Source organism: Pseudomonas sp. McL0111 (genome assembly GCF_052567255.1).
The window spans coordinates 5,604,649-6,402,500 of record NZ_CP199585.1; the positions used below are offsets into that span (position 1 = coordinate 5,604,649).

The 797,852-nt window shown below is 59.2% G+C and carries 668 protein-coding genes, 5 tRNA genes, 2 rRNA genes, 1 other RNA gene, 9 pseudogenes and 1 riboswitch (1 of these 686 running past the window's edge); of the genes and pseudogenes, 285 read left to right on the forward strand and 400 right to left on the reverse strand.

Going from position 1 to position 797,852, the window contains the following annotated elements:
- Positions 1-134 precede the first annotated feature (134 nt).
- The gene (locus ACTWLJ_RS25430; protein WP_445178956.1) at positions 135-953 is read right to left on the reverse strand and encodes a shikimate 5-dehydrogenase; all 819 of its coding nucleotides are present in this window, start codon (positions 951-953) and stop codon (positions 135-137) included.
- A gap of 247 nt (positions 954-1,200) precedes the next feature.
- Between ACTWLJ_RS25430 and ACTWLJ_RS25435 the strand changes: the two genes are divergently transcribed.
- The 3 genes from ACTWLJ_RS25435 (at position 1,201) to ACTWLJ_RS25445 (ending at position 2,276) form a co-directional block, all read left to right on the forward strand.
- Complete coding sequence (locus tag ACTWLJ_RS25435; protein ID WP_445178957.1) at positions 1,201-1,545, forward strand: hypothetical protein; 345 nt, start codon at positions 1,201-1,203, stop codon at positions 1,543-1,545.
- Between the two features lie 250 nt (positions 1,546-1,795).
- Positions 1,796-1,990 carry a hypothetical protein gene (locus ACTWLJ_RS25440; RefSeq protein ID WP_129391949.1) on the forward strand — a complete coding sequence of 65 codons (195 nt, stop codon included), beginning with the start codon at positions 1,796-1,798 and terminating at the stop codon, positions 1,988-1,990.
- Positions 1,991-2,093: 103 nt separating this feature from the next.
- Positions 2,094-2,276: a hypothetical protein gene (locus tag ACTWLJ_RS25445; RefSeq protein ID WP_401218248.1), complete on the forward strand. Its 183-nt coding sequence runs from the start codon at positions 2,094-2,096 to the stop codon at positions 2,274-2,276.
- On the opposite strand, the gene ACTWLJ_RS25450 is transcribed toward ACTWLJ_RS25445, so the two are convergent.
- Positions 2,273-3,334 carry an AI-2E family transporter gene (locus ACTWLJ_RS25450; RefSeq protein ID WP_401218245.1) on the reverse strand — a complete coding sequence of 354 codons (1,062 nt, stop codon included), beginning with the start codon at positions 3,332-3,334 and terminating at the stop codon, positions 2,273-2,275. The genes ACTWLJ_RS25445 and ACTWLJ_RS25450 overlap by 4 nt on opposite strands.
- A 101-nt stretch (positions 3,335-3,435) precedes the next feature.
- Positions 3,436-4,125 (reverse strand): cysteine hydrolase family protein, encoded by a 690-nt coding sequence (locus ACTWLJ_RS25455; protein ID WP_445178958.1) that lies wholly within the window; start codon positions 4,123-4,125, stop codon positions 3,436-3,438.
- 194 nt (positions 4,126-4,319) lie between these two features.
- Between ACTWLJ_RS25455 and trhP the strand changes: the two genes are divergently transcribed.
- Positions 4,320-5,657, forward strand: a complete 1,338-nt coding sequence (trhP, locus tag ACTWLJ_RS25460) for a prephenate-dependent tRNA uridine(34) hydroxylase TrhP (RefSeq protein ID WP_445178959.1) — start codon at positions 4,320-4,322, stop codon at positions 5,655-5,657.
- Between the two features lie 20 nt (positions 5,658-5,677).
- Here trhP and ACTWLJ_RS25465 read toward each other — a convergent pair whose 3' ends face one another.
- On the reverse strand, positions 5,678-6,541 hold the full coding sequence (locus ACTWLJ_RS25465; protein ID WP_401218300.1) for a LysR family transcriptional regulator: 864 nt from the start codon (positions 6,539-6,541) through the stop codon (positions 5,678-5,680).
- Positions 6,542-6,639: 98 nt separating this feature from the next.
- Between ACTWLJ_RS25465 and ACTWLJ_RS25470 the strand changes: the two genes are divergently transcribed.
- Entirely contained in the window at positions 6,640-7,542 is a 903-nt protein-coding gene (locus ACTWLJ_RS25470) for a DMT family transporter (protein ID WP_445178960.1), read from the forward strand.
- Between the two features lie 355 nt (positions 7,543-7,897).
- Here the strand turns inward: ACTWLJ_RS25470 and ACTWLJ_RS25475 are convergent, their stop codons facing one another.
- Complete coding sequence (locus tag ACTWLJ_RS25475; RefSeq protein WP_401218235.1) at positions 7,898-8,611, reverse strand: FadR/GntR family transcriptional regulator; 714 nt, start codon at positions 8,609-8,611, stop codon at positions 7,898-7,900.
- A 358-nt stretch (positions 8,612-8,969) separates the two neighbouring features.
- Between ACTWLJ_RS25475 and ACTWLJ_RS25480 the strand changes: the two genes are divergently transcribed.
- Both ACTWLJ_RS25480 and gudD read left to right on the forward strand, forming a co-directional pair.
- Complete coding sequence (locus ACTWLJ_RS25480; RefSeq protein ID WP_445178961.1) at positions 8,970-10,316, forward strand: MFS transporter; 1,347 nt, start codon at positions 8,970-8,972, stop codon at positions 10,314-10,316.
- 24 nt (positions 10,317-10,340) lie between these two features.
- Positions 10,341-11,684: a glucarate dehydratase gene (gene gudD / locus ACTWLJ_RS25485; RefSeq protein ID WP_445178962.1), complete on the forward strand. Its 1,344-nt coding sequence runs from the start codon at positions 10,341-10,343 to the stop codon at positions 11,682-11,684.
- A 27-nt stretch (positions 11,685-11,711) separates the two neighbouring features.
- On the opposite strand, the gene ACTWLJ_RS25490 is transcribed toward gudD, so the two are convergent.
- Positions 11,712-12,584, reverse strand: coding sequence for a LysR family transcriptional regulator (locus ACTWLJ_RS25490; protein WP_445178963.1), 873 nt, complete (start codon positions 12,582-12,584; stop codon positions 11,712-11,714).
- 161 nt (positions 12,585-12,745) lie between these two features.
- On the opposite strand from ACTWLJ_RS25490, the gene ampC reads away from it, so the two are divergent.
- The 4 genes from ampC (at position 12,746) to ACTWLJ_RS25510 (ending at position 20,674) form a co-directional block, all read left to right on the forward strand.
- A complete protein-coding gene (gene ampC / locus ACTWLJ_RS25495) occupies positions 12,746-13,912 on the forward strand; it encodes a class C beta-lactamase (RefSeq protein ID WP_445178964.1) in 1,167 nt (388 codons plus the stop codon).
- A gap of 320 nt (positions 13,913-14,232) precedes the next feature.
- Positions 14,233-14,856: a response regulator gene (locus tag ACTWLJ_RS25500; protein WP_401218216.1), complete on the forward strand. Its 624-nt coding sequence runs from the start codon at positions 14,233-14,235 to the stop codon at positions 14,854-14,856.
- A 3-nt stretch (positions 14,857-14,859) separates the two neighbouring features.
- The gene (locus tag ACTWLJ_RS25505; RefSeq protein ID WP_445178965.1) at positions 14,860-18,450 is read left to right on the forward strand and encodes a transporter substrate-binding domain-containing protein; all 3,591 of its coding nucleotides are present in this window, start codon (positions 14,860-14,862) and stop codon (positions 18,448-18,450) included.
- A gap of 133 nt (positions 18,451-18,583) precedes the next feature.
- The gene (locus ACTWLJ_RS25510) at positions 18,584-20,674 is read left to right on the forward strand and encodes an autotransporter outer membrane beta-barrel domain-containing protein (protein WP_445178966.1); all 2,091 of its coding nucleotides are present in this window, start codon (positions 18,584-18,586) and stop codon (positions 20,672-20,674) included.
- 24 nt (positions 20,675-20,698) lie between these two features.
- Here the strand turns inward: ACTWLJ_RS25510 and ACTWLJ_RS25515 are convergent, their stop codons facing one another.
- Positions 20,699-21,265 (reverse strand): DUF4174 domain-containing protein, encoded by a 567-nt coding sequence (locus ACTWLJ_RS25515; RefSeq protein ID WP_445178967.1) that lies wholly within the window; start codon positions 21,263-21,265, stop codon positions 20,699-20,701.
- A gap of 211 nt (positions 21,266-21,476) precedes the next feature.
- Between ACTWLJ_RS25515 and ACTWLJ_RS25520 the strand changes: the two genes are divergently transcribed.
- Positions 21,477-21,941 (forward strand): GNAT family N-acetyltransferase, encoded by a 465-nt coding sequence (locus ACTWLJ_RS25520; RefSeq protein ID WP_445178968.1) that lies wholly within the window; start codon positions 21,477-21,479, stop codon positions 21,939-21,941.
- Between the two features lie 186 nt (positions 21,942-22,127).
- Here ACTWLJ_RS25520 and ACTWLJ_RS25525 read toward each other — a convergent pair whose 3' ends face one another.
- From ACTWLJ_RS25525 to ACTWLJ_RS25535, 3 genes are all read right to left on the reverse strand, one after another.
- Positions 22,128-22,913 (reverse strand): sulfite exporter TauE/SafE family protein, encoded by a 786-nt coding sequence (locus ACTWLJ_RS25525; RefSeq protein WP_445178969.1) that lies wholly within the window; start codon positions 22,911-22,913, stop codon positions 22,128-22,130.
- 198 nt (positions 22,914-23,111) lie between these two features.
- Positions 23,112-24,326: an MFS transporter gene (locus tag ACTWLJ_RS25530; protein WP_445178970.1), complete on the reverse strand. Its 1,215-nt coding sequence runs from the start codon at positions 24,324-24,326 to the stop codon at positions 23,112-23,114.
- A gap of 164 nt (positions 24,327-24,490) precedes the next feature.
- On the reverse strand, positions 24,491-25,240 hold the full coding sequence (locus ACTWLJ_RS25535; RefSeq protein WP_445178971.1) for a hypothetical protein: 750 nt from the start codon (positions 25,238-25,240) through the stop codon (positions 24,491-24,493).
- 246 nt (positions 25,241-25,486) lie between these two features.
- On the opposite strand from ACTWLJ_RS25535, the gene ACTWLJ_RS25540 reads away from it, so the two are divergent.
- From ACTWLJ_RS25540 to ACTWLJ_RS25550, 3 genes are all read left to right on the forward strand, one after another.
- The gene (locus tag ACTWLJ_RS25540; RefSeq protein ID WP_445178972.1) at positions 25,487-26,635 is read left to right on the forward strand and encodes an aldose epimerase family protein; all 1,149 of its coding nucleotides are present in this window, start codon (positions 25,487-25,489) and stop codon (positions 26,633-26,635) included.
- Between the two features lie 140 nt (positions 26,636-26,775).
- A complete protein-coding gene (locus ACTWLJ_RS25545; RefSeq protein ID WP_445178973.1) occupies positions 26,776-27,597 on the forward strand; it encodes an aldo/keto reductase in 822 nt (273 codons plus the stop codon).
- Between the two features lie 30 nt (positions 27,598-27,627).
- Positions 27,628-28,098, forward strand: a complete 471-nt coding sequence (locus ACTWLJ_RS25550; RefSeq protein WP_445178974.1) for a DUF1810 domain-containing protein — start codon at positions 27,628-27,630, stop codon at positions 28,096-28,098.
- On the opposite strand, the gene ACTWLJ_RS25555 is transcribed toward ACTWLJ_RS25550, so the two are convergent.
- Complete coding sequence (locus ACTWLJ_RS25555) at positions 28,063-30,423, reverse strand: DNA polymerase II (protein ID WP_445181415.1); 2,361 nt, start codon at positions 30,421-30,423, stop codon at positions 28,063-28,065. The two genes, ACTWLJ_RS25550 and ACTWLJ_RS25555, sit on opposite strands and share 36 nt — an antisense overlap.
- A gap of 184 nt (positions 30,424-30,607) precedes the next feature.
- Here ACTWLJ_RS25555 and ACTWLJ_RS25560 point away from each other — a divergent pair, with 184 nt between their 5' ends.
- Positions 30,608-33,322 carry an RHS repeat-associated core domain-containing protein gene (locus tag ACTWLJ_RS25560; RefSeq protein WP_445178975.1) on the forward strand — a complete coding sequence of 905 codons (2,715 nt, stop codon included), beginning with the start codon at positions 30,608-30,610 and terminating at the stop codon, positions 33,320-33,322.
- Between the two features lie 58 nt (positions 33,323-33,380).
- Here ACTWLJ_RS25560 and ACTWLJ_RS25565 read toward each other — a convergent pair whose 3' ends face one another.
- Positions 33,381-38,294, reverse strand: coding sequence for an NEL-type E3 ubiquitin ligase domain-containing protein (locus ACTWLJ_RS25565; RefSeq protein ID WP_445178976.1), 4,914 nt, complete (start codon positions 38,292-38,294; stop codon positions 33,381-33,383).
- Positions 38,295-38,506: 212 nt separating this feature from the next.
- On the opposite strand from ACTWLJ_RS25565, the gene ACTWLJ_RS25570 reads away from it, so the two are divergent.
- Positions 38,507-38,947: a CBS domain-containing protein gene (locus ACTWLJ_RS25570; protein WP_445178977.1), complete on the forward strand. Its 441-nt coding sequence runs from the start codon at positions 38,507-38,509 to the stop codon at positions 38,945-38,947.
- 131 nt (positions 38,948-39,078) lie between these two features.
- Here ACTWLJ_RS25570 and ACTWLJ_RS25575 read toward each other — a convergent pair whose 3' ends face one another.
- On the reverse strand, positions 39,079-39,702 hold the full coding sequence (locus ACTWLJ_RS25575) for a glutathione S-transferase N-terminal domain-containing protein (RefSeq protein ID WP_445178978.1): 624 nt from the start codon (positions 39,700-39,702) through the stop codon (positions 39,079-39,081).
- 1,190 nt (positions 39,703-40,892) lie between these two features.
- Here ACTWLJ_RS25575 and ACTWLJ_RS25580 point away from each other — a divergent pair.
- The 11 genes from ACTWLJ_RS25580 to ACTWLJ_RS25630 all read left to right on the forward strand — a co-directional run bounded on the left by ACTWLJ_RS25580 (position 40,893) and on the right by ACTWLJ_RS25630 (position 53,670).
- A complete protein-coding gene (locus ACTWLJ_RS25580; RefSeq protein ID WP_445178979.1) occupies positions 40,893-41,711 on the forward strand; it encodes an energy transducer TonB in 819 nt (272 codons plus the stop codon).
- Between the two features lie 67 nt (positions 41,712-41,778).
- Positions 41,779-42,465, forward strand: coding sequence for a MotA/TolQ/ExbB proton channel family protein (locus ACTWLJ_RS25585; RefSeq protein ID WP_401210716.1), 687 nt, complete (start codon positions 41,779-41,781; stop codon positions 42,463-42,465).
- Positions 42,465-42,866, forward strand: a complete 402-nt coding sequence (locus tag ACTWLJ_RS25590; RefSeq protein WP_401210693.1) for an ExbD/TolR family protein — start codon at positions 42,465-42,467, stop codon at positions 42,864-42,866. The genes ACTWLJ_RS25585 and ACTWLJ_RS25590 overlap by 1 nt, the downstream gene beginning before the upstream one ends.
- Positions 42,867-43,074: 208 nt before the next feature.
- Positions 43,075-45,786, forward strand: a complete 2,712-nt coding sequence (locus ACTWLJ_RS25595; protein WP_445178980.1) for a TonB-dependent receptor — start codon at positions 43,075-43,077, stop codon at positions 45,784-45,786.
- Between the two features lie 220 nt (positions 45,787-46,006).
- Complete coding sequence (locus tag ACTWLJ_RS25600) at positions 46,007-47,872, forward strand: extracellular solute-binding protein (protein WP_445178981.1); 1,866 nt, start codon at positions 46,007-46,009, stop codon at positions 47,870-47,872.
- A gap of 1 nt (position 47,873) precedes the next feature.
- Entirely contained in the window at positions 47,874-48,938 is a 1,065-nt protein-coding gene (locus tag ACTWLJ_RS25605) for a microcin C ABC transporter permease YejB (protein WP_445178982.1), read from the forward strand.
- Positions 48,938-49,960, forward strand: a complete 1,023-nt coding sequence (locus ACTWLJ_RS25610) for an ABC transporter permease (RefSeq protein ID WP_401210684.1) — start codon at positions 48,938-48,940, stop codon at positions 49,958-49,960. Before ACTWLJ_RS25605 ends, ACTWLJ_RS25610 begins: the two co-directional genes overlap by 1 nt.
- A 1-nt stretch (position 49,961) precedes the next feature.
- Positions 49,962-51,608: an ABC transporter ATP-binding protein gene (locus tag ACTWLJ_RS25615; RefSeq protein ID WP_445178983.1), complete on the forward strand. Its 1,647-nt coding sequence runs from the start codon at positions 49,962-49,964 to the stop codon at positions 51,606-51,608.
- A 157-nt stretch (positions 51,609-51,765) separates the two neighbouring features.
- A complete protein-coding gene (locus ACTWLJ_RS25620; protein ID WP_445178984.1) occupies positions 51,766-52,287 on the forward strand; it encodes a DUF3455 domain-containing protein in 522 nt (173 codons plus the stop codon).
- A 160-nt stretch (positions 52,288-52,447) separates the two neighbouring features.
- Positions 52,448-52,984, forward strand: coding sequence for a sigma-70 family RNA polymerase sigma factor (locus ACTWLJ_RS25625; RefSeq protein WP_445178985.1), 537 nt, complete (start codon positions 52,448-52,450; stop codon positions 52,982-52,984).
- A complete protein-coding gene (locus ACTWLJ_RS25630; RefSeq protein ID WP_445178986.1) occupies positions 52,981-53,670 on the forward strand; it encodes an anti-sigma factor in 690 nt (229 codons plus the stop codon). Before ACTWLJ_RS25625 ends, ACTWLJ_RS25630 begins: the two co-directional genes overlap by 4 nt.
- 8 nt (positions 53,671-53,678) lie before the next feature.
- Here the strand turns inward: ACTWLJ_RS25630 and ACTWLJ_RS25635 are convergent, their stop codons facing one another.
- Positions 53,679-54,770 (reverse strand): DUF1615 domain-containing protein, encoded by a 1,092-nt coding sequence (locus tag ACTWLJ_RS25635; protein ID WP_445178987.1) that lies wholly within the window; start codon positions 54,768-54,770, stop codon positions 53,679-53,681.
- Positions 54,771-55,160: 390 nt separating this feature from the next.
- On the opposite strand from ACTWLJ_RS25635, the gene ACTWLJ_RS25640 reads away from it, so the two are divergent.
- Positions 55,161-57,368 carry a TonB-dependent receptor gene (locus ACTWLJ_RS25640; RefSeq protein ID WP_445178988.1) on the forward strand — a complete coding sequence of 736 codons (2,208 nt, stop codon included), beginning with the start codon at positions 55,161-55,163 and terminating at the stop codon, positions 57,366-57,368.
- Between the two features lie 133 nt (positions 57,369-57,501).
- Positions 57,502-59,031: an FAD-dependent oxidoreductase gene (locus tag ACTWLJ_RS25645; protein ID WP_445178989.1), complete on the forward strand. Its 1,530-nt coding sequence runs from the start codon at positions 57,502-57,504 to the stop codon at positions 59,029-59,031.
- Positions 59,032-59,158: 127 nt separating this feature from the next.
- Here the strand turns inward: ACTWLJ_RS25645 and hemB are convergent, their stop codons facing one another.
- Positions 59,159-60,133: a porphobilinogen synthase gene (hemB, locus tag ACTWLJ_RS25650; protein WP_445178990.1), complete on the reverse strand. Its 975-nt coding sequence runs from the start codon at positions 60,131-60,133 to the stop codon at positions 59,159-59,161.
- Positions 60,134-60,381: 248 nt separating this feature from the next.
- A complete protein-coding gene (locus ACTWLJ_RS25655; protein WP_401210657.1) occupies positions 60,382-61,080 on the reverse strand; it encodes a glutathione S-transferase family protein in 699 nt (232 codons plus the stop codon).
- 245 nt (positions 61,081-61,325) lie between these two features.
- On the opposite strand from ACTWLJ_RS25655, the gene ACTWLJ_RS25660 reads away from it, so the two are divergent.
- Positions 61,326-62,000, forward strand: coding sequence for a histidine phosphatase family protein (locus tag ACTWLJ_RS25660; protein ID WP_445178991.1), 675 nt, complete (start codon positions 61,326-61,328; stop codon positions 61,998-62,000).
- A gap of 355 nt (positions 62,001-62,355) precedes the next feature.
- Here the strand turns inward: ACTWLJ_RS25660 and mnmH are convergent, their stop codons facing one another.
- Together mnmH and selD are read right to left on the reverse strand one after the other, a co-directional pair.
- Positions 62,356-63,459, reverse strand: coding sequence for a tRNA 2-selenouridine(34) synthase MnmH (mnmH, locus tag ACTWLJ_RS25665; protein WP_445178992.1), 1,104 nt, complete (start codon positions 63,457-63,459; stop codon positions 62,356-62,358).
- A complete protein-coding gene (selD, locus tag ACTWLJ_RS25670; protein ID WP_445178993.1) occupies positions 63,459-64,493 on the reverse strand; it encodes a selenide, water dikinase SelD in 1,035 nt (344 codons plus the stop codon). The genes mnmH and selD overlap by 1 nt, the downstream gene beginning before the upstream one ends.
- Before the next feature lie 392 nt (positions 64,494-64,885).
- Between selD and ACTWLJ_RS25675 the strand changes: the two genes are divergently transcribed.
- A complete protein-coding gene (locus tag ACTWLJ_RS25675; protein ID WP_445178422.1) occupies positions 64,886-65,881 on the forward strand; it encodes an IS110 family transposase in 996 nt (331 codons plus the stop codon).
- A gap of 116 nt (positions 65,882-65,997) precedes the next feature.
- Here the strand turns inward: ACTWLJ_RS25675 and ACTWLJ_RS25680 are convergent, their stop codons facing one another.
- Complete coding sequence (locus tag ACTWLJ_RS25680) at positions 65,998-76,521, reverse strand: autotransporter-associated beta strand repeat-containing protein (RefSeq protein WP_445178994.1); 10,524 nt, start codon at positions 76,519-76,521, stop codon at positions 65,998-66,000.
- Positions 76,522-76,977: 456 nt separating this feature from the next.
- Between ACTWLJ_RS25680 and ACTWLJ_RS25685 the strand changes: the two genes are divergently transcribed.
- Together ACTWLJ_RS25685 and ACTWLJ_RS25690 are read left to right on the forward strand one after the other, a co-directional pair.
- Complete coding sequence (locus ACTWLJ_RS25685; protein ID WP_445178995.1) at positions 76,978-77,937, forward strand: nucleoside-specific channel-forming protein Tsx; 960 nt, start codon at positions 76,978-76,980, stop codon at positions 77,935-77,937.
- A gap of 15 nt (positions 77,938-77,952) precedes the next feature.
- A complete protein-coding gene (locus ACTWLJ_RS25690; RefSeq protein WP_445178996.1) occupies positions 77,953-78,975 on the forward strand; it encodes a purine-nucleoside phosphorylase in 1,023 nt (340 codons plus the stop codon).
- Positions 78,976-79,098: 123 nt separating this feature from the next.
- Here the strand turns inward: ACTWLJ_RS25690 and ACTWLJ_RS25695 are convergent, their stop codons facing one another.
- From ACTWLJ_RS25695 to ACTWLJ_RS25705, 3 genes are all read right to left on the reverse strand, one after another.
- Positions 79,099-80,055: a quinone oxidoreductase family protein gene (locus ACTWLJ_RS25695; RefSeq protein WP_445178997.1), complete on the reverse strand. Its 957-nt coding sequence runs from the start codon at positions 80,053-80,055 to the stop codon at positions 79,099-79,101.
- 31 nt (positions 80,056-80,086) lie between these two features.
- Entirely contained in the window at positions 80,087-80,260 is a 174-nt protein-coding gene (locus ACTWLJ_RS25700; protein ID WP_080750762.1) for a DUF1427 family protein, read from the reverse strand.
- A gap of 218 nt (positions 80,261-80,478) precedes the next feature.
- Complete coding sequence (locus ACTWLJ_RS25705) at positions 80,479-81,246, reverse strand: AraC family transcriptional regulator (protein WP_445178998.1); 768 nt, start codon at positions 81,244-81,246, stop codon at positions 80,479-80,481.
- A 145-nt stretch (positions 81,247-81,391) separates the two neighbouring features.
- On the opposite strand from ACTWLJ_RS25705, the gene ACTWLJ_RS25710 reads away from it, so the two are divergent.
- A complete protein-coding gene (locus tag ACTWLJ_RS25710; protein WP_401210635.1) occupies positions 81,392-81,619 on the forward strand; it encodes a DUF6555 family protein in 228 nt (75 codons plus the stop codon).
- Positions 81,620-81,656: 37 nt separating this feature from the next.
- Positions 81,657-81,929 carry a hypothetical protein gene (locus ACTWLJ_RS25715; protein WP_445178999.1) on the forward strand — a complete coding sequence of 91 codons (273 nt, stop codon included), beginning with the start codon at positions 81,657-81,659 and terminating at the stop codon, positions 81,927-81,929.
- A gap of 38 nt (positions 81,930-81,967) precedes the next feature.
- On the opposite strand, the gene ACTWLJ_RS25720 is transcribed toward ACTWLJ_RS25715, so the two are convergent.
- From ACTWLJ_RS25720 to ACTWLJ_RS25730, 3 genes are all read right to left on the reverse strand, one after another.
- Positions 81,968-82,126, reverse strand: coding sequence for a metallothionein (locus ACTWLJ_RS25720; RefSeq protein WP_401210630.1), 159 nt, complete (start codon positions 82,124-82,126; stop codon positions 81,968-81,970).
- 84 nt (positions 82,127-82,210) lie between these two features.
- Positions 82,211-82,666 (reverse strand): DMT family transporter, encoded by a 456-nt coding sequence (locus ACTWLJ_RS25725; protein ID WP_401210627.1) that lies wholly within the window; start codon positions 82,664-82,666, stop codon positions 82,211-82,213.
- Positions 82,666-83,151 carry a DMT family transporter gene (locus ACTWLJ_RS25730; RefSeq protein ID WP_445179000.1) on the reverse strand — a complete coding sequence of 162 codons (486 nt, stop codon included), beginning with the start codon at positions 83,149-83,151 and terminating at the stop codon, positions 82,666-82,668. The genes ACTWLJ_RS25725 and ACTWLJ_RS25730 overlap by 1 nt, the downstream gene beginning before the upstream one ends.
- A gap of 111 nt (positions 83,152-83,262) precedes the next feature.
- Between ACTWLJ_RS25730 and ACTWLJ_RS25735 the strand changes: the two genes are divergently transcribed.
- Positions 83,263-84,198 carry a LysR family transcriptional regulator gene (locus ACTWLJ_RS25735; protein WP_445179001.1) on the forward strand — a complete coding sequence of 312 codons (936 nt, stop codon included), beginning with the start codon at positions 83,263-83,265 and terminating at the stop codon, positions 84,196-84,198.
- Positions 84,199-84,322: 124 nt separating this feature from the next.
- Here the strand turns inward: ACTWLJ_RS25735 and ACTWLJ_RS25740 are convergent, their stop codons facing one another.
- From ACTWLJ_RS25740 to ACTWLJ_RS25750, 3 genes and pseudogenes are all read right to left on the reverse strand, one after another.
- Positions 84,323-85,144, reverse strand: coding sequence for a methyl-accepting chemotaxis protein (locus ACTWLJ_RS25740; protein WP_445181416.1), 822 nt, complete (start codon positions 85,142-85,144; stop codon positions 84,323-84,325).
- A gap of 36 nt (positions 85,145-85,180) precedes the next feature.
- A pseudogene (locus tag ACTWLJ_RS25745) lies at positions 85,181-86,005 on the reverse strand (cache domain-containing protein); the annotation flags it as partial.
- A gap of 197 nt (positions 86,006-86,202) precedes the next feature.
- On the reverse strand, positions 86,203-87,519 hold the full coding sequence (locus ACTWLJ_RS25750; RefSeq protein WP_445179002.1) for a Na+/H+ antiporter family protein: 1,317 nt from the start codon (positions 87,517-87,519) through the stop codon (positions 86,203-86,205).
- Positions 87,520-89,077: 1,558 nt separating this feature from the next.
- Between ACTWLJ_RS25750 and ACTWLJ_RS25755 the strand changes: the two are divergent.
- Together ACTWLJ_RS25755 and ACTWLJ_RS25760 are read left to right on the forward strand one after the other, a co-directional pair.
- A pseudogene (locus ACTWLJ_RS25755) lies at positions 89,078-89,224 on the forward strand (HAMP domain-containing protein); the annotation flags it as partial.
- Between the two features lie 102 nt (positions 89,225-89,326).
- Positions 89,327-90,082, forward strand: coding sequence for a methyl-accepting chemotaxis protein (locus ACTWLJ_RS25760; RefSeq protein WP_401210711.1), 756 nt, complete (start codon positions 89,327-89,329; stop codon positions 90,080-90,082).
- 144 nt (positions 90,083-90,226) lie between these two features.
- On the opposite strand, the gene ACTWLJ_RS25765 is transcribed toward ACTWLJ_RS25760, so the two are convergent.
- Genes ACTWLJ_RS25765 through ACTWLJ_RS25780 form a run of 4 tightly spaced genes read right to left on the reverse strand, consistent with a single transcriptional unit; the run spans position 90,227 to position 92,828 of the window.
- On the reverse strand, positions 90,227-91,540 hold the full coding sequence (locus tag ACTWLJ_RS25765) for a sensor histidine kinase (protein WP_445179003.1): 1,314 nt from the start codon (positions 91,538-91,540) through the stop codon (positions 90,227-90,229).
- The gene (locus ACTWLJ_RS25770) at positions 91,537-92,205 is read right to left on the reverse strand and encodes a response regulator transcription factor (RefSeq protein ID WP_445179004.1); all 669 of its coding nucleotides are present in this window, start codon (positions 92,203-92,205) and stop codon (positions 91,537-91,539) included. Before ACTWLJ_RS25770 ends, ACTWLJ_RS25765 begins: the two co-directional genes overlap by 4 nt.
- 3 nt (positions 92,206-92,208) lie before the next feature.
- The gene (locus tag ACTWLJ_RS25775) at positions 92,209-92,520 is read right to left on the reverse strand and encodes a PepSY domain-containing protein (RefSeq protein ID WP_401210610.1); all 312 of its coding nucleotides are present in this window, start codon (positions 92,518-92,520) and stop codon (positions 92,209-92,211) included.
- Positions 92,520-92,828 (reverse strand): PepSY domain-containing protein, encoded by a 309-nt coding sequence (locus ACTWLJ_RS25780; protein WP_445179005.1) that lies wholly within the window; start codon positions 92,826-92,828, stop codon positions 92,520-92,522. Before ACTWLJ_RS25780 ends, ACTWLJ_RS25775 begins: the two co-directional genes overlap by 1 nt.
- Positions 92,829-93,088: 260 nt before the next feature.
- On the opposite strand from ACTWLJ_RS25780, the gene ACTWLJ_RS25785 reads away from it, so the two are divergent.
- From ACTWLJ_RS25785 to codA, 5 genes are all read left to right on the forward strand, one after another.
- Positions 93,089-94,168 (forward strand): patatin-like phospholipase family protein, encoded by a 1,080-nt coding sequence (locus ACTWLJ_RS25785; protein WP_445179006.1) that lies wholly within the window; start codon positions 93,089-93,091, stop codon positions 94,166-94,168.
- Between the two features lie 85 nt (positions 94,169-94,253).
- On the forward strand, positions 94,254-94,610 hold the full coding sequence (gene queD, locus ACTWLJ_RS25790; protein WP_007955941.1) for a 6-carboxytetrahydropterin synthase QueD: 357 nt from the start codon (positions 94,254-94,256) through the stop codon (positions 94,608-94,610).
- Between the two features lie 208 nt (positions 94,611-94,818).
- The gene (locus tag ACTWLJ_RS25795; RefSeq protein WP_445179007.1) at positions 94,819-95,631 is read left to right on the forward strand and encodes an alpha/beta fold hydrolase; all 813 of its coding nucleotides are present in this window, start codon (positions 94,819-94,821) and stop codon (positions 95,629-95,631) included.
- A 242-nt stretch (positions 95,632-95,873) separates the two neighbouring features.
- On the forward strand, positions 95,874-97,145 hold the full coding sequence (gene codB / locus ACTWLJ_RS25800; protein WP_445179008.1) for a cytosine permease: 1,272 nt from the start codon (positions 95,874-95,876) through the stop codon (positions 97,143-97,145).
- Positions 97,146-97,158: 13 nt separating this feature from the next.
- Positions 97,159-98,406, forward strand: a complete 1,248-nt coding sequence (gene codA, locus ACTWLJ_RS25805; RefSeq protein ID WP_401210599.1) for a cytosine deaminase — start codon at positions 97,159-97,161, stop codon at positions 98,404-98,406.
- Positions 98,407-98,535: 129 nt separating this feature from the next.
- Here the strand turns inward: codA and ACTWLJ_RS25810 are convergent, their stop codons facing one another.
- Complete coding sequence (locus tag ACTWLJ_RS25810) at positions 98,536-99,525, reverse strand: diaminopimelate epimerase (protein ID WP_445179009.1); 990 nt, start codon at positions 99,523-99,525, stop codon at positions 98,536-98,538.
- 254 nt (positions 99,526-99,779) lie between these two features.
- Between ACTWLJ_RS25810 and ACTWLJ_RS25815 the strand changes: the two genes are divergently transcribed.
- Complete coding sequence (locus ACTWLJ_RS25815; protein ID WP_445179010.1) at positions 99,780-100,931, forward strand: MFS transporter; 1,152 nt, start codon at positions 99,780-99,782, stop codon at positions 100,929-100,931.
- Between the two features lie 47 nt (positions 100,932-100,978).
- Here ACTWLJ_RS25815 and ACTWLJ_RS25820 read toward each other — a convergent pair whose 3' ends face one another.
- From ACTWLJ_RS25820 to ACTWLJ_RS25835, 4 genes are all read right to left on the reverse strand, one after another.
- Positions 100,979-103,402, reverse strand: a complete 2,424-nt coding sequence (locus ACTWLJ_RS25820) for a TonB-dependent siderophore receptor (protein ID WP_401210592.1) — start codon at positions 103,400-103,402, stop codon at positions 100,979-100,981.
- 98 nt (positions 103,403-103,500) lie between these two features.
- Positions 103,501-104,484 (reverse strand): FecR family protein, encoded by a 984-nt coding sequence (locus tag ACTWLJ_RS25825; RefSeq protein ID WP_445179011.1) that lies wholly within the window; start codon positions 104,482-104,484, stop codon positions 103,501-103,503.
- Positions 104,485-104,524: 40 nt separating this feature from the next.
- A complete protein-coding gene (locus ACTWLJ_RS25830; RefSeq protein WP_401210586.1) occupies positions 104,525-105,025 on the reverse strand; it encodes a sigma-70 family RNA polymerase sigma factor in 501 nt (166 codons plus the stop codon).
- A 118-nt stretch (positions 105,026-105,143) separates the two neighbouring features.
- A complete protein-coding gene (locus ACTWLJ_RS25835) occupies positions 105,144-105,521 on the reverse strand; it encodes a c-type cytochrome (RefSeq protein ID WP_445179012.1) in 378 nt (125 codons plus the stop codon).
- 214 nt (positions 105,522-105,735) lie between these two features.
- Here ACTWLJ_RS25835 and ACTWLJ_RS25840 point away from each other — a divergent pair, with 214 nt between their 5' ends.
- The 3 genes from ACTWLJ_RS25840 to ACTWLJ_RS25850 are packed head-to-tail and all read left to right on the forward strand — an operon-like array spanning position 105,736 to position 109,643.
- Positions 105,736-106,905: an aromatic ring-hydroxylating oxygenase subunit alpha gene (locus ACTWLJ_RS25840; RefSeq protein ID WP_445179013.1), complete on the forward strand. Its 1,170-nt coding sequence runs from the start codon at positions 105,736-105,738 to the stop codon at positions 106,903-106,905.
- Positions 106,906-106,943: 38 nt separating this feature from the next.
- Positions 106,944-108,605: a choline dehydrogenase gene (locus ACTWLJ_RS25845; protein WP_445179014.1), complete on the forward strand. Its 1,662-nt coding sequence runs from the start codon at positions 106,944-106,946 to the stop codon at positions 108,603-108,605.
- Between the two features lie 15 nt (positions 108,606-108,620).
- A complete protein-coding gene (locus ACTWLJ_RS25850; protein ID WP_445179015.1) occupies positions 108,621-109,643 on the forward strand; it encodes a GlxA family transcriptional regulator in 1,023 nt (340 codons plus the stop codon).
- 46 nt (positions 109,644-109,689) lie between these two features.
- Here the strand turns inward: ACTWLJ_RS25850 and ACTWLJ_RS25855 are convergent, their stop codons facing one another.
- From ACTWLJ_RS25855 to ACTWLJ_RS25870, 4 genes are all read right to left on the reverse strand, one after another.
- Positions 109,690-110,418 carry a class II aldolase and adducin N-terminal domain-containing protein gene (locus ACTWLJ_RS25855; RefSeq protein WP_445179016.1) on the reverse strand — a complete coding sequence of 243 codons (729 nt, stop codon included), beginning with the start codon at positions 110,416-110,418 and terminating at the stop codon, positions 109,690-109,692.
- 202 nt (positions 110,419-110,620) lie between these two features.
- Positions 110,621-115,087 carry a hemagglutinin repeat-containing protein gene (locus ACTWLJ_RS25860; RefSeq protein ID WP_445179017.1) on the reverse strand — a complete coding sequence of 1,489 codons (4,467 nt, stop codon included), beginning with the start codon at positions 115,085-115,087 and terminating at the stop codon, positions 110,621-110,623.
- A gap of 110 nt (positions 115,088-115,197) precedes the next feature.
- Positions 115,198-116,925, reverse strand: a complete 1,728-nt coding sequence (locus ACTWLJ_RS25865; protein ID WP_445179018.1) for a ShlB/FhaC/HecB family hemolysin secretion/activation protein — start codon at positions 116,923-116,925, stop codon at positions 115,198-115,200.
- A 108-nt stretch (positions 116,926-117,033) separates the two neighbouring features.
- On the reverse strand, positions 117,034-118,167 hold the full coding sequence (locus ACTWLJ_RS25870; protein ID WP_445179019.1) for an MFS transporter: 1,134 nt from the start codon (positions 118,165-118,167) through the stop codon (positions 117,034-117,036).
- 99 nt (positions 118,168-118,266) lie between these two features.
- Between ACTWLJ_RS25870 and ACTWLJ_RS25875 the strand changes: the two genes are divergently transcribed.
- The 3 genes from ACTWLJ_RS25875 (at position 118,267) to ACTWLJ_RS25885 (ending at position 121,838) form a co-directional block, all read left to right on the forward strand.
- Positions 118,267-119,031 carry an AraC family transcriptional regulator gene (locus ACTWLJ_RS25875; RefSeq protein WP_445179020.1) on the forward strand — a complete coding sequence of 255 codons (765 nt, stop codon included), beginning with the start codon at positions 118,267-118,269 and terminating at the stop codon, positions 119,029-119,031.
- A gap of 96 nt (positions 119,032-119,127) precedes the next feature.
- Positions 119,128-120,249 (forward strand): HlyD family secretion protein, encoded by a 1,122-nt coding sequence (locus ACTWLJ_RS25880; protein ID WP_445179021.1) that lies wholly within the window; start codon positions 119,128-119,130, stop codon positions 120,247-120,249.
- Positions 120,246-121,838, forward strand: a complete 1,593-nt coding sequence (locus tag ACTWLJ_RS25885) for a DHA2 family efflux MFS transporter permease subunit (RefSeq protein ID WP_445179022.1) — start codon at positions 120,246-120,248, stop codon at positions 121,836-121,838. Before ACTWLJ_RS25880 ends, ACTWLJ_RS25885 begins: the two co-directional genes overlap by 4 nt.
- 125 nt (positions 121,839-121,963) lie before the next feature.
- Here ACTWLJ_RS25885 and ACTWLJ_RS25890 read toward each other — a convergent pair whose 3' ends face one another.
- The 3 genes from ACTWLJ_RS25890 to ACTWLJ_RS25900 all read right to left on the reverse strand — a co-directional run bounded on the left by ACTWLJ_RS25890 (position 121,964) and on the right by ACTWLJ_RS25900 (position 125,039).
- A complete protein-coding gene (locus ACTWLJ_RS25890; RefSeq protein WP_401210567.1) occupies positions 121,964-122,404 on the reverse strand; it encodes a carboxymuconolactone decarboxylase family protein in 441 nt (146 codons plus the stop codon).
- A 97-nt stretch (positions 122,405-122,501) separates the two neighbouring features.
- Positions 122,502-123,944 carry a mechanosensitive ion channel domain-containing protein gene (locus ACTWLJ_RS25895; RefSeq protein ID WP_445179023.1) on the reverse strand — a complete coding sequence of 481 codons (1,443 nt, stop codon included), beginning with the start codon at positions 123,942-123,944 and terminating at the stop codon, positions 122,502-122,504.
- A 228-nt stretch (positions 123,945-124,172) separates the two neighbouring features.
- Positions 124,173-125,039, reverse strand: a complete 867-nt coding sequence (locus ACTWLJ_RS25900; protein WP_445179024.1) for a pirin family protein — start codon at positions 125,037-125,039, stop codon at positions 124,173-124,175.
- A gap of 744 nt (positions 125,040-125,783) precedes the next feature.
- Between ACTWLJ_RS25900 and dkgB the strand changes: the two genes are divergently transcribed.
- Entirely contained in the window at positions 125,784-126,587 is an 804-nt protein-coding gene (dkgB, locus tag ACTWLJ_RS25905; RefSeq protein WP_445179025.1) for a 2,5-didehydrogluconate reductase DkgB, read from the forward strand.
- A 4-nt stretch (positions 126,588-126,591) separates the two neighbouring features.
- On the opposite strand, the gene ACTWLJ_RS25910 is transcribed toward dkgB, so the two are convergent.
- The 19 genes from ACTWLJ_RS25910 to ACTWLJ_RS26000 form a co-directional block, all read right to left on the reverse strand.
- Positions 126,592-129,804, reverse strand: a complete 3,213-nt coding sequence (locus ACTWLJ_RS25910; protein WP_445179026.1) for an ATP-binding protein — start codon at positions 129,802-129,804, stop codon at positions 126,592-126,594.
- Positions 129,805-129,814: 10 nt separating this feature from the next.
- Positions 129,815-130,429, reverse strand: a complete 615-nt coding sequence (locus ACTWLJ_RS25915) for a response regulator (protein ID WP_445179027.1) — start codon at positions 130,427-130,429, stop codon at positions 129,815-129,817.
- A gap of 110 nt (positions 130,430-130,539) precedes the next feature.
- Positions 130,540-130,974: a chemotaxis protein CheY gene (locus ACTWLJ_RS25920; protein WP_445179028.1), complete on the reverse strand. Its 435-nt coding sequence runs from the start codon at positions 130,972-130,974 to the stop codon at positions 130,540-130,542.
- Positions 130,975-131,064: 90 nt separating this feature from the next.
- Complete coding sequence (locus tag ACTWLJ_RS25925) at positions 131,065-132,273, reverse strand: EAL domain-containing response regulator (RefSeq protein WP_445179029.1); 1,209 nt, start codon at positions 132,271-132,273, stop codon at positions 131,065-131,067.
- A gap of 94 nt (positions 132,274-132,367) precedes the next feature.
- Positions 132,368-132,757 (reverse strand): hypothetical protein, encoded by a 390-nt coding sequence (locus tag ACTWLJ_RS25930; RefSeq protein ID WP_445179030.1) that lies wholly within the window; start codon positions 132,755-132,757, stop codon positions 132,368-132,370.
- A 175-nt stretch (positions 132,758-132,932) separates the two neighbouring features.
- Positions 132,933-135,080: an autotransporter outer membrane beta-barrel domain-containing protein gene (locus tag ACTWLJ_RS25935; protein WP_445179031.1), complete on the reverse strand. Its 2,148-nt coding sequence runs from the start codon at positions 135,078-135,080 to the stop codon at positions 132,933-132,935.
- Between the two features lie 228 nt (positions 135,081-135,308).
- Positions 135,309-136,082, reverse strand: a complete 774-nt coding sequence (locus tag ACTWLJ_RS25940) for an OmpA family protein (RefSeq protein WP_445179032.1) — start codon at positions 136,080-136,082, stop codon at positions 135,309-135,311.
- Between the two features lie 9 nt (positions 136,083-136,091).
- Positions 136,092-136,505, reverse strand: coding sequence for a DUF4398 domain-containing protein (locus tag ACTWLJ_RS25945; protein WP_445179033.1), 414 nt, complete (start codon positions 136,503-136,505; stop codon positions 136,092-136,094).
- Between the two features lie 205 nt (positions 136,506-136,710).
- Complete coding sequence (locus ACTWLJ_RS25950) at positions 136,711-137,811, reverse strand: fimbrial protein (RefSeq protein WP_445179034.1); 1,101 nt, start codon at positions 137,809-137,811, stop codon at positions 136,711-136,713.
- The gene (locus ACTWLJ_RS25955; protein ID WP_445179035.1) at positions 137,811-140,405 is read right to left on the reverse strand and encodes a fimbria/pilus outer membrane usher protein; all 2,595 of its coding nucleotides are present in this window, start codon (positions 140,403-140,405) and stop codon (positions 137,811-137,813) included. Before ACTWLJ_RS25955 ends, ACTWLJ_RS25950 begins: the two co-directional genes overlap by 1 nt.
- Before the next feature lie 34 nt (positions 140,406-140,439).
- On the reverse strand, positions 140,440-141,180 hold the full coding sequence (locus tag ACTWLJ_RS25960) for a fimbrial biogenesis chaperone (protein WP_445179036.1): 741 nt from the start codon (positions 141,178-141,180) through the stop codon (positions 140,440-140,442).
- Positions 141,181-141,251: 71 nt separating this feature from the next.
- Positions 141,252-141,797, reverse strand: coding sequence for a fimbrial protein (locus ACTWLJ_RS25965; protein WP_445179037.1), 546 nt, complete (start codon positions 141,795-141,797; stop codon positions 141,252-141,254).
- A 190-nt stretch (positions 141,798-141,987) separates the two neighbouring features.
- Positions 141,988-145,617, reverse strand: a complete 3,630-nt coding sequence (locus tag ACTWLJ_RS25970; RefSeq protein ID WP_445179038.1) for a transporter substrate-binding domain-containing protein — start codon at positions 145,615-145,617, stop codon at positions 141,988-141,990.
- A complete protein-coding gene (locus ACTWLJ_RS25975; protein WP_445179039.1) occupies positions 145,618-146,244 on the reverse strand; it encodes a response regulator in 627 nt (208 codons plus the stop codon). It abuts the gene before it with no gap.
- A 162-nt stretch (positions 146,245-146,406) separates the two neighbouring features.
- A complete protein-coding gene (locus ACTWLJ_RS25980; RefSeq protein WP_445179040.1) occupies positions 146,407-147,594 on the reverse strand; it encodes an EAL domain-containing response regulator in 1,188 nt (395 codons plus the stop codon).
- Between the two features lie 121 nt (positions 147,595-147,715).
- A complete protein-coding gene (locus ACTWLJ_RS25985; protein ID WP_445179041.1) occupies positions 147,716-148,432 on the reverse strand; it encodes an MgtC/SapB family protein in 717 nt (238 codons plus the stop codon).
- A gap of 196 nt (positions 148,433-148,628) precedes the next feature.
- Positions 148,629-151,328 (reverse strand): magnesium-translocating P-type ATPase, encoded by a 2,700-nt coding sequence (gene mgtA, locus ACTWLJ_RS25990; RefSeq protein ID WP_445179042.1) that lies wholly within the window; start codon positions 151,326-151,328, stop codon positions 148,629-148,631.
- A 1,405-nt stretch (positions 151,329-152,733) separates the two neighbouring features.
- Positions 152,734-154,071: a lysine N(6)-hydroxylase/L-ornithine N(5)-oxygenase family protein gene (locus tag ACTWLJ_RS25995; RefSeq protein WP_445179043.1), complete on the reverse strand. Its 1,338-nt coding sequence runs from the start codon at positions 154,069-154,071 to the stop codon at positions 152,734-152,736.
- Positions 154,072-154,206: 135 nt separating this feature from the next.
- Entirely contained in the window at positions 154,207-154,689 is a 483-nt protein-coding gene (locus tag ACTWLJ_RS26000; protein WP_401210511.1) for a sigma-70 family RNA polymerase sigma factor, read from the reverse strand.
- Between the two features lie 324 nt (positions 154,690-155,013).
- On the opposite strand from ACTWLJ_RS26000, the gene ACTWLJ_RS26005 reads away from it, so the two are divergent.
- Genes ACTWLJ_RS26005 through ACTWLJ_RS26015 form a run of 3 tightly spaced genes read left to right on the forward strand, consistent with a single transcriptional unit; the run spans position 155,014 to position 159,568 of the window.
- The gene (locus tag ACTWLJ_RS26005) at positions 155,014-156,186 is read left to right on the forward strand and encodes an efflux RND transporter periplasmic adaptor subunit (protein WP_445179044.1); all 1,173 of its coding nucleotides are present in this window, start codon (positions 155,014-155,016) and stop codon (positions 156,184-156,186) included.
- Positions 156,187-158,160 carry a MacB family efflux pump subunit gene (locus tag ACTWLJ_RS26010; RefSeq protein WP_445179045.1) on the forward strand — a complete coding sequence of 658 codons (1,974 nt, stop codon included), beginning with the start codon at positions 156,187-156,189 and terminating at the stop codon, positions 158,158-158,160.
- Positions 158,161-158,167: 7 nt separating this feature from the next.
- A complete protein-coding gene (locus ACTWLJ_RS26015) occupies positions 158,168-159,568 on the forward strand; it encodes an efflux transporter outer membrane subunit (protein ID WP_445179046.1) in 1,401 nt (466 codons plus the stop codon).
- Between the two features lie 1,626 nt (positions 159,569-161,194).
- Here the strand turns inward: ACTWLJ_RS26015 and pvdP are convergent.
- Positions 161,195-162,823 carry a pyoverdine maturation tyrosinase PvdP gene (gene pvdP, locus ACTWLJ_RS26020; RefSeq protein WP_445179047.1) on the reverse strand — a complete coding sequence of 543 codons (1,629 nt, stop codon included), beginning with the start codon at positions 162,821-162,823 and terminating at the stop codon, positions 161,195-161,197.
- Positions 162,824-163,042: 219 nt separating this feature from the next.
- Between pvdP and pvdM the strand changes: the two genes are divergently transcribed.
- The 5 genes from pvdM (at position 163,043) to ACTWLJ_RS26045 (ending at position 170,967) form a co-directional block, all read left to right on the forward strand.
- The gene (pvdM, locus tag ACTWLJ_RS26025) at positions 163,043-164,392 is read left to right on the forward strand and encodes a pyoverdine-tailoring dipeptidase-like protein PvdM (RefSeq protein ID WP_445179048.1); all 1,350 of its coding nucleotides are present in this window, start codon (positions 163,043-163,045) and stop codon (positions 164,390-164,392) included.
- A 28-nt stretch (positions 164,393-164,420) separates the two neighbouring features.
- A complete protein-coding gene (gene pvdN / locus ACTWLJ_RS26030) occupies positions 164,421-165,701 on the forward strand; it encodes a pyoverdine-tailoring periplasmic protein PvdN (protein ID WP_445179049.1) in 1,281 nt (426 codons plus the stop codon).
- Positions 165,702-165,731: 30 nt separating this feature from the next.
- On the forward strand, positions 165,732-166,625 hold the full coding sequence (gene pvdO, locus ACTWLJ_RS26035) for a dihydropyoverdine dehydrogenase (protein WP_445179050.1): 894 nt from the start codon (positions 165,732-165,734) through the stop codon (positions 166,623-166,625).
- A 119-nt stretch (positions 166,626-166,744) separates the two neighbouring features.
- Complete coding sequence (locus ACTWLJ_RS26040; RefSeq protein ID WP_445179051.1) at positions 166,745-168,394, forward strand: cyclic peptide export ABC transporter; 1,650 nt, start codon at positions 166,745-166,747, stop codon at positions 168,392-168,394.
- A 152-nt stretch (positions 168,395-168,546) separates the two neighbouring features.
- Positions 168,547-170,967, forward strand: a complete 2,421-nt coding sequence (locus ACTWLJ_RS26045; protein ID WP_445179052.1) for a TonB-dependent siderophore receptor — start codon at positions 168,547-168,549, stop codon at positions 170,965-170,967.
- A gap of 335 nt (positions 170,968-171,302) precedes the next feature.
- Here the strand turns inward: ACTWLJ_RS26045 and ACTWLJ_RS26050 are convergent, their stop codons facing one another.
- The 6 genes from ACTWLJ_RS26050 to ACTWLJ_RS26075 form a co-directional block, all read right to left on the reverse strand.
- On the reverse strand, positions 171,303-171,761 hold the full coding sequence (locus tag ACTWLJ_RS26050) for an REP-associated tyrosine transposase (RefSeq protein WP_445179053.1): 459 nt from the start codon (positions 171,759-171,761) through the stop codon (positions 171,303-171,305).
- A gap of 1,001 nt (positions 171,762-172,762) precedes the next feature.
- A complete protein-coding gene (locus ACTWLJ_RS26055) occupies positions 172,763-173,716 on the reverse strand; it encodes an alpha/beta hydrolase (RefSeq protein ID WP_445179054.1) in 954 nt (317 codons plus the stop codon).
- Positions 173,717-173,779: 63 nt separating this feature from the next.
- Positions 173,780-187,405, reverse strand: a complete 13,626-nt coding sequence (locus ACTWLJ_RS26060) for a non-ribosomal peptide synthase/polyketide synthase (protein WP_445179055.1) — start codon at positions 187,403-187,405, stop codon at positions 173,780-173,782.
- Positions 187,406-187,417: 12 nt separating this feature from the next.
- Complete coding sequence (locus tag ACTWLJ_RS26065) at positions 187,418-202,996, reverse strand: non-ribosomal peptide synthetase (protein WP_445179056.1); 15,579 nt, start codon at positions 202,994-202,996, stop codon at positions 187,418-187,420.
- A 232-nt stretch (positions 202,997-203,228) separates the two neighbouring features.
- Positions 203,229-203,963 carry a thioesterase II family protein gene (locus ACTWLJ_RS26070; RefSeq protein WP_401210472.1) on the reverse strand — a complete coding sequence of 245 codons (735 nt, stop codon included), beginning with the start codon at positions 203,961-203,963 and terminating at the stop codon, positions 203,229-203,231.
- A 79-nt stretch (positions 203,964-204,042) separates the two neighbouring features.
- Entirely contained in the window at positions 204,043-205,215 is a 1,173-nt protein-coding gene (locus ACTWLJ_RS26075; RefSeq protein ID WP_445179057.1) for an MFS transporter, read from the reverse strand.
- A gap of 261 nt (positions 205,216-205,476) precedes the next feature.
- On the opposite strand from ACTWLJ_RS26075, the gene ACTWLJ_RS26080 reads away from it, so the two are divergent.
- The 4 genes from ACTWLJ_RS26080 (at position 205,477) to ACTWLJ_RS26095 (ending at position 209,885) form a co-directional block, all read left to right on the forward strand.
- Positions 205,477-206,277, forward strand: coding sequence for a glucose 1-dehydrogenase (locus tag ACTWLJ_RS26080; protein WP_445179058.1), 801 nt, complete (start codon positions 205,477-205,479; stop codon positions 206,275-206,277).
- Positions 206,270-208,096: a glycoside hydrolase family 15 protein gene (locus ACTWLJ_RS26085; RefSeq protein WP_445179059.1), complete on the forward strand. Its 1,827-nt coding sequence runs from the start codon at positions 206,270-206,272 to the stop codon at positions 208,094-208,096. The genes ACTWLJ_RS26080 and ACTWLJ_RS26085 overlap by 8 nt, the downstream gene beginning before the upstream one ends.
- 391 nt (positions 208,097-208,487) lie before the next feature.
- Complete coding sequence (locus tag ACTWLJ_RS26090) at positions 208,488-208,883, forward strand: hypothetical protein (RefSeq protein WP_445179060.1); 396 nt, start codon at positions 208,488-208,490, stop codon at positions 208,881-208,883.
- Positions 208,884-208,991: 108 nt separating this feature from the next.
- Positions 208,992-209,885 carry an alpha/beta fold hydrolase gene (locus ACTWLJ_RS26095; protein WP_445179061.1) on the forward strand — a complete coding sequence of 298 codons (894 nt, stop codon included), beginning with the start codon at positions 208,992-208,994 and terminating at the stop codon, positions 209,883-209,885.
- On the opposite strand, the gene ACTWLJ_RS26100 is transcribed toward ACTWLJ_RS26095, so the two are convergent.
- Positions 209,854-210,837: a GlxA family transcriptional regulator gene (locus ACTWLJ_RS26100; RefSeq protein WP_445179062.1), complete on the reverse strand. Its 984-nt coding sequence runs from the start codon at positions 210,835-210,837 to the stop codon at positions 209,854-209,856. The two genes, ACTWLJ_RS26095 and ACTWLJ_RS26100, sit on opposite strands and share 32 nt — an antisense overlap.
- 89 nt (positions 210,838-210,926) lie before the next feature.
- Between ACTWLJ_RS26100 and inhA the strand changes: the two genes are divergently transcribed.
- From inhA to ACTWLJ_RS26120, 4 genes are all read left to right on the forward strand, one after another.
- Positions 210,927-211,613, forward strand: coding sequence for an isonitrile hydratase (gene inhA, locus ACTWLJ_RS26105; RefSeq protein WP_445179063.1), 687 nt, complete (start codon positions 210,927-210,929; stop codon positions 211,611-211,613).
- A 366-nt stretch (positions 211,614-211,979) separates the two neighbouring features.
- A complete protein-coding gene (locus ACTWLJ_RS26110) occupies positions 211,980-212,771 on the forward strand; it encodes a CPBP family glutamic-type intramembrane protease (RefSeq protein ID WP_445179064.1) in 792 nt (263 codons plus the stop codon).
- 102 nt (positions 212,772-212,873) lie between these two features.
- Positions 212,874-214,439 carry a methyl-accepting chemotaxis protein gene (locus tag ACTWLJ_RS26115; RefSeq protein WP_445179065.1) on the forward strand — a complete coding sequence of 522 codons (1,566 nt, stop codon included), beginning with the start codon at positions 212,874-212,876 and terminating at the stop codon, positions 214,437-214,439.
- 314 nt (positions 214,440-214,753) lie between these two features.
- Complete coding sequence (locus ACTWLJ_RS26120) at positions 214,754-214,924, forward strand: hypothetical protein (protein ID WP_445179066.1); 171 nt, start codon at positions 214,754-214,756, stop codon at positions 214,922-214,924.
- Positions 214,925-215,068: 144 nt separating this feature from the next.
- Here the strand turns inward: ACTWLJ_RS26120 and ACTWLJ_RS26125 are convergent, their stop codons facing one another.
- The 3 genes from ACTWLJ_RS26125 to ACTWLJ_RS26135 form a co-directional block, all read right to left on the reverse strand.
- On the reverse strand, positions 215,069-215,422 hold the full coding sequence (locus tag ACTWLJ_RS26125) for a DUF6124 family protein (RefSeq protein ID WP_445181417.1): 354 nt from the start codon (positions 215,420-215,422) through the stop codon (positions 215,069-215,071).
- 951 nt (positions 215,423-216,373) lie between these two features.
- Positions 216,374-217,902, reverse strand: a protein-coding gene (locus tag ACTWLJ_RS26130) for an IS3 family transposase (protein ID WP_445181418.1) whose coding sequence is annotated in 2 segments (ribosomal slippage) — positions 216,374-217,461 and positions 217,461-217,902 — 1,530 coding nt in all. Because the reading frame shifts where the segments join, the coding sequence is not laid out codon by codon here.
- 164 nt (positions 217,903-218,066) lie between these two features.
- Complete coding sequence (locus ACTWLJ_RS26135; protein ID WP_445179067.1) at positions 218,067-218,744, reverse strand: alpha/beta family hydrolase; 678 nt, start codon at positions 218,742-218,744, stop codon at positions 218,067-218,069.
- 97 nt (positions 218,745-218,841) lie between these two features.
- Between ACTWLJ_RS26135 and ccoN (ACTWLJ_RS26140) the strand changes: the two genes are divergently transcribed.
- The 8 genes from ccoN (ACTWLJ_RS26140) (at position 218,842) to ccoP (ACTWLJ_RS26175) (ending at position 225,756) form a co-directional block, all read left to right on the forward strand.
- Positions 218,842-220,266 (forward strand): cytochrome-c oxidase, cbb3-type subunit I, encoded by a 1,425-nt coding sequence (gene ccoN / locus ACTWLJ_RS26140; protein WP_007960356.1) that lies wholly within the window; start codon positions 218,842-218,844, stop codon positions 220,264-220,266.
- Between the two features lie 10 nt (positions 220,267-220,276).
- Positions 220,277-220,885 (forward strand): cytochrome-c oxidase, cbb3-type subunit II, encoded by a 609-nt coding sequence (gene ccoO, locus ACTWLJ_RS26145; RefSeq protein ID WP_445179068.1) that lies wholly within the window; start codon positions 220,277-220,279, stop codon positions 220,883-220,885.
- A 3-nt stretch (positions 220,886-220,888) separates the two neighbouring features.
- Positions 220,889-221,104 (forward strand): cbb3-type cytochrome oxidase subunit 3, encoded by a 216-nt coding sequence (locus tag ACTWLJ_RS26150; protein ID WP_445179069.1) that lies wholly within the window; start codon positions 220,889-220,891, stop codon positions 221,102-221,104.
- Positions 221,101-222,051 (forward strand): cytochrome-c oxidase, cbb3-type subunit III, encoded by a 951-nt coding sequence (ccoP, locus tag ACTWLJ_RS26155; protein WP_445179070.1) that lies wholly within the window; start codon positions 221,101-221,103, stop codon positions 222,049-222,051. The genes ACTWLJ_RS26150 and ccoP (ACTWLJ_RS26155) overlap by 4 nt, the downstream gene beginning before the upstream one ends.
- Before the next feature lie 483 nt (positions 222,052-222,534).
- Positions 222,535-223,977, forward strand: coding sequence for a cytochrome-c oxidase, cbb3-type subunit I (gene ccoN, locus ACTWLJ_RS26160; RefSeq protein WP_445179071.1), 1,443 nt, complete (start codon positions 222,535-222,537; stop codon positions 223,975-223,977).
- Positions 223,977-224,585, forward strand: coding sequence for a cytochrome-c oxidase, cbb3-type subunit II (gene ccoO, locus ACTWLJ_RS26165; protein WP_419711185.1), 609 nt, complete (start codon positions 223,977-223,979; stop codon positions 224,583-224,585). Before ccoN (ACTWLJ_RS26160) ends, ccoO (ACTWLJ_RS26165) begins: the two co-directional genes overlap by 1 nt.
- A 5-nt stretch (positions 224,586-224,590) precedes the next feature.
- The gene (locus ACTWLJ_RS26170; protein WP_003175465.1) at positions 224,591-224,776 is read left to right on the forward strand and encodes a CcoQ/FixQ family Cbb3-type cytochrome c oxidase assembly chaperone; all 186 of its coding nucleotides are present in this window, start codon (positions 224,591-224,593) and stop codon (positions 224,774-224,776) included.
- On the forward strand, positions 224,773-225,756 hold the full coding sequence (ccoP, locus tag ACTWLJ_RS26175; protein WP_445179072.1) for a cytochrome-c oxidase, cbb3-type subunit III: 984 nt from the start codon (positions 224,773-224,775) through the stop codon (positions 225,754-225,756). Before ACTWLJ_RS26170 ends, ccoP (ACTWLJ_RS26175) begins: the two co-directional genes overlap by 4 nt.
- A gap of 52 nt (positions 225,757-225,808) precedes the next feature.
- On the opposite strand, the gene ACTWLJ_RS26180 is transcribed toward ccoP (ACTWLJ_RS26175), so the two are convergent.
- The gene (locus tag ACTWLJ_RS26180) at positions 225,809-226,813 is read right to left on the reverse strand and encodes a metallophosphoesterase family protein (protein WP_445179073.1); all 1,005 of its coding nucleotides are present in this window, start codon (positions 226,811-226,813) and stop codon (positions 225,809-225,811) included.
- Between the two features lie 173 nt (positions 226,814-226,986).
- Here ACTWLJ_RS26180 and ACTWLJ_RS26185 point away from each other — a divergent pair.
- The 7 genes and pseudogenes from ACTWLJ_RS26185 to hemN all read left to right on the forward strand — a co-directional run.
- Positions 226,987-227,192, forward strand: a pseudogene (locus ACTWLJ_RS26185) (VapC toxin family PIN domain ribonuclease); the annotation flags it as partial.
- 223 nt (positions 227,193-227,415) lie between these two features.
- A complete protein-coding gene (gene ccoG, locus ACTWLJ_RS26190; RefSeq protein ID WP_445179074.1) occupies positions 227,416-228,831 on the forward strand; it encodes a cytochrome c oxidase accessory protein CcoG in 1,416 nt (471 codons plus the stop codon).
- Between the two features lie 11 nt (positions 228,832-228,842).
- The gene (locus tag ACTWLJ_RS26195; RefSeq protein WP_401216051.1) at positions 228,843-229,382 is read left to right on the forward strand and encodes a FixH family protein; all 540 of its coding nucleotides are present in this window, start codon (positions 228,843-228,845) and stop codon (positions 229,380-229,382) included.
- A gap of 128 nt (positions 229,383-229,510) precedes the next feature.
- A complete protein-coding gene (locus ACTWLJ_RS26200) occupies positions 229,511-231,961 on the forward strand; it encodes a heavy metal translocating P-type ATPase (RefSeq protein WP_445179075.1) in 2,451 nt (816 codons plus the stop codon).
- 22 nt (positions 231,962-231,983) lie between these two features.
- Positions 231,984-232,196 (forward strand): cbb3-type cytochrome oxidase assembly protein CcoS, encoded by a 213-nt coding sequence (gene ccoS / locus ACTWLJ_RS26205; RefSeq protein WP_401216049.1) that lies wholly within the window; start codon positions 231,984-231,986, stop codon positions 232,194-232,196.
- The gene (locus ACTWLJ_RS26210) at positions 232,189-232,872 is read left to right on the forward strand and encodes a sulfite exporter TauE/SafE family protein (RefSeq protein ID WP_210553588.1); all 684 of its coding nucleotides are present in this window, start codon (positions 232,189-232,191) and stop codon (positions 232,870-232,872) included. Before ccoS ends, ACTWLJ_RS26210 begins: the two co-directional genes overlap by 8 nt.
- Before the next feature lie 168 nt (positions 232,873-233,040).
- Positions 233,041-234,423 (forward strand): oxygen-independent coproporphyrinogen III oxidase, encoded by a 1,383-nt coding sequence (gene hemN, locus ACTWLJ_RS26215; RefSeq protein WP_445179076.1) that lies wholly within the window; start codon positions 233,041-233,043, stop codon positions 234,421-234,423.
- On the opposite strand, the gene ACTWLJ_RS26220 is transcribed toward hemN, so the two are convergent.
- Complete coding sequence (locus ACTWLJ_RS26220; RefSeq protein WP_445179077.1) at positions 234,420-234,902, reverse strand: hypothetical protein; 483 nt, start codon at positions 234,900-234,902, stop codon at positions 234,420-234,422. The genes hemN and ACTWLJ_RS26220 overlap by 4 nt on opposite strands.
- 155 nt (positions 234,903-235,057) lie before the next feature.
- Between ACTWLJ_RS26220 and fnr the strand changes: the two genes are divergently transcribed.
- Entirely contained in the window at positions 235,058-235,792 is a 735-nt protein-coding gene (gene fnr, locus ACTWLJ_RS26225; protein ID WP_401216046.1) for a fumarate/nitrate reduction transcriptional regulator Fnr, read from the forward strand.
- A 78-nt stretch (positions 235,793-235,870) separates the two neighbouring features.
- Positions 235,871-236,419, forward strand: a complete 549-nt coding sequence (locus tag ACTWLJ_RS26230) for an adenine phosphoribosyltransferase (RefSeq protein ID WP_445179078.1) — start codon at positions 235,871-235,873, stop codon at positions 236,417-236,419.
- 157 nt (positions 236,420-236,576) lie between these two features.
- Here ACTWLJ_RS26230 and ACTWLJ_RS26235 read toward each other — a convergent pair whose 3' ends face one another.
- The 5 genes from ACTWLJ_RS26235 to dnaX form a co-directional block, all read right to left on the reverse strand.
- Entirely contained in the window at positions 236,577-237,725 is a 1,149-nt protein-coding gene (locus ACTWLJ_RS26235) for an acyl-CoA dehydrogenase family protein (protein WP_445179079.1), read from the reverse strand.
- Between the two features lie 197 nt (positions 237,726-237,922).
- The gene (gene recR, locus ACTWLJ_RS26240) at positions 237,923-238,525 is read right to left on the reverse strand and encodes a recombination mediator RecR (RefSeq protein WP_445179080.1); all 603 of its coding nucleotides are present in this window, start codon (positions 238,523-238,525) and stop codon (positions 237,923-237,925) included.
- A gap of 66 nt (positions 238,526-238,591) precedes the next feature.
- Positions 238,592-239,626, reverse strand: coding sequence for an NADP-dependent oxidoreductase (locus ACTWLJ_RS26245; RefSeq protein ID WP_445179081.1), 1,035 nt, complete (start codon positions 239,624-239,626; stop codon positions 238,592-238,594).
- Between the two features lie 289 nt (positions 239,627-239,915).
- Entirely contained in the window at positions 239,916-240,254 is a 339-nt protein-coding gene (locus ACTWLJ_RS26250) for a YbaB/EbfC family nucleoid-associated protein (protein WP_053118768.1), read from the reverse strand.
- 67 nt (positions 240,255-240,321) lie between these two features.
- Positions 240,322-242,439, reverse strand: a complete 2,118-nt coding sequence (dnaX, locus tag ACTWLJ_RS26255; protein ID WP_445179082.1) for a DNA polymerase III subunit gamma/tau — start codon at positions 242,437-242,439, stop codon at positions 240,322-240,324.
- A 144-nt stretch (positions 242,440-242,583) separates the two neighbouring features.
- Here dnaX and ACTWLJ_RS26260 point away from each other — a divergent pair, with 144 nt between their 5' ends.
- The gene (locus ACTWLJ_RS26260) at positions 242,584-243,333 is read left to right on the forward strand and encodes a substrate-binding periplasmic protein (protein ID WP_445179083.1); all 750 of its coding nucleotides are present in this window, start codon (positions 242,584-242,586) and stop codon (positions 243,331-243,333) included.
- 180 nt (positions 243,334-243,513) lie between these two features.
- On the opposite strand, the gene ffs is transcribed toward ACTWLJ_RS26260, so the two are convergent.
- From ffs to ACTWLJ_RS26290, 6 genes are all read right to left on the reverse strand, one after another.
- An RNA gene (gene ffs / locus ACTWLJ_RS26265) (signal recognition particle sRNA small type) lies at positions 243,514-243,610 on the reverse strand.
- A gap of 134 nt (positions 243,611-243,744) precedes the next feature.
- Positions 243,745-244,908, reverse strand: coding sequence for a zinc-binding metallopeptidase family protein (locus ACTWLJ_RS26270; RefSeq protein ID WP_445179084.1), 1,164 nt, complete (start codon positions 244,906-244,908; stop codon positions 243,745-243,747).
- 146 nt (positions 244,909-245,054) lie between these two features.
- Positions 245,055-247,412 carry an NAD-dependent DNA ligase LigA gene (gene ligA, locus ACTWLJ_RS26275; protein ID WP_445179085.1) on the reverse strand — a complete coding sequence of 786 codons (2,358 nt, stop codon included), beginning with the start codon at positions 247,410-247,412 and terminating at the stop codon, positions 245,055-245,057.
- An 87-nt stretch (positions 247,413-247,499) separates the two neighbouring features.
- The gene (gene zipA, locus ACTWLJ_RS26280) at positions 247,500-248,363 is read right to left on the reverse strand and encodes a cell division protein ZipA (protein WP_445179086.1); all 864 of its coding nucleotides are present in this window, start codon (positions 248,361-248,363) and stop codon (positions 247,500-247,502) included.
- A 259-nt stretch (positions 248,364-248,622) separates the two neighbouring features.
- The gene (gene smc / locus ACTWLJ_RS26285; RefSeq protein WP_445179087.1) at positions 248,623-252,111 is read right to left on the reverse strand and encodes a chromosome segregation protein SMC; all 3,489 of its coding nucleotides are present in this window, start codon (positions 252,109-252,111) and stop codon (positions 248,623-248,625) included.
- A 2-nt stretch (positions 252,112-252,113) separates the two neighbouring features.
- The gene (locus tag ACTWLJ_RS26290; protein ID WP_401216035.1) at positions 252,114-252,773 is read right to left on the reverse strand and encodes a GntR family transcriptional regulator; all 660 of its coding nucleotides are present in this window, start codon (positions 252,771-252,773) and stop codon (positions 252,114-252,116) included.
- A 268-nt stretch (positions 252,774-253,041) separates the two neighbouring features.
- On the opposite strand from ACTWLJ_RS26290, the gene xdhA reads away from it, so the two are divergent.
- The 4 genes from xdhA (at position 253,042) to guaD (ending at position 259,205) form a co-directional block, all read left to right on the forward strand.
- Positions 253,042-254,496 (forward strand): xanthine dehydrogenase small subunit, encoded by a 1,455-nt coding sequence (xdhA, locus tag ACTWLJ_RS26295; protein ID WP_445179088.1) that lies wholly within the window; start codon positions 253,042-253,044, stop codon positions 254,494-254,496.
- Positions 254,489-256,888: a xanthine dehydrogenase molybdopterin binding subunit gene (xdhB, locus tag ACTWLJ_RS26300; protein ID WP_445179089.1), complete on the forward strand. Its 2,400-nt coding sequence runs from the start codon at positions 254,489-254,491 to the stop codon at positions 256,886-256,888. The genes xdhA and xdhB overlap by 8 nt, the downstream gene beginning before the upstream one ends.
- Before the next feature lie 141 nt (positions 256,889-257,029).
- Positions 257,030-257,887, forward strand: coding sequence for a xanthine dehydrogenase accessory protein XdhC (gene xdhC, locus ACTWLJ_RS26305; protein WP_401216032.1), 858 nt, complete (start codon positions 257,030-257,032; stop codon positions 257,885-257,887).
- A 13-nt stretch (positions 257,888-257,900) separates the two neighbouring features.
- Positions 257,901-259,205 (forward strand): guanine deaminase, encoded by a 1,305-nt coding sequence (gene guaD, locus ACTWLJ_RS26310; RefSeq protein WP_445179090.1) that lies wholly within the window; start codon positions 257,901-257,903, stop codon positions 259,203-259,205.
- Positions 259,206-259,384: 179 nt separating this feature from the next.
- Here guaD and ACTWLJ_RS26315 read toward each other — a convergent pair whose 3' ends face one another.
- Positions 259,385-260,149 carry a GntR family transcriptional regulator gene (locus ACTWLJ_RS26315; RefSeq protein WP_401216030.1) on the reverse strand — a complete coding sequence of 255 codons (765 nt, stop codon included), beginning with the start codon at positions 260,147-260,149 and terminating at the stop codon, positions 259,385-259,387.
- 355 nt (positions 260,150-260,504) lie between these two features.
- Between ACTWLJ_RS26315 and ACTWLJ_RS26320 the strand changes: the two genes are divergently transcribed.
- Positions 260,505-261,695: a benzoate/H(+) symporter BenE family transporter gene (locus tag ACTWLJ_RS26320; protein ID WP_401216029.1), complete on the forward strand. Its 1,191-nt coding sequence runs from the start codon at positions 260,505-260,507 to the stop codon at positions 261,693-261,695.
- 46 nt (positions 261,696-261,741) lie between these two features.
- Here the strand turns inward: ACTWLJ_RS26320 and ACTWLJ_RS26325 are convergent, their stop codons facing one another.
- Positions 261,742-262,086: a YggL family protein gene (locus ACTWLJ_RS26325; protein WP_445179091.1), complete on the reverse strand. Its 345-nt coding sequence runs from the start codon at positions 262,084-262,086 to the stop codon at positions 261,742-261,744.
- Positions 262,087-262,320: 234 nt separating this feature from the next.
- On the opposite strand from ACTWLJ_RS26325, the gene dacB reads away from it, so the two are divergent.
- Positions 262,321-263,781: a D-alanyl-D-alanine carboxypeptidase/D-alanyl-D-alanine endopeptidase gene (dacB, locus tag ACTWLJ_RS26330; protein WP_401216027.1), complete on the forward strand. Its 1,461-nt coding sequence runs from the start codon at positions 262,321-262,323 to the stop codon at positions 263,779-263,781.
- Between the two features lie 126 nt (positions 263,782-263,907).
- Here the strand turns inward: dacB and ACTWLJ_RS26335 are convergent, their stop codons facing one another.
- Positions 263,908-266,292, reverse strand: a complete 2,385-nt coding sequence (locus tag ACTWLJ_RS26335; RefSeq protein ID WP_445179092.1) for a sensor domain-containing diguanylate cyclase — start codon at positions 266,290-266,292, stop codon at positions 263,908-263,910.
- A 147-nt stretch (positions 266,293-266,439) separates the two neighbouring features.
- A complete protein-coding gene (gene rlmKL, locus ACTWLJ_RS26340) occupies positions 266,440-268,710 on the reverse strand; it encodes a bifunctional 23S rRNA (guanine(2069)-N(7))-methyltransferase RlmK/23S rRNA (guanine(2445)-N(2))-methyltransferase RlmL (protein WP_445179093.1) in 2,271 nt (756 codons plus the stop codon).
- 532 nt (positions 268,711-269,242) lie between these two features.
- Here rlmKL and rmf point away from each other — a divergent pair.
- On the forward strand, positions 269,243-269,458 hold the full coding sequence (gene rmf, locus ACTWLJ_RS26345) for a ribosome modulation factor (protein WP_003223300.1): 216 nt from the start codon (positions 269,243-269,245) through the stop codon (positions 269,456-269,458).
- Between the two features lie 304 nt (positions 269,459-269,762).
- On the opposite strand, the gene ACTWLJ_RS26350 is transcribed toward rmf, so the two are convergent.
- Complete coding sequence (locus ACTWLJ_RS26350) at positions 269,763-270,782, reverse strand: quinone-dependent dihydroorotate dehydrogenase (protein WP_401216023.1); 1,020 nt, start codon at positions 270,780-270,782, stop codon at positions 269,763-269,765.
- Positions 270,783-271,006: 224 nt separating this feature from the next.
- Here ACTWLJ_RS26350 and ACTWLJ_RS26355 point away from each other — a divergent pair, with 224 nt between their 5' ends.
- The 8 genes from ACTWLJ_RS26355 to cobA all read left to right on the forward strand — a co-directional run bounded on the left by ACTWLJ_RS26355 (position 271,007) and on the right by cobA (position 282,641).
- Positions 271,007-272,218 (forward strand): CmpA/NrtA family ABC transporter substrate-binding protein, encoded by a 1,212-nt coding sequence (locus tag ACTWLJ_RS26355; RefSeq protein WP_445179094.1) that lies wholly within the window; start codon positions 271,007-271,009, stop codon positions 272,216-272,218.
- 15 nt (positions 272,219-272,233) lie between these two features.
- Positions 272,234-272,809, forward strand: a complete 576-nt coding sequence (locus ACTWLJ_RS26360) for an ANTAR domain-containing response regulator (RefSeq protein ID WP_401216021.1) — start codon at positions 272,234-272,236, stop codon at positions 272,807-272,809.
- 297 nt (positions 272,810-273,106) lie between these two features.
- A complete protein-coding gene (locus ACTWLJ_RS26365) occupies positions 273,107-274,318 on the forward strand; it encodes a nitrate/nitrite transporter (RefSeq protein ID WP_445179095.1) in 1,212 nt (403 codons plus the stop codon).
- 7 nt (positions 274,319-274,325) lie between these two features.
- Complete coding sequence (locus tag ACTWLJ_RS26370; protein ID WP_445179096.1) at positions 274,326-275,996, forward strand: protein kinase domain-containing protein; 1,671 nt, start codon at positions 274,326-274,328, stop codon at positions 275,994-275,996.
- 385 nt (positions 275,997-276,381) lie between these two features.
- Complete coding sequence (gene nirB / locus ACTWLJ_RS26375; protein WP_445179097.1) at positions 276,382-278,835, forward strand: nitrite reductase large subunit NirB; 2,454 nt, start codon at positions 276,382-276,384, stop codon at positions 278,833-278,835.
- Positions 278,832-279,149 (forward strand): nitrite reductase small subunit NirD, encoded by a 318-nt coding sequence (gene nirD, locus ACTWLJ_RS26380; protein WP_445179098.1) that lies wholly within the window; start codon positions 278,832-278,834, stop codon positions 279,147-279,149. Before nirB ends, nirD begins: the two co-directional genes overlap by 4 nt.
- Complete coding sequence (locus tag ACTWLJ_RS26385) at positions 279,149-281,863, forward strand: nitrate reductase (protein WP_445179099.1); 2,715 nt, start codon at positions 279,149-279,151, stop codon at positions 281,861-281,863. The genes nirD and ACTWLJ_RS26385 overlap by 1 nt, the downstream gene beginning before the upstream one ends.
- 13 nt (positions 281,864-281,876) lie before the next feature.
- A complete protein-coding gene (gene cobA / locus ACTWLJ_RS26390; protein WP_445179100.1) occupies positions 281,877-282,641 on the forward strand; it encodes a uroporphyrinogen-III C-methyltransferase in 765 nt (254 codons plus the stop codon).
- Positions 282,642-282,716: 75 nt separating this feature from the next.
- Here the strand turns inward: cobA and ACTWLJ_RS26395 are convergent, their stop codons facing one another.
- The 8 genes from ACTWLJ_RS26395 to ppsA form a co-directional block, all read right to left on the reverse strand.
- A complete protein-coding gene (locus tag ACTWLJ_RS26395; protein ID WP_445179101.1) occupies positions 282,717-283,766 on the reverse strand; it encodes an OmpA family protein in 1,050 nt (349 codons plus the stop codon).
- A gap of 107 nt (positions 283,767-283,873) precedes the next feature.
- The gene (sigX, locus tag ACTWLJ_RS26400; RefSeq protein WP_401216009.1) at positions 283,874-284,464 is read right to left on the reverse strand and encodes an RNA polymerase sigma factor SigX; all 591 of its coding nucleotides are present in this window, start codon (positions 284,462-284,464) and stop codon (positions 283,874-283,876) included.
- 90 nt (positions 284,465-284,554) lie between these two features.
- Positions 284,555-285,379, reverse strand: coding sequence for a mechanosensitive ion channel family protein (locus ACTWLJ_RS26405; protein WP_064116923.1), 825 nt, complete (start codon positions 285,377-285,379; stop codon positions 284,555-284,557).
- A gap of 2 nt (positions 285,380-285,381) precedes the next feature.
- Entirely contained in the window at positions 285,382-285,630 is a 249-nt protein-coding gene (locus ACTWLJ_RS26410) for a CrfX protein (protein WP_075949122.1), read from the reverse strand.
- Between the two features lie 63 nt (positions 285,631-285,693).
- Complete coding sequence (locus ACTWLJ_RS26415) at positions 285,694-286,689, reverse strand: zinc transporter ZntB (RefSeq protein ID WP_445179102.1); 996 nt, start codon at positions 286,687-286,689, stop codon at positions 285,694-285,696.
- 25 nt (positions 286,690-286,714) lie between these two features.
- Positions 286,715-287,206, reverse strand: a complete 492-nt coding sequence (gene rraA, locus ACTWLJ_RS26420) for a ribonuclease E activity regulator RraA (RefSeq protein ID WP_445179103.1) — start codon at positions 287,204-287,206, stop codon at positions 286,715-286,717.
- 226 nt (positions 287,207-287,432) lie between these two features.
- Positions 287,433-288,422, reverse strand: coding sequence for an alpha/beta fold hydrolase (locus ACTWLJ_RS26425; protein WP_445179104.1), 990 nt, complete (start codon positions 288,420-288,422; stop codon positions 287,433-287,435).
- A gap of 188 nt (positions 288,423-288,610) precedes the next feature.
- Complete coding sequence (gene ppsA / locus ACTWLJ_RS26430) at positions 288,611-290,986, reverse strand: phosphoenolpyruvate synthase (protein WP_401216001.1); 2,376 nt, start codon at positions 290,984-290,986, stop codon at positions 288,611-288,613.
- A gap of 174 nt (positions 290,987-291,160) precedes the next feature.
- Here ppsA and ppsR point away from each other — a divergent pair, with 174 nt between their 5' ends.
- The 3 genes from ppsR (at position 291,161) to ACTWLJ_RS26445 (ending at position 292,479) form a co-directional block, all read left to right on the forward strand.
- Complete coding sequence (gene ppsR, locus ACTWLJ_RS26435) at positions 291,161-291,979, forward strand: posphoenolpyruvate synthetase regulatory kinase/phosphorylase PpsR (protein ID WP_016773826.1); 819 nt, start codon at positions 291,161-291,163, stop codon at positions 291,977-291,979.
- Between the two features lie 59 nt (positions 291,980-292,038).
- Positions 292,039-292,197, forward strand: coding sequence for a hypothetical protein (locus tag ACTWLJ_RS26440; protein ID WP_445179105.1), 159 nt, complete (start codon positions 292,039-292,041; stop codon positions 292,195-292,197).
- 138 nt (positions 292,198-292,335) lie between these two features.
- On the forward strand, positions 292,336-292,479 hold the full coding sequence (locus ACTWLJ_RS26445; RefSeq protein ID WP_445179106.1) for a hypothetical protein: 144 nt from the start codon (positions 292,336-292,338) through the stop codon (positions 292,477-292,479).
- 114 nt (positions 292,480-292,593) lie between these two features.
- Here the strand turns inward: ACTWLJ_RS26445 and ACTWLJ_RS26450 are convergent, their stop codons facing one another.
- A complete protein-coding gene (locus ACTWLJ_RS26450) occupies positions 292,594-294,003 on the reverse strand; it encodes an aminotransferase-like domain-containing protein (protein WP_445179107.1) in 1,410 nt (469 codons plus the stop codon).
- Between the two features lie 90 nt (positions 294,004-294,093).
- Here ACTWLJ_RS26450 and ACTWLJ_RS26455 point away from each other — a divergent pair, with 90 nt between their 5' ends.
- The 4 genes from ACTWLJ_RS26455 (at position 294,094) to ACTWLJ_RS26470 (ending at position 299,174) form a co-directional block, all read left to right on the forward strand.
- The gene (locus tag ACTWLJ_RS26455; protein ID WP_401215993.1) at positions 294,094-295,014 is read left to right on the forward strand and encodes a DMT family transporter; all 921 of its coding nucleotides are present in this window, start codon (positions 294,094-294,096) and stop codon (positions 295,012-295,014) included.
- A gap of 64 nt (positions 295,015-295,078) precedes the next feature.
- Positions 295,079-295,807 carry an alanyl-tRNA editing protein gene (locus tag ACTWLJ_RS26460; protein WP_445179108.1) on the forward strand — a complete coding sequence of 243 codons (729 nt, stop codon included), beginning with the start codon at positions 295,079-295,081 and terminating at the stop codon, positions 295,805-295,807.
- A 284-nt stretch (positions 295,808-296,091) separates the two neighbouring features.
- Positions 296,092-297,837 (forward strand): ABC transporter permease, encoded by a 1,746-nt coding sequence (locus tag ACTWLJ_RS26465; protein ID WP_445179109.1) that lies wholly within the window; start codon positions 296,092-296,094, stop codon positions 297,835-297,837.
- A 14-nt stretch (positions 297,838-297,851) separates the two neighbouring features.
- Positions 297,852-299,174 (forward strand): ABC transporter ATP-binding protein, encoded by a 1,323-nt coding sequence (locus ACTWLJ_RS26470; RefSeq protein ID WP_401215987.1) that lies wholly within the window; start codon positions 297,852-297,854, stop codon positions 299,172-299,174.
- Between the two features lie 23 nt (positions 299,175-299,197).
- Here the strand turns inward: ACTWLJ_RS26470 and prpD are convergent, their stop codons facing one another.
- The 6 genes from prpD to ACTWLJ_RS26500 form a co-directional block, all read right to left on the reverse strand.
- Positions 299,198-300,682 (reverse strand): 2-methylcitrate dehydratase, encoded by a 1,485-nt coding sequence (gene prpD / locus ACTWLJ_RS26475; protein ID WP_445179110.1) that lies wholly within the window; start codon positions 300,680-300,682, stop codon positions 299,198-299,200.
- A gap of 186 nt (positions 300,683-300,868) precedes the next feature.
- Complete coding sequence (gene prpF / locus ACTWLJ_RS26480) at positions 300,869-302,059, reverse strand: 2-methylaconitate cis-trans isomerase PrpF (RefSeq protein WP_445179111.1); 1,191 nt, start codon at positions 302,057-302,059, stop codon at positions 300,869-300,871.
- Positions 302,060-302,112: 53 nt separating this feature from the next.
- The gene (acnD, locus tag ACTWLJ_RS26485; protein WP_445179112.1) at positions 302,113-304,707 is read right to left on the reverse strand and encodes a Fe/S-dependent 2-methylisocitrate dehydratase AcnD; all 2,595 of its coding nucleotides are present in this window, start codon (positions 304,705-304,707) and stop codon (positions 302,113-302,115) included.
- A gap of 204 nt (positions 304,708-304,911) precedes the next feature.
- Positions 304,912-306,039, reverse strand: coding sequence for a bifunctional 2-methylcitrate synthase/citrate synthase (gene prpC / locus ACTWLJ_RS26490; RefSeq protein ID WP_401215979.1), 1,128 nt, complete (start codon positions 306,037-306,039; stop codon positions 304,912-304,914).
- Positions 306,040-306,082: 43 nt separating this feature from the next.
- Positions 306,083-306,973, reverse strand: coding sequence for a methylisocitrate lyase (gene prpB, locus ACTWLJ_RS26495; RefSeq protein ID WP_445179113.1), 891 nt, complete (start codon positions 306,971-306,973; stop codon positions 306,083-306,085).
- Positions 306,970-307,695 (reverse strand): GntR family transcriptional regulator, encoded by a 726-nt coding sequence (locus ACTWLJ_RS26500; protein ID WP_401215975.1) that lies wholly within the window; start codon positions 307,693-307,695, stop codon positions 306,970-306,972. The genes prpB and ACTWLJ_RS26500 overlap by 4 nt, the downstream gene beginning before the upstream one ends.
- 289 nt (positions 307,696-307,984) lie before the next feature.
- On the opposite strand from ACTWLJ_RS26500, the gene rloA reads away from it, so the two are divergent.
- From rloA to pabB, 4 genes are all read left to right on the forward strand, one after another.
- Positions 307,985-308,521 carry a retropepsin-like aspartic peptidase RloA gene (gene rloA / locus ACTWLJ_RS26505; protein ID WP_401215973.1) on the forward strand — a complete coding sequence of 179 codons (537 nt, stop codon included), beginning with the start codon at positions 307,985-307,987 and terminating at the stop codon, positions 308,519-308,521.
- A 5-nt stretch (positions 308,522-308,526) separates the two neighbouring features.
- The gene (gene rloB, locus ACTWLJ_RS26510) at positions 308,527-310,062 is read left to right on the forward strand and encodes an osmotic stress tolerance membrane protein RloB (RefSeq protein ID WP_445179114.1); all 1,536 of its coding nucleotides are present in this window, start codon (positions 308,527-308,529) and stop codon (positions 310,060-310,062) included.
- Positions 310,062-311,048, forward strand: a complete 987-nt coding sequence (locus ACTWLJ_RS26515; RefSeq protein ID WP_445179115.1) for an alpha-L-glutamate ligase-like protein — start codon at positions 310,062-310,064, stop codon at positions 311,046-311,048. The genes rloB and ACTWLJ_RS26515 overlap by 1 nt, the downstream gene beginning before the upstream one ends.
- Before the next feature lie 214 nt (positions 311,049-311,262).
- A complete protein-coding gene (pabB, locus tag ACTWLJ_RS26520) occupies positions 311,263-312,606 on the forward strand; it encodes an aminodeoxychorismate synthase component I (RefSeq protein ID WP_445179116.1) in 1,344 nt (447 codons plus the stop codon).
- Positions 312,607-312,707: 101 nt separating this feature from the next.
- Here the strand turns inward: pabB and thrH are convergent, their stop codons facing one another.
- Entirely contained in the window at positions 312,708-313,325 is a 618-nt protein-coding gene (gene thrH, locus ACTWLJ_RS26525) for a bifunctional phosphoserine phosphatase/homoserine phosphotransferase ThrH (protein ID WP_445179117.1), read from the reverse strand.
- A gap of 162 nt (positions 313,326-313,487) precedes the next feature.
- Between thrH and ACTWLJ_RS26530 the strand changes: the two genes are divergently transcribed.
- From ACTWLJ_RS26530 to ACTWLJ_RS26540, 3 genes are all read left to right on the forward strand, one after another.
- Positions 313,488-314,222 (forward strand): phosphoadenylyl-sulfate reductase, encoded by a 735-nt coding sequence (locus ACTWLJ_RS26530; protein WP_445179118.1) that lies wholly within the window; start codon positions 313,488-313,490, stop codon positions 314,220-314,222.
- A gap of 501 nt (positions 314,223-314,723) precedes the next feature.
- Complete coding sequence (locus ACTWLJ_RS26535; RefSeq protein ID WP_445179119.1) at positions 314,724-316,265, forward strand: NCS1 family nucleobase:cation symporter-1; 1,542 nt, start codon at positions 314,724-314,726, stop codon at positions 316,263-316,265.
- A gap of 55 nt (positions 316,266-316,320) precedes the next feature.
- Positions 316,321-317,049: an aspartate/glutamate racemase family protein gene (locus tag ACTWLJ_RS26540; protein ID WP_445179120.1), complete on the forward strand. Its 729-nt coding sequence runs from the start codon at positions 316,321-316,323 to the stop codon at positions 317,047-317,049.
- A gap of 131 nt (positions 317,050-317,180) precedes the next feature.
- Here ACTWLJ_RS26540 and ACTWLJ_RS26545 read toward each other — a convergent pair whose 3' ends face one another.
- Positions 317,181-318,107, reverse strand: coding sequence for a LysR family transcriptional regulator (locus tag ACTWLJ_RS26545; RefSeq protein WP_445179121.1), 927 nt, complete (start codon positions 318,105-318,107; stop codon positions 317,181-317,183).
- A gap of 127 nt (positions 318,108-318,234) precedes the next feature.
- Between ACTWLJ_RS26545 and ACTWLJ_RS26550 the strand changes: the two genes are divergently transcribed.
- Positions 318,235-318,981, forward strand: a complete 747-nt coding sequence (locus ACTWLJ_RS26550; protein ID WP_401218318.1) for a 3-oxoacyl-ACP reductase family protein — start codon at positions 318,235-318,237, stop codon at positions 318,979-318,981.
- A gap of 78 nt (positions 318,982-319,059) precedes the next feature.
- Here the strand turns inward: ACTWLJ_RS26550 and ACTWLJ_RS26555 are convergent, their stop codons facing one another.
- On the reverse strand, positions 319,060-319,755 hold the full coding sequence (locus ACTWLJ_RS26555) for an HAD-IA family hydrolase (protein WP_401218321.1): 696 nt from the start codon (positions 319,753-319,755) through the stop codon (positions 319,060-319,062).
- 248 nt (positions 319,756-320,003) lie between these two features.
- On the opposite strand from ACTWLJ_RS26555, the pseudogene ACTWLJ_RS26560 reads away from it, so the two are divergent.
- Both ACTWLJ_RS26560 and ACTWLJ_RS26565 read left to right on the forward strand, forming a co-directional pair.
- Positions 320,004-324,806: pseudogene (locus ACTWLJ_RS26560) on the forward strand (RHS repeat-associated core domain-containing protein).
- The gene (locus ACTWLJ_RS26565) at positions 324,799-325,218 is read left to right on the forward strand and encodes a hypothetical protein (RefSeq protein ID WP_445179122.1); all 420 of its coding nucleotides are present in this window, start codon (positions 324,799-324,801) and stop codon (positions 325,216-325,218) included. The pseudogene ACTWLJ_RS26560 and the gene ACTWLJ_RS26565 overlap by 8 nt, the downstream one beginning before the upstream one ends.
- Before the next feature lie 123 nt (positions 325,219-325,341).
- On the opposite strand, the gene ACTWLJ_RS26570 is transcribed toward ACTWLJ_RS26565, so the two are convergent.
- The 6 genes from ACTWLJ_RS26570 to ACTWLJ_RS26595 all read right to left on the reverse strand — a co-directional run bounded on the left by ACTWLJ_RS26570 (position 325,342) and on the right by ACTWLJ_RS26595 (position 327,891).
- Positions 325,342-325,512: a hypothetical protein gene (locus ACTWLJ_RS26570; protein ID WP_401218329.1), complete on the reverse strand. Its 171-nt coding sequence runs from the start codon at positions 325,510-325,512 to the stop codon at positions 325,342-325,344.
- Between the two features lie 123 nt (positions 325,513-325,635).
- Entirely contained in the window at positions 325,636-326,052 is a 417-nt protein-coding gene (locus tag ACTWLJ_RS26575; RefSeq protein ID WP_401218332.1) for a hypothetical protein, read from the reverse strand.
- Positions 326,053-326,188: 136 nt separating this feature from the next.
- On the reverse strand, positions 326,189-326,560 hold the full coding sequence (locus tag ACTWLJ_RS26580) for a bacteriocin (protein WP_445179123.1): 372 nt from the start codon (positions 326,558-326,560) through the stop codon (positions 326,189-326,191).
- Positions 326,561-326,886: 326 nt separating this feature from the next.
- Positions 326,887-327,075, reverse strand: coding sequence for a hypothetical protein (locus ACTWLJ_RS26585; RefSeq protein WP_129391353.1), 189 nt, complete (start codon positions 327,073-327,075; stop codon positions 326,887-326,889).
- Between the two features lie 248 nt (positions 327,076-327,323).
- A complete protein-coding gene (locus ACTWLJ_RS26590; protein ID WP_401218337.1) occupies positions 327,324-327,644 on the reverse strand; it encodes a YbjQ family protein in 321 nt (106 codons plus the stop codon).
- A gap of 157 nt (positions 327,645-327,801) precedes the next feature.
- Positions 327,802-327,891: transfer RNA gene (locus ACTWLJ_RS26595), tRNA-Ser, on the reverse strand.
- A 308-nt stretch (positions 327,892-328,199) separates the two neighbouring features.
- On the opposite strand from ACTWLJ_RS26595, the gene ACTWLJ_RS26600 reads away from it, so the two are divergent.
- The 3 genes from ACTWLJ_RS26600 (at position 328,200) to ACTWLJ_RS26610 (ending at position 330,934) form a co-directional block, all read left to right on the forward strand.
- The gene (locus ACTWLJ_RS26600; protein ID WP_401218340.1) at positions 328,200-328,889 is read left to right on the forward strand and encodes a crotonase/enoyl-CoA hydratase family protein; all 690 of its coding nucleotides are present in this window, start codon (positions 328,200-328,202) and stop codon (positions 328,887-328,889) included.
- Between the two features lie 216 nt (positions 328,890-329,105).
- Positions 329,106-329,828, forward strand: coding sequence for a 1-acylglycerol-3-phosphate O-acyltransferase (locus tag ACTWLJ_RS26605; RefSeq protein ID WP_445179124.1), 723 nt, complete (start codon positions 329,106-329,108; stop codon positions 329,826-329,828).
- A gap of 134 nt (positions 329,829-329,962) precedes the next feature.
- Positions 329,963-330,934 (forward strand): magnesium and cobalt transport protein CorA, encoded by a 972-nt coding sequence (locus ACTWLJ_RS26610; RefSeq protein ID WP_401218345.1) that lies wholly within the window; start codon positions 329,963-329,965, stop codon positions 330,932-330,934.
- Positions 330,935-331,042: 108 nt separating this feature from the next.
- On the opposite strand, the gene ACTWLJ_RS26615 is transcribed toward ACTWLJ_RS26610, so the two are convergent.
- The 3 genes from ACTWLJ_RS26615 to ACTWLJ_RS26625 all read right to left on the reverse strand — a co-directional run bounded on the left by ACTWLJ_RS26615 (position 331,043) and on the right by ACTWLJ_RS26625 (position 335,233).
- On the reverse strand, positions 331,043-331,765 hold the full coding sequence (locus tag ACTWLJ_RS26615; RefSeq protein WP_401218348.1) for an amidotransferase: 723 nt from the start codon (positions 331,763-331,765) through the stop codon (positions 331,043-331,045).
- Between the two features lie 93 nt (positions 331,766-331,858).
- Entirely contained in the window at positions 331,859-334,003 is a 2,145-nt protein-coding gene (locus tag ACTWLJ_RS26620) for a 3-hydroxyacyl-CoA dehydrogenase NAD-binding domain-containing protein (RefSeq protein ID WP_445179125.1), read from the reverse strand.
- Positions 334,004-334,027: 24 nt separating this feature from the next.
- Positions 334,028-335,233: an acetyl-CoA C-acetyltransferase gene (locus tag ACTWLJ_RS26625; protein ID WP_445179126.1), complete on the reverse strand. Its 1,206-nt coding sequence runs from the start codon at positions 335,231-335,233 to the stop codon at positions 334,028-334,030.
- A gap of 586 nt (positions 335,234-335,819) precedes the next feature.
- Here ACTWLJ_RS26625 and ACTWLJ_RS26630 point away from each other — a divergent pair.
- Positions 335,820-336,641, forward strand: a complete 822-nt coding sequence (locus ACTWLJ_RS26630) for a c-type cytochrome (RefSeq protein ID WP_445181419.1) — start codon at positions 335,820-335,822, stop codon at positions 336,639-336,641.
- A gap of 130 nt (positions 336,642-336,771) precedes the next feature.
- On the opposite strand, the gene ACTWLJ_RS26635 is transcribed toward ACTWLJ_RS26630, so the two are convergent.
- From ACTWLJ_RS26635 to ACTWLJ_RS26680, 10 genes are all read right to left on the reverse strand, one after another.
- Complete coding sequence (locus ACTWLJ_RS26635; RefSeq protein ID WP_445179127.1) at positions 336,772-337,581, reverse strand: transglutaminase family protein; 810 nt, start codon at positions 337,579-337,581, stop codon at positions 336,772-336,774.
- Positions 337,578-338,528 (reverse strand): alpha-E domain-containing protein, encoded by a 951-nt coding sequence (locus ACTWLJ_RS26640; protein WP_401218360.1) that lies wholly within the window; start codon positions 338,526-338,528, stop codon positions 337,578-337,580. Before ACTWLJ_RS26640 ends, ACTWLJ_RS26635 begins: the two co-directional genes overlap by 4 nt.
- A 12-nt stretch (positions 338,529-338,540) precedes the next feature.
- Positions 338,541-339,950, reverse strand: coding sequence for a circularly permuted type 2 ATP-grasp protein (locus tag ACTWLJ_RS26645; RefSeq protein WP_401218363.1), 1,410 nt, complete (start codon positions 339,948-339,950; stop codon positions 338,541-338,543).
- Between the two features lie 373 nt (positions 339,951-340,323).
- Positions 340,324-340,671 carry a ribonuclease E inhibitor RraB gene (locus ACTWLJ_RS26650; protein ID WP_445179128.1) on the reverse strand — a complete coding sequence of 116 codons (348 nt, stop codon included), beginning with the start codon at positions 340,669-340,671 and terminating at the stop codon, positions 340,324-340,326.
- A gap of 212 nt (positions 340,672-340,883) precedes the next feature.
- Positions 340,884-341,117: a hypothetical protein gene (locus tag ACTWLJ_RS26655; protein ID WP_445179129.1), complete on the reverse strand. Its 234-nt coding sequence runs from the start codon at positions 341,115-341,117 to the stop codon at positions 340,884-340,886.
- Between the two features lie 282 nt (positions 341,118-341,399).
- On the reverse strand, positions 341,400-342,275 hold the full coding sequence (gene speE / locus ACTWLJ_RS26660; protein WP_445179130.1) for a polyamine aminopropyltransferase: 876 nt from the start codon (positions 342,273-342,275) through the stop codon (positions 341,400-341,402).
- Between the two features lie 235 nt (positions 342,276-342,510).
- Positions 342,511-342,702 (reverse strand): PLDc N-terminal domain-containing protein, encoded by a 192-nt coding sequence (locus ACTWLJ_RS26665; RefSeq protein ID WP_003223221.1) that lies wholly within the window; start codon positions 342,700-342,702, stop codon positions 342,511-342,513.
- Between the two features lie 71 nt (positions 342,703-342,773).
- Entirely contained in the window at positions 342,774-343,304 is a 531-nt protein-coding gene (locus ACTWLJ_RS26670) for a hypothetical protein (protein ID WP_445179131.1), read from the reverse strand.
- Between the two features lie 98 nt (positions 343,305-343,402).
- Complete coding sequence (locus ACTWLJ_RS26675) at positions 343,403-343,921, reverse strand: ankyrin repeat domain-containing protein (RefSeq protein WP_445179132.1); 519 nt, start codon at positions 343,919-343,921, stop codon at positions 343,403-343,405.
- Between the two features lie 98 nt (positions 343,922-344,019).
- Positions 344,020-345,858, reverse strand: coding sequence for a long-chain-acyl-CoA synthetase (locus tag ACTWLJ_RS26680; protein WP_445179133.1), 1,839 nt, complete (start codon positions 345,856-345,858; stop codon positions 344,020-344,022).
- A 389-nt stretch (positions 345,859-346,247) separates the two neighbouring features.
- Between ACTWLJ_RS26680 and ACTWLJ_RS26685 the strand changes: the two genes are divergently transcribed.
- On the forward strand, positions 346,248-346,526 hold the full coding sequence (locus ACTWLJ_RS26685) for a DUF3509 domain-containing protein (protein WP_401218414.1): 279 nt from the start codon (positions 346,248-346,250) through the stop codon (positions 346,524-346,526).
- 178 nt (positions 346,527-346,704) lie between these two features.
- Here the strand turns inward: ACTWLJ_RS26685 and mtnC are convergent, their stop codons facing one another.
- The 5 genes from mtnC to aroC all read right to left on the reverse strand — a co-directional run bounded on the left by mtnC (position 346,705) and on the right by aroC (position 350,927).
- Positions 346,705-347,388, reverse strand: coding sequence for an acireductone synthase (mtnC, locus tag ACTWLJ_RS26690; RefSeq protein ID WP_445179134.1), 684 nt, complete (start codon positions 347,386-347,388; stop codon positions 346,705-346,707).
- 4 nt (positions 347,389-347,392) lie between these two features.
- Complete coding sequence (locus ACTWLJ_RS26695) at positions 347,393-347,938, reverse strand: 1,2-dihydroxy-3-keto-5-methylthiopentene dioxygenase (RefSeq protein WP_445179135.1); 546 nt, start codon at positions 347,936-347,938, stop codon at positions 347,393-347,395.
- A gap of 94 nt (positions 347,939-348,032) precedes the next feature.
- On the reverse strand, positions 348,033-348,659 hold the full coding sequence (locus ACTWLJ_RS26700; protein ID WP_445179136.1) for a methylthioribulose 1-phosphate dehydratase: 627 nt from the start codon (positions 348,657-348,659) through the stop codon (positions 348,033-348,035).
- The gene (locus ACTWLJ_RS26705) at positions 348,656-349,801 is read right to left on the reverse strand and encodes an MFS transporter (RefSeq protein WP_445179137.1); all 1,146 of its coding nucleotides are present in this window, start codon (positions 349,799-349,801) and stop codon (positions 348,656-348,658) included. The genes ACTWLJ_RS26700 and ACTWLJ_RS26705 overlap by 4 nt, the downstream gene beginning before the upstream one ends.
- A gap of 34 nt (positions 349,802-349,835) precedes the next feature.
- Positions 349,836-350,927 carry a chorismate synthase gene (aroC, locus tag ACTWLJ_RS26710; RefSeq protein WP_099758435.1) on the reverse strand — a complete coding sequence of 364 codons (1,092 nt, stop codon included), beginning with the start codon at positions 350,925-350,927 and terminating at the stop codon, positions 349,836-349,838.
- 130 nt (positions 350,928-351,057) lie between these two features.
- Here aroC and ACTWLJ_RS26715 point away from each other — a divergent pair, with 130 nt between their 5' ends.
- Positions 351,058-352,011: an alpha/beta hydrolase gene (locus tag ACTWLJ_RS26715; RefSeq protein WP_445179138.1), complete on the forward strand. Its 954-nt coding sequence runs from the start codon at positions 351,058-351,060 to the stop codon at positions 352,009-352,011.
- 99 nt (positions 352,012-352,110) lie between these two features.
- Complete coding sequence (locus tag ACTWLJ_RS26720) at positions 352,111-352,902, forward strand: hypothetical protein (RefSeq protein WP_445179139.1); 792 nt, start codon at positions 352,111-352,113, stop codon at positions 352,900-352,902.
- A gap of 123 nt (positions 352,903-353,025) precedes the next feature.
- Here the strand turns inward: ACTWLJ_RS26720 and prmB are convergent, their stop codons facing one another.
- Positions 353,026-353,934 carry a 50S ribosomal protein L3 N(5)-glutamine methyltransferase gene (gene prmB / locus ACTWLJ_RS26725; protein ID WP_445179140.1) on the reverse strand — a complete coding sequence of 303 codons (909 nt, stop codon included), beginning with the start codon at positions 353,932-353,934 and terminating at the stop codon, positions 353,026-353,028.
- Positions 353,935-354,173: 239 nt separating this feature from the next.
- On the opposite strand from prmB, the gene ACTWLJ_RS26730 reads away from it, so the two are divergent.
- The 5 genes from ACTWLJ_RS26730 to ACTWLJ_RS26750 all read left to right on the forward strand — a co-directional run bounded on the left by ACTWLJ_RS26730 (position 354,174) and on the right by ACTWLJ_RS26750 (position 358,647).
- On the forward strand, positions 354,174-354,764 hold the full coding sequence (locus ACTWLJ_RS26730; RefSeq protein ID WP_445179141.1) for a cysteine hydrolase family protein: 591 nt from the start codon (positions 354,174-354,176) through the stop codon (positions 354,762-354,764).
- A 144-nt stretch (positions 354,765-354,908) separates the two neighbouring features.
- Positions 354,909-355,229: a hypothetical protein gene (locus ACTWLJ_RS26735; RefSeq protein WP_401218406.1), complete on the forward strand. Its 321-nt coding sequence runs from the start codon at positions 354,909-354,911 to the stop codon at positions 355,227-355,229.
- Positions 355,230-355,303: 74 nt separating this feature from the next.
- Entirely contained in the window at positions 355,304-355,861 is a 558-nt protein-coding gene (locus tag ACTWLJ_RS26740; RefSeq protein ID WP_401218409.1) for a Smr/MutS family protein, read from the forward strand.
- Between the two features lie 597 nt (positions 355,862-356,458).
- A complete protein-coding gene (locus ACTWLJ_RS26745) occupies positions 356,459-357,958 on the forward strand; it encodes a DUF1254 domain-containing protein (protein WP_445179142.1) in 1,500 nt (499 codons plus the stop codon).
- 470 nt (positions 357,959-358,428) lie between these two features.
- Complete coding sequence (locus tag ACTWLJ_RS26750; protein WP_445181420.1) at positions 358,429-358,647, forward strand: hypothetical protein; 219 nt, start codon at positions 358,429-358,431, stop codon at positions 358,645-358,647.
- Positions 358,648-358,710: 63 nt separating this feature from the next.
- Here ACTWLJ_RS26750 and ACTWLJ_RS26755 read toward each other — a convergent pair whose 3' ends face one another.
- From ACTWLJ_RS26755 to ACTWLJ_RS26765, 3 genes are all read right to left on the reverse strand, one after another.
- A complete protein-coding gene (locus ACTWLJ_RS26755; protein ID WP_445179143.1) occupies positions 358,711-358,974 on the reverse strand; it encodes a DUF1652 domain-containing protein in 264 nt (87 codons plus the stop codon).
- A gap of 171 nt (positions 358,975-359,145) precedes the next feature.
- Complete coding sequence (locus ACTWLJ_RS26760; protein WP_445179144.1) at positions 359,146-359,646, reverse strand: CinA family protein; 501 nt, start codon at positions 359,644-359,646, stop codon at positions 359,146-359,148.
- Between the two features lie 33 nt (positions 359,647-359,679).
- On the reverse strand, positions 359,680-359,955 hold the full coding sequence (locus ACTWLJ_RS26765) for a hypothetical protein (RefSeq protein ID WP_445179145.1): 276 nt from the start codon (positions 359,953-359,955) through the stop codon (positions 359,680-359,682).
- Positions 359,956-360,158: 203 nt separating this feature from the next.
- Between ACTWLJ_RS26765 and ACTWLJ_RS26770 the strand changes: the two genes are divergently transcribed.
- Together ACTWLJ_RS26770 and ACTWLJ_RS26775 are read left to right on the forward strand one after the other, a co-directional pair.
- The gene (locus ACTWLJ_RS26770; RefSeq protein WP_445179146.1) at positions 360,159-360,416 is read left to right on the forward strand and encodes a DUF6555 family protein; all 258 of its coding nucleotides are present in this window, start codon (positions 360,159-360,161) and stop codon (positions 360,414-360,416) included.
- On the forward strand, positions 360,413-360,661 hold the full coding sequence (locus tag ACTWLJ_RS26775; protein ID WP_445179147.1) for a hypothetical protein: 249 nt from the start codon (positions 360,413-360,415) through the stop codon (positions 360,659-360,661). Before ACTWLJ_RS26770 ends, ACTWLJ_RS26775 begins: the two co-directional genes overlap by 4 nt.
- Positions 360,662-360,705: 44 nt before the next feature.
- On the opposite strand, the gene ACTWLJ_RS26780 is transcribed toward ACTWLJ_RS26775, so the two are convergent.
- The 5 genes from ACTWLJ_RS26780 to ACTWLJ_RS26800 all read right to left on the reverse strand — a co-directional run bounded on the left by ACTWLJ_RS26780 (position 360,706) and on the right by ACTWLJ_RS26800 (position 364,329).
- Positions 360,706-361,242 (reverse strand): hypothetical protein, encoded by a 537-nt coding sequence (locus tag ACTWLJ_RS26780; protein ID WP_445179148.1) that lies wholly within the window; start codon positions 361,240-361,242, stop codon positions 360,706-360,708.
- Between the two features lie 34 nt (positions 361,243-361,276).
- Positions 361,277-361,498 carry a PLDc N-terminal domain-containing protein gene (locus tag ACTWLJ_RS26785; protein ID WP_445181421.1) on the reverse strand — a complete coding sequence of 74 codons (222 nt, stop codon included), beginning with the start codon at positions 361,496-361,498 and terminating at the stop codon, positions 361,277-361,279.
- 139 nt (positions 361,499-361,637) lie between these two features.
- Positions 361,638-362,135, reverse strand: a complete 498-nt coding sequence (locus tag ACTWLJ_RS26790) for a YciE/YciF ferroxidase family protein (protein WP_445181422.1) — start codon at positions 362,133-362,135, stop codon at positions 361,638-361,640.
- A 145-nt stretch (positions 362,136-362,280) separates the two neighbouring features.
- The gene (locus ACTWLJ_RS26795) at positions 362,281-363,189 is read right to left on the reverse strand and encodes a ZIP family metal transporter (RefSeq protein WP_445181423.1); all 909 of its coding nucleotides are present in this window, start codon (positions 363,187-363,189) and stop codon (positions 362,281-362,283) included.
- A gap of 255 nt (positions 363,190-363,444) precedes the next feature.
- Complete coding sequence (locus ACTWLJ_RS26800; protein WP_445179149.1) at positions 363,445-364,329, reverse strand: manganese catalase family protein; 885 nt, start codon at positions 364,327-364,329, stop codon at positions 363,445-363,447.
- 335 nt (positions 364,330-364,664) lie between these two features.
- On the opposite strand from ACTWLJ_RS26800, the gene ACTWLJ_RS26805 reads away from it, so the two are divergent.
- On the forward strand, positions 364,665-365,105 hold the full coding sequence (locus tag ACTWLJ_RS26805; protein ID WP_445179150.1) for a low affinity iron permease family protein: 441 nt from the start codon (positions 364,665-364,667) through the stop codon (positions 365,103-365,105).
- A 137-nt stretch (positions 365,106-365,242) separates the two neighbouring features.
- Here ACTWLJ_RS26805 and umuC read toward each other — a convergent pair whose 3' ends face one another.
- Together umuC and ACTWLJ_RS26815 are read right to left on the reverse strand one after the other, a co-directional pair.
- Positions 365,243-366,520: a translesion error-prone DNA polymerase V subunit UmuC gene (gene umuC, locus ACTWLJ_RS26810; RefSeq protein ID WP_445179151.1), complete on the reverse strand. Its 1,278-nt coding sequence runs from the start codon at positions 366,518-366,520 to the stop codon at positions 365,243-365,245.
- Complete coding sequence (locus ACTWLJ_RS26815; protein ID WP_445179152.1) at positions 366,513-366,938, reverse strand: LexA family protein; 426 nt, start codon at positions 366,936-366,938, stop codon at positions 366,513-366,515. Before ACTWLJ_RS26815 ends, umuC begins: the two co-directional genes overlap by 8 nt.
- Before the next feature lie 95 nt (positions 366,939-367,033).
- On the opposite strand from ACTWLJ_RS26815, the gene ACTWLJ_RS26820 reads away from it, so the two are divergent.
- Entirely contained in the window at positions 367,034-367,711 is a 678-nt protein-coding gene (locus ACTWLJ_RS26820; protein WP_445179153.1) for an SOS response-associated peptidase family protein, read from the forward strand.
- Between the two features lie 22 nt (positions 367,712-367,733).
- On the opposite strand, the gene ACTWLJ_RS26825 is transcribed toward ACTWLJ_RS26820, so the two are convergent.
- The 35 genes and pseudogenes from ACTWLJ_RS26825 to ACTWLJ_RS26995 form a co-directional block, all read right to left on the reverse strand.
- Positions 367,734-367,964 carry a hypothetical protein gene (locus tag ACTWLJ_RS26825; protein WP_445179154.1) on the reverse strand — a complete coding sequence of 77 codons (231 nt, stop codon included), beginning with the start codon at positions 367,962-367,964 and terminating at the stop codon, positions 367,734-367,736.
- A gap of 215 nt (positions 367,965-368,179) precedes the next feature.
- On the reverse strand, positions 368,180-368,974 hold the full coding sequence (locus ACTWLJ_RS26830) for a DNA adenine methylase (RefSeq protein ID WP_445179155.1): 795 nt from the start codon (positions 368,972-368,974) through the stop codon (positions 368,180-368,182).
- A gap of 151 nt (positions 368,975-369,125) precedes the next feature.
- Complete coding sequence (locus tag ACTWLJ_RS26835; RefSeq protein WP_445179156.1) at positions 369,126-369,668, reverse strand: lysis protein; 543 nt, start codon at positions 369,666-369,668, stop codon at positions 369,126-369,128.
- A complete protein-coding gene (locus ACTWLJ_RS26840) occupies positions 369,650-370,213 on the reverse strand; it encodes a glycoside hydrolase family 19 protein (protein ID WP_445179157.1) in 564 nt (187 codons plus the stop codon). The genes ACTWLJ_RS26835 and ACTWLJ_RS26840 overlap by 19 nt, the downstream gene beginning before the upstream one ends.
- Positions 370,214-370,262: 49 nt before the next feature.
- A complete protein-coding gene (locus ACTWLJ_RS26845) occupies positions 370,263-371,312 on the reverse strand; it encodes a phage late control D family protein (protein ID WP_445179158.1) in 1,050 nt (349 codons plus the stop codon).
- Between the two features lie 90 nt (positions 371,313-371,402).
- The gene (locus tag ACTWLJ_RS26850) at positions 371,403-371,609 is read right to left on the reverse strand and encodes a tail protein X (protein WP_445179159.1); all 207 of its coding nucleotides are present in this window, start codon (positions 371,607-371,609) and stop codon (positions 371,403-371,405) included.
- Positions 371,584-372,429: a phage tail protein gene (locus tag ACTWLJ_RS26855; RefSeq protein WP_445179160.1), complete on the reverse strand. Its 846-nt coding sequence runs from the start codon at positions 372,427-372,429 to the stop codon at positions 371,584-371,586. Before ACTWLJ_RS26855 ends, ACTWLJ_RS26850 begins: the two co-directional genes overlap by 26 nt.
- Before the next feature lie 9 nt (positions 372,430-372,438).
- The gene (locus ACTWLJ_RS26860) at positions 372,439-375,045 is read right to left on the reverse strand and encodes a phage tail tape measure protein (protein WP_445179161.1); all 2,607 of its coding nucleotides are present in this window, start codon (positions 375,043-375,045) and stop codon (positions 372,439-372,441) included.
- 150 nt (positions 375,046-375,195) lie between these two features.
- The gene (locus tag ACTWLJ_RS26865; RefSeq protein ID WP_445181424.1) at positions 375,196-375,507 is read right to left on the reverse strand and encodes a phage tail assembly protein; all 312 of its coding nucleotides are present in this window, start codon (positions 375,505-375,507) and stop codon (positions 375,196-375,198) included.
- Between the two features lie 12 nt (positions 375,508-375,519).
- Positions 375,520-375,795 (reverse strand): annotated as a pseudogene (locus ACTWLJ_RS26870) (phage tail assembly protein); the annotation flags it as partial.
- A 13-nt stretch (positions 375,796-375,808) separates the two neighbouring features.
- Complete coding sequence (locus ACTWLJ_RS26875) at positions 375,809-376,312, reverse strand: phage major tail tube protein (RefSeq protein ID WP_401211059.1); 504 nt, start codon at positions 376,310-376,312, stop codon at positions 375,809-375,811.
- A 13-nt stretch (positions 376,313-376,325) separates the two neighbouring features.
- On the reverse strand, positions 376,326-377,492 hold the full coding sequence (locus tag ACTWLJ_RS26880; protein WP_445179162.1) for a phage tail sheath subtilisin-like domain-containing protein: 1,167 nt from the start codon (positions 377,490-377,492) through the stop codon (positions 376,326-376,328).
- A gap of 103 nt (positions 377,493-377,595) precedes the next feature.
- Positions 377,596-377,904: a phage tail assembly chaperone gene (locus ACTWLJ_RS26885; RefSeq protein WP_445179163.1), complete on the reverse strand. Its 309-nt coding sequence runs from the start codon at positions 377,902-377,904 to the stop codon at positions 377,596-377,598.
- Between the two features lie 77 nt (positions 377,905-377,981).
- Positions 377,982-379,913 (reverse strand): phage tail-collar fiber domain-containing protein, encoded by a 1,932-nt coding sequence (locus tag ACTWLJ_RS26890; protein WP_445179164.1) that lies wholly within the window; start codon positions 379,911-379,913, stop codon positions 377,982-377,984.
- A complete protein-coding gene (locus ACTWLJ_RS26895; protein WP_445179165.1) occupies positions 379,906-380,514 on the reverse strand; it encodes a phage tail protein I in 609 nt (202 codons plus the stop codon). Before ACTWLJ_RS26895 ends, ACTWLJ_RS26890 begins: the two co-directional genes overlap by 8 nt.
- 1 nt (position 380,515) lies before the next feature.
- Positions 380,516-381,397 carry a baseplate assembly protein gene (locus ACTWLJ_RS26900; protein WP_445179166.1) on the reverse strand — a complete coding sequence of 294 codons (882 nt, stop codon included), beginning with the start codon at positions 381,395-381,397 and terminating at the stop codon, positions 380,516-380,518.
- Complete coding sequence (locus tag ACTWLJ_RS26905) at positions 381,394-381,720, reverse strand: GPW/gp25 family protein (RefSeq protein WP_445179167.1); 327 nt, start codon at positions 381,718-381,720, stop codon at positions 381,394-381,396. Before ACTWLJ_RS26905 ends, ACTWLJ_RS26900 begins: the two co-directional genes overlap by 4 nt.
- Positions 381,721-381,725: 5 nt before the next feature.
- The gene (locus ACTWLJ_RS26910; RefSeq protein ID WP_445179168.1) at positions 381,726-381,974 is read right to left on the reverse strand and encodes a hypothetical protein; all 249 of its coding nucleotides are present in this window, start codon (positions 381,972-381,974) and stop codon (positions 381,726-381,728) included.
- A 52-nt stretch (positions 381,975-382,026) separates the two neighbouring features.
- Positions 382,027-382,593, reverse strand: a complete 567-nt coding sequence (locus tag ACTWLJ_RS26915; RefSeq protein WP_445179169.1) for a phage baseplate assembly protein V — start codon at positions 382,591-382,593, stop codon at positions 382,027-382,029.
- Entirely contained in the window at positions 382,590-383,102 is a 513-nt protein-coding gene (locus ACTWLJ_RS26920) for a hypothetical protein (RefSeq protein WP_445179170.1), read from the reverse strand. The genes ACTWLJ_RS26915 and ACTWLJ_RS26920 overlap by 4 nt, the downstream gene beginning before the upstream one ends.
- On the reverse strand, positions 383,095-383,760 hold the full coding sequence (locus ACTWLJ_RS26925; protein ID WP_350483506.1) for a hypothetical protein: 666 nt from the start codon (positions 383,758-383,760) through the stop codon (positions 383,095-383,097). The genes ACTWLJ_RS26920 and ACTWLJ_RS26925 overlap by 8 nt, the downstream gene beginning before the upstream one ends.
- The gene (locus ACTWLJ_RS26930) at positions 383,757-384,077 is read right to left on the reverse strand and encodes a head-tail joining protein (protein WP_116254767.1); all 321 of its coding nucleotides are present in this window, start codon (positions 384,075-384,077) and stop codon (positions 383,757-383,759) included. The genes ACTWLJ_RS26925 and ACTWLJ_RS26930 overlap by 4 nt, the downstream gene beginning before the upstream one ends.
- Before the next feature lie 2 nt (positions 384,078-384,079).
- A complete protein-coding gene (locus ACTWLJ_RS26935; RefSeq protein ID WP_445179171.1) occupies positions 384,080-385,075 on the reverse strand; it encodes a major capsid protein in 996 nt (331 codons plus the stop codon).
- A gap of 62 nt (positions 385,076-385,137) precedes the next feature.
- Entirely contained in the window at positions 385,138-385,482 is a 345-nt protein-coding gene (locus tag ACTWLJ_RS26940; protein WP_445179172.1) for a head decoration protein, read from the reverse strand.
- Positions 385,483-385,484: 2 nt separating this feature from the next.
- Entirely contained in the window at positions 385,485-386,633 is a 1,149-nt protein-coding gene (locus ACTWLJ_RS26945; protein ID WP_445179173.1) for a head maturation protease, ClpP-related, read from the reverse strand.
- Entirely contained in the window at positions 386,630-388,111 is a 1,482-nt protein-coding gene (locus ACTWLJ_RS26950; RefSeq protein WP_445179174.1) for a phage portal protein, read from the reverse strand. The genes ACTWLJ_RS26945 and ACTWLJ_RS26950 overlap by 4 nt, the downstream gene beginning before the upstream one ends.
- A complete protein-coding gene (locus tag ACTWLJ_RS26955) occupies positions 388,111-388,317 on the reverse strand; it encodes a phage head-tail joining protein (protein WP_008087653.1) in 207 nt (68 codons plus the stop codon). The genes ACTWLJ_RS26950 and ACTWLJ_RS26955 overlap by 1 nt, the downstream gene beginning before the upstream one ends.
- A 1-nt stretch (position 388,318) precedes the next feature.
- Complete coding sequence (locus ACTWLJ_RS26960) at positions 388,319-390,343, reverse strand: phage terminase large subunit family protein (protein ID WP_445179175.1); 2,025 nt, start codon at positions 390,341-390,343, stop codon at positions 388,319-388,321.
- 4 nt (positions 390,344-390,347) lie between these two features.
- On the reverse strand, positions 390,348-390,950 hold the full coding sequence (locus tag ACTWLJ_RS26965; RefSeq protein ID WP_445179176.1) for a terminase small subunit: 603 nt from the start codon (positions 390,948-390,950) through the stop codon (positions 390,348-390,350).
- A gap of 168 nt (positions 390,951-391,118) precedes the next feature.
- On the reverse strand, positions 391,119-391,463 hold the full coding sequence (locus ACTWLJ_RS26970; RefSeq protein ID WP_445179177.1) for a phage holin family protein: 345 nt from the start codon (positions 391,461-391,463) through the stop codon (positions 391,119-391,121).
- 526 nt (positions 391,464-391,989) lie between these two features.
- The gene (locus ACTWLJ_RS26975) at positions 391,990-392,349 is read right to left on the reverse strand and encodes a PA0613 family protein (protein WP_445179178.1); all 360 of its coding nucleotides are present in this window, start codon (positions 392,347-392,349) and stop codon (positions 391,990-391,992) included.
- Positions 392,342-394,561 (reverse strand): VapE domain-containing protein, encoded by a 2,220-nt coding sequence (locus ACTWLJ_RS26980; protein ID WP_445179179.1) that lies wholly within the window; start codon positions 394,559-394,561, stop codon positions 392,342-392,344. Before ACTWLJ_RS26980 ends, ACTWLJ_RS26975 begins: the two co-directional genes overlap by 8 nt.
- On the reverse strand, positions 394,551-394,781 hold the full coding sequence (locus ACTWLJ_RS26985; protein WP_122611979.1) for a TraR/DksA family transcriptional regulator: 231 nt from the start codon (positions 394,779-394,781) through the stop codon (positions 394,551-394,553). Before ACTWLJ_RS26985 ends, ACTWLJ_RS26980 begins: the two co-directional genes overlap by 11 nt.
- A complete protein-coding gene (locus tag ACTWLJ_RS26990; protein ID WP_083352342.1) occupies positions 394,774-395,292 on the reverse strand; it encodes a phage regulatory CII family protein in 519 nt (172 codons plus the stop codon). The genes ACTWLJ_RS26985 and ACTWLJ_RS26990 overlap by 8 nt, the downstream gene beginning before the upstream one ends.
- A gap of 331 nt (positions 395,293-395,623) precedes the next feature.
- The gene (locus ACTWLJ_RS26995; RefSeq protein ID WP_445179180.1) at positions 395,624-395,884 is read right to left on the reverse strand and encodes a hypothetical protein; all 261 of its coding nucleotides are present in this window, start codon (positions 395,882-395,884) and stop codon (positions 395,624-395,626) included.
- 79 nt (positions 395,885-395,963) lie between these two features.
- On the opposite strand from ACTWLJ_RS26995, the gene ACTWLJ_RS27000 reads away from it, so the two are divergent.
- On the forward strand, positions 395,964-396,695 hold the full coding sequence (locus ACTWLJ_RS27000; RefSeq protein ID WP_445179181.1) for a S24 family peptidase: 732 nt from the start codon (positions 395,964-395,966) through the stop codon (positions 396,693-396,695).
- Positions 396,696-396,713: 18 nt separating this feature from the next.
- Here ACTWLJ_RS27000 and ACTWLJ_RS27005 read toward each other — a convergent pair whose 3' ends face one another.
- Positions 396,714-397,718 carry a DUF2806 domain-containing protein gene (locus ACTWLJ_RS27005; protein ID WP_445179182.1) on the reverse strand — a complete coding sequence of 335 codons (1,005 nt, stop codon included), beginning with the start codon at positions 397,716-397,718 and terminating at the stop codon, positions 396,714-396,716.
- Between the two features lie 336 nt (positions 397,719-398,054).
- Between ACTWLJ_RS27005 and ACTWLJ_RS27010 the strand changes: the two genes are divergently transcribed.
- From ACTWLJ_RS27010 to ACTWLJ_RS27045, 8 genes are all read left to right on the forward strand, one after another.
- A complete protein-coding gene (locus ACTWLJ_RS27010) occupies positions 398,055-398,645 on the forward strand; it encodes a hypothetical protein (protein WP_445179183.1) in 591 nt (196 codons plus the stop codon).
- A gap of 10 nt (positions 398,646-398,655) precedes the next feature.
- Positions 398,656-398,940, forward strand: a complete 285-nt coding sequence (locus ACTWLJ_RS27015; protein ID WP_445179184.1) for a phage antirepressor KilAC domain-containing protein — start codon at positions 398,656-398,658, stop codon at positions 398,938-398,940.
- 158 nt (positions 398,941-399,098) lie between these two features.
- Entirely contained in the window at positions 399,099-399,416 is a 318-nt protein-coding gene (locus tag ACTWLJ_RS27020) for a pyocin activator PrtN family protein (RefSeq protein ID WP_445179185.1), read from the forward strand.
- A gap of 58 nt (positions 399,417-399,474) precedes the next feature.
- Entirely contained in the window at positions 399,475-399,894 is a 420-nt protein-coding gene (locus tag ACTWLJ_RS27025) for a hypothetical protein (protein ID WP_445179186.1), read from the forward strand.
- Positions 399,891-400,499, forward strand: a complete 609-nt coding sequence (locus ACTWLJ_RS27030) for a hypothetical protein (protein ID WP_445179187.1) — start codon at positions 399,891-399,893, stop codon at positions 400,497-400,499. The genes ACTWLJ_RS27025 and ACTWLJ_RS27030 overlap by 4 nt, the downstream gene beginning before the upstream one ends.
- Positions 400,500-400,800: 301 nt before the next feature.
- Positions 400,801-402,009 (forward strand): tyrosine-type recombinase/integrase, encoded by a 1,209-nt coding sequence (locus ACTWLJ_RS27035; RefSeq protein ID WP_445179188.1) that lies wholly within the window; start codon positions 400,801-400,803, stop codon positions 402,007-402,009.
- A gap of 22 nt (positions 402,010-402,031) precedes the next feature.
- On the forward strand, positions 402,032-402,577 hold the full coding sequence (folE, locus tag ACTWLJ_RS27040; RefSeq protein ID WP_010456659.1) for a GTP cyclohydrolase I FolE: 546 nt from the start codon (positions 402,032-402,034) through the stop codon (positions 402,575-402,577).
- 103 nt (positions 402,578-402,680) lie between these two features.
- Positions 402,681-403,052: a glutathione S-transferase N-terminal domain-containing protein gene (locus ACTWLJ_RS27045; RefSeq protein ID WP_445179189.1), complete on the forward strand. Its 372-nt coding sequence runs from the start codon at positions 402,681-402,683 to the stop codon at positions 403,050-403,052.
- 166 nt (positions 403,053-403,218) lie between these two features.
- Here the strand turns inward: ACTWLJ_RS27045 and ACTWLJ_RS27050 are convergent, their stop codons facing one another.
- The gene (locus ACTWLJ_RS27050) at positions 403,219-404,385 is read right to left on the reverse strand and encodes an aminotransferase-like domain-containing protein (RefSeq protein ID WP_445179190.1); all 1,167 of its coding nucleotides are present in this window, start codon (positions 404,383-404,385) and stop codon (positions 403,219-403,221) included.
- 82 nt (positions 404,386-404,467) lie between these two features.
- Here ACTWLJ_RS27050 and ACTWLJ_RS27055 point away from each other — a divergent pair, with 82 nt between their 5' ends.
- The 3 genes from ACTWLJ_RS27055 (at position 404,468) to ACTWLJ_RS27065 (ending at position 407,265) form a co-directional block, all read left to right on the forward strand.
- Entirely contained in the window at positions 404,468-404,914 is a 447-nt protein-coding gene (locus ACTWLJ_RS27055) for a MarR family winged helix-turn-helix transcriptional regulator (RefSeq protein ID WP_445179191.1), read from the forward strand.
- Positions 404,915-405,197: 283 nt separating this feature from the next.
- Positions 405,198-406,547 (forward strand): NCS2 family permease, encoded by a 1,350-nt coding sequence (locus tag ACTWLJ_RS27060; RefSeq protein ID WP_401220211.1) that lies wholly within the window; start codon positions 405,198-405,200, stop codon positions 406,545-406,547.
- 91 nt (positions 406,548-406,638) lie between these two features.
- On the forward strand, positions 406,639-407,265 hold the full coding sequence (locus ACTWLJ_RS27065) for a LysE family translocator (RefSeq protein WP_401220209.1): 627 nt from the start codon (positions 406,639-406,641) through the stop codon (positions 407,263-407,265).
- Positions 407,266-407,458: 193 nt separating this feature from the next.
- On the opposite strand, the gene uraH is transcribed toward ACTWLJ_RS27065, so the two are convergent.
- On the reverse strand, positions 407,459-407,812 hold the full coding sequence (gene uraH / locus ACTWLJ_RS27070; RefSeq protein WP_010456673.1) for a hydroxyisourate hydrolase: 354 nt from the start codon (positions 407,810-407,812) through the stop codon (positions 407,459-407,461).
- 426 nt (positions 407,813-408,238) lie between these two features.
- Between uraH and puuE the strand changes: the two genes are divergently transcribed.
- The 9 genes from puuE (at position 408,239) to ACTWLJ_RS27115 (ending at position 416,516) form a co-directional block, all read left to right on the forward strand.
- Positions 408,239-409,165 carry an allantoinase PuuE gene (gene puuE / locus ACTWLJ_RS27075; protein WP_401220205.1) on the forward strand — a complete coding sequence of 309 codons (927 nt, stop codon included), beginning with the start codon at positions 408,239-408,241 and terminating at the stop codon, positions 409,163-409,165.
- On the forward strand, positions 409,162-409,677 hold the full coding sequence (gene uraD, locus ACTWLJ_RS27080) for a 2-oxo-4-hydroxy-4-carboxy-5-ureidoimidazoline decarboxylase (protein ID WP_401220203.1): 516 nt from the start codon (positions 409,162-409,164) through the stop codon (positions 409,675-409,677). Before puuE ends, uraD begins: the two co-directional genes overlap by 4 nt.
- 87 nt (positions 409,678-409,764) lie before the next feature.
- A complete protein-coding gene (gene alc, locus ACTWLJ_RS27085; RefSeq protein ID WP_445179192.1) occupies positions 409,765-410,760 on the forward strand; it encodes an allantoicase in 996 nt (331 codons plus the stop codon).
- 119 nt (positions 410,761-410,879) lie between these two features.
- The gene (locus ACTWLJ_RS27090) at positions 410,880-411,383 is read left to right on the forward strand and encodes an ureidoglycolate lyase (RefSeq protein ID WP_445181425.1); all 504 of its coding nucleotides are present in this window, start codon (positions 410,880-410,882) and stop codon (positions 411,381-411,383) included.
- Positions 411,384-411,433: 50 nt separating this feature from the next.
- The gene (locus ACTWLJ_RS27095) at positions 411,434-412,738 is read left to right on the forward strand and encodes a urate hydroxylase PuuD (RefSeq protein WP_445179193.1); all 1,305 of its coding nucleotides are present in this window, start codon (positions 411,434-411,436) and stop codon (positions 412,736-412,738) included.
- 315 nt (positions 412,739-413,053) lie between these two features.
- Positions 413,054-414,412, forward strand: coding sequence for a nucleobase:cation symporter-2 family protein (locus tag ACTWLJ_RS27100; protein ID WP_445179194.1), 1,359 nt, complete (start codon positions 413,054-413,056; stop codon positions 414,410-414,412).
- A gap of 157 nt (positions 414,413-414,569) precedes the next feature.
- Entirely contained in the window at positions 414,570-415,355 is a 786-nt protein-coding gene (locus ACTWLJ_RS27105; protein ID WP_445179195.1) for an outer membrane protein OmpK, read from the forward strand.
- Between the two features lies 1 nt (position 415,356).
- Positions 415,357-415,734, forward strand: coding sequence for a hypothetical protein (locus ACTWLJ_RS27110; protein ID WP_401221181.1), 378 nt, complete (start codon positions 415,357-415,359; stop codon positions 415,732-415,734).
- Positions 415,731-416,516 carry an outer membrane protein OmpK gene (locus ACTWLJ_RS27115; protein WP_226500380.1) on the forward strand — a complete coding sequence of 262 codons (786 nt, stop codon included), beginning with the start codon at positions 415,731-415,733 and terminating at the stop codon, positions 416,514-416,516. The genes ACTWLJ_RS27110 and ACTWLJ_RS27115 overlap by 4 nt, the downstream gene beginning before the upstream one ends.
- Positions 416,517-416,653: 137 nt before the next feature.
- Here ACTWLJ_RS27115 and ACTWLJ_RS27120 read toward each other — a convergent pair whose 3' ends face one another.
- Positions 416,654-417,826, reverse strand: a complete 1,173-nt coding sequence (locus ACTWLJ_RS27120) for a patatin-like phospholipase family protein (protein WP_445179196.1) — start codon at positions 417,824-417,826, stop codon at positions 416,654-416,656.
- Positions 417,827-417,861: 35 nt separating this feature from the next.
- The gene (locus ACTWLJ_RS27125; RefSeq protein ID WP_445179197.1) at positions 417,862-418,794 is read right to left on the reverse strand and encodes a lipid A biosynthesis lauroyl acyltransferase; all 933 of its coding nucleotides are present in this window, start codon (positions 418,792-418,794) and stop codon (positions 417,862-417,864) included.
- A gap of 117 nt (positions 418,795-418,911) precedes the next feature.
- Between ACTWLJ_RS27125 and minC the strand changes: the two genes are divergently transcribed.
- The 8 genes from minC to ACTWLJ_RS27165 all read left to right on the forward strand — a co-directional run bounded on the left by minC (position 418,912) and on the right by ACTWLJ_RS27165 (position 427,108).
- Entirely contained in the window at positions 418,912-419,649 is a 738-nt protein-coding gene (minC, locus tag ACTWLJ_RS27130) for a septum site-determining protein MinC (RefSeq protein ID WP_445179198.1), read from the forward strand.
- 200 nt (positions 419,650-419,849) lie between these two features.
- Positions 419,850-420,662 carry a septum site-determining protein MinD gene (minD, locus tag ACTWLJ_RS27135; protein ID WP_445179199.1) on the forward strand — a complete coding sequence of 271 codons (813 nt, stop codon included), beginning with the start codon at positions 419,850-419,852 and terminating at the stop codon, positions 420,660-420,662.
- Positions 420,662-420,916 carry a cell division topological specificity factor MinE gene (minE, locus tag ACTWLJ_RS27140; RefSeq protein WP_003223146.1) on the forward strand — a complete coding sequence of 85 codons (255 nt, stop codon included), beginning with the start codon at positions 420,662-420,664 and terminating at the stop codon, positions 420,914-420,916. Before minD ends, minE begins: the two co-directional genes overlap by 1 nt.
- A 90-nt stretch (positions 420,917-421,006) precedes the next feature.
- Entirely contained in the window at positions 421,007-421,642 is a 636-nt protein-coding gene (locus ACTWLJ_RS27145; protein ID WP_003223144.1) for an RluA family pseudouridine synthase, read from the forward strand.
- 178 nt (positions 421,643-421,820) lie between these two features.
- Positions 421,821-423,110, forward strand: coding sequence for a M18 family aminopeptidase (locus ACTWLJ_RS27150; protein WP_401219360.1), 1,290 nt, complete (start codon positions 421,821-421,823; stop codon positions 423,108-423,110).
- Positions 423,111-423,330: 220 nt separating this feature from the next.
- The gene (locus tag ACTWLJ_RS27155; RefSeq protein ID WP_401219365.1) at positions 423,331-423,480 is read left to right on the forward strand and encodes a hypothetical protein; all 150 of its coding nucleotides are present in this window, start codon (positions 423,331-423,333) and stop codon (positions 423,478-423,480) included.
- A gap of 75 nt (positions 423,481-423,555) precedes the next feature.
- Positions 423,556-425,709, forward strand: a complete 2,154-nt coding sequence (locus ACTWLJ_RS27160; protein WP_445179200.1) for a mechanosensitive ion channel family protein — start codon at positions 423,556-423,558, stop codon at positions 425,707-425,709.
- A 64-nt stretch (positions 425,710-425,773) separates the two neighbouring features.
- Entirely contained in the window at positions 425,774-427,108 is a 1,335-nt protein-coding gene (locus tag ACTWLJ_RS27165; protein ID WP_445179201.1) for an amidohydrolase, read from the forward strand.
- A 526-nt stretch (positions 427,109-427,634) separates the two neighbouring features.
- On the opposite strand, the gene ACTWLJ_RS27170 is transcribed toward ACTWLJ_RS27165, so the two are convergent.
- A complete protein-coding gene (locus tag ACTWLJ_RS27170; protein ID WP_201227334.1) occupies positions 427,635-428,348 on the reverse strand; it encodes a UTRA domain-containing protein in 714 nt (237 codons plus the stop codon).
- Between the two features lie 351 nt (positions 428,349-428,699).
- Here ACTWLJ_RS27170 and ACTWLJ_RS27175 point away from each other — a divergent pair, with 351 nt between their 5' ends.
- From ACTWLJ_RS27175 to ACTWLJ_RS27200, 6 genes are all read left to right on the forward strand, one after another.
- Positions 428,700-429,767 carry an ABC transporter substrate-binding protein gene (locus ACTWLJ_RS27175; RefSeq protein ID WP_401219352.1) on the forward strand — a complete coding sequence of 356 codons (1,068 nt, stop codon included), beginning with the start codon at positions 428,700-428,702 and terminating at the stop codon, positions 429,765-429,767.
- A gap of 172 nt (positions 429,768-429,939) precedes the next feature.
- Positions 429,940-430,746, forward strand: a complete 807-nt coding sequence (locus tag ACTWLJ_RS27180; protein WP_445179202.1) for an alkaline phosphatase family protein — start codon at positions 429,940-429,942, stop codon at positions 430,744-430,746.
- A 5-nt stretch (positions 430,747-430,751) separates the two neighbouring features.
- The gene (locus ACTWLJ_RS27185; protein WP_445181426.1) at positions 430,752-431,588 is read left to right on the forward strand and encodes an ABC transporter permease; all 837 of its coding nucleotides are present in this window, start codon (positions 430,752-430,754) and stop codon (positions 431,586-431,588) included.
- Positions 431,575-432,375: an ABC transporter permease gene (locus ACTWLJ_RS27190; RefSeq protein ID WP_401219347.1), complete on the forward strand. Its 801-nt coding sequence runs from the start codon at positions 431,575-431,577 to the stop codon at positions 432,373-432,375. The genes ACTWLJ_RS27185 and ACTWLJ_RS27190 overlap by 14 nt, the downstream gene beginning before the upstream one ends.
- Positions 432,372-433,361, forward strand: coding sequence for an ABC transporter ATP-binding protein (locus ACTWLJ_RS27195; protein ID WP_445179203.1), 990 nt, complete (start codon positions 432,372-432,374; stop codon positions 433,359-433,361). The genes ACTWLJ_RS27190 and ACTWLJ_RS27195 overlap by 4 nt, the downstream gene beginning before the upstream one ends.
- 34 nt (positions 433,362-433,395) lie before the next feature.
- A complete protein-coding gene (locus ACTWLJ_RS27200; protein WP_401219342.1) occupies positions 433,396-434,049 on the forward strand; it encodes an HAD family hydrolase in 654 nt (217 codons plus the stop codon).
- A gap of 115 nt (positions 434,050-434,164) precedes the next feature.
- On the opposite strand, the gene ACTWLJ_RS27205 is transcribed toward ACTWLJ_RS27200, so the two are convergent.
- Positions 434,165-435,127 carry a zinc-binding dehydrogenase gene (locus ACTWLJ_RS27205; RefSeq protein WP_445179204.1) on the reverse strand — a complete coding sequence of 321 codons (963 nt, stop codon included), beginning with the start codon at positions 435,125-435,127 and terminating at the stop codon, positions 434,165-434,167.
- 138 nt (positions 435,128-435,265) lie between these two features.
- Between ACTWLJ_RS27205 and ACTWLJ_RS27210 the strand changes: the two genes are divergently transcribed.
- Both ACTWLJ_RS27210 and ACTWLJ_RS27215 read left to right on the forward strand, forming a co-directional pair.
- Complete coding sequence (locus ACTWLJ_RS27210; protein WP_401219338.1) at positions 435,266-437,350, forward strand: carboxy terminal-processing peptidase; 2,085 nt, start codon at positions 435,266-435,268, stop codon at positions 437,348-437,350.
- A 132-nt stretch (positions 437,351-437,482) separates the two neighbouring features.
- On the forward strand, positions 437,483-439,273 hold the full coding sequence (locus ACTWLJ_RS27215) for a bifunctional diguanylate cyclase/phosphodiesterase (protein ID WP_445179205.1): 1,791 nt from the start codon (positions 437,483-437,485) through the stop codon (positions 439,271-439,273).
- Here the strand turns inward: ACTWLJ_RS27215 and ACTWLJ_RS27220 are convergent.
- The 7 genes from ACTWLJ_RS27220 to ACTWLJ_RS27250 form a co-directional block, all read right to left on the reverse strand.
- Complete coding sequence (locus ACTWLJ_RS27220) at positions 439,268-439,675, reverse strand: hypothetical protein (RefSeq protein WP_445179206.1); 408 nt, start codon at positions 439,673-439,675, stop codon at positions 439,268-439,270. The genes ACTWLJ_RS27215 and ACTWLJ_RS27220 overlap by 6 nt on opposite strands.
- 6 nt (positions 439,676-439,681) lie before the next feature.
- The gene (locus ACTWLJ_RS27225; RefSeq protein WP_445179207.1) at positions 439,682-444,445 is read right to left on the reverse strand and encodes an RHS repeat-associated core domain-containing protein; all 4,764 of its coding nucleotides are present in this window, start codon (positions 444,443-444,445) and stop codon (positions 439,682-439,684) included.
- A 241-nt stretch (positions 444,446-444,686) separates the two neighbouring features.
- Positions 444,687-445,091, reverse strand: a complete 405-nt coding sequence (locus ACTWLJ_RS27230; protein ID WP_445179208.1) for a sel1 repeat family protein — start codon at positions 445,089-445,091, stop codon at positions 444,687-444,689.
- Positions 445,092-445,463, reverse strand: coding sequence for a hypothetical protein (locus ACTWLJ_RS27235; RefSeq protein WP_007898892.1), 372 nt, complete (start codon positions 445,461-445,463; stop codon positions 445,092-445,094).
- The gene (locus ACTWLJ_RS27240; RefSeq protein WP_401219328.1) at positions 445,460-445,801 is read right to left on the reverse strand and encodes a helix-turn-helix domain-containing protein; all 342 of its coding nucleotides are present in this window, start codon (positions 445,799-445,801) and stop codon (positions 445,460-445,462) included. The genes ACTWLJ_RS27235 and ACTWLJ_RS27240 overlap by 4 nt, the downstream gene beginning before the upstream one ends.
- A 112-nt stretch (positions 445,802-445,913) precedes the next feature.
- Entirely contained in the window at positions 445,914-446,369 is a 456-nt protein-coding gene (locus tag ACTWLJ_RS27245) for a YkvA family protein (RefSeq protein WP_401219325.1), read from the reverse strand.
- Positions 446,370-446,663: 294 nt separating this feature from the next.
- On the reverse strand, positions 446,664-447,380 hold the full coding sequence (locus tag ACTWLJ_RS27250) for an FKBP-type peptidyl-prolyl cis-trans isomerase (protein WP_445179209.1): 717 nt from the start codon (positions 447,378-447,380) through the stop codon (positions 446,664-446,666).
- A gap of 269 nt (positions 447,381-447,649) precedes the next feature.
- Here ACTWLJ_RS27250 and ACTWLJ_RS27255 point away from each other — a divergent pair, with 269 nt between their 5' ends.
- Complete coding sequence (locus tag ACTWLJ_RS27255; protein WP_445179210.1) at positions 447,650-449,461, forward strand: di-heme-cytochrome C peroxidase; 1,812 nt, start codon at positions 447,650-447,652, stop codon at positions 449,459-449,461.
- Positions 449,458-450,627 carry a catalase family protein gene (locus ACTWLJ_RS27260; protein ID WP_445179211.1) on the forward strand — a complete coding sequence of 390 codons (1,170 nt, stop codon included), beginning with the start codon at positions 449,458-449,460 and terminating at the stop codon, positions 450,625-450,627. The genes ACTWLJ_RS27255 and ACTWLJ_RS27260 overlap by 4 nt, the downstream gene beginning before the upstream one ends.
- Positions 450,628-450,848: 221 nt before the next feature.
- Here ACTWLJ_RS27260 and ACTWLJ_RS27265 read toward each other — a convergent pair.
- From ACTWLJ_RS27265 to ACTWLJ_RS27280, 4 genes are all read right to left on the reverse strand, one after another.
- Positions 450,849-450,925, reverse strand: a tRNA-Asp gene (locus tag ACTWLJ_RS27265).
- Positions 450,926-450,944: 19 nt separating this feature from the next.
- A tRNA-Val gene (locus ACTWLJ_RS27270) sits at positions 450,945-451,020 on the reverse strand.
- A 198-nt stretch (positions 451,021-451,218) separates the two neighbouring features.
- A tRNA-Asp gene (locus ACTWLJ_RS27275) sits at positions 451,219-451,295 on the reverse strand.
- A 19-nt stretch (positions 451,296-451,314) separates the two neighbouring features.
- Positions 451,315-451,390 (reverse strand) — tRNA-Val (locus ACTWLJ_RS27280).
- A 159-nt stretch (positions 451,391-451,549) separates the two neighbouring features.
- Here ACTWLJ_RS27280 and rdgC point away from each other — a divergent pair.
- From rdgC to sugE, 3 genes are all read left to right on the forward strand, one after another.
- A complete protein-coding gene (gene rdgC, locus ACTWLJ_RS27285; protein WP_445179212.1) occupies positions 451,550-452,470 on the forward strand; it encodes a recombination-associated protein RdgC in 921 nt (306 codons plus the stop codon).
- Between the two features lie 161 nt (positions 452,471-452,631).
- Positions 452,632-453,597, forward strand: a complete 966-nt coding sequence (locus tag ACTWLJ_RS27290) for a bile acid:sodium symporter family protein (RefSeq protein ID WP_445179213.1) — start codon at positions 452,632-452,634, stop codon at positions 453,595-453,597.
- 118 nt (positions 453,598-453,715) lie between these two features.
- Positions 453,716-454,030: a quaternary ammonium compound efflux SMR transporter SugE gene (gene sugE / locus ACTWLJ_RS27295; RefSeq protein WP_401217509.1), complete on the forward strand. Its 315-nt coding sequence runs from the start codon at positions 453,716-453,718 to the stop codon at positions 454,028-454,030.
- A 122-nt stretch (positions 454,031-454,152) separates the two neighbouring features.
- Here sugE and ACTWLJ_RS27300 read toward each other — a convergent pair whose 3' ends face one another.
- The 4 genes from ACTWLJ_RS27300 to ACTWLJ_RS27315 form a co-directional block, all read right to left on the reverse strand.
- Entirely contained in the window at positions 454,153-456,027 is a 1,875-nt protein-coding gene (locus ACTWLJ_RS27300) for an MFS transporter (protein ID WP_445179214.1), read from the reverse strand.
- A gap of 99 nt (positions 456,028-456,126) precedes the next feature.
- Positions 456,127-457,278, reverse strand: coding sequence for a TDT family transporter (locus ACTWLJ_RS27305; protein WP_445181427.1), 1,152 nt, complete (start codon positions 457,276-457,278; stop codon positions 456,127-456,129).
- A gap of 105 nt (positions 457,279-457,383) precedes the next feature.
- On the reverse strand, positions 457,384-457,695 hold the full coding sequence (locus ACTWLJ_RS27310; RefSeq protein ID WP_401217518.1) for a cupin domain-containing protein: 312 nt from the start codon (positions 457,693-457,695) through the stop codon (positions 457,384-457,386).
- A gap of 52 nt (positions 457,696-457,747) precedes the next feature.
- Positions 457,748-458,935: an MFS transporter gene (locus ACTWLJ_RS27315; RefSeq protein ID WP_445181428.1), complete on the reverse strand. Its 1,188-nt coding sequence runs from the start codon at positions 458,933-458,935 to the stop codon at positions 457,748-457,750.
- 103 nt (positions 458,936-459,038) lie between these two features.
- On the opposite strand from ACTWLJ_RS27315, the gene ACTWLJ_RS27320 reads away from it, so the two are divergent.
- On the forward strand, positions 459,039-459,581 hold the full coding sequence (locus tag ACTWLJ_RS27320; RefSeq protein WP_445179215.1) for a TetR/AcrR family transcriptional regulator C-terminal ligand-binding domain-containing protein: 543 nt from the start codon (positions 459,039-459,041) through the stop codon (positions 459,579-459,581).
- A gap of 249 nt (positions 459,582-459,830) precedes the next feature.
- The gene (locus tag ACTWLJ_RS27325) at positions 459,831-463,301 is read left to right on the forward strand and encodes a hybrid sensor histidine kinase/response regulator (RefSeq protein ID WP_445179216.1); all 3,471 of its coding nucleotides are present in this window, start codon (positions 459,831-459,833) and stop codon (positions 463,299-463,301) included.
- Positions 463,302-463,453: 152 nt separating this feature from the next.
- Here ACTWLJ_RS27325 and rmuC read toward each other — a convergent pair whose 3' ends face one another.
- The gene (gene rmuC / locus ACTWLJ_RS27330; protein WP_445181429.1) at positions 463,454-464,818 is read right to left on the reverse strand and encodes a DNA recombination protein RmuC; all 1,365 of its coding nucleotides are present in this window, start codon (positions 464,816-464,818) and stop codon (positions 463,454-463,456) included.
- A 175-nt stretch (positions 464,819-464,993) separates the two neighbouring features.
- On the reverse strand, positions 464,994-465,317 hold the full coding sequence (locus tag ACTWLJ_RS27335) for a sel1 repeat family protein (RefSeq protein ID WP_401217527.1): 324 nt from the start codon (positions 465,315-465,317) through the stop codon (positions 464,994-464,996).
- 975 nt (positions 465,318-466,292) lie between these two features.
- On the opposite strand from ACTWLJ_RS27335, the gene ACTWLJ_RS27340 reads away from it, so the two are divergent.
- From ACTWLJ_RS27340 to ACTWLJ_RS27350, 3 genes are all read left to right on the forward strand, one after another.
- Positions 466,293-466,517 (forward strand): hypothetical protein, encoded by a 225-nt coding sequence (locus ACTWLJ_RS27340; RefSeq protein ID WP_445179217.1) that lies wholly within the window; start codon positions 466,293-466,295, stop codon positions 466,515-466,517.
- A gap of 273 nt (positions 466,518-466,790) precedes the next feature.
- On the forward strand, positions 466,791-467,273 hold the full coding sequence (locus ACTWLJ_RS27345) for a hypothetical protein (protein WP_401217530.1): 483 nt from the start codon (positions 466,791-466,793) through the stop codon (positions 467,271-467,273).
- Between the two features lie 147 nt (positions 467,274-467,420).
- Complete coding sequence (locus ACTWLJ_RS27350; RefSeq protein ID WP_445179218.1) at positions 467,421-468,692, forward strand: OmpP1/FadL family transporter; 1,272 nt, start codon at positions 467,421-467,423, stop codon at positions 468,690-468,692.
- An 81-nt stretch (positions 468,693-468,773) separates the two neighbouring features.
- On the opposite strand, the gene ACTWLJ_RS27355 is transcribed toward ACTWLJ_RS27350, so the two are convergent.
- From ACTWLJ_RS27355 to cobO, 14 genes are all read right to left on the reverse strand, one after another.
- Positions 468,774-469,334: a glutathione peroxidase gene (locus tag ACTWLJ_RS27355; protein WP_445179219.1), complete on the reverse strand. Its 561-nt coding sequence runs from the start codon at positions 469,332-469,334 to the stop codon at positions 468,774-468,776.
- A 53-nt stretch (positions 469,335-469,387) separates the two neighbouring features.
- Entirely contained in the window at positions 469,388-469,513 is a 126-nt protein-coding gene (locus ACTWLJ_RS27360) for a hypothetical protein (protein ID WP_445179220.1), read from the reverse strand.
- Positions 469,510-470,718, reverse strand: a complete 1,209-nt coding sequence (locus tag ACTWLJ_RS27365; protein ID WP_445179221.1) for an MFS transporter — start codon at positions 470,716-470,718, stop codon at positions 469,510-469,512. Before ACTWLJ_RS27365 ends, ACTWLJ_RS27360 begins: the two co-directional genes overlap by 4 nt.
- Positions 470,719-470,770: 52 nt before the next feature.
- The gene (locus tag ACTWLJ_RS27370) at positions 470,771-471,175 is read right to left on the reverse strand and encodes a MarR family winged helix-turn-helix transcriptional regulator (RefSeq protein WP_401217545.1); all 405 of its coding nucleotides are present in this window, start codon (positions 471,173-471,175) and stop codon (positions 470,771-470,773) included.
- A 468-nt stretch (positions 471,176-471,643) separates the two neighbouring features.
- A complete protein-coding gene (locus ACTWLJ_RS27375; protein ID WP_445179222.1) occupies positions 471,644-472,378 on the reverse strand; it encodes an adenosylcobinamide-GDP ribazoletransferase in 735 nt (244 codons plus the stop codon).
- A 1-nt stretch (position 472,379) separates the two neighbouring features.
- A complete protein-coding gene (gene cobC, locus ACTWLJ_RS27380) occupies positions 472,380-472,955 on the reverse strand; it encodes an alpha-ribazole phosphatase family protein (protein ID WP_445179223.1) in 576 nt (191 codons plus the stop codon).
- Positions 472,952-474,007, reverse strand: coding sequence for a nicotinate-nucleotide--dimethylbenzimidazole phosphoribosyltransferase (cobT, locus tag ACTWLJ_RS27385; RefSeq protein WP_445179224.1), 1,056 nt, complete (start codon positions 474,005-474,007; stop codon positions 472,952-472,954). Before cobT ends, cobC begins: the two co-directional genes overlap by 4 nt.
- Positions 474,004-474,525, reverse strand: a complete 522-nt coding sequence (gene cobU / locus ACTWLJ_RS27390) for a bifunctional adenosylcobinamide kinase/adenosylcobinamide-phosphate guanylyltransferase (RefSeq protein ID WP_445179225.1) — start codon at positions 474,523-474,525, stop codon at positions 474,004-474,006. The genes cobT and cobU overlap by 4 nt, the downstream gene beginning before the upstream one ends.
- 149 nt (positions 474,526-474,674) lie before the next feature.
- A complete protein-coding gene (locus ACTWLJ_RS27395; protein WP_445179226.1) occupies positions 474,675-476,126 on the reverse strand; it encodes a cobyric acid synthase in 1,452 nt (483 codons plus the stop codon).
- A complete protein-coding gene (gene cobD, locus ACTWLJ_RS27400; protein ID WP_445179227.1) occupies positions 476,123-477,115 on the reverse strand; it encodes a threonine-phosphate decarboxylase CobD in 993 nt (330 codons plus the stop codon). The genes ACTWLJ_RS27395 and cobD overlap by 4 nt, the downstream gene beginning before the upstream one ends.
- Positions 477,108-478,016 (reverse strand): adenosylcobinamide-phosphate synthase CbiB, encoded by a 909-nt coding sequence (gene cbiB / locus ACTWLJ_RS27405; protein WP_445179228.1) that lies wholly within the window; start codon positions 478,014-478,016, stop codon positions 477,108-477,110. The genes cobD and cbiB overlap by 8 nt, the downstream gene beginning before the upstream one ends.
- Entirely contained in the window at positions 478,013-478,663 is a 651-nt protein-coding gene (gene bluB, locus ACTWLJ_RS27410) for a 5,6-dimethylbenzimidazole synthase (RefSeq protein WP_445179229.1), read from the reverse strand. The genes cbiB and bluB overlap by 4 nt, the downstream gene beginning before the upstream one ends.
- On the reverse strand, positions 478,660-480,111 hold the full coding sequence (locus ACTWLJ_RS27415) for a cobyrinate a,c-diamide synthase (protein ID WP_445179230.1): 1,452 nt from the start codon (positions 480,109-480,111) through the stop codon (positions 478,660-478,662). Before ACTWLJ_RS27415 ends, bluB begins: the two co-directional genes overlap by 4 nt.
- Complete coding sequence (gene cobO / locus ACTWLJ_RS27420) at positions 480,108-480,719, reverse strand: cob(I)yrinic acid a,c-diamide adenosyltransferase (RefSeq protein WP_007950401.1); 612 nt, start codon at positions 480,717-480,719, stop codon at positions 480,108-480,110. The genes ACTWLJ_RS27415 and cobO overlap by 4 nt, the downstream gene beginning before the upstream one ends.
- Positions 480,720-480,800: 81 nt before the next feature.
- Positions 480,801-481,031, reverse strand: a riboswitch (cobalamin riboswitch).
- Positions 481,032-481,193: 162 nt separating this feature from the next.
- On the opposite strand from cobO, the gene ACTWLJ_RS27425 reads away from it, so the two are divergent.
- On the forward strand, positions 481,194-481,778 hold the full coding sequence (locus ACTWLJ_RS27425) for a hypothetical protein (RefSeq protein ID WP_401217573.1): 585 nt from the start codon (positions 481,194-481,196) through the stop codon (positions 481,776-481,778).
- Between the two features lie 66 nt (positions 481,779-481,844).
- Positions 481,845-483,158 carry a PQQ-dependent sugar dehydrogenase gene (locus ACTWLJ_RS27430; RefSeq protein ID WP_445179231.1) on the forward strand — a complete coding sequence of 438 codons (1,314 nt, stop codon included), beginning with the start codon at positions 481,845-481,847 and terminating at the stop codon, positions 483,156-483,158.
- A 133-nt stretch (positions 483,159-483,291) separates the two neighbouring features.
- Here the strand turns inward: ACTWLJ_RS27430 and ACTWLJ_RS27435 are convergent, their stop codons facing one another.
- The 5 genes from ACTWLJ_RS27435 to ACTWLJ_RS27455 all read right to left on the reverse strand — a co-directional run bounded on the left by ACTWLJ_RS27435 (position 483,292) and on the right by ACTWLJ_RS27455 (position 487,986).
- Positions 483,292-483,828, reverse strand: a complete 537-nt coding sequence (locus ACTWLJ_RS27435) for a C40 family peptidase (protein WP_445179232.1) — start codon at positions 483,826-483,828, stop codon at positions 483,292-483,294.
- 222 nt (positions 483,829-484,050) lie between these two features.
- On the reverse strand, positions 484,051-484,668 hold the full coding sequence (locus ACTWLJ_RS27440) for a C40 family peptidase (RefSeq protein ID WP_401217580.1): 618 nt from the start codon (positions 484,666-484,668) through the stop codon (positions 484,051-484,053).
- A 226-nt stretch (positions 484,669-484,894) separates the two neighbouring features.
- The gene (hda, locus tag ACTWLJ_RS27445) at positions 484,895-485,599 is read right to left on the reverse strand and encodes a DnaA regulatory inactivator Hda (protein WP_401217583.1); all 705 of its coding nucleotides are present in this window, start codon (positions 485,597-485,599) and stop codon (positions 484,895-484,897) included.
- A gap of 220 nt (positions 485,600-485,819) precedes the next feature.
- Positions 485,820-486,893 (reverse strand): AI-2E family transporter, encoded by a 1,074-nt coding sequence (locus tag ACTWLJ_RS27450; protein WP_401217586.1) that lies wholly within the window; start codon positions 486,891-486,893, stop codon positions 485,820-485,822.
- Positions 486,894-486,927: 34 nt separating this feature from the next.
- A complete protein-coding gene (locus tag ACTWLJ_RS27455) occupies positions 486,928-487,986 on the reverse strand; it encodes a DUF2066 domain-containing protein (protein WP_445179233.1) in 1,059 nt (352 codons plus the stop codon).
- Positions 487,987-488,357: 371 nt separating this feature from the next.
- On the opposite strand from ACTWLJ_RS27455, the gene purM reads away from it, so the two are divergent.
- Genes purM through ACTWLJ_RS27470 form a run of 3 tightly spaced genes read left to right on the forward strand, consistent with a single transcriptional unit; the run spans position 488,358 to position 490,788 of the window.
- Positions 488,358-489,416 (forward strand): phosphoribosylformylglycinamidine cyclo-ligase, encoded by a 1,059-nt coding sequence (gene purM, locus ACTWLJ_RS27460; RefSeq protein ID WP_445179234.1) that lies wholly within the window; start codon positions 488,358-488,360, stop codon positions 489,414-489,416.
- The gene (purN, locus tag ACTWLJ_RS27465; protein WP_401217595.1) at positions 489,416-490,066 is read left to right on the forward strand and encodes a phosphoribosylglycinamide formyltransferase; all 651 of its coding nucleotides are present in this window, start codon (positions 489,416-489,418) and stop codon (positions 490,064-490,066) included. The genes purM and purN overlap by 1 nt, the downstream gene beginning before the upstream one ends.
- A gap of 8 nt (positions 490,067-490,074) precedes the next feature.
- Positions 490,075-490,788 (forward strand): DUF3108 domain-containing protein, encoded by a 714-nt coding sequence (locus ACTWLJ_RS27470; RefSeq protein WP_445179235.1) that lies wholly within the window; start codon positions 490,075-490,077, stop codon positions 490,786-490,788.
- Between the two features lie 192 nt (positions 490,789-490,980).
- Here ACTWLJ_RS27470 and ACTWLJ_RS27475 read toward each other — a convergent pair whose 3' ends face one another.
- From ACTWLJ_RS27475 to ACTWLJ_RS27485, 3 genes and pseudogenes are all read right to left on the reverse strand, one after another.
- Positions 490,981-491,844 (reverse strand): methyl-accepting chemotaxis protein, encoded by an 864-nt coding sequence (locus ACTWLJ_RS27475; RefSeq protein WP_445181430.1) that lies wholly within the window; start codon positions 491,842-491,844, stop codon positions 490,981-490,983.
- Positions 491,836-492,606 (reverse strand): annotated as a pseudogene (locus ACTWLJ_RS27480) (MCP four helix bundle domain-containing protein); the annotation flags it as partial. The pseudogene ACTWLJ_RS27480 and the gene ACTWLJ_RS27475, both read right to left, overlap by 9 nt.
- A gap of 129 nt (positions 492,607-492,735) precedes the next feature.
- Positions 492,736-493,767 carry an amidohydrolase family protein gene (locus ACTWLJ_RS27485; RefSeq protein WP_445179236.1) on the reverse strand — a complete coding sequence of 344 codons (1,032 nt, stop codon included), beginning with the start codon at positions 493,765-493,767 and terminating at the stop codon, positions 492,736-492,738.
- Between the two features lie 153 nt (positions 493,768-493,920).
- Between ACTWLJ_RS27485 and ACTWLJ_RS27490 the strand changes: the two genes are divergently transcribed.
- The 3 genes and pseudogenes from ACTWLJ_RS27490 to ACTWLJ_RS27500 form a co-directional block, all read left to right on the forward strand.
- Positions 493,921-494,337: an OsmC family protein gene (locus ACTWLJ_RS27490; protein ID WP_445179237.1), complete on the forward strand. Its 417-nt coding sequence runs from the start codon at positions 493,921-493,923 to the stop codon at positions 494,335-494,337.
- Positions 494,338-494,398: 61 nt separating this feature from the next.
- A complete protein-coding gene (locus ACTWLJ_RS27495) occupies positions 494,399-495,262 on the forward strand; it encodes a pirin family protein (protein WP_445179238.1) in 864 nt (287 codons plus the stop codon).
- A 13-nt stretch (positions 495,263-495,275) separates the two neighbouring features.
- Positions 495,276-495,455: pseudogene (locus ACTWLJ_RS27500) on the forward strand (hypothetical protein); the annotation flags it as partial.
- 352 nt (positions 495,456-495,807) lie between these two features.
- Here the strand turns inward: ACTWLJ_RS27500 and ACTWLJ_RS27505 are convergent.
- The 4 genes from ACTWLJ_RS27505 to ACTWLJ_RS27520 form a co-directional block, all read right to left on the reverse strand.
- Positions 495,808-496,536, reverse strand: coding sequence for a dienelactone hydrolase family protein (locus ACTWLJ_RS27505; protein ID WP_445179239.1), 729 nt, complete (start codon positions 496,534-496,536; stop codon positions 495,808-495,810).
- A gap of 67 nt (positions 496,537-496,603) precedes the next feature.
- Entirely contained in the window at positions 496,604-498,508 is a 1,905-nt protein-coding gene (htpG, locus tag ACTWLJ_RS27510; protein WP_445179240.1) for a molecular chaperone HtpG, read from the reverse strand.
- Positions 498,509-498,589: 81 nt separating this feature from the next.
- Positions 498,590-499,042, reverse strand: coding sequence for a PaaI family thioesterase (locus ACTWLJ_RS27515; protein ID WP_445179241.1), 453 nt, complete (start codon positions 499,040-499,042; stop codon positions 498,590-498,592).
- Positions 499,039-499,515, reverse strand: a complete 477-nt coding sequence (locus ACTWLJ_RS27520) for a PaaI family thioesterase (protein ID WP_445179242.1) — start codon at positions 499,513-499,515, stop codon at positions 499,039-499,041. Before ACTWLJ_RS27520 ends, ACTWLJ_RS27515 begins: the two co-directional genes overlap by 4 nt.
- 158 nt (positions 499,516-499,673) lie before the next feature.
- Between ACTWLJ_RS27520 and ACTWLJ_RS27525 the strand changes: the two genes are divergently transcribed.
- The gene (locus ACTWLJ_RS27525; protein ID WP_401217619.1) at positions 499,674-499,910 is read left to right on the forward strand and encodes a hypothetical protein; all 237 of its coding nucleotides are present in this window, start codon (positions 499,674-499,676) and stop codon (positions 499,908-499,910) included.
- Positions 499,911-499,987: 77 nt separating this feature from the next.
- On the opposite strand, the gene ACTWLJ_RS27530 is transcribed toward ACTWLJ_RS27525, so the two are convergent.
- The 12 genes from ACTWLJ_RS27530 to sdhC all read right to left on the reverse strand — a co-directional run bounded on the left by ACTWLJ_RS27530 (position 499,988) and on the right by sdhC (position 514,387).
- Positions 499,988-500,389, reverse strand: coding sequence for an MAPEG family protein (locus ACTWLJ_RS27530; RefSeq protein WP_401217621.1), 402 nt, complete (start codon positions 500,387-500,389; stop codon positions 499,988-499,990).
- Positions 500,389-501,126: a DUF599 domain-containing protein gene (locus tag ACTWLJ_RS27535; RefSeq protein ID WP_401217623.1), complete on the reverse strand. Its 738-nt coding sequence runs from the start codon at positions 501,124-501,126 to the stop codon at positions 500,389-500,391. Before ACTWLJ_RS27535 ends, ACTWLJ_RS27530 begins: the two co-directional genes overlap by 1 nt.
- 252 nt (positions 501,127-501,378) lie before the next feature.
- Positions 501,379-502,692: a branched-chain amino acid transport system II carrier protein gene (brnQ, locus tag ACTWLJ_RS27540; RefSeq protein ID WP_445179243.1), complete on the reverse strand. Its 1,314-nt coding sequence runs from the start codon at positions 502,690-502,692 to the stop codon at positions 501,379-501,381.
- 341 nt (positions 502,693-503,033) lie between these two features.
- Positions 503,034-503,915: a succinate--CoA ligase subunit alpha gene (gene sucD / locus ACTWLJ_RS27545; RefSeq protein WP_445179244.1), complete on the reverse strand. Its 882-nt coding sequence runs from the start codon at positions 503,913-503,915 to the stop codon at positions 503,034-503,036.
- Positions 503,915-505,081, reverse strand: a complete 1,167-nt coding sequence (gene sucC, locus ACTWLJ_RS27550; RefSeq protein ID WP_007898980.1) for an ADP-forming succinate--CoA ligase subunit beta — start codon at positions 505,079-505,081, stop codon at positions 503,915-503,917. The genes sucD and sucC overlap by 1 nt, the downstream gene beginning before the upstream one ends.
- A gap of 197 nt (positions 505,082-505,278) precedes the next feature.
- On the reverse strand, positions 505,279-506,715 hold the full coding sequence (gene lpdA / locus ACTWLJ_RS27555; RefSeq protein ID WP_445179245.1) for a dihydrolipoyl dehydrogenase: 1,437 nt from the start codon (positions 506,713-506,715) through the stop codon (positions 505,279-505,281).
- 97 nt (positions 506,716-506,812) lie between these two features.
- The gene (odhB, locus tag ACTWLJ_RS27560; protein WP_401221457.1) at positions 506,813-508,033 is read right to left on the reverse strand and encodes a 2-oxoglutarate dehydrogenase complex dihydrolipoyllysine-residue succinyltransferase; all 1,221 of its coding nucleotides are present in this window, start codon (positions 508,031-508,033) and stop codon (positions 506,813-506,815) included.
- A 42-nt stretch (positions 508,034-508,075) separates the two neighbouring features.
- Positions 508,076-510,907, reverse strand: coding sequence for a 2-oxoglutarate dehydrogenase E1 component (locus tag ACTWLJ_RS27565; protein ID WP_445179246.1), 2,832 nt, complete (start codon positions 510,905-510,907; stop codon positions 508,076-508,078).
- Between the two features lie 251 nt (positions 510,908-511,158).
- Entirely contained in the window at positions 511,159-511,863 is a 705-nt protein-coding gene (locus ACTWLJ_RS27570) for a succinate dehydrogenase iron-sulfur subunit (RefSeq protein WP_007959035.1), read from the reverse strand.
- A gap of 11 nt (positions 511,864-511,874) precedes the next feature.
- Positions 511,875-513,647, reverse strand: coding sequence for a succinate dehydrogenase flavoprotein subunit (sdhA, locus tag ACTWLJ_RS27575; protein WP_445179247.1), 1,773 nt, complete (start codon positions 513,645-513,647; stop codon positions 511,875-511,877).
- Positions 513,648-513,650: 3 nt separating this feature from the next.
- On the reverse strand, positions 513,651-514,019 hold the full coding sequence (gene sdhD, locus ACTWLJ_RS27580) for a succinate dehydrogenase, hydrophobic membrane anchor protein (protein ID WP_047531886.1): 369 nt from the start codon (positions 514,017-514,019) through the stop codon (positions 513,651-513,653).
- Positions 514,013-514,387: a succinate dehydrogenase, cytochrome b556 subunit gene (gene sdhC, locus ACTWLJ_RS27585; protein ID WP_017127965.1), complete on the reverse strand. Its 375-nt coding sequence runs from the start codon at positions 514,385-514,387 to the stop codon at positions 514,013-514,015. Before sdhC ends, sdhD begins: the two co-directional genes overlap by 7 nt.
- Before the next feature lie 363 nt (positions 514,388-514,750).
- Here sdhC and gltA point away from each other — a divergent pair, with 363 nt between their 5' ends.
- Positions 514,751-516,040 carry a citrate synthase gene (gene gltA / locus ACTWLJ_RS27590; RefSeq protein ID WP_007919904.1) on the forward strand — a complete coding sequence of 430 codons (1,290 nt, stop codon included), beginning with the start codon at positions 514,751-514,753 and terminating at the stop codon, positions 516,038-516,040.
- An 830-nt stretch (positions 516,041-516,870) separates the two neighbouring features.
- Here gltA and ACTWLJ_RS27595 read toward each other — a convergent pair.
- From ACTWLJ_RS27595 to ACTWLJ_RS27605, 3 genes are all read right to left on the reverse strand, one after another.
- On the reverse strand, positions 516,871-518,529 hold the full coding sequence (locus tag ACTWLJ_RS27595; RefSeq protein WP_445179248.1) for a cation acetate symporter: 1,659 nt from the start codon (positions 518,527-518,529) through the stop codon (positions 516,871-516,873).
- Positions 518,526-518,837: a DUF485 domain-containing protein gene (locus ACTWLJ_RS27600; RefSeq protein WP_401216544.1), complete on the reverse strand. Its 312-nt coding sequence runs from the start codon at positions 518,835-518,837 to the stop codon at positions 518,526-518,528. The genes ACTWLJ_RS27595 and ACTWLJ_RS27600 overlap by 4 nt, the downstream gene beginning before the upstream one ends.
- Positions 518,838-519,143: 306 nt before the next feature.
- Positions 519,144-519,995 carry a glycine betaine ABC transporter substrate-binding protein gene (locus tag ACTWLJ_RS27605; protein ID WP_401216543.1) on the reverse strand — a complete coding sequence of 284 codons (852 nt, stop codon included), beginning with the start codon at positions 519,993-519,995 and terminating at the stop codon, positions 519,144-519,146.
- Positions 519,996-520,294: 299 nt separating this feature from the next.
- On the opposite strand from ACTWLJ_RS27605, the gene ACTWLJ_RS27610 reads away from it, so the two are divergent.
- Positions 520,295-521,890: a glycoside hydrolase family 17 protein gene (locus ACTWLJ_RS27610; protein WP_445179249.1), complete on the forward strand. Its 1,596-nt coding sequence runs from the start codon at positions 520,295-520,297 to the stop codon at positions 521,888-521,890.
- Positions 521,891-521,996: 106 nt separating this feature from the next.
- On the opposite strand, the gene ACTWLJ_RS27615 is transcribed toward ACTWLJ_RS27610, so the two are convergent.
- Positions 521,997-522,365, reverse strand: coding sequence for a hypothetical protein (locus ACTWLJ_RS27615; RefSeq protein ID WP_445179250.1), 369 nt, complete (start codon positions 522,363-522,365; stop codon positions 521,997-521,999).
- Between the two features lie 224 nt (positions 522,366-522,589).
- Between ACTWLJ_RS27615 and ACTWLJ_RS27620 the strand changes: the two genes are divergently transcribed.
- The 7 genes from ACTWLJ_RS27620 to ACTWLJ_RS27650 all read left to right on the forward strand — a co-directional run bounded on the left by ACTWLJ_RS27620 (position 522,590) and on the right by ACTWLJ_RS27650 (position 531,263).
- Positions 522,590-523,888 carry a serine/threonine protein kinase gene (locus ACTWLJ_RS27620; protein WP_445179251.1) on the forward strand — a complete coding sequence of 433 codons (1,299 nt, stop codon included), beginning with the start codon at positions 522,590-522,592 and terminating at the stop codon, positions 523,886-523,888.
- Positions 523,881-524,669, forward strand: a complete 789-nt coding sequence (locus tag ACTWLJ_RS27625) for an MlaA family lipoprotein (protein ID WP_401216539.1) — start codon at positions 523,881-523,883, stop codon at positions 524,667-524,669. Before ACTWLJ_RS27620 ends, ACTWLJ_RS27625 begins: the two co-directional genes overlap by 8 nt.
- A gap of 591 nt (positions 524,670-525,260) precedes the next feature.
- The gene (locus ACTWLJ_RS27630) at positions 525,261-526,511 is read left to right on the forward strand and encodes an MFS transporter (protein ID WP_445181431.1); all 1,251 of its coding nucleotides are present in this window, start codon (positions 525,261-525,263) and stop codon (positions 526,509-526,511) included.
- 119 nt (positions 526,512-526,630) lie between these two features.
- Complete coding sequence (locus ACTWLJ_RS27635) at positions 526,631-527,830, forward strand: hypothetical protein (protein ID WP_445179252.1); 1,200 nt, start codon at positions 526,631-526,633, stop codon at positions 527,828-527,830.
- A 14-nt stretch (positions 527,831-527,844) separates the two neighbouring features.
- Positions 527,845-529,704 (forward strand): aminotransferase class I/II-fold pyridoxal phosphate-dependent enzyme, encoded by a 1,860-nt coding sequence (locus ACTWLJ_RS27640; RefSeq protein WP_445179253.1) that lies wholly within the window; start codon positions 527,845-527,847, stop codon positions 529,702-529,704.
- Positions 529,691-530,365, forward strand: coding sequence for a formyltransferase family protein (locus ACTWLJ_RS27645; protein WP_445179254.1), 675 nt, complete (start codon positions 529,691-529,693; stop codon positions 530,363-530,365). The genes ACTWLJ_RS27640 and ACTWLJ_RS27645 overlap by 14 nt, the downstream gene beginning before the upstream one ends.
- A 73-nt stretch (positions 530,366-530,438) precedes the next feature.
- Positions 530,439-531,263 carry a Cof-type HAD-IIB family hydrolase gene (locus ACTWLJ_RS27650; protein ID WP_445179255.1) on the forward strand — a complete coding sequence of 275 codons (825 nt, stop codon included), beginning with the start codon at positions 530,439-530,441 and terminating at the stop codon, positions 531,261-531,263.
- A 15-nt stretch (positions 531,264-531,278) separates the two neighbouring features.
- On the opposite strand, the gene ACTWLJ_RS27655 is transcribed toward ACTWLJ_RS27650, so the two are convergent.
- From ACTWLJ_RS27655 to ACTWLJ_RS27675, 5 genes are all read right to left on the reverse strand, one after another.
- On the reverse strand, positions 531,279-532,190 hold the full coding sequence (locus ACTWLJ_RS27655) for a DUF808 domain-containing protein (RefSeq protein WP_445179256.1): 912 nt from the start codon (positions 532,188-532,190) through the stop codon (positions 531,279-531,281).
- Between the two features lie 69 nt (positions 532,191-532,259).
- Positions 532,260-533,777: an efflux transporter outer membrane subunit gene (locus ACTWLJ_RS27660; RefSeq protein ID WP_445179257.1), complete on the reverse strand. Its 1,518-nt coding sequence runs from the start codon at positions 533,775-533,777 to the stop codon at positions 532,260-532,262.
- On the reverse strand, positions 533,774-536,896 hold the full coding sequence (locus ACTWLJ_RS27665; RefSeq protein WP_445179258.1) for an efflux RND transporter permease subunit: 3,123 nt from the start codon (positions 536,894-536,896) through the stop codon (positions 533,774-533,776). The genes ACTWLJ_RS27660 and ACTWLJ_RS27665 overlap by 4 nt, the downstream gene beginning before the upstream one ends.
- Positions 536,886-539,969, reverse strand: a complete 3,084-nt coding sequence (locus tag ACTWLJ_RS27670) for an efflux RND transporter permease subunit (protein ID WP_445179259.1) — start codon at positions 539,967-539,969, stop codon at positions 536,886-536,888. Before ACTWLJ_RS27670 ends, ACTWLJ_RS27665 begins: the two co-directional genes overlap by 11 nt.
- 12 nt (positions 539,970-539,981) lie before the next feature.
- Positions 539,982-541,115 carry an efflux RND transporter periplasmic adaptor subunit gene (locus ACTWLJ_RS27675; protein ID WP_445179260.1) on the reverse strand — a complete coding sequence of 378 codons (1,134 nt, stop codon included), beginning with the start codon at positions 541,113-541,115 and terminating at the stop codon, positions 539,982-539,984.
- A gap of 261 nt (positions 541,116-541,376) precedes the next feature.
- Between ACTWLJ_RS27675 and ACTWLJ_RS27680 the strand changes: the two genes are divergently transcribed.
- Positions 541,377-541,982, forward strand: coding sequence for a TetR/AcrR family transcriptional regulator (locus ACTWLJ_RS27680; protein ID WP_401216533.1), 606 nt, complete (start codon positions 541,377-541,379; stop codon positions 541,980-541,982).
- Between the two features lie 132 nt (positions 541,983-542,114).
- On the opposite strand, the gene ACTWLJ_RS27685 is transcribed toward ACTWLJ_RS27680, so the two are convergent.
- Both ACTWLJ_RS27685 and ACTWLJ_RS27690 read right to left on the reverse strand, forming a co-directional pair.
- On the reverse strand, positions 542,115-542,573 hold the full coding sequence (locus tag ACTWLJ_RS27685; RefSeq protein WP_445179261.1) for an REP-associated tyrosine transposase: 459 nt from the start codon (positions 542,571-542,573) through the stop codon (positions 542,115-542,117).
- Between the two features lie 210 nt (positions 542,574-542,783).
- A complete protein-coding gene (locus tag ACTWLJ_RS27690; RefSeq protein ID WP_401216531.1) occupies positions 542,784-543,224 on the reverse strand; it encodes a GlcG/HbpS family heme-binding protein in 441 nt (146 codons plus the stop codon).
- 268 nt (positions 543,225-543,492) lie between these two features.
- On the opposite strand from ACTWLJ_RS27690, the gene gcl reads away from it, so the two are divergent.
- The 8 genes from gcl (at position 543,493) to ACTWLJ_RS27730 (ending at position 553,229) form a co-directional block, all read left to right on the forward strand.
- On the forward strand, positions 543,493-545,268 hold the full coding sequence (gene gcl, locus ACTWLJ_RS27695; RefSeq protein WP_129391027.1) for a glyoxylate carboligase: 1,776 nt from the start codon (positions 543,493-543,495) through the stop codon (positions 545,266-545,268).
- Positions 545,269-545,444: 176 nt separating this feature from the next.
- A complete protein-coding gene (gene hyi / locus ACTWLJ_RS27700; protein WP_445179262.1) occupies positions 545,445-546,227 on the forward strand; it encodes a hydroxypyruvate isomerase in 783 nt (260 codons plus the stop codon).
- A 168-nt stretch (positions 546,228-546,395) separates the two neighbouring features.
- Positions 546,396-547,292 carry a 2-hydroxy-3-oxopropionate reductase gene (locus ACTWLJ_RS27705; RefSeq protein WP_445179263.1) on the forward strand — a complete coding sequence of 299 codons (897 nt, stop codon included), beginning with the start codon at positions 546,396-546,398 and terminating at the stop codon, positions 547,290-547,292.
- Between the two features lie 159 nt (positions 547,293-547,451).
- Positions 547,452-548,726, forward strand: coding sequence for a glycerate kinase type-2 family protein (locus ACTWLJ_RS27710; RefSeq protein WP_401216526.1), 1,275 nt, complete (start codon positions 547,452-547,454; stop codon positions 548,724-548,726).
- A complete protein-coding gene (gene pyk, locus ACTWLJ_RS27715) occupies positions 548,723-550,138 on the forward strand; it encodes a pyruvate kinase (RefSeq protein WP_445179264.1) in 1,416 nt (471 codons plus the stop codon). Before ACTWLJ_RS27710 ends, pyk begins: the two co-directional genes overlap by 4 nt.
- Positions 550,139-550,364: 226 nt before the next feature.
- Positions 550,365-551,279: an urea transporter gene (locus ACTWLJ_RS27720; RefSeq protein ID WP_445179265.1), complete on the forward strand. Its 915-nt coding sequence runs from the start codon at positions 550,365-550,367 to the stop codon at positions 551,277-551,279.
- Between the two features lie 21 nt (positions 551,280-551,300).
- A complete protein-coding gene (locus ACTWLJ_RS27725) occupies positions 551,301-552,125 on the forward strand; it encodes an ion transporter (RefSeq protein WP_445179266.1) in 825 nt (274 codons plus the stop codon).
- A gap of 105 nt (positions 552,126-552,230) precedes the next feature.
- The gene (locus ACTWLJ_RS27730; protein WP_445179267.1) at positions 552,231-553,229 is read left to right on the forward strand and encodes a sulfate ABC transporter substrate-binding protein; all 999 of its coding nucleotides are present in this window, start codon (positions 552,231-552,233) and stop codon (positions 553,227-553,229) included.
- A gap of 184 nt (positions 553,230-553,413) precedes the next feature.
- Here ACTWLJ_RS27730 and ACTWLJ_RS27735 read toward each other — a convergent pair whose 3' ends face one another.
- Entirely contained in the window at positions 553,414-554,034 is a 621-nt protein-coding gene (locus ACTWLJ_RS27735; RefSeq protein ID WP_445179268.1) for a hypothetical protein, read from the reverse strand.
- Between the two features lie 243 nt (positions 554,035-554,277).
- Here ACTWLJ_RS27735 and ACTWLJ_RS27740 point away from each other — a divergent pair, with 243 nt between their 5' ends.
- The gene (locus tag ACTWLJ_RS27740; RefSeq protein ID WP_401216520.1) at positions 554,278-555,465 is read left to right on the forward strand and encodes an MFS transporter; all 1,188 of its coding nucleotides are present in this window, start codon (positions 554,278-554,280) and stop codon (positions 555,463-555,465) included.
- 95 nt (positions 555,466-555,560) lie between these two features.
- On the opposite strand, the gene ACTWLJ_RS27745 is transcribed toward ACTWLJ_RS27740, so the two are convergent.
- A complete protein-coding gene (locus tag ACTWLJ_RS27745) occupies positions 555,561-555,812 on the reverse strand; it encodes a type II toxin-antitoxin system HicB family antitoxin (protein ID WP_445179269.1) in 252 nt (83 codons plus the stop codon).
- A gap of 204 nt (positions 555,813-556,016) precedes the next feature.
- On the opposite strand from ACTWLJ_RS27745, the gene ACTWLJ_RS27750 reads away from it, so the two are divergent.
- The 3 genes from ACTWLJ_RS27750 (at position 556,017) to ACTWLJ_RS27760 (ending at position 558,456) form a co-directional block, all read left to right on the forward strand.
- A complete protein-coding gene (locus tag ACTWLJ_RS27750; RefSeq protein WP_445179270.1) occupies positions 556,017-556,673 on the forward strand; it encodes a peroxiredoxin-like family protein in 657 nt (218 codons plus the stop codon).
- Between the two features lie 31 nt (positions 556,674-556,704).
- Complete coding sequence (locus tag ACTWLJ_RS27755; RefSeq protein WP_401216517.1) at positions 556,705-557,424, forward strand: SDR family oxidoreductase; 720 nt, start codon at positions 556,705-556,707, stop codon at positions 557,422-557,424.
- 144 nt (positions 557,425-557,568) lie between these two features.
- A complete protein-coding gene (locus ACTWLJ_RS27760; protein WP_445179271.1) occupies positions 557,569-558,456 on the forward strand; it encodes a LysR family transcriptional regulator in 888 nt (295 codons plus the stop codon).
- A 61-nt stretch (positions 558,457-558,517) separates the two neighbouring features.
- On the opposite strand, the gene ACTWLJ_RS27765 is transcribed toward ACTWLJ_RS27760, so the two are convergent.
- The 10 genes from ACTWLJ_RS27765 to ccmA form a co-directional block, all read right to left on the reverse strand.
- On the reverse strand, positions 558,518-558,922 hold the full coding sequence (locus ACTWLJ_RS27765; protein ID WP_445179272.1) for a hypothetical protein: 405 nt from the start codon (positions 558,920-558,922) through the stop codon (positions 558,518-558,520).
- A 24-nt stretch (positions 558,923-558,946) separates the two neighbouring features.
- Positions 558,947-560,149 carry a c-type cytochrome biogenesis protein CcmI gene (ccmI, locus tag ACTWLJ_RS27770; protein ID WP_445179273.1) on the reverse strand — a complete coding sequence of 401 codons (1,203 nt, stop codon included), beginning with the start codon at positions 560,147-560,149 and terminating at the stop codon, positions 558,947-558,949.
- On the reverse strand, positions 560,146-560,616 hold the full coding sequence (locus ACTWLJ_RS27775) for a cytochrome c-type biogenesis protein (protein WP_445179274.1): 471 nt from the start codon (positions 560,614-560,616) through the stop codon (positions 560,146-560,148). The genes ccmI and ACTWLJ_RS27775 overlap by 4 nt, the downstream gene beginning before the upstream one ends.
- The gene (locus ACTWLJ_RS27780; RefSeq protein WP_401216512.1) at positions 560,613-561,149 is read right to left on the reverse strand and encodes a DsbE family thiol:disulfide interchange protein; all 537 of its coding nucleotides are present in this window, start codon (positions 561,147-561,149) and stop codon (positions 560,613-560,615) included. The genes ACTWLJ_RS27775 and ACTWLJ_RS27780 overlap by 4 nt, the downstream gene beginning before the upstream one ends.
- A complete protein-coding gene (locus tag ACTWLJ_RS27785; RefSeq protein ID WP_445179275.1) occupies positions 561,146-563,134 on the reverse strand; it encodes a heme lyase CcmF/NrfE family subunit in 1,989 nt (662 codons plus the stop codon). The genes ACTWLJ_RS27780 and ACTWLJ_RS27785 overlap by 4 nt, the downstream gene beginning before the upstream one ends.
- A gap of 3 nt (positions 563,135-563,137) precedes the next feature.
- Positions 563,138-563,593, reverse strand: a complete 456-nt coding sequence (ccmE, locus tag ACTWLJ_RS27790; RefSeq protein WP_445179276.1) for a cytochrome c maturation protein CcmE — start codon at positions 563,591-563,593, stop codon at positions 563,138-563,140.
- Positions 563,590-563,766 carry a heme exporter protein CcmD gene (gene ccmD, locus ACTWLJ_RS27795; RefSeq protein ID WP_401216509.1) on the reverse strand — a complete coding sequence of 59 codons (177 nt, stop codon included), beginning with the start codon at positions 563,764-563,766 and terminating at the stop codon, positions 563,590-563,592. Before ccmD ends, ccmE begins: the two co-directional genes overlap by 4 nt.
- Positions 563,763-564,518 (reverse strand): heme ABC transporter permease, encoded by a 756-nt coding sequence (locus tag ACTWLJ_RS27800; protein WP_445179277.1) that lies wholly within the window; start codon positions 564,516-564,518, stop codon positions 563,763-563,765. The genes ccmD and ACTWLJ_RS27800 overlap by 4 nt, the downstream gene beginning before the upstream one ends.
- A gap of 77 nt (positions 564,519-564,595) precedes the next feature.
- Positions 564,596-565,264, reverse strand: coding sequence for a heme exporter protein CcmB (ccmB, locus tag ACTWLJ_RS27805; protein ID WP_401216508.1), 669 nt, complete (start codon positions 565,262-565,264; stop codon positions 564,596-564,598).
- A complete protein-coding gene (ccmA, locus tag ACTWLJ_RS27810; protein ID WP_445179278.1) occupies positions 565,261-565,896 on the reverse strand; it encodes a cytochrome c biogenesis heme-transporting ATPase CcmA in 636 nt (211 codons plus the stop codon). The genes ccmB and ccmA overlap by 4 nt, the downstream gene beginning before the upstream one ends.
- Positions 565,897-566,093: 197 nt before the next feature.
- On the opposite strand from ccmA, the gene fliK reads away from it, so the two are divergent.
- Complete coding sequence (gene fliK, locus ACTWLJ_RS27815; RefSeq protein WP_445179279.1) at positions 566,094-567,665, forward strand: flagellar hook-length control protein FliK; 1,572 nt, start codon at positions 566,094-566,096, stop codon at positions 567,663-567,665.
- Complete coding sequence (locus ACTWLJ_RS27820) at positions 567,662-567,991, forward strand: EscU/YscU/HrcU family type III secretion system export apparatus switch protein (protein WP_445179280.1); 330 nt, start codon at positions 567,662-567,664, stop codon at positions 567,989-567,991. The genes fliK and ACTWLJ_RS27820 overlap by 4 nt, the downstream gene beginning before the upstream one ends.
- 89 nt (positions 567,992-568,080) lie before the next feature.
- Here ACTWLJ_RS27820 and ACTWLJ_RS27825 read toward each other — a convergent pair whose 3' ends face one another.
- From ACTWLJ_RS27825 to flhA, 14 genes are all read right to left on the reverse strand, one after another.
- Positions 568,081-568,473 carry a DUF2802 domain-containing protein gene (locus ACTWLJ_RS27825; protein WP_445179281.1) on the reverse strand — a complete coding sequence of 131 codons (393 nt, stop codon included), beginning with the start codon at positions 568,471-568,473 and terminating at the stop codon, positions 568,081-568,083.
- Positions 568,474-568,959, reverse strand: a complete 486-nt coding sequence (locus ACTWLJ_RS27830) for a chemotaxis protein CheW (RefSeq protein WP_010456928.1) — start codon at positions 568,957-568,959, stop codon at positions 568,474-568,476. It abuts the gene before it with no gap.
- 90 nt (positions 568,960-569,049) lie between these two features.
- On the reverse strand, positions 569,050-570,015 hold the full coding sequence (locus ACTWLJ_RS27835) for a CheW domain-containing protein (RefSeq protein ID WP_445179282.1): 966 nt from the start codon (positions 570,013-570,015) through the stop codon (positions 569,050-569,052).
- A 2-nt stretch (positions 570,016-570,017) separates the two neighbouring features.
- Positions 570,018-570,806 (reverse strand): ParA family protein, encoded by a 789-nt coding sequence (locus tag ACTWLJ_RS27840; RefSeq protein ID WP_401216497.1) that lies wholly within the window; start codon positions 570,804-570,806, stop codon positions 570,018-570,020.
- A gap of 43 nt (positions 570,807-570,849) precedes the next feature.
- On the reverse strand, positions 570,850-571,740 hold the full coding sequence (motD, locus tag ACTWLJ_RS27845) for a flagellar motor protein MotD (RefSeq protein ID WP_401216496.1): 891 nt from the start codon (positions 571,738-571,740) through the stop codon (positions 570,850-570,852).
- Positions 571,741-571,752: 12 nt separating this feature from the next.
- Positions 571,753-572,493, reverse strand: a complete 741-nt coding sequence (locus tag ACTWLJ_RS27850; protein ID WP_401216495.1) for a flagellar motor protein — start codon at positions 572,491-572,493, stop codon at positions 571,753-571,755.
- The gene (locus tag ACTWLJ_RS27855) at positions 572,493-573,647 is read right to left on the reverse strand and encodes a protein-glutamate methylesterase/protein-glutamine glutaminase (protein WP_445179283.1); all 1,155 of its coding nucleotides are present in this window, start codon (positions 573,645-573,647) and stop codon (positions 572,493-572,495) included. Before ACTWLJ_RS27855 ends, ACTWLJ_RS27850 begins: the two co-directional genes overlap by 1 nt.
- Before the next feature lie 49 nt (positions 573,648-573,696).
- Complete coding sequence (locus ACTWLJ_RS27860) at positions 573,697-575,964, reverse strand: chemotaxis protein CheA (protein WP_445179284.1); 2,268 nt, start codon at positions 575,962-575,964, stop codon at positions 573,697-573,699.
- A 54-nt stretch (positions 575,965-576,018) separates the two neighbouring features.
- On the reverse strand, positions 576,019-576,807 hold the full coding sequence (locus ACTWLJ_RS27865) for a protein phosphatase CheZ (protein ID WP_401220698.1): 789 nt from the start codon (positions 576,805-576,807) through the stop codon (positions 576,019-576,021).
- A 23-nt stretch (positions 576,808-576,830) separates the two neighbouring features.
- The gene (locus ACTWLJ_RS27870; RefSeq protein ID WP_008072643.1) at positions 576,831-577,202 is read right to left on the reverse strand and encodes a chemotaxis response regulator CheY; all 372 of its coding nucleotides are present in this window, start codon (positions 577,200-577,202) and stop codon (positions 576,831-576,833) included.
- Between the two features lie 167 nt (positions 577,203-577,369).
- Complete coding sequence (gene fliA / locus ACTWLJ_RS27875) at positions 577,370-578,110, reverse strand: RNA polymerase sigma factor FliA (RefSeq protein WP_007920004.1); 741 nt, start codon at positions 578,108-578,110, stop codon at positions 577,370-577,372.
- On the reverse strand, positions 578,107-578,937 hold the full coding sequence (gene fleN, locus ACTWLJ_RS27880) for a flagellar synthesis regulator FleN (RefSeq protein WP_003222917.1): 831 nt from the start codon (positions 578,935-578,937) through the stop codon (positions 578,107-578,109). Before fleN ends, fliA begins: the two co-directional genes overlap by 4 nt.
- 116 nt (positions 578,938-579,053) lie before the next feature.
- The gene (flhF, locus tag ACTWLJ_RS27885) at positions 579,054-580,394 is read right to left on the reverse strand and encodes a flagellar biosynthesis protein FlhF (protein ID WP_401220707.1); all 1,341 of its coding nucleotides are present in this window, start codon (positions 580,392-580,394) and stop codon (positions 579,054-579,056) included.
- Positions 580,395-580,405: 11 nt separating this feature from the next.
- Positions 580,406-582,535, reverse strand: coding sequence for a flagellar biosynthesis protein FlhA (gene flhA, locus ACTWLJ_RS27890; protein WP_401220710.1), 2,130 nt, complete (start codon positions 582,533-582,535; stop codon positions 580,406-580,408).
- A 600-nt stretch (positions 582,536-583,135) separates the two neighbouring features.
- On the opposite strand from flhA, the gene ACTWLJ_RS27895 reads away from it, so the two are divergent.
- Entirely contained in the window at positions 583,136-583,492 is a 357-nt protein-coding gene (locus tag ACTWLJ_RS27895) for a DUF6124 family protein (RefSeq protein WP_445179285.1), read from the forward strand.
- Between the two features lie 179 nt (positions 583,493-583,671).
- A pseudogene (locus ACTWLJ_RS27900) lies at positions 583,672-583,782 on the forward strand (DUF6124 family protein); the annotation flags it as partial.
- Between the two features lie 245 nt (positions 583,783-584,027).
- Here the strand turns inward: ACTWLJ_RS27900 and flhB are convergent.
- The 53 genes from flhB to ACTWLJ_RS28165 form a co-directional block, all read right to left on the reverse strand.
- A complete protein-coding gene (gene flhB, locus ACTWLJ_RS27905; RefSeq protein ID WP_445179286.1) occupies positions 584,028-585,167 on the reverse strand; it encodes a flagellar biosynthesis protein FlhB in 1,140 nt (379 codons plus the stop codon).
- A gap of 3 nt (positions 585,168-585,170) precedes the next feature.
- Positions 585,171-585,956 (reverse strand): flagellar biosynthetic protein FliR, encoded by a 786-nt coding sequence (fliR, locus tag ACTWLJ_RS27910; protein ID WP_445179287.1) that lies wholly within the window; start codon positions 585,954-585,956, stop codon positions 585,171-585,173.
- Positions 585,957-585,959: 3 nt separating this feature from the next.
- Positions 585,960-586,229, reverse strand: coding sequence for a flagellar biosynthesis protein FliQ (gene fliQ, locus ACTWLJ_RS27915; RefSeq protein ID WP_007920026.1), 270 nt, complete (start codon positions 586,227-586,229; stop codon positions 585,960-585,962).
- Positions 586,226-586,984, reverse strand: a complete 759-nt coding sequence (fliP, locus tag ACTWLJ_RS27920) for a flagellar type III secretion system pore protein FliP (RefSeq protein ID WP_445179288.1) — start codon at positions 586,982-586,984, stop codon at positions 586,226-586,228. The genes fliQ and fliP overlap by 4 nt, the downstream gene beginning before the upstream one ends.
- A complete protein-coding gene (gene fliO / locus ACTWLJ_RS27925) occupies positions 586,984-587,442 on the reverse strand; it encodes a flagellar biosynthetic protein FliO (RefSeq protein WP_401221430.1) in 459 nt (152 codons plus the stop codon). Before fliO ends, fliP begins: the two co-directional genes overlap by 1 nt.
- The gene (gene fliN, locus ACTWLJ_RS27930) at positions 587,443-587,892 is read right to left on the reverse strand and encodes a flagellar motor switch protein FliN (RefSeq protein WP_007920031.1); all 450 of its coding nucleotides are present in this window, start codon (positions 587,890-587,892) and stop codon (positions 587,443-587,445) included.
- Between the two features lie 56 nt (positions 587,893-587,948).
- Positions 587,949-588,917, reverse strand: a complete 969-nt coding sequence (gene fliM, locus ACTWLJ_RS27935; RefSeq protein ID WP_007920032.1) for a flagellar motor switch protein FliM — start codon at positions 588,915-588,917, stop codon at positions 587,949-587,951.
- A 9-nt stretch (positions 588,918-588,926) separates the two neighbouring features.
- Entirely contained in the window at positions 588,927-589,430 is a 504-nt protein-coding gene (gene fliL / locus ACTWLJ_RS27940; RefSeq protein WP_325719989.1) for a flagellar basal body-associated protein FliL, read from the reverse strand.
- 209 nt (positions 589,431-589,639) lie between these two features.
- Positions 589,640-591,004: a flagellar hook-length control protein FliK gene (locus tag ACTWLJ_RS27945; protein ID WP_445179289.1), complete on the reverse strand. Its 1,365-nt coding sequence runs from the start codon at positions 591,002-591,004 to the stop codon at positions 589,640-589,642.
- A 105-nt stretch (positions 591,005-591,109) separates the two neighbouring features.
- Complete coding sequence (locus ACTWLJ_RS27950; RefSeq protein WP_445179290.1) at positions 591,110-591,457, reverse strand: Hpt domain-containing protein; 348 nt, start codon at positions 591,455-591,457, stop codon at positions 591,110-591,112.
- Positions 591,458-591,487: 30 nt separating this feature from the next.
- Positions 591,488-593,191: an ATP-binding SpoIIE family protein phosphatase gene (locus tag ACTWLJ_RS27955; RefSeq protein WP_445179291.1), complete on the reverse strand. Its 1,704-nt coding sequence runs from the start codon at positions 593,189-593,191 to the stop codon at positions 591,488-591,490.
- 5 nt (positions 593,192-593,196) lie between these two features.
- On the reverse strand, positions 593,197-593,502 hold the full coding sequence (locus ACTWLJ_RS27960) for an STAS domain-containing protein (RefSeq protein WP_401209721.1): 306 nt from the start codon (positions 593,500-593,502) through the stop codon (positions 593,197-593,199).
- Positions 593,503-593,704: 202 nt separating this feature from the next.
- On the reverse strand, positions 593,705-594,154 hold the full coding sequence (fliJ, locus tag ACTWLJ_RS27965) for a flagellar export protein FliJ (RefSeq protein ID WP_445179292.1): 450 nt from the start codon (positions 594,152-594,154) through the stop codon (positions 593,705-593,707).
- A gap of 6 nt (positions 594,155-594,160) precedes the next feature.
- Complete coding sequence (fliI, locus tag ACTWLJ_RS27970; protein ID WP_401209727.1) at positions 594,161-595,519, reverse strand: flagellar protein export ATPase FliI; 1,359 nt, start codon at positions 595,517-595,519, stop codon at positions 594,161-594,163.
- Complete coding sequence (gene fliH, locus ACTWLJ_RS27975) at positions 595,509-596,315, reverse strand: flagellar assembly protein FliH (protein ID WP_445179293.1); 807 nt, start codon at positions 596,313-596,315, stop codon at positions 595,509-595,511. The genes fliI and fliH overlap by 11 nt, the downstream gene beginning before the upstream one ends.
- 4 nt (positions 596,316-596,319) lie before the next feature.
- A complete protein-coding gene (gene fliG / locus ACTWLJ_RS27980; RefSeq protein WP_007920042.1) occupies positions 596,320-597,339 on the reverse strand; it encodes a flagellar motor switch protein FliG in 1,020 nt (339 codons plus the stop codon).
- Entirely contained in the window at positions 597,332-599,119 is a 1,788-nt protein-coding gene (fliF, locus tag ACTWLJ_RS27985; protein ID WP_401209733.1) for a flagellar basal-body MS-ring/collar protein FliF, read from the reverse strand. The genes fliG and fliF overlap by 8 nt, the downstream gene beginning before the upstream one ends.
- 15 nt (positions 599,120-599,134) lie before the next feature.
- Positions 599,135-599,416: a flagellar hook-basal body complex protein FliE gene (gene fliE / locus ACTWLJ_RS27990; RefSeq protein WP_445181432.1), complete on the reverse strand. Its 282-nt coding sequence runs from the start codon at positions 599,414-599,416 to the stop codon at positions 599,135-599,137.
- 175 nt (positions 599,417-599,591) lie between these two features.
- On the reverse strand, positions 599,592-600,983 hold the full coding sequence (locus ACTWLJ_RS27995; RefSeq protein WP_445179294.1) for a sigma-54-dependent transcriptional regulator: 1,392 nt from the start codon (positions 600,981-600,983) through the stop codon (positions 599,592-599,594).
- A gap of 5 nt (positions 600,984-600,988) precedes the next feature.
- Positions 600,989-602,200, reverse strand: coding sequence for a sensor histidine kinase (locus ACTWLJ_RS28000; protein ID WP_445179295.1), 1,212 nt, complete (start codon positions 602,198-602,200; stop codon positions 600,989-600,991).
- A 110-nt stretch (positions 602,201-602,310) separates the two neighbouring features.
- On the reverse strand, positions 602,311-603,786 hold the full coding sequence (locus ACTWLJ_RS28005) for a sigma-54 dependent transcriptional regulator (RefSeq protein ID WP_445179296.1): 1,476 nt from the start codon (positions 603,784-603,786) through the stop codon (positions 602,311-602,313).
- Between the two features lie 172 nt (positions 603,787-603,958).
- On the reverse strand, positions 603,959-604,255 hold the full coding sequence (gene fliT / locus ACTWLJ_RS28010) for a flagellar protein FliT (protein WP_445179297.1): 297 nt from the start codon (positions 604,253-604,255) through the stop codon (positions 603,959-603,961).
- 11 nt (positions 604,256-604,266) lie between these two features.
- The gene (gene fliS, locus ACTWLJ_RS28015) at positions 604,267-604,665 is read right to left on the reverse strand and encodes a flagellar export chaperone FliS (RefSeq protein WP_445179298.1); all 399 of its coding nucleotides are present in this window, start codon (positions 604,663-604,665) and stop codon (positions 604,267-604,269) included.
- Between the two features lie 130 nt (positions 604,666-604,795).
- Positions 604,796-606,241, reverse strand: coding sequence for a flagellar filament capping protein FliD (gene fliD / locus ACTWLJ_RS28020; protein ID WP_445179299.1), 1,446 nt, complete (start codon positions 606,239-606,241; stop codon positions 604,796-604,798).
- A gap of 84 nt (positions 606,242-606,325) precedes the next feature.
- Positions 606,326-606,682 carry a flagellar protein FlaG gene (locus tag ACTWLJ_RS28025; RefSeq protein ID WP_445179300.1) on the reverse strand — a complete coding sequence of 119 codons (357 nt, stop codon included), beginning with the start codon at positions 606,680-606,682 and terminating at the stop codon, positions 606,326-606,328.
- Between the two features lie 74 nt (positions 606,683-606,756).
- Entirely contained in the window at positions 606,757-607,608 is an 852-nt protein-coding gene (locus ACTWLJ_RS28030; protein ID WP_445179301.1) for a flagellin domain-containing protein, read from the reverse strand.
- Between the two features lie 242 nt (positions 607,609-607,850).
- Positions 607,851-608,117, reverse strand: coding sequence for a hypothetical protein (locus ACTWLJ_RS28035; protein WP_445179302.1), 267 nt, complete (start codon positions 608,115-608,117; stop codon positions 607,851-607,853).
- Positions 608,114-609,406: a motility associated factor glycosyltransferase family protein gene (locus ACTWLJ_RS28040; protein ID WP_445179303.1), complete on the reverse strand. Its 1,293-nt coding sequence runs from the start codon at positions 609,404-609,406 to the stop codon at positions 608,114-608,116. The genes ACTWLJ_RS28035 and ACTWLJ_RS28040 overlap by 4 nt, the downstream gene beginning before the upstream one ends.
- A gap of 87 nt (positions 609,407-609,493) precedes the next feature.
- Positions 609,494-610,420 carry a ketoacyl-ACP synthase III gene (locus ACTWLJ_RS28045; protein WP_283437252.1) on the reverse strand — a complete coding sequence of 309 codons (927 nt, stop codon included), beginning with the start codon at positions 610,418-610,420 and terminating at the stop codon, positions 609,494-609,496.
- Positions 610,421-610,646: 226 nt separating this feature from the next.
- On the reverse strand, positions 610,647-611,699 hold the full coding sequence (gene pseI / locus ACTWLJ_RS28050) for a pseudaminic acid synthase (protein WP_445179304.1): 1,053 nt from the start codon (positions 611,697-611,699) through the stop codon (positions 610,647-610,649).
- Complete coding sequence (gene pseG, locus ACTWLJ_RS28055; RefSeq protein ID WP_445179305.1) at positions 611,696-613,198, reverse strand: UDP-2,4-diacetamido-2,4,6-trideoxy-beta-L-altropyranose hydrolase; 1,503 nt, start codon at positions 613,196-613,198, stop codon at positions 611,696-611,698. The genes pseI and pseG overlap by 4 nt, the downstream gene beginning before the upstream one ends.
- Positions 613,195-613,890 carry a pseudaminic acid cytidylyltransferase gene (gene pseF, locus ACTWLJ_RS28060; protein WP_445179306.1) on the reverse strand — a complete coding sequence of 232 codons (696 nt, stop codon included), beginning with the start codon at positions 613,888-613,890 and terminating at the stop codon, positions 613,195-613,197. The genes pseG and pseF overlap by 4 nt, the downstream gene beginning before the upstream one ends.
- Entirely contained in the window at positions 613,887-614,507 is a 621-nt protein-coding gene (locus tag ACTWLJ_RS28065) for a pseudaminic acid biosynthesis-associated methylase (RefSeq protein WP_283437256.1), read from the reverse strand. The genes pseF and ACTWLJ_RS28065 overlap by 4 nt, the downstream gene beginning before the upstream one ends.
- Before the next feature lie 31 nt (positions 614,508-614,538).
- Positions 614,539-615,696 carry a UDP-4-amino-4,6-dideoxy-N-acetyl-beta-L-altrosamine transaminase gene (pseC, locus tag ACTWLJ_RS28070; RefSeq protein WP_445179307.1) on the reverse strand — a complete coding sequence of 386 codons (1,158 nt, stop codon included), beginning with the start codon at positions 615,694-615,696 and terminating at the stop codon, positions 614,539-614,541.
- Entirely contained in the window at positions 615,693-616,694 is a 1,002-nt protein-coding gene (gene pseB, locus ACTWLJ_RS28075) for a UDP-N-acetylglucosamine 4,6-dehydratase (inverting) (protein ID WP_445179308.1), read from the reverse strand. The genes pseC and pseB overlap by 4 nt, the downstream gene beginning before the upstream one ends.
- A gap of 29 nt (positions 616,695-616,723) precedes the next feature.
- On the reverse strand, positions 616,724-619,639 hold the full coding sequence (locus ACTWLJ_RS28080; protein WP_445179309.1) for a glycosyltransferase family 2 protein: 2,916 nt from the start codon (positions 619,637-619,639) through the stop codon (positions 616,724-616,726).
- 54 nt (positions 619,640-619,693) lie between these two features.
- Positions 619,694-620,431 (reverse strand): cephalosporin hydroxylase family protein, encoded by a 738-nt coding sequence (locus tag ACTWLJ_RS28085; RefSeq protein ID WP_445179310.1) that lies wholly within the window; start codon positions 620,429-620,431, stop codon positions 619,694-619,696.
- Positions 620,432-620,448: 17 nt separating this feature from the next.
- Positions 620,449-621,519 carry a class I SAM-dependent methyltransferase gene (locus tag ACTWLJ_RS28090; RefSeq protein WP_445179311.1) on the reverse strand — a complete coding sequence of 357 codons (1,071 nt, stop codon included), beginning with the start codon at positions 621,517-621,519 and terminating at the stop codon, positions 620,449-620,451.
- Entirely contained in the window at positions 621,516-622,367 is an 852-nt protein-coding gene (locus ACTWLJ_RS28095) for an NAD-dependent epimerase/dehydratase family protein (protein WP_445179312.1), read from the reverse strand. Before ACTWLJ_RS28095 ends, ACTWLJ_RS28090 begins: the two co-directional genes overlap by 4 nt.
- Positions 622,364-623,590 carry a methyltransferase domain-containing protein gene (locus ACTWLJ_RS28100; RefSeq protein ID WP_445179313.1) on the reverse strand — a complete coding sequence of 409 codons (1,227 nt, stop codon included), beginning with the start codon at positions 623,588-623,590 and terminating at the stop codon, positions 622,364-622,366. The genes ACTWLJ_RS28095 and ACTWLJ_RS28100 overlap by 4 nt, the downstream gene beginning before the upstream one ends.
- Positions 623,587-624,147 carry a dTDP-4-dehydrorhamnose 3,5-epimerase family protein gene (locus ACTWLJ_RS28105; RefSeq protein ID WP_445179314.1) on the reverse strand — a complete coding sequence of 187 codons (561 nt, stop codon included), beginning with the start codon at positions 624,145-624,147 and terminating at the stop codon, positions 623,587-623,589. Before ACTWLJ_RS28105 ends, ACTWLJ_RS28100 begins: the two co-directional genes overlap by 4 nt.
- A complete protein-coding gene (gene rfbG / locus ACTWLJ_RS28110) occupies positions 624,144-625,226 on the reverse strand; it encodes a CDP-glucose 4,6-dehydratase (protein WP_445179315.1) in 1,083 nt (360 codons plus the stop codon). The genes ACTWLJ_RS28105 and rfbG overlap by 4 nt, the downstream gene beginning before the upstream one ends.
- Positions 625,208-625,981: a glucose-1-phosphate cytidylyltransferase gene (gene rfbF, locus ACTWLJ_RS28115; protein WP_401209789.1), complete on the reverse strand. Its 774-nt coding sequence runs from the start codon at positions 625,979-625,981 to the stop codon at positions 625,208-625,210. Before rfbF ends, rfbG begins: the two co-directional genes overlap by 19 nt.
- Positions 625,982-626,225: 244 nt before the next feature.
- A complete protein-coding gene (locus ACTWLJ_RS28120; RefSeq protein WP_445179316.1) occupies positions 626,226-628,163 on the reverse strand; it encodes a calcium-binding protein in 1,938 nt (645 codons plus the stop codon).
- 242 nt (positions 628,164-628,405) lie between these two features.
- A complete protein-coding gene (locus tag ACTWLJ_RS28125; RefSeq protein WP_445179317.1) occupies positions 628,406-631,999 on the reverse strand; it encodes a glycosyltransferase in 3,594 nt (1,197 codons plus the stop codon).
- A gap of 116 nt (positions 632,000-632,115) precedes the next feature.
- The gene (locus tag ACTWLJ_RS28130) at positions 632,116-633,684 is read right to left on the reverse strand and encodes a flagellar hook-associated protein 3 (RefSeq protein ID WP_445179318.1); all 1,569 of its coding nucleotides are present in this window, start codon (positions 633,682-633,684) and stop codon (positions 632,116-632,118) included.
- Positions 633,685-633,697: 13 nt separating this feature from the next.
- Positions 633,698-635,743, reverse strand: coding sequence for a flagellar hook-associated protein FlgK (gene flgK, locus ACTWLJ_RS28135; RefSeq protein WP_445179319.1), 2,046 nt, complete (start codon positions 635,741-635,743; stop codon positions 633,698-633,700).
- Positions 635,744-635,767: 24 nt separating this feature from the next.
- Positions 635,768-637,045, reverse strand: a complete 1,278-nt coding sequence (gene flgJ / locus ACTWLJ_RS28140) for a flagellar assembly peptidoglycan hydrolase FlgJ (protein ID WP_445179320.1) — start codon at positions 637,043-637,045, stop codon at positions 635,768-635,770.
- A gap of 11 nt (positions 637,046-637,056) precedes the next feature.
- Positions 637,057-638,145, reverse strand: a complete 1,089-nt coding sequence (locus tag ACTWLJ_RS28145; protein WP_401209920.1) for a flagellar basal body P-ring protein FlgI — start codon at positions 638,143-638,145, stop codon at positions 637,057-637,059.
- A gap of 27 nt (positions 638,146-638,172) precedes the next feature.
- On the reverse strand, positions 638,173-638,868 hold the full coding sequence (gene flgH, locus ACTWLJ_RS28150) for a flagellar basal body L-ring protein FlgH (protein ID WP_401209805.1): 696 nt from the start codon (positions 638,866-638,868) through the stop codon (positions 638,173-638,175).
- A 51-nt stretch (positions 638,869-638,919) separates the two neighbouring features.
- Positions 638,920-639,705 (reverse strand): flagellar basal-body rod protein FlgG, encoded by a 786-nt coding sequence (flgG, locus tag ACTWLJ_RS28155; protein ID WP_129390828.1) that lies wholly within the window; start codon positions 639,703-639,705, stop codon positions 638,920-638,922.
- A 45-nt stretch (positions 639,706-639,750) separates the two neighbouring features.
- Complete coding sequence (locus tag ACTWLJ_RS28160) at positions 639,751-640,491, reverse strand: flagellar basal body rod protein FlgF (RefSeq protein ID WP_401209808.1); 741 nt, start codon at positions 640,489-640,491, stop codon at positions 639,751-639,753.
- Between the two features lie 271 nt (positions 640,492-640,762).
- Complete coding sequence (locus ACTWLJ_RS28165; RefSeq protein WP_445179321.1) at positions 640,763-642,325, reverse strand: sigma-54-dependent transcriptional regulator; 1,563 nt, start codon at positions 642,323-642,325, stop codon at positions 640,763-640,765.
- 391 nt (positions 642,326-642,716) lie between these two features.
- On the opposite strand from ACTWLJ_RS28165, the gene phhA reads away from it, so the two are divergent.
- The 6 genes from phhA to ACTWLJ_RS28195 all read left to right on the forward strand — a co-directional run bounded on the left by phhA (position 642,717) and on the right by ACTWLJ_RS28195 (position 647,096).
- On the forward strand, positions 642,717-643,508 hold the full coding sequence (phhA, locus tag ACTWLJ_RS28170) for a phenylalanine 4-monooxygenase (RefSeq protein ID WP_445179322.1): 792 nt from the start codon (positions 642,717-642,719) through the stop codon (positions 643,506-643,508).
- A gap of 69 nt (positions 643,509-643,577) precedes the next feature.
- A complete protein-coding gene (locus ACTWLJ_RS28175) occupies positions 643,578-643,934 on the forward strand; it encodes a 4a-hydroxytetrahydrobiopterin dehydratase (protein WP_445179323.1) in 357 nt (118 codons plus the stop codon).
- Positions 643,934-645,127 (forward strand): amino acid aminotransferase, encoded by a 1,194-nt coding sequence (locus ACTWLJ_RS28180; protein WP_445179324.1) that lies wholly within the window; start codon positions 643,934-643,936, stop codon positions 645,125-645,127. The genes ACTWLJ_RS28175 and ACTWLJ_RS28180 overlap by 1 nt, the downstream gene beginning before the upstream one ends.
- A 274-nt stretch (positions 645,128-645,401) precedes the next feature.
- Positions 645,402-645,533 (forward strand): hypothetical protein, encoded by a 132-nt coding sequence (locus ACTWLJ_RS28185; RefSeq protein ID WP_401209818.1) that lies wholly within the window; start codon positions 645,402-645,404, stop codon positions 645,531-645,533.
- Between the two features lie 77 nt (positions 645,534-645,610).
- Positions 645,611-645,793 carry a hypothetical protein gene (locus ACTWLJ_RS28190; RefSeq protein WP_003222790.1) on the forward strand — a complete coding sequence of 61 codons (183 nt, stop codon included), beginning with the start codon at positions 645,611-645,613 and terminating at the stop codon, positions 645,791-645,793.
- 103 nt (positions 645,794-645,896) lie between these two features.
- Positions 645,897-647,096: an MFS transporter gene (locus tag ACTWLJ_RS28195; RefSeq protein ID WP_445179325.1), complete on the forward strand. Its 1,200-nt coding sequence runs from the start codon at positions 645,897-645,899 to the stop codon at positions 647,094-647,096.
- Here the strand turns inward: ACTWLJ_RS28195 and arfB are convergent.
- On the reverse strand, positions 647,093-647,506 hold the full coding sequence (gene arfB, locus ACTWLJ_RS28200; protein WP_445179326.1) for an alternative ribosome rescue aminoacyl-tRNA hydrolase ArfB: 414 nt from the start codon (positions 647,504-647,506) through the stop codon (positions 647,093-647,095). The genes ACTWLJ_RS28195 and arfB overlap by 4 nt on opposite strands.
- A 145-nt stretch (positions 647,507-647,651) precedes the next feature.
- On the opposite strand from arfB, the gene queC reads away from it, so the two are divergent.
- Positions 647,652-648,350: a 7-cyano-7-deazaguanine synthase QueC gene (queC, locus tag ACTWLJ_RS28205; protein WP_401209923.1), complete on the forward strand. Its 699-nt coding sequence runs from the start codon at positions 647,652-647,654 to the stop codon at positions 648,348-648,350.
- 57 nt (positions 648,351-648,407) lie between these two features.
- Here queC and ACTWLJ_RS28210 read toward each other — a convergent pair whose 3' ends face one another.
- Both ACTWLJ_RS28210 and ACTWLJ_RS28215 read right to left on the reverse strand, forming a co-directional pair.
- Positions 648,408-649,283, reverse strand: coding sequence for a queuosine precursor transporter (locus tag ACTWLJ_RS28210; protein ID WP_445179327.1), 876 nt, complete (start codon positions 649,281-649,283; stop codon positions 648,408-648,410).
- Entirely contained in the window at positions 649,267-649,872 is a 606-nt protein-coding gene (locus tag ACTWLJ_RS28215; protein WP_445179328.1) for a helix-turn-helix transcriptional regulator, read from the reverse strand. The genes ACTWLJ_RS28210 and ACTWLJ_RS28215 overlap by 17 nt, the downstream gene beginning before the upstream one ends.
- A 575-nt stretch (positions 649,873-650,447) precedes the next feature.
- Between ACTWLJ_RS28215 and glyA the strand changes: the two genes are divergently transcribed.
- Positions 650,448-651,797 (forward strand): serine hydroxymethyltransferase, encoded by a 1,350-nt coding sequence (gene glyA, locus ACTWLJ_RS28220; RefSeq protein WP_445179329.1) that lies wholly within the window; start codon positions 650,448-650,450, stop codon positions 651,795-651,797.
- A gap of 74 nt (positions 651,798-651,871) precedes the next feature.
- Here glyA and ACTWLJ_RS28225 read toward each other — a convergent pair whose 3' ends face one another.
- Positions 651,872-653,287 (reverse strand): amino acid permease, encoded by a 1,416-nt coding sequence (locus ACTWLJ_RS28225; protein ID WP_445179330.1) that lies wholly within the window; start codon positions 653,285-653,287, stop codon positions 651,872-651,874.
- An 895-nt stretch (positions 653,288-654,182) separates the two neighbouring features.
- Between ACTWLJ_RS28225 and ACTWLJ_RS28230 the strand changes: the two genes are divergently transcribed.
- Both ACTWLJ_RS28230 and ACTWLJ_RS28235 read left to right on the forward strand, forming a co-directional pair.
- The gene (locus tag ACTWLJ_RS28230; RefSeq protein ID WP_003222780.1) at positions 654,183-654,320 is read left to right on the forward strand and encodes a hypothetical protein; all 138 of its coding nucleotides are present in this window, start codon (positions 654,183-654,185) and stop codon (positions 654,318-654,320) included.
- A gap of 71 nt (positions 654,321-654,391) precedes the next feature.
- Positions 654,392-655,357 (forward strand): leucyl aminopeptidase, encoded by a 966-nt coding sequence (locus ACTWLJ_RS28235; RefSeq protein ID WP_445179331.1) that lies wholly within the window; start codon positions 654,392-654,394, stop codon positions 655,355-655,357.
- Between the two features lie 192 nt (positions 655,358-655,549).
- Here the strand turns inward: ACTWLJ_RS28235 and rluB are convergent, their stop codons facing one another.
- The 6 genes from rluB to ACTWLJ_RS28265 form a co-directional block, all read right to left on the reverse strand.
- Positions 655,550-656,788, reverse strand: coding sequence for a 23S rRNA pseudouridine(2605) synthase RluB (rluB, locus tag ACTWLJ_RS28240; protein ID WP_445179332.1), 1,239 nt, complete (start codon positions 656,786-656,788; stop codon positions 655,550-655,552).
- A gap of 142 nt (positions 656,789-656,930) precedes the next feature.
- Positions 656,931-657,119, reverse strand: a complete 189-nt coding sequence (locus ACTWLJ_RS28245; RefSeq protein WP_401209840.1) for a DUF1289 domain-containing protein — start codon at positions 657,117-657,119, stop codon at positions 656,931-656,933.
- A gap of 146 nt (positions 657,120-657,265) precedes the next feature.
- On the reverse strand, positions 657,266-658,225 hold the full coding sequence (gene scpB, locus ACTWLJ_RS28250) for an SMC-Scp complex subunit ScpB (protein WP_445179333.1): 960 nt from the start codon (positions 658,223-658,225) through the stop codon (positions 657,266-657,268).
- Positions 658,226-658,236: 11 nt separating this feature from the next.
- Entirely contained in the window at positions 658,237-658,935 is a 699-nt protein-coding gene (locus ACTWLJ_RS28255) for a segregation and condensation protein A (protein WP_401209925.1), read from the reverse strand.
- Positions 658,936-659,058: 123 nt separating this feature from the next.
- Positions 659,059-659,688: an L-threonylcarbamoyladenylate synthase gene (locus tag ACTWLJ_RS28260; protein ID WP_401209844.1), complete on the reverse strand. Its 630-nt coding sequence runs from the start codon at positions 659,686-659,688 to the stop codon at positions 659,059-659,061.
- A 13-nt stretch (positions 659,689-659,701) separates the two neighbouring features.
- Positions 659,702-660,565 (reverse strand): PHP domain-containing protein, encoded by an 864-nt coding sequence (locus ACTWLJ_RS28265; protein WP_401209846.1) that lies wholly within the window; start codon positions 660,563-660,565, stop codon positions 659,702-659,704.
- Between the two features lie 87 nt (positions 660,566-660,652).
- Between ACTWLJ_RS28265 and ACTWLJ_RS28270 the strand changes: the two genes are divergently transcribed.
- The 6 genes from ACTWLJ_RS28270 to ACTWLJ_RS28295 all read left to right on the forward strand — a co-directional run bounded on the left by ACTWLJ_RS28270 (position 660,653) and on the right by ACTWLJ_RS28295 (position 665,231).
- Positions 660,653-661,249, forward strand: coding sequence for a septation protein A (locus ACTWLJ_RS28270; RefSeq protein WP_445179334.1), 597 nt, complete (start codon positions 660,653-660,655; stop codon positions 661,247-661,249).
- A 1-nt stretch (position 661,250) separates the two neighbouring features.
- Positions 661,251-661,550, forward strand: coding sequence for a YciI family protein (locus ACTWLJ_RS28275; RefSeq protein ID WP_445179335.1), 300 nt, complete (start codon positions 661,251-661,253; stop codon positions 661,548-661,550).
- A 341-nt stretch (positions 661,551-661,891) separates the two neighbouring features.
- Complete coding sequence (locus ACTWLJ_RS28280; RefSeq protein WP_445179336.1) at positions 661,892-662,302, forward strand: translation initiation factor 2; 411 nt, start codon at positions 661,892-661,894, stop codon at positions 662,300-662,302.
- Positions 662,303-662,309: 7 nt separating this feature from the next.
- On the forward strand, positions 662,310-662,987 hold the full coding sequence (locus ACTWLJ_RS28285; RefSeq protein WP_401209855.1) for a response regulator transcription factor: 678 nt from the start codon (positions 662,310-662,312) through the stop codon (positions 662,985-662,987).
- A 229-nt stretch (positions 662,988-663,216) separates the two neighbouring features.
- On the forward strand, positions 663,217-663,666 hold the full coding sequence (locus tag ACTWLJ_RS28290) for an LTXXQ domain protein (protein WP_401209858.1): 450 nt from the start codon (positions 663,217-663,219) through the stop codon (positions 663,664-663,666).
- A 224-nt stretch (positions 663,667-663,890) separates the two neighbouring features.
- Positions 663,891-665,231, forward strand: coding sequence for a sensor histidine kinase (locus tag ACTWLJ_RS28295; protein WP_445179337.1), 1,341 nt, complete (start codon positions 663,891-663,893; stop codon positions 665,229-665,231).
- A 110-nt stretch (positions 665,232-665,341) separates the two neighbouring features.
- Here the strand turns inward: ACTWLJ_RS28295 and ACTWLJ_RS28300 are convergent, their stop codons facing one another.
- A complete protein-coding gene (locus ACTWLJ_RS28300; RefSeq protein ID WP_445179338.1) occupies positions 665,342-665,908 on the reverse strand; it encodes a nitroreductase family protein in 567 nt (188 codons plus the stop codon).
- A 121-nt stretch (positions 665,909-666,029) separates the two neighbouring features.
- On the opposite strand from ACTWLJ_RS28300, the gene ACTWLJ_RS28305 reads away from it, so the two are divergent.
- The gene (locus tag ACTWLJ_RS28305; protein WP_401209866.1) at positions 666,030-667,484 is read left to right on the forward strand and encodes a TrkH family potassium uptake protein; all 1,455 of its coding nucleotides are present in this window, start codon (positions 666,030-666,032) and stop codon (positions 667,482-667,484) included.
- Here the strand turns inward: ACTWLJ_RS28305 and ACTWLJ_RS28310 are convergent.
- Positions 667,441-668,502 (reverse strand): AraC family transcriptional regulator, encoded by a 1,062-nt coding sequence (locus tag ACTWLJ_RS28310; RefSeq protein ID WP_401209869.1) that lies wholly within the window; start codon positions 668,500-668,502, stop codon positions 667,441-667,443. The genes ACTWLJ_RS28305 and ACTWLJ_RS28310 overlap by 44 nt on opposite strands.
- Positions 668,503-668,666: 164 nt before the next feature.
- Here ACTWLJ_RS28310 and ACTWLJ_RS28315 point away from each other — a divergent pair, with 164 nt between their 5' ends.
- Positions 668,667-668,978, forward strand: a complete 312-nt coding sequence (locus ACTWLJ_RS28315) for an Mpo1-like protein (RefSeq protein ID WP_445179339.1) — start codon at positions 668,667-668,669, stop codon at positions 668,976-668,978.
- A gap of 26 nt (positions 668,979-669,004) precedes the next feature.
- Positions 669,005-669,595 (forward strand): HD domain-containing protein, encoded by a 591-nt coding sequence (locus tag ACTWLJ_RS28320; protein ID WP_445179340.1) that lies wholly within the window; start codon positions 669,005-669,007, stop codon positions 669,593-669,595.
- A 120-nt stretch (positions 669,596-669,715) separates the two neighbouring features.
- On the opposite strand, the gene ACTWLJ_RS28325 is transcribed toward ACTWLJ_RS28320, so the two are convergent.
- Positions 669,716-670,531 carry a UDP-2,3-diacylglucosamine diphosphatase gene (locus ACTWLJ_RS28325; protein WP_445179341.1) on the reverse strand — a complete coding sequence of 272 codons (816 nt, stop codon included), beginning with the start codon at positions 670,529-670,531 and terminating at the stop codon, positions 669,716-669,718.
- A 132-nt stretch (positions 670,532-670,663) separates the two neighbouring features.
- Between ACTWLJ_RS28325 and ACTWLJ_RS28330 the strand changes: the two genes are divergently transcribed.
- Positions 670,664-671,428, forward strand: a complete 765-nt coding sequence (locus ACTWLJ_RS28330; protein WP_445179342.1) for an AraC family transcriptional regulator — start codon at positions 670,664-670,666, stop codon at positions 671,426-671,428.
- Between the two features lie 95 nt (positions 671,429-671,523).
- Entirely contained in the window at positions 671,524-672,417 is an 894-nt protein-coding gene (locus tag ACTWLJ_RS28335; RefSeq protein ID WP_401209882.1) for a DMT family transporter, read from the forward strand.
- Here the strand turns inward: ACTWLJ_RS28335 and ACTWLJ_RS28340 are convergent.
- Positions 672,411-672,698: a SelT/SelW/SelH family protein gene (locus ACTWLJ_RS28340; protein WP_401209884.1), complete on the reverse strand. Its 288-nt coding sequence runs from the start codon at positions 672,696-672,698 to the stop codon at positions 672,411-672,413. The two genes, ACTWLJ_RS28335 and ACTWLJ_RS28340, sit on opposite strands and share 7 nt — an antisense overlap.
- Positions 672,699-672,770: 72 nt before the next feature.
- On the opposite strand from ACTWLJ_RS28340, the gene ACTWLJ_RS28345 reads away from it, so the two are divergent.
- On the forward strand, positions 672,771-674,960 hold the full coding sequence (locus ACTWLJ_RS28345) for a patatin-like phospholipase family protein (RefSeq protein WP_445179343.1): 2,190 nt from the start codon (positions 672,771-672,773) through the stop codon (positions 674,958-674,960).
- A gap of 149 nt (positions 674,961-675,109) precedes the next feature.
- On the opposite strand, the gene ACTWLJ_RS28350 is transcribed toward ACTWLJ_RS28345, so the two are convergent.
- The 3 genes from ACTWLJ_RS28350 to recQ all read right to left on the reverse strand — a co-directional run bounded on the left by ACTWLJ_RS28350 (position 675,110) and on the right by recQ (position 679,694).
- The gene (locus tag ACTWLJ_RS28350) at positions 675,110-676,873 is read right to left on the reverse strand and encodes a FimV/HubP family polar landmark protein (protein WP_445179344.1); all 1,764 of its coding nucleotides are present in this window, start codon (positions 676,871-676,873) and stop codon (positions 675,110-675,112) included.
- A gap of 127 nt (positions 676,874-677,000) precedes the next feature.
- Positions 677,001-677,435: a MarR family transcriptional regulator gene (locus ACTWLJ_RS28355; RefSeq protein ID WP_401209893.1), complete on the reverse strand. Its 435-nt coding sequence runs from the start codon at positions 677,433-677,435 to the stop codon at positions 677,001-677,003.
- A 129-nt stretch (positions 677,436-677,564) separates the two neighbouring features.
- Entirely contained in the window at positions 677,565-679,694 is a 2,130-nt protein-coding gene (recQ, locus tag ACTWLJ_RS28360; protein ID WP_445179345.1) for a DNA helicase RecQ, read from the reverse strand.
- Between the two features lie 266 nt (positions 679,695-679,960).
- On the opposite strand from recQ, the gene ACTWLJ_RS28365 reads away from it, so the two are divergent.
- From ACTWLJ_RS28365 to ACTWLJ_RS28385, 5 genes are all read left to right on the forward strand, one after another.
- Entirely contained in the window at positions 679,961-680,548 is a 588-nt protein-coding gene (locus ACTWLJ_RS28365) for a UPF0149 family protein (protein WP_445179346.1), read from the forward strand.
- 10 nt (positions 680,549-680,558) lie between these two features.
- Positions 680,559-680,954, forward strand: a complete 396-nt coding sequence (locus ACTWLJ_RS28370) for a YbaN family protein (RefSeq protein WP_445179347.1) — start codon at positions 680,559-680,561, stop codon at positions 680,952-680,954.
- A 123-nt stretch (positions 680,955-681,077) separates the two neighbouring features.
- On the forward strand, positions 681,078-682,472 hold the full coding sequence (locus tag ACTWLJ_RS28375) for an AAA family ATPase (protein ID WP_445179348.1): 1,395 nt from the start codon (positions 681,078-681,080) through the stop codon (positions 682,470-682,472).
- A gap of 112 nt (positions 682,473-682,584) precedes the next feature.
- Positions 682,585-683,130, forward strand: coding sequence for a retron system putative HNH endonuclease (locus tag ACTWLJ_RS28380; protein WP_445181433.1), 546 nt, complete (start codon positions 682,585-682,587; stop codon positions 683,128-683,130).
- A gap of 101 nt (positions 683,131-683,231) precedes the next feature.
- Complete coding sequence (locus ACTWLJ_RS28385; protein WP_445179349.1) at positions 683,232-683,483, forward strand: DUF6124 family protein; 252 nt, start codon at positions 683,232-683,234, stop codon at positions 683,481-683,483.
- A 212-nt stretch (positions 683,484-683,695) separates the two neighbouring features.
- Here ACTWLJ_RS28385 and ACTWLJ_RS28390 read toward each other — a convergent pair whose 3' ends face one another.
- From ACTWLJ_RS28390 to ACTWLJ_RS28400, 3 genes are all read right to left on the reverse strand, one after another.
- Positions 683,696-684,055 (reverse strand): DUF6124 family protein, encoded by a 360-nt coding sequence (locus ACTWLJ_RS28390; protein WP_445179350.1) that lies wholly within the window; start codon positions 684,053-684,055, stop codon positions 683,696-683,698.
- A 120-nt stretch (positions 684,056-684,175) separates the two neighbouring features.
- Positions 684,176-684,550, reverse strand: coding sequence for a DUF6124 family protein (locus ACTWLJ_RS28395; protein WP_445179351.1), 375 nt, complete (start codon positions 684,548-684,550; stop codon positions 684,176-684,178).
- Between the two features lie 711 nt (positions 684,551-685,261).
- On the reverse strand, positions 685,262-693,886 hold the full coding sequence (locus ACTWLJ_RS28400; protein WP_445179352.1) for a retention module-containing protein: 8,625 nt from the start codon (positions 693,884-693,886) through the stop codon (positions 685,262-685,264).
- A gap of 532 nt (positions 693,887-694,418) precedes the next feature.
- On the opposite strand from ACTWLJ_RS28400, the gene ACTWLJ_RS28405 reads away from it, so the two are divergent.
- From ACTWLJ_RS28405 to ACTWLJ_RS28415, 3 genes are all read left to right on the forward strand, one after another.
- Entirely contained in the window at positions 694,419-695,783 is a 1,365-nt protein-coding gene (locus ACTWLJ_RS28405) for a TolC family outer membrane protein (protein WP_401220405.1), read from the forward strand.
- 127 nt (positions 695,784-695,910) lie between these two features.
- Complete coding sequence (locus ACTWLJ_RS28410) at positions 695,911-698,070, forward strand: type I secretion system permease/ATPase (RefSeq protein WP_445179353.1); 2,160 nt, start codon at positions 695,911-695,913, stop codon at positions 698,068-698,070.
- A gap of 137 nt (positions 698,071-698,207) precedes the next feature.
- On the forward strand, positions 698,208-699,569 hold the full coding sequence (locus ACTWLJ_RS28415) for an HlyD family type I secretion periplasmic adaptor subunit (protein WP_445179354.1): 1,362 nt from the start codon (positions 698,208-698,210) through the stop codon (positions 699,567-699,569).
- Positions 699,570-700,181: 612 nt separating this feature from the next.
- On the opposite strand, the gene ACTWLJ_RS28420 is transcribed toward ACTWLJ_RS28415, so the two are convergent.
- Together ACTWLJ_RS28420 and ACTWLJ_RS28425 are read right to left on the reverse strand one after the other, a co-directional pair.
- Positions 700,182-700,778: a tRNA-uridine aminocarboxypropyltransferase gene (locus ACTWLJ_RS28420; protein WP_445179355.1), complete on the reverse strand. Its 597-nt coding sequence runs from the start codon at positions 700,776-700,778 to the stop codon at positions 700,182-700,184.
- Between the two features lie 18 nt (positions 700,779-700,796).
- Positions 700,797-701,690, reverse strand: coding sequence for a LysR family transcriptional regulator (locus ACTWLJ_RS28425; protein WP_007956593.1), 894 nt, complete (start codon positions 701,688-701,690; stop codon positions 700,797-700,799).
- A 373-nt stretch (positions 701,691-702,063) separates the two neighbouring features.
- On the opposite strand from ACTWLJ_RS28425, the gene speB reads away from it, so the two are divergent.
- The 6 genes from speB to ACTWLJ_RS28455 all read left to right on the forward strand — a co-directional run bounded on the left by speB (position 702,064) and on the right by ACTWLJ_RS28455 (position 707,640).
- Positions 702,064-703,014, forward strand: a complete 951-nt coding sequence (gene speB, locus ACTWLJ_RS28430) for an agmatinase (RefSeq protein WP_401220414.1) — start codon at positions 702,064-702,066, stop codon at positions 703,012-703,014.
- A 9-nt stretch (positions 703,015-703,023) separates the two neighbouring features.
- Positions 703,024-703,446 (forward strand): YybH family protein, encoded by a 423-nt coding sequence (locus ACTWLJ_RS28435; protein ID WP_445179356.1) that lies wholly within the window; start codon positions 703,024-703,026, stop codon positions 703,444-703,446.
- Between the two features lie 55 nt (positions 703,447-703,501).
- Positions 703,502-705,004, forward strand: coding sequence for a purine-cytosine permease family protein (locus tag ACTWLJ_RS28440; RefSeq protein WP_445179357.1), 1,503 nt, complete (start codon positions 703,502-703,504; stop codon positions 705,002-705,004).
- 153 nt (positions 705,005-705,157) lie between these two features.
- Positions 705,158-706,537: a sodium:solute symporter gene (locus tag ACTWLJ_RS28445; RefSeq protein ID WP_445179358.1), complete on the forward strand. Its 1,380-nt coding sequence runs from the start codon at positions 705,158-705,160 to the stop codon at positions 706,535-706,537.
- Between the two features lie 86 nt (positions 706,538-706,623).
- Positions 706,624-707,349, forward strand: a complete 726-nt coding sequence (locus tag ACTWLJ_RS28450; protein WP_445179359.1) for an MBL fold metallo-hydrolase — start codon at positions 706,624-706,626, stop codon at positions 707,347-707,349.
- A 42-nt stretch (positions 707,350-707,391) separates the two neighbouring features.
- A complete protein-coding gene (locus tag ACTWLJ_RS28455; protein ID WP_008086233.1) occupies positions 707,392-707,640 on the forward strand; it encodes a hypothetical protein in 249 nt (82 codons plus the stop codon).
- A 193-nt stretch (positions 707,641-707,833) separates the two neighbouring features.
- Here the strand turns inward: ACTWLJ_RS28455 and ACTWLJ_RS28460 are convergent, their stop codons facing one another.
- Both ACTWLJ_RS28460 and ptrR read right to left on the reverse strand, forming a co-directional pair.
- A complete protein-coding gene (locus ACTWLJ_RS28460; RefSeq protein ID WP_256222727.1) occupies positions 707,834-707,962 on the reverse strand; it encodes a PA1414 family protein in 129 nt (42 codons plus the stop codon).
- A 142-nt stretch (positions 707,963-708,104) separates the two neighbouring features.
- A complete protein-coding gene (gene ptrR, locus ACTWLJ_RS28465) occupies positions 708,105-708,998 on the reverse strand; it encodes a putrescine utilization regulator PtrR (RefSeq protein ID WP_445179360.1) in 894 nt (297 codons plus the stop codon).
- Between the two features lie 104 nt (positions 708,999-709,102).
- On the opposite strand from ptrR, the gene ACTWLJ_RS28470 reads away from it, so the two are divergent.
- A complete protein-coding gene (locus ACTWLJ_RS28470; protein WP_445179361.1) occupies positions 709,103-710,284 on the forward strand; it encodes an MFS transporter in 1,182 nt (393 codons plus the stop codon).
- Here the strand turns inward: ACTWLJ_RS28470 and ACTWLJ_RS28475 are convergent.
- From ACTWLJ_RS28475 to ACTWLJ_RS28485, 3 genes are all read right to left on the reverse strand, one after another.
- The gene (locus ACTWLJ_RS28475) at positions 710,229-711,161 is read right to left on the reverse strand and encodes a DMT family transporter (protein ID WP_445179362.1); all 933 of its coding nucleotides are present in this window, start codon (positions 711,159-711,161) and stop codon (positions 710,229-710,231) included. The genes ACTWLJ_RS28470 and ACTWLJ_RS28475 overlap by 56 nt on opposite strands.
- A gap of 267 nt (positions 711,162-711,428) precedes the next feature.
- Positions 711,429-711,833, reverse strand: a complete 405-nt coding sequence (locus ACTWLJ_RS28480; RefSeq protein ID WP_445179363.1) for a DUF2177 family protein — start codon at positions 711,831-711,833, stop codon at positions 711,429-711,431.
- 45 nt (positions 711,834-711,878) lie between these two features.
- Positions 711,879-712,715: a CvfB family protein gene (locus tag ACTWLJ_RS28485; RefSeq protein WP_445179364.1), complete on the reverse strand. Its 837-nt coding sequence runs from the start codon at positions 712,713-712,715 to the stop codon at positions 711,879-711,881.
- A gap of 350 nt (positions 712,716-713,065) precedes the next feature.
- On the opposite strand from ACTWLJ_RS28485, the gene ACTWLJ_RS28490 reads away from it, so the two are divergent.
- The 3 genes from ACTWLJ_RS28490 (at position 713,066) to ACTWLJ_RS28500 (ending at position 715,134) form a co-directional block, all read left to right on the forward strand.
- Positions 713,066-713,254 carry a hypothetical protein gene (locus ACTWLJ_RS28490; protein ID WP_016985943.1) on the forward strand — a complete coding sequence of 63 codons (189 nt, stop codon included), beginning with the start codon at positions 713,066-713,068 and terminating at the stop codon, positions 713,252-713,254.
- Positions 713,255-713,470: 216 nt separating this feature from the next.
- Positions 713,471-714,187 (forward strand): TorF family putative porin, encoded by a 717-nt coding sequence (locus ACTWLJ_RS28495; protein ID WP_445179365.1) that lies wholly within the window; start codon positions 713,471-713,473, stop codon positions 714,185-714,187.
- 77 nt (positions 714,188-714,264) lie between these two features.
- Complete coding sequence (locus tag ACTWLJ_RS28500; protein WP_445179366.1) at positions 714,265-715,134, forward strand: DUF6279 family lipoprotein; 870 nt, start codon at positions 714,265-714,267, stop codon at positions 715,132-715,134.
- A gap of 122 nt (positions 715,135-715,256) precedes the next feature.
- Here the strand turns inward: ACTWLJ_RS28500 and ACTWLJ_RS28505 are convergent, their stop codons facing one another.
- On the reverse strand, positions 715,257-715,649 hold the full coding sequence (locus ACTWLJ_RS28505) for a transcriptional regulator (RefSeq protein ID WP_445179367.1): 393 nt from the start codon (positions 715,647-715,649) through the stop codon (positions 715,257-715,259).
- A 174-nt stretch (positions 715,650-715,823) separates the two neighbouring features.
- Here ACTWLJ_RS28505 and ACTWLJ_RS28510 point away from each other — a divergent pair, with 174 nt between their 5' ends.
- Entirely contained in the window at positions 715,824-716,564 is a 741-nt protein-coding gene (locus ACTWLJ_RS28510) for a DUF899 domain-containing protein (protein WP_445179368.1), read from the forward strand.
- Between the two features lie 443 nt (positions 716,565-717,007).
- Here ACTWLJ_RS28510 and ACTWLJ_RS28515 read toward each other — a convergent pair whose 3' ends face one another.
- Positions 717,008-729,946, reverse strand: a complete 12,939-nt coding sequence (locus tag ACTWLJ_RS28515) for a hemagglutinin repeat-containing protein (RefSeq protein ID WP_445179369.1) — start codon at positions 729,944-729,946, stop codon at positions 717,008-717,010.
- Here ACTWLJ_RS28515 and ACTWLJ_RS28520 point away from each other — a divergent pair.
- The 4 genes and pseudogenes from ACTWLJ_RS28520 (at position 729,945) to ACTWLJ_RS28535 (ending at position 732,034) form a co-directional block, all read left to right on the forward strand.
- A complete protein-coding gene (locus ACTWLJ_RS28520) occupies positions 729,945-730,181 on the forward strand; it encodes a hypothetical protein (protein ID WP_445179370.1) in 237 nt (78 codons plus the stop codon). The genes ACTWLJ_RS28515 and ACTWLJ_RS28520 overlap by 2 nt on opposite strands.
- Positions 730,182-730,383: 202 nt before the next feature.
- The gene (locus tag ACTWLJ_RS28525) at positions 730,384-730,659 is read left to right on the forward strand and encodes a hypothetical protein (RefSeq protein WP_445179371.1); all 276 of its coding nucleotides are present in this window, start codon (positions 730,384-730,386) and stop codon (positions 730,657-730,659) included.
- A 181-nt stretch (positions 730,660-730,840) separates the two neighbouring features.
- Complete coding sequence (locus ACTWLJ_RS28530; protein WP_401214535.1) at positions 730,841-731,422, forward strand: papain-like cysteine protease family protein; 582 nt, start codon at positions 730,841-730,843, stop codon at positions 731,420-731,422.
- A gap of 12 nt (positions 731,423-731,434) precedes the next feature.
- Positions 731,435-732,034: pseudogene (locus tag ACTWLJ_RS28535) on the forward strand (hypothetical protein).
- A gap of 55 nt (positions 732,035-732,089) precedes the next feature.
- On the opposite strand, the gene ACTWLJ_RS28540 reads toward ACTWLJ_RS28535, so the two are convergent.
- Positions 732,090-733,430: a DEAD/DEAH box helicase gene (locus ACTWLJ_RS28540; RefSeq protein WP_401214540.1), complete on the reverse strand. Its 1,341-nt coding sequence runs from the start codon at positions 733,428-733,430 to the stop codon at positions 732,090-732,092.
- 191 nt (positions 733,431-733,621) lie between these two features.
- Here ACTWLJ_RS28540 and ACTWLJ_RS28545 point away from each other — a divergent pair, with 191 nt between their 5' ends.
- The gene (locus ACTWLJ_RS28545) at positions 733,622-734,920 is read left to right on the forward strand and encodes a mechanosensitive ion channel family protein (protein ID WP_445179372.1); all 1,299 of its coding nucleotides are present in this window, start codon (positions 733,622-733,624) and stop codon (positions 734,918-734,920) included.
- A 126-nt stretch (positions 734,921-735,046) separates the two neighbouring features.
- Here ACTWLJ_RS28545 and ACTWLJ_RS28550 read toward each other — a convergent pair whose 3' ends face one another.
- A complete protein-coding gene (locus ACTWLJ_RS28550; protein WP_223516257.1) occupies positions 735,047-735,691 on the reverse strand; it encodes a hydrolase in 645 nt (214 codons plus the stop codon).
- 161 nt (positions 735,692-735,852) lie between these two features.
- Between ACTWLJ_RS28550 and ACTWLJ_RS28555 the strand changes: the two genes are divergently transcribed.
- Entirely contained in the window at positions 735,853-736,749 is an 897-nt protein-coding gene (locus ACTWLJ_RS28555) for a LysR substrate-binding domain-containing protein (RefSeq protein ID WP_445179373.1), read from the forward strand.
- On the opposite strand, the gene ACTWLJ_RS28560 is transcribed toward ACTWLJ_RS28555, so the two are convergent.
- The 3 genes from ACTWLJ_RS28560 to ACTWLJ_RS28570 form a co-directional block, all read right to left on the reverse strand.
- Complete coding sequence (locus ACTWLJ_RS28560) at positions 736,703-737,575, reverse strand: carboxylate/amino acid/amine transporter (protein ID WP_445179374.1); 873 nt, start codon at positions 737,573-737,575, stop codon at positions 736,703-736,705. The genes ACTWLJ_RS28555 and ACTWLJ_RS28560 overlap by 47 nt on opposite strands.
- Positions 737,576-737,919: 344 nt before the next feature.
- Positions 737,920-738,519, reverse strand: coding sequence for an FMN-dependent NADH-azoreductase (locus tag ACTWLJ_RS28565; RefSeq protein ID WP_445179375.1), 600 nt, complete (start codon positions 738,517-738,519; stop codon positions 737,920-737,922).
- 231 nt (positions 738,520-738,750) lie between these two features.
- Positions 738,751-739,065, reverse strand: a complete 315-nt coding sequence (locus ACTWLJ_RS28570; protein WP_445179376.1) for a 3-phosphoglycerate kinase — start codon at positions 739,063-739,065, stop codon at positions 738,751-738,753.
- Positions 739,066-739,114: 49 nt separating this feature from the next.
- Between ACTWLJ_RS28570 and ACTWLJ_RS28575 the strand changes: the two genes are divergently transcribed.
- The 5 genes from ACTWLJ_RS28575 to aqpZ all read left to right on the forward strand — a co-directional run bounded on the left by ACTWLJ_RS28575 (position 739,115) and on the right by aqpZ (position 744,331).
- Entirely contained in the window at positions 739,115-740,038 is a 924-nt protein-coding gene (locus tag ACTWLJ_RS28575) for a LysR family transcriptional regulator (RefSeq protein WP_401214555.1), read from the forward strand.
- A 14-nt stretch (positions 740,039-740,052) separates the two neighbouring features.
- Positions 740,053-740,856 (forward strand): alpha/beta fold hydrolase, encoded by an 804-nt coding sequence (locus tag ACTWLJ_RS28580; protein WP_445179377.1) that lies wholly within the window; start codon positions 740,053-740,055, stop codon positions 740,854-740,856.
- Between the two features lie 3 nt (positions 740,857-740,859).
- Entirely contained in the window at positions 740,860-741,423 is a 564-nt protein-coding gene (locus tag ACTWLJ_RS28585) for a peptidylprolyl isomerase (protein ID WP_445179378.1), read from the forward strand.
- Positions 741,424-741,510: 87 nt separating this feature from the next.
- Entirely contained in the window at positions 741,511-743,343 is a 1,833-nt protein-coding gene (locus tag ACTWLJ_RS28590) for an ABC transporter ATP-binding protein (protein WP_445179379.1), read from the forward strand.
- Positions 743,344-743,635: 292 nt separating this feature from the next.
- Positions 743,636-744,331 (forward strand): aquaporin Z, encoded by a 696-nt coding sequence (gene aqpZ / locus ACTWLJ_RS28595; protein WP_445179380.1) that lies wholly within the window; start codon positions 743,636-743,638, stop codon positions 744,329-744,331.
- Positions 744,332-744,433: 102 nt separating this feature from the next.
- On the opposite strand, the gene ACTWLJ_RS28600 is transcribed toward aqpZ, so the two are convergent.
- Positions 744,434-745,558, reverse strand: coding sequence for a GNAT family N-acetyltransferase (locus tag ACTWLJ_RS28600; RefSeq protein ID WP_445179381.1), 1,125 nt, complete (start codon positions 745,556-745,558; stop codon positions 744,434-744,436).
- Between the two features lie 282 nt (positions 745,559-745,840).
- On the opposite strand from ACTWLJ_RS28600, the gene ACTWLJ_RS28605 reads away from it, so the two are divergent.
- A complete protein-coding gene (locus ACTWLJ_RS28605) occupies positions 745,841-747,172 on the forward strand; it encodes a putative porin (RefSeq protein WP_445179382.1) in 1,332 nt (443 codons plus the stop codon).
- Positions 747,173-747,264: 92 nt separating this feature from the next.
- Here ACTWLJ_RS28605 and ACTWLJ_RS28610 read toward each other — a convergent pair whose 3' ends face one another.
- The 5 genes from ACTWLJ_RS28610 to aceK all read right to left on the reverse strand — a co-directional run bounded on the left by ACTWLJ_RS28610 (position 747,265) and on the right by aceK (position 755,385).
- Positions 747,265-747,501 carry an anti-sigma factor family protein gene (locus tag ACTWLJ_RS28610; RefSeq protein ID WP_401214575.1) on the reverse strand — a complete coding sequence of 79 codons (237 nt, stop codon included), beginning with the start codon at positions 747,499-747,501 and terminating at the stop codon, positions 747,265-747,267.
- Positions 747,495-748,109, reverse strand: a complete 615-nt coding sequence (locus ACTWLJ_RS28615) for an RNA polymerase sigma factor (RefSeq protein ID WP_445179383.1) — start codon at positions 748,107-748,109, stop codon at positions 747,495-747,497. Before ACTWLJ_RS28615 ends, ACTWLJ_RS28610 begins: the two co-directional genes overlap by 7 nt.
- Before the next feature lie 120 nt (positions 748,110-748,229).
- Entirely contained in the window at positions 748,230-749,351 is a 1,122-nt protein-coding gene (locus tag ACTWLJ_RS28620; RefSeq protein WP_445179384.1) for a beta-ketoacyl-ACP synthase III, read from the reverse strand.
- Between the two features lie 236 nt (positions 749,352-749,587).
- Positions 749,588-753,499, reverse strand: coding sequence for an ATP-dependent RNA helicase HrpA (hrpA, locus tag ACTWLJ_RS28625; RefSeq protein ID WP_445179385.1), 3,912 nt, complete (start codon positions 753,497-753,499; stop codon positions 749,588-749,590).
- Between the two features lie 164 nt (positions 753,500-753,663).
- Positions 753,664-755,385 carry a bifunctional isocitrate dehydrogenase kinase/phosphatase gene (gene aceK, locus ACTWLJ_RS28630; RefSeq protein WP_445179386.1) on the reverse strand — a complete coding sequence of 574 codons (1,722 nt, stop codon included), beginning with the start codon at positions 755,383-755,385 and terminating at the stop codon, positions 753,664-753,666.
- 228 nt (positions 755,386-755,613) lie between these two features.
- Here aceK and ACTWLJ_RS28635 point away from each other — a divergent pair, with 228 nt between their 5' ends.
- On the forward strand, positions 755,614-756,522 hold the full coding sequence (locus ACTWLJ_RS28635; protein ID WP_401214589.1) for a DMT family transporter: 909 nt from the start codon (positions 755,614-755,616) through the stop codon (positions 756,520-756,522).
- A 110-nt stretch (positions 756,523-756,632) separates the two neighbouring features.
- Here ACTWLJ_RS28635 and ACTWLJ_RS28640 read toward each other — a convergent pair whose 3' ends face one another.
- On the reverse strand, positions 756,633-757,496 hold the full coding sequence (locus ACTWLJ_RS28640; protein WP_401214592.1) for a DMT family transporter: 864 nt from the start codon (positions 757,494-757,496) through the stop codon (positions 756,633-756,635).
- A gap of 448 nt (positions 757,497-757,944) precedes the next feature.
- Here ACTWLJ_RS28640 and ACTWLJ_RS28645 point away from each other — a divergent pair, with 448 nt between their 5' ends.
- The gene (locus ACTWLJ_RS28645; RefSeq protein WP_445179387.1) at positions 757,945-758,490 is read left to right on the forward strand and encodes a hypothetical protein; all 546 of its coding nucleotides are present in this window, start codon (positions 757,945-757,947) and stop codon (positions 758,488-758,490) included.
- Positions 758,491-758,741: 251 nt separating this feature from the next.
- Here the strand turns inward: ACTWLJ_RS28645 and ACTWLJ_RS28650 are convergent, their stop codons facing one another.
- Both ACTWLJ_RS28650 and cysK read right to left on the reverse strand, forming a co-directional pair.
- A complete protein-coding gene (locus tag ACTWLJ_RS28650) occupies positions 758,742-759,680 on the reverse strand; it encodes an aspartyl/asparaginyl beta-hydroxylase domain-containing protein (RefSeq protein WP_445179388.1) in 939 nt (312 codons plus the stop codon).
- A 185-nt stretch (positions 759,681-759,865) separates the two neighbouring features.
- On the reverse strand, positions 759,866-760,840 hold the full coding sequence (gene cysK, locus ACTWLJ_RS28655) for a cysteine synthase A (RefSeq protein ID WP_401214601.1): 975 nt from the start codon (positions 760,838-760,840) through the stop codon (positions 759,866-759,868).
- 128 nt (positions 760,841-760,968) lie between these two features.
- Between cysK and ACTWLJ_RS28660 the strand changes: the two genes are divergently transcribed.
- Positions 760,969-762,045: a DUF748 domain-containing protein gene (locus ACTWLJ_RS28660; protein ID WP_445179389.1), complete on the forward strand. Its 1,077-nt coding sequence runs from the start codon at positions 760,969-760,971 to the stop codon at positions 762,043-762,045.
- Here ACTWLJ_RS28660 and ACTWLJ_RS28665 read toward each other — a convergent pair.
- The gene (locus ACTWLJ_RS28665; RefSeq protein ID WP_445179390.1) at positions 762,042-762,539 is read right to left on the reverse strand and encodes a helix-turn-helix domain-containing protein; all 498 of its coding nucleotides are present in this window, start codon (positions 762,537-762,539) and stop codon (positions 762,042-762,044) included. The genes ACTWLJ_RS28660 and ACTWLJ_RS28665 overlap by 4 nt on opposite strands.
- The gene (locus tag ACTWLJ_RS28670; RefSeq protein ID WP_445179391.1) at positions 762,527-762,757 is read right to left on the reverse strand and encodes a DUF4160 domain-containing protein; all 231 of its coding nucleotides are present in this window, start codon (positions 762,755-762,757) and stop codon (positions 762,527-762,529) included. The genes ACTWLJ_RS28665 and ACTWLJ_RS28670 overlap by 13 nt, the downstream gene beginning before the upstream one ends.
- Before the next feature lie 201 nt (positions 762,758-762,958).
- On the opposite strand from ACTWLJ_RS28670, the gene ACTWLJ_RS28675 reads away from it, so the two are divergent.
- The gene (locus ACTWLJ_RS28675; protein ID WP_401214606.1) at positions 762,959-763,804 is read left to right on the forward strand and encodes an AAA family ATPase; all 846 of its coding nucleotides are present in this window, start codon (positions 762,959-762,961) and stop codon (positions 763,802-763,804) included.
- Between the two features lie 12 nt (positions 763,805-763,816).
- A complete protein-coding gene (locus ACTWLJ_RS28680; protein WP_401214607.1) occupies positions 763,817-764,995 on the forward strand; it encodes a vWA domain-containing protein in 1,179 nt (392 codons plus the stop codon).
- 117 nt (positions 764,996-765,112) lie between these two features.
- Here ACTWLJ_RS28680 and ACTWLJ_RS28685 read toward each other — a convergent pair whose 3' ends face one another.
- The 4 genes from ACTWLJ_RS28685 to ACTWLJ_RS28700 form a co-directional block, all read right to left on the reverse strand.
- Positions 765,113-766,036 (reverse strand): biotin-dependent carboxyltransferase family protein, encoded by a 924-nt coding sequence (locus tag ACTWLJ_RS28685; RefSeq protein WP_445179392.1) that lies wholly within the window; start codon positions 766,034-766,036, stop codon positions 765,113-765,115.
- Positions 766,033-766,737 carry a 5-oxoprolinase subunit PxpB gene (pxpB, locus tag ACTWLJ_RS28690; protein ID WP_445179393.1) on the reverse strand — a complete coding sequence of 235 codons (705 nt, stop codon included), beginning with the start codon at positions 766,735-766,737 and terminating at the stop codon, positions 766,033-766,035. The genes ACTWLJ_RS28685 and pxpB overlap by 4 nt, the downstream gene beginning before the upstream one ends.
- Positions 766,734-767,486 (reverse strand): 5-oxoprolinase subunit PxpA, encoded by a 753-nt coding sequence (locus tag ACTWLJ_RS28695; RefSeq protein WP_445179394.1) that lies wholly within the window; start codon positions 767,484-767,486, stop codon positions 766,734-766,736. Before ACTWLJ_RS28695 ends, pxpB begins: the two co-directional genes overlap by 4 nt.
- Positions 767,487-767,548: 62 nt before the next feature.
- Positions 767,549-768,835, reverse strand: coding sequence for an MFS transporter (locus ACTWLJ_RS28700; RefSeq protein ID WP_401214618.1), 1,287 nt, complete (start codon positions 768,833-768,835; stop codon positions 767,549-767,551).
- A gap of 159 nt (positions 768,836-768,994) precedes the next feature.
- Between ACTWLJ_RS28700 and ACTWLJ_RS28705 the strand changes: the two genes are divergently transcribed.
- The gene (locus tag ACTWLJ_RS28705) at positions 768,995-769,909 is read left to right on the forward strand and encodes a LysR family transcriptional regulator (RefSeq protein WP_445179395.1); all 915 of its coding nucleotides are present in this window, start codon (positions 768,995-768,997) and stop codon (positions 769,907-769,909) included.
- A gap of 52 nt (positions 769,910-769,961) precedes the next feature.
- Here the strand turns inward: ACTWLJ_RS28705 and ACTWLJ_RS28710 are convergent, their stop codons facing one another.
- From ACTWLJ_RS28710 to ACTWLJ_RS28720, 3 genes are read right to left on the reverse strand one after another with little or no spacing between them, the layout of a single operon-like run.
- Positions 769,962-770,504: a DUF2937 family protein gene (locus ACTWLJ_RS28710; RefSeq protein ID WP_401214623.1), complete on the reverse strand. Its 543-nt coding sequence runs from the start codon at positions 770,502-770,504 to the stop codon at positions 769,962-769,964.
- A 14-nt stretch (positions 770,505-770,518) separates the two neighbouring features.
- Positions 770,519-771,295 carry a class II glutamine amidotransferase gene (locus tag ACTWLJ_RS28715; protein WP_100847538.1) on the reverse strand — a complete coding sequence of 259 codons (777 nt, stop codon included), beginning with the start codon at positions 771,293-771,295 and terminating at the stop codon, positions 770,519-770,521.
- 15 nt (positions 771,296-771,310) lie between these two features.
- The gene (locus tag ACTWLJ_RS28720) at positions 771,311-771,808 is read right to left on the reverse strand and encodes an MFS transporter (protein WP_445179396.1); all 498 of its coding nucleotides are present in this window, start codon (positions 771,806-771,808) and stop codon (positions 771,311-771,313) included.
- Positions 771,809-772,034: 226 nt separating this feature from the next.
- On the opposite strand from ACTWLJ_RS28720, the gene ACTWLJ_RS28725 reads away from it, so the two are divergent.
- The gene (locus ACTWLJ_RS28725; protein WP_445179397.1) at positions 772,035-774,089 is read left to right on the forward strand and encodes a S9 family peptidase; all 2,055 of its coding nucleotides are present in this window, start codon (positions 772,035-772,037) and stop codon (positions 774,087-774,089) included.
- A 203-nt stretch (positions 774,090-774,292) separates the two neighbouring features.
- Positions 774,293-774,766 (forward strand): cyclic nucleotide-binding domain-containing protein, encoded by a 474-nt coding sequence (locus ACTWLJ_RS28730; RefSeq protein ID WP_445179398.1) that lies wholly within the window; start codon positions 774,293-774,295, stop codon positions 774,764-774,766.
- Here the strand turns inward: ACTWLJ_RS28730 and ACTWLJ_RS28735 are convergent.
- Positions 774,763-775,047, reverse strand: coding sequence for a hypothetical protein (locus ACTWLJ_RS28735; RefSeq protein WP_445179399.1), 285 nt, complete (start codon positions 775,045-775,047; stop codon positions 774,763-774,765). The two genes, ACTWLJ_RS28730 and ACTWLJ_RS28735, sit on opposite strands and share 4 nt — an antisense overlap.
- An 82-nt stretch (positions 775,048-775,129) precedes the next feature.
- Between ACTWLJ_RS28735 and ACTWLJ_RS28740 the strand changes: the two genes are divergently transcribed.
- The 4 genes from ACTWLJ_RS28740 to ACTWLJ_RS28755 all read left to right on the forward strand — a co-directional run bounded on the left by ACTWLJ_RS28740 (position 775,130) and on the right by ACTWLJ_RS28755 (position 777,373).
- Positions 775,130-775,816 (forward strand): spermidine synthase, encoded by a 687-nt coding sequence (locus tag ACTWLJ_RS28740; protein ID WP_445179400.1) that lies wholly within the window; start codon positions 775,130-775,132, stop codon positions 775,814-775,816.
- A 48-nt stretch (positions 775,817-775,864) separates the two neighbouring features.
- Complete coding sequence (locus tag ACTWLJ_RS28745) at positions 775,865-776,236, forward strand: YajD family HNH nuclease (RefSeq protein WP_007911336.1); 372 nt, start codon at positions 775,865-775,867, stop codon at positions 776,234-776,236.
- A gap of 208 nt (positions 776,237-776,444) precedes the next feature.
- Positions 776,445-776,915 (forward strand): RNA methyltransferase, encoded by a 471-nt coding sequence (locus ACTWLJ_RS28750; protein ID WP_445179401.1) that lies wholly within the window; start codon positions 776,445-776,447, stop codon positions 776,913-776,915.
- Positions 776,916-776,995: 80 nt separating this feature from the next.
- On the forward strand, positions 776,996-777,373 hold the full coding sequence (locus ACTWLJ_RS28755; RefSeq protein ID WP_401214637.1) for a YgaP family membrane protein: 378 nt from the start codon (positions 776,996-776,998) through the stop codon (positions 777,371-777,373).
- Positions 777,374-777,500: 127 nt separating this feature from the next.
- Here ACTWLJ_RS28755 and ACTWLJ_RS28760 read toward each other — a convergent pair whose 3' ends face one another.
- On the reverse strand, positions 777,501-778,730 hold the full coding sequence (locus ACTWLJ_RS28760; RefSeq protein ID WP_445179402.1) for a hypothetical protein: 1,230 nt from the start codon (positions 778,728-778,730) through the stop codon (positions 777,501-777,503).
- A 61-nt stretch (positions 778,731-778,791) separates the two neighbouring features.
- Positions 778,792-779,241: a YcgN family cysteine cluster protein gene (locus tag ACTWLJ_RS28765; protein WP_401214643.1), complete on the reverse strand. Its 450-nt coding sequence runs from the start codon at positions 779,239-779,241 to the stop codon at positions 778,792-778,794.
- A gap of 174 nt (positions 779,242-779,415) precedes the next feature.
- Between ACTWLJ_RS28765 and ACTWLJ_RS28770 the strand changes: the two genes are divergently transcribed.
- Positions 779,416-780,009 (forward strand): nitroreductase family protein, encoded by a 594-nt coding sequence (locus ACTWLJ_RS28770; RefSeq protein WP_445179403.1) that lies wholly within the window; start codon positions 779,416-779,418, stop codon positions 780,007-780,009.
- Between the two features lie 181 nt (positions 780,010-780,190).
- On the opposite strand, the gene ACTWLJ_RS28775 is transcribed toward ACTWLJ_RS28770, so the two are convergent.
- The 4 genes from ACTWLJ_RS28775 to ACTWLJ_RS28790 form a co-directional block, all read right to left on the reverse strand.
- Positions 780,191-781,123 (reverse strand): D-2-hydroxyacid dehydrogenase, encoded by a 933-nt coding sequence (locus ACTWLJ_RS28775; RefSeq protein ID WP_445179404.1) that lies wholly within the window; start codon positions 781,121-781,123, stop codon positions 780,191-780,193.
- Between the two features lie 118 nt (positions 781,124-781,241).
- Positions 781,242-781,535, reverse strand: coding sequence for a YcgL domain-containing protein (locus ACTWLJ_RS28780; RefSeq protein ID WP_401214648.1), 294 nt, complete (start codon positions 781,533-781,535; stop codon positions 781,242-781,244).
- On the reverse strand, positions 781,532-782,665 hold the full coding sequence (rnd, locus tag ACTWLJ_RS28785) for a ribonuclease D (RefSeq protein ID WP_445179405.1): 1,134 nt from the start codon (positions 782,663-782,665) through the stop codon (positions 781,532-781,534). The genes ACTWLJ_RS28780 and rnd overlap by 4 nt, the downstream gene beginning before the upstream one ends.
- A 162-nt stretch (positions 782,666-782,827) precedes the next feature.
- On the reverse strand, positions 782,828-784,477 hold the full coding sequence (locus ACTWLJ_RS28790; protein WP_445179406.1) for a phosphoethanolamine transferase: 1,650 nt from the start codon (positions 784,475-784,477) through the stop codon (positions 782,828-782,830).
- A 375-nt stretch (positions 784,478-784,852) separates the two neighbouring features.
- On the opposite strand from ACTWLJ_RS28790, the gene ACTWLJ_RS28795 reads away from it, so the two are divergent.
- Positions 784,853-786,037, forward strand: coding sequence for a cyanate transporter (locus ACTWLJ_RS28795; protein ID WP_445179407.1), 1,185 nt, complete (start codon positions 784,853-784,855; stop codon positions 786,035-786,037).
- 200 nt (positions 786,038-786,237) lie between these two features.
- A complete protein-coding gene (locus ACTWLJ_RS28800) occupies positions 786,238-787,173 on the forward strand; it encodes a LysR substrate-binding domain-containing protein (protein WP_445179408.1) in 936 nt (311 codons plus the stop codon).
- 3 nt (positions 787,174-787,176) lie between these two features.
- Here ACTWLJ_RS28800 and ACTWLJ_RS28805 read toward each other — a convergent pair whose 3' ends face one another.
- The 7 genes from ACTWLJ_RS28805 to ACTWLJ_RS28835 form a co-directional block, all read right to left on the reverse strand.
- On the reverse strand, positions 787,177-787,542 hold the full coding sequence (locus tag ACTWLJ_RS28805; RefSeq protein WP_401214662.1) for a 5-carboxymethyl-2-hydroxymuconate Delta-isomerase: 366 nt from the start codon (positions 787,540-787,542) through the stop codon (positions 787,177-787,179).
- Positions 787,543-787,596: 54 nt separating this feature from the next.
- Positions 787,597-788,805, reverse strand: a complete 1,209-nt coding sequence (locus tag ACTWLJ_RS28810) for a low temperature requirement protein A (protein WP_445179409.1) — start codon at positions 788,803-788,805, stop codon at positions 787,597-787,599.
- Between the two features lie 95 nt (positions 788,806-788,900).
- Positions 788,901-789,821 (reverse strand): LysR substrate-binding domain-containing protein, encoded by a 921-nt coding sequence (locus ACTWLJ_RS28815; protein WP_445179410.1) that lies wholly within the window; start codon positions 789,819-789,821, stop codon positions 788,901-788,903.
- A 101-nt stretch (positions 789,822-789,922) separates the two neighbouring features.
- On the reverse strand, positions 789,923-792,028 hold the full coding sequence (locus ACTWLJ_RS28820; RefSeq protein ID WP_445179411.1) for a DUF6311 domain-containing protein: 2,106 nt from the start codon (positions 792,026-792,028) through the stop codon (positions 789,923-789,925).
- A complete protein-coding gene (locus ACTWLJ_RS28825) occupies positions 792,025-792,411 on the reverse strand; it encodes a GtrA family protein (RefSeq protein ID WP_445179412.1) in 387 nt (128 codons plus the stop codon). The genes ACTWLJ_RS28820 and ACTWLJ_RS28825 overlap by 4 nt, the downstream gene beginning before the upstream one ends.
- On the reverse strand, positions 792,408-793,118 hold the full coding sequence (locus ACTWLJ_RS28830; RefSeq protein ID WP_445179413.1) for a class I SAM-dependent methyltransferase: 711 nt from the start codon (positions 793,116-793,118) through the stop codon (positions 792,408-792,410). Before ACTWLJ_RS28830 ends, ACTWLJ_RS28825 begins: the two co-directional genes overlap by 4 nt.
- Positions 793,119-793,121: 3 nt before the next feature.
- On the reverse strand, positions 793,122-794,087 hold the full coding sequence (locus ACTWLJ_RS28835) for a glycosyltransferase family 2 protein (RefSeq protein ID WP_445179414.1): 966 nt from the start codon (positions 794,085-794,087) through the stop codon (positions 793,122-793,124).
- Positions 794,088-794,364: 277 nt separating this feature from the next.
- Here ACTWLJ_RS28835 and ACTWLJ_RS28840 point away from each other — a divergent pair, with 277 nt between their 5' ends.
- On the forward strand, positions 794,365-794,556 hold the full coding sequence (locus ACTWLJ_RS28840) for a YegP family protein (protein ID WP_445179415.1): 192 nt from the start codon (positions 794,365-794,367) through the stop codon (positions 794,554-794,556).
- A 221-nt stretch (positions 794,557-794,777) separates the two neighbouring features.
- Here ACTWLJ_RS28840 and rrf read toward each other — a convergent pair.
- Both rrf and ACTWLJ_RS28850 read right to left on the reverse strand, forming a co-directional pair.
- Positions 794,778-794,893: ribosomal RNA gene (rrf, locus tag ACTWLJ_RS28845) — 5S ribosomal RNA — on the reverse strand.
- A gap of 150 nt (positions 794,894-795,043) precedes the next feature.
- Positions 795,044-797,852 (reverse strand): 23S ribosomal RNA (locus tag ACTWLJ_RS28850) (it continues 85 nt past the right edge of the window).

Consider the following 797,852-nt stretch of genomic DNA (forward strand, 5'->3'; position numbering starts at 1 on the left):
CGAGGCGCGGCATTCGCTAGCAGGCTAGCTCCCACAGGGGATCTTCGCTGTACACCTTATTTGTGCATCACAGAAATCAACTGTGGGAGCGAGCCTGCTCGCGAAGGGGCCCGCCCCATCAGCACAAATCCGGATCAGCTACGGGCAAAACCCACCGCCGCCTCAAACTGCTCAACCGTCGGGCGCACCCCGGTGTACAACACAAACTGCTCCAGCGCCTGAATCGCAATCACCTCAAGCCCGGTAATCACTCGTTTGCCTTCAGCCCGACCGCGCACGATCAGCGGCGTTTCCGAGGGAATCGCCACCACATCGAACACGGTCTCAGCCGATTTGATCATCTCAGCGTCAAATGCCAGTTGACCCGCCTCCGGCCCGCCGTCCATCCCGACCGGCGTGACATTGATCAACATCTGCGGACGCTCGTCGCCCATCTCGGCCTGCCAGCGATAACCCAGCGAATCCGCCAGCGCCCGCCCTGCACGCTCGTTTCGGGCAACGATCAAGCCGTTTTTATAACCGCCATCCCGCAAGGCACTGGCCACCGCTTTGGCCATGCCGCCGCTGCCACGCAGGGCGAACGTCGATTCCTTGGGCACCGCGTGGGTTTCCAGCAATTGGGCGATGGCGATGTAATCGGTGTTGTAGGCCTTGAGATGGCCGTCGGTGTTGACGATGGTATTAATCGACTGAATCGCCGCCGCCGACGCATCCAGCTCATCGACCAGCGCAATACTCGCTTCCTTGAACGGCATCGACACGCCGCAACCGCGTATGCCCAGTGCGCGAATCCCGCCCACGGCGCCCGGCAAATCCTGGCTGCTGAAAGCCTTGTAGTAGAAATTCAGCCCCAACTGCTCGTACAAATGGTTATGAAACCGCAGACCGAAGTTCCCGGGACGCCCGGACAGGGACATACACAATTGGGTGTCTTTGTTGGGGTTCATCTGCATGAAACTTTCTCCTTCAAACGCACTTTCAGATGGACGGGATGACGCACGGCACCCGTTCTGTTCGATCATATCGAAGTGTCTGCAACAGGCGTTAGGTGACTGTAAGCAAACGGGTACAGACCCTTACACAAACTTTACCTAACGGCTGTGCTGATTTTCAAAACGACGCTGTCTTAGAAGTATCCCCGCGATAATCCTTGGGTCTATTTGCAGATTCAAGCGCTGGGTTGAACAACGAGGAATTATCATGATCCGTAAACTTCCTGTCTTAGCTTTGCTGATCGGTGCATTGGCTGTTGCCGGACAGGCGCAAGCCGGTGGTTACTATTATCACGGTGGTGGCTATGGCCATGGCGGCGGTTGCTGCTGGGGCGGCGGTCACGCCGGATGGGTAGGCCCTGCCGCGGTCGGCGCCGTGTTGGGCGCAGTGGTAGCGGGTTCGGTGATGTCCTCACCGCGCACGGTTTACGTGCAGCAACCGGTCTATGTGCAACCGCAACCGGTCTACGCTCCGCCACCGGTCTACTACCAGCCACCACCTCCACCGGTTTATTACCAGCCACCAGGCTATTACGTTCAGCCTCGTTACTAAGGCCGACGTCCATAGCTTCCGGGCTGTAAATGAAACAGGCTCCGCCGCAAGGCGGGGCCTGTTTTCGTTTCGGGGTGTATGAATAAATCTCGCCGAGGTCGCTATCGGGACTACGCTGGCGGCTAGAATCGTCAAGATTGACGTAAACCCTTCCGTCTTTTTTGCGGAATACGGTCATATTTATGTCATCTCGGGGCCGCAAGCTTGGGCCGTCCGCAAACAACAGGTCGATAACAACAAGGACGAATGTATGCCAACACAAAACCCGCACCGCATCGTCGGTCTGTGCACCTCAAGCAAGGTGTACAGCGCTTTGACTGAACTCAAGCACCTTGAGGGCCATCGCTGCGCCAAGCTTCTTTCGCTGCTGGCGGAAAATCTGGTGCACAAAGGGCTGCTCAATGAGCGCGAAGTGATGCACATGCTCGATCAAGTGGTGGATTGAGGCCAGACCTCACTGGCGTCAATGACCACTATCGAAAGCGTTGATTGTCGGTAAAACCGTCGAGCCCCTAAGGTACCCCCATAGATTGATGGAGGTACGTGTCATGGCTCAGGTTCAAATCATGTCGGTAATCGGCAGCGCTGTTCCCGCTTCACTCAGAGCATCGGGCTTGCTCGCCTGCTGGTATCTGATGCGCGATGGCGAGCCGATCAGCGGCCCGCTCACTTCACTGCCAGCCGCTCAGGCCCTGTCGGAAAAAATCGTCAGCAACCCTTTCCGCGCTTAAGGCAGTTGCACTTTCGGCTTGTTCTCGATGAACAATGCCCAGCTCGACATGAACAGCGCGGCAATCAACGGCCCGATCACAAAGCCGTTCAAGCCAAAGACGGCCAGGCCACCCAGGGTCGAGATCAGAATCATGTAATCCGGCATTCGCGTGTCCTTGCCGACCAGAATCGGTCGCAGCACGTTATCCACCAGGCCGATCACAAATACCCCGAACAACCCCAGCACCACGCCCTGCCAGATCATCCCGCTGAGCAGAAAGTACGCCGCCACCGGCGCCCAGACAATCCCCGCCCCCACTGCTGGCAACAGCGACAGAAACGCCATCGCCACCGCCCAGAGCAACGCACTCGGAATATCCAGAAACCAGAAAATCGCCCCGCCCAGCGCGCCCTGCGTGATCGCAACCACGAGATTGCCTTTGACCGTGGCGCGCACTACCCGGTTGAATTTCAGTTGCAGACGACGCTTGTGATTCTCCTGCAAGGGCACGGCGGTGCGGATCTTGCGCACCAGTTCAGGGCCATCGCGCAGAAAGAAAAACAGCAGGTACAGCATGATGCCGAAGCTGACGACAAACTCGAACGTACCCTGGCCAAAACTGAACGCCTGACTCGCCAATACCTGGCTGCCCTGCATTGACGCCTTGACGATTTTCTCGCGCAGGCCATTGAGTTCGCCCATACCGAAGCGGTCGAGCAGGTGTTGAAAGTACGGCGGCAGGCTGTGTTTGAACTGCGCCACGTAGGCGGCAATGTCCAGATCACCGCTTTCGATATTCTTGTACAGCGTTGCGCCTTCCTGCACCAACAACACGCTGATGATGATCACCGGCAAAATCGCGATCACCAGACAGATGAACAACGTGCACAGCGACGTCAGGTTGCGTTGCCAGCCAAATCGCTGCTGCAACTGGCGCTGCATCGGCGCAAACAGAATGCCCAGAATGACCGCCCAGAACACCGCGCCGTAGAACGGCAGCAGAATCCAGATGAAGGCCACCGTCACCAGCAGCAACAGCACGGCGAGGGATTTGTTTTGCAGATTCTTTTCGTTCATGTCCGGTCCATGTCAGTCAGGCGTCGTGCACGCCCCGGTGCTTAGTCAACCGGCGCGAGCACGAGTGCCATCTTTATTCATGGAGCATAGTTGCCGATGACTCAGCGCACGGGCAGCTTGATGATTTGCGCGGTGGTCATCACATCACCAAAGGTATCTTCGACTTCAGCCAATGCGGACTGATGCAGCGAGTCCTTGTCGACGGAAGTACCGTTGGCGCGAGTGATGGCGCGGGTTGCCGAGGCGTCGGACGCCACAATCACGTTGTATCCCAGCGGCGCTGCATCGCGTGCAGCACCGGCCACGCAAGCGTGAGTCATCAGGCCCGAGATGATCACCGTCTCGATACCAGACTTCTTCAGGCGCTCGTTCAGATCAGTGCTGCCAAACACGCTGACAGTGGTCTTTTGCAGCGCTACGTCCTTGGTGCGCGGTTGCATGTCCGGGTGGAATTTCACGGTTTCGCCATCAATCGCGAACACCGCAGAGCCGGCCGGCGCGACATGTTGGACGTGATACACCGGGATTTTGTGGCTGTCGGCAAAAGCGATCAGCTCACGGGTTTTCGCCAGTGCAGCGGCACCGTCCGGGATCGGCATTTTGCCGGTGAAGTATTCATTCTGGAAATCGATCACCAACAGCGCGGATTTGCCGGCCGGCAGTTGCTGGGTTGGCGTCGCCCCCGACATCGCCCGAATGGTTGGATGGCTGTTGTCGGCCATGGCGCCAGTGCTGGCCAAGACGCCGGAAATTGCACAAGCGGAGAGAAAACGACGAGTAAAACGCTGCATGGGAATTTCCTTTTTTCAGTTGAGTAGATAGAGGAAATCTTAAGCAGGTGTCGCCCAATCGAACACAGTGCCGGCAGCACATGATCTGTGCTGTTTCTGCACAGATCGAACGCCTGAACCCAAACATAGATCCAGATCAATAACCCCCGCTTGCAACCGGTCTACCCTGCCGCGCTTTTGCGACCGACGCTGCCATGACTCTCACGCCTTCCCTCGCCGCACCGGAACTGCTCGCCCCCGCCGGCACCCTGAAAAACATGCGCTACGCCTTCGCCTACGGCGCCGATGCGGTCTATGCCGGCCAGCCGCGATACAGCCTGCGAGTGCGCAACAACGAATTCGACCATGCCAACCTCGCGCTCGGCATTCGCGAGGCGCAGATGCAGGGCAAACGTTTCTACGTGGTGGTCAACATCGCCCCGCACAACGCCAAACTGAAGACCTTCCTCAAGGATCTGGCGCCGGTGATCGAGATGGCCCCGGATGCGCTGATCATGTCCGATCCAGGCCTGATCATGCTGGTGCGTCGGCATTTTCCGCAGATTCCAATTCATCTTTCCGTGCAGGCGAATACGGTCAACTGGGCGAGTGTCGAGTTCTGGCAGCAACAGGGCCTGAGCCGAATCATCCTCTCGCGCGAACTGTCGCTGGAGGAAATCGCCGAGATTCGCCAGCAAGTGCCAGCGATGGAACTGGAGGTGTTCGTCCACGGTGCGCTATGCATGGCGTATTCCGGGCGCTGCCTGCTGTCGGGTTACATGAACAAACGCGACGCCAATCAGGGCAGTTGCACCAACGCCTGCCGCTGGAAGTACTCGGCGCAACCAGCCACGGAAAACCAGCTCGGCGACATCGTGCAAACCTGTGAACCGACGCCGACCCTCGGGCTCGGCGCGCCCACCGATCAGGTGTTCCTGTTACAGGAAGCCAATCGCCCGGACGAGTTGATGCCGGCCTTCGAAGACGAGCACGGCACGTACATCATGAACGCCAAAGACCTGCGCGCCGTGCAACATGTCGAGCGACTTACGCGAATGGGCGTGCATTCATTGAAGATCGAGGGGCGCACCAAATCACACTTCTATTGCGCGCGCACCACTCAGGTGTATCGGCGGGCGATTGACGATGCGGTGGCCGGACGGGAGTTTGATCGCAGCCTGATGACGGATCTGGAATCCCTGGCCCAGCGTGGTTATACCGAAGGTTTTCTGCGACGCCATGTGCATGACGAGTACCAGAATTATCAGCACGGCAGCTCGGTGTCGGAGCGTCAGCAGTTTGTTGGCGAGCTGACCGGGGAACGTCGTGATCGGCTGGCGGAGGTCAAGGTGAAGAACCGCTTTGGTTTGGGCGATCATCTGGAGCTGATGACGCCCAAGGGTAACTTTCACTTCGATCTGCATCAGTTGCAGAACCTCAAGGGTGATGCAATCGAAGTGGCCCCGGGGGATGGGCATACCGTTTACCTGCCAATCCCGGATGCGGTGGATCTGCGCTTCGGATTACTGATGCGTGACTTGAGCCACACATAATCCAGTAGGAGCTGCGGCGGTCAGGCGAACTCCTCACGCAACATCGCCACAAACGCCTCACGCGCCGGGTGCACCCCGGCGTTTTCATGCCAGTAAAACAAATTGTCGACCGCCGTCAGTTCCGGGAATTCATACCCCACACACCCGGCCCCTTTGGCGTACTGCTCATACACGCCTTTGGGCACCAGCGCGACGCCAGCCCCGGCACTCACGCAGCCGACAATCGCCCCGTAACTGGCCAGACTGACAATCGGCAGCGCCTGCCCCTGACGCAATAACCAATGCTCCAGCGCCGCCCGATACGGGCAACCCTGCGGCCACATGAACACGGTTTTGTCCTGCAAGTCATTGATATCGCGCACCGGCCCGAACGAGGTCGATGCAATCAGCAGCAACTCTTCGCGATACATCGGCGTGCGCTTGAGTTGTGAACGTTCGACATCCACGGCGACGATGGCGCCGTCGAGTCGATGACTGACCGTGTCATCAAGCAACTGCCCCCAGGTGCCCGTTGTCAGCTCCAGCGCGACACGCGGATAGCGCTTGTGAAACTTCGCCAGCAAGCGTGGCAAACGCCCGGTGGCCGAAGATTCGATGGCGCCGATGCGCAGCGGACCGGACGGTTCGGCGGCCGGATCGACTGCGCGTTTGGCTTCGGCCGTCAGCGCCAGAATTTTCTCGGCATAGGCCAGAAAGGTCTGCCCCGCCGGGCTGATCCGCAATCCGCGTCCCTCGCGTAGAAACAACGCCACGCCCAGTTCGGCCTCCAGCGCCTTGATGCGTGCGGTGATATTCGACGGCACGCAAAACAGCTTTTCGGCGGCCTTGGCGATGCTGCCAAGGTCGGCCACGGTCTTGAACATGCGGATCTGCGCCAGCTCCATATTCATCACTCAAAGTGAACATTCAGCGCAGTATAAGTCAGTTGTGGAGATCTATACCGCTGTCGATACTCGGCGCATCAAGCCTCAGGTGCCCGACCATGCCGCCGCTCTCCGCCTCACCCACCAAAATCGTTTTAGCCATGATGTTCGTCGTCGGCTGCTGGGCCTATTCGCCGACCGGTATTCATATCGGCCTGCAAGCGTATGAGCCAGGCCATCTGGCGTTGCTGCGGTTTCTCCTGGCGTCGTTGTTCATGGCGGTGATCGCCGCGTTCAACGGCATTCGCCTGCCACGACTGCGTGATGTGCCGCTGCTGTTCGCGCTGGGATTCTTCGCGGTCAGCCTGCACCACGTTGCGCTGAACATCGGCCAGCAAAGTGTCAGTGCCGGGGCGTCCAGTGTGTTGGCGCAATCGACGCCGCTGTTCAGCACATTACTCGCGCGTTTTCTGTTCAAGGATCAGGTCAGCGTCTGGCGCTGGGGCTGTGTGCTGCTGGGGTTGGTCGGCGTGGTGATCGTGGTCAGCGGCGACCGTGGGCTCGGTCATCTCGATGCGCATGCGCTGTTGATCCTGCTGGCGGCAGTGTCGTGGAGCATTTACTTCGCGCTGCAAAAACATCATGCCCAGCGCTACGACGGCTTGAGCCTGGTGTGTTATGCGGTGTGGTCGGGGACGTTGTTGCTGCTGATTTATTTGCCGGGGCTGGGTGAAGCGGTTGTAAAAGCGCCGTTGCGGGTGCAATGGGCGGTGCTGGCGCTGGGCGTGTTTCCCAGCGCCCTCGCCTATCTGGCGTGGGGATTTGTGCTCAAGCATGTGGATCTGAGCCGGGCGACGATGACGCTGTATCTGATTCCGCCGACGGCGATGGGGATTGCTTCGGTGGGATTGGGTGAGCGGCCTACGTTGTTGGTGCTGGTGGGGGCGGCGGTGGTGTTGATCAGTGTGCTGGCGTTGAATCTGGAGCGCCGGGTTTTGCTGGTTCGGGCGGCTGGGGTTTGATCCGGATATTCAGTGACGCTGATGCCGTCTTCGCCAGCAGGCTGGCTCCCACATTGGAAATGCATTCCCCTGTGGGAGCCAGCCTGCAGTGATGCTGATGCCGTCTTCGCGGGCAAGCCCGCTCCCACAGGGTTATTGCGATTCCTGTGGGAGCGGGCTTGCCCGCGAAGAGGCCAGCACAGACAACTCATATTCAGCGTCGATCATCCGACAACGGCGTCGGCTCATCCGCCGGCGGCACATCATCGTCCGCCATCAGCCATGACACACCTCTTGAAAAAGGCCCGGAAAGCCCAGGTCGTACAGGTTGGAAGTATTGCCCTGTACGACGTGCCATCGAACAGACCAGCGGCACTCAACCCTGCGCGGAAAACCGGTCGCGACTGTTGGTCAGGTGCAACCACATCGCTGCCCGCGCTGCATCCGGGTCCTGACGTTTGATCGCGTTGAGGATCGCTTCATGCTCCAGGTTCGCCAACTGCCCCAGCTTGCTCAAATCTGCCGCCCCGCGTTCAACGGCATTGACCCGGGTTCGCGGAATCATCGCACTGCCCAGATGCTGCATGATTTCGCTGAAACAAACGTTGCCGGTGGCTTCGGCGATCAGCAGGTGAAAGCGCCGGTCGGCTTCGACGCAACTGTCGTTGTTCGCCAGCAGACTTTGATAATCGTCGAGTGCCTGCCGCATCTGCAGCAGTTGCTGTTCACTGCGCCGCAGGGCCGCCAATGCCGCTGCCTGCGTTTCCAGCCCCATGCGCAACTCCAGAATGCTGCGCACCCCCAATGCCGTATCGACGTTCAGCCGCAGGCCCTGCTCCGGCGCCCGTTCAATGACGAAAGTACCGATGCCATGGCGGGTCTCCACCAGGCCCGAGGCCTGCAATTTGGATATCGCCTCGCGCACCACTGTGCGACTGACGCCGTGCTCCTGAACGATGGCGTTTTCTGACGGCAACTTGTCCCCAGGCAGCATCTGGCCGAGCAGGATGCTCTGGGTCAGCTTCTCTACCAGGTCATGGGCCAGATTATGGGCGCGCTTGCGGGCGGGGGCGTCGAGGTCTTCTTGCATGGTCAATGTCCGGCGATCGGGGGGCTGTCGGATCGTAGCACTGCCCGTCTCGACACAGATTGAAATTTTGCCGCCAGCTTGTATGACAACACTCAATGAGCCGGTGGCTAAACGTGCAAAAACGACCTTCATGTGCGTTTAGAAAGACTGATTCTCAACGCAAAACCAGAATCACCAACCGAGTAAACCTTAGCAATCATTGGCCAAAAAAACTAAAAACGCATAAAAATCCACTTCGCTCGCCAAAAATAATTGGTCTTCTCCACTTGTAGGACAAAAAAATCAAGTTGTATGATGTCTATCAACATCGCAGCATCAGCAACGCCCCGCATAAAAATAATCAGTGGGAGAAAACCAAGTGAAATCATCCATCGCTGGGATGAATGAAGGCGTCGATTCGACGCTGACGTCCGCCATCTCGAAAGTAAAACGCCACATCCTGCCGCTCTTCGTGATCATGTTCATCGTCAATTACATTGACCGGGTGAACATCGGTTTCGTCCGCACACACATGGAACACGACCTTGGCATCGGTGCTGCCGCCTATGGTTTCGGCGCCGGTCTGTTCTTCATCGGTTATGCATTATTCGAAGTCCCTTCCAATATCCTTTTGCAAAAAGTCGGTGCACGTATCTGGCTGACCCGGATCATGCTGACCTGGGGTCTGGTGGCGGCCAGCATGGCGTTTATCCAGAACGAAACGCACTTTTATGTGCTGCGGTTTCTGCTCGGTGTCGCCGAGGCGGGCTTCTTTCCAGGCGTGATCTACTACTTCACTCGCTGGCTGCCCGGCGCCGAGCGCGGCAAGGCCATTGCGATTTTCCTCAGTGGTTCGGCCGTGGCTTCACTGATCTCCGGCCCGCTGTCCGGCCTGCTTCTGCAAATAGAAGGACTGGGGCTGCATGGCTGGCAGTGGATGTACTTCATCGAGGGCATGTTTTCGGTGAGCCTGTGCGTGTTCGTGTGGTTCTGGCTCGACGCCAAACCGCATGACGCCAAGTGGCTGACCCGCGCCGAACAAGATGCGCTGGTCAATGCCATCGACGCCGAACAACTGGCCCGCGAAGCCGCGACACCGATCAAGCCGTCACTGGGCAAACTGCTCAAGGATCGCCAGATCATTCTGTTCTGCCTGATCTACTTCTTCATCCAGTTGACCATCTATGCCGCGACGTTCTGGCTGCCGAGCATCATCAAGAAAATGGGCGACATGAGCGACTTCCAGGTCGGCTTGTTCAACTCGATTCCCTGGCTGCTGTCGATCATCGGCATGTATGCCTTCGCGACGTTCTCGGCGAAATGGAAACACCAACAGGCGTGGGTAGCCAGCGCATTGTTGATCGCCGCAGCGGGGATGTTCATGTCCACCACGGGCGGTCCGATCTTCGCCTTCGTCGCGATCTGCTTCGCGGCGCTGGGCTTCAAGTCGGCGTCGTCGCTGTTCTGGCCGATTCCACAGGCGTATCTGGATGCGCGCATCGCTGCGGCGGTCATCGCGCTGATCAATTCAGTGGGCAACCTCGGTGGTTTCGTTGCGCCAACCACGTTCGGCTTGCTTGAACAGAATACCGGTTCGATTCAGGGCGGCTTATATGGTCTGGCCGCTACGTCGATCATCGCCGCGATCATCGTGTTCTTCGCCCGCACCACGCCAAAAACCACCCCTGATGTCGCCGTGGCCGATGCCACGCCGAAACACGCCTGAACTGCGTTTGAAAGGATCATGACAATGACTGCACACGACACCGCCAAAGCCCCGATCATCACCGACATGCAAGTGATACCGGTCGCCGGTCACGACGGCATGCTGCTTAACCTGAGCGGCGCTCACGGGCCTTTTTTTACCCGAAACATCGTCATCCTCAAGGACAATGCCGGGCACACCGGCGTCGGTGAAGTGCCCGGTGGCGAACGCATCCGTCAAACGATCGAAGATGCGCGCAGCCTGGTGGTCGGCAGCCCGATTGGCACCTATCAGAAGATCCTCAATCAGGTCCGCCAAACCTTTGCCGACCGCGATGCCGGTGGCCGTGGTCTGCAAACCTTCGATCTGCGCATCACCATCCACGCCGTGACCGGACTGGAAGCCGCCCTGCTCGATCTGCTCGGCCAGCACCTCGACGTACCGGTAGCGGCGCTGCTCGGTGAGGGTCAGCAACGCGATGAAGTGAAGATGCTCGGGTATCTGTTCTACGTCGGCGACCAGCGCGAAACCGACCTCGCCTATCGCAGCGAGCCGGACGCCGACAACGACTGGTTCCGTGTGCGCCATGAGCGAGCGATGAGCGCCGACGCCGTAGTTCGTCTGGCCGAAGCCGCCCATGCGCGCTACGGCTTCAAGGATTTCAAACTCAAGGGCGGCGTGCTCAGCGGTGACGCGGAAATCGAAGCCGTGACCGCGCTGGCCGAGCGCTTTCCCGATGCGCGGATCACCCTTGATCCGAACGGTGCGTGGTCACTCAAAGAAGCGATCCGGCTATGCCGCGATCAGCATCATGTGCTGGCTTACGCCGAGGACCCGTGCGGTGCGGAAAATGGTTATTCGGGTCGCGAAGTGATGGCCGAGTTTCGTCGCGCCACCGGACTGAAAACCGCCACCAACATGATTGCCACCGACTGGCGGGAAATGGGCCATGCGATCCAGTTGCAATCAGTGGACATTCCGCTGGCCGACCCGCATTTCTGGACCATGCAGGGCTCGGTCCGCGTCGCGCAGATGTGCCACGAATGGGGCCTGACCTGGGGCTCGCACTCCAATAACCACTTCGATATCTCGCTGGCAATGTTCACCCATGTGGCCGCCGCCGCGCCGGGCGAAATCACCGCCATCGACACCCACTGGATCTGGCAGGACGGCCAGCGCCTGACCAAAGCGCCATTGCAGATTGTCGGCGGCTGCGTGCAGGTGCCGAAAAAGTCGGGATTGGGCGTCGAACTGGATCTGGATCAGGTGGCCAAGGCGCACGAGTTGTACAAAGGCATGGGGCTCGGCGCCCGGGATGACAGCGTGGTGATGCAGTTCCTGATCCCGGGCTGGAAGTTCGACAACAAGCGGCCCTGCCTGGTGCGCTGAACCTGACTGGCGACCGATTCGGCCGGGTCAGTTCGAGGCTTGCAGCAGCCAGGCCTTGAACGCAGCCATCGCCGAGGTTTCCGGGCGGGACTGCAACCGTGTCAGCCAATAGCTGCCGGTGGTGATTTCAATCGCAAAGGGCTGGCGGATGCTGTCTGCCGCCAGTTGCCTAGCGAACATCAACGGTGGCGCCAGCGCCACACCGCTGCCCTGCAACGCCGCTTCCATCATCGCCAGTGACGAGTCAAAGACGATGCTTTGCGGTGGCGCGGCATGGGTCGCCAGACCAGCGGCGTGAAACCACTCCGGCCATTCATCGGTGCGATACGAGCGCAGCAAGGTCTGTTGCAGCAAATCCCCCGGACTGTGCAATTGCCGGGCGATTTCCGGCACACATAAAACCGACAGCGGCGCCTCAAGCAAACGGGTCGCCTCGATGCCATGCCACGCCCCGGCGCCAAAGCGGATCGCATAATCCAGCCCCTCAGCGGCGACATCCACCCGGTTGTTGTTGGTCGACAGCCGCAAATCTATGAGCGGATGTTTCGCCCGGAACTCCGCCAGCCTCGGCAACAGCCAACCCACGGCGAACGTGCCCACCGCGCCGACCGTCAACATCTCGCGATACTGCCCACCCGCGAGGCGTTCCAGAATTTGCGCGATATGATCGAAAGATGTGCTCAGCACCGGCAACAGGGTTTCGCCCTCGCTGGTGAGCATCAGCCCACGGGGCAGGCGTTTGAACAGGGTTACGCTGAGTTGCGCTTCGAGGCTTTTTACCTGATGGCTGACGGCAGCCTGGGTCACACACAGCTCCACCGCTGCGCGGGTAAAACTCAGATGACGCGCCGACGCTTCGAAAGCGCGCAGTGCGTTGAGTGGCAATTGTGGTCGAATCATGCCAAGCCCCAAATTTTTCTAATGGCTGGTCCGAGATATCGTCGTTTGTCGAACCACAGTGGACTGCCTAAATTAGCCGCGCTGATCAGCCGGCCAAGTGGAAAAAACGCCCGCAGTGTAGCGGGATATCATTATCAACACTCATGGAGAGTGGTTCATTTATGTATTCATTCAACCCGACCAAACTCATTTCCTATAGCGCTTTCGGGCTTCTGTTCGGCGCTGCTGCCTGCATCGCCGCGCCGCAAACCGATGCGCAACTGCAAGCACTGGTCAAAGATGCCGTGACGCCAGTCATGCAGCAGCAGAACATTCCTGGCTTGGCCGTCGCCGTCACCATCAATGGCCAACCGCATTACTTTAACTACGGCGTCGCCAGCAAGGACACCGGGCAGAAAGTCAGCGAAGACACCTTGTTCGAAATCGGCTCGGTGAGCAAAACCTTCACCGCGACTCTCATCGGCCACGCCCTCGCTACCGGCAAGCTGAGTCTGGCGGACAAGGCCAGCGAGATCTGGCCCGAACTGCGTGGCAGCGCATTCGACGGTATCAGCGTGATGCAATTGGCTACCTACAGCGCCGGCGGATTGCCGCTGCAGTTCCCGACCGACGCGGATTCTTCCGACAAGATGCTCGGCTATTTCCAGCACTGGAAACCGGTTTATCCGGCGAGAAGCCATCGTCAGTATTCCAACCCGAGTATCGGTTTGGCCGGGTATCTGGCAGCAAAAAGCCTGGGCCAGCCGTTTGACCAGATAATGAGCGAAACCCTGCTACCGAAACTCGGTCTGCAACACACCTACCTCCAGGTGCCGAGTACGCAGATGGGCCTTTATGCCATGGGCTACAACAAAGATAACCAGCCAGTTCGGGTCAGCCCCGGCGCACTGGATTCGCAAGCCTATGGTGTGAAAACCAGCGCAGCGGATCTGCTGCGTTTCGTCCAGGCCAACCTGAAACCCGGCACGCTCGAAGCGCCACTGCAAAAAGCCATTGCCGCGACCCAATCTGATTACTACAACGTCGGTGACATGACTCAGGGTCTGGGATGGGAAATGTATCGCTACCCGATCAGCCTTGACCGATTGCTCGCCGGCAACAGCACAGAGATGGCCATGCAGGCGCACAAAGTAGAGTGGCTCAAACCGCAACCACCACACCTGGACAACGTGCTGATCAATAAAACCGGCTCGACGGGCGGCTTTGGCAGTTACGTGGCGTTCGTACCGTCGAAAGATGTTGGCGTGGTAATACTGGCCAACAAGAATTTCCCGATCCCGGAACGGATCAAGATTGCCCACACAATTCTCAGCGCCGTTACTGATTAACTACCTGATCACAACCTGTGGCGAGGGAGCTTGCTCCCGCTGGGTTGCGAAGCAACCCCAATCAACAAAACCGCGAATCGCCTGATACACCGTGGGCACAGGATTTGCGACTGCTGCGCAGCCGAGCGGGAGCAAGCTCCCTCGCCACAGGGTGATGTGTACACCAAAAAAATGGGCGACTGGTCGCAGGTCGCCAAACCCCATCCACGACACCATCCTCCTCTACACGACACCCACCATTGCATCACTCCGCAAACAACGTAGGATCGCGCTCTTCGCGCTGGCGCGGCTATGCTGAAACAGGGCATGAGGGCTGATTGATGAAAGTGCTGTTGGTCGATGATCACGCAGTAGTACGCATGGCGATCGGGATGATTCTGACCCGTGAAGGCCATGAGATTGTCGGTGAATGCGATAACGGCGTGGATGCGTTGAGCAAAGCCTTCGAGCTCAAGCCCGATGCGATTGTGCTGGATCTTGATATCCCGCAACTCGACGGCATGGCGGTGATTGACCGCTTGCGCAGCGGTGGCAGCAGCGCCCACGTGTTGGTGCATACCGGGTTGAAAAGTCCGACGTATGCCGCGCAATGTCTGCGCGCCGGGGCTTCGGCGTTTTTGTCGAAGGTCGATGATCCAGTGGAGATTGCCACGGCGCTGAAAGCCGTGGCCAGCGGCAAGACCTGGTTTCCAGTGGGCGCGCTGAATTCGGTGCGGCACAGCGATTTTGCGCAGAACGATGCGCAACTGCTCGACGGCATCACCCGCCGTGAGCTCAAGGTGTTGCACGGTCTGGCCGAAGGTAAAAGCAACAAGCAGATCGCCGACGACATGTTGCTCAGCAACAAGACCGTCAGTACCTACAAGACCCGCCTGATGCAAAAGCTCAACGCCAACACCCTGCTTGAGCTGATCGAATTCGCCAAACGCAATCATCTGGTCTGAACCATGAACCGCAGCGTACGACTGCTCAGCGTGTTGATTCTGGCGCTGTTGGCGCTGGCCGCACACGCCGAACCGCTGACCCTGCTCAGCCGCGCCGCCGACAATCGGATCACGCCGGTCTTGAGCAGCGCCCAGCACCAATGGTTGACCCACAAGGCTGTATTGCGTGCCGGGGTGTATCTGCCTGATCGACCGCCGCTGGATGTCACCGCCAATCAACGGGACTACGAAGGACTGTCGGCGGACTACCTCGATATTCTCGCCCGTGCCTTGGGCTTACGCGTGCAGGTCGAGCGTTTTGCCAGCCAGGCCGAGGCGCTGGCGGCATTGCAACGTGGTGAAGTCGATCTGGTGCCGCGCATCAATCACCTCGAAGCGTCCTACAGCGACCTGCGCATGAGCGCGCCGTATGCCTACGACCAGGCTGTGCTGGTGAGCCGCTTCGGCACGCATTGGGCAAACAATGAGTTGCCGGCAGGTTTCACCGTGCTGTTCGATCCGGACTGGATCGTCGAAAGCCGAGTGACCGCGCTGTTTCCCGATCATCCGCACCAAGCCGTCGCCTCGACCCCGGACGGCTTGGGGCTGGTGGCGTACGGCGAAAATCGGGTGCTGCTGAGCGATGCGATTTCCGCGCAGTACCTGCTCGCACGCAGTTACCAACAAAGCCTGAAACAGACCATTCAACGTGACTCCGAAGGTCTGGGCTTCAGCTTCGCCGTGCACCACGACGCCGCGCAGTTGTTGAATCTGCTCAATGGCGTACTGGCGAAAATCACCCCGCAGGAACGGCAGGAAATCGCCGGGCGCTGGGGGATCGGCACCAATCCGAAACTCGGTTATAGCCGTCTGCAACTGACACCGGACGAACAGCAGTGGATCAAGGACCACCCGCAAATCGAAGTGCTGGCCAACGATCTGTATCCGCCGTTCAGTTTTTTTGATGCCCAAGGCCAGATGCGTGGCATGGCGGCCGACCTGCTGGAGCTGATCAACGACCGCACCGGGCTGGTGTTCCGACCGGCGCAGATGTCTTCGATCGACGCGCTGACCAGCCGTGCGCAACGCGATCCGCCGGCGCTGATCGGCGCCATGACCTACAGCGCCCAGCGCGAAGCGCAATTGGCATTTTCCCGGGCCTACGTAACCAATCCGTTTGTGCTGGTGACCCGCACGCAGAGCGGGCATCCGGGCATGGATGGACTGGAAGGCCAGCGGGTCGCGATCATCAAGGATTCGGCCGCCGCCAATTGGCTGCAACGCGAATGGCCCGACGTGCGCAAAGTGGAAGTCGATACGCCGATTGAAACCTACGAGTTGCTCGCCGAAGGCCAGGTCGAAGGGGTGATTCAGCCGCAAATGGGCGCTGCGTATCTGATCGACCGCTACTTCCGTGGCCGCCTGCAAATCGACTCGGTACTCGGCTCACAGCCAGCGCTGATCGCCTTCGCAACCGGCAAAAACAACCCGACGCTGGTATCGATCCTCAACAAGGCCTTGCTCGACATCCCGCCCGATGTCTTCAACGAACTGGCCAACCGCTGGCAAAATCCGCAGGACAGTCAGGATGGCTGGGGCGCTTACAAAAACTGGATTCTGCGTGCGGGTTTGGTACTGGTGATGGCGCTGCTGGCAATCGTCGCGTGGAATCTTGGCCTGCGCGCGCAGATCGCTCAGCGGCTCAAGGCGCAAAAAGCCTTGAGCGATCAGTTGCTGTTCATGCAAGTGCTGGTGGACGGCACGCCGCACCCGATTTACGTGCGCGACCGCAAAGGCGTGCTGCTGAGTTGCAACCGCGCCTATTTGCAGGTCATGGACGTCGAACTCGATCAAGTGCTGAACAAGGGACTGATCGAGGCGAACATTCTGCCGCTCGACACCGCCCACAGTTACAAGCGCATTCACCGCGCCACGCTGGAAAGCGGCCTGCCGTCGTTCGACAACTTCGCCATGACGGTCAAGGGCACCACCTACCACATCTATCACTGGGCGCTGCCCTACCGCGATTCCGACGGCAGCATGACCGGGGTGATCGGCGGCTGGATCGACCTCACCGAACAGCAACATCTGCAACACGCGCTGTTGCAAGCCAAGCATCAGGCCGAGGCTGCCAACCGGGGCAAAAGTCATTTTCTGGCGGTGATGAGTCATGAAATCCGCACGCCGATGAGTGCGCTGATCGGCGTGCTTGAGTTGCTGCGCAACCGCCACTCGCAGCCATCGGAAGACGCCGAACTGATCGACATCGCCGAAAAGTCCGCCGGCGGCATGATGGAGCTGATCGGCGAGATTCTCGACCTGAGCAAAATCGAGTCCGCGCAATTTGAACTGCGCAGCAGTCGCTGCTATCCGCAACGGCTGGCGCGCACCGTGGTGCAAGGTTTTGCCAGCCTCGCGCAACAAAAAAACGTTGAGCTGACGTTCAGCGCGCGGGATGCCGACCACGCTGTGGAACTCGACTCGCTGCGCTTTCGGCAAATTCTCTCCAATCTGTTGAGCAACGCGATCAAGTTCACGCCGCAAGGTTTGGTCAGCGTCGAGCTGAGTCTGATCCCGGATGGCACAACGGCGCAGTTGCGCGTCAGCGTGCGGGACACTGGCATCGGCATGGATGAGCAGCAGCGCCTGCGCCTGTTTCAGCCTTACACCCAGTTCGAAACCGGCGACAGCGAAGTGCAGATCGGCAGCGGTCTGGGCCTGTCGATCTGCCGACAACTGACCGAACGCATGGGTGGCCAACTGACCTGTACCAGCCAGCCTGGACAGGGTTCGTGTTTTACGCTGAGTCTGGACGTGACATTGCTCGCCGACGAACAACCGCCGCCGACTCTTGCCATCGAACAGCTGCCGCCGCTGCCCGTGCGGCATGTGCTGATCGTCGAGGATCACGAGTTCAATCGCGTGGTGTTGCAGCGGCAGCTAGAGTCGCTGGGGATGCGTGTGACCAGCGCCGAGAATGGCCTCGAAGGGCTGCGTCTGTGGGGCGAAGATGCCTTTGATTATCTGATCACCGACTGCAACATGCCGCTGCTCAATGGCGACAAAATGACCCGTCGCTTGCGTGCCATCGAAGCCGCCGAGGGGCGCACGCCCACTCACGTAATCGGCCTGACGGCCAACGCCCAGCCGCAGGAAATCCAGCGTTGCCTCGATGCAGGGATGAACGATTGCCTGTTCAAACCGCTGACCCGTTGCGTGCTGGAACGGTATCTGCGTGAAGCCGAACAAACTCGTCAGGCCAACGTGCCCTGCTTCGACCTGTCGAAAGTCAGCGCCATTACTGCCGGCGACGGCGCCCTGACCCGGCAACTGCTCGCCACCGTGCTGCGCACCAATCAAGAGGACTTCGACGCCATGCAGGCGTTGTTCACTGCCGGCGATGTTTCCGGGATGAACCGCTGCTGCCACAAGATTCTCGGCAGCGCGCGAATCATTCACGCAACCGGGTTGATTTCCGCTTGCGAGCAACTGGAGTCGGCCAGCGAAACAACCGCGACACGCCAGGAGTTGCATCGCCTGTTCGAAGACTTCGTGCAGCAGATGAAGCATTTGCAGTCACACCTGCAAACGGCGCTGAACAGCCAAACTGTGTAGGACGCTTCCTACAAAAACTTGGGAAGTGCCTGCCTGATCCCTCCCCCTCACCTGCGCAGAATTCGCCGCTTCTTCTCCCTGTTGTCGGCGGATCATTATGTTTGCGTTGGGTGTGCGGTTTTCTCGGATATCGATGTCGGGTGCATTGCTGATGGTGGCTGCGCCGCTGTCGGTGAATGCTGCCGATTGTAATGCGCTGCATTGTCTGACGACGCCGCTGACGAACATGACTGTGGACAACGGCGATATATTCGCCGTCGGCACTGGCGGCAACCTCAGCGACAGCAGTGTCAGCTTCGGTGAGATTCTCATCCTCGAAGAAGGTGTGACCAGCGGCACCACGGTCAGCAATAGCGGACGCTTGACGGTGCTGGACGATGGCAAGGCATTCGACAGTCTGGTCGAAAACGGCGTGATGGTGGTGGCTGGATCAGCCACGGCGCTGAATACGCACATACTGGACGGCGATTTTGAAGCGTCACAAAACGCGGTGGTCAGCGATACGGCCATCGATGGCGGAACGATGTACGTGTTCGGCAACGCCACATCGAAAAACACCCGTATCGCCAACAGTGCGGTTACGGTGTACGAGTCCGGCAACATGCAGAACACGGTCGTCAATGACGGCGGCACGATGTCACTCAGTGATCGCGCCACGGCCAGCGACACGCAAGTCAATCAGGGCGGTGTGCTCGACAGTGTGGCCGGCACCGGAGTGTTCAACACCACGGTCAATCGCGGCGGACTGATGGTGTTGGGTAACAGAGCCAGTGCCAGCGATACCACGCTTAATGACGGCGGTGTGCTGAAGCTCAAGGGTGACGCAATTCTCAGTGGCAGCAACCGCATCGATGGTCAGGTTGCCTTTGCCGACCCGGCGGTCACCGGCACCTTCCATACGTTGAATATCAACGGTCCGTTGAGCGGCAACGGGAGGTTTTTGATCAACACTGATCTGGCTGCGTTGCGTGGTGACCGGATCAACGTGCAGGGCCCGATCAGTGATCTGCATACGCTGGTAGTGGCCGATTCCGGCACCGCGCCAAGCGGTGCACAGCAGTCGTTGATGCTGGTGAACGGCCATGGTGGCAGCGGCGATTTCCAGCTCTACGGCAGCACGGTCGATGCCGGGGCTTATCGTTACTCGCTGCAAAAACAGGGTGATGACTGGTATCTGGCGAAACCGTCGATCAACACCCCGGACGTCAGCATTGAGGAACCGCAGACTCCGGTGCCAGCAGGCAAACCTGATCCGGTTGCTGAGCCGGTCCTGCCGCCGTCCATCAATCCTTCAGCGAAACAGGCTGACAGCCTGAGCAAAGGCGCCAATGCTGCAGTTGCCGGCCAAGCGGCCGCCGCTGCATTGCTCGGAGCACAAGCCGGCAGCCTGCAACAGCACTTTTCAAGTTTGCGCTCGGGCAAGGATCAGGGTGGTTTTTGGAGCCATGGCTACGGTGCCGAACAACAGATCGACACCGATAGCAGCCGTGCTTTTCAACAGCAGGTCAACGGTGTGGAAATCGGTGCCGATCAGGCGTTTGCCTTGGCCAATGGCACCCTGTATGTCGGCGGCCTGGTCGGCCAGGGTCGGGGACAACAGGATTTCGGCGAACGCAGCAGCGGCACCATCGACAGCGTCACGCTGGGTGGTTACGCGAGTTATCAGGATCACGACGGCCTCTACATCGATACCGCACTGAAATATTCTCGACTGAACAACGACATCAAGATCACCAGCAACCTCGGCGACCTGGTCAAGGCGAACTACCAGAACCATGCGCTGAGTGCCGATGCGCAGGTCGGCAAGGTGATTGAGCTTGATCGCGGCTGGTTTGTCGAACCGCAAGTTGGCGTGCAAGTGGCGCGGGTCAGCGGTAGCAGCTACACCGCCAGCAATGGCCTTGCTGTGGAACAGGAGGCAATGGTTTCGCTGCAAAGCCGGGTTGGCGCGCAGTTCGGTCGCCAATTGCAACTGGACAGCGGCTTGCGGTTGAAGCCTTACGTGAAAGCAACGTGGGTGACCGAACATGCCGGTGACAGCACGGTGAAGGTCAACGGTTCACGTCTGGACAGCCGGTTGCCGGGTTCACGAGTGGAACTGACGGGCGGGTTGATGCTGGCGGCAGGGCAAAACCATCACGTCTATGTTGAAGGGCAATATGTAGAAGGCAGCGATATCAAACAGCCGTGGGCGGCGACGGTCGGGTATCGCTATAGCTGGTAACCCCCGCAAAAAACCTACAGGGGTTCAGTCATCCGGCATTTCCGCTGGCTTGGCCGGTTTGGCTGGCTTGGTCGGTTTTGCCCCCTTCGCGCCTTTGGTTGCTGGCTCGGTGGCGGCAGCAGGTGTCGCGACGCTCGGTGGCGCGATGTCCTTCTCGGTCGCAGGCAACGCATCAACCGTGTCGAAGACCTTCTTCAGATCGACCGACTTCGCTTCATCTCCCGATGCCGAGAGTTTGGTTTCGCCGTCCTTGCCCACCAGGAACACTTTCGGATACGCCCCCGCACCTAGTTTCAGCGAACGCAGCAGCGCCATGGTGTCTTGCTGGCCAAGGTCCTTGCCGTCGAGTTGACCGGACATGTTGAGAATGGTGTAGACCTTGATGTTGCGGTCGGCGATGCCCTTTTTATTCGCCGGGTCCTCCAGTGACTTTTTCAACCCGACCCACACCGGATCGACGGTGCTCGACGCAATGACGATCAGTGGTCGGGCTCTGCCCATGTCCCCGGCTATCGGCGAATCGTTGTCAGCGGCGAACGAGGGGCCGGCAATCGCCAGCAAGAGTGTCAGGGTCAGTGACCTGATGAGCATGCGCATCTCCTTTTGATATCCACGCTCTAATGATTGCGCATCGCGGCGATTGTTCCGGGGTCGTGCCCGGCTAATTTGTTTCGCCTTGTCAGAAGCTTAGGTCAGCGTGCTCATTGCGCAACCGGATACGGTCGATCCTGACGCAGATTTGATTACCTTTTATGACCGCATTAGGGTGGTCGTTCTGCCAACGAAACGGAGTTCACCGCGCATGCATATCGACTACCTGTGCAACCACCCCGAGCTGATTGAGGAACTGGCCGAACTCAACTTCAAGGAATGGGGCGAGTTCCGCCCCGGCGACACACTTGAGGCGCGCACCGAACGCATGCGCGCAGCCTGTGGCAAAGGCGCGATTCCCAGCGTGGTGGTGGCGATTGAGGATTCACAATTGCTCGGCGGTGCGCTGCTGATCGGCAGCGACATGAAGATTCGTCCGCAACTGACGCCGTGGCTGGCGGGGGTCTACGTGAAGGCCGAACAGCGTGGTCGCGGGGTTGCCTCGCAACTGGTCAAGCGGATCGTTGACGAGGCTGCGGCGTTAGATGTGCGGGAGTTGTATCTGTACACCGACGCGGCGCAATCGCTGTATGCGCGACTGGGTTGGGAGGTGGTTGAGGATCTGGTTTATGAAGAATTGCCGGTAACAGTGATGAAATTCACCATCCCACGCTGAATGTGGTGAATGAGAACCCCTGTGGCGAGGGGATTTATCCCCGTTGGGCTGCGAAGCGGCCCCCTATGAATGCGACCGCAGTCTTCCAGACAGACTTCTACGACTGATTTTGCGACTGCTGCGCAGCCGAACGGGGATGAATCCCCTCACCACAGGTCTGTCCCGCCACAACGCTGGTGCTATGACTCAGAACGCCAGTTTATAGCCGATCAACACCAGCATCGTTGCCAGGCAAGGGCGCAGCAGTTCGTCGGAGATGCGTCCGGTCAGGTGGCTGCCGAGCCAGATGCCCGGCAGCGAACCGATCAGCAAGAAGCCCAGGACGCCCCAATCCATGTTGCCCATGCTCGCGTGGCCGAGACCGGCGACCAGGGTCAGCGGTACGGCGTGGGCGATTTCAGTGCCGACCAGGCGACGAGTCGGCAGCAGTGGATAAAGGATAAACAACGCCACGGTGCCGAGGGCGCCTGCGCCAATCGAGGTCAGGGCGACCATGGTGCCGAGGATCAGACCGGTGATCACGGTCAGCACATTCAGCCGCGAACCGCTCGGGTTGTAGTTGCCGCCCGCACGTTTATGGGCGAAGGCCAGCAAACGTTTTTTGAAGAAAATCGCCAGTGCGGTCGCGAACAAGACGAAGCCCAGGGCTTGCTTGATGATCGCGTTCATCGCGTCGGGCGCGGTGTGCAGGGAGCTGAGGAACCACAACGTCATCGCCACCGCCGGCACGCTGCCGAGGGTCAGCCAACCGGTAATCGCCCAGTCGATGTTGTCGTTCTTTTTATGCACCAGCACGCCGCTGGATTTGGTAATGGCTGCGTACAACAGGTCGGTGCCGACCGCCGTTGCCGGGTTAATGCCGAACCACAGCAGGATCGGCGTCATCAACGAACCACCGCCGACACCGGTCATGCCGACGATAAAACCCACTACCAGCCCGGCAATCACCAGGCCGAAATTTGCCAATTCCATTAAGACGTCCAGAAAACGACAGGGAAAATCTGGCCCGCAGCATAGCGATTTTTCTTATAACCACATATATCGATGCGGTCTATCGTTATGCCTTGTAGGAGTGAGCCTGCTCGCGATGGCTATGTACCAGTCAACGTTGACGTTGGCTGACAGGGCCTCATCGCGAGCAGGCTCACTCCTACAATGGAACGCGGTGAGTCAGTGGATGCGGCGTCCCGGTTTGAAGCTATGGTTGCTGTTGATCCACACCGTGGCCAGTGCGATCAGCGACAGGATCAGCAGCGCCCACGGAAACGACATCGCTCCCGCCTGATCCAGCAGCAATCCACCGAACAGACCGCCACCGGCAATCGCCACGTTCCACGAGGTGGTAAGCATCGCCTGCACCACATCGACATGGTCACCGGCCGAGTCCGCAGCTGCGGTCAGCAGCAACGTCGCCGAGCCGCCAAACGACAGGCCCCACACCGCCATGCAGGCATAAATCAGCCATGGCGACGGAGCCGCAAACGCCAAAACCAGCGCGGTCACGGCAAACACTGCGAGGCTGATCAGCGTCAGCCAGCGCAACCAGCGATCCACCAGCATGCCGATGATCCAGATCCCCAGCAGCGAGCACAGGCCGAACACCAGCAGCACCAGATCCACCCGTTCGGCGAGTCCGGCCTGCATCAGGAAAGGCGAGATGTAGGTGTAAAGAATGTTGTGGCCGAGCATCCACGTCAGCACCACAAACAGCACCGGCCGCACGCCCGGCAGACGCAGGGATTCAAGCAGCGGCAAACGTTCGGCGCTGGCCTGTCCCGGACGATCCGGCACTGCCATGAAAATCCACGCCGCCAGCACCAGCGCCAGTGCAGACATGATGCCGAAAGATGCGCGCCAACCAATCAGATTGCCCAGCCACGTGCCTGCCGGCGTACCCAGCGACAGCGCCACCGGCGTGCCGAGCATGGCAATCGCCAGCGCCCGTCCCTGCTGATGCACCGGCACGATCCCGCGTGCGTAACCGGCCATGATCCCCCACGACAGCCCCGCCGCCATGCCCGCCAGAAAACGCGAGGCCAGGGTCAAACCGTAATGAGTGGAAAACGTGGTGATGGTGTTGAACACGAGGAATCCACCCACCGTCATCAGCAACACCTTGCGCCGAGGCCAGCCGCGCGTGGCGACCGTCAGCGGAATCGCCGCGACAATCGAGCCCAGCGCATACAGCGTCACCAGTTGCCCGGCCAGCACTTCACTGACATTCAGCCCCGCGCCGATCTGCGGCAGCAACCCGGCCGGCAGGGTTTCGGTGAGGATCGCGATGAACCCGGTCATGGCAAACGCCAGCAACGCGGCGTAAGGCAGTTTCTCCGAGCGGGTGACGTGTTGCAGGTCTGCGTAATCGGCGCTGGCGGGGTCGGTCATGACGGGTAGTGCTCCCTTTGAGTCAAATTGCACGAGGGATTGTATACAACCATTCTTTCCCTCACACCACCCCTTGTAGGAGCTGCGGCACGCTGCGATCTTTTGATCTTGTTTCTAAAAAACCAAAGTCAAAAGATCGCAGCGTGCCGCAGTTCCTACAGGGGTTATTGCACTGGCAGGAAATTCAGGAACAGCAGGCTTTGTGCGTAGTTCAGGCCGATGCGCCGGTAACGCTCATCGAGCATCTGCGTGATCAGATCCAGTCGCGCCACGATCTTGCCGAACTCAACAGCGAAACTCAGGTTGCTGCCCTCCTCCGAAATCTCGTTGGAGAACAGCAGCGGCTGGCCTTCCTTGTTCTGCCGCTGGGACAGAATCCATGTGGCTTTTTCGATGTTGCGCGCCGCGTTGTGCACGAAGGTCGGGTTGATCGCATCGGTCATGTAGAACTCGAGGCGATTGCCATGGGCCGTGACCAGCATGCTGCCAATCGCATAGATGAAGGCGCCGACCCGGTCACCGAGAAACTCCGGGCTCATGGCATAACTGAGCGCTGCCAGATCCTTTCTGCCACCCAGCACCGGCAACGGCTGTTGTTGCTCAATGGCCAGCCGCACTTGTTTCACCGCTGTCTTGACGTCGAGAAATCCTGATTTGCGCAGCTCTTCGGGGTTGCGCATGTACAGCTTGCCCATCAACCGGTAAAGACTGTTGAGGTTATCGCGCATCGCCAGTGTGGCCATGCGGTCGACGCTGGTTTGCAGAAACTCCTGAGGCTGGCCATTGCGAACCTGGGTGAAGAAGTCATTGCCGTCCTGATGACTGCAACCGCTGAGCAACAGCGATGTCAGACAGGCAAGTAGCAGGCACGGGCGGCGCACAGACGCGGCGATCAGATAAAAAGCTCTCGGCATGAATTCTCGAACAGGCACATTCCTGTGCGGCGGGAGTCACCGCATCCTGGCAAGGGATAGAGCCGCCGATGGCGAAAAAGTGCAGTACGCGATGGCATGACCCGACCTTCGGCATTTGACACTCGGCAAATTTAGTCGGACTTTATCTTTGCAATAAACGATTAATCCGCTATAAATTTTTATCTTTACCGCAATTAGTATGACTACTTGAGCCTATTCCAAAACAACAAAAAGGAAGGTCAAACCATGCTTCAATCCCGTCACTTACTCTCCGGCCTCGGACTGTCCCTGATGATTGCCACCCTCTCCGCCAACGCCGCCGGCCTCGCCAGCGAACACAAAGCCTTCGGCAAAACCAATGACGGCACGCCCGTCGAGCAGTACATCCTGCGCAACAGCCACGGCATGCAAGCCACTGTCATCACCTACGGCGCGACCTTGCAATCGCTGCGCGTCGCCGACAAACACGGCAAGGTCGACGACGTGGTGCTCGGTTTCGATGATGTGCAGGGTTACCAGAAAGGCACCGCGTACTTCGGCGCGACCATCGGCCGTTACGGCAATCGCCTGGCCGACGGCGCTTTCGAACTCGACGGCAAGCGCTATCAAGTGCCGCAGAACGACAAGTCCAACGCTCTGCACGGCGGCACTGTCGGCTTCGACAAGAAGGTCTGGAAGGCGCAGGAAACCAAGGACAAGGATTCAGTCGGCGTAACCCTGACCTACGTTTCGGCGGACGGCGAAATGGGCTTCCCCGGCAACCTCACCACCGAAGTCACCTATCGCCTGACCGACAACAATGAGCTGCGCATCGACTACAAGGCCAACACCGACAAACCGACGGTACTGAACCTGACCAACCACAGCTACTTCAACCTCGCCGGCGCCGGCAATGGCGACGTGCTCAAGCAACTCGCCACCCTGCATGCCAGCCATTACACCCCGGTCACAGCCAAGCTGATCCCGACCGGCGAACTGGCCCCTGTGGCCGGCACACCGATGGATTTCACCAAACCGACGGCCATCGGCACGCACATCAAGGCTGATCACCCGCAACTGAAATTCGCTGAACCGAAACAGGGTGGTTTCGATTTCAACTGGGTGCTGGACACCAAGGGCGATGTGAACAAACTGGCGGTCGAGGTCAGCGATCCGCAGTCCGGCCGGCATTTGCAGATGTACACCAGCGAACCGGGCGTGCAGTTCTACACCAGCAACTTCCTCGACGGTTCGATGCAGGGCAAGGCCGGTAAGGCTTATCCGCATTGGGGCGCGTTCACTCTGGAGACTCAGCATTTCCCGGACTCGCCGAATCAGCCGAACTTCCCGAGCACCCGACTTGATCCGGGACAGACTTACAGCCACAGCGTGATCTACAAGTTCTCCGCGAAATAACCTCCCCCCTGTGGCGAGGGAGCTTGCTCCCTCGCCACAGTTTCATCACCACGCCTGAAACGCCTCATCTGGAACCCAACGGAACCCGTGGTCTATCCTGCTGCCCACAAGGTATAGACCATTTCAGAAAGGAGGTTTGAATGCGCACCCTTGAACTCGCAGGCGTACAGGTTCCGGTGATTGGCCAGGGCACCTGGCGCATGGGTGAAGATCGTTCGGCGCACAAGCACGAAGTCGCGGCGCTGCGTCAGGGTGTCGAACTGGGCATGACCCTGATCGACACCGCCGAAATGTATGCCGAGGGCGGTGCCGAAAGCGTGGTCGGCGAAGCCATCGCCGGCATTCGCGATCAGGTGTTTCTGGTGAGCAAGGTCTATCCGCACAACGCCAGCCGCAAAGGCATTCCCCAGGCCATCGAACGCAGTTTGCGCCGGCTCGATACCGACTACATCGATCTGTACCTGTTGCACTGGCGCGGTCAATTCCCGCTGGAAGAAACCGTAGAAGCCTTCGAGCTACTGCGCGAAGAAGGCAAGATCGGCCGTTGGGGCGTGTCGAATTTCGACGTCGACGACCTCGAAGAACTTTCAGCGCCGACCTGCGCCACCAATCAAGTGCTATATAACCTGGAAGAACGCGGCATCGAATTCGATCTGCTGCCGTGGTGCCAACAGCAACGTATGCCGCTGATGGCTTACTGTCCGATTGGACAGGGTGGCGCGTTGTTGTTCGATCCGGTGCTGAAACAGATTGCCGCTCGTCACGGCGTGACCCCGGCACAGGTTTCGCTGGCGTGGATTCTGCGTCAGGATGGTGTGATTGCGATTCCCAAGGCTGTGCGGCCGGAACACGTGCAACTCAATGCACAAGCGGCGCATCTGCAACTGGACGCGGGGGATCTGGCGGCGCTGGACCAGGCGTTTCAAGCGCCACGACGCAAGCAGCGGTTGGCCATGGTTTAGGCCGCCGCCGTCTGTCAGAGGGCTTGGCCCATGAGAAGTACTGATCAGTACGACCCCTTCAACCTGCAACGTTTTGTTCAGGCCCAGGACCCGGTGTTCGAGCGCGTGCAACGTGAACTCGACGAGGGCCACAAACGCAGCCACTGGATGTGGTTTGTCTTCCCGCAATTCGCCGGGCTCGGCGGCAGCGAGATGTCCCGGCGCTTTGCTATCGGCTCAGCCGAAGAAGCCCGGGCCTATCTGCAACATCCGCTGCTCGGCGCCCGACTGCGCACCTGCACGCAGCTTGTGCTGAAGGTGCGCCAGCGTTCGATTGCCGAGATTTTCGGCCACCCGGATGACTTGAAATTTCATTCTTCGATGACCCTGTTCGCGCAGTTTGCCGATGACGACAGTCTGTTTGCGCAGGCGCTGGAACGCTATTTCCACGGCAGTCTCGACGACTGGACTTTGCAGCTGCTGGACTCAAAACAAGCCCAGTTGCCCTCCAATCAGGGTTGAGAAGTCGTCGTCGACAAACGGCAGAATCGCGTCCGCCACCGGTTGCAGTTGGCGAGTGATGTAGTGGTCGTAGTCGATGGGCGTGCGCCGCACTTCCAGCGGTTCCGGCCCGGCCATGGCGATGACGTAACTGATCCAGCCACCGTTCTGGTATTGCCGTGGCCGCCCGTGCTGCGCGTTGTAATCGTCAGCCAGACGCGCGGCGCGTACATGCGGCGGCACGTTGCGCTCGTAGTCGTCGAGGGTGCGGCGCAGACGCTTGCGGTAGATCAGTCGATCATCGAACTCACCAGCCAACGTCTTGCGCACATAGTCGCGGACGTAATCCTGATACGGCTTGCGCTGGAAGATCCGTTCGTAGAGTTCCTGCTGAAACTGCCGCGCCAGCAGCGACCAGTCGGTACGCACGGTCTCCAGGCCTTTGTAGACCATTTCATCCGTGCCATCGGCGCGGGCGACCAGACCGGCATAGCGTTTTTTGCTGCCCTCCTCCGCGCCGCGAATGGTCGGCATCAGAAAGCGTTTGTAGTGCGTTTCGAACTGCAATTCGAGGGCGCTTTCCAGCCCGTATTCCTGCCGCACATGCTCGCGCCACCAATCGTTGACGTGGCTGACCAGCGCCTGGCCGATCTTCGCCGCTTCTTCCTGACCGTGCGCGCGTCGCAGCCAGACGAAGGTCGAGTCGGTGTCGCCGTAGATCACCGCGTGGCCCTGCTCTTCGATCAGCTTGCGTGTGCGCAGCATGATTTCGTGGCCACGCAAGGTGATCGAGGACGCCAGCCGCGTATCGAAAAACCGGCAACCGCTGGAACCGAGCACGCCGTAAAAGGCGTTCATGATGATTTTCAGCGCTTGGGACAGCGGCGCGTTGTGCTCGCGCTTGGCGGTTTCGCGACCTTCGGCGACCCGCGCCACAATCGACGGCAGGCAATGTCGGGTCCGCGAGAAGCGCGCACCGCGAAAGCCCGGCACCGAGTCGGCGTCGTCCGGGTGCTGCAAGCCTTCGACCAGCCCCACCGGGTCGATCAGAAAGGTGCGAATGATCGACGGATAAAGACTTTTGTAATCGAGCACCAGCACCGACTCGTACAGCCCCGGTTGCGAGTCCATGACGAATCCACCGGGGCTGGCCTGTGGCGGATTGGTGCCGAGATTCGGCGCGACGAATCCCTGCCGATGCATCAGCGGCATATACAGGTGAGTGAATGCCGCCACCGAGCCGCCGCTGCGATCCACCGCCAACCCGGTGACGCTGGCACGTTCCAGCAGGAAGGTCAGCAGTTCGGTCTTGGCAAAAATCCGCGTGACCAATTCGCAGTCCTTGAGGTTGTACTTGGCCAGCGCCGGTTTGTCCTCGGCGAACATCCGGTTGATCTCGTCCATCCGCTGGTACGGGTTGTCGATCGATTTGCCTTCGCCGAGCAAGGTCTGCGCGACGTTTTCGAGGCTGAACGAAGGAAAACTCCAGGTCGCCGAACGCAGCGATTCGATGCCATCGATGATCAACCGCCCCGCTGCCGAGGCGAAATAATGGTTGCGGCTGCCGTGTTCGCGCCACTGCATTTCTTCGCCGCCACGGCCGATTTTCAGCGGTACACCGAGGCGTCTGGCGTGTTCGTGGAGGATACGCAGGTCGAACTGCACCACGTTCCAGCCGATGATCGCGTCGGGGTCATGGTGGGCAAACCAGTCGTTGAGTTTTTTCAGGATGAGCGTGCGGGAGTCGCAGTATTCAAGATCGAAGTCGACGATGCTGGCGTCACCGTTCGGCGCGCCGAGCATGTACACCTGACGCTCACCGCAACCTTCCAGCGCGATGGAATACAACTCGCCGGTTTCGGTGGTTTCGATGTCCAGCGAGACCAGCCGCAGTGTCGGGCGATAATCGGGATCGGGCTTGAGCTGGGCGTTGAGCAGCGTGCCATCGGCGTCCGGGGTACCGCTGAAGCGCACCGGCGCGGTGATGAAACGCTCCATCAGATAGCGCTCGGGCGGCCGCACGTCGGCTTCGTAGACATCGATGCTGTTGCGGTTGAGCGCGGTTTCCAGGCGCATCAACTGGCCGTGTTGCTGGCAATACAGGCCCAGCACCGGGCGATGTTCGAAATCCTGCAGGGCCAGCGCTCGCAGTTCAACGTTCTTTTCATCGTGCAGCACGCGCTCGGCCTGCTCGCGCTGCGCCGCCGGGATAAACGCCACCGACGGCTGATGCGGCAGCCGCACGCGACGCGGCCCGGCGTCGGTCGCCAGCCAGAACTCGACTTCAGTGCCCGCCGGGGTATCGCGCCAGTGCCGCGTCAGGACGAAGCCCTGCTGTAAATCCACCACGGCGGACCTCGAGAATTGATTCAGGGGGGCATTCTACGCGGCATTTCACCAGCCCGGTGGGCGCTCAGCCATTGTTCGCGACAGCCATGATACCTGTCAGAGTTGACAGGTCACAGACCTTGGAAGAGTTGCTAACTTGTCCTTCTCAGCGAACGATGCATTGCATCGAAGGATACGCGCAGTGAATCTCTCCGTGCATCGCCGCACCCCTTCGGTCAGCGTCATTGATGGTCGTGGCCTGGTCATTTGTCAGGTGGCCTACTGGCGCAAAGTGGCGGGGGGGCCAGTGGAAGCCCTCACTACCCGACAGCGATACGATGCCGCAGGCAGACCTGTGGAGCATTGGGATTCACGCTTGTTCGGTTCGGCCCCCAAACCTAATCTTGCGACCTTTCATGGCCTGACGGAACAGGCGCTCAAGATCGACAGTGTCGATTCTGGCTGGCGTCTGAGCCTGCCGGGGCTGGCAGGTGAAGTTGTCAAACGTTGGGACGAACGAGGCAATCAATGGAGCAACTACTACGACAACCGTTTGCGGCTAGTGAGTATCGAGGTTAACTCTCAACCTGGTATAGAGGTGCTGACGTTTGGTTCGGCAGAGGCGGATGCCGGAAAAAACCTGCGCGGTCAGTTGGTACGCAAGATCGATGCCTCAGGCTCAATGACTTACGCCTCGTTCAGCCTGCACGCCCTGCCCCTCGAAGAAACCCGAACGCTGTTCGATGGTATTGCTTACACAACTCATTGGAGCTACGGGGCCAACGGTATCCCTCTGAGTCAGAAGGACGCTGGTGAACATGAGCAATATTCGATCTATGACGTCGCCGGACAACTCCAGTGCGTGCGTTTGCGGATCAATCCCGACGATACGCCCAGCGATATCATCAAACGAACCCGTTACAACGCCGAAGGCCAGCCCATCGAACAGGTGTTGGGCAACGACGTAGTTCGCTACTGGATCTACGACCCTGCCACCACTCGCCTGAAAAGCCTTCAGGCCGGTGTGCCAGGACAAATCCTGCGCCAGGATCTGGAGTATGAATACGACAACGTCGGAAACGTCGTCAGTATTCGGGATAACACCTTCACCCCGGTGTTTTATGCCAACCAGTACATCGATGGCAAACGCGACTTCAGCTATGACTCGTTATCCCGCCTGACCTGCGCCACCGGTCACGACGCCCTGCCCCCCACCGGCATGCCCGGCCGCCCATTACCGAGCGACCCCAATATCCGCCTCAATTACACACAGACCTATGAGTACGACACGGGTGGCAATCTGATCAAGCTGGTTCATAGCCGAGCGGTGGGCGGCTACACCCAGCAGATGCTTATTGACCCGTGCAGCAACCGTGGCGTGCGCTGGAAGGAAGGAGACCCCCTACCTGATTTTTCGACGCAATTTGACCGTCATGGAAACCTGCAGACCCTGCAACCAGGCCAGCCTTTGCAGTGGAACACCCTCGACGAGTTGACATCGGTTACGTTAATAGAGCGCGAAAAAGGCCTGTCGGATCAAAAAACCTATTGCTACAGCGCGGGCGCGCGCATTTATAAACGTCACGAAACACACGCGTATTCGACCACCCAATATCACGAAGTACGCTACCTGCCGGGACTGGAAATACGCACCCGCGACACTGATGAAGTACTGCATGTCATCTCCTTGCCGAGCGTCATCGGCAATGTGCGTTGTCTGCATTGGCGCAATAAGCGTCCAGGGGACATCGACAACAACCAAGTGCGCTATTGCCTCGAGGACAGCCAGAATTCCAGCCTTGTCGAGCTTGATGAGAAAGCCAGGCTTATCAGTTGCGAACAGTATTATCCGTTCGGTGGCACTTCCTCGCTGACAGCGGGTTCGACTCTGGAGGTCAGCTACAAAACCATCCGTTACTCAGGCAAGGAACTGGACGACTCGGGACTCTATTACTACGGGCGCCGTTATTACGCCCCTTGGTTCCAGCGCTGGATCAGTGCCGACCCTGCGGGGGCTGTGGATGGATGGAACCTGTATGCGATGGTGGGAAATAATCCGGTGACGTTCATCGATGAACTGGGGTTGTGCAAAGACTTACTGAACCAAAGAGTCAGTGAGCGAACCACCTCAATGATAACTGAGGATAATAATATCCCTACCGGTAGCCCCGCCAAAACTGAGAGATACCTGAATCTGCACCCCGATTCCCGGTTTACCAAAACATTCAGGAATAAGAAAGCCGTGGCCCATGCCGGTGCCGAGATCTCTCACACGAGTTTTGAGCAGAACATCATTCTCACCGATTTTTTTAATATTGCACGGGAGACAGGGACACTCACCACAGAGCAACATGGCATCCAGATCTTCAAACTGGCTGACAGCAATCTGCCTGCAGACGATCTCGCTTCTCTGGGTGCCTTCAAGGTCACCGACCTGAACCGTTTCAAATCGTATATGACTGACCAATACATAGCCCGGCTGGCAGACAAAAATCTGGCCGCAAAAGTCTACATTGGAGATTCACCGGAACCTCAGACGCTTACCGGCATGCAATATGAAGTGCCAGCCATACACGAACAGACCCTGAAACGCATGGAATTGCACATTATTGCAAGCGATATGCTGATACCCGTGAGCCGCGGCCTTCCAGGCGCTCACGCGGAAGTACAGGCCGGCAGCGCAGCGCTTTATATCCAACAGCATCTGACCGGTTCGACCAATCCGGCAGATATCTCGATCGTGACACAGCGACTGCAGCAAGCCGAACAGGCCTTGGCGTTTGAAGCCTGCTTCAACTGCACAGGCCAATTGGTTGCCACTTATGAAAATACTGTTGTTTCCTTCAACGTGTTGTCCGGCGCCTCGAATCAGGACCATGAATTCTGGAGCAATCACCGTAAGAATCTGAACTGGTAGCACCCAGTCTTTGCAAGGGTGAGGAAACCGGCCCGTTGGAAACAACGGACCGGTTTTTTCATTTAGGCATCAATACTTTCGCCGAAACGTCCTGTGTCAATGTACTCAACAAAGCCTTGCGCCCCTCGGCCAGCCCGACAAGTTCACGCTCGTAATCTCGCTGCGAAATGCTGCCGGACAGATATCGGTTGAGCAAAGCTTCCGACTTCACGCTGTACACCGCGGAGTTTTCCTCGAATGCCTTCGCATGCCGCCCTTTCAAAAACCTGCGCCAGAATGGCTGTTCGATCATTTGCCTGATCAGCCCATCACCCGTCTCAAGAGACAAAACCGATTGATACGCCTGCTCAATCTGCGCCTCACTGACTTCAGCCATTTCGCGAAACAACATTCCTCGCGACTGCCAGGGCAACTCAAGCCGATCCGCCAACCCGGTCTGAAACGCCAGGTAAACTTCCACTTCATCGATGGTGCCGGTGATGTCGCCGTCATCATCCACCGCTATAAACGTTTCACCAGCCTGCAATTGGCTTTGAACGTGGGCGCGGGCAACTTCATTGACCTGGTCCAGACGCGACTTGCCTTTTGCCAGCCGGATCAGGCTGGCTTCAACTTGCTCGAAACTGTCGGCCATATGGGCTTCGTGAACCAGTACCTTGACCCCCATCTCATTAAAAATCTGCGCCCCGGCGTCTGCACAGGAATCCGGATTGCTTGCCATGCGAAACAGTTCTTCGCGCAGTACCGTGTTTTGCGACGAGGCATCAAGCATTCGCCAGACACGGTCCGTGAGCCCGGACCGGCTGGCATCTTCGGTGTAATCAGCCGATTCGGCGAGTTGTTCGAGCACCTCGAAGAAACCCTGGGAGTCGGGTTCCCGTTCAAGTTCATCCCACATCGTTTGCCTGCGTTGACGCCCCTCGCCTATCACACCCTCGAGCCAATGGGCGCTAGTCAGTTCGCCCTTGGGCGGATAACTGCGGGCGGGGTCATAACCCACCGAACGCATGTAGTTGTTAAATCGCTCGCGGCCTTGATCAGATAACCGGTCACGACTCAGGCGGGCTCGGGCAATCAGGCGCGCCTGATCCGAACCGGGGATTACCTGTGGAACCTGTTCGATCGGATTGCCTTGCAAATCCAACTCGAATGTTCGCGGTCGTTCTGGAACGAACAAGCCTTCTGGCCATTCAGTGATCCCGGTGTCATGCAGATCCAACACCTGTAACTGTGCCATTTCGCTGAAATTCGGCAGTTGTTCCAGTGATGGATTCCCTCCCAGACGCAAAGACTGCAAGCGATGCAGATTGCGCAGCTCAGCGACACTTTCGGCAGTCAGTTGCAGTTGATTGTTGGTCAGGTTCAATGTTTCCAGTGTGCGTAGACTACCGTTCAACCGTGGCAGGGCTACCAGAGCGTTTTCACTCAAATCCAGTGTTTTCAATTGAGGAAAGAGGCGTAGAAAATCGCTGATATCACTGCGCAGCTCCACATGTCGGAACTGCAATGCGCTGACGTGGGAAAAGTCGACGTCCAACGTCGGCAGATATTCCAGGAAATCGCTTGTCCAGTGATAATCCAGGTCCAGCGTGTGACCATCCGCGCGAGGCAATTCTGACGCTTGCCAGCATTGCTTGAGCGCCTTGGCAAATCGCCCCTTGTGAAATCGCTGATCCATCGGTAGCAGTGCACCTCGTTCCTCGGCTACCCAGGCGTCCAGCGCCGTCTCCATGACGTTGAACGTCTGCTCTCGTTCGCTCAAAAGTTGCCGCGCCCGGGATTGTGTACCGCAACGGCGCAAAAACTCGGCAAAGGCATCTTCTGTTGTTTGCGGATACAGCGTTTTGAATCGGTCCTCCAGACCCAACTCCCCGCCCGCACCGAGCAACCGCTCATTGATCAACGCGTATCCTTGAACCACCGGAAGTTCGATTGACGTTCGAATGGTCATGTCTCCCAACAGACTTTGCAGTTCTGCCCGGGTGATTGGCGATTGCTGGAGCTTACGCTGCAACAGATCACCCTGACCGATGTTCAAGTCAAGACGTCGGCGCTCCGCGTCGGGCAGCGCTTGTAGCACAGCGTCATAGAAATCGCGGCCCCCCTCCAACTCACTGCCGTCGGCATCGTAGACCTGGAACTTGTCTTGCACGGTGCGCACCAGTACTTTTCGAATGGAAGCCTGCTGCGATCCGATGCTGTCTACCACCAGACCGTTAAACCCCTGACTGCGAATCTCCATGAATACCTCGGGCGACCAGCCTTGCAGGCGCTGCAGGCTGTGTAACGCCAATCGCCGGGTATCGATAGTGGCGTTCGCCGGCAAGTACAACCCTTCATACGCCCGGACTATCCGCCACTCCTGCATTGCCATGCGCGCAGCCTGTTTCAGTTGCATAGGCAAGTGCTTCTGCTCAATCGCCCAGCGTGCTTGCTCCGGTGAAATATCAACCAGCAGCTCATTGACACAGTCATCGGGCAGTTGCGAAAACTCGTGGCGCAGCAAGTCAGCTATCCGCGAGGCATCAGAAGAGGTCGGCAGGGATTCAAGTTTGAAGCGTGCATCCACCAATGCCATTCTTTGCTCGCGAGCTGCGGTGGCAATCAGCATGCGAAGCCTGCCAGCGCGGACATCCTGGGCAATTATGCCAATACCAAACTCTTCATCCAGCAGCGACTTGATATCCCGTTCTTGCAGTTGCGTCAGCAACCTGGCCGCCAGATCAGTGTCGACGCCGGGCGTTACCCTCAGGCTGATACGTGTTGTGCTCGGCACTGGCGAAGTTTGCCAAAGCACGCTGCCTTGAACATCCAGCCATTGCACCGCGAGGTGCTTCGGCCACTTCTGGTGCCTCGTCAGCAGTTCCAGTTGCACTTGGACATCTGCCTTACCGTAAACCGTCCGATCCGGACTACTGATCTTCTCGATGAACGTCTCAACGCTCTGGTCGGCGCGAAATCGCTTGATGGTCGCTGCAAGCACCCCAGACGGCTGTTCATGTTCAACATGCAGCTTGCGCAGAACGCCTTCATCAATACCGCTGACGATCCGGATCTGCTCCAGGACCTGATCGGAAAAAACCTCGACCTGATGTCCGAGTCGGCGCATCAATCGACTTCCTTGCCATGCCTGAGGACTTTCGGCCTCATGCACCCAGGCACCGGAACCGTTGTGAGTCAGTCGCGGTGCGTAGGCATCGGCACGGTCTGGATGCTGGATACGGTAAGTATCGGTTCCTGGCTCAGCACGTACGACAAAATGTTTGCCCTCCAGCGGTAAGACCTCCTGAGTCGCATGCTGATAAATGCCTGCGTAGTTGGGCCGAACCGACTGACTCAAGGGCAGCGACTGGGCATAGCGTTCAAGGTCCGTATCCCATAACCGCGACCGGCCATCACCCATGTCGACGACTTTCATTCGCTCGATCAGTGGCGAAGACTTGAGAGGCAGCAAGGCCCCAGCCACCTGGCCTCCCGCCACAAATACTCCCAACTGGACAAGATTTTCAACGACCCCGATCAAATGCTCGGCGGCCTCGACACGTTGTCCCTCTGCCCATTCGACAATGCCTTCAAATGTTTCATCCAACAGTTGATAGGCGGTATAGGCCAGCAGCATTTCGCCCAAGAGGGGCACGAAAGGCGCAGCCACAAAAACAGCCACTTCCAACACCGCAAGGGCGATCGTCTGGAAACTGTCCCAGCGCGCCCAGCGAGACTTGGCATCTTCATCGTCGGTAGGCACCGCTCGCGTTCGGGCGTCTGCGAACAAGGCGTTCAATTCGCGCTGAAACTCATGTGCCCAAAACGAACCCTTTATACGTGCATTGTCCACCCTCAGATCAGGAAGAGGCACCGGTTCAGGCCCCCACGCAGGCAGTTGCAGGTAAGGCGCCGGCGCATGCCATTGCAACTTTGAAAGGCGATTATTGAGTTGAAAAAAGAACCGCCCCTGATGCTGATATGGCACAAACCGGCTGAAAAAACGCTGATACTGTTGCGAACGCAATTGCTCAGTCAGTTTGGCGACGAATTGAGCAGAAGATGCATATTGCTTTAACGGGTGATCGGGATCGTGAGGGACATAGACGATTACAGGGATGCTCGAACTGCTGCTCTCAAGGTCGGCAGAGAACATCACTATGCCGCTCAACTTGATGCCCATCATTGTCATCGTCTGGCCGTGGACAAGCTTCTTGCCCCAGACCAACTGGCGATCGCCCTTGACCAGCCTCATTAACAGACTGTGAGTGTCCGCAGCGATATCGTTCTTCATCAACGCAAGTTTGCAGGCAACGCTCATGTCGTTCTTTGCGCGAGCCAGGATTATTTGCTCCAGGCTGCTCCTGGCCACAGGATTGGCAAGATCGAAAAAGCCGTCGAGATACGTTTGATACCGAGCGCCAACGTCCAGCTCCCGGCATAGCCGTGTAAAGGCCTGGACCGAGACCCTCGAAAGGATTGGCACAATCTCGAATTGCCCGGATGTACCGGGACGGGTAATAAAGTCGCTCGCCGTGTCGAAGTAACCCGTGCGAGTTTCTTTCAATTCGAAATTCTGTAAACACGCCTCAAGCAGCGATAAGGTCCGCACTTCAAACCCACCCGTCAAGCCCTTCGACAGGTACAGTCGCAAACAGGTTTTACGGACATCAGTGATAACGCCATAGCGTTTCTGCAGGGCGTCACTCAACAGTGACGCTGCGAACGCTTCGACCTCCGTGAGTCGAGCAAAAACCTTGTCCGCTGTCTGGCGGGAACTCCAACTCGCCGCTATGAGCTTTTTCACTTCAGAACGTTGCGCGCTCGACGTTCCGTGAAACCAGGCAAGTTCAAATCCGGCAGACTGCCGTATGGCATCGCGATGAGCTTCGGTGGTATTCAGCAACCAGTCTGGAACAGACTCGGAAATGAACTTGAACGACGTAATGCGATTCAAGGGAGCGGGTATAAATTTAACGACTTCGGTCATAAACAACTTTTCTTCCATGAAAATATTTGTTCGAGTCTACCCATGATCATCGAACTCGGTTTCCAGGAAGTTATTTCAAGACATGCGCCTTTGCCGAAGATAAAAAACCGATAAATGACGTTTTTTGCGTGCTATCTGCCGCTTTGCCACCTTGCCCTGCGCGTCAGGGTCTACGATGCTTGGATAACAACGACAACACCTGAGTAACCGCCATGAAAACCGTCGCCCAACTGCTCAAGCTCAAAGATCAGAAAAATCAGGAAGTGCACCAGATCAAACCCGATCACATGGTGCTCGAAGCACTGATGAAGATGGCCGAGAAAAACGTCGGCGCTTTGCTGGTGGTGGAAGACGATAAGGTGGTCGGCATCGTCAGCGAACGCGATTACGCGCGCAAACTGGTGCTGCATGGACGTTCTTCGGTGGGCACGCCGGTGCGCGACATAATGGTCAAGGACGTGATCACCGTGGACACCCACCAGACAGTCGACACCTGCCTGGGCATCATGTCTGACCGACGTCTGCGCCACTTGCCAGTGGTTGAAAACGGCAAACTGATCGGCCTGTTGTCGATTGGCGACCTGGTCAAAGAGGCGATTGCCGAACAGGCCGAGCTGATCAAACAGCTCGAGCAGTACATCCGCGGCGAGTGATATTTCGGGATCACCATCAAACCCTGTGGGAGCGGGCTTGCCCGCGAAGGCGTTGTGTCATTCAGCATTGTTGTCGCTGATACACCGCTTTCGCGGGCAAGCCCGCTCCCACATTTGGTTTTGTGGTGTGTTCAGGCTGGCCAATGCCGGGCGAAGACCGGGGCCAGCACCGGGTGGCGGTCGATGCGCTGCAACCATGCGTAAAACCCGGGCCGGGTCTGGCGCAGATGTTCGCGGCTGCCGCCCCAGCGCGTCACCACCGCCGCCAGCACATCCAGCGCGCCCGGGGTTTCGTCGTCCAGGTACAACTCGGCCGAGAACTGATCGGCGAACACCTCCCAACTCCAGTGCAATCGCTCACGGGCGCCAGCCATCAGGTTCTGCCGCGAAGCCTCGTCCGGCATCAGCAGCCAGCGCTCGGGATAATCGATGACGCCGATGGCCGCGTAGCAATTACTGACGATGTACGCGAGGCCTCGAATGGCCTGATCGCGATCTGCCGCGTCAATCGGCAGCAGACCGGATGCTGGAAACGTCAGCCCGAGGTGAATCAGGATCGCTGCGCTCTCGGTAATCACGCTGCCGTCGGGCAATTGCAGGGTCGGGATCTGTTTTAGCGGATTGAGCGTCGCCAACGCCTCGGCAGCTTCAGCGCTGGCTTCGATATCGATGAAGCGATAAGCGATCTGGCACAGCTCCAGTGCCGCTTCGATGGCGGCTGCGCCGGAATTGCGATGTCCGTAGAGCTGGTACATGACTCCCCCCTTCTATTGATAACCCATACCCTGTGGCGAGGGAGCTTGCTCCCGCTCGGTTGCGAAGCGACCGCAAACAACTCACTGCCGTGTATCAGTTGTAGTGCATTTGCAGGATTTGGAGCTGCTGCGCAGCCCGGCGGGAGCAAGCTCCCTAGCCACAAAAACATCTTTTCCTGTCTATGTATCGTTTTTGGCACGCTTTTCCCATGCACTTGCGACTTGCGAATTCATAACCTCGCAAAACAGCGCTTGCGGTGCCCATCCCGCACCAAGAGCAATCATCGAACGCTATCCGCGTTCTTGTAAGGTGCGACACCGAACCAAAAGTTCGAGTGTCCGAGCTGGCAACAAGGAGTTCACCGCGTGAATCTTCAATCGCTCTGCCGCATCACTGCCCACTTGCCTCTATCTGTTCAATGCCGGGTTCATCACTGGAACCGCCACGGCACTCTTCGCCTCAACTTTATTACCTGAACCCGACAACCCACATTGAGTTCGGCGACAACCATCGCGCCGACGCAGTGTTATTTATTTTTTAAATAGTGCAACAGCAAGATTGTCGAACAATTACTTCAGCGATTTTGCTCTTGCACCAAAAGTGTTCCATCGACACTAACTAACACCAAGACAAAACACTGATTTCATTTACACAAGAACAAGGAATATCGCCTGTGACCCGCTAAAACATTGACCCGCACCAAATCAGTCCGCCACGCACCATCAAATGCCCTGGCCGACGCGAGCGCAGTCGCTCTATTCCGCAGATAAACGGGATACAGCGCTAGACCTGACTCGCCCCTGAAAAAGCCCCATGAACCGGGCTAACGGAGAACATCGCGCCAGTGAAAAACCAGCCAGCGGATAAAACTTATATAAATGCGACACAGGTAACAGCAATGAAATACCAACGATACATTCGTGCCATATCTGGCACAGCGGTTGCTAAATGGAATATGACTACTTGATACAACCGCAACCCGTAGAGCAATCGAACAACAGCCAGGGAATGGGTAATGAACAAACGAAGTCGATACCACTAAGTCAGTAACTGTACGCGAGCCTTGTTAACCAGATAGTTCAACTATCGGCACGCGCACACCCTGAAGAAAGTTGAATCAACCCACTCGAACATTACGCAAATGTTCGGACGGCACCTTATTGCCCTTCATCAACCCGAGGGAGCTTTAATGAACGATGCGGTAAAACACAGAAGCCTGCCCGGGCCGTTACGGGAAGCGCCGCTCCCGCCGGCTTCAGGCCGGCTGGCGTTTAAAGCCAATACCTCGCAACCCGGTGGTTTGAACAAGCAACAGATGGTGTTGCTGGTCGCGGTATCGGCGTTGATACACGGTGGGGCCTGGTGGTTTCTCCAGCAGTCCAGGACCGAGCCACTGCCGACGCCGCCGCAGATTCCGGAAATGACCGTCGAGCTGACCAGCCCGACGCCACCGGCACCGCCGACTCCGGAGCCACCGCCACCTCCTCCGCCACCGCCCGAACCCGAGCAACCGGTGGAGGACGAGGACGCGGTCAAGCCGCCACCGAAACCGGTGGAGAAACCCAAGCCCATCGAAAAACCGAAACCGGTCGAGAAACCAAAACCGGTGAAGAAAGTCGAGCCGCCGAAAGCCCCGGTCGCCCCCGCGCAACCGGCAGCGCCTGCTGCGCCGGCCACACCGAGTGCGCCACCGGCACCTGCCGCCGCCCCCGGCCCGGTGAAAGAGTCGGCGGCGATTTCCGGCCTCGCCAGCCTCGGCAACCCGCCGCCCGAATACCCGTCACTGGCGCTGCGGCGCAACTGGGAAGGCAGCGTGGTGCTGCGCATTCAGGTGCTGGCCAACGGTCGCGCCGGTTCGGTGACAGTGACCAAGTCCAGCGGTAAACCGCAACTGGATGATGCCGCCGTCGCCGCCGTGAAGAACTGGAAGTTTATTCCGGCCAAGCGCGGGGACACGCCGATTGATGGCTTCGCCACCCAGACCATCGATTTCAAATTGCCGCAATAACCGAACGCTCAATCAACGCACAACCGAATAACGCAAGCGAGGTGTCACCATGAACGATTTGTCTTCGATGATTGTCCCCGGCGTGCTCTGGGGCCTGGTGCTGTTTTCCGTGCTCAGCTGGGCGATCCTGCTGGTCAAGTCGGCGCAATACCTGCGTCAGAAATCCCAGAACAAACAGTTCAGCAAAGCCTTCTGGGGTGCGCCGGATCTGCTCACCGCTGCCGAACACGCCAGCCAATATCCGGGCTCATTGGCGCGGATCGCCAGCAGTGGTTTCGAGGCGTTGCAAGTAGAAGAGTCGCCGCGCACCACCCAGCAACTGGCGCACACCATCAACCGTTCGGATCGCCTGGAACGCAACCTGCGCCAACAGATCCAGAAGGAACGCCGTTCGCTGGAAAACGGTCAGGCGATCCTCGCCAGTATCGGCAGCACCGCGCCGTTCATTGGTTTGTTCGGCACCGTTTGGGGAATCATGGAAGCGCTGAAAAGCATCGGCGAAACCGGTTCTGCCAGCCTTGAAGCGGTCGCTGGCCCTATCGGTCACGCGCTGATCGCTACTGGCGTCGGTATCGCCGTCGCCGTGCCGGCAGTGCTGATCTACAACTTCTTCCTGCGTCGCCTGAAACTCGCCTCGGCGGACATGGATGACTTCGCCCACGACTTCGACGCCCTCGCCTCACGCAGCGCGTTTTCCGTCAGCCGTCAGGCCATCGCCAGCAAAACCACGGCCGCCGTGCGGGAGGCCAGCTGATGTCGTTCTCCACTCAAGACAGCGATGAAGTGCTCAGCGAAATGAACGTCACGCCGCTGGTAGACGTGATGCTCGTGCTGCTGGTGGTGTTCATCGTCACCGCGCCGTTGATGACCAACGCGATCAAAGTGAACTTGCCGAAAACCGACGCCGTTGCTCCCGCCGAAAAGAAAGACCCGGTGGTGGTCAGCGTCGATCAGGACGGCAAGTTTTATCTGGCCAAAACCGAAGTGGCCCCTGAGTCACTGGAGGCCAGCCTCAAGGAGGTAAAGGCCAAAGACGCCGAAGTGCGCGTGCAATTGCAGGCCGACTCCGCCGTCAATTACGGCCAGGTGGCCAAAGCCATGGCCTCTATCGAACGCTCGGGCATCAGCAAGATTTCGGTGATGACCACCCACTGAGTGCGGTGTCGGGCGCGCGCTGAACAATCACGCCTGACACCGTTTATCGAATCCCGTCGCAATCAGCCGACCGAAAAACGCCCTGCGTCTTCGGAGGGGATCGGCTTGCTTGAAGAAAGTGGTTTTTCGCGGCGCGGCACCACCGTGACCTGCGCAATCAGGGCTCACAAGGCCATTTCGATAACGTCTAACAAAGTCGGAAACAACCATGCTGATGAACACTCCACGCTTTACGCTCAAACCTTTGGTGGCGACGATTTCTCGTCACCGTTTTGTTCCGTTGTATCTGGTGGCCATGGGGATGGGCGCCGGGACTGTGCAAGCGGCCGAGGACGACAACGTTGCCGTCCCCGCTGCGGCGGCAGTCGTGGCACCGACCACGCAACTGCAACGGGTGGAAGTGACGGGTTCGGCGATTCGCCGGGTCGATGCGGAAACCGCTGTGCCGATCACCATTCTCAAGGCCGATGAGCTACGCAAACAGGGCGTGACCACTACCGCCGAACTGGTGCAGCGCATCACCGGCAGCCAATCGATCAACAACAGCGCCGGCTCGGTCGGCTCGGCCACGGGCGGCGCGTCGTTCGCCGACATGCGCGGCATCGGCGCGAACAAGACGCTGGTGTTGCTCAACGGCCGACGCCTGGCGAACAACGCGTTGTCGGGGACCAACTCGGCCGGTGGCGCAGTGGATCTGAACATGATCCCGTTTGCCGCCATCGAGCGCGTGGAAGTGCTGCGCGACGGCGCATCGGCCCTGTACGGCACCGACGCCATCGGCGGTGTGATCAACTTCATCACCAAGAAATCCATGACCGACGGCCAGCTCACCCTCGGCGGCGAAACCCCGACCAACGCCGGTGGCGGCGCGACCAAGGACATGAGCGCCAGTTGGGGCTACGGCGATCTGGAGCAGGACCGCTTTAACGTGCTTGGCGTGTTCAACTACAACAAGCAGCAAAACCTCGACGCCAACGACCGCTCCTTCGCCCGCGATTACGAGCCCGGTCGCGGCCTCGATCAGACTTCCGGCACCGCGTTCCCCGGCAACTACAGCCAGAACGGCAACGCCACCAACCCATTGGCCAACAGCAATTGCAACGGGCCGAACCTGGTTGCCCGCGATGGCTTGTGTCGCTTCAGCACCCGCGAATACATCGACCTGATTCCGCAGACCGAGAAGACCTCGTTTTTCGGCAAGACCACCGGCAAACTGGCCGACGATCACAACGTCAACCTCGAATACTTCTGGTCGCGCAACAACAACGCCACCGCCGTCGGTCCCGCGCCGTTGACCGGTCTGAGCCTCGATTCTTCTTCGCCCTACTACCCTGGCAACGGCATCACCCCGGGGCCAACCGGGTTTGCCCTCGACCCGACGCAACCGGTGGATGTGAACTGGCGCGAAACCGCTGCCGGCCCGCGTGAATCGAAAGACCAGAACACCAGCCAGCGCTTTCTGTTGAGCTTCGACGGTCTGGTCGGCGGCTGGGATTACAACGTCGGCGCCTCGTACAACCAGAACAAAATCGTCTCCAGCGTCACCAGCGGTTATGTCAGCGATCAGGCGATGATCAATGGTCTGGCCAGCGGTTTGCTCAACCCGTTCGGCCCGCAATCTGCGGCCGGTCAGCAGTACATTGATGACGCTGCGTATCACGGCGCCTATTCCACCGCTGTCGGCCGGGTCGCCGGATTCGACGGGCGGATCAGCCGCGAGATCGGTGACTGGTTCGGTGCCGGCCCATCCGGTCTGGCGCTGGGCGGCGAGTACCGCAAAGAGAAATTCCATCAGGACTTCGAACAGTTTGCCGGCGACATCCAGAGCCTCGGCATCGACCCGGCCGGCAGCGTCGAGGGTGATCGCAGCGTGAAAGCCGCGTACGCCGAAATCAACGTGCCGGTGCTCGACAGCCTCGAACTGTCAGCCGCCGTACGTCACGACAAATACAGTGACTTCGGCAGCACCACCAACCCGAAATACTCGTTCCGTTATCAGCCACTAAAAGAGCTGGTGGTGCGTGGCGCGTACAGCGAAGGCTTCCGTGCGCCGTCGCTGTATGAGTTGTATTCGCCGCGCAGCATCACTTACACCCAGGGCTACTACAACGATCCGGTGCTGTGTACCGGCGGCGTGGTGCAACCGGGCGGCAACGGCGGGCGCGATTGCGGTCAGCAGTTCCTCAATCAGATTGGCGGCAACGAAAACCTCGCTCCGGAGAAGGCACGTAACGTGACGCTGGGCTTTGTTTATCAGCCGATCAGCAGCCTGTCGGTCGGTCTGGATTTCTGGTGGATTCACATCTCCAACCAGATCCAGCCGTTCCCGGAATCCACTGTGTTTGATCAGTCAGGCAGCTATCAGGATCGCTTCGTGCGCAATGCCGATGGCACGCTCAACTACATCGTCACCGGCAACGCCAACCTCGGCATCGTCGAGACCAACGGTGTCGACGTATCGCTCGACTATCGCTTCCCGAATACGCCTTACGGTCAGTTCGGTCTGGGGCTGCAAGGCACTTATGTCGACAGCTATGACTTCCAGAGCACCATCAAGGGCCCGTTCACCGACAAGGTTGGCGACTTCGAGGGTGACGGGGTGATTTCCCGCTGGAAACACAACCTCACCGGCAGCTGGACCTTCGGTGCGGCACGGGCGGCACTGACCAACCGGTTCACCACCGGTTACAACGATTACGACCGCGACACGCACGCGACGGTGGCATCGTATTCGGTGTGGGATCTGTCGGCCGGGTACACCTTCGACAAGGTGCTGGATGTGGATGCGGGGATGAAAAACATGTTCGACCGCAACCCGCCGTTCACCAACCAGGCTTACAACTTCCAGAGCGGTTATGACCCACGCTACACCGACCCGCTGGGCCGTACGTTGTTTGCGCGCATGACGTATCACTTCTAACCCGCAACACCGTAATCACTGTAGGAATGAGTCTTGTGGCGAGGGGATTTATCCCCGTCCGGCTGCGCAGCAGTCGTAAACCATTGATCGCGGTCTGTCTGGTAATTCGCGGTTGCAGGTTTTGGGGAGCTTCGCGCCCCAACGGGGATAAATCCCCTCGCCACACAGGCTCACTCCGACAGGTTGAACCGTGATCTTTCAGGGCCTCAGGAGTGACTTCATGACTTTCATGCGCAACATGGCCGCCCTGCTGCTTGGCGGCGCGCTGCTGTGCAATGTGGCACCGGCGCTGGCCGTCGGCAGTTATGCGATGACGGTGTACGGCGAGGCGCCGAAGTACCCGGCGGGTTTCCAGCATTTCGACTTCGTCAATCCCGACGCGCCCAAGGGCGGTTCGCTCAGTCGGGCGTCGATGGAGATTGGCCAGTACAACTACATCACGCCCTATGCCGACCAAGGCATCTCAGTGGTGCAAGTCAACGACTGGGTGTATTCGCCGCTGGCGTTTCGCTCGCTCGACGAGCCCTACACCGTCTACGGACTGGTCGCCGAGAAAATGGAACGCGATCCCCAAGGTCTGTGGGTGCGCTTCACGCTCAATCCCAAGGCACGCTTCGCCGACGGCACAGCCATCACCGCCGAAGACGTGCGCTACACCTTCAATCTGCTGATGACCAAGGGCAGCCTGAGTTATCGGCAGCAATACGCCGACGTGCAGGACGTGCTGATCGAAGGCCCGCGTCAGGTGCGTTTCACCTTCAAGAACAACCTCAACCGCACGCTGGCGCTGGATCTGGCTACGATGCGCGTGGTGCCCGAACATTGGTGGCAGACCCGCGACTTCGCCAACGGCGGCGGTTTCGAACCACCGCTGGGCAGCGGCCCGTATCGGGTGAGCAAAGTCGATGCCGGACGCAGCATCAGTTTTGCGCGTGATCCGGATTGGTGGGGCAAAGACCTGCCGGTCAGTCGCGGCCTGTACAACTTCGACAGCCTGACCGTGAATTTCTACGGCGACACCGACGTCGCGAGGCAACTGCTGCAAGCCGCCGCGTTCGACTACAACCGCGAGTTTTCTTCGTCCGGTTACGTGGTCGGCTACGACAGCCCGGCACTGCGCGACGGGCGTTTGCAGCAATCGATTCTGGCCCCGGAAAAACCGACGGCGGCCCAGGGTTTTGTGTTCAACCTGCAAAACCCGGCGTTCAAGGATCGTCGCGTACGTCAGGCGATCAGCCTGTTGTGGGATTTCGAGTGGACCAACAAGCAGATGATGCGCGGCTTCTATGTGCGCCAGAACAGCTACTGGCCGAAGAGCGAAATGGCCGCCACCGCCCTGCCCGACGCCGAAGAATTGAAGATCCTCGAACCCCTGCGCGGACAGATCCCGGACGAGGTGTTTACCGAGGTCTATCAGGCACCGAAAACCGATGGCAGCGGCTACATCCGCGACAAGCAACTGCAAGCGCTGAAGCTGCTCGCCGAGGCGGGCTGGACGCCGCAAAACAATCGGCTGGTCAACGCTGACGGCGAACAACTGGAGTTCACTTTCCTCGACGGTCAGGGTGGTTTCGACCGCATGTTGCTGCCGTTCAAACGCACCCTCGCGCAGATCGGCATCACCCTCAATCTGCGGCGGATCGATTCGGCGCAATACGTCAACCGTCTCAACGCCCGGGACTACGACATGATCGTCACCAGTTTCCCGCGCAGCGGCGATCCGATCGTCTCGCCAGGGCGTGAGTTGTACAGCCTCTACGCCTCGCAAAGTGCCACGCAGATCGGCAGTTCGAATTCGATGGTGCTGGCCAATCCGGCGGTGGACCAATTGATCGACGGTCTGGTGCAGGCCAACACCCGCGACGCCATGGTGCATTACGCCCGCGCCCTCGACCGGGTGCTGCAATGGGGTTACTACATGATTCCCAACTACTACTCCAAGGGCACGCCGACGGTGTATCAAAACCGTTTCGGCATGCCCGCGCACCAGCCGCTGTACAACGAAGGGCTGGAAACCTGGTGGGAGGTGTCGGCCAAGCCGCTGACCCGCCAACAGATGAACGCCCAACTCGCGGGGGGCCAGTGACATGCTGCGCTATCTGAGTCGCCGTCTGTTGCTGATCATCCCGACGTTGTTGTGCATTCTGGTGGTCAATTTCCTCATCGTGCAGGCCGCACCGGGTGGCCCGGTGGAGCAAGCCATCGCCCGTCTGCAAGGCTTCGGCAACCACGGCATGGGCGGTGGCGGCGAAGTCGCGGCGATTGGCGGTGCCGGGCGAAGCAGCCGAGGTCTGGACCCGGCGCTGATCGAGGAAATCAAACACCACTACGGCTTCGACAAACCGATGCACGAACGCCTGTGGCTGATGCTGAAAAACTACGCGCAGCTGGATCTGGGCAGCAGTTTCTTTCGCGGCGCCAAGGTCACTGACCTGATCGTGCAGAAGCTGCCGGTGTCGCTGTCGCTCGGGTTATGGGCGACGCTGATCACTTACCTGATCTCGATTCCGCTGGGCATTCGCAAGGCGATCAAGAATGGCAGTGCCTTCGATGTCTGGAGCAGCACGGCGATCATCATCGGTTACGCGATGCCCGCATTTCTGTTCGCGATTCTGCTGATCGTGGTGTTTGCCGGTGGCAGCTACGTCAACTGGTTCCCGGTACAGGGTCTGGTCTCGGATAACTTCGACAGCCTCAGCACATTGGGCAAGATCGGTGACTATCTCTGGCATCTGGTGTTGCCGGTGACGGCGCTGGTGATCGGCGGTTTCGCCACGCTGACGATCCTCACCAAAAACAGCTTCCTCAACGAGATCAGCCGCCAGTACGTAATCACCGCCCGGGCCAAGGGTCTGACCGAGCGCCGCGTGCTCTACGGCCATGTGTTTCGCAACGCCATGCTGTTGGTGGTGGCGGGCGTGCCGTCGGCGCTGATCGAAGTGTTTTTTGCCGGTTCGTTGTTGATCGAAACCATCTTCAACCTCGATGGCCTCGGGCGCATGAGCTACGAAGCGGCGGTGTCGCGGGACTATCCGGTGGTGTTCGGCGCGCTGTTTCTGTTCACCCTGTTCGGCCTGCTGATCAAGCTGATCGGCGACCTCTGCTACACCCTGCTCGACCCGCGCATCGACTTCTCGGCGAGGACTGCCTGATGTTCACTCTTTCCCCTCTGGGCCAGCGGCGCATCGCGCAATTCAAGGCCAATCGGCGCGGGCGCTGGTCGCTGTGGCTGTTCATCGGGCTGTGCCTGATCTGCCTCGGCGGCGAGCTGATCGCCAACGACAAGCCGCTGGTGATCCGCTACCACGACGCCTTTTATTTCCCGATTCTCAGCGATTATCTGGAAACCGATTTCGGCGGCGAACTGCCGTTTCAGCCGGATTACGCCAGTGATTACGTACACAAGCTGATCGAAGGCCAGGGCGGCTGGATGCTGTTTCCGCCGATCCCGTTCAGTTACGACACGGTCAATTACGACCTCACCGAACCGGCGCCAAGTCCGCCCTCGACCAGCAACTGGCTGGGCACCGACGATCAGGCGCGGGATGTGTTGGCGCGAGTGATTTTCGGCACGCGGATTTCGATTCTGTTTGCCTTGATCCTCACCGGCATCAGCGCGCTGGTCGGCATCGTCGCCGGAGCGTTGCAGGGTTACTACGGCGGCTGGGTCGATCTGCTCGGGCAGCGGGTGCTGGAGATCTGGTCAGGGTTACCGGTGTTGTACCTGCTGATCATTTTGTCCGGTTTCGTTTCGCCGAGTTTCTGGTGGTTGCTGGGGATCATGGCGCTGTTTTCCTGGCTGGCGCTGGTCGATGTGGTGCGTGCCGAGTTCCTGCGTGGGCGCAATCTGGAATACGTCAAAGCGGCGCGGGCGCTGGGCCTGACCGATAACGAGCTGATGTGCCGGCACATCCTGCCCAACGCCATGACCTCCACCCTCACCTACCTGCCATTCATTCTGACCGGCGCGATTGCCACCCTCACTGCGCTGGATTTTCTCGGTTTTGGCATGCCCGCCGGCACCGCGTCACTGGGCGAACTGATCGGCCAGGCCAAGCGCAATCTGCAAGCGCCGTGGCTCGGGCTGACAGCGTTTTTTGCCTTGGCGCTGATTCTGTCTTTGTTGGTTTTCATCGGTGAGGCTTGCCGTGATGCATTCGATCCCCGGAGCTGAAATGAACGACAACCTGATTGAAATTCGCGACCTGCGCGTGGCCTTCGCCGGGCAGCCAGTGGTGCATGGCTTGAACCTCGATATCCGCCGTGGCGAGTGCCTGGCGCTGGTCGGTGAATCGGGCTCGGGCAAGTCGGTGACGGCGCATTCGATCCTGCGTCTGCTGCCGGGTAAAACCGTAAGCAGCAGTGGCAGCATTCGTTACAACGGCGTGGACTTGCTGCATGCCAGTGAACAGCAGATGCGTGGCTTGCGCGGCAACCGCATCGCAATGATTTTCCAGGAGCCGATGACCTCACTCAATCCGCTGCACACCGTGGAAAAACAGGTCAGCGAAGTGCTGGAAATCCACAAGGGTTTGAAGGGCCGCGTCGCCCGTGAGCGCACGTTGGAACTGCTGGAGCTGGTGGGCATTCGCCAACCGTTGCAGCGACTGAAAGCCTATCCACACCAACTCTCCGGTGGCCAGCGGCAGCGGGTAATGATCGCGATGGCGCTGGCCAATGAGCCGGAACTATTGATCGCCGATGAGCCGACCACAGCGCTGGACGTGACAGTGCAGCAGAAGATTCTCGAACTGTTGATCGAGTTGCAGCAACGCCTCGGCATGTCACTGTTGCTGATCAGCCACGACCTCAATCTGGTGCGCAGAATCGCCCAGCGCGTGTGCGTGATGCGCCACGGCGAGATCGTCGAACAAGCAGATTGCGAAACGCTGTTTCGCGCACCGCAACACCCTTACAGCCGCTTGCTGATCGAGGCCGAACCGAGCGGCGCGCCGGTACCGAGTCTGTACGATCACAACCTGCTGGAAGTCGATGATCTGAAGGTCTGGTTTCCGTTGCCCAAGGCGATGTTCAGTCGTCAGCAGGAGTACATCAAAGCGGTCGATGGCGTCAGTTTCAGCCTGCAACGCGGCAAGACGCTGGGGATTGTCGGTGAGTCCGGCTCGGGCAAATCGACGCTGGGTCAGGCGATTCTGCGGCTGGTGGAATCCGAGGGCAGCATCCGCTTCGGAAACAAGCAATTGAGCCTGCTCAGCCAGCGTTTGATGCGGCCATTGCGCCGGCAGATTCAGGTGGTGTTTCAGGACCCGTTCGGCAGCCTCAGCCCACGGATGTCGGTGCAGCAAATCATCGCCGAAGGCTTGCTGACCCACGGCATCGGCACCGAGGCTGAGCGCGAGGCGGCGGTGATTCGGGTTCTGGAGGAAGTCGGGCTTGATCCGCAGAGTCGCCATCGTTATCCCCACGAATTTTCCGGTGGCCAGCGCCAGCGCATCTCCATTGCCCGCGCATTGGTGCTGGAACCGGCGCTGATTCTGCTGGATGAACCGACTTCGGCACTGGATCGCACGGTACAGAAACAGGTGGTGGAGTTGTTGCGGCAATTGCAGATCAAGCATGGGCTGACGTATCTGTTCATCAGCCATGATCTGGCGGTGGTGCATGCGCTGGCGCACGACTTGATGGTGATCAAGGATGGCAAAGTGGTGGAACAGGGCTCGTCGCGGGAGATCTTTGCGGCGCCACAGCACCCCTACACCCAGGAACTGCTGAAAGCCTCCAGCCTCAAGCCCGACATAGCACCTTGTAGGAGTGAGCCTGCTCGCGATGGCGGCGGATCAGTCACCATCTCTGTTGGCTGACAGTACGCCATCGCGAGCAGGCTCACTCCTACAGGGGAATGGTGGTGACTGAAAAATATTTTTCTGCCACTGCATCCAAAAGCCTCCTTCACGGGTAGTCCCTGTAACAGCCCCCTCTCGGCTGCCAGCGATTGACCCTTCTTGGAGAACACAACTGATGAACATCACCCAGCTGATTTGCCTCACCGGTTTGCTTGCCGCCACCTCGACCGCCTTCGCGCAAAGCGGTCTGCCCGACAGCATCAAAGTGCCGGACGGCCACAAGGTCGCGATGGAAACCACCGGGGTCGGCGAGATCACTTATGAGTGCCGCGACAAACCCAATGCTGCCGGGCAAACCGAGTGGATTTTCGTCGGACCGAAAGCGGTGCTCAATGATCGCAGCGGCAAACAGGTTGGCACCTACTTCGGCCCGCCGGCCACCTGGCAGGCCAAGGACGGTTCGAAAATCACCGGCACGCAACTGGCTGTCGCGCCGTCGAGCCCGGGCAATCTGCCGTATCAACTGGTCAAGGCCAATCCTGCCGAAGGTAAAGGCGCGATGAGCGGTGTGAGTTATATCCAGCGCGTTGCGCTCAAGGGCGGCGTGGCGCCGGGCAGTGAATGCACGGCGGCGAACAAGGGCAAGCAGGAAGTGGTGAAGTATCAGGCGGATTACATTTTCTGGGCCGCGAACTGACTTCTCGGGATCAATAAAAATCCCTTGTAGGAGTGAGCCTGCTCGCGATGGCGGCGTGTCAGTGAAGTAAACATTGACTGACACGCTGCCATCGCGAGCAGGCTCACTCCTACAGGGGGAGAACTGTGTGGTTTTGTGAATGTGAGCTAGATTGCAGAGCATGTCCTTACCCGAAACCCTGTTCGATTACGAAGCCCACCTCGCCGCCTGCGCTCGCGGCGAGCGTGCGGCCCTGCACCGTTTGTACGTGCAGGAAGGCCCGCGCCTGCTCGGTGTGGCCAAGCGGCTGGTGCGTGACACGGCGCTGGCGGAGGACGTTGTTCATGACGCATTTATCAAGATCTGGAACGGTGCGGCAGGGTTTGACCCGGCACGCGGTTCGGCGCGTGGCTGGATGTTCAGCGTGACCCGCCATCTGGCGTTGAACCTGCTGCGCAATCATGGCCGCGAAACGCCGCTCGAAGAGGATCATCAAGTGCATTGGCACGACAATGACGGCTTCGACGCGCAGGCGCATTCGGCACGTATCCACCATTGTCTTGGGCAACTGGAGCCGCAGCGTCGGCTGTGCATTCTCCACGCCTATGTCGACGGTTACAGTCACGCGCAAATCGCCACTCGCCTCGACACGCCGCTGGGCACCGTCAAAGCCTGGATCAAACGCAGCCTCAATGCGTTGCGGGAGTGCATGGGATGACGCTCGAATCGGCACAGGAACGCGATGAACTGGCCAGCGAATATGTGCTTGGTACCCTCGCGGCCGGGCAACGCGCCGAGGTGCAACGAAGACTGCCGAACGATCCGCAACTGCGTGCAGCGGTGGATGCCTGGGAGCGGCGTTTGCTGGAACTGACCGATCTGGCTGCCCCGGTTGAGCCTTCTGCACAACTTTGGCAACGCATCGAACGCAGCCTCGGTCGACTCAGCGCTCCGGCAAAAATTTCCTGGTGGAATCTGCTGCCATTGTGGCGCGGGCTGAGTGCTGCGGGTCTGGCGGCAACCTTGCTGCTGGGCTCAATCCTGCTGACACAAACCACGCCAAAACCGAGCTATCTGGTGGTGCTCGTCGCGCCGCAAGACAAGGCCCCGGGCTGGGTGATTCAAGCCAGTAATGCGCGGGAGATTCAGCTGATTCCTCTGGGTGTGGTCGAAGTGCCGGCGGACAAGGCGCTGGAATTCTGGACCAAGGCGGATGGCTGGCAAGGGCCAGTGTCGCTGGGGCTGGTCAAGCCGGGGCAGGCGCTGTCGGTCCCGCTGGACAAGCTACCGCCGCTGCAACCGAACCAGTTGTTTGAGCTGACGCTGGAAGGTGCCAACGGCTCGCCGATTGGCAAACCGACCGGGCCGATTCAGGCGTTCGGCCGGGCGGTGAAGGTGTTGTGACGTGAAGATCAAGTGCCCTTGGCCATGCAGCGTTTGTATCGCTCATCGACTCGCTTGGCGAACCAAGCCGTGGTCAGTTTGCGAGTAATTTTCGGGCTCTGCAGGACGATCCCCGGCAGCACGGCGCGCGGTAATGTTTTGCCCTCGGCTTTCTCCGCCAATTCGAACACCCGCTGATAAAGCTTGGTCTCTTCGAACTCCAGGGTGTTGCCCTTCTCCAGTTGATCGCGAATGGTCGGGTTGCGCATGCCCAATGATTTACCGAGGGTGCGCACCGCCAGCTCCGTACTGCCGGGCATGATCGAGTCATAACGGATCACGTCGCCGTCCAGCGCCAATGGAATGCCCGAGGCGCGGCTGACGGCGTTCTGGAACGCGGCGTTGCGGCTGGCGTACCAACCGGCGTTGAAATCGGCGAAACGGTACAACGGCTCACGATAATTCACCGGGTAACCGAGCAAATGCGCGATGCCGAAATACATGCCGCCGCGACGGCTGAACACTTCGTGGCGAATCGTATCTTTGACCGGGTACGGATAGTCCTTGGCGTGCTTCTCGGCAAACTCGATGCTGACCTGCATCGGCCCGCCGGTATGGACCGGGTTGAAGCCACCGAACAAAGTACGCCCCATCGGCACCATGCCGATGAAATCATCGAAAATCGCACTCAGCTCTTTCTCGCTACGCGCTGCACTCAGGCGTTCGCTGTAGGTTTTGCCGGTGGGCGAACGCACGGCCAGCGCGCCACTGACCAACAGGCTGGGGATGTGTACTTTACCGGCACGACGGTCGATTTCGTCGCGAGCGATCTTGCCGAGGCCAGGCACGGTTGGATCGACCTGGAAGGTCGATTCCTGCTCGGTAACGGCCAGCACTGCGCAGAGGTTTTGCGTGGTCGGGCTGATTTTCTGCGCGGCGAACGCGGCATAGATATCCGTGGCCCAGCCTTGGCGGTCGGCGGCTTTCGCCGGCATCAGCCGCACTATTTCAGCCTTTACTTCGGCGGGCGCACGCGGCGCTGGTTCGTTGCTGCGCTGGCCGGCGCAACCGGCCAACACCAGCAGTGCGGCGAGGCTGATCAGTAATCGTGGGGTGTGCATGGTGCTCCATCAAGTCCGTTGTGCCGGGTTCACCATACGATCAAAGGCATGGCGCAGGCTAGGACTGCTCATGAGTGGAGCCGTTCCCCTGTGGCGAGGGAGCTTGCTCCCGCTCGGCGGCGCAGCCGTCGTAAATCCGGATACCGGTTTTTTTCTGAAGAAATGCCATCGCCGATTTTGGGGCCGCTTCGCAGCCCAGCGGGAGCAAGCTCCCTCGCCACAGGGTTAAGTGCCTCAGTTTTGGGTCAGCCCGCTTTCAGCAGTGATGACAAACTGATTGCAAAACGTTACTGAGAAAACCTATCATTTGCACCTGGAGTCGCATTTGCGCAAGGAGTTCCCGCGCCGCCCTTAATTTTTCCATTGGCCGCGCGCCTCCAGGAACCACACATGCCCGCTCCAGTTCGACTCGGCGTCCCTTTCCGCCCGACGCTTCTCGCCCTGCTGTGCTCTCTGACCGTCACCGCTCACGCCGCCACCGAAAACGATGGCAAAGAGTTGGTGCTGGATAACGTCAACATCAACGCCCAGGCACCAGCACCAGACGCCCTGCCTCCGGCTTACGCGGGTGGGCAGGTTGCACGCGGCGGCCAGTTGGGCGTGCTGGGCAATCAGGACATGATGGACGTGCCGTTCAGCGCGGCCTCCTACACCGAACAACTGATTCAGGATCAACAAGCCGAAAACGTCGCCGACGTGCTGCTCAATGATTCGTCAGTGCGTCAGGCTTCCGGTTTCTCCAATCAGGCGCAGATCTTCATGATCCGCGGCCTGCCGCTGACTGGCGACGACATTTCCTATAACGGTCTGTACGGCGTGCTGCCACGACAGATCATTTCCACCGACGCTCTGGAGCGCGTGGAAGTGTTCAAAGGCCCGAACGCCTTCATCAACGGCGTGACCCCGACCGGTTCCGGCATCGGCGGCGGCGTCAACCTGCAGCCAAAACGCGCTGGCGACGTGCCGCTACGCCGCTACACCACCGACATCAACAGCGAAGGTCGCATCGGTCAGCACCTCGACCTCGGCCAGCGTTTCGGTGAAGACAACCGCTTCGGCGCACGGCTCAACTTGTCCCAGCGCGAAGGCGACACTGGCATCGATCACGAAAACCAGCGTTCGAAACTGTTCGCCATCGGCCTCGATTATCGCGGCGACGCACTGCGCATTTCCGGCGACTTCGCCTACCAGAAAGAACGCGTCAACGGTGGCCGCAACTCGGTCAACCTCGGCACCGCCACGCACATTCCAGACGCGCCATCGGCTGACACCAACTACGCGCCGAAGTGGGGCTACACCGATATCGAAGACACCTTCGGCATGATGCGCGCCGAGTACGACCTGAACGAAAACTGGACGGCCTACGCCGCTGGCGGCGCCAAACATACCCGCGAAGTCGGTAACTACAACTCCACCACGCTGGTCGGCAATAACGGTGCATCGTTCACCACCGGCTCGTTCATTCCCCACGACGAAGACAACACCAGCGTCATGGCCGGCCTCAACGGCAAGTTCAATACCGGCGCGGTCAGCCACAAGCTCAACTTCGGCCTGACCGGTATCTGGACCGAGCAGCGCAGCGCCTACGATTTTGACCTGACCAAATACGCCAACAACATCTATCACCCGGTAGAAACTCCGGCGCCGAACGGCAACTTCTCCGGTGGCGACCTCAGCGATCCGGGCATCACCGGCAAGACTTTCAACCGTAGCCTTGCACTTTCCGACACCCTCGGTTTCTTCGATGATCGCCTGCTGATCACCGCCGGCCTGCGTCGTCAGCAACTGGTGGTGCAAGGCTACAACTACGCCAGTTATGGCAGCGGCAGCCGCAAGTCGAGCTATGACGAATCGATCACCACGCCGGTCTATGGCGTCGTGTTCAAGCCGTGGGAGCATGTGTCGGTCTACGCCAACCACATCGAAGGACTGGCGCAGGGTCCGACTTCTCCGACCAGCACCGGCGGCTTCCGCGTGACCAACGGCAACGAAGTCTACGCACCCGCCCGCTCCAAGCAGACCGAGGTCGGGGTGAAAGTCGACATGGGCACTTACGGCGCCAGCCTGGGTGTTTACCGCATCGAACAGCCGAGCGACGGTTACTGTGAAATCGACAGCGCCACCACCTGCACCTACGTGCGTGAAGGCGAGCAGATCAACAAAGGCGTGGAAATGAACGTGTTCGGCGAGCCGATCAGCGGCCTGCGCCTGATCAGCGGCCTGACCTTGATGGACACCGAACTGAAGAACACCCAGAACGGCGCCAACGACGGCAATCGCGCCATCGGCGTACCGACCTTCCAGTTTAACGCTGGTGCAGATTGGGACGTACCCGGCCTGCAAGGCGTAGCGCTGAATGCGCGGATGCTGCGTACCGGCGGCCAATACGCCGACGCGGCGAACAACCTCAGCCTGCCGACCTGGAACCGCTTTGATGCCGGTGCGCGTTATGCCTTCAAGGTCTCGGAGAAAGACGTGACCCTGCGTCTGGGCGTGGAAAACCTGGCGAACAAGAAGTATTGGGAATCGGCTCAGGGTGGTTATCTGACCCAGGGTGAACCGCGTGTGGCGAAGTTGTCGGGCACCATCGACTTCTAAACACAAAAGCCCAGCCAAAACAAAAAAGGCCCCACAGCTTCATCGCTGCGGGGCCTTTTTTCCGTCTGGCAGGCCAACTGGCCGCCCTGACCGTCTGATCCATACTTGCTGCACAGCAATTGGAGCACCGGCCATGAACCGCAGCGACGTACTGATCATCGGCGCCGGCCCCACCGGGCTGGTATTGGCCCTGTGGCTGAGCAAACTCGGGATTCGCGTACGCATCATCGACAAGACCTCAGCCCCCGGCACCACGTCCCGGGCACTCGCGGTGCAGGCGCGTACGCTGGAGTTGTACCGGCAACTGGATCTGGCCGACGCCGTGGTGCGCAACGGCCATCGGGTGGCGGCGGCGAATTTCTGGGTCAAGGGCAAACCGGTCGCGCAGTTGCCGCTGAACCGCATCGGTGAAGGCCTGACGCCTTATTCATTCATCGAGATTTTCCCGCAGGATGAGCACGAACGGCTGCTGATCGAGCGCCTCGAAGACTATGGCGTGGTGATTGAGCGCAACACTGAACTGGAGAGTTTCGAACAAACCGCCGACGGTATTACCGCGCATTTGCGTCGACCCGATGGCGAGCAGGAAATCTGTCAGGCTTGCTATGTGGCCGGATGCGACGGCGCGCGTTCAGTGGTGCGTAAATCCCTCGATGCCGGTTTCCCCGGTGGCACTTACCAACAGATTTTCTACGTCGCCGACGTCAAGGCCAGCGGCCCGGCGCTCAATGGCGAGTTGCATATCGATCTGGACGAGGCGGACTTTCTCGCGGTGTTCCCGTTGGCCGGCGAAGGCCGTGCACGATTGATCGGCACCGTGCGCGACGAGCGTGCGGACCGCGCCGAAACTCTGGAGTTTTCCGATGTCAGCAGCCGCGCCATCGAACACTTGAACGTACACATCGAAGACGTGCACTGGTTTTCCACGTACCGCGTGCATCATCGCGTGGCCGAGCATTTTCGTCAGGGCCGGGCGTTTCTGCTCGGCGATGCGGCGCATGTGCACAGCCCCGCTGGCGGTCAGGGCATGAACACCGGCATCGGTGACTCAATCAATCTGGCGTGGAAACTCGTCGCCGTGCTCAACGGCAGCGCGACGGCCAAACTGCTCGACAGCTATGAAACCGAACGCATCGCCTTCGCCCGGCGGCTGGTGTCCACCACCGATAAAGTTTTCAGTTTCGTCACCGCCGAAGGCCGTATCGCCGACCTGCTGCGCATGCGTTTGGCACCGTTTCTGATCCCGAAAATAGCCTCGTTCGAGGCAAGCCGCGAGTTTCTGTTTCGCACGGTTTCGCAGGTCACCCTCAACTATCGTGGCATGCCGCTCAGCCAGGGCGTCGCCGGACACGTCCACGGTGGCGACCGTTTGCCTTGGGCACATGATGGTGAAGGTGATAATTACGAGCCGCTGCGCCAGCCGTGCTGGCAGGTGCATGTGTACGGCGACACCAGCGACGAAATGATCGCCTGGTGTGTTGAACATCATTTGCCGCTGCACGTGTTCGACTGGCGTCCGGCGTTTGAAACGGCGGGCTTGGGCCGCAACGGTTTCTACCTGTTGCGCCCGGACACCTATGTGGCGATTGCCGACAGCAGCGCCGATCCGAAAGTGATTGAGCGCTACTTTCGCGATCAAGGGATCAGGCCGTATTTCGAATAACTCAAGAACACCACGAAACCTGTGGGAGCTGGCTTGCCAGCGATGCGATCTGCACAGTCAAAATCAATGCTGACTGAACCACCGCTATCGCTGGCAAGCCAGCTCCCACAGGGTTTCACGGTGTTGCTTAGATCCCGGCCAGAGCCAGATCCATCGCAAAGTAGGTGAAGATCAGATCCGCACCCGCGCGCTTGATCGCGCCGAGGCTTTCACGCACCACGCGATCTTCATCAATCGCCCCGGCCTGTGCGCCGAACTTGATCATCGCGTACTCGCCACTGACCTGATACGCCGACAGCGGCAGGTTCGAGGCCTGACGAATATCGCGGATGATGTCCAGATACGCGCCGGCCGGTTTGACCATCAGCGCATCGGCACCTTCCTGCTCATCCAGCAACGATTCGCGCAGCGCTTCGCGGCGGTTCATCGGGTTCATCTGATAGCTTTTGCGATCGCCCTTGAGCGCGCTGCCACCGGCCTCGCGGAACGGACCGTAGAGCGCCGAAGCGAACTTGGTCGAGTAGGCCATGATCGGCGTCTGGGTGAATCCGGCCGCGTCCAGTGCCTTGCGAATCGCCTGCACCTGCCCGTCCATCGCCGCCGATGGCGCAATCACGTCGGCACCGGCATGCGCCGCTGCCACGGCTTGTTTGCCGAGGTTGATCAGGGTCTGATCGTTATCGACTTCATGGTTGTGCATCACGCCGCAATGGCCGTGGTCGGTGTACTCGCAGAAGCAGGTGTCGGACATCACGATCATCTCCGGCACGGCGTCCTTGGCGATCCGCGACATGCGCGAGACCAGACCGTCTTCACGCCAGGTATCGCTGCCGTTGCCATCCAGATGATGCGACACGCCAAAGGTCATCACCGACTTGATCCCGGCACGGGCATAACGCTCGATCTCGCTGGCCAGTTTGCGCTCGGGAATACGCATCACACCGGGCATGCTTTTGATCGGCACGAAGTCGTCGATTTCTTCTTCGACGAAAATCGGCAGCACCAGATCATTGAGGGTGAATTCGGTTTCCTGGAACAGACTGCGCAGGCTCGCATTGCGGCGCAGACGGCGGGGACGTGCTTCGGGGAACTGACTGGACATGGGGTCTTTCCTGAAAAACGGCAGATGAGACGAAAGTCGTAGGGGGCGAAGCTTATGCCTTGCGGGGGATGGGGTACAAACCTGGATCAATCAAGAGTGCATTACCGGGGGTGCAATAATCTGTGAGTTTCACTCCGATCTACCGTGGGAGCGAGCCTGCTCGCGAAAGCGTCGTGTCATTCAACCAGTCTGGTTTCTGATACACCGCATTCGCGAGCAGGCTCGCTCCCACATGAGAATATGTGGTGTCAGGAAGGAATAGTCAGCCCACGAACCACGGCTGGACGGGCGAGGAATCGCTCCAGTACCCGGGTGACGTTCGGGAAGTTGCTGATGCCGACCAGATCACCGGCCTCGTAGAAGCCGATCAGGTTACGCACCCATGGAAAGGTTGCGATGTCGGCGATGGTGTAGCGCTCGCCCATGATCCAGTCGCGTCCTTCGAGGCGAGTTTCGAGCACGTTGAGCAGGCGTTTGCTTTCGTCGACGTAGCGGTCACGCGGACGCTTGTCTTCGTAATCCTTGCCGGCAAATTTGTTGAAGAAGCCGAGCTGGCCGAACATCGGACCGATACCGCCCATCTGAAACATCAACCACTGGATGGTCTCGTAACGCAGCGCGCCTTCCTGTGCCAGCAACTGGCCGCTCTTGTCGGCGAGGTAGATCAGGATCGCGCCGGACTCGAACAGAGGCAGCGGCTGATCTTGCGGGCCATGGGGATCGAGAATCGCCGGGATCTTGTTGTTCGGGTTCAGCGACAGGAACTCCGGCGACAACTGATCGTTGGTGTCGAAGCCCACGCGGTGCGGCTCGTAAGGCAGGCCGACCTCTTCAAGCATGATCGACACTTTGACGCCGTTGGGCGTCGGCAAGGAGTAGAGCTGAATCCAGTCTGGGTACTGCGCCGGCCATTTCTGGGTAATCGGGAACGCGGACAGATCGGTCATGGGAAGCATCCAGTCACAAATTGAGGGTTGATCATAATGTAGCGCTGCTGCGACTCCTACACGAACCGTAACATCCTGTGGTTAACCTGGGCTTCAGCCAGACAGCGTTGCCGTTAGGATCGAACCAAACGGGTCTGATGGCCTCAAAGGACCGTAACAACGACATGGACAACACTCGGCGCTGGGAGCCCGCGGTGTAAGGGTTTGTCAGCCTTAACCGAAATTGCTGAAGAACCCCCTATTTCATGACGAACCTGATGAGTTTCGCCAAACGTTTCAAACATCGCGCCTACGTGGCCCTGCCCTCGCTGCTGGCGGTCAGTGCGTTGCTGCTGTCGCTGGAATCCAGCGAGAGCCGCGCACAACCGGTGGACGGCACCCAGACGCTGGTGTTTCTGCGCCATGCGGAAAAACCAGAAGGCGGCCTCGGCCAGCTCAATTGCCAGGGCTTGAACCGCGCCATCGAACTGTCGACGCTGTTGCCGGAGAAGTTCGGCAAGGCTGATTACGTGTTTGCCGCCAACCCGACCCGCAATGTTGAAGAAGGCGAACTGGATAACTCGTACAGCTACATTCGACCGCTGATGACCATCAGTCCTGCGGCAATCAAGCTCGGTTTGCCGGTGAACATCGAGTTCTCGGCGAATGACACCAGTGATCTGGCGCATGAGCTGCTTGAAGACAAGTATCACAACTCGACCATCTACACCGCGTGGTCACATGGCTACCTGCCGGAGCTGATCAACACGGTTGCCGGCAACGCCGTCGGCAAAAAACAGCACATCACGGATGACTGGGCAGGCAACGACTTTGATTCGCTGTATGTGCTGACGCTGACCTGGCACAACGGCAAGGCCAGTTTGCAGAGTCACAGCTATAAGCAGGGGCTGGATAACGGCAAGGTGACTTGCCCGACTTGAATCATGTAAAGGCTGTTTGGGCCTCATCGCTGGCAAGCCAGCTCCCACAGGGTTTTGTGGTTGCCACAGTTTTGTGGCACTACACGGAACCTGTGGACTTGCCCGACTTGAGTTATGTAGCGGCTGGTGGGGCCTCATCGCTGGCAAGCCAGCTCCCACAGGGTTTTGTGGTTGCCACCGTTTTGGGCACTACACGGAACCTGTGGACTTGCCCGACTTGAGTTATGTAGCGGCTGGTTGGACCTCATCGCTGGCAAGCCAGCTCCCACAGGGTTTTGTGGTTGCCACCGTTTTGTGGCACTACACGGAACCTGTGGGAGCTGGCTTGCCAGCGATGGGGCCATAAAAAACACTATCAGACCCGCTGACTCACCCGCTCCCGCAGATACTCCAACACCGCTTCCCGCTCCCCGGCGAACTCGATCCGCCCGCCCTTTTTCTCGCGCTGAAACACGTACATCGGATCGTAATATTCGCGCAGCAACCCTTCGATCCAGCCGCGATGCAACTCCACCGCCCCGCTACGCCCCTGCTCGTTCAGCGCATCTTCCATCAACACCATCAACCGCGCATGCCGCTCGCCGCCGAGGCGTTTGCGCACGTTGTTCAAACTCGCCAGCAGACGCTCGGAAAACAGCGCAAAGCCCTCGCCACCATGCACGGTCGAAAACTCCGCCGACAGATCCACCACGTAGTCGCGCAGAATCCGCGCCACCCGATCTTCAAAACTGTCTTCCAGCCAGACCATCGGGTACTGCTGCATGCCTTGATACAACGACAGCGGCAAGGCGCAACTGCCCACAACGCGGCTCTCGTCTTCCAGCACGAATTGCTCTATGCCCGTGTCACGTTTTTTGAGGATGTCGATGGCCAGGCGGTTTTCAAAATCAATGTTCGACGGCTGCCCGGTGGCACGTTTACCGAAGCTTGAACCCCGGTGATTGGCGTGCCCTTCCAGATCGAGGCCGTTACGCAGTTGCACCAGCACTTCGGTCTTGCCGGTGCCGGTCATGCCGCCGAGCAACACGAAGTCGCACTCGGTCACCGCGTGTTCAAGGGTATTGATCAGGAAGTTGCGCATCGCCTTGTAGCCACCGCCGACACGCGGATAGTCGATCCCCGCTTCGCTTTTCAGCCACTGCTGAGTGATCTGCGAACGCAGGCCACCGCGAAAGCAATACAAGTAACCGTCGGGATGTTCCCGGGCGAAATCGGCCCAGGCCTGGATACGTTCAGCCTTGACCTCGCCGGACACCAGTTGATGGCCAAGTTCGATGGCCGCTCGCTGCCCGTGCTGCTTGTAGCAAGTGCCGATTTTCTGCCGCTCGATATCGTTCATCAGCGGCAGGTTGACCACCCCTGGAAACGCCCCATGCGCAAACTCAATCGGCGCACGGGCATCCATCATCGGCCGGTCGTTGAGGAAAATGTCGCGGTAATCAGTGCAGTCGCGGGGCATCAAATCACCTCGACTGCGTGTGTCTGTCGCTCAACCAGTTCACCGATTGGCTCAAGGTTGAGACCCAGTTCCGTGGCCATGGCGAGGAATTCGGCGTTGCCCTCAGGGGTAACGGCAATCAGCAGACCACCGCTGGTTTGCGGATCGCAGAGCACGCGTTTGTGCAGCTCTTGCAGGCGTCCGAGCTTGCTCGAATAGCTGTCGAAGTTGCGCAAGGTGCCGCCGGGCAAGCAGCCTTGTTCAAGGTAATACTCGATGCTGTCCAGACGCGGCACGCGGTCGTAGGCGATGCGTGCGGTCAGTTGGCTGCCATCGGCCATTTCCACCAGATGGCCGAGCAGGCCGAAACCGGTGACGTCGGTCATCGCGGTGACCCCGGACAATTTGCCGAAGCGGCTGCCGGGTTTGTTCAGCGTACACATCCAGTCGCGGGCCACACCGACGTCGTCGGGGCGCAACTTGCCCTTCTTCTCGGCGGTAGTGAGGATGCCGATGCCCAACGGTTTGGTCAGGTACAGCAGGCAACCTGCGGTGGCGGTGTCGTTGCGCTTCATGTGGCGTTTTTCCACCAGACCGGTGACCGCCAGACCGAAAATCGGCTCCGGCGCATCGATGGAGTGGCCGCCCGCCAGAGGAATCCCAGCCTCGTCGCACACCGCCCGACCGCCGCGAATCACTTCCCGCGCCACTTCCGGCGCCAGAACATTCACCGGCCAGCCGAGGATCGCAATCGCCATCAGCGGATCGCCGCCCATGGCGTAGATGTCGCTGATCGCATTGGTCGCGGCGATGCGCCCGAAATCGTACGGGTCATCGACAATCGGCATGAAAAAGTCAGTGGTCGAAACCACGCCACGCTCGGCGTCGATTTCATACACTGCCGCGTCATCACGCGAGGCGTTGCCGACCCACAGTTTCGGGTCGAGGTTCTGCGCACCGCTGCCGGCGAGAATCACTTCCAGCACTTGCGGGGAAATCTTGCAGCCGCAACCGGCGCCATGGCTGTATTGGGTCAGACGAATCGGTTCGCTCATGGGGAAGTCTCTGGCAGGGAATGGGCGGATTCTAGCAGAGGGGGTTTGGGGGTGGATGCTTTGGGATGACTGGTTCGGGATTGATGATGCCTGTGCTGGCGCTTTCGCGAGCAAGCTCACTCCTTGTATGTTGCTCCCACACCAGTCGAGTGAGTCTAAGCTCGCTGGTGCGGACATACGAAGATGTGTTTCTGGGGGAGACCGATCGCTCCTGAAGGCAGGACTTGCTCCTGACCTTGTCTGTAGAGAGGTCCCCCCGCCTCATTGCCCACCACGAAGAGTATCGAGAAGCCGACAAGTCGGACTTCGCATTACAAGGTTGCAGTGGCATGAAGTTCGAGGTCAGGGGAACCAGGAAGCATTTTTAACCCAGTTCACTCGGAGTTGAAAGCATGAGCATGCATGTCGGTTTGGATGTGGGATCTCGCACAACGGCCATGGGCTGGCGCAACGACGGTCGTTTTGCAGGTGCATGCAACATCGACCAAACGCCCGCCGGGCGCAAGGCAGCGGTCAACAAGTTGCTCCAGCTCAAGCCTTTATCCGTGGTGATGGAAGCCACCGGCATCTATTACCTGGATTTGGCCATGGAGCTCGCTGCTGCGGGTTTGCCCGTTTCGGTGATCAACCCCAAGAGCTTTCATAACTTTGCCAAACTGATGCTTAAAAACAGTAAAACCGATGCAATCGATGCCCAGTTACTGGCCGAATACGGCGAACGCATGAGCCCAAGATTGTGGACGCCACCCACTGCCATACAGTTGGAGTTGCGGGCTATCGGAAGGCATATCAATCGTTTGACGTGTCACCGCACCCGCGCCAAGAACGAGTTGCATGCGCTGAAGGCTACTCAAACAACGCTCACAATGTTGATTGAAGACGAAGAAGAAGCGATCGCCGCGTTTGACAAACGAATTGAGCGTTTCAGGCTCGCAGGTCGGGCGCTGATCGACAACTGCCCGACACTAAGCGCTCAGTTCGGACACATGATCGCCGCGCCGGGCATGGGCGAAATTTCAGTATTTTCGGCACTGGCGGAATTGACGACCTTGCCTGTGACGCTTAAGTCCGCACAAGTCAGCCGACATGCGGGACTCGATGTTCGACTGACGCAATCAGGTACCAGCATCGATAAACCTGGACGGATAAGTAAGGGAGGAAACGCCTACCTACGCTCGGCGATGTACATGCCTGCACTGAGCGCCATACGTTGCGACAGTAACGTGAAGGCGTTTTACGAGGCGCTGATCGGGCGAGGAAAAAGAAAGATGCAGGCCATCGTCGCGGTCATGCGCAAGTACCTGACCGGACTGTGGGCCTGCATGCAAGCGGGTGAAGATTTTGATACGGCCAAGCTTTTTAGCGACAAACACCTCGCAAAAGCTTGACCGTGAACAGAGTATCTACAGGGAGTCGTGGGTGAACACATCCCTCATCACGAAACACCCTGCCTTCAGCGCAAAAAAAACCGCCCTTTCGGGCGGTCAAGGTGCTTCGACCATGATCAGAAGCTTTGGCTGAAGCTGATGGTCATGGCGCTGTCGTTGTTGTCGCTCGACACTTGTCCCGAGTAACCGATGCCCAGTTTGCCGGTCGGGGTGACCTGGAAGTCCACGCCTGCCTCAACCAACGCACTGTCCTTGGCAATCGGCACGCCTTGGGTGCTGAACGAGGCGCCGCCGTCGATGAAGGTCAGGTCGGCATTCGGTTTGGTATCGCCGTAAGCATGGCGCCAGCCGAGGGCGGCACGTGGGGTGAGCTGGCTGCCGTTGGCCAGGGTAATCAACTTGCCGATGCGGACACCGAGGGTCGAGTAAGTGATGTCCTGATCGGCGTCAGCCTTCAGGCGCCCCACTCCACCTTTTTCCTTGGCGGTGTCACTGTCGTAGTTGACGTAAGCCAGACCGGCGAACGGCTCGATGGCGATGCCCGCAGCGTTGATCGCGTAACCCACTTCACCGAATACCTGAGCGCTGCGCGCATCGTAGTCAGCCTTCAGACGGTCGTTGTAAGTGCCGACGCTGACGTCGCGTTTGGTTTCGATGCTGTGCCAGCTATAAGCCGCGCCGAGGCGCACTGCCAGTGCATCGAACTGCGAATTGAGGTAGCCAGCCAAGTGGTAGCTGTCGACCTTGGCGTCAGAGTTGCGGTCATGCTCGTTGAGGTTGCTGCGGGTGTAGCCAGCGGCCATCCCGGCACGCCAGTTGTCATCGAGCGCCTTGTCGGTGCCGAGCATGAAGCCGCCGAGGCTGCGATCGACTTTCGCCGTGTTGCTGTCGCCGCCCATATCACCCCAGGCGCCGAGCGCACGAACCCAGCCGACCATTTCGCCGTGGCAGCCATTGCTGCTCAGTTGCGTGTCACTTGGCGCCAGCGCTTTGCGTGGATCATCCGCAGCGCTGCACGAAGGCTGGCGCATGCGGTCGTTGACCGCCTCGCGGATGAAGCGCGAATCCTCAAGCATGGCGCTCGCGGTGCTGGCGTGGATTTCCCCGGAGAGGCTATCGAAGGCGTTGCGCGCCCCGGCCACGCTGAGGTTGACGATCTGGTTCTGCAACGCCGCACCCGCCGCACCGTTGTTCGACAATGCCGTCGCAGTGCCGCGCTGGTTGCCGGTGGCAGCGACATCGGCAAACGAATTGCCGTTGCGGCTGACTGCCAGGGTGACTGCGTCAGGACCGTAGCTCAGCGCGGTGTTGAGGAACGCATACTGCGGCAGATCGGTGCTGCTGAAGGTGCCGGTCACGCCACCGCCCGCCGTGATCAGCGAGTACGTGGTGTCAGTGGTGAACGGCGCCAGGCTGTTGACTTGCAAGCCACCGCCGAGCGTCGCGGTGCCACCGACTGCCAACGGTGTGGCGGTCGGCGAACTGACGGTCAAAGCCAGTACACCGGTCGCTGCGTTGGTCAGGTTGCCGGCCACACTCAGCGTGCCGTCGGCCCCGCCGGAGGCAACCACACCATTGTTGACGATAGAGCCGACGCTGCCATTACCGCTCAGACCGGCGCCATTGGCGACAGTCACCTGTCCGCCCAACGATGCACGAGCGGCGCGGCTGCCGACTTGCAGTACGCCTTGATCCACCGAAACAGTGCCGCTGAAGGGTTGATTGCCGGTGACGAACAAGCGCGCGAGACCACGTTTGGCCAGCGCACCGGTGCCGCTCAGCACACCATTGAACTGACCATCGGTGTTCTGCTGGAGCACCAGTGTCGCGTTGTCAGTGATATTGCCTTGCAGGCTGGTGGTGTTACCGATCAGCGTACCGCCGCTGACCGTGGTGCCACCGCTGTAAGTGTTGGCGCCGCTCAGGATCAAGGTGCCGGAGTCGAGTTTTTCGATACCGCCAGTGCCCACCAGTGGCGCGGAAATCTCCGCGCTGCCACCGGCATTGACCCGTACCGGCGCCAGGCTGCCATCAGGACCGTTGACCGGCGTCAGGCTGCCGCCCGCGCCCGGCACCACGCTGTAGCCGCCGACGAGAAATTGCAGACCGGTGAAGTTCTGATTGCCCTGCACGGTTACGGTGCCGCTCTGTCCGCCGAATACTGCGAACTGACCGTTCGAAGCCAAGGCCTGAGTACCGGTCGGATCAGTCCAGTTAGTGCTCGGCCCCCACACACCGCTGCCGCCGCCGATGCTGCCGTCCGGATTGACGGTGCCGCCATTCCAGAACTGCACCTCACCCGGCGTGCCTTGCACCAGCAGGTTGACCTGATTGGCGATAGCGGTTTGAAGAGTCAGATTGGCCGCCGAAACCGGCAGGCTACCGTAGACCAGACCATTGTCGGTCAGGCTGCCGCCGTAGCGGAACAGTTGATAGACGCCAGTGCCAAAACCGCCGGCATTGGCGATGTTCAGCGTACCGTCGAGGGTCAGGTTGCCAGCCACGTTGACCACCGTGGTAGAGCTGGCAGCCGAGCCGAGGCTGAAGTCCAGATTGGTCCCCGACGACAACGCCAACGAACCAACCGACAACGGTGTCGCCGTGCCGCCACCGACCAGCGTTGCACCGCTGGCCAGTTGCACTGCGCCACCGAGCTGACCGCTGCCACCGATTGTCGCGCCGCTGGCGACGTTGACGTTGGCGCTATTGAGCACACCGTTGACGGTCAAGCCGCCGGCCTGCACCGAAGTGTTGCCGGTGAAGGTGTTGTTGCCAGTCAGCAACAGTTGACCAGTGCCGGTTTTATCCAGCGTCCCGGCACCGGTGAGGTTGCCGGTGTAAGTGCCGTCAGCGTTCTGCGCGAAGGTCAGCGCCGCGTTGTTGACGATGGCGCCTTGCAGGCTGCTGGTGTCGCCGCTGGTGCTGCCGCCGTTCAGTGTGGTGCCGCCGCTGTAAGTGTTGGCACCGCTGAGGACCAGACTGCCTCCGCCGTTTTTCACCAGACTGCCGCTGCCGGTGACCGCACCGATCAGCGTGGTGTTCTGGTTGCCGGCGAGGGTCAGTTGCGAACCCAGGTTGATCGCGTTGGCCAGTTGCAGTGTAGAGGTGCTGTCGAGTGTCGAGTTTCCGGTCACACTCAGCGCACCGCTACTGATCGCGCTGTTGTTACCGAGGATCAGCGAACCACCGTTGAGCTGAGTGCCGCCGCTGTAGGTGTTGCTGCCATTGAGGGTCAGGCTTGATGCGCCAGTCTTGATCAGACTGCCTGCGCCGCTGACGACGCCACCAAGGGTCAAGGCATTGGAACCGGCAACGGTCAGCCCACCGTTGACCACCACGGCGTTGCCGAGGGTGATGGCGGCGTTGCTGTCGAGCGCGGTGCCGTCGGCGGCCGTCAGCACTCCCGTGCCGAGTGCGGCGTTGTTGCCAACCACGATCTTGCCGCCGTTAAGCGCTGTGCCGCCGGTGTAACCGTTGGCCGCGTTGAGCACCAGTGTGCCGGTGTCATATTTACCGAGAGTGCCGGCGCCGTTGAGCGCTACGCCGAGTGTTGCGGTGACGTTCGGATCGACCCGAATCGTCGCGTTACCCATCGAACCGTTGACCAGATTCAGCGAGCCAGCAGTGCCGTTTTGCAGGCTGTAGCCATCGGTGACGAACTGCAAACCGGTGACGGTTTGCGCGCCATTGACGGTGACGGTGCCCGCCGCGCCCTGGAACACCGCAAAGTTGTTGGTCCACGCCTGATTGGTGGTGCCGTTGACGTCGGTCCAGTTAGTGGTACCGGTTCCCCAGGTGCCGTTGCCGCCATCCACCGAACCGTTGGCGATAAGTTGGTTACCGTCCCAGAACTGCACGGTAACGCCCGGTGCGGTCACCAACAGGTTGAGCTGATTGGCGACCGCCGTTTGCAGTTGCAGATCGCCCGGGGTCACGCTGCCCGGTACGTTGCCGATCAGCATGCCGTTATCGGTGAGGCCGCCGGTGTAGTTGATCAGACGATAGACACCGCTGCCGAAGCCGCCGATGTCACTGACGTTGAGGGTGCCGTCGAGGGTCAGGTTGCCGCCGACATTCACCAGTGCATTGCCGCCACCGGAGACTGGCGTGCCCAGGCCCACATCGAAGTTGGAGTTGGTATTGAACACCAGCGAACTCACCGACAAGGTGCTGCCGGTGGTGCCGGCCAGATGACCGCCATCCGCCACGGTCACCGCACCGGTCAAGGTGCCGCTGCCACCGAGGGTGCCGCCATTGTTGACCTGCACATTGCCGCTGGCCAACGAGCCGTTGACCTGCAAGGTGCCGGCATTGACGTTGGTGTCACCGGTCAGATTGCTGATCCCGGTCAAGGTCAAGGCGCCGGTGCCGAGTTTGGTCAGCCCGCCGTCGCCGCTGAGAATGCCGTCAAAGGTGCTGTTCAGGTTGTTGCCGCCGATGCTCAGCGTGGTGCCGCTGCCAAGGTTCGCAGTACCGGAGCCGGTGAGGCTGCCAACGCTGCCGGTAGCACCGAGGTTAAGCGCCGCGCCACCACCGAGGTTGACCGTGGCGTTGTTGCCCAGCGCCGCATTGCTCAGGGTAGTCAGGCTGCCGGCCAGTACATCAAAGGTACCGCTGAAGGTATTGCTGCCGCTCAGCGTCAGGTCGGCCAGGCCGTTTTTGCTCAGTGTGCCAGTGCCGGCGATGATCCCGCCAAGGGTCATATTGTTGTTGCCCAGCAGATTGAGGTTGGCATTGACGTTGACGTTGTTGGCCAGCACCAGAGGCGCAGTGCTGTCGAGGCTCGATGCGCCAGCCACGGTCAGCGCGCCAATTCCGAGCGATCCGCCAGTGCCAAGGGTCAGGGTGCCTGCGTTGAGCGTGGTGCCACCGCTGTAGGTATTGATGCCGCCGAGCGTCAGATTCGACGCGCCATTCTTGATCAGCCCGCCAGCACCGCTGACGACGCCAGCGAGGGTCAGATCGTTGCTGCCGGTGTTGCTCAGATTGGCATTGAGTACCACGTTGTTGCTCAGACTTACCGCACTGTTGCTGTCCAGCGCCGAGGTGCCGCCCACGGTCAGATTGCCCAGACCGAGTGCCGAGTTGCTGCCCGCGGTCAGCGTACCGGCGGTCAACGTGGTACCACCAAGGAAACCGTTGGTGCCGCTCAACGTCAGGTTGGACGCGCCGTTTTTGGTCAGGCTGCCTGCGCCGTTAACGGTCCCGGCAAGGGTCAGATCGGCGTTGCCGCCAATCGCGAGGTTGCCGGCCAGATTCACCGCATTGTTCACCGAGACTGCGCTGCTGGCATCCAGCGTAGTGCCGCCGGCCGCGTTCAAGATGCCGGAGCCCAGCGCCGAGTTCGACGCCAGAATCAGTGCGCCAGCATTCAGCGCTACCGGGCCGAGGAAGGCGTTATTGCCACCCAGGGTCAGGCTCGCAGCGCCGGTCTTGATCAGGCCACCCGTGCCGCCAATCACCCCGTTCAAGGTCAGCGCATTGCTGCCGACCACGGTGAGGTTGCCGTTGAGTGTTGCCGCGTTGGCCAGCGTCACCGCCGCATTGCTGTCCAGTTGCGTGCCGGCATTGGCAGTCAGTGTGCCGCTGCCCAGCGCGGTGTTGCTGCCGACAATAATTTTGCCGCCATCCAGTTGCGTGCCGCCGCTGTAGGTGTTGGCGCCGTTGAGTACCAACGTGCCGCTGTCGAGCTTGTTGAGAATGCCGCTGCCATCGATGCTCACGCCGATGGTGCCCGTCACGCCAGGATCGACCCGCACGGCGGTGGTGCCGCCCGTACCGTTGACCGCTGTCAGTTGCCCCGCCGTGCCATTCACCAGGTTGTAACCGTCGGTGATGAACTGCAGGCCAGTGAACAGTTGCGTGCCGTTAACCGAGACCGTCCCCGCCGTGCCCTGGAACACCGCGAAGTCGCTGGCCCATGGCTGATTGACCAGACCGTTGGCGTCGGTCCAGTTGGTGCCGACGGCGTTCCACGTCCCGGTACCGCCATCGACCACGCCGTTGGCAATGGTCTGACTGCCATCCCAGTAACGGATATTGGAGTTCGGCGCCGACACTTGAATGTTGATCTGATTGGCAACACCGGTTTGCACCACCAGATCACCGAGGGCATAACCCACCGGCACACTCGCAACATCCAGGCCCAGATCAGTCAGGGCCCCGGTGTAGTTGAACAGGCGATACACACCGACACCGAAACCGCCGGCATCAGTGACGTTGAGGTTGCCGTTGAGGGTCACGTTGCCGCCGATGTTCATCAGTGAACTGGTCGACGGCGTTGCAAGACTGACATCGACGTTGCTGCCGGCAGCGAGGGTCAGCGCACTCGCCGACAGGGTATTGCCCGAGGACAAGGCCAGATGCCCGCCGCTGTTGACGTTGACTGTACCGAGCGCCGAACCGGTACCCGTGAGGGTACCGCCAGTGTTGACGTTGAGCTGTGCACTGGCCAGCGAGCCGCTCAGATCCAAAGTACCGCCGTTGATCGCGGTGTTACCGGTGATGCCGCTGATCCCGGTCAGGCTCAGCGTGCCGGTGCCGACCTTGACCAGGCCGCCACTACCACTCAGATCGCCATCGAAGGTGCTGGTGGTGTTGGTGCCACCGACGGTCAGCGTATTGCTGCCGGTGAGTTGCACACTGCCGCTGCCGGTCAATGCGGCAAGGCTGGCATCACTGCCGAGATTGAGCCCGGCGCCGGCGCTGATATCGACGCCGGAAGTATTGCCCAGCGCGTTGGCGTTGAGGGTGGTGACGCTGCCGGAAACGATATTCAGCGCACCGGTAAAGGTGTTGTTGCCGGACAGGGCCAGATCCGACAAACCGTTTTTGGTCAGGCTGCCCGCGCCATCGATGATGCCGTTGAGACTCAGGTCATTGTTGCCAGCCACCGTCAGCCCGGCGTTCAGGGTGACCGCGTTGCCAATACCGAACGAGGCGCTGTTATCCAGCGTCGCCGCGCCACCGACAGTCAACGCGCCAGTGCCCAGGCCGTTGGCATTGCCGAGGGTCAGCGTACCGGCGTTCAGTGTGGTGCCGCCGCTGAAGGTGTTGTTGCCGTTGAGCGTCAGATTGGCCGCGCCATTCTTGATCAACTGGCTGGTACCGCTGATCACACCGCTGAGGCCCAGATTCTGGGTGCCGCCGACGGTGAGATCAGCGTTGAGCGCGACGTTGTTGTTCAGATTGACCAGTGGCGAGTTGCTGTCCAGGGTCGCCGCGCCGCCGACGGTCAGTGCACCGCTGCCCAGCGCCGAACTGTTACCGACAGTCAGCGTGCCTGCGTTCAGGGTTGTGCCGCCGACGAAGTTGTTGGCTGCGTTGAGAATCAGGTTGGCCGCACCATTCTTCACCAGACTGCCAGCGCCGCTGACAAGTCCGGTCAGTGTCAGGTTGGCACTGCCGCCGATATTCAATGCCCCGGCCAGTGCCACGGCATTGTTCAAACTGACCGCGGTGTTCGAGTCCAGCGTGGTGTTGGCCGCTGCGTTCAACGTACCCGCGCCCAGTGCGGTGTTGCTGCCGACTGTCAGTTTGCCGGTGTTCAGCGACGTGTTGCCCAGATAGGTGTTGGCGCCGTTGAGCGTCAGATCGGCCGCGCCGTTTTTGACCAGCCCGCCGATACCGGCAACCACACCACCCAGGGTTAGCGCATTGCTACCGCCAAGAGTCAGGGTGCCGCCGAGGTTGACGTTGTTGGTCAGGGTCGCAGCGGTGCTGGCATCCAGTGTGGTGCCGTTCGCCGCATTCAGTGAGCCAGTGCCTAGCGCGGTGTTGGAACCGACGATCAGCGATCCGGCATTCAGCGCCGTGGTGCCGGTGTAAGTGTTATTGCCGTTGAGCGTCAGGCTTGACGCGCCGGTTTTGATCAGGCCGTTGCCACCGCTGATGACTCCGCCAAGGGTCAGTGCGTTGGCGCCGCCAGCGGTCAGGTTGGCATTCAGAGTGATCGCGTTGTTCAGCGTTACCGCCGAACTGCTATTGAGAGTGCCCGCCCCGGCCACGGTCAGTGCGCCGGTACCGAGTGCTGCGCCGTTACCGACGGTCAGGCTGCCGGCGTTCAACGTCGAACCGCCGCTGAAGGTGTTGGTGCCGTTAAGGGTCAGATTGGCTACGCCATTTTTGATCAACTGACTCGCGCCGCTGATCACGCCGCCAAGCGTCAGAGCATTGCTGCCGCCAATGCTCAAGGCGTTGTTGAGAATGACGCTGTTGTTCAGCGTCACCGCCGCATTGCTGTCGAGGGTCGCCACACCGTCAACGGTGATATTGCCGCTGCCAAGCGCAGCATTGGCGCCCGCCGTAATGGTACCGGCGTTGAGCGCGACGCCACCGAGGAAGGTATTGGCGCCATTGAGAATCAGGTTGGCCGCGCCGTTTTTGGTCAGGCCGCCACTGCCGCTGACTACCCCACCGAGGGTCAGATTAGCGCTGCCGCCGATGTCCAGATTACCGCCGAGCGAGACCGCGTTGGTCAGTGCTGCAGCAGTGCTGGCGTCAAGCATGGTGCCGGCCGCCGTCGTCAATGCGCCAGTGCCCAGCGCGGTGTTGGAACCGACAATCAGCGTCCCGGCGTTGAGCGCGGTGCCGCCCGAATAGGTGTTGTTGCCGCTGAGGGTCAGGTTCGCGGTGCCATTCTTGATCAGATTGCCGGCGCCGCTGACGATGCCGCTGAGGCCCAGCGCCTGAGTGCCGCCAATGGTCAGATCCGCCGCCAGCACGACGGCGTTGGCCAAGGTCACCGCCGTGGTCGCATCCAGCGTGGTACCCGTCGCCGCGTTCAATGCGCCGGTCCCGAGTGCGGTGTTGCTGCCGACGAACAGGCTGCCGGCGTTTAGTGCGGTGTTGCCGCTGTTGGTGTTGTTGCCGGTCAGGGTCAGGCTGGCGCTACCGGTTTTGGTGATGCCGCCAGTGCCGGACAGCACGCCGCCGAGCGTCAGGGCATTGCTGCCGAGGACATTGAGGGCGCCGGTCATCGCGACGTTGTTCGCGAGCGTCACGTTGGCGGTGCTGTCGAGACTGGTGCCGGCGGCGGTAGTCAGCGCCCCGCTGCCCAGCGAGTTGTTATTGGTCACCAGCAAGCTGCCGGCGTTCAGAGTGGTGACGCCGGTATAACCGCTGTTGGCACCACTGAGGGTCAGGCTGCCGGAGCCGGTTTTGGTAATACCGCTGTTGCCGGTGATCAGGCCGCCGAGGGTCAAGGCACCGCTGCCAGTGGCGGTCAGCGAACCGCCGAGGCTGATGGCATTGTTCAGGCTGATCGTGCCCGGTGCCGACAGGCTGGTCGCGCCAATGAAGTTGATGCTACCCGTGCTGAATGCCTGATTGTTGCCCACCTGAATCGTGCCGCCATTGAGCGTGGTGTTGCCCAGATAGGTGTTGGCCGCAGTGAGGCTCAACTGGCCGGCGCCGACCTTGGTCAGGCCACCGCTGCCGGAAATAACCCCGCTCAGGGTCGTGGCATTGGTGCCCTGCACTGCCAGGCCGCCGGCACCGAGGGAGATCAGGTTAGCGATGTTCAAACCGGCATTGCTGGCCTGCAAGATCCCGCCGTTTGAGGTGATTGCACCGCTGCCGAACGTGGCGTTGTTGTTGAACTGGGCAACGCCGCCGTTGAGCGTGGTGCTGCCGCTGACCAATGGCCCCTGCAACGTCCAGGTGCCGCTGTTGAGCGTCAGATTGTTGAAGTTGACGTAGGTGGCACTCGACGCAGTGCCAACACCGGTGGTGCCGCCGCCGACACCGGCCGGGTTTTGCAGAACCAGGCTGTTGGTGCCGCCAGTACCGCCATCGACCGTCCCGGTCGGGGCAAACGTCAGGTTGATTCCGATCAATCCGCCGAGGCCGACGGTAATCTGAATACCGTCACCGACCTGCACCGAAGAACCGGTCACCGCAGTGAAGGTGTTGGTGCTTCCAGCGCCCATCGACACGCCGCCGGTAATCGCGCCGGCGTTGGTGAAGGTGTTGCCCGCCGCCGAAGTTTCAAAGGCGATCCGGCCAGTGATCGTACCGGTGCTGCTGTTGGTCATGTTGACTTGCGAGCCGCCGTAGACCCCGATTACTGGAGTATCCGCGAGCGTTATGCCACCGACCGACAACCCAGTGGAGGTAATGATGCCGTTGTTGGTGATGCTGGTGGTGCCGGCAGCAGCGTTATTCACCGCAATGCCAAAACCCTGGATGCTGGTCAGGTCCAGCCCGAGCAACATCCCCGTGCCGCGAATGATCCCGCTGGCGTTGTTGAGCACGCTGACCGTACTGGCCACGCCGGTGCCAATAAATGCACCACCGCTCAATGTCGACACCAGGCCGAGGAACGCCGGGTCAATGGTGCCGGAGTTGTTCAGGCTGATGTTGGCCCCGGTCAGGTCCAGGACATGGCCGCCGAGAGTGGCATTCATCGACGCCCCGGAGTTGACGTTGACCGTCAGATTGTTGGTGGCGCTGGAGAAGTTGTTGAGAAACAGCGGCAGCGTCGGCACGCCGGTACAGGTCACGGTGGACCCGGCCGTCGAGCAAGTAGCCAGTGCCGGAGCGCTCATGCCGCCGAACAGCAGTCCGGCGACGCTCAGGTGCACAGCAAGGGAAAGTGGGGAAAAACGCGATACGAGGGCGACACCAAACCTTGCTTCCACGGGCTACTCCTTGTAGTGGCCAGATTCATCCTTGAAGGCGTGGACAAGCAGGGCTTATTCGACACGCGAATCAAGACTGCGACGGTCATCACAAAACCGTTCTATTGCTCACAAGCTAGTAGACGCCCAGCAATGGGGCACGGATTAAATGGTGTTAATACTTTAATACTAGGGCCGTCTAAACCGGGGGTTTCGGCCAGCAAATACTAGGCTGGAAGGCACTCCAACGCCCCTGTGGGAGCGAGCCTGCTCGCGAAGGTTTCGTGCCATACAACGCTGGTTTAAGTGATCGACCGCTTTCGCGAGCAGGCTCGCTCCCACAAGGGGAAAATCGATCTGCTCGGGAACTTGGTACGCCTTGTGCAAACGTTTGCGAGCCGCCTGGAACGGCTTTTTCGTAACAAAACCGTACAGACCCGCAGATCCCGGGCCTCGATCCGCAAAAAAGGACTTTGAATGCACGCTGCCTCCTCTCCTCGCGCCCCTTTTGTGCGCACGTTTGCTGTTTCCTTGCTACTGACCGGCGTTACCGGACTTCTCAGCGCCAGCGCTTTGGCACAACCGGCGTTGCCGGAAGAGTCCGCCCAAGGTGAAGCCCTCAGCCCCGAAGCCAACCCGCCGAAAAAAGGTGCTTACCTGTCGGACTGGTTCAATCAGGATGTGACCCTGATCGGCAGCAAAGACATCAGCTTCGGCCCGCAGCCGGCTGACGACATCTACCTGGAATATGAGTATTTCGGGCGCAAGGGCCCGTTCGAGCTGTATGGCTACATCGACATCCCGAAGATCTTCAACATCGGCAACAGCCACGACAAAGGTGTGTGGGATCACGGCTCGCCAGTGTTCATGGAACACGAACCGCGAATCTCCATCGACTATCTCGCCGGGCGCAGTCTGGCCATCGGACCGTTCAAGGAATGGTATGTGGCGTTCGACTGGATCTACGACAACGGCAGCAGCAAAGCCAACCGCGCCAACACCCTATACAGCGGTTTCGGCACCGACATCGACACTCGCTCGCGGGTCAATCTGTCGGCCAACCTGTATGGGCGTTACCAGTGGGAAAACTACGGCGCGAGCAATGAATACTCGTGGGACGGCTACCGTGCCCAGCTCAAGTACATCGTGCCCATCGACAGCTACAGCAACGGTGCGTCGCTGACCTACATCGGCTTCACCAACTTCGATTTCGGCTCGGACATTCACAAGGACAATCCGGCGCGCACCGCCAATGCCACGGTGGCAACCAACGTCCTGCTGTACTCGTTCACCCATTTGCGCTTCACCCTGGTGGGGCGTTATTTCCACAACGGCGGCAACTGGGAAGACGGCAGCGAGCTGAACTTCGGCGACGGCAATTTCCGCGCCCGCTCAAACGGCTGGGGTTACTACGCCGGCATCGGTTATCAGTTCTGATTTCAGGAGATTTTTATGCAAGCAATGATGCGTCTGTCGCTGGCCGCTGCGGCCCTGCTCTCTTCCACCGCTTGGGCGAATGAAGCACCGATCCAGCCGAAAGTGATGCTGATCACCATGTTCGCCCCCGAGGCGCAGAACTGGATCGATCGCCTGCAACTCAAGCAGGAAATCCGCGTGCCGGGCCTGTCCGCCGAATACCCGACCATCCGCTGCAACACGCAGCAGGTGTGCCTGATGACCACCGGCATGGGCCAGACCAACGCCGCCGCTTCAACGCTGGCGCTGGCGTTGTCGCCAAAATTTGACCTGCGCAAAAGCTACTTCCTGATCGCCGGCATTGCCGGCATCAGCCCGAAACACGGGACCATCGGCACCGCCGCGTGGGCGCATTATCTGGTGGAGTTCGGTACCCAGTGGGAACTCGATTCGCGTGACGTGCCTTCGAGCTGGCCGACCGGTTACATCGGCATCAACACCAAAGGCCCGAACGAAAAACCGCCGCTGGATTACAAGACCGAAGTCTTCGAACTCAATCCGAAACTGCAGGCCAAAGCCTTCGCCCTGAGCCACAAGGTCGAACTGAGCGAAAGCAAGGAGTCGGCTGCATGGCGCCGCAAATATCCGTCCGCCCCGGCCAATCAACCACCGGTCGTGACCCGTTGCGACACGCTGGCCGGCAATACCTGGTTCTCCGGTACGCGTCTGAGCGAACGCGCCGAAGTCTGGACCAAACTGCTGACTGACAACAAAGGCGAATACTGCACCACCCAACAGGAAGACAACTCCACCTACGAAGCGCTGCTGCGCGCCAGCCGCGAAGGTCTGGTGGACGTGCAACGTCTGGCGGTGGTTCGCGCCGGCTCCGATTTCGACCGCCCTGCTCCCGGTGGCAGCGAAGTCGACAACCTGCTGAAGTACGCCGATCAGGGCGGCTTCGTCCCGGCACTGGAAAACCTCTATCGCACGGGTAATCCGCTGGTGCAGGACATTCTCAAAAATTGGTCGGCATGGGAAAACGGCGTCCCGCAATCCTGAGATCAACGCAGTACAACGTGTGGGAGCTAGCCCGCTAGCGATGGCGTCTTTCCAGTCAACATCTTCATCGATTGTTTGATGGCTATCGCTAGCAGGCTAGCTCCCACAGGGTTTTCGGTGATTTCAGGGGATCAAAATGATCTTGTCACCGCCACCCTGATTCACTTCGGTATAACGTTCCAGCCCTTCAGCCAACGGCGATTCCACCAGGCCCTGCGGCAACGGCAGCAGATCCTCATCGAAAAACCGCCCGAACTGATCGAGCATCGCCGCGCACGCAGCGACGCCGTACAGCAACGAGTTGATCCCGACCACCGAACCGCCCTTGCGATACAGCGCCAGTGCCGGCAACTGCACATGACCATCGACCGGTGCGGCGATGATCGCGATGCGCCCGAAAGTCGCCAGCGCCGCGACCGAGGCCGGCAGCCAGAAACCGGTGGTGTCGAAAATCACATCAGCGCCACCGGCGTAAACCGCATTGACCTGCGCACCGAGGTCTTCAGGCTGATCCAGTTGAATCGTCTGATAACCCTGCGCCTGCAAATCCTTGACCTGCTCCGGCCGCCGCGCCGCCGCCAACAGTTGCGCACCACGAACCTTGGCCAGCGCCAATGCCGCCGTCGCCACTGCCCCGCCGCCGATCACCAGCAAACGGGTTTGCGCCGTTACCAGACTGCGTTCCAGCGCATCCCATGCCGTGGTGTACGGCACGCCGAGGCTGGCGGCCTGGGTGAAACTCAAATGCGTCGGTTTGTGCGCCACACCGCTGGCCGGCAGTTTGACGAACTGCGCGTGCGAGCCGTCAGCGAAGAAGCCCAACTCTCGCCCGGTGCCCCAGACTTCCTGACCGATCAGCGCCTGCGGCCCTTCAACCACCACCCCGGCAAAATCGCGGCCGGGAATCCGTGGCAGCGTGGTGTAAGGGAATCGGCCGAGCACGTTTTTCACATCGCTGGGGTTCAGGCCCGCAGCCTTGATCTGCACCAGAACTTCGTCAGCGCCCGGCACCGGGGTCGGCACCTCGACGTAACGCAGGGAAGACAAGTCGCCGGTTTTATCGAATTGCAATGCTTTCATGAATACGTCCACCGAAGGAAAAAGAGGAATTTCAGGACAACCAGCCAGACACCAGTTGCCGGCCCATCGGCCACAACTGCTCACCGGCCAGCATGCCCAGCAGACCAACCAGCGCGATGGCCGGTGGCGCAGGAGAACGAAAATCCAGCGCGCCATAGAGCAGGCCGACGCCCAGTCCGATGGCCAGCGAAATCAGGTAGTTCATGGGACAACTCCGCCGCTTGAAAGGAATGGGCAGAGTCTAGGGAAGGTTCGGTGAAAGCGTCGGCCAAGGACTTCTGAATTTCGGCCAAATCCCGGAGTTCGCTGTAGAACCCTGTGGGAGCTGGCTTGCCAGCGATAGCGGTGTTTCTGCGACGAAGATGCTGAAAGTGACGACGCCATCGCTGGCAAGCCAGCTCCCACAGGTTTTGTGCAGTTGGGTCAATCCACGGTGAACTGCGACGGCGCCACGCCCAGCTCTCTGCGGAACATGTCGCTGAAGCTGCTCGGCGAGTAGCCCAGCTCGCGGGCAATGACACTCACCGCCACGCCCTGAATCAGCTCGGCCACCGCCGTCGCCAACTGCACCTGGCGCCGCCATTCAGCGAAGCCCATGCCCAGACCGTCCTTGAACAAGCGAGCCAAAGTACGCACGCTGGCTCCGGCGTTTTCCGCGTGTTGCTCAAAGGAGATATCCAGCGACGGCGCCGCCATCACTGCCTGACACAGATGCATCAAACGCCGGTCGGAATCGTCCGGTAACGGGATCTTCAACTGCGAACGCCTTGCGCGTTTCAGCTCAAGCAAGGCCAGCCCGACCAGCGCCTCGTAATATTCCGGCGCACCGCTATCGCCCTGCTCCACCAGCCCGACGATCAACTCACGCAGCAGCCCGCCGACCTCGATCACCTGCACGCTGTCATCGAGCGTCGCGGCAAGGGCCGGGCGCAGGTAGATATTACGCATCTGCAAATCCGACACCACCCGAATCCCGTGCGGCACCCCCGGCGGCAACCACACCGCTCGTTGCGGCGGCACCACCAACGCCTCATGCGGGGTCTCGACCCACATTACCCCGCTCATCGCATACAGCAATTGCCCCCAGTCATGCTCATGCGGCTCGATAAACAAGCCACGCGGATACGTCCGCGCCAGCGGCTGCACCGGCACATCGGGATTACTGAAATCAGGGGGCGCAGCGAGGGCCATGGTGAGCAATCATTGGGGTTGGCGAAGCCGCCATGGTAACCAGTCGCTTACGGCGTCGCCAATGATAGATACCGTCGGACAATCCGAGTGAATTTTCCCGGTGCGCCGCGATCCTTCTAATACCACAGGGAGGAATCAGGGCTTTATGAACAACGCAAAACTCTACGTCATCGACTACACCCTTCACGGCAGCCCCAAGTCGTTCATTATCCGCTCGGACAAAATGGACAACGCCGAGGCCTGGCACTGGGCAAGCTGCGACGCCGGCGTGGGCCGCATCCCGCGTTTTGGCCGCGAGAAGGTACAAAAAACCAGCAAGCCGATGGCAGAAAAATTCGGCGTGGAAAACGTCAGCTGGCGGCCGACGAGCTAGGCTTCACTGAAGATTCGAATCAAACGGGGGAACGTGCATGACCATCACCTACAGTCCGGCGCATCTGGACTACGGCCTGGACACCTTCTTCGGTCGCATCACCAAAAGCATCGAATGCGAAGTCGGCCTCGAAGCCGTAGTCGACGACCCCTACCGCTTCGCCCTGCGCGTACCGGCCCCCGTGCCGGACGACCTGCATCAGGCGACTATCATCGTGGTTCACGTTGAAGGCAGAAAATTGCAGGGCATAGTCCGGCATATCGAACGGCTGGACGACGAAAGCCTGAAACTTGAAGTGGAGCCTGATTAGGCTCCACTTTTTTATGGCACAGCTTTTATCGGCAATGCTCAGCCATGGGCGCACTTGCAGCCCTTGCTCGAACACTCTGCGCCATTCTCATGATGATGGGCACACGCCTCACAGCAAAAATGTTTGCCGTGGCGCACAACTGGATGCTCACCGAGCTTGCAGTTGCATTTCGGACAGTCACAGGTTTTATCGGACATAAAGGCAGACTCCAATTGTGATGGTCGTCCAGTGCGAAAAACGCACCGTGCGTCACAGTGTAGATGGCCGGGGGGTACCTGGGTTCAATCCGAACGCACACTACTGCGATACATAAACACCAAAGCCAACCCCAAACACCCCATCGCCAACACCCGACTGGAAGAAAGCTCAATCGCCGGATTGCCCAACCAGCCAAAATTATCAATCAACATGCCCATCCCCAACTGCCCGACAATCACCGCCACCGTCGCCACCGCCGTCCCCACCCGCGGCACCGCGCCAACCATGACCATCATGTAAACCACCCCGAACAACGCCCCGCTCAACTGCCATTTGGGCACATCCAGTAAACTCAGCGCCTGCGCCGGCTCGAAAAACAAAATCAACAGCCCCGTCGAAACCGCGCCCACCACAAACGTCAGCAGACTACTGCGCAACACCCCGACCGATTCACCCAGCCGCCCATTGATCGCCGCCTGCACACTCAGCACCGCACCGGCCAACACCACCACCGCCAACAAAATAACCAGACTCATCATCAACCCCGCGCTATCAGAACAAGTGCCACCACAATCAACCCCAACGCCAGCCAACGCTCAGCGTTGACCTTCTTGCGCGTGGCACCGAACCAGCCGAAATGGTCGATCAACACACTCTTGCCAACCTGCCCCGACAGAATCGCAATCATCGTCATCGCAATGCCGATATGCGGCGTCGCCAGCGTCAGCACCACCACATACATCGGCCCGAGAAACCCGCCAATCAATTGCCAGCGCGGCAGATCAGTCAGTGCCGGGCCCTTCTGCGGCCCCGCAAACAACAGCAGCAAAAACAGAATCGCCGAGCCGACACCAAAGATGCTCAATGTCGCCCACAGATGCCCGACCTGCTCACCCAACGGGCCGAGCAACCCGGCCTCCACCGACAACCCCATGCCCGCCAGAATCACCAGCGGCAGCAGCAACAAGCGCAAACCCGGTTTAGTCACCGGCTGCACCACATTTGCTTCGTCCAACGTCTGCATAACCACACCCTGTCCAATAAACGATGGCGCGGATTATCGGCTGGCACAGCTGTGCGATAAATGGGAGCATCCGGACAACACTTTTGCGCAACTCGCACAACAGGATCGATCATGCACGGGCTCAACGAACTGGGATTCAAGGCGCTAAGGCTGTTTGTCGCCGTACTCGATCACGGCAGCTTTTCCGAAGTCGCCCGCCGCGAAGGCGTGGCGCCCTCCTCGATTTCCCGGCAGATCCAGTTGATGGAACAAGCGCTGAATCAGCAATTGCTCTACCGCCACACCCGCGCCGTCACGCCGACCGAAGCCGGACGAATGCTCGGCCACCATGCGCGGCTGGTGCTGGTACAACTGGAAGAAGCCGAACAGGCGTTGCAGGAACAGCAAAGCGAACCCACCGGTCTGGTGCGGATCAACGCCCCGGTGGTGTTCGGCCAACGGCATTTGACGCCGTGGCTTGGCCAGTTGTGTGAGCGCTATCCGAAACTGCAACTGGATATCCAGCAGACCGACCACTACGTCGACCCGCTGCAGGAAGGCGCGGACTTGCTGTTCCGCATCGGCCCGCTGCACGACTCCAGCATGCAGGCGCGGATTCTCGCGCCACACCGCTTTCAGGTCGCCGCCAGCCCGGCGTATCTGCAACGCCACGGCACGCCTCAGCACCCCGAAGATCTGGCGCAGCATCAATGCCTGGCCTATAAAGGTGCGGCCGGCCAGCAGCGCTGGTTTTTCCGCCGCGAGCAACAGGACTGGACACCGTATTCGGTCAAAGGCCCGATCACCGGCAACCACGCCGACACCCTCACACAAGCCGCCGTGCAGGGCCTGGGGCTGGTGATGTTTCCGTCGTGGCTGATTGGTGAAGCGGTACGTGAAGGCACGCTGGTGCCGGTGTTGCGGGAATATCAGGTGTCGAACAGCCTTGAGCCGCAACAGATTGCGGTGCTGTGGCCGGGGAGCCGGCGGCTGTCGGTGAAGGTGCGGACAGTGATCGATTTTTATATCGAATGCTTCGGGGCCATCCCCTACTGGGACAGACCCTGAACCCTACACAAAACCAATGTAGGAGTGAGCCTGCTCGCGATCGCGCCAGACCAGTCAACATATCTGGCGACTGATACACCGCTATCGCGAGCAGGCTCACTCCTACAGGGTTGTGCGGTGTTCTTTAGATGCGGAACTGGCCAACAAGCTGACCAAGCCGCTGCCCCAGATCCGCCAGACTGCGCGATGTCTGCGCCCCCAGTTGCGTTTCATCCGCGACGTTATCCACCGCCACCGCAATCTGATGCACGCTGCGGTTGATCTCTTCCGCCACCGCCGTCTGCTCTTCGGCAGCACTGGCAATCTGGGCGTTCATCGAGTTGATGGTGGCGATCAGATTGGCCATCGCATCCAGCGACGCACCGGCCTGATTAGCCTGCGCCGAGGTGCCGTCACCCGCTTCGCTGGAGCGGCGCATCGCTTCCACCGCCGACTGTGTACCGGCCTGCAAGCGATCGATCATCCCCTGAATTTCCTGAGTGCTGATCTGCGTGCGACTGGCCAGCGCGCGTACCTCATCGGCAACCACGGCAAACCCGCGCCCGGCCTCACCGGCTCGTGCCGCTTCAATCGCAGCGTTCAGCGCCAGCAGGTTGGTCTGTTCGGCAATCGAACGGATCACCCCAAGCACGCCAACAATCGAAGTCACGTCCTGTTGCAGGCTGTCGAGGGACACGCCGCTGCTGCGAATATCATCCACCAACGCATGAATCTGTTTGATGCTGCCGGCCACCACACGTTTGGCGCTCTGGCCTTCTTCGTCGGTCTGCTGCGCAGCGACCGCCGCGTTCTGCGCGCTCTTGGCGACTTCCTGGGCGGCGGCGGACATTTCGTTGATTGCCGTGGCAACCTGATCGGTTTCGTGGCGCTGACGTTCCATCGCCTTGTCCGAGCGCTGCGCCTGATCGGAGACTTGCGTCACCAGCCCGGTCAACTGCGTGGTCATCTCGGTAATCTGCCGCACCAGACCATGGATCTTGTCGACGAAGCGGTTGAACGAGCCGGCCAGTTCGCCGAGTTCATCCTGGCTGGTGATGTTCAGTCGGCGAGTCAGGTCACCCTCACCGGCAGCAATATCATCGAGGTTGGCTTTCATCAGGGTCAGCGGGCGCAGGATGGTATTGGCGAGGATCATGCCCGCCGCCGCGATTACCAGCAGCACCACCACCGCCACGCCGACGATGCTCAGGATCACGCCTTGCACGCGCTCCTGCACCTGCGCCTCGACCACCGCGACTTGCGCTTCGATGCCGTCGAGGTTGACCGAAGTACCGACCGCCATGTCCCACTTCGCCAGGTATTCGGTGTAACCGAGTTTCGGCACCTGCACCTGGGCATTGCCCGGCAGCGGCGAGCTGTATTGCAGATAGTGAGTGCCGTCCTTCGCCACTTTCACCAGGCCGAGGTTGACGTAGACGCCGTTCGAATCGCGGTTGTCCTTGAAGCTCTTGCCCACGCCGTCAGGGTCGTTGGCCTTGAACAGGCGCACGGTCTCGGAGTCGTAGCCGAAGAAGTAGCCGTCCTTGCCGTAGCGAATCCCCGACAGCAGTTTGATCCCCTGCGCCCGCGCATCGGCGTCACCGGGGGCGGCGGCATCGTACAAAGGTTTGATCGTGGTCATGGCCACGGCAACGTAGCTTTGCAGGGTGGCTTTGGCGTCGTTGAGCAGACGTTCGCGGGTCTGCTCGACTTCCTTGTGTGCCTGTTCTTGCAGAATGAACAGCGTGGTCAGGCTGATGACCACGGCAAAAAGCAAGACCGGAAGGACGGCAAGGGACAGGACTTTAGCCTTGAGACTCAGGCGCATTGGGGGCTCACTCTTTTGGTTTTATTGGGCGTGCTTAAAGGCTTTAACGGCACGCGAAACCAAAAGTTGAGCCAAGGATTCAACCCCGCCCCTGTGGGAGCCAGCCTGCTGGCGATTGCGATGTATCAGTCACCAGATGTCTGACTGGTTTGACGCTATCGCTAGCAGGCTAGCTCCCACAAAGGATCAGTGCGGTATCAGAGGACCATTGCGGCCACCCAGCCGAATGCGAGCAGCGGCAGGTTGTAGTGCAGGAACGTCGGCACCACGGTGTCCCAGATATGGTGATGCTGACCGTCGATGTTCAAACCGGAAGTCGGGCCGAGCGTCGAATCCGAGGCCGGCGAACCGGCATCGCCCAGCGCCCCGGCAGTGCCGACGATGCAGACAATCGCCATCGGACTGAAGCCCAGTTGCACGCACAGCGGCACAAAAATCGCTGCCAGAATCGGCACGGTGGAAAACGACGAGCCGATGCCCATGGTCACCAGCAACCCCACCAGCAGCATCAACAGTGCGCCGACGCCTTTGCTGTGGTTGATCCACGATGCCGACGATTCGACCAGCGTCTGTACTTCGCCGGTGGCCTTCATCACTTCGGCGAAACCGGAGGCGGCGATCATGATGAAGCCGATCATCGCCATCATCTTCATGCCTTCGGTGAACAGATCATCGGTTTCACGCCACTTGACCACACCCGACACCGAGAAGATCAGAAAACCGGCCAATGCCCCGATAATCATCGAGTCCAGCAACAGTTGAACGATGAACGCACAGGCAATCGCCAGACCAGCGATCAACAGGCTCAACGGGTTGTACTGCACCGCGACTTGCTCGACCTGTTCGATCTTCGACAGGTCATAGACGCGCTTCTTGCGATAGCTGAAGAACGCAATCGCCAGCCCCGTCATCATCCCCAGCGCCGGAATGCCCATGGCGTGGGTGACATTGATACCGCTGATGTCAACGCCACTGCGGGCGACGTTGGCCAGCAGGATTTCATTGAGGAAGATGTTGCCGAAGCCCACCGGCAGGAACATGTACGGCGTAATCAGACCGAACGTCATCACGCAGGCAATCAACCGACGGTCGAGTTGCAGCTTGGTCAGTACATATAGAAGTGGCGGCACCAGCAACGGAATGAACGCGATGTGGATCGGGATGATGTTCTGCGAGGCAATCGCCACCACCCACAGCAGGCCGATCAACAGCCATTTGACGCTGCCACCGCCCGTTGCGTGTTGACGATCAACCATCGCCAGCGCCTTGTCGGCCAGTGCATGCGCGAGTCCGGACTTGGCAATCGCCACGGCGAAAGCGCCGAGCAACGCGTAGGACAACGCCACGGTAGCGCCGCCACCCAGGCCGCTGTTGAACGCCTTCAGGGTGGCGTCGATGCCCAGACCACCGGTCAGGCCACCCACCAGCGCGCCGACGATCAAAGCGATCACCACATGCACGCGGGACAGGCTGAGGATCAGCATGACGCCGACCGCAGCAATCACTGCATTCATTTCGTTACCTCAAAAACACTGCGATGAAGTTTTCACCGCCAGACAGAATGAGTCCGCCAGAACATCATCGGCGGATTTGCAAAGAGGGTCTTATTAGAAGGGCGCGCACTGTGCCGCAGAGTGGGCGCGGTGTCAAAGCGACTGCCTGATACCTGGATGGCAAATGTCCATTGTGGCGAGGGGATTTATCCCCGTTGGGTGGCGAAGCCGCCCCCTGCAGATCGTCCAGGAAAATCAAACAGGCAGGTTTTGCGACTGCTTCGCAGCCGATCGGGGATAAATCCCCTCGCCACGGAAAGCGTTCAGCACTGCAAAGTGCGGCAATTCGCCATATTGTGTTTCAAGGATAAAGAAAGCCGAAACGCGGCCGTTACAGTGCAAAGTCTCAGATATTTATCGAATAAGGACGCTCTCCATGTCGCTCAGACAACTTTCCATCCAATGGAAAATCACCCTGCTCGCCGGGCTGTGCCTGGCCGGCATCGTGACCCTGCTGGTGGGTCTTTCGCTGTATCGCATGGAGCACAGTTCTGAACTGGTGAAAGCTTCGAGCATGGAAATGCTCACCGAATCAGCCCAGTCGCGCATCGAATCCCAAGGCGAAGTGCAGGCCCTCGGCATTCGTCAGCAGTTCATGGATGCCTATCAGTACGGCCACGGCTTCTCGCGCCAGGTGTTGTTCCTGCGTGAACAGGCTGAAAAACGCTTCCTCGACGCCTTCGATCTGCGCGAAGACATGACCCGTCAGGTGAAGTCGGCGCTGCAAGCCAACCCTGACCTGCTCGGTTTGTCGCTGGTGTTCGAAGCCAACGCGCTGGATGGCAAGGATGAACTGTTCGCCGGTCAGGCCGAACTCGGTAGCAACGACAAGGGCCGTTTTGCTCTGTACTGGTCGCAGCCGACCCCGGGCAAAGTCACCTCGATGGCACTGCCGGAAAGCGACATGGCCGACACCAGCACCGGCCCCAGCGGTCAGGCGGCCAACGCCTGGTTCACCTGCCCGCGCACCACGCTCAAACCGTGCGTGATCGAACCGTACTTCTATGTGATCGACGGCCAGAAGGTGCTGATGACCAGCATCGTCTTCCCGCTGATGGTCAACGGCAAAGTCATCGCCTCGCTGTCGGTCGATATCAACCTCAACAGCCTGCAAGCGGTCAGCCAGAACGCCAGCAAAAAGCTCTATGACGGTCAGACCGCCGTGAGCATCGTCAGCCCCGCTGGCCTGCTCGCCGGTTACAGCCCAGACGCCGGCAAACTCAGCCAGCGTCTGGATGCCGTGGACAAAACCAGCGGTGCCGAACTGTTGCGCCTGCTCGCCAACAGCAGCCAGGTCAACAGTCTGCACAGCAATGACCAGTTGAAAGTGCTGTCGCCGTTCCAGCCGATTCCCGGTGGTCCGTCGTGGGGCGTGCTGCTTGATGTGCCGGAAAAAGTTCTGGTGGCGCGAGCCGAAGCGCTCAAACAACAACTGGACGCCAGTAACAACGCCGGCACTTTGATGGAACTGGGCCTCGGCGCCATCGCCGCGTTGATCGGCCTGTTGCTGGTGTGGCTGATGGCGCGCAGCGTGACCAATCCGATCCTCGGCGTGGCGCACATGCTCGAAGACATCGCCAGTGGCGAAGGCGACCTGACCCGTCGTCTGGCGTACGACAAAAAGGATGAACTCGGTCAATTGGCCGGTTGGTTCAACCGTTTCCTCGACAAGCTGCAACCGATCATTGCCGAAGTGAAACGCTCGGTGCAGGACGCGCGCAACACCGCCGACCAATCCTCGGCCATCGCCACCCAGACCAGCGCCGGCATGGAGCAGCAATACCGTCAGGTCGATCAGGTTGCGACTGCGTCCCACGAAATGAGCGCCACCGCCCAGGACGTCGCTCGCAGTGCCGCGCAGGCCGCCGAAGCCGCGAAGGACGCCGACCGCGCTACCCGTCAGGGCCTGACCGTGATCGACCGCACCACCGCCAGTATCGACACCCTCGCCGCCGACATGAGCGCGGCAATGGTTCAGGTCGAAGGCCTGGCCGCCAATAGCGAGAAGATCGGCGCGGTGCTGGAAACCATCCGCGCCATCGCCGAACAGACCAATTTGCTGGCGCTCAATGCTGCCATCGAAGCGGCGCGTGCCGGTGAAGCCGGACGTGGTTTTGCCGTGGTCGCCGACGAAGTGCGCAACCTCGCCCGCCGCACGCAAGAGTCGGTGGAAGAAACCCGTCAGGTGATCGAACAGTTGCAAAGCGGCACGCAGGATGTGGTCGGTTCAATGGGCAACAGCCATCGTCAGGCGCAAGGCAGTGTCGAGCAGGTTGGCCAGGCCGTGACGGCGTTGCGTCAGATTGGCGACGCGGTAACGGTCATCAGCGACATGAACCTGCAAATCGCCAGTGCGGCGGAAGAGCAGAGCGCGGTGGCTGAGGAGATCAACAGCAACGTGGCGACGATTCGTGATGTGACAGAGTCGTTGTCGGAGCAGGCGAACGAGTCGGCGCGGGTGAGCCAGTCGCTCAATAGTCTGGCGAATCAGCAGCAGAGCCTGATGGATCAGTTCCGGGTTTGATGCGAAACGCCCGCTCACCACAAATCCCTGTGGGAGCGGGCTTGCCCGCGATGGCGGTGTGTCAGACACACAAATGTTGAATGTGCTGACGCCATCGCGGGCAAGCCCGCTCCCACAGGTTATGCAGTGACCTTGGGATCGATGCTAGCGCCGAGGCAACTCGATCACCACTTTCAACCCGCCCCACTCGCTCTCGCCCAGCACCAGTAATCCGCCCCACGTATCGACAATATCGCGCACGATCCCCAGCCCCAACCCATGCCCATGGGTCTGCTCATCCAGCCGCGTCCCGCGACTAAACACCTGAGCGCGTTGCTCTTCAGGAATCCCCGGCCCGTCATCTTCCACGCACAGGGCGAAACCGTCAGTGCGCTCAATCACGCTCAGGCGCACTTCGGCATCCGCCCATTTGCAGGCGTTATCGAGCAGGTTGCCGAGCAGCTCAAGCAGATCCTCTCGATCCCAAGGCAGTTGCAGCCCCGGCGGTGACACGTAGCTCAACGCCAGATGTTCGCCGTGGATCATGTTCAGCGTCGCCAACAAACCCGGCAGTTCCGCATCGCAATCAAACAGCGCGCCCGGCAGCGCATCGCCGGACAACCGCGCACGATTGAGCTCGCGATTAAGCCGCTGCTGCACCTGTTCCAGTTGTTCCTTGAGGACCTTGCGCAATTGCGGATGAGCATCAAGCTGTTCGCTGGACGCCAGACTCAACAGCACCGCCAACGGCGTCTTCAATGCATGCCCCAGATTGCCCAGCGCATTGCGCGAACGCTTGAGGCTGTCTTCGGTGTGCGCCAGCAAATGGTTGATCTGCGCCACCAGCGGTTCCAGTTCCACCGGCACTTGATCATCAAGTTGCGAACGCTGGCCTTGTTGCAGTTGGGCGATTTGCTCACGAGCCTTTTCCAGCGGGCGCAAGGCGCGGCGCACGGTGATCCGTTGCAGCAGCAGAATCAGCAGCAACCCGGCCAGCCCAAGGCCCAGCCCGATCTGACGCATACGCTGAAAACTCTCGCGCACCGGCGTGTAGTCCTGAGCGACGCTGATCGAAATCGACTGGCCTAGCCGTTTGTAATCCGAACGCAGCACCAGCAATTGCTGGCCATCCGGGCCCAGTTGCAGGTTGCTGTGCAAACCCGGTTGTTCCAGCAGCGGCAAGTCCTGATCCCACAACGAGCGGGAGCGCCAATGGCTCTCGGCGAAATCGATGCGGAAGTAATGCCCGGAAAATGGCCGCTGATAGGCCGGCGACAGATGCCGCTCATCCAGCTGCAAACCCTGCGGGCCGCGAACCAGCGCCACCAACAGGCTTTCGCTGTCGTTACGCAGTCCGGCTTCGAGGTAGCGCTGCAAACCCATTTCGAACAGCCACAAACTGGTTTGCGCCAGCACCAGGCCGACGATCACCATCACGCTGATCAAACCGAGGCTCAAGCGGCGCTGGATCGACCTCACTGCGCTTGCCCGCCGAACAGGTAGCCCTGACCGCGACGGGTTTCGATCACGCTTTTGCCAAGCTTGCGACGCAGGTGATTGACGTGGACTTCGAGGACGTTGGAGTCACGCTCGGTTTCGCCGTCGTAGAGGTGTTCGGCGAGGTGACTTTTCGACAGAATTTGCTCGGGGTGCAGCATGAAATAACGCAGCAGACGGAATTCGGCAGCGGTCAGCTGGATGTCGGCACCGTCGCGGGTGACACACTGGCGACCTTCGTCCAGATGCAGACCGGCAGCCTTGAGCGTCGGCTGATTGGCCTGGCCCTTGGAGCGGCGCAACAACGATTGCACCCGCAGGTGCAGCTCTTCGGGGTGGAATGGTTTGGTCAGGTAATCGTCGGCGCCAGCCTTGAGGCCTTCGATGCGCTCGGCCCAGGAGTCGCGAGCGGTGAGGATCAGCACCGGGATCGCCAACCCACCGGCCCGCCATTGCGCCAGCACTTCAAGCCCGGGAATACCCGGCAGGCCGAGGTCGAGAATGATCAGGTCATAAGGCTCGCTGCTGCCCTGATGGACCGCGTCGCGCCCGTCCGCCAGCCAGTCCACCGCATAACCCTGACGCTGCAGGCCAGCGAGCAGTTCGTCGGCCAGCGGTACGTGGTCTTCCACCAGAAGCAAACGCATCGATCAATCTTCCTTGTCTTTCAGTAATTCACCGGTATCGGCCTTGAGGTGCAGCTCACGCGCCACACCTTCGACGGTCAGCAACTCGACTTCATAAACGTAGACGTCGTGCTTCTCTTCCAGCTCGACTTCCAGCAGTTTTGCGCCGGGATAGCGATCCAGTGCCTGTTGCAGCACTTGCTCCAGCGGCAGGATCACCCCCTGCTGACGCAGGCGCAGGGCTTCGTCCTGATCGAGGTCACGAGCCAGCGCCGTCGAGCAGACAATCACGAGCGCCAGCGCAGTCCGACTGGTGACGCGAACAATAACCTTCATTACGTATCCTGATGATCCTTGAGCACTTGCCCGCTGACCGCGTCTAATTCCAGATCCCAATCCAGCCCCTGCGGGTCGCGCAGTTCAATCTGGTAGATGTACTTGCCGTACTGCTCTTCCAGTTCGGTATCGGTGATCTTCGAGCCGGGATGTCGGGTCAGCGCCGTGGCATTGAGCTTCTCGAAAGACACGATAGTACCAGCGTCGCGCAGGCGCAGGGCTTCGTCGGGGCCAAGATCACGGGCATGGGCGATGCTGGCGGTCAGGCCGATGATCGCGGCGATGGACAGGGCAGTCAGGGTTTTCATGGGTGTCTCCGTATTTTTATGTGTTGCTACGGACGGCACCTTAACGATTTGAACTTAACTGAAACTGAATGGCCATCATCGGCCATGACATCACCACATTGGCAGATTCATGCAAAACCCTGTGGGAGCGAGCTTGCTCGCGAAGGCGGTGGGTCAGCCAATTCAAGTATCGACTGATTGACCGCATTCGCGAGCAAGCTCGCTCCCACAGGGTATGCACTGTGCTTATAATGCTTCGCTTGCTAACGATCGAGACCGGTATGACCGCCATTCACATCAAGTTCCCCGCCCTCACCCTCAAGGCCGGTCCGCGTGCGATGGCGCGCATCCGTGCTCAAGGCCTGAACGCCATCGATGTCGGCACCCTGCCCGGTGCGGCCGGTGGCCCGAAAGCATTGGGGATTCAGGGGCTGGATCTGGCGCTGTTCGGCGAATGGCTGCCGACCGCACCGCGTGAGCGCTCGCTGATCGGCGCCTCGGTCGGTTCCTGGCGCTTCGCCAGCGCCTGTCTGCCGGACGCCGCCGAAGGCATCCGCCGCCTCGGGCATCTGTACACCGAGCAGAATTTCAACAAAGGCGTGACCATGGCCGAGATCAGCCAGAGCTCGCAGCGCATGCTCAATGATCTGCTCGACGGTCGCGATGCGAGCATCCTCAACAATGCCGATTACCGCTTGAACATCATGGTGGTCAAAAGCCACGGGCGTCTGGCGGACGATCATCGTGGCCGGCTCGGCCTGGCGCTGGGCTCGGTGATCGCCGACAACTTGCGCGGCCGCGCACGGCTGTCGCGGCACTTCGAACGGCTGATCATCCACGATCCGCGTCTGGCGCCGCCGGTCCACGCGCTCAACGATTTCCCGTCGCGCTTCGTTGCCCTTGATGCCAATAACCTGCGCCAGGCATTGCTGGCCTCGGGGTCGATCCCGATGGTCATGGAAGGTGTGCGCGACCTGCCGGGTGCCGGTGCCGGCACGTTCCGCGATGGCGGCCTGCTCGACTATCACCTCGATCTGCCTTACAGCGGCGACGGTATCGTGCTTTATCCGCACTTCACCGACCGGGTGATTCCGGGCTGGTTCGACAAGACTTTGCCATGGCGCCGCGCCTCGGTAGAACGCTTGCAGGACGTGCTGCTGCTCGCGCCTTCCAAGGAATATCTGGCACGCCTGCCCTTCGGCAAACTGCCCGACCGGAATGACTTCAAACGCTTCATGGGCGATGCGCCGGCCCGACAGAAATACTGGCGCGCGGCGATGGACGACAGCCGGCGCCTGGGCGACGAGTTTCTCGAACTGACTGCCAACGGTCGCCTCGCCGAGCGCTTGCTGACCCTTTAGTCAGCACGGCCAAACACAAGCTGGTAAACTCGCCGCCTGCCCGAATCGCTGCGGCGAACGCCACCTGAACAGAGCCGAAAACACTGTGGAAATCTTCAAGGAATTTACTTTCGAATCCGCCCACCGCCTGCCGCACGTACCGGACGGCCACAAGTGCGGGCGTCTGCACGGCCACTCGTTCAAAGTGGCGATTCACCTGAGCGGCGACCTCGATCCGCACACTGGCTGGATTCGTGACTTCTCGGAAATCAAGGCGATCTTCAAGCCGCTGTACGAGCGTCTGGATCACAACTACCTGAACGACATTCCCGGCCTGGAAAACCCGACCAGCGAAGTGCTGGCCAAATTCATCTGGAATGAGCTGAAGCCACTGCTGCCGGAACTCAGCGCAATCCGCATCCACGAGACCTGCACCAGCGGTTGCATCTATCGCGGTGAGTGATCCCGAACCACATAAATCCCATTGTGGGAGCTAGCCTGCTAGCGATGAAGGCGTGTCAGTCGGTATTTGCACTGGCTGACCCAGCTCTATCGCCAGCAGGCTGGCTCCCACAGGGTTCTGTGTTTGTGCAGGAAAATAAAGAACAGCCTTCACGGCTGTTTTTTTATGCCTATGCTTTTTGGCTCAAACCCGCCAAGAGCACAGGCCGATGACTGACTGGCTGCTGGATCAAATCTTCGACTTCAACGGGCACCCAGTACGCCATGCCGTGCGCGGCGACGGCCCACCGCTGGTGTTTGTGCACGGCACACCCTTCTCGTCTTACGTGTGGCACCGCATCGCGCCGCACTTTTTCGCCACGCACCGGGTGCATTATTTCGATCTGCTGGGCTATGGCCGCTCCGCACAACCCGACGCCGATGTCTCCCTCGGCGTGCAAAATCAGCTATTGGCGCAATTGTTCGAACACTGGAATATCGAACGCCCGGACGTCGTCGCCCACGACTTCGGCGGCGCCACCGCTCTGCGCACGCACCTGCTTAACGGCAAGGATTACCGCAGCCTGACGCTGATCGACCCGGTCGCGCTCGCCCCTTGGGGTTCGCCATTCGTGCAGCATGTGCGCCAGCATGAAGCGGCGTTCAGCGGGCTGCCCGACTACATCCAGCGGGCGATTGTGCCAACCTATATTCGCGGGGCGATTCACCGCGAGATGCCCGACGCCGAGCTGGCGCCCTATGTGCAGCCATGGCTTGGCGAACCCGGGCAAGCGGCGTTCTATCGCCAGATCGCGCAGATGGATGAGCGCTTCACCCGCGAGGTGGAAGGCCTGTACCCGACAATCCGCTGCCCGGTGCAGATTCTCTGGGGTGAACAGGATCAATGGATTCCCATCGAACGCGGCCGCGTATTGCACCAGATGATCCCCGGCTCACAGTTCCACTCGATCTCGAACGCCGGCCACCTGGTCCAGGAAGACGCCCCCGAAGCCATCGTCGCCGCCCTCCTGCGATTCCTCTAACCCACCGCAATCCCCTGTGGGAGCGAGCTTGCTCGCGAAAGCGGCCTATCAGCCACCACCTGCTTTGGCTGACCCAGCGCCTTCGCGAGCAAGCTCGCTCCCACATTGGGCCCGCGTGCACTCAGGTGCACCGCTTTCGCGCCAAATCCGTCATCTCGTCTATACATAACCTCGCGAATCCGTGACTGGCACGACCACTGCAACCCTTCCCGCGTCCTCCCCTTTTCAGCAAGGAACGCCCCATGACGCAAAACGATCCCGGCAACGATTACCCCCTGAGCGAAGTGCCGATGCACGCGCGCAAGGGCCTGGCTTCCACGGCGATGGTGCTGCTGGGGTTCACCTTTTTTACTGCGACCATGTTTGCCGGCGGCAAGCTGGGAGTGGCGTTCAGTTTCAGCGAGATGCTCGCGGTGATTGTCGTCGGCAATCTGCTGTTGGGGCTGTACGCGGCGGGGCTCGGTTACATCGCGTTCAAGAGCGGCCTCAACTCGGTGTTGATGGGGCGTTTCTGTTTTGGTGAAGTCGGCAGCAAGCTCAGCGACTTGATCCTCGGTTTCACCCAGATCGGCTGGTACGCTTGGGGCACGGCGACCGCTGCGGTGGTGCTCGGTAAATACTTCGAGTTGGATCAGGGCACGGTGCTCGGCTTGATGGTGCTGTTCGGCCTGATGTTCTGCGCCACGGCGTATGTCGGTTATCGCGGACTGGAGATTCTGTCGTACATCGCAGTGCCGGCGATGATGTTGCTGCTGATGCTGTCGATGTGGGTCGCAACAGTAAAGGTTGGCGGATTCGAGGGATTGCTGAGCGTGATGCCCAGCGGTTCGATGGACTGGTCGACCGCCATCACTCTGGTGTTCGGCACCTTCGTCAGCGGCGCGACCCAGGCCACCAACTGGACGCGTTTCTCGCGCTCGGCCAAGGTTGCGGTACTGGCCAGCCTGATCGGTTTCTTTATCGGCAACGGCCTGATGGTATTGATCGGAGCCTACGGCGCCATCGTCTACCAGCAACCGGACGTGGTCGAAGTGTTGCTGTTGCAAGGCTTCGCCATGGCCGCGATGGCCATGCTGTTGCTGAACATCTGGAGTACCCAGGACAACACCATCTACAACTTCGCCGTCGCCGGCTGCAATCTGCTGCGCACTCAGCGCCGTAAAACCGTGACCCTCGCCGGCGCGGTGATCGGCACCCTGCTCGCATTGCTCGGCATGTACGACATGCTGGTGCCGTATCTGATTCTGCTTGGCACGGTGATTCCGCCCATCGGTGGCGTGATCATGGCCGACTTTTTCTTCCGCTGGCGCGGCCGTTACCCGCGACTGGCCGACGCACGGCTGCCGGCCTTCAACTGGCCGGGACTCGGCGCTTACGCGGTCGGCACCCTTGCCGCCTTCAGCTCGCCATGGGTCGCGCCGCTGGTAGGGATCGCCGCTGCCGCGCTAACGTATGTCATCGTCACCGGCGTGCTCGGCGCCCGCAGCGCTGCCGCACCACTACAAGATCTATAAAAGGATTTGCCTGATGCACATCATCAACGCTCGCCTGCGCAATCAGGACGGCCTGCACCAATTGCACCTCGAAGACGGTCTGATCCGCAGCATCGCCCGTCAGACCGAAGCCCCGAACCTGGGGCCTGACGACCTCGATGCCGGTGGCAATCTGGTGGTACCGCCCTTCGTCGAGCCGCACATTCACCTCGACGCCACCCTGACTGCCGGCGAACCGCGCTGGAACATGAGCGGCACGCTGTTCGAAGGCATCGAATGCTGGGGCGAACGCAAGGTCACCATCACCGAAGAAGACACCAAGACTCGCGCCAAGAAGACCATTCAAACGCTGGCTGCCCATGGCATCCAGCATGTGCGCACTCACGTCGACGTCACCGACCCGAGCCTCACCGCGCTCAAGGCAATGCTCGAAGTACGTGAGGAAAGCCGTCACCTGATCGACCTGCAAATCGTCGCGTTCCCTCAGGAAGGCATCGAGTCGTTCCGCAATGGTCGCGAGCTGATGGAAGAGTCGATCCGCATGGGCGCGGACGTGGTCGGCGGCATCCCGCATTTCGAGTACACCCGGGATCAGGGTGTCAGTTCGGTGAAGTTTCTGATGGACCTGGCCGAGCGCACCGGTTGTCTGGTGGACGTGCATTGCGATGAAACCGATGACCCGCATTCACGCTTTCTCGAAGTGCTCGCCGAAGAAGCACGTAGCCGCGACATGGGCGCCCTCGTCACCGCCAGCCACACCACGGCGATGGGCTCTTACGACAACGCCTACTGCGCCAAACTGTTCCGCCTGCTCGGGCATTCGGGGATCAGTTTTGTCTCGTGCCCGACCGAAAGCATTCACCTGCAAGGACGCTTCGACAACTTCCCGAAACGCCGTGGCGTGACCCGGGTCAACGAGTTGCTGGAAGCCGGAATGAACGTGTGTTTTGGCCAGGACTCGATTGTCGATCCGTGGTATCCGCTGGGCAACGGCAACATCCTGCGGGTGCTTGAAGCCGGTTTGCACATCTGCCATATGCTCGGTTACCGCAACCTGCAAAGTGCGCTGGATCTGGTCACCGACAACAGTGCCAAAGCGATGAATCTGGGTGAGCGTTATGGCCTGGAACAGGGGCGTCCGGCGAACCTGTTGATCCTGTCGGCGGACAGCGATTACGAGGTCATCCGCAGCCAGGGCTTGCCGTTGTACTCGATCCGCGCGGGCAAGGTGCTGATGAAGCGGCAGATGCCGGTGGTGGAGTTCAGTGCTGACCTGAACTGAGATTGTTGTTGAGCCTTCTGGCCCCTTCGCTGGCAAGCCAGCTCCCACAGGGTTTGGTGTTGTGCAAACAGTTTGAGGCAACTCACAAAACCTGTGGGAGCGAGCCTGCTCGCGATAGCGGTTTTGAATTCAGCCCATCAACCGCGCCGTACCGAACAATCTGACGCGCACCAACTCACCTTGCACTGCTTCGAGCAAAACCGGCGCGGTACCGCCGGGCATGACGACGTGTACTTCGCCAGCCTCGACCCAGCCCACCCGCCATGCCGCGCAAGCCACTGCGCTGGCGCTGGTGCCGGAAGACTCGGTCGGGCCTTCGCCGCGTTCGAACACCCGCGCTTGCAAGCGATTCGGCGTTTCGAGCATCGCCCATTGCAGGTTGACGCCTGCCGGGCATGGCTGACCTGCGCCGGTCGGCATGGCGTAGGCGATGCTGGTCAAACCTTCGGCCAGCGGTGATTCGCGCATTTGCTCATTACTCGGCAGCGCCGCGATGTCAGCGACCAGCGTCACACAGTGGGGATTGCCGACCCGCACAAACTGGCTGTGAGTCCAGGCCGGATCGAGTTGTGCCAAAGGTTGCACCCGGCTGACTTCGCGGCCATTGAACGGCACTTTTCCAACGCCATGAGCCGCGACCGCTGACGGGCCGAATCCGGGCTGACCAAGGTCGAGCCAGAAACCCTGCACACCGTCGACCGAAGCCGGTTTGACCGAGGTTTCACCCGGTGATTGTGTATCGCTTTTGTCGTGATGCACCCGCAGCAACGCCCCTTCCTGCGGCATCAATCCTTGCTCAAGCAAGGCCTGGGAAAAGATCGTCAAACCGTTGCCACTGCGTTCTGCGAGGGTGCCGTCAGTGTTAACGATCAGCAGGTCAAATGGCGGCGAGTTCTGGAACGGCCCGATCAGCAGACCGTCACTGCGATGGTGTTTGCCGTTGGCCGGGCGCTGGCCTTCAGGCCAATCGCAACAGAGCGCCACTGCCGCCTCGCTCCATGTCTGGCGCGACAACGCGCACTCGGCAGCGGTAGCCGGTAAATCAATTCCCGCGTCACGTAACGCCTGAGGCGAAATCACCCCGTAGATATTGCCCCGTGCATCGTAGAACTGCGTCATCAACCAGCCCTTTTCAAAATTCCTCAAAGACTCCACTGTAAAACGCAATCCCCTGTGGGAGCGAGCCTGCTTGCGAAGACGGAGTGACAGCCGACATCCACGCTGGCAGACATAGCGCTTTCGCAAGCAGGCTCGCTCCCACAGAAAAGCTGTGCAACGATAGGCCACTGAACCGAATCAGCAACCGCTGCGAGCGAACCTCGACGCACGCTCATTGTCATTCGGGGACGCGACGTTTTTTGCCAAGGATCGATATGACCAGCCTCAACTCCCAAGACACTTTCGTCCCCGGACGCCTGCAACAGATTTCCACGCGCATCGCTTTTTTCATCGCCGGGCTCGGTATCGCGGCATGGGCGCCATTAGTACCGTACGCAAAAGCGCGGGCCGGACTGGATGAAGGCACGCTAGGCCTGTTGCTGTTATGTCTGGGGGTTGGTTCGATTCTGGCGATGCCGCTGGCGGGGATTCTGGCCACGCGTTTCGGCTGTCGCCGGGTCGCGACCGGCGGCACCTTGCTGATCTGCGCGGCGTTGCCGTTGCTGGCAACGGTGTCGTCGATTCCGGCGTTGATCGCCACGCTGTTCATGTTCGGTGCCGGACTGGGCACGGTGGATTCGACGGTGAACCTGCAAGCAGTGATCGTCGAGCGGGCCAGCGGCAAGAACATGATGTCGGGGTTTCACGGTTTGTTCAGCCTCGGCGGGATTGTCGGCGCGGCGGGCGTCAGCGCCCTGCTCGGCCTTGGGTTGACACCGCTGACGGCAATGCTGGTGGTGGTCGTGGTGCTGATCGCGGCGCTGTTCAAAGCCGTGCCACACATGTTGCCTTACGGCAGCGAAAGCTCGGGCCCGGCGTTCGCGATTCCCCATGGCATCGTGCTGTTCATTGGCGGGATGTGCTTCATCGTGTTCCTCACCGAAGGCGCGGCGCTGGACTGGAGTGCAGTGTTTTTGACCGAGGAACGCGGAATCGCCCCGGCCTATGCGGGACTTGGCTACGCCGCATTCGCGCTGACCATGACCGTGGGCCGTTTGCTGGGTGACCGGATTGTCCGCAAGCTGGGCGCCACGCGGATCATTCTGTTTGGCGGACTGACGGCGGCAGCAGGTCTGTTTCTGGCAACCTTCGCCCCAAGCTGGCAGGCCTCGTTGCTGGGTTATGCGCTGGTCGGCGCCGGGTGTTCGAACATCGTGCCGGTGCTTTATACAGCGGTCGGCAAACAGACGGTCATGCCGGAGAGCATCGCGGTGCCGGCAATCACTACGCTCGGTTATGCGGGAATTCTGGCGGGCCCGGCGGTGATCGGCTTTGTCGCGCATGCCAGCAGTTTGAGTTTCGCCTTCGGCTTGATGGCGGTGCTGCTGGTGGCAGTGGCGGTTGGCGGGAAAGTGCTGAAGGTCTGACCCCATTTGTGGCGAGGGAGCTTGCTCCCTCGCCACAGGGTCAAGTGTCAGAAACCAACGCTGGCCTGCACAAAGAACGTGCGCGGCGCGCCGACGTACATCCCCGAGTTGTTGTCGCTGGAGCGGGTGAAGTACTGCTTGTCGAAGACGTTTTTCACCCCGGCGCCGAGCTTCAGGTTTGACAGCTGCGCACCAAAGTCATAACCGCCACGCACGTTCCAGGTCACGTAACCCGGAATGTCGCCGTACTGCCCGTCCGCCGTGCCGTCGGTGATGTAGTTGCCATTGAAACTGCCATCAGCGTTGACCCCGGTGCCCGGCGAGCGCTGCTTGGACTGAGCGAAAGCATCGACGTTATAAGTCCAGCGATTGATGTCATAACGCAGACCCGCCGTGGCCACCTGACGCGAATAGAACGGCAGATCGCGGCCCTTGAAACCCGGAATCTCGCCTTCGTAAACAGCGCGGGTGTAAGTGATACCGGCGTTGGCGCTCAGGCCGTCGAGGCGAGGATCAAGCGCGGCCATGTCGTAATGCACCGATGCTTCGATCCCCTGGTGCTTGGTCGCGCCGAGGTTGGTCCAGCCAACGTCGTTGCTGATGTATTGCAGCTCATCGTCGAAGTCGATGTAGAACAGCGTCACTTCGCCGCCCCACACGTCATCGTTGTAGCGCGTACCGATCTCGTAAGTCTTGGCCTTTTCCGGGTTCAGGCCGTTGGCGGTCTGGTCACCCGAGCCGCCCTGCCCCAGCTGAAAGTACTGCAAGGCGCCGAACGAGGTTTCGTAGTTGGCAAACAGTTTCCACGCGTCGGACATGTGATACATCACGCTCAACGCCGGTAGCGGTTCGTTGCTGTCGATGCTGCGACGCTTTTCCTGAACCGGTTTACCCGAGGTGTCGAGTACCGGGCGGTCATGCCACTCGGTGCTGATGTCTTCGAAGCGGATACCCGGGGTGATGGTCCAGTTGCCGACATCAATCTTGTTGTCGACATAGAACGCATTGGCTTCAGTTCCGCCAGTGCGATCCTGATAGACATGGCCGTCGGAAGACTTGGTCACCACCGGCTGATTGTTCACCAACGCGAGACGGCTGGCCTCTTCATGCATGCCTTCCTTGAGGTAGCGATAACCGACGCTGACTTCCTGCGTGGTCGGGCCGACATCGAACACATGGGACACCCGCGGTTCAATGCCGAAGGTGTAGTAGGTACGCGGATAGGAACTGAGGGTTTTCTGGTCGCGGGCGGCAATCGTGCTGCCACGGAAACTGTCGGAGTAGTAGGTCAGCACTTCCGCCTGAGTGCGGTCGTCGATCTGCCGGGACCACTTGAACGACACGTCTTTGCGACGACCGCTGAAGTTGTCGTAGTCGCGGTCGGACTCGTACGGCTTGTCGTCATATTGCTTCTGCGTCAGGCCGCCGGGCATGTCGGCGCTGGCATCGTAGTAGTGAAAGTTGAGGCTGAAATCGTCCTGATCGGTCGGTGCCCAATGGGTCTTGAGGATCACGTCGTCGATGTCGTTGCTGTTGTTGCGCTCGCGGTAACCGTTGCCGTTGACCCCGGAGTACAACAACGCCACGCCCATGCCGTTATCGGCGGTGCCACCGAGGAATGCCGTGTCGATGTGTTTCCAGCCGCCGTAGCGCGAGGTTTCCAGTGTGGTGCCGATTTCACCGGTGGCTTTTTCCGGAATCGCCCGGGTCACGAAGTTGATCACCCCGCCAACGTTCTGCGGCCCATAACGCACCGAGCCGGCACCGCGTACCACGTCGATACTGTCGAGGTTGCCGGAGGAAATCGGTGCCATCGACAGTTGCGGCTGACCATACGGCGCGAAGGCTGCCGGTACGCCGTCGATCAACACCGTGGAGCGTGGCGACAGGCGCGAAGTCAGGCCGCGCACGCCGACGTTCAGCGAGATATCGCTGCCACCGGTGCCGTTGGAATCCTGCACCTGCACACCTGGCACGCGCTTGAGCACGTCGCTGACGTTCATCGCGCCCTGCTCGACCATCGCTTCGCGGCGGATCACTGTGCGGGCGCCGGGATGGTTCTGCACCACGGCGGCGTTGGCGTCACCGAGCCAGTCGCCGACCACTTTGATGTCGGTCACGCCCAGTTCCAGCGGGCCATTGGTTGCGGAAGTCGGTGCTGGCGTGAGGGTCACCGAGCCTTCATCGATCTGATATTCCAGACCACTGCCCTGCAGCAATTGGCGCAGGGCCTGTTCCGGCGACAGGTTGCCGTCAACTGCCGGAGCCTGTTTGCCGGCAACCAGATCCGGACTGAAAAACACTTGCAGCGAAGTCTGCTGACCCAGCTCACTCAGCGCCTGACCCAGTGGCTGGGCGCGGATATGAATGGCGTCGGCAGCGTATGCCAGCGGCATTGCAGCGTTGACCGCCAGCGCGAGTGCCAGCGGTAACCAAGGGGATTTTTTGTTGTTGGCAGAGGTGTTTTTCACGTCGTACGTAGTCCTGTGGATCGCAAGAGTGTGCGGCTGTTAATGCAAACCAGTTGCAGTTGAACAGGAAGACGACGAACTCGAAAAAAACCTGAATTTTATTTTGAAATTATTTCCTGACTGCCGTCGGCAAGCGAGCGAATCGCCACCGGCAGGATGTTTGGCAAGGCCTTGAGCAAGGCGTCGGTGTTGTCGGATTTGAACACGCTGGTCAGGCGCAGACTGGCTACGCTCGGGTCGGTGACCGTCAGCGGCTTGTCGCGATAACGCGAAACTTCCTCGACCACTTCGCTGAGACTGGCATTGTTGAACACCAGCTTGCCGCTGCGCCAAGCGGTCAGTTCTGCCGGATTGACCGCGTAAGCCGTCGCCACCACGCCCTGCGCATCGACATGCGTACCGAGGCCGGCGGTCAGGCTGATGAACTGGTTGTCGGGTGCATTCCGGCCCTGCACTTTCACCGTGCCCTGCTCCACCGCGACCCGGGTCTGGGTGACATCGCGGCGCACATCGAAACGGGTGCCGGTGACCGTGACCTTGCCGCTGCCGGCCTCGACCACAAACGGTCGAGCAGTATCGTGCTCGACACTGAACATCGCCTCGCCCTCGGTCAACTCAATGACCCGGCGATCCTTTTCATAGTGCACCTGCAAACGGCTGCGACTGTTGAGATCGATCACCGAGCCGTCCGGCAGCGCCACATGCTTGCGCTCGCCGAGCGCGGTGGCGAACTCGGCGCTGTAGCCGTCGGGATGATTCAAACCACTGAACAAACCCAGGCCGAGCGCCACGGCCAACACACTGGCGGCTACGGCATAACGCACCAGCGGCCGGCGTTTGCGGCGGTCTGGCGGGGTTTCACACAAGGCTTTCAAGCGTGGCACCGGCAGCAGATCAGCCGCCGTCCACAAGCCTTGCAGCAACTGGAATTCGTCACGGTGCTGCGGATGTTCGCTCAGCCAGGCGTCGAAGCGCTGCTGTTCGTCAGCACTGATGGCCGGCTCCTGCAAACGCACAAACCAGCGTGCCGCTTCATCGCGCACCGTTGTTTGCCCGCACGCGCAATCACGAGGTTCCATCATGGAATGTCCTGTTTGGCTGGGGATGAAAAGCTGCGAGCACTCATGACTGCAAGCCGTCGAGACGGTCACGTAAATGCCGCAGGGTGCGGATCATATACTTTTCCACCATGTTCTTGGACAGCCCGAGGCGTTCGGCGATTTCCGCCTGCGTCAGGCCCTCGATCTTCTGCCAGACGAAAATCCGCCGGCAATTGACCGGCAGCTCCGCGAGCGCCCGCTCGATGGAATCGGCCAGCTGGATCGCATGCATGTAATGCTCCGGGTCGCCGGTTGACGACTCACTGTGATCGATCGCCTCCGACTCCATGGCTCCCCGTCGATCCTCACGCCGATAACCGTCGACCGCGATATTGCGCGCGGTCTGATGCAAATACGCCCGAGGCTGCTGCACCGCCGTCGAATCGGATTCGAGCACACGCACAAAGGTGTCGTGCGCCAGATCCTCGGCCTGCGAGCGATTGCGCAGGCGGCGGGTCCAGGTGCCGATCAACTCTTCGTAATGCTCGAAAAAGCCGGGTCTGCGGGGCAGCATGGGGATCATTGCGGCACGCTGAGGAATGGGGCGTGAATAGTAATGCTTCCTATTAAGCCCGGCAAATCATTCCTTGAAACAGCGATAAAGAGTATTGCGGTTTTTTTGCTCGCCTCTTACCTCAAGATCACCGTGTTTTCGAAATCACGCCGCTCATGTATTGATTCAGATCGCGCAGATCATTAACACTCCAGGCGTGCGGCGGTATCTTTACAGCGTTTTCTCGCAACGTTTTTGGAATCAGGTTTCCACCGGGGCGAAGCACTACTGATGACACAATAACGCCCGGATACTCATTTAAACGTTTCTTGAAAGCGGCTGTTGTAAGGTCAGGTGTTGGAGGGTTGCTCTTGTTAGCCAATGGGCCAGTCGCTTTTATATCCGCCCCGTGGCACACGGCACATCTCTGAACATAGAGATCTTTCCCATTGGCATTATCCGCAAGGGATAGTGAAGTTTGAATCAGCAACAAAAGCCCTGACAAAGTGACGAGTGATAATTTCATATAGCCTTATCGAATACAGTTGTTTTTATAAATATTTGAACAGAGTTCATTCATTAACAGAGCTTATACGAGGCTCCACTGACAGCCATTGATCAGCCTGGAATATCTCTTGATGGTTTCTGCACACAACGGGTCGCAATCCATCAACTGCCCCATCCTCCCACACCCTAGATTAGATCCCACAACAACACGAACACGCCGTGGAGATCGCCTCATGCATAATTTTCAGACCCGCAAACAGCACAGTCCGGTCGACGCCTGGGATTCGCAGGACCCTGAGCAGGCCTTCACCCTGCCCTCGCGTTACTTCTACGACGACAGCCTGTTTCGTGCCGAGCGCGACAATATCTTCATGCGTGCCTGGCATGTGGCCGGGCACGTCAGTGAGTTTGCCGAGCCTGGTCAATTCGTGGTGACTGATCTGTTCGATCAAAGTGTGGTGGTAGCGAGGAACCGGCAGGGGCAGATTCATGGTTTTCACAACGTCTGCCAGCATCGCGGCAATCGTCTGCTGGAGGAGCGCCGTGGCACCACCGGCGGCGTGGTGCGCTGCGCCTATCACTCGTGGTGCTACGAGATGGATGGCAGCCTGCGCGGTGCGCCGCGTTGTGAGCGGATGAAGAATTTCGAACTGCAACAGTTCAACATTCCGCAGGTGCGCACCGAAGAATTCGGCGGGTTCATTTACTTCAACCTCGACCCGAATGCAGCGTCAATGCGTGATCTGTTTCCCGGCGCCAACGAAGAAATGCACCGGGTATTTCCGGACCTGACCGACATGCACTTGATCGAAGAACAGGACGTGATCGTGCCAGCCAACTGGAAAGTGATCATGGACAACTCCATCGAGGGCTATCACTTCAAATTGTCCGGGCCGTGCCATATCGACCTGGCCAAACTGATCGATTTCAAAGGTTATCAGTTGAGCAAACGCGACAACTGGTGGACGTACGCGGCACCAGCCAATCTGTCGGCGAGCGAAGCTTACGGCGTGCCGCTGCGACCTGACCTCAGTCCGCAGGAATGCTTTTTCAATCTCGGGTTATGGCCGAACAACACCTTCTATACCTTCCCCTTCTCCGAGTTTCTCGGCTCGTTCATCATGATCCCGCTGGACGCCGAACGCTCGCTGCTGCGCTTCGGTTACTACTCCAGCAATCCGCAAACCGCTGCCGTCAGCACGGCATGCATGAAGTGGATGAACGAGGACCTTGGTCCAGAAGATATCGCTTTGAATATCTCGGTGCAGAAGGGCCTGCGCTCGCTCGGCTACGATCAGGGCCGTTACATGATCGACGCCCAGCGCAGCAATGAAAGCGAGCATCTGGTGCATCACTTTCATCGGCTGGTGTTCAACGGCATTCACGGGCCATCCGTGGACTGATCCGCCCTTCCCTTGCATTCGATTGAATGGAGCAGACCATGGACAAAACCCGGTTTGATTACCTGATTGTGGGCGCCGGATCGGCAGGTTGCGTGTTGGCCAATCGTTTGGGCGAAGACCCGAACGTGCGGATTCTATTGATCGAAGCCGGGCCTGAGGACAAGAGCTGGACCATCGACATGCCCTCAGCGGTGGGCATTGTAGTTGGCGGCACGCGCTTCAACTGGAGCTATCAGTCTGAACCCGAGCCGTATCTGGACGGGCGGCGAATCGGCACACCGCGAGGTCGTACACTCGGCGGCTCATCGTCGATCAACGGCATGGTCTATATCCGTGGTCATGCCCGGGATTACGACAGTTGGGCTGAACAGGGTTGCGATGGCTGGAGCTATCGCGAGGTGCTGCCGTACTTCAAGCGTGCGCAACAACACGCCGCAGGCGCCGACGCTTATCGCGGAGCCGAAGGGCATTTGCATGTGATACCCGGCGACGTCAGTTCAGCGTTGTGCGCGGCGTTTCTGGCGGCGGGTGCCGAGGCCGGTTATGGGCTGAGCGATGACTTGAACGGCTACCGGCAAGAGGCGTTCGGGCCGGTGGATCGCACCACTCGCAATGGTCGGCGCTGGAGCACTTCTCGCGGTTATCTGCATGAGGCATTGACCCGAGACAACGTGCAGGTGGTTACCGATGCCTTGGTATTGCGCATCTTGTTCGACGGCCTGCGGGCGGTGGCAATTGAGTACGAACAGAGTGGCGAGACGTCAATTGTTCGTGCTCGCCGCGAGGTGTTGTTGACGGCCGGTGCGATCAATTCGCCGCAGTTGTTGCTGCTCTCGGGCGTCGGCCCGGCAGCAGAGTTGCGTGACCTCGGGATCAGCGTGGTCCACGACCTGCCCGGCGTCGGCCGCCGACTCAACGATCATCCGGATGCGGTTGTGCAGTACCGCTGCAAGCAGCCGGTGTCGTTGTATCGCTGGACTACCGCGCCGGGCAAATGGTGGATCGGCGCGCGCTGGTTTATCCGTCACGATGGTGTGGCGGCGAGCAACCATTTCGAGGCTGGCGCGTTTCTGCGTTCGCGGGCAGGGATCGAGCATCCGGATCTACAACTGACGTTCATGCCGCTGGCGGTGCAACCGGGCAGTGTCGATCTGGTGCCGGGGCATGCCTTCCAGATTCACATCGACCTGATGCGTCCGACCAGCCTGGGCAGCGTCACCTTGCACAGCGCCGAGCCGCGCCGCCCGCCGCGCATTCAGTTCAATTACCTGAAAACCGCCGAGGACCGCGCCGACATGCGCGCCGGCGCACGGCTGGTGCGCGAGATCATCAACCAACCGGCGATGGCCGCGTTCAAGGGCGAAGAGCTGGTGCCGGGAATGGACGCGCAATCCGACGCCGAACTCGACGCCTGGGCCCGGCACGTCACGGAAACCGGCTACCATGCCAGCGGCACCTGCAAGATGGGCCCGGCTAGTGATCCGCAAGCGGTGGTCGATGCACAATTACGCGTGCATGGCCTCGACGGGTTGCGGGTGATGGACGCCTCGATCATGCCGATGATTGTCAGCGGCAACACCAACGCGCCGACGGTGATGATCGCGGAAAAGGCCAGTGACCTGATTCGCGGTTGCGCCCCGCCGCCATCCGCCGATGTGCCGGTGTGGATGCATCCGCACTGGCAGACCGAACAACGCTGAGACGTAGAGATAGCCATGAGCAAACCCGCCGCCCCCGCTGTCGTTGGCCCACCCTTGCGCGTGGCGGTGTTGCTGTTGCCGGCGTTTTCCAACTTCGGTCTGGCGGCAATCCTCGAACCCTTGGCCATCGCCAACTGGCTGAGCCAGCGCACGCTGTTCGAGTGGACGCTGCTGTCGCTCGACGGTGAACCGGTGCCGGCCAGCAACGGCCTGATCAGCACGGTCAGCGCAGGTTTGCATGGCGAACAAAGCTTCGATGCCTGCGTGGTGCTCGCCAGCTTCGATGTGCATCAGCACAGCCGCAATGCCGCGCTGAAGAGTTGGTTGCGCAAGCAAGCGTTATTCGGCGCGGTACTGATGGGCGTCGAGACCGGCACCGAACTGCTGGCCGCTGCCGGCGTGCTCGACGGTTATGAAGCCGCCGTGCACTGGGACAATCTGCAAGGGTTTCAGGAAAGCTATCCAAGGGTGTTGGCCAAGCCGCAGCTTTACACCCTGGAACGTCAGCGTCTGACTTGTGCTGGCGCCACCACGATTCTCGATATGCTGCTGGGCTGGATCGGTCAGCGCTTCGATCTGGAACTTGCGCGGGAAATCGGCCTGCACCTGCTGATGGGGCAGATGCGCGCCCCGGCGGACAATCAGCTCGATGGCGGGCTGGGCAACAGCGGCCTGTTCGGCAACAAAATCCGCCGCGCTGTGCAGTTGATGGAAAAGGCCCTGGAGGAACCACTGGACTGCGAAGCGATTGCCGAAGCCGTGGGCCTGTCGCGGCGGCAACTGGAGCGCCAGTTCAAGCATCAGACCGGGCTGTCGCCGCTCAAGTACTACATCACGCTGCGCCTGGCCAGGGCGCACAATCTGCTGCAACAGACACAAATGAGTGTCGCGCAGGTAGCGGCGTGTTCGGGGTTTGGTTCGCTGGAGCATTTTTCGCGGACGTATCGGGCAAGATTCGGCTGCCCGCCGAGCGAGGACCGGCGGCAAGTGTGGAGTGCACCGGTGATGCGTCAGCCGCTGGGTAAAGCGCCCGCCTGAAACGCCACACTCACTGCGGCAGCTCAGGGGGTCGGTGCGAGGTCCATCAGGTTCGGTAGGTGGAGTCTTCTTCATCGAGAATACCCATCAACGCACTGAAATGCTTATCCGCAAAACCTGTGTAATCCAGCCATTGCCGACACGTCTTGCGTGCCACTTCATCACTGACTACGCGCAATTCACGTCCGGTTGCCAGCGCAGTGATGTACACCTCGCATGCACGTTCGAAGTAATACAGATCATCGAACGCCTGCGCCACCGTCGGTGCGGCGATCAGCAATCCATGATTGCCCATCAGCAGGACCGGCTTGTCTCCCAGCAAACGGCTGACTCGCTGCGCTTCCTCGCCCAGGCCCATGCCATCAAACCCCTCATCAATCACCACACGTTCGAAAAAACGCATGCTGTTCTGCTCGATGGGTGGCAGTCGCGAATCTTTCAGGCAGGCCAGTGCCGTCGCGTATTTGCTGTGGGTGTGCAGGATGCAGCGGGCATGTGGCTGGTTGCGATGCAACGCACTGTGCAACGCCCAGGCCGTCGGGTCGGGAGCGTTCGGCTGGTCGAGGCGGCTGGGGTCTTCGGTATTGAGCAATAGCAGTTCGCTGGCCCTGATCCGCGAGAAATGTTTGCCGTAAGGATTGATCAGAAACTCGCGACCATCGGCAGAGGTCGCGACACTGAAGTGGTTGGCAATCGATTCGTGCAGGTTCAGGCGAGCGGCCCAGCGCAAGGCGCAGGCGAGCTGGATTCGCAGGGTTTCGGTGGGGTGAGTCATGGCGCTTGTCTCCCGGTTTCAGCCGAGTTTAGGGCGCTGAGGAATATCGACTTGACGGGAAACGACAGCAGTTGCCGCAATGAGCCGGCAGATCAAATGCAGGAGTGAGCCTGCTCGCGATGGCGTCTGTTCAGTCTGCATTTTTGCTGACTGAACAGACGCTTTCGCGAGCAAGCCCGCTCCCACAGGGTTTTGCGGTGTTTTAGCCTTTTTCGTCGATGCCTGCTTGCAGGGTCTGGCTGTCGAGGTGGCCGCTGAGGGTCACCGGGCCGACTTTCAGATTGCCGTTTTCAAGGGAAATTTTCGGTGCGTTTTCTTCGGTTTTCTGCGGCAGGTCCAGTCCGGCTTTTACCCCGTAATTGCGGCTGGTCAGGTCGGTGCTGCTGACCTTCGAATCACCCAGATCCACCTTGCCTGCTGCCGAAGAAATCCGTGCGCCCGTCAGTTGCGTGGTGCCGCCGACGTTGAGGTTCACACCCTGGCTGCCGCTGATCCCGGAGGCTTGTGCGACGCTGTCCTTGTGCGTGTATTCTCCGTCGACTTTCAGCGTTGGCTTGTAGTCGGTGCCGGCGAGTTTTTTCTTGTCATCCGGTGGGTTTTTCTTCGCCGTCAGGCCCAGGTCGACATCGACCTTGGCTTGACTGGAAGTGTCCTGACGGCTTTCGACGGTCAAATCACCCGCGACCTTGCCGCTGACAGTTTTCGCGTCGATCCGCGCACCCGACAGTTGAGCATCACCTGCGCTGTTGAGCACCACAGTGTCAGCCTTGATCTGGCTGTTCTGCTGCGTGGTGCCTTGCAGGTAATCCACACCAACCTTGGCCCCGGCGTTGAAGCCGTGGTCGCTGCTGGCTTTTTCATCAGCAGCCGTTGGGGTTTTGCTGCTCAGGTTGCCGCCAGCGTTCAGTGCAAGGTTCCAGTTGTTGCGGCTATCGGTGGATTGCGCCGACTCCTGAACGTAACCGCCCTTCTGCGCATCGACGTTGACGCTGGATGCGTTGACCTGTGTGCCTTGCAGGCGCACAGAATCACCGCTCAAAGCAACCGCACCCTGAGCGTTGAGCTGACCACCGTTCAGAGTCTGCGAGTTTTCATTGACCCGACCGATGTTGAAGTTGCCGCTGAGATTGCCACCCTGATCACGACTTTTCTCGCTGCTGGATTTGCTGGCGCCACCCTTCAAGCCACCGCCGAGATTGCTGCCGTTGGCGGTATGCGTGTCGGTGGCCGCTTGCAGATCGAGCTTGCCGTCGGCGTGCAGATCGATGCCGCCAGTGCTGTCGATTTTCGTGCCTTGCTGGATCTGATTGCCGCCGCTGCTCAGTTGCACGCCATTGCCGTGAATGCTCGCGACATGGGCTTGGCTATCGCTGGTCTGCTTGCCGGTGTGATCGAGCTGGAACCCGGCGCCGAGATCAACATTGCTGCCGTCGGTGCCCGGCAAGGTGCCGACCGTCAACGAAGCATTGCCACGCAGGCTGGAGCTGTCGCTGCTCTGGCGGTCGTTGGCCTGATTCAGCGCGAGATCGCCGCCAGTCTTGACGTTGACCGCGCCTTGACCGCCATCGAAACGACTGCCTTCAAATTGCGCATTGCCCGCCACATTGATGTTGACGCCCTGGTTGCCGGCATAACCGCCGACCACTGCAGTGGACGAATCCTTGCGCGTTTGGCTGTTGCCGCCCGCGCCGCTGCCGGCGACGTTCACGTCCTCACCGGTTTTGGTGTAGACGCGTACATCGACCTTGGCGTCAGTGGCGGTGTCGCTGCTGCTGTGGGTGTTGCTCGCGGCATCGGCCACCAGTTGATCGGCGCTGATGTTCACTTTGCCGGCGCTGGCGTTGTACTGCGTGCCTTGGTCGTGCAGCGTGCCATTGACCTTCACGTCCACAGTGCCGCCATCAAAACGGCTGACCACGGCGTTACTGTTTTGCTCGGTTTTGCTGGCGTTGCCGTGACCGACCGCGACGTCGATGCCGACGTTCGGCTGGCCGAGATTGCCCAGTGCATCCTTGTCCGGAATCTTGCCGCCGAGCACGTCTTTGACCGCACCGGCAATGGGCCGGGCGATGTCTTTGTATTCGACGTTGGCACCGATGTCCGCCGACCAGTTGCTCTCGGTGTGAGTGCTGCTGTCGGTGTTGCTCGCTGCGCGGTTGTCGATCTCGTTGGCGACCACATTCAGACCGTTGCCAGCCTTGAGTTGCGCGCCTTCGGTGCTGAGCTTGTCGGCATTGATCGTCAGGCCGCCGCTGCTTTGCACACCCGTGGTTTGCGCGGTGGTTTTGCTGGTGGTGTCTTGCGAGGTGCTGTGAGCGAAATCAACGCCACTGCCCGCACGGTCAAGACCGCCGGTGTAGTAAAAACCGCCGCCGGTGCTGCTCTTGTCGGTCGAGGTTTTGTGGCTGTCTTCTTCGGCCAGCAGCGAGACGTTTTTGCCGCTCAGCGTGGTATCGCCAGCAGTGGACTTCACGTCCGCGCCCCTGATCGTCAGGTCGCCGCCGGCCTTCACCTGCACGCTGCCACCGCTGAGGCTGGAGCCTTGCTGGGTGACGTCGTTGCTGGCGACGGTCTGCTGTTTGTCTTCGTAATGAATCCCGGCGCGATATTGTTCCGGCGTGTTTTCCTTGGCGTAGGCATCGAAACCACGCGTCTGCGTGCTGTCGCTGCTGTCATGGGTGTTCTGTGCCGAATGCACGTTCACGTCCCCTGCCGCATCGGCATTCAACGCGCCGCCAGCCTTGACCGTCGAGCCGGCCACTTCAATGTCTTTGGCGCTCTTGAGCTTGAGGTTGCTGTCCGACACCAGTTCGCTGCGCACCGTGGTGCTGTCCTTGCTGTTCTGGCGCGACTCGTCCTTGCTGATGCCGAAGAACTTGCTGTCCTTGTCGTGATTATTGCTGTGGGAAGTGTCCTGCACGCCGTCGATGATCAGCGAACCTTTGTCGCTGATCACACTGGCGTCGGTGCCGCCGCGCACCTGACTGCCGCTGATGCGCACGTCGTCAGCCTTGACGATGAGTTTGCCGGTGGCGTTGATTTTGCTGCCCTGATGCTGAGTCTGGCCTTTGTCGGCGTCCCCGGTTTTACCGAAGAACCCGCCGCCGACCAGGTCGCCGGAGTAGCTGTTATCGCTGCTGCGATTGGTGCGTGTGGCGGTGGTGATTTCCACTTGCTTGCCGGCCAGTTGCAGATCACCGGCGCTGTTCAATTCAGCACCTTCGGAGCGCAGCAACGCGGCGGTTTGCAGGGCGATATTGCCGCCCTTCAACTGGCTGGTAACACTGCGCTGCTCTTCGCTGCTGGTGTTCCAGTTGGCTTTCCACAGATGCTTGCGATGGTTGCCCTGATCGGTCCTGGTGTGGCTTTCGGTGGCAGCGGTCAGACGCAGATCGCCGCCGCTTTGCACGTCGAGATTCTTCGCCGCTTCGACCTTGGCGGCCTTCAGTTCAGTGTCTTTGCCGGACGACAGTTTGACGTCACGGCTGGCGACGATCTGGCTGCCGTGCTGGCGCGAGTCGCTGTCAGTCTCGGTGCGGTCGTAGGTTTCCCAAGTGATACCGATGGTGCTGTTGTTCCAGTTTTCGCGTTTTTCCTGGAGCTTGCGGCTCTCGACGGTGGTCAGGGTCAGGTTGCGCTTGGCATTGACGGTGACATCGCGGCCACTGACATCGGTCGCGGCCAGGGTCAAATCCTTGCCGCTGTGCAGACCGACGTCGCCCTGACTGCTGCGAATACCGGCGCGGGTCACGTCGAGGCTGTCGGGCACTGCCTGACCGCTGACGCTGAGGTCGCCGGCAGAACGAATCTGCACGCCGTCGCGCCCGGCAACTTGCACCGGCCCCACCCGCACGCCCGCACCTTCAGCGGTGCTGACGATATTGATGCGCCCGGCCTGCATCGCGCCGAACAGGCTGGCGTCGATGCGTTGATCGGTGGTGTGGCCTGCCGGGTCAACGGTTTTCACCTGACCACTGTCGTAGTCCACCTGATTGCGCCCGACCGTGAGGTTCAATTGATCGCGGGCATTGATCGCGCCCTGGCTGTCGATGCGTGGGGCGATCAGGTTGATCGAGCCTTCGCCGTTGCGCAGGCCACCGCTCTGAATCTGCAACTGACCGGTTGCGTCGCGGGTGCTCAGCGCTTGCAGTTTGCCGTCGTTGAGTTCCGGACGACCCACCACCAGATTGGCGTTTGGCGTGTTGATGAAACTGCCGCCGTTAACCGAAATACCGTTGGGGTTGGCCAACACGTAATCGGCGGCGCGCCCGAAGATTTCCTGCGCGCCGTTGATTGAGGAGGCGTTGCGGCTGATCACTTCATTGAGGATCACGCTTGCGGCCTGGCCCTGCAATTGCGGGTTGGCGGCCAGTTGTCCGGCGAGTTGCGACTGTCCGCCCTGCAAGGCGTTGTTCAGCACCAGGCCCTGACGGTCGACGTTGTAATCGAGGAACTGGTTGTGCGACAGGCCCGAGCCGTTCGGCGCGACGATGTTAACGATCGGCACGCCGCCCTGAGTCTGCAATTGCGCGGTGCCGCCAGGCCCGGGAGCGACCACGACACCGCCAGCCAAAGCGCTCGGCAGGTGTACGGCGAAGAACAGGCTGGCAATTGCCCAGCGCAGTTTGCCCCGAGGGGAAAGATGAAACGCAAAGGTGTTCACTGGCATAAGTCACTCTCCATGTAAGTACGGCATCACGCTGCGCGTTGGGATGAAGGCCGCGGCTGTCGCGCTCAGATCCAGCGGCTGTTTGTTCACTTGATTCAAATCTGCACATTTCATATCTGTAGTCCCACTCGCATCAGCCATGTTTCTGGCTCGTGCTGCAAACCGCTGGGGGTGTCGAGGCTGCGTTGGTAATCGACGTCCACTTGCAGATTCTTCCAGCCCAGATTCAGGCCGATGCTGGCGCCACTCAGGCGCTGGCCTTGTGCGCCATGGTCGGCTTTGATCCAGCCGTGGTCGAGGCCGACACGCGGGGTGATCTGCACCGGCCATTCAGTGCGCAGCGGCAGGCGCAACGTGTTGCGCCAGATCGCGCCGCTGGCACCGGAAGCACTGCTGACGCGATAGCCGCGCACGGCAGAGTCGTCGGTGCCGAGCAGTTGTTCGATGACCGGCAGCGGATCGGGGCTGTATTGCAGATTGAGCTGGCTCTGCCATTGCCAGACCTGCGCACCGAACTGGCCGTTGCGCCACTGACTGAGACCGGCGCGGTATTTGCGAAACTGCGCCTTGGGCAAATTTTTGATCGGGTGCGCGCTGTCGTCGTCGGCACCCAGCCAACGCAGGCCCTGGGCGTAATTGAAATCGAGGTTCCACACCGCACGGTCGAGCCAGAACAGATTGAGTCCGGCCTCGGCCACGGTCAGGGTCGGGCTCTGAATCCCCAAGCGGACGTTTTCCAGATAGCTGTCGACATCCTTGTGCGCCAGTTGCAGGTTGGCGCTGAGCTGGCGGCTCTGGTCGCGCCACAACACGCGGTCGGCGCGCAGACTGAGTTGATCAGTGGTGCCGGTGCTGTGAAAAGTCACGCTCGGCAATTTGAACGGCGCGCGATATTCGGCGTGACTGGCGAACACGCTGTACGTCCAGTAACCGTAAGGGATCGCGTAATACAGGCTGGCATTGCGGCTGTAACGGTCGCCGTGATTAAGCGTGTCGCTGGCGCTGAGACTCAACAGGTCGTTGAGTTCCAGCGGGCTATCAAGACTCAGGCTGACGGTATCGCGATCACGCCCGGTGCTGGCGCTGCCGAGGTTATCGGCGCCCAGTCCCAAGGCCCAGCGCGACTGGCCGCTGGTGCGCGAACGCAGGATGATCCGCGACGCGCCGGGCTGGCTGCCGGGGGTGATGTCGGCGGTCAGATCAATCGAGCGCAAGCGGTTCAATTGATCCAGACCTTGTTCCAGATCACGCAGGTTCAACGGCGCGCCGAGCATCCCGGGAAATGCGCCGCCGAGCGAAACCGGCAAGCTCTGATCGGCCAGTTCGATGGACTCGATGTAGCCTTCGTCGACCACAACATCCAGCGACTGCCCCGCCGCTGGCGCACTACTCAGGTACGGACGACTGGCGATATAACCCTTCTCGACGTAAATCGCGGTGATGGTCGCCAGCAGATGATTGATCTGGCCGACGCCCATGCACTGCGCGAGCAACGGTTTGATCCGTGCGTTGAGTTTGTCGCTGTCGATCAGCGTGACGCCGCCGACCCGCGTGCCACTTAGCGGCCAGCAACGCTCGTCGGGGGTAACAGTTTCAGGGATTGCGGGGGTGACTGGCGCCGGCCCGAACGCGCCGCGTTCAAGTTGCCGCTTTCTTTGCTCAAGCTGCAACTGTTGCAGATCGCGCTGCTGCTGTTGCTGCTGGCGCAGCACTTCCTGGCCCGGCGCGACAGGGTCGGCAGCTTCAATCGAGAACGCACAGACACTCAACACAAAGGCCGACAACAGCGGGCAACGCGTGGCACAACAACGAATCACAGCGCGAAACAAATACGGCACTCGACATCCTTGCGACCATCAGATGGCGTGATGCCACCTCATCAATAATCGTGATAGTCAGAGCCTTCCTACACAAATGCAAGACGCTTCCTACAGCGCTTACACTTCTTAAACATTTGATTTTCCTGTGGTCATCGTCAACAGCAACGCCAGTGCACAACACACCATAAGGGTTTCCCCGAGGGCCTGAGTCCAGGCCGCGAGCATCAATCCGGCACCGATCATCAGGTAATAAAGAAGCCCTAATAACGCGCCAGCTGTCCCCAGCCGATCCGAGTAACTCACCAATGCCGAACCGAGAATATTCGGGATCGCCATGCCGAAAGCCAACACCACCAGCAACATCGGTAATACAAACGCGATACTGCCTTGAGTCAGCCACACGCCAACTCCGCCGAGCAAACCGGTCAATGCGCCGAGCCGAATCAGTTGCAATGCGCTGTAACCCCGGCGCAGTAAACGTTTGTTTATCCACGCTCCAAAACCTGAGCCCAACGCCAGTGCCACACCGCTGTAGCCGAACCAGGATTCACTCAGCCCGAGCCGCTCGAAGATGAACGGCGCGAGGCTGTAATAACTGAACAACGCAATGTTGAACGATGCGACCCACAGCGCAGAACGCCAGATACCAAGGTCACCCAACATGCGCCCGAGCGTTTCGAACAGCCCGGCTGCACGCACCGGTGTTCGACGGGTTTCCGGCAGCACCCACCAACTCCAGGACCACAAAACCATGGCCAGCAGCACCAGTGCACCGAGCACGCCGCGATAGCCGAAGCCTTGCACCAGACTCGCACCGCTGAACAGACCAATTGCCGGACTGGCCGCCAACGCCATGCCCACCAGGGAAAATACCTGAGCCAGTTCGCTCCCCTGAAAGCGGTCGCGCAGCACTGTTTGCGTGACCACCGAACCCACAGCGGCGCCAAATGCAGCCAGAGCTTGCGCCATCAGCAAAGCATCGAAACTGTCGACGCACAGGCCGACAACGCTGGCTGCCGCGTAGAGCGCCAGCCCGGCGAGCATGGTAGGACGCCGACCGATCCGGTCACACACCCGCCCCCACGTCACCACGCCAAAGGCAAACGCCAGGAAATACACTGACAGTGTCTGTGCCGCTGCCTGCGGGCCGACATTAAATGCCCGGCCGATATCGCCCAGCGCCGGGCTGAACAAGGTTTGTGCGATCTGCGGAAACATCAGCAGCGCGATGCACAGCAGTAATAATTTTCGGTTGTTCATCTCTCTGTCACTCCTCAAACAAAACGTTGAGGAGTTTAAGAAGCTCCGCCTGACGTATTATCTGAACTCTGACAACTTATCCTTGATATCGGACAAACCATGGCCTGGCTCGATGCTCACACGATTTTTGACGCGGATGCCTTTACTGCGCCGGTCATCGGCGTCGCCGCGACTCTTGGTGATCACGACTCCGGCCTGCACCGGCATCATCGTGGACAGTTGCTGTATACCCGTCAGGGCTGCACCCGCATCACTTTGGCGCAGCAGTTATGCCTGCTGCCGCCGTCGCGTGCGGCATGGATTCCTCCCGGTGTCAGCCACCGTGCGGTGATGCAGCAAAGCGTCGATTACCGCTCGATCTACCTGTTGCCGGAATGCTGCAACGACTTGCCGCAACAGGTGTGTGTAATTGAAGTCAGTCCTTTGCTGCGCGCCGTGCTTGAGCCGATGGCGACAGCCGCTTTCGATACCGACTGGCAGCACGGTAAATTCGCCCATCTGTTGGGTCTGTGCCTGAGCGAGATCGCAGAAGCGGCCCAGCAACCAATGCTCTTGCCGCTGCCCCGGGACCAGCGCTTATCGGCGTTGCTCTCCACTCCCGAACAATTGCCGCCGGAACTGCAAGTGCTGGAGCAAAAAATCGGCGCCAGCGCCCGCACTATCGGTCGAATTTTCCAGCGTGAAACCGGGATGAACTACCAGCAATGGCGCCAACAGTGGCGGTTGATGCGCGCCATGGAGTTGCTCGCCATTGGGCGCAACCTCGGCTATTGCGCATTCGAACTGGGGTTTGCCAGCGATAGCGCTTTCATCGCCTTCTTCAAAGCGATGACCGGTAACACCCCCGCACGATGGCTGAAATAAACACCTGACGACCGGCAGCAAAAAACAATTGCGACAAAATATTACTAGCGTCATATTATCAGCGTAATAATCGCCGATTCCATAGGTATTACCGCCATGACCAGTATGCCGACCCACGAGCCCGACCTCGCCGTCCCGACCGCCGCCGCCCGGCCTCCCCTGCGCAAACGTCTGTTGTTGCCGGGGCTGGGCTTGATCGTTTTGGTGGCTGCCGGACTGTATGCCGTTCACTGGTGGGGCAACGGGCGGTTTTTAGAGGAAACCGATGATGCCTACATCGGGGGCGACGTCACGGTGATAGGGCCGAAGGTCGCTGGCTACATCGAAGAAGTTCTGGTCAGCGACAACCAGTCGGTAAAGGCCGGCGACGTGTTGATCCGCCTCGATGCCCGCGACTATCGCGCCAATCTGGCCAAGGCCGAAGGTGCGGTCGCCGCCGAACAGGCCTTGCTGGCCAACCTCGATGCCACTGAGCAATTGCAACAAGCGGTGATCGGTCAGGCCCGCGCCGGCATCGATGCGGCCGGCGCCGAGACCTCACGTTCGCGGGATGACAATGCGCGCTACAAACGTCTGGTAACTACGAATGCCGTCTCGGTCGAAAGCGCACAACGCGCCGACGCCACGTTCAAGACTGCTCAGGCTTTGAGTGCCCGCGCCCAGGCTGAACTGCTCGCCGCACAACGCCAGCTCGCAGTGATAGACACCCAGAAACAACAGGCCCGCGCCGCGCTGATGCAAGCCCGCGCCGAGCGCGATCTGGCGCAACTCAATCTCGGTTACACCGAATTGCGGGCGCCGGTCGATGGCGTGATAGGCAATCGCCGCGCCCGGGTGGGTGCCTATGCGCAGGCCGGTTCACAGCAACTGTCGGTGGTGCCGGCCAGCGGGCTGTGGGTTGATGCCAATTTCAAGGAAGACCAATTGGCGCGGATGAAACCCGGCCAGCGTGTGAGCATTCGCGCCGATGTGTTGTCCGGCCAGGAATTTCATGGTCGACTCGACAGCCTCGCCCCGGCCACTGGCTCGCAGTTCAGCGTGCTGCCACCGGAAAACGCCACCGGCAACTTCACCAAGATTGTGCAGCGCGTACCGGTGCGGATTTTGCTCGATCCGGCCGACGGTGTGCTCGGGCATCTGCGTCCGGGCCTGTCGGTGACTGCGGAAGTCGACACCCGCGCCCAACCTGAAACCACCGCCGTAGCCGCTGCGCCATGAGCCGCGCCCTCACCCTTGCGGCGCAGCCGTTCAACCCGGCGGACATGGCCACCGCGACCAAAGTGTTCGCCTTCGCCACCATGTGCATCGGCATGTTCATTGCGCTGCTGGACATCCAGATCGTCTCGGCATCGCTGCGCGACATCGGCGGCGGTTTGTCCGCCGGCACCGACGAAACCGCATGGGTGCAGACCAGTTATCTGATCGCCGAGATCATCGTGATCCCGTTGTCCGGCTGGCTGTCGCGGGTGTTCTCGACGCGTTGGCTGTTCTGCGCTTCGGCGGTTGGATTTACCTTGGCCAGTCTGCTTTGCGGCATCGCCTGGAACATCCAGAGCATGATCGCCTTTCGGGCGCTGCAAGGGTTTCTTGGTGGTTCGATGATTCCGCTGGTGTTCACCACGGCGTTCTTTTTCTTCACCGGCAAACAACGGGTAATCGCCGCCGCAACCATCGGAGCGGTCGCCTCGCTGGCGCCGACCATGGGACCGGTAATCGGCGGCTGGATCACTGATATTTCGTCGTGGCACTGGCTGTTCTATATCAATCTGGTGCCGGGGATTTTTGTTGCTGTGGCGGTGCCGATGCTGGTGAAAATCGACCAGCCGGAACTGTCGCTGCTCAAGGGCGCGGATTATCTGAGCATGGTATTTCTCGCGCTGTTTCTCGGCTGCCTGGAATACACCATGGAAGAAGGCCCGCGCTGGAACTGGTTCAGCGATCAAACCATTCTGACCACCGCGTGGATCAGCGGTCTGGCCGGGATCGCCTTTATAGGTCGCACCTTGCATGTGGCCAATCCGATTGTCGATCTGCGGGCGCTGAAGGATCGTAATTTCGCCCTCGGCTGCTTCTTTTCCTTCGTCACCGGCATCGGCCTGTTCGCGACCATTTACCTGACACCGCTGTTTCTTGGGCGAGTGCGCGGCTATAGCGCGCTGGACATTGGTCTGGCGGTTTTCTCTACGGGCGTATTCCAGATCATGGCGATTCCGCTGTATGCCTTTCTCGCCAACCGCGTTGATCTGCGCTGGATCATGATGGTCGGGCTGGGCTTGTTTGCGGTGTCGATGTGGGAATTCAGCCCGATCACCCACGACTGGGGCGCCGGTCAACTGATGCTGCCGCAAGCTCTGCGCGGGATAGCCCAGCAACTGGCGGTGCCACCGGCCGTGACTTTGACCCTCGGCGGGTTGGCACCGGCACGGCTGAAACATGCCTCGGGCCTGTTCAATCTGATGCGTAACCTGGGTGGCGCGATTGGTATCGCAGCCTGCGCGACAATCCTCAATGATCGAACCAACCTGCATTTCACCCGGTTGGCCGAGCATTTGAACAGCAGCAATGAAGCGCTGAATCAGTGGCTGTCCGAGGTCGGCAGCAACCTCGCCACCCTCGGTCAAAGCGGTGACGTCGGCGTCACCGGCGCCTTGCATCAGCTATGGCTGCTGACCTATCGCGAGGCGCAGACCCAGACTTACGGCGACACGTTTCTAATGATTATGGTGTGCTTCATCATCGCCACGGCGATGGTGCCCTTGATGCGCAAGGTGCAACCACCGGCCGCGCCGAGTGCGGATGCACATTGACGGAATGCATATCCCCTTGAGGGAGCGAGCTTGCTCGCGAAAGCGGTGTATCAGACAACGATAAGCTGACTGACACTCCGTCTTCGCGAGCAAGCTCGCTCCCACAAGGGGAATGGCGTATGGCGTTAGAGCTGCGGGGTTTTGCGGAAGCCTACCGCCAGACGATTCCAGCTGTTGATGGTGCTGATTGCCACGCTCAGATCGACCATCTCCTTTGGCGAGAACTGCGCGGCAACGGCCTCGTAGTCTTCGTCCGGGGCGTGGGTCAGGCTCAGTTGGGTCAGGGATTCGGTCCACAGCAGTGCAGCACGTTCGCGGTCGGTGAAGAACGGCGCCTCACGCCACGCGGTAACGGCGAACAGTCGGCGTGGCGTTTCGCCGCCCTTGATCGCGTCAGCGGTGTGCATGTCGATGCAGAACGCGCAGCCGTTGATCTGCGACGAACGCAGTTTGACCAGTTCGATCAGGGTCTTTTCCAGCGGCAGTTTCGAGACCGCGGTTTCCAGGGCGATCATGGCTTTGAGTGCGTCTGGGGAGGCGGTGTAGAAATCGACACGAGGTTTCATGGTGGTTCTCCGGGGCCAGTGAATGTGTGACTAAGGTAGTCCCGTCACTGCCCCGAACAAATAGCCAATCTCCCGGAAGACGGGTAGACCACGCCACTCAGACCTGATTACGCAACCATTGCAGAAAACCCTTCTTGGCCACCACCGCCGGCAGGTCCTGCGTCAGGCTTTGCGCCTTGTGCAAACGGAAGTCGAGCAAGGCTTTCATTGCATCGTTGATGTCGTGGCGCGCATCCAGACAAGGCTTGAGATAGCTTTTCTCGATGCGATACAGCGCACAGAAAGTTTTCGCCGCAAACGTCGCCGGCACCGACGAATCGGACAGAATCCCCGCCTCGCCGATCACCTCCCCCGGCCCCATGCGCCCGGACTCGAACGGTGTGCCGTGACGGATCAACGTCACGGAAATCACGCCGGATTCGATGATAAACAAGTGATCGCTGACCTCTCCAGACTCCAGAATGGTTTCCCCGGCGCGGAAGGTTTGCAGGGTCATGTTCTGGCTGAAGGTGTCTTTCTCTTCCTGACGCAACGTGGAGAAAATCGGCGAACTGTCGAGCAACGCCCGTGGCCGCGAAAGGTTGGCCGGCACATTGGCTTCGACGTTCGACAGCAGATTGACGCCGCTGGCCTGCAAATGCCGGTACGCCAGATCGAACAGTTGATTGCGCACTGAACGCTTCTGATCCATCGACGAAACAAACCCACTGATTTCATATTCCACCCCGGCGCTGCTGGAGCTTTTCAGCGCCACGCTCGGTGCCGGGTTGTCGAGCAGTGGCCGGCACCCCTGCATCGCCCGTTCCAGTGCGTCGATCACCGTGGTCGGTCGAGTATGTGGACTGACTTGAATACTCACCGCCAGCCCGAACATGTTGCTCGGGCGACTGAAGTTGATGATCTTGGCCTTGGCCGCCAGCGAGTTGGGAATCACCGCCATGCTGCCCTGACTGGTTTGCAGGCGCGTGGCACGCCAGTCGATATCGATGACCCGGCCTTCGGTGCCATCGATGGAGATCCAGTCATCGATCTGATAAGGCTTGGTGGTGTTGAGGACGATCCCGGAAAACACGTCGCTCAAGGTGCTTTGCAGCGCCAGACCGACAATGATCGCCAACGCCCCGGACGTCGCCAGCACGCCTTTGACCGGCAGATCCAGCACGTAGGCCAGCGCGGCAATAATGGCGATCAGGAAAATCACTGCCCCAAGCAGATCCTGCAACAACCGACCGGTGTGCCCGACGCGCTGCATCATCACCGCACCGATCAACACCGTCAGAGTGCGCGCACCGAACAGCCACCAGCCAATCTGCAACCCGGTCGCCGCCAGGTGTAGCGGCACGTTGTCGGCCCACGGCGCCGGCTCCATCGGATTGAGGCCTTCGTTGAACAACAGCACGCTGAACAGACTGAAAATCAGCACCCGCACCAGCAGCTTCCACTCGCTGCCTCGGGAACTGATCAGGCGCCACAGACACAGATCGAGAAGAATCAGGATCAACGCGCAAAACAACGGATGTTCAGTCAGCAGTGACAGCATCAAACAACTCCGACGGGGCCCAATCGCGAGAAGATCGCACAGATTGGGTCAGTGTAGGAGCAATTGATTTCAGCGGATGAAAGCCCTCACAAAAACAACAAAAAACCCCTGTGGGAGCGAGCTTGCTCGCGAAAGCGGTGGATCAGTCAAAGTTGCATCGACTGACACTCCGTCTTCGCGAGCAAGCCCACTCCCACAGGGGTGATGTGTAGCTATTGAGTACCCGGTTTACCCGTGCATCCGCCCAAACTGCCCGGACTGGAAGTCGGCGAAGGCCTGATGAATTTCCTGCTCGGTATTCATCACGAACGGACCGTGACCGACGATCGGCTCGTCAATCGGCTCGCCGCTGAGCAGCAACACCACCGCGTCCTCGCTGGCTTCAAGCGTCAACTGCTGACCGTCACGTTCGAACAGCGCCAACTGCCCTACCCGCACCGATTCAACACCATTGACCTGTACCGAACCTTTCAACACCACCAGCGCCGTGTTGCGCCCTTCGTGCAAATCAAGGGTCAACAACTTGCCAGCGTTCAGACGCAGGTCCCAGACATCAATCGGAGTAAAGGTGCGCGACGGGCCTTTGTGGCCCTCGAACTCACCGGCAATCAGGCGCAGGCTGCCGGCGTTGTCCTTGAGGGCGATGCTCGGGATATCACTGTCGAGAATCGTCTGATAACCAGGCTCGGCCATCTTGTCCTTGGCCGGCAGGTTGACCCACAACTGCACCATTTCCAGCTTGCCACCGGTTTTAGCGAAGTTTTCCGAGTGGAACTCCTCATGCAAGATGCCGGAAGCAGCAGTCATCCACTGCACATCGCCCGGGCCAATCGTACCGCCACTGCCGGTGGAGTCGCGGTGCTGCACTTCGCCGTCATACACAATCGTCACCGTCTCAAAACCACGGTGCGGATGCTGACCGACGCCACGACGCTCAGTCGTCGGCGTGAACTCAGCGGGACCAGCATGATCCAGCAACAGAAACGGACTGATGTGCTTAGCCAGATTGTCATAAGAAAACAGAGTGCGAACCGGAAACCCATCGCCGACCCAATGGCCGCGAGGGCTGGTGTAAATACCGATGATGTTCTTCATGTTGCCTCCAGAACGAGTGAATGACGCATTGGATTAAGCATAAATCCAAGAGAATTAATGCACTAGACGGTAAAAACCGGCCTCATCGTTCCATATAAAGAACAATCCAACGCCAAAAGCTCCCCTGTAGGAGCTCACGAGTGCAACGAGGCAGCGATCTTTTGACCTTGTTTTTCTAAAAGCAAAGTCAAAAGATCGCAGCGTGCCGCAGCTCCACAGGGAATGCGTCTACCAGCCAGAGATTGGTCGGCTGTCAGGCCGCCAAGTTCCGCTTCGCTCCACCACCACTCACAGGATGAGCGTTAGCTCGGCTGTGCTCTTGATCTTGATCTTGATCTGAGAGGTCCGTCGGCAGGCTGAGTGGAGGGATTCATCCGGGGGTTGGCGCGTAGCGCCGTTTGGCGGAGCCAAATGCATCGAGAGGAGGTGCAGCGAAGCAAACCGTAGGCGATGCCCCCGGATGAATCCCGGAGCGAAGGAACCCCGAGCCCCAGCGAGCGGGCCGAACGTCAGGACAAAGCCTTTTGGGTTACCTTTTCGGCGTTTGGAAAAGGTGACCCGCCGTAAGGGCGGAACCCTAAGCCGCCATCACCGCAGCAACGGATATGCACCCAATCCAAAATCCAAAATCCAAAAAAACATTCGTGCCCCCAGATCAACACTGCTTTGCCCAACCCCCTATTTTTCCCACCCACCCAATCAAGGAAACTGCCCCCAATCCCCACTAAACCCAAGGAGCAAAAAATGCCCATTCCAGCATTCGGCCAAGGCACATTCCGCCTGCAAGGCCAAGTCGTCATCGACTCAGTAACAACCGCCCTCGACCTCGGCTACCGCGTCATAGACACCGCACAAATCTACGAAAACGAAGCCGAAGTCGGCCAAGCCATCACCGCCAGCGGCATCCCCCGCGAAGAACTGTTCATCACCAGCAAAATCTGGGTCGCCAACTTCGCCAAGGATCGCCTGATCGACAGCCTCAAAGAGAGCCTGCAAAAACTCCAGACCGACTACCTCGACCTGACCCTGATCCACTGGCCATCGCCAGAAAACCAGGTTCCCGTCGAAGAATTCATGAACACGCTACTGGAAGCCAAACGCCTGGGCCTGACCCGCCAGATCGGTATCTCCAACTTCACCATCGACCTGATGAAACAGGCCATCGCCGCCATCGGCGCCGAAAACATCGCCACCAACCAGATCGAACTGCATCCCTACCTGCAAAACCGCAAAGTGGTCGAATTCGCCCAGAGCCAAGGCATCCAGATCACCTCGTACATGACCCTCGCCTATGGCGAAGTGCTGCAAGACCCACTGCTCCAGCAGATCGCCGAGCGCCTGCACGCCACCCCGGCGCAGGTCACTCTGGCCTGGGCCATGCAACTGGGTTACGCGGTGATTCCGTCGTCGACCAAACGCGCCAACCTGCAAAGCAATCTCGGCGCCACCGCGATCACCCTGAGCGATGCCGACATGGCGCTGATCGCCACGCTGGATCGCGGCCATCGCCTGACCAGCCCGAAAGGCATTGCGCCGCAGTGGGATTGATCGTTCAGGCCTGAAGATGCTGCGCGAGGCCGTGCATGGCCTCGCGCAAGGTTTTGATTGCCTTGCCCAGCGCAACCGACTCGGCGTCGTGGCACGCCTGATCGAGATCAGCGCATGCCGACACCAGCCGCGCGGCGCCGACCATTTGCGCGCCGCCCTTGATGTGATGAGCCAGATCGCGCAGCCCGCCGGGGTCTTGTCCCACATCATCAAGCCGTTGCAGGTCGTGGTGCAGACTGCTCAGCACTTCCTCGCGCAAACGCACAATCATCGATTGATCGGCACCGGCCAACTGTTCCAGTGCACTCAAATCGATTTCCTTCAGCGGCAGCGCCTCGCTCGCATCGCCGGGAATCGCGCTATGGCTGACACCCTTCAGCGCCTTCATCAGATGGGGCAAGAGAATCGGTTTGAACAGACAATCGTCCATGCCGGCAGCCAGGCAACGAGTCTTTTCCTCGGCTTGAGCGTTGGCGGTAAAACCAAGGATCAGGCAACGTGCCCTGCCGTTCGCCGCTTCCTCTTCACGGATCTCCCGCGCCAGTTCATAGCCATTACGCCGTGGCATGTTGCAGTCGGTGATGACCACATCGAACCGTTGGGCCTGCCACTTCGCCAGTCCCGACTCTCCATCGCCGGTATCAACCGTACGGTGGCCCAAATCACTTAATTGCCAGCACAGCAACAGCCGGTTCACCGGGTGATCATCCACCACCAGAACACTCAGCGAACGCTGCGGCGCAGTCGTCAGCTCAGGATCTGTCGTGTCCGGTACCAGCGCCACCAGCATCGGCAACTCTAGAGTCACGTCAACCCGTGTGCCCTGCCCGGGCTCACTGTCGAGGCGCAATGTGCCGCCCATCATTTCGCAGAGACTGCGACTGATCACCAACCCCAATCCGGAACCACTGCGCGCCGATTGCGGATTGTTACCTGCCTGGACAAACGGACTGAACAAGCGTTGCCGATCCTCGGCGCTGATGCCGACGCCGCTGTCTTCGATGACCACGCACACCATCAAACGGTCCTCTCCTGCACTGGTCACTTGCAGGTGCAGAGTCACCTCACCGTCGTCGGTGAACTTGATCGCGTTGCTCAACAGATTCGACAGCACCTGCTTGAACCGCGTCGGGTCAATCAGCACGTCAACGTCGCTGCGTGCATCCAGCTCGATATGCCACAGCAAGTGTTTCTGCCGGGCCAGCCCCTCGAAGACCCGGCATACGCAACTGACCAGATCACGCAGATTGGCCCGCTCGGGTGCCAGGGACAGATGCCCTGATTCGATACGCGCGACGTCAAGAATATCGCCGATCAACTCCAGCAATTGCTGGCCGGCACCGGAAGCCACCTGAATCGCCAGACGATCGGTGACGCCCTCCTCGGCGCGCTTGAGCGCCAGTTCGAGCATGCCAAGCAAGGCATTCATCGGCGTACGAATTTCATGACTCATGGTTGCCAGAAAAGTGGTCTTGGCGCGATTGGCGTCGTCTGCCGCATCCTTGGCCTCTTGCAGTTGCCGCAGCCATTGCTGGCGCTGACGGATCTGCCGCCGTTGAAAACCGATCCAGCCCATCGCCAGCACCAACAAAACAGCCGCAGCGGAGAATCCGCGAATGATTACCTGACGATGGCGTAACCAATAGTTGTCATCGACCACCGCGTCGTGGCTCCAGCGCTCGACCAGTTCATCCATTTCCTGCGGGGCGATGCTCAGTAGCGCCTTGTTCAGAATGGAATGCAGCGCCGCCGACTGCGGCGCAGTGGCCAACGCCAGACGAGCCGGCTGGTCGCCCACGGTCGTGGCGATGCGCAAACGCTCACGGTATTGACGGGCAATCAGATAACGCGCGACCAGCAATGAACTCACCGTCGCGTCCGCCTGCCCTTTGTCGATCAGCGCCATACCCTCGGCCGGGCTCTTGACCTCGACCCAGCGAATTGTGGGCACCCGGTCCGACAGATAAGCACGCAACGGGTGACCGCGATAAATCGCCAGACGCTTGCCGTCGAGGTCATCCAGACTGCGCGGACTCTGCGCCGTCGTCGCACTGACCAGCACAAATGGATTGTTCAAATAAGCACGGGTAAACCGCAGCTCTCGTTCACGCTCACTGCTGGGCGTCACCACCGGCAACAGATCGAGTTCACCGGCCTTGAGTTGCTCGATCTGCCGATCCAGCGAACCACCGCGCACGATCTCGAATTGCAAGCCGCTGCGCTGGCCGATCAGGGCCAGCAACTGCGCGGCAAGCCCCCGAAACCGGCCGTCAGGATCAAAAAACGTCAAGGGTGCAAAGTCTTCGATAGCACCCACTCGCACTACCGGATGTTGGTCCAGCCAGGTCTGCTCAATGGCGCTCAGCCTCACCCGCGATTGCGCGGTCATCTCGGCGCGGCCAGCGCTCCAGCGTTGCTCGATACGCTGGCGGCGTTCCATGGGGATGGCAGCCAGCGCCTTGTCGACAATATGTTGCAAACGAACATCGGTGCGCAGCAGGGCAAAACCGAACGAATTGGCGTCCAGGCCCGATGGGCCGGCCAATTGCAAGTCATTGCGATAATTAGTGTTGATCAGGTAATTGGCGCTGATGAGGTCGCCCAGATAAACGTCGTCCGCACCGAACGCTACTGCCCCCAGGGCATCCATCGCCGATGCGTAACGTTGCACACTGGAGTCGGGATAGAAAGCTTGCACAGTCGCCAGCGGCAGATAGTCCTCGACCATTGCAATACGCCTGCCAGCCAGATCCGCCGGCAGTATGTCGTCGAGTCGAGTCACCAGCATCGGCTGATCCTCGGCGTAAGCCCGGGAAAGTATCAGCTCGGGGTTGGCTATCTCGAAGCTGTTCGAGGTTCCCAGCAGGTCGAGATCGCCGTGCTTGAGCGCTGCAATCACCTCATCGCGACCAGAGTAACGCCGTACCTCAATGCGCGTACCCAACAGTTGCGCCAACAGGGCCGCGTAATCGGCAGTCAGCCCTTCAAGATCCTGGTTATTGCGGGTAATTTCAAACGGCGGGTAATCGGGGCCGGAAATCCCCATGCGAAGCACCGGATGCTGACGCAGCCATTGCCGGTCCTGATCGTCCAGTCGTACCTCGACATTTTCCAGCCTGGCGCGGGCCAGCACATCCAGCACCTGCGGTGCATCACTTGCCCAGCCCGGGGACGCAAGGACCAATAGCAATGCGAAAGTCCAGCGTCTGAGGCTCATGCGCGGTATCTCAGATCAAATGATTGCGCTTGGCGAAGTCCCGCAAATGCACGGTCGCTGCCACACCGAGTTTTTTCATCATGCGGGTTTTGTAGGTGCTGACGGTTTTATGGCTCAGGTGCATGTCTTCGGCAATGGCGGTGTTGGTCTTGCCGTGTGCCAGCTGTTCGAAAATGCTCAACTCGCGGTCGGAAAGCTGATCGATCAGCTGTTTTTCAGTGGCGTGTGCAGGATTCAGTTCGGGCAATGAGGAAAAATACGAGTAGCCCGACATCACCGCCTGAACGGCTTTTTGCAGTTGCTGCATCGGCTGGTCCTTGCACACATAAGCCATGGCGCCGTGACTCAGGCAGCGCCCCTGATAATGCAGCGGGTCCTGGGCCGAGAAGATCATGACGCGACAATCAAGATCGCTGGCATGGATGCGGCTCAACACTTCCAATCCATCGAGTAGCGGCAAACGCAGATCGAGCACCACCAGTTTCGGTCTGTGCTCGCGGATCAGCGACATTACCTCGTTGCCATTCGATGTTTCGTGAATCACCTTGAAGCGTTCGGCCTCCAGCACAATTCTGACAGCGGTGCGCACCGCCGGATGATCGTCGACGATCAGCGCTGACTTCATGACTGCTCCCGGTGCAGGAAAATTAGGTTTGCTGCGCAATGACTGTTGCACGGGAGTCGAAGCGAATCTACCTGTCAGATCTGACAGTTGCGAACGACGGTTAACTGTGCTCAAGCCCGTCGCTGCCGGGTCGCAGTGTGATTCCAGGATTCTGCCGCGTGTTCGCGAGGCGCATCGACCAGCGCCATCAGGTGCTCTATCGCGCCGGCATTGGGCAACGCGGCATGACTGATCTGCACGTTTTCCTGGGCGAACCCGGAAACTGACTGACGCGGTGCCGATGGCTCGTTGTAGATCAGCGCATGACGCACATGCGGGTTGTTCAGGAAAAAGCCCAACAGATCCAGCGAACCGGCGGCCAGTTCGGCATTGATGACCACCACGTCGAACGGCTCACAGCCGTACTCCACCAATGTCAGCAGTTCGACAAGACTTTGCGCCGGGGCAACGCGGTAGTAACCGAGGTGATTGAACAGGCGCTCGATTTTCATCCGGTGAAAATGCTGCGGGTCGGCAATCAGAATACGCAGGGATTTGTTGATCATCATCGATCTCCCGAGAGTAACGGTTTCAGGGAGTGGCAAGCCTACGCAAGGCCCGAGAAGTGTTCTGTAGGAACTTTCCTAAAAAAACGGTCATTCATCCACAGCGGATACATCGTTGCGCTGTTGCAGCCAGTGCAACAAATCTTCTCCAGCCATCGGCCACGCGTACCAATAGCCCTGCCCCTGCGTGCAGCCCAGTGCCAACAACTCGCGGCGTTGCGCATCGGTTTCGATGCCTTCGATCACCACCGTCATGCCGAGGGTCTCGCCTAACGCCAGAGTGCTGCTGATCGCGGCCCGGCAGCGGGGTTCGTGTTCGAGGTTGCGTATGAAATCGGCGTCGAGCTTGATCTCGTTGAAAGGCAACTGACACAAGCGCTGCAACGATGAAAACCCGGCGCCGAAGTCATCGATCGACAACCGGCAACCCATCATGCGCAACCGCACAAGACTTTCCATGCTGGTAGCCGGGGCCTCCAGCAAGCCGCTCTCGGTCAGCTCGAAGGTCAGGCTCGAACCGCAAGTGTGATGATGCGTCAGGAGGCTTTTGAGCGTGGAGGTCAGCTGCGCACTAGCCAGTTGCACAGCTTGCAGGTTGAACGCCATATTCAAGGCAAAACCTTGGGCACGTGCGCTACGTTGCACGGTCAACGCCTGATCGAGTTGCGCGAAGAGCATCTCGTCGAGCAGCCCACAACGCTCCAGGACGGGCATGAACAGCGCAGGTGAAATCACCCCGCGCGTCGGATGCAGCCAGCGGCACAACACTTCAACGCCACAAACTTCACCAGTGTGCAGGTTGAATTTCGGCTGATACCAGGCATGCAATTGCCCCTCTGCCAACGCCCGCCGAACCGACGTTTCACTGGCCAACGGCACGGCGCTCGCTGGTTCCGGCTGGCTGACCGGCCGATCGATGAACTTGTGCAGCAACTCGGCCAGCACTTGCGAATGCAAAGGCTTGCCGACGTCACCCAGCAGCTCAAGCCCAAGCAAAGCGACCATCTGATGCACCGCCCGCCGCAGGTCCGCCGACAGCGAACTGCTGATGATCACCGACTTGACCTGCCCCGACGCGCCAACGCGCTGCAAAAACTCCAGACCGTCCATGCCCTCCATCTGCAAATCGCACAAGGCGATATCAACCGTACCAATCGTGTCCAGTAGCGCCAGTGCCTGAGCGCCGTCGCTGGCCTCGAAGACTTGATCACAGCCCAGCGTCTGCAGCATGTTGACCGCTACGGAGCGCTGGAAAGCATGGTCTTCAAGCACCAGGACACGGAGCGGCAAGCTAGGCATGGAAATTGACTCTTTGGTTGAAGGGGTGGAATGAGTGTCCGCGAATACGGCAGGCAAATCGTCAGGAAAAGTCCCAACGTTTGTGGGAAATTTCCTAAGCATCGAGTTGCTCCAATAAGGGACCCAGTGTTTGCCGGTCCGCGGTACGAATCAGGCTCAACTGGCGGCGGTGAGTGGCGAAAATGGTCTCTGCCTGTGGTTGTCCGCGTCGAGTGTCGTGAATCACGCAGTGGCGAATCTGCGGATTACTCTGGAAAAAACGCACCGGATCGATGCCCGCCGCGACCAACAGTTCTCCGTTGATGATCATCAGGTCGAACTGCTCGAACGGATCAGATGAATAGTGAGTCAACGCCAGCAGCTCACGCAGTGAGCGCGCAGTCGTGAAGGCGCGATATCCCAATTCACCGAGGGATTTTTCGATTCGCAGGCGCTGACCGTTCTGTTCTTCGGCAATGAGGATTCGCAGGCATTTGTAGGACATGGTTTTTCGCAAATGACGTCGCACGCAAGGGACGCGGATCAATAGGCGACCACGCTAATCAAAACCTCTGGCCACCTATGTAGGACAAGTCTGAAAAACGGCCACGAAGCTCGCAAAGGCTTACAACAACGCCACACCGGGATGACCCGATGTGGCGCTTTCTCTGACTTGAGTCCTACCAGAGGTAGCGATAACCCAGGCTCACACCGAACGGTTGCTCGATGTCATTGCCCTTGGCGTATTCGGCATCCAGCGAGATCTTGCTTTTCTCGGTGACTTGCAACACACCGCCGAACCCCAGTTCCATGCGGTTCCCCGGCAGTTCAGAGTCGAACTTGTTGCCGTTGACCCGAACCTTGCTGTTGCCCGCATGCTCGGTGATCCACGAAGCCTTGACGTAAGGCTGCGCCTGCATGCCGTTGCTCAGCGTCAACTGGCGCCCGAACAATGAACCGATGCGGCTTTGCACCGAGTCAAGATCATCAGCCTTGACCCGCAAGCCGTTGCTGGCGGTGTAGCTCGCACCTTGCATACGGGTTGCGGTGAGTTCCAGTTGCGGCTCGACGAACCAGCCGTCCTTGAGCTTTATGTGTTTGCCAACCTCGACGTCCGCACCAATACCGTTGGTGCTGTAGGAACCTTTTACCGCCTGCCCAAGATTGGTCGGGGTCTTGATGTCGTTGTCGAAGCGGCTGTATTTCAGAACGCTGTCGACATACACGCCGTTGTCATTCAGATAGGTGGCGTAGACACCGAACATCCGGCTGTCGATTTCGCCCGAAGCGCCCTCACCGAAGTCCAGATCGGAACGCGCCGTGCCCAACATGCCACCGACGTAGACTTTGCCGCTGTCGAGGGCGAAGGCCTTGTCGGCACCGATCTCCAGACCGGTGATGTCCTGGGTATAGGCACGGCTGGATTGTTCGCTGACATCGAAGCGCTTGCCGATGGCGCGAGTCCAGATCCCGCCGTCATCCTTGCCCATGCGCAATTCGCCGAGGCGCTTGACCAGGGCGTTCATCTGCGCGTTCCACAGACCGGCACCGGCCGTGTGTGCGGCAATGGCGGCGTTGGCGCCTTTGGACAGGTTTTCCGGACCCGGGTCCACGGGACGTGGCGGGATTACCGGATCGACCGGCTTTACTGGGTCAACCGGCGTCACTGGATCTACCGGAGTGACTGGGTCCACGGGTTTTACCGGATCAACCGGATCAACCGGAATACTGCCGGCACTGCCCAATACCCAGTCATCACCCTGCTGGCTCAAGGTATAGCGAAACGCGCCGGCATCGACATGGCCGCCGTACAGGGCGAATTTCGCGTCGCCACCGTTGGTGTCCACCAACAGCAGACGACCGTCCGACGTGGTCGGCTCGCGCCCCGAATCACCGACGACCAACGTATGGTCACCGCTGGCCAGACCCGCGCCTTGTACTACCAGCAAATCATCGTGTTCACCGGCAATGTCGGTGTTCATCAAAATGCTGCCGCTGCCGGACAGGGCGTTGACGGTGAAAGTCTTGAAGCTGCCATCGGTGCTCGGCACAAAGGCCAGGCGGCCGCCGTTGAGGGTCAGCGAATCGACGGTTTTCACGCCGTTTTCCATGACGTTGACCGTGCCGCCCGCCTCCGCCACCAGACCGTTGGCCTGTGCGCCAGTGTAGAGATTGACCTGGCCGCCATTGCTGAGCGTGCTGTTATTGGCAGTGCCGGTGTCGTAGACGCTTTGGGTGCCGCCCTGCACTTGCGTGTCATTGGCTACCGCGCCGCCCAGCGTGCCACGGCGAATCGTTTGCTCACCGCCAGTGACGATCACGCTACCGGTGGCGGTAGCCATGTTAGTGAGATTTTGTATACCGCCATTGGCTATCTGCGTGTCATTGGCTCGGCCCATGATGTCCAGAGTCTGCACACTGCCGGCATTGATCAGAGTGCGGTTGGCCGTGGAATTGGTCACCGCTTGCTGACTGGCATTGAGTACGGTGTCGTAAGTCATGCCGCTGGTACCGACTGTTTGAGTGCCTCCGCCGTTGACCACCGTACCGTAACTGACACCACTGGAAATATTCTGCGTTGCACCCTCGACCTGAGTGTCGTAACTCACGCCATCGCGAAACACGCTCTGCGTTCCACTGCCGCTGACGGTGGTGCGATGGGTGGTGCCGTTGGTACCGACCGATTGCAATCCGGTCGTGACGCTTTCGTCATACACCACCGCCCCGCTGTTCACCGAAGCGGTATAGGCATTCGCGTGCAACGGCACCAGCAAGGCAACTGCGATGGCAATGGGCGAACGGCGGAATGACGGGACAAAGCTTTTCATGGGAAGCGCCTCAAGTGTGCCGTTTCCGGCACCTGCGTTTTCGGACTGAGCCCGAACCGCAGAGATCAGGGGTTCGCACTCGAGAGGCAGGTAATTTAGGAAATTGAGGAGATTTTTTGAGTAGGACTTTTCCCTATCTTTGTAGGAAATTTCCCAAGCGAAACGGTCAGGCTTGACCGCCCGCCAAAGCTGGAAAAGCGAGCCCGTTGCAGGCTCGCCCAATGGTCATCAGTTGCGGGAACCGACCACCGATGAACCGTAGGAAATGATCACTTCCACTCGACGGTTGAGCTGACGCGAGCGCGCACTGCCGTTGTCGGCAACCGGGAACTCCTTGCCGTAACCCTTGGTGATCAAGCGCTCGGGGCCGATGCCCATCTGCTGTAACGCACGGGCTACCGAGTCGGCACGACGCTCCGACAGCGACTGATTGAATGCATCACTACCGACGTCATCGGTGAAGCCTTCAATGCGCACTTTGCGCTCGGGATTGGCGCTCAGGTATTGACCCAGCTGTTCGAAGTTGCGCTGGCTGCCGTACTTGAGGTCGGACTTGCCAGTGTCGAACAGCACGTCACCGAAGGTCACGACTTCGCCACGCTCGGTTTTCTGCGCTTTCATCGCTTGCAGCGCTTTCAACTGCTGGGTGCGCACGTCGAGTTGCACCTGAGTGCGTTCGGCGTCGATTTTCTTCAACCCGGCCTCAGCCTGACGACCGGAGATGGTCTGTTCGGCGAGGGCGATTTTCTGGCTGGCGAGGTACGCCAACTGATCGATACCCGGCGCCTTGCGATCCTTCAGCGAAGCCTGATCAGCCTTGTTCAGCGCGCTGAAAGCATCCTTGGTTTCGATGGCCGCCAACGTGCTCGACTCAGGTTTCTGTTGCAGCGTTGCAAACTGCGAGCGTGCTTGCAGCAGTTGCGGGTTTTCCGGTGGCGTGGCGCAACCCGCAAGCATCAAGGCGAACAGCGAAACGACTGGCAATAATTTGAAATTCGGCATGGACTGTCCTTATTGAGCGTTGGCTGGCGGATTGAAGCCAGTGGTCGGGTCTTGCAGCATTTCCTGCTTCAGAACCTGGATGCCACTGCGGGCGTCGGTCAGCTGTTTCTGCAATTTGACGGCTTGCGCCTTGCGTTCGGCGAGGCTGGCATCCGCCTCGATCTGTTCAGCCAGGACCCGCGCCTGAACGTAATTACGTTCCCCCATGGCGCGTTCCATCAGAAACATCTTGTCCTGAGCGGCTTTCATTTCCAGCGGCGCGTATTGCGTCGCCTCGGCAGCAACGGCGCGGTTGACGGCGTCTCGGGAAAGGCTGATCTGCTGATCGGGAGCCGGCGCACTGGCGCAGGCACTCAAGGCCCCGGCCATGACCAACAGGCAGGCCGATACGCGTACGCGCGAAGACACACGTTTTATAGTCATCTACTACTCCTAACAATGAAGTCCGGGCCCGGTCGTTATTGATCTATAGGCACGGACGGGTTGCGCTCAAACAAGTCGTTAATTCAGTAGTCATCCATGATGAAAATCCCCGTGGCGGTATTGCGCCGCGAAGTGAAAACGCTGGAAAAGTGTCTGCTACCAAAGCGCGCAATTCGTTAGGACACGTCTCAATTTTCAGAAATATTCAGTAGTAATTGATGGTGAAGGTCGCCGTGGCGTTGGCGGGACCGGCAGTGATGCTGTCCTCGGTCTGGATGTAGCGCGCCTTCAACGGAATCGTATAACTGGCACCCTCGACGGCTCGCGGAGTGATGCCACTGGCGCGCAAGGTTGCCAAGGGCAACGGCGTGCCATTGCTGTCGGCGACTTGCAGGCCGATACCGGTCGCCGCCGGGGTTTCGCCGGGGGCGCTGGGGTTCAGGCTCATGATCCCGAGGTTGGGGGTGATCGCCGTGCGGGTTGGATCGAGGCGGACTTGCAGCACGTTGTTTTTGCGCGAGTCGAGGTTATTGCTGGTGCCATCACTCAACCAGCGCGGGCCGGTGGTCTGGTAATAACCGTTGAACGCCGGGCAGTTGTTCAGGGCAATGGAGAAATCCTTCCACGCAGTGAAAGTGTTCTTGCCCGAAAACTCGTTGGTCATGTGAGTGCCCATCGGCACCGCGACGTCCGGGGTCTGGCAGGTGCGTGAAACGATGTTGATGCTGCCGGAGAAATTCACGCGAGTGACTTCGATATTGTTGCTCGACTGCCAGCGCTGATCCACGGTCGGCAACTGTGATCCCTGAATCGTGCCAGGTGAAACGTCACCGATCTTTATGAACGACATATCGAAAGCCAGAGTGTTCTGGAGTGTCCAGACGCAAACGTTGACTCCACTGCCACAGTTGGTCCCATTTCCGGTGAATGGCAATGCACTACCGGCGTACCAAATGGCAACACCAATGCCGGGAACGCCGGTCTGATAGACATTTCCTGCCCAAGGCGTTCCAGCCCAGGAGGACAGGGCCAGCGGTTTGACCGGCAGACCTCGGCGGGTTTCAATGTTGTACAAACCGGCAGAACACGACAGCCGTACAAAAGTCGCCGCCTGGAATGTCTGCCGATAAATTTCCGCACCCAACGGTACGTCGCGCCCCACCGTCAGATTGCCGCCCAGCAGGGGCTGCGTTCTGACCATGGTTGATGTCCCGTCAATGAAGTTGCAGTCAGCCAGTGCCGCGCCTGCCATCAACGTCAGTCCGGCCACAGCCAGACCCGACTTGAACAATCCGGTGGTTTTCATCACTTGTACTCCTGGGCGCTGTTCACAGAAGCAACGCGATTATCTGTTTGAGCGACCGAGCACACGGCATCCACTTGCTGCAGTTGCTTGCCTGCGCTTTTCACCGACGGCAATGGCAATGCGCATTGCTGACCGGCCTGAGTGCCCCAACTGATCAACAGTCGGCGCGCGTTGTCCTTGACCCGGGCGTAGAGCTGACCGCCCTGCCCGACCACACCGACCGACACGCCACGGTCATCGACCACACTGGCGCCGAACGGCAGGCTGCTGCCATCGGCCAAGGTGACGTTGAGCAACAGCGCCTGACCGTTTTGCGTGCCGTACTTGAGTGCTACTACTGCGCCGGCTCGCGGCGCGACTTGCTGACTGGTTTCGCTCAATTCGACGTTCATGTCGGTGCCCAGCGGATCGATCGCCACTTCGTTCAGTTCATACGGGCGCAAGTACGGCACCACTGCGTTGCCACGCTTGTCGAGGCGCAGCCCGGGGAAGCCGACCACTTTCGCGCCCTCGGCACCTTCAGCGGTGATCACCGCCATGGTTTCGCCGCGATACGGGGTCAGCGTCACGCCATTCGGGTGCGCGACCACGCTGCCGCTGGCATTCACCGACAGGCTGTCATAACCCTCGCCACGGCTGACGGTGGCGCCGACGATGGCTTTGGGGCCGATGTACTGACCGTTGACCGAGGTGCTGTTGGCGCGAGTTGCGCCGTCATGACCGGCCGTCACGCCATAGTTGTACTGACGGTCTTCACCGGCTGTGCCGCTGAGCGTCGCTTGCTCGCTGTAAGTGCCGTGGGTGTCGCGGATGACCCGCGCCGACAGTTGCGGACGATTGACCGTGGAGCCGAACTCCAGCGGCATGCTCACGGTGAACAGCAGGCTGGTGTCCATCTCGCCCATACCCATGCGCGCACGGTTGGCGCTGACGCCATAACTGACCGAGCCGTGCTGTTTGTTGTAGCTGAACTGGTACTGCACATCGCGCCCCGGCAGGTTCCAGTAGTTCTGGGTGAACCCGTTGAACGCCACCTGACCCCAGTCGCCCATGCTCTGGTTGGCGGTCAGCGACAGACGACTTCGCGGACGCCCGTAAAGGCTGGTGTCCAGACCATTGCGCTCGGCATCGAGCAACTGCACGGCGTTGCTGAAATCCAGGTAGTTTTCCGTGGAAAAACGAGTGGCCGCCACGGCAAAGTTACTGCCGGTGCTGAGGATATTTTTGCTGTAACTCAAACGCGCACTCTGGCCACTGGCGGTGCCGCTCTTGAGGTCGGTCTGCGCGTGAGTGACGTCCACCGCCATCGCCCCGACCGGGGTGCTGAACGCCAGTCCACCGAGCGCCGCACGATAGTCGTCGCTCAGTTGCGAGCCGCCGTAACCAGTGAAAATATTGCTCAGGCCACGCTGATAGGTGCCCTGAAAAAGCTTCGCCTGACTGTCGATGTAGTTGTTGCGGGTTTCACCGGCCGTCACGCTGAAACGCGAGGTGCCCGGACGCAGCAATTGTGCGGTCGAGGCAAACGGCACGATGAACGACTGTTCGCTGCCGTCAGCTTCGTAGACGGTCACGTCGAGGTCGCCGCCATAACCGGTCGAATACAGGTCATCGATCACGAAAGCACCCGGCGCCACCGTGGTTTCATACAGCAGATTGCCGGCCTGACGCACGGCCACTCGCGCACTGGTGCGGGCAATCCCGCGAATGATCGGCGCATAGCCGCGCTGGGATTCCGGCAGCATGCGATCGTCGGTGCCCAGTTGCACACCGCGATAGGCCAGGGTGTCGAAAATCTCGCCACTGGTGTTGGCTTCGCCCACGGTCAACTGGCTCTTGAGCGAGGTGACATCGCGCTGGGCGTAGGTGTTGAGTACCTGATAATCCTGACCGTTGAACTTGTCCCAACTGACCGAGCCGTTGTGGCGCAGACGCCAGTCGCCAATGTTCAAACCGGCATTCAGGCCCAGATAAGCCGAGTCGTAGTTACCGCTGTCGGTCTTGTTGTGATTGGCGTTGAAGTTGTAGCTGAGAGTCCCGGCGGTCACGCCGCGATCCCACAATTCAGGGCTGACATAACCACGCACATCGCGGCGCAGGGCAACCTGCGGAATGCTGATGTCGAGTTGCTGATTGGACGGCGAAAACGTCGCACTCGCGCCTTCGATCAACTGCGCGATATCCAGGCACGATGCTCCGCTTTCCACGCTCGCCATCGCTTCAGCGGACAGCCGTCGAAAATCCACACCGACCAATTCCAGTACGCCACGGCTGAAGCACACCGTCGGGTGGCTGCCATCGGCTTCGGCATTGATGCGGATGTCCTGGCGCGTCATCAATTTGCCGTTGACCGCGATGTCGGCGCGGTACTCGCCCGGCAACACCGGGTTGCCCTGCTGATAGGCTGCGAGGTCGAGACTGCGCGAATCCTCGGGCAGAAAGGCGTCGTTGAACTGAACGTCTTCGGCCCATGCCTGGGTGGCGAACGCACCTGAAACGCCGGCCAGCATCTGGAGAACCAGAGCGGTCAGCGGATTCAGGGCAAAGCGAGGGCGAGCCTGCGGGCGCGCCCCCAGGCGTGGAAGAGTTTTCATAGGTTACTCGGGCGCTAAAACGTTCGCGGAAAGATCAGGGCTTGAGCGGTTGCTTGACCGGCACCAGAGCGCCGTAGTCGTTGATGGCGTTGAACTCGACCTGCGCCGCTGCACCGGGCATCGACTTGAGTGCAGGCAAGGCAAAGGTCCTGGTCTCACCCGGGCCGATCATGCCGTTCTCGCTTTCGAAACGCTGCGTGCCAACGGTCAGGGCCAGTTCGACCTGGGACATGTGAAACGCGCTCGGATTGAAGGCTTGCAGAGCGAAACCCTTGTCCGCCGGCACGATTTTCCATTGCACCTGCTGCATCGCCTCATTGGGATTACCCGGCAGACCATCAGGACGGTAGAAAATCTTGATCCGCGAACGGAAAGCCATTTGCAGCACATTCAGATCCGTCGGACCTTCAGCCTTCGGCGGAATTTCCAGGACATTGAGCCAGAACACCGATTCCTTGTTGGCCGGCAACGCTGCGCCAGTGAACATCAGGCGCAGGCTCTGGCCTTTGCTCGGGTCGATACGCGACACCGGCGGCGACAGCACAAACGGCGATTTGGAGCTGGTCGGACTCGACTGCATATCACCGCTGTCGACCCACGATTGCACCAGCACAGGACGTGCGCCGTTGTTGTTCAATTTGACGGTGACTTCTTTCTGACTCGCCGGATACACCAGACGCGTCCCGGTGATCACCACACCGGCCTTGGCTTGCGAATACATCAGCATGGACAGCATCAACACTGCGCTGATTCGAAACAGACTTGCATAACGCATGACGCACCTCATTTACCGCACGCTGACGCGCCCTGCCCCCCTGGCTCGGGACGCGTCAGAGAGCTATCGGCTTACTGGTAGTCGACGTTGTAGGTCACGGAACTGACCACAGTGCCCGGCGTGGTAGCGCCAGTTGCGAAGTACTGCACGGCGTACGGCATGTTGGCCGCGCCAGTGCCGTCGATGGTGTTGCGAGTGGTCTTGGTGATCTGGTTGGTGTTACCCGCCTGAATCACTGCGCCGCCCTGCTGGTCAACCAGTTGCAGTTGCACGTTGTTCGCGGTACCGGTCATGTTGTTGAGGTTGCCGCTGACCGGGTCAACGGTTGCACCGGAGTTGAAGAACGCCGCAGCGGTGGTAGCGGTGCCTTCGCAGCTGCTCAACTGGATGTTGAAACCGGTCTGGCCTTCAACCTGGCCAGCGGTGGTCAGCAGACCAGTGGAAATGGTGGGCAGGGTCACGGTAGCGATGGCAGGCGAAACCACGCCGTCAACGGAGATGGTGCAGGTCTGGTTGACCAACTCGCCATTGAAATTGATGGTGCCGTCAGCGGCGTTGGCGAACTGGGCGCCAGAGGCGGCAACCATTACAGCGATGGCGAGAGCTTTGCGATTCATGGGACAACTCCAAAAGAAAGATACGAACCTGTCGCGAAAGTCTGGATGGTTGTCCGACGCGGAATGCGTCGTGAGTTACAAGCCATCTGCTTGGGCAACGAAGTAATCTTGATCCTTTGGAGGGGGCGTTCCCGTAGGCGCTTTCCTTGCGCCGTGTAGGACAATTCCTAGCGATTTTGCCGAGAGCTACTTAGGCAAGCAGCGGTTCCAGCTGTTCAGCCAGGCGTTCCATGGCTTGCTGCAAGGCATCGACCGACTCGATCAGACGAGTCGAGTCCAGCCCGTTGCAGGCTGTCTCGAGATTTTCGCAAGCGCTGATCAACGCGCTGGCCCTGATGATCCGCGCCCCACCCTTCACCCGGTGTGCCAGATCTGCCAGGCCGGGCAAGTCATGCTTGGTGAACAGACGCATCAGACGCGCCATATCCTCTTCATTGCTGCTGGCCAGATCACCCAGCAAACTCTTGATTGAAGCGCGGTCGCCACGGGTCAGTTGCTCAAGGCTGGTCAGGTCGATCTCGTCGGACAAGGCCATGTCCGACTGCTCATCGCCCTCTACCGGAGTTTGCGGAACCACCTGCGCCAGACGTGCATTCAAGTCTTTGAGGCTGATTGGTTTGAACAGGCAATCGTCCATCCCGGCCACGCGACAACGGGTGACCTCTTCCGGTTGGGCATTGGCGGTGAACCCGAGAATCAGCCCCGGCGTCAGCCCGCGTGCGGTTTCTTCTTCACGAATGGCGCGTGCCAGTTGGTAGCCGTTCATGATCGGCATGTTGCAGTCGGTGATGACCACATCAAACACTTCGCTGCGCCAGGCGCGCAAACCGTGGGCGCCGTCCTCCGCATCCTTGACGCGATGCCCGAGGTAGCTCAGTTGTTGCGAGAGCAACAGGCGATTGGCCGGATAGTCGTCGATCACCAGAATGTTCAGCACATGGCCGGGCATGCTCGGTTCGACGGTCTCTGCCGGTAATTCAGTCAGGGGTTGCAGGGTCGGCAAGGCCAGTTGCACTTCGATCTGCGTGCCTTGGCCGAGAGTGCTGCTCAGGCTCAGGCGCCCGCCCATCATTTCGCACAACGTGCGGCTGATCACCAGCCCCAGACCGGAACCGCTGCGGGCCGATTGCGTATTGTTGCTGGCCTGAGTGAAGGGGCTGAACAGGCGTTGTTGATCTTCTTCGCTGATACCGTTGCCAGTGTCTTCGACTCGCAGGCATACGCTCAGGCGTTCGTCGTCCTGGCCCGGCTCGACCTTGATGCTGACGCGCACCCGCCCGGCCTCGGTGAACTTGATCGCATTGCTCAACAGGTTCGACAGCACCTGTTTGAAACGCAGCGGATCAATCAGCACATCGCTGTTGGCCGCCGCGTCCAGCTCCAGCACCAGACGCAGGTGCTTCTGTCGCGCCAGCCCTTCGAAAATCCGCACTACTGATTCCACCAGCTCGCGCAGATTGGCGCGTTCCGGTGTCAGTGAAAGACGCCCGGATTCGATGCGGGCAATGTCGAGAATATCGCCGATCAAATCGAGCAGACCGCGCGCAGCGCCCGAGGCGACTTCGATGGCAAAGCGGTCCATGATGCCCTGATCGGCTTTCTTCATCGCCAGTTCAAGCATGCCGATCACCGCGTTCATTGGCGTGCGGATTTCATGGCTCATGGTCGCGAGGAACGTGGTCTTGGCGCGGTTGGCATCATCGGCGCCCTCCTTCGCTTCGCGCAATGCTTCGAGCAAGCGCTGGCGTTCGCTGACATCGATCCAGCCGCCGATCATGCCGCTGACTTCGCCGTTGCTGCCGCGATACGGCAACATCCAGTGGTAGATGGTCAAACGGTTGTCGCCCATGCTCAAGCTGCGATCCTGCACCCGTGGCAAGCCTTCGCTCATCACTTGCAGATAATCATCGTGATAGGCCTGCGCCTCTTCGCCGTTGCTCAGAACGCCTTCGAGCACGGTCTTGCCGATCACTTCATCGCGTTCGACCTTGAACACCTGCAAGTAACCTTCGTTGCACAGCAGCAAGCGCCCTTCGCGGTCGCGCACATAGATCGGATGCGGCGTGCCATCGATCAACACGCGCATGAATTCCAGTTGATCGTTGAGGGCGATTTCCGCCTGCCGGCGCTTGCGCATCAACATCCGCAGATAGGCAATCCAGCCCAGCGCCACCAGCAGCAACACCGCCGCAGCGGCGAAGCCCTGAACAATTGCGGTGCGATTGCGCAACCAGTAACTGTCATCGACCACCACTTCGCTGCGCCAGCGATTGGTCACTTCATCAAGCTCTTCGGGTGGAATGCTCAGCAGGGCTTTTTCGAGGATCGAATACAGCTCCAGTTCGCCCCGCGCCGTGGCGAACGCGACCAGCGCCGACTGCGTGCCGACGGTGCTGGTGATACGCAAACGGTCGCGGTATTGCCGGGAAATCATATAGCGCGCAGTGATCAGCGAGTTGACCGACGCGTCGGCCTGACCATTGGCGACCAGCGTCATGGCTTGCTGCGCGTTGTCGGCATCGATCAGCGTGATTCGCGGATAGTCATCGACCAGCAGTTCATGCACCGGGTTGCCACGGATCACCGCCAACCGCTTGCCGGCCATGTCATCCAGAGTGCCCGGGCTGTCGGCGCCGATCCGGCTGACCAGTACAAACGGCGTGCTCAGATACGGGCGGGTGAAACGCAACGAGCCTTCTCGTTCGGCACTCGGGGTCAGGGTGATCAGCAGATCGGCGCGGCCGCTGCGCATCTGATCGACCATATCCGGCACCGATTCGGCGCGCTGGACGTCAAACTTCAGGCCTGTGCGCAGCGCGACTTTGGCCAGCACGTCGGCACTGATCCCGCGAAACTCGCCGTCCTGGCCGAAAAACGACAGTGGCAAAAAGCTCTCATCGATGGCCACCCGCAAACGCGGATGCCGGGCCATCCAGCGCTGCTCGCTGGCGCTGAAATGCAACGCCTGCTGACCGGGCATGCTCGCACCACCGGCACTCCAGCGGCGCAGGATGGTCATGCGTTCGCCTTGCGGAATACTCGACAGCGCTGCATTGATGATATGCAGCAGTCGCTCGTTGCCACGCGGCATGGAAAACGCGAAGTTCTGCGATTCCATTTGCGAGAAATCGGCCAGTTGCACGTTGTTCAGGTAATTCTTGTTGATCAGATAATTGGCGCTGATCGAATCCCCCAGGTAGACATCGGCGTTGCCGAACGCCACAGCACCGATCGCACTCAGGGTCGACGGATAGAGCTGCACATGGGCCTTGGGGTAAAACGCCTTGACCGTCTCTGGTGGCAGGTAGTGATAGAGCATCGCCACCTGCTTGCCGGCCAGGTCCGGGGACAAGTCCTGACTGTCACCGACCCGGGTCACAAGGGTGGGAATGTCTTCGGCGTAGGCGCTGGATAGCACCAGATCATGATCGGCCGCCTCGAAACCGTTGGAAGTGCCGAGCAGGTCCACTTCACCGCTTTTCAGCGCCTCAAGCACTGCCGAGCGCGAAGCGTAACGGCGCACTTCGATGCGGATGTTCAGCAACTCGCCGAGCAGTTGCGCGTAGTCGGCGGTCAGCCCTTCGTAGTCGGTGCCGTTGCTGGTGATGGCGAACGGCGAGTAATCCGGCGCCGATGCACCGAGGCGCAGCGTGGCCTTGCCGCGCAACCAGCTCCAGTCCTGCTCGTCGAGCGAAACGCGGTAATCATCAACGTTCGAACGACCGAGCACGTGCAGGGTTTCCGCAGGCGCGGCCAGTGCAAGATTGATGGGGCCAACCAGCGTCAGCGCCAACAGCCAGGTGCGAATGGAAAGGCGCATTCAGATCAGATTGTTGCGCTTGGCGAAATCGGCGAGGTACACCACCGATTTCACGTTGAGCTTTTCAATCAGCCGGGTTTTGTAGGTGCTGATGGTCTTGTTGCTCAGCAGCATCGCTTCACCGATTTCCTTGTTGGTCAGGCCGTTGGACAGCTGTTGCAGAATGGTCAGCTCGCGGTCGGACAGGCTCTGAATCAACTCCTGCTCGGTGGCATCGACATCCGAACGACGCACCGAACTGGTCGCCAGATTGGGAAAGTAGGTGTAGCCATCCATGATCGCCTTGATCGCTTTGATCAATTCGTCGATATCGTTGGTCTTGGACAGGTATCCCGCCGCGCCGGCCTTCATGCATCGCATCGAATAAAACAGCGGCGATTGCGAGGTCAGCACGAGGATTTTGCTCTTCAGACCCAGCGCGCCGATGCGGCTGATGACTTCCAGTCCGTCGAGTTTGGGCATGGCAATGTCGAGGATAACCAGGTCCGGGGCATATTCGCGGGTCATCTGTACCGCATCGGCGCCGTTATCGGCCTCGCCAATGACCTCGAAACCTTCCTGTTTCAGGAGCATTACCACCGATGACCGAATGAACGGATGATCATCTACAACCAATGCTTTAAACATATGAACCCCTAAGAGGCACGCCGGAAACACCCCGAAATGCGAACGTCCATGACATGAAAACAACAGGAATGACTGACGGTCCGGAGCGCGGTTCAAAAATACACCAGCATGCCCACAGTGTAGGAACTTTCTCAGCCTTTTCCGCCAGGTTTGCGTGAACGATCATGATTGGCCATCGCAAGTGCTCAACCATTGCAACAAGTCGTGGCCAGACATGGGCCGTGCGAGGAAAAAACCCTGCCCCACTTCACAACCCAGCCCGACCAGAGCGTCCTGCATTGAACGGCTGTTGACGCCTTCAATCACCAATTGCATATCCAGTGAACGAGCCAGCGCCAGGGTGCTGGCGACCATGGCTTGCCAGCACGGCTGATGCTCATGCTGGACCAGTTCGCCATCGAATTTGAGTTGATTGAACGGCAACTGACAAAGCAGATTGAGCGAAGAGAAACCGCTGCCGAAATCGTCAATCGCCAGACCGCAACCGAGCAACCGCAGGCGCAACAGGCTTTCCTGAGTACCGGGCGCCATTTCCAGCAGACCATTTTCGGTCAGTTCGAACTGCAACACCGAACCGGCAAACTCGTGACGTTGCAAGGCGCGTTGAATGTGTTCGACCAGATCGTTATTGGCCAGTTGCGAGGCATGCAGGTTGAACGACAAGCTCAGGTGCAAGCCTTGGCGACGGAGGATGCCCAACAGGCAAAGGCCCTGTTCGAGCAATTGCTTGAACATCGAATCAATCAGGTCATACGCCAGCACGGCGGCGAGAAAATCCCTGGGCAGCAACACACCTTTAGCCGGATGTTCCCAGCGCACCAGCGCCTCGGCACCGGCGACAGCTCCATTGTCGAGAAAAAATTGGGGTTGGAACCATGCCCGAAATTCGCCCAGCGCCAGTCCACGCCGAACTTCATCTTCGCTGGGCAGTTCGGCTGGCGGCTCAAGCACTTCGAAGCCGGGAACCGGCATTCGATAGCGGTTCAGCGCTCGATGCAACAGACGTAACTGCACCGGCGGCTGCATGACCCCGAGCAATTGCAGACCCGACAACGAATTCATTTGAGCCAATGTGCGGTGCAAAGCCGGACGCAATTCGCTGCACAGAATCACCGCACGGACCATGCCGGTTTCCCGGGCATAACCGAGAAATTCCAGGCAATCGAGCCCCTTGTCGACCAGGTCGCACACCACGATGTCGACCCCGCCGGACAAATGCATCTGCACCAGCGCCTGCTCGCCGTCACTGGCTTGCAGCACTTCGCGAACACCCAGGCGATGCAGCATCTTGACCATTACGCTGCGCGCAAATCCATGATTTTCCAGTACCAGAACCCGTGGTGAGGTCATTTTCCATCCATCGCTGCGCAGACCCGAGGACCAGCATAGTGACGATGGGAAAGGGGCTGGTTTGACAGATTAATCCTGTCGCTTTGTAGGAAAATTCCCAAGAGCGACTTTTCCGGTGGTACTACTCGGTAGTACTCGGGCTCCAGAATGCCTGCACCACCAGCGCCGAGGTCGAGATACGAGCCACCAGTGCGTCCAGCTCATCGCCATCGACCGAAGTGGTCGCCAGCGTGGCTTCAATCTCGATTTCATCAGCGCCGAAAGCGTGAACATCGACATCGCTGGCCGGGTAGTTGCTGCGTTCCAGTTCGGCCTCGAGCAAGGCGAACACCGCTGTTTGCTGCGAGCGTCGGGCGATGACGTAGACGATATTGGTGACCTCCGCCGAAACCACGTCCAGTGGCTGACGGTTGATGTTGTTGACGATAGGCCGCAGCAAGGTGTTCGCCGCAAGAATGAACAGCGTGCCGAGCACCGCTTCGGCCAGCAGATCAGCCCCGGCGCAGGCGCCGACGGCCGCTGAAGTCCACAGGGTGGCGGCAGTGTTGAGGCCGCGTACGTTGCCCTCTTCACGCATGATCACCCCGGCACCGAGAAAGCCGATACCGGAGACCACGTAAGCGACGACTCGCACCGCGCCTTCGGCCCCGGCGAGCCGGTTGGCCATGTCGACAAAAATCGCCGCGCCGACCGCGACCAGTACGTTGGTGCGCAGACCGGCAGTGCGTTGCCGGTACTGACGTTCAAAACCGATCAGGCCACCGAGAAGGAATGCCGCGCTGAGGCTGACCAGGGTGTCGAGCAGCGAGGTCAGGTTGAGGTTGTTGATGGCTTGCATGATGAAACTCCATGAACGACACCAGAAACTCTGGTTTGAAACAAAATTGTGGCGAGGGAGCTTGCTCCCGCTGGGCTGCGAAGCGGCCCCAAATCGACATATACAGTCTCAACCATGAAACTGCGTATTCCGGTCTTGCGGCTGCTGCGCAGCCGAGCGGGAGCAAGCTCCCTCGCCACAAAGTTCGGTGTTGCGGTTATTGCCAGCCGAAGCGGCGGATGTAGAAGCCTTTCACTGCCTGGGTCAGCCCCATGTACGCCAGCAGGATCATTGGCAGGAACACGAAGTACATCGAAGGCAGCGCTTGCAGTTTGAAGTAATTCGCCAGCGGGCCCATCGGCAGGAAGATCCCCACGGCCATGATGATTCCGGTCATCACCAGCAACGGTGTCGCCGCGCGGCTTTGCAGGAACGGCACCTTCGGCGTGCGGATCATGTGCACGATCAGCGTCTGGGTCAGCAACCCCACCACGAACCAGCCGGACTGGAACAGCGTCTGGTGATCCGGAGTGTTGGCATCAAACACGTACCACATCAGGGCGAACGTTGTGATGTCAAAGATCGAACTGATCGGCCCGAAAAACAGCATGAAACGTCCGACGTCAGCCGGCTGCCAGCGCTGCGGTTGTTTGAGCATCTCTTCATCGACGTTATCGAACGGAATGGCGATCTGCGAAATATCGTAGAGCAGGTTCTGCACCAGCAGATGCATCGGCAGCATTGGCAGGAACGGAATGAACGCACTGGCGACCAGCACCGAGAACACGTTGCCGAAGTTCGAACTGGCGGTCATCTTGATGTACTTGAGCATGTTGGCGAAGGTCCGGCGCCCTTCGAGCACGCCCTCCTCCAGCACCATCAGGCTCTTTTCCAGCAGGATGATGTCGGCCGCTTCCTTGGCGATGTCCACCGCGCTGTCCACCGAAATTCCGATGTCAGCCGTGCGCAGCGCCGGTGCATCGTTGATGCCGTCACCCATGAAACCGACCACATGGCCATTGCCTTTGAGGATGCGCACAATGCGTTCTTTATGCGTTGGCGTCAGCTTGGCGAAGACGTTGGTGTTCTCCACAGCGACCGCCAGTTCGGCATCGCTCATGCGTTCGACATCGTTGCCCAGCAGCAGGCCTTGTTGTGCGAGGCCGACTTCGCGGCAGATTTTCGCGGTGACCAGTTCGTTGTCGCCGGTCAGCACTTTTACTGCCACGCCATGCGCGGCCAGAGCCTTGAGCGCCGGTGCAGTGCTTTCCTTCGGTGGATCGAGAAACGCCACGTAACCGATCAGCGTCAATTCCTGCTCATCCGCCAGGCTGTAGGTATCGCGACCTTCAGGCATCGAGCGTGCAGCAACCGCCACAACTCGTAAGCCTTCAGCGTTGAATGCTGCGGTGACCTGCCGAATACGGGTCAGCAATTCATCGCTCAAGGCTTCATCGAGTTCGCCGTGACGTACGCGGCTGCACACCGCCAACACTTCTTCCACGGCGCCTTTGCAGATCAACTGATGTGGCTGGCCGCTGCCTTCGACCACCACCGACATGCGCCGACGATTAAAGTCGAACGGGATCTCATCGACCTTGCGAAACGCGGTGCCGACTTTCAGTTCACGGTGGACTTCCACGTGTTCCAGCACCGCCACGTCCAGCAGGTTTTTCAGGCCGGTCTGGTAGTAGCTGTTGAGGTAGGCCATTTCCAGTACGTCGTCGGAGTCTTGACCCCAGACGTCGACATTGCGCGCCAGGAAGATCTTGTCCTGCGTCAGGGTGCCGGTCTTGTCGGTGCACAGCACATCCATCGCGCCGAAGTTCTGGATTGCATCGAGGCGTTTGACGATGACTTTTTTGCGCGACAGGAACACCGCACCTTTGGCCAATGTCGAGGTGACGATCATCGGCAGCATTTCCGGGGTCAGGCCGACCGCAATCGACAGTGCGAACAGCAGTGCTTCGGTCCAGTCACCTTTGGTGAAGCCGTTGATGAACAGCACCAGCGGTGCCATGACGAACATGAAACGGATCAACAACCAGCTGACTTTGTTGACGCCCATCTGGAACGAAGTCACCTCGCGGTCGGTAGCCCCGACTCGTTGTGCCAACGCACCGAAATAAGTGCTGTTGCCAGTGGTGAGAATCACCGCCACCGCCGTGCCCGACACCACGTTGGTGCCCATGAACAGGATGTTGTCCAATTCCAGCGGATTGCGGGTGTCGCGATCCGCCTGACGCGGAAACTTCTCTACCGGCATCGATTCACCGGTCATCGCGGCCTGGCTGACGAACAGGTCTTTGGCGCTCAGCACCCGGCAATCGGCAGGAATCATGTCACCGGCCGACAGCACGATCAGGTCCCCCGGCACCAGCAGTTTGATCGCCAACTCGGCACGCGGCGCATCCCGGCGCATGACGGTGGCGGTGTTGCTGACCATGGCTTTCAGCGCGTCGGCAGCCTTGTTCGATTTGCTTTCCTGCCAGAAGCGCAACAGCGTCGAGAGCACCACCATCGAGAAAATCACGGTGGCGGCTTTCAGGTCTTCAGTCAGCCACGAGATCACCGCTAACAGGGTCAGCAGCAGGTTGAACGGGTTTTTGTAGCAGTGCCACAGGTGAGTCCACCATGGCAGCGGTTGTTCATGCTCGACTTCGTTGAGACCGTATTGCGCACGCAGCGCATCGACTTCGAAATCGGTCAGGCCATCGGTGTGGGTCCCCAGATTGGTCAACAGCAAACCGCTGTCGCAATGGGCGGCATCGACCAAAGTGTTGGCCAGGGTGGGCGGCACTTCACGGCTGACCGTGGTGTCGGTGATGGATTCCAGCAGCGCCAGGCGACGGAAGTGTCGGGCGATGTGGCGGGTCCGCAGAAAACCTGCGAAGAATTCCTTTAGCGTAAGTTTCATGGCTGTTGCCCCTATGGTCAGCCGGGAAACCGTCAAGCAGGTACGACCGCGCCTCGTGCACCGAAAAAAACGGCACGGCAAGGCTTGGCGCGCCGGTCAGAAAAGACAGGCGTGTCGATAGGGCTGCGATCACGACGAAAAGTCGAAACCACGCTCTTTCAGTGTCGAAGAGAAGGACATCGCGACATGACCTGACTGGCCATGCACGGGATGCCGCTGCTCGCTTTTACGGCGAGACAACGGCAGAGAAAGGCTGCGCGTTATCTTGCCGAGAATCCGCCGGTTATCGAGACCGGCCGACAACTGTCACTCGAACAAGTACCCACTGTGGGTCTCCGCTATTGATGAAAACGCGCGAAGCTTACGCCCCGATGTATTGAGAGTAAACCCGTAACTATATGTGTGCCGGGCAAATGCCGGGTTCTTCAGGAAGGGTTCAGGAATCAGAATTTGTGGCGGTCTCAGGGGCCCCATCGCTAGCAGGCTAGCTCCCACAGAGCATCTTCAGTGAACACAGCTTTTGTGTCAGATGAGAATCCAGTGTGGGAGCTAGCTGCTCCCACAAAGCATCTTCGGTGAACACAGCTTTTGTGTCAGATGAGAATCCAGTGTGGGAGCTAGCTGCTCCCACAAAGCATCTTCAGTGAACACAGCTTTTGTGTCAGATGAGAATCCAGTGTGGGAGCTAGCTGCTCCCACAAAGCATCTTCGGTGAACACAGCTTTTGTGTCAGATGAGAATCCAGTGTGGGAGCTAGCTGCTCCCACAAAGCATCTTCGGTGAACACAGCTTTTGTGTCAGATCAGGATCCAGTGTGGGAGCTAGCTGCTCCCACAAAGCATCTTCGGTGAACACAGCTTTTGTGTCAGATGAGAATCCAGTGTGGGAGCTAGCTGCTCCCACAAAGCATCTTCGGTGAACACAGCTTTTGTGTCAGATGAGAATCCAGTGTGGGAGCTAGCTGCTCCCACAAAGCATCTTCGGTGAACACAGCTTTTGTGTCAGATGAGAATCCAGTGTGGGAGCTAGCTGCTCCCACAAAGCATCTTCGGTGAACACAGCTTTTGTGTCAGATGAGAATCCAGTGTGGGAGCTAGCTGCTCCCACAAAGCATCTTCGGTGAACACAGCTTTTGTGTCAGATGAGAATCCAGTGTGGGAGCTAGCTGCTCCCACAAAGCATCTTCGGTGAACACAGCTTTTGTGTCAGATGAGAATCCAGTGTGGGAGCTAGCTGCTCCCACAAAGCATCTTCGGTGAACTCAGCTTTTGTGTCAGATGAGAATCCAGTGTGGGAGCTAGCTGCTCCCACAGAGCATCTTCAGTGAACACAGTTTTTGTGTCAGATGAGAATCCAGTGTGGGAGCTAGCCTGCTAGCGATTGCGGTGTATCAGGCAATACAGAATCAGCTGGCAGTCGCCAACAACAGATCGGCCATCGAACGGCTGTGCCCACGGTTTTTGCCATGCTCATACAGCGAGCCGGCAATTTCATCGGCGCGGATCGGCAGGACCGACAGCAGCGTGTCGCTCAAACCGTGGCTGGCCTGGCAGAAGCCCTGCATGTAGATGCCGGCCTTGCAGCGCTCGTCGGTGATCAGCTTGTAGTTGCGATCCACTTCGAACTCACCCAGATACTCTTCCAGCGGCGCCAGCAGTTTGCGGTGCATCTGACGCTCGTAACCGGTGGCCAGTACCACAGCGTCGTATACGCGCACGGTAACTTCGCCAGTGGCATTATTGCGCACCGCGAGTTCGATGCCGCGCTCGGTGGCGGTGGCTTTCTCGACGGTGGTCAGGGTACGGAACGCATGACGGGTCACACCGGAAACCTTCTGGCGATAGAAGATCCCGTAGATGCGTTCGATCAGGTCGATGTCCACTACCGAATAGTTGGTGTTGTGGTACTCGTTGACCAGACGCTCACGCTCGGCGCTGTTCTGCTGGAACACCAGATCGGTGAACTCCGGCGAGAACACTTCGTTGACGAACGGGCTGTCGTCCGCAGGCTTGAGCGCCGAACCGCGCAGAATCATGTCGACTTTTACCGATGGGAACGAATCGTTCAGATCGATAAAGGCTTCCGCCGCGCTCTGCCCGCCGCCGATGATCGCAATGTTCATTGGCTGATTGTTGACGCACGGCTGCTTGGCCATTTGCGCCAGATACTGCGAGTGATGGAACACTCGGCCATCGCCCTTCAGCGCTTTGAACGCTTCCGGAATACGCGGTGTGCCACCGGCGCTGACCACCACCGAACGGGTGGTGCGTACATGTTGATGACCCAACGAATCGCGAGAAATCACCCGCAGCGCTTCAACCTGATGGTTGTGCAGCACCGGCTCGATGGTCAGCACTTCTTCGCCGTAACGGCTCTGCTCGGTGAATTGCCCGGCGACCCAGCGCAGGTAGTCGTTGTACTCCATGCGGCACGGATAGAAGGTGCCGAGGTTGATGAAGTCCACCAGACGACCGTGATATTTGAGGTAATTGACGAACGAGTACGGGCTGGTCGGATTGCGCAGGGTCACCAGATCCTTGAGGAAGGAAATCTGCAACTCGCTCTGCGTCGACAGCGTGTTGCCGTGCCAGCTGTAGTTGGCCTGCTTGTCGAGAAACAATACATCCAGTTCGCCGTGGGTCGGGCCACGCTCTTGCAGTGCGATGGCCAGTGCCAGGTTCGAAGGGCCGAAACCGACGCCGATCAGGTCGTGAACGATGGGCGATGCAATTGCCTGTGTCATTTCCAGTGTCCTCTGGATGTACCCCCCAACAGCGGGGAAAGGAGAGCCTAAGTGACCTGACCGGCCTTGAGCAGGACAGCAGGTCGTCTGTTGAGTAGGAACGAGGACAATGAAATAAAATTTAACGGCGTCAGCTCAATGGGCATCCCATTGCTTGATTCGCAGGCGGCAATGTTTCATCGCATTGACGATGTGTTTTTCCACCAGAGCCTTGGAAATACCGAGGTGTTCGGCGATCTCCGGGTGTGACAGACCTTCGATCTTGCGCAGCAGAAAACTTTCGCGGCACGCCGATGACAGTTCGGCCAGTGCGCGCTGGAGCATCTCCAGTCGCTGACCATGATCGAAAGTGCTGTGGGGGGATGGCGTGAAGTAGCGCTCTTCGTTATCGAGCACGTCCAGCGATTCAACCTGACGCAAGGCGTTGCGACGGTGATCGTCGATCACCAGATTCAACGCGGTGCGGTAGAGAAAGGCCCGGGGCTGCTCGATCGGCGTTTCGCTGGAACGTTCCAGCACCCGCAAATAGGCGTCATGCACCACATCTTCGGCAACCTGACGGTTGCCGAGCTTGGCGTTCAGGAAACACACCAGCTCGCGATAGTAGTTTTCCAACATGACTCCCGGCCGCAAAAGAGGTGCGGTTTCTGTCCTTGAGCACACTGATTTGCCAGCGCGAAGCGCGGTAGCAAGATAGTGGCAACTTGAGGCGCGTAATTTATAGTAATTCTCATATAGATTTAAAGTAGTGTTTGCCCTTGCCCGATAAATAGTCCTGCCCTATAGCTGTTACTTCGTATTTCCGCGCTTAAATTCCCCCTCGCCTGCATCGTTTACAGGACAGCCCCCCGTGTCTGTCGCGTCCTGCGATAGCGTTCAGCGACCGCACGATTCTGTGTACCGGTTGAATGACGGGCCGAATTTCATTGGCCGGAACCCTGCATGAAACGTCCCCGCCCCGCCCGACGCGCGCTGCTCGTAGTCCTTTGTCTGATTCCTGTTGTCGCTTACGCCGCCTGGCAAATCATGCCGCCCGGCCGGGATAAATTCGCCACCGTGCAAGTCAGCCGTGGCGACATCGAAAGCAGCGTCACCGCGCTGGGCACCCTGCAACCACGGCGTTATGTCGACGTCGGCGCGCAGGCCTCGGGGCAGATCCAGAAAATCCATGTGGAAGTCGGCGACGTGGTCAAGGAAGGCCAGTTGCTGGTCGAGATCGACCCGTCCACGCAGAAAGCCAAACTCGATGCAGGACGCTTTTCCATCGAAAACCTCAAGGCGCAGCTTCAAGAGCAACGGGCCCAGCACGAGCTGGCGCAACAGAAATACCAGCGTCAGCAGAATCTCGCCGCCGGCGGTGCCACCCGTGAAGAGGATGTGCAGACCGCTCGCGCAGAACTGAAGGCCACTCAGGCACGCATCGATATGTTCCAGGCGCAGATTCGCCAGGCTGAAGCCAGCCTGCGCAGCGATCAGGCCGAACTTGGCTATACCCGAATCTACGCGCCAATGGCCGGCACCGTGGTCGCGCTCGATGCCCGCGAAGGCCAGACCCTCAATGCCCAGCAGCAGACGCCACTGATCCTGCGAATTGCCAAGTTGTCGCCGATGACTGTCTGGGCCGAAGTGTCCGAGGCTGATATCGGTCACGTCAAACCGGGCATGACGGCCTATTTCACTACACTCAGCGGCGGCAGCCGCCGTTGGAGCAGCACCGTGCGGCAGATTCTGCCAGTGCCGCCAAAGCCACTGGATCAAACCAGCCAGGGCGGCGGCAGTCCGGCCAGCAGCAGCAAAAGCGGCAGTGCCCGGGTCGTGCTCTACACCGTGTTGCTCGACGTCGACAACGCCGACAACGCCTTGATGGCCGAGATGACCACCCAGGTGTTCTTCGTCTCCAATCAGGCGAAAGATGTGCTCACTGCCCCGGTCGCCGCGTTGCAGGGCAGCGCCACGGCGAACCTGCAGACCGCCCAAGTGGTGGCGGCCGATGGCAGCATTCAGTCCCGCGAAGTCCGCACCGGTATCAGTGATCGGTTGAAGGTGCAGATACTCGAAGGCCTGAACGAAGGCGATCACCTGCTGATCGGCCCCGCCGACGGTAGCGGAGGCTGAATGCAAACGCCTCTGATCGACCTGCAGGACATCCGCAAATCCTACGGCGGCGGCGACGCGCCGCAAGTTCACGTGTTGCGTGGCATCGACCTGTCGATTCACGCCGGGGAGTTCGTGGCGATTGTCGGTGCTTCCGGTTCCGGCAAATCGACGCTGATGAACATCCTCGGTTGCCTCGACCGACCGACGTCGGGCGAGTACCGTTTTGCCGGGGAAAACGTCGCCGCCCTCGACAGCGATGAACTGGCGTGGCTGCGCCGCGAGGCCTTTGGTTTTGTATTCCAGGGCTATCACCTGATTCCATCCGGCTCAGCCCAGGAGAACGTCGAAATGCCGGCGATCTATGCCGGCATGCCTGCCGCCGAGCGTCACGCCCGCGCCGCCGCCCTGCTCGACCGACTCGGGCTGGCATCACGCACCGGCAACCGGCCGCATCAGCTTTCCGGAGGCCAGCAACAACGGGTGTCGATTGCCCGGGCATTGATGAACGGCGGCCATATCATTCTCGCCGACGAACCCACTGGCGCCCTCGATAGTCACAGCGGCAAAGAAGTGATGGCGTTGCTCGATGAACTGGCGAACCAAGGTCATGTGGTGATCCTCATCACCCACGACCGCGAAGTGGCGGCCCGGGCCAAGCGCATCATCGAGATCAGCGACGGCCTGATCATCAGCGACAGTGCCCACGACAATCCGCAAGCCCAGACCAGCGCCAGACCCGGAGCCTTGCAGGCAGTCGACCTGCGCAAACGTCTGGCCGAGGGCGCCGAAGCGAAGGGCGCGTGGAAAGGTGAGTTGATCGACGCATTGCAAGCCGCGTGGCGGGTCATGTGGATCAACCGTTTCCGCACTGCCCTGACCCTGCTGGGGATCATCATCGGTGTGGCATCGGTGGTGGTCATGCTCGCCGTCGGTGAAGGCAGCAAACGTCAGGTCATGGCGCAAATGGGCGCTTTCGGCTCCAACATCATTTATCTGGGTGGCGTGCCGCCGCATCCACGGGCGCCCCAGGGCATCGTTACCCTCGACGATCTCGCCGTCCTTGCCACCCTGCCGCTGATCAAGCAGATCATGCCAGTCAACGGTGCCGAAGCCGTGGTGCGTTTCGGCAATGTCGATCACCACAGTTACGTCGGTGGCAACGACACCAGTTTCCCGAAGATTTTCAACTGGCCGGTGGTCGAAGGTAGCTACTTTACTGCTGCCGACGAAGCCGCAGGCGCTGCCGTGGCGGTGATCGGGCACAAGGTGCGGACCAAGTTGCTCAAGGACGTGCCCAGCCCTGTCGGTCAATACATTCTGATTGAAAACGTCCCCTTCCAAGTGGTCGGCGTCCTCGCGGAAAAAGGCTCCAGCTCCGGCGACTCCGACAGCGACGACCGCATCGCTATCCCCTACTCCGCCGCCAGTACGCGACTGTTCGGCACCTACAACCCGGAGTACGTGGCCATCGCTGCCGCCGATGCGCGCAAGGTCAAAGAAACCGAGCAGGAAATCGAACGCATGATGCTGCGCCTGCACAACGGCACCAAGGACTTCGAACTGACCAACAACGCGGCGATGATCCAGGCCGAAGCCCGCACACAAAATACCCTGTCGCTGATGCTCGGCTCGATTGCCGCAATCTCGCTGCTGGTGGGCGGCATCGGCGTGATGAACATCATGCTCATGACCGTGCGCGAACGTACCCGCGAAATCGGTATTCGCATGGCGACCGGCGCCCGGCAACGAGACATCCTGCGGCAGTTTCTGACCGAAGCGGTGATGCTCTCGGTGGTCGGCGGCATCGCCGGGATCGCTCTGGCGCTGATCGTCGGTGGAGTGCTGGTGCTCAGCGAAGTGGCTGTGGCGTTTTCCTTGATGGCGGTACTCGGTGCCTTTGGCTGCGCCCTTGTGACCGGTGTTGTCTTCGGCTTCATGCCGGCCCGCAAAGCCGCCCGGCTCGACCCGGTCACGGCCCTTACCAGTGAATGATCGTTCTATGAAACCGCGCCTCAGTCTGTTGACCCTCTGCCTGATGCTCGGCGCCTGCGGTACTCCCGCCCAGCGCCCGGACAGCGACTTGCCGCCTCCCGCCAACTGGCAAGCGCCACACGCTGACAGCCTCGCCCGGAGTAACGTGCAATGGTGGACCCACTTCGCCAGCCCTGAACTGGATCGTTTGATCGAACAGGCGCGTACCGGCAGCTTCGACCTTGCAGCCGCCGTCGCCCGCGTGCAGCAGGCGCAGGCCGGAACCGTGATCGCCGGCGGCTCGCAATTACCGGAGCTCAAGGCCGCACTCAATGCCAATCGGCAAAAATTGCTGCGCGGCAACGGTTATAGCCAACTGGATGCCGACAGCAGCAACAAGGCTGTCGATTACTTCGACGCCAATCTGAATGCCAGTTACGAAATTGACTTCTGGGGCGGCAAACAAGCATCCCGCGACAGCGCGCAATTTGCCTTGCAGGCCAGCGAATTCGACCGTGCAACCGTGGAACTGACATTGCTCGGCAGCGTCGCAGACACCTACGCACAAACCCTTTCGCTGCGCGAACAAAGTCGTATCGCCGCACTGAATCTGACCAATGCCCGGGATGTCTTGAGACTGGTACAGACCCGCTTTGACTCAGGCTCGGCCACTGCGCTGGAACTGGCACAGCAGAAAAGCCTGGTGGCCGCGCAACAACGCCAGTTGCCATTGGTGCAGCAACAGGCACGTGATGCGGCTGTCAGCCTCGCGGCGCTGCTTGGTCGTCCGGTGCAGGAGTTGGCGGCAAGCCGTGAATCCTTCGCGCAGTTGCAGTGGCCGGTCATCGATGCAGGTTTACCCAGTGATCTGCTCAATCGACGCCCCGACATCGCCCGCGCCGAAGTACAACTCGCCGCCGCCCGGGCCGACGTCAAAGTCGCCCGCGCGGCAATGCTGCCAACCCTGACCCTTAGTGCCGACCTCGGTTCGGGATCCGATCGCTTCAGTGATGTGTTGCGCAGCCCTTTCTACAACCTCACGGCCGGGCTGGTGGCCCCCATCTTCAACAACGGCCGCCTGAGCGCCGAGCACGACAAAGCCACCGCGCGCCAGCAAGAGCTGCTGGAAAACTACCGTGGGGCGATCATCAATGGTTTCGCCGATGTCGAGAAAGCCCTGAACAGTATTCGCGGACTGGATGAACAGCGGCAGTGGCAGACCGAAGAACTCGGCCAGGCACAAACCGCCTTCAACATCGCCCAGAGCCGCTACCAGGCGGGTGCCGAAGATCTGCTGACCGTACTGGAAACCCAGCGCACCCTGTACGCAGCGCAAGATCTGAATGTGCAACTGCGACTGTCCCGATTGCAAGCGAGCATTGCCCTGTATAAGGCACTGGGCGGCGGCTGGCAGATCGCAAGCCGATAAACCAGCGGCAGCGGCGGTGGGTCAGCCAGTGACATGCTGGATGTACTGACCCCATCGCCAGCAGGCTGGCTCCCACAAGGTTTGGGGGATGAGCACTACTTGCCGCCACACCACGGACATTGTAGGAGCCAGCCTGCTGGCGATAGCTGTGGGTCTGGCGGAACAGCGCCTGGATGTGACGCCCCCATCGCCAGCAGGCTGGCTCCCACAAGGTTTGGGGGATGAGCACTACTTGCCGCCGCACCACGGACATTGTAGGAGCCAGCCTGCTGGCGATAGCTGTGGGTCTGCCAGAAAAAGGCTGGATGTGACAACCCAATCACCAGGAGGCTGGCTCCCACAAGGTTTGGGGGGATGGGCACTACTTTGCGCCACACCACGGACATTGTAGGAGCCAGCCTGCTGGCGATAGCTGTGGGTCTGGCAGAACAGCGCCTGGATGTGACGGCCCCATCGCCAGCAGGCTGGCTCCCACAAGGTTTGGGGGATGGGCACTACTTTGCGCCACGCCACGGACATTGTAGGAGCCAGCCTGCTGGCGATAGCTGTGGGTCTGGCGGAACAGCGCCTGGATGTGACGCCCCCATCGCCAGCAGGCTGGCTCCCGCAAGGTTTGGGGAATGGGCACAACTTTGCGCCACACCAGGGACATTGTAGGAGCCAGCCTGCTGGCGATAGCTGTGGGTCTGGCAGAACAGCGCCTGGATGTGACGGCCCCATCGCCAGCAGGCTGGCTCCCACAAGGTTTGGGGGATGAGCACTACTTGCCGCCACACCACGGACATTGTAGGAGCCAGCCTGCTGGCGATAGCTGTGAGTCTGGCAGAACAGCGCCTGGATGTGACGGCCCCATCGCCAGCAGGCTGGCTCCCACAAGGTTTGGGGGATGAGCACTACTTGCCGCCACACCACGGACATTGTAGGAGCCAGCCTGCTGGCGATAGCTGTGGGTCTGCCAGAAAAAGGCTGGATGTGACAACCCAATCACCAGCAGGCTGGCTCCCACAAGGTTGGGGGGATGGGCACAACTTTGCGCCACACCACGGACATTGTAGGAGCCAGCCTGCTGGCGATAGCTGTGGGTCTGGCAGAACAGCGCCTGGATGTGACAACCCAATCACCAGCAGGCTGGCTCCCACAGGGTTTGGGGGATGGGCACTACTTTGCGCCACACCCTGGGACATTGTAGGAGCCAGCCTGCTGGCGATAGCTGTGGGTCTGGCAGAACAGCGCCTGGATGTGACAACCCAATCACCAGCAGGCTGGCTCCCACAAGGTTTGGGGGATGAGCACTACTTGCCGCCACACCACGGACATTGTAGGAGCCAGCCTGCTGGCGATAGCTGTGGGTCTGGCAGAACAGCGCCTGGATGTGACGGCCCCATCGCCAGCAGGCTGGCTCCCACAGGGTTTGGGGGATGGGCACTACTTTGCGCCACACCCTGGGACATTGTAGGAGCCGGCCTGCTGGCGATAGCTGTGGGTGTGGCAGAACAGCGCCTGGATGTGACGGCCCCATCGCCAGCAGGCTGGCTCCCACAGGGTTTGGGGGATGGGAACAACTTGCCGCCGCACCCTGGGACATTGTAGGAGCCAGCCTGCTGGCGATTGAACGATGATGCGGTCTCAAGCCGTCGTCTGTTTGGCCTTCAGATGCCGGGCATACCAAGGTCGTTTCGGCACTTTGCGGAACAGTTCGGTGAGTTTCTTCTCGTCATCGCTGAAGGTGATCCGCAGCGCCAGTTTCATGGTCTCCGGATCCATCTCAACCGACTTGCCCGACTGCAGACCCGGCACGGTACTGCAACCGTGAGTGACCGGCCCCAACCACGGATCATCCACTTCGACCCAACGTCCTGGCGCAAACCACGGCACACCATTCACCTGCAAACGAGTCACCTCTCCCGGATGGAAGCGCTCGTGAGCGCGGAACCAATCTTCCAGACGGTCATCGATCCAGGCATGAAACGCCCAGAATACGGGACTCACATGAGAGGAAAAAGGATCGCCAAGGAAGTCATTTTCAGCGGCGTACCAGCGTGCCGAAAAATCCGCCGGGTCGCGGGCAAACGGCACCGGGTGACCGTTGGATGGATCACGCGGTACTGATGCCCAGCGCATGTGCAGCCAATCGTGCAGCCCCAGTTCGACCTCCGAGCCGAACTGCCCCAGAGTCAGTTTCGACAGATAGCGCGGGTCACGGTAACGCGACTCCCAGACCAGGAAGTTACTGTGATAAGTCTCGGCGGTCTTGATGTCGCTGACCCACTGCGAATACTCGTCATCGTCCTCGGCCACCCAGGTCGGTGGCAGCGAAGTACCGTCATGATTGTCGAAGTAACGGGCGAAACCCTGCCGATCGCGGATCAGTTCCGGCTGCGGCAACGGGAAATGCTGCCACGCTGGCAGATCCTGCATCGTGCGCGCAGTGCCCAGCATGTGCCGGTGCATGAAAAAAAAATCGATCCCCGAGCCATTGCGATCCTTGCGCGGGCCACGGGCATCGCGCTCCTTGTCTCTCGGACCGGGTTGCCAGCCAATACCGCGCAGGGCTCCGCGCTTTTCCTCGGACAAGGTGTGCCACTTGTCCCGTGAGGCGTGCCAGAGCTGATGGAACAATCGATGTTCGGGAGAGATCAGCCAGGCCAGCAGCGTCGGATTGAGGCCGGCACTTTCACGCGCTTCAGGGAAGACACGCTTGACCGCGATAAAGCGGTTGTCCTGGGCCGGCAACATCAAGGGACGATCCAGATTCAACACGCGACCACTGAGGCTGCCGCTGCCAGCGTTGCCGAAACCGCCCCAGACCTCATCCAGCGCCATGCTGAATTCATAGTCAGGCGCACCATCAGCCGCCGTGGTACTGACCAACCGCCAACTAAGTTCGGATGCCTTGACGTCGGCCAGATCGGCGAGCACTCGATAACGCGGCTCAAGTGGTGAGCGCAGACGCTCGCCAGTATCAACAAAGCCGATGACACCACGGCCCTTATGGGCGATGTCGAGGAAAACTTCCAGGCCCTCTTTCGGCAACCCGGCGATGCCTGCATCACGGCCTTCGAAACGAATTTGCCAGACGCCACGCAAGGTGTCGGCCAGCCGTTGGCCGGCGGCATCCGCGACATCGAACGACGCCTCACCGGGCGTAATCGTCGGGTCCGGCTTCGTCCATTCACGATGCCCAAAATAAGCTGCAGGCACGGCAGCGCCGGTCAGTGCCAGACCCGCCATGAACCATCGTCGAGAAATCGTCATTGCCTTACCTGTGTCAGCCATGAAGCAGGCTTTATCCAAGCTAGAACGATTGCCGGGGCAGCAAATTTATCGGTTTGGCAAAAGATCGCAGCCTGTATCAGCGTCTACCGGTACCGATCTTTTGCCGGCACGCTAAATTACTGCCCTGCCCAGTCGTTCTTCCCAGATAGCAAAGGCCCTTGTGCCTGCACCTCGACGGCGAACCTGACTGAGATGGCAATGACAAAACCACGTTCGAAAAAGGCTCTTTACATCGGCCTGCCGCTGGCCTTGGCGATCAGCGCCGGCGCAGGCTTTGCGATCTGGGACCACTGGTTCAGAGACAATCCCGGCTATCCGCCCAAAGTCATGAAACAGGCTGACGAGTTGCAGGACCGCATTCTTTCATTCGACAGCCACGTCACCGTTCCGCTTGATTTCGGCACCGCCGGTAACGAAGCCGACAAGGACGGCAGCGGCCAGTTCGATCTGGTCAAGACTGCCCGAGGACGCCTCTCCGGCGCCGCCCTGACGATTTTCGGCTGGCCGGAAATCTGGAACGGCGCCAACGCTCCGCATCGGCCGACCGCAGGCTTCGTCGAAGAAGCCCGGTTCGAACAGGAAGCACGCTACAAGATCATCAGCACGCTGGTGCGCGACTTCCCCAATCAGGTGGCCATTGCCTATACCCCCGCCGACTTCCGCCGCCTCCATGGCGAAGGCAAGTTCGCGATTTTCATGAGCATGCTCAACGCCTATCCGCTGGGCAACGACCTCAACGCTCTCGATAAATGGGCCGCACGCGGCATGCGCATGTTCGGCTTCAGTTACGTCGGCAACAATGACTGGTCCGATTCGTCTCGCCCGCTGCCGTTTTTCAATGACACCCGTGATGCGCTCGGCGGCCTGTCTGACATCGGCAAACAGGCGGTGCACCGTCTCAACGACCTTGGTGTGATCATCGATGTATCGCAGATGTCGACCAAGGCCCTGGAGCAAGTGGCGCAATTGAGCCGCGCGCCGATTGTGGCTTCGCACTCCGCACCCCGCGCGCTGGTGGATATCCCGCGCAACATCAGCGATCAGGAAATGCAACTGATCAAGAACAGTGGCGGCGTGGTGCAAATTGTCGGTTTCCCGACTTACCTGCGCCCGCTGAGCCAGACCACGCAAGACAAACTCAATGCCCTGCGTGCCAAGTTTGACCTGCAACCGCTGCAAGGTCTGGAAATGGCGCTGATGCCCGGCGATCCGATCATCACCGTCTGGCCGGAGCAGCGCTTCGGCGAATACGCCAGCCAGCTCTATGGGATCGTCGATCAAGAGCCGAAAGCGAACCTCAAGGACCTGGGCGACGCCATCGACTACGCCGTGAAAAAAATCGGCATCGACCACGTCGGCATCAGCTCCGACTTCAACGATGGCGGCGGCCTGGATGGCTGGAAGGATGTCAGCGAGGCGCGCAACGTCACAGCCGAGCTGATCTCGCGCGGCTACAGCGAGGCCGACATCGCCAAGCTGTGGGGCGGCAACTTTCTCAGAGTCTGGGAGCAAGTGCAGCAATCCTCGAAACCTGTGGCCAGCCACTGATGCCCTTTGCCAGAAGCGAACCGAAGTCATGACCAACCGTCGTTCTTTCCTCAAGCAGGCCGGCATTCTTGCTGCAGGCCTGCCGCTGGGGGCTGCTGTCAACCTGCCCGTGCGCGCCGCCAATTCGCAATCGTCGTACGGGGACAAATGGGCGCAACTGCGCCAGATGTTCGATCAGGACCCGGACTACCTGCACTTCGCCAACTTCCTCGTGACCTCCCATCCGCGTCCGGTGCGCGAAGCCATCGAACGTCATCGCGCCACACTGGATCGCAACCCCGGACGTGCGATGGACTGGGATCTGGGCGAAAGTGAAAAGCGCGAACAGGCCGTGCGCGAATGGGCTGGCCGCTATCTCAAGGCCAAACCGGAGCAGATCGCCCTGACCGGCAGTACCACCGAAGGTCTGGCACTGATTTACGGCGGCATTCATGTGCGCCCTGACCAGGAAATCCTCACCACCGAACACGAGCATTATTCGACCAACTACACCCTCGGCTATCGCCAGCAGAAAGACGGGGTGAAGGTACGCAAGCTCAAGCTGTTCGAGAGCAGCGCCGGGATCTCCGTCGATGAAGTACTGACCAGCATCGACCGTGGCATCCGCCCCGAAACCCGCGTACTGGGCATGACCTGGGTGCAATCGGGCAGCGGTGTGAAATTGCCGATTGGCGAAATCGGCAAACTGGTAGACCAGCACAACCGTCAGCGCGAGGAAAAGGACCGCATTCTTTATGTGGTCGATGGCGTCCATGGTTTCGGCGTTGAAGACCTCGACTTCCCGGACATGCATTGCGACTTCTTCATCGCAGGTACCCACAAGTGGATGTTCGGCCCACGCGGCACCGGGATCATCTGTGCACGCTCCAGCGAACTCAAGGACGTCACACCGACCATCCCGACCTTCTCCGAAGCCACGACGTTTTCCACCACCATGACACCCGGCGGCTACCACAGTTTCGAGCATCGCTGGGCGCTGGACGAGGCGTTCAAACTGCATCTGGAACTGGGCAAGGCCGAGGTACAGAACCGCATCCACACCCTCAATACCTATGCGAAAAACCGTTTGCTGGAACACTCGTCTATCGAACTGGTAACGCCTCGCAGCGCAGAACTGTCCGCCGGTTTTACTTTTTTCCGGATCAAGGATCGCGACTGTGACCAGGTCGCCACCCAACTGATGGCAGACCGCGTGGTGTGTGATGCGGTGGAGCGCGACGCCGGCCCGGTGATCCGCATCGCGCCCGGCTTGCTGAACAACGAGAACCAAATCGAGCGCTTCATGGCTGTGCTGAACAAACACCTGTGACGCCCCGCTTTCCTTTAAACGAGATGACTCATGAAATCTGATCTGCTGTCCCCAGCCACGGGCGCCAAGGCGCTCAAGGCTCTGGCCCTCGCCGCGTTGATGGCCGGCCTGCTGCCGACCTCTGCCCAGGCTGCGACTCCGCCACCGGCGGGCAAAGTATTCAAGGACTGCAAGGACTGCCCGGAAATGGTGGTCCTGCCGGCAGGCACCTTCACCATGGGCACACCGGATGACGAAGTCGGCCGCGAACCCGATGAAGGACCGTTGCACGACGTGACCTTCGCCAAGGCATTCGCCATGAGCCGCTTTCAAATCACCGCCGGTGAATGGGACAGCTACGTCCGTGAGAGCGGCGTGGTGATCGCCAATGGCGACACGCGCCCCGGCCGCGAGTGCGTTGCCAGCAAGCCACGCTATCCGCAGACTCCGCGTCAGCCAGCCGTGTGCATGGACTTCCAGGACATCAAGGACTACGTCGCCTGGCTGTCGAAAAAGACCGGCCAGAAATACAGCATGCTCAGCGAGGCCCAACGCGAGTACGGCGCCCGTGCCGGTTCCAAAGGCCCGTTCCCCTTCCCGTTCGACGAAGGCAAGGGCTACAGCATCGCCCGGCACGCCAATACTTACGGCCCGGCCGACGGCTACAGTTTCACCTCGCCGGTGGGCAGCTATCCGGCCAACGCATTCGGCCTGTACGACATGCACGGTAATGTTTACGAATGGGTCGAGGATTGCTACCACCCGGACTACAAAGGTGCGCCAACCGACGGCAGCGCCTGGCTCGAAGCCAATTGCGAGACCTTGCGTATCCGTGGCAATGACTGGGGCGAAGCACCGGTTTTCTCCCGTTCGGGCAACCGCAACGACATCGACCCCAAGACGCGTGGCGACTGGATCGGTTTCCGCGTCGTGCGTGAGCTGTAACGCGCTGTAACGCTTACCCTCTCCTCCCGGTCGCCGCCAGTCGGCGACCGTCTAAATTAAGCACCGGATCAGACGTTCTACAGGGTATCTGCCTTTACGACCCAAGGAACTGTCCTGTCATGACCCAGCCTACGCGCGGTGCAATTCATGAATTGTTCACCCTACTCAAACCCTTTCGGCTTGTTGTTGCACTCTCGGTCATTCTGGGCATGGTCGGTGGCCTGAGCGTCACCGTCCTGCTGGCCACCATCAACAATGCACTGCACTCCGAAAGCGGCCTGACCCAAGGCGTGGTGGCATTGTTCGGCGGCTTGTGTGTACTGGCGCTGCTCAGCTCGATCTGCTCGGACATCGGCACCAACTATGTCGGCCAACACATCATCGCCACCTTGCGCAAACAGTTGGGCGAGAAGGTGCTTTCGGCCCCAATCGACCAGATCGAGCGATACCGTAGCCACCGGTTGATTCCGGTCCTGACCCATGACGTCGACACCATCAGCGACTTCGCGTTTGCTTTCGCACCGCTGGCCATCTCGCTGACCGTGACCCTCGGCTGCATGGGCTATCTGGCAATGCTGTCCTGGCCGATGTTCCTGATCATGGTGGTTGCAATCCTGATCGGCAGCGGTATCCAGTACTTCGCCCAGGGCCGTGGGATCAAAGGCTTCTTCGCCGCCCGTGACGCCGAAGACGAACTGCAGAAGCATTACAACGCCATCGCCGAAGGCGCCAAGGAGTTGCGCATCCATCGTCCGCGCCGCCAGCGCATGTTCAATGCCGGTATCAAGGGCACCGCCGATTTCATCTGCAAGACCCAGATCAAGTCGATCAATACTTTTGTGATTGCCAAGAGCTTCGGTTCGATGCTGTTTTTTGTGGTCATCGGCCTCGCGCTGGCCCTGCAATCGTTCTGGCCAAGCGCCGACAAAACTGTGATGAGCGGCTTCGTGCTGGTGTTGCTGTACATGAAAGGCCCGCTGGAACATCTGGTCGGCACCCTGCCCGTAGTCAGCCGTGCGCAGATCGCTTTCCGCCGTATCGCCGAACTGTCCGCGCAATTTTCCTCGCCCGAGCCACACCTGCTGCTTAGCGACCAGGGCAAGAAAGCCACGCCGGTGCATAGCCTGGAACTCAATGACGTGCGCTACGCCTTCCCGGCGGTGGGCGATGCCCAGCCGTTCACGCTGGGCCCGGTAAATCTGAAGATCGAACAGGGCGACATCGTGTTCATCGTTGGCGAAAACGGTTGCGGCAAGACCACGCTGATCAAGCTGCTGCTGGGGCTGTACCCGCCACAGCAGGGGGAAATTCGTCTCAACGGGGAGTGCGTCAATGCTCAGACACGCGACGATTACCGTCAGTTGTTCACCACCATTTTTGCCGACTACTACCTGTTCGACGATGTGGTGCAAGGCGACACGCACATCCCCGAAGACGCCAACAAATACCTGCAACGCCTGGAAATCGCCCACAAGGTCAGCGTGCAGGACGGCAATTTCACTACCACAGATCTGTCCACCGGGCAGCGCAAGCGCCTGGCGCTGGTCAACGCATGGCTGGAAGAACGTCCGGTGCTGGTGTTCGACGAATGGGCGGCAGATCAGGACCCGACCTTCCGCCGGATTTTCTACACCGAACTGCTGCCCGACCTCAAACGCCTGGGCAAAACCATCATCGTGATCTCCCACGATGACCGCTACTTCGACGTGGCGGACCAGTTGGTGCGCATGGACGCCGGCAAAGTCATGACCGCGCTGAATCCGGCCTGACTGCCTTTTGCTCAGGGATGAGCCAATCCTGCCTCCGCGCGATAGCAGAAGTATTCGTGGGTGCGGGATTTTTTCCGGTTTTTTCTCAGTGTTGCGTCTAATTATCATTAACTAATAAAACTGCACTCGCACTTCAGGAGCATCCCGAGCACATGCAAGCCTTCAAGTTGTCCCGCACTCCCTTGGCCGAGGCCATTTCTCGCCGCAACCCACGCGGTTCCGTGCTGTCCGGTGCCTTGCTGGCTTTGATGCTGATGGGCAGCGCTCAGGCTCAGGCGACTCCGGTCGATGTCAATGTTCCGGCACAATCACTGGCCAGTGCCCTGCAACAACTGGGTCAACAAGCCAACCTGCAGATTCTTTACAGCCCGGAGACGCTGTCGGGTCTGAAGTCGAGCGCGGTATCTGGCCATCTGGAACCGGAACAAGCGCTGAACAACTTGCTGCTGGGGAGCGGCATGACTTATCAACTGACCGGCAATACCGTATCGCTGTTGCCAGCGACCGGTGCCGGCAACGCGCTGGAGCTGGGCGCGGTATCGATTTCCGGCAAGGCACCTGGCTCGACCACTGAAGGCACCGGGCTGTACACCACCTACTCGTCCAGTAGTTCGACGCGTCTGAACCTGACCCCGAAAGAAACCCCGCAGTCGCTGACCGTGATGACCCGCCAGCGCCTGGACGACCAACACCTCACCAACCTCAGCGACACCCTCGACGCCACGCCGGGCATCATCGTGCTGCGCGATGGTCAGGGCGCAGAATCCGACGGTTATTTCTCCCGTGGTTTCGAGATTCAGAACTTCGAAATCGACGGCGTGCCGACCGTCAAGCGCATGGACAACTACACCCAAAGCATGGCGATGTACGACCGTGTTGAAGTGGTGCGTGGCGCTACCGGTCTGATCAGCGGCCTGGGCAGCCCTTCGGCGACCATCAACCTGATCCGCAAACGCCCGACCGCCGAGGCCCAGGCCAGCGTCACCGCTGAAGCCGGTAACTGGGATCGCTACGGCACCGGTTTCGACGTTTCCGGTCCACTGACACCAACTGGCAACGTGCGCGGCCGACTGGTCGCCGACTTCAAGACCGAACAATCCTGGGTTGATCGCTACAAGCAGGATTCGCAGCTGATCTACGGCATCACCGAATTCGATCTGACCGAAGACACCCTGCTGACCATGGGCTTCAGCTACCAACGCACCGACGTCGATTCGCCGATGCGCTCCGGCCTGCCGACCCGCTTCACTGACGGCTCGCGCACCAACCTCAGCCGCTCGCTCAACTCGGCGCAGACCTGGTCGTACAACGACCACGAACAAACCAGCTTCTTCACCTCGATCGAACAACAGTTCGCCAACGGCTGGAGCGGCAAACTCGAATTCACTCACTCGGAAAACAAATTCGACGAGGTCTTCAACTACGTCAACGGCGGCCTGAATCCGGACGGCAGCGGCACCACCCAACTACCTGTGCGGTTCTCCGGTACTCCACGCCAGGACAACATCGACGCCTACCTGACCGGTCCGTTCGGCCTACTGGGTCGCGAGCATGAGTTGATCGCGGGTGTAACCCTGTCCAACTACTACGAGAACGTACCAAGCTACGGCGGCTGGAAGTACGACTACTCCGGCTCACCGGCCGGCGCCATCGACAACCTGCTGAACTGGAACGGCGACTCGGTCAAACCGGAGTTTAATGTCACCGGTAAATCCACCGTCGACGAAACCCAATACGCCGCCTACCTGGCCACCCGCCTGCATGCCACTGACGACCTGAGCATCCTGCTCGGCAGCCGAGTGGTCGACTGGCACCGCGACATCGAAGACAAGCCATACGGCGCCGCAGAAACCAAGACCAAGGAATCGGAAACCGGCGTTTACATCCCGTACGCGGGCGTGGTCTACGACCTCAACGACACTTGGTCGCTGTACGCCAGCTACACCAAGATCTTCAACCCGCAATCGTCCTGGGTACGTGACGTCAACAACAAGCCGCTGGACCCGATGGAAGGCACCGGCTATGAAGTCGGCGTCAAGGGCAGCCACTTCGACGGCAAGCTGAACTCCAGCTTTGCGCTGTTCAAGATTGAACAGGACAATCTGGCGATCTGGATCGACACCCCGGGCGGCAACACTTATAAATCCGAGCAAGGCACAACCACCAAGGGCGCCGAACTCACCCTGGACGGCGAACTGGCCGAAGGCTGGCAGGCGTCTGCAGGTTACGCCTACGCAGTCAGCACCGATGCCGATGACCAGCGCATCGTCACCACCCTGCCACGCCACAGTCTGAAAACCTTCACCAGCTATCGCCTGCCGGGCATTCTGGACAAAATCACCCTCGGTGGTGGCGTGAACTGGCAGAGCAAAACCGGTGCCGACCTGCACACCTTCCAGCAAGGCAGCTACGCCGTCACCAACCTGTTGGCTCGTTACGACATCAACAAAAACCTCAGCGCCTCGGTCAACCTGAACAACGTATTCGACCGCGAGTACCTCAGCTACGCCGGCGACCACGGCATGTACGGCGCTCCGCGCAACATCATGACGGGCTTCAAGTACACGTTCTGATTTAACGGCTGTAACCAGAAAAACGCCACGGCAAAACCGGGGCGTTTTTTTTTGGCCGGACTTTAACTTGTGCCAGATCAACTCTCCTTGTGGGAGCCAGCCTGCTGGCGATAGCTGTGGGTCAGTCAGCAAGGATTCAGCAGGGATTGCCTCATCGCCAGCAGGCTGGCTCCCACAGTGGTTTTTCAGAGGGGCAGATATTTTGCGTCCAACCACGGCCCTTGTGGGAGACAGCCTGCTGGCGATGGCTGCCGGTCAGTCAGCAAGGATTCAGCAGGGATTGCCCCAATCGCCAGCAGGCTGGCTCCCACAGTGGTTTTGGGGGGTGTTGAAATTCAGACCCATATGGCATCCCACAATGGATAGTCGCCAAGTTTCTCGACCAGGCCCGCTCGCAAAGGGTTGGCCACAATATAGCGGGCCATTTTGATCAGGTCCTCTTCGCGTCGCAGTGCCCGGTCATGAAAACCCTTTTGCCAGAGACTGACCTTGTGGCCTACGGACTGATTCACCGCTTTGGCACTCAGAGATTTGGTTTTTTGCATCAAGTCTCCCAGCGACCCACACTGCAACTCGACCAGCCAATGAAAGTGATCAGGCATGACGACCCAGGCCAATGAGTTCGCCACGCCTTGCTGTTGTGCATGTCGAAATTGGTTCACAACCAAGCGACCCAGTTCGAAATTCTGAAAAACTGGTTGGCGTCCGTGGGTGTTGGTGGTCAGCAGGTAAATTCGATTTGATTCGGCGTAACGACCACGCCGCAGGCGATGTGAAGCAGGTAAATCAGGCATTCCTTCGCCTCGCTCATAAATTGATTATGAGAAGGCTAGTCCGTCTGACCCATGGAGGGTTTACAGACTTTTGGCTGGATGTGTCTAACTGATCACTATCGCCAGCAGGCTGGCTCCCACAATGATTTTCAGGGGGGCAGATATTTTGTATCCAGCCGCAGATCCTGTGGGAGACAGCCTGCTGGCGATAGCTGTGGGTCAGTCAACAAGGATTCAGCAGGGATTGCCTCATCGCCAGCAGGCTGGCTCCCACAATGATTTTCAGGGGAGCAGATATTTTGTATCCAGCCGCAGATCCTGTGGGAGACAGCCTGCTGGCGATAGCTGTGGGTCAGTCAGCAAGGATTCAGCAGGGATTGCCTCATCGCCAGCAGGCTGGCTCCCACAGTGATTTTCAGGGGAGCAGATATTTTGTATCCAGCCGCAGATCCTGTGGGAGACAGCCTTCTGGCGATAGCTGTGGGTCAGTCAGCAAGGATTCAGCAGGGATTGCCTCATCGCCAGCAGGCTGGCTCCCACAATGATTTTCAGGGGGGCAGATATTTTGTATCCAGCCGCAGATCCTGTGGGAGACAGCCTGCTGGCGATAGCTGTGGGTCAGTCAGCAAGGATTCAGCAGGGATTGCCTCATCGCCAGCAGGCTGGCTCCCACAATGGTTTTCAGGGGGGCAGATATTTTGTATCCAGCCGCAGATCCTGTGGGAGACAGCCTTCTGGCGATAGCTGTGGGTCAGTCAACAAGGATTCAGCAGGGATTGCCCCAATCGCCAGCAGGCTGGCTCCCACAATGGTTTTCAGGGGGGCAGATATTTTGTATCCAGCCGCAGACCTTGTGGGAGACAGCCTGCTGGCGATAGCTGTGGGTCAGTCAACAAGGATTCAGCAGGGATTGCCTCAATCGCCAGCAGGCTGGCTCCCACAGTGGTTTTCGGGGGGGCCTATATTTTCTGTCCACCACCAACCCTGTGGGAGACAGCCTGCTGGCGATGGCGTCGTTGCGGTCAATCCGCTATGTCAGCCGGATACATCGCGGCGCGCAGAACCGTAACCAGTTCCTGATAAATCACCTCCACTTCTTCGGTGACCATGCGCATGCGCAGGAAGTCGTGAACGTGGCCGGTGAATTCACGGCATTCAAGCAGTCCTCCTGTGCCGTCCAAACGTTCGGCATAAGCGCGGCCTTCGTCCACCAGCGGGTCGAAACCTGCCAAGGCGACGTAGGCCGGTGCGGCGCCAGCAAGGTCGGGGCACAGCAGTGGCGAGAAACGCCAGTCGTGGCGATCTTCAATGCTGCGTGCATAGTGCTGGTAGAACCATTCCAGGGTGTCGCTTTCCAGCAGATAACCCTCGCCGAGCAAGTCCATTGACTCGCGGCGCTGCGAGGCGTCCGTCACCGGGTAGCAGAGCAATTGCAGGCATGGCTTGAGCGCGTCGGCCGCACGCGCTTCAAGCGCCAGCACGGTCGCCAGCGTGGCGCCGACACTATCGCCGCCAAACACCAGACGCGACAGATCGAGATCGAACGCCCCGGCATGTTCGCGCAGCCAATCCAGTGCATCGGCGCAATCGTGCAGCGCCACCGGAAACCTGTGTTCCGGTGCGCGGCGATAGCCCACCGACAACACGGCACACGGCGTACGCGCGCAGAACTCGCGGCAAATACCGTCATGGGAGTCGAGGCTGCCCACCACAAAACCGCCACCGTGCAAAAACAGCAGCACCGGCAAGACACCGACCTTTTGCAAAGGACGGTACAGCCGCAACGTCAACTCGGCACCGTCGCGAGCGATGTATTGCACCTCAGTCACATCGACATCCGGCACATCCCAGCGCATCTGTTGCGAGGACTGTTCGAACGCCGCTCGCGCCTGCTCCGGCGTACCCTGGTGAAACGCGCTGCTCTGGCTATCCTCGACCAGATCGAGAAACGCCGCCACTTCCGAATTCAATGACATAAATCACATCCCGGACCGATGCGCAGAACGCGCACCGGCCCTTTCAAAAAGTTAAGAAACCGCTCAGACCACAGACTGCTGCAGGCAATGCTCGACCAACGCTTCCAGCTCAGTCTGATACGCCTGCATCAGGGTTTCGATGGTGCTCGGACGGAACCGGCGGGTGCTGTACATGCAACGCATCGACAGCTTGCCGTCGAACACCTGACCAACGATTTCCAGCCAGTTACCGAGGTTGGCATCGAGGCTGTAGACGTCGCCGATGTGCTCGTCTGCTGGCAGCAACATCGCCTGCTCGTCGAACGTCTGGTCGAACTGCCCCAGATAGTTGAAGGTCAGGCGCGCCTGCGGCAACGCGGCCAACTGCTGTTGTACCGGCGCATCGGCCATGTAGCGCAGCGCGCCGTAGCCAACACCCTTTTGCGGGACCGCCGCCAATTGCTCGCGCACGGCAAGGATCGAAGCGCCGAAATCCTGCCCGGCCAACGGCGCCAGACGCACCGGAAACATAATGGTAAACCAGCCCAGCGTGCGGCTCAGGTCCAGCCCTTCGACCAGGTCTTCACGACCATGGCCCTCAAGCTGCACCAGCACCGATTCGGCTTCGCTCCAGCGGCATAGCACGCGACCAAGAGCGGTCAGCAGCAAATCGTTGATCTGCGTGCCGTACACCGCTGGTGCCTGCTTGAGCAATTGCCCGGTGCGGGTGGCGTCGAGACCCATGAAGGTCTCTTCGCGGAAACGCACCAGATTCTTGCCCCGCGGGTTGTCACACGGCAGATCCTTCCCCGGCTGACCCAGCTGTCCGAGCCAGTAATCGAGTTCCTGCTCGACCAGTGCCGGCACTTGCGCTGCAAGGCCATCGGCCCAGGCGCGATAACTGCTGGTGCGCTGCGCCAGTTGCGGTTCCCGAGACTGACTGAAAGCCTCGTAACTCAGTTGCAGATCCTGCAGGAAGATACGCCACGACACCGCGTCGATCACCAGGTGATGCACCACCAACAGCAGGCGCACTTCGCCGTCCGGCAAGTTCACCAGCAAGCCGCGCATCAGCGGACCATCGACGAGATTCAGGCTGCGCTGGGTTTCGTTGACCAGTGCCGCCAACTGCTCGATATCACCGATTTGGCGTTGCCACAGTAACGGATCTTGAGTGGCGTTACGCAGGCTGTCATCCAGCGACTGATAGTGCTGCAACCAGCGCCCCTGATCCTGGAAGAAGCGCAGGCGCAATGAGTCATGCTGCTCCAGCATCAGCCGCATAGTGCGTTCCAGTGCAACAGAGTCCAGTGGCTGGCGCGAGCGCAGCATCATCGCCTGGTTAAAGTGATGCGGCTCGCTCATGCCCTCGGCGAAGAACCACTCCTGAATCGGTAGCAGGCCGAACCCGCCGGCCTGAGCCACATGAGTGCTGTCCACGGTCTGGCTCGATTGCATCACCGCTTGCTGATCGAACAGGTTGCCGATGGTCTGGAAGCGCATCAGGTCGCGCAGCTTGATTTCCAGTTTCAGTTGCGGATGGTTACGTGCCCGGGAGATCACTTGCAGGCTGAGAATCGAATCACCGCCCAACTCGAAGAAGTTGTCGCTGATGCCGACGCGCTCGACCTGCAAGACATCCGCCCAGATCCCGGCCAGCCAGGTTTCCTCGTCATTGCGTGGTGCCTGGTACTGATCTGCCGAGAACTCCGGCTCGGGCAGGGCTTTGCGATCAAGCTTGCCGTTGGGCGAAATCGGCAGCCGCGCCAGACAGATAATCTGCAACGGCACCATGTATTCCGGCAACTGCGAGCGCAGCAAGGTTTTCAGGCGATCACCGGCATTGTCGTCATCACTGACCACATAGCCGATCAACTGTTTACCGGACACACCGTCACGCGCGATGACCACGGCGTCGGTAACGCCGCTCTGTGCCCGCAGGCAGGCTTCGACTTCGCCCAGTTCGATACGGAACCCGCGAATCTTCACCTGATGGTCGGCGCGGCCGACGTAATCGAGGATACCGTCGGCGCGCAGGCGCACCAGGTCGCCGCTGCGATACAGACGGCTGCCCGGTGCACCGAACGGGTCCGGCACGAAACGCTCGGCGGTAATCGCCGCACGTCCGTGGTAACCACGGGCAACCCCATAGCCGCCGATGTACAACTGCCCTGAAAGATCCTGCGGTAACGGATTGAGATCGTCATCCAGCACCCACAGCGAACGCTGGCCGACCACTCGCCCGATGGGCGCATAAGCCGCCGCACAGGCTTCATCGTTGGCCGCTTTCCAGAGCATCGGCGTGACCACGGTTTCGGTCGGGCCGTAGCCGTTGGTGATGAACTGCGGTTGCAGTACCCGGCGCACCTGGGCCAGGGTCTGTTCCGGCACCGCATCACCGCCGAGGCAGTAAATGCGCACCTTCGGCACAACCATGCCACTGGCCTCAACGTACTCGGCCACTTGTTTGAGATAGGCCGGCGGGAAGCAGGCAATATCAATCGAGCGGTTGAGCAACGCGTGACTGGTCTGCTCCGGCGTCCACAGTTCGTGATCGCGCAATACCAGCGTGCCACCGAATGCGAGCGTGGTCAGCCAACGTTCATGGGCACCATCGAAAGCGAACGACATGAAGTGCAACTCACGGGTGGTGTGATCCATTTCATACAGCTCGCGGATCGCCTGACAATGCATGCTCAACGGCCCGTGAGTCACCGCCACGCCTTTGGGCAGACCGGTGGAGCCCGAGGTGTAGATCAGGTACGCGAGGCTGTCCTCGACGGTTTGCACACGCGGCGTGGTGAGCGGATATTGGCTGGCGTCGAAATGATCCAGATCCAGCAATGGCAGACCGGCCGGCAGCGGCAGGCGCTGACTGGCGGCACCACGGCTGATCATCTGGCGCATGCCCGAATCTTCGATCATGAAAGCCAGGCGTTCGCTTGGGTAATCGATGTCCAGTGGCACGTAGGCAGCGCCGCTCTTGAATACCGCCAACAACGCAACCAGCATGTCGATAGAGCGCTCCAGCGCTACGCCGATCAGCACTTCCGGCCCGGCGCCGGCAGCGATCAGATGATGCGCCAGTTGATTCGCCCGACGTTCCAGTTGCGCATAGCTCAACTGCTCATCACCACACTCGGCGGCAATCGCCTCGGGACGTTGCGCGGCGATCAATGCCGGCAGCAAGTCACGACGATGCACTGCCGCCGGTTCCGCCCCCCACTGTTGCAAGGCTTGCCACTGCGGCTCGGCCAGACGTTGCAGGTTGCCCAGGCAGGCCTCTGGCGTGTGCATCATTGCGTGCAGCATCACCTCCATGGTCAGACGAATCCGCTCGACGGCTTCGACGCTGAAGCGGTCGCGCAGGAACAGGTACTCAATGGAGAACTCTTCGCCCAGATGTACCGCCAGGTCCATAGGGAAGTTGGTGACGTCGTGGCTGGCCGAAGTGCCGAAACGCAGACCACCCGGTGCCTGTTCCAGACGCTGGTCAATCGGGTAGTTCTCGAACACGATAATGCTGTCGAACAGCGGCTGACCGCCCTGCCCCGACCAGCGCTGGATATCCGCCAGCGGTGCGTGGGCGTGCTCGCGCAGATCGAGGTTGTAGGCCTGCAATTGGCTCAGCCAGGTATTGAGTGGTTGCGCCGGATCAAGCGTCTGGATCACCGGCAAGGTGTTGATGAACAGGCCCAGCATGCTGCCGGCATTCGGCAAGCCTTCCGGTCGCCCGGCCACAGTGGCGCCGAACGCCACGCTGTGCTGGCCGGTGTAACGCTGCAGGACCATCAGCCACGCACCCTGAATCAAGGTGTTGGCGGTAATGCCCTGTGCCCGGCAATGCTGTTGCAAAACGGCCGTCTGGTTTGCGTCCCAACGGGTGTAGATCGCCTGGTGACCGTGCTCGCTGGACTCATGGCGAGGATGCATGGCCTGGCTCAGCGCCGTTGGCTCGACCAGCGTTTGCAAGTGGCCTTTCCAGAACTGTTCGAGTTGCGCCGAATCCTGCTTCTGCAACCAGGCGATGAAATCGCGATAGCGCCCGCTCTCGCCTTCGACCTGACCGGTGGCATAGTGCTGCAAGACTTCGCCGAACAACTGCGAACTGCTCCAGCCGTCCATCAGGATGTGATGGCTGGTCCAGATCAACTGATGCTTGTCCGCACCGAGGCGGATCAGCCGTGTACGCTGCAACGGCATGCGGTTCAGCTCGAAACCCTGCACCCGCTGCTGGCGTGCGAATTCGGCCAGTTGCGCCTCGTCCATCGGTGTGTCGAGTGCTTGCAGATCGACGCTGCCCTGGCGGTGTACCACTTGCACCGGCGACGCCTGGCTGTCCTGCCAGTGGAACGAAGTCCGGAGGATTTCGTGGCGCTGCACCACGCATTCCCACGCGTCACGGAAGCGCTCGATGTCGAGGCCTTCGACCGACAGGTTGAGCTGGTTGACGTAGAGGTCGTCGCCATCGTCGGACAAGGTGTGGAACAACATGCCCTGCTGCATCGGTGACAGCGGATAGATGTCTTCGATGTCTGCCACCGGCACCGGCAACCCGTCCAGACGCGCCTGACTCAGGCTCGCCAACGGGAAGTCGGAAGGCGTCAGGCCGTGGTTGTCTGGCGCCAGGCAATGCTCGATCAGCAGCGCCAGTTCACGTCCGTAGTCATCGGCCAGTGCCTGCACGGTCGCGGTATCGAACATCTGCTCGCTGAAGCTCCACGACAGACTCAGTTCACCGCCATACACCTGGCCGTTGACCGACAACCAATTGCCCAGCGGCGCGCGCTCACTGAGGTCGCTGCCGGCGCTTTCGCTGGCCGGCATGAACAATGCCGACTCGTCGAACTGGCTGTCGAACTGGCCCAGATAATTGAAGGTGATTCTTGGGCTCGGCAACTGCGCCAACACCGCGCGCGCCGAATCGTTGCCCAAGTAACGCAAAGCACCGAAACCGATGCCCTTGTCGGGAATCGCGCGCAGTTGTTCCTTGATCTGTTTGATCGAATCGCCGAGGCCACTGACCGGTGTCAGGTGCACCGGGAATACACTGGTGAACCAGCCGAGCGTGCGGCTCAGGTCGATGTCGTCGAACAAGTCTTCGCGGCCGTGACCTTCGAGCTGAATCAACGCCGAAGCATGCCCGCTCCAGCGGCTGATTACTCGCGCCAGCGCGGTCAGCAGCAGATCGTTGACCTGCGTGCGGTAAGCCGCCGGGGCCTGTTGCAGCAATTGCCGGGTCAGGTCTGGCGCAAGACGTGTCTGCACACTTTGTGCGTAACGGTTTTCCAGGCTGCCGTCGGTACGTTCGCACGGCAGCGTCGCCGCTGAACCCTGCAAGTGCTCCTGCCAGAACGCCAGTTCGCCATCGAGGTTGGCGGCATGCGCTTGCAGACGTTCGGCCCAGGCCTTGAAGGCACTGGTCTTGGCCGGCAACTCCACGCCCCGACCGGCCCGCACCTGACTGAACGCGGTTTGCAGATCTTCCAGCAGTACCCGCCAGGAGACGCCGTCAACGACCAGGTGATGCACGATCAACAGCAGGCGCTGAGTCTGATCCGGCAGGTCCAGCAACACGCCGCGTAACAGCGGACCGTTCTGCAGATCAAGGCTGGCTTGTGCTTGTTGACAGATCGCTTCGATGTCGCCGATATCGCTCAACGAACGATGCCAGAGCATATCCGGCACAATCTGCGCAGAACGGTGACTGGCGATCCAGCCTGCGGCGTTTTCGCTGAACGACAGACGCAATGCATCGTGATGCACCACCAGCGCCTGCAACACCTGCTCGACCGTGTCAGCCTGCAACACCATCCCCGGTTTAAGTAGCAACGACTGATTCCAGTGATGACGCTCGGGAATATCGCTGGCGAAGAACAGCTGCTGGAACGGCAACAGCGGCGTCATCCCGCTGACCGGGCCCTGATCAATGGTCAGGCCCGCACCACCCAGTTGGGCCACAACTGCCAGTGCCTGCACGGTTTGATGCTGGAACAGATCCTTGGGCGTGAACTGAATGCCGGCCTGGCGTGCGCGGCCCACCACCTGAATCGAGATGATCGAATCGCCGCCCAGTTCGAAGAAGTTGTCCGTGGCGCTGACTCGCTCCAGACGCAACACATCGGCCCAGATCGCGGCAATGCGCTGCTCCAGTTCGTTACGCGGTGCGACGTAGCTGTTTTGCATCAGACTGGCGTCCGGGGCCGGCAGGGCCTTGCGGTCCAGTTTGCCGTTGGGCGTCACCGGCAATTGCGCCAGCACCATCAGATGCGCTGGCACCATGTGCGCCGGCAGACTTTCCTTGAGGCTGTTGCGCACGCTGTCGCGCCATTGCCCCGGCAATGCATCTTCGACCGGTTGGGTCGGTACCAGATAAGCCACCAGTTGCTTGCCGCTCGGTCCGGCATGCGCCAGGACCACGGCTTCACGTACGCTGCTCAGTTCGAGCAGACGGGCTTCGATTTCGCCCAATTCAATGCGGAAACCACGAATTTTCACCTGGTTGTCGACCCGACCCTGATAGTCGAATACGCCGTCGGCACGTTCGCGTACCAGGTCGCCGCTGCGATACAACCGTGCACCCGGCGCACCAAACGGGTCCGGCACAAAACGTTCGGCAGTCATTGCCGGCCGATCCAGATAACCGCGAGCCAGGCCCGTTCCCCCCAGATACAACTCGCCCATCACTCCTTGCGGCAAAGCGTTCAGATCAGCACTGAGCACGCAAGTGCTACGGTCGCCAATACGCGTACCGATAGGCGCATAGGCGGCGCCGCACACGTCGTTGCGTGCGGCCTTCCAGATCAGTGGTGTGACCACGGTTTCTGTCGGCCCGTAACCGTTGATGATGTAGTCCGGTGCCAGCGCGGCGCGAGCTCGTTCGAAACTGTCATTAGGTACCGCATCACCGCCAAAACAATAGATGCGCACTGCCGGCGGATTACCCGCCTGCTCAGCGTGCTCCGCCAGTTGTTGCAGGTACACCGGAGGGAACGCGGCCACGGTGACACCGTGTTGCTGCATCGCGGTGTAGGTCTGCTCCGGACTCCACAGGCTGTCGTCGCGCAACAGCAGGCGCGAGCCATGGGTCAACGGGGTCAGCCAGCGTTCATGGGCACCGTCAAAGGCGAACGACATGAAGTGCAACTCACAATCGTCCGGGGTCATTTCGTAGCGCTTGCCGATGGCCTGGCAATGCATGGCCAGCGGGCCATGCGCAACGCAAACGCCTTTCGGTTGCCCGGTCGATCCGGAGGTGTAAATCACATAAGCGAGGTTCTCCGGATGCAGTTCGACTTGCGGCGCGGTGTTCGGCAGCCCGGCGGTTTGCAGAGTGTCGAGGTCCAGCGCATGCAGGCCGTTGCTCAACGGCAGTTGCCCACGCAATTGCGAGTCGGTGAGCAACAGGGCAATACCCGAATCTTCGATCAGGTAAGCCAGGCGCTCACGCGGATAACTGGCGTCCAGCGGGACATAAGCACCACCGGCCTTGAGCACTGCCAGCAACGCCACCAGCATCGACGGACTGCGCGGCAGCGCAACGCCAACCCGCACTTCCGGGCCGACACCTTCGCCGATGAGTAAATGCGCGAGGCGATTCGATGCGCTATCCAGTTCAGCGAACGTCAGCGCCTGATCGCCACAGCGCACCGCTTCACGTTCTGCGTGCTGCGTGGCAATCAGCGCGATACGTTGCTGCACCAGCAACGGGTCGGTACACGGCTGTGCACGGTTACTGACCTGCAGACGCACCTGCTCGGCGCTGCTCAACAAAGTCAGCGCACCCAGACGGGCATTGGCCGACTGGACGAATTGTTCCAGCAACGAGGCCAATTGCGCATGCAAACGCACAATGGCGCCATGGCTGAAGTGCGCCGGGGTGAAGCTGTAATGCACCGACAGCGTTTCGCCAAGATTGACCCCGACGGTCAGCGGGTAGTTGGTCTGTTCGCGGGTATCCACCGCGCCGAAATTCAGGCCCAGCGACGAACCCTGCTCCAGCGCCTCGGAGATCGGGTAGTTCTCGAACACCAGCAAATTGTCGAACAGACCATCGCTGCCCTGCCCCGACCAGCGCTGGATATCGGCCAGCGCTGTGTGCTCGAAATCACGCAGGGAAATATTCAGTTCCTGCACGGTTTGCAGCCATTGGCCGACGGTCAGTTGCGGCTCGGGACGAGCGATTACCGGCAAGGTGTTGATGAACAATCCGACTTGCTGTTCGACCCCCGGCAGGTTCGCCGGGCGCCCGGACACTGTCGCGCCGAAAGCCACGGTCGGCTGCCCGGTATAGCGTTGCAGCAGCAACAGCCACGCCGCCTGCACCAGAGTGTTCAAGGTGACTTTCTGCTGCCGGGCAAATTCGCTCAGGCGCAAGGTGCCGGTCGCATCGATCCACTGCTGATACTGGTCGGCAGCGCCGCCACTGGCATTCGCCGCATGATCAGCGAGGCCTTGGGCGAGACGGGTCGGCTCGTCGAATTGCGCCAGGCGCTCCAGCCAGAATCGTTCGCTGACCTGACTGTCCTGACGTTGCAGCCAGGCGATGTAATCGCTGTAACGACCAACGGTCGCAGCGGGAGTTTGTCCGGCATAGCGTTGCAGCACTTCGCCGAGCAACTGCGAGTTGCTCCAGCCGTCCATCAGAATGTGGTGACTGGTGTAAAGCAGTTCGTGGCGATCCTCGCCCGTGCGCACGACCACCAGGCGCAGCAGTGGCACTTGCGTCAGATCGAATCGACGGTTGCGCTCGGTATCGGCCAGCGCATCCAGTGCATCCGCCGACTGATCGCGCCAGTCGTGAGCGGTGAACGGCAACGTGGCCGAGCGCTCGACGATTTGCAACGGTACCGCTTGCTCGCCTCCCCAGACAAACCGCGTGCGCAGAATGTCGTGGGCATCGAGGGCTGCCTGCCAGGCCTGACGGAAGCGCTCGACATCCAGCCCTTCGACCGAGACGCGCATCTGATTGATGTAATCGCCAGAGCCTTGCTCATAAAGCGTGTGGAACAGCATGCCCTGTTGCATCGGCGACAGCGGATAGACGTTGTCCACCGACTCCGATTGCGGCAGCAGTGCATCGAGTTGCGTCTGGTTCAATGCCGTCAGCGGGAAATCGGACGGTGTGACGCCATGGTTGTCCGGGTCGCAGCAATGCGCGATCAACGCGTTAAGTTCTTGCGCATAGTCATCGGCCAGACGCTGGATGGTTGCCTCATTGAACATCTCGCGGCTGAACGACCAGCTCAGATTCAGCTCACCGCCATAGACGTTGCCGTTGATGTCCAGCCAGTTGGCCAGCGGCGCCAGCGCGCTTTGCTCCCGCCCGGTGCTTTCGCTGGCCGGGACGAACAGCGCAGCCTCGTCGAACTGACTGTCGAACTGCCCCAGATAGTTGAACGTGATACGCGGCACCGGTAGCGCGGCCAGCGTCCGGCGTGCCTGCTGGTCGCCCAGATAACGCAAGGCGCCAAAACCCAGGCCTTTGTTCGGCACGCTGCGCAGTTGCTCTTTGACCGCCTTGAGCGAGTCGGCCAGCGCCAGCGCAGGCGTCAGGCGTACCGGGAACAGACTGGTGAACCAGCCCACGGTACGGCTCAGGTCGACGTCATCGAACAGTTCTTCACGGCCATGGCCTTCGAGCTGAATCAAGGTCGAAGCCTGGCCAGTCCAACGGCAGATCACACGAGCCAGCGCGGTCAGCAGCAGATCGTTGATCTGCGTGCGGTACGCTGCGGGTGCCTGTTGCAACAGTTGCCGCGTCTGGTCGGCACTGAGACGGGTTTCGACGCTCAGCACATGCTGGTTTTGCAGGCCGGCGTCAGGGTTGTCACACGGCAGATCGGCGCTGGCGGCGCCCAGTTGCCCGGCCCACCAGGCCAGTTCGTTTTGCAACTCGCCACCCGCGAAGGCTTGCAGGCGTTCAGCCCAGGCCTTGAACGGGCTGGTCTTGGCCGCGAGCTTGATCGCTTGTCCGCTCTGCACTTGCTCGCAGGCACTCTGCAAGTCTTCGAGCAATACCCGCCACGAAACACCATCGACCACCAGGTGATGGATCGCCAGCAACAGCCGTTGGCTTCCGTCAGCCACATCCAGCAGTACCGCGCGCAACAGCGGCCCGACTTGCAGATCAAGGCTGCCTTGAGCGGCGTCACACACGGCTTCGATTTCGTCGCCATGTTGCACCGTCACCCTTTGCAGCAAAGGCTGGTTAGCCGGCGCACGGTGCGTGGCGGTCCAGCCGTCAGCGCCCTCGACGAAGCTCAGGCGCAACGCGTCGTGATGTTGCACCAACGCCTGCAAGGCTTGCTCCAGCACCTGGGCCTCAACCGCTTGCGCAGGCTTGAGCAGCAGCGACTGGTTCCAGCGCTGACGCTCGGGAATCTCCAGCTCGAAGAAACGCTGCTGGAACGGCAGCAAAGGCGTGACACCGCTGACCGGCCCCTGATCGATACTGAACGCCGCCTCGCCACGCTGGGCGACCCGAGCCAGACCTTGCACGGTCTGGTACTGGAACAGGTCTTTGGGAGTAATGCGCAGACCGGCCTGCCGGGCGCGACTGACCACTTGAATCGAAATGATCGAGTCGCCACCCAGGGCGAAGAAGTTGTCGGTCACGCCGACCTGCTCCAGCCCGAGCACTGCCTGCCAGATCTCGCACAACTGTTGTTCGCTGTCGTTGACGGGTGCCAGATAGGTCTGCTGCTGCAGCGCGGCGTCGGGTTTGGGCAGCGCCTTGCGATCCAGTTTGCCGTTGGGAGTCAGCGGCAGGTGTTCAAGGAACAACAGATGCGCCGGGACCATGTATTCCGGCAAGTGTTCGCGCAGCGCAGCCTTGAGCACTTCGCGCAGGCGCGCCTGCTCCTGGGCATCGCCCAAGGCGCCATTGAGCACGATATAAGCGACCAGTTGCTGACCGCTGGCACCTTCCTGAGCCAGTACCGCCAACTCGCGCACGACATCTTGCTGCAACAGCCGCGCTTCGATTTCACCCAGTTCGATACGGAAACCCCGGACCTTGACCTGATGGTCGATACGCCCGACATATTGCAGGTTGCCATCGGCCAGATAACGGGTCAGGTCGCCGGTGCGGTAGAAACGCTCGCCGGGCGCGCCAAAAGGGTTCGGCAGGTATTTTTCTGCGGTCAGCCCGGGACGCGCCAGATAGCCGCGCGTGATCCCGGCACCGGCCAGATACAACTCGGCCGCGACACCCTGCGGCACCGGTTGCAGTTCGCCGTCGAGGACGAAACTGGCGGTGTGCTTGAGCGGTCGGCCAATGCTCGGCTGGCCACCGGCGGTGCGTCGGGTCCAGGTCGAGTACGTGGTGTCTTCCGACGGGCCGTACAGGTCAAAAACGTGCTCGACCGGGGTCTGACGGTACAAGGTATCGACCAGCGACTGTTTGAGCGGCTCGCCAGCCAGATTGATGATGCGCACGCTCGACGGAATTTCCCCGCTGCGTTGCAGTGCGGCGATGGCCGAAGGCACGGTGTTGATCAGGCGCACCTGATCGCGGGCCGGCAACTGCGGCAATTCCAGCGCATTACGCGCGATGATCAGCGAGCCACCGTTGGCCAGCGTGACAAACAACTCCCACACCGACAGGTCGAAACACACCGACGTCGAGGCCAGCACACCCTGAATGTCGTCACGACTGTAGACCGACTGCGACCAGTCGATCAGGGCCAGCACGTTGCGATGGGCAATCGCCACGCCCTTCGGTTTGCCAGTGGAACCGGAGGTATAGATCACATAGGCGAGGTTGTCGGCATCGACACGAGAGGTGGGTGCATGCGTCGGGTAAGCGGCGAAATCGCTGTCGGCGTTGTCCATCAACAGCACATCGGTGCCGCTGCCAATCGCCAGGCTGGCGGCCACGTCGCGCTCGGTCAGCAGGCACAGCGCACGGCTGTCCTCAAGCATGTAAGCAACGCGATCTGCCGGATAATCAGGGTCAAGCGGCACATACACACCGCCAGCCTTGAGCACGGCCAACAACGCGACCAGCAGGTTTTCCGAGCGTTGCATGGCCACGCCGACCCGCACTTCCGGTCCGACACCGCGCTCGATCAACGCATGGGCCAACGGGTTGGCGCGCGCCTCCAGCTGCGCATAAGTCAGTTGGCGGTCAGCAAACGTTACTGCCAGTGCATCCGGGGTTTGCCCGGCCTGACGAGTGATCAACTGATGGATGCACAGCTCACTGGCAAACGGCGCGTCCGCACGATTCCAGTCGTGCAGCATCAGTTGTCGCTCGCTGGCATCGAGCATCGGCAGCTCACCAACCCGCTGCTGCGCGTTGCTGACGATGCCCTTGAGCAACGCCTGCCAATGCCGCCCCATGCGCTCGATGGAGACGCCGTCGAACAAGTCCGTGGCGTAGATCAACGAGGCCCAGACACCGTCCGGCGACTCTTGGGTTTCCAGGGTCAGGTCAAACTGCGCGGTAAGGCTGTCCCAGTTCACACTTTCGACACGCAGCCCCGGCAACTGCATGGCCTGACTGCTTTGCTTTGCCCCGCTCTGGTGGTTGAACATCACCTGGAATAACGGACTGCGGCTGAGGCTGCGTTCCGGCGCCAGCGCTTCGACCAATTGCTCGAACGGCAGATCCTGATGCGCCTGAGCACCCAGTGCCGACTGCCTGGCCTGAGCCAGCAACGCACTGAACGGCATGCTGCTGTCGAGGCTTGCGCGCAGCACTTGAGTGTTGACGAAGAAGCCGATCAAACCTTCGGTTTCGGCACGGTTGCGGTTGGCTATCGGCACACCGATACGGATGTCGTCCTGACCGCTGTAACGGTGCAACAAGGTCTGGAACGAGGCCAGCAACAACATGAACATGGTCACGCCTTCCCGGCGGGCGATGTCCTGCAAACCCTTGCTCAACGCCGCATCCAGTTGCAGATCCAGGCGTGCGCCGCGATAGCTTTGCACCAACGGGCGCGAATGATCGGCGGGCAACTCCAGTACACCCGGATCACTGCCCAGATGCTCGACCCAGTAATTCAATTGCCGCTCACGCTCACCGGCGTCCATCCAGCTACGTTGCCACTGGGCGAAGTCGGCGTACTGGATCGGCAATGCCGCCAGCGTGGCCGGCGTGCCGCGACTGAACCCGGCATAAAGTTCGATCAGCTCACCGACCATGACCTGCATCGACCAGCCATCGGAAATGATGTGGTGCTGGACCATCACCAGCACGTGATCGTCCGGCGCCAGACGCAACAGGCAGACGCGCAGCAACGCGTCCTGCTCCAGGTCGAACGGGCGGGCGATCTCGGCTTCGATGGCCGCGCGCAAACGCGGTTCATCGACTTCACCGTCCAGCTCGCGGATCTGCATCTGCAAGGCGAACGGTGCCTTGATCAGTTGAATGGCCTGGTCCTGATCCCCTCGGGCAAACCCGGTGCGCAGACTTTCGTGACGCTCGATCAGCGTATCGAAACTGCGCTGCAATACCGCCATGTCCAAAGCCCCGCGCAAACGCAGTGCCGTGGGAATGTGGTACGCCGCGCTGTCCGGCTCCATCTGCCAGAGAAACCACTGCCGCTCCTGGGCATAAGACAACAGCAGCGGTTCACCTTCAGTGCGCCGAAAAATCGGCGCGATGCCATAAAGGTTAATGCCCTGTTTGCCCAGTAGAATCGCCAGCGCCTTGCGTTTCTCGGGAGAAAGCGCGCCTACCGATTCAATCAACTGCTGCATGCCGTGGTCCTCTCAGGAAATCAGTTTTTCAAGTTCATCTGCTGATAAACGATTGAGAGCCTCCAAGGATTTAGCCAAAACATCATGAACGGGCTGCAAATCTGGTTGCAGGGCTTGAACGGCAGCGCAAAACGCCGCCAGATCGGCACTGGCGAACAGGCTTGCCAACGGAATTTCGAAGCCCAGCAGTTCCCGCAGGCGCAGTGCCACCTGGGTCGCCAGCAGCGAGTGACCACCGAGTTCGAAGAAGTTGTCGCTCAGGCCCACCCGCTCCAGCTTCAGCACTTCGGCCCAAACTCCTGCGATCTGCTGTTGCAGTTCGCTTTGCGGCGCCACGTAGACGTTTTGCAGCAAACTGGCGTCCGGTTGCGGCAACGCCTTGCGGTCGAGTTTGCCGTTGGCGGTCAGCGGCAGGCTGTCAAGCAGCAACAGATGCGCCGGCACCATGTAATCCGGCAAGTTGTGCTTGAGCGCCTGACGCAGGTGTTCACGCCATTGGCCCTGCTGATCAAGTTCCACCGATTGATCGGCCACCAGATACGCAACCAGTTGCACACCACCGGCACCCGGCTGATCGAGCACCACAGCCTGGCGAATCTGCGGCAGCGCCAGCAATTGCGCCTCGATCTCGCCCAGTTCGATACGGAAGCCACGAATCTTCACCTGATGGTCGATGCGTCCGGCGTACTCGATGCGCCCATCAGCGCGATAACGCGCCAGGTCACCGGTGCGATACAGACGCGCCCCGACATCACCAAACGGGTTGGGTACAAAGCGCAGGGCGCTGAGGTCCGCGCGCTTGAGATAACCGCGTGCCAGGCCAGCACCGCTGACGTGCAGTTCACCGATACAACCCCTGGCCACCGGGTTGAGGTCAGCGTCGAGCACATACCAGCCCAGATCCGGGATCGGATCGCCCAGCGGGCTGCCGGCATCCTGTTCCAGGTCGGCCAGACTCAGCGGACGATAGGTCACGTGCACCGTGGTTTCGGTGATGCCGTACATGTTGATCAACTGCGGAGCCGAATCGCCGAAACGTTCGAACCATGGGCGCAGGCTGCGCACTTCCAGCGCCTCGCCACCGAACACGACATAACGCAGCGACGGCTGCTGAGCCTGTGGAGTATCGCAAGCCACTTGCATCAGTTGTTTGAAGGCCGACGGCGTCTGGTTAAGCACGGTTATGCGCTCGCGGCAGAGCAACTCGTAGAACTCCTGCGGCGAACGGCTGACTGTGTGCGGCACGATCACCAGACGCCCGCCGTGCAGCAGCGCGCCAAAAATTTCCCAGACCGAGAAATCGAATGCGTAGGAGTGGAACAGCGTCCAGCGATCTTCGGCACCGAAACCGAACCAGCCATCGGTGGCCTCGAACAGACGCAGCACATTGTCGTGCGCCAGCAGCGTGCCTTTCGGCTTGCCGGTGGAGCCCGAGGTGTAGATCACATAGGCGAGGCTGGCACTGTCGGCCCAGACTTGTGGATCATTGGCCGGTTGCGCCTGCCAGGTCGCGTCATCGCCCAGCAGCAACGTCTCGACGCTGGGCGCAAGTTCCAGGTGATCAAGCACGCCCGGTTGCATCAACAACAGAGTGATCTCGCTGTCTTCGATCATGTATTGCAGGCGCTCGGCCGGGTACTGCGGGTCCAGCGGCAGATAAGCACCGCCGGCCTTGAGGATGGCTACCAGGCCGACGATCATTTCGATCGAGCGCTCGGCGGCAAGCCCGACCAGTACGTCGGCGCCCACCCCTCGGGCGATCAACCCATGAGCCAGACGGTTGGCTCGAATATTGAGCTCGCCGTAGGTCAATTGCTCATCACCCAGGCTGACGGCAATCGCATTCGGCGACTGACGAACTTGCGCTTCGATCAACTGCTGCAAGGTGCAGGTTTGCGCGAAAGTCGCCGGCTCGCGGTTCCAGTCGCGCAGCACCGCTTGTTGCTGCACGGCGTCGAACAGGCCGATCTCGGACAGCCGCCGCTGGGCCGGCGAAACGGCCATTTGCTGCAACAGGTGCAGCAAGTGGCCGCCGATCTGCTCGATCTGCGCTGCGCTGAAATGCTGACAGGCATAAGCGAACTGCAACGACAGGCTCTCGCCCATGTCCACCAGTACGGTCAGCGGCAGATTGGTCTGCTCCTGACTGGACGCCTGACCAAAACGCAGGCCCTGCGCTGCACCGCTGTTCAGGGCTGCGGAGACCGGATAGTTCTCGAAGACCAACAGGCTGTCGAACAGTCCTTCGCCGCGCTGTCCTGACCAGCGCTGAATATCCGCCAGCGGTGTGTATTCGAAATCGCGCATGGCCAGATTCAGTGCCTGCACCGATTGCAGCCAGTCCCCAAGACTCTGCTCGGCACGCGGACGAGCAATCACCGGCAGCGTATTGATGAACAACCCGACCTGCTGCTCGATACCCGGCAATTCTGCCGGACGACCGGCGACCGTAGCGCCGAACGCAACGGTCTGCTGACCGGTGTAACGTTGCAACAGCAACAGCCACGCGGCCTGCACCAGCGTATTGAGGGTGACTTTCTGCTGGCGGGCGAACTCGCCCAGACGCAGCGTCTGCTCTGTGTCCAGCAGTCGCGTGTGCTGCGCATAACCGCTGACGCCGGACGCTGCGGCATTGTCGAGGCAACTGCGAGCCAGGTGCGTCGGCTCGTCCAGATCAGCCAGCCGCTCGCTCCAGAAGCGCTCGCTGGCCTGACTGTCCTGACGTTGTAGCCAGCCGATGTAGTCCGCATAACGGCCCACCGGCGCGAGCGGCGTTTCACCGGCGTATCGTTGCAACACTTCGCCGAGCAACTGCGAGTTGCTCCAGCCATCCATCAGGATGTGATGGCTGGTGTAGAGCATTTCATGGCTGTCCTCGCCAGTGCGCACCAGGACCAGGCGCAGCAACGGCGCCTGCAGCAGATCAAAGCCTTGTTGCAGTTGTTCCTGCGCCAGGCTGTCGAGTGCCTGGACGAGATCGCTGCGTCCGCGCCAGTCGTGCAGGCTGAACGGCAGTTGTGCCTGACGCTGGACGATCTGCAGCGGTTGTTCCTGCTCGCTGATCCAGACAAACCGCGTGCGCAGAATCGAATGACTGTCCACCGCAGCTTGCCAGGCCTGACGCAGACGCTCGGCATCGAGGCCCTGCACGCTGACGCGCATCTGGTTGATGTAATCCCCCGAGCCTTGCTCATACAGGCTATGGAACAACATGCCCTGCTGCATTGGCGACAGCGGATAGATGTCTTCGACATCGGCTCCGGCGCCCGGCAAGGCATCGAGCTGGTTCTGACTCAGCGGTGCCAGCGGGAAGTCGGACGGCGTGATCCCGGCATGCTGTGGATCGCAGCAGTGGGCGATCAGTGCAGCCAGTTCCGCAGCATAATCATCGGCCAGACGTTGTACCGTGGCGTCGTCGAACATCTCGCGACTGAAGGTCCAGCCCAGGCTAAGCTCGCCAGCATAGACCTGACCGTTAAGCTCCAGCCAGTTGCCCAGCGGCGCCAGCGCGCTCTGCTCGTCACCGCCACGTTCACTGGCCGGCACAAACAGCGCCGCTTCGTCGAACTGCGTATCGAACTGCCCCAGATAGTTGAAGGTGATGCGTGGGGTTGGCAATGCCGCGAGCTCACGACGGGTCGCCTCATCACCGAAGTAACGCAGCACACCAAAGCCCAGGCCCTTGTCGGGAATCGCGCGCAACTGTTCCTTGATCTGCTTGATCGAGCCGTCGAAGGTTTCAGTCGGGGTCAGACGCACCGGGAACAGGCTGGTGAACCAGCCCACGGTACGACTCAGATCGATACCGTCGAACAGATCCTCACGGCCATGACCTTCGAGCTGGATCAGCGTCGATGGCTGACCGCTCCAGCGGCAAATCACTCGTGCCAGTGCGGTCATCAGCAAGTCGTTGACCTGAGTGCGATAGGCCGCCGGGGCCTGTTGCAACAGTTGTCGGGTCAGGGTCTGGTCGAGGCGCGTCTGCACCGTGTGCGCATGACGGTTCTGCAGACTGCCGTGCGGGTTGTTGCATGGCAGATCCGGCACCGCACCGGTCAATTGCGCACGCCACAGTTCGAGTTCATCTGCGCGTTGCGGGGCATGTTGCTGCAAGCGTTCGGCCCAGTGCTTGAAGGCGCTGGTCTTGGCCGGCAGTTTCAACGGCTGGACCTGCTGGCCCTGCACATAAGCGCTGTGCAGGTCTTCGAGCAGAATCCGCCACGACACCCCATCGACCACCAAATGGTGAACCGCCAGCAACAGACGTTGCGAGCCATCGGCCAGGGTCAGCAACAGGCCGCGCAGCAACGGGCCTTGCGCCAGATCGAAGCTGCGTTGAGCCGCAAGGCAGGCGGCCTGCATCTGCTCATCGTCGGCCACGGCGGATTGCATCAGCAAGGTATCACTGGCCGCCGGCTCACGATGGCTGGCGGTCCAGCCGTCAGCCGATTCGGTGAACGCCAGACGCAACGCATCGTGGTGATTCACCAGGCCCTGCAAGGCTTGCTCAAGCACCGCAGCGTCAAGATTTTGTGCCGGTTTGAGCAACACCGACTGGTTCCAGTGATGGCGCTCGGCAATCTCTGATTCAAGAAACAACTGCTGGAACGGCAGCAACGGTGTCGTGCCGCTGACCGGACCTTGAGGAAACTGCGGACCACTGTTGCCCAGCGTGGCGACGCCGGCCAGCGCCTGCACGCTCTGGTACTGGAACAGGTCTTTCGGCGTGAAGCGAATGCCCGCCTGACGAGCGCGAGCCACCACTTGAATCGAGATGATCGAATCGCCACCCAGTTCAAAGAAGTTGTCGCTCAGCCCTACCCGTTCCAGCTTCAGCACATCGGCCCAGACGGCGGCGATGCGTTGCTCCAGTTCGGTACGTGGCGCGATGTATTGTGCCTTGCCTTGATTCAACTCGGGTTTCGGCAACGCCTTGCGATCCAGCTTGCCGTTGGGGCTGAGCGGCATCTGCGCCAGACTCAGCCACTGGTTCGGAACCATGTACTCCGGCAGGCCGCTGTGCAGATGACGCATCAGAGCATCGCGCCAATCGGGGGATTCCTGCGCCAGCACGACGTACCCGGTCAAGTGCTTGCCGTCGATCACCAACACCGCAGCTTCGCGTACATCGGCATGCTCGAGCAGGCGCGCTTCGATCTCGCCGAGTTCGATGCGCAGCCCACGTAATTTGACCTGATGGTCGATGCGCCCGGCGTATTCGATCACCCCGTCGGCGCGATAACGCGCCAGGTCACCAGTGCGGTAGATCCGCTCGCCATTGCCGAACGGGCTGACCGCAAAACGCTCGGCGGTCAGCGCCGGGCGCTGGTGATAACCGCGCGCCAGACCGATACCGGCCAGATACAACTCGCCCAACACACCCGCCGGTACCGGCTGCAGTTGGTCGTCGAGGATGTAGCAGCCGAGGTTGGCGATCGGTTGACCGATCGGCACGCTGTCGCGGCCCTCCTCCACACAGGTCCAGTGAGTCACGTCGATGGCCGCTTCGGTCGGGCCATAAAGGTTGTACAGACCGGCCTGCGGCAGCTTGGCGAACACTTGTTGCTGGGCATCCGCCGGCAACGCTTCGCCGCTGCAGACAATGCGTTGCAGACTGGCGCAAGTGGCGACGTCGCTGTCCTGCAGGAAGGCTTGCAACATCGACGGTACGAAGTGCAGCGTGGTAATCCGTTCGCGGTTGATCAACTCGACCAGTTTTGTTGGATCGCGGTGATCGCCCGGAGCCGCCACCACCAGACGCGCACCGGTCATCAGCGGCCAGAAGAACTCCCATACCGATACGTCGAAGCTGAACGGGGTCTTTTGCAGCACGCTGTCGCCTGCGCCGATGGCGTAGGCCTGTTGCATCCAGCACAAGCGGTTGGTCAGTGCGACATGACGGTTGCCAGCGCCTTTCGGTTTGCCGGTGGAGCCGGAGGTGTAGATCACGTAAGCGAGGTTTTCGCCGTCAACGATCACCTGCGGATTGACCGTCGGGTAAGCACCCAGCGGCGCGTCCAGCAACAGGGTTTGCACCTGACCACCCAATGGCAGTGCCTCAACCAGATGCGCCTGGGTCAGCAGCAATTGCACGCCGCTGTCCTCGATCATGTAGCGCAGACGATCCTGCGGGTACTCCGGGTCCAACGGCACATAGGCGCCACCAGCCTTCAACACCGCGAGCAAGCCGACGACCATTTCGATCGAACGCTCGGCAGCAATACCCACCAGACTTTCCTGGCCGACACCGGCGCCAATCAGCTTGTGCGCCAGTTGGTTGGCCCGGGCGTTGAGTTCTGCGTAGCTCAGGCGCGTTTCAGCGAACACCAGAGCCGGGGCATCGGGAGTTTGCAGCACCTGCGCTTCGATCAACTGTTGCACGCTGCGGTCGAGCGGGTAATCGGTCGCCGTGGCATTCCAGTCCTGGATGATGGTCTGACACTCTTCGGCGTCCAGCATCGGCAGCGCCTGCACCGCTTGCTGCGGCGCGGCGACAATGCCGCGTAGCAGCGCCTGCCAATGCCCGAGCAGACGGCTGATGGTTGCAGCGTCGAACAAATCGCTGGCGTAGGTCAGACTGACCATCAGTCCGGCGTCGGTTTCGGTGGTGTCGAGGGTCAGATCGAACTGCGCTGTAGCGCTGTTCCACATCAGGCCTTCAACGCGCAGATCGCTGACGGCTGTCACCGGGTCTTGTGTACTTTGATGGTTGAACAACACCTGGAACAGCGGGCTGTGGCTGAGGCTGCGCTCCGGCGCCAGCGCCTCGACCAGTTGCTCAAACGGCAGGTCCTGATGGGCCTGGGCACCGAGCGCCGCTTGCCGGGTTTGCATCAGCAGATCGCGGAAACCCGGCTCACCGTCAAACCGCGCACGCATCACTTGAGTGTTGACGAAGAAGCCGATCAGGCCTTCGGTTTCAGCGCGATTGCGGTTGGCAATCGGCACGCCGACACGCACGTCATCCTGACCGCTGTAGCGATGCAGCAAAGTCTGAAAAGAGGCCAGCAGAAGCATGAACAGCGTCACGCCTTCGCTCCGGGCCAGGTCGTGCAGTTGCGTGCTCAGTGCCGGTTCGAGCGCCAGATCCTGGCGTGCACCGCGATAGCTCTGCACCGCCGGGCGCGAGTGATCCAATGGCAATTCCAACACCGGTTGTTCGCCGCCCAATTGTGCGACCCAGTAGTCCAGTTGCCGCTGGCGTTCGCCGGCGTCCATCCATTGACGCTGCCATTGCGCGAAGTCGGCGTATTGCAGGGTCAGTGCTGGCAGCTCGATGGATTGTCCACTGCGTTGCGCGGCATACAGCGCCATCAGTTCACGAACCATGACCTGCATCGACCAACCATCAGAGACAATGTGATGCTGGGTTATCACCAGCACATGCTCGTCTGCCGCCACTCGCAGCAGACTGACCCGCAGCAATGGTCCGTTCAGCAGGTCGAACGGCTGGCTGATCTGCGCCTGTACCCAGTGCTGCACGGTGCCCGCATCGGTTTGCGGCAATGTCTGCTGTTCAATCAGCAACGAGCCTTGCGGATGAATGATCTGCACCGTGCGCTCGTCATCCTGACGGAACGTGGTACGCAACGGCTCGTGGCGCGCGACCAGTTGTTCGAAGCTGTGTTGCAACGCGACGATGTCCAGCGGCCCGTGCAAGCGCAATGCGCTGGGTACATGGTAAGCGGCGCTGTCCGGTTCCAGTTGCCAGAGGAACCACTGACGTTCCTGGGCATATGACAAGCGCAACCCCTCGCCACGCGTGACGGCCAGCATCGGCAGGCTTTCGCTGTGCTGCAAAGCACTGCACGCCGTGGCAAACCCCTGAAGGGTCGGGTGTTCGAACAGGGTACGCATCGGCACGTCGCGCTTGAGCACCTGACGTACCCGGGAGATCACCTGAGTCGCCAGCAGCGAGTGACCGCCGCGCTCGAAGAAGTGATCGTCGAGGCCTACCGGCCCCGACTCCAGCACTGCTTGCCAAATGTCTGCCAGTTGCACCTGCAGCAGGGTCTGCGGCGCGACGTAAGCCGTCTGTACCAGGCTGAAATCAATTTTCGGCAGTGCCGCACGGTCGAGTTTGCCGTTGTTGTTCAGCGGCAACGCGGCCAATGCCAGCAGGTGCGCAGGCACCATGTAATCCGGCAGCGCCTGTTGCAATGCAGCCTTGATCTGCGCCAGCCATTGCGCTTCGCCGAGCGCCGGTTCGCGGCCCGTTTCGGCCACCACGCAGGCGACCAATTGCGCGCCGCCGGCAAATTCCTGAGCGATGACCGCTGCCGCTCGCACGCCGTCCAGCGCTTGCAGGCAAGCTTCGATTTCGCCCATCTCGATGCGGAAACCGCGGATTTTCACTTGATGGTCGATACGCCCGGCATACTCCAGGTCACCGTTTTGGTTGTATCGGGCGAGGTCGCCACTGCGATACAGACGCGCACCCGGCTCACGGGCGAACGGGTCCGGCAGGAAGCGTTCGGCGGTCAGCGCCGGACGGTCGAAATACTGCTGCGCCAGACAGGCGCCCGCGCCAATGCACAACTCGCCAACACCACCGGCCGGCAACAATTGACCGGCGCTGTCGAGCACATACAAGGCACGACCGGCAATCGCCCGGCCAATCGGAATACCGAAGCTGTCGCTGGCATCGCTCAAGCGGCACTCATGCACGCTGGACACCACCGTGGCCTCGGTCGGCCCGTAGGTGTTGAGCAGACGCACGTGGCCCAGGCCGGCTTCATGCCACAGACGCAAACCCTCGACCGACATCGCTTCGCCGCCAACGTGCACCTGGCGCAACTTGCCCAGCCCCTTGACGTTGCCACTCGCGCATTCACGGGCCAACAGGAACCAGTAAGCCGCCGGCAAGTCGGCCAAGGTAACGTCGTGCCGGACGATTTCGTCGGCCAGGCGGGTGACGTCCCACAATTCGTCACCGCGCAGGATCAGCGCCGCACCGACGCACAATGGCGGATAGCACTGCTCGACAAAGCCGTCGAAGCTGAACGTCGCAAACTGCAGCACCCGATCCTGCGCCTCCAGCAGCGAATACTCGGCGCCGGTCTGGCAGAACTCCTGCAAGGCAGCATGATCGATGGCCACGCCTTTCGGCTGGCCGGTGGAGCCAGAGGTGTAAATCACGTAGGCCAGATCAGCGGCAACTGCAGTGTTCTGCGGGTCGCTGTCGGGGTAAGCCGCCAACTCGGTGGTGATGTCCGTCAGGTCCAGACGTACCAGGCCCGTTGGCAGTGCGACGTCGTCCAGCAGGCCGGACTCGCTCAGCAACAGATCGAGACGGCTGTCTTCGATCATGTAGGCCAGGCGCTGCGTCGGGTACTTCGAATCGAGCGGCACGTAGGCCGCGCCGGTCTTGAGCACCGCCAGCAGGCTGACAATCATCTGCGGGCTGCGATGCAAGGCCAGGCCGACACGTTTGCCCGGCGCCGCGCCGCTCGCCAACAAACGATGGGCGAGGCGGTTGGCTTGAACGTTCAGCTCGCCGTAGCTCAGCCTCAGTTCGCCAGCCTGTACCGCCAATGCCTGCGGTGTGACGCGCGCCTGTGCGGCAATGCGCTCGTGCACCAGACCTTGCTGCTGCAACTGCACCGCCGGTGGCTGGCAGTGTGCAAGCATCGTCCGGAGCGCCGTTGCATCGAGTAGTTGCAAGGCACCCAGTCGGGTCTGGGCACTGGCGACCAATTGTTCCAGCAGATGCCGCAGATTGGCGCATAGCGTTTGCACCTGCGCCGCACTGAAACGTGCCGCGTCGTAGCCCAGTTCAAGGCTCAGGCTGGCACCCAGTTCGATGCCTAGCGTCAGCGGGTAGTGGGTGCGCTCATGGTTGTGCAGGTTGCCGAAAGTCAGACCCGCTGGCGCACCTTGTTTGAGGGCTTCAGCTACCGGGAAGTTTTCGAACACCAGCAGGCTGTCGAACAGCGCTGATCCTTGCTGCCCGGCCCAGCCCTGAATGTCATAGAGCGGCACATGCTCGTATTCGCGCAGCGCCAGATTCTGTGCCTGCAAGTCACTCAGCCACTGGCCGACGCAGTGGTCCGGACGCAGGTTGCAGACCAGCGGCAAGGTGTTGATGAACAGTCCCAGTTGCTGCTCGATCCCCGGCAGCGGCGCCGAACGACCGGCCACGGTCGCACCGAACACCACGCAATCCTGCCCGGTATAGCGTTGCAACAACAGGCTCCAGGCCGCTTGCAACAAGGTGTTGAGGGTGACTTTTTGCTGACGGGCAAACTCGCCCAGACGGCGGGTTGTCGGTTCGTCGATCAGCTCGCGGTACTCGCCGCTGCCCTGCCCGTCCACCGGCGCACGCATTGCGTCGGCGAGCAGCGTCGGCGCTTGCAGCGGGGCCAGCGTGGCGTCCCAGAATTGCCGGTCGGCAACTGCCGATTGCTGCTGCAACCAGCCCATGTAATCACGGTAATTCGCCACCGGCGCCGGTTGCGCACGGCCAGTGGCGTAGTGCGAAATCACCTCGCCGAGCAACTGCGCATTGCTCCAGCCGTCCATCAGAATGTGGTGGCTGGTGTAGATCAGGTGCCAGGCATCGGCAGCAGTGCGTACCAGTTTCAGTCGCAACAATGGCGCGCTGTCCAGATCGAAACCACGGGCGCGTTCGGCGTCGGCCAGCGCGGCAGTGTCGATGCCGGTGGCACTGCCATCGAGCAATTCCAGTGGCAACACCACTTGACGGCTGATCACCTGATGAGCGCTGTTCAGGCCTTGCCAATGGAAGCTGCTGCGCAGCACGTCATGCCGCTCCAGCACCGCCTGCCAGGCAGCGGCGAAACGCTGCGGATCGAGGCCTTGAATGTCCAGGCGCATCTGACTGATATAAGCCTCGACCTGCGGTTCGTACAAGGTGTGGAACAACATGCCCTGCTGCATCGGCGACAGCGGATACAGGTCTTCGATGGCGGCAGCAGCCACCGGCAAGGCATCCAGTTGTGCCTGGCTGATACGTGCCAGCGGAAAGTCCGACGGCGTGGCCTGTGGTGCTTCGAGCGCACAGCAATGTTCGATCAGCGCGCCGAGTTCGGCGGCGTAATCATCGGCCAGACGCTGAACGGTGGCGACGTCGAACATCTCGCGACTGAACCCCCAGCTCAGGCTCAACTCGCCGCCATACACCTGACCTTCGACGGTCAGCCAGTTATCCAGCGGCGCTTGTTGGTCCTGTGCGGCACCGCCGCTCTCAGTGGCCGGCACCAACAGTGCCTGCTCGTCGAACTGACGGTCGAACTGCCCCAGATAGTTGAAGGTGATACGCGGCTGTGGCAGTGCTGCCAGTTCTTCGCGTATGTGCGGCGCGGCCAGATAACGCAGCACGCCATAACCCAGGCCTTTGTCCGGAACGGCGCGCAGTTGCTCCTTGATGGATTTGATCGAACCATCGAGGTCATCGGTGCAGGTCAGGTTCAGCGCGAACAGACTGGTGAACCAGCCCACGGTGCGCGTCAGGTCGATGTCGTCGAACAGATCTTCACGGCCATGACCTTCCAGTTGAATCAGGGTGCCCGGCTGTTTGCTCCAGCGGCTGACGGTACGCGCCAGCGCTGTCAACAACAGGTCATTGACCTGCGTGCGATAGGCCGCCGGCGCTTGTTGCAACAGTTGCCGGGTGCGCTCGGCGTCCAGACGCCATTCGATTTTCTGTCCATGCACATTCTGCAAACTGCCTTGCGGGCGTTCGCACGGCAGATCCTGCGCGGCCTCATGCTGGGTTTTCCAGTAGGCCAACTGATCGTCGAAGCGCGCTGCTTCACCACTCAAGCGTTGCGTCCAGCTCTGGAATGCGCTGGTCTTGGCCGGCAACTGCACGCCCCCGCCAGCGGCCAGTTGTTCGTAGGCTTGCTGCAAATCTTCCAACAGTACCCGCCAGGAAACACCATCGACTACCAGGTGATGCAGGATCAGCGACAACCGCTGAGTGCCGTCGGCCAACGTCACCAGCAGCGCCCGCAACAGCGGGCCGTTTGCCAATTCAAGGCTGCGCTGTGCGGCATCGCACAAGGCCGTCAGTTGCTCGGTGGACTCGGCATCGCGCTGCCACAGATCAGCGCTCTCGACTTGCGGGCCATAAACTTGTTGCCAGCCATCGGCGCCTTCGACAAATCGCAGGCGCAAGGCATCGTGATGGTTGAGCACTCGCGTCAACGCAGCGTCCAGCCGCTGCGCGTTCAGCGGCTCGCGAGGCGTCAGCAACAACGATTGGTTCCAGTGCTCGCGCAGCGGCATCACGCGGCTGAAAAACTGCTGTTGGATCGGCCCCAGTAACGCCTCGCCGGTCACCGGCCCCTGATCGATCGCACTGTGGCTGTCGAGTTTGGCCACCAGCGCCAGACTGCGTACGGTTTGATACTGGAACAAGTCCCGTGGACTGATGCGAATACCCGCCTGCCGAGCGCGGCTGACCACTTGAATCGAGATGATCGAGTCACCACCGAGTTCGAAGAAGTTGTCCTCCAGGCCGACGCGTTCGAGGCCGAGCACGTCTTCCCAAATCGCCGCGAGGGCCATTTGCATCGTGTCCTGCGGCGCAACAAATGCTTGCTGCGACGCGGCGTCGGGTTGTGGCAGGGCTTTGCGGTCGAGCTTGCCGTTGGCGGTCACCGGCAGTCTGGCCAGCGTCATCAGATAGGTCGGCACCATGAATTCCGGCAGACTGCCGAGCAACCACGCCTTGACGTCCTGCTGCCATTGCTCGTCCGCCTGGGCATTTTCCAGCACCAGATACGCGACCAGATGCTTGCCACCCTGCACCAGCACCACGGCCTCTCGCACCAGCGGATGCTGCATCAGACGGGTTTCGATTTCGCCAAGTTCGATGCGCAGACCGCGCAATTTGACCTGATGATCGAGACGACCGAGGTATTCGATCACCCCGTCGGCACGCTGGCGTACGCGGTCTCCGGTACGGTACAGCCGCGCTCCGTCATGGAACGGGCACGGCACAAAACGTTCGGCGGTCAGCGCCGGACGCTGATGATAACTGCGCGCCAGCCCCGCCCCGCCCAGATACAACTCGCCGGCCACACCGCTCGGCACCGGCAGCAGCTCGGCATCCAGCACATGCGTGCGCAGGTTGGCAATCGGCCGGCCAATCGGCACGCTGTCGGCGCCCTCATCGACGCAGGTCCAGTGAGTGACGTCGATGGCCGCTTCAGTCGGGCCATAGAGGTTGTACAGGTGGGCATTCGGCAGCTTGGCGAACACCTGCTGTTGCGCATCCAGCGGCAAGGCTTCGCCGCTGCACACGATACGTTTCAGACCTGCGCAGCTTTCGACGCCCGGCTCATGGATAAACGCCTGCAACATCGACGGCACAAAGTGCAGTGTGCTGATGGCATGACGGTTGATGGTCTCGATCAGTTGCAGCGGATCGCGATGCGCCCCCGGTGCGGCGACCACCAGACGAGCGCCAGTCAGCAGCGGCCAGAAAAACTCCCACACCGACACGTCGAAGCTGAACGGGGTTTTCTGCAACACCGAGTCGCTGCCGTCCAGTGCATACGCTTCCTGCATCCAGGACAAACGGTTGACCAGTGCGGCATGGCTGTTGCCGGCACCTTTCGGTTTGCCGGTGGAGCCCGAGGTGTAAATCACATACGCCAGATTCAACGGATCGACCACCACCTGCGGGCGGCTCTCGCTGTAGCGATCCAGCCAGTCGGCCTCCTGATCGAGAATGATCACCTGCACACCATCAGTCGGCACTCGCGACAGCAGCGAACTTTGAGTCAGCAGCAAGGTAATGCCACTGTCCTCGACCATGTAGGCCAGGCGCTCCTGCGGGTATTCCGGATCGAGCGGCACATAGGCACCACCAGCCTTGAGGATCGCCAGCAGGCCAACGACCATTTCGACCGAGCGCTCGACACAAATCCCGACCAGGCTATCCGCTTGAACACCCTGCTCGCGCAGCAAGTGCGCCAACTGATTGGCTCGGGCATCGAGTCGGGCATAGGTCAGCGTGTTCTCGCCAAACACCAGCGCCGGTGCATCTGGATTGCGCGCTACCTGCGCTTCGATCAGATGATGAATCGGCTGGCCGGTCGGGTACACCGCCTGCACATTGTTCCAGTCATGCACCAGCGTGTGTTGCTCGGCGGCATCGAGTAACGGCAACTCGCCAACCCGTTGCGAGGTATCGGCGACCATCGCCTGGAGCAGACGCGTCCAATGCCGCGCCATACGCTCGATGGTCGTGGCATCAAACAGATCGCTGGCGTAAGTCAGTGCCGCATGCAACTTGCCGCCCTTCTCCCAGGTGTCCAGGCTGAGGTCGAACTGAGTCGTGCGGCTCTGCCAGTCGAGACTGCTCAACGACAGGCCCGACGCTGTGCCGACGTTGGCCAGATCCGCAACTTGCGGCTGGTGGTTGTACATCACCTGGAACAGCGGCGTATGGCTCAAGCTGCGTTCCAGTTTCAAGGCCTCGACCAGCCGCTCGAACGGCAGATCCTGGTGGGCCTGAGCGCCGAGCGCGGTTTCCTTGATGGCGCGCAACAGATCATCGACCTGGGTCTGACCATCGAGTTGCGTGCGCAATACCTGGGTGTTGACGAAGAAGCCGATCAGGCCTTCGATTTCCGCACGGTTGCGGTTGGCGATCGGCACGCCGATGCGGATGTCGGTCTGGCCGGTATAACGGTGCAGCAGCGCATTGAAGGCACCGAGCAACAACATGAACAGCGTGACCTGATGCTTCTGTGCGGTGTTGCGCAGTTGCTCGGCCAATTGGCCGTCGACAGCGAATTCGTAGCGGGTGCCGCGATAGCTCGGCACTGCCGGACGCGAATGATCCAGCGGCAGTTCCAGCACCGGATGTTCATCACCCAGTTGTGCCTGCCAGTATTGCAATTGCCGCGCCTGCTCGCCGGCCTCCAGCCAGCGCCGCTGCCACAGCGCATAGTCGCTGTACTGGACCGGCAGCGCCGCCAGTTGCGGCTGCGCGCCTGCATCAAAGGCGTCGTAGCAGTGGATGAATTCGTCGATCAGCACGTTCATCGACCAGCCATCGGAGACGATGTGGTGCAAGGTCAGCAGCAGAACGTGTTCATCAGCGCCGAGCTTCAGCAGGGACACACGCAGCAACGGGCCCGTCGCCAGATCGAACGGCTGCACCGATTGCTGTTCGGCAGCACGGCTGACCGCCTGCTCGCGCTCATCGGCCGGCAGTGGGCTGAAATCCCCGTGATTGATGATCAGCGGCGCGGTGGCCGGCACTTGCCGCAAGCTGTCGTCAGGCTGGCGCTGGAATACCGTGCGCAGAGTTTCGTGACGCTCCACCAGGCTGGCGAACGATTGTTCCAGCGCCGCCAGATTCAGTTGCCCGCTCAGGCGCACCGCACCCGGCAAATTGTAGGCGCCGCTCTGCGGATCGAGTTGCCAGAGAAACCACATCCGCTGTTGCGCGTAGGACAACGCCTGGCGATCCTCGGCTTCAATGCCGGCGGGGATCGGGAATCGAGCGAAATCCACGCCCTCCTTTTGCAGGGCCGCGAGGAACATCTGGCGCTTTTCCAGGGGCAACCCGATAAACCGGCGAGCAAGTTTCAAGGAGTCTTCAGCATTCATTTCTTAGCATCCGGATCAGTAGGCAGGAAGCACAAAGGCACGTCGTCCCTATAAAACGAATCCAGACCGGAAAAATTAGCGAATGAGAACAACTGGCAGACAGGACGCCTGGGGAGAAATGAACAAGGCACAAATCAATGCGCGAGCGGGCTTGCTCGCGAACGCGGTGTATCAGCCGAGATCATTGGCGGCTGATAAAACCTTCGCGAGCAAGCACGCTCCCACAGAAAAATCAGGCGCTGACGAGCAGACCGTGCCGTCGATGATGCACATCCAGCTGATCCTTGATCACCCGCAGCACTTTGGCTTCGTGCTCATGAATGAAGAAGTGCCCACCGGCCAGCATGTCCACGGAAAAGCTGCCGTGGGTTTCCTTGCTCCAGCCAATCAATTGTTCAGTGGTGGCACGATCAGTGGTGCCGCCAAGCACATGCACAGGGCATTTGAGCAACGGACGCTGGATCGGCTGAAAGCGTCCGCACAGCAGAAAATCAGCTCGTAGCACCGGCAGCGTGAGACTCATCAACTCGTCGTTGGCGAGGATCTCTTCACTGGTGCCATTGAGGGTGCGCAGTTGATTGATCAATTCGGCATCGGTCTTGGGCTCGGAGAAACCACGGTCGTAGTCGCTGCGCATGGTCGGCGCCGCGGTACCGGAGGCAAATAACGCCACGGGCTCCGGCAACCCCAGTGCGCGCAGTGCGTGAGCCAGTTCGCTGGCCAGCAATGCCCCCAGGCTATGGCCGAAAATCGCATACGGCGCACGCAATGAAGTTTGCAGCTCGGCCGCCAATTGACGCGCCAGTGCACGCATGTCGGTTTGCAGCGCTTCGCCGAATCGCGCGCCGCGTCCCGGCAGTTCGACCGGTTGCAGCGTCAGCCACTCTGGCAGTTTGCGCCGCCAGCGGCTGTAAACCATGGCACTGGCGCCCGAATAAGGAAGGCACAGCAATGTCAGCTGAGTCACCCGGCTTACCTCGAAAAGTTGTCTGTATAGAAGAACGAAAGCGACCTTGTAGAAATTAGCCCTCGCCCCTGCCATCCAGTCACTTCAGGTGTCGGAAACTTTGCACCGCTGCGCCCAATACCACGGCCCCGGCGGCAATCGCCAGCCAGAACCCGCTACGTGCGCCAAACGCGTCCACCAGCCAGCCGGAACTGGCGGCGCCGATGGCCACGCCGATACTCAAACCCGTCACCAGCCAGGTCAGGCCTTCAGTGAGTTTGGCCGCTGGTACGATGCGTTCGACCAGCGCCATCGCCACAATCAGCGTCGGCGAAAAGAACAGCCCCGCGACAAATACCGCCAACGCCAGGCCGAAAATATTGGTCGCCAACAACAGCGGCAACGTGGTCACCGCCGTCGCCACACCGCCATACAGAAACAGCTGCGGCAACGGCAATTTCGAGCGCATTGCGCCGAAGGCGATCCCGGCCATACAGGAACCGATGGCATATACCGACAGCACAATACTCGCTGCCGCTGGCTGTCCCTGTTGCTGGGCAAACGCCACGCTGACCACGTCGACCACGCCGACGATAGTGCCCATGGCGACCATCAACAGCATCAGCAATTGAATGTCCCGCGAGCGGATGATCGAGCCTTGGTGATGCAGTTCATGTGGATGCACTGCCGGCTCGGTACTGCGTTGCGCGACAAACGCCGTAACGCCGATGGCCAGCATCAACAACGCGGCGAGCGGCCCGGCCTCGGGAAACGCAACCACACATAACCCGACAGACAATGGCGGGCCGACGATGAAACACACTTCATCAAGCACCGACTCCAGCGCATAAGCGGTCTGCAATTGCGGTTGACCACGATAGATTTCGGTCCAGCGCGCCCGCACCATCGCCGACATGCTCGGCATGCAACCGGCCAGAGCGGCGCAGATAAACAGCGTCCAGTGCGGCGCCTGCAAACGGGTGCAGATCAACAACATCAGCAGCGCCCCGCCACCGATCAATGCCGACACCGGCAGAATTCGTCCCTGACCATAGCGGTCGACCAGCCGCGAGACCTGCGGTGCACAAAACGCCGTGGCCAGAGCAAACGTCGCCGCCACTGCACCGGCCAATCCATAGCCACCCTGAAGCTGCGCGAGCATGGTGATCAAGCCGATACCGGTCATGGAGATCGGCATGCGCGCAATCATCCCGGCAATCACAAAGGCCCGGGCACCGGGGGCGTTGAACAGTTCGCGGTAAGGGTTTGCCATCGGATGCAGCCTCATTCAGGGCCGCCAAGTTGCCACAAGGCCAATGGGCGTGGAAGCAGTGAATTGTTGGTGGAGTGTGAAGCCCTTGCAGATCAAAAGATCGCAGCGTGCCGCAGCTCCAACCGGACTTACCCAAGAACCCTGTGGGAGCGGGCTTGCCCGCGAAGAGGCCCGAACCAACAACACAAAATCTTCAGAAATGAACTCTCTCTGCTCACCACCAGTCAGCTAGTTAAGCCCTCACCCAAGGCACAACCGCGCATGCACATTACCCTCGCCCGTCAGGTTGCACTGGTCACTGGCGCCAGCTCCGGCATTGGCCACGCAGCCGCCAAAGCCCTCGCCGCAGCGGGTGCCGCCGTTGTCATCAACTACAACCGTCAAGCCGAACCCGCACAGGAACTGGCCCGGCAGATCATCGCCGATGGCGGTCAGGCGCTGGCCATCGGCGCCGATGTGTCCAAGGAAGACGACGTTGAGCGGCTGTTCGCCGAGACGCTGGAAGCCTTCGGCTCACTGGACATTCTGGTCGCCAACTCCGGAATGCAAAAAGACGCAGCGGCTGTGGATATGTCGCTGGCGGACTGGAATCAGGTGATCGGCGTCAACCTCACCGGCCAGTTCCTCTGCGCCCGCGCCGCGTTACGCATCTTCAAGCGTCAGGGCATCCGCGAAGGTGTGTCGCGGGCTGCCGGCAAAATCATCCACATGAGTTCGGTGCACCAGCGCATTCCGTGGGCAGGGCATGTCAATTACGCCGCGTCCAAGGGCGGCGTTGATCAGTTGATGCAAACCCTGGCTCAGGAAGTCAGCCGTGAACGCATCCGCATCAACAGCATCGCGCCCGGAGCGATTCGCACGGCTATAAATAAAGAGGCCACCGAAGGCGCGGCCGGCGAAAAACTGCTCGACCTGATTCCCTACGGCCGTATCGGCGATGTCGAGGATGTCGCCAATGCAGTGGTGTTTCTCGCCTCCGACGCCGCCGACTACATTGTCGGCACCACCCTGTTCATCGATGGCGGCATGAGCCTCTATCCGGAGTTTCGCGGCAATGGCTGAACATTATCCCGAACGACAAAGCGCTATCGACGCCCACGGCATCATCGGCGACATGCGCACCGCGGCACTGGTCAACGACAAGGGCAGCGTGGATTTTTTCTGCTGGCCGGAGTTCGACAGCCCGACGATCTTCTGTTCGCTACTCGACAGTCCGGAGGCGGGGATTTTCCAGCTCGCACCGGATTTGCCGGATGCCCGCCGTGAGCAGATTTATCTGCCGGACACCAATGTTCTGCAAACCCGTTGGCTCAGTGAATTTGCGGTGGTGGAAATCACTGATCTGCTGCCGATTGGTGACAGCGTCGATGACCTGCCGCTGTTGATGCGTCGGGTCCGAGTGGTCAGCGGGGAAGCGAAGTTCCACATGCGCTGCGCGGTGCGCCACGACTATGCCCGCGCCGAAACCAGTGCGCAGATGGATGGGCAAACGGTGGTGTTCAGCGCCGGAGGTCGGCCATCGCTGCGCCTGGTAGCGGATCAGCCGATGCACATCGATGCCGAGTCGGCGCTGGCGTCGTTCAGCTTGAAACAGGATCAGAGCGCCGAGTTTCTACTCGGCGGTGCGGACGATCCGCGTTTTGCCGAGGACGCGGCCAAGTTGTGCATGGAACGCACACTGAAGTTCTGGCGCGACTGGATCGGCCAGTCGAACTACCGTGGCCGCTGGCGCGAAATGGTCAACCGTTCGGCGCTCGCGCTCAAGCTGCTGACCTCACGCAAACACGGGGCAATCCTCGCCGCTGCTACTTTCGGCCTGCCGGAAGCCGTCGGCGGCGAACGCAACTGGGATTACCGCTACACCTGGGTCCGCGACGCCTCGTTTACCGTGTACGCGTTCATGCGCCTGGGCTTTGTTGAAGAAGCCAACGCCTACATGCGCTGGATGCGCGGCCGGGTCAGTGATTGTCATGGCCAATCGATGAAGCTGAACATTCTGTACGCCATCGACGGCCGTCAGGAATTGCCGGAAACCGAACTCACGCATTTGTCCGGTCACGGCGGCGCAAAACCGGTGCGTATTGGCAACGGGGCCTTTGACCAGATTCAGCTGGATATCTTCGGCGAACTGATGGACGCGGTGTATCTGGTCAACAAGTACGGCGACGCGATTTCCCACGAAGGCTGGAAGCACGTGTGTGAAGTGGTCAATCAGGTGTGTGAGACCTGGCAGACCGAAGACGTCGGCATCTGGGAAATGCGCGGTGAGACGCACCATTTCCTGCACTCACGGCTGATGTGCTGGGTGGCGCTGGACCGGGCGATTCGGCTAGCCTCGAAACGCTCGCTGCCGGCCCCGTTTGCGCAATGGGATCAGACCCGTCAGGCGATCTACGCGGATATCTGGGACAACTTCTGGAATGAAGAGCGCGGGCATTTTGTGCAGTACAAGGGCGGCACTGCTCTCGATGGTTCGATGCTGTTGATGCCGCTGGTGCGTTTCGTCAGCGCCAAGGACCCGCGCTGGCTCTCGACGCTCGAAGCCATCGAGAAACATCTGGTGCGCGATGGCATGGTTTATCGCTATCGCAACGATGACGCCAATATCGACGGTTTGGCCGGCACCGAAGGCGCGTTTGCGGCGTGCTCGTTCTGGTACGTCGAATGCCTGGCCCGCGCCGGGCAGGTAGAAAAGGCGCATCTGGAATTCGAACAACTGCTGCGTTACGCCAACCCATTGGGGTTGTATGCCGAAGAGTTCGACAGCCACGGTCGGCATCTGGGCAATACCCCGCAGGCACTGACGCATCTGGCGTTGATCAGTGCGGCGAGTTTTCTGGATCGGCGGTTGAGTGGCGAAAAGGACTCGTGGCAGCCGTAATGTTCGTCAGAGCCTGTCGGAAATGTCCAATCGCACACAGTGTTTGTAGGATCTTGCCCACACATTTCTGAAAAATGTCTGCACTCTGTGGCGAGGGGATTTATCCCCGTTGGGCTGCGAAGCGGCCCCCGCCCCTGATCTTCTTACTCAATCACAGGTACCGCACCGGCTGGCTTTGCGACTGCTGCGCAGCCGAACGGGGATAAATCCCCTCGCCACAGTTATGCGGTTCGACGCCTACACGCCTTAAACAAATCACCCGCACTTCTTGCCCCGCAACTCGCACTTACACCCTGAAATACCTTGTTGCCAGCTGTTACATCCCCCCCTACCATCCACCGCAACGGGCACAGCGGAGCTGTCCAATAAAACCCGAATTCAAGGAACCAGAATGACCCAGCACGTCCACCGTCCCATCGACATGCCCTTGCGCACCGGCCTCAACCGCAGCCAACTCTGGGAAGCCGCCGACAACGGCCTGATCAAATGCTGGGAAGTCGGCCGCCAGCGCGCCGCACGCTTCCCCGACCTCGCCCAACGCTGCCTCGCCAATGAATTGCCTGTGCTGGGCTGGAAAGGTGGCGTCAGCCGCAGCCTGAAGAAAAACGAAAAATATGGCTCGCTGAAATATCTGGCGCAATGGCAAGGACTGCGCGGGGAGGATCTGGATATTGATCTGAATGCAGAGCGGGTGCTGACCTGTTCGCGGACGAAGATGGTGGTGACGTTTACCCCGGATCGAAGCAAATACTTCAATCAAATGCCCGAAACCGAAACCCCAGCCTGATAGAGCGACTGTGGCGAGGGAGCTTGCTCCCTCGCCACAAGGTTCATCTGCAACAGGTTCAGTGGTTTGGTCTAGTGTTGCTGGACGCTTAATTTTTCGGAGCCTTCCATGACTGACATCCAACATGTACGGACGCAGACCCTGGACATTGCCTGCGAAAATCAGGGTCCCGACAACGGCGATCCGGTGATTCTGCTTCACGGATTCCCCTACTCTCCCCGCGCCTACGATGAAATTGCTCCGGCCCTCGCCGCCAAGGGCTATCGGGTCATCGTTCCGTATCTGCGCGGCTACGGCCCAACCCGATTCAACAGCCCGGACACTTTGCGCTCTGGACAACAAGCGGCGCTGGCTCAGGATTTACTGGATTTGATGGATGCGTTGAGGATCGAACAAGCCACCCTCTGCGGTTATGACTGGGGTGGTCGGGCGGCGTGCATTGTTGCGGCGCTGTTTTCCGAGCGAGTGCGTGGGCTGGTGACCGGAGACGGCTATAACCTGCAGAACATCCCACATTCGATCCAGCCACTGAACCCCGAGACCGAGCATCGGCTGTGGTATCAGTATTACTTCCACACGCCACGCGGTGTTGAAGGTCTGAGGCAAAATCGACGGGAGTTTTGCGAACTGCTTTGGCGTCTGTGGTCGCCGACGTGGACGCAAAACGCCGAGCGCTATCCGCTGAGTGCCCCAGCCTTCGACAATCCCGACTTTGTCGACGTGGTGATTCACTCATACCGACATCGTTTCATGTATGCACCGGGCGATCCGGCGCTGGAATGGATGGAGCAACTGTTGACAAGGCAACCGGCAATCAGCGTGCCGACCATCTCCCTGTGTGGCGCCGATGACGGCGTCGGACCGGCGCCAGTAGAAGATGAGGACATAGACCATTTCACCGGGCCATATGAGCGGCGAGTACTGGTCGGTGTTGGCCACAACATTCCGGAAGAGGCTCCGCAAGCAACGCTCAAGGCATTACTGGATCTGTTGCAGCACTAACCGAAAACCGCTCCCGATAAGCCTGCGGCGTCACGCCAATCGCCCGTAGAAAACTGCGGCGCAAGGTTTCTTCGCTGCCAAACCCGCAGTTGGCTGCCACGCGTTTGACTGGCAGGCCGGTGTCGCTGAGCAATCGCCGTGCGGTTTCGACGCGGATCAGTTCGATAGCCCGCGCCGGGGTCTGGCCGGTGTCGGCGCGGTAGTGGCGGACGAAGCTGCGTTCGCTCATGCCGGCCTGTTCGGCGAGGGTCGGGATGCCGAGATCGCAGGTGAGGTTTTCGGCGATCCATGCATGCAGTTCGTCGAAGCGGTTGCCTTGATTTTGCAGGGACAGCGTCACGCTGAATTGTGATTGCCCGCCCGGGCGTTTGAGAAACACCACCAGATGCCGGGCGACGTCGAGCGCGATGTCGCTGCCCAGGTCTTCTTCGACCATGGCCAGCGCCAGGTCGATACCGGCAGTGACGCCCGCCGAGGTCCAGACCGGGCCGTCATTGATGAAGATCGGATTGGCCTCGACCTGCAAGTTCGGATGTTGCTGAGCCAGTTGTTCGCAGCGCGTCCAGTGGGTGACAACGCGGCGCCCGTCGAGCCAACCGCTGGCTGCCAGCAGAAACGCGCCGGTACATACCGACGCCACGCGCCGACATTTCGCGGCGTGCTCGCGCACCCAATCCACCAGCAGCACATCTTCGGCGGCGGGATAAATACCCCAGCCTCCAGCGATGATCAAGGTGTCGCTGGCCTCTTGCGGCAACGGTTCGGCCAGCACCGCCAAGCCCGCCGACGACATCACCGCCCCACCTTCGCTGGCGATCACGCTTGGCGCGTAGGGAATCGGCATTCCGCGCTGGCGGGCGATGTCGTTGGCCGAGGCAAACACCTGCAACGGCCCGGTGACGTCGAGGATCTGCATGTTGGCGAACGCGAGTACGTGAACGGCTTTGGGCATTTGGCGTAATTCGTGGGGTTATTGGCGTATGCGCCAGACGCTACGCGCCTACAGTGAAGCCGTCCACCCCTTTTAATGGAGCAAAAGCCATGGCGTTGCAGATCGGATTTCTGTTGTTTCCACAGGTGCAGCAACTGGACCTGACCGGGCCGTATGACGTGCTGGCGTCGTTGCCGGACGTGCAGGTGCATCTGATCTGGAAGGATCTGGTGCCGGTCACCGCGAGCACCGGTCTGGTGCTGAAACCGACTATTACCTTCGACGATTGCCCGGATCTGGATGTGATCTGCATTCCCGGTGGTGGCGGCGTCGGGCCGTTGATGGAGGACGAGCAGACACTGGAATTCATCAAGCGTCAGGCGGCGCAGGCGAAATATGTAACGTCGGTGTGCACTGGGTCGCTGGTGCTCGGCGCGGCGGGACTGCTTCGGGGCAAACGTGCGACCACGCACTGGGCGTATCACGAACTGTTGCCGACGCTGGGCGCGATTGCGGTCAAGGATCGCGTGGTACGTGACGGTAATCTGTTTACCGGTGGCGGGATTACCGCGGGGATCGATTTTGCCCTGACACTGGCTGCGGAATTGATCGGTGCCGAGGCCGCGCAAGTGCTGCAGTTGCAACTGGAATACGCGCCGGCTCCGCCGTTCAATGCGGGGAGCCCGGACACCGCGTCGCAGCACGTCCTCGACGAGGCTCGTAACCGCGCGGCGGCATCGTTGAAGACGCGCACGCAAATCACTGAGCGCGCGGCTGCCAGACTCAACCAGCACTGATCTTTCTGCTGAACACCAAATCCTGTGGGAGCGAGCTTGCTCGCGAAAGCTTTGTGTCAGTCAACATCAATATTGACTGACCGGACGCCTTCGCGGGCAAGCCCGCTCCCACAGGTTTTTGGGGCGTCCACGAAATTCATGGCAACCCAAATCCTCTGTGGGAGCTGGCTTGCCAGCGATAGCGGAGGGTCAGTTGAAGAAGATGTCAGCCTGCAATATTCATCGCTGGCAAGAGAGTTCCCACAGGTATTGATGTTGGCCAAAGGTTTGCGTCCTGTCCCGACTTCCCGCCACACCTTTACTTGTCCCCTGCCGCCCGCCCGTGTAGAAAGCCTTCCCCTGAGCATTTGAAACACAAGGATTCACATGAAGGCTTTGCCATGGCTCTATCTCGGGCTTCTCGCCATTGGTTACGGACTCGCTCTGTCGTACGGCAACCTCGGCTGGCTGGCGCTGATTTCCGTGGGGCTGCTGCTGGTCGCCGGTTTTGCCGTGCGCCAGCAAACCATCCCGGTCGCGCGGTACCTCGGGCATGGCCTGTTTATTGTTCTGGCCCTGTCGCTGGCCCTGCATTGGTTGCCGGGTTTTTATAACGGTCGTGCGATTGATCCGCAGCGTTTCAGCGACAATTCCGTGCCGTTTTCGATGTACATGAATCTGGACAAACCGCTGATCGGCTTCTGGCTGTTGCTGGCCTGCCCATGGATCGTCGCCCGACGCTCTTTGCGCCTGACCGTTTATGCCACAGCCCTGGCGCTGACCCTGAGCGTGATCCTCGCGCTGGGCGGTGCGCATCTGCTCGGCATGATCGCCTGGGCACCGAAATGGCCGGATCAATCGTGGATCTGGGTGCTGAACAATCTGCTGCTGGTGACGCTGGTCGAGGAAGCGCTGTTTCGCGGCTATATACAGGGAGGTCTGAGCCGGACATTCAAACAGCTGCCTTATGGCGAAAACCTTGCGCTGCTGCTCGCGTCTTTGCTGTTTGGCCTGGCCCACATCGGCGCGGGCTGGACTTGGGTGTTGCTGGCTGGTCTGGCGGGTATCGGCTACGGCCTGGCCTACCGCTTTGGCGGACTCGGTGCAGCAATCGCCACACATTTCGGCCTGAATCTGCTGCACTTCGGCCTGTTCACTTATCCGATGCTGGCGGGTTGAAACAAGGGCCGTTTTGCGACGCTGTACTGATTATTGAAAAATATTTTCAATAAATACCTGACACCGCCGACAACCTTTCAAAGCCTTGCGGATTGAAGAATCATGCGTAATAACCAGCCCATCACACAACGCGAACGGACTTTCCCCGCTCAGCAACGGTTGATTTCCACAACCGACGCCAAGGGCGTGATCACCTACTGCAACGACGCTTTCGTCGAGATCAGCGGGTTTTCGCGTGAGGAACTGATCCGTGCGCCGCACAACCTGGTCCGTCATCCTGACGTGCCGGCTGCGGTGTTTTCGCACATGTGGGGCACACTGAAACAAGGCTTGCCATGGATGGGCATTGTCAAGAATCGCTGCAAGACCGGGGATCATTACTGGGTTAATGCCTATGTAACGCCGGTGTTCGACGGCAAACAGGTGGTCGGTTACGAGTCGGTGCGGATCAAACCCACCGCCGAACAGATCCGCCGTGCCGAAGCGCTCTACCAACGCATCAACCAAGGCAAGTCGGCGATCCCTTCCAGCGACAAATGGCTGCCGGTGCTACAGGACTGGCTGCCGTTCATTCTGGTCAGCCAGCTGAGCTTCGTGATCGGCGCGACCCTGAACTCGCACTGGGGCTTCGCCCTTGCTGCCGGTCTGTCGGTGCCGCTGGGCCTGATGGGTCTGCAATGGCAACAACGCGGGCTCAAACGCCTGCTGCGTCTGGCCGAGCAGACCACGTCCGACCCGTTGATCGCGCAGATGTACACCGACAGCCGTGGCGCCCAGGCGCGTCTGGAAATGTCGATCCTCAGCCAGGAAGCCCGCCTGAAAACCTGCCTGACCCGCCTGCAAGACACCGCCGAACACTTGACCGATCAGGCCAAACAGTCCGACGCCTTGGCGCACAACAGCTCCAACGGTCTGGAACGTCAGCGCGTGGAAACCGAACAGGTCGCCACCGCCGTCAACCAGATGGCTGCAACCACGCAAGAAGTCGCGAGCCATGTTCAGCGCACCGCCGACGCCACTCAGGAAGCCAATCGCCTGACCGGTCGCGGCCGTGACATCGCCGGGGAAACCCGCGAAGCCATTCAGCGTTTGTCCGTTGTCGTCGGTGAAACCGGTCTGACCGTGACCCAACTGGCCAAGGACAGCGACGAAATCGGCGGCGTGGTCGACGTGATCAAAGGCATCGCCGACCAGACCAACCTGCTGGCGCTCAACGCCGCCATCGAAGCCGCCCGTGCTGGCGAGATGGGCCGTGGTTTTGCTGTGGTGGCTGACGAAGTTCGTCAACTGGCGCAACGCACCAGCGAATCGACCGGACAGATCCACGCTCTGATCGCCAAGCTGCAACAGACGGCCTCGAGCGCCGTGCAAACCATGGAAGCCGGACATCGTCAGGCGGAAGAAGGCGTTGCGCGGGTGCTGGAAGCGGATCAGGCGCTGGTCGGGATCAGCGAAGCGGTGGCCAACATCACCGACATGACCACCCAGATCGCTGCCGCGACCGAAGAGCAAAGTGCGGTGGCTGAAGAAATCAGCCGCAACATCAGCAACATCTCGGAATTGGCGGATCAGACCTCGGAACAGGCGCATAACTCGGCGTTGTTGAGTGAAGAGCTGACGAAGACTGCCAACACGCAATACTCGTTGGTGGAGCGGTTTAACCGCTGATTGATCTGGTGGTACGAAAAACCCGGATGGCGAGAGCTTCCGGTTTTTTTGTTTTTGATCTGGGATTTTTGGGGTCCGGCAGACCGCTATCGCGAGCAGGCTCACTCCTACATTGGATCTGCGGTGGCCACAGATTAAATGCCCGACAAAGATCCAATGTAGGAGTGAGCCTGCTCGCGATGAGGACTTCTCGGCCGCAGACGATCTCACTGAAGCAATGCAGACACTGCCTACAACTGCGCCAGAATGCGCCGACTGGAACTCGCTGAAATCAGGCCCTATCGTCTGACGGTCAAAACAATAAGCGGGTCAACATGAGTACACATCCTTCGCAGGCTCCGATGGCCACCACCCTAAAAACCGACAAATCCAAGAACAAGCAAGTTCGTGAAGAGCTGACATTCCTTGATGTTCGCCAAGCCGCGCGCGATGGGCAGAACGTATTCGATGAATATGTCATCACTGGCATCTTAACTCCCCAGTGATCAGGGCTTTGCATAGCCACACAAATCAGCACTTCTGAGGTTTAGCCGCTAAAAATCAAAAGATCGCAGCGTTCCGCAGCTCCTGCACCGATCACTTGTAGGAGCTGCGGAACGCTGCGATCTTTTGATCTTGGCTAGTAGCGCTTATTCCTTCGGCTCCACGTTATCCAGCGCCTGATTCACCGCCAACTCCCCCAGCATCACAACCTGCGCAATACCCAGCAAAGTCTTGCGGTTCGGCCCCTCCAGCAGCCCGGCGAAATCACCGAGCGTCACTGTGACCGACGCCAGGGATTCGCAGGCTTCGACCAAGAGTGTTTCGTCATCCACGGAGGGGTCGATGAGGAAGATCCTGTTGGGCTTTTGCGGGTACATCGACCCTCTGAGCGTCTTGGGATTGAGGTAGAAATTGATGGCGCGGGCGGCCATACGCGGGTTGGTAGACCGGCTGCAATAGGAAACCGGCGCTCGCAAAGGAGCCCCACGCATGACCACCATAAAACTGAGCCCCAAAAAAGAGGCTGCATAAGGTGTTGCCATACAACTATTACAGACGGGCTACCAAACCCGATCACTGTTTTTCAGTGACAGGGAAACGATATAGCCCGACCCATAGTCGTGTAAGCCGGCGGATTCTGGCGTACGCGTAGGTAACGGCGCAAGGCGTTGTAGCCTTTATGGCGTAACGGTTCGTGTACTTTAAACATGCGTACCGGATTAAGTTTATGGACAGCCGATACACCGCTTTCGCGAGCAAGCTCACTCCCACATTTGGACCGCATACATTCGGGAGAAACTGGTCGGATGTCAGGCCGCCATCGCTGGCAAGCCAGCTCCCACAGGGACTGAGTTTGCCTGCCAGAGCCAGGTCGGCTGGCAGGTTGCCATCGCGAGCAGGCTCACTCCTACAGGGATTGAGTCTGCCTGCCAGAGCCAGGTCGGCTGGCAGGGCGCCATCGCGAGCAGGCTCACTCCTACGGGATTGAGTCTGCCTGCCAGAGTCAGGTCGGCTGTCAGGCCGCCATCGCGAGCAGGCTCACTCCTACAGGGACTGAGTCTGCCTGCCAGAGCCAGGTCGGCTGTCAGGCCGCCATCGCGAGCAGGCTACAGAAAAGCAAAAGCAAATCAGTCCCGCGTTGCTCTTCACCACTCGCAGGATGAGCGTTAGCTCGTCTGCAGATCTTGATCTTGATCCACAGGCGACGTCGGAAGGCTGAGTGGAGGGATTCATCCGGGGTTGGGAGCGCAGCGACCGTTTGGCGCAGCCAAACACATCGAGAGGAGGTGCAGCGCAGCAAACCGTAGGCGATGCCTCCCGGATGAGTCCCGGAGCGAAGGAACCCCGAGCCTCAGCGAGCGGGCCGCACGTAGGAGCAAGCGTTTTTTTGCTTACTTTTTTTAGGCGTTTCGGTACATGTCAAGGTACCTGTCGCCTTGGTCTTACGGTTGCTAGTCCATTGCGTCCTTTATTTCAGGGCGCTCAGGATTTAAATAAACGGCATCTGCCAGCTTCCAGTTGCGTGTGCGAGTGCTCCACCGACTTGGGTTAGTTCGCCTGGCATCCTCATAAAGCTCTGCCCTGGCTTGTAATAGGGCGGTTGCTTTGCCCTCGTGCCGTTGGTTTGGCGTGACGTATTTCAGGGCACTGTGGCGGTGATCTTCGTTGTACCAATCGATGAAATTCTGCACCCAAAGCCTTGCATCAGTAACCGTATCAAATGGTTGATCCGGCCAAAGCGGGCAATACTTTGCAGTGCGAAAAAGTGCTTCGGCGTAAGCATTGTCATTGCTCACCCTTGGCCGACTAAAAGAAGGTTCTACGCCCAGCGCGACCATGCTTTCACGCAACAAAGAGCCTCTCATCACGTGTCCGTTATCTGAGTGCAACACCAGTGGACGACCTGCCGTCTGTTCGCGTAAACATCCCTTTGTGAGCAGTTCACAGGCGTGTTCGGCGCTCTCCACTTCGTGGACTTCATTGGCGACCAGTTTGCGGCTGTAGACGTCCTTGACCATGTACCAATAGAAAAAACGGCCCTTCACTGTGCTCGGCAACCAGGTGATATCCCAGCACCACACCTGATTGGGGCCATCAGCGCGATGCGTCGTCAGTACTCTGCGTTTTGGGGCTTTGGCCCGGCCGCGACGGACGTTTTGATGGGCGGCTTTCAACACACGATAAAACGTCGATTCCGAAGCTAGATAAATGCCTTCATCGGCCAGCTTAGGCACGATTTGATGCGGGGTCAGGCTGGCATAGCCAGCCTGATTGGCAGCATCCAGCACCGCTTGACGCTCCGTATCATTGAGCTTGTTAGCCGGAGCTGCACGTTGAGCCAGCTGTCGCCCGTCACATTCAGTGTGTTGCCAGCGTTGAACTGTGCGCAGGCTCAGACCCAGTTCATTGCAAGCGCGGTATCGACGAGCGCCATTCAGCACTGCGTCGGCAATCAACTTCATGGCTTGCGTACGATCAGAGGCGTTGATCAGTCTTCCTTGTCCTTGCCCCAGATCGCATTGGCTTTTTTTCTGAGCTCCAGCAACGCCACCGCCTCTGCACGACTGGCATCAGACTGAATCAGTTGGCGTTCAAGTATTTTGATGCGCCGTTGCTCGGCCGTTTTTGAAGTTCGAGAGGTGAGATCAACAACGGGATTAGCGTTTTGGCATGCCACTCGCCACTGTTGGATTTGCTCAGGGTAAATGCCTTTGATTCGGCAATATTGAGAGATCTCGACCTCGCTCAACGGCGCGGTTTCCATGACAGCATTGAATTTATCGGCGCTAGACCATTGGTCACTGGTCTTGCCGTTTCCCGGAACGATCAAGCCTTTATCTCTAGCCATTTGTCTCCAGTTTCGCAGTGACTGTGGCGTGAGATTGAGTGCAGCGGCAAGTTCCGCCACTGATCGATTGAGGGGCGGCATCATTTGCAGAACGACCCAGTCTTTGAAGTCGTTGTCGTAACGTTTACCCATTTTGGACATGGTTATGCACCTTCGCCCTCTTGATTATTTGAGTCAATCAATAAGGGCGACAGGTAGCCTGACACGGAGGGGTTTGTAAAAAAAGTGAGTCGCCGTAAGGGCGAAACCCTAAGAAGCCGTTACCGCAGCAACGGATATCCCCCAAAAACAAAGCCTCACCGAAGAAACCCAGCCACCCTCTCCGCCGCCGAAGCCAAATGCTGCTCATGCGTAAACCCGGATGCCTTGAGCGGCTTCAAATCATGATCCCCGGCCGCCAGCCACGCCACCTCAATACTCGGTGACAAGCTGTAAGCCTCGACAGCTTCACGATTGCCAAGCGCATCCCGCTCCCCCTGCACAATCAAAGTCCGCGTCTTCAACCCAGCCAAATGCTCAACCCGCGGCTTCTCGGGTTTCCCAACCGCATAAAACGGATAACCCAGACAAACCAACGCATCAGCCCCCAACTCGTCCGCCAAAAGACTGGCCATCCGCCCGCCCATGGACTTACCACCGATGGCCAAAGTCCCAGCGACATGACGTCGCACTTCAGTGAACACTTCGCGCCAGCACTCAAGCAGTTTCGGCGCCGGATTCGGCGGACGTTTGCTACCGTCGATACGCCGCTGCGCCATATACGGAAACTCAAAGCGCAACACGTTCACACCAAGCCCGGCAAGGCGCCCAGCCATATCCGACATCCAGCCACTGTCCATCGGCGCACCCGCCCCATGCGCCAGAATCAACGTCACCGAAGCCTCGCCACTGGCCGCATTCCAAAGCCATCCATGATCGAGCACGCACTGCGCCCATTGATCCCCGTCAATACTGGCCTTGTGCTGTTTGTCCATGCTTGCCTCGCTTTTAGTCTGCCTATAACTCCAGGCGAAGGAATCGCGGCGTTTTTTGTCCGCGTACTCACTTCGGCTGAACCGTGGATGGGGAACCATGAACACTTCTATCAGTACCGCCTACAACTACAAGGTGGTCCGCCAATTCGCCATTATGACGGTGGTGTGGGGCATCGTCGGCATGGGGCTCGGGGTTTTTCTCGCCGCTCAATTGGTCTGGCCCGAACTCAACTTCAATTTGCCTTGGACCAGCTTCGGTCGTCTGCGCCCGCTGCACACCAACGCAGTGATCTTTGCGTTCGGCGGCTGCGCCCTGTTCGCCAGTTCGTTCTACTCGGTACAACGCACCTGCCAGACCCAACTGTTCGCGCCGAAAATCGCCGCGTTCTGCTTCTGGGGCTGGCAGTTGGTAATTCTGTTGGCGGCAATCAGCCTGCCACTGGGTTACACCAGTTCCAAGGAATACGCCGAACTGGAATGGCCGATCGACATTCTGATCACCATCGTCTGGGTCGCCTACGCCATCGTATTCTTCGGCACGATCATGCAGCGCAAGACCAAGCACATTTATGTGGGCAACTGGTTCTTCGGCGCGTTCATCATCACCGTGGCGATTCTGCACATCGTCAACAACCTTGAGTTGCCGGTGAGTTTCACCAAGTCCTACTCGGTGTACGCCGGTGCAACTGACGCGATGGTGCAATGGTGGTACGGCCACAACGCCGTGGGCTTCTTCCTCACCGCCGGTTTCCTCGGGATGATGTACTACTTCGTGCCGAAACAGGCCGAACGTCCGGTGTATTCGTATCGCCTGTCGATCGTGCACTTCTGGGCGCTGATCACTCTGTACATCTGGGCCGGTCCGCACCACTTGCACTACACCGCGCTGCCGGACTGGGCGCAGTCGCTGGGCATGGTGATGTCGCTGGTACTGCTGGCTCCAAGTTGGGGCGGGATGATCAACGGCATGATGACCCTGTCAGGCGCCTGGCATAAGTTGCGCAGCGACCCGATCCTGCGCTTCCTCGTGGTTTCGCTGGCGTTCTACGGCATGTCGACCTTCGAAGGTCCGATGATGGCGATCAAGACCGTCAACGCCCTCTCCCACTACACCGACTGGACCATCGGCCACGTACACGCCGGCGCTCTCGGCTGGGTGGCGATGATTTCCATCGGCGCGCTGTACCACATGATCCCGAAAATCTTCGGCAAAGAGCAGATGCACAGCATCGGCCTGATCAACGCGCACTTCTGGCTCGCAACCATCGGCACCGTGCTCTACATCGCCTCGATGTGGGTCAACGGCATCGCCCAGGGCCTGATGTGGCGCGCAGTCAACGAGGACGGCACGCTGACTTACTCGTTCGTCGAAACCCTGGTGGCCAGCCACCCAGGCTTCGTCGTGCGGTTGATTGGTGGCGCGATCTTCCTCAGCGGCATGTTCCTGATGGCTTACAACACCTGGCGCACCGTGCGGGCCTCGCAGCCTGCTGACGTCGTCGCTGCCGCGCAGATGGCCTGAGGAGTCCGCCATGAAACACGAAACGATTGAAAAAAACGTCGGCCTGCTGATGTTGCTGATGGTGTTCGCCGTGAGCATCGGCGGCCTGACCCAGATCGTCCCGCTGTTCTTTCAGGACGTGACCAACAAGCCGGTGGAAGGCATGAAGCCCTACACCGCGCTGCAACTGGAAGGCCGCGACATCTACATCCGCGAAGGCTGCGTCGGTTGCCACTCGCAGATGATCCGTCCGTTCCGCGCTGAAACCGAACGTTACGGGCACTACTCGGTGGCCGGGGAAAGCGTCTGGGATCACCCGTTCCTGTGGGGTTCCAAGCGTACCGGGCCGGACCTCGCCCGGGTCGGCGCGCGCTACTCGGATGACTGGCACCGTGCGCATTTGTACAACCCGCGCAACGTGGTGCCGGAGTCGAAGATGCCAGCCTACCCGTGGCTGGTCACCCAGCAACTCGACAGCAGCCACACCGAAACCAAGCTCAAAGTCATGCGCACCCTCGGCGTGCCGTACACCGACGACGACATCAGCGGCGCGGTGGCCAGCCTCAAGGGCAAGACCGAGATGGACGCCCTCGTCTCCTACCTGCAAGTGCTCGGCACTGCGATCAAGAGCAAGAGGTGAGCCATGGTCATTGATATGAGTGCAGGCATGGTTCGCGGCCTCGGCACGGTCGTGGTGTTCGTGGCTTTCGTCGGCCTGACCCTGTGGGTGTTCAACCGCAAGCGCACGCCGGAATTCGCCGAAGCGCGCCTGCTGCCGTTCGCCGACGAGCCACAACCCGACGCTGTCCACGCGTCTGAAACAACTCAAGCACCTGAAACTAGGAGTACCCGGCCATGACCACTTTCTGGAGTACGTGGATCTGCGTACTGACCATCGGCAGCCTGATCGGCCTGACCTGGTTGCTGATCGGCACCCGCCGGGGCGAAACCAAGGGCAGCGTCGACCAGACCATGGGCCACAGCTTCGATGGCATCGAGGAGTACGACAACCCGCTGCCGCAGTGGTGGTTCATGCTGTTCGCCGGCACGCTGGTGTTCTCGGTCGGTTATCTGATCCTTTATCCGGGCCTGGGCAACTGGAAAGGCATCCTGCCGGGCTACGAGGACGGCTGGACCGGCGTCCACGAATGGGAAAAGGAGATGGCCAAGGCCGACGCCAAGTTCGGGCCGATCTTCGCCAAATTCGCCGCCATGCCGCTGGAAGAAGTAGCGAAAGACCCGCAAGCGCTGAAAATGGGCGGTCGTCTGTTCGCCTCCAACTGCTCGGTGTGCCACGGCTCGGATGCCAAGGGCGCATTCGGTTTCCCTAACCTGGCCGACAGCGACTGGCGCTGGGGCGGTAATGCCGACACGATCAAAGCGACCATCATGGGTGGCCGAGTGGCGGCAATGCCGGCCTGGGGTGAAGTGCTCGGTGAGGCCGGGGTAAAAAACGTCGCCGCGTATGTGCGCCATGAACTGGCGGGCCTGCCGCTGCCGGCCGACAGCAAGGCTGACCTGCAAGCCGGACAGCAAGCATTCAGCACCACTTGCGTAGCCTGTCATGGGGCAAACGGCCAAGGCACTGAAGCCATGGGTGCGCCGAATCTGACGCACCCGGCCGGATTTATCTATGGCACCAGTCTGACGCAGCTTGAACAGACGATTCGTCATGGTCGTCAGGGTCATATGCCGGCGCAGAACGAACTGCTTGGCAACGACAAAGTGCAGTTACTGGCAGCTTATGTGTACAGTCTGAGTCATGGATTGAATACAGAAAAACTTGATACTGAAGACAACAAGTAACCAGCATTGCGTACACCACTGCCGCACGTTTTTCCGTGCGGCAGTTTCCCCTCTCTTTGCGACGCATTGTCGCACCCTCTCTACCCCCTGACTTTCGCACTGCCGGAATCGGGTCTACGCTTGCTCGATGCGGACTGGCCCGTGCCGGTTCCAGGTCGACCCTGAGCGATGCGTTCGACGAATCGACTGACTGACACGTCGCAAAGGCCGGTAGATACCGGCTGTCGCGCCGATTACCGTCCGTCCCCGATCCGGTGGTTTGAACACACCTCGTTACATGCGCCTGGCACCCCTCACTTCTTTCGTCCGCCACGAGTTTTTTTTCGAGGGCATTTTTGTCCTTACGCGGCGCATGGAAAGGCCGCAGAATCAGCGTTGGAAAGCATTGACCCAGGTCATGGCGCGTTGCAATGACCCCCTGCTTTCTACATACTTGCGGCCGATTTTAATCCTAATAAAACACCCAAACCGTGGAACCTTAGAATGAGCACAGCAATCAGTCCGACTGCTTATAACTATAAGGTAGTCCGCCAGTTCGCCATCATGACGGTGGTCTGGGGGATCCTTGGCATGGGGCTCGGTGTCTTCATCGCCTCGCAACTGGTCTGGCCGGAGTTGAACTTCGGTCTGCCGTGGACGAGCTTTGGACGCCTGCGCCCGTTGCACACAAACCTGGTGATTTTTGCCTTCGGTGGCTGTGCACTGTTTGCCACTTCCTACTATGTCGTGCAGCGAACCTGCCAGACGCGACTGATTTCCGACAGCCTCGCGGCCTTCACCTTCTGGGGATGGCAAGCGGTGATTGTCGGCGCGATCATTACCTTGCCGCTGGGTTACACCACCACCAAGGAATACGCGGAACTGGAATGGCCCCTCGCCATTTTGCTGGCCATTGTCTGGGTCACCTACGGTCTGGTGTTCTTCGGCACCATCACCAAGCGTAAAACCAAGCACATCTATGTCGGCAACTGGTTCTACGGCGCTTTCATCGTCGTGACCGCGATGCTGCACATCGTCAACCACGCCTCGCTGCCGGTCAGCTTCTTCAAGTCCTACTCGGCGTATGCCGGTGCGACCGATGCGATGATCCAGTGGTGGTACGGCCACAACGCCGTGGGTTTCTTCCTGACCACCGGCTTCCTGGGGATGATGTATTACTTCGTGCCGAAACAGGCCGAACGTCCGATCTACTCCTATCGCCTGTCGATCGTGCACTTCTGGGCGCTGATCACCCTGTACATCTGGGCCGGCCCTCACCACTTGCACTACACCGCGCTGCCGGACTGGGCTCAGTCGCTGGGCATGGCGATGTCGATCATCCTGCTGGCGCCAAGCTGGGGCGGCATGATCAACGGCATGATGACCCTCTCGGGCGCCTGGCATAAGCTGCGCACCGACCCGATCCTGCGCTTCCTCGTGGTATCGCTGGCGTTCTACGGCATGTCGACCTTCGAAGGTCCGATGATGGCGATCAAGACCGTCAACTCGCTCTCGCACTACACCGACTGGACCATCGGCCACGTACACGCCGGCGCTCTTGGCTGGGTTGCGATGATCTCGATCGGCGCGATCTACCACATGATCCCGAAACTGTTCGGCCGGGCGCAGATGCACAGCGTCGGTCTGATCAACGCGCACTTCTGGCTCGCGACCATCGGTACCGTTCTGTACATCGCTTCGATGTGGGTCAACGGCATCACTCAAGGCCTGATGTGGCGTGCAATCAACGATGACGGCACCCTCACCTACTCGTTCGTCGAAGCGCTGCAAGCCAGCCACCCGGGCTACATCGTCCGTGCGCTGGGCGGTGCATTCTTCGCCAGCGGCATGTTCCTGATGGCTTACAACGTCTGGCGCACCGTGCGCGCCTCGAACCCGGCTGAAGCCGAAGCCGCCGCCACGATTGCTGTAGTTGGAGCTCACTGATGAAGCATGAAGCTGTCGAGAAGAATATTGGGCTGCTGGCCTTCTTCATGGTCATCGCCGTCAGCGTCGGTGGCCTGACTCAAATCGTTCCGCTGTTTTTCCAGGACGTCACCAACAAGCCGGTCGAAGGCATGAAGCCACGCCCCGCCCTTGAACTGGAAGGTCGCGACGTTTACATCGCCAACGGCTGTGTCGGCTGCCACTCGCAGATGATCCGTCCGTTCCGTGCCGAAACCGAACGCTACGGCCACTACTCGGTCGCCGGTGAAAGCGTCTGGGATCACCCGTTCCTGTGGGGTTCCAAGCGTACCGGTCCGGACCTGGCCCGGGTTGGCGGTCGTTACTCCGATGACTGGCAGCGTGCGCATTTGTACAACCCGCGCAACGTTGTTCCCGAGTCGAAAATGCCGGCTTATCCGTTCCTCGTGGAGAACAAGCTCGACGGTAAGGACACTGCCAAAAAAATGGAGGTCTTGCGCACGCTTGGCGTCCCTTACACCGATGAAGACATCGCCGGTGCGAAGGATGCCGTGAAGGGCAAAACCGAAATGGACGCGCTGGTGGCCTATCTACAAGGCCTGGGCACCATCATCAAAAGCAAACGGTGATCTAGATGGATATCGGGATGATTCGTGGCCTGGGCACCGTGGTTGTGATGGTGGCCTTCATCGGTCTGGCGCTGTGGGTGTTCAGCCCCAAGCGCAAGTCGGAGTTTGAAGATGCGACCTTGCTGCCCTTCGCGGATGATCCCGAAGCCATCAAGCACGTCGAGCAAGCTTCTAGGAGTAACAAAGAATGACTACATTCTGGAGTCTGTACGTCACAGTCCTCAGTCTCGGTACGATCTTCGCCCTGACCTGGCTGTTGCTGTCGACCCGCAAGGGCCAGCGCAGCGAGCAGACGGACGAAACGGTCGGCCACTCCTTCGACGGGATCGAGGAGTACGACAACCCACTGCCGAAATGGTGGTTCATGCTGTTCGTGGGCACCATCATTTTTGCCCTGGGTTACCTGGTTCTGTACCCGGGCCTGGGTAACTGGAAAGGCCTGTTGCCGGGTTACAACTACCTGGATAACGACAAGCAGACCGCGTTCGCCAACGGCCAGACCGGCTGGACCGGCGTGCACGAGTGGGAAAAGGAAATGGCTCGTTCGGACGCCAAGTTCGGTCCGATCTTCGCCAAGTTCGCCGCCATGCCGATTGAAGAAGTCGCCAAAGACCCGCAAGCCCTGAAGATGGGTGGCCGCCTGTTCGCCTCCAACTGCTCGGTCTGCCACGGCTCCGACGCCAAGGGCGCTTATGGCTTCCCGAACCTGACCGACGCCGACTGGCGCTGGGGCGGCGAACCGGAAACCATCAAGACCACCATCATGGGCGGTCGTCACGCTGTGATGCCGGCCTGGGCCGACGTGATTGGCGAACAAGGCGTAGCCGACGTCGCCGCTTATGTAGTCAGCAACCTTGATGGCCGCAAACTGCCGGAAGGCACCAAGGCTGATGTCGCCAACGGCCAGAAACTGTTCGCCGGCAACTGCGTGGCGTGCCACGGCCCGGAAGGCAAAGGTACTCCAGCAATGGGCGCACCTAACCTGACTCACCCGGCCGCGTTCATCTACGGTTCGAGCTTCGCCCAACTGCAACAGACCATCCGTTACGGCCGTCAGGGCCAGATGCCTGCGCAGGAACAATTGCAAGGCAACGACAAGGTTCACCTGCTGGCGGCTTATGTTTACAGCCTGTCCCACGGTGACAAACCTGCGGAAGCGAACGCCGAGTAAGGCCAACGCCTGAAACAAAAAAGACCCCGCCAGATCACTGGCGGGGTCTTTTTTATGGGCGACTGGCCCAGATCGACTTCACCGGCACGGTGGCCACCGGCGTACGTTTGCGCCACTGATTAGCTTCCACCAGACTCACCTCCAGGGTCTTGCGATCCTTGGAAAAACTGGCGATCAGGTACGTCTGTTGAGAGGCTGCACCGCTGAGGAACATGGGTACGCTGCCCATGTAGGTTTTGCTGCCGCCATCGGCATGGAAATGGCCGGCGAAGATTGCCGTCACTTGATACTTTTCAATCATTGCGCGGAAGCGCTTTTCCTGATCCCAACTGCCAGACCACTCATAGGGTTTATGCATGTTGATAATGATCACGTACCCCTGCGCCCGCGCTGTTCGCAAATCAACCTCCAGCCAATCCAGCGACTGCTTGATATCGAAAGTAGTCGGATTCAAGGCATGGGAAATCTTAACCTCGTAAGTCGGCTCATTGTTCAACTGCACCAGATGCACTTCACCAATATTCTTTGAGTAAGCCAGACTGCCCAGATAGTGCTTATTCAAAAAGCTGCCGGTCACTTTCAAATCAAACTCATCGACCTTATCGACATGATGATCACGGTAATCAACAATACTGCCCGCCGCGCAACTTTCACTAAAACAGTCAGTCACATTGTTTTGATAATCGTGATTACCCAGCCCGTAGAGAAAGTCATCACCAAAGTGTTTTTTCAGCATCGACCCGACAAACGAGCGCTGCCAGCCATGACCGAATGCGGTCATGTCGCCATTGATCATCAATGGCACCGCAGCCTGCCCACCCATTTCATTACGGAACCGGGCAATGCTCGCAAACTGCGTCTCCACCAGCCATTTCGCGCGCTTTTCAAACTCCGCGCTCGATTCATCTTCACCACTGTCCGATTTTTCCGTCCACGGGTATTGCGGGTCCGAGGCAAACACCATGTGATGCGGAGTACCTTCACTGGCCCAGGCAGAAGAAACCAGCGACAGAAAACATAAACCAGCCAAAAACTTCTTAACATCCTTGATATTCATACAACTCCATATTATTTGATTCCGATAACATTATAGGTCGCCGCCAAACAGCACAGCAGCAACTAAGCTATGCGAAAATAACCTAGAGCTAGAACCTGACAATTAACTATTTATATTTCAACAATCTAACAGAGCGCCTATACATCGACCGATGTTGTCGACTGTAAAACACCGAACTGTTAACTGGCGTGCTTCGAATGGAGCGGCGTGATCCCCGGTAGCTCTGCGTTGCGCCAGCCTGCATCTGCCCGATCAGGCCAATGAAAGCTATGCTTTGATCGCCGCTACTGCCTTGGTGTACGGACTCACGGTCGTCACGCGCAATGTCGGTGATTTCCAGTCAAGCGGCGTTGCCCTGATCAATCCGTGGGAGCAATGAGTTAGCGACAGCGCCAAAACTGTCCATACTCTACAAGTCAATTGACCTGCATCATGCTTTGTTACATTCGCTACACCATTCAAAAACTTTACCCAACGCGACCAAAGGTCGCACCCTTGAGCCAGAGCGACAGGCGTATCATTGCGCCACTGCAACAAGCCCTTTTTGACCCCGGTTGGCACGTATCGACCGAGGCATTTTTCCACTGCCGTGGGATGCAATGATGAGCAACCAGATTCCGGTACAAGACGTTACACCCCCTGCAAAGAACGCGAATAACAGCGTCGACCTCTACGCCTCTCGAGAAAAAATCTACACCCGCGCTTTCACCGGCCTGTTCCGCAATCTGCGGATGATGGGTGGCGCTGCATTGTTTCTTCTTTATTTCGGTACGGTCTGGCTCAACTGGGGTGGTCACCAGGCTGTGTGGTGGAACCTGCCCGAGCGTAAATTCTTCATCTTCGGCGCGACCTTCTGGCCGCAGGATTTCATTCTGCTGTCCGGTCTGTTGATCATCGCGGCGTTCGGTCTGTTCTTCATCACCGTGTATGCCGGCCGCGTCTGGTGCGGTTACACCTGTCCGCAAAGCGTATGGACATGGATTTTCATGTGGTGCGAGAAAGTCACCGAGGGCGACCGCAACCAGCGGATCAAACTCGACAAGGCGCCGATGAGCGCCAACAAGCTGATGCGCAAGCTCGCCAAGCACGCGATGTGGCTGCTGATCGGTTTTGTCACCGGCATGACCTTCGTCGGTTATTTCTCGCCGATCCGCGAACTGGTATTCGAATTTTTCACCGGCCAGGCTGATGGCTGGTCGTACTTCTGGGTCGGTTTCTTCACCCTCGCCACGTATGGCAACGCCGGTTGGTTGCGCGAGCAGGTGTGCATTTACATGTGCCCGTACGCTCGCTTCCAGAGCGTAATGTTCGACAAAGACACGCTGATCGTTTCCTACGATCCACGTCGCGGCGAGACCCGTGGCCCGCGCAAGAAAGGCATCGACTACAAGGCTCAGGGCCTCGGTGACTGCATCGATTGCACCATGTGCGTTCAGGTCTGCCCGACCGGCATCGATATCCGCGACGGCCTGCAGATCGAGTGCATCGGTTGCGCCGCGTGCATCGATGCCTGCGACAGCATCATGGACAAAATGGACTATCCGCGCGGGTTGATCAGCTACACCACCGAACACAACCTGTCCGGCCAGAAAACCCATAAACTGCGGCCACGCCTGATTGGCTACGCGGTGGTGTTGCTGGCGATGATCAGCTTGCTGGTGACCGCATTCGTCATGCGCTCACTGGTGGGTTTCGACGTCAGCAAGGATCGCGTGCTGTACCGCGAGAACGCCGAAGGCCGGATCGAAAACGTCTACAGCCTGAAGATCATGAACAAGGATCAGCGCGACCACACTTATGTGCTGGACGCCACCGGCCTGCCGGATCTGCGCCTGCAAAGCAAACGCGAGATCAAGGTGCCCGCCGGAGAAATCTTCACCATGCCGGCCGAGTTGTCGAGCGCGCCGGAACAACTGCCATCGAGCACCAACGAGGTGAAATTCATCCTCAAGGATGCCGATGACGACAGCGTCCACGTTGAAGCCAAGAGCCGATTCATCGGCCCACAAATCCGTTGAGAGAACTGAACATGCCCGCAGCAAACGCCGCAAGCCCTTGGTACAAGCATCTTTGGCCATGGATCATCATCGGGATTCTGACCTGCTCGGTGACCCTGACCCTGTCCATGGTGACCATTGCGGTAAACAACCCGGACAATCTGGTCAACGACAACTACTACGAAGCCGGCAAGGGCATCAACCGTTCGCTGGATCGTGAACTGCTGGCGCAGAACCTGAAGATGCGCGCCAATGTGCATCTGGATGGCGTCACCGGCGAAGTCGATTTGCGTTTGAGCGGCGACAGCCAGCCGAAGACTCTGGAGCTGAACCTGATCTCGCCGACTCAGCCGGAGAAGGATCGCAAGGTCGTGCTGACCCGCAGCGAAACCGAAACCGGGCGTTACCTTGGCCAGTTGGACGACAAAGTCGAAGGGCGTCGTTTTGTCGAGCTGCTCGGCTCGCAGGATGATCACGTATGGCGCATGTTCGAAGAAGAACAGGTCAGCCATGACAAGGATCTGCTGCTGGGTGACGAACCCCTCCAGGGCGCGGAAGACCTGAAGAAGTAAAAACCTGCGCTTCGCGCATTCGCGAGCAAGCTCGCTCCCACAGGTACGCGTAATACCTGTGGGAGCGAGCTTGCTCGCGAAGAGGCCCAACCTGACAATCTCGATTTCGCGGCACCTGTGAATATCCGATGACCACCCCACTCCCCTGCTACCACTGCGCCCTGCCCGTTCCGTCCGGCAGTCGCTACACCGCTGTCGTGCTCGGGGAGTCCCGCGAGTTCTGCTGCCCCGGTTGTCAGGCCGTGGCCGAGGCCATCGTCGCGGGTGGCCTGCAAAGTTATTACCAGCACCGCAGCGAAGCCTCGGCCAACCCCGAGGCGTTGCCGGTGCAACTGGTCGACGAACTGGCGCTGTACGACCGCGCCGATGTGCAGCAACCCTTCGTCCGCCACGAAGGCGATCTCGCCGAAACCACCCTGTTGATGGAAGGCATCAGCTGCGCCGCCTGCGGCTGGCTGATCGAAAAGCACCTGCGCAGCCTGCCCGCCGTGGCCGAAGCGCGGCTGAACCTGTCCAACCATCGCCTGCATGTACGCTGGGCCGACGCGCAATTGCCGCTGAGCCAAATGCTCGCCGAACTGCGCCACATTGGTTACGCCGCGCATCCGTATCAAGCCGACCGCGCCAGCGAGCAACTGGCCAGCGAAAACCGTCTGGCCCTGCGCCAACTCGGCGTCGCGGGTCTGCTGTGGTTCCAGGCGATGATGGCGACCATGGCCACCTGGCCCGAATTCAACATCGACCTCAGCCCTGAACTGCACACGATCCTGCGCTGGGTCGCGCTGTTCCTGACCACGCCGATTGTGTTCTACAGCTGCGCGCCATTTTTCAAAGGCGCGATGCGTGATTTGCGCACCCGCCACCTGACCATGGACGTCTCGGTGTCGCTGGCGATTGGCGGCGCGTACATTGCCGGCATCTGGACGGCGATCACTGGCGTCGGCGAACTGTATTTCGATGCTGTCGGCATGTTCGCGCTGTTCCTGCTCGCCGGTCGTTATCTGGAACGCCGCGCCCGCGAACGCACGGCCGCCGCCACCGCGCAACTGGTCAATCTGTTGCCAGCCTCTTGCCTACGACTCGACGACAACGGTCAGAGCGAACGCATCCTGCTCAGCGAACTGCGCCTCGGCGACCGGGTGCTGGTGCAGCCGGGCTCGATCCTGCCGGCGGACGGCAAGATTCTCGACGGTCAGTCGAGCATCGACGAATCGCTGCTCACCGGTGAATACCTGCCACAACCACGATTGCCTGGCGACGCGGTCACCGCTGGCACGCTCAACGTCGAGGGAGCGCTGACCGTGCAAGTCCTGGCGCTAGGCCACGACACCCGACTGTCGGCCATCGTTCGCCTGCTAGATCGCGCCCAGGCGGAAAAACCGCGTCTGGCAGAAATCGCCGACCGCGCCGCGCAATGGTTTCTGCTGCTGTCGTTGATCGCGGCAGCGGCGATTGGTCTGCTGTGGTGGGAGCTGGATTCTTCGCGAGCATTCTGGATTGTTCTGGCAATGCTGGTCGCGACGTGCCCGTGCGCGCTGTCGCTGGCAACACCGACTGCGCTCACTGCCGCCACCGGCACCCTGCACAAACTCGGTCTGCTGCTGACGCGCGGCCATGTGCTGGAAGGTCTGAACCAGATCGACACAGTGATTTTCGACAAGACCGGCACCCTCACCGAAGGCCGGTTGGTGCTGCGCTCGATTCGTCCGCTCGGCGCGCTGGACAGCGAGCAATGCCTGAGCCTCGCCGCCGCCCTGGAAAACCGTTCCGAACACCCGATTGCCCGCGCCTTCGGTCGCGCTCCGCTGGCGGCCGAGGAAGTTCACAGCACGCCGGGGCTGGGCCTTGAAGGTCTGGTCGGCGAACAGCGTCTGCGCATTGGTCAGGCAGATTTTGTCTGCGCCCTCGGCAATGCTGCCGTGCCTGTAATGCCGGATGAGCCGGGCCAGTGGCTGCTGCTGGGCAACGAGCAAGGCCCACTGGCCTGGTTTGTGCTCGACGACCGCTTGCGCGACGATGCCCCGGCCCTGCTTGCCGCGTGCAAGGCGCGGGGCTGGCGCACGCTGTTGCTGTCCGGCGACAGTTCGCCGATGGTTGCCAGTGTCGCTGCCGAACTGGGTATCGACGAGGCCCGTGGCGGTCTGCGTCCGGATGACAAACTGCAAGTGCTTCAAGAACTGCACCAGCAGGGCCGCAAGGTGTTGATGCTTGGCGACGGGGTCAACGATGTGCCGGTGCTGGCCGCTGCCGACATCAGCGTGGCGATGGGTTCGGCTACCGATCTGGCGAAAACCAGCGCTGACGCGGTGCTGCTGTCGAACCGTCTCGATGCGCTGGTGCAAGCCTTCACGCTAGCGCGGCGCACCCGTCGGGTAATCATCGAAAACCTGCTGTGGGCGGCGCTGTACAATGGCTTCATGCTGCCGTTCGCCGCCCTCGGCTGGATCACTCCGGTATGGGCGGCGGTCGGCATGTCGATCAGTTCGTTGACCGTGGTGCTCAATGCCCTGCGCCTGACTCGCCTGCCGGCCACGCCGCAGCCAAGTGCCACGACACAAACCCGCCCGCTGCCGGCCTGAGCCGCGCGGACATGGAGTAAAGATGCCAGCTCTCTACGTGATGATCCCGGCCGCACTGCTGATCGTGGCTATCGCCGTGTACATCTTCTTCTGGGCGGTGGACAGCGGTCAGTACGACGACCTCGACGGCCCGGCTCACAGCATTCTGTTCGACGATCAAGACCCGAACCACACCGCAGCGGTGGACGAAGTCAAATCGACTCAGCCGGACGACAAGGCGCCACCCCATGCTTGAACTGGCGCCACTGTTGGTGTCGGCGCTGATCCTCGGCCTGCTCGGCGGCGGGCATTGCCTGGGCATGTGCGGCGGTTTGATGGGTGCGCTGACACTGGCGATTCCCAAGGAACAGCGCAGCCGACGCTTTCGCCTACTGCTGGCGTATAACCTCGGGCGCATCCTCAGTTATGCCACCGCTGGCTTGCTGATCGGCCTGGCCGGCTGGGCCGTGGCCAACAGTCCGGCAGCGCTGTTTATGCGGGTTCTGGCGGGACTGTTGCTGATCGCCATGGGTTTGTATCTGGCGGGATGGTGGAGCGGGCTGACCCGCATCGAGAGCCTCGGTCGCGGTCTGTGGCGTTACATTCAGCCGGTGGCCAACCGTTTGCTGCCGGTGTCGAGCCTGCCCCGCGCGTTGCTGCTCGGCGCCTTGTGGGGCTGGCTGCCGTGCGGACTGGTTTACAGCACGTTGTTATGGTCGGCGAGTCAGGGCAATGCGCTGGACAGTGCGCTGCTGATGCTCGCATTCGGGCTCGGCACCTGGCCGGTATTGCTCGCCACCGGGCTGGCGGCGGAAAGGGTCACGGCGCTGTTGCGCAAACGCAGCGTGCGCATGACGGGCGGCCTGCTGGTGATCCTGTTCGGCATCTGGACCCTGCCCGGCCCGCATCAGCATTGGCTGATGGGCCATTAAAAGCAAAAGATCGCAGCCTTCGGCAGCTCCTACCCTGGAATGAGTTCCCCCTGGAGCTGCCGAAGGCTGCGATCTTTTGATCTTATTGCTGTTGATGCAAATCAAGATGCCCCGTCGCGCCCTCCCCTAGACTCGCCACACTGCCAGCCTATCCGGGGGAATGCCCGCATGCTCGACGCCATTCGTTGGGACACTGATCTGATCCGCCGCTACGATCTGGCGGGGCCGCGCTACACCTCGTATCCGACCGCCGTACAATTCAACAGTCAGGTCGGTACTTTCGACCTGTTCCACGCCCTGCGCGACAGCCGTAAGGCCCTGCGCCCGTTGTCGCTGTATGTGCACGTGCCGTTCTGCGCGAACATCTGCTACTACTGCGCTTGCAACAAAGTCATCACCAAAGATCGTGGTCGCGCACTGCCCTACCTGCAACGGCTGGAGCAGGAAATCCAGCTGATCGCCTGCCATCTCGACCCGGCACAGAAAGTCGAGCAACTGCACTTTGGCGGCGGCACCCCGACCTTTCTCAGCCACGACGAACTGCGGCAGTTGATGGCGCACCTGCGCAAACACTTCAACCTGCTGGACGACGACTCGGGCGATTACGGCATCGAGATTGATCCGCGTGAAGCCGACTGGTCGACCATGGGCCTGCTGCGTGAACTGGGTTTCAACCGGGTCAGCATCGGCCTGCAAGACCTCGACCCAGCGGTGCAACGTGCGGTCAATCGCCTGCAAAGCCTGGAAGAAACCCGCGCGGTGATCGATGCGGCGCGCACCCTGCAATTTCGCTCGATCAATATCGACCTGATCTACGGTTTGCCGAAACAGACGCCGGACAACTTCGCGCGCACGGTCGAGGAAGTCATCAGCCTGCAACCGGATCGGCTCTCGGTGTTCAACTATGCGCACCTGCCGGAGCGCTTCATGCCGCAGCGACGGATCAACAGCAACGAGCTGCCGAGCCCGGCGCAAAAACTGGAAATGCTCCAGCGCACCATCGAGCAACTGACCGCCGCCGGTTACCGCTACATCGGCATGGATCACTTCGCCCTGCCCGACGATGAACTGGCGATTGCCCAAGAAGAACAAACCCTGCAACGCAACTTCCAGGGTTACACCACTCATGGCCATTGCGATTTGATTGGTCTGGGGGTTTCCGCGATCAGCCAGATCGGCGACTTGTACTGCCAGAACAGCAGCGATCTCAACGAATACCAGAACACCCTGGCCGCCGCGCAACTGGCGACCAGTCGCGGCCTGCTGTGCAATGCCGATGATCGGCTGCGACGGGCGGTGATTCAGCAGTTGATCTGCAATTTCAGTCTGGACTTCGCCGAGATCGAGCAAGCCTTCAACATCGACTTTCAAGGTTATTTCGGCGCGCTGTGGCCGCAACTGCAAGGCATGGCCAATGACGGGCTGATCGAACTGAACCGCGAAGGAATCGAAATATTGCCGGCCGGACGCCTGTTGGCGCGCTCGGTGTGCATGGTGTTCGACGCCTACCTGGAGCAACAGAACCGCCAGCGTTTCTCCCGGGTGATTTAGCTTTTCATCAGCAGAGAGCCAACTTTCATGTTCTGGTCCGGGGTCAGTCCTGATTGATTCATGACCTTGGACAAGGCCAGATTGGCGGTGATCAAGCCACTGTTAAGGCCGGCGATGGCGCCGCGAAGTGCGGCGAGTTTGTTGATCTTTTCTTCAGCGGAAAGACGCTTGTCGGCCATAACCGCAGCCATCTGGGCTTTCTTCTCGAGAATTTGTTGCTGCAATTTACGGATCATCTTCAGCAATTGCTGAATGTTCTCGGGCAAACCACTGTCTTCGATGTCGCTGTTACCGCCGCCAGCGCTGGAGGATTTTGCGATAGCCGCACCAGACAGCGACACTTTGACGCCCTCGACCAAGGTCGGGGTTGTCAGTGCCGAAGAATCGGCGCTCGACTCATCGTCAGCGGCCGTTCGAGTGGCTGTCGGTAACGACGCAATGCCGCTGTTCTCGGGGTTCAGCGTATCAATGGCAGACATCGAAGCGGCTCCTTGCATGCGTGGTGATAACAGTTTATCGGCCACTTGCCCTGCGGCTTTACGCCTGTGGGACAAACTCGCCACAGGCTGGCCTGAATGTCCTTTCGTGGGTTACCCTTACGGCTTATGTGTGTTTTCCCACAAGGATTTAAGAAATGTCCGAGCCAGTAAAACTGCGCGCTCACAACCAGGCCCATTGCAAGGACTGCAGCCTGGCCCCTCTCTGCCTGCCACTTTCTCTGAATCTGGAAGACATGGATGCGCTGGACGAAATCGTTAAACGTGGCCGCCCGTTGAAAAAGGGCGAATTCCTGTTCCGCCAGGGCGACACCTTCGATTCCGTTTATGCAGTACGCTCCGGCGCCCTGAAGACCTTCAGCCTGAGCGACACTGGCGAAGAGCAACTCACCGGTTTCCACCTGCCGAGCGAACTGGTCGGCCTGTCTGGCATGGACACCGAGAAACACCCGGTTTCCGCCCAGGCTCTGGAAACCACTTCGGTGTGTGAAATCCCCTTCGAACGCCTCGACGAACTGGCCCTGCAACTGCCGCAGTTGCGCCGTCAGTTAATGCGCGTGATGAGCCGCGAGATTCGCGACGACCAGCAAATGATGCTGCTGCTGTCGAAAAAAACCGCCGACGAGCGTATCGCCACGTTCCTGGTCAACCTGTCGGCACGCTTCCGCGCCCGTGGTTTCTCGGCCAACCAGTTCCGCCTGAGTATGTCGCGCAACGAAATCGGTAATTATCTGGGTCTGGCGGTGGAAACCGTGTCCCGGGTCTTCACCCGTTTCCAGCAGAACCAACTGATCGCAGCCGAAGGCAAGGAAATCCACATCCTTGACCCGATCCAGCTCTGCGCACTGGCTGGCGGCTCGCTCGAAGGCTGATCTCGATCCGCGGTTGAGCGAAGCGTTTCAGCCGCGGGTATACTGCGCCGTTTGTAGCCCTGCCAGGACACCTCGACGATGGTCTTCGACTCCTTCGACATCAAATCCTTGATCCGCCCCGTGATCGACTTCCCGAAACCGGGCGTGATCTTTCGCGACATCACCCCGCTGTTCCAATCGCCCAAGGCCTTGCGCCTGGTGATGGACAGCTTCGCCCACCGCTATGTGGAAGCTGACTTCACCCACATCGGCGCGATGGATGCGCGCGGTTTCCTGATCGGCTCGGTACTGGCCTATCAGCTGAACAAACCGCTGGTGCTGTTCCGCAAGCAGGGCAAACTGCCGGCCGACGTGTTGGCCGAAGGTTATGCGACCGAGTACGGCGAAGCGTTTCTTGAAGTGCACGCCGACAGCCTGTGTGAAGGCGATTCGGTGGTGATGTTCGATGATTTGATCGCCACGGGCGGCACGCTGATCGCAGCGGCTAATCTGATCCACCGCATGGGTGCGCGGGTGCATGAAGCGGCAGCGATCATTGATCTGCCGGAGCTGAGTGGTTCGCAGCGTCTGGAAGACATGGGCATTCCGACGTTCTGCCTGACGCAGTTTTCGCTCGCAGAAAAGTAAGCAGCGCCCTTCCGGTCGCCATCGCTAGCAGGCTAGCTCCCACAGGGGATTTGTGAACTCCACAGAGGAGTTGTGATGCCACAAAGGAATTGTGAATGCCACAGATCCATTGTGGGAGCTAGCCTGCTAGCGATGGGGCCAGTCGCACCACCGCCGATCAAAGCCCCATCTGCTTGCTGATGATCTCGTTCATCACTTCCCGCGTCCCGCCGCCAATCGACAGAATGCGGTTATCCCGATACAGCCGTTCGACCAGACTCTCGCGCATATACCCTAACCCACCAAGAATCTGCACCGCCTCAGTGGTGATCCGGTCGGAAGTGTCCGTGGCAAAGTTCTTCGCCATGGAAATCTCCTTGATCACGCTCTGCCCCGCCGCCATCTTCGCCGCCTGCCGATAGGTGAACTCACGCGAGATTTCCAGCGCCGTGGCCATTTCCGCCAGCCGATGCTTGATCACCTGAAATTTGCCAATCGGCTTGCCGAATGCCTGGCGTTCCCGCGCCCATTTCAGGCTTTCCTCCAGCGCCAGTTGCGAGGTCATGTTGGCCATCAGCGCCAATGCCAGACGTTCACTCTGAAAGTTGCCCATGATGCAGGCGAAGCCCATGTTTTCGGCGCCGATCAGGTTTCCTACCGGTATCCGGCAATCGTCGAAGAATAATTCAGCGGTGTCCGACGCCCACCAGCCCATTTTCTTCAACTGCCGGCCCACGGTGAAGCCGGGGGTGCCCTTCTCGATCAACAACAGGCTGATGCCGCCGAAACCCGGCTCCCCGGTGCGCACCGCGACGGTGTAGAAGTCAGCGCGTACGCCACTGGTGATGAAGGTTTTGCTGCCGCTGACCCGGTAAAAGTCACCATCGCGAATGGCGCGGGTCTGTAGATTGGCAACGTCAGAGCCACCGCCGGGCTCGGTGATGGCCAGGGCGCTGATCTTCTCGCCGCTGAGCACTTGCGGTACTACGCGATCACGAATTTCGGGGCGGGCCCATTTGAGGATCGGCGGCAGACCGATGTCCAGCGAACCGAGGCCGGCGACCAGACCGCCCGAGCCGCAGCGCATCAGCTCTTCGCTGGCGGCGATCTTGGCGAACAGATCACCTTCGTGGCTGCCACCGAAAGCTTCGGGATAGCCGATGCCAAGGATGCCCGCCGCGCCGGCCTTGAGATAGAGCTCGCGGGGGAAGCTTTCGGCTTCTTCCCACTGATCAACGTCCGGCAGGATCTCGCGCTCGACGAATCGTCTGACGCTGTCGCGGACCATTTGGTGGCTGGGGTCGAAGTATTCCTGGAAAGCAGGCATCGGCGAACTCCACTGAAGGGTTCGCCGAAGTTAACCGAGCGCTTGCTTGGTTTTCAACAAGATTGTGTGACCGAGGTGCCTCCATCGCTGGCAGGCCAGCTCCCACAGGGTTCGCGGTTGTTCGCAAATTTTGTGATTAACACAATTCACTGTGGGAGCTGGCTTGCCAGCGATGAGGCCTGAACAGTCACTACAAATCAGAGGGCTATCGGTTTACGCCCGGCAAACGAATGCGCGAGGGTGCCGCCATCCACCAGCTCCAGCTCGCCACCCAGCGGCACGCCATGGGCGATGCGCGAGGCGATCAGGCCTTTGTTGTTGAGCAACTGCGCGATGTAGTGCGCCGTCGCCTCACCTTCCACTGTCGGGTTGGTGGCGAGGATGACTTCGGTAAAGGTGCCGGCCTCTTCGATCCGCGTCATCAACTGCGGAATGCCGATGGCCTCCGGCCCGAGCCCGTCCAGTGGCGACAAATGGCCCTTGAGCACGAAGTAGCGTCCGCGGAAACCGGTCTGCTCGACCGCATAGACATCCATCGGCCCCTCGACCACGCACAGCAACGTGTCGTCACGGCGTGTGTCGGCGCATTGCGGGCACAGATCGTCTTCAGTCAGCGTTCGGCACTGGCGGCAATGGCCAACCCCTTCCATGGCCTGACTCAGGGCCTGAGCCAGACGCAGACCGCCACTGCGGTCACGTTCAAGCAACTGCAACGCCATACGCTGGGCAGTTTTCTGACCCACGCCCGGCAGAATTCGCAGGGCGTCGATCAGTTGGCGAATCAAAGGGCTGAAGCTCATGGGTAAAAAGTCCGACAAAACAACGAGACGCGGTTTATACCCGCGCCTCTGGCCAGCGTCAAATACTCAGTCCTGCGCGACCCGCACCACCAGTTTGCCGAAGTTACGCCCCTCCAGCAGACCGATGAACGCGTCAGGCGCCTGCTCCAGGCCTTCGACCACGTCCTCGCGGAACTTGACCTTGCCGTCGCGCACCCACGGCACCATGTGGCTGATGAATTCCGGCTGACGATCACCGTAGTCATCAAACACGATGAAGCCCTGAATTCGTACACGCTTGGTCAGCAAGGTGCGTTGCAGTGTCGGCAGACGATCCGGGCCTTTCGGTGCCTCGGAGGCGTTGTAACCGGCGATCAGACCGCACAGCGGAATCCGCGCTTTGGGGTTGAGCAACGGCAGCACCGCGTCGAACACATGGCCACCGACGTTCTCGTAATAGATGTCGATGCCTTTCGGACAGGCCTTGGCCAGTTGCTCGGCGAAGTCTGCGGCCTTGTGGTCGATGCAGGCATCGAAGCCCAGTTGCTCGACCACGTATTTGCACTTCTCGACACCGCCTGCCACGCCAACCGCGCGCAGGCCTTTGATCTTCGCCACCTGGCCGACCACCGAACCCACTGCGCCGGACGCAGCGGCGACCACCAGAGTCTCGCCTTCTTTCGGCTGACCGATGTCCATCAGCCCCATGTAAGCGGTCATGCCCGGCATGCCCAGTACACCAAGGGCCATCGACGGGCTCGGCAGACCGGCCGGAATCGGCATGATGTTGCGCCCGTCGCTGATGCAGTGGCTCTGCCAGCCCGTGAGGCCGACCACCAGATCACCGGCATGAAATTTCGGGTGCAGCGAGCGCTCGACTCGACTGACGGCGCCACCGGTCATCACTTCGCCGATTTGCACGGGCGCGGCGTAGGACGGTGCGTCACTCATGCGACCGCGCATGTAGGGATCGAGCGACAGGTAGAGGGTTTTCAACTGCACCTGACCGTCCTGCAGTTCCGGCAGCGCTTCGCGCTCCAGACGGAAGTTTTCCGGCGTCGGCGCGCCTGTCGGGCGGGAAGCGAGCACGAACCGTTGGTTGAGCGTGAGAGGGTCGGACATGTCGGCGTCTCCTTTGAATGATCAATTCGAGGGTATAGGGAGCAGACCTTTGTGGCGGTACAGCGTTCGATGTTTGTTCGGGCAGACCGAGGTGAATTTATCGCTGGCAAGCCAGCTCCCACAGGGTTCGCGGTTGTCCACCTGTTTTGTGATCAACACCATCCACTGTGGGAGCTGGCTTGCCAGCGATGACGGCATTACCGCCACTGCATAACTATCTGTCACAAACAAAAATGCCAGGCACGGATGCCTGGCATTTTTTGTAGCTCATCTGTCGCACAAAGGCGAATCAGAATGGCAGTTTCATACCGGCTGGCAGGTTCATGCCGGCGGTCATGCCGCCCATTTTTTCCTGGCTGCTGGCTTCGATCTTGCGCACCGCGTCGTTGACAGCGGCAGCGACCAGATCTTCGATGACTTCGCGGTCATCTTCATCCAGACCCGGCAGCAGGGTCGGGTCGATGCTGACGCGCTTGAGGTCGTGACGACCGGTCATCACCACGGTGACCATGTCGCCGCCGGCCTTGCCAGTGACTTCAGCGTTGGCCAGTTCTTCCTGCATCTTGGCCATTTTTTCCTGCATCTGCTGTGCCTGCTTCATCAGGCCGGCCATGCCACCTTTCATCATGGGAATCACCTCAAAAGTACTTGGATCAAAACAGCGCCCGGCCATCGCGGCAGAGCGCCCTCAGTTATTAGCCCTGAGTCACCAGGGCGTCGACAGGTTCAATAGTATCGTGTCGCACGACCGCACCGAACTGCTGGACCATCTGCTGGATGAACGGATCACCGTGGATCGAGTCCTCCGCTTCACGCTGACGGTTGGCACGACGCCGGGAAGCCGCCTGAGCCGGGGTTTCCTGCTCGGGCTTGATCAGCTCGATGCTCAGGGTCAGCGTGCGACCGTGGAACTGGTTCAACGCATCGTTGAGCCGGCGCTGTTGAGTGGCGTTGAACAGGGCGCTGTGCGCCGGGTCCAGGTGCATCAACCAATGGTCGCCATCGACGGCGATCAGTGTGCAGTTGGCTGCGATGCTGCCGGTCATCCCGGAGATCGGCAACTTTGGAAACAATTCAAGCCATTGCAGGGCCAGACCGGTCGCCGGCATCGCGGCGGGTTCCGGCTCGGGCTCAGGCTCCGGGTCGGCGGCGTGCTCGCTGGCCAGTTCGTCGAGATAACTGTAAGCCGAATCCACGTCCGGCTCGATGTAGTCCTCGTCCAGCGGCGGCTCGTCGTCCATGTCGAGGCCCGGGGTGGCGGCATCGACGTCGGCGACCGACGGCTCGGGAATCGGCGCAGCGGCCCACTCAGGCGCGTCCGGCACCACGCTGTCGGGGGTCGGCAACGGCATTGGCGGCAACTCGGGTTGCTCGCTTGCGGTTTCCAGCACTGGCTCGACGGCAGGTTGCTGAACGGGTTCTGGCTCTGGCTCGGATTCAGGCTCGGGCGCTACCGGATCATTCCACGGCAGGTCGACGACCGCTTCCACTGCCACGGGCTCAGGTTCTGGCTCTGGAGCCGGTGCAACCACGGGCTCAGGCTCGGGAGCAGGCGCAGCCACCGCAGCAGGTGCCGGAGCCGCAACAGGCGTTGGCTCCGGAGCTGGCGCAACAACCGCAGCCACTACCGGCGCAACCTTCGGCGCGGCAGCCACTGAGTTTGCGGAATCAACTGTGGCCTGGCTGATCCCCACTGGCTTTAGCGGTTGCCTCGGGGCGTCCGCGGTATCGGCGGGCCTGAAGGCCAGCATCCGCAGCAAGACCATTTCGAAGCCACCACGCGGGTCTGGCGCCAGCGGCAAATCGCGGCGACCGATCAGGCCCATCTGGTAATAGAACTGCACGTCTTCGGCCGGCAAGGCCTGGGCCAGCGCCAATACCCGGTCACGGTCGCCGTGGCCATTGTCGACGCCGTCCGGCAACGCCTGAGCGATGGCGACGCGGTGCAGCACGTTGAGAATCTCCGAGAGCACGCCATTCCAGTCCGGCCCTTGTTCGGCCAGATGGCGCACGGCTTCAAGCAACGCCTTGGCGTCGCCTTCGATCAGCGCGTGCAACAGGTCAAACACCTGACCGTGGTCGAGGGTGCCGAGCATCGCCCGCACGTCTGCCGCCAACACTTTGCCTTCACCGAAGGCGATGGCCTGGTCGGTGAGGCTCATGGCGTCGCGCATCGAGCCATCAGCGGCGCGACCCAGCAGCCAAAGTGCATCGTCTTCGAACGGCACGTTTTCGGCGCCGAGGACGTGGGTCAAATGCTCGACCACGCGCTCGGGCGTCATGTTCTTCAGGGAGAACTGCAGGCAGCGCGACAAAATCGTTGCCGGAAGTTTCTGCGGATCGGTGGTCGCCAGGATGAACTTGACGTACGGCGGCGGCTCTTCGAGGGTTTTCAACAGCGCATTGAAGGAATGGCTGGATAGCATGTGTACTTCGTCGATCAGGTAGACCTTGAAGCGCCCACGGCTCGGCGCGTACTGCACGTTATCGAGCAGCTCGCGGGTGTCTTCGACCTTGGTCCGGCTCGCGGCGTCGATCTCGATCAGGTCGACAAAACGACCTTCGTCGATTTCGCGGCATACCGAGCATTCGCCACAGGGGCTTGAAGTGATACCTGTTTCACAGTTCAGGCATTTGGCGATGATCCGCGCAATCGTGGTTTTACCCACCCCTCGGGTACCGGTGAACAGGTACGCATGGTGCAGCCGCTGGCTGTCCAAGGCATTGATCAGAGCCTTGAGCACATGGGTCTGGCCGACCATTTCGCGGAACGAGCGCGGACGCCATTTACGTGCAAGAACCTGATAACTCATCGAAAACCGTCGCCACTGGAAAGCAGAAGCGGCTAATGCTAGCGGAGCAAGGCCAAAATTGCATCCGATGTCCTCGTCTAATCTGGCTAAGCTGCTTTTTGTCGGGTATTTATTGGCCCGGGCGCGGGACTCATCGGAGCATTTATGCGTTGGGCCTTGGGGGCGTTACTGGGGATCAGTCTGAGCGTATCCGCGTCCGACCCGCCGCTGCGCTTCGCCGTGGCCGACAGTTGGGCAATGCCGATGGTGCAATTCGAGCGCGGCCGCCCGACCCAGGGCATCCTCATCGACATCATGCTCAGCCTCGCGACACAGGTTGGCGTCCCGGCAGAATTTCACGTCCTGCCCCGCACCCGCGTGCAGAACGCCATGGAACACGGCGAAGTCGATGTGCGCTGCTATGCCGCACAGTCGTGGCAGCCGAATCAGTCCGGCGACTACATCTGGAGCATTCCACTGTTTTTCCAGCGCGACGTGCTGATCAGCCGTCACGGTGAAACGCCGAAAGTCGATCCCGCCGAACTGCCGCGCCAGTCGATCGGCACCGTGCTGGGCTACATCTACCCTACCCTGCAGCCTTTATTTGATGCCGGCCGACTGCAACGCGAAGACGCGCGCAATCAGAATCAGGTGCTGGAAAAACTGCTGGCCGGCCGGTATCGCTATGCGGTGAGCAATCAATGGACGCTGGACTGGTTCAACCAACGGCTGATGCCGGGGCAGCAACTGCAAGGCGTGGCGGTGCTGCAAGAGCAGAATGTCGGGTGCTACGTGAGGAATGACCCGAAGGTGCCGGTGCAGAGGATTTTGCGGACGTTGTTGCGGATGAAAATGTCGGGGGAAATTGATGAGATTATCCGGCTCTATACCGGCAGTCCCGAAAACACCCCATAACCCCCTGTAGGAGTGAGCCTGCTCGCGATAGCGATGTATCAGACAATTCATCTGTAACAGTGATGACGCCATCGCGAGCAGGCTCACTCCTACAGTTGAATTGTGGTGCCTGGTAAATCGCAGGCACAAAAAAACCGCAACCGGGTGATTCCCGTGCGGTTCGTTTCGTTAAGGTGGTAACCCCACCAGCCACACCCCGGCACACAATGTTCCCGCTGTGGCTGCTGCCTTCCGGCTCTGACCAGGTTCACGGGTAATCGTTGCGGGGGGACCGATGGGGTCACCATAACGACGCTTGCCTGTCGGCGAGCCGCGCCATTGTACCTGTCTGAGACGAAGTTACAACCGTTCGATTCAGATTAAAAACATGAACAGCTTCAAAGACATAAAGATCGCAGCCTGCGGCAGCGTCTACAGGGTCAACACCTCGTCCGCCCTGCCGCCCTCTTGCTGAATCACCAGATGGATGAAGTGCAGTTTGGCAATCGCCGCCGCCGGCAACACGAACGGATAGAAATCCGGCTGGCCCATGCTGCGTGACAGCTCGTTGAGCATCCCTGCCAGTTCGATCCACGCGTTGACGAACGACAAAAACGCCGCACCACCGGGATGGTCGGGCTCGTAGAGGGTGCTCGGCGGAAACGGCTGGTAATCGAAATCCATCTCCCGCGCGCTCATGCCAAAACCCAGTGCGGTGTCCACTGCGTCCATCATGTGCAGGTAATGCGCCCAGGTTTCGGCCCAGTCTTCCCAAGGATGCATGGTCGCGTAGGCGCTAACGTAGTGTTGCGGCCAGTCCAGCGGCGCACCCTGCTGATAGTGACGATCCAGCGCCTCGGCATAACTGGCGCGCTCGTCGCCGAACAGATTGCGGAACGAACCGAGCCACGGGCCATTGGCAATCAGTCGATCCCAGTAGTAATGCCCAACCTCATGCCGAAAATGCCCGAGCAGCGTGCGATAGGGTTCGTGCATCTGCGCCCGCACTTTTTCGCGATGGGCGTCGTCGGCTTCCTTGATATCGAGGGTGATCAAGCCGTTGGCGTGGCCGGTCATCGGCGCATTGCCTTCCAGGTCGATGCCGATGAAGTCGAAGGCCAGCCCGGTGTCCTCGTCCACGGTTTTCGGGATCACCGGCAAACCGAGGGTGATCAGTTGCGCGACCAGACGGCGCTTGGCGATTTCGACCTTGCGCCAGCGTTCGGGGTTTTCCGCGACGGACAGATCGGGGATGGTGCGATTCAGGTTGCAAGCGACGCACAAGGCATCGTCCACATTGGCCGGCAGTAGCCAGTTGCAAGCGGCGGCTGTGTCGAGATTGGCACAACGGCGAAAGAGTCCGGCGTCGGGATCGGCATCCAGCGTCCACGTGCCTTCTTGCGGCCCCGGTTGCAGTGAGGTGATGCGGCTTTGTTCCGGCTGATAACCGAGCGCCGCGTTGCAGGCCAGGCACTGGCTGTTGCGAAAGAACAACGACTGGCCGCAGCGGCACGGCCAGATTTTGCTGTTGCGTGAAGACTCGCCCATGAACGGCGCGACGATGCGGGAACTGAGCTGCTCGAAAAAGCGGTACATGGCGATCTCTCCCTTGGGCTTGCCAAGACTAGATCATTCGCATGACAACATCGTTCCCGATTACAGCGCTGCTGCTAATTGCTCCCCCCCTGTGGTAAGGGAATTTATCCCCTCACCACAGGATCAGTTTCACTCCATGGATTGCGTTAAACCGTGATGCCATGGGTTTTGAGGAATTCGATGAACGCCTCTTCATCCATCACTTTCACACCCAGCTCATTGGCCTTGGTCAGTTTCGAGCCGGCGCCCGGGCCGGCGACCACGCAATGGGTCTTGGCCGAGACCGAGCCCGCGACTTTGGCGCCGAGGCTTTCCAGGTGATCCTTGGCGACATCGCGGCTCATCAGCTCGACCTTGCCGGTCAGCACCCAGGTTTCCCCGGCCAGCGGCAGGCCTTCGACGACTTTCTTCTCGCTCAGCCAATGCATGCCGAAATCACGCAACTGTCTCTCGGCGGCTTCGGCAATTTGCCGATGCTCCGGCAACGCGAAAAACTCGCGCACTGAGTTGGCCTGTTTTTCCGGCAGCGCCTGGCGCATGTCCAGCCAGTCGGCATTCATCACCGCCTCAAGTGAGCCGAACTTGTCCGCCAGTTTCTGCGCGCCGCCCGGCCCCACCGAAGGAATGTGCAGCTTGTCGAGGAAACCGCCCAGCGTGGTGCTGGCAGCAAACTCGGCGCCCAGGTCGCCCTGATCCTGAATCTGCAAACCATGCCCCAGCAGTTCGGTAATCACCTGCTGGTTGTGCGCATCTTCAAAGAAGCTGTGAATCTCGTGCGCCACTTCCAGGCCGACATCCGGCAGGTAGGTCAACACTTGCGGCAACGCCTGCTGCACGCGCTCCAGCGATCCCAGCGAACGCGCCAAGACCTTGGCCGTCTCTTCGCCGACATCGGGAATGCCGAGGGCATAGATGAAGCGCGCAAGACTCGGTTTTTTGCTGTCCTCGATCGCCGCCAGCAACTTGTTGCTCGACACCTCGGCAAAACCTTCGAGGTCGACGATGTCATCGAACTTCAGCGCATACAGATCGGCTGGCGAACTCACCAGACCTTCATCGACCAATTGCTCGACGCTCTTGTCGCCCAGACCCTCGATGTCCATTGCACGGCGCGACACGAAGTGAATAATCGCCTGCTTCAGTTGCGCGCCACAGGCCAGACGTCCGACGCATCGGTAGACCGCGCCTTCGCTGACGGTCTCGCGCCCCTTGCTGCGCTTGACCAGTTGCGTGCGCTCGACGTGCGAACCGCAGACCGGGCAGCTCTCGGGAATCTGCACCGGGCGCGCATCATCAGGGCGGCGTTCGATGACCACTTGCACCACTTGCGGGATCACGTCGCCAGCACGACGGATGATCACAGTGTCGCCAATCATCAGGCCCAGACGCGCCACTTCGTCCATGTTGTGCAGCGTGGCGTTGGCCACCGTGACACCGGCAACTTTTACCGGCTTCAGCCGCGCCACAGGCGTGACCGCACCGGTACGACCGACCTGGAATTCCACGTCGAGCAGCTCGGTGAGTTCCTCCATGGCCGGGAATTTATGCGCGATTGCCCAGCGCGGTTCACGGGCGCGGAAGCCCAGCTCACGCTGATCGGCGATGCTGTTGACCTTGAACACCACGCCGTCGATTTCATAGCTCAGCGAGTTACGGCGCTCGCCGATATCGCGGTAGTAATCGAGGCATTCGTCGATGCCCTTGGCCAGTTTCAGCTCATGGCTGATCGGCATGCCCCAGGCTTGCAATTGCTTGAGATTGCCGATGTGCGTGTCGGAGATATCGTGGGACACCTGGCCGATGCCGTAGCAGCAGAACTCCAGCGGACGATTGGCGGTGATCTTCGAATCGAGCTGGCGCAGGCTGCCGGCAGCGGCGTTGCGCGGGTTGGCGAAAGTCTTGCCGCCGACTTCCAGTTGCGAGGCATTGAGGCGCTCGAAACCCGCCTTGGACATGAACACTTCACCGCGCACTTCCAGCGTCGCCGGCCAGCCTTCACCGTGCAGCTTCAGCGGAATGTTGCGCACGGTGCGCACGTTGACGCTGATGTCTTCGCCGGTGGTGCCATCGCCGCGAGTCGCGCCGCGCACCAGCACGCCGTCCTGATACAACAAGCTGACCGCCAGGCCATCGAGTTTTGGCTCGCAGCTGTATTCCACCGCTGCGCCAGCACCGAACAGATCACCCACCGGCAGATCCAGACCTTCGGTTACCCGACGGTCGAATTCGCGCATGTCGGCTTCTTCGAAGGCGTTGCCGAGGCTGAGCATCGGCACTTCGTGGCGCACCTGAGTGAACGCGGTGAGCGCCACGCTGCCGACGCGCTGGGTCGGCGAGTCGCTGGTGATCAGCTCGGGGTTGGCCGCTTCCAGCGCCTTGAGCTCGTGGAACAACCGGTCGTACTCGGCGTCCGGAATGCTCGGCTCGTCGAGAACGTGATAACGGTAGTTGTGCTGATCCAGCTCAGCGCGCAGCTCTAGAATGCGGTTTTTGGCGGCGGTCATGGGTGTTCTCTCATAAAGCAAAAGAGCAGCCGAGGCTGCTCTATCTATTTTGCTGATCGCCTCTTTATAGCGAGGCAACCTTTCGAATCAGCGCTTCTGGGTCAGGGCGCGGCGTTCGAATTCGACGATGCGCTGACGGTAGTGCTCGATGGTCTGCGCGGTCAGGACGCTGCGCTGGTCGTCTTTCAGCTCGCCGTTGAGTTCCTGGGACAGCTTGCGGGCCGCTGCCACCATCACGTCAAACGCTTGCTTAGGATGACGCGGGCCTGGCAGACCGAGGAAGAAGCTCACCGCCGGGGTGCTGAAATGGTCGATATCGTCCAGATCGAAAATGCCCGGCTTGACCGCATTGGCCATGGAGAACAGCACTTCACCGTTGCCGGCCATGCTTTCGTGGCGGTGGAAAATATCCATCTCGCCGAAACGCAGGCCGCTTTCCAGAATGTTCTGCAACAGCGCCGGGCCTTTGAAGCCGGCAGCGTCGCGGCAGATCACGCTGATCACCAAGACTTCTTCCGCTTGTGGCTGATCCTTGTCGCTGACCGCCGGGGAAGGCTTGGTCTCGACAAAATCATCACGGCTGCTGAAGCCCGGGCTGTCATCCAGATCCAGATCGAGGTTCAAGTCACCTTGAGCCGGGCCGTTGCTGCCGCGCTTGCCGCGCTTGGAACCGGATTCGCGAGGCTCGCGGGTTTCGCGCGCCGACATGCTCACCGACGGCAGGTCGTGCTCGTCCAGTTGCGGTTCCTTGTGATCGTCCTTGTCCAGCACGCGGGCCGGGCCCAACAGCTCAGCGCTGGTGTCCTCGTCCGGCAGGTTGGACAGACTTCGGTCAAGACGGAATTTCAGTTTTCCCTTGCCGCCGCGCATACGGCGCCAGCCATCAAAAAGAATACCGGCAATCACTATGATGCCGATGACGATCAGCCACTCGCGCAGACCGATTTCCATGTAATCCCGTGCCTCTATAAAAAATGCTGAAAAATAAGGGGTTTACAGTGTGCAAACCGCTTTAAAACGTGGCGCCAACTCTATGTTCTGACAGGCGTTTTGCCCACGTATACGAAAAATTGACATTAAACTAGCACGACCAAAGACAACTTTACACCGTCTGTCACATTGGCTTGCGCGAATATGTCGATTGGCCAGCAAGTCAAAGCCGGTAAAAATGTCCTACAGACCATTAATACCTTTCCGACAACGCCCCGGCTCAGGCATCCACCATCGCCATCGCCTCCTCGACATCCACGGCTACCAGTCGCGAACAACCCGGTTCGTGCATCGTCACACCCATCAGTTGATCGGCCATTTCCATGGCGATCTTGTTGTGGGTGATATAGATGAACTGCACGGTCTGCGACATCTCTTTAACCAATCGTGCGTAACGTCCAACGTTAGCGTCATCCAGTGGCGCGTCAACTTCATCGAGCATGCAGAACGGCGCCGGATTCAATTTGAAGATCGCAAAAACCAGAGCCAATGCAGTCAGGGCTTTTTCGCCACCGGAGAGCAAATGGATGGTGCTGTTCTTCTTTCCTGGCGGCTGCGCCATGATCGTTACCCCTGTATCGAGTAGATCTTCGCCCGTCAGTTCCAAATACGCCCGGCCACCACCGAAAACTTTTGGAAAAAGTGCCTGTAAACCGCCATTGATCTGATCAAAGGTATCTTTGAAACGGTTGCGCGTTTCCTTGTCGATCTTGCGGATGACGTTTTCCAGGGTATCCAGCGCCTCGACCAAATCGTCGTTTTGCGCATCCAGATAACGTTTACGCTCGGATTGTTGCTGGTATTCGTCGATGGCCGCGAGGTTGATCGCGCCCAGGCGTTGAATCCGCGCGTTGATCCGTTCGAGTTCTTCTTCGGCTTCGCGTTCACTCGACTCGGCAGTTAATGTGCCGAGCACGCCATGTAAATCGTAGCCGTCTTCGAGCAGTTGATCCTGCAAGGCTTTACGGCGCACGGTCAGGGCTTGCCATTCCATGCGTTGCTGTTCGAGCTGGCCGCGAATCAACTGCGATTGCTGCTCGGCCTGAGTCCGGCGTTTTTCCGCTTCGCGCAGTTCGCGGTCGGCATCTTCGAGGGCGATTTGCGCGGTCTTCAGTTCCTCGTCAACGCTCATGCGTTTGTCGAGCAACTCTTCAAGTTTGAGACGCAGCTCTTCCAGCGGCGCCTCGCCCTCTTCCAGATTCAGACTCAGCTGTTCGCGTTTTTCCGTGAGTCGCTCGGACTGCATTTCCAGACGTTCCAACGCCTGTCGCGTGGAGTCGTGTTGAGCGCGCAACGAGCCCAGACGCACCGCCAACTGGTGCGCGTGATCTTTGTGCTGGCGAGCTTCCTGACGCACTCGATCAAGACGTTCGCGCAAGCTGTCGCGCTGAGCCAAGAGCAATTCGCGCTGCTCGGTGTCGACGGCCATGGCATCGAGGGCGTCCTGCAATTGCAGGCGCGCTTCGCCGATGCTTTCGTGTTCCAGCTCACGTTGCTCGCCGAGTTCGACCAGTTCTTCATCGAGACGGGAACGACGCAAGGTCAGTTGCTCGGCCTTGGCTTTACCGGCCGACAACTGAGCTTTCAATTCGCCTTGCTGGCGAGCTTCGTCTTGCAGCAAGCGACGCAGATGTTCGCGGCCGTTTTCCTGCTGACGCTGTTGTGCGCGCAGGGTTTGCAGACGATTTTCCATCGACTCGACAGTGGCTTCGCGCTCTTCGCGTTCGAGATGCAAAGCCTCGATTTCCTGACCACGGGCGAGCATGCCGCTTTCAGCTTCGCTGGCGCGGCGCACCCGCAGGAAATGCCGACCGACCCAATAACCGTCACGGCTGATCAGACTTTGCCCGACGCTCAACTGACCGCGCTGCGCCAAGGCCTGCTCAAGGCTGTCGACCGGTTTGACCTGCCCGAGCCACGGCGACAGATCAATCGACGCCTCGACCTTGTCCAGCAAACTACCCGCCACACGCACACCGTCGGTGGCGGGACTGAGCAGACGCAAATCACCTTGGGTGAACCCGGACAAATCGAAGCCGCTGAAATCGTCGACCAGCACCGCTTGCAGATCGGCGCCGAGCACGGTTTCCACCGCCAGTTCCCAACCGGCCTCGACCTTCAGGCCTTCGGCCAGACGTGGGCGTTCGGCGAGGTGCTGATCACGCAACCATTCGGCAGTGCCGGTGCCCGGATCGAGCGCGGCTTGCTGCAAGGCTTCCAGCGATGCGAGTCGGCCATTGAGCCGCTGCAGATCGCCCTGCGCCTGCTGCTGCGCGGTCAGCGCTTGCTGCAATTCCTGACGCAGTTGTTCGAGTTTTTCGACCTGTGCTTCTTCACTGGTCTGCAAATCTTCCAGTGTCGCTTCGGACTCGGCGAGCTGCTCGCTGAGTTCCATGATCGCTGCGTCTTCCGGGTCAGCCGAGAGCAAGGCGCGCTCTTCGCCCAGACGCTTTTGCCGATCCGCCAGACGCTCCATGCTGGTTTCCAGCTGCTGTATGCGTGACTGCTGCACTTCGGCCTGACGCCGGGGTTCGGCGGCGGTCAGGTTGAAAGTGTCCCACTGCTCCTGCCAGCCGTGCATGACGGATTCGGAGTCTTCCAGCGCGGCGGCGGCTTCTTCGGCGGCGGCGCTGGTGACTTCCTGCTCGGGGACGAGCATGTCCAGCTCTTCGCCGAGGGTCAGCAGCAACGTGCGGTCGTGGCCAAGGTGCGATTCGGTTTCCAGTCGCGCGCGTTCGGCTTCTTTCAAGTCGTCTTGCAACTGACGCAAACGTTGCTGGCCGTGCTGAATGCTCTGCTCGACCCGGGCGATGTCGCCGCCGACCGAATAGAAGCGCCCCTGCACCAGATTGAAGCGTTCGGACAGGTCATGGTGACCGTCGCGCAGGCGTTCGATGGCAGCGTCGGCGTTGCGTTGTTCGGCGACCAGCGCTTCGAAACTGATTTCCTGGTTGCCGATGACCGACTCGCGCTGGCCGACCTGATCGTTCAGATCCTGCCAGCGCAGGGCCGACAGTTGCGCCTTGAGCTGACGCTCCTCGGCTTTGAATTCCTGATACTTCTCGGCGGCCTGGGCCTGGCGGTGCAAACGTTCGAGCTGGCGCTCAAGCTCGTCGCGCAGGTCGGTCAGACGGGCGAGGTTCTCGTGAGTGCGGCGGATACGGTTTTCAGTCTCGCGCCGACGCTCCTTGTACTTGGAGATGCCCGCCGCTTCTTCGATGAAGTTGCGCAGGTCTTCGGGCTTGGACTCGATCAGCTTGGAGATCATCCCCTGCTCGATGATCGAGTAGCTGCGCGGGCCGAGGCCGGTGCCGAGGAAGATGTCGGTGATGTCGCGACGACGGCATTTGGTGCCGTTGAGGTAATACGTGGTCTGGCTGTCGCGGGTGACTTTACGGCGAATGGAAATTTCCGCGTAGGCCGCGTACTCACCGAGCAGCGTGCCGTCGGAGTTATCGAATACCAGCTCGATGCTCGCCTGGCTCACCGGTTTGCGGCTGGTCGACCCATTGAAGATGACGTCGGTCATCGACTCGCCACGGAGGTTCTTCGCCGAACTTTCGCCCATCACCCAGCGTACGGCGTCGATGATGTTCGACTTGCCGCAACCGTTCGGCCCGACGACCGCCGCCATGTTACTGGGGAAGTTCACCGTGGTCGGGTCGACGAAGGATTTGAATCCCGCCAGTTTGATGCACTTGAGCCGCACGCTTAGGCGACCGTCAGGGCAGACACCACCAGATCGCAACTGCGCTGGGCGTATGCCGTCAGCACGATGCGGATCTGCGGCAAATCACGGGCGAGCACAGCGGCCAGCAGGCGTTCGAACAGTTCGAGGAACTCGCTCATCTCCGCCTTGCGCTGTTCGAGGGCGAGGAAGTACGCACGGCTCATGGCCGGTTGCAGGTTCTCGACGGTCTCTTGCAGGTACGGGTTGTTGGCGAACGGATACGCGGCACGCATCACATTGAAGCTGTCGTCAACGAAAGTGCGGATGTCCTGACGCTCGTAGCTGGCGGTCAGGCGCTGCTGGATCTGCACGAACGGCGCCATGTCGGCCTGGGTCTGCCAGCCGTTGGCCACCGAGTTGCCGAGCAGAATGTACAGCTCGCTCATCAACGTGCACAGGCTCTGCACCTTGTGCGCTGTCAGTTCGGTGACGTGGGCACCACGACGCGGCAGGATCGCGATCAGATGACGGCGTTCGAGGATCAGCAAGGCTTCGCGAACCGAGCCGCGACTGACATTAAGTGCCAGCGTGACCTTCTGTTCCTGGATGCGCTCTCCTGGCTTCATTTCGCCACGAATGATCCGTTCGGCGAGGTGGTGAGCGATTTGCTCGGCGAGGCTGTCCGGCGCCTTGAACGTCATGGTTGTCCTTCAAACTTTTTCGATCTGCACAAGCGGCGCAGTGTAGCGCAATTGCAGGCTCATGGCGGAGTGCCCATACAGCGGTTTTTGGCACGATTCCCGCAAAAAAGCGCTTGATCCATTGAGGGTCAATACTGAATAGACAGGTTGTTGATCGGCAAATGTGATTTTCTTGACCTTTAAGTCAGAAAATCATTGACCGAAAAGTCAGAGCTGATAAATTCGGCTCAAGTGGGTTAACAACAATAATGAGTCTGCGAGGCCTTCCGTGATCCAGTTTTTACTAAACCAGGAACTCCGTAGCGAGCACGCCCTGGACCCGAACCTGACCGTGCTCAATTACCTGCGTGAACACGTAGGCAAATCCGGCACTAAAGAAGGCTGCGCCAGCGGTGACTGCGGCGCATGCACTGTAGTGGTCGGCGAGTTGCAAACGGATGACGATGGCCGCGAACACATTCGCTATCGCAGCCTCAACTCGTGCCTGACCTTTGTTTCGTCGCTGCACGGCAAGCAATTGATCAGCGTCGAGGACCTCAAACACAAAGGCGAACTGCACAGCGTGCAGAAAGCCATGGTCGAGTGCCATGGTTCGCAGTGCGGCTTCTGCACGCCCGGCTTTGTGATGTCACTGTTTGCACTGCAAAAGAACAGCGATGCACCGGATCATGCCAAAGCGCACGAAGCGCTGGCCGGCAACCTTTGCCGCTGCACCGGCTACCGGCCGATTCTGGCGGCTGCCGAGCAATCCTGCTGCGGCAAGCAACCGGATCAGTTCGATGCCCGTGAAGCCGAGACCATCACCCGCCTCAAAGCCATCGCCCCGACCGAAATCGGTGAGCTGAACAGTGGCGACAAGCGTTGCCTGGTGCCGCTGACCGTGGCCGATCTGGCCGATCTCTACGACTCTTATCCACAGGCGCGGCTGCTGGCCGGCGGCACCGATCTGGCGCTGGAAGTCACGCAGTTCCACCGCACCCTGCCGGTGATGATCTACGTCGGCAACGTCGCCGAAATGAAGCGCATCGAGACCTTCGACGACCGCATCGAAATCGGCGCCGCCGCTGCCCTCTCCGACTGCTACGAAGCGCTGAACACCGAGTACCCGGACTTCGGCGAATTGCTACACCGCTTCGCCTCCCTGCAAATTCGCAATCAGGGCACCCTCGGCGGCAACATCGGCAACGCCTCGCCGATTGGTGACTCGCCGCCCCTGCTGATCGCCCTCGGCGCGCAAGTCGTGCTGTGCAAGGGTGAAACCCGCCGCACGCTGAACCTCGACGATTACTTCATCGACTACAAGGTCACTGCGCGTAAGGAAAGCGAGTTCATCGAAAAAATCATCGTGCCGCGTGCCAGCGCCGAGCAGCTGTTCCGTGCCTATAAAGTCTCCAAGCGTCTGGACGACGACATCTCCGCTGTCTGCGCCGCATTCAACCTGCGCGTGGAAAACGGTGTGATCACCGACGCACGCATGGCGTTTGGCGGCATGGCAGCGATTCCAAAACGTGCCGCACATTGCGAAGCCGTGCTGATCGGCGCGCCGTTCAACAGCGCCGTGGTCGAACGCGCCTGCGCCGCACTGGCCGAAGATTTCACGCCGCTCTCGGACTTCCGCGCCAGCAAGGAATATCGCCTGCTCAGCGCGCAGAACCTGCTGCGCAAATACTTCATCGAACTGCAAACACCGCACATCGAGACTCGGGTGACCGCTTATGTCTAACCATCACGCCGTAGAGAAGACTCAAGCTGAAATGGCTGAACTGTTCGCCGCCGACCTGACCAGCGGTGTCGGCCGCAGCGTCAAGCACGACAGCGCCGCCAAGCATGTGTCCGGTGAAGCGCAGTACATCGATGACCGTCTGGAATTCCCGAACCAGCTGCACCTTTATGCACGCATGTCGGACCGCGCTCACGCCCGGATCATCAGCATCGACACCAAGCCGTGTTATGCCTTCGAAGGCGTGCGCATCGCCATCACCCACGAAGACGTGCCGGGTCTGAAAGACATCGGCCCATTGATGCCGGGCGATCCATTGCTGGCCATCGACGATGTGCAGTTCGTCGGTCAACCCGTGCTGGCAGTCGCTGCCAAGGATCTGGAAACCGCGCGCAAAGCCGCGATGGCCGCGATCATCGAATACGAAGATCTGGAGCCGGTGCTGGACGTGGTCGAAGCCCTGCGCAAACGCCACTTCGTGCTCGACAGCCACACTCACCAGCGCGGCGATTCGGTCACTGCACTGGCGACTGCTGAACATCGCATTCAAGGCACGCTGCACATCGGTGGCCAGGAACACTTTTATCTGGAGACGCAAATCTCCTCGGTGATGCCGACCGAAGACGGCGGCATGATCGTTTACTGCTCGACGCAGAACCCGACCGAAGTGCAGAAACTGGTCGCCGAAGTTCTCGACGTGTCGATGAACAAAATCGTCGTCGACATGCGTCGCATGGGCGGGGGTTTCGGCGGCAAGGAAACCCAGGCCGCCAGCCCGGCGTGCCTGTGCGCCGTGGTTGCGCACCTCACCGGCCAGCCGACCAAGATGCGCCTGCCGCGTGTCGAAGACATGCTGATGACTGGCAAGCGACACCCGTTCTACGTCGAGTACGACGTCGGCTTCGACAGCACCGGGCGCCTGCACGGGATCAACATGGATCTGGCCGGTAACTGCGGCTGCTCGCCGGACCTGTCGGCGTCCATCGTTGACCGGGCGATGTTCCACTCGGACAACTCGTACTATCTCGGCGATGCGACCATCAACGGTCACCGCTGCAAGACCAACACCGCGTCGAACACCGCGTACCGTGGTTTTGGTGGCCCGCAAGGGATGGTCGCGATTGAAGAAGTGATGGACGCCATCGCCCGTCACCTGCACCTCGATCCGCTCGCGGTGCGCAAAGCCAACTACTACGGCAAGACCGAGCGCAACGTCACCCACTACTACCAGACGGTCGAGCACAACATGCTCGAAGAGATGACCGCCGAACTGGAAGAAAGCAGCCAGTATTACGAGCGCCGCGAAGCGATCCGCCGCTATAACGCCAACAGCCCGATCCTGAAAAAAGGTCTGGCACTGACCCCGGTGAAATTCGGCATTTCCTTCACCGCCAGCTTCCTCAACCAGGCCGGCGCGCTGATCCACATCTACACCGACGGCAGCATCCATCTGAACCACGGCGGCACCGAAATGGGTCAGGGCCTGAACACCAAAGTCGCGCAGGTCGTGGCCGAAGTATTCCAGGTCGAAATGGACCGCGTGCAGATCACCGCGACCAACACCGACAAGGTGCCGAACACCTCGCCGACCGCCGCTTCCAGCGGTGCCGACCTAAACGGTAAAGCCGCACAGAACGCCGCTGAAATCATCAAGCAGCGACTGGTGGAATTCGCTGCCCGGCATTACAAGGTCAGCGAAGAAGACGTCGAATTCCACAACGGCCACGTGCGGGTTCGTGACCACATCGTGACCTTTGAAGCGCTGATTCAACTGGCGTATTTCAATCAGGTTTCGCTGTCGAGTACCGGCTTCTACAAGACCCCGAAAATCTACTACGACCGCAGCCAGGCCCGTGGCCGTCCGTTCTACTATTTCGCCTTCGGCGCGGCGTGCTGCGAAGTGATCGTCGACACGTTGACCGGCGAGTACAAGATGCTCCGCACCGATATCCTCCACGATGTCGGCGCCTCGCTGAACCCGGCCATCGACATCGGTCAGGTCGAGGGTGGTTTCATCCAGGGCATGGGTTGGCTGACCATGGAAGAACTGGTCTGGAACAACAAAGGCAAGCTGATGACCAACGGCCCGGCCAGCTACAAGATCCCGGCCGTGGCGGACATGCCGCTGGACCTGCGAGTGAAGCTGGTCGAGAACCGCAAGAACCCGGAAGACACGGTGTTCCATTCCAAGGCTGTCGGTGAGCCGCCGTTCATGCTCGGCATCGCCTCGTGGTGCGCGATCAAGGATGCGGTGGCGAGTCTGGGTGATTACAGGCATCAGCCGAATATCGATGCGCCGGCGACCCCGGAACGGGTGTTGTGGGGTTGTGAGCAGATGCGCCAGTTGAAGGCTGCGAAGCCTGTGGAAGCTGAAGCCGAGTTGGCTCCGCTCTAAACCGAGGCGCGTCTATCGCTAGCAGGCTAGCTCCCACAGGGATTTGTGGTGTTCGCAGAATCCGGGGGCAACACAAAACCTGTGGGAGCTGGCCTGCCAGCGATGAGGCCCGAACAGACAACAGTGATGTCGAGGTGAAACATGTATAACTGGATCGACGCCCTCGCCGACCTGCAGAACCAGGGCGAACCCTGCGTTCTGGTAACCATCATCGAAGAGCTTGGCTCGACGCCGCGTAATGCCGGCTCGAAAATGGTCATCAGCGCCCGGCAGACGTTCGACACCATCGGTGGCGGACATCTGGAATACAAAGCCATGCAGATCGCCCGCGAAATGCTCGCCAGCGGCAAGCAGGACACGCATCTGGAGCGCTTCAGCCTCGGCGCCAGCCTCGGCCAGTGCTGCGGCGGCGCGACGGTGCTGTTGTTCGAACCGATGGGCCAGGTGCAGGCGCAGATCACTGTATTCGGCGCGGGCCATGTCGGCCGCGCACTGGTACCCTTGCTCGCCAGCCTGCCGTGCCGCGTTCGCTGGATCGACTCGCGGGAAGAAGAATTCCCCGAGCAGATTCCCCACGGCGTGCGCAAAATCGTCGCAGAAGAACCTGTGGATGAAATCGATGACCTGCCTGCCGGCAGCTATTACATCGTCATGACCCACAACCATCAGCTGGACCTGGAACTCACTGCCGCGATCCTCAAGCGCAACGACTTCGCCTACTTCGGCTTGATTGGTTCGAAAACCAAACGCGCCAAGTTCGAACATCGCCTGCGTGATCGCGGTTTCGACAGTAGCGTCGTGCAACGCATGCGCTGCCCGATGGGCATCGGCGAAGTCAAAGGCAAACTGCCTGTGGAAATCGCCATCTCCATCGCCGGCGAAATCATCGCCACCTATAACGCCAACTTCGGCCAGCAAACCGCCAGCGCCGAACCGATTGCCAAACTGCTGCCGGTTTCCCGCCGCAGTCAGGCCGCCAAACTCAAAGCCTCAAACTGATTAGAGAACCCTCATGCCTCTGACTCGCAAAGCTTACCGCGCCGCCATCCTGCACAGCATTGCCGACCCCGCCGAAGTCGGGATCGAAGCCTCCTACGAGTATTTCGAAGATGGCCTGCTGGTGGTTGATGGCGGCAAGATCAGCGCCCTTGGCCACGCCAGCGACCTGCTGCCAACCCTGGCGGCAGACATCGAGATCAATCATTACCAGGATGCGCTGATCACCCCGGGCTTCATCGATACCCACATCCACCTGCCGCAAACCGGCATGGTCGGCGCCTATGGCGAGCAACTGCTGGACTGGCTCAACACCTACACCTTCCCGTGCGAAAGCCAGTTCGGCGACAAGGATCACGCCGACAAGGTTGCCGATATTTTCGTCAAGGAACTGCTGCGCAACGGCACCACCACCGCGCTGGTGTTTGGCAGCGTGCACCCACAATCGGTGAACTCGTTCTTCGAAATCGCCGAGAAGCTTGATCTGCGGATGATCGCCGGCAAGGTGATGATGGACCGCAACGCGCCGGACTATCTGACCGACACCGCCGAATCCAGCTACGTCGACAGCAAAGAGCTGATCGAGCGCTGGCACGGCAAGGGTCGCCTGCACTACGCGGTCACCCCGCGCTTCGCGCCGACCAGCACCCCGGAACAACTGACCCTCGCCGGCCAGTTGCTCACTGAATACCCGGATCTGTATATGCAGACCCACATCAGCGAGAATCTCAAGGAAATCGAGTGGGTCAAGGAACTGTTCCCTGAGCGCAAAGGCTATCTGGACGTTTACGACCACTACAAACTGCTCGGCGAGCGCTCGGTATTTGCTCACGGCGTACACCTGTGCGACGACGAATGCGCGCGTCTGGCGGAAACCGGTTCGGCGATTTCGTTCTGCCCGACCTCGAACTTCTTCCTCGGCAGCGGCCTGTTCAACCTGCCGATGGCCGAGAAACACAAACTGAATGTCGGTCTGGGTACTGACGTGGGCGGCGGCACCAGTTTCTCGCTGCTGCAAACCCTGAACGAAGCCTACAAGGTGATGCAGCTGCAAGGTGCGCGCCTGAGCCCGTTCAAATCGCTGTATCTGGCGACGCTGGGTGGCGCTCGCGCGCTGCGTCTGGAAGAGAAGATCGGCACCCTGCAACCGGGTAGCGACGCGGACTTCCTGGTGCTGGATTACAACGCCACGCCGCTGTTGAGCTATCGCTTGAAGCAGGCTAATAACATTGCCGAGTCGTTGTTTGTGCTGATGACGCTGGGGGATGACCGCACGGTTGCGCAGACTTATGCGGCGGGTGCTTTGGTGCATCAGCGCTGAGTTTTTCCCAGGCATAAAAAATCCCCCAGTGCTTTACAGCCTGGGGGATTTTTATTGCCTGTCAGATAGTCATCGCTGGCAAGCCAGCTCCCACAAGGTTTTGTGGTGCCACAAAGTTTGAATCCTGCACAGATCCTGTGGGAGCTGGCTTGCCAGCGATTGGGCCAACTCGGTCTCGCTTAAAGCTTGGCGCTCGGACGCCCCGGCTTCTTGGTCTGCAACAGGTGCGAGAACACCGCATGCAGATCATCCGAAGCACTTTCCTCGTCGAGGTTGAGCTTGCTGTCGATGTGATCCATGTGATGCATCATCAGGTCCACCGCCCGCTCACCGTTGCGCGCTTCGATGGCGTCGATCAACTGGGTGTGCTCGTCATAGGAGCAGTGCGAACGGTTGCCGCTTTCATACTGGGCGATGATCAGCGAAGTCTGCGACACCAGGCTGCGCTGGAAGCTGATCAGTGGCGCATTCTTCGCCGCTTCCGCGAGTTTCAGGTGGAATTCGCCCGACAGACGAATACCGGCGCCGCGATCACCACGGGAGAAGCTGTCGCGCTCGTCGTTGACCATCTGGCGCAACTCGGCGATCTGCTCGGCCGTGGCATGCTCCACAGCCAGTTCAGTGATGGCGCGCTCGACCAGACGACGGGCGAGGAACACTTGACGTGCCTCTTCGACGCTCGGACTGGCGACGACCGCACCGCGATTCGGCCGCAACAGCACCACGCCTTCATGCGCCAGACGCGACAGGGCGCGGCGAATGATGGTGCGGCTGACCCCGAAAATTTCCCCCAGCGCTTCTTCGCTCAATTTGGTGCCGGGCGCCAGACGCTGTTCGAGGATAGCCTCGAAGATATGCGCGTAGACAATATCGTCCTGGGTTCCGCTGCGGCCGGCTTTGCCTGCTCGCGGTTGTTTCTTGAGGGGTTGCAACTGTTCGTTCATGGGCACTCGAGTCGGGAGAACTGCGGCGAATAGACCGTGACTGTAATACGGCACAGTAGGTCGCTGGCAAGTATCGCGTAAAAAACACGGCGATTGTACACAATGGACGGTGGCAACACGACTGTATGGCTGTTTGTGACCTCGGCTGTATTGCAACGATCCGTTACGATTGAGTTTAGGCTTGATCGCAGAATCCGCCGCTAGAGCACTATCCCTGTAGGAGTGAGCCTGCTCGCGATAGCGTCAGCTCAGTCAACTTTCATGTTAAATGACGCACCGCTTCGCGAGCAGGCTCACTCCCACAGGGTTTTACGTTGCGGCGGACATCTTCATCTGTACAAGGAACACCGCTGTCATGAACGACGCCACCCACACCCAATTGCGCCCGTTGGCCGACACTTCGCCCTCGGCCATCGTTGCCGGGTTCATCGCGATGATGACCGGTTACACCAGCTCGCTGGTGCTGATGTTTCAGGCCGGGCAAGCCGCCGGCCTGACCAGCGGGCAGATTTCCTCGTGGATCTGGGCGATTTCCATCGGCATGGCGGTGTGCTCGATCGGCCTGTCGTTGCGCTATCGCACGCCAATCACCATCGCCTGGTCAACACCGGGCGCTGCGTTGCTGATCACCAGCCTTGGCGGCGTCAGTTACGGCGAAGCCATCGGCGCCTATATCACCTGCGCAGTGCTGGTGACTATTTGCGGCCTGACCGGCAGCTTCGAACGACTGGTAAAAAAGATCCCGGCATCACTGGCGGCAGCGTTGCTGGCAGGGATTCTGTTCAAGATCGGCAGCGAGATTTTTGTCGCCGCGCAGCATCGCACCGGACTGGTGTTGGGGATGTTCTTCACTTATCTAGTGATCAAACGCCTTTCGCCACGTTACGCGGTGCTCGCCGCATTACTGATCGGCACTGCACTGTCGGGCTTCATGGGCTTGCTCGACTTCAGCGGTTTTCATCTGGAACTGGCGACCCCGGTGTGGACCACGCCGCACTTCTCGCTGGCCGCGACCATCAGCATCGGCATTCCGTTGTTCGTGGTGGCGATGACCTCGCAGAACATGCCCGGCATCGCCGTGTTGCGCGCCGACGGCTACAACGTTCCGGCTTCGCCGCTGATCACCACCACCGGTATCGCCTCGTTGTTGCTGGCGCCGTTCGGTTCTCACGGGATCAACCTCGCAGCCATCAGCGCGGCGATCTGCACCGGGCCGCACGCACACGAAGATCGCAACAAGCGCTACACAGCGGCGGTCTGGTGCGGGATTTTCTACGGGATTGCCGGGGTATTCGGCGCAACGCTGGCAGCGCTGTTTGCCGCATTGCCGAAAGAACTGGTGCTGTCGATTGCCGCGCTGGCGCTGTTCGGTTCGATCATCAATGGCTTGAGCATCGCCATGACCGAAGTGAAGGAACGTGAAGCGGCGTTGATTACCTTTATGGTCACGGCGTCAGGGCTGACACTGTTTTCCATCGGTTCGGCGTTCTGGGGGATTGTCGCGGGGGTGTTGACGCTGCTGATTCTGAACTGGCGCAAGGCCTGAAAAGCAAAAAAAAACGGCGACCCTCAGGTCGCCGTTTTTTTCAGTATCACTTAGCCGCGTTGATCGGCTTTTCCGGATACCAAACGTCCAGCAGCGGGCTGACTTCAGCCTTGGTCAGCTCGGAACGGGTTTTCAGCCAGGCTTCAACGGCAGCACGCTGCTCTTCGTTGACCGAGCCACGTTTCTGCAGGCAAACCAGACCGTAGTCGTCGCCGCCAACATAGCCCAGACCATTGGCTTCCATGGCTTCTTTGATGAATGCTTCGAGGAAAGCGTCAATGGCTTCTTCGGACAATTCTTCTTTGAAGTCCAGGTTCAGTTCGAAACCCAGCTCTTGGAATTCATCAACGCACAGTTTTTTGCGCAGACGCTGGGAACGGTTAGTCGCCATTGGAACAATCCTCTTAAGTAATAACGGCCGGCACTTTACCAGTTTAAGTCGTCGATTGCCCGCCTCTCTGGCCTGCATGGCCGACCGCCTGTAAAAAAAATAACGAATTGGCCACCCCGGGCACGGCACAAGCGGTTACACCTTGGGGCATAATGCCGACACTTTCATGACCACTGAGGGCTTTTTCATCCATGCCCTCGTTATTTTCCCCTCGACTGCAGGGTTCTATTTCACATGATCAAATCGTTGCGTCCTTTGTTGCTGGCCGGCCTTCTTCTTCCTTTGGCCCTGCCTGTCTCTGCTGCCACCATCAATACTTCCCTGACACCTAACGTCGAAAAAGCTCTCAAGGCCAGCAAGCTGCAACCCAGCGCCCTGTCGCTGGTAATGGTGCCGCTCGACGGCCCGGGCACGGCGACCGTGTTCAACGCCGACGTTTCGGTCAACCCGGCCTCGACCATGAAGCTGGTCACCACCTACGCAGCGCTGGAAATGCTCGGCCCCAACCATCAGTGGAAAACCGAGTTCTACACCGATGGCGACCTGAGCGGCGGCATCCTCAACGGCAACCTCTACCTCAAGGGTGGCGGCGATCCGAAGCTGAACATGGAAAAACTCTGGCTGCTGATGCGCGACCTGCGCGCCAACGGCGTAACTCAAGTCACTGGCGACTTGATTCTCGACCGCAGCTTCTTTATTCAGCCGCAACTGCCCGAATTCAACGATGACGGCAATGATGAGAACAAGCCGTTCCTGGTCAAGCCGGATTCGCTGCTGGTCAACCTCAAGGCCCTGCGCTTTGTCGCGCGCAATGACGGTGGCCGCGTGCTGATCTCCGTCGAGCCGCCGATTGCCAGCATCCACATCGAGAACACCGTCAAAGCCATCAACTCCAAGCAGTGCACGGGTGGCGTGCGCTACAACCCGGTGCCGCAAGCCGATGGCAGCGTGACCGTGACCGTCGCCGGCCAGTTGGGCGATGGCTGCAGCTCGCAGACTTATCTGTCTCTGCTTGATCACGCGACCTACACCGCTGGCGCAGTACGCGCGATCTGGAAAGAACTCGGCGGCAGCATTCAGGGCAAGGATCGTCTGGCAGCAACGCCGAGCAGCGCCAAACTGCTGGCCCGCGCCTATTCGCCGGATCTGGCGGAAATCATCCGCGACATCAACAAGTACAGTAACAACACCATGGCCCAGCAGTTGTTCCTGAGCCTCGGTCAGAAATTCCGCAACGAAGCCGACGGCGACGACGCCAAAGCCGCGCAGCGTGTAGTGCGTCAGTGGATGGCCAAGAAAGGCATCACCTCGCCGCATCTGGTGATGGAGAACGGTTCGGGCCTGTCGCGTGCCGAGCGTGTCAGTGCACGGGAAATGGCCAACATGCTGCAAGCCGCCTGGCACAGCCCGTACGCCGCCGAGTACATCAGCTCGCTGCCGATTGCCGGCACCGACGGCACCATGCGCAAACGCCTGAAAACCACGGCGATGCGCGGTGAAGCACACGTCAAGACCGGCACCCTGAACACCGTGCGGGCGATTGCCGGGTTCAGCCGCGACGTTAATGGCAACACTTGGGCCGTTGTGGCGATCCTCAACGACAAGGCTCCGTTTGGCGCATCGTCGGTGCTTGATCAGGTGCTGCTGGATCTGTATCGCCAGCCGAAACTGCCGCAGACCGCCTCAGTCCTCTAAACCCCAATAAACCTGTGGGAGCGAGCTTGCTCGCGAAAGCGTAGTGTCAGTCACCGACGATATTGGCTGAATAGACGCCTTCGCGAGCAAGCTCGCTCCCACAGGGGGTTTGCAGTGTGTTCTGATTTAGAAGAGTTGCCGTTCTACCCGGTCGCGGCCGCCCTGCTTCGCCGCGTACACCCCGGAATCCGCCCGCAGCAACAACGCATCCGCGCCCTCGCCCGCGCGCCAACTGGCAATGCCGAAACTCGCAGTCACCACGCCCACCACATCCACCGGCGCGCCGCGCAAGCCTTGCCATAGTTCGAGGGCCAGGTGATAGGCGTGTTCGCCGTCGATGTCCGGGCACAGCACCATGAACTCCTCACCGCCCAACCGGCAGAACACATCGGTACGCCGCAGGCGATGGCCGATGCGCTCGCACACCGCTTGCAACACCCGGTCGCCGACGGCATGGCCGTACTGGTCGTTGATTCGCTTGAAGTGGTCGATGTCGAGCATGATCACCGACAGTTCTCCCCCGCCACGCTCGACCCGGGCCATTTCGGTGGTCAGGCGTTCCTGGAAATAACGACGGTTGTGAATCCCGGTCAGCGAGTCGGTCACCGATAGCGCACGCAACTCTTCCTCAACACGCTTAAGGTCGGAGATGTCGGAAATATAGCCATGCCACAACACGCCGCCGCCCGGCAGTTCTTCCGGGGTCGCCTCGCCGCGCACCCAGCGCAAACCGCGCTCGGGCAACTGCACCCGATATTCTTCGCGCCAAGGGCTGAGACTGTCCGCCGAGGCGCGAATCGAGCTGCGCACGCGAGTGGTGTCCTGCGGATGAATGCGGGTGAAGATCGCTTCGGCGTTGAGCAGCAGCACGTCCGGCTCCAGCTCGTAGATCTCGCGGATGCCGTCGCTGGCGTAGATCACACTGAAACGCCCGTCGAATTCCATCTTGAATTGGTAGATGCCACCGGGAACGTGAGCGCTGAGTTTCTTCAGCAGCACGTCCCGCGCCGCCAGTGCTTCGTGCACGCGCTTGCGCTCGGTGATGTCGATGCAGATCGCCAGATGCCCGACCCACAAACCCTGCTCATCCAGCACTGGCGTAGCGAGCATGTTCACCGGCAGATGACTGCCATCGCTGCGCACCAGCGTCCATTCCCGGGCCTCGTGCCCGCCGACTTCACCGCCCTCGACCAGCATCGCGTGGCAGGTCGGAATCACCTTGCCGTAACGCGCACTCAATTCCGCCGCACGCGCCGCCAGCTCGCGGGGCAGGTGTAGATTTTCCAGAGTCATGTGGTCGATTACGTCGATCCCGCGATAACCGAGCATCTGTTCGGCACCGGGGTTGAAGGTGCTGATGACTCCACGCAAGTCAGTGGCGATGATTGCCACCTGCGTCGCCGCGTTGAGCACGCCGCGCAACTGACCGTGGGCCCCACGCAACTCCTGTTCACGAGCGTGCAGTTCCTCGGTACGCACCTCGACCAGCCGCAACGCACGCTGGCGCTGACTGACCAGCACGTACAACAAGGCGCTGAGCAACAGACTGAGCAATCCACCGAGAACCACCACGCTGCCAACCGACGAATGATTGGACTGCATGAACGCATCGCTGGGCAGAATATCGACCTGATAATCGTGATCGGCCATGCGCACCAGCCGCGTTGCCGACAGATCGCTCCGGGCCGGCTCGTTGTTGGATTCGAACAGCGCCTCATGTTGATCGTCGGTCGACAAATCGAGGATGCGCACCGAAAGGTAATCATGGAAGGAGTCCGGCAGACCATCCGCCAGCAACTGACGCATGCTGATCACCGCCATCACATAACCGAACGGCTTCGCTTCGTCAGGCCGACTGACCGGCGCTACCAGCAGCACACCTCGGGCGTAGGCTTGCTCGATGTTGACCAGTTGCATCGGCTGCGACACCGCCAGTCCATCAAGCTTTTCCGCACGTTGCAGCGTTGCACGGCGCAACGGCTGAGCGAGCAAGTCATAACCCAATGGCGAACCAAGACGGCTTTGCGTCTGGCTGTACAGCACCACCACGTATTCATCGCGGGGGGCGGCCAGTTGCAATTCGCCCTGGGCATTCAGTTCACGGATGCTGAAGTCGCTCAGGCCTTCGTCGCGCACTTGCTGCTCAAAAGCCGCACGCTCGGCACCGCTCACCCGCTGGGCGAACGAATAGGCTTGGGTACGCAGTAATAAGGGATGGGTGTAACCGTCGAACTCGGCGCGGGACACCGATTCGGAGTTGGCAAAGAAACGGCGCAGGCCATCGAGGCGCTGTTCCTGATCCTGAAAACGCTCTTCGATTCGACTGTAGCGTTCGTTGGCCAGCAGTTGAAAGCGCTGATGCAACTGTTGCTGAAACTGATTGAGGGTGCCCCAGGCCAGCAGCCCCGTGAGAATCCCGCCGGCGAGCAATACCAGGAGCGCGACCAGCCAGGCCGAGACATCTTCACTGATAAAACCCAAAATCTTCGGGCGCACGGGGTGTAAGGACATAAGGGCAACTCAACTACGCGACTGTTCCGGGGATAGCCCCTCTGGCCATGAGTTGAGTTATAGCTATTAGCCATTAATTTGGCTAGCTCTGATCGGATCCAAGAGCCTTTAAAAATCAAGGCTCTGTGGACTCGATCAGCCCAAGTGTCAACGAGCCGTGATTTTCCAGGCGCGGTGGATCTTGCCGTTGCGGGCGAAATCCGGATCGATGGTCTGCGCGCTGATTTCCTCGACCGCGTAACGCTCGCCGAGGTTCTCTTCCAACTGGAACTTGCGGAAGTTGTTGGAGAAGTACAACACCCCGCCCGGAGCCAGACGGGCCATGGCCAGGTCGATCAACTGCACCTGGTCACGCTGCACGTCGAACACGCCTTCCATGCGTTTGGAGTTGGAGAAGGTCGGCGGATCGATAAAGATCAGGTCGTACTCGTCACGGCAGCTTTCCAGCCACACCATCACGTCGCCCTGCTCCAGACGGTTTTTGTCCGAAAAGCCGTTCAGCGACAGGTTACGACGCGCCCAGTCGAGGTAGGTTTTCGACAGGTCGACGCTGGTGGTGCTGCGTGCGCCACCCTTGGCCGCATGTACGCTGGCGGTCGCGGTGTAGCAATACAGATTGAGGAAGCGCTTGCCGGCCGCCTCTTTCTGAATGCGCATGCGCATCGGCCGGTGATCGAGGAACAGCCCGGTGTCGAGGTAGTCGGTGAGGTTCACCAGCAGCTTGACGCCGCCTTCGTTGACCTCATTGAACTTGCCCTGCGCGCTCTGACGCTCGTACTGCTTGGTGCCGCTCTGACGCTCGCGGCGCTTGACCACCACGCGGCTCTTGTCGACGTTCAACGCCTGCGGAATCGCAGCCAAAGCATCGAACATGCGCGCCGAGGCTTTTTCCGGGTCGATCGACTTCGGCGCGACGTATTCCTGGACGTGCACCCAATCGTGGTACAGGTCGATGGCCATTGCGTATTCCGGCATGTCGGCATCGTAGACGCGGTAGCAATCAATGCCTTCGCGCTTGACCCACTTGCCCATCGCTTTGAGGTTTTTCTGCAGGCGGTTGGCAAACATCTGCCCGCCTTCGCTCAGGCGCGGCTGCTCGATCACTGGCGCCGGGGCCGGCGCTGGCTTGATCGGGTTGCCGTTTTTGTTGAACTTGCGTTCTTGCGGCTCGTCCGGGGTCTGATCGTAGGCAGCTTGCTCACGCTCGGCCTGACGTTGCTCCGGGGTGCGACGCTCGCCAGTGACGAACTGATCCGGCACCACTTTGATCAACAGCAGCTTGCACGGCAACGCGCCGTTCCAGAACGAATACTGTTTGTGGCTGCGGATGCCCATGCGCTTGCCCAGATCCGGGGCGCCGGTGAAGACCGCCGCTTCCCAGTTCAGGCACGCCTGACGCAGGCGCTCGCCGAGGTTCTGGTAGAGATAAAGCAGACTTGCTTCATCGCCCAGACGCTCGCCATATGGAGGGTTGCAGATCACCAGACCTTTCTGGTTCTGGTCCGGACGCGGCTCGAACGTCGCGACTTCGCCCTGATAGATCTTGATCCACTCGCTCAGGCCAGCGCGCTCGACGTTGTTGCGGCCCGGTTGAATCAGGCGCGGGTCGGCTTCGTAACCACGAATCCACAGTGGCGGCTTGGCCAGACCGGCAGCGGCACGCTCGACGGCTTCTTCGTGGAGTTTTTTCCACAAGGCCGGAACGTGGCCCAGCCATGCGGTGAAGCCCCATTGCTCACGACGCAGGTTCGGCGCCATATCGGCGGCGATCATTGCTGCTTCGACGAGGAACGTACCCACACCGCACATCGGGTCAGCCAGCGCGCCGCCTTCGGCAGCAATGCGCGGCCAGCCGGAACGAATAAGGATGGCTGCCGCGAGGTTTTCCTTCAACGGCGCAGCGCCCTGCTGCAAGCGGTAACCGCGCTGGTGCAGGCTGTGGCCGGAAAGGTCGAGGGACAGAATCGCTTCGCCGCGATCCAGACGCAGGTGAATGCGCAGGTCCGGGTTGAGCTTGTCGATGGATGGACGGTCGCCCTGCGGGGTGCGCAGTTTGTCGACGATGGCGTCCTTGACCTTCAAGGCGCCGAAGTGCGTGTTGTCGATGCCCGAACCGTGGCCGCTGAATTCGACGGCCAGGGTGCCGTCATTGAGCATGTGGTCTTGCCATTCGATGTCGAGGACGCCGTGGTACAGGTCTTCGGCATCTTTCATCGGGAAGCGCTTGAGCACCAGCAACACCCGGTTGGCCAGTCGCGACCACAGGCACAGGCGATAAGCGGTTTCCATCGTCGCCATGCCACGCACGGCGGAGGTGTGCTCGCGGGCTTCTTCAAGGCCAAGCCCGACGGCTTCCTCGATGAGCAGGCCTTCAAGGCCTTTAGGGCAAGTGAGGAAGATTTCAAAACTGTCGGACATGGTATTTCCAAAGCCTTTGGCTAGTGAATCGGCAACGCATTGCCGATCCGGTTTTCAATCAGGCGCTTTTCTAAAAGAACGCCCGCGTGGCACGAAGGTGTGCCGTTCCATCCCCGCTGCTCGGGTTAAAAGAGCTTAGATGCCGGGACAGATAAAAAAGTTGGTGAAACAAAAAGTCTTAAAGCGTCCCTTCGTCGAATAGTACCCCAGCGTAAACGTGGGTCATTCTCACTAAAGGATTAAGCCCCTCATACACTGGGGGGCCGATCATACCGGGGTTTGCTCAAAAAACATTCAAGAAACTCACGGTTACTTATGGCCATAGCACTATTTTCGTTACGTCCTTATGACAAAACGATCATTCCATCGCTGTGACTCATTGGTTAGAACTGATCACAGGTTGACGTCCCAACGGCGTCAACACCTTGGCTCGCCACGCCGGCAGCGAGCCCCCCAACGGCAGAAGTTTTTCTGCCAGACCTCGGTTGAGGTCAACGCGTCAAATACAGTCAACAAGTGAGGGAAACACCCTATGAGAAGACTTAAGCGTGATCCGTTGGAAAGAGCATTTTTGCGCGGATATCAATATGGCGTTGGTGGCAAATCCCGTGAGCTTTGCCCATTTACTCTACCGTCGGTACGTCAAGCCTGGATTAACGGCTGGCGAGAAGGACGCGGCGACAACTGGGACGGTATGACCGGCACTGCGGGAATCCACAGACTCAACGAACTTCACGCCGTCGGCTGACACAGGGCATTTATTCCGACACGACAATCTGAATTGTAACGACTTACCACGCACGTCCTTCCCGGACGGCGGGCTGCGGCCCAGGGGCTCCTTCGAGGAGCCCTTTTTAATGCCTGCACAATCTGTTGAACGCACGCACTCCGGTGGCGAGGGGATTTATCCCCGCTGGGCTGCGAAGCGGCCCCAAAACAAGCAAACTAAATTTGGCAGGCAAATCGAGAGTTAGAACTTACGACTGCTGCGCAGCCGAACGGGGATAAATCCCCTCGCCACACAAACCTCCCAGTCCCTCAGTCCCAGACCTTCAGCGCAATGCGGCGATGGCATCTACCGATTCACGAATCAGCGCCGGGCCCTTATAGATGAAGCCCGAGTAGATCTGCACCAGGCTTGCGCCGGCAGTAATCTTCTCCGCCGCGTGCTTGCCTTCAGTAATCCCGCCCGCCGCGATAATCGGCAAACGACCACCCAGTTCCGCCGCCAACACTTTAACCGTGTGCGTGCTCTTGTCACGAACCGGCGCGCCGGACAGACCGCCCGCCTCGTCACCGTGTTCCATGCCTTCGACGCCAACGCGGCTAAGCGTGGTGTTGGTGGCGATCACCGCGTCCATCCCGGTATCGATCAAGGCTTGCGCGACCTGCGCGGTTTCTTCGTCGGTCATGTCCGGGGCAATCTTGATCGCCAGCGGCACATGTTTGCCATGACGCAACGCCAGTTCGGCACGGCGTGTCGCCAGATCAGCCAGCAGTTGCTTGAGCGAGTCACCGAATTGCAGGCTGCGCAGGCCCGGGGTGTTTGGCGAGCTGACGTTGACCGTGATGTAACTGGCGTGGGCGTACACCTTGTCCAGGCAGATCAGGTAGTCATCCACCGCGCGCTCGACCGGGGTGTCGAAGTTCTTGCCGATATTGATGCCCAGCACGCCCTTGTACTTGGCGGCGGCAACGCGGGCCAGCAGGTGATCGACGCCGAGGTTGTTGAAGCCCATGCGATTGATGATCGCCTCGGCTTCCGGCAGACGGAAGATCCGTGGTTTCGGGTTGCCCGGTTGCGGACGCGGGGTGATGGTGCCGATTTCGACAAAACCGAAACCCAGCTGCGCAAAACCGTCGATGGCCGCGCCGTTCTTGTCCAGACCTGCGGCCAAACCTACAGGGTTCGGGAAGTCCAGGCCCATGACCGTCACCGGCACTTTTGCCGGCGCCTTGCACAGCAAGCCATTGAGGCCCAAACGTCCGCCCGCGCCGATCAGATCCAGCGACAGATCGTGGGAGGTTTCCGGGGAAAGTTTGAACAACAGCTGACGGGCCAGGGTGTACATGGGCGGCTATGACTCGATGCGACGAAAGAGGCGGCGATTATAGCCGGGCATCGACCTGCGGCGCGAGACACGCAGGCAAATCAGCGGGCAACTGGCATATGCCTTGCACCTTCCCGGTTATCAGCCTGCAAGCCAACGACGGCGTGCAGGCCCGGACAATGGCGTCGTTCCCGGTTTTGCCTCGCGCAACGCCTGGGACGACGTTTTTTTTGAAGGTGGCTTTTATGCATGAACCCTCCATCGGGCCGCTGGCCTGGGTCAATGGCAGCGATGCCCCGGAAAAAACCGAGATCAATCTTGGCTTCATGGCCCTGAGCGATTGCGCCTCGGTAGTAGTTGCCGCCACTCAGGGCTTCGCCCAGCCTTACGGGCTGACCCTGAACCTCAAACGACAGAGTTCCTGGGCCAACCTGCGGGACAATCTGGTCAGCGGCGAACTCGACGCCGCCCACAGCCTGTACGGCCTGATCTATGCGGTGCATCTGGGCATCGGCGGCGTGGCACCGACCGACATGGCGGTGCTGATGGGGCTGAACCAGAACGGCCAGAGCCTCAATCTGTCCCATGGCTTGCAGAGTCTCGGCGTGACCAGTCCTGAAGCGCTGGATCGCCATGTGCACCAAAGCCGCGCAAAACTCACCTTCGCCCAGACCTTCCCCACCGGCACTCACGCCATGTGGCTTTATTACTGGCTGGCGAGCCAGGGCATTCATCCATTGCAGGATGTCGACAGCGTGGTGGTGCCACCGCCGCAAATGGTCGCGCACTTGCAGGCCGGGCGCATTGACGGTTTCTGCGTCGGCGAACCGTGGGCCGCCAGCGCCGTTGAACAAGACCTCGGTTTCACCATGGCGACTACACAAACCATCTGGCCCGATCACCCGGAAAAGGTCCTCGGTTGCACCCGCGCCTTCGTCGAGCAGTACCCGAATACCGCCCGGGCGCTGGTGATGGCGATCTTGCAGGCCAGCCGCTTTATCGAAGAAAGCCCGGAAAATCGCCGCAGCACTGCGCAGCTGTTGAGTGCCCCGGACTATCTCGATGCACCGCTTGCACACATCGAACCGCGCTTTGTCGGTGATTACGCTGACGGCCTCGGCAACCGCTGGCAGGACCCGCATGCTTTGCGTTTTTATGGCGGCGGCGAGGTCAATCTGCCGTATCTGTCGGACGGCATGTGGTTCATGACCCAGTTCCGTCGCTGGGGTTTGCTGCGCGACGACCCGGATTATCTCGCCGTTGCGCGTCAGGTCCAGCAACTGTCGCTCTATCGCGAAGCTGCCACTGCTGTGGGTGTGGCGGCGTGGGGCCAGGAAATGCGCAGCAGCCAATTGATCGACGGCAAGGTCTGGGACGGCAGCGATCCTGCCGGTTATGCCCGCAGTTTCAAGCTGCACGCCTTGAGCGACAGCGCCCCCCTTCTCGCCCGCCGCTGACAGGAGACCGCGAACATGTTGCGAATTCTGCTGATCAACGACACGGCGAAAAAAGTCGGTCGCCTGAAGGCCGCGCTGATCGAGGCCGGTTTCGAGGTGATCGACGAGTCTGGCCTGATCATCGACTTGCCCGCACGCGTCGAAACGGTGCGCCCGGACGTGATTCTGATCGATACCGAGTCACCGGGCCGCGATGTGATGGAACAAGTGGTGCTGGTCAGTCGCGATCAGCCACGACCGATCGTGATGTTCACCGACGAGCATGATCCGGGGGTGATGCGTCAGGCGATCAAGTCCGGGGTCAGCGCTTACATCGTCGAGGGCATTCATGCACAACGCTTGCAGCCGATTCTCGATGTGGCAATGGCGCGCTTCGAGAGTGATCAGGCGCTGCGTGCGCAACTGCATGCCCGCGACCAGCAACTGGCCGAGCGCAAGCGCATCGAACTGGCCAAGGGCTTGCTGATGAAAATGAAGGACTGCAACGAAGAACAGGCCTACACCCTGATGCGCCGCCAGGCCATGAGCCGCCAGCAGAAGCTGATCCAGGTGGCGGAGCAGATTATTGCCATGAGCGAATTGCTTGGCTGAGGTTCTGCGGAGCTTGTGCGGCCCCCATCGCTGGCAGGCTGGCCTGCCAGCGATGGGCCGCACCTCGGTCTCGAACTGTTGGCACAAATCTCGCTAAGCATTCTTCACAGGTAACCAACGGCGGTTGCCCCACCTACGACAAAGACGTCGCTCACTCCTTTCGCCTCAACCGGCGCATCGGGTAGCGGCGTTTTTTCGTTTTGGCCCCACAGCCCGGGGCCGGTGGTGCGGCCGTGGCGGCGCCCCACTTGCTGGCACATGACTCCCTTTCGAGACTCTTCACAGCTGAGGTGCGCAATGAATTCAAGCTTCTGGAAATCCGGCCATACCCCGACCCTGTTCGCAGCGTTCATCTATTTCGACCTGAGCTTCATGGTCTGGTATCTGCTCGGCCCGCTCGCGGTGCAGATTGCCGCCGACCTGCACCTGACCACCCAGCAACGCGGTCTGGTCGTCGCCACACCAATTCTCGCGGGTGCGGTGCTGCGCTTTGCCATGGGCATGCTCGCTGATCGCCTGTCACCAAAAACCGCCGGGCTGATCGGCCAGGTGATCGTCATCTGCGCGCTGTTCGGCGCCTGGAAACTCGGCATCCACAGCTACGAACAGGCGCTGCTGCTGGGTCTGTTCCTCGGCATGGCCGGCGCTTCATTCGCCGTCGCCCTGCCGCTGGCGTCGCAGTGGTATCCGCCGCAGCATCAGGGCAAAGCGATGGGCATCGCCGGAGCGGGTAACTCCGGCACCGTGTTTGCCGCGTTGATCGCCCCGGTGCTGGCCGCATCGTTCGGCTGGAGCAACGTATTCGGCTTCGCGCTGATTCCGCTGATCCTCACGCTAATCGTGTTTGCCTGGCTGGCGAAAAACGCGCCGCAACGGCCGAAAGCCAAATCCGTGGCCGACTACTTCAAGGCCCTCGGCGACCGCGACAGTTGGTGGTTCATGTTCTTTTACAGCGTGACTTTCGGCGGCTTCATTGGCCTGGCCAGCGCCCTGCCCGGCTACTTCAACGATCAATACGGTTTGAGCCCGGTGACCGCCGGTTACTACACCGCTGCCTGCGTGTTCGGAGGCAGTCTGATGCGGCCGTTGGGCGGCGCGCTGGCCGACCGTTTCGGTGGCATCCGCACACTGCTGGCGATGTACACCGTGGCGGCCATCTGCATCGCGGCGGTGGGTTTCAACCTGCCAAGTTCCTACGCGGCGTTGGCACTTTTCGTCTGCACCATGCTCGGTCTCGGCGCGGGTAACGGCGCGGTATTTCAATTGGTGCCGCAACGTTTTCGTCTGGAAATCGGCGTGATGACCGGGTTGATCGGCATGGCCGGCGGTATCGGCGGATTTGCCTTGGCGGCGGGCATGGGTGCGATCAAGCAAAGCACCGGCAGCTATCAACTGGCACTCTGGTTGTTCGCCAGCCTTGGCGTGCTGGCGTGGTTCGGCCTGCACGGGGTCAAGCGTCGCTGGAGAACCACTTGGGGTTCGGCGGCTGTGACCGCGGCGCGGGTCTGAAACATCGATGGCCCTGCAACTGAGCTTTGCCGACGCCACTGCCTGCGGGCCTCGCGCTGAAAATCAGGACGCCTTGCGCTTGGTGACGCCGGCAGCAGACGTGGCGGCGAGCAAAGGTTTTTTGTTTGCCATCGCTGACGGCGTCAGCCAATGCGCCGATGGCGGTCTCGCGGCGCGCTCGACCTTGCAGGCACTCGCTCAGGATTACTACGCCACCCCGCAAACCTGGAGCGTGGCGCAGGCGCTGGAGCGTTTGCTGCTGGCACAAAATCGTTGGCTGCAAGCCAATGGCGGTGGGCAACCGTTGCTCACCACTGTCAGCGCTTTGGTTATGCGCGGTCGGCGCTTTACCCTCGCGCATGTAGGAGATTGCCGGGTTTACCGTTGGCATGCCGACACCCTGCAACGCATCACCGAGGATCACGTCTGGGATCAACCGGGCATGCAGCATGTGCTCAAGCGTGCCTTGGGCCTGGATCAGCATCTGGTGCTGGATTTCCTCGACGGTGAATTGCGCGATGACGAGTGTTTCGTGCTGCTCAGCGATGGCATCTGGGCGACGTTGGGCGATAGCGCGATTGCGGCGATCCTGCGCGATCAAGCGGATCTGGCCAGCGCTGCGCAGACGCTGGTCGCCGCCGCGCACATGGCTGGCAGTCAGGACAACGCCAGCGCTTTATTGGTGCGCGTCGATGCTGTCGGTGAAGCGAACATCGGCGAGGCCTTGATCCAGTTACAGCAATGGCCGCTGCCGCCAGCGCTGAAACCGGGACAGGTTTTCGAAGGCTGGCAGGTGCAGGAAATTGTCGGGCAGAGCCAACAATCACTGCTCTACCGGGTACTCGACGGACAAGGCCAACTCTGGCTGCTGAAAACCCTGCCCACACGTTTGATCGATGATTCCCGGGCCGGGCAAGCGCTGTTGGCCGAGGAATGGTTTCTCAAACGGGTGGCTGGGCGGCACTTCCCGGAAGTCCACAGCCTCAATCAGCGTCAGCATTTGTACTACGTGATGCGCGAATACTCGGGCTCGACATTAGCCCGGCTCTATCAACAAAACGGCCAGTTGCCGCTGGCGCAATGGCAGTCGTTGGCCGAACGGTTGTTGCGCGCTGTGGGCCTGCTGCATCGACGGCAGATCCTCCATCGCGACATCAAACCGGAGAACCTGTTGCTGGGTGACGACGGTGAATTACGCCTGCTGGATTTTGGCCTGGCTTACTGTCCGGGCCTGTCCGAGGACTTGCCATCAACCTTGCCGGGCACCCCGAGTTACATTGCGCCGGAAGCCTTTCGCGGCGATAAACCCGGCGCTCGGCAGGATTTGTATGCGGTGGGCGTCACCTTGTATTTCCTGCTGACCGGGCATTATCCGTACGGTGAAATCGAGGCATTCCAGCGCCCGCGTTTCGGGGTGCCGGTGAGTGCCAGCCGTTACCGCCCGGATCTGCCAGAGTGGTTGGCGCACTGCCTGGAACGTGGGGTTGCGGCAGAACCGGAGCAACGCTTTGAAACGGCGGAAGAGTGGTTGCTGGTGCTGGAGCAGGGTGAGCGAAACAGCCTGAGTGTCAGGCCCCGGCCGTTGCTTGAGCGTGAACCGTTGAAGGTTTGGCGGACGTTGGCGCTGGTTTCTCTGGTGATGAATCTGGTGCTGCTGTTTCTGGTGTTTCATGGCTGAAAGCGTGGCGTGCCTTTCGCGAGCAAGCTCGCTCCCACATTTGAAATGCATTCCCCTGTAGGCGCTGCGGCACGCTGCGATCTTTTGATTTTCTGCCTCAAAACCGGGCGCCATGCATTTCCCCGGTGCACAAATCTCAGCACTGACTCGATTGAACCCCAACAAATTCGGGGCTTTGCCCACTTGGCACAACCACTGCATTAATCCCCTCACCACACATAAAGCCCAACCTTCAACGACGAAGGCTGCGCTTCCCGAGAGAACGGGACAAGGACAAAGGCGTCCTCGCTAGGCAACTAGCGGGACGCCTTTTTTTGTTGCGCAAAATTTGTCGAGCCAGGCCTGACTGCCCACAAGAGGCAAGCCGCAGCTCCCGGAGAACCTGATGAAAAAGCTCAAACTGGTGATGATCGGCAATGGCATGGCCGGGGTTCGCACCCTCGAAGAGCTGCTTAAGTTGAGCAACGAGCTGTACGACATCACCGTCTTCGGCGCCGAACCGCATACCAACTACAACCGCATCCTGCTGTCGCCGGTATTGGCCGGTGAGCAGACATTCGAAGAAATCGTGCTCAACGATCTCGACTGGTACCTGGAAAACCACATCAAGCTGCTGCTCAATCGCAAAGTGGTGGAGATCGACCGGATCAAGCGCAGAGTCATTGCCGAGGACGGCACCGAGGCCGAATACGACCGCTTGCTGATCGCCACCGGCTCCACGCCATTCATTCTGCCGATTCCCGGCAATACCCTGCAGGGCGTGATCGGTTACCGCGACATTGCCGACACCCAGGCAATGATCGACACCGCCAAAACCCACAAGCACGCGGTGGTCATCGGCGGCGGCCTGCTCGGCCTCGAAGCCGCCAACGGTCTGATGCTGCGCGGCATGCACGTGACCGTGGTGCACATCGGCGAATGGTTGCTGGAGCGGCAACTGGACAAGACCAGTGGCCAGCTCCTGCAAAGCGCCCTTGAATCCCGTGGCCTGCACTTTCGCTTGTGCGAACAGACCCAAGCCCTGCACGACGCCGGCAATGGCCGGGTCGGCTCGGTGCAGTTCAAGAACGGCGACATCATCCCTGCCGATCTGGTGGTGATGGCCGCCGGCATCCGCCCCAACACCGAACTCGCGGAAAAGGCCGGCATCCCGTGCAGTCGCGGGATTCTGGTCAATGACACGATGCAAACCTACGATCCGCGCATCTACGCCATCGGCGAATGCGCCAGCCATCGCGGGATCGCCTACGGACTGGTCGCGCCGCTGTTCGAGCAGGCCAAGGTCTGCGCCAACCACCTCGCGCAACTCGGTTTTGCCACCTACAAGGGCTCGGTGACCTCGACCAAACTGAAAGTCACCGGCATCGACCTGTTCTCTGCCGGCGACTTCATGGGCGGCGAAGGCACCGAGACCATCACCCTCTCCGATCCGATTGGCGGGGTGTACAAAAAACTGGTGATCAAGGATGACGTGCTGGTCGGGGCTTGTCTGTACGGCGATACGGCAGATGGCGGTTGGTATTTCCGACAGATTCGTGAGAATCACGCCATCGGCGAGATCCGCGATCACCTGATGTTCGGCGAAAACGCCTTGGGCGATGTAGGACATCAGGGCCAAGACAAAGCCATGAGCATGGCCGACAACGCCGAAGTCTGCGGCTGCAACGGCGTGTGCAAAGGCACCATCGTCAAGGCGATTCAGGAACATGGTCTGTTCAGCGTCGACGACGTGAAGAAACATACCAAGGCTGCCAGTTCCTGCGGCTCCTGCGCTGGTTTGGTCGAGCAGATCCTGATCAACACCGTCGGCGGTGCGGCCGACGTCAAACCGAAAAGCGAAAAAGCCATCTGCGGTTGCAGCGACCTCAACCACGGGCAGATTCGTCAAGCGATCCGCGACCAGCATCTGCTGACCATCGCCGACACCATGAGCTACCTCAACTGGCGCACGCCGAACGGCTGCGCGACCTGCCGCCCGGCGCTCAACTACTACCTGATTTCCACCTGGCCCGGCGAAGCGAAGGATGATCCGCAATCGCGGCTGATCAACGAACGTGCGCACGCCAACATCCAGAAAGACGGCACCTACTCAGTCGTGCCACGGATGTGGGGCGGCGTGACCAATCCGTCCGAGTTACGCCGAATCGCCGATGTCGCCGACAAATACAACGTGCCGATGGTCAAGGTCACGGGCGGTCAGCGCATCGATCTGCTGGGGATCAAGAAGCAGGATTTACCGGGGGTCTGGAAGGATCTCGACATGCCATCCGGGCATGCCTACGGAAAATCCATCCGCACGGTGAAGACTTGTGTCGGCAGTGAGTTTTGCCGCTTCGGCACGCAGAATTCGACGCAACTGGGCATCGAGCTTGAGCACGACCTGTTCAACATGTGGTCGCCGCACAAAGTGAAACTGGCGGTCTCCGGTTGCCCACGCAACTGCTCGGAAGCGGGGATCAAAGACGTAGGAATCATCGGCGTCGATTCCGGCTGGGAGATGTACATCGGCGGCAACGGCGGGATCAAGACCGAGGTCGCCGAGTTCTTCGTCAAGCTGAAGACTGCCGACGAGGTGCGCGAATACAACGGCGCCTTTTTGCAGCTGTATCGCGAGGAAGCCTTCTACCTCGAACGCACCGTGCACTACCTGCAACGGGTCGGCATGGAACACATCAAGCAAGCCGTGCTGGAAGATCCGCAGCGGCGCAAGGCGCTGAACGAACGCCTGCAATTCTCTCTGTCGTTCGAACAGGACCCGTGGAAAGAGCGTCTGGCACAGCCGCAACTGAAGAAAGAATTCGACGTGATCCCTGTGAAAAACCTGGAGGTGCCAGCATGAACTGGCTCGATATCTGTGCCCTGGAAGAAATCAACGCCCTCGGTTCGCGGATCATTGCCGGACCGAAAGGTGACATTGCGATTTTTCGCACAAGCGACGATGAAGTTTTCGCACTCGATGACCGCTGCCCCCACAAGGGCGGGCCGCTGTCTCAGGGTTTGATTTACGGCAAACGCGTAGCGTGCCCGCTGCACAACTGGCAGATCGACCTGCAATCCGGCGAAGCGCAGGCACCGGACATTGGTTGCGCGCATCACCATTTGGCCCGGGTCGAAAATGGCCGGGTACTCCTGGCGTTGCGGGAAGTCGCCTGATGAACCGCCAGACGACCGCCTCGACCTGCTGTTATTGCGGGGTCGGCTGCGGCGTGTTGATCGAGCATGACGGCGAACAGATCTTCGGCGTCAGCGGCGATCCGGCGCATCCGGCCAACTTCGGCAAACTCTGCAGTAAAGGCTCGACCTTGCACCTGACCGGCGATCTGAGCGCCCGCGCGCTGTATCCGGAACTGCGTCTGGGCAAGGGCCTCGCACGCAGCCGGACTGACTGGGACACCGCGCTGGAACACGCGGCCAATCTGTTCGCCGAAACCATCGCTGAACACGGCCCGGACAGCGTGGCGTTCTATATTTCCGGGCAATTGCTCACCGAGGATTACTACGCCTTCAACAAACTGGCGCGGGCCTTGGTCGGCACCAACAACATCGACAGCAATTCGCGGCTGTGCATGTCCTCGGCGGTGGTCGGCTACAAACGCAGCCTCGGCGCCGATGCGCCGCCGTGTAGCTATGAGGATCTTGAACTCAGTGATTGCGTGATGATTGTCGGCAGTAACATGGCCTACGCCCACCCGGTACTTTTCCGGCGTCTGGAAGAAGCCAAATCCCGCCGCCCGCAGATGAAAGTCATCGTCATTGACCCTCGGCGCACCGATACCTGCGATCTGGCAGATCTGCATCTAGCGATTCTGCCGGGCACCGATGTCGCTTTATTCCATGGGATTTTGCATCTGCTGCTGTGGGAAGACTGGATCGACCGCGAGTTCATCAAGGCTCACACCGAAGGTCTCGCCGAGCTGAAAAGTCTGGTGCGCGATTACACCCCGACGATGGTTTCTCAGCTGTGCGGGATCAGCATCGAGCAGTTGCAGCAATGCGCCGAATGGATCGGCACTTCGCCGAGTTTTCTGTCGCTGTGGTGCATGGGGTTGAACCAGTCCACCGCTGGCAGCGCGAAAAACAGTGCGCTGATCAATCTGCACTTGGCCACCGGGCAAATCGGCCGTCCGGGTGCAGGACCTTTCTCCCTGACCGGTCAGCCGAACGCCATGGGCGGGCGGGAAACCGGCAGCCTGTCCAACCTGCTGCCGGGGCATCGAGAAGCGGCCAATGCCGAGCATCGTGCAGAAGTGGCGGCCTATTGGGGCGTCGATCAACTGCCGGAAAACACCGGGCTCAGCGCCGTCGAACTGTTTGAGCAGGTGCGTAGCGGCAAGATCAAGGCGCTATGGATTGCCTGTACCAACCCTGCGCAGTCGATGCCTGATCAACAAGCGGTGCGAGCAGCGCTGGAGGCCTGCCCGTTCGTGGTGTTGCAGGAAGCGTTTCGCACCACCGAAACCGCTGCATTCGCCGACCTGCTACTGCCCGCTGCCAGTTGGGGCGAAAAAGAAGGCTCGGTGACCAACTCGGAACGGCGGATTTCCCACGTTCGCAAAGCTGTTGACGCACCAGGTGAGGCACGTCCGGACTGGGCGATCACCGTGGATTTCGCACAACGACTGGAGAAACGTCTGCGCCCGCAGCAGCCAACGTTGTTTGCCTTTGATCATCCGGCGCAACTGTTCGACGAATTCAAACAACTGACCCGTGGCCGCGATCTGGATCTATCCGGGATCAGCCATGCACTGATTGATCAGATCGGCCCACAGCAATGGCCCTTCCCCACCGGCGCCAGCCAAGGTACGCCACGGCTGTATGGCGACGGGATTTTTCCCACGACCAGCGGTTGCGCGCAGTTCATCGCCGAACCCTATCGCGCGGCCAAAGAGCAACGTGACGCACGCTTTCCACTGACATTGATCACGGGGCGCTTGCGTGATCAATGGCACGGCATGAGCCGCACCGGCACTGCCGCGCAATTGTTCGGGCATGTCAGCGAAGCAGTGTTGAGCCTGCATCCGGATGAACTGCGCCGACACCGCTTGCAAACGGGTGATCTGGTGAGCCTGAAAAGTCGCCGTGGTGTAGTGATCGTGGCGGTGGCCAGCGATGACAGCGTGCGTCCGGGCCAGGCATTCCTGCCGATGCATTGGGGCGACCGCTTTCTCAAGGGCGGCGTGAACAGTTTGACCCTGCCTGCCTTCGATCCGCTGTCGAAACAACCGGAACTCAAACACAGCGGCGTGCGCCTGGAGCCGGTGGATTTGCCGTGGCAACTGTTTGCACTGATCGAAGGCGATGTTCAACGGCATTTTGAGACGCTACGACCGCTGTGTGAGGCGTTTTCCTACGTAAGTATCAGCCTTGTCGGACGTGAACGTCCGGCATTGCTGATACGCGCCGCCAGCGCCGCAGCGCCGAATCCGCAATTGCTGCGGGAAATCGACCAATGCCTGGCGCTTATCGAGGGTCCGGTGCTGGCATATGACGACCCGCGCCGCGCTATTGGCAAACGGGTGCGCATCGAAAACGGCCGCATCACCGCGATTCGCCTGGCCGGCGAAACCCTTGCCCAGCATTGGCTGCAAAAGCTCTGGCTCGAAGGCCGTGCCGACGAGCAATTACGTCGCTGGCTGCTCGCGCCGATGAGTGCACCGCCCGGCAATGCCGGTGCCGAAATCACCTCCGGCAAAACTCTGTGTAACTGCAATAACGTCAGTCACAACACGGTCTGTGCCGGCATTCGTGACGGCCTGGATCTGCAAGGTTTGAAAAACAAACTGGGATGCGGCACGCAATGCGGCTCCTGCGTCCCGGAAATCAAGCGATTACTGGCGGCCCATCCGCAGCAAATCACCGTCATCTGATGAGGAAAACACCATGAACGCAAAAGTCTGGCTGGTCGGTGCGGGTCCAGGCGACCCGGAACTGCTGACACTCAAAGCCGTGCGCGCCCTGCGTGAAGCGGATGTGGTGCTGATTGATGATCTGGTCAATGACGCCGTGCTGGAGCATTGCCCGACTGCGCGAATCATCGCGGTCGGCAAACGCGGCGGTTGCCGCTCGACGCCCCAGGCTTTTATCCACCGATTGATGCTGCGTTACGCCCGTCACGGCAAATGCGTGGTGCGCCTCAAGGGCGGCGATCCGTGCATTTTCGGTCGCGGTGGCGAAGAGGCACAGTGGTTGCGCGAGCGCGGAGTTGAAGTGGAACTGGTCAATGGCATTACTGCCGGGCTGGCGGGGGCGACGCAATGCGCTATCCCGTTGACGCTGCGTGGCGTGGCACGCGGGGTGACGCTGGTCACCGCGCACACGCAAGATGACAGCCAGTTGAATTGGCAGGCGCTGGCACAAGGCGGGACGACACTGGTGATTTACATGGGCGTGGCAAAACTCAGCGAAATTCGCGAACAGCTTTTGGCAGGAGGAATGCGGGCGGATACGCCGGTGGCGATGATCGAAAATGCTTCGTTGCCGCAGCAACGTGAGTGTCGGAGTGATCTGACGGCCATGGAGGAAGATGCCCACGACTTTGAACTGAAAAGTCCTGCAATTCTGGTGATCGGCGCAGTGGCAGCCGCTGCAACTCAATCCCTGGGGGAACGTGGCTTGCCCTCGGTGACGGCAGACCTGTCGGCATAAACCTTCCAAACCTCATCAAATCGCAGACAAAGAAAAGCCCGGCCTAAGCCGGGCTTTTCTCAGAGCGGCAGCTAATTACTTAGCTTGAGCTTCAACCTGCGCTTCTACGCGACGGTTTACAGCACGGCCTGCTTCAGTTTTGTTGTCAGCAACTGGGCGGGATTCGCCGTAGCCGATCGACTGAACGCGGGACGACTCAACACCGTACTGGTTGGTCAGAACTTGCTTAACGGCGTTTGCACGACGCTCAGACAGTTTCTGGTTGTAAGCGTCAGGACCGACGGAGTCAGTGTGACCTTCAACAGTGGTGTGAGTGGCTGGGTACTGCTTCATGAAGTCAGCCAGGTTCTTGATGTCAGCGTAGCTGTTAGGCTTAACGACCGACTTGTCGAAGTCGAACTTAACGTCCAGCTCAACACGAACAACTTCAGCAACTGCTGGGCAGCCATCAGCGTCAACAGTTACGTTTGCTGGGGTGTCCGGGCACTTGTCAACGTTGTCGCAAACGCCATCGTTGTCGCTGTCGGAGCAGACTTCAGCTGGTGCTGGAACTGGAGCAGCAGCAGGCTTGTTGCCGCCACCGAAGTTCACACCCAGGCCAACAACTGGAGCGTAGTTCCAGCGACCGTTGTCCAGTTTGTAGTCAGCATCTACACCAGCACGGGCGTAGAAGTTTTCAGCGAAGTAGTACTTAACGCCAGCGCCAGCAGTCAGGTAGGTCGACTGATCGCGACCGCTGTGGCCATCTTCGGCTACGTTGGTCAGGCTACCGTGCTTAACACCACCGGAAACGTAAGGACGCAGAGCGTCGCCAGCGTTGTTGAAGTGGTACTGAGCGTTCAGGCCGAAGTTGTCACCGTGCAGTTTCTGGCTGCCGGTACCGTCGTTCGAACGGGTGTGGTTGTTCTTGTCGTAAGTCAGGTTCAACGACACGTCGTCGGTCAAGAAGTAACCGATAGAGGCGCCTGGGTTGAAGCCGTCTTCGACGTGATTGACGCTGTCGTTGTACTGCTTCTTGTAGAACAGTTCGCCTTCAACTGCGCCTTGGCCTTGTGCCAGAGCGCCGAACGAAGTGGCGGCAATCAGAGAACCAATGGCCAAGCCCAAGGTGTTTTTCAGTTTCATCCGTTAAATCCCCATCTGGTGATTGTGAAGCAGTCCCGCAAACCGGGGGACAACTCGGCGGCAAGTCTATCAGAACTTGCCTACACGTAAGAGATATTTGCGCTGAACTAAGTTTCAGCAATGCCTGCAAATTTCTCACGCAATTTATCTAGAGCACGTTTGTACCGCATTTTTGTCGCACTCAAACCCATGTGCATTATGTCTGCGATCTCCTGAAACTCCAGCTCTGCGACAAATCGTAGCACCAGAATTTCTCGGTCAATCGGGTTCACATACACCAGCCAGCGATCGAGTCCGCCCTTCTCATCCGGCTTCGGCGCCTTTTCTTCAGACGCTTCTTCCAGCGGGTCAAGACTCAATGCGTCCATCAAGCGACGCTTTCGCCGTTCCTTCCGATACTGTGTGATGCATTCGTTGTAAGTGATGCTGTATAGCCATGTCTTGAACTTCGATTTCCCCTCGAAGTTCTTCAAGCCATACAACACCTTCAACATCACTTCCTGACAGACATCGTCTGCGTCGCGATCGTTCCCAAGATATCTCGCACAGACGTTAAATAATGTTCGCTGGTAACGCCGCATCAATTCTTCATAGGCGCGCGTCACGTGAAAAAGCTCGGTATGCGAGCGCGCGACCAACTCCTCATCAGAGAGCTCGCGGGGGTCGTAGCGCGTGGATAGCGTATGGGCTTTATTCAAAACAAGTCGTGCCGACAGTCAGGTCAATGTCCGCCACAACCAGCATCAGCTGGCATTTTGCGGCGGCATACATTAGCAGGGTTTGCCGGATTAGCGGCTACTCACATGCTGTTCCAGCAGGATCCGATTGGAAAGTGAGACTAGCTCACCCTCATCAGTCAGCAATGTGGTTTTAACCGTGCCGATCTCTTCGATCTGGCCTTCGACCTCGCCAACACGCACTTGTTGCCCAACCTGATACAACTCACGCACATAGATTCCCGCAAGAATCTGACCGGCAATTTCCCGGCTTCCCAAACCCATGGCCAGTGCAACAGCCAGACCAACGGTAATCAAAACAATGACAATCACATGGTTCAGCAGGTCAGTCTTGACCTCGAGCTGACTGATCGCAACCGAGAGGCTGATGATAATCACCAGGCCCTGAGCGATACGCCCCAACCCCGAAGCGTAGTCCAGGCCTACGCCTTCTGCCGCCCCGCGCACCAGCCCGTTGGCCAGTTGCGCGAGCAAAACACCTACCAGCAACACCAGCGCGGCGCCGAATACTTTCGGCAAATACAGCGCCAACATATCAAGCGTAGCTGAGACTCGCTCAAGTCCAAGGGATTCTGCTGCAGAAACCAAAAATATCAGCAGAACGAACCAATAGACAATCTTTCCGATCAGGGTGGAAATCGGAACCTGCAGCCCCGCACGCGACATCAATTTGGTCAGCCCGGTGCCGCCCATCAGGCGATCAAGACCGAGTTTGGCGAGCAATTTCGACAACAAAGTGTCGAGCAGCTTGGCCACAACAAAACCCAACAGCAGCACAACCAGTGCGCCGAACAGGTTAGGGATGAAATTCGCTACCTTGGTCCACAACGCAGTCATTGCAGTGACGAGGCTCTGAGTCCAGAGATCAAGTTCCATATTCAATCAGCCTTATCAGCAGTGCGAGCGGTAGGTTTACGAAGACGGGAAACCGGCGAGACATGGGCCGATCCGTTATTCAGGGCGATCATCAGCGCGGGCAGCCAGCGGCCCAGCAGGCTGAACAGATCACCAGCGCCGACCTGGCGGTTGGCGGTTTTGAGAACGCGGCCCAGGCATGCGTCGTCGTCGCGGGTGGACGGCGAGGCGTTGAGCATGTCGCGCAAAGACTGTTCAAACGGATCGTGCATACGCACCTCTCGTGATGTCTGTGAAAGACGCGGGCAAATTTGGTCGGGTCACATGCGGCATGTTCAAACCCAGCGCAAACGGCGGAACAACCACCATTGTCCGATGGCCACCGAGACCATCAGCAGGCACGCGACAAGGAAGCCATATGGGCTTCCCGAGAGCGGAATTCCACCGACATTGATACCCAGCAGACCGGTGAGAAAACTCATCGGCAGGAAGATCCCGGTGATGATGCCGAACCGGTACATCGTGCGATTCATGCGCACGCTCAAACGCCGGTCTTCGGCCTCCAGCACAAGCCCCACGCGCTCCCGGGTCAATTCCAGCTCTTCGAGATAACGGGTCAGGCTGTTGTTCAATTCGTTCCAGTAGTCGGCATCGTCATCGACAAACCAGGGCAGTTTTATCCGCGTCAGCTGGCCGAAAATATCCCGCTGCGGTGCCAGGAAACGTTTCAGCCCGGCAGCTCTGCGACGGATGTGCAAAGTGGCTCCGTGCTCGGGAGTATACCGTTCGTCGGCATCCATCTTTTCTTCTTCCTCATCGGCGATTTCCGAGAGGCAAGTGACCAGATCCTGCACTTTATTAGTGAGGAACTGCGCCAGATAAAGGATGAGTTCGGAGGCCGTTTTCGGCCCCTTGCCTTCGCCCAGCATCGCCAGCAACTCATCGGTGGCGCGCAATGGACGCAAACGCAGGGAAATCACCCGTTGAGCAGAAGCGAAGATCCGTACCGAAACCATGTCTTCCGGCTCGGCACCGGGATTGAGGTTGACCCCGCGCAAAAACAGCAGCAACTCGGAATCCGGCAGCGGCAACAAACGCGGACGGGTGTTTTCCTCCAGCAGCAGGTCGCAGGTGAATTCGTTGAGCCCGCTGGATTTGCGCAGCCAGGTCTGGGTTTGCGGATGACTGCGATCCCAATGCAGCCACAGACTCTCATGGGCCTGTAGCTGCAAATCGTCGAGTTCAGTCCGGGCTATCGAACGCGCGCCGCCTTTACCGTCCAGCACCAGGGCATGCACCAGCCCCCATTGCGCGTTTTCTTCCTCGAACATCCTCACCCCTTTGGTTTGCCGCTATTTATTCAGGCATCGTCAGCGGACTCGGCGAAATGATCACGCCGTTGTTGTCCGCATAGATGTAGTGGCCCGGATGGAATGTCACACCGGCGAAGGTCACGGCAACGTTGAGATCGCCGATACCGCGTTTTTCGGTCTTCATCGGGTGACTGGCCAGCGCCTGCACACCGAGATCGGTCTGGGCGATGACATCGACGTCACGGATGCAACCGTAGATCACCAGCCCTTCCCAACCGTTTTTCGCGGCTTTCTCGGCCAGCATGTCACCCAGCAGCGCACGACGCAGAGAACCGCCGCCATCGACCACCAGCACCTTGCCGTCGCCCTTAAGGTCGACCTGTTCCTTGACCAGCGAGTTGTCTTCGAAACATTTGATGGTCACGATTTCGCCGCCGAAAGAATCACGGCCACCGAAATTGCTGAACATCGGTTCCAGCACCTGCACCAGCTCCGGATAGGCGTCGCACAGGTCAGGCGTAAGGTAATGGTTCATCGATAAACTCCTGTAACAAGGAAGACGATCAAGGATGTCGCACTCTTTTGAAACGAGCTCCGGCGGTCGCTGTTTACCTTAGTTCATGCAATGGTCGCTGAACGAACCTGAACACAAGCTGAAACGTAATAGCTAAACAGCCACCAAATGTGACCAGAACCGATCAATGCGTCATATCTTAGCCGCATGCCGATCTGAACGAAATGCCCTTTTCAGAGCCTTCGGTTCAAATCGCTGCGGCCAGACCGGGCTTCTCTCCCGGCAACGGCGTGTGCTGATCCTGCAGCCAGCGCGCCACCAACGGCCAGACTTCGGCCTGCGCCGCTTTGCTCACCAGCATTTCGACATGACCAAAGTTGTCACTGAAGCCCTGCTCGCGCCCCAGATTGATGAATTGCTTGTGCTCGGAACCGATCTGCTCGAACAGTTTGCGACAGGCCCATGCAGGGTCCTGGTGATCACCTGCCGCCGTCACGGCCAGCACCGGCACCTGAACGTCGGCCAGACCCGCCCACCAATCCTTGTCCTTGTCGCCAAAACGGCCGAACAAGCCGTACCAGCGCATGCTTTCGATTGCCAGACCGATGGGCTCATCTTCAGGGCCGCGCTTGAGGCGTGAGCCGGACAGTTGCGCAAAGCGCTTGAGCAGGAAGCGCCCGCTCCACTCCACTGGCGGAATCTTCAACGGCCAGTAAGTGCGGCTGACTTGCGTACCGAAAAACGCTGCCGACGCTACGGCAGGTTCACCGAGGTATTCGCCACCGAGCGCCGCCGCCAGGGTGATACCGCCCAGCGAGTGGCCGATCCAGTGCGGCACCTGACCACTTTGCTCGCGCACGAACGCGGCGATTGCCGGCAGGTCGTAACGGGCGTAATCGGCCACACGGTTTTTGCGGTAGTTCTCGTTGCGCTGCGACAGGCCGTGGCCGCGCATTTCCGCAATCCACACATCGAAGCCCAGTCGCGCCAGATAAGCGCCGAGCCCAAGGCCTTTTGGCGAATACCAGAAGCGCCGATTGGAAAAACTGCCGTGCAACAGAATCACCGGCACGCCGCGCACTGTCGATTCATCGGCCATGCCCAAACGGGTGACGGCGATTTCCACGGACCAGTCCGGGCTGTTGCCGGGTTTCAATCGATAGACGTCTTCGCTCAGATCACCGCGACGTTCGGCGCTGATCAGGGCGACAGGAAATAGGTTGCTGCTGCTTTGCATAATGCTCTTGCACAAAAAAGGGCGGCATCCGAAGGCGCTCGCCCTGTTTGAAACACTAAAAGAACCAATCAATGTAGGAGCGAGCCTGCTCGCGATAGCGGTACATCCGTCGACATCGATAGTGGATGTCAGTCCGCTTCGCGAGCAAGCTCACTCCTACATAAAGGAGCGGCCCGTTCACATACTCATCAAGCCTGCGCTTGGCCTTCAGCGAGGAAGAACCAGGTTTCCAGCACGGAGTCCGGGTTCAGCGACACGCTTTCGATGCCCTGTTCCATCAGCCATTTGGCCAGGTCCGGGTGATCCGAAGGGCCCTGACCGCAGATGCCGATGTACTTGCCGGCCTTGTTGCACGCCTGAATCGCGTTGGCCAACAGCTTCTTCACTGCCGGATTACGCTCATCGAACAGGTGCGCGATGATCCCGGAGTCACGGTCCAGACCCAATGTCAGCTGGGTCAGGTCGTTGGAACCGATCGAGAAACCGTCGAAGAACTCGAGGAATTCTTCAGCCAGGATCGCGTTGGATGGCAGTTCGCACATCATGATCACGCGCAGACCGTTGTCGCCACGGGCCAGACCGTTTTCGGCCAGCAGATCGACCACTTGGCTGGCTTCGCCCAAGGTGCGCACGAATGGCACCATGATTTCGACGTTGGTCAGGCCCATCTCGTTGCGCACACGTTTCAGCGCGCGGCATTCGAGCTCGAAGCAGTCACGGAACGATTCGCTGATGTAACGCGAAGCGCCACGGAAGCCCAGCATCGGGTTTTCTTCTTCCGGCTCGTACAGTTTGCCGCCGATCAGGTTGGCGTATTCGTTGGACTTGAAGTCCGACAGACGCACGATGACCTTCTTCGGCGCGAACGCCGCGGCCAGGGTGCTGATGCCTTCAACCAGTTTTTCGACATAGAAGCCGACCGGATCGTCGTAACCGGCGATGCGCTTGTCGACGCTGTCCTTGATTTCCTGCGGCAGACCGTCGTAGTTCAACAGCGCTTTCGGGTGGACGCCAATCATGCGGTTGATGATGAATTCCAGACGGGCCAGGCCCACACCGGCGTTCGGCAGTTGCGCGAAGTCGAAGGCGCGGTCCGGGTTGCCGACGTTCATCATGATCTTGAACGGCAGATCCGGCATGGCATCGACGGAGTTTTTCTTGATGTCGAAGCCCAGTTCGCCTTCGAAGATGTAACCGGTATCGCCTTCGGCGCAGGACACAGTCACGCCCTGGCCATCCTTGAGCAGTTGGGTGGCGTTGCCGCAACCCACCACTGCCGGAATTCCCAGTTCGCGAGCGATGATCGCCGCGTGGCAGGTACGACCGCCACGGTTGGTAACGATTGCGCTGGCGCGCTTCATCACCGGTTCCCAGTCCGGGTCGGTCATGTCGGAAACCAGAACGTCGCCCGGCTGGACTTTGTCCATCTCCGACACGTCCTTGATGATGCGAACCTTGCCCGCGCCGATGCGCTGGCCGATGGCGCGACCTTCAACCAGCACGGTGCCGGTTTCTTTCAACAGGTAACGTTCCATGACGTTGGCCTGGGTGCGGCTTTTCACGGTTTCCGGGCGGGCCTGGACGATGTACAGCTTGCCGTCGTCACCGTCCTTGGCCCACTCGATGTCCATCGGGCACTGGTAGTGCTTTTCGATGATCATCGCTTGCTTGGCCAGTTCGCTGACTTCGGCGTCGCTCAGGCAGAAACGTGCGCGATCAGCCTTGTCGACATCGACAGTCTTCACCGAACGACCAGCCTTGGCCTCGTCGCCGTAGATCATCTTGATTGCTTTGCTGCCCAGGTTGCGACGCAGAATTGCCGGGCGACCGGCTTCCAGCGTGCCTTTATGGACATAGAACTCATCCGGGTTCACCGCGCCTTGTACGACGGTTTCGCCCAGACCGTAGGCGCCGGTGATGAACACCACGTCACGGAAACCGGATTCGGTATCGAGGGTGAACATCACGCCGGCAGTGCCGGTTTCCGAACGCACCATGCGCTGCACGCCAGCCGACAGGGCGACCAGTTTGTGGTCGAAGCCCTGGTGCACGCGGTAGGAAATGGCACGGTCGTTGAACAGCGAGGCGAACACCTCTTTGGCGGCGCGGATAACGTTTTCCACGCCACGGATGTTCAGGAAGGTTTCCTGCTGGCCGGCAAACGATGCGTCCGGCAAGTCTTCGGCGGTAGCCGAAGAACGCACGGCCACGGCCACGTCAGGATTGCCGGCGGACAGCGCGGCGAACGCGGTGCGGATTTCGGCATTCAGTTTTTCAGGGAATTCGGCTTCCATGATCCATTGACGGATCTTGGCGCCAGTCTTGGCCAGCGCGTTGACGTCATCGACGTCCAGGGCGTCGAGCGCATCGTGGATCTGCTGGTTCAACCCGCTCAGTTCGAGGAAGTCGCGATAAGCCTGAGCAGTCGTGGCGAAGCCACCGGGCACCGAAACGCCGGCGCCAGCCAGGTTGCTGATCATCTCGCCCAGGGATGCGTTCTTGCCCCCCACATGCTCAACATCGTGTTTGCCGAGCTTATCGAGGGAAACTACGTACTCTACCAAGGTGATCTCTCCACTAACTGTGTTGGAAAAGCTCAGAAACCGGCTGCTCGGGGGAGCGTTGGCCGGCTGTATGGCCTGGACCTGGAAAATAAGTGAGAATGCGGGCCAATCGCGGCCGACAAATCGCGCCTATCATATCCAGAAATTCTCATTAGCTTAAGGCCCAAGGTGCAAATGAAACGATCTGCTTTCTTTATCTCCGATGGCACCGGCATTACTGCCGAAACCCTGGGTCAAAGCCTCCTGGCGCAGTTCGAAAACATTACCTTCAGCAAATTCACGCGCCCGTACATCGACAGCGTGGAAAAAGCGCGGGCCATGGTACAACAAATCAACAAAGCCGCCGAAACCGACGGCTTCCGCCCGATTATCTTTGACACCATCGTCAATCAGGACATTCGTGAGATTCTCGCGACGTCCAATGGTTTCATGATCGACATCTTCTCGACGTTCCTCGCCCCGCTTGAACAGGAACTGACCGAGCATTCTTCCTACACCGTCGGCAAGTCGCATTCGATCGGGCACAACTCCAATTACATGGAGCGTATCGAGGCGGTTAACTTCGCCCTCGACAACGATGACGGCGCCCGCACGCACTATTACGACAAGGCCGACCTGATCCTAGTGGGCGTGTCGCGATGCGGCAAGACGCCGACGTGCCTGTACATGGCGATGCAATTCGGCATCCGTGCGGCCAATTATCCGTTGACCGAAGACGACATGGAACGCCTGACCTTGCCCACCGCCCTGCGCGCCCATCAGCACAAACTGTTCGGCCTGACCATCGACCCGGACCGCCTCACCGCAATCCGCAACGAGCGCAAGCCCAACAGCCGCTATTCGAGCTACGCCCAGTGCGAATTCGAAGTGCGCGAAGTGGAAAACCTGTTCCGCCGCGAGAATATTCCGCACATCAACTCCACGCATTTTTCGGTAGAAGAGATTTCGGCGAAGATCCTGGTGGAGAAAGGCGTAGAGCGGCGCTTCAAATAGATGTGTATTGCCTGATCTGACGCCATCGCTGGCAAGCCAGTCTCCCACAGGGTTTTGTTGTGAATGCAGAATTGCAGACAACCAAAAAACCTGTGGAAGAAGTGGATTGCCTGATCTGGCGCCATCGCTGGCAAGCCAGGCTCCCACAGGGTTTTGTTGTGAATGCAGAATTGCAGACAACCAAAAAACCTGTGGAGGAAGTGGATTGCCTGATCTGACGCCATCGCTGGCAAGCCAGGCTCCCACAGGGTTTTGTTGTGAATGCAGAATTGCAGACAACCGAAAAACCTGTGGAAGAAGTGGATTGCCTGATCTGACGCCATCGCTGGCAAGCCAGGCTCCCACAGGGTTTTGTTGTGAATGCAGAACTGCAGACAACCAAAAAATCTGTGGAAGAAGTGGATTGCCTGATCTGGCGCCATCGCTGGCAAGCCAGGCTCCCACAGGGTTTTGTTGTGAATGCAGAATTGCAGACAACCGAAAACCTGTGGAAGAAGTGAATTGCCTGATCTGACGCCATCGCTGGCAAGCTATGCTCCCACAGGGTTTGTTGTGAATGCAGAATTGCAGACAACCGAAAGACCTGTGGGAGCTGGCTTGCCAGCGATGAACGATCACTCGGTCTGTGTCAGTGCCCGAGCAACAGCCTCAAACCCCGCCAACAATAACCCGTCATCCCCCGCCGCATTACACACACTCGCCCGAATGAACTGCGGCACCGCCGCATGCCCCACCGCGAATGCCTCGGCAGTCGCCACCAGATAGTTGTTCTCTTTCAATTCAGCGGCAATCTGCGAGGCCCGCCACGGCTCCGGCACTTCAATCCAGAAATGCGGACTGTGCATCTCAGCCCGGTAATTCAAGCCTTGCAGCACTCCCGCAACCAAGGCCTTGCGCCGTCCGATCTCACTGATCTGCTCGTCCAGCAAGCGCTCGGCCATGCCGTTTTCGATCCACTGGCTGGCCACCTCCATCGCCAACGGATTGGCCATCCAGCACGTTGCGCGAATGGCGGCGCTCAAGCGACCGATCAACGCCTGCGGAGCATGCAGATACCCCACACGCAAACCGGCGGACACGGCCTTGCTCAGGCTGCCGATCAATACCGAACGCTCCGGGGCGAAATAACTCAGCGGCAACGGACGCTGCCGAATCAGCACGGCATGCGCGTCGTCTTCGAGAATCAGCAGATTGTGCTGCCGGCAGACTTCGGCAATCGCCTCGCGGCGTGGGACCGACATCACCGCAGCCGTAGGATTCTGGATAGTCGGCGTGCAATACAGCGCCGACACCCGGTGCTGACGGCAGATGTCCTCCAGCGCTGACGGCAACAGCCCTTCGTCATCCATGGCGGCGCCGATCAGTTTTATCCCGAGCTGGCGTGCGACGCCGATCAGTCCGGGGTAGGACAAATGCTCGGTGACCACGCTATCGCCAGCCTTGAGCAAACCGGTCAATGTGCACAACAGACCATGCTGACCGCCGTTGACGCACAGCACCTGCTCGGCACTCGGTTCGAACTGCTGATGACGCAGCCAATGGGCACCTGCAGCCCGATGTCGGGCTAGGCCGGTTTCGGCGGTGTACCCGGTCAATTGCTGCAAGGTGCGCGAATCCTGCGCCAGCGCTTGCAGGCTCTGACTCATGAACGCAGCTTCCTGCCCGGGAATCGGCTGATTGCGGCTCATGTCAAAACACGCTTGCGGCTCATCGCTGACGTTGCGAAAGCCTTTGTCCTGCGGCCGTTCCATCCCGCGCTGACGCACATAAGTGCCGTCTCCTACTCGCGCCACGACCAATCCCACACGCTCCAACTCGCCATAGGCACGACTGATGGTGCCGATGGTCACACCCAGGCTATCTGCCAACAACCGGTGCGGCGGCAACTTGCATCCGGCCTCTATCACACCTGCGGCAATGGCCTTTTCGACGGCATCGGCGAGGCGTTTGTATTTCACCCCAACCCCACCGCTAAGGCCGTCGCGCAGGATTGACACCATGGCAATACTTACTTTGACAGTCATTCTCGCCCCGAATAGCGTGTTGAAAACAGGTTCAATCAGCAATAAGCCTTTTCACCGAACAGGTCAATTGCGTCGTACGGAGCAGAAATCATGTCGACCGCCATCAGTACGCCGTTAAGCAGCGCCAAACCCTGGCTCGCCGGGCTGATTACCAGCACATTGTTTCTGATCGTTTGCCTGAGCTGGGGCACAACCTGGCTGGGGATCAAGATTGCGGTCGAAAGTGTGCCGCCGCTGACCGCTGCGGGCCTGCGCTTTCTGATCGCGTTTCCGCTGTTCCTGAGTTTTGCGCTGCTGCGCAAGGAGCCGCTGCTGTTTCCACGCAAGAGCCGTTGGTTCTTCGTGTTCGTCACGCTGTCGTACTTCAGCCTGCCGTATTACCTGCTGAACTACGGCGAGATGCATGTTTCGTCCGGCCTCACCGCGCTGCTGTTCAGTTGCATGCCGGTGTTCATCCTGATTTTTTCCGCGTTGTTTCTGCGGGAGAAAATCTACCCGTCGCAGATGCTTGGCATCGCCATCGGCTTCGCCAGCCTGTTCATGATTATCCGTGGCCAGGGTTTGCATCTGGATCAGGCCGAATGGTTCGGCGTGCTGGCAATTCTCTGCGCGGCGGTGATGCATGCGCTGTGCTATGTGGTGACCAAGAAACATGGCAGCGCAATCAGCGTGATTACTTACAACACCCTGCCGATCGGCATTGCCGGTTTGATGTTGTTCGTAGTCGGCTTGGGCGTTGAGGCGCCGACTTTCACCGGCATCACCGCCCGCTCGTGGGGCGCCCTGCTCTACCTAGGACTGGTCGCATCGGTAGGCGGATTCATCGTGTATTTCATGTTGCTCAAACGCCTGAGCCCGGTGCTGCTGTCGTTCGTGTTCATCATTTTCCCGGTGTTCGCGGTGATCATCGGTGCCTGGTACGAGGGCACACAAATCACCCGCGACCTGATGCTGTATTCGGCAACCCTGCTCGCCGGTTTCGCGATCACCAAACTGCCGCACAAGCGCTGAATCCTCAACGTGAGCACGCGCTCACCGTTTACTGCAAAGCCACTTTTGAACATCGGAGGTTCAAATGTCTGTCCACACCATGGAAACCCTCACCCTGTTTAACAACGAACCCTATCGGCGCGCGTTCAGCGCCATGGTGATCGCGGTGGTGGAAAACGCCGTCGTCCTCGAACACACCCTGTTCTACCCGACCGGTGGCGGACAACCGGGTGATACCGGGCACTTCACGCTCGCGGATGGCACGCAGATCGAGGTGATCGGCACGGTGCGCGACCCGTTGCTGCCGTCGATCATCTGGCATCAAGTGCAGCAGTGTCCGCCGCACTTGTGCACCGGCGCGCTGATCAATGCCAGCCTGGATTGGGAGCGGCGTTATCAACACATGAAAATGCACACCTGCCTGCACCTGCTGGGCTCGATCATCGATGCGCCGGTCACCGGGTGCAGCATCAGCGCCGACAAGGGTCGACTGGACTTCGACCTGCCGGAAATGACCCTCGACAAGGACAGCATCACCCGCGATCTGAACGCGCTGATTGAACAGGGCAGTCCGGTGAATATCCTGTCGATGCCGGCTGCGGAATTGCCAACAGTGCTGGAAACAAACCCCGGCAAAACGGCGAGACCACCCGCCATTCATGGCGACTTGCGAATGGTTGAAGTCACCGGCGTCGACCTCCAGCCCTGCGGCGGCACCCATGTGCACAACACCCGGGAAATCGGCCGGGTGTATTGCGAGAAAATCGAGAAGAAGAGCAAGAGCAACCGCCGGGTGATCCTGCGTTTTGAATGAAGTCATGCGTATGCCTCGCATGAAAACTTCTTCACTCAAAACCGACACTCTCTTTATGCCTTTGTAACATTCCGAAATATACAATCCGCGCAAGCTGCGCATCCGGCCCCTGAGCCCGATGCGCCAGCCCTCCTGGCCCATTGAATTCTCTGGGCCCGCTGCACCTATTTCCCACTTGAACCTGTAGCGCGAGCCTCCACGCTCATTCTCGGTGGGTCACGCTCACAGAAGCTACGCTCAGACAGCCGCGCACCCCACTTAGAACACTGCTGGAATCACTGTTTATGAACAAAGTGTTCCGTCACTACATCCCAGCCTCGACGCGGCGCTTGCTGCCCAATCGCTGGGATTTGATCGCCATGCCGCTGGTGATCGGCTTTTTACTGTTTTTCTCGATTACCGCCCGCGAAACCTGGGCGCCGATTGCCACCCTGCAGAGTGAAGTGGTCTCACTGGACCCGGCCAATCTGCCGGAATACGCCATGCGCACGACTCTGCGCATGCTTGCGGCGATGGTTGCAGCACTGATATTCACCCTGCTTTACGGCACATTGGCCGCGAAAAGTCGCCGCGCCGAAAAACTGCTGGTGCCGGTACTGGACATTCTGCAATCGGTGCCCGTGCTGGGCTACATCTCGTTCACCGTGACCTTCTTTCTGCTGCTGTTTCCTGGCCGGGTACTGGGTGCGGAATTCGCCGCGATATTCGCCATTTTCACCAGTCAGGCCTGGAACATGACCTTCAGCTTCTACCAGTCGCTGCGCATGTTGCCGCTGGATCTGGTGGAAGTTTCGACCAACCTGCAATTGTCCGGCTGGCAGAAGTTCTGGAAGCTCGATGTGCCCTTCGCCATACCCGGACTGGTATGGAACATGATGATGAGCATGTCCGGCGGATGGTTCTTCGTGGTGGCATCCGAGGCGATCACCGTGGGCGACCAGACCATCACCCTGCCGGGGATTGGCTCGTACCTGGCATTGGCCATCGCGCAAAAAGACATGCATGCGGTGGGCTACGTCATTCTGACGATGGTCGTGGTCATCCTGATCTACGACCAGTTTCTGTTCCGCCCGCTGGTGGCCTGGGCCGACAAGTTCCGCATGGAAAACACCGCATCGCAAACCGCTGCGCCGGAATCATGGGTGCTGAATCTGGTTCAGCGCACCCGGATGATCCAGCGCATCCTGCGCCCCATCACCCGCGCCGTCGGCCGGCTCGGCAACCTGCGTTTGAGCCTGCCGCACTCCGCGCGCAAGGCCATCGCATCAGAAAGCCCGGCGACATCAAAGGCGATTGACAGGATCTGGGGTTCACTGATCGCAGTGCTGACCGCTTATGCGCTGTATCACATCGTGCTGTATGTCGGCACCGAAGTGACCCTCGGCGAAGTCGGACATGTCTTGCTTCTGGGGTTCTTCACCTTGCTGCGCGTGGCCGGGCTGATCCTCATCGCCTCGCTGATCTGGGTGCCGCTGGGCGTGATGATCGGTCTGCGACCGGCACTGGCGAACAAGATCCAGCCCTTGGCGCAGTTCCTCGCAGCCTTCCCGGCAAACCTGCTGTTCCCGGTGTTTGTCATCGTGATCCTGCGCTACCAGTTGAACCCTGATATCTGGCTGAGCCCGCTGATTGTGCTGGGTACGCAGTGGTACATCCTGTTCAACGTGATCGCCGGGGCCAGTGCCTTCCCCAATGATTACAAGGAAGCCGCCGCCAACTTCCGCATTCGCGGCTGGCTGTGGTGGTGCAAGGTCATGCTGCCGGGCATTTTCCCCTACTACGTGACTGGCGCAATCACCGCGTCGGGCGGCGCGTGGAACGCCAGCATCGTTTCCGAATTCGTTTCCTGGGGGCAGGACAAGGTCGTCGCCCATGGCTTGGGGGCCTATATCGCTGAAACCACCGCCGCCGGCGACTTTCCGAAAATCACCCTCGGCGTGGTGGTCATGTCGTTCTTTGTGGTGGCCTTCAATCGCTTGGTCTGGCGGCCGATGTACGCCTTGGCCGAAAACAAACTCCGTCTGAATTAACGGGATTCGATTTGATGAATACCTATACCGAACATGCTGCCAGCCCCAGCGAGATCTACTCGCTCACCGACGTGAACCGGGTGTTTGGCAAGGGCAAGGACGAGTTGCAAGTGCTCAGCGGGGTCAACCTGACCCTGCATGAAGGCGAAATCGTCGGCATGCTCGGCCGCTCCGGCTCGGGCAAATCCACCTTGTTGCGGATCATCGCCGGACTGATCCAGCCATCATCGGGTGACGTCCTTTACAACGGCAAACCGTTGAACGGCCCGGCCGAAGGTGTGGCGATGGTGTTCCAGACCTTCGCGCTGTTTCCCTGGCTGACCGTTCTGGAAAACGTCGAGGCCGGCCTGCAAGCCTTGCAAGTCGAACGCAAAGCCGCTCGCAAACGCGCCCTGGCGGCCATCGACCTGATCGGCCTGGATGGTTTCGAAAACGCCTACCCTCGTGAGTTGTCCGGCGGCATGCGTCAGCGCGTGGGGTTTGCCCGTGGGCTGGTGGTCAACCCGACCCTGTTGTTGATGGATGAACCGTTCTCGGCGCTCGACGTATTGACCGCCGAAACCTTGAGAAATGACTTGCTGGACTTATGGAGCGGCAAGCAACTGCCGATCAAATCCATCCTGATCGTGACCCACAACATCGAAGAAGCGGTGCTGATGTGCGACCGCATCCTAGTGCTGTCGTCCAATCCCGGGCGCGTGGTTGCGGAAATCAAGGTGCCTTTCCCGCACCCGCGCAACCGTCTCGATCCGGCCTTCCGGCAGATGGTCGATGATATTTATGCGCAGATGACCGACCGCCGCAGCGCGGATGCCAGCACCGGAAAACCCGAGTTGAAAATGAGCAGTCCGCTACCGGAAGTCTCGACCAACCTGATGGCGGGCCTGATCGAAACCCTGGCGGCCGCCCCCTACAACGGCCACGCCGGTCTGCCCACCGTCGCCGAGCGACGTCTGCTGGAAGTGGACGACCTGTTTCCGGTGGCGGAAATGCTCGAATACCTGGGTTTTGCTGAACTCAAAGGTGCCGACATCACCCTGACCGACGCCGGCAAACTGTTCGCCGACTACGGCACTCAGGAACGTAAAACCCTGTTTGCCGAACATCTGCTCCGGCACATTCCATTGGCCGCGCGCATCCGCCAGGTGTTGCTGGAGCGCAACGGCCATCGGGCACCACGGGTGCGTTTCGAGCAGGAACTGGAAGACTCAATGACCGAGGCGTTCGTCGAGAAAAACCTCGAATGCGTGGTGGCCTGGGGACGTTATGCGGAGATTTTCTCCTATGACGACCACACCGAAACGTTCAGCCTGGACGATGTCGAGGGCAGCATGTAACCCCGACAACGTCCGCTCGGGCCTCAGATAACAAACAGATCGACAAAGCGGTTCACCGCCGTCGCTTCAAGCGCTGCCTGATCCTTGCACAGAGCAAAGATTTCTCCGCTACGCTGCCCGGTGAAACGCGTTGCCAGATTCGCCCGGAACTTGTCTTCCAGCAATGGAATGCCCTCGGCACGACGGCGACGGTGGCCGATCGGGTATTCCACCACCACGTTCTCGGTGCTGCTGCCGTCCTTGAAAAACACCTGCACCGCGTTGGCAATCGAGCGCTTGTCGGCTTCCAGGTATTCACGGGTGTAACGCGGCTCTTCGACGATGAGCATTTTCTCGCGCAGCACATCGATGATCGGATGCGCCTTGTGGAAATCGTCTTCGTACTGCTCGGCCACCAGATTGCCGAACGCCAGCGGCACAGCGGTCATGTACTGGATGCAGTGATCGCGGTCGGCAGCATTGGCCAGCGGCCCGACCTTGGAAATGATGCGGATCGCCGATTCGTGTGTGGTGATGACGATCCGGTCGATTTCATGCAACCGATTGCGCACTTGCGGATGCAAGGTCACCGCCGCTTCACAAGCAGTTTGCGCGTGGAATTCAGCGGGGAAGCTGATCTTGAACAGGACGTTTTCCATCACGTAACTGCCGAACGGGCGCGAGAAACTGAAGACGCGTTTGCCTTCGGGTTTCAGTGCCAGATCGGCATTGGTGTGGCTGAACAACACTTCATAGAAACCCCACTGCTTTGCAGTCAGGACACCGGGAATACCCATCTCGCCACGCATCGCGATATCGGCCAATCGCACGCCGCGACTCGACGCATCGCCTGCCGCCCAGGATTTACGCGAACCGGCGTTTGGCGCATGGCGATAAGTGCGCAGTGCCTGACCGTCAGCGAACGCGTGGGACAGCGCTGACAGCAGTTGCTCGCGATTGGCGCCCATCAGTTTGGCGGTGACGGCGGTCGAGGCGACTTTCACCAGAATCACATGGTCGAGCCCGACTCGATTGAAAGAGTTTTCCAGGGCAATCACGCCTTGAATCTCGTGGGCCATGATCATCGCTTCGAGCACATCGCGAATCGTCAGCGGCGCTTCGCCGTTGGCCAGGCGTTTCTGCGACAGGTGATCGGCCACTGCGAGAATCCCGCCGAGATTATCCGAGGGATGGCCCCATTCGGCGGCGAGCCAGGTGTCGTTGTAGTCGAGCCAGCGGACGATGCAGCCAATGTCCCACGCAGCTTTCACCGGGTCGAGACGATAAGAGGTGCCGGGTACGCGTGCACCGAACGGCACGACGGTACCTTCGACAATCGGTCCCAGGTGTTTGGTGCATTCGGGAAAGCGCAGCGCCAGCAGGCCGCAGCCCAAGGTATCCATCAGGCAGTTGCGAGCGGTGTTCAGGGCTTCGGCAGATTCGATTTTGAAATTGAGGACGTAATCGGCGATGTCTTGCAGGACATGGTCGTAGTCGGGACGGTTGTTCAGGTCGACGTTGGCGCTCATGTTCGATTCACTCTTGAAGTGGTTCGTTGATGGGACCTCGGTTCAGGCGGGTGGCTTTTTATTATTGAAATGCAATCCCCTGTGGAAGCTAGCCTGCTAGCGATAGCGTTGTGTCAGTCGCCATCAATGTTGAATGTCTGGCAGCAATCGCCAGCAGGCTGGCTCCCACAGGGTTTGAGGCGTTACTTAAAAAGAATCGCCGGGGATTCGCACGTAACCTTCCATGAGGACGCGTGCACTGCGGCTCATGACGGCTTTTTTCACCACCCATTCGCCGTTTTCCAGGCTGGCTTCAGCGCCGACGCGCAAGGTGCCGGACGGATGGCCGAAGCGCACTGCGTTCCGCTCAACGCCGCCGGCTGCCAAATTAACCAGCGTCCCGGAAATCGCCGCCGCCGTGCCAATCGCCACCGCCGCAGTGCCCATCATCGCGTGGTGCAACTTGCCCATCGACAATGCCCGCACCAGCAAATCCACATCGCCCACGCCAATCGCCTTGCCGCTGGACGCCACGTAAGCCGCAGGCCTGGCCACAAATGCGACTTTCGGCGTGTGCTGCCGCTTGGCCGCTTCATCCAGACTGGAAATCAGGCCCATGCGCAACGCGCCGTAAGCGCGGATGGTTTCGAACATCTGCAACGCTTTCGGATCGCTGTTGATTGCGCCTTGCAGCTCGGTGCCGGTGTAGCCGATGTCTTCGGCGTTGACGAAAATCGTCGGAATCCCGGCATTGATCATGGTCACCTTGAAGGTGCCGACACCCGGTACTTCCAGCTCATCGATCAGGTTGCCGGTAGGAAACATCGAACCACCGCCGCCCTCTTCTTCCGCCGCCGGGTCCATGAACTCCACTTGCACTTCGGCGGCCGGAAAGGTCACGCCGTCGAGTTCGAAATCGCCGGTTTCCTGGACTTCACCGTTGGTGATCGGCACATGCGCGATGATGGTCTTGCCAATGTTGGCTTGCCACACGCGCACCACCGCCACACCGTTGTGCGGAACGCGACTGGCATCCACCAGACCGTTGCTGATGGCGAACGAACCGACCGCTGCCGACAGGTTGCCGCAGTTGCCGCTCCAGTCGACGAAAGGCTTGTCGATGGACACTTGACCGAACAGGTAATCAACGTCGTGATCAGCCTTGATGCTTTTCGACAGGATCACGGTTTTGCTGGTGCTGGAAGTGGCGCCGCCCATGCCGTCGATCTGCTTGTCATAGGGATCGGGGCTGCCGATTACCCGCAGCAGTAAAGCATCGCGGACCGGGCCGGGCACCTGAGCGACTCCAGGCAAATCCTGCAGGCAGAAGAACACGCCTTTACTGGTGCCGCCGCGCATGTAGGTGGCGGGGATTTTGATTTGTGGTGCGTGAGCCATGGTGCTCCTTACCGAAAGCATGGGACTTACAGTCCCATGCCCACATCAGTTGATTAAACGGCAACCGCCGACTCTTCGAGGAAGTCCTGAGCGAAACGCTGCAACACGCCGCCGGCCTCGTAGATCGACACTTCTTCAGCGGTATCGAGACGGCAAGTCACCGTCACCTCGACGCGCTCGCCGTTCTTGCGATGGATCACCAGCGTCAGGTCTGCGCGCGGTTTTCGCTCGCCGATCACGTCGTAGGTTTCGCTGCCATCGATCGCCAGGGTGTGACGGTCGGTGCCCGGTTTGAACTCCAGCGGCAACACGCCCATGCCTACCAGGTTGGTGCGGTGAATGCGTTCGAAACCTTCGGCGGCAATTGCTTCGACACCCGCCAGTCGCACGCCTTTGGCCGCCCAGTCGCGGGACGAACCCTGACCGTAATCGGCGCCGGCGATGATGATCAGTGGCTGTTTGCGTTCCATGTAGGTTTCGATGGCTTCCCACATGCGCATCACTTGGCCTTCCGGCTCGACACGGGCCAGCGAACCCTGTTTGACCTTGCCGTTTTCCACGACCATTTCGTTGAACAGCTTCGGGTTGGCGAAGGTCGCACGCTGCGCGGTCAAGTGGTCGCCACGGTGGGTCGCGTAGGAGTTGAAGTCCTCTTCCGGCAAGCCCATTTTCGCCAGGTATTCGCCAGCGGCGCTGTCGAGCATGATCGCGTTGGAAGGCGACAGGTGGTCGGTGGTGATGTTGTCCGGCAGCACCGCCAGCGGGCGCATGCCTTTGAGCGGACGCGCCCCGGCCAGCGCACCTTCCCAGTACGGCGGACGGCGGATGTAAGTGCTCATCTCGCGCCAGTCGTACAGCGGCGTGACTTTCGGGCCGGTGTCTTCATGGACGGCGAACATCGGAATGTAGACTTGGCGGAACTGCTCAGGCTTGACCGAAGATTTCACTACCGCGTCGATTTCTTCGTCGCTTGGCCAGATGTCTTTGAGGCGGATTTCCTTGCCATCGACCACGCCGAGCACGTCTTTCTCGATGTCAAAACGGATGGTACCGGCAATCGCATACGCGACCACCAACGGTGGCGAGGCGAGGAACGCTTGCTTGGCGTACGGGTGAATCCGGCCATCGAAGTTGCGGTTGCCCGACAGCACAGCGGTGGCGTACAGATCGCGGTCGATGATTTCCTGCTGGATCACTGGATCGAGCGCGCCGGACATGCCGTTGCAGGTGGTGCAGGCGAATGCGACGACGCCGAAACCGAGCTGCTCCAGCTCAGTGGTCAGCCCGGCTTCATCGAGGTACAGCGCCACGGTTTTCGAGCCCGGCGCCAGCGAGGATTTGACCCACGGCTTGCGGGTCAGACCGAGGCGGTTGGCATTGCGTGCAATCAGCCCGGCAGCGATCACGTTGCGCGGGTTGCTGGTGTTGGTGCAACTGGTGATGGCCGCGATGATCACTGCGCCGTCCGGCATTTGCCCCGGGACTTCGTCCCACTGGCCGGAGATGCCTTTGGCCGCGAGATCCGAGGTCGCAACGCGAGCGTGCGGGTTGCTCGGCCCAGCCATGTTGCGCACGACAGAAGACAGATCGAAGCTCAGGCCACGCTCGTATTGCGCGCCTTTGAGGCTGTCCGCCCACAGGCCGGTGAGTTTGGCGTACTGCTCGACGAGCTGCACTTGCTGGTCTTCACGGCCAGTGAGTTTCAGGTAGTCGATGGTCTGCTGATCGATGTAGAACATCGCGGCAGTGGCGCCGTATTCCGGGGCCATATTGGAGATGGTTGCGCGGTCGCCGAGGGTCAGCGCCGAAGCACCTTCGCCGAAGAACTCCAGCCATGCGCCAACCACTTTTTGCTTGCGCAGGTATTCGGTCAGCGCCAGCACCATGTCGGTGGCAGTGATGCCCGGTTGCAGTCTGCCAGTCAGTTCGACGCCGACGCTTTCCGGCAGGCGCATCCACGAGGCGCGGCCGAGCATCACGCTTTCAGCTTCGAGACCGCCGACGCCGATGGCGATCACGCCCAACGCGTCAACGTGCGGGGTGTGGCTGTCGGTGCCGACGCAGGTATCGGGGAACGCCACGCCGTCACGCACCTGGATCACCGGAGACATTTTCTCCAGGTTGATCTGGTGCATGATGCCGTTGCCCGGCGGGATCACATCAACGTTCTTGAAGGCCTTTTTGGTCCAGTTGATGAAGTGGAAACGGTCTTCGTTGCGACGGTCTTCGATGGCGCGGTTCTTCTCGAACGCCTGCTTGTCAAAACCGCCCGCCTCGACGGCCAGCGAGTGATCGACGATCAATTGCGTCGGTACCACCGGATTGACCTGCGCCGGGTCGCCGCCCTGCAAGGCAATCGCATCACGCAGACCGGCGAGGTCGACCAGCGCAGTCTGGCCAAGAATGTCGTGGCACACGACGCGGGCCGGGAACCACGGGAAGTCGAGGTCGCGTTTGCGTTCGATCAGTTGCTTCAGGGAAGCGGTGAGCGTGGCCGGGTCGCAGCGACGCACGAGGTTTTCCGCCAGCACGCGCGAGGTGTACGGCAGGGTGTCGTAGCTGCCGGGCTGAATCGCCTCGACGGCCGCACGGGCGTCGAAGTAGTTCAGCGGGCTGCCGGGCAACGGTTTACGGAATTCTGTGTTCATCGGGTCAGGACTCGGGGCACGGTAGTTTCAAAGGGTTGGCCAGACACTGACCTCGAAATTCACACCGAACACTGTGGGAGCGAGCTTGCTCGCGAAGACGGACTGACATTCAACATCAATGTCGACTGATCTACCGCATTCGCGAGCAAGCTCGCTCCCACAGGATCTGGGTGATTTCAATGCCGATGGTTGGCACTCACCATTTCAGCGACGTTCGATTGGCACGAACTTGCGCTGTTCGACGCCGATGTACTCGGCGCTCGGGCGGATGATGCGGTTGTTGGCACGTTGTTCGAACACATGCGCGGCCCAGCCGGTCAGGCGCGAGCAGACGAAGATCGGCGTGAACAGCTTGGTCGGAATGCCCATGAAGTGGTACGCCGAGGCATGGTAGAAGTCGGCGTTCGGGAACAGCTTCTTCTGTTCCCACATGGTTTTGTCGATAGCTTCAGAGACCGGGAACAACACCTTGTCACCGACTTCGTCCGCGAGTTTTTTCGCCCAGCCCTTGATCACTTCGTTGCGCGGATCGCTGTCCTTATAGATCGCGTGGCCGAAGCCCATGATCTTGTCCTTGCGTTCGAGCATGCCGAGGGTGCCCTTGATCGCCTCTTCAGGCGACGAGAAGCGCTCGATCATTTCCATCGCTGCTTCGTTGGCACCGCCATGCAGCGGACCGCGCAACGAACCGATGGCGGCGGTGACGCAGGAATACAGGTCGGACAGGGTCGAGGCACATACGCGAGCGGTAAACGTCGAAGCGTTGAATTCGTGCTCGGCATAGAGAATCAGTGACACGTTCATCACTTTGACGTGCAGTTCGCTCGGCTTCTTGTCGTGCAGCAAGTGCAGGAAGTGGCCGCCGATGGTCGGCTCGTCGCTCACGCAATTGATGCGTTTGCCGTCGTGGCTGAAGCGATACCAGTAGCACATGATGGCCGGGAACGCGGCCAGCAAACGGTCGGTCTTGTCGCGTTGCTCGGAGAAGTCTTTCTCCGGCTCGAGGTTGCCGAGGAACGAGCAACCGGTGCGCATCACGTCCATCGGGTGGGCGTCGGCGGGAATACGTTCCAGCACTTCTTTCAGCGCTTGCGGCAGGTCGCGCAGCTTGCCCAGTTTGCCTTGGTATTCGGCGAGTTGCGCTTTGCTCGGCAGTTCGCCGTAGAGCAGCAGGTAAGCCACTTCTTCAAACTGTGCATCTGCCGCCAGTTCGCGCACATCGTAGCCGCGATAGGTCAGACCGGCACCGGCCTGGCCCACGGTGGACAGTGCGGTTTGCCCGGCAACCTGGCCACGGAGCCCGGCGCCACTGAGTACTTTTGCTTCGGCCATTGTTTTCTCCAATTTTGAATTTGTTAGGGAGTACGGCTGCGACTTATTTCTTAGCGGCAAACAACGCATCGAGCTTCTGCTCGAAGGTGTGGTAGTCGATGCGATCGTAAAGCTCCATGCGAGTCTGCATGCTGTCGATGACGTTCTGTTGCGTGCCATCGCGGCGGATCGCGGTGTAGACGTTTTCCGCAGCCTTGTTCATTGCGCGGAACGCCGACAGCGGATACAGCACCAGCGACACGTCGGCACCGGCCAGTTGCTCGGTGGTGTACAGCGGCGTCGAGCCGAACTCGGTGATGTTGGCGAGGATCGGCGCCTTCACGCGACTGGCGAACAGCTTGTACATCTCAAGCTCGGTGATGGCTTCCGGGAAGATCATGTCGGCGCCGGCCTCGATGCACGCGGCGGCGCGATCCAGTGCCGATTCCAGACCTTCGACCGCCAGCGCATCGGTACGCGCCATGATCACGAAGCTGTCATCGGTACGGGCATCGACCGCAGCCTTGATGCGATCGACCATTTCCTGCTGCGAAACGATTTCTTTATTCGGGCGATGACCGCAGCGCTTGGCGCCAACCTGGTCTTCGATGTGAATCGCCGCTGCGCCGAACTTGATCATCGACTTGACGGTGCGCGCCACGTTGAACGCCGAGGAACCGAAACCGGTATCCACGTCCACCAGCAGCGGCAGATCGCAAACGTCGGTGATGCGGCGCACGTCGGTCAGCACGTCATCCAGACCGGTGATGCCCAGATCCGGCACGCCAAGGGAACCTGCGGCCACCCCGCCGCCGGACAGGTAAATCGCCTTGAAACCCGCGCGCTTGGCCAGCAGCGCGTGGTTGGCGTTGATCGCGCCGACCACTTGCAATGGATGCTCGCTGGCGACCGCATCGCGGAAACGCTGGCCTGGAGTGTTCTGCCTGGAACTCATGACTCACCTCGTTCAGTGGCTGTCTTATTGTGGGCGCCGTCCTGGTAATGACGGGCGATGTTGCGTTTCGAGGCGCCGATGTGACGGCGCATCAACAATTCCGCGAGTTCGCCGTCACGGTCGGCGATGGCATCGAGAATCCGGTGGTGTTCGGCAAAGGCCTGACGCGGGCGGTTGGGCGTGGTGGAAAACTGGATGCGGTACATGCGCACCAGTTGATACAGCTCGCCGCAGAGCATTTGCGTGAGGGTACGGTTGCCGCTGCCCTGAATGATCCGGTAGTGGAAGTCGAAATCGCCTTCCTGCTGGTAATAGCCGACACCGGCCTGAAACGCCGCGTCGCGCTCATGGGTTTCGAGTACCCGGCGCAGTTCGTCGATTTCTTCGACGCTCATGCGCTCGGCGGCCAGACGACAGGCCATGCCTTCGAGGGATTCGCGGATTTCGTAGAGTTCCAGCAGCTCGGCATGGCTCAGCGAGACCACCCGGGCGCCGACGTGAGGCACCCGCACCAGCAGGCGCTGGCCTTCGAGCCGATGGATAGCTTCACGCAGCGGGCCACGACTGATGCCATAGGTACGCGCCAGCTCCGGTTCGGAAATCTTGCTGCCCGGGGCAATCTCGCCCTTGACGATAGCGGCCTGAATGCGCCGGAAGACGTTTTCCGAAAGCGTCTCGGAATCGTCGCCGCTGAAGACCGGGGGGCCAAGTAGATCGAGCATGATTGTCGACACCTTTAAATCCAATGCGGCAAAAACTAGCTAATTAGCCCGCATCAGTCAAAGGAAAAATAGGTATTGTCGACAATCGTCTAATAAAGCCCCACAACTACCCCAAGGGTTATAGACCCGCTCGGGCGCTGGCGCCATAAAACCACCGTGCTAGAATGCCGCCCGCATTTGCTGGCCATTTGTACGGCTTGTCATAAAAAGCTGATAGGCACACGAAAGGGGTTTGCGCAGTCATTGCCAGGCACCTGAACCGAAAACGGAACGCTGCGCACCAGGATTTATGAGACTCAAGCCCTTCCCCACATTCTTTGCACTGTTTTGCCTGCCCGGCCTTGCCGCCGCGGGGGAAAAAACCGTGTACGGCCTCAACGAATACGCATCGCTTGATGGCATCAATCTGCAAGTCGCGGCCAAACTCGATACCGGCGCGAAAACCGCCTCGCTGAGCGCCCGCGACATCAAACGCTTCAAACGCAACGGCGAGTCCTGGGTGCGCTTCTATCTGGCCATCGACGCCGCGCATTCGCACCCGATTGAACGGCCACTGGCGCGGGTCAGCAAGATCAAGCGCCGCGCCGGTGATTACGACCCGGACGAAGGCAAGAAGTACACCGCGCGCCCGGTGATCGAGTTGGATATCTGCATGGGCACGGCGTTGCGCAGCATCGAAGTGAACCTGACCGACCGTAGTGCGTTCCAATACCCGCTTTTGATCGGCTCCGAAGCGCTGAAACGCTTCGATGCGCTGGTCGACCCCAGTCTTAAATACGCTGCCGGCAAACCTGCCTGCATTATCGCCGCTCATACCGCCGAGTAATTTCCATGCGTTCGCTTACCTTCCACCTGAAAATCCTGATCACCATCCTGGTGTTGCTGGGCGTTTCGGTTACGGCCTATCAGATTTTCGTGCTCGGCATCCCGGTGACCGAAGACGCCACCGACGACTTGTGGAACATCGACGCCAAAGTCGAGTTCGTCGCCAGCACCAAAGACCCGGTGAAGATCCAGATGTTCGTGCCGCCTCTGAGCCGCGATTACGTCAGCCTCAATGAGAGCTTCATCTCCAACAACTACGGTGTGGCGGTCAACCGCGTTGACGGCAACCGCAAGGTCACCTGGTCTGCGCGCCGGGCCAAGGGCAATCAGACGCTTTATTACCGTCTGGTGCTGACCAAGCGTTACACCGCAGAAAAATCCAAGATCAAAGGCCCGACCTTCCGCGACAGCATGGCCATCGAAGGCCCGGAGAAGATCGCCGCCGAAGCTCTGCTCGCGCCGATCCGCCAGCACTCGGCTGACGTCGAAACCTTCATCGGCGAAGCGATCAAACGCGTCAACAACCTCAACGACGACAACGTGAAGCTGCTGCTGGCCGGCGATCCGTCCACTGCGCACAAAGCCAAAATCGTCGAGCTGCTGTTGTCCATCGCCCACGTGCCAGTGGAAAAAGTCCACACCATCCGCCTGGTCGCCGATCAGCCGCAAACCCCGGAACTGTGGCTGCGCAGCTTCAATGGCAACGACTGGCTTTACTTCAATCCGGAAACCGGCGAGCAAGGCCTGCCAACCGACCGCCTGCTGTGGTGGACCGGTGATGAAAACCTGATCACCGTCGATGGCGGCAAAAAAGCCAACGTGACCTTCAGCCTGAATAACAGCGAGATGAACGCGATTCGTCTGGCCAAGCTGACCGACGAAAACACCGACGCCAACTTCCTCGAATACTCGCTGTACGGCTTGCCGCTGCAGACTCAGCAGACCTTCATGATCATGGTGATGATCCCGATTGGCGTGCTGGTGATCCTGATCCTGCGCAACCTGATCGGCCTGCAGACCCTCGGCACATTTACCCCGGTGCTGATCGCCCTGGCCTTCCGCGAGACTCAGTTGGGCTTCGGCATTCTGCTGTTTACTGTGATAACCGCGCTGGGCCTGTCATTACGTTCGTATCTGGAACACCTCAAGCTGCAAATGCTGCCGAGACTCTCGGTGGTCTTGACGTTTGTGGTGGTGCTGATCGCGGCGATCAGTCTGTTCAGCCATAAACTCGGTCTGGAACGCGGTCTGTCGGTGGCGCTGTTCCCGATGGTGATTCTGACCATGACCATCGAACGTCTGTCGATCACCTGGGAAGAACGCGGCGCGAGCCATGCGATGAAAGTAGCGATTGGCACGCTGTTCGCCGCTTCCCTGGCGCACCTGATCATGACCGTGCCGGAGCTGGTGTACTTTGTGTTCACCTTCCCGGCGATCCTGCTGATTCTGGTCGGCTTCATGCTGGCGATGGGTCGTTATCGCGGCTACCGCCTGACCGAACTGGTGCGTTTCAAGGCTTTCCTGAAGAAGGCTGACGCCTGATGTTCGGTTTCTGGAAGACCTGGAAGGCCCTGGAAGCCCGGGGCATCATGGGCATCAATCGGCGTAACGCGGACTACGTGCTCAAGTACAACAAGCGCAGTCTGTACCCGATTGTCGATGACAAGATCATCACCAAGGAGCGCGCCATCGAGGCCGGCATTCATGTGCCGGAGCTGTATGGCGTGATCTCCACCGAGAAGGAAATCGACAAGCTCGGCGAGATCATCGGCGGGCGCAGCGACTTCGTGATCAAACCGGCGCAAGGCGCCGGCGGTGACGGCATTATTGTGGTGGCCGACCGTTTCGAAGGTCGCTATCGCACGGTGTCGGGCAAGATCATTGACCACGAAGAGCTTGAACACCATATCTCGAGCATCCTCACCGGCCTCTATTCGCTGGGCGGCCACCGTGACCGCGCACTGATCGAATACCGCGTGACCCCGGACCTGATCTTCAAAAGCATCAGCTACGAAGGCGTGCCGGATATTCGCATCATCGTGCTGATGGGTTACCCGGTGATGGCGATGTTGCGCCTGCCGACCCGCCAGTCCGGCGGCAAGGCCAACCTGCACCAGGGCGCCATCGGCGTCGGCGTCGATCTGGCCACCGGCCTGACCCTGCGCGGCACCTGGCTGAACAACATCATCACCAAACACCCCGATACCACCAACGCGGTGGATGGCGTGCAACTGCCCTACTGGGACGGTTTCATGAAACTCGCTGCCGGCTGCTATGAGCTGTGCGGGTTGGGTTATATCGGTGTGGACATGGTGCTTGATCAGGAGAAAGGCCCGCTGATTCTTGAGCTGAATGCGCGGCCGGGGCTGAACATTCAGATTGCCAATGATTGTGGGCTGACGTTGCGCACGCATGCGGTTGAAGCGCACCTGGAAGAGCTGAAGGCGCGTGGCGTGACGGAGTCGGTTGAAGAGCGGGTGGCGTTTGTTCAGGAGTTGTTTGGGCATATTCCAGCCGTCGAAGGCTGACTCTAGACCGAGTCGAAGCCATCGCGAGCAGGCTCACTCCTACATTTGGAACGCATTCTCCTGTAGGAGTGAGCCTGCTCGCGATGGCTTATTCACAGCCACACAGGATTCAACCCTGCCCCCCAACCTGTCAATCCCCGACATCTCCTCTAGGAGCAAATCCCTCAGAGGACTACAATCCCCACCCCGCCTCGATGGCCGATTTGCCCCGCCCATGTTGACCTGTTCCGTACACCCGCTGCCCTACTGCGCCAACCCCGCCGATTACTTCGCGGCAATCCGCCATGCACCCGGTGCCGTGCTGCTCGACAGCGGCCGGCCGAGCGCCGACCGTGGTCGCTATGACTTGCTCAGCGCCTGGCCGCTGGAGCAACTGGCCGTTCTGCCTGACGAAAGCGGCAGCCTTTTCCTGCAACGCCTGCGCACCGTTCTTACGCGTCTGGGCGAAGCACAATTGCCTAAGGAATATGAACTGCCGTTCGCTGGCGGTCTGATCGGTTATCTGAGCTACGACTTCGGTCGGCATCTGGAAAATCTGCCGAGTCAGGCACGGGATGATCTGCAATTACCCGATGCGCGTTTTGGCCTGTATGACTGGGCGCTGGTCAGCGATCACCAGACGGCCACCAGCCAACTGGTGTTTCATCCGTCGATCAGTGAAAGTGAAAAACAGCGCCTGATTGAGTTGTTTACACAGCCGGTGTCCGCGACTTTGACGCCCTTCAAGCTGAACAACCCGATGGCAGCCGACCTCTCAGCCGAAGACTATCGCCAGGCCTTCGAACGCATTCAGCAGTACATCCAGGCCGGTGACTGCTATCAGGTCAATTTCGCCCAGCGCTTTCGTGCGCCCTGCTCCGGTGACCCGTGGCTGGCCTATTGCGCACTGCGCGCCGCTTGTCCGACGCCGTTCTCCGGTTTCCAGAGTTTGCCGGATGGCGGCGCGGTGCTGAGTCTGTCGCCGGAGCGCTTCGTCAAAGTCAGCCAGCGTCAGGTCGAAACCCGCCCGATCAAGGGCACTCGCCCGCGCGGACTGACCCCGGCCGAAGATGTCGCCAACGCCGCCGAACTGCTGGCCAGCCCCAAGGATCGTGCGGAAAACCTGATGATCGTCGACCTGCTGCGCAACGATCTCGGGCGCACCTGCCGCACCGGTTCGGTTCGCGTGCCGGAGTTGTTCAGCCTCGAAAGCTATCCGAATGTGCATCACCTGGTCAGCAGTGTGACCGGCGAACTGGCGCAGGATCGCGATGCGCTGGATCTGATCGCCGGCAGCTTCCCCGGCGGATCGATCACCGGCGCACCGAAGATTCGGGCGATGCAGATCATCGACGAACTGGAACCGACCCGTCGGGGTTTGTATTGCGGATCGTTGGTGTATCTGGACGTGCGCGGCGAGATGGACAGCTCCATTGCGATCCGCAGTTTGCTGGTGAAGGATGGGCAGGTGTGCTGCTGGGGTGGTGGCGGGATTGTGGCTGATTCGGAGTGGGAGGCTGAGTATCAGGAGTCCATCACCAAGGTGAAGATCCTGTTGGAAACCCTGCAAAACCTCTGAAAATTTAAAAGCTTAAAAGCTTCGCGAGCAAGCTCGCTCCCACATTGGAATGCATTCCCCTGTGGGAGCGAGCTTGCTCGCGAAGGCGTCCTTCCAGATGACTACAAACTCAGCTCACGGTTCGAAGCCTTGAGAAACTCCTGCTTCAACTCGGCAAACGTATGAACTGCCGGGAACTGCGGGAATTCGCGGATCACGTTATCCGGCGCATGGAACAGAATCCCGGCATCCGCCTCGCCCAGCATGGTGGTGTCGTTGTACGAATCACCCGCCGCAATCACCCGGTAGTACAGGCTTTTGAAAGCCAGAACCGACTGACGCTTGGGATCTTTCTGACGTAGTTGATAACTCGTGACCCGCCCAGTGTCATCAGTAATCAGCCTATGGCAGAGCAAGGTCGGGAAGCCCAGTTGGCGCATCAGCGGCTGGGAAAACTCGTAGAAAGTGTCCGACAGAATCACCACCTGGAAACGCTCGCGCAGCCAGTTGACGAACTCCACTGCGCCGTCCAGCGGCTTGAGGGTGGCGATCACTTCCTGGATGTCCGAAAGCTTCAAACCATGCTCGTCGAGGATGCGCAGGCGCTGCTTCATCAGCACGTCGTAGTCGGGAATGTCCCGGGTGGTGGCCTTGAGGGATTCGATTCCGGTTTTTTCGGCAAAGGCGATCCAGATTTCCGGCACCAATACCCCTTCAAGATCAAGGCAAGCAATTTCCACAAGACACTCCCGTTTGTATTGATTATTGAGTCGAGCGAGGCCGAACTCTAGCGACTCCGTCCCGGCCGCGCAACGCAGAGCGCGCCCCGATTCCCGCCACTTTTTGTTACCATCTGCCCATATAGAGCGCCCAGCGCCACCGACCTGTAGGAAGCCGCCCTGATGAGTGCAACGTTCGACGTCGTGGAACTCGCCACGACCTATGCCAACAAATCCGCGCAAGACATCCTGAAACTCGCGTTTGCCGAGTTCGGTGATGATCTGTGGATATCTTTCAGCGGCGCCGAGGATGTGGTGCTGGTGGACATGGCCTGGAAGCTCAACAAGAACGTCAAGGTGTTCAGCCTCGACACTGGCCGCCTGCACCCGGAGACCTACCGGTTCATCGATCAGGTGCGCGAGCACTACAAGATCGACATCGAACTGGTGTCGCCGGACTACACGAAACTGGAACCGTTCGTGAAGGAAAAAGGCCTGTTCAGTTTTTACAAGGACGGCCATGGCGAGTGCTGCGGCATTCGCAAGATCGAACCGCTGCGCCGCAAGCTGTCCGGCGTCAAGGCCTGGGCCACCGGCCAGCGCCGCGACCAGAGCCCGGGCACCCGCAGCGCCGTAGCCGCGATGGAGATCGATACCGCGTTCTCCACCCCCGAGCGCACGCTGTACAAGTTCAACCCGTTGGCGCAGATGACCAGCGAGGAAGTCTGGGGCTACATCCGCATGCTTGAGCTGCCTTATAACAGCCTGCATGAACGCGGCTTTATCAGCATCGGCTGCGAGCCTTGCACCCGTCCGGTTCTGCCGAATCAGCACGAACGCGAAGGCCGTTGGTGGTGGGAAGAAGCGACCCAGAAAGAATGCGGGTTGCATGCCGGGAATATCATCAGCAAGGCTTGATCCTTCAGCCTGACAACCCTATCCCCTGTGGGAGCGAGCTTGCTCGCGATAGCGAAGTTTCAGTCGACATATTTTTTGGCTGTTACACCGCTTTCGCGAGCAAGCTCGCTCCTACAGTGGTTTGTGGCGCCGTAAAAATGTGTACACACGAATGTCACCATCAGTGCCATTTATGTGTGCACTTTTAGTTTCTGCGCCCTGAAAAGTTACATCCCCTCCGGAAACACCTTCCTTCCGCGTCTCGCAAAAATCCCCCGCCGAAAATAAATAGCTGTTCAATCGGTCAATTTATATCGACCGGATTTCAGTCACTTAACCCTCATCCATAACAAAACGAAATCAGCAGCGCATTCCATAGATCCTGAACTGGCATAGATCTGGCTAAGGTGCATACATGTTTTGTATACAATAATTCAAGACATACACACTTTCGATCCGCAAGCCTGAAGCGCCCTATCCCGTACAGGCTGCAGATGCCCCGAATATCAGGAGCCTGCCGGAATGCGTACAAGTCTCTCCAATAACAACATCGCGCTGAATCTGCCTTCCTCCACGTTTGATCAGCCGTTGCCCGGCGAGCTTGCCGGGGAACCGCTGCAATTGAGCCCGCGCCTGCACAACAGCGACCTGGCACCAACCAAGGCCGAAGGGCGGCGCTGGGGCCGTTACAGCATCTTTGCCCTGTGGACCAACGATGTGCACAACATCGCCAACTACTCGTTCGCCATCGGTTTGTATGCGCTGGGGCTGGGCGGCTGGCAGATTCTGCTGTCGCTGGGGATCGGCGCGGCGCTGGTGTACTTCTTCATGAACCTGTCCGGCTACATGGGACAGAAAACCGGGGTGCCGTTTCCGGTCATCAGCCGGATCAGTTTCGGTATCCACGGCGCGCAGATTCCTGCGCTGATCCGGGCGGTGATCGCCATCGCCTGGTTCGGGATTCAGACGTATCTGGCGTCAGTGGTGTTTCGCGTGTTGCTGACGGCGGTTCACCCGGGATTCGCCGATTACGATCACAACTCGATCCTCGGTCTGTCGACGCTGGGCTGGGTGTGTTTCGTGGCGATCTGGTTCGTGCAACTGGCGATCCTTGCCTACGGCATGGAAATGGTGCGCCGTTACGAAGCGTTTGCCGGACCAGTGATTCTGCTGACCGTCGCCGCCCTCGCCGCGTGGATGTACACCCAGGCCAACGCGACCATTGCCTGGTCGATCCGCGAACCGCTGAGCGGTGGCGAGATGTGGCGCAACATCTTTGCCGGCGGTGCCTTGTGGCTGGCGATCTACGGCACGCTGATCCTCAATTTCTGCGACTTCGCGCGTTCCTCGCCGTGCCGCAAAACCATCAAGGTCGGAAATTTCTGGGGCCTGCCGGTAAACATTCTGGTGTTCGCCTCGATCACCGTCCTGCTCTGCGGCGCGCAATTCCAGATCAACGGACGGATCATCGAAAGCCCGACCGAAATCATCGCCTCGATCCCCAACACGTTCTTTCTGGTGCTCGGGTGTCTGGCATTCCTGATCGTCACCGTGGCGGTGAACATCATGGCCAACTTCGTCGCGCCGGCCTTTGTCCTGAGCAACCTGGCGCCGAAGTACCTGACCTTCCGACGCGCGGGGCTGATCAGCGCAACCATCGCCGTGCTGATCCTGCCGTGGAATCTCTACAACAGCCCGTTGGTGATTGTGTATTTCCTTTCCGGCCTCGGCGCCCTGCTCGGCCCGCTGTACGGGGTGATCATGGTCGACTACTGGCTGATCCGCAAAGGCCGGGTCAACGTGCCGCAGCTCTACAGCGAAGATCCCAATGGCGCTTATTACTACAGCCACGGGGTGAATTTCCGAGCGGTGGCGGCGTTTATTCCTGCGGCACTGATCGCCATCGTCCTCGCACTGGTGCCGGGTTTTCACAGTGTTTCGCCGTTCTCCTGGCTGATCGGCGCCGGGATCGCCGGAATGCTCTATCTGATCATCGCCAAACGTCAGCCGCACTACGCCGACGTCAGCGGTGAATCGATTGCCGTCGATAACGTCAGCCATTAATCCCTTGGCGGCCCGCACTTCGGGCCGCAGAACCACCCTGCTATAAGGACTTCCCATGCGAATTCTCGTGGTCAACGTCAACACCACCGAGTCCATCACCCAGGCCATCGCCCGCTCTGCGCAGGCCGTCGCTTCACCCGGCACGGAAATCGTCGGCCTGACGCCATTTTTCGGCGCCGATTCAATTGAAGGCAATTTCGAAAGTTATCTGGCAGCCATCGCCGTGATGGACCGGGTGATGTCCTACGACCAGCCGTTCGACGCAGTAATTCAGGCCGGTTACGGCGAACACGGACGCGAAGGTTTGCAGGAACTGCTCAACGTGCCGGTGGTGGACATCACCGACGCGGCGGCCAGCACCGCGATGTTCCTCGGTCACGCCTATTCAGTGGTGACCACGCTGGATCGCACCGTGCCGCTGATCGAGGATCGGCTGAAGCTTTCCGGTTTGTGGGATCGCTGCGCCTCAGTGCGCGCCAGTGGCCTGGCGGTGCTGGAACTGGAACATGAACCGCAACGCGCACTGGAAGCCATCGTGCGTCAGGCTGAACTGGCGGTGACTGAGGACAAGGCCGAAGTGATCTGCCTTGGCTGCGGCGGGATGGCCGGGCTGGATGAGCAGATTCGGCGGCGCACCGGGGTGCCGGTGGTGGATGGGGTGACGGCGGCGGTGACCATTGCTGAATCGCTGGTGCGGTTGAGATTGTCGACGTCCAAGGTGCGGACTTATGCGACGCCTCGGCCGAAGACCATCATTGGCTGGCCGCAGCGGTTTGCCCGTTAGACCGCGTTATCGTTCATCGCGGGCAAGCCACGCTCCCACAGGATTTGTACAGAATCACAGGTCAGTGAACGCCACACAACCTGTGGGAGCGGGCTTGCCCGCGAAGGCCACGACTCGGCCCCAAGCCATACTCAGATAGCACTAAACCGCTGCCCCAACCCCCGCTCCGCAAACTGCTCAATAATGAAATCGACAAACGCCCGCGTCTTGCCCGGCAGCAATTTGTGCTCGGCGTAATAAATAGAGGTGTAACCGTCATCGATGTACCAGTCCGGCAACACCCGCTGCAACTTGCCCGTTTCCAGATAACCCGCCGCAAACGGCATGCTCACCAGCGCAATGCCCAATCCCTGAGCCGCCGTGGCGCAGGCCGCTTCGGAATCACTCATGGTCATCCGCGCCTTCAGCGTCAATGGACGGCAAATCTGCGGATCGCGCCCGGTCAACTGCCAGGAACGCACGCGCCCGGTTTGCGGTGAACGAATCAGAATCCCGTCGTGATGCTTGAGATCGTCCGGTTCGGTGATCTCGGCGTTGGCTTGCAGATACTCACTCGACGCCACCAACACCCGATGTGCCGGACTCAGCCGGCGCGCAACCACGCCCTGCGGCAGTTCGAAGCCGCCACCAATGGCCGCATCGAAACCCTGGCCGATCAGATCGACCTGACGATTATCGAAGTGCCAGTCCGGATTGATCGCCGGAAAACGCCGCAAGAACTCGCCGAGCATCGGCACGATATACAAACAGCCGAACGCGGTGCCCATGCTGACTTTCAACGTCCCGGCCGGCAGCCCTTCAACACTCGCCAGATTGGACACTGCGTTCTGAATGGTGGTGAGACTGCTGCTGACCTGATTCAGAAATAGCTGACCCGCCTCGGTCAGCGTCAGGCTGCGTGTACTACGCTGGAACAGCCGCACACCCAGGCGCACCTCAAGTTTCGCCACACTTTTACCGACCGCCGCCGGAGTCAGACTCAGACGCCGGGCGGCCTCGGCAAAGCTGCCGACCTCGGCGCTGCGGACAAAGCATTCGATGCTGCTGAAGGTTTCCATGATCGCCACTATAAACTTATGGTTTACACAGACTATAGCAATCATGGTCTACACGGTTGTCGATGACAGGCCGATACTCGGCTCCAACAACAAGGCACCCCCGCCTTGAACACTCTGGAAATCGAACATGACTACTCAAAACCTCAGCGGTAAAGTTGCTCTGATTCAAGGCGGTTCCCGTGGTATCGGCGCCGCAATCGTCAAACGTCTGGCCGCCGAAGGCGCCAGTGTCGCCTTCACTTACGTCAGCTCTGCCGCCAAGGCCGAAGAGTTGCAAAACAGCATCACCGCCAACGGCGGCAAAGCCCTTGCGATCAAGGCTGACAGCGCCGACGCTGCTGCCATTCGTCACGCGGTGAGCGCTACCGTCGAAACCTTCGGCCGCCTCGACATTCTGGTGAACAACGCCGGTGTCCTCGCCGTCGCGCCGCTGGAAGATTTCAAGCTGGAAGACTTTGATCAGACCGTGGCGATCAACATCCGCAGCGTGTTCATTGCCTCCCAAGAAGCCGCCAAACACATGGGTGAAGGCGCGCGCATCATCAACATCGGCAGCACCAATGCCGACCGCATGCCCTTTGCCGGTGGCGGTGTGTATGCGATGAGCAAATCCGCGCTGGTCGGTCTGACCAAAGGCCTGGCCCGCGATCTCGGCCCACGCGGCATCACCGTCAACAACGTGCAGCCTGGCCCGGTCGATACCGACATGAACCCGGCCAGCGGCGAATTCGCCGACAGCCTGATCCCGCTGATGGCGGTCGGCCGTTACGGTACAGCCGCTGAAATCGCCAGCTTCGTCGCCTACCTCGCAGGCCCGGAAGCCGGTTACATCACCGGTGCCAGCCTGACCATCGACGGTGGCTTCGGCGCCTGACCGTTGTAAATCACGGACACAAAAAAACGCCGCTCATCTTTAAATAGAGAGCGGCGTTTTTTGTTGTCACGGCTTAGATCAGGCCCATTCAAGCGCCGGCAATCCGCAGGCTCCTGGGGTGAACGCCTTTAACGTGCGCAGAATTCCGTCAGCATGCGCATATTTTTCATCGGCCATGGCAGCATCGGGAATGGCGATGGCGGTCATGCCTGCCGCTTTTGCCGCCGTCACGCCAAATGGCGAATCTTCGAACACCAGACAATCCTCCGGCGCAACGCCCAAACGACGCGCAGCGGTCAGGAAAATATCCGGCGCCGGTTTTGCCGCGCCGACTTCCGGGTCATCAGCGGTGACGATGAAGTCGAACAGCGCAAACCAGTCGCGGTGCAAAGTGGTTTTCTGGCCGAACGACTGACGCGATGAACTGGTGCCTACCGCGATTGGAATGTTGTGAGCCTTGAGATGACGAATCAGCTCTTCGGCGCCCGGCATCGCTTGCGCGGTAGGGAAACGCTCGCGCATCAGCGGCTCGCGGATCACCAGGAACTCTTCGGCAGTGATCGGCAGATCCAGCGCCTGCACCACGTAGTTCGCCAGATCATTCGCGCCACGGCCAATGATGTTCTGTTTGACGCTCCAGTCGAAGGTGCGCCCGTAACGCCCGGCGATGATCGAGGTGACTTCGGTGTAGATACCCTCGGTGTCCAGCAGCAAACCGTCCATGTCGAAAATCACGGCCTTGATCGGGCCGAACGTCTTCAGCGGTGCATTCATTATCGGGTCCGTATCAACGACATCCCAAGCGGCGCGGGTGGTGGCGCGGCTCGGATCTGATTAAAGGGTTCAGCAGCATAACGAGCGCGACCGGCATTGAGCAACGGGCAATATCGCCTGCGCCGCCGAACTGCTGGCGTGCATTTAGAGATTTTCCCTACAACCAAAGTCTCCTTGGCTGGCTTATTTCCTCTTTGATCCCCCGCAAAGTCTCGCGCCTCTTTATCGATATGCGCGAGTGACTGTCAATGCTTCCATCCGAGCGGCTCCTGGCCCTGAACAACAGCATCGGCCTGCTGGTGGTCGCCGCCCTCAATCCAGACCATCCCGACTTCGACACCCTGCTCGAACAGTTTCGCCTGTGCCTCAACGATTACGACTCGTGGGCCGAGCAGTTCTGGACTGGATCAGCGCTGAATATCGAGCAGGTGTTCAAGGTCGGCAACGACGTGCACCTCAGCACTTCGGTCAACCTGCGCAAGCCCGTCAGTTCCTCGGTGGTGATGTGCCCTGCCAGCGGCCCGTTGACCCTGGTCCACATGTTCGAGGCCGCACGTTTCGTCCCTATCGGCGATACCCCGGTGACGCTCGAACCGGTGATCGCCGGAGTCGATGCCGTGTTGAGCTATGGCGAACCCCTGCATTATCGAATCGGCCCGAGCGGCATTCTGGAAGTCCCCGAGTGTGATCGGGGCCAGCGTTATCGCATCACCTTCTTTCCCGATGTTTCCGCCACCCACATCAAAACCCTGTATGCGTCCTATCAAGGAGTGCTGGATGGACTGGAAACCTGGCTGCGCGGTGAATGGGTGGAGTTTCAGCCGCTGTGGACGGAGTTTTCCGGCGCCGGATTCACCGAGCGTTATGGCCAGTTGCAGCAAGCTGACTGGCGCGGATTCGAAAAAGCCCTGCACGGTGTCTGGGACGACATTAAACAGGTTTTCGCCCTGCTCGCCGACTTGCAGGCCAACAGCGAAAAACTCCTGCAATACCTGAACGACATCGAACTCGATGCCTTGCTCGCGGCCTCCTCCGAAGCAATCGCCAATGGTCTGCTGATCCTCAGCGACGAACCGTTGCTGTTTATTCACCTCGCCGCGTTTACCAGTTGGTTGAAGATGCTGCCGCCGCAATATCTGGCGGAAGTGGTGGCGGAAGTTCGCGCCGAATTGCTGGTGAGCTTTCTGTTGATGCGCGTGGCCGGTGGGGTCGGCCTGCAATTGCGCTTGAGCAGTAAAGTGCTGGGCAGGATCAAATCGCCTCGGGCGCGGGAATGGCTGGCGGCTTCGGCGTTGCGGTTGGCTGAGCTGAGTTCCACGCCTGAATTGGGCAAGCATGCGGGCGTGCTCAAGCCGGTGGCGATCAATGCGCGGGACGTACGGTTGAAACCGACGCCGTTGATTCCGCTGGAAATTGTTTCGGCGGACTCTTCGGTTTTGCAGGTTCGCAATCCAGCGCCGATTGCCCGCGACAAGTCGCAGAGCATGGCTCGGCTGGAGCGGCATGAGCCCCATGATGACTCCCCAAATCAGGCGAAAAACCCCAATGGCGACAGTGCTGATTGTGGGCCGCTGACCTGCACCAATGGCTGTCCGGTGTCGATGGTCACGGGCGAGGAACTGCTGACCCTGACTGATGGCACGCTGGATGGTTTGCTGCCGTTTTCCTTTACTCGCGTTTATCGCACCAGTGCTGTTGAACTGGATGTCGGTCTGGGGTTTGGCTGGAGCCATTCGCTGGCGCATCGGCTGGAGTTTGATGGCGACGGGGTGGTTTGGGTCGATCACGAGAACCGCCGGACGCGGTTTCCGTTGCCGAGTGTTGAACGGCCGGCGATTCATAACAGCCTGTCGCGGGCGGCGATTTTTCTTGGGGATGAGCCGGAGGAACTGATCCTCGCACTGGCCGGGGAAGATTCGCGTTTTTATCACTTTCGGGTCGGGCGACTGACGGCGATTAGTGATGCGTACGGCAATCGTCTGACGGTGTTTCGCGATCGGTCTGACAGGATTTCGCGCCTCGACAACGGTGCTGGTCGGGCGCTGTTGTTGCGTTACGACCGGGCGCAGTTGGTCGCGGTGGATTACCAGCGTTTTGATCCGGCGCTGAACCTTGCCGAGCCCTGGGCGACCGGACAGACGCTGGTCAGTTACCGCTACGACGCCCTGCGCCGCTTGATCGAAGCGACCAACGCGGCCGGGGAAAGCGAGCGATACGACTACGACGATGCGCACGTCATCCTGCAACGGCAATTGGCCGGGGGTGCGAGTTTTTACTGGGAGTGGGAGCGCTCCGGGATATCGGCGCGGTGTGTGCGGCATTGGGCGTCGTTTTCGCAGATGGACACGCGGTATGTCTGGGATGACGCCGGCAGTGTCGCGGTGCATTACGTTGATGGCACCGAAGAGGTTTATGTCCACGACGACCGTGCGCGGCTGGTGCGCAAGGTCGAGGCCAATGGTGGCGAACACCTCAAGGCGTATGACGCTCAGGGGCGGTTGACGGCCGAGCAGGACGCGCTTGGTGCCGTCACTGAATATCGCTACGACGATGTCGGACGGCTGATCGCGCTGATTCCGCCGGGTGATGCACCAACGTCCTACGAGTATCGCGACGGTTTCTTGCACAGCCGTACGCGTGGCGATGCGGTTTGGGTCTATCGCCGCAATGCTCAGGGTGATGTCACTGAAGCGGTCGATCCTGATGGTCAGATTACCCATTACCACTACGACCCCCGTGGGCAGTTGCTGTCGATCCGTTACCCGGACACCAGTCGGCATGTGTTGCTGTGGAACGACCTTGGGCAGTTAGTTGAAGAAACCCTGCCTGGCGGTGGCGTACGGCACTTTTCCTACGATGCGCAGGGGCGGCGGACCACAACTCAGGACGAACATGGCGCGATTACTCGTCAGCAATGGGACGTGGTTGGACGACTGGTTCAGACGACATTGCCTACGGGTGCCACACGCGCTTACAGCTACGGTGCCTACGGCCAGGTCACCGCTGAGCGCGATGAACTGGGGCATATCACCCGATATGAATATGACGACGATCTGCATCTGGTCAGTCGTCGGATAAACCCTGACGGCACGCGGGTGCACTACCGCTATGACCATGCGCAGCTGTTGCTCACGGAGATCGAGAACGAGTCCGGCGAAAAATATCAGCTGGACTACACGCCGAGCGGATTGATCCGGCAGGAAACCGGCTTCGACGGACGCCGCACGGCGTACGGCTACGACCTCAATGGTCATCTGCTGGAGAAGACCGAGTTTGGTGATGACGGGGCGCGGCTGATTACCGGGTATGAGCGGGACTCGGCGGGGCGTCTGCTGATCAAGACCCTGCCGGATGGGGTCAAGGTCGACTATCGCTATGACCGTTTGGGGCGGTTGATCGGTGTTGATGACGGCTAGGATCATCCGCTGGCTTTCGAATACGACGTGCAGGATCGGCTGATCACCGAGCATCAAGGCTGGGGCACGTTGCGGTATGCCTATGACGCCTGCGGTCAGCTGCAACGCATGCGCCTGCCGGACAACAGCAAGCTGGATTACCACTATGCCAAGGGTGGTGTGCTGACGGCGATTGACCTCAATGGTGCACAACTGACCAGTCATGTTTACCAGTCGGGTCGAGAACAGCAGCGTCGGCAAGGCCTGTTGCTCAGTGAATATGCCTACGACGAACAAGGCCGATTACAGGCTCACACCGCAGGTCATCAACACGATTCGCTGTACCGCCGCGATTATGCCTACAGCGCCAACGGCAACCTTGAGCACATCGTCGACACCCGCCACGGGCAGCGAACCTACGGCTACGACGCCCTCGACCGCTTGATTCGGGTACGTCACTCGCGGGACGAACTCCCTGAATCTTTCGCTCATGATCCGACCGGCAACCTGCTGATGCAGGATCGCCCCGGGCCTTCGCAGATCAAAGGAAATCGCCTGCTGATGCAGGGTGACCGCCACTATGACTACGACGCCTTCGGCAATCTGATTCGCGAACGGCGTGGTACTGCGCACAAGCTTGTCACCGAATATCGCTACGACAGTCAGCATCGACTGATTGGTCTGACTCGACCCGATGGCCAGATCGATTCCTACAAATACGACGCCTTTGGCCGTCGGATCAGCAAGACTGTTGACGGCCAGACCACCGAGTTCTTCTGGCAAGGCGACCACCTCGTCGCCGAAAGCAGCCCGACGCAACACCGCAGCTTCGTCTATGAGCCCGGCACCTTTCGCCCGTTGGCCCTGCTCGACGGCAAAGGCCCCAAGAAAGCCTGCCCGTTTTACTACCAACTCGACCACCTCGGTACGCCGTTGGAGTTGACCGATTACAGCGGTGAGATCGTCTGGTCGGCGCAGTACGACGCCTACGGCAAAGTTGCTGCGCTGACTTTGGCGGCTGACGATTATATGGACCAGCCGCTGCGGTTTCAGGGGCAGTATTTCGATGCGGAAAGCGGGCTGCATTACAACCGGCATCGGTATTACGATCCGAGGGTTGGACGGTATCTGACGCCTGACCCGGTGAAGTTGGCGGGTGGGTTGAATCAGTACCAGTACACGCCGAATCCGACGGGGTGGGTTGATCCGTTGGGGCTGAACTCCAACTGTCCGCCGCCGAATAAGCCGGGTTGCAAGGTGCCGGGTGGGGTTGGTGGGGCTAAGGTTGATGAGGCGACACCAGAGCTCCCAAAACCGAAGCCCCGCCCTCAGCACTTTGGAAATGAGGAAAAGCTAGCCGGGCATTATGAAAAGCATGGAGCTGAGTTCAAATCCATGAACAAAGAGGAATACTTGCTCGTCGCTCGAGATGTTGTGAATCAAGGAACCCGGGTGGAATACTTATATAAGGGAGAAACGCGATTCGGTTATCTGCGATTGATGGGGAATAATCGGAAAGGGGAATCGAAATTTGCCTTCGTGGGCACCAATGCGAACGACGAAATTACGACCCTGCATACAAAAAGCGGTAAAGAACTATGGCGATCCATCAATGGCAATGCACAAGATAAAACCCTGAGGCCTGCTCATGACTAAAACGCACCTGGCATTGGTCGTCGCTATAGATAATCTCGTAGAGGATGCTGTTTCGCTGCTTATTGATGGCGTATCGCTCAAGTGCTTTGTCAGCTATTGCCCTTCGAAAATTGAGGTGGGAAAAATTTACGAAGTGGAGATCGACATGGTGCTGCCTGACGAAGAGTATGTATCGGAAACAGATGACGAACAGCTGAAAGCTGAGATGATCGGCAGCGGTTTCTCCTGTGAAATCTATGGCTATTTGGATGGAGAGGTGTTCCGGTCTTTTGTTGACTTCATGGATCAAGATATCCACTACGAATATCCACATCTGAACGAGCATTACATCAAAATCACAGCTCAGAGAATGGATGTGTCGTTCACGTCAACTTTATCCGCCGCCGAGTCATCTTCCTCCAACGGCAACTGATCCCGCCTCAACGGATCAGTCGGCGAAGGCAGCGGATATTCAGGCGTCTCATCAACATCATCTGCCTTCGTATCATCACCCATCACACACCTCTCGAAGGGCCTGCCCCCAGGCCCTGAAGATTCAATCCTCATCTTCCTCATCCACATACTCACTGTCCGCCGCATCATCAGCATCATTGAGCGGCACAGTCGCATCATCCATCAACGACCCAGGATCTTCATTCCCCGGATCATTGATAAACGGCAGCCCGCTCGGGCCTTTTTCTTCCTTGCCTTCAGTTTCGGGAGTCATGGCAAACCTCGTGAATTCAGGTGCGTGTTTAACGTTCGAAAGGCAGCTCAACAAATCGTTCCTGCCTTGAAACTATAGAAGCAAAAAACCCGGCACTTGGCCGGGTTCACTGAAATCATAACCTCAGTGATGCCGATTTTTATGTTTGTGCTTATGCCCGCCATTCGAGTGCGACTTACCGCCATCGCTGCCCAGGTTGTTACCGACCGCCCCGCCCGCTGCGCCGCCGAGACCTGCGCCAACGGCGGAACCGGTTGAGCCGCCCAAGCTGTTGCCGACCACGGAACCACCCGCTGCTCCCAATCCACCACCAACCGCGGCTTCAGTGCGGCTGCCTTTCGGTGCACCTACGGCGCCGCCGGCCGCGCCGCCTACTCCCGCGCCAACCGCAGCTCCGGTGCTGCCGCCGAGCTGTCCGCCGACCACATTGCCCAACACGCCACCCAGTCCGCCGCCCACTGCCGCCGAACCATCGCCGGCGGCCATTGCGCCTTGTGCGACCAGCAATCCGAAAACCAGTGCGGATAATGTCAAACGCATAACAACCTCACAGTTCCCGAAACGGGACAATTCGCCCGAGAAGGGGCTGTATGAATTTGGAGGCATTTCCCGCGAAAACGTTCAGCAACGAAAAAGCCCGACATCAAGTCGGGCTTTTTCTGACAGGAAAACCGTCTTAGTGACGCTTGTGTCCCTTGGACAGATTGCTGCCTACCGCGCCGCCAGCTGCACCGCCCAGACCGGCGCCAATCGTTGCGCCGTTTTTACCGCCGAGGCTGTTACCGATCACCGAACCACCGGCCGCGCCAACGCCGCCGCCAATCGCCGCTTTGGTCCGGCTACCTTTGCCGGCCGCCATTGCACTGCCAGCGGCACCGGCCAGACCGGCACCAATCGCAGCACCGTTGCTGCCGCCCATTTTCTGGCCGACCACATTACCCAGTGCGCCACCCAGACCGCCGCCAAGAGCAGCGGTGCCATCACCAGCAGCCATCGCACCTTGAGCAACCAGAAGCCCCAAAACCAGAGCGGGCAGTGTTAAACGCATGACGAAAACCTCAAAAATAGGGACAACAAAAAGGGTCGCGATTGAATGCCGTCGGGGCGAAAAAGTCCAGACGAAATCAGAGACCACCGCGCACTGAGCGCCGATTTGACAGCGTTTTTCGAAAAGGTTTTATGACAGGCAAAAAAAAGCCCGCTGGGGAGACGGGCTGGAGACTTGCTTTCTAACGGATGGCTTCACCCTACGACGGTGGACGTGAAAAGTTTGTGAAAGCCAACTAACCCAATCTACCGTCTGTAGGACTTTTCGCAATCCATGGAGCCGGGCATAAAAAACCCCGTTCATAGACGGGGTTATTCGACAGCCGATTACTTTCTGGCTCGCGTCGTGACCTTGGGTAGAAACTTTGCTTTCGGTCCCTTGGGAGCCGTGGACTTGATCTTGCCGGTCTGAACCGGGTCTTCACCGAAGCCAGCCTGATACTCCGTCTGGCCACAGCGTACGCAATTGTTAAACGAAAACTCAGCTCCATCATCTTCGATATACGGATCAGTCATAACGTCTCCCCTTTGCCAAGGATCGATACCGGCAAACCCCTTTTGCCTGAAAAAATATCGACCTCCAAGACTTTTGAGACTAGCCGGTCATTACTGGACTTGTGATTCAGATTGACTGACGCCCGACGAATGGCCTGCGCAAATTAAACAGATCAACCGGCACCGCCGAGCTCACGCGTCTAAAGATTGGACAAACCGATACTGCTCGAGCCTGGCGTCATCTAGCACCCTAGATCCGCCAACGGCGATCAGCGCAACTTCACCGCAGTCCCCGTCACAAACACCACAACCATGCCGCCCTTACCTGCCGGCATGCTGATCTCGAAATCCAGCCCAACCACAGCATCCGCCTGCAACGCCCGCGCCCGTTCCTTGATCTCGTCCGTTGCCTGAACGCGCGCCTCCTTCAGTGCCCGTTCCAACGTCTGCGAACGCCCACCGAAGAAATCCCGCATCCCGGCGAACATGTCACGGATCACATTGACCCCTTGCACCGATTCGGCGCTGACGATGTCCAGGTATGCGGTGATCTGTCGGCCTTCGATGGAATGAGTGGTGGAGATGATCATGGGAGAAATCCTTTGAACGGCAGTAAATTTGCCGATTGTAAGTCACCAGCGACCGGCCCCCATTCCCATATCGTTCCCATACAGGACTTTTTCAGACGCCAGAAACCACAAGACCCCTGACTTCTTTCGAAATCAGGGGTCTTGTGTGTATCGAATGTGGCGGTGAAGGAGAGATTCGAACTCTCGATACAATTTCTTGTATACACACTTTCCAGGCGTGCTCCTTAAGCCACTCGGACACTTCACCGTATCTCTTCAAACATTTTCTGTCTGTCGAGGCGCGCTAATGTAGTCGAAAGCTTTTCCGATGGCAAATATTTTTTTCAGAATTTTCATGCGGTTAAGAGAAAAAGCCGTTTCTCCCGGAATGGGGCCATGGCAAACCGGCCATTCTTGGGTGAGCGCGTGCCTTCTATATAGAGGGAGATGCGCGACCACGCAGCGTGCCACGCTGGGCGAGGCGCAAAACGGTGACTGGCGAGTCAGTCACGGCGCTTTACCTGGCCTACGGCGGTGGGTAACGTCTGCTTCATCTTTCTTACAAGGAATAGCGTCATGAGTGAGTTGATTTCCTACCACCTCGAAGACGGTATCGCGACCCTGACCTTGAGCAACGGCAAGGTCAATGCCATTTCCCCGGACGTGATTGCAGCGTTCAACACGGCGCTGGATCAGGCTGTGACTGATCGCGCCATTGTGATCATTACCGGTCAGCCGGGGATTTTGTCCGGTGGCTACGATTTGAAGGTGATGACGGCTGGCCCTAAAGAAGCCGTGGCATTGGTGACTGCCGGTTCGACTCTGGCCCGTCGCCTACTCTCTCATCCGTTCCCGGTGATTGTTGCCTGCCCTGGCCATGCCGTGGCCAAAGGTGCGTTCATTCTGTTGTCCGCCGATTACCGCATTGGTGTCGATGGCCCGTTCAGCATTGGTCTGAACGAAGTGCAGATCGGCATGACCATGCACCACGCCGGCATCGAGTTGGCGCGTGACCGCCTGGGCCGTGCAGCTTTCCATCGTTCGGTGATCAATGGCGAGATGTTTGATCCCAAAGGCGCGGTGGACGCTGGCTTCCTCGACAAGGTGGTCTCGGCTGAAGAGTTGCAGGGTGCGGCACTGGCTGCAGCGCGTCAGTTGAAGAAGATCAACATGACTGCTCACAAGAACACCAAGCTGAAAGTGCGCAAAGCACTGCTGGAAACCCTGGATAGCGCGATCGTTCAGGATCAGGAGCATCTGGGTTAACCCCAGGTTCCAGCCACCTATAAGAGCCCGACCGTCGTGTCGGGCTTTTTCTTACGTACTCTGTCGAAATAGCCGTAGTGGCTCTAGGACGCGTCTGACCATCCACTTGGAAACATGCGCTTAAACATCGCCTATCTCCTGCCTCTATAGCAGCAATTGCCGAAAACAGTGCACATCCGTACACTGCGCCACCTTTTGTCCCGGTGGGCCCTGTAAATGCTGTTTTTGTTTCGTATGTTATTGATGGGTCTGCACTTTGTTCTCGCTGGTGTGCTTGGGGTGATCCTCGGTCTGTGCCGTCCTTTCAACCCGGATAACAGTCGCCTGTGCGCGCGCCTCTATGCGTTGCCGGCGATGTGCATTTTGCGTCTGCGAGTGAAATCCGAAGTCAGCGGTTTGATGAACAAGCCCGACAGCTGCGTGATCATCGCCAACCATCAATCCAACTACGATCTGTTCGTGTTCGGCAACGTCGTTCCACGCCGCACCGTGTGCATCGGCAAGAAGAGCCTGAAATGGGTGCCGCTGTTCGGACAGTTGTTCTGGCTGGCCGGCAATGTGTTGATCGACCGTGGCAATGCGCAAAAGGCGCGTCAGTCGATGCTCACCACGACCAACACGTTGCAAAACGAACACACCTCGATCTGGGTATTCCCGGAAGGTACGCGCAACCTCGGCGAAGAACTGCTGCCATTCAAGAAAGGCGCCTTTCAAATGGCGATTGCTGCCGGCGTGCCGATTGTTCCGGTGTGTGTCAGCAGTTACGTCAAGCACATGCGCCTGAATCGCTGGCGCAGCGGGAAAATCCTCATACGCTCGCTGCCGGCAATTCCTACGGCAGGAATGACGATGGACGACATGCCCATGCTCATCACCCAGTGTCGCGAGCAGATGCGCGAGTGCATCGCCGACATGGATAAGCAGCTACACGCTGCGTGAAAAAGCGACCCGCCCTGTGCGGGTTTTCTTTTGCCGGCTGAACTGTGCAGATTTCACTGACTCTCAAGCAGCGACACGGCTAAGCTGAAGCCTTGTATTCCCTGCCATCTGCCAAGAAGAAGTGAACCACCACCATGGGTCGAGTTGTTGCTGCTGCGGTTTACAGTGCGGGTAAGAAAGTCACCAATATTTCCCTCGACGAAGGCGCAGCCTGGGCCGCCAAACCCGGCCATTTCGTCTGGATCGGCCTCGAAGAGCCGAGCGCGCAGGAACTGTCCAACCTGCAACGTCAGTTCAACCTGCACGAACTGGCGATTGAAGATGCGTTGGAAAAACACAGTCGGCCCAAACTGGAAACCTTCGGTGACGCTTTGTTTATCGTCACTTACTCGCCGATTCGTGAACATGGCATCTTGCAGTTCATCGAGACGCATATTTTCGCCGGCAAGGGCTACATCATCACCGCACGTAACGGCCATTCGGCGTCTTACGCTCATGTGCGCCAACGCTGTGAGGCGCGTCCGCTGCTGCTGGAGCATGGCGAAGATTTTGTGCTGTACGCCCTGCTCGACTTCGTGATCGAAAACTATCAGCCGGTTGGCGAAGCGATCCACGCTGAAATCGATGAGCTGGAGCGCAACGTGTTGTGCAGTGCGCTGAACGAGCGCGACATTCAGAAGCTGCATGGCCTGCGCCGCGATGTCGTGCGTCTGCGCCGTTATGCAGCGCCGATGGTGGAAATCAGCGAGGAGCTGCAAAAACTCAGCTTCCCGTTTATCGACAAGAACATGCGTCCGTACTTCCGCGATGTGCAGATTCATGTCACGCGGCAGATGGAAGATTTGACGACTCTGGCGGACATCGCCAGCCAGACCATCGAAATTGGTGTGTTGCTGGAAGCGTCACGGCAAAGCGTGGTGCAGCGCAAGTTTGCTGCTTGGGCGGCGATTCTGGCCTTCCCGACGGCGGTGGCGGGGATTTACGGGATGAACTTCCAGAACATGCCGGAGCTGAGCTGGCATTACGGCTACTTCACCGTGCTGGGGTTTATTGCGGTGGGATGTGTGAGTTTGTGGGCGAGTTTCAAGAAATCGGGTTGGTTGTAAGGAATACCGTGTCGCCTGGGAAAATCGCTAGCAGGCTAGCTCCCACAGGGTCTGCGCAATAACGCAGATCCCCTGTGGGAGCCAGCCTGCTGGCGATGCTTTTCAGCTTCAGGCCGCCGCTGGCTTGTGTGCGACAAAGCGCATCATCCATTCAGCCACTGTTGCGCCATGGTGCTCTTGCTCCAGGCTCGCCACACCCTTGCTGTAAATCTGCGAACCCAACGCTTCCTGACGCAATTCCAGCAACGCCCGCGAATAGTCGTGAATGAATTCCGGATGCCCCTGGAAGCACAACACCTGATCATTGATGTGGTACGCCGCAAACGGGCAGAAATCGCTGGAGGCGATGACCGTGGCGTTTTCCGGCAGTGCGGTGACCTGGTCCTGGTGGCTGATCAGCAGCGTCAGCTCTTCGCGTACCGGGCTCATCCACGGCGCCTTGGCCGCCAGTTTGTAGTTGTGGGTGCCGACGCCCCAGCCCTGAGTCGCACGCTCACTCTTGCCACCCAGCAACAGCGCCAGCAATTGGTGACCGAAGCACACGCCGAGCAGCTTGTCGCCACGCTCGTAGCGGGTCAGCAGGTATTGCTTGAGGGTCTGAATCCACGGATCGGTGCCGAACGAATCGGCCTTGCTGCCGGTGACCAGGTACGCATCGAAGGTCTGATCGTCGCTCGGGTATTCGCCCTGCATCACGTTGTACACGGTGAACTCGGCGGCAATCGGTTGCTGCGAGAACAGGCGCTGGAACATCTGCCCATAACCCTGATATTGATCGACCAGTTCCGGACGCAGGATGTCGGTTTCCAGAATGCAGATGCGTAGCGACATAAAAAATACCTGACACGTGATGGGAATAATGAACACCCCAGAGCCTGCCTTGAAACACCCTGACAAGGCAAGCCCCGGAATGTGTCCCGTGTCTTAGAACAACTCTCCTTTCGCAGCTTTGTCCAGCAGCAGCGCCGGTGGCGTGAAGCGCTCGCCATACTGCTCGGCGAGATACTGCGCACGAGCAACGAAATCCTTCACTCCGTACTGGTTGATGAACTGCAATGCGCCGCCGGTCCACGCCGCGAAACCGATGCCGAAGATCGAGCCGACGTTGGCATCCGCCGTCGAAGTCAGCACGCCCTCCTCCACGCAGCGCACGGTTTCGATAGCCTGTACGAACAACAGACGATCGCGTACATCCTTCGGCGAAATCTGCCCGTCAGCTTTCTCGAAGCGGCTTTTCAGCTCGGGCCACAGGTGTTTCTGGCCACCCGCCGGATAATCATAGAAACCGCCGCCTGCGGCCTTGCCGGGCCGTTTGTATTCGTTGAGCAGCAAGTCAATCACGGCGAAGGCCGGATGTTCTATCAGCGGTTTCCCTTCTGTTTGCAGGTCTTTGGCCGTTTGTTGACGGATATGGCTCATCAGGCTGAGGGAAACTTCGTCAGAGATTGCCAGAGGTCCGACCGGCATCCCGGCCTTGCGCGCTTCGGTCTCGATCATCGGCGCGCTGACGCCCTCACCGAGCATGGCGATGCCTTCATTGGTGAAAGTGCCGAACACCCGCGAGGTAAAGAAGCCTCGGCTGTCGTTGACCACTATCGGTGTTTTCTTGATTTGCAGGACGAAGTCGAAGCCCCGCGCCAGGGTTTCGTCGCTGGTCTGCGCGCCTTTGATGATTTCCACCAGCGGCATTTTTTCAACCGGGCTGAAGAAGTGCAGGCCGATAAACTTGCTTTGATCCGCCACCGCAGTTGCCAGCCCGGTGATCGGCAAGGTCGAGGTGTTGGAAGCGATGACCGCATCGGCGCCGACAACTTTCTGCGCTGCTGCCGAAACCTTGGCCTTGAGTTCACGATCTTCGAATACCGCTTCGATGATCAGATCGCAGCCAGCCAGATCGGCATCATTTTCCGCAGGATGAATCCGCGCCAGGATCTTCTCCCGCTGCGCAGCAGTCATCTGCCCACGCCCCACATTCTTGTCCAGCAGAGCTGCCGAATGCGCCTTGCCCTTCTCGGCGGCGGCTAGGGTGATGTCCTTGAGCACCACTTCGATACCCGCCGAGGCGCTGACAAACGCGATGCCCGCGCCCATCATCCCGGCGCCGAGCACGCCGACCTTATGCGTGACTGATGGCGCAAATCCTTTCGGGCGCGAGCCGCCAGCGTTGATTTCGTTGAGCTGGAACCAGAACGTGCCGATCAGGTTTTTCGAGATCTGCCCGGTGGTCAGTTCGGTGAAGTAGCGGGTTTCGATCAGGTGCGCAGTGTCGAAATCGACTTGGGCGCCCTCCACTGCCGCACACAGGATCTTCTCCGGCGCAGGCATCGTGCCCTGGGTTTTGCTGCGCAGGATCGACGGCGCAATGGCGAGCATCTGCGCGACTTTCGGGTTCGACGGCGTGCCACCCGGAATCTGATAACCCTTGACGTCCCAACGCTGCACCGCCGATGGATTGGCGAGAATCCATGCGCGGGCCTTGGCCAGCAACTCATCGCGATCCGCCGCCAACTCATCGATCAGGCCGGCCTGCAATGCCTGTTGCGGCCGAACCTTTTTGCCTTCGAGCAAATACGGCAGGGCTTTTTCGATACCGAGCATGCGCACCATGCGCACCACCCCGCCGCCGCCCGGCAGCAGGCCGAGCGTCACTTCTGGCAGGCCGAGTTGTACTGACGAATCATCAAGCGCCACCCGATGATGGCAGGCCAGACAGATTTCCCAACCACCACCGAGTGCCGCGCCATTGATCGCCGCGACCACCGGTTTGCCGAGGGTTTCCAGGGTGCGCAATTGGCCCTTTAGGGTCAGCACCATGTCGTAAAAGGCTTTGGCTTCTGGTTTGCCGACCTTGATCAGTTCGTTGAGATCGCCGCCGGCAAAGAAAGTCTTCTTCGCCGACGTGATGATGACCCCGGCAATTTCGTCCTTTTCAGTGACCAGTCGGGCAACGCAGGCGGCCATCGCCTCGCGATACACCGCGTTCATGGTGTTGGCGCTCTGGCCCGGCATGTCGATGGTCAGGACAACGATAGCGTCCTGGCCTTTTTCGTAACGAATGGCTTCGCTCATAACAAGGTTCCTTGAATTCGGGGCTCAGAGGCGTTCGATGATGGTGGCAATGCCCATGCCGCCGCCGACACACAGCGTCGCCAGGCCATAGCGCAGGCGCCGTGCTTCCAGCTCATCGAGCAAGGTGCCGAGGATCGCGCACCCGGTGGCGCCCAGCGGGTGGCCCATGGCGATGGAGCCGCCGTTGACGTTGACCTTGTCCGGGTCGACTGCCATGTCCTTGATGAACTTCAACACCACCGAAGCAAACGCCTCGTTGACCTCGAACAGATCGATGTCCTCGACCCGCAGGCCGGCCTTGGCCAGTGCCTTGCGAGTGGCCGGCGCCGGGCCGGTGAGCATGATGGTCGGGTCGGTGCTGGTGACCGCCGTGGCGACAATCCGCGCCCGAGGCTGCAAGCCCAGCGCCCGGCCCTTGGCTTCGGAGCCGATCAGCATCAACGCCGCGCCGTCGACAATCCCGGAGCTGTTGCCCGGGGTGTGCACGTGATTGATCCGCTCGACATGGCTGTAGACCCGCAGCGCAGTAGCGTCGAAGCCCATTTGCCCCATCATCTCGAAACTCGGCTTGAGCTTGCCCAGTCCTTCGAGAGTCGATTCGGCGCGAATGAATTCATCGTGATCGAGCAGAATGATGCCGTTCTGATCCTGCACCGGCACCAGCGATTTGTTGAACGAACCATCGGCCCGCGCCCGCGCCGCCTTCTGTTGCGAGTACAGCGCGTAGGCATCGACGTCCTGGCGACTGAAACCCTCAAGTGTGGCGATCAGATCGGCGCCGACGCCTTGTGGGGTGAAATGGCTGTGCAGATTGGTCTGCGGGTCCAGCGCCCACGCGCCGCCATCGCTGCCCATCGGCACCCGCGACATCGACTCGACGCCACCCACCACCACCAAGTCTTCGAAACCTGAGCGCACTTTCATGGCGCCGAGGTTCACCGCCTCCAGTCCCGATGCGCAGAAACGATTGATCTGCACACCCGCGACGCTGACATCCCAATCGGCCACCTGCACCGCAGTCTTGGCGATGTCAGAGCCCTGATCGCCAATCGGCGTGACACAACCGAGCACCACGTCATCGACCTGGCTGGTGTCCAGCGAGGTCCGCTGTTGCAGCGCAGTGAGCAACCCCGCTACCAGATTGACGGGTTTGACGCTGTGCAAGGCGCCGTCGGCCTTGCCCTTGCCGCGGGGTGTGCGTAACGCATCGAAAATCAAAGCTTCGGTCATGACGTCCTCGAACCTGTGCGGTGAGTGATTTCTTGTGCTCTCACTGTTGGCCCGGGCGGTCAAGGATTCAATGACCACAGCGCTCAATGGCATTGACGCACACGCTCAGACGGACGGTCATGCGACGCGAGGTGAACCGGTTCAGGTCAGCGAGTTGTCTAGCAAGCGGGCGGCGAAGAAGCTGGCAATACGCCTCATGCCTTTTTCATCGCAACTGGCAGTAAATAAATACGAAATGGATCTAAGCCAAGTCTGACGCGGGCCCTAAGGTAGAAGATGTACGTCATGGCCGTCGGGTTTTGCCGAGGCAGGCGTTCTTCAACAGGAAGTGCAACGTTTGCCGTCATGGATATGCAGGCAGACATCAGGAAATAACAAAAAAGGCGGTCAAGCCATGTTCAAACATTCGAAAGTTCGTCAAGCAGGGCTCATTCTCTTCGCCACGACGCTGTTACTGATTTTGCCGAACCTGACGCGGGTAATCGGCTGATTCAAACGGCACGAGTTGATTATTGCCACCAAGAAGTGTGACTGGCCTGCTAGGCGGGCCAGCGTGGCTGTGCCAACCTTTGTGCATTTCCACGACATGGATGGCGATCATTTGAAAGCGCTCATGGTGTTTGGGGCCTTGCTGTTGAGCATGCCCTTGTCTGCCGCACAGCTGAATCTGCAGCTGGGCGAAAATACCCGTACCTGGCAGACCGAGGAATTGCTCAAGCATCCTCAGGTGCAAACCCTCACGATAAAAAACGATGTGTCCTACAAGAAGGACATGACCTATCGGGCAGTGCCTCTGGCTGCGCTGCTGACCGGGATCAAACCCGACGATCACCTGCAAGCGGTGGCGCTGGACGGATTTGCCGCCGAGCTGGCTGCTGCGCCGCTGCTCAATACCTCTGGCTCACGCGCCTGGCTGGCGATTGAAGACCCCGCTCACCCGTGGCCGCCATTGTCCGAAGGCAAGCACAGCGCCGGGCCGTTTTATCTGGTGTGGACGGACCCGCAGGCCGGCAATATCAGCCCGGAGCAATGGCCGTTCGAAGTGGCCAGCATCAAGCGCATGGCGCCAGTGGCGGAGCGCTTCCCTGCCCTGCTGCCAGACCCTGCGCTGAAGGCTGATGACCCGGTGAACCTGGGTTTTGCGCTGTTTCAGAAGAATTGTCTGGCATGCCACCGATTGAATGGCGCGGGAGATGCGCAGTTCGGGCCGGATCTGAATATTCCGTATAACCCGACTGAATATTTTGGTGCGGATTTCCTCAAGCGCTACATTCGCGATCCGCAGAGTTTGCGGCAGTGGCCGCAGGCGAAGATGCCGGGGTTTTCTGCGGATGTGCTGCCGGATGGGGATTTGCAGATGCTGGTTGGGTATTTGCAGCACATGGCGGGGCGCAAGGTCAGGCCTTGATCGTTTGAGCCTTTGGTTGCCCTCACTGGCCTCTTCGCTGGCAAGCCAGCTCCCACAGGATCACCGTTGATTCAGGATCGGTGCTTTACCTGTGGGAGCTGGCTTGCCAGCGATAGCGGTGTTCCGGATTTTACTGTTGCTGGACGGAGATCACCGGCATCGGGGTGGGTGATACAAACACCTTCGCATGCATCTGCTCACACCCGCCGCCCCGGCGCATGCCGCGCACCGGACAGGCGTCGAGGTAGTCCAGACCCACCGCCAGTTTCAGGTGCCGTTCGGGCCGGGCCAGTTCGTTGGTCACATCGAAGCTGTACCAGGCGTCATCCAGCCAGGCTTCGGCCCAGGCGTGACTGGCCAGGTGTTCGCAATCCTCGCTGTACAGATAACCCGACACATAACGTGATGGAATCCCCAGGCTGCGCGCGCAGGCCAGAAACGCGTGAGCGTGATCCTGACAAACGCCTGCACGCCCGGCGAACGCCTCGGCAGCGCTGGTATCGACTTCGGTAGAGCCCGGCGTGTAGGTCATGTACTGATTCAGGCCGTGCATCAAATCAATCAGCCCAGTGCGGTCGCGGCGCTGTTTGCAGGTTTTGGCTGCAAACGCTCGTAATGCCTCATCAGCCTCGGTCAGCCGGGTGAAACGCAAAAATGGCAGCGCCGACTGGCTCTCATGCTCAGCCTCGCGCAATTCGTCGATATCGACCTGACCGCGAGCACCAATGATGATCGCCTCGTGCGGCTCATCCATGGTCAGCACATGCAGGATATTGCCGAACGGATCGAGTTGCGCACGCACCGGACGCGGCAGGTCGAGCTGCCAGCTCAGCACATGCTGACGCTCGCTGTCGTGGGGTGTCAGTCGCAGGTACTGGATGCTCGCCCGCACCTGATCTTCATAGTGATAGGTGGTCTCGTGGCTTATGGAAAGTCTCATGCAGCCTCCAGGTAGGAACTGTGAATAGCGTTGCCCAGCTGGCGCACCAGCGGGATGAATTCGGTCAGCCAGGCGTGCAGGCCTTCCTCGAGGATTTCATTGATGCCGGTATAGCGCAGGCGTGCATCCATTTCGGCGGCGAGCCGTTGCGCGGGGCGGCCGTTAGCGCCGGGCAGTTGCGCGAGAATCTGGTCGATCTCTTCGGTGCAGGCCCTTAGCGAACGCGGTACATCGGCGCGCAACAGCAGGAGTTCGGCAACATGCCGGGCGCCGGGTGCGTCGCGGTAGATTTCGGTGTAGGCCTCAAACGACGACAAGGCCCGCAGCAAAGCACTCCACTGATAGTAGGCGTGGGCCGTGCCGTCGCTGACTGCTTCGGCCTGATCACCAGCCATTTCGTAGCGGGCATCGAGCAGCCGAAGCGTGTTATCCGCACGTTCGATAAAGGTACCGAGGCGAATAAAGCGGAACGCATCGTTACGCATGATGGTGCCGTAAGACGCGCCACGGAACAGGTGCGAACGCTCCTTGATCCACTCGCAAAAACGGCTCATGCCATAACGACTGAGGCCTTGCTGCGCGATGCCGCGAATCTCCAGCCAGGTGGAATTGATGTTTTCCCACATGTCAGCGGTGATTCGCCCACGTACCGCATGCGCACTGGCCCGCGCCGAGCCGAGGCAGCTGTAGATGCTCGCCGGGTTGGCGGCATCGAGGGCGAAGAAATGCAGCAGCCGTTCGGCGTGTAGCTCACCGTGGCGCTCAAGGTAATCGTCGAGGGTGCCGGTAATCAGCAGCGGCATAGCCAGTTCGTGCAAACCATCACCGCGCCCGTCTTGCGGCATCAGCGACAGCGAATAGCTGACGTCGAGCATCCGTGCGAGGTTTTCCGCCCGCTCCAGGTAACGCGACATCCAATACAGATCCGAGGCAGTTCTACTTAACATGGCAAGCTTCCTTCAATCCTCGACCACCCAGGTGTCCTTGGTTCCGCCACCCTGGGATGAATTCACCACCAGAGAGCCTTCACGCAGCGCGACCCGGGTCAAACCGCCCGGTACGACCCGCGTTTCGCGCCCCGACAAGACGAACGGGCGCAAGTCGATGTGGCGCGGCGCAATACCGTTTTCGACAAAGGTCGGACAGGTCGACAACGACAACGTCGGTTGCGCGATGTACGCGTGGGGTTTGGCTTTGATCCGCTCGCGGAAGGCGTCGATCTCCGCCTTGGTTGACGCCGGCCCGACCAGCATTCCGTAACCGCCGGAGCCCTGGGTTTCCTTGACTACGAGATCTGGAAGATTGGCCAGCACATGGGAAAGTTCAGACGGATTGCGGCACTGCCAGGTCGGCACGTTCTTCAGGATCGGTTCTTCATCGAGGTAGAAACGAATCATGTCGGTGACAAACGGGTACACCGATTTGTCGTCGGCGACGCCGGTGCCGATGGCGTTCGCCAGCACCACGTTGCCGGAGCGATAGGACGACAGCAGCCCCGGCACGCCCAGCATTGAATCCGGATTGAACGCCAGCGGATCGAGGAAGGCGTCGTCGAGGCGACGGTAAATCACATCGACCGATTTCGGGCCGTCGGTGGTGCGCATGAAGACCTTGTCGTCACGCACGAACAAGTCCGCCCCCTCGACCAGCTCAACGCCCATTTCTCGTGCGAGAAAGGCATGCTCGAAAAACGCGCTGTTGAAACGCCCGGGCGTCAGCACCACCACGCTCGGATCATCAATCGGGCTGGAGCTTTTCAGGGTGTCGAGCAACAGGTTCGGATAATGGTCGATAGGCGCAATGCGCTGAGCGGCGAACAGCTCGGGGAACAGGCGCATCATCATCTTGCGGTCTTCGAGCATGTAGCTCACGCCGCTCGGGGTGCGCAGGTTGTCTTCGAGCACGTAATAGGTGCCATCGCCATCGCGCACCAGATCGACGCCGGAAATGTGTGAATAGATATCGCGGTGCAGATCCAGCCCTTGCATCGCCAACTGATATTGCTCGTTGGCCAGCACCTGCTCAGCCGGAATGATCCCGGCCTTGATGATGCGCTGCTCGTGATAGAGGTCGGCGAGGAACATGTTCAACGCCTTGACCCGCTGGATGCAGCCACGTTCAACAATCCGCCACTCGCTGGCGGGGATGCTGCGCGGAATAGTATCGAAAGGAATCAGGCGCTCTGTGCCCTGCTCGTCTCCGTAGAGCGTGAAGGTAATCCCGGCGCGATGAAACAGCAGATCGGCCTCGCGTCGCCGTTGGGCGAGAAGCTCGTCAGGCGTCTCGGCAAGCCAACGGGCGAACTCCCGATAATGCGGGCGGACCTGGCCGCCAGCGTCGTACATCTCATCAAAATAGGTGCGGATCATGCCGTACTCCTTGTCACCCGGACATCCAGACCATCGCAAGGCCCGTGCCATCGGCAGAAACGCTTTGATTTCAATCGGTTGGATAATGACGCCGCCGGCACCGCACCATTCCTGTGCGGCCAATGCCCCAACCAGACCGCCCCCGCTTCATTGCGACGCAGTGCAATCGCCTATCACCAGCATAGTCAGAGTTGATTTCACTGCTCGCTGTTGGCTGCGGATAATCCGCACATTCGCTGGAAACTTCATTGCAGGAGTTGTCAGCTCAATCGCTCTTCCCTTTAGCCACCTGCCCAGGTGGCTTTTTTTTGCGCCTCAAAAACGACAACGGCCGACCCGAAGGCCAGCCGTTGTTCAACATCCGCACACTGAGTCAGTTCAGGCGATGGCGGTTGCGCACCTCCTGCTTGACACCCCAACCCTCGATAATGCCGCCCAACGGCTCGACCACGGCGGAAAAGCCCTGTTCGAAATCGCCGATGTCGTCGTAGGTCGCGTACATCACTTTGCTTAGCTCCAGGGCCCACGCGCCGTCGTCGCGCACGCTGACCTGAGCATTGATGGATTCACCGCGAAATTTGCCTGCCGCCCTGCGCGCCCGCTCCTCGTCCGGGAAAATTGCGTAGAACTCGATGGGATGGAATCGGGAAAAATCGAAACCGCCTTCTTTCATGCGGCGCAGCACGTGGGTGCTGATGTCTTCTTGATAGGCTGTGCTCATGAATCGTCCCCCTCGCATAGATGGATAGACTTTCCGTATTCCCTGCACCGGGTCGATTGACCAAGGCGCTACGACAACCGTGTTGTCGGCGGGAAGCAAGCATGTAGCTGACAAGACCAGACCTTAGCGATCCATTCGCTGATCTCGATTGCAGAGTAGCCTCAAGATAGAGCCGCTGCCAAGGTCTGGAGATGAAGATGACTAGAAGAATTTCAGACGGGAGTGATACTGCGGATTTCGATGCTGTTCTGGGTTTTCAGGTTTTTCACGCCAGCATCGACGGTGCGCCCTTCCAGATCGTTCAGGTCCAGTTCGGCGGCAACGGGAAGCAGCCGGCCTTTGATGAGTTTGGCGGCCTGCTCATGGTTCGGGCATTCCTCGCACTCGAAGACTTCATTGATCGTTTCACCATGATCGTCCACGAAAGTGACTTTCCACTTTTGCATCGGTGCCTCCTCGATCAAACCCGTAGATGGGCTTACCTATATCTCGACTTTGAATACTGAGAGTTGGTTCAAAAGGATTACAGCGGCCGAACATGAAGAAAATCACATCAAGCCTGTGGGAAAGGCTTTTGTGGTGAGGGGATTTATCCCCGTTCGGCTGCGAAGCAGTCGTGAAATCAGCAAATGCGTTCTATCCGCTACACCGCATTGTGCGGTTTTGGGGACGCTTCGCATCCCAACGGGGATAAATCCTCTCGCCACAGAGGATTTATCAGCAGGGGATCAGTCGTTGCCTGGCTTGTTGATCGCTTGCAGCACGTATTGCGGCAAGGCGAACGCGCCGATGTGGATTTCCGGGTTGTAGTAGCGCGTGACGATGCCGCTGCCGATGAAGCGCTGCTGCAGGGTTTCACGGCTCAGTTTGCGGTAAGCCGGATTGGTCGAGCCCCAGGCAAACGTCATCGAGCCGCCGATGTAGGTCGGCACGGCCGCCTGATAGAAGTGCCAGTCCGGGAACAGGCTGCGCAGGCGACCGGCGGTGGTTTTGACTTCGTCGATCTGCATGAACGGCGTGCCGTTCTGCGTCACCAGAATCCCGCCTTCGTTCAGGCAGCGGTGGCAGGCCTGGTAGAAGTTTTCCGAGAACAGCACTTCACCCGGACCAATCGGGTCGGTGGAGTCGGAGATGATCACGTCGAATTTTTCAGTGGTGGTGGCGACGAAACGCATGCCGTCGTCGATCACCAGGTTCAGACGTGGATCGTCGTAGGCGCCCTTGGAGTGGTTCGGCAAGAACTCTTTGCACATGTCGACCACGGTGCCGTCGATCTCGACCATGGTGATGTGTTCGACGCCTGCGTGTTTGGTCACTTCGCGCAGCATGCCGCCGTCACCGCCGCCGATGATCAACACGCGCTTGGCGCTGCCGTGGGCGAGGATCGGTACGTGGGTGAGCATTTCGTGGTAGATGAATTCGTCGGCTTCGGTGGTCTGGATCACGCCGTCCAGCGCCATGACCCGGCCCATGCGCGGGTTCTGGAAGATCACCAGATGCTGGTGTTCGGTGCGCACTTCGTGCAGCAGTTTTTCCATGCGAAAACGCTGGCCGTAGCCTTCGTAGAGGGTTTCCAGGTACTCGCTGGTTTTGTTGACGGTCATGGTGAAGTGCTCCGATGAATGCGCGGGCGCCGATCGTGGTGCAGATTGCCCGGGAAAGGCGCGCATTCTACGTTGCGCAAGATGACAGGTCGAACCTCTGTTGATCGGCAAACCACAATCCCTGTGGGAGCTGGCTTGCCAGCGATGCAATCAACGCGGTCTGTCGATGACATCGCGCTGATCCAATCGCTGGCAAGCCAGCTCCCACAGGTTCCAGGTTGTTCTGGAGATCGCGTCAGATCCGGACGTTGCCCCGTGGCCCGGCGATGGCCCAGATGATCAGGCCCAGCACTGGCAGGAGGATGATCAGTAGCACCCAGAGGATTTTCATCCCGGTTTCGGCGCCGCTTTTCAGCACATTGATGATGGCCCAGATGTCGAGGGCAAGAATGATCAGGCCGATCAGACCGTTGAACGTGGAACCCATGGTGTCGCTCCAGAGTAGTGGCATCCACTCTTAGGATAGACGGGCCTGAGCAGGGTTCCCTTTTATTGTGTTCAGACGTGAATCGCGATCTTCAAGGCTTCGAGCGCCGGCGCAGCGGTGATGCCGACTTCGGCGCACAGCTCCAGCACACGCAGAATGTCGTTGCCGAAGACCAGCACCATTTGCAGTTCATCGTCGAGCAACTGGCTGAAGTTCATCAGCGTGTAACCGCCGTTTTCCTTGTTCATGCTGCTCATCTGCACCTGAATGCGGTTGAGCGCAGTCAGCGCTTCGGTCTTGGCCAGTTGCTTGGGCTTGAGGTTGAAATCGACGCCTGGACCGAACGAGGCAACGATCTGCGCAAACAGGTCAACGTAGGTGTCGGCCTGGAACAGCACGGTTTCCGGCAGGCTGCCGACCACGACCCACTCGCCCAATGGAATCGGGAAAGTTTCGTCGTAGTTGATGTCCGGATTGGCTGCCAGAAAGGCGTCGGTATCGGCGTAAGCCTGCGCTGCTTCGTCAGCGACCTTCAGGATCTCGTCCTCGCCCATGCAGCCGGAGCTGATTTTGCTGATGAGTTCGACGAGTGCAGCTTTCATGGGGCAGATCCTGTGACGATGGGAGTTTTGAGGGCGCGAAGGATAGCGCATTCTGCCCTCTCAGACTGCACACCAGACCACTGTGGTAGATGCTGTTCTTAACCGAGCAGTTTTTCCAGCTGCGCCGTGGTATCGACCGCGCCCATGGTGCGGGCGGCGTCCAGCGCGGTGATGCCATTGGCGTCCTTGGCTTGCGGGTTGGCACCCTTGCTGATCAGGTAATCGACGATTTCAACGCGGTTGAACATCGCCGCCATCATCAGCGCAGTGCGACCATCGAACGACGAGCCTTCGATTTCGGCGCCGGCTTCAACCAGTGCCTTGACCACTGCCAAGTCACCTTTGAACGCTGCACCGGCAATCGGGCTCTGGCCGTTGCCATTGCGTTGTTCAGGATCAGCCTTGTGCTTGAGCAACACGTTTACCGCGTCGATATGACCGTAGTAGCTGGCGAGCATCAGCAAGGTATCGCCCTTGCTGTTTTTCAGATTCACCGGCAGACCGGCGCTGACCAGGCGATCAAGCATCTGCGCATCACCGTCGCGTGCCTTGTTGAAAACCTGCTCGGTGAATTCGGCAGCTTCTTCAGGGGTCATCTGGCGGCTTTGTTCGGACATGGGGCAACTCCACTTTCGGTCAATCGGAAATGCCGACAGTTTCCCGAGCGAGACGAAAGCTGTCACCCCCTTTTTCTAAAAAACACCGATAGCCAGAATCAATAACGGTACTTGCCCTGATGAATTTCGGCCAGAACCTGATCGGTGACCTGCACATAAGTCTGACTGCCGGGCAGCCACGCATAAATCGGATCATCGCCCGTCTGGCCGGGGTCGAAGCCTTCGCTTTTCAGTCGTGTTTTCTGGTATTTGAAGGTGCCGGTGGTTTCCATTTTCACCTTGACCCGCAGGAACAACGGCACCGCGTAGGCTGGCATGCGCTCGCGGGCGAAGGTCAGCAGTTCAGCGAAATCCAGGGTCGCGAGGGATTCGGCGGGAGTGATTGCGGCCATGCCGGCGCGGCCATTGGTGTTGCGCACCTCCACGCCGTAAGCCACGGCTTCGGAGATATGCGGATGTTGCAGCAAGAGGTTTTCGACTTCGGTGGTCGAGACGTTTTCGCCCTTCCAGCGGTAGGTGTCGCCCAAGCGATCAACAAATTGCGCATGACCGAAACCGATATTGCGCAGCAAATCACCGGTATTGAAGAAGCGGTCGCCTTTGACGAACACATCGTGCAGTACGACCTTGGCGGTCTTCTGCGGATCGGTGTAACCGTCCAGCGGCGCCTTTTCATCGATTCGCGCCAGCAACAGGCCCTGCTCACCCTTGTCGACCTTGCGCATGAATCCATCGGCGCTGCGCAGCGGTTCGCCGCTGTCATGGTCGTAGGCCACCAACTCCCAGGCCATCAGCGAAAAACCGATAGTGTTATCGAAGTTGAGGATGTTGGTGAAACCGATATTGCCGTCACTCGCCGCGTACAACTCGCAGATGTGATCGACCGCAAAACGTGTCTTGAACTCCGCCCAAGCGCCGGGGCGCAGGCCATTGCCGATCATCTTGCGCACGTCGTGGCGGCTGTCATCGGCGCTGCGCGGCTGGTCCACCAGATAGCGGCACAGTTCGCCGACATAACCGATGGTGGTCGCCCGGTAGCGGCGCACGTCACTCCAGAACTGACTGGCGCTGAATTTGCGGCGGATCGCAAACCCTGATGCCCCATTGATCGCCGAGCCCCAGCAGACGCAAAGACCGGTGGCGTGATACAGCGGCAAGGTGCAATAAACGACGTCTTCGGGACGCATGTCGAGGGCGATCATGCCGAAACTCGCCGAACTGCGCATCCAGCGCCCATGCTTGAACACGCCTGCCTTGGGCAAGCCGGTAGTGCCGGAGGTGTAGATGTAGAAACAGGGATCGTCGAAGAAAATCTGCTGACTGCTTGGCGGATTGTCCCCCGACGCATCGGCACTGGCGCTGATCAGATTGACGTAACCCTCGGGCGCAATGCCCGGGTGGCTGTAGGTGTCCTGATCGGCAACAAACCAGGTGCGCTGCGGCGCAATCGACACCTGCTCGCGCACAGCGGCAAAGGCCGGCAGCAATTCTTCACCGACGACAATCGCCACTGGCGCTACCAGGTTCACGCTGTGGATCAGCGTATCGCGGGTCTGCGAGGTGTTGAGCAGCGCACTGACCGCGCCGACCTTGGCCAGCGCCAGAATCGTCACCAGCAGTTCCGGGCGATTCTCGATGAATACTGCGACCACATCGCCTTTGCCAATGCCCTGTTCGACCAGATAGTGGGCGATACGATTGGCCCATTGATTGACCTGCGAATAGCTCAGCAGCACCTCGCCCTGCAATAACGCCGGGCCATCGGGATTGCGCAGGGTCGCTTGTTCGAATGTCCAGCCGAGGCCACACGTTTGGGTCGGGTCCGTGACGTTGGCGACTTTCATGCCCTTGACCACCCGTGGGATGGCTTTGGCGATCATCGGCAGTTTGCGGAGCATCATGCTCCAGGTAATCGTGTCGCTTGGCGCGTGACTCATGGCGGATCCCCGTTCGGCCATGACGTGCTGGCCGGTTTTTTTATTGTCGGGCAATTGGCTGACGCAACCGGCGTTTGGCAACGAAGGTCGAGGTCGAAAATACGTCAGCACTTCTCGGGCTGTACACGCGGTTTTTGCAATGTTTTGTATCCGCCAATCCTTCCGGCGTGGCGATGATCGTGGCTTTATCGATTGGTTCCGTTGAATCGACAACGATCCCGCAAAATGCAGGATGCACGATGGCCATTCATGCAGATTGCACGAGCGGCGAAATTGGCTAATTTTTTAACTCATTGTTTTATAACGATTTATTTAAATTCGAATGCTGGCACAAACGCTGCAACCTCCTCTGCATGCTTGCCATTCAAGTGCATACGGAGCTGAAAGACATGAGCCTGATCCAAGAAAAATTTACCTCCCTGTTCTCCAACTTCGACGTCACCACTGCCCCACGCCCCGATGGCGGGATTCTGCTGACCCTGCGCAGCAGCGACGGCAAAGTGTTTAAACGCGCACTGACCTATCAGCAAATGCATGCCGGCGATCAACTGTCGTGGGCGATCAGCGCAATCCGCCGTGACCTGGCTGAACAGGCCAGCGAATTGCCGCAGATCGGCATGCTGCAAAGCCAACAGCGTTTTGCTCTGCCGACCTATCATTCGGCGTAAGACAGACTCGTTAAACAAAACAGGCCGTGGAGCGAAAGCTTCACGGCCTGTTTTTTGTGTCTGATACAAAACCCTGTGGGAGCCAGCCTGCTGGCGATTGCGCTGGGTCAGGCAACATCTGTTTATAGGAATTACCGCTATCGCCAGCAGGCTGGCTCCCACATTTGATTTATGTGGATTAAAAGGCTTCCGGCTCGATGCCGCTGAAGCTGTCGACGGTAACGTGGCCTTGCAGCTCGCCGCCTTCACGGGCCACACCGCAGGTTTGCAGGCCGGCTGCTTGGGCTGCGTCGAGTTCTTCGACGATATCCGAGAGGAACAGGATCTGCGCCGGTTCAACGCCGATGGCTTGTTGAATGTTGCTGTAGGACTGCGCCTCACGCTTGGGCCCTGAGGTGGTGTCGAAGTAGCCGCTGAACAACGGCGTCAGATCGCCCGCTTCCGAGCAGCCGAAAATCAGTTTCTGCGCCTGGATCGAACCGGACGAGTACACAAACAGTTGATAACCCGCCTGATGCCAGCGCTTGAGCGCTTCAACGGCATCCGGATAGACGTGGCCCTTCAACTGCCCGGCCTGATAACCCTGTTCCCAGACCATGCCCTGCAACGCCTTGAGCGGCGTGGCTTTGCGGTCTTCAGCGATCCAGCTCAGAAGAATTTCAACAACCCGTTCAACATCAGCCTGCGGCTCATTGCTGTCGCGGCGCACGGCTTCGATCTGCGCAGCAACATCGGCGCGGTCGGCGTTCTGGCGAACGAAGTCCGGCAGGTGTTTGGCGGCGTAGGGAAACAGCACGTCGAACACGAAACTCACGGCGCTGGTGGTGCCTTCGATGTCGGTGAGGATGACTTTGATCGACATCGGCTCAGTCCTCCAGACGCGGGAAGCGGCTGGCGATGTCTTCGCCGGTGAAGTTGGCAACCCAGCCGTCAGGGTTGTTGAACAGACGAATCGCCACGAAATGCGGATGCTCGCCCATGTCGAACCAGTGTTTGGTGCCGGCCGGGACCGAGATCAGATCGTTTTTCTCGCAAAGTACCGCGTAGACGTAATCGTCGATGTGCAGGGTAAACAGCCCACGCCCGGCGACGAAAAATCGTACTTCGTCTTCACCATGGCGGTGTTCTTCAAGGAACTTGGCGCGCAATTCGGCTTTTTGCGGATGATCGCTGTTGAGGCTGATGACATCGACGGTGATGTAGCCACGCTCGGTCATCAACTGGTCGATCTGCTCTTTATAAGCGCTGATCACTTCTTCCTGACTGGCGCCGGGCTGGATCTTCGCGGCGGCTTGCCAGCGGTCGAAACGCACGCCCTGCTCGGCCAGCGTCGAGGCGATATCTTCAAGATGGGTCAACACCTTGTTCGGAATGTCGGGGCTGGAAACGTGATAGACGGACAGGCTGCTCATTGGGGCAATTCCTCGGTATCGGCCTTGCCGTCCGGTTCTTTGAGACCGGTCGGGCACAGCATTTCATCAGGCAAATGGGCTACTTCTGGTGAAGTCAGCCTTGGCGGTTCATGACGCTGCGGGTTTTCAACTCGCATTCAAACAGGAATTCGAAGGCCTCAATCTGCCGAAGCGCGTCGTTCATCTGCGCGCCCCAGGTGTAGAGGCCGTGGCCACGGATCAGATATCCGACGCAATCGGGATGGGCTTCAAGCCAAGGCTGCACCTTGGCGGCGAGGCGCGCAATGTCCTGATCGTTGTCGAAAATCGGCACGCGCACCCGGGATTCATGGGTCGAAACGCCGCTGAAGGCTTTTTGCAGTTCGTAGTCTTCGAACTCGATGAAGTCTTCCCGGGTCAGGCGCGACAGCACCGTGGCGTTCACCGAATGGGTGTGCAACACCGCACCGATCTCCGGGCGCCAGCTATACAACTGCATGTGCAGCAGGGTTTCGGCGGAGGGCTTTTTGCCCGGTTCCAGACTGTTGCCGGACAAATCGGTGGCCAGCACATCGTCCAGACCCAACTGGCCTTTGTGCTTGCCGGACACCGTCAGCAACGCTTCGCTCGGCGACAGGCGCGTCGAATAATTGCTGCTGGTGGCCGGCGACCAGCCGCGACCATATAGAAAACGCCCGGCGTCGACGATCTGCTGGGCAAGCTGTTCACGCGTAAGGCTCATGGCCTGTCCTCTTGCATTCGGGTGGCAATGATAACGGCAGCAGCGAGCGCTGCGAGACTGGCAATACTAAAGGTCAATGTCGCGCCGAGGGCATTCCAGCTGTAACCGGAATACAACGCGCCCAATGCGCCACCGGTGCCGGCCAGCGCAGCGTACAACGCCTGGCCCTGCCCTTGCTGGCGCGCACCGAAACTACGTTGCACGAACTGGATGGCAGAAGCATGAAAACTGCCAAACGTGGCGGCGTGCAGCACTTGAGCAAACAGCAGCACCCACAGAAATTCAGCGAATGAACCTAGCAGCAACCAGCGCAACGCCGCCAGCAGGAAACTGACCATCAGCACCCGTCGCAGGGAAAAGCGCGCGAGAATCCAGCTCATGGCCATGAACATCAGCACTTCGGCGACCACGCCGACCGCCCAGAGCATGCCGATCACGCCGCGACTGTAGCCGAGTCGTTCCAGGTGCAAAGTCAGAAACGTGTAATACGGGCCGTGGCTCATCTGCATCAGCGCGACGCAGCCGTAAAACGCCAGCACACCGGGACTGCGCAGCTGTTTAAGAAAGCCCTCGCCCGTCGGCCGATTGCCTTGCGCCGGTTGCGCGTTCGGCACCCACAGGCTGCTCAGCACAATACCGGCCATGATCAGCACCAGCGCCGCCGGGTAAATATCGAGGCTCAGCCATTCGAACAGGCGCCCAAGGACTACCACGGTGATGATGAAACCAATCGAGCCCCACAGCCGGATCTGGCTGTAGCGCGAGGTTTGCCCGTTTAAATGCGCAAGGGTGATGACTTCGAATTGCGGCAGCACGGCGTGCCAGAAGAAGGCGTGCAAGGCCATGACCATCGCCAGCCAGGCGTAGGTCTTGCTGACGAATACCAGCGAAAACGTCAGCAACGTGCACACCGCGCCGAAACGCACGATGGCCAGCCGTTTACCGGTGTAATCGCCGAGCCAGCCCCAGATGTTCGGCGCGACGCAGCGCATCAGCATCGGTATCGCCACCAGCTCGCCGATGCGTGCGGCGCTGAATCCGAGGTGATCGAAGTACAGCGCCAGAAACGGCGCCGTCGAGCCGAGCAAGGCGAAATAGAACAGGTAGAAACTGGACAGCCGCCAGTAAGGGAGCGCCGCCACGCCGGTTATGCCGCAGCGGCTTTAGGGTTTGCCATTAAAGCTGACCCAGCACCGGAGTGCTCACGCGCACATCGGCATTCTGCCCACGGTGACGCAGCAGATGATCCATCAGCACGATGGCCATCATCGCTTCGGCAATCGGCGTGGCACGGATGCCAACGCATGGGTCGTGACGACCCTTGGTGATCACGTCCACCGGATTGCCGTGGATGTCGATCGAACGGCCCGGCGTAGTGATGCTCGACGTCGGTTTCAGGGCCAGATGCGCAACGATCGGCTGACCGGAGGAAATACCGCCGAGGATGCCGCCAGCGTTGTTGCTGAGGAAACCTTCCGGAGTCATTTCGTCGCGATGCTCGGTGCCGCGCTGGGCGACGCTGGCGAAACCGGCGCCGATTTCCACGCCTTTCACCGCGTTGATGCTCATCAGCGCGTGGGCCAGTTCAGCGTCGAGGCGGTCGAAAATCGGCTCGCCGAGCCCCGGCATCACACCTTCTGCAACCACGGTGATCTTCGCCCCGACCGAGTCCTGATCGCGACGCAGTTGATCCATGTAGGCTTCCAGCTCCGGGACTTTGTCCGGATCAGGGCTGAAGAACGCATTGTCTTCGACCGAATCCCAGGTCTTGAACGGGATTTCAATCGGACCGAGCTGGCTCATGTAACCGCGAATGACGATGCCCTGGGTTGCCAGATACTTCTTGGCAATCGCACCGGCCGCCACGCGCATCGCGGTTTCACGGGCCGAGCTGCGGCCGCCACCACGGTAATCGCGCTCGCCGTATTTGTGGTGGTAGGTGTAATCGGCGTGGGCCGGGCGGAACAGGTCTTTGATCGCCGAGTAGTCCTTGGACTTCTGATCGGTGTTGCGGATCAGCAGGCCGATGGAGCAACCGGTGGTGCGCCCTTCGAACACGCCGGAAAGGATTTCGACTTCGTCGGCTTCCTGGCGCTGGGTGGTGTGACGGCTGGTGCCTGGCTTGCGGCGATCAAGGTCGCGCTGCAAGTCTTCGAGCGAGATTTCCAGGCCCGGCGGGCAGCCGTCGACAATGGCGACCAACGCCGGACCATGGCTTTCGCCAGCGGTGGTGACAGTGAACAACTTGCCGTAGGTATTGCCGGACATGCAGGACGCTCCGTGAAATCAAACCCAAATTCGTATTGCGCGCCAGTATACGCAGGCTAACCGACTAGTTCATCCTCGAACCTTAGTGGTGTTGGTGAGTCCAACCGGCACCTTGGCGAATGATGGCGTGATGATGCTGCGAGTTCTGATCTTGAGTCTTACCCTGTTTACCGGTTTTGCCCATGCCACCGTCCTGCAACGTCCGATGACTTTGGATACAGGCACTGGTGAGCTTTTCGGTTCGCTGCTGCTGCCAAAATCCGACAACCCGGTGCCGGTTGTCCTGATCATTTCCGGCTCTGGTCCTACAGACCGTGACGGCAATAACCCCGACGGCGGGCGCAATGACAGCCTCAAGCGTCTGGCCTGGGTGTTGGCCAAACACAACGTCGCCAGTTTGCGTTACGACAAGCGTGGTGTGGCCGCGAGCCTCGCTGCGACGCCGGATGAGCGCAATCTGTCGGTCGAAGCCTACGTCGCCGATGCTCAAGCCTGGGCGCGCAAGCTCAAGGCCGACCCACGTTTCGGCCAGCTGATTTTGCTCGGCCACAGTGAAGGCGCGTTGATTGCCACGCTGGCGGCGCCGGGTGCGGATGCGGCGGCGGTGATTTCCTTGTCCGGCAGTGCCCGCCCGGTCGATCAGGTGATCCGCGAGCAATTGGCCCGCAACTTGCCGCCGCCACTGATGCAGCGCAGCAATGAGCTGCTCGACAGCCTCAAGGCCGGTCACACCGATGACAATGTGCCGGCGCCGTTGCAGACGATTTTCCGGCCGAGTGTGCAGCCGTATCTGATTTCACTGTTCCGGCAGAACCCGGCCAAGGCCTTCGCGCAATTGAAGATGCCGGCGCTGATCGTTCAGGGCAGTAACGACATGCAGGTCGAAGTCGGCGATGCACAAGCGCTGAAAGCCGCCAAACCCGATGCTCAACTGGCCGTGATCGAAGGCATGAACCACGTCATGCGCATCGTCCCCGCCGACGTGAAACGGCAAATGGCCTCGTATAAGGACCCGAATTTGCCGTTGGCAGCGGAACTGGGCAGCCGAATCCTTGAGTTTATTGACGGACTTCACACCCGTTAACCGAGGTTTGCCCTCCAGTCCTGAAGAAAACGGCCGATAAGCCTTTGTCGCCAGCGCAACGGCTGGCGACAAGCAGGGCTTGGACAGGATCTCGCCGTTATGACTGATACCCCGACTTCACCCGACACCACCGCTGATAAAGACGCACCGCCAGCGGTCGAGCTGCCGTGGGCGGATGTCCACGTCGAGCACCACAAGATGCTCCGCCTGGCCCCGCTGCAGACTGACCGCAATACCGGCGGCCGGCCGCTGCGCTTTGTCGAGTTCGGTTACGCCGAGCGCACCAGCAAAGAACGCAGCCTGATGCGCATGGCGATCAAGTTGCCTGGCCAGCGTGTGCGCAAAGAACAGAATATTCTTGATGTGTGGGTCGATCACGCCACCAAGCGCGTGCATTTCGGCCCGGACAGCGGCTTGCAGATCGAGCCAATGAACCGTGGCATCGGTCGCTTCATGGCTGCTCAAGGCATCACTTGGGCGAAAAAGCGATGGCCCGCCTACACCGTCGACGGCATGGACTTGAACAACAAGGACGCGCTGAACGAAGACACCCGTCTGCGTCGTGATCACTTTCTACGGGTGCATGGTTTTGACGTGGTCTACGCCGATGCCCAGCATTTGAAAGGCAGCGTCAAGGAAGTGCAGGTCGGTGACTTGCTGGGTGACTGGAACAGCGAAAAGCTGCAGATCGTCGAGATTCTCGAAGCCGCGCAGATGCTGCAACAGGCTGAGCAGAATCTGGCCGAGCAGGAAGTGAAGCTGAAGAAGCAGGAAGACAAGGTCAGCAAGTTCAAGCGTGAAGACGCTGGATTGCGCTTTACCATTACCTGTCTGGTGGCGTTCGCGGTGTTTCAGGCCGGGTTGCTGATCTGGATTGCTACGCACCGGTAAAGTTTTAGACCGAGGCGACCCCATCGCGGGCAAGCCACGCTCCCACAGGATTTGTGTAGTGCCCGAATACTGCGGCACACATAGAATCTGTGGGAGCGTGGCTTGCCCGCGATGCTTTTAGGGTTACATGCGGGAAGCGAACAGGGCCTGATGGTTGCGGCATTGTTCCGCCGTCAGCATGAACACGCCATGCCCACCGCGTTTGAACTCCAGCCAGGCAAAGTCGACTTCCGGGTACAACGCATCAACGTGCACTTGGCTGTTGCCCACCTCGACAATCAACAAACCCTTCTCGGTCAGATGATCCGCCGCTTCGGCGAGCATCCGGCGTACCAGGTTCAGACCGTCATCACCGCAGGCCAGGCCCAGCTCTGGTTCGTGCTGGTATTCGTCCGGCATGTCGGCAAAATCTTCGGCATCGACGTAAGGCGGATTCGACACGATCAGGTCGAAACGCTGACCCGGCAAACCATCGAAGCCATCGCCCTGCACGGTATAAACACGCTCATCAACGCCATGACGTTCGATGTTCTGATTGGCCACTTCCAGCGCTTCAAACGACAGATCCGCCAATACCACTTCGGTATTCTGGAACTCGTAGGCGCAAGCGATACCGATGCAACCGGAACCGGTGCATAGATCGAGAATCCGCGCAGGCTCGCTGCCAATCCACGGCGCAAAGCGGTTTTCGATCAGCTCGCCAATCGGCGAACGCGGGATCAGTACACGTTCATCGACGATGAACGACATGCCACAGAACCACGCCTCGCCCAGCAGGTACGCAGTCGGAATGCGCTCTTCGATGCGACGCTTGAGCAGACGCTGAAGATTGACCAGTTCATCGTCTTCCAGCGCACAGTCGAGGTAGCTGTCGTTGATTTCCCACGGCAGGTGCAACGCACCCAGTACCAACTGGCGGGCTTCGTCCCAGGCATTGTCGGTGCCATGGCCGAAAAACAGATCCTCCCCATGGAAGCGGCTGACGGCCCAACGGATATGGTCACGCAGGGTGCGAAGGCGGGAAGTGATCACGGCGCAAAACTCCAGAAAAAACGACTGGCGATTCTACCAGCCAAAACGCGCCACGACGACGCGGGAAAAACATAGTGGGGGCAGTGGGAGTTTTCTGATTTTTGCATCAGCTTTTCAACATAAAGTGTAACTTGACATGGCTGCACGCCAGTAACGACGGTGCCTACGATGGTAGCGATTCACAGAACCGCTCAGCCAGAGGACAATGTCGCAAAAGCCCCACCCCAAGGAGCCCCCGAATGTCCGTTCCAAAAACGATGTTTCAACTCAGCGGCCGCGGTTATGCAGCAGCCACACTGAGCCATGCCACTGTGGTCATCATCGATGCCCAGAAAGAATATCTCAGTGGCCCGCTGGCCCTGAGCGGCATGGATGCGGCCGTCGCGAACATCAAACAACTGGTCGCCGCGGCCCGTGCAGCCGGTCGGCCGATCGTGCACGTGCGCCATCTCGGCACCGTCGGTGGTCTGTTCGATCCGCAAGGCGAGCGCGGTGAGTTCATCCCGGGCCTGGAACCGCAGAGCGACGAAACCATCATCGGCAAACTGCTGCCGAGTGCCTTCCACGGCACCGAGCTGCTGGATCGTCTGCAAAACCTCGGTTCGCTGGATCTGATCGTCTGCGGCTTCATGAGCCATTCCAGCGTCAGCACCACCGTGCGCGCGGCGAAGAACCTGGGTTTCCGTTGCACCCTGGTTGAAGACGCCTGCGCGACCCGTGACCTGCCGTTCAAGGGCCGGGTGATCAGCGCTGAACTGGTACAGGAAGCCGAAATGGCGATCATGGCCGATAACTTCGCCACCCTCGCCCTGACTCAAGATCTGATCTGATCGTTCGCGCCAGTCGAAGCTCTGATGAGCGGCTCACACCGCCGCTCATCCGCAAAAGCCTCTCATTTGCTGCAATTGCCTTAGCCTCAGGAACAACCCGGTCAACTCCCGGTCGAAGGGCCGATACCATTGAGGAAGGTCGGAATGAAGTTATCCGATGGATTTGACGCTCGCCGCTTGCGGCCCAAAGGCCAAAGCAACTGGCGTTTTCGATTCGGCGCAATGATCGCCGCCATTCTGGCGACGTTCGGTGTGCTGCTGGCGATGGCCGGAGCCGCCAGCCTGCTGGGGCGCCCTCCCGCGCTCGGCGACTTGAACGCAACACCGCTCGGCTCGGCAATCATTCTGGCGGTCGGCTTGTTGTTTCTGTACTTCGGCGTCGCCCTGTGGCGTCGTTGCCGCCGTCGCGCACGGCAATCGCGGGAACTGAACATGTCCCCGCATCTGATGAAAAAACACGACTGACTCAACGGCCTGGCTTTTTGCCGGGCCGTTTTGTGTCGACTTGGGTAAACTGGCCGCCCTTCGCGGAGGCTGACATGCAAGACGACGATTTTTCCCTGTTCAAAAGTGCGATCCAAGGCGTCAAGCCGATCAAGCACGACCGCGCCGACACCGGCAAACCCAAGGCTGACCGCGCCCAGATCGCCAAACTGCGCCAGTCCGCGACCGTGCGCACTGAAACCACCACCGTTGACGGTCTGTCCGATCAGTTCGTAATTGACGTCGGCCCGGAAGACGAGTTGATGTGGGCCCGCGACGGGGTTCAGGAAAGCCAGATGCGCAAGCTCAAGGTCGGCCAGATTCCGTTCGAAGGCAGCCTCGACCTGCACGGCATGAGCGTCGAGAAGGCCCGCGAGACCCTTTGGGCATTTCTCGCCGAAGCAACCAAATTCGAAATCCGCTGCGTACGCGTCACCCACGGCAAGGCTGTGCGGCTGGACGGCAAGCGCCCGATGATCAAAAGCCACGTCAACACCTGGCTGCGCCAGCATGCGCAGGTGCTCGGCTTCTGCTCGTGCCAGGCCAAACACGGCGGTGCCGGCGCGGTTTACGTGATCCTTAAACGCACCATGATGGAAGGTCGCGACGAGTAAAGCCGTTACACCGAACTTGCAGGGTTGTGTCCGCCACCGTACCCTTGTCCTTTGCGAAAATCCCCACAGGTAGTTTCATGTCCCTGGAACAGAATTACACCGCCATGTTTAGGGGTTTTCAGTAGGTTCTCAGGGTCAGTGAAATCAGGGACTTAGCACTGAGGACAACCCAGAATTTCATGCTGATACGCAGTTATTGGTACAGAAATTGGTACGGAATTCATATCCCACACTCACGAAAAAAGCCCCGCATCGCTTGAAAGCGATGCGGGGCTTTTTTCATTGTTGAATGATGGTTTGACCCTAAATCGAATGGCGGCTATCGGCCAAAGGCACCCATTCGTGAATGTCCGTTTTCGACCCATAGAAGACGTTCGCGGCGTTGAATTTCCTAACGCAATATCTCGGTGTAGACCAAATAACGTCTTCATGGGAACAGCGTCTTCCGACGCCCGCACGTGCCAGCCGCCTGACCGGCATATCAATAGGTATTGAGGGGGCAATGAAGCCTATAGTGACCCACTGCTTTGTTCGGCATCGTTCGCGTTGACGAAGAACAGAGTTTTGGAATCTCCATTTTTGCATTAGGGGCTCGGCATGGAAGTGACAAAGCGGCAATTCAACAAATTGTTCCTGGTGGCGGCGGTGGCGGCATTTGGCCGTAACACGGCTTTCGCGGAGTCATTAACGCCCAATGCCGAAGGATTGAAGACAACCTCTGCGCAAGATTTGGCTTTCCGCGCCTTCAGGCCCTCACCGGCCAAAAGCTGGGATGAGCAACAGGCTTACCAGCGGGGCATCGAGTCGGTCATCTGGGCCATGCCTGCCGTGAGCATGGCTTTCTTTCGCGAGAGCGCGTTCAAGGCCTACGGCGTCACCTATCACGATGTCATCGCTTTCTCGCACCCGGCGCAACCGCGCCATGAACTGCTGACGTCCAATGCCCAAGTACCTTATGTTTTTGCGTTCTTTGATCTGCGCAATGGCCCGGTGGTGATGGAAGTTCCGCCTTCGAACGCTACATCGCTGCTGTATGGTCAGGTGGTTGATGCCTGGCAAGTGAGTATTGCGGACATCGGCCCCTCCGGCGCGGACAAAGGTACCGGTGGCAAATACCTGTTTACCCCGCCCGACTGGAAAGGCGAGCTGCCTGCGGGTTATCTGCATGTCCCGTCGCTGAGCTATCGCTTGAATATGATGCTGCGTTCGGTGAAGCGCGGCGCAGCAACCGATGAGGATGCAGAGGCCTACTCGCATCGGCTGAAAATTTATCCGCTGGCAAAGGCAGACGCGCCGACTACTCGCTTTGTCGACGGCTTTACCAAAGCTTGGGACAGCCTGCCGCATTATGACATGCGCTTTTACCTCTACATCGTCGACTTGCTCGACGTCGAACCCGTGCGCGAACGGGACAAGGTAATGATGGGCATGCTCGACAGTCTGGGCATTGCGCCAGGCAAAGCCTTCAAGCCGGATGAGCGCACAACAACGATCCTCAAGCAGTCCGTGGTGGACGCTCGTGCCATCCTTGAAGCGTTTTTCGAGGATTGGGGCAAGGCCATGTCCAAGTTCTATCCAGATCGCCAATGGGGCTACCTAGCGATTGATCCCAAACACCTCGAAGCTTTTACCTACGAAACCGATACCACGCTTTATTACGATGATCGTGCGGGAGGGATGTTCTACGGCGCGACGTTCCTGCCGAAAAGTCTTGAGGGCGGAGGGGTGTTTTACCTGTGCTCGCTTCGCGACGCCCAAGGCAACTTGTTCAAGGGCGATGGCGTCTACCGCATGCGTGTGCCCAAAGACGTTCCGGCCAAGGACTTCTGGGCACTGGTCGCCTACGACCTGGACAGCAAGTCCTACATTCCGAATGAATTGGAGCGCGGTGGCTTGTCCAGTTACGACAAGGACAAGATGAAACTCAACGCCGATGGCAGCGTCGACCTGTACCTGGCGGCAAAAGCACCTGCCGGGCAGGAGAATAATTGGGTGCCCACGTCGGGTCGTGATTTTTTCCTGTTCTTTCGGTTTTATGGCCCAGAGAAGTCAGTCTTTGATAAGAGCTTCGTCTTGCCTGATGTCGAGAAGCTTTAAAGCAGCAATCAATGCACAGGGCAGATGCCTGTGCGGGAGAGCTGAGCATTGAGCCTCGTTTTTTGGCCATTACTGTCATTCGTGACGGGCAGTTAATGGCCGAAAGCGGCCGCTGGCTGGCTCCGATGATGGATTGGGTGCAGTAGCCCGCGTCCCCCCGGGCTGATTGGTTAAGGTCACGCAACTGCGATGTGTTGTAGCAATTTTTAAGCATGCGACAATTGCTGCCCGCCTAGCGCAATATCGGTACTAGCGAACAGGCTATCAAGGAGGAATGGGCGTATGTGCAAATGTTGGCTAAAGGGTTGTAAGGGTTGGGAGTTCGGATCTCTCCTTGACAGCAACCTCAGTAAAACGCAATCCCCTCATTTTCCTATAAAAATGCGTGATTTTGAGTTTTTTTGCATACTGAACTTCACTAGCGACGCAATGATCTAGGCTTGAGCGAACCAAACTCCAAGGACGACTTCATGCCATTTGACTCAAATTCCAACATTGCCGCGGCAGATGCTCTGACATTGCTTCTGCAGAACCAGCATGCTTTGGCGGCGGCGATAGAAGAGGTTACGAAATGGCTTTCAGACAGCGGCGTAGACAATGTTGCGGAAAACGCAGGCGCGGCCATGGCAACCTTGGACACAAATGCAAAAGCCATTACCGACGTAATTATGCGACTACGGAATTCCTAGGCCGCTTGGATGTGCATCCGAATTCTTTGATGCATGAAAGTCAGCTTCTGGACAGAGGCATATTCAACTCGACGCTCTCTCGCGCGGCCAAGATCTCTCCGCATGAGCAAGTTTGAGTTCTTCCCGAACCTCATCAATGAGCTTTGTGATTGCTTGTTTCCCTGTCAGGCGATTGATTGAAATTCCCGTTACCAGCAATTCAACCTGGCCTGAAATAGGATCGAATATCTGCGCTTGGAGTGAGCCCTGCGGCTCAACCGCACATTTGCATGCAAGTGGCAGAAACGCCGACTCAATGATGTGGCGGATTTCAAGAATGGACAACATAGCGACCCCTTTAGGCAGGAGTCAGCCAAGACACTCGTGCTTTATTGGATTCATTGTAATGCCATTACCCGAAGCCGCTTGGCAGAGTGACGACGTCTTCAGACTACGCCTTCTCTGTGCATGCCTTAGACCTATTCGGAGTTAATCGTGGCTGCAAAAGCCGCACCACTCTTAGGCTCGTTCGCCGGCGAGTGTCCGGGCATGGAAATGGGCTACCGATTCAAGGGCATGCTCTGCGGCCATGAGCTGTACATCACAGCGAGAACCGAAGAAGCGAAGCTGGCGAGTAAATACACTCTGTCCCTGTTCGGTTTGAAAGGCCCATGCAAAACAAATGGTGCCCGCCGGTATGCCGTCGACATCGTCTGGGCCCAAGATACCGGTGGTTGCAACAGCAACGTTCGCAGGGCTGTCGCGTAATGCACCTAGTGCCATTTCTCGAGCTACCTCACAACTGGTCAGGTTGAACGTCTCGATGGTGCTGGGACTGACATTCAATAAGCGCTGCTTTGCCCCTGGCGAATAGACTACATACCCACTTTCAATCAATTCGCCGCTGCCTTCTACCTCAGACAGTAATGTGACGATCTTACCTGCAGTACACGACTCGGCAGTCGTCAATCGCAGTGCGTGCTCGCGGAGATAGGTAACAGTGAGGTCAGCAATGGCCATACCCACTTCCCCCGTATTGTTGAGCAATGGATCTCATCGGCTGTAATTGATTCTTGAGCAGTCGTGGTAGTCGTCTCCTGCGACGGCACGTAAATAAGCCTGATCAGCCTCAGCTCGCAGTTCTCGCCACTCCTGCCACGTCACGATACCGAGCCGATCCATTTCATCAGCCTGGCGAAGCAGCTCATCGTGGTAGGCATCCGGGCAATCTCTTCTTAGTGGCCCGTCCTCCAACGCCCGATGCCAACGATCATAGGCGCGAAGCTTTTCTTCTTGGTGGGTAGAGAAAACGTATTTGCAGGGATTCATGGCGTCGACTCTTCGACATGGTTTGTCGGTTGAGCCCGTAAATTTATGCACAGTTCAGCGGAGCCGACCAGAGGAAAGATCTATTGCAAATGTTGGATGGTTTTCGGTCGGGATCGAGGGACGACACGGAAAGGTGAACAGGTATTTTTTTGGAATTTTTCAGCTGAGGATCGCTCCTTTGCATATGAGCAAAAGGAGGCCTCATGAATCGCACTGATCTGTACGTCATTGAATACCGGCTTCATGGGAAGCCGAAATCGTTCGTCATTCGTTCTCCAAAAATGGGAAACGCTGATGCTTGGCATTGGGCATGCTGCGACGCCGATCTGGCGCCTATCCCAAAACCCGGAAAGCCGCCCCTTAAGGTTTTCAGTAAGCCCATGGCTGAAAGGTTTGGCGTGACGGATGTGAGATGGCGGGAGACCACCAAAGTAGATTGGACGGAGGCTGTGTCATCATGAGCCAGCACACGAATAAACCTGCCGCCCCGCAGGGGGACGATGAATTGGCGCGTAACGCTGCACTTTTTTTCGAAGCGGACCGGCTGGAGGCTTATGCCTACAGCCTACTTGAGGGCGACTCGACGAGTACTGTTTCTTGGGAGCGTTTCACTGAGGCTAAAGCATTGGCCGATGCTAAACGTATTGAAGCGCAGCAGGATCTGCTGCGCATTCGCGGGCAACTTATAAACTCGCCGTTGCCGTGATCCTTCAGCGTTCAACAGTGACTGACAGCTCAACTGAACAAGGTCTAACCGAACGGTTTTGTGATCTGGATAACCACAGCCCAGATTCCGAGCACGATCCAGAATGTTGCAAAAATCCACGGTGTGCGCACGGAAAACAACAGCGCCTTACGATAGCCTTTATGGGTGGACTCTCGTTCACAAAACAGTGGTGACTCGTCATACGCCATGCCCATCACAGGCTCGCTTCTCAACAGCTCACTTTGCTTGTAGTACCAATGATCAATGATGTCGTAAGCCGCTCGAATACCGGGCCAAGCGTTGAGAGTGCTAAGTAATCCAAGCAGCGCGAGAAAGGGAGGCACGATCAGCGTAAAGAGCTTACCCCACTCCGGGTTTAGGTTTCCCATACAAGACGCAAATGCGATCACCAAAAAAGACTGTGCTGCCAAATAGGCGTCGGTGCGGTTGGCTAATATCGACGTTTCGTAATGAATCTCACGACGATAAAATTCCAATCGTTCTTTGGGCGACCCGAACATCTTGGCATTGTGTTCGGTCAGATCAGCTTCGCCCATCTGGGAGGTCAGGATTCTTGGCAAAGCTTTTACCTCGGGAATGGCATAACGAACTGTGTCACCCCTTGCTGTGTTCCGGAGAGGATGGACCTTTTGTGATACCTCTCGGACCTGCTACACCCCATATCACCACCCCGAGTAATGGGACCAGGAATATTAGCGCTGTCCAGCCTGCTTTCATCCCGGAGGACTTGTCGCTTCTCATCACACTGTTCACTGCCCACAGGTCCAGTAGCAGAACAATGACTGCACAAGCGATCCAAAAATATTGTGTTTGCATCATGCACCTCCGTCGTTCGTATAGCTTGGGCGAACAGACAATGTTTAAGGTTCAAACCGCACGACAATCGGCTTGTTTTAAGGGCGCGACGGCGTCCCAAGTCGCCGTCGCGCACATACCGACTTCAATCACAGCGTCGTTATTTTTCGAGCGTCGCCGCCTGGTTACCACCCTGCTCGGCAATCTTCGACAGCTTCTCGTCAGCCCCTTTCTCTTCCGCCAAAGTAGCAGCGAGTAACGTGGCTGCATCGTCTAGTTTCAGGTGCCTGGCCATCGCGATCAGCGTACCGTAACTGGCGATTTCGTAGTGCTCGACCTTTTGCGCCGCACCGATCAGCGCCGCATCCAGCACCGCGCCTTTGTCAATTTCGTCGAGCAGCTCCTTGGACTCTTCGACCAAGCCTTCCATCGCAACGCATTTCATGCGCTTGAGCTTCAGTCCGGTCAATTCGACCAGTTGATCGATACGCTCAATTTGGCCTTGGGTTTCCTCAAGGTGCGAGGTGAAGGCTTCGGCAAGCAATGGGTTGGTCGCGGCCCGCGCTAAGCGTGGCAATGCTTTAGTAATTTGCTTCTCGGCGCTGTAAACATCTGAAAGTTCATGAACAAACAGGTCTTCAACAGTTTTTCTAGCCATTTCTACCTTCCTTCTGGTCACTTGATGTTTACCCGAGGCGGCGATCGTTTAACGAGCCTGCCATCGTGGCGTTCATGGAAACTGACCCAACAATTTGAATAGGCGTTCCAAGAATTTTTCGTTACGCAGATGAAGTGTTTATCCATTAACCCAATGCGGTATCAAGGAACATCATTACCCCGAATCCCAGCATCAGGCCGAGTGTTGCAGGCGTCTCATGGCCGTTGCGGTGCGTCTCCGGAATGACTTCGTGTGACACGACAAAAATCATCGCCCCGGCAGCGAGACCCAGAGCGATGGGATAGCCCAAGGCGAAACCGCTCGACACCCCTAGCCCTACCACTGCGCCTAAAGGCTCCATCAAACCGGAACCGATGGCGATCAGCGCTGCCCGCCACGCCGTGATACCGGTAACCCGCAACGCCAGTGCGACGGCGAGGCCCTCCGGAATGTCTTGAATGGCGATGGCGGTCGTCAGCGGCAGGCCCACTTTCATGTCGCCGCTGGCGAAGCTGACGCCGATTGCCATGCCCTCCGGCAGGTTGTGCAGGGTGATGGCCAAGACGAATAGCCAAACGCGATTGATGCGTTGAGAGTCAGGTCCGCGCCTGCCGCTTTCCTGGTGCTCATGAGGCACGAATCGATCCAGGCCAATCATCAGTGCGACACCCAACGCCAGTCCAAACACGACAACACAGGCTGCCAGTAGCTGGTTACCACACAGCGCTTGGGCCGCCTCGATGCCCGGCAGGATCAGTGAGAAAGAACTGGCCGCCAGCATCATCCCGGCGGCAAACCCCAGCATGATGTCTTGGGTGCGAGAGGCAATATCGCGCAGGATGATCGCCACCACTGCACCCAAGGCGGTCGCACCAAATCCGGACAGGCCACCCCACACTGCCAGCCGCAGATTTTCCTTATCGGCTCCTACCAGCGCGGCATATCCGCTGATCAGCAATAAACCAGTTACCAGCAGAAGAGTCGCCCAAAAAAGCAATCCTGGCCAACCGCCACTGAACGCCATGCCCCACCAGGTCCTCAGTGGCGTTCTCATAGTCGATGAATAAAGTGACATGGAGCCTCCTAACGTCCGGCTGACTGTTTCCCGTTGGAGCTGACCATTGATTGTCGCAACGTTTGTGCGATCCGCATCGCGGAACGATCATAGGATGCAGCGATATCGTTAAACCGATTGGACAAGGACTGCGCCAAGTCATTGTTGGAAACGTCGGAAGTCGAAGTCATGTTGTGTACCTCGGATTGTATTGATTGAAAAACCGCACGCCGTTGCGGCGTGCGGTGCTCACCATCAAGCTTCTGGTTGCCCCTGAACACCCGCGCCCAGATCGGCGCCGGTGATAGGGTTACTGTCCGGGTCGGACAAGGTGCGCGCCTTCATATCCAGTAGCAGTGCGTCTTCTTCGGGGCTGAGCTGAACACTCGCGGAACCGTCACCGCCGTCCACCGCGGGCGCTGGGTTTTCCACGAATTCCCAATCATCGCCCTGATTCCAAGGGCCACGTGTGCTGCCCTCCCCTTGGGACATATTGAAGTACACGTTCGTGAACTCCGGCATGCCTGGAAGCTTGCCTTGCGGGAAGTTTGGCTGAATAGCGTGCAAGGCTTTTTCGAAGGACAGTTGGTGGGCGATTTCTCGAGTCATGAGGAACCCCAGAGCTTCTTTCACGCCAGGATCGTCCGTCACGTTCATAAGCCGTTCGTAGACGATTTTGGCGCGGGCCTCGGCGGCAATGTTTGAACGGAAATCGGCGGTGGGCTCACCGATTGTGTCGACATAGGCTGCCGACCATGGCACCCCCGCCGAATTGGTGAGCGGCGCCCCGGCGCCATACAACAGACTGGTGATATGCGAATCGTTGCCGGCACCGTTTATGGCACGGTACAACTCACCTTCCTCTTCAACGCCTTCGGCCATTCGGCCTTTAGCGCCCTTATTCAACATGACGATGATGGAACCTACGATTTCAAGATGACTTAGTTCCTCGGTGGCGATGTCCATCAGCAGGTCTTTTCGGCCTGGATCATCCTCAGCCAGCGCTTGGGTGAAGTAGCGCGACGCCGCCGCGAGTTCTCCCTGTGCGCCGCCAAATTGCTCCAATAACAGATTGGCCAAGCCTGGATTAGGCTCGGCTACACGCACGGTGTATTGAAGTCGCTTGTTATGTAGAAACATGACAAATCTCCTCAGGTCAGGCGAGGCTCGATGCTCATTCGAGATAGATCGAATGCGAACCCACAGACATCTGAAGCAATTGCTGCGTTACTAATTGCAATTTGTTTCCAGTCACTGCGACAAACGGCTTTCCATAGGAGTTTTTTTAAAATTTATCGCCAGTCGTCTGCCTTCAACGAATTCACTGCAAACTTTTTCGTTACTCAACCGCTCAACCGCTATCGAGGTTTGCGCGGTGTATGTGAAAAACATTTGGAAAGTGCTTGTGAGGTGTAACAAAGAATTTCAGCGATCTTTAATGGTCCAAGAATCATCTACCACTGGGATTCGTAGTCATGAAATTCGCAAAGTTTTGCCAAGCCCTCTCGAACTGGGCCGGCAGCTCAAAAACCTTTCTCACAGCGATCTTGCTGATCCTTGCTTGGGCGACAACGGGACCGTACTTTCACTACAACGACACTTGGCAACTGATCATTAACACGTCGACCACGATCATCACCTTTTTGATGGTGTTCCTCATCCAGAACACGCAGAACAGGGATAACGATATCTTGCACTTGAAGCTCGATGAATTGATCCGCGCGACAAAGGACGCCCAGAACGCCTTCTTGTCCTTAGATCATCTGGATACCAAGGAGCTGCGTGATTTGCGTGACCGCTACAGCACTTTGGGAGAGGAAGATGCAGTGGACCTTGTACCCCCGGATCTTATGGCCTCATCGAAACACGTTGAGAATCCGGCTGAACCGCGTCCTCCGGAAACACCAATATCGTAGACATTGGGGCATAAGGTCGAATCCCACGATACGACGTATTTGCGAGACAGAGACCCTGGAGAAAAGCAAAGGATTGCTTCGCTCCAAGACTGCGCTTGAATAGATGGCAAACCTTAAAATGAAAGCGCCGTCGCTCACTATCTACAGTCAACTGTCCACAGTTGATCCAATCGCGTTGTGTAGCTTTGGCTCATCATTTCCCGCCGCATACCCCAATCTGGATTGCTCGGCACACTAGCGGACCGGAGCGTCCCCCTCCCCCAGCGTCCATTAATTTCGTCCAGCACGGCCATCATCCTTGTCACCTCAGTAGACTGAGTGGTGGCGAACAGATCGTCCGTGTATTCACCTACCTGGCACAGGCTCATTAGCATGACTTCGGCTTTGCTGTAACTGAACCCAGGGCGAAACACGCGATCAAGCGCATCAACCGCAGCCTTGGTCAGTAGTCGAACGTCATCAGTTGGGTAAGGCAAATCCACGACAACACCATTCGCATATTTAGCCTCATCGGGGTTAAACATTCCGGTGCGAATACTCACCCGAATTTTCTTGCATAGCGACTTCTGGGCACGGAGCTTCTCTGACGCACGCATCATGTAGGTAGCCACTGCCTCCTTGATTGGCGGCAATTCTTTAAGCCGTATGCCAAACATCCGGCTACAACAAATCTCCTGTTTTGGCAGGCTAGGCTCATCCAGTTCCAGGCACGAAGTACCACCAAGCTCACGGGCGGTCTTTTCAATTACCACACTGAAGTTCTTTCGAAGCGACCAGGCATCAGCCTTGGCCAAGTCCATGGCGGTCTTTATGCCCATAGCATCCAGGTGCATTTTCATACGGCGACCAACACCCCACACCTCGCCCACGTCCGTGTTTCGTAGCACCCAATCACGTTTCACCGGGTCGCAAATATTCACGACTCCACCGGTTTGGGCCTGCAATCGTTTGGCGGTGTGGTTGGCGAGCTTGGCCAGAGTCTTGGTAGGAGCGATACCCACTCCGACCGGAATGCCGGTGCAGCGCAATACCTGGCTACGGATCTGCCGGCCCAGCACATCTAGGTCTTTGATTCCGGAGAGATCGGTAAAAGCCTCATCGATGCTGTAAACCTCAACCTGAGGGACCATCGACTCAATCAGGGTCATCACCCGCTCACTGATATCGCCGTACAATGCGTAATTCGATGAGAACGCAACGATACCGTGCTGCTTGAGCTTGCGTTTGATCTGGAAGTACGGCTCGCCCATTTTAACGAAAGGCTTGGCGTCGTAACTTCGAGCAATTACGCACCCGTCGTTGTTGGACAACACCACGATGGGAACCTTAGCCAGGTCAGGGCGAAATACGCGCTCGCAACTGGCGTAAAAGCTATTGCAGTCAATGAGTCCGAATACTGGCTTCGCTTTAGACATGACTGCGCACGCTACCGATGATCACGCCCCAGATCGCCAATTCGTCCCCTTCCAGTACGTAGCGAGGCGGATACTTCGGATTTTCGGAAAGCAAAATCACTTCTTTCCCCCGGATACACAGTCGTTTGCAAAGTGGATCATTATTCAACAACGCAACGACGATGTGCCCATGAATTGGCTCCAGGGAGCGATCCACCACTGCCAAATCACCGTCGAAAATCCCCGCTCCCTGCATGCTCTCTCCGGTGATTTTCACAAGATAAACGTGAGGAGCGCGGATGTTCAAAACCTCATCAAGTGATATGTGCGCCTCAATGTGATCAGCCGCCGGTGAGGGAAAGCCCGCAGGCACCTGAAAAAGGCACAAAGGTAACTTCCGGCCGGCCGCAGCAACCTGGCCCAAGATTGAAAAGCTCATAACGCACGACTTCCGATACTGTACGAATGTACAGTTAACTTTCAGAACGCTTTGCGGTCAATTTCTATAGGAAATATCTGATAGGCGGGCAAGGTATGTGCGGGCGGCTTTCGCAGTACGATGGCATTCATGACTTTGTCGCGGCATTGAGCATGCCGAACCCCTTTGTCAATCACACCGGAGACGTGCCGTTCGAACGATACAACGCTGCGCCGTCCACGCAACTCGCGCTCCTTCACTTAGAGGGTCAGTACCTGCAAGCGGACATGGTTCGTTGGGGGTGGCGTCCACACTGGGCAAAAGACCGGGCTGCCCCAATCAATGCCCGCGTCGAAAAAGTGGCTCATGGTCCATTCTTCCGATCCATATGGACACATCGGGCAATCGTTGCCATCAACAATTGGTTCGAATGGGTTGACGAAGGCGGACCCAAAAAACAGCCGTATCTCATCCGTCGGGAGGACCGCTCACCCATTCTCTGCGCCGCGATAGGTCAGTACCCCAATGCAGAACATCCACCAGGTGAGCACGACGGTTTTGTAATCATCACTGCCGACAGTGCAGGCGGCATGGTGGATATTCATGACCGACGCCCAGTGACGCTTTCACCAGAGCTGGCTCGGGAGTGGTTAGACCCGGCCACGTCTAAAGAGCGCGCAGAACAATTGGTCTTACTTCAGGGTGAACCGACAGAAGCTTTCGAATGGTTCAAGGTTGATAGGGCCGTCGGGAATGTTCGTAATCAAGGATCAGAATTGATAAGGCCGTGCTAGTTGACACCCAGTGAAGACTTTTCTAAACAGCTGACAAAGCCTTGAGCCGCACTTCAAGCGCTGTTTCGAAAACTATGTAAAGCCGCTCAGCATCACCCGCTCTCAGACCACCAGCGACTTCCATGCCGAGAACGAAGCCATCCGCTCTCGCACCCGCTTTTACGGCAATGATCATCGAGTCCGCACGCTGAATATGTGCGAGAAGCCGCTCAGCCTCTCGCTTCATCTTGTCATTCAGCACTAAATCATCCATCGCCGGTACCTCACTGCGACATCCAGTACATCACCAACAACACGATGGTTACCCATCCCAAGGTCATTAGAAAAGAAAGTCCAGCCAGTCGCTTGTCCATAGAGGCTTATCATTTTGATGAATGACAATGATGGTTGACAAATTTGCTCCCAGCAATAATAGCGCAACGCCAGATAGCCACTGCTAACGTAAATCAACGGAGAACTAAAAGTCATCTAGAACAAGCCTCCCAAAGATTCCGGCTTCCAATTCATGATTACCAACTCCCCGCTGACCTCGGCCTTTCCCTGTCGCTGGTTAACCGTTGTATAGCGGATGTCCAAGGTCTCGAAGTGAAAGCCCTCGAACACTCGGCGGATGTCCGGATGGTCGTTGATGCTGACCATCACCTTGCCTTTGCAGCGGCGCATGAAGTCGGCCATCCGTTCGTAGTTCTCGAATGGAAAGTCCACGCCGTACCCGGCGGTCTGCCAATAAGGCGGATCCATGTAATGGAAGGTGTGAGCACGGTCGTAGCGTTCTGCGCAGTCAAGCCAGGGGAGGTTTTCGACGTAGGTGCCGGACAGGCGCTGCCACGCGGCCGAGAGGTTTTCCTCGATGCGCAGCAGGTTGATGGCCGGTGCAGTGGTCGCGGTGCCGAACGTCTGACCGGAGACCTTGCCGGCGAAGGCATGGTGCTGCAGGTAGAAGAATCGGGCGGCGCGCTGGATGTCGGTGAGGGTTTCTGGGCGGGTCATTTTCTGCCATTCGAACACCTGCCGCGAGCTGAGTGCCCATTTGAATTGGCGCACAAACTCTTCGAGGTGGTTCTGCACGACGCGGTAAAGCGTGACCAGATCGCCGTTGATGTCGTTGAGGACTTCGACGGGCGATGGCTGGGGCTTCATGAAGTACAGCGCGGCACCGCCGGCAAAGACTTCAACGTAGCATTCGTGTGGCGGAAAAAGCGGAATGAGGCGGTCGGCCAGGCGGCGTTTGCCGCCCATCCAAGGGATGATGGGTGTAGACATTGATAGCAAGACCTTTACTGTATGGATAAACAGGTGCCAGGCTCGCCGCGCTTTGTGCACGGAGCAAGAGCCTTGGCTGGACTTGCAGGGATCATCTGCAGGGACGGCGGCCGGTCCGGATGTTGACGCATCCGGACCGGCCGCTCTTTTTTCACTTCAGTGTTGAGACTTCTTTGGCGTATGCCTGACAGGCCGCGAGGGCAATCAGCCCCCGGTCGCCGTCATCGGTGACGCCGATAATTCGTTGAGCATGCGCTGGGTCAAGTTCGGCTCTTGTGGGGCCATGAACCACGCCGCCGGTGGCGGTGGCGGCTGACACCGATCCGTTGCCAGCGCCTGTGGTGGCGTCGAGTAGGACTGACAAGCGCAGATCAGCAGTGGCAAGGCGGTCGCGCAGGCGACCTTGATCAAGTTGGACATCGCTCAAGGCTCGATAATGGTTCTGTTCACTGGTGGCCAGGCGCTGCTCGAGCGCGAGGCGTTTGTCCTGTTCGGCACGCTGCTGCGCGGCAGAGGCCTGATTCAGTTGGTTGAGGGTTTCGGTGTGGAGTCGGGCCTGCTCTGCGAGCTGTTTGCCGTAGCGCCAATCCTGTACTTGCCAGGTCACGGTCACAGAAACGCCGACCATGACGACCAGCAGCACGCCTTTTGCCAGCAGCCTATACGGCGCCGGAATCAGTTCGCCGAGACGCATAGCACCGCCCTCGCCCGTCCCCACAACTCCAGCCGATCCTGCAGGCCATTGAGACCACCGTTGATCCGGCGAGTGATCGTGTTGAATTCGTTTAGATCGGCGAGCGCATTCAGCCCATTCACCGACCAGAACCATGCGGCCGACTCGGCGGCCCACTGCGGCAGCTCCAGCAGTTCAGGCGTGCGCAGCAATCGCTCGTCACCGAACAGCGCCAAGCTGCAACGTAAGTAGTTGTCGTGGCCAGTGACCTGAATCAAGCCGCGACCGCGATAGCGCTGGCCATCGCCATCCGCAGCTGGGGTGTTGCCCAATTTCGCAGCCAGGTTGCCGGTGTCGTATTTGCTCAGGTACTGATCGCCGCCCAACTCCCGCACATACTGCAGCTGACCCGACTCGTGACCGACTTGCGCCAGAAACGCGGCTTGGCGTTTCGAAGTGTTGATCTGCCGATGAGCCATGGCTGCGTTGAGGGCGGATACAAAAACGCCCGCTTGGCGGCGGGCGTTGGGCATGATGCGTTGCAGCTGCTGTTCAGTGATAGACATACAAACTCCAGACATAAAAAAACCGCACTCAGGCGGCGATGGGATGCGGCTACTGCTTCTCGATTTTCACCACCTTGAGTGGTGGTTTTACCTCTTTCTTTTTCTTACCCTTGGATTTACCTGCTTTGCCGGCATTGCATTCGACGGTGGTCGACCAGCCGGACTGGGTGAACACCTGCTCTACCGAATCCGCCAGGTACTCGCCATCAAGCCCGACCTTGAAACCCTGCGCGATAATGGGACGCTCGGCGAAGATGTCCGTGCGGCCGGGCATCTCAAGCCGCACATCGGCAGTCGAGCGATTGAACGCTGACAGACGGGCCTTGGCCGCCGCTTCTGCAGCAGTTTTGTTCGGGTAGATATGACGGTCGGTATGCACTGCCGGCAGCCCGTCCGGCGCATCATCGTTGTCGATGGTAACCACCGCGAGCTTGCCGTTCTTTTTGTCCTGATGTTTAGTGGCCACGGCCTTGTGCGAGTTGCGATCTCCGAGACTGAATTGCCAGCGGCTGATGTCGCTGCGCGTCAGGGTGATGGCGCCGAACGACTTGCCGCTGGCTGTTTGGCCACCTTGGCGCGGCATCACCAATAGCTTGCCGTCGGCCACCTTGGCCGTGCAGTCGTATTGCTTGGCCAGCCGGGTAATGAAATTAAAATCGGACTCGTTGAGCTGGTCGACCCGGGCGACCTTGGTCGACACTGGGCACACCGGCTGCCAGCCATTGCGCGCGGCAACGTCGGCCACAATTTTCGACAACGGCACATCCTCCCAGCTCCCGCTGCGGATGGTCTTGCCGCTGCCCCGCATGTCACTGGCCTTGCCCTTGATCACGATGGTATCCGGCGGGCCTGATACTTCGACCGTGTCCACCGTGTAGCTGCCCATCCGCGCCAAGGCCGTTTCGGCATAGCCCAGGTAGATCTCGATGGCGCTGCCACGTCGTGGCAATTTCACCTGACCATCACGGTCGTCGATACGTAATTCAAACTCATCGGACTCCATGCCCGGCTTGTCAGATGTGCGCAGCAACAACAGCCGATCATTGATCTTGGCCGTGACATCGGCCCCATCGGCGACGATTCGAAACATCGGGGTCATGAATTTTTTCCGAAAAAAAACCCGCCGAGGCGGGTTCTGAAGGGGATGTAGCTGCAAGTGCTTCAAGGGCTACACGTTGACTATAGCTGATCAGTTCCAGAGCGAGACGCCCTCCTCTATCGGGCTGGGCAGATCTGGCAGAACGATGACCACGCCCAACCGGAACGGCTGAGGCTCATCGGCCAGCCCCTGATTCGCATCGAGCACGGCTTCGACGCTGCCATTCAAATGGCCGTAAACGTTGTTGCAAATGACATCGAGCATGTCGCCATCAGACGTCCTGCATGTCGTCGCCATAGCGCTCAAACTCCAAAGTGAAACCCTGTTTGCGAGCAATCCCGCCGTGTAGCAGCGCCGACTGTTCCTCATTGATGTTTTTCAGGCACCACGTCCCGATCACCTCGCCATAACCCGTGGTCAGGGTCAGCGGCTGAAGCCTGGCGCCGATAGAACGCAGGGCGTCGAGCTGCTTCAAGCCACCCTTGAAGCCCGGGTAAATCGTGCCCTTGAGCGTCAGCTTTTCATCACCCATGCCGATGGCTTGCTTCGCCGGCCGGCGCGTCAGCCGCTCCTGCGAAGCCCAGCGGAATTCGGTCGAGCGACTCAGCTCGTCAAAAGCCGCCGTGTCCAGGTTGAAGTAATACGGCTCTATCTTCGGGTCGCGCGGCTGGATGATCATCAGGTGCGGAAACGGCTTCACCGCTTCCGGCGCCGGCGTGGCATCCACGGCAAAGGAACTGGTGGGCACGATGTTGGCCAGCGACGGACTGACCTTGCCGGCAACGTTGTTGATCGCCGTGGCCGCCTTGCCCGCCTGTTCCTTCAACGTACCCAGCCGCTCCTGCACTTCGGCCGCCGCCCGGGTGGCGCGGCCGTACACTGCCACCACCTGACCGACTTTTGCCTGAGCCGCATCAACGCCGCGCATGACCCGCTGAAGTTTGGCGCCGATGGCTGGCCCCACGAACGGGATGTTTTCCAGCTCGGACGCCGCGCCGGTCAGTTCGCGAATCGCACCGTTGACCGGCATCAGCATGCCGTCCGCACTGCGTCGCCCGGTCTCAGCCGCTTCCACCAAATACTTCAGGCTCGATTGCATGCTTTCCATATAAGCCATGAGGCCTCCTTACACATGGGGTTCGTCGTACAGCTTGGCGGCATTCTGTTTTGCAGCGCCTTCCATCATTCGCTGCATGTGCGGCATCAGATCCTGTGCCAGGCGTTGCGGATCTTTGACATCGCCCTGCACCGTGACCGGCATGCTCAGTGAGTACTGAAACTGCTGATCCACCTTGGCCGGTACCGGCTTTTCTGGCTCCTTGGGTTGAATGGCCAGCGCCGCCGATTTGAGCGGCGCCGTTACCGCCATCGAGCGTGCGACGTCTCCCAGCACCGGACCTTGCTGAGCCGCTGATACAAGCATGAGTGGCGTGCTCGGTACCGGTGCCTTTGCCACTTGCTCGGGCTTTTCGTCCTCGCCACCAAACAGCGATTTACCGAGGGAGCCACCCAACGCCGCGCCGCCCTGACTGCCGAGGTAGGCACCAATCAGACCACCGATGGCCGTGCCGATGATCGGCACCACCGAACCAATGGCAGCTCCAGCAGCGGCGCCGGCCATGGTGCCAGCCAGATTGCCGGCAGCTGCGCCATAACCCTCAGCCTTCTCATCCTTGGTCTTGGCGTTTTGAAAGGTTTCAAAAGCCATCGCGCCAGACTCCAGCAGCGTGCCGCCAGGAATGACCTTGGCTACCTTTCCGACCTTGCCGACCGCTCCTGCGACGGCGCCGAGCTTGGACACCGCACCACTTGGAACGGACGGGACTGGTGACCGTGGGATCGAAGCTGGGGGTCGTGGGATGGGGACGGGCGGACGAGAAACCGGAACGAGTGGACGAGGCGCAGACGAACGAGGCCCCCTCCGGCTAGGCAGTGACCGACGCCGAGCACTACGGCTTGATCCGCGTCCACGTCGGCGCGACTCGCCCGACGCATCCACACCGCCACCGCCCCCCATAGCGGTGGCATTGACGACGAAAACCTTTTTCACGCCGTCGTTACCTGCGTCAATTCCAGTACCAAGGCCACTGCCTGCTGCCGCTTCCTTCACCCGCGAAACGACATCCATGCCCCCCCGCGATCCCCGGGCAAGGTTTATCAATCCCCTGCTGATCTTGATCGTGCTGAAAATGCCTTTTAGGGCGATCAGGCCCGCACCGACCGTGGCGATACCACCGACGACTCCGGGCGCGCTGTCAGACAGCGAGGTGATGCCTTTGGTGACCTTGGTCAGCGCCTCGGCGACAGTATCCGTGACGGGGCGTAGCGCATCACCGATGCTGCGCATGGCGTCGTCCATCGACTGAGCCATCTCGGCCCACTTCTGCGACGACGATTCACGCCGCTCGGCGAGGTTCTTGTCGAGAATCCCGGACGCCTCACGCGAATCGTTTTTGAGCTGGCTGTACAGCGCCTTGTTTTGCATGTACGCCGACAGTGCGGCCTTGACCTGCATGTCGGCGAACAGGTCGCCGGTGCGCAGGGATTCTTCGAGCGAGGCCATCATGGCCTTGGCCTTCTCCGGATCGGCCTGCTCACTGATTTTTGCCGTGGCCTCGGCCATTTTCGCCGCACGCGCCGGATCGGTCGCCTGAATGTATTTCTGAGCCAGCGCCATGCTGGTCTCAAGCGTCGACATACCGTTTTGCAAACCGGTCTGCATCGATCCTTTGTAATCAATCCCGGCTTTTTCGTAGGACTTGACCGTGTCGGTCGAGCCAATTTTGCCCATCCAGTTTTTCAGGTTGTTGGCCGCTTCGTCCGAACTGCCAGCCTGCTTCATCTGCACCTGCAACATGGCGCCCAATTGCGTCACCGCGTCCAAGCCGGTGATGCCGTTGCTGGCCATGTTGGCCAGCAGCTCCGGGAACCACTTGGCCATGTCGGCCGCTTCAAAACTGCCCGCCTGCCCTTGATAGGCAATGGCTTCCAGCGCCTGCTGCATCTGCTTGGCGTCGGTGATCTTGGCGTTCTGCCCCAGGGCATTGATCATCTTGGCGGTGTCGACACCGCTGGACCCCTGCCCCACGACAAACTTGGCCGCGACCGGCGCGTACTCCAGCGCCTTGCTCAGCTCCATGCCGGCACCGACCAACTGGTTCACCACATCGGCCACATCGTTGCGCGCCATGCCGGTGTCGCGTGAGGTGTCGATAATAGTGCGCGACATCTCCTGCTCTTGCGGCTTGTTGGCAATGCCGGCCTTGATCGCGATGTCCCGCACAATGGCGCCAAAATCAGCGCTGACCTTGGTCGGCACTGCCATGGCACCGACACCGACCACCGCTGCACCGACGGCGCCCTTCATGCCCTTTACGCCAGAATCAATCTGCTGTTGTCCTTTGGCTTTCAGCTCGGCTTTGTTGGCCGTCTGCCCCATCGAGCGATAGGCTTTTTCCAACCGGCTGACCTCGATCCCCTGCTTTTTCAGGCTGTCGAGGTTCGAGTTCAAACGGTTGAGTAATTTGGATGCGCCGGCAGCGCCGGTGTCGTGGGCCTTTTTCCACTCTTCGCGCAGGCGGATCGTGTCGCCAATCGTGCGCTGCAACACCCGCGCTTTATTGCCTTCCGCCTCGAGGCGTTTGATGCGCCCGGTGACGTCCTTGAACGCGGTGCCAACCGTCGAACTGACGGCGCCGCCGATCACCAGCCCGAGGGCGAGTTTATTTGCCATGTCATGGCCCCCATGTGCCCTGCACTACCAAAATTGGCTCAATCCGTGAGCCACCACACCATGTCCGCGAAAGGCATCGAATGGATCTCGGCGGCGGAAAATCCGGTCTCCGCTGCCAGACGTTTCGCGGCCAGCTTGATAACGCTGGAGTCAAAGCCCGTCGTCGTTGTCCATGCGAAAATAGCCGGCCTGCAAGCGGTTGAAGTCCACCAGCTTGAGGCCCTCCAGATCAGTCACGGGGGCACCGGACAACGACGCGAACAACACCAGCTCACGCTGTTCGTCATCACCGCCGGCGTCACGATTGGCCGCACGAACATCGCGCACGGTAGGTGAACGCAGGACCAACTTATCGACCGTTACGCCGTTGATTTCGCTCGGACACGACAACGACACCAGCACCTGATCAGTGGTGAGCGACAACCAGGACGGCGTCGATGTCGAGTAATCAGTGGACGGCACCAGGTGCGAATACGCCGTCTGCACGCGTCGATAGTCTGTGAGCTTGAGGCCTTCCAGATCCTTGAGGCCGACCTCGGCCAAACCGGCGAACAACATCAGCTCGCGCTGTTCGTCGTCACCATTGGCGGCGCGGTCGGCCGCTCGCACCTCACGTACGGTCGGAGCCCGCAGGGTCAACGTTTCAATGTCGATGCTGTTGGCTTGACTGGGGCGGGAGAGCGTCACGACGGCACCGACTGCACTGAGCGAAAGCCAGGCCGGAAGGTTTTTAGCGGTTGCTTGAGTCATCTGAATCTAATCCTTACAGGCCGAGCGCATTGCGCACTTCGAGGAGTTGGTCTGTACCGTCGATCACCTGAATGCCCGCGACCATGTCGATCTCGTACATCAGGCGCCCGTCGATTTCGAGCTTGTAGTAAGTGACCGCTACGGCGTGTTTGATCTCGGCAGCATCGCCCGCTTTCCAGTCACCGAGATCGACCTCTTTGAGGCGACCGCGCAGGGTGGCAACGACCGCTGTCACCGCACCCTTCTGGCCTTTGAAGGCACCTCGGAACGTCGCGTTAAACGCCGTGCCATCAGCCAGGCCGAAGTATTTAAGCGACTCACGACGCACGCCTTTGGTGACAAACGAGGCTTCCATTTTCTCAAGCCCCTGATCCATCTCGATGGGGCCGGCCATGCCGCCCCCGCGATACTCGTCGGTCTTGGTGGTCAGCTTGGGCAGCGTCAGGCTGGGCACGTCGCCGGAGAAGTTCACGCCGTCGACGAACAGGTTGGTGTTGTACAAAGTCTGAGGAATCATTGGCTACGCCCCCTTAGGCTGCTTCAAGCACTTCGGTCATCCATTGATCGGTGACTTCGAAAAGGAAATTCGGGTTTTCTGCCGGCGGCACATCGGTGAAACGGATGCGCCAATACACCTTGCCCTGGGCGATCTGGCTGGCCGTGTTCAATTCGGTGTCGGGGAACACTTCAAAGTTGATGATTGCGCCCTGAGCTTTCAAGTCGCGCATGAACGCATCCAGACCGTTGGTGACATCGGTCACGTAGGTCTTGGTGATCGAGCGGTCGACCGCCCATTTGTGCCCGGCCTGCACCGCGTCCATGAGGATGAACAACGTGCGAACGCGGGTAACGAATGCCCACTTCGGATCACTCGACAGCGTGCGGTTACCCCACAGTCGATAACCGTCGTCGCGAATGATCGTGGTGATATTGGCGTTGTTGAGCAGGTTGGCCCGGCAGGTTTCATCGCCGTCCAGGTACTCGACCGCGCGACCGGTTCCGGTGATACCGGTCAATTCCTTGTTCGATGGCGAAGCCCAGAAACCGTACTCAGCATCCGTCCAGGCGAACAGCCCCGCCGCCCAAGCCGAGCCGGGGGCGTCGACAGTCTTGCTGGTGAGGGTGTCCCAATACTTGACGCCCGGGTCGACCATGAACAGGTTGCGACTGCCGAAGTTATCGGCGTAGGCCATGGCGGTCTCGTCAGTGGTGCCAGGGCCGTCGATGATGCCGATGGCACGCAGTTTCTGCGCCAGGCTATCGAGCGCCGTGGCCACCGCCTGAGTCGCGGTGTGACCCGGCGCGATCAACAACCGCGGCTGTGCGTTGAACAGGCTTTTACCGTCGAGCAGCGCCTGCAGGCCGGTACGCTGACCCGAGACCAGAACGCCGCCGATGATCGACGAGGTTTGCAGCGCCGCGTCCTCCAGCTTGGGCACGCCGATGGCAACGATCACCGCCTTGGCTTTGACGTAGATCGCCTGACAGGCCTTGGTGATCGCCGAGTCAGGGCCGAAAGCGGCGATGGCTTCGCGCTCAGTGGTGATCAACTTCAGTTCGCCCGCCTTGGCCGTACCGCCGCCGAGAACGCCAGGTGTGAAGGTGTCGCACAGACCGATAATCGATGACGACGGCAGCGAGATGGTGCGCGCGCCAGTGTCGACCGACGTGGTCGTGACGCCGTGGAAAAAACTCATAAGGCTCGTTCTCCAGAAACGAAAAAGCCCCGCATAAGCGAGGCTGTGAGGGTGTTGGTGTTACGCGTAGCGGAAAAGAAAACGCCCCGTCATTGCGGGGCGTTTATTGGGCTTGCTCGGTGATCCACCCCGGCGCCGTTGGCCGATGGGCGCTGGCCGGAAATTCAGCGCCGGCCGGCCAGTCACGCAAGGCCCGAATGTAGGCCAACAGATCGATGTATTGCTCGGCCGTAATCGTGGTTTCAATGGCCAACTCGACCTCATCTCGATGTCGATCACGCACCCAAGCGACCCGCACAATCTCCGAATCGCGCCAAGTCCGTTCAACCGCGTCAGAATCAACCTGAGGAATGGACTGCAACGACTCAACGTAGGCTAGGTAACGCGGATCGCTTTCGGCGACCTCGATCACACCAGGCCAAAACTCCTCTGACTGAAAACAGCTGAATTCTGCGCAACCAACCCCACCGATTAGCTGAATATATTTTTTCATACCGTATATCCAGTGATGTAGACCGTGTAAGCCGGCGATCCGCCAGTCGAGTTGCTAGTGGAAATGTATGCCGTTTGCGGCGTCACCACCTTGAAGTTTTCAAACACAATCGAACTCGTTCCACCCGCAAGAATTGATCCGGTATTTCTCTTTAATCCAAGGCCTCCAGCGGTTGAATAGATATCCATCGATATCCCCCCAGACGCGCTGCTTGACACCGACAGCAACCCATCAAAGGCCACAGCATTAAGCGGGATCACACCAGCCACAGAAAAAGGTGCGGCGGTTAATGCGCTCGCACCGTTGTAGCCCAAAGCTGCAAAAATCGTGACGCTACGTCCTTCAACAGACACTGATTTAATTTGACCGCTCGCATCAGTCGAAACCACCGTCAGAAAGGCAGAGGCGGTGTAGCCCGCTGGCAGAACTCCGGCACACAAACTAGGCGCAGCCGCGACCGTTGCATTCACGGCCATGATGCTGCGCAAGTTCGTCACCGGGTTGTACAGCGCGTACAAAGCGATATAGCCATTGACTGGCGCCAGACCAACATCCATCGCGCCCAAACCCTTTGCAGCCGAGGCCAGATTGATTGGCTGACTGAAGCCTTTAAGCCGATAGGACTTTCCGCCTGAATCCTGTACCACCACCTCGTCAGCGATAAAAGTTGCAGTAGCAGAGGCCGCCGGCACAGTCATTCGAGCGCCCGAGGCGCCAACCATCGACCCCCTTACAGAAACTTGCTCAACAATCGCAGCCAGCGCGGCAACATCAATGCTTCCCTGATTGATCGGCGCGTTCCACGCCTTAATGCACCACATTACCGCCAAGTTGCGCGGGCGGGTTACGCCGCCGCCAGCCAGGTTTGGGCTAAAGCTGACAGTCGCTGTCGTGTAACTGATCCCAACACCCGGATAGTCCGCCGCGCGGTAAACGTCCGCCTGAGCATCGTCTGAAGAACCGCGCACAATGTCGACCGATGCGCCCGTGTAGATACTGTCGAATACCGCAAGTGTGCCGAGCTGAGCGCTACCAATCGCGCGACCCGCGTCGATGCCCCGACCATGATCCCAACCACGCAGGAATTCGCCGCGCGACTCCGGCAAGCGGAAATTTCCGGCACCCTCATCGCCTTTATTGAAGGCCGTGCCAAGGAATGCCGCCAGATCGGGATAAACCGCGATGCTCTTAACACTACCGTCTAGTTCCAGAAACCCGGGCGCCACTTTGTCCAGCGGAAACGCTACCGTTGCGCCGACCGGCAGTGCCGAGGCCTGCGCAATCATCGCCTCAACTTCTGTCTTGGTGTAAGTGTCCTTAATGCCCATCCCGGCGAGCGTTTCCGGGTTATCACCCGAGATGAAAACACCACGATCGTTGACCTTGACGCGAGTGTATTGGCCCGCTGCTTTGGTCTTCGGCAGAACTTCCAGAATGGCCGCATCCACGTAGGCACGCGAGGCCAGCACAATCGCCGGGTCAATCTTGAGCTGAATGTTGCCCGTGCTGGTGACAATGAAGTTCATCCGCACGATCTGCGTGCGCCCCGAGCCTTGCGACAGCAGCGGCTTGAAGCTCGGAGCGCAGTTGGCCACCGCTACCAGATCGCCGTCCGCATCGTAGAGGCCGATTTCGCGGATCCACTTACCGCCCTCGTCGGCTGGAATGATCTGCTCGGCGATGATCACCGCCGGATTGACCGGATCGATCTTCAGTTGGTTCAGCGGCTTGCGGCGCCACTCGTTGAGCAACTTGGTTTGTCCGGCCGCCGGCACCGGGTTAGGCGGGTCAGCCAGCCCGTTCGGGTTGGCGTCACCCACGCCCATTTGCGTGATCAGCCAGGGAATGCCGAGCGCGTCGGCGTTCGCCTGCTTGGCCATCCCCACGTTCGTGAGGATCGCGAAAAACTGCGAATTCGCATCAATCATAATAAACGTCCAGGGTATCAATGGTGTGTTCGCGACCGACCACGCCAAAGCTGCCAGTGACCTCAATGTCACGCATGACGGGCGGGTAAACGTCGATTTCGTCGCCTTCGTAGAGGGACACGGCGATATTCAAATCGCCTTGAGTTTCCAGGCTGATCGCCAGCCCGGTCAGTTGCCGGGTGACGGGCTTGGCATCGTCAATCAGGCGCTCAAGCTCCTGATACATTTCCTCGGTGATACCGGTGTCCAGCACGCCAACCTTCAGCGCGAAGGTACCGGGCACACCCTCAGGCACCGTCTGGAACCACTCGACGATCTCGATCAGGTAGCCAAGCGGCTCGACCACCCGGCGCAACGCGCCGATGGTGCCTTTGTGCTTGTGGATGTAGTAAGACGCCTTGATCGCCGCGCGTTTGGTTGCTTCCGTCCAGCGGTAGTCCCAGCGATCCACCGACCACGCCCATGCAAGGTGCGGCAGTAAATGCACCGGACAGGTATCAGCGTTGTAGAGGTCGCGCAGAGGAACAATTGTCTTTTCGAAAAACGCGGCCTCCATGGCCCGTTCCAGTTGCGTGCTGTTGAGCGGAAGTAGACTTTTCATATCAGCCCGCCAGCCTCACGTTGAAGCGCGTACAGAAAGCCGCCTGCGCCTTGGTCGGGGCCAGATCCTGCCATCCGACCAATTCAACACGGGCAACGCCGGCAACGTGCAGCTGGGCGTCAATAGCGGAGCGGGCGACCTCGACGCCCAGCCGCTTGCGTGGATTGATCCAGGCTGCCAAGCGGCTCTTCGCCTCGGCCAAACTGGCATCCGCTTCCGGGCCGGCACCGGCCATATGCAAGACGGCGTCAATCTCGTAGCGGATCACCTGCGCGCCCTGCACGGTCACCCGATCACCGACCGGCCGGACGTCATCATCATTCAGCGCGGTGGCCACCGCCGCCAGCAACTCCGGCGGTGCTTTGCCTTCCCCGTCCAGACCCAGCACCGTGACCGTGACGTAACAAGGCGCCGGGCTTTCGGCCGTAGCATCTGCGACCAACCCGGAGGCATTGCGTGCATGCAAGATGTAGCTGTTACGCGGGCCGGCCGTGGTCAAGCCCTCATAGGCCAACTGGATGCGCTCGCGAAATGGATCGTCGTCCTCCATGACCTCGGGCACGGGCGGCACTGCCAGCAGATCCGCAGTCTGAATGACCAGGCGCTGCAGATTGACGTTGGCTCCCAAGTGATCGAGGTCGCCGCGTATGGCATGTGCCAGTAACAGCGCCTTGCCAGCGTCATTGACTCGAGCGCGATTGCCGACCTTGTTATAAGCCCCGACCTCAAGCACTTTGACCACTGGATCGCTTTCCAGCGCGGCCGTCCAGTTACCGCCCATGTACCCGCGAAACACGCTCAGCCCGTCCTGATAAACTTCTTCAAAGTCCAGGGGCTCCAGCACGGTCGGCGCCGGTAGCGAGGTCAGATCTACGGTACTCATGCGGCCACCTCCAACGTGACGCTGTCGCCCAGGTACTTCCCGACGATTTGCAAATTGATTTGCCCGCCAATAACGGAAATGACGCGCACCTGATCCAACTTCAAACGCGGCTCCCAGCGCCCCAAAGCGCGGGCCACCTCAGCCTGTACGGCGCTTTTCCAGCCTTCGTTGATGGGCAAATCGACAAACCGCCGTAGCTTGCTGCCGTATTCCATACGGTGCCGGCGACTGTCCAGCGGCGTGCTCAAGATGTCGGCAATGGATTGGCGCAGGTGCTCGATGCCGGATATGGGTAGGCCGGTCTGGCGATCCATTCCGATCATCGATGTCACTCCTTGAACGGCTCGTATTCTTCGCTGGCTTTCAGGAACTTGACCGCTTCGATATCGGAGGCCGGCACCACGACCGTGGCCTTGTCGACCGGATAGAAACGGTCAGTTCCGGGCACGATCAACAGCCGCGACGTGTAGAGCTTGTCGCGGAATTTCAAGGACTCAGGCGATGAGTAAGTTGAGGATGACAATGCCGGTTCCGAGGACGTTTGTACCTCAGTTGAGGTCGTATCGATCTTGGCCATGTGTTTCTCCAGGCATGAAAAAGCCCGCACTTGGCGGGCTGTCGTGAATGAATTAATGCGTGTGATGATTGCTGTTGCCGGTGGCATCAATGATTGCGCCGGCGCTGGTGATGCCCTTGGTAACGTGCAGCGCGCCGTCGATCATCACCGCCGCTTTCAGGTTGATGTTGCCGGTGGTCACGTTCACCGCGCTATCGGTGACAACCGCTTCCGTGCTGGCCACTTTGATGGTCACCGTCCCGCTGGGCAGGGTGATGCTGTAGCTCTTGGCCTGCCAGTCGTAGATCAGCGAGCCGCCATCATCGAAACGCCAGACCTCGACGTGGTCGCGGTTGTCCGGCGGCGGGCCAGCATCGCCATACAAGCCCGGGACAAACGTGCCTTGCGACACGTCGCCGCTTGGACTGATCAAACTGCCCTGCTCGCCCAAAGACGGTGCCCGCCAGTGCCTGGCCTTGCCCGCCGCGATGCTGTGCCACCGCACCCAAGCGCTGACCCATTCACTGCCATCCGACACGCGACATACCGGCGGCGAAGCGGACAGATCCACCGCGACCACGTAGCAAGCCTTTACCGCACCCGCGATCATGCGGTCATGCTGCGCGCTTGCGTAACTCACGGCAGATCCTCCGGCCTGAATAGCCCGTCACCCGGATCGACTTCAAACACCAACGTCCCCGGCGGTTCGTCCGGCCACGGCCATTCCTCAACGCCGAGACAAACCTGCTGAGTCCACTCCACCAGCCACACGGTGTATCCATCCAGGTGCGGCTGGGTCCAGTCCTGCAGCGATTGCACAAACTCGGCGGGTTCAACTGCCAGCCCCCACGTCTGCGAACGCAGCAGCACCGCCAACTGGGTCGCCAATTGCACGGCCTGTTGATGATGGTGCGGCTTGATCGGGTCAACAATGATCCGAGCCTCGAACTTGCAGACCAGCGAGGTTTCGCCGGTGCCGATGTCGGTACCCGGCTCGATCTCGGCCACCTCCAGAAACACCGCCGGCAGCGACACGCGATCCTTAATGTCTGGCCAGGCGGTGACGGCCTGCACGCCCGGCAAGTGGGTACGCAGATGCTGTTCTACCGCCCGATAAAGCTGGTCCAGGTTGAACGGTTCTTCAGACATTGCCGATCCTCTTGAGGTATTTCTGCAGCTCAAAGTTGAGTTCTTGTTTGAGAATCGCCAACAGGATCTCGTCTGCCTTTTTGACCCAGCTGTCGAAATGCGGCCGGGCTTGCTCCAGCGACACCTTGGCTTTGGCCAGCGGGAAACGACTACCGTTTTCAGCGACCCAACCCGAACTCGGCCCGCGACCGGGGGACACCGTGCTATCCGGGTAGTCGTCCGCGTTGAAATGCTTGCTGGCCGTGCGGATCCAGATGTCGGGCTTGTTGCCGTAGACCTTCTTGAGAAAGGCACCTTCGTAACGCCGCCCCGCCACCGACACACCGCTGCCGGTCTGCCGCGCCCGGCCGATCCGGCTGGATTCGATGCTGTTCAACCCGAACCACAGTTTGCCGCTCGCGGCCGCGCCGGAAACTGGATAACTGCGCAACCGCTGACGCACCGCCGCAACGGCAATGCGCTCTGACCGGCTGACGGCTCGGGCGATGTGCGTGCGCAATCTTCCCAACGTCTTGTTGATCGCACGCCGATGCGCCGCCGCAGCCGCTTTCGGTACCACCTTGGCAAAGTCCTGGAACGCCTGAAAATCTGCGGCCGAGGACTGGATAGAGATCATCCCGCCCCCGGCCGAGGGTTTGAAATAGCTTCCGACGCTCATGGCCTCAACCTCAGAATCAGGGCGACCAGGCCGTCGCCGCTCGGCTCGAGCTGGATCAAGTCGTAGTCACCGCCGCCATCCAAGGCAGGTAAGTCAACGCTGACCAGCATCCCCTGCTCCAGGCCTTGCGAATCACTGACGCGGATCTCGAAGCGAGGCTCGCGCAACCCGGTGTTGAGCTTGCCGAACTTGGGTTGCAGCCAGGGCGCGGCAAACATGCCGAACACTGGCTCATCGCGTCCCTCGATCCGCGCTGTATCACCCAGCGTTTCGAACACCACTGCATCAACCTCGGCGATCAGATCGCGGAAGCCCACGGTCAGAGTTCCAGTGTGATCTGGGCACGCGGCCGGGTGCACAGGTGCAGCGGGTTGGACTGAGCTTCACCGGCCATGCCTTTGTTGAAGGGCAGCGGCTCGATCATGCTGTAGTACGGAATGCCCTGCGTGTTGACTGTCTCCATGTAGTCGGCAGGTGCGAACACCGAAATGTACAGATCGGGTACACCTTCGGGAACGAGCAGCGCCTGATCGTCGTGGACGAAAGATACGCCCGCCACCTTGCCTCGGTAGCGCTCCCAAACGATGCCTCCGAGTTCGAAGCTCTCACGGGCATCACCGCGCAACGACGCGGCCTGTTGGCTATTGAGATAGGTCTCTTTGATCGATGGATGGACGATGAGTTCGTTCCAGAAATGCTTACCGCAAAAAGCGCGAGAACCCGTGCTGGTAACGGCGCCGAGTGCGTCTTCTTGCATATCCAACGCCTCGACACATTTGACGCGCAGCTCCGTTTTAGGATCCTTTAGCCCCATGGACAGCGTCTGACGCTCCACACCGAAACGGTCATAGAGATTTAGCAATACGGTCTTGCCATCTGCGTCGAGAATCTGGCCATTGAGCGCGCCCATACGCTGGAATTCATGAGTGGCATCCAACTGGCGGCGCGCCTTCGCCAGCCGCGTATTGACTACATCCTGCACCGCTTGCAGTTCGGTGCGAGTACCGAAGGCACGAATGCCTTGGATCTCATCGGCCTTGATGGTGAAACGCTCCGGCAGATGCACGGTATTGAACGGGATAAGGGTGCGCTTGCTGGCAGCAACTACCAGACCGGAACCACCACGCTCGCCAGCAGGCACCAGTGCCAGGGTGTCGCCGTCCTTCTCGATCTGAACGGTCAGGGTGGTGATGCCTTCCTCGCGGAACAACCCCAAGGCGCTGATGCGCCCTGGCAGGTAGGGTTGATCATTAAGTGCAGCGGTCAGCGAGGTAACGGTAAACGCTTCGTCATCAAAAATGGCGATATCGGCCATGGGTACTCTCCAGAAACGAAAAATCCCGCACGCGGCGGGATGCATATAAAGGAAGGATCGAGTTAGCGGACGATCACGAAATGAGTGGCGAGTGCTTTCTCGGCAGCCAGATCGAGGCCGGTCAAGTGCGCTTCACTGACCTCAGCCAATCGCACCACGGCGCGACCGCGACGAACCACGTCGGATTCGCCGAGCGGGCCGTAGAGAATGGCGACAGCGTTTTCTGTGCCGTCCTCTGCCGTAGGGTTGTACGGTGCGAATTCGCCGCTGGCGGTCACCAGCCCGAGAATTTGTCCCGGCCACAATGCTGGCCCCGCCGCTACGTTGATCGCTTCGCGCGAAATGGTGCCGGCGCCTTCGGACAGCAGGAACTCGCCTGCGTGCATCGGTTCCCGTTTGATGGTCATGCTCATGCTCCTTTCGCGCCGCGCGCGGTTCCAGTTTGAGCCGCTTGGCGAGCAGCCCAAATCGAGTTGGGGTCAGGTTGTTTGGCCAGCACTTTGGGTGCCGGGTCGTCCGCGATTGGCAGACTGTTGTCAATCTCAAAGCCTTTGCCGCTGGTGACAATCTTGTCGAACAGGCGCGCTCGCACCGCCGCCGCATCCAAACCCGCCGCGACATACTCGGCGCTGAATTCCGGCAGACGCGCGGCCACGCAGAGGTCGTTCACCGCCTTGGCGCGTGCCAGACCAGCCAGCACGATCTCTTCGCTTTCGAGCTGAGTGGAACTGAGCAGCGGCTCGACCAGGTTGCTGATGCCCGCCGCAGTGCAGCGCTGAGTGATCATCAGCGCCAACTTGGCCGAGTCGACTACAGGCGGCACCAGCGGTGGATCTACAGGTTCCAGTTCGGGGTCCGGCTCAGGTGGCTCGTCGAGTTGGGCCAGCAATTCAGCCGGTGCGTTCTGGAATCGCTGCAGCACCGCGCCCTGACCAAGACAGGCTTTGACCTTGACGCCGTCGCCCACTTCATCAGCCAGCCCCAATGCCACCGCTTCGTTTGCGGTCAGCCAGGTTTCAGCCGCCACCAAACGCCGCAATTCCACCTCGTCGATGTCGGGCGCTTTAGCTTTGTACGCGGCAATGATCGCTTCCATGGTCTGGTCGAGGACGTCGGCGACCTTGCGGAAGTCCTCCGCATCACCGGCGGCGTAAGTCCATGGGTTATGAATCATCAACATCGCGTTGGAAGCGATCACCACCCGGTGGGCACCGCACACGGCGACACTGGCGGCACTCGCTGCGAGTGCATCGATCCGCCCGGTGCAGCGCTCACCCAGACGCGACAGCGCGTTGTGCATGGCCAGACCGTCGAACAGGTCGCCGCCGATACTGTTGAACGCGGCCACCACCGGCGACACACCATCATCCGTGGCGCGCAGATCCTGCACGAACTGATTGGCAGTGATACCCCACGCGCCGATCTCGCCATAGACGAAGACTTCGATCACTCGCTCGGTGGCCTCGCCGCTGGCATGAACGGCATACCAGGTCTTGTCCATGACCTCGACGTGTTTGCCGGCGCGGTTGTAAATACGCGGTTTCGCGCTCTTGCTCATGGTTGCTCCTTGTCGTCGGTGTCTTCGACGGCATCCAGGGTGTTGTAGTTGAGGCCCAGCGCTGTGGCCCGCGCCAGATCGGCGGCGTTTTCCAGATCGACCGTTTCGGCGTCGTAGCCGGTACGCAGGACCATCTCGCTGCGCGACGAAAAACCGGCTCTCACCTCCATCGCTCGTGCTTGCACGTCCTGAACCGGCTGGATATAGGCCCAGCCTTGTGGCACCCAGCGAGTGCGCAGGTACTGGCGGCGCTTCTGCGCGTAATCGCCCAGCACCAGAACACCCGACAGCACCGCCATGTCCATCCACGCGGCCCGTACCGGGCGGCAGAGCTGATGCACGTACACGCTAAATTGCAGTTGCTCCAGGCGGCGCCGGAACTCGTTGAGCACTACCCGCAGCGCTCGGTCGTTGATCCCGCGCATGTCGCCGGTGAGGATTTCGTAAGGTGTACCGCTACCCGCCGCTGCAGCCATCAACTGCTGACGCATAAAGTCCGGGTAGTTGTTGCCGGCGTCGGGTGGTTTGGAGAACTCAACCTCCTCACCTGCCCCCAGTTCCTGCATGGTGCCGGGTTCGAGCGCGACCATCGGAGTGAAGCCGTCTCGATCCAGATCGAGCGGCTGACCGGTCACCGGATCTCTGGGAAGGGGTCCCGAGTCCGGCGCCGGACGCTTGATGAAACCGGCAAAAAGGTTGGCCACTTCCTGCCGGAACAACACCGCGTCGTCGTAGTTGTCCAGACTGCGCAGGCGTTTGAGCACCGGCGACAATCGCGGCACACCGCGCAACTGACCCGGCTCAACCGGTTCGAAGATGTGCAGCACCTGGGCGGCTGGCACACGCACCAGCTGGTTGTAGCCGGCGTTCAGCGAGGCTGCATCACGCGGATGCGACAGGTACATCCAGTAAGCCACCCGCTTACCGCCGGGGGTGAATTCGATGCCGGCGCGGATGACGTTGCCGTTTTTGGTTGATTCGAATTTGTCGTGCGGCACGAACTCCGGCGCCAGAATCTGCAACTGCAGCGGAACCGCCAAACCTTCATCCAGACTGCGAGGACGCAACCGGACAAAGCATTCGCCCGATGTTTCCACCGTGCGCGCAACCAGTGCCTGCTGGCCGTAAAAGTCGGTGCGGTCATCCGCGTCCGACTCATCGACCCAATCACCCCACAGCTCCTGCAGCAGTTTGCGCAGAGCATCGTCGTCAGTCGTTGGTCGAGGGGTGATGCCGGTGCCGATCAGGTTGCTGACGCGCTTGTCGATTACGTTGAAGGCATACGGATCATTGCGAACCGCTGCCCGCGAGCGCGAACGAAGGTTGCGCAGTGCCGGGGTGTTGATGCTGTTGATTCCGTTGTCGGGAGCATCCCAGCCAGTGGATCGGCGCCCTTCTCCGGCGCCTTCGTAACTGGCCTTGATGTTGGACGGCAGGACAAATCCGTTACGGGTCAGCGTTGGAAATTGTCGGGCCATCAGACCCCCTTCCCTGCATGGTACAGCCGGACCACTCGCGAACGTGGCCCGGCGGCGCTGGCAAGCGACGAGCGTATTTCTTCACGCGCCTTGAGCAGCTCATCAACCGTACGGTATTCCACCGTGCGGTCGGTGTAGCGCACAGTTTTTTCACCGCGAGCAATGGCCGCCTCAACCGCGTCGAGGTGCTTTTTTGTAAAGGACATATCAGCGTCTCTTCAGATAGCCGCTGGCAGAGCTGCGGCGTTGAGGGGATGTTGCCGGTCGCGATGGCATAACCGGAGCAGCGGGTTGCGGTGCTGGTTGGGCCTGGCGCACAGCAGCAGGCGCAGGTGTTTGCACGTCATCAAGTCGCTGGCCCTGAACAGGTTTGATGCTCAAGGCGTCGTCGAACAAGCCGGACTGGGCCAGAGCTTGTCGCACCCGGTCCCAATCGTGTTCCTGATAACGGTTGATGCCGAGGTAATGCGCCATCGCGAGGCAGTACACCATCAGGTCGAGCGCTTCGTTGCGCTCAGCCTTGCCTTTCACCCATTCGATGCGCTTATGACCGCGCACGTAACGCACGACTTTGCGCTCGGCGACGCACTGGGCGAAGAACTCGTCCGGCAGGTCGTTGGCAAAGTGCAGCGAACCGGGGCCGTCCGGGAACGGGTAGCGGTTGTAGATCCAGTCCTTGGCGGTGTCGGTACCGACAAACCACAGCTCGGCGCCGTTGCGTTCGGTTTGGCCCTTCCAGGTCACGTCGACCATGGATGGGCGCTGTGCAATCACCGGTCGGCCCGGCTTGCTCGCGCCCTTGATGGCGAAGATGTTGCGCCAGCGGCGAACGCGGCAGAACTGGTAGACCTCATCGGTATGGTGACCGCCGGAGTCAACGCCGGTGGCGAGAATCGCCAAGCCAACGCCACATGGATGCCGGTAACGAGCCTTGAGTTTCTCATCCAGCACCGCCCAGGTGCGGTCGTCTGCCGGATCGCCCCAGATTATCTGGTGGTCGACCACCCAGCGCTCCATGCCGACGCCGAAGCCCATCACCATCAACTCCAGGCGGTTGGCCTGAACGTCGACGGCGCCGGTCAGCATCAGCACACCGGTCGGCATAGCGCCGAGGGTGTAGGTCTCCAGCCGCGCCCGAGCAATCAGCACTTCCGCCTTGGTCTGTTCGAGTGCGCTATCCCAGACCTTGGCCAGACGGGTGTTGTAGAACACCTGCATCAGGCTCGTATCGCCTTGAGCCTGGGCTTTTTTGGCGTCTTCAAACTCAACGGCGAGCGATCCCCAGTCCATCCAACCGGTCGGCGAGTACAGTGCGTTGAGATGAAAGCCAACGGTTTTGCCATCACCACCAGCATGTGCGCGCCACTCGCCTCGGGCGAGCATGTCGCTCTTGTGGTGCTGCTCGATCAGCACGTCGCACTCAGGGGCTGCGCACTCGTAATGCACAGTGCTGAAGTCCTTGCTGTAGTGCATCCGCTCCCATTCCAGCACCTGCATATGACCGCAGGTGGGACACGGCACGTAGTAATGCCGCTGGTCGCTGGATTCGAACAGATCAGCGATCCGCGACGCGCCCTTGATCGTTGGCGAACTGGAAAAGTAGATCTTGGCGTTACGGCCGAAGTTGGTCGCTCGCGTTTCTGCCAGCTTGATGGGGTCACCCTCTTGGCCGACGTCGTTCTCCCAGCGGTCGACTTCGTCGCCGTAGATGTAACGAGCCGACAACTCAGACAGGTTAGCCGCAGAACCGGCAGTGGTGACGTACAGCGAACCGCCCTCGAATTCCTTGGTGTCCATCGTGTTGCGCGCATCCCGTGAACGAGTTGCCGCAACACGTTCACGCAGAACGGGCGTTGCTTTGATGGTCTTGCTGATCCGCCCCGAAACCCGCTTGGACAAGCCGAGGCTGGGCAGCAGCGCCAGAATGTTCGACGGCGTCATGTGGATCAGGCCGCCTATCCAGTTCAAGGCGATCTGCGTTTTCATCAACTGCGAGGCCACCATGGTGACCACACGCCTGCAAGGGTGAGCCGGCGACAGGCAGCGCATCGGCTCGCGGGCATAAGGTGTTCGAGAGGTGCGGTACTGGCCGGGCTCAGGCGCACCGGTGTCTCGCGGAATCCGCATGTACTCGTCGGCCCATTCGTCGATCCAGAGTTCTGGGTCAGGGCGCAGTCCACGGAAATAGGCCTCACGGTACACCTCTGCACCGTCAGGAAATTCCGTGTGCATGGGTTCAGTCCGGTGTCAGGGCATGTTCAAGGTCTGCTGAAGAGAGGCGCTCGGCCTCTTCCAGCGTTTTACGAAACGTGGCCGTCAGGTGTTTTTCGATCAGCCAGGGATCGGTCATCGCCGCAAGGTCGTGGGACAGTTGCGGCAACGGCCCGAACAGTTGATCGCGCAGCAAACGGCCAGCGTTATAGGCGCCGATTTCGACCGCTTCCTTGGCGACCAGTGAACCCTGAGCCTTGCCCAGTTCGATCTCGGCCAACTTCGCCATGTTGTGCTCGCGCAGAGCACGGGCCCTTTGGAAGTCAGGCTGTTTGCCATCGCTGGGAACCATCTGCGGCGGCGCAGCCGTGGAAGTCGGCTCGACCGAAGTGGACAGTTGGCTGTAAACGTCGCGCTGAATCCGGTCCTGCTGGTGGCGTTCGGCAACGGCGGCCTTGCTCGGGTCAGCGGTGTCACGAATCAGCGCTTCGGTGGCATGCACATCAACCTGCTTTCCGTTGGGCGAAAGCACCAATCGATTATTGTCTTTCAACCAGGTGATGTAGCTCGGCGACCTGCCGAGCCGGGCCGCGAAGGCGCTCTTCGACAGGTAGGTTGGTTCTGTCATGAGCCCTCCTTTTTCAACGTATTTCAATGAATCCTTTCAAGATTTCAATGATTGAAATTTCAGTAAGCTGGGAGACCTGCGGCTAACAGTTTCCCGCGGGTTTCCGACCCCGTACCCTTCAGATACCCCTAGGGTCCCCGGCGGTCTTCGGCGCACCAGATCGGTGCATCACCCCTGTTCGCCCCCGGCTGGCGGGACTTCGCAGACGCCCAGCCGTTTCGCGGCCCAACGTTCGTACAACCCGATGGCAACATCGGCACCAGCCATCGCAGTGAGGCAACCCAAGGCGCCTGCCGTCCAAAGTGACATGCCGGCGGCGATCATTAACATCATCGCCGACACCCCGCAGACAATACAGGCACCAGAACGAAGTGCGAGCCTTCGCAACAACGCCCAGCCCCGCGCCCCATCCTTGTCTGCTCGCCACATTTCCCCCGACACACCGCCAACCAGCGCCAGGACAACCACTAACCAGATCGGCATCTCTGCCAGTGCTTGTTGCTCGTTTGTCATCGCATACCCCATGAACGCAAAAACCCGACGCAATGGCCGGGTTTGGTGGTGTGGTGCCTGCCGCTCTCTGCGGTCGCACCTATCGAAGATGGCTACTTTTTACAGGTCGATTCCGGTGGCAGCAACCCTGTTTTAATGCCACCCGGTGAATAAGTGGGTAACGCAGGGTGAACGCCTAGCGAATGTCGGCGAATACACCTCCCCGGCATTCTGTTGTTGCGGCGGTGTCCCATACGTCCCACTTTTCAGAATCGAAGTAGGACACCTGAGAGCGCCTAAATTCGGGGCTTTGCCCCACTGTCCTACTTATCTTTCTCCTTTCTCGTGTTAAGGAAGAAATTAAGAACACGCGTTCGCGCGTAAGCGCGTACTTCTCGTCCGCTACGCTCACACGGGAGGGAGGCACTTCCAAGCGGGACGGTGGGACAGCCCAGCAACGACATGGCCCGCACCTGTCCCGCCGCATCAAAACGTAGCGAGACAAGACGGGCCAGTGGGACAGCAACAGCGGGAGCGATGCTAGGGGTCACGCAGCCATTCCCATCATCACACCGAAGATCTGCAAATGTGCATCGTGCAAACGCTGGTAGTACGTGTCGCGGCCACAACCGCAATGGGCGTACCGCAAACGCATATCCACATCGAGCGTGCAGTAATGCTCCCGCACGACCGTCTCCAGCTCGGGCGCGAGATGCTTGTTCACGATCAACTCCATGTCCAACGAACTCTCCAGCGGCGCACGGAAGGCACGTCGCCCCCGGATCAATTGACCATTGGTCTCCATCATCATGGCGACCATATTCCCACCTGCGAGACCTCCGCTTGAGAGATCCGAATGCAGCTCCTGCGCCCATGACCTAAGCAGCGAATCGATCTCCTTAATCATCGAAACAAGGCTCCTCGAACGCTTCCCGCTGCAACGCCGAAGCACCGCCCCACCCTACCGGCTTCTTGTAAGCCCACGGCCGCTGCCCACTTTTTACCAGCGCAGGCAACCGCACACGCCGCCATCCCAATCGATGCATGATCGCTCCGACGCGCATCTGCTCCGGCTTGCCCCAATGGCCAAAGTCCAACTTCAGCGCATTGGCCAGCACCTCACTGCCGGTGGTGGTTTCGCCGATCTGCGATTCTTCCAGCCAGGTCAGAATCGGGCCTTCCCACTCATCCACTACGAAGCGCTCGTCCTGCTCCTCGCCGAACATAGCCGCCTCATCCAGCGTCACCCACCAGAGATCGCCCGCGTCGTAACAAAACACCGCCTCAGCCCACAGCTGATCGCGCATCGAACGCAACAGCTCCAGATCGACCTTGGTACACGCCACCGGCCAATAGCGACGGTTGCCCGTGGCATCTTTTAGGTACTCGTCCTGGTTGGTCGTACCCACGAACACACACTGGCGTGGCACGTCCATCGTTCTGCGACCGTAGCTCTCGCGATATGTGTCGGTGGACGCCGAAAAAAACTGCTTGGCCTTGGTGCTCTCAGCTTTGTTGAAGCTGTCCAGCTCACCCAGCTCGACGATCCATTTGCCCCGGATCGCCTGAAAGCCATCCTTGTCACCCAATGCGAACGGCGTATCCATAAACCACTCGCCGCCGAGAATGCTCATCGCCGTCGATTTACCCGCGCCCTGCGCACCCTCCAAAATCATCACCGAGTCAGCCTTGCAACCCGGCTTCATCACCCGTGCGACGGCCGACAACATCCAACGCTTACCAACCTTCGAGGAGTAATCAGTGGCCTTCACACCCATGACATCTGTAAGCCAACTGTCGAGGCGCGGCACACGATCCCATTCCAGCTTGCGCAGGTACTGACGCACAGGATGAAACGCGTGGTCATGCGCCACCACGCTAATTGCCTCAATCACATGGGACGACTTGACTCGCAAGTTGTACTGCTGCGCGAGCCATTTCATCACCCGCATGTCATCGATGTCAGCCCAGTCACCGGTACCGCCGCCATACGGCGCAGAGCGCAACTTAACGATCTTCGAACTGAAGGCGCTGTACGTGACCACCCCAGCCCAGCGCTCATCGTTAGCCAGGATCAGCTCAACGTTCTGCATGTGCGCAATCAGCGCGCCGCTTTCGCTACGGGCCAGCAGATCTTTCCAACCACCAGCAGCCGGCGGCTTGACCACCGCCAACACCTGACGGCGCACCGCCTCCAAACCTTCCGCAACATGCAGATCGTTGAAGTCGGTCCACTTGGCTTCCCGCTCTCCCGAAAAGATCGGCGCTACCACCTGGCCACCGACAATCAGCGCCGCGTTATTCGCTTTCTCTTCACCGGGGTTCCACGCATCGCCATTCGGCTTCGTGGTCTTCCAGTCATCATCTCGGCAGATGATCAGCGGGCAACCGGCGAAGCGCTCGCGCATGGCCTTGCAAACCACCAGCAAATTGCCCGCATCAAATGCAACGGCCACGGTTAGTGACGTGGCCATATGTAGGCTTGCGCCGGTCGCGTAACCCTCACACACCAGCACCGGCTCGCCCGGATCCGGATGCGGTCCGATCAGATGGAAAGCACCCTCTTTCGACATGCCGTAAGGCCAATAGGATTTGTCCCGCCCGGTGTCCTCTTGCTTGGTCGGAAACACCACCTGCAGGCCGACAATCTCGTCACGGACATTGCTCATCGGTACTAGGAACGCACCGGTGCGCGGCGCATACCGAACGCCGAAGCCAACAATCTGCTTTCGATCCAGATAGTCGCTACGGCCCTTCTCAGGCATGCGCTTGAACATACCCGCCGCCCGCTTCGCTGCACGACGTGCCGCATTGGCCGAGATCTCAGCCGCCCGGCGCTTGGCCTCCTCCTGTCGAGCGCGCATAACCTCCCGCTCTTCAGGCGACATCCGTCCAGCCTTGACCTTGATCTTCTGAGACTCACCCGAACGCCAGTCACCGAACGCACCGAAGATCAGCGTTTCGTCTTTCTCGGTGCGCTGTTCGTGAACGACATACCAGCCGTTCTTTTCCTTGCCTTTATCTTGCGTCGTCTTGCAGCGAGTCAGCTTGCCGAAAACCAATGGCTGCGCAGGCTCAAGACCGTAATCCGCGAATTGCCCCAATACCTCATCGAGCATGGCGCGCCCCTTTCAATTCCGCGAGCGAAAGGCAATCGACGCACTGGGTACAGCCGGGCTGCGCCAAACGGCGAGCCTCCGGGATCGGCCCATCGCACGCTTCACAGAACAGAAACGAATGCGCCGCCAAAGCGGGCTTGGCGGCGAGGAGACGTGCAGCGAGCGCTTGATCAATACGCTCCTGCACCAGGTCATTCGCGAAGTCGACGATATCAACCACGATCAGTACCCCGCGTCGTCTGATTGACGTAGGTGGCGCGGTTGAACAACCCCAATAGCCCTTGAATACCCCGAAACACCTGCAGGCGAATCGCGGCCAATTCCTCATCGGAAACCACCCCGTCGCCAATGCTCTTGGCCCAGGTATCCGCCAGATCCGCGACCTGCCGGAAGTACTCGGCAATCCCGGTGGTCAACGTCTCGGGCATATCGTTGGTGTACGCCTCCGCCAGCTCCTGCCAAGTCGTGTCACCGACCAAGGCATGCACTGCATCCAGAATACGGCGATCCTTGGTCAGCTCCAGAATCTCGCCGAACTCTTGAATGTTCACGGTGTGGCTGGGATGGGTTGGAGACAACTTGTGCTGCAGCGTGGTCGCATTCCGGCCGGTGGTGGCGGCGATGGCGGCGGCGCCGCCGGGGTAGTCCCGAGCGGCGTGGTAAAGCGCGAGATCGAGCGGCAAAACTTCCCGCTGCGCCCGCTCAACAGAACTCAGAGCGATACGGCTCATGGCATTAATCCTTGTAAGTTGCCAGTGCCGCGCGACATGCAGTGGTGATACATTTGCCGCGTGGCTTGAAAGGGCCCAAACGCCGGCTAGATCTTCGGGATCGATACCGGCACCGTGCCGGGGCGAGCAATCCGTTGCTCACCCCTGGCGCAACAGCTGCCCAATCTGTGGTGGAAGAGGCAGCAACATCAAGGCTTCCTAGCCTTGGAAAAGCGCGATAAAGAGAGGTGGTTGCATGTGGTGTGCCCGCCTATCTTTATCGCGACCCGACAGCGCTGTGGTGGTGCGTGTCGGGAGGAACTGGGCGGCCTTTGGGTCGCCTTTTTTCTGACTATGCAGCAGCTTTTTGCGGAGCCGAAGCGTTCAACAACCAAGCAGCTTGGAAAGCGTTGCCTTTCTGTTTTGCAGCTGTAGCCAGCAGCTCGGCGTAATTGGTTTCACCTGTGTAATCCGTCCGCGGCAGACATGCCGCCTGACGCCATTTGTTAAGAGCCTGATAGCTTCTATTGCATACCTTCGCAGCGGCCCCGATGCCGCCTACGGCTTCAAACGCAAACGCAATCGCGCTCGGAAAATCTGCGGGGTCCAACATGACAACCTCCATTTATCAACTTACGGTTGATGTTATAGATCAACTGACTATTGCGCAACCTTTATGAGACTCTCAACTCATGGTTGATAAAAACTCTCTCCGCGCAGCTTTCAGCGAGCGCCTACACGAAGCCCTTGATGATGCCGGCATACGCAGCCGGGGTCGTGGTGTGGACATTCATCGTCATCTGAAAAGTGTTGGGGTGGACAAAACGACGCAGGCCATCAGCAAATGGCTGAACGGCGAAGCGATGGCTGAGGCAGATAGTATGTCTGCACTCTGCTCATGGCTGGGGGTAAGACGGGAGTGGCTTGAGTACGGTGTACTGCCAAAAGAGCAGACAGGCGAAAGCAATGTTCACCAACTCGGAGTTAGTGACGGGAGCAATGTCAGAGAGATTAATAAGCGGTTTGGCAAAGTACCTTTGATCTCTTGGGTTCAAGCTGGTGCATGGTGTGAGACGGCTTCAAACGTTGATTCATATGATGCTGATTCTTGGCTTTCTTGCCCCGTCCCAATCAGTAATCATGGATACGCACTTAAAGTACTCGGTGACTCAATGACTAACCCTGGCCCCGGGCGCAGTTATCCAACTGGATGTATCATTTTTGTTGATCCAGAAGCGGAAGCAAAAACCGGAGATCGCGTTATCGCTAGAGTCCCGAGGACAAATGAAGCAACTTTCAAAATTCTAGTAGAAGATGCCGGAAGACAATATTTAAGACCGATAAATCCGCAATATCCAATCATCGATATTACGGAGGAGACTCACATCTGTGGAAAAATAGTTGGCTCGTTCATCCCAGAATAAATCAACAACACTCAATAGCTACAGCTGAATAGCATTGCTAAACATGTAGTAGCCATCCTTCAGCAAATAATCAACAATTTCAACTGAGAACCCTTGTTCCTTCGCGAACTGGCCTAGTTTTCTGAGATAATTCTCATCACACTCAAACTCCGCCAAAGTCTTCATTTGCAAGCCGAGTGCGGAGACAGCATAACCCTTGATCTTTAACGCAGCATTGAGATCGTCATGCGTGATCAGTAATCCTTTTTGATAGGATCGCAAGAACCTAATCCACCTTACGCCAGGCTCATGAGTAGTAATATTGTTAGATATGTTCCCTGTAACACCAGTCAAAATACCCAAGCTTTCCAGCTCCAGATACTCTGCATAGCGCAGCGCGCCGTCTTCAACTTCAAAACCCGACCAGATAGCCCCCTCTAAATCGAGCCTCAACACTCTTTCGATAAGTTTTGCCTCCCTCTGAGACAAGTTCCGCACGAATTCCAAACAACGCAAGGAATAAGCTCCGGGCTGTTTAACCTCCCCCGCGAGCAACCGCCCCCAGAGCCTTTGCATATCATCAGATGAAATCTGGCTAGCACAGTCTTTCCACCGATATATCCAATCATCTTCAACTTTCTCGTCACTCGGCTCCGCATCATCCTGCATCACTGATTCCTCAGCATAAATCAAAGCTTTTGAAATATTGACCTCTTTTTGAAGATTATCAGCAAGCCCTTGCAAACCGACTTTTTCAATCAAGCTTTCGGTATTAATAACCGGCTCTATTCGAAGGTGACTCTTAACCCTTCTCTCATCAGCAAACGGAAGTTTCAAAGAAAAATCCGATAATTCTTTCACTCCATTACGAATGTCTTTAATTTCACATTCCACTTGAGCCAACGCTAATAGCTCAGCACGACGAATTTCAAGGTTAGCCAAACCTTCACGCCTAATTTGAGCAGGTCTGAAAATGCTACCTATCCCTTTATCCGCGACTGACTCCCATATCCGGATAATGAGCTTCTCACCTGGTATCTTCATTTTTTAGCCCTAGATAGGTTGGCCATGCCACTGATTGGTGTGGTGTTTATACCAATCTAGTGGGCGCACGGCAAAATCTCAATAATCAACCAAAGGTTGTTGACTGATATCAATTATTGGTTGATATTTGACTCACTCTTCCACCACAGAGCGAGGCAAAACCATGCACACCACAGCAACCTTGCACGTCCATCCGGCCGCTGCTAACCCCTTCCAAATCTTTGAGATTCGCCGCCTTGCCCGCGAGTGCGGCTGCGCGTTTGTCACCACCAAACCGAAGCTGAAAGCACGCACCACTCACGCCCCATTCGACCCGAACGGCGGAGGGCACGCAGCATGATCAAATTCAAAATCGACAACCGCACCCTGCAGTTACTCAATGCCCAGGTCAACTTGACCGAGACCTTCAACCACGTACTCCGGACAGCGCCCAAGCGTGAGTGCCTAGCATTCCGTCTCAAGGTCGAACGCGGCACAACGGAAAGCACTTTCGTCGTCGAGCTGGGCAGCGAACGCCACACGCTGACCCTGCAAAACGATAAGAAGATGCACCTCAAGCTGGCCGACTTCATCGAAGAGATTGCCAACGGCCCATTCGATGCGAGCAACACCAGCGATCTGGTGCACCGTCCACACGCAAGCCGCGAGTTCGGTCGCTTTGAGGTCTCGGACAAGCAACGAGTGTTCGAGCTAATACGCACTGGCGGCGTGCTCAACCTTGACATGGGTTTTGACCTTCCCTTGCACGTGGCGCTACATCGCACTCAAACACGCTTAGGTGTCACGGCCATTCTAAGCATCGGCACTAAAAGTCCACGCACCCGGTGCTTCACCGTATACGGCAGCGATGTCGAGATCTACGGCAAAGTCACCGAGTCCATTAATCACCTCGCTACAGCGGCAACCCCTGCCGCTCACGCAGCTTGAGGGGGACGCCATGGAACGCACCCTCGCCCAAGCCGCAACCCAACTCGGCCTGACCCGCCCCAAGCTCATCGCTCGCATGCGGGAAAAAGGTCTGCTCAACGAGCGGAACCTGCCGGCCTACCCCAACCGTGATCGCGATTATCTGCGGATCAAGGACGGCCAGTGGTACCACGACCAGCTCGGCATGCAGTACAGCCAGTCGACCCGGATCAAACAACCCGGCATCCGCTGGCTAGCCGAACAACTGGGCATCGACCTACCTGCCATCCCGGCAGACAACCGTGACGTGGCCTAGGGAATACGCCCGCCAGATCATCGCCATGCGGACACGAGAGGAGCGCAACGCCGCGCTTCTCGAAGTGCCCGAACATCTGCGCGAGCTGACCAAAACGCATTGCCTGAACGCTTGGAACCACCCGGCCAGAAAACAACGCAAGGAGGCCCAACAAAGCCATGAGTAACACAGCACAAAATCCGCTCCGCCTGCACCCGGCACCGGAGTCAGCCACCGTCGATCTGCTCTACCGCATCTTCGGCGACGTCCTGATTCCGCTGGACAAAGTGCGCGAGCAGTACTTCCGCAACCTCAACGAGCAATCGTTCGTGGCCGAGATCAGCAGCGGCCGCATCCAGCTCCCCATCATCACGCTGGACACCAGCCGCAAGGCACCAAAGTACGCTCACATCCGGCACGTCGCTTCACTGATCGATATTCGCGCCTACAAGGCCGACGAAGACATGCAGCGACAGCAGGAAGAGTCCACCGAATAACACCCACAAACTGAATGGCTGCCACCACCAGCCAATGACATCACCAGGAGCACACCACATGACTGCAATTCAGATCTGCGCACTCATCTTCCTGATCGCCTTCGCCGCCCTCCTCGTCTGGGCCGGCTACAAAATGGGCCACAGCGACGGCAAGTCCGTCGGCATTAAAGAAGGCGACGAGATCCAACGCGCCGAAAGCGCCAAGACCATCCGCGAACTGAGAGCGTCCCTCGACTTCATCAAGGCTGACCATAGGCATCTGGCGCAATACAGCAAACGTCTCCAGCAAGCATCGGCATTCGGCGAACCTGAACGCCAGACCCTACTCGCTATCGCCGAGAAGCTCCGTATCGCCGCCGAGACCTTCGCCGCCTTCCGCACAGGTAAAAAACTCGAACGCGAAACCCGCGCAATGCATGACCAGGCACTCGTCCTCGCCGCCCTTTTGGAACCAGCGAAACAGGGGGACGCAGCATGACCACGATAGGCAACCAAACGAACAGCCACCACAACCCGGCTCACGCCTCATCAACGCCGGCAGAACCAACGCATTATCGAACCTCAGAGGAAAGCGGCATGCAAACGGACCAGCACAACACCCAATCCACGACCGCTTTGCTCTGCACAGAAGCCTGCGTCGACACACCAGAAACAAACAGTCTCTGCTGCGCAGCAGCAGGCATTATTGATCCTTCCAGCAGCACCACCGAAGCCCTTATACCCCACGAAAAGCTGCGCGAGGCAGCCACACCCAACGCAACGCTAATCGCTCAGAATCGCCCGCCCGCGCAGCCTGCTGTGGGGTATACGCACCCTAAAAGCAACTCTGAAAGCCCATCACAAAAAGCCGTCGACGAGATGCAGATCGATGAGCGCGCTGAGTTCGAGAAAGAGTTCCCAGTCCCCGAAGGCCTGCAGTACTGCGCCCAGCGAGGCACGTACATCACCGCACCAGGTGCGAAGACATCCGACTCGTTCGCCCGTGAGCATTACGCGTACCGGGCCGGTTTCGCAGCATGGAAGCGCAGAGCGTGGAAGCACGCCGCACTCGTTGGGCAGCAAGCCGAAGGAGTACACCCGTGATCGAGCGTACATTCCAACACATCCACATGCGCAACGGTTACGGGAGCGGTGCCAATCCCACTCTGGCTACTCAGAAAAACCCGTCCGCACAGCTTGGTGAAAACTATGCCCACATTGAGGATGCTGCTGAGTCATCGCTACTCACCTATCACCTGGACAAGATTCCGGAATACAAGATGGCCGAGCTCATCGGGACTAGCCGCCGGGCGCTACAAGGAAAACGCGCCAGAGGCGTCATCCCCAAAGGTGTCTGGAACACCATCGATAGCCGCATTTACTACAGCCTAAGGAGATACGAAGCATGGCTCGAGAGCCAATGGGATTGCCCACCGGAGTTGAATTTGCTGGACAGTCCGTCCGTATTCGCTTCACCTGGAACGGGCAACGCCGTTGCGAAACCCTCCCTTATCCCCAAACGCCGAAGGGGATTAAGGCTGCCGCCGACTTACGCGCTAACGTAACCAGCCTGATCAAGCACGGCGTGCTGGATGATCAGCGCTACGCCGAACTGTTCCCGAACTCCACTTATGCCAACTACTCGGCGACTCCCCGTTTCGGGGAGTATGCCCAGGAATGGCTCAACAGCAGAGAGATCGTGGCCGGGACACGCAAGAACTATCTCGGCTCACTCAATCTGTACTGGATGCCGTATCTGGCGATGCTGCCCATCGACAGCATAACGTCGGTGATGCTGCGCAAGGTGGTGGCCAATACCGAATGGCCGACGCCGGGCGTGAAGCGCGCGGCGATCCAGCGCCTGACCACGGTATTCGGTACCGCAGTGAAAGATGGCCTGATTACCCGTAACCCGGTGGAGTCCATCGAACTGCCGGTGAAAGCCAAGAAACCCATCGATCCCTTCACCGTCGGTGAGGCCGACCAGATTATCGATCACCTATATAAAACGCTGACCCATTCGATGCGGATCTACGCGGCGTATTTCGAGTTTGCCTTTTATACCGGCATGCGCCCCAGCGAGATCGCGGCGCTGCGTTGGGAGGAAGTCGACAAGCAAAAGCGACTGGTCAACGTGTGTCGGATCGTCGCGGACTACAAGATCGAGGAGCGCACCAAAACACGCAATGGTCGCCAGGTCATGCTTAATAGTCGTGCGCTGAACGCCATCGAACAGGCCGAGCTGGAGGCACAACAACGTGCCTTGCAGAGCCGTCGCAAACGCACCAAATCGTCCTACGTGTTCCCGCCAACCAAGAACTTCGAGTTCATTCAACAATCGAGCGTAACCGACAAACATTTCCAGGCTGCACTGACCGAATTAGGGATTCGCGCCCGCCGGCAATACAACTGCCGACACACTTACGCTACCATGTGCCTCATGGCGGGTATGAACCCTGCGTTTATTGCCACTCAGCTCGGTCATAGCGTTCAGATGTTGCTATCGACATACGCCCGATGGATCAACTCCAGCACCGACTGGGGTGAGCTCGGGAAGCTTGAAAACAGCTTGATTGGTACAAAATTGGTACAGACAGAAACAGTACCCCTCTGAAACCCTCATGGAATCAGCCTCTGTGACACTGGAACAGAACTACACCGCGATTCTCGGCCAACTGGGCGAGGACGTCTCCCGCGAGGGCCTGCTCGACACGCCAAAGCGTGCCGCCAAAGCCATGCAGTACCTCTGCCGCGGTTATGAACAAACGCTCGAAGAGGTCACCAATGGTGCCCTGTTCAGCTCCGATAACAGCGAAATGGTGCTGGTCAAGGACATCGAGTTGTACTCGCTGTGCGAACACCACCTGCTGCCGTTCATCGGCAAGGCGCACGTTGCGTACATCCCGAGCGGCAAAGTGCTGGGCCTGTCGAAGGTCGCACGGATCGTCGACATGTACGCCCGTCGCTTGCAGATTCAGGAAAACCTCAGCCGCCAGATCGCCGATGCTGTGCAGCAAGTCACCGGTGCGCTGGGCGTGGCCGTGGTGATCGAGGCCAAGCACATGTGCATGATGATGCGCGGTGTGGAGAAGCAGAATTCGTCGATGATCACTTCGGTGATGCTGGGTGAGTTCCGCGAAAACGCGGCGACCCGCAGCGAGTTTCTCAGCCTGATCAAGTAATTTTCGACAGAAAAAAACCGGCGTTGATCGCCGGTTTTTTTTCGTCCGTGAAAAATCGGGTAAGCTGCGCGCCTTTCTCAATTTGCACCGTGAGGCTTTCAACGTGTTCGTAAAAGCGCTTCGTGTCGGCCTTGGCCAACTGATCATCTTCATCGACTTCATCACCCGTCCGGGCAAGAAGCAGCGCCCTGCCGCCGCTCAGGCTCAGGTGGATTCGGCTGCAAAGGATCTGACCCTGTACCAGTTCCACGCTTGCCCGTTCTGCGTGAAAACCCGCCGCACCTTGCGTCGTTTGAATGTGCCGGTGGCGCTGAAGGATGCGAAGAACAACGAGCAGGATCGCCAGACGCTGCTGGAACAGGGCGGCCGAATCAAAGTGCCTTGCCTGCGTGTTGAAGAGAATGGGCAGACGACCTGGATGTATGAGTCCAAGGTGATTATTGATTATCTGGATAAGCGGTTTGCTGCTGTCTGAAATCTTTGGTGGGGCTAATGGCCCCTATCGCTAGCAGGGCTAGCTCCCACAGTGATCTGCAGTATTCAGAATACTTGTGGGAGCTGGCTTGCCAGCGATGAGGCCTGCACAGACAGCACAAGATTCAGATAAAAATGAACCGGCCCTTGAGCCGGTTTATTCATTTTCAGGCCGCCTTATCCAGCTGCGCCTCTCGCACCACCGCCGCCAATCGCTTGAGCCCTTCGTCCAGCCGCGCCGGATCGATGTGGCTGAAGTTCAGGCGCAAATTCCCGAGATTTTTTTCCGGCTCTGGAAAGAACGGCTCGCCGGGCATGAACGCCACATCGTTGGCCAATGCCGCATCGAGCAACGTGCGAGTGTCGAGCGGTTGCTTCAGCGTCAACCAGAAAAACAGCCCGCCCTGCGGTACGTTCCAGTCCGCCAGATCAGCGAAATGCTTTTCCAGCGCCAGTTGAAACGCATCACGTCGCTCACGGTAAAAGCCGCGCAACTCAATCAAATGCTGCTGATATTTCTCGCTGCCGATCCATTGCAGGGCCTGCCACTGGCCGATGCGATTGGTGTGCAGGTCGGCGGATTGCTTGAGCTTGAGCAAATGCGGAAACAGATCCGGGCTGGCGATCAGGTAGCCGACGCGCAAACCGGGTAGCAAGGTTTTTGACACGGTACCGGTGTAGATCCAGCTGGATTTTTTCAGGCGACCGGCGATCGGTTGCGCGCTGCCGCCATCGAAGGTCAGCTCGCGGTAGGGCTCATCTTCAATCAGCGTCACGCCGAATTCGTCGAGCAATGCAGCGACGGCGGCGCGTTTGGCTTCGCTATAGCGCACGGCGGATGGATTCTGGAACGTCGGGATCAGGTAGATAAACGCCGGGCGATGTTGTTCCAGACGACTGCGCAATTGCGCGAGGTTAGGGCCGTCGGCTTCTTGCGGCACGGTCAGGCACTCGGCGCCGAACAGCTGGAAGATCTGCAATGCCGCCAGATAAGTCGGCGCTTCCAGGAGAATTTCGGTGCCTTTGTCGATGTACAACTTGGCCGCCAGATCCAGCGTCTGCTGGGAACCGCTGACCACCAATACCTGACTGGCCTCACACGCCAGGCCCAGCGCCCTCGCCTCTGCCGCCAGCGCTTCACGCAACGCCGGCTCACCTTCGCTCATGCCGTATTGCCCGATGGACAGCGGCATGTCGGCCCATTCGACTTTCGGCAACATGGCTTCGGCCGGCAAGCCACCGGCGAACGACATCACTTCCGGACGCTGAGCAGCGGCGAGGATTTCTCGGATCAAAGAACTTTTAAGGCGCGAGACACGTTCGGAAAAAGCCATGGAAGTCACCGGTAGCGAGGCATGTGAAAAATGAGTCAAACTTGTTGACTTAAATTACGACAACTCGAGTGGAAGCGTCAACATGATTGACCTTAAAAATCCCGCCAGCCAACAGCAGGCGATGGAAGCGTTCTTTTTCGGCTATCAGGCATTCACCGCCAAGGCGGATGAAATGCTTGAGCGACGCGGGCTGTCGCGGGTGCATCAACGCATCGTGTTTTTCATCGCCCGCTATCCGAACTTGAGTGTGAAAGAGTTGCTGGCCTTGCTCGGTGTGAGCAAGCAGGCGCTGAACATGCCGCTGCGGCAACTACAGGAAATGCATCTGGTGGACAGCGTTGCGTCCGAGACGGACAAGCGTAAGCGGTTGCTGGAATTGACGACGGAAGGGGCGAAGTTCGAGCAGGCGTTGCGGCGTGAGCAGGTGAAATTGCTGGAGCGGGTGTTTGCCGAGGCGGGGGAAGCGGCGGTGAATGGGTGGTTGGCGGTGAATATGGCGCTGGGGAACAGTCAGGCAGCTATTGATTGACAGTTGTGGCCCCATCGCCAGCAGGCTGGCTCCCACAGTGGTTTTGCGGTGTTCACAAAACCTGCTGGCGATGGCACGGACAGGCGATATATCCCTATCAACGGAACTTTCGTAAACAAAACCAAAAACAATATTTGCTTTATTTGTACACAAAAGCATAATCCACTGCGTGCGAGTTCCTGACCGCATGGTCAACAAATTCGTGTCTGCCTCAAAGGACTGCTGCCACCCCTCATGGGTCCAGTCCTGGAAATAACAATAAAACTCTTGAGGAGTACTCGCTGTGGAAAGCCGCAAATCCGAAGCATCGACGCTGGAACTCTCGCCGCCATTACGCAGTGGCCTGCTGGAGCGCATCTTTAAACTCAGCTTGCATGGCACCACGGTGAAGACCGAGCTGATTGCCGGTCTGACAACCTTCATCACCATGGCCTACATCATCTTCGTCAACCCGAACATCATGGCCGATGCCGGGATTGACCACGGTGCGGCGTTCGTCGCCACTTGTATCGCCGCCGCACTGGGCTGCCTGTTGATGGGCCTGTACGCCAACTGGCCGGTGGGTCTGGCACCGGGCATGGGCCTCAACGCGTTCTTCACTTACACCGTGGTCGGCACCATGGGCTACAACTGGGAAACCGCGCTGGGTGCGGTATTTGTCTCCGGGGTGTTGTTCATGATCCTGACGTTCTCGCGGATTCGTGAATGGCTGCTGAACAGTATTCCAGTCAGCCTGCGCTTTGCGATGGGCGCCGGTGTCGGGTTGTTCCTCGGGCTGATCGGCCTGAAAACCGCCGGCATCGTTGTCGATAGCCCGGCGACCCTGATCAAACTCGGTTCCCTGCGCGAACCTGGCCCGCTGCTCGCCGCCATCTGCTTCCTGATGATCGCGATCCTCAGCTACCACAAGGTTTTCGGCGCGATCCTCATCAGTATCATTACCGTGACCCTCGCCGGTTGGGGTCTGGGTCTGGTGCATTACGAAGGGATCATGTCGGCCCCGCCGAGCCTGTCCCCGACCTTCATGGCGATGAACGTTGCCGGCGTGTTCAACGTCAGCATGATCAGCGTGGTGCTGGCCTTCCTCTTTGTGCACATGTTCGACACCGCCGGTACGCTGATGGGTGTTGCTCAACGCGCCAATCTGGTCGGCGCTGACGGCCGCATCGAAAACCTCTCCCGCGCGATGAAAGCCGACAGTGCTTCCAGCGTATTCGGTGCAGTGCTCGGTGTGCCACCGGTCACAAGCTATGTAGAAAGTGCTGCCGGCGTGGCCGCTGGTGGTCGGACTGGTCTTACCGCAGTCACCGTTGGTGTGCTATTTATAGCAGCGATGTTTTTCGCTCCGCTGGCCGGCATGATTCCCGCCTACGCCACCGCTGGTGCACTGATTTATGTAGCGATGCTGATGATGGGCGGCATGGCCCACATCGAGTGGGACGAAGCGACGGACAGCATTCCGGCAATCGTCACCGCGATCATGATGCCGCTGACCTTCTCGGTCGCCGACGGCATCGCACTGGGCTTCATCACCTACGTGGCGTTGAAGGCCGGCACCGGCAAGTACAAAGAAATTTCCGTGAGCCTGTGGGTGCTCTGCGCGATCTTCATCGCCAAGTTCATCTTCTTGTAAACGCGAAAGCGGTACGCGATTGAAAACAGCCTCACCCTCGCGGGTGGGGCTTTTGCACATTCTTGATATCAATAAAAAAAGGAGGAAAGTGATGAGTCTGGAAACCTGGCTGCTGTTCAGCGGCGCTGCGCTGGTGGTGATCCTCATTCCGGGGCCACTGTCTTTGCTGATGATCAGCAACAGTCTGAATTACGGTCTGCGCCGTTCTTACCCGGCATTTCTTGGCGGCGTGTTTGCCTCGATCTGCCTGCTCAGTGCTTCGGCGCTGGGGCTTGGCGCACTGCTGCTGGCGTCGGAACAACTGTTCAGCGCGCTGAAGATCGTCGGTGCGTTGTATCTGTTCTACCTCGCCTGGCAGAGCTGGCAGCAATCGCGTCAGCCAGCGGTTGGCGCAGAAGTGCCGCAAGCTGCGCCGGTACCACGCTTTCGCGCACTGTTCGGCCGCGCGTTTGTGCTGGGCGCCAGCAACCCGAAAGACATTCTGTTCTTCGCCGCGTTTCTGCCGCAGTTCCTCAGCGCCGAACAGCCGTTCCTGCCGCAGTTGCTGATCATGATCGCCACCTGGACCGTGCTCGACCTGTGCTGCAAGCTGGCTTACGGGCTGGGTGCGCACGGTGCGGCGCGCTATCTGCGTAGCGGCAAGGGGCAGAGCTGGTTCAACCGGATCAGTGCCGGGTTGTTCAGTGGTGCCGGTGCTGCTTCGCTGTTGAGCCGCTAAGAGCAAAAAGCATCGCTAGCAGGCTAGCTCCCACAGTTGGAATGCATTCTCCTGTGGGAGCGAGCTTGCTCGCGATGGCTTCAGACCAGACACCACTTTTCTCAAGACGAAAAAAAGCCCGCAGTGTGAGCGGGCGAAAGACCAAAGAAGCTATATGCGCAGTCGCTTCCCGGTGGGGGCAGCCGCTTGGGGGTCAGCTGCCCCGGTACGTGGAATAGCTGTACGGCGATATCAGCAGGGGCACATGGTAGTGATCCTGTTCTGCAGAGATGCCGAAACGCAGCACCACTACATCGAGGAACGCCGGCTCCGGCAGTTGTACGCCACGGGCGCGGTAGTAATCGCCCGCATGGAACTGAACCTGATAAACCCCGGAACGGTAGTCATCGCCTTGCAGCAGCGGTGCATCGACCCGGCCATCGCTGTTGGTAATCGCACTGGCGACCAATTCCAGTTGCGAACCTTCAACGCGGTACAGCTCGACCTTGATCGAACTGCCCGGGCAACCGTGTGCAGCGTCCAAAACGTGTGTAGTCAAACGTCCCATTGATTCTGCGCGCCTGCCTGCGTGGAAGCAGTCAGACTTCGCGCCTCCCGAAGTCAGTTAAAAAGGAGACCGCACCGTTTCGGAGCACGAAAAGCTGCGGCGAGCGACTGATTAAGACACTTTTCAAAAAAATTGTACACAATAAAAACGACATTTTTCGCATTACCCCCGCCATCCGGGGATTTCCTCCTGAATCACCGTCAAACCATATAAGCATTGAACCCTTTAACCATTAGCTGACTGGTCAGGCAGGTTTCTTGCAGGCTACGTCCTTAACAGTAAAAGATGACAGTCGGTGAAAAATGCGAAAATTCAGGCTTACAAAATCAGATTAAAGTTGTATACAATCAGCCCATCGCTGTGACGCCAGCCCGTCACACCCATCTGACCTTGAACAAGTCGTCACGAATAAGAAGGAAGACTGCAGTGAGCGCTGACTACCCACGCGACCTGATCGGTTACGGCAGTAACCCTCCTCACCCACACTGGCCGGGCAATGCCCGCGTTGCCCTGTCCTTCGTACTCAATTACGAAGAAGGCGGCGAGCGCAACATCCTGCACGGTGACAAAGAATCGGAAGCGTTCCTCTCGGAAATGGTTGCCGCTCAGCCGCTACAAGGCGCGCGCAACATGAGCATGGAATCGCTTTACGAGTATGGCAGCCGTGCCGGCGTGTGGCGGATTCTGAAACTGTTCAAGGAATTCGACATTCCGCTGACCATCTTCGCCGTGGCCATGGCCGCGCAGCGCCATCCGGATGTGATCCGCGCAATGGTCGAAGCCGGTCACGAGATCTGCAGCCACGGTTATCGCTGGATCGACTATCAGTACATGGATGAAGCGCAGGAACGCGAGCACATGCTCGAAGCGATCCGCATCCTCACCGAACTCACCGGCGAACGTCCGCTGGGCTGGTACACCGGTCGCACCGGCCCGCACACCCGTAAGCTGGTGATGGAAGAAGGCGGTTTCCTCTACGACTGCGACACCTACGACGACGACCTGCCCTACTGGGAACCGAACAACCCGACTGGCAAGCCGCACCTGGTGATCCCGTACACACTGGACACCAATGACATGCGCTTCACTCAGGTGCAAGGTTTCAACAAGGGTGACGATTTCTTCGAATACCTCAAAGACGCATTCGACGTGCTGTACGCCGAAGGTGCCGAAGCCCCGAAAATGCTTTCGATCGGTCTGCACTGCCGCCTGATCGGTCGCCCGGGTCGCATCGCTTCACTCAAGCGCTTCATCGAATACGCCAAAAGTCATGAACAGGTGTGGTTCAGCCGTCGCGTCGACATCGCACGTCACTGGCACGAAACCCACCCGTACCAAGGGGCCGCCAAATGAGCACCTTTCAAACCCTGAAACCGTCGACCCTGAGCCGCGACGCCTTCGTCAAAGCTTTCGCCGACATCTACGAACATTCGCCATGGGTGGCCGAAAAGGCCTTCGACCTGGGCCAGGACGCATCGATCGACGAGATCGAAACCCTGCACCAGCGCATGAGCGACATCCTGTTGAGCGCCGATCATGCAAGCCAGCTTGCCCTGATCAACGCTCACCCGGACCTGGCCGGCAAAGCTGCCGTCCAGGGCCAGTTGACCGAAGCCAGCACCAATGAACAGGCTGGCGCCGGTATTCACCAATGCACGGCCGAAGAGTTCCAGCGCTTCACCGAGCTGAACGACGCCTACAAAGCCAAGTTCAAGTTTCCCTTCATCATGGCGGTAAAAGGCAGCAACCGGCATCAGATCCTCGCGGCGTTCGAAACGCGCATTAATAATTCGGTAGAAACCGAGTTCAAGTGCGCGCTGGCGGAGATCAACAAGATTGCCCTGTTCCGTTTACTGACTCTTTAGCAAGCCTGGCCCGAGTGCATCAAACGCGGAGAGCACCCAGGGCCTCGTAAGCATCCCAAGCCACTTATTTAAAGGCAGACAAGAAGAATGAAAGCTTACGCCGTACCTTTCGAGAAGTTCGTCAACCTGGCCGATGCCCGTCTGGGCACCAAGATCATTTCGGTCACCGATGACTGGTTCGCAGACGCCAATCGTCTGTTCCAACCGACCCCGGCCGTATGGAAGGAGGGCGTGTTCGATGACAACGGCAAGTGGATGGACGGCTGGGAATCGCGTCGCAAGCGCTTCGAAGGCTACGACAGCGCGGTAATCCGCCTGGGCGTACCGGGTTCGATCAAAGGCGTGGACATCGACACCTCATTCTTCACCGGCAACTTCCCGCCATCGGCCTCTCTGGAAGCGTGCTTCCTGGCCTCGGGCGAGCCGGACGAAAACACCCAGTGGACTGAAGTGCTGTCGGCCGTCGAGCTGCAGGGCAACAGCCACCACTACCACGAAGTCAGCAACGACAAGGCTTTCAGCCACCTGCGCTTCAACATTTACCCGGACGGCGGTGTTGCCCGTCTGCGCGTGTACGGCGTACCGCACCGCGACTGGTCGGCTGTTGGCGACAACGAGCAAGTCGATCTGGCAGCAGCCCTGAATGGTGGCCGCGCCCTCGCCTGCTCCGACGAACACTTCGGCCGCATGAGCAACATCCTCAACCCGGGCCGTGGCATCAACATGGGCGACGGCTGGGAAACTGCACGTCGTCGTACGCCAGGCAATGACTGGGTCATCGTCGCGCTGGGTCACCCGGGCGAGATCGAAAAAATCGTCGTCGACACCCTGCACTTCAAAGGCAACTACCCGGACACTTGCTCGATCCAGGGCGCGTTCGTCAAGGGCGGCACTGACAGCCAGATCGAAACCCAGTCGCTGTTCTGGCGCGATCTGCTGCCAAGCCAGAAACTGGAAATGCACGCCGAACACACCTTCGTCGAGCAGATCAAGGCACTGGGCCCGATCACCCACATCCGTCTGAACGTGTTCCCGGATGGTGGTGTAAGTCGCCTGCGCGTCCTCGGCAAGGTCGCTAAATAAGGTTGAACCCGATCGCCAGCAGGCTGGCTCCCACAGGGGATTGCATTCCAAATGTGGGAGCGAGCTTGCTCGCGAAGGCGTCAGCACAGTCAACACAGAATTCGGATAAGAAGAACAGCATGCGCACATTGACGATTGAACCGCTGACCAAAGAAGCCTTCGCCCCTTTCGGTGATGTCATCGAAACCGACGGCAGCGATCACTTCATGATCAACAACGGTTCGACCATGCGCTTCCACAAACTGGCGACGGTCGAAACCGCTACGCCGGAGGACAACGCGATCATCAGCATCTTCCGCGCCGACGCGCAGGACATGCCGCTGACCGTTTGCATGCTGGAACGCCATCCGCTGGGCAGCCAGGCTTTCATTCCGCTGCTCGGCAACCCCTTTCTGATCGTGGTCGCGCCAGTTGGCGATGAACCTGTATCAGGTTTGGTCCGCGCCTTCGTCACCAACGGCAGGCAGGGCATCAATTACCATCGCGGCGTTTGGCACCATCCGGTGCTGACGATCGAAAAGCGGGATGACTTCCTGGTGGTTGATCGCAGTGGCACAGGCAATAACTGCGATGAGCATTTTTTCAAAGAGGAAGAGCGTTTGGTCCTCGCCCCCCACCAATAAGAGAAGGTCTGATCACTCGACAACAGAGTGACAGGCGAGAGGTAAAGACTGTGGAAGCACATCTGTTGGAATGGCTGAACCTGAGCGTACGCTGGGTTCACATGATTACTGGCGTGGCCTGGATCGGCGCGTCGTTCTACTTCGTCTGGCTGGAGAACAACCTCAACCGCGTCAACCCGAAAACCGGCCTGGCCGGTGACCTGTGGGCGATCCACGGCGGTGGTATCTATCACCTGGAAAAATACAAACTGGCTCCACCGTCGATGCCGGACAACCTGCATTGGTTCAAGTGGGAAGCCTACTTCACCTGGATGTCGGGTATTGCGCTGCTGTGCGTGGTGTTCTACTCCAATCCAACGCTTTACCTGCTGGCTCCGGGCAGCACCTTGAGCGGCCCTGAAGGCGTGGCCATCGGTATCGGCTCGCTGTTCCTCGGCTGGTTCATCTACTCCTTCCTGTGCGACTCGGCTCTGGGCAAACGCCCTGCCCTGCTCGGTTTCATCCTGTTCGTCCTGATCATCGGCGCGGCCTACGGCTTCAGCAAGGTGTTCAGCGGACGTGGTGCTTACCTGCACGTCGGCGCGATCATCGGCACCATCATGGTCGGTAACGTGTTCCGCATCATCATGCCGGCGCAACGCGCACTGGTAGCGGCGATTGCCGAGAACCGCACGCCTGACCCTGCGCTGCCGGCCAAAGGTCTGCTGCGTTCGCGTCACAACAACTACTTCACCTTGCCAGTGCTGTTCATCATGATCAGCAACCACTTCCCGAGCACTTACGGCAGCCAATACAACTGGCTGATCCTGGCCGGGATCGCGGTGCTGGCCGTGTTGGTGCGTCACTACTTCAACACCCGTCACGACAGCCACAAGTTCGCCTGGACCCTGCCTGTTGCAGCAGTGGGCATGATCACTCTGGCGTACGTCACCGGCCCGACGCCGATGTCGACCGCTCCGGAAGTGGCCAAGGCTCCAGCGAAAATCGAGTACCAACCGCTGCCGGAAACGGCACTGGGCGGTGGCGCGAAACCGGCTGAAGCAGCACAACCGGCAGCCCCTGCCGCAGCACCGGCCCAAGCGTCCAACGCCGGTCCTGCTTTCGACAAGGTGCACTCGGTAATCCAGGAACGCTGCGCGGTTTGCCATTCGGCCAAACCAACCAGCCCGTTGTTCAGCGCGGCCCCTGCCGGTGTGATGTTTGACACCCCGGATCAGATCCGCCAGAACGCGGCGCGGATTCAGGCACAAGCCGTCACCAGCCAGATCATGCCACTGGGCAACATCACACAGATGACCCAGCAGGAACGTGACCTGATCGGTGCGTGGATTGTGCAGGGAGCCCAGACCAACTAAGCCACACAAAAGCCTGTGAATAGCAGGCTTTTGTTGTGTAGGGATTTGGTTGTGTTGAAGGAATTACTGTGGTGAGGGGATTTATCCCCGTTGGGTTACGAAGTAGCCCCAAAACCTGTGATCGCGACCATCAGATGGATCGCGCTAGCCGGGTTTGCGACGGCTTCGCCGCCGAGCGGGGATAAATCCCCTCGCCACAGTAAGCCATCTGGCAACAGCAAACTCCCTGACTACACAGATGAATGATGCAAAGAAACAGCTGCCAGCAACCCGGCAGCTGTTAATCACAAGAATAAAAAAGATCCGAGGTGTTGCATGTCCGAGCTGTCCAAAGCGCGCATCCCCGACGCACCCGCCATTCAGCGTTTGCCCCTTTTGCAACTGATCCTGGTCGGTTTGCAACATGTTCTGCTGATGTACGGTGGTGCCATCGCGGTTCCGCTGATCATTGGACAGGCCGCTGGCCTGAGTCGTGAAGAAATTGCCTTCCTGATCAACGCCGACCTGTTGGTCGCCGGTATCGCCACCATCGTTCAATCACTTGGTATCGGCCCGATGGGCATTCGTATGCCAGTGATGATGGGCGCCAGTTTTGCTGCGGTAGGCAGCATGGTCGCCATGGCCGGCATGCCCGGTATCGGTCTGCAAGGAATATTCGGCGCCACCATCGCTGCCGGATTCTTCGGCATGATCATCGCGCCGTTCATGTCCAAAGTCGTCCGCTTCTTCCCGCCGCTGGTGACCGGTACGGTCATCACCTCGATCGGTTTATCGTTATTCCCCGTGGCTGTTAACTGGGCCGGTGGCGGTGCCGCTGCCAGTCAGTTCGGCTCGCCAATTTACCTGGGCATCGCTGCACTGGTATTGGGCACCATCCTCTTGGTGCACCGCTTCATGCGCGGTTTCTGGGTCAATATTTCCGTACTGATCGGCATGTGCTTTGGTTACCTGCTCTGCGGTGTCATCGGCATGGTTGATCTGAGCGGCATGGCCAACGCGCCATGGGTGCAATTCGTCACCCCGCTGCATTTCGGCATGCCGAAATTCGAACTCGCGCCGATCCTGTCGATGTGTCTGGTAGTGGTGATTATCTTCGTCGAGTCCACCGGGATGTTTCTGGCGCTGGGCAAGATCACCGGTCAGGACGTCTGCCCGCGTATGCTGCGTCGCGGCTTGATGTGTGACGCGGCGGCATCGTTTTTCGCCGGCTTCTTCAACACCTTCACTCACTCCTCGTTCGCCCAGAACATTGGTCTGGTACAGATGACCGGCGTGCGCTGCCGCTCGGTGACCATCGTCGCCGGTGGCTTGCTGATCGTGCTGAGTCTGCTGCCGAAAGCGGCGTTCCTCGTGGCGTCGATTCCACCGGCAGTGCTCGGCGGCGCAGCGATTGCGATGTTCGGCATGGTCGCGGCGACCGGGATCAAGATCCTGCAGGAAGCCGACATCGGTGACCGTCGCAATCAATTGCTGGTGGCAGTGAGCATCGGCATGGGCCTGATTCCGGTGGTACGTCCGGAGTTCTTCGCTCACCTGCCACTCTGGATGAGCCCGATCACCCACAGCGGTATCGCCATGGCGACCCTCAGCGCACTGACGCTGAACCTGCTGTTCAACATTCTCGGTGGCGCCGAACGCGCCGCCATCAACGACTGCCAGGCGCACCAGCACTAATGAAGTCACCACAAAACCTGTAGGAGCGAGCCTGCTCGCGCAAGCGTTGTGTCATTCAACAGTTATGGCGACTGACACGCCCTCTTCGCGAGCAGGCTCACTCCTACAGGGATAGCAGCTTTGCGCCTCAAACAATAAAAACAAGAGGGAGCAACAGATGATTCGCACACAGACAAACGCTCTGTTAGGTGGCGGCCTGCTGGCCGCGAGTCAGGCCATGGCTGGCGATTTATTGCTTTGGCAGACCAACAGCCTGAGTTACCTGTACGGCAAGAACTTCGCGATCAACCCGTCGATCCAGCAGACGGTGACGTTCGAGCATGCCGACAAGTGGAAGTACGGCGACAATTTTCTGTTCGTCGACAAAATCTTCTACAACGGCCAGGAAGACCGCAATAAAGGTCCTCACACCTTCTACGGTGAATTCACCCCGCGCTTCTCGTTCGGCAAGATCTTCGATCAGAAAATCGAGTTCGGCCCGATCAAGGACGTACTGCTGGCGATGACCTACGAGTACGGCGAAGGTGAAAGCGAGGCCTACCTGATCGGCCCCGGTTTCGACCTGAAAGTGCCGGGCTTCAATTACGTCACCCTGAACATCTTCCGCCGCCAGACCGAAGGCCCGCGCCCCGGCGATGGCGTCTGGCAGATCACTCCGGGCTGGTCCTACAGCTTTCCGCTGGGCAATTCCGATGTGCTGATCGACGGCTACCTCGACTGGGTCGTCGACAACGACGAGAACTCGCGCGGCACTTACCACGCCAACCTGCACATCAATCCGCAGATCAAATATGACTTGGGCAAAGCCCTGGGCTGGAGTCAGAAGCAGTTGTACGTCGGCACCGAGTACAGCTACTGGAAGAACAAATATGGCGTCGAAACCAGCCACAACCTCGACACCAATCAGAACACCGCCAGCCTGCTGGTGAAGGTGCACTTCTAAGATGACCCGCAACCGTGCCCCATACCTGTCGTCGGTGCTCTGTTGCGGGGCACTTGAGGCTTGGCCGCTGAGTCAGTATTCTCCGCGGCCGTCGAAATCCGGTTTAAAAAAAAGCCCGGATTTAATTCCTGACCGGCTGGCCAACTTATCCCGGCCTCGTTCAGAATCAAGGCATCCCGAAAAAACGCTCATTCGACTGTTTTTCAACAGCCGGACGGGCGTTTTTTGGTTTTTTCAAAGCCTTGGCTCAGCTTTTGCTAACAGCACTGAAGCTGACCGATCGGATGACTTTTGCAATAGAAAAAAGGCGCCACACCAGAGCGCCGATCTTAAAAAAAATAAACGTGGAACCACCTACTTTTTGGGAGCAACCGAATGAAACGTATGTGCACCAGCCTGATGCTCGCGGGATCGATGCTGGCCGGCGGCCAGGCCATGGCCGATGGCCTGCTGCAATGGCAGAACAACAGCCTGACCTACCTCTACGGTAAAGATTTCAAGGTCAACCCTGCGATCCAGCAGACCGTCACCTTCGAGCACGCCGATGCGTGGAAGTATGGGGACAACTTCCTGTTCGTCGACAAGATCTTCTACAACGGCAAGCCAGACGGCGGCGTCGGCAACAACACCTACTACGGCGAGTTCCAGCCACGCATCTCGCTGGGCAAGGTGCTCGACCAGAAGATCGAATTCGGCCCGATCAAAGACGTATTGCTGGCCATGACGTACGAGTTCGGTGAAGGCGACGTCGAGTCGTACCTGATCGGTCCAGGCTTCGATCTGGCGATCCCGGGCTTCGACTACTTCCAGTTGAACTTCTACCAGCGCCACACCGACAGTTCGCGTCCGGGTGACAACGTCTGGCAGATCACTCCGGTCTGGTCCTACACCATCCCGGTCGGCAGCTCGAACGTGCTGATCGATGGTTACATGGACTGGGTCGTCGACAACGACGTCAACAACAAAGGCGAGTACCACGCCAACCTGCACTTCAACCCACAGGTCAAATACGACCTGGGCAAGGCGCTGCATTTCGGCGAGAAGCAGTTGTACGTCGGTGTTGAGTACGACTACTGGAAAGACAAATACGGGATCGAAGACTCCCGTGGCTTCACCACCAATCAGAACGTGACCAGCTTCCTGGTGAAGTTCCACTTCTGATGCTGCTGTAAGTGGCGTCTGCAAGGACGCCATCGCTGGCAAGCCAGCTCCCACAGGGTTTTGTGTCGCGCACAACTATTGTGTTCACCCAGAAACCTGTGGGAGCTGGCCTGCCAGCGATTGCAGCGCCACTCATATCAGGCTGGAACCAGCGCCTCGCCAATCCCGAGAAACCGGCACAGCTCATCGCGCTTGGCCAACGCATCGCGCCGCCCCAGGTCGATCAACTCGCTGCAATACCCCGACTCGAACAACAGATAACTCAACACCCCCGCCCCACTGGTCTTGGTCGCCCCCGGCCCGCGCAAAAACAAGCGCAACGCTGCCGGCAACTCCTGCCGATGCCGCGCCGCGATCTCATCGATCGGCTGACTCGGCGAAATCACCAGCACCTCCACCGGCGCCACACCCAGCTCACGCGTCGGCGTGCCTGCGGGCATCAGATGGCTGAACTGATTCAAGCGCTGCAACAACTCGATATCGCTTTCGAGGCTGTCAATGAACGTACTGTTGAGCATGTGCCCGCCGATCTGCGCCAGCGTCGGCTGCTGACCGGTGTAAGTGCGCTCCAGCGGCTGCTGAGGATCGACGCCGCGCGGATTGCCGCTGACCCCCACCACCAACACTCGACTGGCGCCAAGGTGCAATGCCGGGCTGATCGGCGCTGACTGGCGCACCGCACCGTCGCCAAAATATTCCTCGCCGATTTTCACCGGGGCGAACAACAGCGGAATCGCCGAACTGGCCAGCAGATGATCCACCGACAATTGCGTCGGCACACCGATTCGGCGGTGCCGCAACCACGCATCAATGGTGCCGCCGCCCTGATAGAACGTCACCGCTTGCCCCGACTCATAGCCGAACGCGGTCACCGCCACCGCATGCAATTGCTTGCGCGCAATCGACTCGGCGATGCCGGGCATGTGCAGTTTTTCGTTGAGCAGATCGCGCAGTGGCGAACTGTTGAGCAAAGCCACCGGCATATGCCGGCCCATACCCAGCAGACTGTGGCTGACAAAACGGCTGGCCTGACGGATTACCCCGGGCCAGTCGCTGCGCAGCACGCGGTGGCTGCGAAAGCCTTGCCAGAACAGTGTCAGACGCTCGATGGCGGCGCGAAAATCGGTGGCGCCGCTGGCCAGACTGACCGCATTGATCGCCCCGGCCGAGGTGCCGACAATCACCGGAAACGGATTGTCCGCGCCCAATGGCAGCAATTCGGCAATCGCCGCCAGCACTCCCACCTGATACGCCGCCCGAGCCCCGCCGCCGGAAAGAATCAAACCTGTGACCGGTTCAGCTGGGCTCATCGCAACACTCCATGGTGCTTAAAGGGACGCGGCAATCACCCGCGTTTGGCGTACAACTTCGGCTCGCCCGGTGGACGGCTCTTGAACCGCCGATGCGCCCACAGGTATTGCTCCGGACAGGCACGCAGGGCACTTTCTACCCATTGGTTGATGCGGATGCAATCAGCCTCTTCGGTCTCGCCGGGGAAATCTTCCAGCGGCGGGTGAATCGTCAATCGATAACCGCTGCCGTCAGCCAGACGCTCCTGAGTGAACGGCACCACCAGCGCTTTGCCCAGTCGGGCAAACTTGGTAGTCGCGGTGACTGTCGCCGCCTGAATCCCGAACAGCGGCACGAAGATACTTTGCTTGGCGCCGTAGTCCTGATCCGGCGCATACCAGATCGCCCGGCCCGACCGCAGCAGCTTGAGCATCCCGCGCACGTCGTCGCGTTCCACCGCCAGTGAATCGAGATTGTGCCGCTCGCGGCCACGCCGCTGAACAAAGTCGAACAACGGATTTTTGTGCTCGCGGTACATACCGTCGATGGTGTGCTGCTGACCGAGCAACGCCGCGCCGATTTCCAGCGTGGTGAAATGCGCCGCCATCAGGATCACGCCCTTGCCTTCGCGCTGGGCTTTCTGCAAATGCTCCAGACCTTCAACGTGAGCCAGTTTCGCCAGACGCTCACGCGACCACCACCAGCTCATCGCCATCTCGAAAAAGGCGATACCGGTCGAGGCGAAGTTTTCCTTGAGCAGCCGTTTGCGCTCGGCGGCGGATTTCTCCGGGAAGCACAATTCGAGATTGCGCTTGGCAATGCGCCGCCGGTCGCCGGCGACGCGATACATCAATGCACCCAAAAATCGACCGATGGTCAGCAAAACCGAATACGGCAGCTGCACGATCAGCCACAAAAGCCCCAGACCGCACCAGAGCGGCCAGAAGCGTGGAGAAAGAAATGCTCTTCGAAAACGCGGGCGATCCATTAAAGCTTCCGTAAATACAGTGGCCGCGCATTCTACATCGTTCGAGCCGGCTTGCGGCTGGCGGGCGTTCTCGTTATAAGTCTCGGCACTTTTAGTGACAAGCCGTTGTATGCCGACATGAGCCAAACCGACCCGCTAGACCAAGATCCCGTGTTCCAGTTGAAGGGCAGCATGCTGGCCATTACGGTGCTGGAGCTGGCCCGTAACGACCTCGACAGCCTCGATCGGCAGTTGGCCGCCAAAGTCGCCCAGGCGCCGAACTTTTTCAGCAACGCGCCGCTGGTTCTGGCGCTGGACAAACTGCCGCCAGGCGAAGGCGCGGTTGACCTGCCGGGACTGATGCGTGTGTGCCGCCAGCATGGCCTGCGCACCTTGGCGATCCGCGCCAGCCGCATCGAAGACATCGCCGCCGCCATCGCCATCGACATCCCGGTGTTGCCACCTTCCGGTGCCCGTGAGCGGCCGCTGGAAATGCCTGAACCCGTCGTCGCGAAAAAACCGGAAAAGCCGCCTGAGCCGACCATCAAACCGACGCGTGTAATCACCACGCCAGTACGTGGTGGCCAACAGATATATGCCCAGGGTGGCGATCTGGTGGTGGTGTCCTCGGTCAGTCCGGGGGCGGAACTTCTCGCCGATGGCAACATCCATGTATACGGCCCGATGCGTGGCCGTGCGTTGGCCGGCGTCAAGGGTGACACCAAGGCACGGATTTTCTGTCAGCAATTGAGCGCTGAACTAATCTCCATCGCCGGGCATTACAAGGTTTCCGAAGATTTGCGCCGCGATCCACTGTGGGGCTCCGGTGTACAGGTCAGCCTGTCGGCCGACGTGTTGAACATCATTCGGCTTTAACGGATACTGCCGCATTTTCCAAGCATCTCTAAAACGTAGCGAAAACGGCTCAAACGAAGTAGGAAAAAGGATCAGGGAGTGTTTGCCACCGGCAAGCGCCTCCTCAAGCCGAATTCCAGCCAAGGCTGTCCGACTGCAGTAGTTTTCAAGAGATGTTTTTCAGGGGCTAAAAAGTCCTTCTTCCTTAGGGGTGAAACACCTTGGCCAAGATTCTCGTGGTTACATCCGGCAAGGGTGGTGTGGGTAAGACCACCACCAGCGCCGCTATCGGTACCGGCCTCGCTCTGCGCGGCCACAAAACTGTAATCGTCGACTTCGACGTGGGCTTGCGTAACCTTGACCTGATCATGGGTTGCGAGCGCCGCGTGGTGTATGACTTCGTCAACGTGGTCAACGGCGAAGCCAACCTGCAACAGGCTCTGATCAAAGACAAGCGCCTGGAAAACCTCTACGTACTGGCCGCCAGTCAGACCCGCGACAAAGACGCGCTGACCGTCGAAGGCGTGGAAAAGGTTCTGATGCAGCTTAAAGAAGACTTCGATTTCGTGGTCTGCGACTCCCCGGCGGGCATCGAGAAAGGCGCTCACCTGGCCATGTACTTCGCTGATGAAGCGATCATCGTGACCAACCCGGAAGTGTCCTCGGTACGTGACTCCGACCGCATGCTCGGCCTGCTGGCCAGCAAGTCGCGTCGTGCCGAGAAAGGCGAAGACCCGATCAAGGAACACTTGCTGCTGACCCGTTACAACCCGCAGCGCGTCAGCGATGGCGAGATGCTCGGCGTTGAAGACGTGAAGGAAATTCTGGCAGTGACCCTGCTGGGCGTTATTCCTGAGTCTCAGGCAGTTCTCAAGGCTTCCAACTCCGGCGTCCCGGTAATTCTCGACGACCAGAGCGACGCAGGCCAGGCATACAGCGACGCCGTCGATCGTCTGCTGGGTAAAGAAAAAGAACATCGTTTCCTCGATGTTACGAAGAAGGGATTCTTCGAGCGCCTGTTTGGAGGTAGGTAATGAACCTTTTTGACTTCTTTCGTGCCAACAAAAAGCCAAGTACCGCCTCGGTAGCGAAAGAGCGTCTACAGATCATCGTGGCGCATGAGCGCGGCCAGCGCAGCACGCCGGATTACTTGCCAGCCTTGCAGAAGGAACTGGTGGATGTGATCCGCAAGTACGTCAACATCGGTAACGATGACGTGCACGTAGCGCTGGAAAGCCAGGGCAGTTGCTCGATTCTGGAACTCAATATCACCCTGCCAGACCGCTAGTCGGTCCGGCAGTCGCCACGGCGGCTCAGGGCTCTTTCGATATCGGAAGAGTCCTGAGCCGCCGTTGGCATTTGTTACGAGGCTGTTTTAATGCCGCTGTCCAACATCCGCATCATCCATCAGGACGCCGCCGTACTGGTGGTCGACAAACCGACCCTGTTGCTCTCGGTGCCTGGCCGCGCCGATGACAACAAGGACTGCCTGATTACCCGCTTGCAGGAAAACGGCTACCCGGAAGCACGAATCGTCCATCGTCTGGATTGGGAAACTTCGGGCATCATTTTGCTCGCGCGTGACCCCGACACCCATCGCGAACTGTCGCGCCAGTTTCACGACCGTGAAACCGAAAAGGCCTACACCGCCCTCGCCTGGGGTCAGCCGGAACTGGACAGCGGCAGCATCGATCTGCCGCTGCGCTACGACCCGCCGACCAAACCGCGTCATGTGGTTGACCACGAATTCGGCAAACACGCGCTGACCTTCTGGCGTGTACTCGAACGTTGCGGCGACTGGTGCCGTGTCGAGCTAACTCCGATCACCGGCCGCTCGCACCAATTGCGCGTACACATGCTGTCGATCGGTCACCCACTGCTCGGCGACGGGCTCTACGCCCACGAACAAGCGCTGGCTGCATGGCCGCGTCTGTGCCTGCACGCCAGCATGTTGAGCTTCACCCATCCACAAACCGGCGAACGCCTGCGCTTCGAGTGCCCGGCTCCGTTCTGACTGACACCGCGCCTCCCATGTAGGAGTGAGCTTGCTCGCGAAAGCGGTATTGCATTCAACTTTAATGCTGACTGATCAACCGCTTTCGCGAGCAAGCTCACTCCTACAGGGATCCGGTGCGGATTCAATTCCCTGGCCGATGCGTTAAACTCCCGGCCATTGCTGTCTGGAGCTTCTTATGCGCGAAGAGTTGAACCAAGGCCTGATCGACTTCCTCAAGGCCTCCCCTACCCCGTTCCACGCCACCGCCAGCCTTGTTCAACGTCTGGAGGCCGCCGGTTTTGTGCGCCTCGACGAGCGTGAGACGTGGAACATCGAGGCCAACGGCCGCTACTACGTCACCCGTAACGATTCCTCGATTGTCGCGATCAAAATGGGCCGCAACTCGCCACTGTACGACGGCATCCGTCTGGTCGGCGCGCACACCGACAGCCCATGCCTGCGAGTCAAACCGCAACCGGAACTGCAACGTCAGGGCTTCTGGCAACTGGGCGTCGAAGTCTACGGCGGCGCATTGCTCGCGCCGTGGTTCGACCGTGACCTGTCGCTGGCCGGCCGTGTGACCTTCCGCCGTGACGGCAAGGTCGAGAGCCAGTTGATCGACTTCAAGGCGCCGATCGCCATCATTCCGAACCTGGCCATTCACCTCAACCGTGAAGCCAATCAAGGCTGGGCAATCAACGCCCAGACCGAACTGCCACCGATCCTCGCGCAATTTGCCGGTGACGAGCGCGTGGATTTCCGCGCAGTGCTCACCGATCAACTGGCTCGCGAACACGGGCTCAACGCCGACGTGGTGCTCGATTACGAGCTGAGTTTCTACGACACGCAAAGTGCGGCGGTGATTGGCCTCAACGGCGACTTCATTGCCGGTGCGCGCCTCGACAATCTGCTGTCGTGCTACGCCGGCTTGCAAGCCTTGCTGACCACCGACACCGAAGAAACCTGCGTGCTGGTGTGCAACGATCACGAAGAAGTCGGCTCTTGCTCGGCCTGCGGTGCCGACGGCCCGATGCTCGAACAGACTCTGCGTCGCGTGTTGCCTGAAGGTGACGAGTTCGTCCGGGCCATTCAGAAGTCCCTGCTGATTTCGGCCGACAACGCCCACGGCGTGCACCCGAACTACGCAGAAAAGCACGACGCCAACCACGGCCCGAAACTCAATGCCGGCCCGGTGATCAAGGTCAACAGCAACCAGCGTTACGCCACCAACAGCGAAACAGCCGGTTTCTTCCGTCATCTGTGCATGGCCGAAGAAGTCCCGGTACAAAGCTTCGTGGTGCGCAGCGACATGGGCTGCGGCTCGACCATCGGCCCGATCACCGCCAGCCACCTGGGCGTGCGCACTGTCGATATCGGCTTGCCGACATTCGCCATGCACTCGATCCGCGAACTGTGCGGCAGCCACGACCTGGCCCACCTGGTCAAAGTGCTGAGCGCGTTCTACGCTTGCCGCGAATTGCCGTAATCTCTGAAAAAATCGCCAGCAGGCTGGCTCCCACATTGAATTGCATTTCAAATGTGGGAGCCAGCCTGCTGGCGAAAAGGGCAGTTCAAGCTACACAAATTTACCGTCGCGGTGACTCAACTCTGATACACATCACCACCGGTCGAGCAAAACCGACCTAGACTTAAATCATCCCTTTGACAAGGCTGTCGCCATGATCTCGATGTCTTCGTTTCACTCCATGCTCATTCCAATCCTGACCGGGATGATCCTGTTGGCCATCGGCTTCAACTTCCGCGACAAGAACGCTGGCGTGTTCGCCATGTGGATCGGCATGCTGATGATTCTGGCTACCGTGGTGTACAAGATCCTCGCCAAACTCAACGAATAACACCCAAGCGGCTCGCATTGATTTTGGCGGGCTCGTACACTCGTTCGATCCGCCCCTTGCGAGGTTGACCGCCTAGTGTTCGCTCGTCTTTTAGCTTTGCCCTGTGTGTTGCTTGTTTGCCTGATGACATTGTTGCCAATGACGTCAGCCCAGGCCGTCGGTTTACCGAGCCTGCTCAACTCGCAAAAAACCCAGCCCCAGGCGCAAGAGCCGCTCGGCCAGTCCCTCGACGAAGTCATCAAGTCGCTGGAAAACGATCAGCAACGCACCCAGTTGCTCAACGATCTGAAAAAACTGCGCGACGCCACCCAGAAAGCCCAGGCTTCCCCGGAGGAAGGCGTACTCGGGCTGATCGGCGGCACGCTGGCCAGTTTCGAGAAACAGTTCACCGGCAATGACAGCCCGCTCAATCGCTGGTCCAACGAATTCAATCTGGCCAAAGACGAACTGTCGGCGCTGATGCTACCGGCCAGCGAATGGCTGCCGATCATCTTCGCTTTCGCGGTGATCCTGATGGTCTGGAGCCTGCTCGCCGCCGCGTTGATCTGGCTCGGGCACCGGGTGCGCATGCGCTTCGGCCTGACCGAAGAACTGCCGCAACACCCCAAGGCCCTCGACATGCTGCGCTTCGCTTTGCGTAAGCTTGGGCCATGGCTGATCGCGCTGGTGATGACCGTTTACATGAGCTACGCACTGCCGTCGTCACTGGGCAAAAGCCTGGCAATGGTGCTGGCGTATGCGCTGGTGGTCGGCACCTGTTTCTCGGCGATCTGCGTGATTGCCTTCTCCTTGCTCGACGGCCCGCACCGGCATCGGGCGTTGTACATCCTGCGTCATCAGGCCTTCCGGCCGTTGTGGCTGATCGGCAGCTTCGCCGCGTTTGGCGAAGCGTTGAACGATCCACGCCTGGTCGAGAGCCTCGGCGTGCATCTGGCACACACCGCCGCGACGATCACCAATGTGCTCGCGGCAATGTTCACCGGGCTGTTCATCCTGCGCTTCCGGCGTCCGATTGCGCACCTGATCCGCAACCAGCCACTGTCCCGGCGCCTGACCCGCCGTGCGCTCAGCGACACCATCGATATCCTTGGCACCTTCTGGTACATCCCGGCGCTGGTGTTGGTCGGCATCTCGTTGTTCGCCACGTTCGTGTCTGCCGGCGATACCAGCACCGCATTGCGCCAGTCGCTGATCTGCACCGTGCTGCTGGTGATGTGCATGGTGATCAACGGCCTCGTCCGCCGCCATTCGCTGAAACCGCAACGCGGACCGAAACGCCACGCGCTGTATTCGGAACGCCTGAAAAGCTTCTTCTATACGCTTGCCCATCTGCTGGTGTGGCTGACGTTTATCGAACTGGGCCTGCGCGTCTGGGGCAAATCGCTGATCGGTTTCGCCGAGGGTGAAGGACACGACGTCAGCGTCAAACTGTTCAGCCTGATCGGCACGCTGATTTTTTCCTGGCTGATCTGGATACTCGCCGACACCGCCGTGCACCACGCCCTCACCCGCTCACGCAAAGGCCTGGCCAATGCCCGTGCGCAGACGATGATGCCGCTGATCCGCAACGTGCTATTCATCGCGATCTTCATCATCGCGCTGATCGTCGCGCTGGCGAACATGGGCATGAACGTCACGCCACTGCTGGCCGGTGCCGGTGTGATCGGTCTGGCCATCGGTTTCGGTGCACAGTCGCTGGTCGCGGATTTGATCACCGGTCTGTTCATCATCATCGAAGACTCACTGGCCATCGACGACTACGTCGATGTCGGCGGCCACCTCGGCACAGTCGAGGGCCTGACCATCCGCACCGTGCGCCTGCGTGACATCGACGGCATCGTCCACACGATCCCGTTCAGCGAAATCAAGAGCATCAAAAACTACTCCCGAGAATTCGGTTACGCGATCTTCCGCGTGGCGGTGCCGTACAACATGGAAATCGATGACGCGATCAAACTGATGCGCGACGTCGGCCAGAAAATGCGTACCGATCCGCTGCAACGCCGCAATATCTGGTCACCGCTGGAGATTCAGGGTGTCGAGAGTTTCGAATCCGGGAGCGCGATTCTGCGCGCACGCTTCAAGACCGCGCCGATCAAACAGTGGGAAGTTTCCCGGGCGTTCAACCTGTCGCTCAAGCGCCACCTCGACGAAGCCGGACTCGATCTGGCAACGCCACGCATGAGTGTGCAAGTGATCACGGCAGGCGGTGGTCAGCCGAAGGAATAGCACTCAGGCGAGATACGCGGGTCACAGGCAGGGAAGCCCGACAACAATAATCAAGGAGAAACCAATGCAACTGACGCGTATCGCCCAAGCCCTTTTACTCACCCTGTGCGCCGGCCAGGCCGGCGCCGCGACGATGGAAAGCACCCGCAGCCAAATCGCCGAACAGGCCAAGGCACTCGAACCGGAACTGCTGGAAACCCGCCGCGACATCCACGCCCACCCCGAACTGGGCAACACTGAAAAACGCACCGCCGAACTGGTCGCCAAACAACTCACCGCGATGGGCCTGGAAGTCAAAACCGGCGTCGCCCGCACCGGCGTGGTCGCAATCCTCAAAGGAGCCCTGCCCGGTCCGACCGTGGCCCTGCGTGCGGACATGGACGCTTTGCCAGTCAAGGAAGTCTCCGGCCTGCCCTTCGCCTCAAAAGCCAAAGGCACCTACCTCGACAAAGAAGTCGACGTCATGCACGCCTGCGGCCACGACGCCCACACCGCGATCCTGCTGAGCACGGCGAAAATTCTCAGCGGCATGCGCGACACCCTGCCCGGCACCGTGGTGTTCTATTTCCAGCCCGCCGAAGAAGGCCCAAGCGACTTCATCCCCGATGGCAAAAACACCTGGGGCGCAAAAATGATGGTGCAGGAAGGCGTGATGAAATCACCGAAACCCGACGCCGTATTCGGCCTGCACGTCTGGGCCGGCGTCCCTGCCGGACAAATCACCTACCGCCCGGGCCCGACCCTCGCCAGCTCGGACGACCTGCGGATCAAAATCCTCGGCAAACAAACCCACGCCGGCCGCCCATGGGACGGCATCGACCCGATCACCGTCGGCGCCCAAACCATCGTCGGCCTGCAAACCGTGGTCAGCCGCCGCACCGACATCTCCTCGTTTCCGTCGGTGGTCAGCATCGGCACCATCAATGGCGGCACCCGCTACAACATCATTCCCGAGTCGGTGGACATGAGCGGCACCATCCGCTCCTACGACTACGGTATCCGCCAGAAACTCCACGCCGACGTCCGCCAGACCATCGAGAAAATCGCCGAAAGCGGCGGCGCAAAAGCCGACGTCACCATCATCGAAAAGTACGACCCGACCATCAATAATCCGGCGCTGACGGAAAAAATGCTGCCGACATTGAAGTGGGCGGCCAAGGACGACGTGGTGCAAGGGCCATTGGTGGGCGGCGCGGAAGACTTCTCGTTCTACGCCAAGGAAGCGCCGGGATTATTCGTGTTCCTCGGCGTGACACCGCGGGATCAGGACATGAGCAAAGCTGCGCCGAATCACAATCCGGGATTCTTTGTGGATGAGTCGGCGCTGGTGGTGGGAGTGAGGACATTGGCCTCGTTGGCGACGGATTATTTGTATGCCAATGCGGGGGCGGGCCAATAGGGATGAGGTGACTGTGGGGGCGCTATCGCGAGCAGGTTCGCTCCCACATTTGGAACGTGTGCAGCCTGTCAGAAACAGGTCGGCTGTCAGGGCGCCATCGCGAGCAGGCTCGCTCCTACAAGGGATTGAGTACATCCGCAAGAAACAGGTCGGCTGTCAGGCCGCCTTCGCTGGCAAGCCAGCCCCCACAAGGATTGAGTCCAACCGGTAAACCTATATCGGCAGGCTGAGTGGAGGGATTGATCCGGGGGTGGGAGCGTAGCGACCGTTCGACGAAGTCGAACACATCGAGAGGAGGTGCAGCGAAGCAAACCGGAGACGATGCCCCCGGATCGATCCCGGAGCGAAGGAACCACGAGCCCCAGCGAGCGGGCCGAACGCCGGGGCCTAGCCTTTTGCTTACTTTTCGGCGCTTGGAAAAGTGAGTCGCTGTAAGAGCGAAACCGCCATCGGCGACACCCGCAGAAACGGATATTCACACAGAACCCAATAGCCTGGTCGGCCCACAGGCCGCCAAGGTCAAAGCTCAAACAACATCGACCCCGACATGAATCGCATCATGCCGCCAAAATTCCAGATCACAGTCAATCAACCGCTCATGCTGATCATAATTGACCCGGGCAATCCGCAACCCCGGGCTCCCCACCGAAACCCTTAAAGCCGCCGCCGCATCCACCGAAAGCGAAGTCGGCACAATCTCGAAGCGCACCCGCCCATAGTGCAAATCGTAATGCCGCGCATACAACTCAGTAATCGACTGATTCAAATCAAACTCAAGAATCCCCGGAAAAAACTGCGGATTCAAATAATGCTCCACATACAACACCAACCGCCCATCAATGCGCCGCGACCGACAAATCTGAATCACGCTCGACAACGCCGGCAACTGCAACCACGCACACACCGCCGCCGAAGCCGGTTGCAGCCGCGCCGAAATAACCTCGGTCGAAGGCTCCCGCCCCTGCGCACTGACCATCGCGTGAAAGTGACTGCGCTGCATCAGGTTGTACGCCAGACGCGGCGGCGAAACGAACCAGCCACGCCGCTCCTCGCGATAAATCTGCCCCTGAGCCTCCAGTTGCAACAACGCCTCGCGCACAGTAATCCGCGTCGTGCCAAACAACTCACTGAGCTTGCGCTCGGCCGGCAACTTACTGCCCGCAGCCAACAACCCGTGATCGAGCTGCTCCTGCAATACCTGGCCAATGGCTGTCACCGCTTTTGTTGCCTCATCGCGCATCAACGTTACCTATCTGGACTAGACCAGCACTGTTTCGGGGCAAAACCGAACGACCCGCAAGTCGTTTCGAGGTGTTGCAAGCCTAGGCAGTGCAGATGACCGAGAGATGACAATCCTGCTGAACGGTCGCGCTAACGGCTTGCAATACATCGGCCAAGTCCCTTGCCTGCCGGGGCTTTGAGCATGGTCTACGCTTAGCTGGCACTCGCCAATAATAGGCAAAAAACCGGTCTGGCGCGGGGTCACCGACATCAAAGTGTCATCCAGTCCCCTTAAATTGGCTCAGGTATTGCTGACCTAGACCAACACAACCGCAATCGCAGCGTAGAAGACGACCCAAGGAGCTTCGGAATGAAACAGCTTTTCCTGGCATCACTGTTAGGCTCGACCATCGCTATGTGCACCGCCGCCATGGCTGCGGATACCGATTTGAAAACCCTGGAAGCCGCTGCGAAAGCGGAAGGTGCCGTCAACAGCGTCGGCATGCCCGATGACTGGGCCAACTGGAAAGGCACCTGGGAAGACCTGGCCAAGACCTATGGCCTGAAACACATCGACACCGACATGAGCTCGGCGCAGGAAATCGCCAAGTTCGCCGCCGAAAAAGACAACGCCAGCGCCGACATCGGCGACGTCGGTGCAGCGTTCGGCCCGATTGCGGTCAAGCAAGGCGTGGTGCAACCGTACAAGCCAAGCACTTGGGATCAAGTCCCGGCGTGGGCCAAGGACAAGGACGGCAACTGGGCGCTGGCCTACACCGGCACCATCGCGTTCATCGTCAACAAGAAGCTGCTGCACGGTTCGGAAGTACCCACCAAATGGGCTGACCTCAAGGGCGGCAAATACAAGGTTTCGATTGGTGACGTGAGCACCGCTGCACAAGCTGCCAACGGCGTACTCGCTGCGGCACTGGCCAACGGTGGCGACGAGAAAAACATCCAGCCGGCCCTGCTGTTGTTCGCAGACATTGCCAAACAGGGACGTCTGTCGATGGCCAACCCGACCATCGCCACCATGGAAAAAGGCGAGATCGAAGTCGGCGTGGTCTGGGACTTCAACGGCCTGAGCTACAAGGCCAAGATGGCCAACCCGGATGACTATGTGGTGCTGATCCCGTCCGACGGTTCGGTGATTTCCGGCTACACCACCATCATCAACAAATACGCGAAAAACCCGAACGCCGCCAAGCTGACCCGCGAATACATCTTCAGCGACGCCGGCCAGACCAACCTCGCTCGCGGCAACGCCCGCCCGATCCGCGCCGAGCATCTGCAACTGCCGGAAGACGTGAAAGCCAAACTGCTGCCGAACGAGCAGTACAAAAAGGTCACGCCGATCAAAGACGCCGATGCATGGGAGAAAACCTCCAAGGCCCTGCCGCAGAAGTGGAACGAAGAAGTCATCGTAGAGATGAAATAAAGCTACAGATCACCTCTGCGTGATCTGCAACAAATCCCTGTAGGAGTGAGCCTGCTCGCGATAGCGGTCGAACATTCAACAACACTGTTGACTGACCCGGCGTCATCGCGAGCAGGCTCACTCCTACAAGGGATCTCGGTTGAATTTTCTGTTTCGCGGAGTTTTTGCCCCTATGAAGCACAACGTCATCCTTGTCGTGCTCGACGGCCTCAACTACGAGGTCGCGCGCCACGCCATGGGGCATCTGCAGGCTTATGTTGGCGCAGGACGCGCCGCGCTCTATCAATTGGAGTGCGAGTTGCCGGCCCTGTCCCGACCGCTTTACGAATGCATCCTGACCGGCGTGCCGCCCATCGACAGCGGCATCGTCCACAACAACGTTTCACGCCTGTCCAATCAGCGCAGCATCTACCACTACGCGCGTGATGCCGGCCTGAAAACCGCTGCGGCGGCCTATCACTGGGTCAGCGAGTTGTATAACCGTTCGCCGTTCGTGGCTGCGCGTGACCGCCATACTGACGATCCAGCGCTGCCGATTCAGCACGGGCATTTCTACTGGAACGACCACTATCCGGATTCGCATCTGTTCGCCGATGCTGAAAACCTGCGCCTGCGCCATACGCCGAACTTTCTGTTGATCCACCCGATGAACATCGACGACGCCGGGCACAAGCACGGCCTCGACACCCCGCAGTACCGCAACAGCGCCCGCTCGGCGGACATCATCCTCGCCGACTATCTGCAAACGTGGCTCGACGCCGGCTATCAGGTCTTGGTGACCGCCGACCACGGCATGAACAACGACCGCTCGCACAACGGCCTGCTGCCGGAAGAACGCCAGGTGCCGCTGTTCGCTCTCGGCGACGCCTTCAGCCTGAACAATGACGCAGCTCCGAAGCAGACCGAGATCTGCGGCACGGTCTGCGAACTGCTCGGCGTACCCCACGACAAACCTGTGTGCCGGGAGCTGCTCAAGTGAACTCGATGATTCGTGGTAAATGGCTGGCAGCCCTGTGTCTGGTGCCCTTCGCGCTGTTCTTTATCGTGTTCGAAATCGCCCCGCTGGTCTGGGTGATGATCAACAGCCTGCAATCGGAAGAGTTCGGTTGGGGCATCGCCAACTTCAGCAAGATCTTCAGTTCGAAGTTCTATCTGCAAGCGATCCAGTACAGCCTCGAGATCAGTTTCTGGTCCAGCGTGTTCGGCATCATCATCGCGGTGCTGGGCGCGTACTCGCTGCGCCGGGTCGACTCGAAGTTGCGCAACTTCGTCAACGCCTTCGCCAACATGACCAGCAACTTCGCCGGCGTGCCACTGGCCTTCGCGTTCATCATTTTGCTCGGGTTCAACGGCAGCTTCACCATCATGCTCAAGCAGGCCGGGATCATTCAGGACTTCAACCTGTACTCGAAAACCGGGCTGATCATTCTTTACACCTACTTCCAGATTCCACTCGGCGTGCTGCTGCTCTATCCGGCATTCGATGCCCTGCGCGAAGACTGGCGCGAGTCCGCTGCGCTGCTTGGCGCCAACGGCTGGCAGTTCTGGCGCCATATCGGTCTGCCGGTGTTGACCCCGGCGCTGCTCGGCACTTTCGTGATCCTGTTGGCCAACGCCCTCGGCGCTTACGCCACGGTGTACGCGCTGACCACCGGCAACTTCAACGTACTGCCGATCCGCATTGCGGCAATGGTTTCCGGGGACATTTCACTTGATCCGAACATGGCCAGTGCGCTGGCCGTGGTGCTGGTGGCGTTGATGACCATCGTGACCGTCGTGCATCAACTGCTGTTGAAGAGGAGCTACCATGTCTCGCGCTGAATCCGGCCCGGCCGGCATCTACCACCGCGTCGTGGTCTACCTGCTGTTCGCCATCCTGCTGCTACCGCTGGCGGGCACGCTGGTGTATTCGATTGCCAGCAGTTGGTCAGCGACCATCCTGCCCAGCGGTTTCACCTTCAAGTGGTACATCCAGTTGTGGAGCGATCCACGCTTCCTGCACGCCTTCGGTCAGTCGCTGCTGGTCTGCGTCGGCGCGCTGATTCTGTCGGTGGTGCTGATCCTGCCACTGCTGTTCGTCGTGCATTACCACTTTCCGAAACTCGATGCGCTGATGAACATCCTGATCCTGCTGCCGTTCGCGGTGCCGCCGGTAGTGTCGTCGGTGGGGCTGTTGCAGCTCTATGGTTCCGGGCCTATGGCGATGGTCGGCACGCCGTGGATTCTGATCGGTTGCTACTTCACCGTGGCGCTGCCGTTCATGTACCGGGCGATCACCAACAACCTGCAAGCGATCAACTTGCGCGACCTGATGGACGCCGCACAACTGCTCGGCGCCAGTACCTTTCAGGCGGCGATCCTGGTGGTGCTGCCGAATCTGCGCAAAGGCCTGATGGTCGCGTTGCTGCTGTCGTTCTCGTTCCTGTTCGGCGAATTCGTATTCGCCAACATCCTCGTCGGCACCCGCTACGAAACGTTGCAGGTTTATCTGAACAACATGCGTAACAGCAGCGGTCACTTCACCAGTGCGCTGGTGATCTCCTATTTCCTCTTCGTGCTGGTCCTGACCTGGGTCGCCAACATCTTGAACAAGGACAAAAGCGAATGAGCTATGTCAGCGTCCAACACCTGCAAAAAAGTTACGCCGGTACCCCGGTGTTCAGCGATATCGACTGCGAAATCCAGAAGGGTGAATTCGTTACCCTGCTCGGCCCGTCCGGTTGCGGCAAGTCCACGCTGCTGCGTTGCATCGCCGGCCTGACAGCGGTCGATGGCGGCAAGATCCTGCTTGATGGCGTCGATATCGTGCCATTGACCCCGCAAAAGCGCGGCATCGGCATGGTGTTTCAGAGCTATGCGCTGTTCCCCAACATGACCGTCGAGCAGAACGTCGCGTTCGGCCTGCGCATGCAAAAGGTCAACGCCGACGACAGCCACAAACGTGTCACCGAAGTGTTGAAACTGGTTGAACTGAACGACTTCGCCAGCCGTTATCCGCATCAGCTTTCCGGCGGACAGTGCCAGCGTGTTGCCCTCGCCCGCTCGCTGGTGACTCGACCGCGCCTGTTGCTGCTGGATGAACCGTTGTCGGCGCTGGACGCACGGATTCGCAAACACCTGCGCGAACAGATCCGGCAGATCCAACGCGAACTCGGCCTGACCACGATCTTCGTCACACACGATCAGGAAGAAGCGCTGACCATGTCTGATCGCATTTTCCTGATGAATCAGGGAAAAATCGTACAAAGCGGCGACGCCGAAACCCTGTACACCGCGCCGGTCGATGTCTTTGCCGCCGGGTTCATCGGCAACTACAACCTGCTCGACGCCGACAGCGCCTCGAAACTGTTGCAACGGCCGATCAACCACCGTATCGCGATTCGTCCGGAAGCCATCGAACTGAGCCTCAATGGCGAACTCGATGCACAAATCCGCAGCCACAGCCTGCTGGGTAACGTGATCCGTTATCGGGTCGAAGCACGCGGTGTGGAATTGGTGGTGGACGTGCTCAACCGCTCTGCGGCAGACCTGCACCCGGACGGCCGACGCCTTGCACTTTCCATCGATCCGACGGCCCTGTGTGAGGTAGCCTGATGACTTTGCTGACGTTGAAGAGAGAATCGTACTGATGGCCCTGGCAATTTTTGATCTGGACGAAACCCTGATCCACGGCGACTGCGCCACCCTCTGGAGCGAGCAGATGGGGCGCCTGGGCTGGGTCGACCCCGAGTCGTTCATGCGCAAGAACAACGAACTGATGGACGCCTACAGCCATGGCAAATTGCGCATGGAAGAGTACATGGACTTCAGCCTGGAGCCGTTGATCGGCCGCACGCCGGAAGAAGTCGATCATCTGGTCGGCCCGTGGGTGGAAGATTTCATCGAGCCGATCATCTTCAGCGATGCGACCAAAACCATCGCCGCTCATCGCAAGGCGGGTGACCGGATTCTGGTGATCTCGGCGTCGGGCACGCACCTGGTACGCCCGATTGCCGACCGATTGGGTATCGACGAGATTCTGGGGATCGAACTGGAAGTCGCGCATGGCGTTTACAGCGGCCACACCGTCGGTACCCTGACCTACCGCGAAGGCAAAATCACCCGGTTGCTGGAATGGCTGGATGCTGAGGAAGAGAATCTGGAGGGCGCGAGTTTTTATTCCGACTCACGCAATGATCTGCCGTTGTTGCTGAAGGTAGATTTCCCGCATGTGGTGAACCCGGACCCGGTGCTGCTCGAGCACGCCGAAAAGGCCGGCTGGCCGATCCATCTCTGGAAATGACAAAGATTTAATGTGGGAGTGAGCCTGGTCGCGATAGCGGTTTATCAATCAGCATTGATGTTGACTGAATAGGCGCAATCGCGAGCAGGCTCACTTCTACAGGGTTTCAATGCTGTCAGCTCAGACTTTCGTCAATCACCAACACCACTTTCCCCGAAACGGTATTGCTCGCCAGCTCGGCAAACGCCGCCTCGGCATCTTTCACCGGGAAGGCTTTCGCCAGTTGCGGGCGCAGTCGCCCCTCGGCAAACAGCGGCCATACATGCTGGCCCAGATCACTCAGCAGATCAGCCTTGAATTGGTCGTCACGACTGCGCAACGTCGACCCCAGCAATTGCACCCGTTTGGCCAGCACCTGCGCCAGGTCCAGTTTCGCCTCGCGACCGCCCATCAAACCGATCAACACCCAACGGCCGTCCAGCGCCATCAACTTCAGGTTCAGCGCTGAATAATTGCCGCCGACCGGATCGAGGATCACATCGAACGGGCCGAAATCACGCAGGCCCTCCAGATCATCGGTGCGCACCACGCCGCCCTGGGCTCCCAGCGCCTCACAGTAAGCCAATCGCTCGGCAGAACCGACGCTGACCCAGCACGGGTTGCCAAATGCCTTGCACAGCTGAATAGCGGCTGAACCAATTCCACTTGCTCCGGCGTGCAAGAGAACTTTCTCACCCGGTTTGAGCGCAGCCAGCTGAAACACATTCAGCCAGACCGTTGCATAAACCTCGGGTAATGCTGCGGCCTCGATCAGCGACACACCTTCGGGAACCGGCAGCACGTGCCGTCCGTCGACGACCACCTCTTCAGCCATCCCGCCCCCGGCCAGCAAGGCGCAAACGCGGTCACCGACCTGCCAGGAAGACCCGGCGCCGACCTCGCTGATGACCCCGGAGCACTCAAGACCGAGCACCTGACTCGCCCCTGGCGGCGGCGGATAAAGACCCGCCTTCTGTAATAAATCGGCGCGATTGAGTCCGGCTGCCGACACTCGAATGCGAACTTGTCCTACATCACACGTAGGACTCGGCTCTTCAACCCATGTCACTTGACCTTCAACGCCTTGCAATGCCTTCACAGTGCCTCCATAGTGAGTCTGGACTGAGCCCGAAGCTGTAGCGCCGGGCTTTTTGCATTATGCGACCGGCTCTCGTAGATCCGGCGACTTCAAAGACGGCCTAATATGCGTTATCAATTGTCCCCGCGTCGAATCAGCATGAAGCATTTGCTCCCAAGCACCGCCCTAGCTCTTTTCATCGGTATCGGCCTGTTGCCGGTATCGGGCAGTTCATTCGCAGCCAACAGCTGGGACAACTTGCAGCCTGATCGCGATGAAGTGATCGCCAGTCTCAACGTCGTCGAGTTGCTCAAGCGTCACCACTACAGCAAGCCGCCGCTCGACGATGCGCGCTCGGTGATCATCTACGACAGCTACATCAAGCTGCTGGACCCGTCGCGCAGCTATTTCATGGCCAGCGACATTGCCGAGTTCGACAAGTGGAAGACGCAGTTTGACGACTTCCTCAAGAGCGGCGACCTCAACGCCGGTTTTACCATCTACAAGCGCTATCTGGACCGCGTCAAATCGCGTCTGGACTTCGCCATTGCCGAGCTGAACAAAGGCGTCGACAAGATGGACTTCACCACCAAGGAGACCTTGCTGATCGATCGCAAGGACGCCCCTTGGCTGACCTCCACCGCACAACTGGATGACCTGTGGCGCAAACGCGTCAAGGACGAAGTGCTGCGGATGAAGATCGCCGGCAAAGAGCCGAAGCAAATTCAGGAAACCCTGACCAAGCGCTACAAGAATCAATTGTCGCGTCTGGATCAGACCCGTCCGGAAGATATCTTCCAGGCGTACATCAACACCTTCGCCATGTCTTACGACCCGCACACCAACTATCTGTCGCCGGATAACGCGGAAAACTTCGACATCAACATGAGCCTGTCCCTCGAGGGCATCGGCGCCGTGTTGCAGAGCGACAACGACCAGGTGAAAGTCGTGCGTCTGGTGCCTGCCGGCCCTGCCGACAAGACCAAACAGGTTGCACCGGCCGACAAGATCATCGGCGTGGCCCAGGCCAACAAAGAGATGGTCGACGTGGTCGGCTGGCGTCTGGACGAAGTGGTCAAACTGATCCGCGGCCCGAAAGGCACCGTGGTGCGTCTGGAAGTGATTCCGGCCAGCAATGCGCCGAACGACCAGACCAGCAAGATCGTGTCGATCACCCGTGAAGCGGTGAAGCTCGAAGACCAGGCCGTGAAGAAGTCCATTCTCAACCTGAAACAGGACGGCAAGGACTACAAGCTCGGCGTGATCGAGATCCCGGCCTTCTACCTCGACTTCAAGGCGTTCCGTGCCGGCGATCCGGACTACAAGAGCACCACTCGCGACGTCAAGAAACTCCTGACCGAGCTGCAGAAAGAAAAAGTCGACGGCGTGGTCATCGATCTGCGCAACAACGGCGGCGGTTCCCTGCAGGAAGCGACCGAGCTGACCAGCCTGTTCATCGACAAGGGCCCGACCGTACTCGTGCGTAACGCCGATGGCCGCGTTGACGTGCTTGAAGATGAAAACCCGGGTGCGTTCTACAAAGGCCCGATGGCGTTGCTGGTCAACCGCTTGTCCGCATCGGCTTCGGAGATCTTCGCCGGCGCCATGCAGGACTATCACCGTGCGCTGATCATCGGTGGCCAGACCTTCGGTAAAGGCACCGTGCAGACCATTCAGCCGCTGAACCATGGCGAACTGAAACTGACCCTGGCCAAGTTCTACCGGGTATCCGGCCAGAGCACCCAGCATCAGGGCGTACTGCCGGACATCGACTATCCGTCGCTGATCGACACCAAGGAAATCGGCGAGAGCGCTCTGCCGGAAGCCATGCCTTGGGACACCATCAAGGCTGCGATCAAGCCGGCAGCAGATCCGTTCAAACCGTATCTGGCTCAGCTCAAGTCCGAGCATGACACTCGCACCGCCAAGGATGCCGAGTTCGTGTTCATCCGCGACAAGCTGGCACTGGCGCAAAAACTGATGGAAGAAAAAACCGTCAGCCTTAATGAAGCCGACCGTCGTGCCCAGCACGCCGACATCGACGCCAAGCAACTGGTGATGGAGAACATCCGTCGCAAAGCCAAAGGCGAAGAACCGCTCAAAGAGCTGAAGAAAGAAGATGACGACGCCCTCGCAGCCGCCGAGCCGGACAAGGTAAAACCGGAAGACGATGCCTACCTGAGCGAAACCGGGCGCGTTCTGCTGGATTACCTGAAGCTGAGCAATCAGGTGGCAAAGAAGTAAGGTGATGGCAATTTAATGCTGACGATCCCCGGATCGTCATCAAACAGTCATCATTCTGTCGTGCAATAAAGGACTGGGAGCCTCTCTTGAAAAAGAGCGCTCCCAGTCCTTTTTTTATCGCCAGAGATTGCCATGACCACGACCGAACAGCTGAGTGCCTTGAGCTCGATCCTGACTCAAAGCGGTTTACACAGCCTGTTTCAGCCGATCATTTGTCTTTCTGAACGACGCATCCTCGGCTATGAAGCCCTGACTCGCGGCCCGTCCAACAGCCCGCTGCACTCGCCTATCGCACTGTTCGCTGTGGCGCGTCAGGCCGGACGCTTGAGCGAACTTGAGATCGCCTGCCGTCAAAGCGCTTGCCGCCGTTTCAACGAACAGCAACTGCCGGGCAAACTGTTTCTCAACGTCTCGCCTGAGTCCCTGCTTGAAGCCGCGCATCAGCCGGGACGCACGCTGCAACTGCTACAGGATTTCGGCATCCCACCGAGCCAGGTGGTAATCGAACTGACCGAGCAGACGCCCATCGACGACTTCCAGCTGCTGCAAACAGCACTGCATCACTACCGCGCCATGGGTTTTTCCATCGCACTGGATGATCTAGGCGCCGGCTATTCGAGCCTGCGTCTGTGGTCGGAGCTGCGACCGGATTACGTGAAGATCGACCGGCATTTCATCGACGGCATTCATCAGGACGCCCTCAAGCGTGAGTTCGTCGGATCGATCCTGCAAATCGCCAAGGCCTCCCGGGCGCAGGTCATCGCCGAAGGCATCGAACTGCCCGAGGAGCTGGCGGTGCTGACCGAGATGGGCGTCGATCTGGTACAGGGTTATCTGCTGGGCCGACCGCAGGAACATCCACCGCGAGATGCGCGAGCACTGATGCCGAAACACGACACCAGCACCGTGGCGCTGAATGACGAAGGCAGCGACCTCAGTGCCCTGCTCAACGAGCAACCTGCCGTGGCCCGCGACACCCCGACCGCCACTGTGCTGGAGGCCTTTCGTCGTCAGGCCAACCTCAACTCGCTGGCGGTGCTCGATGAGCAAGGGCAGCCGTGCGGCATCGTCCATCGGCATTCGTTGTCCGATGCGCTGCTCAAACCCTTTGCCACCGACCTGTTCGCCCGCAAACCGATCAGCCGCTTGATGAACGACGACTTCCTCGCCGTGGAAATGAGCCAGTCGCTGCAACAGGTCAGCCGACTGATCACCAGCCGCGCCCGGCAACGCATCGAAGAAGATTTCATCATCACCCTCAACGGCGGCTACCTCGGCCTCGGCCGAGTGATCGACGTACTTAAACTGATTACCGAACTGAAAATCCAGCAGGCCCGCTACGCCAATCCGCTGACCCTGCTGCCCGGTAATGTGCCGATTCAGCAATGCCTGACCCGCCTGCTGCAACAGGCTAGGGAGTCAGTGATCTGCTACGTCGACATCGACAGCTTCAAACCCTTCAACGACATCTACGGTTACGGCCGTGGTGACGAAGTATTGTTGTGTCTGGCGCAATGCCTCAACGAACGCGTCGACCCTTCCCGCGACTTCGTCGGCCACATCGGCGGCGACGACTTCCTGCTGGTCCTCGGCCCGGAAGAGTGGCGCAAACGCCTGAACCAACTGCTCGACGACTTCCAAAGCCAATGCCGCCGCTTCTACCGCCCCGAACACCTTGAGGCTGGCTGCTTTATCGCGCCGAACCGCCAGGGTGCGCGGCAGGAGTTTCCGTTGTTGTCGCTTTCCATCGGTGTGGTGCATCTGCATCCCGAAGCGTGCGCAGAACTGGATGCGAGTCAGTTAGCGGAAATGGCTTCGCAGGCGAAGCATCACGCGAAGAATATTCCGGGGTATAGCGTGCATGTGCTGGACAGCCTGAATAATCCTAATCACCAAAAATTGTTTGCCAAATCTTTCCTATGAAGATTGTTCTTCAATCTCAGCTTTCTGAAGGTCATCTCTCCACTCAATATTGGCAAGTCTGAATATGTCCTGAAAAAAATCTCTGAAACTCTTCATTTCATCCCATCCATCAGGAAATGATGAATAGGCTTCGGGGTCGTATTGAAAAAATGAACCAAAATCATAAGACTCCTCCTGAAGTGCCTGCTTTAAAGACCTCATCATTAGAAATCTATGCATGTATGATCGATTCATAGGCAAGCAATATTTACGAATTAATTCTTCCCTATCAACTGGATCATCGGGATTGAATTTTTCAAGCTCTTCGCCCAACGTTTCTTCACGATCATAAATATCAAAACAAGCCAAAAAATAAGCTGGCGTTGGCACATATGGCTTCATCGTTCCTGGATCAATAAACATAGCAATCTACTTAGTCGGAAAAAGTGTGAATGGCACGTCGGTAACAGGATCAAATTTCATCTCAAATCCCCCCATATCACTAATCAACTTTGGGTTTTCTTTCGATTTCGAGTTCGGGACATATCCCTCCCCTACTGCGGGTAGTCTCATTTTCACGACATTGGCACCTTTATTATCTTGCCCCGTAAACTGTGGGAGGCCTTTCTCGACCCGTGTCGTTGCGAGCGTATAGGCTTTTTGCATCAACACCCAGCTGTAGAATCTTGAACTCGGATTGCCCTTACTATTAGCTTTCCTACTACCTGTAATCGGGTCAGTACCGTCGATTGCCCTTTGTTTGAATTTACTATCTGGCACCTCAGGACCATGCTTACCAACCATGTGCATCTTTTGACTGTTATTTCTCTCCACCATAGCTTTCTTCGCAGCATGTTCTGCACTTAGTTTTGGCGCAGGAGGTTTGGGCTCACCCTCATCAACCTTAGCCCCACCAACCCCACCCGGCACCTTACAACCCGGTTTATTCGGCATCGGACAGTTGGACGTCAACCCCAACGGATCAACCCACCCCGTCGGATTCGGCGTGTACTGATACTGATTAAGCCCACCCGCCAACTTCACCGGATCTGGCGTCAGATACCGTCCAACCCTTGGATCGTAATACCGATGCCGGTTGTAATGCAGCCCGCTTTCCGCATCGAAATACTGCCCCTGAAACCGCAGCGGCTGGTCCAGATAATCGTCAGCCGCCAAAGTCAGCGCAGCAACTTTGCCGTAGGCGTCGTACTGCGCTGACCAGACGATCTCGCCGCTGTAATCGGTCAACTCCAGCGGCGTACCGAGGTGATCGAGTTGGTAGTAAAACGGGCAGGCTTTCTTCGGGCCTTTGCCGTCGAGCAGGGCCAATGGACGGAAGGTGCCGGGTTCGTAGACGAAGCTTCGGTGTTGCGTCGGGCTGCTTTCGGCGACGAGGTGGTCGCCTTGCCAGAAGAACTCGGTGGTCTGACCGTCAACAGTCTTGCTGATCCGACGACCAAAGGCGTCGTAACGATAACTGGCAGTCTGGCCATCGGGTCGAGTCAGACCAATCAATCGATGCTGACTGTCGTAGCGATATTCGGTGACAAGCTTGTGCGCGGTACCCCGTCGCTCGCGAATCAGATTGCCGAAGGCGTTATAGTCATAGTGGCGATCACCCTGCATCAGCAGGCGATTGCCTTTGATCTGCGAAGGCCCCGGACGATCCTGCATCAGCAGGTTGCCGGCCGGGTCGTGAGCGAAGGACTCCGGGAGTTCGTCGCGCGAATGTCGCACGCGGATCAGCCGATCCATGGCGTCGTAGTAATAACTGCGCTGACCATGGCGGCTGTCAGCAATGCTCGCCAGGTTACCGTTCACCGCGTAGCTGTAGTGGCGCAGGTACAACGCCCGGGATGTCTGACTGACGGAATGCGCCTGCAAGCGGCCCTGTTCGTCATAGTGATAATGGCTGTGCAGCAAACCCTGCTGACGTTGTTGCTCTCGGCCAAACTCGAACTGGTGCGAGGTCAGTTGTGCGCCATTGAGGTCAATCGCCGTCAACGCACCACCCTTGGCATAGTGGTAATCAAGCTTGCTGTTGTCCGGCAGACGCATGCGCTGAAGCTGACCGCAGGCGTCATAGGCATACCGCAACGTGCCCCAGCCCTGATGCTCGGTGATCAGCCGATCCTGCACGTCATATTCGAAGGCCAGCGGATGATCCTGGCCGTCATCAACACCCACCAAACGACCGAGGCGGTCGTATTGATAAGAAACCTTGACCCCGTCCGGCAGGGTCTTTATCAGCAGGCGCCCCGCTGTATCCCGCTCATACCCGGTGATCAGCCGCGAACCGTCATCACCAAACTCGATCTTCTCCAGCAGATGACCATTGAGGTCGTAGCCGTACGCGGTACGGCGTCCGTCGAAGCCGGTTTCCTGTCGGATCAATCCGGTCGGCGTGTAGTCCAGCTGATACTTTTCGCCGGACTCGTTCTCGATCTCCGTGAGCAACAGTTGGGCATGGTCGTAGCGGTAATGCACCCGCGTGCCGTCAGGATTGATCCGCCGACTGACCAGGTGCAGATCGTCGTCATATTCGTAACGAGTGATATGGCCCAGCTCATCGCGCTCGGCGGTGACCTGGCCGTAAGCGCCGTAGCTGTATGCCCGCGTGGCGCCGGTTGGCAATGTCGTCTGAACCAGTCGGCCAACCGCATCCCATTGCTGACGAGTAATCGCACCGTGTTCGTCCTGCGTTGTGGTCCGTCGCCCCTGCGCATCGTAGGAAAAGCGCCGTACACCACCGTCAGGCAAGGTTTCTTCGGTCAGTTGCCCAAGGTCGTTCCACAGCAACACATGCCGACTGGTGTCCGGGTAACGAATCGACAGCAACTGCCCACGGGCGTCGTAGTGGTAATGGGTAATCTGGCCATCAGGATCGACCGCTTCGGTGACATCGCCCTGAGCATTACGTCGATAACCCCAAACCGCATCGCCACGCGTACGGCTGTGCAGGAAACCGTTGCGATACTCGTAGGACGTTGGCGCATCACCCGGTGGAATCAGCGCGATCAGCCGTCCGACATCGTCGTAGCGATATTCAGTGACGGCACCAAGCGCGTCCTGCTCGGCCGTCAACCGCCCCTGAGCGTCATACGCCTTGAGATGTTCGCCACCATTGGCCTCGACCTTGCGCACCAGCCGCGCACGGTCGTCGTGAACGTAAACCTCTTCGGTGCCATCAACGTAATGCACCGCGACACTGCCGGCGTCGTCCCAGACATACCGCGTGTCCATCTGCGAAAACGACGCCCAATGCCGCACGCACCGCGCCGCTATCCCGGAACGCTCCCACTCCCAGTAAAAACTCGCACCCCCGGCCAATTGCCGTTGCAGGATGACGTGCGCATCGTCGTAGTCGTATCGCTCGCTTTCCCCGGCCGCATTGGTCGCTTCGATCAAGCGGCGCAGGGCGTCGTAGCGGTAACTGACCAGCGTCTGTTCGGTCGCCCAGGGCTCGGCAAGGTTCAGCGCCGGATCAAAACGCTGGTAATCCACCGCGACCAACTGCGCCCGGTCGTAACGCAACAACAGCGCCCGACCAGCACCGTTGTCGAGGCGCGAAATCCTGTCAGACCGATCGCGAAGCACAGTCAGACGATTGCCATAAGCATCGCTGATCGCCGTCAAACGCCCGGCCCGAAAGTGATAAAACCGCGACGCTTCCCCGGCCAGTGCGAGGATCAATTCCTCCGGCTCATCCCCAAGAAAAATCGCTGCCCGCGACAGGCTGTTATGAATCGCCGGCCGTTCAACACTCGGCAACGGAAACCGCGTCCGGCGGTTCTCGTGATCGACCCAAACCACCGCATCGCCATCAAAGTCCAGCCGATGCGCCAGCGAATGGCTCCAGCCGAAACCCAGTCCGACATCCAGTTCAACAGCGCTGGTTCGATAAACGCGGGTGAAGTCGAATGGCAGCCGCCCATCCAGCGTGCCATCCGTAAGGGTCAGCAATTCCTCGCCCGTGACCATCGACACCGGACAGCCATTGGTGCAGGTCAGCGGCCCACAGTCGGCACTGTCACCGTTAGGATTTTTCGCCTGATCGGGGGAGTCGTCGTGATGTTGGTTTTTCTTAAGCGCGGCATTGCGCTTGGCATCCCAGCGCAGTTGCATCCGGCCTTTTTTCACCCCGGCAGCAATGCCCCGCGCGGCGACAGTCTTGTAGCGGTCGACGTAGTCGATAAAGGTACTGACGATGCCGAACATCGCCTTCACCAATCGTTTCACCGCTGCCAGCAGTTGCGCACCGCGATCAGCCAGACGGAACGTCAGATAAGCAACCCCGGCGCCAGCGCCGACAAACGTCAGTACAACGCCGATCAGCACGTCGATCAGCAACTGCACAACGATCATCGATACCGCTTCAGCCGTTTTGCCAGCGATTTCACTGGGCGGCAGCATCTCCAACCAGAGGCTCGCACTGCGTAACAGCAGACACAGCGCGGCTTCGTCACTGACCAGCAGCTGGAGTTTCTCCATCATCTGCGGCGCAGTTTTCGCCAGTTCGATCAGATCATTCGCGGCACTCCCCAGGCGCTCGGCAAACTTGCCGGGGTCCTGAAGAATCTCCGACAGCAATCCAATGCTGTCCCACACGCCCTCAATCGCCGCCCAACTGCCCGCGAGCATGCCATTGCCTGCCGCTGTCGCCACCGACTGCGACCACTGCGGTTTAAACGTCTGCCACTCACCGCGCAGCCAGCCATCCAGTTGACCGGTCAGGCCATCGTAGGAAGTGAAAAGCTCTTCGAGCTGCTCCGGCGTGACCTCACTGCGCACCAGCACCCGATAAAACTTGCCGGGTGTGCCGCTGAATGAACCTTTGCCTTGCGCATCGAGAGTTACAGGGGTGACCTCGCCCCCATCCATCGCCACCACATCGACGACGATGTCACCCAGCGGAATGTCATACAGCGACTCGAACTTGCTCTCGATCTCCATCTTCTTGTCCGCAGGGCACTGAACGACGCTGGAGAAGAAGTTGTCATCACCACTGCTGACGGCAGTGCTGCGGTCGCCGAAAACAATCACCCGCTCCATGCCCATCAGCGACGGCAAATCCGCTGCATAGCTGATGCGGTCAGCGCTCTGGCTGAACCAGTGTTTGAGTTGTTGGCGGTAGAGGCTGAGGGTGTCGGGAAAGCTGTCGAGTTCCTGCTCGATACGCGAGAAAGCGTCCATCAGCACACGACTGGATACGGGGCGGAATGAAATATCGGGTCGAACATGAACGTTCCCTCGCGCAGAAATTTAGGCGCGAGGACTTTGCGGGGGATCAGCCAGAAAATAAGTCAGGAAAGTAAGCGATTGCCGTAGGAAAAATCTGTAACCGCATCAACGGAATAAACGGGTAAATCAAAACGCAAACATGGCGTGAGGTTTCCCTCACGCCATGTTTATCGAACAGACCACAACAGGTTGATTACGCGAAGCCGCGAGTGCTCAATTCTTTCAGTTTGAGCTCGGCCAGCGGATGCCCGGCCTTGGCGGCCATATTCCACCAGCGCGCGGCTTCGGCAGCGTCCGGGGCTTTGCTCGGCGTACCCGCCAGACTGATGACGCCGACCTGATAAGCCGCTTTGCCATCACCCGCCAGCGCTGCCAACCGCAGTAAACGTACGCCTTCCTCCCGCGCGCCAAGACCGACACCACGAAAGGTCAGGATGTGCCCGTAGAAGCTTTGCGCGCCGACATCTCCGAGGTTGGCCATGCGCGCAAACTGGCCTTCGAGCCAGCGCCAGCCGCGTGGCTGGCGGACAAACCACGACCAGTGAAACAACCGGCGAGCCAGCCAATAACTGGCCCGCGCCTTGAGTTTTAAGAACACTCAGGCCTCCGCCGATTCCGGGTACTCGTATTCGAAGACACGGACCACTTCCGAAGCATGCCAGGAGGCTGCCGCGACGCCGTCAGACGGCCCGGAAAAACGTCCGAGACGTTCAACGCATTCAAAAAAACCGGTGCGCGGTAAACGGCTGGCGCCCTGACTGATGACCAGCGAACTGCGCAACGGCTGTTCGGCCCTGGCGTCGAGTGCTGCCAGATGCTCAAGTGCTGCGGTCAGGGTCTGCATCGCCGGGGTCGGCAATTGCAAACGTTCGAGCAAGGCCCGATAGGTTAAAAGATGACGCTGTCTGCGCGCCTGATCCAACTCACCCAGCAATCCGTCCCAATGTTGACGACTGATGCGTACGCTCACGATTCGTCCCTCCAACCCGGCACCGTCAATTCCCAGGCCAGACTGCGGCGAATCGCGGCGTCGGGCTGACGCTCGCCACTTTCGATCATGGCCAGATAAGACGGGCTGATGCCTACCGTGCGGGCGAGCGCCTCAATGGCGATGCCCTTCCCTTCGCGCAAATTGCGTAGTTGATCCAGGCCCGGAAGAATCGGGTCCGGCGATGCCGCGAGCGGCGCTGGAGCCTGCCGCGCTGGTGCTTCGTTGATGCCTGCTGCTTTCAATAGAGCCTGATACTGAGCCCATGGCAAAACCGCATATTCGGGTTCGCCATCGCGTGCAATTATCTGAATATCCATGACTACCCCGTAGGACAACACCGCTTAGCGAGTCGGCACTTTTCCCTAGAAGTGTAATCCTAACAGCGGCTAAGGTCGCGGGGGGTATCAATCTGAATGCGCGTAGTGTGAATCAGGGCTTTTTTGGCCCCTGAAGTTGCAGTTGTTCCGGTGTATCGGGCAGACGCTCGACGACTGCGAGCTTTTCCGGTTGCTGGCGGTTGCGCCAGAGTCTGAAAGCACTGAGTTCATCGTCGAGGGTTTTCATCACCCAGGCGAGGACGGCGATGTCATCGAGCATGCCGAATACCGGGATGAAATCCGGAATCGCATCCACCGGGCTGAGGAAGTACATCAGGCCCGCTACCACCGAAATCATTGCTTTGGGGCTGATCGCACGATATTCGCCACGCCAGTACGCGAGGCACAACGCCTGCAACAGGCGCAGATCATCTTTGAGCTTGCCCAGGCGATTGCCTTGCGCGGCACCTTTGCTGGCGACTGCAAACAACAGGGTCGGCAGACGCCCGCGAGCCAGCAGTCGTCCGGCCAGAGGCAGGAATCGAGCGAAATTCCACGGAGCTTTCATCTTTTCTTCCCGTTGAAATGTTATCCACACAAATTGTGGATAACCTTGTGAACAGAGCTGCATTTCAGCGCTGAAAGCCCCGTTTCATAAGGGCTGCGCTCAGATCGGGCGTTTTTTACTCACATAAAAACCCCCAATATTTCATTGACTTGGCAGCCAAGGGCGTCTAGCGCTGGCAGCCTCAAAGGCTATGACTGCTCTGACCGGCTTCGGTTCGCTCTGTTTAACCCCAGCGAAGCCCGGATGCAACAACGCCCCGCATAAGCGAGGCGTTGTTTTCAAAGCGGACGTTGCTTACTTGGCAGCAGCGTCTTCTTTGGCTGGGTCCTTGATGGCCAGCAGTTCCAGGTCGAACACCAGCACCGAGTTGGCTGGGATTGCCGGGCTTGGGGACTGCGCGCCGTAGGCCAGATCGCTAGGGATGTACAGCTTGTACTTCTCGCCAACGTGCATCAGTTGCAGACCTTCGACCCAACCCGGGATCACACCGCTAACCGGCAGATCGATCGGGCTGCCGCGCTCGACAGAGCTGTCGAATACGGTGCCGTTGGTGAGTTTGCCGGTGTAGTGAACGGTCACTACGTCGGTCGGCTTAGGCTGTGGGCCGTCGGCTTTCTTCACCACTTCGTACTGCAGACCGGAAGCGGTGGTGGTCACGCCGGCTTTCTTGCCGTTTTCTTCGAGGAATTTCTTGCCGGCAGATGCCGACTCTTCGCTCATCTTGGCCATGCGCTCTTCAGCACGCTTTTGCAGCGCGGCGAAGGCTTCAACCAAGTCTTCATCTTTCAGCTTCTGTTCTTTCTTGCCGACGGCATCTTCGATGCCCTGGGCTACTGCTTTGGAGTCCAGATCATCCATGCCTTCCTGAGCAAGGCTTTTGCCCATGTTCAGGCCGATACCGTAGGAAGCTTTCTGCGCCGGGGTTTTCAGCTCTACGCTGGTCTGCGAATCACAACCCGCAAGTACCAGGCTAACCAGGGCTACCGCCGCCGCCAACCGATGCTGTTTCATGCTATTTCCTTGTTCATGCGCCGAAAGGGCAATCGAGTAAAGCCGCGAGCTTATCAGGCCGCCACGACCAATGGCTACCGGCATGAGAGCAGGAATCTTCCGATAAGTTCATGGATTAAAAACCATTTGAGCAAAGGCACGATGAAGCTTCTGTCATCTTGGCCCGACACGGACTGATGAGCACTCCCCCACACTTGGCGTAATGGCCACTTGCCGCACCTGCACGACTGAGGCATAAACAGCGCAACAATTCGACAAGGATGTTTATCTTGCGCCTCTTATTCCGTGTGCTGATTCTGATGGTTTTGCTGCTGGGCCTCGTCCTGGCGGTGGTTCTGTATTACATCGCGAATCCGAAATTGCCCTTCTACACCCCGGTAAAACAGGTGCATTACCTGAACCAGTGGACCGAAGAGCAGCGGCAAATCTATTACTTCACCCCGCAGGGCACGCAGGTCAAAGGCTTGCGTTATGAGTGGTTCCAGGCGCTGGAGTTGCCGTTCTCGGAACAACGATTTGCGTCCCCGGAATACCTCGCACGCTTCGGTTTTCTGGTCGATCCGCAGCAAAAAGCATCGGCAAACAATCCGGGAAATCTGCCAGTCGGTTTCGCCAGACACCAGAATCCCGGCAGTTCCGAGCAATATCTGGACATAACTTGTGCGGCCTGCCACACCGGTGAACTGCGTTTCAAAGGCCAGGCTGTGCGTATTGATGGCGGCACAGCACAGCATGTGTTGCCTTCCAGTGTTCCTACATTACGTGGCGGCAGTTTCGGACAGGCATTGGTGGCAAGTCTCGCGTCCACTTACTACAACCCGTGGAAATTCGAACGCTTCGCCCGCAACGTACTGGGCGCTGATTACCAGGCGCGACACGAACAACTGCGCAAGGATTTCAAGGTTTCACTGGATACCTTCCTGAAAGTCGCCTGGAACGACACCCATCGCGGCCTCTATCCCACCGAAGAAGGCCCGGGCCGCGCCGACGCGTTCGGACGGATTGCCAACGCCACGTTCGGCGACGCGATTTCCCCCGCCAACTATCGCGTGGCCAATGCTCCGGTGGACTACCCGCAACTGTGGGACATGTGGACATTCGACTGGGTGCAGTGGAACGGTTCGGCCCAGCAACCAATGGCGCGCAACATCGGCGAGGCGCTGGGCGTTGGCGCCACCCTGAACTTCTTCGACGCGGATGGTCAGCCACTGCAAGGCAAAGAGCGGTATGCCTCCAGTGTCCGTGTACGCGACTTGTACAAGATCGAAGAAACCCTGCAAAAACTGCAAGCACCGGCATGGCCCGAAGAGTTGCTCGGCGCCGTCGACAAACCACTGGCAGCCAAGGGACGCGCTCTGTTCGCAGAGAATTGCGCAGGCTGCCATGTCCCTCGCCAGACACAGGAAGGCGAGCGCTGGGTGCAGCATTTGCACATGCTGCCCGTGGATGTCATCGGCACCGATCCCGGTGCTGCGGAAAACATCGCCAATCACCGTTTCGACGTGAGCGCGCTGCAATGGGATGTCGCCGAGCTTGAGCAAATGGACGTCAAACTGCATCCAAAACCCAAGGAGCCGCTGGATCTGAGTCAAATGTCGGTGGCCAAGGGCCTGGCTTACGTCACCGCGTTTGTCGAAGACCGTGCCTACCGCGAAGCCGGAATCACTACGCCCGAAGAAAAAGCACAGCTTGATGGTTTCGGCCTGCCGATCGGCGTTCGCGAAAAGGTCGCTTACAAGGCGCGGCCATTGGCCGGGGTGTGGGCGACGCCACCGTTCCTGCACAACGGCTCAGTGCCGAGCCTTTATCAATTGCTCTCGCCGCAGGACGAGCGCGCCAGCACTTTCTATAAGGGCAACTTCGAATACGACCCAAGACACCTCGGTTATCGCACCGAAGCCTTCACCAACGGCTTCCTGTTCGACACGCGCATCACCGGCAACCACAACAGCGGCCATGAATTCCGCGCCGGTGAACGCGGCAAAGGCGTCATCGGCCGACTGCTGCAGCCTGAGGAGCGCTGGGCGTTGCTGGAATACCTGAAAGTGCTCGGCGGCCCGCTGGAGGCGCAATTGCCATGATCATGCCCACATTCAAAAAGGAATTATCGTTGTTCGCTCGGCTGTGGCTGGGGCTCGGTCGTCTGATTGGGCGGATTTTTCTGTTTCTGATAGTCGTCAGCCTGATCGGTTGGGCCGTGGCCACGGCGTGGTTTGCCTGGCAGCATCGCGGCCCGGTATCGGCGCTGGAGCAGATTCCGCCCGGCGAAGCGGCCATGACTCAAGACGTGATTCAGACTGCCGTGCGTATCGTCGATCAACACCGGGAAAGCACTCGCTACCTGCGTGACGCTCACGCCAAGGCTCATGGTTGTGTGAAAGCCGAGGTTCAGGTGTTGCCGGAACTTGCACAGTCGCTGCGCCAAGGGGTTTTCAGCGAGCCGGGCAAAACCTGGCAGGCGCTGATCCGCCTGTCCAATGGCAACGCCTACCCGCAGTTCGACAGCATCCGTGATGCCCGGGGCATGGCGATCAAATTGCTCGATGTGCGCGGCCAGCCACTACTGAGCGACCGCCAGGGACAGAACGAACAGGATTTCGTGATGTTCAGTCACCCGAACTTCTTTGTCAGCGATGTCGCCGAGTATCGTCAGAATGTGGCGGCGCAGGCTGACGGCAAAAAGATCATGGCGTTTTTTCCGGGCTGGAATCCACGTACCTGGGAGATTCGTCATTTGCTCATCGCACTGGCGACGCTCGCGCCGCCACCGGAAAGTCCGACGCGTACCACCTACTTTTCGGTGTCGCCGTACAAATTCGGTGAGGCCAATGCCAAGTTTCGGGTGATGCCTGATCCAGACAATTGCCCGGCCTACACTTTGCCGCCGCGAAACCATGATCTGCCGAACTTCCTGCGCAGTGCGTTGAGTCAGCAATTGTCGACCGATCGGGTGCCTGCGTGCTTTGTGCTGCAGATTCAGCGGCAGGATGCGAACAAGTACATGCCGATTGAGGACACCAGCATTGAATGGCGTGAGCAGGATTCAGCGTTTGAAACTGTGGCGCGAATCACCCTGCCCCCTCAGGACTTCGACACCCCGGCGCTGAATCTGCAATGCGATAACTTGTCGTTCAATCCGTGGTTCGGGATTGAGGCACATCGGCCGATTGGCGGGATCAACCGCTTGCGCAAAGCGGTGTATGAGGCGGTGAGCGATTACCGGCATAGCCAGAACGCGGCTCAATAGGTTCTGCAAAGTTACCTGTGGCGAGGGGATTTATCCCCGTTGGGCTGCGCAGCAGCCCCGTCTTTCAATTCCGGGCCTGCTGCGCACGCCAACGGGGATAAATCCCCTCGCCACAGAATCACCAGCAAATCGGCCAAAAACCAAATCCCGGACAGCAAAAAGCCCGCACTAGGCGGGCTTTCTGTGGTGACCTGGCGTTCAGTGTTCCAGGTTACCGAATATGGCGCAGCGGACGGGACTCGAACCCGCGACCCCCGGCGTGACAGGCCGGTATTCTAACCGACTGAACTACCGCTGCGCGAAACGCTTGAAACGAATGGTGGGTGATGACGGGATCGAACCGCCGACATTCTGCTTGTAAGGCAGACGCTCTCCCAGCTGAGCTAATCACCCTTCGCTTCGTTACGGGACGCATTATGCCACAAGTTTTCGTAAAGTGTTGATTTAATTGAAGTTTTTTTCAAATAAATCCGAAAACCAGTAAAACGACACATCCCGCGGGTACAACTTGCAAACTTGAGGCAGAAAAAAGCCCGCCTAAGCGGGCTCTTCCGTGGTGACCTGGCGTTCAGCGATCCAGGTTACCGAATATGGCGCAGCGGACGGGACTCGAACCCGCGACCCCCGGCGTGACAGGCCGGTATTCTAACCGACTGAACTACCGCTGCGCTAAACACTTGAAACGAATGGTGGGTGATGACGGGATCGAACCGCCGACATTCTGCTTGTAAGGCAGACGCTCTCCCAGCTGAGCTAATCACCCTTCGCTTCGGTGTGGCGCGCATTCTACGGAGCGACCCAACCTCTGGCAAGCACTTTTTTAAATAATTTTCTCAGGCCTTCCAAAGGCTTAGAGAAGGGTTGGCCTATGCCACGGCGAAGACAATAATGCGCTCCTTTGTATAAAGGAGAGACTCACCCCATGTGGTTCAAAAACCTGCTTATCTATCGCCTGACCCAAGACCTGCCTGTCGATGCCGAGGCGCTGGAAACTGCACTGGCCACCAAACTGGCGCGTCCATGTGCAAGCCAGGAGTTGACCACCTACGGTTTCGTCGCGCCGTTCGGCAAAGGCGAAGATGCTCCACTGGTGCACGTCAGCGGTGATTTCCTGCTGGTCGCGGCACGTAAAGAAGAACGCATTCTGCCGGGCAGCGTCGTGCGCGACGCGGTCAAGGAAAAGGTCGAAGAGATCGAAGCCGAGCAAATGCGCAAGGTCTATAAGAAGGAACGCGATCAGATCAAGGATGAAATCATCCAGGCGTTCCTGCCGCGCGCCTTCATCCGTCGTTCGTCGACCTTCGCCGCCATCGCGCCAAAACAAGGCCTGATCCTGGTCAACTCGGCCAGCCCGAAACGCGCTGAAGACCTGCTCTCCACCCTGCGCGAAGTGATTGGCACCCTGCCCGTTCGTCCGCTGACGGTAAAAATGTCGCCAACCGCGACCATGACCGAATGGGTCACCACCCAGAAAGCCGCCGACGACTTCTTCGTGCTCGACGAATGCGAACTGCGCGACACCCACGAAGATGGCGGGATCGTGCGTTGCAAGCGTCAGGATCTGACCAGCGAAGAAATCCAGCTGCACCTGAGCACTGGCAAAGTGGTCACTCAGCTGTCACTGGCCTGGCAGGACAAACTGTCGTTCATGCTCGACGACAAGATGACCGTCAAACGTCTGAAGTTCGAAGACTTGCTGCAGGATCAGGCGGAACAGGACGGTGGCGAAGAGGCCCTCGGCCAGCTCGATGCCAGCTTCACCCTGATGATGCTGACCTTCGGCGACTTCCTGCCGGCACTGGTTGAAGCGCTGGGCGGTGAAGAGACTCCGCAGGGGATCTAAAACAACCTGTTCCTACTGAAGGAACAGGGTCAAATGTGGGAGCTGGCTTGCCAGCGATGGCGGTGTTACAGATGGCCCAAATGGTGTCTGACACGCCGCCATCGCTGGCAAGCCAGCTCCCACAGTGTTTTGTGCTGTTCATTAATAATAAGGATCAGGCCATGCGCGCACTGGCTGCACTGAGTCGTTTTGTCGGCAACACCTTCGCTTACTGGGTTCTGATCTTCGCCGTGCTCGCGTTCCTGCAACCGGCGTGGTTCCTCGGCCTCAAAGGCGCCATCGTGCCTCTGCTGGGGCTGGTGATGTTCGGCATGGGCCTGACCCTCAAACTCGATGACTTCGCCGCTGTCGCCCGCCACCCTTGGCGTGTGGCGCTGGGCGTGGTCGCACATTTCGTGATCATGCCCGGCGTGGCTTGGTTGCTCTGCCAGATCTTCCATCTGCCACCGGAAATCGCCGTCGGCGTAATTCTGGTCGGCTGCTGCCCGAGCGGCACTTCCTCCAACGTGATGACCTGGCTGGCCAAGGGCGATCTGGCGTTGTCGGTGGCCATTGCCGCTGTCACCACCCTCCTCGCGTCATTGCTGACCCCGGCGCTGATCTGGTTGCTGGCATCCGCGTGGCTGCCGGTGTCGTTCATGGAGCTGTTCTGGTCGATCCTGCAAGTGGTGCTGCTGCCGATCATTCTTGGCGTGGTTGCCCAGCGTTTGCTCGGTGACAAGGTTCGCCATGCGGTGGATGTGTTGCCGCTGGTGTCGGTGGTCAGCATCGTGATCATCGTCACCGCAGTAGTCGCTGCCAGTCAGGCGAAAATCGCCGAATCCGGCCTGCTGATCATGGCGGTAGTGATGCTGCACAACAGTTTCGGCTACTTGCTGGGTTACTTCACCGGGCGCCTGTTCAAGCTGCCCTTGGCCCAGCGCAAGTCGCTGGCACTGGAAGTCGGCATGCAGAACTCCGGGCTGGGGGCCGCGTTGGCCAGTGCGCATTTCTCGCCGTTGGCGGCGGTGCCGAGCGCGCTGTTCAGTGTGTGGCACAACATTTCCGGGGCTCTGCTTTCAACGTACTTCCGGCGCATGAGCGATAAAGACGATGAACAATCGCTGTCGCGACAGACTGCCGATTAAGCCTGGAACTTGATCCGCGGATTAATGCTCAGCATCATGTAGGCCACGCGAGGACGACCTTGCGGCTCAATCGAGTTATTAATCCGGGGACGACCCCTTCTATCGATGGAGGTCTTTTATGTCCTGGATCATTCTGTTTTTCGCCGGCCTGTTTGAAGTCGGCTGGGCCGTCGGCCTGAAGTACACCGACGGTTTCAGCCGTCCACTCCCGACCGCACTGACCATTGCGGCCATGGCTATCAGCCTTGGCCTGCTGGGCCTTGCGATGAAGGAATTGCCGCTGGGCACGGCTTATGCGATCTGGACCGGGGTCGGTGCCGTGGGCACGGTGATTGCCGGGATCATTCTGTTTGGCGAGTCGATGGCGTTCTTTCGGCTGGCCAGTGTGGGGTTGATCATTGCCGGGTTGGTCGGGCTCAAGATCAGCACTTAGGCCTCTGGACCTATCGCTGGCAAGCCAGCTCCCACAGGGATCTTCAGTGAACACAAATCCCGTGTACACCATCGAACCTGTGGGAGCTGGCTTGCCAGCGATGAGGCCAGCACCGTCAGCAACTATCTAACGGAACCGCGCAATTCCCCGACCAACGCCTGCAACTTCGCAGGCTCCGCCGCTTCAACCGCCACCGGCGTACCCGCCACCAAAGTCACCCGCGACCACAACCGGTGAAACAAGCCCTTGTGCGGATCGCGACTGAAGAAACTCCCCCACAAGCCCTGCAACGCCAGCGGAATCACCGGCACCGGCGTCTCTTCGAGAATCCGCGTCAGCCCGCCCCGGAACTCGTTCATCTCGCCATCTGCAGTCAATTTGCCCTCGGGGAAGATGCACACCAACTCACCGTCCTTCAGATACTGGGCAATCCGGGTGAAGGCTTTTTCGTAGATTTGAATGTCTTCCTGGCGCCCGGCGATAGGAATCGCCCCCGCCGTGCGGAAGATAAAATTCAGTACCGGCAAGTTGTAGATCTTGTAGTACATGACAAAGCGAATCGGCCTACGCACCGCGCCGCCGATCAACAAGGCATCGACGAACGAAACGTGGTTGCACACCAGCAATGCCGCGCCTTCATCAGGAATCGCTTCGAGGTTGCGGTGTTCAACGCGATACATGGAATGGCTGAGCAGCCAGATCATGAAACGCATGCTGAACTCGGGGACGATTTTGAAGATGTAGGCGTTGACGCCGATGTTCAGCAGCGACACCACCAGGAACAACTGTGGAATCGACAGCTTGGCCACGCTCAGCAGCACAATCGAGACAATCGCCGAGACCACCATAAACAGCGCGTTGAGAATGTTGTTGGCGGCAATCACCCGCGCCCGCTCGTTTTCGGCAGTGCGTGACTGGATCAACGCATACAGCGGCACGATGTAGAAACCGCCAAAGATGCCCAAGCCAAGAATGTCGACCAGCACCGCCCAGGTGTGAACAAAGCCCAGCACTTCAATCCAGCTATGGCCGGTGACGCTGTCCGGAATACCACCGGAATGCCACCACAGCAGCAAACCGAAAACCGTCAGACCAAAAGAGCCGAACGGCACCAGACCGATTTCGACTTTACGCCCGGAGAGCTTCTCGCAGAGCATTGAACCGAGGGCGATGCCGACCGAGAACACGGTCAAAATCAGCGTCACCACAGTTTCGTCGCCGTGCATCCACTCCTTGGCGTAGGCCGGGATCTGCGTCAGATAAATCGCCCCGACAAACCAGAACCACGAGTTGCCGACAATCGACCGCGAAACTGCTGGCGTCTGCCCCAGACCCAATTTTAGGGTCGCCCAGGACTGGCTGAAGATGTTCCAGTTCAGGCGCATTTGCGGTGTCGAAGCCGCCGCCCGCGGAATGCTGCGACTGGCCAGATAACCCAGCACGGCAATGCCGACGATGGCGGTCGACACCAGCGGCGCGTAATGCGTCGAAGACATCATCACTCCGGCGCCGATGGTGCCGGCGAGGATCGCCAGAAACGTGCCCATCTCCACCAGACCGTTGCCGCCGACCAGTTCGTCTTCGCGCAACGCCTGCGGCAGGATCGAATACTTTACCGGCCCGAACAGCGCCGAGTGGGTGCCCATGGCAAACAGCGCCACCAGCATCAGCGACAGGTGATCAAAGAGGAAACCGACCGAGCCCACCGCCATGATGGCGATTTCCGCCAGTTTGATTACGCGGATCAACGCGTCCTTGGCGAACTTTTCCCCAAACTGCCCGGCCAGCGCCGAAAACAGGAAGAACGGCAGAATAAACAGCAACGCACACAGGTTGACCCAGATCGAGCGGTCACCCTCGATGGTCAGTCGATACAGAATGGCGAGGATCAGCGACTGCTTGAACACGTTGTCGTTGAACGCGCCCAGCGACTGCGTAATGAAGAACGGCAAAAAGCGCCGTGTGCGCAGCAGGTTGAACTGTGAGGGGTGACTCATCTTCCGTGTTTCCCTGATGTTTAAGGTAGAGAGGCCTGGATACTGGTTATTGGAATCACCAACCGCGATCCAGGCCACACATTACCTAAACTTTTCAGGTTATTTCTTCAAACCTGCGATGCACGGAGAGACAAACAGCTCACCGCGCCACGCGCCCTGCACGGTGCGCTTGCCAACGATCAGCCACATCACCGTCAGCAACGCCACCAGCGCGCAGCCGACCACGCTGAAAAATGCCAGGTTCAGGGTGCTCGCCAGCTTCAACGTTGCCAGCGAATAAACACCCAACGGGAAGGTGAAACCCCACCAGCCAAGGTTGAACGGGATGCCGGCACGCAGGTAGCGCGCAGTGATCAGCAACGCCATCAACATCCACCACAGGCCCAAGCCCCACAGGGTGATCCCCGCGATCAGCCCCAGACCCGAAGCGATTTCACCGATACCCGGCAAGCCGTTGGCGGCGAAGATCGCCGGGGCGTCACTGCCGAGCAGCAACATGCCCAATGCACCGGTACCGATGGGGCCGAGGGCCAGCCAACTCGATGCAGCCATGTTTTCGTGAGGCAATTTGTGCAGCGCCATACGCAGCACCAGAATCGTCAGAATGCTGAATGCCATCGGCAGGGAAAATGCCCAGAGCACGTAGCTTGTCACCAGCACCACCAGTTGCGCATGGGCATCGGCGAGATGCGGTGCCAGCAGACCACCGCTGGCCGCCGCCACTTCCGCCGCCACCACCGGCAGCAGCCAGACAGCGGTCATCTGATCGATGCTGTGTTCCTGACGGGTAAACATCATGTAGGGAATCATCACGCCGCAGACCAGTGACATCGCCACATCCAGCCACCACAGCACTTCGGCCAGATGAATCACGCCCTCGCCCCAGCGCGGCAGACCGAACAGCAGAAAGCCGTTGATGATGGTCGCCAGGCCCATGGGAATGGTGCCGAAGAACATCGACACGGTGGAGTGGCCGAAGATCCGCCGCGCTTCGTCGAAGAACATGATCCAGCGAGCGGTGTAGGCCAGGGTAAACAGGATGAACAACAAAATGTTGAACATCCATAGCCCCTCGGCCACCGCGTGTAAACCGGGAATGGCGAGAGGCAATTGCGCCAACGCCAATGCCAGCACGCCGGTACCCATGGTCGCGGCGAACCAGTTCGGCGTGAATTGGCGGATCACTTCACGCGGATGCTGAAGTTGGCTGAACGGCTTGAGGCCGGGTTTGGCGCTGTTGGGGCAAATCATCATGAACTCCTGTCCTCAGGTGAGGTTGAGTTCATGGTAGATCCGAATCGAATATCTATATAACGGGTAATATCTCTAACTGTTATCTGTTTTACCAATAAGCCGTCAAACGCTGCCTTCACTCTCGATCACCAAAATCCGCGCCGCACCCTGCGGATGCGCGACATGCTCGGTGCCGATGGAGGCATAGAAGATATCGCCCACCTCCAGCAACACCTGCTTTTCTTCACCCTGCTCGCGATAACGCATCTGCACCTGACCATCGAGCACCACGAACACTTCTTCGCCATCGTTGACGTGCCATTTGTATGGCTGATCGGTCCAGTGCAGGCGCGTGGTGATGCCGTTCATGTTGGCGATGTCGAGTGCGCCCCAGGCGCGTTCGGCGGTGAAGGTTTTGCTGCGGATAATCTTCATGTGTCGATCCGTGAAAGAAGGTCGGGGCCAAGGCTAACCGAAACGCTCGCGCTTATGGAGCGCTGCACGCCTTGACCGCTTGCGGACGCAGACTGAGCAACAACGCGCCGACCGCCAGGACGATCAATGCTCCACCGTAACCATCGGTGGTCGCCAGCAAGCCAAAAGTGCGGGTCAGATGTCCCGCCAGCAACGCCGGCAGACAAAACGCCAAGTAACTTAACGCGTAATACGCCGACATCAGCCCCGCCCTTTCATGCGGCAAGGCCAGCGGCACCAGGCTGCGCACTGCGCCGAGAAACCCCGAGCCAAAGCCGCAACCGGCGACCAATGTGCCGAGGAAAAACACCGACAGACTGGCGCTGTGTACGCCCAGCAGAATCAGTACCACGCCAATTGGCAGCAAAATGGCGCCGAGTTGCAAGGCGCGGACGGCACGCCGATTTCGCAGGGTGAAAATCATCAGCGCACCGGTCACGGTCAACGCCGCCACAGTCGCGCCGCCGATCAGGTTGGAAGTTGAGCCAGTAGCTGTGCGCACCAGCGACGGTGCCAGCGAAGCATAGAAACCGCCGAGCGCCCAGGTTGCGATGTTCAGCGGCAGCACGCGCCAAAGCGTCGCCCGGGCCTGAACCGGTACGTGCAAGGTTGGCCGCAGTGAGGCCCACGCGCCGGCCTGCGGCGAAACTGTTTCCGGCAGACGCCAGACGTACAGCGCCTGCGCCACAAACATTGCCAGCAACAACCAATAAGTCAGTTGCAACGGTGCCGGTGCGAATTCTGCGAGCAATCCACAACCCATTCCGCCCAACGCCATACCCAGCAATGGCGCCACGCTGTTGATCAGCGGGCCTTGCTGGCGGTCGGTGTCGAGCAGGGTTGCGCTCAAAACCGCAGTGGCCATGCCAGTGGCGAAACCTTGCAGCACTCGCGCACTGATCAGCCACTCCACGCTGTCGGCGCTTATAAACAGGAGCATGGCCAGCGCGTTGAGCAGCACCGCAGTAAATATCACCGGTTTGCGCCCCAGATGATCGGACAGTGAGCCGACGGTCAGTAAAGCCACCAACAGGCTCAGGGCGTAGACCCCGAAGATCAGCGTCAGGACCGCAGCGGAAAAATGCAGCTGATCCTGATACAGGTGATACAGCGGCGTCGGCGCAGTGGAGGCGGCGAGAAAACTCAGTAAAGTAATCGCCAGAAACCACAGGCTGAAACGGTTTGAAGCTGGTCGGGTCAAGAGGCCGGTCATGTGCACACTCCACAAAAGCTAATTTTTTGCTTTTGCGGAGTGTGCTCTCGGCTTTGGCTTAAAGCAAATTCTTTGTGTTAAGGTCTGGCGCATGGCTATTAAAGAAGGTTTACGCCCGGGCGGCCGCAGTGCCCGGGTGCAGGAATCGATTCACACGGCAGTGCGCACCCTCCTCGAAGAACAGGAGCGTGCGACCGTGACCGTGCCGCAAATCGCTGCACGCGCAGGCGTCACGCCGTCGACCATCTATCGGCGCTGGGGCGATCTGGCGGCGTTGCTCGCGGATGTCGCCCTCGCCCGCATGCGCCCTGACAGCGAGCCGGCAGCAACCGGCAGCCTGCGCAGCGACATCCGCGCCTGGGCCGAACAATATCTCGACGAGATGAGTTCCGAGCCCGGCCGCAACATGATGCGCGACGTGCAGGCGAGTGCTACGCCGGGGTATTGCGTGGCGATCATTGGGGCGCAATTGCAGACGATCATTGAGCGACACCCGGAAGAAACGGCGCCGAGTGTTGATCATCTGATCAATCTGGTGGTGGCGCCGGTGGTGTTTCGCATCCTGTTTTCAGCGGCGGCGCTGGAGGTGAATGAGCTGCATCGGTTGATCGATATCGCATTGCAGCAGGATTGACGCCATCGCTGGCAAGCCGGCTCCCACAGGGGTTCTTCAGTGGACACAGACTTGTGAACACCACCCAGACCCTGTGGGAGCCAGCCTGCTGGCGATGAGGGCCACCCGGTCATCCCGAAAACCGACCGGTTCCACCTCTGCGACACCCCGCCACGCCACGACCTTGGTCGACACTGACTAACCGCCACACTCATGCGAGACTGTCCGCCCGGGCCGGATTCCCGGGTGTCTTTTTGTCTGGAGTGCTGCATGTCGTTGTCCAGCGGGCTGATCGCCGCCGTCGCCCTGGCCTATATGGCCATCATGTTCGCCATCGCCTTCTACGGCGACCGTCGCAGCGCGCCTTTGCCGCCGCGCATGCGTGCCTGGGTGTACAGCCTGTCGCTGGCGGTTTATTGCACCAGTTGGACGTTCTTCGGCGCGGTCGGTCAGGCCGCCGAACAACTCTGGTCATTCCTGCCGATTTACCTCGGGCCGATCCTGCTGCTGGTGGGCGCGCCGTGGGTTCTGCAAAAAATGGTGATGATCAGCAAACAGGAGAACATCACCTCCATCGCCGACTTCATCGCTGCGCGTTACGGCAAATCCCAGTCGCTGGCAGTGGTGGTGGCGCTGATCTGTCTGGTCGGCGTTCTGCCCTATATTGCCCTGCAACTCAAAGGCATCGTGCTCGGCGTGAACCTGTTGATCGGCGCCGGTGCCGATGCCATGGGCACTCGCGCCCAGGACACGGCACTGATCGTGTCGCTGGTGCTGGCGCTGTTCACTATCGTGTTTGGTACGCGAAACCTCGATGCCACCGAGCACCACCGTGGCATGGTGCTGGCGATTGCGTTCGAATCGCTGGTCAAACTGTTCGCCTTTCTCGCCGTCGGCGCGTTCGTTACCTACGGGCTGTACGACGGTTTCGACGACCTGTTCAATCAGGCGATGCTCGCACCGCGCCTTGAGGAATACTGGAAAGAAACAATCAATTGGCCGTCGATGGTGGTGCAGACCGGCGTGGCGATGATGGCGATCATTTGCCTGCCCCGGCAGTTCCACGTCACCGTGGTGGAGAACATCGACCCGCAGGATCTGCGCCTGGCCAAATGGGTGTTTCCGGCTTACCTCGCCTTGGCCGCACTGTTTGTAGTCCCGATCGCTCTCGCCGGTCAGATGCTGTTACCGGCCGACGTTCTGCCCGACTCGTTCGTCATCAGCCTGCCATTGGCGCAAGCCCATCCGGCACTGGCGATGCTGGCTTTTATCGGCGGCGCGTCGGCGGCCACCGGCATGGTGATTGTCGCCAGCGTCGCGTTGTCGACCATGGTTTCCAACGACATGCTGTTGCCGTGGCTGCTGCGCCGCAACAACGCCGAGCGCCCGTTCGAAGTGTTCCGCCAGTGGATGCTGTCGGTGCGCCGCGTGAGCATCGTGGTCATTTTGCTGCTGGCCTACGTCAGCTATCGCTTGCTCGGTTCCACCGCCAGCCTGGCGACCATCGGCCAGATCGCTTTCGCCGCCGTGACCCAACTGGCCCCGGCGATGCTCGGCGCGTTGTACTGGAAACAGGCCAACCGTCGCGGGGTGTTCGCCGGTCTCGCCGCGGGTACGTTCCTGTGGTTTTACACGCTGATTCTGCCGATTGCCGCCCACAGCCTCGGCTGGTCGCTGAGCAGTTTCCCCGGTCTGGCGTGGCTGCACAGCAATCCACTGAACCTGCCGATCAGCCCGTTGACTCAAGGCGTGGTGCTGTCGCTGGCGGGTAACTTCACGCTGTTCGCCTGGGTCTCGGTGCTGTCGCGCACACGGGTTTCGGAACACTGGCAGGCCGGGCGGTTCATCGGTCAGGAAATCAGCGCCCGGCCGAGTGCGCGCTCGATGCTTGCGGTGCAGATCGACGATTTGCTGCAACTCGCAGCACGTTTTGTCGGCGAGGAACGCGCACGGCAGAGCTTCATCCGCTTCGCCTATCGCCAGGGCAAAGGCTTCAACCCGAACCAGAACGCCGATGGCGAATGGATCGCCCACACCGAACGCTTGCTGGCCGGTGTGCTGGGCGCTTCCTCAACCCGCGCCGTGGTGAAAGCCGCGATTGAAGGCCGCGAGATGCAGCTGGAAGACGTAGTGCGGATCGCCGACGAAGCCTCGGAAGTGTTGCAGTTCAACCGCGCCCTGCTGCAAGGCGCGATTGAAAACATCACCCAAGGCATCAGCGTGGTCGACCAGTCGTTGAAACTGGTGGCGTGGAACCGGCGCTATCTGGAGCTGTTCAACTACCCGGACGGCTTGATCAGCGTTGGTCGACCGATTGCCGACATCATTCGCTACAACGCCGAACGCGGTCTGTGCGGCCCCGGCGAAGCAGAAGTCCACGTCGCCCGACGCCTGCACTGGATGCGTCAGGGCCGCGCGCACACCTCTGAACGCCTGTTTCCGAATGGCCGGGTGATCGAGTTGATCGGCAACCCGATGCCGGGCGGCGGTTTTGTCATGAGTTTCACCGACATTACCGCGTTCCGCGAAGCCGAACAGGCGCTGACCGAAGCCAACGAAGGGCTGGAACAGCGGGTCACCGAGCGCACACATGAACTGTCACAACTGAACGTCGCGCTGACTGAAGCCAAGGGCACTGCCGAGGCAGCGAACCAGTCGAAAACCCGCTTCCTCGCAGCGGTCAGCCATGACCTGATGCAACCGTTGAACGCCGCACGCCTGTTCTCCGCCGCCCTCTCCCATCAGGACGAAGGCTTGAGCGGCGAAGTGCAGAAACTGGTGCAGCATCTCGACAGCTCATTGCGCTCGGCCGAGGATTTGATCAGCGATCTGCTCGATATTTCACGGCTGGAAAACGGCAAGATCAACCCGGATCGCAAGCCTTTTGCGGTCAATGAACTGTTTGACGTACTCGGCGCGGAATTCAAGGCATTGGCGCAGGAGCAAGGCTTGAAATTCCGCGTGCGCGGCAGCCATTTGCGGATCGACAGTGACGTCAAATTGCTGCGGCGGATTCTGCAGAACTTCCTTACCAACGCCTTCCGCTACGCCAAAGGGCCGGTGCTTCTGGGCGTGCGCCGACGTCAGGGGGAGTTGTGCCTTGAAGTGTGGGATCGCGGGCCGGGGATTCCGGAAGACAAGCAGCAGGTGATTTTCGAAGAATTCAAACGCCTCGACAGCCATCAGACTCGCGCCGAAAAAGGCCTGGGACTGGGTTTGGCGATTGCCGATGGCCTGTGCCGGGTACTTGGCCATACCTTGCGCGTACGCTCGTGGCCGGGGCGCGGCAGTGTGTTCAGCGTCAGCGTGCCGCTGGCCAAGGCGCAAACCGTGCAGCCGAGTGCGGCGGTCGAGCTCAACGGCAAGCTGTTGAGTGGTGCGCAGGTGCTGTGCATCGACAATGAAGACAGCATTTTGATTGGCATGAACAGCCTGCTGACGCGCTGGGGTTGCCAAGTCTGGACGGCGCGCAATCGTGAAGAGTGTGCGGCAATACTGGCTGACGGCGTGCGGCCGCAACTGGCGCTGGTGGACTATCACCTCGATCACGGCGAGACCGGCACTGAGCTGATGGCGTGGCTGCGCACGACGTTGGGTGAACCAGTGCCGGGCGTGGTGATCAGCGCAGATGGCCGGCCGGAGACGGTGGCGCAGGTGCATGCGGCGGGGCTGGATTATCTGGCGAAACCGGTAAAGCCGGCGGCATTGCGGGCGTTATTGAGTCGGCATTTACCGCTGTGACGCTCATCTTTGTGGCGAGGGAGCTTGCTCCCGCTGGGGTGCGCAGCGCCCCCAAAACCTGAAGACCGGCTATTGCTGAAGGACCGCGTTGAATGGATTGGCGGCGGCTGCGCAACCGGGCGGGAGCAAGCTCCCTCGCCACAAAATCGGGTTTACTCAGGTAACTCGACGAGGCCGTCGACGTCGGTCATCGCCCGCTCCAGCAAATCCGCCGGCAGGCTCTTGCTCGCCCGCGCGCCCAGCAATTTCAACTGCTCGCTGCGACTGACAAGGTTGCCGCGCCCTTCCGTCAGCTTGTTGCGCGCCGAGCTGTAGGCTTTGTCCAGTTGCTGCAAGCGATTGCCGACCTCGTCCAGATCCTGGATGAACAGCACGAACTTGTCGTACAGCCATCCGGCACGCTCAGCGATCTCGCGGGCGTTCTGACTCTGGCGCTCCTGCTTCCACAAGCTATCGATGACGCGCAATGTCGCCAGCAACGTGGTCGGGCTGACGATGACGATATTGCGGTCGAAGGCTTCCTGAAACAGCGTCGGCTCGGCCTGCAATGCGGCGGAAAACGCGGCCTCGATCGGCACGAACAGCAAAACAAAATCGAGGCTGTGCAAGCCGTCCAGACGCTTGTAATCCTTGCCGGCCAGGCCTTTGACGTGGTTGCGCAATGACAGCACATGCTGCTTGATCGCCGCCTGACCGATGACCTCATCATCCGCCGCCACGTATTGCTGATACGCCGTGAGACTGACTTTGGAGTCGACCACCACCTGCTTGTCGCCCGGCAGATAAATGATCACGTCAGGCTGGAAGCGTTCGCCGTCCGGGCCCTTGAGATTGACCTGAGTCTGGTACTCGCGGCCCTTCTCCAGACCGGCATGTTCCAGCACTCGCTCAAGAATCAGCTCACCCCAGTTGCCCTGGGTTTTCTGACCTTTGAGGGCGCGGGTCAGGTTGGTCGCTTCGTCGCTCAGGCGCAGGTTCAATGCCTGCAAACGCTCCAGCTCCTTGGCCAGCGAGAAGCGCTCGCGAGCTTCGGCCTGATAGCTTTCTTCCACACGTTTTTCGAAAGACTGGATGCGCTCTTTCAACGGATCGAGCAATTGTCCGAGGCGCTGCTGGCTGGTTTCGGCGAAACGCTGCTCACGCTCATCGAAGATCTTGCCCGCCAGTTCGGCGAACTGCGCCCGCAGCTCATCACGCGAGCCTTGCAGGTCGCTGAGACGTTGCTGATGGCTTTCCTGTTGCTCGCGCAGTTCGGCATTCAGCGACGCGGCCTGAGCGTCGAGACGGCGCAACTCGGCTTCTTTGTTGGCGCGCTCAAGGTTCCAGGCATGCGAAGCGTCACGGGCGTCGTCGCGTTCGATTTGCAGCAGCTCGACTTCACGGCGCAGGGCCGCAAGCTCAGCCTGTTTGGCGGCGTTGGCCTGACCCAGATCGGCGATTTCATCGCGGCTGGCCTCAAGCTGCGCGTTGAGCCCGTCCTGCGCCAGTTGCGCCATGGCCAGTCGTTCTTCGAGCACGCCGACCTCGGCTTGCCCGTTGCTCGCCCGGCGCTGCAGTTGCCAGGCCAGTGCCAGCAAGGGCAACCCTGCTCCCGCCAGACCGAGCAATACGCTGGTCAAGTCCATAGCCATAGCGACTCCTGCCGATCAGATAAAGCCTGAAGGTTAACCAAGGCGTCAGGTCTTGGACAGCTCAGTCTTCGAGCAGACCGAGTTCCTGTTGCGCACGCAGGTCACCGGCACGCGCAGCTTGACGCAGCAGGTCCTGGCCGATCCGGCGATCGCGGGCGTTGCCGCACTCACGGCACATCAACTGGCCGAGGCGGCTTTGAGCGACCACCACGCCTTCGCGAGCGGGTTGCTTGAGCAGGCGGCCGGCAAGGTGCTTGGCATTTTGGCTATCGCCCAGGCGCGGAGTATCCAGCAGCCATTCAGCCACTCGCACGGAAAAACGCTTGGGAGAGGTAACACTGGAGGGAGTAGCGGTAACAGAGTCTGATACTGAGCGAAACTTCATAAAGCACTGTGGGGCAGATCGGAAGGCGCGCCACTCTACTCTCTTTTTCCTACAGGTAAAGTCTAAAAAAACCCGGCACGCCCGTGCTAGAGCAAGCGCTCGGGACAATCCACAGAAGCTGTGGATAAGTCAGTGGACAACCGCCCTTGAACTCGCGCAAACCCTTGTGGAATGGGGCTCGCAGTCAAACTGACGATTTTTTCACCAACAAAAAAAACCGATGTTTTTCATTGACTTAAACTTTCGTTGCAGGCAGCCATCAGGGTCAGGATCGATATGACAGTGCCGTGACAGCTTGCGCAACTAATGTGCACAAGTACCTGTTACCCGGTTATATCGATGCGCTTTTTCGGGTCGTTTTCACAGCTCGTCTGGGGATAACCAGCTCCGGAGGCTGTTCGGGTTCCGATGGCTGGCGCGACCGGTGGTCGAAACCTGAACCAATTCGGGGCGGTTCAGGTGGAGCTGTAGCGGATTAAGGGGACACACCGGAAGGCTTGAGCAAACTATTTCAGCTGAGGGTTTGCATTACAGATTCTGTTCCGTTAGTATCCGCGGCGTTAGTACCAAGCTGAAAGTCAATTCCGGTCGAACATCTCCCCCTCGGTCACTTCTCCAAGAGAAGCCTGCACCGACAAAGCGGGAGCGACCTCTAGATGGTTTCCAGGTAAATCTTGCGCCAACACAGCCTTTGAATCGAATGCAAAGGGTGTTGCGAAGAACACTTACTCTGACCGAACCAACCTGCAAATTGATCAGGATCTTCACCCCGGGCCCAGAACCTTTGCCCTTGATGTGCTGCCTGCCCTCCTAAGTACCTACCTGCCAGCCCAAGCGCGCCAACTTATCAGCGCTTCAAACTGGCTGCTTTGTTCCAGTCGGGTTCTTCGTTCGACCAATGGTGGTCGTCGTTACTGGAACGTTTTAACGTTGCACGGTTCTTATCCGTGTCATTTGTAGGAACACCTAATAACTATGTCTACTCAAATCCACACTCAGGATGCCATTCGCACCCTAACCAACGCTTTTGCTCCAATGAACTGCCTGATCATGGCCGCTCGCAAAGGCTGCTTTAGCTTCACTATCGTCAACGAACACGGGATCGCCCGCCACAGCGAGCGTTTGTACCCCGATCAATACTCCAGCGCTGAACCGCTGCAGGCCGTGATCGATCGCACCCGTCAGGCACTGGTTGCCTGAAAGCCGAAAAGGCTGCAAAACCCAAAGCCCCGCCAATCAAGCGGGGCTTTTTATTGCCCGATGTTTCACTTTTAACCGTTCGCGCTTAAGCACCTTCCGATATAACGGTTTTCCCTCCTGGCCGGAAATATTTTAAAAACAGGCCTTTACATCACCAAGATGACACTACACTTCAACTCAAGCGGCTTGACCCGCTTGCGGCGAACCTGACTCGATCCACTGCTGCCAAGGCCCCTTCAGGTTTCGCCACCATTACAAGAAATCGAGGGCTTTATGGGTATCGCTGCCAGCGAACTGTGCCGCTACGTGATCCGCCCCACACTGATTTATCTGGGACGCCACTGCGCAACTGCCGAATCCCTGTTGCTGGGCGTCGCCGCCAGCCAGTCAGCCCTCGGTTCCGCCCTGCATGACCGCCGTGGCCACGGCCTCTACCGGATTGCCGAACAACGCCATCAGGCACTCTGGGATCATTACCTGGCGCTTGATCCTGAGCGTGCCAGCCTGGTTCGCGGTCTCGCCAGCCAGCATGCATTTCTCAGCGGACCGCACCTGGAATTGACCGTCAATCTGCGTTACGCCACCGCTATTGCCTGGCTGCTGATTGAAGAACAGAACACTCCCCTCCCCGACGCCGATGATCTGCTGGGCATGGCCAGAATCTGGCGCCAGACTTTTCAGCCCCAGGGTCGCCTGCGCGATTTCACTTATGCATGGCAAACCTGTGTTTCACCGCTGAATCAGGTCGCATGTTGACCTGGCAGTTTTGCAAAGATCGTCCAACAGGTCAGGAACATTGTCGAATTGTCCTACAAAACCGCTCTAACTCAAGCTATACGGACTATAGCGCTGGGACGAAAATCTTGGTAATTTTCGCCCCGGTGATCACCAGGAGTTCTAATAATGAAAAAAGTAATGCTCAAATCCACCATTAGCCTCGCCGTTGCCATGGCATCCACCCAGATTTTCGCAGCTGGCTTTGCCATCAACGAACACAGCATTAGCGGGATGGGGACTGGTTACGCAGGGCGCTCTTCTTCTGCCGACGACGCAAGCACTGTTTATGGCAACCCTGCCGGCATGTCGCGCATCACGCGCGAACAAGTCACCGGTGGTGTTGCGTTTCTCGACGCGAAAACCGATATCAGCGACGCCAGCTCCAGCCCTAACGGCGGCAGCAACAAAGGCGACATGGTGCCCTTCACCTCCATACCTATGGGCTTCTACGTCAAACCGATCGACGAGCACTGGGCATTCGGCCTGGGCGTGTATGTACCGTTCGGCCTGATTACCGACTACGAAAGCGGCTTTGCCGGCCGTTACTTCGGCAGCAAGTCCGAAGTACAAGTCATCACCTTCCAGCCAACCGTCAGCTACAAGTTCAACGACGTCGTGTCGATTGGTTTCGGTCCGACCATCAACCGTATCGACGGCACGCTGGAATCGAACCTGTCGATCACCCAGGCTCTGCCGGACGGCAAGGTCAAGATCAAGGGTGACGACACTGCACTGGGCTATAACGTCGGTGTACTGGTACAAGCGACCGACACCACTCGCCTGGGTCTGACTTACCACTCGAAAGTCGACTACAAGCTGGAAGGCAACACCAAGGTCAATTACGGCGCACTCGCCGCAGTCGGTCTGGGCGCCAACCAGAAGTACGACGCTTCGCTGAAGATCACCACGCCTGAATCCGTGGACTTCTCGGTGACTCAAGTGCTCAACGACAAGTGGACCGCCTATGCCGGTACCACCTGGACCCGTTGGAGCCAACTGGAAAAAATCACCGTCAACAACTCCGGCGTACAGCCTCTGTTGGCCGGTCAGTTTGGCCAGATTACCGAAGAACAGAACTGGCATGACACCTGGGCTTACGCCATCGGTACTTCCTACCAGTTGAACAAGGAATGGGTACTGCGCACCGGTCTGAGCTTCGACCAGTCGCCGACCAACAACGTCGACCGTTCGCCACGCATCCCTACTGGCGACCGTACGATTTTCAGCGTCGGTGCCGGCTGGAGCCCAACCGAAGACCTGACCATCGACGTCGCGTACTCGTACTTGAAGGAAGAGGCAGTCAACATCCGCAACGAAAACGATCGCGGCCAGACCTACAACTCCAAGTATGAAAACTCGGCAAACGGTTTCGGTGTAGGTGCAACCTACCGCTTCTGATGTTGAGTGGCGAGGCTAACCCCTCGCCCACCAAAAAGCCCCGCCTCTGCGAAGAGAGCGGGGCTTTTTTGTAGCTGACAGTTACTGGGCCAAGGGTTTCGAGGCGATGGCCTTCTCGATGGCCGCCAGAAACTCTGGATCATCAGGTTTCGTCAGACTGGAGAAGTTGGCGACGACATTGCCCTGACGGTCGATCACGTACTTGTAGAAATTCCACTTCGGCGCACTGCTCTGCTTCGCCAGTACCTGAAACAAGTGGGTGGCGTCAGAACCACGGACTTTTTGCGGCTCGGTCATGGTGAAGGTCACGCCGTAGTTTGCGTAGCAGACCTTGGCGGTCTCGGCGCTGTCCTTGGACTCTTGCTTGAAGTCATTCGAGGGCACTCCGAGCATTTCCAGCCCTTGTGCCTTGTAGTGCTGGTTGAGGGCTTCAAGGCCTTCGAATTGCGGAGCAAAACCACAAAAGCTCGCGGTATTGACCACCACCAGCGGTTTGCCGGCATAACGCTGGCAAAGATCGACGGACTCCTTGGCGCGCAATTTCGGCAGCGAGCCTTGCAGCACTTCCGGACAGTCTGCGGCCTGGGCCAGTCCGGTCAACGCCATCAGCAACGCGGGAACAGCACACCAGCGCATCAGCATGTCGGGGCATCCTTGAGAAATCATCAGACCCCGACGTTACTCGCCATCAAAGCCTACAAGCAAGCGCCCACACCCAACTGCATCAACGCCAGGCCGCCCTGATGCCAGCCCCACCACACCAGCGCCAGCAAAGCGGCGCCAAGTACGCTGAGGACGATTCGCGGCCAGATGCCGCTCATGCAGGGCTCACAGCCGCTTGCAGACGCGCCACCGGACGCTCGCGCACCGGCCAGTTCAGCGCCGCCGCCAGCAGACTCAAGAGAATCGCCACTTGCCAGATCAAGTCATAACTCCCGGTTCGGTCATACACCACCCCGCCCAGCCAGCCGCCGAGGAACGATCCGAGCTGATGGAACAGGAACACGATGCCACCGAGCATGGACAGATTTCGCACGCCAAACAAGGTCGCCACGGTGCCGTTGGTCAACGGTACCGTCGACAGCCACAAGAAGCCCATCGCCATACCAAACACATAGGCCGATGTCGTAGTGACCGGCAACCACAGGAACAGCCCGATCACCACCGCCCGCAACAGATACAGACCGGTCAACAGACGCGGCTTGGACATGCGTCCGCCGAGCCAGCCAGCGGTATAAGTGCCGTAGATATTGAACAAGCCGATCAGCGCCAGCACCGTGGTACCGACGCTGGCGGGTAGATGCTGATCGACCAGATAAGCCGGCAAGTGCACGCCGATAAATACCACTTGAAATCCGCAGACGAAAAAACCGAAGGCCAGCAGCCAGAAACCGGAATGCGAACAGGCTTCGCGCAGCGCTTCAGACAACGTCTGCTCATGACCGAGCACCGGCAGCGGTTTGTCCTTGAGCATACTCACCAGCGGCACGATCAGCGCCACCAACAGGCCCAGCACCAGCAACGCCGCCGACCAGCCGAGCCAGCCGATCAGACCCAGCGTGCCGGGCAACATCGCAAACTGACCGAAAGAACCGGCGGCACTGGCGATGCCCATGCCCATGCTGCGTTTCTCTGGCGGTACAGCGCGGCCAACCACGCCGAGGATCACCGAGAACGAGGTGCCGGACAGGCCGATACCAATCAGCAAACCGGCGCTCAAGGACAGCGTAACAGCCGAGTCCGACAGCCCCATGCACACCAGACCCACGGCGTACAGCACACCGCCGATCAGCACCACTTTTGCCGCGCCGAAACGGTCGGCCAATGCGCCGGTAAACGGCTGCGCCAGGCCCCAGATCAGGTTCTGCAAGGCAATCGCGAAGGCGAACACCTCACGACCCCAGCCAAACTGTGCGCTCATCGGCGACAGGAACAGGCCGAAGCCGTGCCGCACACCCAATGACAAGGCCAGAATCAGCGCACTTCCCAGCAACACCCAACCGCACGTACGCCACATCGATGTCATTGTTATTCTCCGCACACGGGTATATACCCGCTTAATGTCGGAAAAACCGGCCTCAGGCCAGTTCGTCCAAGAGTCTCAGCAAGGTTTCACGCTTCTCGGCACCCAGTCGGTCGATCAACCGCTGTTGTGCCGCTTCCCAGGCTGGCAGAGCCGCTGCCAGACGTTGCGCACCGGTCTCGGTGAGCCTGACGATGCGGTTGCGCATGTCTTCGCCCTCGGCCAGCGCCACCAGCCCTTCGCCTTCCAGCACCCGCAGATTGCGCCCCAGCGTGCTGCGATCGAGACCCATGGCTTCGGCCAGTTCGGAAATGCTCGGTTGATCCAGCCGCTGCAAATTGCACAGCAGAGAATACTGGGCAACGTTGATCCCGAAGCCGTCGAGAGCGCCGTCGTAATGCCTGCTGACGCCACGAGCGGCGCGACGCAGGTTGGTGCACAAACACTGAGAAGTAAGCATGATGCGTGTATATACCCGCGACTGTGTTAAATCAAGTTACACATGAGTTTATCAATAAGGTTTGTGGCACCTGACACACCGCCATCGCTGGCAAGCCAGCTCCCACAGTTTCTACAAGTGTTCACAAAATCTGCAAACGCCCTGAATACCTGTGGGGGCCGGCTTGCCAGCGAAGACGCCAGAACATTCAACGACGCTCTATCTGACCAACACCACCCCCACCAGCACCGCCATCTCCCACCGTTTTTGCAAGTGTTCACAAAATCTGCAAACGCCCCGAATACCTGTGGGAGCTGGCTTGCCAGCGAAGACGCCAGAACATTCAACGACGCTCTATCTGACCAACACCACCCCCACCAACACCGCCAGCTCCCACAGTTTCTGCAAGTGTTCACAAAATCTGCAAACGCCCTGAATACCTGTGGGGGCCGGCTTGCCAGCGAAGACGCCAGAACATTCAACGACGCTCTATCTGGCCAGCACCAACCCCACCAGTACCGCCACTTCCAGCAACTCCAGCAACGCCCCCGCCGTATCGCCCGTAGTCCCGCCGAGACGCCGCACCATCACCTGCCGCAACCAGACAAACACCCCGAACGCGACAACCAGCGCAACCATCGCCTGGAACCCTGCAATCAGCAGACAACCCAACGCGCTAAAAGCCAGCACCCGCCATCCAGCCTTGCGCGGCAGATGATCGGCCAATGCCTGACCCAATCCGCCAGGCCGCACGTACGGCGTCGTCAGAAACACTGCGAGCAACGCCGCACGCCCGATCAGCGGCACAATGATCAACGCCAGCCCTTGCTGCTGTTCGATTAACGCCACCAGCGCGGTGAACTTGAGCAACAACACCAACGCCAATGTCACCACGGCAATCGGCCCGCTGCGCGGATCTTTCATGATCGTCAGCGTACGCTCGCGATCACCAAAACCGCCGAGCCAGGCATCAGCGCTGTCGGCCAGACCATCAAGGTGCAGCGCGCCGCTGAGCAATACCCAAACCGTCAGCAACAACGCGGCATGCAACAGCAACGGTGCACCGGACAGCAGCAGATTCAACGCCCAGAGAATCACCCCGAACAGCAATCCCACCAGCGGATAAAACAGCAACGAGCGCCCAAGTTGCTCCGGCGCCGGCATGCCCGGCAGACGAATCGGCAGACTGCTGAGAAATTGCAGGGCGATCCACAGCGGCAACATCTCAGCAACGCTCCTTGAGCAAGCCATCGGCTTCGACCGTCAGCCCGAACAGCGCACCATGGCCGACTTCGACGTTAAGCAGTTGCTCGCGTGGCAACCCTCGCGCCTGCGCCAACAATAGGCGCATGACCCCGCCATGACTGATCAACAACACTCGCTCACCGGCATACGCCTGATGCAATCGCGCAACAGCGGCGAGCACCCGCACGGAAAAGTCGCTGACTGGCTCGCCCTGCGGCGGCGTGAACCCATACGGGTCAGCCCAGAACAGCCCTAACGCTTCGGCGTCAGTTTCCATTAACGCCGCCGCGCTCTGCCCTTCCCAGGCACCGAAATGCAGCTCTTGCAGATCCTTGTCCAGATGCACCGACAGATTCAACTTGTCGCCCAGCTCGGCGGCAAACCGCGCGCAGCGCTGCAATGGCGAACTGATCAAGCGATCCCACGGCCCGCCCGCGATCACCGCGTCACGCATCTGCGCCCAGCCCTTTTCGGTGAGCGCATCATCGAGACTGCCGCGCAGGCCACCACCCAGTTCGGTCTCACCGTGACGCAGCAGATCCAGGCGCAAAGTCATGCCGGACGATCCGCCACTGCGGCTTCAGCAAACGTCGCCATCTGCCCGTGCAGATCGCACGCCAGACGCAACAACGGCACCGCCAGCGCCGCACCGCTGCCCTCGCCCAGACGCAGACCGAGTTCCAGCAACGGCTCGGCGCCGAGGGCTTCAAGCACATGCCGATGACCCGGCTCGGCACCACGATGGCCGAACAGCAGCCACTCGCGGCAGGCCGGATTCAAGCGCACGGAGACCAACGCCGCGACGGTGCAGATAAAACCATCCACCAGCACCGCGACGCCTTCCTGAGCACAAGCCAGATAGGCGCCAACCAGTGCCGCGATTTCGAAACCACCGAGGTTGAACAGGGTTTGCAGCGCATCACCGCGCTGCGCGGCATGCAACGCCAACGCACGTTCGATTACTTGCGCCTTGTGGCTGACGCCCTCGGCATTCAGTCCGGTGCCCGGGCCGGTCAGATGCAGCACCGGGCAATCGAGCAAGGCACAGGCCAGCGCACTGGCGGCGGTGGTATTGCCGATGCCCATTTCACCGCCGATGAACAACTGCGCACCGGCGGCTTTCGCCCGCAGCACGCTGTCGCGGCCGGCCTGCAAGGCGAGTTCGCCCTGCACTTGAGTCATCGCCGCGCCTTTGACGAAATTCGCCGTGCCCGGGCCGATGTTCAGATGGCGTACACCCGGCAGGTTCAGGGTCGACGTCACGGTGCCGAGATCGACCACTTCCAGCTCTGCGCCGAGCTGTCGCGCCAATACGCTGATCGCCGCACCGCCGCTGACGAAGTTGAGCAGCATCTGCCCGGTGACTTCCTGCGGAAATGCCGAAACCCCCTCAGCCACCACGCCATGGTCACCGGCAAAAATCGCGATCCACAGCTGACTTAGCTGCGGCTTGACCTGCCCCTGTAAACCGGCGAGTTGCACCGCCACCGCTTCCAGGCGACCGAGGGAGCCGGCCGGTTTGGTCAGTTGTTGTTGACGCGCCGCCGCTTGTGCAACGGCGTCGGCATCGACCGGTTTGCACGGGTTCAGCCACCAGGTTTGAGTCATAGCGCAGATCCTTTCAGAGTCAGGGGCAGGCCGGCGACGGTCAGGACGACTCGCTGACAGCGCTCAGCCAGAGCTTGATGCAGCCAACCGGCTTCATCGACGTAGCGGCGAGTCAATTCGCCCAGCGGCACGACACCCATTCCGGTCTCGTTGCTGACAAAAATGATTTCCCCCGGCAAAGACGCCAGGCAGTCGAGCAAGGCTTCGCGTTCAGCGGCGAGACGTTCGGCGTCATCGAGCATCAGCAGATTGGTCAGCCACAGGGTCAGGCAATCCACCAGCAGGCAGCGCTCGGCACTGGCGTTCTCACGCAGGACGCGGGCCAGCTCCAGTGGTTCTTCGATGAGTGCCCATTGGGCAGGACGACGGGCGCGGTGATGGGCGACGCGGTCGCTCATTTCACCGTCCAGCGGTTGGCTGGTAGCGATGTAGGTCACGGCCAGATGGCTGTCGCTGGCGAGTTTTTCTGCCAGCCGACTTTTGCCGGAGCGGGCGCCGCCGAGGATCAGTTGGAGCATGGATTCATCCAGGAAAATGTGTAGTGAGACAACCGGCCTCTTCGCGGGCAAGCCCGCTCCCACAGGGTTCAAAGGTGTTCACAAAATTGGCAACCGATATCGAAAACTGTGGGAGCTGGCTTGCCAGCGAAGAGGCCGGCACAGGCAACTCAAATCCCACAGAGCTGACGCAACAGATCAGTATCCAGATGCTTCTCCACCAGATCCGCCAGCCGCTCGATATCGCGCTCGCGCAACCCGTGGTAATCCACTTCCTGCACATCACTCAAACCCGCCCAGCGCAACAGCGCCGCACTGGCTGCTGGCGACTCGAACAGGCCATGCAGATAGGTGCCGAAAATCTGACCATCGAGACTTTGCGCACCGTCACAGCGCCCGTCATCCAGCCGCACTGCAGGATTTTCCAGCGCCGCGCCAATGGTCACGCCCGCATGGATTTCATAACCGCTGACCTCGGCCTCTTCCAGCGCCAGGCGCCCACGCACGTTGCGCAATTGCTTCTCGGCTTCGAGCCTGGTCTCAAACGCGAGCAAACCCAGTCCGGCACTGGAACCTGGCGCACCTTCGAGCCCCAGCGGATCGTGCACCTGCTCGCCGAGCATTTGCAGACCGCCGCAAATCCCCAGCACTTTGCCGCCGTAGCGCAAATGTCGGCTGATGGCGGTGTCCCAGCCATTAGCGCGCAGATACGCAAGGTCGCTGCGTACGCTTTTCGAACCCGGCAGGATGATCAGGTCCGCCGCAGGAATCGCCTGCCCCGGGCCGACGAATTGCAGATCGACCTGAGGATGCAGACGCAACGGATCGAAGTCGGTGTGATTGCTGATGCGCGGCAACACCGGCACCACCACTTTCAGCACTTGCTCGGCCTTGTCGGTCTGGCGCTGGTCGATGCCGTCCTCGGCTTCCAGATGCAGATCCATCACATAGGGCAACACGCCAACCACCGGTTTGCCGGTGCGCTGTTCAAGCCAGTCGATGCCCGGTTGCAGCAAGGCGATGTCGCCACGAAAACGGTTGATGATGAAGCCCTTGACCCGCGCCTGCTCACTCGGCGAAAGCAGTTCCAGCGTACCGACCAAATGGGCGAAAACCCCTCCCCGGTTGATGTCGGCAATCAGCAACACCGGGCAATCCACCGCTTCGGCGAAACCCATGTTGGCGATGTCGCCTGCACGCAGATTGATCTCGGCCGGCGAGCCTGCGCCTTCGACCATCACCAGTGGATACGTGGCGCTGAGGCGCTGATGGGAGGCCAGCACCGCTTGCATCGCGATGGCTTTGTAATCGTGATAGGCGACGGCGTTCATGCTGGTCACCGCACGGCCGTGGATGATGACCTGCGCGCCGGTATCGCTATTGGGTTTGAGCAGCACCGGATTCATGTCGGTGTGCGGTTCAAGGTTCGCCGCTTGCGCCTGCACGGCCTGGGCGCGACCGATCTCGCCGCCATCGGCAGTCACCGCGCTGTTGAGCGCCATGTTCTGCGGCTTGAACGGCACCACCGCGACGCCCTGACGGGTCGCCCAGCGGCACAACGCAGTCACCAAAGTGCTTTTACCGGCATCGGAAGTGGTGCCCTGCACCATCAGCGTGGTCATTGGTATTCCTTGCAAAACGCTTCTAGCGCTTTTTCCAGACGGGACTCTTCGGCCGCATCGGCCGGCAGTCCGAAACGCACACTGCTGTTGTGCGTGAAGATGCGTACGAGGATGCCGCGCCGGGCCAGAAAGTCGTGCAGCGTTTGCGCGTGTTCAGTGATCAGCCACTGAAACAGCGCGCAACCGCCTTGCGGTTTAAAACCGTAGCGCTCCAGCAACAGCGCCAGGCGTTCGCTGGCCTCATCGCTACGAACGCGTTGCCGGGTGTGGCCTTCGGTGTCTTGCAGACAGGCTTGACCCAATACCCGCGTCGGCCCGCTGACCGCCCACGGACCGACCTGCTCGGCGAGCAGTTTGAGCAACTTGCGCTCGGCCAGCACGAAGCCCAGACGCACGCCGGCCAGGCCGAAGAACTTGCCGAACGAACGCAGAATGATCAGCCCGACCTGATTGGCATACGGCGCCAGACTCAGGTGCGGTGTGTTGTCCATGAACGCTTCGTCGACCACCAGCCAACCGCCGCGCTGGGCCAACCGCGTATGCCAGTCGAGCAGCTTCGCCGGGGTCAGACTCAGGCCGGTCGGGTTGTTCGGATTGACCACCACCAGCACGTCGAGGCTGTCGAGAAAGAACTCGACTTCCTGCTCCAGCACTTCGCGCACGATGTAACCGCTGCGGCGCCAGGCCTCCGCATGCTCGGCATAACACGGTGACAGCACACCAACCTTGCCGGCGCGACGCAAACGCGGCAGCAACTGAATGGCCATCTGCGAACCGGCCACCGGCAGCACCTGCGTTGCACCGTAGTAATCGCACGCGGCCTGTTCCAGACCGTCATCGGTTTCCGGCAGACGTGCCCAGGCGCGCAACGGAATCGGCGGCACGGGAAACGGCCACGGCGCCAGACCGCTGGACAGGTCGAGCCAATCGGCTTCGGCGATCCCGTAATCGAGTGCAGCCTTGCGCAACCGGCCACCGTGCTCAAGCATAGAATTCAGCCCCCACGCAGAGAATCAGCAGCCATAACCATACCCCGCGCTGGACCAATTGCCAGCCACGGTCGATGGAATCAGCATCGGCAGGTGCGCCTTCACCGAGTTGCGGACGCTCATGCAGTTCGCCGTGATAGATCGCCGGGCCACCCAACTCCACGCCCAGCGCGCCGGCGCCTGCCGCCATCACCGGACCGGCGTTGGGGCTGTCCCATTTCGGTGCCTGTGTACGCCAGCACTTCAGAGCGAGTCGGGTTTTGCCGAGCAGCGCGTAGGTCAACGCAACCAGACGCGCAGGAATGTAGTTGAGCACGTCATCGATTTTCGCCGCCGCCCAGCCGAAACGTTCGAAGCGTTCGTTGCGATAGCCCCACATGGCGTCGAGTGTATTGCTCAAGCGATAGAGGACTACGCCGGGCGCACCGGCCACGACAAACCAGAACAGCGCGGCAAACACTGCATCGCTACCGTTCTCCAGAACCGATTCGGTGGCGGCGCGGGCGACCGCAGTGCTGTCCAGTTCATCGGTCTGCCGGCTGACCAGATAACCGACGCGCTTGCGTGCTTCTTCGAGATCGTCGCTGCGCAGGGCCTTGGCCACCGGCTCGACATGTTCGCCGAGACTGCGCATGCCGAGGGCGCAATACAGCGCGAGAATCTCGACCACCCAGCCCACGTAAGGCGCCCACGAAAGCGCGGTGGCCAGCAGGGTCAGCGGCACAACCGCGATCACCCACGCGGTGACGCCATGACTGCGCCAGCCGCGACCACCACCATTGAAACGTTGCTCGATGCGTCCGGCAAAACGGCCGAACGCCACCAGCGGATGCCAGCGTTTCGGTTCACCCAGCAGCGCATCCAGCGCGACCGCGGCGACACTCAACAACGCCACACTCATTGACTCACTCCCCAATAATTTTCATACAGCAACTCATTGAGCGGACGCGCCTGCGCCCACCCTTCGAGTACCAGCATCGGCGCCGGATAGAATTCCTTGACCGGTCCCAGGCACAACACTGCCAACGGCTTGGCCCCGACCGGCAGTTTCAGCAGGTCAGCCAGCGCTTGCGGCTCGAACAGCGAGACCCAGCCCATGCCCAATCCTTCGGCACGCGAGGCCAGCCACAGGTTCTGAATCGCGCAGGAAAGCGAGGCCATGTCCATTTCCGGCAGCGTGCGGCGGCCAAAAATGTGTTTCTCACGATCATCCATCAGCGCTGCGACCAAGACTTCGGCGCAGTCGTTGATGCCTTCAACCTTTAGCTTCATGAACTCATCGCTGCGCTCGCCGAGGGCTTCGGCGGTGCGGATGCGTTCTTCTTCCACCAGATTCTGGATCTGCCCGCGCAGCGCACGGTCGTTGATACGGATGAAGCGCCATGGCTGCATCAGGCCGACGCTTGGCGCCTGATGGGCGGCTTCCAGCAGGCGGCGCAGCAGCTCGGGCTCGACGGTGCCGCCGGTGAAGTGGCGCATGTCGCGGCGTTCGGCGATGGCGCGGTAGACCGCTGCGCGTTCGTCTTTGGAGAATGCGTTGTCTGTCATGGCCCCATCGCTGGCAAGCCAGCTCCCACAGGGGGTACGGTTTCTTCAGGCAATGCCGCAACCAGGCTGCCTTTTCCCACAAGGGATTGGATTTCTTCAGACACGACATCGCCCACTGTGGGAGCTAGCCTGCTAGCGATAGCAATTGTGGATCCAGGTGCAAACAGTGCCGCGACAGCCGCAGGATTCGACGGGAAATAGAAATGCACGTAAGAAGCCGTCATCCGCCCATCCCGATAAACCGCCTCCGCCCCACGCCCGCCATTCGGGCTCAGCCCCCGGGCAATCGGCGTCAGTTCGGTGGTGGTCAGCGAATGGTGATAGGTGTGACCGCGCAACGAGCCTTCCGGCAAATCCACCGCTTGCAGCGCCAGCGCCGCCAGACGTTTCTGCATCACCGCATCGCCGCTCAGCAAGCCGACCAGTTCGGCACGAGTGCCCTCAACATCAGTCAACGAATCGAGCAGATAAAGCATGCCGCCGCACTCGGCTAGCAACGGTTTGCCAGCGGCGTGATGCGCACGAATTGCGTCGAGCATCGCAGTGTTCTGCGCTAGCGCAACATGATGCAATTCCGGGTAACCACCCGGCAGATACAGACTGTCGGCATCAGGCAATTGCGTATCGCGGATCGGCGAGAAGAAGCTCAATTCAGCGCCCATCGCCCGCAGCAGATCGAGACTGGCGCCGTAGGTGAAGGCAAACGCTTCATCACGGGCAACGGCGATGCGCACGCCAGCCAGCAATGGCTCGGCGACGAGTACGTCCGGCGCGGCGAATTCCACCGCTGGTGGCAGCGCTACCTCGCAACTGCTCGCCAAGGCTTCGGCAGCGGCATCGAGGCGCACGTCGAGGTCGTTAAGCTCACTGGCCTGTACCAGACCGAGATGGCGGCTCGGCAGTTCGATTCCGGTTTCCCGCGACAGTGCGCCGTACCAGCGCAAACCTTCGGTGAGGCTGCCTTCGAGGAGTTGCGCATGGCGCAAGGTGCCGACACGATTGGCCAACACTCCGGCGAACGGCAAGTCCGGCTGATAACGCGCCAGCCCCAATGCCAATGCACCAAAAGTCTGCGCCATGGCAGTGCCGTCAATCACGCCGAGCACCGGCACACCAAAATGCCGCGCCAGATCGGCGCTCGACGGCGTACCGTCGAACAAACCCATCACGCCTTCGATCAGGATCAGGTCTGCTTCGCCTGCGGCTTCCCACAACAGGCGACGGCTTTCCTGCTCGCCAACCATCCACATATCCAACTGATAGACCGGCGCACCGCTGGCGCGCTCGAGAATCATCGGATCGAGAAAATCCGGCCCGCATTTGAAGACGCGAACCTTGCGCCCCTGATTGCGGTGCAATCGGGCCAATGCTGCGGTGACGGTGGTCTTGCCCTGACCGGAGGCCGGCGCGGCAATCAGTACCGCCGGGCAGTGACGTGATTGATTCAAAGTTCGACGCCTTTCTGCGCTTTGATGCCAGCCTGGAAGGCGTGTTTGATCATGCCCATCTCAGTGACCGTGTCGCCCATCTCGATCATTTCCGGTTTGGCCGCACGCCCGGTGACGATCACATGCTGCATCGGCGGACGTGCCTGCAAATCGCTGAGCACCTGATCGAGATCGAGGTAACCGTGCTTCAGCGCAATGTTCAGCTCATCCAGCACCACCAGACCGATGGATGGATCACGCAACAGTTCGCGGGACACTTCCCACGCGGCTTCGGCGGCGGCGATATCACGCTGGCGATCCTGGGTTTCCCAGGTGAAGCCCTCGCCCATCACATGAAAACGCACCTGCTCGGGAAAGCGGCGGAAGAACAGTTCTTCGCCAGTGCTGTTGCGGCCCTTGATGAACTGCACCACACCGCACTGCATGCCGTGGCCCATGGCGCGGGCGAGCATGCCGAACGCCGAGCTGCTTTTGCCTTTGCCATTGCCGGTCAACACCAGCACCAGGCCACACTCGTCAGGCGAATTGGCGATGCGTTCGTCGATCACGGCTTTTTTGCGCTGCATACGCGCCAGATGGCGTTCGTCACGCTCGGGGGAATCAGTCATGGGGGAGCTCTCCGTTGAGGCTGGATAACGGCGGGCAGGCACAAGAATAGACGGCAAAAAGCCTGGCATCGCCCACCGTGATGCCGCTGGATGGATCAGGCCGGTCTCCGGGCTCATGAGCGGCGATTCGCCAGTCTGCACGCCTTCCCGGGTCTTTCGACACAGTGGCTCGATGCGCAGTTTTCACTCATTTACCGTTGCGGGGGCAGCGCCGGGATCGTGATTGTTCTTCGTCTGAAGACAACCCTCACCGGCTTCCCTGTTTCACTCTGTCGACGTGGGTCACAGAGCACCTGAAACAAGCCGCGAAGGTTAGAGGGTTGGGGGTGGAGCGTCAATTAAAGAGGCGGCCATCGGGCGAATAACTGCCGCCGATCAATTATCTGACGCCAATCTTGTGCCACACTGTTACAAGTGATATCAAAGAGCCATGCTTTATCTGAAAAGCACATCACAACAATAAGGATGATTACGATGCAAGGCATGATCATCAGCAATCCGCGCCTGGAATTCCTGCGCCCGGTGCTTGAACGCTGGTTTGACTGTATTGACCGTTACAACGCCGTGCGCGGCGACAGCGACACGCCTTACTGGCACGACGAAAAAGCCAACCTCGGCTTGCTCTCGGCAGCGGCATGGATGGCCGAACTGGTGACGCTGGAACAGACTGCCACCCGCAAACAGAATGAAGACGGCGAGCGCAATGTGCGCGCCGATTTGTTTCTCGCCGGCAGCGAGGATCGTGCATTCATTCAGGCCACGCAGCGCTGGCCACGGGTCAACAATCTGAACCTGACCCAAGCGTTGCTGGACATCACCAGCGATGCCAAACGCATCAGCTTCGCCAGTGATCTGAAGCTCGGCTGCCTGTTCGTCGCGCCGCAAAAGGCTCAACACAGCGCCAGCCCGGAAGAGCTGCAAGACATGGTCGACGACCTGCAAAAGGAACACACCTGCGCCGTCGCCTGGTACTTCCCCTACGCCTACCGCAAATTGCGCAGCGAAGCGGGCAACTATCACCCGGGCATCGCCGTACTGTTCAAAGAGGCGCGCGGTTGAGCAGTTGAACCATCGGGCTTGCGTGGTCCTCTATGATTAGGAATGCATTCATAGGGAAGATCAGCAATGCGCAACCCCCAGCTCGTTTTCGTCATCGCCCTCGCCGGAGGGCTCGCCGCCTGTGGTGAATCCTCCAGCCTGCAAGTCTCCGACGGCACCGGCCCGTCCCCCAAACTGCCCGAACCGAACAAAACCCTGATCCCGACGGTAAACATCGCTCCAGCGATCGGCTGGCCCGAGGGCGGCAAACCGACCGCAGCGGCAGGCACTCAAGTCGCTGCATTCGCAGAAGGCCTCGATCATCCGCGCTGGCTTTATGTGCTGCCCAACGGTGACGTACTGGTAGCGGAAACCAATGCTCCGCCGAAACCCGACGACAGCAGCGGCATTCGTGGCTGGGTGATGAAGAAAGTCATGGGCAAGGCAGGGGCCGGCGTGCCGAGCGCCAATCGCATCACCTTGCTGCGCGATGCCGATCACGACGGCGTGGCCGAGACCCGCACCGTGTTTCTGCAAAACCTCAATTCACCGTTCGGCATGACTCTGGTCGGTAATGACCTGTACGTCGCCGACACCGACCGTTTGCTGCGCTTTCGCTACGAGCCGGGCGCGACCGAGATCAAGACGCAACCGATCAAGGTTACCGACCTGCCGGGCGGCACCATTAATCACCACTGGACGAAAAACGTCATCGCCAGCAAGGACGGCAGCAAGCTGTACGTCACGGTCGGCTCGAACAGTAACGTTGGCGAAAATGGTCTGGAAGCAGAACAAGGTCGCGCCGCCATTTGGGAAGTGGACCGGGCAACCGGCAATCACCGGATCTTCGCCTCGGGCATCCGCAACCCCAATGGCCTGGCCTGGGAACCTACCAGCGGCGCACTGTGGACGGCGGTCAACGAGCGCGATGAAATCGGCAGCGACCTGGTGCCGGATTACATCACCTCGGTTAAGGATGGCGCGTTCTACGGCTGGCCCTTCAGCTATTACGGCCAGCATGTCGATGTGCGGGTGAATCCGCAAAATCTGGATCTGGTGGCCAAAGCCATCGCGCCGGACTACGCGGTCGGCCCGCATACAGCGTCGCTGGGCCTTACGTTCGCCGAAGGTAATTCGCTGCCGGCGCAGTTCAAGGAAGGCGCATTCATTGGCCAGCACGGCTCTTGGAACCGTAAACCGCACAGTGGCTATAAAGTGATTTTCGTGCCGTTTGCAGCGGGCAAACCGAATGGGCAACCGGTGGATGTGTTGACCGGATTCCTCGACAAGGATGAGAACGCGCTGGGTCGCCCGGTAGGCGTGGTGATCGACCAGCAAGGGGATTTACTGGTGGCGGATGACGTTGGGAACAAGGTGTGGCGGGTGTCGTCCGCTCAATAATCCAGCGCCCGACATAAAACAATGTGGGAGCTAGCCTGCTAGCGATAGCGGTCAATCAATCAACACTAATGTTGAATGTGACACCGTGATCGCGAGCAGGCTCACTCCTACATGGGACTGTGAGCAAGTTGATTTACGGGTTATGCGCCAGATGCTCCGGCTGCAACACCCGCTTCGCACTCAGATAAGCCTTCTGCCAATACGCCTTCGACAGACTGTCCAGCTTCACCGTGCCGCCAGTGGCCGGCGCATGCACGAAGCGCCCTTCCCCGACGTAGATCCCCGCATGACTGACCTGAGAGCCGCCATTGGTGGCGAAGAAGATCAGGTCGCCGGTCTGCAAGCCTTCCTTGCCGACATTCGGTGCCTGCATGACGATCAGCTCGCGTGTGGAGCGCGGCAGGTTGATGCCGGCAGCATCACGGTAAACAAAACCGATCAGGCCACTGCAATCAAAACCCGAATCCGGTGTGTTGCCGCCCCAGCGATAAGGCGTGCCCACCAGACCGAGTGCGCGGAACAGCACATCTTCAGCGGCAGGAGAAAAAGCCTGGGAGGAACCGAACACCACGGGAGCGCGAACCACAGGCGCTGGCGCCGGCGTGCGACTGGCGCAGGCGCTGAGCAGCGCTGCGAAGAACATCAATGTGAGGCGGGCCGACATCGTCATTAGCAGAACATCCTGATCTGGCTGCGGCTTTTTCTGCCGGAAGGACAGAAAACAAAACCGCCTGCGTGGGTACGCAGGCGGTTTGCCATCAATATAGATTCAAGATTCTAGCGGCTACGCGGCAAACTTCAAGTAAGACTTTAACTTCACCCTGTAAAGTCTGTGTCTACTCCGTTGCCGGAAGCCGTTTTGTCGCCACGAACGCAGCGACAACGGGGGGAATTACTTGCGAGCGGTGACTACAGTCGGCGCGTTGGCGAGTGCGCGCTTGGCTTCGATGAAGCTCTTGCTCCAGTAGCTGTCACCCAGGTTGTCGATGCGAACACCGCCGCTGCGACGACTGCTGGAGTGAATGAACTGGTTGTCACCCAGGTAGATCCCGGCGTGACTTACTCGACCGCGACGACCATTGGTGGCGAAGAACAGCAGATCGCCCGGCTCAAGGTTGCTGCGCGCCACCAGCGGCGCATCAACGTTGATCATTTCGCGGGTGGAGCGCGGCAGATTCATGCCGGCCTCTTCACGAAACAGGTAGCCGATGAAACCGCTGCAATCGAAACCGGCTTCAGAGGTACCGCCGAAACGGTAACGGGTACCGATCAGGGACATGCCGCGTTCGAGGATGCTGTCGGCCAGAACTGGAAGCTGGTAAGGCTTGCTGCCGTTGAAATCGGCCAGTTCTTTTTCGGTTGCCAGCTCTTCCTGGTAAATAACGGAAGACTGGGCAGTAGCAGAATTTTTAGCCTGTTGTTGCTGCTCTTGGACTGGAGAGTGAGCAGCGCAACCGTACAACAGGGTGACAAGTGCGAGAGGCACGAGGGGTGCGAAGCGCTTTAGCATGGGCACGACCGTGGCTGATAGTTGTAAAGAAGCCGAGACTATGCCCGCTATCAACCTCATTTGCAAATTCAATCGATCTTTTTGTGACTTCCCGGTTTCTCGTTTACATCTAAGCGCTTAAGCCCATTTGAATCGATTCGCAGCCTGCACAGCGTGCAGGAAAGCGGATTTTCTGGCGCCTGAAATATGCCGAAACGCGCTACAAGCCGCAGTTTCAGAGGGTTTACTACCAGCCGAGAGTTTCTTTGAGGAAGGGAATTGTCAGCTTGCGCTGAGCCTGCAAGGAGGCCTGATCGAGCTGTTCGAGCAGATCGAACAGTGCACTCATGCTGCGGGTGCCGCGAGTCAAAATAAAATGCCCGACTTCATCGGTCAGGTGCAGACCACGACGCGATGCGCGCAATTGCAAGGCACGCAATTTGTCTTCGTCGGAAAGAGGGCGCATCTGGAAAATCAGCGCCAGGGTCAGGCGCGATTTCAAGTCAGCCAGTTTTACCGGCAGCTCGCGTGGCGAGGTGGAGGCTGCGATCAGCAGACGCCGACCGCTGTCACGCAACCGATTGAACAGATGAAACAGCGCCTCTTCCCAATCAGCCTTGCCCGCTACGGCGTGCAAGTCATCGAGACAGACCAGTTCGTACTGCTCAAGGTTGTCGAGGATTTCGATACCGCGATCCATCAATTCGGCCAGCGGCAGATACACCGCCGCTTCCCCCATCTGTTCGAAGCGCAGGCAGGCTGCCTGCAACAGATGCGTACGCCCTACGCCGTTCTTGCCCCACAGATAGATCAGACTTTCGGTCCACCCGGCGTCGGCTTCGCATAGGCGCTCGACATAGCCGAGTGCAGCGGCATTGGCGCCTGGGTAGTAGTTGATAAAGGTGGCGTCGTCACGCAGACGCACACCTAGGGGCAGCTGAATCGGTTTCATGCTGACTGAACAGTTCTCAAGGAACCGTTAGTGGCCTCTGTGTAAAGTTTGCGAAGTTTATACCCGTGAAGCGAAGCGCACAATGCAACAGACCCCAAGCAAAATCAAAGGTTTGCGTTAACGCACTGGTTTTATGACAGTTTCTCTGACGCTGCTGCAACCGTTACGCCCGCAAAACACGGGCCAACCCGGTGAACCACCGGGCTGCCCGCCTGAGCGATTAAAGCTCGGGCTCGTCCGTCCCGCTATAAATGTCGGAATCCTTGTACAGATCGTGCACATGGCGCACCAGCACCATGATCACCGCCGCCACTGGCAATGCCAGCAATACCCCGGTGAAACCGAACAATTCGCCGCCAGCCAGAATCGCGAAGATTACCGCGACCGGGTGCAGGCCGATCCGGTCGCCGACCAGCAATGGCGTCAGCACCATGCCCTCCAGTGCCTGACCGATCATGAACACCGCGACTATCCCGATCATCGGGTACAGATCACCGCCAAACTGGAACAGACCGGCAATCAGCGCCGCGCCGATACCAATCACAAAGCCCATGTACGGCACGATGGCCGCCAGACCAGCGATCAGGCCGATCAACAGCCCCAGTTCCAGGCCGACAATCATCAGGCCCGCCGCGTAAATCACCCCCAGCGCCAACATCACCAGCAATTGCCCGCGCACGAACGCGCCAAGCACTTCGTGACATTCGCCCGCCAGCGAGACGATGGTTTCCTCCCGATCACGCGGCAGCAGGCTGCGGATCTTCGCCATCATCACGTCCCAATCACGCAGCAAGTAGAAGCTCACGACCGGGATCAACACGAGATTGGCCAGCCAGCCGATCAACGCCAGACTCGAAGCCGTGGCCTGACTCAGCACCACACTGACAATGTCAGTGGTCTGGCCCATGTGCTCGCTGATCGCCGCTTTGACTTTATCGAACTTCCAGAAGCCGTCCGACAGCCCCAGCTTCGATTGCCCCCACGGCAACGCCGTGTGTTGCAGCCAGTCGAGCATTTGCGGCGCCAACTCGTACAAACGCAGTAACTGCTTGGCGAGCATCGGTACCAGCACCAGCAACAGCGCGGTGACGATCAGCGTAAACAAGGCAAACACCGCGATCACGCCCCACGTTCGCGACAGACCGAGGCGTTCCAGACGATCCACCAGCGGATCGAACAGATACGCCAGCAGCAGCGCCACCAGGAACGGCGTGAGGATCGGATGCAGCAACCAGACAAACGCGCAAAGCAGGACTACCCCGCCGAGCCAGAACCAACGCCGCGAATCGGCCATGTACCACTCCTGCTGCTTCTATATAAGGAAAGACTTACCAGCGAAACCGTAACGACGGCGCCACTGGTGTTGGTGCCGGCGCTACAACCGGCGCCGCACCGTCGACCGGGGCTGGCGGCGGCGCAACGGGTGCCGGCGCATCGGCCGGCATTTCCTGCAACCGAGCCAGCGACAACTGCGCACGCAACTGATCGGTGCTGCCATTGACTCGATACACGATGCGATCACCATCGACACTTTGCACACGCATGCCAAACGGCTCGAGCAAACGCAGCAGCGCGGCGTAATGCTCCAGATTCATACCCTGCACTTCCAGGGTCTGCTGGCCCGATACGCCGGGTTTGGCGACGAAGCGCGGCGCGAGACGTTCGGCAACCGCCAACATAACTGCATCGGCTACAGCGGCCTGATCGGCGCCCTGTACGCTGCCCGCCTCTTTCTGATCGCCCAGCCACAAATGCCACTTGGCCGTCCACTGCCCGCCGTCTTCATGCGCATGCACCGCCAGCATCGCGTCGGCGTTGTAGCGCTCGGAGACGCCGTGCAATGGCGCCGGATCAGTGCCTTCCAGCGCCGGCGCGGTGGCGACCAGTTGCTCACTCAGATCCGCCAGCGGCAAACGCAACGGCAGACCACGATGTTGCGCCGCAGCCCGCAGCGGCGCGGCAGCCGCCTGACCGTCGCCAACCAGACTCGAACCTTCTGTCGAATCGTTCAGCCACCAACTCAGAATCGACGGCCGACTGGCGCCCCACAAGGATAGTCCGGCACGACGCAATGCCTGTTCGGTGGTGGCCGGATCGAAATCGACTTTAAGCACTTCCGGCGGTCCGGCATCAAAACCGAACTGACTGATGATTTGCTGCGGGTCTTTGCGTATCGCCGCCAGACCCGGGTTCTGCGGCGCTTTCGGATCGCCGGTCAGACGCAGCACCAGCGTGTCCAGCGCCGCCTGAGTGGCGCGATCACGCTCTTCCGGCGCCTGGCCATTAACTGGCTGACGCACTTGATAGAGACCTTTAAGGGTTTCGGCATGACTCGCCAGACTGACCAGGGACAAGCAACCCACAAACAACAATTTACAAAAACGCATGGAAAATTCCCGTCGACAGGAGCGGCTGGAACAGGCCGCGTGAACCGGTTGAGCAAGGCTGTGACCATCGGCCGTTGCAAAACATTCACACGACAGCGGTAAGTTTTTGCACAGTGATAACGATAGACGGTTAATCGCCACACCTTATACAGGCACTCAGAACGCTCAATTGCAAAAAATTTCAGGTGATATGCCCCTGCCCGTCGGCGTGAGGATGGCCGCTGCCCCTCAAGCCTGATAAAATCGCGCGCCTTCGCAGACCGGCAACAGCCCGGCACCTCGAAATTCGCGTGAGGCAATCGCCCCTGTCGATTTCGGCGTTCCTGCTGGACTCGGTCGTTACCCCTGAATCCCCCCTAAAGGCCTGGATCATGAGCAAGCAACCCTCCCTGAGCTACAAGGACGCCGGTGTAGACATCGACGCCGGTGAAGCATTGGTCGAACGCATCAAGAGCGTCGCCAAGCGCACTGCGCGCCCGGAAGTCATGGGCGGCCTGGGCGGTTTCGGCGCCCTCTGCGAAATCCCGGCCGGCTACAAGCAGCCAGTGCTGGTTTCCGGTACCGACGGCGTCGGCACCAAGCTGCGTCTGGCGCTGAACCTGAACAAGCACGACAGCATCGGCATCGACCTGGTCGCCATGTGCGTCAACGATCTGGTGGTGTGCGGCGCCGAGCCGCTGTTCTTCCTCGATTACTACGCCACCGGCAAACTCAACGTTGAAACCGCGACCCAGGTTGTCACTGGCATCGGCGCCGGCTGCGAACTGTCCGGTTGCTCGCTGGTTGGCGGCGAAACCGCTGAAATGCCTGGCATGTACGAAGGCGAAGACTACGACCTGGCCGGCTTCTGCGTCGGCGTCGTGGAAAAATCGGAAATCATCGACGGCTCGAAAGTCGCTACCGGTGACGCCCTGATCGCCCTGCCATCGTCCGGCCCGCACTCCAACGGCTACTCGCTGATCCGCAAAATCATCGAAGTGTCCGGTGCAGACATCGAAAACATCCAGCTCGATGGCAAACCGCTGACCGATCTGCTGATGGCTCCGACCCGCATCTACGTGAAGCCGCTGCTCAAGCTGATCAAAGACACCGGCGCAGTCAAAGCCATGGCCCACATCACCGGTGGCGGCCTGCTCGACAACATCCCGCGCGTTCTGCCAAAAGGCGCACAAGCGGTGGTTGACGTGGCCAGCTGGAATCGCCCTGCCGTGTTCGACTGGCTGCAAGAGAAAGGCAACGTCGACGAGACCGAAATGCACCGCGTGCTGAACTGCGGCGTAGGCATGGTCATCTGCGTGGCTCAGGAACACGTTGAAATCACCCTGAACACCCTGCGTGAAGCGGGCGAGCAGCCATGGGTCATCGGCCAGATCGCTGTAGCTGCCGAAGGCGCTGCTCAGGTTGAACTGAAGAACCTTAAGGCTCATTAATGTCCGCAACCTGTGATGTCGTGGTGCTGTTGTCCGGCACCGGCAGTAACTTGCAGGCTTTGATCGACAGCACGCGGACCGGCGACAGCCCGGTTCGCCTCGCTGCGGTGATTTCCAACCGCGCCGACGCCTACGGCCTGCAACGCGCCAGTGACGCGGGTATCGCCACCCGCTCGCTGGATCACAAGGCATTTGAAGGTCGCGAGGCCTTCGATGCTGCTCTGATCGAACTGATCGACGAATTCAATCCCAAACTCGTGGTACTGGCCGGCTTCATGCGCATTCTCAGCGCTGATTTCGTGCGCCACTATCAGGGTCGCCTGCTGAATATCCATCCGTCGCTGCTACCCAAATACAAAGGGTTACACACTCATCAGCGTGCGCTGGAGGCCGGCGATACTGAACACGGCTGCTCCGTACACTTCGTCACCGAGGAACTCGATGGCGGACCACTGGTCGTACAGGCAGTATTACCGGTAGAGTTGCACGACACGCCGCAGAGTCTGGCGCAGCGAGTACATGTTCAGGAACACCTGATCTACCCGATGGCCGTTCGCTGGTTTGCCGAGAACCGCCTGGCACTCGGCGAGCAAGGTGCTTTACTGGACGGCCAGTTACTCGCGGCCAGCGGCCACTTGATTCGAAACTAGGAGATTTTATGCGTCGCGCCCTGCTCTTCGCTTGCGCTCTGCTTGCCCTGCCCTTCGCACAGGCAGCAGACCTTCAACCGTACTCCGCCAGCTACACCGCTGACTGGAAACAACTGCCGATGAGCGGCACTGCTTCGCGCAGCCTGACGAAAGAAGCCAACGGCGTCTGGAGGCTCAGCTTCAAGGCTTCGATGATGATCGCCAGCCTGAATGAAGAAAGCACTCTGACGCTGGACAAGGACACGCTGCTGCCGCAGTCCTACCACTTCGAACGTGGCGGCCTGGGCAAAGCCAAGAAGTCCGACCTGGACTTCGACTGGGCCAACAAACTGGTCACCGGCACTGATCGCGGCGACCCGGTCAAGGTACCGTTGAACCGTGGCATGGTCGACAAGTCCACCTACCAGCTCGCTCTGCAGCATGACGTTGCTGCCGGCAAGAAAAGCATGAGCTACCAGGTGGTTGATGGCAGCGATGTCGATACCTATGACTTCCGCGTGCTAGGTGCAGAGAAAGTCGACACCAAGGCCGGCCAGATCGATGCGATCAAGGTTGAGCGCGTACGTGACCCGACACAAAGCAAGCGCACCACCGTCATGTGGTTCGCCAAGGATTGGGATTACCTGCTGGTTCGCCTGCAACAGGTTGAAACCGACGGCAAGGAGTACAACATCATGCTCCAGGACGGCACCGTCAACGGCAAAACCGTTAAAGGCAGCTGATCCACCGCAACACCGAAAAGCCCCGCAGATGCGGGGCTTTTTTATGCCTGAAATTCCATAACGACCCACACCCACTGTGGGAGCGAGCTTGCTCGCGAAGGCGGTGCATCAGCCACATCTTCGTTAGCTGACAGAAAGCATTCGCGAGCAAGCTCGCTCCCACAGGGTTCAGTGTGATTTTCAATGGTCAGCTCAAACAGAGAATTTAGCCACCATACTGTTCAAATCCACCGCCAGCCGCGACAGCTCTTGACTCGCCGCACTGGTCTGATTGGCCCCCGCCGACGTCTGCATCGCCAGATCGCGGATGTTCATCAGATTGCGATCCACCTCCCGCGCCACCGCTGCCTGTTCCTCCGAGGCACTGGCGATCACCAGATTGCGCTCGTTGATCAAGGTGAACGCCGAAGCAATCTCCTCCAGCGCCACGCCCGCAGCCTTGGCCAGTTCCAGCGTCGACCGCGCACGGGTGTTGCTCTGCTGCATCGAACTGACCGCCGAATCCGTGCCCTGGCGGATACCGCCGATCATCTGCTCAATCTCCTGAGTCGACTGCTGCGTGCGATGCGCCAGCGCCCGCACCTCATCGGCGACCACCGCAAAACCACGCCCGGCATCCCCCGCCCGCGCCGCCTCGATGGCAGCGTTGAGCGCCAGCAGATTGGTCTGCTCGGCAATCGAACGGATCACGTCCAGCACTTTGCTGATGCCATGAACCTTCAGCGCCAGATCCTCAACTTGCGTGACATTGGCCGTGACGTCCTCGGCCAGAAACTCGATTGACGTCACGGTTTGCTGAACCTGCTCACGACCGTGCTGGGCGATGCGATCCGATTCTCGCGATGCCTCGGAAGTCGCCACCGCATTGCTCGCCACTTCCTCAACAGCGGCGGTCATCTGGTTCACCGCCGTCGCGGCCTGTTCGATCTCCAGGCTTTGCTGGTGCAGCCCACGGGTGGCGTCCTCGGTCACGCAGCTCAATTCTTCTGATGCAGAAGCCAATTGGCTGGAGGACTCGGAAATCCGGCGAATAGTCTCCCGCAGGTTGTGCTGCATGCTTTTCAAGGCGTGCAGCAGACGCGCCGGTTCGTCGCTGCCGGAGATGTTGATCTCGCCGGTCAGATCGCCGCCCGCCACCACTTCAGCCACCCCCAAAGACTGCGCCAGCGGCAAGACAATGCTGCGCGTCAGCAACAGCGCCAGTCCGATGGTGATCAGCGCAGTAACGCCGATCATCACCCCGACCCACACCCGCGAATTGATGAACACGAGCCGCGCCGCCTCAGTCGCCAGGTTCGCGTTGTGCTTGTTCAACTCGACCAGATCGCGCAGGGTCACTGCCATATCGTCGGCCAACGGGCTCATCTGGCCATTGAGAATCGCCGCCGCCTCTTCGACCCGGTTCTGTGCAGACAACTGCATCACCTGCGCCTGAAGTTCGAGATATTTGTGCTCGGCGACTTTGAAGCGGTCAAACAGCTTGCGCTCCTCGGGCAGTACGATCAGCACGTCATAACGCTGCTGGGCTTCGCTCAACACGCCGCGCAATTCATCGAGCTTGGCGACATTCTGCTCCAGCGCCTGCGGATCACGATTGAGCAACAGGCGCATGGTCAGCGCCCGCAGGCGCAGCATGTCCTGACTCATTTCGCCGACTGCCATCACGCTTGGCAGCCAGTTGTTATCGACCTCATCGGATTGCGCCCGCATGTTGGCCATTTGCAGCAGCGCGAACGCCCCAAGGGCAAACACCATCAGTGCCAACAGGCCAAATCCCAACCCGGCACGGGGCGCGATATTCAGACTACGGATACTCATTGCTCTGGTTCCTTCCAAAAGCGCTGCATCTACCTGCAGCTGGTTGCTTTAGAAGGTATCGGCCCGGAGTAAATTTGCGTAAGACCAAAACGTGATATCAAAAGGCCTTAATACTTCGAACCTGCGGCATTAACGATTCAGCGTGCTTTTCTCGGACTTCAACGCCGTTCGCGGCAAGATCGCCAGGAAGTTATCCCGCGCCACTTTCCGAGCGACGTCTTCAGGCAAGGCATCGAGGAACGGCTGGAAGCTGTGCATTTCCTTACCAAGTTTATTGAAACGCCCTACAACGTCCGAACCGAGCATGAAGCGCTCCGGGTACTTCTCGACCAAGTGCAACCACTCCGGGCGCGGCTTGCCCTGCTCGTCCAACAGATACGGGGTGAGCATGCTCCACGACAGATCGATATACAGATTTGGATAAGCCTCAAGCAGACGAGTCACTGTTGGCAGCAGGAACTTGAGATGTGTCTGATGCCGATGAATCTCGGCGCTGGTGCCGGCGTGCGCCCAGATGAACCGTGTGTGCGGATGATTACGCAGCGGCTCCTCGATTTCCTGCAGGTACAGCGGATTCTTCTCACGCTTGGAGGTGATGTTGGAATGCAGCATCACCGGCAGATCGTTTTCCGCCGCCAGATGGTAGATGCGCACCATCGCCTCGTTGTTGGCGCGCGGCGTGTCGCCGGAGGTCAGCGCGGTGAGATCGTCGTGACGGGTAAACACTTCGCCAATGCCCTGCCATAGCCCCGGATACAGATCGAGCATGCGCTGGATATGCGCGGCGGAGTTCTTGTCGTTTGGATTAAAACCGGACAGAAACGGATGGAAGTGCTGCCGTTGTTCAGGTGTCAGTTTCTGCACCGCATCGGCGACGATCACGTCAGTGGCGCTGTACCAATAGGCATCGGCGTCATCGCCGGCGTAATAACGCGGGCGCTTCGGTTCATCTTCGTGCCACTTCTTGGCCACCGGGATGCCGGAAATCATCACGTGCTCAATGGAATTGTCCGCCATGGCCGTAAGCAGCTTCGCCATGCCGGCGGTTTCCTGGAAAAAATCCACGTAATGCAAGTGCGCATCGCTGTAGGTGTATTCCCGGGCCTGGGCGCTACCGGCAAATAACAACAGACAGGCAAAACTCGAACGCAACAAGGACACAAGTCATCTCCATTAAAGGGGCATAGGCTAGACCCCGATCAGACAACAAGGGTTCACCACGCAGGAAAGTGGAACGCACGCCTGTGGGAATGCTCTATAACTTCAAGGTCTTTTTTTGATCGAATGACTTTTCCTACTGCCAGTGAGGTTCCCATGACCGTTACCGTCAATACCGTCTCCGCCGAAGGTTTGCGTCACACCGTACAGATCGATGACCACCAATTATTTGCCGATGCCCCGGTTGCCGTCGGTGGCGAAGGGTCGGCCCCGGAGCCGCACGATTACTTCGATGCGGCCCTCGGCGCCTGCAAGGCGTTGACCCTGAAGATGTATGCCAAGAAAAAAGACATCCCGCTGACCGGGGTTGGCGTCGAGGTCAAACGCGACAACAGTGAAGAACAGAAAGGCAAATACGCGCTGCATGTCACCCTCACCCTCAAAGGTGTGCTGACCGATGCTCAGCGCGAAGAGTTGTACCGCGTTGCCGACCGCTGCCCGATTCACAAGCTGATGACCACCAGCGAAGTCACCATCGAAACCCACGCGCCACAAGGCTTCGACAGCCAGTAATCAACAGCCGGGCTGCGGCGGGTTATGCTCATCGCATCACCCGCTCAGCCTGGAATGCACCATGGACCCGCAAACCCTGATCATCCGCCCCCGCGCCGAAGACGTCGAAGGCCAGCCGATCCTGCGCCCGCTGCCGTCAGCCAAGTGCCGCAGCGTCGGGCCTTTCGTGTTTTTCGACCACATGCTGGAAACGGTTTATCCGGCAGGCAAAGGCATGAACATCCGACAGCATCCGCACATCGGTCTGTCGACCCTCACCTATCTGTTTGACGGGCAGATCCAGCACAAAGACAGTCTCGGCTCGGACCAAGTGGTCAGCGCCGGTGACGTCAGCTGGATGACCGCCGGCAGCGCCATCGCCCATGTCGAGCGTACGCCCGAGCCGCTGAAGGACAGTGGTTTCAGGTTCCACGGCTTGCAGATCTGGCTGGCCTCGCCCAAGGAACACGAACAAGGCCCGGGGCATTACAGCCATCACCCAGCGTCTACGTTGCCGGTGAGTGACAGCCTCGGCGTACGGATCCGGATGATTGCCGGGTCAGGCTTTTGTCTGGAATCGCCGGTACCGGTGCTTTCTCCTACGTTGTACGCGGAATTGCAGATGCAGACGGCGACCACGCTGCTGATCCCCACTGAACATGAAGAGCGGGCGCTGTATGTGCTGAGCGGCGATGCGCAGCTCAATGGTGAGGAAATCGAGCCTAATACGCTGGTGGTATTGCCGGCCGGGGAAGAAATGAGCCTGTTTGCCGAAAGTGATGTGCATGCCGTGGTTTTCGGCGGCGCAGCGCTGGACGGGCCACGGCGGATCAACTGGAATTTTGTCGCGAGCGATCCGGCGGCGATTGATGAGGCGCGGCGCAAATGGGCGGCCGGGGATTGGCCTAGGGTGCCGGGGGAAGTCGAGCGGATCGAACTGCCCTGATTCTTGTATCGCCTGTGAGTCAGTCTTCGCTGGCAGGCCAGCTCCCACAGGTTTTCGAGTCGAACACAGATTTTGCAAACGACTCGAAAACTGTGGGAGTGATCCGGCGGCGATTGATGAGGCACGGCGCAAGTGGGCGGCCGGGGATTGGCCTACAGTGCCGGGGGAAGTAGAGCGGATCGAACTGCCTTAAGTCTGGTATCGCCTGTGAGTCAGTCTTCGCTGGCAGGCCAGCTCCCACAGGTTTTCGAGTCGAACACAGATTTTGCAAACGACTCGAAAACTGTGGGAGTGATCCGGCGGCGATTGATGAGGCACGGCGCAAGTGGGCGGCCGGGGATTGGCCTACAGTGCCGGGGGAAGTCGAGCGGATCGAACTGCCCTGATTCTTGTATCGCTTGTGAGTCAGTCTTCGCTGGCAAGCCAGCTCCCACAGGTTTTCGAGTCGAACACAGATTTTGCAAACGACTCGAAAACTGTGGGAGCTGGCTTGCCAGCGAAGAGGCCCTGTCAGGCACCGACCAAGTCAGTGCCCGACAACCCAATCAGCCCTTGAACACTTCATCCAGCAAGTTATGCATCGACACAAACGCCCGCGCTGCGGTCTTCGCGTCGTACATCATCTTGCCCGGCACATTGGCATGCGGATCGGTGAACGAATGCACCGCACCGCCGTAGCTCGTCAATTGCCAATCCACGCCCACCGCGTTCATTTCTTCTTCGAACGCCGGTAGTTGCTCTTTCGGCACCAACGGATCGGAAGCACCGTGCAGCACCAGCACCGAGCCTTTGATGTTCTTCGCATCCGCCGGGTTCGGCGAATCCAGCGTGCCGTGGAACGACACCGCAGCCTTCACCGGCGCACCGGTACGCGCCAGATCCAGCGCACAGCAACCGCCGAAGCAGAAACCGAACACCGCCAGTTTCGACGTATCAACCGCCGCTTCGCCCTGCTTCTGCAATTGCTCGAACGCCGCTTGCATGCGCTTGCGCAGCAAGGCGCGGTCGTTCTTCAACGGCATCATCGCGGCGCCGGCCTGATCACCGTTCTGTGGGCGTACGGCCTGACCGTAGACGTCAGCAATCAACACCACGTAGCCCTTGGCCGCGACCGATTTGGCGATTTCTTCCGCACCGGCGCTGACGCCCATCCAGTTCGGCGCCATCAACAGGCCCGGGCGTGCGCCCTGGTGATTGGCATCGAATGCCAAACGACCTTCGTAAGGCTGGCCGTCAATTTGATAGACCACGGAACGTACAGTGACTTGGCTCATTTCTGACTCCTGCTTGTTAAACACCAGAATGAAAAAACCCGCCGAAGCGGGTTTTTTTGCAACTTGATTAAACCGACAGCTCAACCAGCAGCTTGTTCAGACGGCGTACGTAAGCCGCCGGATCTTTCAAGCTGTCGCCAGCAGCGAGAGCTGCCTGATCGAAGAGGATGTGCGACAGGTCGCCAAAACGCTCTTCGCTCTGCTCGCCGTCGAGTTTCTCGATCAGCGGGTGAGCCGGGTTGAATTCGAAGATTGGCTTCGAGTCCGGCACTTTCTGCCCGCTCGCTTCGAGGATCTGACGCATTTGCAGACCCAGATCCTGCTCACCGATAGCCAGAATGGCCGGCGAGTCGGTCAGGCGATGGGAAACCCGCACTTCGGCAACGGAGTCGCCCAAGGCAGCTTTCAGACGCTCAACCAGACCTTCTTTGGACTTGGCGACTTCTTCTGCGGCTTTCTTGTCCTCTTCCGAGTCCAGGTTGCCCAGATCGAGGTCACCACGCGCCACGTCGACAAAGCTCTTGCCGTCGAATTCGCTGAGGTAGCTCATCAGCCACTCGTCGATACGGTCGGTCAGCAGCAGCACTTCGATGCCTTTCTTGCGGAAGACTTCCAGGTGCGGGCTGTTCTTGACCTGCGCGTAGGTTTCGCCGGTCAGGTAGTAGATCTTGTCCTGACCTTCCTTGGCGCGAGCCAGGTAGTCGGCCAGACCAACGATCTGCTCGCCGTCATCGCCATTGGTCGATGCGAAACGCAGCAGGCCAGCGATTTTTTCCTTGTTGGAGAAATCTTCTGCCGGGCCTTCTTTCATGACCTGACCGAAGTTTTTCCAGAAGCCTTTGTATTGCTCAGGCTCGTTCTTCGCCAGTTTTTCCAGCATGTCCAGCACACGCTTGGTCAGCGCCGATTTCATCGAGTCGATAATCGGGTCTTTCTGCAGGATTTCCCGCGACACGTTCAGCGACAAATCGTTGGAATCGACCACACCTTTGATGAAGCGCAGGTACAGCGGCAGGAACGACTCAGCCTGATCCATGACGAACACACGTTGCACGTACAGCTTCAGGCCTTTCGGCGCTTCACGCTGGTACAGGTCGAACGGTGCACGGGCCGGCACATAAAGCAGCGAGCTGTATTCAAGCTTGCCTTCGACTTTGTTGTGGCTCCAGGCCAGCGGGTTTTCAAAGTCGTGAGCGATGTGCTTGTAGAACTCCTGGTATTCCTCGTCCTTCACTTCAGTGCGAGGACGGGTCCACAGAGCGCTGGCGCGGTTGACGGTTTCCCATTCAACGGCCGCAGGCTCTTCACCTTCGGCAGCCGTGACTTCTTTCGGCAGTTCGATCGGCAGAGCGATGTGGTCGGAGTACTTCTTGATGATGTTGCGCAGACGCCAGCCATCGGCGAACTCGTCTTCAGCAGCCTTCAGGTGCAGGACGATACGGGTGCCGCGCTCTGGTTTGTCGATGTTGGCTACTTCGAACTCGCCCTCGCCTTTCGACGACCAGTGCACGCCTTCGCTGGCCGGGGTGCCGGCGCGACGGCTGTACACATCAACCTGATCGGCAACGATGAATGCCGAGTAGAAACCAACACCGAACTGGCCGATGAGGTGGGAATCTTTTTTCTGGTCGCCAGACAGGTTTTTCATGAAATCGGCGGTGCCCGACTTGGCGATGGTACCCAGGTGGGCAATCACATCGTCGCGGTTCATGCCGATGCCGTTGTCTTCGAGGGTGACGGTCTTGGCGTCCTTGTCGAAGCTCACACGGATTTTCAGGTCGGCGCCACCTTCGAGCAACTCTGGCTTGGCCAGGGCTTCGAAGCGCAATTTATCGACAGCGTCAGAGGCGTTCGAGATCAATTCGCGAAGGAAGATTTCCTTGTTGGAATACAGCGAATGGATCATGAGGTGCAGCAGTTGCTTCACCTCGGTCTGGAAGCCCAGGGTTTCCTTTTGAGTTTCCACACTCATGGTCATCAAACTCCAATCAGATGGCAGTGGCCGCGACCCAAATGGTCTGCGGCGGGTTGTTCTCTGAGTTGGGGGCAGCGTTCAGGATTTCAAGGGCTCATCAATTTTGAAGTGCGCCCGGGCGGTGGCGATCGGCTCGCCCTCGGTGCTTTGCCACGCAGTAATCGCCACGTTGGCGACCCGGCGCCCCTGGCGGCAGACCTGACACTTGGCCCACGTATCGCGAAACTGCCCGGCACGCAGGTAATCAAGGGAAAAATCGATGATCTTCGGCACACCCGGCGCCCCGGTAAAGATCAACAGATGCAGGGCCGCAGCCAGTTCCATGAACCCGGCAATCACCCCGCCGTGGATCGCCGGCAATAAAGGGTTACCAATGTTGTCCTTGTTCGCTGGCAGCTTGAACAGCAACTCATCGCCCACCCGCGAACACTCGATGCCGATCAACCCCGCGTAAGGGATCAGCTTCAGCAGTGGAGCGTAATCGCCCTGCTGATGTGCATCCTGTAGTTGCTGCTTGAGGTCATCGCTCATTGCCCGGCTCCCTTGATTGCGCCACCGAATCCCTTGGTGCCCTTGAGACCTTTGCCCATGCGCATGAAAGTGCCGACGACATGCGCGATTGGCTGCTCGGGATCGTCCTGATAAGCGAAACCACGGGCGAAGATCACGTCGGTGGTCACCCGATAACACTGGGCGAACCCGTAGACATCCTTGTGCGGTTCGGCGGCGTGCATGTAGTCGATGCGCAAATCCAGCGTCGGGCACACCTCGAATTCCGGCAGCACGCACAGGGTCGACATGCCGCACGCGGTGTCCATTAACGAGGTAATCGCGCCCCCGTGGATAACGCCAGTCTGCGGATTGCCGACGATTTGCGCGCTATACGGCAGGATCACCGTGAGGCCGTCATTACTGGCGCTGTGCACCTTCAAGCCGAGCACCTGACAATGGCGCAATGCCGAGAGAAATCGCGTCGCGCGCTCAAAAACGGGGTTTTCGGCCATCTGATAAATACTCTTGTTAGAGCCTGTTTCGAGTAGTGGGCAGAACGACAAAAGTTCCACTGCGAAACAAACTTATATATCTGAAAGAAATAAGGAACTTAACCTCAGGCACCGCGCTCTTAAGGCCAGTAGTTATTTTCCATAAGGAGAAACACCCCATGCGTAAGACTTTAGCTATTGCCTTGATGTTGACCGCTTCCCTCGGTCTCGCTGCCTGCGATAAAAAATCCGAGGACAAAGCTCAAGATGCTAACCAACATGCTGAACAAGCACAGCAGGACATGAGCAAAGCTCAGGATAAAGTGAACGACGCAGCGAAAGAAAACGCCGAAGCTGCCAAAGCTCAGGCTGAATCGAACCAGGCTGCACAAGACGAAGCTGCCAAAAAGCAATAATCGGCTTTTTGCAGCAGAAAAAGAAAACCCGCCAAGTGCGGGTTTTCTTTTGCCTGTCATTTTTTGGTAATGCCCTATTAGAGCAAGATAGTTCTAAAAGTCGGACTAATCATCAGCAACAACGAACACACTAAGCCGACAAACCAGACGAGGCTGCGCAGTGATGGCTGATCAGCCAGGTAAAGCCACAAATAGAGAATCCGCGCAATCACAAAGATGATCGCCAGTGTATCGATCAACCATCCTGCCGTTTGCGTGGTATGCGCCATCAACACACCCACCGCAAACAAGATAAAGGCTTCGATACTGTTCTGATGCGCCGCCAGTGCCCGAGCGCCGTAACCGGTGAGCTGCGCCTGTTGCTGGCGCGGCAGGTGATTGTTGTAACCGCCCTGCTCTTTCATGGCCTTGGCCACCGGCATACGCGCTACGTAGATCAGCAAAGCACTGATAAACACACACCAGAACGGAATACTCATCAAACAGCCTCTTTGTTGGTTTCGGGCAACGGCGCCTCTGTAGGGGTATAGACCATCACGTCGAGAACGTCGGAGTGAAACTCGCGGCGGTACAACACCAGTACTACCCCGGTGCTCATCAACATGAACAGCCACGGGCTGACAAACCACGCCAGCATGGTCATGCCGAAGTAATAAGAGCGCAGACCGAAGTTGAACTGGTTGGCCGCCATCGAAATCACCCGCGCAGCTCGCAATGCGAAGGCTTTGCGCTCCTGCTCCGAGACGTGCCGCTCACCGACCATCGGCGCGGAGCCGACCAACACAGCCGCAAAGTTGTACTGACGCATGCACCAACTGAAGGTGAAGAACGCGTAGACGAAAACCATCGCCAGGCACAGCAACTTGATCTCCGACATGCCCTGCGAGGCCTGCTGCACCATCGGAATGTCCGCCAGCAACGACACCGCGCGCTCGGAGGCGCCCAGCACAGTGAGGATACCGGCGAGGATAATCAGTGTGCTGGAGGCGAAGAACGAGGCGTTGCGCTCCAGATTGCCAATCACGCTGGCGTCGGCGATGCGGTTGTCGCGCAGCAGCATGCGGCGCATCCAGTCTTCACGATACAGGTGCAGCACGCTGGCCAGACACGCGGTGTCACGAGCCTTCCAGCTCGCATAACGGGTGTAACCGCCCCAGCAGATGACAAACCACAGCGCGGCAAGCAAGTGGATCAGATTAGCCTGGATGAACGACATGCAATTCCCTTGAATACGTGACCTTGTAGGAGCAGAGCTTGCTCGCGAAAGCGGTTTTCCTGTCGACATCAATCTTGAATGCCAGACCGTCTTCGCGAGCAAGCTCTGCTCCTACATAAAATCTGTGCAGTGCTTCGACGTTGGCTCAGAGAAAAAGACACTGCCTGAAGCCCATAAAAAATGCCCCGTATCGATTGATACGGGGCATTTCTGTTTATCGCTCCAGACCTGCTTGTGGCAGGCAAGGCAACGTTACGCCACTGCTTCGCTGCGCTTGCCGAGCAGGCGATCGCAGATCACTGCAACCACCAGGGTCATCACGCACGGCACCAGCCAGGCCAGGCCCTGCTCGCTCAGCGGCAGGTGGGACAGCTGCGATGGCAACCAGTCGGCCAGACCGGCGCCTTTCAGCGCGTCGATGCTGCCGAACAGGAACGACACCAGCATCACCGGGCCGAGAATGCGACCGTGCTCATGCCAGAAGTCCTTGCAGAAACTCAACGCCACCAGAACGATGCACGGCGGGTAGATCGCGGTCAGTACCGGGATCGAGAACGCGATCAGTTTGGTCAGGCCCAGGTTGGAAACCAGCAGCGAAAACGCCGCGAGGATAATCACCAGGGTCTTGTAGGACAGTGGCAGCACACGGCTGAAGTATTCAGCACAGGCGCAAGTCAGGCCGACCGCCGTTACCAGACACGCCAGCGAGATCAGTACCGCAAGGAAACCACTGCCCAGCGAACCGAAGGTGTGTTGCACGTAAGCATGCAATACCGCTGCGCCGTTGGTAGCACCGACGGCTACTTCGTGGCTACCGGAACCGAGGCGGAACAGGCTGATGTAGACCAGTGCCAGACCGACGCCGGCAATCAACCCGGCGATGATCGCGTAGCGGGTGATCAACTTGGGCGACTCGACACCACGGGAGCGGATCGCGTTGACGATAACGATACCGAACACCAGCGCGCCAAGGGTATCCATGGTCAGGTAACCATTGATGAAGCCTTGTGAGAACGGTGCTGCCACGTATTCCGGCGTGCCATGGCCGATATCACCTGCCGGCAGAGCGAATGCAGCGATGCCCAGTACCGCCAGCGCGATGATTTTCAGCGGTGCGAGGAAACGGCCGACGGTATCCAGCAAACGGCCCGGATACAGCGAGATGAAGAACACCAGCAGGAAGTACACCGAGCTGTAGAGGAACAGCGCCAGCGGGCTCTCGCCGGTCAATGGTGCCAGGCCCACTTCGAAGGACACGGTCGCGGTACGCGGGGTCGCGAACAACGGGCCGACCGCCAGGTAACAGGCAGCCGCCAGTACACCGCCAGCGATCTTGCCGATCGGGCTGCTCAGCGCATCCATCGCGCCGCCGACTTTAGCCAGCGCCACGACGGTGATCACCGGCAGACCGACTGCGGTGATCAAAAAGCCCAGCGCCGCCATCCAGACGTGAGGTCCGGCCTGCAAGCCGACGATAGGCGGGAAGATGATGTTGCCGGCCCCGACGAACAGGGCAAACGTCATAAAACCAAGTGCCAGGATGTCCTGACCTTTCAAAACTTTCATTAAGGAAATACCACACTACTGAATCGGAATTTAGAGGGGGATTGCCCTGTGTAATTAGGGAAATGCTGTCGATCCGTATGGGACCGACCCTTAAAGCGCGTTGCATGCCTTGTGGGCGGCAGACGCAAAAATGGCTGCTAGCCTAACGAATTTACCCGACAAACGCACTGTTAGAGGGCGAACTATCCGATACGCGACGTTTCTGTGTCGCGTTTTTGCATGTAATTGGGTAGATGACTATAAATCGCCTGCTCGCGAAGATTGACGATGCAGATGCCAGAAACGACAAAGGCCACCCGAAGGTGGCCTTTGCCTGGTAAAGCGTGAATCAAGCGCGAGGCTTACTTCATCGCCCAACCGGTCAGCTCGGACAAAGCCTTGCCGATGTCTGCCAGCGAACGCACGGTTTTAACGCCTGCGTCTTCCAGGGCAGCAAACTTCTCGTCTGCAGTACCTTTGCCGCCAGAGATGATTGCGCCAGCATGGCCCATGCGCTTGCCCGCAGGGGCAGTCACACCAGCGATGTAGGAAACAACCGGCTTGGTCACGTGTGCCTTGATGTAGGCAGCCGCTTCTTCTTCAGCCGAACCGCCGATCTCACCGATCATTACGATCGCTTCGGTCTTCGGGTCTTCCTGGAACAGCTTCAGGATGTCGATGAAGTTCGAACCCGGGATCGGGTCACCGCCGATGCCGACGCAAGTCGACTGACCGAAACCGGCGTCAGTAGTCTGCTTAACAGCTTCGTAGGTCAGGGTGCCGGAACGCGAAACGATACCGACTTTGCCTGGCAAGTGAATGTGACCTGGCATGATGCCGATCTTGCATTCGCCTGGGGTGATCACGCCTGGGCAGTTAGGGCCGATCAGGGTAACACCCAGCTCGTCGCACTTAACTTTAGCGTCCAGCATGTCCAGGGTAGGAATGCCTTCGGTGATGCACACGATCAGCTTGATGCCGCCGAAAGCCGCTTCCAGGATCGAATCTTTGCAGAAAGGAGCCGGAACGTAGATAACGCTGGCGGTTGCGCCAGTGGCAGCTACTGCGTCTTTAACGGTGTTGAACACTGGCAGACCCAGGTGCTCGGTGCCGCCTTTGCCAGGAGTTACGCCACCAACCATCTTGGTGCCGTATTCGATGGCTTGCTGGGTGTGGAAACTACCTTGCGAACCGGTAATACCCTGGCAGATAACTTTGGTGTCTTTATTGATCAGGACGCTCATTACTTGCCCTCCGCAGCTTTAACGACTTGTTGAGCAGCGTCGGTCAGGCTGGTAGCAGCGATGATGTTCAAACCGCTTTCTGCCAGTACTTTAGCGCCCAGTTCAGCGTTGTTGCCTTCAAGACGAACAACAACCGGGATTTTCACGCCGACTTCTTTCACTGCACCGATGATGCCTTCGGCAATCATGTCGCAACGAACGATGCCGCCGAAGATGTTGACCAGTACTGCAGCGACGTTAGTGTCGGACAGGATGATCTTGAACGCTTCGGTAACGCGTTCTTTGGTAGCACCGCCGCCCACGTCGAGGAAGTTGGCTGGTTTGCCGCCATGCAGGTTGACGATGTCCATGGTACCCATGGCCAGGCCAGCACCGTTGACCATGCAACCGATGTTGCCTTCCAGTGCTACGTAGTTCAGTTCGAACTTGGCAGCGTGCGCTTCGCGCGGATCGTCTTGCGACGGATCGTGGAAAGTCTTCAGCTTAGGCTGACGGTACATTGCGTTGGCGTCGATGTTGATCTTGGCGTCCAGGCAGTGCAGATCGCCGTCAGCCTTGATCACCAGCGGGTTCACTTCCAGCAGAGCCAGGTCGTGATCCTTGAACAGTTTGGCCAGACCTACGAAGATCTTGGCGAACTGAGCAACCTGCTTGCCTTCCAGACCCAGCTGGAATGCCAGCTCGCGACCCTGGAATGGCTGAGCGCCAACCAGTGGATCGATAGTGGCTTTCAGAATTTTTTCTGGAGTGTCGTGAGCGATTTTCTCGATGTCCACGCCACCTTCGGTGGAAGCCATGAACACGATGCGACGGCTCGAACGGTCAACGACAGCGCCCAGGTACAGCTCTTTAGCGATATCAGTGCACGATTCAACCAGGATCTTGGTGACTGGCTGGCCATTGGCGTCAGTCTGGTAAGTCACCAGACGCTTGCCCAGCCACTGCTGTGCGAAGGCTTTGGCGTCTTCTTTGCTGCGAACCAGCTTAACGCCGCCCGCTTTACCGCGACCACCAGCGTGGACCTGGGCTTTGACAACCCACTCGGTGCCGCCGATTTTGTCGCAAGCTTCTGCTGCTGCTTCCGGGGTGTCTACTGCGTAACCAGTGGAAACTGGCAGGCCGTATTCAGCGAACAGCTGCTTACCCTGATACTCGTGAAGATTCATGCTTTTTACCGTCTTCGTTAGGTACTGCGCATTCGGCGCTGCGCTCGTTTGAGTGCCGCGCCACCTGTGACTGCTGCTCGCGCAGCCGTTTCCGGATACCCGGTTCGGCTACGCAAGACTGCGTCCAGCGGACATTCCGCGGTGAGTCTTGCATGCAAGGCTCACGACGGGCCGTACCGCCGTGGTTTCTTATTGTCTTAACGCTTCTTGCGGTTGGCAATGTGGATGGCGCCGCCATTCACAGCCAAAGCAGCTTCGTGCAAGGCTTCAGACAGGGTCGGATGGGAGAAAACCATCATGCCCAGGTCTTCAGCGCTGGTGCCGAATTCCATACCGATCGCGCCCTGCTGAACCAGTTCTGCAGCGCTCGGACCAATCACGTGCACGCCCAATACGCGGTCAGTCTTGGCATCAGCGATGACCTTGACGAAACCACCGGTATCGTTGGCGGCCATGGCACGGCCGGAAGCGGCGAACGGGAAGGTGCCGACGTTAACTTCAACGCCTTCAGCTTTCAAGGCCTGCTCGGTTTTGCCAACCCACGCGATTTCCGGGTGAGTATAAATAACCGAAGGGATCAGATCATAGTTCATCTGGGCTTTGTGGCCCTTGATGCGCTCGACAACCATGATGCCTTCTTCCGAAGCCTTGTGCGCCAGCATCATGCCGCGAACCACGTCACCAATGGCGAAAACGCCCGGTACGGTGGTCGCGCAGTGATCGTCAACGTGCACGAAACCGCGCTCGTCCAAGGTCACGCCGCTATCGGAAGCCAGCAGATCAGTGGTCACCGGACGGCGACCAACGGCTACGATCAGCTTGTCGAAAGTGATGGTCTGTTCGCCGTTGGCATCGGTGTAGTTCACGACAACTTCGTTGCCGTTCACTTTCGAGCCGGTCACGCGAGCGCCCAGCTTGATGTCCAGACCCTGTTTGGTCAGGGTTTTCAGCGCTTCCTTGGAAACAGCGGTGTCCGCTGCCATCAGGAAAGTGTCCAGAGCTTCCAGGACAACCACTTCAGAACCCAGACGCGACCAGACCGAACCCAGTTCCAGGCCGATCACGCCAGCGCCGATCACGCCCAGACGCTTAGGTACGGTCTGGAATTCCAGAGCGCCAGTCGAATCGACGATGACGTTCTGATCGACCGGAGCCGGTGGAATGTCGATCGGACGCGAACCTGGAGCCAGGATAACGTTTTCAGCTTCGATGATTTCAACCGAACCGTCAGGCTTGGTGACTTCGACTTTCTTGCCAGCCAGCAGTTTGCCGTGGCCCTGGATCGAAGTAACGCCGTTGGCCTTGAACAGGGTGGCAACACCGCCGGTCAGGTTCTTGACGATGCCAGCCTTGCGGCCAACCATCGCTGCGACGTCCATTTTGACTTCGCCGGTGGAGATACCGTGAACGTTGAAGCTCTCTTTGGCTTCCTTGTACTTCCAGGAGCTGTCGAGCAGCGCCTTGGACGGAATGCAGCCGACGTTCAGGCAGGTACCGCCGAGGGCTTGTTTGCCTTCGGCGTCGGTGTACTTCTCGATGCAGGCAGTGGTCAGACCCAACTGGGCGGCCTTGATGGCAGCCACGTAGCCGCCAGGGCCAGCACCGATCACTACTACGTCAAATTTCTGCGACATTCAAAAATTCCTCTTTAGCGAAAAGCTTCAAGCCGCGCGCTGCAAGCCAAGCTGCCTTTGCTTGCAGCTTGAAACTTGCAGCGCGTGACTGCTTCTATCAGATATCCAGCAACAGACGAGCCGGATCTTCCAGCAGGTTCTTGATGGTCACCAGGAAGGTTACAGCTTCTTTGCCATCGATCAGACGGTGATCGTAGGACAGAGCCAGGTACATCATCGGACGGATAACGACCTGACCGTTGATCGCCATAGGACGCTGCAGAATGTTGTGCATGCCCAGGATAGCCGCTTGCGGCGGGTTGACGATCGGGGTCGACATCATCGAACCGAAGGTACCACCGTTGGTGATGGTGAAGGTACCACCGGTCATCTCGTCCATCGACAGTTTGCCGTCACGGGCTTTCTTGCCGAAGGTGGCGATGCCGCCTTCGATTTCAGCCAGGCTCATCAGTTCGGCGTTACGCAGAACCGGAACCACCAGACCGCGGTCGCTGGAAACAGCAACACCAACGTCGGCGTAACCGTGGTAAACGATGTCCGCACCGTCGATCGACGCGTTCACGGCCGGGAAGCGTTTCAGCGCTTCGGTAGCTGCTTTGACGAAGAACGACATGAAACCCAGGCGTACGCCGTTGTGCGACTTCTCGAACAGGTCCTTGTACTTCGAACGCAGAGCCATGACTTCGGTCATGTCGACTTCGTTGAAAGTGGTCAGCATCGCCATGTTCGATTGAGCTTCAACCAGACGCTTGGCAACGGTTGCACGAACGCGGGTCATCGGTACGCGCTTCTCGACGCGGTCGCCAGCAGCGAACACTGGAGCAGCGGCCGACGGTGCAGCAGCTTTAGCAGGTGCGGCAGCCGGAGCGGCTTTCTTCGCGGCAACAGCGGCAACCACGTCTTCCTTGGTCACACGACCACCTTTGCCGGTGCCGGCAACGGAAGCGATGTTGATGCCGTTTTCTTCCGCCAGCTTGCGAGCAGCCGGTGCAGCAACAGGATCGTCTTCGCCTTCGGCAGCAGCAGGTGCGGCGGCAGCGGCCGGAGCAGCAGCGGCAGCCGGAGCAGCGGCAGCAGCGCTGCCCGCTTCGATCGAGCCGAGGATCTGGTTGGACAGAACGGTGTCGCCTTCGTTGGCAACGATTGCGCCCAGCACGCCGTCGGCTTCGGCCAACACTTCCAGAACAACCTTGTCGGTTTCGATGTCGACGATCAGGTCGTCACGCTTTACAGCGTCGCCTGGTTTTTTGTGCCAGGTAGCAACGGTGCCGTCGGCAACCGATTCCGGAAATGACGGGGCTTTGATTTCGATAGCCATTATCTGTGAGTCCTTAAAAATTCGGTTTCAGGTGCGAAGGCGTTAAACGGTAAACGCGTCTTGCAGCAGTTTTTCCTGCTGCTCGGCGTGCATCGATGCGTAACCACAAGCAGGTGCAGCAGAAGCATCACGGCCCGCGTACTCAAGCACGAGAGACTTGTCGTGATTGCCAACGATGCGGCGCATGTGATGCTGGCTGCAGTACCAGGCACCCTGGTTCATCGGCTCTTCCTGACACCAGACAATGTGTTTCAGGTTGGTGTACGGAGCCAGGACTTCGTTCAAGTCGTCCTCAGGGAATGGATACAGCTGCTCGATACGCACGACGGCGATATCGTCACGGCCTTCGGCACGGCGTTTTTCCAGCAGGTCGTAGTAGACCTTGCCGCTACACAGAATCAGACGCTCGACCTTTTTCGGGTCTTGAACATCGATTTCCGGGATCACGGTCTGGAACGAACCTTCGGCCAGATCTTCCAGGGTCGAGATGGCCAGTTTGTGACGCAGCAACGACTTCGGAGTCAGCACGATCAGCGGCTTACGCAGCGGACGGATCACCTGACGACGCAGCAAGTGGTAGATCTGTGCTGGCGTAGTCGGTACCGCTACCTGAATGTTGTGCTCGGCGCACAGTTGCAGGTAACGCTCAAGACGTGCGGAGGAGTGCTCCGGGCCCTGCCCTTCGTAGCCGTGCGGCAGCAGCATGGTCAGACCGCAAAGACGGCCCCACTTGTGCTCGCCACTGGTGATGAACTGGTCAATTACGACCTGTGCACCGTTGGCGAAGTCGCCGAACTGGGCTTCCCAGATTACCAGCGCGTTTGGCGTGGTAGTCGAGTAACCGTATTCGAACGCCAATACCGCTTCTTCCGACAGGAACGAGTCGTACAGGTCAAAACGCGGCTGACCGTCGTACAGGTGCTGCAGCGGAACGTAAGTGCCGGCATCTTTCTGGTTGTGCAGAACAGCGTGACGGTGCGAGAACGTACCGCGACCGATGTCCTGACCCGTCATGCGGATCGGGTGACCTTCGAACGCCAGGGTCGCGTACGCCATGGTTTCGGCGTAACCCCAGTTGATCGGCAGGCCGCCGGCTTGCATTTTCTGACGGTCTTCGTAGATCTTCGCGACCTGACGCTGAACCACGAAACCTTCTGGAATTTCCAGCAGTTTGGCGGACAGTTCTTGCAGGGTCTTCAGATCGAAACGCGTGTCGTGACGCGCAGTCCAGGCGTGGCCCAGATACGGACGCCAGTCCACGAACAACTCTTTGTTCGGCTCTTTGACCAGGCTTTTCACTACGTGCAGACCGTTGTCCAGCGCGTTGCGATATTCATCAACCTTGGCTTGAACGCGGTCGGCGTCGAGGGTCCCGTCCTGAATCAGACGATCAGCGTACAGCTCACGAGTGGTGCGCTGTTTGGTGATCTGCTGATACATCAGAGGCTGGGTGCCGCTCGGCTCGTCGGCCTCGTTGTGGCCACGACGACGGTAGCAGACCAGATCGATCACCACGTCACGCTTGAACTGCATGCGGTAGTCGATGGCCAGCTGGGTCACGAACAATACGGCTTCCGGATCATCACCATTCACATGGAGGATCGGCGCCTGGATCATTTTCGCAACGTCGGTCGCGTACTCGGTGGAACGCGAGTCCAGCGGGTTGCTGATGGTGAAACCAACCTGGTTGTTGATCACGATGTGCACGGTACCGCCGGTCTTGAAACCGCGGGTCTGCGACATCTGGAAGGTTTCCAGCACCACGCCTTGACCGGCGAATGCCGCGTCACCGTGGAGGGAGATCGGCAGAACCTTCTCACCGGTAGGGTCGTTACGACGATCCTGACGGGCGCGAACCGAACCTTCTACCACCGGGGAAACGATTTCCAGGTGGGACGGGTTGAACGCCATGGCCAGGTGAACTTCACCGCCGGCGGTCATCACGTTGGACGAGAAGCCCTGGTGGTATTTAACGTCACCGGAACCCAGCTCGACCTTCTTCTTGCCTTCGAACTCGTCGAACAACTCGCGCGGGTTCTTGCCGAAGGTGTTGACCAGCACGTTGAGACGACCACGGTGGGCCATACCGATGACGACTTCCTTGGTGCCGTAGGAACCGGAACGCTGGATCAGCTCGTCGAGCATCGGGATCAGGCTTTCACCACCTTCCAGACCGAAACGCTTGGTGCCCGGGTATTTGGTGCCCAGGTATTTTTCCAGGCCTTCACCGGCAGTGACGCGCTCGAGCAGATGGCTCTTGATGTCGGCGGAGAACGTCGGACGGCCACGCACGCTTTCCAGACGCTGCTGGAACCAGTGGCGCTGCTCGGAATCGGTGATGTGCGTAAATTCAGCGCCGATGGTGCGGCAATATGTCTGCTGCAACGCTTCGTGAATTTCGCGTAGGCTCGCTTCCTCTTTGCCGATGAACAGGTCGCCGGCACGGAAGGTCGTATCAAGATCGGCATTGGTCAAGCCGTAATGATTGATCGACAGGTCTGCAGGTGCAGGACGCTGCCACAGCCCCAGCGGGTCAAGCTGGGCTGCCTGGTGGCCACGCATACGGTAGGCCTGGATCAATCGCAGCACTTCAACTTGCTTCTTCTCGTGCTCACTGCTCACGCTCCCGGCGGAAACCGGTTGAGCGCGGCGCTGGTTCTTTGCCAGCAGCACGAAATGATCGCGAATTGTGGAGTGCGAAACATCAGTGGCAGAGTTGCCGTCGGCAGGCAACTTCTGAAAGTAGGTGCGCCACTCTTCTGGCACAGCGTTAGGGTCGTGCAGGTAGAGCTCATAAAGCTCTTCCACATAGGCAGCGTTTCCACCTGAAAGGTAGGCGCTGTTCCACATGCGCTGCATCACGCTTTCTTGCATGCTTGGTCACCCTCGGTTAGGGGAACACCACCGGCGTCGACACCGAGCACGCTTGCAGAAGTCCGAATGCAGCGACTAAAACAAGCCACCTAGGATCACGCTGATAGTCCGGGTACCAGCCCGGATGCCCCTGCTTGTCTCATTTCTTCAAAATAAGAGCCGCAGCTTGTGGCTGCTGCTCTGGTTATAGCCATGACGCGGGTTGAAGCCCGCGCCACAGCCTCTACGGCACTACATTTACAGCAGCTGAATCACACGCCGCTTGAAAGCAACATGTTACGGATGTGACCGATGGCCTTAGTCGGGTTCAGGCCTTTCGGACATACGTTGACGCAGTTCATGATGCCACGGCAGCGGAATACGCTGAACGGGTCATCAAGCGAAGCCAGACGCTCGGAAGTCTTGGTGTCGCGGCTGTCTGCCAGGAAGCGGTACGCTTGCAGCAGAGCAGCTGGACCCAGGAACTTGTCCGGGTTCCACCAGAAGGACGGGCAAGAAGTCGAGCAGCAAGCGCACAGGATGCACTCGTACAGACCGTCAAGCTTTTCACGCTCTTCAGGGGACTGCAGACGCTCGATGGCCGGAGCCGGCGTGTCGTTCTGCAGGAATGGCTTAACCTTCTCGTATTGCTTGTAGAAGATGCTCATATCGACGACCAGGTCACGGATAACCGGCAAACCTGGCAGAGGACGAACGATCAACTTGTTACCTTTTACAACAGCGGACAGCGGCGTGATGCACGCCAGGCCGTTTTTGCCGTTGATGTTCATGCCGTCGGAACCGCAAACACCTTCACGGCAAGAGCGACGATAGGAGAAACCCTCGTCCTGCTCTTTGATCAGGGCCAGTACGTCCAGCACCATCAGGTCTTTACCACCGGTATCGACCTGGAATTCCTGCATGAACGGCGCGGCGTCCTGATCAGGGTTGTAACGATAAACGCTGACTTGCAACATGGCGGCCACCCTTAATAAGTCCGAATCTTAGGTTCAAAAGTCGGAACAGTCTTCGGCGAGAAGTTCACGGCACGCTTGGTGACGCGCTTGTCACCCGGGAAGTACAGGGTGTGGCACAGCCAGTTTTCGTCGTCACGATCTTCGAAGTCTTCACGGGCGTGAGCGCCGCGGGACTCTTTACGAACTTCGGCGGCGATGGCGGTAGCTTCAGCCACTTCCAGCAGGTTTTGCAGTTCCAGAGCTTCGATACGCGCGGTGTTGAACGCCTGCGATTTATCGTTGATCTTGACGTTGGCGATGCGCGTACGCAGGTCGGCCAGCTGGGCAATACCCTTCTGCATGTATTCGCCGGTACGGAATACACCGAAATAGTTCTGCATGCAGCTTTGCAGCTCGCGACGCAGGGTTGCTACGTCTTCACCGTCGGTGCGGCTGTTCAGCGCGTTCAAACGCGACAGAGCAGCGTCGATGTCGGCTTCGGTAGCGTCGTCGTATTCGATGCCGTCGGTCAGTGCTTTTTCCAGATGCAGGCCGGCAGCGCGGCCGAATACCACCAGGTCGAGCAGCGAGTTGCCGCCCAGACGGTTGGCACCGTGAACCGATACGCAAGCCACTTCGCCAACAGCGAACAGACCATGAATGATCTCGTCCACGCCTTCAGCGTTCTGGGTGATCGCCTGACCATGAATGTTGGTCGGAACACCGCCCATCATATAGTGGCAAGTCGGAACAACCGGAACCGGAGCAACAACCGGGTCAACGTGTGCGAAAGTCTTCGACAGTTCGCAGATGCCCGGCAGACGGCTGTGCAGCACTTCCTCGCCCAGGTGGTCGAGTTTGAGCATTACGTGGTCACCATTCGGACCGCAACCGTTGCCGGCGATGATTTCTTTAACCATCGAACGGGCAACCACGTCGCGACCGGCAAGGTCTTTGGCGTTCGGAGCATAACGCTCCATGAAACGCTCGCCGTGCTTGTTGATCAGGTATCCACCTTCACCACGGCAACCTTCTGTAACCAGTACACCGGCACCGGCGATGCCGGTCGGGTGGAACTGCCACATTTCAATGTCTTGTACCGGTACGCCAGCACGCAGAGCCATGCCGACGCCGTCACCGGTGTTGATCAGGGCGTTGGTGGTGGAAGCGTAGATACGACCTGCACCGCCGGTAGCCAATACGGTGGCTTTGGCGCGGATGTAGGTGGTTTCGCCGGTTTCGATGCAGATTGCAATCACACCGACGAACGCGCCGTCCTGGTTTTTCACCAGATCGACAGCGTAGTACTCGTTCAGGAACACGGTACCGGCTTTCAGGTTGCCCTGATAAAGGGTGTGCAGCAGCGCGTGACCGGTACGGTCGGATGCGGCGCAAGTACGTGCAGCCTGCCCGCCTTTACCGTAATCCTTCGACTGACCGCCGAACGGACGCTGGTAGATACGGCCCTGTTCGGTACGCGAGAAAGGCATACCCATGTGGTCCAGCTCGTAAACGGCAGCCGGGCCTTCCTGACACATGTATTCGATAGCGTCCTGGTCACCGATGTAGTCGGAACCCTTGACGGTATCGTACATGTGCCAGCGCCAGTCATCGTTAGGATCGGCGGAAGCGATGGCACAGGTGATGCCGCCCTGGGCGGATACAGTGTGCGAACGGGTCGGGAAAACCTTGGTGATCACGGCAGTCTTGTGACCGCCCTGCGCCAGTTGCAGCGCAGCGCGCATGCCGGCACCGCCACCACCAATAATGATGGCGTCGAAAGAAATCGTTGGAATGTTAGCCATGACTCAGATACCCCAGAGAATCTGCACACCCCAGACGAAGTAAGCGAACATCGCAACGCCGCATACTGCCTGGAAAAGGAAACGTATTGCAGTCGCGGACTTGCCGAACGCCATTGGCGTCAGGTAGTCGGTCGCGATGGTCCACATGCCGACCCAGGCGTGAGCGCCGAGGGCAACGAGGGCCAGGAGACTGAAGATACGCATCCAGTTGTTGGCGAACAGTTCATGCCATTGGGCGTAGCCGAGACCCGGGTGGGCGACGACGTATCCGATCAGGAAAATGAAGTAAGCCGCGAGAACGACCGCAGACACACGTTGCGCCATCCAGTCATAGAGGCCCGAACGCGACAGGTTCGTGACGTTAGTTACCATATCCAAACTCCTGCCAGAACGATTACCACCACGGAAACGGCGATAACGATTTTCGAGCCCAGTTTGCCGCCTTCCAGCGTCTCACCGATGCCCATGTCCATGATCAAATGGCGCACACCGGCTACCAGGTGATACAGCAGAGCGGACAGGATGCCCCAAATCACTAGCTTGGCTAGCGGACTGGTCAGACACGCTTTCACCTGACCGAAGCCTTCCTCGGAGCTCAGCGACTTGTCCAATGCGTAAAGCATGATGGCCAGGCTGACAAAGAGGATGACACCGGAGATACGGTGAAGAATGGACGTGTAAGCAGTGACTGGGAGTTTGATGGTCCTTAGGTCTAGGTTTACAGGTCGTTGGCTTTTCACGGCTTTTTTTTCACACTGAAGAGCCCCTAACAATCAGGGCAAAGTTGTTGGGGAGTGCACTGGTCAGGTAACCACCACCCAGGGATGCGACCCCCAATGAAAGCAAGCCCAAAAGCCCTTGGCGGTCGGTGGCCGAGTATAGACAGTTAGGCTACTAATGACAACGCGTTCACCTACCCCCAATAGCTGATTGCGCAAGTCGCATAAAAGGCGTAAATGGCAGTCAATTTCGAGGAAAAAGTGCGCTTAAAGCCTTCTGGAGCAAGACTTTAGGCAAATTGACATTCGAATTTATCTCACTATAGTGGTGCGGGCCCTGCGTGGGGGGTCTGTCTGATGGTTCAAGCATAAATAGGAGGCCACATGGCTGACAAAAAAGCGCAGTTGATCATCGAGGGCGCAGCCCCCGTCGAGCTGCCCATTTTAACCGGCACCGTTGGTCCCGATGTTATTGATGTTCGGGGCCTGACGGCCACGGGCCGCTTCACTTTCGACCCGGGTTTCATGTCGACCGCTTCGTGCGAATCGAAGATCACCTATATCGACGGCGACAACGGCATTCTGTTGCACCGCGGCTACCCGATCGAACAGCTGGCTGAAAAGTCGGACTACCTGGAAACCTGCTATCTGCTTCTGAACGGCGAACTGCCGACCGCAGAACAAAAGGCCCAGTTCGTCAGCACCGTGAAGAACCACACCATGGTTCACGAGCAGTTGAAGACCTTCTTCAACGGCTTCCGTCGCGACGCCCACCCAATGGCCGTCATGTGCGGTGTAGTCGGCGCCCTCTCGGCCTTCTACCACGACTCCCTCGACATCAATAACCCGCAGCATCGCGAAATTTCCGCGATCCGTCTGGTTGCCAAGATGCCGACCCTGGCTGCAATGGTTTACAAGTACTCCATGGGTCAACCCATGATGTACCCGCGCAACGACCTGACGTACGCGGAAAACTTCCTGCACATGATGTTCAACACCCCGTGCGAGATCAAACCGATCAGCCCGGTACTCGCCAAGGCCATGGACCGGATCTTCATCCTCCATGCCGACCACGAGCAGAACGCTTCGACCTCCACCGTGCGTCTGGCCGGCTCTTCGGGTGCCAACCCGTTCGCCTGTATCGCCGCCGGTATCGCCGCACTGTGGGGCCCTGCCCACGGCGGTGCGAACGAAGCCGTGTTGACCATGCTTGACGAGATTGGCGATGTTTCGAACATCGACAAGTTCATCGCCAAGGCCAAGGACAAGAACGATCCGTTCAAACTGATGGGCTTCGGTCACCGCGTTTACAAAAACCGCGATCCACGCGCCACCGTGATGAAGCAGACCTGCGACGAAGTGTTGAAGGAACTGGGGATCAACAACGATCCGCAACTCGAACTGGCCATGCGCCTGGAAGAGATCGCGCTGACCGACCCGTACTTCATCGAACGCTCGCTGTACCCGAACGTCGACTTCTACTCGGGGATCATCCTCAAGGCGATCGGCATTCCGACCAGCATGTTCACCGTGATCTTCGCTCTGGCACGTACTGTAGGCTGGATTTCGCACTGGAAAGAAATGCTCTCCAGCCCGTACAAGATCGGCCGTCCGCGCCAGTTGTACACCGGCTATGAGTCGCGTGATATCTCCAAGCTGGAAGACCGCAAATAAGACCTGTCTTGCGATAATGTCTTGAGTTGTATCGGGAACGGCCTCTATTTATATGGAGGCCGTTTTTGTTTGTGGCTTTTGCGGGCTTGGGCTTGGGTTTGGGTTTGGGTGTATATCCGTTTTTTGGGTAGCGGCGGCTGGCGGTGCTGGAAAACCAGCACCATGTATGACGAAAAAGTTTACTTGCAGTCCTTATTGCAACGCGGATCAACATTGACAGAGGCACCAGTGGCGGTAGCCACGAGTTGACTGAGAGGCTCAGGGCGTGAAGGGGCTGGAGATCAAAGGCCACATCAAGGGCCAGAGCCGGAGCCGGAGCCGGAACAAAAGATCGCAGCCTTCGGCAGCTCCTACATGAGATTGGGTGCTTTCAGCCAGAAATTGGTCGGCTGTCAGGCCGCCATCGCTGGCAAGCCAGCTCCCACAAAAATCAAAAGCCAACCGCGTGCTTCTCACCACTCAACAGGATGAGCGTTAGCTCGACAGCAGCTTTTGATCTGAGGGCCCGTCGGCAGGCTGAGTGGAGGGATTTATCCGGGGGTGGGCGCGTAGCGCCGTTTGGCGCAGCCAAATGCATCGAGAGGAGGTGCAGCGAAGCAAACCGTAGGCGATGCCCCCGGATGAATCCCGGAGCGAAGGAACCCCGAGCCCCAGCGAGCGGGCCGAACGTCAGGGTAAAGCCTTTTGGGTTACCTTTTCGGCGTTTGGAAAAGGTGACCCGCCGTAAGGGCGGAACCCTAAGCAGCCATCACCGCAGCAACGGATATACACCCAAAAAAAATGCCCCGATCCAAAGACCGGGGCATTCACTCACAGCATTCAAACAGCTCTTAGTGCGACACCGCCCCACTAGCCCCCAAACCCGTCTGCGAACGCACAAACTGCGGGAAGAACAACGCCCGCTCCTTGTCCGCCGCGGCCGACTTGTCAGTAATCGAGAAGAACCAGATCCCGACAAAAGCAATAATCATCGAAAACAGCGCCGGATACTCGTAAGGGAAGATCGCCTTCTCATGATGCAGAATCTGCACCCAGATGGTCGGACCAAGCACCATCAGGCCCACAGCACTGATCAACCCCAACCAGCCGCCAATCATCGCGCCACGAGTGGTCAGCTTCTTCCAGTACATCGAAAGCAGCAGTACCGGGAAGTTACAGCTCGCCGCGATGGAGAACGCCAGGCCAACCATGAACGCAATGTTCTGGCTTTCGAACAGGATGCCCAGACCAATGGCCAGCACGCCCAACGCAATGGTGGTGATCTTCGAAACGCGAATCTCATCCTTGTCGTTGGCCTTGCCCTTCTTGATCACACTGGCGTACAGGTCGTGAGACACCGCCGAAGCACCGGCCAGCGTCAGGCCAGCCACAACGGCCAGAATGGTCGCGAACGCCACTGCCGAGATGAAACCAAGGAAGATACTGCCGCCCACTGCGTCAGCCAGATGCACCGCCGCCATGTTGTTGCCGCCGAGCAGAGCGCCCGCCGCATCCTTGAAGTCCGGGTTGGTGCTGACCAAGAGGATCGCGCCAAAACCGATGATGAAAGTAAGAATGTAGAAGTAGCCAATGAAGCCGGTTGCGTACAGCACACTCTTGCGCGCTTCTTTTGCGTCACTCACGGTGAAGAAGCGCATCAGGATGTGTGGCAGGCCAGCAGTACCGAACATCAGCGCCAGGCCGAGGGAGAACGCCGAAATCGGATCTTTCACCAGACCGCCCGGGCTCATGATCGCTTCACCTTTAGGGTGAACCTTGATCGCTTCCGAGAACAGCATGTTGAAGTCGAAGTTGACGTGCTTCATCACCATCAGCGCCATGAACGATGCGCCGGACAGCAACAGCACAGCCTTGATGATCTGTACCCAAGTGGTCGCCAGCATGCCGCCGAACAACACGTACATGCACATCAGGATGCCGACCAGAATTACCGCAACGTAGTAGTCGAGGCCGAACAGCAGCTGGATCAGCTTGCCGGCACCGACCATTTGCGCGATCAGGTAGAACGCCACCACCACCAGCGAACCGCAGGCAGACAGGGTGCGAATCTGGGTTTGCCCGAGGCGGTAGGACGCCACGTCGGCAAAAGTGTATTTACCCAGGTTACGCAGACGTTCGGCGATCAGGAACAGAATGATCGGCCAGCCCACCAGGAAGCCGATCGAATAGATCAGGCCGTCGTAGCCGGAGGTGAACACCAGCGCGGAAATCCCCAGGAAGGACGCCGCTGACATGTAGTCACCGGCAATTGCCAGACCGTTCTGGAAACCGGTGATCTTGCCGCCCGCTGCATAGTAGTCGGCGGCCGATTTGTTGCGCTTGGACGCCCAGTAAGTGATGCACAGGGTCGCGCCGACGAACACCACGAACATGGCAATCGCGGCGACGTTGAGCGGTTGTTTGTGGACTTCGCCGGTCAGGGCGTCAGCGGCCCAGACAGCCGGAGCGAACGCTGAGATGCTCAAAAGAGCCAGTAGACGCCGGATCATTGCTGAGCCTCCTTGAGAATCGCATTGTTCAGGTCGTCAAACTCGCCATTGGCGCGGCGTACATAAATAGCGGTCAGGATGAAGGCAGAGATGATCAATCCGACACCGATCGGGATACCCCAGGTAATCGATGAACCAGGACTGATCTTCGCCCCGAGCACTTGCGGCCCGTAAGCGATCAGAAGGATGAATGCGGAGTAAAGCCCTAGCATGATCGCCGAGAGAATCCAGGCGAATCGTTCCCTTTTACTAACCAGCTCCTTGAAGCGCGGGCTGTTTTGAATCGAGAGGTAAATGCTGTCGTTCATTGTTTTTATCCTCGCAGCACAGATTATTGTTGGAACATATCCACTGTATGCGGCTGCGGAACAGGTTCCAGACGACCTTAGTATTAGAACGACATGACACTTTCGCCAATTTTCGGACTGTAAACAGCCGAAAGAATTGCAAATGACCTCTCAAACAGCCACAAACCCTGTGAAACAGACTCCGCCAGAAACAAATGTGGGAGCGAGCCTGCTCGCGAAGGCGTCGTGTCAGTCAACAATTTGGTCGACTGATCTGACGTTTTCGCGAGCAGGCTCGCTCCCACAGGGGTGATGCGTTATCGGGGGTTATTTGGTCCAGTCAGCTACGCGATCCGGGTGTTTGGCAACCCAATCCTTGGCCGCCGCTTCTGGCTTGGCGCCGTCCTGGATGGCCAGCATGACTTCGCCGATTTCATCCTTCGAAGCCCACTGGAAGTTTTTCAGGAACTTGGCCACTTCCGGTGCCTTGGCGTCCAGTTCCTTGCTGCCGATGCTGTTCACGGTTTCAGCCGCGCCGTATACGCCTTTCGGGTCGTCGAGGAAACGCAGTTTCCACTTGGCGAACATCCAGTGCGGCACCCAACCGGTGACGGCGATGGATTCGTTTTTCTTCTCGGCACGGGTCAGCTCGGCAATCATGCCGGCGCCGGAACTGGCTTTGAGCGAGTATTTGTCCAGGCCGTAATCCTTGATCGCCTGATCAGTCTTGAGCATCACACCTGAACCGGCGTCGATGCCGACGATGCGATTCTTGAAGCTGTCATCGGTTTTCAGATCTTCAATCGATTTGGCTTTTACATACTCCGGCACGATCAGGCCGATTTTCGCATCCTTGAAGTTCGGGCCGTAATCGACGACCAGATCCTTGTTCTTCGCCCAGTATTCGCCGTGGGTGACTGGCAACCACGCCGAGAGCATGGCGTCGAGTTTGCCGGTGGCCACGCCTTGCCACATGATGCCGGTGGCGACGGCTTGCAGTTTTACGTCGTAGCCGAGTTTCTGTTTGATCACTTCGGCGGCTACGTGGGTAGTCGCGACGCTGTCGGACCAGCCGTCAACGTAACCGATGTTCAGGGTCTGTTTTTCAGCGCTGGCAAATGTGGAACTCATCGCAAGTACCAGTGCGGCACCTGCGCCTAAAAGTCGTCGCATCTTCATCGTTACTTCCCCGAAATGCTGCGCCCGACGGGTGCCGGACGACGTCAACGTATTGTTATGGTGCACAGCGCCCATCACGCCCGACCGCAAACTCGCATGAACATCAACGCGATCGAGCAACGAGGGTGCTGACGCTTTCGATCATCAACCTCACGCCCTCGGCGACCTGCTCTGTCAGCGACCTCAAGCCATCGAGAAACGACATCAGAAGGCCATTAATCGCCTCCGAATAAATGGCGCCAGACAATCCGCCCGAACTTTGCATGTCAAAATCATGCGGGCCACCAACCCCTCTATAAATGCAGGTAACATGCGTCGCTTTGCAGCCACTCGGCCTGATCATGTCCGCGACTTCCCGCTTCCCGCTCCTGCCCTATTTCTTTGCATGCCTGCTCGGACTGTTTGCCCTTGGCGGCTTCTGGTATGGCCTCGGCAAACCGGTGATCCTGCCGGATGCCGCGACCCCGACGCACAAGCTGCAATGCGCCTCCTATACGCCGTTCGATAAGGATCAGTCGCCGTTCGACGTACCGTTCAAACTGCGCCCGGAGCGCATGGACGCCGACCTCGCGCTGCTGGCAACGCGCTTCGAATGCATCCGCACCTATTCGATGACCGGCCTCGAAGCGCTGCCGGACCTGGCGCGCAAACACGGTCTGAAATTGATGATCGGCGCGTGGGTCAACAGCAACCCGGTGGACACCGAAAAAGAAGTCGATCTGCTGATTGCTTCGGCCAACGCCAACCCGGATGTGGTCAGCGCGGTGATCGTCGGCAACGAAGCGTTGCTGCGCAAGGAAGTCACCGGCGCACAACTGGCCAAGCTGATCTACAAGGTCAAGAGCCAGATCAAGCAACCGGTCACTTATGCCGATGTCTGGGAGTTCTGGCTCAAACATCCGGAAGTCGCGCCAGCGGTGGACTTCCTGACGATCCACTTGCTGCCGTACTGGGAAGATGATCCGTCGAACATCGACGCTGCCCTGCAACACGTCGCTGAAGTGCGTCAGGTGTTCGGCAACAAGTTCGCCCCCAAGGACGTGATGATCGGTGAAACCGGCTGGCCGAGCGAAGGCCGTCAGCGCGAGACCGCCGTGCCGAGCCGGGTCAACGAGGCCAAGTTCATTCGTGGCTTTGTCGCGATGGCTGAGAAAGAAGGTTGGCATTACAACCTGATCGAGGCGTTTGATCAGCCGTGGAAACGTGGCAGCGAAGGCGCGGTCGGCGGTTACTGGGGACTGTTCGATGCGGATCGTCAGGACAAAGGCATCCTCGCAGGACCGGTCACCAATGTGCCGCACTGGAAACAGTGGCTGGCCGTGGGTGGGCTGATTTTCCTCGGGACGCTGCTGTTGGGCGGTCGTGTTCGCAGCACCCGGTCGGCGTTGATTCTGCCACTGCTCGGTGCTGTGGCGGCTTGCTCGATTGGCGCGTGGGGCAATCTGGCGTGGGTGACCACCCGGTTTGCTGGCGAATGGCTGTGGGTCGGCCTGCTGACCGCGTTGAATCTGCTGGTGCTGGCGCACGCAGCGCTGGCACTCAGTGCTCGCAACGGCTGGCGTGAACGAGCGTTCAATGTGCTGGAACGCCGGGCCGGTTGGCTGGTGGCGGCGGCCGGTTTTGCAGCGGCGGTGATGATGCTCGAACTAGTGTTCGAGCCGCGCTACCTGAGTTTCCCTACCGCTGCCCTGGTCCTGCCGGCGCTGGTTTACCTGTGCCGTCCGGTCAACGTGGCGCGTCGGGAAATTGCCTTGCTGACCTTCATTGTCGGCGCCGGCATTGCGCCGCAGCTGTTTCGTGAAGGTTTGCAGAATCAGCAGGCGTGGGGCTGGGCGCTGGTCAGTGTGTTGATGGTGGCTGCGTTGTGGCGCTGCCTGCGGGTTCGCAAGGACTGACTTTCACTCTCAGAGAGGGCCTCATCGCTAGCAGGCTAGCTCCCACACTGGATTTTGCTCGACAAAAATCCCCTGTGGGAGCCAGCCTGCTGGCGATAGCGCCAGATCAAGCGCTACGGGAGGATCTGACTAACCGCAGCCCGGCAATCACCAGCGCAAACACTGCCAGGGTCGTGTTGTACAACACCAGTGCCGGCGCGCCGAACACCAGCGCCAACACCGCCAGCCACCACCCTGCCCGCCCGGGCAACACAAAGCCAAGCAGCGCCGTCCCCAGCGCCGCCCAGCCCAACACCTTGAAGTGAATCATCAACCCAAGGTTGGAGCGCACCGAGCATTCCCAACGGCTTGCCTCATCAACGCAAATGCCAACCCACTTGCCGTCCTCCATAAAGCCATAGCGCGCGCCATAACTGGCGGCCAGCCATAACGGCAACAGAACAAGCAGCAATATCACGGGCAAGCGGCGGGACATGGAGCACTCCAATCTACGGAAATCGGCGGCCAGCTTAATCTGCCGTGCGCCTTGTGCAAGCACTAACAACTGTTAACTAGTCAGTTGAGGCGTGCAAAGTGTATCGTCCAGCTACTATTACTCCGAATTCTGCCTGTTTGGTGCCGAGGCATGGCACTTTGGCGCAAGCGCGGTGGTCATAGCCTGCGAACTTCATTCGGCACCTTCCTCTAAGGGATCTAGTCATGCTCCGTTCCTTGCGCTTCGCCGCGCTGTTCAGCGGCCTTATTTTGAGTGCGTCCGCACTGGCGGTGGATATCGATGCCGCCAGCTATGGCTATCCCCTGACCAACCCGTTCGAGGCGACCATCGCCACCACGCCGCCGGACTTGCGCCCGGAACTGCCGTCGGACGACGACATCACTCAGTCCGACCGCACTGTCACCATGCGTCCGGAGCGTGAGTTCATCCTGCCGGACAACTTCTGGGCAGTGAAAAAACTCACCTACCGCATCGCCACTCAGGACAAGCCTGCACCGCTGATCTTCCTGATCGCCGGCACCGGCGCGCGCTACGACAGCACGCTCAACGAATACCTGAAGAAGCTCTACTACAAGGCCGGCTACAACGTCGTGCAATTGTCGTCGCCGACCAGTTTCGACTTCATCAGCGCCGCTTCGCGCTTCGCCACCCCGGGCGTGACCAAGGAAGACGCCGAAGACATGTACCGGGTGATGCAGGCCGTACGGGCGCAAAACCCGAAACTGCCGGTCACTGATTACTACCTCAGCGGTTACAGCCTCGGTGCCCTCGATGCCGCGTTCGTCGCGCATCTGGACGAAACCCGTCGCAGCTTCAACTTCAAGAAAGTCCTGCTGCTGAACCCGCCGGTCAACCTCTACACCTCGATCAGCAACCTCGACAAGCTGGTACAAACCGAAGTGAAGGGCATCAACAACAGCACCACGTTCTATGAACTGGTGTTGGCCAAGCTGACCCGCTACTTCCAGCAGAAAGGCTACATCGACCTCAACGACGCCCTGCTCTACGACTTCCAGCAGTCCAAGCAGCATCTGACCAACGAACAGATGGCGATGCTGATCGGCACCTCGTTCCGCTTCTCGGCAGCCGATATCGCGTTCACCTCGGACCTGATCAACCGCCGCGGCCTGATCACCCCGCCGAAATTCCCGATCACCGAAGGCACCAGCCTCACGCCGTTCCTCAAGCGTGCGCTGCAATGCGACTTCGATTGCTACCTCACCGAGCAAGTGATCCCGATGTGGCGCGCGCGCACCGACGGCGGCAGCCTGTTGCAACTGATCGATCAGGTCAGCCTGTATGCGCTCAAGGATTACCTGCACGACAGCCCGAAAATCGCCGTAATGCACAACGCCGACGACGTGATCCTCGGCCCTGGCGACCTCGGTTTCCTGCGCAAGACTTTCGGCGATCGTCTGACCGTTTACCCGTACGGCGGCCATTGCGGCAACCTTAACTACCGCGTCAACAGCGACGCCATGCTGGAGTTCTTCCGTGGCTAAATATCTCCTGCTGATTGCAGCGTTACTCAGTGCAGGCGTCGCCCAGGCCGACAACAGCAAAGCCAACGCACCGGTAGTGGTCGACAGTGACGGCTTCAAGGAGCCGCTGTCCAAGCTCAAATTCAACCCGGGGCTGGACCAGCGTGAGTTCGAGCGCTCGACGCTCAATGCGCTGAACGTCTATGACCCGTTGGAGTCGTGGAACCGTCGGGTTTACCACTTCAACTATCGCTTTGACCAATGGGTGTTCCTGCCGGTGGTCGACGGTTATCGCTACGTCACGCCGAGCTTCGTGCGGACCGGCGTAAGCAACTTCTTCAACAACCTCGGCGACGTACCGAACCTGATCAACAGCCTGCTGCAGTTCAAAGGTCAGCGCTCGATGGAGACCACCGGGCGCCTGTTGCTCAACACCACCCTCGGCATCGCCGGTCTGTGGGACCCGGCCACCGCCATGGGCCTGCCGCGCCAGAGCGAAGACTTCGGTCAGACTCTGGGCTTCTACGGCGTTCCGGGTGGCGCGTACTTTGTCCTGCCGATCTTCGGCCCGTCGAACATTCGTGATACCGCCGGCCTCGCTGTGGATTACACCGCAGAATCGGCAGTCAACTTCCTCAACGTCTCGAAAGTCAGCGAAAACCACCCGGAAATCTGGGCTCTGCGCGCGGTCGACAAGCGCTATCAGACCAACTTCCGCTACGGTCAGATGAACTCACCGTTCGAGTACGAGAAAGTGCGTTACGTGTACACCGAGTCGCGCAAGTTGCAGATCGCCGAGTAACCGTTGCAAATCGCTGGCAAGCACCGACCTGACTCGGGCTTGCCAGCACTCCTCCTCCCTCCGCAGTTTCATCCTCGCACCTCAACATCCCGGCAGAGTAAATACTGACGCGGCAAATTCGTCTTTAACGACAGGCGCCACTCGCTTAACGGACTCGTGAGTTACAGACGACAAGCGGATTCGAAATCGAACATGAAATTTTAAATGTGAATTTTTTATTAACATTTTGTGACACCTTATGTAGACTCGACTCAACACAGCCAAGGAAGCAATGATGTGTTCAACGATATTCAAGGAATGATATCGGCTCCGCCCTATCCTCCCTTTCGACGCTTATCCATCAGGCATTTACAGCCTGCTGTCAGCCGTGGACTTTATTACTGACATTCAGCGAATCCTGCGCCTAGCCTTTCGCTCGTGTTAACAATAGGTACCCACCGATAAATTAAAACATGCCACCTCAATGGCATAACGCGTCGTGCGCCTTGAAATAACTGCGAATCAAATACCATAGCGAGCGGCTTCAGCAGCGCATGAACTCAACAACTTCATCCTGTATTTAGAACGGGTTGAACAGCGGCCACCTTGAATATGCATACGTCATTAAAAACCGGTATCACTCGATATCTGTCCGAGATGCCATTGTTCATCTGGATATTGTTTATCGGTACCTTTGTCACCCGCGCAACATCGATGATGGTCTGGCCATTTATCTCGATCGTGCTTTACACCCGATTCGGTTTCAGCGCGACATTTATCGGCCTGATCCTGACACTGTCCATCGCCCTGTCGTCGATCGTTAGTTTTTACAGCGGCTACCTGTCGGACAAAATCGGACGTTTGAAAATCATCGTGTTGGGATGCGTCGTCGCTGCCGTCTCTTATCTGCTTTTGGGCGTCAGCAGCAATGCCTACGGCTATATCGCTGGCACGCTACTGGCTAACCTGTCATGGGCGCTGGTCAACAATCCAATCAAAACCGTGATCGGCGATATCATCGAATCGCGCACACTGGTCGAGCGCGCCATGCATTTGCGGTACTTTTTCTTGAATGCCGGCGCTGCAACAGGCCCCTACTTCGGGCTCAAGCTGGGCATCTCCGCCGACTCACTGTCGTTTGTACTGGTAACCCTGTCATACGCGCTGCTACTGATCGGTGTACTGGTCTTCGGCAAAGACGTGAAGCTCAAAGCGGTCAATACCACCAGTTTCAAAAGCACCATGGCCGTGCTCGCGAAAGATCGTCTGTTCCTGGCGCTGGTGATCAACAACATCATCATGATGTTCATCTTCGGCAGTTTCGACTCCAGCTTGCCGCAACTGATGGCTGCTCTCGCCTTCGAAGGCTACCTGCCCTTTATTGCGTCATTAATCATCTTGCATGCCTCGACAATTGTGATACTCCAGCTGCCGTTGGCCAGCGCCATGTCGTCAGTCCCGTTGAACACCAAGATTTATATTGGCTCGGCTCTGCTGGTCATCAGCGAAGCAGGCTTCGCATTGGCTGCACACTTCTACGAGATCAAATCGCTGTGGTATGGCGCGGTGCTGATCATGAGTATCAGCCAGACCTTACTATTCCCGTGTATCAATATGTTTGTCGACAGTCTGGCGCCACCCAATCTGCGCGGCGCTTACTTTGGCGCAGCATCGTTATATAGCATTGGATTCTCCCTCGCGCCTATCGTCGGCGGCTTGTTCATACAACGACTGAGCGGCACAGCGCTGTATATCTTCCTTACGTTGGCCAGTTTTTTGATGACGATGATCTTTATCGGAATCTTCCGGCACAGAAAAGCCGCTGACGAAACATACTCTCCAGCAATGAATATCGGTACTTAGTCAGCCAACAACTCATCCTCTGACGCGAAGACCTCAATGATCTACCCCGTATGCCAAAACACTGGCGGGAATCTCTTCGCCTCGAATAAATAAATCTTTCGAACTATCAGGCAAACACCATGAATACGCCGATTTATGACCTTATCTTATGTGGTGCCGGACCCGCCAACATCTCGTTATTGCCTGATCTTATTCAGAACGAGCAGATACAGCGCTGTCTGATACTTGAAAAATCCACAACGCTGGGCAGCGGCGAAATTGGTCAATACCGGATAACCGCCAACTCGCTCGGCGTTGTCTTTCTGGAAAAATTCCAGGACCGAACCGACGAACTCAGCCTCTTTCTGCAAGGCACGCCGGAGTGGGCGTATTTCACCGAACGGCGTGGCGAGGCAGTTGAGTTGCGTCACGTCGGGCGCTTCCTCGAACACATCGGCACCTATGTTGCACAACACAAAACACTCTACAAGCGCTTCGAAATCTCCACTGAGTCAGTGGTCACCGAGATTCGCCTGACCGCGCAAGGTCACTACTGCGTCACTTATCGGGTCGATGGTCAATGCGTAGAGGTCCTGTGCAAGAAAGTCATCTTCAACATCGGTGGCCGGCTGAATAAAACCACCGTGCAGCATCCCCATCACAATATTGCCTCGGACTCGCTACTCAAGGGCGCACACGACCGAGCGTTGCGAAATGGCGAATTCAACAGCCTGGCCATCGTGGGCTCCTCGCACAGTGCCATTTCCTGTCTGATTCGTCTGGTCGAGCAACTGAATTATCCCGGCACCATCACGTTGCTGACCAAACGCGAATTCAAACTGTTCTTTGACTCCCCCGCCTCCGCAAGCGAGCAGGACTATCCATTTGTCGATGCCGATGTTTGCCAGGCCAGCCAAAGGGTCAACCGCTACTCGGGCCTGCGCTACGACTCTTTCGAGTTCGCTCGCAAGATCAAACAAGGGCTGATCCCCAACTTGAGCATCGTGAACATCGCCGATGCCTCGGCTGATCAGATTCTGAGCCAGATCGCGCAATCCGACGCGCTGATCCACAGCACCGGATACAAGGCCGGGCTGGTGCCAATACTGGACGTCGATGGCACGGCGCTTGAGTTGCAACAAGACGAGTTCGGGCTGCTCACCAACCCGCAACTCAACCCGCTCACCCGCGACGGTCGGGTACTTGAGAACTTCCATACCTTCGGCCTCGGGGCCGGAATCAAGACCGGCGGTGACAGCGGCGGCGAGGAAAGCTTCTGCGGCAGGATCGACGGCGTATGGGTTTACCAGCACATGGTGCCCGGGCTCATCTTTCATTAAATAAGGAAATTACAATGAACAACCAGACAGCCATTATTCTTTGCGCCGGGCGCGGAAGTCGCCTGGGCAAACGCACGCGCAACACACCCAAGCCGCTGGTGAAAACCAACAACATCGCGTTCATCGACAACGCCCTGAACAACCTCGAAACGCTGGGTATCACCCACGTGGTCGTGGTGATCGGCTATCAGTCCGAAACCATTACCGCGCATCTTCGGGCAATGGATACGGCGATTACTTTCGAGTTCGTGAGTAACCCGGACTGGGCCACAACCAACAACATCTATTCGCTGTATCTGGCCCGCGAACACATCACGCAGAACACGCTGATCATTGAGGGAGACATTTACTTCTCGGCCTCCAGCCTGCAACAGCTTCTACAAAAGCCCGGGGATCTAGTCGCACTGGTGTCGCCTCTGGGCAAGAACATGGAAGGCACTTACGCGGTGCTCGAAGGCGAACATTTGCAGGGCTTCGGCTCAACCAAGGACATCGGCCATCAGACACAGATTGGGCAATACAAGACCGTCAATCTGTACCAGATCGGATCGGCCGGCTTCGCCGAACACGTCAAAAAACAACTCGCCAGCAACGTGAGAAAAAACAACCTTAACGCTTACTACGAGGACGTATTCAAAAAAGCCTCGCTGGAAGGCAAGTGGGATATTCAGACGGTAATCGTCCCCGCCACCGAATGGTATGAAGTCGACAATTACTACGATTTGACGATCTGCAACTACATTTCCAGTCGTGATCGTCTGGGCTTCGTGCAAAACCGTCACGGCGGTTACTGGCGCTACCCGATGCTGGATTTCGCCTTGATCTACAACTTCCACTTCCCGCCACAGCAGATGAAAGACAAGATCAAGGACAACTTCGATCACATTTTCCTGAACTACCCAGGTGCCCGGAAACTCATCGAGGAGTCGCTCTGCGAATTCCTTGGCGTCTCCGCCAGACACCTGTGCGTGTCCAATGGCGCAGCGGAAATCATCAAACTGCTGCCATCCGTCTATCCCGGCAGCGCCCTGGTGACCGTACCGTCCTTCAATGAATACGCCAACGTGTTCGGCGAACAGCGCACGCTCTGCCACTACACCCGCGAAGAAGACAATTTCGCCATCGACATCGACGCCCTGCTCGCCACCTGCCGGCAGCAGCGCCCTGAGGTGGTGATCATTGAATCGCCAAACAACCCGACCGGCGCCCTGACGCCCGCCTCGGCACTGACGGCGCTGGCGGTCGAGTTGCTGGAACTGGACATATCGCTGATCGTCGATGAGTCGTTTCTCGATTTTTCCAACCACGCCGACAGCACGTTGCTCAACGTCCTCGATGACCACCCCAACCTGGTGGTGATTCGCAGCATGAGCAAAACCTTCGGTATCGGTGGCATTCGCATCGGTTACCTGGCCAGCGCCAACCAGACTCTGCTGGCGCTGATCAATTCACTGCTGCCGATCTGGAACATCAACGGGTTTGCCGAGGAGTTCCTGCTGCATTTGCCGCAGTATCAACAGGAATACCTCACCAGTTGCCAACAGGTAATCAGCGACACCCGTGCGTTTCAACAAGCACTGAACGCAGTCGACGGCATCAGCGGGTTCGAGACCGAATCGAACTTCATTTACTGCAAGGCGCATTACGCAGACGCGCAGACCATTTCCAGATTGCTGCTCGACAAGCACCACATGTACATCAAGGAATGCTCGGGCAAGCGCAACACCGACTCCGACAAATACTTCCGCGTATCCTGCCGCACGCCTGACGAAAATGCCCGTTTGATCGAAGCCCTGAGCAGCGTGATGCAAGACCTGGCATCGCAGAAAAACACCAACACCGCATCGAAGGAGAACACCTTTGAACTCGCCTGAGTCGGTGGTGATTTGCGGCAAGGGTGAACTGGCTATTTTCGCCTGTGAATACTTCAACGCGTCGCCCGAGCATCATGTGTCGTACGTAGTGGCCGATCCTTTCGAGCCCGTCAGCACTGAACGAACGCTGATCGAATACTGCCGGCAGCACGGGATCGAGGTGATCGAAAGCGGTCGGATCGAGGATTTGCCCGGTTATACCGACGGCACGTTCGCTTGCGACCTGTGCCTGGTGATTTTCCACAAGCGGATACTGCCCAAGCGTTTCATCGATTGCTGCGCGAAAATCATCAACCTGCACCTTTCCTGGCTGCCTCAGTATCGCGGCGTACGCCCGGTCAACTGGGCACTGAAAAATGGCGAGCGAATGCATGGAGCGACGTTGCACGAGATCAGCGAAGGCATAGACGAGGGGCCGATCCTCAATCAAGTGGCCTTCTGCATCTACCCCGAGTTCGAAGAAGTGGTCGACACCTATACCCGTGCGATGGGTTATGCCCGGCAGTTGCTGGTGGATACCTTGCCGCTGATCGATCGCATCGTCCCGGTCCCACAGAAGCATGCCGAGATGAGCATCTACTACGAAAAAGATAACCATCGGCTGGAAGAACGGATGACCTTCACCAAAGCGCAATCGCTGAAACTGCTCGAACGCCAGTAGCCTTTGCGACACCGCTCGATTGCTTGCCCAAGCGGTAATCGGGTGGATGGACGATCCCTTCCGAGGAACCACCATGTACTTGCTTATCGCCTCTGACCTGGATGGCACGCTGCTGCTGCCAGGGGATACCTTCGGTGCCTTTACCAAAAGCGTCATTCACAGCCTGAACCGCGCCGGCCATCACATTGTGCTGGCGACGGGGCGGCACCAGACCGACGTCGAGTCGCTGCTCGACAGTCAATCGCTGCCGGTGCACTTGATTACCTCCAACGGTGCTCGCATCTCCAGCGCCTGTGGTGGTCTTGCGCTGAGCGAAGAGCTGCCTGCCAGCGTCGTCCGGACACTGATTGAGGAGACTCGTGAGGATACGGACCTGACCATCAACCTGTACTGCCAATCCGGCTGGCTGATGAATCGCGAAGACCGGAACCTGCGGGATTTCAGTCAGAATCCAGGCTTTCAGCCGACGATCTGTGCGACCGAAAATCTGCCGCTGAGCACCGTACAAAAGGTGTTTTTCTTTCAGCGGAACAAAGATCATCAGGCCCTGACCCGGCTGCAGGCGCGACTGGAACAACGCCTGGGAAGTCAGATCAGCACGGTCTTCACCTTTGCGTGGTGTCTGGAGGTGATGACTCGAGACGTCTCCAAGGGCAATGCGCTGCGGCAGCTCGCCGACTTCCTGAATGTTCCCATCCAGGCCTGCATCGCGTTTGGAGACGGAATGAACGACGCCGACATGTTGGCCGGTGTCGGCAAAGGGGTGCTCATGGGCAACGCTCACACCGAGCTGTTTCAGGCGCTGCCCGACGCCGAGGTCATCGGCCCGTGCACGGACGAAGCCGTCGCACACTATCTGTCGAAGCACCTGCTACAGAGCACCGCCCTTCCGGCATGAACCAGCGCGGGCGTCTTACGCCCGCGCAGCTTTCCAGATTTTGCCGATCAGACTCACACCGAACAGCACCACCGCCCCCGCGATAATCCCCGCCACACCATTCAGCAACATCGGCACCACGAATCCAGTGCCAGCCGCCGCGCCAACCCCCTCGATCCAGTGATGCAATGCCGGCACGCCATGCGTAAGGATGCCGCCGCCGACCAGGAACATTGCCGCCGTACCCACCACCGACAGCGTTTTCATCATGTACGGCGCAGCACGCAGGATCGCGTCGCCGACACGCTGGGCCATTTGCCCGGGTTTCTGCGTCAGCCACAGGCCGAGGTCATCAAGCTTGACGATGCCCGCCACCAGGCCATAAACGCCCACGGTCATGACGATGGCGATGCCCGACATCACGATCACTTGCTGAGTCAGCGAAGCGCCGGCCACGGTGCCGAGGGTGATGGCGATGATTTCTGCCGAGAGGATGAAGTCGGTGCGGATCGCCCCTTTGATCTTGTCCTTCTCGTAGGCCACCAGATCGGTCGCCGGGTCAGCCACCGCTTCACTCAACTGCGCATGCCCGGCGTCATCTTCAGCCGCGCTGTGCAGAAACTTGTGCGCGAGTTTCTCGAAACCTTCGAAGCACAGATACGCGCCACCGACCATCAGCAGCGGTGTCACCAGCCACGGCACAAACGCACTGATCGCCAGCGCCGACGGCACCAGAATCAGTTTGTTGACGAACGAGCCCTTGGCCACTGCCCATACCACGGGAATTTCCCGCTCGGCACGCACGCCGGAGACCTGCTGGGCATTGAGCGCCAGATCATCGCCGAGCACCCCGGCGGTCTTCTTGGCGGCCATTTTGCTCATCAACGCTACGTCATCCAGAACGGTGGCGATGTCGTCGATCAGCACCAGCAAACTGCTTCCTGCCATGGGTCAGGCTTCCCTACATGAAAAAAGTGCGCGCAGCATACCGCGCCGGCCCCAAGGGAGGCGAGATGCTCACGGCACCTGCCAGCCCCCGCCCAGGCTCTGGAACAACGCCACACTGCCCTGACTGAGCAATCCCTGCGTATCGCGCAAGTTCTGTTCGGCTTGCAGCAGTACCAATTGCTGGGTCAGCACCGCCTGCTGGCTGACCGTCCCCGCCCGCAGTTGCGCTTCCTGACTGCCGAATAACTGCTGATTGCGCGCAAACATCTGCTCGTACGCCTGCGCCTGGGTGTGCAGATGATTGATCGCCGACAAATTGTCCTCGACGTTCTGCAACGCCCCGAGCACCGTCCCGCGATAATTCGCCACGTCCTGATCGTAACTGGCCTCGGCCTGCTGTTTGGCCGCCTCGCGGGCGCCGCCGTCGAAAATGGTTTCGGCCAGCGCCGGTCCCAGCGTCCAGATGCGATTGGGCACCGAGAACAATCCGCCCAGCGCGGTGCCGCGATAACCGCCCTCCGCCGTCAGGCTCAGCGTCGGGAAAAACGCTGCTTCGGCCACGCCGATTTTTGCGTTCGCCGCGGCTGCCACGCGCTCGGCGGAAACCACATCGGGACGGCGCAGCAACAGCTTCGACGGCAGCACCGGCGGCGGCATCGGCGTGCTGAAGCGATACTCGGCAAGCCTCGGCAGATTGAACTGTGCCGGCGCCACGCCGACCAACACCGCCAGTGCGTGTTCGGCCTGCTCACGCGAGCGCTGGGCGTTTTGCAGGGCGGCGATCACCGTGCTCAGTTGATCCTGCGCCACCAGCAATTGATCGTTGGTCGCGGTGCCCTGCACCGTTTGCGCCTGAATCATCGTCAGTAATTGCTGATTGATGGTTTGTTGTCGCTGCAACAGATCGATGTCGATATCCAGTTGCCGCAACCCCAGATAATTAGTCGCCACGCTGGCATCGATGGACAGGCGCACCCCGGCCAGCAACGCGTCGGATGATTGCAGCGAAGCCTGGCTGGACTCGATGCCACGTCGCACCAGCCCCCACAAATCCGGTTCCCAACTGGCGCTCAGGGTGGCGCTGACCGTTTGCTCGACGGTGCCGCCACTGCTGCCGGTCAAACCGCTGGTGCTGCTGCCACTGGCGCCGCCGCCGACACCACGCGCGGCGGACAATCCGACGCCCACCGTCGGCCACAACCCGGCGCGGCTTGAGGCCACTTGCGCTTGCGCCAATCGATACGCGGCTTCGGCGGCGATGATCGATTGATTGGCCTTGGCCGAACGCTCGATCAAGTCATTCAGCACCGGGTCTTGATAGACCCGCCACCACTGGCTGTCCAGCGCTCCTTGCGGGTTGGACACCGCCCGCTGCCACTGCGCGCCCTCCTTGAACGTCATCGGCAGTTCAATTGCCGGTTTCTGATAATCCGGCCCGACCATGCAACCACTCAACAGCAGACTCAACACGATCCCCTGTAGGAGTAAGCCTGCTCGCGATAACGTTTTAACCTTCAACAAATCTATTGGCTGGCCCGACGCAATCGCGAACAGGCTCGCTCCCACAGGGGATTTGAGGTGTTTCATGGAGTGCTCCTGCGCAGACGCTGTGACGCCCGATCAAGCCAAAGGTAGATCACCGGAGTGGTGTACAGCGTCAGCAATTGGCTGAACAACAACCCGCCAATAATCGAAATCCCCAACGGCCGGCGCAGCTCGGAGCCATAGCCGCTGCCCAGCACCAGCGGCAGTGCGCCGAGGATCGCCGCCAGCGTGGTCATCATGATCGGCCGGAAGCGAATCAGGCAGGCGCGGCGAATCGCATCCTTGGCGCTCAAGCCAAACTCGCGGCGCTCGGTGATCGCAAAGTCGATCATCATGATCGCGTTTTTCTTCACAATCCCGATCAGCAGAATCACCCCCACCAGCGCGATGATCGACAGTTCGGTGCCAGTCAGCAGCAAGGCGATCAGCGCGCCGACACCGGCCGAGGGCAGGGTCGAAAGAATCGTCAGCGGATGCACCAGACTTTCGTAAAGCATGCCGAGTACGACGTACACCGAAAGCAGCGCCGCGACGATCAGCAACGGTTCGCTGGCCACCGACGACTGAAACACCTGGGCAGTCCCGGCAAACTGGCCGACCACGCTGGCGGGCATGCGCAATTGCTTCACGGCGTTCTCCACCAGCGTCGTCGCCTGGCCGATGGACACCCCCGGCGCGAGGTTGAACGAGGCGGTCACCGCCGGAAAGGTGCCTTGATGACTGATCGAGATCGCGGTGCGCCCCACTGAATAATCGGCAATCGCCGACAACGGCACCAATTGCTGCGTGGCATTGGCACCCAGCGCGGGCGCCGCCGCGCTGCCCTTGGTGGTCACGGCAGGCGTGCCCACCGGCACATACACATTCTTCAGCGTCGCCGGATCGGCCCAGTACGGAGGCGCCACTTCCATCACTACGTGATACTGGTTGGCGGCGCGGTAAATGGTCGAGACCTGGCGCTGGCCGAAGGCGTCGTACAGCGTCTGGTCGATGGCCGACATGCTCACGCCCAACCGGGCAGCGGCATCGCGGTTGACGGTGACGCTGGCCATCAAACTGTTGTCCTGTTGATCGGTGTTGACGTCAGTCAGTTGCGGCAAGCCATGCAGCACCGCGACGACCTTGGGCACCCATTCATCGAGGGTGCTCTGGTCATCGGCAGTCATCGTGAACTGATATTGCGCCCCGCTCTGCCGCCCACCGACGGTGATGTCCTGCGCCGATTGCAGATACAGACGCGTGCCGGGCATGTCGCCCAACGTGTGGCGAACCTGCGCGATGACCTGATCGGCGCTGTCTTTGCGATCCGCCAGCGGCTTGAGCGTGATGAACAACTGCGCACTGTTCACCGCCCCGCCAATCCCACCGCCGCCACCGACAAAACCACCCACCGTGGCCACGTTCGGATTGCTCAGAACCTTCTGATTGATCTCGCTGAAATTCGACTGGATCGCCCCGAAGGAAATGCTCTGCGCCGCGATGATGCTGCCGGACATGCGTCCAGTATCCTCCTGCGGAAAGAAGCCCTTGGGCACCAGCACATAGAGCACGCAGGCCAATACGATCACCAGCAAGGTCAGCAAGCCCATCAGGAACGAGTGCTCGATGACCCAGCCGAGGGTGCGGTCGTAGAAACGGTGAAAGCGCGAATCCGGATGATCCTCACCGCTGGCGGCCTGCTTTTCCGTGCGCAGCAGGACGCTGGCGAGCATCGGCGTCACGGTCAGCGAGACCACCATCGAAATCACGATGGCCACCGACAGCGAAATCGAAAACTCGCGAAACAGCCGCCCCACTACTCCGCCCATCAGCAGCAACGGAATGAACACCGCCACCAGCGAAACGCTGATGGTCATCACCGTGAAGCCCACCTCCCGCGCACCAGCCAGCGCCGCTTGCACACGGCTTTCGCCCTTCTCCAGATGGCGCATGATGTTCTCGACCACGACGATGGCGTCGTCCACCACAAACCCGGTGGAAATGGTCAGCGCCATCAGCGACAGGTTGTTGAGGCTGTAGCCGAGAAAATACATCGCGCCAAATGTGCCAAGCAGCGACAGCGGCACGACGATGGCCGGGATCAGCGTGCTGCGCCAGTCACGGAAAAACGCGAAGGTCACCAGCGTCACCAGCGCGATGGAGATCAGCAGGGTTATCTCGACGTCGCGCAACGACGCGCGAATCGTCGTGGTGCGATCCATCAGGATGTTGATCTTGATCGCCGAGGGAATCGAGCTTTGCAGAAACGGCAGGTCAGCCTTCACCGCGTCCACGGTGTCGATGACGTTGGCCCCCGGCTGCTTGAACACCACCAGCAACACCGCCGGTTTGCCGTTGGACAGGCCGAAGTTGCGCAGGTCTTCGACGTCCTCGGTGACGTCGCCCAAGTCGGAGATACGTACCAGATCGCCGTTGTTCTGCTTGACCACCAGCGGCGCGTAATCGGCGCCCTGATAGAGCATGTCGTTGGCCTTCAGGCCATACGACTGATCGCCGACCGACACCGTGCCTTTCGGCAGGTTGACGTTGGACGCCTGAATCACCTGCCGCACTTGTTCAAGGCTGACGCCGTAGCGATTGAGCCGGTCGGGATTGAGTTCGATACGCACCGCCGGCAACGCCGCGCCGCCCACCGTCACATCGCCGACGCCAGTGGTCTGCAACAGCCGTTGTTCGAGCAGGGTTGAAGCCACGTCATACATCTGCCCACGAGTGGCGCTGTCGGAAGTCAGGCTGAGGATCAGGATCGGCGAGTCGGCCGGGTTGACCTTGCGATAGGTCGGGTTGCCGGACAAGTCGCTGGGCAAGTTGCTGCGGGCGGCGTTGATCGCCGCTTGTACATCCCGCGCCGCGCCATCGATGTCGCGGTTGAGGTCAAACTGCAAGGTGATGCGCGTCGCCCCCAACGAACTCGACGAGGTCATTTCGGTGACCCCGGCGATCTGCCCGAACTGCCGTTCCAGCGGAGTCGCCACCGACGAGGCGACGGTGCTCGGGTCGGCGCCGGGCAATGACGCACGCACGCTGATGGTCGGGAAATCCACCTCCGGCAGCGGCGCCACCGGCAGCAGGTTGAACGCGAGCACGCCGAACAGCGCCAGACCGACCGCCAGCAACGTGGTGGCGATCGGGCGCTGAATGAACGGCGCGCTAAGGTTCATCGCGATAGCCTTCGACCACCGCTGGCCGACGCCGACTGAAACGCTGCTCCAGCCCATGCATCGCGAGGAAAATCACCGGGGTCGAAAACAGCGTCAGCAATTGGCTCAACAACAGTCCGCCGATGATCGCGATGCCCAGCGGATGGCGCAGCTCCGAGCCGATCCCGGTGCCCAGCGCCAGTGGCACCGCGCCGAACAGCGAGGCCATGCTGGTCATCAGAATCGGCCGGAAACGCAACTCGGCCGCCTGACGAATCGCCGCCACCGGATCGAGCCCGCCGTTGCGCTCCAGTTCCAGCGCGAAGTCGACCATCATGATGCCGTTTTTCATGACGATGCCGATCAGCAGCACGATGCCGATCAGGCCGATGATGTCGAACTGCGTGCCAGTGATCAGCAGCGCAAGCAACGCACCCAACGCGGCGGAGAGCAAGGTCGAGAGAATCGTCACCGGGTGCACGAAACTCTCGTAGAGAATCCCCAGCATCAGATACACGACGATGATCGCCGCCAGCACCAGAAACACCTGATTCGACAGCGACGCCTCGAAGGTCGCCGCCGCGCCTTCCAGATTGGCCTGCACCGACAACGGCAGACCGGCCTTGGCTTCGATGTCTTTTAGCCGGGTGACCGCCGCGCCAAGGGTCTGCCCGGGGGCGAGGTTGAACGAGACGTCGGCATAGGGAAATTGCCCGAGCCGGTTGATCGTTACAGGCGCGCGGATCACGCTCATGGTCGCCATGCTCGACAGCGGCGCCACACCACCTGACGGAATGTCGACGTAGAGCCCGGTCAGCAAATCGGCAAGATTTCGCGGCGGATGGTCGGTGGCGATCACCACGTGATACTGGTTGAGCTGGGTATAGATGGTCGAGACCTGACGCTGGCCAAAGGCGTCGTACAGCACATCATCGATGGCTTGCGGCGTGACACCCAGGCGCGAGGCGGTGGCGCGGTCGAAGTTGAGCTGGATCTGATTGCCGAACTGCATCGCCTGACTTTGCACGTCGGTGAACATCGGGTCTTGCTTGATCACTGCCAATAGCTTGTTGGTCCACAGCTCCAGTTCATCCGGGTCGGTTGCCTGTAACCCGAGGCGATAGCTGGTGGTCGACACCGTGGCATCGAGGGTCAGGTCCTGCACGCTGTGCAGATAAAGGCGAATACCCGCGTCGTCGGCATTGGCATCGGCCAACCGGCGAATCACCACCGCACTGCTGTCGCGCTCGCCGTGGGGCTTGAGATTGATCAGCAGGTTGCCCTGATTGATGGTCGGGTTGGTCTGGTCGATGCCGACGAACGACGACAGGCTCGCCACCGCCGGATCTTTGAGAATTCGTGCGGCCAGCCGTTGCTGTTCGATCTGCATCTGCTGAAAGGAAATCGTCGGCGAGGCCTGGGAAATCCCTTGGATCAGCCCGGTGTCCTGCTCGGGAAAAAAGCCCTTGGGCATGACCACGATAATCAGCAGGGTCAACAGACCGGTGAGCATCACCGAGATCAGCGTCAGCCCGCGATGCAGCAGAATCCAGTCCAGGCCTTTGACGTAATAGCCGTTGATCCGGTCGAAGAAATCGACCCGGCGTTCCTCGTGTTTGTCCTTGAGCATGCGCGAGCACATCATCGGCGTCAGCGTCAGGGTAATCAGCGCCGAGATGACGATGGTCACCGCCACGGTCATGGCGAATTCGCGGAACAGCCGCCCGACCACATCGCCCATGAACAGCAACGGAATCATCACCGCGATCAGCGCCACCGACAGCGAAATAATCGTGAAGCCGATCTGCTCCGAGCCCTTGAGCGCAGCTTCCAGTCGCGAGTCTCCGGCCTCGATGTAGCGCGTGATGTTTTCGATCATGACGATGGCGTCATCGACCACAAAACCGATGGCGATGGTCAGCGCCATCAGCGTCAGGTTGTTCAGCGAAAAGCCCAGCCCGTAAGCCACTGCCAGCGTACCGACCAGCGTCAGCGGCACGGTCACCGCCGGAATGATCGTCGCCGCAACATTGCGCAGAAACAGGAAAATCACGATCACCACCAGCAACACCGCGACGGCCAGTTCGTACTGCACGTCAGTGACCGAAGCGCGGATGGTTTGCGTGCGGTCGGTGAGCACGTTGACCTTGAGCGTCGCCGGCAGGCTGGCGCGCAGTTTGGGCAGCAGTTGCTGCACGCGGTCGACCACATCGATGACGTTGGCGCCGGGCTGGCGCTGGATGTTCAAGACAATCGATGGCGTGCTGTTGGTCCACGCGGCTTGCCGTGGATTCTCCGGGCCTTGGGTGGAACTGGCGATTTGTGACAAGCGAATCGGCGCGCCATTTTTGTAGGCGATCACCAGGTCGCGGTACTCCTCGGCGGACTGCAACTGGTCGTTGGTGCCGATGGAATAAGCCTGATACTTGCCGTCGATATTGCCCTTGGCCTGATTGACGTTGGCCGTGCCCAGCGAGGTGCGCAAATCGTCGAGCGACAGCCCCAGATTGTTCAGCGCCGACGTGTTGGCCTCGACCCGCACCGCCGGACGCTGGCCGCCACTGATGGTGACCAGACCGACGCCGGTAATCTGCGAGATTTTCTGCGCCAGTCGCGTATCGGCGAGGTCTTCGACTTTGGTCAGCGGTAATACGTCGGAGGTCAGCGACAGCGTCAGCACCGGCGCGTCGGCAGGATTGACCTTGCTGTACACCGGCGGGTACGGCAGGTTGGCCGGCAGGAAAGTCCCGGCAGCATTGATCGCCGCTTGTACTTCCTGCTCGGCGACATCCAGTGACAGCGACAGATCAAATTGCAGGGTCACTACCGAAGCGCCATCGGAGCTGGTCGAGTTCATCGACTTGAGACCCGGCATCTCGCCGAGCTGGCGTTCCAGCGGAGCGGTAATCGACGAGCTGATGACCTCGGGACTGGCGCCCGGATACTGGGTGAACACCTGAATGGTCGGGTAATCAACTTCCGGCAATGCCGACACCGACAGCAGGTGGTAACCGAGCAGCCCCAGCAACAGCACCGCGACCATCAGCAACGTAGTCGCAACGGGCCGTTCGATAAAGGGACGCGAGACGTTCATGGTTTGCCCCCGTTACTGCGCGACGACCTTCACCGCAGAACCGTCATCGAGTTTGTCTGCGCCCTCGGTGACAACCTGTTCGCCCTCCTTCACCCCGTTGTCGAGCACCGCCGAGACATCGCCGGTGGCGGGGCCGGTCTTGATGTTGCGCAGGCTGACCCTGGTGCCGGGATCGACCACCACAAACACGAAATCACCCTTGCTGCCGTGCTGGATCGCCCGGGTCGGCACCACGCTGATTTGCGTCAGCGTGTCAGCCTTGAGCCGGGCGTTGACGAACTGATTGGGGAACAGCGCCTTGCCCGAATCGTCGAACTGCGCCTTGACCTTGATCGTGCCGGTGCTGGTATCGACCTGATTATCCAGCGCCAACAGATTGCCGGTGGCCAGCAGGTTGTGTTTGTTGCGGTCGTAAGCCAGCACCGTCACCGCGCCTTTGGCCATGGCCTGATTGATTGCGCCCAGATCATCCTCGGGCACGGCAAACACCACGGTCGCCGGGGTCATCTGTGTGATCACGGCGATACCCGTGGTGCTGGCGGTGGTGACGTAATTACCGGGATCGACCTGACGCAAACCGACCACGCCATCCACCGGCGAGGTGATCGTGCAGTAACTCAACTGCACTTCGAGGTTCTGCACACTGCCCTGATCGGAGGCGACCGTGCCTTGCAGTTGCTGCACCAGCGAGGCCTGGGTATCGAGGGTTTGCTGGGTGGTGGAGCCGACCTTGATCAGCTCGCGATAGCGCGCCAGATCACGCATGGCGTTGGCGAGCAACGCCTGGTCGTGCATCAGCGTGCCTTTGGCCACCGCCAATTGCGCCTTGAGCGCACGGTCATCGATGCGGGCAATCACCTGGCCCTTGTGCACCTGCTGGCCTTCCTTGAATTCGACCGAGCTGAGAATGCCATCGACCTGGGAAATCACCGTCACGCTGCGGGTTGGAGTGACAGTGCCGAGGGCATCGATGTACACCGGCACGTCCTGCAACTTGACCGCGACGGCGGCCACCGGCTCGGCGGGTGGCGGTGGTTTGGGCTTGCGCTGACTGGACGCGAGGAAAACCCACAGCAGCACCGCGAGCAGCACGACCCCTAGCGCGACGATGGCCAGGCCGAATTTCCTGCGTCTGGGTTTTTCCACGGCTTTTCACTCGAACGGGCCGGCAATGGCATCCGGCAATAAAAAGTGAAGCCCGGCCAGACAAGGCAAATCCATGGCCAATGGCTTGATCGCTGTTTTGAACTCTAGCAGCGCCTCCCGAGTTCACCTGAAGATCTGCAGCTTCGTTCAGCCCCGCGACAGCGTCAGCCGCCCATCGGTACGCCGCGGCATTCTTGAGCCCCGCGCGAGGCCGGTGCTACCATGCGCAACCGCCAGAACAGGCAAGGAACCACCGGGTTTATGAGCACAATCCGCGAGCGCAACAAAGAACTGATCCTGCGTGCCGCCAGTGAGGAATTTGCCGACAAAGGCTTCGCTGCGACCAAAACCAGTGACATCGCCGCCAAGGCGGGATTGCCCAAGCCCAACGTTTACTACTACTTCAAGTCCAAGGAAAACCTCTACCGCGAGGTACTGGAAAGTATCATCGTGCCGATTCTGCAGGCCTCGACCCCGTTCAACCCGGACGGCGTGCCGAGCGAAGTGCTCAGCGGCTACATCCGCTCGAAGATCCGCATCTCCCGCGACCTGCCCTTCGCTTCCAAGGTGTTCGCCAGCGAAATCATGCACGGCGCCCCGCACCTGAGCGCCGACCTGGTCGAACAACTCAACAGCCAGGCCAAGCACAACATCGACTGCATCCAGACCTGGATCGACCGCGGCCAGATCGCCCCGATCGACCCCAACCACCTGATGTTCAGCATCTGGGCCGCCACCCAGACCTACGCCGACTTCGACTGGCAGATTTCTGCCGTCACCGGCAAGGACAAGCTGGACGAGGTGGATTACGAGGCGGCGGCGCAGACGATTATTCGGTTGGTGCTCAAAGGGTGTGAGCCGGACTGATAGACCGTGGTGCGACTATCGCTGGCAAGCCAGCTCCCACAGAGATTTGTGTCGTTTGCAGAATTTGTATTCAACACAAAAAACCTGTGGGAGCTGGCTTGCCAGCGATTGGGGCAATCCGGTTCAAAGCTGTCAAAGCCAGACTGCATCCCACAGCGGATAGTCGCCAAGCTTTTCCACCAAACCCGCCCTCAATGGGTTGGCCACTACATACCTGGCCATCTTCACCAAATCGTCCTCTCTCCTCAAAGCCCGGTCGTGGTAGCCCTGCTGCCAAAGTGGCCCAGTCCTATTGCTGGATAAATTCACCTCTCGAGTAATCAGAGACTTGGTCTCTCGCATCAGCGTTTTGAGTGAGCAGTCTTCCAGCTCGACCAACCAATGAAAATGATCAGGCATTACCACCCACGCAAGTGAGTTCACTAGCCCGAGATTTTCTGCACGACGAAATTGATGAACAACCAATCGGCCCAGAGCGAAATCGACAAAGATTGGTTTGCGCTCAAGCGTATTGGTGGTGAGCAGGTAGATTCGATTGGGCTCGGCGTAACGGCCGGCTCGCAGGCGACGTGAAGCAGGAAGATCAGGCAATCCGTTACCCCTTCATGATGGGTTCATCAGAAGGCTAGACGCATCGGATCATTTGGCTGGGAAAGTCTTTTATCTTGATGTGTCAGTCAGGCCGCCATCGCTGGCAAGCCAGCTCCCACAGGTTTTTGTATTGGATTCATATTATGTGAACGACACAAAACCTTGTGGGAGCTGGCTTGCCAGCGATGACTTTCAATCAATCACCACAAATCAAGCAGCCACCCCCGCATCCGCCCGCAGATCCAGCGCCTCCACCGCTTTGATCGCCACTTGCTCATCGATATCCGACAGATCGCCGCTGATGCCGATTGCACCCAGCACATTCCCCGCCTGATCACGGATCAGCACACCACCCGGTGCCGGCACGACACTGCCCTGCCCCATGCTGTTCAGTGCAGCGATGAACGCCGGGCGTTGTTGGGCGTCGAGTGCCAGCAGGCGTGAGCCTTTGCCCAGCGCGATGGCGCCCCAGGCTTTGCCGATGGCGATCTGCGGGCGGAGCAGGCTGGCGCCGTCTTCGCGTTGCAGGGTGATCAGGTGGCCGCCGGTATCGAGTACCGCGATGGTCAGTGGCGCAGCGGAGATGGCCCGCCCTGCACTGATAGCTTCGTTGACCAGGTTGACTGCGACTTTCAAGGTTAAAGCGCTCATGGTGCCGTCCTCATTTTGTTATTGGGAAAGTCGGGGGACTGCGGTTTTGTGCCGCAGCCCGATGCAACAAATAGAACACAATGAATTATTTTTTTGTATACAATAATTCTCGAAAAGCGCCACATGCGACGAAAAGCCACAGTCAGACGGGCTTCCGACGAATGAAACAGCTGCTTGAGAAAATGGATTGACCTGCGCCGTCCACCGTGAATACACTCAGCGCAAAGCCACTTGTATACAATTACAAAACGTAAAGAGGCACAAAACCATGAGCAAAATGAGAGCAATCGAAGCCGCCGTTCTGGTGATGCGCCGTGAAGGGGTTGATACCGCTTTTGGCATCCCGGGCGCTGCAATCAACCCGCTGTACTCCGCCTTGCAGAAAATCGGTGGCATCGATCACGTCCTTGCTCGCCACGTTGAAGGCGCCTCGCACATGGCCGAGGGCTACACCCGCACCAAGGCCGGCAACATCGGCGTGTGCATCGGGACTTCCGGCCCTGCCGGTACCGACATGGTCACCGGGCTCTACAGCGCCTCGGCCGACTCGATTCCAATCCTCTGCATTACCGGCCAGGCACCCCGCGCCCGTATGCACAAGGAAGACTTCCAGGCTGTCGATATCACCAGCATCGTCAAGCCAGTCACCAAGTGGGCGACCACTGTTCTTGAACCGGGCCAAGTGCCTTACGCGTTCCAGAAAGCGTTCTTTGAAATGCGCTCCGGCCGTCCAGGCCCAGTGCTGATCGACCTGCCGTTCGACGTACAGATGGCCGAAATCGAATTCGACATCGATGCTTACCAGCCACTGCCGCTGGCCAAGCCGACCGCGACCCGTATTCAGGTCGAGAAGGCCCTGGCTCTGCTGGATCAGGCCGAGCGTCCATTGCTGGTAGCCGGCGGCGGCATCATCAACGCCGACGCCAGCGATCTGCTGGTTGAATTCGCCGAGCTGACCGGTATTCCGGTTATCCCGACCCTGATGGGTTGGGGCACCATCCCTGACGATCACCCGTTGATGGTCGGCATGGTCGGTCTGCAGACTTCGCACCGTTACGGCAACGCCACCATGCTGAAATCCGACGTCGTGTTGGGCATCGGTAACCGTTGGGCCAACCGTCACACCGGTTCGGTTGATGTCTACACCGAAGGCCGCAAGTTCATTCACGTCGATATCGAAGGCACTCAGATCGGCCGCGTGTTCACTCCGGATCTGGGCATCGTTTCCGACGCCGCTGCCGCGCTGACCGTGTTCATCGAAGTGGCTCGTGAATGGCAAGCCGCCGGCAAACTGAAAAACCGCAGCGCCTGGCTGCAAGACTGCCAGCAGCGCAAAGCCAGCCTGCATCGCAAGACTCACTTCGACAACGTGCCGGTCAAACCGCAACGCGTTTACGAAGAGATGAACCAGGTATTCGGCAAGGACACCTGCTACGTCAGCACCATTGGTCTGTCGCAAATTGCCGGCGCGCAGTTCCTGCACGTCTACAAGCCGCGTCACTGGATCAACTGCGGTCAGGCCGGCCCGTTGGGCTGGACCATTCCGGCAGCACTGGGCGTGGTCAAGGCCGATCCGAGCCGTAAAGTCGTGGCCCTGTCGGGGGACTATGACTTCCAGTTCATGATCGAAGAACTGGCGGTCGGCGCTCAGTTCAAACTGCCTTACATCCACGTCGTGGTGAACAACTCGTACCTGGGTCTGATCCGTCAGGCACAGCGCGGGTTCGAAATGGACTACTGCGTACAGCTGTCCTTCGATAACCTGAACGCGCCGGAACTCAACGGTTACGGTGTTGACCACGTTGCAGTGGCCGAGGGTCTGGGTTGCAAGGCACTGCGTGTGTTCGAGCCATCGGAAATCGCCCCTGCCCTGCGCAAGGCTGAACAGATGATCGAAGAGTTCAAGGTGCCGGTGATCGTCGAAATCATCCTGGAGCGTGTGACCAACATCTCCATGGGTACCGAGATCAACGCCGTCAACGAATTCGAAGACCTGGCACTGGTCGGCAACGACGCGCCAACGGCGATTTCGCTGCTCGATTAACGACTGACCGCTCTCCCTGTGGGAGCGGGTTATGTGGCGAGGGAGCTTGCTCCCGCTGGGTCGCGAAGCGGCCCCAATAGTTTTGCGACTGCTTCGCAGCCGAGCGGGAGCAAGCTCCCTCGCCACACAAGCCCGCTCCCACAAGGGGAACCTCACAAGAATTACGGGAGACCACCATGCCGCGTTTCGCAGCCAACCTGTCCATGCTGTTCACCGAACAGGATTTCCTTGCCCGTTTCGACGCCGCCGCCAAAGCTGGTTTCAGTGGTGTTGAATACCTGTTCCCGTACGATTTCAGCTCTGCTGAAATCAAGGCCAAGCTCGACGCCAACGGTCTGACGCAAGTGCTGTTCAACCTGCCGGCCGGTGACTGGGCCAAGGGCGAACGCGGTATCGCGTGTCTGCCGGATCGGGTTGAAGAGTTCCGTGCCGGTGTCGATCTGGCCATCGCCTACGCAGAAGTTCTGGGCAACACCCAGATCAACTGCCTGGCCGGTATTCGTCCGCAAGGCATCGACGATGCCACCGTGGAAAAGACCTTCGTCGCCAACCTCAAGTACGCGGCCGACAAGCTGCAAGCGGCGGGTATCAAACTGGTGATGGAAGCGATCAACACCCGTGACATCCCGGGTTTCTACCTGAACAACACGGCGCAAGCCCTGTCGATTCGCGAGCAGGTCGGCAGCGCCAATCTGTTCCTGCAATACGACATCTATCACATGCAAATCATGGAAGGCGATCTGGCCCGCACGCTGCAATCGCATCTGGGCGAGATCAACCATGTGCAGCTCGCGGACAACCCGGGGCGCAACGAACCAGGCACCGGTGAAATCAACTACCGCTTCCTGTTCGAACACCTCGACCGCATCGGTTATCAGGGCTGGGTCGGCTGTGAATACAAGCCGCTGACCACCACTGAAGCAGGTCTTGGCTGGTTGAAGTCGCACAACGCAATCTGATCGAAAATACAAAAAACCTGTGGGAGCGGGCTTGCCCGCGATGGCGGCGGCACACACAACAAACATGTTGCCTGACACACCGCCATCGCTGGCAAGCCAGCTCCCACAATGAATTTGCTGCGTCTCCAAGACCACATTGCAGCATCAGAATAAAAAGAGGATTTTCTCATGGCTAAAATCGGATTTATCGGCACCGGCATCATGGGCCACCCAATGGCGGCGAACCTGCAGAAAGCCGGTCACAGCCTGTTCCTGTCGGCGCACCACGACGCTGCCCCTGCTGACCTGGTCGCCGCTGGCGCCGTCGCACTGGCCAACCCGCGTGAAGTGGCGCAAGAAGCCGAATTCATCATCGTCATGGTGCCGGATACCCCGCAGGTCGATGACGTGCTGTTCCGCGCTGACGGCGTTGCTGCCGGCATCGGCAAAGGCAAAGTCGTGATCGACATGAGCTCGATCTCGCCGACCGCCACCAAGGCTTTCGCTGCGAAGATCAACGAGAAAGGCGCGCAATACCTCGACGCACCGGTTTCCGGTGGTGAAGTCGGCGCCAAGGCCGCGACCCTGAGCATCATGGTCGGTGGTGACGCCGATGCCTTCGAACGCGCACTGCCGCTGTTCCAGGCCATGGGCAAGAACATCACACTGGTCGGTGGCAATGGCGACGGTCAAACCGCCAAGGTCGCGAACCAGATCATCGTTGCCCTGAACATTCAGGCCGTCGCTGAAGCCCTGCTGTTCGCCTCGAAAAACGGTGCCGATCCAGCCAAGGTGCGTGAAGCACTGATGGGCGGTTTCGCTTCTTCGAAGATCCTCGAAGTACACGGCGACCGCATGATCAAAGGCACCTTCGATCCAGGCTTCCGCATCAGCCTGCACCAGAAGGACCTGAACCTGGCCCTGCAAGGCGCCAGGGAGCTGAACATCAACCTGCCGAACACCGCCAACGCCCAGCAAGTGTTCAGCACGTGCGCGGCCATCGGTGGCAGCAACTGGGACCACTCGGCGCTGATCAAAGGTCTGGAACACATGGCCAACTTCTCGATTCGTGACAACAAGAAGTAAGCCCTGCCCCAACCTGCACCAAACCTGTGGGAGCTAGCCTGCTAGCGATGGAATCGACGCGGTGTGTCTGATAGACCTCGGCGCCTGAATCGCTAGCAGGCTAGCTCCCACAGGGATCTGTATTGCCCTTTCGAATAACAAGAATTCCGGGAGCCCGCCATGTCGGTCGATCCGCAACAACTGCTGCGCGAGCTGTTTGCCACAGCCATTGACGCGGCCCATCCGCAACAAGTCCTCGAAGCTCATCTGCCTGCCGACCGCACCGGTCGAGTCATCGTCATCGGCGCCGGCAAAGCCGCAGCCGCCATGGCGCAAGTGGTCGAGCGCTGCTGGCAGGGTGAAGTCTCGGGCCTGGTGGTGACCCGTTACGGTCACGGCGCCCCGTGCGAAAAAATCGAAGTGGTCGAAGCTGCGCATCCGGTTCCGGACGCCGCCGGCCTCGCCGTCGCCAAACGCGTGCTGGATCTGGTCAGCAACCTGACTGAAGACGACCGCGTGATTTTCCTGCTGTCCGGTGGCGGCTCTGCCCTGCTGGCGCTGCCGGCCGAAGGCATCACCCTCGCCGACAAGCAATCGATCAACAAAGCCCTGCTCAAATCCGGCGCGACCATCGGCGAGATGAACTGCGTGCGCAAGCACCTCTCGGCGATCAAGGGTGGCCGTCTGGGCAAGGCCTGCTGGCCCGCGACTGTTTACACCTACGCGATTTCCGATGTACCGGGCGACCTCGCCACGGTCATCGCCTCCGGCCCGACCGTGGCCGACCCGAGCACCAGCGCCGAAGCACTGGCGATCATCAAGCGCTACGGCATCGAGATTCCGCCGTCGGTACGCACCTGGCTGCAAAGCCCGGAATCGGAGACCGTCAAACCCGGTGATCCGAGTCTGGCCCGCAGTCATTTCCAGTTGATCGCCCGTCCTCAGCAATCGCTGGATGCGGCGGCGGTCAGATGCCGTCAGGCCGGTTTCAGTACGCTGATTCTCGGTGATCTCGAAGGCGAATCGCGCGAAGTGGCGAAAGTCCACGCCGGCATCGCCCGCCAGATCATCAACCACGGCCAGCCACTGGCGGCACCGTGTGTGATTCTCTCCGGCGGCGAAACCACCGTGACCGTGCGCGGCAATGGCCGTGGCGGACGCAACGCCGAATTCCTCCTCAGCCTCACCGACAGCCTCAAAGGCCAGCCCGGCGTTTACGCACTGGCCGGTGATACCGACGGCATCGACGGCTCGGAAGACAACGCCGGCGCAATCATGACCCCGGACAGCTACGCCCGCGCCGCCGCACTCGGCTTGAGCGCCAGCGACGAGCTGGATAACAACAACGGCTACGGCTATTTCGAGGCGCTCGATGCGCTGATCGTCACCGAGCCGACTCGCACCAACGTCAACGACTTCCGCGCCATTCTGATCCTCGAGAGCTCTAAATCATGACGCCTGATAAAAAGGTCAAAATCCTCGCCACCCTCGGACCTGCCGTTGATGGCATCGAAGACATCCGTGAGCTGGTCGAGGCCGGGGTCAATATCTTCCGCCTGAACTTCAGCCACGGCGATCATGCCGATCACGCCAAGCGCTATCAGTGGATTCGCGAAGTCGAGCGCCAGCTCAACTATCCGCTGGGCATCCTGATGGATTTGCAGGGTCCGAAACTGCGGGTCGGCAAGTTCGCCGAAGGCAAGGTGCAACTGCATCGCGGTCAGGCTTTCCGCCTCGATCTGGACGCGACACCGGGCGATGAGCGCCGGGTGAATCTGCCGCATCCGGAGATCATTGAAGCCCTCGAAGCCGGCATGGATCTGCTGCTCGACGACGGCAAACTGCGCCTGCGCGTCGTGACCAAATACACCGACGCCATCGACACCACCGTGCTCAATGGCGGCGAGTTGTCGGATCGCAAAGGCGTCAACGTGCCGCAAGCGGTGCTTGAGCTGAGCCCGCTGACCGCCAAGGATCGCCGCGACCTGAGCTTCGGCCTGGAACTGGGTGTGGACTGGGTTGCACTGTCGTTTGTGCAGCGCCCGCAAGACATCATCGAAGCCCGTGCGCTGATCGGCGACAAGGCCTTTCTGATGGCGAAGATCGAGAAGCCTTCAGCGGTTGAACAAATGCGCGAAATCGCCGAACTGAGCGACGCGATCATGGTTGCCCGTGGCGACCTCGGCGTTGAAGTGCCCGCCGAAAGCGTGCCGCAGATTCAAAAGAACATCATCACAATTTGCCGCCAACTCGGTAAGCCAGTGGTGGTGGCGACGCAGATGCTCGAATCGATGCGCTTCTCCCCGGCGCCGACTCGCGCCGAAGTCACAGACGTTGCCAACGCCGTGGCCGAAGGTGCCGATGCGGTGATGCTGTCGGCGGAAACCGCTTCCGGTGAATACCCGCTGGAAGCCGTGCTGATGATGAGCAAGATCATCCGCCAGGTGGAAAACGGCCCGGACTATCAAACTCAGCTCGACGTCAGCCGACCGAAAGCCGAGGCGACTGTGTCCGACGCGATCAGCTGCGCGATTCGCCGTATCGGCAACGTGCTGCCGGTGGCGGTGCTGGTCAACTACAGCGAATCCGGGACATCCAGCCTGCGTGCTGCGCGGGAACGTCCGAAGGCGCCGATCCTCAACCTCACGCCGAACCTGCAAACCGCACGCCGCCTGACTGTGGCGTGGGGCATTCACTCGGTGGTCAACGATCGCCTGCGTCAGGTCGACGAAGTCTGTTCGACCGCGCTGGAAATCGCCCAGGCTCAAGGTATGGCGCAGCGTGGCGATACGTTGCTGATCACTGCGGGAGTGCCGTTTGGACAGCCCGGTTCGAATAACTCGCTGCGTATCGAAACGTTGATCTAAGCAACACTTTTGCTGTCAGCAGCAATTTTGATGTGAGTACAAAACCTGTGGTGAGGGGATTTATCCCCGTTCGACTGCGCAGCAGTCGTCGCCTTTCGGTGTGACAGTTTTCATAGAAAAACCGCACTTGCCGATTTTGGGGCTGCTTCGCAGCCCAACGGGGATAAATCCCCTCGCCACAGGCTCATGCACGACCTTTTGATTTTCCTACTGCCCAGACCTCTACATGCCTGCCAATCATTTCAACACCCAATGCCCCGACTGGGCCGAAGCGTTGCTCAACGGTTTCAGTCAAATATTCCTCCAGCGCAATCCGTTGTGCGGCCTGCTGTGCCTCTGCGCCATTCTGTTCACCGCGCCAGCCTTGCTTGGTGGTGCGTTGCTCGGTGGCCTCGCCGGATTGCTCACTGCGCAACGTCGCAATTACGCCAAGGCTGATCGCCAGGCGGGATTGTTCAGTTACAACGGCGTTTTGCTCGGCTTGTTGCTGAGCCTGTATTTCCCGTGGTCGGCGATGATGCCGCCACTGATCCTGGCGGCCGGCGGCCTGAGCGCGATGATCACTCAGCAATGGCTGAAACGCGTGCGCCTGAGCCAAAACATGCCCGCCTACACCGCACCATTCGTGGGATTGAGCTGGTTGCTGCTGTTGTTTGCCGCACCGTCCGTCCCGGCTCCGCTGGTTGAGGTGAATACACTGAACCTGCTTGCGGCGGTGCTGAAAGGCTTCGGCCAGGTGATGTTCCTCGGCCATCCGCTGGCCGGCGCAATGATTGCCGCCGGTTTGCTGATCGCTGATCGCCGGGCATTTTGCTGGGCGTTGCTCGCGTCGGCCATCGGCCTCGGTTCCAGTCTGCTGCACCACGAAACCAGCTTCGCGCTGTTCGGCCTCGGTGGCTACAACGCCGTGCTGGCCACCCTCGCCTTCAGCTCAGAACGCCGCCAGCCGTGGCTGCCGCTGCTGGGTATCGTGCTGGCGCTGCTGGTGACGCCACTGTTCGCCGCCATCGGTCTGGCCACGCTCACCGCACCGTTCATCCTCGCCTGCTGGCTGATCCGCGCCGGCATTCAGATGCTCGGCAAAGCGACGGTTGACGGCGCGTCTTGCGCTCACGGGGAGAATCAACCTAGGCTGCGCTGATTTACAGCCAAGGCGATGTGCATGAACAGCAAGGACACGTGGCGCAATCGCCTGTACGTGATCATTTTCCAGACCGATACCGTGGCCGGGCGCCGTTTCGACAGCACCTTGCTGCTGATCATTCTCGCCAGTCTGGTGGTGGTGATCCTCGACAGCATCGATGACGTCCACCAGAACTACGCCAACGTGCTGGCGTATATCGAATGGGGCTTCACGGCGATCTTTCTCGGCGAGTACATCCTGCGCCTTTATTGCTCGCCGAAGCCGTTGCGCTATGCCTTCAGCTTTTACGGCATCGTCGATCTGCTGGCGATTGTTCCCGGCATCCTCGCGCTGTATTACAGCGACGCGCAGTACCTGCTGATCATTCGGATCATCCGGATGCTGCGGATCTTCCGCGTACTCAAGCTCGGCCCTTACCTGAAACAAGCGCATTACCTGCTCGACGCCTTGCGCGGCAGCAAGCAGAAGATCCTCGTGTTCCTGCTCAGCGTCTGCACGCTGGTGACCGTGTTCGGCACGTTGATGTACGTGGTCGAAGGCCCGGAACATGGCTTCACCAGCATTCCCAAAGGCATCTACTGGGCTATCGTTACGCTGACCACGGTGGGTTATGGCGACATCGTGCCCAAGACGGTTCTGGGCCAGATCATTTCGTCGCTGGTGATGATCACCGGTTACTCGATCATCGCCGTGCCGACCGGGATTTTCACCGCTGAACTGGCCACGGCCATGCGCGGCAGTCAGTTACACCACGACTGCCCGGTCTGCGCAAAAGACAGCCACGAAACCGACGCTTCTTTCTGCTCACGCTGCGGCAATGCATTGTTCAAGAAAATGGAATAAGCAAAGAGCTTTTTAATCTTTAAACGACTATGCCAGCCCGGCTATAGTCGCTGGCAAAACGGTATCACCCCCTACCGATATCACCGACACAACAAGGAATGCGCAGTGAAAAAACTCTTTGGCGCCTCACTTCTCGCCGCTGGCCTGGCCTTGACCAACATCGCCCAGGCTGCTCCGACCCTGCTCAACGTTTCCTACGACGTGATGCGCGATTTCTACAAGGATTACAACACTGCGTTCCAGAAACACTGGCAAGCCGAGCACAACGAAAACATCACCGTGCAGATGTCTTTCGGCGGTTCGAGCAAACAGGCGCGCTCGGTGATCGACGGCCTGCCGGCTGACGTCATCACCATGAACATGGCGACCGACATCAACGCCCTCGCCGACAACGGCAAACTGGTCCCGGAAAACTGGGTCACCCGTCTGCCGAACAACAGCGCGCCGTTCACCTCCGCTACCGTATTCATCGTCCGCAAAGGCAACCCGAAAGCCCTGAAAGACTGGCCGGATCTGCTCAAGGATGGCGTGCAAGTCATCGTGCCAAACCCGAAAACTTCGGGTAACGGTCGCTACACCTACCTCTCGGCCTGGGGTTATGTGCTGAAAAACGGTGGTGACGAGAACAAGGCCAAAGACTTCGTCGGCAAACTGTTCAAACAAGCACCGGTACTCGATACCGGTGGCCGTGCGGCGACCACCACGTTCATGACCAACCAGATTGGCGACGTACTGGTGACCTTCGAAAACGAAGCGGAAATGATCGCCCGCGAGTTTGGTCGTGATCAGTTTGAAGTGATCTACCCAAGCGTCTCCGCCGAAGCTGAGCCGCCAGTGACCGTGGTCGACAAAGTCGTCGACAAGAAAGGCACTCGCGCTGCTGCCGATGAGTACCTGAAGTACCTGTGGTCGCCGGAAGGCCAGGAAATCGCTGCCGCCAACTACCTGCGTCCACGTGACCCGGCGGTGCTGGCGAAGTACACCGACCGTTTCCCGAAAGTTGATTTCCTCTCGGTGGAAAAAACCTTCGGTGACTGGCGTTCGGTGCAGAAGACCCACTTCAATGATGGCGGGATCTTCGATCAGATTTATACCGGCCAGTAATGGCTGAGTGGCAATGAAAAAGGCGACCTGAAGAGGTCGCCTTTTTTGCACACGTTTGTTGCCAACACAAAATCCATTGTAGGAGTGAGCCTGCTCGCGATAGCAGTGTGTCAGACACACATAAGTTTAATGACAGGACGCTATCGCGAGCAGGCTCACTCCTACAGGGATCTGTGTTCGGGGCTTACATCGGTGGGGTGACGCCATCCTTGCCCGCCGAGATCGATTGCGCGGTCAGCGTGCCGTCTGCGCTCTGGGTTACGAACGTAACAATTTTCACCCCGACCTTGAGCAAGCTGCGATCCCCCGGCAACAGATTCACAATCGGCACATCCTCCGGCACCAGGATCTTCTGCTGCCCGCCCTTGTAGTTGACGGTCAAAGTCCGGCCGTTGCTCACCACCAGATCACCGACGCTGCCATTGGTCATGCTGCTGCCCTTGGCCAGATCGAACGGTCGATGGCCGTCGCCGCTACCGGCCAGTTCTGGCGGGAATACGTGAACCTCCATGGCCTTGAGCGTGCCATCCGCTTGCGGCATGGCCGCCGAACCAATGTAACTGCCGGGTTTGATGTCTTCGATATTGGCGAGGGTCACCGCGCGGACCTTGGTGTCCGCGGTCAACTGGATGACCACGTTTTCGCCACTGTTGACGTGAACCCTCAACGAATCGGTGCTGACCCCGGTGATCTCGCCGCGCACGCCAAGCCGCGTCCCCGGGGCATCGGCGGCCTGTACGGCGCTGGCGCCAAGCAAGCCGATCAGGACAATCGTGGTGGTGCGGCGAAGCAGTTGACGCAACATGGCAATCCTCCGGTGATGAACATTGAAAACCTAGACGCGAACATAAGCACGCTATCGAACAAGATGTAAGTGAATGTATCATCGCCCCTCAGCGGTCGGACGCAAGGTCCGCCACTGGACGACTGCAACCCGGCCGCCACCCATTCCGCAACGGAATAATTGATATCGATCGAAAGCTTCTACCGCCGGCCCGGCCCGTCCCTTAGCCTCACCGCATTCCTTTTCGCTGGATCGAGAAACCCTATGACCACCACAACTCACGCAATGACCCGAGGCATGGTGCTGCTGTTCGCCTTCTGCTGCGGCGCCATCGTTGCGAACATTTACTACGCGCAACCGATCATTGGCTTGATCGCGCCGGACATCGGCCTGACCGACACCATGGCCAGCTTCATCGTCTCACTGACCCAGATCGGTTATGCGCTGGGCCTGTTCTTTCTGGTGCCGCTGGCGGATCTGCTGGAGAACCGCCGGTTGATGATCATCACCTCCGTGGTGGCGATTGCCAGCCTGCTCGCCGCAGCGTTCACCGATCAGCCGAATCTGTTTCTGCTGGTCTCGTTGCTGGTGGGTTTCAGCTCGGTGTCGGTGCAGATCCTGATTCCTCTGGCCGCGCATCTGGCGCCGGAAGAGTCTCGGGGCCGGGTAGTCGGCGGGATCATGGGCGGTTTGCTGCTGGGCATTCTCCTGGCACGTCCGGTATCGAGCGTGGTGGCTGACCATTTCGGCTGGCGCGCCATGTTCATGATTGCGGCGGGACTGATGGCGGCAATCAGCATCGTGCTGGCGCTGACCGTACCGAAACGCCAGCCGGATCACAGCGCCTCCTACGGCCAACTGCTCGGTTCGTTGTGGACGCTGCTGCGCCAACAACCGGTGCTGCGTCAGCGGGCGTTCTATCAAGGTTGCATGTTCGCCACCTTCAGCCTGTTCTGGACCGCAGTGCCTTTGGAGCTGGCGCGTAACCATGGCTTGTCGCAAAGCGAAATCGCGATCTTCGCCCTGGTCGGTGCCATCGGCGCCATCGCCGCTCCGATCAGCGGACGCCTGGCCGACGCCGGCCACACCCGCATCGCCTCGCTGCTGGCGATGATCTTCGCCAGCCTGAGCTTCCTGCCGGCGTTCATCCATCCGGCCTACAGCGTCATCGGCCTGGCCGTGACCGGCGTAGTGCTCGACTTCTGCGTACAGATGAACATGGTCCTCGGCCAGCGCGCGGTCTACTCCCTCGACGCGAAAAGCCGTGGCCGACTGAATGCGCTGTACATGACCAGCATCTTCATCGGCGGCGCCTTCGGTTCCTCGGTTGCCAGTGCGGTATACGAGCATGGCGGCTGGCTGTGGATCGTGATTGTCGGCAGCGCATTCCCGTTGCTGGCGCTGCTGCGGTTTTTGAGTGCGTCGCAGCGGCGGTCGCTGGCGACTGCTTGAACTGAAAAAAAGGGCAACCCCACTCCCCAAGGTGACTCACGAATCTTGTGGGAGCGGGCTTGCCCGCGATGGCAATCTCAAAAATCCACGAGCATTCAGATCGTTATCATCCCCCAGCCTTTACCCGCAGCCTGCGCAGCATTGCGAATCACATCAACCTCACTTGGAATGGGCGCGCATAACCCCTGCACTTCTCTCTCACGCAACAAAAGATGTGCGATCTCTACGGCCGCGTTGTATGCCAACTCAAATGTATCTCCCGCAGTGACCGCTCCCGGAATATCCGGAATCTGAATCCCTGTCGCCTTTACTTCGTCTCCCCACTCGATACAAATTGGATAGTGCACAAATGCCTCCAAAGCCATGCTGCTGGTGAGTTGGCACTCAATCACAAATGCTCTCAGTCTTCGTTCACTAATGTCTTTCCGGATGTGAGCAGACGGTTCATTCCCTACCGGCATGACTCCTATGCCCCGCACCTGCGTTCCGCTTCCATCCCGCCGCAGTCACTCTTGATCGCAGCCAACCGGCTGTTTCCCGAGGATCACGACATGACTCTGCAAGCAAAACTCGATGCGTTCAAAGCTGACTTCAAGGCTGGCAAGCCGCCCTATAACGCACCTGCCGACATTCATCCGGTGATGGAGCGGGCGACTGCCGAGCTGATTGCATCTGGCGCGGCGAGTCGGTCGCTGAAAGTCGGTGACATGGCGCCGTTGTTTACCTTGAAAGATGCCGATGGCGTTCCGCAGTCGTCGGCCGATCTGCTTGCCCATGGACCGCTGGTGTTGTCGTTTTATCGAGGCGTCTGGTGCCCGTATTGCAACCTTGAACTGCAAGCGTTGCAGGCATTTCTGCCGACGGTGCTGGAGAACGGCGCCAGCCTGTTGGCGATCTCGCCGCAGATCGCGGCCAACAGCCGCAAGGCGCAGCGCATCAATGAGCTGCAGTTTCCGATCCTCGGCGACCCGCGCAATGACGTGGCTGCGGCGTTCGGTCTGCGCTTCCAGTTGCCGGACTATCTGATTGAGTTGTACAAGAATCTGCGCAACGATCTGCCGACCTTCAACGACGATCCGTCGTGGACGTTGCCGATGCCGGCGCGTTTTGTGATCGGTCAGGATGGCGTGATTCGTTACGCTGAGGTCAACCCGGATTACACTCAGCGTCCCGAGCCTGAAGCGATGCTGGATGCGCTTCGAAGCTGAGCCCGACCCAATGCCCTGCCCAGGAGTTGCCATGACCCGACGTACCTTCCTCATCACCGGCGCCAGCAAAGGCATCGGCCGAGCGTTGGCCGAGCATCTGGATCGCTCCGGACACCGGGTGGTTGGTATCGCCCGCAAGCCGGACCTGAGTTTTCCGGGGATTCTGTTTCCGCTGGACCTGAGCAACCGTGCGCTGACTCAGGAGGTGCTGGCGGAACTGGCCAGAACCTACGAGTTCGACGGACTGGTGAACAACGTCGGGCTGGTGCGTCCGCAAGCACTTGGCGACATCGACCTCGATGCGTTTGACGATGTGATGCGGGTCAACCTGCATTCTGCATTGCAGGCGACTCAGGCGGTGTTGCCGGGCATGCGCACACGCGGTTGGGGGCGAGTGGTGAATATCTCCAGCCTGACCGTGCTGGGCATCACTCAGCGCACCGCGTATGCGGCGGCGAAAGCGGCGCTGGTCAGCTTCACCCGTTCGTGGGCATTGGAACTGGCGCAGACCGGAATCACCGTGAACGCGGTGGCGCCGGGGCCGACCGAAACCGAATTGTTTCGCGCCAACAATCCGCCGGGCAGTGAGGGTGAAGCGCGGTATCTGGCCGGGGTGCCGATGGGTCGCTTGGGTCAGCCGGAAGAGATCGCTTCGGCGATTGCGTTTCTGTTGTCCGAGCAGAGTGGTTTTATCACCGGACAGACGTTGTTCGTCGATGGCGGCGCGTCGGTCGGCAAAGCTGCGTTCTGAGCAACACCGCAAATCCCCTGTAGGAGTGAGCCTGCTCGCGATAGCGGTGTGTCAGCCGAATCAATATTGACTGACACACCGCTATCGCGAGCAGGCTCGCTCCCACAGGTTCTAAGACAATTTACAGACTGCACAGGAACACTGATGGACCGCCTCGTCGCCATGGAAACCTTCGTCTACGTCGTGGAAACCGGTTCGTTTTCCGCCGCCGCACGGCGCTTGAATATCGGCCAGCCCGCCGTGTCGAAAACCATCGCCCAACTCGAAACCCGTCTCGCCGTACGCCTGCTGTTGCGCTCGACCCGGGGCCTGACCCCGACCGAGGCCGGCCTGGCCTTTTTCGAACGGGCCAAACGCGCCATCGAAGAAGCCGACGAAGCCGATAACGCCGCGCGTGGCACCGCCAGCGGCCTGAGTGGCAACCTGCGCATCAGCGCCGCCGTGACCTTCGGCCGGATGCACATCGTGCCGAAACTCGGAGCGTTTCTCGATCAGCATCCGCAACTGAACATCGACCTGATACTCGACGACCGCAACATCAATCTGGTGGAAGAAGGCATCGACGTCGCGTTGCGCATGGGCGCTCTCAACGACTCAGGCCTGACCGCACGCAAGATTGCCGAGTGCCGCCGCGTAGTCCTCGGCACTCCAGCGTACTTCGCCGCACACGGCGAGCCCGACTGCCCCGCCGCATTAAGCAAACACCAGGCGGTGATCTACGCCCTCGGCGGTGGCGCCACCTGGCAATTCACCAAGGGTGCCGACAAACAATCGACGATCCTCAGCGGTCGCCTGCGCGTCAGTGCCGCCGAAGGCCTGCGCGAAGCGGTGCTCGCGCACCAAGGTCTGACCCTGGCATCCGAATGGATGTTCGCCCCGGAACTGGCCAGCGGCGCGGTCAAGACCGTGATGAACGACTGGACCCTGCCGGACATGGACCTGTGGGCGGTGTTTCCGACGGGAAGAATGGCGAGCGCCAAGGCGCGGGCGTTTGTGGAGTATGTGCAGGGGCTGTTGACTGGCGTTCGGTAAAACACAAAGAGCGGTCAACACCCACACAGCAAAACGGCGATCCAGGGATCGCCGTTTCTATTCACTGCCCGTACTGCTTGCTCAACCCCGGGGGCACGCCGTGGATGTCGGTGTCTTCCCATGGGCCGTTGGGGCTGATCGAGCGGCTCCAGCCGTTGTTCCAGCGGAAGTAGGTGCGCTGGCGGTAGAAAGTGTCGGTCTGGTCTTCGAGGACGTAGACGCCGAGTTTGGCGTCCCAGTGGCTGTTGCCGCCCGGTGGCGGGGCGAAGCTGGCGGAGGTGCGCGGGACGGGTTTCGCCGGTTTGGCCGGGATGCTTTTGCCGGGGGTCGGCGAGGTCGACGGAGTCGGGCTCGGCTGTGATGGCGGGATCGGCGGCAGGTTGGTGGTCGGTTCCGGTCGGTGCACCGCACATGCGCTCATGCCCAGGGCCAGTGTGAGGACTGTGATTCGGGCGATGGTGTGCATGGCGGTGCTTTCCTGTTTTTCCGGTTACTTGTCCGGGCTGTCGATAGTGAGTTTTTGTGGCGCGGTGGTGCTGCTGGCCAGAGGCTCGCTGCGACCGACCCACTCACCGGCAGTCGGCTGGCCGGCACGGGACACGCGCGCAACCAGTTGGACTTCAGGGAAGTTCGACAGTTTCAACTGCGGCATCATTGCGTCGGCATCACCCAGCTCGACCGTTACCGGCAGATCGGCGACGGTCAGGCGCTTGGCCGCCAACGGTGCCGGTGGGCCGGAGGTGGCGCGAGCGAAGATGAACACGCTGTCGCCCGGCTGCACTTTACCTTTCAGCTCGCTGGCCAGATCGACGCGGACCTTGAGCAATGCCGCGACCTTGGCGGCCGGGGCCTGGGCGACCTTGCCGCCGCTGGCTTCGAGGCGTTCGGTGGCGCGGGCGATTCCGCCTTGCAGTGCGGCGCGGGAATTGTCTTCTGGCGGCAACTGCGCCAACAGGCGATTCCAATAGTCGATTGCTTGCTGATAGCGCTCGCCTTCAAACGCGGCGATACCCAGCAGACCGAGGCTGGTGACTTCTTTCGGATCGGCTTTCAGGGCTTCGTCAGTCAGGGCCTGAATCTTGTCCGACCACTTTTTACCGTCGGCAAAATACTGCGCCTGCGCCCACTGGCCGAGCAGTTCCGGTTGACGACCGGCGAGGTTGGCGGCGCGTTCGAACATCTTCGCCGCGTCCGCCGGACGATCCTGAGCCATGTAAGTGCGACCGAGGAAGTACAAGCCTTCCGCCGAGTCCGGTTGTGCCGCGACGGCACGCTCCAGACGCTGGGTCATCTCTTCCATCGACTGCGGCGCCTGAGCGAATTCGCGCGTCAGTTCAACCTTGTCGGCGGCACCAAAGTGCAGATACAAGCCAAGACCCAACACTGGCACCAACACCGCAGCCAGCAACGGCAGCGGTTTGCCGAGAATGGACACTTTCGGTGCGGCAACACCTTCGGTATCGGCGAGCAGTTCACGGGCCGCTTCGGCACGACCGCTGTCCATTTGCGCGGCGTCGAGTACGCCTTCGGCCTGTTGCGCTTGCAACTCGGCGACACGCTCCTGATACAGGGCAACGTTGAGGGCGGTGCGATCTTCTTCACGCTGGGCACGACGGCCACGCAGCACGGGAATCAACAGGAAACTCAGGGCGACCAGAAGCAACAGCCCTGCGGCAAGCCAGAAATCAATCATTCTTGGTTTTTATCCAACAGTTGGTCGAGGCGCTGACGCTCTTCGGTGGAAAGCGACGACGGCGTGGCGCTGCGTTGGCCGCGACGACGGCGGACGATCACTGCGATCACCACAACACCGCCGAGCAACAGGCCCGCCGGGCCGAACCACAGCAGCGCAGTCTTGGCGTTCAGAGCAGGCTTGTAGCGGACGAAATCACCATAGCGATCGACCATGAAGTCGATGATCTGTTGATTGTCCTTGCCCTCGCCGAGCATGCGGAAAATCTCTTTGCGCAGGTCGGCGGCAATCGGTGCGTTGGAGTCGGCGATGTCCTGGTTCTGACATTTTGGGCAGCGCAGTTCCTTGGTCAGCTCGCGGAAACGCTCACGATCACCTTCCTTGGCGAATTCGTAAGTGTCGATGGCGGCATGCGCGACACCGACCAGACTCAGGCCCAACACCACAGCGGCTAGAAAGCGCTTCATGGCTTGGCCTCATCAACCAGTGCCTGATACTTGGCCGCCAGTTTTTCGCGCCAGACCTGCTCGTCGATCACGCCGACGTACTTGTCGCGGATGATGCCCTTGGCGTCGATGAAAAAGGTTTCCGGTGCGCCATACACGCCGAGGTTCAGACCCAGCGAGCCTTCGTCATCGCGGATGTCCAGCACATACGGATTGTGGAACTCGGCCAGCCACTTCAACGCGTCGGCGTTGGTGTCCTTGTAGTTGATGCCGTAGATCAGCACACCGCGCTCGGCCAGTTTGTTCAACACCGGATGCTCGACCCGGCAGGAAATGCACCAGGTGCCCCAGACGTTGACCAGCGCCGGTTTGCCGAGAATGTCAGCCTTGGTCAGAGTCTTGTCACCCTGCACGCTTGGCAGGGTGAACTCCGGGAACGGCTTGTTGATCATCGCCGACGGCAGTTCCGCCGGATCAAGGTACAGACCACGATAAAGAAACACCGCCACCAGCAGGAAAATCGCCAGTGGCACCAGCATCAACCAACGTCTCATGCAGAGGCTCCTTCCATGCCCAGGGCTTCACGCACCTTGGCTTTGACCTTGACTCGATAACGCCGATCCAGCGCCGCCAGCAGTCCACCGAAACCGGTCAACAAGCCGCCGAACCAGATCCAGCGCACGAACGGTTTGACGTGAACCCGCACCGCCCAGGCGCCGTTATCCAACGGCTCGCCGAGTGCGACGTAGAGGTCACGGGTGAAACCGGCGTCGATGCCCGCTTCGGTCATCACCGAATTCTGCACGGTGTACAAACGCTTTTCCGGGTGCAGCACGCTGACTTCCTTGCCATCGCGGATGACCCGGATGGTGCCCTTGTCGGACGTGAAGTTCGGGCCTTCGAAGTGCTTGGCGCCTTCGAACACGAAGTGATAACCGGCCAGATCCATCGACTCGCCCGGCGCCAGACGCAAGTCGCGTTCGGCACTGTTCTGACTCGACAACACCACACCCAGCGCGCAAACGGCGATACCCAAGTGAGCAATCTGCATGCCCCAGTAGCTGCGGGTCAGGGTTGGCAGACCTTTGATCAAACCTTTGTGGCGAGTCTTGTCGAAGATGTCGCGCACGCCGGCCAGCAATACCCACGCAGCGAGCAGGAAGGTCGCGATCACTGCCCAGTTGAAATCGCCGTAAGCGACACCGGCCACCACCGCCAAGACGACGCTGCCCAGCAGCACCGGGGTCAGCATGTTCACCAGCCATTTCACCGGGGTGTCTTTCCAGCGCACGAGCATACCGACCGCCATCACCAGCATCAGCAATGCCATCAACGGAATGAACAACGCATTGAAATACGGTGGGCCGACCGACAGCTTGGCGCCACTTAGCGCATCGAGAATCAGCGGATACAGGGTGCCGAGCAGAATCATCGACGCCGCCACTACCAACACCAGGTTATTGCCCAGCAGCAGGGTTTCCCGCGACCACAGATTGAAGCCGACCTGGCTTTTCACCACCGGAGCGCGCAACGCAAACAGCGTCAGCGAACCACCGACCACAAACAGCAGGAAGATCAGGATGAACACGCCGCGCTCAGGATCGGACGCAAACGCGTGTACCGAAGTCAGTACGCCGGAACGTACGAGGAAAGTACCGAGCAGGCTCAACGAGAACGCCGCAATTGCCAGCAACACCGTCCAGCTCTTGAACACGCCACGTTTTTCCGTGACCGCCAACGAGTGAATCAATGCGGTGCCGACCAGCCAAGGCATGAACGAGGCGTTTTCCACCGGGTCCCAGAACCACCAGCCGCCCCAGCCTAATTCGTAGTAAGCCCACCACGAACCGAGGGTGATGCCGATGCCGAGGAATGCCCAGGCAACAATCGTCCACGGACGCGACCAGCGCGCCCATGCCGCATCAAGACGACCGCCCATCAACGCTGCAATGGCGAAGGCGAACGCCACCGAAAAGCCGACGTAACCCATGTACAACATCGGCGGGTGAACGATCAGGCCGATGTCTTGCAACAGTGGATTGAGGTCAGCGCCATTGCTGGGCATTTGCGGCAAGATGCGTTTGAACGGGTTGGACGTGAGGATCAGGAACAGCAGGAAACCGGTGCTGATCATGCCCATTACTGCCAGAACGCGGGCGAGCATGACTTGCGGCAACTGACGCGAGAACACTGACACCGCGAACGTCCAGCCACCGAGAATCAGGGCCCACAGCAGCAATGAACCTTCGTGGGCGCCCCACACTGCGCTGAATTTGTAATACCACGGCAAAGCAGTATTCGAGTTGTTCGCGACATAGGCGACGGAGAAGTCGTCGGTCATGAACGCGTAGGTCAGGCTACCGAAGGCAAACACCAAGAACGCAAACTGGCCCCACGCGGCCGGCTGGGCCAGGCTCATCCACAAACGGTCGCCACGCCAGGCGCCGAGCAACGGCACCACGGCCTGCACCAGCGCAAAGCACAGCGCCAGAATCATCGCCAAATGGCCCAACTCAGGAATAAACAGTGCGGACGTCATCGATCAACCCTCCTTCGCAGGTATTGGCGCGGACTGGCCGCTGTCCTTCAAGGCTTTGGTCACTTCCGGCGGCATGTATTTCTCGTCGTGCTTGGCCAGCACTTCATCGGCAACCACTACGCCGTCGGCGTTGATCTTGCCAAGGGCGACGATGCCCTGCCCTTCGCGGAACAGATCCGGAAGGATGCCGCGATAGGTGATGGTCACGGATTTGTTGAAGTCGGTGACGACAAATTTGACGTCGAGCGAATCGCCGGAACGTTGCAGCGAACCCTTCTCGACCATGCCGCCAGCGCGAATCCGCGTGTCCTGCGGTGCTTCACCGTTGGCAATCTGGGTCGGCGTGTAAAACAGATTGATGTTCTGCTGCAGCGCGCTCAAGGCCAGGCCGACGGCGGCGCCGACCCCGACCAGGATGGCCAGAATGATGATCAGACGTTTCTTGCGCAACGGATTCACTTGCCGTTCTCCCGGCGCAGACGACGCGCCTCTTGTTGCAGATACCGCTTGCGGGCCAGGATCGGCGCCGCCACGTTGAAACCCAGCACCGCCAGGCAGATGCCGTAGGCCGACCAGACGTACAGGCCGTGATGGCCCATGGCGAGGAAGTCGCCGAATGAAGCAAAACTCATCGAGCGGCCTCCAGACTGTTCTGCACTTCTTCTTTCACCCAACTGGCACGGGCTTCGCGCTTGAGCACTTCAAGACGCATGCGCAGCAGCAAAACGGCGCCGAAGAAGCAGTAGAAACCCAATACCGTCAGCAACAGCGGCAGCCACATCTCGACGGGCATCGCCGGTTTTTCGGTGAGGGTGAAGGTCGCGCCCTGGTGCAGGGTGTTCCACCACTCCACCGAGTATTTGATGATCGGAATATTGATCACGCCAACGATGGCCAGCACCGCGCAGGCCTTGGCGGCGCTGTCGCGGTTGCTGATGGCGTTGCCCAGCGCGATCACGCCGAAATACAGGAACAGCAGAATCAGCATCGAGGTCAGGCGCGCATCCCAGACCCACCACGAACCCCAGGTCGGTTTGCCCCAGATCGCCCCGGTGACCAGCGCCACGGCGGTCATCCACGCGCCAATCGGTGCGGCGCATTGCAGGGCGACGTCGGCCAGTTTCATCTTCCACACCAGCCCGACCACACCGCACACCGCCAGCATCACGTAGATCGACTGAGCGAGCATCGCGGCGGGAACGTGGATATAGATGATGCGAAAGCTGTTGCCTTGCTGATAGTCCGGCGGCGCGAAGGCCAGGCCCCAAACGACGCCGACGGTAATCAGCAGCAACGCTGCAATGCTCAGCCACGGCAAGAACTTGCTGCTGATGCCGTAAAACCACTTGGGCGAGCCGAGCTTGTGAAACCAGGTCCAGTTCATACTGTTTCCATCACGGGTGCTGCTCATCGTTGTGAGCTAGCCAGGGTCTTTACTGGTTAAATTTTAACCAGACCTCATTATTCGCCGACGCTGATCTTCAGGCCAGCAGCTATTGCAAAGGGTGTCAGGGTTATCGCCAGGGCGGTCAGGCTACCAAGCCACAGCAAATAACCGGTCGCCGGCATGCCTTGCAAGGCTGCCTGCAAGGCGCCACTGCCAAGAATCAACACCGGGATATACAACGGCAGAATCAGCAGCGCCAGCAACAGGCCGCCACGTTTCAAACCGACCGTCAGCGCCGCGCCCACCGCACCGAGCAAGCTCAGCACCGGTGTACCCAGCAGCAACGAAAGCAACAACACCGGCAGACAGGCGGCAGGCAAACCGAGCATCAATGCCAGCAATGGCGAGAGCAAAACCAGTGCCAGCCCGGAAAACAGCCAGTGTGCCAGCACTTTGGCCAACACCAGAAGTGCCAGGGGGTGCGGCGAAAGGACCCACTGTTCCAGCGATCCATCTTCGAAATCACTGCGGAAAAGCCCGTCCAGCGAGAGCAGGACCGACAAAAGCGCGGCCACCCAGACTAACCCCGGGGACAAGTTTTGCAACAGTTGCGTCTCTGGTCCGACGGCCAGCGGGAACAAAGCGATGACGATGGCAAAGAAAATCAGCGGATTGGCCAGCTCCGCCGGGCGGCGAAACAGCAGTCGGGACTCACGGGCAACCAGCAGGCCGAACACACTCATACCGCCCAATTCCCCAGATCGATGTCGCGATAACCGGCCGGCATCCGGCTCAGCGTGTGGTGGGTGGTCAACACCACCATGCCGCCGCGCTCGCAGTGTGCGGCCAGATGTTCTTCGAGTTGCGCCACGCCCTGCTTGTCGAGGGCGGTGAACGGTTCGTCGAGAATCCACAGCGGCGGGCTGTCCAGATACAAGCGTGCCAGCGCCACGCGACGTTGCTGACCGGCGGACAGGCTGTGGCAGGGAACATCTTCGAATCCGCGCAATCCTACAGCTGCCAGTGCTTGCCAGATCGCCTCGCGCGTAGCGGGCTGATGCAGAGCGCAGAGCCAGGAGAGGTTTTCTTCCGGGGTCAGCAGCTCTTTGATCCCGGCGGCGTGGCCGATCCACAGCAGGTTGCGTGCAAGTTCGCTGCGTTGTTCGGTCAACGGCTCGCCGTTCAACAATACTTGACCGCTGGTCGGCTGCATCAGACCGCTGAGCAGGCGCAGCAAACTGGTTTTGCCGCTGCCGTTGGGGCCGCTGATTTGCACCATATCGCCACTGGCCAGTCTCAATTCGAGATTTTCGAAGAGCAGCCGAAGGTCACGCTCACAGGCGAGGGCAACGGTTTGCAGGACAGGGCTGGTCAAGGGATCACGGGCCTTATACGGTTCAAGTCGGCTCTGGAACGGCCGTTAAAGAGATGCAGCATAGATGCAATGACGGCTTGATCTAGAGAGCTGCGTCAAACAATTGCTATGTTTTCTGAACGAAGCGCAAGACGCGCGGCATTATACATGGCGTGCCTTACTCTCAAGAGTGCAATTTCCTCAGGTTGTGTCCGCGTATGACAGGCGAAATGAACATCCTCCCGCTCCCGCCAACCAGCCCGGCGACCGTTCGCCCGCAGGTGGGTGAACTGCTCAAGTTGCTGACACCGGTCGAAGGCTTGATCGGCGCCGGGCAGAGCGCCAAGGCCGAGGTGTTGTCGCTGAAACAGGCGGATCAGACGTTTCAATTGTTGCTCAAGGTGACGCTGGATGGCGGTCGTCAGACCACCGTGCAAGCGACCAGCAATCTGCCACTGCCGCAGGGCACCAGCCTGGCAATCACTCAGCCGTCGGCGGGCAATCTGGCGATTACCGTGCAACAGGCGATTGCCAGCAGTGTTGCTGCCCTCACCCGCATCGACACCACACAATTGCCGGTCGGCACCTTGCTGCAAGGCAAAGTGCTGACCTCGCAGACATTGCCGCAAGTGCCGGGGCAACCGACGGTCTACCGCTCGATGGTCAGCCTGCTCAACACCGCGTTGAGCGGCGCCACGCTGGATATCGACAGCCCGCAGCCGCTGCGCATCGGCACCCTGCTCTCGGCGCTGGTGCAAGACGCGCAAACCCTGAAATTCCTGCCAATGAGCAGCCGTCAGGAGCAATTGGCGGTCAGCCAGCAACTGGTCAGCCAACAGAACCGTCAAGGTTCGTTAACCGGCTTGCTGAGTGCGCTGCAAAACCTGCCGGCCGATACCGATCAGACTTCACAGGATCTGCGCGCAGCGGTGGATCGCCTGCTCGCCAGCCTGCCGGATGCGCAACAACTGAGCACGCCAAGAGGCCTGGCTCAGGCGCTGGCCAACAGCGGCATGTTCCTCGAAGCGAAACTGCTGACCGGACAAACCCCGACGCTGGCCCCGGACATGAAGGCCGACCTGCTCCGACTGATCGCGCAACTGACGCCGGGTTTGCCGAGCAGTACCAGTTTCAACGCAATCATCGCCGCCAACACGCTCGCGCAAGCGTTGCCGAACTTCGTGCGCAACGCCCTCGGCACGCTGGGTCAGGTCAGCGCCAAACCACAGCCGGGCGGCTTTCCGCTGCCCGACCGGTTGCTCGCCAACCTCGAAGGCGAAGGCGATCTGGAGCAACTGTTACGCCTTGCCGCTGCGGCGGTGTCACGCCTGCAAAGCCATCAATTGTCGAGCCTGGAACAGACTGGCGTCACCGATGACGGCCGGCTGCTCAGCACCTGGCAACTGGAAATCCCCATGCGCAATCTGCAGGACATCGTGCCGTTGCAGGTCAAGTTCCAACGCGAAGAAGCGCCGGAAAAGGAACAGCCCAACGAACGCCGTGACGAACGCGAGCCCAAGCAGCAATTGTGGCGCGTGGATCTGGCGTTCGACATGGAACCGCTCGGCCCCCTGCAGATTCAGGCGCAGTTGATCGCCGGCAGCCTGTCCAGCCAGCTCTGGGCCGAACGGCCATACACTGCCGATCTGATCGAAAACAATCTGTTCGCACTGCGCCAGCGTCTGCTCGATTCCGGGCTGAACGTCGGCGATCTCGACTGCCACCAGGGCACACCGCCGCAAGGTAACCAAACCCGTCTTGAACATCGCTGGGTCGACGAAACCGCATGAATGATTCCACTGCCCCGCGCCAGGCTATCGCGCTCAAATACGACGGCAACCACGCCCCGACCCTCACCGCCAAGGGTGACGATGAACTGGCCGAAGAAATCCTGCGGATCGCCCGCGAGTGCGAAGTGCCGATCTACGAAAACCCGGAGTTGGTAAGGTTGTTGGCACGGATGGAATTGGGCGACAGCATTCCTGAGGAGCTGTACCGGACGATCGCCGAGATCATCGCGTTTGCGTGGAACCTGAAGGGCAAGTTTCCCGAGGGACGGGACCCGAATGCACCGATGGTCGAGAAAGACATCACCGAACGCGGCGATGATTACTGAGGTTTTGAAGACGCCTTCGCGAGCAAGCTCACTCCTACATTTGATCGCATTTCAAAATGTAGGAGTGAGCTTGCTCGCGAATAGCGATTTCAGCTTTTGTGCATCTTGCTCATCAATTCCGCCTCAGCCTGGGTCAACCCGCAGGACTGAGTCAGTTCGTCGACGCTGGCGCCCATGCCCACCAGTTTCGCCGCCTGGGCGAACGACAGGCTCGACGGGTCGCGCTGCTCAAGCTTTTCGAGCTTGTCAGGGATCGGGCTGACGACCGAGCGCAGCTCATGCAGGGCTTCGCCCATGCGCACGTTGCCGTTCTGGTAATCGTCGACACGCTTGGCCAGTTCCTTGATGCGCTGATCACGCAGCGCATCGCCCTGAGCCTGCTGCGCAGCGATAACCCGCTGCGCCTTGATGTACGCCAGAAACATCGCCAGCGTGCCTGCCCAGAACAGGAACAGGACAATCACCGCTACTTCAAGAATCAATCAGATGTTCTCCAGATCCGACCATTCTTCTTCGCTCATCATCTTGTCGAGCTCGACCAGGATCAGCAACTCGTTGTTCTTGTTGCACACGCCCTGGATGAACTTGGCGGATTCTTCGTTACCGACGTTCGGTGCGGTTTCGATTTCCGACTGACGCAGGTAAACCACTTCGGCAACGCTGTCGACCATGATCCCGACCACTTGCTTGTCGGCTTCGATGATGACGATACGGGTGTTGTCGCTGATTTCGGCATTCATCAGGCCGAAGCGCTGACGGGTGTCGATCACGGTCACGACGTTACCGCGCAGGTTGATGATGCCCAGCACGTAGCTTGGTGCACCCGGAACCGGGGCGATTTCGGTGTAACGCAGAACTTCCTGAACGCGCATCACGTTGATGCCGTAGGTTTCGTTGTCCAGTTTGAAGGTCACCCATTGCAGGATCGGATCTTCAGAACCTTTTGCATTCGTCGCCTGACTACTCATACCCTGACCCCTCGAAAAAACCGCTCTGGGCGGTGTGTGTTCTGTGTGGCGGCATTCAACAATGCCGTCGCCTGATTGTTATGTCGGCTGCTATGTCGGTTTATGTAGCGGCTTGCTGCCGCTCAAGTGCTTTGCCCCACCGCTGGCGATCAACTCGGCCAGTGCGGAAACGTCCAGCAATGCACACATGTGCTCAATCACGGTGCCGGCCAGCCATGGCCGCTGACCCCGGTGACTTCTCCATTTGATTTCATTCGGGTCCAGACGCAACGAGCGGCTGACCTGATGCACCGCCAGCCCCCACTCGTAACCTTGTACCGAAATCACGTATTGCAGGCCCTGACGGAAGTCATCGCGATAACGATCCGGCATCACCCAGCGCGCGGTATCCAGCACTTTCAGGTTACCGGCCTGACTTGGCAGGATGCCGAGGAACCATTCCGGCTGACCGAACAGCGGTGTCAGTTCCTGGCCTGCCAGCGAATAGATCGAACCGAGGCACACCAGTGGCACCGCCAGCGTCAGCCCGGCGACGTCGAACAACAGGCATTCGAACGCTTCGGATGCCCACGCCGGACGGCCATCGGTTTCTACCGGTGGCGGCGTGTTGCTCGGCGGCAGATGCACTTCGACCACTGGCGGCACCAGCGCTTGTGGCGGCGGAGTCTGCGGCAGTGGTTCTGGTTCTGGCTCTAATTCGGGCTCGGGCTCTGGCGCCGGCGGCGTTCGCAGAAGTTGCGTTTGCAGCAACGGCCCAAGAGTCGAGACCGATGCGCGAACCGGTTCAGCCTGCTCAACCAACGCCATCGGTGCCTTGGCAACCGGTGCGGCCAAAGGCGCGGCAGTCGGTCTGACAACTTGCTGCGCATCACGAGCCTGTTCTTCAAGCACCGCAGCCTGGAACTCATCGAGCGCCTCGGCGGATTCCGCTACTTCAGGTTCAGGAAACGCTTCAACCTCAACCGGCAACTCATCCGGAACGCTCTGCAACAGATCGTCCAGATAGGACTGCAACGCCATCTGCGGACGCGAAGTGAGTTTGATCGGCCGGTTCATCCTCAAGCCACCTGCGCAACAAGCTGCTGCGCCAGCAAATGCTTGAGCAACGCACGATAGGCCAGCACACCACGGCTCTTGCCGTCGAATTGCGACGGCGTGACACCGGCACGGCTGGCGTCGCGCAGACGAGTATCGACCGGGATATAACCCTGCCAGATGTCGTCCGGAAATTTATCGCGCAACACGCGCAAGGTGCCCAGCGACGCTTGCGTGCGGCGGTCGAACAGGGTCGGCACGATGCTGAACGGCAACGCCTGTTTGCGCGAACGGTTGATCATCGCGAGGGTGTTGACCATGCGCTCCAGACCTTTGACGGCCAGGTGTTCGGTCTGCACCGGGATCACCAGTTGCTGGCTCGCGGCGAGCGCGTTGACCATCAGCACACCGAGCAACGGCGGGCTGTCGATCACCGCGTAATCAAAGTCCTGCCACAGTTGCGCCAGACTCTTGGCGATCACCAGCCCGAGGCCACTCTGCCCCGGCGACTGACGCTCAAGCGTCGCCAGCGCGGTACTCGATGGCAGCAGGGAAATGCGTTCGTCGCTGGTCGACAACAGCAGTTGCCCGGGCAAGCCCTGCGGCACGCTGCCCTTGTGCAGGAACAGGTCGTAGTTGCTGTGTTCGAGGCTGTCGGGGTCGTAACCGAAATAGCTGGTCATTGAGCCGTGCGGGTCCAGATCGACCACAACCACGCGCTTGCCCGCCTCCGCCAGCAACCCGGCTAAAGCGATGGAAGATGTGGTTTTACCAACACCACCCTTTTGATTGGCGACTGCCCAGACTCTCATTCGGTTCGTTCCTCCCGGTCGATATGCTCGACCGAGACATAGCTCAGCGTATTAATGCGGGTGACGGAGAATTGACGGCACTCTCGCGTCCCGGCGTCTTGACCGGGGTCGGTGCAGTTTGTGTGCCAGCACGCTTCAATGCGGCATCCGGTTGCGCGTTGGCGGTCCCGGTGCCCGTAAGACTGCGGCGCACATCAAGATTGCGCGACACCACCAATACCACACGACGGTTCTTCGCCCGACCTTCGGCAGTGCCATTGTTGGCCACTGGCTGGAACTCGCCGTAACCGACCGAGGCCAGTCGACCCGGGTTCACACCCTGCATCGCCAGCATCCGCACGATGCTCGCCGAACGCGCCGAGGACAGCTCCCAATTGGTCGGGTACTGCGCGGTGCGGATCGGTTGATCGTCGGTGAAACCTTCGACGTGGATCGGGTTGTCGAACGGTTTGAGGATCGCTGCAACCTTGTCGATGATGTTGAACGCAATGTCGCTCGGCATCGCGTCACCGCTGCCGAACAACAGGCTGGAATTGAGTTCGATCTCGACCCACAACTCGTTGCCGCGCACGGTCATCTGATTAGAGGCGATCAGATCACCAAACGCTGCGCTGATGTCGTCGGCGATGCTTTTCAACGGATCGCTGGCACCGGCAATACCGGCGTCAACCTGTTCGGCATCCTTGACCAGCGGCTTGGCCGGGGTCACGGTCTTCGGTCGTTCGTCGCCAATCTGGATCGGCTTGAGCGCGCGGTCGGAATCCTTGAAGACCCCGACCAGCGCTTCGGAAATTTCTTTGTACTTGCCTTCGTTGATCGACGAGATCGAATACATCACCACAAAGAAGGCGAACAGCAGCGTGATGAAGTCGGCGTAGGAAACGAGCCAGCGCTCGTGGTTTACGTGTTCTTCCTGATGCCTGCGACGAGCCATGAGGTTATTCCCTTAATCCATGAAGCCTTGCAGCTTCAACTCGATGGAGCGTGGGTTTTCACCTTCGGCGATCGACAGAATGCCTTCCAACAACATTTCGCGATAACGCGACTGTCGCAACGCGATTGACTTCAGTTTGGCGGCCACCGGCAGCAGGATCAGGTTGGCACTGGCGACACCGTAAATGGTGGCGACGAAGGCCACGGCAATGCCGCTACCCAACTGCGTCGGATCGGCGAGGTTGCCCATCACATGGATCAGGCCCATCACCGCACCGATGATGCCGATGGTCGGCGCGTAGCCGCCCATGCTTTCAAAGACTTTGGCGGCCTCGATGTCGCGGGCTTCCTGAGTGTAGAAATCCACTTCGAGGATGCTGCGAATCGCTTCCGGCTCGGCGCCGTCGACCAGCAGTTGCAGGCCTTTGCGCGAGTAGCTGTCCGGTTCGGCATCCGCCACCCCTTCCAGACCGAGCAAACCTTCCTTGCGGGCGGTGAGACTCCAGTTGACCACGCGGTCGATGCCGCCGGCCAGGTCGACCCGTGGCGGGAAAAAGATCCACGCGAGGATCTGCATTGCACGCTTGAACGCGCTAATCGGAGATTGCAGCAGCGCGGCACCGATGGTGCCGCCCAGTACGATCAGTGCCGCCGGGCCGTTGGCCAGCGCACCGAGGTGACCACCTTCAAGGTAGTTACCGCCGATGATGGCGACGAACGCCATGATGATCCCGATAAGGCTTAGAACATCCATCAGATACACGCCTCGACCAAGTGCTTGCCGATATCGTCCAGGCTGTACACCGCGTCGGCGAGGTCAGCTTTGACGATGGCCATCGGCATGCCGTAGATCACGCAACTGGCTTCGTCCTGCGCCCAGATCGCGCTGCCGCCCTGCTTGAGCAGACGCGCGCCTTCACGACCATCGGCGCCCATGCCGGTCAACACGACCGCCAGAACTTTGTCACCGTAGGACTTGGCTGCGGAACCGAAGGTGATGTCCACGCACGGTTTGTAGTTCAGACGCTCGTCGCCCGGGAGGATTTTCACCGCGCCACGGCCGTCGATCATCATTTGCTTGCCGCCAGGTGCCAGCAGCGCCAGGCCCGGGCGCAGGATGTCGCCATCCTCGGCTTCCTTGACGCTGATGCGGCACAGCTTGTCCAGACGCTCGGCAAACGCTTTGGTGAACGCAGCCGGCATGTGCTGAATCAACACGATCGGCGCAGGGAAGTTGGCCGGCAACTGGGTCAACACCCGTTGCAGTGCAACCGGACCGCCAGTCGACGTACCGATGGCGACCAGCTTGTAGGCTTTGCGTTTCGGTGCCGGCGAAGAAGCGCCGGCCGACGATGCGCGGCTTGGTGCCGGAGCATGTACCGGTGCAGGCGCCGGACGTGCCGGGGCGCTGCTGCCATAACTGCTGACGCTGGATGGCGCGGGCGCAGGCGCAGGTGTCGGCGCAGGTGCAGCGGCCGGTGTCGGCGAGCTGTAGGCGCTGAAACGACGGTTACTGCGCGAGATGCTGTGAACCTTCTCGCACAGCAGTTGCTTGACCTTCTCCGGGTTACGCGAGATGTCTTCGAAATTCTTCGGCAGGAAATCCACCGCGCCAGCGTCCAGCGCATCCAGGGTGACCCGGGCGCCTTCGTGCGTCAGCGAGGAGAACATCAACACCGGCGTCGGGCAGCGCTGCATGATATGCCGCACGGCCGTGATGCCATCCATCATCGGCATCTCGTAGTCCATGGTGATCACGTCCGGCTTGAGCGCCAGGGCCTGATCGATCGCCTCTTTACCGTTGGTTGCCGTGCCGACAACCTGGATGCTCGGATCTGCTGAAAGAATTTCCGAGACGCGGCGGCGGAAAAAACCCGAATCGTCCACCACCAGGACTTTGACTGCCATAAACACTCCATTAGGTGCAGCGGGACGTTGTCGCCCCGCCGCCCCGGATTCAAATACGCCGTGCGGCGTAACGCTTGAGCATGCTCGGAACATCGAGGATCAAGGCAATACGGCCGTCACCGGTGATGGTGGCGCCGGACATGCCCGGGGTGCCCTGAAGCATTTTGCCCAACGGCTTGATGACCACTTCTTCCTGACCGACCAGTTGATCGACGACGAAGCCGATCCGCTGGGTGCCCACCGAAAGAATCACCACATGGCCTTCACGCTGCTCTTCGTGAGCGGCGGAGCTGACCAGCCAGCGCTTGAGGTAGAACAGTGGCAGCGCCTTGTCCCGCACGATCACCACTTCCTGACCATCCACCACGTTGGTGGTCGACAGGTCGAGGTGGAAGATTTCGTTGACGTTGACCAGCGGGAACGCGAACGCCTGATTGCCGAGCATCACCATCAGGGTCGGCATGATCGCGAGGGTCAGCGGCACCTTGATGACGATCTTCGAGCCCTGGCCCTTGGTCGAGTAAATGTTGATCGAACCGTTGAGCTGGGAAATCTTGGTTTTCACCACGTCCATGCCGACACCGCGTCCGGACACGTCGGAGATCTCGGTCTTGGTCGAGAAACCCGGGGCGAAAATCAGGTTGTAGCATTCGGTGTCGCTCAGACGGTCGGCAGCATCCTTGTCCATCACGCCGCGTTTTACCGCGATGGCGCGCAGGACATTCGGGTCCATGCCCTTACCGTCATCGGAGATCGACAGCAGAATGTGATCGCCTTCCTGCTCGGCCGCCAGAACGACTTTGCCGCCCCGCGCCTTGCCCGACGCTTCACGTTCTTCCGGCGACTCGATACCGTGGTCGACCGCGTTGCGCACCAAGTGGACCAGCGGATCGGCCAGTGCCTCGACAAGGTTTTTGTCGAGGTCGGTTTCTTCGCCGACCAGTTCCAGGTTGATTTCTTTCTTGAGCTGACGCGCCAGATCGCGAACCAGACGCGGGAAGCGCCCGAAGACCTTCTTGATCGGCTGCATCCGGGTCTTCATCACCGCGGTTTGCAGGTCAGCAGTTACCACGTCGAGGTTCGACACGGCTTTCTGCATGGCTTCGTCGCCGCTGTTCAGACCCAGGCGCACCAAACGGTTACGCACCAGTACCAGCTCGCCGACCATGTTCATGATTTCGTCGAGACGCGCGGTATCGACGCGCACGGTGGTCTCGGCTTCGCTCGCCGGTTTTTCCGGTGGCGGAGTGGCTGGCGCGCGGGCCGGAGCCGGTGCAGCAGCGGCGGCCGGTTTTGGCGCTTCGGCTTTCGGCTCAGGCTTGGCAGCAGGCTTCGGTGCCGCAGCGACCGGAGCTTTGGCAACAGGCGTGGCGACGCTCGAAGCGCTGCCGGCAGTGGCGGCGCCAACTTCGGTGAACTTGCCTTTGCCGTGCAATTCGTCGAGCAGCGATTCGAATTCGTGATCGCTGATCAAATCGCTGCCGGCAGCGGCGGCGGTCGGTGCAGCTGCCGCAGGGGCCGAAGCAATCGCCGACTCCAGTGCATCAACGGCAAAGTTACCCTTGCCATGCAATTGATCGAGCAGCGCTTCGAATTCGTCGTCGGTAATGTCGGAGCTGTCGCCCGCCGCCGGAGCAGCAGGTTTTGCCGCCGCTGGCGTCACTGCGTCAGCCGCGAATTGACCTTTGCCGTGCAACTGATCGAGCAACGACTCGAACTCGGCGTCAGTGATTTCATCGCTGGCCGCGTCAGTCGCGGTCGGCGCAGGTGCAGCGGCAGCCGCCGGGGCTTCTGCTTGAGCCTTGACGGCGTTCAGCGAATCCAGCAACTGTTCGAATTCGTTATCGGTGATGTCGCCCGAATCGCCTTCGGCGACCAGGTCTTCGATCATCTCGGCAACCGGCGAAGCCTGGGCTTCGTCAGCTGACTGCGGCTCGGCCAGACGTGCCAGCGCAGCCAGCAGTTCCGGCGTGGCAGCAGTGATCGGGCTGCGTTCGCGAACTTCGGTGAACATGCCGTTCACCGCATCCAGCGCTTCGAGCACAACGTCCATCAGTTCTGCATCAACGCGACGCTCACCCTTGCGCAGGATGTCGAACACGTTTTCGGCGATGTGACAGCACTCCACCAGCTCATTGAGCTGAAGGAAGCCGGCGCCCCCTTTTACAGTGTGGAAACCGCGAAAAATTGCGTTGAGCAGATCCGCGTCATCCGGTCGGCTTTCCAGCTCGACCAGTTGCTCGGACAGTTGCTCAAGAATCTCGCCGGCCTCAACCAGGAAATCCTGAAGGATCTCTTCATCGGCGCCGAAGCTCATTAATGGGGTGCTCCTACAGGTCTAAAAACCCAAAAAACCTAAAAATCCAAAACTCTAGAATCCAAGGCTGGATAACAAATCGTCCACATCGTCCTGACCGGACACAACGTCTTCTCGTTTATCGGCATGAATCTGCGGACCTTCACCCTGCGAGAGATGTTTTTGTGGATCTTTTTCAGCAAGCATCGCTTCACGGTCGTGTTCGATGCCCGCAAAGCGGTCAACCTGACTGGCCATGAGGACGAGTTTGAGCAGATTGCTTTCAACTTCGGTGACCAGTTGGGTCACGCGCTTGATCACCTGACCGGTGAGGTCCTGGTAATCCTGAGCCAGCAGGATGTCGTTCAGATTGCTCGACACCGCACGCCCGCCTTCGGTGCTGCGTGTCAGAAAACCGTCGACCCGCCGCGCCAGCTCGCGGAACTCTTCAGCCCCGACTTCGCGACGCATGAAACGTCCCCAATCGGTGCTCAACGCCTGGGCTTCATCAGCCAGGCCGTTGACGACCGGTGTGGCGCTCTCCACCAGATCCATGGTGCGGTTGGCGGCGGCTTCGGTCAGCTTGACCACATACCCCAGACGCTCGGTGGCGTCAGTGATCTGCGAGACTTCCTCGGCTTGCGGCATATTCGGGTCAATCTGAAAATTGACGATCGCGCTATGCAGCTCGCGAGTGAGCTTGCCGACTTCCTGATACAGGCCACGGTCACGGGTCTGATTGAGCTCATGGATCAGTTGCACCGCGTCGCCGAACCTGCCTTTTTCAAGGCTTTCGACCAGCTCGACCGCGTGTTTTTTCAGGGTCGATTCAAAATCGCCCTGTGAAGATTCTTTGTGGTCCATAGATCCCCCCGTGGCGCAGTTTCTCAACCGATGCGTTCGAAAATCTTCTCGATTTTGTCTTTCAACGCCTGGGCCGTGAAGGGTTTGACCACATAGCCGTTTACACCGGCCTGGGCCGCTTCGATGATCTGTTCGCGCTTGGCTTCAGCGGTCACCATCAGCACTGGCAGGTGCTTGAGTTTTTCATCGGCGCGCACGTGGCGCAGCAGGTCGATACCGGTCATGCCGGGCATGTTCCAGTCTGTTACCAGAAAGTCGATGCTGCCGCTGTTGAGAACCGGAATGGCAGTGATGCCATCGTCAGCTTCAACGGTGTTGGTGAACCCAAGGTCACGCAACAGGTTTTTAATGATCCGCCGCATCGTTGAGAAGTCATCAACGATGAGGATTTTCATGTTCTTGTCCAATTCGACCTCCAAGCAGTCTTAAACGCGTCCAGCACCTGGACGCGCCATTTCAATCATTCCGGCAAAACACTCGATGACTGTCTGGAGCACAACAGATCGAGACCGGTGCCGTTCATCACCGCACCAGCCTCGTTCGCAGTGTCCCCACACTGCCTTCAGCGCGCTCGCCACTCCCCCAAACGCCCCCGCAAACGGGCCGCGCACTGGCTGTGTAACTGGCTGACCCGCGATTCACTGACGCCAAGGACTTCACCGATCTCCTTGAGGTTCAGCTCTTCGTCGTAGTACAGCGCCAACACCAGTCGCTCACGCTCCGGCAAATTGGCAATCGCGTCCGCCAGCGCTGCCTGGAAGCGTTCATCTTCCAGATCGCGTGACGGCTCTAGATGAGCACTGGCGCCATCCTCGTGCAGCCCTTCATGTTCGCCGTCCTGTAACAGATCGTCGAAACTGAACAGCCGGCTGCCCAGCGTGTCATTCAAAATCCCGTAGTAATCGTCGAGACTCAATTGGAGTTCGGCCGCAACTTCGTGATCTTTAGCATCACGGCCGGTTTTAGCTTCAATCGAGCGAATTGCGTCGCTGACCATACGGGTATTGCGGTGAACCGAACGTGGTGCCCAGTCCCCTTTGCGTACTTCATCGAGCATGGCGCCGCGGATTCGAATGCCCGCGTACGTTTCGAAACTGGCGCCTTTGCTGGCGTCGTATTTGGTCGAGACTTCGAGCAGGCCGATCATCCCGGCCTGAATCAGGTCTTCAACCTGCACACTCGCCGGCAAACGCGCCAGCAAGTGATAGGCGATGCGTTTGACCAGTGGCGCGTAACGCTCGATCAACTCGTACTGCGCGTCACGCGCCGACTTTTTGTAGTAATTCATACCGCTTGCGGTCATAGCACGGGCCCTGCCGTTTGCTGCACGAGGCGCTCGACAAAAAACTCAAGGTGGCCACGCGGGTTAGCGGGCAGCGGCCAGGTATCGACCTTCTGTGCGATCGCCTTGAACGCCAGCGCGCACTTGGAACGCGGGAAGGCTTCATAGACCGCACGCTGCTTCTGCACTGCCTTGCGCACGCTTTCGTCGTAAGGCACCGCGCCGACGTATTGTAGGGCGACGTCGAGGAAGCGATCCGTGACCTTGGTCAACTTGGCGAACAGGTTGCGGCCTTCTTGCGGGCTCTGCGCCATGTTGGCCAGCACGCGGAAGCGGTTCATGCCGTAATCGCGGTTCAGCAGTTTGATCAGTGCGTAGGCGTCGGTGATCGAGGTCGGCTCGTCGCAGACCACCAGCAACACTTCCTGCGCAGCGCGAACAAAACTGACTACCGAGTCACCAATACCCGCAGCGGTGTCGATCACCAGTACGTCGAGGTTGTCGCCGATGTCGCTGAACGCCTGAATCAGGCCGGCATGTTGCGCCGGGCTCAGGTGAACCATGCTCTGTGTGCCGGAAGCGGCCGGCACGATACGAATCCCGCCGGGGCCTTGCAACAATACGTCGCGCAGCTCGCAGCGGCCTTCGATGACGTCGGCCAAGGTGCGTTTCGGGGTTAGCCCCAACAGAACGTCGACGTTCGCCAGTCCCAGATCGGCGTCCAGCAGCATGACCCGACGGCCAAGCTCTGCCAGAGCCAGAGACAAGTTCACTGACACGTTAGTCTTGCCGACGCCACCTTTGCCGCCGGTCACCGCGATCACCTGTACGGGATGCATGCTGCCCATGTTATTTCTTTACCTTGTCTTGCATAGACGGAGGCCACATTACTGGCTGCGCGTTCACAAACGGAACAATGCATGGCAGACCATCGATGTAGGTACAAAAACTGTTCATGAATACCTCAGCCTACCTGCTTGGTCGGGCTGTGATAAATATCAGCGAACATGTCGGCCATGGCTTCTTCGCTGGGTTCTTCCTGCATTTGCACGCTGACAGCACGGCTGACCAGTTGATGACGGCGCGGCAGATGCAAATCATCTGGAATACGCGGGCCATCGGTCAGGTACGCAACCGGCAGTTCATGGCTGATCGCCAGGCTCAACACTTCGCCGAGACTTGCCGTTTCATCCAGTTTAGTCAGGATGCACCCGGCGAGCCCGCAACGCTTGTAACTGTGATAAGCGGCGGTTAGAACCTGTTTCTGGCTGGTGGTTGCCAAGACCAGATAATTTTTTGAACGGATGCCGCGACCGGCCAGACTTTCCAGCTGCATGCGCAGTGCCGGATCGCTGGCTTGCAGGCCGGCGGTATCGATCAGCACCACGCGTTTGCGCAGCAGCGGATCGAGCGCCTGTACCAGCGACTGGCCCGGATCAACGTGGGTTACCGATACGTTGAGGATTCGGCCCAGCGTCTTCAGTTGTTCCTGAGCGCCGATGCGGAAGCTGTCCATGCTCACCAGCGCGACATTCTGCGCGCCGTACTTGAGCACATAACGCGCGGCGAGTTTGGCCAGCGTGGTGGTCTTGCCCATGCCGGCAGGGCCGACCATGGCAATCACGCCGCCCTCTTCCAGTGGCTCGACTTCCGGAACGGCGATCATCCGCGCCAGGTGCGCAAGCAACATGCGCCACGCCTGACGAGGCTCGTCAATATCAGTGATCATCGCCAGCAGGTCACGCGACAACGGGCCGGACAGACCGATGCGTTGCAGGCGACGATACAGATTGGCCTGCGCCGGGCGGTTGCCCTGCATCTGATTCCAGGCCAGCGTACCGAGCTGGACTTCCATCAGTTCACGCAGGCTGTTGAGTTCGAAACGCATCGAGTCGAACGCACGCGGATCGACACCACCAGCGGCAGATGCCGGCGCCGGAGCCGGACGCGCTGGCGCGGCGTAAGTCGGTTCGGTCAATGGCTCGGCAGCGGTCAGCGGCAGGCCGGCCGTCAATGGCAGCCCGGCGAACAACTGGCGATTGGTATTGCCGTCGGCTTCGCCACGCATGCTCAGTTCGGCCTGGGCAGTGACGATGCGCGACTGCGTCTTGCGCAGCTCGTCTTCGAGTTCCATGTTCGGAACCCGAGGGGCCAGCGCCGACAACTTGTAATCGAGTGCCGCGGTCAGCTCGACACCGCCGGCAATGCGGCGGTTGCCAATGATGGCGGCATCAGCGCCCAGCTCATCACGAACCAGCTTCATGGCCTGACGCATATCGGCGGCGAAAAAACGCTTAACTTGCATGAACCACTACCTCAGCCGTTGGGCCCTACTGTCGCAACGATCGTCACTTGCTTGTTGTCCGGTATTTCCTGATAAGCCAATACGTGCAGCCCGGGGACTGCCAGTCGACCAAAGCGCGAGAGCATCGCGCGAATCGGGCCGGCTACCAACAGGATGACCGGTTGACCTTGCATTTCCTGACGCTGCGCCGCTTCGATGAGCGAACGCTGCAGCTTCTCGGCCATGCTTGGCTCCAGCAGAACGCCCTCTTCCGAGCCTTGTCCTGCCTTCTGCAGACTATTGAGCAATATTTGTTCCAACCTTGGCTCCAAGGTGATCACAGGCAGCTCGGACTCAGTGCCTACAATGCTTTGGACGATGGCGCGAGATACGCCGACGCGTACTGCGGCCACCAATGCGGCGGTATCTTGACTCTTGCTGGCATTGTTGGCGATGGCTTCGGCAATACTGCGTATGTCGCGTACTGGCACATGTTCGGCGAGCAACGCTTGCAGAACTTTGAGCAGTTGCGACAGCGAGACCACACCCGGCACCAGCTCTTCTGCCAGTTTCGGCGAGCTTTTGGCCAGCAATTGCATGAGTTGCTGCACTTCTTCGTGGCCGATCAGCTCACTGGAGTGCTTGTACAGAATCTGGTTCAAGTGGGTCGCGACCACGGTGCTGGCGTCCACTACGGTGTATCCGAGCGACTGTGCCTGCGCGCGCTGGCTGACTTCGATCCACACCGCCTCCAGACCAAAAGCCGGATCTTTGGCGGTAATGCCGTTGAGCGTGCCGTAGACCTGCCCCGGGTTGATCGCCAGCTCGCGATCCGGATAGATCTCCGCTTCGGCCAGGATCACCCCCATCAGCGTGAGGCGGTAAGCACTCGGCGCGAGGTCGAGGTTGTCACGAATGTGCACAGTCGGCATCAGGAAGCCCAGATCCTGCGAGAGCTTCTTGCGCACGCCCTTGATCCGCGCGAGCAACTGACCACCCTGATTACGATCCACCAACGGGATCAGGCGATAGCCGACTTCGAGGCCGATCATGTCGATTGGCGTCACGTCATCCCAGCCCAGCTCTTTGGTTTCCATGGCGCGGGCCGGCGATGGCAGCAATTCCTGCTGACGCTTGACCTCTTCCAGCGCGACGACCTTGGCAACGTTCTGCTTTTTCCAGAACAAGTAGGCGCCACCGGCAGCCAGTGCAGCCATGCTCAAGAACGAGAAGTGCGGCATGCCCGGCACCAGGCCCATGACCGCCATCAAACCGGCCGCCACCGCCAGCGCTTTCGGCGAGGCGAACATCTGGCGGTTGATCTGTTTGCCCATGTCTTCCGAACCGGAAGCACGGGTCACCATGATCGCTGCCGCTGTAGATAACAACAGTGATGGCAATTGCGCCACCAAACCGTCACCGATGGTCAGCAAGGCGTAAACCCGACCGGCATCGCCGAAGCTCATGTTGTGCTGGAAGATACCGACGGCCATGCCGCCGATCAGGTTGATGAACAGAATCAGCAGGCCGGCGATGGCATCACCGCGCACGAACTTGCTGGCACCGTCCATCGAACCGTAGAACTCAGCCTCTTGGGCGACTTCCGAACGGCGCGACTTGGCCTGGTTCTGGTCGATCAGACCGGCGTTGAGGTCGGCGTCGATCGCCATTTGTTTGCCGGGCATCGCATCGAGGGTGAAACGCGCGCTCACCTCGGAAATCCGTCCGGCACCCTTGGTTACCACGACGAAGTTGATGATCATCAGGATCGCGAAGACCACGATACCGACCACGTAGTTACCGCCGATCACCACCTCACCGAAGGCCTGGATCACCTTACCGGCAGCGGCGTGGCCGTCCTGACCGTGGAGCATCACCACTCGCGTCGAGGCCACGTTCAACGCCAGCCGCAGCAGCGTCGCCACCAGCAGAATGGTCGGGAACACCGCAAAATCCAGCGGCCGCAAGGCGTACACGCAGACCAGCAGGACGACAATCGACAGCGCGATGTTGAAGGTGAAAAACACGTCCAGCAAGAACGGCGGCACCGGCAACATCATCATTGCCAGCATGACCAGCAGCAACAACGGCACGCCCAGATTGCCTCGACTGAGGTCGGCAATGTTCGTGCGGGCATTGTTGATTAACTGAGAGCGATCCACCGGTTTTCCCCGTTCCTTTAAAGCAAACTTTTGACGCCTGAAGCAGGCGCACGGCGGCTATTGCAAGAAACCTTCCAACTTTTGCCAATGATTGAAACAGAGGGGGTTACCCGGAAACTTTCTGCTAATGGAAGGCCCCTTCGCGGGCAAGCCCGCTCCCACATTCGATCTCCAGTGAACAGATCGGGTGTATCACACAGATCCCATGTGGGAGCGAGCTTGCTCGCGAAGCGGCCATCAGCGACACCCAGGATCAGGAATCGCAACGGCTTTTAAACCCCGATGTTTAAAAGACACCTTCAGACACGCCTTACAGGCTACGCATCCTTGCGCCTTTACCTACAGCTACGCCAGAATCCGCCGGCTTGTGCGCCTTGAGGGCGGGTTCTATTGTGGATTGGTCGCTGGCGAATCAGCGATCGGGTCTCGCAGCCCGTCGATCTCTGGACGCACAACATCCGCTTTGCTTATGGCGGCTGTACGTGGGAGACCTTCGGGTCTGCCGGTTCTAGAGTCCCGGTCTGCGACCCGCGTATAGCTGCCACCCTCATTCGTCTCGCAGCGAACGTTGGCAGCTCCAATGACTCTAGGAGCTTCACCATGATCAAACCAACACCCAACCCGCCTGAAACCGACCCCACCTCGCCCTACGAATCCCTCGATTCAAAAAAACTCCACGAAGCCGCCGACCGCGCTCTCGATCACTACCTCTGCCCCGGCAGCACTCGGCCTCCACGCAAACCCAGCACGATGTACGCCGTCGTCCCGGAGATCAAAAACGAAGAACTATTGGCCAACGCCTGCGAAACACTCGCGTCAGCAAGAACCATCGCCAATGACTTCGCCAACCTCATACCCGCGTCACAGCGCAGAACTCTGCTGGGTATTGCGCAACTGATCATGCTCGGGGAGCTGGCGGTAAATCGCGCGCTGGACAATCTGGAGTTGCCCGACTGAGAAGTCAGCCAAAAACCCGTGGCGAGGGGATTTATCCCCGTTCGGCTGCGCAGCAGTCGTGAATCCTGAACACTCGGTATTCCCGAAAGATAGAAGTCACAGGTTTTGGGGCTGCTGCGCAACCCGACAGGGATAAACCCCCTCACCACAGTGGGGTCTACTGAGCGTCCCGGGCTGCATTCTCATGCAGAGCGTCGCAGCGCCGAACGCTGTTGGGCATTGCGCAACTGATCATGCTCGGGGAGCTGGCGGTGAATCGTGCGCTGGATAATCTCGAACTGCCGGCCTGAGAATTCAGGCGAGAACCCGTGGCGAGGGGATTTATCCCCGTTCGGCTGCGCAGCAGTCGTGAATCCTGAACACTCGGTATTCCCGAAAGATAGAAATCATAGGTTTTGGGGCTGCTGCGCAACCCGACGGGGATAAATCCCCTCACCACAATGATTTTCTACAATGGCCGGAGCTTCATTGGGTCAGGCACAAAAAAACCGCCGCCCCGCTCAATCGGGAGGGCGGTTTTTTCATCACGTTAACGTCAGGAATCGCGCCACAGATCCGGCGGGATCGGCAGGTCGTCCTTGAGCGGGTCCGGGCGTTTACCTTTGCCGGCGCGGAACTGGCGGATCTGGTAGACGTAAGCCAATACCTGAGCGACTGCCAGATACAGGCCACCGGGGATTTCCTGATCGAGTTCCGTGGAGTAGTAGATCGAACGCGCCAGGCCTGCCGACTCAAGCAACATGACGTTGTTGGCCACGGCGATTTCGCGAATCTTCAGTGCCAGGAAGTCACTGCCCTTGGCCAGCAGGATCGGCGCGCCGCCCTTCTCGGAGTCGTACTTGAGTGCGACGGCGTAGTGGGTCGGGTTGGTGATGACCACGTCGGCGTCGGGAATCGCCGCCATCATCCGCCGCTGCGACATTTCGCGCTGGGTCTGACGGATGCGTTGTTTGACCTCCGGGCGACCTTCCTGATCCTTGTGCTCGTCGCGCACTTCCTGCTTGGTCATCAGCAGCTTCTTGTGGCTTTCCCACAGCTGCACCGGCACATCGACGGCGGCGATGATGATCAAGCCACACGCTAGCCACAAGGAACTCCAGCCCACCACCATCAAGCTGTGAATGATCGCTTGCTCAAGAGGTTCATGGGCAATACGCAGCAAATCATCAATGTCGGATGACAACACCGCCAGCGCCACGAACAGAGTGATGAGGAATTTCGCCAGCGCCTTGAGCAGCTCGATAATCGCCTTCATCGAGAACATGCGCTTGAGGCCTGCACCCGGGTTCATCCGACTGAACTTGGGCGCCATGGAGCCCGCCGCAAACAGCCAGCCACCAAGGGAAATCGGCCCGATCAGCGCGGCCAGCAACAGGGTGATCATGATCGGCTGAATCGCCAGCAGCGCAATCTTCCCCGACTGCAGCAGAAACGCGCCCATCGAGCCCTGATCCATGATCACTTCTCGCGTCAGCGTGAAGTTCAGACGCATCAGGTCCATCAATTCCTGCGCCAGCATGCCGCCGAATATCAGCAGGGCACTGGCTCCGGCAATCATTACGGCGAGGGTGTTGAGCTCTTTGGAACGGGCAATCTCACCCTTCTCACGGGAATCCTTTTTACGTTTCTCCGTGGGGTCTTCTGTTTTGTCCTGACCGCTTTCGCTCTCAGCCATGACTCAGCTCGCTCGCGCCAGTTCGCGTAACAACTGCAAGGCCTCGGTGGCCAGCGGTTGATACTGATTGAGAATGTCCGCCAGACCGACCCAGACAATGAACAGGCCAAGCACCAGGGTCAGCGGGAAACCGATAGAGAAAATGTTCAGTTGCGGCGCGGCACGGGTCATCACGCCGAAGGCAATGTTGACCACCAGCAGCGCGGTGACTGCCGGCAATACCAGCAACAACGCGGCACCGAGTACCCAGCCGAGTTTGCCGGCCAGTTCCCAGTATTGCGCGGTCATCAATCCGCCGCCGACCGGCAGCGTAGTGAAGCTTTCGGTGAGGACTTCGAACACCACCAGATGGCCATTCATCGACAGGAACAGCAATGTCACGAGCATGGTGAAGAATTGCCCGATCACCGCCACCGACACGCCGTTGGCCGGGTCGACCATCGAGGCGAAGCCCATGCCCATCTGCACCGCCACAATCTGCCCGGCCACCGCAAACGCCTGGAAGAACAGCTGCAAGGAGAAACCGAGCATTGCGCCGATAAGGATCTGCTCGGCAATCAGCAGCAGACCGCTGAGATCCAGCGGACTGACCGCCGGCATCGGCGGCAGGCCAGGCACAATCACCACGGTAATCGCCACGGCAAAATACAGGCGCACCCGCCGAGGAACCAGGGTGGTACCGAAGATCGGCATCACCATCAGCATCGACGCGACACGAAACAGCGGCAACATGAATGTCGCCACCCAGGAACTGATCTGGGTGTCGGTCAGCTGAAGCATCGACTGCATGGCTTAGCCGATGACCATCGGAATGTTTTTGTACAACTGGATGATGTATTCCATGAAGGTCTGCACGATCCACGGACCGGCCACAATCAAGGTCACCAGCATTACCAGCAGACGCGGCAGGAAGCTCAAGGTCTGTTCGTTGATCTGCGTCGCGGCCTGGAACATCGCCACCAGCAAGCCCACCAACAGACTCGGCACCACCAGAATCGCGACCATCAGCGTGGTCAGCCACAACGCTTCACGAAATATGTCGACCGCGACTTCTGGCGTCATGGCGTAACACCTCCAAAACTGCTCGCCAGAGTGCCGATAATCAGCGCCCAGCCATCCACCAATACGAACAGCATGATTTTGAACGGCAGCGAAATGATCAGCGGCGAGAGCATCATCATACCCATCGCCATCAGCACGCTCGCGACCACCAGGTCGATGATCAGGAACGGAATGAAGATCATGAAGCCAATCTGGAACGCGGTTTTCAGCTCGGAAGTGACGAACGCCGGTACCAGAATGGTCAACGGTGCCTGATCCGGCGTAGCGATGTCGGTGCGCTTGGACAGGCGCATGAACAGCTCCAGATCACTGGTGCGGGTCTGCGCGAGCATGAAGTCCTTGATCGGCACCTGAGCCTTTTCCACCGCTTGCTGCGCGGTGAGTTTTTCCGCCAGATACGGCTGCAACGCATCGTTGTTCACCCGATCAAACACTGGCGCCATGATGAACATGGTCAGGAACAGTGCCATACCGGTGAGGATCTGGTTCGACGGTGTCTGCTGCAAGCCAAGGGCCTGACGCAGGATCGAGAAGACGATGATGATCCGGGTGAAACTGGTCATCAGAATGACCGCCGCCGGAATAAAACTCAGCGCCGTCATGATCAGCAGGATCTGCAGGCTGACCGAGTATTCCTGAGCGCCATTGGCGTTGGTGCCCAGCGTGATCGCCGGGATCGACAATGGATCGGCGGCAATCGCCAGCGGCGCGGCCAGCAACAGAGCCAGGGTCAAGACGATGCGTAGCGCACCCATTACTTCTTATCCTTCTGATCCTTGCCGAGAATCTTCAGCAGATGCTGGGCAAACTCCGGGGTGGCTTTTTCGCTGGTGTCCGGCACCTGCACTGGCTCCTTCATCACGTGCAGCGCGGTGATGGTGCCGGGGCTGAGACCAAGCAGAATCTGCTCGTTGCCGACCTGCACCAGCATCAGCCGATCACGCGGACCTAGCGCACGGGAGCCGACGATATCGATCACCTGGCCCTTGCCCGCAGGGCCGGCCTGCTGCACCCGGCGCAGCAGCCAGGCGAGGAAGAAGATCAACCCCAGCACCAGCAACAGGCCGAACACCAACTGCGTCAGTTGCCCGGCCACACCGCCGCCAACCGCAGGCACGGCGGCAGCGGCAGTCGCTGCAACCGGCTCGGCCGCCATGACACCCAGCGGCAACGCCAGCGCCAATCCGAGCAAACCACCGATAAGCTTTTTCACTCAGCGCAGCTTCTTGATGCGTTCGCTTGGGCTGATCACGTCGGTCAGGCGGATGCCGAACTTCTCGTTGACCACAACCACTTCGCCGTGAGCGATCAGGGTGCCGTTGACCAGCACGTCCAGCGGCTCACCGGCCAGACGATCAAGCTCGATCACCGAGCCCTGGTTCAGTTGCAGCAGGTTGCGAATATTGATGTCGGTGCTGCCGACTTCCATCGAAATGGAAACCGGAATGTCGAGGATCACGTCCAGGTTAGGACCGTCCAGCGTCACCGGGTCGTTGTTCTTCGGCACGCTGCCGAATTCTTCCATCGGCAGACGGCTGCCCGATGCAGCGTCGGCAGCCAGCAAGGCGTCGATGTCAGCCTGGCCGTCACCGGTTTCTTCCAGGGCGGCAGCCCATTCGTCAGCCAGTGCCTGGTCGTCCTGGGCGTTCATATCGTCGTTCATCATTTGTCCTCGGCGGGCAAAAATTCAGTTAAATGCTTGGGGGTGAGAGCGCCGCTTCAGCGACGCTCGATCGGCTCGATCACCTGCAACGCGAGGTTGCCTTTGTGCGAGCCCATCTTGACCTTGAAGGCCGGCACGCCATTGGCGCGCATGATCATTTCGTCCGGCATCTCGACCGGGATCACATCGCCCGGCTGCATGTGCAGGATGTCGCGCAGCTTCAACTGGCGGCGAGCAACGGTGGCGCCAATCGGCACGTCGACATCGAGCACGTCCTGACGCAGGGCGTTGACCCAGCGCTCGTCCTGATCGTCGAGATCCGACTGGAAACCGGCGTCGAGCATTTCGCGTACCGGCTCGATCATCGAGTACGGCATGGTCACGTGCAGATCACCGCCACCGCCATCGAGTTCGATGTGGAACGTGGAAACCACGATCGCTTCGCTCGGGCCGACGATGTTGGCCATGGCCGGGTTCACTTCCGAGTTGATGTACTCGAAATTGACTTCCATGATCGCCTGCCAGGCTTCTTTCAAATCGACGAAGGCCTGTTCCAGCACCATGCGTACGACGCGCAGTTCGGTCGGGGTGAATTCACGCCCTTCGATCTTGGCGTGACGGCCGTCGCCGCCGAAGAAGTTGTCCACCAGTTTGAACACCAGTTTGGCGTCGAGGATGAACAGCGCGGTGCCGCGCAAAGGTTTGATCTTGACCAGGTTGAGGCTGGTCGGCACGTACAGCGAGTGCACGTATTCGCCGAACTTCATAACCTGCACGCCACCGACGGCAACGTCCGCCGAGCGACGCAGCATGTTGAACATGCTGATGCGGGTGTAGCGGGCGAAACGCTCGTTGATCATCTCCAGGGTCGGCATGCGTCCACGGACGATGCGATCCTGACTGGTCAGGTCGTAGCTTTTGACACTGCCGGGTTCGGCAGCGTTATCGGTCTGTACCAGACCATCGTCGACACCATGCAACAGCGCGTCGATTTCATCCTGGGACAGAAGATCCTGCACGGCCATGTCGTGTTCCTACTGCAGTACGAAATTAGTGAAAAGCAACTGTTCGATCACCACTTTGCCCAGCTCTTTCTGCGCCACTTCCTGGACGCTGGCCGTGGCCTTCTGGCGCAACATCTCCTGACCGACCGGCGTCGCCAATGTGGCGAAGTCCTGACCGGAGAAGAGCATCACCAGGTTGTTGCGGATCACCGGCATGTGCACTTTGAGCGCTTCCAGATCGGCCTGATTACGCGCCAGCATGGTGATGCTCACCTGCATGTAGCGCTGACGGCCGTTCTGGTTGTAATTGGCGACAAACGCCGGCGCCATTGGCTCGAAGATCGCTGGCTGCTTGCCGACCGGCGCTGCATCAGCGGCCTCGGCAGGCTTGCTCTGGGCACTGTGCATGAAGAACCAGGTCGCCCCCACGGATGCACCAATGGCCAACAGCAACGCGAGCACGATCACAATGATCAGCTTGAGTTTGCCTTTGGTTGCGGGGTCTTTTACAGCTGCTGCTTCGCTCTTCGCCATGCCAATAATCCGTCACTATTCGGGTTTTCACAGTCGCACGGCAAGGCAAGAGCAAGTGTTATGCCAGAAGTGTCGGAGCGTATTGGAGAGCACCACGAAACCACTGTGGGAGCCAGCCTGCTGGCGATGGTGATATACCAGTCAACAGAGATATTGACTGCCATGGCCTCATCGCCAGCAGGCTGGCTCCCACAGGTTTATGCGTTGTATCAGGCGTAATAGTCGACGGCGCTGGAGCCGATCACGCTGGTGGTTTGCGCAGCAGCTTCGGCCACACTTGCCGCAGCCAGTTCTTCATCGGCAGAATCCAGACGACCACCGGCAGCGCTGGTTCGACCACTCTGGCCCTGCTGTGCCTGCTCCTGACCTTGCTGACCCTGCCAGCCACGGCTCTGGTCGGAAACGTTGACGTCCACCTGGCCCATGCCCTGCTGGTTGAACATCTCGCGCAGACGATGCATCTGCCCATCGAGCGCTTCACGCACACTTGGATGCGCGCTCATGAACGTCACTTGGGTCTGTTGATCCGGAACCATGTTGACGCGGATATCCAGACGCCCCAGTTCGGCAGGCTGCAACTGAATGTCTGCCGCCTTCAGATTGGCGCTCGACAGGTACATGACGCGGTTGACCACTTCCTCAGTCCAGCCGCTCTGGTGCATGGCGATCGGCTGATTCACCGGCACCGCGTTGGCGGTTTTCGGCGTTGCCGCCTGAGTCAGCGCCGCCAGACGGTTGGCGAAGTCATCGACCCGGGTATCGCTGGTGGCGGTCTTCAGATCTTTCAGGCCATCGTCGATCAAACCACTGAAGGCCTTGTCGCCCTGGCTGGTGCTGTCCTTGTCGGCCTGCACATCGAGCATGCTGGCCATGCCGGCGGCAAAGGTCTGCGCCGAGGTCAATTCACCGTCAGCCTGAGTCTGAGCCGGCGTGGCCTTGGGCTGAGCCTGGCTGGAAGCGGAGATATGCCCGCCCTGCTCCATCGCCATGCGCAGTGCCGGCAGTGCGTCGAGCGGATCGGACGCCGGATCGAAATCGCTGTCGGTTGTCGCTGCCGGGTCTTTGACTGCTGGCAACACGGCCACTGCCGGGGTTTCGACTTTAGGCTGCGCCGCTTCGACAACCGGAGCTGGCACCACAGGTGCGGCAACCGCTGGCTGCACCACCTGCGCCAGTGCCGGATCGAGCGCCGGGTCAGTTACCGTAGCGTCGGCCACTGGCGTTTGCGTGGTATCCGTCGAATCGTCATCGGCGGTCTTGTCATCAGTCGCAGGCGTTGCCGACGGATCGGCGGGCAAGGCATTGCCGCTATCGGCAACCGTCGTCTGCGCAGCGGCAGACTGATCCTTGCCGACGTCCTTCTTGCCGCTGTTGTCAGCGACCTTGGCGGATGTCGATTTCGCCTGGTTATCAGCAACAGCCGAAGGCTTGTTCGGACCTTGATCGGCGAACACCTTGGCGAAGCTTGAGGCTTTGTCTACAGGCTCTGCGGCCATTGCCGGCGCTTTGGCCGAGGCGGCTTGAGCCTTGGCCTGGGCGGCGGTCTGAAGAAAAATATTGGGGGTCGCAGGCATTTCACGGTCTCCGCTGCACTGGGATCGTAGGTACAGTTGAGCGAGATGACTGCAAGTGCCGGGCCAATTTTGCCCGACGCTTGCGAAAAGCGCCGGGCGGCTGAATTAGTGAATGAGCGCGTGCTGTCGCTCATCTTCATAGACGGGTCGTACCTGATCAAACTCGCTGCTGATATCAGCGACCAGTTTGACGATTTCTGCGGGACTTTTATCTTTGGCGTACGACTCCAGCTCCTGACACAGCTCGGTCAGGCGAATCGCCCCCATGTTGCTGGCGCTGCCCTTGAGGCTATGCGCAACCTCGGACAGAACCTTGGCATCGGCGGTTTTTTGCAGCTCTTGCAGACGAATTTCAGAATCCGCCAGGAAGGTATCCAGCAAATCCGGATAACCGTCTTCCATCACTTCGCGCAATACGCCCAGTGCCTCGTGATCCACATGAATGTCTCTCACTTGCTCACTCCTTGATCAAGAATTCGCGGATTATGCCTCAATCTCCCAAAAAAACTCCACGCGAGCACTGCGACCATCGTCGGACCAACAGGCATTACGCCCTAATTGCCGGACCAGACTCACACCACGTCCCGACAGACGGACATCTTCAAGCGGTCGATTCATCACTCGCGACACATCAAAACCCTTGCCGCTGTCCTCGACCCGGATGATCAGGCAGCCACCCTTTTCTCGTGGTTTAACGTCCAGATGCACGCGCACGTAACCCTCCTGCAGAGCCTCCAGCCGCGAATTGCGCTGTTCGTAGTAATGCGCAAACCCTGAGGCATCGCGCTTCAAACTGGAATCCAGACCCAGCACCCCATGCTCCAGCGCATTGGAATACAACTCTGCGAGTACGCTGTACAAGGCACCGCTTTGCGCGCGCAGCCCGTGCACCTCTTGCAGCAACTGCAACAGATACGGCAGCGGATTGAAGCGCTTGAGGGTTGCGCCTCTGTACTCAAAGCTCACCGACCAGTCCAGTGGCGATGATTGGCCACTGTCGGAATACACCGGCGGCGATGGCGTGATCTGCGTCGCGTCGAGCAAGCTGACTTCGACCATGCTCACATCGTCACGCGGCTCACCGCGAAATTCCTCCAGGGCCCGCTCAATCTCGACAAACAGGTCGTCCGGCTGACGGTTAGCGGCAAACAGTTGCTGCAAACGCTCGACGCCGAACAAACGCTCTTCAGCATCAGTGGTATCGATCACCCCGTCGGACAACAGGAACACCCGGTCACCTACCGCCATGGTCTGCACTTCGGTACGGTCATCGAACGCCTGCGGACTGAGTACGCCCAACGGTAAATGCCGCGCCGGCAGCGGCACTCGCTCACCGGTCTCGACCCGATGCAGATAGCCATCCGGCATGCCGCCGTTCCATACCTCCACCGAACGACGCTGAAAACTCAGACACAGCAACGTAGCGCAGCAGAACATGTCCACCGGCAGGATGCGTTTGAGCTTGGCGTTCATTTCCCGCAGCGTTTCCGCCAGCCCGTAACCCTTGGCGGTCATGCCATAGAACACTTCGGCCAGTGGCATCGCGCCAACCGCTGCCGGCAGCCCATGACCAGTGAAATCGCCGAGCAACACATGCATGTCGCCCGCCGGGGTATACGCTGCCAGCAACAAGTCGCCGTTGAAAAGTGCGTAAGGCGATTGCAGATAACGAATGTTCGGCGCACTCAGGCAACCGGAATGCGCGACCTTGTCGAACACCGCTTTGGCCACGCGTTGCTCGTTGAGCAGGTAGTCGTGATGTTTGGCGATCAGGTCGCGTTGTTGCAGGACCGTCGCCTGCAAGCGTCGCAAACGATCCATCGCCTTGATTTTGGCGGCGAGGATTACCTGGTTGTAGGGTTTCGCCAGAAAGTCGTCACCACCAGCGTCCAGACAGCGGACCAGCGCATCACTTTCGGTCAGCGAGGTGAGGAAGATGATCGGCACCAGGGTTTCCCCCGCCAGCGCCTTGATCTGTCGCGCCGCTTCGAAGCCGTCCATCACCGGCATCATCGCGTCCATCAGCACCAGATGCGGTTGCTGCCGGGCGAAAACCTCGACCGCTTCGGCACCGTTGGCCGCCGTCAGCACTTCATGGCCCTGACGGCGCACGATGGTCGAGAGCAGCAAGCGGTCGGCAGCGCTGTCTTCGGCGATCAGGATCGTCAGCGGTTCTTGCGCCTGCATGGCCGTCAACTGATGTCGAAGAGCTTGTCGAAGTTGGAGATGGCGAGGATTTTTCGAACGTCCGAGCTGCTGTTTACAACACGAATATCAGATTTATCACCGCCAGCGTGATCGCGCAGAAGAAGCAGCATGCCTAGCGCAGAGCTGTCGAGGTAAGTGGTCTCTTTCAGATCCAGCTCATAAGAGTTCGGTTCCGGGTCAACCCTCTCATAGGAGTTGCGGAATTCTTGATGCTTACCGAAATCAAAACGCCCCTTGACCGAGATGATCAGTTTTTTCCCATCCGGAGAGACTTCTGTAACGACTGACATTGACTGGCTTCCTTGTCATTGACGAACTTGTACAAGGTTTAGCATCTGGGATGGGTTGGGGCAAGGCGCAGGGCAAGATCAAAAGATCAGGAGCCAGTGGGAGCGAGCTTGCTCGCGAATGCTATAGGTCAGTTGAATGAGGTGCTGACTGACACGACGCCTTCGCGAGCAAGCTCGCTCCCACAGAGGATATGTAGACGCTTTAAAACGGATTTTGCCGGGGTAATCGCTGCGACAACTCATCCAGCAACTTCTGCTCGCGCTTGTCTTCGAGGCGTTGCGCCTCTTCGCGGTAGCGCTGCACCAGTTTGCGCAACCCTTCGACCTTGGCGAACGCCTGCTGCCAGGCATCGCGGGCGTTATCCAGATTTTTCTGGTGCCAGGCCAGGCTTTGACGCTGCTGATCGATGGCGGTGTCGAGTTGCGCAAGAAACCCGTGATAACCCAACAGCCATTGCCCGGACACGCCGTCGCGGCCGCGCATGACCCACTGCTCCTGATAATCCAGACGAAAGGCATCAAGGTCGGCGAGTTTGCTTTCAGCCACTTTCACATGGCCCTGAAAGTAACCCAGACGCTGCACGGCGGTTTTCTCGGCCTTTTCGGCCATGTCCACCACCGGCGCCAGACGCGCGGCTCGGCTGACGGCCATGAGCGATTACCCGCCCGTCACAGGGGCTAACAGGGTTTCCAGATAGGCCTGGCTTTCGCCCATGTTGATTTTGTCGTTCAAGCCCTGCCGCTGGTACCTGACCAGTTGCGCTTGCAGGGAAATCGCCAGATCAGTCTCGCGGTCACCACCGGCGACGTAAGCGCCGACACTGATCAAGTCGCGGCTCTGTTGATAGCGCGACCACAATTGCTTGAAATACTGGGCGCGCTGCATGTGCTCTGGCGAGACCACCGCCGGCATCACCCGGCTGATCGAGGCTTCGATATCGATGGCCGGATAATGCCCTTCCTCGGCCAGACGCCGCGACAATACGATGTGCCCGTCGAGCACGCCTCGCGCCGAGTCGGCAATCGGGTCCTGCTGGTCATCGCCTTCGGACAGTACGGTGTAGAACGCGGTGATCGAACCACCGCCCTTCTCCGCATTACCGGCGCGCTCCACCAGTTTTGGCAACTTGGCGAACACTGACGGCGGGTAGCCTTTGGTGGCCGGCGGTTCGCCAATTGCCAGAGCGATTTCCCGCTGCGCCTGAGCAAAACGGGTCAGCGAATCCATCAGCAACAGAACGTTCTTGCCCTTGTCGCGAAAATACTCGGCGATCCGCGTGCAGTACATCGCCGCGCGCAGACGCATCAGTGGCGCGTCGTCCGCAGGGGATGCAACCACCACCGAACGCTTGAGGCCTTCTTCACCGAGGATGTGCTCGATGAACTCCTTGACTTCGCGACCCCGCTCACCGATCAGGCCAACGACGATGATGTCGGCCTCGGTGAAGCGGGTCATCATGCCCAACAGTACCGACTTACCGACACCAGTACCGGCGAACAGACCAAGACGCTGACCACGACCGACCGTCAACAAACCGTTGATGCAACGGATGCCCACGTCCAGCGGTTCGCTGATCGGGTCACGGTTGAGCGGGTTGATCGTCGGGCCGTCCATCGGCACCCAGTCTTCGGCTTTCATCCCGCCCTTGCCGTCCAGCGCACGACCGGCACCGTCAAGGACACGACCGAGCATGCTCATGCCCATCGGCAAGCGACCGGTATCGGCCAGCGGCACCACGCGGGCGCCGGGGGCGATGCCGGCGACACTGCCGACCGGCATCAGAAAGACTTTGCTGCCGGAGAACCCCATGACTTCCGCTTCAACCTGCGACGGGTGATAGCTGTCGTCATTGATCACCATACAGCGCGTGCCCATGGCAGCGCGCAGACCTTCGGCTTCGAGGGTCAGGCCGACCATGCGCAGCAGGCGGCCTTCCAGAATCGGCGCCCCGGCAATCTCGACAGCCTCGGCATATTTACCCAGGCGTTTGGCGAAACTGGTGCGTTCAAGGCGCATCGGGGGCGTCCGCGAGCGGCTCTTCAGCGATGGGTTCAGGCTTTGGTGTTTCCGGCAGGTCGAGCGTCAGATCCGGCGCAGCCGGGTGCAAGGCCTGTTCGTGCAACTGATCGAACAGCTTGGCCATGACCTGACTGACGCGCGATTCGATGCTCGCATCGATGCGGCTGTGCTCGGTTTCAACCCGGCAACCGCCCGGCAACAGGGCTTCGTCTTCGACGATGCGCCAGGTTTCTTCATGGCGTTCGCGCAAGGCTTTGGCTTGTTCGAAGTCCTGCGGATTGACGTACAGGCGCACGTTCTCCACGCCCAGCGGCAACAGCTTGAGCGCGTCGCGCATGACGTGTTCGATCTGGCTCGAATCGATGGCCAGTTCGCGCTTGATCACTTGTTTGGTGATGTGTTGCACGAGGTCGACCAGCGACTTCTCGATCTGCGTGTCCTGCTCGGCGATAGGCTCGAACAAGTTGCTCATCAGCTGCTCAAGGCTGGCGATTTTCGCCGACAGAGCGACTTCCGCCTCCTGACGCACCTTGAGCGTGGCGCTGTGAAAACCTTCTTTCTCGCCAATGCCGAAACCCTCGTTGTAAGCCTCCTGACGGATGCTTTCGAGTTCTTCCAGAGTCAGTGGCTGGACTTCCTCCAGCGGCACTTCCTCCATCTCCGGCGGCTCGGGTTCGGGCTCCGGTTCGGGTTCAGGTTTCGGCGGATCGAAGCTGGGCATTGTCCAGGTATCGAAGCCACGGACATCCCGGGCGCGGATCAGATCCGTCACAGACTCGTCATGCTTGTCCATGGGCTTAGATCATTTCCTCGCCGCCCTTGCCACCGAGCACGATTTCTCCGGCTTCGGCCATACGGCGGGCGATGGTGAGGATTTCCTTCTGCGCAGTTTCGACGTCGCTGACGCGCACCGGGCCTTTGGCCTCGAGGTCGTCGCGCAACAGTTCGGCGGCACGTTTGGACATGTTCTTGAAGATCTTTTCTTTGACGCCTTCGTCCGAACCCTTGAGGGCCAGCACCAGCACGTCGGAAGACACTTCGCGCAACAGTGCCTGGATTCCGCGGTCGTCGACATCGGCCAGGTTGTTGAACACGAACATGAGGTCTTCGATCTGACCGGACAGGTCTTCGTCGACTTCGCGGATCGAATCCATTAGCTGGCCTTCGATCGAACTGTCGAGGAAGTTCATGATGTCTGCCGCACGCTTGATGCCACCCAGGGTGGTGCGCGAGGCATTCGAGTTGCCGGAGAACTGCTTCTCGAGAATCTGGTTCAGCTCTTTCAGCGCGGCTGGCTGCACGGTGTTCAACGACGAGACGCGCAGGATGATGTCCAGACGCACCTTGTGGTCGAAGTTGCCCAGCACTTCACCGGCCTGATCCGGATCGAGGTACGCCACCACGATCGCCTGGATCTGCGGGTGTTCGTAGCGGATCACGTCGGCAACGGCGCGCGGTTCCATCCATTTCAGGCTGTCGAGGCCGCTGGTGTTGCCACCGAGCAGGATGCGGTCGATCAGGCCGTTGGCCTTGTCTTCGCCCAGTGCCTGGGTGAGCATTTTGCGCACGTAGTCGTCGGAACCGACGCCCAGACTGGTCTGGTCGCCGACGATGTCGACGAATTCGCTCATGACCTGCTCGACCTGCTCGCGATGGACATTGCCCATCTGCGCCATGGCCACGCCGACCCGCTGGACCTCTTTCGGGCCCATGTGGCGCAGCACTTGCGCAGCGTCGGTCGAACCAAGGGACAGCAGCAGAATCGCGGCTTTGTCGACCTTGTTGAGTTTGACGGTAGCGGCTCGGTTATCACTCATCTGCGTTAATCCACTCTTTCACGACCTGGGCCACGCGACCCGGATCTTCGGCCACCAGGCTCTTGATTGCGTTCAATTGAGCGTCATAACCCTCGCTCGGGCTTGGCAGCAGAATGCTCTGCGGACCACCGAGACTTACACGGTCGTTACCCAACTCGCCATCCAGGCCGCCCATGCCACCGAGTTCGACATCGCTGCCGAGCCCGGCGAGTTCCTTACCTTTACCGCCGCCGGTGATGTTGTTGAGCACCGGACGCAACACGCCGAACACCAGCACCAGGATGAACAACACACCCAGCACTTGTTTGACGATGTCCCAGAACCACGGAGTGGAATAGAACGGAATATCGGCGATCACTTCCCCGCGCTCGGCGGAGAACGGCATGTTGATTACGCTGACGCTGTCGCCACGGCTGGCGTCGAAACCGACGGCGTCCTGCACCAGACGGGTGAAGCGCGCCAATTCGTCGGCGCTCCACGGGGCGCGGGTGGTTTCACCGTTGGCTGCGTTGACCTTGACCTGATCATCGACCACGACCGACACCGACAGACGATTCAGGCGACCCTGCTGCTGTTTGGTGTGGCTGATGGAACGGTCGAGTTCGAAGTTCTTGGTGGATTGTTGACGCTTGTCTGCCGGGTACGGCGCGAGCATTGGCTGGCCGGTGGCCGGGTCCATGATCTGCTGACCGTTGGCATCAACCAGTGGCTGACCTGGCTGAATCATCCCGGCAGGCGCTGCGGCACCCGCGGTGGTTTGCGGTGCCGAGGCTGGCGCTGGCGGCTGGTTGCTCAGGGCACCCGGCACACCTTGCGGGCCATTGCTGGCGGTACGTTGCTCGTTGACCGACTGCTCGCTACGCAACGCCGGTTGATCCGGGTTGAACTGTTCGGCGGTGGACTCGACGGCGTTGAAATCGATATCGGCTGACACTTCAGCCTTGTAGCGATCGTTGCCCAATACCGGTTGCAGAATGTTGTGTACACGCTGGGTGAGCATGCTTTCCATGCGGCGGCTGTAATCGAACTGCTTGCCGGCCATGGTCATTTCGGAGTTTTCCGCCTGATCAGAGAGCAGCGTGCCCTTCTGGTCGACGACGGTGATCTGCGATTTGCTCAGCTCGGGAACGGACGTCGCCACCAGATTGATGATGGCAATCACCTGACCTGGTTCCAGCGAACGACCGGAATACAACTCGACCAGCACCGAAGCGCTTGGCTTGCGTTCGTCACGCACGAACACCGAACTTTTCGGAATCGCCAGATGCACGCGGGCACCCTTGACGTTGTTCAGGCTGGAAATGGTCCGCGCCAGTTCACCTTCGAGGCCGCGACGATAACGCGTCGCTTCCATGAACTGGCTGGTGCCCAGACCTTGTTCCTTGTCGAGGATTTCGAAACCGATGTTGCCGTCGCTGGGAGTGACACCAGCAGCAGCGAGTTTCATCCGCGCACGGGACAGGTCATCAGCCTTGACCAGCAAGGCGCCGGAATTCGGTTCGACGTTGTAAGGGATATCGGCGGCGGCCAGGGTTTCCATGACCTGCTTGGCGTCCATACCGGCAAGGCTGCCGTACAGAGGCCGGTAGTCCGGTTGCTGTGACCACAACACCACGGCAAAGCCAATCGCCACGCTCGCAGCAAGGCCGACCAACAGGCCCACCTGACGCAGCATGGTCATCTCGGAGAGGTTTTCCAGGAAGGACAGGCCGAAGAGCGGCGGTTTGCCGTCTATCGGGGTGGCCTTGGCCGGAACGTTATCGGCGACTGCTTCTGCCATGACTCAATCTCGTCCTTAAACCGGCATCTGCATGATGTCTTGATACGCCTGAACCAGCTTGTTACGCACCTGGGTCAATGCCTGGAACGAAACGCTGGCTTTCTGAGAGGAAATCATCACGTCAGTCAGATCGACGCCGCTTTTACCGATTTCAAATGCGTTGGCCAATTGAGTCGACGCCTGTTGGGTATCGCTCACTTTGTTGATGGCCTGACCGAGCATGTCGGAAAAGCTGTTGCCGGCCATTTCAGGCACGACGGCGGTCGATTTCGGCGCAGACATGGCGTCTATTTTCATGGCGTTCATGTCCATGATCAACCGATTGAATTCAATACCTTGGCTCATGATCTACTCTCTTGGGCGGCCCGCAATTTTTTGACACTCACTCGGCGGGTACACAGGTGTTAGCAACAAGGGTGCCAGCTATCGGGCAGCCTTTCAGAAAAGCGTTTGCAAACTTTGGCGCGGTAAATCAGGTGGCGAACAGATAGCCTTCGACGTCCATTCCGGCATCCCGCATCTGCGCCAGTTTGTAGCGCAAGGTCCGCGGGCTGATGCCTAGCTTTTCCGCTGCTTCCTTGCGTCGTCCGCGCTCGGTGCGCAGGGTGTCGATGATCATCTGGAACTCGCGGCGGCGCAGGTCATCGCCCAGCGCCCCGGCGGATTCGGCCTCGACTTCGACCTCACGCACCAGTGGTTGCACGGATGCAGCGACAGGCGCAGCGGTAAAGGTCACCGCACCGGTCAGACAGAAATCCTGCGGCTGAATCAAACCGCCCTGCTGCAAGATCAATGCGCGCTGTATCGCGTTATCCAGCTCACGCACGTTGCCCGGCCATGGATAATTCGTCAGGCACTGTTGCGCGTCAGGCGAAAGCTTCGCCGCCGCATGCTTCATTTTATTGACGTGCTTGGCCAGCAACCGCTCGGCCAGCGGCAGGATATCGGCGGTACGCTCACGAAGTGGACGCCAGGCGAGCGGAAAAACCGACAATCGGTAAAAAAGATCCTCACGGAAACGCCCCGCCGCCACTTCTCCCGCCAGATCGCGGTTGGTGGTGGCGACTACGCGAATGTCCAGAGTGATCGGCTTGCGCGCACCCACGCGCTCGACTTCGCGCTCCTGCAACACGCGCAACAGCTTGGCTTGCAGGCCAAGAGGCATTTCAGAGATTTCGTCGAGCAAAATAGTGCCGCCATCCGCCTGTTCGAACTTGCCTGCCTGCGCCGCGATGGCGCCGGTGAACGAACCCTTCTCGTGACCGAAAAGCGTCGCTTCAAGCATGTTGTCGGGGATTGCCGCGCAGTTGATCGCAATGAACGGCTGGCTGAAACGGTGCGATTGCTGGTGAATGTAGCGTGCCAGCACTTCTTTACCGGTGCCGGACTCGCCGGAGATCAATACCGTGGAATCACTGCGCGCAACCCGCGCGGCCAGCTCAAGCAACTGGGCACTGGCAGGCTCGACCGCTATCGGGCCTTCGCTTTCACTGGCACTGATGCTGCCAAGCGCATGTCGGGCCACCAGATCCAGCAGAGCTTTGGGTTCGAATGGCTTGACCAGATAATCGGCGGCGCCCTGGCGCATCGCATCGACAGCACGCTCGACCGCGCCATGCGCAGTCATCAGCAACACCGGCAATTGCGGCTGTCGTGAGCGCAGCAGCGCGAGCAATTGGTGACCATCCATGCCTGGCATGTTGACGTCGCTGACCACCAGACTGAACGCTTCGCGCTCGACCGCCGTCAACGCCTCTTCCGCCGAACCGACGGCACGGAAATCGTGACCGGCCAGCAGCAACGTGTCGGCCAGCGCTTCGCGCAACGAGCGGTCATCCTCGACCAGCAAAACCTTGATGCCCATGTCTTTCACTCAGCTCCCTGTACAGCAGAAAACAGCGGCAGGATGACCTGCGCGCACGTACCGCGCCCGACTCGCGAGCGCAGCTGCAATTCTCCCTGATGTGCCCGGGCCACGGCTTTGACCACGGTCAGGCCAAGGCCGGTACCGGTGACTTTGGTGGTGAAAAATGGCTCGCCGAGACGCGTCAGTACGGTCGGATCAATGCCGCTACCGCTATCGCTGACACACAACCGCAGACTGTTGTCGCGGGTATAGCAATGCACTTTCAGGCGCACGTCACCGTTACTGGCCTGAATCGCGTTTTCGATCAAATTCAGAATCGCTCCGACCAGCGTGTCGCGGTTGCACAGCAACTCGCCAGCATGGCTGTCGCACTGCCAGCGAATTGGCAGATCCTGCACATGGGTCAACGCAGCCGCTTGCAGCGACTGCATCAAGGCATTCGGGGTGATGCGGTCGGTCAGCGGCAGCTCGCCACGGGCGAACACCAGCATGTCACGCACCTGATGTTCCAGTTCGTGCAGGCGTTCCTTGAGGCGACCGGCAAAACGCTGTTGAGTGGCGACCGGCAATTCCTGCTCAGTCAAATGACTGGCGTATAGCAACGCTGCCGACAGCGGCGTACGAATCTGGTGAGCCAGCGAGGCCACCATGCGCCCCAGCGACGACAAGCGCTCGTGGCGCGCCAGCTGATCTTGCAGATGTCGGGTTTCAGTCAAATCGTTGAGCAACACCAGTTGCCCCGGCTCGGCATCGAGCGAGCGAGTTGCAATCGACAGGCGTCGGCCGGTAGTCAAGGAAACCTCGTGACCATCGTCTTCACGCGGAGCGAAGCAACGGGCAATCACGTGGCGCCACAACTCGCCCTCCAGCGGCAGGCCGAGCAACTCGCAGGCAGTGGGGTTGGCTTCGCGGACGATGCCGTGACCGTCGATCACGATGACGCCACCAGGCAACAGGTCGAGGAGGTTCTGCAGACGATTGGCCAGACGTTCTTTTTCCGCCAGCTCCTGCATGCGCTGGGCGCTGACCACGGCCAGTTCGCCCTTGAGCTCGGTGACCCGCGCTTCAAGCATGCTGTAGGAGTCAGTCAATTGGCTCGACATCTGATTGAACAGCGCGAACGCCTGCTCAAGACCCTGACGGCTTGCCTGCTCTACGGACGAAGGTTGCCCCTCGGGACTGGAGGCAGAGGACATCTGGGAGGCTTGGGGCATTGTGCTCTCTCGCTTGGCTGACCGTCAGTGAAACGGAACGTTGCGAGGGATGTAGCAATACCCGTGCCTAAAAAAAACTGCTTATAAATGAAGAGGTTGAAAAACAGGCGTCAATCATCCGCCTGTTCATCACCTTCGCGCCGGCTCATGCCGTATTTGCGCATCTTCTCGACCAGTGTGGTTCGACGAATGCGCAGGCGTTCAGCGGCACGCGCCACAATGCCATTGGCATCGTCCAGCGCCTGCTGGATCAGGCCCTGCTCCAGACCACCGAGGTAGTCCTTCAAGTCCAGGCCTTCCGGCGGCAACATGGCGTTGGCGGTGAAGTCCGGGGTGTGGCCATTGATCGCCACCCGCTCCTCCAGATCGCTGCGCAAGCTGTCGACCATCTGCTCGTCTTCGTCGTCGACGTAGCGGAATTTCTTCGGCAACTCGACCACGCCGATCACCCCGTACGGATGCATGATCGCCATGCGCTCCACCAGGTTGGCCAGCTCGCGGACGTTGCCCGGCCAGGCGTGACGGCATAGCGACATGATCGCAGCCGAGTTGAAACGGATCGAACCGCGTTTCTCGTGTTCCATGCGCGAGATCAGTTCGTTCATCAGCAACGGGATGTCTTCGACGCGCTCACGCAGCGGCGCCATCTCGATCGGGAACACGTTCAGGCGATAGTAGAGGTCTTCGCGGAAGGTGCCGATCTCGATCATGCTTTCGAGATTCTTGTGCGTCGCAGCGATGATGCGTACGTCGACGCTCTGGGTCTTGTTGCTGCCCACGCGCTCGAAGGTGCGCTCCTGCAACACGCGTAGCAGCTTGACCTGCATCGGCAGCGGCATGTCGCCGATTTCGTCGAGGAACAGCGTACCGCCGTTGGCCAGCTCAAAACGCCCGGCACGACTGGTGATTGCGCCAGTGAAGGCGCCCTTCTCGTGGCCGAACAATTCGCTTTCCAGCAACTCGGCCGGGATCGCCCCGCAGTTGACCGGAACGAACGGCGCGTCACGACGCTTGGAATGGTAATGCAGGTTACGCGCAACCACTTCCTTGCCAGTGCCGGACTCGCCGAGGATCAGCACGCTGGCGTCGGTGTCGGCCACTTGCTGCATCATCTGGCGCACGTGCTGAATCGCACGACTGGTGCCGACGAGGCTGCGGAATAGATTGGGCTCGCGATGACGGCCGCGCTCGCGGGCCTGGTCATACATTTCGCGATAGACCTGGGCGCGGTGCAGCGAGTCGAGCAATTTGCTGTAGCTGGGCGGCATTTCGAGGGTCGAAAGCACTCGGCGGCGCTGGTCTTCTGGCAAGTCGACGGAAGAATTATCGCCCATCAACAAAACCGGAAGGAACTCATCCCAGGTTGAGAGTGTCTTTAACAAGCCCAATAGCGCACCAGGAGCGTTAACCGTCCCGATCAGCACGCAAATGACTTCACGACTTGATGACAAAGAGCCGACAGCCTGCTGCCAGTCATGGCTGCCGCAGGGTAAATTTTCTTCGCCGAGAAAATTCAAGATCACCGCCAAGTCGCGGCGGCGGACGCTATCGTCATCGATCAGCAGAATTTTGGTTTCACGCCACATGCAATAGCAACTTCCCTAGTCAACTCAATGCCCGAAAAATGGGGCAAGCGAGACGCTTGCAGGACACTATGTGCCTGTAGACGCCTGAAATCTGAAAACAGCCACTAGTTAAGTCAAAAAACCGTGCACAGTCAAATTTATGGCGCACATCTCTGGATTAACCGGGGATTAATTAACCAAACAGATGGTAAACCTTTGCCGCCTTCTGCGCATTGGTGATCTGCGACATCTCGTTGGCTATCGCCTGACGCTCACCCATGGCCGCATCAAGCAATTGCTTGTAGACGTGCAGCAATTCCTCAAGATTCTCGCGCAACGCCGCCTCGTCCAGCGAGGCCTCGCTCATGACGTCTTCCATGCAGGAACGGCAAGCCAGATCCAGCTCGCCAATAGTTTCCCAGTTACGCTCGGCCAGGGCACTGACCAACGCCATCCGGGTATCTGCGATTCGCTGCAATACAAGACTCATGGTGGATCTCCTTAAAACTGCGGAGCAGGCACGGGGGCGATGGCATCCCAGCCTTCTTTTACCGTGCTCAGCAAGCCGGCAACCTCATCAAGAATGCGCGGGTCGCTGTTGATGTTCGCCTCGGCGAGACGCTTCATCATGTAGATGTATAGCCCATCCAGATCGGCCAGCGTATCCGCGCTGTTTTCCAGATCCAGACCTTCACGCAGACCACTGACAATACCAATCGCCTTGCTGATCGATGTGCATTTGCCAGGAATGTCCTTGCGCTCGATGGCACCTTTGGCCTGAGCGATGCGGGCCAGGCCGCCTTCCATCAGCATCTGTACCAGGCGGTGCGGGCTCGCTTCGGACGTCTGAGCGTGAGCGCCGACCTTCTGATATTGCCGAAGGGCTAACATTGGGTTCATGTTCTACCTCGTTGCCACAATGACTCGTATAACCAGTGTATCGCCAAGCGAGTCAGAAACTTTAGACCAAAAGACAAAAACCCGGCGCACGCCGATGAAGCGTAGCCGGGTTTTTGTCGCTATTGCATTACTACTTCGCGGATTGCTGAGCGTTCAGCGAGCTGAAGAACGACGTAATGTTGCTCGCCGTCGCTTTCATTTGCCCGACCAACAGGTCCATGGCGTTGTACTTGGCGGTCAACGTCGCCGTGAGGCTGGTGACGTGCAAGTCCAGAGCAGTCTGCTGCTTTTGCAGGCTTGTCGACAGGTTCGTCAGGTTGGAACTGCGCTGATCGAGCAAGCCGCCCGTCTTGACGTACGGATCGACTGCAGCAGTCATGCGTGCCAACAGGCCGTTTTTGGCGTCGGTACCGCTGAACAGCTGTTGAACCTGACCGGCCATGCCGGGAGTTTCCATACGCTTGTTGAACACTGCGGTGTCGAGCGTCAGCAAACCGGTCTTGTTGTCAGTGAGAACACCCATCTGCGACAGCACTGCCAATTGCCCGCCAGCGCCGTTATCGGTCAACTGCGCACGCACGTCAGCCATCAGCGAGCGTGGCAGCGAATCACCGGTAAACGCCGCTGAAACAGTCAGATTGCCATCCGCGTCCGGCGTAGCCTTGGACAAGGTGTCGACGGTTTTTTTCAGGGTGTTATAGGAATCGATGAACGACTGCAAAGACGTCTGAATGCCAGCGGTGTTGGTCGCAACGGCAACGGTCGCAGCTATTGGCTTACCAATGGCGTCGGTTGGGCTCGCTGTCGAAAGCTTCAGCGTCATGCCACTGATTGCACCAGTCACCGTGTTGGTCTTGCTGGTCACGGCGAGACCGTCGATGGTCAGGTTCGCATCCAAAGCCAGATCACCCACAGCGCCAGATGCCCCTGCAACGGGAGAGCCGCCCATTTTCTGGGTACCGTCGATTTCCAGACCCGCGATACCGCTGACCTGCATGTCCATGCCGGCGCCGGTCTTGCTCGAACTCAACACCAGACGCGATGCGCCAGTGGCGTCGGTCACGATGTTCGCGGAAATACCGTTGCTCGCCTGAGCGGTGTTGATGGCATCCCGAGTGCTTTGCAAGGTGGCATTGGCCGGAATCGCGACATTGTAATCAATGCCATTCTGACTGATTTTCAGAGTACCACTCGGAATGGCACTGGCGGCGCCGCCGGCAAATGCAGCACTGGCTATTTTCGAGCCGGTGGCCAGGTTCTTCACGACAACACTGTAAGTACCGGGTACAGCAGTTTTGTCGGAGGTTGCACCGAGAACATTCGGAGAATCCGAGGTCGCAGTAAAACCGGCGAATGCCGGGCTGGTAGCGCTGTTCAGGTCAGTCATCGCCTTCTGATAAGCCGCCAGAGCGCTTTTCAACGAACCAACACCGGAAATCTTCAGCGAGTTGGTTTTCGTCTGCGTATCGATCTGCGTTTGCTTCGCCGACTTGTCGGCGTTGACCAGAGCAGTCACGATCGCGCCGATATCCAGGCCGGAACCCAGGCCCGAACCCGGTAAAATTGGACTTGCCATGCTGAGTCTCCCTTCAGGTTGTTGCCATTCTTTTGACCGTTACAAGCGTCTATAAGAACGTACAAACACTATTCATGCCAGCTATCAGACTTTTACGTTGAACAACAAGTGGCTGGCATTGTTCAAGCTTTCTGCCAATTTGATGGCTTCGGCGGAAGGAATCTGTCGAACGACTTCACCCGTCTCGCTTGCGATCACCTTGACGATGACTTTTCCGGAGTGTTCATCAATCGAGAACTCCAGATTGCGCTTGATCGACTGTACAAACTTTTCGATCTCCTGCACTGCCAGTTTCAACTTGGTATCGTCCGTATCCTGACTCTTGTCAGCGACCGGAGCGTCAACCTTGGTAACTTCAGGCTTCTCTGGCGGCTTGTCAGCAACTGGCGTTACTGGCTTGGGAGCCGGATACGAGACGCTAAGCTTTACGCTCATGTCCATGTCCATCACCTCCATAACGTAAAAAGGCGAGAGAGCGCGACCAGCGCACTCCCCCGCCTGAACTTATTCCGAAATTACTGAAGCAGCTTCAGTACAGCGGAAGGCAGTTGGTTGGCTTGAGCCAGTACGGAAGTCGAAGCTTGCTGCAGAGTTTGCTGCTTGGTCAGGTTAGCAGTTTCTGCGGCGAAGTCGGTGTCCTGTACACGACCCTGAGCAGCGGTGGTGTTTTCAGTGATGTTCTGCAGGTTGGAGATGGTGCTGGTCAGACGGTTTTGCGAAGCACCCAGGCTGGCACGAGTTGCACCGATTGCAGCGATAGCGGCGTCGATTGCAGTGATCGCGTTGTCGATGTTCTGAGCAGCGCCAGTAACGGTAGCACCGGTCAGGGACAGAGTACCGCTACCAACCGACAGGCTGACGGCGTCGAACTTGGAGCTCAGTACCAGGTCGATGTGGTTAGCCGAACCGGTGTTTGCGCCCACTTGCAGGGTCACAGTACCAGCCGAACCGTCCAGCAGGTTTTTGCCGTTCAGGTTGGTCGAAGCCGAGATACGGGTGATCTCGTCGGACATCTGAGCGAATTCAGAGTTGGTAGCGGTCTGGTCAGCAGTGCCGTTGGTACCGTTACGTGCTTTAACAGCCAGTTCACGCATACGCTGCAGAATGTCGGTAGTAGCTTGCAGAGCGCCTTCAGCGGTCTGAGCAACGGAGATACCGTCGTTGGCGTTCTGGATGGCTTGGGTGTTACCACGGATCTGCGAAGACATACGGTTCGAGATCTGCAGGCCAGCGGCGTCGTCTTTAGCGCTGTTGATTTTCAGGCCGGAAGACAGGCGTTGCATCGAAGTCGACAGAGCGTCGGAAGCGCGGTTCAGGTTTTTCTGAACGTTCAACGACGTAGTGTTGGTGTTTACTGTTAAAGCCATGACGAATTCCTCGTTGGTTGGGTACTGCGGCTTCCGGCCCTGGCAACCGCCGGGTATGGCCTAGAGAACCTTCGTAATAGTTATCGTCGGGTTGGCAGGTTGCTTGAGGGCTTTTTGAAAAAAATTTGCCATCACCCTGCCACCCCCGAGAAAACAAGGGCTTAGCCCACCCTCACCTGCGAAAAAATGACGTCATAAAACCGACCTCGGCGCAAAGCCGCAGGCCAGTGCTGTCGCGATTTTCACAATCGTGCATTTTGCAGCAGTTCGATCAACTCGAATTCCATGAAGTCGGCAAGACCCAGCCAGTCCTGACGCTCCTGACACGCGAGCATTTGTGTCAGCACCGCCGCCCAGGATTGCTGAACATCTGCCGATGCCGACAACAATGACTGTTGCGCACCCTCAAATACCTCGACCATCTCCAGCGCAGCCTCGACATCACGCCCAAGCCGAAACAACCCGGCGCACTCGCGGCATTCGTCCATGCACTTATCAATCGTGGTCATTGCACGAACTCCTGATTGAAACGCGTCCCGACGATCAGCGCCCCCGCCCGACTGCTGTTAAAGAACTCGACCTGTGGCTGACTGGCGATGTAACGCTCGAGCACACACAAATAGCCTCGGAAGTTAAGTTGCGTGGCGACCCGCTGGCCGTTGCCGTCCAGCACCCAGTGCCGGGCCTGGCTCACGCCGGGACCCAACTCGCCATCGTCCCAGCCAGCGTGAGTCTTGTTCATCGGGAAGGCGAAATCGGCGCCGAATAGCGTGATACGCGCTGCCCCCATTTTTACCGCCAGATCAGTGGCCGGATGAATCACGCTGCCGCCGACGTGCAATTGCGCTCGCGGATACTGCTCACGCAACTCGGCATAGACCGGGCTGGCCGAGTAGCCTCCATAACGCTTGCCTTTCCAGGCCTGCAACACCGCAGGATCGCTCATCGGCAAATACACCAGCGTTATGCCGCCAGACTCTTCGCACGGCAGATGCCGGAAGCTGATGCGCTGATCGATGCTCACCACGATGTCAGGCACGATCCCGTGTTCGCGCAGTGGCCGGTAGGCGGTATCGACACAAATGAACAACGGACGCTCGGCACGGGCACGCACTGCCGCCAGCCGCGCAAATTGACTTTCCAGTGTCGGACCGGTGCCGATCACATAGATTTCACGCCCGGCGCAGGTGCCAAACAACTGTGCCGCATCATCATCGCCCAGCAGCACCGGCAAACAGTCCTGCAAACGCTGCTTGATGAACGGCAACTGCGGATCGAATTCGCGGTTGTTGAAACTCAGATGCACTTCGCTGACCAGCCGATCACGGATCTTCGCGTTGAAGTCATCGGCCAGCAGCATCTCGGCAGGCAGGGCAAAAAACGGCGTGCAGATGTCCGCCATATCCCCGGCGTAAAGCAACTCCACTCGCGAGTCTTGCAGCCATTGGCGCTGATCGATCAGTTGCAGCACCAGCGCGAACAACGCGCCATTGAGGATGTGCACATACAAACGCTCAAGCCCGGCACGCTCCAGCAACACCGTCGGCAGGTCGCCGAGCCCGGTGCCGTAAACGTGTAAGCGTGGTTTGTCCTGCGGCAGGCTGGCGGCCTGGATGCGTGCTTCGTGGTCGCGATCATGACGACTGGTGAGCTGAATCCCGGCCACGCTCAGCGTCGAGCCCAGCCCTTGCGTCAGCTCGGCTTGCACCGATGCACTGTCCTCGGCCATCAGACGCTCGAACAGCGCCGGCCAGCGCTGCTGGATGACTTCGACGTTGGCTTGAAAAAACTCGCTCATGTCGCCTCGCGCTCCATTCAGGCAAAAAAAATAGCGTTCAAGGTTAACCTTGAACGCTATTTTTGTATCAGGCGTTTTTGATCCGACTCAAGGACGGAAGATGATCGCCGAACCCCACGACAAACCGACACCGAAACCACTGATCGCAATGCGCTGCCAGTCGGAATCGAGTACGTGTTTCTCAAGCAGCAACGGAATGCTCGACGACACGGTGTTGCCGGTCTCGACCATGTCCTTGAGGAACTTCTCCGGCTTGTCTTCAAAGCGTCGCGCCACGGCATCGACAATCGCCGCGCTGCCCTGGTGGATGCAGAACGCGTCGATGTCATCAGCCTTGAGGTTCGAGTCGTCGAGCAACTCGTGCAAGTGCGCCGGGACTTTGAGCAATGCGAAGTTGAACACCTGACGACCGTTCATGAAGAACACGCCATCGGTGACTTTCAGGTGCGGTGCGCCGGAACCGTCGGTACCGAACTTGGCCTTGCCCAGCGCCCAGGTCGGATCTTCGCCCATCCAGGTGGCGGTGGCGGCGTCGCCGAATAGCATGGTGGTGTTGCGGTCTTCCGGATCAACGATCTTCGAGTACGGGTCGGCGGTGATCAGCAGACCGTTCTTCAGACCTGCAGCTTCCATGAAGCCCTTGATCGCGTAGATGCCGTAGACGTAACCGGAGCAACCCAGCGAGATATCGAACGCGGCGACATTGGTCGGCAGGCCGAGCTTGTCCTGGACGATGGCTGCGGTGTGCGGCAGGCCTTCTTCGTCACCGTTCTGAGTGACGACGATCAGTGCGTCGATCGATTCACGTTTCAGTTGAGGATTGCTGGCAAACAGCGCATTGGCCGCTTCAACACACAGATCCGACGTTTCCTGATCAGCGTCTTTGCGCGGCAGGAAGGCCGAACCGATCTTGCCGAGGATGAATTCTTCATCCTTCTCGAATTTTGCACCTTGTGCGTAATTGTCCACGCCGGCTACAGGAACGTAGCTCGCAATGCTTTTTATGCCAATCATTACGGCTTCCCAATAAAAAACAGCCCAATACCACCGCTCGCAAGGATTCGAGGGGCGCCGACCAACAGCAAACGGCCGCCACAAAGGGCAGCCACGGGGAGCGCAAAGGGCTATCACTGGAACCGATTACCGGCCAGGCGCCATCTCCCCGATTAATACAATACAGTGAAGATGCGCGTTATGACTCACAGGTCACGCTATTTTGCCGAATCGGTTGCAGATCGGTTTATTCGACCAGCGACCAGTCCAGCGGCGTGCCGCGTTTGATCGCCTGCCGGGCGCGGCGGCCGAGGACGGCTTCGGTGTGCTTGGGCGGCAGACCGAGGCCGGGACGAATGGCCCGCAGATTGTCCCCGGTAAACGGGTCACCCGCGGCCATATCAGCGGTGACGTACAGCGAACGGCGATAGACCAGCGACTTGCGTTCAGCCTCGGTCACGCCGTAATGCACCTGTCCCATTGCCTGCCAGGCGCGTTCGGTTTCCAGTACCAGACTGGCCATTTCCGCCGGCTCCAGCGAGAAACTGGCGTCCACGCCACCGGCCGCGCGGTCGAGGGTGAAGTGTTTTTCCACCACCGTCGCTCCCAGCGCCACAGCGGCGACGGACACGCCGACGCCCATTGAGTGATCGGACAAACCGACTTCGCAGCCAAACAACTCGCGCAGATGCGGGATCGTGCGCACATTGCTGTTCAGCGGAGTCGCGGGATAGGTGCTGGTGCACTTGAGCAACACCAGATCCTTGCAGCCGGCCTCGCGGGCAGCGCGCACAGCCTCATCAAGCTCGGCGATGCTGGCCATGCCGGTGGAGATGATCAGCGGTTTGCCGGTAGCGGCGACGCGGCGAATCAGCGGCAGATCGGTGTTCTCGAAACTGGCGATCTTGTAGGCCGGTACATCAAGGCTTTCGAGAAAGTCCACGGCGCTGTCATCGAATGGGGTGGAAAACGCCAGCATCCCCAGTTCTTTGGCCCGGGCGAAGATCGGCGCGTGCCATTCCCACGGCGTATGAGCTTGCTCATACAAGTCGTAGAGCGAGGTACCCGCCCACAGGCTGCCGGGGTCCTTGATGAAAAACTCACCTTCCGACAAATCCAGGGTCATGGTCTCGGCGGTGTAGGTTTGCAGCTTCAAGGCGTGCGCCCCGGCCTTCGCTGCGGCTTCGACGATTTGCAGGGCCACATCAAGCGACTGGTTATGATTGCCGCTCATCTCGGCGATGATGAATGGCGGCGCGTCGGCGCCGATCAAGCGGTCGCCAATCTTGAAACTGCTCATGTGCGATGTTCCTTCAAAACCCGGGTGAACGCGCAGGCACTTTGAATGTACCCGGCGTCACGAAATACATTCAATGAGGCGCGATTGGCCGGCAACACCTGAGCACTGATGGCAGTCAGTTGCGGCCAGTGCGCGGCGACAAACTCTTCACCCCGCGCCAGCAGTGCCCTGCCCCAGCCCAGGCCGAAACGCGCTTCCAGCAGATACAGCGAGACTTCGACTTCAAAGCCGCGCAAGTCGTAACGCAAGACACCGACCGCGCCGTCATCGGCTTCGGCAATCAGCAGCAGACGCTGGGGATTGCGCAGGCTCGCGGTCAGCCAGTTGAGATGTTGCGACCACTCGATCACCGCGCTTTGCTGCGACCAGCGCCGCACCGCTTCAGCGTTGCGTCCGTCGAACAGCATTTGTGCATCGTCCAGCGTCGCCACCCGCAGTTTGAGCACCGCCCCGGCTATTGCCGCCGCGACCCGCAGCGCACCGCGTCCATCAACCAGTTGCCGCGAGCGCTCCGCCAGACTTTGCCGCAGATAAACGTTGTCGACGACAAAACCGATGGCGTCACGCAATTGCTCAACGCTGACCTGCTCACGGGCGCCCATGAATATATGAGCACCGGCTGCCGCCATCACCTCGCCGTTGTTCTGCTGATTATTCGACACCGCGATGCAAATCGTCGGCAAACCCATCGCCGCGCGCTCCCAACTGGTGCCGCCACCGGCGCCGATAAACAGATCAGCCTCAGTCATACGCTGATAGAAATCGCTGACAAAACTGTGCAGCCGCCAATTCGGCCGTGTCTCGGCCAGCGCCTGCATCTGTGCCCAGGCCGGATTATCCGCACCGGCAACGAAATCCACTTGCAGCGCGGGAAAGTCTGCCAGCGCCAGCATTGCGTGATGCGTCTGCATCGCCGCATCGAAGCCGCCGAAATTCACCAGCACTCGCCGGGCTCGGGGTTTGATCTCAATGGCCGGGCAATTGAACTCTTCACGCAACATCGCATAGCGCGGCCCGAGCAGCGTGCGGCACCCGTCGGGCAGCAGCGGCGCGTAGTTTTCGCTGAGGCCGGATAAATTCTGATTGAGCAGCAGATCGACGCTGTAATGTCGCGTCGCCAGATCATCGACGGCGGCGATACGTGGCGCCCAGCGCCGCGCGGCGGTCTGCCAGTGATGATCGAGGCCGTAATGGTCGGCGATGATCCAGTCGAAATCGGCATGGCCATCCAGTTGCAAGGCCAGCGCGTCGATGTCCGCCTGCCACGGCAGCATCGATTCGATGCCTTGCTGCGGGTCTTCATCAGGGTAGAAGTCAGGCAGCGCAAAGGTCTCGAAACCTTCCGCGCTCAGCGCATCGAGCCGATGCCCCGGCAAACGCCGGCAAGCGAACGCGACATGGCTGCCCTGTGCGCGCAACACCCGCGCCAGCGTCAGGCAGCGGGCGATATGGCCACTGCCAATAGTCGGCGAGGCGTCGGCGCGAATCAGCACTCTCATTGCAATTCACCACCGGCCTTCAGCGCAGCGTAGAGATATTCGGCACGCTTCCAGTCTTCCAGCGTATCGATGTCCTGCACCAGATGCCGCGGCAGAATCACTGGCAGACTGGCAGGCGAATACAGCACGTCGCCGCGCAGCCAAGCGTCGCTGCGCCCCCAGTAAAACTGGCCGGCATCCTGAAACGCCTCGGGCAGATCCTGCGAGCGGGTATTGCGAAATTCGGGATACAACGCGGTCAGGGCGCCCTGCCCGTCGACGGTCAGCGCCCGCTGCACCGCAAAGCCGAAACTGCACACCGAGAACGCAAAGGATTTCTGCGGATGCTGTTCCAGCAACTCACGCCCCTGACGCAGATAACGCGCCTGCAACAACGGCGCCGTGGCGTAGATGCAGCAGGCGTAATCGAACGACGGCAATTGCTGCAAGGCATGCTGGATTACCGCCGCAGTGCCGGTGAAATCATCGGCCAGATTCGCCGGACGCAAAAACGGCACCTGCGCGCCATACGCCTGCGCCAGCTCGGCGATCTCTTCGTCGTCGGTACTGACCACCACCTGATCGAACAGTCCTGAATCCAGCGCCATTCGAATCGAACGGACAATCATCGGCACGCCGTCGAACGGCATCAGGTTCTTGCGCGGGATGCGTTTGCTGCCCCCACGGGCCGGGATGATTGCGACGTGGCTCAAGGGCGTTTTTCCAATAAAAACCAGGTGATGTCATCCGTCGGAAATTGCCGGTCACGGTGATACACAAAGCCGTAATCCAGCAGTTGCAGATCAGCATAGCGGTCGAGCATTTCGCCAGCGAAATCGCGTTTGAACAGCTTGCCGCTGTTGCCGCGATAGGACACCTCGACCGGCGCCGGGTTGTAATACTCGGCGATCAGGATGTAGCGCTGGCTCAGCTCATAAAGCTGCGCATAGGCGGTCGGCAGCAACTCAGGCGCCAAGTGGATCAACACGCCCTTGCTCAGGGTCAGGTCGTAGCTGCGCTCGCGGGGAAAGTCGAACAGCGAGCCGTGCCAGATCTGCGCGATGTCCAGCGCTCGCGCCTGGGCGCAGGCACTTTCGTTGATCTCGACGCCGAACAGCTCGCATTGCGGCAGCAGCTGATGCAACGCCTGCAAGTTGTTGCCGGCATTGGTGCCCAGCTCCACCAGACTGTCGATGCGCCCGGCCCGGCTTAGCGCCTTGGCGAACAACGCCAGATTGGCCGCGACCAGCGGCTGGCCGATATTACGGTCAACGTACTGGTTGCCGAAATCGCCTTGCCAGAATTGTTCCTGCTCGCTCAGATCACGCATTGCCGTTTTCCATCCACCGCCGCAGCGGTATTTACTCGGTCAACCGTCGCAGTTGCTCGACCACATAGTCCTGCTGCTGATCGCTCAGCAACGGAAACAGCGGCAGGCTGATCGCTTCGGCGTAATAACGCTCGGCTTCGGGGAAGTCTCCCTCGGCGAAACCCAGGTCACGATAGTAGGGCTGCAAATGTAGCGGAATATAGTGCAGATTCACCCCGACCCCGGCCGCACGCAAGCCTTCGAACACCTGTCGGTGACTGAGGCTGACGCGCTCGGTCTGCAAGCGCACCACGTACAGGTGCCACGCCGACTCGGCATCCGGCTGAGGGCTGGGCAACGTCAGCGGCAAGTACGTCAGCAAGCTGTTGTAACGCGCCGCCAGTTCGCGACGACGTTCGATGAACTCGTCCAGTTTGCTCAACTGTGAAAGACCCAGCGCAGCTTGCAGATCGGTGATCCGGTAGTTGAAGCCCAGTTCGATCTGCTGGTAATACCAAGGGCCATGACTGGGTTCGGTCATCTGTTGCGGATCGCGGGTCATACCGTGGCTGCGCAAGCGTTGCAGACGCTCGGCCAGTTCGCGGCGATTGGTCAGCACCATGCCACCTTCGGCGCTGGTGATGATCTTCACCGGATGAAAGCTGAACACGGTCATCGCCGCGAATTCACCGCAGCCCACCGGACGCCCGGCGTAACTGGCGCCAACGGCGTGCGAGGCATCTTCGATCACGGTGAAGTTGTAGCGCTCGGCCAGCTCGGCGATTTTGCGCATGTCGCAGCTCTGCCCGGAAAACGCCACCGCCACCAGGACTTTCGGCAGCTTGCCGTCCTGCTCGGCCTGATCGAGTTTGGCTTCGAGGGCGAACGCATCGAGGTTCCAGGTCAGCGGATCGATATCGACAAAATCAACTTCGGCGCCGCAGTAACGTCCGCAATTGGCCGAGGCCAGGAAGGTATTCGGCGTGGTCCACAAACGGTCGCCCGGACCGAGGCCCGCCGCCAGACAGGCAATGTGCAGCGCCGCCGTGGCGTTGCACACCGCCACGGCGTAATCCGCCTGACAACGTTCGGCCATCGCCTGCTCGAAGCGTTCGATGGTCGGCCCCTGGGTCAACCAGTCGGACTGCAGCACCTCGACCACCGCGTCGATATCAGCCTGATCAAGGCTTTGCCGACCGTAGGGAATCATGCCGAGAGATTCGCGTGCAGGTCGGCGATCTGCCCGACCGAGAGGAACTGCGGATTAGTGTCGGAGCGATATTCGAAGTCTTCACTCACCGGCCGCCCGTGCTCACCCAGTTTGTCGACGGCAAAATCGACATCGACGCTGGTGAAGCGGATCGACGGCTGGATGGTGTAGTGGTCTTCGAACTCCAGCGTCATCCGCGCATCGTCCAGCGGCACCATCAACTCATGCAGTTTTTCGCCCGGACGAATCCCGACGTTTTTATGCGGCAGATGCTCGGCCATGCCCAGCGCCAGATCGACGATGCGAATCGACGGAATTTTCGGCACGAATACTTCGCCACCGTGCATCCGCGCAAAGCTGTCGAGAACGAACTGCACGCCGTGATCCAGGGTGATCCAGAACCGCGTCATGCGCTCATCAGTGATCGGCAGCTCAGTGGCGCCGTCGGCAATCAGCTTGTTGAAGAACGGCACCACAGAACCGCGCGAGCCGGCGACGTTGCCGTAGCGCACCACGGCAAAGCGGGTCTCCTGCTCGCCGGCAATGTTGTTGGCGGCGACGAACAATTTGTCCGAGAGCAACTTGGTCGCGCCGTACAGATTGATCGGGCTCGCGGCCTTGTCGGTGGACAGCGCCACGACTTTCTTCACGCCGTTGTCGATGGCGGCGGCGATGATGTTTTCCGCACCATTAACGTTGGTACGAATGCATTCGGTCGGGTTGTATTCCGCCGCCGGCACTTGCTTCAGCGCCGCTGCGTGCACTACGTAGTCGATGCCGCGCATGGCCTGACGCAGACGGTCAGCGTCACGCACGTCACCGATGAAGTAACGCATGCACGGCGCATTGAACGTCTGCTGCATTTCGTACTGTTTCAGCTCGTCGCGGGAGAACACCACCACGCGCTTGGGCTGGTATTGCTCCAGCAAGCGGCGGATGAAGTTGCGCCCGAACGAACCGGTGCCGCCGGAGATGAAAATCGATTTACCGTTGAACATGTCTGTATTCCTGTGTCCCGCCCGCAGGCTTAGCCGAGCAACTGTGCCCAGTTGAGCGAAGCGCTGTCATTCAGCGTGAAGCCTTTGCCGTTGAGGCTCAGGTTGGCGTTGTAGGCTTGATCCTGAGCGAAGGCTGCGGACCATTTTTCTCGCAACGCAGCCAGAGCTGTCGGTGCCTGCGGAATGTCGCCGCCATGAATGACCTGCACCAGTGGCGTCCACACCGTGAGGAAACCGGCCTGGCCAGCTTTCAGGCACAGATCGACGTCACTGAACCCTTCAAGGAATTCATGGGTATCCAGACCATCCAGCGCTTCGAACAATTCTTTGCGCACCATCAGGCAAACGCCTGATACGGCCGAGTAGTTCTGCTCGACAGCCAGGCGATGCAGATAGCCTTTGGCGTCATGTTTTTCACCGACGAATGCCGAGCCGACCGCGTCGTTCATACCGAGGATCAGACCTGCCTGAGTCACCTTGCCATCGCGACCGACCAGTTTGGCGCCGACCACTCCGATTTCCGGACGCAAGGCATGGTTGAGCATCGAGTCGAGCCAGGTCGGATTGACCACTTCGGCATCGGCGGACAGCATGACCAGATAATCGCCCCGCACATGCTGGCTGACCGCGTTGTACAACTGCGGTGCGTTCAGCGCCTGCTCGGCGCGCAGCACCTGGACTTTCGGATGCTGATAAGTGCCGAGCCAGTCATTGACCGCAGCCGACTGATCGGCCGACGTAGCGATCAGCACTTCATATTGGTGATAGCGAGTACGCAACAGCACGCCCTGCAAGCAACGCTGCAAGGCCGGCAGATCATTGCCTGCCGGAATAATGATCGATACCAGCGGACGCTCGCTGTGGCTGTAATCAATCTGGTATGTGCCCGGCACCGCCGAAGTGACCTTGGCCTTGTAGCCGCGATTGCCCAGATGACGCAGCAACGCCAGACGCTCGTGGGCGTTTTCTTCCAGTTGCGGAGCCTGGGTAATCAACAGCGGCTCATCGAGGTGAGCCAGGCTGTTGAGGCCGTTCTCTTCGATGATGCGCAACAGCAGATCGAATTCCAGCGCCTTGTTGAAGTCCGCACGATAGCCGCCGACGTCGACCAGCACATCGCGACGTACCAGCCAGTGGCGCGCCATCAAGCCCGGCACGCTCAGCAGCAGATCAAGATTGAAGCCCGGACGGAACACGTCCACCAGCGCACCGTTGTCATGGCGCTGGATCTCGTCGGTGGACACCGCACGGCAATCACCAGCGGACATCAATTCCAGGCTGGCACGCAGCAGGCCGCTGGCAGTGAATTCGTCCCCGGCTTCAGCCAGCAGCACCCAATCGCAAGGCGACTGACGGGCGCTGAGGTTGAGCTTGTCGACCAGATTGCTCGGCGTAACCCGAACAAAGTGCAGGGTGTTCTGCGCCGTGGTGGCCGCCGGTGGCTCGCCGGTGGTGAACACGACAATCCGGAACGCCTTGCATTGGCCTTCAAGCAAGCTGTCGAGGGTGACCTGCAACTTGTCGATGTTGTCGTCCAGATCCAGCAGGAAAATGCCGAATTGCGGACCGCCACCGTTGACCGCCAGATGCTCGGCAATTGACTCTTTCTGCCTGGCATCCGGCTTGCGCGCAGCCAGCCACTTGAGCAAACGGCTGGACTGCATTTTATTGAACGTCTGACCGTGGTCATCCAGGGTCAGCGCCTCAAGGCGTGCAACCCACTCGGCCATTTTCTGCGCTTCGTCTTCTTCGCCCACCAACTGCAATTGCGCGGTCAGACGCTTGACCACAGTGCGGTTGAACGCATTGAGGTCATGAGCCTGCCACAAGCGGTCGAGAACACTTTCCGGGGTATCGTTGTTGCGCGCCTGCAACAGGTGTTCCTGACGAGTCCAGACACCCTCAAGGCCTTCGAGCTGAATACGTCCGGCCGGCATCGCGTGGAGCATGAATTCGAATTCAGTCAGTTGATCAAAGAACACCTGATTGTAGAACGGCAACTCAACGTATTGCAGCGGCCCGAAACGACGATCCGGAGCCTTCAGCGCCTGATTCCAGGTGGACTGGAAAATCAGTTCCGCAGTCAGTGCGCGGCCGGTCTTCAGGCTGTCGACCATGGCTTCGAAGCTTTCGAGGACAAACGCCTTGTGCTGTTCTGCATCAAGACCCTTGATCTCGGTAGGCAGCCCTGCGAGGAACTCGGCGAACGCTTCACGCTCGGCCACCGACTTGGCATCGACGTAGCTCAGCGAGTGCATGACGTCCGTGCTGTGTTCGGAATTGCCGTAGTTGATCTCACGAACCACGTAAGGAATCGGCAGAATCCGCGCCTTGGCACTGGCCAGCAGGAAGTAGACGTGACCGATTTCCTGCCATTGGAAATTGGTACCCGGCGGCAATGTCGAATGCCAGGTTTTCATCAGGTCAGTACGGGTCACCGCGTAGAACGGCGGGATGTACTGGCTCATGTAATCGACGACCCGGTCCTGCGCCCGCTCGGACGCATAGTCTTCCTGGACCTTCTTGTCGCGACGGTAGTAGTTCACGTCGCCGGCCAGCGTCAGGTACATCATGCAGTAGCCGTGGCACATGCCGTAATCGCGGTTGGCTTCGAGGAAACCCACCGACTCGAACAGTGAATCGTGCAGGATGAAGTCGTCGTCGGCCGCCAGCACCATGTACGGCGTGGTCAGTTGCTCTACGCCATAAGCCAGTTTGGCCTGCATGCCCCAATAGGCGAACTGCGGCACATGGTGATAGTCGACAGACGAGAAGTCGCCTTCCGGGTGTTCAGGTGTGGAGTCGAGCACCATGATTTTGCAAGGCAAGGCGCTGTAATACTTAACCGCCCGACGCAAAAATGCCGGCCGATTATGAGTAATCAGCACCACGGTCAACAGCTCGTTGAGCGGCAGCGCTGGTTCAGAACTGTACTTGCCTTGCATAACTTCTCTCCACAACCGGCGACTCGCCGAAATAACGCTTTGGGATGTTGCGAATTAACGAACGCGACGCAGATAGCCGTCCGGCGCCACGGTGATCAGCAGCTTGTTCTGCAACTGCTGGTCGATTTCGAAATCCTGGTTCTCTTCGAGGTATTTCCACACCGCGGTTTTCGGGTTGTCGCCCGGGCCCCATGGACGATCCGGGAAGAAATCGGCTGGCATGTCTTCAACCACGGTGTCCATCACCACGCAATAGCTGTCGACCGAAACCAGCGGCGCGTACAGACGCAGCTCTTCGAGGACGTGATCGTGGGTGTGGTTGGAGTCGAGCACCAGAATGACTTTCTTGCCTTTGGCCGCAGCCTGCACCTGCGCGGCGATGCCGGCGTCGATGCTCGAACCTTCGATCATCTTGATGCGTTTGGCCATCGGGTGGTTTTCGATCGCTTCACGGTTGTGCGGACGAATGTCGAGGTCGATACCCAGCACTTCGCCGTGGCCCTGCAGTTCCAGCAACGAGGCGTAATAGATGATCGAACCACCGTGGGCGATGCCACACTCGATGACCAGATCCGGCTTGACCTGCCAGATGATCTCCTGCATCGCCATCATGTCTTGTGGTAGCTGGATGATCGGACGGCCCATCCACGAGAAGTGGTAGCTGTATTTGTGCTTGGCCGATTCATTGAAGAAATCACGGGCCAGACCAGTAAGTTTCTGGTCGTCGCCTTGCTGGGCAATCTGTTCCCGGCACTCGGCTTCGAAAGCCTGGTTGATGCTGTTGTCGGTCATTTTCAAAATCTCAAGGGTCACTGGAACGAAGCGCTGTCGACGGCGTGATAGACATAACGTCCATCGGTCATCCGCTTGATCTCTTCGAGGTAATTGGAATTCATCACAAACAGGTTGGCGCCTTCGGGCAAGGCGTCCATCGCCTCTTGCGGCGAGGACACCCGCACGCCACTCAGCGGCAGATAACGCCCTTGCTTGGCCGGGTTGATATCCACCACCCGATCCACCGCCACGCCTGCGCGTTGCAGGAACAGCGAATAGATCACGCCTTTGGACGAAGCGCCCCAGATCGCCGAACCCTGACCGGGTGCGGATTGAATGATCTGCACCGCCCGGTCGAGACTGGCAGTGAAATCGTCGGGCAGCGCCAGGCGGGGCACCGGTTGTTCCGGGGTCAGGCGCAATGTGGCCAGATCGGCAACGATGTACAGGTACTGGCCACCGAACAGGTGACCGGCCTCATGCACGGTGCCGAACATCCGGCGCAGGTCATCGAGGCGGAAATAATTGACGTGCTCGTAGAACAGGTCGAACCAGGCTTTGTGTTCGAGAATCCAGTCGAAGCACGGCACTTCGATGTAGATCTGCCCGCCCTGATTGGCTTCGGCGATTACCGCGAGGAAACTCACCGGGTCCTGAATATGTTCCAGCACATGGCGCAGGACGATGGCATCCGCCGCCAGACCGAGGCCACGGGTGAACGGCGCCTTGATCACATCGGCGTTGTCACCTTCGTACGCCGGGTCGATGCCGGTGATCGAGTAGCCAAGGCCTTTGAGTAACTCAAGGAAGTAGCCCTTGCCGCAGCCGACTTCGATCAGCTCCTGGCCTTTGAAATGCCTGGCGATGATCCCTTCGACGTCGCTCAGGTGCTTCTGGAACTGGCCGGAATGCGCCTGCTCATTCTGATAGTCAGCGTCATAGCTGAGCTTGTCGGCGTCGAACGCGGCATTGAAGATCAGGCCGCTGCGCTCATCCTGCACCAGCAGCATGTCGGCACTGGCCGAGGCCTGCGCCGATTGCGCGTCGGCAAAGGTCCGGTTCTGCAGCACCGGCAGGTCGGTGACCCGATACAACTCGTGCCTCATTGCGACTCTCCCAATAACTGTTGCAAGCGCTCGGTCACCGCCCAGAACGCCAGCGGTTCGTGGGTTGGATACGGGTAGTGGCCGAGGTTCAGATTCAGGCTCGCGCCGCGTTCGCGCAGACGCTGTTCGACCAGCGCACGCACCGACACCGGTTGGCCGCTGGCGCAGTTGATCACGCCAGCGAAATCACGCTGCTGAAGGATGCTGGCGAGATGACCGGCAGCGGTTTCAATCGCCAGAAAATCGCGCAACTGCTCACCGGCAGACATGTTGAACGACAGCTCGCCGGCATCGATTGCCCGGTCCAGCGCCGCCAGCAGGCTGTTGGGGTTCTGCCCTTCGCCATGCAGGTAAAACAGCCGCGCCCATTGCAGGGTGAACGGCTGCTCTTGGGCAAGGTTTTGCAAAAACAGGTGCAAGGTGTGCTTGGCCAGACCGTAAGGGTTGCTCGGCCGTGGCTCGCTGCTTTCGCTGAGCGGGCCGCTCTGCATGCCATATTCGAAACAGGTGCCCGTGACCAGGACTTGCTTTACACCCGCCTCGACTGCGCTTTTGATAAAGCGGTAATCAGCCATCAGGTTGTGTTCGAAGTGGAACAGCGCCCGATAGTTCGGCAACCCTGGCCAGGCCAGATGAGCCAATACGTCGCAGCCGTCAGTCAACGCCGCCACGTCCAGATCGGCAGCGTGAATATCCGCCGAGATGAATTCGACGTCATTGATCCACGGCATGCTCGCCGCGGTTTCGACGTTGCGTGCCACCGCCCGCACCGCACAGCCGCGCGCCAGCAACGCCGCGACCAAATGCCGACCGACGAAGCCTGTGGCTCCGGTTACCAGAACCTTCACAGCACTTTCAACTCAGGCACGGCGATCACAAAGCGACCGTCCCACTGACGCACCTGCGCCAGTTGCTGGCTGACTTCGTGCAGCAGGTTCCACGGCAACACCAGCACGTAGTCCGGTTTTTCGATATCGATCTGCGCGGGCGCCACAATCGGGATGCGGCTGCCCGGCAGAAACTTGCCTTGCTTGTGCGGATTGGCGTCGGCCACCCATGCCAGCAAGTCAGGTTTGACCCCGGCGTAGTTGAGCAACGTGTTGCCCTTGGCCGCCGCGCCGTAACCGACCACACGTTTGCCGTCGGCCTTGGCCTGCAACAGGAAACGCAGCAACTCATGCTTGATGCGTTCGGCAGCAGGCGCGAGGCTCGCGTAATACTCGGGGGTTTTCACACCGGCATCGATTTCAGCCTGCAACTGTTGCTGCACTGCCGGTTGAATGGCGCGGCGTTCGCCGTCCTTGCGCTGCACGAACACTCGCAGCGAACCACCGTGGGTGCTCAACTGGCTGACGTCGAACACTTCCAGACCATTGCGCTCGCACAGGGTTTGCACAGCAGTCAGCGACAGATAGGAATAGTGCTCGTGATACAGCGTGTCGAACTGCGCACCCGCCATCAGCGTCAGCAGTTGCGGGAATTCGAAGGTGGCCACGCCAGTCGGTTTGAGCAACGTCGCGAAACCACCAAGGAAATCATTGATGTCCGGCACATGCGCAAGCACGTTGTTGGCCGCCATCAAGTCAGCGCCCCAGCCCTCGCTTTTGAGCTGCGCGGCAGTCTCGCGACCGAAGAACAGTTCACGAATTTCCAGGCCTTTTTCCCGCGCCGCTTGTGCGGTGCTGCGGGTTGGCTCGACGCCCAGGCAGGCAATGCCGCTCCCGGCGACGTACTGCAACAGGTAACCATCGTTTGCGGCGACTTCAACCACGCGGCTGTCAGCAGTCAGACCGAAGCGCTCGACCATCTCGGCGACGTAACGCTCGGCATGCGCCAGCCAGGTGCTGGAAAACGAACTGAAGTAAGCGTACTCAGCGTCGAACAGGCTGTCGGCACTGGTGTAATCCTCGGTCTGCACCAGCCAGCATTGCTGACACACGGCGACCTTCAGTGGCACCCATTGCTCGGCCTGCTCCAGACGATCGGCATGCACATAAGCGTTGGACGGCGGCGAAGTCCCGAGGTCGATCAGCGGCAGACTCAGCGGTGCGGCGCACCCACGGCAATTCATAGACGCACTCCAGCAAAGTGTTGATCGAGCGCAGGATGGCTGGAATCACGCGCTGACAAATTATTGACAGGCAACGGCCAGGCAATCGCCAGCCGTGGATCATTCACTGACAGGCCGGCCTCGTGCTCCGGCGCGTAATCGGCGCTGTGCAGGTAGAGCAATTCGGCGTCTTCGGTCAGCGTCTGAAAACCGTGGGCGAACCCGGCCGGAATCAGCAGGCTGCGACCGTCGCCGGCCTTGAGGTGCTCGGCGTGCCAGTGCAGAAAGGTTGCAGAATCAGGGCGCAGATCCACCGCCACGTCCCACACTTCGCCGCGCAGGCAGGTGATCAGTTTGGCTTCCGGTGCGTTGGCATTCTGATAATGCAGACCGCGCACACTGCCCTTCTCGCGAGTGCAGGAATGGTTGATCTGGCGAATATGAAACTCGCTGCCAAACGCACTCAGGCTGCCTTCGCAAAACAGCCGGGCGAAGTGCCCGCGCTGATCTGCGAAGCGCTTGTGCTGGACGCTGAACAGTCCGGCCAGCGGCAGCGCATGCAAGGAAAACTCACTCACAGCGCGCCTCGATACAGATTCAATTGACCGAGGGTCACGGCGCGCATGTCATCGCCGTTTTGCCATGCCAGATGCCAGTCGAGGGTCTGGGTCAGACATTGTTCCAGTGACCAGCGCGCTTGCCAGCCGAGCAATTGACGGGCGCGGCTGCTGTCCAGACGCAGCAGGCCAGCCTCATGCAGTTCACTCGGTTCGATGCGCAGACCACGTGCCTGCGGCCAGCGATTGGCGAGCAGTTCGACCACTTCGCCGACGCTGCACATGTCCGCTTCACCAGGCCCGAAGTTCCACGCACCGGCGTATTCCGGGCCTTCTTCGTAGAGGCCGGCAGCCAGTTGCAGGTAACCGGCCAGCGGTTCCAGCGCGTGTTGCCACGGGCGCACGGCTTGCGGGTAGCGCAGGGTCACCGGTTCATCGGCGGACCAGGCTTTCAGCACATCGGGAATCAAGCGTTCCGGGGCGAAATCACCGCCGCCCAACACGTTGCCGGCGCGGGCGGTGGCCAGGGCCAGACCGTGTTCGGCGTACTTCTCGGCCGGGAAAAACGATGCCGCGTAAGACTGCGCCAATAGTTCGCAGCACGCCTTGCTGCTGCTGTAAGGATCGTGTCCACCGAGGGCTTCGTCTTCGCGGTATGGCCACAGCCATTCCTTGTTGGCGTAAACCTTGTCGGTGGTGACCAATACGCAAGCGCGCACGCAACCGACCTGACGAATCGCTTCAAGCAGATTCAGGGTGCCCATGACGTTGCTGGAGTAAGTGCCCAGCGGATCGCGATAGCCTTCACGCACCAGCGGCTGGGCCGCCAGATGCAGGACGATCTCCGGCTCGGTGTCGGCGATGATCTCAAGCAAGGCGCCCAGATCACGCAAATCGCCGCGCTGATCGTTGATGCCTTCGTGTACGCGCGCCAGTTCGAACAGGCTCGGTTCGGTCGAAGGATCGAGGGAAAAACCGCTGACATCGGCGCCGAGGCTTTGCAGCCACAGGGTCAGCCAACTGCCCTTGAAACCGGTATGCCCGGTGACCAGAACACGCTTGCCGCGCCAGAAATCCGCACTCAGGCCCATTGCTTCCATGGGGCCTCCCCGCTCAGCCACAGCGCTTCGAGATGATTCTTGTCGCGCAGGGTGTCCATCGGGTGCCAGAAACCTTCGTGTTCAAAGGCTTTCAGTTGTTCATCCTGGGCCAGTTGCGCCAAGGGTTCGGCTTCCCAGGTGGTTTCATCGCCAGCGATGTACGGCAACACTTTCGGCGACAACACAAAGAAGCCACCGTTGATCCAGCCGCCATCACCACGAGGTTTTTCGGTGAAACCGAGCACCTGATCGCCCTGACGCTCAAGGGCGCCGTAGCGACCCGGTGGCTGCACGGCAGTGACGGTCGCCAGACGACCGTGGGCTTTGTGGTAATCCACCAGTTGCGCGATGTTGATATCGGAGACGCCGTCGCCGTAGGTGAAGCAGAACGCCTCTTCATCCTTGAGGTAACGGCTGGCACGCAGCAGGCGGCCACCGGTCATGGTTTCCTCACCGGTGTCGATGAGGGTGACGCTCCACGGCTCGCTGTAGTTCTGGTGCACATCCATGCGGTTGTTGCGCATGTCGAACGTGACGTCGGAGGTGTGCAGGAAGTAGTTGGCGAAGAAGTCCTTGATCGCGTAGCCCTTGTAGCCCAGGCAGATCACGAAGTCGTGAATTCCGTGCGCGGAATACTGCTTCATGATGTGCCAGAGAATTGGCTTGCCACCGATCTCGATCATGGGTTTGGGCTTGAGGTGCGACTCTTCACTGATGCGCGTGCCGAGGCCACCCGCCAAAATAACTGCCTTCATCGTCTCCCCTCTCGCTCGTCACCGGGCTGCGCATGGCTTTCTTGAGCTGTGCGGGCCTTCTGGCTAAACCTTTTGCCGCTGCGAGCGCTGCTGAGCGCTCGTTTTATGGCGATTTGAGGGGTACTTGCAGGAAACGCGCCAGCTCCATAAGCCCTGCGTCAAGGGCGCAAGGCCGCATGAAAAAAGGGATGAATCCTTCAGCGGATTCATCCCTTTCATTGAGCCATGTCAACGGGTTGAACGATTACCCGAACATGGCGAACGCATCACCGCTGGTTGGCAGATCATAGACCTGGCCGTCGGCGGTCTGGATATGCTCGATGGTGTTGAAGCCCGCGTACCAGTCCGCCAGTTTCACGCCGTTGTCCGGAACACCACTGCCGGTGTCATTGGCACTGTGCAGATAAGCGTCGTTACCGATGCGGGTCACGCTCAACTGACCGGCATTGGCGATGGTGTTGAGGATCAGAGTGTCGTTCATGTCCAGCCCTTCATCCTGAATCGTCACCAGCCCGGTGGTGTTCACCACGTAGGTATCATCGCCATATCCACCATAAGCGCTGACGCCGGAGTGGGTCTGGCTGGAGAAGTTGAGGATCAACCGGTCATCGCCCTGCCCGCCAAAAGCGACCCCACTTCCCAGCGTGATCGTGTCATTGCCGTCATCGCCACTGGCCCAAGTGAACAGGTCGTTGCTGGCAGCAACAATGACATCATTGCCGGCGCCACCCGACAGCGTATCCGACTGCCCTGCAGCATCCAGCCCGGACGCCAGACCGCCGTAGATGTGGTCATTGCCATCGCCGCCCTGAATCTGGTCGTCGCCCGCACTGCCCTCCAGGATATTGTCGTCCGAATTGCCTTCAAGGGTGTCATTGAACTGACTGCCGCGCAGGCCTTCGATATCAATGTAAACGTCATAAAGAGCAATGCCGCTCTGCGGCCCCCAGTTGAGCGAGGCGCTCAAACCTTCAGTGCTATCGCCGTAGCTGACGATGTCGATACCGGCACCACCTTCGAAATGATCGCCACCCGCGCCACCGTACAACACATCATTGCCGGCGCCGGAGACGATGGTGTTGCTCTCGTCATTGCCATAACCGGTGAAGTCGGCAGTCCCGGTATACGTCAGATTTTCAATGAACGGATCAAGGTGCATCGCGGACAGACTGGTGTACAGATGATCGGTTCCGCCTCGAAAATCACCGTCCTCTTCAATAGTCACTCCGGCGCTATTGATGATGTAGATATCGTCCCCGTCACCACCCGCGACAGTCACGCCAGCAACATTGACGGTGTAGTGGTCAGCGCCCGACGTACCGATGACTTTTTCCACGTTGCGCAGTGTGTCGCCCTCTGCGTTGACGCCATCACCACCGATCAGCAGGTTGACGGAATCAAAGGCAGATCGATAATTGACGATGTCGTAACCAGCGGCACCATCGACGATCATCGAGCCTTGATGACGATAAATCACGTCATCGAAGTTCGAACCCTGAATCGCTTCAATGCCGGTGAAGGTGTCGCCATAAGCGATGGTCAGACCGTCGAAGTTGCTGAAGTCCTCGACCCGCACACCCTCAAGGCTGTCGCTGTAGCTGACCGTGTCGAAGCCATCGCCACCGACAAAGTGATCGGCACCCGCGCCGCCCCACAGCCAGTCATTACCGGCACCGCCAATGATTTCGTTGTCACTGGCATTGCCGTAACCGTTGAAATCGCCGGTACCGGTGAAAGTCAGCTTCTCGATGAACGGGTCCATCTTGATGGTATTGAGGCTGGTGCGCAGCTCATCGTAGCCAAGATGATCCTCCTCGATGATCGTCACGCCCTCGCCGTCGACGATGTAAACATCATCACCGGCGCTGCCCTCCAGCGTCACACCCGCCACCGAACTGGTGAACGTATCGTTATGAAAACTACCGAATACTTTCTCCACTCCAATCAGGGTATCGCTCTTGCCATCGGGGCCGGTGACCGTAGCCACACCGCCGCCAAACTCGACATTGATCCCCGAGGACATTGCGTAATAGTTCGCCGTGTCAAAACCTTCACCGCCATCCAGTACATCTGATCCCGCGCTGCCCAGCAGTAAATCATCCGACTCCAGTCCATAGAGTTGGTCATTATCGTCGGTGCCCAACAGGACATCCGCTTCACTCGTTCCATTTACGACAGCCATTTGCGTCTTCCTTGTGTTGTTGTTGAAACCGGATCTTCCATGGGGGCGATGCAAATCGAGGCAGCACCGCCGCCCCGTCCATACACCCGCAGGCAAACAAACGAATAACGGGATATCGACTGAAGAATTCCAAAGCTTGAGGCTGGCGGGAGAAATCTCTGCTGATCGATGTAAGTACGTATTTCAAGGTACAAAAAAAGGCGACCCGAAAAGGTCACCTTTTTTGATACGGCAGAAACCGATCAGTCGGCTAGCCAGCCATTCTCCCAGTACCGCAGGTTATCGCCGCGCAACACGTAATCGCGCATCACCACCTCATGCAACTCATCGCCCATGCGGTAGCTGGCGTCCGGATCGTCCAGGTGCATGCGGATCGCTTGCAGCCATTCTTGCGTGGTGTTGGTCTTGACCCGGGTGCACGGCAGGTAGCCGCGATAGGCCTCGGTGTCGGTGCAAATCACCGGGAAACCGCACGCACCGTATTCCAGCAGGCGCAGGTTGCTCTTGCAGTCGTTGAAGATGTGGAACTCCAGCGGCGCGAGCGCCAGATCCAGATTGAGACTGGAGAGCTTTGCCGGATACACCTCAAGCGGGATCACACCATGGAACTCGTGCATGTATGGCAACAGGTCATCCGGGCACATGCCGAAGAACACCCAATCGACTTCATCTGCCAATTCACGAACCACTTCCGCGATGACCGCCAGATCACCGTGGTGACTGGTGCCGCCGCCCCAACCAACCCGAGGTTTTTTCGAGGTGCGACGCTTGCTGCGCAAGTTGGTCCACAAGTCTTTGGCCAACATGTTCGGCACCACACGAATGTCGTGATGCATGTCCGACAGAACGTTGGCCAGTGGCTGGGTAGAAACGACCACGCGATCACACAGCCCAATCGCGCGGCGCACCATGCGCTCCATGTCCTGCTTGCTCGGCATATTGCGGATGTGCGCGTTGCGATGCGGAACGTCGATCACGTAGTCGTCGAGTTCGAAGATCCGCCGAGCGTTGAAGAAGCTCTTCAGCGGCGGGATTTCATCAATTGCGTGCTCCGAATATCGCCCTTGCAGGACGATCACATCAGGCGACTGACGCTCGATCTCAATGATCGACGGCAAGCCGTAGCAAATGCGTCCTTCGGCCCGGTTGGCCGCCTCCAGTTCGATCAACGGCTGGCTCATGCGGTAGTGACCGATGGCCGAGGCATTGATCGGCACCGCGAGTACATTCGGCAATTGCGCCCTGGAAAATGCGCTCCAGCCAGTACGCTGACCCGGTTCCAGACTGAAGCTGGTGGCACCGACGCCTTGCAACGTCAGGTTGACGTTGTACGCCGGATCACGGGCAATCAACGGCAACCAGCGTTTGTAGAATGTTTCCCGCTCCTGAAGGTGCTGCGCTTCCTCCTCGGACGACGCCGCAGAGCTTGGCCGCACGCCCACCGCCAATGTGGCGTAAGGGTTCCAGACCACCAGGTAACCTTCCTGGCCGATTCGCAGACACAGGTCGGCGACATTGAGCGCCTGTTTCAAGTCTTGCTCGTCGAGCCCGCCAACCGCTTCGAAAACCGCTTTGCGCACCATCAGGCAATCGCCGCCGACTGCGCTCAGATCATGTACCGCTTGCAGGCGGTACATGTAGCCATCGGCCTGCACCGGCTGACCGTAAAACGGCAGGCCCACCGGCCCTTGCAGACCGAGAATCAGACCGGCGTGCAACACACCGCCGTCAGGATTGAACAACTTGGCACCGACCACACCGACTTCCGGGCGCTGCGCATGATTGAGCAGCTCGTCCAGCCAGTCACCTTGGGTAATCACCGCGAAGGAATTGAGCATCAACACATACTCGCCGCGCGCTTGCGCCACCGCGAAGTTGTGCAAGGCCGCGGCGTTGTCCGTTTGCGCATAGGTCGACACGCGAATCCGCTCGCCACCCAACTGCGCCATGCCGTCCAGCCACGCCAGCGCGTCGGCGCTTTTGCTGCCGTTGTCGATCAGCAGCAATTCGTATTCGGTGTAGGTGGTTTTTTCCAGGATTGTTTCGACACAACGCTGCAAAGCGGCGGTCTGGTCCTGGGTGACAATCACGATCGACACCAGCGGACGCCGGGCGTGGTGATAGTCGACGCGATTGAGCAACTCGGCGTTGCCGCGACGGATCTCGTGAGTAATCCCCAGTCGCTGCAAATGCGCTTCAAGTATCCGTGGGCTCTGCTTGATAACACCCGGATCGACGAGCCATTTCGACAGGTCGAATCGCGACTCCAGCAAAACCTCGGCGACATGGCCGATGGCATGGATTCCGTCGCTCTCGACCATGCGCCAGAGCACATCGTGTGGCGCTAGCTCGGCGAAGTCCGTGGTGAAGCCACCCAACGCCAGAAAACGTTCGCGCTTGAATGCCAGAGCGCGCCCGACATAGGGGTAACTGCGCATCAGGTCGAGGTTGAAATCCGGCTTGAACGCTGGCTCTGCCGACTCGCCGCCGTGCAGGCTGCCTTCGTCGCTGTACAGGCAGGTGAAGGACGGCGAATGCGCAATTCGTTCCGCCATGACCAACAACGCCGGGGCTACCGGGCGGTCACCCGCCTGCAACAGGTAGAACCAGTCGGCGCCTTCCAGTTGCGGCAGCAATGCGTTGATTTGCTCCAGACCGTCGTCCTGCAACGGCATGCGGAACACGCGACCGTCCAGCGCCGCCTCGGTGCAAGATGCCGACAACAGCAGAATCAGTTCCGGCGGATAGTCCTGAGCCGCGAGCGCCTCCAGCGTGCGCTCGACTCCGTCGAGACTGCCCTGCGCATCAACGACAACCGGCACGATCCGCGGTTGATGCGACCAACCGGCGAGGGTTTCCGGCAGCCACTTGCGCTGCTCTTCGGTGAGCACGCGACATTCCAGCCATTGCGCGTAAAGCTCGCCAAAACTCAGGCTGTCGACACCCACACCCAGTTCCTGACGGCTTTGCTTGGTGCCGAGCGTGCGGCTCAGAGGCAACTCCTGCCAGACCCGTGGCGATTCCTCGACCCTGGTCAACGGCATGTAGCGAACCCAGCCTGACGCAGGTGCCGCTTCACCGTTACGCACCTTGAGCATCTGCGCGATCCACTCGCGCTCGACTTCAGCCGCATCTTTCATCGGCTGTTGTGCGCTCAGGCGTTCCGGGTAAAGACGCTCGGCACTTAGTACGCTATTGGAGACCAGAAGATTGCCGCGCCGCAGCAAGCAAACGTACAAGGCAAAATCCAGGGTCGCGACGAAGCAGCAATCTTCCTGAGTCAGTGCCGGCAACAGTTCGACGACATCGGCGCGGCGGAACATCGCGGCGCTGAATCCACCGAGAACGTTGACCGGGAACTTGTCGAAGATGCCCAGCAGGTCGTCACCTTTGAGCAAGGCGCTTTCCGGCGACAACGACGTGTTTTCCAGACGCGCAGGCAAGATGATGTCGTTGGCGTCCCAAAGCAGACGCTGGGCGACCGCCAGACTGACTTCTTCGCGCAACATATCGTGGGCTTGTTGCTCGATGCAGGCGGAATAGAGCAGATCGTCGTCACACAGAAACTTGATCAACTCGCCCTGCGCCTGCTCCAGGCAAACCTTCAGATTACCGACCAGACCCAAGGTGCGCGGATTGCGCACATAGCGCACCGCAACGCCGCTCTGTTCCGTTACCGCCGCAACGATGCCTTCGATCTCAGTGCCACGACTGTCATCGCAAACAATGATTTCGAGATTGCCATAGCCCTGCCCGACGGCACTGCGCAGTGATTTCTCGAAAAATCGCGGATTGAAGGCAGGGATGACCAGACTGACGAGGGGAAGTGATTGCACGGCGGACTCGCAAGCGGCGGGAGCCCGCCCGGAACAGCGAGCCCTCTGGAACCGCGAAAAAAGACATTAAACACTCAAGAACCAAAGCAACCGGGCGCTTGCGCGCCCGGTTACCGTCAGATCTTGTTGAACAGGCCCAACTGAGAGATCTTGCTGAACGCCAGTTGCGCCGCTTGCAGCATGGTTTGCTGCAGGGTCAGGCGGGTCATGACTTCTGCCGGATCGGAATCGCGGATCGAGCCCTGAGTCGTGGCGTTTGCCGTGCTCAGGCTCTGGTTGGTGGTGGTCTGCATATCCAGCGACTGACCGCGTGCACCGATCGACGTCACAGCGGCGCCAATCTGGTTGGCGGCGCTGTCGATGTTGCCAAGGCCCGCTTCCATGATGCCCTGGAAGTTTTGCTTGGCAACGTCATTGCCATCGATCGGGGCGTTCAGCGCCGTGACCATCTGACCCAGGGTATCGAGGATATTCTGCGTCTGGTGGTTGTTGGACTGAATCGAAAACTGGTCACCGGCTGCCGGTGCACTGCCCAATGCGAAAGTCACGCCCGAAGCGGTGGCATTACCACCCGCGACGGTGCCCGAGGACACTGGCTTGCTGTTGGCAGTGACAGGCGCCGCATACAGATCAAACGCAGTGGCGCTGGTGAACTTGAGGACCGCGCCGCCTTGCGGGAAGGCGTTGTTGTAGGCCACCGGATCAGTGATGTTCGAACCGGTGATCACTGCGGTCGACGGGTTACCCGGGCTACGTGCCGTGGTGAACGAGTCAGGCGTGGCCGACAACTGAAAGCTGTGCCCGGCGATGACTGCATCCGGGTTGGTGTCACCGGCCTTGAGGTTGATGTTCAGCTTCATGTCGACGCCACGGAAGCTTACCGTCTGGTTGGCACCGGTGCTGTTGCTGATCAAACCGTTCTGGCTGGCCTCAGCGGTCACGTCGTTACCCAGCGCATCGGTAATCTTCAGCTGGGTGCTGCTGAGGAAACTGACGGTGTAAGGCTCGCCACCGGCAAACTTGGCGTTGTAGGTGGCAGCCGTTCCGACTGTACCGTTGGACAGCACGACACGACCATCATCAACCGGCGGTGCGGTCATTTTGGTGTTGGTGCGCGCGGTATTGAGGGTCTGCTGGAAAGCGTCCCAGCCGGTGGTATTGGTGCCGACCGTCATGCCGTCGCCAATGCCCACATTGATGGTGGTCTGGTCACCGTTGTAGGTGTAAGTACCATCGTTATTCTGCGAGTACGGCGCGGTGTCGGTTTTCGAACCGGAGAACATGTAGTTGCCGTCGGCATCCTTGGAGTTCATCAGGCCCAGGACTTGTTGCTGGATCTGCGACAGCTGTGCAGCGTAAGCCTGGCGGTCCTTGTCGGTAAGCGTACCGTTGTTGGCAGCCAGGGAAATTTCCTTGGCGGTCTGCAATGCGGTATTGATCGAGTCGAGCGTGCTTTCCTGCACGGTCAGCGCACTTTTGGTGCTGCTGATATTGCCGGTGTACTGATCGAGCATCGCCGCCTGCTGACCCAGTTGCAGCAAACGCCCGGCACCGAGCGGATCATCCGCCGCGGTATTGATGCGCTGCAGGCTGCTCGCCTCGCTCGCGGTGGCGACAGCCTTGTTGAAGTTACGCTGATAGTCCGAAGCTTGCGTTCCGTAATACTGGGCGGTGGAAATGCGCATGAATTACGACTCCTTAAAGGCTGTTGATCAGCGTGGCGAAAGTTTCCTGCGCAGCTTTGATGATCTGCGAAGACGCTGTGTAGTACTGCTGATATTTAACCAGGTTGCCGGTTTCTTCATCCAGGTTGACCCCGGACAGAGAGTCGCGTGCGCCTTGTGCGTAATCCAGCATCGCCGTGGTGGCGGTGTTGGTGGACTTTGCCGAAGCAGCCTTGGTGCCGACGTTGGTGACCAGAGTGTTGTAGGCGTCGGTCAGGCTGATGCCCTTGCTCGCCGAACCGGTGTCCACGGTCTGCTTGGTTTGCAGGCCGACCAGCGTTTGCGCGTTGCGGTTGTCCGAAGACGCCGCACCGGTCAGGTTCATGGTGAAGGTTTCGCCGGACTTCGGAGAACCGCCAACCGTGGTCTGCACGGTGAAGGTCTTCTGCACATTCGGCGTGACCGTGGTATCCATGACCGGGTTGCCGCTGGCATCGACCATACCGACTTTCAGGTTCAGGGTATTGGCCTGCCCCGGAACGATAACGCCGGTGCCAATGGTCGCACCCTTGGCGTCAACCATTGTGTAGGACTGACTGCCACCGCTCGCGCCACCGAACACCAGTTTGACCGGCGTCGAGTTCTTCAGCGCCGCCTGCATCTCGGCCTGAGAGGCCGGGTTGTAGATATTGATGGTGTCGCTGAGCGTCGGCTGGGTGTAAGTACCGGAATTGTTGGCACTGGCCACACCGGTCAACGGACCTGCCGCAGCAATTTTCTTCGGGTCGGTGAGCACAGTCTGGATGCTCGCCGCCGCATTGCGGGTCGGGGTCACCTTGAAGCTGTCACCTGCGCTCAACGCGCCGCCATTCAGTGAGAGGCTGAAGCCGTCGATCACCGGTGGTGGCGTGGTAGTGGTGCTGAAGGAGCCCATATCGGTGCCGTCGGAGCGCTTGACGCTGTAGTCGGTCGCGCTGGTGAACGTCACCTGATAATCGCTGGTGGTCAGCTTGCCGGTGTCCTTGATGGTCACATCAAGATTGCCCGAACCGGTACTGTTGCCTGACTGGGCGATACTGCGCTGGCTGACCAGAGCGGCACTGTTGATATTGTTGAAAATAGCCGCGCCGAAGTCACCGTTCTTGTCGATGCCCTGGGCTTGCTGGCTGTTGATCTGATCTGCAATCACCAGCGCGACACGACCCAATTCGTTCATCGAAGGATCAAGCACTTCGCTGCGATAAGTCAGCAGACCACCGATTTCACCACCGCTCATTGCCGAAGTGATATCGACGGTGCTCGAACCGCGATCCATCTGGATGCCCATGCGCGATGGGTCGTCCTTGAGTGGCACGGTGCTCAGCGTGTTGGTGGTATTGCCGATCACCAGTGGCTGGCCGCTGCCGATGTAGATGTCAAAACTGGAGCCGCGCTCGACGACTTGAGTACCGGTCAGTTCGGACAACTGGCGTACGGCTTCGTTACGGCTGTCGAGCAGGTCGTTCGGCTGGCCGCCGCTGGTGGAAATCTCACCGATCTTCTGGTTGAGATTCGCGATCGAAGTGGCCAGTTTGTTCACCTGGGCGGCCATGTCGCCAAGGTTGCCGTTGATGGTGGTGTTCTGGTCGCTCAATTGCTTGGCGATGGTGTTGAAGCGGCTGGTCAGTGCCTGCGCGCCAGTCAGCACCGATTGACGGGAAGTGTCGTCGGTCGCCGAGGTCGATACGCCCTGCATCGAGGTGAAGAATTTCTGCAACACGCCGGTCAGACCGGTGTTGGTATCAGACAGCGTGGAATCCAGTGGCGTGGTCTGAGCCAGATACGCGGCAGATTCGCTGTCGAGCGAAGTCGCCGTATGCAACTGGGTTTCCAGGTAGGAGTTGTACACCCGGCGCACGTCGGCCAGGGTGGTGCCCGTACCGATGTAAACGTTGCCGAACTGCTGCGAGGCTTTGGTGCCCTGCACGGTTTGCTGGCGTGAATAACCGGCGGTGTCGACGTTGGCAATGTTGTTGCCTGTCGTTGCCAGAGAGGACTGGCTAGCCGCCAGACCTGACATCCCGATATTGAGCAAACTCATGGTTCAGACCTTATACCTTGTGCCTTATAAAGGCGTGGTGGATACACCCGCCGCAGCGTAGTTTTGGAAACTGTTCATCTGCTTGGCTATCTGCGAAATCTTTGTCGCGTAGTTCGGGTCGGTTGCGTAACCGGCCTTCTGCAACTCGCGTACAAACTGTTCTGGGTTATCGGCCGACTTCACAACATCTTGATAGCGATTGTTGGTCTGCAGCAAAGTCACCAGATCGTGGAAACTGTCCTTGTACGAGGCGTAAGAACGGAACTCGGCCGTCTCCTTGACCATCTGTCCATCGCGGAATTCGCTGGTGATCGCCCGGGCCGAATCGCCCTTCCAGTTGCTGCTCGCCTTGATGCCGAACAGGTTGTGGCTGCTGCTGCCATCCTGAGCGCGCATGACCGATTTGCCCCAGCCGGTTTCCAGTGCGGCTTGTGCCACCAGGTAACGCGGATCGACACCGATACGCGCGGCGGCTTCTTTGGCCATCGGCAGCATGGTGTTGACGAACTGGTCGGCAGAACTGAACGCACGTTTCGCCGGCGCCAGTGGAATTTGCGCCATGGCACGACCGTAAATCTGCATCTGACCGTCAGAGGATTTGTCCGCCTCAGCCCGAGCCAGCCAGTCGCCGTTGTACAGCGGGCCTGAGCCGGTGACGGTGGTGCCGCGTGCCGGCAATTGGGTGGCAGCTGCCGGCGTCGCCGAAGGCACCAGACCCGCAAGCAAGCGATCAGCCAGTTTCGGCGGCAACGCCAGGCGACGCTTGTTGATCATTTCCATGTCGTTGCTGTGCGCAAGCTGGGTGTTCGGCGCATGCAGCGCGCGCGACGCCCACAACGGACGCTCGCCATTGAGACGCGACAACGGCCCGGTGCCCACGGTGCCAGCGGCAATCGGCGTCGGTACTGCTGCGGCTTTCGCCGCTTCCTGCTTGGCGGCGGATGCGGCCGCAGCCTCGCCCGGCGCCAGCGGTTTGTTCTTCGACATCTGCTTGAGCAACACGTCGGCCAGACCGATACCGCCGCCTTCGCGGGACATCGAGACCGCCAGTTGCTGGTCGTACATTTCCTGATACTGCTTGGCAGCCGGAGTGTTCATCGGGTTGTCTTTGCCCAACGCCTCGGTGGCCGAACGCATCGACTTGAGCATTTCACCAAGGAACAGCGATTCGAATTCCTGCGCAACCTTGCGCATATTCGCATCGCTGTTCTTGTCGCCGACCTTGAGCTGGTTCAGACGATTGAGGTCGGAATAGGAACCCGAATCGCCGGTATCAACCAGACTGCCTTTGCGCATATCCATGTTCGCCGTCCTCAGATCACGATCAGGTCGGCTTGCAACGCGCCGGCCTGCTTCAGTGCTTCGAGAATGGCCATCAAGTCACCCGGTGCCGCGCCGACCTGGTTCACCGCACGCACGATCTCGTCGAGGGTAGTGCCCGGACCGAACTTGAACATCGGTTTGGCTTCCTGCTGGGCATTTACTCGCGAACGCGGCACGACGGCGGTCTGACCATTGGACAGCGGGCCCGGCTGGCTGACGATAGGATCTTCGGTGATGGTCACGGTCAGGCTGCCGTGGGTCACGGCGGCTGGCGAGACTTTCACGTTCTGGCCGATAACGATGGTGCCGGTCCGCGAGTTGATGATGACTTTCGCCACCGCCTGACCCGGATCGACTTCAAGGTTTTCGAGGATCGACAGATAGTCGACACGCTGGCTCGGATCGAGCGGCGCGCTGACCCGAATCGAACCGCCGTCGATGGCCTGAGCCACGCCAGGGCCGAGCATGTCGTTGATCTTGTCGACGATGCGCTTGGCGGTGGTGAAGTCGGAACGGTTGAGGTTCAGCGTCAGGCTGTTGCCCTGGTTGAAACCACTCGGCACCGAACGTTCTACCGACGCACCGCCAGGGATGCGACCGGCCGACGGAACGTTGACGGTGATCTTCGAGCCGTCACGACCTTCAGCATCAAAACCGCCGACTACGAGGTTGCCCTGAGCGATGGCGTAGACGTTGCCGTCGATACCCTTGAGCGGGGTCAGCAACAATGTGCCGCCGCGCAGGCTCTTGGAGTTACCGATCGAGGACACGGTGATGTCGACTTGCTGACCCGGTTTGGCGAACGCCGGCAGATCGGCACTCACCGATACCGCTGCGACGTTTTTCAACTGCACGTTGCCCGAACCCGGCGGCACTTTGATGCCGAACTGCGAGAGCATGTTGTTGAACGTCTGCAGGGTGAACGGGGTTTGCGTCGTCTGGTCACCGGTGCCGTTAAGCCCGACCACCAGGCCGTAACCGATCAACTGGTTGGAACGCACGCCGGAAATACTGGCGATGTCTTTCAACCGCTCGGCGTGGGCGCCAAAGGCTGCGGACATCAATGCCGCAGCCAGCATGAGGCTCTTGAACTTCAAAGTAGCCACCTAGAAAGGGAACAGCGGGCTGAGGAAGAAACGGTCGAACCAGCCTGGCTGACTCGCATCGGCAAACGAACCGGTACCCGAATAGGTAATGCGCGCATCGGCGACCCGGGTCGACGACACGGTGTTGTCGGTGGCGATGTCATCGGCACGTACCAGACCGGCAATCCGCACCAGCTCGTCGCCGGTGTTGAGGGTCATCCACTTCTCGCCACGCACGGCGATGATGCCGTTGGGCAAGACGTCGGCGACGGTCACGGTGACCGAGCCGGTCAGGGTGTTGCCCTGCGCAGCCTTGCTGTCACCCTTGGTCGCACGGTCGCCGCTGTAGCCGACATCCAGACTCAGGTCATTGCCACCCAACGGGTTGTTGGTGGTGCCACTGCCGCCGAACAGCGAAGTCAGGCCGATGCCGGTCTTGCTGTTCTTGGCCACTTGCGAGTTGGCGTTTTTGCTGGCCTGGGTTTTCTCGTTCAGGGTGATGGTGATGATGTCACCGACCCGGAATGCCTTGCGGTCGCTATACAGGTTCTGCTCGAAACCGGCCTGATAGATCGAGCCGTTATTGGCGGCAGCCGGCAACGGCGTGCGCGGCAACACCGGAGCGTAGTAAGGGTCATTGGGCTTGGGCGTCGGTGCGACGCAGCCCGCGAGCGAGACGACCCCACCCAATGCCAGAACAGATACGAAGCGTTTCATGACCCTACCTCACGGTGTTGCAGGCAGCCTCATGGCCGCCTCATAGACTGATTACAGATTCTGCGTTACGAACGAGAGCATCTGGTCGGCGGTGGAGATCACCTTGGAGTTCATCTCGTAAGCGCGCTGAGTGGTGATCATGTTGACCATCTCTTCAACGGTGCTGACGTTGGAACCTTCCAGAGTGTTCTGCAGCGTGGTGCCGAAACCGTTCAGGCCCGGGGTGCCGATTTGCGGCGCGCCCGAAGCAGCAGTTTCCAGGAACAGGTTGTTGCCCACGGCTTGCAGACCGGCCGGGTTGATGAAGTCGGCGGTTTGCAGGTTGCCGATCACCTGAGCGGCCGGGTTACCTGGAACAGTGATGGACACTGTGCCGTCGGTACCGACGGTGAAGCTCTGGGCGTTGTTCGGGATGACGATGGCTGGTTCCAGAGCGAAACCACTGGCGTTGACGATCTGGCCATTGGAGTCGAGGTGGAAAGTACCGTCGCGGGTGTAGGACGTGGTGCCGTCCGGTTGCAGGATCTGGAAGAAACCGCGACCGTCGACCGCCAGGTCCAGCGGCTGCTCGGTGGTTTGCAGGCTGCCGGCGGTGAAGTTTTTCTGCGTGCCGACGATGCGCACACCGGTACCCAGTTGCAGACCGGATGGCAGTTCGCTGTCCTGAGTCGACTGGGCGCCTGGCTGACGCTTGATCTGATACAGCAAGTCCTGGAACTCGGCGCGATCACGTTTGAAACCCGTGGTCGACACGTTCGCCAGGTTGTTGGAGATGGTGGTCAGGTTGGTGTCCTGAGCGGACAGACCTGTTTTGGCAACCCATAGAGCCGGAAGCATTCGATTCTCCTCGTGCGCCTGTTTTACGGCGCGACGTTCTGATAATTAGCTGATCTGCAAGACCCGAGCCATGGCCTGGTCGTCGTCTTTGGCGGTGTTCATCATCTTGATGTGCAATTCGAACTGCTTGGACAGAGCCAGTACCGATGTCATTTCTTCCACGGCATTGACGTTGCTCGACTCCAGGAAACCCGACACCAGTTTGACGTTGGCATCGGCCGGCGCAGGCTGGCCGTCCTTGGTGTAGATCGAGCCGTCGAGGCCCTTGTTCATGTTCTTGATGTCCGGGTTGACCAGTTTGATCCGGTCGACTTCCGCCATGACGCGCGGGCCTTCGCCCATCGCACGAATACTGATGGTGCCGTCTTCACCGACTTCGACCTGCTGCTCTGGCGGCACGGCGATCGGCCCGCCATTGCCCATCACGGCCATGCCGTTGCCGGCGCGCAATACGCCGAGGGCGTCGATATTGAGGCTGCCGGTGCGCACGTAGCTTTCACCGCCATTGGGGTTCTGCACGGCAATAAAACCGTTGCCGGTCACGGCGACGTCGAGGTCACGCCCGGTCTGCACCAGCGAGCCCGGCGAGAAGTCGGTGGCCGGGCGTTCGCTCATGGCAAACGCACGCGCCGGAAAGCTGTCACCAAACACCGGCATCGAACGTGCCTGCTCCAGGTCTTTCTGGAAACCGTTGGTGGAGATGTTCGCCAGGTTGTTCGCATGAGCCTTCTGCGCCAGTGCATTCTGGCTGGCGCCGGTCATTGCCACATAAAGGTACTTGTCCACACTCTTTCCTCTGCATGCCGGACGTTTGCCGCCCACCGCTGTACTGCTGAGCCATAAGCAATTTGCAGACCAACTTTTATTTGGCGGCCGAGAGCCCGGTAAACAAAGGACTTGAGGGAAAGGGAGGGGAAATCTGAAATGTATCGAAGTCGAAAAACCGGCGGTGGAATGCCGCTTGGCGGCAACAGATCAAAAGATCGCAGCGTGCCGCAGCTCCTACCCTGAAATACATTCCCCTATAGGAGCTGCGGCACGCTGCGATCTTTTGATCTTAAGATTCAGTGTCTTTACCCACCTCATACTCACGCAATTTATTGGCAATGGTTGTGTGCGAAACCCCGAGTCGCTTGCCCAGTTGCCGACTGCTCGGATGCTCTGAGTACAAACGCTCCAGCACCGCCTTCTCGAAGCGCCCGACAATCTCGTCCAGCCCACCCTCCAGCGAAAAATCGCCAAGCGGCTGACGCACGCCATAATCCGGCAGGCGAATATGTTCAACCTTGACCGTCCCGCCATCACATAGCGAAACCGCCTGAAACAGCACGTTCTCCAGTTGCCGCACGTTGCCCGGCCAGTGGTAATGACTGAGCCGGTCCATCGCCGCCGGGGCCAGCTTCGGCAGTGGGCAACCGATCTGTCGACTGGCCTGATCGAGGAAGTGCTCGACCAGCGGCGCCAGACCATCGAGGCATTCGCGCAACGGCGGAATATGCAGCGAAAGCACGTTCAAGCGATGGTACAAATCCTGACGAAATTCACCCCGGGAGCACAGCTCCGACAGATCAACCTGAGTCGCGCAGATCACCCGCACATCCAGATAGACCTCCTCGTCACTGCCCACACGCCGGAAGCAACCATCCTGCAAAAAGCGCAGCAACTTCACCTGCAAGCGCGGGCTCATCTCACCGACGCCATCGAGAAACAAAGTGCCGCCCGCCGTCAGCTCCAGCAGCCCAAGCTTGCCTTCGGCCCGCGCCCCTTCAAAAGCACCCGGCCCGTAGCCGAACAACTCGGTCTCGGCCATTGACTCCGGCAGCCCCGCACAGTTGAGCGCCATCAACGGCGATTGCCCACGCGGACTGGCGAGGTGGCAGGCACGCGCCAACAGTTCTTTGCCGGTGCCGGTTTCACCTTCTATCAATAGCGGCGCATCCAGCGGTGCCATGCGCCGTGCTTCGCGCACCACTGCCGCCATGACTTTCGAGCTCTGGAAGATGCTGTCGAAACCGCGCAGTTCCTGTTTGCGCACGTTATAGATGCGCTCGCCGACCCGGTCCGCTCGATGCAGCGTCAGCACCGCACCGGCCATGGCTTCGCTGTCGTCGTGTTCCGATTGCAGCGGCGCGATGTCAGCCAGAAACACGTCGCCCTTGACCTTCACACGCATGCCGTTGATTCGCGATTTATTGGCGCGCACCAGTTCCGGCAAGTCGAAATCTTCGGCGTAACGTGACAACGGAATCCCCGGAACCTCATCGACCCGCACCCCGAGCAACTGCGCCGCCGCCCGGTTGGCCGCCACAATGGAGCCGCCCATGTCGATAGACAGCACCGGAAACTCCAGCGCGCCGAGCAACGCATTCAGCTCCATGTGCCGCCGCTCGCTCGGCATCAGCCCGACACGCTTCACACCGAACACCCCGGCAATCGCCTCGAACTTCGGCCGCAGGGCCTGGAACTGGATGTTGATCAGGTTCGGGCAGTGCAGATAGATCGCATTGCCATGCTCACCGCCGACCTCACCGCGCGCGACGTTGATTCCGTACTCGACCAGCAGATTGAGGATGTCGCGCAGGATGCCGATGCGGTTCTGACAATGGACTTTGATGCGCATATATAAGACCCGAGAAACAAAGAGAGACCTGAAGACAGTGAATTACCTGTGGGAGCCAGCCTGCTGGCGATAGCAGTGTGTCAGGCAAATTGATGTGAACTGACACACCGCTATCGCGAGCAGGCTCACTCCTACAGGGGAACGTGCCGTACTTTTCTGCTGAGGCACGCAGATAATTGTCAAGATTATGTGACACCCACGGCACTTTTTACACCCGAAAATCACCGTAATCCCGAGTTACGGGTAAATCCGTAACGATTACTTTACGAATATCGACGATTCTTCCTACACACGCCCCGCACTCACCTGCTGCAACCGGCAACGTCCTGCGTTATTTCTAGATCCATCGCTGGACATAACAAGAACGAATTCCCCTTAGCAGGAGAGCAGCATGAAGCAGACGCAATACGTGGCCCGCGAGCCCGATGCGCAAGGTTTTATCGATTACCCCGCCGAAGAACACGCGGTGTGGAACACGCTGATCACCCGCCAGTTGAAAGTGATCGAGGGTCGGGCGTGCCAGGAATACCTGGACGGTATCGAAAAACTCGGTCTGCCCCACGACCGCATTCCGCAACTCGGCGAAATCAACAAGGTGCTCGGCGAAACCACCGGCTGGCAGGTCGCCCGTGTCCCGGCGCTGATTCCGTTTCAAACCTTCTTTGAGTTGCTCGCCAGCAAACGCTTCCCGGTGGCCACGTTCATTCGTACCCGCGAAGAGCTGGACTACCTGCAAGAGCCGGACATTTTCCACGAGATTTTTGGTCACTGCCCGCTGCTGACCAACCCGTGGTTTGCCGAATTCACCCACACCTACGGCAAGCTCGGCCTGCAAGCCACCAAGGAAGAACGCGTGTATCTGGCGCGCCTGTACTGGATGACCATCGAGTTTGGTCTGGTCGACACCCCGCAAGGCAAGCGCATCTACGGTGGCGGCATTCTGTCTTCGCCGAAAGAATCCGTTTATTCGCTGTCGGACGAACCCGAGCATCAGGTCTTCGATCCGCTGGAAGCCATGCGCACGCCGTACCGCATCGACATCCTCCAGCCGCTGTACTTTGTCCTGCCGAACCTCAAGCGCCTGTTCGACGTGGCCCATGAAGACATCATGGCCATGGTCAGACAAGGCATGCAGTTGGGTCTGCATGCGCCGAAATTTCCGCCCAAGCCGAAAGCGGCCTGAGCAGAACCCGCTCGCGACTTGCGCGCAAAGATAGTAATTTCCAACAAGAATCGAATTCAGGAATACACCATGTCCACATTGAACCAAGCCCACTGCGAAGCCTGCCGCGCCGATGCCCCGCAAGTCAGCGACGAAGAACTGCCGATCCTGATCAAGCAGATCCCTGACTGGAACATCGAAGTCCGCGACAGCGTCATGCAGTTGGAAAAAGTCTTCCTGTTCAAGAATTTCAAACACGCGCTGGCGTTCACTAACGCCGTCGGCGAGATCTCCGAGGCCGAAGGTCACCACCCGGGTCTGCTGACCGAGTGGGGCAAAGTCACCGTGACCTGGTGGAGCCACTCGATCAAAGGCCTGCACCGCAACGACTTCATCATGGCCGCGCGCACTGACGAAGTGGCCAAGACTGCAGAAGGACGCAAGTAATGCACTTCGACGCCATCGGCCGGGTACCCGGCGACCCGATCCTCGGCTTGATGGAGGCTTATGCGCAGGACACTAACCTGCGCAAGTTCGACCTGGGCGTTGGCGTCTACAAGGACGCCCAGGGCCTGACGTCGATCCCCGAGGCGGTAAAAATCGCCGAGGCGCGACTGGTTGAAAGCCAGGACACCAAGACCTACATCGGTGGCCACGGCAATCCGCTGTTCGGCAAGGTCATCAACGAACTGGTGCTGGGCGCTGATTCGAAGCTGATCGCCGAACAACGCGCCGGCGTTACCCAGACGCCGGGCGGCACTGGCGCCCTGCGGCTGGCGGCCGACTTCATCGCCGAATGCCTGCCGGGCAAAGGCGTGTGGCTAAGCAATCCGACCTGGCCGATCCACGAAACCATTTTCGCCACGGCCGGGATCAAGGTCAGTCACTACCCATACGTGGGCAGCGACAATCGCCTCGACGTTGAAGCGATGCTCGCCGTGCTCAACCAAGCGCCGAAAGGCGATGTGGTGCTGCTGCACGCCTGCTGCCACAACCCGACCGGTTTTGATCTGAGCCACGATGACTGGCAGCGCGTGCTGGATGTTGTCCGCCAGCGTGATCTGCTGCCGCTGATCGACTTTGCCTACCAGGGTTTTGGCGACGGTCTGGAGCAGGATGCATGGTCGACCCGTCTGTTCGCAGCTGAACTGCCGGAACTGTTGATCACCAGTTCCTGCTCGAAAAACTTCGGCCTGTATCGCGACCGTACCGGTGCGCTGATTGTCTGCGCGAAAACCGCTGACAAGCTGATCGACATCCGCAGCCAACTGGCCAACATCGCCCGTAATCTCTGGTCAACGCCACCGGATCACGGCGCCGCTGTTGTCGCCACCATCCTTGCCGACCCGGAGCTGAAACGCCGCTGGGCCGACGAAGTGGAAGCCATGCGTCAGCGCATCGCTCAGTTGCGCAGTGGTCTGGTTGAAGCGCTGGAGCCGCACGGCTTGCGTGAACGTTTTGCGCACATTGGTGAGCAACGCGGGATGTTCTCCTACACCGGCCTGTCGCCGGAACAAGTGAAAAACCTGCGCGATCATCACAGCGTGTACATGGTCAGCTCGGGCCGGGCAAACGTCGCCGGCATCGATGCCACGCGCCTGGCGCTGCTGGCCGAAGCCATCGCCAACGTCTGTAAATAATCCAGACACCGCAATACCCCTGTAGGAGTGAGCCTGCTCGCGATAGCGATCTGTCAGCCAACATCTGTGTTGACTGATACACCGCTATCGCGAGCAGGCTCACTCCTACATTTGTTTTTGCTGTGCTCTTTAGTTTTTTGCGCTCCCTGCGGCCTTTTGTCGCAATAATTCGAATTAAAAGTCTGATTGTCATTTTTCCTGCTGTATCCTGCGCAAGCTTTGTAAAAGCGCGGATCTACCAGATCTATCAACAGACTTAGCGAGGAGCGCAACCATGCACGAGATTCCTAATCTCCCCTTCCCAAGCCTGCACGAACCTGAGCAGACGACCACGCAACAAGCCGGCGCCCAACAGCCCGAGCCGAAAGAAGCCGCTGATAGCCGCCAGGCCGACCGCGACGAGTAACCCGCAACACCCCGCCGTACAGACCGTGTGGAAAGCGCTAAGATGCGCTTTCCACACTGCCTGAAACCGAGCCCGCCATGACCGACGAATTCTCCGAAAGCCAAGCTGCCGTACTGATCGGCGCCACCGAGAAGATGATCGAGATCTGGAACCGCCTCTCCCCCGAGAAACAGGCCGCCCTGCTCGCCCGCTTCGGCAGCGAAGAAAACGCCCTCGCTGCATTGGTCACCACCCAACTGGTTGCACCGGCCAAGCCCTGAATTCGCCATCCGGCAAATAGTTTTACTTTTAAGCGCCCCAGACTCGCCCGCGCCGGTATCATAAGCAGCCTATCTAATCCTGCTTTTCCGTGGATCGTTTCCCATGTCGTCCTCTATGCCAGAATCCCAGCGCCCCCTGGCGGTCACGCTGCAAGTCGTTTCCATCGTCCTCTTCACCTTTATCGGTTACCTGAACATCGGCATTCCGCTCGCGGTGCTGCCGGGCTATGTGCACAGTGACCTCGGTTTCGGTGCGGTGATCGCCGGGCTGGTGATCAGCGTGCAATACCTCGCTACCCTGCTCAGCCGTCCGTATGCCGGCAAGATCATCGACAACAAGGGCAGCAAACTGGCGGTGATGTACGGCCTGGCCGGTTGCGGGCTGAGTGGCGTGTTCATGCTGATTTCCGCTTTCACTCAGAGCATGCCGATGCTCAGCCTGATCAGCCTGTTGGTTGGCCGACTGGTGCTGGGCAGCGCGGAAAGTCTGGTCGGTTCCGGCTCGATTGGCTGGGGCATTGGCCGGGTTGGCGCGGCGAACACCGCCAAAGTGATTTCCTGGAACGGTATCGCCAGCTACGGCGCACTGGCCGTCGGCGCGCCATTGGGTGTGTTGCTGGTCGATCATATGGGCTTGTGGAGCATGGGCGTCAGCATTGTTCTGCTGGCGGTGCTGGGCCTGCTGCTGGCGTGGCCGAAAACCGCTGCACCGATTGTGGTCGGTGAGCGCCTGCCCTTCATGCACGTCCTGGGGCGGGTATTCCCGCACGGCTGCGGGCTGGCATTGGGCTCGATTGGTTTCGGCACCATCGCTACCTTCATTACTCTGTATTACGCCACACAGCACTGGGAAAACGCCGTGCTGTGTCTGAGCCTGTTCGGCGCCAGCTTCATCGGTGCGCGGCTGTTGTTCGGCAACCTGATCAACCGACTCGGCGGTTTTCGTGTGGCGATTGCCTGCCTGTCGGTGGAAACCCTTGGCCTGCTGCTGTTGTGGCTGGCGCCGGATGCGCATTGGGCATTGGCCGGTGCGGCGCTCAGCGGTTTCGGTTTCTCGCTGGTGTTCCCGGCACTGGGTGTCGAGGCGGTCAATCTGGTGCCTGCGTCCAGTCGTGGCGCGGCGGTCGGCGCCTATTCGCTGTTCATCGACTTGTCGCTGGGGATCACCGGGCCATTGGCCGGTGCGATTGCTGCGGGATTCGGTTTTGCCTCGATCTTCCTGTTCGCCGCCATCGCCTCGTTGAGTGGTCTGGCGTTGAGCGTGTACCTCTACAAGCACACGGCGAAATACCGCGAAGCCTAAAAATCGACCTTGCCGCGCCCGGCCTTGATGCTGCCGCGCTTGGTCTTCGATTCGAGCCGACGCTTCTTTGAACCCAGGGTCGGTTTGGTCGGGCGACGCTTCTTTTCGACTTTGGTGGCGCTGAGAATCAGCTCGGTCAGGCGCTCCAGCGCGTCGGCGCGATTGGCTTCCTGCGTGCGGTATTGCTGGGCCTTGATGATCAACACGCCATCGCCGGTGATCCGGCTGTCACGCAGCGCCAGCAGCCGCTCCTTGTAGAACTCGGGCAAGGACGAATTCGGAATGTCGAAGCGCAAATGCATCGCGCTCGACACCTTGTTGACGTTCTGCCCACCGGCGCCTTGCGCACGAATGGCCGTCAACTCGATTTCGGCATCCGGCAGATGCACATTGTTGGAAATCACCAGCATGGAAAAGCGTCCGTATTCAGGTGCGCTCAGGATACCGCGATTAGCTGGAAAACAATCGCCTCCCCCTGTACGCAACTTCTGGCGCCCGGCATTTCGAGTTACCATTCGCACCGAAAATTACCAGTTCAATGCAGGAAGCATAACCATGACCAATAAAGCAGTTATCGTTTTTAGTGGCGGCCAGGACTCAACAACCTGCTTGATCCATGCACTGACCCACTATGATGAAATACACTGCATCACGTTTGACTATGGTCAGCGTCATCGTGCAGAAATCGAAATTGCGCAGCAGCTTTCAAAAAAGCTTGGGGTGACAATCCACAAGGTACTCGACGTATCCTTGTTGAATGAACTGGCCATCAGCAGCCTGACACGCGACAACATCCCCGTCCCCACCGTTAACAGTTCCGGCGAAAGTCTGCCCAGTACTTTTGTGCCGGGTAGAAACATTCTGTTTTTGACCCTGGCGTCTATTTACGCGTATCAGGTGCAAGCGAAAACCGTCATTACCGGCGTTTGTGAAACAGACTTCTCCGGCTATCCGGATTGCCGTGATGAGTTCGTCAAGGCATTGAACAAAGCCCTCGAATTGGGCATGGACTACACACTACAGCTTGATACCCCGCTGATGTGGCTTAACAAGGCCGAGACCTGGGCCTTGGCCGACTACCACCATCAACTGGATTTGATTCGTCATCACACGTTGACCTGCTACAACGGCGTAACGGGCAGCGGATGCTCAAATTGCGACGCTTGTAATCTTCGTGCGAAAGGTCTCAATGACTTCCTGGAAAACAAGGAAAAAGTGATGACCAGTTTGAAAACCAAGCTGAACTTAAAGTAAACACCCGACAAAAACGCGCTCACTTGAACAGCTCAAGTGAGCGCTGGCGTCACCCCATCAAGCCTGATGACCCGTCAGATACTTCTTGAACAATGATCTTGCACCGTAGGCGGGCATGATATTAAAGAAGGCGAAGCCAACCTTTATCGCTATCTGGACGTAAATCATGCTGAGTATCGCGCTATTCTCCATCGTCCCATAGAAGGCGATGTAGCAAAAAAGAAAGCTGTCGATGATTACCGCAAACAATGTACTCAGAAATACTCGCAAGAAGAGAAACCTTGAGTTTGTAAGCTCTTTGATCTTGCACAACAAGTACGAGTTTATATTTTCGGACACCAGAAACGAAACCGAAGACGCCACCAGAACCGAAGACAGTTGGCTGATGACATCATTGTAAGGTCCATCGAGTTTCCAGCCGGGCAGCCCCGGGAGGTGAGTGGTAATAGCCAGAAGAATGATGATAGCCGCATTGCTTATGAAAGCGAAGAGTATCGCTCTTCGTGCCAGCCTGAGGCCGAAGGTCTCGTTCAGCAAGTCAACGATTAAAAAGGTCAGCGGATAAAGAAAGGTCCCCGGCGTTACAACGATATCCAGGTATTCCAGGTAGATCGGTTTTGTGGCAGCAATACTGGTGAAGATATAAAGCGTAAACAGCATCAGGTTCAGAATGATATAAATCATCCAGGAATTTTCATGGCGGTCGTTTATTTCGTAGGCCGTGAGCGCGCCACCCTGGGAGTAAAACTTCTTGTACAGGCTTTTCACTTCTATTTTATTCAGATTATCCATAATCTCGCTACTCAATACTTCACTTAACTTTATTTTAATTATTTTACCGGTAGCTATGACCATGATGACAGCCAGGCTTTTACCGTTTTCAAACCCCAACAACTTGTACTTGCTGTTTTCCATTTCAACGCTGCAATCCATTGAATCGTTCCTCGATTATATCCCCGACCACAAAAAAACGATCTGCATCGACACCACCTTCACGGCTTATCGATAACTGTTTTGTGACCTTGTCGTACAGCAATTTTTCCCTGTCGTTGCTCGACGAACCTTTCTGCACGATCAATAGATCGCCTGGCTCATTCATACCACTGATTTCGCGCTCCAGAAGTACGCCGATCAGGTTAAAGGATGTGCCGAAATAGTAAGTCAATGGATAAAGCGTGGCCAACTCGCCAATTCTCTTGTCGAGATTCTGCACAAGCAGGCTTTCCTTAATGACGGGAACTGCCGCCGGGTTCATATTGCCCTGCGGAGAAACACTGCTCTCTATTATTTCCTTCTCTTCAAAATCGATGGTTTCTATTTCTTCATACGACACCCCGAAGAAGTCAGATATCTTGCGGACCGTAGAGTGCTGTACGTTGACCACCTTCCCTTCGAGAATGTTATAGATGGTCGTTCGGGTCAAACCACTGGAATTGCACAAAGACAGCTGGGTTTCCCCACGGCTCTTTATCAAGTATTTGATATTATTTTTCAGATTCTCCGATCTTTCTTTTCTGTGCATAAAATACTTACCATCCATTTTTAACTGCAATCAATGCCACGCCCCGAATGATCATTCCAGGCATATACAAGTGAGGTAGGTAATTGCAGTTCTATCCATATCAGTGCCGCGCGAGATCATAGCATCCTCCCTCCCTGGGATCGGTACAAAAGTCAGGTAACAAACAACGTTGAGTCCAGACCTGCAGGATCGCCTCACCCGTCTGTACTGACTCGTTAGTTTTTATCGCTCGCCTCTGTTGCGCCTGGAAAGCCACGCTGAGCGCTGTGCAGTTTTACACCCTTACCCGCCAAAAAAAGAATCAATTTATTTGAATAATGTTCATTTTTTTGATTAATTCTGTAGCGTTCCTCAGTGAAAAATCTATGATGCGTCGCCCCCCCCCCACCGCATCCCGGTTAACGGAGTAGCAGAACAGGGGTTGCCTGCACAGGCGTTGGTTTTGCGCGTACGGCCGCCAGAACACGGATTCGCCTGTATGGATTTGACAGATATGGACGTATGCACCTTCGCAAAACCAAGGAAGGCGCGCTGTTGTTCGCAGCGCGCAACAAAACAGGGAAGGAACACAAGCAATGGCAGTCATCACCGAACAGCTCAAGAACCAGACTGACTTGATACGACGTGGCATGACGGATCTTCGTATGCAAGACGCGGAGCTTGCAGGGATCCTGGACGCGGAGCTAACGCGCCAACACCGAACCTTGTCGCTGGTTTCCTCCTCCTGCGCCGCCCAGCCCCGAACCCTGGCGGCATCCGCTTCGATACTGGTCAACGTGACGGCTGAGGGGATGCCCGGCAGGCGCAACGGCGCGGGGTGCGAGAACGTCGACCTGGTCGAGTCGCTGGCCATCCGCAGAGCCAGGGAATTGTTCGGCGCCCAATACGCAAACGTGCAATCCCACTCGGCGTCGAACGCCATTTACCAGGTACTCACTGCCTTGCTTGAGCCTGGCGATACCCTCCTTGGAATGGCGGTCGAACACGGCGGTCATCTCACACATGGCAGCGCCGCTGCGTTCTCGGGCGCCTACTACAAGGCGATCCAGTACGGTACGACATCAGACGGCCTCATCGATTACGACAACGTGCGCAGACTGGCGCTCGCTCATCGCCCGCGCATCATCCTCTGCGGCGCGACGGCCTATTCGCGCGTCGTGGATTTCGAGCGCTTTCGCGAGATTGCCGATGAGGCCGGGGCCATCCTGCTGGCCGACATTTCCCATATCGCCGGACTTGTTGCCACGGGGCGACATCCAAGTCCCATCGACGCCGCACACGTGACGACGACCTGCACGCACAAGCAACTCACAGGACCGCGCGGAGGTTTGATCCTCTCGGGCCGTGACGCAAAAACCAAGGTGCCCGGACTGAGGACGACCTTCAATCGCGTCCTTGATCAAGCCGCTTTTCCTCGAATGCAAGGCGCACCCGCCGCCAACATGATCGCAGCAAAGGCCGCGGCGCTGGGCTACGCAATGTCCGCAGAGTTCGACGCCTGTATGGAACGGACTCGCAGTGCGGCCGATGAAATGGCCAGCGCCTTTCAGGCATATGACTATGAGGTCGTGGGCGGGCGCAGTGAAAACCATACGGTTCTGGTCCGGTTACGCGGGGGCATCACCGGTCCCGTCGCCGAGTCGGCGCTTGAGCAGTGCGGGATCATCGTGAACAGACATCGCGTCCCCGGCGAGACCCGATCCTCACTCATTGCCCATGGGCTGCGCATCGGCACGACCTCCATCGCGCAACGCCATGTAGATGCTGCGGGATGTCGCCAGGTCGTCGATTTGATATGTCGGATTCTCGAAAAAGTGACGCCGCTTGGCGAGCAGGATTACACCCTGGAACCGGCACTAAAAGAGCGGTTCCGCTTACAGGTCGAAGCGTTGTGCACCACTTACCCCATGGTCGACTACGCGTAGCGCCTCGGACCACAGAGTTTTCGCACACAAAAAACCCGGCACTCAGACCGGGTTTGTTGTTTCTGCAGTAGCACTTACTTCGTAGGCGCTGCCTGCAACGCGTGCTGGGCACTGCGCTTGTTCTTGATCACGTAGCAGACCCACATGAACACGACCCACACCGGAATCGCGTAAACGGAAATCTTGATGCCCGGGATCAGCAGCATCACGCCGAGAATGAACGCGACGAACGCCAGGCAGATGTAGTTGCCGTACGGGTACCACAACGCCTTGAACAGCGGCGTCTGGTTGGTCTTGTTCATGTGCTGGCGGAACTTGAAATGCGAGAAGCTGATCATCGCCCAGTTGATCACCAGCGTGGCAACCACCAGCGACATCAGCAGTTCCAGCGCGCTGTGCGGGATCAGGTAGTTCAACAGCACGGCAATCAGCGTCACCGCTGCCGAGGCCAGGATCGAACGCACCGGCACGCCGCGCTTGTCGATCTTCGCCAGACCTTTCGGTGCATCGCCCTGTTCGGCCATACCCAGGAGCATACGGCTGTTGCAGTAGGTGCCGCTGTTGTACACCGACAGTGCCGCGGTCAGGACCACGAAGTTCAGAATGTGCGCAGCGGTGTTGCTGCCGAGCATCGAGAACACTTGCACGAACGGGCTGCCGCTGTACGAATCGCCGGAGGCGTTCAGGGTTTCCAGCAAGCTGTCCCATGGGGTCAGCGACAGCAAAATCACCAGAGCACCGATGTAGAAAATCAGAATCCGGTAGATCACCTGGTTGATCGCTTTCGGGATCACGGTTTTCGGCTTGTCGGCTTCAGCAGCGGTGAAACCGAGCATCTCCAGACCGCCGAAGGAGAACATGATGATCGCCATGGCCATCACCAGACCGCTGACGCCATTCGGGAAGAACCCGCCGTGCGCCCAAAGGTTGCTGACCGAGGCTTGCGGGCCGCCGTTGCCGCTGACCAGCAGATAACTGCCGAGCGCGATCATGCCGACAATCGCCACGACCTTGATGATCGCGAACCAGAATTCGGCTTCACCGAAGACCTTGACGTTGGCCAGGTTGATCGCGTTGATCAACACGAAGAAGGCAGCCGCCGAGACCCAGGTCGGAATGTCCGGCGCCCAGTAGTGGATGTACTTGCCGACCGCAGTCAGCTCCGACATACCTACCAGAATGTACAGAATCCAGCAGTTCCAGCCCGACAGGAAGCCGGCAAAGCCGCCCCAGTACTTGTGCGCGAAATGGCTGAAGGAACCGGCCACCGGCTCTTCGACGATCATCTCGCCGAGCTGGCGCATGATCATGAAGGCGATGAAGCCGCAGATGGCGTAGCCGAGGATCATCGACGGGCCGGCGGATTTCAGAACCCCGGCCGAGCCGAGGAACAATCCGGTACCGATCGCGCCACCGAGGGCGATCAGTTGAATATGGCGATTTTTCAGGCCGCGTTTCAGCTCGCCTGATTGCGAGTTTTGTCCACTCATGAAAAAGGTCTCACGCAAGGTTTGATGATGTTCAGTAGACGTTGCTGCAAGGTTGCGATTTCAGGCAGCCCCGATCAAACCCCAGCGCAGGCACCAGGAGTTCAGCTCAATTACAACGGTCATGCGTCACCTGTTTGTTTTTATCTGTGACGAAATCGAACCCGGCACGCTTATGACGCGACGGAGTGAACAAGGCGGATAGCCTTGAGGTTTGCGCGATTACGCAGAGGGTCACAGTTAAAACGCGGCGCATTGTACACCGCTAACCCCCTGCTGCCAGACATCACTGGATCAGCGTTGTCGGTGGCCGGGATTGCGTGTGTCCGCCTCGAGAAGCCCGGGCGGCTGCAAAAATTGAGTCAGGCCTTTGCAGGCCATCGACGGGGACGATGGAAAAACCGCCCCACGGAGAGAGATGGAGATCAGTCACGGCGTTCATTGCGCCTCCTTCTTGTTATGCACCTGCACGACAGGCATGAGGCGCATCTCACCCTTCAAACGTGTCTGAAACAAGCGCGCCAGAGCCTTGCGCAGCGCCCGGCCGGTCTGGCCTCGGCAGCTTTTCCTTACACCGCCGAAACCGAGGGCAATTCACTAGGCTTTACCGGGCTTTTCGTAAACCTTTCTTTACGATGCGTAACGTAAATTTTCCACTATAGAAAATTCCGCAGGACGTCTGCAAATTGACGGTAGCAAGCTTGCTATCGAAAACTCGCCGGTAGTTTTTTGTTTTTAAATAAGAAAATTCAAACGCCAAAACAGAATAAAAAGTGCATTTAAAAATTAAATAAATAATTTTTTGCAATACAAAACTCCCTGAACTAGGTTCTTCACGTCTCGCCGGCCGCCTCGACCGGCAAGTCATAACCGTGAAAGTCATCTAGGAGATCGACCCATGCAAGCACTGGAAAAAGACTTGGATACCGAACTGCAACTGGACGAATGGTTTGAAGCACCGACTCATGAGGCAGCAGTGGAAATGATGCAAGCCGACGCGGTCGTTCCGTTCGGCACAGCGATGTGGCCTCTGTAAGACATCCCCGGGCGGGCACGATCCGGCCGGTCGTGCCCGCCGCTTTTTTCTCGGTCAGTCAGGGAGGACTCATGGATAAGCCCCGCGCGATCTCGCATTTCCTTTACTACCTCGAACATCACCCAGCCCTGGCCGGTATCGAGTCCGCCAGGGTTTTGCTCGGCCACACCGCCGACTATGAGGCACTGACCGGCGCCATCGCCGAGCAGGCCGGCGACCATCCGCGTTTTCAGTTCAGCAGCCGACGCCTGGATCTGGAAAGCACCGCAACGCTGACCTCGGCGATTACCGACAGCGACCTGTACATTTTCTTCTACGACTCTTCCACCCTGCCCAACCCGCGCCCCGACGGGCCGGAGTTCGTCCGTGCCTTGCAAGGCGTGATGGCGGAAAACTGGAAGAAGTCGCTACTGTTCAAGGATTACGGCGACTATTTCTATGACACCTTCAGCGTCACGCCGCAGCGCATCGCCGGGCTCAACGCGCATCTGATCCAGCGCATGTCCCAGGCCACCACGCTGAGCTTCACCGATGACCACGGCTCGCGGTTTGAAACGCCGATGAGCAGTATCAAGAAGTGGACCGACATCAACGGTGTCGGCAACTTCGACCTGGCGCCCGGGGAGATTGCCACTCACAGCGAAGCCATCAATGGCCATGTGAAATTCAAGGGCACGTTCCTCAGCACCATTCCGTTTGCGCGCAAGTACGGCGTGCTCGAATCACCGCTGGAACTGTGGATCGAAAACTCGACCATCAGCCGCATCGCCACCGATGTGCCGGGGCTGGAGCACGACTTCAACAAGTACCTGGACGCGAACCCGTCGAATCGGCGGATTGAAGAACTGGGGATTGGCACCAACGAAGGCGTGAAGGACCTGTATGCGCGCAATGCCGGTTTCGAAGAGCGCCATTGCGGCCTGCACCTGGGGCTCGGCGGTGGGGCCAAGGGCAGTCATCATCTGGATTTGATCTTCTCTGGCGGGGTGTTGGCGCTGGATGACAAACCCGTGTTTGATGGGCGGTTTGTGCTTTAGATGGAAATGGATGGTGCTGCTTCTGGCCACATCGCGGGCAAGCCCGCTCCCACAGGTTTTGTGAGCACCGCCAATCAATGTGGGAGCTGGCTTGCCAGCGATGAGGCTCGCTCAGACGCTAAATAACTTTTACCAGACGAAAAAAAACGCCAACCCTGAGGTTGGCGTTTTTCATTCAGACGCTAAAGCCGATCACTCAGGCTTGCGACGCCCGAAGCCCGGACGCTGGCCGGAACCCGACGGTGCGCCACGGCGGTTGCCCGATGGCTTGTCGCCGTCGACCAGTTTGATCCCCGGACGCTTCGGCGCAGGTTTTGCCGGGCGCTTGCCGCTAGTGTCAGCAGGACGATCCGCAACCGGCGTACCGCGACCTGCTGGAGCACCACGGCCTTCGCCGCGCTCGGTGCGACCGTTGGCCGGACGCGGAGTGCGTGGACCGCGCTCGCCATCCGGACGTGCAGCTGGCTTGCGACCTGGACGCTCGCCTTCGATCTGCGGCTCACGGCTTGGACGCGGGCCGGCGGATGGAGCACCCGCGGCTGGACGCAGGGTACGCACGCGCTCGGTCTTGGCCATTGGGCGCGACGATTTACGCTGCATGCGCTCAAGCTTGTCTTTGCTCTTGGCGTTCAGTTGCGGCATGGCCACTGGGGTCAGGCCAACTTCAGCACTGAGAATGTCGACTTCGTACTGGCTCATTTCGCGCCAGCGGCCCATCGGCAGGTCGGAGTTGAGGAACACCGGACCGAAACGCACGCGCTTCAGGCGGCTGACCACCAGACCTTGCGATTCCCACAGACGACGAACCTCACGGTTACGACCTTCCATCACCACGCAGTGATACCAGTGGTTGAAGCCTTCGCCACCCGGAGCCTGCTTGATGTCGGTGAACTTGGCCGGGCCGTCTTCCAGCACCACGCCAGCCTTCAGACGTTCGATCATTTCGTCATCGACTTCACCGCGTACACGCACGGCGTACTCGCGGTCCATCTCGTAGGACGGGTGCATCAGACGGTTGGCCAGTTCACCGTCGGTGGTGAACATCAGCAAACCGGTGGTGTTGATGTCGAGACGACCGATGTTGATCCAGCGGCCTTCTTTCGGACGCGGCAACTTGTCGAACACGGTCGGACGGCCTTCCGGGTCGTCACGGGTGCAGATCTCGCCATCGGGCTTGTTGTACATGATCACGCGGCGAACCGACTCGGCGGCTTCTTCGCGCTTGATGACCTTGCCATCGATGGTGATTGCGTCGTGCATGTCGACACGCAGGCCGAGGGTGGCGTCTTTGCCATTGACCTTGATGCGGCCCTGGCTGATCCAGGATTCCACGTCACGGCGCGAGCCGACGCCGATACGGGCGAGGACTTTCTGCAGCTTTTCGCCTGCTGGGCCGATTTCCTGGTCGTCTTTCTGAATGATGTCGCTCATCTGGGCACCTCCCGGTGTGGTCTGTTCAGGCGGCGCCTGAAGCATAGAAAACTGTGTTTTCGGGCGAAGGATCGCCGAAGGGTCGCGAATCATACGCTCATGCGCACGTTCGCGCATCAGAGACTAGCTGATGGGGGCAAGCTTATTTTTTCCGCCGACCAGTGGCGCCGAGTTTGATCAGACGCATTGCGGCTTCGGCCAGCACGGTGCGCTTGTCGTCCTTGTCGAGTTTCTTCCAGGCGCGGATCTCGCGTTTGCTGCGGCCGCAGCCGATGCAGATGTCATCGCTGAACTTGCAGAGGCTGATGCAGGGGTCTTTTGTGGAACTCATCTAATACTCCAGAAACCCAAATCGCCCTTGTGGGAGCTAGCCTGCTAGCGATTGCGGTGGTTCAGTCATCCTGATGCTGAATATCTGACCGCTATCGCCAGCAGGCTGGCTCCCACAGGGGGTCATCTGTGCTCATGAGACCGTACTCAGTCGTCGAACTCGCGGCGTTCGGCTTCGATGGCTTCGGCCAGTGCGCGGGCTTCGGCTTCTTCTTCGGTTTCTTCGGCTTCAGGCGCGGACTGTTCGAGGGCGGCGACGGCGGCCAGGAGTTTTTCCCGAGCTTCGGCTACGCCCAGGACATCATCTTCTAATTCAGGTTCTGGTTCTGGTTCTGGTTCTGGCTCAGCTTCAGGCAGCGGCGCTTCAACTGGCTGCGCCTCACCGTCCGCCACATCACGCAGCAGATCGTCGAAGTCGGTCTTGATCCCCTCCTCCATGCTGTCCAGTTCCAGCAACAGCGTATGGAAACTGGTCTCGTCCTTGGGCTCTTCCGGCTCGGCGCTGGCATCAGCCAGTTCTTGCAGGCTGGCCGGCACCGGGGCGTCGTCGAAGTCGAGCACCGGGTCGGTTTCCATCTCGCGCAGTTCGGCGAGCGGCGGCAGGTCGTCGAGGTTTTTCAGGTTGAAGTGGTCGAGAAACGCCTTGGTGGTGGCGAACATCGCCGGTTTGCCCGGCACGTCGCGGTAACCGACGATGCGAATCCACTCACGCTCGATCAGGGTTTTGACGATGTTGCTGTTGACCGCCACGCCCCGCACGTCTTCGATCTCGCCGCGAGTGATCGGCTGGCGATAGGCGATCAGCGCGATGGTTTCCAGCAATGCCCGGGAATAACGCTGCGGACGTTCTTCCCACAGTCGACCAACCCACGGCGAAAACTTTTCGCGGATCTGCAGGCGATAGCCCGAGGCGACTTCCTTGAGCTCGAACGCCCGGCCGTCGCAGGACTTGGCCAGCAGCGTCAGTGCCTTCTTGAAAACCGGCGGCTCCGGCCGTTCGCCCTCTTCGAACAGTTCAAACAGGCGCTCAAGGGATTGCGGTTTTCCCGAGGCCAACAGAAAGGCTTCAAGCAGGGGCGCCAGCTCGCGGGGTTCAGTCAGGTTCATGTTTCGACTCGTTATTCGGCTCGGGCTCGCACGTGGATCGCAGCGAACGGCTCATTCTGCACCAGCTCGACCAAGGATTCCTTGACCAGCTCAAGGATTGCCATAAAGGTCACCACCACGCCGAGCCTGCCTTCCTCGGCAGTGAACAGCTCGACAAACGGCACAAAACCGCCGCCCTTGAGCCGCTCCAGCACATCACTCATGCGCTCGCGGGTCGACAGTGCCTCGCGGCTGACCTGATGGCTTTCGAACATATCGCCACGGCGCAACACCTCGGCCATGGACATCAAAATCTCTTCCAGCGCGACATCGGGCAACAGTTTGCGCGCCCGGGCTTCCGGGGCATCAAGCTTGGGCACCACGACGTCGCGGCCCACCCGCGTCAGACCATCGATGCCTTCGGCGGCAGCCTTGAAGCGCTCGTATTCCTGCAAGCGGCGGATCAGCTCGGCACGCGGGTCGTCTTCTTCGTCTTCGACGGTTTCGGCCCGAGGCAGGAGCATCCGCGACTTGATCTCGGCCAGCATCGCGGCCATCACAAGATACTCGGCCGCCAGCTCCAGACGCACCGATTGCATCAACTCGACATACCCCATGTACTGGCGAGTGATTTCCGCCACCGGGATGTCGAGGATGTTGATGTTCTGTTTACGGATCAGGTACAGCAGCAGGTCGAGCGGGCCTTCGAAGGCTTCAAGAAAGACTTCCAGCGCATCCGGCGGGATGTACAGGTCGAGCGGCATTTCCATGACCGCCTGGCCATAGACCATGGCAAACGGCAGCTCCTGCTGAGCGCCGGCCTGGGGATCGACTACGGTTTCCACTGCCGACATTCAGGCCTCGACCATGAACGGGGTCGGATCGCCGCAACCGACGCGGACTACTTCCGGGTCTTCGCCGGTCAGATCGATCACGGTAGAGGCTTTGATGCCGCCGAAACCGCCGTCGATGATCAAGTCCACTTGATGTTCGAGCAATTGACGCATTTCGTACGGATCGCTGAGCGGGTCTTCATCGCCGGGCATGATCAGGGTCACGCTCATCAGCGGCTCGCCCAGTTCGGCCAGCAGCGCCAGCGCGATCGGATGGCTTGGCACGCGCAGACCGATGGTGCGTTTCTTCGGATGCAGCAACAGTCGCGGCACTTCGCGGGTGGCGTTGAGAATAAAGGTGTAAGGCCCCGGCAAATGCGCCTTGAGAATGCGGAAGGTGCCGGTGTCGATCTTGGCGTAGTTACCCAGTTGCGACAGGTCGCTGCAGATCAACGCGAAGTTGTGCTTTTCATCGAGCTGACGCAAGCGTCGAACGCGCTCGATGGCGGTCTTGTCGCCGATCTGGCAACCAATCGCGTAGGAGGAGTCCGTGGGATAAATCACCACCCCGCCCTTGCGGATGATCTCGACCGCCTGTTTGATCAGGCGCGCTTGCGGGTTTTCCGGATGTATCTGGAAAAATTGACTCACATTTTCTACCTGTTCAGACGGCGGCAATATCTGTGTCATGTTTGAACCGACACCACAGGGGCGGCAGGTCCTCAGGGAGCGGCCGGTACTGGCCAATCTCCGACCAGCCTCCAGGGCCATGAAAATCACTGCCGGCGCTGACCAGCAGACCGAACTCACGGGCAAGGATTGCCAGGCTGCCCACCTGTTCCGCAGGCTGAAAGCCATTGACCACTTCGATCGCATGCCCGCCCGCTTGAATATAGTCGCCAATCAGCTTTCGGCGCTTGCTGCGGGTGAAATCGTAGTGCCACGGATGCGCCAGACTGACCCAGGCTCCAGCGGCGCGCAGCGTGCCGACGGTGTCTTCGAGGGTCGGCCAGTGTTGCTTGACGTCACCCAGCTTGCCCGCGCCGAGCCATTTGCGGAACGCCTCGGCGCGATCCTTTACAAAGCCTTCACGCACCATCCAGTCGGCGAAGTGCGGACGGGCCGGCGCATTGCCGCTGTCGCCCAGTTCCTGCTGGATCTGCCGGGCGCCTTCGAGGGCGCCGGGCATGCCTTTGAGCGCGAGCTTGCGGCTTATTTCTTCCGACCGCAGCCAGCGGCCATCGTGCAATCTGGCGATGGCCTCGACCAACGGTGCGGCGTTGACGTCGAAACCGTAGCCCAGCACATGAATGGTCGCCCCGCCCCAAGTGCAGGACAATTCGACGCCGTTGACCAGTTGCATCCCCAGTTCGATGGCGGTTGCCCGCGCTTCGGCGAGGCCTTCGAGGGTGTCGTGATCGGTCAGGGCCAGGACTCGCACGCCGTTCTCGAACGCACGCGCAACCAGTACCGCAGGCGCAAGAGCGCCATCGGAGGCCGTGCTATGGCAGTGCAAATCAACATTCACGGAGATATGTAACCTCAAATCAGCTGACGCTATCGCGCGCCCGTATGTTTGTTATTATGCCGCCACATCCAGCTTCTGGCTCTCACTGTGAAACAATTCATCGATTTCATTCCGCTTCTGCTGTTTTTCATTGTTTACAAACTTGATCCACGGGTCGTCGACATTGCCGGCCACGAACTGACTGTAGGCGGTATTTACAGCGCCACTGCCATGCTGATCATCAGCTCCCTGGTGGTGTACGGCGCACTGTTCATCAAGCAACGCAGGCTGGAAAAGAGCCAATGGCTGACTTTGGTCGCCTGTCTCGTGTTCGGCAGCCTGACTTTGGCCTTCCACAGTGAAACCTTCCTGAAATGGAAAGCCCCGGTGGTCAACTGGCTATTCGCACTGGCGTTCATCGGCAGCCACTTCATCGGTGATCGCCTGCTGATCAAACGCATCATGGGCCACGCGCTGACCCTGCCGGACCCGGTCTGGACGCGTCTGAACATCGCCTGGATCGGCTTTTTCCTGTTCTGCGGTGCCGCCAACCTGTTCGTTGCCTTTACCTTCCAGAGCATCTGGGTGGATTTCAAGGTGTTCGGCAGTCTGGGCATGACCGTACTGTTCCTGGTCGCACAGGGCATTTACCTGTCCCGTCACCTGCATGACACCGATACCACAACACCAAAAACCGAGGACTGACATGCTCTACGCAATCATTGCCACCGACGTCGCCAACTCTCTGGACGCCCGCCTGGCCGCCCGGCCTGCCCACCTTGAGCGCCTGCAAGTGCTCAAGGGCGAAGGCCGCATCGTATTGGCCGGCCCACACCCGGCCGTCGACAGCAATGATCCGGGCGCTGCGGGTTTCACTGGCAGCCTGATCGTTGCCGAGTTCGATTCCCTGAGCGCCGCGCAAGCCTGGGCCGATGCTGATCCCTATATCGCCGCTGGTGTGTACGCCAACGTGCTCGTGAAGCCGTTCAAGCAAGTCCTGCCGTAAGCCTGAAACTCGGGCCGTACGGGATTTCTGACAAAGAGCTTTTCTGTGGCAGGCAGATTATGTGGTGAGGGGATTTATCCCCGTTGGGTTGCGCAGCAGCCCCAGAATCATTGAACGCGGTGTGCATGCCTCACCGAGCTTGAAGATTTACGACTGCTGCGCAGCCGAACGGGGATAAATCCCCTCGCCACAAAGTCATCTACACCACAGAATCATCTGCGCCACAAACAAGTCTGCTCCCCTGCACTGAACCTTCCTGGTTCTTGCTGCTCTCAATCGCTCATTATTCTCGTTTGCCTGCCGACAACCTGCCCAATATCCATTTGGAAGCAGGTGTCGCGATGCGCAAGGGTCCGTTGTGTCTGATGTTGGTCACGTTGTCGATCATGGCGCCCGCCCATGGTGAAGAAAGCACCGAAGGCGGCAATTCCACGCCATTGTCCTTGAGTGCTGGCAGCCAGATCACCGAGTTGCAGCAACGCCTGAAGGCCAGCGAGCAGCAACGGGAAGAATTGAACAAACAACTGCAAAGTGCCGACAACGAACGCGAAAGCGCTCAGCTCGCCCGGTTGCGCCAGGAGAACCAGCGTCTGAAGCTGCAACTCAAGGAAGCCCAGGCCAGCCCGCTCCCGCGTTTGCTGACCGATCAGCAGCAATGGTTCGTCACTGGCGCCGGAGTTGCGCTATTGGCCCTGCTCTGCGGTATCTTTGCCAGTGGAGCAAGTCGAAAACGTCGACAATGGCTAAATTGAGTGAGTCATGAGCGAGCTGTTACTGATTGATGATGATGTGGAGCTCTGCGAGCTCCTGAGCAGTTGGCTGAGCCAGGAAGGCTTTCAGGTGCGCGCCTGCCACGACGGCCAGAGCGCCCGCAAGGCATTGGCTGAAGCGGCGCCCGCCGCCGTGGTGCTGGACGTGATGCTGCCCGATGGCAGCGGCCTTGAACTGCTCAAGCAATTGCGCAACGACCACCCGGACCTGCCGGTGCTGATGCTCTCGGCCCGGGGCGAGCCGCTGGACCGCATCCTCGGTCTGGAACTGGGCGCCGATGATTATCTGGCGAAACCCTGCGACCCTCGCGAGCTTACCGCCCGCCTGCGCGCGGTGTTGCGCCGCAGTCATCCGGCAGCGGCATCGACGCAGCTTGAACTGGGCGACCTGATTTTCAGCCCGGTGCGCGGCGTAGTCAGCATCGACGAAAAAGAACTGACCCTCACCGTCTCCGAAAGTCGCCTGCTCGAAGCATTGCTCAAGCAACCGGGCGAGCCGCTGGACAAGCAGGAGCTGGCGCAGATCGCCCTCGGTCGCAAGCTGACCCTGTACGACCGCAGCCTCGACATGCACGTCAGCAACCTGCGCAAGAAGATCGGCCCCCACCCCGACGGCCGCCCACGCATCGTCGCCCTGCGCAGCCGCGGCTACTACTACAGCCTCTGAACCGCCCACACTCACTGTAAGAGCTGCGGCACGCTGCGATCTTTTGATCTTGCTTTAATAAACAAAATCAAAAGATCGCAGCGAGCCGCAGCTCCTGCACAGGGCCAACGTAAGGTTGGGCGCAAAACGTCTTTACCCAAGCTTTACGTACCGCTGACCGCCGCTGACCTTGATCTCCGTAATCTGAACTCATCCGGAACGTACCGGGAACGAGACAAGGAGATTCACCATGCGCAAGACTCTTATCGCTCTGATGTTCGCTGCCGCTCTGCCAACCGTCGCAATGGCCATGCCGCAAGATGGCGGCCCTATGGGTGGCCCGATGGACGGAGCGCGCCACGGCGGTCAGATGCAGGGCATGCACGGCAAAGGCCCGTACAGCCAACTCGACCTGTCCCGCGAACAGCGCGAGCAGATCCGCAAGATCATGGGCGAGCAGATGCATGAGCGTCGCCAACTGGTCGACAAGTACCTGGAAAAACTCTCGCCGGCTGACCAGAAAGCCATGAAGGACGAGATGACCGCCAAGCACCAGAAAGCCCAGGCAGATGTGCGCGCAGTGCTGAAACCGGATCAACAGAAGAAATTCGACGAGATCCAGAAAAAACAGGCTGAGCGTCGCGCCGAATGGGCAGAGTTCAAAGCCTGGAAAGCGCAACAGCCACAAAAAGCGCAATAATGCAGTAACCCCGAACCCGACGGCTAACCAGCGTCGGGTTTGCCTTTGTGGCGAGGGGATTTATCCCCGTTGGGTCGCGCAGCGGCCCCAAAACCTGCGATTGCGGAACATCAGAAATATCGCGCGCAATGGTTTAGCGACTGCTTCACAGTCGAGCGGGGATAAATCCCCTCGCCACAGGAGCCCATTCCAACATGGGGCTTTTGTTTGATTGAGGATTTTCTGTGCGTTCATTGTTCTGGCGTATTCTCGCGAGCTTCTGGCTGGCCATTGCATTGGTGGCCGGGTTGTCGATCCTGCTCGGGCACATGCTCAATCAGGACGCGTGGATACTCAGTCGCCATCCGGGCCTCAACACCCTGGCCGCTGAATGGACGCAAACCTACGAAAGCCAGGGCGAAGACGCCGCCCAGGACATCCTCCAACAACGCAAACGCCAATATCACATCGACGTCCAGGTGCTCAACGAAAGCGGCGACCCGGTGGTACGCGGCACTTTCCCGCGCCGCGCCGCAGCCTTCGAAGCCCGCCAGAACAACGATGACCGCCGCCTGCCTTGGCGACGCCTGACCGATGAGTTCACCAGCGACAAAACCGGTGACACCTATCTGTTCATCTTCCGCATCCCGCACCCGGAACTCGACGCCTGGCACCGCGACAGCCTGCTCTGGCCGTTGAGTGCGCTGGGTATCGCGCTGGTGGTGCTGACCTTGTTCAGCCTGCTGGTGACTTTCTCCATCACCCGCCCACTCAGCCGTTTACGTGGCGCGGTGCATGATCTGGGACAGACCACCTATCAGCAGAACAGCCTGGCGAAACTGGCTAACCGCCGCGACGAATTCGGCGTACTGGCCACCGACTTCAACCGCATGGGTGCGCGCCTGCAAAGTCTGATCGGCAGCCAGCGCCAATTATTGCGCGACGTGTCCCACGAACTGCGCTCGCCGCTGGCCCGTCTGCGCATCGCCCTCGCATTGGCGGAACGCGCCAACCCCGAGGAACGGGAAAAACTCTGGCCGCGCCTGACCCGCGAGTGTGATCGGCTGGAAGCATTGATCAGTGAAATTCTGGTACTGGCGCGGGTCGATGCCGACAACGCCAGCGCCGAAGACGTGGACTTGAATGCACTGCTCGGCACGCTGCAAAAGGATGCACAGCTTGGCTCGCCGGAGCAGACCGTGCGCCTTGAAGTCGAACAGCATCTGAATCTGACCGGTTGGCCGACGATGATCGAGCGCGCCGTCGATAACCTGCTGCGCAACGCGCAACGCTTCAACCCGGTCGGACAGGCGATCGAAATGCAGGCGGCGCGGCAAGGTGAGCGCGTGGTGGTGAGCGTGCGCGACCATGGGCCGGGCGTTCAGGCCGAGCATCTGAGTCAGTTGGGCGAGCCGTTTTATCGGGCGCCGGGGCAGACAGCTGCGGGGCATGGCCTTGGACTGGCGATTGCCCGGCGGGCGGCGGAGCGGCATGGCGGGACGCTGGTGCTGGCGAATCATCCTGAGGGCGGGTTTATCGCCAGTCTGGAATTGCCGCTTGTACCCGGAGTTGTGGTTTCACCATAAACAAAATGTGGGAGCGAGCCTGCTCGCGAATGCGGTGTGTCAGTCAATGAAAATCACAACTGACACTCCCTCTTCGCGAGCAGGCTCACTCCTACAGTTGATTGGTGAGATCAGGCCTTCGCGGGCCAGGCGCTGACGAACTCGGCCAGATCAACCTTCTCCGCCACACGCGGTTCTTTCTGCGGCGTGCCGAGGTACAGGAACGCAATCACTTCCTCGCCCTCTGCCAGCCCCAAGCCCTTGGCCACAGTCGGCGAATAAGCCAGATCACCGGTGCGCCACACCGCGCCAATCCCCTGCGCATACGCCGCCAGCAAAATCCCGTGCGCCGCACAGCCAGCCGCCAGCAGTTGCTCGGCCTTCGGATATTTGACGTGTTCCTGAAGTTTGGCGATCACCACAACCACCAACGGTGCTCGCAACGGGCCGTTACGCGCCTTGTCGATCATCGCTTCGGTGACTTCGCCTTCCTGCAGCTTCGCAGCTTCAGCCAGCAATTCGCCCATCTGCTCGCGCGCCGCGCCTTCGACGGTCAGGAAGCGATACGGCTGCAAATGCCCGTGATCCGGCGCACGCGTGGCCGCCGCAAACAGGACTTCGCGCTGTTCGGCGCTAGGCGCCGGGTCGATCAGTCGTGGAACGGAAACACGGTTGAGCAAAGCGTCGAGAGCCTGCATCGGCCACCTCCTGAAAAATTTGTGCGGCTATTCTAGCTGTATCTGTCGTCAGCATGCCGGTTTACATGCCCCGCCTCGCGGGTAGAATGGCGCCCTTCCCACATCAGCCCGAGCGGACTTCATGGCGTTGCCGACCTTACGGATTATTGGTTTCATCATCGGCATCTTCCTGATCACCCTGGCTATCGCCATGGTCGTGCCCATGGCCACCCTGGTGATTTTCGACCGCACCGGCGACATGCCGTCGTTCCTCTGGGCGAGCATGATCACCTTCGTCGCCGGCCTCGCGCTGGTGATTCCCGGCAGACCCGAACACATTCACCTGCGCCCGCGCGACATGTACCTGCTGACCGTCAGCAGTTGGCTGGTGGTGTGTATTTTCGCCGCGCTGCCGTTTCTGCTGACCCAGCACATCAGCTACACCGACTCTTTCTTCGAAAGCATGTCCGGCATCACCGCGACCGGTTCGACTGTATTGAGCGGGCTCGACACCATGTCGCCGGGCATCCTGATCTGGCGCTCGCTGTTGCACTGGCTTGGCGGCATCGGCTTCATCGGCATGGCGGTAGCGATTCTGCCGCTGCTGCGAATCGGTGGCATGCGCCTGTTCCAGACCGAATCCTCGGACCGCTCCGAGAAAGTCATGCCGCGCTCGCACATGGTGGCGCGGCTGATTGTGGCAGCGTATGTCGGCATCACCATTCTCGGCAGTCTGGCGTTCTGGTGGGCCGGAATGAGCCCGTTCGATGCGATCAACCACGCGATGTCGGCGATTTCTACCGGCGGTTTCTCGACCTCCGACCAGTCGCTGGCCAAGTGGACGCAACCGGCGGTGCATTGGGTCGCGGTCGTTGTGATGATCCTCGGCAGCCTGCCGTTCACCCTGTACGTGGCGACGATGCGCGGCAACCGTAAAGCGCTGCTCAAGGATCAGCAGGTGCAAGGTTTGCTCGGCATGTTGCTGGTGACCTGGCTGGTGCTCGGCACCTGGTATTGGTGGACGACCAATCTGCATTGGCTCGACGCCCTGCGCCATGTGGCGCTGAACGTGACCTCGGTGGTGACCACCACCGGTTTTGCCCTCGGCGACTACAGCTTGTGGGGCAATTTCTCGCTGATGCTGTTCTTTTATCTGGGTTTTGTCGGCGGCTGTTCCGGCTCGACGGCGGGCGGGATCAAGATCTTCCGTTTCCAGGTCGCCTACATCCTGCTCAAGGCCAACCTTAATCAGTTGATTCACCCGCGTGCGGTGATCAAGCAGAAGTACAACGGTCATCGACTCGACGAAGAAATCGTCCGCTCGATTCTGACCTTTTCGTTCTTCTTCGCCATCACCATCTGCGTGATCGCCCTGCTGCTGTCGTTGCTGGGCGTGGACTGGATGACTGCGCTGACCGGCGCCGCCAGCACCGTGTCCGGTGTCGGCCCGGGTCTTGGCGAGACCATTGGCCCGGCTGGCAACTTCGCCACGCTGCCGGATGCGGCGAAATGGATTCTGTCGTTCGGCATGCTGCTCGGCCGACTGGAGATCATTACCGTGTTTGTGCTGTGTATTCCGGCATTTTGGCGTCATTGACAGCAGCCGGCGCCTGCAACAGCCGCGCCCGGTAATCGCCGGGCGTGGTGTCAAACCAGCGACGAAACGCGCGAAAGAAGTTACTCGGGTCAGCAAATCCCAACAGGTAGGCGATTTCCAGCAAGGTCATGCTCGGTTGCGCCAGATATTGCTCGGCCAGTTCACGACGCGTGTCATCGAGCAGTTGCTGAAAGCTGGTGCCCTCCTCCTGCAAACGCCGCTGCAAAGTGCGCTGCGACAAGTGCAGGGTCTGCGCCACGGTATCGCGCTTGGGTTCGCCTTGTGGCAGCAAGCGACACAGCACCTGCCGCGCCTTGTGGGTCACACGACTCTCGGAAAACCGCGCCAGATATTCCCCGGCAAACCGGTCATGCAACAGCGCCATCGCCTCATTGGCGGTCGGCAACGGCGCCTCCATGTCTTCGCGCTCGAAAATCAGCGCGTCGTATGGCGCGTTGAACACCAGCGGCGCATGAAAGGCCTGTTTGTAGGGTTCAAGATTCTCCGGTTCATCGCCCTGCACCAGCACTTTGCGCGGGTGCAACGTGCGTCCGGTCAACCAGCCGCACAGGCCCAAGGCACAAGCCAGCGAAGCCTCGGCACTTTGCCGGGTCGGTGGCAGATGATCGCCGTGTACGGTCAGGATCAGCGCATAACCTTCGTCGAGCAGCCGAAAACTCAGGTCGGCGCTTTCGGCGATGATCCGCTGATAACGCACCAGCCGCTGAAAACCTTCGGCCAGCGTATTGCTCGACATCAGCGCATAGCCGGCGACATGGAACGAGGCCGGTCGCACCACTTTGCCCATGTTCAGGCCAATCGCCGGATTGCCGGACAGCTCGACCGCCCGCTGCCAGAGCCGGGTCATGGAATCTTGCGGGAAGCGCGCGTCCGGATCGGTGAGAGCCGCGTAATCGAGCCCCAACTGCTTGAACAGAACCCGGCAATCCAGGCCGTCCATCTCCAGTGCTTTGACAATCCCCATCGCCCAGCTTGCAGAAGTCGTTCGTTCGCTCATGGCGTTTTTCTTTTACATGATGGGTCGCATACCACGGCCCTGTTTGCGAAGGATACTAAAGTGGCGCCCATTGTCACTGGCTGATGCCAGTCTTCACTCTAGACTCAAATAAGCTACCCGCAGAACAACTTGTCACCAGAACAATAACCACAGAGAACGCGGTCGTGGAAAACATCAGACATTTCAACAGCTTCGCTGAGTTCTACCCGTATTACCTCAGCGAACACAGCAACAGTACTTGCCGACGATTGCACTTCATCGGCACCTCACTGGTGATTTTCATTCTGGCGATGACCATCGCCAACGGCGCCTGGCTGCTGTTGCTGGCCTTGCCGCTGGCCGGTTACAGCTTTGCATGGGTCGGGCACTTCTTCTTTGAAAAGAACCGCCCGGCAACTTTCCAGCATCCGTTGTACAGCCTGCTGGGTGACTTCGTCATGTACCGCGACATGATCCTCGGTCGTGTGGGGTTCTGAAAAACAAGAAACAACGAGGATGGCCGATGAATGCCAATGCCCGCTTCACTCACATGAAGGATGGCACGCAGGAAGACTGGGCGATCATCGCCGCAGATTTCAGCGCCTACGCCAAGCAACTTTCATCACGAATCGTCACGCACCTGAAATTGCTCGAAGGGGATTTCGGTGGTTTCCCGGTGGACCGGCTGACTCACTCGCTACAAACCGCGAGCCGCGCCTTTCGTGATGGCCGTGATGAGGAATACGTGGTCTGCGCGCTGTTGCACGACATCGGTGACACACTGGGTTCGTATAATCACCCGGACATCGCGGCGGCGATTCTCAAGCCGTTCGTCAATGCTGAAAACTTGTGGATGGTCGAAAAGCACGGGATTTTTCAGGGTTATTACTTCTTTCATCACCTGGGCATGGATCGGCATTTGCGCGAGCAATTCAGTGACCATCCGCAGTATCAGGCGACCATCGAGTTCTGTGCCAAATACGATGCGGCGGCGTTTGATCCGTCCTACGACACCCTGCCGCTGAGCTTTTTCGAGCCGATGCTGGAGCGCTTGTTTTCCCAGCCGAAGAACTCGATCTACAAGGCTGCGATGGAAGAACACGCCCCGGCTTGAGAAACCCCGAATCATTGTGGGAGCGAGCTTGCTCGCGAAAGCGGTGTGTCAGGCAATGAAATGGTGAATGTGCCGACGCTTTCGCGAGCAAGCTCGCTCCCACAGGGGATCTGCTGGTGTTCAGGCGAGTTCGGCGACTTTGGCGGCCTTTAGCTCAGCCGCCAGCGCCTGCGCATCCGCCAGCCGATACAGCTCGATCGTGCCGTCCCAGTGCTCGATCAGCGCCGTGCACGACTCCACCCAGTCCCCGCAATTGAGGTAATCCACCTCGCCGACCTTGCGGATCTCGGCATGGTGAATGTGCCCGCAGACCACGCCATGCAGCTCACGCTTGACGCATTCATGGGCGATGGCTTCTTCAAAGTCGCTGATAAAGCTCACCGCAGTCTTCACCTTGTGTTTCAGGTACGCCGACAGCGACCAGTAGCCGTAACCGTAGCGGGCGCGCCAGTGATTGAGCCAGCGGTTGAGGGTCAAGGTGAACTCGTAAGCCGAATCGCCGAGAAAGGCCAGCCAGCGGTGATAACGGGTAATCACATCAAACTGATCGCCGTGAATCACCAGCAGATGCCGGCCATCGGCGGTGACATGCACAGCCTCGTCGACCAACTGGATGTTGCCCAGAATCAGTTTCGAATAGCGCCGCAGAAACTCGTCGTGGTTGCCGGTGACATAAATCACCTCGGTACCGCGCTTGCTCATGGTCAGCAAGCGGCGGATCACATTGGTGTGCGCCTGCGGCCAGTACATGCCGCCGCGCAGCTTCCAGCCGTCGATGATGTCGCCGACCAGATAGATCTTGTCGGTGTGATAGCCCTTGAGAAACTGCGACAGATGTTCGGCCTGGCAATCCCGGGTGCCCAGATGCACATCGGAAATCCACAAGGTACGCACCCGTTGTTTGCGGCTGGGTTTGGCGAGCTCGGCGCTGGTCATGGGCAACCCTCTGCGATGTTTTCGCCAGCATGCTCGCGGCCGGTTAATCGACCATGACAAGCGCAAGTCAGTCCTGTGACAACGCATCCCGAGTCCGCCGGTGTAGACTGACGCCCTGCCCGGAGACCCGCCATGCGACCGATCCTTACCCTGCGCCAATACACTCGCGACCTGATCGCCCACAGCCACGACCACCCGCAACTGGTGTTCGGCCTGTCCGGCGCGCTGGATTTCGAGGTCGAAGGCGTAGGCAGCCAGGTTCGTCAGCAGAGCTTCGTGGTGATTCCGGGCGGCGCGCATCACGCGTGTGGCAGTGCCGATGGCAGCCGTTGTCTGGTGCTCGACGTACCGGATGAACAATGGATTTCCCGCTCGCTTGGCGAGCATGCCGATGCCAGCCTGCGATTGCTAGACACCCCGTCGCGTCTGGCGCTGGATGCAGGGCAAAGCCAACTGGTCAGTTGGCTGGCGAACAGCCCGGTCAACGATCCGCTGATTGCCCAGCAAGGCGCGGTGTTGTTGCTCGCCAGCCTGAATCACGCCCGCCCAGCCGAACTCGGCGCCCGTCGCCTGCCCTATGCGGCGCTGGATGCGCACATTGAGCAATACGCTGCGTATCCATTGCAGGTCGCCGATCTGGCGCGGATCGCCGGGCTGTCCACGGCGCGACTGCATGCACGGTTTGTCGCCGAATGCGGGCAGACACCGATGGACTATATCCGCAGCCGGCGCCTGCATCTGGCAATGCAAATGCTGGGCGAAACCGCGTTGCCCATCGGTGAAGTGGCGGATCGGGTCGGCTACAGTTCGCAGAGTGCGTTTTCGGCTGCGGTGCTGCGCGAATTCGGCGCCTCGCCCGGGCAACTGCGCCGCGAGCTGCGCGACAAAACACGATAGCCTGCCGACAGATTTGTATCGCCGCACACGCTTAAATACAGGAGCTGCCGAAGGTTGCTCCTGTATTTGAGATTGTGTCTGGATTAAGGATTGTGATGACTCCGCGTACCGCCCTTGGCGCCTTGCATATCGGCGCGTTGATGTTCGGCCTGACCGGTGTGTTCGGCAAACTCGCTGCCGCGTCGCCGGCAGTGATTGTCTTTGGCCGAGCCGCTTTCGCGGTGCTGGCGCTGGCGTTTTTCGCTCGTTTCGCCAGTCAGAGCGGCTGGCAGAAACTGCAAGCGGTCGATTGGCGGCGACTGGCCCTCAGCGGCGTGCTGTTGGCCGGGCACTGGGTGAGTTTTTTCATTGCGGTGAAAGTCGCCGGGGTGGCCATCGCGACACTCGGCTTTGCCAGTTTCCCGGCGTTCACGGTGATTCTCGAAGGGCTGATCTTCCGCGAACGCATCCGCGCCAACGAAATTCTGCTGGTGGTGTTGGTCAGCGTCGGTTTGGTGCTGGTGACCCCGGCCTTCGATCTGGCCAGCGGCGCTACCACCGGTTTGCTCTGGGCGGTGCTGTCCGGTCTGCTGTTTGCGCTGCTGTCGCTGACCAACCGCGCCAGTTCCGGGCGCATCCCGGCGGTGCAAGCGGCGCTGTGCCAAAACGTGGTGGTCGCGTTGTGCCTGCTGCCGGTGGCGGCGCCGCAACTGAGTGAAGTGCGCGCGCTGGACTGGTTGTGGATCGGCCTGCTCGGGGTGTTCTGCACTGGCGTCGCGCACAGCCTGTTCGTCGCCAGCCTGGCGGTGATCAAGGCGCGCACCGCCGCCGTGGTGTTTGCGATGGAACCGGTTTACGGCATTACCATGGCGTGGCTGCTGTTCGATGAAAACCCAACGTTACGCATGCTGATCGGCGGCGCCTTGATCATCGTCGCCATCGTGGTATCGAGCCGGATGTCAGGCAATGCCAGCAAAAAAGCAGTCGCTGCCGAAGCCGCCTCTCACTGAGTGCGGTCGTTGTGGCCGAGGTCGCGAGCAGGATCGATCTGATCGCGCACTCGCTGCTTGAGCACTTTGGCCTCGGGAAAACCGCCGTCAGCCTTACGCTCCCAGATCGGCACCGCGTCGCAGGTGATGTGAAACACCCCGCCGGTGCCGGGCACCAGAGACACTTTTCCCAGGTCATCGCCAAAGGTGCTGAGCAACTCCTGCGCCAGCCACGCGGCGCGCAGCAACCACTGACATTGGGTGCAATAAGTGATGACGATTTCCGGTTTTGTTACGGTCATGATCGCTGAAACTCCTGAGGCAGAGGGGCGCCGCTATAATAGCCGGCTTTATCGCTTGCCCCGAGACTCACCATGCACCGTTTGTTGTTCTGCCTGCTGCTAGGTCTGCTGCCATTTTTTGCTCATGCCGACGAAACCTCGCGACCGAAAGTCGGCCTCGTGCTGTCCGGCGGTGCCGCTCGTGGGCTGGCGCACATCGGTGTGCTCAAGGCACTCGAAGAGCAAGGCATCAAGATCGACGCGATTGCCGGCACCAGCATGGGTGCGGTGGTCGGCGGCCTGTATGCCTCGGGCTACAAGATCGATGAGCTGGAAAAACTCGCGCTGAACATCGACTGGCAACAAGCTCTGTCGGATGCGCCGCCCCGTGAAGACGTGCCGTTTCGCCGCAAACAGGATGACCGCGATTTTCTGGTGAAACAGAAACTCAGCTTTCGCGACGACGGCAGCCTCGGTCTGCCCATCGGGGTGATTCAGGGTCAGAACCTCTCGCTGCTGCTGGAAAGCCTGCTGGCCCACACCAGCGACACTCGTGACTTCGACAAACTGCCGATCCCCTTCCGCGCCGTGGCCACCGACATCGCCAGTGGCGAAAAAGTGGTGTTCCGTAAAGGTCATCTGCCGCAGGTGATCCGCGCCAGCATGTCGATCCCGGCAGTGTTTGCGCCGGTCGAACTCGATGGCCGGTTGCTGGTGGACGGTGGCATGACCGACAACATCCCGCTCGATGTGGCCCGGGAAATGGGGGTCGATATCGCCATCGTGGTCGATATCGGTACGCCGCTGCGCAATCGCAAGCAACTGACCACCGTGGTCGATGTGCTGAACCAGTCGATCACCCTGATGACCCGGCGCAACTCCGAAGAGCAACTGGCAGCCCTGCACCCCGATGACGTGCTGATCCAGCCGGCGCTGGCGAGTTTCGGTGTCACCGATTTCGGTAAAGCGCAGGAGATGATCGATGCCGGTTACCGCGCCACGAAAGTTCTAGATGCCCGCCTCGCCCGGCTCAAACCTGCCGAGTTTCAGGACGCCGAACTCAACGCCGCCCGGGCACCGGGGCAACGCACGCCGATCATCACCGCAATCAAGGTCGAGAACGACTCGAAAGTGGGTGACGATGTCATCCGCTACTACATCCGCCAACACATCGGCGAGCCGCTGGACCTGGGCCGTTTGCACTCGGACATGGGCACCCTGTACGGTCTCGATTACTTCGAACAAGTGCAATACCGCGTGGTGCACAAGGGCCAGGATCACACCTTGGTGATCAGCGCCCGGGGCAAGCGTAGCGGTACGGATTATCTGCGAGTCGGGTTGAATCTGTCGGACGACATGCGCGGCGACAGCGCCTTCAACCTCGGTGCCAGTTATCGGGTCAACGGCATCAACCGCCTCGGCGCCGAATGGCTGACGCGGGCGCAGATCGGCGATAAACAGGAACTCTACACCGAGTTCTATCAGCCACTGGACGTCGGTTCGCGCTACTTCATCGCGCCGTATGCGGCGTTCGAAGCACAGAACGTCGAGTCGATACTGGATAACGATCCGATCGCGCAGTACCGCGTCGAACGCTACGGTTTCGGCCTCAACGTCGGCCGGCAGATCGGCAACAGCGGCGAAGTACGCTTCGGTGTCGGCGAAGCCTGGGGCAAGGCTGATGTACGGATCGGCGATCAGGATCTGCCGAGCGAAAACTTCAACGAAGGTTTCTACACGCTGAAGTATTCGTTCGATTCGCTGGACAACGTTTACTTCCCGCACGAAGGCAAGGACATCAGCCTGACGTTTCTGCAATTCGATCCAAGCCTCGGGTCGGACACGCGTTATCGCCAGTGGGAGTTCAAGGCAGACAAAGCCATGAGCAGTGGCCCGGACACGCTGATTCTTGGCGGGCGCTACGGGCGCACGCTGGACGATGCCAATGTGGTGACGTCGAGCTTCCTGCTGGGCGGCGCAAGGCAATTGTCGGGCTTTCGCGAAGATGCGATCTCCGGACAAAACATCAGCCTGATGCGCGCCGTGTACTACCGCCGACTGACACCGCGTTCGTACCTGCCGCTGGACTTCCCGCTATATGCCGGCGCTTCGCTGGAGCGTGGCCGGGCGTGGAACAACGATAACGAGTTCGACAGCGGCTACATCAATGCGGCGAGCGTGTTCGTCGGCTTCGACACGCCGTTGGGGCCGTTGAACTTCACGTACGGTTTGAATGATGCGAATGAGCAGGCGGTTTATCTGAATCTTGGACAGACGTTCTGAATGGAGTGAAACCTCAAGGATGATGGTGGCTGAAAGTCAGTCTTCGCGGGCAAGCCCGCTCCTACAGTTTTTGTGTACACCACAAACCACTGTGGGAGCGGGCTTGCCCGCGAAGAGGCCAGTAAAACCAGCGCAAGATATCGTTCAGTTCAACGAATCCCGGCCAACAACGTCCGCGCCGTCTGCCGCAGCGGCTCATCACCGTCCTTGAGCAATTCATTGAGCAAGGCAATCGCGCTGTCGATGTCGCCGTCGTCAATGCAGGTTTGCGCCTGTTCAAGCTTTCCGGCATTCGCCTCATCCACCGGATCAGATGTCAGCGGCGCCAACTCCAGCGTCTGACCGATATCACCGAATTCATTAAGGAAGTCATCATCCAGCGGTGGTGTCTCGGCGTCAGCGATCCATTCCAGCTCGGACTCTTGCGCCAATTCGCCGGTCGGGTTATCAGGCAGCTCGAAATCCACCGGCAACACTTCCAGACTGGAGCCCAGGGCCGACACGTCAGCCGACGACTCGGCGGTGGCAGGCTTGCTGTCCTCCAGATCCCAACTGGAATCCATCGACAGCTGATCCAGATTCAACTCGAAATCCGTGTCCGCTGCGGGTTGCACCGCAGTGACGGCGGCGACAGGAACGATCGGTAATACTGGCACGGCTGTGACGAGTTTCGGATGTCGGGTACGAATGTCCCGCAATTGCCGCTCATCAACACCCAGATTGCGCAGATGACTTTCCTGCTCGTCAAACGCGCCACTGGCACCTTGGCGCCCGAGAACCTCCAGCAGTTGCAGGCCGAGATCAATGCGCTCGGGCTCTTTGTGCAACGCATCGCGCAACAGGCCGAGTGCTTCGCCAAGTCGCCCATACGCCAGATAAATCCCTACCGCTTCGAGCACGTCGCCGTTTGTCGGTTCATCACGATGCATGGCGACTGCGCTTGAACTGGTGGCATCAGCCGTTTCGGGCTCATCAGTCGTCGACTCATTGGCCAGCGGCAGAACCGGCAGTGTTTCGTCCTGTGCTGGCTGGCGCTGGCGACGGAGCCAAAACCCCGTTGCAAGTAACCCCAACAGCACCAGCAAACCGCCGAGCAGGGGCCAGTTCGGGCCTTCATCGGAGGCCTCGACCGGCGCGGCAACCGGGGTCGGCACTGCCGGGCTGATGGCTGGCGGCGTTTTTTGCAATTCCATCAAGCGCTCTTGCAGATCACTCGCCTGCTTTTTGCCATCGGCGATCAGCGTCTGCTGCTCCCGCACTTTCGCATTCAGTTCATCGATGGTTTTCTGCATCTGCTGGTTTGCCAGCACACTGGCTGCCAATTGCTCGGCCAGAGCATCGTTGGCGGGCGTGGCGGCAGGCGGTGGCACTGGCGCGGCAGGCAAAGAGTCGCGTTTGCCTTGAGCCGCCGTTACCGGCGCGGCGGGCTCGACAGACGGGAAGCCAGAGGATTGTGGGCGCGGATCAGGCTCGACCGTGGAAGGGACGATACCCGGAGAGCCCGGAGGATCGATCAGCACCGTGTATTCGCGCAGCAAGCGGCCATTGGGCTGATTGAGCTGCACCAGAAAATTCAGGAAAGGTTCGTTGACCGGTTTGCTGGAGGTCACGCGGATCAGTTGACTACTGCCACGCAGGATCGGGGTGAACTTGAGGTCGTTGAGAAAGAACACCCGCTCGACCCCGGCCCGGCCGAACTCATCCGGCGTGGCCAGGCTGACGGACAGTTCGCTTTCGCTGAGACCACCGACATCCACCAGCGCGATATCGGCCTTGAGCGGCTGATTGAGCGCTGAATGAATGGTGATATCACCCAGCCCCAATGCCAGCGACCAGCTCGAATAACTGAGTACACCTGCGACCAGCAGCCATTTGGCGTAACCGCGCAGTACCACGTGCCGACTTGCGAGCATGAGCATCCCTTAAATAAGCAAAACCGGTTTCTATGCGTTCGCACATCCGGTACGAACACGATATTGCCCAGTAGTTCTTATAGTCTGCTCTGCGCGATCTCTCAAAAAACCGGCGTGTGGTTATGCCTCAAGATTTTTCGAGATTGGCCAGAATGTGCCCGTGAACCCGCATGCACACCTTCATATCCGCCTCATCGACGCCTTCGAACAGCTCAAGGCGCAGTTGCGCGGCAATGGTTTCAATTTGTTCGATCAACGGCAGGGCTGGCGCACAGAGGACGATTTTTTTCGCTCGACGGTCTTCCATCACGGACTGGCGTTGCACCAGACCCTGGCCTTCCAGACTATCGAGCAAGCGTGCGAGGGTCGGCCCTTCGACGCCGACGCTTTGCGCCAGTTCACGTTGGGTCGGGGCTTCTTCGAAGCGCGCCAGATGCAGCAGCACCAACCAGCGCGCCTGGGACAAGCCCAGCCCGGCGAGGCGGCGATCCAGTTCGGCACGCCAGCCACGAGACATCTGGGCCAACTGCATGCCAAAACGGTGTTGATCGGTTAACGGCATAAAACACTCATGATTAGGCTAAAAATAGAGAAATCTAATTATTAGTCAGCTAAGCATGGCCCACAGCTATAGGCAAGAGTTGCTCTGTACTGAATCGTTACATCCGTACAACGATTCAGCGGACACCGTTCACATTTCAAATTCCGATTGCAGCGCAGCCCGTACGCAGTACAACACGCCTTCCGGGACACGACCGGCAAACAACGCGGCAATTTCCGCGACCGGCGGTAGTTCACCCTCGCCGTCGAGAAATGCGTCCTGCACTTCGCCCATCAGTTCTTCCGGCAGATCCAGCGCCTGTTCCAGCGACAACTGCTGCTTGCCGATGGCCTCGGCGAGCATCGTGTACACGTTCTTTTCCGAGCACTGCAACTGACCGGCGATCTGCAGCGGCGTCATGCCGGCGCGGGCCAGCGTGATCAGTTCGTGACGCACGTCAGCCACCACTTTCGGTGCCTCGGCCTGCCCGCCGAGCACTTCGAGGAAAGCGTCACCATAGCGTTCCAGCTTGCGTGCACCGACGCCGCTGACCGTGGCCATTTCCGCCAGCGAACTCGGTTGGCTGCGGAGCATTTCCAGCAACGTCGAGTCGGGGAAGATGACGTATGGCGGCACACCGTGTTCTTCGGCGAGTTTGCGACGCAGCGCACGCAGCGCTTCCCACTGTTCGCGCTCTTCGCCGCGCACCAGTTGACTGGCCGGGCTCTTGCTGCCGCTCTTGGCGGTGATTTGCGGTTTCAGATCGCGGCGCAGTTCCAAGCTCACTTCGCCCTTGAGCAATGGCCGGCAAGTGTCGCTCAGGCGTAAGCCGCCGTAGCCTTCATGGTCGACATCGGCCAGACCCCGCGCCACCAACTGGCGGAACAGCGAGCGCCATTCGCTTTCGCCCAGTGCCTTGCCTACGCCCCACACCGACAGATGCTGGTGACCGAAGCTGCGAATTTTTTCGTTGTCCTTGCCCAGCAGCACATCCACCAGATGGCCGACGCCATAGCGCTGACCCGTGCGGAAGATCGCCGACAGCGCCTGACGCGCAGGCTCGGTGGCGTCCCAGGTCTGCACGCCATCGGTGCAGTTGTCGCAGTGGCCACAAGGCTCGGGCATGTCTTCGTCGAAGTAGGCCAGCAGCGTCTGGCGACGGCAGCGGGTTTCTTCACACAACGAGAGCATGGCGTCGAGCTTGTGCTGCTCCAGACGCTTGTGCCGCTCGTCGCCTTCGGAGTTCTGCAACATCTGCTTGAGCATCACCACGTCTTGCAGACCGTAGGCCATCCACGCATCCGCCGGCAGACCGTCACGGCCACCCCGTCCGGTTTCCTGATAATAGGCCTCAAGGGATTTCGGCAGATCGAGGTGGGCAACAAAGCGCACGTTGGGTTTGTCGATGCCCATGCCGAACGCCACGGTAGCGACCATGATCAGGCCTTCCTCGTTGAGGAAGCGCTTCTGGTGATAGGCACGCAGATCGTTGGGTAGCCCGGCGTGATACGGCAGCGCCGGAAAACCTTGCTCGGACAGGAACGTCGCGACTTCCTCGACTTTCTTGCGCGACAGGCAATAGACGATGCCGGCATCGCTGCGCCGCTCGGCAAGGAACGCCAGCAACTGCTTGCGCGGCTGCTCCTTGGGGACGATGCGGTAGAAGATGTTCGGACGGTCGAAACTCGACAGAAAACGCTCGGCATTCTGCAAATGCAGACGCTCGACGATTTCTTCGCGGGTGCGTTTGTCGGCGGTAGCGGTCAGGGCGATACGCGGGACATTGGGGAAGAGTTCGGCCAACTGACCCAGTTGCAGGTACTCGCGACGGAAATCGTGACCCCATTGCGACACACAGTGCGCTTCGTCGATGGCGAACAGCGAAATCTCAAGGCTCTGCAGAAACGCCAGCATGCGCGGCTGCACCAGTCGCTCGGGGGCCAGATAGAGCATTTTGACTTCGCCGCGCTTGATCCGCGTCGCAAGATCACGCTGCTGTTCGGCGCTCAGCGTGGAGTTCAATGCCGCAGCGGCCACGCCCAGCTCTTCGAGGGTGGCGACCTGATCGTCCATCAATGCGATCAGTGGCGACACCACCACAGCCAGGCCTTCACGCAACAGCGCGGGCACCTGGAAGCACAGGGACTTGCCGCCACCGGTAGGCATCAGCACCAGCGCATCACCGCCGCTGGCCACGCGCTCAATGATTGCACCCTGACGGCCACGGAAACTGTCGTAGCCGAAGATGTCCTTGAGGACGCGTTGAGCCTGTTCGAGCATAAAAACTCCAAAAATCTACCGATACATCCCTGCTCAGGCTGGTTCAGAACAGCCGTGGCTGCTTAAACAAAACGTAAGAGCGCATTGCATGACAGCCGCAATACGGGCAGGGATCGCAAAACGCGGCAGTATACCCGAGCCCTCCCCTGCGCAGGGTGCCGCTGATAAGACTCGTGCAAATGGGCCAAATCTGCCGTGCGGCTGGCTTGAGCGCTCAAGAAGGCCTAGAATTCCCGCATTGTTTATTCCCCCAAGGTAGCCCCGTAATGTCCTTCGCTGAGCAACTCACCCGCCTGCAAGTCTTCCTCGACGCCGACGAACTGCATGACGAGGCGCTGGATTACGTGGCCGCCCACGGCTACCTCACCGCGCTGTCGATCTGCGCCGAAGACGTCCCGGAGCGTGAATGGATCGACGCCCTGTTCGCCGAAGAGCCGCACTACGCCGATGACGCCCAGCGTGCAGAAATCGAAGCCACACTGATCGGCCTCAAGGCGCACATCGCCCGTCAACTGGCGTCCGACGAAGAATTCGAGCTGCCGTGCGAACTGGATCTGGGTGAAGAGCCGGACGACTCCGAACTGCGCGGCTGGTGCATCGGCTTCATGGAAGGCGTCTTCCTGCGTGAAGCAGCCTGGTTTGAAACCGCCGAAGAAGAAGTCAGCGAAATGCTGCTGCCGATCATGGTTGGCTCGGGTCTGTTCGACGAACAGCCAGAGTTCGAAGACATCGCCAAAGACGCCAATCTGATGGACGACATGATCGTACAGATCCCGGAAGCCCTGACCGCGCTGTACCTGCTGTGCCAGGCACCGGACGAAAAACCGGCGATCCTCAAGCCACGTCACCACTAAGATCCGGCCTATGGACAATCCCATAGGCAACCGATCCCTGATGTTGCGCTACTTGCTGCTGGCCATTGGCTGGCTGAGCGTGGCATTGGGGGTGATCGGGATATTCCTGCCTGTTCTGCCCACCACCCCTTTCCTCCTGCTGGCGGCCGCCTGTTTCGCCCGCAGCTCTCCGCGTTTCTATCAATGGCTGGTCGAGCATCCCCGGCTTGGGCCATGGATTCGCGACTACCTCGATGGCAACGGCATTCCGCTCAAGGGCAAGGTCTATGCGATCAGCCTGATGTGGGCGAGCATTCTGTTCTCGTGTTACCTGGTGCCACTGCCGTGGGCGCGGGGTTTCATGCTGACCAGTGCGGTGCTGGTGACGGTTTATATTTTGCGGCAGAAGACTCTTCGCAAATCTTGATGCATTACTGGATAGCCGGCAGGTATCTACCTGTTTCCATTAACAGTAGAATTTGCGCCAAATCTGATTCTGGAAACACCACCATTGCCGCAGCCTGGCATCGGTCTACATGGAGGAAAGTCTGTGAAACTGATCAGGCTGGAGCTGGATAATTATCGTTGTTTCCCTGCGTTGACGCTCGAACTGGACCCACAACTCACCTTGCTGGTTGCGCGTAACGGCCAGGGCAAGACAAGTTTGCTGGATGCTATCAAGGTGGCATTGTGGCCCTTTGTTCGTGGATTTGACTTGGGTAACGCTCTCCTGACAGGCATTCAGCCTGACGATGTTTTTTTACGCCCAGTCGAAGCGCATCAAATGGAACCCTCTCTTCCGGCTCGTTTGACGGCTCATGCTGATTTCCTGAACACCGAAGTTTCCTGGTCGCGTAGCCGTATCAGTATCCGCAAAGGAACGAAAACCCGCAGCGACAAAGGCGCGAGATCTTTGGAAAACAAAGCTCGTGATCTGCAAGGCTGGATCTTTCATAACGTATTGATGGACGTTACCAAACCGATCAATCTGCCTGTTTTGGCTTACTACGGTACGAGCCGTCTATGGAGAGATAACACCCCCACATCTCAACCGGTCGATAACGCCGAGCTTTCCAGAACCTATGGTTATCGCGACAGTCTTGACCCTGCGTCCAACTACAAACAGTTCAGCAAATGGTACACACGAATTTTTCGTAGCTATCGCGAAGAGCAAATTCGCAGTCTTGAACGTGGACAAACTACCTTTGATGTTAAAGACGAGTTTTTGAATCCAATTAAAGCTGTACAGAACACAGTCAACTCGATGATTGAATCACAAACTGGATGGCGAAACTTAGCCTACAGCAGCGAGTTCGCTGATCTGGTGTTGGAACACCCAATACACGGTGTTCTGAAAGTCAGCCAACTCAGTGACGGCATCCGCAATATTGTTGCTTTGGCAGCCGATATCGCCTATCGCTGCGTAAAGCTGAACCCTCACTTCGGAAGCTCCGCGCCGCTTCAATGCTTGGGCGTGGTACTGATCGATGAAGTCGATATGCATCTTCATCCTGCGTGGCAACAAACGGTAATACCTGATCTGCTCAGTGCCTTCCCCAATATTCAGTTCATCGTCACGACACATAGCCCGCAAGTAATCACATCGGTTCAGGCAAAGTGTATCCGTGTCCTGCACACAGTCACTGACGACAATTGCCGTCAAGTCAGAATCAGTAATGTCGATCAACAAACTCAGGGCGTCACCAGTTCACAGGTTCTGGCATACATCATGGGGATCGATCCCACACCGGACAATGAACCCTCTCGTAAGTTGAGCGAGTACTTGGCGCTGATTCAGCAAGATCGACATGAGTCGGAACAGGGGTGGCTACTGCGCGAATACCTCGACAAGCATTTTGATACTCAACACCCGGTAATGCTTGATTGTGATCGGTTGATTCGCCTCGAAACATTCAAACGCAAACAACTGACAAAACAAAAATAAGGAAGTCGAGAGAATGCGGAAGCTGATTCGAGGTACGGCTCCAAGCTGTCTTGGTGGGTATAGGCACGGATTACATAGATGGGCTGATGTAACACACACAGACAAATAGCAAATCCGCCAATGCCTTCAAGTTATGCAAGATACTCGTTGCGCCTACTGCGAAGCGAATATCAGCAAGTCGGGACATGCGCACATCGAGCACTTTCGACAACGACACAGATATCCGCAAGGCACGTTCGAATGGACCAATCTGTTCAACTCATGTTGTCGGGAGGATGCCTGCGGAAAATTCAAAGACGGTTGCCCTCCCTACGACGACAGCAAACTGCTCAAACCGGATGAAGATGATCCGGACGGTTTTCTGCTTTTTGTCAGCGATGGCACCATCAGCCCACTCGCCGATCTGGATTATCGGGCACGACCGCGAGCCGTCGAGACATTGCGCATATTCAATCTTGACGCGCAAAACGGAGCCTTGCGGGCAATGAGACGTGTGGCCATCTTTCCCCACCTGAACACTCTGCAGGGTCTCATGGAAATATCCGAAGAGTTTTCTCCGGAGGATGTTAAGGAGTTTCTGGAGGGCGAAATTCAAAACACCGCACATCTGCCATTCTCTACAGCCATCCGGCACACCCTGAAAGCACAGGCTATTTAAAGGGCACCTCCAGACACGCCTTCCAGGCTACACGTCCTCGCGCCTTTGCCTACAGCTACGCCAGAATCCGCCGGCTTGTGCGCTGGGGGGCGGCTTCTATTGTGGGTCGGTCGCCGGCGAATCAACGATCGGGTCTCGCAGCCCGTCGATCTCTGGACACACAACACTCGCTCTTCTTATGGCGGAAAACCTGCACCATTTACCTCATCGTCCCCAATGTCGACAAGGAAGCGCTCTTTACCAATGCGCCTGAGTTCCTGGCCTCGGCAAAGGTGATAGCCAGTGACTTCGCTGTTTTTCTGGACGGGCCGCAGCGCAAGACAGTGCTGCGATCTTTTGATCTTGCTTCTTGAAAAAAATCCAAAAGAACGCGGCTGTGCATGCGAGGCCTTCGGGCTTGCCCGGCTCCTGCACCCGGTTCTCTAACCTGCGCCGAACCGGTCTTGGCGAGGGGATAAGCCGTTTGATTGATCGGTTACCATCGCGAGCAGGCTCACTCCTACAAGCGATCTTTGTAGGGCGTATAACCGTGAGCCTGCTCGCGATGAGGCCGTAACTGTTGCGCCTATTCCTTTGGCACAACGTTATCCAGTGCCTGATTCACCGCCAACTCCCCCAGCATCACAACCTGGGCAATGCCCAGCGCCGTGTTGCGACCCGGCCCCTCCAGTGTTCCGGCGAAATCACCGAGCATCACCGTGGCCGAAGCCAGGGATTCGCAGGCGTTGGCCAGCAGGGATTCGGTGTCGGTTTGCGGGTTGACCATGAACATGCTGCTGGGGGTGTAGGGTGTTGCCATGATTTGTGCGGGAGCGAGGTAGTGGTCGAGGGCGCGTTCGGCGGCTTCGTGGAGTTTTCTTGAGTTGAGTGATTCGTACGGCGATACCGAATCTGTGATCGGCGGGTTGGGTGTAGTTTCGGGCATCAGCTGGAACTCCGGACAAGTACCCATCGAGGTACTTTGAAAGAATGACTTCCTGTCGTTGCCGCAGGCTGCGATCAAAGAATCGTAGCCTGCGGCAGCTTCTACAGAGGTACCGGGTAACTAGTGCGGCAAGCGGCGGCTATCCAGTACCCGGTTCACCATGAGTTCACTCAGCATGATCACCTGATGCAGCATCAGCATGGCCCGGCGCTGTGAGTCGTCGAGCGCGCTGCCGATATCGCGGGCCATGTCGCTGGCGGCCGCTAATGATTCGCAGGCTTCGACGAGCAGTGTTTCTTCGTCCACAGTGGGATCGATGAGGAAGATCCTGCTCGACTTGCGTAACGGTGTTGAAGGTATCGAGACCTTCAGTGAGCCAGGGCTGAGGTAGAAGTTGATGGCGCGATCGGTCGCCTCTTTGATCTTCAGGGGGTCAAGGGCTGGATCGTACGGGATGGGGTCTGTGTCTGGGGGATTGGGTGTGGCTTTGAACATTGATAAAGCTCCGTATCGAGAAATAGGAGCCATCACCTTCGCTACCAAACGATGGGTGGCGGCCATGCGCAGGTTGGTAGACCGGTCAATACGGAACCCGGCGCTCACGAATGAGCCCCACGCATGTCCACCATATAAAACTGAGCCCTAAAAAGAGGCTACATAAGGTGACGCCATACGACCGTACCGAAACGGGCTACCAAACCCGATCACTGTTTTGCAGTGACAGGCAAACGATATAGCCCGGCCCATAGTCGTGTAAGCCGGCGGATTCTGGCGTACGCGTAGGTAACGGCGCAAGGCGTTGTAGCCTTTATGGCGTAACGGTTCGTGTACTTTAAACGTGCGCATCGGATTACGTTTAGGGACAGCTGATACACCGCTTTCGCGAGCAAGCTCGCTCCCACATTTGGGGCGGGTGCATCAGTGAGGGAATGGTCGGCTCGTAGGCCGCCATCGCTGGCAAGCCAGCTCCCACAGGGATTGAGTGAACCTGTGAGGGATTGGGTGGCTGTCAGGTGGTTATCGCGAGCAGGCTCACTCCTACAGGGGGTTTTTGGCGGGCACAAATTAGGTGGCCATCACCAATCCACTGTGGGAGCGAGCTTGCTCGCGAAGGCTGAATAACAGGCACCCAATTTCTTCCAGACATAAAAAAACCCGCCCTCCCCATCAACCGGGGCGGCGGGTTTTGTCGTTTCAGCCTTTAGATCAAACCGTATCCACCTTCAACGAATGATCATTCAGCATGCCGCTGATGATCGTCGCCGTGTCGTGCCCGCTGGCGATCACCCCGCCCGCCCCCGGGGTCACGCCGTAGTGGCTGGCGAGGTTGACGCCGGCCAGGTCGATGGTCTGGTTCGGCGTGGCGCCGGCGATGGCGCTGACGTCGATGCTGGTGAGAACCGAGGCGCCGCTGCCGGTGACGGTGAAGTGCAGGTAGTCATCGAGCGATGCCGTGGTGCCGTTTTCACCTTGCAGCAGTTGCGACAGGTCGAGCTTGTCGGTGCCTGGAGTGAAGTCGGTGACCACGTCATGGCCACTGTTGCCTTTCAGCCACTGGAAGGTGTCGGCGCCCGGCCCGCCGGTCAGGGTGTTGTTGCCCATGCCGCCGATCAGCAGGTCATCGCCACCGCCACCGTTGAGCGTGTCGTTGCCCAAGCCGCCATTGATCACGTTGTTATTGTTGTCACCGGTCAGGGTGTCGTTGAAGTTTGAACCGGTGAGGTTTTCGACGTTGCTGATGGTGTCGGTGCCGGCGCCGATGGTGTTTTGTGCACCGAGCAGGCTCAGGTTGACCGTGACACCGGCGGTGGCATGCGCATAGCTGACCGTGTCGATACCGGTGCCGCCGTCGAGAATGTCGTTGCCCGGGCCTGCGTAGAGCAAATCATTGCCGGCGCCGCCGTGCATCTCGTTGTTGCCGGAACCTGCGGTGAGCACATCGTTGCCGTCGCCACCGTTGAGGATGTTGTTGCCGGTGCCGGCCACCAGAATGTCATCCCCCGCTGTACCGGTGAGGGTGTGACCGTCCTGATAGGTGATGCTGACGTTGGCGGTGTCGCTGCCGCCGTGGTTGTCGTTGGCGGTGTAAGTGCCGTTGAAGTCTGGCGTCACGTCGTGGGCGCCGGCGTAGTTAACCGTCAGGGTCAGCTGATAGTTTTCCGCCGCAGTCGTGTTGCTGCCGCTGGTGTTGGTGATGTTGGTCACGTGAATCTGATAGGTGCCGTCGGCGCTGGCGGTGATGGTGCCGCCGTCGGCAATTGGCACGAATGCGCCGCCATTGAGCGAATACTCCATGGTGATGTGCCCGGCCGCCAGGTTGTGATCCAGGTTAAGAGTCTCACCCTGTTTCAGTTTGACGGTGATCAGGTCTTCATCGTTGGCGTTGGCGGTGGTCACCGCGCCAAGGTAACCACTGACCACCAGCATCGCCGTCATCGCTGCGGTGTTGGCCGCGAACGCGGCGCGCACATCGGCCAGGTTCTGGTTGGCGGTCGTGTTGCCGGTGCCGGCGAAATTGATCGCGCCAGTGCCGGTGAAGTCCGCGCCTTTGGCCACCCAACCGGTGTTGAAGGTGGTTGGCGAGGCGGTCAGCGTGTCGTTATCGGGATCAGTGTCGTTGGCCAGCAACAGCTCGCCGGGCACCGTGACGCTGCTCGACAGCACGTTGGTGATGACGTGGTCGTCCACCGCCACCGGTGGCGAGTTGGGGATCACTTTTACCGTCAGCGTTGAACTGGCGAGGTCGCCGTCGTTGTCGCTGAGGGTGAAGCCGATGTTCTCGGTGATCACCGTCGTCGTGGTTTTTTGCGAGATGTAGGTGTAGTCGCCAGTGTCGAGGTTGATCTGCAACGTGCCGCTGTTGCTGGTGGCGATACTCACGGTGTTGGTCGTGGTGTCGAACGTGCCGTGGTTGGTGCCACCGCTGGCGGTCAACGAGCCCTGACCGCTGTTGGCTTTCGGATCGTAGGTGTAAGTGGTGCCGTCGACGACGATGGATTTGATGAAACCGCCATCCGCGCCGAACGTGCCGCCCTCGCCCAGCAGTGAACCGGTAACCGGCGCGCCGACCACGGTGCCGGACAGCACCGAATTGAGCTGGTTGAGGTCGGTCACCACTACCGCGTTGGTGTTGGTGTGGCTAATGCCGTCATAGGCCAGAGGATCAAGGTTGGCATTGCTGACGCCGCTGCCCAGACCGATCGCATAGTTCTTGATGTTATTGGCATCGAGGAAGGCTTTCAGTGCAGTTTCGTCAGCGGTGCCGATGTCTTGGCCGGTGGTTGGTTTACCGTCGGAGAAGAAGTAGCCGATGTTCTGCGCACCGTCCTGTTTCCCCGCGGTGTTGAACGCGGTTTGCATGGCCGCCACGGCCGCGTCGTAGTTGGTGCCGCCGCCAGCGGTGAGGCCGGCGAGAAGGCTCTTGGCGGTGGCCACATCGACCCACACCGAAGTGCGATCAGTGGCGCTGCTGCTGAAGGTCACCAGTTGCACCTTCACGTCACCGAGGTCGTCGTATTTGTCGAGCAAGGCACTGATTGCCTGTTTGGCCAGCGCCAGCCGCGACAGGCCAGGCACACCGGAGGCGTCGGCCATACTGCCGGAGATGTCGAGCACGATGAGGATGTTCGAATCGATCTCCACCGCCGCCACCGAACGATCCGATGCCACGGCTTTAGGCACGTCATCGACGATGTTGACGACGATGGTGCTGGTGGTGGTGTTGCCCAGCGCGTCGGTGGCTTTGTAGGTGAAGCTTTCACTCAGGGTGTTGGCGCCGTCGTTGGCGCTCGGCGAGGTTTTCGGCGCCGAGGTCAGGGTGTAGGTGTAGGTGCCGTCGGCATTCAGTTGGATCTGGCCATAGGTGCCGGTGGCGCTGCCGACCAGTGTGTAAGTGATCGCGCCACTGCCGCCGGTGACGGCACCGACCAGCGTGCCGGTCGCGGTTTCGCCAGTGTTGGTCGGATCGCTGCCGATGACCGTGCCGGGGGCCAGATCCTGGCCGTCCTTGGTCAGGTCGAGGGCTTTTTCGTAGACCGTCACGTCCTGATCGACCGAGGCCACCAGTTTGCTGTCGGCGACGTTGATGGTGATGGTCGTGGTGCTTTCGTCACCATCGCCATCGCGGATGGTGTAGGTGAACGTGTCGGTGGCGCCGGGTGGGCTCACCGAGTTCGGGTTGCTGTGGTAAATGGCGTTGCCGGCGGCATCCAGGGTCAGGTAACCGTAGGCGCCGTTGACGTTGCTGTTGAGCCCGCCAATCGCCGAAGTCGCGGTGTTGCTGCCGGCGCGCACGCCGACCACCGCGCCGCCAGCCGCCGCGCCATCGGCACCGGTGACGTCGTTGCCGAGTACGCTGATATTGACCGTCCCGCCCTCCGCCACCGAGCCGGTGTCGGGTTTGGCGGTCGGCAGGTCATCGATGATGTTGACGTTGATCTGCCCGGATGCGGTGCTGCCATCGCCGTCGGTAGCGACCACGTTGAAGTTCTCGGTCAGGCTGTTGGCGCCGTTGCCGGTTGGATGGTTTTCGTTATCCACCAGGGTGTAGCTGTAGCTGACCACGCCAGTGGTTGCGTTGAACCCGGTGATGGTCAGCGTGCTGCCCAGCGGCGTGGTGACCGATTGCGGGAAACCTGCGGCCACGCCATTGGTGACTACCGCGATGCCGCCCACGGTCAGGGTTTGCAGTCCGTCCAGCGCGGTGACGGTGAAGGTGCCGCTCTGGGTGAGCAACGGGGTGTTGGGGCTGCTGCCGTCGCTGAGGTTTTTTTCGTAGACGGTGAGTTCACCGCCAGTGACGTCGAGACCGGTGAGGATCACCGGGTCGTCGTTGTTGTGGATCTGCAAAACGAGATTCGCGGTGCTGGTGTCACCGTCCGAATCGGTGATGGTGTAAGTGAAGTTTTCCGTGCCGTTGCCACCGCCGTGCAGGTTTTTGAAGTCTGCATCGGTTGGATTCAGCGTGTAGGTGTAAGTGCCGTTGGCATTGAGCACCAGCGTGCCGTAAGTACCGGTGAAAGTACCTGCGGTAATCGGGCCGGTGGTTGGGCCGGTAGACGGTACGCGGTCGGCGCCTTGCACGTCGTTGGTCAGGACGTTGCCGCTGAGCGTAAGTGTGGTTTCCGATGCGGTGCCTGCGTTGCTGTCGTTCACGCCTTTTGGCAGGTCGTCGACGATGTTGACGTCCAGCGATGCGTTGGCAGTGGTGCCGTTATCGTCCACAACCGTGACGCCGAATTGCTCGCTGAGCGAGTTTGCGCCGTTGGCGGTTGGGTGTGCATCGTTGTGATCAAGGGTGTAGCTATAGCTGACGACGCCGGTCGTTGCGTTGAACCCGGTGATGGTCAGTGTGCTGCCCAGTGGCGTGGTGACCGATTGTGGGAAGCCAGCGGCTACGCCATTGGTGACCACGGCAATACCGCCCACGGTCAGCGTCGTGACACCGTCGAGTGCGGTGATGGTGAACGTGCCGCTTTGAGTCAGCGCCGTGGAATCTGGCGCACTGCCGGTGCTGAGGTTTTTTTCGTAGACCGTCAGCTCGCCACCGTTCACGTCCAGGCCATTGATGATCACAGGATCATCGTTGTTGTGGATCTGCAAAACCAGATTTGCAGTGCTGGTGTCGCCGTCGGAATCGGTGATGGTGTAGGTGAAGTTTTCCGTGCCGTTGCCACCGCCGTGCAGGTTTTTGAAGTCTGCATCGGTTGGGTTGAGCGTGTAGGTGTAAGTGCCGTCAGTATGCAGTTCGAGCGTGCCATAAGTGCCGGTGAATGTACCTGCGGTCACTGGTCCGGTGGGTACGCGGTCGGCGCCTTGTACATCGTTGGTCAGCACGTTACCGGTCAGCGTCAGTTGGGTTTCCGAAGCGGTAACCGCGTTACTGTCATCAACCGCTTTGGGCACATCATCGACCACGTTCACATCGAGGGTCGCGTTGGCGGTGGTGCCGTTGTCATCGACTACGGTGACGCCAAATTGCTCGGAAAGTGAATTGGCGCCGTTGGCAGTTGGATGCGCGTCGTTGTGGTCGAGGGTGTAGCTGTAGCTGACAACTCCAGTGGTTGCGTTGAACCCGGTGATGGTTAGCGTGCTGCCCAGCGGAGTCGTGACCGATTGCGGGAAGCCAGCGGCTACGCCATTGGTGACGACGGCGATGCCACCGACTGTCAGCGTGGTGACGCCGTCGAGTGCAGTGATGGTGAACGTGCCGCTTTGAGTCAGCGCGGTTGAATCAGGCGCACTACCGGTGCCAAGGTTTTTCTCGTAAACCGTCAGCTCGCCACCATTCACGTCCAGGCCATTGATGATCACTGGATCGTCGTTGTTGTGGATCTGCAAAACGAGGTTCGCGGTGCTGGTGTCGCCGTCGGAATCGGTGATGGTGTAGGTGAAGTTTTCCGTGCCGTTGCCACCGCCGTGCAGGTTTTTGAAGTCTGCATCGGTCGGGTTGAGCGTGTAGGTGTAAGTGCCGTCGGCATGCAGTTCCAGCGTGCCATAAGTGCCGGTGAACGTACCGGCGGTGACAGGCCCGGTGGGTACGCGATCCGCGCCTTGCACATCGTTCGTCAGGACATTGCCGGTCAGCGTCAGTTGGGTTTCCGAGGCGGTGACGGCGTTGCTGTCATCGACAGCTTTGGGCACGTCATCGACCACGTTCACATCGAGAGTCGCGTTGGCGGTCGTGCCGTTGTCATCGACTACGGTGACGCCGAATTGCTCGCTGAGGGTGTTTGCGCCGTTGGCGGTTGGGTGTGCGTCGTTGTGGTCGAGGGTGTAGCTGTAACTGACGACGCCGGTGGTGGCGTTGAACCCGGTGATGGTCAGTGTGCTGCCGAGCGGAGTCGTGACCGATTGCGGGAAGCCAGCGGCTACGCCATTGGTGACGACGGCGATGCCACCGACTGTCAGCGTGGTGACGCCGTCGAGTGCAGTGATGGTGAACGTGCCGCTTTGAGTCAGCGCGGTTGAATCAGGCGCACTACCGGTGCCAAGGTTTTTCTCGTAAACCGTCAGCTCGCCACCGTTCACGTCCAGGCCATTGATGATCACAGGATCATCGTTGTTGTGGATCTGCAAAACCAGATTTGCAGTGCTGGTGTCGCCGTCGGAATCGGTGATGGTGTAGGTGAAGTTTTCCGTGCCGTTGCCGCCGCCGTGCAGGTTTTTGAAGTCTGCATCGGTCGGGTTGAGCGTGTAGGTGTAAGTGCCGTCAGTGTGCAATTCCAGCGTGCCATAAGTGCCGGTGAAAGTACCTGCGGTCACTGGCCCGGTCGGTACTCGGTCGGCGCCTTGCACGTCGTTGGTCAGGACATTGCCGGTCAGCGTCAACTGGGTTTCCGAAGCGGTAACCGCGTTGCTGTCATTCACGGCTTTCGGCAGGTCGTCGACGATGTTGACGTCCAGTGATGCGTTGGCGGTGGTGCCGTTATCGTCCACAACCGTGACGCCGAATTGCTCGCTGAGGGTGTTTGCGCCATTGGCGGTTGGATGTGCGTCATTGTGATCCAAGGTGTAGCTGTAACTGACGACACCGGTTGTGGCGTTGAACCCGGTGATGGTCAGCGTACTGCCCAGCGGAGTCGTGACCGATTGCGGGAAGCCAGCCGCCACACCATTGGTGACGACAGCAATGCCGCCGATAGTCAGCGTGGTAACGCCGTCCAATGCTGTGATGGTGAACGTGCCGCTTTGGGTCAGCGCGGTGGAGTCAGGTGCACTGCCGGTACCGAGGTTTTTTTCGTAAACCGTCAGCTCGCCACCGTTCACGTCCAGGCCGTTGATGATCACAGGATCATCGTTGTTGTGGATCTGCAAAACCAGATTTGCGGTGCTGGTGTCACCATCGGAATCGGTGATGGTGTAGGTGAAGTTTTCCGTGCCGTTGCCGCCACCGTGCAGGTTTTTGAAATCTGCATCTGTCGGGTTGAGCGTGTAGGTGTAAGTGCCGTCAGTGTGCAGTTCCAGCGTGCCATAAGTGCCGGTGAATGTACCTGCGGTCACTGGCCCGGTGGGTACGCGGTCGGCGCCTTGTACGTCGTTGGTCAGCACGTTGCCGGTCAGCGTCAACTGGGTTTCCGAAGCGGTGACGGCGTTGCTGTCATCAACCGCTTTGGGCACGTCATCGACCACGTTCACATCGAGAGTCGCGTTGGCCGTGGTGCCGTTATCGTCCACCACCGTCACTGCAAATTGCTCAGGCAACGCGTTGGCACCGTTGCCGGTCGGGTGCGCGTCGTTGTGATCAAGGGTGTAGCTGTAACTGACGACACCCGTGGTTGCGTTGAACCCGGTGATGGTCAGCGTACTGCCCAACGGCGTAGTAACCGATTGCGGGAAACCAGCCGCCACGCCATTGGTGACTACGGCAATTCCACCGACGGTCAGCGTGGTAACGCCGTCGAGTGCAGTGATGGTGAACGTGCCGCTTTGAGTCAGCGCGGTTGAATCAGGTGCGCTACCAGTGCCGAGATTTTTCTCGTAAACCGTCAGCTCGCCTCCTTCAACGTTCAAGCCGTTGATGATCACTGGATCGTCGTTGTTGTGAATCTGCAAAACCAGATTCGCGGTGCTCGAATCGCCATCGGAATCGGTGATGGTGTAGGCGAAAGTCTCGGTGCCGTTGCCACCGCCGTGCAGCGCTTTGAAATCGGCATCGCTGGTGTTCAGCGTGTAGGTGTAGGTGCCATCGGTGTGAAGTACCAAAGTCCCGTAAGTACCGGTGAACGTCCCGGCCGTCACGGGACCTGTTGGCACCCGATCCGCGCCTTGCACATCGTTGGTCAGCACGTTGCCGGTCAGGGTCAACAGGGTTTCCGATGCAGTGTTCGCGTTGGTGTCGTTAACCGCTTTGGGCACATCGTCGATGATGTTGACGTCGAGGGTGCCGGTCGCGGAGTCGCCATTGCTGTCGCCGGCAATTACCGTGAATTGTTCGCTGAGACTGTTCGCTCCATCGCCGGCCGGATGCGCGTCATTGCCGTTGAGGGTGTAGCTGTAAGTGACGACGCCCGTCGCCGGATTGAACCCGGTGATGGTCAGCGTGTTGCCCAACTGGCTGGTGATCGACTGCGGAAAACCTGCCGCCACTCCACCGACCACGACGTTGATCCCGCCGATGCTCAGGCTGGTCAAACCATCGGGCGCGTTGACGGTGAAGCTGCCACTTTGAGTCAGCGCGCCAGGGTTGGCGGCAGAGCCTGTAGGCAGATTGGCTTCGTTGAGGGTCAGCTCGCCGCCGGGCACCGCGAGGCCGCTGAGCGACACCAGATTGTTGACCGGCGGCGGCACGACGATCGGAGGCGTGTTGTCACCGTTGTCGATGACAACGTTATGCCGCTCTTCGGGAAACTCGGGAATGCCATTGAAACCGGCAGTAGGAAAACCGATACGCGGATCGACCCGGCCACCGACCTCTTCCAGCAACACAAAACTGTGACCGCCACCCGCCTCACCCGGAACGCCAGTCGCAGCGTTGGGGCCGGCAGCAGTCGCTTCCGCGGTTTTGGTCGGGTCGTCACCGGCGGCGATGGCTTTCTGGATCTGCTCGACGTCGGTCAGTTGGGTTTCACTGGGGGTCAGCGCTTCCGGGGTATCGACATGCGGCGCCTGATTCGCCAGTAACTGGCCGGTCATGGTCAGGCTGCTGTCTCGGCCCAGGGTCAGTTCCTGGCCATTTTGCAGATGGACGGCAACCGCCCCTTCGGCGCCAGTGATCAACTGATCGCCGGCAAACAAGCGATCACCCTCCATCAGGGCGCGGCGGCTGCCGTCGCTTGCCTGAGCGAAAACCTGACCAATGACTTTAGTGACGATCCCGATGAGCGTTGCCATGTGAAACTCCTCCGCTGCCGACCACCGTCGGCACTGGTTCGCGAAGCACGCCCATGGCTCAAGCGGGTTGCCGGGGCGACGCTCGCACCTCGACAGTTCGGCCGCAGGCCCGGCAGATCGAGAAACAGGAGTGCTATCAAGCACTTCCAGACCCTGATCAATACCACTTGCCCACGGACGCTACGTAACGGTGGTGAATCACCCGAGTGACAAAAAAATGTCGCTCATCTGCCGCTACGCGTCCCTCCCCTTCAGCATTACTTCGCCGTATGTCGCAAAGTGAATGGAACTTTCCTCAAGCCTTTTCGCACTCCCTAAAGCGCATGAAACAAAGGCTTTCGAGGTGAACAATGTGCCGGATTTGGCGGAGCGCATAAGTTTTTTTTGGCATAAGCCTTATGAAAATTTTTTCTTAGCTACGCTTCAGGATGTTCTTAGCTCTGTTGTTACAAGAGTGAAACGCTTAAACCTCAAAATTTCGTCAAATATTTGGCGACAGTAACGCACCATCAGGACTCAGGGAGATGCACCCATGCGCGTTTTAACCCCCCTCTGCAGCGCGGTTTTGCTGGCCATGGCTTGCACTTCCCAAGCCCAGGCCATGAACCTGACCGACGCCATTCAAAGCACCATCGCCACTCACCCGGAACTGGCCTCGCGCGTTGATGCCAAGCTCTCGGCTGATGAACAAGTCAAAGTCGCCAAGGGCGGCTTCTATCCGTCCGTCGATTTGAATGCTGCTTACGGGCGCGGGTATAGCGATAACACCAATACCCGTTCGCTGACGCCAAGCGGTCATAACACTGAAATCCTCAATTACACCCAGTCCGAACTGCGCCTGCGGCAAATGCTGTTCGACGGTTTCAACACCGCCAACGAGGTCGAGCGCACCAAAGGCGTGTCCAACTCGCGGGCTTATTACGCGCAAGGCACCGCTCAGGATCTGGCGCTGCGCACCATCGAGGTTTATCTCGAAGTGCTCAAGCGTCGAGAACTGGTGACCCTGGCCAAGAACAACTTGCAGGCGCACTTGCGGGTCAACGATCAGATCGGCCTGCGCACCCAGCGCGGCATCGGCAGCACCGCGGACTCCGACCAATCGGTAGCGCGTAAGGCGCTGGCGCAAAACAACCTCGACACCGCCGAAGTCGATCTGGCCGACGCCGAATCGAACTTCTACGCCGTGGTCGGGCGCATGCCAGATGAACTGGAAGCCCCCCCATCGACTCGCGGCGAACTGCCGACCAGCCTGCCGGAAGCCCAGCAAAGCATGGTCGAGAACAACCCGTATCTGAAATCCGCGCAGGCCGACGTGCAATCGGCCGAGAGCCAGTACGAAGTCGCCAAGTCGCCGTTCTACCCACGTTTCGATGCCGAAGCAGCGGTGGGTGCGAACAACAACGTGCAGGGCGATGAGGGTCACGACAACGAATGGCGTGTCGGCGTGATCATGAACTACAACCTGTTCCGTGGCGGCAGCGACAAGGCGCGTCTGGCGTCCGATGCGCACCAGATCAATCAGGCGATGGACATCCGCAACAACGCGCTGCGCCAGCTCAACGAGAACATTCACCTGGCGTGGAACGCCATGGTCAACGCCAAGAAACAAACCCCGACCGCCCGCGAATACGCCGAAACCACCAAACGCGTGCGTGCGGCCTATCAGGATCAGTTCGGCCTGGGCCAACGTACCTTGCTCGACTTGCTCGACAGTGAAAACGAGCTCTACAACGCCAACCGTCGCTACACCGAAATTCGCTACACCGAGGAATATTCGATGTACCGCGTGCTGGCGAACATGGGCCAGTTGCTGAGCAAGCAACGGGTGGTGTTGCCGGCAGATGCAATCGCCGCGACCGAAGTGAAAAACGAAGCGCGCTTGCCTGAGTTGAAATGATCTGACGTGGCGAGGGAGCTTGCTCCCGCTGGGTTGCGCAGCAGCCCCAAACACCGATTGACGATGCAGACAGTGTGAGTGCTGCGCACTCAAGCGGGAGCAAGCTCCCTCGCCACAGGCGATCAATATGACCAGCATGGAACCCGGCAACTCCGGGATCGATCCGCGGCTGAGCTTCGATGATCCGTTACTCGACGGTCTGTTGATCCTCTGCAAACTGCATGGCGCGATTGTCAGTCGCGCCAGTCTGAGTGCCGGCCTGCCACTGAACAAACAACGCCTGAGCCTCGACCTGCTGCCCCGCGCAGCGGCCCGGGCCGGGTTGCAGGCGCGTCTGCTGCGCCGCGAACTGAAAGATATCTCGCCGCTCAACCTGCCGATCCTGTTGCTGCTGAAAGATGGCCGCACCGCCGTGCTGCGGCGCTTCGGCGACGACGGCAAGGCGTTGATCCTGCCCAGCGAAGCCGATGGCGGCGAGCAATGGGTCAGCCGCGAAGAACTCACCGAACACTACAACGGCCAGGCACTGTTCGCCCGTCCGCGCCATGAACTGGAAGACCTGCGCTCGCCGCTGGTGCCACGGGTTCAGGCATGGTTTCGCGACACGCTGAAACTGTCGAAATGGCTGTACAGCGACGCGATTCTCGCCAGTTTCCTGATCAACCTGCTGGGCCTGATGGTGCCGCTGTTCGTCATGCAGACCTACGACCGCGTGGTGCCGAATCAGGCGACATCGACCTTGTGGGTATTGGCGATCGGCCTGCTGATCGGCACCGGTTTCGAACTGGTGCTGCGGGTGGTGCGTGCGCACCTGCTGGACACGGCAGGCAAAAAAACCGATGTAATCCTTTCCGCGACTTTATTTGAGCGCATCACCGGCATGTCGATGAAGGCACGGCCGGCGACCATCGGCGGCTTCGCTCAGAGCATTCATGACTTTCAGGGCCTGCGTGAATTCCTGACAGCAGTGACTCTGACCAGCCTGATCGACCTGCCTTTCGTGGTGTTGATGCTGGTGGTGATCGGCTTGCTCGGCGGCTGGCTGGTGGTGATTCCGCTACTGGCGTTTCCGATCACAATCATTTTTGCCCTGGCGATTCAGATCCGCCTGCGCGACACCGTGCAGAAGAGCCTGAGCCTCGGTGCCGAACGTCAGGCCCTGTTGATCGAGACCCTCGGCGGCCTGGAAACCCTCAAAGCTTGCAGCGCCGAAAGCGAGCGCCAGCACAAATGGGAAAGCACCCACGGCGCCCTTACCCGCCTCGACAGCCATGCACGAAACCTCTCGGCGCTGGCAACCAACGGCACGTTGTTCATCCAGCAGTTTTCCGGGATGGCGACCATCGTCGCCGGGGTCTACAGCATCATCGCCGGCAACCTCAGCGTCGGTGCGCTGGTCGCCAGCTACATGCTTGGCAGCCGCGTGCTCGCGCCGTTGGGGCAGATCGCCGGGTTGATCACCCGTTATCAGCAAGCGCAACTGACCATGAAAAGCACCGATGCGCTGATGTCTCTGCCGCAGGAACGCGACGGCAAGCAACGGCCGCTGGAACGCACGCAACTGCAAGGCGCGCTGGACGTCAACGGCGTGACGTTCCACTACAACGGCCAGAACGCCCCGGCGCTGAGCAACGTCAGCTTCAGCCTGAAACCCGGTGAACGGGTTGGCATCATCGGGCGCAGCGGCTCGGGCAAAAGTACTTTGGCGCGGCTGGTGATGGGCTTCTATGAACCAGAGGAAGGTCAGTTGCTGCTCGACGGTCTCGACCTGCGACAACTGGATGTCACCGACTTGCGCCAGCAGATCGGCTACGTCGCCCACGACCTGCCGCTGTTGGCCGGCAGCCTGCGCGACAACCTGACCCTCGGTGCCCGTTACGTCAGCGATTCTCGGATGCTCGAAGTCGCCGAATTGACCGGCGTCACCGAACTCGCCCGCCAGCACCCGCAAGGTTTTGACCGGCCCGTGGGCGAACGCGGGCAATTGCTGTCCGGCGGTCAACGTCAGGCCGTGTTGCTGGCGCGGGCACTGCTGCTCGATCCGCCGATCATGCTGCTCGACGAACCCACCAGCGCGATGGACAACAGCAGTGAAGACATCCTGCGGCAAAAACTGCATGACTGGGTGCAGGGCAAAACGTTGCTGCTGGTCACCCATCGCACCTCGATGCTGAGCCTGGTGGACCGATTGCTGGTGCTGGACAACGGCCGGATCGTCGCTGACGGTCCGAAAGAAGCGGTCATCGATGCACTGCGCAAGGGCCGCGTCGGCTCGGCAGCCGTTTAGATGCGTACAAATAACTGTGGCACCAGAAAATATGGGGCTACCTGCAATTTGTGGAAAGCTCCCTGCTCACAGGCAAGTTTTTTTGGCCACACGTTTGTGGTGCGGTTTGATGTTTCTTAACTGAGGGGTATCGCCCCATGTCTGCTTCTTCAGATGGTAAGTCACGCGGCTACTTCGACAGTTTCGGTAAAAGCGCCGAGGCCGAGTTCATGCCGGAAACTGCCGGCGCCTCGCTGCAGGATTCGCCACGCTGGTCGCGGATTACAGTGTGGCTCGCGGCGGCGTTGCTGATCAGTGCGTTGGTCTGGGCCAAGTTTGCAGTGCTTGAAGAAGTGACGATGGGTGAAGGCAAGGCGATTCCGTCGAGCAAGGTGCAGGTGATCCAGAACCTGGAAGGCGGGATCGTCACCGAGATCTTCGTGCGCGAAGGACAAATGGTGAACAAGGGCGACAAGCTGTTGCGCCTCGATGACACGCGGTTTCTGTCGAACAAAGGTGAGAGCGAGGCCGACCGTTATGCGCTGACTGTGCAAGTCGAGCGGCTGTCCGCCGAGGCTGAAGGCCGGCCGTTAAAACTTTCCGAAGAGGTGATTTCCAAGGCCCCGCAAGTCGCCGAAGACGAGCGTGCGCTGTACGACCAACGTCAGCGGCGGCTGGCCAGCGAACAACGCACGCTCACCGAACAATTGCGGCAGAAGACTCAGGAACTGGCGGAGTTTCGCTCCAAGCAAGGCCAGTACAGCTCCAGCCTGGCGCTGTTGCAGCAAGAGATGAACATGTCGGCGCCGCTGGTGGGAACCGGTGCGGTATCACCCGTGGAAATTCTGCGGCTCAAGCGCAGCGCGGTGGAGATTCGCGGCTCACTGAACGCGACGACACTGGCGATTCCTCGCGCTGAATCGGCGATCAACGAGATCAAAAGCAAGATCGACGAATCGGAGCAGACCTTCCGCTCCGACGCGGCGAAAGACCTCAATCAGAAACGCACCGACCTGTCGAAAATCACGGCGTCGAGCATTGCGATTGATGACCGGGTCAGCCGCACCACCGTGACTTCGCCGGTGCACGGGGTGATCAAGCAACTCAAGGTCAACACCATCGGCGGTGTGGTGCAGCCGGGCAGCGACATGGTCGAAATCGTCCCGCTGGAAGACAATCTGCTGATCGAAGCGAAGGTGCGACCGCAAGACGTGGCGTTCCTGCATCCGGGCCAGAAAGCCATGGTCAAGTTCAGCGCCTACGACTACACGATCTACGGTGGGCTGAGCGCAAAACTGGAACTGATCGGCGCCGACACCATCACCGATGACAAGGGCAACAGCTTCTATTTGATTCAGGTGCGCACCGACAAAAACCATTTGGGCGGGGATGTGAAACCGTTGCTGATCATTCCGGGGATGGTGGCGACGGTGGACATTATTACCGGAGAGAAAAGTGTGCTGGATTATCTGCTGAAGCCTGTGCTGAAGGCGCGGACTGAGGCGATGCGCGAGCGCTAGATCTGGCCAGAATCATTGTTGTTTGGGCTACCGTTATCGCTAGCAGGCTAGCTCCCACAATATCTGTGTCGAACACAAACCTGTGGGAGCTAGCTAGATCTGGCCAGAATCATTGTTGTTTGGGCCACCGTTATCGCTAGCAGGCTAGCTCCCACAATATCTGTGTCGAAAACAAAACCTGTGGGAGCTAGCTAGATCTGGCCAGAACATTGTTGTTTGGGCCACCGTTATCGCTAGCAGGCTAGCTCCCACAATATGTGTGTCGAAAACAAAACCTGTGGGAGCTAGCTAGATCTGGCCAGAATCATTGTTGTTTGGGCCACCGTTATCGCTAGCAGGCTAGCTCCCACAATATCTGTGTCGAACACAAACCTGTGGGAGCTAGCTAGATCTGGCCAGAACATTGTTGTTTGGGCCACCGTTATCGCTAGCAGGCTAGCTCCCACAATATCTGTGTCGAAAACAAAACCTGTGGGAGCTAGCTAGATCTGGCCAGAATCATTGTTGTTTGGGCCACCGTTATCGCTAGCAGGCTAGCTCCCACAATATCTGTGTCGAACACAAAACCTGTGGGAGCTAGCCTGCTAGCGAAGAGGCCAGTCCGAACAACACCTATCTGTCGCCATGATTACGCTGAAAAACCTCCTCCCCCATCGCGGCAATCTGCCCCTCGATCAATGCCTCGAACGGCTTGAGCAGCGGTTCGAATGATGTCGGCGCTTCCAGTGTTTGCAACGCCTGCACAATCGCCTCAATCGTCGACAACGCCCCCGGCCCCGGTGCCTTGCGCAGCCGATAGCGCGAAACCCCACCCTCCGCCAACGTCACCCGAGGCAGCGCCGCCAGCAGCGGATTGAGGTGCAGCATTTTGCGCGCCTTGCGCCAGGTGCCGTCCGGGACGACCAGCAACAGCGGTTCGTCCGATACGGTATAGGCCTGCATCGGCTGCGCATCATCGGCGGGAAACAACAGCCGCGCCTGATAGCCCGGCTGATTCAACAGTGCTGGTAAATCCTCGAATACCTCACCCACAACCAGTTCGGCATTGGTCAACCCCAACGCCGCCAGCCGCGCAGTGTTCAACGCGTGATTGACCTCGCTCGGATGCTGCAACAGCAACACCCGGGTGCGACTGTCGAGGCTGGGGATCAGCAAACACAGGCAATGGGTTTGTGGGCGCAGGCAGCGCGGGCATTGGGGTCTGGACATACTTCTTTTTCCTTCGAGCTACGCCTGATTGAGCTGTGCTTTGAGCAAATCACGGAAAGTCTGAATCAGCGGCTCACGACTGCGGCCACGACGCATGATCATCGAAAACGGTGCCTGATAACCGAAGGTCGCCGGCAGCAACACGCGCAAGTCACCCTTGTCGGCCCACGCCTGTGCGTAGTGCTCCGGCAGGTAACCGATGTAGGCGCCGGACAGCACCAGAATCAGCTGCGCCTCCATACTTTCCACGGTCGCGGCGCTGTGTTTGAAACCGTGACGGGCCAGCTCCGCCTGACTCCAGTAACCACGACCGACCATGCGTTGCTGGGTGATGACCTGCTCGGGAATCCGCCGCTCGTTGAACAACGGGTGCCGGCTGCTGCAATACAGCCAGTGCTGCTCGCGGTACAGCGGCATGTAGACCAGGCCGCTCATGCGCGTGGAAAACGCGCCGATGGCCAGATCGAGGCGGTTGTCCTGCACGCCGAGTTGCAGTTCGTACGGACTCATCACCGATAGATGCAAATGCACCGCCGGGTGTTCCTGGCTGTAGGCGCCGATGGCTTCGGCGAACGGCAAGGCTTTGTCGCTAACGGTGGAGTCGATCACCCCGAGATTGAGCGTGCCGCGCAGTTCGCCCTTGAGCGCAGCGGCGTATTGCTCGAATCCTTCGAGTTCGGCCAACAGGCGCAGGGTTTCCTGATGGAACAGCTCGCCCTTGCTGGTCAGGCTGAACCCGCCCCGCCCGCGATGACACAGCACCAGACCGAGCGCGGCTTCGAGCTGGCTCATGTAGGTGCTGATCGCCGAGGTCGACAGGTTGAGTTCCTGCTGAGCATTGGCGAAACCCTGATGACGCACGACGCTGACGAAGATGCGCAATAGTTTCAGGTCGGGTAAAGCGTTGGCCATGTCTACTCCGATTGCACAGTCATGCACATTGCTTTTGTGGCGAGGGGATTTATCCCCGTTCGGCTGCGAAGCAGTCGCAAATTCAGTGTAATCGGAGTGCCTGATGGACCGAGTTGCAGGAATTGGGGTGGCTTCGCCACCCAACGGGGATAAATCCCCTCGCCACAGATTTATCTTGCCAAATAATCATTGGCACACGGGAAGAAGTCTATCTCCGCCCTCACCATTAGTTTAGAAAAATCTGAACTAAGTATTTGCCCGTAGCGATTCTTCCCCTCCACTACATTTCGCAGAATCGGCCCCACAGCGGTGCCCGGACCTCCCATGAACGGCGCACCGACATAAATAAAACAAAGACGATGAGGCCTTACCCGTGGACAAGATTCTTCACCAACCACTGGGCGGCAACGAAATGCCGCGCTTCGGCGGCATCGCCACCATGCTCCGACTCCCCCATGTACCGACCGCTGCCGGTCTGGACGCTGCCTTCGTTGGCGTGCCTCTGGACATCGGCACTTCGCTGCGCCCCGGCACCCGCTTCGGGCCACGCGACATTCGCGCCGAATCGGTAATGATCCGCCCGTACAACATGGCCACCGGCGCTGCGCCGTTCGACTCGCTGTCGGTTGCCGACATCGGTGACGTGGCGATCAACACTTTCAACCTGCTCGACGCCGTACGCATCATCGAAGAAGCCTACGACAACATCCTCGAACACAACGTGATCCCGATGACCCTGGGTGGCGACCACACCATCACCCTGCCGATCCTGCGTGCGATTCACAAAAAGCACGGCAAGATCGGTCTGGTGCACATCGACGCTCACGCGGATGTGAACGATCACATGTTCGGCGAGAAGATTGCCCACGGCACCACCTTCCGTCGCGCTGTCGAAGAAGGTCTGCTGGACTGCCACCGCGTGGTGCAGATTGGTCTGCGTGCACAGGGTTACACCGCAGATGACTTCAACTGGAGCCGCGATCAGGGCTTCCGTGTGGTTCAGGCCGAAGAGTGCTGGCACAAGTCGCTGGCGCCACTGATGGCCGAAGTTCGCGAGAAAGTCGGCGGTGGTCCGGTGTACCTGAGTTTCGACATCGACGGCATCGACCCGGCCTGGGCGCCTGGCACCGGCACCCCGGAAATCGGTGGTCTGACGACCATTCAGGCGATTGAAATCATTCGCGGCTGCCAAGGCCTCGACCTGATCGGTTGCGATCTGGTAGAAGTCTCGCCCGCTTACGACACCACCGGCAACACCTCGCTGCTGGCCGCCAACCTGCTGTACGAAATGCTCTGCGTACTGCCAGGCGTGGTTCATCGCTGAGGATCGGTCATGAACGAACGTGATCAGGTTTTGAAGGCCGCCGCCGATCTGGTGGCAGCTTTCGCCCGTAACGATCGCGAGGCTTACTTCGGCGCGTTCAGCGCCGATGCGAGTTTCGTGTTTTACACCCTCGAACAACCGCTGCTGTCGCGCGATGCCTATCAGGCGTTGTGGGACAGCTGGCGCGCCGAGGATGGCTTCGAAGTGCTGTCGTGCACGTCGGGCAACGCCTTTGTCAGCCTGCAGGGTGACGTGGCGATTTTCATCCATGACGTGGCCACCGAGCTGCGCATGCAAGGGGAGCAACACTTCAGCCAGGAGCGCGAGACGATTGTTTTCAAGAAACAAGCGTCGAGCCTAGAACAACAAGGCCTTTGGCTGGCCTGCCATGAACATTTGTCCGCAATGCCGGAAGGGCTGCCATCCCCTTAGCCAAGACAGGTGACGCTCACGAACGATGAGCGCGCCTTTATGATCGGAGCAGATCATGAATAACAACAACAACGACCAAAGCCTTACGCAAATTGAAACCCACGGGGTCGAACAGATCCCGGACAACGAACGCACCGCAGGCCCGACGGATTTGTTCCGGATGATCTTCGGTGGTTCCAATACCTTTGCCACCGCCGTGCTCGGCAGTTTCCCGGTGCTGTTCGGTCTGTCTTTTCAGGCCGGCGTCTGGGCGATTGTGTCGGGCGTGCTGCTCGGCTCGTTGATCCTCGCACCGATGGGCCTGTTCGGCCCGATCAACGGCACCAACAATGCCGTGTCTTCCGGCGCACACTTCGGCGTACACGGGCGGATCGTCGGTTCGTTTTTGTCGCTGTTGACCGCCATCGCCTTTTTCTCGCTCTCGGTGTGGAGTTCGGGAGATGCGTTGATCGGTGGTGCGAAACGCCTGATCGGTTTGCCGGAAACCGACCTGACCCTGGGCCTGGCCTACGGTCTGTTCGCGATTCTGGTGCTGACCGTGTGCATCTACGGATTCCGCTTTTTGCTGTGGGTGAACAAGATCGCGGTGTGGAGCGCCAGTCTGTTGTTCCTGCTGGGCATCTTTGCCTTCGCCGGTCCTTTCGACGTGCACTACGCCGGTACCGTCAACCTCGGTCAACCGGGCTTCTGGGCGGCGTTCATCGGTGCGGCGCTGGTGGCGATGAGCAACCCGATTTCCTTCGGTGCGTTCCTCGGTGACTGGTCGCGCTACATCCCGCGCGAAACGCCAAAAGGCCGGATCATGGCAGCGGTGGTGATCTCGCAGATCGCGACATTCATCCCGTTCCTGTTCGGCCTGACCACCGCGACCATCGTCGCGATCAAGGCACCGGACTACATCGCGGCGAACAACTACGTCGGCGGTCTGCTGGCGGTATCACCGAGCTGGTTCTTCCTGCCGGTGTGCCTGATTGCAGTGATCGGCGGCATGTCCACCGGCACCACGTCGCTGTATGGCACCGGGCTGGATATGTCGAGCGTGTTCCCTCGCGTGTTGTCGCGGGTCAAGGCGACGTTGCTGATCGGCGTGCTGTCGATTGCCTTCATCTTCATCGGGCGCTTTGCGGCAAACCTGGTGCAGAGCGTGTCGACCTTCGCCGTGCTGATCATCACCTGCACCACGCCATGGATGGTGATCATGATCATCGGTCTGCTGGTGCGTCGCGGCTTCTACTGCCCGGATGACCTGCAGGTTTTCACCCGCGGCGAGCAAGGCGGACGCTACTGGTTCACCCACGGCTGGAACTGGCGCGGTCTGGGTGCATGGATTCCGAGCGCTGCGGTCGGTTTGTGCTTCGTCAATTTGCCGGGGCAGTTCGTCGGCCCGCTGGGTGAGATGGCGGGCGGAATCGACATCAGTTTGCCGGTGACTCTGGGCCTGGCGTCGGTGGTGTATCTGACACTGCTGAGTCTGTTCCCGGAATCGCGCGAAGTGTTCGGCCCGCAGGATGCACGAAGCGAAGCCACAGTAAAACCTGAACTGCGTCAGGCAGCCTGACGCAAATCCCCTGTGGGAGCGAGCTTGCTCGCGAAAGCGATCTGTCAGTCACATCTTTATTGGATGGGCCGCCGCCTTCGCGAGCAAGCTCGCTCCCACAAGGGAGAATGATTTTGGCCTCAACATAAAAAAGACAATCGGAGACACGCCATCATGGCTTTGGATTTATTCGTCGTACTCATCTACGCCGCCGCGATGCTGATACTCGGCTACTACGGCATGCGCAAGGCCAAGACCAACGAAGACTTTTTGGTCGCCGGTCGTAACCTCGGCCCGACCCTGTACATGGGCACCATGGCCGCGACCGTACTGGGTGGCGCGTCCACCGTCGGCACCGTGCGTCTGGGTTATGTGCATGGCATCTCCGGCTTCTGGCTGTGTGCGGCACTGGGTTGCGGCATCGTTGCGCTGAACCTGTTCCTCGCCAAGCCGCTGCTGAAACTGAAGATCTACACCGTTACCCAAGTGCTGGAAAAACGCTACAACCCGATGGCCCGCTCGGCGAGCGCGGCGATCATGCTGGCGTACGCACTAATGATCGGCGTGACCTCGATCCTGGCGATCGGCACCGTGCTGCAAGTGCTGTTCGGCCTGCCGTTCTGGGTATCGGTGCTGCTCGGCGGTGGCGTGGTGGTTATTTACTCGGCCATCGGCGGCATGTGGTCGCTGACCCTGACCGACATCGTCCAGTTCGTGATCAAGACTGTGGGCCTGATGTTCATCCTGTTGCCAATCTGCCTGTACCGCGTTGGCGGTTGGGACGAACTGGTGCTGAAGCTGCCGGCAGCCGCCTTCAACTTCACCACCATCGGCTGGGACACGATCATCACCTACTTCATGATCTACTTCTTCGGCATCCTGATCGGTCAGGACATCTGGCAACGGGTGTTCACCGTCAAGAATGAAAAAGTCGCCAAGTACGCCGGCAGTTTCGCCGGTCTCTACTGCATCCTCTACGGTCTGGCCTGCGCCCTGATCGGCATGGCGGCACACGTACTGATCCCGGATCTGGACAACGTCAACAACGCCTTCGCCGCCATCGTCAAACTGTCGCTGCCGGACGGCATCCGTGGTCTGGTGATCGCCGCTGCACTGGCTGCAATGATGTCCACCGCCAGCGCCGGCCTGTTGGCTGCCGCGACCACGTTGACCGAAGACCTGCTGCCGAAACTGCGTGGCGGCAAACCGTCGAGCCTGCGCATCAACCGTCTGTTCACCCTGCTGACCGGCATCGTGGTGCTGGGTATCGCGCTGGTAGTTAACGACGTGATCAGCGCGCTGACGCTGGCGTACAACCTGTTGGTAGGCGGCATGCTGATCCCGCTGATGGGCGCGATCTTCTGGAAACGCGCAACCACCGCCGGCGCCATCGCCAGCATGGGTATGGGTTTCGCCACTGCCCTGCTGTTCATGGTCAAGGACGGTCTGGACGCCAACACCCCGATCTACTACAGCCTGGCTGTGGGTCTGGTGAGCTTCGTGGTGGTGAGCCTTTTTTCCCGCCGCCCGGCGACCGTGGCGAGCGCGATCTAAGCTTTGATGTAACGACTTGATGCTTTCTTCGACGGGTGTGGCGTCGGTTGCCACACCCGTTTTTTTTCGTCTGGAGAAAACCGTTGATGAAGATTGTTTCCCGCGATCAGTGGTTCGAAGTGCAAACCCTGAGCGATGGCATTCGCCTGATCCACGAGCCGTACATTCGTCCGTTCTACCGCTGCAATCTCTGGCACATTCAGGGCCGCGACAAGGATCTGCTGCTCGACAGCGGCTCCGGGCTGGTCAGCCTGCGCGAGCAGTTGCCGTGGCTCACCGAGCGGCCGCTGGTGGCGGTGGCCAGCCATTGCCACTTCGACCACATCGCCGGCCATCACGAGTTCGCCGAACGTCTGGTGCATCCAGCCGAGGCGGACATTCTTGCCGCACCGGACGGCGAGAATGATTTGAGCCGCGCTTTCGTTGGCGACGACATGTTCGAAGCGCATCCGGACTGCCCGCTGTGCTACGCCGAATACCGGGTCAAAGCCGCGCCGGCCACCGGTTTTGTCGATGATGGAGATGTGCTGGATCTGGGCAATCGCGCGCTGCAAGTGCTGCACACGCCGGGGCATTCGCCGGGCGGCATCAGTTTGTATGAGGCGACGACGCAAACCCTGTTCAGCGGCGACATCATCTATGACGGGCCGTTGATCGAAGACGCCTACCATTCCAATCTTGAGGATTACGCCACGAGTCTGCGGCGCTTGCAGGCGTTGCCGATCCGCACAGTGCATGGCGGGCACTTCGGCAGTTTTTCCGGTGAGCATTTGCGCGCAATGATTGACCAGTGGTTGCGCCAACATTCGTGAGGCCTGCTGTACTCAGTCCAGACAACCACTGAAATATCTGCCATGAGAAGAGCCGCCGTGCGTGCCGCCGTCCACAGGTTCATCCGACGCCTGCTGGAAAACCGCGAATTCAACGACCACACCAGTCTGGTGCAGTTGGGGTTGGAGAAGGCGGATATCGAGGATTTGATCTTCCATCTGGAAGATGAATTCGGACTGACGGCATTCACCGCTGAAGAAGATCGCATGCTCAAGACCGCAAAGACCGCGAATGACCTGAGCCGGTTTTTGTTGGAGATCGGGCGACATTGAGAAGAAGTGCCAATCACTTCTTTCAGGACACTGAAGATCACTGTGGCGAGGGAGCTTGCTCCCGCTCGGCTGCGCAGCAGTCGCAATCAAGCAAATGCCATTTATCTGATAAACCTGCGCTGAATGGTTTTGGGGCTGCTCCGCAGCCCGGCGGGAGCAAGCTCCCTCGCCACAAAAGCCCCGCGACAGTGGATTACCGGCGACGCGGCTGACGCCGGCGTTGCTCGTCATCGGTACGAATCGGGATCGGTTGCATAGGCGGTTCGATCAAGCCGAGGGCGACACCCAAATCATGCAGCCAGTTTTGAATTTTCTCTTTCATCGTCATGCCCCCTTCAGGGTGGTGCTGAGCGGCCGGAATTCTGAGGCCGCTTCGCACTGATAATAGTCCGAAGTCCTACGCAATGCTCGGCGAAATCCGCAATGATCTGTTACTGAATGGAACAGAATTCAGATCCTTTGGTTCAAGCCGTTTGCCGGGTTTCATTCGCAGCCACGGGATAGAGCGCTTGCTGCTGTTCAATCCACGCATTGAGGTTGGCTCCGACCATGCCTTTGCGCCACATGAGCCATGTTGTCGCACTTGCGAATGGCTCGGCCAACGCATGCACCGCAACGCTTTCACGCCCCGGCAGACTGGCGAGCATCGACTCCGACATCAACGCCACACCACTGCCGGCGATCACGCAGGCGAGCATGCCTTGATAGGATTCGATCTCCATCGCCCGGCCCATCGCGGCCTGGTAATGCACGAACCATGACTCCAGACGCGCGCGGTAAGCGCAGCCATGGCGGAAGGTAAACACTGCCCTCCCCTCGACTTCTTTGGCACTGCGAACCGGCGGATGATCCGCCTCGGTAATCAGCACCAGCCGCTCGTTGCACAGCGGCACGCCGTCGAGCCCGGCCAGCTGCGGCGGGCCATCCACCAGCGCCGCATCGAGACGGCCGGTGAGCAAACCTTCAAGCAGCTCGCCACTCGGACCGGACTGCACTTGCAGATTCACCGCCGGATATTGTTTGTGATACCGCGCCAGCAACGCCGGCAAATGGATCGCGGCGGTGCTGTAAAGCGTGCCCAACACAAAATCCCCGGCCGGTTGCCCGCCCATTACTGCCGCACTGGCCTGATCGCGCAGGGCAAACAATTTGCCGGTGTAGTCCAGCAAAACCTTTCCCGCTGGCGACAACTGCAATCGCTGACGCTCACGAACGAAAAGCTCTACCCCTAATTGCTCTTCGAGTTGCTTCAGGCGCGTCGAGAGGTTGGATGGCACCCGATGCAGGCGTTCGGCGGCGCGAGTGATCGAGCCCTCCTCGGCCACAGCCTGGAAAATCCGCAGTTGGCTGAATTCCACAGCTATTCTCCATAACAGAACAAGTTTCTCACTATTATTCAATTTTAATGAAAGTCAATCAGTTCTAGCCTGACGGTCATTGCTCCTTCGATGGAATCCAGACCATGTCGCCGCTGATTCGCTTGTCCGCCAGTTTCGTCGCCCTGATGCTCGCCATGGGCATCGGGCGTTTCGCCCTCACGCCGCAATTGCCGCACCTGCTCAGCGAGGGCCAGATCGACCTGACTGCCGCCGGTCTGATTGCGGCGGCCAACTACCTCGGCTACCTGATCGGCGCGGTGGATGCGATGTTTGCGCGCCGCCCGCAACAGGTGCAGCGTCGGCTGCATGGCGGGTTGTGGCTGTGCGTGCTGCTGACGCTGGCGTCGTTCTGGGCCAACGGTTTCTGGTCGCATCTGTTGCTGCGTTTTGGCACTGGTGTGGCGAGTGCGTGGGTGTTGGTGATGATCACCACGCTGAGCCAACCGCTGGCCGCGGCGGCAGGTCGGCCACGGTTGGGCGCGCTGGTGTTTGCCGGGCCGGGACTGGGGATTTTTCTGACAGGGTTGCTGGCGCTGGTCTCACATCTGTTGCACCAGACGTCTGCCATGCTATGGCTGATTTATGCAGCGGTCGCGTTGCTGATGTTGCTGGGGATCTGGCGGATTCTGCCGCAACCGGTTATCGGCGCTGCGCCTGTTTCTCATGGCGCCAGTCCGTCGAATCGCGGCATCCCTCGACTGGCATGGGTGTATGCCTTGTACGGCGTCGGCTACATCATTCCGGCGACGTTTCTCTCGCAGATGGCCAATGCGCAGTTTTTCGGGCAATGGCAGGCCGATCTGTTTTGGCCGTGCTTCGGCCTCGGTGCCGCCATCGGCGTGTTTTTAGTGAGCCTGCGTCGGCATGACCCAGACACCACGCGTCACTGGCTGATGGCTACTTTGTGGCTGCAAGCGGCCGGGGTGTTTGCTTGCTTGCTCGGCAGCGGCTGGGGTCTGGCGCTGGGGGTGATGTTGTGCGGCACGCCGTTTCTGGCCTGCATGCAACTGGTGATGCAGCGCTCCCGCGAACTGGCGCCCCACGCAACCCAGCGCAACGCCGGGCTGCTCACTGCATGCTTCGCCATCGGCCAACTCAGCGGGCCATTGCTGGCGGCACTGAGCAGCCATTTCAGCGGCGGCCTGCAACCGGCGCTGGTGATCGCCGGCAGTGGTTTGCTGATCGCCGGCAGTCTGGCGATGCAATCGCCTACTGCTGACCGAGGGCTTTGCGCAAACGCCGACGCACCCACTGTTCGGCGCTGACGAACGTGATGCCGAGCAACACCAGCACGGCGCCGATGATGAAGTTCAGGCTCAACTCTTCGCCGAGCAACACCACGCCAAAGGTCACGCCGAACAGCGGCGTCATGAAGGAAAACACTGCAAGGTTGGCCGCCAGATAACGGCGCAGCAGCCAGAACCAGGTCAGGTAACTGAAGAACGACACCACCAGTCCCTGAAACAGAACGCTGGCCACCGCCACAGTGGTCAGGCTGACGTGGGTGATCTGGCCGCTGAGCAGGGCAATCGCCAGCAGACCGACGAAACCGACAATCAACTGATAGAACAGGGTCAAGGTTACCGGTGCTTCCGACAATCGCGAGGCGCGCACTACCACGGTGGTCGCGCCCCAACTGGCGCCGGCCAATACGCCAAGGGCATCGCCCAGCAGCATGCGCCGGTCGAGGTTGTCCCAGGAGACGCCACCGGCAAACGCGATCGCAATGCCGACAAACGCGAGGAAAATCCCCAGCCATTGCACTGGCCGCAAGCGCTCGCTGGGTAGCAGGAAATGCACGCCCAACGCGGTGAAAATCGGCGCGGTATAGAGGAACACCGACATGTGCGCGGCGGTGGTCAGCTGCAAACCTTCGGAGATGAAAAAGAACTCCAGACCGAACAGCGCACCGGCCAGCAAGCCCCCGCGCCAGGTGCTGCCGACCTGATCCCAACCTCCCTTCCAACAGAGCAGCAGTCCGACCAGCAATGCGGAAATGCCCGAGCGTCCGGCGGCCTGCATGACCGGCGCAATGTCTGGCGCCGCCCATTTGATCATCACCTGCTGTACGCCCCAGATCAGGCACAGGCCGATCATCACCTGCAAGGCAAAGCTGTCGGCATTGCGCCGACTGACACTCACCGCAACACCTCGAACACACACAACATGGCAGCCATCCAATGGTCGAAAAATAGTGGGATGGATTATCAATCAGTCGAGGAGAAAAAGCCGTCTGAAAAAGACTCTTTGTTCTTCTGCAGCGTCAGCGGTGAATGGTTGTCGGCTGCGCCGCCATTCGCGGGCAAGCCCGCTCCCACAGGTTTTTGTGGGTGTTCACAAATATTGGGTACGGCACGGACACTGTGGGAGCGGGCTTGCCCGCGAAGAGGCCAGCACTACCTGCAACAATCAAGGATCAGACCTGATAAACCGTGTCGCCACAAAAAAACCAACCGTACAGGCGATCGCCGTAGCAACCACTCCCCAGGCCCAATCCATCAACGTCACCTGCCCCGACCAGCCACGCAACGTCGCCAAATTGGTCAGGTCATAAGTGCCATACGCTACCAGTCCCAACAGCGCGCCCATTTTCGCCGCCCGCTGCCAGCTCATGGCCGGCAACACCACAAACACCACACAACCAAAAACGTACAGGCAATAAAAAACCGCTGCCGGAACCAGCAACGGTTTTTCGAGCATCAGCGAACCGAGCAGTTCGCGATAAGTGGGCGCCATCAGCACCCCGAGCCAGAGCCCGTCGAGCAAAAGAAACATCACCAGTGTGGCGACGTAGGCTATCAGCGCTTTTTTCATCTGCCCGACCTCTTGTGTGCCCATGCAACATGGGCCACGCAAGACTCAGCTTAGTTCAATGCGATCCGCGTGAATGACGATCTTGCCGTCCTTGTACAGCGAACCGATGGCCTTCTTGAAGTTGCCCTTGCTGACGCCAAACAGGCTGCTGATCAGCGCCGGATCGCTCTTGTCGCTGACTGGCAAAGTGCCGTTGTTGTCACGCAGCTTGGAGAGGATTTTCGAGCTCAGGCTGCTGGCCGCTTCCTGTCCTACCGGTTGCAGGCTCAGGCTGATCTTGCCGTCGGCGCGCACTTCCTTGATGAAGCCCTTCTCCTGCATGCCGGCACGCATGAATTTGAAGATTTCGTTCTTGTGAATCAGACCCCAATGCTTGTTGTTGATGATCGCCTTGAAGCCCATATCGGTGGCTTCGGCAACCAGCAAATCAACTTCCTGACCCGCGCTGTAGGTAGCCGGAGTCTTGTCGAGGTAGCGATCCAGACGCGCAGTGGCGGTGATGCGGCGGGTGTGTTTGTCGAGATAGACATGCACCACGCAATATTCACCGGCAGTCATCTGACGCTTTTCTTCGGAGTACGGCAGCAACAGGTCTTTCGGCAGCCCCCAATCGAGGAACACACCGATGCTGTTGACTTCAACAACTTTCAAACTGGCAAATTCACCGACCTGAACTTTTGGCTTTTCAGTGGTGGCGAGAAGTTTATCTTCGCTGTCCAGATAAACAAAAACATTGAGCCAGTCTTCATCTTCGCTTGGAATATCTTTGGGGATATAACGATTGGGCAGCAGAATTTCGCCGTCCGCACCGCCATCCAGATATAAACCGAAGTTAGTGTGTTTAACCACTTGCAAACTGTTGTAGCGCCCGACTAAAGCCATTTCCAATACCCTCATTGCGTGGGCGGCATTCTACCCGTTTTTGCCGGCCCCGTTCGCCGCGAGCGACGCCAACGTGAGAAAATCTGCGGGAAGCCTCGGGTTTGCTGATCTGCGCGCCGCTTGGCAGCCGCTCGTCAGACCGCAACGCGCCTTGACGGGCATTTTCCCGCGGTACGAATTTCGCCAATCTGCATAAATGTTGTTATTTAAAACAGTGAGTTAGCGAACGGTTTCGAATAATCATTCGAGATTAATACACTGGCGCACTGGGTTATTCCCGGGGATATTTACCAAGCAATTGTCAAGTATTTCCTGTACGATGCCTGGCCGAGTTACTTTTCTACAGGTTAATGGCCGCCATGCGTGTAAAAGCATCCACCAGCAAAGCAAAGCCAGCTCCAGCCGTTGAAACCAGCGAATCGATCAACGATCAGATCGCAGCGTTCCTCAAGTCCGGCGGCGAGATCCAGCAAATTGCCAAAGGCGTCAGCGGCCAGACGTTCGGCCCGTCCAAGCAGATCAGCCTGGGCAAGAAGTAATACCGGTTATACACCCGTCCTGAGGCGCTTTGAGCTTCGAAGCGCCTGGACTGGCACCCGCGCAACACCCTCCTCGTTTGAAACAAATAAACAATCATTCTTTAGAAATCGACGAACGGCCATCAATGCCGATCATTCGCCGGTATCCTTGCACGCGTCTAGATCAAGCGTTTCAGCAGGCTCGCAGGTTTGCCCTCGCTGTTCATGGAGTGACGCATGCTCAAACCTTCCTGTTTATTGCTCGCGGGCCTGATGGCTTGTTCGACTGCGCACGCGCAGGTTTTCCAGCGTGAACTCGGCGACTTCGACCTCAAACTCGGCACCACACCCAGCCGCAGCATGGCTCAGGGTCTGGTCAAGCCATCGGCGGCTGGCTCCTTCCACGGCGGCCTCGATCTCAGCCACGACAGCGGCCTCTATGTCGGTCAGTACGCACCGAGCATGGGCATCACACCGGGCAAAAACCTCGAAATCGATTCCTACGCAGGCTTTAAACAACCCTTCGATCAAAACCTCGGCTACGAAATCGGCATGATCCACTACAGCTATCCCAAAGTGGAAACACTCGACAGCCAGGAACTGTTTGGTGGTCTGTCCCTGCTCGGCAGCCGTTTCGGTGCCGCCTTCAGCAACGACCCGGATAAACAGAACAGCACGCTCTTCGCCGACCTTGGCGGCAATCAGCCGTTCGGCATCGGGATCAGCATGAAATACACCACCCATCAGTTGAACTCACCGGTTTCGGTGGACGGCGGTTACGTCAGCAGTTTCAACGATTGGTCGGTAAAGCTTTCCCGGCCGTTCATGGGCATCGACCTCGATCTGATCTACAGCGACTCAAATCTGAGCGGCAGCGATTGCTCGGCCTACTCCGGGCGCAACAGCCAATGCGACGGGCTGGTCACGCTCAAGGCCGAACGCGCGTTCTATTGATTGTCTGAACTGCCGGGCCCATCCTGCGCTCACATAAGAATCAGATTCCGAAGCCAGGCTCACGCAAGGATTCGCCCATGTCTCGCTGGTTCAAACAGATTGCCACCCTGCTGGTTTTCACCCTCGCCCTCGGCGCTTGCAGCCGCGTGGGCCTCGCCTACCGCAACCTCGACGTGATCATTCCCTGGACGCTCAGCGACTATCTGGACATGACCGGCGAGCAAAAAGGCTGGTTCAACGAACGTCTCAAGGAACACCTGACCTGGCATTGCACCACACAACTGCCGGGCTATCTCGACTGGCTCGACCGCTTGCAGACCATGGTCGAAACCAACCAAGTCACCGACGCCGCACTCCAGGCGCGCACCGCCGAGGCCAAGAAGGCAATTGCCGAAACCGCCAGGGAAATCACCCCGTCGGCCATCGAGTTGTTGCAGGGGCTGGATGACCAACAAGTCGCCGAGATGAATGACGCTTTCGCCAAGGATTTGCGTAAACGTCAGCAGGAATACCTGAAGCCACCGCTTGCCCAGCAGATCGCCGAGCGCGGTGCGCGCATGGATAAACGCCTTAATGACTGGCTCGGGCCGCTAAGCGCTACTCAGGAACAACGGGTGATGGCTTGGTCAACAGCGTTGGGCGATCAGAACACCCAGTGGATCGCCAACCGTGCGCACTGGCAGCAGCAATTCAGCGCGGCAGTCGCGCAACGCCAGAGTCCGGAATTCCCACAACGGATCGAGACGCTTCTGGTCAATCGCGAGAGTTTGTGGACAGCGGATTACCGCGTGGCCTACGCCAACACCGAAGCGCAGGCGCGCTCGCTGGCGGTTGATCTGATGGCGCAAAGCACACCGCAACAGCGGCAGCGGCTGTTGAAGAAAATCGAAGGGGTACGCAAAGATTTCAACGATCTCAAATGCCTTAAGGCCGCACAAAAACCTTAAGACACATACACATCAAATGTGGGAGCGAGCTTGCTCGCGAAAGCACAGTGTCAGTCACCAAACATGCCACTGACACACCGCTTTCGCGAGCAAGCTCGCTCCCACAAGGCTTTGTGACCAACTCAGGCAATCTGCGCCTTGGATGCCACTTCATCAAACGTAGCCTCACTCAGCGCATCTTCCTGCTCATCCAGCACCTGACGCGGATGATCATTGCCGGGAATGCTGCTATCGATCAGGCTCAACAGGCTCGCACCGCGCGGGGTCAGTACAAAATTGTTGCCAGTGCTGCCCTCCTCATCCGGACGAGGCGCGATGTACCCGCGCAAGAGCAGCAGCCTTTCATATTCACAGGCCAGCGTTTTCAGGTGATCCAGATTCTCGATCGGCTCACCGGCGCTGGCTTTCTGCGCCGCATAATCCTCGGCATAAGCGCGAGGGGCGAAGCTGTGGCCCGCACTGTTCTGCACTTCATGCAGCAAGCGTTCAATCAAATCCCAGTTATAAGTCGTCATCCTGATACAACCTCCGGTGCGCGTGATTAATGGCGCGTTCATAGGTTGTGACCGGAGTGGGCCGAAGCCGTTCAGCCGCATTTCCCGCGCCGACCGACCGGCGGTCTGTCGATTTGCCTGAGGGTTAAACGACTAGTCTGAAACAGACGGTTTCAACCCGCAGGAGAAATCATCATGAACGTCGAGAATCATCCGGTGGTATCGCGCGAGGAATGGCTCGCCGCCCGCAAGCAGCATCTGGCCGACGAAAAAGCCTTCACCAAGGAACGCGACCGCCTCAGCGCTGAACGCCGTGCACTCCCCTGGGTCAGGATCGACAAGGACTACCATTTCCAGGGCCCGAACGGCGAACTGAAGCTGGATGACCTGTTCGGTAAACACAGCCAGTTGGTCGTTTATCACTTCATGTTTGCCAAGGATTGGGAAGAAGGTTGCCCGGGCTGCTCGTTCCTCAGCGACCACATTGATGGCGCCAATCTGCATCTGGCGCATCACGATATTGCCGTGGTTGCGGTTTCCCACGCACCGTTCAGCGAGTTTCAAGCGTTTAAACGGCGGATGGGCTGGAAGTTTGACTGGGTGTCGTCAGAGGGTTGCGACTTCAACTATGACTTCGGTGTTTGCGCGCGGGCTGAAGATGTCGCTGCTGGAAAGGCTACATACAACTACGAAAAGACTGACAGCGCCGAGGAAGAAATGCCGGGGCTGAGCGTGTTTTATCGCAATGAAGCCGGGGAGATTTTCCACACCTATTCCATGTATGCGCGTGGACTGGACATGCTGGTCGGCGCCTACAACTACCTCGACCTCACGCCCAAGGGCAGGAATGAGGAGGAGATCATGGAGTGGGTGCGGCATCATGATCGGTATGAGTCGGCAATGAAGTCCAAATGCTGCCATGAGAAGGAAGGTTGAACGACTCGAGCAAAGCCCCGGCCCTGTGTTCGCTCGCTGTTCATTGCCCTTGCTCCCAAAAAACGGTGAGTTCGCCTCCATACCTGAGTTTCGTCTAAACCTGCTCTCGCTCGAAAAATCGGCAAGACCAAGTTTCATCACTTTCATGATTGAAGCGTGGCCAGCACCCCTTGGATTAGAAGGCTAACTTGTTTCTTTTATATAGGAGGAAAACTTGCCACCTCCTTGGTCTACATGTAGCCGACTGCATTTTGGGCAACGATAAACCGTAATAGCCCCCGCATCGATAACCTCATAAAATTCTTCTTCAGACACCCAACGCTCTGAAAGCGCAGATCCTATTTCATCGATCTTCTGTTCAGAAACCAAAGACAACTCGGACTCTGAGGTACCTTGAGACAAATTGATTACGTGACCGCAAACACAAGCAAACTTGGGCATGACTATTTACCTCCCTGAGGCCGGTTGTAACGAATAACAGCACCGTCAGGCTTCTGAAAGAATATTGTCTTTATACTTTGGGCATTGGGCTTTCCCCACATACGACCTGCAACTTCAGACATCTCATCTTGCGAAAAATCGCCCTGGATATAAACCCCACTCGCTTGACTCGATTTATGCTCAATCGTTCTAGTTATGCTTTTAATGGAAGTCGTCCTTGGAGTGTATACGTCGATACTGCCCACTCCATCAATCATCAAATCAGAAGTCCGTTCATTCTGAATCCCTTTAGAGGAGGCAGTAGCACGATAAGTTACATCATAGCCTAGACGAGACAGTTCCTGCCCAGCCTGTTCCTCGTTTGCGTCGGGTATTGCACCTGGTTCCGTTGTTACCGTTCCAGGCGTACTGTACATATTGCCCGGCGACGGACCCGGATTTACCGCGGGAGAAGTTGTGCTCCAACCTTCCCCGTTTTCAATAGTGCTTCCTCCCGTGCTGCTCGGCGAGGATGGCTCAATGGTATATCCCCCGGTGCTTACCGGATGAAGAACGTCAGTGTCCACTATCGGATTGAGCAACGTCCCGAACTTGGGGTCCAGCATGTGAATTGGGAATGCCGTGCCCAATATGGTTTCCCACAACTCGGACGCCAATTTGACACGTTCTTGCAATTGTAATCCCGCGTCTTTAGTGGCCTCCATCAAAGCATTAACCGCCGTGCGCATTGCCTCCTGGTTCTGCGGCGAAGCAGCAACAGTCAACAGCGCGCCGGCGAGCACAGCCAATGCGCCTCCGGCCGCTAATACAGGTAAAAAGTGCGATTGCCCAGGTGCAGGCGTTTGCAAGCGCTTGAAGGCGTACAGCAGGCTCAACGCTAAGTCAGGATTGGTCTCTGCAATTCGGTTGATACGGTCGATCATGGCTTGCGCCTCGGGAGTCGAAGCGCCGTTCATCATGCTCGCGATCACTATCTTGATAGTCTCCTTTCGAGTGGTTTCGTTACGCATGCGCTTCAGAATCACTCGGGTAGCGGCTCGATTGGCTAGAACGAGATTTGCACTATTGAAGCCATTGCCCACGACAAAAGCGTTTGTGGCGAAGACCAGATCCACCAGCTTGTTCAACGATTCGATGCTGTTCTCACCATATTTCTCGACATTCTCCACCCACTGATTGAATGTCTTTTCAGGATTCATGACAGCGCTGATCGACGCGCTGCTCACGTAAAGATCCGTTCGGTGCTCGTCATCACGAGTCACCTCATAGGCTTTACCGACATCACGGTTGAGCCCAGCGGTCGAATTCTGGCCCGTCTGTTTATCGTTGCGAACGACAATTTCACCCGCGCCTACCGTCGCATTGAGTGCTTGCTCACGATCTTTGTCGTATTTGTAACCCTCTACCGCCCAACTGCTTTTGCCATCGCCTTCCATCCCTTTGTTGGGCTTGTCGGCTTGAGAACCACCACTACTGTAACTGCCACTAACGTTGAGATAGTAACCGTGCTCGTTATCCTTGCCGGTGATGTTGCGGTAACCAAGGGTGTCGGTGTCGAGTTTCAGATTGCCGTTGTCAGCAGTAATCACCGAGCCATCAATTTGAGTATGTTTTTCGGTTCGAATATCAACTTTGCTTTTGCCACTGATAGTGGTCTGGTTTTCGACCCAATTGGTTTTCCCGCTTGTCTGCCCATAACCGAGCGAGCCACTGACGGTCGCCCCAATACTCACCGCCACGGTAAGGCTTGCATCAAATTCCTTGCCTTCGACCTTACCGGTATTGGGCACTGAGGTCACAGTGAGGTTACGGCCGACATCTCCCGTGACTTCGTCACCCCTCAAAGTGGCGCCGGCGATGTTGGTATCACGGCCGCTATCGAAGTTCAGGCCCTTGCCTGCATACAGATAGGCTTCTTGTTGCTCAACCCCTTGACGTTTGAGATCCCCCAAACCGGCGTTGACGGAGCCGTAGAAGCCGAATCCGTCTTGCCCGGCGATCACTCCGCCCTCAGCCCCCCAGCTACGACGATTATGATCACTGCTGTAGGCATTCTGTGTGGACAGAATGTTCAGATCATTGGCCGCCTTGAGATTTATATCGCGCTCAGCGATTGCCTTTGTGCCGATTAGCGTCAGATCATTTTTGGCATCCAGGTTGATGCTGCCCCCGGCATTGAGTTGTGTCGACGTGGAGTTACCCTGCGTGGAGTCATCCTGACCTGCGGCGTTGCTGATTCCGACGCCTAGTTTAAAGCCCCCGGTTGTGCCGCCCTTGAGACCGCCTTTACTCTGGGTCTGATTGCCTTCGCTGCCATCAGCGCCATGGGCGACGTCAAGAGTGATGTCGCGACCAGCGATATTGATGTTCCGTCCAGAGTCGAACTTGCTGCCGTGAACCACGACGTTGTTACCCGCGTCGAGCGAGATGTCATTGGCTGCCGACAGTGTCGAAGGACGATTGGTAACTGACGTTTGCGTCCGGGTCTGGCTGATGCTCGACGCCCCTGCGTGGCCATCGAATGTCGCCCCGGCGAAAAACTGACCCAGGGTATCAACCGACTTCAATACACTCGAGCCTTTGCTTACGCCATCCTGTCCCTTACCGGTGCCTTGAAGAGTGTCGAGTGTATTGCCAATGTTGTAGGCGATCGTGGTCGTAGTACCGTTGCGTTTAATGCTGTCCCAAGTAGTGATCGCTTCGGCCTGCTCTGCCGCATCAATGTTGATGTCGCGCTTGGCATTAATCTTCAGATCGATACCCGATTGCACATCCGATCCTTGCAGATTAACGTCACGACCGGCATTAACATTCAGATTCTGACCGGCAGAGATAGAACTGCCCGCCGCGGTATGTCCGCTACTGTTGACTCCATTCTTGATGGTTTCATTACCAACGAAAGTGCTGAACGCGTTGTTATCAATTGTTTGTTTGATGCCATAGCTCTTGCTGGTTTCCCAACTGCTGTTGCGGTGTTCATCTGTGCTCGCAACCACGTTTACATCGCGGCCGGCATCGAGATTCGCATCATGATTGGCATTAATACCGCTGCCGATGACGTTGATATCTCGTGTCGCTTTCAGAATGGCGTCATGACCGGCATTGATTTCACTGCCAACACTGGTGGAGCTGATAGCTTCACGTCCGCCCTTGTGCGAAGCATTTGCAGTGATATCGGCGCCAGCACCTGGAGTGCCTGCAAACAGACCGATTGTGTCCTTCAGAGAAAGCCCCAGTTTTTTCTTGAACTCTTCGGCGCGGCTATAGGCTTCGTTGTCGCCGGAGGAGAGATTGATGTCACCGGTTTTATCCAGAAGTCCGGCGTGCAACTCCGCGTTATTGTCGGCGTTGATGACACTGGCGTTGAGATTGATATCGCGCCCACCGATGATGACGGCGTCATGACCGGCATTGAGTTCGCTACCAATCTGAGTAACGCTGGTTGCCAGTTGGCTACTGCCCTTCGACGACATGCCGAACAGACCAGTTTTGGTCTTCTTAAGGTAGGAGCCGGACTCCTCCGTGGCAGAAAGAACCGCCACGTCCTTGGTCGCACCGACGACCAAATCATTCCCGGCATTTAGTTGGCTGCCGATAATGGTTACGTTGCGTCCGCCATCAAGACTGACGACGCCGTTTGCGTCCTTAGAAGAGTTGACGGTGAGGTCGTGTCCCGCTTCGATTACCGAAGCAACGTTCTCGCTCTCATAACTTTCTGCCTGAGTGGTCTTGCTGCGCCCGAACGAGCCCTTTTTCTTCTTGTAGTAGTAAGAAGAACTCTCGTCTTTGGCCGACGCGACGGTTATGTCTTGAACCGCGTCGAGACTGACATCTTCCGTAGCCTTGATTCGACTGGCGATGATGGCCAGATCACTACCCGCACTAAGCGCAATGTCGCGCCCGGCATTCAACACCGATGATTGTTGCGTGATGCTGTGAGTTTCGTTCGCGCGTTTTTTACTGCGCGAGACGTAATCGCTCTCGTCGGCAGCCGAAGAAATCACAATGTCATGGCCTGAATCGACACTGAGATCACGCTTGGCATCCAGCCGACTGGCAACAACCGCAACATCACGATCAGCACTGATCGACAGATCGCGCCCCGATGCCACTTCAGCGCCGTGCTGGGTAATCGTCTGGTTGAGGTAACTGCCACCCCGCGCATCGGTGCTGCGGTTCTGCACCGAAGTGATATTCACATCACGATCAGCGTCGAGCGTCATGTCCCGGCCGCTTTGCAGCACGCCGCCGATGTTGTTGATGTCTTGGCCGGACTCGATCGTCAGGTCGTTAGCCGCTTCGATCCGTGCGGCGTTGTCCAGGTAGTCACGGTGGAACACATTTCCACCGCGGCTGACATCGACACTGTTCACGTCTCGTTGGTTGATCACATCGCCATTAGTGGCGGTCAGACTGACATCCTTGCCGGAGATAATGCCGCCGGATTTGTTGATGATGTCATTCCCGGCCTTGAGCGTCAGGCGCTCGCCGGCTTCGATAAGACCAGTGTTGGTGAGGTTATTGCCAGCTTCGGCCGACAGGTTGTTGGAGGCGCGTAACGTCCCCGCATTATCGAGGTTACCGCCGGCGATCAGGGTCACGTCTCCACCCTGGATCAGTGCACCGTTAGGTGCCAACCGATTGTTCGCTTGCGCCAGGTACAACACCGGCACCAGCACTTTTTCGCCATTCACTTCATGCTCTTCGAGCCAGACGATGTCGTGGGTCAGTGCAGCTACTTGTTGCGCGCTCAGAGTGACGCCCATCGACAGGTTGAGCTGATCCTTGCTGGCGACGGCGTTGTTCATCAGGTACTTGAACATCGCTTCGTCAGAGGTCTGGCCGTCGATGAATCGTTGACCGGTGCGAGCCACCACGGCCTGCTGCACCATTCGTTGTTCAAACAGGCCATCGCCCAGACGCTTGGCACTGGTGTCCGGGTCGTAGCCGAGCTTGCCCAGCAGGTAGTCCGAACTCATGAACTGCTTGAGATTGGTCAGTGCAGGGTTGGTTTCGATCAGGTATTTGTGCGGATTAGAACGCACGCTAGTGTCGGGCAAGCCCTGGACACGCGGCACTTCAAACGAAACGTTGCCACGATTGGGCATCAACACCCCGACTGGTCCGTCGCCAGCGGCAGCATTGACGTTGATGGCGGCGGTCTTGTCGTCGAGATTCAGCGACGGGCGACCCGCCAATGCCAGCTCACGATTTTTTACCGAAACCGGATCGTTGTTGCCGAACTGCAACTCAGAGGCTTTCCTGACCGGCATTCCGTCCGAGCGCTGCGCCGAGGTAGCGGCAACTGTACCGATCGTCCAGTCCCTGCCGGCTACGATCGTTTGTTCGCTGCCGTCCTTGCGACTGAGGCGGAACAAACCGTTGTCGCCGGTCGGCAGACTGAAGCCCGGCAAGGCCAGCGGGTTGACCTGTTGTTGGGCCAAGTCTGGCGGTAGTTGAGCGTTGATGCGGATGACAGGAATAGTCGCTCCGGCATTGACTCCTGTTTGCGGAGAATTCTTTGCTACGGGGGCGAAGTTTGTGTATGCCTGTAAGGTACCGTTTTTGATAGTCGTTTTAGCATTGACTTCCACGGATTGCCCGGCCTGGATGATCGCAGACGCTCCGCCGTTGCTTGTGAAGGTGATACCGCCCCCAGGTTTGGGGGAATAACCCAGCAATGTTGCGGGTACGGGAACGTCAGGCCCTTGACCGAAATAAGGGTTCAGGGTTGCTTTAGTCTGGTCGGCGCGTGGTATGGGAGCCTGCCAGCATCCCTGCCAATCCTGCCCGCCGCAGGTGTAGAACGAATACTCATGCTCATATTTGGAGTTCTTCCGAGCGTAAGCGGTAATCGGCCCCGTGGCTTCATCAACCAGCCCTTCAAAGTCTCGTTTCTTGGCAGTATAGATAAGCGTCTTAGTGTAGCTTCCAGACTCAAGTCCCGTGTTATCAAACGATATCACATCAAGTTTGATATTTTTTCCAGCAGAGAATAATGAGGCGAAGTTGGAAAAGTTGCCGACGGTTGCGTTTACATTCCCGCCAACGGATACAACAGCCTGTTCTCCGTTGATGATCGATTCGGACTCATAGTGTTCTTCAATGTAGTAATCGATCCACTTGCATTCGCGGCCAATACACTCATAGGTGATATCACCGGAAATAAGTTTGTCTTGCCCCAGTACCCCTTCAGTCTTGTTATTGAAACTATTGGCCGACAGCGAAAAATCGCCGTCAACATTGATCGACGCCGCGAGGTTGTTGACGCTGTTGGCACGTCCGCCGTTTTGCCCGGCAATCGTCAAATTGCCAATGCTGTAAACGTCGCCAGTCTGGTTGGTGAAGTCATTGACCAGCAGGTTCATGTTGCCGCCGCTGAAGATCAACCCGCGGCTATTCACCAGACTCGCCGTTCTGATCGTCAGATCCTGTGCGGCGCCCAAGGTACCGGTGTTGCTCACGCCACCGGCGTTAATCGAAAGGTCGTAATTGGACGTCAGTCGACCACCAGCGTTGTTCAGCAGCCCGCCAATATTGAACGTGCCTTGCCCGCCACTGCCGATGCTCGAAGCACTGGTCAAGCCAAGTTGGGCGGCGTTAAAGGTCATGTCGCCCAGGCTGCTCACCCGACCATTACCGCCGTAAGCGCCACCGATCTGGAAGTCCATACCGCCGTCACTGGCAATCAAACCATCGTTAGTCCAGTTGCCGCCGCGTGCGACCAATTGATTCGAGGCCAGCAACTGTCCGCTGGCGGTTTGCACGAAGTTGCCGACGTTGACCGTCAACCGCCCCGCCTGAATCACGCTGCTGTTGGTCCAGCTATCGGCGTTCAGCGTCAGGCCGCCACGGGTTACCAGCGAACCGCCAGCGTTGATGACGTTGCCTGTGGAGATGTCGAACTCGCCCACTCCTACATGGGTGATCGAGCCACCGGCGTTGAGCAGGCTTGGGGTTGCGAGGGTGAAGTCGGTGTTGGCGGTTTCCACCAGGCCATTGCGGTTGTCGAACTGGCTGCCGATCTGGAAGTTGGTTTTTCCAGCCGTGCCCAGCGCGCGCAGTTTGCCACCCTGGTTATCCAGAGTGGTGGCACGGATCGCCAGAGCGCCAGCGCTTTCGATCAGGCCACCGCGGTTGCTGAGTTGGCTATTGAGGCCAAGGTCGATGGCGCTGCCGCTGACCTGACCGGCGTTGTTGTTCATCGAGCCGGCATCGACTTTCACGAAGCCTTTGGCGTAGATGCCGCCACCGCTGTTGTCCAGCGCGTTGTTACCAGCGTTGAGCAGGATGTTGCCGCTGTTGGCGGCGATGCGTCCGCCGTCGCTGTAGATACCGCCCAGTGCTTGCAGGTCGAGGCGACTGCCTTCGATCTTGCCGCCCTGACCGTTGCGCAATACGCCGCTCAGTCGGGTTTGCAGCAGACCTTTGAGGCTCGACAGCACACCACCACGGCTGTCGAGGCTGGCGGCGGTGAGCGTCAGGTCGCCGTTCTGGGCGATGATCTTGCCGCCCTGGTTGTCGATGGCGCCGTTACCCGCGTTGACGGTCAACGCGGTCATGCTTTGCACCGCGCCTTTGGCGTTGTTGAGCCCGGCAGCGGTGATCGTCACGGCGGCGTCGCGGCTGGAGATCAGACCGTCGGCATTGTTGTAAAGCGTGCCGTCGGCAGTGAGGTCCAACTTATCGTTGGCCGAGATCGTACCGCCCTGGCTGTTGTTCAGATCTCCGTGGGTCAGCAGGCTCAGCAGGGTTTCGCTGATCAGTTGACCGCCACGGTTATCGAGGCTGGCGGCGCGTTTGATCATCAGCGGCCCGGTGCTGCCGAGTGCGCCGTTAACGTTGCTCAGCGCGCCGAGCAGGTCGAGGGTGACGCTGTCCTTGCCGACCAGGCTGCCGCCGTCGTTGTTCAGTTGGGTGCCAGTGAAGGTCAGGGCTTTTTTGCCGGTGATTCTGCCGGCGCTGTTGTCCAGGGTTGTCGCGCGGATATCCAGCGCATCGCCGCTTTCAAGCAAACCGCCTGCGGTGTTGCTGAGCGTGCCGCCGATCAGGGTCAGGGTCTGCTTGCCGCCGCTGGTCACCGTGCCGCCGCTGTTATCCAGGCTGGCGGCCTTGATGCTCACCTCGCCCTTGCCGCCGACTCCGCCTTTGCTGCGGTTGATCAGCGCGCCGCTGAGGTCGATGCTGGTGTTGCCGAGCAGACTGGAAACCGTGCCTTCCAGGCTGTTATCGAGCGTGCCGCCAGTGACCGTCACGCCGTTCCAGCCGGAGACCAGACCGCTCTGATTGTTCAGCTGCGTCGCGCTGAGGCTCAGTTGTTCGTTGCTGATCAGGTTTCCGCCACGGTTGTCCAGCGAGTTGCCGTTGAGGCTGAAGCTGTGGACGCTGGAGATTTCGCCCTTCTGGTTATTCAAGTCATGCAGCGGAGCAATGTTTAGCACGCCTTTGCTGTTGATCACGCCGCCCTGGTTATTCAGATCGCGTATATGGGCAATGCTCACATCGCCTTTGCTGCTGATCAGGCCGTCCTGATTGTTCAGGTCTGCGGCAGTTTTGCTCAGGTCGATGGCAACCCCGGAAACGCCCACCAGCGTGCCGCCCTGATTGTTCAGGCCGTTGCTGTTGAGGGTCAGTTGCTGCGCAGCCTTGATGCTGCCCTTGCTTTGGTTGTTCAGCAGACCATCGACGGTGACTTCGATATCGCTGTCGCTGAGCAACACACCGGAGCCGCTGTTATCCAGACTCGCTGCGCGAATCTGCAAAGCGGCGGCGGCGATCTTGCCTTTGATCGAGGTCAGCGCGTTGTCGATTTTCAGCGTGAGTTTCTGGTTGCTCAGCAGTTGGCCAGCGCTGTTGTCCAGCGATTGGGCGATCAATTCGAAAGCCTGGTCGCTGGAAATTTCACCGCCACGGTTGTTCACGTCGGCGAGGTTTTTCAGCAGCAACTGCCCCGGCGCATTGATGATGCCGCCACCCTGGTTATTCAGCGCGCCGCCGTTCAGATCGACGCTCACATTAGCGCCGCTGAACAACTTGCCGCCCTGCTGGCCGAGGCCATGGATATTGGCCACCAGCGTCTTGCCGGCGCCTATGCTGCCAGCGTTGTTGGTCACCTGACCGGCGCTGATGTCGACCTGGTCATCGGCGTAGATGCTCGCCTGGCTGTTGTTGAGTTCACCGGTAGTGATGCGCAGTTTGCCTTTGCTGCTGATCACACCACTTTGCTGGTTATCCAGTGCGCTGCTGTTGAGAGTTAAACCGGTATCGGTCAGCAGTTTGCCGCCCTGATTACTGACCGCGCCATGGGTGTCGACTGTGAGCGCTTTGGCGCTGGAGACAGTGCCGGCGTTGTTGTTGAGGCTCTGCGCAGTGATCGCCAAGGTGCCTTCGCTGACGATGCTGCCGTTAGCGTTGTTCAGATCCGATGCGAGGTTGATCGCAAGATCTTTCTGAGTGGTCAGACGGCCGCCGTTTTCCAGGCTCTGCCCGGTCAGGGTCAGCCCGGTGTCGCCGGACAGCAGGCCTTTATTGCGGTTGATGATTTGATTGACGGTCAGCGCCAGATTGCCGCCGGCCAACATGTAGCCGCTGTCGCTGTTATCGAGCCAGGCACCGATCAGGCTCACACCGGCCTTGCTCGACAGTTCGCCAGTGCGGTTGTCGATGCGGTCGACGATCAGGTTCAGCGTGTTGGTCGAACCCAGCAGACCTTCCTGACGGTTATCCAGACTCGCCGCTTTGAGTACCAGACCATTGTCGGCAATCACCACGCCCGCCTGGTTGTCGAACGCGTTGGTCACCGTCAGATCGACGTCGCCCCGCACGCGGATTTCGCCGCTGGTGTTGTTCAAACTGTCGCTGCGACTTTCGAGGCTGGCGGCAGCGATCACGCCTTTGACGTTGCTCAGTGCGCGGTCGATAACGAAGGTAAGCTTTTCGTTGCTGAGCAGTTTGCCGCCGTCGTTGTTCAGGCTTTGCGCGTTGATACTCCAGGCCTTGGCGGCGGAAATTTCCCCGCCGCTGTTGTTCACTTCGTTGAGGTTTTTCAACAGCAATTGACCCGGCGTATGAATGTTGCCGCGCTGGTTGTTCAGCAGACCGTTGTGCATGTCCAGCGTCAGGTCGCTGTTGCTGAACAGCTTGCCGCCATCCTGTTCCATCGACGTGACCGACACATCAAGCCGCTGCTGGCTGCCGATGCTGCCACCCGAGTTATCGAGGTGAGCGGTGGTCAGCAGCAATGTGCCGTCGGTGGCCAGACTGCCGCCCTGACGGTTTTTCAATTCTCCGGTGGTCAGTGTCGAGTCGGCCTTGGCGCTGATCACACCGTTGTCACTGTTGTCGAGGCTGGCGCTGGTGAACGTCAGGCCTTTCTGCGAAGCGATCAGGCCACCCTGACTCAACACGGCAGCTTTGGAGGTGAGCGCCATCGACTCGATGCTCGACAGTTTGCCCAGACGATTGTCGAGGCTGCCGGCGTTGAGCGTCATTTGGCCTTCGCTGCTGATCAGGCCCTGCTGGTTGTCCATGGCCTCGTCGAAGCTCAGTCCCAGACTGGCCTGACTGACAATGCGTCCGCCCACGTTGCTCAAACCGATACCGCTCAGGGTGCTCGCGCCTTTGCTGAAAATCAGACCGTTGGTGGCGTTGATGATCTGCGCGACTTTCAGCGCCAGCGTGGTGTCGGACAACACTTTGCCGCCCTCGCTGTTGTCCAGACGGGAACCGTTGAGCTGCAGATTCAGTTGGCTGGTAAGTGAACCGCCACGGTTGTCGATCTGGTCGACGTTGACGGTCAGGGTCTTGAGCGATCCGACGAGGCCGTCCTTGTGGTTCTCCAGCGTCTTGCCGGTCAGCAGCAAGTTGCCTTCGGCGACCAGTTCGCCGCCCTGCTGGCTCAGGCTGCCGATGTTCGCGTTGATATCGCCCTTGGCGGAAATCCGTCCGGCATCGTTGACCACCTCATTGGCCTTGAGGCTCATCAGCCCCGTCGAGGTGAGCAGACCGCCGTTGCGGTTATCCAGTTTGTTGCCTTCGAAAGTCAGCGTGGTCTTGCTTTCGAGGCGGCCCTTGTCGCGGTTGTCCAGCTCACTGATCAACAGCTTCGCCGCCTGATCGGCGCGAATCGTCCCGCCACGGTTGTCGGTGTGGGCGCTGCTGACGGTCAGGGTGCTGAGGCTGGAAATCTTGCCAGCGCGGTTATCCAGACGCGTGGCTTGCACATCCATCGCGCCGTTGGCCTGGATCAGGCCTTTGTTCTGGTTGTTCAGTTGATCACTGACCCGGGTGGTCAGCGTGCCTTCGCTGGTCAACTGGCCTTGCTGGCTGTTGTCGAGCTGTTGCGCTCGCACGGCGAGGGTCTGCTTTGCGCCAATCTTGCCGCTGCTGTTGTTGATTGCGCCGAGCGCGGTGATGTCGAGCAAACGGCTGGCCATCATCAGGCCGGCGACGTTATCCAGCGACGTGACGCTGAGCACGATGTCGCTCTGGCTGGTGAGTTCGCCGTTGCTGTTGATGAGTTGGCCGACGTTGGCCGTGAGCTTTGCGTTGCTGTTGATGACACCTTTATTGTTCAACACCTGAGCGGCATTCACGCTCAGCGTGGTGTCGCTCAGCACCTTGCCGGTGTTGCGGTTATCCAGCGTCCCGGCGGTGATCGCGGTGGTCTGCCCACTAAGGGTGCCGCCTTGGTTGTTCAAGGTTTGCGTGGTATTGACCGTCAGGTTGCGGCTCGCGACCAGGCTTTTGCCAGTGTTGTCGAGGTTTTGTGCACTCAGGCTCAGATCACCCGTGGCGTTGCGGGTGCCGTCGGCATTGACGCCTGCCTCGATAGCGCCAGCGTTGGTCAGTTGCCCGCCCGCACTGAGGTTGATGCTGTCGCGGGCCGCAAGGGTTTGGTGGTTGGTCAGGTTGCCCTGGGCCTGCACGTTCAGCGCAGTGCCGGCGTACACCGGCCCGCGTGCATCGAGGCTGGCAGCTTTGACGTTCACCGCGCCAGTCGCCGAGGTATCAACCATGCTCAGTTGGCCGCTGGCATCGAGCTGGATATCACCGCCACTGGCGATCAGTTTGCCGTCGAGTTTGACCCCGACGCCCGCCTCGGTGCCGACCAGTTTGATCGCCCCGGCGTACATGCCGCCGAGGGCCGAGGAGTCGATGGCCAGTTGCGGTTTGGCACTGCCGTCATCGGCCCGGACGGTGGCATTCAGGGTTTGCGCGTTGACGTCGTTGCGCCCGGCGACAATCGTCAGGTTCTGTGCCTGGAGCTGCGCATTGATCTTCGCGCTGCGGGTAATGATTTCGAACCGATCAACGTTGGTCGCGTTAAGGCCCGCACCTTCGATGGCAACGCTGCCCTGATCGACCTGAAAACGATCCAGTCGACTATTGTCGAGCACCGGTTTACCGGTGGTCAGCGTCACCCGCGGCGCGTTGATGAAACCGCAGCCGTTGCAGGTGATGCCGTAAGGGTTGGCCACGATCACCCGCGCCGATTGCCCCGCTACTTCGGTGTAACCGCGCAGCTGGCTCGGGTTGCCGCTGATGACTTCGTTGAGAATGACTTGTGCCGAACCGCTGTTCTTCAGGTTCGGGTTGTCGATGATGTGCCCGCCCAACTGCGTGACGGAATTCTGAGTCGAGCCGTTGTTGAGAATCAGGCCCTGCGCCGTGACGTTGTAGTCATGGAACTGGTTGTGCGACAGCCCGCTGCCGTTGGGCGTGGCGATGTTGATGATCGGCACGCCGTTGCCGGCTCGATCCAGCGAAGTGTTCGGGTTGGCCACGACGATGCCGTCGGCCTGCGCCCACATCGGTTGCCAGAACATGACGTTGGCCAACAGAAATGCCAACCCGCGCTTGGGCATGCCCAGGAAAGACTCACGGGTTTTCACGGCAGCAGAAGGCTGCCGAGCGAAGAAGGCGTAATGGCGAACGTCCATGTTGAAAGATCTCGTTGCGACGGGCGAATGTGGTCAGGGCAATCGACAGGCAAAACAATCCCTACCCGGCCAGATGAGGCATGCCGGTAGAGTGAAAACATTTGAAAAGGGGATATACGCGCGCTTCGGTCAGAACGTCCAAAGCGTTGCAAAACGTCCGCAGAATGCTTCTGCGAAAAGTCTGATCGATCCCTCGAAACCGCACACTGATATCAATGTGATGGCGCGATGGTAGATTGCCATCATTCTGACGTCAACAACCCGTTACACATCTGACTCAGCAACCGCTCTAGTACGCAGGTTTTCGCCGAAAAGCTGATTTTCAGCGAAGTTCGCGACCCGTCAGTCACAGATGAACAAGAGACAAAGCTGAACTTTTTCAGACCTCGAACCCTCAACCGGTTAACCCGCCTTAACCGGAACGGAGGCCCGCCCCCATGAAAGCCCTGCTCAAGCTCACCCTCGCCGCCACGCTCGCCTGTGCCCTGCCCGTCTGGGCCTGCACGCCGGAGGAAGCCACCGCCAAGCGTGAACAACTGGCCAAGGAAGTCACCAAGCTTACGGAACAGAATCCGACCAAGGCCAAGGAGATCAACGCCGAGTTGCAGAAGATGGATCTGGGCACGGCCAGCGCTGATCTGCCGGACAAGTGCCAGTTGATCGATCAGCGTCTTAAAGAGCTGGATACCGCCGAGAAGAAAACCGAGGGTTAATCACAGGATCAAAAGATCGCAGCGTGCGGCAGCTCCAACAGGGTTTGTAGCTGCCTCAGGCTGCGTTCTTTTGATCCTAAAAATGCACAAATGCATTTATTTATTTGCATAAATGCATATTCGTGCCTAGGGTTTCATTCACAAGCACGACGCTTGTTTTCATTCATGGAGGATTGAAAAAATGTTAACCACTGAAGCAACACGATTCACCAGCGAGACCTTGCCAAGGTGTCTGCTCGGCCATCTGCTCGACCCGCAACTGGTCGAGGTCGAAGCAGCACCGGCCGAGGCGCGGGCTGCCGCCAGCCTCAACTTCAACATGCAGCAACAGACCCAGACCAACTGGTGCTGGGCGGCCGTTTCCGCCTCGGTCGGCAATTATTACGGTACCGGCAACTGGACTCAGTGCGGCGTTGCCAGCACCCAGCTGGACCGCAATTGCTGCAATCAACCGGGGCCGTGCAACGTTTACGGCTATCTGGATTCCGCCCTGCAGACCACACGCAGTTACAACGGGATGAATCAGGGTTCGTTGCAGATGTCGGCCATTCAGAACCAGATCAGCATGGGCCGTCCTGTCGGTTTGCGCTGTGCCTGGTACGGCGGTGGCGCGCACTTTCTGACGGTCTATGGCACCAACGGCAACTACGTGCTGATCGCAGACTCGATCTACGGCTATTCGAGCCGGGCACTGAACTCGTTCCCCGGTTCGTACAACGGCGGCGGCAACTGGACTCACACTTACTTCACCGCGAAAAACTAGGAGGGCAACATCATGCAACTGACTTATCCGAAGGCGCCTTCCAACGGCGTGCAAACCTTGCGTCCGGCACTGCAAGCCGCGCTGCAAACCCAGGGCTTTGGCGTTAATCGGCAGTTCGCCAACGCGACTGCCGGCAAGATCAGCCTGAGCGAAGCCTATCGTGGTTACTCGCTGACGCTTGAAGACTTGAGCAACGGCAAAGGTCTGAAAGACGCCAGAATTGGCAACTGGCATTACCTGGTGTTCGCGGATGGCGTGACGATTGCCGATGCGCAATTGGCCGAAGTACGCGGCCATGTCGAGTTCTCGTCGCTGAACCACGGGAACATGGCGGCCGCTACGGTCGGTGCGCTGAAACTCGCGGAGCAATCGCCGCAATTGCACGGCAAAACCGTCGAACTGCGCGTGCTGTTTGTTTCGGCGCTGCACGTTGTGGCGATCTGGCTGCATGCCGACGGCGAGGATCTGCTGATCCCGATCGAGCCGACCCCCTAGGAGCTGGCGCTCGCTCAGGTGTACAGCGAGGCCACACTGCTCGCTAAACTGAAACCGGCGGCCGATCAGGCGAAACGACGCTTCGATGCCGACACCAGTGGCCAGTTAGGCAACTGATGGACGAAAAAAAAACCCGGACATTGTCCGGGTTTTTTTGTGCATCTGAAACGACTTACTCAGCCGCTGGCTCTGCCGGCTTGCGGCGCTTCAGCGGGGCCATGCCGTCGCTGCTCACCAGAGAATCCGGCTTCGGACGGTTGGCGCTCTTGCGCTTGGTCGGCGTCTTGGCGGCGGTTTTCTTCTTGTCGCCCTTGGCGTCGGTCTTTTTCTTCTTCACGCCGACAGCTTTGCCCGAGGCCTTGACCTTTTTCGGCCCGCCGTAGGTGCCTTTGACTTCCTTGACGGTGCGACGCTCGAAGCTCTGCTTGAGGTAGCGCTCGATGCTCGACATCAGGTTCCAGTCGCCGTGGCAGATCAGCGAGATCGCCAGACCGTCGTTACCGGCACGACCGGTACGACCGATACGGTGCACGTATTCGTCGCCGCTGCGTGGCATGTCGAAGTTGATCACCATGTCCAGACCATCAACGTCCAGACCACGAGCAGCCACGTCGGTAGCTACCAGAATCTTCACGCCGCCCTGCTTCAGACGATCGATCGCCAGTTTGCGATCCTTCTGGTCTTTCTCGCCGTGCAGCACGAACGCTTTGTATTCCTGAGCCACCAGACGGCCGTAGATACGGTCGGCCATGGCGCGGGTGTTGGTGAAGATGATCGCTTTCTGATAGGTCTCGTTGGCCAGCAGCCAGTTCACAATCTGTTCTTTGTGCTGGTTGTGGTCAGCCGTGATGATCTGCTGACGGGTGGTCGAGTTCAGTTGGCTGACTGCGTTGAGCTGCAAGTGCTCAGGGTTGTTCAGCACCTTGCCGATCATGTCGCGCAGACCGGAACCGCCGGTGGTCGCGGAGAACAGCATGGTTTGCTGACGGTTCGGGCATTCGTCGACCAGACGCTGCACGTCTTCGGCGAAACCCATGTCGAGCATACGGTCGGCTTCGTCGAGCACCAGCACTTCGACTTCTTTGAGGTCGAGGTTGCCGGCGTTGAGTTGCTCGATCATCCGACCCGGGGTGCCGATCAGGATGTCCGGCACTTTGCGCAGCATCGCGGCTTGTACCTTGAAGTCTTCACCGCCAGTGATCAGGCCGGACTTGATGAAGGTGAACTGCGCAAAGCGTTCAACTTCTTTCAAGGTCTGCTGGGCCAGTTCGCGGGTCGGCAGCAGGATCAGAGTCTTGATGCTGACGCGAACCTTGGCCGGGCCGATCAGGCGGTTAAGGATCGGCAGGACGAAAGCGGCAGTCTTGCCACTACCGGTTTGCGCCGTCACCCGCAGGTCACGCCCCTGAAGCGCCAGCGGAATGGCCGCTGCTTGCACAGGCGTAGGCTCGACAAATTTAAGCTCGGCCACAGCTTTAAGCAGGCGTTCGTGCAGGGCGAATTCGGAAAACACGGGTGCTACCTCGAAGATATGCAAAAAAACAGCTGCATAGGTTACCGGTTTCGAGCGCTCAGGCCGAGTTACTTTGTACAAACGGCGCTAATCAGTGGCTTTTTTGTTGCTCAATTTGTCTCCAACGGTAATACGCGGCGTCTTAAATGCTCTAATCGCCCGTCGCGTCTTACAGAAGAATCGTTTCTCCCATGGATATCAAACAGCTCTGGCTCAACGCTCAAGACCTCTGGGGGGCTCTAGAAGAGCACCCGATCCTGCACGCCAGCCTGGCGTTGATCCTGCTTTTGGTGATCGCGCTGGTACTCGGACGAGTGGCGCGTTATTTGATCCTGCATGCCAGCCGCATGCTCGGTCGCCAGCCGGCCTTGCACTGGCTGAATGATTTTCGCCACAACAAGGTGTTCCAGCGTCTGGCGCAGATGACGCCGTCGCTGGTGATCCAGTTCGGCCTGCATCTGGTACCGGAACTGAGCAAAACCACGACACTATTCCTCGGCAACGTCGCATTGGCGTTCACCATTCTGTTCCTGATGCTTTCCGTCAGCGCCCTGCTCAACGCGTTGCTGGACATCTACGCGCGCACCGAACACGCCCGCACCCGCTCGATCAAAGGCTATGTGCAACTGGCGAAAATGGTCTTGTACGTGTTTGGCGCGATCATCATCGTCGCCACCCTGATCGATCGTTCGCCATTGTTGCTGCTGTCGGGTCTGGGTGCGATGTCGGCAGTGATTCTGTTGGTCTACAAGGACACCCTGCTGTCGTTTGTCGCCAGCGTGCAACTGACCAGCAACGACATGCTGCGCGTCGGTGACTGGATCGAGATGCCGCAAGTCGGTGCCGACGGCGACGTGGTCGATATCACCCTGCACACGGTCAAGGTGCAGAATTTCGATAAGACCATCGTGTCGATCCCGACCTGGCGTCTGATGTCCGAGTCGTTCAAGAACTGGCGCGGCATGCAGCAATCTGGCGGACGACGGATCAAGCGCAGCCTGTTCATCGACGCCAGTGGTGTGCGTTTTATCCGCGATGATGAAGAAGAAAAACTCTCCCAGGTGCACCTGCTGACTGACTACATGGGTCGCAAGAAAGCCGAACTCAAGGCGTGGAACGAGGCGCAGGGCAATGTGGCGGCGATGTCGGCCAACCGGCGGCGGATGACCAACATCGGCACCTTCCGCGCCTATGCGCTGGCTTATCTGAAGAGTCATCCGGAGATTCAGCCGAACATGACCTGCATGGTGCGCCAGATGCAGACCACGGCGCAGGGCATTCCGCTGGAAATCTACTGCTTCACCCGCACCACGGCGTGGGCGGATTACGAGCGGATTCAGGGGGATATTTTCGATTATCTGCTGGCGGTGTTGCCGGAGTTTGGCTTGAGCCTGTACCAGCAGCCGAGTGGCGGGGATTTGCGCTCCGGATTGCTACCAGCAGTCCTTGGTGCAGCCCACATCCCCGAACAACAAAAACACCTGATGTAACCCCACATATCAAAATGTGGGAGCCAGCCTGCTGGCGATTGCGTAGTGTCATCAGACATTGATGTGTCTGACCCACTGCAATCGCCAGCAGGCTGGCTCCCACAAATTTTGCGATGTCGCTCTGGTTTACTTGGCCTGCCGTTGCGGGGCCTTGTGCACCATGGTGTAGGCGTAATCGACGCCCATGCCGTACGCGCCGCTGTGTTCCAGCACCAGCTCCATCACCGCTTCGTAAGTGTCTTTGTGTGCCCAGTCGCGCTGGTATTCGAGCAACACTTGTTGCCAGGTCACCGGCACCGCACCTGCCTGAATCATTCGTTGCACCGACATGTCGTGCGCTTCCTTGGTGGTACCACCCGAGGCGTCGGTGACGATGTACACCTCGTAGCCTTCAGCCAGTGCTTCGAGTGCCGGGAAGGTCAGGCAGACCTCGGTCCACAGCGCAGCGATGATCAGTTTTTTGCGCCCGGTCGCCTTGACTGCGTCAACCAGCGCCTTGTCTTCCCAGGAGTTCATCGAGGTGCGCTCGATTGGCTTCTGCTCTGGGTGAACCGCCAGCAACTCAGGCCAGATGTAACCGCTGAAGCTCTCGGTTTCGACCGAGGTGTAGATGGTCGGCACGTTGAAGATCTTCGCCGCTTTGGCCAGGCCCACGGTGTTGTTCTTCAGGGTCTGACGATCAATCGACTGCACGCCGAAGGCCATTTGTGGCTGGTGGTCGATCAGGATCAGAGCGGAGTTGGTTGGGTTCAGCAGTTCACGAATAGACATGGCGCGTTCCTTTTGATGTCGATGATTTCGAAGTAAGCAATGGGTTGGTCGACGTTGCCTTCAGCGGCGTTGTCGTCGGCTTGGATGTAACTTTAGGGGCTAGCCGATAAAGGGACAATTCCCTAAAATCGAGAATCATTGATTCTAAAAAAGGGACAATCATGGATCGCATCGAATGCATGCGCACCTTCGTGGTGACGGTTGGTGAGAACGGCTTTGCCGCCGCAGCCCGGGCCATGGATGTGCCGCGCTCGAAAGTCAGCAAACAGATTCAGGCACTGGAAGAAGCAATCGGCGTGCAACTGCTGCAACGCACCACGCGTAGCCTGCACCTGACCGAGGCCGGCGCAGAGTATTTCGAAGCGGCGCGCGAAGTGATTGCCGCGCTGGACGAGGCCGAACAACGGGCACGGGACGGGATTGGCGAGTTACGCGGAGTGTTGCGGGTGAACGCGCCGATGTCGTTCGGCTTGCGGCGGCTGGGCAAGTTGATTCCGCTGTTCCATGAGCTGCACCCGAACATCGAGTTGCAACTGGTGCTCAGCGATCAGCAGGTCGATCCGGTGCGCGGTGGCTTTGACGTGACCATCCGCATTGCCAGCATGCCTGACTCAACCATGATCGCCCGGCAACTGGCGCCAGCACCGCGAATCATGGTCGCCTCCCCCGTGTATCTGGAGCGTGAAGGAATTCCGCAATCGCCGCAGGACCTGCGCACGCACAAATGCCTGAACTACGGCTATCTGCAAAGTGGTGTCAGCCTGCAATTGAGCAACGGCAAAGAGACGCAGCGGGTCAACGTCACCGGACCGTTGCACGCCAACAACGGGGATTTGCTGGCGCAGGCAGCCGAGGCCGGGATGGGTATCGCGCTGTTGCCGGACTTCATCGTCGAAGAGGCGTTGGCGGCAGGTCGGCTGGTGCCGGTGCTGTGCGAATGGCAAGCCCCGGCGATCAGCATCAACGCGGTGTATTCATCAGCGCGGCGGGTGCCGCAGAAGACCCGGGCGTTTATCGAGTTTCTGCTGGCGCAACTCGCCGTACGCCCAACCGACTGATCCACACCGCCGCCAGAATCACACTGCCACCGAGGAACAATCTTCCCAGTTCCTCGTGCTGGTTCCAGATCAACAGATTCAGCAGCAACCCTACCGGCACATGCAGGTTGTTCATCACCGCCAGCGTGCCGCCGTTGACCAGGCATGCGCCTTTGTTCCACCAGTACAGGCCCAACGCGGTCGAGACCAGTCCGAGGAAAACCAGCACGCCCCATTGCAGCGGTGCTTCGGGCAGGAAATTGGCTTTGCCGAACAGCAGGAACGCCGGCAATGCCACCGCCAATGCGCCGAGGTAGAAGAAACCGAAACGCCGGTAATGCGGCAGATCACTCGGGTGTTTCGCCACCAGATGCTTGTACATCACCTGCCCGGCGGCGTAGGTGAAGTTGGCCAGTTGCAGCAGCAGGAAGCCCATGAAGAAGTCGGGATTGATCCGGTCGTAACGAATCACTGCCGCACCGCCCACAGCCACCAGAGCAGCAACCAGTGCCCACGGATTGAAGCGCCGGTTCAACGCATCTTCGATCAAGGTCACGTGCAGCGGCGTGAGGATGGTGAACAGCAGCACTTCCGGCACCGTCAGCACGCGGAAGCTCAGGTACAGGCAGACGTAAGTCACGCCGAACTGCAACGCACCGATTATCAGCATGCCGCGCATGAACGACGGCTCGACCGAGCGCCAGCGGGTCAATGGAATGAACACCAGCCCGGCCAGCACCACACGCACCAGCACGGCGAAGTAGCTGTCGACATGCCCGGCCAGGTATTCACCGATCAGACTGAAGGAAAACGCCTGGATCAGCGTGACAAAAAGTAGATAGCCCATGGTCGCCTCTGTTTCGAATGGCGGCGACGATAGCGGGTTTTACGCTAGACCGCGAACCTTCCAACAACCTGAGTCCCTGTGGGAGCGGGCTTGCCCGCGATGAGGGTGTGCCAGACAAATATTTGTTTGCTGACACTCCGCAATCGCGGGCAAGCCCGCTCCCACAGGGTCCAGTGTTGCTCAGGGGATTTTTTGGCAAAAAAAAGCCCGATCTCGCAAATGCGTTCAATCGGGCTACAGCACTCAGGAGCAAAAAGTGCAAAGGGAGGTTCGATGCGCGTGGAACCTTGAAGGGGTTGCGCCAGGTCACTAGACCATCCGGTGATTATCTGGCGATTAACATATCAAGCGACCTGGGACAGTTTGGCGTTGGCCTGATTCAGGCCCTTCTCGTGGAAATCACCACCCAGGTTCATGCCTTCGGCGTGAATGAAGGTCACGTCGTGGATGCCGATGAAGCCCATCACCTGACGCAGGTACGGTTCCTGGTGATCCGCCGGGCCGCCAGCGTAGATCCCGCCGCGAGCGGTGAGCACGTAGGCACGCTTGTCGCTGAGCAGACCTTGCGGGCCAGTTTCGGTGTACTTGAACGTCACACCGGCACGCAGCACATGGTCGAGCCAGGCCTTGAGGGTGCTCGGGATCGCGAAGTTGTACATCGGCGCGGCCATCACCAGCACTTCGGCGGCCAGCAGTTCGTCGGTCAACTCGTTGGAGCGATCCAGCGAAGATTGTTCGTTGGCGTTGCGCTGCTCGGCGGGTTTCATCCAGCCGCCCAGCAGGTTGCTGTCCAGATGCGGAACCGGATTAACGGCCAGATCACGCACGGTGATCTGATCAGCCGGGTGCGCAGCTTTCCACTGTTTGATGAAGGTCTGGGTCAGTTGACGGGAAACCGAGTCTTGCTGACGGGCGCTGCTTTCGATGATCAGAACGTGGGACATGCTGTGTAGGCTCCATCCGAGAATGTTGTAAGTCGATGGAGTGGAGATTAAACAGAGTCGTATCGATGAAAAAGCGCAAATAATTGCTGCAAAGCATCGAATAATTCGTTTATATGCAACCCATGCCTTTGTAGGAGCGAGCTTGCTCGCGAAGGAGGTGAATCAGTAAAAGATGTATCGACCGACACTACGCCTTCGCGAGCAAGCTCGCTCCCACAGAGATTTATGGTGTTATTTCGGGGTGCAGCTCAGTTCGATACGCAGCTTGATGATCGAGCGGGAGAACTTGGCCGTGGCGTTTTTATGTTTGCCGGCCGGAATCTCCAGTGAGCGGGTGCGTGGTGCTTCCGGGCCGTTGCTGAACACGGCTTTGCAGACCGCATCGACATCACCGTAGTTGACGACCTTGATCGAGCCCATGTCGGTATCGGTGTCGTAGGTTTCGTAGTCGATCTTCAACCCGTTGAGATTTTTCTGCACATCAATCGGGTAAGCAAACGCCGTCAGCGGCAGCAGCGCCAGCAACACACAACAGAATTTATTCATTCGGCAGTCTCCATGAGGGACGGCCAGCTTAGGACAAGAGGAGCTATTGATGAAAGCGCCCCGCGTGACCCTTGATCAATGGCGAACATTGCAAGCCGTGGTCGACCACGGCGGATTCGCCCAGGCCGCCGAGGCCTTGCACCGTTCGCAATCGTCGGTGAGCTACACCGTCGCCCGTATGCAGGATCAGCTCGGCGTACCGTTGCTGCGCATCGACGGGCGCAAAGCGGTGCTCACCGAAGCCGGTGGCGTGCTGCTGCGCCGCTCGCGACAACTGGTGAAACAGGCCAGTCAACTGGAAGACCTCGCTCATCACATGGAGCAAGGCTGGGAGGCCGAAGTGCGGCTGGTGGTCGACGCGGCTTACCCAAGCGCACGCATCGTCCGGGCGCTGACCGCATTCATGCCGCAGAGTCGTGGCTGCCGGGTACGTCTGCGTGAAGAGGTGTTGTCAGGGGTCGAAGAAGTCTTGCTCGAAGGCGTGGCTGATCTGGCCATCACCGGTCTGAGCATTCCCGGCTATCTGGGTGCGGAATTGAGTGACGTGGAGTTTGTTGCCGTCGCTCACCCTGACCACACCCTGCATCGGCTCAACCGCGAACTGAGCTTCCAGGACCTGGAAACCCAGATGCAGGTGGTGATCCGCGACTCCGGCCGTCAGCAACCGCGCGATGTCGGCTGGCTCGGCGCCGAACAGCGCTGGACCGTCGGCAGCCTCGCCACCGCCGCGACCTTTGTCAGCAGCGGTCTGGGCTTTGCATGGTTGCCCCGGCACATGATCGAACGCGAACTGAAAGAAGGCTCGCTCAAGCTGCTACCGTTGGATCAGGGTGGCAGCCGCAACCCGAGCTTCTATCTGTATTCGAACAAGGACAAACCACTGGGCCCGGCCACGCAGATCCTCATCGAACTGCTGCGCACCTTCGACACTTTGCCGCTGGACGCACCATTCGCCGCCCCTGAACAAGCCTGACACGGAGTTCACCGATGGCCTATTTCGAGCATGAAGGTTGCAACCTGCACTACGAGGAATATGGCCACGGTACGCCGTTGCTGCTGGTTCACGGGCTCGGTTCGAGTACGCTGGACTGGGAAATGCAGATCCCGGCGCTGGCCGCGCAATACCGGGTGATCGTCCCGGACATACGCGGTCACGGTCGTTCGGACAAACCCCGCGAGCGCTACAGCATCGCCGGTTTCAGTGCCGACCTGATTGCGCTGGTCGAGCATTTGCAGCTTGGTCCGGTGCATTACGTCGGCCTGTCCATGGGCGGGATGATCGGTTTTCAGTTCGCCGTTGATCAGCCGCAGATGCTGAAAAGCCTGACCATCGTCAACAGCGCCCCCGAAGTCAAAGTGCGCAGCCGCGACGACTATTGGCAGTGGTTCAAGCGCTGGAGTCTGATGCGCGTGCTCAGCCTCGCAACCATCGGCAAGGCGCTGGGCGGCAAACTTTTCCCCAATCCGGAACAGGCTGATTTGCGACAGAAAATGGCTGAACGCTGGGCAAAAAACGACAAACGTGCTTATCTCGCCAGCTTCGATGCGATTGTTGGCTGGGGGGTTCAGGAACGACTTTCCCGGGTAACCTGTCCAACGCTCGTCATCAGCGCCGACCGTGACTACACGCCCGTCGCGCTGAAAGAAACCTATGTAAAACTGCTGCCCGATGCGCGGCTGGTGGTGATCGCCGATTCGCGCCACGCCACCCCGCTCGATCAACCGCAACGCTTCAATCAAACGCTGCTGGAGTTTCTCGCCGCAGCCGATATTCAATCTCAGGATCACTGACCCATGCTGAAAAAACTCGCCCTCGCCGCCGGCACCGTGCTGTTTGCCGCCAACCTGATGGCAGCCACTCCGGCCAAGGCTCCGCACGTGCTGCTGGAAACCACCAATGGCCAGATCGAACTCGAACTGGACCCGGTCAAGGCGCCGATCAGTACCAAGAACTTCCTTGAATACGTCGACAGCGGCTTCTACAACAACACGATCTTTCACCGCGTGATCCCGGGTTTCATGGCGCAGGGCGGCGGTTTCACTCAACAGATGCAACAGAAAGAAACCAAGGCACCGATCAAGAACGAAGCCAGCAATGGCCTGCATAACGTTCGCGGCACACTGTCGATGGCCCGTACTTCCGATCCAAACTCGGCCACCAGCCAGTTCTTCATTAACGTGAAGGACAACGATTTCCTCGACCCGGGCCGTGATGCCGGTTACGCGGTATTCGCCAAAGTGGTCAAGGGCATGGACGTGGTCGACATCATCGTCAACTCGCCAACCACCACCAAAAGCGGCATGCAAAACGTGCCTGTAGACCCTGTGTTCATCAAGTCGGCCAAGCGCATCGACTGAGTTCTTCAGGGCATATAGAGCGGCGACGGCCTGATCCCGCGCCGCTCACACTGATAAAAGGAGAGCCCGTATCCGGGCGATTATCTGATGCTCTATCGCCGTTTCGAACAACTGATCGACATATTCCGTGAAGCCCCGACGGCAGCCCCGCCGGATCGGGTCCTGCCCTTCTATATCTATTACCTGAAACAGGTCTGGCCAAGTTTTGCTGCGCTGCTGGTGGTCGGCCTGTTCGCCGCGCTGATCGAAGTGGCGCTGTTCAATTATCTGAGCCGCATCATCGATCTGACCCAAGGTACGCCAAACCCGAATTTCTTCAGTGACCACGCCCTCGAACTGACCTGGATGGTCGTGGTTGCGTTAGTGCTGCGGCCGATTTTCTTCGGCCTGCACGACCTGCTGGTGCATCAGACCCTGAGCCCGGGGATGACCAGCATGATTCGCTGGCAGAACCACAGCTACGTGCTCAAGCAGAGCCTGAACTTCTTCCAGAACGATTTCGCCGGGCGCATTGCCCAGCGCATCATGCAGACCGGCAACTCGTTGCGTGATTCGGCAGTGCAAGCGGTGGATGCGCTGTGGCATGTGCTGATCTACGCGATCAGTGCGCTGGTGCTGTTCGCCGAGGCCGACTGGCGCCTGATGATCCCGCTGCTGATGTGGATCGTCGCCTACATCGGCGCACTTTATTACTTCGTGCCACGGGTCAAACAACGCTCGGTCGAGGCGTCCGATGCGCGTTCGAAACTGATGGGCCGGATCGTCGATGGCTACACCAACATCGCCACCCTGAAGCTGTTCGCTCACACCAATTTCGAGCAGCACTACGCCAAGGAAGCCATCGAAGAACAGACCGTCAAGTCGCAACTGGCGGGCCGTGTGGTAACCAGCATGGACGTGGCCATCACCGCCATGAACGGCCTGTTGATCGTCGGCACCACGGGTCTGGCGCTGTGGTTGTGGACGCAGTCGTTGATCACTGTTGGCGCGATTGCCCTGGCTACTGGTCTGGTGATTCGCATCGTCAACATGTCCGGCTGGATCATGTGGGTGGTCACCGGGATTTTCGAAAATATCGGCATGGTTCAGGACGGTCTGCAGACCATCTCGCAACCGGTCAGCGTAACCGATCACCCGCAGGCAAAACCGTTGGCGGTGGCCCGTGGCGAAGTGCGTTTCGAGCACGTGGATTTTCACTACGGCAAGAAGAAAGGCATCATCGGCGACCTCAACCTGAACATCAAACCGGGGGAGAAAATCGGTCTGATTGGCCCGTCCGGCGCCGGCAAATCGACCTTGGTCAATCTGCTGCTGCGACTGTACGACGTCGAAGGCGGACGGATTCTGATCGACGGCCAGAACATCGCCGAAGTCGGTCAGGAAAGCCTGCGTGAGCGAATCGGCATGATCACTCAGGACACCTCGCTGCTGCACCGTTCGATCCGCGACAACTTGTTGTACGGCAAGCCCGACGCGACCGATGCCGAACTCTGGGAGGCGGTGCACAAGGCCCGCGCCGACGAGTTCATTCCGCTGCTCTCCGACGCTGAGGGCCGCACTGGCTTCGATGCGCATGTCGGCGAGCGTGGCGTGAAGTTGTCCGGCGGCCAGCGTCAGCGCATCGCGATTGCGCGGGTGCTGCTCAAGGATGCACCGATCCTGATCATGGACGAAGCGACCTCGGCGCTGGACTCGGAAGTCGAAGCGGCGATCCAGGAAAGTCTGGAAACCCTGATGCAGGGCAAAACCGTGATCGCCATCGCCCACCGCCTCTCGACCATTGCGCGCATGGATCGGCTGGTGGTGCTGGAAAACGGCCAGATCGCCGAAAGCGGCACTCACGCGGAACTGTTGGCACATGGCGGGTTGTATTCCCGGTTGTGGGCGCATCAGACCGGAGGCTTTGTCGGCATCGATTGATGCTCGGTCCACCGCAAAACCTGTAGGAGTGAGCCTGCTCGCGATGAGGGAGTGTCAGTCACCAACATTGCTGTCAGACCCACCGCTATCGCGAGCAAGCTCGCTCCCACAGGGAATCATCAAAAACCGTCAGCCCCCTCTAACCACGGGCTCTGGCGGTTTTTTATGGACGCTGGAAATCCACAAAAATCCTGCTGTACTCAGCCAAGGTTCTGGAGATGAACCTGTCGTAATTCTGCAAGGAAGCACAACTCGATGCAGTCTCGATAGCACGCCTATCAAGGACTCTCTCATGTCTCTGTTCAAACGTTCAGTTACTGAGTTGTTGGGTACGTTCTGGTTGGTTTTGGGCGGTTGTGGCAGCGCGGTGATCGCCGCGTCTTCACCGTTGGGAATCGGGGTGCTGGGGGTGGCCCTGGCGTTTGGTCTGACGGTGCTGACCATGGCATTCGCCATTGGCCACATCAGCGGATGTCATCTGAATCCGGCCGTTTCGGTCGGTCTGTTCGTCGGAGGTCGATTCCCCGCAAAAGAACTGCCTGCCTACATCATCGCCCAAGTGCTTGGGGCGATTCTCGCGGCGGCGCTGATCGCTCACATCGCCAGCGGCAAGGAGGGTTTCGACATTGCCGCCGGCCTGGCCTCCAACGGTTATGGCGAGCACTCACCCGGTAAATATTCGATGGGGGCGGGGTTTGTCACAGAGCTGGTGATGACCGCGATGTTCGTCATCATCATCCTCGGCGCCACCGACAAACGTGCGCCACCAGGGCTCGCACCCATCGCCATTGGCCTGGGCCTGACGCTCATCCACCTGATCTCGATTCCGGTCACCAACACCTCGGTCAACCCGGCCCGCAGCACCGGGCCGGCGTTGATCGTCGGTGGCTGGGCTATCGCGCAGTTGTGGATGTTCTGGGTCGCGCCGCTGTTGGGTGCAGTGGTCGGCGGCGGGATCTATCGCTGGCTGGGCAAGGAAGATACCTGAGTGCTCTTGTAGGAGTGAGCCTGCTCGCGATAGCAGTATGTCTGCCAGTTATGAGGTGACTGACACTCAGCTATCGCGAGCAGGCTCACTCCTACACGGGATCTAGGTTTGGCGGTAGGGCAAGGCGCTTTTTGCCTCTTCGGCATAAGCCAAAACACCAGCACGCTCCTGGTGCAGGAAGTCTTTGACCGCCGCTTTCAAACCGGGATGGCGCAAGTAATGCCAGGAATGAGTGATCACAGGTTCGAAGCCGCGAATCAGTTTGTGTTCGCCCTGAGCACCGGCATCGAAACGCTGAAATCCGTGAGCAATGGCATAGTCCATGCCCTGATAAAAACAGGTCTCGAAGTGCAGTCGATCGAACTCGGCCAGACAGCCCCAGTAACGTCCGTAAAAACTGTCACCACCCACCAGACTGAAAGCCATCGCCACCGGCCGCGAGCCTTGTTTGGCCAGCACCACACGAATCGATTCCGGCATGCGCTCGGCCAACAGGCTGAAAAACTCCCGTGTCAGATAGGGCGTCTGCCGACGCACCGCGTAGGTGTTGGCGTAGCAGGCGTAGACAAAATCCCACTGCGACTCGTCCAGCTCGCGCCCTTCCAGCCATTCAAATTCGAAGCCCTGCCCGGCCACTTGCTCACGCTCTTTGCGCATCTGTTTGCGCTTGCGTGAGCTGAGGACATCGAGGAAATCCTGGAAGTCGCGATAACCGCGATTTTGCCAGTGATACTGACAACCGATGCGCTGCAACCAGCCCGGCTGTTCGGCCATCGCGGCGTCGGTGAACGGGTCGGTGAAGTTGATGTGAGCGCTGGAGAGCTCTTCGATTTCAAGATAACCCGGCAGGCTTTTCAGCAGCTCGAAACCGTCCTCGACATTGGCCGCCAATAACCGGGGGCCGCTGACCGGACTGAACGGCACGCCGCTCAATAATTTCGGGTAGTAATCAATGCCAGCGCGGGCGCAGGCGTCGGCCCAGCCATGATCGAACACGTACTCGCCGTAGGAATGCCACTTGCGATAAGCGGGCAACGCCGCGATCAATCGGTCGCCTTCAATGTGCAGCAAATGCTCTGCTTGCCAGCCCGTGTGCGGGCCAACGCTGCCGCTGTCTTCGAGTGAGCCAAGAAAGGCATGCCGCAGAAATGGCTGGGTCTCGGGCACCAGGGCGTCCCAGGTCGACGGGGCAATTTCCGACAGACTTTGCAGGCGTTGCAACGGCATCAACTGACTCTCCACTTCCGGGCTTCAAAGCCCCGCGAGTATCGCCTATCGCTGTGCATTGCACACCCGCAATCGGACGACAGCGCTCTAAATCAATAGTTCAGGGCGACTTTGTATCGTCACCGAGATGACATCACTTAGCCACTGCTCTGTCATAAACCATCGCGATACTGGCGCCTGTTTTTAGAGCGCCGGGTTCTACCCGGACACTGTTTTCCGACCTTCAACCGTCGGTTGTGCCCAGGATGGTTCAGCCATCCCCTCTCATCTTCGGAGATTGCTATGCGTCTTGCTTCCACGAAAACTGCGGCGGCCCTGTGCGGTGGCCTGTTGCTGGCCATGAGTGTTCCGGCCAGTGCCGCAGTCGACGCCAAACTGCTCGACATGCTCAAGGCTAACGGTTCGATTTCCCAGGCGCAGTACGTAGAACTGCAAACTGAACTGGCGAAGGATCAGAAGGACCAGCAAATCGCGCAGCAGGCGCAGCAAGAGACCAATCAACAAGTCGCGGCGGTCGCGAAGAAAAACGACGAACAAAGCCTTTTCGATCAGAAACTGGCCTGGGCTGCCAAGACTCAGTTCAAGGGTGACGTGCGCTTCCGTGAAGAAACCGTGCACAACGATGGCGTGCCGAACAGCAAGGATCAGGATCGTCAGCGCATTCGTGCCCGTCTGGGTGCTTACAGCGAGATCAACCCGCAAGTCGACACCGGCATCCGTATTGCCACCGGCAGCAGCGACGACGCACGCTCCACCAACCAGGACCTGAACAACTACTTCGACAAGAAGCAGATCTGGCTCGACCTGGGTTACGTCGACTACCACCCTGACGCGATCAAGAACCTGCACCTGATCGGCGGCAAGATGAACCAGCCCTGGGTCAGCATGGGCGACATCATCTGGGACAGCGACATCAACCCGGAAGGTCTGGCGGTCACTTACAAGTATCCGTTGAACGGCAGCACCGAGCTGTTCGGTAGCGCCGGCCACTACACCCTGAAGGACAACGTTGACGGCGAAGGCGTGCAGTTCAAACACGACCTGCGTCTGTACGCTGGCCAGTTGGGCGGTCGCTTTGCACTGACCGACAGCCTGAAACTGACCGTGGGCGGCAGTATCTACTCCTACGACAACGACAAGGACAGCGCCTGCCCTACCAGCGGCACGGTTACTGCTCCTTGCGCATTGGCCGTCAACGGCAACAGCCCGAACGAAACCTTCAAACTGTATGAAGGTTTTGGTCAACTGGACGTCGCCAACCTGCCAGTACCGCTGTCGATCTACGGTCAGTACGTCAACAACAAAGACGCCAGCAACGATCAGGATACTGGCTGGCTGGCCGGCGTGAAGACCAAGGTTTACGGCTTCGGCATCGATTACAACTACCGCGACGTGCAGCGTAACGCGGTGGTGGGTGCCTTCACCGACTCCGACTTCGCCAACGGCTACACCGGTTCCCGTGGCAGCAAGTTGAAAGTCAGCTACGAGCTGGACAAGAACTTCACCCTCGGCGCGACCTACTTCATGGCGAACTCGGACTACACCAACGCCAGCCTGAAGAAGACCGATTCCGACATCAACACCCTGCAACTGGACGCAGAAGCGAAGTTCTAAAACGCTTCACCTTATAGCCTGCGCGGGCGGGACGATCCCCATCATCCGTTCGTTTCTTCCGCGCCGGGCTATTCCACTGAACCTGTGTTTGCTCAGGATCGATCCTTGCGCCGTTGCTCGGCCAAGCGTTCAGCCAGCGCTTCAACGCCCTCTTCGGGTTTTTCCGGCATCGCCTTCAAGGTCGCCTGCATCAGGCGCATCTGGCGAATGAAACGCCGGCAGTTGGGGCAAAACATCAAATGATGACGCACCAGCAGTTTCTCGCGAAAGCTCAACTGGCCATCGAGATAATCACTGGAACGCGCCACTTGTTCCTTGCAGGTCAGCATTCGCCGGTCTCCTCAAAATGCTCCACCGTGGCGAAGACTTTCAGCCGCGCACGATGCAGCAGCACACGGACATTGGAGAGCGAGATCTCCAGAAGATTACAGATCTCTTCCAGTTCCAGCCCCTGACGTTCGCGCAACAGCAAAACACTGCTTTGCAGTTCCGACAAACCGAGCAAGGTGTGTTCGAGGCATTCGCGTAATTCGCTTTCGGTGAGCAGTGCTTCAGGCGTGTCCTGATGCCAGGCGAACGGCGCCACCAGCCAATGGCCGTCACCGGGGGAAAAGCGATCGTCATCGATGGTGCCGTGGGGCGAAGGCAGGTCATCCATCAGCACTTCGCGGCGATTTTGCTTGTAGCGGCTCTTGGCCGAGTTGGCAGTGATGGTCAGCAGCCAGGTCTTGAGGCTGGAGCGACCTTCGAAGCTACCAATATGCCGAACCACCGATAGCCAGGCATCCTGCACCACTTCTTCGACGTGACGCTGGCCGACGATGGCGTAGGCCACGGCGCGCATGGCGCTCTGGTAGGTACTGACCAATTCCTTGAAAGCCTTCTGCTCGCCCGCCAGCAGGCGTTCGAGCAATTGGGTGTCATCCGTAGCGGCCATTGATGCCTCGTTTTCAGATGGTCGAAAGCAAAAGATCACAGCCTGCGGCAGCGCCTACAAGTGCGGATTCAAACCGCAAGTGTAGGAGCTGCCGCAGGCTGCGATCTTTTCAGGGCAAACTCAGTGTTTACGCAGGATCACGCTACCGATCGAGTAACCGGCGCCAAACGAGCTCAGTACCGCCAGCGAACCACTGGCCAGATCGTCCTGATGCTTGTGGAATGCAATCACCGAACCCGCAGAGCTGGTGTTGGCGTAGGTGTCGAGAATCACCGGGGCTTCTTCTTCGGTAGCTTCGCGACCGAGCAGTTTGCGCACGATCAGGTGGTTCATGCTCAGGTTCGCCTGGTGCAGCCAGAAGCGCTTCACGTCGCCGACGTTGAGCTTGTTCTCTTCCAGATGCGCAGCGATCAGCTCGGCGACCATCGGGCAGACATCCTTGAACACCTTGCGGCCTTCCTGCACGAATAGTTTGTCGCGGGCACCGACGCCCTCTTCCGCCGCGCGGTTGAGGAAACCGAAGTTGTTGCGGATGTTGTTGGAGAACTTGGTCAGCAGTTTGGTGCTGACGATATCGAACTGGTGTTTGGAGGTAGCCAGATCAGCACGCTCGATGATCACCGCAGTCGCGGCGTCACCGAAGATGAAGTGGCTGTCGCGGTCACGGAAGTTCAGGTGACCGGTGCAGACTTCCGGGTTGACCATCAGGATCGCCCGGGCCTGGCCCAGTTGCACGCTGTTGGCCGCAGCCTGAATGCCGAAGGTTGCCGACGAGCAGGCAACGTTCATGTCGAAACCAAAACCCTGAATGCCCAGCGCTTCCTGGACTTCGATGGCGATGGCCGGATAGGCGCGTTGCAGGTTCGAGCAAGCGACGATCACACCGTCGATGTCAGCGGCGGTCTTGCCGGCGCGCTGCAAAGCCTGTTCGGCAGCGCCGATGGCCATCTGGCAAAGCACCGACCATTCGTCGTTGGAACGCTCTGGCAGACGTGGCGCCATGCGCGCAGGGTCGAGAATGCCGTCCTTGTCCATGACAAAGCGGCTCTTGATGCCCGAGGCTTTTTCGATGAACGCAGCGCTGGATTCGGTCAAAGCCTGGACTTCGCCGCTGGCGATGGCGTCGGCGTTGTCGGCGTTGAACTGCGCGACATAGGTATTGAAAGACTGCACCAGCTCTTCATTGGAGATGCTGTTGGCCGGGGTGTACAGGCCGGTGCCGCTGATGACGACGTTATGCATGGTCGTTTCTCTAATCTGTTCAGGCAGAAAGTGCTGGCACCGACGTACCAACACATAAAGGGTCTGTTCCCATCCGGGGGATGCGGACCTGGCATCGTTTTATTCCGTTGCGCAAACCTGGCCGAGGGCTCTGGGTCGCGAAACCGGCGTTTATGGTCGCGAAGTTTGCCATAAACCCAAGGTTTTGGCCCCTTTCTCAAGATCAAACACAGCCCTTGTAGGAGTGAGCCTGACAATCAGGGCTCGACCTGGGTCCACTGCTTGTTAAGACGTTTGTCGGAGATCGGAATTTTAGTCCCCAACTGCTGGGCGAACAGCGAAACCCGGTATTCCTCCAGCCACCATCGGTACAACTCCAACTGCGGATCGCGCTTGCCTTCCTGCGCATGTTTGGCGGCGCGGGTCTGGAATTGGCTCCAGAGACCGGCCAGTTCGCCGCTCCAGACGCGATCCTTCTGCACTTGCGCGCCAAGTTTTTCGAAGCGCTGCTCGACCGCTTTCAGATAACGCGGCAACTCCTTGAGCCACTGCATCGGCGTTTCCCGGACAAACCCCGGGTAAACCAGATTACTCAGTTGCAGCTTGATGTCGTTCAGCGCCACCGCTTGCGCGAGGTCGATCTTGCCCTTGAAGCGCTTTTGCAGACCATGCCAGAGCTTGAGAATCTCCAGCGTCAGCCGCGCCACGCGCTCGGCGTGCTCGGTCCAACTGCCGCGCTTGCGTTCGGCCAGTGCGGCAAGCCCCGCACCGTCGCGCGGCAACGGGTCTTCGCCTTCAAGAATGCAGCTGTCGAGGCTGGCCAACAGAATGTCTTCGACCAGCGCATCGACCCGACCCAATTCGCGATACAACAGACCCAGTTCGGTGATGCCCGGCAATTTGGTGCGCAGGAACTTGGCCGGCTCCGCCAATTGCTGCATTAATAGACGCTGCAAGGCGCGGCGATGCTGGAACTCGGCTTCGGCCGGGGTCGAGAAACGTCCTTCCTTGACCGTGCCGCCCTCTTCCACCAGTGCCGGATACACCGTCATCGACAGCCCGGCGATCTTCTGCTGAGTCTTTTCCGCGACCGGAGCGAAGACCTTGGCCTCCACCGGTTGCTGATTTTTTGCTGTTTGCGGCACCGCCAGAGCAGCCTGACTGGCTTCGGCGAAACGTGCGGTCAACTCTGCCAGATCGCGTCCTTCACCGAGGAACTTGCCTTGGCCGTCGACGATTTCCAGGTTCATCCGCAGATGCCCTTCGACCTGTTGCTCGGCTTCGGCCCAGGCCTCATCGCTGACCCGCGCACCAGTCATGCGTAGCAACTCACGCCCCAGCGCTTGCGGTAACGAGCCCTCGGCAAAGGTCATGCGTTGCAGCGCGGCTTTGATGAAGTCCGGCACCGGCACGAAGTTCTTGCGCAAGGCCTTCGGCAGGTTACGCACCAGCGCAATGCACTTGGCCTCGATCATCCCCGGCACCAGCCACTCCAGGCGCTCCGGCGGCAGCATCGGCAGCAGCGGCGCCGGTACGCGCAGGGTCACGCCATCACGCGGGTGATTGGGTTCGAAATGGTAAGTCAGGGCCAGTTCCAGATCACCGATGTGCAGGGTGTCGGGATAATGCTGCGCGGTGACTTCACTGGCCTCGCGGGCCAGCACGTCTTCTTCGCGCATGATCAGCAGTTGCGGGTCTTTCTGGCTGTTGACCCGATACCAACTGTCAAACGTCGCCGTCTGGTGAATCTCCGCCGGCAAACGCGCGTCGTAGAATGCGTACAAGGTTTCTTCGTCGGCCAGAATATCGCGACGACGGGCCTTGGCTTCCAGCTCGTCGAGCTGTTCCAGCAGCAGCGTATTCTCGGTCAGGCATTTGGCTTTTGACTGAATCTCGCCGCGCACCAGACCTTCGCGGATAAACAATTCGCGCGAGATAACCGGGTCCACCGGGCCGTAATGCACCGGCCGACGGCCGACCACGATCAGGCCGAACAGGGTGATCTGCTCGAACGCCACCACCTGGCCGCGTTTTTTCTCCCAGTGCGGTTCGAAGTGGTTTTTCTTGATCAAATGCCCGGCCAGCGGCTCGATCCAGTCGGCGTCGATCTTGGCGACCATCCGCGCATACAGCTTGGTGGTTTCCACCAGTTCGGCGGCCATGATCCATTGCGGACGCTTCTTGCCGATGCCCGACGACGGATGAATCCAGAAGCGCCGCTGACGGGCGCCGAGGTAATCGCCGTCCTCGGTTTTCTGACCGATCTGGCTGAGCAGACCGACCAGCACCGCTTTGTGCAGTTTCGGATAATCCGCCGGCTCTTTATTGATGCTCAACTGCATGTCGCGGCAGATCAGGCTCAACTGGCGATGGGAATCCCGCCACTCGCGCAGACGCAGGTAATTGAGGAAGTTCTTGCGGCACCAGTTGCGCAGTGGACTGGCGGTCAGCGCCTGGCGCTGCTCTTCAAACCCGCGCCACAGATTGACCAGCCCGGCGAAATCCGAGTCGATGTCCTTCCATTGTGCGTGCGCCTGATCAGCGGCTTGTTGCCGCTCCGGCGGACGCTCGCGCGGGTCCTGAATCGACATGGCACTGGCGACGATCAGCACTTCCTGCAAACTGCCGAGCTTCGCCGCTTCCAGCAGCATGCGGCCCATGCGCGGGTCCACCGGCAGACGCGCCAGTTGGCGACCGAGCGGGGTCAACTGGCTGTTGCGATCAACCGCCGACAACTCTTGCAGCAGGTTAAAACCGTCGCTGATCGCCTTGCCGTCCGGCGGCTCGATGAACGGGAATGCGGTGATCTCGCCGAGGCGCAGATGCAGCATCTGCAAAATAACCGCCGCGAGGTTGGTACGCAGGATTTCCGGGTCGGTGAATTCCGGCCGACCGATGAAATCTTCTTCGCTATACAAACGAATGCAGATGCCCGGCTCGACCCGGCCGCAGCGACCTTTACGCTGATTGGCGCTGGCCTGGGAAATCGCTTCGATGGGCAAGCGCTGCACTTTCGCGCGATAGCTGTAACGACTGATGCGCGCCGTACCGCTGTCGATAACGTAACGGATACCCGGCACGGTCAGCGAGGTTTCGGCAACGTTGGTTGCCAACACCACACGACGGCCCGGGTGCGACTGGAAAATCCGCTGCTGCTCGGCCGGGGACAAACGGGCGTAAAGCGGCAGAATTTCGGTGTGTTTGATTTGCGCCTTGCGCAGCATGTCAGCGGCGTCGCGAATCTCTCGTTCGCCGGGCAGGAACACCAGCACATCGCCGGGGCTACGCCGTTCGCTGCGTTCAAAATCGGCGATTTCGTCGAGGGTCGCGAGGATTGCCTGATCCACGGTCAGGTCATCTTCGACGCGGTTGCCCTCCTCGTCCTGCTCCAGCGTCAGCGGGCGATACCAGGTTTCCACCGGGAAGGTACGCCCGGACACTTCAACAATCGGCGCGTCGTCAAAGTGCTTGGAAAAGCGCTCCAGATCGATGGTCGCCGAAGTGATGATGACTTTCAGATCGGGACGGCGCGGCAGCAGGGTTTTCAGATAACCGAGCAGGAAATCGATGTTCAGGCTGCGTTCGTGGGCTTCGTCGACGATGATCGTGTCGTAGCGTTCGAGGTAGCGGTCGTTCTGGGTTTCCGCCAGCAGAATACCGTCAGTCATCAGTTTGATCAGGGTGTTGGAATCGCTCTGATCTTCGAAGCGCACCTGATAGCCGACCAGCGAACCCAGCGGCGTGCCGAGTTCTTCGGCAACCCGGCTGGCAACACTGCGTGCTGCGATCCGCCGAGGCTGGGTATGACCGATCAGGCCGTGCTGACCGCGACCGATTTCCAGGCAGATCTTCGGCAACTGGGTGGTTTTACCCGAGCCGGTTTCGCCGGCGATGATCAGCACCTGATGCTTTTCCAGCGCAGCCTTGATTTCGTCGCGTTTGGCGGCGATCGGCAGGCTGTCGTCGTAACGAATCACTGGCAGGCTGGCCTTGCGCGCCAGCACCTGATCGCAGGACGCCTGCATGCGCACCACCCATTGGGCCAGCTTGGCCTCATCGGGTTTCTTGCGCAGCTCAAGCAACTGCCGCCGCAGCCGGTGACGGTCGGCGAGCATGGCGTGATCGAGGTTTTTCAACAGTTTGTCGATGGAGGGCGATTCGTCGGTCATCAGGTACGCAATTCAGTCGTCTAGTGGCGCAGGGGGGCGATTGTCGCAGATTTGCCCTGAATTGGCCTGCTTCCCCTGTAGGAGCTGCCGCAGGCTGCGATCTTTTGATCTGATTTTATAAAAACAAAGTCAAAGGATCGCAGCCTTCGGCAACGCCTAAAGGGTTATTCGTTATCCAGGCCTTTGCGCCGATACGGGAAGACGTCGATGATTTTTCCGGCGCGAATCGCCTCTTGCAGGCTTTTCCAGTAATCGGCGTTGTACAACTCGCCGTGCAACTGATCGAACAACTTGCGCTGCCCCGAGTCGGCAAACAGGAACGGCGGAAATTCTTCCGGGAACACGTCCAGCGGCCCGATTGAATACCATGGCTCGGAAGCCATTTCATCTTCCGGGGTACGTGGCGTCGGGATGTGGCGGAAGTTGGCTTCAGTCAGAAAGCAGATTTCGTCGTAGTCATAGAACACCACGCGCCCGTGCCGGGTGACACCGAAGTTTTTCAGCAGCATGTCGCCGGGAAAGATATTCGCCGCCGCCAGTTGTTTGATTGCCAGACCGTAATCCTCCAGCGCTTCGCGCACCTGAGCTTCGTTGGCGTTTTCCAGATACAGGTTGAGCGGGGTCATCCGGCGTTCGGTCCAGCAGTGGCGGATCAGCACGGTTTCGCCCTCCACCGAGACCGTGGACGGCGCCACTTCCAGCAGTTCCTCCAGACACGCCGAATCGAACTTGCTCAGCGGAAAACGGAAATCGGCGAACTCCTGGGTATCGGCCATGCGCCCTACCCGGTCGACGCTTTTCACCAATCGGTATTTCTCGATCACCGTGGCGCGGTCGACGTTTTTCGACGGCGAGAAGCGGTCCTTGATGATTTTGAATACGGTGTTGAAACCCGGCAGGGTGAACACGCTCATGACCATGCCGCGCACGCCCGGAGCCATGATGAACTGGTCGTCGGTGTTGGCCAGATGGTTGATCAGCGCCCGATAGAACTCGGACTTGCCGTGCTTGTAGAAACCGATCGAGGTATACAGCTCGGCAATGTGCTTGCCGGGCAGAATTCGCCGCAGGAAACCGATGAACTCGGCCGGCACCGGCACATCGACCATGAAGTAGGAGCGAGTGAAGGAGAAGATGATCGACACATCGGCTTCGTCGGTGATCAGCGCATCGATCTGAATGCCGCGACCTTCGCGGTGCAGCAGTGGAATCACCAGCGGCCACTGTTCGTCGCGGGTGTAGATGCGCCCGACCAGATACGCGCCTTTGTTGCGATACAACACCGAGGAAAACAGCTCGACGCTGAGTTCCGGGTCCTTGCACACCCAGTCCGGCAGGTTCTCGCGCAACTGCGCTTCGAGCCGCCGCAGGTCGCCCGGCAAATCAGCGTAATCCTCACTGAAACGGTAGTCGGAAAAGATGCTCGCGAGCATCGACGACAACTGGCCCTGTGGTTTGTAGGTGCGGGTTTGTGCGGCCCGGGCGCGGCGCAGGCTCGGCCGCGTGGTGTGGATGAACATGCAGCCATCGCTGATCAGGTCGTGGCTGAATAGTCCGCAGAAAATCGAGTTGTACCAGGTCTCGGACAGCTCATCGTCAAAGCGCAGGTCGATGACGCTGATATAGGCGCTTTTGACCAGCGGCCAGCAGCTGACATTCATCAGCGCTTCGCTGTCGAAATGCTCGCCAAGCCGGGCGATGGTTTCGCTGACCTTTTCTTCATAGAGATTGATCCGTGCCGCCGACGCAGTTTGCGTCTCCTGCCAGCGCGCCTGCTCGAAGCGCTCCCGCGCACCGTCGGTGATCCGCCGAAAATGCTCGCGGTAATCGTCAAAGCCCTCAAGGATCAGGCGGGCGATGTCGGTGGCTGGCCATTGCTGCGGCATAGATGAAACCTCTGCGTGCATTCGGGGATCAGAGCTCGGAAGCCTGAGCTTAGTCATGGAACCGGCTACAGGAAAAGCGCAATTTCTGCCAAATCTCATACGTCGCCGTGCTGCCATCATGTTTCCGGCGGCGAGCCTGACCTTCACCAAAGTTAAATGCCCGATTTGCGGTTGCCTTCTCCAGGGCGCTCGGCAACACTCTCGTCCCCATCAAGCAAGGAGAGCTCCGTGAGCCCTGTCGATATTTTTCGGATGTTGTCGTTGGCGGCCATCTGGGGTGCAAGCTTTCTGTTCATGCGGATCATCGCCCCGGTGATCGGCACGATTCCCACCGGTTTTTTCCGCGTATCGATTGCCGCCACCGGCTTGCTGGTGATCCTCGGACTGATGCGCGTCAGCTGGGATTTCAAAGGCAAGCTGAAAACCGTGATGCTGCTGGGCGTGATCAACTCGGGGATTCCGGCGACGCTGTATTCGGTTGCCGCACAAGTGCTGCCGGCCGGTTATTCGGCAATCTTCAACGCCACCACACCATTGATGGGCGTGCTGATCGGCGGATTGTTCTTCAGTGAAAAACTGACCCCGGCCAAACTCGGCGGCGTGTTCCTCGGGCTGTTCGGTGTCGGCGTACTGACTCGCGCTGGCCCCGTGGCATTCGATCTGCAATTGCTGATGGGCGCGGTCGCCTGCCTGCTCGCGACCACCTGTTATGGCTTCGCCGGATTCCTCGCGCGCCGCTGGCTGGATCAGGCTGGTGGGCTCGACAGTCGTCTGTCGGCACTGGGCAGCATGCTCGGGGCAACGCTGTTTCTGCTGCCGCTGTTCGGCTACAGCGTGATTACTGCGCCACCGGTCAGCTGGGGCGGCTGGAATGTCTGGTTGTCGCTGCTGGGGTTGGGTCTTGGCTGTACGGCGTTTGCGTACATCATTTACTTCCGCTTGCTCAGCTCGATCGGGCCGGTGAAGTCGATGACCGTGACCTTCATGATTCCGCCGTTCGGCGTGTTGTGGGGCGCGCTGTTTCTCGATGAGCCGCTGTCGATGGCGCATGTGTATGGCGGGGTGTTGATTGCGCTGGCGTTGTGGCTGGTGTTGAAGCCTGCGGTGGTGAAGTCTGCTGATGCAGTGGCCCGTTAAATTTCATTGCAGCTGAAATTGTTATCGCGAGCAGGCTCACTCCTACAGGGGAATGCATTCCAATGTGGGAGCGAGCCTGCTCGCGAAGGCGGCTGAACAGCCGCTAATTATCAGTTGGGTTTACGAAACACAAACGCCAGACCAACGATGATCAACAGCATCCCCAGCACGCTCAACGCCGCCAGCCGATTACCGAAAATCAGGTAGTCCATCACCGCCGTTACCGCCGGCACCAGATAGAACAGACTGGTGACATTCACCAGATTGCCCCGGGCAATCAAGCGATACAGCAGCAACGTTGCCAACACCGACACCACCAGCCCCATCCACAATACCGGCACGATAAAACCCGCGCTGTGCTCGAAGTGAAACGGCTGGAACGGTACGAAAATCCCGCACAACAGCAACCCGGCCAGATACTGCACCGGCAGCGTACCGAGAGGATTGTCGGTGATGCGTTTCTGCATGATCGAGCCAAGCGTCATGCTCGCCAGCGCCAGCAGACCAAACAGCATGCCCGCCCAGGACATCCCGGCCAATCCGATCCCCTGGTAAACCACCATGATCAGACCGGCCAGCCCCAGCGCCAGACCGAACATCCGGCTCGCCGAACGCTGGCGCTCCATCAATACGACGGTGAGGATCGGCTGCACGCCCATGATCGTCGCCATCACTCCGGGCGTGACCTTGGTGTTCAGCGCCAGCAGATAGAAAATCTGATAAGCCCCCAACAACACCACACCCGTAGCAATCGCATACAGCATAGGCCTGCCGCCCTTGGGCAGCTTCAGTTTCAGAAGCGGCGCCAACAGCAGCAGCCCGCACAGGGCGATGACAAAACGAATCAGCAGAAAGGCAAAGGGTGACGCATGCGCCAGCCCCCATTTGGAGAAGATCGCCCCGCTGCTCCACAGCAAAACGAACAGGCTCGTGGAGGTCGCCGCGAGCGCGGACTTTTTCGAAAGGACAAACATGAATACCACCTGTAGTCAGGCAAATAGCCAACTCAGCCGAAGCTGAAATTCAGTAGGTTTTTTCAGGCGGGCACGGGGTCAGCAAAAAATGCCGATCAGCCCGAAACGCCAACGCCCGGCGGTGATACGACTGCGCACACCGGCGTGCTACTGACAGGTGGGGGGTAATGACTGATCTGCCTTGGCTGCTGACTCCCGCACGGCACGACGCCAGCGTTGACCGCTGAATCGACTACCGCGTTGATAAGGGATGCAGGCATTGGGCTGATCTTTTTTTGAGGGTCTGGAGATGAGTCGTTTGACTCACGAGCGCTGACTATAACCAGCGTGCGACACAGATTGCAATGAGTTGGACAAAGGGCCAGCAGCGACAGGTGGGTGGAGGGTGAATAGGCTGGTTTGTAAATGCTGCGCCAATCAAAAGGAGACAGGGAATGCACGAGATCCTATGCCAAGAGAAAGGACCCATCTGCGGTATCAACTGTACAAATCTCAGGCCAGAAAGCTGGCTGGCATCGCCACGCGCCAGTTGCAGTACGAACTGGAGTGTCTAGGCCCGACAGCTCTTGATTTGAGGGAAGTATGTTTCGAGCCCATCGATGCGAATGCCCTGATCGCATTTGAACTATGGGATGACCCGCATTTTTCCTGGAATGACGTGATTGGATGGAAAGCACGGGAACCGCTCGCTCTCGACATTGCGATCTGGTTTGGGTCCGAGCTGTGCGGGCTCTGTTTTGCCAATCCAAACAAGAGCAGACAACGTATTCGAATCGTACGCATGGAAGGCCGCCCTGAAAAACAACATCCCTTGAAAAATCGTATCGCACCGCTGTCCATATTGGTCATTGAGGAATATGCACGGATTATCGGAAGCATTCTGATGGAAGCACAGGAGCCGTTCGCAGGAGCGGTGCCAATTTATCAATTACTTGGCTTTGGCTTCGACATCGATGGCCGGCTTGTCAAACCAGTAGAGAGACTAGTATCGTGAAAAGTGTTCAATTAATGATCAAGACTGGAGGGAATATGCGTAAAGCCATAAAGAAATCCCCCAAACGGAAACACACGCTCACTGAAGATGAATCTACTGTGCTACAGCTGACAGATAGTCAGAGACAGCTTTTACGAGTCATTGCCACCGGCACTATTATCGAGGAGCCAAGCCTCCTGGCCGGACGTCCTGATTTCCAAAGATAAAAAAACCGCTCAAAACGAGCGGTTTTTTTCATTCTGCATCCAGCCTCAACCAAACAGCCAATACCCCAGCAACGTCAACACCACCACCGCCAGCACCGGGCGCATGATGCGGTAGGCCTTGGGGTTACGGCGTTTCCATTGTTTGACCACGCCGCTGAACCTGTCGCTGAAGTTCTTGCTCCAGGCGTAAGCCTGGTTGATCCCGCCGACACGCTCGTCGTCGAGGTTCTGCGGTGCAGTGGCGCGGCCCAGCCAAGCGCTGACCGAGCGGTTGATGCGGGTCATGAAGCGGTTGCTCAGCGGACGTTCGATGTCGCAGAACAGAATCACCCGAGTCTTGTCGGTTTCGTTCTTGACCCAGTGCACGTAGGTCTCGTCGAACATCACGTCTTCACCATCGCGCCACGCATAGACCTGACCATCGACAAAAATCCGGCAATCGTCGGAGTTCGGGGTGGACAAGCCGAGGTGATAACGCAGGGAGCCGGCAAACGGATCGCGGTGCGGGTTCAGGTGACTCCCGCCCGGCAACAACGCGAACATCGCGCCTTTGACGTTGGGAATCGCACTGACCAGTGCCACGGTTTTCGGGCACAGGGTTTCGGCCGATGGCAGCGGTTTGTCGTACCACTTGAGGTAGAAACGCTTCCATCCCTTCTTGAAGAACGAGCCGAAACCGGCGTCGTTGTTCTTCTCGGCCGCACGAATATAGCCCTCATCGAACAGATGCATGGCTTCTTCACGGATCACTTCCCAGTTGTCGCGCAAAACATCCAGTTCGGGAAACTTGCTGCGATCCAGGTAGGGCTTCGACGGGACGGCAGAGAACAGGTACATCAATGCGTTATACGGAGCGAACAGCGCCGAGTGATTGACGAACTGACGCAGTACCGGCAAACGCGCCTTGCCGCGCAAATGCACATAGAGCGTGCTGCCGACAAACAGCAACAGCACAAACGCCTTGGCGGCAAACGAAAAGGTCATCAACAACTCCTTGAATAAAGACAACGCTGCGCAATGCCCTATACCCGGCATGGCAGCCGGCCATGATAAACACTACCGGCCTCGGGAAAAACCCGTCCAACCCAAGATTCAGTGTTAAGGATTGCGCAATAAAGCATTAATTAACATAACGATCCTGAACCTGGGCTGATTTGAATCAACTCGATTTACTGTTGATTCTCCTGCTCGGTGAACAGATCACTGAACAGCATGCTCGACAGATAGCGTTCGCCCGAGTCCGGCAAGATCACGACGATGGTCTTGCCCTGCATTTCCGGGGTTTCAGCCAGACGTACCGCAACTGCCATCGCGGCCCCGCAAGAGATGCCGCACAAAATCCCTTCTTCCTGCATCAGGCGCAGGGCCATGGCCTTGGATTCTTCATCGGTAACCAGTTCAACCCGGTCCACCATCGACAGATCAAGGTTCTTCGGCACGAACCCGGCACCGATGCCCTGAATCTTGTGCGGGCTCGGCTTGATCTCTTCGCCAGCGCGCGCTTGCGTGATCACGGGCGAAGACGCGGGCTCAACGGCCACCGAGAGGATCGGTTTGCCCTGGGTATTCTTGATATACCGCGAAACGCCGGTGATGGTTCCACCCGTACCGACCCCGGCCACCAGCACATCGACCGCGCCGTCGGTGTCGTTCCAGATTTCCGGACCAGTGGTTTTTTCGTGAATCGCCGGGTTTGCCGGGTTTTCGAATTGCGCCGGCATGAAATATTTTTCCGCGTCGCTGGCAACAATCTCGGCGGCTTTTTCGATTGCGCCCTTCATGCCCTTGGCCGGCTCGGTCAACACCAGCTCTGCGCCCAATGCCTTGAGGACTTTGCGGCGTTCGATGCTCATCGAGGCCGGCATGGTCAGCATCAATTTGTAACCACGGGCGGCGGCGACAAAAGCCAAGCCAATGCCGGTGTTACCCGAGGTCGGCTCGACAATGGTCATGCCCGGCTTGAGTTTGCCGCTGCTTTCGGCGTCCCAGATCATGTTGGCGCCGATTCGACATTTGACCGAATAACCCGGATTGCGCCCTTCAATCTTGGCCAGAATGGTCACGCCACGTGGCGCAATGCGGTTGATCTGCACCAGCGGCGTGTTGCCGATGGAATGGGCGTTGTCTGCGAAAATACGGCTCATGGCTGGGTCCTTATGCAGCATTGAATTCAGGGCCCCAAGGTATGCCTGTTGCCCAGCGCAGTCCAGTCAGGTCGAACGTCTGTAACACTCAGTAGTCAATCGCTTTACATCGTTCGGGAATTGCCGTCATGAAGCGTCGCTACAGCTGGCCGTTATGGACCCTCGCCACAATCATTGTGTTGCTGGTTGCCCTGCATATCGCCCTGCCCTACATGGTGCGCGATTATCTGAACGGCAAATTGGCGGACATGGGCGACTACCGCGGCCAGATCACCGACGTCGATCTGGCCCTCTGGCGCGGCGCCTACAAGATCAACGGTCTGAAAATCGTCAAGGTCGACGGCAAGGTACCGGTACCGTTCGTCAACGCACCACTGATCGATCTGTCAGTGAGCTGGCATTCCCTCTGGTACGACCATGCGGTGGTGGCCAAGGCAGACTTCTTCCAGCCGGAAGTGAACTTCGTCGATGGCGGGGCCAACAAGCAGAACTCCCAGACCGGTCAAGGCACCGACTGGCGTGCGCAATTGGGCAAGCTTTTGCCCATCACGCTCGACGAAGTGCATATCAGCAACGGGCGCATCAGCTTCCGTAATTTCAACTCCAAACCACCGGTGAACATGAATGCCACCGAGGTCAACGCCAGCATTTATAACCTGACCAACGTGGTCGACAAGGAGGGCAAACGCGATGCGCGCTTCGAAGGCAAAGCCAAGTTGCTGGGCCACGCTCCGCTGGAAACAACGGCTACGTTCGATCCCCTGAGCAATTTCGAAGACTTCCAGTTCCGCCTGCGCGCCCGCGACATCGAACTCAAAAGCATGAACGACTTCGCCTCGGCCTACGGCAAGTTCGACTTCAATGCAGGCCATGGCGATGTGGTGATCGAAGCCCAAGCCAAAAAAGCCCAGCTCACTGGCTATATCAAGCCGTTGCTGCGCGATGTCGAAGTGTTCAACTGGCAGCAGGACGTGGAAAACAAGAACAAAAGCATCTTCCGCTCAGTCTGGGAAGCGCTGGTCGGCGGCACTGAAACGGTGCTGAAAAATCAGGCGAAAAACCAGTTCGCCACCAAGGTCGAACTCAGCGGCAACGTTCATCAGCAAAATATCAGCGCGTTCGAGGCGTTTTTACAGATTTTACGCAATGGATTCATTCAGGCATTCAATGCCCGGTATGAACGGCCGAAGCCGGATGCGGGCTAAGACTTTCGCTTGACGGTATACCGACCGGACTCTTCTGCGGCCAGAGGGGAGGTCTGTTGTAACGAATCCCAACCGAGACAGGCGAGAGCCAAGGACCTTGGAACCGCTTCTCGGCCATTGCTGTAGCGACTAATACTGCGTGGACTCAGGCCTAACGCCTCGGCAGCCTGATTAAGTGATAACCCCGTACGAGCACGCCAATCAATGAAAATACGGGTGTTTTCATCGGCAGCATTCTGTGCCAGCGCATCCAGATACAAAGTGTCGGCGCCTATCTGAATATCCGGTTCCAGCCATTCCACGCACCAACCATCATCAGCCAGTTCAACCGTCGAAAAAGTGTCGGCATCGAGCAGTGGTTGCAGACCCGGATAAGCGTGAATATCACGGCCTAAATCGAGAACAAGTTGCTGACCATCTATAAAGGTCAGTGCCAGACGGTATTGCGTCAGGGCCTCGACCGCTGATAATCGAGGCCGCTTCATGGGTAACATCGTTTCCAGTCCTCCAGCAGTTGTGCCTGATTGTCGGCAATCCATGCCAGTGCTTCCTTGATGATCAGTGGTGGAGCCTTGCCCATCATGACCTCGATGGTTTCCAGGCTAAGCATCACGTCTACCCCACCACCAGTCAGATGCACATGGGGCGGAGGATGATCCTTCTCACGCAGCTGAATTCTGTATTTATCGCGAAATCGATATTTAGTAGACATGCCAGAACCATATCGCCAAATCGGCGATACGCAAATACTGGCCTTGGGCCGAGACTGAGTCAACATGTGACGCCCCATTCAGAGACTGAATAAGCCGTCTGCGTTCACAGTCGACCGGGCTGCGCGTTATAGTCGGGCATCCGATTATTTCGCCCCCGCCCTGCTCCGTTCAGGCCGGCGCTACCGTTCGAGGATTTGCAGATGAAGTTCGAAGGCACCCAGGCCTACGTCGCCACCGATGACCTGAAGCTGGCGGTCAACGCCGCCATCACCCTGGAGCGGCCGTTGCTGGTCAAGGGCGAACCGGGCACCGGCAAAACCATGCTCGCCGAGCAACTGGCCGAGTCGTTCGGCGCCCGTTTGATCACCTGGCACATCAAGTCCACCACCAAGGCGCATCAGGGCCTGTACGAGTACGACGCCGTCAGCCGCTTGCGTGACTCGCAACTGGGCACGGAAAAGGTTCACGACGTTCGCAACTACCTGAAAAAGGGCAAGCTGTGGGAAGCGTTCGAGTCCGAGGAGCGGGTGATTCTGCTGATCGACGAGATCGACAAGGCCGACATCGAGTTCCCTAACGACCTGCTTCAAGAACTCGACAAGATGGAGTTCTACGTTTACGAGATCGACGAGACGATCAAGGCCAAGAAGCGTCCGATCATCATCATTACCTCCAACAACGAGAAAGAGCTGCCGGACGCTTTCCTGCGTCGTTGCTTCTTCCACTACATCGCGTTCCCGGATCGCGCGACTCTGCAGAAAATCGTCGACGTGCATTACCCGGACATCAAGAAAGATCTGGTCAGCGAAGCGCTGGACGTGTTCTTCGACGTGCGCAAGGTACCGGGCCTGAAGAAGAAGCCGTCGACTTCCGAACTGGTCGACTGGCTGAAGCTGCTGATGGCCGACAACATCGGCGAAGCGGTGCTGCGCGAACGCGATCCGACCAAGGCCATTCCGCCATTGGCCGGCGCTCTGGTGAAGAACGAACAGGACGTGCAACTGCTTGAGCGTCTGGCGTTCATGAGCCGTCGTGGCACCCGCTAAGAGGCTGACGCCATGTTGCTCAACCTGTTCAATGAAATGCGTGCAGCCAAGGTGCCGGTCTCGGTGCGCGAACTGCTCGACCTGATCAACGCGCTGAAACAGCGGGTGATCTTCGCCGACATGGACGAGTTCTATTACTTGTCGCGGGCGATTCTGGTGAAGGACGAACGGCATTTCGACAAGTTCGACCGCGCATTCGGGGCCTACTTCAATGGTCTGGAAAAACTTGACGATCACTTGCAGGCGCTGATTCCCGAAGACTGGTTGCGCAAGGAATTCGAACGCTCGCTGAGCGACGAAGAGCGTGCGCAGATCCAGTCCCTCGGCGGTCTGGACAAGCTGATCGAAGAGTTCAAGAAGCGTCTGGAAGAACAGAAAGAACGCCACGCCGGCGGCAACAAATGGATCGGCACTGGCGGCACCAGCCCGTTTGGCTCCGGCGGTTTCAATCCGGAAGGCATCCGCGTTGGCGACGCCGGCAAGCGTCAGGGCAAAGCAGTGAAAGTCTGGGATCAGCGCGAGTACAAGAACCTCGACGACTCGGTGGAACTGGGCACCCGCAACATCAAGGTCGCACTGCGCCGCTTGCGTAAATTTGCCCGTCAGGGCGCGGCGGAAGAACTGGATATTGACGGCACCATCGACCACACCGCTCGTGATGCCGGCCTGCTGAATATCCAGATGCGGCCGGAGCGGCGCAACACGGTCAAGCTATTGCTGCTGTTCGACATCGGCGGCTCGATGGACGCCCATGTGAAGATTTGCGAAGAGCTGTTCTCGGCCTGCAAGACCGAGTTCAAGCATCTGGAGTATTTCTACTTCCACAACTTCCTCTATGAGTCGGTGTGGAAGAACAACATGCGCCGCACCTCCGAACGTTTTTCGACCCAGGATCTGCTGCACAAGTACGGCGCCGATTACAAAGTGATCTTCATCGGCGATGCGGCCATGGCGCCGTATGAAATCACCCAGGCCGGTGGCAGCGTCGAGCACTGGAACGAAGAGCCGGGCTATGTGTGGATGCAGCGCTTCATGGAAAAATACAAGAAGCTCATCTGGATCAACCCGTATCCGAAAGATACGTGGGGCTACACGTCGTCGACCAATATCGTGCGCGACTTGATCGAGGATCAGATGTATCCGTTGACGTTGCGTGGGCTTGAGGAAGGGATGCGGTTTCTTTCCAAGTAATCGCTGTTGTCTGGACTGACGCCATCGCGGGCAAGCCCGCTCCCACAGGTTTCGGGGGTGCACATAAACTTTGTGTACGACTCGGACACTGTGGGAGCGGGCTTGCCCGCGATGCTTTTAGCTGTTTTTAAAGCGCTGCAAATAGTCGATATGTTCCCGGTGCGCGACGTCCTGCACCACCGGTCGCAACCGCACCTGCGCCCCCGGTAAACACTGCGCCAGTCTGGCCAGCGCCAACGGCGTCAACGCCCCCAATCGTGGATACCCGCCAATGGTCTGCCGATCATTGAGCAACACAATCGGCTGCCCGTCCGGCGGCACCTGCACCGCGCCGAGCGGGATGCCCTCGGAAATCATCGGTTGCCCCTGATACTGCAACACTTTGCCCAGCAGGCGAATGCCCATGCGGTCAGCGCGACTGTCGAGCGTCCAGGCACTGTTGAACACATCAAACAGACTCTGGCCACTGAACTGGCCGATCTGCGCACCAAGCACCAGATCCAGCGGTGCGTTTTGCCGAAGATCCGGACGCTGCTCCAGGGGCACTTCGCGCACCAGCAGCGACTCGCCGAGATAGCTCAACACCTCACCTTTGGCCAGCGGAAAACCCCGGCCATCCAGCCCGCCGAGTTCTTCGCGCACTACCGTGGCACTGCTGCCCAACACCTTCGGCGCAGCAAAACCACCGGGCGCTGCCACATACGCCCGAGCGCCGAGCAATGGCTGGGTGAACTTCAAAGTCTGGCCTTTGCGCAATTTGAAACTGCGCCACGGCGCCAGCGCCTGCCCGTCAATCTGCGTGCCGAGATCCGCCCCGGCCAGCGCCAGCAAACAGTCTTCTTCAGCGATAAGCGAAAACCCGCCGAGGGTGATTTCAATCACCGGCACATCCAGTCCATTGCCCAGCAACCAATTGGCCCAGGCCATCGAACGCCAGTCCGCCGCGCCGCCCTGAGTCACGCCCAGATGCCGCACGCCAAACCGCCCGGCATCTTGCAAAAGACACAGCGGCGTACTTGCCTCAATCGTCAGTCGGCTCATGCCAAAGCCTCCAGAGGCGTGTCATCGCCGCCAAGGTTGATGAATTCGGCATGGCTGACCGCCTCGAAGCGCACCGTGTCACCAGGCTGCATCAGGCTGTAACCGTCGCGCTCGCGATCGAACAATCTGGCCGGGGTGCGGCCGATCAGGTTCCAGCCACCGGGCGAGACCACCGGATAAGCCGCCGTTTGCCGCTCAGCGATGCCGACACTGCCGGCTGCGACTTTCTTGCGCGGTGTGCTTAAACGCGGCGTTGCGAGGATCTCCTCGACCAGCCCCATGAAGGCAAAACCCGGTGCAAAACCGAGGGCGAACACCTGATATTCGCGAGCACTGTGACGGCGGATCACCTCCTCCACCGCCAGGCCGCTGCGCTCGGCGAGCAAGCTCAATTCCGGGCCGACACTCAGGTCGTACCACACTGGCAACACATGACACTGGCCGCCGCTGCGGGCATTCGGCGATAGATCGATCAAGGCTTCGGCGATCAATTCCCGCGCCTGATTCGGGCTCAACATCGTCAGATCGTAATGCACCATCAGCGTGGTATAGGACGGCACCAGATCGATCAGTTGCTCGCCGAACACTGCCCGCAACCGCTCACTGGCCGCGAGCATCCACGGCATGTTGGCTTCAGCGATTTCATCGAACAGGCGCAGCATCAGGCAATCCAGCGCAACCACTTCAACCCGTGGATTCATGAGGCACTCTGCTGCTTCAAAGCCTCGCGGATGCGTTGTACGGCAGCCACCGAACTGGCGTTGTCGCCATGGACGCAAAGGGTATTGGCTTGCAGGTGCAACGGGCTGCCATCGCTGGCAATGAGATTGCCGCCGCGAGCAATGGTCAGCGCCTGCTCGATAATGGTCTCGGGATCGTGATGCACCGCGCCCGGCAGGCTGCGTGCAAGCAATTTGCCGGCGCTGTCGTAGCCTCGGTCGGCGAAGGCTTCGAACCACAAGGTCACACCGTATTCGTCACCGAGTTGCTGCGCCGCCGTGTTGTCGCGGGTCGCCATCAACATCAGCGGCAAGCTACGGTCGTACGCCGCCACGGCTTGAATCACCGCGCGCAATTGCGCCGGGTTGGCCATCATGTCGTTGTACATCGCGCCATGCGGTTTGACATAACTGACTCGCCCGCCCTGAGCACGGCAGATGCCGTCGAGGGCGCCGATCTGATAATGCAGAATGTCTTGCAGCTCTTGTGCGGTGTAAGCCATCGAGCGCCGGCCGAATCCGACCAGATCCTGATAGGCCGGATGCGCGCCGATCTGCACGCCGTGGCTCAGGGCCAGGCTGACAGTCTTGCGCATGATGCTCGGGTCACCAGCGTGGAACCCGCAGGCGACGTTGGCGCAATCGATGAAGGGCATCACCTCTGCGTCCAGACCCATGGTCCAGCTGCCGAAACTCTCGCCGATGTCACAATTCAATAGCAGGCGGCTCACGATGAACACTCCTGTAGCTTCTTGTCTTTTTGTCTGTAGGACTTATGTACGCAGGTTATCAGTTACTGCGCGTCCAGTTGCTTGCCACGGGTTTCCGGCAGGCTCAGCGCCGCCACAATCACCACGCCGTAGGAAACTGCCGCGAAGGCGCCAATGCCTACGCTGAGCGGCACGGTCTGACTCAGCAAGCCAATCAGCAATGGAAACAACGCTGCCAGCGCCCGGCCGATGTTGTAGCAAAAGCCCTGGCCCGAGCCACGAATCCGCGTCGGGAACAGTTCGGTAAGAAACGCGCCCATGCCACTGAAAATCCCCGAAGCGAAGAAACCCAGCGGGAAGCCCAGCCACAACATCACACCATTACTCACAGGCAATTGCGTGTAGAGCAAAACGATGGTGAACGAACCGACCGCGAACAGGATGAAGTTCTTTTTACGCCCCAACAGGTCGGTCAGATAGGCGCTGATCACGTAGCCGACGTAGGAGCCGACAATCACCATCGCCAGATAGCCACCAGTGCCGAGCACGCTCAAGCCGCGCTCGTTCTTGAGGAAGGTCGGCAGCCACGAAGTGATCGCGTAATAACCGCCCAATGCACCGGTGGTGAGCAACGAAGCGCGAATCGTGGTGAAGAGCATGCCCGGGGCAAATATCTCGTAAAACTTCGCCGTATTTTCCGGAGTTTGCGCAGCCTTGGCCTCGCGATAGATCTCCGGGTCTTTGACCAGACGACGGACGAAGATCACAAAAATCGCCGGCACGATGCCGAGGATAAACAGCGCTCGCCAGGCGTCTTCCGCCGGCAACACCGAGAACAGCAACGCATACAGAATCGCCGTCAAACCCCAGCCCAGCGCCCACCCGGATTGCACCATGCCGACGGCCTTGCCGCGATCCTGTGCGCGGATCACTTCGCCGATCAGCACCGCGCCAGCGGTCCATTCGCCGCCGAAACCGAAACCCATCAAGGTGCGGGCGATCAGCAGTTGTTCGTAGTTTTGCGCGAAGCCACAGAGGAAGGTGAAGAAGGCAAACCACAGCACGGTCAGTTGCAGTGTGCGTACGCGACCGATGCGGTCGGAGAGAATCCCCGCCACCCAACCGCCAATGGCCGAAGCGATCAGGGTACTGGTGTGAATCAGCCCGGCTTCACCGGTGGTGATGCCCCACATCGCGATCAGCGTTGGCACCACGAAGCTGAGCATCTGGGTGTCCATGCCATCCAGTCCGTAGCCGATCTTGCAGCTCCAGAAGGTGCGGCGCTCTTGCTGATTGATGTTGCGATACCAGTCGAACGGTCCCGGACGGGCCGTGGTCTTGGGGAGGTTCAGGGTGTCGGGCGCACTCATGGCAAATCTCCGCGGGCTTTTTATTGGTCTTGTTCACAGTCCCGACGACGCCTATCGTGGGAACCGGATGCGCCGATTTTTGGGCGCATCGCCCTGCTGCGTCCAACGAATAAAAACCCGCCTTAGGCATAAGAAAAATTTGTCACCCGAGCCGTTGCCATGAACCTGAAGTTTCTCGAGACCTTCGTCTGGGTCGCCCGGTTGAAGAGTTTTCGCCTGACCGCCGACAAGTTGTTCACCACCCAGGCGTCGATTTCCAGCCGCATCGCAGTGCTCGAAGGCGAGCTTGGGGTGAAGCTGTTTCTGCGCGATTCACGCGGAGTCAGCCTGACGCCCGAAGGGCTGAAAGTGCTGGATTACGCCGAGCAGATGCTCGACACCATGCAGGCGCTCAAGCAATCGATTGAAACCCGCTCCAGCAAAGTCGGCCGCGTACGCATCGGCGTGATGGACACGGTGATCCACACCTGGCTGAGCCCGTTGGTGGCGCAGATGACCGACCTGTATCCACGGGTCGAAATCGAATTGGTGGCCGATACCTCGCTGAACCTCTGCGATCAACTGCAAAAAGGTTTTCTCGATCTGATTCTGCAAACCGACCTGGTGCGCCACGAAAGCGTGCGCAGCCTGGAGCTGGCCAGTCATCCGCTGGGCTGGATCGTCGCCAGTAATTCGATCTACAACCGCGACTACGCCGACCTCGCCGAACTGGCGCAGGAACGGATCATCACTTACTCGAAGAACTCCAGACCGCATCAGGACCTTCTAGCGCTGATGCAGGCCAGTGGCGTGCTGGCGCCGCGCTTGAATTGCGTGAATTCTGTGTCGGCGATCACACGGCTGTTGCGCGATGGTTTCGGCATCGGCGTGCTGCCGCCGGTATTGGTCGCCGAGGAATTGGCGCGGGGGGAACTGACGTTGCTGGATATCGATCAGCGACCACCGAATTTACAGGTGGTGGTGTCGTGGCGGGTCGGTGGGGAATGGGTCGAGGAGATTGTGACGCTGTGTCAGCAGGTGCTGGAGGGGTATGCGCAAAAGGTGGGTGAAAAATACATCACCCTCACTGAATAATCACAACCTGTAGTGAGGGGATTTGCCCCTCACCACAGGGACTGCGCAGCCCCTACAACCCGCGCACGTCGCGGTCTTCAATCGGCCGGCTCTGGCGCAGGCGTCGGCCGCCGAGCACTACCCAGTCGATCAGACGGAAGATGCACTCGATGCCGAACGACAGCAGCAACGCGCCGCTCATGCCCCAGATCATCGCTTCCGGGGTCAGCAGGATCTGGTAGCTGTAACCGTTCCAGGTTTCCTTGCGAATGTCCGGATCGGCAGCCAGCACCACTTGCAGGAAGCGGATGTACCACGGGCCCTGCATTGCCTGGAATTGTTTATCCAGCGCGAGCTGACGGTTGAGCAAGGTGCTCAGGCTGTCCGCATCGCTGCGAAATACCGGGTCATCGCTGGCGCGGTAATGCGCGACCAATGCCTGTATATCACCTTTGAAAAACTGCTCGGCGGTGCCCTGAAAACCGCGCAGGCCGGTTTGCGCCTCGATCAGATGCGCCTCGACCCGTTTCGCGTAATCATTGATGAAACCCGGCACCTGGACACCGATCAACAGGCCCGCCGCAAACAACACCAGCCGTAAATAACTGAGCAACATCGGGGAGCGATCCTTTATTCGGTCTTGCCCTGGCTGACGCATTCACCGCGTCGCCACAGGCTCCATTGGCCCGGTTCGTAGCGGGTCCAGGTTTCGTTTTCGGTCAGTGGTTCGGTAGCGATCACCGTGACCACATCGTTGGGCGTGGTTTCGGCCTGGAAGTCGACGATCACATCGACATCTTTCAACCGCGCCGGACCAAACGGCGCACGCCGGGTGATCTGTGCCAGTTTGGTCGAGCAATAGCAGAACAGCCAGTCGCCGTCGCTGAGCAGGCAGTTGAACACGCCTTTGCTGCGATATTCGGCGCACGCCGCGACGAGGTCCGGCAGCAGCACTTCTATATCGACCGGTTCCGGAAATGCTGCACGTACGCGGTTGAGCAAATCGCAGAACGCCGCCTCGCTGTCGGTATCACCGACCGGGCGGTAGAAACTCTTGATCGGGGTAAAGTCAGCGAGCTGGCCGTTGTGCGCGAAGCACCAGTTGCGCCCCCACAGTTCGCGGACGAACGGGTGGGTGTTGGACAGGCAGACCTTGCCGACGTTGGCCTGGCGGATGTGGCCGATGACCACTTCGCTCTTGATCGGATAACGCTGTACCAGATTGGCCACTTCCGACTCGCAGCTCGCTGCCGGGTCCTGAAACAGGCGCAAGCCACGGCCTTCGTAGAACGCGATGCCCCAGCCGTCACGATGCGGCCCGGTGCGACCGCCGCGCTGCATCAGCCCGGTGAAGCTGAAGACGATATCGGTCGGCACATTGGCGCTCATGCCCAATAGTTCACACATGTCTGGACTCTCTGACTACAGGCGCGGCTCGACCCGCATGCGCTGCGGATTGTTCGGCACTGGCGGGCGACCGAAACGGTCATCACCGGCACCGCCGAACGGCTGATCGTCGTCGCGGTCATCGGCCCGGGCCGCCGCGCGGGCGGCTTCAGCCTGTTCTTTGCGCGCTTTGGAAGCACGCTCGATCGGGAAGCGGATCAGCACAAAGATCAGGTACAGACCGAAGGCGATCATGCCGTACATGAACAGATCGGAAATCGCCCGCCAGGCGTTGTTGCCGACCTTGAACGCGAGGTCCAGCGCGGTGATGGCGATGGCCGGAGCGACCTTTTCCTTCACCGGATCAATGATGGTCGGGCTGAACAGCAACACCGCCATCAGCAGCCGCAGCGGCTCGCGCAGCCAGCGCCACATCCAGCGGGTCATGCGCATCCATACCAACAGGCAGCCTAAAGCGGCAAAGGCGTAGAGGCCCCAGGCGATCAGATAGTCGTTCTCGGTCATGGTGTCCATGGCAAGGCAGGCAAAGAGGCGCTTATAGTAACGACTTTTCGCACGTCAGGCTTGTCCCAATAGACACACGACCTGTGGGAGCCAGCCTGCTGGCGATGAGGCCGGTACATTCAACATTCATGTTGTCTGCCAAACCGCCATCGCGAGCAGGCTCACTCCTACCCGTTATGCGGCGCCATCCCAGATTTGCGATAACCCTATTTCCGATATTGCCCGAGAGCCTTCCATGCCCGTATCCGCCAACGTCACCAGCGCCCCGATTGCCCACAAGGCAGACGGTGCCGACCCGTATGCCTGGCTGCAGGAACGCGACACCGACGCGGTGCTCGATTACCTCAAGGCCGAAAACGCCTGGCAGGAAGCGCAAACCGCCGATCAGGCCGAATTGCGCGAAACCCTGTTCGAAGAGATCAAGGGCCGGATTCTCGAAACTGATCTGTCCCTGCCCTCGCCATGGGGCCCGTATCTGTATTACACGCGCACCACGGCCGGTGACGAATATGCCCGCCATTACCGCTGCCCGCGTCCGGCCGACGACAGCCTGACCCTCGACGAAAGCCGCGAGCAATTGCTGCTCGACCCGAACGCGCTGGCCAACGGCGGCTTTTTCTCGCTGGGCGCGTTCAGCATCAGCCCCGACCACCAGCGTCTGGCCTACAGCGTCGATGCCTCGGGCGATGAGATTTACACGCTGTTCGTCAAGGAGCTTTCCAACGACAAGGTCAGCGAACTGGAGTTCGAGGACTGCGACGGCAGCATGACCTGGGCCAACGACAGCCTGACCCTGTTCTTCGGCGAGCTCGACGACACTCACCGTCCGCACAAACTGTTTCGCTATCGCCTCGACGGCACCGTCGCCGAAGAGGTGTTCCATGAGCCGGACGGGCGCTTCTTCCTGCATTGCTACCGCGCCAGTTCCGAACAGCAGTTGCTGCTATCGCTGGGCAGCAAGACCACCAGCGAAGTCTGGGCGCTGGACGCCAACCAGCCGCACTTGCCGTTCACTTGTATGGCGCCGCGGGTCGAGGATCACGAATACGACGTCGATCACGGCGTACTCGATGGCGCGTGGACGTGGTTCATCCGCACCAACCGTGACGGCATCAACTTCGCGCTGTATCAGGCGCCAGACACCGGTGTCGCGCCGAGCGAAGCTGACTGGCAGAACCTGATCCCGCACAGCGATACGGTGATGCTCGACGGCGTGAGCCTGAATGTTGAAGCCATGACCCTGAGTCTGCGCGAAGGTGGCCTGCCGGTCATCGAAGTTCACCCACAAGGTCTGGCGCCGTATCGCGTGCAATTGCCGGACGCGGCCTACAGCCTCTATGTGCAAAACAGCCTGGAATTCGAAAGCGACCGCATTCGCCTGCGCTATGAGGCGCTGAACCGTCCAGCCCAGGTGCGCCAACTGATTCTCGCGACTGGCGAGCAGACCGTACTCAAGGAAACCCCGGTACTCGGCCCGTTCGATGCCGACGCCTATGTCAGCCAGCGCCTGTGGGCCACCGCGCCGGACGGCACGCAGGTGCCGATCAGTCTGGTGATGAAACGCGAAATGCTCGGCAAACCGGTGCCGCTGTATCTGTATGGCTACGGCGCATACGGCTCCAGCCTCGACCCGTGGTTTTCCCACGCACGCCTGAGCCTGCTGGATCGCGGCATGGCCTTCGCCATCGCCCACGTGCGTGGCGGCGGTGAACTGGGTGAAGCGTGGTATCGCGCCGGTAAACAGGAACACAAGCAAAATACCTTCAGCGACTTCATCGCCTGCGCCGAGTTCTTGATCCTCAACGGCATCACCACTGCTGAACAACTGGCGATCAGCGGCGGCAGTGCTGGCGGCTTGTTGATCGGTGCGGTGCTGAATCAGCGTCCGGAGCTGTTTCGCGTGGCGATTGCCGAGGTGCCGTTCGTCGATGTGCTCAACACCATGCTCGACCCGGAACTGCCGCTGACCGTCACCGAATACGACGAGTGGGGCAATCCTGAAGAGCCAGAGGTGTACGAGCGGATCAAGGCCTACGCGCCGTACGAAAACGTCGCCGCGCAGGCATATCCCGCGATGCTGGTGATCGCCGGCTACAACGACAGCCGCGTGCAATATTGGGAGGCGGCCAAGTGGGTGGCGAAACTGCGCACGACCAAAACCGACAACAATCCGCTGCTGCTCAAGACTGAACTCGGCGCAGGCCACGGCGGAATGAGCGGGCGTTATCAGGGATTACGTGACGTAGCGCTCGAATACGCATTTGTTTTCAAGGTTTTGGGGCTGGCCTGAGGAACTCCGTCGGTCACTTGGGTCTTAATTCCAGACCCCAGTGGTCGATACACCACAGATCCCCTGTAGGAGTGAGCCTGCTCGCGATAGCGGTGTGTCAGTCACTGGTGATCTGAATGACAGATGGCTATCGCGAGCAGGCTCACTCCTACAGGGGACTGCGTAGTGCCTGAAAACCGTGACAACAGAATAAGACCGTCGACATGTCAGAACCGACCTTCCTGAACAACGAAATCCGCGACTGGCTGATGGACTGTGGCCTGTTCGATCAATTGCAACTGGCGGACTTCGCCGCCGCCTCCGGCTATTTCAGCATCAGCACCGTGGCTGAAGGCGAGGCGATTTTCCGTGAGGGTGATGCCGGCAGCTTCATGTGCATCATCCACACCGGTCAGGTTGCCGTGCAGAAAACCGGCAGCGACGGCCAGCTCATCACCATGGCCACCCTGCGCAGCGGTCGGGCGTTCGGCGAAATGGCCGTCCTCGATGGCGAACGGCGTTCGGCGACTTGCATCGCAGCGAGCAACTGCCAGTTGCTGAATCTGGGCAAGGACTCGCTGGAAAAAATGCTCAACGACGCACCGAAGATTGCCGCAAAGATCATCCGCGCCCTCGCCGTCTCGCTGTCCAAGCGCCTGCGCATGGCCGACGGCCAACTGGCGGCGCAACAGATCTAGCCTCCCGGTGATTTGACCTTGGGTTCGTTCTGCTCGATGCCCGGCACCGGTTGGTCCTTGCCTGGCGGGCTGGGCATTTCAATCGGCACCAGCGGCGGGCTGCCACTGCCGCTGCCGGCCTTGGGTACGCTGATCGGCGTGATCTGCGGATAGGGTGTCGGTGTTGCGGTGCCGGGCGAACCGGCCTGCGGCGTCGGGCTGACCGGAATGGTCTGCTGCGCCTGCACTGCAGTAATCGAGAGCGCGGCCAGGGCAATGACCGTTAGAATGGTGCGCTTCATCAAGGGCTCCGTTAGGCCTTAGTCTGCGCTCAGGCTACTCCCAACGGCGTCGGCTTGCATTTCCCCTCTTACCGAGATTTTCATGAAACGTTTCGTTCTGCTCGACACCACTCCGATTCCTGAAGGCGGCGGTGCCCTGTGCCTGTTCGAATATGGCGAGGATTTTGTCATCAAGATCCAGGGCGGCGACGGCGGACAGCTGATGAACACGCGCATGCATGGCTCCGAAGATGCACTGGCCGAGATCCCTTGCCGCAAGGTCGCTGGGCGCCCGGCCTCACGGGTTTTGATCGGTGGACTGGGCATGGGCTTCACTCTGGCTTCCGCGCTCAAGCACTTGGGCAAAACTGCCGAAGTGGTGGTCGCTGAACTGGTACCCGGCGTGGTCGAGTGGAACCGTGGCCCACTCGGTGAAAAGTCTGGCCGACCGTTGCTCGATCCCCGCACGGTGATCCGCATGGAAGATGTCGCCAAAGTCCTGCAAAGCGAGCCGAACGGCTTCGACGCGATCATGCTCGACGTCGACAACGGCCCCGAAGGCCTGACCCAGAAGGCCAACAGCTGGCTGTATTCGGCCGGTGGACTCAGCGCCTGCGCCAAGGCCCTGCGCCCCAAAGGCGTGCTGGCGATATGGTCGGCCAGCGCTGACCGGCAGTTTTCCGACAAATTGAAGAAGGCCGGTTTCAAGGCCGAGGAAGTGCAGGTCTTCGCCCACGGCAACAAGGGCACGCGCCACACAATCTGGATTGCCGAGAAGCTCAAGGGCTGAGCTAAACTCTGAACATAACCGTCATTAGTCTTTTACAAAGGTGAACCCATGAGTTCGTCCACCCCGACCAACACCTCGAAGCTGGACCGTATCCTCGCCGATAACCAGCGCGACAAGGAAATGGGCTACCGCGACAAGGCCCTGAAGATGTACCCGCACGTTTGCGGACGCTGCACCCGTGAGTTTTCCGGCAAGCGTCTGAGCGAGTTGACCGTGCACCACCGCGATCACAACCACGACAACAACCCGCAGGACGGCTCGAACTGGGAGCTGTTGTGCCTGTACTGCCACGACAACGAACACTCGCGCTACACCGATCAGCAGTATTTCAGCGAAGGCTCGCTGAGCACGCCGAAAATTGCCAAGGCGACGCACAACCCGTTTGCCGCACTGGCCGGGCTGATGAAGAAAGAAGACTGAAGATTTTTGTTCGCCTGACTGGCCTCTTCGCGAGCAAGCTCGCTCCCACAGTGATTTCGGTCGTTTGCACCTTTTGTGTACGCCAAAGAAACCTGTGGGAGTGAGCTTGCTCGCGAAGAGGCCGGATCAGGCACCACAAATCTTGAATCTGCCCGCCCTCCCCCAATCCCCGTATAATCGCCCTCTTTTTCCCGAAGGCACCCCGCTCGTGGCAGACAAACGGTACAGCTGCATTGGTTTGTATAACCCCAAATCACCCGAGAACGTCGGTTCGGTGATGCGCGCCGCTGGCTGTTATGGCGTGTCCACCGTGTTCTACACCGGCAAGCGTTATGAACGCGCCGCCGACTTCGTCACCGACACCAAGCGTGTGCATTACGACATCCCGCTGATCGGCATCGACGACCTGAAAAAGATCCTGCCGCTCAACTGTGTTCCGGTCGCAGTGGAACTGGTCGAGGGCGCTCGTCCGCTGCCGGAATACACCCACCCGGACCGTGCGCTGTATATCTTCGGCCCGGAAGACGGCTCGCTGGATCAGGAAATCCGCGACTGGTGTGAAGACGTCGTGTACATCCCGACCACCGGTTGCATGAACCTCGCAGCGACCGTCAACGTCGTGCTCTACGACCGCATGGCCAAAGGCTTGAATACCCGCTCCGGGCCGAAATTTCGCTAAACGTCGCACATTCGATGGAACAAGCTGACCGCCCCGGCAGTCAGTTTATCTATCTATTACACGTTGCCTGGAGACAAGTCATGACCGAACTCAAACGCGTCCAACGTATTGAATCCACCCCGTTCGACAGCCCTTCCGAGCAGAACGTGCAGGGCTGGGAACGCATCGGCTCGCTGACCGGCGGTGTGATCATGGTCGGCAAGGGCCTGCGCCGTGGCGGGGTGTTCGGGCTGATTCAAGTGGCCATTGGCGGCGTGGCGATGGCGCGCGGGATTACCGGGCACAGTTCGGTGAAAAGCCTGCTGGAGAAAAGCCGTCAGGATATGAATAACGTGCGGGCGAAGATCGAGCGCGCCGGTGAAGAGCTGAGCAAGCTGAAGGCCAATGCCGAGGCGGCGACCAAGACCGCGACGGTGACCGGGAATGATTCGGTGAAGTCGCCCAAGGCCGGGGTTTGATCCTGAAGTTGCTGTGAGGCTGATGGCCTCATCGCTGGCAAGCCAGCTCCCACAAGTTCAGGGGGTGTCACAGATTATGTGTATACCCCGAAACCCTGTGGGAGCTGGCTTGCCAGCGATGGCGGTGTTACTGAAGTAACGCGGTATCGAGGACTTTGGAGGACTCGCCGATGATGCTCTCGGCCAGTTGCACGAACTCCTTGGTGCTGACCTTCCCCAGATGCATCGCCCCACGCAGCACATCATCCAGCGAACGCTTGTTGCGGGTCTTCAGGCGAATCTCGCGATCCAGTTCCTGTAACAACACAACCGCTTTCGACACCTGCGCCGGGCTGATCCGTGCGCCGCGCAAAGTTGTGACTTTCTGGCTGTCCTTGACCAGTTTCGCCTGCAAGCTCTGATAGCGCTCATCGCTCATGCCGCCAGCACGGCGCACCAGCTCAATCGCGTAGAACTCGGCAAAACCTTCGCTGATCCAGTCGCTGCGCTGCTCATCGTTGATCCGCCCGAACACCTGCGCCAGCTCACGCACCAGCGGGCTGCTGCCGCTTTCGCTGACCAGCGGCATCCGCGTATTCAGATAGATCGATTCATGCGCGCCCAGACTGCCACGCCACATCGGGTCGTTGGCACCGACGATCAACAACTTGCCCGGGTGCCGAGGATAGACCGCCTGCACCTGCGGCCAGATGAATGTCAGCAACGTCAGCACATCCATCCGCCGCATGCCCTGCCCTTGCGGCGAGGCCACGGTGACTTCGGTTTCGCCCAGACGCGTGCGGCGGCTGCCGAGATGGCCGGCGAGCATCCACCCGGTCGGGCGATCGAACAAGCGTGATGGATTGTCGATACGGAATTTGTTCTTGCCGATTCTCGGCCAGGCGGTTTCGACGCTTTTCCAGCCGTCGGGCAGTTCGAATTGCAGGCGTGAGACCAGTTCGACGCCATCCTGCTGATCCAGCTTGGCGGGCGGCACCAGTTCATCACCGCGCATCAAAGCCCAGCTCGGGGTCATGCGCGTGTCGAAGCTGCCGCTCTTGCGCCCGTGGCTGATGCGCACACGGTAAGTCAGGCTGGCCTTGTCGCTCGTCGGGCGCCACACGCCGCGTGCCTGTTTGCCCGGCGTCAACTGCCACTGGCCGTCGGCCTTGAAGTCGCTGTAATAACTGCCGTCGCCGAGATCGAAATCGAGACTGCGCACCGCTTCGCCCTTGGCCAGGGTCAGGCGCACTTCGGCCTGATCGCTTTGCGGCAACAGGCGCACGTGATAATCCAGATCGACCTTCTTCGCCGCCCAGACCGGCGCACTCAGCGCCAACAGTCCAGCCATCAGCGCCCGCTGCAATCCCACAGCCATACACACTCCTTGCTCACACCGGGGTTATCGGGAGCAAGCTCCCTCGCTACAGGTCAATCAATTAACCGGCGCGGAAAATCAGATGTTCTTCCCAGTCATCTTCCGGCACGCTGCCTTCGGCGAGCATGCGCCCGGACTGGGAAATCCGTTCGTGGTGCACCGCGTCGCGATCACCGCATACGAGGTGATGCCACAACGGCAGATCCTTGCCTTCGCTGACCAGGCGATAACCGCAGGTCGGCGGCAGCCATTTGAACTCTTCGGCCTGACCCGGAGTGAGCTGGATGCAGTCCGGGACAAACTTGATGCGGTTCGGGTAATCGCTGCACTGACAGGTTTTCAGGTCCAGCAGTTTGCAGGCGATCCGCGTGTAATAGACGCTGTTGTCTTCTTCATCTTCGAGTTTTTGCAGGCAGCACAGACCACATCCGTCGCACAGCGATTCCCACTCCTCCAGATCCAGTTGATCGAGGGTTTTGCGTTTCCAGAACGGTTCGACTTTTGCGGCCATGGCTCAAGCATCAACATCAGGTGGTGAAAAGGCCGCCAGTCTAGTGCCCCAAGCCTTGCGGGCCAAGCGCTGGCGACTGCCGGTTGCGCGGGGCTTGTGAGTTTTCAGGCCGGCGCGTAGTTTTGCCTGTCTCTCTGACCCCGGTTTTTACTTAACGTAGCAAGGAATCTCTTGATGAGTGCCAACCCTCGCGTTGCCGAATACGCCATTCACCCGCAGTTCACTGATCGCTGGTCGCCGCGCGCCTTCACCGGCGAAGCGATCCCGGTAGAGACCCTGCTGAGCTTTTTCGAAGCCGCGCGCTGGGCGCCGTCGGCCTACAACTCACAGCCATGGCGTTTCCTCTACGCGCGTCGCGATACGCCAAACTGGGAGCGTTATCTGGGCCTGCTCAACGAGTTCAACCGTAGCTGGGCGCAACACGCTTCGGCCCTGGTGATCGTGATTTCGAAAACCACCTTCACCGCCCCGGGCGCCAGCGAAGAAACCCCGGCGCTGTGGCACACCTTCGACACCGGTTCGGCGTGGGGCCATCTGGCGCTGCAAGCGAGCATCAGCGGCTGGCACACCCACGGCATGGCCGGATTCGATCAGGAACTGACCCGCAAGGAGCTGAATATTCCGCAAGGTTATGCGCTGCACGCGGCGGTTGCCGTGGGCAAACTGGGTGACAAGGCGACCTTGGCTGAATACCTGCAAGCTCGTGAAGAACCGAGCCCGCGCCGTCCGCTGAGCGAACTGGCTGCTGAAGGTGATTTCACCCTTTAAGAAGCAAAAGATCGCAGCCTTCGGCACCTCCTACGGGTGGCTGCTGCAACGCAAAACCCACTGTGGGAGCTAGCCTGCTAGCGATGGGGTGTGTCGGCCAACATCATTGTTGTCGGACACACCGCTATCGCCAGCAGGCTGGCTCCCACAGTTTTTTGTGCAACATTCAGCTAAGCGCTACTCAGTAGCCGCGATTGAAATCCACTTCTCCGCGCATTGCCTCACTCGCCTGATACGCCCGCTGGTTCTCGACGAACAGCTGCACCATCAACGATGGCGAAGTCGGCGCCGAACTGTGACCGGTCAGCAACAGCCCCCAGGCCGTCCAGAACGGATGACGTTGCGGCAACGGCTCCTGGCGGCAGACGTCGATCACCGCGCCCGCCAGATGCCCTTCCTTGAGCGCTTCCACCAGATCCGCATCGACCACCGCCACGCCGCGTCCGACGTTGATGAACAACCCGGTCGGTTTGAACTGCTTGAACAGCGCCGCGTCGTACACATCGTGAGTGTGTTCGGTGTTCGGCAGCAAATTGACCACGTAATCCACTTCGCCAACCAAGCGTGGCAGATCCGCCATCGATCCGACTTCGACAAACGGCGCCTGCTCACGCGCACTGCTGGCAATACCGTACAGTTCGACGCCGAACGGCAGCAGGAACTGCGCCACGCTCTGGCCGATGTCGCCGGTGCCGACGATCAAGACCTTGCGCCCGACCAGACTCTGGCCGGTGCGGTTGTCCCACTTGCGCTCGACCTGGCTGACCAGTCGCGCCAGCACTTCGCGCTCGTGGCCGAGCATATACGTCAGGACATATTCGGCCATCACCTGACCGAAAATCCCCACCGCCCGGGTCAAGCGGTAATCGCGACGCAGGCCGTCAGCCAGCAGCGGCGTGATCCCGGCCCAGGTCGATTGCAGCCATTGCGGCTGGTGCCCCTGTCGCAACAGAGTCGCCAGCAAATCCGGCTGCCCCAGCCACACCGGGCAATCGGCAGCCTGACGGGCCAGTTCGGCGGAGTCGCCACTGGTCAATATTTCAAGTTCGGGTGCAACCTGACGCAGTAGTCGGGCGTACACCGCGTGGTCGTGTTCAGCAATCAGAACGCGCATCTTCAAACCTTTCGCAAACCGTGCAAACCACCGCCGAAGGAGGCTTGCTCCTTCGTGGCGGTCGTCGCCGTAAAATCAGTTCCAGGGTGACAAAAGGCCCAGAACAGGGCCTCGTGGATCAGACCGGGTCGTTGCGTCGCAGCAACTCTTCGGGCAAGTGTTCGATGTACTCGTCCTCGGCCGGCGGCATTTGCAGGTGATAGCCCTGCTTGTCGAGGTTCTCCAGGACAACGACGATGTCTTCGCTGGCCAGTTTGCGCTCGGGAGTCAGCACCAGACTGAAGGTGAATATGGCTTTGCCGAAAGCCGCCATCAACCCCTCGGGCACGCGTTCCAATTCATCGCTTTTAAGCACATAGAGGTACATGCCTTTGCGTTTCGAGCTTTGGTAAATGGAGCAAATACGTTTCAAGGCTGTTCTCCGGCGGTGGCCAGGCTGTCGAGCAGCATCTGGCCCATCAACTCGCGGCGCCAGCCACGCAGCGATTCAGGCAATTGGTAAGGACCCTCGGGATAGCCGCTTTTGACCAGCGCTTCGAGGGTTTTCTTGCGTAGCATCAGTTCCGGCGCGACGTCCAGACGTTCGGCTTCGGCCTGGCCGAGTGCGCGCAGCTGTTTGATCAGCGTGGCCGCTTCAACCGGCAATGGCTCTGCCACGGCTGGCGGCCATTGATCAGGCCCCACACTGCCAGAGCGCTTGATCAGATCAAGCAGAAACTCGCCGTCCTGACGCACGGTACGCGGGTGCATGTCTTCGATCTTCGCCAACGCACCAAGGTTGTCCGGTTGCGTGCGGGCCAGCGGCCACAGCGAATGCTCACGCACAATGCGATTGCGCGGCAGGTCACGGGCGCGGGCTTCACGCTCACGCCAGGCGCACAGTTCACGCAGCACAGCGAGTTGCGCACGGGACAGTTTCCACGCCAGCTTGGCCTCGCGGTACACCTCGTACGGGTCGGTTTCGCGGCGCAGGTTGGCAACCAGTTCGGCGCCATCCTCCAGTACCCAGTTGAATTTGTCGTCAGACAGTTTCGGTCGCAGTTGTACGAAAACCTCCGCCAGATGCACGGCATCTTCGGCGGCATAGCTGATTTGCGTATCGGACAACGGGCGCTGCAACCAGTCGGAGCGGGTTTCGCCCTTCGGCAGTTCGATGCCGAGCACTGCCTGCACCAGCCGCGAGTAGCCCATCGAGAAACCGAGGTTCAGATAAGCCGCGCCCAGTTGGGTGTCGAACATCGGCGCCGGCAGACTGCCGGTCAGGCGCAGCAGGACTTCGAGGTCTTCGCTGCACGCGTGCAGGACTTTCAGCACCGCCGGGTTTTCCAGCAATGCCGCCAGCGGTTGCCAGGCGTTGATGGTCAGAGGGTCGATCAGGTAGGCGCGCTTGCCGTCACCGACCTGCAACAGACCGGCAATCGGGTAGAAGGTGTCGACCCGCATGAATTCGGTGTCGAGGGCAACGAAAGGCAGCTGCTGCCACTCGGCGCAAAACTGCGCGAGGCTATCGTTGTCGCGAATCCAGTGAATATCGATGGCCACACGGCTCTCCCTTGAAGAATGGCGCGCAGTATATATCGCCACTGGCGATTTACGCGCCTGCGAAGGGCAAGAGCTGTAACGAAATGTCCTGCCAAACAGCAAGAATAGTCTGACAGCGGAAATAGACAGGCCCGTCGTGTCAGCACGACAGGCGCGGGCCACTCACTTCCTGGCCAGGACCCCATCGATCACCGCACCGCGGCAACCGGCAAACATGTCCAGATCCGGCTGATAGACCTTGCTTTGTACTTCCAGCAAACCAAGCATCGAGTGGAACAGGTTGTCCTGGCTCAACGGCTTGTCGCGGCTCAGTTGCAGGCAATGGGTATCGACCGAATAGGCCTTTTGATAGTTATCGGAGAACCACGCCAGCATCGCTACATGCTTTTGTTGTTCCGGCGCCAGCATGTAAGGCGTGCCATGCAGGAACAGGTTGTACTCGCCCAATGATTCGCCGTGATCGGACAAATACAACATGGCGGTATCGACTTTGTCCTGATTGCTGCGCAGCAGATCGATCAGGCTCGATAACACATGGTCGGCATACACTAACGTGTTGTCGTAACCGTTGACGATACTTTCCCGGCTGCAATTGTTCAGCGCATTGCTCTCGCACACCGGAGTGAAGTGCTCGTACTCCTTCGGATAACGTTTGAAGTAGTCCGGCCCGTGACTGCCCATCGGGTGCAGTACCAGCACGGTGTCCTTGTCCAGGTGATCGATAAAGCTCTGCAAGCCTTGCAGGAGGATTTCGTCGCGGCATTCGCTGTTGGCGCACAGGGTCGGGTCTTTCAGGTTGCTGACATCTTGCAGCGTGACCCGGTCGCAGGTGCCTTTGCAGCCGGACTGGTTGTCGCGCCAGATCACATCGAGACCGGCACGCTTGAGCACGTCCAGCAGCCCCTCTTCGTTCCTGGCCTTGCTGGCGTCGTAATTCTTGCGGCCCATGCCGGAGAACATGCATGGCACCGACACGGCGGTTTCAGTGCCGCAGGAATGCACATCGGTAAACGCGATCAGCCCCGCTTCCTTGCTCAGTTTCGGCGTGGTGTCGCGGTCGTATCCAAGGATGCCGAAGTTCTCGGCGCGGGCACTTTCGCCCACCACCAGCACGGTCAGGGATTTGCGCGGCTGGTTTTGCACCGACGGATTGCGTTGAGCATCTTCACCGATCTTGACGAATGGCTGGCGGGCGGAAACCACTTGCTCATGGAAATAACCGACAGAGGCGCCAATGTAATTGCTCGGCACCAGCATCAAGCGCAATTCATGGTGATTGCGAAACAACGAGGACAAGCCTTGGTAATTGACCATTGCCACGCCACCGATAACGGCAACCGACGCCACAGTGACCAATGACTTACTTAACAACTCACGATGCCAGCGACGATAGTTGATCGGTGTTTTCCACAATAGCCAAGACGGCAGAACACCCAGCAACACAATATAAACAAGTAACTTCAGCGACAGCAGATCACGCACTTCTGTCACATTGGTTTCGGCGAAGTTGCGCAACATGCCTGCATCAATCAACGCGCCATATTGACTCATGAAATAAGCCACACCGGCGCTGATCAGAAACATCAGTGTCAACAGCGGTTTCAGCAGCGGGCGGAAGGCCAGCAGCGTCAGCACAATGTTGAAGGCGGCGAAGATCATCACCCCGAAAGCCACACGCATGGCGATGCCTGCGCCGTCCCCAGCAGTGATCTCGAAAAGGTGTTGCCAGAGAACGAAATTGAAGCCGAATAAAAGAAAGGCACTGGCGATCAACGTCACCCATTCCGGGCGCACGGCTTTTAACTTCAACATGGTGTAAGGCTATTCCTGAAAAGAAACGCCCTGAGCAACCGGAAAGATCCAATTGTGAAAATTTCATTGTTCAGGACGACGGAAACTTTAAGCAGGCAACCATCAATTTTTTGTGAAAAATAAGATAACGATTAGTTGGACCGGTAAATCTATCCGAAAGAGTGTGAATCCCTTCCTTTGTAGGAGTGAGCCTGCTCGCGATGACGCCTTCAGCTTCAACATTATTGTTGACTGAAAGACCGCTATCGCGAGCAGGCTCACTCCTACAGGGGACCAGGGTGATATTTGGTTTTTAAATACTGCTTAGGATTTTCTGATTTGCCCACCTACGCGGGCGCGCGCCTAATCGGCAGCCTTTCGCTCAAAGGTCTGACGATGCAAAACCCTCGCGCTACCGCCCGCCCCGCCGTCTGGCTGATGCTCGGCATCATTCTCGTTGCGCTTAACTTGCGCCCGTCGATGGCTGCCATCGGACCGTTACTGTCGGCCATTCGTGGCGACATTCCGCTGAGCTTCAGCCTCGCTTCACTGCTGACCATGCTTCCGGTCATGGCGATGGGGCTGGCGATGTTTTTTGGTATCGGGATCAGCCAGCGTTTGGGCGAGCAGCGCACGGTGGTGCTGTCGTTGCTGATTATTGGCTTGGCGACGTTATCGAGGCTGTTTCTCGACTCAGCGGCCGAGCTGATTTTCAGCGCCATTCTCGCCGGTGTCGGCATTGCGTTGATTCAGGCGTTGATGCCGGTGCTGATCAAGTCGCGATTTCCCAACCACGTGGCGCTGTGCATGGGTCTATATGTCACGTCGATCATGGCCGGTGCAGCCATTGCCGCATCGTTTGCGCCGCTGGTGATGGTCAGCACCGGGAGTTGGCGTATAGGCCTGGCGATCTGGGCTGCGCTGGCACTTATTGCGCTGCTGCTTTGGTGGTCACAGCCATCGACTGCACCCGTCATTGCGAATACGCCGGTAAAGAAAGAATCCTTCTTCAACAATTCCCGCGCCTGGTTACTCGCGATCTTCTTCGGTCTGGGCACGGCGTCTTACACCTGTGTGCTCGCCTGGCTGGCACCGTATTACGTTGAACAGGGCTGGAGCGAACAACATGCCGGGCTGCTGTTGGGTTTTCTGACTGCGATGGAGGTGATTTCCGGTCTGGTGACGCCAGCCATCGCCAATCGCAGCCGCGACCGGCGCAAAGTGCTGATGGTCTTGCTCGGCCTAATCATTGCCGGCTTCTGCGGCCTGATCCTCAGTCCGCAACACCTCAGCTTGCTCTGGCCATGCTTACTAGGGCTGGGGATTGGCGGATTGTTCCCGATGAGCCTGATCGTCTCTCTCGATCATCTGGACAATCCACAGCGTGCCGGCGGCCTGACTGCTTTCGTGCAAGGCATCGGCTACTTGATCGCAGGACTTTCGCCGCTGCTGGCCGGGGTTATCCGCGATCGATTGGGCAGCTTCGAATGGGCCTGGTGGTCGCTGACGGCGGTGATGGTCGTGATGTTGTTGATGGTCCTGCGCTTTGATCCTCGGAACTATGCCCGACACATCAATTGAACCTTAATGACGCTGGCGGGCTAAAGGCTTCTGGCCATCTTTTGTCGGTTTATTTGTCGGCGTCGTGTTGCTAAAACTTTCTGTCCCACAACTGACATTGAAATGTCCTACAGGGCTTTGTCCTGGCACCATCGTTCCGTTAGGATCGTTCGCACACGTTTGCGCGGATTCAGCGCAAGGAGCACAGCGAGACGGAACGGATGCTGAACAGTAACTTGCTTAGAAAGCTCGACATGCAGGATCTCATGGTGTTTATCGCCGTGTATGAGCAAAGCAGCGTCACCGATGTATCGGAGGCACTGTTCGTCAGCCAGTCCACCGTCAGTTACTGCCTGAAAAAACTGCGCACCAGTTTTGAAGACGAGTTGTTCATCAACACCCGCACCGGCATGCGTCCGACCTACAAGGCCAGCAGCATGTATGGCCACGTGCAGAAGATTCTCGAAAGCATCAACCTGTGCCACGCCGGTGCCCCGACCTTCGACCCGACCCAGCAACCGGTAACGTTCAACATCTGCGCCCCGGAATACTTCGAGCAACTGGTGCTGCCACGTCTGTTGAAGCGTTTCGACTTCGATGATTTGCCGGTAATGGTCAACATGCACAAATTCGAAACCGACGTCCCGGCAGAAGAACTGCGCGACGGCAGCCTCGATCTGGTGATCTGTTTCGGCCCCAACTTCCACCGTAATCACACGGATCTGAAATCACGCATGCTGCTGGAGGACGATCTGGTCTGCGTCTTCGACAAACGCGCCACACCGCTGGAACCACGTCTGAGCCTGCAAGCCTTCACCGAACGGCGGCATGTGTTTCCGACGCCCTGGACGTCCACCACCAACATGGTCGATGGCTGGCTCGCCCGGCAAGCACAGAAACGCCAGATCGTCGCCCGCTCCAACAGCTACAGCGCGGCGCTGAAGATGATCACCGGCACCGATTTCATTCTTACCTTGCCGCGGCGTATCCAGCGCCTGCTGACCAAGGAAGCCGTGTTCAATCACTGTGAGGCGCCGAACGGCTTGCCGGGGTTCACCCTCGACATGCAATGGAGCCAGAACGCCGATCAGGACAGCGCCAACGTCTGGCTGCGCGAACAAGTGATCAAGGCTTGCGGTGAGCTGGAAGCGGCCTGAGTCTTACACGCTGATGGCAGTTTTGGTGTAGGACTCGCGGTCGATGTCGAGCAGTTCGACACACAACTGCACATCGATATCGGCCGGCCATTCGCACAGGTCTTGCACGACCGCCAACAGGCTTTCCGAGAGTTGCTTCTTGATCTGCGGCGAGCGCCCGCTGAGCAGTGCGAGTTTCACATGCACAAAAGCGCGTTCGCCCATGGCCGTACCGACCTTGAAGGTTTCAATCTTCACCGCGCGGCTCTTGATATCGTATTCCGCGGCGAACTGACCGGAAGCCACCAGTGTGTTGTTGAGCCGGATCAGCGCCACGTCGGCATTAAGTTGCGGCAGGTTGGCGGTGTATTCCATGTGCAGGTGTGGCATGAGCGGGACTCCCGAAGTTCGGTGCAAAGGTCGTACATCTTACACAGCGCCGCCCTACTCTCCTGCGGCTTTTTCCGATGCCATCGGCAGTGAAGTCTGACGCAGCGCCAGGGTTTCCCACAGTGCAACCAGCAGCACAATCGTCGTGGTCAGCGCGCCCAATAGCAGCGCCGAGAACCCGTGTTTCAATGCCAACGGCAACAGCAGCGTCAGCAAACCGATGCCAACCAGATGAGACAAGGGTGGCCATGCCCGGTCGGACATCACCCATTTGAACAGCGCATTGCCCAGCAGAAATATCCAAGGGCCGCCGATGATCACAATGATCCCGGCGTCGCTGGCGTGATCCGGGTGTGTCAGGACCAATTCATCGGCGACGGCGCTGACAATCACCCCGGCAACAATCAGCACGTGCAAATAGGTGTAGGCGATTCGCGCCTGGCGGCCAGGATCTGTGGAATGAGCGATGCGGTGGTGCGCCCGTTCGGCACCGCTGTCGAAATACACCCACCACATACCGATGCTGCCGAGTACCGACACCAGAAATGCCAAAAGCGCGCTGGAGCTCAGCGTCAGTTCAGCGAACGTCGCCCCGGTCACCAGCAGCGACTCACCCAAGGCAATGATCACGAATAGCCCGCAACGCTCGGCCATGTGATTGCCCTCGACGTTCCAGTCGCTCAGGGTCGAGCGCCCGAGGCCCGGTACCCAGAAATATACGGACGGGGAAATCAGTTCGATCAACAGCGCCAGTACCCAATACAGCAAACGTTGCTCACCCTCGACCAACGCCCCGCCGATCCAGAACACTGCGGACAGCATCAACCAGACGAGAATGCGCTGGAAGTTTCGAGTCATGCCCAAGGGTTCGCGGCGCACTGCCCAGATTGCGAACAGCGTGCGGCCAACCTGCATGAACACGAATGCCGAGGCGAACATCAACCCGCGCTCAGTGAATGCTTCGGGAATCGATGACGACAGCAGCAGGCCGGCAATCATCAGCCCGAACAGCCCCAGGCGCACCGGCAGTGTTTCCGGGTCAAGCCAGTTGGTGATCCACGAGGTGAAGATCCACACCCACCACACCGCGATCATCAACAGCGCGACCTGCACCGCGCCGAGAATCGATAGATTCGCGAGCAAGGTGTGCGACAACTGGGTCACGGCGAACACGAAGACCAGATCGAAAAACAGCTCGACCATGCCGACCTTGCCGCTGTCGTGACTGCCGCGCCCACGCAGCAACGAACGGGAAATGCTCATGGGAGGGCCTCAGACGGGGTTATAGCTATTGAGCAAAGCAGGCAGACATCATCCCGGCAAGTTGAGCCCAGTTCCCTGTGTGTTATGTGGTGCTTTTATGGGGAGGTGGGAGGTCGTTCGCTCATGAATGCCTCAAGTCGCGAACGTAACCAGCGCTCCGCAGGGTCGCTGTCGACATGACTGAGCCAGACCATCGACAAGTCCAGGGTCGGAGTCTTGAACGGGAACGGTTCCTTGAACAACAGCCCGGACGCCGCCATCGCCTCGGCGGTGTAATCCGGCAGGCTGGCGATCATGTCGGTACCGGCCAATAACGCCGGCAAAGCGCTGTACTGCGGCACCGACAACACTACATGGCGAGTACGTCCGAGTTCGGCCAGCCACTCATCGGCGAACCCGCTGACGTTGGCCGTGTGCGAAACGAGTACGTGGGGACGCGAGCAATATTCGTCGAGGGTCAGCGGCGTGTCCGAGGCATCGGCGCGCAGGATGCTCGGCTGAATGTGCCGCAGCAATTTACGTTTGGCATTGGCTGGCAGGCCACGGGTCTGGCTGATGCCGACGGTGATGTCGCCGGAGGCCAACAGATCGGGAATTCGCCAGTAATCGACATGCTGCACCACAAACACTACGCTCGGCGCTTCCTGACGCAGGGCGCGTAACAGCGGCGGCAACAGGCCGAACTCGACATCATCGGACAGGCCGATGCGAAAGCTCATGGTGCTGACGGCAGGATCGAAATCGCGGGTCAGGCTCAACGCTACCGACAACGAATCCAGTGCCGGCGATAGATGCCGAAAAATATCTTCGGCGCGGGCGGTCGGTTCCATACGATGGCCGACGCGGATAAACAACGGATCGTTGAGCATCGTGCGCAAGCGATTGAGCGCCGAGCTGATGGTCGGCTGGCCGAGAAACAGCTTCTCGGCCGCCCGGGTCACGTTGCGTTCGAGCATCAAGGTTTCGAATACAACCATGAGGTTGATGTCGGCCTTGCGAAGTTCATTGCGATTCATCCATTGCTCCCCGATCCCCAGACTGGGGGGCAGTGTAGAAAGGCCTGCGAACAACGTCTATGGGCCTTTCTACAGACTTAGGCCGTAGACGCCGTGTTTGTTCAGTTAACCGTCAGCGCCTGTAAACCCATCGCCAGTTTGCGCGAGTCATTGCTCATGCCGAGTTCTCCCGGGCTGATCGCATTGGCGTACTTGAATTGAATACGCATTACGCCCTGACGCTCAACCAACTGCTGCACATCGGCAGGCAATTCGATATTGATTCTGTTTTGTTCAGGCTTGACCAGTCGGGTGGACAGTACGCGCACGTCGTTGACAAAAATCTCCAGCGACTGCTCGGTGTGATTAGGCGCAAGCAATGCTGTGGTTTCCAGCAACAATGACCGTACCCGTGAATTTGGTCGTAGAACGATTTGTGACTCGGCCCCCTCCGACCAGGTACCCCAAGGTTCGTTGAGCGACCATCCCTTCCCCAGGTATGCCGCTGCTGGACTGGCTACGTTGAACACCACTCTTTCGCCCTGCTTGAGTTCCGGGATCAATTTCAACGGATCGGAAGCCTCGAGTGGCGGACAGTCCTTGCAGTGTTTCCAGCCCGGAGCCAACACATTAAAACCGTCGATGCGGGTGAGCACATCGCTATCGCGGTGCAAGGACAGAGCGGCCTGGAGTAACGCACGGTCATCGAGCACATACAAAGTGTCAGGCGCGTAATTCCCTGACGCAACCGCGCTGTCGGCTTTGGCCTGCGCCGCATCGACCGCTACTGTACTCACCCGGCCAAGGTAGATGGCATCTGTCCCCAGACGATAAGTGCTCGCATAGTCCGCCAGTGTCATCCAGCGCGGCGAGTAATTCTGTGGGCGAATCCAGCGCACGTTTTGATAATGCTTCGCTGCCTGCTGCCAGAATGGATCTACCAGCGGTGTGTTCCACTTCGGCGCGGGTGAGGTCATGAAAAAACCACGCGATACCGCCCAGCCGGCACGTGTATCCGCCACCTGGATCACCAGAGCGATACTTAACAACAACAACGCCATGCGCGACGGATAACCTCGAATCACGGCATACACGATGACGAACATGGCCATGTACATGGCTGGCCAGATCATCCGACCCGAGCCACGAAATACTGTTGCCACAGCCACCACTGCGTCCGGCAAGGGAATCTGCAACTCGAATGCCCCGATACCGATATTGTTCGAGAACGCGAATATCGCCAGGCATAGGAGCGCCAGTAGTAGCATCGGATATCGGCGGACCTTGGTGCGAAGATCCGTTGCCCCTTGCAACAGAAGCAAAAGCGCGCAGATACCCAGGAAAATCCCCCCCAATCCGAGGAATGCGAAACCGTCGCCGTCGCCCAAGACTCCCGGCATATCACGCAAGGTATACGACCAAACGCCCGGATCAATAAAGGTCAGGACGTTGGCCCGATACAAGCCATACCCCATCAAAGCCAGCCCACTATCACCGACACTGAAATAACCTGCTTGCCAACAGCACAGACTGACCAGCAGGAACAGACCGAGGAACTCGCCAAGCGCCCTGCCCGCTGTCAGACGGCGTTGAAGGGCTTTGGCAGCAAGATCAGCTATCCAGATCAGCGCAACCATCGCGAGTAAGTAGGCGTGCACCAGTGCTGTCGCAGCAAGGAGCGCTCCCCAGGCCAGAGTGCGCTTTTGCGTAAAGGGGCGCAGGGACAGATAAAGCGCCGCAAGTATCAGGAAATGCCCGGCCAGAGACAAATGCACGCCCATCCGGACAATCATTGCCGGGACAAACAAAAACAGTCCGGCGCCGAGCAAGCGCAACGCCACAGACTGAGTGGCCAGGCCCATCAGCTTCCAGGCAAACCAGCTCTGCAGGATCATGCATGTCAGCAGCCACAACCCGAGGTACTGGAATGGTTCAGGAAGCAGGGCCGAGAACGGTTTGAAGATCAGCGCGAACAGCGGATTGGAGTCCGAAAAGATCACCGCATTGCCCAACTCCAGTCCATAAGACGGATTGAGCCCCAACGGAAAGGTCCACGGTGAATGCCTGAAAAACGTCCAACCCAGGTAATGCGTGGCTGGGTCACCATCGCCCAGCCAGGCAATATTCATCGGGTTCAGGGCGCGTGGGCCGACCACAATGAAAAATGCAATGATCCCCAACAGTATGGGCAGCAGCACAATTGCACGGCGTGATGCGGAAAGCTTCATCGATACGTCCAGAAGTTGTGCAAGACAAAAGTGAATGCCGGAATCGTCAGCGCTACCGCACCAATCCCCAGCAGATAATGCAATCCGGCCATCTGCGCCGCCCAGGCGACAAACATTGCCAGGAAAAACCCGCACACCGAAACCACCATGAACCGCAGCATGGTTCTGCCATGCAATCGGGCCGAGAAACTCCAGGTGGTATTGATCAGGTAAGACACCACCGTTGCCACGGTAAATGCCACGCCGTTGGCCAAGGGCGGCTGGGGGGCTACAAAATTGATGAACAACACCGCGACCAGCGCGTGCAAAGCGGTGACGAACACACCGGTGACAGCGAAGCGCACACCGCGCTGAATCAACGCGGACTTCTCGGCTGACGTCACGGTTTGCGCGCCAAAACAAAAACACTCAACCCGGCCAGACGGTTCATACCCATCAACGGCAGCTCGAGTCTGCAAAGGCCTTTGAGGATTGAATTGACCAACGGGTGATGACGCTTGAGTTGCGATTGCGGTGCCTGAGCTTGCGAGCCTTGGGGCAGCAAACGCAACGCTGCTGCAATCGGAAACACAGCACCGAAATAATACGCACCGCGCTCGACCGTCAAACCGGCGCCATGGGCCAGAGTTTCAAATTGTGCCAGGGTGTAGCGGCGCTTGTGTTCGAGGAAGTCATCGTGACCACTCCAGAGGAACTGGAACGCGGGAACGGTCATCAGGAAACGACTGCCGGACGGCACTTTGTCGACGTAACTCTTGAGCAAACCCAAGTCGTCGTCAACGTGCTCCAACACATCCATGAGCAGCACCAGATCGGCATCGACGCTTTCAATCCCGCGAAGGTAATGCACCGGTTTGCCGGCAGTGGTTGCGCTTGAATCGGCCGGATAGCTGATATCGACGCACCACGCCTCACGCGCATCGGAGTGGGTCAACAGATGATGGGAAAAAAAGCCGGAACCTGCACCCACGTCGAGAATTCGCTTGATCGGCGCATTGCCCAACAACCGGCGAGTTGCCGCTGCTTTTGAGCAGTAATACCAATGCTCGCCGATGCTGTCACCGAGGATGTCGGTTTCCTTGAGGTCCATGCTTCAGTCCTTGGGGTCGTAGACGCGCCGCACGAGAAAAACCGGCCGACGCTTGGATTCGATATAAGTGCGGCCCAGGTACTCGCCGAGCACGCCGATGCCGATCAACTGCAGGCCGCCGAGAAAGGTCACCGCGACCATCAACGAGGCGTAACCGGGCATGTCGACCCCGTGAATCAGAGTGCGCAGCACGATAAAAATGGCAAACGCGAAGGACACCAACGACACCATCGCCCCCAAGTACGTCCATATGCGCAACGGCTCGGTGCTGAAACTGGTGATGCCTTCCAGCGCGAAGTTCCACAACCGCCAGCCGTTGAACTTGCTTTGCCCGGCGATTCGCTCTGGGCGCTCGTAATCCACATGAGTAGTACGAAAACCTACCCAGGCGAACAGGCCTTTCATGAAACGGCGGGATTCGGGCAAAGTCAGAAGGGCATCAACCACGCAGCGATCCATCAGGCGGAAGTCACCAACGTTTTCCGGTAATGGCTGCTCGGCGATTTTGTTGTGCAGCCGGTAGAACCAATGGGCCGAGGTCTGTTTGGCCCAAGTGTCGCTACGGCGGCTGATGCGATGACCCAGCACCACTTCATAGCCCTCTCGCCATCGTTCGATCATCTGCAGGATGACTTCGGGCGGGTCCTGAAGGTCTGCGTCAATTGGAACCACTACCTGGCCAGTGGCGCTGTGCAAACCGGCGGACAGCGCCGCCTCTTTGCCGAAGTTTCGGCTGAGGTCGACGATGCGCAGGCGCGAATCGCGCTGCTGGTGTTCAAGCAGGCGCGCAAGCGTCGCGTCAGTGCTGCCATCGTTGACGAACACTAACTCAAGGTTGATCAACGCTTGCAGCTGAAAGACTTCATCGATGCGCAGGAGAAACTTGTCGAGGCTGTCTTCCTCGTTAAAAACGGGAACAACCAGCGATACCGTCACCTGTCCGGCCTGTTGCATTCCGTGCTCAGTCAAGAGAGTGCTCTTTTTATAGTGATTGTCGGTCGCAGAGAGATTCTCGACGCCATGAGCCGTCACGTATTAAGCAGTAGCGTCGAGAGTGATGCAAGGGTGAAACGGTGACGTTTTGGCCAAACCGAAGGCCGATCCTCACGCTCTAACCCGCACCTTGCAGAAACATCCACCAATGATTGGAAACAAATACCTGGTAGCCAAATAACCCTGCTCCGCTAGGCTTGCGTCGATGCCTCACACAGGCTGTCGCAATAACCCCATCGCATGGAGCGAACCGATGTATTTCGAAATTTACAGGCAATCCAAAGGCACCCCGAACACCGGTAAAGGACAATGGCGCTGGAGACTGCGTGCGGGTAACCACGAGACGATCGCCAGTGGGGAGTCGTATGTGAACAAGACGGATTGCTTGCATGTGATCGAGTTGATCAAAGCCGTACAGGGAGAGACGCCGGTCAAGGAGATATAACTGCGTGCATCAATCTCCGCCCGTGTCTTACTGCATCCAAGGTGCTGATCAGACGCAAGCGAGCGCCCGGGTCCAGGGTTGATGTAGATCCTGCATAAATGAAAAAGCCCCGCAGATGTTTGTCTACGGGGCTTTTTCTTTGTCCGTTTAACGCTGTAAGAACTTTCTCGCAGGCAAAACAAAACCCCAACTGCTTTCGCAATTGGGGTTTCGGAATTTAATCTTGACGATGACCTACTCTCACATGGGGAAACCCCACACTACCATCGGCGATGCATCGTTTCACTACTGAGTTCGGGATGGGATCAGGTGGTTCCAACGCTCTATGGTCGTCAAGAAATTCGGGTACTGACTCGTGACCAGATGGCCTCGCTTCAGCAAATTGGGTATGTGATAGCTTTCGGTGTTTGCAAGAGTCGAACTTTCGGTTCATTTCGTCTTCACACACCGCAATCTGGCCTTTCGACTCAAATTGCTTGGGTGTTATATGGTCAAGCCTCACGGGCAATTAGTATTGGTTAGCTCAACGCCTCACAGCGCTTACACACCCAACCTATCAACGTCGTAGTCTTCGACGGCCCTTCAGGGAACTCAAGGTTCCAGTGAGATCTCATCTTGAGGCAAGTTTCCCGCTTAGATGCTTTCAGCGGTTATCTTTCCCGAACATAGCTACCCGGCAATGCCACTGGCGTGACAACCGGAACACCAGAGGTTCGTCCACTCCGGTCCTCTCGTACTAGGAGCAGCCCCTCTCAAATCTCAAACGTCCACGGCAGATAGGGACCGAACTGTCTCACGACGTTCTAAACCCAGCTCGCGTACCACTTTAAATGGCGAACAGCCATACCCTTGGGACCGGCTTCAGCCCCAGGATGTGATGAGCCGACATCGAGGTGCCAAACACCGCCGTCGATATGAACTCTTGGGCGGTATCAGCCTGTTATCCCCGGAGTACCTTTTATCCGTTGAGCGATGGCCCTTCCATACAGAACCACCGGATCACTAAGACCTACTTTCGTACCTGCTCGACGTGTCTGTCTCGCAGTCAAGCGCGCTTTTGCCTTTATACTCTACGACCGATTTCCGACCGGTCTGAGCGCACCTTCGTACTCCTCCGTTACTCTTTAGGAGGAGACCGCCCCAGTCAAACTACCCACCATACACTGTCCTCGATCCGGATAACGGACCTGAGTTAGAACCTCAAAGTTGCCAGGGTGGTATTTCAAGGTTGGCTCCACGCAGACTGGCGTCCACGCTTCAAAGCCTCCCACCTATCCTACACAAGCAAATTCAAAGTCCAGTGCAAAGCTATAGTAAAGGTTCACGGGGTCTTTCCGTCTAGCCGCGGATACACTGCATCTTCACAGCGATTTCAATTTCACTGAGTCTCGGGTGGAGACAGCGCCGCCATCGTTACGCCATTCGTGCAGGTCGGAACTTACCCGACAAGGAATTTCGCTACCTTAGGACCGTTATAGTTACGGCCGCCGTTTACCGGGGCTTCGATCAAGAGCTTCGCGTTAGCTAACCCCATCAATTAACCTTCCGGCACCGGGCAGGCGTCACACCCTATACGTCCACTTTCGTGTTTGCAGAGTGCTGTGTTTTTAATAAACAGTCGCAGCGGCCTGGTATCTTCGACCGGCATGAGCTTACGGAGCAAGTCCTTCACCCTCACCGGCGCACCTTCTCCCGAAGTTACGGTGCCATTTTGCCTAGTTCCTTCACCCGAGTTCTCTCAAGCGCCTTGGTATTCTCTACCCAACCACCTGTGTCGGTTTGGGGTACGGTTCCTGGTTACCTGAAGCTTAGAAGCTTTTCTTGGAAGCATGGCATCAACCACTTCGTCATCTAAAAGATGACTCGTCATCAGCTCTCGGCCTTAGAATCCCGGATTTACCTAAGATTCCAGCCTACCACCTTAAACTTGGACAACCAACGCCAAGCTGGCCTAGCCTTCTCCGTCCCTCCATCGCAATAACCAGAAGTACAGGAATATTAACCTGTTTTCCATCGACTACGCTTTTCAGCCTCGCCTTAGGGACCGACTAACCCTGCGTCGATTAACGTTGCGCAGGAAACCTTGGTCTTTCGGCGTGGGTGTTTTTCACACCCATTGTCGTTACTCATGTCAGCATTCGCACTTCTGATACCTCCAGCAAGCTTCTCAACTCACCTTCACAGGCTTACAGAACGCTCCTCTACCGCATCATCCTAAGATGATACCCGTAGCTTCGGTGTATGGTTTGAGCCCCGTTACATCTTCCGCGCAGGCCGACTCGACTAGTGAGCTATTACGCTTTCTTTAAAGGGTGGCTGCTTCTAAGCCAACCTCCTAGCTGTCTAAGCCTTCCCACATCGTTTCCCACTTAACCATAACTTTGGGACCTTAGCTGACGGTCTGGGTTGTTTCCCTTTTCACGACGGACGTTAGCACCCGCCGTGTGTCTCCCATGCTCGGCACTTGTAGGTATTCGGAGTTTGCATCGGTTTGGTAAGTCGGGATGACCCCCTAGCCGAAACAGTGCTCTACCCCCTACAGTGATACATGAGGCGCTACCTAAATAGCTTTCGAGGAGAACCAGCTATCTCCGAGCTTGATTAGCCTTTCACTCCGATCCACAGGTCATCCGCTAACTTTTCAACGGTAGTCGGTTCGGTCCTCCAGTTAGTGTTACCCAACCTTCAACCTGCCCATGGATAGATCGCCCGGTTTCGGGTCTATTCCCAGCGACTAGACGCCCTATTAAGACTCGCTTTCGCTACGCCTCCCCTATTCGGTTAAGCTCGCCACTGAAAATAAGTCGCTGACCCATTATACAAAAGGTACGCAGTCACCCAACAAAGTGGGCTCCCACTGCTTGTACGCATACGGTTTCAGGATCTATTTCACTCCCCTCTCCGGGGTTCTTTTCGCCTTTCCCTCACGGTACTAGTTCACTATCGGTCAGTCAGTAGTATTTAGCCTTGGAGGATGGTCCCCCCATATTCAGACAAAGTTTCTCGTGCTCCGTCCTACTCGATTTCATGACTAAGAGATTTTCGCGTACAGGGCTATCACCCACTATGGCCGCACTTTCCAGAGCGTTCCGCTAATCTCAAAGCCACTTAAGGGCTAGTCCCCGTTCGCTCGCCACTACTAAGGGAATCTCGGTTGATTTCTTTTCCTCAGGGTACTTAGATGTTTCAGTTCCCCTGGTTCGCCTCTTGCACCTATGTATTCAGTACAAGATAACCATCTTATGATGGCTGGGTTCCCCCATTCAGACATCTCCGGATCAAAGTCTGTTTGCCGA

Excerpts from the sequence above, each read along its gene's own strand:
- ACTWLJ_RS25430 (WP_445178956.1), bottom strand. The coding sequence starts at position 953 with ATGCAGATGAACCCCAACAAAGACACCCAATTGTGTATGTCCCTGTCC.
- ACTWLJ_RS25435 (WP_445178957.1), top strand. The coding sequence starts at position 1,201 with ATGATCCGTAAACTTCCTGTCTTAGCTTTGCTGATCGGTGCATTGGCT.
- ACTWLJ_RS25440 (WP_129391949.1), top strand. The coding sequence starts at position 1,796 with ATGCCAACACAAAACCCGCACCGCATCGTCGGTCTGTGCACCTCAAGC.
- ACTWLJ_RS25445 (WP_401218248.1), top strand. The coding sequence starts at position 2,094 with ATGGCTCAGGTTCAAATCATGTCGGTAATCGGCAGCGCTGTTCCCGCT.
- ACTWLJ_RS25450 (WP_401218245.1), bottom strand. The coding sequence starts at position 3,334 with ATGAACGAAAAGAATCTGCAAAACAAATCCCTCGCCGTGCTGTTGCTG.
- ACTWLJ_RS25455 (WP_445178958.1), bottom strand. The coding sequence starts at position 4,125 with ATGCAGCGTTTTACTCGTCGTTTTCTCTCCGCTTGTGCAATTTCCGGC.
- trhP (WP_445178959.1), top strand. The coding sequence starts at position 4,320 with ATGACTCTCACGCCTTCCCTCGCCGCACCGGAACTGCTCGCCCCCGCC.
- ACTWLJ_RS25465 (WP_401218300.1), bottom strand. The coding sequence starts at position 6,541 with ATGGAGCTGGCGCAGATCCGCATGTTCAAGACCGTGGCCGACCTTGGC.
- ACTWLJ_RS25470 (WP_445178960.1), top strand. The coding sequence starts at position 6,640 with ATGCCGCCGCTCTCCGCCTCACCCACCAAAATCGTTTTAGCCATGATG.
- ACTWLJ_RS25475 (WP_401218235.1), bottom strand. The coding sequence starts at position 8,611 with ATGCAAGAAGACCTCGACGCCCCCGCCCGCAAGCGCGCCCATAATCTG.
- gudD (WP_445178962.1), top strand. The coding sequence starts at position 10,341 with ATGACTGCACACGACACCGCCAAAGCCCCGATCATCACCGACATGCAA.
- ACTWLJ_RS25490 (WP_445178963.1), bottom strand. The coding sequence starts at position 12,584 with ATGATTCGACCACAATTGCCACTCAACGCACTGCGCGCTTTCGAAGCG.
- ampC (WP_445178964.1), top strand. The coding sequence starts at position 12,746 with ATGTATTCATTCAACCCGACCAAACTCATTTCCTATAGCGCTTTCGGG.
- ACTWLJ_RS25500 (WP_401218216.1), top strand. The coding sequence starts at position 14,233 with ATGAAAGTGCTGTTGGTCGATGATCACGCAGTAGTACGCATGGCGATC.
- ACTWLJ_RS25505 (WP_445178965.1), top strand. The coding sequence starts at position 14,860 with ATGAACCGCAGCGTACGACTGCTCAGCGTGTTGATTCTGGCGCTGTTG.
- ACTWLJ_RS25510 (WP_445178966.1), top strand. The coding sequence starts at position 18,584 with ATGTCGGGTGCATTGCTGATGGTGGCTGCGCCGCTGTCGGTGAATGCT.
- ACTWLJ_RS25515 (WP_445178967.1), bottom strand. The coding sequence starts at position 21,265 with ATGCTCATCAGGTCACTGACCCTGACACTCTTGCTGGCGATTGCCGGC.
- ACTWLJ_RS25520 (WP_445178968.1), top strand. The coding sequence starts at position 21,477 with ATGCATATCGACTACCTGTGCAACCACCCCGAGCTGATTGAGGAACTG.
- ACTWLJ_RS25525 (WP_445178969.1), bottom strand. The coding sequence starts at position 22,913 with ATGGAATTGGCAAATTTCGGCCTGGTGATTGCCGGGCTGGTAGTGGGT.
- ACTWLJ_RS25530 (WP_445178970.1), bottom strand. The coding sequence starts at position 24,326 with ATGACCGACCCCGCCAGCGCCGATTACGCAGACCTGCAACACGTCACC.
- ACTWLJ_RS25535 (WP_445178971.1), bottom strand. The coding sequence starts at position 25,240 with ATGCCGAGAGCTTTTTATCTGATCGCCGCGTCTGTGCGCCGCCCGTGC.
- ACTWLJ_RS25540 (WP_445178972.1), top strand. The coding sequence starts at position 25,487 with ATGCTTCAATCCCGTCACTTACTCTCCGGCCTCGGACTGTCCCTGATG.
- ACTWLJ_RS25545 (WP_445178973.1), top strand. The coding sequence starts at position 26,776 with ATGCGCACCCTTGAACTCGCAGGCGTACAGGTTCCGGTGATTGGCCAG.
- ACTWLJ_RS25550 (WP_445178974.1), top strand. The coding sequence starts at position 27,628 with ATGAGAAGTACTGATCAGTACGACCCCTTCAACCTGCAACGTTTTGTT.
- ACTWLJ_RS25565 (WP_445178976.1), bottom strand. The coding sequence starts at position 38,294 with ATGACCGAAGTCGTTAAATTTATACCCGCTCCCTTGAATCGCATTACG.
- ACTWLJ_RS25570 (WP_445178977.1), top strand. The coding sequence starts at position 38,507 with ATGAAAACCGTCGCCCAACTGCTCAAGCTCAAAGATCAGAAAAATCAG.
- ACTWLJ_RS25575 (WP_445178978.1), bottom strand. The coding sequence starts at position 39,702 with ATGTACCAGCTCTACGGACATCGCAATTCCGGCGCAGCCGCCATCGAA.
- ACTWLJ_RS25580 (WP_445178979.1), top strand. The coding sequence starts at position 40,893 with ATGAACGATGCGGTAAAACACAGAAGCCTGCCCGGGCCGTTACGGGAA.
- ACTWLJ_RS25585 (WP_401210716.1), top strand. The coding sequence starts at position 41,779 with ATGATTGTCCCCGGCGTGCTCTGGGGCCTGGTGCTGTTTTCCGTGCTC.
- ACTWLJ_RS25590 (WP_401210693.1), top strand. The coding sequence starts at position 42,465 with ATGTCGTTCTCCACTCAAGACAGCGATGAAGTGCTCAGCGAAATGAAC.
- ACTWLJ_RS25595 (WP_445178980.1), top strand. The coding sequence starts at position 43,075 with ATGCTGATGAACACTCCACGCTTTACGCTCAAACCTTTGGTGGCGACG.
- ACTWLJ_RS25600 (WP_445178981.1), top strand. The coding sequence starts at position 46,007 with ATGACTTTCATGCGCAACATGGCCGCCCTGCTGCTTGGCGGCGCGCTG.
- ACTWLJ_RS25605 (WP_445178982.1), top strand. The coding sequence starts at position 47,874 with ATGCTGCGCTATCTGAGTCGCCGTCTGTTGCTGATCATCCCGACGTTG.
- ACTWLJ_RS25610 (WP_401210684.1), top strand. The coding sequence starts at position 48,938 with ATGTTCACTCTTTCCCCTCTGGGCCAGCGGCGCATCGCGCAATTCAAG.
- ACTWLJ_RS25615 (WP_445178983.1), top strand. The coding sequence starts at position 49,962 with ATGAACGACAACCTGATTGAAATTCGCGACCTGCGCGTGGCCTTCGCC.
- ACTWLJ_RS25620 (WP_445178984.1), top strand. The coding sequence starts at position 51,766 with ATGAACATCACCCAGCTGATTTGCCTCACCGGTTTGCTTGCCGCCACC.
- ACTWLJ_RS25625 (WP_445178985.1), top strand. The coding sequence starts at position 52,448 with ATGTCCTTACCCGAAACCCTGTTCGATTACGAAGCCCACCTCGCCGCC.
- ACTWLJ_RS25630 (WP_445178986.1), top strand. The coding sequence starts at position 52,981 with ATGACGCTCGAATCGGCACAGGAACGCGATGAACTGGCCAGCGAATAT.
- ACTWLJ_RS25635 (WP_445178987.1), bottom strand. The coding sequence starts at position 54,770 with ATGCACACCCCACGATTACTGATCAGCCTCGCCGCACTGCTGGTGTTG.
- ACTWLJ_RS25640 (WP_445178988.1), top strand. The coding sequence starts at position 55,161 with ATGCCCGCTCCAGTTCGACTCGGCGTCCCTTTCCGCCCGACGCTTCTC.
- ACTWLJ_RS25645 (WP_445178989.1), top strand. The coding sequence starts at position 57,502 with ATGAACCGCAGCGACGTACTGATCATCGGCGCCGGCCCCACCGGGCTG.
- hemB (WP_445178990.1), bottom strand. The coding sequence starts at position 60,133 with ATGTCCAGTCAGTTCCCCGAAGCACGTCCCCGCCGTCTGCGCCGCAAT.
- ACTWLJ_RS25655 (WP_401210657.1), bottom strand. The coding sequence starts at position 61,080 with ATGACCGATCTGTCCGCGTTCCCGATTACCCAGAAATGGCCGGCGCAG.
- ACTWLJ_RS25660 (WP_445178991.1), top strand. The coding sequence starts at position 61,326 with ATGACGAACCTGATGAGTTTCGCCAAACGTTTCAAACATCGCGCCTAC.
- mnmH (WP_445178992.1), bottom strand. The coding sequence starts at position 63,459 with ATGCCCCGCGACTGCACTGATTACCGCGACATTTTCCTCAACGACCGG.
- selD (WP_445178993.1), bottom strand. The coding sequence starts at position 64,493 with ATGAGCGAACCGATTCGTCTGACCCAATACAGCCATGGCGCCGGTTGC.
- ACTWLJ_RS25675 (WP_445178422.1), top strand. The coding sequence starts at position 64,886 with ATGAGCATGCATGTCGGTTTGGATGTGGGATCTCGCACAACGGCCATG.
- ACTWLJ_RS25685 (WP_445178995.1), top strand. The coding sequence starts at position 76,978 with ATGCACGCTGCCTCCTCTCCTCGCGCCCCTTTTGTGCGCACGTTTGCT.
- ACTWLJ_RS25690 (WP_445178996.1), top strand. The coding sequence starts at position 77,953 with ATGCAAGCAATGATGCGTCTGTCGCTGGCCGCTGCGGCCCTGCTCTCT.
- ACTWLJ_RS25695 (WP_445178997.1), bottom strand. The coding sequence starts at position 80,055 with ATGAAAGCATTGCAATTCGATAAAACCGGCGACTTGTCTTCCCTGCGT.
- ACTWLJ_RS25700 (WP_080750762.1), bottom strand. The coding sequence starts at position 80,260 with ATGAACTACCTGATTTCGCTGGCCATCGGACTGGGCGTCGGCCTGCTC.
- ACTWLJ_RS25705 (WP_445178998.1), bottom strand. The coding sequence starts at position 81,246 with ATGGCCCTCGCTGCGCCCCCTGATTTCAGTAATCCCGATGTGCCGGTG.
- ACTWLJ_RS25710 (WP_401210635.1), top strand. The coding sequence starts at position 81,392 with ATGAACAACGCAAAACTCTACGTCATCGACTACACCCTTCACGGCAGC.
- ACTWLJ_RS25715 (WP_445178999.1), top strand. The coding sequence starts at position 81,657 with ATGACCATCACCTACAGTCCGGCGCATCTGGACTACGGCCTGGACACC.
- ACTWLJ_RS25720 (WP_401210630.1), bottom strand. The coding sequence starts at position 82,126 with ATGTCCGATAAAACCTGTGACTGTCCGAAATGCAACTGCAAGCTCGGT.
- ACTWLJ_RS25725 (WP_401210627.1), bottom strand. The coding sequence starts at position 82,666 with ATGATGAGTCTGGTTATTTTGTTGGCGGTGGTGGTGTTGGCCGGTGCG.
- ACTWLJ_RS25730 (WP_445179000.1), bottom strand. The coding sequence starts at position 83,151 with ATGCAGACGTTGGACGAAGCAAATGTGGTGCAGCCGGTGACTAAACCG.
- ACTWLJ_RS25735 (WP_445179001.1), top strand. The coding sequence starts at position 83,263 with ATGCACGGGCTCAACGAACTGGGATTCAAGGCGCTAAGGCTGTTTGTC.
- ACTWLJ_RS25740 (WP_445181416.1), bottom strand. The coding sequence starts at position 85,144 with ATGACCACGCAGTTGACCGGGCTGGTGACGCAAGTCTCCGATCAGGCG.
- ACTWLJ_RS25750 (WP_445179002.1), bottom strand. The coding sequence starts at position 87,519 with ATGAATGCAGTGATTGCTGCGGTCGGCGTCATGCTGATCCTCAGCCTG.
- ACTWLJ_RS25760 (WP_401210711.1), top strand. The coding sequence starts at position 89,327 with ATGGAGCAGCAATACCGTCAGGTCGATCAGGTTGCGACTGCGTCCCAC.
- ACTWLJ_RS25770 (WP_445179004.1), bottom strand. The coding sequence starts at position 92,205 with ATGCGTTTGCTTCTGGTGGAAGACCACGTACCGCTGGCCGACGAACTG.
- ACTWLJ_RS25775 (WP_401210610.1), bottom strand. The coding sequence starts at position 92,520 with ATGAAGGTTATTGTTCGCGTCACCAGTCGGACTGCGCTGGCGCTCGTG.
- ACTWLJ_RS25780 (WP_445179005.1), bottom strand. The coding sequence starts at position 92,828 with ATGAAAACCCTGACTGCCCTGTCCATCGCCGCGATCATCGGCCTGACC.
- ACTWLJ_RS25785 (WP_445179006.1), top strand. The coding sequence starts at position 93,089 with ATGACCGCCATTCACATCAAGTTCCCCGCCCTCACCCTCAAGGCCGGT.
- ACTWLJ_RS25795 (WP_445179007.1), top strand. The coding sequence starts at position 94,819 with ATGACTGACTGGCTGCTGGATCAAATCTTCGACTTCAACGGGCACCCA.
- codB (WP_445179008.1), top strand. The coding sequence starts at position 95,874 with ATGACGCAAAACGATCCCGGCAACGATTACCCCCTGAGCGAAGTGCCG.
- codA (WP_401210599.1), top strand. The coding sequence starts at position 97,159 with ATGCACATCATCAACGCTCGCCTGCGCAATCAGGACGGCCTGCACCAA.
- ACTWLJ_RS25810 (WP_445179009.1), bottom strand. The coding sequence starts at position 99,525 with ATGACGCAGTTCTACGATGCACGGGGCAATATCTACGGGGTGATTTCG.
- ACTWLJ_RS25815 (WP_445179010.1), top strand. The coding sequence starts at position 99,780 with ATGACCAGCCTCAACTCCCAAGACACTTTCGTCCCCGGACGCCTGCAA.
- ACTWLJ_RS25825 (WP_445179011.1), bottom strand. The coding sequence starts at position 104,484 with ATGATGGAACCTCGTGATTGCGCGTGCGGGCAAACAACGGTGCGCGAT.
- ACTWLJ_RS25830 (WP_401210586.1), bottom strand. The coding sequence starts at position 105,025 with ATGATCCCCATGCTGCCCCGCAGACCCGGCTTTTTCGAGCATTACGAA.
- ACTWLJ_RS25835 (WP_445179012.1), bottom strand. The coding sequence starts at position 105,521 with ATGAAATTATCACTCGTCACTTTGTCAGGGCTTTTGTTGCTGATTCAA.
- ACTWLJ_RS25840 (WP_445179013.1), top strand. The coding sequence starts at position 105,736 with ATGCATAATTTTCAGACCCGCAAACAGCACAGTCCGGTCGACGCCTGG.
- ACTWLJ_RS25845 (WP_445179014.1), top strand. The coding sequence starts at position 106,944 with ATGGACAAAACCCGGTTTGATTACCTGATTGTGGGCGCCGGATCGGCA.
- ACTWLJ_RS25850 (WP_445179015.1), top strand. The coding sequence starts at position 108,621 with ATGAGCAAACCCGCCGCCCCCGCTGTCGTTGGCCCACCCTTGCGCGTG.
- ACTWLJ_RS25855 (WP_445179016.1), bottom strand. The coding sequence starts at position 110,418 with ATGACTCACCCCACCGAAACCCTGCGAATCCAGCTCGCCTGCGCCTTG.
- ACTWLJ_RS25860 (WP_445179017.1), bottom strand. The coding sequence starts at position 115,087 with ATGCCAGTGAACACCTTTGCGTTTCATCTTTCCCCTCGGGGCAAACTG.
- ACTWLJ_RS25870 (WP_445179019.1), bottom strand. The coding sequence starts at position 118,167 with ATGAACAACCGAAAATTATTACTGCTGTGCATCGCGCTGCTGATGTTT.
- ACTWLJ_RS25875 (WP_445179020.1), top strand. The coding sequence starts at position 118,267 with ATGGCCTGGCTCGATGCTCACACGATTTTTGACGCGGATGCCTTTACT.
- ACTWLJ_RS25880 (WP_445179021.1), top strand. The coding sequence starts at position 119,128 with ATGACCAGTATGCCGACCCACGAGCCCGACCTCGCCGTCCCGACCGCC.
- ACTWLJ_RS25885 (WP_445179022.1), top strand. The coding sequence starts at position 120,246 with ATGAGCCGCGCCCTCACCCTTGCGGCGCAGCCGTTCAACCCGGCGGAC.
- ACTWLJ_RS25890 (WP_401210567.1), bottom strand. The coding sequence starts at position 122,404 with ATGAAACCTCGTGTCGATTTCTACACCGCCTCCCCAGACGCACTCAAA.
- ACTWLJ_RS25895 (WP_445179023.1), bottom strand. The coding sequence starts at position 123,944 with ATGCTGTCACTGCTGACTGAACATCCGTTGTTTTGCGCGTTGATCCTG.
- ACTWLJ_RS25900 (WP_445179024.1), bottom strand. The coding sequence starts at position 125,039 with ATGAAGAACATCATCGGTATTTACACCAGCCCTCGCGGCCATTGGGTC.
- dkgB (WP_445179025.1), top strand. The coding sequence starts at position 125,784 with ATGCCCATTCCAGCATTCGGCCAAGGCACATTCCGCCTGCAAGGCCAA.
- ACTWLJ_RS25910 (WP_445179026.1), bottom strand. The coding sequence starts at position 129,804 with ATGAGCCTCAGACGCTGGACTTTCGCATTGCTATTGGTCCTTGCGTCC.
- ACTWLJ_RS25915 (WP_445179027.1), bottom strand. The coding sequence starts at position 130,429 with ATGAAGTCAGCGCTGATCGTCGACGATCATCCGGCGGTGCGCACCGCT.
- ACTWLJ_RS25920 (WP_445179028.1), bottom strand. The coding sequence starts at position 130,974 with ATGATCAACAAATCCCTGCGTATTCTGATTGCCGACCCGCAGCATTTT.
- ACTWLJ_RS25925 (WP_445179029.1), bottom strand. The coding sequence starts at position 132,273 with ATGCCTAGCTTGCCGCTCCGTGTCCTGGTGCTTGAAGACCATGCTTTC.
- ACTWLJ_RS25930 (WP_445179030.1), bottom strand. The coding sequence starts at position 132,757 with ATGTCCTACAAATGCCTGCGAATCCTCATTGCCGAAGAACAGAACGGT.
- ACTWLJ_RS25935 (WP_445179031.1), bottom strand. The coding sequence starts at position 135,080 with ATGAAAAGCTTTGTCCCGTCATTCCGCCGTTCGCCCATTGCCATCGCA.
- ACTWLJ_RS25940 (WP_445179032.1), bottom strand. The coding sequence starts at position 136,082 with ATGCCGAATTTCAAATTATTGCCAGTCGTTTCGCTGTTCGCCTTGATG.
- ACTWLJ_RS25945 (WP_445179033.1), bottom strand. The coding sequence starts at position 136,505 with ATGACTATAAAACGTGTGTCTTCGCGCGTACGCGTATCGGCCTGCCTG.
- ACTWLJ_RS25950 (WP_445179034.1), bottom strand. The coding sequence starts at position 137,811 with ATGAAAACCACCGGATTGTTCAAGTCGGGTCTGGCTGTGGCCGGACTG.
- ACTWLJ_RS25955 (WP_445179035.1), bottom strand. The coding sequence starts at position 140,405 with ATGAAAACTCTTCCACGCCTGGGGGCGCGCCCGCAGGCTCGCCCTCGC.
- ACTWLJ_RS25960 (WP_445179036.1), bottom strand. The coding sequence starts at position 141,180 with ATGCGTTATGCAAGTCTGTTTCGAATCAGCGCAGTGTTGATGCTGTCC.
- ACTWLJ_RS25965 (WP_445179037.1), bottom strand. The coding sequence starts at position 141,797 with ATGAATCGCAAAGCTCTCGCCATCGCTGTAATGGTTGCCGCCTCTGGC.
- ACTWLJ_RS25970 (WP_445179038.1), bottom strand. The coding sequence starts at position 145,617 with ATGCGCCTTTCCATTCGCACCTGGCTGTTGGCGCTGACGCTGGTTGGC.
- ACTWLJ_RS25975 (WP_445179039.1), bottom strand. The coding sequence starts at position 146,244 with ATGTTTAAAGCATTGGTTGTAGATGATCATCCGTTCATTCGGTCATCG.
- ACTWLJ_RS25980 (WP_445179040.1), bottom strand. The coding sequence starts at position 147,594 with ATGACCTCACCACGGGTTCTGGTACTGGAAAATCATGGATTTGCGCGC.
- ACTWLJ_RS25985 (WP_445179041.1), bottom strand. The coding sequence starts at position 148,432 with ATGCAAGCCATCAACAACCTCAACCTGACCTCGCTGCTCGACACCCTG.
- mgtA (WP_445179042.1), bottom strand. The coding sequence starts at position 151,328 with ATGAAACTTACGCTAAAGGAATTCTTCGCAGGTTTTCTGCGGACCCGC.
- ACTWLJ_RS25995 (WP_445179043.1), bottom strand. The coding sequence starts at position 154,071 with ATGACACAGGCAATTGCATCGCCCATCGTTCACGACCTGATCGGCGTC.
- ACTWLJ_RS26000 (WP_401210511.1), bottom strand. The coding sequence starts at position 154,689 with ATGTTGGAAAACTACTATCGCGAGCTGGTGTGTTTCCTGAACGCCAAG.
- ACTWLJ_RS26005 (WP_445179044.1), top strand. The coding sequence starts at position 155,014 with ATGAAACGTCCCCGCCCCGCCCGACGCGCGCTGCTCGTAGTCCTTTGT.
- ACTWLJ_RS26010 (WP_445179045.1), top strand. The coding sequence starts at position 156,187 with ATGCAAACGCCTCTGATCGACCTGCAGGACATCCGCAAATCCTACGGC.
- ACTWLJ_RS26015 (WP_445179046.1), top strand. The coding sequence starts at position 158,168 with ATGAAACCGCGCCTCAGTCTGTTGACCCTCTGCCTGATGCTCGGCGCC.
- pvdP (WP_445179047.1), bottom strand. The coding sequence starts at position 162,823 with ATGACGATTTCTCGACGATGGTTCATGGCGGGTCTGGCACTGACCGGC.
- pvdM (WP_445179048.1), top strand. The coding sequence starts at position 163,043 with ATGACAAAACCACGTTCGAAAAAGGCTCTTTACATCGGCCTGCCGCTG.
- pvdN (WP_445179049.1), top strand. The coding sequence starts at position 164,421 with ATGACCAACCGTCGTTCTTTCCTCAAGCAGGCCGGCATTCTTGCTGCA.
- pvdO (WP_445179050.1), top strand. The coding sequence starts at position 165,732 with ATGAAATCTGATCTGCTGTCCCCAGCCACGGGCGCCAAGGCGCTCAAG.
- ACTWLJ_RS26040 (WP_445179051.1), top strand. The coding sequence starts at position 166,745 with ATGACCCAGCCTACGCGCGGTGCAATTCATGAATTGTTCACCCTACTC.
- ACTWLJ_RS26045 (WP_445179052.1), top strand. The coding sequence starts at position 168,547 with ATGCAAGCCTTCAAGTTGTCCCGCACTCCCTTGGCCGAGGCCATTTCT.
- ACTWLJ_RS26050 (WP_445179053.1), bottom strand. The coding sequence starts at position 171,761 with ATGCCTGATTTACCTGCTTCACATCGCCTGCGGCGTGGTCGTTACGCC.
- ACTWLJ_RS26055 (WP_445179054.1), bottom strand. The coding sequence starts at position 173,716 with ATGTCATTGAATTCGGAAGTGGCGGCGTTTCTCGATCTGGTCGAGGAT.
- ACTWLJ_RS26060 (WP_445179055.1), bottom strand. The coding sequence starts at position 187,405 with ATGCAGCAGTTGATTGAATCGGTAGGCGCGCTTTCTCCCGAGAAACGC.
- ACTWLJ_RS26065 (WP_445179056.1), bottom strand. The coding sequence starts at position 202,996 with ATGAATGCTGAAGACTCCTTGAAACTTGCTCGCCGGTTTATCGGGTTG.
- ACTWLJ_RS26075 (WP_445179057.1), bottom strand. The coding sequence starts at position 205,215 with ATGGCAAACCCTTACCGCGAACTGTTCAACGCCCCCGGTGCCCGGGCC.
- ACTWLJ_RS26080 (WP_445179058.1), top strand. The coding sequence starts at position 205,477 with ATGCACATTACCCTCGCCCGTCAGGTTGCACTGGTCACTGGCGCCAGC.
- ACTWLJ_RS26085 (WP_445179059.1), top strand. The coding sequence starts at position 206,270 with ATGGCTGAACATTATCCCGAACGACAAAGCGCTATCGACGCCCACGGC.
- ACTWLJ_RS26090 (WP_445179060.1), top strand. The coding sequence starts at position 208,488 with ATGACCCAGCACGTCCACCGTCCCATCGACATGCCCTTGCGCACCGGC.
- ACTWLJ_RS26095 (WP_445179061.1), top strand. The coding sequence starts at position 208,992 with ATGACTGACATCCAACATGTACGGACGCAGACCCTGGACATTGCCTGC.
- ACTWLJ_RS26100 (WP_445179062.1), bottom strand. The coding sequence starts at position 210,837 with ATGCCCAAAGCCGTTCACGTACTCGCGTTCGCCAACATGCAGATCCTC.
- inhA (WP_445179063.1), top strand. The coding sequence starts at position 210,927 with ATGGCGTTGCAGATCGGATTTCTGTTGTTTCCACAGGTGCAGCAACTG.
- ACTWLJ_RS26110 (WP_445179064.1), top strand. The coding sequence starts at position 211,980 with ATGAAGGCTTTGCCATGGCTCTATCTCGGGCTTCTCGCCATTGGTTAC.
- ACTWLJ_RS26115 (WP_445179065.1), top strand. The coding sequence starts at position 212,874 with ATGCGTAATAACCAGCCCATCACACAACGCGAACGGACTTTCCCCGCT.
- ACTWLJ_RS26120 (WP_445179066.1), top strand. The coding sequence starts at position 214,754 with ATGAGTACACATCCTTCGCAGGCTCCGATGGCCACCACCCTAAAAACC.
- ACTWLJ_RS26125 (WP_445181417.1), bottom strand. The coding sequence starts at position 215,422 with ATGGTGGTCATGCGTGGGGCTCCTTTGCGAGCGCCGGTTTCCTATTGC.
- ACTWLJ_RS26135 (WP_445179067.1), bottom strand. The coding sequence starts at position 218,744 with ATGGACAAACAGCACAAGGCCAGTATTGACGGGGATCAATGGGCGCAG.
- ccoN (WP_007960356.1), top strand. The coding sequence starts at position 218,842 with ATGAACACTTCTATCAGTACCGCCTACAACTACAAGGTGGTCCGCCAA.
- ccoO (WP_445179068.1), top strand. The coding sequence starts at position 220,277 with ATGAAACACGAAACGATTGAAAAAAACGTCGGCCTGCTGATGTTGCTG.
- ACTWLJ_RS26150 (WP_445179069.1), top strand. The coding sequence starts at position 220,889 with ATGGTCATTGATATGAGTGCAGGCATGGTTCGCGGCCTCGGCACGGTC.
- ccoP (WP_445179070.1), top strand. The coding sequence starts at position 221,101 with ATGACCACTTTCTGGAGTACGTGGATCTGCGTACTGACCATCGGCAGC.
- ccoN (WP_445179071.1), top strand. The coding sequence starts at position 222,535 with ATGAGCACAGCAATCAGTCCGACTGCTTATAACTATAAGGTAGTCCGC.
- ccoO (WP_419711185.1), top strand. The coding sequence starts at position 223,977 with ATGAAGCATGAAGCTGTCGAGAAGAATATTGGGCTGCTGGCCTTCTTC.
- ACTWLJ_RS26170 (WP_003175465.1), top strand. The coding sequence starts at position 224,591 with ATGGATATCGGGATGATTCGTGGCCTGGGCACCGTGGTTGTGATGGTG.
- ccoP (WP_445179072.1), top strand. The coding sequence starts at position 224,773 with ATGACTACATTCTGGAGTCTGTACGTCACAGTCCTCAGTCTCGGTACG.
- ACTWLJ_RS26180 (WP_445179073.1), bottom strand. The coding sequence starts at position 226,813 with ATGAATATCAAGGATGTTAAGAAGTTTTTGGCTGGTTTATGTTTTCTG.
- ccoG (WP_445179074.1), top strand. The coding sequence starts at position 227,416 with ATGAGCAACCAGATTCCGGTACAAGACGTTACACCCCCTGCAAAGAAC.
- ACTWLJ_RS26195 (WP_401216051.1), top strand. The coding sequence starts at position 228,843 with ATGCCCGCAGCAAACGCCGCAAGCCCTTGGTACAAGCATCTTTGGCCA.
- ACTWLJ_RS26200 (WP_445179075.1), top strand. The coding sequence starts at position 229,511 with ATGACCACCCCACTCCCCTGCTACCACTGCGCCCTGCCCGTTCCGTCC.
- ccoS (WP_401216049.1), top strand. The coding sequence starts at position 231,984 with ATGCCAGCTCTCTACGTGATGATCCCGGCCGCACTGCTGATCGTGGCT.
- ACTWLJ_RS26210 (WP_210553588.1), top strand. The coding sequence starts at position 232,189 with ATGCTTGAACTGGCGCCACTGTTGGTGTCGGCGCTGATCCTCGGCCTG.
- hemN (WP_445179076.1), top strand. The coding sequence starts at position 233,041 with ATGCTCGACGCCATTCGTTGGGACACTGATCTGATCCGCCGCTACGAT.
- ACTWLJ_RS26220 (WP_445179077.1), bottom strand. The coding sequence starts at position 234,902 with ATGTCTGCCATTGATACGCTGAACCCCGAGAACAGCGGCATTGCGTCG.
- fnr (WP_401216046.1), top strand. The coding sequence starts at position 235,058 with ATGTCCGAGCCAGTAAAACTGCGCGCTCACAACCAGGCCCATTGCAAG.
- ACTWLJ_RS26230 (WP_445179078.1), top strand. The coding sequence starts at position 235,871 with ATGGTCTTCGACTCCTTCGACATCAAATCCTTGATCCGCCCCGTGATC.
- ACTWLJ_RS26235 (WP_445179079.1), bottom strand. The coding sequence starts at position 237,725 with ATGCCTGCTTTCCAGGAATACTTCGACCCCAGCCACCAAATGGTCCGC.
- recR (WP_445179080.1), bottom strand. The coding sequence starts at position 238,525 with ATGAGCTTCAGCCCTTTGATTCGCCAACTGATCGACGCCCTGCGAATT.
- ACTWLJ_RS26245 (WP_445179081.1), bottom strand. The coding sequence starts at position 239,626 with ATGTCCGACCCTCTCACGCTCAACCAACGGTTCGTGCTCGCTTCCCGC.
- ACTWLJ_RS26250 (WP_053118768.1), bottom strand. The coding sequence starts at position 240,254 with ATGATGAAAGGTGGCATGGCCGGCCTGATGAAGCAGGCACAGCAGATG.
- dnaX (WP_445179082.1), bottom strand. The coding sequence starts at position 242,439 with ATGAGTTATCAGGTTCTTGCACGTAAATGGCGTCCGCGCTCGTTCCGC.
- ACTWLJ_RS26260 (WP_445179083.1), top strand. The coding sequence starts at position 242,584 with ATGCGTTGGGCCTTGGGGGCGTTACTGGGGATCAGTCTGAGCGTATCC.
- ACTWLJ_RS26270 (WP_445179084.1), bottom strand. The coding sequence starts at position 244,908 with ATGTACCGCTTTTTCGAGCAGCTCAGTTCCCGCATCGTCGCGCCGTTC.
- ligA (WP_445179085.1), bottom strand. The coding sequence starts at position 247,412 with ATGACCGCCGCCAAAAACCGCATTCTAGAGCTGCGCGCTGAGCTGGAT.
- zipA (WP_445179086.1), bottom strand. The coding sequence starts at position 248,363 with ATGGAAATCGGTCTGCGCGAGTGGCTGATCGTCATCGGCATCATAGTG.
- ACTWLJ_RS26290 (WP_401216035.1), bottom strand. The coding sequence starts at position 252,773 with ATGACGTTCAAGGCGCCGGACAGCCTCGCCGAGCAAATCGCTCACCAC.
- xdhB (WP_445179089.1), top strand. The coding sequence starts at position 254,489 with ATGTCTAACCATCACGCCGTAGAGAAGACTCAAGCTGAAATGGCTGAA.
- xdhC (WP_401216032.1), top strand. The coding sequence starts at position 257,030 with ATGTATAACTGGATCGACGCCCTCGCCGACCTGCAGAACCAGGGCGAA.
- guaD (WP_445179090.1), top strand. The coding sequence starts at position 257,901 with ATGCCTCTGACTCGCAAAGCTTACCGCGCCGCCATCCTGCACAGCATT.
- ACTWLJ_RS26315 (WP_401216030.1), bottom strand. The coding sequence starts at position 260,149 with ATGAACGAACAGTTGCAACCCCTCAAGAAACAACCGCGAGCAGGCAAA.
- ACTWLJ_RS26320 (WP_401216029.1), top strand. The coding sequence starts at position 260,505 with ATGAACGACGCCACCCACACCCAATTGCGCCCGTTGGCCGACACTTCG.
- ACTWLJ_RS26325 (WP_445179091.1), bottom strand. The coding sequence starts at position 262,086 with ATGGCGACTAACCGTTCCCAGCGTCTGCGCAAAAAACTGTGCGTTGAT.
- dacB (WP_401216027.1), top strand. The coding sequence starts at position 262,321 with ATGATCAAATCGTTGCGTCCTTTGTTGCTGGCCGGCCTTCTTCTTCCT.
- ACTWLJ_RS26335 (WP_445179092.1), bottom strand. The coding sequence starts at position 266,292 with ATGTCCTTACACCCCGTGCGCCCGAAGATTTTGGGTTTTATCAGTGAA.
- rlmKL (WP_445179093.1), bottom strand. The coding sequence starts at position 268,710 with ATGTCCGACAGTTTTGAAATCTTCCTCACTTGCCCTAAAGGCCTTGAA.
- rmf (WP_003223300.1), top strand. The coding sequence starts at position 269,243 with ATGAGAAGACTTAAGCGTGATCCGTTGGAAAGAGCATTTTTGCGCGGA.
- ACTWLJ_RS26350 (WP_401216023.1), bottom strand. The coding sequence starts at position 270,782 with ATGTACACCCTGGCCCGTCAGCTGTTGTTCAAACTTTCCCCGGAAACC.
- ACTWLJ_RS26355 (WP_445179094.1), top strand. The coding sequence starts at position 271,007 with ATGCATGAACCCTCCATCGGGCCGCTGGCCTGGGTCAATGGCAGCGAT.
- ACTWLJ_RS26360 (WP_401216021.1), top strand. The coding sequence starts at position 272,234 with ATGTTGCGAATTCTGCTGATCAACGACACGGCGAAAAAAGTCGGTCGC.
- ACTWLJ_RS26365 (WP_445179095.1), top strand. The coding sequence starts at position 273,107 with ATGAATTCAAGCTTCTGGAAATCCGGCCATACCCCGACCCTGTTCGCA.
- ACTWLJ_RS26370 (WP_445179096.1), top strand. The coding sequence starts at position 274,326 with ATGGCCCTGCAACTGAGCTTTGCCGACGCCACTGCCTGCGGGCCTCGC.
- nirB (WP_445179097.1), top strand. The coding sequence starts at position 276,382 with ATGAAAAAGCTCAAACTGGTGATGATCGGCAATGGCATGGCCGGGGTT.
- nirD (WP_445179098.1), top strand. The coding sequence starts at position 278,832 with ATGAACTGGCTCGATATCTGTGCCCTGGAAGAAATCAACGCCCTCGGT.
- ACTWLJ_RS26385 (WP_445179099.1), top strand. The coding sequence starts at position 279,149 with ATGAACCGCCAGACGACCGCCTCGACCTGCTGTTATTGCGGGGTCGGC.
- cobA (WP_445179100.1), top strand. The coding sequence starts at position 281,877 with ATGAACGCAAAAGTCTGGCTGGTCGGTGCGGGTCCAGGCGACCCGGAA.
- ACTWLJ_RS26395 (WP_445179101.1), bottom strand. The coding sequence starts at position 283,766 with ATGAAACTGAAAAACACCTTGGGCTTGGCCATTGGTTCTCTGATTGCC.
- ACTWLJ_RS26405 (WP_064116923.1), bottom strand. The coding sequence starts at position 285,379 with ATGGAACTTGATCTCTGGACTCAGAGCCTCGTCACTGCAATGACTGCG.
- ACTWLJ_RS26410 (WP_075949122.1), bottom strand. The coding sequence starts at position 285,630 with ATGCACGATCCGTTTGAACAGTCTTTGCGCGACATGCTCAACGCCTCG.
- ACTWLJ_RS26415 (WP_445179102.1), bottom strand. The coding sequence starts at position 286,689 with ATGTTCGAGGAAGAAAACGCGCAATGGGGGCTGGTGCATGCCCTGGTG.
- rraA (WP_445179103.1), bottom strand. The coding sequence starts at position 287,206 with ATGAACCATTACCTTACGCCTGACCTGTGCGACGCCTATCCGGAGCTG.
- ACTWLJ_RS26425 (WP_445179104.1), bottom strand. The coding sequence starts at position 288,422 with ATGCAAAGCAGCAGCAACCTATTTCCTGTCGCCCTGATCAGCGCCGAA.
- ppsR (WP_016773826.1), top strand. The coding sequence starts at position 291,161 with ATGAAACGATCTGCTTTCTTTATCTCCGATGGCACCGGCATTACTGCC.
- ACTWLJ_RS26450 (WP_445179107.1), bottom strand. The coding sequence starts at position 294,003 with ATGACTGTCAAAGTAAGTATTGCCATGGTGTCAATCCTGCGCGACGGC.
- ACTWLJ_RS26455 (WP_401215993.1), top strand. The coding sequence starts at position 294,094 with ATGTCGACCGCCATCAGTACGCCGTTAAGCAGCGCCAAACCCTGGCTC.
- ACTWLJ_RS26460 (WP_445179108.1), top strand. The coding sequence starts at position 295,079 with ATGTCTGTCCACACCATGGAAACCCTCACCCTGTTTAACAACGAACCC.
- ACTWLJ_RS26465 (WP_445179109.1), top strand. The coding sequence starts at position 296,092 with ATGAACAAAGTGTTCCGTCACTACATCCCAGCCTCGACGCGGCGCTTG.
- ACTWLJ_RS26470 (WP_401215987.1), top strand. The coding sequence starts at position 297,852 with ATGAATACCTATACCGAACATGCTGCCAGCCCCAGCGAGATCTACTCG.
- prpD (WP_445179110.1), bottom strand. The coding sequence starts at position 300,682 with ATGAGCGCCAACGTCGACCTGAACAACCGTCCCGACTACGACCATGTC.
- prpF (WP_445179111.1), bottom strand. The coding sequence starts at position 302,059 with ATGGCTCACGCACCACAAATCAAAATCCCCGCCACCTACATGCGCGGC.
- acnD (WP_445179112.1), bottom strand. The coding sequence starts at position 304,707 with ATGAACACAGAATTCCGTAAACCGTTGCCCGGCAGCCCGCTGAACTAC.
- prpC (WP_401215979.1), bottom strand. The coding sequence starts at position 306,039 with ATGGCCGAAGCAAAAGTACTCAGTGGCGCCGGGCTCCGTGGCCAGGTT.
- prpB (WP_445179113.1), bottom strand. The coding sequence starts at position 306,973 with ATGAGTTCCAGGCAGAACACTCCAGGCCAGCGTTTCCGCGATGCGGTC.
- ACTWLJ_RS26500 (WP_401215975.1), bottom strand. The coding sequence starts at position 307,695 with ATGCTCGATCTACTTGGCCCCCCGGTCTTCAGCGGCGACGATTCCGAG.
- rloA (WP_401215973.1), top strand. The coding sequence starts at position 307,985 with ATGAGACTCAAGCCCTTCCCCACATTCTTTGCACTGTTTTGCCTGCCC.
- rloB (WP_445179114.1), top strand. The coding sequence starts at position 308,527 with ATGCGTTCGCTTACCTTCCACCTGAAAATCCTGATCACCATCCTGGTG.
- ACTWLJ_RS26515 (WP_445179115.1), top strand. The coding sequence starts at position 310,062 with ATGTTCGGTTTCTGGAAGACCTGGAAGGCCCTGGAAGCCCGGGGCATC.
- pabB (WP_445179116.1), top strand. The coding sequence starts at position 311,263 with ATGTTGACCTGTTCCGTACACCCGCTGCCCTACTGCGCCAACCCCGCC.
- ACTWLJ_RS26530 (WP_445179118.1), top strand. The coding sequence starts at position 313,488 with ATGAGTGCAACGTTCGACGTCGTGGAACTCGCCACGACCTATGCCAAC.
- ACTWLJ_RS26535 (WP_445179119.1), top strand. The coding sequence starts at position 314,724 with ATGCGTACAAGTCTCTCCAATAACAACATCGCGCTGAATCTGCCTTCC.
- ACTWLJ_RS26540 (WP_445179120.1), top strand. The coding sequence starts at position 316,321 with ATGCGAATTCTCGTGGTCAACGTCAACACCACCGAGTCCATCACCCAG.
- ACTWLJ_RS26545 (WP_445179121.1), bottom strand. The coding sequence starts at position 318,107 with ATGGAAACCTTCAGCAGCATCGAATGCTTTGTCCGCAGCGCCGAGGTC.
- ACTWLJ_RS26550 (WP_401218318.1), top strand. The coding sequence starts at position 318,235 with ATGACTACTCAAAACCTCAGCGGTAAAGTTGCTCTGATTCAAGGCGGT.
- ACTWLJ_RS26555 (WP_401218321.1), bottom strand. The coding sequence starts at position 319,755 with ATGAATGCACCGCTGAAGACGTTCGGCCCGATCAAGGCCGTGATTTTC.
- ACTWLJ_RS26565 (WP_445179122.1), top strand. The coding sequence starts at position 324,799 with ATGACTAAAACGCACCTGGCATTGGTCGTCGCTATAGATAATCTCGTA.
- ACTWLJ_RS26570 (WP_401218329.1), bottom strand. The coding sequence starts at position 325,512 with ATGACTCCCGAAACTGAAGGCAAGGAAGAAAAAGGCCCGAGCGGGCTG.
- ACTWLJ_RS26575 (WP_401218332.1), bottom strand. The coding sequence starts at position 326,052 with ATGCGTTTGACATTATCCGCACTGGTTTTCGGATTGCTGGTCGCACAA.
- ACTWLJ_RS26580 (WP_445179123.1), bottom strand. The coding sequence starts at position 326,560 with ATGCGTTTAACACTGCCCGCTCTGGTTTTGGGGCTTCTGGTTGCTCAA.
- ACTWLJ_RS26585 (WP_129391353.1), bottom strand. The coding sequence starts at position 327,075 with ATGACTGATCCGTATATCGAAGATGATGGAGCTGAGTTTTCGTTTAAC.
- ACTWLJ_RS26590 (WP_401218337.1), bottom strand. The coding sequence starts at position 327,644 with ATGATCATCTCCACCACTCATTCCATCGAAGGCCGACAGATCACCGCA.
- ACTWLJ_RS26600 (WP_401218340.1), top strand. The coding sequence starts at position 328,200 with ATGAGTGAGTTGATTTCCTACCACCTCGAAGACGGTATCGCGACCCTG.
- ACTWLJ_RS26605 (WP_445179124.1), top strand. The coding sequence starts at position 329,106 with ATGCTGTTTTTGTTTCGTATGTTATTGATGGGTCTGCACTTTGTTCTC.
- ACTWLJ_RS26610 (WP_401218345.1), top strand. The coding sequence starts at position 329,963 with ATGGGTCGAGTTGTTGCTGCTGCGGTTTACAGTGCGGGTAAGAAAGTC.
- ACTWLJ_RS26615 (WP_401218348.1), bottom strand. The coding sequence starts at position 331,765 with ATGTCGCTACGCATCTGCATTCTGGAAACCGACATCCTGCGTCCGGAA.
- ACTWLJ_RS26620 (WP_445179125.1), bottom strand. The coding sequence starts at position 334,003 with ATGAGCGAAGCCATTCGTTACGAAAAAGGCCAGGACGCTATCGTTGTC.
- ACTWLJ_RS26625 (WP_445179126.1), bottom strand. The coding sequence starts at position 335,233 with ATGACCGAAGCTTTGATTTTCGATGCGTTACGCACACCCCGCGGCAAG.
- ACTWLJ_RS26630 (WP_445181419.1), top strand. The coding sequence starts at position 335,820 with ATGGATGGCGATCATTTGAAAGCGCTCATGGTGTTTGGGGCCTTGCTG.
- ACTWLJ_RS26635 (WP_445179127.1), bottom strand. The coding sequence starts at position 337,581 with ATGAGACTTTCCATAAGCCACGAGACCACCTATCACTATGAAGATCAG.
- ACTWLJ_RS26640 (WP_401218360.1), bottom strand. The coding sequence starts at position 338,528 with ATGTTAAGTAGAACTGCCTCGGATCTGTATTGGATGTCGCGTTACCTG.
- ACTWLJ_RS26645 (WP_401218363.1), bottom strand. The coding sequence starts at position 339,950 with ATGATCCGCACCTATTTTGATGAGATGTACGACGCTGGCGGCCAGGTC.
- ACTWLJ_RS26650 (WP_445179128.1), bottom strand. The coding sequence starts at position 340,671 with ATGAGCACAGCCTATCAAGAAGACATCAGCACCCACGTGCTGCGCCGC.
- ACTWLJ_RS26655 (WP_445179129.1), bottom strand. The coding sequence starts at position 341,117 with ATGCAAAAGTGGAAAGTCACTTTCGTGGACGATCATGGTGAAACGATC.
- speE (WP_445179130.1), bottom strand. The coding sequence starts at position 342,275 with ATGACCGTCAACAAAACCAGCGAGTACCTGGAAACCCTCTACGAAGGC.
- ACTWLJ_RS26665 (WP_003223221.1), bottom strand. The coding sequence starts at position 342,702 with ATGGGTTCCACGTTCAACGGTCTGATCGGCCTGATCATTCTTGCCCTC.
- ACTWLJ_RS26670 (WP_445179131.1), bottom strand. The coding sequence starts at position 343,304 with ATGAAAGCTGCACTCGTCGAACTCATCAGCAAAATCAGCTCCGGCTGC.
- ACTWLJ_RS26675 (WP_445179132.1), bottom strand. The coding sequence starts at position 343,921 with ATGTCCGAACAAAGCCGCCAGATGACCCCTGAAGAAGCTGCCGAATTC.
- ACTWLJ_RS26680 (WP_445179133.1), bottom strand. The coding sequence starts at position 345,858 with ATGAGTCACGCGCCAAGCGACACGATTACCTGGAGCATGATGCTCCGC.
- ACTWLJ_RS26685 (WP_401218414.1), top strand. The coding sequence starts at position 346,248 with ATGAGCCTGATCCAAGAAAAATTTACCTCCCTGTTCTCCAACTTCGAC.
- mtnC (WP_445179134.1), bottom strand. The coding sequence starts at position 347,388 with ATGTCGATCAAAGTCATCCTCACCGACATCGAAGGCACCACCAGCGCC.
- ACTWLJ_RS26695 (WP_445179135.1), bottom strand. The coding sequence starts at position 347,938 with ATGAGCAGCCTGTCCGTCTATCACGTTTCCAGCCCCGACATTCCGAAC.
- ACTWLJ_RS26700 (WP_445179136.1), bottom strand. The coding sequence starts at position 348,659 with ATGAGCCTTACGCGTGAACAGCTTGCCCAGCAGATCGTCGACGCCGGG.
- aroC (WP_099758435.1), bottom strand. The coding sequence starts at position 350,927 with ATGTCCGGCAATACCTACGGCAAGTTGTTCACTGTCACCACCGCTGGC.
- ACTWLJ_RS26715 (WP_445179138.1), top strand. The coding sequence starts at position 351,058 with ATGATGCTGCGAGTTCTGATCTTGAGTCTTACCCTGTTTACCGGTTTT.
- ACTWLJ_RS26720 (WP_445179139.1), top strand. The coding sequence starts at position 352,111 with ATGACTGATACCCCGACTTCACCCGACACCACCGCTGATAAAGACGCA.
- ACTWLJ_RS26730 (WP_445179141.1), top strand. The coding sequence starts at position 354,174 with ATGTCCGTTCCAAAAACGATGTTTCAACTCAGCGGCCGCGGTTATGCA.
- ACTWLJ_RS26735 (WP_401218406.1), top strand. The coding sequence starts at position 354,909 with ATGAAGTTATCCGATGGATTTGACGCTCGCCGCTTGCGGCCCAAAGGC.
- ACTWLJ_RS26740 (WP_401218409.1), top strand. The coding sequence starts at position 355,304 with ATGCAAGACGACGATTTTTCCCTGTTCAAAAGTGCGATCCAAGGCGTC.
- ACTWLJ_RS26745 (WP_445179142.1), top strand. The coding sequence starts at position 356,459 with ATGGAAGTGACAAAGCGGCAATTCAACAAATTGTTCCTGGTGGCGGCG.
- ACTWLJ_RS26750 (WP_445181420.1), top strand. The coding sequence starts at position 358,429 with ATGCCATTTGACTCAAATTCCAACATTGCCGCGGCAGATGCTCTGACA.
- ACTWLJ_RS26755 (WP_445179143.1), bottom strand. The coding sequence starts at position 358,974 with ATGTTGTCCATTCTTGAAATCCGCCACATCATTGAGTCGGCGTTTCTG.
- ACTWLJ_RS26760 (WP_445179144.1), bottom strand. The coding sequence starts at position 359,646 with ATGGCCATTGCTGACCTCACTGTTACCTATCTCCGCGAGCACGCACTG.
- ACTWLJ_RS26765 (WP_445179145.1), bottom strand. The coding sequence starts at position 359,955 with ATGAATCCCTGCAAATACGTTTTCTCTACCCACCAAGAAGAAAAGCTT.
- ACTWLJ_RS26770 (WP_445179146.1), top strand. The coding sequence starts at position 360,159 with ATGAATCGCACTGATCTGTACGTCATTGAATACCGGCTTCATGGGAAG.
- ACTWLJ_RS26775 (WP_445179147.1), top strand. The coding sequence starts at position 360,413 with ATGAGCCAGCACACGAATAAACCTGCCGCCCCGCAGGGGGACGATGAA.
- ACTWLJ_RS26785 (WP_445181421.1), bottom strand. The coding sequence starts at position 361,498 with ATGCAAACACAATATTTTTGGATCGCTTGTGCAGTCATTGTTCTGCTA.
- ACTWLJ_RS26790 (WP_445181422.1), bottom strand. The coding sequence starts at position 362,135 with ATGGCTAGAAAAACTGTTGAAGACCTGTTTGTTCATGAACTTTCAGAT.
- ACTWLJ_RS26795 (WP_445181423.1), bottom strand. The coding sequence starts at position 363,189 with ATGAGAACGCCACTGAGGACCTGGTGGGGCATGGCGTTCAGTGGCGGT.
- ACTWLJ_RS26800 (WP_445179149.1), bottom strand. The coding sequence starts at position 364,329 with ATGTTTCTACATAACAAGCGACTTCAATACACCGTGCGTGTAGCCGAG.
- ACTWLJ_RS26805 (WP_445179150.1), top strand. The coding sequence starts at position 364,665 with ATGAAATTCGCAAAGTTTTGCCAAGCCCTCTCGAACTGGGCCGGCAGC.
- umuC (WP_445179151.1), bottom strand. The coding sequence starts at position 366,520 with ATGTCTAAAGCGAAGCCAGTATTCGGACTCATTGACTGCAATAGCTTT.
- ACTWLJ_RS26815 (WP_445179152.1), bottom strand. The coding sequence starts at position 366,938 with ATGAGCTTTTCAATCTTGGGCCAGGTTGCTGCGGCCGGCCGGAAGTTA.
- ACTWLJ_RS26820 (WP_445179153.1), top strand. The coding sequence starts at position 367,034 with ATGTGCGGGCGGCTTTCGCAGTACGATGGCATTCATGACTTTGTCGCG.
- ACTWLJ_RS26825 (WP_445179154.1), bottom strand. The coding sequence starts at position 367,964 with ATGGATGATTTAGTGCTGAATGACAAGATGAAGCGAGAGGCTGAGCGG.
- ACTWLJ_RS26830 (WP_445179155.1), bottom strand. The coding sequence starts at position 368,974 with ATGTCTACACCCATCATCCCTTGGATGGGCGGCAAACGCCGCCTGGCC.
- ACTWLJ_RS26835 (WP_445179156.1), bottom strand. The coding sequence starts at position 369,668 with ATGCGTCTCGGCGAACTGATTCCGGCGCCGTATAGGCTGCTGGCAAAA.
- ACTWLJ_RS26840 (WP_445179157.1), bottom strand. The coding sequence starts at position 370,213 with ATGTCTATCACTGAACAGCAGCTGCAACGCATCATGCCCAACGCCCGC.
- ACTWLJ_RS26845 (WP_445179158.1), bottom strand. The coding sequence starts at position 371,312 with ATGACCCCGATGTTTCGAATCGTCGCCGATGGGGCCGATGTCACGGCC.
- ACTWLJ_RS26850 (WP_445179159.1), bottom strand. The coding sequence starts at position 371,609 with ATGGCGACGACATGCAGGACGTCTGATGGCGACATGCTCGATGTCATT.
- ACTWLJ_RS26855 (WP_445179160.1), bottom strand. The coding sequence starts at position 372,429 with ATGGCTTATATGGAAAGCATGCAATCGAGCCTGAAGTATTTGGTGGAA.
- ACTWLJ_RS26860 (WP_445179161.1), bottom strand. The coding sequence starts at position 375,045 with ATGGCAAATAAACTCGCCCTCGGGCTGGTGATCGGCGGCGCCGTCAGT.
- ACTWLJ_RS26875 (WP_401211059.1), bottom strand. The coding sequence starts at position 376,312 with ATGATTCCTCAGACTTTGTACAACACCAACCTGTTCGTCGACGGCGTG.
- ACTWLJ_RS26880 (WP_445179162.1), bottom strand. The coding sequence starts at position 377,492 with ATGAGTTTTTTCCACGGCGTCACGACCACGTCGGTCGACACTGGCGCG.
- ACTWLJ_RS26890 (WP_445179164.1), bottom strand. The coding sequence starts at position 379,913 with ATGATTGATGCGAATTCGCAGTTTTTCGCGATCCTCACGAACGTGGGG.
- ACTWLJ_RS26895 (WP_445179165.1), bottom strand. The coding sequence starts at position 380,514 with ATGAAAAGTCTACTTCCGCTCAACAGCACGCAACTGGAACGGGCCATG.
- ACTWLJ_RS26900 (WP_445179166.1), bottom strand. The coding sequence starts at position 381,397 with ATGAGTACCGTAGATCTGACCTCGCTACCGGCGCCGACCGTGCTGGAG.
- ACTWLJ_RS26905 (WP_445179167.1), bottom strand. The coding sequence starts at position 381,720 with ATGATCGGAATGGATCGCCAGACCGGCCTACCCATATCCGGCATCGAG.
- ACTWLJ_RS26910 (WP_445179168.1), bottom strand. The coding sequence starts at position 381,974 with ATGGCCAAGATCGATACGACCTCAACTGAGGTACAAACGTCCTCGGAA.
- ACTWLJ_RS26920 (WP_445179170.1), bottom strand. The coding sequence starts at position 383,102 with ATGTCTGAAGAACCGTTCAACCTGGACCAGCTTTATCGGGCGGTAGAA.
- ACTWLJ_RS26925 (WP_350483506.1), bottom strand. The coding sequence starts at position 383,760 with ATGAGCGTCGGAAGCTATTTCAAACCCTCGGCCGGGGGCGGGATGATC.
- ACTWLJ_RS26935 (WP_445179171.1), bottom strand. The coding sequence starts at position 385,075 with ATGGCCGATATCGCCATTTTTGATGACGAAGCGTTTACCGTTACCTCG.
- ACTWLJ_RS26940 (WP_445179172.1), bottom strand. The coding sequence starts at position 385,482 with ATGACCATCAAACGGGAACCGATGCACGCAGGCGAGTTCCTGCTGTCC.
- ACTWLJ_RS26945 (WP_445179173.1), bottom strand. The coding sequence starts at position 386,633 with ATGAGCAAGAGCGCGAAACCGCGTATTTACAACCGCGCCGGCAAACAC.
- ACTWLJ_RS26950 (WP_445179174.1), bottom strand. The coding sequence starts at position 388,111 with ATGGCCCGACAATTTCCAACGCTGACCCGTAACGGATTTGTCCTGCCG.
- ACTWLJ_RS26955 (WP_008087653.1), bottom strand. The coding sequence starts at position 388,317 with ATGTCCTTTACAAAAAAGCACCTCGACGCGGTTGAGGCGGCCATTGCT.
- ACTWLJ_RS26960 (WP_445179175.1), bottom strand. The coding sequence starts at position 390,343 with ATGCACACGGAATTTCCTGACGGTGCAGAGGTGTACCGTGAGGCCTAT.
- ACTWLJ_RS26965 (WP_445179176.1), bottom strand. The coding sequence starts at position 390,950 with ATGACAGAACCAACCTACCTGTCGAAGAGCGCCTTCGCGGCCCGGCTC.
- ACTWLJ_RS26970 (WP_445179177.1), bottom strand. The coding sequence starts at position 391,463 with ATGACAAACGAGCAACAAGCACTGGCAGAGATGCCGATCTGGTTAGTG.
- ACTWLJ_RS26975 (WP_445179178.1), bottom strand. The coding sequence starts at position 392,349 with ATGATTAAGGAGATCGATTCGCTGCTTAGGTCATGGGCGCAGGAGCTG.
- ACTWLJ_RS26980 (WP_445179179.1), bottom strand. The coding sequence starts at position 394,561 with ATGCTCGATGAGGTATTGGGGCAATTCGCGGATTACGGTCTTGAGCCT.
- ACTWLJ_RS26990 (WP_083352342.1), bottom strand. The coding sequence starts at position 395,292 with ATGAGCCGTATCGCTCTGAGTTCTGTTGAGCGGGCGCAGCGGGAAGTT.
- ACTWLJ_RS26995 (WP_445179180.1), bottom strand. The coding sequence starts at position 395,884 with ATGTTGGACCCCGCAGATTTTCCGAGCGCGATTGCGTTTGCGTTTGAA.
- ACTWLJ_RS27000 (WP_445179181.1), top strand. The coding sequence starts at position 395,964 with ATGGTTGATAAAAACTCTCTCCGCGCAGCTTTCAGCGAGCGCCTACAC.
- ACTWLJ_RS27005 (WP_445179182.1), bottom strand. The coding sequence starts at position 397,718 with ATGAAGATACCAGGTGAGAAGCTCATTATCCGGATATGGGAGTCAGTC.
- ACTWLJ_RS27010 (WP_445179183.1), top strand. The coding sequence starts at position 398,055 with ATGATCAAATTCAAAATCGACAACCGCACCCTGCAGTTACTCAATGCC.
- ACTWLJ_RS27015 (WP_445179184.1), top strand. The coding sequence starts at position 398,656 with ATGGAACGCACCCTCGCCCAAGCCGCAACCCAACTCGGCCTGACCCGC.
- ACTWLJ_RS27020 (WP_445179185.1), top strand. The coding sequence starts at position 399,099 with ATGAGTAACACAGCACAAAATCCGCTCCGCCTGCACCCGGCACCGGAG.
- ACTWLJ_RS27025 (WP_445179186.1), top strand. The coding sequence starts at position 399,475 with ATGACTGCAATTCAGATCTGCGCACTCATCTTCCTGATCGCCTTCGCC.
- ACTWLJ_RS27030 (WP_445179187.1), top strand. The coding sequence starts at position 399,891 with ATGACCACGATAGGCAACCAAACGAACAGCCACCACAACCCGGCTCAC.
- ACTWLJ_RS27035 (WP_445179188.1), top strand. The coding sequence starts at position 400,801 with ATGGCTCGAGAGCCAATGGGATTGCCCACCGGAGTTGAATTTGCTGGA.
- ACTWLJ_RS27050 (WP_445179190.1), bottom strand. The coding sequence starts at position 404,385 with ATGGCTTTTTCCGAACGTGTCTCGCGCCTTAAAAGTTCTTTGATCCGA.
- ACTWLJ_RS27055 (WP_445179191.1), top strand. The coding sequence starts at position 404,468 with ATGATTGACCTTAAAAATCCCGCCAGCCAACAGCAGGCGATGGAAGCG.
- ACTWLJ_RS27065 (WP_401220209.1), top strand. The coding sequence starts at position 406,639 with ATGAGTCTGGAAACCTGGCTGCTGTTCAGCGGCGCTGCGCTGGTGGTG.
- uraH (WP_010456673.1), bottom strand. The coding sequence starts at position 407,812 with ATGGGACGTTTGACTACACACGTTTTGGACGCTGCACACGGTTGCCCG.
- uraD (WP_401220203.1), top strand. The coding sequence starts at position 409,162 with ATGAGCACCTTTCAAACCCTGAAACCGTCGACCCTGAGCCGCGACGCC.
- alc (WP_445179192.1), top strand. The coding sequence starts at position 409,765 with ATGAAAGCTTACGCCGTACCTTTCGAGAAGTTCGTCAACCTGGCCGAT.
- ACTWLJ_RS27090 (WP_445181425.1), top strand. The coding sequence starts at position 410,880 with ATGCGCACATTGACGATTGAACCGCTGACCAAAGAAGCCTTCGCCCCT.
- ACTWLJ_RS27100 (WP_445179194.1), top strand. The coding sequence starts at position 413,054 with ATGTCCGAGCTGTCCAAAGCGCGCATCCCCGACGCACCCGCCATTCAG.
- ACTWLJ_RS27105 (WP_445179195.1), top strand. The coding sequence starts at position 414,570 with ATGATTCGCACACAGACAAACGCTCTGTTAGGTGGCGGCCTGCTGGCC.
- ACTWLJ_RS27110 (WP_401221181.1), top strand. The coding sequence starts at position 415,357 with ATGACCCGCAACCGTGCCCCATACCTGTCGTCGGTGCTCTGTTGCGGG.
- ACTWLJ_RS27115 (WP_226500380.1), top strand. The coding sequence starts at position 415,731 with ATGAAACGTATGTGCACCAGCCTGATGCTCGCGGGATCGATGCTGGCC.
- ACTWLJ_RS27120 (WP_445179196.1), bottom strand. The coding sequence starts at position 417,826 with ATGAGCCCAGCTGAACCGGTCACAGGTTTGATTCTTTCCGGCGGCGGG.
- ACTWLJ_RS27125 (WP_445179197.1), bottom strand. The coding sequence starts at position 418,794 with ATGGATCGCCCGCGTTTTCGAAGAGCATTTCTTTCTCCACGCTTCTGG.
- minC (WP_445179198.1), top strand. The coding sequence starts at position 418,912 with ATGAGCCAAACCGACCCGCTAGACCAAGATCCCGTGTTCCAGTTGAAG.
- minE (WP_003223146.1), top strand. The coding sequence starts at position 420,662 with ATGAACCTTTTTGACTTCTTTCGTGCCAACAAAAAGCCAAGTACCGCC.
- ACTWLJ_RS27145 (WP_003223144.1), top strand. The coding sequence starts at position 421,007 with ATGCCGCTGTCCAACATCCGCATCATCCATCAGGACGCCGCCGTACTG.
- ACTWLJ_RS27150 (WP_401219360.1), top strand. The coding sequence starts at position 421,821 with ATGCGCGAAGAGTTGAACCAAGGCCTGATCGACTTCCTCAAGGCCTCC.
- ACTWLJ_RS27155 (WP_401219365.1), top strand. The coding sequence starts at position 423,331 with ATGCTCATTCCAATCCTGACCGGGATGATCCTGTTGGCCATCGGCTTC.
- ACTWLJ_RS27165 (WP_445179201.1), top strand. The coding sequence starts at position 425,774 with ATGCAACTGACGCGTATCGCCCAAGCCCTTTTACTCACCCTGTGCGCC.
- ACTWLJ_RS27170 (WP_201227334.1), bottom strand. The coding sequence starts at position 428,348 with ATGCGCGATGAGGCAACAAAAGCGGTGACAGCCATTGGCCAGGTATTG.
- ACTWLJ_RS27175 (WP_401219352.1), top strand. The coding sequence starts at position 428,700 with ATGAAACAGCTTTTCCTGGCATCACTGTTAGGCTCGACCATCGCTATG.
- ACTWLJ_RS27180 (WP_445179202.1), top strand. The coding sequence starts at position 429,940 with ATGAAGCACAACGTCATCCTTGTCGTGCTCGACGGCCTCAACTACGAG.
- ACTWLJ_RS27185 (WP_445181426.1), top strand. The coding sequence starts at position 430,752 with ATGATTCGTGGTAAATGGCTGGCAGCCCTGTGTCTGGTGCCCTTCGCG.
- ACTWLJ_RS27190 (WP_401219347.1), top strand. The coding sequence starts at position 431,575 with ATGTCTCGCGCTGAATCCGGCCCGGCCGGCATCTACCACCGCGTCGTG.
- ACTWLJ_RS27195 (WP_445179203.1), top strand. The coding sequence starts at position 432,372 with ATGAGCTATGTCAGCGTCCAACACCTGCAAAAAAGTTACGCCGGTACC.
- ACTWLJ_RS27200 (WP_401219342.1), top strand. The coding sequence starts at position 433,396 with ATGGCCCTGGCAATTTTTGATCTGGACGAAACCCTGATCCACGGCGAC.
- ACTWLJ_RS27210 (WP_401219338.1), top strand. The coding sequence starts at position 435,266 with ATGAAGCATTTGCTCCCAAGCACCGCCCTAGCTCTTTTCATCGGTATC.
- ACTWLJ_RS27215 (WP_445179205.1), top strand. The coding sequence starts at position 437,483 with ATGACCACGACCGAACAGCTGAGTGCCTTGAGCTCGATCCTGACTCAA.
- ACTWLJ_RS27220 (WP_445179206.1), bottom strand. The coding sequence starts at position 439,675 with ATGTTTATTGATCCAGGAACGATGAAGCCATATGTGCCAACGCCAGCT.
- ACTWLJ_RS27225 (WP_445179207.1), bottom strand. The coding sequence starts at position 444,445 with ATGGACGCTTTCTCGCGTATCGAGCAGGAACTCGACAGCTTTCCCGAC.
- ACTWLJ_RS27240 (WP_401219328.1), bottom strand. The coding sequence starts at position 445,801 with ATGGATATTCAGATAATTGCACGCGATGGCGAACCCGAATATGCGGTT.
- ACTWLJ_RS27245 (WP_401219325.1), bottom strand. The coding sequence starts at position 446,369 with ATGAAAGCTCCGTGGAATTTCGCTCGATTCCTGCCTCTGGCCGGACGA.
- ACTWLJ_RS27250 (WP_445179209.1), bottom strand. The coding sequence starts at position 447,380 with ATGAAACAGCATCGGTTGGCGGCGGCGGTAGCCCTGGTTAGCCTGGTA.
- ACTWLJ_RS27260 (WP_445179211.1), top strand. The coding sequence starts at position 449,458 with ATGATCATGCCCACATTCAAAAAGGAATTATCGTTGTTCGCTCGGCTG.
- rdgC (WP_445179212.1), top strand. The coding sequence starts at position 451,550 with ATGTGGTTCAAAAACCTGCTTATCTATCGCCTGACCCAAGACCTGCCT.
- ACTWLJ_RS27290 (WP_445179213.1), top strand. The coding sequence starts at position 452,632 with ATGCGCGCACTGGCTGCACTGAGTCGTTTTGTCGGCAACACCTTCGCT.
- sugE (WP_401217509.1), top strand. The coding sequence starts at position 453,716 with ATGTCCTGGATCATTCTGTTTTTCGCCGGCCTGTTTGAAGTCGGCTGG.
- ACTWLJ_RS27300 (WP_445179214.1), bottom strand. The coding sequence starts at position 456,027 with ATGAGTCACCCCTCACAGTTCAACCTGCTGCGCACACGGCGCTTTTTG.
- ACTWLJ_RS27305 (WP_445181427.1), bottom strand. The coding sequence starts at position 457,278 with ATGATTTGCCCCAACAGCGCCAAACCCGGCCTCAAGCCGTTCAGCCAA.
- ACTWLJ_RS27310 (WP_401217518.1), bottom strand. The coding sequence starts at position 457,695 with ATGAAGATTATCCGCAGCAAAACCTTCACCGCCGAACGCGCCTGGGGC.
- ACTWLJ_RS27320 (WP_445179215.1), top strand. The coding sequence starts at position 459,039 with ATGGCTATTAAAGAAGGTTTACGCCCGGGCGGCCGCAGTGCCCGGGTG.
- ACTWLJ_RS27325 (WP_445179216.1), top strand. The coding sequence starts at position 459,831 with ATGTCGTTGTCCAGCGGGCTGATCGCCGCCGTCGCCCTGGCCTATATG.
- ACTWLJ_RS27335 (WP_401217527.1), bottom strand. The coding sequence starts at position 465,317 with ATGAAGTTTCGCTCAGTATCAGACTCTGTTACCGCTACTCCCTCCAGT.
- ACTWLJ_RS27340 (WP_445179217.1), top strand. The coding sequence starts at position 466,293 with ATGTCTACTCAAATCCACACTCAGGATGCCATTCGCACCCTAACCAAC.
- ACTWLJ_RS27345 (WP_401217530.1), top strand. The coding sequence starts at position 466,791 with ATGGGTATCGCTGCCAGCGAACTGTGCCGCTACGTGATCCGCCCCACA.
- ACTWLJ_RS27350 (WP_445179218.1), top strand. The coding sequence starts at position 467,421 with ATGAAAAAAGTAATGCTCAAATCCACCATTAGCCTCGCCGTTGCCATG.
- ACTWLJ_RS27355 (WP_445179219.1), bottom strand. The coding sequence starts at position 469,334 with ATGCTGATGCGCTGGTGTGCTGTTCCCGCGTTGCTGATGGCGTTGACC.
- ACTWLJ_RS27360 (WP_445179220.1), bottom strand. The coding sequence starts at position 469,513 with ATGAGCGGCATCTGGCCGCGAATCGTCCTCAGCGTACTTGGCGCCGCT.
- ACTWLJ_RS27365 (WP_445179221.1), bottom strand. The coding sequence starts at position 470,718 with ATGACATCGATGTGGCGTACGTGCGGTTGGGTGTTGCTGGGAAGTGCG.
- ACTWLJ_RS27370 (WP_401217545.1), bottom strand. The coding sequence starts at position 471,175 with ATGCTTACTTCTCAGTGTTTGTGCACCAACCTGCGTCGCGCCGCTCGT.
- ACTWLJ_RS27375 (WP_445179222.1), bottom strand. The coding sequence starts at position 472,378 with ATGTTGCCGCTGTGGATCGCCCTGCAATTTCTCAGCAGTCTGCCGATT.
- cobC (WP_445179223.1), bottom strand. The coding sequence starts at position 472,955 with ATGACTTTGCGCCTGGATCTGCTGCGTCACGGTGAGACCGAACTGGGT.
- cobT (WP_445179224.1), bottom strand. The coding sequence starts at position 474,007 with ATGACTCAAACCTGGTGGCTGAACCCGTGCAAACCGGTCGATGCCGAC.
- cobU (WP_445179225.1), bottom strand. The coding sequence starts at position 474,525 with ATGCTCCAACTGATCCTCGGCGGCGCCCGCTCCGGCAAAAGTCGGCTG.
- ACTWLJ_RS27395 (WP_445179226.1), bottom strand. The coding sequence starts at position 476,126 with ATGACCACGCTGATGGTGCAGGGCACCACTTCCGATGCCGGTAAAAGC.
- cobD (WP_445179227.1), bottom strand. The coding sequence starts at position 477,115 with ATGCTTGAGCACGGTGGCCGGTTGCGCAAGGCTGCACTCGATTACGGG.
- cbiB (WP_445179228.1), bottom strand. The coding sequence starts at position 478,016 with ATGAGTGTGGCGTTGTTGAGTGTCGCCGCGGTCGCGCTGGATGCGCTG.
- bluB (WP_445179229.1), bottom strand. The coding sequence starts at position 478,663 with ATGACAGACAACGCATTCTCCAAAGACGAACGCGCAGCGGTCTACCGC.
- cobO (WP_007950401.1), bottom strand. The coding sequence starts at position 480,719 with ATGACTGATTCCCCCGAGCGTGACGAACGCCATCTGGCGCGTATGCAG.
- ACTWLJ_RS27425 (WP_401217573.1), top strand. The coding sequence starts at position 481,194 with ATGCAAGGCATGATCATCAGCAATCCGCGCCTGGAATTCCTGCGCCCG.
- ACTWLJ_RS27430 (WP_445179231.1), top strand. The coding sequence starts at position 481,845 with ATGCGCAACCCCCAGCTCGTTTTCGTCATCGCCCTCGCCGGAGGGCTC.
- ACTWLJ_RS27435 (WP_445179232.1), bottom strand. The coding sequence starts at position 483,828 with ATGACGATGTCGGCCCGCCTCACATTGATGTTCTTCGCAGCGCTGCTC.
- ACTWLJ_RS27440 (WP_401217580.1), bottom strand. The coding sequence starts at position 484,668 with ATGCTAAAGCGCTTCGCACCCCTCGTGCCTCTCGCACTTGTCACCCTG.
- hda (WP_401217583.1), bottom strand. The coding sequence starts at position 485,599 with ATGAAACCGATTCAGCTGCCCCTAGGTGTGCGTCTGCGTGACGACGCC.
- ACTWLJ_RS27450 (WP_401217586.1), bottom strand. The coding sequence starts at position 486,893 with ATGGCCGATTCGCGGCGTTGGTTCTGGCTCGGCGGGGTAGTCCTGCTT.
- ACTWLJ_RS27455 (WP_445179233.1), bottom strand. The coding sequence starts at position 487,986 with ATGCGTTTTTGTAAATTGTTGTTTGTGGGTTGCTTGTCCCTGGTCAGT.
- purM (WP_445179234.1), top strand. The coding sequence starts at position 488,358 with ATGAGCAAGCAACCCTCCCTGAGCTACAAGGACGCCGGTGTAGACATC.
- purN (WP_401217595.1), top strand. The coding sequence starts at position 489,416 with ATGTCCGCAACCTGTGATGTCGTGGTGCTGTTGTCCGGCACCGGCAGT.
- ACTWLJ_RS27470 (WP_445179235.1), top strand. The coding sequence starts at position 490,075 with ATGCGTCGCGCCCTGCTCTTCGCTTGCGCTCTGCTTGCCCTGCCCTTC.
- ACTWLJ_RS27475 (WP_445181430.1), bottom strand. The coding sequence starts at position 491,844 with ATGCAGCACAACCTGCGGGAGACTATTCGCCGGATTTCCGAGTCCTCC.
- ACTWLJ_RS27490 (WP_445179237.1), top strand. The coding sequence starts at position 493,921 with ATGACCGTTACCGTCAATACCGTCTCCGCCGAAGGTTTGCGTCACACC.
- ACTWLJ_RS27495 (WP_445179238.1), top strand. The coding sequence starts at position 494,399 with ATGGACCCGCAAACCCTGATCATCCGCCCCCGCGCCGAAGACGTCGAA.
- ACTWLJ_RS27505 (WP_445179239.1), bottom strand. The coding sequence starts at position 496,536 with ATGAGCCAAGTCACTGTACGTTCCGTGGTCTATCAAATTGACGGCCAG.
- htpG (WP_445179240.1), bottom strand. The coding sequence starts at position 498,508 with ATGAGTGTGGAAACTCAAAAGGAAACCCTGGGCTTCCAGACCGAGGTG.
- ACTWLJ_RS27515 (WP_445179241.1), bottom strand. The coding sequence starts at position 499,042 with ATGAGCGATGACCTCAAGCAGCAACTACAGGATGCACATCAGCAGGGC.
- ACTWLJ_RS27520 (WP_445179242.1), bottom strand. The coding sequence starts at position 499,515 with ATGGCCGAAAACCCCGTTTTTGAGCGCGCGACGCGATTTCTCTCGGCA.
- ACTWLJ_RS27525 (WP_401217619.1), top strand. The coding sequence starts at position 499,674 with ATGCGTAAGACTTTAGCTATTGCCTTGATGTTGACCGCTTCCCTCGGT.
- ACTWLJ_RS27530 (WP_401217621.1), bottom strand. The coding sequence starts at position 500,389 with ATGAGTATTCCGTTCTGGTGTGTGTTTATCAGTGCTTTGCTGATCTAC.
- ACTWLJ_RS27535 (WP_401217623.1), bottom strand. The coding sequence starts at position 501,126 with ATGTCGTTCATCCAGGCTAATCTGATCCACTTGCTTGCCGCGCTGTGG.
- brnQ (WP_445179243.1), bottom strand. The coding sequence starts at position 502,692 with ATGAAAGTTTTGAAAGGTCAGGACATCCTGGCACTTGGTTTTATGACG.
- sucD (WP_445179244.1), bottom strand. The coding sequence starts at position 503,915 with ATGAGCGTCCTGATCAATAAAGACACCAAAGTTATCTGCCAGGGTATT.
- sucC (WP_007898980.1), bottom strand. The coding sequence starts at position 505,081 with ATGAATCTTCACGAGTATCAGGGTAAGCAGCTGTTCGCTGAATACGGC.
- lpdA (WP_445179245.1), bottom strand. The coding sequence starts at position 506,715 with ATGTCGCAGAAATTTGACGTAGTAGTGATCGGTGCTGGCCCTGGCGGC.
- odhB (WP_401221457.1), bottom strand. The coding sequence starts at position 508,033 with ATGGCTATCGAAATCAAAGCCCCGTCATTTCCGGAATCGGTTGCCGAC.
- ACTWLJ_RS27565 (WP_445179246.1), bottom strand. The coding sequence starts at position 510,907 with ATGCAAGAAAGCGTGATGCAGCGCATGTGGAACAGCGCCTACCTTTCA.
- ACTWLJ_RS27570 (WP_007959035.1), bottom strand. The coding sequence starts at position 511,863 with ATGTTGCAAGTCAGCGTTTATCGTTACAACCCTGATCAGGACGCCGCG.
- sdhA (WP_445179247.1), bottom strand. The coding sequence starts at position 513,647 with ATGGCTAACATTCCAACGATTTCTTTCGACGCCATCATTATTGGTGGT.
- sdhD (WP_047531886.1), bottom strand. The coding sequence starts at position 514,019 with ATGGTAACTAACGTCACGAACCTGTCGCGTTCGGGCCTCTATGACTGG.
- gltA (WP_007919904.1), top strand. The coding sequence starts at position 514,751 with ATGGCTGACAAAAAAGCGCAGTTGATCATCGAGGGCGCAGCCCCCGTC.
- ACTWLJ_RS27595 (WP_445179248.1), bottom strand. The coding sequence starts at position 518,529 with ATGATCCGGCGTCTACTGGCTCTTTTGAGCATCTCAGCGTTCGCTCCG.
- ACTWLJ_RS27600 (WP_401216544.1), bottom strand. The coding sequence starts at position 518,837 with ATGAACGACAGCATTTACCTCTCGATTCAAAACAGCCCGCGCTTCAAG.
- ACTWLJ_RS27605 (WP_401216543.1), bottom strand. The coding sequence starts at position 519,995 with ATGAAGATGCGACGACTTTTAGGCGCAGGTGCCGCACTGGTACTTGCG.
- ACTWLJ_RS27610 (WP_445179249.1), top strand. The coding sequence starts at position 520,295 with ATGCAGGTAACATGCGTCGCTTTGCAGCCACTCGGCCTGATCATGTCC.
- ACTWLJ_RS27615 (WP_445179250.1), bottom strand. The coding sequence starts at position 522,365 with ATGTCCCGCCGCTTGCCCGTGATATTGCTGCTTGTTCTGTTGCCGTTA.
- ACTWLJ_RS27620 (WP_445179251.1), top strand. The coding sequence starts at position 522,590 with ATGCTCCGTTCCTTGCGCTTCGCCGCGCTGTTCAGCGGCCTTATTTTG.
- ACTWLJ_RS27630 (WP_445181431.1), top strand. The coding sequence starts at position 525,261 with ATGCATACGTCATTAAAAACCGGTATCACTCGATATCTGTCCGAGATG.
- ACTWLJ_RS27635 (WP_445179252.1), top strand. The coding sequence starts at position 526,631 with ATGAATACGCCGATTTATGACCTTATCTTATGTGGTGCCGGACCCGCC.
- ACTWLJ_RS27640 (WP_445179253.1), top strand. The coding sequence starts at position 527,845 with ATGAACAACCAGACAGCCATTATTCTTTGCGCCGGGCGCGGAAGTCGC.
- ACTWLJ_RS27650 (WP_445179255.1), top strand. The coding sequence starts at position 530,439 with ATGTACTTGCTTATCGCCTCTGACCTGGATGGCACGCTGCTGCTGCCA.
- ACTWLJ_RS27655 (WP_445179256.1), bottom strand. The coding sequence starts at position 532,190 with ATGGCAGGAAGCAGTTTGCTGGTGCTGATCGACGACATCGCCACCGTT.
- ACTWLJ_RS27660 (WP_445179257.1), bottom strand. The coding sequence starts at position 533,777 with ATGAAACACCTCAAATCCCCTGTGGGAGCGAGCCTGTTCGCGATTGCG.
- ACTWLJ_RS27665 (WP_445179258.1), bottom strand. The coding sequence starts at position 536,896 with ATGAACCTTAGCGCGCCGTTCATTCAGCGCCCGATCGCCACCACGTTG.
- ACTWLJ_RS27670 (WP_445179259.1), bottom strand. The coding sequence starts at position 539,969 with ATGAACGTCTCGCGTCCCTTTATCGAACGGCCCGTTGCGACTACGTTG.
- ACTWLJ_RS27680 (WP_401216533.1), top strand. The coding sequence starts at position 541,377 with ATGAGCACAATCCGCGAGCGCAACAAAGAACTGATCCTGCGTGCCGCC.
- ACTWLJ_RS27690 (WP_401216531.1), bottom strand. The coding sequence starts at position 543,224 with ATGAGCGCTTTAACCTTGAAAGTCGCAGTCAACCTGGTCAACGAAGCT.
- gcl (WP_129391027.1), top strand. The coding sequence starts at position 543,493 with ATGAGCAAAATGAGAGCAATCGAAGCCGCCGTTCTGGTGATGCGCCGT.
- hyi (WP_445179262.1), top strand. The coding sequence starts at position 545,445 with ATGCCGCGTTTCGCAGCCAACCTGTCCATGCTGTTCACCGAACAGGAT.
- ACTWLJ_RS27705 (WP_445179263.1), top strand. The coding sequence starts at position 546,396 with ATGGCTAAAATCGGATTTATCGGCACCGGCATCATGGGCCACCCAATG.
- ACTWLJ_RS27710 (WP_401216526.1), top strand. The coding sequence starts at position 547,452 with ATGTCGGTCGATCCGCAACAACTGCTGCGCGAGCTGTTTGCCACAGCC.
- pyk (WP_445179264.1), top strand. The coding sequence starts at position 548,723 with ATGACGCCTGATAAAAAGGTCAAAATCCTCGCCACCCTCGGACCTGCC.
- ACTWLJ_RS27720 (WP_445179265.1), top strand. The coding sequence starts at position 550,365 with ATGCCTGCCAATCATTTCAACACCCAATGCCCCGACTGGGCCGAAGCG.
- ACTWLJ_RS27725 (WP_445179266.1), top strand. The coding sequence starts at position 551,301 with ATGAACAGCAAGGACACGTGGCGCAATCGCCTGTACGTGATCATTTTC.
- ACTWLJ_RS27735 (WP_445179268.1), bottom strand. The coding sequence starts at position 554,034 with ATGTTGCGTCAACTGCTTCGCCGCACCACCACGATTGTCCTGATCGGC.
- ACTWLJ_RS27740 (WP_401216520.1), top strand. The coding sequence starts at position 554,278 with ATGACCACCACAACTCACGCAATGACCCGAGGCATGGTGCTGCTGTTC.
- ACTWLJ_RS27750 (WP_445179270.1), top strand. The coding sequence starts at position 556,017 with ATGACTCTGCAAGCAAAACTCGATGCGTTCAAAGCTGACTTCAAGGCT.
- ACTWLJ_RS27755 (WP_401216517.1), top strand. The coding sequence starts at position 556,705 with ATGACCCGACGTACCTTCCTCATCACCGGCGCCAGCAAAGGCATCGGC.
- ACTWLJ_RS27760 (WP_445179271.1), top strand. The coding sequence starts at position 557,569 with ATGGACCGCCTCGTCGCCATGGAAACCTTCGTCTACGTCGTGGAAACC.
- ACTWLJ_RS27765 (WP_445179272.1), bottom strand. The coding sequence starts at position 558,922 with ATGCACACCATCGCCCGAATCACAGTCCTCACACTGGCCCTGGGCATG.
- ccmI (WP_445179273.1), bottom strand. The coding sequence starts at position 560,149 with ATGATTGATTTCTGGCTTGCCGCAGGGCTGTTGCTTCTGGTCGCCCTG.
- ACTWLJ_RS27775 (WP_445179274.1), bottom strand. The coding sequence starts at position 560,616 with ATGAAGCGCTTTCTAGCCGCTGTGGTGTTGGGCCTGAGTCTGGTCGGT.
- ACTWLJ_RS27780 (WP_401216512.1), bottom strand. The coding sequence starts at position 561,149 with ATGAGACGTTGGTTGATGCTGGTGCCACTGGCGATTTTCCTGCTGGTG.
- ACTWLJ_RS27785 (WP_445179275.1), bottom strand. The coding sequence starts at position 563,134 with ATGACGTCCGCACTGTTTATTCCTGAGTTGGGCCATTTGGCGATGATT.
- ccmD (WP_401216509.1), bottom strand. The coding sequence starts at position 563,766 with ATGAGTTTTGCTTCATTCGGCGACTTCCTCGCCATGGGCCATCACGGC.
- ACTWLJ_RS27800 (WP_445179277.1), bottom strand. The coding sequence starts at position 564,518 with ATGAACTGGACCTGGTTTCACAAGCTCGGCTCGCCCAAGTGGTTTTAC.
- ccmB (WP_401216508.1), bottom strand. The coding sequence starts at position 565,264 with ATGAGTGTGTTCGGCCTGCTGGTTGCCCGTGAGTCCCGACTGCTGTTT.
- fliK (WP_445179279.1), top strand. The coding sequence starts at position 566,094 with ATGACAGGCGAAATGAACATCCTCCCGCTCCCGCCAACCAGCCCGGCG.
- ACTWLJ_RS27820 (WP_445179280.1), top strand. The coding sequence starts at position 567,662 with ATGAATGATTCCACTGCCCCGCGCCAGGCTATCGCGCTCAAATACGAC.
- ACTWLJ_RS27830 (WP_010456928.1), bottom strand. The coding sequence starts at position 568,959 with ATGAGTAGTCAGGCGACGAATGCAAAAGGTTCTGAAGATCCGATCCTG.
- ACTWLJ_RS27835 (WP_445179282.1), bottom strand. The coding sequence starts at position 570,015 with ATGAACCGGCCGATCAAACTCACTTCGCGTCCGCAGATGGCGTTGCAG.
- ACTWLJ_RS27840 (WP_401216497.1), bottom strand. The coding sequence starts at position 570,806 with ATGAGAGTCTGGGCAGTCGCCAATCAAAAGGGTGGTGTTGGTAAAACC.
- motD (WP_401216496.1), bottom strand. The coding sequence starts at position 571,740 with ATGGCTCGTCGCAGGCATCAGGAAGAACACGTAAACCACGAGCGCTGG.
- ACTWLJ_RS27850 (WP_401216495.1), bottom strand. The coding sequence starts at position 572,493 with ATGGATGTTCTAAGCCTTATCGGGATCATCATGGCGTTCGTCGCCATC.
- ACTWLJ_RS27855 (WP_445179283.1), bottom strand. The coding sequence starts at position 573,647 with ATGGCAGTCAAAGTCCTGGTGGTGGACGATTCGGGTTTTTTCCGCCGC.
- ACTWLJ_RS27860 (WP_445179284.1), bottom strand. The coding sequence starts at position 575,964 with ATGAGCTTCGGCGCCGATGAAGAGATCCTTCAGGATTTCCTGGTTGAG.
- ACTWLJ_RS27865 (WP_401220698.1), bottom strand. The coding sequence starts at position 576,807 with ATGGACCACAAAGAATCTTCACAGGGCGATTTTGAATCGACCCTGAAA.
- ACTWLJ_RS27870 (WP_008072643.1), bottom strand. The coding sequence starts at position 577,202 with ATGAAAATCCTCATCGTTGATGACTTCTCAACGATGCGGCGGATCATT.
- fliA (WP_007920004.1), bottom strand. The coding sequence starts at position 578,110 with ATGACCGCAAGCGGTATGAATTACTACAAAAAGTCGGCGCGTGACGCG.
- fleN (WP_003222917.1), bottom strand. The coding sequence starts at position 578,937 with ATGGGCAGCATGCATCCCGTACAGGTGATCGCGGTGACCGGCGGCAAA.
- flhF (WP_401220707.1), bottom strand. The coding sequence starts at position 580,394 with ATGCAAGTTAAGCGTTTTTTCGCCGCCGATATGCGTCAGGCCATGAAG.
- ACTWLJ_RS27895 (WP_445179285.1), top strand. The coding sequence starts at position 583,136 with ATGATCAAACCAACACCCAACCCGCCTGAAACCGACCCCACCTCGCCC.
- flhB (WP_445179286.1), bottom strand. The coding sequence starts at position 585,167 with ATGGCTGAGAGCGAAAGCGGTCAGGACAAAACAGAAGACCCCACGGAG.
- fliR (WP_445179287.1), bottom strand. The coding sequence starts at position 585,956 with ATGCAGTCGATGCTTCAGCTGACCGACACCCAGATCAGTTCCTGGGTG.
- fliQ (WP_007920026.1), bottom strand. The coding sequence starts at position 586,229 with ATGACGCCAGAAGTCGCGGTCGACATATTTCGTGAAGCGTTGTGGCTG.
- fliP (WP_445179288.1), bottom strand. The coding sequence starts at position 586,984 with ATGGGTGCGCTACGCATCGTCTTGACCCTGGCTCTGTTGCTGGCCGCG.
- fliN (WP_007920031.1), bottom strand. The coding sequence starts at position 587,892 with ATGAACGACGATATGAACGCCCAGGACGACCAGGCACTGGCTGACGAA.
- fliM (WP_007920032.1), bottom strand. The coding sequence starts at position 588,917 with ATGGCCGTGCAGGATCTTCTGTCCCAGGATGAAATCGACGCGCTGTTG.
- fliL (WP_325719989.1), bottom strand. The coding sequence starts at position 589,430 with ATGGCGAAGAGCGAAGCAGCAGCTGTAAAAGACCCCGCAACCAAAGGC.
- ACTWLJ_RS27945 (WP_445179289.1), bottom strand. The coding sequence starts at position 591,004 with ATGCCTGCGACCCCCAATATTTTTCTTCAGACCGCCGCCCAGGCCAAG.
- ACTWLJ_RS27955 (WP_445179291.1), bottom strand. The coding sequence starts at position 593,191 with ATGCAGGCGCAAGAACCGCTGACGATCCTGATCGCCGAAGACAGCGCT.
- ACTWLJ_RS27960 (WP_401209721.1), bottom strand. The coding sequence starts at position 593,502 with ATGTCAGTCGTTACAGAAGTCTCTCCGGATGGGAAAAAACTGATCATC.
- fliJ (WP_445179292.1), bottom strand. The coding sequence starts at position 594,154 with ATGGCCGTCAGCCGAGCCGCGCGTCTGGCGCCGGTGGTGGACATGGCC.
- fliI (WP_401209727.1), bottom strand. The coding sequence starts at position 595,519 with ATGCGCCTTGAACGCACCAGTTTCGCCAAACGCCTGGGTAAATATGCC.
- fliH (WP_445179293.1), bottom strand. The coding sequence starts at position 596,315 with ATGGACAAGCATGACGAGTCTGTGACGGATCTGATCCGCGCCCGGGAT.
- fliG (WP_007920042.1), bottom strand. The coding sequence starts at position 597,339 with ATGAGTGATAACCGAGCCGCTACCGTCAAACTCAACAAGGTCGACAAA.
- fliF (WP_401209733.1), bottom strand. The coding sequence starts at position 599,119 with ATGGCAGAAGCAGTCGCCGATAACGTTCCGGCCAAGGCCACCCCGATA.
- fliE (WP_445181432.1), bottom strand. The coding sequence starts at position 599,416 with ATGAAAATAGACGCCATGTCTGCGCCGAAATCGACCGCCGTCGTGCCT.
- ACTWLJ_RS27995 (WP_445179294.1), bottom strand. The coding sequence starts at position 600,983 with ATGGGCATCAAGGTTTTGCTGGTCGAGGATGACCGCTCGTTGCGCGAA.
- ACTWLJ_RS28000 (WP_445179295.1), bottom strand. The coding sequence starts at position 602,200 with ATGCCCCAAGCCTCCCAGATGTCCTCTGCCTCCAGTCCCGAGGGGCAA.
- ACTWLJ_RS28005 (WP_445179296.1), bottom strand. The coding sequence starts at position 603,786 with ATGTGGCGTGAAACCAAAATTCTGCTGATCGATGACGATAGCGTCCGC.
- fliT (WP_445179297.1), bottom strand. The coding sequence starts at position 604,255 with ATGAGTCTTGTATTGCAGCGAATCGCAGATACCCGGATGGCGTTGGTC.
- fliS (WP_445179298.1), bottom strand. The coding sequence starts at position 604,665 with ATGAACCCAATGTTAGCCCTTCGGCAATATCAGAAGGTCGGCGCTCAC.
- fliD (WP_445179299.1), bottom strand. The coding sequence starts at position 606,241 with ATGGCAAGTCCAATTTTACCGGGTTCGGGCCTGGGTTCCGGCCTGGAT.
- ACTWLJ_RS28025 (WP_445179300.1), bottom strand. The coding sequence starts at position 606,682 with ATGGACATGAGCGTAAAGCTTAGCGTCTCGTATCCGGCTCCCAAGCCA.
- ACTWLJ_RS28030 (WP_445179301.1), bottom strand. The coding sequence starts at position 607,608 with ATGGCTTTAACAGTAAACACCAACACTACGTCGTTGAACGTTCAGAAA.
- ACTWLJ_RS28035 (WP_445179302.1), bottom strand. The coding sequence starts at position 608,117 with ATGACCACGATTGATAAGTGCATGGACGAATGCCGCGAGTGCGCCGGG.
- ACTWLJ_RS28040 (WP_445179303.1), bottom strand. The coding sequence starts at position 609,406 with ATGAGCGAGTTTTTTCAAGCCAACGTCGAAGTCATCCAGCAGCGCTGG.
- ACTWLJ_RS28045 (WP_283437252.1), bottom strand. The coding sequence starts at position 610,420 with ATGATTGGCATAAAAAGCATTGCGAGCTACGTTCCTGTAGCCGGCGTG.
- pseI (WP_445179304.1), bottom strand. The coding sequence starts at position 611,699 with ATGAGCAGTTTCAAGATTGGCGACCGCTTGATCGGCGCCGACGCGCCG.
- pseG (WP_445179305.1), bottom strand. The coding sequence starts at position 613,198 with ATGAGAGTGCTGATTCGCGCCGACGCCTCGCCGACTATTGGCAGTGGC.
- ACTWLJ_RS28065 (WP_283437256.1), bottom strand. The coding sequence starts at position 614,507 with ATGCGTGATCTGAGCGAGCAGGAACAATTCTGGCAAGGCGATTTCGGC.
- pseC (WP_445179307.1), bottom strand. The coding sequence starts at position 615,696 with ATGATTCCCTACGGTCGGCAAAGCCTTGATCAGGCTGATATCGACGCG.
- pseB (WP_445179308.1), bottom strand. The coding sequence starts at position 616,694 with ATGTTCAACGGTAAATCGATTTTCATCTCCGGCGGCACCGGTTCGTTC.
- ACTWLJ_RS28080 (WP_445179309.1), bottom strand. The coding sequence starts at position 619,639 with ATGCAAGGCAAGTACAGTTCTGAACCAGCGCTGCCGCTCAACGAGCTG.
- ACTWLJ_RS28085 (WP_445179310.1), bottom strand. The coding sequence starts at position 620,431 with ATGACCGACAACAGCATCAACCAGGCTTTCGAAGCCGAGTGCCGGGAA.
- ACTWLJ_RS28090 (WP_445179311.1), bottom strand. The coding sequence starts at position 621,519 with ATGAGGCACGAGTTGTATCGGGTCACCGACCTGCCGGTGCTGCAGAAC.
- ACTWLJ_RS28100 (WP_445179313.1), bottom strand. The coding sequence starts at position 623,590 with ATGAATTGCCGTGGGTGCGCCGCACCGCTGAGTCTGCCGCTGATCGAC.
- rfbG (WP_445179315.1), bottom strand. The coding sequence starts at position 625,226 with ATGGAAGCAATGGGCCTGAGTGCGGATTTCTGGCGCGGCAAGCGTGTT.
- rfbF (WP_401209789.1), bottom strand. The coding sequence starts at position 625,981 with ATGAAGGCAGTTATTTTGGCGGGTGGCCTCGGCACGCGCATCAGTGAA.
- ACTWLJ_RS28120 (WP_445179316.1), bottom strand. The coding sequence starts at position 628,163 with ATGGCTGTCGTAAATGGAACGAGTGAAGCGGATGTCCTGTTGGGCACC.
- ACTWLJ_RS28130 (WP_445179318.1), bottom strand. The coding sequence starts at position 633,684 with ATGCGCATTTCCACCGCCCAGTATTACGGAACGCAAGCTTCGGACTAT.
- flgK (WP_445179319.1), bottom strand. The coding sequence starts at position 635,743 with ATGAGTTTGCTCAATATCGGGATGTCAGGTCTGGCGGCTAGCCAGTCC.
- flgJ (WP_445179320.1), bottom strand. The coding sequence starts at position 637,045 with ATGGATATGCGCAAAGGCAGTCTGGTTGATACCGGCGATTCGGGTTCC.
- ACTWLJ_RS28145 (WP_401209920.1), bottom strand. The coding sequence starts at position 638,145 with ATGCTGGCTGCGGCATTGATGTCCGCAGCCTTTGGCGCCCACGCCGAG.
- flgH (WP_401209805.1), bottom strand. The coding sequence starts at position 638,868 with ATGAAACGCTTCGTATCTGTTCTGGCATTGGGTGGGGTCGTCTCGCTC.
- flgG (WP_129390828.1), bottom strand. The coding sequence starts at position 639,705 with ATGCTTCCGGCTCTATGGGTTGCCAAAACAGGTCTGTCCGCTCAGGAC.
- ACTWLJ_RS28165 (WP_445179321.1), bottom strand. The coding sequence starts at position 642,325 with ATGCGCATCAAAGTCCATTGTCAGAACCGCATCGGCATCCTGCGCGAC.
- phhA (WP_445179322.1), top strand. The coding sequence starts at position 642,717 with ATGAAGCAGACGCAATACGTGGCCCGCGAGCCCGATGCGCAAGGTTTT.
- ACTWLJ_RS28175 (WP_445179323.1), top strand. The coding sequence starts at position 643,578 with ATGTCCACATTGAACCAAGCCCACTGCGAAGCCTGCCGCGCCGATGCC.
- ACTWLJ_RS28180 (WP_445179324.1), top strand. The coding sequence starts at position 643,934 with ATGCACTTCGACGCCATCGGCCGGGTACCCGGCGACCCGATCCTCGGC.
- ACTWLJ_RS28185 (WP_401209818.1), top strand. The coding sequence starts at position 645,402 with ATGCACGAGATTCCTAATCTCCCCTTCCCAAGCCTGCACGAACCTGAG.
- ACTWLJ_RS28190 (WP_003222790.1), top strand. The coding sequence starts at position 645,611 with ATGACCGACGAATTCTCCGAAAGCCAAGCTGCCGTACTGATCGGCGCC.
- ACTWLJ_RS28195 (WP_445179325.1), top strand. The coding sequence starts at position 645,897 with ATGTCGTCCTCTATGCCAGAATCCCAGCGCCCCCTGGCGGTCACGCTG.
- arfB (WP_445179326.1), bottom strand. The coding sequence starts at position 647,506 with ATGCTGGTGATTTCCAACAATGTGCATCTGCCGGATGCCGAAATCGAG.
- queC (WP_401209923.1), top strand. The coding sequence starts at position 647,652 with ATGACCAATAAAGCAGTTATCGTTTTTAGTGGCGGCCAGGACTCAACA.
- ACTWLJ_RS28210 (WP_445179327.1), bottom strand. The coding sequence starts at position 649,283 with ATGGATTGCAGCGTTGAAATGGAAAACAGCAAGTACAAGTTGTTGGGG.
- ACTWLJ_RS28215 (WP_445179328.1), bottom strand. The coding sequence starts at position 649,872 with ATGCACAGAAAAGAAAGATCGGAGAATCTGAAAAATAATATCAAATAC.
- glyA (WP_445179329.1), top strand. The coding sequence starts at position 650,448 with ATGGCAGTCATCACCGAACAGCTCAAGAACCAGACTGACTTGATACGA.
- ACTWLJ_RS28225 (WP_445179330.1), bottom strand. The coding sequence starts at position 653,287 with ATGAGTGGACAAAACTCGCAATCAGGCGAGCTGAAACGCGGCCTGAAA.
- ACTWLJ_RS28230 (WP_003222780.1), top strand. The coding sequence starts at position 654,183 with ATGCAAGCACTGGAAAAAGACTTGGATACCGAACTGCAACTGGACGAA.
- ACTWLJ_RS28235 (WP_445179331.1), top strand. The coding sequence starts at position 654,392 with ATGGATAAGCCCCGCGCGATCTCGCATTTCCTTTACTACCTCGAACAT.
- rluB (WP_445179332.1), bottom strand. The coding sequence starts at position 656,788 with ATGAGCGACATCATTCAGAAAGACGACCAGGAAATCGGCCCAGCAGGC.
- ACTWLJ_RS28245 (WP_401209840.1), bottom strand. The coding sequence starts at position 657,119 with ATGAGTTCCACAAAAGACCCCTGCATCAGCCTCTGCAAGTTCAGCGAT.
- scpB (WP_445179333.1), bottom strand. The coding sequence starts at position 658,225 with ATGAACCTGACTGAACCCCGCGAGCTGGCGCCCCTGCTTGAAGCCTTT.
- ACTWLJ_RS28275 (WP_445179335.1), top strand. The coding sequence starts at position 661,251 with ATGCTCTACGCAATCATTGCCACCGACGTCGCCAACTCTCTGGACGCC.
- ACTWLJ_RS28280 (WP_445179336.1), top strand. The coding sequence starts at position 661,892 with ATGCGCAAGGGTCCGTTGTGTCTGATGTTGGTCACGTTGTCGATCATG.
- ACTWLJ_RS28285 (WP_401209855.1), top strand. The coding sequence starts at position 662,310 with ATGAGCGAGCTGTTACTGATTGATGATGATGTGGAGCTCTGCGAGCTC.
- ACTWLJ_RS28290 (WP_401209858.1), top strand. The coding sequence starts at position 663,217 with ATGCGCAAGACTCTTATCGCTCTGATGTTCGCTGCCGCTCTGCCAACC.
- ACTWLJ_RS28300 (WP_445179338.1), bottom strand. The coding sequence starts at position 665,908 with ATGCAGGCTCTCGACGCTTTGCTCAACCGTGTTTCCGTTCCACGACTG.
- ACTWLJ_RS28305 (WP_401209866.1), top strand. The coding sequence starts at position 666,030 with ATGGCGTTGCCGACCTTACGGATTATTGGTTTCATCATCGGCATCTTC.
- ACTWLJ_RS28310 (WP_401209869.1), bottom strand. The coding sequence starts at position 668,502 with ATGAGCGAACGAACGACTTCTGCAAGCTGGGCGATGGGGATTGTCAAA.
- ACTWLJ_RS28320 (WP_445179340.1), top strand. The coding sequence starts at position 669,005 with ATGAATGCCAATGCCCGCTTCACTCACATGAAGGATGGCACGCAGGAA.
- ACTWLJ_RS28325 (WP_445179341.1), bottom strand. The coding sequence starts at position 670,531 with ATGACCAGCGCCGAGCTCGCCAAACCCAGCCGCAAACAACGGGTGCGT.
- ACTWLJ_RS28330 (WP_445179342.1), top strand. The coding sequence starts at position 670,664 with ATGCGACCGATCCTTACCCTGCGCCAATACACTCGCGACCTGATCGCC.
- ACTWLJ_RS28335 (WP_401209882.1), top strand. The coding sequence starts at position 671,524 with ATGACTCCGCGTACCGCCCTTGGCGCCTTGCATATCGGCGCGTTGATG.
- ACTWLJ_RS28340 (WP_401209884.1), bottom strand. The coding sequence starts at position 672,698 with ATGACCGTAACAAAACCGGAAATCGTCATCACTTATTGCACCCAATGT.
- ACTWLJ_RS28345 (WP_445179343.1), top strand. The coding sequence starts at position 672,771 with ATGCACCGTTTGTTGTTCTGCCTGCTGCTAGGTCTGCTGCCATTTTTT.
- ACTWLJ_RS28350 (WP_445179344.1), bottom strand. The coding sequence starts at position 676,873 with ATGCTCGCAAGTCGGCACGTGGTACTGCGCGGTTACGCCAAATGGCTG.
- ACTWLJ_RS28355 (WP_401209893.1), bottom strand. The coding sequence starts at position 677,435 with ATGCCGTTAACCGATCAACACCGTTTTGGCATGCAGTTGGCCCAGATG.
- recQ (WP_445179345.1), bottom strand. The coding sequence starts at position 679,694 with ATGCTCGAACAGGCTCAACGCGTCCTCAAGGACATCTTCGGCTACGAC.
- ACTWLJ_RS28365 (WP_445179346.1), top strand. The coding sequence starts at position 679,961 with ATGTCCTTCGCTGAGCAACTCACCCGCCTGCAAGTCTTCCTCGACGCC.
- ACTWLJ_RS28370 (WP_445179347.1), top strand. The coding sequence starts at position 680,559 with ATGGACAATCCCATAGGCAACCGATCCCTGATGTTGCGCTACTTGCTG.
- ACTWLJ_RS28390 (WP_445179350.1), bottom strand. The coding sequence starts at position 684,055 with ATGCCCGAAACTACACCCAACCCGCCGATCACAGATTCGGTATCGCCG.
- ACTWLJ_RS28395 (WP_445179351.1), bottom strand. The coding sequence starts at position 684,550 with ATGTTCAAAGCCACACCCAATCCCCCAGACACAGACCCCATCCCGTAC.
- ACTWLJ_RS28400 (WP_445179352.1), bottom strand. The coding sequence starts at position 693,886 with ATGGCAACGCTCATCGGGATCGTCACTAAAGTCATTGGTCAGGTTTTC.
- ACTWLJ_RS28405 (WP_401220405.1), top strand. The coding sequence starts at position 694,419 with ATGCGCGTTTTAACCCCCCTCTGCAGCGCGGTTTTGCTGGCCATGGCT.
- ACTWLJ_RS28410 (WP_445179353.1), top strand. The coding sequence starts at position 695,911 with ATGACCAGCATGGAACCCGGCAACTCCGGGATCGATCCGCGGCTGAGC.
- ACTWLJ_RS28415 (WP_445179354.1), top strand. The coding sequence starts at position 698,208 with ATGTCTGCTTCTTCAGATGGTAAGTCACGCGGCTACTTCGACAGTTTC.
- ACTWLJ_RS28420 (WP_445179355.1), bottom strand. The coding sequence starts at position 700,778 with ATGTCCAGACCCCAATGCCCGCGCTGCCTGCGCCCACAAACCCATTGC.
- ACTWLJ_RS28425 (WP_007956593.1), bottom strand. The coding sequence starts at position 701,690 with ATGGCCAACGCTTTACCCGACCTGAAACTATTGCGCATCTTCGTCAGC.
- ACTWLJ_RS28435 (WP_445179356.1), top strand. The coding sequence starts at position 703,024 with ATGAACGAACGTGATCAGGTTTTGAAGGCCGCCGCCGATCTGGTGGCA.
- ACTWLJ_RS28440 (WP_445179357.1), top strand. The coding sequence starts at position 703,502 with ATGAATAACAACAACAACGACCAAAGCCTTACGCAAATTGAAACCCAC.
- ACTWLJ_RS28445 (WP_445179358.1), top strand. The coding sequence starts at position 705,158 with ATGGCTTTGGATTTATTCGTCGTACTCATCTACGCCGCCGCGATGCTG.
- ACTWLJ_RS28450 (WP_445179359.1), top strand. The coding sequence starts at position 706,624 with ATGAAGATTGTTTCCCGCGATCAGTGGTTCGAAGTGCAAACCCTGAGC.
- ACTWLJ_RS28455 (WP_008086233.1), top strand. The coding sequence starts at position 707,392 with ATGAGAAGAGCCGCCGTGCGTGCCGCCGTCCACAGGTTCATCCGACGC.
- ACTWLJ_RS28460 (WP_256222727.1), bottom strand. The coding sequence starts at position 707,962 with ATGAAAGAGAAAATTCAAAACTGGCTGCATGATTTGGGTGTCGCCCTC.
- ACTWLJ_RS28470 (WP_445179361.1), top strand. The coding sequence starts at position 709,103 with ATGTCGCCGCTGATTCGCTTGTCCGCCAGTTTCGTCGCCCTGATGCTC.
- ACTWLJ_RS28480 (WP_445179363.1), bottom strand. The coding sequence starts at position 711,833 with ATGAAAAAAGCGCTGATAGCCTACGTCGCCACACTGGTGATGTTTCTT.
- ACTWLJ_RS28485 (WP_445179364.1), bottom strand. The coding sequence starts at position 712,715 with ATGGCTTTAGTCGGGCGCTACAACAGTTTGCAAGTGGTTAAACACACT.
- ACTWLJ_RS28490 (WP_016985943.1), top strand. The coding sequence starts at position 713,066 with ATGGCCGCCATGCGTGTAAAAGCATCCACCAGCAAAGCAAAGCCAGCT.
- ACTWLJ_RS28495 (WP_445179365.1), top strand. The coding sequence starts at position 713,471 with ATGCTCAAACCTTCCTGTTTATTGCTCGCGGGCCTGATGGCTTGTTCG.
- ACTWLJ_RS28500 (WP_445179366.1), top strand. The coding sequence starts at position 714,265 with ATGTCTCGCTGGTTCAAACAGATTGCCACCCTGCTGGTTTTCACCCTC.
- ACTWLJ_RS28505 (WP_445179367.1), bottom strand. The coding sequence starts at position 715,649 with ATGACGACTTATAACTGGGATTTGATTGAACGCTTGCTGCATGAAGTG.
- ACTWLJ_RS28510 (WP_445179368.1), top strand. The coding sequence starts at position 715,824 with ATGAACGTCGAGAATCATCCGGTGGTATCGCGCGAGGAATGGCTCGCC.
- ACTWLJ_RS28520 (WP_445179370.1), top strand. The coding sequence starts at position 729,945 with ATGTTGAAAGATCTCGTTGCGACGGGCGAATGTGGTCAGGGCAATCGA.
- ACTWLJ_RS28515 (WP_445179369.1), bottom strand. The coding sequence starts at position 729,946 with ATGGACGTTCGCCATTACGCCTTCTTCGCTCGGCAGCCTTCTGCTGCC.
- ACTWLJ_RS28525 (WP_445179371.1), top strand. The coding sequence starts at position 730,384 with ATGAAAGCCCTGCTCAAGCTCACCCTCGCCGCCACGCTCGCCTGTGCC.
- ACTWLJ_RS28530 (WP_401214535.1), top strand. The coding sequence starts at position 730,841 with ATGTTAACCACTGAAGCAACACGATTCACCAGCGAGACCTTGCCAAGG.
- ACTWLJ_RS28545 (WP_445179372.1), top strand. The coding sequence starts at position 733,622 with ATGGATATCAAACAGCTCTGGCTCAACGCTCAAGACCTCTGGGGGGCT.
- ACTWLJ_RS28550 (WP_223516257.1), bottom strand. The coding sequence starts at position 735,691 with ATGTCTATTCGTGAACTGCTGAACCCAACCAACTCCGCTCTGATCCTG.
- ACTWLJ_RS28555 (WP_445179373.1), top strand. The coding sequence starts at position 735,853 with ATGGATCGCATCGAATGCATGCGCACCTTCGTGGTGACGGTTGGTGAG.
- ACTWLJ_RS28560 (WP_445179374.1), bottom strand. The coding sequence starts at position 737,575 with ATGGGCTATCTACTTTTTGTCACGCTGATCCAGGCGTTTTCCTTCAGT.
- ACTWLJ_RS28565 (WP_445179375.1), bottom strand. The coding sequence starts at position 738,519 with ATGTCCCACGTTCTGATCATCGAAAGCAGCGCCCGTCAGCAAGACTCG.
- ACTWLJ_RS28570 (WP_445179376.1), bottom strand. The coding sequence starts at position 739,065 with ATGAATAAATTCTGTTGTGTGTTGCTGGCGCTGCTGCCGCTGACGGCG.
- ACTWLJ_RS28575 (WP_401214555.1), top strand. The coding sequence starts at position 739,115 with ATGAAAGCGCCCCGCGTGACCCTTGATCAATGGCGAACATTGCAAGCC.
- ACTWLJ_RS28580 (WP_445179377.1), top strand. The coding sequence starts at position 740,053 with ATGGCCTATTTCGAGCATGAAGGTTGCAACCTGCACTACGAGGAATAT.
- ACTWLJ_RS28585 (WP_445179378.1), top strand. The coding sequence starts at position 740,860 with ATGCTGAAAAAACTCGCCCTCGCCGCCGGCACCGTGCTGTTTGCCGCC.
- ACTWLJ_RS28590 (WP_445179379.1), top strand. The coding sequence starts at position 741,511 with ATGCTCTATCGCCGTTTCGAACAACTGATCGACATATTCCGTGAAGCC.
- aqpZ (WP_445179380.1), top strand. The coding sequence starts at position 743,636 with ATGTCTCTGTTCAAACGTTCAGTTACTGAGTTGTTGGGTACGTTCTGG.
- ACTWLJ_RS28600 (WP_445179381.1), bottom strand. The coding sequence starts at position 745,558 with ATGCCGTTGCAACGCCTGCAAAGTCTGTCGGAAATTGCCCCGTCGACC.
- ACTWLJ_RS28605 (WP_445179382.1), top strand. The coding sequence starts at position 745,841 with ATGCGTCTTGCTTCCACGAAAACTGCGGCGGCCCTGTGCGGTGGCCTG.
- ACTWLJ_RS28610 (WP_401214575.1), bottom strand. The coding sequence starts at position 747,501 with ATGCTGACCTGCAAGGAACAAGTGGCGCGTTCCAGTGATTATCTCGAT.
- ACTWLJ_RS28615 (WP_445179383.1), bottom strand. The coding sequence starts at position 748,109 with ATGGCCGCTACGGATGACACCCAATTGCTCGAACGCCTGCTGGCGGGC.
- ACTWLJ_RS28620 (WP_445179384.1), bottom strand. The coding sequence starts at position 749,351 with ATGCATAACGTCGTCATCAGCGGCACCGGCCTGTACACCCCGGCCAAC.
- hrpA (WP_445179385.1), bottom strand. The coding sequence starts at position 753,499 with ATGACCGACGAATCGCCCTCCATCGACAAACTGTTGAAAAACCTCGAT.
- aceK (WP_445179386.1), bottom strand. The coding sequence starts at position 755,385 with ATGCCGCAGCAATGGCCAGCCACCGACATCGCCCGCCTGATCCTTGAG.
- ACTWLJ_RS28640 (WP_401214592.1), bottom strand. The coding sequence starts at position 757,496 with ATGTTTGTCCTTTCGAAAAAGTCCGCGCTCGCGGCGACCTCCACGAGC.
- ACTWLJ_RS28645 (WP_445179387.1), top strand. The coding sequence starts at position 757,945 with ATGCCAAGAGAAAGGACCCATCTGCGGTATCAACTGTACAAATCTCAG.
- ACTWLJ_RS28650 (WP_445179388.1), bottom strand. The coding sequence starts at position 759,680 with ATGACCTTTTCGTTTGCCGCCAAGGCGTTTGTGCTGTTGCTGTTTGTC.
- cysK (WP_401214601.1), bottom strand. The coding sequence starts at position 760,840 with ATGAGCCGTATTTTCGCAGACAACGCCCATTCCATCGGCAACACGCCG.
- ACTWLJ_RS28660 (WP_445179389.1), top strand. The coding sequence starts at position 760,969 with ATGAAGCGTCGCTACAGCTGGCCGTTATGGACCCTCGCCACAATCATT.
- ACTWLJ_RS28665 (WP_445179390.1), bottom strand. The coding sequence starts at position 762,539 with ATGTTACCCATGAAGCGGCCTCGATTATCAGCGGTCGAGGCCCTGACG.
- ACTWLJ_RS28670 (WP_445179391.1), bottom strand. The coding sequence starts at position 762,757 with ATGTCTACTAAATATCGATTTCGCGATAAATACAGAATTCAGCTGCGT.
- ACTWLJ_RS28675 (WP_401214606.1), top strand. The coding sequence starts at position 762,959 with ATGAAGTTCGAAGGCACCCAGGCCTACGTCGCCACCGATGACCTGAAG.
- ACTWLJ_RS28680 (WP_401214607.1), top strand. The coding sequence starts at position 763,817 with ATGTTGCTCAACCTGTTCAATGAAATGCGTGCAGCCAAGGTGCCGGTC.
- ACTWLJ_RS28685 (WP_445179392.1), bottom strand. The coding sequence starts at position 766,036 with ATGAGCCGACTGACGATTGAGGCAAGTACGCCGCTGTGTCTTTTGCAA.
- pxpB (WP_445179393.1), bottom strand. The coding sequence starts at position 766,737 with ATGAATCCACGGGTTGAAGTGGTTGCGCTGGATTGCCTGATGCTGCGC.
- ACTWLJ_RS28700 (WP_401214618.1), bottom strand. The coding sequence starts at position 768,835 with ATGAGTGCGCCCGACACCCTGAACCTCCCCAAGACCACGGCCCGTCCG.
- ACTWLJ_RS28705 (WP_445179395.1), top strand. The coding sequence starts at position 768,995 with ATGAACCTGAAGTTTCTCGAGACCTTCGTCTGGGTCGCCCGGTTGAAG.
- ACTWLJ_RS28710 (WP_401214623.1), bottom strand. The coding sequence starts at position 770,504 with ATGTTGCTCAGTTATTTACGGCTGGTGTTGTTTGCGGCGGGCCTGTTG.
- ACTWLJ_RS28715 (WP_100847538.1), bottom strand. The coding sequence starts at position 771,295 with ATGTGTGAACTATTGGGCATGAGCGCCAATGTGCCGACCGATATCGTC.
- ACTWLJ_RS28720 (WP_445179396.1), bottom strand. The coding sequence starts at position 771,808 with ATGGACACCATGACCGAGAACGACTATCTGATCGCCTGGGGCCTCTAC.
- ACTWLJ_RS28725 (WP_445179397.1), top strand. The coding sequence starts at position 772,035 with ATGCCCGTATCCGCCAACGTCACCAGCGCCCCGATTGCCCACAAGGCA.
- ACTWLJ_RS28730 (WP_445179398.1), top strand. The coding sequence starts at position 774,293 with ATGTCAGAACCGACCTTCCTGAACAACGAAATCCGCGACTGGCTGATG.
- ACTWLJ_RS28735 (WP_445179399.1), bottom strand. The coding sequence starts at position 775,047 with ATGAAGCGCACCATTCTAACGGTCATTGCCCTGGCCGCGCTCTCGATT.
- ACTWLJ_RS28740 (WP_445179400.1), top strand. The coding sequence starts at position 775,130 with ATGAAACGTTTCGTTCTGCTCGACACCACTCCGATTCCTGAAGGCGGC.
- ACTWLJ_RS28745 (WP_007911336.1), top strand. The coding sequence starts at position 775,865 with ATGAGTTCGTCCACCCCGACCAACACCTCGAAGCTGGACCGTATCCTC.
- ACTWLJ_RS28755 (WP_401214637.1), top strand. The coding sequence starts at position 776,996 with ATGACCGAACTCAAACGCGTCCAACGTATTGAATCCACCCCGTTCGAC.
- ACTWLJ_RS28760 (WP_445179402.1), bottom strand. The coding sequence starts at position 778,730 with ATGGCTGTGGGATTGCAGCGGGCGCTGATGGCTGGACTGTTGGCGCTG.
- ACTWLJ_RS28765 (WP_401214643.1), bottom strand. The coding sequence starts at position 779,241 with ATGGCCGCAAAAGTCGAACCGTTCTGGAAACGCAAAACCCTCGATCAA.
- ACTWLJ_RS28770 (WP_445179403.1), top strand. The coding sequence starts at position 779,416 with ATGAGTGCCAACCCTCGCGTTGCCGAATACGCCATTCACCCGCAGTTC.
- ACTWLJ_RS28775 (WP_445179404.1), bottom strand. The coding sequence starts at position 781,123 with ATGCGCGTTCTGATTGCTGAACACGACCACGCGGTGTACGCCCGACTA.
- ACTWLJ_RS28790 (WP_445179406.1), bottom strand. The coding sequence starts at position 784,477 with ATGTTGAAGTTAAAAGCCGTGCGCCCGGAATGGGTGACGTTGATCGCC.
- ACTWLJ_RS28795 (WP_445179407.1), top strand. The coding sequence starts at position 784,853 with ATGCAAAACCCTCGCGCTACCGCCCGCCCCGCCGTCTGGCTGATGCTC.
- ACTWLJ_RS28800 (WP_445179408.1), top strand. The coding sequence starts at position 786,238 with ATGCTGAACAGTAACTTGCTTAGAAAGCTCGACATGCAGGATCTCATG.
- ACTWLJ_RS28805 (WP_401214662.1), bottom strand. The coding sequence starts at position 787,542 with ATGCCACACCTGCACATGGAATACACCGCCAACCTGCCGCAACTTAAT.
- ACTWLJ_RS28810 (WP_445179409.1), bottom strand. The coding sequence starts at position 788,805 with ATGAGCATTTCCCGTTCGTTGCTGCGTGGGCGCGGCAGTCACGACAGC.
- ACTWLJ_RS28815 (WP_445179410.1), bottom strand. The coding sequence starts at position 789,821 with ATGAATCGCAATGAACTTCGCAAGGCCGACATCAACCTCATGGTTGTA.
- ACTWLJ_RS28820 (WP_445179411.1), bottom strand. The coding sequence starts at position 792,028 with ATGAAGCTTTCCGCATCACGCCGTGCAATTGTGCTGCTGCCCATACTG.
- ACTWLJ_RS28830 (WP_445179413.1), bottom strand. The coding sequence starts at position 793,118 with ATGGACCTCAAGGAAACCGACATCCTCGGTGACAGCATCGGCGAGCAT.
- ACTWLJ_RS28840 (WP_445179415.1), top strand. The coding sequence starts at position 794,365 with ATGTATTTCGAAATTTACAGGCAATCCAAAGGCACCCCGAACACCGGT.